The organism is Streptomyces marianii (assembly GCF_005795905.1).
Classification (GTDB): domain Bacteria; phylum Actinomycetota; class Actinomycetes; order Streptomycetales; family Streptomycetaceae; genus Streptomyces; species Streptomyces marianii.
Genome location: NZ_VAWE01000001.1, coordinates 5366590 through 6285945 on the forward strand (window position 1 = coordinate 5366590; position 919356 = coordinate 6285945).

The window sequence follows — 919356 nt, forward strand, 5'->3', positions numbered from 1 at the left end:
CCGGCGGGAGGCGCACGAACTCGCCGCGACCGGTACCCGTCCCTGGCACTCGGTGGGTATGGCCACGGCCGGTGGTGTGCTCCTGGCCGGAGCGGTGGTGCTCCTCATGCTCCGGCGCCGGTCCCGGTAGAAGAGCGCTTTCACTCGATGCCGGCTCCTCTCGCTCGTGATCACCATCTACGGCTGGAGTAGTAGCCCCGAGGCATTCCACGGCAAGGCAGGTGTGCAACTGCCGAATCTGGGGCTGCTTCGCGACGCGGACGCGCCTGGACTGCTCAGCCTCAGAAGCGGCTGGTGCGCGGCTGCGTGCGGGGCCGAATCACCCCGCATGTCGGCATCGGTCAGAGAAGAGTCCCTTGAAGCGGCCCCAGCCGGCGGTGGCGATTCCGACTGTGGAGCGGCACGCGCCGGTGCCGGTGTTGCGCAACAGCCGCCCCCTGCGCTTTCCGGGAGATCAGAGCAGGCTGTCCGTCGGGGCCGACAACTGGTACTGGGGGATCGACGGGGTCAGGGTCACGGCTTCCTGACTAGTGCCGCATCAGGCAACGTTCGCCCCGTCGCGGCGCCCGGCACGGCGACTCGCGGCGTTGCCGAATCAACGGAGTAGGCCCACTACGAGGTCGATCCGGCGCCTTGCGATTCACCGCACCGGACGCCGCTCCTTGACGGGCAAACCTTGCCTGACGCGGCACTAGGCTGGAGGGCGCCGGTACATCGTCGTGGCGGCGCCCCGTCAGCACACCGCACCTCGCACTACGCGTACGGCAGGAGTCCGCCTCATGGCAGAGCGCAAGCCGATCGAATCCTGGCTCACCGACATGGACGGTGTCCTCATCCACGAGGGAGTGCCGATTCCGGGCGCCGACTCCTTCATCAAGAAGCTCCGGGAGAGCGACAAACCGTTCCTCGTCCTCACCAACAACTCCATCTACACCCCTCGGGACCTGCACGCCAGGCTGGCGCGGATGGGTCTGGACGTCCCGATCGAGAACATCTGGACGTCAGCGCTGGCCACCGCCAAGTTCCTGGACGACCAGCGCCCCGGCGGTACGGCGTACGCCATCGGCGAGGCGGGGCTGACCACCGCCCTCCACGAGATCGGGTACGTCCTCACCGACCAGGATCCCGACTACGTGGTCCTCGGCGAGACCCGTACGTACAGCTTCGAGGCGCTGACGAAGGCGATCCGGCTGATCAACGGCGGAGCCCGCTTCATCAGCACCAACCCGGACGAGACCGGGCCCTCCGCCGAGGGCCCGCTGCCCGCGACCGGATCGGTCGCCGCACTGATCACCAAGGCCACCGGCAAGGACCCGTACTTCGTGGGCAAGCCGAATCCGCTGATGATGCGGGCCGGGCTGAACGCCATCGGGGCCCACTCCGAGTCCAGCGCGATGATCGGCGACCGGATGGACACCGATGTGCTGGCGGGGCTCGAGGCGGGTATGGAGACCTTCCTCGTACTGACCGGTCTGACGGCGCCCGCGGACATCGACCGCCACCCCTTCCGGCCCTCCACGGTGGTCGACTCCATCGCGGACCTCGTGGACCGGATCTGACCCGGTCAAAGGCCCGGACGGCCTCGTGGCACTGACCCGTCCGGGGCCCCTGGAGATGCGGAACTGGGCGGAACGCGTGAATCTCTTTACACCAGGAGGTTCACAATGCGTTCAGTTCCGATTGCTCTCCGTGTCGTAGGGGCGGCCGCCGGATTCCTGATTCTGGCGCCCGTCCCGGGTACCGCGCACGCGGAGGAAGGTGCCCGGCCCCCGGACACGGTCCACCCCGTCAGAGCGGAACCCGGGAGCGAGGTGCAGGACGGCCGGGAGAGCGGTGCCGTGGACCGGCTCCAGATCGTCACGCTCACGCCGCCCTCCCGCTTCCAGCCCGACGACAAGCAGGGCGAGGAGGAGAACGGCAAGCAGGACCGTGAGGGCCGGGACGGGAAGAAGGACGAGGGGTCCCGGGACGGGAAGAAGGACGACGGGAAGAAGGACGAGGGTTCCCGCGACGGGAAGAAGGACGACGGGAAGAAGGACGAGGGTTCCCGCGACGGGAAGAAGGACGACGGGAAGAAGGACGAGGGTTCCCGCGACGGCAGGAAGGACGACGGGTCCCGGGATCACGGGGACGGCTCCGACGACGGCTCCCACGAGGGAGACGGCCCGGAGGACCTGGTCGAGGACCCCGACCCGGCCGAGAGCCCCGTCGCCCCCGTCCGCGCCGGTGGCGGCGGCGCCGCCGAACGACTGGCCGCGCAGAGCGCCAAGTCCGCCGACACCCAGGGCCCCGGCACGCCGCACACGGTGATCGGGCTGCTCCTGGCCGGAGCGGCGGCCGTCGCCGTGGCCTTCCGCAGCGCCCGCCGCCGGCGCGTCGGCCCCCCGGACCGGGACTGACCTGCCGTGCCTTCCGGCGACGAGGCGCCTCCGGGCAGCGGCCGGCTGCTCACCGGCGTGGCCTGGGCGGTCCTGCTGATGGGCCTGTGGTTCTGGGGCCGTGAGGCCAGCGACGGTGCCGGTGGCTCCTCGGCCCCCACGACGGGGGACGTGGCGGCGGTGGGCCGTCCGCTCGGCGTGCCACTGCCGCCCGCCCGGGAGCCGCTGGCACCGGCCGGGCCCACCAGGGTGGACATTCCCTCGATAGGGGTCTCGGCCCCCGTCGTCGCCCGCGGCCTGGACACGACGGGCGCGGTCGAACCGCCGCCGTTCGCCACCCCGGACGCCGTCGGCTGGTTCGGCACCGGAACCCGGCCCGGTGCCGAGGGCGCGGCGCTGTTCGTCGGCCACGTCGACACCAGGACCGAGCCGGCGGTCTTCTACGGCCTCAGCGCGGCCCGCCCGGGCGAGTCGGTCAAGGTGACCCGGACCGACGGTTCGGTCGCCGTCTTCACCATCGAGGACGTCCAGGTCGTCAGCCGGGACCGGTTCGACGCCCGGAAGGTGTACGGGGCGCACCACCCGGGCCGGGCCGAGCTCCGGCTCATCACCTGCGGTGGCACCTACGACAAGAAGACCGCTTCGTACACGGCGAACGTCGTGGTGTCCGCGTACCTCACGGACGCGCGCGGCATCTGAGGCCCGCTGGAAGCGGCGTTCGGGGCCGCCGGGGCCGCGCCGCCGGTCGCGGTCCGGGACATCACGCACGAGAGCGCACCTGCCGCCCCCGGCCGTGTCCGGCGGGGAGGCACCGCGGCCTCGGTTGCCTCGTGGTCGGCGGACCGCGTGTGTCAGGATGGAGCCGGCCGGGCTCGTTCCGGCAGCGGGGCGCCTGGGGGGTGGTCCGGCATGTACCACAGTGCACCAAGGGGGAGCGGATGTACGGCAGTCGAGTCGGGCGCGCCCGATGGACGGCGGCCGCGATGGGGGCCGTTCTGCTGGTGGCGGGATGCTCCTCCTCGGACGGCGACGGCGACAAGCCCGCGGCGCAGCAGCCCAAGGCTACGGATCCGTACTGGGTGAACCCCGAAGGGAACGCGGCGAAGCAGGTGGCGTCGTACCTCGATGACGGCGACAGCTCGAACGCCGAGCTGATCAGGAAGATCGCGGCCCAGCCGGTGGGGGAGTGGATCGGCCCCGACGACCCGGAGGGCGAGGCGCGGGGGTACACGGAGGCCGCCGCGAAGGCGGATCGCGACGCCCTGCTGGTCCTCTACAACATCCCGCACCGGGACTGCGGTCAGTTCTCCAAGGGCGGTGCCTCGGACGGCGACGCCTACCGCGCCTGGGTCGACAAGGTCGCCGAGGGCATCGGCGACCGCCGGGCCACCGTCGTCCTCGAACCGGACGCCGTGCTGCACCTGGTGGACGGCTGCACCCCGCAGGAGTACCACCAGGAGCGGTACGACCTGCTGAAGGGGGCCATCGAACGGCTCGGGCGACTCCCGGCGACCAAGGTCTATCTGGACGCGGGCAACGCGGGCTGGGCGGACCCGGGCTCCCTCCCGGATCCGTTGCGCCGGGCCGGCATCGACCGGGCCGACGGCTTCGCGGTCAACGTCTCCAACTTCCAGACGACCGAGGCCAGCAAGGACTTCGGCCGCAAGCTCTCCGCCAAGGTCGGTGGGAAGCACTTCGTGGTCGACACCAGCCGCAACGGCAACGGGCCGTACACGCAGGGCGATCCGAAGGAGAACTGGTGCAACCCGCCGGGCCGCGCCCTGGGCGAGGAGCCCACGACGAAGACCGGTGATCCGCTCGTCGACGCCTATCTGTGGGTGAAGCGGCCGGGTGAGTCCGACGGTGACTGCAAGGGCGGTCCCAAGGCAGGCGACTGGTACCCGGAGTACGCGCTCGAACTGGCCCGCAACAGCGAGTAGCCCTACACACGACGGCGAAGGGGGCTCCCACCGCGGGAGCCCCCTTCGCCGTCGTGTCCGTTCGCCGTCCCGTCCTACGGGACCTCGACCCAGACGGCCTCCGACGGGGTGCCCTTGTCGTCCGTCACGAACAGCATGTACCAGCCGGACGGGACCAGGGAGCGGTTCTCGGGCACGGTGACCTCGAAACCGCCCGCCGTCTTCGTCATCTCCAGCGCGATGGACCGCTGGTCGACATCGGTCACATGCGTCACCGCGCTGGGCCGCATCAGCTTCGCCGACTTCAGCTTCGCCGCGTCCGGACTCTTGAAGGTCGCCGAGCCACCGCGCGCGATCTTCTTCGGGCCGGCGCCGATCTCCGGCCGGGAGTCCCGGAAGAGGTAGGGCGGGGTGTAGATCTCGATCCGCTGCTCGAAGACGCCGGGCTTGGTGTTGGCGTCGTCGCCGAAGAGCGAGTCGGAGCCGAAGATCATCACCCGGCCGTCGGGCAGCAGCACCGAACCCGAGTGGTAGTTGCGGCCGACCCGGGGGTCGGCGATCCGTGTGTACTCGCCCGTCTTCGGGTCGTAGGTGCGCGCCTGGAGGATGTTGGAGCCGCTGCGGCCCCGATAGTCCTCGGAGCCGCCGGTGACCAGGACGCTGTCGTCCGGCATCAGCGAGGCGCTCGGGTAGCGCGTGCCCTTGTCGAGGGAGGCGCCGTCCTTGAAGCGGGGCTGCGGGTCCTTCAGATCGACCAGCCGGGACTTCTCGCTGGACTTCTCGGACTCGCCGACCCCGCCGCCGCCGATGACCATGAACCGCTGGTCCTGGGCGGGCGGCAGCATCACGGTCGCCGAGGTCTCCATCAGGTCCGGGTCGCTCAGCCCGGGCACCTTGGTGAACTTGTTGGTGTCCAGGTCCCAGATCCCGGGGTCACGGCCGACGTCCGCGGGACCGTATCCGGCGTTGGAACCGGAGTAGAAGAGCTTCCCGTTGTCCATCAGGAAGATCGCCGGGTAGGTCGGGAAGCGCCGCTCGAAGCCGGTGTACTCCCACTTCTTCGTCTTCGGGTCGTAGATCTCGTCCTTGCCCGGGACGATCTGGCCGATCTCGTCCAGGCCGGACAGGGACAGGACCCTGCCGTCCTCGAGCGTGGTGAGCGTGGGATACCAGCGGGCCTCGTTCATCGGGTCGACGGTGATGTACTTCTCCGCGACCGGGTCGAACTCGTAGGCCTCCTTGATGCCCTGGAAGTCCTTCTTGTCGAGGGCGAGCTTCTGCGCGATGCCGTAGACGTTCCGGTTGTCCGAGCCCTTGAGCCCGTGCACCCGGTAGTTGTCCTCGGTGCCGGTCTCGTACGACCTCCCGGACTTCGAGGCCTCGACGTAGATCCGGCCGAGACCCGCCTCGGTGCGCAGGAACCGCCCGGTCTCCTTGTCGAAGACCTTCTTCGCCTTCTCGACGAGGACCGGGTCCTTGGAGACGAACGTCTTGCCGTTCTTCTTGCCGGTGAACTTGGTGCCCGCGGGCAGGGTGATCGGCTTGTCCGGATCCTCGTTGTGGACGATCATCAGGCCGCCGGCCTTGGTGACGTCACCCTGGAGCTTCTCGTACCGCTTGGTGCCGCCCGCGACCAGCAGCTTGCCGTCGGGCAGCTGGGTGTGCCCGGCGCAGAACATGTCCTTGGGCGTGGGTATGTGCTTGAAGTCGTTCGTCTTCGGATCCCACAGCACCGACTCGAACTTCTTGGCGTCGAAGTTCTTCTGGTTGTTGCCGGAGCCGGCGATCAGCAGCACCTTGCCGGTGTGGAGCAGGGCGGCGTGGATCGTGTTGATCTTGTACTTCTCCGGGACGTCGAGGAAGTCCCAGTGGCCGTTCGCCGCCTTGTACTCGGGCCGGTTGATCTTGTACTCGTGGTACTGCTCCGAGCCGTACCGGTACATCGCCGGTCCGTTGAACCCGGCGATCGCCGCCACGACCGCCGCGCCGATCAGGATCCGTCGGGCCCGGTTCTTCCGGTGGTTCGGCCGGACGGGAAGTGTGCTCATTTCTTACGTCCCCCAAGGGCGATCTGCATGGTCTGGTCCGCGGGGGCCCACTGCTGCTCATGGGCGGCAGGGGGCACGGCCTCGGAGGCCCCGCCGCCCGTCCCCGGCTTCGCACGGCGCCGCCCCCTCCGCTTCCTCTTCTCCTCGCGGATCGCGTACCGCCAGGCGAAGACGGGCGCCGCGGTGATCAGCAGGGCCAGGCCGGCCCAGGTGATCATCGCCGGGTGGTCGTGCCCGAACCAGAACGAGGAGACGAGCGAGCCGCCGAAGACCAGGATGAAGAAGAGGTGGATCCGGAACGTGCCGAAGAGCGTGTCCGGGCTGGAGGAGTCGCCCTTGGGCGTCACCACGAACTTGCTCTTGCGGCGCAGCGCGGCGTCCATCAGGGAGCGGGCATAGATCGGCGCGGAGAGCGCGGACATCACCATGCCGGCCAGGCCGCCGGAGCCCTCGGGCTCGTGGGGCGACACGTTGTGGCGGCGGTTCCAGATGTAGAGGCCGATCTGCAGGGCCGAGGCGTTGCCGTACAGCATCATCCAGATGGCCGGGTCGATCTGCACGCCCGAGGCGCCCATGCCCAGGAACAGCGCACAGCTGAGGGCCGCCAGGATCCAGTTGAGGGCGGACATCGGGTAGAAGATGATCATCATCGTGTAGTTGAAGAGCTTTCCGGCCGGCAGTGTGCCGAAGCCCTTCCAGTACTGCTTGAGGATCGTCTCGTACGTGCCGCGGGACCAGCGCAGCTGCTGGGTGAAGAAGTCGGTCCAGGCGGACGGGCCCTCACCGACGGCCAGGACGTCCGGGGTGTACACGGACCGCCACTTGTTGCCGGTGCCCGGATTCTTGGCCCGGTGCATCTCGAAGCCGGTGGCCATGTCCTCGGTGATCGAGTCGTACAGGCCGCCGATCTGCTTGATGGCGCTGATGCGCACGGCGTTGGAGGTGCCGACGAACATGGGGGCGCCGTAGCGGTTGCCGGCGCGCTGGATCAGGGCGTGGAAGAGGAACTGCTGGGACTCCGCGGCCTTGGTGACGAAGGTGTCGTAGTTGCCGTAGACCTGCGGGCCGATGACGAATCCGACGTCCGGGTCGCGGAAGTACCCGAGCATCCGCTCCAGGTAGTTCGGCAGCGGTACATGGTCGGTGTCGACGGACGCGAAGAAGTCGTAGTCCCCGCCGTGCGCCTCGAGCCAGGCGTTGTAGTTGCCGTGCTTGGTCTTGGCCCGGTGGGCGCCCTTCTCCTGGTTCCACTTGGCTACGCCCTTGCGGGAGAAGTGGTGGACGCCGAGCCGTTCGCAGACCTCCTTCACGGCCGGGTCGTCGCCCTCGTCGAGCAGCCAGACGTGCATCAGCCCGCGGTGGCGGATCTTCACGGCCGCCTCGAGCGTCTTGGTCACCATCTCCAGGGGCTCCTTGCCCGGCACGAAGGAGGTGAGGAAGGCGACGCGGGTGCCGGACTCCGGCACGACGGGTATCGGATCGCGGGCGACGAGTGTCGCGTGTGCGTTCGACAGGACGTTCATCGTGCGGAAGAGCTCGATCAGGCCGATCGAGACGAGCATGACGACGTCGAGCCACAGCAGCAGCTCGTTGTCCAGATTGGGGTCGCGCTCCGTCCAGTGCTGCGGCTGCATCAGCCAGGCGAACAGACCCAGCGAGACCAGCGGCGCGGCCCCGAGGAGCAGAGCGGCGCGGACGCGGTGCGGCTCCTGCGACAGCAGCGAGCGGTACTGCACCTTGTACGGTTTCGACGGGTTCGGCTGGGTCAGGGGACCGGCCAGCCGGCTGTAATGCTCGTAGTCGTACCTCGGCAGCGCCTTCCTGGGGCGCAACCGGTGGCCTCCCGTCCTGAGCTGCGGGGGAACCCGAAGCTGCGTGGTCCGGGAAGGGTCGTCGTCCTGCTGCCGGGCGCCGTTCGGCGTCGACGTCATCTTTCATCCCCCCGCACGCCTGCTGGCTGCGTGATCGATCGGTGGTGTCCGGACCGGGGCTCCCCTGGGCCAGCCGGCACCGGACGCATCACTGGCAGGCCACCGTATCCGTAGACATAAGACGATGGTCTTCCGGTTGCATGATAGGCGTGCCGAGTGTTTGTCCCATCGCTCCGGCTGAGATGTCCGATTACATTGGACGCCCGTCTCTCGGTCGCCTCCCCGTGTAGTCGTTGACGGCGGTTTGGCCAACCGGTGTCTCAGCGGGAAGAATCCCCCGCGTGGCCAACGCACTGCAGGAATTGGTGAAGATCCGGCTGGAGCAGCAGGGCTGGTCCTACGGCGACGTGGCCCGGCGCGGCGGCATTCCGCGTTCCACCGTGCACCACCTGGCCACCGCCGAACGCGTCACCCGTATGCCGCAGCAGGCCACGCTCGAGGGCCTGGCCAGAGGACTGGAACTGCCCCTGGACTCCGTCCGCAGGGCCGCGGCCGAAGCCTGCGGAATCCACCTGTACTTCGAGGAGACCCCCGGCACACCCGCCGACCCCGAGGTCGCCACCCTCATCGCCAGCGTCCAGCAGCTCTCCCCGGCCGACCGCCGGCACGTCACCGCACTCGTCGAATCCCTCCTGCGCAACACCGGCGCAGACACCGGCGCAGACACCGGCACACGCACAGGCACCCCCACGGGCCACGACACCGACCCCCACCCCGGCACGAACCCCCACCCCGACACCGACTGAACCGGGCCCCGGCGACAACCGTCCCCACCGCAGGGCGTCGACGGGCCGGGTGTCCGGATTCCGGTGCGCGCCGGCGAGGTGCGGGCGGACGTGTCCTTTCGACGGGGATCGTCGTCTTCGGTCCGGTAGCGCGTACGGCGCACCGGTTGATGCATTTGCTGGTGAAGTATCAGATAGCCCGGAAATGCGCGTGATTGGGGGTCTATTCTCACCCCGCGGGGTGGGTGAACCGCCCGAAGCCTCCGTGAGAGGGGTGGACGTGCTTGTCGTTCCGGGAGCGCTCGCGACCGCCGTCGTCCGCGACAGGACGGGAGAGCCGGTGGTGCTGCTGTCCGGTGAACTCCCCTCCGCCCTCACCCCGTCCGGTGTGGACGAGCTGCTCAACCTGGCCGCCGCCGTACTCGGGGCGGAGGAACTGGAACTCTTCCGGCGCTGCCTCGCGGCACTCCGCTGCGGCGAGAGACTCCGGGAAGTCCGTATCGAGGTGAGCGGAGCGGCACTGACCATCTACCGCGCCTGACCCGCGAACGGCAGCGGGCTCCCGGGAGCCGTCTCCGGGAGCCCACGCCGACCGCCCGTCGGATAGGGCGGCGCATCAGACCGAATCAGAACCGGCGACCGCAATCCCAGCCGTATCCGGCGTGGTTGCGGTACCGCCCGTAGGCGTCGTACCGGTGCGCCCTGTGTGCGGGGCGGCGCTCCCACAGGCGGCGGCAGTCGCGGTCCCACCGGTTCCGGTGGCGGTCACGGACGTGGTGCCTGACGTGCCGCTGACCGAGGTCGGTGCAGCGGTCCACGCCGCGGAACTGCTGTGCGGCGACGGGTGAATGGGCCGGCGCGGCGGTGGCCGTGCCCGTCAGGGGAATGGCGGCCGCGGTCGCGGTCAAGACCGCCGTCGCAAAGACACGTGCGAATGTTCTCACCGTTTTTCTCCTGGTTCGAGGGATTTCTGGTGGCCCTCCGGACCATACGCGGATCCTTATCCGGGTTCATTCGTGCATGCGCGTCGAGAGGTCTTTTCGGCGCATTGCCGGCTCTGTCCGGCAGCCGGGCAAACCAGGTCTGAGCTCTGCTTGGCGAGGATTCCGTGAAATATGGCGGCGATGCCCGAGAACACTCGCGAGGGTGACTCAACTACGGCGTTTCGCCTGCGGTTTGGGTGTGGGCGGTAAATGGCGGGGATTGCAATTCGGCTGCACCGGGTCCCGGGTTGAAGAATTCCTGCGCCCGATTCGGCCGGAATCGGGAGCTGCCGGAACGCTCCGCCGTCGCACGGAAATCCGCCCCGGGTTGCGTGCAGTCGCTGCCCGTTGTTCAGCTGCGGTAGATGGTCAGTGCCGCTCCGCTCACCTCGATACGGACTTCCCGGAGTCTCTCGCCGCAGCGGAGTGCCGCGAGGCAGCGCCGGAAGAGTTCCAGTTCCTCCGCCCCGAGTACGGCGGCGGCCAGGTTGAGCAGCTCGTCCACACCGGACGGGGTGAGGGCGGAGGGGAGTTCACCGGACAGCAGCACCACCGGCTCTCCCGTCCTGTCGCGGACGACGGCGGTCGCGGACGCCTTGGGGACGACAAGCACGTGCACCCCTCTCGCGGAGGTTTCGGGCGGTTCACCCGTCTTGAGGCACGAGAGGATAGCCATCAGGAGCCCTGCGGTTGTCGCCGGGATTCGGCCGGATTGAGCCGATCGGGTGAGGCTTCATGGGGGCGGTTGCCCGTTCCGCTCTCGCCCGTCACCTTTCCCACCAGCGGCTTTGGTGGGCATGGGCGGTCTTCGCCGTGGCGGGCGGGATGTTCCCGTCCCTTGTCGGCGGCTCCGCGGAGTCCTACTGTCCAATCTCGTCAGACAGATCGTCCGGCATGGATGGACGCGTTCGGGAACGGGCGCACTTCGCCCATGCCCTTCGCGTAAAGGACCCACCCATGCTTGGCATGCGAGAACTGGACGCCGAGGCAGCCGCAGAGCTGCTGCCCGGGCGTGAGGCCCTGGGCCGGCTGCGGTTCAACTTCGTCAGGACCACGAACGTGAGCGAGCGCATCGCCTACGTCAGTGCCCACAACGAGTCGCTCGCCGCCAACGTCTGCTCGCCGGACGCCGTCGCGGCCTCCGACGCCTCCCAGTCCATCAGCGTCCGCCAGTAGCGGCGCTTCCTTCCCGAAGGGGTTTCCACCATGAACGTCGAAGAGCTCGAGGCCGAGGCAGCCGCAGAGCTGCTGCCCGGGCGTGAGGCCCTGGGCCGGCTGCGGTTCAACTTCGTCAGGACCACGAACGTGAGCGAGCGCATCGCCTACGTCAGTGCCCACAACGAGTCGCTCGCGACCAACATCAACTCCCCGTACGCCGTCGCGGCCTCGTCCGCCGCCCAGTCCATCAGCGTCAGCCAGTAGCCGGCGCTCGCTTCCGAGAGGGGTTTCCACCATGAACAACGACCAGCTCAACGCCGAGGCAGCCGCCGAACTGCTGCCCGGGCGTGAGGCCCTGGGCCGGCTGCGGTTCAACTTCGTCAGGACCACGAACGTGAGCGAGCGCATCGCCTACGTCAGTGCCCACAACGAGTCGCTCGCCGCCAACGTCGACTCCCCGGACGCCGTCGCGGCCTCCGAGGCGACCCAGTCCATCTCGATCAGCCAGTAACGAGCCCGGTCGTGTGCGGGCCGCGTGCTTGGGGGCGCGGCCCGTACCGGGAGGAAGAGCAGGACGGTGACCGAAAGCCAGAAGGTCCACCCCGGTCCCGTGGGGGCGGCCGCCTGCAAAACGGGCGACGTGGCTCACCCGTACGAATACACGGAGACCCTGTTTCCCGTTCCGCGCCTGGGTGCGGGACTCCAGTTCCTCGGCGAGTACCAGGGATCCGGCTTCACGGAGCGCAAGTACCTGGTCCGCCGAGGGGACGGGCAGGTGGTCCAGCTCTCCCGATTGCTCTACCTGGTGGCCGAAGCCATCGACGGCGTACGCGACACCGAGACCGTCTCGCACCGGGTCAGTGGGCGCTACGGACGGGAGGTGAGCGCCGACAACATCGAGTACCTCATCGAGCAGAAACTCCAACCGCTCGGCATCACCGTCCCCTTCGGGCAGGAGGGCGACCAGGTCGCCGGCCCCACCACCGACCTCCTCCTGGTCCTCAAGGGTCATCGGGTGGTCTTCAGTGAGCGGCAGGTGGCCCGTATCGCCGCGGCGCTCGCCTGGCTGCACCGTCCACCGGTCGTGGTCCTGGTGCTGTCCGCGGCGCTCTGCGTGGACATCTGGCTGTTCGCCGTCCACGGAGCGATCGCGCCGGTGCTGCAGGTGCTGGAGCAGCCCGTCCTGATGCTCGCCGTCTTCGCACTGATCGTGGCATCGCTGGTCTTCCACGAGTTCGGCCACGCTTCGGCGTGCAGATACGGCGGTGCGCGCCCCGGGAGCATCGGCTGCGGCCTCTTCCTGATCTGGCCCTCGATGTACACCGAAGTCACCGACGTCTACCGCATCGGGCGGGCCGGCCGGATCCGGACCGACCTGGGCGGGATCTACTTCAACGTGGTCTTCGTGCTGGGGCTCGCCCTGGCGTACCTCCTCACGGGCCAGCCCCTCTTCCTCGCCGCGATCTACCTCGTCCACTTCGAGATCCTGGAGCAGCTGCTGCCGGTGGTCCGGCTGGACGGCTACTACATTCTCGGGGACCTCGCGGGAATCCCCGACCTCTTCGGGAAGATCAAGCCCATCCTGCGGTCCGTGCTGCCGGGACGTTCGCCGTCCCCGGAGGTGGCCGGGCTGAAGCGGCCGGCGAGGATCATGGTCACCGCATGGGTCGCGACCATGGTGCCGCTGATCGTCGCCGAGCTCGGCTACGTCCTGTGGAACCTCCCCCGCCTGCTCACCACGAGCCTGCGCTCACTGGCGGAACAGGTGGCGGGGACCTGGTCGGCCTTCGCCGACGGCCAGATCTCCGCCGGCCTCGTCGGGGTCGTCGGAAGCTTCATGCTCATCTGCCCCCTGGCCGGTGCGACCTACCTCGCCGTACGGCTGGTGGGGCGGCTCGTGAGGGGCATCGCCCGGGCCACGGAGGGCAACACCCGGCTGCGGGTGGCCGTCTGGGGCGGCGTACTGGTGGGATCGGGCGCGCTCTGCGCGGCGTGGCTGACCGGTATGACCCCGGAGCCGCTGCCGCGGCAGCCGCCCATCGCCCCCATCCTCCAGCCCGGTGTCCCGACGGTCCGCCCGACGGCTGCGGTCCCCGTCGCGGAGCGGCCCACCCCCGCCACCCCGGACCCGACCCTCCTCACCGGCCCACCGCCCGAGGCCCCCGCGCCCACGGCGAGTTCCGGTGCCCGCCCCGTCGGCCCGAGCGCCACCACGAGCGGCTCCCCGTCCGCGAGCCCCGTCGCGAACGTGCCGACACCAGTGCCGTCGAGCCCGACGCCGAGTCTGAGCCCTACCTCGGCGTCGCCTTCGGCCGACCCCAGCGCCTCGCCGACGCCGAGCACCACGCCGTCCGGATCCCCTTCACCCTCGGTGACCCCCTCGGCGTCGCAGAGCGCGACGGAGGAGCCGTAGGCCCGACCGCACCTTCGGCCTCTCCGGCCCCGATCGCCACTGCCGATTCCTCGAACATCCGCAAAGGAGCAACCGATGACGCACCGAAAACCACGCACCGGCCACGGTGGCCGCAGAGCCGCACGGTTCGGCATGCTCGTCGCCGCCTGTGCGGCCGGCTTTGCCACGGCGAGCCCGGCCGGGGCATCGTCCCTGTCGGCCGGCAACCGCTATGTCGGCATCGCGGTGGACGAAGCCCACGCGAACGCCGGACCCGGGCACCGCTTCGACTACGACGACGAGTTCGCGGTCCACGAGCTAGGAACGCGCCTCGGCGTCGGCGCGCGCAACAGGGCGGTCGCCCGTTCCGCGGGCTGCACGCTCGACAACCCGTGCCGCTCGGTCGCCCTGTCCTTCCAGGTCGTCACCGTCACCGGAACGATCACACGCCTCAACGCCGCGAACACCAGTCGTGCGGTCAACGACCACTGCGACGGCTGCCAGACGTTCGCGGGCGCGTACCAGTTCATCGTCTCCACCCCGTACTCGTTCACGTTGAGCCGCCCGGTCAGGAACGAACTCGCCCGGCTCGAAAGGCGACTGGGCGAACTGGAGCGCAGCCGCGAGCCGATCGCCACCGTCAGGAGCCGCGCCGACTCCCTGGCCGCCGAGGTCGTGAACCTGCTCAGGGGCGCGGTGGCGTCCGCACCCCGCGGCGAGGCCGTCAACCCGCTGCAGAGCTTCCGGCCCACCGTCACGATGCGGCGCCACATCGACTAGGGCGTGTTGCGCAAGTAGCTCCGTCCGCCCGCAGGGCGGGGCCTGCGGCGTCTGGTGCATGGAGTCTCCCCCGACCCTCCGGCCGAGGGGGTGGGGTCTCCTCCCTCGACCCTCCGGCCGAGGGGGTGGGGTCTCCCCCCTCGACCCTCCGGCCGAGGGGGTGGAGTCTCCCCCCGGGCCCTCCGGGCCGAGGGGAAGATCGCAAGGCGGCGGATCATCCTCGTACCGGACGTACTCGGATGACTCCGACGACGCAGCGGGCGTGCGTGCGTGCCAGGCGTCGCGGGCCAGGAGGGACTTGCGCAACACGCCCCAGCGCCGCGGCGGGCGGGGTCAGCCCGCCGCTCCACACCGAACCCACCCGCCTCCCGGCTCGGGGAACCCTCCCCGGGCCGGCAGGTGGACGTGTCTCCAGTCCTCCGGAGGACCACCATCCAATGAGTTACCCACCCGAGGTGCGTCGTCAGGCCCTCGACCTGCTGGCCATGGGCGAGCCCGTGAAGAAGGTCGCGGTCGACCTCGGCCTCAGTGAGCGGACGCTCTACCAGTGGCGGCGCAGATACCTGCCGCAACTGCGGCACCAGCGGTACTTCCCCGACGCAGGGACGGAACTCACGGCCGCGCGCAGGCGCATCACGGAACTGGAGACCGAGGTCGCCGTCCTCCGGCGTGCGACCGAACTGCTGCGGGACACGATGTCCCCAAAAGGCGATTCGAGGCAGTACGCGTGATGGCTCACGAGGGCTTGCCCGTGCGGATCGCCACGAGCGTTCTGGGGGTGACCGAGTCCGGGTACTTCACCTGGCGTTCCCGTCCTCCCTCCGCACGTTCCGTCCGCCACTCCTGGCTCACCGAAGTCATCTCCGCCATCCATGCCGCTTCGCACGGGACCTATGGATACCGGCGCATCCACGACGAACTGACCTCGCGCCACGGCATCGTGGTCAGTCACGGCACGGTGCAGCTCCTGATGCGCCGCGCCGGCCTCCAGGGTCTCTCCGCCGGCGAACGGCGCCGTACCCGGCCGACTCCGAAGGGGTTTCCGGCCTGAACGAGAGAGCGATCCGACCATGAGCATGGAATACCCGTCGTTCCCGACTCCGCCGCTGCCCATCTCCACGTATTTGCGCCCTCATCTGCGGGTGGGGGAGGACCTGCCGGCGACCCAGGCCCACCAGGTGATGCTGCACTGCGCCCTGGACGCGGCATGCGTCCCCGTGCGGCTGACCGACACCCGTGCCGTCGCCCGGATCGCCGAACTCGACTTCCACACGGTGAACGCGGTGATCGGCTGGCTGCGAACGCTGAGCGAGCGCTGAGCCCTGCGGTGGGGACGGTTGTCGCCGGGGCCCGGTTCAGTCGGTGTCGGGGTGGGGGTTCGTGCCGGGGTGGGGGTCGGTGTCGTGGCCCGTGGGGGTGCCTGTGCGTGTGCCGGTGTCTGTGCCGGTGTTGCGCAGGAGGGATTCGACGAGTGCGGTGACGTGCCGGCGGTCGGCCGGGGAGAGCTGCTGGACGCTGGCGATGAGGGTGGCGACCTCGGGGTCGGCGGGTGTGCCGGGGGTCTCCTCGAAGTACAGGTGGATTCCGCAGGCTTCGGCCGCGGCCCTGCGGACGGAGTCCAGGGGCAGTTCCAGTCCTCTGGCCAGGCCCTCGAGCGTGGCCTGCTGCGGCATACGGGTGACGCGTTCGGCGGTGGCCAGGTGGTGCACGGTGGAACGCGGAATGCCGCCGCGCCGGGCCACGTCGCCGTAGGACCAGCCCTGCTGCTCCAGCCGGATCTTCACCAATTCCTGCAGTGCGTTGGCCACGCGGGGGATTCTTCCTGCCGTGGGACGGAGTGACGCGTACGGGTGAGTCCGAGTTTATGCGGCAGGCGGTGCGTCCTTCCCTCGCCGCCCGCCGTCCGGGGGATCTCGCGGGGACGGCCGCCCGGCTCCCGGCGGGCTTCGCCCGCATATGAAAGGGCGCCCTCGGAGGCCGAGGACGCCCAGGTCAGCGAACTGATCGCTTGTGCGCCGCCAGGGACTCGAACCCCGGACCCGCTGATTAAGAGTCAGCTGCTCTAACCAACTGAGCTAGCGGCGCCTGCTGACCCGGAGAACTCTACCGGACCCCCGGGGTGCTCCTGACCATTTCCTTGCGCGTTCCGGCCTGTCGGATGGTCGTTTTTTCGCTTTGTTCCGTCAAAATGCCATTTGTCGTGATGGAAGAGCGTGGTGGATCTGGAGGGGTAAGGGATGACCGTTCCGGTGTTCGAGGAGTACGAGCCGGCCGGCGACTGCGTCTGCCCCGGCTGCGCCCGGCAGCGGCGGGAACGGGCCCGTGCCCTGCCGGTGCGTGCCGGCGGCCACCCGGCCGCGCACGGCGCCCGCCGTGCTCTCGTACTGGTCACCGCGGCGGGAGCGGTACTGAGCGGCGGGAGCGCGGGGGCCCTGGCCGCTCCCGGAGCGGGGCGCCCCCCGGTGTCCGAGCCGGAGGCGGCGGCACCTCGGACCGCGTGGTCCGGGGCGCCCGTCGTCGAGGCGGACGTGGTGGCTCCGCCACGGCGACCGGTCGGGGAACGGGCGGCCGGTGCGCACCCCGCAGGGCCCGGGCGCGCCGGACTGGGGCACGACCTGCCGGGACGCGACCGGGCCCCCGCCCCGGCCCGGGCGCGGACGGAGCGCGCCGGAACGGACCGCGCCCCGGTGGGCCCCGCCGCCACGGACCCCTCCCGTGGCGATCGTGTCCGGGCGGGGGGCCCCGCCGGGCCCGGGCGTGCCCCCCGCCCCGACCCGGAGACCCCGCAGGGTGGCCAGGAACCGCTGCACGGCGGCCCGACCGCCGGCCCCGCCGGGACGGCCGGTCTGCGCAAGATGGCTCGTGCCGACATCATGAGCCGGGCGAAGCGCTGGGTGAACGCCAAGGTCCCGTACTCCATGAGCAGGTACTGGGTGGACGGCTACCGGCAGGACTGCTCCGGCTACGTCTCCATGGCCTGGCACCTCCCGGGCAACGAATGGACGGGCAGCCTGGCCCAGTTCGGCACGCGCATCGAGCGCGAGGACCTGCAGCCCGGCGACATCCTGCTCTTCCACAACCTGAGCAATCCGTCCAAGGGCTCCCACGTCACGATCTTCGGCGGTTGGGCGGACAGCGCGCGCACGAAGTACATCGCGTACGAGCAGGCCAGGCCGAACACCCGCAGACAGACCACGCCACTGGCCTACTGGAGCAACTCCGACCAGTACGTGGCCTACCGCTACAGAGCGCTGAAGGGCGTGGGCACCGCGGGCGAGATGATCGGGGGGATCGAGTTCCCCGGTGTGGGGGTCTTCGCGCCCGGCGCGGGCAACGCGTACGTCACCCGGCTCGCGGGGCTGCTGGCGGAGCAGGGCTTCGCAGGCAACGGCACCGCCGGTCCGGGGGCGCGCTGGGGGGAGGCGCACCGGCGTGCCACCCAGGCGTTCCAGTACGCCCAGGGCTGGAGGGGTGCGGAGGCGGACGGGGTGCCGGGGCCGGACACCTGGCGCCTGCTGGTGAACGGCACGGGAAGGAAGGCGGCGCCCGGCGCGGACGCGCCGAACGGGCCCGGGCGGGAGGCGGGTTCGGTGACGGGGGCACCCGCGCCGGCAGCGGCTCCGACCTCGACCGGTCTGGAACAGGCGCCGTCGTCCGCCGCGCAGGCCCCCGCCGCGTCGGCGTCCACGGCGGCGGGATCCGCTTCCGCGGGGGCCCGGAAGGCGGCGCCCTCGCCCGCGGCGGCCCCGGTGACCGGGACTGTGTCCGGCGGCCGTGCCGCGGCCGCTCCGGTCCGGCGCGGTTCCGTCGTCCGATCCGCCCCTGCCGGAGCCCGCAGGCCACCGTCCGCCGCGGCCGCGCCCCGCCGGCCGGGCGTCGCGACGGCGACTCCGGCCGGATCCCGGAAGCCGGCGCCCGGAGCCGCCGCTTCCGCGCCGGGCTTCCCGGGTCACGGACACTTCCGCCCCGGCGGCTCCGGAAGGCATCTGGACACTCTCCGCCGGCAGTTGGCGAAGCGGGGCTTCGGCAGGCACTACTCCACCCGCCCCGGCCCTCGCTGGGGCGACGCGGACCGTCGCAGCGTCGAGGCCTTCCAGCGCGCGCAGGGCTGGCACGGGGCGGCGGCCGACGGCTACCCCGGCCCCGAGACCTGGCGGCGGCTTTTCTCATGATCCATAACTCCGATGTGCACCGACCCCGCGAGGAGGCGACCGCGGTGACCCCGACGACCCCCTACTCCGAGGACCCTCCGGGTCCGTCCCTCCAGCTCGGCCGACTGACCTCCGCGTCGGTCGCCGTCCACAGCGCCGGTCTCCCCGTCGCGGGCAGCACGGCCTACGGCGGGCCCGCGACCGAGACCACGTCCGGCCCGGAGGCGCCGACGGCGTTCGACGGCACACCCGCACCGCCCGGCACCCCGGACGTGCATGGTGCTTCGGATGGGTACAGGGCTCCCGTTGTGTCGGGTGCTCGGGATGTGCATGGTGCTTCGGATGGGTACAGGGCTCCCGTTGTGTCGGGTGCTCGGGACGTGCACGGCGCTCCGGACGTGCACAACGCCCCCGCCGTGTCCGGCACTCCGGACGTGCACGGCACCCCCGGGCGCGGCGGCGGGCCCGCGGAGGCCGGACTGCCCGCCCCCGCCCAGGAGCCCCCTTCGGGCGGCGGGTCCGCGGCGGGTTCCGCAACCGCCTTCCCGCCCGCGCCCGGCGGCACTGCGAACGACGCCACCGACGCCCGTTCCCACCCGGGCGCCCCGGCCGAGGCGGGCGGGACGAAGTCCGGCGGTGCGCGCGAGACCGCGCCCGCGACCGAACGCGGCGAGCGGCAGTTCAGCGGCGCCGGCGGTCGCCGGACGGTCGTCATCGGCACCGACACGACCGGCGCCATCCCCGTCCACCTGCTCTACCGGGACGCGGTCGCGTCCGCCGGAGCGACCACCCGGGGCGCGGCGGGGAGGACGGCCGCGGAGCTGCGGACGGAGCCGGCCACCGGTGCCGACGCCACCCGCCCGCTCAACGGGACGTCCGTCCACAAGGGGCCGGACGCCCGCGCACAGCTCAAGGACCGCAGGAGCGCCTTCGGCGTGAACGGGCCGGCCAAGGACGACGACGGCGACAGCGGCCCCGACACCATCGCCATGCCCCCGGTGGCGTCCGCCACCGGACGACGGTCCACACCGGGCGCCGGCCAGGCCGCCCGACGGCCCGCACCACCGCCGGACCCCCGGCTGGTCGAGCGGCCCGGCCCGGTGCTGCCCGGCTGGGCGGCTCTGCTCGCCGGGGCCGTCTCCCTCGTCGCCTGCGCGGCCGTGCTGCACTGGGCGGGAGCCTTCCCGCCCGAGGTGACGACGCTCTTCGGTTTGGGCGAACGGCCCTATGGCGGTCTCGGGTTCGTGCACTGGGGCGTGCTCGCCGTGTCCCTGACCGTCGCGCTGTTCTCGCTCGGCGGGCTCGCGCGGGGCCGGGTCGGCCACGCCTGGGTGCTGACGCTGTACGGGGAGTACCGCGGCAGTGTCCGCCGCAGCGGTCTCATGTGGGTGAGCCCGCTGCTGCTCCGCCGCCGGGTGGACGTACGGCTGCGGCACTGGCGCAGCGACCCCATGCCGTCGGTCGACGCCGAAGGCACCGCGCTCGAGGCCGTCGTCCTCGTCGTGTGGCGGGTCCGGGACACGGCCCGGGCCGTGCTCGGGGTCGCGAACCACGAGTCGTACCTGAGGGAGCAGGTGGAGGCGGCACTGGCACGGGTGCTGTCCCAGATCGCGGCCGACGCCTCGGCGCCGGCCGCCGCCGGCGGTCCCGCGTTCGAACTGCGTCCGACGCTCCGCAACGCCGAGGCCGTCGGCGACGCCCTGACGAAGACGCTCGCGGCGGAGTGCGCCCCCATCGGGATCGACGTCTTCTCGGCGCAGCCGACGCGTATCGAGTACGCGCCCGAGGTTGCCGCGGCGATGCGCCGTCGCCGGGTCGCCGCTCTGGAGGCCGAGCGTCGCGACACCGTGCTGAGCTCGGTGGTCGACGCGGTGGACGACACGGTGCAACGGCTCACGATGCGCGGGCTGGTGGAGTTCGACGACTACGAGCGCAAGGCCCTCGTCCGCGACCTCACCGTGGCGTTCTGCACGGCGAGGACGGGCGGTGCCGAGACCCCGTGATTGGTCTGGACATGTTCAAAATTCGCCAATAATCTGGGACTTGGTCTAGACCGGAATCCGCACGCACACCGCACAAGCGCAGCTGCACGGCACGGCTCACAGGACTCCCCCACGTTCTCCAGGAGCGACAGCATGCGAAAGCGAATAGGCGCGGCCGTCGTCGGACTCACGGTGGCGGGGGCGACCCTGCTCTCCACCGGGAGCGCCGGCAGCCACGGCTACACCGACTCTCCGATCAGCCGTCAGAAGCTCTGTGCCAACGGCACCGTGGGCAACTGCGGCGAGATCCGGTGGGAGCCCCAGAGCGTCGAGGGGCCCAAGGGCTTCCCCGGCGCGGGTCCGGCGGACGGGAGGATCTGCGCCGGCGGCAACAGCCGCTTCGCGCAGCTCGACGACCCGCGCGGCGGTACCTGGCCCACCACCCGTGTCTCGTCGGGGCAGAACTACACCTTCCGGTGGCAGTTCACCGCCATGCACGCCACGACCGACTTCACGTACTACATCACCAGGAACGGCTGGAACCCCGGCCAGCCGCTCACCAGGGCCGCGCTCGATCCGCAGCCCTTCCTGACCATCCCGTACAACGGCCAGCGCCCCCCGGGGACGCTCAGTCACTCGGGCACACTGCCGTCGAAGTCGGGCCGCCATCTGGTCCTGGCGGTGTGGACCATCGCCGACACCCCGAACGCGTTCTACGCCTGCTCGGACGTTCAGTTCTGACGTTATGTCAGTTACCGTGCGCGCCATGGGCGTCACGGGGAGCGGTACGACCGTCGCGGAGCTGGTACGGCGCCAGTGGGGCGACCACCGGGTGGGGCTGGTCCACGAGGACCTCGTGCTCAGCCACCACCAGGTCGCCTCCGGCGCCGCCGCGCGGGCCGCACTGCTCACGGAGCTGCTGCCCCGGGGAGCCGAGCCGCACCTCGGGGTCCTGCTCGACAACACGCACGAGTTTCCGCTGTGGATCGGTGCGGCGGCCCTCACCGGGGCCGCCGTCGCCGGCATCAACCCGACGCGCCGGGGTGCGGAACTGGCCCGCGACATCCTGCACACCGACTGCCGGGTGCTGGTCACCGAGCGCGCGCACCTTCCCCTGCTCGACGGTCTCGAACTGCCGGGCGTGCGGGTGCTGGTGACCGACGACGCCGCCTACGCCGCGCTCCTCGCCCCCTGCGAGGGTGCCGGACCCGCCGACGTCGCCCCCCTGCCGGGCCGCACCGTGCGGCCCGGCAGCCGGCTGCTGCTGTACTTCACCTCCGGCTCGACGGGCCCGCCCAAGGCCGCGATCTGCAGTCAGGGACGGCTCGCCGCCGCCGGGGCCGCCCTCGTCTCGCAGTTCGGGATGGGCCGGGACGACGTCCACTACGTCTGCATGCCGATGTTCCACGGCAACGCGGTGATCGCCGACTGGGCGCCCGCACTGGTGGCCGGCGCGACGGTGGCACTGCGGCGCCGCTTCTCCGCGTCGTGCTTCCTCTCCGACGTACGGTCCTACGGAGCCACGTACTTCACCTACGTGGGCCGGGCCGTGCAGTACCTGCTCGCCACCCCCGAGCGCGAGGACGACCGTGACCACTCGCTGCGGCTCGGCTTCGGCACCGAGGCGGGGGCGGTCGACGCGGAGCGCTTCGAGGCCCGGTTCGGCGTACGGCTCGTCGAGGGCTACGGCTCCTCCGAGGGCGGTGCGGCCGTCCAGCGCACCTCCGGCACTCCGCGCGGAGCGATCGGCAGGGCCGCCCCCGGGGACGACCTCGCCGTGGTCGACCCGTCCAGCGGCGAGGAGTGCGAGCCGGCCCGCTTCTCCCCCGCGGGCGAGCTGCTGAACGGCGACCGGGCGATAGGCGAACTGGTCAACCGCGGCCGCAGCCCCTTCGAGGGCTACTGGCGCAACGCCGAGGCGGAGGCGGAACGGCTGCGGGGAGGCTGGTACTGGAGCGGTGACCTCTTCTACCGCGACGCCGAGGGCTTCCTGTACTTCGCCGGCCGCGGCGACGACCGCCTGCGCGTCGACAGCGAGAACCTCGCCGCCGCGCTCATCGAGAGCATCCTCGCCCGCTGGGAACCCGCCGCGGGCGTCGCGGTCTACGCCGTACCCGATCCGGTCGCCGGCGACCAGGTGATGTGCGCCCTGGTCCTCCGCGACGGTGAGTCCTTCGATCCCGCGGCGTTCACCGGCTTCCTCGCCGCCCAGCCCGATCTGGGGACGAAGATGCCGCCCCGCTTCGTCCGTGTCGTCCCGCGCCTCCCGGTCACCGCCACCAACAAGATCCACCGTGTCGCCCTGCGCCGGGAGGGGTTCCTCCGGGGCCGGGACCCCGTCTGGTGGCGGGAGCCCGGCACGGACGTCTACCGCCCGTTGACGGCGGCCGACGCCGCCCGGCTGTGCCGCGCCTACGAACGGCAGGGCAGGACCTGGCTCTTGGGCCGGTGAGCCCGTTCGCCGTTCCGGCGGACGGGTTTCCCGGTGCGGTCGGCGGCGGGCCGGGCCCCGTGGCTCACGGCCGGCGGCCGGCCGCGCAGCGGTCCGGTGGTGGGTCCGGTCGCGCCGGGCGGGTGCCGGATGGCGGATGAGACGCCGGTCCGGGCCGACGGGATCCGGCCCTGGCCGACGAGCCCCGGTCCGGGTGCGGAGACCTCGGTCGGGCCGGTGGAATCCGGCCCCGGCCCCGGCCCCGCCCGCACCGGCCGCCGGGCGCTGTGGGATGCGTCGAGGCAGGCGAACGTGACGCATATCACCGCCGGAGCTTGCCGTCCTGCCCGCGAGGACGGGGGGACCGACCGCGTCCGCAGCCGGAAACGGTGGAGCGGATCCCGGGCGCGGGCCGTCCCACCGGACCGGCCCGCGGCGGTCGGGCGGCTGTGCCGCGACGGCTCCCTGCGGCTCCCGCGGCGGAGGGAGCCGGGGCGCCGGGAAAACGCGAGAGGCCCTCGCGACTGCGAGGGCCTCTCGTGAGGTTGTGCGCCGCCAGGGACTCGAACCCCGGACCCGCTGATTAAGAGTCAGCTGCTCTAACCAACTGAGCTAGCGGCGCGGGCTGCCGTCCTCGCCGCTCTCGGCGGCTGACGACAGAAGTAATACTACCCGCTCCGCAGGGGTGCTTCCGACCGCCGGGCACAGGCCGCCGGGTGGTCGGCGTCACGGCACGGGGCCTCGGTGGTCTCGCGGGCCCGGCCGGTCACAGGGCCAGTGACAGCACCACCGGAGCCGCCCGGCGGTTCAGGGTGTCGGCCGCGGCGCGCAGCCGGTGGGCGTGCTCGATCGGGAGCGAGAGCGCCAGGCAGCCGACGGAGGAGCCGGCCGTCAGCGGCACCGCCGCGCAGACCGTGCCCACCGCGTACTCCTGGAGGTCCAGCACGGGGACCGTGGGCGGCTGGGCGTCCAGCTTGGAGAAGAGGATCTTCTCGTTGGTGATCGTCCGGGAGGTGAGCCGGGCGATCTTGTGCCGTGCGAGATGGTCGCGGCGGCCGTTCTGGTCGAGCTGGGTCAGCAGGCACTTGCCGACGGCGCTGGCGTGCGCCGCCGAGCGGAAGTCGACCCACTCGTTGACCTTGGGGGTGCGGGGTCCGTCGGCGAACTGGGTGATCTTGACCTCGCCGTCGATGTACCGGCTGATGTAGACCGCCGCGCCGACCGAGTCGCGCAGTTCGGTCAGCGTCTCCTGGAGCTTGCGCTCCAGGGCCTCCCGTCGGGTGACGCCGGATCCCAGCAGGACCAGGGAGTCGCCGATCACATACGCCCCGTCCGTGACCTGCTCCACGTAGCCCTCGCGGCGGAGCATCAGCAGCAGGGACGTGAGATGGCCGGTCGGCAGTCCGGTCTCGCGCGCGATCTGGACATCGGTCACACCGCCGCTGTGCCTGGAGATCGTCTCCAGGACGCGCAGTGCGTACTGCACCGAGTGGAACGGCGCGGTCGGCTCGGGCTTCAGCGCCACGGTTTCCCCCTACCAGGTTGTGACCGCAAGCTTCCGTACCACGATAGCTGCCAAGAACCGTTTAGTGGGCGGCTGTTGGCGAGAAATGTAGGGCGCCCCAGGCTCATATCCTGGGGCGCACGACAATGGCATATGCCAGGGTCATGAATGGTGCATGGAGGGAGAGGTCAGAGCACCGCTCCGAGGAACTCACGAGTACGCTCGTGCTCGGGTTCCGAGAAGATTTTCTCCGGGGATCCGGACTCGATCACCTTCCCGGCGTCGAACATCAGGACATCGTCGGAGATGTCCCGGGCGAAGTTCATCTCGTGGGTCACGCAGAGCATCGTGATGTCGGTGCTGCGGGCGATGTCCCTGAGGACGTCGAGGACTCCCGCGACCAGCTCCGGGTCGAGCGCCGAGGTCACCTCGTCCAGCAGCAGCACCTGCGGCCGCATCGCGAGCGCCCGGGCGATGGCCACCCGCTGCTGCTGGCCGCCCGACAGCTGGGAGGGCCGCGCGTCGACGCGGTCGGCGAGGCCGACCAGGTCCAGCAGCTCGCGGGCGCGTTCCTCGGCCTCGTCCTTGGACAGCCCGAGCACCCGCACCGGGGCCTCGGTGATGTTCCGCAGCACGGTCATGTTGGGGAAGAGGTTGAACTGCTGGAAGACCATGCCGATCTTCTTGCGGACCTCTCTGCGTTCCTTCTCGCCGGCCGGGAACAGCCGGCCGCCGTTGACGTCGATCGTGCCCGAGTCGGGGCGTGCCAGCGTCATCAGCAGCCGAAGGATGGTGGTCTTCCCGGACCCGGAGGGCCCGATCAGCGTGACGTGCTTGCCCGGGCGGACCGAGAAGCACAGGTCGTCCAGGACGGTGTTGTCCCCGAAGCGCTTGGTGACGTTCGTGAAACGGATGAGCTCGTCGTTCTGCTTGGTGAGGTCGGTGTCAGCGGGCAAGGCGGCGCTCCAGGGTCCGTACGAGCAGGGATGCCGGGTAGGCGATGAGGATGAAGGCGATGCCGACGACCGTCAGCGGCTCCGTGTACTGGAAGGTCGCCGCGCTCTCCAGCCGGGACTGCTGGAGCATCTCCAGCACGCTGATCCCGGCGAGGAGCGGGGTGTCCTTGAGCATCGCGATGACGTAGTTGCCGAGGGCGGGCGCGATCCGGCGGACCGCCTGCGGCAGGATCACGGCGGACCAGGTCCGGTGGGCGGGCAGGCTCAGCGCCGTCGCCGCCTCCCACTGCCCGGCCGGAACGGCGTCGATACCGGCCCGGTAGACCTGCGCGGTGTACGTCGAGTAGTGCAGGCCGATCGCGATCGTGCCCGTGGTGAGCGCGGAGAACTGCACGCCCCACTCCGGCAGCACGAAGAACAGGAAGAACAGTTGCACCAGCAGCGGGGTGTTGCGGACGAACTCGGTGACGAGCCCCACCGGCCAGCGTACGAAGCGCGAGCCGGAGCGCAGTCCCAGCGCCCACACCAGGCCGAGCGTGAAGGACAGCAGCGAGCCCAGCACCAGGATCTGCAGCGTGACGAGCACGCCCTCCCAGAAGCGCGGCATGAAGTCCGCGACCGCGGACCAGTCCCAGGTCACTTGACCACCACCCCCAGGTTCGCCTTGGTCTTCCGTTCCAGGGCCTTCATCGAGCGGGTGATGAGGAACGCGAGCACGAAGTAGATCACCAGCGTGACCGTGTAGATCTGCGCGCTCTCCTGGGTCGCCAGCCGCACCAGGTAGGCCGCGAACGACACGTCGCCCACACCCAGCAGCGAGACCAGCGCCGTGCCCTTCAGAAGTTCGACCGCCAGGTTGCAGAAGGACGGGATCATCTCGGGCACGGCCTGCGGTAGCAGGATCAGCCGCATCCGCTGCCAGGGCGTGAAGCTGAGCGCGACGCCGGCCTCCCGCTGGGCCGGCGTGACGGCGTTCAGCGCGCCGCGCACGATCTCCGCACCGTACGCGCCGTAGGACAGGCCGAGGGCGAGCACGGCCGCCCACATGGGCACCAACTGCCACCCCAGCAGCGGCGGGAGGACGAAGAACAGCCAGAACATCAGGACCAGCGCCGAGGTCCCGCGGAACACCTCGGTGTAGAAGGCCGCGACGAAGCGGACCGCCTTCGAGCGATGAGTTCTGGCCATACCGACACCGAACGCGACGGCGGTGGCGAGCGCGGCGCTGTAGAGGGTGAGCTGGACGGTGATCCAGATCCCCGGAAGCACCCAGTTCTGCCAGAGTCCGGAGGTCATCGGCACAGCTCCTTCGCCGTGAGCTCGGTCATCTCGGCCTTGGTGAAGCCGAACCGGCTCAGGATGCGGAAGAGCTCGCCGCTCTTCTTCATCTTGTGGATCTCGGCGTTGAAGGCGTCCCGCAGCTCGGTGTCGGTCGGCCGGAAGGCGAAGCCACCGCCGTCGATCTTCTCCTTGCCGTCGACGATCGCCGCGAACGGCTTCGTCGCCTCGGCCTTGCTGCTCTTGCGGACCACTTCGCGGGTCGTGAGCGCGGTCCCGGCGAAGACGTCGACGCGCCCGGACTCGACGGCGTTCAGTCCGGCCACCTGGTCCTGGAGGATGACGATGTCCTTCTCGGGGTACCCGGCCGCCACGGCGTAGCCGATCTCGGCGTATCCGGTGCCCGTTGCGAACTTCGCCTTGGTCCGTACGACGTCCTCGTAACTGTGCAGGTTCTTCGGATTCCCCTTGCGCACGATGAAGGAGTCGAGCATCTGGTATTCGGGATCGGAGAAGATGACCTGCGCGCAGCGTTCCTTGTTGATGTACATTCCGGCTGAAACGACATCGAACTGCTGTGAGTTGAGGCCGGGGATGAGTGAGGCGAAGTCGGTCGCCACCGGCTGCACGTTCGCCACCCCGAGCCGCTTGAAGACCGCCTTCGCCAGTTCCGGGGCCTCCCCGGTGAACTCGCCCTGTTCGTCTATGTATCCGTACGGCACCTCGCCCGCGATGCCGAGCCGCACCGTGCCCTGGGATCTCAGTCTGGCCAGGCTGTTGCCGGAGGGGACCCGTGCGCAACCACTCGCACCGGCAACGCCGGCCGCACCGAGTGCGCCGGCGGTCCCCAGGAGCAGGCTGCGCCTGCGTATGGGATGTCTGGTGTCTGGAGCCATGGCGGCGCGGCTACCCTGCCTCGGGCGGGGTATGCGTCAGCAATGGCCGATCGATTCATCGAAGTCTCGCTCACCAAGCGCGGAGTGCACTGCACCGCGCGGCTCCTGGACGACCGGGCGCCGCTGACCTGCCGGGCCGTGTGGGACGCGCTGCCGCTCGGCGGCGACGTGTACCACGCGAAGTACGCGCGCAACGAGATCTACGCCCTGTTTCCCGCCTTCGCCGACCGGGAGCCACCGCTGGAGAACCCGACGGTGACCCCGATCCCGGGCGACCTCTGCTACTTCACCTTCAGCGGTACGGAGCTGGGGACCGCCGCGTACGGCTACGACCGGGACCTGTCCCGGCCGGTGACCGTCGACCTCGCGCTCTTCTACGAACGCAACAACCTGCTGCTCAACGGCGACACCGGCTGGGTGCCGGGCATCGTGTGGGGCCAGGTGGTCGAGGGACTCGACCGGATGACCGACGCCTGCCAGGACCTCTGGCGCGCCGGGGCACTCGGCGAGACTCTGTCGTTCCGCCGCGCCTGACCGGGCCGTGCCCCGGCCCGATCGGGATGCTGTTGGTCAATTCGGGCCGGGGCGCCCGCTTCCCGGTGCCGCGTCGGGCGTCGCGACGGGGCGAACGCCGTCCGACACGGCACCGAGGGCTTGCGGACCGAACGCCGCCTTGATGGTCCGCAAGCCCTCAGCCGGCGGCGGGCGGTGCCGGCAGCGCCGCCGCGCCCGACGCGTACAGGGCGTGCGCGGCGCGCAGGACCAGGGCGTCCGCGTGGCGGGGGCCGACCAGCTGGACCCCGACCGGCAGCCCGTCCTCGTCCACCCCGCACGGCACCGTCGCCGCCGGCTGCTGGGTGAGGTTGAACGGGTACGTGAACGGGGTCCACCCCGTCCAGCGCCGGTGCCCGGAACCCTTCGGCACCTCCACGCCCGCCTCGAAGGCGGTGACCGGCAGCGTCGGTGTGATCAGCAGGTCGTACGCGGTGTGGAACCGCCCGAGTCGGCGTCCGATCTCCATCCGGGCGTCCACGGCGGCGAGGTAGTCGAGCGCCGAGGCCCGCTCGCCCTCCGCGCAGATCTCCCGCAGCCCCGGGTCCAGCAGTTCCCGCTGCTCCCGGCCGAAGTGCTGCACCACGCGTGCCGCACCGGTGAACCACAGGGTGTGGAAGGCGTCCACCGGGTCGGTGATGTCCGGGTCCGCCTCCTCGATGTAGGCGCCCAGCCCGGCCAGCCGCTCCACCGCCCCGCGCACCGCCGAGGCGACGGCCGGGTGGACCGCCACCTGACCGCCGAAGGACGGGGAGTACGCGATCCGCAGCCCCTTCACGCCCCCGGCGAGACCCTCGCCCGTCCTCGCTGCGGGCGCCAGCTGCGACCAGTCCCGCCAGTCGGGGCCGCTGAGCGCGTCCAGCAGCAGTGCCGCGTCCGCCGCGTCCCGGGTCATCGGCCCGGCATGGGCCAGCGTGCCGAACGGGCTCGACGGATAGAGCGGGATCCGGCCGTACGTCGGCTTCAGCCCGAAGACCCCGCAGAACGACGCCGGGATGCGGACCGAGCCGCCGCCGTCCGTGCCGATCGACAGCGGGGCCGCGCCCAGGGCCACGGCCGCCGCGCTCCCGCCGCTGGATCCGCCGGCCGTGCGGGAGACGTCGTACGGATTGCGGGTGACCCCGGTCAGGGGGGAGTCCGTGACGCCCTTCCAGCCGAACTCCGGCGTCGTCGTCTTGCCGACGAACACCGCGCCCTGCTCGCGCAGACGTGCCACGGCGGGGGCGTCCTCGTCCCAGGCCGGGCCGTCCGGGCGCACCGTCCTGGAGCCCCGGAGCGTCGGCCCGCCCGCCTGCAACAGGACGTCCTTGACCGTGACCGGTACGCCGTCGAGGGGGCCCAGCGGCTCCTTCCTCCGGCGGCGCTCGGTGGCCGCCTCGGCCTGCGCCAGCGCCCGATCGCCGTCGATCCGGACGAACGCGTTCGTGAGGCGCTGCGCCGCCTCGGCCCGGTCGAGGACCGCGCGGACCGCCTCCAGCGGGGAGAAGTCGCCGCGCTCGTAGCCGGCGATGAGGTGACGTGCGGTCAGGGCACTCGGGTCGTTCGGCTCAGGAGTCATGGGAGGGGACGTACCCACGTTCCTTGTCGACCACGTTCGGCAGCGGTTTTCCGGCCGACCAGAGGTCGAACAGTTCGACGAACTGCTCACCCAGCCGATCGCGCCAGCCGACGGTGTCCCCGCTCATGTGCGGCGAGACGATCAGCCCCGGCACGTCCCACAGCCGGCTGTCGGGCGCCAGCGGCTCCTCCTCGAAGACATCCAGGGCGGCGCCCGCGATCCTCCGCCCGGTCAGCGCAGGGACCAGGTCGTCCTCCACCACCAGCGCGCCCCGTCCGACGTTGACGAAGTGTGCCGAGGGGCGCATCAGCGAGAACCGCCGGGCGTCGAACATGCCCCGGGTGGCCTCCGTCAGCGGGGCCGCGCACACGACCCAGTCGGCGCGTGCGAGAAGCCCGTCCAGCTCCTCGGAGCCGTGCACCCCGGGGCGGGCCGTGCGTCCGGTGACGGCGACCTCGAGACCCAGCGCCCGCAGGGTGCCCGCGATCGCCAGTCCGATCGGGCCGGCGCCGACCACGACCGCCCGGCCGCCCGCCACGGGCAGTGACTCGCGGTGCCGCCACCGCCGCTGCCGCTGGAGCTCCAGGGTCCCCGGCAGGTCCTTGGCCATCGTGAGCACCAGGGCGGCCACGTACTCGGCGATGGGCTGCTCGAAGATCCCGCGGGCGTTGGTCAGGACCGTGTCGGAGGCTGAGAGCTCGGGGCAGAGCAGCCGGTCGACACCGGCACTCGGGGTGTGCACCCAGCGGGGCCGCGGGCCGCTTCCGGGCCATGCCAGCCGCACCGCGTCCGAGGTGAAGTCCCACACCAGGAGGGCGTCGGCCCCGGGCAGCTCGGAGGCGAGGGAGCGGGCGTCCGCGTACCGGACGTCGGCGCGTCCGGTGAGCCCTCCGAGCCGCGGCGGGGGGTCTGCTTCCAGTACGAGAAGAACCGGTACGGACATCGTGCGGAAACCGTTTCTGAACGTCTGACATGTACGGATTGACCCACGCTCGCACTGGAACCTACCGTCGTCAACAAGGCGTAAATGAGGGGGCCTGTGATGGATGTGTCCCTCGAAGTCTCGTTTCTGGGCGGTCCCGACCCGCAGCGCGGGATCGGGGTGGTCGCCCCGTTCGACTTCGCACTCGACCGGGAGCTGTGGCGCTGGGTGCCCGACGGCGTCTCGCTGCGCCTGACCCGGACCCCGTTCGTGCCGGTCGAGGTCTCGCTCGACCTCGCGCGGCTCGTCAGTGAGCACGAGACCCTGCGCGAGGCGGTCCGGGCGCTGGCCGCCTCCGAGCCCGAGGTCGTCGCCTACGCCTGCACCAGCGGCAGCTTCGTCGGCGGTGTGGCGGGTGAGCGGGCGATGTGCGAGGCGATGGCCACGGCGGGGGAGATCGCCTCGGTGACCACCTCGGGCGCGCTGCTGGAAGCCCTGGAGGAACTGGGCGTCAGCCGGATCGCCGTCGTCACGCCGTACACGGAGTCGGTGACCCGGTCGCTGGAGGACTACCTGGCCGAAGGCGGGGTATCGGTCACGGGCCGCGCCTTCCTCGGACTGACCCGGCACATCTGGAGGGTGCCCTACCGGTCGGTGGTGGACATGGCGCGCCAGGCGGTGGTGGGTGCGGCGGACGCCCTTTTCATCAGCTGCACGAACCTGCCGACGTACGACGCGATACCCCAGTTGGAGGCGGAGCTGCGCATGCCGGTGCTCTCCGCGAACCAGGTCACGATGTGGGCGGCGCTGCGCAGGATCGGCGTGTACGCCGTCGGTCCCTACCAGGCCCTCCTGATGCGGACCGTCGGTCCGCACGAGGAGCCGCCGCCCCCGCCGGCCCCGCCCGCGCCGCCGATCGTGCCCCCCGTCGCCCAGCCGGAGGAACAGGAAGGATGGACATGACGACCGTCGGACTCCTCTACCCGGGGCACTCCGCCGAGGACGACTACCCCAGGATCGCGGTCCTGCTCGGAGGCGACATCAGGCTGCCCGTCTTCCACACCGACATCGGCGAGGACGCGCACCGGGAGGACGCGCTGATCGAGATGGGGGCCGCGGACCGGCTGGCGGCGGGGGTGGAGGAGCTGCGGCTGGCCGGAGCGGAGTCCCTGGTGTGGGCCTGCACGAGCGGCGGCTTCGTCCGGGGCCGGGACGGCGCCCAGGAGCAGATCCGCGAGCTGGCTCAGGCCGCCGGGCTGCCGGCGTCGAGCACGTCGTTCGCCTTCGTCCACGCCGCACAGGCGCTGGGCGTCGGTCGGGTGGCGGTCGCGGCCACCTACCCGGACGACGTGACCGGCCTCTTCGAGAAGTTCCTGGAGTCGGCGGGCATCGGGGTGGTCGCGGCCCGGTCGAGCGGGATCGTCACGGCCGCCGAGGTCGGCACCTGGGAGCGCGAGCGGGTGCTGGAGCTGGCCCGGGCCGGGGACGACCCGAGGGCGGAGGCGGTGCTCATGCCGGACACCGCGCTGCACACCGCCGCCCACCTCCGGGAGCTGGAGGAGACCCTCGGCAAGCCGGTCCTCACCGCGAACCAGGTGACCGTGTGGGAAGGTCTGCGGCTGGCCGAGCGGAGGGCGTGGGCGGACGGCCTGGGGACCCTGTTCGCCCGCCCGGACCGCCGGCCGGAAGAGGAATAGGGCCCGCCGTCGGGACCGACGGGGCGGAATAAACGGAGATCCCCTCCTGTTAGTGGCTCGGACATGCACGACAACGCAGGAGGCACCTCCGTGGACACACCGGACCCCGCGCGCACGGCCGACGAGATCCGGGGAACGGCGCAGGGCGACGCGCCCGTGCCGCTTTCGGTACTGGACCTGGTCACCGTGGGCAGCGGCAGCACCGCCGGCCAGGCGCTCCGCACCAGCGTGGACCTCGCCCGGCTCGCCGAACGGCGCGGGTACCACCGGCACTGGGTCGCCGAGCACCACTCGATGCCCGGTGTCGCCTCGTCCTCCCCGGCTGTGATCCTCGCCCACCTCGCCGCCCACACCGAGCGCATCCGCCTCGGCTCCGGCGGCGTCATGCTGCCCAACCACGCTCCTCTGGTGATCGCCGAACAGTTCGGCACGCTGGAGGCACTGGCGCCGGGCCGGGTCGACCTCGGCCTCGGCCGCGCGCCGGGCACCGACGGTGCCACCGCCGCCGCGCTGCGCCGCACCGGCCGGCCGGGGTCCCCCATGCCGGTGGCCGGAGGAGAGGGCGCCGACGACTTCCCGCAGCAGCTCGCCGAGCTGACGCGCTTCCTGGACGACGACTTCCCGGACGGCCACCCGTACGCCCGGATCCACGCCGTCCCCGGTCCGGTCCAGGCCGCTGCCCCCGGCGGGGTCCAGTCCGCCGCCCGGCCCCCCGTCTGGCTGCTCGGCTCCTCAGGCTTCAGCGCCCGGCTCGCCGGGGTGCTCGGGCTGCCGTTCGCCTTCGCCCACCACTTCTCGGCGCGGAACACCGTCCCGGCGCTCGACCTCTACCGTGACTCCTTCCGCCCGTCGAAGGTCCTGGACGCCCCCTACGCACTGATCGGCGTGGCCGCGCTCGCCTCGGACGACGCCCGGGAGGCGCGCCGCCAGGTGATGACCGGAGTGCTGTCGATGCTGCGGCTGCGCACGGGCCGGCCGGGGCTGATCCCGTCGCCCGAGGAGGCCGAGGCGTACGACTTCGGCCCGATGGAGCGGGAGTTCGTGGACGGCCGGCTGGCCGACATCGTCCACGGCACGCCCGACGAGGTGCGCGCCGGCCTGGACGCGCTCCAGAAGCGCACGGGCGCGGACGAGCTGATGATCACGGCCAGCGCCCACGGCGGCGAGGCCCGGCTGCGCTCCTACGAGCTGATCGCGGATGCGTACGGGCTGCCCGGGTAGACCCGGGGCGTCGGGTCCGGAGCGGCCCCTCCCGGACGGTCTGCCGCAGGGTTCCGAAGGAAGCCCCACATCGCTCGCCACCGAGGGCGGCGAGCGGTTCCTGCTCTCCGAAGACCACCCGTCGGCAAGGCCGTCAGCGGCGAGGAGGGGCCGGATCGGCCTGGTCCTCGATGTGGTCTTCGCTCGGCCGCCTTCCACGGGCGTCCGCGTCGACGGGGCAGACCCTGCCCGGTGATCAGACCGAGAGCGGACTGATCCCGATCATGCCCGCGATCCGGTCCGGCGCCACCGCGCGCGAGTACAACCAGCCCTGGCCGGTGTCGCAGCCGATGCGGCGCAGCCGTTCCGCCTGGCCCGCGGTCTCGACGCACTCGGCGGTGACCGTGAGACCGAGCCGGTGGGCGAGCTCGACCATCGCCTCGACGATCGTCTCGTCGGCGGGGTTCGGATGCGTGCCGTCGTCATAGCGGAAGCCGCGCACGAACGAACCGTCGAGCTTCAGTACCGACACCGGGAGACGGCTCAGATAGGCCAGGTTCGAGTAGCCCGTCCCGAAGTCGTCGATCGCGATCCGCACGCCCATGTCGCTCAGCGCCTGGAGTACCTGCAGCGGCCGCCCGGCCGAGCCCATCACCGCGGACTCGGTGAGCTCCAGCTGCAGCAGATGAGGAGCGAGGCCCGTCTCCTCGAGGACCCCGGCCACATCGGTGACCAGGTCGGAGTCCCACAGCTGCCGCACGGCGACGTTGACGCTGACGAAGAGCGGCGGCTCCGCCGGGTGCTCGAGCTCCCACCGGCGGGCCTGCCGGCACGCGGTACGCAGGATCCAGCGGCCGAGCTGGACGATCGACCCGTCCTCCTCGGCGATTCCGATGAACCGATTCGGCGCGAGCGTGCCGAACTGCGGATGCCTCCAGCGCACCAGGGCCTCCACGCCCCGGACCGCTCCGTCCGCCATGCACACCAGCGGTTGGTACTCCAGCGTGAACTCCCCGCGCTCCACCGCCGGTCTGAGCGACGAGGACAGGGCCTGACGGGTCATCCGGTGCGCGTTGCGCTCGGGGTCGAAGAACGTCCAGCGGGCCTTGCCGTCCGCCTTCGCCCAGTACAGCGTCGTGTCCGCGTCCTGCATCAGTTCGGTGGCGGTCGTGCCGTCGGCCGCGCGCTCCACCACCCCGATGGACGCGGACACCGACAGCCGCTGCCCCGACAGGTCGAACGGCTGCTGGAGCGCGGCCAGGACGGACCGGGCCAGATCGGCGAGCTGCTCCGTGCCGGTGGAGTCCTCGACCAGGATCGCGAACTCGTCGCCGCCGAGCCGGGCCACGAGGTGGGAGCCGCCTCGCGACCTGCCGTCCCGGTCCGCGCACTCGGTCAGCCGGGACGCCACCGCCGTGAGCAGCCGGTCGCCCACCCGGTGGCCGAGGGTGTCGTTGACCGCCTTGAAGCCGTCGAGGTCGAGGTAGCACAGCCCGATCCGGCCGGTGCCGCCGTGCTCGTACGACGAGGAGTCGAGGGCGGTGCTCAGCCGCTCGAAGAACAGGGCGCGGTTGGGCAGCCGGGTCACCGGGTCGTGCATCTGGAGATGGCGCAGCCGTGCCTGGAGTTCGCGGCGGTCGCTGATGTCCGCGACCGAGAGCAGTACACGCCCGCCGCCGGGGACGGGTGCGACCGTCACCTCGGCCCAGACGGGGTGGCCGTCCGCGTGTTTCAGGCGGCGGGTGCAGCGGAAGCATGAGCTCCGCCCGTTCAGCACCTCGCCATAGGCGAGCAGGGAGCGGCCGTCCGAGGCGAGGTCGACGAGATCGGCGGCGGGCCGCGAGCGGAGGGCGTCCGGTTCGGCGCCGAGGAGGGCGGCGAGCGCCTCGTTCGCGGATACGACGAGGCCCTCGCGGTCGACGAGGGCCATGGCGAGCCGGGAGGCGTTGAACGCGGCGCGGTAGTCGGCGAGTTGCGTCTCGGCCACCAGGCCGCGGACGGGCCCGGCGGACCCGGCGGGGGACGCCGGGATCTCACCCTCCGTGACGGGTGGATGGTCGCTCCCGGGTGCCGCGACGGTCGCGCTTCCCCGTCCTTCCGTGTGTCCGCTCACCGCTCGCTCCCGCAGTGCAGTCGTGTCGTTCAGGCCAGGCCAGGGCCGGAATCTCAGGAAAGTGTGCCGATCATAGAGGTCGGTCGGGTGGGCGTTCCAGCTTTCGGACGGTGATCAGGGGCACCCGAAGGTTCAGACCGATCGTTTCTGCGCGGGTGAGAGCCAGGCCGGGGCTCTCGTGATCGGTTGTGACTTTCTGTGTATCGCCGGGGTGTCGCGGTCTGCTCACCCGACCGGTGCAGCGGAACAGTGCGGATCATCATAAAAGCGCACAAGCTGGGTTGGATGTCCCGCATTCCGCAGCCGGAGGTCCACGTGGAGGGTCAGCAGACGCTCGAGGATCCACCCGAGAGAGTGGAACGGCCGACCCTGCGTGCCGGCGCCGCTGCGTTCACCTCCCTGGTGGCCCTCGCCGCGACCACGCTCGCGGCCGGTCCCGCCTCGGCCGCGGCCTCTCCGCACCCCTGCGCCCTGCCCCGGACCGCGGCACACCACTCGCTGGGACTGGACAGCTGGAACTCCGCCTACCCGCGGCCCGACCGTGCTCTCGACGCCGTCATGGTCTTCCTCTCCTTCCCCGACTCGACCCCCCTGACCGCACCGGACGACCTGGTCGCCGACCACTTCCCCGCGACCGGCGACTTCTTCCGCAACGCCTCGTACGGGAAGTTCGTGCTGCGGCCGCACCCCGTGCGCCAATGGATCCGGATGCCGAAGGCGTCGACCGAGTACCGCATGAAGCGCGACTGGGACGCCGGGCGGCGCGCCGCGTACCTGCGGGACGCGGTCTCCGTCGCGGATCCGCTCGTGGACTTCTCCCGCTACGACGTCATCTACCTGGTCGCGGACCCGGACGCCCCCGGGGTGGACTCCGACGCGACGAAGGTGGTCAATTTCGAGCAGGCCACGAAGGCTGACGGAATCGAGCTGAAGCGGGCCGTCACCGTGTTCGAACGACATCCGCCCGACCGCCATGTCCTGGCCCACGAGACCGGGCACGTCTTCGACCTGCCGGACCTCTACCACCGGCCCACGGACGGAAAGGGCGACTGGGACACCCATGTGGGGGACTGGGACGTGATGGGCAGCCAGTTCGGCCTCGCCCCGGAGTTCCTCGGCTGGCACAAGTGGAAGCTGGGATGGCTGGACCGGAACCAGGTCCGGTGCGTCACCGGTCCAGCCGACCGGGTCCTCACCCTGGAGCCCCTCGCGGCCGCTCCCGCGCCCGGACGCCCCGCGGGAACGCGGCTCGCGGTCGTCAGGACCGGGCGGAACAGCGCGCTGGCCATCGAGGCGCGCGGAGCGACGGGCAACGACCGGGACACCTGCAAGGAGGGCGTACTGCTCTACCGGGTGCGGAACGAGGAGGCCTCCGGTGCGGGCCCCGTCGAGGTCATCGACACCCATCCGAAGAGCGGGGCGTGCTGGGACCGCTCGGTCTACCCGCAGCTGGCGGACGCCCCGCTCGGCGTGGGGGAGACCTACACCGTCCCGGGTGAGCGGGTCCGGGTCGAGGTGGCGGACCGCACCCGCACGGGGGCGTGGACGGTCGAGATCACGACGGTGCGGTGAGCGGATGCCGTCGGGCCGGTCGAGCGGAGCACGGCAGATCCGACGAGGAAAGCCCCCCGCTTTCGCGAGGGGCTTTCCTCCGTCTGTGCGCCGCCAGGGACTCGAACCCCGGACCCGCTGATTAAGAGTCAGCTGCTCTAACCAACTGAGCTAGCGGCGCCTGCTGACGTCGTAGACCTTAGCACCCTGATCGGCGGGAGGAAAAATCGATATACGCACCGTCGCAGCGGAGCTGGTACGGGCCGCCCGCACACAGGCCCAGAGCAGCACTTCCGGCCCGGGGAGCCAAGGGTGCCGGGTGTCGGGGGCGACCAACCAGCGCGGCCCGGCCCCGCCGGCGGGCACCGGGGCGAGCGGCGGCACCGTGATCGCGTCACCCGTGCCGTGGCAGATCAGGGGCGGCACGGAGCCGCCCCACTCCTCCCACTCCAGCAGGCTCGGCAGCCGCTGGGCCGTGCCCGGCGCGACGAACAGCAGCATCCGGCCGCGGTGGTGCGCGACCGGCCCTGAGCCCGGGCCCTCCGACCACAGCCGGTCGAGCATCCGGCGCCCGAACATCGAGGGCACGTTCACCACGTCGAAGACGCCCCCGCCGCACGACACGACGAGCGGCGCGGAGGGCCGTGACTCCCAGAGCGCCAGCGCGGACCGCGGATGCGTACTCGCGGATGCGAGCCAGTCCGCGCCGGGCGTGGTGATCTGGGCCGTCTGATGGCGTCCGTCCTCCCGGAGGAAGGCGAAGATGCCCCGCCGCCGGTGCTCGTCGTGAAGGGCGGGACTGCACGGTGCGGCGCTGATGTCGTCTCGCGGCCGAGTACTCATGACGATTACGTGTACGCGGAGTTATCGGCCGGTTTCCGCGAGTTGCGGAAACCGGGGACAGGGTGCGGGGAGAGGAGTATCTTGCCCCCCGGCATCCTCCCTCGTCATATGCGACCGGCACCCGGAGGGCGGGAGCGGTCCACCGCCGGGGCGTCCACCGCCGGGGCGGCTGAGCCGTGCGCGCGGTGCCGGGCGTGCTGCCCGGGGAAGGTCGACGTTCCCGGGGCAGCCCTCAGCTTGAGACGAAGGGCTTGCAGATCAATAACGTGCTGATTTGACTTCTGTGCCTGCGTCATGCGCTACCGGTGGCTTACCTGTGGTGACGCGTCCCGGGCCGGGACCACGGCTGGCACTACCGTGGCGTGAACCCGCGTGTTGTTCGGAGCCGCGCCCGAACCCTCCGCACGTTTTGTCTCAAGCTCAGGGCCGGGGTGCCGACCGGGGGCCGGGCCCCCGCAGCAGATCGCGGCCGAAGTCGATCATGCGCTTGGCGTAGTCCTCGCTCCACTCCGCCCGACGCGCGATCTCCTCCGCCGTCAGCCGGTCGAAGCGGCGCGGGTCGGCGAGCTGCGCGGCGGCGACCGCCTGGTACTCCAGAGCACGGTCCGTCGCCGCCTGGAACGCCTGTGTGAGCTCCGTCGCACGTGAGAGCAGCTCCCGGGGATCCTCGATCGACTCCAGATCGAAGAAGTGCTCCGGGTCGGAGGCGACCTCCGCGGGCTCGAAGAGCAGCGGTGAAGGCCGTACCCGCCGCTCGCTCCGCCCCGACGACTCCGCCATGCGCGTCTCCTTCTCGTGTTTCCGGACCACCCCCATTGTCCCGCCCCGCACAAGAGGGCCCCGCTCCCGGGGCCCGACCCGGCGGCCCCGGGAGCGGGGAGCTGTGCCGGGCCCACTGCGTCCGGGTCGGCCGAGCCCACCCGTGCACGACCGAAGGTCCTGATGCGTCGGAAACCGGCGTGACCGGACCGGCCCGTGTGGCTCATGCACTCCACATCGACGGATGCCGAGTCAGTGGAAGGCGTCGCCGTCCACTTGCAGTGCAGGCATTCGGCCTCGAAGGTGACGTCTGTGTCGGGGTGCTCGGTAATCCTGTGCATCACGTATCGCATGGCCGCTCTGATGCTCACAGCCCACCCCTACGGCTCCGCGCGTTGGCCTCAGCGACTCTGCTGCTCAGTCCCTCGGTTGGCCCAATGGGCGGGGCCTTGAAGTCAGGACACTTCGAGCTCCCGCACTCGCATCGGGGCCAGTGCAAGGCCCAACTGGGGGCCAGGTCTGCGCCGTCGGGGCCAGGGGCGTACTTCTGCACCATGAGCACGCCGTCTATGCCGAATGCTCCGGAGGGACGAGAGGGGAACTGTCGGGCCTCACCGCTGCCCAGACGATCAGCCGCTTCGGTGTCCTGCGCCTTGCTCTCGCCCATCGCACCGCACCCTCCCGATCGATTCCCCGTTGATGTGCCGACGGTAGGAAGTGGCGAGGGCCGGGCTCCACAAGCTTGCATGAGTTTGCACGGCAATTGGCGTGTCCAGTAGCACTATTGACGCTGTCTCAGCAGTTCAACCAAGCTGATGCAAGCCCGAGCAAGCACCTGGACCAGGGAGCCGGCCATGGCCGTAGAGTTCATTGGAATCGACCCCGACACAGACCGGGACCACTGCCCCACCGTGTGGGCGGACGCGGAAGCTCAGGAGATCTTGTTGCAGGGGTGGAAGCCGAGCACCGAGACTCAGGCGGAGTGCGAGGCGAGCAGCCCCGCGAACGGTTCGGTACCCGACAGTGAAGCCATCGTGAGGATTCCGGCCCGGATGATCCCGATGATCAGGGAGGCGTGTGATGCCGTCGAGCGTGCCCAGCTTCGCTGAGCTGCTTGGCCAGTGCGAGCGGTCCGCCGTTCACCTGGAACTGCGTGACTCCTACGCCCCGACGGACCGGTTCGAGGCATGGAAGCGGGGCGAGCGGATCGATTGGGAGGACCGCGCATCCTGGTGGCACTCCTACGACCAGTTGATCACGGACACCGTGGCCCGGGGCGTGGCGATCCGCCGGGCCCGGGTGGTCTCCGAGCCTGTTTCGGACTACATCCGCTGGGAGCACTACGTCACCCGCGCCAACGTCACGGCGGGCGAGGAAGTGCGGTGGTTGCCACGGCGGCGGGCTACGAGCATCGCCCTGCCGGGCAATGACTTCTGGCTCTTCGATGGCACCCTGCTCCGGGTGCACCACTTCTCAGGTGACGGGGTGGTGGTGGAAGACGAGATCACGGCGGACCCGGAGGCCGTGAAGCTGTGCTCCGCCGCATTCGAAGCGGTCTGGGAGCGAGCGATCCCGCACCACCTGTACGAGATCTGACGAAAGCCAGCTCCATGCCCCCGCACCCCTCCTCCCGCGTTCAGAAGGCCCGTGAAGAACTGGCCGGCCGTCTGCGTGAGATCCGGAAGGACGCGGGGATCAGCGGGCGGGAGCTGGCCGTCAGGTGCGGCTGGTCAGAGTCGAAGTCATCACGCATCGAGAACGCCAAGACCCCTCCCTCCGACGCGGATATCAAAGCCTGGTGCCGAGCCTGCGCCGCTGGTGACCAGGCCCCCGACCTGATCGCTGCCAACAGACAGTCCGCAGATGCTCATGTGCAGTGGAGGCGACTCCAACGAAGCGGTCTCCGCCGATTGCAGGAGTCCACTGGGGATCTGTACCAACAAACAAAGATATTCAGGGTCTACGTCTCCGATGTGATCCCCGGATTCCTCCAGACACCCGGATACGCCGCCGCTCTGCTGTCCTCCATCGCGCACTTCCGGGGGACTCCGGATGACGTGAGCGATGCCGTGGCGGCCCGTATGAGGCGTAACGAGGTGCTCGGCAACGGTGCACGCCGGTTCTCGTTCGTGCTGGAGGAGTCGGTGTTGCGGTACCGGCTGTGCAGCGCGGAGACCATGGCGGCACAGCTTGGTCACCTGCTCGGGGTCATGGATCTCCAGAACGTTGCCGTAGGGCTTATCCCGTTCTCAGCTCAACGAGCCGTGTGGCCCATGCCCACCTTCACGATCTTCGACGACGCCAGGGTGCACGCGGACACCCTGGACGCTGCCGCCACCCTCACGCAGCCCAGCCAGGTGGAGCTGTACAGCCGAGCCTTTGAACGGCTGTCACAGGAAGCCGTGAGGGGAGCGGCTGCACGTGCTCTCATAGCGGGCGCGTTGGCGTCCCTGGACTGACTGCCTGCGCGTTATCGCAGCTCAGGGACGCCAGGACACACGGTGCTCCTCCAGGTGGGAGAGCACCGAGTGGTTCGCCTCCCAGCCGTCCGGGAACTTCACCGTGACGCCGAGCTGCACCGGCTCCGTGGACGGGTGCTCGTCCAGGAGCTCGGTCACACCCGCCCGGCACACCACGACGCAGGCGTGGCGGTGGCGGGAGGCCAGCACGCAGAGGCGGCCCGTCTCGAGGTGGAACGCCGTCGCGTCCGGGCGGCCCGAGAGGGGGTGGAGCACGACGGTGACGTCGAACTCCCGGCCCTGGAGCCGGTTGGCCGTGTCCACCGACACACCCGACACACCCAGCTCCGCGAGGGCCGCCCTGACGGCAGCGGCCTGGTCGCGGTGGGCCGTGCCGACGGCGACGCGGTCCGCGGTGAGCGGCACCGGGTCCGGGGAGCGCTCGGAGACCGACGCGCCTCCGCGGTCCAGCAGCCGCCGGACCACCAGGGCAACGGCCCGTACCGCCTCCGGGTCGGTGCGCGGGGTGTGCCGGGCGGGCAGCTCCAGCAGGCCCCAGCCGGACTCGGCCGCCTCGTCCAGCACCCGGTCCGGGCCCGAGCCGTTCGACGCGACCCCGAACGCCAGCCGGCGGTCGCCCGGTCCCGTACCGCTGCGGAAGGGCGTGTACGGGTAGAACGCGCCGGAGACCAGGGGCGCGGCCGATGCCGGCAGCCGCCAGGACACGGGCAGCCGGTGCTGCGGCAGCTCCGGGTTGTGGGCGAGCAGCGTGGACACCGCGCTCGCCGAGGGGTCGTAGGACAACCCGGCCCACTGCTCGGCCCCGACCACGGAGAACGGATCGAGCTGTCCCGGGTCCCCGACGAACAGCGCCCTCTCGAACAGCCCCGCCACGGCGAGCAGCGCGTCCGACCGCATCTGGTACGCCTCGTCCACGATCGCGTGCCGCCACGGTTCGACGTCCTTGACGTGCGCCCACTTCGCGGCGGTCGAGATCACCACGTCCAGCCCGGCGAGATCGCCCGCCTTCGCCGACTTCCGAACGTTCGGCAGCTCGTCCAGCGCCCTGTCGTAGGGGTCGGGGTCGTTGCTGTGCAGCCGGCCGACGGGCAGCTCCGGCTCCTTCTCGGCGAGCCGCACCACCAGATCGTCGACCTGGGCGTTGGTCTGCGCCACGACCATCAACGGGCGCCCGGCCGCGGCGAGTTCCCGTGCCGCCCGCACCACGAGCGTCGACTTCCCGGCGCCCGGAGGGGAGTCCACGACGACGCCCCGGGCGTCTCCGTGGAGGGTGTCCTCCAGGATGGCCGCGGTGGCGCGGGCCGCCTCCGCGCCCGGGTCGAACAGCGGGGTCACGCTCCCCGTCACAGCAGGTCCTCCGGGGTCACGGCGTCGGGCCTCTCTGCGGTGTCGGTATGCGGCGGGCCGCCGTGAGTCCACGGGGTGTCCTCCGGTTCGGGCAGCTTCGGCCCGCCGCGCTGGTCGTGCTCGAACAGCGTCCAGGCGACGGGCTCGCCCGCCTCGGGCACGGAACCCTCCGCCGGGTCCCTGGAGCGGCCCATCCGGTCCAGCAGCCGCAGGACGATCGCGCCGTCCTGTTCGTACCGCACGAACTCGGCGGACTGCGGCCTGCCGTCCAGCGAGCGGTACGCCTTCACACCGGCACCCAGATGCGGGCTGTCGTCCGTACGCACCGTCAGCAGCGGTCGGGGCGACGGGCGTTTCGACTCGGACCAGGCCATGACCACATCGGTGATCACGCCGACGAACGCCTCGCCCGCGAGCCGCCGCGCCGCCAGCACCAGCGGATCGTCCAGCGCCTCCTGGGCCTCCAGCTGCGCCTGGGCCGTCTCGCGCGCGGACAGCTTCTGTGCGGCGGTGACCGCGTCGTCCCGGCGCGGCTGAGGGGGCTCTCCGGCGCGCACCCGGTCGCGGTGACCCGTGAACGACCAGCGGTCGCGGGTCCACCGGTCGGCGACGCGTGTTCCCTCCGGCAGCTCCCGGAGCAGGCCGATGCCGGCCCACACCGCGTCCCACGTGGGGCGCAGCACTCCCTCGAGCAGGCCGCGGATCTCCCGCTCGGCGGAGGTGAGCCGGGCCAGTTGCTCGTCGGCCGCGGCGCCGTCCTCGGCGGCGGCGAGGGCCTGGCGGGCTCGGTCGTACCGCTCCATCGCGGGCGCGAGGAGCTTGTTGTCGAACGCCGGGTCCGTGGCGGGCCCGGCCGGCGGGCACACCAACTGGCCCTCCCGGTCGCGTGCCACCTCGGCCCGGAGCGCCGCCTCGGCGCCGGACCCCCCCTCTGGCGGGGCGATCCAGGCGAGCAGCGCACCGAGGTGCTGGTCCTCCAGGTGGGACTGCCCGGTCGCCCAGTGCCGGCCCAGCAGATCCGTCATCGCGAGCAGCAGCGACGAGCCGGGCACCCGGGCCCGCTCGCCGTAGTGCGTCAGCCATCGCCCGAGCAACGGCACGCGCGGGGGCGCCGGGTAGGGGGCGTCGGGGTCCTGCTCGGCGGTCCGCCGGAACCGCATCGACCGCCCGAGGAGGCGCACGAAGTCGACCCCGGGCCTGCTCGGCACGATGAGCTGCGGTGCGTCCGCGCAGAGCTCCACCTCGACCTTGACCCGTCTGCCGGTCTCCGGGTCCGTCTCGTTCCGCTCGGCGGGCTCCACGTCGTCGGCGTATCCGTCGAGGTACGGAAGCAGCGTCTCCGCCAGCTCGGCGAGGAAGGCGAACCGCAGCTCACGGTCCCTGGGCTGGGCGACGGCGAGCAGTCGCGGCGCGTCCCGGTCGGTCCCCACGAGCGCCCCGAGCGGGGCGCCGGCCTCACCGGCCGTGGTGAGGGGGACGAACACCATCGGGTGCGGCGAGAGGTGCCGGTGCCGCACGGTGGCGAGCGGCTGCGCCCGCCCGCTCTCGACGGCCTCCAGCCGGGCGAGCGTACTGATCAGCGACATCCCGGCCTCCCCGCGCCGGCGTCCGTCGAGGGGCTCGCGCCCGCACCGGCGGCGGCGCCCGCCGTGCGCGGCTTCCGCACGCGGTTCAGCGGGCCGCGGGCCGCGCCGTGCGCCGTCACGCCGTCCCCCGACCCGCGCCGGCCGTCTCCTCGCCGGTACCCGCGACCGGCGCCTGCGCGCCGGGCGCACCCGCGCCGAGGGCCTCCGCGCGGAGCCGCGCTGCGCGGCGCAGCGCGGCGACCGCCGGGTCCGCCGGGTCGCCGGATTCGCCGCGGGCCGCGGAGAGGACCTCGGGGACCGCGGTCAGCCCGCCCAGCTCGCCCCGTACGGCCCGGCCGAGCGGCTCGACCGCGCCGGCGGAACGGGCCCGCTCCCGGCAGTGGAGGGCGAGTTCGCAGGCGGACAGGCATTCCGGGGCGTAGGCGGCGGGGACCGACCCGACCGCCGAGGCCAGTTCGCCGGACGAGCAGGACTCCAGGTCGAAGCCGACCCCGTCCGGCAGCGCCGAGGCGATCTCCTCGACCCGGGTCAGCCGCGCCAGCTGCCGCCGGGTGACGGAGAGCTGCTTGCGTACGTCGACGGCGGACGCGGTCGGCAGGTTGGAGAAGTCCTTGGGGCAGACCAGCAGTACGGAGTGGTCCACGGACGCGTCCTTCGTCAGCGCGGCGACCCGCTCCAGCGCCAGTACGTACACCGCTGCCTGGCGGGCCGCCGCGCCGACCTTCGACGGGTCGGCGGAGCCGTCGACCATCGGGAAGGACTTGATCTCGACGACCGTCCACCGGCCGTCGGGATGCACGACGACCGCGTCCGGCTCGAGGAACGCCGGTGAGCCCGCGACCTCCAGTGCCAGCATCGGGTGGTCCAGCAGCGTCCACACCCCGGCTCCCGTGGCCTCCCGCAGGGCCAGTGCGGTGCGCGCCGCGCGGCCCTCCGGACCGGCCGCCGTCAGATCGGGGACGAGTGCCCCGTGCGGATCGGCCACCCCGAGCAGCCCGAGCAGTTCCGTGCCGCCGTCGGCCTTGACCCTGGCCTCGAACGCGTTTCCCCGCATGAAGGCGAACTGTGACTGGCCGAAGGCGGCGGGCGAGCCCAGTGCCCGGGCGAGCGCCGCCTTGTCCACTCCCGCGCCGTCCAGCAGCGCGCGCCGCTTGCAACCGGGGTTCGCGGCGAGGGCGGCCAGCGCCCGGGCGTCGAGCGGATGCGGCGCGGTGGACGGCCCGCGCAGCTCGGCCATGCGCTGCCGGAGTGCTGTCGCCGGCGCGTGTGGGGGAGGTCCGCTGTCGAGGGATGTGCTCACCCGCGGAAGTCTCGCATCCGCCACCGACAACGGGGGAGCGGTTCCCGGAGACGGCGCCCCGTACGCCGTCGCGTGACCCGTTTCGCCCGTCGGTCCGTGTTCCGTCCGGCAGGTCCGCGCGATCCGGTCCTTCCGTCGGTCCGTGTTCTGTCCGGCAGGTCCGCGCGATCCGGTCCTTCCGTCGGTCCGTGTTCCGTCCGGCAGGTCCGCGCGACCCGGTCCTTCCGTCGGTCCGTGTTCTGTCCGGCAGGTTCGCTCGCCCGGTTCGTACGTCCGTTCGTGCCCCGCCCCGTACGCCCTCGCGCCACCGGGTCCGCGGCGCTCACCGGCCGGGCGTCGCCGCGACGGCCGTCGCGGACCGTGACGAGTGGGCCGTCGTTCAACATACGGCGTACGGGAAGACCGCCAGCCGCCGTACGGGAAGCCCCTTCCGCCGTACGGGAAGGCCCCTCGCGCCGGTCCCGCCTCACCGCCGGGCGCCCGCCGGTCCCGCCGGGGATGATGGACCCATGGCACCGCGCATACTCCTGGCCCGGCACGGTCAGACCGAATGGTCCCTGCTCGGCCGGCACACCGGCCGGACGGACATCCCGCTCCTCGACGAGGGCCGCCGCACGGCGAAGCTCCTCGGGGAGCGGCTGCACAGGTCCCCCTGGGACGGCCTGCCGGACGTCGAGGTCCGCACGAGCCCGCTCTCCCGCGCCCGCGAGACCTGCGACCTCGCCGGATTCGGCGACCGCGCGCAGGACTGGGACGCGCTGATGGAGTGGGACTACGGCGCCTACGAGGGCAGGACGCGGGCCGAGATCCAGGAGACGGACCCCGACTGGTTCATCTGGCGGGACGGCGTTCCCGTCGGGGTGACCGGAGCGCCCTCGCGGGGGGAGACCCTCGCCGAGCTCTCCGACCGCGCCGACGGGGTCATCGAGTACGTGCGCTCGGCCGACCGCGACGTGCTGGCCTTCGCGCACGGCCACATCCTGCGGGTCCTGTGCGCCCGCTGGATCGGCGAGGACGTCTCCTTCGCCGCCCGCATCAAGCTGAGCCCGGCCAGTCTCTCGGTGCTCGGCTGGGCCTACGGAGCCCCGGCGGTCGACCGCTGGAACGACACGGGGCACCTCGGCACCTGAGCCCCGTTCAGACCCGGGCCGCGGCCTCGGCCGCCGCGTGGCGGTCCAGGAACGCGGCCACCCCGGCCGTGCTCCGGCGCGGCCCGAGCACCCGCGCCGTGTCGGCGAGCATCGCGCGGATGCGGCTGGACTCGACATCGCCCTCCAGGGCGTCGAGCACCTGCTCGCCGACCGCGGCGGCCTCGGCGGGTGCGTCGGCGCGGGCGAGGTCCGCGGCGAGCTGGGTCCGGTAGAGGGCGAGGTTGCGGGCGAAGTGCGGGTCCTGCAGTGCGGCCGCGCGGTGCGCGTGCCGGGCGGCGCGGGGCCACTCGCCGAGCGCCGACCAGCACTGGGCCTCCAGGGCCTGGAGTTCCGGTTCGCCGAAGAACGACATCCACTCCGGGTCCGTGTCCGAGGGCCCGCGGCCGAAGAGCGTATGGGCGCGGGACAGCGCGCGCTCGCAGCCCGCACGGTCGCCGAGACCGGCCCAGGCGCCCGCCTCGCGCAGGGTGAGCAGGGCCAGCAGCCGATCCGAACCGAGCCGTCCCGCCGCGCGCTGCCCGGCCTGCGCGGCCCGCACCGCCTCCCGGTGCCGGCCTGAGTCCCGGGCGAGGAAGGAGGTGTTGCAGAAGGCGTGCGCCTCCAGCGCCGCGTCGCCGGCGACACGTGCGGTCGCCAGCGCCTCCGCGTAGTGGGAGCGGGCGTCCTCCAGCCGGCCCGAGTCATGGGCCAGCCAGCCGACGGAGATGGCGAGTTCGCCCGCGCCCGCGGCCAGCCGGTCCGCTGTCGAGCCGCGGGTGGTGGCACCGGCGTCGAGCAGCGCGTAGGCGGCGCGCAGCGGCTGCGCGGCCCGCTTGTAGAGCCCGTCCGCGCCGTGACGGTCGTCGAGCAGCCGGATCTGCCGCACCGCGGCCTCGACGGCATTCACCTCGGACGTGCCGACGCGCTGCCGGGGCAGGTCGGAACGCAGGGCCTCGGTGCCGGGCAGGGGGCCGAACCCCAGGGACGCGGCCGCCACGGTGACGGTGCCGCCGGTCATGAACGCGCGACGCAGCACGTCGCTCTCCTCGTTGCTGTAGGTGCTGATGGTGCCGTTGGTGCTGTAGTACGGGTCCGGGCGCCGTGGCGTTCGCCCGCGGGCCGCTCGGCCCCGTACCGTCTCGCGGGCGGAGAACCCCAGATCCGCCGGCGTCAGGCCCGGGAACATATGGAGGAAGACCCGCTCGTAGGCGTAGTTGGGGCAGCGGATCTCGCCCGACTCGACCCGCCCGATGTAGCGGGCGTCACAGGCGACCTGTTCGCCGATCTCCCGCGCCGCACGCCGGACGAGCGCGGCGAACTCGCCGGGCGAGCGCTGTCCGCGCAACTGCCGGAACTTGAGGTTGGGAACTGCCCGTGACGATGCCATGGCCGAGCCCTCTCCTGTGCCACGTCCGGAGCCCTCCCGGTCCGTTCGGATGTGGGATGCCTGGCTCCGGCGGAGGAAGAACGTACCGGCTGTGAGGGGTCGACCACGCAGCGTTTGGCTACAAACGGGATATCTCACCCACGATCTGCCATGAACTGCCACCCTTTGCGGCGGCGTGCCGCCGTAGCCCTTGACGCCGACGGGCGTTGAACCATGCGGGGACGCGGTACGTGCCCCTGCTCGGCGAGGAGGGTTCCCTTGTTGGAGGTTGGCGTGGAGACCAGCGGCGGCTCACGGACGAGTGTCCAGCACCTGCCCACCCAGGAGTACAGCGTGGCAGCGGGCCAGGCCGCACCGGCTCCCGGTGGGGTCGTCGAGCCCTGCGACCTGGTGATGGTGCCGGCCCGGCAGGGCCTCGAGGCGGTGGACATCCTCCGCCGGGGTGGCGCCCCCGTCGTCGGGCCCGTGCTCCACGACGGCAGCTGCGACACCCTCGGCTTCCTGGTGCCGCCCGGTACGGCGGCCGGCTGGGACATGCCGGGCAGTGCGTGCACGGAGACCTCGGGCCGGGGTATCCGGATCCCCGGAGCCTCGGCGGGTTGCCCGGTGGGCCCGGCCTCCGAGTCCTCGATGGCGGGCTCGAACTGGCTGCTGCCGCCCGGCGGAACCGACCAGGCTCCGCTCACCGACCCGGTGATGCTGCGTGAGGCCCTGGGCGAGGCGGCCCGCATGATCGAAGCGGCGGACAGCATCTAAGGGCTTGCAGATCAATAACGTGCTGATTTGACTTCTGTGCCTGCGGCTTGTGCTACCGGTGGCTTACCTGCGGTGACGGCGTCCCGGGCCGGGACCACGGCTGGCACCACCGTGGCGTAAACCCGCGTGTTGTTCGGAGCCGCGCCCTTAGCTAGGGCCGCATCAGGCGACGTTCGCCCCGTCGCGGCGCCCGGCACGGCGACTCGCGGCGTTGCCGGATCAACCGAGTAGGCCCACTACGAGGTCGATCCGGCGCCTTGCGACTTACCGCACCGGACGCCGCTCCTTGACGGGCAAACCTTGCCTGACGCGGCACTAGCTTCGGCTGCGCGTCATCGACATCAGCAGCCCGTGGGTCTCGTCGTCGGCGGCGACAACAAGCCCACGACCTGCCTCACCTATCGGGGCACCGTCGATGCCGGTGACTGCGCAGCCAGCAGCCCGACACAAAGCGATGCCGGCCGCGAAGTGCACGCTCCTGGACAGGTCGCCGCCATCGGTGACATACGCGGCGCGCTTGCCGGCAGCGACCCAGGCCAGGGCCAGGGTCGTCGACACGACCCGAGGGCGGAAAACTTCGACGAATTCAGGGTGGGCCAGCAGATCCACGGCCCGGAATCCGGGCGCACTCGGGAACGGCGGATCCAGGTTGACGTCCACCAACCGGGTATCGGGCGAGGGCGTCAGCAGTTCGTCGTCGGCCCCGTCTCGCCGCACCCAGGCGCTCTCCCCGTCGGTGAAGAAAACCTCGCCGCTGAACGGGTCGGCCACCGCCGCCGCCCCATCGCGCAGCGCCACATTGACGGCCACCAGCATGTTGCCCACGGCGTAGTTCAGCGTGCCGCACAGAGGATCCACCAACCACTGGCGCTCAGCGTCGACGGCGCCCTGCTGCCCGCCTTCCTCGCCGAGCACCGCGTCATCGGGCCGTGTGGCACGGATAACGCCGAGGATCGTCTTCTCGGCCTCCACATCGGCGGCGGTGGCAAAGTCCCCGGCCCCCTTGTCGATGCGGTTGAGCCGCTGGCCGTACCTCTTGCGGACCACATCCGCGCCAGCCCGCGCTCCGGCTATCGCGATTGCAGCATCGTCGGAACTCGCGTATGAGTTGATCACGCCGTGCAGACTACCGAGGCGAAGCTATCGCCCCGGCGAACCTTCCCGGTCAGAGCACTAGCTGCTGCGTGGGGCGTGTGCGCGGTGGCGTCGCTTCGACGGACGCGTCGGCGCTGTCGCTGAACAGCGCGTGAAAACGCCAGAATTCTACGACTCGCACGACAAGTCTGGGTCGTGGGCATCATTCGGCCGCCGCACCCGGCGGATCAGGAGCGGGGCGGTGGTGCGGTGCGTCCCGGCCCTGTCGGTGAACGCGGTGTACTTCAGGCGGTCTCGCGGTTGGTGGCGATGAGTTCGCGGAAGAGGTGCAGTGCTGTTCGGGTCCGGTGGAAGCGTGTTCCCGTCATCCGTCATCCGTCATCCGTCATCCCGGCTGAGCGGGCTTTCTCGTGCGTCAGTCCCTTCCGCAGCCCGTCACTGATCAGTGCATCCGGGTCGAGGGCCGTGCCATGGGGATCTACGGCAGCTTCCGGAGTTGGGGACGTGATGACCGTCATCCCTGCTTTCGGAAAAGTCTCATTGACCGACAGTCGTAGATCATGGAAGAGTCGTGTCCGCGCTAGAGGCTAAAAATCTCCAGCGCGCAGGAGGAATTGGCCCGTCCGAATAGGGATGTGAGTCCGTACTCCTTGCTCGATTCACGTCGTCTGGGGGAAGCAGAACCATGCGCATCATCAAGAAGAGCACACTCACGAGCGTTGTCGGGCTGACGACCACAGCCGTCGCAGCGCTCGTCCTTGCTGTACCGGGAACGGCACAGGCAGCGCCCAGCGCTTACTGGAAGGTTGATTGCGACAAGTCGGCCGCCACCAACGACCCCGGCGCCCACGACCTTCTTGCCACCATTTGGCGGTCGAACGACGCCACCAAGGGCGCTCGTGCGTCCTTCAAGGCGAGCAGTGAGACGCTGAGCATAAGCAACTGGTCGAGGGCCATGATGGGCTACAAGCTCCAGTGGACAACGGCAAACGGCTCTCGCATCGAGAGGACGTGGGAGTTCGACCTCGGCTCCGGTGGCTCGAAGACCGTGGACTTCGAAATTCCGGAAGGGCGTACCGTTTACCTGTCGGTCGGGACGCCCGGCGGGAGTACAGCCCACTGTTCGGGTAAGGCGTAATGCCTTAGCGGTGCCGCTTCTCGGTCAGCTGACCGGGTCAGATGCCGATGTGAGGCTCTGAATCTTCGAACCGGCTGTGACGCGATGCGGTCATCGAATGCCTGTGGGGCAGGGAGGGAGATCCTTTCTGGCCCACAGGCGTTCTTTCGTGCCCGTCCATCCCACCCACCGCCTCTCGGCCGCATGACGCGCCGGGGACCGCGGGCGGCGTGTGCGGGGCAGCCGGGCGTGCCCCGGGCGTCGGGAGGCCGCGGCCGGTGCGCTCGAGGACGCTACCCGCGCCCGATCGGTGCACAGGACGGCGTTCGGCAGCCCTCTTGCCGCTGCCTCCGGCGTTCCCCCGGACCGCGCTCTCCGGTCCGGTGCGGGCACGGGTGCCCGTCGGTGGGGCCCCGTCCGTGACCGGCGTGCGCGAGCGGGCCGGCGCCCGCCGATAATGGCCGTGTGGCGAGAAACAGGCAGCGCGGTCGGTCAGAGGCGGCGGAAGGGGTCGTCGAGGCCGTGGACGGAGGGCTCGCCGAGCTGATACCCGACCGCGACCGGCCCCACGGGTGGACGCTGCTGATCGACGGAGCGCCCCAGTCCCACGTCGATCTGGACGATCCAGCCCTGCTGACCTTCGAGTACCAGCGCCGTCTCGGGCACGTCCTCGATCTCGCCGCGCCCGCCGGCCGGCCACTCCACGCCGTCCACCTCGGCGGCGGCGCCTTCACTCTCGCGCGGTACCTCGCGGCGACCCGTCCGCGCTCCACCCAGCAGGTCATCGAGGTGGACGAACGCCTCGTCCGTCTCGTCCGCGACCGGCTCCCGCTCGACCCCGGCGCCCGGATACGGGTCCGCTCCGTCGACGCCCGGGACGGACTCGGCAAGCTCCGCGACGGCTGGGCCGATCTCGTCATCGCCGACGTCTTCAGCGGTGCGCGCACCCCGGCGCACCTGACCAGCACCGAGTTCCTCGCGGAGGTGCGGCGGGTGCTGAAGCCAGGCGGGACCTACGCCGCCAATCTCGCGGACGGCCCGCCGCTCGCCCATCTGCGCGGGCAGATCGCCACCGCGGCGGCCGTCTTCCCCGAACTCGCCCTGGCCGCCGATCCCACCGTGCTGCGCGGCCGGCGCTTCGGGAACGCCGTGCTGGTCGGTTCGGACCAGCCGCTGCCCGTCGCCGAACTGACGCGCAGGGTGGCGAGCGACCCCCACGCCGGACGGGTCGAGCACGGCAAGGCGCTCACGGACTTCACCGGTGGCGCGGTCGCCGTGACCGACGCGGCGGCCAGACCGTCGCCGGCGCCGCCGTCCTCGGTCTTCCGCTGAGAGCCGGCCGCGTTCGCCGAGGTGCCTCCTGCTGCGCCGGATCCGGGGCTCGGGGGTGCAGGGCTACGGCGTTCCTCAGCGTTCCTCAGCGTTCTTCGATCTGGACGCGCGGCGCCGTGTCGTGCCAGGTGCAGAAGACGTCGATCTCCCGGCCGTTCAGCGAGAACGTCACACGGATGTAGGTCGGCTGCTTCCAGATCTGCATCGTCCAACTGCCCGACGGAGTTGCTGAGACCAACTCGGCCGAGCTGGGACCGATGTCGAACGCGACCCGTCCGCCCTCGACCGTGTAGCTCTTCACATCGCCCGAGGGCGGTGGCGACCAGGGGCTCTTGCTCCTGCTGGGCGGCGCCTCAGGTTTCTCGGCAGGCGGAGTCGCCGCCGCAGAACCGCCGCCTCTCCCCGGCTCGTCGCCGGACGACGGGGCCGGAGCCGGAGCGCCGGGGTCCCGGGTCGGGGACGAGTGGGTCGCGGAGGCCTGCGGAGTGCGGACGTCGGCCGTGATGGGCAGGGCTCGCGGCCGGTCGTACGCCGTGCCCGCCATCACCGTGTGCACACCCCACCACGAGAGCGTGACCGCCGCGCCCGTGGCGAGCGACCACGCCATGGCGTGTACGAGTCCTCTCCGCATCCGGGCCATACTGCACCACGCCCGCCGTCCCTGTCCCCGGGGGACTCCGTTACTCCGGATGGCGTACGGTGCCGCCCATGGCAAGTGTGCTCGTGGTCGAGGACGACCAGTTCGTGCGCTCCGCCCTCATCAGGCACTTGACCGAGGCCTCCCACACCGTCAGGAGCGTCGGGACGGCCCTGGAGGCGCTACGCGAAGTGGCCCATTTCCGCTTCGACGTGGTCATTCTCGACCTCGGTCTGCCTGATCTCGACGGAGCCGAGGCGCTGAAGATGCTGCGCGGAATCACCGACGTACCCGTGATCATCGCAACCGCGCGGGACGACGAGACGGAAATCGTGCGGCTTCTCAACGACGGCGCGGACGACTACCTCACCAAGCCGTTCTCGGTGGAACACCTGTCGGCGCGGATGTCGGCCGTGCTGCGCCGCTCGCGCGCCGCCGCGGACGAGTCCCCGCCCAGCAGGGTCATCCAGGTCGGCGGGCTGTGCATCGACCCGCTCCGCCGCCAGGCGGAACTGGACGGCAACCGACTCGATCTGACCCGGCGCGAGTTCGACCTGCTCGCCTTCCTCGCCGGGCGTCCGGGCGTCGTCGTGCCCCGCAGGGAACTCCTCGCCGAGGTGTGGCAGCAGTCCTACGGCGACGACCAGACCATCGACGTGCACCTCTCCTGGCTGCGGCGGAAACTGGGCGAGACCGCCGCGCGCCCCCGCTATCTGCACACCCTCCGCGGTGTCGGGGTGAAACTGGAGCCGCCGCGATGAGATGGGCGCTGGTCAGGGTCTCCCTGGCGGTCACCACCATGGTCGTGCTGGCCTTCGCCGTACCGCTCGGGCTCGTGATCCAGGAGATGGCCAGGGACCGGGCGTTCTCCAACGCCGAGCGGCAGGCCGCCGCGATCGGCCCGACGCTGTCCATCACCACCGACCGGCGCCAGCTGGAGCGTGCCGTCGCCTCCACGCAGGCGGGTGCGGCGGGGCGGATGGCCGTGCACGTGCCCGCCTCCGACGAGACCGGTGGCCAGGCGCAGGAGATCGGCACCCGGCGGGCCGCGGTCAGGGACCTCGCCACCACACAGCGGATCGGCCGCGCGTCCATCACGGAGGTCACGGACGGTTCCGCGCTGCTCCAGCCCACCGCGCTCAGCTCGGGGAAGATCGCGATCGTCGAGGTGTACGTACCGGAGGACGAGGTCGGCAGGGGTGTGACCACGGCCTGGCTGGTACTCGCCGGCGTCGGTGCGGCGCTGGTCGTCGGCTCCGTCGCCGTCGCCGACCGGCTGGGTGTACGGATGGTGCGGCCCGCCCAGCGGCTCGCCGGCGCCGCGCACGATCTCGGCGAAGGGCGGCTGGGGGCACGGGTCCCGGAAGAGGGGCCCACCGAACTGCGATCCGCCGCAGTCGCGTTCAACTCCATGGCCGACCAGGTCGTCCAGCTGCTCGCCAACGAACGCGAGCTGGCCGCCGATCTGTCGCACCGGTTGCGCACCCCGCTGACCGTGCTCCGGCTCAACGCGGCCTCTCTGGGCACGGGCCCGGCGGCCGACCAGACCAGGGCCGCGGTCGAGCAACTGGAACGCGAGGTCGACACGATCATCCGTACGGCGCGCGAGGCCAAGCCGCAGACCCAGGCGACCGGGCCGGGCGCGGGCTGCGACGTCTCCGAAGTCGTGCGGGAACGCATGGAGTTCTGGTCTGCCCTCGCCGAGGACGAGGGGCGCAAGGTGCGCCTCGCGGGCGTGGACCGGCCGGTGCGCATCCCGGTGGCCCGGCCCGAACTCGCCGCCGCCCTGGACGCGCTGCTCGGCAACGTCTTCCGTCACACGCCGGAGGGCACGGCCTTCTCGGTGGACGTGCACAACGGCGAGGACGCCGTGATCGTGCTCGTCTCGGACGCCGGCCCGGGCATAGCCGACCCGGAGGCGGCCCTGACCCGCGGCAACAGCGGAGCCAGGGACGGCTCCACGGGGCTCGGCCTGGACATCGTGCGGAGGGTCGCCGAGTCGACCGGCGGCGATGTGCGCATCGGGCACTCGGTGCTGGGCGGTACGGAGGTCCGCATCTGGATCGGGCTCGACGGGGCCCCGCAGCGTCCGCAGGGCCGGCTCGGCCACCGCACCAAGCGGCGCAGGAAGGGCGGGGCCGGGAGCCGCAGGGGCGCGGAGGTCTGACGCCGGAAGGGGCGGGAGCGCGGACCTTCCCATGTGCGGGACATGGGCGTGACGAGGGATCAACCGCCTCCGATGCCGTCCTTAAGCGCACCCTCAGCTTGACTCTGGTCCGAAAATAACGTCTGTTCGAGAACCGTGCCCGGCCGCCTTTCTGGGAGCGCAAAGAATCGGGCTGGTGAGTCACGGCGGCCAGGACCGGGGTGAAGGACTTCACGCTCGCCTTCGTCACCTCCGGAGGCGGCTGCACCCCGCTGTGGGGCGGCGTCACCGACCTCGCGAACGACAGGGTCGCGGCCCAGATCACCGCGCTGCGCGCCGAGGGCGGCGACGTCCGGGTCTCCTTCGGCGGCGCTGCCGGCCGTGAGCGGCCGCCGGTGGAGCCCCCTCCCGCACCACCGGTGGCCCGCGGCCACCACCCCTTGCAGCGCGCCCCGGCCGGTGCCCCTCCCACCCGGCCGGGGCGCGCCCCGGCCGCAGCGGGTCAGCAGTCGGGGAGCACCCCCGTCCGAGCCAGCTCGCCGTACCAGCGGGCGCTGGACTTCGGGATGCGGGCCTGGGTGTCGTAGTCGACGTACACCGCGCCGAAGCGCTTCCCGTAGCCGTACGCCCACTCGAAGTTGTCCAGCAGGGACCACAGGAAGTAGCCCCGGACGTCCGCGCCGTCCGCCAGCGCGCGGTGCACGGCGGAGAGATGGCCGTGGAGGTAGCGGATCCGCTCGGGGTCGTGGACGGTTCCTTCGTCGCCCGGCTTGTCGGGGTACGCGGCGCCGTTCTCGGTGACGACGAGCGGCAGCCCCGGGACTTCACGGGAGTAGCGCATCAGCAGGTCGTAGAGGCCCGTCGGGTCCACCGGCCAGCCCATGTCCGTGACGTCGCCCGGCGCCCGGTGGAAGGCGACCGAGTCGGCGCCCGGCCAGGGGGAGTGCGCGCCGCCGCCGTGGCCGTCGTTCCGTTCCGGCACACCGTCACTGTCAGTGGCACCGGATACAACGGACGGTGCGTAGTAGTTGATGCCCAGCGAGTCGAGGGGGTGCCGGATGACGGCCAGGTCGTCACCGTGGACGAAGGACCAGTCCGTGAGGTGCTCCGTGTCCACGAGAAGGTCCGCGGGGTATGTGCCGTGCAGCATCGGGTCGGTGAAGACGCGGTTGGCCAGCGCGTCGATCCTGCGCCGCGCGTCCAGATCGGCCTCCGAGTCGCTCCTGGCCCTGACCGCGCTGGGGTTGATGCTCACGGACACCTGGCCGCGGGCGGGCAGAGCGGTGCGCAGCGCCTGGGCGGCCAGCCCGTGGCCCACGTTCAGATGGTGCGCGGCACGGAGCGAGGCCACGGGATCCGTGCGGCCCGGCGCGTGCACCCCCGAGGCGTATCCCAGGAACGCGCTGCACCAGGGCTCGTTGAGCGTGGTCCAGCGCTCCACCCGGTCGCCCAGCGCGTCGGCGACGATACGGGCGTAGTCGGCGAAGCGGTGCGCCGTGTCCCGTTCGGGCCAGCCGCCGGCCGTCTCCAGCTCCTGCGGCAGGTCCCAGTGGTAGAGCGTCAACACGGGCGTGATCCCGTGGTCCAGCAGGTCGTCGGCGAGCGCCCGGTAGAAGTCGAGACCGCGCTGGACGGCCGGGCCGCGGCCCGTGGGCTGGACCCGCGGCCAGGAGACCGAGAAGCGGTAGGCGTTGACGCCGAGGCCGGACATGAGCCGGACGTCGTCCGCGCGGCGGTGGAAGTGGTCCACGGCCACATCGCCGGTGTCCCCGTTCTCCACCTTGCCGGGCGTGTGGCTGAAGGTGTCCCAGATCGACGGCGTACGGCCGCCCTCCCGCACGGCGCCCTCGATCTGGTAGGCGGCGGTGGCGGTGCCCCACAGGAAGCCGGGCGGAAAGCTGACGGACATGGAGGAGCTCCCGAAGTGTGAGGGGGGAAGGAAGTGGACGGTGTCAGCCCTTGACCGCGCCCTGCATGATGCCGCCGACGATCTGCCTGCCGAAGAGCACGAAGGCGAGCAGCAGCGGCAGCGTGCCCAGCAGCGCACCGGCCATGATCACCGACTGGTCGGGGATGTAGCCGCGGCCCAGTCCGGTGAGCGCCACCTGGACCGTGGGGCTGCCGTTCTGCGTCAGCGCGATGATCGGCCAGAAGAAGTCGTTCCACGCCATCACGAAGGTGAGCATGCCGAGGACCGCCATCGCCGGCCGGGCGGCCGGGAAGACCACGTGCCACACGACGCGCCAGCTGCTCGCCCCGTCCACCCGGGCCGCCTCGATCAGCTCCGTCGGCAGCGCCTCGCTCAGGTACTGCCGCATGAAGAACACGCCGAAGGCGCTGACCAGCGTGGGGAGGATGACGGACTGCAGCCGGTCGGTCCAGGACAGCTCCGCGATCAGCATGTACAGCGGGACGACGCCGAGCTGAGGCGGGACCATCATCGTGGCGATCACCAGCAGCATCAGGACGTTCTTGAAGCGGAAGCGGAGTTTGGCGAAGGCGAAGCCGGCGAGGGTCGAGAAGACCACGGTGCCCGCCGCGACGGACCCCGCGACGACCGTGGTGTTGAGCAGCGCCGTGCCCATGTTGGCGTCGGTCCAGGCGATTTCGAGGTTCTTGAGCAGGTTGCCGCCGAACCAGAAGGGCGGGGGCGTCTGCGCGAGCCGGGTGCTGTTGCGGGACGCCGCGACCGCCGTCCACACCAGGGGGAAGAGCGAGCCCAGGGTGAACACGAGCAGCACGGCATGGGTGATGCGCCCGCCGTGCAGGTGCCTGCCGGCGCGGGCCCGCGGGCGCCGGGTGGGGGTGGCGGGCCCGGTGGTGCCCGGTTCATGGGTGGTCGTCAGCACGTCATCCCCCTAGGTGCTCTTGCGGAGCCGGCGGACGAGCAGCCAGTTCACCGCGCCGATCAGCAGCAGGATCAGGAACATCGTCCAGGCGATCGCCGACGCCCGGCCGAGATGGAGGTTCACCCAGCCCTGCTCGTACAGATAGAGCCCGAGCGTCTGGAACTGGTGGTCGGCGCCGCCCGTCGCCCCGGCGCCGCCGTTGAACAGCAGCGGCTCGCCGAAGAGCTGGGTCGCGCCGATCGTCGACACGACGCAGGTGAACAGGATCGTCGGCCGCAGCGAGGGGACGGTCACGTGCACGAACTGCTGTCGGCGGGAGGCGCCGTCGAGCGCGGCGGACTCGTACAGGTCTTTCGGGATCGCCTGCATGGCCGCCAGGTAGATCAGCGCGTTGTAGCCGGTCCAGCGCCAGATCACGATCGTCGAGACCGCGATCTGCGAGGTCCACTCGCCGTTCTGCCAGTCGACCGGGTCGATCCCGGCCAGCCCCAGCGCCCAGTTGACCATCCCGTAGTCCCGGCCGAACATCAGGACGAAGACGAGCGTGGCCGCCGCGACGGACGTGGCGTACGGGGTGAGCGCCGCGACCCGGAAGAACATCGAGCCACGCAGCTTGTAGTTGAGCAGATGCGCGATGCCCAGGGCTATCAGCAACTGCGGCACCGTCGAGATGATCCCGATGGTGAAGGTGTTCTTGAGTGCGTTCCAGAAGAACTCGTCCTCGAGCAGCCGTGCGAAGTTCCGCGGGCCCACCCACTCCATGTCCGTCGGGGCCGTCAGCTCCACCCGGTGCAGCGAGGCCCAGCCGGTGTAGAGCAGGGGGAAGAGCCCGAAGGCCGCGAAGAACAGGAAGAAGGGGGCGACGAAGGCGTAAGGGCTCCACCGCACGTCCCGCCGGTACCGGCGGCTGCGTCGCTCCCGCTGCCGCCCGGCCGCGGCGGTCCCCGGTCGGTCGGCCGCCGCGCCGGGTCCGCGCCCTCCTCCCGGGAGGGCGCGGTGCCGGCGGAGTCACCGGCCGTGCCGGTCACGGGAGTCACCGGTCCGGTCACCGGTCCAGCGCGTTGTCGATGGCCTTCACGGCGGCGTCCCAGCCTTCCTTGGACGACCGGCCCTTCTGGTCGACCTGGAGCATGCCGACGTCGGCCAGGTTCTGGGCGATCACCAGGTCCTTCGGACCGATGATCGTGACCGGGATGCCCTCTGCGGCCCGGGAGAAGATCTCGCCGATCGGGGCGCCGCCGAAGTACTCGTGCTCGGCGCCGGCCACGGCGGGCAGCGAGTACGCGGCCTTGGCGCTCGGGAAGCTGCCGCGCTTCTCGAAGAGCTTCGCCTGCTGCTCGGGTGCGGTCAGCCAGGCCGCGAGCTTCGCCGCCTCGGTCTTGTTCCTGCCGGCCTCGGGCACGATCAGGAACGAGCCGCCCCAGTTGCCGGGCTTCGGCGCGGGTGCGACGTCCCACTTGTCCTTTCCGGCCGCACCGCCCTTGTCCTGGATGTAGCCCAGCATCCACGCCGGGCAGGAGACCGTGGCGAACGTGCCGTTGGCGTAGCCCTGGTCCCAGGCGGGTGTGAACTGCTGGAGCCTGCCGGTCAGTCCCTCGGTCGCGAAGGCGGCGGCGATGTCCCAGGCCTGCTTCACGGCCGGGTTGGTCTTGTAGACGACCTCGCCGTTCCCGTCGTAGAACCGTCTGGCGCTGCTGCCGGTGATCGCGGCCATGACACCGGAGGCGGAGTCCACGAAGGCGGTGCCCTTGGGCGCCTTGGCCTTGAACTGCTTGCCGGCGGCCAGGTACTTGTTCCAGTCGCCGGCCCAGAGCCTGCCGAGGGCCTCACGGTCCGTCGGGAGACCCGCCTTGGCGAAGAGGTCCTTGCGGTAGCAGATGCCCTGCGGGCCGATGTCCGTGCCGAGTCCGACGGTCTTCCCGTCCTTGGACGTCGCCTGTGCCCACTTCCACGGCAGGAAGGCGCCCTTGCTGACGCCTTCGGCCTTGCCGAGGTCGACGAGCTTGTCCGCCTGGGTGGCGGTGATCTCGGCGATGTTGTTGACCTCGACGGCCTGGATGTCGGCCAGCCCGCTGCCGCTGCCCAGATGGGTGAGCAGTTGCGGGTAGTAGTTCTCGTTCCGCTCGATCGAGGTCTGCTTGATCTCGATGTCCTTGTGGAGCCTCATGTACTCGTCGTAGAGCCCGGCCTCCTTGAGGCCGAAGGCCCCGAAGACCCCCACGGTGATCGTGGTCCTGCCCTTGCCGCCGCCCCCGCCGTTCGCGGAGCTGCCGCCGGGTCCCTCGCCGTCCTCGGCACAGCCGGCCAGCAGCCCGGCGCCGAGCGCCGCGACGACCGCCAGGATTACGGTCCTGCGCATTGCGTCCTCCTAGTGACCTGACGTGCCGACCCCCCGGCCAACTCTCACGGCGTGCCCATCGGTTGAAGCTGCGGCTCGGGCGGGGAACGTGCGGGTTCTGAATGGGGCGGGTAGTGTGGGAGCGCTCCCATGAGTGATGGCTTGAAGGGTCGCGGCTCCCCGCAGGGGTGTCAAGGCTCCCGGCGCGTAATGTTCCGGGTAGGGAGGACGGGAGGCGGATCATGGTGGATCGTCGGAATGCCGGTTTCCCCGTGAGGGGCGATGTGCGCGCCGCCTCCCGCGGAGGGGCCAGGGCTTCGGGCCGCAGCGGGGGCAGACCGACACTCGAGGAGGTCGCGGCACGGGCCGGCGTCGGCCGCGGCACCGTCTCGCGGGTCATCAACGGGTCGCCCCGGGTGAGCGAGGCGACCCGCGCCGCCGTCGAGGCGGCCGTCGCCGAACTCGGCTACGTTCCCAACCGCGCCGCCCGCTCACTCGCCGCCAACCGCAACGACGCCATCGCGCTCGTCGTCCCCGAGCCCGAGGCGCGGTTCTTCGCGGAGCCGTACTTCTCCGACATCGTGCGCGGTGTCGGCACGGCCCTCGCCGACACCGACATGCAACTGCTCCTCACCTTCGCGGGTTCGGAGCGCGAACGCCGGAGACTGGCCGACTACCTCGCGGCCGGCCGGGTGGACGGTGTACTGCTGGTGTCGGTGCACGCCGACGACCCGCTGCCCGACCTGCTGGAAGAACTGGGTATCCCGGCCGTCATCAGCGGCCGCCGCTCGGCCTCCGACCCCCTTGCCGCGGTCGGCTCCGACAACACCGGGGGCGCCCGCGCGGCCGTCGCCCATCTGCTGTCCCGCGGGCGCCGGACCATCGCGACGATCACGGGGCGGCTCGACGTCTACGGTGCCCAGTGCCGCCTCGACGGATACCGGGCCGCCCTCGCGGAGGCGGGCGCCGTGGCCGACGAGCGGCTGGTGGCGCCGGCCGACTTCACCGAGGAGGGCGGCCGGCTGGCCATGCGCGCCCTGCTCGACCGACGCCCTTCGCTGGACGCGGTCTTCGCCGCCTCCGACGTCATGGCCGCCGGCGCCCGCCAGGTGCTGCGCGAGGCGGGCCGGCGCATCCCCGACGACGTCGCCCTGGTCGGGTTCGACGACTCCGCGGTGGCACGCCACATGGACCCGGCCCTCACGAGCGTTCGCCAGCCGATCGAGGAGATGGGCCGCACCATGGCCGGCCTCCTCCTCGGCGAGATCGCCGACCGCAGCGGCCCGGACCGGCCGAGGGTCATCCTGCCGACGGAGCTGGTGGTCAGGGACTCGTCCTGAGGGCGGATCCGACGGCGCGGACTCCCCTCGGCCCGGGCCGAGGACCGCGCGTCACAAGCGGCGCATGACGAAGGGCCGATCCGCGCTCCTTGGGTGGTGCACGATGCGCTCGGCCGGTGGCCCGAAGATCTGGGATTCACCACACCGCCGGGATGGATCCGGCCGGAGCGCCACGAAGCGGCCGAGGTGAAGCGCCGAGCTTTCGTCTCGGCCACCGCCGCCGCGCTCGTCGCAGGACCCACGCAGCCGCATCACGTTGACCCTGCCCTGATCGACTACTTCCAGCAGCAGTTGGAGGGGCACTACCGGGCGGACATGTTCCTCGGCCCGCACGACTTGATCGGCACGGTCTCAGCCCAGTACCAGCTCATCGACAACTCGCTGGCTGAGGTTGAAGAGGACGCTGCGGTTCTGGGCGAGGTCGAGATCGCGACGTACCTGGAAGACGTCCCGACGTGGCGGCGGGTCGGTGATTCGATCACGGGCGCCTTCCGGATCCGGTACCACGGCGGCGTCGCGATGATCGTTCACGTCGCCGATGTGGAGCGGTTGATCAGCCATCACGCGGACATCGACCTGCGGTGGGATCACGTGCGCTTCACGATCACTACGCATGACGTCGGGCACAAGCTGACGCTCAAGGACTTCGACCTGGCCAAGCGGATCAACGCGATCGCTGCGGCCCACGAAGCCGAGCCGGTCTGAGGGATCTGTCGTACCGGGCCGATAGCCCTTCCCTATGCACCGCAAACGCGAACCGTCCGGTTCCGCGCGCTCCGCGGCAGCGATCGACGAGGAGGTCCGTGCCCTGTGGGCGCGGCCTGGGCCCGCCTGGAGGAGACGGCGCGGCGGTACGAGGTGCTGTCGCCGCTCTTCTCGGGGCGATCCGCGATCCTTGCCGTGGAGGGACCGTACGCCCGCTGGGCCACCTCGTTGTTTCCGCAATGCTCCCAAGAGTTCAGACACGATCAAGGCCCGGTCTGCTTCCGCAGACCGGGCCTTGATCGTTCAGGGTGAGTGACGGGACTCGAACCAGTTTTGTTACCCATTCTTGACCTGCGGCGATCCGTGAAAACGGGCGAAATCGGGACCGTTTGATACCAGTGAGCGCCACTGAATGCGGCTCAGTTCCCGTCGGAGTTCCCGCGGGAACACGACCTCGCGGAGATCGCCGAGCAACGCCCGTCAGTGAGTAGCAAACGCCTTGACCGCAATGTGTCGGCGACACAGCGGCGCCCCCGCCGAAGCGGGGGCGCCGCGGGCACCTCGCGGTCCGCCCGGGGGAGGTGGTTCCACGAGGGCCGTACATGAGGTGTGGGGAAGGTGCCTAGACCGGCGGCCGGCCAGGCGTCGGGGTAGGAGCAGGGGACGGCAGCGGCGGCCCCGGGTCGGGAGGGCTCTGCGGCGCGCCCGGACCTCGGTGTCTCTCGGCGTGAACTGGCTCGATCTGCCCGGCCGCGGTCCAGCGCACAGGCCCCTTCGGGCCCACGGCCCGCCCGGTCAGCCGGTACACCCCGAGCGGCGGAAACAGATCCACCCTCGCCGGGACGTTGGCATCGGCGCACGCCCCGCAGCGGGCGAGTCCGGTCGCCAGCCCCTTCGTCACGGCCGGGCGCAGCCAGCACCCCTGGCACACGGTCTCCCTCAGCAGGTCGGGCTCCAGTAACGCAATGCTCACGTGCTCGCCTCTCTGCTCGGTCAACGATGAGGCCAAGGGCCCCGGTCGGCCCGGGACGGGAATCCTGTCGGGCCGACCGGAGCCGCGGCAGCGGGCGCCCTGTCCAGCTCGCCATCGGACGCGCCGCTTCGCCGTACCCGGGGCACTGGCCGGGCACGGCGGGTTCATGGGCAGGACCACACCTCGACGTCCAGGACGTGGGCGCCCTGACGGCCGCGGGCGAAGCCGCGGTGCACGGCGCCGGTGGTCAGCCGCTTGCCGCAGGAGCAGCACGCGCGGCCGGCGTACTGCTCCGTGGTGAGCGCCTGCGCGGTCGGTACCGGTCGCTCCCGGCAGGGCATCCCAGCAGCGATACGCACGACACCGGCCGTGCTCACTGCGGCTCCGGCCCGCGGTTGGGCCAGGACTGCCCGGACGCCCAATCGCAGTGGTCGCTGTCGTGGCCAGGGCGCTCGGTGCACCGGTCCCAGGTGCCGGGCTTCCGGACCCAGCAGTAGCAAGGGATCACCGTGCGGTCCGGCGTGGTGTACGGCGCCGTCTTCACGACGCTTCCAGCCGCGTAGGGATCCGACGCTGGTCTCGGCAGGGCGCGCACGCGTACAGCGGTACTGGTGGCCCGGACTGGCGCTCGACGATATTGACCAGACGCGCCGTTCCGGAGGGCCCTTTGTGCCAGTGGCAGTAGTCGTGCGTACCCGCGTGTTCGCCCGCGGCCGGCTGGATTCCCGTATCCATGACCAGGACGGTAGGCCCGAGTGTTTCTCCAGATCCGGCGTGTTTCTCGGTGTTTCTCAGCGGGCGGCCGGTGTTGCTCCGTGTTGCTCAGCGAGGCTCGAGGGCGCCCCGCGCGCGGCTGATGAGGCGGTGCGCGCCGCGGCCCTCCACGGCGCCGGCGGCGAGGGCGTCCCACACCGTCCGGTACAGCGTGACGTCCTCGGGCGAGTCCAGCCACATCTCGGCGTGCCACGACTCGGCGATGACGAGCCGGTCGTCATGGATCCAGAAGTCGTCACCGGCAGCCACGCGCACCTCGGCGCCGAGTGGGATGACGCCGAGTTCCACGGTCGATAGGCCGTTGATGGACATCAGCCGGTCCAGTTGGTCCGCGAGGACGGCCGGCGGGCAGATGCGGGTGTGCAGCGCGGACTCGTGCAGCAGGACGTGGTATCGCTTCGACGGGTCGTAGAGACCCTCTTGGCGGCGGATCCGGGAGGCCACGCCCGCCTCGATGTCGCGAGTCGCGCCGTGCAGTTGCGCGTACCGGGACAGGACGCTGCGCGCGTACTCCGCGGTCTGGAACACCCCGGGCACCACCGAGCCCGTGAAGCCGCGGAACACTCTGGTCCTCCCGTGCTGAGCCCCAAGCGCGTCCTGCACTGCGCGATGGCCACCGGCCAGCTGCCGACGCCACGAACGGTACGTCGATTCCAGCCCGGCCAGGCGCCCTTTCAGCTCAGCCGCAACGTTGGGCTGACCAACAGCCTGCGCCCACGCCTCCAGATCTGCGTGGGTCGCGGTCTGTTTCCCGTTCTCCAGTTTCGAGATCTTCGATGGGGCCCAGTCGCACGCGGCGGCCATGGCCCGGACCGTGAGCCCGGCCCCGGTGCGCAGCTCGCGCAGCCTCACACCGAGGGAGCGCCGGCCCTGCTGGAAGTCGGTCGTCACACAGGCGACGGTACCTGTGCCTTGAACTCCTCGTACTTGGTCGCGTAGTGCCAGGCAGCGTCACGGGCCTGGCACGCCTTCACCACCTGCTCCGGGTCGGTCGTCAGCTCCATGCGCCGCTCGGCATCCTCCCAGTTGAAGCGGGCCAGGACCCGGGAGTCGAACAGCCAGAAGTCGAAGTCCGGCAGCTCCAGCTCGAGCGCGCGGGAGCGGCGCAGGTATCGGATGTCCTCGCCCGCGGCGAGGTTGTCCGGGGTGGTCGCGAGGAGGTACCGCTGGTTGTCCGTGGCGGGCTCGTCGACCAGGCGCACGCGCTCGATCCTCTTGCCCGCGGCCGTCTGCTCGTGGGCGTTGACGAACCAGGGCCCGCTCTCATCCGGCGGCGGGACGATTCCCTCGAGGAATCGCTGGTACTCCTTGGTCTCTTGGTCGGCCGCGTACGCCTCGCGGGTCTCCAGCCGCCAGGCTGTGTGCTCGAAGCCGGTGCGGAAGAAGTCGAGGATGCCGCGCGCGGGGACGAACTCCACCGCTACTCCTTCGGGGCGAAGTTGACGAGGAGAGCGCGGTCGATGACGACGAGGGACTCCCCGGGGAGGACGTTCGCCATCTGCGCGAGGACGTCCGGGTCGGTGACGGTGTAGCCCTGGACGAGGATCTCTCCGGTCTCGACGTCCTCGTATAGCGTCGGGCACTCGCCCGTCTTCGAGTTGGTGCCGAGCATGCGGATGGTGCGAGACATGGGGTTCCCCTCTCGTCGGCCGGCGCGCCGCCGGACTCGCACCGTAGACCGATGATCTAGAAACACGAAAGGGCCCCCTCCCGCGCACGTGGCGCGAGAGGGGCACGGCCGTTTCAGCGGGCAGCGAGCTGGTACAGGGTGGCGCCGAGCGCGCTGAGACTCACCAGAGCAGCAAGCGACGGTAGCGGCCAACGGGCCTTCTCCAGGCTGTCCAGGCGCGCCTCGTGGTCGGCGAGTTTCTGGTCCGTCTGGTCGCCGCGCTGTACGAGGAGGGCAAGCTGTCCGCGCTGCTCGGCAAACCCGACTTCCATCGTGCGGCGCAGTTCGGCCAGCTCCAATGCGATCTGCGTCGTCTCCGGCGGCGTCACCGGCTGCTACCGAGGCGGGGCACCTGCACAGTGCCGGCCGGAGGCGGTTCCTTGTACTGCGGCGGCCGGGCCCATCCGAGCAGCACACCCGCGATGCGACGGAGCCGCTCCCACCGCAGACGGGCGGTGGCCTGCTCGGCCAGTCGGAAGACGAGGTAGTAGGCGGCGGTGAGGGCTGCCGTCACGATGACGGCCACCTGGGCCGAGTCCACCGGTATGCCGAGGGCTCCCGTGAGCGTGAGTATCGCTCCGGCCAGGACCGGAACGACGGTCCGCAGCAGGGACGCCAGAAGGTTGAGGTTCATGGGATAAGTGGTCCTCTCTCAGATTGCCCAGTAGGGGCCAGAGACGACGCGGTGCAGCAACTGCACTGGGGCGCCGTCGGGGGTGACCGCGCGCACCTCGAACCGGAGGTGTCGGCCCTCGGGGACGTCGGCGACGCACAGGAACTGGTGGCCGCCGCCGCCCGGGTGGCTCACCGGGAGGTACGCGGAGGGGTTCTTCCCTGCGGTGTCGGTCAGGTAGAACCGGCCCTCCACGACGGTGCCCGGCGGGACGTCCTCCTCGAACAGCAGATGCACCAGCGTGGAGTGGCGCCGGGGCCCGGAGTGGACGACCGCGTCGATGAACGCCAGGCCGGTCCATTCGGCGCCGATCGCGACGTCCTTGCTGTTGGCCTCATTGAGCAGCTGCGGCATGTCGCCGTCCTCCTCGATCTCCTTGGCCGGCGCCGGTGCCGGCGCCTCGGGGGCGGGCTGGCTGGTGGCCCGGGCGACGATGCCGGGAAACACCAGGGTCTTGAACTGCCGGATACGCGCGGCGCCCGGGCACGCGGTTCCTCCCGTCGACCACTGCGGGAACATGCTGTGATAGCCGAACCCGGGGTCGTCGTGGCTGCGGCAGATCCGCAGCGGGACACCGTGGCGCTGGTGCATCCACACGCCCAGGGCGATCAGCTGCTCGATCTGCTCGTCCGTCCATGGGCCGGAGTGCTGCAGGTCCGACGCGGTCTCTACGCTCACCGCGCCGGTCCCGTCCGGGCGGCGGTTGGCGCCGGCGTTCGCATCAGCCCGGGTCTCGGTGCCGATGTACTGGCCGAGGTCGCCCTCGAAGCCGAGCCCGAAGTGACTCTCCAAGCTTGAGCTGTCGCGCCAGAACTCGTAGGTCCTGCGGGCCGTCCAGGGGGCGGCGAGGCTGTGCATGATGAGCTGCGTCGGCCGGATCGCGGGCTGGCTGTCCGACTCGGGTTGCAGCTCCATCTTGGTGGCGAATGGACACCAGGCCATGAGGCCTCCAGACATGGGGAAGGCCCCGGCCCTACGGCGCGGGGCACTCGGGGTGGGGGCAGGTCAGGCGACTTCGTTGATCGTCACGATCAGCTTCGTGTCGGACTGCAGGAAGGAGCCGTTGCCGGAGCCGCCGGCTGTGCACGCCCCCTGCAACTTCAAGGTGTGGGAGCCGGCGGACGCCAGGGTGCCGGTCCACTGCTGGGCGATCGTGGCCCGGTCGGCGGTGTCCATGGCGTACACGGCCAGGCCGCCGGCGTCGGGGGTGCCGTCGACCACGAGCCGGCCGACCATGAGGTTGGTGCCGGACGTGGTGGACACGACCGCGTCGAAGATCGCCTCCGCTTTGAACTTGGCGTTGGCGGCGGCTGTGTCGAACGTGACCGTCGCGCCCGGGATATCGGCGTACGTGGTCGTCGACACGGCCAGAGCGCCGCTCGCGGCGCCCTCGAAGAACCGGGGTTGGACGCGCTCCATCTGCCCCGCGGTCAGCGTCTGTCCGGCGAAGAACGGCATCGGGTCTCCTCTCGGTCAGAGCGCCAGGCGCAGAGGATTGGCGAGGGCCAGGGCCGTGCCGAGGGCGTGGGACTTGCTGATGCCGTTCACGGAGCGCTGGCTGATCGTCAGCGTCTGCGGGTTGAGCACGGCGAAGTTGTCGTAGGAGACGATCGGGTTGGTGTCGGTGTTCGTGGACGCCAGGATCGAGCGCATACCGAGCGTCCCGGCCGCTGCCAGGTCGGTATCGGTGGCGACTACCTGCCAGTAGTCCGGCTCTGTCCCGGAGGCCAGCCACGCGCGGGCCCGCAGTGTCGAGCCGAAGCCCTGGAACCGCAGCCGGAAGTACGTGCCGGCTACGTGCGTCAGCGCGGTGGTGAAGCTGCTTCCGACCGTGGCCTCTGCGGCGGCCACCCGCTTGCGGATGGTGAGGATCACGGCGGCCGCGGTCGTGAGCTCCAGCCTGGCCATGTACAGGTTGTCGGAGTCGACTGCGCGCGCCATCAGCCCGGCGAACTGGCTGCCGCCGGACGCGAGGTCGTTCGTCGTGAGGTCCACGACCATGTCGAAGTCCGGGCTCGTGGCGGGGACCGACGAGCGGCGGGACACGTTCGTCGACGTCATGGTGTGCGTTCCCGCCGATCCGGTGACGTCGAAGTTCGCGGCAGTGCCGCCGGCGTTCGTCCACGCCTGGCCGCTCGTCGCGCTGCCCCAGCCATCCGTCACCGAGCGCGTGAACGTGTCGGAGACGCTGGACGCGCACGCAGAGACCGTGACCACCTCCCCGCCCGCCCGCACGTCGAACGGGAAGTCGCTCGCGAAGTCGGCCGTAGTGATCCAGCGTGGGCAGTCGTTGGACAGCACCGACCATGAGGTGTCGTCGGAGTCGACGGCCACCGTCAGCTCCGAGCCGTCCGTGTCCAGCCGGCCGAGGGCGTCGTCCTCCAGGACGCCCACCGTCCACGGGCCAGCCGGGGCGCAGTTGAACCAGAGGTCCCACGTGTACTGGTCCAGGACCTCGGTGTAGCCCTGGACCAGCTGGTCGATGGTGTCCGGCGGCAGCCACGCCGGCGGGTTGTCGATGGTGAGCCGGTCACCGAGGTCCATCAACAGCGCGTCGGGGATGAGGTGCGGCGCAGCATGCAGCATCACGTGCACGGTCGGGTACCGGGCCTCGTCCCACGTGCCGAGCGCCATCCTCCAGCCCGCGATCTGCTGCGTCTGTGCGTCGAGGGCCAGGGACAGGGTCACAGACTCCTCGTACGGCCCGACGCCTCCGTCCTCCGGGGGCAAGACCGACATGGGGCCTTCCTCGAGGACCGCCCGTCCCTCGCTCCCACCGTCCCGCTTCACGGTGACGTCGTTCCGCAGCCTCTGGTCGTCCTCGACAGGCTCCAGTGGCGGCCCGACCTCTCCCGGCGCCTCGTAGTCCAGAGCCAGGGCCACCGCCTGATTCTCCAGACTGGACCGGTCCCGGTACACCAGGCCCAGGCGCTCGCGGTGCTCGTAGAGGATCCCGCCGTCGCTCGCCGGTACCTCCTCCAGAAGGTCCATGAGCGGTGCCGGGCGCTGCGGGCCCATGAGCTCGCTGGAGCGGGTGACGTCGCCGTCCACCCACACCAGGTCCAGGGCGCCGGGCTCTTCCCGCGCGAGGCGGTCCAGGCGGCCGAGCGCCGTCTCGCCGGCGAATCCATCGTCGGCGCCTTCGTAGATGGTGACGCCGGGCGAGGTGCCGCTGCCGGCGACGTCGAAGGCAGCCAGGTGCCCGATGGCCATGCCCTCGGTGGCGGCAGCCCAGTCCGCGGCCACGCCAACCGCCGCGCCGGGCACGCCGGTGTAGATGGTCGCCGCGGTCCACGTTCCGCCGCTGTTGGTGATGTCCCGCCAGTTCGCGCACAGGTTCGTCTGCCCGCCTCCGGCGTCGGAGACGAACAAGGCCAGCCGGTTCCACACGCCGACGAAGTCGGCGAGCGCGGTCGCGTTGTTGAACAGGAAGAACGCGAGGACGTCACCGGAGGTGTCGCGGGCCTCGATCCGGATGCCCGCGGTGCTGGCGTACACGATCGCGGTGCGCATCGTGGAGCCGGCCACGGTGACGCGCATGATCTCGGTCTGGGAGCCGGGCATGGTGTCCAGCTTGTACACGAACTCGACCTGCCATCCCGACGCCGTGCTGCGGGGGATCGTGCCCCGGATCCGGGCCGGGTTTCTCAGTGCCGGCAGGGCCGAGGAACCGGCCAGGGTGTCGTTGGCCTCGAAGTCCAGGCCGCTGAGGTTGAGCGGGGCGACACCAGGCAGCGTGCTGTAGGCCTGGGTGGCGTCCTTGCCCTCCTCCAAGGGCCAGTAGGCGAGCGGCCCGCCGGAGGGGATGCGGCGGCGCAGCGTCGACGCCAAGGGCTTCTTGCCCTGGCCCATGCGCCGTTGGATCCCGGCGGCCTCGATCGGCACGTACACGTCCTCGCCGGACACGTCCCAGCGGGCCGGCCACGACGACACCTCGGCGTGGGCCCGGTACTCGCGGTCGGTGATCTCCGCTGCGCCGGCCAGTGTCCACGTGCGGCCCGCGGGATCGGCGAACGAGGTGGTGCCTTCGGGCAGGCTGCGGAAGTCCGGGTTGGCGACGGCGCTGCCGTCGATCCCCGAGCGGATCTCGGCCCGGTGGACGCGGCCGCGGATCGGTGTCCGTACGGGGCTGGTAGTCGGGATGCCGGGAGCGATCTGCAGCGCGGTGGTGCTGCTGAAGATGGACGTCGTGCCGGCTGTCGTCACTGTCGACAGCGTCGTCCACGGGCCGTCGAGCGACTCGGCCCAGTACAGGGTGGACGTCCTGCCTCCCGACCCGTTGTTCACGTCCAGCGTCACTCGGAACGCTGCGCGGCGCAGGCCGCCGGGGATGGTGGCCATGTGGAACAACGCTGAGGCGTCTGTACCGGCCGTTGTCCAGTTGAAGATCAGAGACCCGTTGAAGACGCGGAGGACGTAGGACCTCTGCCCGTCGGTCGTCGACCACTTGCCGATCAGTGACTGGCTGCGGGCCACGTACCAGTCGGCCGTTGCCTCCACTCGGATGTCGATGTCGCCGGTGATGTCCAGCGCTGCGTTGTCCGGGGTGGCGATGAGGTCGGCCGCCTCGCCGGACAGTGACAGGTACGACTCGGGCCCGGGCACGCTGATCCTGATCGGGGTGTTGCGGCCGATCAGCCCGTAGTACGGGGACAGCGGGTTACGCGGGCTGTACTTGCCCAGCCTGTTGTTCAGCTGCAGGGACACCTTGGTCGGGTCCGTGCGCGTGCCCTCGTCCTTGCGGCCGCGCTCGATGGTGATCGGCGAGCGGGTGTAGACGTCATCGGTGATGTCTGTCCACACCACGCCGATCAGCAGCTCGGTGCGCACGTCCAGGACGTCGACTGGGAATGTCACGGCGGCCCCCTTCTCTACTGGCCGAAGGCCACCTGTACGTTGCCGCGGCCGTCGACTCGAACGATCTTCTGGATGGCGGTCTTCATCGCGCCGTCCGCGCCGGTGAAGTCGAACCGGACGAGCACGAGCCCGCCGGGCCCGCCGGTCCGGCTCAGTGGTGCGGCGGTGGGCGCCATCTGGTGGCCGGCTGCCATGGCGGCCGCCGCGGAAGGTGCTTGGACAAGGTCCGTCATGGTCTTGTCCAGGACGGCTCTGTTATCGACGGCGCCCTGGGCGATGCCGGGCGGGATCCAGTGGCCGACCTCGGCGGCCAGCACCTTGGAAGGTGACGCGATGCCGAGTGCCTTGGCGATCGGCCCCGGGATCATGCCTTTCGCGAATCCGATCAACGCGCTCCTCAGCCAGCCGCCCATGCTCTTGATCCCGTTCCAGAGGCCGCGGACGACGTCCGCGCCCTTGCTGTAGAGCAGGCTGCCGAGGTTGCCGACGGCAGACATGATCTTGCTTGGGAGGCTGCGCACGTAGCTGATCAGGCCGAGTGCCTTGCTCACCACGCCGGACTTGATGCGGTCCCAGTGCCGCAGGAAGAACGACACGATCGGCATGCCCGTGATGAACCGGAGGATCATGGAGCCGACTGCCTTGATCTTGGCCCAGACCCAGTCCCAGGCGGCGCCGGTCCACTTCTTGACCTTGTCCCAGTTCGCGATGATCAGGGCGACCAGGCCGACGATGAGGGCGATGACCCAGCCGACGGGGCCCATGGCGATCAGCCACTGTGCAGCCATCGTCACGGCCCACGCGATGGCGCGCGCGGCCATGATGGCGAACTGCGCCACGGCCGTGAGACTGGCCCGGACGACGGCCGCGACCCACGTGCCGATCGAGACCAGCGCGGAACCCACCCACGCCGCGGCGGTCGTGGCTGCGGACGCTACCGCGCCGGCGGCGATCCGTACGTACGCCATGAGCCCGATGGCCATCATCCGGCTCCAGTTGCCGATCACGGTCCACGCCGAGGCGGACATGACGGCATGCGCAGCCGACACGACCGTGGAGACAGCCGAGTAGGTGATCATCGCGGCCTTCACGGTGAGCACCAGCGCCGCCAGCCCCGCAAGGGTGTAGGCGAGCGGCTCCATCACGGCCTGGTTGCGCATGGCGAACTGGACGAACGTGCCGGCTGCCTCGCCCAGGTCACCGATCAGCTTCCGTTTGAAGGACTCGAGGGCTGCCTGGGGATTGTCGCCTACAGCCGCCGCCATCCGGTTGGCTGCCCCTGCCGCCTTGTCCATGCCGGCTGAAGCGGCTGCAGTCGCCGGATCGAGGGCGAACAGCGATTGCCCCATCACGTTGCCTGGGTCGCCGAACAAGGCGGCCGCGGCGTTGAGCTTGACCTGCTCCGAGGACGTCCCCCTCAAGGCATCCATGGTCATCTGCAGGGCTTGCTCTGCGGAGGCACCGCCCTTGTTGAGCAGCTTGGCCATGGTCTGGGAGTTGAGACCGATCGACTTGAACGCGTCGTCCACGGCTGTACCACCAGCAAGGGCGCGCTCACCGAACTGGCCGAGAGCGTCGGCAACCTGGTCGCTGTCCCGGGCACCGGCCTTCATGGCCTGGGAAATCAAGCCGACCGCGGTCTGCCCATCAAGGCCCACACGCTTGAACTGAATGCTGTACTCGTTGAAGGTCTCCAGCAGATCGCCAGCCTTATCCGCCGATCCCTGCAGCCCGACGGTGATGATGTCGAACGCCTCGTCTGCCGAGTCCGCCAGGCCAGTACGCATGAGCTGGCCAGCCGCGGCAGTCGCCATGTTCAGGTCCTGATCGAAGGTCTCGGCGATCGCCAGAGCCTTGGTCGTGATCCCCTCCAGGCCGCCCTCTGCCTGGCTGACGTCGCCGATGTTCTTGTAGACGCCGCGGATCGCCTCGTTGACCGTCTGGATTGAGTCGCCCCACGCGTTCTCGTACACGCTGGCTGCGACCTCGGACAGCTCAGCGGCCTCCGCCGGGCCGACGCCCAGCTGCGCGGCCAGCTTGTCCCCCGCGGCCTCCGCGTCGAGGTTGGCCATGATGCCGACCCCGAGCGCGGCGGCGAACCCGGCGCCGGCGGTCGCCGCGGCGGTGTTGAGTCGTTCCGCGAACTGGCCCACCTCTCCGGACGCCCGGTCTCGGGCCACGAGGTTGAACACGAGAGAGGTGTCCGACACCGTCGCTCAACTCCTCTTCATCTTGGCTTCGGCCTCGTCCATCTGCCGCTTGTAGTCGTCGAGCCAGTCCAGGTAGGCGTCGGTCTCCTGGACGGTGAAGGTGTCCCAGTCGCGGGCCAGGATCCCGAGCAGATGCGCAGCGTTGCCCAGCTGCGCTAGTCGGCGACTGGCAGCTGGGCTTTTCCCGCCTCCTCGTCGTCGTCGATGGCGTCGGCGATGTGCTTCTCGAAGGTGGCCAGCGCGGCCGCCAGCTGGTCGCCGTGGAGGTTCTCCTTGGCGTCGTCGCGCATCCGCTCCCACTCCTGCTTCGAGTACTCGAGCTTGAGCTCGTCCCACTCGAAGTCCACGTCCTCCCACCGCAGCTTCGGGTGCTGCCGGCGCAGGAAGACGAACAGCAGCGCGCGGCGGCACAGGCTGTTGCCCTTGAGGACGGCCTGCGTGAACTCGGCGTAGTCCTTGCCGGTGCGGCGCTCGATGTCCTCGCGCTCCACGGACAGCAGCCCACGGCGCGGGTTGTACTTCCAGCGAGACGGCTCCTGCCCCTCGGGCTGGTAGATCAGGTACATCGGTCTCCCTATCGGGCCCGGGCGGCGATCCGCCGGGCCATCGACTCCATGGCGTCGACCACGGCCGCCCTGGCGTTGGCCGCGATGCCGTCCATGGAGTTGTCGAACCAGTGGTTGCGGCCGTACTGGGTGACCCACGAGTCGGCCCGCCCGTACACCAGGTGCCGCCAACCGCGCGGGCGGTTGGTGCGCTTGGGGGCGTTCGGGAAGCGCCGGACGTTCTTGGTCTTGAAGGCCTTCACGCGGGCGCCGGTCCAGCGGCCGCCCAGCTTCACCTCGGGCCGGATCTTCCGGGCGATCGATGACCGGAGCGCGGGCGCGGTGCCAAGGCCGGCCGAGGACATGGCCATGATGGCGCTCTTGGCCTCCGCGGCCGCGGGCTTGAGCGCCTCGCGCATGTTCCGCGCGAGCTCCTTGCGGAGCTCCTTACCGTCCTCCTCCGCGCGGAGCGCCCGGGTGAGGGACATGAGTCCCTCGTGGGTCTCCACGCGGATCTCGAACGGCGGCTGCCCGGGCATCAGCTGGTCGCCCGGGACACGGCCCCCGACGTCGGGTAGCTGACGGACACGGAGGCCTCGTCGCCCACGGAGCCCTCGATCGGGTTCCAGCCCTTGATGAGCACGTTGCCCGAGTACGCCGGGTTGGAAGTGGTGGTGGTGCCCTGGTTGAGCTTCGCCGTGAAGGGGACGACCTGCCCGAGGAGCGGCCACATGATCGAGTCGATCTCGGTCGCGGCGACGTCCTGCAGGAACTCGATGCCGAGCTCGCCGGACTTGAGCCCACCGAGGACTTCCTTCCAGCCCTGCGAGGCGTAGGTGGTGACGTCCTTGTCCTCCACCTCCACCGTGAGCTCCACCTTGCGGGTCCGGTCGTTGAGGTTGTTGCTGTTCAGCTCGAGGTGAGCTGCGAGCAGCACCATCATGGCCATGAGTGATCACCTAATTCCCAGTGCGAGGGCGAACATGAACGAGGGCGTGGAGCCGGAGATGGTCCAGGACGCCCGGTACCAGGTGTCTGCGACGGGCGATCCGCCAGTGCGCAGGATCTGTCCGCCGGCCGCGGTCGCCGCGGTGAAGGACAGCTGAGTGGCAGGAGAGGAGAAGTTGCCGTCCACATCCGACTCCACCTCTACGGTGATCGTCGGCGAGCTCGTGCCGCTGACCGAGAGGACGTGCAGCGCCGCGTACAGGCTCTGCCCTGCCGCGACCGAGCCCAGTTCGACGCCGGCGCTGTCGCCCGACGACGTCCTGGCGGTGCCCGGGGCGTGCTCGAACACACCCCGCACCAGCGGCCACGAGCCCTTGGCCGACCCGGTCCACGGGGCGATCTCGCCGACCGCGTCGCCCAGCTTGTAGTCGGCGCGCAGCGCCCGGGTGAAGTACGTCAGGTCGCCGACGGCGGCTCCGTCCGGGCCGATGGTCCACGGGCCGACGGCTCCGAGCTCGGCCCACGAGACGTTGTCGACCTTGCCCGGGTCGCCGGCTTCCCACTGGCCCTCGCCAGCGATGTCGCTCGAGGCCAGGCCACCGAGGACTTCCTTCCAGCCCTGCGACCCGTAGTTGGTGGCGTCCTTGTCCTCCACCTCGGACGTGATCTCGACCTTGTTGGATCGGCCCGTCAGATCCGCGCCCGCGGTGAACAGCCGCACGTCGGTGAGGATGAACTTGCCCATCAGCTGCTCCCTGATCCGATGACCTTGATGACGAGCTCCGCACCGACGTACTGCGTGCCCTGGTGCTCGTACCAGCGGTAGCCCTGCACGCGGGTCACATGCAGGTCGTGCGCCAGGCCGCCCAGCGCGAGCTCGCCAGGAGCTCCGCGGGCGGCCTCGATGGCCTGCTTGAGGGAGGCCGGACCGGAGCCGGACAGCATGCCGTCGAGGAGCTCCTGGGCGGTCTTGTCGTCGGCCCGGCCGACCAGCACCCGGCAGGTGAACTCGAGGACGTCCAGCCCGCGGTTGTAGGCCTTGTCGAACTCCTGCTCGTACTCGCCCACGAAGAAGTGCGGCTCCGTCACGGCGTCCGGGGTGTACCCGGTGCACGTGAGCGCCGACTTGTGGGCGGCGGGGAGGACGACGTCACTGGCCGCCGTGGCGATCGCCTCGCGTACCTGTGAGATCTGCATGCCGCCTCCTCACGCGATGCCGGGCAGCACCAGGTGCTGCACGAGGCTGTGCACGTCCGGGTCGACTCTGGACACCCGGATCACGCCCCACTCGGCACTGCCGAGGACGCCCTCGGGGCTGTCCTTGCGCTTGAACAGGCGGTTGGCCTGCAGGAGCGTGGCCTCGGTGACGACGTCGGGCACCTCGGGCCACCCCCACTTGCCCGTGACGCGGACGCGCATCCCGCCGCCGCGCGGCCAGGCGCCGCTGACGAGCAGCAGCGAGGTGACCGGCTGCTGCTCGTCGAGTGCCTCGGTCGGCTCGGGCTCCACCCACTCGGTGACGTCGCTCCACGCGGAGCCCCGGCCGACCTCCACCACCAGGTCGTCGAGGCTCCCCAGGTCCTTGATGAGGAGGTGTGAGCCGTCCTCGTCCACCACGGTCCGCCGAAGGGGGCTGATGGTGCGCGGCTCGGCGGCCGCGTCCAGCCAGAAGCGCCGGCCGGTGAGCTTGTCGATACTCCGGGACGCTGACGTGAGGGCCTGCTCGAGGAGCTCGTCCCGAACTTCATCAGCGATCTTGAGGCGGGCCTTCAGGTCTGCCAGCGTGGCGTAGTTCTGCGGCTCGCTCATAGTGCCGCGACCTCCCGCACAGCCCGCGCCACGCCCTCCTCGAGGGGCACCCGCGGCTTGTAGATGGAGTGGAAGCGGTCCGGATCCCCCACTCGGTAGGCGACACCGGTCGGCGCGTCCGGCTGGGTGGCGAACTCGGGCTCGTAGCCCACCGCGTCGCACACCATCGTGGCGAGCTCGAGCATCGACGTGCCCCAGCCGGTGCACAGGTTGATCGGCTCGCGAACGTCGGCGTCGACGACGGCCAGGGCGCCGGCCACGACGTCGTCGATGTGGATCCAGTCGCGTACCTGCGTGCCCGGGCCCCAGATGGTGAACGGGTCCTCGCGGCGCTGCGCGCGGGCCACGAAGGCCCCGAAGGGCCAGTCGGTGCCCTGATCCTCGCCGTATCCGGAGAACGGCCGCACGACGTGCACAGGCAGGCCCGTGGCAGCGGCCGCGGCGGCCATCTTCTCGCCCGTCAGCTTGGTCCACCCGTACGCGGCGTCGGGTGCCCCGAGGTTCCGCTGGCCCCAGCAGATGTCGTCCTCGCGCAGCTCGCGCGCGGTGGCGAAGTCGCTCTGTAGGTCGAGCGGGTACGCGGCGCTGCTCGACAGGTACAGCACCCGCCGCTGCCCCGTTCGGACCGCCCAGTCGAGCATCGCGGCGTCCAGCTGCAGGTTGTAGGCGAGGTTCATGGGCTCGCCGTCGATCGCGGCCCGGTGCGGAGCCCGCGCGGCGCAGTGCACCACCAGGTCGAAGACGCGTTCCTCGTAGCGGAAGACGTCGAACGCATTGATCGGGATCCCGGGGAACGGTTGGGCCACGTCGGCCGCGCAGATCTCCCAGCCCCGGGTTCGGAGTTCGGCGGCCATGTGGCGGCCGACGAACCCGGCCGAGCCGGTAACGAGAGCGGTCTTCATCGCACCCCCCAGATTCCGAAGCAGTACGGCAGCCTGGCAGGGCGGAAGTCGGCCGTGGCGTAGACGTGCAGGCGCCATCCGGCGCCGGTGAGCATGGCCTCGACGTCGTCGCGGGACCAGGCCCAGTAGTGCTCGGGGTTCGCGTCCTGCCACGCGTCGACCGGCGTGGACAGGACGAGCATCCGGGAGCGGCTACGGATCCGGGCCAGGACCAGGTCCGGGTCGTCGACGTGCTCGAGCGTCTCGGAGCACACGAACAGGTCGACCTCGGGGAGCTCTTCGAGGGTCTTCTCGATCGGGCCGTGCAGCTCGTAGCCGGGTGCGAGGTCGCCGAAGTGCTTCCGGTCGGCCGGCACCTGGTTGAGGATCGCCCCGTTCCCGCACGACAGGTCCGCGGCGGCCCGCACCCCGACGTCGGCCATCCACCGGGCGACCTGCACGGTGACGTCGACACGGAGGTGGTGGTCCCGCCAGCGTCGGTGATCGTGGGGGGTGCGGTACAGCTGCGCCAGCTCGGCCTCGCTGTAGGCCGGCCGGAGCCGTACGCGGGTCACCGGCCGGCCTCGGCGGCCGCTTTCCGCACGGCGAGGACGTCACGAGCGCGGTGGGCGGCCATGTACTCGCTGTAGGCCTGGCGGTCGCCGGCGTACATCGTCGGCGCGTTGACCCGGCGGTAGCCCTCGTCCCACTCGGCCTTGCCGGCTACCGGGTGGACGTGCTCGACGACTACGTTCGGCAGGTAGCTGATGCACCCGGCATCGCGGCCGATCGCCAGCCAGTAGTTGTCCACGTACAGGTGCGTGAGCTCGGGCGGGGCCATGAACCCCAGGTGCCGCACCAGGGCGGTCGACATGGCGCACTGGGTGGGCAGCCGCTCGCCCTGGATCAGGTCGTTGCCGTACACGATGCCCGGCAGGCTCCGCAGGGCCTCGAGGTATGCCTTGTCCCAGCCCTTGGTGCGGGGCCGGTGGTCGTCGCCCATGAACCCCAGCGCGGCGGGCGGCTCGTGGCCGTACGCGGCGCTCTGAGCGCCGCGATTGAGCGCGGACACCATCGTGCCCGGCGCCTGCTGCTCGGCCAGGCGCACGTCCCCGTACGCGTCCTCGGCTGCCGCGCGGGCCAGCTGGTAGGCCTCGCGCTCCGGATCGTCGTCATCGATGACGAACAGCAGCTCGGTCTCCGCGGTGCACGTGTCCCGGAAGGCCTCGGCCATCTGCTGCACGGTGTGCGGCCGGCCGCGGGACGGGACGATCACGAGGAGGTCAGGCATCGGCCACCTCCTTCAGCGGACCGGGCTCGGCTCCGGCCGGTGGCTCAGGCGCGGGCGTGGGCACCGGGGCGTCCACCGGGACGGTGTAGTCCTCCGCGCCGATCCACACTTCCTTGTGGTGGGTGGTCTTCACCCCGGTGTGGACGAACAGGGGGATCTGCAGCGTCGACAGGCGCCAGCAGAACGACAGGTCCTCCGACACCCACCGGCCGTCGGGGTACTTCACCGGGTCGAACCAGGTGTCGCCGTGCTGGGCCCGCAGCTTCTCGGCCGCGGTGCGGTGGATGAGCAGGCAGGCCGCGCCCGTGCCGGCGACCTGCACCAGGGCGTTGTCGGGGAACTCCCACCGGGTCGTGAACCCGATCTGCCCGTGCGGGTCCCTGGCGGGCATGTAGAGCGTCGGAACGGGCTTGAGGCGGCGCCCGCCCATGCCGTCCGCGCCCATCTCCCGCGCGGCGAAGCACAGGCCGCCGACGACCGGCCGCTCCGCCGGGTCGGCGGCCGCGACCAGGCGGTCCACGGTGTCGGCGTCGAACCCCATGTCGGTGTCGATGAACCAGAACCATTCGTGCGGCGTCTCGTCCAGCCACCGCCGTACGGCAAGGTTCCGCGACTCGACGAGGGCGCCCGTGCTGCACGAGATCATGTACGGGCCCTGAGTGCCCACGATCCGCCCGTTGTTGACCGCGTCGTACGCGGCCAGCCGCATGACCGACTCGTGCCACGAGTGGGAGACGGTGTGCGGGTGCAGATAGGCCATCTGCACCATGCCGTCGCCGGTGGCCGATGCGCTGGACTCACTCACCAGACGACTCCTGCCCCGTGCCGTCGCCGCTCTGCTCCGCGGCCGCCGCGGCGTCGGACTCTGTCTTGCTGCCGCGGGGCTTGCTGCCGGACGGCTTCCGCCCGGACGACGGCTTGCTGGCCGCCCGGGGCGGCGTGACGCGCTGCTCGCCCGGCGCGCGGGTGGCGCGCTCGACGACCGGGGCGCCGCGGCCCGGCTTGGCCGGCATCTTGATGTCCGGTTCCGGCGACTCGGCCGTGAACAGGTCCGGCCGCTCCAGCGCCAGCGGGTGATCGTCCGCGATGGACTGGCCCGGGGACAGCACGGTCAGACCTCCGGACCAGCGCACGGCACCGGAGCAGTTGCTGTACTTCATGATCTTCTCCTCTCAGCCCAGGAGCGACCCGGGCCGCCACGCAGGCTGAGGTGCGTGGCGGCCCGGAGAAGGGGGATGTGCGTCAGGCAGACCGGTTGACGAGCAGCCGGAAGGCGTGGGGGTTGATGACGCCCGCGCCGACGCGCGCCCACGCGAACCATCCGCGCTGGCCGGTGGGCCTGTTGTTGGTGACGTCGAACAGCTGCGGGATGAACTCGACGGTCATGCCGGCGCGCTGGGCCACGAGGTAGCCCTTGAAGTCGCCGACCAGGAGCAGCGGCTGGGTGCCGGTGCCGGCGGGGTCGTCCTGCATGAAGTCGTTCATCGGGTACTCGCGCCCGAACAGCCGCGGGATCGCCTCCTGGGTGATGTCCACGGTGAAGTTCGGGTCCGTGGTGCCCAGCTGGCGGATGGTGTTCTGGACGTCCGTGGACGACAGCCACGCCGTGGTGCCGCGCCGCCGGTACTTCTGCGGCAGCTGGTTCCACAGCCCGTAGATGTCCACGGCGCCGACGACGCCGGCGGTCGTGAGCTCGATGTTGGCCGGGTTGGTCGTGGCGTCGAGGGACGAGACCAGACCGTTCGGCTCGTTGCTGCCGGAGGTGCCGGTGGTCAGCTTCTCCGCCAGCAGCTCGTCGTAGCCCTCGGCCAGCAGGTTGGACATCTGCTCGGCGAACCCGGGCCAGTCCTGCCCGATCTCGATCGAGAACGGGATGAAGCCGTCCGCGCGCCGGGTCACGACCTCGGGCTGCGCGATCGTCGGGGAGTTGTCCGTGGCCGCGGCGGCCTCGGCCTTGAACGACCACGACACACCAGCGCTGCTCAGGCCGCGCCACGTGTCGTTGGTGATTGTCTCCACGCGGGCCAGGCGGAGGATGTCGTTCTCGCTGCCCTGCGCCGTGAGGATGATCGTGGGGTCGATGAGCACCGGCACGGCGAAACCGCCCGACGCGTCGACACCGATGGACATCGCACGCTTGATGAGCCCGACCTGCTCGATCGCGCGGGCCTCCTCCGGCGAGAACACCGGCGCCTGGCTCGCGGCGATCTTCTGGAACGCGCTGCGGTAGTGCGGGTTCTCGGTCGCCAGCATCAGGCGGCCGATGAGCTCACCGTTGGTGTCGCCGGTCTGGGTCCGCAGCAGCCGCTGCACGTGCGCCTTCTGGTCCGACTCGAGGTGCCGGCCGCCCTGCGAGGAGTCCACGACGGCCATCGACCGGTCGTAGACGGCGCGCCCGCTGAGGGTGCGCGGGTCCTCGCTGAACGGGTCCTGCTGCGGGGAGAACTGCGTGGAGCTCCACCGCTCCCGAGACTGCCGCAGGCGCTCGGTCCGCTCGAACGCGCGGACCTCCTGCTCGCGGAACTTCAGCTCTCCCTCGAGGTCGTCCCATGACCGCTGGGCGGACTCGTCGAGGTCACCGCCCTCGGCCTCCTGATCGAGGACCAGCATGTCCTCGTGGATCTGCTTGACTCGCTCGCCAGCCGCCTTGAGGTCCTTCGACCGCTCGAACGTCGGCGTCTCGTCGTCCTTCTTCGGGGCCATCGCTGACTCACCCTTCCCTTACGCCAAGAACCGTCATGCGACGACGTCGTGCCGCCGCGGAGAGTCCGTTGACGTGGCGGGCCGGTGAGCCACCGGGTGCCGGGGTCAGCGGTTCGGGCTTGTCTGCAGGAGCCGCGGGCCCGCCGTCGAGCGGGGTGCGGAGGCCGTGCATAGCCCGGAATGCTGCGAACGAGCGTACAAGCTCGTTGTGCTGGTCGTCGTCTCGCTCGGACAGGGCATCCATCAGCCAGTCCACGCCGGACCGCAGTCCGGCGGTCGCGTCCGGGTTCGCCGGCCACGTGACGGGCCCGGCCTCGAACAGCTTCACCTCGGTGATGGTCCGCTCGGGGATGCCCTCCGGGTTGTCGTCAGACGCCTCGGGATCGTGGTTCCACTCGTCCCGGACGACCTCGAACATGAACGAGCTGCCGTAGGCGCCGGCGCGCAGACCCGGGATGAGGTCCCGGTTGTACGAGGTGTCCAGCAGCGGGACCTCCATGTACGGCGACGACTCCCGCTCCTCGAGGACGTTCGCCACACCGAGGACCTTCTGGTCGATCTGCATGTCCCGGCCGTGGTTGAACAGCACCTTCACCCCAGCCGGCCCCTGCGACTTGATCGTCCGCTTGAACGCGCCGCGCTTGGTGCGCTCGAGGAACCGGCCCTCCCACCACGAGTCGATCTCGTACCAGGTGTCGAACCGGGAGAACTCCACGGTCATGACCGGCATGACCTCGTCGTCGGTGTTCGCTTCGTCGGCGGGCTCGCCGTCGGCCCGGGCCAGCCGGGGCGCCATCACGGCGCCACGGATCAGTCGAAGTCCGCGGATCGCGGTCATGGTCACTCCTCCTGCTCGGGATCGTCCTCGGCCGGTTCCGTATCGCCCGCGGCCGGGCCGGGCGTGAACGGTGCGTCGCCCCACGCGACGGGGGGCCTGTCCTCCAGCGCCCGCACCTCGTTGATCGTTTCCCAGTTGCTTCCGAGGGCCGAGGCGTGCGCGAGGTACCGCTGCATGGTGTTCGTCTCCAGCAGCGCGTCCCGATTGAGCTTCACGTACTGGGGCCGCGGCAGGAACTGAGACAGGAACCTCTCGGTGCGGCGGACCCACTTGCCCACCGCGTACTTCAGCAGGCTGATGTCCCGGTCGACGATGTTCGAGTACGTCATCGATCCGGAGCCGTAGCCGAGGATCTCCGCGATGCCCGGGCCGAAGATCCGAGCGCACTCCGCCTGGCTGTACTTCTGGGTCTCCAGGAACTGGCTCTCCTCGGGTGCGATCTGCAGGGGCCTGTAGTCCCAGCCCTTGCCGAACACCACCGGCTCCCGGGTGCCGCGCAGCGCCGCCATGAACTTCTGCTTCACCTTGGCGGCCTGGTCCTCGTCGAGGTTCGACTCGGAGTTGACCAGCAGCGCGTTCGGGTGCGCGCCGTCCTGGAACCACTGGAGCCCGAACTTGGTCGACGTCAGGGACAGCCCGATGGTGGACGCCACCAGCTGGATCGGGGAGAGGCCCTTCACCACGCCAGCGACCGGGTTCACCCGGCGGTGGACGAACTGGCCGCTGGGGATCGTGGATCCGTTGACGAGCCAGTGCACCTCGCCGTCCTCCACCGATCCGGACACCTTGTCCGGATGAAAGAGCTCCACCTGCTGCAGGAAGCCGGCGGTTGCGCGCTGCAGCTCCTCGCCGTACACGTTGCCCCGCAGCAGCCACGACATGACGCACCGGTAGACCCAGTCCTCCCGGCCGTATCCGGATCCGTCCGGATCCTCCAACCACCACGGAGTCGCGAGCTCCTTTCGGTCCGGTCCCTTGCCGCGGAACACGTCCGCCGGCAGTTCGCTCACGATGGAGGCGATCAGGTCGGTGGCCGCGTACACGGCGACCGACTGCAGCGAGGACTCCGCCGCCGACAGGTCGACGTGCGCGTAGCCGCTGCTCCCCTTCAGCTGCGCCAGCACCTGGTCCAGCGGAAGCGCCGGGAAGTTCCGACGCTCGGGTGCCCGAGCCGCACGGCCCCGCCTGAACACGCTCACGGCATCCTCCGATCCAGCAGCAGTAGGAAGGCCCCCGCCGTGACGAAGCCGAGAGGCTGCCATGCCAGCCACAGCCCGTACGACACCAGCGCCGCGCCGCCGACGCCGGGCAGGACCCGGGCCGTCATGCCGGCGAGCACGGCCAGGCGCTCCGTGGCCTTGCCCGCCCACGTCCGCGCGGCCTTCACCAGACGTTGGCCACCGGGTCGTAGTCGACGTCCACGAGCGGCCCCTTGTTGAGCAGCGCCCACCGCGCCTCGATCACGGCGACGAAGGGGGCGACGTCGCGCAGTGAGGCGGTGCGGTCCAGCGTCCATGCGTCTCCCACTCGTCGTGACCTCGCGCCGTTCACCGCGGCGGTCAGCGGCACCTGGTCCAGGTGCACGGCTGTGCCCTGCGTCATGGCGTCGGCCATCTGCCCGCACGCCTCCACGAGGTCGTTCGTCCTCATCACAGCCAGGTGGCCGCGGTGCGGCTTGCTCTTGTCCTCGGGCACCGTGATGCCCGCGGCGACGATGTCGTCGATGAGCGACCCGGCCGGCGAACCGGACGAGGCGATCGCCACCACGAGCGGCTGCCACAGCTTGTGCAGCCGCGTCAGGGCGGGCACGACCCAGTCCGTACCGGGGCGCCGGTCCATGACCTCCACGTGCACGCGGCCATCCAGCCGCCGCACTGCCATGGCGATGGTCGCCTGGCTGCGGTCCTGCGATACGTCCACCGCGAACGCCATCGGGCCGACGGGCTTGGACAGCTGATCGGCCAGGCCGGGCCACTTGGCCTTGGGCACGTTCGGGTCCGCTGGCGGCGACTGCTTCCGCGTTCGGTTCAGATACGCCCGGTCGAACTCGGCCGGGTCCAGCGTCTCGAGCTCGGCGCGGATCGTCTCCTCTGTCACCGTGTAGCCGAGCGCGGGCAGAGTCGCCCACCATGTCGCCGGGTCGTCCCGCGGCATGTCCTCCGGGGCGAACCACTCGAAGTACGCGGTACGGCCGTGCACCCCGGTGCGCCACAGCTGCTCGATCAACTCCCGGCCAGCCGTGCGCTTCTTGTTCAGGAACACGGACTTGTCCGTGCCGCCGGCGGACGCCCACCACAGCTGCGCCAGGGGCCGGGTCAGCATGGCCGGGCTGAACGCCTGCTCGAGGCGGTCATCCTCGTGCGCGAACGCCTCGTCGATGACGCCCAGGTCCAACGGCGGGCCGTGGCCTGCCTTCTCTGTGTTCGAGGTGATGCCGATGCGCGAGCGGGTGGCCCGACTGATGATCGCCTCGTGGCCGTTCTGCTTGCGGGCCACGAACCGGCGCGCGATCCGGGACGCCTCGATCGTGGCCCAGAACTCGTCCTCCCACCGCTCCCGCGCCATGCTCCGGGTCTGCGCCGCGTAGACGATGCGCTGCCGCTTGTAGGCAGACGCGCGGTGAACCTTCACGGCGAGCAGGCCCTGGGTCTTGCCCTGCTGCCGGGGGACGCTGAGGCCCACGTTGCGGTAGGCGAACACACCGGTGGCCGGATCGATCTCCAGCGCGACGTCCCACACGTACCGCTGCCACGGCATCGGCGTGAAGCCGAGCGCCGTCATCACGCGGGCGACCTTGCCACCGAGCGTCGGGAACTCCGGCCGGCGCGGAGTGCCCCACATCGGCGGACACTCCAGCCCGTACAGCTCACGGCACTGCTCGACGAACTCAGTCGGGGGACGCCAAGTCGTCTCCGAGTTCGTCGTCATGCAGCGGCTCCTCCGGCGCCAGGGCCCGGAGCTCCTTGAGCACCTCGCGTAGCTCCTTGGCCAGTGAGTGGAGGGACGTGCCGGGGAGCGCGACCGGGGCGTCGATCTCGGTAGCCAGGCGTACGGCAACGGCGGCCAGAGTCGGCGCCATCCCGTCCAGGGCCTCGAGGTCCCCGAGCGCCTCGATGTCCTCCGTGACGCGCGCCCGCACGGAGCCCCGGCGCGAGGCCTCGTGGGCGTCGGCGAACGGATCGCGCTCGTCCTCGTCCAGCAGCACGGCGGGGGAGACCTCGAGCGCCGCGGCGAGCGCCACCAGGTCGTCGACGTCAACCCGCCGGGCAGCGGTCTCCACCTTGCCGAGCACCGAGGGACTCATCGGGCGGCCGGCGTCCGTCACACGCTGCGCGAGGGCGCGCTGGTCCCAGCCTCGGCGCTGACGGAGCGCGGTGACCTGGGAGGCCACCCGTCCGCCAGCCTCGCCAATCTCGACGGGGCGAGCCGCCATCATCGCCTCCTCTATACGGCGAGGGCCGGTCCGCGATCATCGCGGCCGCCTGGCCGGCCCGGGGAGAGAAAAAGGAAAGGTGGGCGCGGGGCTGGGAAGCCGATCTCCCCAAAGATCGGAGCCGTCCGGAGCCCGGCCCAGACCGAGATCACTCCCAGATTGGGAGGATCAATGCAGGTCAGACGCCTAGTGAGCGAGCCCATCCCTGGTCAACGCGGGCGAGGCGGCGGACCTCAGCCTCGACGGCGTGGCGCAGCTGGGGGCGCGGAGGGCAGCCTCCAGCCAGCCGGCCGGGGGCTGCTCGCCGGGCGGCGTCCAGCCCAGCGTGACCAGTGCGGCCGCGGTCCCTTCCGGGACGATGACCTGGGCTTGGCCGTCCATGGTGACCTCGTCGAGGCGCAGCTCGAGGACCAGGTGCGGGGTCATGTCGACGCTGGCGGACAGGCGCAGCCCGACGGTCGCGTGGCTGACGTCCTGGCCGTCTACCTCGACTGAGCCGTGGGGGCCGTTCAGGTGGAGGCGTGCTGTGCGCCCTGGGTTCGCGATTGATGCGCTGGCTGGTCCGGCCGGTGGGGTGGCGGGCTTGGCTTCTTGCATGCGCTCGCGCTGCTTGGGCGTGGGGTAGCTCATGGGTGCCTCCTCATCAGGGGCCGGCGTACCAGTCGCGTGAGGTGACCAGCCGGAGCACCTCGGAGAGTGGCCGGTTGCCCTTGTCGTTGTTGCACTTGCGCAGGCAGACCGGGCATCCGTCGACGCCGTGGATGGGGGCGAGGTTGTCGGGGTCCAGCTCTGCGCCGCCGCGGCTTACGGCGTGGATGTGGTCGACGGCCTGTGAGCCGGGGTGGCCGCACATGAGGCAGACGTCGGACTCGGCCAGGATGCGGGCGCGCAGCTTGCGGTAGGCGTACGAGGTGAGGTCTGCGCGGCCTGCCACCCGCACCTCCAAAGCTGTGACGTGACCGGGGAACGCCTGCTACATACGGGGTCATGAGGATGAGTGAGGCATACGCGACGACGGTCGCAGCTGTCGCGCCGGTGATCTGGTTGGTCGGGGCTGTGGAACTACACCAGGTCGTCCAGCGGTTCGCTGCTGCGGCCACTGAGGGCGAGGCTCATGATGCTGAGTACCGGCGGCGGCTGGAGGCGTTTGGCGACGACGCTACGTGGGCTGAACTGCGGGACTTGACCACGCGCTTCCGCCAGACACGGCCGAATCTTGCGGCTGTCAACACGCTGAATCGGATCGCCCATGTGATCTGGACTGTGACGGTGGGCTGTTTGATCGCCGCAGAGGTCTTCGCGCTCGGCTGGTTGGGTAGCCAGCCTGGGCCGCAACCTGCGAGGGCCTACTTCTGCTTCTGGGCTTTGGTCCTGGGGTTCGCAGCGGTGTCGTATCTCCCGTTGGCCATCTCCATCATCCCCACGTTTCGGATCGCGCGGCGCCATCTGGAGCACTCCGACACCATCCGGGACCGCCTGACACAGCACAGGACCAGCATCGACACCCGGATCGCCGCTCTCCAGGAACGCGTGGAGACTGCCCAAACCCCTGAGGACTTGCAGGAGATCCGACGGCAGATTCGCCGCCTGAGGGGCGAGGCCGACGAACCACCGAGCCCTACCTCCTGACGTTGATCTGCCGCCCGGCCCCGCACGGCCGGGCGGCATTCCCCTCCTCCACTCGCCCCGAGTGGTCAGTGGGCGCCGATGCCGACAAGGCGCAGGGCGCGCCTGCGGGTGGCGAGTTCGGCGCGGGCGACGTCGGCGAGGCGGAAGGCTTGGCGGCCGTCGTCGTCGAGTCCGGCGACCTGGAGGTGGCCGCGGTTCACCCAGGACCGGATCGTGCGTTCGGTGACCTCTGCGGCACCGGCGCTTAGGAGCCGGCGGGCTCGGGTGGCGTGGGCGGCGGCCTGTTTGGCGTTCAGCCAGGTGGTGTCCATGCGTACCTCCCTGGGCCTGGAATGCAGACAGCCCCCGCGTGATGGCGGGGGCTGGAGCGGCTGTGGGCACACGTGTGCCACTGGCAGGGAGTATGCGCTAACAGTCTGATCTTTGTCCAGTGCACGTGAGAGGGCCCGACCGTCACGGGGGTGAACGCGGTCGGGCCTGTCAGGGATATGCGGTCAGCCCTTCCAGCCGGCGTCGAGGCATGCCTTGGCGAAGGCGTCCGCGCCGAGCTGCCACGCGCCGGGGCCGCCGTCGGCACCGCGGGCGAGCGCAGTCGCGTTGTCCGCGATGCCGTTCGTCTGGGAGTCTTGCGCCCACTCGTTGACCTTGTTCGCCAGGTCGACTCGCGCTTGCTGGGTCTGTGCTGCCTTGTAGTCGGTGGCGAAGTCGGTGCAGGCGAGCTTGGCTGCGTTGTCGAGCTTCGTCGGGTCGGTCTGCTCGGGTTCGGTGCTGCACCCGGTGAGCACGGCCGCGGCGAGGAGTATCGCGGCGGGGATGGTGCGGGTATCCATGGTCCCCCCAAGGGATCGGGTGTGGGCCATGATGCGGGTTCGGTGCGCGGGTGTCAGGGGTATGGGTGAGGCCCACCGGATCGGGTGGGCCTGCGACTGCGGCGGACGGCGGCGGCAGCGCTAGTCGCCCAGACCTTCCACCATCTTGAGCTTGTCGAACCGCCCGGCCTCGTCCGTCCACCCCAGACCATCGATCGACTTGGCCATCAGCAGCACCGTGTAGTCGTCCTCTGAGAGCGGCGCGCACGCCTCCGGCCGGCCCTTCCCGCCCTCCGTGGTCTTCTTCTCCGCTGTGTCGTACGCGTCCTTGGCCACGCCCTCGTACCCGGACCGGACCATGTCGGCGAGTGCCGTATCGAACGCGTGTACCCGCTCCTTGGCTTCGCTGATGGTCGGCGTGTCCGCAGGATCGCCGCCGGTCCGCTCGGTGAGCGCGGTGGCGCAGTCCTTGGCTTTCTCGTCGGCGGACTTCGAGCAGCCGACTGCCCCGACAGCGAGCAGGCAGGCGGCGAGCAGGGTGGTGGCGTGGCGCATGGTCCCCCCAAGGCGCGTGCGTGTTGTGCGCCGGATCGTAGTGGCCGGGACCGGTATTTCGCCTGGGAACGACGAAGCCCACCGCGACGGGGTCGTGGTGGGCCTCGGGCCGGGCGGTCCCGGCGTGAACTCTCAGTGCGTCAGCTCGCCTCCCACTCGGTCCGGTAGTCCCGGTGGTTGCTGTAGAGCGCGGCCATTCTGCGAACGGCGATGCCGAGCCCGGCCGCGCGGCCGTACGCGAACTCGGGTTCCGACTCGCCTGTGTCCAGGTCGGCCACCTCGGCGTAGGCGTCCAGGACTGCCCGGTCGTTAGCGATGCGATCGAGCACGCGAGCCGGATCATGCCAGACGATGTGGTCGGCATAGCTTGCGTCGGTGTCCCCGGTGATCGCTTCGTCGCCGCCGTTCGCGACGCATGCACGATCAGAGTTGCGGGGCTCATCGCTCGCTGAGCCTGCATACCACCGGGGCGACTTGCCAGCGGCCATACGCGCGGTCCGCTCTTCCATGTCGAGTATGTCTCGGATGAACTGCACCAGATCGCTCATGCTCCTCATCATCCCGACTTCGGTGGGCGGGCGTCGGTCTTCTGCTGACTGGCCTGCTCACGGCGGGCCGCCTTGCTGGCCTCGTTCCGCTCGCGCAGTTCTCCGACGGACATGGTCTTCTTCAGTGCCATGATGGCGCTCCTGTCTCGTGATCGGGATGAGGGAACCGGGGCGGTCGGGATGCCTGGCAGCGATCGGCCGCCCCGGGGGTCTAGTTGCCGGCCTTGGTGACGCGCCAGCGGTGGTGGTTCACCGGGTCCTGCGTGATCGAGAACCCCTCTTCGGTGGACGCCTGGGCGTTGTTGTTGTTGCTCTGACCTGCGGCAACAACGCTCTCTGGGACGGGCTCAGGGTCGGGGGAGAGCGTGGGGAAGTCCGGGGCCCGTACGCCGGTCGACACGCGGCCCCCCATGCGCACCCCACCGGCGACCGGGATGCCGGCCCCGTCGCAGGCCTCCCGGAGCTGTCCGGAGGAGAGGCCGAAGTGGGCGGCGAGCGCCGTCAGATGGACGTGGGGAGCGGCCAGCTGGTGGAGCGCCGCGGCGAGCTCCTCGCGGGTGGGGAGCAGCTGCTCCTCCTCGGGCTCGGCGGACGGCTGCTCGCCGGGCTCCGGTGCGTCGTCGGCCGGGACTGGCGCGGTCTCCTCCGGGGCGCCCGCGCGGTACGCGGCGAGCGCCCAGGCGAGGGTGAGCGGGGTGCCGAGGATCGGCACGGCGCTGAGGACGTAGCCGAGGGCGGCAAGGCTGAGGGTGACCGCGATGTACGGGCCGAGCTGGTCGTCGTGCCGCTCCCCCGCGGCTCGCAGGCGGGTCCAGGTGCGCCACGCCAGGCGGCCGGTCCCTCGCGCCAGGCGTATGGCGATCACGAGGCCCATCCGGTGGCCATGTCGGCGATCGACGCGGTGAGCATTGCCCAGCCGCCGCCGGTGAGGCTGAAGGCGCTGGCCATGGTGATGCCGAGGTATCCGGCGGTGCGGGCCTTGAGGTTGACCATGTAGGCGATCACGACGAGGACGATCGAGACGGCCCCGAGGCCGATGTCTCCGAGGGCCTGCGTCTTCATCAGCGCGGTGAGGGCTTTGGACAGCAGGTCGTCGGGGACGCCCCAGATCTGGCCGGCGCTCATCCATACGACGCCGGCGACCAGGCAGACGGTGAGGGCGCGGTTGGCGTTGAGGGGGTGCTTGGAGTTCGGGCGGGTCCCGAGGATGAACACGGTGGCGAGGATGAGGCCGAGGCCGGCCGTGCCGATGCTGCCGAGGATCTGGCCGCCGGTGGAGGCTGCGAGGATCACGGGGAGGCTCCTACAGGGGCTGTGCCCACAGGGCGAGGGCGAGGGCGGTGGAGGCGAGGGGGATCCGGGCGGCCCATCCGGCGACGCGCACGACCGTGTGGCGGCCGGGGGCGCGCAGGCCGTGCGTGCGCCACTCGATGCCGCAGGCGAGCAGGCACAGGCCGATGCCGACCCACACGCCGCGCTGGGTGGAGTGGGCGCCGTAGTGGGCGATGCCGGCCGAGGCCCAGTCGACGATGCCGAGGAGCCAACCGGCCCACGCCGCGGCGGCGTTGTAGGCGAGGTGGCGCAGGCGGTCGCTGCGGATGCCGTCGGGCAGTGCGGCGCGAGCGAGGCCGACGGCGTGGTCCGCGGCTTTCAGGGTCTGCTCGCGGGCGCGGCCGATGGTGACGTTTACCCGGACGTCGGCCTCGGGCTCGGTGTCGTCGTCGTACAGCTCGGACCACCAGCCGCGGGGCTCGGACACCGTCAGGCCCCTTTCCGGATCTCGCGGAGGTAGCGGTCCACGGTGTCCTGGCGGGCATCCGGATCGGCGACCTTGCGGACGTAGGCCAGGACCGAGGGCGAGTCGGCCATGCCGGAGGACCACGCGGTCTCGACGGCCTGGCGGACGCTCGGACGGATGGACAGGACGTCATCCGGATCCGGATCCGCCGTGTCCGGATCCGGGGCCTGGTCCCGGCCGACGGCGAGTGCGGCCTGCTCGGCCGCCACCATGCCCTGGGCGCGGAGGAGGTCACGTCGGACGGCGACCATGGCGAGCTGGCCGCCGACCTCCGCCCGCTGGATGTCGACCCACTGCTGGGTGCGCTTGTCGAGCGGGGTGGCGTAGTGGGCCAGGACCACGGTCCACAGGCCCTTGGCGAGGCCGGAGACGAGGGCGCCCACCAGGCCGATCAGGAACTCCTTCCTGATGTAGCCGTGGACCGCGACGGCGGCCATGGCGCAGCCGAGGGCGGCGTGGCCGGCGCGGCGGGGCAGTTGGGCACGGGCGGGGTCGTAGCGGGCGAGCCATTCGAGGGCCATGCAGGACATCCACACGGCGTCGAAGACGATCGCGGCGCCGATGGCCGCCGGTAGGACGACCACGAGTCCGAGGAGGCCGCTGATCGCGGCGGTGGACCAGGCGACGGAAGCCACGCCGACGACCGCGGCGACCACGGTCACGCCGGTGCGGACGGTGCGGTCCCAGTCGCGCGGCGGGACGGGCACGTGGACGTTGTACGGATCGTCGACGAGGTGGGTGATGCCGCCGATGGTGTGCGGTACCTGGCGGGTTCGGGTCTCGGTGCGGAAGCGCACGATGCTCCTCCGGAGCAGGGAAGGGGAGGGCCGGGCCCGCGGGGCGGTGCGGGCCCGGTTGGCTGGTGGGTCAGGCGCGGTGCGAGTCCTGCGTCCGGGCGGCCTGGGCGGCTGCGTAGTCGTCGTCGGCGCGCTGGCGCAGCTGCTCGGCGGTGGCGGTCGCGTCCTCGGTGACGGGTGTCGGCTCGCTCATCGCAGGGCCTCCGCGGCCTTCCGGACGCGGAGCGCGAACTCCCCGCGGGTGATGGACAGCGAGGGGACGGCCGGCAGGGCCTTGTACGCGCGGGCCAGGCTGTCCTCGTGGACGGCGTCCGGTAGGCGGCTGAGGATCGTGTCCGCGCCGATGTCCAGGGCCTGCTCGCGGGCGGTCTGGGTCATGGGCTGGTCGGCGTCGAGCTCGAGCATGCGGGCCGTGACGAGCAGCGTCTGCGCGGCGTAGCTGGGCTGGTTCAGCAGCTTGTGGAGGGCTTCGTCGATCGGGGTGAGGTCGGTACGCTCGGCCATGGGCCTGCTCCCTTTGATCGCTTCAGAGTGGGTCCGCCCCCGGCCAATGGAGGTGCAACTCCGGCCGGGGGCTTACTTGTTGCTGAGAACGACCGTAGCGACTTCCTTGCCATATGGCAAGGAAGTCGGGGAGGATGGTGCCGTGGCCGACGACGAAGGAGGGCCGGACATGGTCAGCTTCCGAGAGCTGGCGCGGCGGCTGGTCGCCGACGGCGTGGTGGAACGGATCACCCACCAGCGGATCTCGCAGATCCGCCGCGACGATCCGGACGGCTTCCCGCCCTGCGTGCCGGTCGGACGCTCCCTGGCCGTGGACTACCGCAAAGCCCGCCCGTACTTCGCTACCCGGAAATCCCGCCAGGGCCAGCGAACGGACCTGAAGTCCTCAGAGGAGTAGCCTCACTCCACCGGCCCCCGCCCGCTCGGGTGGGGGCCGGTCGTGTCTAGATGCGTCCCGCTCCGTATGTGCCGATCATGAAGTTATGGCTGACACTGCATCCAACGACGAGGATGATCTCCCGGAGATCTACCGAGAGCTGCTCTCACAAGTACGTCTGGGCGAGATGACGTCAGGCACCCGAAGAGGTTCGGGAGATGCAGCGAAGGTCGAGTTGGAGCTGCGCGTCTCTCTGGAAAGGTTCAAGGCGTCCCGAGCAGAGGCAGAGGCGGCTCGCCAAGCGAGAAGGGCGGCGCAAACCGCAGCGTCAGGGCTTCACTTTGCGACGTGGGTCCTTGCGGCTGCCACAATCGTTCTGGCGCTCGTGACCATCTTCAAACCTTCATAACCTCTACCGGCGCTCTCCGGATGCGCCCACGGGCGCCCGGGCGGACGCTGGGCCCATGTCCGCACCGCCAGTGATCGTGTATCCGCCGTCGCCCACCGGCGGCCGCCGGGTCCGCGTCGGCGGCGAGATCCTCGGGCTGGCCCACAGCCTCGGGGACGTCGTCGAGTTCCTGCGCCGCGCAGGCCTCGAGGGCCTGGACGAGGACGACGTGGCCCGGTCCGAGCTGATCGAGTGGCGCGGGGGCGGCCCGGGCGTCTGGCCCGAGCCGGCCGGGTGACCTACGCGGCCGTGCCCGCGGACTCCGCCTGCTGCAGGGCGATCCGCACGGCGAGGGCGGTGAGGGGCGGCAGGACCGTGGCGGCGTGTTCGGCGTACTCGGCCGCCGTGAGCGCCGTGCCGCAGGCCTCGCAGCGCACCGTCGGGTCGCCGTGGATGCTGACGAGGGCGAAGCAGGCGCACTCAGGGCACGGGGCGTCGCGGTCGGTGCGGCCCGGGCGGCTGCCGGTCTTGGACCGGATCTGGGACAGCAGCTGCTCGAGCTGCTCGTGCATGGCGGCGACCCACGGCTGGGTGCAGACGTACGGGACGTACGCGGTCAGCCAGGCGCACCATGCCGCGATGCCGTTGCCGCGGTGTGAGGCCGGTCCGTCGCACGGGCGGATCTGGATCGTGCCGTGCCGGTCCCGGCTCACAGACGGGTGCTGCTGGGCGATGTAGCGGGCCCACCCGTACACCAGCGGGGCGATGGGGATGCCGTCGCTCTGGTCGCCGTGCGGGTCCTCGAGGGGGACGACTTGCCCGGGGCCGAGGAGGTCCAGGACGTCCAGGCGCACAGGCAGGGGCGAGTGTGCCCGGCCGGTGCCGCCGCGCTGGGCGGGTCCGCCGCCCGGGCGCAGCAGCTGCGCGAGGAGCGGCAGTTGCCGCGGCAGTTCGGTGAGCATGGCGCGCAGGCCGGCGGCGCAGGCGTCGCATGCGGTGAGGTCGGTGTCGTCGTCGAGGGCCCGGTGGCAGACCGAGCAGAGGGCTGTGATCATTCGGTGTCCGATGGCTCGGTGCGCTGGCAGCGGGTGCAGCGCTGGTCGTACGTGCAGGTGCAGACGTCGAGGGGGCAGCCGTCGCCGTGCTCGGTGCCGTGGCTGGCCCACCACTGCAGGCAGCAGGCGGCCTCGAGGTCGTCCCAGCCGATGGCGATGTTGTCCGCGGCGGCCCGGGCCTGAGCGTCCTTCGGGCGGGCCAGGCGCTCGAGCTGGACGGCGAGCGCGCGGCGCTCGGCTGCGAGCTCGCGCACGTACAGCGCGGCCTCACCGCAGAGGACGGCGCTGGCGGCCATTCCGATGGCCAGGGGCCACACGCCGGCGTAGGCGTAGACGCCGGCGAGGGTGGCCACCCCGAGCCCGGTGATGACCAGGCCCGCAGTGCGGGCGTAGTCCCGGCCGTTCATGGCGTGACTCGGATCTCGCTCATGGGCACGCCCGTCGCGATCTGGCGGTGCAGCTCCCGGAGCCGGGCCATGGCGTGGGAGTCGCGGCGGTTCAGGGCGCGCCGGGTGAAGCCAGGGAGCGACGACCAGCAGGCGAGGCAGAGGTACTTGCCGCGGCCCTTGGAACCGCGGCAGCACGGGCAGGGAGTCGCCATCGTCAGCCCGCCCGGTGGTCGTCGCGGTCGCGCCAGTCGGCGAGGACCGCCTTGGGGATCTGACCGCGGTCCGGGACGTCGTAGCCGTTCGCCCGGGCCCAGGCGCGGACCTCCTTCGGGTCGTAGTCCCTGCTGGCGGCCTTGCCCTTCCGCTTGGGGAGCAGCTCGGCCTTGCGGCCGCGGAGCTCGGCCAGGCGCTGCTCGAGCTTGGCCTCCTCCGAGTCCAGCGCGGCGAGCTCCGTGTCCGCCTTGTGGCGGCGGCGCAGCGCGGTGATGCTGTCGCGGGCCTGCTCAGCCAGGTCCTGGACGGCCTTGTCCGGGTGTGCGGCTGCCCAGGTGAGGAGCGGCCCGAGGCCCAGTGCCTCGGGCTCGAGGTTCTGCGGGGCCTGTGCGGTTGCCACAGAGTAGGAGGGGGCCATGGTTTTCTCCTGTCGCTTGGCTGCGGTGTGCGGGATCCAGGGGGCGTGGTGTCGGAGGACGTGCGGCTGCTCGGCGTCGAGGAGCGCGCGGAGCGCAGCGATGGTCACGGCCGGGCGCGGTAGAGGTGCCAGCCGAGGCACTTCATGCAGGGTTCGGGGACGTGGGCCTGGTTGGACTGGCGCTGGCGGTCGACGACCGCCATGCGCGCGGCGAGCTCGTCCACGAAGCGGGGCCGGCCGGTCGGGCAGCCGACACGACGGTGCGGAACGGAAGGGCGTGCACGGCGACGGCTCACGGGCTCTCCCCGGGCTCGTCGAGGGCGTGCTCGATGCGATCGGCCCAGTGGCGTGCGCTGCCGGAGCGCATCCGGGCGCAGATGTCGCGGATGCGCTCGTGAGCAGCCTCGGCAGCGGCCCTGCCGCGGGCACGCTGGCGGGCGCTGTGCCATGCGGCCCGGTACGTCTCCACCCGCTCGTACAGGGCGTCGAGTTCGTCGTCCGTGATGGTGTCGGCGGTGTGCCGGCGCGGCCGGTCGGCGGGGATGGCGAACGCGATGCAGCCGCAGCGCGTCTCCTCGTCGGCCCCGGCCTGGCATCCGTCGGCCTTGTGCCAGTTGTACGGGTGGGGGCAGGCGGCGCACGGCGTCGACAGAGTGAGTAGCGGTTTCCGGGGTTGGGCTTTGCGCTGTTCGCGTTCGGCGGCGGCCCGGCGGGCGGCGCCGATGGGTCCGAGGTCAGGCACGGGCTGCTCCCTTCGGTTCGGTGCCCAGGGCGAGCTGGCCGCCGGCCTCCAGCACCGCCCGGCGCGTAGCCGCGGCGGTCTGGCGGTGGTGGTCGCGGTCGTAGTGGAGGTGGCAGCCCTGGCACATGGCGCGCAAGTTGGCGTCGTCGCAGTTCTCGGGGGTGTGGTCCAGGTGGGCCACGGTGAGCACCACGCGGGAGCCGGTGCCGTACGCGGGCCGGCCGTTGCGGTTGGGGCATCGCCCGGCGTGGGTACCGCGGCCGCACTCGCCGTGGCATTCGCAGCGGCCGGCGGCGCGGACCGTACGGATACGGAGGCTGATCTCGGGCCAGTCCGCCGGGTAGCGGTTTCGGTTCTCGGGTCGGATGGGCATCACGCGGCGCTCGCTTCCGTGGCGGCGCGCTTCGCGGCGGCCCTCCGCTCACGGCTGACGGCGGTGAGGTGGCCCTGCTGGCGGGCCAGGGCGACGGCGTGCGCGCGGGTGCGGGCGTCGAGTCGCGCGTAGGCGCGCTGCAGGTAGCGGTTGACGGACTCGGGGCTGATGCCGAGGTCCCTGGCGATCTGTGGGTTCGACCGGCCGGCGGCGGCTCCCTCGAGGGCCTGCAGCTGTCGGCGCGGGAGGTGGACCGGGTCCCGGGGCTCGGGGTGCAGGCCGGCCATCCACCCGAGGTCGTAGGCAAGGTCGACCGCGTGGGACGCGGACCGTGCGCCCATCCGGAGCCGGAGGCGGTAGATGCGGTTCCGGACGGTCTTGACCGGCGTCCCGGTCTGCTGCGCGATCTCGTGGGTGCGGTAGCCGCGGGCGAGACCGGCGAGCAGCTGGAGGTCGTACGTGCGCAGCACCGGGGCGGCGGCTGAGTAGGCCGGGGCCCCGGGCTGGGTGGCGGTGGGAGGCATGGCGTCTCCGACGTCGTAGTGGGCGAGGGCGGTGATGTGCCAGCCGTCGCGGCGGATGCCCCGGACGGCGCGGCGGCCGATGGCGATGGCCTCGGCGGCGGTAATGCGGTCGGCGAGCTCCTCGACGGCCGCCGCGGCGATCGCAGCTGCGACGGCGTCGGGGACCAAGCCGAGGACATGAGGGGCGGTCACCGCGGCCACCCCTGCCAGTGCGGGGCGCGTACGCCGGTCCTCTGCCGGGGCACGCTGCTGCGCGGCGGCCGCGGCCGGGCGCAGGTGGCCACGTGGGGCTTGGCGAGCCACTCGGCGTGCTCGAGGGTGGGGCGCTCCGAGGACAGCCCGCGGGAGCGCAGGCGGCCGGTTCCGTCCCGGTACACGGCGGTGTTGCCGTCCTCGGCCGGATCGGCGTCGACCGCGAGGCGCTTGCCGGCGGCCGTGACCGTCCACCGGATCCGGGATCCGCAGGAGTCGCATGTCGTCACGTCGTGGTCACTGGGCACGGGGTCCTCCGGTGCCGGTGTCGGTCGTGGGTTCGGGCAGGAGCGCCCAGACGCGGTGCCGGCCGTACAGGCGGACCGCTTCGGCCCGGCCGTGTTCGGCCATGGCGCGGCGTACGTCGTCGTCCGAGGCCGTGGTGGCGGTCTGCGCGTGGTCCTCGGGCATGTGCGGCGGCGTGCGGACGGAGATCAGGAGTGGCTGTTGCCGGGCCTCCCCGCTGCTGCCGGTCTTGGCCGGTCCGCGGGCGGCGCGGCGGCCGCCGGACGGCGGAGGGACGAGGCGGGGCTGCTGCGGCGCAGCTGCTGCCTGCTGCTCCTCGCGCGCGCCCGCGGTGGGTGGCTGAGGTGAGAGGCCAGCCAGAGTGTGGTCGGGGTGGGGGTCCCTACCGGAGGTAGGGGGGTACTGGTAGGTCCCGCCGGGGACGGGTTCCGGATCGCGTCCCGGGACGGGTTCCGGTGCCGTCCGCGGACGGGTTCCGGAGTCGGTTGGTGCCCCGCCGGGGACGGGTTCCGGATCCCCCGCCGGGGACGGGTTCCGGACCGCGTCCCCGGACGGGTTCCGGGGATCGGCCTTGGCGGCGAGCTCGGCCGCCGCCTTCTCCTTGGCGAGGCGGCGGGCCTTGGCCTGCCGGGACTCGCCCCAGATGTGCATGTGGGCTGCCCAGTTGATCCGCTCTGTGGGGATGAGCAGCTGGTAGACGGTGCTCTGGTTCGGCCGGCGCTTCGCGGCCATCAGCTCCGTGGCCTTAAGCAGGCGCACGCAGCGGGTGACGGTCTCCTCCGTGCACCCGGCGATGGCCGACAGCGTGGCGGTGGACGGGAAGGCGTTGGAGCCGTCCGCGTCGGCGTACGTGGCGATGATGATGCCGACGTGGGCGGCCTTGGAGACCTCGGGGCGCCGCGCGCGCAAGGCCTCGTCCCGGACGCGGTTGATCCACGCGTTCCGGACGGACTGCACATGCTCGCTGCTGCTCACGGGCTCTCTTTCTCGCGCTGGTGCGGGCGGGGGCCGGGACGGGCGTCCCGGCCCCGGCGGACGGCTACTGGCCCTGGAGGCGCTTGAGGAGCGCCCGGGGGATGACCAGCTGGACGTTCGAGCGCTCCCACTTCACGGCGCCGTCCTGCTTGATCCACCCCCTGGACCGGAGGGTGTTGAGGGCGACGACGACCTGCGGCTGATGCAGTCCGGACGCGTTGGTGAGGCCGGCCAGTCGGGGCTGAGAGGCGGCGGGGATGTTGCCCGTGTCCCAGTCGGCGTAGGTGGCCAGAGCGAGGCCGACCAGGCGGGTGTGCGGGTGCAGCCCGGACTGGGTCATGGCGCGCTCATACAGAGGCCGGAACGGCTGGGTGAGTTCGTCGCGGCGGGCGGGCCGCAGCGGGTCGAACGCCGGCTTCGACGGCATGTTGTTCGGCGTCGGCCGGGCGGGGGCGGTGGTCATGACGGCATCTCCTGTCCATCAGGGGACGGTGTTTCGGGATCGAGCTGCTGGCGGTGGATCGGCCAGCCGGGCCCGGGCGGGCTCTCCGGCCGGCCCTTCTCCGCAGCGGGTGTGTGCAACTCGCAGCGCCAGCCGAGGACGTACGGGCGGGCGCGCATAAGGCCGTGAGGCAGACCGAGGGAGCTACACGGCGGCGGCCGGCGTCGATTGCGCATCGGGCGTCCTTCTCGGTGGTGGCCGGGCGAGCGGGACGGTTCGGGCCTCGGCCCGCCCGCCCGGCGGCTCATCAGGGGATGGCGCGGATCTCGGCGAGGGCCTGGCCGTACCCGGCGCAACCCTGGGCGCAGTACCAGCGGGCGGGCTCCCGGGAACCGGGCTCCTCCACGCGGACCATGTGCGCGGCCGGCTGCGGCAGTTCGGCGAGCTGCCCGCACCCGGGGGTCACGCAGTCGCGGCCGACCGGCCGGGTCTCGCGCGCCTCCGGCTCGCCGGTGAGGCCCTTGTTCCAGGCCACTTGGGCCTGGGTGGCCGTACGGCGCGCCTCGCGGTTGTACTCGCGGATCGCGACCCGGCACGGCTCGCAGTACGGCACTTTCCGGGCCCGGTGCTGCCGGTAGCCCCGCGGTGTGCCGTGCTCGATCTCCGGTGCGGCGACAGTGCTCACTCGTCCGCCTCCGGGTCGTAGGTGGCGGCGACCGTCAGCGCGGTGACTACGTACCCGGTGCCTCCTTCGGGGACGTCCCCGGTGCAGAGCTCCTCGGGTGCGTCGGGCGACTCGTCGTCCGGGATCCAGCCGAGCATCGGCGCGTCGCCGACGTCGCGGCGGACGAGCGTCTCGCAGTGCTCGCGGGCGGCTTCGCGGGTCGTGTAGTGCCCGAAGACGATCGAGTCGTGCGAGGCCCGGTACACCGTGAGATCGGTCGCCTTGGTCGCGTCGACGAGGGCCAGCGTGGCGTGAGCGGCGGCGAGCTGGGCGAGGACGAGGGCGCCCGCCGGGTCGGCGATGGGCAGGGCCTGCCGGGCGCGCTGCTCGGCCTCGCGGTAGTGGTCGGTCGGCATCAGGCGGCCGTCCTCTCGGGGTTCGGGTTGTACATGCGGATGCGGCGGGCGGGCTCGCGGAGCGTGAGGACGCCCTCGGCCTGGAGCAGCTCGAGGTCGCGGCGCGACGTGCTGTCGGAAGCGACGGCGTAGCCCGCGGCGAGACAGAGGCGGCGGGCCCGCAGCGTCGACCACACCCCGCCCTCGTCCCGGACCAGTTGCCGCAGGTACGCGCGGCGGGCGAACCGGCTGGGCATCACGCCGTTGGCGGGGCGGGCGCTGGCAAGCCCGGCGAGGTAGCCGGCCTGCGGGATGTGCGACGCCCGCGGGTGGCTGAGCTCGAGGTACCGAGCCTCGGTGTCCCGGCCGCGGGCGGTGTCATCGACGGCGCGGCGGAACCAGGTGAGGAAGACCTGGGCGTCGTAGCCCTGGAGGTGCGGGGCGTGTGCGAGCGCCCGCTGCACGGGCGTCACGGCTTCGCTCCGTACGGTCTGTCCGCGCGGCGCTCCTGCCACAGGGAACCGGCGGCAACGGCGTCCGAGTTGAGACCGAGGGCGTCGTCGAGGCGGCGCTGCAGCTGGGCGTTGCGGCGCTCGCTGGCGGCCAGCGCCATGCGGTAGCGGGCGCAGGCGCGCAGGGCCCGGGCCAGGCGCGGGGCCATGCCGGCCGAGCGACGGTCCGCGTTCCTGACCATGGCCGCCACGGTGCGGCTGGCTGAGATCGCGGCCAGGCGGTGCGCCTCGCCACGCTGGATGATCGCCCGGTACGTGCGGCGGCGGATGAGCATCATCGGGGCCTCCGGGTTTGGCGGGGGAGGAGCTGAGGGAGGAGCTGGCGGGCGCCGCGTGCCGCGGGGTGGCGGAGGCCGGCGCAGAGGCGGCAGCGCTTCGGGTCGTGGGTGGCCATCAGTTGCCACCGCCGATCAGCGGCATGTCGTGCGGGATGCAGTGCGCGCGGTGGAGGGGGGAGTCGTGCGGGTCCTCCCAGCTGCGGTCCGCGAGCCGCTGCCGTACGGCGTCGGCCATGGGCGTGAGGGCGTACGGGATCGGGGCGTGCTCGAGCTCGGCCACGCGGGCGCGCAGCCTCTGCAGTTCGTCCGCGGTCTCCGGTGACTGGAGCAGCTGCGCGGCCTCGAGGGCCGCGGCGATGCCGGCGGCGGTCTGCCGGGTCTTCATGGCGGCGAAGATGACGCCGGCCGCGGCGTTCACCCGGCGGGCGTTCACGAGGACACCGACCCGGTGAGGCACCAGGCGCGGACCTGTACGCCGTGGACGGTGCCTTCCGCCTTGACCTCGGATGCGCCGCTGGTGGTGATCCGCTCGGCCACGGCGAGGCCGAAGTGGGCGCCGAAGCGGCGCACGTCGTTGGGGGCGTCGTAGAAGAAGAGGTCGATGCCCGGCTCGTTGGTGGCCCATGAGCGGCAGCGGGTCGTGACGTCGGCGGGGATGACCGGGGAGCTGCTGATGATGTGTTCGGCCGCGGCCAGGGCGGCGATGTGCCCGTTGCGCTGCGCGGTCTGCTCGAAGGCCGGCTGCACGTGGCGGGTAAGGTCGATACTCACGGTTACCTCTTCTCTCGGTGATGAGGTGTGCCGAGGGGCTGTCCGGATGGCCGTCCGGGCGGCCCCGATTTCGTTCAGCCGATGCGGACCGCGGCACCGCGCGGCGGCAGCGGCTTCAGATGCGCCATGGGGTGAGTGCCGGGCGCCGGCACGGGGAGGGTGGCCAGCGGGCTACTCGTCGGCTCGTGGTGGTGCAGGGCGTCGATGCGGTCGAGGTCCTCGTCGGAGAACGTGACGACCCGGCCCTTCTTGGAGTGCGGCAGGCGGCGGATGTTGCGGCGGAGCCAGCGCTCCTCTACGCGGAGGCGTTCCGCAGCCTCGGGGTAGGTGTAGCGGCGGCTCATAGGGCCACCGCCGGCGCTCGGCCGGAGATGTGCTCCGCGGAGCGCCCTTCAGGAATCCACAGGACGAGCACGTCCACGCCGATCGCTGCGGCGATTGAGTGGGCCGAGCTGGCCAGAACGGCTTCCTGTTCTCCGGTGAGGAGATTGCCGATCGTGCCGTGTGGGATGCCGGCGAGTGCGGCGAGCTCTCGGACGCTGACGGATGCACCAGTGCCGGTGCGGCGCATCAGCGTTCGGAGGAGGTCGGCGCTGACCAGGCGGTACAGCGGGACAGGGTGAGTCATGTCCACCTCGTACAACGGTTCATTGCATTGCTTGGATGTCAGAAGCATTGCATAGCTTGGACGGATCGTCCAGCCTGCTGGATGGAGTGTGGGGATTCGGTCAAATCCGCCGCGCGCCCTAGCGCGCGCCGTTGCCCTGCATGGACACTCTGTCCAAGGTGCGGGATGGCAGACCTCGCACAACCAGGGGGGATGAACCCGGCGCCACCCTGGCCACATGGACACCCCACGGCCCATGCGACGACACGGAGTGGCAGGATGAGCCTCATGGCGGCTGAGAAGGGCACCCCCACGCCCATCGAGCGACACCAGCTCGGAGACCTCGTGCTCGCACGAAAGGAGGCGCTCCGGCTCAGCTACGAAAAGCTGGCCGAGCGCTGCATCGACCCGCAGACCGGGGAGAGGACCGTCAAGTCGAGCTGGCTACACCGCATCGCCACCCGGCTCCCCGTCCAGGCTCCCGGGGTCGACCAGCTGCGAGGGATGGCCGCCGGCATGCAAGTGCCGCTGCGTACTGTCCAGGACGCTGCAGCAAGCCAGTTCTTCGGACTGGATTCCGTGTACAGCCCAGACGAGAACGTGCGGACCATGGTCCACCGATACGAGGACCTGAGTCCCGAAGATCAGCGCAAGGTGCTCGCCCTGATCGAGGCATTCCGCAACAGCTGACGTTTCACCCCGTCTATAACTGACGCTTCGACACTTTCAGCGCTGACCTGTTGGAACTGTGGCGGTTGTGTGCATCATGGGTCCTCCGCCCGGGGGCGGATAAGGTTCCGGCTGCATGTCGTTTCGAACTGGCATGCGGATTGTGACGCGGGGCCTGGGGAGGAGCACCAGCATGCCCAAAGTGATCGAAGTCTGCTTCAGGTTCGCCCAGCCAGGCGAACTACCCGCCGGTCGCATCGCCGACATCCGACCCGGCCCCGACGGCGGAACCATCCACGTCATCATTGAGCCCGGCCACGCCACTCAGCGGCTCCTCGACGAGTTCACCGCCCAGCAGGCATCCATGATGGCCACGGGGCAGTGGTACCGGGCGCCAGACACCCCCGAGAACCGGATCCACCCCCGCCGGGTCCTCCACGCCGCTTGGCAGCTCACACCCGCAGAGGCGTTTCCCACCGGCAGCCTGCTCCTGTCCATGGAGAGGCCGCAGCGGCATGTATGGCTCGTCCACGAAGGACACGCAAGCCCCGTCCTCGCTGCCGACATGACATGGATGCTCACCAAGATGGTCCGCACCGAGATCTGGATCACCCGAGGAACGGGCGGCGACACCGGCCAAGACGCACCCGGCTGACCTACCCCACTGACCGAAGCCCTGCCCGCTGCTCCGGCACCCCGAGCGCGGCCTCGACGGCGTCCGCGATGTCGTCATCGAGGCTCAGCACCAGATGCCCGTAACGATCCACCGTGGTCTGGATGCTCTCGTGCCCGAGCCGAATCTGAATCGCCGGCAGCGGGATCCGCCCGGCGATCAACCACGACGCGTGCGTGTGCCGCAGATCGTGCAACCGCGGCTTCTTTGGGAGCCCCTTCGCCACCGCGGCCGCGACCGCCGGCTGCCACTTCCGGTGGTAGTAGTTCGAATGCCGCCAGTTCCGCCCCGTAGCCGTACGGAAAAGGAAGTCGTCAGGCTGGCGCCCCGCAGCGTGGCGCCGTGCCACCTCCACCTGTGCGGGGGACAGTCGGATGACCCGCCGAGCCTTCTTGGTCTTGGGCGGTCCCAGGAAGAACGACCCCCCCGGCGCGCCCTTCTTGGCCTTCTTCCACGCCCTCTGGACGCTCACGGTGGGCCTCTCGCCGTTCAGGTTCAGGTCGCTCACCCTGAGCGCCGACGCCTCGCCCCAGCGCATCCCTGTACCCACGAGCCAGTCCGCCAGGTCCCGCGCGTCGGGGTCCTTGATCTCAGCCGCGATGCGCTGGTACTCGTCGCGCTCCAGGAACGTCATCTCCTCCTCCACATGGTCGTCTGCGCGGGGGAGCTTGGTCCTCTTGCAACAGTTGGACGTCCGCAACTGCGGCTCAGCATCGATGGCGGCCTGGATGATGCAGTAGAGCAGCCCATGCCGGTTCGCGATGCTCTTGGGGTCTGCCGGCCGACGACGCCATCTCTCCGGGTCCTCGGGGTCCCGTTCGCCTGCCTCCTCGACGCGCACCCAGTCGGTCACGTCTTCCTGGGTGAGGTTGCCGATGGTCGCGGAGTGTTCGCGGCCCGCATGGTCGGTGTGCCGTAGGAGAGAGAGGTGGATGCGCACCTCCCGGTGGTAGTCCTCGCGGGTGCGCTCGTCGATGCCGGTAAGCCGGTCGACGTAGCGAGTCGCGTAGTCGGGGAACGGGACGTCGCCGGGGATCGCGGGCTCCTCGACGAAGCCCAGCCCACGGACCCAGCCGTGCGGCCACTGCCCGCCGTGTGCCTCTACGAGGGCTTTGAACTGCTCCGCCGCGGGGCGCTCGCGGAAGTTCTCGGTCTGCCACTGGCCATCCTGACGCCATTTCACCTGAAAGGTGATGGCGCCGCTCTTCTTGGGGCGTTCCGCAATGCTCGCCATGAGCAGACGATACGACCGGATCACGGGGTCTGTGTTCCCGCTGTGTTCCCGAAGTTTCGACCATGACGAAGGCCCGGCCTGTTTTCGCAGGCCGGGCCTTGATCGTTCAGGGTGAGTGACGGGACTCGAACCCGCGGCATCCTGGACCACAACCAGGTGCTCTACCAGCTGAGCTACACCCACCATGACCGGTCGTTCTCCCGACCGGCCGAGAAAAAGTGTACAGGGTCCTGGAGGGTGCTCGCGCCCGGGTTTACGTCGGCCTGGCGTGTACCCCGCGCGTGCTGCGGGACGGGCCGCGGGCCACGCTGCCGGAACAGGGTCCGGCGCGGGTGCCGCATGGGCGCCCCGTCCGCGGCGGCTGCGGTCTGTGCCCCGCATGGCACGGCCCCCGAGCGGGTCCGTGCCGCGCGGGGCGTGGGAGTGCGGACACCCGGTTGCCGGACCCCGGGCAGGCGAACGCGAGGCGTCCTGCACGGGTGCGTCGAGCCCCCGTGTGCAGGCACGCCGGGCGTGGACCGTGATGAGCGGGACCCGGTCCGGGCGAGGCGATCCCGCACGCCCTCCGGGTGCGGGGATTCCGTACCAGAGCGCCCTGGAGCATGTGATGCTCCGGCCCCGGAGTGCCCGGGCGGGACGACTCCGTCGCACGGGCACCCGGGTGCCGGGACCGGGAAGACGGGCGGGAGCGGTGGGCGAGGTGCCCCGTCACCGGACCCCGGACACGCCCGCGCCGGGCGGGCAGCGGTCGCTGCGCCGCCCGGCGCGCGTGCGGCCTACTGCGCCGCGGGCACCACGTGGCGCGCCGCGATCGCCTTCGCCGCGTCCGAGTCCGGGCCCGGCTGGGGGACGAAGATCGCCTCGCGGTAGTAGCGCAGCTCGGCGATCGACTCGCGGATGTCGGCGAGGGCCCGGTGGTTGCCGTTCTTCTCCGGACTGTTGAAGTACGCCCTCGGATACCAGCGCCGGGCCAGCTCCTTGACCGAGGAGACGTCGACGATCCGGTAGTGGAGGTACTCCTCCACCTTCGGCATGTCGCGGAGCAGGAAGCCGCGGTCGGTTCCGACCGAGTTCCCGCACAGCGGCGCCTTGCCCGGCTCCTTGACGTGCTCACGCACGTACGCGAGGACCTGCTCCTCGGCGTCGGCCAGGGTCGTGCCGGCCGCGAGTTCGTCGAGGAGGCCCGAGGCGGTGTGCATCTGCCGCACCACCTCGGGCATGGTCTCCAGCGCCGCGTCCGGCGGGCGGATCACGATGTCCACCCCTTCACCGAGCACGTTCAGTTCCGAGTCGGTGACCAGCGCGGCCACCTCGATGAGTGCGTCGTCGGCCAGCGAGAGCCCGGTCATCTCGCAGTCGATCCACACCATGCGATCGTTCATGCGTCCTACCTTATGGCGCACTCCGCTGGCCGGGGAGCGCCGGACGCCCGGGGGCGTAGGCATCCGAGCCGGGCCTGCCCGGTTCCGGGGGGCCGGGGGACGCACCCGTGGCGGCCGGATGCCTCCTCGTGTGCCCCGCGGACGCCTGGGCCGGTACGACCGGCTCTGACGCCCCGGAAGCCACCGGGTCGACCTGCGGACGCCTGGCCCGGTAGGCGGCCCGGTACGCGGCCGGGGAGGAGCCGAGCTGGCGGCGGAAGTGCCCGCGCAGCGCCACAGGGGAGCGGAAGCCGCACCGGCCCGCGACCTCGTCGACCGAGTAGTCGGAGGTCTCGAGCAGCCGCTGCGCCTGCAGCACCCGCTGGGTGATCAGCCACTGCAGGGGAGCGCTCCCGGTGAGCGAGCGGAACCTGCGGTCGAAGGTCCGCCTGCTCATGTACGCACGGGCCGCCAGGGTCTCCACGTCGAACTGCTCGTGGAGGTGCTCCAGCGCCCAGGCCACGACCTCGGCGAGCGGGTCGGAGCCGATCTCCTCCGGTAAAGACCTGTCGAGGTAGCGCTCCTGCCCGCCACTGCGCCGCGGCGGGACGACCAGCCTGCGGGCCAGTGCCCCGGCCGCCTCCGCGCCGTGGTCCGTCCGCACGATGTGCAGACAGAGGTCGATGCCGGCCGCGGTGCCGGCGGAGGTGAGGACGTCGCCGTCGTCGACGAACAGCTCCCGCGGGTCCACGTGGACCGACGGATAGCGTTTGGCGAGCGTCGGTGCGTACATCCAGTGCGTGGTCGCCGGGCGGCCGTCCAGCAGCCCCGCGGCGGCCAGTACGAACGCCCCGGTGCACAGCCCCACGATGCGGGCGCCCTCCTCGTGGGCGCGGCGCAGCGCCTCGAGGGCCTCGGGTGGCGGTGGTGAGGTGATCGACCGCCAGGCCGGCACGACGACCGTGCCCGCTCTGCCGATCGCCTCCAGCCCGTAGGGCGCGGTGAGTTCGAGTCCCCCTGTGGTCCGCAGGGGGCCCTCCTCACCGGCACATACGAGCAGCCGGTAGCGGGGAACTCCGGCATCCTGGCGGTCGATTCCGAACACCGAGAGCGGAATGGAACTCTCGAAGATGGGACCGCCGCTGAACAGCAGCACCGCGACGACTTCCCGGCGGCGGCGCCCGGACAGCTTCCTTACGGCCTCCGGCGCGGCGGAGTCCTGACTCATGACGCTAAGCCCCCCTCGGTGTTCGCGTCTCCCCGTTCTTGTCGGGCCTGTCGCTCCTGCACGTTTCCCCTCGGTTCTGCACGAGTCCCCAGCCTTCGATACTCATGATCGAATCTACTGCGTCCCGTGGTGCCGGCGTGACAAGTTCCGGAACCGGCACATTGTCGACAAGGTAACTTGGCGCGAAGCATTCGATCACGAAGCGTTGCATCCGGAGGCCGCGTAGGGAAGTGCGCGACGCATGCATGGCCCATCCCCGTAGGGTGCGAGCGGCGCGTGTGGTCCTTTCCTCCCTGGTCGCACGGGGGTTGACGGGCCATTTCTCCAAGGAACGCCCGAGCAGGCGAAGTTGGCCTAAAACATACGGGTGCGTGTGTGCGAATTCGTCAGTCCCGTGGAGTGGGCCGTGCCCGACGGCCGCCGCCGCGGCGTCCTCGTGCTCCCGCGATGCGCCGCGGAGCCCGTTCGGACCGGCGCATCAGCGCCCGGCAGGCGCCGGTCACGGCGGCCAGGCCGGCCGCGACCGCGACCGCGCCGCCGACGGATGTGTCGTATGCCACAAGGACGACCGGGACGACGACACAGCCGAAAGTTGCCCATCGAACCACTTCGCCCGCGGAGTCGCCCGCCGGAGTGCCTGCGGCGGCACTCATGGGCGTTCCGGGGCCCTCTCCGGTGGAGCGGTTGGCGGAGTCCGCGCGTCCGGCGGTTCGGCGGGACCTTGCGGAAGCCGCCGGGGCGTCCGGTGCCGGCACCGCCGCAGGGCGCGCGGCCGCCGTCCGCGGCGCCCTGCGGCGGCCCCGTGAGGGGGTCAGGCCGCGGGGCGGGGCGGAGGTGCGGGCGGCCGGTGAAGCGGGCACGGGAACTCCTCGGGGCGGAGGTGCGGCGGAGTCGGCGGATCCGTCCCGCCGGTGGGGCGACGGGAGACCAACGAGGAGCGGAGCCCTCCGGTCACTGCCGCGTCTCCCGTTCCCCCGGCGGTTCCCCGGGGCCTTCCGCTCCTCTCCCGACTGCCGGCTCCGGCTCTGGACGGGCGGGCTCGCGGGCGGTTCCGGTGGGCGTTCCGGGCGAAGCCTGTACGGTGCAGGCGCCATTGCCATACGGAGTGTGCTCGTGCATGCTCCCTGGGACGCGTGCTCCGTCGGCTCGCCGGGAGTAGGAACCCCGAGCTCTGGGCAGGCGAGGAGTGGCGCCGTACCCTTGAGGGTATGGGGTTGGGAAGTTGATTCCCGGACAGAGCTCCGCAGCCAACCGTCGCCCTCCCATGAGGATCTGAACGCCGAGACAACCGATGGCCGGTCACGAAATTCCCGAACCCGCGGACCGCAAGCAGGTCGCCGACCCCCTGTCGGATCTGCAGGCGGCGGAGCAGTCGCGCCCTTCCTGCGATCCCGCCTTCCGGCACGGCGTCGTGGTCGGTTTCGACGGATCCACCTCGAGTGAGCGGGCGCTGGCGTACGCGATCGGGATGGCCGGGCGCTCCGGTTCGGGCCTGATCATCGTGCATGTCGCCAACCGCCTTCCCACCACGGTGTGGGCGGGCTGTGAACCGCCGGTCTTCGTCGATGTCCCGGACCACCGCACCGAGGTACTGGGGCTCGAACTCGCCTGTGCCGACTACCTCTCCGAGGTTCCGTGGATCCTCGTGGAGCGCGGCGGCGACATCTGCCACGAACTCGAGGAGGTCGGCCGGGAGTATTCGGCCGACGCCATCGTGGTCGGCTCCACCCACGGCATCGTGGGGCGCATTTTCGGCTCGGTCGCGGGGCGGCTGGCCCGCCGCGCGCAGCGGCCCGTCATCGTCATCCCGTAGCTCCCAAGAGGCCCCAAGAGCCCCTTCCGTACCATTGTTCTCGCAGGTTGGCGCGGGTTTTGTAACTTTTTGACGACCGTCATGGCTACTCGGTCGTACGGGGTGGATTGTGCGCTTGTGAAGGGTAGATAAGGGTGGCTGGGAATCAGCACCAAGCGCGCACGAAGGGAGCCCGCCGTGGACAAGGACGTCTCCGCGGGAAGCGCCACGACAACCACTCTCGGCCACCTCGCACTGGGCCTGACGCTGCTGGCCTTCGGGATCGGCAACACCGGTGTGATCGACAATGTCGCGGCGTCCGACGCCGCACCCCTCGCGACCTGGGTGGGCGGGGTCGCACTGTTCGTCGTCGGGTTGCTCGAGTTCCGTGCGGGCAACGGCGGTACGGGTACGGCCTTCGCGGGCCTCGGCGCCCTCTGGTTCACCTGGGGGACCGGCACCGGCGCGGCGGTCTCGGCGGAGGCCGCCGGGCTGTTCATGCTCCTGTTCGCGCTTCTGGCGCTCACGCTCACCGCAGGAGCGTCCGGCAGCGGGATCCTCGGTCAGGGCGTGTACGGGCTGCTGTGCGTGTCGATGCTGCTCCTCGCGATCGCCTCGTTCGCGGGGAACGACGGGCTGGCGAAGGCCGGCGGCTGGGCCGCCGCGGTCGCGGGACTCGCGGCCTGGTACGGCGCCACCGCGGCGCTGGCGCACTGGCCCACCTTCTCCGGGCGTGCCGCAGGCCGGGGTGTGACGGCCACCGGCTGAGCGGCGGGCCGTCGGCGTGAGTCGTCTCGGCGCCGTCGGCGAAAGGGGCGACCCCCTTGCGGCACTGGTGGCGTGCGCAAGGGGGTCGCCGTCCGTAGGCGCCGGGCCGTACGGGACTACTCCACGGTGACCGACTTGGCCAGGTTGCGCGGCTTGTCGATGTCCCGGCCGAGGGCCAGGGCCGTGTGGTAGGCGAGGAGCTGGAGCGGGATGCCCATGAGGATCGGGTCCAGTTCGTCCTCGTTCTTGGGCACCAGGATCGTGTGGTCGGCCTTCTCCTGCTCCTGGTGGGCGACCGCGAGGATCCGGCCGCTGCGGGCCTTGATCTCCTCCAGCGCGGCGCGGTTCTTCTCCAGCAGTTCGTCGTCCGGGACGATCGCGACCGTCGGCAGCGCCGGCTCGATCAGCGCCAGCGGGCCGTGCTTCAGCTCGGAGGCCGGGTAGGCCTCGGCGTGGATGTAGGAGATCTCCTTGAGCTTCAGGGAGGCCTCGAGCGCCACCGGGTAGCCGCGGACCCGGCCGATGAACATCATCGACTTGGCGTCGGCGTACTCGGCGGCCAGCTTCTTGATCTCGTCCTCGGACTCGAGGACCTCGGAGATCTGGGAGGGCAGCCTGCGCAGGCCCTCGATGATCCGCTTGCCGTCGGCTACGGACAGGTCGCGGATGCGGCCCAGGTGCAGCGCGAGCAGCGCGAACGCGACCACCGTGTTGGTGAAGCACTTGGTGGAGACGACGCAGACCTCGGGGCCGGCGTGCACGTACACGCCGCCGTCCGTCTCGCGGGCGATCGCGGAGCCGACCACGTTCACGACGCCGAGGACGCGGGCGCCCTTGCGCTTGAGCTCCTGGACGGCGGCGAGCACGTCGTAGGTCTCACCGGACTGGGAGACGGCGATGTAGAGGGTGTCGGGGTCCACGACCGGGTTGCGGTAGCGGAACTCGGAGGCCGGCTCGGAGTCGGCGGGGATCCGGGCCAGGGACTCGATGAGCCCGGCGCCGATCAGGCCCGCGTGGTACGAGGTGCCGCAGCCGAGGATCTTGACCCGGCGGATGCCGCGGGCCTCGCGGGCGTCCAGGTTCAGACCGCCCAGGTGCACCGTGGAGAACCGGTCGTCGATGCGGCCGCGCAGCACGCGGTCCACGGCGTCGGGCTGCTCCGAGATCTCCTTGTGCATGTACGTGTCGTGGCCGCCCATGTCGTACGAGGCGGCCTCCCACTCGACGGTCTCGGGGGTGGCGGTGGTCGTCGTGCCGCTGGTGGTGTAGGTCCGGAAGTCGTCGGCCTTGAGGGTGGCCATCTCGCCGTCGTTCAGGGTGACGACCTGGCGGGTGTGGGCGATCAGCGCGGCGACGTCGGAGGCGACGAGCATCTCCTTCTCGCCGATGCCGAGGATGACGGGGGAGCCGTTGCGCGCGACCACGATGCGGTCGTTGAAGTCGGCGTGCATCACGGCGATGCCGTAGGTGCCCTCGATGACCTTGACCGCCTCGCGGACCTTCTCCTCCAGGGTCTCGGCCTGGGAGCGGGCGATCAGGTGGGTGATGACCTCGGTGTCGGTCTCGGAGGCGAAGACGACGCCGTCGGCCTCCAGCTTGGCGCGCAGCTCGTCGGCGTTGTCGACGATGCCGTTGTGGACGACGGCGACCTTGTTCTCGGGGTCCAGGTGCGGGTGCGAGTTGATGTCGCTCGGGGCGCCGTGGGTGGCCCAGCGGGTGTGGGCGATGCCGGTGGTGCCGGTGAAGCGCTTGGGGACCCGGGCCTCCAGGTCGCGGACGCGGCCCTTGGCCTTGACCATTTTCAGACCGGTGCTCTTGGGGCTGGTGATCACCATGCCCGCGGAGTCGTAACCCCGGTACTCCAGCCGCGCCAGGCCCTCCAGCAGCAGCGGCGCGACGTCGCGCTTCCCGATGTAACCGACGATTCCGCACATAGAGTCTCTGCCCCTCCGACGACGTTCCTGTGTGTGCCCGGCCGCGCCGCGCGGTGTGCGCGGTGCACGCGGCCTCCGCGGCGGCTCAGCCGTAGACGATGCGGCGCAGCTGCCTGAGCGAGAGGTCCGGGGGAGCCACCGCGCGGTGCGGCAGCTCGGCCGCGATCCGCTCGAAGATCTCCGTGTTCACGCCCCCGCCGGCCTGCAGCTCCCGGTGGCGGCGGCGCACGAACTCCTCGGTCGTCTCGTCGAAGAACGCCAGCACGTCCAGGACCACCCGGGCCGCCTCACCGCGCTGGAGCGCGGTGCTGCGCACCAGATGGTCGATGAGGTCGTCATGCGACGTGCGGCGATCGAGCACCCGTAGATATTGGGGTGTCGCCCGGCCTGAACGCAAGATTCCTGCCCGAATTCGGGCAGAAGCCTGCGTGATCATGGTTACAGTTGATATTTACGCCCGCTTTACGGCTTCGCTCTCCGGGTCGCTCACATGCGCTTGAGGACGGCCTGCTTGGCCGTGGAGAACTCCTCGTCGGTCAGTATCCCCGCCCGGTGCAGTTCGCCGAGCTCCCGCAGCCGCCGCAGCAGCACGTCGTGATCTTCGATCGCCGGGGCGGCGGCGGACGGCAGTTCCCCGGACGTCCGCGGCGGGGCGCTCGGGTGCGGGAGCCGGGCGGTCACGGCGGCGGCGACCAGGACGGCGGTGTACTCCTTGCGCGACATGCCCCACAGGTCGAGCGCGTACGGGTCGTGCTTGGCGGGCCGCTTGGCGGGTCGGCCGCTCAGCAGGAAGCGCAGATGGCCGCTCTCCAGGCCGATCGCCGGCAGCCAGCGCACGCCGCCCACCTCGGAGAGCGGGAACGTGCTCGCCCCGGACGACGCCTTGGACTCCTCCGCCTTCCAGTTCCAGGTGAGGCGGATCGTGTCCCCGTCGAAGGAGGCCGTGCCGTCGCCCCCGCCGCCCGAGACCGGCACCGCCGGGCCCGGCAGCAGGAAGCGGTCCACCGGTCCGTCCGGGACCTGGTCCAGCAGCAGGGCGTTGCGCAGTTCGTCCACGAAGTACTCGGCCACACCGCAGCGGTCGTTCTCCACCGGCAGCCGGTAGGGGTCGCCGCTCTCCGGCAGTCGTCCGTCGGCGGCCAGCAGCAGCGGATCGCTGCCGTCCCGCAGCTTCAGCCGCAGCCGTCCGCCGCGGCGTCCGGGCTCGAACGCGACACCGGCCAACGCCTCCAGCGGGACGGCGAGTTCACCGAGCGCCTGCCGCAGGGGATGCGTCTTGCCGGTGCCGGGGACGATCCGCACGGTCCGCCCGTCGAAGGCCCAGATGCCGTCCTTCTGGATGATTTCCGCCATTGCAGGATTGTCGCACCGCGGGTCGGGAGTCCGAAGACGGCGCGAAGGGAGCGGCCGACGGGCCCGCACGCGGGCGGGTGCCAAGAGGGCGGGCGCCCGGCGGAGGACCGTACTCCGCCGGGCGCCCGCCCGGTCCGCGGCCTGTGAGGGCTACCGGAACCGCGCGATCGGGTTCTCCAGGTCACCCACCAGCTGGAGGGCGCCCGACGGGTCGGCCAGGTCCACCATCTGCCTGTTGTCGCGCAGCTGGAGCCGGTTGAGGCAGGACAGCGCGAACTCCGGCGCGAACATGTCGTACTGGGCGAACTTCTCCCGCAGGTGCGGCATCGACTCCTGGTAGCCGGTGACGCACTCGGCGACCGTCCGCCAGAAGGCGTCCTCGTCCAGCACGCCCTCCGTGACCAGCGCGGCGCCGAGGAACCGGAAGAAGCAGTCGAAGACGTCCGTGAAGACCGACAGCAGCTTCATGTTCTCGGGGACCTCGGCGCGGACCCGCTCGACCGCGGGCGGAAGCACCGCGTCCGGGTCCATCACGCAGATCTCCTCGGCGATGTCCTTGAAGATCGCGCGCCGCACCGCGCCATCCTCGCCGAGCACCAGGATGACGTTCTCCCCGTGCGGCATGTAGACGAGGTCGTACGCGTAGAAGCAGTGCAGCACCGGCAGCAGGTAGGCGTCCAGGTAGCGGCGCAGCCACACCTCGGGCGCCAGCCCCGACCCGGTGATGAGCGCGCCGGCGAAGGACTTCCCGGAGCGGTCGGTGTGCAGCAGCGAGGCCATCGTCGCCAGCCGCTCACCGTCCTCCAGGGTGTCCACCGGGCTCTCGCGCCAGAGCGCGGCCAGCATCTTGCGGTAAGGGGAGAAACGATCCGTCGCAGCCTCGTACTCCAGGTGCCGGTACCCGACCGCGGCCCGCTCGCGGATGATCGAGAAGCGCGCCGTCGTCAGTACCTCGTCGCTCTCGATCAGTCCGGCGAGCCAGTCGTTGATGGCGGGCGTGGCCTCCATGTACGCGGCGGACAGCCCCCGCATGAAGCCCATGTTGATGACGGACATCGCCGTCTTCACGTAGTGCTTCGACGGGTCGCTGGTGTTGAAGAAGGTGCGGATCGACTGCTGGGCCAGGTACGCGTCGTCGCCCTCCCCGAGCGGCACCAGCCGCCGCCGGGCCACCTCGGCGGCGAAGGTGACGGAGAGTTTGTTCCACCACTGCCAGGGGTGGACGGGCATCAGCAGGTAGTCCGCCGGGTCCAGCCCGAGGCCGCGCAGCCGGGCGTCGAACCGGTCGAGCGTCCCCCGGCCCAGCTCGGCCCGCATCAGGTTCTCGTAGCCGAGGTCCGTGCAGGAGGTGAACGCGGCACGCGAGCGGTGCGCGGCCACCCACAGCAGCCGGACCGGGGCCGCGGCCTCCGGCGCGTACCGGTGGTACTCGTGGATGCCGAAGCCGAGCCGCCCGTTGTTGGCGACGAAGCAGGGGTGGCCCTCGGTCATCCCGGTCTCGATGTCCTGGAACCCGGCGCGGCTGAGCTCGGCGGCGGACACCTCGGGCTTGGTGAGCTTGTACGCCGCGCCGGACAGGGTGGAGGAGATCTCCTCCAGGTACACCGGCAGGATCTCGTCGGACAGGCCGAGCGCGCCGCGCAGCTCGGTGAAGAACTCCAGTGCGTCCAGCGGGAGTTCCGCGCCGTCGCGGTGGCGGGTCACGGAGTCCGCCTCGACCTGCCAGTGGTCGAGCGCCAGCCGCCCGGCGGCGAACCGGTACTCGGTCCTGCCGTCGTCGCTGAGCACCGCCCAGCGGCCGTCCCCGAGGTCCCTCGGCGCGAGCAGCCGCTCGTGGGAGAACTCGGCGAGACCCTTGCGGATCAGCAGCCGGTTGGCCTCCGACCACAGCTCGGGGGTGAGGTGGGCGACGCTGTCGATCGCCGTGCTCATCGCTCCGCCTCCACGTCGCCGACGGCCGCCTCGAACTGCTCACGCGTGCAGAAGCTCAGCAGCGCCGTCTTCTCGGGCTTCCGGATCTCGCGCTCGGGCACGAAGCCGACGGCCGCGTTGAGCGCGTGCACGGCCTTGTTGCCGACGTCCGGCTCGACGACGACCCGTCGCGTCGCCGGGTCGGCGAACAGCTCGCGCATCACGGCGGTGATCACGGCCCGGGTGAAGCCGTGGACCGGGGTGTCGGTCGGGGCGACCAGGAAGTGCATGCCGACGTCGCCCGGCTGGGGGTCGTAGAGACCGACCAGCTCCACGTGGCGCGGGTCGTAGCGCTCCATCAGGAAGGCCGGCTCGCCGTCGTGCAGCCCGATGAAGGCGTCGTGGTGCTCGTGCGCGGCGATCCTCGTGTACTCGCGCTCGACGTCCTGCAGCCTGGCGTCCTGCATCATCCAGAACGCGGCCTTCGGGTCGGTGACCCAGCGGTGCAGCAGCTCGGCGTCGCTCGGGGTCTCCCCACCTGAGGCAGGGGTTGGGGTCTCCCCACCTGAGGCAAGGGTTGAGGTCTCCCCACCGGAGGTAGGGGAAAGGTCGAGGGGACGGAAGGAGAACGTCCCCAGGGCGGGGGCGGTGGTGCTCATACGGCGAACTCCTGGAATGCGATGGTCTTCTCCACGGGGTAGTACTCGCCGCCGAGCATCTCGGCGATGATGTACGCGTTGCGGTACGCGCCCATGCCCAGGTCGGGCGAGGTGATGGAGTGGGTGTGCACCCCCGCGTTCTGCAGGAAGACGCCACGCCCCGTGGTGTCGATCGAGTAGTTGCGGGCGACGTCGAAGCGGCCCCGGCCGTCCCGGCGCAGCCGGTCGAGCACGGGCTCCAGGTAGTCCGGGGTGACGTACTTGTAGCCCGTGGCGAGGATCAGGCCCTCGGTCCGGATCTCGAAGTCCTTCTCCTGCTCCTCCTGGCGCAGCCCCAGTGTGTACGCGCCGTTCTCGTACGCGGCCGTGCACAGCGCGGTGTTGGTGAGCAGACGGGTGGGCACCGGGCCGCCGAGGTTCTTCCGGTAGAGCAGGTCGAAGATCTCGTTGATGAGGTCGCCGTCGATGCCCTTGAAGAGGTTCTTCTGCTGGGTCTCCAGCCGGTAGCGGGTGGTCTCCGGCAGCGCGTGGAAGTAGTCGACGTACTCGGGGGAGGTCATCTCCAGGGTCAGCTTGGTGTACTCCAGCGGGAAGAACCGCGGGGAGCGGGTGACCCAGTTGAGCCGGTAGCCGTGCACGTCGATCTCGGCGAGGAGGTCGTAGTAGATCTCCGCGGCGCTCTGACCGCTGCCGACGAGGGTGATCGACTCCTTCTTCCGCAGTTCCTCCTTGGCCTGGAGGTAGTGCGAGTTGTGGATGAAGTCGCCGCCGAGGCCCTGGCAGGAGTCCGGGACGTACGGCGGGGTGCCGGTGCCCAGGACGAGTCTGCGTGCGCGGAACGTCTCGCCGTCGGTGGTACGGACGGCGTAGACCTCGTCTTCCGCCTCGAACTCGACCCGGGCGACCGTGGTGCCGAAGCGGATGCTGCTCAGCTTGGCGGCGGCCCAGCGGCAGTAGTCGTTGTACTCGGTCCGCAGCGGGTAGAAGTTCTCGCGGATGTAGAACGAGTAGAGTCGGCCCTTCTCCTTCAGGTAGTTGAGGAAGGAGTACGGCGACGTCGGGTCGGCGAGCGTCACCAGGTCCGACATGAACGGGGTCTGCAGGTGGGCGCCGTCGAGGAACATGCCCGAGTGCCACTCGAAGTCCGGCTTTGACTCGAGGAAGAGGCCGTTCAGCTCGGCGACCGGCTCGGTCAGGCAGGCGAGGCCGAGGTTGAACGGACCGAGTCCGATACCGATGAAATCGTGGATGTCACGGCGCTCAGGAGGCGTGGACAAGGTTCTCTCCCAGGTACTGCTCGGCGTGGCCGGCGATGAGGTCGAGGACGGCGGCGATGTCGGCCACGGTCGTCTCGGGGTTCAGCAGGGTGAACTTCAGGTACTGGCGGCCGTCGACCTTGGTCCCGGCGACGACGGCCTCCCCGGAGGCGAACAGGGCCTTGCGGGCGTACAGGTTGGCGCGGTCTGTCTCCGCGGCGGAGGTGACCCGCTCCGGGACGTAGCGGAAGACCAGGGTGGAGAGCCGGGGCTCGACCACGACGTCGTAGCGGGGGTCGGCGGCGAGCAGCCGCCAGCCCGCGGACGCGAGGTCGCACACCTCGTCGAAGAGCTGCCCGACACCGTCCGCGCCCATGACGCGCAGGGTCATCCACAGCTTGAGGGCGTCGAAGCGGCGGGTGGTCTGGAGGGACTTGTCCACCTGGTTGGGGATCCTGCTCCGTAGCCCTTCGGGCACGGGAGGTGCCCCCACCTCCACGGTCGGCGCGGGGTTGAGGTAGTCCGCGTGGTAGGTGGCGTGCCGCAGTGTGGCGCCGTCCCGCACCAGCAGGGCGGAGGAACTCACGGGCTGGAAGAAGGACTTGTGGTAGTCGACGGTCACCGAGTCGGCGTGCTGGACGCCCTCCAGGAGCCCGCGGCGGGTCGGCGAGGCGAGCAGCCCGCAGCCGTAGGCGGCGTCGACGTGCATCCAGGTGCCGTACTCGTCGCACAGCGCGGCGATCTCGGGCAGCGGGTCGATGGAGCCGAAGTCGGTGGTGCCGGCGGTGGCGACGACCGCCATCGGGACCAGCCCGGCGCGCCGGCACTTCTCCAGTTCGGCGGCGAGGGCCACGGTCTGCATGCGCCGGTCGCGGTCGACGGGCACGGACACGACGGCGTCCCGGCCGAGGCCGAGGAGGGTCGCGGACTTCTGGACGCTGAAGTGGCTGCACGCGGAGGAGAAGACGCGCAGCTTCGACAGGTCGTCCCTGTCGGCGGGCTTGACCTCCTCGCGGGCGAGCAGCATCGCCTGGAGGTTGGACTGGGTGCCGCCGCTGGTGAAGACGCCGTCGGCGGCGGGGCCGAGGCCGATCCGGCGGGTGGTCCAGTCGATGAGCCTGCGCTCGATCAGCGTGCCGCCGGCGCTCTGGTCCCAGGTGTCCAGCGAGGAGTTGACGGCGGAGAGGACGGCCTCGCCCAGCACGGCGGGGATGACGACCGGGCAGTTCAGGTGGCCGAGGTAGCGCGGGTGATGGAAGTAGACCGCGTCCCGCAGGTACACCCGCTCCAGCTCGTCCAGCGCGGCGGAGGAGTCGCCGAGCGGCTGGTCGAGGTCGACGGCGGCGATGGTCGGGGCCAGCTCGTCCGGGGTCACCCCCGTGAACGGGCGCCTGGTCGTGGCGAGTTTGTTCGCCACCCGCTCGACTCCTTCGGTCACGGAGCTGCGGTAGAGCTCCGCCGTTGTGCCGTTGAGCAGGTGCGAGCGCATGGTGGGGGTCCTCCCGGTGCGGGGACGTGACAGGACCGCCCCCTGGGCCGGGAGCGGAGAGTGGGCGGCTGGAACTTAGGTTAGCCTAACCTGAATCCTCGTCTCCGTCCGCCCCTACTTCACGGAAACGGCGTCGAGTTGGCTCACATCCGGCTCAGGCCGTCCGGAAGGGCGCACGGCAGCGCGGCCCCGTCGCAGGTGTCGACGGGGCCGCGGGCAACGGCGTGGAGCCGGGCGGAAGGCCCGGGGCCTACGCGTCGTCGTCGGGCGCCTCGCGCAGGGCGTCCTCGCTGAGGCCCTTGCGCCAGTAGCCGACGAACGTGACCCGGCGGCGGTCGAGTCCGCGCTCGTTCACGAGATGACGGCGCAGCGCCTTGACGGAGCCCGACTCGCCGGCGATCCAGGCGTACGGGGCGGAGCCGGTGAACTCGGCGGCGCGCAGGGCCTCGACGGCCGGTGGCGCGCCCTCGTCCCGTACCAGCCAGGTGACGGCGGCGTCGGCCGCGGTCTCCGGCTCGATCCGGTCACCGGCGTGCGGGACCTCGATCCAGACCTGCGCGCGGATCCCGGCGGGCAGCCACTCCAGGATCGCCGAGACGGCGGGCAGGGCGGTCTCGTCCGCCCAGATCACCACCGAGTCGGCGTCCTCCGGCAGCCGGAAACGCACCGCGGTGTTGTCGGCGGTCGCGGGACCGAGAACCGTCACCCGGTCGCCGGCGGAGGCCGTCTGAGCCCAGCGGCAGGCCGGGCCGCCGTCCTCGTGGACGGCGAAGTCGATGTCCAGTTCGCCGTGTTCACCGGCGTCGGGGCGCTGCTCGCGGACCGTGTACGAGCGCAGTACGGCCCGCTCGTCGTCCGGCAGGGCGCGCCAGGCGCCGAGCCGCGCGTACATGTCCTCCTCGCCGGGGAGCGGGATGACGGGTTCCTCCTGTCCCGGGTGCGGCAGGAAGAGCGAGAGCGACTGGTCGCGGCCGCCGGAGGCGAAACCCCGGAGGGCCTCCCCTTCGAAGGTGACCCGGATCAGCGACGGGCCGAGCCGCCGCGTCCGCACGACCTGGAGAGGGAAGAAGCGGAACGGGGCGGCTGCGGCTGTCGGCATGGGTCAGGCGACCTTCTTCGCGTTCTCGATGGCCTTGGCCAGGTCCTCGAGGATCGGCGTGCACTTCTCGTACGAGTAGATGGGCTCGGTCACGCGCGGGATGACCTGGCCGGCCTTGACGGCGGGCAGCCGGGTCCAGGTCGGCTTGGACTTCAGGGCCTCGGGCTGGAGGGCCGAGGCGCGGTTGTCCATCATGATGATGTCGGCCTTGTACTTGTCCACGTTCTCCCAGCTGAGGCCCTCGAACCAGCCGCCGGCGTCGAGCTTGCCGGGCGTCACGAAGTTGACGCCGAGCTCCTTGAAGTAGAGCGTGTCGGTCGGCCGGCCCGGGGTGGAGACGTAGAACAGTTCGGCGCTCGCCGAGCCGATCAGCACCTTGATCTCGGGCTTGGCCTTCGCGGCGGCGCGCAGCCGGGCGGCTGCCTTCTCGAAGGCGGCCTTGGCGTCAGTGACCTTCTTGGTACTGACGTCGGCGCCCAGGGACTCGGCCAGCTCGACGTGGCGCTGCAGGACCTTCGGCATGGAGTGGTCCGAGGCCCACAGGGCGACGCTCGGGGCCAGCTTCAGGATCTTGTCCTTGGACTGGTCCGGCACGTACCAGAGGGCGTCCTTCTCCCACATGTCGGTGATGAGCACGTCCGGAGCCAGGGCCGCGTACTGCTCGATGTTGAACTCGCCCCAGACGTTGCCGAGGACCTTCACCTTGTCGATGTCGAGGTCGCCCGCCTGGACGTCCGGCGTCCTGGTGCCCTTGGCCCTGTCCTCGACGTAGGTGGGGCCGAAGACGCCCTTCACCTCGATGCCGAAGTCGTGGAGCGCGGCCGCCGTGCCGGTGAAGGCGACGATGTTCTTCGGCGTGGCCTTGGTCTTGGCGACCTGGCCGCGGTCGTCCTTGAACTGCCAGGGGCCGGACTGCTTCGCGTCCGAGGCCGACTCGCCCTTGTCTTCGGAACCGCAGGCGGAGAGGGCGGCGGTGAGGCCGAGAGCGCCGCCCGCGGCGAGCAGACCGCGACGGGTGAGGTGGGAAGCGCGGGCATGGGGCATGAAAGGGTTCGCTTTCGGTGCGTGCCGGTGGGGGCGGCCTCTGAGCAAGTCGAAGGTAGGTTAGCCTAACCTCAGATCTTGTCGAGAGGCCGCCCCCACGTGACGCTGATCACCGCGCCGCGAGCAGGGCCTTCGACGGCGGGCAGGGCGCCGCCGGAAGGCCCGTGGGTCCTACGACTGCAACCCCAACTCGCGGGCGACCAGCATCCGCTGCACCTCGCTGGTACCCTCGCCGATCTCCAGGATCTTGGAGTCGCGCCACATACGGGCCACCGGGTACTCGTTCATGAAGCCGTACCCGCCGTGGATCTGCGTGGCGTCACGGGCGTTGTCGACGGCGACCGTCGAGGAGTACAGCTTCGCCAGCGCCGCCTCCTTCTTGAACGGTTCGCCGAGGACGAGGCGCGACGCCGCGTCGCGCCAGCCGATCCGGGCCATGTGCGCCCGCATCTCCATGTCGGCGATCTTGAACTGGATGGCCTGGTTGTCGCCGATCGGACGGCCGAACGCGCGGCGCTCCCTGGCGTACTTGACGGACTCGTCGACACAGCCCTGCGCCAGACCCGTGGCGAGGGCGGCGATGGCGATCCGGCCCTCGTCGAGGATGCGCAGGAACTGGGCGTAGCCCCGGCCCTCCTCGCCCAGCAGGTTCGCGAAGGGCACCCGGACGTCGGAGAACGACAGCTCCCGGGTGTCCGACGCGTTCCACCCGACCTTCGAGTACGGGGCGGCGACGGTGAAGCCCGGGGTGCCCGACGGGACGATGATGGAGGAGATCAGCGGCTTGCCCGCGTCCGTGCGGCCGGTGACGGCGGTGACCGTGACCAGGCCCGTGATGTCGGTGCCGGAGTTGGTGATGAAGCACTTGGAGCCGTTGATCACCCACTCGCCGGTCGACTCGTCGCGAACGGCCGTGGTCTTCGTACCGCCCGCGTCCGAGCCGGCGTCCGGCTCGGTCAGCCCGAAGGCGCCGAGGATCTCACCGGAGCAGAGCCGGGGCAGCCACTCCCGCTTCTGCTCCTCGGTGCCGAACCGGAAGACCGGCATCGCGCCGAGCGAGACCCCGGCCTCCAGGGTGATGGCGACGGAGGAGTCGACGCGGGCCAGCTCCTCCAGGGCGATGCCGAGGGCGAGGTAGTCGCCGCCCATCCCGCCGTACTCCTCGGGGAAGGGCAGGCCGAACAGGCCCATCCGGCCCATCTCGCGGACGATCTCGTACGGGAACTCGTGCCGCTCGTAGAAGTCGCCGATCTTGGGGGCGACCACGTCGTGGGCGAACGCCTCGACGGTGCGGCGCAGTTCCTCGTGCTCGGGAGTGAGGCGGTGGTCGAGCGACATGGCTAGGACTCCTTGTGGGAAGCCGTGCCCGCGAGGGCGCGAACGGTGCGTGAAGGGCTGGGACGGCCCAGCCGCTCGGCCATCCACACGCTGGTGGCGGTGAGCCGGCCGAGGTCGACCCCGGTCTCGATGCCGAGGCCGTGGAGCATCCACACGAGGTCTTCGGTGGCGAGGTTCCCGGTGGCGCTCTTCGCGTACGGGCAGCCGCCGAGGCCGCCCGCGGAGGCGTCCACGGTGGTGACGCCGTGCTGGAGCGCCGCGAGGGTGTTGGCCAGTGCCTGGCCGTAGGTGTCGTGGAAGTGCACCCCGATGGCGCTGGTGGGCACACCCTCCTCGTTCAACCGGGCGAGCAGCGCCTGGACATGGCCCGGGGTGGCGACGCCGATGGTGTCGCCGAGGCTCAGCTCGTCGCAGCCCAGGTCCATCAGCCGCCGGGCCACGCGGACGACCTGGTGGACGGGCACCGCGCCCTCCCACGGGTCGCCGAAGCACATCGAGAGATAGCCGCGGACATGGACCTCGTCGTCCTTCGCCCGGGCCACCACGGGCTCGAACATGGCCAGCGACTCCTCGACCGTGCGGTTGAGGTTGCGCGCGGCGAAGGTCTCCGTCGCCGACGCGAACACGGCGATCCGCCGCGCGCCCAGCGCGAGGGCACGGTCGAGCCCGCGTTCGTTCGGTACGAGGACCGGCAGGGCCACGCCCCCGATGTCCGCGAGCCGCGGGAACAGGTCCTCGGCGTCCGCGAGTTGGGGCACCCACCTGGGGTGGACGAAGCTGGTCGCCTCAACCGTCGTCAGCCCGGCCCCGGCGAGACGGTGGACGAACTCCGCCTTCACCTCGGTCGGGACGACCTCCTTCTCGTTCTGCAGACCGTCGCGGGGCCCGACCTCGTGGATCCGCACACGTGGCGGCAGACCGGCGACAGGCACCTCCATCGGCAGTCCCTCGGTCATGCCGTGTCCTCCTCGCCCTCGTCGTCGTGCGGGGCGACGACGGCCAGGACCTGGTCCATGACGACGGTCGTCCCCGGGGTGACGTCCAGTTCGGTGACGGTCCCGGCGTGCGGCGCGGAGATGACGTGCTCCATCTTCATCGCCTCCACGACGAGCAGGCTCTGGCCGGCGTCCACCGCGTCCCCGACCGCCACCTTCACGACCGTGACGGTGCCGGGCATCGGCGCGGCGAGCGTGTCGGCGCCCTGCCGGGCCGCCCCGCTCAGGCTCGCGGCGACCGGGTCGTGGTCCTGGACGTACCAGGAGTCGCCGTCGCGACCGAGCCAGGTCCCGCCGGGGGCGGCGGCGTGGTGGAGGGTGTGGGCGAGGCCGTCGATCTCGACACCGATCGTCGCGCTGCCCGCGCCCGCGTCCTTCGCGCGCCGGACGCGCCGGACGGGCAGCCCGTCCAGCACGGCCTCGGAGCCGCGTAGCCGGACCTCCACCGGGTCGTGGCCCGGCACCCGGAAGTGGTGGACGGTCCAGGCGGGTTCACCGCCGAGACGCCAGCCGCCGGGGACGGAGAACGGGTCGGTCCAGCCGGACGCGTCCACCGGCGCGGGCGCCTCCCGCAGCAGCGCGGCGGCGGCGTACACCTCCGGGGGGACCGTGCCGTCGACGAGGGAGTCCGCCTCCCGCTCGACGAGGCCCGTGTCCAGGTCTCCCGCGACCACCTCGGGGTGGTCGAGCAGCCGGCGCAGGAAGCCCGCGTTCGTCGGCACGCCCAGGGTGACGTTGTCCGCCAGGGCCGCTCGCAGCCTGCGCAGCGCGGTCGCGCGGTCGGGGCCGTACGCGATGACCTTCGACAGCATCGGGTCGTAGAGGCTGGAGACCTCCGTGCCCTCGCTGAGGCCCGAGTCGGTGCGCACCCCGTCGCCCCGGGGCTCGCTCAGGGAGAGCACCGTGCCGCCCGACGGCAGGAAGCCGCGCGCGGGGTCCTCCGCGCAGATACGGGCCTCGACCGCGTGGCCGGTGAGCGCGATGTCCTTCTGGCCGAAGGGCAGTTCCTCGCCCGCTGCCACCCGCAGCTGCCACTCCACCAGGTCCAGGCCGGTGACCAGCTCGGTCACCGGGTGCTCGACCTGGAGCCGGGTGTTCATCTCCATGAAGTAGTACGAGGACGGGTCGCCGCCGGGGACGATGAACTCGACGGTGCCCGCGCCCCGGTAGCCGCAGGAGCGGGCCGCCTGGACCGCCGCCTCGCCCATCGCCGCGCGGATCTCCTCGTCCAGCAGGACGGAGGGCGCCTCCTCGATGATCTTCTGGTGGCGGCGCTGGAGGGAGCACTCGCGCTCTCCGAGGTGCACCACGTTGCCGTGGCCGTCCGCGAGGACCTGGATCTCGATGTGCCGGGGACGGTCGATCCACCGCTCCACCAGCAGGGTGTCGTCGCCGAACGACGCGCGCGCCTCCCGCCGGGCGGCCGCGATCTCCTCCAGCAGGGCGGACTCCACGCGGGTCAGCCGCATGCCCTTGCCGCCGCCGCCCGCGGAGGGCTTCAGCAGGACCGGCATGCCGATCTCCCGCGCCGCCTCGGCCAGTTGGTCGTCGGTGAGTCCCGAGCCGGAGGAGCCCGGCACAACCGGGACCCCGGCCGTCCGCACCGTCTCCTTGGCGCGGATCTTGTCGCCCATCAGGGAGATGGCGTCGGCGGGCGGCCCGATGAACACCAGGCCCGCCTCCTCGCAGGCGCGGGCGAATCCGGCGTTCTCCGCGAGGAAGCCGTAGCCCGGGTGGACCGCCTGGGCGCCGGCCCGGCGGGCCGCCTCCAGCAGGCGCTCGACGGAGAGATAGCTCTCGGCGGCGGGCGCCGGGCCGAGCCGGACGGCGGTGTCCGCCTCGCGGACGTGCCGGGCGTCGGCGTCGGCGTCGCTGAACACGGCGACCGAGCGGACACCGAGGGCCCGCAGCGTACGGATGACGCGGACCGCGATCTCGCCTCGGTTGGCAACCAGAACGGTGTCGAACATCCGCTGTCCTTCGAACGTCACAGTGGTCCTCACATCCGGAATACGCCGAAGCCGGGCGCCGAGGCGTCCCTCTCGGGCAGCGGGGCGTTGGCACAGGCGGTCAGGGCGAGCCCCAGCACCTGCCGGGTCTCCAGCGGGTCGATAACCCCGTCGTCCCACAGCCGGGCCGTGGCGTAGTACGCGTTGCCCTGCTGCTCGTACTGGGCGCGGATCGGGTCCTTGAACGCCTCCTCCGCATCGGCGGGCCACTCCTCGCCACGCGCCTCCAGCTGGTCCCGCTTGACGGTGGCCAGCACGGACGCGGCCTGCTCGCCCCCCATCACCGAGATCTTGGCGTTGGGCCACATCCACAGGAAGCGGGGCGAGTAGGCGCGGCCGCACATGGAGTAGTTGCCCGCGCCGTACGAGCCGCCGACGACGACGGTCAGCTTCGGCACCCGGGTGCAGGCCACGGCCGTGACCATCTTGGCGCCGTGCTTGGCGATGCCGCCCGCCTCGTAGTCCCTGCCGACCATGAAGCCGGAGATGTTCTGCAGGAACACCAGGGGGATGCCGCGCTGGTCGCACAGCTCGATGAAGTGGGCGCCCTTCTGGGCCGATTCGGCGAACAGGATGCCGTTGTTGGCCACGATGCCGACCGGGTGGCCGTGGATCCGGGCGAAGCCGGTGACCAGCGTGGTGCCGAACTCGGCCTTGAACTCGGCGAAGCGGGAGCCGTCCGTGACGCGGGCGATGATCTCCCGGACGTCGTACGGCGTGCGGGAGTCCACCGGCACCGCCCCGTACAGCCCGAACGGGTCCGCCTTGGGCTCCTCGACCGGCTCCACCGACCAGGGGAGCGGACCGCGCCCGGGGAGGGTGGACACGATGCTCCGCACGATCCTCAGGGCGTGCGCGTCGTTCTCCGCGAGGTGGTCCGTGACACCGGAGACCCGGGAGTGGACCTCGCCGCCGCCCAGCTCCTCGGCCGTGACGACCTCACCGGTCGCGGCCTTCACCAGCGGTGGGCCGCCGAGGAAGATCGTGCCCTGGTTCCGCACGATCACGGCCTCGTCGCTCATCGCGGGGACGTAGGCGCCGCCGGCCGTGCAGGAGCCGAGCACCGCGGCGATCTGCGGGACGCGCGCCGCGGAGAGCCTCGCCTGGTTGTAGAAGATCCGGCCGAAGTGCTCGCGGTCGGGGAAGACCTCGTCCTGCATCGGCAGGAACGCGCCGCCCGAGTCGACGAGGTAGACGCACGGCAGCCGGTTCTCCAGGGCCACCTCCTGGGCGCGCAGGTGCTTCTTCACCGTCATCGGGTAGTACGTGCCGCCCTTGACCGTGGCGTCGTTGGCGACGACGACGACCTCGCGGCCGCCGACCCGGCCGATGCCGGCGATCACCCCGGCCGCCGGGGCCTGCCCGTCGTACATGCCGTCGGCCGCGAGCGGTGCCAGCTCGAGGAAGGGCGAGCCCGGGTCCAGGAGCGTGTCCACCCGGTCGCGCGGCAGCAGCTTCCCGCGCGCGGTGTGGCGCGCCCGGGCCTTCTCGCCACCGCCGAGCCGGGCCGCCGCCAGCTTCGCGCGCAGGGTGTCGGCCAGGGCGTGGTGCGCCGCCTCGTTGGCCTGCCAGGCGTCCGAGGCGGGATCCTCCGCACTCGTCAGCACAGGTGCTTGCCGCATCGTGTCGTGCCCCCTGTCAGAGCATCGTTCGTGTTAATGGGCGTTAACCCACGCGTTCAGGTTAACGATCGCTAACAGTCTTGTCTAGAATCAGTGGCATGAGCACCAGGACCGACGCTCCGACCCGTCGCGAGCAGATCCTCAAGGAGGCCGCGCGCCTCTTCGCCGAGCGCGGCTTCCACGGCGTCGGCGTCGACGAGATAGGCGCCGCCGTCGGTATCAGCGGCCCCGGGCTGTACCGCCACTTCCCCGGCAAGGACGCGATGCTCGCCGAACTGCTGGTCGGCATCTCCGGCCGGCTCCTGGACGGCGGCAGGCGCCGGGTCGCCGAGGCGGACGGCATCCCCGAGCAGGTGCTCTCCTCGCTCATCGACGGGCACATCGACTTCGCCCTCGACGACCGCCCGCTGATCACCCTCCACGACCGGGAGCTGGACCGGCTGCGGGACAGCGACCGCAAGCTGGTGCGCCAGCTCCAGCGCCAGTACGTCGAACTGTGGGTGGACGTCGTCCGCAAACTGCACCCCGGGACCGGCGAGGGCCAGGTCCGGGCGGCCGTCCACGCCGTCTTCGGCCTGCTGAACTCCACCCCGCACCTGGGCTCGTACGGAAACGGGCTGCCGGGCCGCGCGGCCATGGAGGACCTGCTGCGCAGGCTCGCCCACGGGGCGCTCGCCTCGCTGCCGTAGGGGGTGGCCCCCGGCGGCCGGCGGTGCCCCGGGTGTCCGGCCACCGGGACGCCGGGCACGCTCCGCACACCTGGCGGCACAATGGGCGCATGCCGATACCGAACCGCGCCGCCCTCGTCGACCATCTCGTCCGCACGCGTATCGCCGGAGAGGTCGCCACCCCGCGCGACAACAACCTCTCCCACTACCGCAAGCTCGCCAACGGGGACCGCCACTACTGGCTGGGCCTCGAACTCGGCGACCGCTGGAGCGACGAGCAGGACGTCCTGGCCGTCATGGCCGAGCGCTGCGGCGTCAACGACGACCCGCAGTACCGGTACGGCCAGGACACCATCGACCCGGAGCTGACCGTCGACGCCCTGGACCGGATGGCGGCCCGGCTGAAGCAGGCCGCCGCCGGACGGGAGTCGGTCCTCTTCGCCACCGGGCACCCGGGCGGGCTGCTCGACGTCCACCGGCAGATCGCCGACGCGCTCAGATCCACGGGCTGCGAGATCGTCCGGATCCCCTCCGGGCTCACCGCGGACGAGGGCATGGTCTACCAGTTCGCCGACGTGGCCGTGCTGGAGCGCGGCGCGACCCTGTGGCACACGCATTCCCCCGCGCCGATGGCCGCGATCCTGGACGGGCTGGAGCGGGACGGACGGGCCCGGCCCGACCTGGTCGTCGCCGACCACGGCTGGGCGGGCTGCGCGGGACAGCGGGGCGTCGACGCGGTCGGCTTCGCCGACTGCAACGACCCGGCCCTGTTCATCGGCGAGGCGGAGGGCACGGTCCGGGTGACGGTCCCGCTGGACGACCATGTCACGGACCCGCGCTTCTACGACCCGATGACGGCGTATCTCCTGGACGCGGCCGGTCTCCTCTGAGTCCCGGCGGCTCCCCGGCCGACACCGGCCGCACCCGGTGCACGGCCGGTGTCGGGTCGAGGTACACCCGGCGGATCGCCGGGAAGCGCTGGCGCAGCTGCTCCTCGGCGTCCTCGCACGCCCACTCCACCTGCTCCGCCGACGCGACGTCCCGGAAGTTCACCTTGGCCGCGATCAGGGTCTCGGCCGGCCCCTGGACCAGGGTCGTCAGCTCCAGCACCTCCACGATGTGCGGGACCGTGAGCAGTTCCTCGTGCACCGCCCTGCGCATCCGGGGCGGCAGCGGCCGGCCGATGAGCAGTTGGGCGTTGCTGCGGACCAGCACCCAGGCCACGTACACCAGCAGCAGGCCGATGAGGATGGAGGCGATCCCGTCCGAGACCGAGGAGCCGGTGAGCTGGGCGCCGACCAGGCCGCCCGCCGCGAGCAGCAGCCCGCTCAGCGCCGCGGAGTCCTCCATGACCACGGCCTTGACCGCCGTGTCGGGGGTGTAGCGCAGATAGCGGCGCGCGGGCGTGCCGAAGCGGGCCGCCTCGCCGCGGATCTGCCGGACGCCGGTCCGCAGCGAGTAGCCCTCCAGCACGGCGGCGACGGCCAGAACGACGTACGAGGGCAGCGGATTGCCGAGCTTCTCGCTCTGCGTGAGGGTGTGGACGCCGTCGTAGACGGAGAAGACCGCGCCCCCGACGAAGGTGGCGACGGACGCCAGCATCGCCCAGACGTAGCGCTCGGGGCCGTAGCCCAGCGGGTGCTCCTCGTCGGCGGGTTTCGCGCTCCGCCGCAGGCCCGTCAGCAGCAGCAGCTCCGTCACGGTGTCGGCGACCGAATGGGCGGCCTCGGAGAGCATCGCGCTCGATCCGCTGATGACGCCCGCGACGGCCTTGGCCACGGCGATGCCGAGGTTGGCGAGCGCCGCGACGATCACGGTGAAGGTGCTCTCCGGCGCCTTGTCGGGTTCGATCCGCTCCGGCGCAGGCACGGGGGCGTCGGCGGGCCCGCCGGGCACACGCGGTGTCCCGGACGGGCCGCCGGTGCTCTCTTCGCTCGCCATGAGGGGAGCGTATGTCTGTTATGCCCCCCTCGCTCGGGCGCGGCGCCGCCCCCTCGGAGTGCCACCCGCGCGTCTCGGGCGCGGCCCGCCGGGTGCCGCCCGGTGGAGCCGGCCCGCGATCGCAGCAGCCGCCGCCCGGTGCCGGACTGACGACGAACCTCTTCGTTCGCGGGCCTGTCGCCGCGGTCGCCCGGCGGCCCGCGGCGGCAGACGGCCGGGCCGACGCGCTCCGCAGCCGCGGGTGCGCACCGCGGACGTCGCGGCGGGGACTGGACGGGGCCCGGACGCGACGGGCGTCGCCGGTCGCCTCGGACGCGGTCAGTCGTGCGGGACGCGGACGACGCCCTCCTGGATCACCGAGATCGCCAGCCGCCCGTCCTGGGTGTAGATGCGGGCCTGGCCGAGGCCGCGGCCACCGTGCGCGCTCGGCGACTCCTGGTCGTACAGGAGCCACTCGTCGGCGCGGAACGGGCGGTGGAACCACATCGCGTGGTCCAGCGAGGCCCCGACGACGTCCCCGACCGCCCAGCCGCCGCGCCCGTGGGCCAGCAGCACCGAGTCGAGCAGTGTCATGTCGGAGACGTACGTGGCGAGGCAGACGTGCAGCAGCGGGTCGTCCGCGAGCTTGCCGTTCGTGCGGAACCACACCTGTGAGTGCGGCTCTCGCCGCTCACCGATGCTCGCGTACGGGGGCCGGCCGACGTACCGGATGTCGACCGCGGCACGGGCATCGAGCATGCGCCGCACGATCTCCGGGTGAAGGGGGTTCCCCGCGTACTGGGGCAGCCGCTCGGCGGCGGTCGGCAGGGTCTCCGGGTCCGGCGCGTCGGGCATCACCGCCTGGTGGTCCAGCCCGTCCTCCCAAGCCTGGAAGGACGCCGAGAGGTGGAAGATCGGCTGGCCGTGCTGGACGGCGACGACCCGCCGGGTGGTGAAGGACCGGCCGTCGCGGATGCGGTCGACCGTGTAGACGATCGGCGCGCCAGGATCGCCCATGCGCAGGAAGTACGCGTGCAGGGAGTGCGCCGCACGGTCCTCCGGCGCGGTGCGGCCCGCGGCGACGAGCGCCTGGGCCGCGACCTGTCCGCCGAAGACGCGGGGCACGATCGTGGAACGCGAGTGGCCGCGGAAGATGTCCTGCTCGATCCGCTCCAGGTCGAGCAGATCGAGCAGGTCGTCAAGAGCCTCGCTCACAGGGTCAGAGGCCCATCGACTTGGCGATGATCGACTTCATGACCTCGCTGGTGCCGCCGTAGATCCGGTTGACGCGGTTGTCGGCGTAGAGGCGGGCGATCGGGTACTCGTTCATGTAGCCGTAGCCGCCGTGCAGCTGGAGGCACCGGTCGATGACGCGGTGGGCGACCTCGGTGCAGAAGAGCTTCGCGGAGGCGGCCTCGGCCGGGGTCAGCTCGCCCGCGTCCAGCGCCTCCAGGGCGCGGTCGGCGACGGCCTCGGCGGCGTCCACCTCGGCCTGGCAGGAGGCCAGTTCGAACTTCGTGTTCTGGAAGGACGCGACCGTCTTGCCGAAGACCGTGCGGTCCTGCGTGTACTCCTTGGCGAACCGGATCGCGGCCTTGGCCTGCGCGTAGGCGCCGAAGGCGATGCCCCAGCGCTCCGACGGCAGGTTCTGGCCGAGGTAGTAGAAGCCCTTGTTCTCCTCGCCCAGCAGGTCCTCGACCGGGACCTTGACGTCGACGAACGCCAGCTCGGCGGTGTCGGAGGTGCGCAGGCCCAGCTTGTCCAGCTTGCGGCCGATGGAGTAGCCCTCGGACTTGGTGTCCACCGCGAAGAGGGAGATGCCGAAGCGGCGGTCGTCCTCACGCGGGGCGGAGGTGCGGGCGCAGACGATCACGCGGTCGGCGTGGACACCGCCGGTGATGAACGTCTTGGCGCCGTTCAGGACGTAGTGGCTGCCGTCCTCCGACAGCTTGGCCGTGGTCTTCATGCCCGCGACGTCCGAGCCGGTGCCCGGCTCGGTCATCGCCAGCGCCCACATCTCCTCGCCGGTGACGAACTTCGTCAGGTAGCGCTTCTTCTGCTCGTCGGTGGCGAGCATCTTGATGTACGGCAGGGCCAGCAGCACGTGCACGCCGGAGCCACCGAAGTTGACGCCCGCACGCGCGGTCTCCTCGTAGAGGACGGCCTCGAACTTGTGGGTGTCCAGACCCGCGCCGCCGAACTCCTCGGGCACGTTGATGCCGAATATGCCGAGCTCACCGAGCTTGTAGTAGAAGTCGCGCGGCGCCTGGCCGGCGGCGAACCACTCGTCGTAGACGGGGACGACCTCGGCCTCGATGAAGGCACGGACGGTCTCCCGGAACGCTTCGTGGTCCTCGTTGAATACGGTCCGGCGCACGGACGCCTCCTCGGCACGGTGTCGGGTCACTGGCTGGGCACAGACGAGCACACAGAGCTGTCTAAGCGCTTGCTCAGAATAAGTTACCCGGCGGTTGTTGAAACTGTCCAGAGTGATGCGGGGCACGTGCGGGGCGGCGGCCGGACGGGGCGGCCGAGCGTGACGGCCGGTCGTGACGACGGGAACGTGACGACGGCCCCGTCACACGACGGGGCCGGTTGCGGAGCCCATTCGCTGCCCTGGTGGTCGGGGAGGTGGACGGGGCGTGCCCGGATCGAGCCGCTGTCCTTCGCGGCCACTACTCTGGCGGCGGAGAGGGGTCGGCATGCTGCTGAGATTCCGTACAGCGAACGTGCGGTCACTGCGCGACGAGCAAGAGCTGACGTTCGTCGTGCCCGAAGACGACGCGGGCACGTCCGCACGCCCGGTGAGACTCGCGGGCGACCAGTCACTCGCCGTGCTTCCACTGATCGGAATCTTCGGAGCCAACGCCTCCGGCAAGTCGAACGTGCTGGCCGCGATGACGGACATGCGTGCCGCCGTCATGAATTCGTACGCACGCTGGGCGGCCTTCGACGGGACCGCGCGCATTCCCTTCGCCCTGGACGGCAAGGACGGGCAGGAGTCGGCCAGCTTCTTCGAGGTGGACCTCGTCCTGGACGGCGTGCGCTGGACGTACGGCTTCGAGCTCGGGACGGAGCGGGTCGAAGCCGAGTGGCTGCACAGCTACCCCCGGGGCCATCGGCAGGTGTGGCTGGACCGCGACGCCGCCCGTGCCAAGGTCTACGACTGGCCGGGAAACCGTGTGAAGGACCGAGCCGGACTCGAGCGGCGCACCCGGCCCAACGCCCTGCTGCTGTCCACGGCCGGCACGGACAACCATCCGCAGTTGACCCCGCTCTTCCACTGGTTCCGCCGCAACCTCTGGCTGATCAACCCGGAGGACGAGCGCGAGCAGCGCGAGGCCTTCACAACGCGGGAGTTGACCGGCAGCCGCGCGCGCCGCATCAACGAACTGCTGCGGGTCGCGGACCTCGGAATCACCGGTGCGGAGATCGACCAGGAGGGCCGGGGACCTGCAACGGTCAAGCTCACCCACCGCTCCGCCGCGGGAGACGTGGCCTTCGACTGGACTCAGGAGTCCTTCGGCACCCGCTCCTGGTTCGCTCTGCTCGGTCCCCTGCTCCTCGCCCTCGACGAAGGCGCCGTCCTGCTCGTCGACGAACTGGACGCCAGCCTGCACCCGCGCTTCGCCGCGGAGGTCGTCCGGCTGTTCCACGACCCGCAGGCGAATCCGCGGGGGGCGCAGCTCGTCTTCACTTCGCACGACCCCTCCGTGCTCAGCACCCCGAGCGGCGGCCGGCTGCTGGAGCCCGGACAGGTATGGCTGACGGAGAAGGACAAGGAAGGCGCGACGGATCTGTATCCGCTGACAGCAGCGTCCCCGGGGGAGGACGAGGACCTGATGAAGTCCTACCTGGCGGGTGCCTTCGGCGCGGTGCCCTCTCTTCTGGAGGGTCAGATCGCGCGGCGGCTGCTGGCGGCGAACGAACGGGAACGCGAGTATCGGGAGCGAGCGAGAGCAATTGGCGAAGCTGCGAACGCTCAAAGTAGGGCTTGTGGACGATCTGTTGAGCGGAAGGGGCTGACCAGGAGCTGTTGAGTCGCTCAGGGCGTCAAAGCGCCAGCCTTGACAGCATCCACGAATGAGGCCCACCCGATTGCAGGGATCACCAGTGCGGGACCGTGTGGGGTCTTGGAGTCGCGGACTGGGACGCCCTGCGGGTAGTCGTCCAGCACCTCGACGCAGCTGCCGGCGTCGGACCCGCTGTGGGAGGACTTGCGCCAGCCGGTCAGCAGGGACGCGTCCGGGATGGTGCGCTTAGCCATGATGCTTGTGGTCCTTCGCTGCTGCTTTCATAAGGGCGAGCGACTCCTTCAACGGCAGTGCGTCGCTCAGGGCAAGATCGTAGGCACCTTGCAGCTGTTCGACCAGGGCTGGGGCGTCGTGCACCCTGCCAATGTGTAGGCCCTCCGTATAGGCGACCGGTGGCTGGTCTTCGAACCACATCAGCGTCAGCATGCTCTGCAGCAACGGGTGGTGTCCAAGCGACAGAGGCAGGACGTGTACGCGTACGCGCTTGCACTCTGCCAAGCGGATGAGGTGGGTGATCTGCTCCGCCATCACCTCAGCGCTGCCGATCGGACGCCGGAGCACTGCTTCGTCGATTAGCGCCCACACTACGGGCGTCACGGGGTTGGCCAGGATCCTCCCTCGCTCCAGACGTGTGACAACGGTCCTGTCACATTCCTCTTCACTCCTGGGAGGGAAGGCAGAACCGAGAACCGCACGTGCGTAGCGCTCCGTCTGGAGGACGCCCGGTACGAAGGAGAGGGCGAACTCTCGGATCGTTGTCGCCTGTTGTTCGAGATGGAGCGCCGCAGCGAAGCGATCGGCGACCGCCACGTCCTCCTGCGGCAGGAAGCTGCTCAGTACATCCCTCGTGTCCAGCGCCCGGTCCAGCCGCCTCGCGTCCTCCTTCGACGGGATGCGGCGTCCCGCCTCGATGTGGGCGATGTGCGATCGGGTCATGATCGCGGCGTCGGCCAACTCCTGTTGGGTGAGGCCGGCGATCTCGCGTTGGGCCTTCAGCCATTCCCCATAGGTGTTGCTCATCGTCAACTCCCTTGCGACAAACGCTCTGTCACATCGAACCCCCTGGTCAGGGTAGCCCGACCAGCCTCAGGCTGTGAGGGAATCGCTACAGAGTGAAGTTCGCCGGAGAGGCAAGACCCCCGCGACCGACGCGAACGGTCCGGGGGCGTGGCCCTCAACTAGCCAGGAGTTGACGACGCGTTGCACTGTATCGCCCGACTGCTTGATCCGCTCCTGCGGCTCCTGCGGCTCCTGCGGCCCCCGTCGCCCGCACGCCCCTGTACACCGCACGCAGACAGCCCGGGCCATGCCGCACCCCGCCCGCCCCGCCCCACCCGAGCCCCCGCCCCGTACTACCGAGGCGAGGACAGCCCTCTCGTCCGTCCCTACCTCCTCGCCCACGAGCGCCGCCAGGCCGAGGCCCGCCGCCAGCACCCCCGTCGCCGGGCCCTCTGGTTCGCGGTCCACGGCGTCGACATCGGCCCGCGAGCCATCCACGGACGGAAGGTCCCTGCCCCACCCGCGCTGTCCCGGGTTTGCGAACTCACGGGTCGCACTCAAGAAGGTAGGGCGGCGTGAGCCGTCACACCACGGAGGCACTTCGCCTGCTCCCCTGGACCGGCGCCGAGGGTAAGCCCTGCTACCTCATCGGCGACGGCGACGGCTATGTCTCACGCCTCGCCGACAACATCGAGAGCGTGCAGCTCGGCATGGCCGCCGATCTCCTCGATCACACCGACGACCTGCTGAGCGACCGCTCCGCCACCCCCGAACAGCTCCGCTATGTCATCGCCCGCCTCGCGGAGTCCCTGCGCGACGTGCACCGCATCGCGCGGAGCCGGTGTGCCCGGCACACCGTTCCCGGCCGCGCCGACCACCCCGAATAGCAGGTGGCCCAAGCGGCCGAAACTCTCGCCCGCCGTTCGCCCGTCACGCAGAATGGATCAGCTGAAGGGGCGCGGCGGGCGAGGGGCGTGGGGCATGGCGGCGATGCAGGTCGAGCGGGACGAGGTGGAGCGGCCGACCGTCGCGCAGCTCCGGGCGATGGGCTGGACGCACGTTCCGGGTAAGGACGTCGGCACCCTCGAAGCCGATGCCCCGTTCCTCGTGGACTCGCTCGGCAAGGCGCTGCGCCGCATCAACCTCCGTGCCGCCGACGGCGAGCCGTGGATGGACGAGACGGACGTCAGACGCTCCATCAGCGAGCTTGCGTCCGTGTCCCTCGGCGCCGGCATCGACAAGGCCAATTTCGCCGCGACCGACCTGCTCCTCGCCGGTCCCTCCGCCGAGCACGGCGGGCCCTCCGCCATCGTCCAGTATCGTCGACTTCGCCGCCGTGCGCTCCGCCGCCCTCGCCTTCGACGACGAATCGACCCGCCAGGGTTTCGACGACGTGTTGCACCACTTCCTCACCGTCCTGGAGCGGGTGCTGCCGCACGAGGACGGCCTGGACCATGTGGGCGACGCAGGTCGCTGGGGCCTGCTGCATCCGCACCCTCCACCGTGACGCGGCGGGCGGGTCCTTCACGATGCGCGCATACGGGCGCAAGGTGCGCGCGCTGATCGCCGAGCATCTGGAGGGCCCCGAGAGCGACCAGGTGATCGCACCGGTGTCATTGGCGTCGCCGCTGTTCGACGAGAGGCTATGCGCCATGCCCCCGCGTGAGGCGGCCGCCGAGATGGGGCATGCCCTCCGCTTCCACCTGGAGGAGCGGATCAAGCGGGAGGACCCGGAGAAGTACGTCCGGCTCTCGCAGCGGCTGGAGGAGATCCTGCGGGAGATGCCCGGGCGGTTCGAGGAGCAGATCGAGGCCTTCGGGCCGCTCATCGAGCAGGCCCGGCAGGAGGACGAGGAGGATCCCAGGCTTGCGGGACTCTCCCCGCTGGAGCAGCGTCTGTATCGGCTGCTGGACAGGGAGGCGGTGGAGAACCCGGACATCGACACGAGCGCGGCGGACCTGCGGTCGGTAGTCGGAACGGTGTGTGACACGGCGGCCCACACCATGGCCAAGGCCGCGTACCAGGGCCAGCACCAGGACCTGGCCCTCCTCGCCGACAAGATCAGGATGGACCTGGTCAAGGGCCGGCTGCGGCCGGTGTGCACGGAATGGACGGCACTGCGCGATCTCGCGGAACGGCTCGCCGCCTACGCCGCGCAGAACCGGGCGTCCTTTCTGGCCAGGCTGAGGGGAGAATAGGCGGCGTGACTGCCGCCACCGCCGATCCGGCCGAACCGATCGCTCTCGCCGAGGGGGATCGGCTCGCTGTCGACGGGTTGGAGCTCGACGTGCGCGTCAGCGCCCGGCGCAAGAGGTTCGCGCTCACGGTGGAGATGGACGCCGCGGTCACCCTGCACGCGCCCCGGGGACGCCCGGCGGCTGACGCCCTCGCGTTCGTCCGGGCTCACCGGGCATGGGTGGTGGCCAAGACGGCGCAGAGGGAGCGAACCCGACCGCTCAACCCGCCCAAGCGTCTCGTCGAGGGCGAGGCGTTCCGGTATCTGGGGCGGACGTATCGACTGGCCGTCGACGCCGAGCGCCCGGAGGACGCCGACGTCCGGCTCGTCGCCGGGCGCCTTCTCCTCAGTCGGGAGCAGGCCGGGAACCCGGTCCGGGGCCGGTCTGCGCTCGTCGCCTGGTACTGCCGCGCGGGCAGCGAGTGGGCCGGGGGCAGGCTCCAACCGTGGGCGGCGCGCATGGGAGTCGCGGAGCCGGCGCTGGACGTGTCGGATCTCGGCGGCCGCTGGGGCAGCTACCGACCGTCCGACGGCGGAGTCGGAGCCGGGCGGATGAGTCTGGGCTGGCCGCTGTTCCAACTGCCCATGCACCTCGTGGACTATGTCGTCGCGCACGAGCTCGCACATGTACGCGTCTCGGGGCACGGGGAGGCCTTCTGGCGGTTGCTGGGGCACGCCCTACCTGAGTACGAGGAGCGGCGGGTCGAGCTGGACGAACTGGGCCGGCGCATGTGGATGGGGGAGATCGTCTAGTCGGCCGCTCGAGCAGCTCCGTTCCGTTGACTCCAGTCGCCGCTGTGCGCTCAGCCCGCCGTGACCGACGGCTGCCCCGGCTGCGGGTCCTCGCCGTAGTACGCCGACAGGGCGGCGAGGCGGTGCTGCAGTAGTTCCGCCAGGTCCGCGGGGGTCGTGTGCGACTGCGCCAGTTTCACCGCGGCCCGGCCCTCCACGTCGGCCCACGCGTGCCGGGCGCGTTTGTTGGCCCGGCAGCGGCTGGCGCTCCGCAGGAATCCCGCTCCCGCGGCGAATCCAGCGGATGCGAGAGCCAGCAGCGCGGCGGGGATGCGGGCGTCTGCGGTGGCCAGCCCCGTCGCTCCGGCGACGCCGGCGAGCAGCGCCGCGGGGAAGCCCAGCGCGACATCGGCCCTGGCCCAGAACTCGGCCCTGCGGTGGGCCAGATTCTTCTGCCGTGTCGCCTCCTCCCGCAGCCCTTGGATCTCGGCGCGCAGGCGACTGCCGGTCCCGTCCGGGGCCGGGGTGATGGTTCCGTCGACGGAAGAAGCCATGCCGGCATTCCAACACAGCTTTTGCGCAAGGGACTTGGGGCGGAGCGACAGCCTTGGGGCGGCAGAATCGTGGCTTCACCACGGAACCGCGGGCCGCATTCCGCAACGCGACCCGCCCGGTCTCACGCGTACCGCAGCGCGAACCACAGCTCCATCCGTACGTCCGCGTCGTCCAGGTCCACGCCCAGCAGCGAGCCGCACCGCGCGATGCGCTGGCGGACGGTGTTGCGGTGGACGCCGAGGGCCACCGCCGTACGGTCCCAGCTGCCGTGGAGGGAGAGCCAGACCCGCAGCGTCTCGGTGAGTGCGGGGGAGCCGGCGACCGGCGCGAGCAGGGTGCGCGCGTGGACGGCCGCCTCGTCGGGCGCGACCAGCCCGCTGAGGCCCGCGTCGCGCTGGCGGGCGAGCGGGACGCGGTTGGCCTCCGCGCGGCGCAGGGCGCGGGCGGCCGCGGTGTCGGCGGTGCCCAGGTCCTCCGCCGGGGCCGGGGCGCTCACGCCCAGGGTCCATCCCGGCTGCGGCTCGATGCCCCGGTCGCCGGAGAGCAGGACCCGTACGGTCTCCCCGTCCGTGTCCACCAGTGTGCTGCCCAGGACCGCGCCGAGGGCCGAGGCGGCGATCCGGTCCGGCTGCCCCGGCCGATTCCCGTGCACGACCGTCCAGGGGCCGGGGCCGAGGTCCCGGGCGACCTCCGCGGGCGTGCCGCCGAGCAGCAGCCTCACCAGCGCGGTGGTCCGCCCGCTCGCGTCGGCTCCCCGGTGCGGCGCGGTGAGCAGGGATAGCAGGACGACGGCGACCCCGGCCACGGTGTGCCCGCCCGGTTCGCGCCCCTCGGCGGCGACTCCGAGGACCAGGCCCTCACCGCCGCCGAGCGCGTAGGCCGCGAGGTGCGCCTCCCCGACGGTGTCGGTCGCCGACGAGGGCGCCCGGCGCCCGGCGCCCGCCGGTGCGCCGGGCGCCCTCCGGGCGGCGGCCGCCCGGAGGGCCGGGGGAGCGTCCGCTTCCCCGGCGGGCTCCTGCTCCCCGGGCTCCGGGCTCACCACTCGCGCCAGCCGTCCCAGGGCCTCGCGTGCCTCCCGGGACGGTGCCCGTCCGGCCATGTGCAGGGCCGAGCCGTCCGGCGCCAGCAGCACGGCCCAGCCGCCGAGGCGGGAGGCCAGCTGCTGCAGCACCGCCGGCACCGGGTCGGGGCGGGCCGCCGCGCGGGCGAGACCCTGCTGGGCCTCGCTCACCCGGCGCACCTCCCGGAGCCGGGCCTGGGCCATCAGGCCCCAGACGGCACGGGCGATCGCGGTGAACGGGGTCTGCGGCGGCACCTCGAGCAGCGGCAGCCCGCGGCGCTCACACGCCGCGACCAGCGCGTCCGGGACGGTGTCGTACACCGGAGCCACCCCGAAGCCGATCGCCGCGCCGCCCGCCTCGACGACCCGCGCCGCGTACATCTCCGGGTCCTTCAGCAGGACCCCGGCCGTCAGCAGCAGCTCACCGCCCAGGAGGTAGGGGTACGGATCGGCCATCTCCGAGGTGTGCACCCACTGGATGCGGACGCTGTCCGCGCCCCCCGGCTCGGGGGCGCCCGCGACCAGCCGCAGCCCGAGCTCCTCCCGGGCCAGCAGTGCGGCCAGTGGTACGGGCGGGGTCGGCGGGGCCGAAGGGGCGCCCTGGGGAGCGGTGGGGTCCGGCATGGTGGACGTTCCATCCCTGATCGTCTTCGAGAATGGAGGAAACGTACACTTCATCGTTGCTTTTCGGCCACCTATCGTCGAGTCGTCCAGCGGCCGCGGGTACGGGCCGACCGCACCCGAGTCGGTCCCGGCCACCCCGTGACCCCCGTTACAGTCAAACGACTGCAAACCGACGGATAAGCAGAAAAACGCAGGAAGAAGAAGGATGGTCATGAGCAGCAACGAGACGCCGCGCGGCCCCATCGACTCGTCCCGCATCCCGCGGTACGCCGGACCCGCGACGTTCGCCCGGCTGCCCCGGCTCGACGAGGTCGGCAGCACCGATGTCGCCGTCGTCGGCGTGCCCTTCGACGCCGGGGTGTCCTACCGACCCGGCGCGCGCTTCGGCGGCAACGCCATCCGCGAGGCGTCGAGGCTCCTGCGGCCGTACAACCCGGCCCAGGACGCCTCGCCCTTCGCGCTCGCCCAGGTGGCGGACGCGGGCGACATCGCCGCCAACCCGTTCAACATCAACGAGGCCGTCGAGACCGTCGAGGCCGCCGCCGACGACATCCTCGGCACCGGCGCCCGCATGATGACCCTCGGCGGCGACCACACCATCGCGCTGCCGCTGCTGCGCTCGGTCGCCAGGAAGCACGGCCCCGTGGCGCTGCTGCACTTCGACGCCCACCTGGACACCTGGGACACCTACTTCGGAGCCGAGTACACCCACGGCACCCCGTTCCGCCGCGCCGTCGAAGAGGGCATCCTCGACACCGAGGCCCTCTCCCACGTCGGCATCCGCGGCCCGCTCTACGGCAAGCAGGACCTGACCGACGACGAGAAGATGGGCTTCGGCATCGTCACCTCCGCCGACGTCTACCGCCGCGGCGCCGACGAGGTCGCCGACCAGCTGCGCCAGCGCATCGGCGACCGCCCCCTCTACATCTCCATCGACATCGACTGCCTCGACCCGGCGCACGCCCCCGGCACCGGCACCCCCGAGGCAGGCGGCATGACCTCCCGCGAACTGCTGGAGATCCTGCGCGGGCTCGCCTCCTGCAACCTGGTCTCCGCCGACGTCGTCGAGGTCGCCCCGGCCTACGACCACGCCGAGATCACCTCGGTCGCCGCCTCCCACACCGCGTACGAGCTCACCACGATCATGGCCCGCCAGATCGCCGCGTCGAGGAACGGCAAGTGACCCACGACCACGACCTCGTGCTGCGCCCCACGGCGCGACAGGTCGCCGCCGCGCTCAGCCCGCCACCCGGCCGCAACGGAGGGGACCTCGTCGTCGAGTCCCTGGCCGGGCTGGGCGCCACCACGGTCTTCGGTCTGCCCGGCCAGCACGCCCTCGGCATGTTCGACGCGCTGCGCCGCTGCGACCTGGAGTACGTCGGACTGCGTGTGGAGAACAACGCGGGCTTCGCCGCCGACGCCCACGGCCGGATCACCGGGCAGGCCACCCCGCTGCTGCTCTCCACCGGGCCCGGCGCGCTCACCTCGCTGGCGGCCCTCCAGGAGGCCGCCGCGGCCAGCGCACCCGTCCTCGCGATCTCCAGCCAGGTGCCGAGCCCGGGCATCGGCGGCGGCCGGCACGGCTATCTGCACGAGTTGCGCGACCAGAAGGCGTCCTTCCGGGACGTCGTGAAGTCCGTGCACACCGTGCGTACCGCCTCGCAGATCCCCTCGGCGATCGCCGCCGCCTGGCAGTCCGCGCTGACCGCCCCGCACGGGCCGGTCTGGGTGGAGATCCCCCAGGACGTGCTGCTCGCCGGGACGACCCTGCCGGTCGTCACGTCCCTGGACGCCACCCCGCACGACCTCGTGCCCCGCCCGGAGCTCACCGCCGTCGCCGCGCACCTGCTCCGGAACGCCGAGCGCCCCGCGATCATCGCGGGCGGCGGTGTCGTGCGCTCCGACGCCTCCGGCAAGCTGCTCGCGCTCGCCGAGAAGCTGGACGCGCCCGTCGTGACCACCTTCGGCGGCAAGGGGGCCTTCCCCTGGGAGCACCCGCTGTCGATGCAGTCCTGGCTGGAGGACCGGCACACCACCGACCTCCTGGAGGACGCCGACGTCCTGCTCGTCGTCGGCTCAGGCCTCGGTGAACTCTCCTCGAACTACCACACGTTCGCGCCGCGCGGCCGGGTGGTCCAGATCGAGGCCGACCTCGGCAAACTGGAGTCCAACCACCCCGGGCTCGGGATCCACGCCGACGCCCGGATCGCGCTCACCGCGCTGCTGGAGACGGTGGGGGAACGCCGTGATCCGTCGGCCGCCGAGCGGGTCTCCGCGCTGCTGGCGAAGGTCCGGGAGCGGATCGCCGGCCAGGAGCTGACCCTGGAGCAGGAGGTGCTCGCCGCGGTCCGCGAGGCCCTGCCGGACGACTCCCCGAGCTTCTGGGACATGACGATCCTGGCCTACTGGGCCTGGTCCGCCTTCGACGCCCGCCTGCCGAACACCATGCACTCGGCGCAGGGGGCGGGCGGCCTCGGCTACGGCTTCCCCGCCGCCCTCGGCGCGGCAGCCGCGGACCGCACCAGGCCGGTGCTCGCGGTCTCCGGTGACGGCGGCGCGATGTACTCCATCGCGGAGCTGGCCGCGGCGAAGCAGTACGCGCTGCCGGTGACCTGGCTGATCGTCGACGACGGCGGCTACGGCATCCTGCGCGAGTACATGACGGACGCCTTCGGCGAGGCCACCGCGACCGAACTGTCCCGCCCGGACTTCGTGGCGCTCGCCGAGTCCTTCGGCGTACCGGCCGTGCGCACCACCACGCATTCGCTCCGCGAGGACCTCGCCAAGGCCCTGGCGCAGCCCGGCCCCTCGGTGGTCGTGCTGCCCGCGGTGCTCAGGATGTTCGCGCCGACGCATCTGTAGGAGGGCGCTCCGGGGCACCTCCTCGTGGCGGGCCCAGGGCGACGGGGCGACGGGGCAGCGCATCCGGTCGCATTCGCAGGACGGCGCGGCGGCGCACCCGGCCACCCCAGGGGTGACCGGGTGCGCCGCTTACGTGTCCTCCTGCGTCTCGGAGCCGGCGCGGAGCTGCTTCCGCCGGGCCGCGTCGTAGGCCGGGGCAACCCACCGTCGCCCTAGGACCAGGCCTAGGACCAGCGACCGTTCTTCAGCCGGGCCGTGTCGCGACGGGATGAAATCGGGCCCGGCCCGCGTTGGTGCCTTCCGGTAGATCAGGACGACGGGGAGGCAGCTGGTGACGGCGGCGGCAGAGCGATCGTGGGCACGGAGACTGGCCGGCTACGCATGGCGGTACCGGCGGAACGTCGTGCTCGCGCTGGGCTCGTCACTGGCCGGTATGGCGGTGATGGCCATCGTCCCGCTGATCACCAAGGTCGTGATCGACGACGTCATCGGGGGCCACTCGCGGTCACTGGCCGTCTGGACCGGACTGCTGATCGCCGCGGCGCTGGTCGTCTACGCGCTCACCTACGTCCGCCGCTACTACGGCGGCAGGCTCGCCCTCGACGTCCAGCACGACCTGCGCACCGACATGTTCCGGACGATCAGCCGGCTCGACGGACGCCGCCAGGACGAGCTGTCCACGGGCCAGGTCGTGGGCCGTGCCACGAGCGACCTCCAGCTCATCCAGGGCCTGCTCTTCATGCTCCCGATGACCATCGGGAACTTCGTACTCTTCTTCGTCTCCCTCGGCGTCATGGCCTGGCTGTCGCCGCCGCTCACCCTGGTCGCGCTGGCCGTCGCCCCCGCTCTCTGGTTCATCGCCAGACGCAGCCGGCGTAGGCTCCACCCGGCCACCTGGTACGCACAGCAGCAGGCCGCCGCGGTCGCCGGGGTCGTCGACGGAGCCGTCTCCGGGGTGCGGGTCGTCAAGGGCTTCGGCCAGGAGGACCAGGAGACCGGCAAGCTCAGGAACGTCGGCCGCAGGCTCTTCGCCGGCAGGCTGCGCACGGTCAGACTGAACGCCGTCTACACCCCGGCCCTGCAGGCCGTGCCCGCACTCGGGCAGGTGGCGATGCTGGCGGTCGGCGGATGGCTGGCCACGCGCGGGCAGATCACCCTCGGAACCTTCGTCGCTTTCTCCACCTACCTCGCGCAGCTCGTCGGACCCGTGCGGATGCTCGCCATGGTCCTGACCGTGGGCCAGCAGGCGCGGGCCGGAGTCGAGCGGGTCCTGGAGCTGATCGACACCGAACCGGCGATCAAGGACGGCACCAAGGAACTCCCGCCCGACGCCCCGGCGACCGTCGAGTTCGACGACGTCGGCTTCTCCTACGGGGAAGGGGAGGGCGCCCGGCCCGTCCTCGACGGCTTCTCCCTGGAGATCCGGTCCGGCGAGACCGTTGCCGTCGTCGGCTCCTCGGGCAGCGGCAAGTCCACGGTCTCGCTGCTGCTGCCGCGCTTCTACGACGTCACGCACGGCGCGGTCCTCGTCGGCGGCCATGACGTCCGCGAGCTCACCCTGGAGTCGCTGCGCTCCGCCGTCGGACTCGTACCGGAGGACAGCTTCCTCTTCTCCGACACCGTCCGGTCCAACATCGCCTTCGGAAAGCCGGACGCGACGGACGAGGAGATCGCCGAGGCCGCGCGGACGGCCCAGGCGGACCGTTTCATCAGCGAGCTGCCGCACGGCTACGACACCAGGGTCGGCGAGCAGGGTCTGACCCTCTCCGGTGGCCAGCGCCAGCGGATCGCCCTCGCCCGCGCGATCCTCGCCGACCCCCGGCTGCTGCTGCTCGACGACGCCACCTCCGCTGTGGACGCCCGGGTCGAGCACGAGATCCACGAGGCGCTGCGCGTGGTGATGGCCAGGCGCACCACCCTGCTGATCGCCCACCGCAGGTCCACCCTCGGCCTCGCCGACCGCATCGCCGTCCTCGACGGAGGCCGGCTCGCCGACATCGGCACCCACGAGGAGCTGCAGGAACGATCCGCGTTGTACCGGCGGCTGCTCACCGACCCCGACGAGCTGGGCGGGGTCTCCCCGGGCCACACCCCGCCCGTCGAGATCCCGGAGGACCGCACCCTCCGCGCCGAGATGGACGCCGAGTTCGACGCCGAGCGCGGCATCACGCCCCCGCTGTGGGTCCGCAAGGAAGAGGAGGAAGAGGACGAGGCGGCCGGCGCCACCCCCGAACTCCTCGCCCAGGTCGCGGCGCTGCCTCCGGCCGACGACACCCCGCAGGTCGACGAGGTCCGGGCGGTGACCCCCGAGGACAGCTACGACCTGCGCAGACTGCTGCGCGGCTTCGGACTGCCGCTGCTCTTCAGCCTGCTGCTGGTCGCCGTCGACGCGGGCATGGGCCTGCTGCTCCCGGTGCTGATCCGGCACGGCATCGACGACGGTGTCGAGCAGGCCGTGATGACCGCGGTCTGGGTCGCCTCGGCCCTGGCACTGCTGACGGTGCTCGTGCAGTGGGTCGGCCAGATCGGCGCCACACGGATGACGGGACGTACGGGCGAGCGCATCCTCTACGCCCTGCGGCTCAAGATCTTCGCCCAGCTCCAGCGGCTGGGCCTCGACTACTACGAGCGCGAGCTCACCGGCCGGATCATGACCCGCATGACCACGGACGTGGACGCGCTCTCGACGTTCCTGCAGACCGGTCTGGTCACCGCGTTCGTCTCCGTCGTCACGTTCTTCGGCATCATGGTCGCCCTGGTCGCGCTCGACCTCCAGCTGGCCCTCGTGGTCTTCGCGACGCTGCCCGTCCTGGTCGTCGGCACGTACTTCTTCCGCCGGCAGTCGGTGAAGGCGTACGAGCTGGCGCGGGAGCGGATCAGCGTCGTCAACGCCGACCTCCAGGAGTCGGTGAGCGGACTGCGCATCCTGCAGGCCTTCCGCCGCGAGCGGTCCGGCAACCGGCGGTTCGCCGAGCGCAGCGAGAGCTACCGCGAGGCTCGGGTGCGCGGCCAGTGGCTGATCTCCGTGTACTTCCCCTTCGTGCAGTTGCTGTCCTCCGTCGCCGTGGCGGCCGTGCTGATCGTGGGTGCGGGCCGGATCGAGGCGGGCACGCTCACCACGGGCGCTCTCGTCGCCTATCTGCTCTACATCGACCTGTTCTTCGCCCCGGTGCAGCAGCTGTCCCAGGTCTTCGACGGCTACCAGCAGGCCACCGTGTCGCTCGGCCGGATCCAGGAGCTGCTGCGGGAGCCGACGTCGACGAAGCAGCCCCGCGAGCCCCTGGACGTGCCGTCGCTGCGCGGTGACATCGCCTTCGAGGACGTCTCCTTCGCGTACGCCGGCGGCAGCGACGGCGATGGGGGCGACGCCGTCGCTGCCGCAGGCGATGGGGGCGGTGGCGGGGAGGCGGCGCTCAGCGGGGTCGACCTGCGGATCCCGGCCGGTCAGACGGTCGCCTTCGTCGGCGAGACGGGCGCGGGCAAGTCCACGCTGGTCAAGCTGGTTGCACGGTTCTACGACCCGACGAGCGGACGCGTCACCGTCGACGGCACCGATCTGCGGGACCTGGACCTCACCTCCTACCGGCACCGGCTCGGCGTCGTGCCCCAGGAGGCGTACCTCTTCTCCGGCACGGTCCGTGACGCCATCGCGTACGGGCGGCCGGGGGCGAGCGACGCGGAGGTGGAGGCCGCGGCCCGTGCCGTGGGCGCCCACGACATGATCGCCACCCTGGAGGGCGGCTACCTCCACGAGGTCGCCGAGCGCGGCCGCAATCTCTCCGCCGGCCAGCGCCAGCTCATCGCCCTGGCCAGGGCCGAGCTGGTCGATCCGGACGTGCTGTTGCTCGACGAGGCGACGGCGGCGCTCGACCTGGCGACCGAGGCGCAGGTGAACCGGGCCACCGACCGGCTCACCGGCCGCCGCACCACGCTGGTCGTCGCACACCGCCTCACCACCGCCGCCCGCGCGGACCGGGTGGTCGTCATGGCGCACGGCCGGGTGGTCGAGGACGGCACGCACGAGCGACTGCTCGCACGGGGAGGGCGGTACGCCGAGCTGTGGCGGACCTTCATCGGTGAGGAGGAGCCCGCGACGGCCCGGTCCTGAGCGGGCGCGGGGCCGGCGTCGACCGGTCTGGGTGGCTTTGGGCGGGGGCGCGCCCGGATCCGGCCCGTCCGAGCAAGGCGGTTCCCGCCCTTCCGGGCTTCTGACGGCAACCGTCTCGCCCGGATCCGGCCCGTCCGAGCAAGGCGGTTCCCGCCCTTCCGGGCTTCTGACGGCAACCGTCCGGACCCCGGCTGCGTCGTACGTCAGTACGGCTTGGTGCGGGAGGGGAGAAATCGTGTTCGGGAAGCTGCTGAGGCATGTACTCGCCGTGCTGACGGTCGTCGGTGCCCTCTCCCTGCCCGGACCGGGGGTCCAGCGGGCGGAAGCCGCGTCCGTATGCTCCGGCCGTCCGGTGAAGGCGGTCGGGTTCCGCACGGGAGAACTGCGCATCTTCAAGAAACGGAATCTGGTCTGCGCCCTCACCGTCGCCAAACGGCCCGGAGCCGTACGGGCGATGTCGGTGTCCCTCCAGCCGCGCGGCGGGCGCGCCGTCGTGGACAAGGGGCGGTTCACCCGGCAGGCGGGACCCGTGACGGTGCACGCCCTCAACCGTTGCGTCCGGGTGTCCGGCGCAGTCGCCGGAAAACGCGCCTCGACCGGCTGGATCCTGTGCTGAGGGTGCCGGTTGCGTACCTCCGGTCAACTCGCCCTGGCCATAGGAGCATTGCCCCGCTAGGTTCACCGCGACCGCTGTGAACCAAGGGGAGTGTGTGCATGCGGAAAACACTGAGATGGCTGCTGTCGCTCGTGGTGCTCATGGGTGGCGCGGGGACGACGGCGAGCGCGGCCACCGCCGCCGAACCCGCCATCGGCTCACCCACCGCGTCCCAGGACGTCGCGTCCCGGGACATCAAGGACCGGATCCTCGCGATCCCCGGGATGAGCCTGATCGAGGAGAAGCCGTACCCCGGCTACCGCTACCTCGTCCTCAACTACACCCAGCCGGTCGACCACCGGCGCCCGTCCAAGGGCACGTTCAAGCAGCGCATCACCGTGCTGCACAAGGACACGACCCGGCCGACCGTCTTCTACACCAGCGGCTACCACGTCGGTACGACCCCGCGCCGGCGTGAGCCCACGCAGATCGTCGACGGCAACCAGGTCGACCTGGAGTACCGGTTCTTCAGCCCGTCGCGGCCCGACCCGGCCGACTGGTCCAAGCTCGACATCTGGCAGGCCGCCAGCGACCAGCACCGCGTCTTCACCGCGCTGAAGAAGATCTACGGCAAGAAGTGGATCGCCACGGGCGGCTCGAAGGGCGGGATGACCGCCACGTACTACGAGCGCTTCTACCCGCGGGACATGGACGGTGTCGTCGCCTACGTCGCGCCGAACGACGTGAACAACAACGAGGACTCCGCCTACGACCGGTTCTTCGAGAAGGTCGGCACCGCCGAGTGCCGCGACAAGCTGAACGCGGTGCAGCGCGAGGCACTCGTCCGCCGTGACTCGCTGGAGGCGCTGTACACCGAGTACGCGGCCGACAACGGCCACACCTTCAAGACGATCGGTTCGCTCGACAAGGCCTTCGAAGCCGTCGTCCTCGACTACGCCTGGGCCTTCTGGCAGTACAGCCTGGTGAGCGACTGCGCGTCGGTCCCCGTCGCGGCAACCGCCTCGGACCAGGAGATCTGGGACAGCGTCGACGCCATCTCCGGCTTCTCCTTCTACACCGACCAGGGCCTGGAGCCGTACACCCCGTACTACTACCAGGCGGGCACCGAACTCGGCGCGCCGGCCATCGAGCTGCCCCACCTCAAGGGCCTGAGCCGCTACGGCTACCAGGCACCGCGCAACTTCGTACCGCGGGAGATCCCCATGCGCTTCAAGCCGTGGGTGATGGACGACGTGGACGGTTGGGTCCGTCACCACGCACGGCAGATGCTGTTCGTCTACGGCGAGAACGACCCGTGGGGTGCCGAGCCGTTCCGGCTCGGCAAGGGCGCGCGGGACAGCTATGTCTTCACCGCTCCCGGCGCCAACCACGGTGCCAACGTCGCCGGTCTGAAGGCGGACCAGCGGGCGAAGGCCACCGCGCGGATCCTGGAGTGGGCGGGCGTCGCCCCGGCCGCCGTCCAGGAGGACCCGGCCAAGGCCAAGAGGCTGACGAAGCCGGACACGAAGCTCGACAAGCAGGACATCGAGCGGGAGCCGATGCTGCGTCCGTGACCGGTGACGGATGCCGGTGATGCGGTCGGGGATCGCTGATCGGGGATCGCCGATCGGGGATTGCCGATCGGCGACCGTGACCGTGACCGGGAACGCTTGGCCGGTGGTCGGCGATCGCCTCCGGTGAACGGTGAACGGTGGGCCGTGTCCCGCCGCCGACGACTCGCGATGCGCGATGTCAGAGGCGGTGGGCACAGCCCACCGGTCTTCTGCCGGAGGGCAGTTCCACGAACAGATCAGTCGACGGCGGGCACTGGGAGCGTTCGTGCACGGCCGACGCCACCCTGAACTCGGGCCGGTACTCACCGGACCCGTCGCAGGCGGTCTCCTTCACCTGCCCCCGGCGCGAGGTGTGGAGGCAGTCGCCGACGATCGTGTGCGGTCCGCCCCCGCCCCCGGGATCGCCGGGATGCGGCGGCTCCAGATTGCGCATACAGGCGTACCCCCGCGGCGCCGAACCGTCGCCGTCCTCGTCGAACGCCGGCCGGTGCTCCGAGATGTGCAGCACGAAGTCCGTCGTGTCGGGGCAGATCGGCGTGTCCGTCCGCCGTCCGTCGTGGCGGGCGATCACGCGCGCCGCCGCCTTCTCGCTGGTGCAGGGCACCTCACGGACGTCCACGCGGCCCCGGCCGCTGCAGTTCCCCGTCCCGAGGAACAGCGGCCCGTGTGCGGCCGGCGCCGAGCTCTCGCGAGGCGCCTGAGAGGTCTCTCTCCCGGCGCCGCCCGGACCCGGCCGGCAGGAGACGAGCACCGCGCACACCAACCCCACCCAAAGACGCCGTACATGCATGGATCCCCCAGCTCGGTCGCTCCAGCGTGACGCGCCGGTGCGGGCGCACGCCAGGGGGCAGGGGGCTTTCCGCCGCGTGAGGGTGGTGCGCCGGTAGCGCGGCGTACGCCGCGCTACCGGGACTAATCGCAGTGCTCCCCCGTTTACGGGGGGGGGGTGAAGCGATTCTCAGTGCTGTTCTGACGCGCGGGCTAGAGCGGACGATTCTGCTGCTCGATGTACTGACGGACAGCCGACGGTGGAGCCCCGTCGACTGACCCGGCGAAGTAGGAGCCGGACCACAGGCGCTGTGCCCGCCAGTAGTGCCGGATCAGCTCTGGGTACTCCTGGCGGAGCCTGCGTGAGCTGACGCCCTTGAGGCTGTTGACCAGCTTGGAGACGGCGACCTTGGGCGGGAAGTTCACCAGTAGGTGCACGTGGTTGGTCTCGCCGTTGAAGTCGACCAGCTCGGTTTCGAAGTCCTCGCAGACGCTGCGCATGATCTCCTCCATGCGCTTCAAGTGGGCGTTGGTGGAGACGTTGTGCCGGTACTTCGTCACGAAGACCAAGTGCACGTGCATGACGAACGTGCAGTGTCTACCAGTGCGGATGTTCTGATACTCGGCCATAAACCGACTGTAGTACGATCGTTGGCATGCGGCTCAGGTACTCCTTCCGCGTGTACCCGAACGCTCCTCAGCGCACGGCGTTGGCGAAGGCGTTCGGGTGTGCCCGCGTGGTCTGGAACGACGGGCTGTGTCTGCGCCAGGACGCCTACAAGCAGGGCGCCGAGCGGCCGAAGGCGGCGGAGCTGTCGAAGCGGTTGGTCACCGAGGCGAAGAAGTCCGAGGAACGGGCCTGGCTGTCCGAGGTGTCGGCCGTGGTCCTCCAGCAGTCCCTGCGGGACCTGGAGACCGCCTACTCCAACTTCTTCGCGTCGAAGAACGGCACCCGCAAGGGTCCGAAGACGGGGCCGCCGAAGTTCAAGAAGAAGACCAGCCGCCAGGCGATCCGGTTCACCGCGAACGCTCGCTTCTCCGTGACCGCTGACGGCAAGCTTCGCCTGCCGAGGATCGGTGACGTGGAAGTCCGCTGGTCCCGAGACCTTCCCTCCGCTCCGTCGTCCGTGACGATCGTCAAGGACGCAGCCGGCAGGTACTTCGCCAGCTTCGTCGTGGAGGCCGAGGGCAAGCCGCTGCCGGAGCTGGACCTGGACGACACCGAGACCGGTATCGACCTGGGCCTGTCGACCTACGCGGTCCTGCGCGGCCGGAAGGTCAGCTCGTCGAAGTTCTTCCGCCGCCAGGCCGAGAAGCTCAAGCGGGCTCAGCGCAAGCTGTCCCGAGCCCGGAAAGGCTCGAACAACCGTCGCAAGGCCAAGCTCGCCGTAGCGAAGATCCATGCACGCATCGCCGACCAGCGACGCGACTTCATCGAGCAGGAAACCACCAAGATCACGCGCGAGAGCCAAGCCGTGTACCTGGAAGACCTGAACGTGAAGGGCATGGGGACGGCCAAGGGCAAGCGCGGCAAGTCCGTCCACGACCAGTCGCTCAGCATGTTCGCCCGCACCCTCGAAGCCAAATGCGCACGGTACGGACGCACCTTCGCCAAGGCCTCCCGCTGGTTCCCCAGCACGCAACTGTGCTCCGCCTGCGGGTCGATCGAGGGGCCGAAGGGACTGGAAGGACTCAAGGTCCGGAACTGGGTGTGCTCCTGCGGGGCAGCCCACAACCGGGACGAGAACGCAGAACTCAACCTCCGCCGTGAAGGACGGCGCATCGTGGCCGAGGGACGCCCGGACACGTAAAACGCCTGCGGAGCCCACGTAAGACCCGGCACGCCGGGCAGCGGGTGATGAAACAGGAACCACCCGCGACCGCCGTCCAACAACGGCGGCCCGGTGGGAATCTCCCCCGTTCACGGGGGAGAGCGTCAACCCCGATACCTCAGGCCGTGTCCGACCGGGTACAGCACCTGCGCCGGGTCGTCGGCCCGCTGCACCGGTACGGGAAGCCGGCCCTCGGGCTCGGCCCGGCCCGCGATCACCCTTGCCGCGGCCCGCAGTTCGACGTCGGTCCAGCTGTACGTCGCGAGCGAGGCCGCGAAGCCGGTGCCCGTCAGTTGTGCGATGTCGTACGGGTTCCGGATGGCGACGGTGACCACCGGGACACCCGTGGCCGCCAGCCGGGAGACGAGGGTCCGCTGCGGACTGGTCGCCGAGACGTTGTACGTGCCGACGACCACGACGTCCTTCCCGGCCGCCGCGGCCACCGCTTCCTCGATCCTGGCGGCCGTGGGGGTGATGCCAGTGGACAGCGCCGTCGCGGTGAAGCCCAGTTCGGTGAAGCCCTTCGCGAGGGTGGCGGTCGGGGGCCCGGTCGTCCCGGACGGGGAGGCCGGATCCGCGCCGACCACGAGGACATCGCGGTGTCCGCGGCGGGACAGCGGCAGCAGACCGGTCGGATTCGCGAGCAGGGTGGTGGTCTCCTGGGCGATCCGGTCGGCGGCGGTCAGATGGGATCGCTTGCCCACGGTGCGGTCCACGCCCTCGCGGGTGACGAACGGTTTGCGGAAGAGACCCAGTTCGTCCTTCAGCAGCAGAATGCGCAGGATCGATTCCTCGATGCGCTGCTCGCTCAGCTCGCCGCTCCGCACGGCCTCCAGGACGGCGTGCCAGGCGACGCTCAGGTTCGGCGGGTTGAGCAACTGGTCGCAGCCGGCCTTCAGGGCGAGCACCGGAACCCGGTCGTCGCCGTACTTCTGCCGTACGCCCGCCATGTCGAGCGCGTCTGTGACGACGACTCCGTCGTAGCCGAGTTCCTCGCGCAGTATCCCGGTGAGGATGGGGCGGGACAGTGTCGCCGGGTCCTCGCTAGGGTCGAGCGCCGGGACGACGATGTGCGCCGTCATGATCGAGCGGATGCCCGCGGCGATCGCCGCACGGAACGGCGGAGCGTCCAGCTCGCCCCACTCCTCGCGGGTGTGATGGATCGTCGGCAGCGAGTAGTGGCTGTCGGACACGGTGTCCCCGTGACCCGGGAAGTGCTTGGACGTCGCGGCGACGCCCGCACCCTGGTAGCCCCGCACCTGTGAGGCGACCAGGCCCGACACGGCCTGGGGGTCGGAGCCGAACGACCGCACACCGATGACCGGATTGGCCGGATTGACGTTGACGTCGGCAACCGGTGCGTAGTTCTGCCGGATGCCCATCGCCGCGAGTTCGGTGCCGGCGATCCGCGCGGCCTGCCGGGCGTCGGAACGGGAACCGCCGGCCCCCAGTGCCATCGCGCCCGGCAGGAGCGTCGCGGGCTTGCCGACCCGGGCGACGATGCCGTGTTCCTGGTCCGTGGAGATCAGCAGCGGAACGGGGGTGGGCTGGGCGAGTCCGGCCTGCTGGATGCCGTTGGACAACTCGGCGATCTGCTGCGGGTCACGGGTGTTGTGGGCCCAGACGAAGTAGATGATGCCGCCGACGTGGTAGCGCTCGACCAGCTCGGCGGCCGAACGGACCCCGATCTCCCTGAGGTTGGCGTCGGCGTCGGTCTGGTCGGGAGCGGTGGCGGAGTGCCCGTACACCCGCATCACGAAGAGCTGACCGATCTTCTCCTCAAGGCTCATCCTGGAGATGAGCCGCTGGAGACGGGTGCGAGTGGTGCCGCGGTCGGTGGAGCCCGCGTGCGCCGGGCTGGAGGCGAGGGCTGCGGCCGCGGCACCTGCGGCGGTGGCGGCGAGAACGGAACGTCTGGACGGGGTGGTCCGGTCGGGCACTGGTGCTCCTTCCCTGAAGGAAACTTCCAAGAGTCACGGCTATCCGGAAAGTAACTACCAGTCAAGGGAATCGGCCGGACGAGCGCGCCGTCGCCGCGGCGGCAGCCGCGATGCCACGGTTCCGGGAAGTGCGTGAAGGGGAGCGCAGGGGGGCGCGCGTGGATGAGCGCGCGCGTGGAGATGAGAGGGACCGCCACCGGAGCTGGGAGGGGGCGCACCGGTGGCGGCGTGCCGCAGGCCGCAGGCGGCCAGGGAGGGAGTCAGCGATCGCAGCCAGCAACGAGGGCCGACGACGCCGCTCTGCGGTGACTCGTCCGCGGCACGGCTCTTGGACGCCGGGTGCCCGTCACGGGTTCCCCGCGCACGGAGAATGCCGGCTCCGTCGAGGGGGCGGGACGGACACGGGCCGAGCGGCGAGGGCCGGATCGGTCACGACCCGGGTTGGGCCTGAGGCGCCGACCCGGGTTGGGCCTGAGGAACCGCGCCGGGGTCTGCCGTGGACGAGTACGGACTCAGCGCCACTCCTGCACGTCCACGACCGTGCCCGCCGCCAGATCCGGGTGCCCCCAGAAATCGCCGACCTGCGTGGCGACGACCAGCACCGGGCGCCCCTGGGCGTCCAGATGCGCTGTGAAGAACCCGAACACCCATGACGGCTCGGCGACCAGGTCCCGCGGAGGTGCCAACCGGACCAGCTCCGTCCCGTCCGCCTCGTATACGACCGCGTTGTCCGTGGGCGTGTACGGGGTGTCGTCCAGCGCCTCGACAACGATCACCCGGCCGTTCCATGCCAGTGCCGCCTGGGTCGGTCCCGCGAAGTCCTTCTGCACGACCCTGACGCCGTGCGTCCAGCGGACGACGCGGTCGCCGTGGCTCCAGCCCGTGACGACGGGGTCCTGGCCGTGCCGGGCACGGGCATCTGCGGCCTTGGGGCCCGTGGCCCGGGCGCTCGGGTCCTGAGGATGCCGGCTCATGGGCGGTCTCCATGGGCTCCACGCGGTTGCCGATGAACATCAGCCTACTGCGGACGGCTCGTCCGGCGGTCTCCACCGGTTTCGACGGCCACGGTGCCCGGCCCGTCGTCCGCCTCGGGTCCGGTACGGGCCAGGCCCGGCGCGCCGCCCGAAGCCCGCCTCACCTGTAGTCCGCCTCCCATCCGACATCGGTCAGCCGCGGTCTCGGTCCGTCACCCGGTCGAGGCTGCCGCGGCGGCCGCCTCCGGGCCGGGCATGCCGGGAGGGCCGAGGGTCGAGAAGGCGAATTTCACTTGGGCCGTGCTTCCTGGAGGCAACCGCCAGTCCTGGCCGACCAGGTCGGCCCCGTAGGAACGGTGCGGTTTCTCCGCGACGAGCGTGAATCCTGCGCGCTGGTAGATGCTCCGCGCGGCCGTCAGGACGTCGTTGGTCCAGAGCACCAGCTCCCGATACCCCACTTCCCGGGCGAAATCCACGACCGCGCCCAGCAGCCGCTCCCCGAGGCGGTGGCCGCGCGCCTCGGGCTCGACCAGCAGCAGCCTCAGCCGGGCGGTGGCCGGGGCCTCGTCCCGTACGCACATCACGGAACCGACCGGGCGGCCGTCCAACTCGGCTATCCACACCCGCTCGAGATGGGGATCGTGGTCCTGGGCGAGTCCTTGCGCGGCGGCGCCGTCGACGCCCGTGCCATCAGTTCCGCGCCGATCGTCGCGATGCCGCCCGGCGGCGGAGCCTCCCTGCCCATGGCGAGACGGCCCGCGCGCACCCCGGCCTCGTGCAGCGGCAGCCGTACCGTCGTCAGTGCCGGCACCGCGTCCACCGCGAACGGCAGGTCGTCGAATCCGGCCACCGAGACGTCCTCCGGGATGCGCAGGCCCAGGTCGCGCAACGCCGCGCAGGCGCCCAGCGCCACCGTGTCGTTGGCCGCGACGACCGCCGTCAGGCCGGGATCGCGGCGCAGTAGTTCCAGCGTGGCGTCGTAGCCGGAGCGCCGGTCGTACAGGCCGTGGATCGTCAGCCGCTCCTGGTCCTCCGGCGCGGATCCGGCCGCCCCCGCGCCCCCGCTCGCGGCGTCGGCCGCCCTCGCCGCTTCCAGCGCCGCGCGATGGCCTTCCAGCCGGTGCCGTGTGGTGGTGCGTTCGGTGGGGCCCGCGACGTACCCGATCCGCCGGTGCCCCAGGCTGACCAGGTGTTCCGTGAGCCGCCGCCCGCCACCCCGGTTGTCGAAGGCGAGCGTGGCGGTGACGGCGCCCCCGGAGACGGGCGGGCGGCCGCAGAGCACGACCGCGGTCCCCGCGTCCGAGAGCTTCCCCAGCTTGGCCGCCATGGCGGTGAGGTGGTCCGGGTCCTCCGGTGCCCCGCCCGTGAGGACGACTGCGGCCGCACGCTGCCGTTGCAGCAGCGTCAGGTAGGTCAGTTCACGTTCCGGGCAGCCGCCCGTGTTGCACACCACCGCCAGCTTCTCGCCGCCCGCCCGGCCCGAGGTGCCTTCACCGATCGCGGTCTGTGCGGCGCCGGCCAGGATCCCGAAGAACGGGTCGGCGATGTCGTTGACGAGGATCCCGACCAGGTCGGAGGTGGCCGCGGCGAGTGAACTGGCCGGCCCGTTGAGGACGTAGTCGAGCTCGTCCACCGCGCGCAGCACCCGTTCCCGGGTCGAGGTCGCGACCGGGTAGTTGCCGTTGAGGACCCGGGAGACGGTCGCCGGGGAGACCCGGGCGCGAGCCGCCACATCAGCCAGCGTGACTGTCATCGCTCTCCTCCGAGGGGGATCCGGCCGGGCCCTTGCCGGGCTGCTGTGCGCAGGCTAGCGCCATCATTTGCAGAAAGCGCTTGCCATGACCATTTCGCCGCCGTTTCGAACAATAGGGGAGACAAGGCGGCACCTTCGTGACACGCAGGACAGTGCGCATCGCCAACGGCGTCACGGGGCGGACGGGGTACCGGCAGCACCTCGTGCGCTCCCTCCTCGCGATATGCGAACAGGGCGCTCGATCTCGGCGACGGTGCGGTCCTGTGGCCCGAGCCCGTCCCGGTCGGCCGCCGTGCGCACTTCACCGGCCTGACCGGGTGTCTCCGCGGTGTCCTTCAGCTCGCCCGAGAGCGTGGACACCGAAGTGCCCACGACGGCCGCGGTGGTGTCGGTGCCGAGCGCGTCCGCGACCTCCCGGAGCCGGTGGTCCCCGAGCTCGGCCGGGACGTCCTGCTGAGATGAATCGTCACTCATGCCGGAAACGCCACGTCTCGAGCCGTATGCCGGCGCTCTGGGATTCCGGAAGAACAACTGCCCGCAGTCGTGCAACCCTTCCGGCGTGACGCGGGTCGTACTGGGCGTCAGGGCTCCTGGGGAGGGATTCCGGGGGGATTCGGAGGAGTCCTGAGGGTGGGGGAACGAGGGGCCCGGTCGCTCGGCCGGGCCCCGGAATGTCCCGGGCGGTTGCCTCCGCCCGTCCCGAGAGCGCCGGCCGCGGGTTCTCCACAGGCCGGGCACGTTGTCCGAGCCGGGCGGTAGCGTCGGCGCATGTCCAATCTGGCAGTGCTCGAAGGGGTCCTGGAGCGGATCACCTACGCCAACGAGGAGAACGGGTACACGGTCGCCCGGGTCGACACCGGGCGCGGCAGCTCCGACCTCCTCACGGTGGTCGGCTCGCTCCTCGGCGCGCAGCCGGGTGAATCGCTGCGGATGGAGGGCCGCTGGGGCTCCCACCCGCAGTACGGGAAGCAGTTCACCGTCGAGAACTACACCACCGTCCTGCCCGCCACCGTCCAGGGCATCCGGCGCTATCTCGGCTCCGGCCTCATCAAGGGCATCGGGCCTCGTATCGCCGAGCGCATCGTCGACCACTTCGGCGCCGGCACCCTCGACGTCATCGAGCAGGAGCCCGGCAGGCTCGTCGAGGTCCCCGGCCTCGGCCCCAAGCGCACGAAGATGATCGGTGCCGCCTGGGAGGAGCAGAAGGCCATCAAGGAAGTCATGGTCTTCCTCCAGGGAGTGGGCGTCTCCACGTCCATCGCCGTGCGGATCTACAAGAAGTACGGGGACGCGTCGATCTCCGTCGTCAAGAACCAGCCCTACCGGCTCGCGGCGGACGTCTGGGGCATCGGCTTCCTCACCGCCGACCGCATCGCCCAGGCGGTGGGCATACCCCACGACAGCCCCGACCGGGTCAAGGCGGGTCTGCAGTACGCCCTGTCCCAGTCCACGGACCAGGGGCACTGCTACCTCCCGGAGGAGAAGCTCATCGCCGATTCGGTGAAGCTCCTCCAGGTGGACACGGGACTGGTGATCGACTGCCTCGCCGAGCTGGCGGCCGAGGAGGAAGGGGTCGTCCGGGAGCAGGTCCCCTCGCCCGAGGGCGGGGACCCGGTGACCGCGGTCTACCTGGTGCCCTTCCACCGCGCCGAGCTGTCCCTCGCCGCCCAGCTGACCCGGCTGCTGCGCACGGACGAGGACCGTATGCCGGCCTTCCGGGACGTCGCCTGGGACAAGGCGCTGGCCTGGCTCGCCGGGCATACGGGCGCGGAGCTGGCGCCCGAGCAGGAGCAGGCGGTCCGGCTCGCCCTCACCCGGAAGGTGGCCGTCCTGACCGGCGGCCCCGGCTGCGGCAAGTCGTTCACGGTCCGCTCCATCGTCGAGCTCGCCCGGGCCAAGAAGGCCAAGGTGGTCCTCGCCGCGCCCACGGGAAGGGCGGCCAAGCGGCTCGCAGAGCTGACCGGCGCCGAGGCGTCCACCGTGCACCGGCTCCTGGAGCTGAAGCCGGGCGGAGACGCGGCCTACGACAGGGACCGGCCGCTGGACGCCGATCTCGTGGTGGTCGACGAGGCCTCCATGCTGGACCTGCTGCTGGCCAACAAGCTCGTGAAGGCCGTGGCGCCGGGCGCTCATCTGCTGCTGGTCGGCGATGTGGACCAGCTCCCGAGCGTCGGCGCCGGAGAGGTCCTCAGCGATCTGCTCGCGGACGGCAGTCCGGTCCCGTCCGTCCGGCTCACCCGCATTTTCCGGCAGGCGCAGCAGTCGGGCGTGGTCACCAACGCCCACCGGATCAACTCCGGAGCTCAGCCCCTGACCCAGGGGCTGAGCGACTTCTTCCTCTTCGTCGAGGACGACACCGAGGAGGCGGGCCGGCTCACCGTCGACGTCGCCGCCCGGCGGGTCCCCGCCCGCTTCGGGCTGGACCCGCGGCGCGATGTGCAGGTCTTGGCGCCGATGCACCGGGGTCCCGCCGGCGCGGGCACCCTGAACGGGCTCCTGCAGCAGGCGATCACCCCCGCCCGCCCCGATGTGCCCGAGAAGCGGTTCGGCGGCCGGGTCTTCCGCGTCGGCGACAAGGTCACTCAGATTCGCAACAATTACGAGAAGGGGAAGAACGGAGTCTTCAACGGCACGGTCGGCGTGGTGACCTCGCTCAATCCGGTCGATCAGCGGCTGACGGTGCTGACGGACGAGGACGAGGAGGTGCCGTACGACTTCGACGAGCTCGACGAGCTCGCCCACGCCTACGCCGTCACGATCCACCGCTCCCAGGGCAGCGAGTATCCGGCGGTGGTGGTTCCGGTCACCACGGGGGCCTGGATGATGCTCCAGCGAAACCTGCTCTACACGGCCGTCACGCGCGCGAGGAAGCTCGTCGTGCTCGTCGGCTCCCGCAAGGCCATAGGGCAGGCGGTCCGCACGGTCTCGGCAGGCAGGCGCTTTACCGCACTCGACCACAGGCTGACAGGTGGAGGGTTCGTGGGAAAGATCACCTAACACTTCCGGAACCGGGGCGAAGGGGGCAGGATGAGCGGGCTGGGCGGCACTCAGTGCCGCTGAACGGCCGAATGGTCGACCCCGAGTGCACTCTCCTCAGCCAAATGGGGGATGGTAGAGACAGTCAGGGCACCTCGAAGAAGAGGCACTACGTCGGTGAGGGATGACGTGAGCGACAACTCTGTAGTACTGCGGTACGCGGACGGTGAATACACCTACCCGGTGGTCGAGAGCACCGTCGGCGACAAGGGCTTCGACATCGGGAAGCTCCGGGCGCAGACCGGTCTGGTGACCCTGGACAGCGGTTACGGCAACACGGCCGCCTATAAGTCCGCGGTGACCTACCTCGACGGCGAGCAGGGCATCCTGCGCTACCGCGGCTACCCGATCGAGCAGCTGGCCGAGCGCTCCAGCTTCCTCGAGGTGGCCTACCTGCTGATCAACGGTGAGCTGCCGACCGTCGACCAGCTGGCGGCGTTCCGGGGCGAGATCACCCAGCACACGCTGCTGCACGAGGACGTCAAGCGGTTCTTCGACGGTTTCCCGCGCGACGCTCACCCGATGGCCATGCTCTCGTCAGTGGTCAGCGCGCTGTCGACCTTCTACCAGGACAGCCACAACCCGTTCGACGAGAAGCAGCGCCACCTCTCCACCATCCGACTGCTGGCCAAGCTCCCGACGATCGCCGCCTACGCGTACAAGAAGTCGATCGGCCACCCGTTCGTCTACCCGCGCAACGATCTCGGCTACGTCGAGAACTTCCTGCGGATGACCTTCTCGGTCCCGGCGCAGGAGTACGAGCCGGACCCGGTCGTCGTGGCCGCGCTCGACAAGCTGCTCATCCTGCACGCGGACCACGAGCAGAACTGCTCGACGTCCACCGTGCGCCTGGTGGGTTCCTCGCAGGCGAACATGTTCGCCTCCATCTCCGCCGGCATCTCCGCCCTGTGGGGCCCGCTGCACGGTGGTGCCAACCAGTCCGTGCTGGAGATGCTGGAGGGCATCGCGGCCGCCGGCGCCGACGTCGACACCTTCATCCGCAAGGTGAAGAACAAGGAGGACGGCGTCCGCCTGATGGGCTTCGGCCACCGGGTCTACAAGAACTTCGACCCCCGCGCCAAGATCATCAAGGCTGCCGCCCACGATGTGCTCTCCGCCCTGGGCAAGTCCGACGAGCTGTTGGACATCGCCCTGAAGCTGGAGGAGCACGCGCTGTCCGACGACTACTTCGTCGAGCGCAAGCTGTACCCGAACGTGGACTTCTACACCGGTCTGATCTACCGGGCCATGGGCTTCCCGACCGAGATGTTCACCGTGCTCTTCGCCCTCGGTCGCCTCCCGGGCTGGATCGCCCAGTGGCACGAGATGATCAAGGAGCCGGGTTCCCGTATCGGTCGCCCGCGCCAGATCTACACCGGCGAGGTCCTGCGCGACTTCGTCCCGGTCGAGGCTCGCTGAGGCCTGCTCGGCAGTTCCCGTCGCGCCCCGGTGCGGCGGAGTCCTGTACGCAGAGAAGCGCCCCGCTGCCGATCCCCCCACGGGTCGGCAAGCGGGGCGCTTCCCATATCCCCGGTGCGGATTCCCCCCACGGGATCCGGCCGGGCGTCTGCTGGTGTCCAGCAGAAGCTCTTCGCGACGCGGTCTGCCGGGGTACGTATCTACGGGAGGGCCGCTCAAAGCTCCCCGGTCGTACGTGCCCCGGCCAACGCTTGCCTGGGACGTCCCCCAAGACATCCCATGAGCGTCCCCCAAGACGCTCTGGCATCGCCCACTTAGACTCGCGAAGAGCCCGAATGGTTACCCACAAATATCTGTGATCTGGGTCTCTTTGTGAAGGTCCTGTGTACCACGTGAAGGATCGCAGATGCAGCCTCCCGCTGACCACGGAAACGGATGAGTAGGTCCTGGTAATTCCCGAGGCTGCGGGATTCGGCGGGCCCGGGACGGCGGACGCCGCGTCGACGAGTGCCCGGAACGGCCCGCGAGGGCGGGCCGGGCCTGGCGGGGCTCCCGCAGGGTCGAGGGGGCGGGTGCGTGGCCGATTGGGGGCCAGGGGCCGTTTCGACGGGGCCTGGGAGCGGCGAAGCCGCCCCGGGTGGAGCCGGGGCGGCTTCGGGCTGTGGTCGACGTTTCCCGGCGGAGCCGGTGCCGGTCGGGAGGGATGGTGGTGTGCGGCCGGGGCGTGCGGGGGAGGTCAGGCCTTGCCGGCGAGCTCGTAGCCCGCCTCGTCGACCGCCGCGCGTACGGCCGCCTCCTCGAGCGGAGCGGCCGAGACCACGGTGACCTGTCCGGTCGCGGCGACGGCCTTGACGGACGTGACGCCGGCGATCGTGGAGATCTCCTCGGACACGGCGCCCTCGCAGTGGCCGCACGTCATGCCCTTCACCAGGTAGACCGAGGTCGTGCCGCTCGGCTCGGCGCCCGCCGCACCGCCGTGGCGGGAACCGGTGGGCGAGCAGCAGGAGCCGGTGGCCTCGATGGTGCCGGTGGTCGTCTCGGCGGTCATGGCGTTCTCCTCTGTACGGGTGTGTTGCTTCGCGATCGCTTCGTCCGGCGAAGGCGTGGTGCGTCCGGGGTCCTGGGAGCGCTGGACTCTCCGACGCTCGCCCCCACTCTATACCCCTAGGGGGTATGAACGCGAGTGTCCTCCGGTTGTGGGGCGGCGCAACGGGCTCGGCGGCAGACGCCGACGGGGTGCGCTGGGCTCGGCTGGTGCGCTTGGTGATGCGTCGGGCCCCCGTCTTCGCCGTGGCCACCACCGCCGGGCTGGTGCTGCTCGGACTGCCCTTCCTGGGAGTGCGGTTCGGGCCGGCGGACGACCGCCAGCTTCCGTCCGGCGCGGAGTCGCACGTCGTGCAGCAGCACATCCGGGACGGATTCCCCGGAAGCCCGGGCGGTGGCCTCGACGTCTTCGTCGAGGGCGCTGCCACCCCCGCGGAGTACGCCGGGTACCGCGAGCGCGTCGAGGCCCTCCCGGGGGTACTGCGTGTCGACGGACCGCTGGTCTCCGGTGAGCATGCGGTGTTCACGGTGCTGCCCGAGGAAGAGGCCGTCGGTGAGGAGTCACAGCAGCTGGTCCGCGACCTCCGTGCGGAGCCTGCCCCGTTCGAGACGTCCGTGACCGGTGCGGCGGCGATGCTGGTCGACTCCAAGGACGCGATCGGTGAGCGGCTGCCGTGGGCCGCGGCGATCATCGTCGTCGTCACCCTCCTGCTCGTCTTCCTGCTCACCGGAAGCGTGCTGATCCCACTTCAGGCCGTGGTGCTCAACGGCCTCAGTTTCACAGCGATGTTCGGGGCCGTGGTCTGGGTCTTCCAGGAGGGGCATCTCTCCGGCCCGATCTCCTTCACCGCCACGGGCGCGATCGAGACGACGCTTCCCGTGCTCATGTTCTGCGTCGCCTTCGGTCTCTCCATGGACTACGGCGTGTTCCTGCTGTCGCGTATCAAGGAGGAGTACGACCGCACCGGCGACCATGAGCACGCCGTGGCCTTCGGGCTGCGCCGCACCGGCGGGCTGATCACCGCGGCGGCCGTGATCCTCGCGGTCGTGATGGTCGCGATCGGCACCTCGCGGGTGAGCAACACCAAGATGCTCGGCCTCGGTATCGCCCTCGCCGTGCTCATGGACGCCATGGTGGTGCGCAGCCTGCTGGTTCCCTCGGTGATGAAGCTGACGGGCAGGGCCACCTGGTGGGCTCCGGCTCCGTTGCGGGCGCTCCATGCGAGGTTCGGCCTCAGCGAGGGCGGGATATCCGGGCCCGCCCCGGCGGAATCCGTCGCGCAGGAGCGCGACGCCGAGGAACGGGGCGGGCTCTCCCCGGCTGGCGCGGGCGGAATCGCGGACGGGGGGGACGGCCGAAACGACGACCGTGACCGCGGCAACGTCCCCGTGGGCGGTTAGGTTCGGGCCGGGTCCGGTGGCCGTGCCTGCGGGGCGGGAGCGGGTGGCGCACGAGCCGACGGGACGGCGCTGGGCATGGTCCGCTCGGGGGCGCTGCGACCGGATCTGCTGGTGACCTCGGTGATCCCGCTCGACGCCGCCCCCGCTGCCCTGTAGGCCATGGACAGGACCCCGGGGGCGCGGGGTGGCGATCGTCGAGCTGGGGCGGGCCGCCTGGTCCCCTGCCGGCTCAGTCCTCGGGCCGGCCCCGGTGGACGGCCCACTCGCGGGCGAGGACCGACATGTTCGTGGCGTCGACCCAGCCGTCCTCGTGGCGCAGGACCTCGCGTTCGGTGCCCTCGGCGATGAAGCCCGCCTTCTCGTAGGCCCGGCGGGCCCGGGGATTGAAGTCGTAGACGCTCAGGGAGATCCGGTTCAGCCCGAGCCGCTCGAAGCCGTAGCCGGTGATGAGCCGGACGGCCTCCGTGCCCAGGCCGCGGTCACGGCCGCGAGGGCCGATCAGGATGCGGAAGTTGCAGCTGCGGTTCCGCTCGTCCCAGTTGTTCAGGACGGCCTCGCCGACGAGCTCACCCGAGGCACGGTCGACCACGCCGACGTCGAGACGGTCGGGCTGATCACCGCGGGTGGCGTACCAGGAGCGCAGCTGCTCGTCAGGGAAAGGCGGGGCACCGGCGGAGCCGGTGAGGAGAAGCACCTCCGTATCGCGCAGGATCGCCGCCATCGTGGGGGCGTCCTCCTCGGAGAAGGGGCGCAGGACCACCTTCGCTCCGGTGAGGATCGGCTTGACGGAGAAGTCCGCCAGTCGTTGCTCGGTCACCGGAGGATTGTCGGAAGGGAGCGGTGCGAGGGGCAAACCATTTGCCCGTAGGGCCCCGCACCCGGGGATGCGGGGCTGGGCGTTTCAGCTCCTGCGCCCCCTGTTGCCGGGGCGGTTGGCCACCCAGACGCGGATGGTGTCGGCGTACCAGTAGGGCTTGCCCGACTCCACGTGGTCCGGTGGGGGCAGGAGGCCGTGCTTGCGGTACGAACGGACCGTGTCCGGCTGCACCTTGATGTGTGCGGCGATGTCCCTGTAGGACCAGAGTCTTCTGTCCGTCATCTGTTGCACCTCCCTGTATGCGCCGCAACGGCGGCCGGGGGAGCCGTCAGGGGAGCTGCGGCGCGGGCGCTGGCGATCACTCAGCCTGTGCCCGTTGAACGACGCAGAGTGACGGCAGGGGAGGGTCTGTCGAGGTTCTGTGACGCAAGGCCCGCGTAACGGAGACATGTGTGACGAAAGGGCGACTGTTGTGACATGACGGAGGTGAAGAGTTGGAGGAGGCGGGGTTTCAGGCGCCGCAGGAGCGGAGGAAGCGTCGGGTGCGTTCGGCGATCGGGTACGGCTTCTCCGGCGGGCAGGGGTACATGTCCTGCTCGACGATGGCGAAGAGCTCGGCGTCGAGCCGCTGGGCCGCGGCCAGTACCGGCCCCAGCGCGGGCACTCCGGCCGGCGGTTCGCACATCACTCCCCGCGCCACCGCGGGGCCGAACGGCACCTCGTTCGCGACCACTTCGGCGAGGATCTCCGGGTCCACCTGCTTGAGGTGGAGGTAGCCGATCCGCTCGCCGTAGGTCTCGATGAGCTTGACGCTGTCGCCGCCGCAGTAGGCGTAGTGGCCGGTGTCCAGGCAGAGCGAGACCAGGTCGGAGTCGGTCGCGTCGAGGAAGCGGCTGACGTTCTCCTCGCTGTCGATGTGGGTGTCCGCGTGGGGATGGACCACGATCCTCAGGCCGAAGCGGTCTCCGACCTCCTGCCCCAGGCGCTCGGTCTGGGTGGTGAGGTAGCGCCATTGCTCGGGCGTGAGGGCCCGGTCCTCCAGTACCTCGCCGGTTCTGTCGTCGCGCCAGAAGGACGGGATGACGACCAGGTGGTCCGCGCCCATCGCGCGGGTGAGGGCGGCGATGCCGGCTACATGGGCCCAGGTCTTCTCCCAGACGGCCGGGCCGTGGTGCAGTCCGGTGAAGACGGTGCCGGCCGAGACCTTCAGTCCACGGGACGAGGTCTCCTCGATGAGGCGTGCGGGGTCAGTGGGGAGGTAGCCGTAGGGGCCGAGCTCGATCCATTCGTAGCCGGCCTGTGCCACTTCGTCGAGGAAGCGCTGCCAGGGGACTTGACGGGGATCGTCCGGGAACCACACGCCCCAGGAGTCAGGGGCCGACCCGATCCGGATGCGGTTGAACGAGGCTGCGGAGGAGGTCATGGCGGCCAGCTTTCCGGCCGCCGGAGAAAGGTGTCAAGCTTTCGTCCGAATGTAAGGACAAAATATTGACAGTGCTCAGGGACGGGGGCTAGACCAGGGGTCAGCCGGGCGTGGAACCGAAGGGACACGTATGCCTCAGCCGTACGACGTCATCACGATGGGCAGGATCGGAGTGGACCTCTATCCCCTCCGGGTGGGGGTCCCGCTGGCCCAGGTCGAAACCTTCGGGAAGTTCCTCGGGGGTTCCGCCGCGAACGTGGCGGTCGCGGCGGCCAGGCTCGGCCGACGCGCCGCTGTCGTCACCCGGACCGGCCAGGACGCCTTCGGGGACTACCTCCACCAGGCGCTCCGCGGGTTCCGGGTCGACGACCGCTGGGTGACCGCGGTACCGGGGCTGCCGACCCCCGTGACGTTCTGCGAGATCTTCCCGCCGGACGACTTCCCGCTCTACTTCTACCGGCAGCCCAAGGCGCCCGACCTCGAAGTGCGCGCCGAAGAGCTGGACATGGACGCGATCGGTGCGGCACGGGTCTTCTGGGTGACCGGCACCGGCCTGTGCGCCGAGCCCAGCAGGGAGGCCACGCTCGCCGCGCTCGAGCACCGGGCGAAGTCCGGGACGACCGTCTTCGACCTGGACTGGCGGCCCATGTTCTGGGACAGCGCCACCGGTACTTCCGCGGACGGGGCCCGGCCGTACTACGCGAAGGCGCTCGCCCGCGCCACCGTCGCCGTGGGCAATCTCGAAGAGTGCGAGATCGCCACCGGGGAGCGCGAACCGTTCGCCGCCGCCCGTGCGCTGCTCGGCGCCGGGGTCGAGTTGGCCGTGGTCAAGCAGGGCCCCGAGGGCGTTCTGGCCGTGCACAGCGACGGCACGGTCGCGGAAGGGCCGCCGGTGAAGGTCGACGTGGTCAACGGACTCGGCGCGGGCGACGCGTTCGGCGGGGCGATGGTCCATGGACTCCTCTCCGGCTGGGAGTTGGAGCGGGTGATGCGGTTCGCCAACGCCGCGGGCGCGATCGTCGCCGCCCGCCTCGCCTGTTCGTCGGCCATGCCCTACGCCGCGGAGGTGGACGCCCTTCTCGACGGCCACGCTCCGGGCCCCGAGGCGGACCCCGAACCCGAGGCGCCCGCCGGTCCCCGGCCCGGCACGGACGGCGGTCCCGGAACCGGGGCGGCGCCCGGAGCGGCGTCGTGACCCGCGTCGACCTCACCGACCTCGTCAGGATCAGGGTCCGCCACCCGGAGGCCGTGGCCGAGGCGGCGGCCCGCCGTCGGCGCCGCCCCCTCGTCGGCAGCAGCGGCCGACTGATGATCGTCGCAGCCGACCACCCCGCCCGCGGCGCGCTCGCCGTCGGCGACCAGCGGTACGCGATGGCCAACCGGCTGGGCCTCCTGGAGCGCCTGTGCACCGCGCTCGAACGCCCCGGCGTGGACGGCGTCCTCGCCACCGCCGACATTCTGGAGGACCTCCTCCTGCTGGGGGCACTCGACGACAAGGTCGTCATGGGATCGATGAACCGCGGCGGACTCGCCGGGGCCGCCTTCGAACTGGACGACAGGTTCACCGGATACCGCGCCGAGGACCTCGCGCGGCTCGGCTTCGACGCGGGCAAGCTGCTCCTCCGCATCGACTACGACGACCCCGGCTCCCTCGCCACCCTGCACTCCACCGCGCGCGCCATCGACGAGATGGCCGCCCGCCGGTTGCCGGTCTTCGTCGAGCCGTTCATCTGCCGCCGCGTCGACGGGGTGCTGAGCAACGATCTCTCCGCCGAGGCGGTCACTCGTTCCATAGCCATTGCCTCCGGCCTCGCCGGCACCTCGGCGTACACCTGGCTGAAGATCCCCGTCACGGAGAACCCCGACGACATGGCGCGGGTGATGGAGACCTCGACGCTCCCCGCAGTGCTGCTCGGAGGCGACGTGGGCGACAGCGCGGGCGGACAGGCGGCGGCGTACGAGAAGTGGCGCGGGGCGCTGCGACTTCCCACGGTCCAGGGACTGGTGGTGGGCCGTTCACTGCTCTATCCGGGCGACGGCGATGTACCGGCGGCTGTCGACACGGCCGTGGGCCTGCTCTAGGGGGTACGGAGGACTCATGGATCACAGGGACACCGGACCGGACCGGCATCTGCGGGCCGGGACCGCGGCCGCCGGACCGTACACGCTCGACATCGATCCCGGAAGGGCCGGCTGGGGGTACTCCGCACTGCGGGTCCTGGAGCTGGCCCCCGGCGCCTCCCACCTGCTGGAGGCCGGCGACAGCGAGTGGATCGTGCTGCCGCTGGCCGGCGGGTGCTCGGTGCACACCGAAGGTACGACCATGGAACTGCTGGGCAGGGAGAACGTGTTCGCCGGAGTCACCGACTTCGCGTACGTTCCGCGCGACGCTCGGGCACTGATCGCCTCCGGCGCGGGAGGCCGCTTCGCCCTGGCAGGAGCGAGATGCGAGCGACGACTCCCCGCCCGCCGCGGCCCCGTGTCGGAGGTTCCGGTCGAGGACCGGGGTTCGGGCACCTGCGCCCGCCGTGTGCACAACTTCGCCGCCGCCGGCACCTTCGACTGCGACCGTCTCATCGCCGTCGAGGTGTTGACCCCTGGCGGCAACTGGTCCTCGTACCCGCCGCACAAGCACGACGAGCACCGCCCCGGTGAGGAGGCGGAACTCGAGGAGATCTACTACTTCGAGATCGACGGCGAGCACGGCTTCGGCTACCAGCGGATCTCGCCGTCCCGCCCCGGGGGCACGGATCTCCTCGCCGAGGTCCGCAGCGGTGACGCCGTCCTCGTCCCGGACGGCTGGCACGGCCCCTCCATCGCCGCTCCGGGGCACGGCATGTACTACCTGAACGTCATGGCGGGACCGGGGCCCGAGCGAGAGTGGCGGATCTGCTTCCACCCCGACCACACGGAGGGCTACCGATGAGCGGACCGAGGCTGACCGTTGCGCAGGCGCTGGTGCGGTTCCTGGCCCGCCAGTACACCGAGCGCGACGGGCGCAGACAGCGGCTCGTCGGAGCCATGTGGGGCATCTTCGGACACGGCAACGTGGCCGGGATCGGCCAGGCCCTCCTCGAGTCCGGGGACTTGCCCTTCGTCCAGGGGCGCAACGAGCAGGCGATGGTGCACGCGGCCGTCGGTCACGCCCGCCAGTCCAACCGCCTGTCCACGCACGCCGTCACGACCTCCATCGGCCCGGGCGCCACCAACCTCGTGACCGGGGCCGCCCTCGCCACCGTCAACCGGCTGCCGGTTCTGCTCCTGCCCGGCGACACCTTCGCGACCCGCCCCGCAGACCCCGTCCTCCAGCAGCTGGAGGTCCCGTACGCGGGGGACGTGTCGGTGAACGACTGTCTCCGCCCGGTGTCGGCCTACTTCGACCGGATCACCCGTCCCGAGGCGCTGATCCCGGCAGCGCTCGCCGCGGCGCGGGTCCTCACCGATCCGGCCGCGACCGGGGCGGTCACGCTCGCGCTGCCGCAGGACGTGCAGGCGGAGGCGTACGACTGGCCGGAGGAGTTCTTCGCCGAACGCGTCTGGCACGTGCGCCGGCCGCAGCCGGATCCGGAGGAACTCGCTGCGGCGGTCCGCGCCGTACGGTCCGCGCGGCGGCCCCTGGTCGTCGCCGGCGGGGGAGTGCACCACAGCAGGGCGGAGGGCGCCCTGCGGGCCTTCGCCGAGGCCACCGGGATCCCCGTCGCCTCGACCCAGGCGGGGAAGGGCTCACTCCCGTACGACCACCCGGCGGACGTCGGCGGCATCGGCCACACCGGCACCGCCACCGCCGACGAACTCGCGGGGGCGGCCGACCTGGTCATCGGCGTCGGCACCCGCTACACCGACTTCACGACCGCCTCGGCGACCCTCTTCGGCAACCCCGGTGTCCGCTTCCTCAACCTCAACATCACCGGCTTCGACGCCCACAAGCTCGCCGCGCTCCCGCTCGTCGCGGACGCCAGGACCGGACTGGAGGCCCTGACCGAGGCTCTGCGCGGACACCATGTCGAACACGGCTACGAGAGGGAGTACGCGGACGGAAAAGAGCGCTGGGAGCGCCGGGTCGGCACCGCCTACGAGGCGCCCGACGAGGACGCGCGCCCCACCCAGCCCCAGGTCCTCGGCGCCCTCGACGGCCTGGTCACCGGCGACGACATCGTGATCAACGCCGCCGGCTCGCTCCCGGGCGACCTCCACAAACTGTGGCGGACGCGCTCCCGAGACCAGTACCACGTGGAGTACGGATACTCGTGCATGGGCTACGAGATCCCGGCGGCCATCGGGGTCGCGATGGCCGCTCCCGGGCGGCCCGTGTGGGCGCTCGTCGGAGACGGAACGTATCTGATGAATCCGACCGAGATCGTCACGGCGGTCCAGGAGAACGTCCCGATCAAGGTGGTCGTCCTGCAGAACCACGGATACGCGTCGATCGGCGGGCTCTCCGAGGCGGTCGGCTCCGAGCGGTTCGGCACCGCGTACCGCCACCGGGAGCCGGGGGCGTCGCAGGCCGGCGGACCGGGAGGCCCCGGGGGAGGCGCGTACACGGGAGAGCCCCTCCCGGTCGACCTCGCCGCCAACGCCGCATCCCTCGGGATGCGGGTCATCCGCGCCAGGACCGTGCGTGACCTGCGCGAAGCCCTTGCCGAGGCCCGCGCGGCGGACCGCCCCACATGTGTCTACGTCGAGACCGAAACGGCAGACACTGTGTCGGGCGCACCCCCGGCACAGGCGTGGTGGGATGTTCCTGTGGCCGAGACCGCGACCCGGCCGTCGGCGGTCAAGGCCCGGGGGGAGTACGACCGGCAAGTCGCAGCCCGGCGCCGCCATCTCTGAGGGACCCGAAGGAGCTTTCCGTCATGACGAAGACCGTCAACCACTGGATCGGTGGCAAGATCGTCGAGGGCGAGTCCGGCAACTGGGGACCGGTGACCGACCCGGCGACCGGCGCCGTGACCACGAGCGTCGCTCTCGCGTCGGTCGAGGAGGTCGACAGCGCCGTCGCCTCGGCGAAGGCCGCCTTCGAGACCTGGGGCACCTCCTCGCTCGCCCAGCGCACGTCGATCCTCTTCCGCTTCCGCGCGCTGCTCGACGCCAACCGCGACGCGATCGCCGAGCTGATCACCGCGGAGCACGGCAAGGTCCACTCGGACGCGCTCGGCGAGGTGGCCCGCGGCATGGAGATCGTGGACCTGGCCTGCGGGATCACCACGCAGCTCAAGGGCGAGCTGTCGACCCAGGTGTCCAACCGGGTGGACGTGGCGGCGATCCGCCAGCCCGTGGGGGTCGTGGCCGGCATCACGCCGTTCAACTTCCCCGCGATGGTGCCGATGTGGATGTTCCCGCTCGCCATCGCGTGCGGCAACACCTTCGTCCTCAAGCCGAGCGAGAAGGACCCGTCCCCGTCGCTGAAGATCGCCCAACTGCTCGCCGAGGCGGGTCTGCCGGAGGGCGTGTTCAACGTCCTCCAGGGTGACAAGGTCGCCGTCGACCGCCTCCTGGAGCACCCGGACGTCTCGGCGATCTCCTTCGTCGGCTCGACGCCGATCGCCCGCCACATCCACACCACCGCCTCGGCGAACGGCAAGCGCGTCCAGGCGCTTGGCGGTGCCAAGAACCACATGCTCGTCCTGCCGGACGCCGACCTTGACGCGGCCGCCGATGCCGCCGTCTCCGCCGCGTACGGCTCCGCGGGTGAGCGCTGCATGGCGATCTCCGCGGTCGTGGCCGTCGGCGCCGTCGGCGACGAGCTCGTCGACAAGATCCGCGAGCGGGCCGAGAAGATCAAGATCGGCCCGGGCGACGACCCGACGTCGGAGATGGGTCCGCTCATCACCAAGGCGCACCGCGACAAGGTCGCCTCGTACGTCCACGGCGCCGCGGGCCAGGGCGCCGACGTCGTCCTCGACGGCACGGGCTACACCGTCGACGGCTACGAGGACGGCCACTGGATCGGGCTCTCCCTCCTCGACAAGGTGTCCACCGACTCCGACGCGTACCGGGACGAGATCTTCGGCCCCGTCCTCTGCGTGCTGCGCGCCGACACCTACGAGGAGGGCCTCGCGCTCATCAACGCCTCGCCGTTCGGCAACGGAACGGCGATCTTCACCCGCGACGGCGGCGCCGCCCGGCGCTTCCAACTGGAGGTGCAGGCGGGCATGGTCGGCGTGAACGTGCCGATCCCGGTCCCGGTGGGCTACCACTCCTTCGGCGGCTGGAAGGACTCGCTCTTCGGCGACCTGCACGTCTACGGCAACGACGGCGTGCAGTTCTACACCCGCGGCAAGGTCGTCACGACCCGCTGGCCGGACCCCTCCGAGCCTCACGGCGGCGTCGACCTCGGCTTCCCGCGCAACCACTGACGGCCCGCGACGCCACCCGGCCCGTACGGAACCCTCACCCGTACGGGCCGCGTGCGGCGTCACGGGCCGTCCGCGTTCGGCGGGCCGGCGCGGGGTTCGCGTTCGCGGGGCCGGACTTCGTGCGCCCGGGTTCCGCGGGCCCCGGGGAGAACCATGCGCGTTGCCTCGGCCCTCGCAGGCACCGTTGAGCGCCATGACGCCACCCGCGTGATGCCGGACCCGGGCACTTCACGCCGAGACCACGATCACCGTCCACCGGGCGTACGTCCCCTGCGATCGGCATGCCCGTCGCAGGGGACGGCCGGTTCCCGGACCCGCCTGGAAACGGGACCCGAGGACGGGCGGTCGTCACGCCGCGTTCGCAGGAGTGCGCCCATGACGTTCGCGCGTGGGCCGTCCGAGGGCTGGGAGCGTGTACACCCGTCTGCGGGCCGGGCGGCCGGTGCGGGAGGTTGATCGGTACGGCACCCACCGGCATGATCGCTTCCCGAGTCTGCGGCAGTGCGGAATCGGAGGAGCCTCGCCGCGCCTCTCGCGCGGGCGGTCCCGCCGGGCGCGGCGGCTGTGCTGAGGAGGACGGAATGCCCGGCGTTCGCAGTGGTCACGCCACGACCAACGACGGAGTGCGGTTGCACTATCTCGAGGCCGGCAGCGGTCCGGACATGCTGCTCGTGCCCGGCTGGTCGCAGACCGCCGCCCAGTGGCGGCACCAGATCGCCGACTTCGCCCGCACACACCACGTCATCGCGGTCGACCATCGTGGTCACGGTGGTTCCGACCGGCCGGACCACGGCTACCGGATCGCCCGTCTGGCGACCGACATTCGTGAGCTCGTCGGGCTCCTGGACCTCACGGAGGTCGTCTGGGTGGCCCATTCGATGGGCTGCGCGGTGGCATGGTCCTACTGGGACCTGTTCGGCGGGGACCGGCTGGCGCGCCTGGTGCTCTTCGACGAACCCGCCGTCCTGATCCGTCAGCCGTACTGGCCGGACGGCCTCGCGGAACGTCTGGGCGCGCTGTACGGCCTCGGGCAGATCTCGGACGTCGTCGCGGGACTCCGCGACCCGCGCTCGGACGCCGAGGCACTCAGTGCCGACTTCCTCGACGCCATGTGGACGCCGGCCGCCGCCGAGGCGGACCGCCAGTGGGTCCTCGCCCAGAACCTTCTGCTGCCGCGGGAGTACGCCGGCAGGCTGCTGCTGGACAACGTCATGCAGGACTGGCGCGACGTCCTGCCCAGGATCACCGTTCCGACGCTGGTCATCGGCGGGAACGACAGTGTGATCCCGTCCACAGCGGCGCGGTCGGTGGCCTCGGCCATTCCCGGCGCAGCCCTGCGGATTCTCGGCGAGCGCGGCAGCCACTTCGCGTTCTGGGAGAACCCTGACGCGTTCAACCGGGAGGTCCGCTCCTTCCTCGACACACCCGTCGACGCCGGGCTCTGACCGGCAGGGCGTGCCAGGGTGCCGGTCGCTCGCAGCGGGTCGGCCGCACCGCGGGCGGCGCCATCCGGCCGGCTGTGGTGCCGCGCGTCATCGCCGCCGGTGCCACTGCCGGGTGGCGAAGTGCGGGGCACCCTCGCGGCAACTCGCCACGGCTTCACACTCGGGACCCGCGACCGTGCTCCGACGGCGTCGCACGGGCGGCGCCGATGCCCAGGGCGGTCGCGGCGACGGCGCTGCCGATCGCGATCCACCGGAGTACGCCGTCGATCGCCGAGGCGAGCCCGACACTGCTGGTGCGGACTTCGATCAGGGTCGCACCGGCGGCCACACACATGCCGGCGACCCCGACGACGATGGCGAGTTCCACACCGGAGGCCTGACCGGCCCGCTCGGAGGGGACGACGGCCTGGGTGCCGCTGCTGCCCAACGCCCACCCCATGCCGTATCCGAATCCGGTCAGGGCGAGACCGGGAATGTAGGACCGGAAGTCGCCGCCGAGCGACACGAGGAAGAGGCCGACCGCGCCGACGAGGGTGATGACGACCATCGTCCGCGGTACGTCGAAGCGCTCGCCGAGCCTCCCGGAGAGCGGCGCCGCCACGCCCGCGGCGACGGACGCGGCCAGAAAGATCGTTCCGGCCGCGAGCGGCGTGTGCCCGGCGGCCTGCTGCAGGTAGATCGTGACGCCGTACATGGCCAGGACGAAGGAGGTGTTCGCGACGGTCGCCATCAGCGTGATGACCACGAAGGGCTTGTTGTGGAAGAGATCGAGCGCGACCAGCGGCCAGCGCGCCACCCGCTCCCGCAGCACGAACCCGGCCAGGAGCAGCACCCCGGCGGCGGCGACACCCACGGTGACTCCGGCGGGCCAGGCGCGCAGACGGTCCACCGTGAGCGTCACGAGAGCGATGCCGAAGGTCACCATGGCCAGGCCCGGCAGGTCGATGGAGCGGGGCACCGTGGTGTCACGCGACTCGCGTACCCCGGCGGCGACCATGGCGATGGCCGCCGCACCCACGGGGACGTTGACGAAGAACACCACCCGCCAGCTCAGCAGCTCCGTCACCCCGCCGCCGAACACGGGACCGAGGGCCAGAGCCAGGGCCCCCACCCCGTAGGCGTTCCCGATGGCCCGCATCGTCCGGTCGGGAGGATAGGCGTCGGTGATCACGGCGATGGCGAGCGGGAACAGCACGCCCGCTCCGGCGCCCTGGGCGATCCGCATCACGATCACGGCTTCGGGGGTGGAGGCGAGACCGGCGCCGAGTGAGCACAGGGAGAAGACGACGAGGCCGACGATCAGGATCCGCTTGCGGCCGAGGATGTCCCCGAGTCTGCCGCCCGGGATCAGGGCGGCCGCGAGCGCCAGCATGTAGCCGCTGATCACCCACTGGAGGTCGGTGGTGGTCGTGCCCAGGTCCGATGCCATCTGGGGCAGGGCCAGGTTCAGCGCCAGGAAGTCGAGCTGCACGACGAAGATGCACAGCGAGGAGGCGATCAGCGTCAGCACGGGACGCGACGGCCGGGAGCCGGCTTCGTGTGTGTGCGGGGCGTTTTCGCCGGTACGGCGCTTCCCGTGCGGCTGATCGGAGTCCATGGCGCTCTCCCGTGCGGCTGTGTACACGGGCCGGCCGGGTACGGGCGAAGACGGCTGATCCGATGACCCGTGTCGTGGAGTGTTCACTATGCAGGACACGGCTGTTGTTCGAGTGCATTTGCTCGGCATTGCGACGAATGTCGCGCCCGTCGTGCATGTGCTGGTGTGCCGCTCCGGGCGTCCGGGTGCGGACCGGAAGCCGAGCAGCGGCGGGAAGGTCCCGGCCGGGGTGGCCGTGAGCGCCGCTCGCCGCGGATCGCACCGTCGTGCCTCCGGGCGACGTGCCGATGTGGCCGGTGGCCCTGCCGCGTCGCTCGCCGCGCCGGGACGCGCCTGGGAGGCGTCGGCCCGGTTCGCGGACCGGCGGACGGTGCACATCGACGGCATGACCCCGCCCGCGCACGGGAGACACGACCGGGTACGCCGGTGTGCGCAGCCGCACGACGGCTGATGCCCGAGGAGCCGTCCTGCCCCGCAGGGGAGGAGCTCCTCGGGCATCTCACGGCCGCTGCTCCGGAGCCGTCGCCGCAGCGGCGGGCGCCCTGGCCGGGACGCCGGACCGGGCCGTTCGTCCCGGCCGGGCCGCCGGGATCAGAACAGCGAGTGCAGCAGCTTGTTCGGGGATCCCGCGCGCGGGTTCGTGACCTTGCCGCTGGTTGCGTTGTTCACGAGGGCGTCGCGGACCTGTGCCGGGGAGGCCGTGGGGTTGTTCGCCAGGTAGAGCGCGGCGGCACCCGCGGTGTGCGGGGTGGCCATCGACGTACCGGAGATGGTGTTCGTGGCGCTGTCGCTGTCCTTCCACGCGGAGGTGATGTCCACGCCGGGGGCGAACAGGTCGAGGCACGAACCGTAGTTGGAGAACGACGCCCGCCGGTCCGTCCTGTCCGTGGCGCCGACCGTGATGGCCTCGGGGACGCGGGCGGGCGAGTAGTTGCACGCGTTCACGGGGATGCCGATCAGGATGCCGTTGCCCGCCGCGATCGAGTAGCTGACACCCGAGGCGATGGACCGCTTCACCGCGTCGTCCAGGGCGGCGCTGGCGCTGCCACCCAGGCTCATGTTGGCCACGGCCGGCTTGGACGCGTTCGCCGTCACCCAGTCGACGCCCGCGATGACGCCCTCGGTCGTACCGGAGCCGTCGCAGCCCAGGACGCGCACCGCGATCAGGTTGACGTCCTTGGCGACCCCGTACGTCCTGCCGCCCACGGTGCCGGCGACATGCGTGCCGTGGCCCTGGCAGTCCTGGCCGTTCCGGCCGTCGCCGACGGTGTCCGTGCCGACGCCCGCCCGGCCGCCGAACTCGGCGTGCGAGGTGCGGATGCCGGTGTCGATGATGTACGCGTTCACGTTCGACGCCGTCGCGTTGTACGTGTACGTCGTCGACAGCGGCAGACTGCGCTGGTCCACACGGTCCAGACCCCAGGTCGCGTTCGTCTGGGTCTCGTTGAGGCGGATGACGCTGTTCTGCTCCACGTAGGCCACCCGCGGGTCGGCGGCGAGCCGTTCGGCCTTGGCCTTGGACATGGAGGCGGAGAAGCCGTTCAGCACCGACCGGAAGACGTGCTTGGGGGTCACGTCCTCGGCTGCGGCGAGTTCGGAGACACGGGTGCCGTCGTCCTTCAGGACGACGATCCAGCTGTTCTGTACGGCGGTTGCAGTGGGGGCGAGACGGAGATCGCCGAGCGGCGCACTGTGCGCTGTGGGGGTGACGGCGAACTGGAGACCGGCCGCGACGACGACGGCGGCGGAGAGCGGCGCGCCCATACGTATGGAGCGGCGGGCAGTGAATCTCATCTCGTGCACCTGACTCCTCTTTGATCGGAACATGACAAGCATCCGCGGCGGCGGTGCGGATGCCGGCACAGCGTCTCGTGAGGTGGTGCGGCACACAAGGGGTTGTTACCGATGGGTTGGAGCAAAAGCCCTGGTGGCATGGGCAATTTGGCGGACATCGGCGACATCTTCACGGTGCGCACAGGCATGTGCGACCCCGTCACGCATCGGGATGAACCAGCCATGACCGGCATGCGGTGAAGCGCTGGACGGGGACCGTGAATCCACTCCGCTCGGGGCGTCCCGGGCACCCGGCCGGACGCCCGCACGGCTGGTTGCGCCCACTGGCGTGTCCCGTCGAGTGCCCCGGTCGTACGCGCGCCCGGCCCGTCCCGCTCACCCGGAGTCCCTGATTCCGTGTACCGCGGCTGGTGTACGGCGAGGGCGTCCGGTACTACCCGGGGAGGTCATGGAGTTCCGACCGGCGGCAGCGGAAACCGGGCCGGCCGTCCGCTTATGGTTTCGGGCATGAGGATCCGACTCCCCGGACGAGCCGTGCTGCCCCGGCGCCGAAGCCGGTGGCTCGCGGCCGTCGCCGCCTTCGCCGTGCTCGCGGGCGCGGGCACCTGGACCGCCGCGGCCTCGGACGACGAGCCCGCCGTACACCGCGAGGACCGGGTGCTGACCGTGCCGGGCGCGAGGATCGACGCCTCGTACTTCACGTCCGGGGACGGCCGCAGGCCCGCGGTGCTGATCGGGCACGGCTTCGGCAGCAGCAAGGACTCCGTACGGCAGCAGGCGGAGGCGCTGGCGAGGGACGGCTACGCCGTCATGACCTGGTCCGCGCGCGGCTTCGGCAGGTCCACCGGCACCATCGGGCTGAACGACCCCGAGCACGAGGTCAAGGACGTCTCACGACTGATCGACTGGCTCGCCGGGCGACCGGAGGTGGAGCTGGACGCCGAGGGCGACCCCCGCGTCGGGGTCACCGGGGCGTCCTACGGAGGCGCCGTCGCCCTGCTCGCGGCGGGCCATGACCGCAGGGTCGATGCCATCGCTCCGCAGATCACGTACTGGAACCTCGCCGACGCGCTCTTCCCGGACGGCGTCTTCAAGAAGCTCTGGGCGGGCATGTTCTTCACAGCCGGTTCGGCCGGCGGGTCGGGGCTCGTTCCCGACGCCGGCGAAGAGCCCGCGGACGCTCCCGCCGGGGCCGGAGCGGGCAACGGCAGGGCCCAGGACGGCGAAGCCGGCACGGGCGCGGGCACCGGAGCCCCGACGCGGCCCGGCGCCACGGGCCGCGACGACGACCGCGCCCCCGCCGGGCGGCCCGCGGCGCCCTGCGGACGCTTCGAGCCCGCCCTGTGCGCCATGTACGAGCGCGTCGCGACCAGCGGGAGGCCCGACGCCGAGGCCCGGGCTCTGTTGCAGGCCCGCAGCCCGTCCGCGGTGGCCGACCGGATCAAGGTTCCCGCGCTCATCGTCCAGGGACAGTCCGACTCGCTCTTCCCGCTCTCCCACGCCGACGCCATGGCCGAGGCGATCGCCGGCAACGGCGCGCCCGTCGCCGTCGACTGGATCGCCGGCGGACACGACGGCGGCGATCTGGAGACGGCACGGGTGCAGGGACGGATCTCCGCCTGGTTCGACCGGTACCTGAACGGAGACAAGGGCGCCGACCCCGGCCCCGCCTTCCGCGTCAGCCGGACCGGCGGCGTCGACTCCACCGATGGGCAGGCGACCCTGCGCGGAGCCACGGCCGATGCGTACCCCGGCCTCGGAGCGGGACGCCGCGAGTTCGTACTGGCCGGTGGGACGCAGGCCTTCCGGAACCCCGCCGGGGCCAACCCGCCGGGGATCTCCACCGTGCCCGGACTGGGCGGCGGGCTCTCGCGGTTCTCCTCGCTCGGCGTCGGGCTCTCGCTCGACTTCCCCGGGCAGCACGCCCGCTTCGACTCGGCGCCGCTCGACCGCCGCACCCGGGTCACCGGCTCGCCCACCGTCCGGGTGCAGGTCGCTTCGGACAGCGGGGAAGCGGTCCTCTTCGGCAAGGTCTACGACGTCGGCCCGGACGGCCGACAGCAGGTGCTCCCCGCTCAGCTCGTCGCCCCGGTCCGGATCGAGGACGCCAAGGCCGGCCGGACCGTCGAACTGACGCTGCCCGCAGTGGACCACGAGGTGGAGGCGGGCCACCGCCTCCGGCTCGTGCTCGCGGCCACCGACCTCGCCCACGCCTCACCCGCCGCCCCGGCGGTCTACGCCGTCACCCCCGCCGGACCCCTGAGCGTGCCCACCGCACCCGGAGTCACCACCCAGGCGGCCGGTACGCCCTGGTGGGTGTGGGGCCTCCCAGCGGCGGGCGCGTCGATCGCGGCCGTTCTGCTGCTCACCGCGCACCGCCGGACCGCGGCGCCCGCCCCGGACCCCGGACTCGCCGGCGTACCGCTGCGGATCACCGGACTCGCCAAGCGGTACGCCGGGTCGTCGGACCGGTACGCGGTGCGGGACCTCTCCTTCCGTGTCGAGAAGGGCCAGGTGCTCGGGCTCCTCGGCCCCAACGGCGCCGGCAAGACCACCACGCTCCGCATGCTGATGGGACTCATCACCCCCGACGACGGCGAGATCAGGGTCTTCGGACACGCCGTCAGGCCCGGAGCGCCCGTGCTCTCCCGGGTCGGCGCCTTCGTCGAGGGCGCGGGCTTCCTGCCGCATCTGTCCGGCCGGGAGAACCTGGAGCTGTACTGGCGGGCCACCGGCCGACCCGCCGAGGACTCCCACGTCGAGGAGGCCCTGGAGATCGCGGGCCTCGGCGACGCGCTCGCCCGCGCGGTCCGCACCTACTCGCAGGGCATGCGGCAGCGCCTCGCCATCGCGCAGGCCATGCTCGGACTGCCGGATCTCCTCATCCTGGACGAACCCACCAACGGACTGGACCCGCCGCAGATCCGCGAGATGCGGGACGTGATGATCCGGTATGCGGCCGGAGGCCGGACCGTCATCGTCTCCAGCCACCTCCTCTCGGAGGTCGAGCAGTCCTGCACGCATCTCGTCGTCATGGACCGCGGCCGTCTGGTGCAGGCGGGCCCCGTCGCCGACATCACCGGCGCGGGCGACACCCTGCTGGTGACGACGGCCGAGGAACCCTCGGCACCGCTCGTGGAGAAGATCGCCGCACTGCCCGGGGTCGGATCCGCCGTCCGCGCCGACGGAGGCGGGGGCGTGCTGGTCCGCCTCGACGGTGCGAGTGCCGCCACCCTGGTCGCCGAACTCGTCCGGCTCGACGTGCCGGTGACCGGAGTCGGACCGCACCGGCGACTGGAGGACGCGTTCCTCACCCTGATCGGAGGAGCATCCGCATGAGCACCACTCCCGTGCGCCCCGGCACCCGCGCGGCCGGCGTGCCGACCGCGCCCGGTTACCGGGCGCGGCGCACCCTGCCGCTGCGCGTCGAGGCGGTGCGCCAGCTGAAGCGGCGGCGGACGCTCGTGATGGGCGCGATCCTGACGGCGCTGCCGTTCGTGCTGATCGCGGCCTTCGCGATCGGCGGCTCACCCGACGAGCGCGACGGCGGCGGCGGCCGGATCAACCTGATGGACACGGCGACCGCTTCGGGTGCCAACTTCGCCGCCACCTGCCTGTTCGTGTCGGCAGGGTTCCTGCTGGTGGTGCCGGTCGCACTGTTCTGCGGCGACACCGTGGCGTCCGAGGCGAGCTGGTCGTCCCTGCGGTATCTGCTGGCGGCGCCCGTCCCCCGGTCCCGGCTGCTGTGGTCGAAACTGGCGGTCGCGCTGGGCTTCAGTGCGGCGGCGATGCTCCTGCTGCCGCTGGTCGGTCTGGCGGTGGGGACCGTGGCGTACGGCTGGGGGCCCTTGCGGCTGCCGACCGGCGGCTCGCTGGCGACGGCCGACACGCTGCCCAGGCTCGCGCTGGTCGTGGCGTACATCTTCGTCTCCCAACTGGTCACCGCCGGACTCGCGTTCTGGCTCTCCACCAAGACCGACGCACCGCTGGGAGCGGTCGGCGGCGCGGTCGGGCTGACGATCATCGGGAACGTCCTGGACGCCGTGACGGCGCTCGGTTCGTGGCGCGACTTCCTTCCGGCGCACTGGCAGTTCGCCTGGGCGGACGCCCTCCAGCCCCAGCTCGAATGGGGCGGGATGCTGAAGGGCACGGCGGTGTCCGTGACCTTCGCCGTGGTGCTGATCGCCCTGGCCTTCCGCGGGTTCGCCCGCAAGGACATCGTGTCCTGAGCGGCCCGGAGGCCCCGTTCCGTGCGGTGCCGGACGCGCCCCGGTGGCCCGCCCCGTATGCGCTCCCGCAACCGTCCCGCCACGGGCGGCCGTTGCCGCATCGTGACCCATCCGCAACGCGTTCGTCCGATCCGCCGGGCCGCCCCGGACGTCACATTCACAAGTGCCGACGATTTCAGGGGGCGGAGCATGACGGCCTGGACGAGGACGCGACCGACGGAATCTCCGACGTGGTCAGGGGCGCCTGCCCGTACCACGAGGGCGGCGCTGGCGGCGCTGCTCTGCGGGGCCGTGCTGCTGACCGGATGCGGTGCGGGGGCGCAGGCCGACCGCTCCTCGGCGGACGGCGGCCAGCGCCGCGCGGACGGCGCTCCGGCGCCGATGGCCCCCGACGGCGGCGGTCGTGCCGAGGGGGACCGGGACGACGGAGCGCAGGGCGAGGAGAAGCGCGACGCCGTCCCCGCGCCGGACCTCGTGTCCACCTTCGCCCTGGACGTGGACACGGCCTCCTACGGCTACGCCCGCCGCGCCCTTGCCGGCGGCCGGCTGCCGGAACCCGGCTCGGTGCGGCCCGAGGAGTTCGTCAACAGCTTCCGCCAGGACTATCCACGGCCCGAGGGCAACGGCTTCTCGGTGACAGTGGACGGCGCGCGGGTGGAGAGCGGGGACGGCGGGGACTGGTCGCTGATGCGGGTCGGACTGGCCACGCGCCCGTCGAGCAGGACCGCCGAGCGGCCCCCGGCCGCGCTGACGTTCGTCGTCGACATCTCCGGGTCGATGGCCGAGCCGGGCCGGCTCGACCTGGTCAAGGAATCCCTCGGCATCCTCACCGACCAGCTCCGCGACGACGACTCCATCGCCCTGGTGACCTTCAGCGACGAGGCGGAGACCCGGCTTCCGATGACCCGCCTCGACGGCAACCGCGACCGGGTCCACGAGGTCGTCGCCTCCCTGGAGCCGACCGACTCCACCAATGTGGAGGCGGGCGTCGGCACCGGTTACGACGTCGCCGTCGAGGGCCGCAGGCGCGGCGCCAACAACCGCGTCGTGCTCCTCTCCGACGCTCTCGCCAACACCGGCGAGACCGAGGCGGACGCCATCCTGGAGCGGATCGGGAGCGCTCGGAAGGAGTTCGGCATCACCCTCTTCGGCGTCGGGGTCGGCAGCGAGTACGGCGACCAGCTCATGGAACGGCTCACGAACCGCGGTGACGGACACACCACGTACGTCTCCACACCCGCCCAGGCCCGGAAGGTCTTCGTCGACCAGCTTCCCGCCCACCTGGAACTGCGCGCCCGTGACGCCAAGGCGCAGGTCGCCTTCGACCCGGCGGCGGTCCGGGAGTTCCGCCTCGTCGGATACGAGAACCGGCACGTCGAGAACGAGGACTTCCGCGACGACCGGGTGGACGGCGGCGAGGTCGGTCCCGGGCACGCGGTCACGGCGCTGTACGCGGTGCGGCTGAAGGACGGCGCCTCCGGCCGCGTGGCCACGGCGACCGTGCGCTGGCTCGACCCGCGCACCCGGACGCCGCACGAGGCGACGGGCACCGTCGAGGCGGCCGGCCTCGCCGGCGACCTGTGGTCGCGTGGAACCCCGGCGCGCCTCCAGGTCAGCGCCGCGGCCGCGTACTTCGCCCAGCGGCTGCGGGGTGCGGAGACCCCCGGCGCGCCCCGGCTGGGGGTCCTTGCGGAGCGCGCGGCCGGACTGGCGCGCCGTACGGAGGACGCCTCCGTGCGCCAGCTGGCCGAGTCGATCCGCAGCGCGGACGAGCTGCTCGGCTGAGGACCGGCCGGGGCGTGGCCGGGGCGCCATGACCGTCGTCACCCCCGGCCCGCCGGCCGTCGCCGCGCGAGTGCCCCGCCCCGGCAAGTGGGCTGCGGCACTGCGCCGTTCGGGCCATGATGAGCACCATGGCCGACCTGCTGCTCGCCCTGGCCGTCATCGCGACCGGTCTGTACGCGGGCTTCATGCTGATCTTCCAGACGGGCGTCATGCCCGCGCTCGCCAGGCTCTCCGACGACCGCTTCGTGCCCGCGATGCGGCGCATCAACGAAGAGGTGCCGCGGCCGGTGTTCCTGGCGGTCTTCCTGGCCGTCGTCGTGTTTCCGGCCGCCGCCCTCGCCGTGCCGGGCGAGGACGGCTCGGCCACCCGGATGTGGCTGGTGCTGACGGCGCTCGTGTGCGCCGCGCTGAACCACCTGGTGACCATCGCCGGGAACATCCCGCTGAACAACGCCCTGGCCTCCTCGGAATCGTCGCCGGACCCCGAGGTCCGCGCCGCCTTCGAGACCAGGTGGAACCGCTATCACAGGATCCGTACCGTCCTGATCCTCGGCGCGTTCGTCCTCCTCGTCGGCGCGGCGCTGAACTGACGCGAAACCGACGGCGGCACCCGGACCGGGACCGCTGTGCCCACAGCCCGGCCGCTCAGCGGCCGGGCAGTTCCTCCCCGCACCGGCTGCAGTACCGAGCGCCGGACTCCGCCGCCAGGCGTCCGCACTCCGGGCAGACCCGCTCCAGCAGACAGGCGGCCTCGCCGCCCTCGGACGGCGCCGCCGTCCTGATGGCGAGTCCGGGGCGCCTGCGGTGAACGCTCAGCTGCACCAGGCCGCCGGGCCCCGCGCGGAGCGCCCGCCGGCTGCCGCGCGGCAGCCAGACCACCGCGCCCGCGACCACGTCCTGCGGCCTGCCTTCCAGTTCGAGCACTCCGTCACCGGCGGCCACGAACAGCAGCACATCCAGGTCGGGTTCCACATGCCCGGCGATCCGGCCACCGGCGGGCAGCCGCACCAGGTTCGCGTCGAGCTGCCGTGACTCCTCCGCCAGACGCCATAACGCGCCGGCCCGGTCCGGTGGCAGATCGCCGGTCAGCTCCGTCAGCAGTGCGAGCACGCCTGGCCGGGGAGTGGGCGCCATGTGTCGTTCCTCCTGCGCTCGTGTCCCCATCGGATCCTTCCGAACCCCAAAGGCCCGCATGGTACCCCGTGTTGCGCGCCCGCCCGAGCCGGACAAGCCACGTGTGCCGACCGCCCGAGGGCCCGGCGGGAGGGTGTCCTGCCGGTCCTCGCTGCGCCGAGCGGGTGAGCCGCCCCGCCGTGGCCGTGCCGTGGTGACGCCGCCGCGAACCGGGATGCGCATACGGTCGTCCCGTGTTCCCTACCGTCCGCATTCGACACCGGGGACCCGGGCCGGCGCCCCACGGCGGAGCCCACCCGCCGCGACGGACGGGCTCCGCCGTGCACCGGCCCGTGAGGCTCCGGGCACCCCGACTCCCCGGCCCTCCCGGGCCACCCAACAACTTACGGAGGAAGTCATGTCCCGTCCCCTCCACTCCCGAGGAGTCCGGCGCATCACCCTGGACGCCGACGGCCTGCCGCTCTCCGCCCTGCTGGCAGTCCCCGCGGGCACACCGCGTGCCACGGTCGTCGCCCTGCACGGCGGGGGCATGAACGCCGGCTACTTCGACGGCCAGGCGACCCCGGACCTGTCCCTGCTCACCCTCGGAGCCCGCCTCGGCTACACCGTCCTCGCGCTGGACCGCCCCGGCTACGGAGCCTCCGCCGAACGGCTGCCCGAGGGCCAGACCCTCGCCGAGCAGGCCGCGACGCTGAGCGCCGCCCTGGGCGGCTTCACCTCCGTCCACCCGCACGGCGCGGGCCTGTTCCTGCTCGCGCACTCCTACGGCGGCAAGCTCGCGCTGACGGCGGCCGCGCGGGCCGTTCACGACCGGCTGCTCGGCCTGGACATCTCCGGCTGCGGTCACCGCTACGACGTCGCCCCGGAGGAACTGCCCGACGAGGGGGCTCACGGAAGCCGCAGGCTCAACTGGGGGCCGCTCGGCCTGTACCCGCCGGAGACCTTCACCACCGCGGCCTCGGTCGTGGCAGGGATGCCGGTCCGGGAGCGCACGGAGGCGGCGCGCTGGCCCGAGGAGTTCCCCACCGTCGCCGCCGGCGTACGCGTACCCGTCCGGTTGACGTTCGCCGAGTACGAGGCCTGGTGGCGCCATGACGAAGAGGCGGTGTCCGAGCTGACCGCGCAGCTCGCCGCGCCGCGGATCGTGGTGGACCGGCTGCCGCGCGCGGGGCACAACATCAGCCTCGGATGGGCGGCGCGCGCCTACCATCTGCGGGCTCTGGGCTTCCTGGAGGAGTGCCTGCAGTCCGCAGACGGCGGCCGGGACGAGTCCGGCACGCCACCCGAGCCGCACGCGGCGGCGGTCTGAACGGTGACGGGCCCGTTCCGGTCGCTGGCGGTACGCAACTTCCGGCTCTTCACCGCCGGCCAGGTCGTGTCCGTGGCCGGCACCTGGATGATGATCGTCGCCCAGGACTGGCTGGTTCTCGCCCTGACGGACGACTCCGCCGGCGCGCTCGGGGTGGTGACGGCCCTGCAGTTCACCCCGCTGCTCCTCCTCACCCTCTTCGGCGGTCGTCTGGCGGACCGCCACGACAAGCGGATGCTGCTGACGGTGGCCAACGCGCTCTCGGCGGTCCTCGCCCTGCTGCTCGCCGCGCTCGTGCTGGGCGGAGAGGTGCGCCTGTGGCACATCGGCCTGTTCGCGCTGGCGCTCGGCGTCGTCAACGCGGTCGAGGTGCCCGCCCGGGTGTCGTTCGTCAGCGAGATGGTCGGCGCGGAACTGCTTCCGAACGCCTCCGCTCTGAGCGCCGCCTACTTCAGCACCGCCCGTGTCGTCGGGCCGGCCCTGGCCGGGGTGATGATCGCCGCCCTGGGCTCGGGCTGGGTGATGCTGCTCAACGCGGCGAGCTACCTGGCGACGGTGGTGGCGCTGCGCATGATGCGCCCGCAGGAGCTGCACCGCCGTGCCCCGGAGACGCGGGCGAGGATCGTCGACGGGCTGCGTCATGTGCTGGCCCGGCCGGACCTGGTGCTGCCGCTGGCGCTGCTCGCGGTCGTCGGACTGTGCGGGCTGAACTTCCAGTTGACCCTCCCGCTGCTGGCGAAGACCGTCTTCGGCGCGGACGCGGATGCCTTCGGGCTGCTGACCACGGCGTTCGCTGCCGGTTCGCTCGCGGCGGCGCTCGCCACCACCGCGCGCCGAGCCCGTCCGTCGGGCCGGACGGTGGTCGTGTCGGCGCTCCTCTTCGGGGCGCTGGAGACGGTGGCCGGATGGTCGCCCGGCTTCGTGGCCGCCATGGTGCTGCTCGCGCTCACCGGTTTCGCCTCGATCTACTTCGTGCAGGCGGCGAACCACCGCATCCAGCTGGGCAGCGATCCGCGCTACCGCGGCCGGGTCATGGCGCTCTACGCCCTGATCCTCCAGGGGTCCACCCCGCTGGGCGCACTGGGTACCGGCTGGCTCGCCGAGCGCTTCGGCGCGCGCTCGGGGCTGGTCGTGGGCGGCCTTGTGTCCCTGGCTGCCGCGATCGCGGCACTGCTGGTGGAGCGTGCGACGGCGCGGGAGGCAGGGGCGGAGGCGGGCCGAACCGGAGCGGCGGGTGCGGCACCTCCGCCGCCGGAATCACCGGAGGAAGCCGAGTCGCCAGGTCCGAGGGAGCGGGACAGGACGCTCTGACCCTCCGCCGGGCGGAGCGGGTGCCCGGCCCGCCGGGCACCATCTGCCGAGCGCGGCGGCGGGGTCCCGCCCGGGCCATCCGTCCCGGGCGGACGGATCCGCGTCCCGGCTCCGTACGGGAGAGGCGTGCGGCGCCCGCCCGTACGCTTACGCTGCCTGAAGCGCACCGCCTCAGCCGCCGACCGGGGACCCACGTGAGCGACCAGCCGAACCAGCCCAGCGAACCCGTGCCGTCCACCTCCGCCGGCCGGCCCCGGCCACCCGTGGACCTCGGGCATCCCGGCTCGGGCGGAAGGCCGTTCCTGTACGTCGTCGTCTGCGCTGCGGGAGTCGCGGGAGGCGTCGGCAGGCTCGTCACGGCGGCGCAGCAGCGGAACTGGGACGTCGGGGTCGTCGCCACTCCCCAGAGCCTGGACTTCATCGACCGGAGCGCCGTCGAGACCCAGACCGGCCATCCGATCCGCTCTGCCTGGCGGCGGCCCGGCGACCCCCGCCCGCTGCCTCCCCCGGACGCGATAGCGGTGGCCCCGGCCACCTTCAACACCATCAACAAGTGGGCGGCCGGGATCTCCGACACCCTGGCACTGGGCGTCCTGTGCGAGGCGTACGGCTCGGGTGTCCCGATCGCCGTGCTGCCGTGCCTGAACGCGGCCCAGGCGGCCCATCCCGCCTACCGGGAGAGCCTGGAGCGGCTGCGGGGGATGGGCGTGCTGATCGGTTCCCACGAACCGTCCGTGCAGCCGGGGACCGGCGGTGCCGACGTGTTCCGCTGGGAGGAGGCGCTCGAACTGCTCACGCCGAAGCCCGTTTCCTGAACGCGGATCGTGCGCTCGGGCCGCGAGGTGGCCGCACCGGAACGACAACGCCCCCGGTAGCCACCCCGGGGTGGCCGCGCCCGGTGCTCCGGCGCTTACGCGTCCACTACCGCCCGCCCGCTAGGTTCGCTCTGACCAGCAAGAAGGCCCTCCCGATGGGAGGGCCTGCGGGCCGTACGCGCTGTGCGCCCCCGGCAGGACTCGAACCTGCGGCCAAGCGCTTAGAAGGCGCCTGCTCTATCCACTGAGCTACGGGGGCCCGGTGTGGCCTCGGTGGCCTGGAGCCCCTGGTGGGTCGGCCGTGACCTTGCCGGGACAAGGATAGGGCTCCGATCGCCCTGCCCCGGATGCTTCACCTGCGTGGCACGATGTGGAGGTTCGGTGAAGCGAACCGATAATCGCAGGCAGATGCGATTCTCGCAGCGCTTTTTTCACGTCACACCTCGGGTGTTGTGCACTCGTTATGCCTGCGCCCCACTCGTCCCGTCTGTCCCGTCGATCTGATCGGCGCGCAGGGGGGCTCATACGCTTCAAAAAACCTCCAAAATTGGGCATTCTTCGCATGTGGTGACCATGGAAGTACGGCCTCAGCTCATCGACGCACTCTCCGCCCTGCGCGACCGAGTCGCAGCCGTGCGTCTTCCACTCCCCATTCCAGGTGCTCCGCGGGCGCGGCAGACGAGAGCCGAGCTGCTCGCGCAGCTCGACGACTATCTGGTGCCCCGGCTGAAGGACCCCGACGCGCCGCTGCTCGCGGTCGTCGGCGGTTCGACGGGAGCCGGCAAGTCCACCCTGGTCAACTCCCTTGTCGGGCGGCGGGTGACAGAGGCGGGGGTGCTGCGGCCGACGACGCGCACGCCCGTGCTCGTCTGCCACCCGGACGATCGCCACTGGTTCGCCGACATGCGCGTACTGCCGAACTTCACCCGTGTATGGCTGCCGCAGCAGGACGAGACGGAGCAGTCGGCCGGACCCGTGCGCGGCAGGACGAAGAGCAAGGCCAAGCCCGAGGAGAGGGCGCTTCGGATCGAGACCGCGGCGTCGCTGCCCCCCGGGCTGGCCCTGCTCGACGCGCCCGACATCGACTCCCTCGTCGTCGAGAACCGGATCATGGCCTCCGAGCTGATCTGCGCCGCGGACGTATGGGTCATGGTCACCACGGCCTCCCGGTACGCGGACGCGGTCCCCTGGCATCTGCTCCGCACGGCCAAGGAGTACGACGCCATGCTCGTGACGGTGCTCGACCGGGTGCCGCACCAGGTGATCAACGAGGTGTCCCGGCAGTACGCGGCCCTGCTCACCAAGGCCGGGCTCGGGCACGTACCGCGCTTCACGATCCCGGAGCTGCCCGAGTCCGCGGGCGGCGGCCGGGGGCTGCTCCCGGACACCGCCGTCGCCGCGCTCCGCGACTGGCTGGCGCACCGGGCCCTGGATCCCGCCGCGCGCCAGCAGACGGTCGTCCGTACCGCCGCCGGGGTCATCGACTCGCTGAACGCCAGGATGCCGGCACTCGCGGGGGCCGTGGCCGCCCAGTACGCGGCCGCAGTGCGCCTCTCCGCCGCGGTCGAGGAGGCGTACGGCGTGGAGACCGAGCGGGTGCGCAAGCAGGTTCAGCGCGGATCCGTCCTCGCGGGTGACGCGCGCACCCGATGGCGGGGCTGGCCGCGCGACAGTTCGGCCGGCGAGCTCCTCGACGCGCTGGCGGAGAGCCTGACCGCCCTGCTGCAGTGCGCGGTCGCCGCCGCCGACGAGCGGCTCCAGGAGGCATGGAGGCGCGAACCGGCCGGGCCCGCGCTCGCCCGGCACTCCCGGGCCGACGGGGAGACGTCCGAGCGCGTCGGCATGGCCGTACGGCGCTGGCGGCGCGTCGTCGAGGAGCTCGCCGAGGAGGAGGTCCGCGCGATGGAACGCTCCGCCGCGCCCGACTCCGAGACGGTCGCCGCGCTGCTCGCCGCCGCGCTGCTCGGCGGCCGGCGGGCCAGGGCCGCCGGGGAACTGCTGGCGGAGCGGATGGGCGCCCAGGGCGCGCTCAGGCTGCGCGACAGGGGCGGGGAGCTGGTGACCACGTACATCGAACGCGTCATGAACGAGGAGCGCGACCGGCGCCTCGCGCCGCTCGACTCCCTCGAACTGTGCCCGGAGCCGCAGGCCGAGCTGATCGCCGCGCTGTCCGTACTGCAGAAGGAGAGGTGACCGCGGTGACGGCAGTCACTGGCGAGACCGAGGACCGCCGCTCGGCGGGCGGATCCGGGAGCGGATCCGGGAATGCGTCCGGGGCGCAGAACGAGCCAGGGGCCGGCGATGATGCCGCGGCCGGGAGCGCGGCCCCGGGGCGTCGCGGCCGCCTCGGCGAGGAAGCCCGTCCCGAGGACGAGCACGCGTCCTCCGGGGGCGGCGAGCGGGTGCAGGACGACGGGGCCGAGCGCTCCACGGACCCCGCGTCGCACACCGAGGGGAGGCAAGAGGACGGCCGGGAGGCCGGCGCTCCCGAGGACGGCGACGGCGACCGGTGGGACGACGGTCTGATCGCCCGCCGGGCCGTCGGCCCGTCCGATCTCGCGGGCGGCTCGCTGGTCGGCGGCGAAGGCCACGTCCCCATCGGCGGCCCGTACGCAGCCCCGCTGCGCGGCAGGCTGGACGCGCTCCGTGAACTCGTCGGCCTCTCCCGCACCCGCCTGGACGACAAGGCCCTGGCAGAGGCGGGCCGCGTGCTCGACGAGGCGGCGGCGCGGCAGCAGTTGTCGGCACGGCACACCGTCGTCGCCATCGCGGGCTCTACCGGCAGCGGGAAGTCGACCCTCTTCAACGCCCTGGCCGGGGTGCCGATTTCGGAGACCGGGCTGCGCCGGCCGACGACGTCCGCACCGATCTCGCTCAGCTGGTCCGAAGGGGCCGCCGGGCTTCTCGACCGGCTCGCCATCCCGCCCCGGCTGCGTCGCAGGCCGCTCGCGGGCGGCAGCGGCGACGAGGGGCTGCAGGGCCTCGTCCTGGTGGATCTTCCCGACCACGACTCGGCGATGACGGTGCACCGGGAGCAGGTGGACCGGGTCCTCAAGCTCGTCGACGCGGTCATCTGGGTCGTCGACCCGGAGAAGTACGCGGACGCAGCACTCCACGAGCGCTATCTGCGGCCGCTCGCGGGGCACGCCGAGATCACCTTCGTCGTCCTTAACCAGATCGACCGGCTGCCGGGCGATGCCGCCGACCAGGTGCTGGACGACCTGCGCAGGCTGCTCGACGAGGACGGGATGGCGGTCGGTGAGCACGGCGAGCCGGGCGCCACCGTCCTCGCGCTCTCGGCTCTCACCGGTGAGGGCGTCGGCGAGCTGCGGGAACTGCTCGGCCGACTCGTCCAGGAGAAGTCCGCCGCGGCCCGCCGCGTCTCCGCCGACATCGACGCGGCGGCCGGCCGGCTGCGGTCCATGTACGTCGCCGACGGGCGGCCGGGTCTCAGCGAGCGAGCCCGGGACGACTTCACGGCCCGGCTGGCGAACGCGGTCGGCGCCACCGCCGTCGGCGAGGAGGCCGAACGCCGGTGGCGCAGGAACGCCGGGAGGGCCTGCGGGACGCCGTGGCTGCGGCTGTGGCGCTGGTACGAACGCGTGCGCATGCCCGGTGGGGGGCTGCCCGAGCCCAAGCAGCCGGCGGAGGAGGAGCTCACGGCCCGTCAGCGCGTCGAGCAGGCGGTACGGACGGTGGCCGACGACGCTGCTCACGGACTGCCGGCCCCGTGGGCGCAGGCGGTGCGCGAGGCGGCGGTGCGCGGTGCGGAGGGACTTCCGGAGGAGCTCGACGACCTGGCCGCCGAACTGGGCACGCCCAGCGGCCGTCTGCCGCGTCCGGCGTGGTGGCCTGCGGCGGTGTTCGTTCAGGTGTGCATGACGCTGCTGCAGGTCTTCGGCGGGCTGTGGCTGGTGGGACAGATCATCGGGGTGCTGGAGCCGGGGCTGCTCCCTCCGGTGCTGGTGATGCTCGCCGGGATCATCGGCGGGCCCCTCGTGGAGTGGGCGTGTGCGGCGGCAGCGAAGGGGCCCGCGCGACGGTACGGACAGGACGCGGAACGGCGCATGCGGGAAGCGGCGGCGGCGTGCGGCAGGGCGAAGGTGCTGGATCCGATCGCCGCGGAACTGCTCCGCTACCGGGAGGTGCGGGAGCAGTACGGGGCGGTGTCGTTCAGACGCTGAGCGGGGCCTGGGCCGTCGTGTGCGGCGTGCCGCGCGGCGGCGGACGCCGCTTCCCGAGACGGGGCGGCGTACCGGTGGCAGTCCGCGCGTGGGCCGGCGCAAGCGGTTCCGGAGCGAACGGGAGAAGGCCGGGACGGCTGGGGAAAGGCCGTCGGACCGCCGTTCGGGAGCACCCCGTCACCCGGGAGGGCGGCGGGGTTTTCCACAGTCGTGTCCGTGTCCACAGGCGTCAGCGGGAATGCGCCCGGCGGCGCAGCATGGATCCGTCGGCGCAGCGGCGCGGACTCCGGAAGCGGACAACGAGGCAGGGGGATCGTCATGAGTGACGTGATGGTGACGCTGGTGGGGAATGTCGCGACGGCCGTGGAATACCGGGAGTCGGCGGCCGGGGGCAGGGCTCGCTTCCGGTTCGCCGTGCCCTCGCGGCGGTGGGACCGGCAGCGGGACGGCTGGACCGACGGGCCCACGGGCTTCTACACGGTGTGGGCCTGGCGTGCGCTGGGCGCCAATCTCGCGGCGTCGGTCGCGGTGGGCGAACCGCTCGTCGTGCACGGGCGTCTGAGGGTGCGCGAGGAGGAGTGGGAGGGCAAGCTCAGGACGTCGGTCGACGTCGACGCCGTGGCGGCCGGGCACGACCTGACGCGAGGGACGTCGGCATTCCGCCGTGTGACGAGAACGGAAAGACAGCCGACGGGCCGTCAATCGGCAGCGGCAGGCGCCATGGCCCCGCCGCCTGCCATGCCGTCAGGGGTACCGCTGCCAGCGACAGCTCCGACAGCTCCGACAGCTCCGACGGCTGCGACGGCTGCGACGGCACCGGCGAACTCGACTTTGCCCGGGCCCTCGGCGGTCCCGGCCGTGGTTGCTCAGCGCGCCTCGGCCGCCCTGCCGGCGTCTCCGACGGCACCGGGCGAGGCGGACCCGTTCTGCGCGGGCTCGCCCGGGTCGGCGGGCCGGGCTCGCGGCCGGTCCCGTGCCGCTTCGGCGACGGCGGCGGTGACCGGGGGCATGCGGAGCGCCGAGGCGGCCGGGAGCCTTCCTGCATCAGCTCGTTCCGGCCCGGCGCGTACTCCGGGATCCACGCCCGGAGCCCGCAGCGCGGCTGAGGTCGGTGTCCCCTGACCGCCCTGAGCTGGAGCTGTGGAGATTTGTCGATAGTCGAACGGGGACGCGCCACCGGCGATAACGATTCCGATTCGGAATGGTTATCTGACGGTATGACGGGGGAGCGGGTCGCACCACGTCCTTAGGATTCCTCAGAACTCACGGGGCACTTGAGTCTGCCGGCGAGGCAATCCCCCCACGCACCCCACGCGAAAGGGCCTCGCCCGAAGGGGAATTCTGTGTTTACTGCGCTCTCTGTACGCGGGCGGGGCGCCGCCCGGCTCGCCGTGACGGCCCTGGTGTCCGCTGTGTTCGCGGCGGGCGCCTTGGCCTCCGCCGGACCGGCCGTCGCCGAGGACATCCCCGAGCACCAGGGTGGTGTGTCCGCGACGCTGGACGGCCTGACCACCTTCGACCGAGCCGTCCTGCACGACGGCGGACAGCGACACGAACTGCCTGCCGGGCTGTTCGAGATGACCGTCGACGGTGGGGGCAGACTCAAGACCTACTGCATCGACGTACACAACCCGACCCAGGAACAGGCGAAGTACCTGGAGACCCCCTGGGACCAGACGTCGCTCGGAGCCAACAGCGGTGCCGGGAAAATCCGGTGGATCCTGCAGCACTCCTATCCGCAGGTCGACGACCTCACGGCACTGGCCGAACGGGCGGGCACGGGGCCGCTCACCGAGCGGACCGCGGCAGCCGGCACACAGGTGGCGATCTGGCGGTACTCGGACGGCGCCGAGGTCGAGGCGCTCGATCCTGCGGCGGAACAACTCGCCGACTGGCTCGAGAAGAAGGCCGAGAACGTCGAGGAGCCCCGTGCCTCGCTGAGCCTGGAGCCGAACGCGGTCTCGGGGAAGGCCGGCGGGCGGCTCGGGCCCATCACGGTCCGCACCGACGCCGACCGCGTGAGCGTGACACCGCCCGCGGACTCCGCGGCCAGCGGCGTCATCGTGACGGATGAAGCCGGCAAGCCCGTCACCACCGCGGTCGACGGCAGCAGGCTCTACTTCGACGTGCCGGCGGGTGCTACCGACGGCACGGCCGCTCTGAGCCTGCAGGCCACCACCAACGTGCCGGTGGGGCGGGCGTTCTCCGGGGTGACCAAGAGCCAGACGCAGATCCTGGCCGGCTCCAGCCGTTCCACCGTGTCCGCGACGGCCACCGGCACCTGGGCCACGAAGGGCCCGATACCCGCGCTCACCGCGAAGAAGAACTGCGCCGGGAGCGGTATCGACGTCACCGCCACCAACAAGGGCGACGAGAAGTTCACCTTCGAGCTGCTGGGGCTCAAGCACGCGATAGCACCCGGTGAGTCCCGCACGGTGACGGTTCCCGTCCCGGAGGACCGGGCCTACGACTTCACGATCACGGGGCCGGGCGGGTTCTCGAAGAACTTCAAGGGCGTGCTGGACTGCAGGACCACCGGCAGCGCAGGTCCCGTCACGGACGAGCCGGAGCCTCGGCCCAGCGCGGCCTCGGCCGGCGGCACGGCCGTCGACGAGAACCTGGCGGCGACCGGCGCCTCCGGCGCCACCCCGATCATCGCGGGCGTGGCCATCGGCTTCGTGGTCATCGGCGGCGCCGCGGTCCTCTTCGTACGCAGGAAGAAGGCGCCCTCCACGGAGGACTGAGCGACCGGCGTCACGCCCGACGGCCCGACGGCCCTGAGGCCCCGACGGCCCGAGTACCCCCGGCTTCGGGGCCGTGCCCTTCCGTGACGAGGGCAGGGCACTCCCCGCCGGTCGTCTGCGAGGACTCGGGGCCGTCGGGCACCCGGAGCGGTCCCGGCCCGGGTGGCTGCCCGGCTCCGGTGGGGGCCGCTCGCCGTATGCCCCGGACCAGTACGCTGCCCAGCGGGGGTGAGGGCACTGGAGTCGCTCGGATCCATGATCACTTTGCTGGTGTGGGGCGGAGTCGCCATCGCGCTTCTGGCCGGCGCGGCCGCAGCGGTTCTGACCGTCAGGTGGCGACGGCGGACGATCGCCGAACTGAGGAGCGAGCAGCTCGCCGCCGATGGGCGGCGATCCTCAGGGCGCTCCGACGCCACCAGCTGACACCGACAGCACCGGCTACCGGTGACCACTCCCGGCACGGATCCGACCCGAGCGCCGCACTCTCCGCGTACACGGGGGTGGCTGGTGGATGCGGTCTGGATCACCGTGCAGCCGCCGGGCGGATGAGCCACGTCGTCGAGACCGCACCGGCCGGGTACTCGCCCTTGCCGGGGACCGGCTGAGGCGGTGCCGGGGGCTCGTTGGCGGTCGATGGCGACGATCGGTGATGGACCGACCACGCGGATGCTCGGCGAAGAGGCAGGTCAGAGGCGCTTGGCCGGACGGGTTTCGTTCCCGGGGTGGCGGTCAGGCAAGATGGGGTGTATCTGCCCACTCACTGATTGCCGGACGGTTCCTCTTGGCTGAGTACATCTACACCATGCGCAAGACGCGCAAGGCGCACGGCGACAAGGTGATCCTTGACGACGTCACGCTGAGCTTCCTGCCCGGTGCGAAGATCGGTGTGGTCGGCCCGAACGGCGCCGGTAAGTCGACCGTGCTGAAGATCATGGCCGGTCTTGAGCAGCCCTCCAACGGTGACGCCTTCCTCTCGCCCGGTTACAGCGTCGGCATCCTGCTGCAGGAGCCCCCGCTCGACGAGAGCAAGACGGTCCTGGAGAACGTCCAGGACGGTGTCGCGGAGGTCAAGGGCAAGCTCGACCGGTTCAACGAGATCGCCGAGCTGATGGCCACCGACTACTCCGACGCGCTGATGGAGGAGATGGGCAAGCTCCAGGAGGACCTGGACCACGCCAACGCCTGGGACCTCGACGCGCAGCTGGAGCAGGCCATGGACGCGCTGGGCTGCCCGCCCGGCGACTGGCCGGTCACCAACCTCTCCGGCGGCGAGAAGCGCCGCGTCGCGCTCTGCAAGCTGCTGCTGGAGTCCCCCGACCTGCTGCTGCTCGACGAGCCCACCAACCACCTGGACGCCGAGTCCGTGCAGTGGCTGGAGCAGCACCTCGCCAAGTACGCCGGCACCGTCGTCGCCATCACCCACGACCGGTACTTCCTGGACAACGTGGCCCAGTGGATTCTCGAGCTGGACCGCGGTCGCGCCCACCCGTACGAGGGCAACTACTCCACCTACCTGGAGAACAAGTCCGCGCGTCTGAAGGTCGAGGGCCAGAAGGACGCCAAGCGCCAGAAGCGCCTCAAGGAAGAGCTGGAGTGGGTCCGCTCCAACGCCAAGGGCCGCCAGGCCAAGTCCAAGGCGCGACTCGCCCGCTACGAGGAGATGGCCGCCGAGGCGGAGAAGACCCGGAAGCTCGACTTCGAGGAGATCCAGATCCCGCCGGGCCCGCGCCTGGGCAACGTCGTCGTCGAGGTCGAGAACCTCAACAAGGCCTTCGGCGAGAAGGTCCTCATCGACGACCTGAGCTTCACCCTGCCGCGCAACGGCATCGTCGGTGTCATCGGCCCGAACGGCGCCGGCAAGACCACGCTGTTCAAGATGCTCCAGGGCCTGGAGAAGCCGGACTCCGGCCAGATCAAGGTCGGCGACACCGTCAAGATCAGTTACGTCGACCAGAGCCGCGAGAACATCGACCCCAAGAAGACGCTGTGGGCTGTCGTCTCCGACGAGCTGGACTACATCAACGTCGGCCAGGTCGAGATGCCCTCCCGCGCCTATGTCTCGGCGTTCGGCTTCAAGGGCCCGGACCAGCAGAAGCCCGCCGGTGTGCTCTCCGGCGGTGAGCGCAACCGCCTCAACCTGGCGCTCACCCTGAAGCAGGGCGGCAACCTGCTGCTCCTCGACGAGCCGACCAACGACCTCGACGTCGAGACGCTCTCCTCGCTGGAGAACGCCCTGCTCGACTTCCCGGGCTGCGCCGTGGTCGTCTCCCACGACCGCTGGTTCCTCGACCGGGTCGCCACGCACATCCTGGCGTACGAGGGCGACTCCAAGTGGTTCTGGTTCGAGGGCAACTTCGAGTCGTACGAGAAGAACAAGATCGAGCGGCTCGGCCCGGACGCGGCTCGCCCGCACCGCGCCACCTACAAGAAGCTCACCCGGGGCTGAGGCAGGCAGCAAGTGGCTCGGCACATCTACAGCTGTCCCCTGCGCTGGTCGGACATGGACGCCTTCGGGCATGTCAACAACGTGGTCTTCCTCCGCTACCTGGAGGAGGCCCGCATCGACTTCATGTTCCGGCTGGCGCCGGGGAACGGCTCCCCGTCGTTCTCCGGAGGGTCCGTCGTGGCCCGTCATGAGATCGACTACGTACGACCGCTCGTGCACCGCCACGAACCGGTGACCGTGGAGTCCTGGGTGACTAAGGTCGGCGCGGCGTCGCTCACGATCGCCTACGAGATCAAGGACCCGGACCAGGTGTACGTCCGGGCCTCGACCGTCGTCGTCCCGTACGACCTGGCGGCCGGGCGTCCGCGCCGTATCACCGCCGAGGAGAAGTCCTTCCTCCAGGAGTACCTGGACGAAGACGTGAAGGACGCGCTCGCGGCATGACCGCGCCCGTGCAGACCCTGCGGCTGGCCGATGCCCGGGAGGCGGCGGACCTCGCCGCCTTCCTCGGCCGGCTGATCCACTACGACCGGGCCGCCGCCGTGCGGCTGCAGGCCGGCGGGGGAGCGCTGGCCGTGTTCGGCCGGCCGCCGTCGTTCGAGGTCCTCGCGATCCGGACGGCGCGGCTGGCGGAGCCGGTCGAGCTGGACACGACCGTGTCCGCGGGTGAGCTGCTGGAGTCCGTCGAGGGCTCGGCCCTCGCCGTACCGGCCGCCGTCACGGGTCCGCCCTGGGCCGGGGTACTGCCTCCCCGCGGGGGCTGGCGAGAGCTTCCGGGGCTGCCCGAAGTCGACCGGATGCGGGGCGCGGTGGCCGCCGCGGTCGCCGAATTCCGTTCACGGGACGAGGCGTTGCCCGTGGAGCGGCGCACCCGCGCCGAGCGCGACAGGATCGGCCGCGAGATCTGGTCCCGGACCCTCGACGAGACGGGCCTGCCGCTGCGGGCCGTGCACGCCGCCCAGTCCCTGGGCTTCCTGCGCCCCACCCCGGACGGTGTTCCGGGCGCCGCGCTCCTGGCCTCCGGTGGCTGGCTCCGGCTGCGCACGCCGTTCGGCTCGGTCGCGGTACGCAGGGCGGGGCTCGGTGCGCTGAACGTCACCCCCGCCTGACCCCGGGTAACGTCCCGCCCGGTTCCGGGCCACGCCCCGCCTCCTGACCCCGGGCCACGCCCCGAACCGCCTCGGGCGACGGCTCGGCCCGGCCCTTGGCCCGGACCTTGCCCCGGCCCGCTCCCCGCGCACGCGTCCGTGGTTCTTCGTCCCGTCCGGCACGTGTCGGCCGTTCCGCCTCGGGTCCCGGTCGTCTGCCTGCTCCGGCAGTGATCCGTCGTCCCGTCCGGCACTCGTCGCGCATCCCGTCTCGGACCAGGCTCCGTGTCCCGCCCCACATCGGCAGGGTCGTGGCGGCCCGGTCGGTGTCGCGGATCCTCAAGGATGCGGCGATCGGCTCGGCGTTTCGGCGTTGGTCCGGCCGATCGACCACCCGGCCAGGCTCGGCTGCGTGCCCGCTCCGTCGTCCCGCGCCGGGACCCGGTTCGCTCCCGTGCGCACCGCTCAGTCACCGCGCGGCACCCACCGGTGGGTGAACCGGCTCGACAGCAGCCCGCCGGCCACGGTCGCCACCGTGCAGAGCACCACGGCCGTCACCAGCCCGCCGGCGAGCAGCGGGAGCGGGGAGTCGCCCGACGGGGCCAGGAACGCGAGGTTGACCGCCCCGAGCAGTCCGGCGAACGCCGTCGCCAGTGCCAGGGCACAGGCCGTGGGCACGCCCAAGCCCCACCAGGCGGTCCGCAGATGGAACCGTACGCCCGAGGTGTAGCCGGCCAGCGGGCGCAGTTGGTCCGCCCGGTCGAGATAGGCGTGCAGCAGCACCGCGGCACCGATGAGCGCGAGGAGCACGAAGCCGGGTGCGGCGATGAGGACGACCCAGCCGGCGATACGGGCGCGGGCGGTCGAGCCGATGACGTACTCGTCACCCGGCACCACCACCGACGGAGACGCGAGCTTCGCGAAGGCCGCCCGGCCGACGTGCTCCCGGCCGTCGGACCCGCGGGTCAGCACGACGTAGTCGCCCTCCCCAACCGTCAGCGGGGCTCGTGACGCCGTCGACCGCACGTTCAGCTCGCCGGGGCTCGTCCAGCGCAGCGCCTCGGTGCGGGCGGTGCGCTCGCGGAACACCCGCACGGCCGGGGCCGGCTCGGCACCGGGGCAGACGGACAGGGGAGCCAGGGCCGCCAGATCGCGGCAGTGCCCCGTGAGCACCGGCGGCGCGCCCTCCACGCCCGGTGCCAGTCGCAGCACACGGTCCCCGGCTCCGAGGGCCGCCAGGAACCCCGCCCGTGCCTTCTCGTCGTCGGTCCCCGCGGAGACGTGGAGCAGCCTTCCGTCCAGTCGCCGGGCGAGCGCCGTGGCGTGGCGGGCCTCGGACGTCAACTCCGTGATCAGGACCTGGACCTGGGTCAGCAGGCCCAGGAGCACGGCGAGCGAGGCGCAGGAACGGGCGATGACCGCGGGGTGGGCCGCTGCCCAGCGCCCTCCGACCAGCCGGGCGGCGTCTCCCCGTCCGCGTGCGGTCAGCCGTACGGCCACCCGGGCCGCGGCCCGTCCCAGCAGCGGCGGCAGCCCGGCCATGGCGAGGACCAGGCCGAGCATGAAGATCCGAACCCCCGGCTGGTGGCCGATCACCGCGCCCCACAGGGCCATGAGCGTGCCGATGCAGCAGACGCGTCCGGGCCAGGCGGACGGCCGGTCCCGCGCCGGCCGTGGCCGGTTGCCCCCGGCGGGACGGATGCGCAGGTGGAGTGCCGCGAACGACAGGCACAGGGTTGCCAGGACCGGCAGCAGGGCGAGTGGGAACCACAGGAGCAGAGGTACGAGATCGGCTGCCGCGATCGCGTGGCCGGTGACGGGCAGCCGTACGCCGGTCAGGGTCACGGCCAGCAGGGGTACGGCCGCCGCCGCGGTGCCCAGCGCCAGGGGACGCAGGCACTCGCCCACGGCGACTCGTGCGCGTGCGGACCGCCCGGCGCCGATGGCGTGCAGGACGGCGAGCCGCCGGTCGCGCTGCCGGGCGCCGAGGCGGGAGGCGGTGACGAGCAGGACCGCGACGGGCAGCCCGAGCAGGGGAGCGATCAGCAACCGGACGTCGGACTCCGCGCGGTCGAAGGTCTGGCTGGCGAAGTCGGACGCCTCCGGGAGCGGGGTGCCGTAGCCGACGATGCCGGCGATGCCTCCGGGGCCGGGGGAGAGCGCGGTCCCGGGCGGCGGCCGCCGGTACACGAGGTACTCGGAGGGCTCGGCGAGCCCGTCCGCGGCGATGGTCCCGGCCCGATTCCCGTAGCGGGTGGACGCCGCCGGCAGGGCCTCCAGCAGCGCGGGTGAGACGAACGCTTCGCCCGGTTCCGGCCAGCGCGGCAGGCCCGGCGGCAGCGGGGCGTCCGCGGTGAGGGGGGCGATCGTCACGACGGAGAAGCTCCTGTCGCCGACGACGTCGCGGCTGTCCGACCACCGTGCCGTGGGGCGGGCGCCGGGCTCGGCCGCGGCGCGTACCGGGTGGCGGGCCGATGTCCGCAGGTCGCGGCCGTCGTACGCGGCGTCGGTGACCTGCAGGCCCCAGACCAGCAAGGTGGCCCCCATCGCGGCAAGCACCAGGCAGAGCGCCTGGAGGACGTGGCGCGGGTCCCGGTGCACCGGGTACGGCCGGCGTCCCAGGGCGAGCAACTGGGCCGTGGCACCGCGCCGGTTGATCCGGGTCATGCCCCCGCCGTCGTCGTGTCGTGCGCGGTGCCGGGTGCGGAGTCGTGCAACGCGCCCTCGCGCAGGGTCAGCAGGCGGTCCGCGCGGTGGGCGACCACCGGATTGTGGGTCACCAGGACCAGTGCGCAGCCGTACCGGGCAGGCAGGCGGAACAGCATGTCGCAGACGTCGTCCGTGGTGCGTTCGTCCAGGGCGCCGGTCGGTTCGTCGGCGAGGACCAGCGGTGGTCGTGTGGACAGGGCCCGGGCCACCGCGACGCGCTGACGCTCGCCGCCGGACAGGACACTCGCGGGCGAGTCGGCGACCTCTCCGACGCCGAGCTCGGCGAGGAGGCTCTCGGCGGTGCCGTACGCGTCGCGCCGCCCCCGGCCGGCGATCAGCAGGGGAAGCGCCGCGTTCTCGACCGCGCTCAGCTCCGGTAGCAGTTCGCCGAACTGGTAGACGAAGCCGATGGTGCGCAGCCGCCATGCCGCGGCCTGCCCGGGCCGCAGCGCGGCGACGTCCGTACCGACCACCCTGATGGTCCCGGCCTGCGGGGTGTGCAGCCCTGCGAGGCACGACAGCAGCGTGGACTTGCCGCTGCCGCTCGGTCCCATGACGGACAGGGACGTCCCCGCCTCGGCGCTCAGGTCCGCCTGGCGCAGCAGCGTGCGCCGGCCGATCGCGCAGGTGAGGCCGCGGACCTCCAGAGTGGGGGCGGTCATGGCTACGGGTGCTGCTTCCAGGCGGAGCAGGCGTCGGGGAACACCGGGATGTTCTCGCACGCCTGGATCCGGTGGACGGGGTATGTGCCGGTCGTCGAGGTCCTGCAGTACCCGTCCTTCTCCTCGACCCGGGTGACCGTGTTCGGGACGGTGCGCTTGAAGTTCGCGTAGACGTTGAAGCCGTCGACCTCCCGGTCGCAGACTCCCGCGGCCTTGTGGTTGTACGTGATGAACCCGAAGTCGTCGCCCTGGTAGACGTAGAAGTTGTCGCCGTACGCCGCGCTCGTTCCCAGCAACGCCGTCGTCGTGCCGATCAGTACCGCGCCCACTCGCAAGGTTCCCCGACGCACGTCGAAGCCTCCACAGGAAGAGGGCACCCGCCGGATGCGGATGCCCGTTCGATGTGTTGCGACTGTGAACTTATGGGCTGTGTGAGGTGAGCGGGTACGGGACTGGGCCGAGACGGCCGGAAGTCGGCGAGCTGTGGCCTGAAGTGAGCAGGCGGTGACGCTTCGTGCGGGGTGCCCCGTGGGCCGGCGGCCCGAGCGTCAGCCCGCCGTGTTCACCATCGAGGCGGCGGCGTACGTGAGGTAGTTCCAGAGCTGCCGTTCGTGCTCCTCGGAGAGGCCGAGTTCGTCGACCGCGACCCGCATGTGCCTGAGCCAGGCGTCGTGCGCGGCCTTGTCGACGGTGAACGGGGCGTGGCGCATGCGCAGGCGGGGGTGGCCGCGGTTGTCGCTGTAGGTGCGCGGACCGCCCCAGTACTGCATCAGGAAGAGCGTGAGGCGCTCCTCGGCCGGGCCCAGATCCTCCTCGGGGTACATCGACCGCAGCAGGGGGTCCTCGGCGACGCCCTCGTAGAAACGCCGCACGAGGCGGCGGAAGGTCTCCTCGCCGCCGACCTGCTCGTAGAAGGTCTGCTCCTGAAGTGTGCCCCGCGGAATCTCGTTCACCGCTCCATGGTCTCAGACGGACCGGACGAGGACCCGGGCCCTAGGACCCCGGTCCGAAGAGCGCTCCGGCGGGTGCGTGCCGGGCGGACTGCTCCTCGCCCCGCTCGCCACGGGCTGGTCGTGCTGCGGTGTGTGACGAAGGCCACGCGGAGGGGCGCTTCCTGCACGCGCCCGCGTACTTCGTCCCGCTGCGCGGAGGCGGGCCGGTGCGGACCTCGGTCCCGCACGTCGGCGGGCTGCCGCGGCGGGTGGCGGAGAGCGAGCAGTTCCGCTTCCTGCTCACGCTGACCTTGGGCGTGATCCGCACGAAGCGCTCTCGCTCCGGCAGCGTGAAGGCCGGCCGGAGCGGGAGCGCTTCGGGGTCACCGTCAGCGGGGACAGCCAGTGGGCGTGGCTGGACGACCCCGAGGGGCCGTACGCCTGGACCCTCGGCGCGCCCGGGCCCGACCGGTGACCGACGTCAGCCCCGGCGGATGGTGATCGTCGTCCAGGCGCCCACGTGCACCCGGTCGCCGTCCCGCAGGGGGACGGGGACGTAGGGCTGTATGGGGTCCTCGGCGCCGTTCACCGTCGTGCCGTTCGTGGAGTTCTGGTCGACGACGGCCCAGGAGCCGTCGGGCTGCTGCACCAGCACGGCGTGCTGGTGCGAGACCCCCGGGTCCTCCGGCGGCACCGACAGGTCGATGTCGGGCGACTCGCCGGTGGAGTGCCGGCGGCGGCCGATGGTCACCTCGTCGCCCGAGAGGGCGAGTTGCTGCTCCGGGGAGTACGCGGGCAGGTTCAGCCCGGCGGCCTCGGGGCCGCTGCGCTGCATCATCGCCATGAAGTACTCGCGGTCGGGCGCGATGACCGCGGTCCACCCCGCGGGCTCGTACGGAACCTGCTGCTGCGGGGGTGCCGGGTGCTGCGCGGAGTGGTGCGGAGCGTGCTGCTGCGAGGGCGGGGAGATCATCCAGTCGTCACCGCCGCCCTGCGTCGGCTGCGGCGGGGCCGGAACGGCCTGCGGGAAGCCGGGAGGCGCGGGCGGACCGGCCGGGAACCCCTGCTGCTGCGGGGCCGGCCTGCTGAACTCGGGCGGACCCGGGGGCCGGTGCTGTCCGGGCGACTCGGAGACGTCCGAGAAGCCGGACTGGCCCGGCTGGGGGAACGGCGGCGGGGCCGGCGGTCCGGCCTGCGGAGGCCGGGGCGCCGGGGGCTCGCCGCCGATCGGTTCGGCGGGCCGGTTCATCTGCGAGGGCCGCGAGCCCTGGTAGTCGAACGGGTCCGGGTGCGGCGGCTGCTGGGCCTGGAAGCCGGGCGGCAGATTCAGACCGGGCGGCGGTCCGCCGGGTCCTCCCGGACCGCCGGGTGTCCCTCGGAGGGGCGGGGTCACGGGGGTGTACGACGTCGCCGTGTTCGTGAGGAAGTTCCAGCGGCACTCCTCGCAGAAGGGCGCCATCGGCTCGCGGGGCGTACGGCACTGCGGGCACAGCTCCGCCTGGGCCGTTGCGTTCGGGTCGCCGGGCCCCGGGTATCCGTAGCCCGGTGCGGGCGGCGGCGAAGAGGCCGGGGGCGGGGGAGGCGGCGGAACCGCGCCCGCCGGAGCCCCCGCCCCGGCCATGCGGTGGCCGCAGACCTCGCACCAGTCGTCGGAACCCGACTGGTGTCCGTTCGGGCAGGTCGGCATGTCGGCGCTTCCCCCTCTCCTCCGTCCGGCCGGCGAGCCGGACACTTTGTGCTCTTTGTCGTTTCTCGACTGCTGTCGGCTGGTCCGTCTTCGCCGCGTGTCTACTTCTTCACGCGAACTGTCTTCGTGGAGCGCGTTTCGAGTGTCATCTCGTCCGCTTCCGTGACCCTTGCCTTCAGCCGCACAGTACCCGTCGCCGCGTCGACGACGTCCACCACCTTCGCCAGCAGTTTCGCGGTGTCCTCGTTGCCGGAGGCGGCCGCCAGCATGACGGCGCGGCCGAGCTTCGCGGTGGCGTTGTCGAAATCTCCCGACTTGCGAGCATCCAGACCCTGCTGGATGACCTGTGCCAGTTCGGCCTGGCCGGTGTAGTGCGCGACCTGGGGATTGATGGAGGTCGAAGCCGCCATGTCGTCGGTCCACACCGCCCGCACGAGTCCCTGGGCGAGGGGCCGCGGGGTGCCGCCTGCCGGATCCGGAATGATCAGGGAGGCCCGTGCCGCCAGCATCTCCCGGCCCACGCCGGCGTCCGGCACCCGTACGCACACGTGGTAGTCACGGGACTCGCCGCCCCACGAACCCGTCGGATAGTCCCCGGCGCGCGGCCCCGCCTCCGTGCGCCGGCCAGTCAGTTCCTCGACCGTGGGTGCCACCTGCTTGACGAACGCGATCTCCGCGCCGACGGGCGTCCAGAGCCGCAGTGCCACGTCCGCGACCTCCTTGCCCATCGCGTCCTCCATCATCCGCGTGAAGTCGGCGGCGAGCCCCGAGGGGTCCGCGACGATGTCGGCCGTGCCGAGCAGCGCGGAGGCGATGCCGGTGACCTCCTTGACCTCCCAGTCCGTGCCCACGCCGCGTGCGTCGCAGGTGAACCGGCCCGCGCAGGCGTCCAGCGCGGCCCTCAGCTCCTCCGGTGCCTCGTGTTCGTTGCGCCCGTCGGTGAGCAGGATGCCGTGCCGGATGGACACGTCGGCGTCGCCGAGCAGCCGGTCGGCCAGTCGCAACCAGGTGCCGATCGAGGTGCCGCCGCCGGCGCTCAGCCTGCGCAGCGCCTCCTTGGCCTCGGCCCGTGTCGTCGCGTCGGCGGTCGCCAGCCGACCGCCGCCCGGGTACACCTCGGCGGCCACGTGCGTGCCCGCGACCACGGCGAAGGCCGTGCCGTCGCGCAGGGTGTCGATCGCCGCGGCCGTCGCGTCGCGCGCGTTGCGCATCTTCGTGGGCGGATAGTCCATGGAACCCGAACAGTCGACCATCACGACCACGGCGGCGTCCGTCCGCCGCCCGGGTATGGACGAAGGGGAAGCGGAAGCTCCGGCGACGGGAAAGCCACCGCTCGTGCCGCCGCCGGTGGAGGTGACCGTCACGATCGCGTTGACCTCGCGCCCGCCCTCGGGCAGGAACTCGTTCTGGTACACCTCGACGGAGAACCGCGGCACGTTCGACTTGGAGAAATTGGCCATCTGAACTGGCTCCTCGAGGCTCAGCTGGGCAGACAGACACGACGAAAGGGTGCCGAACGGACGCAGGGGCGAGGGGATATGGCCTCGTTCAGGCCGATCCTGCCCCCTGGCGCGGCACGGCGAACGGGAGCACGGCCACTGTTACGTTGTCGTGGCCCCCGCCGTCGAGCGCATGACCGACGAGGACCTGCGCCCCGTGGAGCGGACGGCCCGCCGCGTCGGGCGGCAGGACCTGCGCCATCTCCTCCGGCGCCTCCGCGTAGTTCCACAGCCCGTCCGTGCAGACCACCACCACACCGGGGCGGTCCGGCTTGAACGCGGCGGTGTGTGGTTCCAGTTCGTAGGCGTCCGCGCCGAGCCACCCGGTGATCGCGTGCGCGCGCTCGTCCGCGTACGCCTCGGCCTCGCTCATCAGACCCGCGGAGACCATCTGGGCCGCCCAGGAGTCGTCCTCGGTGAGCCGGGCGGGCGGGCCGCTGCGGTCGTCGGGGACCCAGTACGCCCGGCTGTCGCCGACCCAGCCGACCACGAGCAGTTCGCCGACGACGACGGCGCCCACCAGCGTGCAGGCGGGAGCGTTCTGATGGCGGTGCGGGTCGTGCTCCATGGCCGCGCCGGGTTCCGCCGCCAGGGAGTTGACCGCGGAGGCGGCGGCCAGGATCGCCTCGTGCATGGCCTGCTGCGGATGCGTGCCCCGGGGCAGCGAGGCCAGCAGGTGATCGTTGGCGGAACCCGCCGCGGCCGAGGACGCGTCGTCGGGCCGGGTGGCCGAGGACACGCCGTCGCAGACGATCGCGATCACGGCCGGGGAGCCGTCGGGCATGGCCGTGGACGACACCGCGAACGAGTCCTCGTTGCGGTGGTGCCGCAGCCCCCGGTCGCTGACCGCTGCCACCGAACCCAGCTCCTGCTCCATGTGGTCGCGCTCGCGAGGCTGGGCGTGCCCGCAGTTCTCGCAGTAGCCGTCGTGGTCCACATGACCGGCACGGCACGCGACACAGAGCTTCGCGCCGGGCGGGGGCGCGGCGGAGTGCCCGCCACAGTGCCCGGCGGCGCGGGGATCGGGCGCGGCCAGCTCGAAGTCCCCGGAGCCGGAGCCGGAGCCGGAGCCGTAGCTGTGTGGTGCGGGGCCGGGATCGGCGGCCGGGGACGCCCCGGAGGCGGCGGAGGCCGCTCCGCCCGGCGCGGCCGGCCCGAACCGCGCGGCCGTGCCGGCTCCCTGCACGGCCGGGCGTGCCGTGGCTGCGGCAGGTGCGATGTCCGAGCCGTCGAAGCGGACCGGCGTCGCGGGCAGTTCACGGCCGCCCGAGTCCGTGCCCGGCACCTCACCGGGCTGCTGCAGCGTCCCCGGACGGCCGGAGCCGTCGGCCCCGGGAGCCTCGGGCCAGTGCACGTGCGCACCCGCCGCGACCGCGGGGCCGTCCCGCGGCGGCTCGGGTACGGCCGACAGGTCGTACCCGCACGCTCCGCAGAACAGATCGCCGGATTCGAGTGGTTCCTCGCATCCAGGGCACTTCGACCAGGCCGCCTGCTGGGGCATCTGCGGCGTCATTCGCTCTCACCTCGCCTTGATGTGCCGGGCGCGCCTCGGTCCTTCCGCCGGAGGTCCGGGGACCTGTCCCCGCGACAGCACAGCATCACACCCACGTCCGGGGGCGGTAGCGGTTGGCCCGCTCCACCAGTTCGATGCGCTCCTCGCCGTTCGTCGCGAGCCGGGCGAGCACCCGGAACGAGCGTTCAAGGCCGAACCGCAGTCCGCGTTCGTCCAGTTCGCTGCCGAGCAGGACAGTTCTCGCCGGCCGGGCGCCGGCACTGCCGGAGAGTACCCAGTCCAGCGCCGTACCCAGAACCTCCGCCGACAGGCGCTCGCGGCGCAGGGCGTCCAGTCCGAGCCGTTCGAGTGCGGTGACCTGGTCGGCGGCGGCCGTGAGGTCGTCGATGAGCGGGTCCCGCACGGCGCGCCGCCGCAGCCGTGCCCGTACCGCGGCGACCCGGGCGGCCGTGTAGTGGATGGACGCCTCCGGGACGGAGTCCAGCGTGCGGACGGCCGCGGCGCGGTCGCCGGCCGCGAGCTGCACCCTGGCGAGGCCGAACGCGGAGCTCACATGGCTCGGATCGGTGGCCCACACCAGGCGGTAGTACTCCGCGGCGTTGTCCAGCTGGCCCAGCACCTCGGCGCAGACGGCGAGCGCCAGCTTGGGGGCGGCCTCGCCGGGGAACGCGTCGTAGACCGCGTCGAAGGACAGTGCGGCCGTCTCGTCGTCGCCGGTGACGAGCGAGGCGACGCCCCGGTACCAGACGACCCGCCAGTCGTCGGGGTGCCGCGCCTCGAGATCGGCCAGCGAGCTCGTCGCGGAGGTGAGCTCGCCCGTCTCCAGCCGTGCCCGGATCTCGCGCAGCCGCAGTTCCGGGGAGCTCGTGGGCGCGCCGTGCAGCGCGGCGATCAGTTCGGCCGGCGCGGAGGCCATCAGACCGGCGAGGAGTCCCGCGTTGGGGTCGTTGGGGTCGACGCGGGGGACCGGCAGCGCCAGTGCGGTCGCGCGGACGTCGAGGTCCGCGAGGTGCGGCCGCGGGGCGGCCGCCCGCTCCCCGGACCGTGCGGACGGTGCCGCCTGCGGGGGGACGCCGGCCGGGGCGGGCGCGTGAGGACGCGGGCCGACCGGGCCCGCGCGCCCGGGGAGGCCCGCCGCTGCCGCGCCCACGGCACCCGGTACGGCGGCGTACGGACGGGTCCCCGTCGCCTGGACGGGGAGCTGTCCGGGAGTCACCGCGCCGAAGGGCCCGGGCACCTGCGGGGCGTTGGCCGCGGATGGTGTGCCGCGGCGGCGGGGAGGCCGCCGGGCGCCCAGCGCCGAGACCTCGCCGTGGAGTTCGGCGAACAGCTCCGTGTCCGTGACGCGCAGCTCCGGGCCGAACAAGGTCGACAGCGACGGGCGCGGCCGGCCCGTCTGGAGCGCCACGACCTCTCTGAGCACGCCCGTCAGCTGGTCCGCCATCTCCTGTGCGGAGGCGAACCGGCGGGCCGGGTCGGGGTCGGTCGCGCGGACCAGGAGCCGGTAGAACGACTCGTACGTCCGGAACACCTCGATGTTGTCCGGGTCCGGGAGGGAGTCCACGAACACGTTCGTGTAGCCCTGGAAGTCGAACGTCAACACCGCGAGGGTGCGCGCCACCGTATAGAGGTCCGACGCGACGGACGGTCCGGACTCGGCGACCTCCGGCGCCTGGTAGCCGACCGTGCCGTAGATCGCCGACTCGTCGTCGTCCATCCGCCGCACTGCGCCCATGTCGATCAGCTTGAGCTGGTCCTCCGTCTGGATGGCGTTGTCGACCTTGAAGTCGCAGTACAGCAGGTTCCGGCTGTGCAGGTGCCCGAGCGCCTCCAGCGCCTCGATGCCGTAGGCGCACGCCTGCTCGACCGGCAGCGGGTCGCGCCTTCCGTCGGGTGCGCGCCTTTCGTTGGCGATCTCCTTGAGGGACTTGCCGCCGACGTACTCCATGACGATGTAGCCGTCCATGGAGCCGGTCCGCTGGTCAAGGTGCTCGACGAAGTTGTAGATGCGGACGATGTTGGAGTGCTCGATCTCCGCGAGGAACCGGCGTTCCGAGATCGCCGCCGCCATCGCGTCCTGGTCGCCCGTGTCCAGCAGGCCCTTGAGGACGACCCAGCGGTCGGACACCGCCCGGTCGGCGGCGAGGTAGATCCAGCCGAGGCCGCCGTGCGCCAGACAGCCCATCACCTCGTACTGCCCGTGCACGACGTCCCCCTCGCGCAGCTTCGGCACGAACGAGTAGGGGTGGCCGCACTTGGTGCAGAAGCCCTCCGTACGGCCCGCGCGGTCGCCGCGGGCGCGGCCCACCGGCGATCCGCAGTCGCTGCGGCTGCAGAATCGCTTCCGCTCGGGGACCTCGGGCTCCGCCATGACCGCGGAACGCGGGTCCGGGCGGGGTACGTCGGGGACCGAGACCAGCCCGGCTCCGAGCCGGTTGCGGCCCGAGGAGGAGGCCGAGGACCCAGAGCTGCGGACCGACACCGAGCGGCCCGAGCCGCGGCCCGACAGCGAACGGGACAGCCGGCCCGAGACCGACCGCCGTGACGTCGAGGAGCGCGACGACCGGGACGACCGGGAACCCGACGCCGAACTCCCGTGCTCCGAGGACCTGTACCCGCTCCGGCCGCTGCCGCCGCTCCGCCCGCCTCCCGTGATGCCGGTGGGGGGAGACGACAGCGCGCCGTTCCTCGCGACGACCGGGGCGAGTCCGCAGGTGTCGCAGTACAGCTCGCCGTCGCCGACGTCCTCGTACGCGCCCTCGCAGCCCGGGCGCTGGCATGTGCCCACCGCGGTGCCGGAGCCCCCGCCGCTCGGGTTCGGCGGTGTGCCGCCCCGCCCGGCCTCGGGGGCGAGTCCGCAGGTGTCGCAGTACAGCTCGCCGTCGCCGACGTCCTCGTACGCGCCCTCGCAGCCCGGGCGGCTGCACTTCGTCAGATCACTCACGGCTCCCCCTGCCTGCTCGCCGGCCCCGTCGCCGGTGCCGCGGACGGGGTCCGCCGGGCGCCGGTGACCTGTGCGCGGATGCGGATCACGATTCCCCCTGCCGGCCGACGCCGTCCACGGGGCCCGGCTGCCGGGGCACCAGGACCTCGGACGCGGCCTGCTGGTAGCGCAGGACCGCGTGCTCGGCGGCGCGCAGATCGCACGGAGCGCTCCACAGCATCCGGCGCGCCGCGTCGTACCGCTCGATCAGCAGCGGGTCCTCGGCCATGCCGTGCCGCGCGACCTTCGCCTTGTACGCGTCGAGCCGGCCGCGCAGCTCCGCACGGACCGCCAGCGGAGCCGTCACGGCGGTCAACGACTCGCGTGCCCGCATCAGTTCGTCCTCGGCCTCCCGCTCCAGGGACTCCAGCAGCGGGGACAGCCGGTGCCACTGGGCGTGCCTGCGGTACTCCGCGGCGGTGGCCAGTCGCTCCTGCAGCACGGTCGGCGGGCCGCTGACCGCGGGGACCTCGGACGCTGCGATCTTGGCCAGCACCTCCCCCCGTGCGGCACGCGCCTCAGTGAGCGTGCGGTCCGCGCGCGAGAGCACGTCCCGCAGCCGCAGCAGCCGGGTCTCCGAGTCCTGCCGCACCGCGAGGACCGCCTCGATCTCACGCCGGACGTCCTCCAGCGAACGCGCGGCGCGGTCGTAGCGTCCCGTCTCGGGCCGGCCGCCGCCCGGTGCCGAACTCGCCGTCGCCGGCGACCAGAACGCCAGCGGGTCCGACACGACCTGAGCCCGGAGCGCGGACAGTTCGTGGGTGATCGACTCCAGCTCGTCGCCCGACGGGTGCTCGCCCGGCCGCACGCCCACGGAGTGCGCCAGCGAACGAGTGCGCTGCAACTCCGCGGCGAGCAGGTCGATCCGCGCGGGCAGGGCCGACCAGACCGTGTCGGCGGCCACCACCACGTCCAGGGAGCGGGCGTACAGCGTGTTCATCCGGCTGACGAGGCCCTCCAGCGTGAAGCGCTCGGAGAGCTTGGCCGGGCCGGTCACCGAGGGCGCGGGATGGGCCGCGGAGCTCGCGACGGTGACGCTGGGGCCGCGCAACCGGTCCGTGAGCGCCACCAGGTCGTCCCGGCTCGGCCAGCGGCGCCGCGCCCGCAGTTCACGTGCCGAGCGCAGCGCCCCCGCGTACGCGTCGAAGTAGCCCCACAAGAGGGTGATCGCCTGCTCGGTGGAGGCCCAGCGGTCCTTGGTGACACCCGTCAGCTCCGCGCCCTCCAGGAGCCTGCGGCCCGCATGGTCCTGGAGGGCGAGGAGCGAGGTCTCGATCGCCTCGTGCTCCTCCCCGAGCCGCGCCAGCGCACGGTCCACCTCGTCCCGGTCCATTACCGGCCCGGGGGGTCCCGCGACGCCCATTGATCACCTCTCCGCTCGTGTACTCGAAACCCACCGCCGGACGTCCCGGCCGGCCCGACTTCTTCACCGCCGGGCGGCCCGTCCGCCGGCTGCCTTCCCAACGGTCTCAGTCGTCCCGGTACTTCGGCGCCGGGGGACCCGGTATCCCGGGCAGGTCCTTCTCCAGCCACTTGGCGTACGCCTGCATCCAGGGGCCCGCCCGGTACTGCTCCAAGACCCTGTTGACCCTGCGGACCAGGTCGTCCCTGCCCAGTCTGGCGGCCACGCCGTAGTACTCGGTGGTGAAGGGCCTGTCGCCTTTGAGTTCGACGGATGGATCCTGTGCGGCCTGGCCCGCGGCGAGGGCCGCGTCCGTCACCACCGCGTCCACCTCGCCGAGCTGGAGCCGGACCAGGCAGTCCAGTTGGTTGGGGACCGTGAGCCTGTCCCGGTCACCGGGGCCCTCGTCGTCCTCGTCCTGGAAGACCGCTCCGTGCGGGTCCTTCTCCAGCGCGTCGTACGCCGTCGAGCCCTCGGCCGAGCACACCCGCCGGCCCTTGAGGGACCCGTCGAAGCCGGTGATCGCCGACTGCCGGGGGGCGAGCACCTGCTGGCCGGTCTGGAAGTAGGCCGTGGAGAACGCGACCTGCTTGATCCGGGCGCAGTTGATCGTCATCGTCCGTACGACGAGGTCCACCGTGCCGTTGTTGAGCGCCGTGATCCGCTGGTTGGTCGGGACCGCCCTGAAGATGATCTTCTCGGGGTCGCCCAGGATGTCCCGTGCGATCGCCCGGGCCAGATCGATGTCGAAGCCCTCCAGCCGGCCGTCCGCCCGTCGGTAGCCCCAGCGGTAGCTGTTCTGGTCGACGCCGACGATCAGCCTGCCGCGCTGCTTGATCTCCCCGATCGCCGGGCCGTCCGCCGAGGACGGCCGCAGGGACGCCTCCGGGCTCGTGCAGTCGTCCGCCATCGCGGGCGGTACCGCCGCCGGATCGGCACCCGGGGTCACCCCGGCCGGCGGTCCTCCGTGTGAGAGCGGGACCAGGGTGAGGGCGGCGGACAGCGCACAGGCCGCCGCCATCCCGGCGACGCCGCCCCAGCCGCGCAGCCGGCCGGCGAGGCGTACCCGCCGGAGCGGAAGGCGCTGCCGGGCGTCCGCGGCGGTCCCGGCCCGCGGTGTCACGTCCGGTGCCCCGTCCGGCATCGAGTCGGCCATCCCTCCCCCTCTCACCGGTACTCCGAAAGCCTGCGGCCGATGCCCAGGACGGCGCCGGCCGCCGCGAGGACGGCCAGTACGGCCGCGCCGACCGGCAGTCCGGCCAGCGCCCCCCGGCCGCTCTCGGCGGACTCGGTGAACTCGGCCTGCTCGTGGGCCAGCGCCTTCTCCAGCGCGGCGTCCACGCGGTCGAAGCACTGGCCCGTGGAGCCCTCGCTGCCGATCACCTTGGCCAGCGCGCCGTCGTAGTCGCCCGCCCTGTCCGTCTCACCGGCGTCCTTGTGCCGGTTCTTCCACTCCGACGCCGCCGAGACCGCGTCGGCGACCGGCGTACGGCCCGCGCCGTCGTCGGCGAGCCGCCCGGCGCTGCCGAGAGAGGCGGTGAGTCTGCTCATGCCCGCGGTGTAGTCCGTCTCGTACTTGTCGCTCTTGCCGTCCGCGGTGAGCACCGCACCGCGGGCGACGAGGGTCAGGTTCTCGTTGGCCCGGGCCTTCAGGCTGCTGATCCGGGCGTCGTTGAGGACCTTCAGCGACTCCTGCCCCCTGGCACGGGCCTCGTCGAGCCCCGCCCTGGCTACGCCGTGCCCGACGCCGAGCCAGAGCAGCACCACCGTGGACGCGGCGGTGGCAGCGAGCAGCCCGTGGTTGAACACCCGGTTCGTACGCCGGTAATTGCGGCGCTGTGCCCAGAACAGCCCGCCGAGCGCCACCACCCCCAGCCCCAGCGACGGGAAGGGCCACGTCCGGGCGTCGCCGTGGTCGTCGTCGAGCCGGGCCGTCTCCTCCTCGTACAGCTTCTGTGCCGCCGGCAGCAGTTCGGTGGTCATCAGCTGGTTCGCGTAGCGCAGATACGCGCCGCCGAGGGGGAGGCCCTGGCGGTTGTTGGCCCGGGCCCGCTCGACGAGTCCCGTGTAGCGGGGGAGTTGTTCGTTGAGCGTGGCGATCCAGCGGCGCGAGTCCGTCGAACCGTCCGTGTTCCCGGCGGCCTTCACCAACAGCCGCGAGGCGCTGGCGATGTCCGCGCGATAGCGCTCCCGCATCGCCTCGGGTTCCTGCGCCCCGGCCAGGAAGCCGCTCGCGGCGGCCGTGTCCGCGTCGGCGAGCGAGCGGTAGATGCTCGCCGCGTCCGCGCTGAGCGGCTGGCTGCGGTTGACCACGGCGTCGGCCGACGAGGCGCGGTCGGCGATCTCGAGGGCCGTCACGGCGCCGAACGCCACGACCAGCGCGGCCAGTACGGCGCCGATGATCCGCAACCGGCCCGGCTCCGTCGTCGCGGCGGCGCGCAACCGCGCCGTCGTCTCCGCCCAGGCGCTGCGGCGCGCGGGCGGCCCCGGCGGCGGTGCCGACCGGTCGGCGGAGGGGCCCGACCCCGGGCCGGGCAGCGGTCCCGGTTGCGCCGGGACGTGTGGCACCGTTGGCGCGGGCGGGCCTGCCGCGCTCGGCATGTGTGTCACTTGACCTCCCCCTCGGTCACTGACGGGGTCCCACCTCCCGCGGACGGGGGACGGCTTCCGGCCAGAAGTATGGCCGCGGGGGCGGACATTCCACACCCAGGATTCACTGGATCTTGTGTCATCCCGCGTGCCGCGTCAATGCCGCCCCCCGTTCAGCTCCTCCCATGAATACGCCGACGGTGGCGGATCGGTTCCGCCCGGTGGACCGGTCGCGTCGGCGCGCGCGGCGTGTGAACCGCGTGCGCCCCTGCCTCCGCGGGCCGCCGGCGCAGCCCCCGCTCGTGGCCGGACGTCCACTCCCGGCAGCACGCCCGAGCTCACTCATGTGCGGTCATCCGACAGCGGCTCACACCCCCTCGTACCGTGACCGCAGCCGGGCCCGTGCCGTGGACGGTGCGCCGAGGTGGTCGAGTCCCAGCAGCGCCGCGCCGAGGACGGGCGGTGCGGTCACCACGGAGAGGACGGCCCTCGGGGCCCGGACGGCGAGCGACTCCGCGATCCCGCTGTCGAGCCGGGGGTGCCGCGCCGCCAGCACGCCGCCGCCGAGCACCACGGGGGCCTCCTCGTCCAGCAGCCCGAGCCGGCCGAGCGCCACCGTGGCCATCAGGGCGACCTCGTGGGCGAGCCGGTCGACGATCGCGCAGGCGACGGCGTCGCCTGCGGCCGCCGTCGAGAACAGGACCGGGGCGAGCTCGTGCCGCCGGCCGGCCGCGACCCGCCCGAGATGCAGTGCCTCGATGAGCGCGTACATCGACGGCAGTCCGAAGTGCCCGGGGAGGGTCCGGGCGAGCTCGGTCGGCTCGCCGCGCCCGTCCTCGGCCCGCGCGGCGAACCACAGGGCCTCCTCCGCGAGGCCCGCGCCCCCTCCCCAGTCCCCCGAGATCCGGCCGACGGCCGGGAAACGCGCGGTGCGTCCGTCCGGCACCGCGCCCACGCAGTTGATGCCGGCACCGCAGACGACGGCGACGCCCCTGGGCTCGTCGACCCCGGCCCGCAGGATCGCGAAGGTGTCGTTGCGGACCTCGCTCGTCCCGCCCCAGCCGCGGGCCCGTACCGCCGCCGTCAACTCGGCCTCCTCGACGCGGAGATCGGCGTTGGCCAGACAGGCGGAGACATGGGCGACGGACCGGAGCCCGGCGCCGGCGAGGGCCTGCCGCACCGTGCGGTCCAGTTCGTCCAGTGCCGCCGCGACCCCCACCCGCGGCGGCTGGAACCCGCCGCCGCGGGCCGTTGCCAGGACCGAACCTCGCGCGTCGACCACCGCCACGTCCGTCTTGCTGTTGCCGGCGTCGACGGCGAGGACGGTGGCCGCGGGACCGCTCGCCGCGGAGCCGCCCGTGGCCCGGTCGTGCGCGCCCGGGTCGTTCACGCCCACGGAAGGTGCTCCCGGTTGTGGGCGACCAGCCGGTCGGTGAGCGCCTCGGCGTACTCGTACTGGCCGATCAGGGGGTGGGCCAGCATCGCCTTGAAGACCCGGTCGCGGCCGCCGCACAGCGCCGCCTGAAGTGCGAGCTCCTCGTAGGCCGTGACGTTCGCGATCAGTCCGCCGTACAGCGGGTCGACGTCCGGTAGCGGTAGCGGCGCCGCACCCTTGGTGCCGACGGCGGCCTGCACCTCGACGACGGCGTCGTCGGGGAGGAACGGCAGGGTGCCGTTGTTGTACGTGTTGACCACCTGGTAGGGGCTGCCCGTTCCCCCGAGGAGAGACGCGACGAGGTCGACGGCGGCCTCCGAGTAGTAGGCCCCTCCCCGCTGGGCGAGCAGTGCGGGCTTCTCGTCCAACGAGGGGTCGCCGTACATCTCCAGCAGTCGCTGCTCCATCGCCGCGACCTCCGCGGCCCGGGAGGGCCTGGTCCGCATCTCCCCGACGACCGCGTCGTGCGCGTAGAAGTAGCGCAGGTAGTACGACGGGACCACGCCGAGGCGGTCCAGGATCTGCCGGGGGAGCCGCAGGTCCCGGGCGATGGTGTCGCCGTGCTCGGCGAGCAGCCGCGGCAGGATGTTCTCGCCCCCCGGACCGCCCAGCCGCACACCCGCTTCCCAGGTCAGGTGGTTGAGGCCCACATGGTCCAGGTGCACATCGCCCGGGGAGGCGGCCAGCAGCGCGGCGAACTTCCGCTGCAGGCCGATCGCCACGTTGCACAGCCCGACCGCCCGGTGGCCGGCCCGGAGGAGGGCGCGGGTCACGATCCCGACCGGGTTGGTGAAGTCGACGATCCATGCGCCGGGGGCGGCGCGCCGCACCCGTTCGGCGATGTCCAGCACCACCGGGACGGTGCGCAGCGCCTTGGCCAGGCCGCCGGCGCCGGTCGTCTCCTGCCCGACGCAGCCGCACTCCAGCGGCCAGGTCTCGTCCTCCTCCCGCGCGGCCTGGCCGCCGACGCGCAGCTGCAGCAGCACCGCGTCGGCGCCCGCCACACCCGCGTCCAGGTCCGCGGTGGTCGTGATGGTCCCCGGGTGGCCCTGCCGGGCGAAGATCCGCCGGGCGAGGCCGCCGACCAGCTCCAGCCGTCCGGCGGCCGGGTCGACCAGCACCAGCTCGCCGATCGGCAGGGTCTCCCTCAGCCGGGCGAATCCGTCGACCAGTTCGGGTGTGTAGGTGGACCCGCCGCCCACGACCGCGATCTTCGCGCGCCGGGGGTTCGGGGGGCGTCCCCCGCTGGATTGCCGCATGTGTGTCAGCCCTTCACTACGGTCGGTGTGACTCCCTCGACGAACGCCTTCCGTACGAGTCCGTACCAGGAGGAGCACAGCGATCAACGGCGCCGTGATCATCACGGTCGCGGCCCTCGTCAGGTTCCGGCCCGTCTGGTGCGCCCTCGGCGGACTCCGGCCCGGAGGAGGGCGTCCGGGCGGTGGGGTCCTCCGAGGCCCGGATCTGCGGGCCGAAGCGGTCGTTCCAGCAGGAGAAGAAGTGGAACGGCGCCACCGCGGCGATCGCCGGCCTCGCCATCGGCGGCACGATCCGCACCATTGTGCAGGCGAGGCGAGGCGAGGCGAGGCGAGGCGGTCGCGGCAGGGGCCACGGCCGCGGAGCGGCGTCGGTCGCGAGTTCCGGAGACGGCCCGGTGTCCGGGGCGCGGCGCCGGGCGTCACGGCCCGTCGGTCGCCCCGCCCGGAGTGGCCGACCCGAGGGACTCCATGGTCCAGCGCTGGTCGCTCCGGTCGTCCATGGTGCGGAGTGCCAGAGGGATCGGGCTCTCCACCCATTCCGGATCGGGGACGAGCGCGACCGTCGGGGCGGACTTCGGCCGGATCGTGCCCGCGGGTTCGACGAGGAAGGCCATCTTGTTCAGCTTCTCCGGGTTGTCCGAGGAGCACGGGCGGATGCCGACCCCCTCTCCGTCCCCGTCCGCCTTCAGGCAGAACGTGGGGTCGTCGCGGTTGTGAAGCCGTCCCTGCGCGTCCAGGGCCCACCGCTGAGTGAGGGCCTGGGTGCACGGGGCCGCCACCGCGCCGCCGCGCTTGGTGAGCACCCCGTCCTCGATGTCCATGCACAGCCCGCTGCCCTTGTGCACGATCCGTCCGTAGACGAGATCGCCGGGAGGAAGCGTGCTCCCCGCCCCCGGCTGTGTGGGGCCGGTCGCCGCGTTGCTCGGGGCCGCCGAAGCGGAGGGGCGGCCCTCTGCCCGGCCGCGGTCGGCGCCCGTCTCCTCCCCGGAGTGGCGCGCGGCGACGAGCAGGAGGGGAACCGAGACGGCGGCCACCGCGGCCACGGCACCGGCGATGCGCACCCCGCGCCTCGGCGGGCGCAGTGCGTGGGCGGCACCGCCTGCCGAGCCCCGGTGTTCCCCCGCGCCCCCGAACTCCGCCCCGCCGCTGGGTAGCGGTCCGGGTTCCGACGCGTGTCGCCCCTGGGCGACGGCGGACGCGTATGCCGCTCCGTCCCGGTCGAGCAGCCCGTCGGCCAGCGCCGTGCGGAGGTCGTCGGAGAGCAGGATCAGTTGCGTCAGCAGTCCCTCGCACGCGAGGCACGTGTCGAGGTGAAGGGCGAGGTCGCCGCAGTGCGGACGGTCGTTCGCGACCGCCGCGGCCTCGACGAGGCGCCGGAAGCCGCTGCAGCGGGTGTCCCCGGCACTCTCCGCATGCGCCTGGAGGAAGGCGTCGTGCAGGGACTCCCGGGCCTTGGCCCGGAGGGCCGGGACGACGTCCGGTGCCACCCCGACGTAGGTCGCGACCCTCTCGTCCGGCTCCTGGTCCACGAGCGAGTACCACAGGACGCCCCTGGCGGCCTCGGGCAGGGCGAAGAAGCCGTTGCGGAGCGCCTGCTTCTCCCCCGACTCCGCCGGTGTGCCGTCAGGTCGTCCGCCTTCGCCCTCGCCGTGTTCGTCCGCCCAGGTGAGGAAGGAGGGCCTGAGCAGGGCTCTTCTGCCGGTCCGGGCCCAGCTTCGGGCTGTGTGGTGCACGTGCGTCAGGATGAAGTGGCGCCAGGTGCCGAAGGGTTCGATGCCCGAGCGGGCGGCCTCGGCCGCCCGCTGCAGCGCCTCGTGCGCCAGCCGGTCGGCGGCCGTTCGTCCCCGGGTGCACAGCTCCGCGCAGGTGACGGCGTACGCGAGGTGACGCTGCTTCAGCTCGCTTTCGGGCCGGTGGCCGACCGTGCCGCGTGAGCGGATGTGCTCGGCGAGTTGAGTGTCCGTCGGCTCCGCGCGGCCACCGCCCCAGGACACCGTTGTCAAACCGACCTTCTGCACCCTCGGCATCGGGCCCCTCACTTGCTGCGCCGCTCCGCGTCCGGATGTGCTGGGGACGCCGCAGAGGGGCGGTCGTTACGGGGGAACGGTCTGGTCCCGCTCAACGTCTGGACCCCGTACTGCGGTTGGGAGGCCTTAATGATGAAGGACCGGGCTCGCCGGCGGAAGGTGTTCCCACTGGTAAGTTCCGTGCGCGGAGTGGAATGTGGCGTGATGTCCGTGGATCTCGCGGCAGTTGGAGGCTTGCTCGGCCTGCTGGTCCCACCCGTCCCGGGCGCGGCTCGTTCACGTCCTTCCGGGCCTTGACCGCAGGGGACGAAAGGGTGGATCCGCGAACCGCGGCTGCGCCCCGCGCCGCAGAGGGCCGATCGTGACGGTGCCCGCTCACCTTCGACTGGGTCTGACGCGCACCGCCGGTCGGGCGCCGGGCGCGGCACGGCGTGCTCGCAGGCGTCTGCGCACCCAGTCACCGGTTTCCCCGACGAATCCCAGGAGGGCGGCGGAGGCGACACACGCCGTCAGGGAGGCCGGCGGGTCGACGGCCTGGCCCACGAGCCACAGGCCGAGGGCGAACAGCAGCCACCATGCGACGACGGATCCGCCGCGCCGCCACCGGCGGGAGGGGCCGGTCATCGGGCGGTGGCCCGGACGCGCCGGGCGGTGGAGGCCCCCGTCGTGCACCCCGCGACGGCCGACGCGTGGCCGAGGGCCGCGGCAGCCGGGGCGACGGCGCGCGGGGCATGTGCCGGGCGGGGGATCGCGTCGACCGGCGCGACCGCGTACAGGGCCGGGAGATCCCTCCCCCGGGGGCGCGTCGGAGCCAGGCCGGCACGCAGGCGGCGGGGCGCCCGGCCCGTGAGCAGAGCCACGGCCGCGGGCACGGGTGCGAGGGGGAAGGCGGCCAGGCCCGTCCGCTGCCGGATCACAGGTCGTCGGTTCCTCTCCCGGAGAGGACGAAGCCGGCCGTCCTCGGTGGTGGGCACGATACTGCAAGGCCCCGCCGGTCCGGCGGGCCCGATGACCGGGGTGAGGAGCCCTTCTCCACGGAAGCGGTGCCCCACCGGGAGCGGGAGCGTGCCTCGCGGTGCCCGAGCGCCCGCCCTTGGCCGTGGCCCTACTTCGACAGGGGTGCCGGGGGCGAGATCGGGGACGCCGCCACCGACTGCGGCGATGTGGCGGAGGCGTATGCGGACGGGGCCGCCACGCCCGCCGTCGGGTCGCTCGCCTGCTCCCCGTCGGCCTGCTGCGGCAGTCCGCCGACGATCCGGACACCGGCCTCGTCGAACGCGCGCTTGATGCGCCAGCGCAGCTCGCGCTCCACGCTGAGCGCCTTGCCCGGCATCGTCTTCGCGGCGACGGAGACCGTCATCCGGTCGATCAGCACCTCGCTCAGGCCGAGGACCTCGACCGGGCCCCACAGCCGCTCGTTCCACGGCTCTTCCTTGGACATCGCCGTCGCCGCCTCCTCGATGAGCTCGCGCACCCGGCCCAGGTCCTCGGCCGGCCGCACGTTCACCTCAACGGAGGCGGTCGACCAGCCCTGGCTCAGATTGCCGATCCGCTTGACCTCGCCGTTGCGGACGTACCAGATCTCGCCGTTGTCGCCGCGCAGCTTCGTCACGCGCAGGCCGACCTCGATCACCTCGCCCGAGGCGACCCCTGCGTCGACCGTGTCGCCGACGCCGTACTGGTCCTCGAGGATCATGAAGACGCCGGAGAGGAAGTCGGTGACCAGGTTCCGCGCGCCGAAGCCCAAGGCCACGCCCGCGACACCGGCGGAGGCGAGCAGCGGGGCCAGATTGATGTTGAGAGCGCCGAGGATCATCAGACCCGCCGTGCCGAGGATCACGAACGAGGCGACCGACCGCAGCACCGAACCGATCGCCTCGGACCGCTGTCTGCGCCGCTCGGCGTTGACCAGCAGCCCGCCGAGGGCCGTGCCCTCCATGGCCTGGGCGCTGCGGTTCATCCGTTCGATGAACTTGGTGAGCGCACGGCGGACGGCGGTGCGCAGCATGATCGCGATCACGAGGATGAGCAGGATCCGCAGGCCCACGTTCAACCAGGTGGACCAGTTCTGCTCCACCCATCCGGCGGCTTCGGTGGCCCGGTCCGCGGCCTCGTCGAGACTGACGGGCGGTGCGGACGGATCGACGGCCAGGAACACTGAGGAACCTCCGTGTGTGCGATCGGCGGACCATCCACACTATCGGGGCATACGACGTGCCTCCGGCGTTCTCCGCAAGGGAGAGACGAGCCTCACCCGGGGAACCTCCCGGTGTGGCCGAGCGCACACAGAATCCCTCCGGCCCGTTACAGGTACGTAGTGGCGCTTCGACCAGGCATGAGGAGAGACTGAGTACAGATCGTCCCGGCGCGAGCCACGCGCCGCCGGCGTACAAGGAGGCATCCGTGCCGCATGTCCTGGTCCTCAACGCGTCGTACGAGCCGCTCGGCGTCGTACCGCTCCGCCGCGCGCTCGTCCTCGTCCTCGAGAACAAGGCCGTCTGCCTCGAGGAGTCCGGCGCCTTCATGCACAGCGCGACCCGGGTGATCCCCGCACCCAGCGTGGTCCGGCTCAAGCGTTTCGTCCGGGTCCCCTACCGGGGGCCCGTTCCTCTGACCCGCCGCGCGCTGTTCGCCCGCGACGGGGGCCGCTGCATGTACTGCGGTGGCGTCGCAACCAGCGTCGACCACGTCATTCCGCGCAGTCGCGGCGGTCAGCACGTCTGGGACAACGTGGTGGCGGCGTGCCGCCACTGCAACCACGTCAAGGCCGACCGGCACCTGCGCGAGCTGGGCTGGCGGCTGCGGCACCAGCCCGCCCCGCCGAGCGGCCTCGCCTGGCGCATCATCGGCACCGGGCATAGGGACCCGCGCTGGCTGCCATACCTGCAGCCGTACGGCGCGGACGACGCCATGGCCCGGATCGACGGCATATCCGCCTGAGGATCCGGGCCACTGTCGTGTGCGCGCTCCGGACCGCCCGGGCGCGCGCCCGGGCGGCCCTGACGTCGGCCCGGACGCGCGCCGATCAGGGCGTACCGCCGCCCTGCTCCGACACCGCGTACGCCTCCACCGACCACAGCGAGTAACCGAAGCGGGTCGCCCGCCCGTCGCCCTGGACCCGGACGAAACGGGTTCCCGGCGCGTCCATCCGGACCGACTCCCGGCCGCCCCTGCCGTCGCGTACGGTCGCGGCCGTGCGCCAGGTGCGCCCGTCGGCCGAGACCTGGATGCGGTACCTCGCCGCGTGGGCGTCCTGCCAGTGCAGCACGACCTGGCCCAGCCGGGCCGGCCGGGCCAGCTCCGCCTGCCACCAGGCGCCGTCCTCCGCGGGGGACGACCAGCGGGTGCCGGGGTCCCCGTCGGCCGCCGCGGCGGCAGGGAAGTCCGGCGTCTCGTCCCCCGAGGACGACGCCACCGCCGTGCGGAGCAGATCGGGGCCGCCGGTCGCCGGATAGGCCCGTACGGTCAGCGTGCTCTCCTCCCCGCCGAAGGCGAACGGCACCTGGTACTCGCCCGCGGGCGTCCCCGGGGGGACCGTCACCTCGACGGGCACGGCCGTCCGCCTGCCGCGCGGTGCCCGCACCTCCTTCGGTACGTCCACGGTGATGCCCTTCGGGGCCTTGGCGGTGAGCGCGCCGCGCACCTCGTCCGGCCGCTGGGGGGCGACGAACGCCTCGGTGCGCTGCGGTCCGCCGCCGATCGGCGCGTCCAGCTCGTCCCGGCCGAGGGCCAGCCGGGCCCGGGGCTCGTCGGCGAACCACGGCACGAGCGCGTGTACCGCGGGCGCCTGTGGTCCCCCGGTGATCCGGAGGGCGTCCGCGCGCAGCCCCCCGGGTCGGCTCTGGGTCCAGCCGGACGGGGCGAGCCCGCCGAGCGGCCGCCAGCCCTGGCCCGGCACGTGCGCCTCCAGCGTGCCCGCGACGCCGTCCGCGCCCGGTTCGGTCATCGCCGTCACGGCTTCCACGGGCCGGGCGCGGTCCAGCCGCACCGTGTACGCGTCGCCGGTGCGTGTCACCGGGCCGGACCGACGGTCCGCGCCCGTCCACACCGCCGACTCCTTCGCCACCCGGGTGAGGAAGGGATCGAGCACGCCCTTGCCGACGGTCACCCCGCCCGCGCCGATCTGCGAGCGCACGGGGGTGAGGGCCAGCGACGCCCGCCAGGCGGCCTCGCCGTCTCCGCGCGCCTGGGCCTGGAGCATGTCGACGGCGAGCTCTCCGGCGGTGCCGTAGCGTGCCAGCTGGTCCAGCCACGGCCCCACCTCGGAGTCCAGCGGGGCCAGCCGCTCCGGGGCCTCCCGCATCACGGTGAAGGCCGACCGGAGCCGGCGTGCCGCCTCGTCCCTGGCCTTGGCGTCGTTCGTGGTCCGCGAGCGCCAGAACTCGGCCAGCAGGGGCTGGAGATAGGCCGATTCGGTGGGGCTGAGGACGGACGAGGAGTGGTTCCCGGCGAGCGCGCCGAGCGCCTCCCTCGCCCGCGGGTCGCCGCCGGCGAGGTCGTCCATCGCCGCGCGCCAGGACTCCTGGGGCCGGTAACCCTTGGGGTTCCAGGCGTAGTCGGCGGCCGTGAACAGCGGGATCCGGGAAGCGGTCGCCTGCTCCATGGCGTTGGCGAGCACCGCGGCCGAACCGGACGCCACGGCCGGCTCGCGTCCCGTGTAGGGCCCGAGGAAGATGCGGCCCTGCGCGTAGTCGTTGACGGGGTAGTTGTCCATCGTGACCATCGGATGCCGGAAGACCTCGCGGGCCCCGGCCAGTTCCCGTCCGGTGATGGTGCGGGGCACGACCCCGACCCCCGTCCAGGCGACCTGGACGCCGGGGCCCAGCCGCGAGGCGAGCGCGGTGCGGTACTCGGTCGCGCCGTCCTGGTAGAACTCCGTCGGCATCACCGTCAGCGGTTCCGCGCCGGGGTGGCGGTCGGCGAGATGCCCGGCGATCTCCCCGGCGAGCCGTGCGTGCGCCCTGGCCGCGGCCTCCGGGCCGGAACCGAAGGCGTCGGGGTCCCGGTCGCAGTGCCACTCGCTGTAGCTGACGTCCTGGAACTGCAGCTGGAAGGCGCGTACCCCGAGCGCCCACATCGCGTCGATCTTGCGCTTGAGCGCTGTCACGTCGTCGTCGGAGGCCAGGCACATCGACTGGGCGGGGGCGACGGCCCAGGCGAGCGTCACATGGTTGCGCCGGGCCCGCTCGGCCAGCTCGCGGAACTCGGCGCGCTGGGCGGCGGGGTACGGGTCGCGCCAGCGGGTCTGCCGGAACGGGTCGTCGCCCGGTGCGTAGAGGTAGCGGTTCTGCTTGGTGCGGCCCATGAAGTCGAGTTGGTCCAGGCGCTGTTGATGGCTCCACGGGCGACCGTAGAAGCCCTCGGTCACTCCGCGTACGGCCGTGCCGGGCCAGTCCCGTACGGTCACACCGGGCACCGCGCGGTCCCCGACGAGTTGCCGCAGCGTCTGAGCCCCGTGGAAGAGCCCGTCCGTCCCCACTCCGTCCACGGCGACGGTGTGGCGTCCGTCCACCCGGCCGGTGCCGATCCGGTAGCCGCCCGCGGGCAGATCGGCGCGTTCCGGCACGCGCAGGGCGCGCAGCGCGTCGAGTGCTCCCGATCCGCCGAGACGGAGCACCGTCCCGCGGCCGGGCAGCTCCGTGTGGACGGTCCGCACCCCCGCGGCGCGCAGCGCCTCGCGCACGGTCTCGACGGCGTGGGGGTCGGCGTCCGGGGCCGCGAGGAGCGTCACGTCCTCACCCAGCGGCACGGCGGGACCCGTGGCCCTGAGCACCTGCGGCCGGGGCCAGACCGGGGGCACCGGTCCGGTGGCCTTCCGGTCGGGGGCGGCCGTGCTGGCGGAGCCCGGTACGTCCGGGGCGGCGGCCGCCCCGGGAGCCGTCCCGAGCAGTCCGCCGATCACGGCGACGGCGACGGCGGTCGCCGTCTGCTTCCTGCGCCCGAACCGCACGTCCGGTCTCCCCTCGACTCCCCGTGCCCCACGGTGCCCCACGAAACGGGTTCGAGCCCACCACCGCTGCGGTGAAGGTGTCAATGCGGCTGACGGTTGTGTCGTATTTGCCCATCGACGCGCGCGAGTCGCGACCGGACGGTTCAACTCCCACGCGTGAAGCAGAATGTGACACGGAACACGTTGACGAGAGGTGTACGTCTGCGGCCGCGCCCACTGGGTAGGGCTGCCCATGTCCTGTTGCCTCACCGTGAGGAGGCCCTCCGTGGCCGCACCCGCACAGCTTCTGCTCCCCGCCCTGTCCAAACCGGTGCCCGGCCCGCTCACCAGCGAGCCGCCGCTGACCTCCGTGCCGCCCCTGACCAGCGAGCCCCCGCTCGCAGACGCCGGTCCGCTCACGAGCGAGCCCCCGCTCTCGGCCGCCCTGCCGCTGACCAGTGAGCCTCCCCTCTTCGACGCCGCCCCCCTCACCAGCGAACCCACCGCCACCGGCGACGCCGGAGGCTCGGAGTCCCCAGGAGTCTGAATGGGCCTGGCCCGGCTCGCCGCGCTGCACGGTGTCGCCACCACGTACTCGCCCTCGGCAGGTGTCAGCGTCCCCGTCCCCGACTCCACGGTCGTCGCGGTGCTCGCCGCCCTCGGTGTGGACGCGGCCACGCCGGACGCGGTCCGCGTGGCCCTCGCGGCAGCCGAGTCCGCCGCCGGTGGGCGGCTGCTCCCGCCGACCGTGGTGGCGTGGCTCCCCGTCACCGGGCCGCCTCCCGTCGCAGTCCCGCCCGGCGCCCGTGTGCGCGTGGACCTGGAGGACGGTGGCCTGCTGGAATGGCGTGAAACCGTCCCCCGCGCGCCCGCGCCGGGCACCGCCGGATCACCGTCCGCCGAGCAGCCCCCTGCCGGAGGCGGCCCCTCCGCCGCGCACGGCTGGTCGGAACTGCCCACCGGGGTGCACCGGCTGACCGTGCGCACGACCGGCGGGCGCACCGGCAGCGCCGTACTCGTCGCCGCCCCCGAGGCCGTGGACCAGCCCGCCGAGCGGGTCCACGGCTTCCTGGTCCAGCTCTACTCGCTGCTGTCCGGCCGCTCCTGGGGCATGGGCGATCTCGGGGACCTCGCGGAGCTGGCGTCCTGGGCGGGCCGCGCCCTCGGATCCGGGTTCGTGCAGGTCAATCCGCTGCATGCGGCCGTGCCCGGCACGCCGACCGACCCGTCCCCGTACCGCCCCTCCTCGCGCCGGTTCCCGGACCCCGTGCATCTGCGGATCGAGGACATCCCCGAGTGCGCGTACGTCACCGGCCAGGACCGGTGCCGGCTGGACGCGCTCCTGGAGCAGGCCGCCGAACTGCGCGCCTCCGTCCTGGAGAAGGGCGCGCTGATCGACCGCGACGCCGTGTGGCGGCTCAAGCACCGGGCACTGGAGCTGGTCCTGCGGGTTCCCCTCGGACCCGGCCGCCGGGCCGCGTACTGCGCCTTCCTGGCCGAGCGCGGCCGGGCGCTGGACGACCACGCCACCTGGTGCGCCCTCGCCGAGGTCCACGGCTCCGACTGGCACGCCTGGCCGGAGGGCCTGCGCGACCCGCGCTCCCCGGAGACGGCCCGCGCCCGCGGGGACCTCATGGACCGCGTCGACTTCCACTGCCGGCTCGCCTGGCTGACCGACGAGCAGCTGGCCGCGGCCGCGGCCGCGGCCCGGGACGCCGGGATGGCCGTCGGGATCGTGCACGACCTCGCGGTCGGCGTGCACCCGGGCGGCGCGGACGCCTGGGCCCAGCAGGACGCCTTCGCCCCGGGCATGTCGGTGGGCGCCCCGCCCGACGCGTTCAACGCCCGGGGCCAGGACTGGGGTCTGCCTCCGTGGCGGCCCGACGTCCTCGCCGCCTCCGGCTACGCCCCCTACCGGGGGCTGCTGCGCGGGCTCCTGCGGCACGCCGGCGCGCTGCGGCTCGACCACGTCATGGGCCTGTTCCGGCTCTGGTGGGTCCCCGTCGGGGCCGAGCCCACCGAGGGCACGTACGTCCGCTACGACGCCGAGGCGATGCTCGCCGTCCTCGTCCTGGAGACCCACCGCGCCGGGGCGGTCGTCATAGGGGAGGACCTCGGCACGGTCGAGCCCGGGGTGCGCGAGGCCCTCTCGCGCCGGGGCGTGCTCGGCACGTCCGTCCTCTGGTTCGAACGCGACTGGACCGGCAGCGGCCGGCCGCTGCCGCCGGAGGACTGGCGCGAGGGCTGTGTGGCCACGGCCACCACCCACGACCTGCCGTCCACCGCGGCCCGCCTCTCGGGCGAGCACGTGGCGCTGCGCCACCGGCTGGGCCTGCTCACCCGGCCGCTGGACCAGGAACGCACGGCGGACTCCGCCGAGGTGGCCGAATGGCGCGCCTGCCTGATCCGGCTCGGTCTGCTGCCCGAGGGCTCCCACGACGAGGAGGGCGAGATCCGCGCCGTGTACCGGTTCCTGCTGCGCACCCCGGCCCGCATGGTCGGCGTCTGGCTGCCCGACGCCGTCGGGGACCGCCGGCCGCAGAACCTGCCCGGCACCTGGGACCAGTACCCGAACTGGCGGCTGCCCGTCGCGGACGCCGCCGGCCGCCCGATGACCCTGGACGACCTGGCCGCCTCGCCGAGGCTGCACGCCCTCATGGAGGTGTTCCGGCCGGGGGCCGTTCCCCGTACGGGCACCCCGGACGCGCGGCCGTCCTAGCCGTTCGCTACGTTTGCACCGTGGACAAGAAGAACGCCCTGCGCGCCGGTGCCGTCGCGGCCGGTACGACGCTGATGATGCTGCTCATGTCGTCCCCCGCGCTCGCGCTGACCCGCGACGACGGCGACGACCCGGGTGCCGGCCTGAGCGTGGCCGAGACGCTCGGCCTGTTCGTCGTGGCGCCGATCGCGCTGTTCGTACTGATCGCGGGCCTGGTGATGGTCCTCGACAAGTCCGACAGGCCCAAGAAGAAGCAGGCCTGACTCCCTTACGCGAGGCCCGGGGCACCGGGCCGGCGGGCGCCGCGCAGCCGGCGCCGCGCTGCGGATCTCCGAGGGCGCCGCACGGTACGCACACCGTGCGGCGCCCTCGCCGGTGCACCGGCGGGCCGCGCCGGGTGCGGCCGCGGGGCCGACGGTACGCAGCCGTCGGCCCTGCGGCGGCGCGCGCCCCGCGCCGGGGCGGGGTCACAGTCCGCCGGTGAACAGCAGCCGGTTCGGCGAACCCCGGGTGATGCTCCTCACGACGTTCTTCGTGGACTGGGAGACGAGCCAGTCCGCGACCTCCTGGGGGCCGGCCGTGGGGTGGGCCGCCTTGTAGAGCGCGGCGACGCCGGCCACGTGCGGGGCGGCCATCGACGTGCCGTTCATCGTCGTGGTGCCACCTCCCATCCGCGCGGACCTGATGTCGCTGCCCGGTGCGTAGATCCTGAGGCACCGCCCGTAGTTGCTGTAGTCGGTCTCGGCGTCCTCCGTGTCGGTCGCACCGACTGTCAGGGCGTTCGGCGCGCTGGCGGGCGAGACGCCGCACGCGTCCTCCGCGGAGTTGCCGGCCGCGACGACGGGCAGCACGCCGCTGTCGAAGACGGCCTTGGCGGCGGCGTTGGCGGAGGGGGACGTGGAGCCGCCGAGGGAGGCGTTCAGCACGGCGGGCTGCCGGGCGTTCTTCGCCACCCAGTCGAGGCCCGCGATGATCCTGGACCAGGCCCCCTCGCCCGCGCAGTCGAGCACGCGCACGCTGACCAGGCGGGCCTCGGGCGCCACCCCGTAGGTCGCCCCCGCCGCCGTCCCCGCGACATGCGTGCCGTGGCCCTCGCAGTCCTGGCCGCGGCGGCCGTCGCCGACGGCGTCGAACCCGAGGGCGGCACGGCCGCCGAACTCGATGTGGTCGTAGTCGATCCCGGTGTCGACGACGTAGACCGTGACGCCCTTGCCCGTGGAGGCCGCGGTGAACCGCCCGTCGAGCGGCAGGGCTCGCTGGTCCGCCCGGTCGAGCCCCCAGCTCGCGGCCTGCCGGCGGAGGGCCGCGGCACCGCGCGGGTCCGGGAGCCGGTCCAGGGACGGGACCCGCGGACTCTCGGGGAGCCGGCGCGCGGACACCCGCGCGTCCTCCTCCACGGCCGCGACGCCGGGCGCGAGCCGCATGGTCTCCAGCTGGTTCGCGTTCAGCGTCGCGGAGAACCCGCGCATGGCCCGGTTGTACGTGTACCTGCGCTTCACGCCCGCGTCGCGGGCGACCGCCACCGGGTCGGCGCCCTCGCGCAGAGCGACGATGTAGCTGCCCTTCACCGGCTCGGCCGACCGGTACAGCGGGGCGGGGGTCGGCCCTTCCGTGTCGGCCTGCGCGGTCACCCCGGGGGCGGTGGCGGACACGGCGAGCAGCAGAGCGGCGGCCGCGCGGCGCGCGAACAGTCGCATGGATACTCCCATCCGATCGACGGTGATCATGTCACCGTTTTTTCGACCCGGCCGCACCGCCGCTTGAGCCCTTGTCAGCCGATCGCCCGGACGCGGGCACGGATCTCCCCCGACTGCTGCCACTCACCCGGGGGCGGGGCGCCCACGCGGGTGACGGACCGTTCCGGGTGGGGTGCCGCGCGCGGACGGCGAGGCCGGGTGCGCGGTCCGGGTGCGCGACCGTCGGCATGCCGTGCGCCACATGACGCACCGCGGGACCCCCCGGGGCCGGGCCGGAAGGCGCGACGACGCCGCTCGTCGCCGCCGATCGTTCCTTCGGGGCGGATCCGCCCGGTCGCGCCCGAGGCCCGTCGGGGCGCGCCGGAAGGTCCGTCGAAGGGTCCGTCCACGGTTGTTCGCGTTTGGTGCGGTTACCGGAAAGTTCGGTTTCGCAATCAACTACAACTTTGCTTGTTCTTGGTGGGGTTGGCGTGGCCACTGGGACAATCTCACGTTCACAGGCGGTGGTTGCGGCTTGGTAAGCGCCCGAATTCTCGGGTGTGGCAGCGCAGTTCACCGACTCCCCATGCACGTGTGAAAGGCACCAGTATGACGATGAGTCACGCCCTGAGTCGGGGCGTCCGGGCAGTCGCCGTTGCGACGGCAACCTGTGGAGTCCTCGTGGCGGCCACCTCCACGGCGGCCGCGGACGACGGACCCACCCGCGCACTCCTCACGGCCGACTGCGAGTCGGGTCTGGGCAAGTGCAGCTTCAACGACCCGACGCTCGGCGAGGCGTACCTCGGAGAGTTCCGCCAGGTCTCCGACTCGCTCTTCAACTGCAGTACGTCCCCCGCCACCCAGTCGATGACGTGGACCGACTCGGTCGGCTCCACGGACTCGGTGGGCGTCTCGGTCACGGCCGGCGGGAACATCGCGGGCATAGTGGACCTGAGCGTGACGGCCAGCTACAGCCACACCTGGACCAGCACGCACACGGAGAGCAGCTCGCTGAACATGACGGTGCGGCCGGGAGAGGTCGGCTGGATCTCCCGGGCCCAGGTGATGCAACGGGTCTCCGGCACCTGGCAGACCCACTACGACAGCCCCAAGTGGGGCCACTACTACTGGTTCTGGGGCGACACCATCACCGGCCCGGCCAAGAACGGCACGGACGGCAAGAGCAACGCGGTCGTCGTCAAGAGCCGCAAGATGACCGCGGCGGAGAAGAACTCCTGCTCGGCGGGCTCGAAGGCGGGCCGGGCGTTCGTCAAGCAGCGCTGACGGGTCGGGCACGGCCTTGAGCCCGGGGCCGGCACTCCGGGTACCGGCCCCGCGCGATCACCGGCGTCTACGAGCCTGTCTCCGGGCGCGGTGCCGAAGGGAACGGCCCGCCGGAGGACCGGCGGGCCGTGGCGGAGAGCGGTGGCTCAGTCGGCCACCCCCTCCAGGAAGTACGCGCGCCTGCGCCAGGACGGCTGAGCCCCGGCCCGCCCCGAACGCGCCCCCGCCGGCATCGCCCGGCGGGGGCGCCGCCGTTCCGTCCCGGCCGCTCGGGGGAGAGCGGCCGGGGCCCGCTCATCCGCCCGCGAGTGCCTTCCGCAGGATGTCCGCGAACTCCACGGGCCGCCCGAGGAATCCGCCGTGATCACCCGGGAACTCGACCGGCGGGACGCCGAGGCGTTCGGCCAGGGCCGTCGAGGTCCGGTACGTGACCAGGCCGCCCGAGTCGGCGCCGATGCCCACGACCACCCGGACCGGACCGGACTCCAGCGCCGCGAGATCGGGCCTGTACAGGGCCGTGTGACGCAGCTCGTGGGCGAAAAATCGGATGCTGTTGGCCAGGTCCCGCTCCGAGGGCTCGCCCTGTGGAGGGCCGGGGGCCTCGTCCCCGCCGAGGTCGAAGCCCGCGTTGGCCATGAACTTCGCCCAGGCCGCGCCCACGCCGTCCCGGTGGAAGGTCTCGATGAGGTCGTCGGTCGCGACGCGCTGCTCGGCGGCGTCGGGAAGGAGCTCCAGCAGGGGCGGTTCGTGCGCCACGAGCGTCCGCACCCGGCCGGGGTGCCGGGTGGCCAGCGCGAGCCCCGTGACCGCACCGCCGCTGCTGCCGAAGACGTCCGCGGCCTCGGCGCCGAGCGCGTCCAGGATCGCGGCGACGTCGTCCGCCCGCAGCTCGGGGGTCGAGTCCTGCCCGGGGTCGTCGAGGCGGCTCCGGGAGATGCCGCGCGGGTCGTGGGTGACCACGGTGCGGTCCCCCGCGAGGACGTCGGCGAAGGGCGCGAACTCCCCGGCGTCCATGGGCGCCCCCATGACCATGACCAGCGGTCCCGAGCCGCGGATCTCGTAGTACAGGCGCCCGCCGGGGACGTCGAGGGTGTGGGTGGTGGTCATGGCCGGTCGTCCTCCCTGAAGCCGTGCATCCGCGGTCGCGGTGACACGGGTATGACTCCCGGGGCCGGGAGAACTCATCGCCGCGTTCGGGACGGATCCCGGCCCGGGGCAGGTCGCCCGCGGGCCGGGATCCGCCGACGGGGGCAGAGCGCCGCGCCCCCGGCGGATGAACGGACGGCGGGTCGGTTGGGCCGATACACGCGGGAGGGGCGCCCGGCCCGATGGGTCACCGTTCCCGTCCGCACCCCGCCCGGCCCGTACGGCTCGGGGGCGCACCGTCGGGGCCGTACTCACGGTCGCGGCCCCGCCGTCGGGTCGTTGCGCTGCTCAGGGCCCCACCGCACCGCTCCCGCCGGCAATCCGCTCAGGACGCCTCCTGCGCCATCGCGAGACTCTGCAGGTACCGCATCAGCGTCATCAGCACGTCCCTGCTCGACGACCGCTTCCGGGCGTCGCACGGCACGATCGGCACCGAGTCCGGAAGGTCGAGCGCCCCGCGCAGTTCCTCGATCGGGTAATCGGGCGCGTCCGGGAAGGTGTTGACGGCCACGACGAACGGTACGGCCCGCTCCTCCAGCCGGCCGATGACGTCGAAGCTGACCTCCAGCCGCCGGGTGTCGACCAGGACCACCGCGCCCAGCGCCCCCTCGAACAGCCCGCGCCACAGGAACCAGAAGCGCTCCTGCCCCGGCGTGCCGAACAGGTACAGCACCAGTTCCTCGTTGACGCTGATGCGCCCGAAGTCCATGGCCACGGTCGTGGAGGTCTTGCCCCCGATGCCCGAGGTGTCGTCGATGCCGACCCCTGCCTGGGTCATCGTCTCCTCGGTGGTCAGCGGCCGGATCTCGCTGACGGATCCGACCAGCGTCGTCTTGCCGACCCCGAAGCCGCCGACGATCACCACCTTGACGGCGGCCGCGGCCGTCTCGGGTAGCGCGTCCTCGCTCCGCGGCCCGGCCGTCGGTGCCGACTGCTCAGAGCTTCTGAAGTCCATCGATCACTGCCTCAATCAAAGCGCGGTCGGGGAGTATGGCGGGTGGGACGGGCGCGCGGGCGACCACCCGGTTGTCGGCGAGGAGGTCGCCGAGGAGGACGGTGACGACACTGACCGGCAGCCCCGTGTACGCGGAGACCTCCGCGACCGACAGGGGCGACTGGCACAGCTCGATGATCGCCGCGTGCTCCGGCTGCATGCCGGGCTTCGGCCGGGACCTGGCCACGATCAGTGTGACCAGGTCCAGTTCGACGAGGGCGGACGTGCTGCTGCGGCCACCCGTGATGACGTAGAGCCGCTCGGGACTGGCCTCCTCCCAGTCCCCGCCGCCCGGGTGGCTCACCTGGCCACACCGTCCTGGCGAGGCGGGCTGCTGAGGTGGTCGCCGATCCGCAGCACCAGGTCGCGCATCCGCTGGCCCATGAGCCCGGCGTCCACGCCCTCGTCGGCGAGTACGGCGAGGAACGCTCCGGCGCCCGCGGCCATGAGATAGAAGAAGCCGCCGTCCATCTCGATCACGACGAGCCTCATCCGGCCCTCGCTGCGCGGGAGTTCCGAGCCCACTGCGGCGGCGAGGGACTGGAGCCCGGCGCAGGCGGCGGCGAGCCGGTCCGCGGTGTCGGTGTCCGTGCCGTACTGGGCCATGCGCAGACCGTCGGCGGAGAGCACGACCACGTGCCTGGTCTGCGGCACGCCTTCCGCGAGGTCCTTGAGCATCCAGTCCATATTGGCCTGCTGCTGAGTCATGGCTGCGTGTTCCCCTTGCTAGCGTCGGTGGGCTCCCCGGACAGACCGCTCTGGAAGGCGGCCAGCCACATTCCGGGCTGCACCTGCGGAGTGGGCTCCTGCTCCGGAGCCGCGTTCGGCGTGGACGACGCCGGCGTGGTGGGTGCGGTGGGTGCGACGGAGGGTGTCTTGCGGCGCCGCTGAGGGAGGCCGTTCGGGGTCCGCTCGACCACCACCGGGTCGGGCTCGGAGGCCACCGGTCCGCTGGCAGGGCGCCGCGTGACGGGGACCTGGGGGACTGCGGCCACCGGGGGGACCGCGGCCGCCTGGGGCGCCGGCGCGGGCTGGACGGCCTCGGGCGGGAGCGTCGTCCGGGGCACGGACGAGGCTCCGATGCCGTGGGCGAGACCGGTCGCGGTCGCGGTCGTGGTGATCAGGTCCTGCGGTACGACGAGGACCGCGCGGACGCCGCCGTACGCGGACGGCCGCAGTGAGACCTGGAAGCCGTACGCCTGCGCCAGCCGCCCGACCACGGCGAGGCCGAGACGAGGTGTCTCGCCCAGGTCGTTGAGGTCGATGCCTTGCTGGGCCTGGCGCAGCATCCGCTCCGCCCGCTTGCGGGCCTCCTCGCTCATGCTGACGCCGCCGTCCTCGATCTCGACGGCGATGCCCGACTGGACGTCGACGGCCGTCAGATGGACCTTGGTCTGCGGCGGGGAGTAGCGGGTCGCGTTGTCGAGGAGTTCGGCCAGCGCGTGGATGAGCGGCTCGACGGCCGGGCCGGTGACGGCCACCTCGGAGACGGAGTGCAGCTCGACGCGCTGGTAGTCGATGATCCGCGACATGGCGCCGCGCAGCACGCTGTACAGGGGCACGGCCCGGCTCCACTGGCGGCCGGGCCTGGTGCCGCCGAGCACGGCGATGGAGTCGGCGAGGCGGCCGATCAGCGCGGTGCCGTGGTCGAGGCGGAGCAGGTCGCCGAAGATCTGCGGGGACTTGCCGTGCCGGTCCTCCATCTCCCGCAGTTCCTGGGCCTGCTGGTGGACGATGGCCTGCACCCGGCGCGCGATGTTCACGAAGGCGCGCTGTGCGGACTCGCGCAGGTCCTCCTCGGCGACGACGGCGTCGACGACGGTGCGGACGACGGCCTGGTGGGCCTCAGGGGCGTTGAGCGAGGCGAGCACGTCCTCCGGGAACTCGCCCCTGCGGAGCCGCTCCACGACCTCCGGCAGCAGGGTGCTGGCGAGGTGCGCCGTCTGGGAGGCCTGGTGGGCCAGTACGGAGTCGCGTTCGGCGACGGCGCGCCGCAGCGAGTCCACCACCCTGCCTCGGCGGGCGGCCTCGGCACCGATGGCGGCGACCGCGACCGCGGCGACGGCGCCGATGACCGCGACGGGGACACGAGCCGGAGTGGGGACCAGCAGCACCGTGATCACGGTGGCGACGGCAGTCAGAGCGGCGGGCAGCAGCCACCCGAAAGCGGCCGCGGATCGCGGGCTTCCACTTCCGGGCGACGATTCCTCACGGATCATCAGCACCCTTAAAAATCATTTGAACGGAAACGATCATATGGCGACGGTGAGGGAGCATAGTCGTTTCAGGGCAGGGCTGTTGACGCCGGGTCACACTTCGGACACACCCTTGATGAGGCTTGTCGGACATGTGCGAGGGCGCCCCGGACCCGATGGCTCCGGGGCGCCCTCAGCTGCGCCGTGCGGGGCTCGCGGCCCCGCAGGTCAGGACGCTGCCGCGTCCGCCGCGCGGGCCTTCAGCGCCCGCTCGACACCCGCGCGGGACTCGAGGACGAGTCGCCGCAGTGCCGCGTTCGGAGCGGCTGAATCCAGCCATGCATCCGTCGCGTCGAGCGTCTCCGCCGACACCTGGAGCGCCGGGTAGAGACCCACGGCGATCTGCTGGGCGACCTCATGGGAACGCGATTCCCACACGCCCTTGACCGCCGCGAAGTACTTCTCCGTGTACGGAGCGAGCAACTCGCGCTGGTCGGTCTGCACGAAGCCGCCGATGACCGCCTCCTGCACCGCGTTCGGCAGCGCCCCGGACTCGACGACCGACTCCCAGGCCTCGGCCTTGGCCTCCGGCGTCGGACGGGCCGCCCGGGCCGTCGCCGCGTGGCGCTCACCGGCGGCCGTGCGGTCCCGCGCCAGCTCGGCCGCGATCTCCTCCTCGTCGTAGACGCCGGTGGCCGCCAGCCGCTCCAGGAACGCCCAGCGCAGCTCCGTGTCCACGGCCAGCCCCTCGATCGAGTCCCGGCCCTCCAGCAGGGCCTGCAGCAGATCCAGCTGCTGCGGGGTGCGCGCGGTCGCCGCGAACGCCCGCGCCCAGGCCAGCTGGTGGTCACTGCCGGCCTCCGACGAGCGCAGGTGCGCCAGCGTCGCGTCCGTCCACTGCGTCAGCCCCGTCTCGCGCCACTCCGGCGCCGCGTACAGGTCCAGGGCGAGCTTCACCTGCCGGTGCAGCGACTGCACCACGCCGATGTCCGACTCCTTGCCGATGCCCGACAGCACCAGCGACAGGTAGTCGCGGGTCGGCAGCTCCCCGTCGCGGGTCATGTCCCACGCGGAGGCCCAGCACAGGGCCCTGGGCAGCGAGTCGGTGAAGTCGCCCAGGTGCTCGGTGACGGTCCTGAGCGACTCCTCGTCCAGACGGACCTTGGCGTACGTGAGGTCGTCGTCGTTGAGCAGCACGACCGCCGGGCGGTGCTTGCCCACGAGCTCCCGCACCGCGGTGAACTCGCCGTCGACGTCCAGCTCGACGCGGACCGTGCGCACGAGCCTGCCGGCCCCGTCCAGGTCGTAGAAGCCGATCGCGATGCGGTGCGGGCGCAGCACCGGCTCGCCCTTCGCACCCGGCGGCAGCGCCGGGGCCTCCTGCTTGACCGCGAACGAGGTGATCGTCCCGGCCGCGTCGGTGTCGATCACCGGCCGCAGGACGTTGATCCCGGCGGTCTCCAGCCAGGCCCTGGACCAGGTCTTGAGATCGCGGCCACTGGTCTCCTCCAGCGCCGACAGCAGATCCGTCAGCCGGGTGTTCCCGAAGGCGTGCCGCTTGAAGTACGCCTGCACGCCGCGGAAGAACTCGTCGGTGCCGACATAGGCGACGAGTTGCTTCAGCACCGAGGCGCCCTTGGCGTACGTGATGCCGTCGAAGTTGACGAGCACGTCGTCCAGGTCGTTGATCTCGGCCATGATCGGGTGCGTTGACGGCAGCTGGTCCTGCCGGTACGCCCAGGTCTTCATCGAGTTGGCGAACGTCGTCCACGCCTGCGGCCACTTCGAGCCGGGCGCGTACGCCTGGCAGGCGATCGACGTGTAGGTGGCGAACGACTCGTTCAGCCACAGGTCGTTCCACCACTCCATGGTGACCAGGTCGCCGAACCACATGTGCGCCAGCTCGTGCAGGATCGTCTCGGCGCGCGTCTCGTAAGCCGCGTCCGTCACCTTCGAGCGGAACACGTACTGGTCGCGGATGGTCACCGCGCCCGCGTTCTCCATCGCGCCCGCGTTGAACTCCGGCACGAAGAGCTGGTCGTACTTCGCGAACGGGTAGGCGTAGTCGAACTTCTCCTGGAACCAGTCGAAGCCCTGCCGGGTGACCTCGAAGACCGCGTCCGCGTCCAGGAACTCGGCGAGCGACGGACGGCAGTAGATGCCCAGCGGCACGCTCTGCCCGTCCTTCTCGTAGGAGCTGTGCACGGAGTGGTACGGACCGACGATCAGCGCGGTGATGTATGTGGAGATCCGCGGGGTCGGCTCGAAGTGCCAGACGTTGTCCTTGGGCTCCGGCGTCGGCGAGTTGGAGACCACCGTCCAGCCCTCGGGCGCCTTCACGGTGAACCGGAAGGTGGCCTTCAGATCGGGCTGCTCGAAGTTCGCGAACACCCGGCGGGCGTCCGGCACCTCGAACTGGGTGTACAGGTAGGTCTGCTGGTCCACCGGGTCGACGAACCGGTGCAGTCCCTCGCCCGTGTTGGTGTACTCGCAGTCCGCGACGACCGTCAGCTCGTTCGGGCCCTCGTGCAGATGCCGCAGCGCGATCCGCGAGTCCCTGAAGACCGCGGCCACGTCCTGCGGGTGGCCGTTCAGCACGACCTCGTGCACCGCGGGCGCCACCAGGTCGATGAAGGTCTCCGCGCCGTGCTCCGCGGAGTCGAAGCGCACGGTGGTCACGGACCGGTAGGTGCCGCCCTCCTGCGCCCCGGTGAGATCGAGGTCGATCTCGTACGAGTCAACGGTGAGCAGGCGCGCCCGCGCCTGTGCCTCTTCGCGGGTCAGGTTTGTGCCAGGCACCCGGTCATCTCCTCGCTTCTGCGTCCTCGGTATGTGACGTTTCGGCCCATCCTTCCACGGGCCTGTCGCGGCCCGCCCGTCCCCCGGGCGGACTCCCCCGCGGGGCCCGTTCCGGTGCCACTCCGCCCGGGCCACCGGGCCGTTCCCGCACGACGACGGGGCGGGGTCCCGTGCGCTCGGCACGCGACCCCGCCCCGTGGTGCGGCGGGCGGAGATCAGCCCTTGAGCTCGTCGGCCACCAGCTCGGCGATCTGGACCGCGTTCAGCGCGGCACCCTTGCGCAGGTTGTCGTTCGACACGAACAGGGCGAGACCGTTCTCCACGGTCTCGTCGACCCGGATGCGGCCCACGTACGAGGCGTCCTTGCCCGCGGCCTGCAGCGGGGTCGGGATGTCGGAGAGCTCGACGCCCTCCGCGCCCGCCAGCAGCTCGTAGGCCCGCTCCACGCTCAGCGGACGCTCGAAGCGCGCGTTGACCTGCAGCGAGTGCCCGGAGAAGACGGGGACGCGGACGCAGGTGCCGGAGACCTTGAGCTCCGGGATCTCCAGGATCTTGCGGGACTCGTGGCGGAGCTTCTGCTCCTCGTCGGTCTCGTGGGAGCCGTCGTCGACGATCGAACCCGCCAGCGGGAGCACGTTGAAGGCGATGGGGCGCTGGTAGACGCCCGGCTCCGGGTACACGACGGCGTCGCCGTCGTGCGTCAGCTCGGCGGCCCGCTCGGCGACGGCCTGCACCTGGCCGTCGAGCTCGGCGACACCGGCCAGGCCCGAGCCGGAGACGGCCTGGTAGGTGGCGGTGACGAGCGAGGTGAGCCCGGCCTCCCGGTGGAGCGGCTTCAGCACGGGCATCGCGGCCATGGTCGTGCAGTTCGGGTTGGCGATGATCCCCTTCGGGCGGTCCTTGACCGCGTGCGGGTTCACCTCGGAGACGACCAGCGGCACCTCGGGGTGCCGGCGCCAGGCGGAGGAGTTGTCGATCACGACGGCACCCTGGGAGGCGACCTTCTCGGCGAGCGCCCGGGAGGTCGCGCCGCCTGCCGAGAAGAGCACGATGTCCAGGCCGGAGTAGTCGGCGGTGGCGGCGTCCTCGACGGTGATCTCCCGGCCCTGCCACTCGATCGTGGAACCCGCGGACCTGGCGGACGCGAACAGCCTCAGCTCGTCGGCCGGGAACTTCCGCTCGGCGAGGATCCTGCGCATGACCGTGCCGACCTGCCCGGTGGCTCCGACGATTCCGACCTTCACGGGGACTCCTCCGTACGCTTGTGCAGCCTGCATGGCCTGGGTGTCTTCCATGATGCGTCTGTCCACGGCCGTTTTGTCCAATCCATTGTCCGAGGGGCGGGACGCATGGCCTTCCTCACACCCGAGGAGGCCCGCACGCACGGAGGGCGGGCGTCCCGCCGGACGCCCGCCCTCGTGACCAGGTCATTCCGTTACGGGACGACCTTCTCGATCACCACGCTGCCGGTGCCCGCGGCGGTGCCGCGCGCGTTCAGCAGCCGGACCTCGCCGAAGAACCGGCGGCCCTCCGGCGCGGGACCGCCCACCAGAACCTCGGCGGAGACCTGCGCGCTCGCGCCGTTGGCCAGCGAGACGCTCTTCGACTCGTCGACCTTCACGGTGCCGAGCGCCGAGGAGAAGTACACGTCCTTGTAGTCGTACGTGGTGCCGCCGGGCGCCACCGCGTAGCCGTCGACGAGAATCGTGTACGTACCGGCGGCCGGGTTCGCCAGGGACACCGACTCCTCGGAGTCGCCGTCCGCGGACTGGCCGACGAGCCTGCCGTCCTTGAGGACCGCGAGGTCCAGGTCGGCGCCCTTGTCGGAGGTGTTCCCGATGACGACGTCCAGCCGCTCGACGCCCTCGCCGATCGTGACCGTGGACACCTGGCGCTCGTCCTGCGCGATGGTCGGCGCCGCCGTCTTCGCGGAGCCGAGCGAGCCGCCCTGCAGCTTGCCCTCCAGCGCGGCCGCGTCGTTGGTGACCTTCCAGTCGACCGTCGCCGGCGTGCCGACCTCGGCCTCCGGGAGGGTCTTCACCGCCGGGTCGAAGGTGGCGCCGAGCAGCGTGACGTCCAGCTTGTACGGGTTGTCCAGCACCGGGGACGTACGGCGCGACTCGACCTCGATCTCCCAGACGCCCGGCTGCGGGTTCGGGTAGGAGCGCACGTCCGGGCGGCAGGTGTTGGCCGGGTTGTCGTAGTTCGGGTAGCAGACCGTGGATGACGTGCTCTCGAAGGCCACGCCGTACGGGTGGATCGAGATGAACCGGGTCTGGCTGCCCGCGGCGAGACCGCCGAGCGCGACCTCCAGCGTCCTGGCGCCCTGCGGCACCGTGACGAAGTAGGACTTGAAGCCGTTGCGCTGCACCGACCCCTTGGCGGAGTAGGAATAGCCCGGCTTCACCAGCTCGTTCGAGGCGACCACGGTGGTGAGGATCTGCTTGTCGACACCCTCGGTGCGCTCGTCGTCCGCCTCCAGGATGGCGCTGTGCACACCGGCGGAAGCGGCCCTGGCCTGCACCTTCACGGTGACCGGCTGGTTCAGCGGCAGATCCACCTCGTCGTCGCCGAGGATACGGAACGTGCCGTCGTTGTTACGGAAGTCCAGCTCGTGCTCGATCGGCCGGTTCGGGCCGCTGGTGCGCGTGATGGTGACGTCGTACGTCTTGCGCTGGCCGGGCTTCAGCCCGCCCTCGCGGTCGTAGATGCCGGCTCCGAAGCCCGCCTCCGGCTTCAGCAGGTGGTCGAGCGCGGTGTCGACCGGTGCCTTCACCGAGTAGGCGTGGGCGGTGGCGCCGTCCCGGATGGACTCCCAGGCCTCCTCGACGTCGATCAGCCCCGCGCCCTGCTCGTGCGCCTTCACTCCGGGGATGCGCTTGGCGGTGCTGGTCAGCGCGGTCCGCAGGGTGAGCGGGGAGAGCTTGATGTGGCGCTGCTTGGCGGCGGAGATGAGGAGCGCGCTCGCGCCCGCGGCCTGCGGCGAGGACATCGACGTGCCGTTCAGCATGCCGTAGCCCGCGGGCAGGCTGTAGCCGGCCTCGGCCACCGGGGCGCCCGCCTGCCAGGTCGGGATCGTGTTGATCGCCGAGCCGGGCGCGGAGATCGTCGGCGTGAAGCCGCCGTTCTCCGTCGGGCCTCGGGAGGAGAAGTTGAACATGCTGTACCGCTTCTTGACCTGCGAACCGTAGTTGGCGGCCCAGGTGCTGCGGGAGATCGCCGCGCCGACCGACACGACCTTGTTCGCCAGGCCGGGGTCGCCGATCGTGTTCACGCCGGGACCCGAGTTGCCGGCCGAGATGACCAGCTGGACCCCGTAGGTGTCGATCAGGCGGTTGTAGAGGAGGGCGCGCGCGTTGTCCGCGTCGTCGCCGCGGTCGCTGTCGTCGTAGTTCAGCGCGGGCAGACCGCCGATGGACATGTTGACGATGTCCACGCCGCGGTTGACGACGAGGTCGCGCATGCCCTCGAGCAGCGCGATGTTGGTGCAGCCGCCGCTCCAGGTGCAGGCGCGCGACGAGACCAGCTTGGCGCCGGGCGCCGCGCCGTTCATCCGGCCGCCGAAGAGGCCGTTGGCGGCGGCGATGCCGGCCACGTGGGTGCCGTGCGAGCCCTCGATGACGCCGATGTTGACGTAGTCGGAGAACTTCCCGGCCTCGAACTCGACGTCCTTGCGGATCTCCACCACGAACGGGATGCGCTCGGCGATCTCGGTGGCGGGGTCGTCGGTACCGAAGTACCCGACCTGGTGGCCGTTCTTGTACGGCTTCATCGCGACGTCGTTGGTGAAGTCGGCGTCGTCGTTCAGGTCGACGCGGACGGTGCCGGCGGCGGCGTCGTACAGCACGCCCCACTTGTCGGTGGTGTCACCGTCGCGGTTGAGGTCTCCGGCCATGTCGCCGCCGAGAGTGGCCCGCTCCTCGAAGACGCTGAACCGGTGCTCGCCGGCCGGTGCCTTCCAGCTGCGGTCGCCCACGGTGAACACGGGGCCGGTCACCCCGGTGTCCATCCGCCGCCAGGTGCCGTCGCCGTCCCTCGCCGGGTCGGTCGCGGTCACCCAGTCGACGATCTTGCGCTCGCCGGTGGTGGTCTTCTGCAGGGCCGGGTGGCCCAGGTCGATCCCGGAGTCGAGGATGCCGATGGTCACGCCGCGGCCGTCGGCCCTCCGGTGGTCCTCGACGAACTCCACCGCACCGGTCTCGTGGGACGGGTTGTACGGGTTCTTCGCCGGGGTCTTCCTGCCCGGCGCCGGGTACGTGGCCGACTTCGAGGCGGCGGAAGCGGTACCCCTGGCGCCCGCGTCCGGCCTCGGATCGTCCAGCTTGATCTCGCGCTGGAGGTCCATGCCCTGGACCGTGGAGAGTTCACCGGCCTTGCCGAGGGCGCTCTTCGCCCTGGCGGTGGGGAGCGTGGCCCGGACGTAGCCGAGCTTGTCGTCCGTCTGGCCGACGACGGCGCCGGGAACGGCGTCCAGCTGGTCGGCGACCTGCTCGGTCCGGCCGGGAACGGTGGCGACCATCACGGTGACGGTCTTCTGGCCCTTCACCTCGGCTTCGGCGAGGAGTTGGGCGTCCGCCCGGCCGAGCTTGTCGGCGGGCGTCTCGGCGGTCTTGACCGGGCCGCCCGCCGGGTCGTCCAGCGAGGTGGCGGCGAAGGCGGGGGCGGCGCCGGTGGCCACCAGCGCGGCCACGAGGCCTGCGGCGGCGGCGATCCGGGCCACGCGTCTTGGCCCGGATATGGAGCCCTGGGACTCGAGGGTTGTCATCAGCATCCCTGTTTTGTGAAAGAAGGGTCCGGAATTCGGTACCGGACGACCGCTCAGCCTTTCGCAAGTGACAGGGGTTTGTGGAGAGTTGGCAGAGGCGGGATGCGGTCATGGCGGAGATCCGCCACTGGCGGAACATGCGCCACAGGAGGCAAAGGGGTGGATAGCCCATCCATCCGACCTGTCAGGCCGTTCAACAATGGACAGTTTCCGGAATCGGCCCACGGATTCGGCACCGTTCACCGGATTCGATGCCGGACGCCGGACGTGTCCAGGGTCGCGGAGCGTCGGTGCCCCCTTCGGGCGGTCAGCTCTCGTGCGTCCGCGCGTAGCGCCGGGGCGCCTTCGCCGCCGTCCGGCGGGTGGTCGGTGCGAGGGGCGGGCGCACGGCCGGCTCGACGCCTAACCTCAGCGCATGGAGCAGCAGTTGAGGGTCGCGGCGTACGCCGTGTGCGTACAGGACGGGCGGATGCTTCTCGCGCGGTGGGTGGCACGCGACGGAGCCAGGCGCTGGACCCTGCCCGGCGGGGGCATGGACCACGGCGAGGATCCGGTTGCGACGGTCGTGCGCGAGGTGGCCGAGGAGACGGGCTGCACGGCCGAGGTGACGGCGCTGCTCGGGGTCGACTCCATGACCACGCGCAGGCCCGGCAGGTTCGGCCCCGGTGTGGACTTCCAGAGTCTGCGCATCGTCTACGAGGCCAGGATCACCGACGGTGAGCCGCGCCCCGAGCCCGACGGGTCCACCGACCTCGCCGCCTGGCACCCCCTGGGCTCTGTCGCGGCACTCGAGCGGGTAGCGCTGGTCGACATCGGACTGGAGCTGTGGCGGACGCGGCCCGCGCTAGGCCGTGTGGAAGGCGGGATCCACGGCACGGGCTGACGTCCGCTCGGCCCGCGCGCACCCCCAACTGCGCCCGGCCGCCCGGGGTCCTGTCCGCACGGCACGCGGACGGGAGATTCGCCTGACGGCACGTCCTGCCGCAGTTCGGCCCGGTGGCGGCCGGCACTGCTCCGGCACCGACAGCGAGCCCGTCGGGCCCGTGGCCGGGAAGGCGACCGGACGTCCCGACGGCCGGGAGGTCGCCCTCAGCGGGGGAGTACGACGACATACGGCGTCGGCTCCCGGTCCGAGGAGGCCATCAGGGCCGTACGGAGCACCATCGCCTGCTGCACGGGGAAGTCCCGCAGCCTCCTGGGCGCGATCCGTACGACGGTGATCCCGAGCCGCTCCAGATGCTCGCGCCTGCGGCCGGACGCGGACCACTCCGGGTCCGCGTCGGGCCCGTCCGGGGCGGCCGCGGGGCGCGGGGCGCGGGTGTCGAGTTCGACGGCGACGGCCTGCTCGGGCCAGTACGCGTCCACGCTGCCCAGCTGAGGGCCGCCCGGCAGACGCAGATCCACGTTCCACACCGGTTCGGGAAGCCCGTACAGCCGTACGAGGTCGTAGAGGCGGCCTTCTGCGACCGTACGCCCCTCGGCGAGGAGGCGGTCGACCGCGTCCACGACGTGGGGACGGGACAGCAGCCGCGCACGGGTCAACTCGGCCACCACGGCGCCCGGTTCGCAGTGGCCTGCCCGCACGGCCTCGGTCAGCAGCCGGCGCACCGCCCCGGGGTCGGTCAGCCGTGCGACGGCGTCGGCCAGCGCGCGCGCCACGGGGGCGACGGGCAGTCCCGTCACCACGTCCGGCCTCGGCATCGCGTGTGTCCGGATCAGCCGGGCGCAGCCGGCCGAGCGCAGCCGCCGGGTGCGCGGCACGAGCACGTCGATGCGCTCCAGAGCCGTCAGGGACGGCACGGAGGCGAACTGGTGCAGCGCGAGCGCCGCCAGCCCCGTCACCATGACCTCGCCCTCGTCGGGGCGGCCGGCGTACGTCACCGCGGCGTGCAGCCGCTCCTCGCTGGTGGGCGTCCCCGGGTGCAGCACGAACACACCGGGCAGGAGCTGCTGCCAGGGACCGCCGGGGGCGCATCGCTCGGCGACGCGCTCGGCGGTCACGCCCCGGGCGCGCAGCTGCGCGGCCGACAGCACGCGCCGCCGTACATCGGAGAGGTCGCTCAACGGGCGGGGGGACAGGGGCGTGTTGTGGTTCATGCCCCGCCAATTCCCGTGCGGCCGCAGGCTCCTAACCACCTGTTACACAGCCGTCGACAATTCTGGACATCCCCGTCCTAAAGTACGGACGTTCGAATGCCGATCAGTTCTGCCGATCAGTTCTGCCGATCGGTTCTGCCGATCGGTTCTGCCGATCGGGCGCCCCCACCGGGCTCCTGGGCCCGGCGGGGAGCCGGCGGCAGCGGAACGGCGTCGCCGTCAGCGGCCGGAGGCCGCCGCGTCGCAGGACTGGGCCCGCAACGCCCGGGCGAGGTCGTCCCGGGACTCGAGCACCAGCCGGCGCAGCGCCGGGGGCGCGTCCGGGTGGGAGCCGAGCCACGCGTCCGTCGTCCGGAGCGTGGCCTCGTCGTCCTGGAGAGCGGGGAAGAGACCCCGGACCACGTCCATGCCGATCTGGATCGACCGCTCCGCCCAGACCCGTTCGATCGCCGCGAAGTACTTCTCGGCGTACGGCGCGAGCAGTGCCCGCTGCGACGCCTGGGTGAAGCCCGAAATCGTCGCCTCCACCAGCGCGTTGGACAGCGCGTCCGACTCCACGACCTGCGCCCACGCCTGGTCCTTGACCGCGGCGGAGGGCCGCGCGGCCAGGCAGCGCACCTGGTGGCGCTTGCCGGACGCGGTGTCGTCGCGAGCCAGTTCCGCGGCGACCGCGGTCTCGTCGGCCACCCCGTGCGAGGCCAGCGGCTCCAGGAACGCCCAGCGCAGCTCCTGGTCCACGTCGAGTCCGTCGATCTCGGCGCTGCCCTCCAGCAGCCCCCGGAGCAGCTGGAGATCCGCGTCCGTGGCCGCCACGGACGCGAAGAACCGTGCCCAGGTCAGCTGGTGCTGGCTGCCCGGCTCCGCGAGCCGCAGTTCGCGCAGCGCCCCCTCCGACAGCCGCCGGCCGCCCTCCTCGCGCCACTCGGGCGCCGCGTAGTGGACGAGGGCGGTGCGGGCCCAGGCGTGCACCATCTGCAGCACGCCGATGTCCGATTCCCGCCCGGCGAAGTCCAGGACGATCCCGGTGAAGTCCCGTGCGGGCATCAGCGCGTCCCGCGTCAGGTTCCACAGGGCCGACCAGCACACCGCCCGCGCCAGCGGGTCCGTGACCGAACCGAGGTGGCCGCGCAGCGTCTCCAGGGAGCCCTCGTCGAACCGGACCTTGCAGTAGGTGAGGTCGTCGTCGTTGACGAGCACCAGCGCCGGACGTTCCCGGCCGGCCAGCTCCTCCACGACCGTCCGGGTACCGGTGACGTCCACCTCGGCCCGGGCGTAGCGGACCAGCTCGGCGCCCTCGTGCCGGTACAGGCCGACGGCCACCCGGTGCGGCCGCGCCGGCGACGGGGCGGCGGACCCGGTCTCGCCGTCCTGCACGACCGCCAGCTCGGTGATCCGGCCGCCCGCGTCACAGGTGATCCGGGGCGTCAGCGTGTTGACCCCCGACGTCTCCAGCCACGAGCGCGACCACGCCTTCATGTCCCGTCCGGAGGTCTCCTCCAGCACGGACAGCAGGTCGTCGAGACGGGTGTTGCCGTAGGCGTGGCGCTTGAAGTAGCGTCGCGCGCCCTCCAGGAACGCGTCGGGCCCCACGTACGCCACCAGCTGCTTCAGGACCGAGGCGCCCTTGGCGTAGGTGATCCCGTCGAAGTTGAGCTTGGCGTCCTCCAGGTCGTGGATGTCCGCGGTGACCGGGTGCGTGGACGGCAACTGGTCGGCCCGGTACGCCCACGCCTTGCGGTTGTTGGCGAACGTCACCCAGCCGTTGCGAAAGCGGGTGGCCTCGACCAGCGAGAACGCCCCCATGAAGTCGGCGAAGGACTCCTTCAGCCACAGGTCGTCCCACCACTGCATGGTGACCAGGTCGCCGAACCACATGTGCGCCATCTCGTGCAGGATGACGTTCGCCCGGCGCTCGAAGGACGCCTGCGTCACCTTGCCCCGGAAGACGAACTCCTCCCGGAAGGTCACACAGCCCGGGTTCTCCATCGCGCCGATGTTGTACTCGGGCACGAACGCCTGGTCGTACTTCCCGAAGGGGTACGGGTAGTCGAAGTGGTCGTGGAAGAAGTCCAGGCCCTGCTTGGTGACCAGGAAGATGTCGTCCGCGTCGAAGTGCTTGGCCAGACCCCTGCGGCACATGGCGCCGAGCGGGATCTCCAGCGTCCGCCCGTCGTCGAGGGTGCGGGTGTAGAGGTCGGACTCGTGGTGGTAGGGACCGGCGACTACGGCCGTGATGTAGGTGGAGATCGGCTTGGTCTCCGCGAACCGCCAGGTCCCGCCCTCCCGGGACTCGACCGCACCGTTGCTCCAGACCGTCCAGTCCTCGGGCGCGGCCACCTCGAATCGGAACGGGGCTTTCAGGTCCGGCTGTTCGAAGTCGGCGAAGACCCGCCGGGCGTCGGCGGGCTCGTACTGCGTGTACAGATAGACCTCGCCGTCCTCCGGGTCGACGAACCGGTGCAGGCCCTCGCCGGTCCGGCTGTACGCGCACTGCGCGTCCACCACCAGGACGTTCTCGGTCTGCAGGCCGCTCAGGGCGATCCTGGAGCCGTCGAAGACCTCGGCCGGGTCGAGCTCGCGGCCGTTCAGCGTCACCGCGTTCACCGAAGGGGCGACGAGATCGGCGAAGGAACTGTCGCCCTCGCCGGTGCGCCGGAACCTGATCGTGGTGACCGAGCGGAACGTCCGCGGCTGCGCCTCCTCGCTCCCCGCGGTCGCGGACCGCAGGTCGAGGAAGACCTCGTACCCGTCGACCGACAGCAGCTCGGCCCGGGTGCGGGCCTCGTCGCGGGACAGATTCTCTCCGGGCACGTCCACTCCTTCGTGTCTCGTTCGGACAGGGCCGATCCTCGCACGCGGTCGTGACCGGGGGCACAGGGGAATGCGGTCGGCGAGCGCCGGTGTTCAGTCCCCGGAGCGCGCGCCCATCACGAGTACGAGGAGTGACATGTCCGACGACAGGACCCCCGCCGACTTCTGGTTCGACCCGCTGTGCCCCTGGGCCTGGATGACCTCCCGCTGGATGCTCGAGGTGGAGAAGGTGCGGCCGGTGGAGGTCCGCTGGCACGTCATGAGCCTGGCGGTGCTCAACGAGGACCGGCTGGACGAGCTTCCCGAGGAGTACCGGGAGGCGATGAGGAACGCCTGGGGTCCCGTGCGCGTCGTGATCGCCGCTCAGCAGAAGTTCGGCGACGAGGTCGTCGGCCCCCTCTACACCGCCCTCGGCACCCGGATCCACAACGAGGGCCGCGGGATCACGTCCGAGGTGGTCCTGGAGGCACTGGAGGCCGTCGGCCTGCCGGCCGGGCTCGCGGACTGCGCCGGTTCGGACGCCTACGACGCCGAGCTGCGCGCCTCCCACGACGAGGGCATCTCCAAGGTCGGCCAGGACGTCGGCACGCCCGTGATCGCGGTGCCGGGCGCGGACGGGGGGCAGATCGCGTTCTTCGGCCCCGTCGTCACCCCGGCGCCCAAGGGCGAGGAGGCGGCCAGGCTGTGGGACGGCACGCTGATGGTGGCGTCGATCCCGGGTTTCTACGAGATCAAGCGCACCCGGACGAAGGGTCCCGACTTCTCCTGACGCACCCGCCCCTGGCCGGAAAGGGAAGGACCCCCGCGAGTCACACCCCCGGAGCACTGCCCGGGAGGTGCCCCATCCGCGGGGGTCCTTCTTCTTTCCGCCTGCCGGTGAGGGTTGAGAAGACGATCACGAGCAGGACGGCCTACGGCCGTGACGGGGCCGGGGTCACGGCGTGATCAGCGGGGTGCGGTCCCTGGCCTCGGCGTAGCGCTTCGCCACGTCCTGCCAGTTGACGACGCCCCACATGGCGTCGATGAAGTCCACCTTCTGGTTCTTGTACTGCAGGTAGAAGGCGTGCTCCCAGGCGTCGAAGACCAGGATCGGCACAGAGCCCTGGCCGACGTTGCCCTGGTGGTCGTAGACCTGCTCGACGATCAGCCGGCCGCTGACGGGCTCGTAGGCGAGCACGCCCCAGCCCGAGCCCTGGGTGGTCGCGGCGGCCTTCGACAGCTGGGTCCTGAACTTGGCGAAGGAGCCGAAGGAGTCGGTGATCGCATCCGCCAGCTCGCCGACACCGTCCGCGGCCAGCGGCTCGCCGCCGCCGCCCTCCTTGGGCGCGGTCATGTTGTGCCAGTAGATGCTGTGCAGGATGTGGCCGGAGAGGTGGAACGCGAGGTTCTTCTCCAGGCCGTTGATCGAGCCCCAGGCTTCCTTGTCGCGCGCCTCGGCCAGCTGCTCGAGGGTGTCGTTGGCGCCCTTGACATAGGCGGCGTGGTGCTTGTCGTGGTGCAGCTCGATGATCTGCGGGTTGATCACCGGCTCCAGGGCCGCGTAGTCGTACGGAAGTTCAGGAAGCGTGTACATGGCCATGTCCGAGCCCTCCGACTGCTTATTGCAACTAGTTCGCAATTGCAGGTTAGCAGCAGGAGGAGTCGCGACGTGATCAGTCCTTCGACCCGGTGCCGCGTCGGGCGTCGCGACGGGGCGAGGCCCGGCGGAATCGGCGCCAGGTCATGGCCACCGTGCGTACGGCGCGACCTCCCGCAGTCCGGCGGGCGTCATCGTCCGCGCGTACGTCACGGGCCGCCCGTGCGGTCCGCCGGTGTGCCGAGGGCCGTGCGCCCGAGGCCGCCCCCCGCTCCGCACGCGCGAGGACCCCCGGCCCTTCCGGGTCCGGGGGTCCTGTGCCGTGGACGGCTCCCGCTCAGTACTCGGCGGCCTCCGCCGCGGGCACCGTGTCCCGCTCGGCGGTCCCGGCGCCGCCGGGGCCGCCCGTCGCGCCGTTCTCGCGCCCGGCCCTGCGCCTGCGCTGCATCACCGCGCCGGAGGCGGCCAGCACCAGCGTCATCAGACCGGTCGCCATCAGCTGGTCACGGGTGCCGGGCTGGCGCAGCATCAGGATGAAGATGGCGAGCATGCCCGCGATGGCGACCCAGGTCAGCACCGGGAACAGCCACATCCGCACCGCGAGCTTCTCGGGGGCATCGCGCTCCGTGCGACGCCGCAGCACCAGCTGGGAGACCGCGATGAACAGCCAGACGACGAGGATGACGGCGCCGATCATCTTCAGCAGCCACGGGAAGACGTCGTCCGGACGCCAGTAGCTGAGCAGCACGCACAGGAAGCCGAAGACGGAGGAGACCAGCACCGCGATCCGCGGCACCCCGCCCGAGACCCGGCCGATCGCCTGCGGGCCCTGGCCTCGCGCGACCAGGGAGTACGCCATACGGGAGGCGCCGTAGATGTTGGCGTTCATCGCGGACAGCAGCGCCACCAGCACGACGATCTGCATCACGGGACCGGCGCCGGGGATGCCGAGGTGGTTCAGCGCGGTGACGTACGGGCCCTTGTCGGGGTTGGCGACGTCCGGGTCGTCCCACGGCACGAGCGTGACGATGACCGCCATGGAGCCGATGTAGAAGAGCGCGATCCGCCACATCGCGGTGCGCACGGCTCGGGCGACACCCTGGACCGGGTGCTCGGACTCGGCCGCCGCGATGGTCACCGTCTCCAGGCCGCCGTATGCGAAGACCGACGCGAGCAGTCCGATGACCAGCCCCTCCGCCCCGTGCGGCAGGAACCCTCCGCCGCCCGTGAGGTTGGCGGTGCCGGGCGCCTCCGTCCCCGGCAGCACGCCGAGGATGGCCAGGCCGCCGAGGATCAGGAAGAGCGTGATCGCGCCGACCTTGAGTGCGGCGAACCAGAACTCGAACTCGCCGAAGTTGCGTACCGCCGCCAGGTTGGTGCCGCAGAACACCAGCATGAACAGCGCGACCCAGGCCCATTCCGGGGTTCCGGGCAGCCAGCCGCTGACGATCTTCGCCGCGCCGATGCCCTCCAGGCCGACGGCGACGGACAGCAGCACCCAGAACGACCAGCCCGCGGTGAAGCCCGCCCAGGGGCCGAGCGCCCGCTCGGCATGCACGGAGAAGGAGCCGGAGGCCGGGTTCGCCGCGGACATCTCGCCGAGCATGCGCATCACGAGCATGACGAGCAGGCCGGACGCGGCGTAGGCGATGACGATGGACGGGCCGGCGGCGGCGATACCGGCACCGGAGCCGACGAAGAGGCCGGCGCCGATCACCCCGCCGAGGGCGATCATCGACAGATGGCGCTGCTTGAGGCCGTGGGCGAGCGACGAGCCGGCTTGCGGGCCGGCGGGTTCGGGCGCCGAGGTCCGAGACATGGGTGTGCCTGTTCATGAGCGGATGGGGGAGTGGCCCATAGTCTGGGGGAGTACCGATCACCGAGCATTGATGTCCGCTATACGGACAAGATGCTCACGCAATGTGAAGAACTGCACACGGCTCGCCCGTATGTCGCGCAACTCCCGTAGTCCCGCCACCAGCAGCACCAGCGCCGTCGCCGCGGCCGACCACGGCACCTGGGGCCGGGTGGCCTGGTCGCCGAGCATCAACACGAGCACGGCCGCGATCCCGGCGAGCGCCACCGAAGTTCCGCGTGGCGGCGAGGTCGGCAGCGGTTGAGGACCATCATGAGATCAGTACCCAGGCCGGGCGGTGCGTCGCGCATGTGCTCGGGGCTCTCGGCTTTGCTGGATTTTGGCAAGACCCTACAGTCTCTCCGCGCCTCGCCCGCTTCACCAAAACGGCGTCGATGCTCCACCACCTGAGTGATGAGCATCACGCGCTTCCAGCGCTTGCCGTCATCAATTTGTGTGAACTCCACCATGCGGCGTCGTGGGCCTTTGTCGTCGACTGACGGTGATCGGTCGTTCACCGCTGGGCTAACGTCGCCATGTCCACAACGACGTCAACGCCCACCACGGCGTCACCGCCCTCGTACCCGGAGTCCCGATGAGCACTGCTGCCGCTTCCGCCCCCCGCCCGGGGCTGGTCCTCGCCGATCTGCTGCCCGCATCGCGCGCCAAGTCCGCGGTGGACGTGGCCCTGGTCGTCGGCGGCGCCGCGCTCACCGGTGTCGCCGCGCAGATCTCCGTCACCGTGCCGGGCTCCCCGGTCCCGGTCACGGGCCAGACCTTCGCCGCCCTGCTGGTCGGTACCGCGCTCGGCGCTCGCCGCGGCTTCCTCTCGCTCGCCCTGTACGCCCTCGCCGGAATGGCGGGCATGCCCTGGTTCGCCGAGGCGTCCTCCGGCTGGGCCATGCCGTCGCTCGGCTACATCCTGGGCATGCTGGTCGCCGCCACCGTCGTCGGTGCCCTCGCCCGGCGCGGCGCGGACCGCTCCGTCCTGCGTACCGCGGGCGCGATGGTGCTCGGCTCCGCGATCATCTACGCGATCGGCGTGCCGTACCTGGCGCTCGCCACCGGCATGACGCTGCCCCAGGCCGTGGCGGCCGGCCTCACCCCGTTCCTGATCGGCGACGCGTTCAAGGCCGCGCTCGCGATGGGCGCGCTGCCCGCCGCCTGGAAGCTCCTCGGCCGCCGGGGCTGAGCGCCCCCGACGTCCGGCGCCGTCCCGCGTCCGAGGCCGACGGCGGGTCGGGCACCGGGTCGGTTCCGCACGGCGGACGGTGACCGCACAAGACGAGGGGTGCCCCGCACGAAAGCGCGGGACACCCCTCGTTCCGTCGGGTGCCGTTCCCGCCGCCGGGCCCGGAGCGGGAGCGACGGCGGTCGGTGTCAGCCCCTTGAGACCGTCGGAAGGCTGGGAGAGGCCGGGTCACCGGCGTTCGTGCCTGCCTTCGTGAGCGTCGGCCGGGGGTTGGGGGGCGATTCCCTGCGTGTGCGGTTCGCTCGGGTGGCGAGCCCGAGCGTTCGAGCGGATGCCCCGTCAGTCCGTCGTTCCGTCGTTCCGTCGGTAAGGAACACCTGGCTGCCGATCGTGGTGACGGGCACGTCGCATCATCGCTCTCCGCAGTCGAGCGGTTCATCCGACAGGGCCCGTCGCCGGACCCCGCTGACGGCTGCCCCGCCTCGCGCGTGCCACACTCGGACCATGCGCGTCTACCTCGGCTCCGACCATGCCGGCTTCGAACTCAAGAACCACCTTGTCGAGTGGCTCAGGGCCCACGGCCACGAGCCCGTCGACTGCGGCCCCCACGTCTACGACGCCCAGGACGACTACCCGCCGTTCTGCCTGCGCGCCGCCGAGCGGACCGTCGCCGACCCCGGCAGCCTCGGCATCGTGATCGGCGGCTCCGGCAACGGCGAGCAGATCGCCGCGAACAAGGTCAAGGGCGTCCGGGCCGCGCTGGCCTGGAGCGTGCAGACCGCCGCCCTTGGGCGTGAGCACAACAACGCCAACGTCATCGCGGTCGGTGCCCGGATGCACACGACCGACGAGGCCACCACCTTCGTCGAGGCCTTCCTCAAGACCCCGTACTCGGGCGAGGAGCGCCACACCCGCCGCATCGAGATGCTCGAGCGGTACGAGGCCACCGGCGAGCTCCCCCCGATCCCGGCCCACCACCCCCAGGAGCCGACCGCCTGATGCCCGAAGGGCACACCATCCACCGACTGGCCGCCGACTACCGGAAACGGTTCGGCGGCCGGTCCGTGCGGGTCACCAGTCCGCAGGGCAAGTTCGCCGACTCCGCGGCGCTGCTCGACGGCACGGCCCTCGAGCGCACCGAGGCCCACGGCAAGCACCTCTTCCTCGGCTTCGGCGGCTTTGACGGCGGTGAGTGGATCCACATCCACCTCGGCCTGTTCGGCAAGGTGGACTTCGGCGACGCGCCCGCGCCGCCGCCCACCGACACCGTGCGCCTGCGGCTCGCCAACACCGGGTCGTACGTCGATCTGCGGGGCCCCACGGCCTGCGCCCTGATCACGGACGGCGAGAAGGCCGCGATACACGCGCGGCTGGGCCCCGACCCGCTGCGGCCCGCCGACGGCCCCGAGCGCGCCTGGGCGAGGATCTCCCGTTCCCGCACGACGATCGCCGGCCTGCTCATGGACCAGAAGGTCGTCGCGGGCGTCGGTAACGTCTACCGAGCGGAAGTCCTCTTCCGGCACGGCATCGATCCGTACCGCGCGGGCAGGGATCTCACCGAGCGGGAATGGAACGCCCTCTGGGAGGACCTGGTCGGCCTGATGCGCGAGGGCGTACGGAACAACCGCATCGACACCGTCCGGCCCGAGCACACTCCGGAGGCGATGGGCCGGCCGCCGCGCGTCGACGACCACGGAGGCGAGGTCTACGTGTACCGCCGGGCACAGCTGCCCTGCCATGTCTGTGGCGGCGAGATCCGCACCGCCGGTCTCGCCGCCCGCAACCTCTTCTGGTGCCCCGGCTGCCAGCCCGCCTGAGGGCTGTCCCGTGCACGGGGTCCAGGGCGTGTTGGGCAAGTCCCTCCTGGCCCGCGACGCCTGGCACGCACGCACGCTCGCTGCGTCGTCGGAGTCATCCGAGTACGTCCAGTACGAGGATGACTCCGACGACGCAGCGAGTCTCCGCGCAGGCCGTCGCGACGGGGCGAACGTCGCCCGACCCGGGACTAGAAGCCGTGCGGCAGCCAGGGCGCCACGTCGGAGGCGAAGGCCGTCGACGCCTCCGCCAGCGCGCCACCGCGCAGTTCGCGTACCCGGCCGGCCCCCGCCAGGGACGAAAGCGTCACGCCGCCCAGGTAGGCGGCGCCCAGCTCCCGTACGTCCAGGGACAGATCGGCCGGGCCCGCCGCGCGCTCGCACGACGCGCCCTTGGCGTCCCCCGAGAGGCGCCAACGGCCCTCGTTCCAGGGGCAGAACGCGTCCTCGACCTCGAACACCACGTCCACCGGCGTCCGGTACGTCCGAGCCTCCAGTGCCGCCCCCACGTCGACCAGCCGGGCGTGCAGCGAGTCCCGCACCCGGACGCCGCAGCGCCGGACGTCCGAGACGAGATGCAGCAGCGGGTCGTCCACCGGCCGGTTGCGCGCCCGGATCCGCGACGTCAGGTCGATGCCGAAGAGGAAGCGCCACAGCGCCGCGTACGCAGCCGGGTCCAGCGCGTCGATGTCCCGCAGCAGGATCGAGCCGTTCGGCCCCGAGGCGTCCCAATCCGGCTTGTTGTGGAAGCGGACGTAGCCCACGACCTCGCCGTCCCGTTCGGCGAGGACGCACTGCATCGCCGAGGCGCCCTGGCGTAGGGCGGGCGGGTCGAGCAGCGGAAGCCGCTCCCAGCCGGGGGTGCGCGCGAGCATCCCGGGCCGTGAGCCGAGCGTGCTCCGGTACAGCGCCTCGCACGCCTCCGCCGACTCCGCGGCCGGGGCGAACCGCAGCCGCACGTCGTCCGTCCCGGGCGGCGCGGTGATCCGCGCACGCACGGTGTCGATCTCCAGATTCAGCTGGTGGGTCGCGATGCCGTATCCGAACCGGCCGTAGATCTCCGGCTCGGAGGCCGTCAGCAGCGCCAGCGGCTCACCCAGCGCGCGGACGTCGTCCAGCTGGCGACGCATCATCGACGTGAGCACCCCGCGCCGCCGGTGGGTGGCGGCCACACTCACCATCGTGACCCCGGCGGCGGGGACGAAGGCGCCGCCCGGGACCGACACCCGGAAGGAGAACGCCCCTGCCGTGCCGACCCATTCTCCGCCGTCCCGCACGCCGATCGAACGCTCGCACTCCGTGAGTTCGTTCCAGAGCTCGCGTTCCGACGGGGACTCCGGGACGCCGCCGAAGGCGAGCTCCAGCCTCCCGTACCACCGGTCCCACTCCTCGCGACGGAGTACCCGCAGTTCAGTCGTCATGCGCCATGCCTACCAGGGCACCGCGTCCCGTCGCGACCCGATTTCGAACGCAATGTCATGGGGTCCCCCTCCACGCCGGACGAGGGTGTGGATAGGGTCGCCGACGATGGCACGTGGCGCAGCGGACTCGTACACGGCCCGGATGCGCAAAGCCACGCACCGGGCCCGCACGACGCTGCGCAGGTCCGGGGTCGACTACTTCCGCGGCGACGGCTCCGACTGGATCGCGCTGGCCGGGCTCCTGCTGACGGTCCCGGCCATCGCCTGGGGCACCATCCTCATGCCGGTCTGGTGCACGCCGGCCGCCCTCGTCCTGCCGATCGTCGCGGGAGGACTGCTGCTGCGGCCCGCGAGCCTGCTCGGTCTGTACGCGGCCGCGGCCCTGGCGCTGATCGTCGAGTCACTCGTACTCGGCCCCTACACGGAAGGTCCGGCCCGGGTCACCCCGGGGACGGTGCTGGTGGTGGCCGCCTGCGGACTCTTCGGTCTGCTCATCGCCCAGTTCCGTGCCCGTGTCGGGGTGCCCTGGCGGCGGGGCGGCACGATGCTCTTCGACCTGCGCGAGAGGATCCGGGTACAGAGCGCACTGCCGCGACTGCCGCAGGGCTGGCACCGCGAGATGGCCCTCCGCCCGGCCGGCGGCCAGTCGTTCTCGGGAGACTTCGTCGTCGCCGCCCGCACCAACGGCGGCCGGACCCTCGAAGTCGTCCTCACCGACGTCTCCGGCAAGGGCATGGACGCCGCGTCGCGCGCCCTGCTGCTGTCCGGCGCCTTCGGCGGGCTCCTGGGCTCCCTCCCCCCGCACGGCTTCCTCACCGCCGCCAACGGCTATCTCCTGCGCCAGGACTGGGACGAGGGCTTCGCGACCTCCGTCCACCTCGTGCTCGACCTGGACTCCGGCGACTACGAACTGCTCTCCGCCGGCCATCTGCCGGCACTCCAGCTCCACGCGGGCTCCGGCCGCTGGGAGGAGCAGGCCGCGGAGGGCCCGCTGCTCGGAGTGTACGAGGGCGCCCAGTTCGACCCGGTCAAGGGCACTCTGCGCCCAGGCGACGTGCTGATGCTCTTCACGGACGGGCTCGTCGAGGCGAACGACCGGGACATCGCCGAGGGCATGGACCGGCTCACCGGCGAGGCCGACCGCTATGTGGCGACGGGTTTCGAGGGGGCCGCCTGGCACCTCATCGAGGCCGTGGCGAAGGACGTCAACGACGACCGGGCCCTGCTGCTGATCCGCCGGGAGCCGTGACGCCCGGTCGGCGGGGCGCCCGTAGAGTCGGGCGTATGGCCAAACTCACGCTCGACCAGGTCGAGGCGATCGCCCGGGACGCCCACGCGCACCAGACGGACAAGGCAGGACGGCCCTACGCCGAGCACATCCGGGCGGTGGCGGACGGAGTGAGGACGCGGGGCGGCACCGACGAGCAGATCGCCGCCGCCTGGCTGCACGACGCGATCGAGGACGACGCGCTGTCGCGGGAATGGCTGGCCGCAGCCGAACTCCCGCAACAGGTGAAGGACTTGGTGGACGCCATGACCAAGCGCCCGGGGGAGGACGCCGAGTCGTACGCCCGGCGCATCCTCGCCACACCGGGCGCCCGTCTCGTCAAGGAGGCAGACCTGGCCCACAACGCCGATCCGGACCGGCTCGCCCTGCTCGACGAACCGACCCGGGCCCGGCTCACCGCCAAGTACGCGACGATGAGGCGGCTGCTCGGCCTGACAGCCGGGTGACGTCCCGTCGGAACGCCCACGACAGTTCGGGCTCGGTCGCGAACCGCAGCGCACGTCGCACCGGCGGGGTGCAGAACAGCGTCACGGCCGCGGCCGTGACGAGCGTGACCGCGATCTCCCCGGCCGGCTCCGCCAGCCACGGGTACTGGGCCACCAGTCCCAGGTAGTCCAGGGACTTCACCAGGAAGCCGTGGAGCAGGTAGCCGCAGATGGTGCCCGCGCCCAGCACGGTGAACCACGTCCTGCGGCGCGGTACCCAGGCGAGGAAGGCGGCTGTCAGCAGCAGCGCGCAGCCGAACAGCCCGAAGGTCATCAGCGGACCCGCCCACCACGGCGCGTCCAGCTCCTCGGCGCTGGTCGAGCGGTAGAACCAGCCCATCCGTACGTCCGGCGCCACCCAGTAGGTGAACACCGCCGCGCCCGCGACCACCGGAAGCGCCAGCAGCCGCACCTCCCGGCGCCGCAGCATCTGGAAGTGCTCCGGCCGCATCGACAGACCCAGCACGAAGAACGGCAGGAACTGCAGGATGCGCTGGAGGTCGAGGTCCTGACCGATGCCCGGGGTGAGCGAGCCGAGCGACGCGATGACCAGGGCCACCGCCAGCGGATACTTGATGGAACGCCACAGCGGCGTCGACAGCCGCCACACGAACAGCGCGATCAGGAACCACGTGAGGTACAGCGGATCGGTCAGGCTGAAGGGGTAGTCGGGGTCGTCGTCGGCCCACCGCTTGAAGAGCGTGTAGGCGGCCTCGAAGACGAAGAACGGCACCACGACACCGCTGACCAGCCGCTTCAGCTGGTCGGGGCGGGCCTGGAAACTCCGCGAGAAGTAGCCGGAGATGATGATGAACGCCGGCATGTGGAAGGTGTAGACGAACATGTACGCCGCCCTGGTGGCGCGGCTGCCGTCCATCACCGGCTCCCACGCGTGCGCCACCGCCACCAGCACGATGGCGAGGTACTTGGCGTTGTCGAAGTAGGCGTCGCGTCTCTTGACCTGCGCCGCCGGTGCCTCCTGCGCCGCCGGTTCCGGTGGGGCGGGCGGTGTCGCTTCGGCCGTCGCTGTCCTCCCTGGGAGGGGCTCCGGCTCACGGGAGGCGTCGGGGACGCGGTCCCTCTGCAATCCATTCGGAGCGTGGAACATTCGAGGCACCCTAACCGGGTCCAATGGAATTCGTAAAACCCACCGGGAAGATCTCCTGTATTCGTCACCGACACGACCGTCAAACGTCCGATATGCCCCAATTAATCCCGCTTAAACGGGGCGAAATGTCGAAGCTCGAGTCATCGGCGAATTTCCTCACCGGTATTGTCCGAATTTCCTGTGACCCGCATGTGTGCATTTCGCACCGCCGGGTAGCAGTAAGCGGTGACGCGCCGCCGCCCACCCGTCGGCGCATCGTGATGTGATCCGATCCATGCGCCGATGATCCGTCAGGCGGTCACCGCGGCCCGGCTGTTGGTGGCACGATGGTGGGGCGGGGGGTGTGCGGGGCCGTATGCCTCCCGGTGGGCAAGGCGGACCGACCGAGGGTGTGATCAGTTGTGGCCATTTCACTGTCTGTGGTGCTGCTGTTGGCGATCATCCTCGTGGTGATGATCCGTGGCGGTTCGATCAAGGCCGGGCCCGCGATAGTCGCGGCGCTCTTCGGCTTCTTCCTCGCCTCGACCGGTATGGCGCCGGCGATCGACAACTTTCTGGACTCGCTGGCGGACTCGATCAACGCGATCAGATTCTGAGCGCATTTCGCTCGTCTTGTCTTCTTCCGGTCAAGGCTCATCGGTCCCGCCTGCCCGGCTTCTGCCGGGTCGACACGGATGCGGCGGGATCTCGTACCGAGCGGGGGCGGCTCACGCCGGTGCGTGTCCGTGGGCGGGCCGACGCTCGCTGCCGCCTCGTTCGAGGGCGAACCGGTGCCGCCCGGCACCGGAGCCGTGGTGGACTCGGGGCGCCCACCCGGGCGGTGCGGGTGGGCACGTTCGGGGCCCGTGCGAACGGGCACGCAACAGGCGTGCAAGGCCGTGCGCGGTTCGTGGAACGCGTCAGGGCCAGACCGAGGATTCCTCCTCCGGCCTGGCCCTGAGCCACCTGGAGCGGGCGACGGGAATCGAACCCGCGTAGCTAGTTTGGAAGACGCCGGATGCGGATGGTGGCTGACCTGGCAAGCCCCCGATCTGGGCTGGAGCGCGGTTGGCGCTGCTGTTCCCCTTGAATCCCCGTTACGTCCCGCTGGATCGGGCACGCAGCGGGCACGGCACACTGGGAGTGTCGGCATCCGCGGTTGTGGCTGGGGGGAACGTGAGCAAGGGATGGCCTGAGCGTTGGTGGACGACAGCTCTCGTAGCCTCGGCGCTAACCGGCATCGTTTCCTATGACGTCTGGTGGGTAGCGAGGATCCTTGCGGAGCCCGTCCTGGACTGGTGGGATCTCCTTGGGCCGTGCGTGGGAGGCGCCTGGTTCGCGCTCCTGGCGGTGTCGACTGCCCGTCGTGCGATTATCCTCCGCAGGAGCACGCGAGCGGTAGGTGCTGAGACGCAGGCCAGCCATTAGGTCGCACCAGGCTGGCGCGGTCCTCTCCCCTGAGGTCGGCGGGAGCGGCTTTGGGCTGGAGCTGCCATGGGGCGAGAGATCGGGGGCCCGTAAGCTTCCCGCGACTCGGGCAGTCTCTGGACCTGCCCGCAATAGCCCGATGTGGGCCCCCGATCTTCGAGGCTCGCCCCATGGTGGCTGCGTAAAGCCGCGGAGCCGACCGCCCTGGCCACGGTCCTGTTCTTACCTGTGGTTGTCGCACTGTCCCTAGCCCCGGCCTGGTCTTTCGCCCCTTTGTGGGCGCGGGCGGGCGACGACGCGCGGTCCCGGTGGCGGAGACATGGAGGGAGCCGGGCGGCGGCGTCCGGCCGGCGCCGCCGCGCTGTGCGCGGCACCTCTGATCTCTGAATCAGACTGCTTGCAGTTCCAGGAGGCCGGGATCATCGGCGAGCGAAGCGAGCACTTGATCGAGGTAGAGAAACCTGTAACTCGTCTGCGCCCAAAGGGCGTTCGCGGCGTCCACTGTCACTTTTACTGACAGTGCCCCCCTATGGGCTGGGTACCTTCGAGGTGTCGAAAGGAGTCCCATGATGGGGGCGGATCTGAGCACAGGACAGCGCGTAGCGAGGGCAAGGCGCCGAATCGGCTGGGACCAAGCTCAACTGGCCGCCGCCGTTGATCGCTCTGTGAGCTGGGTCTCCAAGGTCGAAACAGGACGACTGCCTCTCGACCGCATGAGCATTCTGGGGCAGCTCGCGGAAGTGCTGGGCGTGGAGGTCATAGAGCTGACGGGGCAGCCCTACCGTCACGAAACCTCCGAGCTGGACTCCGGACATGCCTCCATCCCCGGTCTCCGCCTCGCCCTCCAGCAAGCCACGATGCCCGGTGGCGCCGCTCTCATCGCCACGACCGAGCTTCCGACCCTCCCAGATCTCGTAAGTCGGGTGGCGGCAGCGGAGCAGCTGAGGCAGGACGCCAAGTTCACGGCGCTTGGCGATGTCCTCCCGCAGATCCTCCGGGACCTGATCGTTCTGTGCGACGCGGTCACGGGTGACGATGTGGGACAGGCGGAGGCTCTGATGCTTCGCGCCAGTCACATGGCCCGCGTCTCCTCGAACCTCCTTGGCCATCATGACCTCGGGTGGAGCGCTGTCCAGCGAGAGCTGGTAGCCGCCGAGCGCGCAGAGTCCCCGGTCCTTCAGGCTGCCGCCCGATGGGACCTTTGCGGCGTCTGGCTCCATGAGGGAGAGCTGAATGCGGCGCGGGACATGGCTCGTCGCGCTCTGGATGATCTCGAACCGCACATGGCTGCGGGGGATGAGCCTGTCCGCGCTCTCTGGGGTGCGATGCACCTTCGGGCGGCCGTTGCGTGGTCTCGTCTCTGGCACCGAGCTGAGGCCGAGTCGCACCTTGCCGAGGCGCGGCAGGTCGCGACCGGGCTGCCCGATGACGGGAACGTCTTCCAGACGCAGTTCAACGCGGTCAACACGGAGATTCACTCGGTGGAGGTCAGCTTGGAGTTGGGCCACCCTCGTGACGTTTCCTCGCGTGCCGAGCTGGTTGATGTCATGCGCATTGCCTCTGGCGAGCGGCAGTCTCACTTCTGGGTCTGCACTGCCGCCGGCCACATGATGAACCGCAAGGCGGCGCCTGCGGCTGAAGCGATCCTGCGGGCCGACTCGATCGCGCCGCAACATGTGCGAAACCGGCCGGTTGCCCGGAACCTCGTCGACGATCTGCGCTCCACGGACAGGCACGCGCGCACCGAGGAAATTCGGCGACTCGCCGCACACATGAAGCTGGGCTGATCACGACATTCTGAGAGGGGGAAGACTTACGTGAGGGTCGCGGACAGGGCACGGTTATTGGTCGAACTGCACGAGATCCGCAAGAAGCTCACTGAAGCCAGTCAGCGTGTTGACCGACTGGCTTCCTCTGTCAGGCGCGGTCGCGAACCTGATGTTCGAGGCGATCGAGCCGCGAGTTGATCAGTTCCAAGGCGGCCTTGATCTCCGTAAGCTCGTCCGCCATCTGTTGATCCCTTGGGGATGCCTCCTCGCCAGGCGGATCGTTGGCGACAAAGGTCCCGCGACCTTGCTGACTCACGATCAGGCCCTCGTCGCGGAGGATGTCGAGCGCATGCCGAACGGTCATGGCTGCAACGCCGTACTGCTCGGCCAACTTGGCGTTTCCGTCGAGCCGCTGCCCGGCCTTGACAACCCCGGTGGCAATCCTCCGCCGGAGGTCGTCGGCTACCTGCGCGTATGCGCTGCGTGGGTCGTCTGGGCTCACAGTCACAAACCCAGGTTACCTAAGTGATCTAAAGAAATCTTCCCCCGTCGGTCAAAGCCCTTGCGTTGCGCCACGATCCAACTAATCTAGGTAACACAAGAGAAGTTAGACAGGCTTTGATCTGACCCCGGGGGCGGCGCTCCTACCGCCAAGCAGATTCGCCGCCCCCTTCGTCCCCTTGAAGGGAGCTTCCATCATGCCCGCGACGCTCGTCGTTTCGCACCCGGCGCCCTTGTCCGCTCCGTTGTCCCGTACCGAGGTCGCCGAGGGTGTTCCCTCGCCTTGCATGTCCTGCGGCGCATCAGTGTCCGGCTGGGGCTGGATGAAGGTGGACGGCCTCGGCGTCCTGGTCCACGACACCGAGGATCGCGAACGCTGCCCGGTGGCCGTGCCGTTCGTCTGGGAGACCGGCAAGCCCGTGTCCGCCTCGGTTGAGGCGGTGGCCGCGTGACCGCATCCATCGTTCCGCTCACGGATACGCCTGTCGCCCCTGTGCAGCCTGCTCGGGTGCCGCTGCGGGCTCCGGACACTCCGCTGGGTCGTGCACGGCTGGCGCGTGGCTGGTCTCAGCACAAGGTCGTCCGGGCGCTGTTACTGCTGGCCGGGCACTGGGGCTGGGAGATCGCTGCGGAGTCCTCGCTGAAGGTGCAGATGTCGCGCTGGGAGAACGGCGCGGTGCATCCGGGCCCCTCGTATCAGGTGCTGCTCTGCGCGGTCCTGCGCGCCACCCCGGATGACTTGGGCTTCACCCGTGCTACCGGCACGGCCGCGCTTGCCGATCGGGTCGCCTCGCTGGAAACGCTGGTGGACAGCCTCGCCGCCCAACTCAAGGGGGTGGCCGCGTGAACGCCGCCGACACCGTCGTGACGGTCCTGGTCCCGGCCACCGACGTCCCGGCCTCCTCCGCGTCCGTGTGTGGTGAGTGCTTCGGCTGGGGTTTCGTCTGGGTCGAGGTCGCTGCGGGTGAGCCGATGCCGGGTGCGGATTGCACCTCGTGCCGGGGGACGGGGGTGTCCTGGTGACGATGCTTCCCGTCGCCCCGGCTGCTGTGGCCGGCACCGCGGCCGCCGTGGGGGTGGACCCGCTGACCCTGGTCGACCTGCTCCGCGTCGCCAACCAACCGGGCTTCGAGCGCTGGCGTGAACAGGTCCGGCGTACCGGTGGCTGCTCGGACCCGATCCACTTGCAGGGCTGGACGATCACCAAAGACCGCACGACGGCCGAGACCCTGTACGCGTACTCGACGCAGTCGGAGCCGGGCGGCCGGTTACGGGTGGCCTGCGGCAACCGCCGCGCTTCGCGCTGTCCCTCGTGTGCGTGGACGTATGCGGGGGACACCTACCACCTGATCCGGGCGGGGATCACCGGCGACGAACGCAAGGACGTCCCCACCACCGTGCGCGATCACCCACGGGTGTTCGCCACCCTCACCGCCCCCTCCTTCGGCCCGGTCCACAACCGCCCCACCGCCGGGCGCTGCCGCTGCGGCACCCTCCACGCCGACACCGACCCCGTCCTGGGCACGGCGCTGGACCCGGATCGGTACGACTACGCGGGTGCGGTGCTGTGGAACAACCACGCCGGGCAGTTGTGGCAGCGGTTCACGATCTACCTGCGCAGGGAGATCGCCGCCCGCGCCGGACTCTCCCAACGCGCCCTGGCCGACGCCTGCCGGGTGTCCTTCGGCAAGGTCGCCGAGTTCCAAAAGCGCGGCGCCGTGCACTTCCACGCCGTCGTGCGCCTCGACGGCCCGGACGGGCCGGGCACCGAACCGCCAAGCTGGGCCACCGTCCCCCTCCTGGACGACGCGATCCGCGCCGCCGCCGCCCGTGTCCGGGTCCTGGTCCCGCCCGCCGGCACCCACCCGGAACGCGAACTGCGCTGGGGCACCCAGGTCGACGTCCAGCCCATCGGCGCCCTCGGGCACGAGGAACTGACCGAACAGGCCGTGGCCGCCTACGTCGCCAAGTACGCCACCAAGGCCGCCGAAACGACCGGCACCGTGGACCGGCGCATCGGGGAGCTCCGCGAGCTGGACCGCCTCGACCTGCCCGACCACACACGCCGCCTCATCCAAGCCTGCTGGGACCTCAACCCCGACTACCCCGACCGGCTGCTGGCGCGCTGGTCCCACATGCTCGGCTTCCGCGGCCACTTCTCCACCAAGTCCCGCCGCTACTCCACCACCCTCGGCGCGCTCCGCCAGGTCCGCGCCGACTACCGCGCCCGCCAGGAACGCCAAACGCGCGGGCTCCCTGACATCGACCCCGACACCGAGGAGGGCTCCACCCTGACACTCGCCCACTGGACCTACGCCGGACACGGCCACAGCCCCGGCGAATCCTGGCTCGCCCAGACCATCGCCGACGAGATCAGGCAGAACCGCGAACTGGGCCGGGAGCTCCGCGCCGAGCTCGTGACCGCTGACGGGACGGGGGAGTGGTGACCATGGACCGACTGCTTACCGTGGACCAGGTCGCCGAACTCCTCGGCACCACCGTCCGGTTCCCGCGGCGGCTCATCGAGGAACGCCGGATCACCTTCGTGAAGGTCGGGCGCCATGTCCGCATCCCCGAGCAGGCCGTTGCGGCGTTCATCGAGGCCAACACCGTTGCTCCGACCGTCCGGCGGCTGAGGAGCGTGGCTTGATGGCGGGCAAGAAGCGGTCGTTCGGCCGTGTACGCAAGCTGCCATCCGGTCGGTACCAGGTCCGCTACCTCGGACTCGACGGTGTTGACCGCCCTGCACCGCACACTTTCCGTACGAAGCGTGAAGCGGATGACTGGCTTGCGGATAAGCAGTCGGAGCTGAGGGCGGGGGAGTGGACAGACCCGGACGCTGCCAAGGTGTCCTTCGGTGCGTACGCGGCGACCTGGATCACCGAGCGGGGTATCAGCGCTTCGACGGCGGACCTCTACCGGTCACTTCTGCGGAACCATCTCGGCCCGACCTTCGACCGGGTGGCCCTGGGCGACATCACTCCGGCGATGGTCCGGGCCTGGCGGGTTGCTCGTCTGGACGCGGGTGCCGGCGCTTCCTCGGTGGCCAAGTCGTACGCCCTGATGCGTGCCGTGCTGATGACGGCCGTGGAGGACCGGCTCATCCGGCGGAACCCTTGCCGGGTCAAGGGCGCGAGCGTGGTTCCCACTCCTGAGCGGCCTACGGCCACGGTTCAGGAGGTCTACGCACTCGCCGGGGCGATCCAGCCCCGCTACCGGGCTCTCGTCCTCCTGGCGGCCTTCACGGGGCTCCGTTGGGGCGAGCTGATCGGCCTGCGCCGCCGGGATCTCGACCTTGACGCGGGTACGGTCCGGGTCCGCCGGAACGTCGCCGAGCTGCACAGTGGCAAGCGGCTGATCAAGGAGCCCAAGAGCGCGGCGGGCCGGCGCACGGTGGCCATCCCGGAAGTGATCATGACCGACCTGGCGACGCATCTCGCGATCTATGCCGAGCCGGGTCCCGACGGTCGCGTGTTCATCGGCGCCAAGAAGGCGACTCCTCGCCGGAACCACTTCGGCAAGCTGTGGCGCACGGCATGTGACCAGGCCGGAATCAAGGGGCTGCACTTCCATGATCTCCGCCACACGGGGAACACCCTCGCTGCGGCGACCGGTGCGAGCACACGCGAGCTGATGACCAGGATGGGCCACAGTTCCGCCCGCGCCGCGCTGATCTACCAGCACGCCACAGCGGAGCGAGAGCGGCTGATCGGCCAGGCCGTGAGTGCCGTCGTCGAGCAGGCCCGTAAGCAAGATCCTCATCGGAACGGGCACGCGACGGGCACGTAGGGCCGAACGAGGGTCGCAGAACGCATCAGGGCCAGGCAGAGGAATCAGCCTCTGACCTGGCCCTGAGCCATGTGGAGCGGGCGACGGGAATCGAACCCGCGTAGCTAGTTTGGAAGACTAGGGCTCTACCATTGAGCTACGCCCGCAAGCAACGCGCCGCAGGTCGTGGTGGCCACGGCACGAAGAGCATCGTAGCGGGTTCCCGGCGTCCGCCGCACACCCGTTGCCCCGGCCGTGCCCCCGCCGCCCCGAGCGGCGACGTGTGCCCCGGCTGACCCGCGGGAAAGGAGGCGGGCCACTGCCTGGGGGCATGTACCCTACGTTCGCACCGACGGGGTGTGGCGCAGCTTGGTAGCGCGTCCGCTTTGGGAGCGGAAGGCCGTGGGTTCAAATCCCGCCACCCCGACCAACATCGCGATCGTGCCTTGGTCAAGATCGCATTGTGGGGCTGATCCCGCTTGCGGTTACTATGCAATCTGTGTGCCCGTGTGTCTGACCGAGCGTCCGAAGCGCCGGGCCCGATCCGCTGCGCCGCCGCCGGACGACACTCCGTGGTGGACCCAGCAGAACCCCAGAATTCAGCCACCAAGGAGACCGAACCGTGAAGAGCGCCGTGGAGACCCTGAACCCGACCCGGGTTCGGCTCACTGTCGAGGTGCCCTTCGAGGAGCTCAAGGACAGCCTCGACGCGGCGTACAAGAAGATCAACCAGCAGGTCACGGTCAAGGGCTTCCGCAAGGGCAAGGTCCCGGCGCGCGTCATCGACCAGCGGTTCGGCCGCGGTGCGGTGCTCGAGGAGGCCGTCAACGACGCGCTCCCGAAGTTCTACACCGAGGCCGTCAACGAGGCGGAGATCAACCCGCTCGGCCAGCCCGAGGTCGACATCACGGAGCTGAAGGACGGCGAGACGCTGAACTTCACCGCCGAGGTCGACGTCCGCCCGACCATCGAGATCCCGGACTTCTCCGGCATCGAGGTCGAGGTCGACGCCGTCGAGGTCTCCGACGAGGACGTCGAGAAGTCCGTCGACCAGCTGCGTACCCGCTTCGCCACCACCTCCCCGGTGGAGCGCGCCGCCACCGACGGCGACGTCGTGACGATCGACCTCGAGGCCAAGGTCGACGGTGAGGTCCTCGCGGACGGCGTCGCCGACGGCGTGCAGTACACGATCGGCTCCGGCGAGCTCCTCGACGGCATCGACGAGGCCGTGACCGGCCTGGAGGCCGGCGGCGAGGCCACTTTCACCTCGCAGCTGAAGGGCGGCTCCGCCGAGGGCAAGGACGCCGAGATCACCGTCAAGGTGACCCAGGTCGCCGCGCGCGAGCTCCCCGAGCTGGACGACGAGTTCGCCCAGATGGCCAGCGAGTTCGACACCCTCGAGGAGCTGAAGGCCGACAGCCGCAAGCGCCTGGAGAACACGAAGCAGTACGACCAGGCCACCCAGGCCCAGGAGCGCGTGCTCGAGAAGCTCCTGGAACTGGTCGAGGTCCCGGTCCCCGAGAAGCTCCTCGAGGACGAGATCCGCACCCGCAAGCACAACCTGGAGCACCACCAGCTCGGCCAGATGGGCCTCGACCTCGCCAAGTACCTGGAGATCCAGGGCAAGACCGAGGAGGAGTTCGACGCCGAGACCAAGGAGCAGGCGGTCAAGGGCATCAAGACCCAGTTCGTCCTCGACGAGCTGGTCTCCAGGGAGAAGCTCAACGTCAGCCAGGAGGAGCTCACCGAGCACCTCATGCGCCGCGCCGCCTCCTCCGGCATGTCCCCCGACCAGTTCGCCCAGGCCGTCGTCGAGGGCGGCCAGGTGCCGATGCTCGTGGGCGAGGTCGCCCGCGGCAAGGCCCTCGCGACGGTCGTCGAGGCCTCGACGGTCAAGGACACCGACGGTGAGGTCGTCGACATGAGCGACGACGAGGACGAGGTCGAGGAGGCCACCGAGGTCGCCGCCGCGGCCACCGGTGACGAGGAGAAGTCCGAGGCCTGAGCCTCCCGCCTCCGCCGGGACACGGGCGCGCCGAGCCGCGCAGCCCACGCCCTGGCGCCGATCCCCGTGACGGGCCCGGAGCCGCGCACACGCGCGCCCGGGCCCGTTCGCGTCCCCCGGCGGGTCCCGGCAGGGCCTGAGCAGTGCCAGAGTCTCCTGAGGAGCCGTGTGGCGACCGGGCGCGGACCGTGCCGGCGGCACATCCGCGGGGCGTGTTCATACCGGCGCGCGCCCCCTAGCTTGCGCTGCCAGCGAACAGTTCGGGAACCGGGATGGCGCCCGCCCACCAGCGCGTTAGGGTCCATGAATACGAGGGCAGGGGACTACCCGCCCGCGGGGAACGCCCCGCCCCCAGGTTCCAAGACGCTGAGACGGCCGCAGCCGTCAGAGACGAGCAGGTGGATTACGTGACGATTCTGATGCCTAACGCCGCCGGTGAGCCGTCCATCGGTGGAGGCCTCGGCGACCAGGTCTACAGCCGGCTGCTCGGCGAGCGCATCATCTTCCTGGGTCAGCAGGTGGACGACGACATCGCCAACAAGATCACGGCCCAGCTCCTTCTCCTGGCCGCCGACCCGGAGAAGGACATCTACCTCTACATCAACAGCCCCGGTGGCTCGGTGACGGCCGGCATGGCCATCTACGACACCATGCAGTACATCCCGAACGACGTCGTCACCATCGGCATGGGCATGGCCGCCTCCATGGGCCAGTTCCTGCTCACCGGCGGCGCCGCCGGCAAGCGCTTCGCCCTGCCGCACACCGACATCCTGATGCACCAGGGCTCGGCCGGCATCGGCGGCACGGCCTCGGACATCAAGATCCAGGCCGAGTACCTGCTGCGCACCAAGCAGCGCATGGCCGAGATCACCGCCCGCCACTCCGGCCAGACCGTCGAGACGATCATCCGCGACGGCGACCGCGACCGCTGGTTCACGGCCGAGGAGGCCAAGGACTACGGGCTCATCGACGAGATCATCTCCGCCGCTTCGGGCGTTCCGGGCGGCGGCGGCACCGGCGCCTGAGCCCGGCCGCCGGGGGTCCACGCCCCCGGCACCGGGCCCGCGCCCCGGCCGCCCCCCGAAGCCCCAGCCCACCGAACGCCACCAGGATGGTGAACACGACCATGAACCAGTTCCCCGCAGCCTCCGCGAGCGGCCTCTACACCGGCCCGCAGGTGGACAACCGCTATGTCGTCCCCCGCTTCGTCGAGCGCACCTCCCAGGGCGTGCGCGAGTACGACCCGTACGCGAAGCTCTTCGAGGAGCGCGTGATCTTCCTCGGGGTCCAGATCGACGACGCCTCAGCCAACGACGTCATGGCGCAGCTGCTGTGCCTGGAGTCGATGGACCCGGACCGCGACATCTCCATCTACATCAACAGCCCCGGTGGCTCCTTCACCGCTCTGACCGCCATCTACGACACGATGCAGTTCGTGAAGCCGGACATCCAGACGGTCTGCATGGGCCAGGCGGCGTCCGCCGCGGCCGTGCTGCTCGCCGCCGGTACCCCCGGCAAGCGGATGGCCCTGCCGCACGCCCGGGTGCTGATCCACCAGCCGTCGTCGCAGACGGGCCGCGAGCAGCTCTCGGACCTGGAGATCGCGGCCAACGAGATCCTGCGCATGCGCGAGCAGCTCGAGGAGATGCTGGCCAAGCACTCCTCCACGCCGATCGAGAAGGTCCGCGAGGACATCGAGCGCGACAAGATCCTCACGGCCGAGGACGCTCTCGCGTACGGCCTGGTCGACCAGATCGTGTCGACCCGCAAGAGCGCGGCCGCAGCGGCCGCCTGACGCCGAACCTGCCCTTGGCGCGGTGCACGTCAATGTGAACCGCGCCAAGGGGGGCCCGAACCGGGGGCCCGGCAAGGTACCGTCGGATATGAGGCACCAGGAGCCGCTGAACCAAGCGCTCCCAGGCGAAGGGGAAGCACCTCGTGGCACGCATCGGTGATGGCGGCGACCTGCTCAAGTGCTCGTTCTGCGGAAAGAGCCAGAAGCAGGTGAAGAAGCTCATCGCAGGCCCCGGGGTGTACATCTGCGACGAGTGCATCGACCTCTGCAACGAGATCATCGAGGAGGAGCTCGCCGAGACCTCCGAGGTGCGGTGGGAGGAACTCCCCAAGCCGCGCGAGATCTACGAGTTCCTCGAGGGTTACGTCGTCGGGCAGGAGCCCGCGAAGAAGGCCCTCTCGGTCGCGGTGTACAACCACTACAAGCGCGTCCAGGCCGGCGAGAACGGCCAGGGCCGGGACGACGCCATCGAACTCGCGAAGTCCAACATCCTGCTGCTGGGTCCCACGGGCTCGGGCAAGACGCTGCTCGCCCAGACCCTGGCGCGGATGCTCAACGTCCCGTTCGCCATCGCCGACGCCACGGCGCTGACGGAGGCCGGGTACGTGGGCGAGGACGTCGAGAACATCCTGCTGAAGCTGATCCAGGCGGCCGACTACGACGTCAAGAAGGCCGAGACCGGGATCATCTACATCGACGAGATCGACAAGGTCGCCCGTAAGAGCGAAAACCCGTCGATCACCCGGGACGTGTCGGGCGAGGGCGTCCAGCAGGCCCTGCTGAAGATCCTGGAGGGCACGACGGCCTCCGTACCGCCGCAGGGCGGACGGAAGCACCCGCACCAGGAGTTCATCCAGATCGACACGACGAACGTGCTGTTCATCGTGGGCGGTGCGTTCGCCGGCCTGGAGAAGATCATCGAGTCCCGCGCCGGTGCGAAGGGCATCGGCTTCGGTGCCACGATCCGCTCCAAGCGCGAGATCGACGCCAGCGACCAGTTCCAGGAGGTCATGCCCGAGGACCTGGTGAAGTTCGGGATGATCCCCGAGTTCATCGGCCGTCTCCCGGTCATCACCTCGGTCCACAACCTGGACCGCGAGGCCCTGCTGAAGATCCTGGTCGAGCCGCGCAACGCGCTGGTGAAGCAGTACCAGCGCCTCTTCGAACTCGACGGTGTGGAGCTGGACTTCGACCGCCCGGCTCTCGAGGCGATCGCCGACCAGGCCATCCTCCGCGGCACGGGCGCGCGCGGGCTTCGCGCCATCATGGAGGAGGTCCTGATGTCGGTGATGTACGAGGTGCCGTCCCGCAAGGACGTCGCCCGCGTCGTGATCACCGCGGACGTCGTCCACAACAACGTCAACCCGACGCTGGTGCCGCGGATCGTGAAGAACGACGGCCGCCACGAGAAGTCGGCCTAAGGGCTGTCCCGTAAGCCCCAGCGGGCGCACGACGACAGCTGTGGCACCTCGCTGCGTTGCCGGATCGCCCGAATACGCCCAGTATGAGGACGACCCTCCGCCTTGCGATGCACCGCATCTGACGCCGCACGCTGATCCACCGGTGATTAAGGGACAGCCCTTGGCCGGCACGCACACGCGAAGGGCGCCTGCCCGGTTCCTCCGAACCGGGCAGGCGCCCTTGTGCGTTGTGCCCCGTGGCGGGGATCAGACCTTGCTGCGGGAGCCGTTGTACAGCTTCGCGGTGAGGTCCGCGACCTCGTTCTGCGGCACGGCCTTGCCGCCGGCCCCCAGGATCTGCGACAGATCGACGACGTTCACGCCGGCGATCGTGCTGAAGTCCGCCCACGCGCACATGGGCACCTCGATCGTCTTGGCGCCGACGCCCGCCGACGACGTGTCGCCGGTGGGGATGAGCCTGGCGGTCTGGCACTTCATGATGGCGCCTTCGAACCCCGCCGGTTCCACATAGGAGGGTTCGCCGACGAACTCGACCTTCACGTCGTCGGATCCCTCCTCGTCACCCTCCTCCAGCTTCTTGAACCAGCCGTCGAGCGCCTTCTCCGGGTCGTCGATCTCGCCCCAGAGACCGGTCAGGCTCATCGCCTTGCCCTTCATCGGCTGGCCGGGGTCACCGGCCTTGTAGCTGGCGCCCGCCCGCTGGGCGTTCTTGATGCCGAGGAGCGTCTCGGCCTCGGCCTTCTCCTTCGCGGAGAACTTCTCCGGGCCGTCCTTGTCCTTCTTGAACTCGCCGACAGCCGCCGCCGGCGTCAGCTTGTAGCCCTTCGTGTCGGCCGCGACATCCGAACCGCCCCCGCCCGACGTGAACCACCACACACCGCCCGCGATCACCGCGAGTGCGACGACGACACCGCCGATGAGCAGGCCGCTCTTCTTGCCGCCCGGCTGGGACGGCGGCGGGGGCGGGTAGGCGCCGGGGCCCGCGCCGTAGGGGGGCTGTCCCCCGGGGCCTTGCGGCCCGGGAGGTGCCCCCAGGGGCGGCTGGCCGTACGGGCCGGGCTGCTGGGCCTGGGGGTAGCCGTAGCCGGGCTGCTGCGGGGGGACACCCTGGGGAGTCTGCTGGGGGTAGCCGTACCCGGGCTGCGGGGCTCCCCCCGGGCCCTGCGGCGGCTGGCCGTAAGGGCCCGGGGGGCCGTACGGGCCGGGCTGCTGGGGATGACCGCCGTACGGGCCCGGCTGGTTGTAGCTCATTTCTGGGTTCCCCTCCAGATGCTTATGCGTTCCGAACATCCTGGCGGAAACCCACCGGTCCCATGGCACCGGGACCCACACCGTTACCGAACATTCCCGTTTCAGAACGGGACCGTGACACCTCTAAACTGTGGCCCGTGACCGAGAACACTCAGCAGCAGCCAGCCAGCACCCCCGAACTGCCGACCCAGTACGCGCCGGCCGAGGTAGAGGGGAAGCTGTACGAGCGCTGGGTAGAGCGCGGTTACTTCGAGGCGGACGCGAAGAGCGACAAGCCCCCGTACACCGTCGTCATCCCGCCGCCGAACGTCACGGGCAGCCTCCACCTGGGCCACGCCTTCGAGCACACGCTGATCGACGCCCTCACCCGCCGCAAGCGTATGCAGGGCTTCGAGACCCTGTGGCAGCCGGGCATGGACCACGCCGGCATCGCCACGCAGAACGTCGTCGAGCGCGAGCTCGCCAAGGAGGGCAAGTCCCGGCACGACCTCGGCCGCGAGGCGTTCATCGAGCGCGTCTGGCAGTGGAAGGGCGAGTCCGGCGGGCAGATCTCCGGCCAGATGAGGCGCCTCGGCGACGGCGTCGCCTGGTCCCGTGAGCGCTTCACCATGGACGAGGGCCTGTCCCAGGCGGTCCAGACCATCTTCAAGCGGCTGTACGACGACGAGCTGATCTACCGCGCCGAGCGCATCATCAACTGGTGCCCGCGCTGTCTGACCGCCATCTCCGACATCGAGGTGGAGTACCAGGACGACGACGGCGAGCTGGTCTCGATCCGGTACGGCGAGGGCGACGAGGCGATCGTCGTCGCGACCACCCGCGCCGAGACGATGCTCGGTGACACCGCCGTCGCGGTCCACCCCGAGGACGAGCGCTACAAGCACCTCGTCGGCCGCGAGATCGAGCTGCCGCTCACCGGTCGCCGCATCCCCGTCGTCGCCGACGAGCACGTCGACCCGGAGTTCGGCACCGGCGCCGTCAAGGTGACGCCCGCCCACGACCCGAACGACTTCGAGATCGGCCGGCGCCACGGCCTGCCCAACCTCGCCGTCATGGACGAGCGCGCGGTCATCACCGCGCACGGACCCTTCCAGGGCCTGGACCGCCTGGAGGCCCGTTCCGCCATCGTCGCGGCACTGCGCGCCGAGGGCCGGATCGTCGCCGAGAAGCGCCCGTACGTCCACTCCGTCGGCCACTGCTCGCGCTGCAAGACCACCATCGAGCCGCGGCTGTCCATGCAGTGGTGGGTCAAGGTCGGCCCACTGGCGAAGGCCGCCGGGGACGCCGTCCGCGACGGCAGGGTCAGGATCCACCCGCAGGAGATGGAGAAGCGGTACTTCGACTGGGTCGACAACCTCCACGACTGGTGCATCTCGCGCCAGCTGTGGTGGGGCCACCGCATCCCGGTCTGGTACGGCCCGGACGGCGAGGTCGTCTGCGTCGGCCCCGACGAGGAGCCGCCGTCCGGCGAGGGCTGGTACCAGGAGACCGACGTCCTCGACACCTGGTTCTCCTCCGGCCTGTGGCCCTTCTCCACGCTGGGCTGGCCGGAACGGACCGAGAGCCTCGCGAAGTTCTACCCGAACTCCGTCCTGGTCACCGGCTACGACATCCTCTTCTTCTGGGTGGCCCGGATGATGATGTTCGGCCTCTACGCGATGGACGGCACCCCGCCGTTCCACACCATCGCCCTGCACGGCATGGTCCGCGACCAGTTCGGCAAGAAGATGTCGAAGTCCTTCGGCAACGCGGTGAACCCGCTGGACTGGATGGACAAGTACGGCTCCGACGCGCTGCGTTTCACGCTCGCGCGCGGCGCCAACCCCGGTGTCGACGTGCCGATCGGCGAGGACTGGGTCCAGGGCTCGCGCAACTTCGCCAACAAGATCTGGAACGCGACCCGCTTCGCGCTGATGAACGGCGCCACGGTCGAGGGCCCGATGCCGGCGTCCGAGGAGATGTCGGCGACGGACCGCTGGATCCTCTCGCGGCTGAACTCCGTGGTCGCCGAGGTCGACGCGTACTACGAGGACTACCAGTTCGCGAAGCTGTCGGACACCCTCTTCCACTTCGCCTGGGACGAGGTCTTCGACTGGTACGTCGAGCTCTCCAAGACCACGTTCATGGGCGGCGGCGAGCCCGCGAAGGTCTCCGCCCGCGTTCTGGGGGAGGTCCTCGACGTGACGCTGCGCCTGCTGCACCCGGTGGTTCCGTTCGTCACCGAGACGCTGTGGACGACGCTCACGGGCGGCGAGTCGGTCGTCGTCGCCGACTGGCCGGGGGCCGTGTCCGTTCCCGGGGCCGAGGCCCCGGGCGGCTTCCGCGACGCCGCCGCCGAGCGGGAGATCGAGCTCGTCCAGCGCGTCGTCACGGAGGTCCGCCGGTTCCGCTCCGACCAGGGTCTCCAGCCCGGTCAGAAGGTCCCGGCCAGGCTGGCGGTCGACGGCACCGCCCTCGCCCCGCACGAGGGCGCGATCCGGCAGCTGCTCCGGCTGCAGCCGGAGGGCGACTCCTTCCACGCCACGGCCACGCTCCCGGTCGCGGGCGCCGAAGTCGCGCTGGACCTGTCCGGCGCGATCGACGTGGACGCGGAACGCAAGCGCCTCGCCAAGGACCTCGCCGCCGCCGAGAAGGAGAAGGCCCAGGCCACCGCGAAGCTCGGCAACGAGGCATTCCTCGCCAAGGCGCCCGACAACGTCGTGGACAAGATCCGCGGCCGGCTGGCCAAGGCCGAGGAGGACATCGAGCGCATCGGAGCACAGCTGGCGAACCTGCCGCAGGGCTGAACCGCGGCACCGGCCGAAACGCACGAGGCCCCCGGAGTCCGCCCGGCTCCGGGGGCCTCGGCGTCGGGTGCGCACCGCAGCGGACCTTGGGCGATGGGGGCGTGTCGGGTATGCGCACTGTCTCCGGCTGCACCGCGCGGCCGGGGCGAGCAGGCAGGTCCGCGGACCTGCGCGGGACGCCCGGCCCGCGCGCGGGCGCTGCGCCGGCGGGGTCGTGGCGCGGGCGTCGGCCCGCGCACGGGCCGGGCCTCGGTCCCGGTGTCGGCGGCGCTCCGTAGACTGTCGGGCGTGAGTGACCAGCAGCCAGAGCCCTTCGACGAAACCGGCGACGAGTTCGACGCGATCGTCGACGCCGAGACCGACCGCGACCCCGATCTGGCGGTGATCGAGGCCGGCAGCCGTACGCTGCGCACCCAGGCCGGACCGCCGCAGGGCGACCAGGCGCCGAGGCGTCCCGCCGACCCGGAGGTGGACAAGGCGCTCCGCGAGGTCGAGCAGGAGCTCGCCGGCCGCTGGGGCGAGACGAAGCTGGAGCCGTCCGTCAGCCGGATCACCGCGCTGATGGACGTGCTGGGCGAGCCCCAGCGCGCGTATCCGTCGATCCACATCACGGGCACCAACGGCAAGACGTCCACGGCGCGCATGATCGAGGCGCTGCTCGGCGCCTTCGAGCTGCGCACCGGGCGGTACACCTCGCCCCACGTCCAGTCGGTCACCGAGCGGATCAGCCTGGACGGTGCCCCGATCGACCCCGAGCGCTTCATCGCCACGTACCGGGACATCAAGCCGTACGTGGACATGGTGGACGCCGCGCAGGAGTACCGTCTCTCCTTCTTCGAGGTCCTCACCGGCATGGCGTACGCCGCGTTCGCCGACGCGCCGGTGGACGTGGCGGTCGTCGAGGTCGGCATGGGCGGCAGCTGGGACGCGACGAACGTCATCGACGGTTCGGTCGCCGTGGTCACCCCGATAGACCTGGACCACACCGACCGGCTCGGTGCCACGCCGGCCGCGATCGCCGGCGAGAAGGCGGGGATCATCAAGCAGGGCGCGACGGTCATCCTGGCGCAGCAGCCCGTGGACGCCGCGCAGGTGATGCTGAAGCGGGCCGTCGAGGTGGATGCCACGGTGGCCCGTGAGGGCATGGAGTTCGGTGTCGCGTCGCGGGAGGTCGCGGTCGGCGGGCAGCTGCTGACGCTGCGCGGTCTCGGCGGCGAGTACGAGGAGATCTTCCTGCCGCTGCACGGCGCCCACCAGGCGCACAACGCGGCGGTGGCGCTGGCCGCGGTCGAGGCGTTCTTCGGCATCGGCGCGGAGCACGCGCGGACGCTGGACGCGGAGACGGTCCGGTCCGCGTTCGCCTCCGTGGTGTCGCCCGGCCGGCTCGAGGTCGTGCGCCGCAGCCCGACCGTCGTCCTGGACGCCGCGCACAACCCGGCGGGCGCGCGGGCCGCCGCCGAGGGCATCACGGAGTCGTTCGGCTTCTCGAGGCTGGTCGGCGTTGTCGGCGCGAGCGCCGACAAGGACGTCAAGGCGGTCCTGGAGGCGTTCGAGCCGATCTTCACCGAGATCGTCGTCACGCAGAACTCCAGCCACCGGGCGATGGACGCCGACGAGCTGGCGGCGATCGCCGTGGAGGTGTTCGGGGACGAGCGGGTGGTCGTGGAACCGCGGCTCGACGACGCGCTGGAAGCGGCGATCACGCTCGCCGAGGAGGAGGCGGAGTACTCGGGCGCGGGCGTCCTGGTGACCGGCTCCGTGATCACGGTCGGCGAGGCCCGGCTGCTGCTGGGAAGGGGCTGAGTCCATGCGTACGCTCTGCGCGTCCACACTGATCGGTGAGTTCTTCGTGATCGGCTTCGCCGGTCTGGTGGCGATGAAGGACCCGGATCTGTCCCTGGCCGCCGTGTGGACGGTGAGCGGCGTCGCGATGGTGCTGTCGCTGCTGCTGTGCGGCATGGTCACCCGCCCCGGCGGGGTGCAGCTCGGCTGGGCGCTGCAGATCGGCCTGATCGCGAGCGGCTTCGTGGTTCCGATGATGTTCGCCCTGGGGGCGGTCTTCGCGGGCCTGTGGTGGGCCTCGGTGCACTACGGCCGCAAGGTGGACGAGGCCAAGGCCCGCTGGGCGGAGCAGCAGGCCGGGGCGGGTGCGGCAGAGCCTGACGCTGTGTGACGGGCGCCCGAGGGGGCCCTGTAGCCTGAGGCACCAGCCAGACCGTTCATCCTCCGGACTCCTTCATCCAGGAAATCCCGGGACCCGCACTCGAAGGAGCCCCAGTGAGCCAGCGCACGCTCGTTCTGCTCAAGCCCGACGCCGTACGCCGCGGCCTGATCGGCGAGATCATCGGCCGTATCGAGCGCAAGGCGGGCTGGCAGATCACCGCGCTGGAGCTGCGCGAGCTGGACCAGGACACCCTGGAGCAGCACTACGGTGAGCACCAGGGCAAGCCGTTCTACGAGCCGCTGGTGGCCTTCATGTCCTCCGGTCCCGTCGTCGCCCTGGTCGTCGAGGGCGAGCGGGTCATCGAGGGCGTGCGCGCCCTGGCCGGTCCGACCGACCCGATCGCGGCCGCGCCCGGTTCCATCCGCGGCGACTACGGCACGATCGTCCGGGAGAACCTGATCCACGCCTCGGACTCGGAGGAGTCCGCCGCCCGGGAGCTGAAGATCTTCTTCCCGGGGCGCTGAGGGCCCACCGCACCCGCCGGTTCACCTCCGGGTTTTTCCTGACCGGCAGTCAGCCGTGCAGCGCCGGATCCTGGGGCGACCGAAGGAATTTCGGTCGCCCTTCGGCATACGTCGCGCGATATCGGGAACGCATCGCTCCGACTCGTCGTCACCCTTATTGAGGCGGGGCCCAGCGCGCGGAATCGGCGCAGGCGGCACTACGATGGAAGCCTCCACGCCACAGCACCCGTGCAGCACCCTCCTCGCCTACCTGAAAAGCCATCAAAGCTCGATTTGGGAAGGCCCGACGCATCCTCATGGGACACAAGGGGAACTCTATGTCGTTCATCGGCCGTGACATGGCTGTCGACCTCGGGACCGCCAACACGCTGGTGTACGTCAGGGGTCGGGGGATCGTCCTCAACGAGCCGTCCGTGGTCGCCATCAACACCAACACCGGCGGCATCCTCGCCGTGGGGGCCGAGGCCAAGAAGATGATCGGGCGTACGCCCGGCAACATCGTCGCGGTCCGCCCGCTGAAGGACGGCGTGATCGCCGACTTCGAGATCACCGAGCGGATGCTCCGCTACTTCATCCTCAAGATCCACAAGCGCCGGTGGGCGGCCCGCCCCCGCATCGTGGTGTGCGTGCCCTCCGGTATCACCGGTGTCGAGCGCCGCGCGGTCATCGAGGCCTCCACCCAGGCCGGTGCCCGGCAGGTGCACATCATCGAGGAGCCGATGGCGGCCGCGATCGGCGCGGGCCTCCCGGTCCACGAGGCCACCGGCAACATGGTGGTGGACATCGGCGGCGGCACCACCGAGGTCGCCGTGATCTCCCTCGGAGGAATCGTCACGGCACAGTCCATCCGGGTGGCCGGGGACGAGCTGGACAACGCGATCATCCAGCACGTCAAGAAGGAGTACAGCCTCCTCCTTGGTGAGCGGACCGCGGAGAGCATCAAGATCACCATCGGTTCGGCGTTCGACCTGGACAAGGACGAGCACACCGAGATCCGCGGCCGCGACCTGGTGTCCGGTCTGCCCAAGACCGTCGTCATCTCCGCCGCCGAGGTCCGCAAGGCCATCGAGGAGCCGGTCAACGCGATCGTCGACGCGGTGAAGACCACGCTCGACAAGTGCCCGCCGGAGCTGTCCGGCGACGTCATGGACCGCGGCATCGTCCTCACCGGCGGCGGCGCGCTGCTGCGCGGCCTCGACGAGCGGCTGCGCAGCGAGACGGGCATGCCCATCCACATCGCCGAGGATCCGCTGGACTCGGTGGCGCTCGGTTCGGGCAAGTGCGTCGAGGAGTTCGAGGCGCTCCAGCAGGTGCTGGACGCGCAGCCCCGCCGCTAGCGCGGGATCCACGATCGGCCGTTCGGGTCAGGCGGACCCGTTCGGCCGGTCGTTCGTACAACAACACACGTCACGACGAACACAACACACACCACAGAGCTCGGCATTCACATTCCGACGAGGAAGGCACGGCCGCCGCACGTGAGGGACACGAAAGAGAGCCGGCTGCTCCTGGTCCTGCTGATCGCCATCGCGTTCGCATTGATCACGGTGGACATCCGCGGCGGCGAGGAGTCACCGGTCGACGGCGCCCGGCAGGCCGCCGCCGCCGTCTTCGGACCGGTCGAGAACGGCGTGGCCTCCGCCGTCGATCCCGTGGGCAACGCCATAGGAGCGATCCGGGACTCAGGCGAGCGGCACGACCGCATCTCCGTCCTCGAGCGCGAGAACGCCGCCCTCAAGGTGAGACTCGGCAGCGACGACCGCAACCGCAGCAGGGTCCGCCAACTCGACAGCATGCTGAAGAAGGCGGCCGACGGGCAGTACGGCATCAAGGGCGCCGAGGTCATCGCCATAGGAGCCGCCCAGGGGTTCTCCTGGACCGTCACCATCGACGCCGGCTCCGCCGACGGTATCCAGCGCGACATGACCGTCCTCAACGGCGACGGCCTCGTCGGCCGGGTGACCACCGTCGGCCCGAACACCGCGACCGTGCTCCTCGCCAACGACCCGGACTTCACCGTCGGCACCAGGATGGAGCGGACCGACGAGCTGGGCTTCGCCACCGGCCAGGGCGACCGGCCGCTGTCCGTGCAGCTGCTCAACGGCAAGGCGAAGGTGCGCAAGGGCGACCGGCTGGTCACCTTCGGCTCGCAGGCCGACAAGCCCTTCGTGCCCGGCGTGCCGGTGGGCGAGGTCGTCCGCGTCGACCCCTCCGGCGGCGCCCTGACCCGCAACATCTTCGTGCGGCCGTACGCCGCCTTCACCAAGCTCGACATCGTCGGGGTGGTCGTCCAGGCACCCCGCGCCGACCCGCGCGACATGGTCCTGCCGCCCAAGCCCAAGCCGACGCCCACACCGACGGTCACCGTCACGGTCACCCCCTCCGCCGACGGCGACACGCAGGCGCGGAGCCAGGACTCGGAGGAGCGGGACCCGGGCGGGGAAACCCCGCAGACCGACAGCACCGAGGCCGTCACCGGCCGCGACGACGAGTAGCAGGAGGAGCTGAACACCATGCGCTTCAACCGGATGCTCCTCTCCGCGACGCTCGTCGTGGTCGCGCTCGTCGTCCAGGTCACCGTCCTCGCCCGGCTCCAGCTCCCCGGAGCCGTCCCCGATCTGCTGCTGCTCACCGTCGTCGCCCTCGCACTCGTCTACGGCCACACGGGCGGCGCCCTCATCGGCTTCGGCGCCGGACTCCTCGCCGACCTCGCCCCGCCCGCCGACCACGCCGCCGGGCGCTACGCCCTCGTCCTCTGCGTCATCGGCTACCTCGTCGGCCTCGCCCGGCCCGAGAACGGCCGGCTGACCTCCGCCACCGGCCCGATGGCCGTGGTCGTGGCGGCGGCCGTCGTGTCGACCCTGCTGTACGCCGGCGTCGGCGCGCTCGTCGGCGACACCGCCGCGCGCCACGTCGGCCTTGGCTCACTGCTGTTCACGGCGGCCCTGTACGACCTGCTCCTCGCGCCGTTCACCGTGCCGCTGATCATGGCGCTGGCCAGACGCGCCGAGAACGATCCGCTCGCCGAGTCCCCGGCCGGCACCGGTGACGTCTCCAGCGGCTGGGCCTCCTCCGGTACGGGACTGCGCATCGGCCGCCAGCGCGGCGGGCTGCGGATCAAGGCGGCCAGGACGCGGGCCTCCCGCGCCGGCCGCATCAGGGGAGTCAAGCGACTGTGACCGAGGGGGTATCGGCAGCGTGAGCAACATTCCCGAGACCGGACGGACCCCCCGCGTCCAGATCCGGCTCATCATCATCCAGGTACTCGTCTTCTCCCTGTTCGCCACGCTCGGCGGGCGCCTCTGGTACCTCCAGATCCGCAACGGAGACGAGTACACCGACGAGGCCAAGAGCAACCACGTCCAGCAGGTCGTCCAGCCCGCCGTACGCGGGTCGATCCTGGACGCCAGGGGCGTGCCCCTGGCCGACAACGAGACCCGGCTCGTCGTCTCCGCGTCCCGCACCGACCTGATGAAGATGAAGGACGACGGCAAGGGGGTGCTCACCCGGCTCGCGGACGTCCTCGGCATGAAGCCGAAGGACGTCATGGACAAGGTCCGGCTGTGCGACGCCGAGACCCCCCAGCCGTGCTGGAACGGCTCCCCGTACCAGCCCATCCCCGTCACCGACGAGGCCACCACCCAGCAGGCCCTCCAGATCCGCGAACGCGCCGAGGACTTCCCCGGCATCACCGCGGAGCCGATGGCCGTGCGCCGCTACGTCGCGCCCGGCAAGGCCAACACCGCTCAGGTCCTCGGCTACCTCTCGCCCGTCACCGACGAGGAGATCGAGAAGGCCAAGGACACCGACTCGCCGTTCCTGCGCTCCGACCAGGTCGGCCGCTCCGGACTCGAGCGCACGTACGACAAGGACCTGCGCGGCAAGGCCGGTGTCACCCGCTACGAGGTCGACAACCTCGGCCGGGTCATCGGCCTGGCCCAGGCCGACAAGGCCGAGCCCGGAGCCAACGTCGTCACCTCCATCGACGCCCGCGTCCAGGCGGTCGCCGAGTGGGAACTGCACAACGCGATGAAGGAAGCCCGCAAGGTCTTCGACGACAACACCGGCACCAACTACAAGGCCGACTCGGGCGCCGTCGTCGTCATGGAGGCCAAGACCGGCCGCGTGGTCGCCATGGCCTCGCAGCCCACCTACGACCCGAACGCCTGGGTCGGCGGCATCTCCGCCAAGGACTACGCACGGCTCACCGGCAAGAAGTCCAACTTCCCGCTGCTGAACCGGGCGATCCAGGGCCAGGCCGCCCCGGGCTCCATCTTCAAGGTCGTCCCCACCACGGCGGCGGTCAACGCCGGCTACGACTTCAACGGCCGCTACCCCTGCCCCAGCTCCTACTCCATCGGCAACCAGGTCTTCAAGAACTTCGAGTCCCAGGGCCACGGCAGCATCACCCTCGGCCAGGCCCTCGAGGTCTCCTGCGACACCGTCTACTACGCCCTCTCCCACCAGCAGTGGAAGAAGGACGGCGGCCTCAAGCCGAAGAAGAACCCGGCGGACTGGTTCTACAAGACGGCCCACCAGTTCGGCCTCGGCGCCGAGACCGGCATCGACCTCCCCAACGAGGTCACCGGCCGCGTCCCCGATCGCCGCTGGAAGCAGAAGTTCTGGGAGGCCAACAAGGACTACTGGTGCAAGGTGGGCAAGAAGGGCGGCGACTACATCCAGCAGCTCTCGTACGAGAACTGCCTGGAAGGCAATCTGATGCGCGCCGGTGACTCCGTGAACTACTCCATCGGCCAGGGCGACACCCTCGTCACCCCGATCCAGATGGCGACCATCTACGCGGCGATCTCCAACGGCGGCACCATGTGGAACCCGACCGTCGGCAAGGCGGTCGTCAGCGCCGACGGCAAGAGCGTCCGCGAGATCAAGCCCAAGTCCCACGGCAAGCTGCCCATGGACGCCAGGACGCGCAAGCTGATGAACGAGGCGCTCGCGGGGGTCGCCACCCGCGGCACCGCCGCCTGGCGGTTCGGCGGCTGGCCGCAGGACAAGATCCCGATGCACGCCAAGACCGGCACGGCCGAGGTCCACGGCAAGCAGACGACGTCCTGGTTCGCCACGTACACCAAGGACTACTCGATCGTCATGACCATCTCCCAGGGTGGTACCGGCTCCGGCGCCTCCGGCCCCGCCGTGCGCAACATCTACAACACGCTCTACGGGCTGGACATGGAGGGCAACCAGGACCTCAAGAAGGCCCTGCTGCCGCAGCCCCAGAAGGCGCTCCCGAAGATCCAGCCCGACGGCTCCATCGACGCGCCGAAGATCACGCCGTACGAGCCGGCCAAGCCCGAACCCGAAGAGGACGCCGCCCTCGCCGGCCCGCCCCCGGCCACCGGACGGAGGGACTGAGGAATGGCCGGACCCCATGGCTTCTCGGTCTCGCGCTACGCACCGGACCGCGGCGGCCTCGCCAAGCTCCTCGCCCGCGACTCGATGGTCCGCCGGCTCGACTGGCCGATGCTCGCCTCGGCACTCGCCCTGTCGCTGCTCGGCTCCCTGCTCGTCTGGTCCGCGACCCGCAACCGCACCGAACTCAACGACGGCGACCCGTACTACTTCTTCCTGCGCCACCTGCTCAACACCGGCATCGGGCTCGCCCTGATGGTCGGCACCGTCTGGCTCGGGCACCGCACCCTGCGCGGCGCCGTGCCCGTGCTGTACGGCATCTCCCTGGTGCTGGTCGCACTGGTGCTCACCCCGCTCGGTGCGACCATCAACGGCGCCCACGCCTGGATCGTGATCGGCGGGGGCTTCTCCCTCCAGCCCTCCGAGTTCGTGAAGGTCACGATCATCCTGGGGATGGCGATACTGCTGGCGACCCAGGTCGACGCAGGCGACCAGCTCCATCCCGACCACCGGACCGTCGCCAAGTCACTGGGCCTGGCGGTGCTCCCCATGATCATCGTGATGCTGATGCCGGACCTCGGTTCGGTCATGGTGATGGTGGTGATCGTCCTCGGCGTACTGCTCGCCTCCGGCGCCTCCAACCGCTGGATCTTCGGACTGATCGGCGCGGGCATCGGCGGCGCCGTACTGGTCACCGCGCTCGGCCTGCTCGACGAGTACCAGATCAACCGCTTCGCGGCGTTCGCCAACCCCGAACTCGACCCGGCCGGCGTCGGCTACAACACCAACCAGGCGCGCATCGCCATCGGCTCCGGCGGGCTGCTCGGCACCGGCCTGTTCAAGGGCTCCCAGACCACCGGCCAGTTCGTGCCCGAACAGCAGACCGACTTCGTCTTCACCGTCGCCGGCGAGGAGCTCGGCTTCGTCGGAGCGGGCCTCATCATCGTCCTGCTCGGCGTCGTCCTGTGGCGCGCCTGCCGCATCGCCCGTGACACCACCGAGCTGTACGGCACGATCGTCGCCGCCGGGATCATCGCCTGGTTCGCGTTCCAGTCCTTCGAGAACATCGGCATGACCCTCGGCATCATGCCCGTGGCCGGACTGCCGTTGCCGTTCGTCTCCTACGGCGGATCGTCGATGTTCGCGGTGTGGGTCGCCGTCGGACTCCTGCAGTCCATCAAGGTGCAACGCCCGATGTCCGCCTGAGTACCTCCGCCGCTCCCGGTCCACCACGGCGTCCGAGCCGGCGGCCGCAACCCACGACGCACGGCCGCCGAGACGACTAGATGAATACCGTGCGGATAGATTCAACTCATGGTGGAGACGAAGCGGGAAATCGAGCGGAAGTACGAAGCCACACCCGACACCAAGCTTCCGGACCTCACCGGCGCGGCCGGGGTCGCGGACGTCGTCGAGAAGGGCGTGACCGAGTTCGACGCCGTCTACTACGACACCCCCGGTCTGCGCCTGGCCGCCGACAGGATCACGCTGCGCCGCCGCGCCGGCGGCTCCGACGAGGGCTGGCACCTGAAGTTCCCCGTCGCCACGGGCATCCGCGAGGAGATCCACGCACCCCTCCGCGACTCGGTGCCGCGCACCCTCGCCGGACTCGTCCGCTCCCGCACCCGAGGCGCGCCCCTCGTCGCCGTCGTGCGTCTGCGGACCTCCCGCGACGTACGCCACCTCGTCGACGAACGGGGCCGGCTCCTCGCCGAGCTGTCCCTCGACATCGTCCACGCGGAACGCCTGACACCCGGCAACGGCACGGCGGGATGGACCGAGATCGAGGTCGAACTGGCCGACGACGCCGACCCCGCCCTCCTGGACCGTGTCGAGAAGCGCCTTCGCAAGGCCGGCATCAGGCCCGCATCCGCCCCGTCCAAGCTGGCCAGGGCCCTCGCCGACACCGAACCCGACCCGGCCGCGGCCACCGGCGCCGAACCCGCCCCGGCCGCCGCCCGGCAGGCGGCCTCCGCCGCGGAGGGCCACGGCGACACCACGGCGGCGCACGCCGAGGAACAGGCGTCGTCGCGCCACGCCGACGCCTTCGCCCCCGCGGGCGGCGAGCGCGCCCCCAAGGCACCCGAGGCCGCCAGGAGCGTCCGCCACCGGGGCGCACGGCTGGAGCCCGCGCACGCCGGCGAACACGTCCTCGCCTACCTGCGCGAACAGCGCGACGCCCTCGTCGCCCTCGACCCGGCCGTACGCCGCGACCTCCCCGACGCCGTGCACCAGATGCGGGTCGCCACCCGACGTATGCGCAGCGCCTTCAAGACCTTCCGGAAGATCATCGACCGGGCCGTCACCGACCCGGTCGGGGACGAGCTGAAATGGCTGGCTGGCGAACTGGGTGCCGCACGCGACCAGGAAGTCATGGCCGAGCGGCTGCGCGACCGCATCGACACGCTGCCCCGTCAGCTGCTTCTCGGGCCCGTGCGCAGCAGGCTCCGGATCTGGGCCACCTCCCACCGCGCCGACGCCCGCCGCCGCTCCGTCGCCGTGCTCGACACCGAGCGCTACCTCACCCTCCTCGACACCCTCGACGCGCTCCTGGACGCACCACCGCTGCTCCCCACCGCCACGGCGAAGCCCGCGGCCGCACTCCCCAAGGCGGTGCTCAAGGACTACGACCGGCTCGCCAGCCGTGTCGAGCGCGCCCTCGGTCTCCCCGCCGGCCACGACCGCGACCTCGCCATGCACGACGCCCGCAAGGCGGCCAAGCGCGCCCGCTACGCGGCCGAGGCCGTCACGCCCGCCCTGGGCAAGTCCGCCAAGAGGTTCGCCAAGCGCATGAAGTCCGTCCAGACCGTCCTCGGCGACCACCAGGACAGCGTCGTCGCCCGAGGGACCCTCCGCGACCTCGCCGTCCAGGCCCACGCGGCCGGCGAGTCCGCGTTCACCTGGGGACTGCTGTTCGGACGGGAGGAGGCCGCGGCCGCCGACCGGGAGCGTGAGCTGCCGGAAGTCTGGGAGGAGGCCGCCCGGCCCGAGCTCCGCGCGGCCCTCAAGGGCTGACCGCGCCCCGAACGGTCCGGGGCCGCCCTCCGGTCGGGTTACGCTTGAGAGTCGCCCTCCTGCCCGTCCACGAAGGTTCCTGATGTCTGCCGAGTCGGTCTTCCCACAGCTCGAAGCTCTGCTCCCGCATGTGCAGAAGCCCATCCAGTACGTCGGTGGTGAGCTGAACTCCACGGTCAAGCCGTGGGAGAGCTGCGATGTGCGCTGGGCGCTGATGTACCCGGACGCCTACGAGGTCGGACTGCCCAACCAGGGCGTCATGATCCTCTACGAGGTACTGAACGAGCGCGCCGGCGTCCTCGCCGAGCGCACCTACAGCGTCTGGCCGGACCTCGAGGAGCTGATGCGCGAGCACGGCGTCCCCCAGTTCACGGTCGACAGCCACCGCCCCGTCAAGGCGTTCGACGTCCTCGGCCTGAGCTTCTCCACCGAGCTCGGCTACACCAACATGCTCACGGCCCTCGACCTCTCCGGCATCCCGCTGGAGGCCAAGGACCGCACTGCCGACGACCCGATCGTCCTCGCCGGGGGCCACGCGGCCTTCAACCCCGAGCCGATCGCGGACTTCATCGACTGCGCGGTGATCGGCGACGGCGAGCAGGCCGTCCTGCAGATCACCGACATCATCCGGGACTGGAAGGCCGAGGGGCGCCCCGGCGGCCGCGAGGAACTGCTGTTCCGCCTGGCCAGGACCGGCGGCGTCTACGTCCCGGGCTTCTACGACGTCGAGTACCTCCCCGACGGCCGCATCGGCCGCGTCGTGCCCAACAAGTCCGGCGTGCCGTGGCGCGTGTCCAAGCACACCGTCATGGACCTGGACGAATGGCCCTACCCCAAGCAGCCGCTCGTCCCGCTCGCCGAGACCGTCCACGAGCGGATGTCCGTCGAGATCTTCCGCGGCTGCACCCGCGGATGCCGTTTCTGCCAGGCCGGCATGATCACGCGCCCCGTCCGGGAGCGGAGTATCACCGGCATCGGCGAGATGGTCGACAAGGGCCTCAAGGCGACCGGCTTCGAGGAGGTCGGCCTGCTGTCGCTGTCCTCCGCCGACCACAGTGAGATCGGCGACATCGCCAAGGGCCTCGCGGACCGGTACGAGGAGGACAAGATCGGTCTGTCCCTCCCCTCGACCCGCGTCGACGCGTTCAACGTCGACCTGGCCAACGAGCTGACCCGCAACGGCCGCCGCTCCGGTCTGACGTTCGCCCCCGAGGGCGGCTCCGAACGCATGCGCAAGGTCATCAACAAGATGGTGTCGGAGGAGGACCTGATCCGCACCGTCGCCACCGCCTACGGCAACGGCTGGCGCCAGGTGAAGCTGTACTTCATGTGCGGCCTGCCCACCGAGACGGACGAGGACGTGCTGCAGATCGGCGACATGGCGGTCAACGTCATCGCCAAGGGCCGCGAGGTCTCCGGCTCCAACGACATCCGCTGCACGGTGTCCATCGGCGGCTTCGTGCCCAAGCCGCACACGCCCTTCCAGTGGGCCCCTCAGCTCTCCGCAGAGGAGACCGACGCCCGCCTGGAGAAGCTCCGCGACAAGATCCGCGGCGACAAGAAGTACGGCCGCTCCATCGGCTTCCGCTACCACGACGGCAAGCCCGGCATCGTCGAGGGCCTCCTCTCCCGCGGCGACCGGCGCGTCGGCGCCGTGATCCGCGCCGTCTACGACGACGGCGGCCGCTTCGACGGCTGGCGCGAGCACTTCTCCTACGACCGCTGGATGGAGTGTGCGGGGAAGACGCTGCCGGAGTTCGGCGTGGACGTCGACTGGTACACGACCCGCGAGCGCACCTACGAGGAGGTCCTGCCCTGGGACCACCTGGACTCCGGTCTCGACAAGGACTGGCTCTGGGAGGACTGGCAGGACGCCCTGGACGAGACGGAGGTCGAGGACTGCCGCTGGACGCCGTGCTTCGACTGCGGGGTGTGTCCTCAGATGGACACGGCCATACAAATCGGCCCCACGGGCAAGAAGCTGCTCCCGCTTACGGTCAAGAAGTAGCCGTGACCAGCGGCGACGCCATCCAGCGGATGGCTGAGGCGCTTGCCGACGCACCCGAGGCGGACCGCGCCGAAGTCCTGCGAGGGCTCGGCGCGAAGGAGCGCGAGCAGGCTCCCCGCCCCACGCGGCGCACGCCGCTCCCCGCCCCTCGGCGGGACCCGGGCATCGTCTCGGCGGTCGAGTGGGTGTAGGCGTGGAGAGGCGTTCGGACGATCTGGTCCGGGCGCCTCTCGGCGTTCCCGGAGCCCCGGTTTATGCGACAACGCGCATAGTCGCGCTTCCGCATAGACGGAGCATCGGCCCCGCTCGTACGGTCGTGGCGACCGGCCCGCAGAGGGGCTCGCACGAGGGGGTTCAGCATGGCGCGCGAAGAACTCACACGGCTCACCGGCAACACCAACGGCGGTAACTGCGGGCAGGGAGACTGTCCCAACGTCTACCGCACCGCCTCCGGCTCGTTCGTCGTCCAAGGCGACGTGTCCACCGCCTTCACCCCGCCCGCCGGGGAAGGGCTCGTGGAGATCCCCGAGGAAGTCCTGAGGGAGGCCGTCCGTGCTCTTGGATGGTGAAGCCTGGGCGGACAGGTTCAAGACCTTCCAGACCGAAGCCTGGCGGCTTGAGACCCTGCCGCAGTACCTCGTACCGCAGGAGGCGGAAGAGTTCGCCGCCTTCAAGGAGGGGGCCCGCTTCCCCGGACCGTACGAGGACGCGTGGACGGCCATGGTCCGCACCCGCAACGTGGGCCGCGTCCACATCGTCACCCGGCCCCTCACGGACTACCTGCGGTTCGAGTTCGAGCGGTACTACCAGCACCAGGCCCCGGCGGGGGAGGACATCCGCATCCTCGACATCACCGACCGGCCGAACCCGCTCCCTGACGTCCAGGACTTCTGGATGTTCGACCGCTCGACGGTCGTCCTCATGAAGTACGAGGCCGACGGTACGCAGATCGAGCGGGAGCTGTACGAGGGCGACCCTGCCCCGTTCCTCGAATACCAGCGCATCGCCATCGCGGAATCGGTCCCGTTCCTGGAGTACGTGAGCGAGTGACGTTCGAGCCCGAGCAGCTTGGCCAGTCCTCCCAGGAACTCGCCGCGACACTGCGCAAGCTGCGAAAGCAGGCCGGTCTCTCGGGGGACCGGCTTGCCGCGCGCTGCAACATGTCGCAGTCGAAGGTGAGCCGGATCGAGAGCGGGAAGGTGCGCCCGTCCCTGGTGGACATAGAGCGCATCCTCAGGGCCTTGGACGCCCCGCCGGCCTTGGTCGCGGAGGTGTCCGCGCTGGCCCGCATCGCTGCTACGGAGTGGCAGGACGCACGGTCGATGCGGCGGAAGGGGCTGGACAAGAAGCAGCATGAGCTGGCCGGGCTCGAAGCGTCTTCGGCAGAGTTCCGGTTCTTCCTGCTCTCGATGCTCACGGCCCTGCTCTCCACTCCGGAGTACATCAGGGCCAGCCTCGCCCACATCCCCGGAGACCACGGCAAGGCCGTGGCGAGGAAGCTGGAGCGGCAGGAGGTCCTGTACGACCGCCGGAAGAAGTTCACCTTCATCGTCACCGAGCAGGCGGCCCGCTCCCCGGTCGTCTCCCCGGACGCCATGGCCGTGCAGCTCGACCGGCTGGCTTCACTGACCCACCTGCCGAACGTGCGTCTCGGCGTGCTCCCGATCGAGACGCGCCTACCTGGATGCCCGCTGAACACGTTCACCGTGTATGACGAGCGGCTGGCCACGGTCGAGACGACGGCCGGTGTGATGGTGTTCCGCGACCCGAGAGACGTCCGGATGTACCTCGATGAATTCGCCGGTTACGACGAGTGCGCCCTCTTCGGCGAAGCCGCGCGGGAACGGCTGGCCGAGTGGGCGACGGCGTTCCGATCCTGATCTTTAGTCCAGTGCGCGACTGAACCTCGAATCGCCCCCTGCCAGCGGGCAAGGATGCCGTGCCATCGGAGAACGCACGGGAGGCGTACCAGATGAGCAGCGACCAGACCACCATGTCGGGACCGGTACACCTGTCCCTTCCGTCTCCACCTCCGGACCCCGTCTCGGGCGCCATGCGCCGGGCCCAGTGCAGTGCCTTGTGTGCGCTCGGCTCGATGGCGAGCGCGGGTTTACCGTCCACCTTCGTCGTGACGTATCCGTACGTCGGCTTACCGACGAGCCACGAGTCCTGAGTGCGGGCGTAGTCCCACAGCGACGTGACGCGGGTCGACGTGTTCGCCGCCTCGATCTCGGCGATGCCCCCGATGAGCGTCACCATGATCCGGCCCACGGTCGTGCTGAGGTCGATAGCGTCGTTCTTCGCCACGAGGTTCTTCCCGTACCGCTCGCACCACTCGATCATCGTGGACAGATCCGTCATGCGACGGATGAAGCGGTCGAGCTTCCAGAAGACAGCACGTCGAGCCCGAGGCCGGTCCGGCCGTGCCGCTCAGGATCCCGGTGCGATCGTGGTACCCGAACGCCCTGGCCCCGGCGGCGGCGGGGTGTGGACGGCCGCAGTGCAGGACCGGGTGCGGGCTCCGGCGAGGCGGGCGGCCGTGGAGGCCGGGAGCGCCGCTCGCAGGGCCCTCGCCTCGGCCCGGAGACGGTACGCCGGGCACGCCGTGACGCCGGGCGGGTACCGGTGGGCGGGCCCCGTGAGGCCCGGGCCGTGGAACCCGCACCCGTCCGGGCGCGTAACCTGGGTGGTGCGCAACACACACCGACTGTCCCCGGCGTGGCGCCCGGGCCCGAGATCTCCCTGCACGAGCGGGGGCGAACCGGGCGGGCCGCCCTCCAGGGGGCCGAAGGCCACAAAGGGCGGCGCAGGAAGGCGTCCGCCCCGCACCGAGGAGAAGAACCACTGGGCAAGCGACAGCCCGAAGGCCCGCCGCCCGCACCCGCGGTGCAGCGCATCCGACTGCGCTACACCAAGCGCGGCCGCCTCCGGTTCACCAGCCACCGCGACTTCCAGCGCGCCTTCGAGCGTGCGCTGCGCCGCGCCGAGGTGCCGATGGCGTACTCGGCGGGCTTCACCCCGCACCCGAAGGTGTCGTACGCCAACGCCGCCCCGACGGGTACGGGGTCCGAGGCCGAGTACCTCGAGATCGCGCTGACCGATCATCGTGATCCGGCGAAGCTGCGCGAGCTCCTCGACGAGTCGCTGCCCGCCGGGCTCGACATCGTCGACGCCGTCGAGGCCCGTACGTCCGGGCTGGCCGACCGGCTGACGGCGTCGGTGTGGGAGCTGCGGCTCGACGGTGTCGCGGTGGAGGAGGCCGAGAAGGCGGTCGCCGCGTTCCTCGCGGCGGACGTCGTCGAGGTCCGCCGCAAGACGAAGAACGGGATTCGGACCTTCGACGCCCGTGGTGCGGTGGCCGACCTGCAGGCGAGTTGTCCACAGCCTGATAGGCCCGCGGACGGGCCCTGTGCGATACTGCGGCTGGTTGTTCGGCACGTGACACCTGCCGTGCGACCCGACGACGTCCTGTCCGGTCTCCGAGCTGTGGCCGACCTGGCGCCGCCGGTCCCCGCAGCGGTGACCAGGCTGGCGCAGGGGCTCTTCGACGAGGAGTCCGGCACGGTGACCGACCCGCTCGCGCCCGACCGCGAGGCAGTCACGGCCGCCCCAGCCGATCGCTCAGGGGTCGCCGGAGCCGCCGCGACGGCGCCCGCTGGTACCGGTTCCGCGTAGGGGCAGTCGTTGTAGCGCCGCCCTCGTACTCGGGAGCCATCTGGGTCGGGCAGCGCAGTGACCAGGAGACTTTCGCCAGGCCGTGCGTACATCGCGTACGGAACCGGCGAGCCAGACATACAGCTCCCGTGCGGCGCCCGCGCCCCGGACGGAGGCCCCGCGCTCATCACGCGGGACGTGCCACCGGACCGGATCGAGGCTCGGCGCCCGGGGGCGTGACGGGAGAACCGCCCGCATGCTCGAACCGAAGGACCCCGGTATGGCCGGGGACACCGAAGAGAACGACAGCTCCACCCCCAGCGACACGCTGCCCCCGCGCCGCCGCCGTCGTGCCGCGTCGCGGCCGGCGGGCCCGCCCGTGGGTTCCGCACAGGTGGAGACCGTCGCCGATGTGACCGCGTCCCTTTCGGACGCCATACCGTCCGCGCAGGACGGGGCCGCCGAGGCCGCCGTGGAGGCGCCCGCGCCGCGTACCCGCCGCCGGGCGACGCGCAAGGCCGCCGCGCCCGCCGGTCCGCCGGCCGCCGAGGCCGCCGCTTCCGTCGAGGAACCGGCCGACCGGGCCGAGGAGCCGTCCGCTGCCCCCGAGGCCGCACCGGCCGCCGAGGCCGCCGTGGAGGCGCCCGCGCCGCGTACCCGCCGCCGGGCGACGCGCAAGGCCGCCGCGCCCGCCGGTCCGCCGGCCCCCGCCGAGGTCGTCGCAGAGCCCGCCTCCGCCGAGGCGCCCGCGACCTCGCCTGCTCCGGCGCGCACGGCCGAGACCGTCGCCGCCGACGAAGACATCGAGGAAGGTGCCGTGAGCGAGACCGCTGCGGAAACCGGGCCCGCCGAGGCCGCCGCCGAGGCGCCCGCGCGCCGTACCCGCCGCCGGGCGACCGCCCCCGCGGGTGCGCCGCAGCAGGGCGAGTCCGCCGCTGAGACCAGTGAGGCCGCCGTTGCCGCCGTCGAGGCGCCGGCTGCCGAGGAGAGCGCGGAGGAGGCGCCGCGGGCTCGTACGCGTCGTCGTGCGACGCGCCGGGCGACCGCTCCGGCCGGTGGGCCGCAGCAGGGCGAGTCCGCCGCTGAGACCAGTGAGGCCGCCGTTGCCGCCGTCGAGGCGCCGGCTGCCGAGGAGAGCGCGGAGGAGGCGCCGCGGGCTCGTACGCGTCGTCGTGCGACGCGCCGGGCGACCGCTCCGGCCGGTGCGCCGGAGGCCGAGGCCGCCGCCGAGGACACGTCCGCGGCGGGCGAGGGCCTGCCCGAGGACGCCGTCGCGCGCATCACCGCCGACGAGTCCGGGTTGGAGGCCGCCGAGAAGGCCGCTTCCCGGGGCCGGGGACGCCGCCGTGCCACCGCCGCGCAGTCCGCCGCCGAGCCCACGAAGGACGAGCCCGCGAAGCCCGCGAAGGGCGAGCGCGAGGAGAGGACCGAGCCGCCCGCCCGCGGGCGCCGGTCCGGCAGGCCCGCCGTGCCGGTCTTCCAGGCCCCGGTCTTCACCGAGCCGGTGTTCCAGACCCCGGAGACGGCCGCCGCTGCTGCCGCCGCCGAGGCCGCCGCCTCCGACGAGGACGAGCAGGAGACCACCGAGGCTCCGGCCGCCGAGGCCGCCCCGCGCCGTCGCCGTCGCCGTCGCGCCGAGTCCCCGCTCGCGGTCGAGACCATGGAGACCGAGCCCGCTGACGAGGCCGAGGTCGAGGCCGAGGAGCCGGCAGCCGAGGACGCCGAGGACACCGAGGAGTCCGACGACTACGAGGGCCGTCCCTCCCGCCGTCGCCGCCGTGGCGGTCGCCGTCGTCGCCGTGGCGAGGCCGCCGAGGCCGGGACCGACGAGGAGCCGGAGGCCGAGGACGAGGAGGCCGGGGGCGACGAGGAGCCGGAGGCCGAGGGCGACGAGGAGGAGCAGGACGCCGCCACCCCGTCCGCCGCGGGCACCAGCAGCAGCCGCCGTCGTCGCCGTCGTCGTCGTCGCAGTGGTGAGGCCGCCGAGGCCGAGCCCGGCACCGACGAGCCGGAGCGCACGGTCGTGAAGATCCGTGAGCCGCGTCCCAAGGCGGAGCCGGCCGACGAGGTGCAGTCGATCAAGGGCTCCACCCGCCTGGAGGCGAAGAAGCAGCGCCGCCGTGAGGGCCGCGAGCAGGGCCGCCGCCGGGTGCCGATCATCACCGAGGCGGAGTTCCTGGCGCGCCGTGAGGCCGTCGAGCGCGTGATGGTCGTCCGCCAGCTCGGGGACCGTACCCAGATCGGCGTCCTCGAGGACAACGTGCTCGTCGAGCACTACGTCAACAAGGAGCAGTCGACGTCGTACGTCGGCAACGTCTACCTGGGCAAGGTGCAGAACGTCCTGCCGTCGATGGAGGCCGCCTTCGTCGACATCGGCAAGGGCCGCAACGCGGTCCTGTACGCGGGCGAGGTGAACTTCGAGGCGCTCGGCCTCGCCAACGGCCCGCGCCGTATCGAGACCGCGCTGAAGTCGGGCCAGTCGGTCCTGGTGCAGGTCACCAAGGACCCGATCGGCCACAAGGGGGCCCGGCTCACGAGCCAGGTCTCCCTCCCCGGCCGGTACCTGGTGTACGTGCCCGAAGGGTCGATGACGGGCATCAGCCGCAAGCTCCCCGACACCGAGCGGGCCCGGCTGAAGACCATCCTCAAGAAGATCGTTCCCGAGGACGCGGGCGTCATCGTGCGCACCGCCGCGGAGGGCGCCAGCGAGGACGAGCTGCGCCGTGACGTCGAGCGGCTGCAGGCCCAGTGGGAGGAGATCCGGAAGAAGGCGAAGAGCGGCAACGCCCCGACCCTTCTCTACGGTGAGCCGGACATGACCGTCCGGGTCGTCCGCGACATCTTCAACGAGGACTTCTCCCAGGTCGTGGTGAGCGGCGACGAGGCGTGGGAGACCATCCACGGCTATGTGTCGCACGTGGCGCCCGACCTGGCGGACCGTCTGCAGCGCTGGACCAGCGAGACCGACGTCTTCGCGGTGCACCGGATCGACGAGCAGCTGATGAAGGCCCTGGACCGGAAGGTCTGGCTGCCGTCCGGCGGCTCGCTGGTGATCGACAAGACCGAGGCGATGGTCGTGGTCGACGTCAACACCGGCAAGTTCACCGGCCAGGGCGGCAACCTCGAGGAGACCGTCACCAGGAACAACCTGGAGGCGGCCGAGGAGATCGTGCGCCAGCTGCGGCTGCGGGACCTCGGCGGCATCGTCGTCATCGACTTCATCGACATGGTGCTGGAGTCCAACCGCGACCTGGTGCTGCGGCGCCTGCTGGAGTGCCTGGGCCGGGACCGCACGAAGCACCAGGTGGCCGAGGTGACCTCGCTGGGCCTGGTGCAGATGACCCGCAAGCGGGTGGGCCAGGGGCTCCTGGAGTCGTTCTCCGAGACCTGCGTGCACTGCAACGGCCGCGGTGTGGTCGTGCACATGGAGCAGCCGTCGGCCGTCGGCGGCGGTGGCGGCGGCAAGCGGAAGAAGCGCGGCCGCGGTGGCGCCGAGCACGTCCACGAGCACGAGGTGGTCGTCGAGGCGCCGGGCGCCGAGGCCCCGCCGAGCGAGGTCGAGGAAGCCGAGACCGAGGCGGAGGTCGCGGCCGAGGCCGCGGCGCCGTCGGCCCTGCCCGAGCCCGCCTTCGCCCCGGACGAGGAGCTGTACGGCAGCGCCGCCGAGGCCGAGGCCGCCGCGTCCCGCCGCGGCCGTCGCCGGGCGTCCCGCAAGGCGACCGCCCCGGCAGGCGCGCCGAAGCAGGCCGAGCCGGTCGAGGCCGAGGTGAAGCGGGCCGAGCCGGTCCGGGTCGAGGAGACCGCCGAGGCGGCCCCCGTCCCGGCGGGCGAGCCCGAGGCCGCGCCCGCCGCGGTGGAGGAGCCCGCCCCCGCGGGCCGTACCCGCCGTAGGGCCACCCGCAAGGCGTCGGCTCCGGCCGGTTCCCCGAAGGGCAGCGAGGCCGCCGAGATCGTGACCGAGGCCGCAGAGGCCCCTGCCCCCGCAGAGGCGCCTGCCGTCCCGGCTGCGGAGGCGCCGGCCGAGGAGGTCCCCGTCGCCGCTCCGCCGCGTGCCCGTCGCCGGGTGACCCGCAAGGTCACCGCCCCGGCAGGCTCGCCGTCCGGTGCGGACGACTCCGCGGTCATGGTGGTCGCTGCTTCGGAGCCCGAGGCGGAGGCCGTCCCGGCACCCGCGGAGGTCCCGGCGAAGAAGGCGGCCCGCAAGACCGCCAAGAAAGCCACGGCGAAGAAGGCCGCCACGAAGAAGACGGCGGCGAAGAAGACCACCGCGGCGAAGAAGACGGCCGCCAAGAAGGCGACCAAGTCGGCCGCCAAGAAGACCGCCGCCGCGGAGCAGCAGAGCCTGCCGACCGTGACGGCGTCGGCTGAAGGCTGAACAATCCATGGCCGGTGGTTGAACATTCGTGTCCCGCCCCTGCGGACTCGGGGGCGGGACAAGCCATTTGTTTCGCAATTGATGCCTGGGCCTGTTAACGGCCCAGAAATTGCCTGGGAAATCCCTGATAATGTGACGGCGGTCGCTGCCGTGCCGAGGACCCACCCGGAGACTACGGTCGGTGACCGGCCCGGTTAAGGGACAGACCGGTCCCAGCATTCCTCGGTAGGGCGTCGGCCATCACGCCGGAGGGGTTCGCGCGGCCCGAAAACGCCCCGCAGACCCCGGACCTCTGCCACAAAGAGCTCTCGCGGTGTTCAAGGAGGACGTCCAATGCCGAGCAGCAACGCGCAGCCCATCCCCGCTGCCCGCCCGGTCATCGGTGAAGAAGAGATCGAAGCAGCCGTACGCGTACTGCGCAGCGGCCGGGTGGTCCAGGGCCCCGAGGTGGCCGCGTTCGAGGAGGGCTTCTCGGAGCTCGTGGCCGGCCGCCACTGCGTCGCCGTCAACTCCGGCACCTCCGCGCTGCACCTCCTTCTGATGGCTCTCGGCATCGGCCCGGGTGACGAGGTGATCGTCCCGTCGTTCTCGTTCGCCGCCTCGGCGAACTCGGTCCGCCTGGTCGGCGCCGACGTCGTCTTCGCCGACATCGACCCGGACACGTTCTGCCTCTCCCCGGCCGCCGTCGAGGCCGCGATCACTCCGCGGACCGCCGCGATCATGCCGGTGCACCTGTACGGCCACCCGGCCGCGATGGACCAGATCACGGCCATCGCCGACAAGCACAAGCTGGCAGTCGTCGAGGACGCCTGCCAGGCGCACGCGGCCGCGCTGAACGGCACCCCGGTCGGCGCCTTCGGCTCCGGCGGCACGTTCAGCTTCTACCCGACCAAGAACATGCACAGCCTCGAGGGCGGCATGATCTCCACGGGCGACGCCGAGGTCGCCCGCACCCTGCGCCTGCTGCGCAACCAGGGCATGGAGCAGCGCTACGCGAACGAGATCGTCGGCGCCAACATGCGCATGACCGACGTCTCCGCCGCCATCGGCCGCGTCCAGCTCGCCAAGCTGCCCGGCTGGACCGAGCAGCGCATCGCCAACGCCGCGTACCTCTCCGAGCACATCACCGCCTCGAACGTGGTGACCCCGGTCGTGGCCGAGGGCGCGCGCCACATCTACCACCAGTACACGGTCCGGGTCCGCGGTGACCGCGACGCCGCCATGGCGCAGCTCACCGAGGCCGGTGTCGGCAACGCCGTCTACTACCCGACGCCCATCCACCGGCTGAAGCCGTACTGGGAGCCGGACCAGAAGGCCGGCCGTGACTGGGATCTGCCCGAGACCGAGCGGGCGGCCGCAGAGGTCGTCTCGCTGCCCGTCCACCCCTCGCTCACCGAGGGCGACCTCGAGCGCATCGTCACCGCTGTGAACGCGCTGGGAGAGAACCTGTGACTGCCGCTGCACTGCGGGCCGGCCTGATCGGCCTGGGTTCCATGGGACGCCACCACGCCCGCGTACTGGCCGGGCTCGACGGCGTCGACCTCGTCGCCGTCGTCGACCCCATGGGGGACAAGAACGGCTGGGCCCAGGGCGCCCCCGTGCTGTCCACCGTCGACGAGCTGATCGCGCTCGGCATCGACTACGCCGTCGTGGCCTGCCCGACCGCGCTGCACGAGGAAGTCGGCCTGAAGCTGGCCGGGGCCGGCGTCGGCGCGCTGATCGAGAAGCCGGTCGCGGACACCGTCGAGGGTGCTCGCCGGCTGGTCGAGGCCTTCGAGTCGCGCGGCCTGGCCGCCGGTGTGGGCCACATCGAGCGCTGCAACCCGGCGCTGCGCAGCCTGCGATCCCGTCTGGAGGCCGGCGAGCTCGGTGACGTCTTCCAGGTCGTCACCCGCCGCCAGGGCCCCTTCCCGCACCGCATCGCGGACGTCGGCGTGGTCAAGGACCTCGCCACCCACGACATCGACCTGACGGCCTGGGTCACCGGCCAGCAGTACACGTCGATCGCGGCGCACACCGTCTCCAAGTCGGGCCGCCCGCACGAGGACATGGTCTCGGCCGTCGGCAAGCTCTCCGACGGCACGATGGTCAGCCACCTCGTCAACTGGCTGAGCCCGCTCAAGGAGCGCTTCACCTCGGTCACCGGCGACCGCGGCTGCTTCATCGCCGACACCCTCACCGCGGACCTGACGTTCTACTCGAACGCCGCCGTGGCCACCGAGTGGGAGGCCCTGCAGGCTTTCCGCGGTGTCTCCGAGGGCGACATGATCCGCTATGCGATTCCGAAGCGCGAGCCGCTCCTCGTCGAGCACGAGCTCTTCCGCGATGCGGTGCTCGGCAAGTCCCAGGACATCTGCACGCTGCGCCAGGGCCTGCGGACCGTCGAGGTCGCCGCCGCCGTCATCGACTCCGCCAAGAGCGGTGCCACCGTGCAGCTGGACCCGGAGGGCGTGGCCAGTTGACCACCCCTGATGTCACCGTCGTCGTGGCCGTCTACAACACGATGCCGTACCTCACCGAGTGCCTCGAGTCGCTGGTGAACCAGAGCATCGGACTGGACCGGCTGGAGGTCGTGGCCGTCGACGACGGCTCGACCGATGACAGCGGCCGGGAGCTCGACCGTTTCGCGGAGCGGTACCCCGGCACCGTGAAGGTGATCCACCAGGCCAACTCCGGCGGCCCGGCCGCACCCAGCAACCGTGCCCTGGAGGTGGCCACCGGCCGTTACGTGTACTTCATCGGCTCCGACGACTACCTCGGCAGGGACGCGCTCAAGCGCATGGTGGCCTGTGCCGACGAGCACGGTTCCGACGTCGTCGTCGGCAAGATGGTCGGCACGAACGGCCGTTACGTCCACCAGGCGCTGTACAAGAAGAGCGACCCGGACGTCAGCCTGTACGACTCGGCGCTGCCGTTCACGCTGGCCAACACCAAGCTGTTCCGGCGCGACCTGGTCGAGCGGCACAAGCTGCGCTTCCCCGAGGACCTGCCGGTCGGCAGCGACCAGCCGTTCACGATCGAGGCGTGCGTCCGGGCACGGAAGATCTCCGTCCTCGCCGACTACACGTACTACTACGCGGTCAAGCGCGGGGACGCCAGCAACATCACATACCGCGCCAACCACCTGGCGAGGCTGCGCTGCACCGCCGAGATCATGAAGTTCACGGCCGGACTCATCGAGGCGGGCCCCCGGCGTGACGCGGTGTTCAAGCGCCACTTCACCTGGGAGCTCGCCAAGCTCGTCCAGGACGACTTCCCGGCGCTCGACCGGGTGACACAGATCCAGGTCTGCGCCGGCATCGCCACCCTCGCCGACGACTACTTCACCGAGCCGCTCCGCGACTCGATGGACGTCAAGCGGCGGGTGCGGATCGCGCTGGCCCAGCGCGGGGCCGTCACCGAGCTGATCCGTGCCATCGAGGAGGAGTCCGCCGTGGGGGTGCCCCCACGTCCCCAGGGCGTCGGGGGAGCGCCTCCGCTGCTGCTGGAGGACGGCCGGGCGTATCTGCGCTACCCCGGGTTCCGCGACCCGGCCCTGGGCCTGCCCGACCGGCTGTACGAGGTCATCGCCGAGTCCGTGCCCAGGCAGCTCGCCGTCGGCACCGGGCTGGTCTCGGCGTGGTGGGAGCAGCAGGGCCAGGAGCTGGCCGTGGCCCTCTCGGTCCGCGTTCCCGTGACGGGCGAGACGGGCCACGCCGTCATCCGCCTCGCGAACAAGGCGATGCCGAAGAGCGCCGACAAGCCGGGTGCCCGCAGGCTGCCCGTCGGCACCGAACTCCCCGCCCCGGCGGGGGAGCTGAGCCGCACCACCACCGACGACGGCACGGGGACACTGCTCACCGCCCGCATCCCGATCAGGCCCGTCAGGGCCAAGCTCGGCGTCCGCGCCTATCTGGACGTGGCAGGCTCGACGTACGAGGTCCCGGTGAGGACCCTGGACCGGCCCCTGCCCCTGGCACGGCGCTGGCGCGAGAAGGTCCCGTACCGTGTCTCCGCGAACGCCAACGCCAAGGGACGGCTCGTCATCACCACGGCCCCGCTGTGGGAGTCCTCGTCGTCCGGCGAGCGCAGCCGGCTGCGTCACCTGATGTCCCGTGTGAAGAGGAAACTGACCCGATGAATATCTGTGTAGTCGCGCTCGGCAAGATCGGGCTTCCGCTCGCCGTGCAGTTCGCCGCCAAGGGCCACAAGGTCATCGGCGCCGACGTCAACGAGAAGGTCGTCGAGCTGGTCAACGCCGGCACCGAGCCCTTCCCCGGCGAGCACGACCTGGACGTCAAGCTGAAGCAGGCCGTCGACGCCGGGCTGCTGTCCGCCACCACCGACACCGCCGCGGCCGTCGCACAGTCCGAGGCCGTCGTGGTCGTCGTCCCGCTGTTCGTGGACGCCGAGGGCACCCCGGACTTCGGCTGGATGGACGCCGCCACCCAGGCCATCGCGAAGGGCCTCAAGCCCGGCACCCTCGTCTCGTACGAGACGACCCTGCCGGTCGGCACCACCCGCACCCGCTGGGCGCCGATGCTGGAGCAGGGCTCGGGCCTCACCGCGGGCAAGGACTTCCACCTGGTGTTCTCGCCGGAGCGCGTGCTCACCGGCCGGGTGTTCGCCGACCTGCGCCGCTACCCCAAGCTCGTCGGCGGTGTCGACGACGCTTCCACCGGGCGTGGTGTGGAGTTCTACGAGCAGGTCCTGGACTTCGACGAGCGCGACGACCTTCCGCAGCCGAACGGTGTGTGGGACCTGGGCACCGCCGAGGCCTCCGAGCTCGCGAAGCTCGCCGAGACCACCTACCGCGACGTCAACATCGGTCTGGCCAACCAGTTCGCCCGGTTCGCCGACAAGAACGGCATCGACGTCAAGAAGGTCATCGAGGCCTGCAACTCGCAGCCCTACAGCCACATCCACCAGCCGGGCATCGCCGTCGGCGGCCACTGCATCCCGATCTACCCGCGGATGTACCTGTGGAACGACCCGGAGGCGACCGTCGTGCGCTCGGCCCGCGAGGCCAACGCCGCCATGCCGGAGTACGCCGTCGACCTGCTGGCCGCCGCCTACGGCGATCTGACAGGCGTCAACGTGCTCGTGCTCGGCGCCGCCTACCGCGGTGGTGTCAAGGAGACCGCCTTCTCCGGCGTCTTCGGCACCGTGGAGGCCCTCAAGGCCCGTGGCGCGGTGCCGTTCGTCTCCGACCCGATGTACACCGCGGAGGAGCTGTCCGCGCACGGACTCACCCCCCACCAGGGCGAGAAGGTCACCGCCGCGGTCCTCCAGGCCGACCACGCCGAGTACCGCGAGCTGGCCGCCTCCGACCTGCCGGACGTCACCGTCCTGGTCGACGGCCGCCGCACCACCGATCCGGCCCGCTGGGAGGGCGTCCGCCGCGTCGTCATCGGCGGCTGACGGACGGCCCGCTCCGTACGCGACGACATCCGGCCCTGCCCCGCGGATTCCCGGGGCAGGGCCCGCCTGCAGGAAGGTTCCCATGACCTGGTTGATCACCGGTGGCGCCGGCTTCATCGGATCGCACGTGGTGAAGGCGATGACGGAGAGCGGCGAGCGCGTCGTCGTCCTCGACGACCTGAGCACGGGCCGCGCCGAGCGGCTGCCCTCCGGGGTGCCGCTGGAGATCGGCACCGTCCTCGACCGTGACGCCGTCGACCGCGTCCTGCGCGACCACGCCGTCACCGGCATCGTGCACATCGCGGGCAAGAAGCAGGTGGCCGAGTCGGTCGCGAAGCCGCTCCACTACTACCGGGAGAACGTGGAGGGCCTGCGGGTCCTCCTCGACGCGGCGGTCGCCGCCGGGGTGAGCCGCTTCCTGTTCTCGTCCTCCGCGGCCGTGTACGGCATGCCCGACGTCGACCTCGTCACCGAGGAGACGCCGTGCGCACCCATCAACCCCTACGGCGAGACGAAGCTCGCCGGTGAGTGGCTGGTCACGGCCGTCGGCAGGGTCCACCCCGTCGCCACCGCCTCGCTGCGCTACTTCAACGTCGCCGGCGCGGCCACGCCCGAGCTCGGCGACGACGGCGTCTTCAACCTCGTCCCGATGGTGTTCGAGCGGCTCACGTCCGGCGAGGCGCCGCGGATCTTCGGTGACGACTACCCGACGCCGGACGGCACCTGCATCCGCGACTACATCCACGTCGAGGACATCGCCTCCGCCCATGTCGCGGCGGCACGCCGGCTCGCCGCAGACCCGGACGCCCGGCTGATCCTCAACATCGGCCGCGGCGAGGGCGTCTCGGTCGCCGACATGATCGGGATCATCCAGGACGTCACCGGTCACGAGGGCGTCAAGCCCGAGGTCACGGACCGCCGGCCGGGCGACCCCGCCCGGGTCGTCGCCTCGGCCGGCCGCATCCGCGAGGAGCTGGGCTGGAGCGCGCGCCACGAGGTGCGGGAGATGGTCGAGTCGGCGTGGGCGGGCTGGCGGCTGCGCCACCCGTAGGCATCCGCCGCGCGGCGTCCGCCGTCCGCCACCCGTAGGTTTCCGCCGTCCGCCGCGCGGTGGACGGGATGCGGCACCGAAGGCACCCGGCCGGCACGCCGGCGAAAGCACGAGGACAAGAAGGCCAAGGGGAAGGCCCCCGGGGACGAGGCTTAGGTTCTAGTGGTCGTCGCAACACCCCAGCTCAAGGGGTGCGATGGACTTCGAGATCCGCAAGGTGCGGACCGCGCAGGGGCCTGTGAAGCTGCGCCGGGAGCGGGAGGCATACTCCCGGCTCGTGCAGCAGGGATACAGCAACACGGAAGCCTGCCGGATCGTCGGTGTTGACCGGCGAACCGGCAACAAGTGGCGTAACGGCCGCAGCGCCGACCGTCGGCAGAAGGCGGCACCACCGATTTCCGCGGTGGCGCCGCCTTCCGGCACGTCCAGGTACCTGCGCGAGGAGGAGCGGATCCACATCGCCGACCGGTTGCGGGAGAAGGCCACGGTGCGGGCGATCGCCGCGGAGCTGGGCCGCAGCCCGTCCACGGTCAGCCGGGAGATCCGCCGCAACCGAACGGACGGCGCACGCGGCCGGTGGCACTACCGCCCTCACGCAGCCCAGGCCCGCGCCGATGCACGCCGGCCCCGCCCCAAGAGCCGCAAGATCAGCGAGAACCCCGAGCTTCGGGCCGCTGTCCAGGCAATGCTGGACGAGAAGTGGAGCCCGGAGCAGATATGCCACGCTCTGCGGGCACAGTTCCCCGACCGGCCGGAGATGCACGTGGTCCACGAGACCGTCTACCAGGCCCTCTACGTCCAGGGCAGAGGCCAGCTGCGGCGCGAGCTCGCAGGCGCCCTGCGCTCCGGGCGGGCCCGCCGCAGGCCGCAGAGGCAGGCGAACTGCCGCCAGCCGCGTTTCACCACCCCGATGGTCATGATCAGCGAACGGCCCGCTGAGATCGAGGACCGGGCCGTGCCCGGTCACTGGGAGGGCGACCTGATCATCGGCAAGGACGGCAAGTCCGCGATCGGCACCCTGGTCGAACGCGCCACCCGCTACGTCATGCTCCTGCACCTGCCCGGCGACCACGGCGCCGAGAGCGTCCTGACCTCCCTGACATCCACCGTCCAGACCCTGCCCGCCCACCTGAAGCGGTCCCTGACCTGGGACCAGGGCAGTGAGATGGCCCGGCACGGCGAGTTCACCCTCGCCACCGACATCCCGGTCTACTTCTGCGACCCCGCCAGCCCCTGGCAGCGCGGCTCGAACGAGAACACCAACGGCCTGCTGCGGCAGTACTTCCCCAAGGGCACCGACCTGTCGGTCCACACCCCCGCGCACCTGGCCGCCGTCGCCGACCAGCTCAACCGCCGCCCACGCAAAACACTCGGCTGGGAAACCCCAGCCGAGCGCCTGCATAAACTGCTCACGGCCTGATCAACACAACCACGTGTTGCGACGACCGCTAGAAACCGCCAGGAGTCCCGGGGCCCTTCCCCTTATCGCTCTCTACCGCTCCTCGAGGAACAGCTTCTCGAAGTCCTTCCGCACCACGGGCCAGTCCCACACGGACAGCGCGTGCTCGGCCGCGAGCTTGCCCGCGTTCCGCCACGCCTCCTCGGTGGCCGTGGCCTCCAGGATCCGCTTCGCGGCCTCCTCGGGGGAGCCGACGACCCAGCCTTCGGGGTAGAGGGTCCTGGCGCTGTTCGGCTTGCCCGCGTAGAAGGGCCAGTCGCGGGCGACCGGGACGGCGGCGCTCGCCGCGCCCTCCATCAGGCCCACGTGGCAGCCCTCGCGGACCGAGGAACTGATGATGGTGCCGATCTCCTGGAGCTTCGACGGAACGTCGTCCGTCGGGCCCAGCCGGACCACGGCACCCGACTCCTCCAGGGGAGCCAGCTCCTTCTCGAACTCGCGGCGGTACTCGCGCGTCGCCCGGCTCGTCTTCGGGTCCATGTCGCCGCCGACCAGGATCAGCCGGTAGCGCTCGTCGTGGCGGCGCACCCGCTCCAGGACGTCCACGGCCCACTTCGGGTCCTTGGCAACCTGGCTTATCCCGATCAGGCCCAGGTTGAACCGGGCCTCGGCGGGCTTCGGCCGGGCGAAGCCGGACAGGTCCATCGCGTTGTCGACGATGTGGAAGCGGGGTGCGCGGTCGCCGCGCAGCTGCGGGACCAGCGACACGGCCAGGTCCCTCACGTGCGGGGCGACGAAGACGAGGTCGTCGATCCGCGAGAAGTCCGTCATGTGCGGCCAGCGCGTGAACGCCTCGTAGCTGTGCAGCCGGACCACGATCCGGGTGTCGCCCGGGTCGATGGTCGTGAGCATCCCCGCGGGGCCCACCGACCAGTCCAGGAAGACCGTGTCGGCCCAGTCGAGGTACGGGCGGAACAGCCGCTCCACCTCTTCCTGGTAGTCGCTGGTGCCGCCGGACAGCCGGTCCTCCAGCATCCGCCGGCCCGCCCAGGCGATCCGCTTCAGGTGCTTCGACGCGGCCAGGTCCAGGAACCGCAGCTCGACGCCGGGGTGGTCGCCGAAGTGGTCCAGGACGTGGCGCAGGAAGTTGTCGTTGGCACTGGTGGTGACCAGCAGCCGCAGCGGACGGTCCGCGGGCGCTTTCTTGTACGGCGTCCTCCGGCCCTGCGGGCGGCTCAGCGCCTGCATCGCCTTGGAGCGGTACAGCGGGGCGACGAATCCCTCCGCGTCCTTCGCCAGCGGCGAGGACAGCTGGTCGATGTGCAGCACCCGGTGGAAGGCCAGGAACAGCGCACGGTCCAGCGCCGTGGCCGCCTGCTCCGTGCGGCCGGCGGCGAACTCCCGGTCCGCGAAGGCGAGCTGGGCCGCCACCGCCTTGCCGAGATGACGCGGGCTGAGGCCCTTGGCGATCTCCTTCATCACGCCCTCGTCGAGGAGCTGCGCCTTGAGCCCGAGGTCCGGGATCTTCGACGCGGCATCGGCGAGCGCTATGGCGGCGCCGCTCGTACGGCCCGCCCACTGCATGCCCTCGGCGACGTAGCGGGAGGTCGCGGCGCGCACCCCGGTCGGTACACCGGGGGCGGTGACGGCGGTGCGCCACAGCCGGGCGCCGACGTTGGAGCGCATCACCGGACGAGCCGTCGCGGTGCGCATCACCGCGGCCGGCAGCCCGTCCACGGAGCGGCGGACGTCGCGGGCGACGGCGTCCAGTGGCGGGATGACCGAACGCCGCTGCACGCTGCCGCCCTGGGACGTCAGGCCCTCGACGGCCTTCAGGCCGGGCGCGATCCCGAACATGGCGGCGGCACTGCGGTTGTACTGGGCGAGCCGCCACACGGTGTACACGGCGCCCGGGTCGAGCGCGACCATGACGTCGGCCTTGCGGGCGCGCTCGCGCAGCCACGAGTCGCTCTTGGACTGCATCCACACCCGCATGCCCAGCGGGGACGTGCGCGCCTTGCGCCGCAGCGCCTGGCTGCGGTGCGCGACGCTCTGCGGCAGCTGGTGCAGCCCGGTCAGCTCCAGCGCGGCGACCTCCTCTGCGGAGGACTCCAGGTGGAACGTGGCCGCGAGGTGCACCCGCGCGCCCAGGGCGTTGAACTTGCGCACCGAGTCGGCGAGCACGCCGAACTGCGGCTTGGCAGCGGCGACGAACAGGACTTCGGTCACGGGGTGGGTCCTCCGGCGACGGTCGACTTCTCGGCGAGGGGTGCCACGTCCTCGGTGCCCGGCGCGGCGGCCGGGGTGTCGCCGGGCCCGACGCCCCGCGCGCCCGGTGCGGCGTACTTCGCCGTGAACTCCTCGACGAGGTTCTTCACGGCCACGGTCATCAGCGCCTCACGGGTGAACTGGTCCGCGTGGGCCATGGCCTCGGCGTGCACCTCGTCGCTGGTCTCCACCGCCATGTGGGCGGCCCGGACGAACGACTCGGTCAGGCCCTCCTCGTCGATGCCGACGGCGCCCGTCCACAGCGGGTGCCCGCTCAGCACGTTCGACGCGTCGTGCTCGACGACGTGTGCCGACACGATCGGCAGACCCGTGGCCATGTACTCGTACACCTTGCCGGAGGTGACGTAGCGGCCGCCGATCAGGATCAGCACCATCGCGTCCCAGCCGGAGTAGATCGACGCGACCTCGGCCTTGGCGGCGGGGCCGCCGAAGTGGACGCCGTCGGCCTCGGCCTGCTTGAGGATCTCCGTGTGCCGGTTGGCCTCCCGGCCGGCACCGTTGCCGATGTGGCCGCGCACCTCGAAGCGAGCGTTGGCCAGCAGCGGCTCCTTCTCCCGCGCCGCCTTCCAGGCGTTCAGCACCGTCTCCAGGTGCTGCGGGGTGAAGTTGACCGTGCCGAGGTAGCCGAAGACCAGCCCGGACTCGGGGTCCGGGGCATGGGCGCGGCCCGGGGAGCTGTCGGCGTCGTAGCCGTTGCGCACGACGTGGACGCGGTCGGCGAAGTCCGGGTAGCGCCTGCGGTAGTGGTCGGCGATGGGGTCGTTGACCACCCACAGGGAGAGGGCCTCGTCGAGGATCTTCCGCTCCCAGCGGCCCTCCTCGGAGTCGGGCCCGAAGGCCTCGACGCCCTCGATGACGTCGATGGACCAGCCGTCGCGGAAGTCCACCGCGTACGGGACCCGCTTCTCCTCCCACAGCTTCCAGGCCGCGGCGAGGTTCACGTACGGCACACAGCTGGCGAGCAGCAGATCGGCCGGGTGCTCCTCGTGGATGCGCAGGACCGCCTGCTCCAGGTCGGTGCGCCACTCCCCGAAGTTGGGCTCGGGGAACGGCTTCATCTGGCGGCGGCGCAGCTTGGCGACCCAGCCGTTGGGGTTGAGCGCGCGGGCCTCGTCGTAGAGGCGGATGTCCGTCTCGAGATCCTCGCGTGCCAGGGGCAGCTCGACGATCTTGACCTTGGGGTCGACCTGGTCCAGCAGGGTGAGGTCGACGCCGGAGTCCCGTTCCCAGGACTCCTGGGCGACGTTGACGACGGTCACGTCCCAGCCCACGTTGATGAACTGGTTCGCGGTCTCGCGCATGCGGTAGGCCGAGCTCTTGGCGGCCGGCGGGAACCCGATGGCGAGGTAGATCACATGAGGCCGCTTGCCTTCGGCGGGCAGCCCGGATCCGGGAGACGCTGACATAGTCGGTGACGCTAGCACGGTGACATGTACGGATTCGGGCCACCTGGTCGCCGCGTCGCCCGTCGCGGGCGCGCGGCGCGGGGCCGCTGCTCCGTCACGCGTGCCGGCTGCCCCCCTTCCACTGTTCCATGATCCTGACAACGTTCTGGGCGGCCCGGCCGTCGCCGTACGGGGTGCCGGGGTCGTCGGTCGGCACGGCGCGGGTCACCGTCGCGGCCCACTCCCCGGGGGAGAGGGCGTGCGGGTCGGGAACGAGGACGTTCCAACCGGTCTCGACGGTTTCCACCCACTCGGTCTCGGGGCGGACCGTGGTGCAGATGCGCTCCAGCAGGAACGCCTCCTTCTGCAGACCGCCGGAGTCCGTGACCACACCGGTGGAGGCGAGCACGGCGGCGACCAGACCCGCGTACGGCAGCGGCCGGCCGACGTGCACACTGCCCTGGGCCAGGTTGATGCCGTGCGCCTCGGCGCGCGCGACCAGACGCGGGTGGGCGAGCAGCGCCACGGGGACCGGCAGCTTCGCCATCGATTCCAGGATGGCGGAGAGGCGCTTGGGGTCGTCCGTGTTGTCCGGGCGGTGCAGCGTCGCCAGCAGGAACGGCTGGGACGGGTCGATGCCCTCGGGCAGCGCCGGAGCGGGGTGCTCACCGGCCCGCACGGCGTCCCGGATCCGCAGGCAGATGTCGACCATGACGTCGCCGGCGAGCCGGGCCCGGTCGGCGAGGCCCTCGCCCGCGAGGTGGCGCATGGCCTCCTCGGTCGGGGCGAGCAGCAGGTCGGCGCAGTGGTCGGTGAGGACGCGGTTGTGCTCCTCCGGCATCCGCCGGTTGAAGGAGCGCAGGCCCGCCTCGAGGTGAGCCACCGGGAGGTGCATCTTCACGGCCGAGAGCGCGCCGGCGATCGTGCTGTTGGTGTCGCCGTACACGAGGACCCAGTCCGGCTTCTCGCGCTCCAGGACCGGGTCCAGGGCGGAGAGCACGGAGCCCGTCTGCACACCGTGGCTGCCGGAGCCCACGCCGAGGTGCACGTCGGGGTCCGGGATGCCCAGGCCGTCGAAGAAGACGTCGGAGAGGTCGGCGTCGTAGTGCTGCCCGGTGTGCACGATGAAGTGCTCGTGCTCGGTCTCCGCGAACGCCGCCGCGATGGGGGCGAGCTTCACCAATTGAGGACGGGCGCCGACGATGCTGATGACTTTCACTGAGCACTCTTCTTCTTGGTCCGGGCGTGGGCAGGCGTGTCACGGTCTCACACTGCTCGTAATGGTAGGCAATCAGCGCACTGACCAGGCCCAGGGCCATGGGGCCGCACCGGGCGGAGGTCGTGTGCATGCAAAGGTCAGAACGCCCCCGGCGATCATCGGCGCGACCGCATAACGATTTCGTGAACCGTGTGCGTAATTCAGGTGAAAACCGGTCACCCGGGGACCGTCCGCTCGGTCGGGCGGTCCCCGGGTGACCGGGCGGAGCGGTGCTCAGCGTCCGTCGGTGGCGACGTCCCCGGCGTACACCCAGTAGTCCTTGAGGGCTCCGGCGGAGATCCGGCACATCGGCCGGCCGTTCACGACCGACCGCCGGTCGAAGGGCGCTCCGGACGGTTTGTCGAACGTCACGGTGCGGGTGGCGGCGACGCCGTGGTCCCGGCCGTAGCGGTGGCAGGTCACCATGCGGCCCGCGGGGAAGGACAGCGTCCGGCCGGGCCGGTACTCGGTGGGGAGGAACTCCCCGAGCAGGTAGCACCTGGGGTGGGACTCACCGGCCCACCAGCCGGCGTAGGGGCCCGAGTCGATCCGGTAGGCCACCCCGCGGTCCTTGATCCGGCGGCGGCGGTTCGCGGTGGCCCGGCCGGTGCGGGGCAGGCTGACGGTCCTGCGCGCGAGTTCGGTGTCCCCCTTCGACGCGACGAAGTCGCCGTCCGCGTCGGTGTCGTAGCGGTAGAGGGTGTGCGTGCCGGCGGCGAGGACGACGGGCGAGCCCTCCGGCAGGAAGCCCGAAGGGTGGTCGTCCGTGAGCAGATCGCTCATGTGGGCGAAGCGCGGACTGCCGGTCTGCCAGTGCAGCTGCCGGTACAGATTGATGTGGTGCTGGTGGTACGAGGGCGTCGGGATCCGGTGCGTCAGGCAGTAGTACGAGGCCCAGCGCCGGTTGCGCAGGGTGGGGAAGTAGTGGTCGACCGTGGTGCACGCCCCGTCGTACAGGCGGGCCGCCAGTGTGTTCCCCGTCATCCGGGCGTAGTCCCACAGCCCGAACATGGCGAAGATCATGCCGTTGTACGTGCGGTCCGACGTGCCGGGTGCGTCGACCGGGTACTCCTGGATCCACAGATAACCCGCGGCGTCCCTGTTCACCACCCACGGGTCGCCGTCGTCCCCGCGCAGCAGCGACGCGAACGCCCTGTCGGCGGCCGTCCGGTACAGCGCGCGCTCCTCCGGCGTGACCCCGTCGAGCAGGGACAGCTGCACGAAGAGGCTGATCGCCTCGCCCTGCGCCATCCCCGAGTACCAGGGGGCCCGGTAGGAGATGCCGCTGTGGGTGCCGTGCGTGAAGTCGAACGGGTACGGGAAGTACCACGCTCCCCTCGCCTCGACCCGGGTGTCGATCAGGCGTTTCGCCTGGGCCTTGGCACGCCTGAGGTACAGCGCCCGGCGTGCCGGGTCCTGGACGGTGCGGTACGCGGCGGCGCAGCCGAGACCGAACTGGATCTGGGTGACGGGCTGGTTGTACCCCGGGGCCGACCTGCGCGGGCGGTACATGATGACCCCGTCGCGGTCGAGATAGGTGTGCGCGGTGTCCGGCGTGACACCCGACCAGGGCGTCGGCCGGTCGCGCCAGGGCCGCAGCCGCTCCGGCAGATCCACCGCGGTGTAGCCGCTGCCGTGGAAGGTGAACGGGAGGGCGTCGGGGATCGGGGCGCGTACGGCCGCCGGAGCGGGCGCGCCGTCCGCACCGGGGACGCGGACCGAGGGCGTGGGGGGAGCCACCTTTCCTCCCGAGAGCTGGTCGGGCAGGGGTGGGAGCGGCGGGAGCGTCGCCTTGGGGAACGACTGGGCCGGGGCCGATGCGCCCTGGGCGGCCTGCGCCGCGTCCGCCCAGGTGCCGGCTCCGGTGAGGGCGGCGCCGAGCGCGGTGCCGCCGGTGAGCCGGATGAACCGCCTGCGGTCCAGTGTGGAACCTTCCGTTGCGGAACGGTCCCGTCGGGTGCTGCCGCTCTCGGCCATGCCTGAAGCCCCCAGGGGAAGATCGGCGATGGCTGCGGATCCTATGGGACATAACGGGCGGAAGTCGTGACAGACACGCGAAAGCCCGGAGGCCGACTCGATCGGATGGCCGAGCCGGGCTCCCGGCGGTCACGCGGTTGCCGAGCGCCGCGTCGCGCTGCCCCGACCCGCGGGGGGCGCAGGGGCGGAGAGGCCCCGGGCGGGTTGCGGTCAGCGCTCGGTGAGCACGCCGTCCTTCTCCTCGTACAGGGCGCCGGTCTGCGGGCACTCCCACACGTCCGGCTCGCCCTCGCGCTCGGTCAGCCGCACACCGACCCGGCCGACCCAGCCGATCCGCCGCGCCGGAACTCCGACGACCAGGGCGAAGTCCGGCACGTCCTTCGTCACCACGGCGCCGGCGGCGACCATCGACCAGCGGCCGATGCGGACGGGAGCGACACACACCGAACGCGCGCCGATCGAGGCACCGTCGGCGATCTCCACACCGACGGCCTCCCAGTCGCCGCCGCGCTTCTGCTTGCCCTCGGGGTCGACGGAACGCGGGTTGTGGTCGTTGGTGAGCACCACGGCGGGACCGATGAAGACGCCGTCACCGAGCTCGGCCGGCTCGTACACCAGCGCGTAGTTCTGCAGCTTGCAGTTGTCGCCCATGCGCACGCCGGTGCCGACGTACGCACCCCGGCCGATCACACAGCCCTCGCCGAGGCGGGCGCCCTCGCGGATCTGCGCGAGATCCCACACGCTGCTGCCGGCGCCGATCTCGGCGGTCTCGTCGACCTGGGCGCTGGGCTGGACCCTGTAGTTCACTTCTCTGCCTTCCGGTGGCTGGCCTCCGGCCGAGCATACGGGCCGCCCGCCCAAGGCGGGCGGCCGAGGCGGGCGGCCCGTCACGGCCGCTCACACCGCTCCGGACGGCGGGTGAAGGCGCCGTCCGGAGCGGTGTCAGGCACCGTCGGCGATCACCTGGTTCGCGGGCACCCAGTAGCCGGCGAGTTCGTCCAGCCGCCGCGGCGCTCCCTCGCCGCCGCCACGCTCTGCGCCCCGAAGACCAGCGCAAGCAGGGACAGCAGGACGGAGCGCAGCGGGCCGACGCCGGGGGACCACCAGGCCCAGGCCGCGGCCGGGGCGAACAGGGCCAGGGCGAGCAGACGCGGCAGCAGCCAACGCTTCGGACGGGGCGGCGGGCCGGCGCCCGGGGACCGGACCAGCAGGCGTTCCGTGTCGTTCGCGAGGGTGTCGCGCATCCCGGCGAGGAGACCGCGGCGCTTCAGCAGCCCGGTCCGGGGCACACCCGCGAGCGGGTCGGCGAGCCGGCCGAAGCCGGCCGGCAGCGTAGGGAGGCCGAGGGCGGAGACCAGGTCCGCCTCGCGGCGCGCCGGGGCCGTCGAGGAACGCAGCAGCCCGGTGAGCGGCCGGGGATCGGACAACCCGTACACCCGGGCGAGCACCCCGGCCGTGGCGGAGGCGGACGAATGGCTGCGCCGTTCCCATTCGGCGCCGAGCCGGGTCGCGGCCAGCGGTTCGCGGGCCGGTCCGTGTTCTCCCGCGGCCGCGGGAGAACACGGCGTCGCGCAGCGGCGCGGGCCGCGCGTCGAGGAGCACCGCCTCGTCGGGCGGCAGGTCGGCGCCGACGGCGGGGCCGTGCCGGAGCAGCCGGGGCATGGTGAGGAAGGAGCGCAGGAGCACGAGCGCACACCCAAGAACCACAACGGCCCGGGCGGCCAGGGGCTGCCCGGCCGGTGTGCCGGGGAGGGGGCGGCCCGGCAGGGGGCATGCGGGAGGCGGCGTTCCGGGGGAGCGCCGCGGCGGTGTGCCGGGACGGCACGGGAGAACACCGCGAAGCCGGCCGGTGCACGGCCCATGGCACAGCCCGTCACAGAGCCCGCCGTGCGGCGCGTGGCGGCGTGCGTGGCCGGTTTACCGTGGTTCCGTGGCCTTCCGGGGGCTGGTTTGACCCCCTGCGACCCTGCCCGTAACCTTGACCGTCGGCGTGTTTCCGTACGCCAGCTTCTGAGCACCTCCCTCCGGGTCCGCGATCCGGAGAGGCCGTCCATCCCTTGCGGACTGTCCGGGCCCCGGCCCGTGCGGGCGGCTGGCATCAGGGGTTTCCGTGACGAGCGAGAGAGAGATCCGCGTGTACGCCATCGTGCGCAGCGGTGGTCGCCAGCACAAGGTTGCTGTCGGCGACATCGTTGAGGTTGACAAGATTTCCACTGCCAAGGTCGGCGACACGGTCGAGCTCTCGACCCTGCTCGTTGTCGACGGCGACGCCGTGACCAGCGACCCGTGGGTGCTGGCCGGGATCAAGGTTCAGGCCGAGGTCGTGGACCACCACAAGGGCGCCAAGATCGACATCCTGCGCTACAAGAACAAGACCGGCTACCGCCGTCGTCAGGGCCACCGCCAGCAGTACACGGCGATCAAGGTCACGGCGATCCCCATGGCTGCGAAGTAAGGGACTGAGGAGAGATGGCACACAAGAAGGGCGCATCGTCCACCCGGAACGGTCGCGACTCCAACGCTCAGCGGCTCGGCGTGAAGCGCTTCGGCGGTCAGGTCGTCAACGCCGGTGAGATCCTGGTCCGTCAGCGCGGCACGCACTTCCACCCGGGCGCGGGCGTCGGCCGCGGCGGCGACGACACGCTGTTCGCGCTGCAGGCCGGTGCCGTCGAGTTCGGCACCTTCCGCGGCCGCAAGGTCGTGAACGTCGTTCCGGTCGCCTGACCGGAGTTCTTGCGAGGGCGGACCACTTCCCCGGGCGGGAAGCGGGTCCGCCTTTCGCTTGTTGACGGACAGACATACCCGCACGGATCGCCGTGCTCCGCACTTCGCCACTTTCGTACTGGAGGCACAGGACCATGACCACCTTCGTGGACCGCGTCGAGCTGCACATCGCCGCGGGTAACGGAGGCCACGGCTGCGCCTCCGTACACCGTGAGAAGTTCAAGCCCCTCGGCGGGCCGGACGGCGGCAACGGCGGGCGCGGCGGTGACGTCATCCTGACCGTCGACCAGTCCGTCACGACCCTGCTCGAGTACCACCACTCGCCGCACCGCAAGGCGACCAACGGCAAGCCCGGCGAAGGCGGCAACCGCTCCGGCAAGGACGGCCAGGACCTCGTCCTGAGCGTGCCCGACGGCACCGTCGTCCTGGACAAGCGGGGCAACGTGCTGGCCGACCTGATCGGGCACGGCACGACCTACGTGGCCGCCGAGGGCGGTCGCGGCGGTCTCGGCAACGCGGCGCTGGCCTCGGCCCGCCGCAAGGCGCCCGGCTTCGCTCTGCTCGGCGAGCCCGGCCGGTCCGGCGACATCGTCCTGGAGCTCAAGACGGTCGCGGACGTGGCGCTCGTCGGCTACCCGAGCGCCGGAAAGTCCTCGCTGATCTCGGTGCTGTCCGCAGCCAAGCCGAAGATCGCGGACTACCCCTTCACCACGCTCGTGCCGAACCTCGGCGTCGTCACCGCCGGCTCGACCGTCTACACCATCGCGGACGTGCCGGGCCTGATCCCCGGCGCCAGCCAGGGCCGCGGTCTGGGCCTGGAGTTCCTGCGCCATGTCGAGCGCTGCTCGGTGCTGGTGCACGTGCTGGACACGGCGACACTGGAGTCCGACCGCGACCCGGTCTCCGACCTCGACGTCATCGAGGAGGAGCTGCGGCACTACGGCGGTCTGGACGACCGTCCGCGGATCGTCGTGCTGAACAAGGTCGACATCCCCGACGGCAAGGATCTCGCGGAGATGATCCGGCCCGACCTCGAGGAGCGCGGCTACCGGGTTCTCGAGGTGTCCGCGGTCGCCCGCACCGGGCTGAAGGAGCTGTCCTTCGCCCTGGCCGACATCGTCGCGAAGGCGCGCGCGGCCAAGCCGAAGGAGGAGGCGACTCGCATCGTCATCCGCCCGAAGGCGGTCGACGACACCGGCTTCACCGTCACACAGGAGGAGGACGGCCTCTTCCGCGTGCGCGGCGACAAGCCCGAACGCTGGGTCCGCCAGACCGACTTCAACAACGACGAGGCCGTGGGTTACCTCGCGGACCGGCTGAGCCGCCTCGGCGTCGAGGAAGAGCTGATGAAGGCCGGCGCCCGTGCCGGTGACGGCGTGGCGATCGGCCCCGAGGACGACGCCGTCGTCTTCGACTGGGAGCCCACGATGATGGCGGGCGCGGAAATGCTCGGCCGCCGAGGCGAGGACCACCGCTTCGAGGCTCCGCGCCCCGCGGCGCAGCGCCGCAAGGACCGCCAGGCGGAGCGCGACGAGGCCACACGCGAGTACGACGACTTCGAGCCGTTCTGATCCGAGCCGTTCTCATTCGGGATCGTTCCGAGCCGATCCGATCCGGGCGCCGTTCCGTTCCGGAGGCGTTCCGATCGGGGCCGTTCTGATCCGACGGCGCGTGGCGCCGGCCGGGGCCGGGGGCAGCAGCCCCCGGCCCCGGCCCGTTTTCGGGCTTGGGCCGATCCGCCGCGGACTCTGCCACCGGGGCCCTCTCCGAGGGGCACGGGCGGATCCCGGCGCATCCGGAGAGCGCATCCGCATCCGGAGCCGGGCCCCGTATCCCACTCCCGGCGACCGTCCTTCCCCGGCCCGTGTTCCCGTCCTCGGCAGTTCCGTGGCGCCGTGACGACATGCCCGGTGGCGGTGGAGATGTCCCCTCCGTTCGGATCCGTGCGGTGGCGCAACCTCCTCACCGATATCACCGTCTTGTTCGCGGGGGTGGGGCAGCAAGGTGCCCCAGCACGGTCGAACGGAGCGTTGATGAAGGTCTCCTTCCTCATCCACACCATCTATGGCATCGGCGGCACCATCCGCACCACGCTCAATCTCGCGGAGGAGCTCGCCGGACGCCACGAGGTGGAGATCGTCTCCGTTTTCCGGCACCGGGACGAGCCGCTCTTCGCGATCGACCCCCGGATCACCGTCGTCCCGCTGGTGGACACCCGCCCCTCGTCCCCCGGCAACGAGACGAAGCATCCCCTCGCGCTGGCGCCCGCCGAGCACATTCCCGCACACGAGGCGCGGTTCAGGGAGTACAGCAGGCTCACCGACCAGCGTGTGCGCGAGCACTACGCCGCCTCCGACGCGGACGTGGTCATCGGCACCCGGCCCGGACTCGTCGCGTACGTCGTCCAGTTCGCGCCCGCAGGCGCGGTGCTCATCGGGCAGGAGCACATGACGCACCATCACCACAAGCCCGAGCTGCGTGCCGAGATGCGCCCGCACCTCGCCGCACTCGACGCGTTCGTGACCGTCTCCGAGGGCGACGCCGCCGTGTGGCGGGAGCGGATGCCGCTGCCCGGCACCCGGGTGCTGTCCATACCGAACAGCGTCCCCGAGCCCATGGTGCCCGTCTCCGACCTCGGTGGGACGACCGTCGTCGCGGCCGGCCGCCTCGCCGCGGAGAAGCAGTACGACGTCCTGATCGAGGCCTTCGCCGAGGTCGTGGCCGTGCGTCCGGAGTGGACCCTGCGCATCTGCGGCTGGGGCAAGCAGAAGGAGCGTCTCCGCAGGCGTATCGACGAGCTCGGCCTCTACAACAGCGTCCATCTGATGGGGCCTCGCTCGCCCATCGAGCCGGAGTGGGTGAAGGGAGCCATCGCCGTCTCCACGTCGCGCCACGAGTCCTTCGGCATGACGCTCGTGGAGGCGATGCGGTGCGGACTGCCCGTCGTCAGCACCGACTGCGACTACGGCCCGCGCGAGATCGTCGCGGACGGCGTCGACGGACTGCTCGTCCCCGTCGGCGACCGCAGGGCCGTCGCCGACGCCCTTCTCCGTCTCATCGACGACGAGCCGCTGCGCCGCCGCATGGGCTCAGCGGCCCGGTCCCACGCCCGCCGCTTCGACCCGGGCCCGGTCGCGAAGCAGTACGAGGAGCTGTTCGCGGACCTCGGCGCGGGCACCCGTGCGCACACCGGGGGGCCCGCACCCGCCGTACCGGGTGACGACCGGACGGCCGCCCGCCCGCTCGTGGACTGCGCAGCCGAGGAGAACGGCGATGTGACGGTGACTCTGCTCGGCGAGCGCGCCGGGCGGTCGGACCTCGTCTGCGTCCATCCCGACGCCGCCGTCCCCGACCGGGTCTTCCCCCTCAACGCGTCCGGCCGTGCTGTGATCCCCGCCGACGCCGGACTCACCGAGGGCGTCTGGACGTGCCACATCGACCCGCCGGCGGCCGGCACGGTGCGGGAGGACGCCTCGGGCCGCCCCCGGCTCGTCCCCCGGTCCGTCGACCAGCGCGGAGCGATGCGGGCCGCCGACCGGGTCCGGCCGGGAGAGCCCGTGCACACCCTGGTCCCCTACGTGCGGCACGGCGGACTCGCCCTGCGCTCCTGGGCGCGGCCGGCCCACGCCGAGTCCGGCGAGATCACCGTCGGCTCCCGCCGGATCACCGTGTCCGGCCGACTGCTCGGCCAGGTCCGGCCGGTCGGGGAGCCGGTGCTCCTGCTGCGCCGCCGCGGAGCGGACTCCTGCGAGCTGGAGTTCCCCGGTACCCGGGTCGGGGCCGACGGGTTCCGCTGTGCGATCCCGCTCGCCGCGCCGGTCGCCGTGCATGCCTCGGACCACGACGTCTGGGACCTCTGGCTGCTCCCCGCGCCCGGGGCCGCGCCGGTCCGGATCGGCCGGGTGCTCGACGACGTGGCGGAGAAGGGCAGCGTCTTCCCTTACCCCTCCGTCGAGGTGCTCAGGAAGCGGCCGCTCGCACGGGTGCGCGCGGCCGTGGACGGGCTGCTTTCCCGGGCTCGGGCACAGGTCACGGTGAAGATGTTCTTCAGCGCGGGAAACGAACTCGTGCTCAATGTCGTCGACAAAACGATGAAGTAATGCCGGGCCCTGGCCTTGGCCTGTGGTATCTGTCACCTCTTCTTCCGGTTCGCCCCCTCAAACCCCTCTGACCGCAGGGTGAACAGGGGGTTTCCGGGCGGTGTGGACACCTTGAGGACTGCCTTGCGGGACGGTCACGCAGAGTGCGACCATCACACCGTCCCCCAGTCATCGCAAGGTAGAGGTCCGTCTGTGTCCGTGCCGCACGAAGCCAAGCCCCGCACCACAGCAGTCGTGCTCGCCGGTGGTACCGGCCAGCGGGTGGGGCTCGCGATCCCCAAGCAGCTGCTGAAGATCGCCGGCAAGGCAGTCATCGAGCACACGCTGTCGATCTTCGAGCAGGCCGAGGCGATCGACGATGTGATCGTGCTGATGGCGCCGGGTTTCGTGCCCGACGTGGAGAGGATCATCGCGAAGGCGGGGCTGACCAAGGTCCGCCGGGTGATCGAGGGCGGCGCCACCCGGAACGAGACCACCGAGCGCGCGATCGAGGCCCTCAGCGAAGGCCTCGCGGAGGGCGAGGACGCCAATGTCCTCTTCCATGACGCGGTGCGTCCGCTTCTGTCACAGCGAGTGATCGCGGACTGTGTCAGCGCCCTCGCCCGCTACCAGGCCGTCGACGTCGCCATCCCCTCCGCCGACACCATCATCGTGACCCGCACCCACGGCGAGGACGGCGAGTTCATCACCGACGTGCCGGACCGCTCGCGGCTGCGCCGCGGCCAGACCCCGCAGGCGTTCAAGCTCTCCACGATCCGCCGGGCGTACGAGATCGCCGCGGGTGACCCGAACTTCCAGGCGACCGACGACTGCAGCGTCGTGCTCAGGTACCTCCCGGACGTGCCGATCTACGTCGTCGCGGGTGACGAGTACAACATGAAGGTGACGCAGCCGGTCGATGTCTTCATCGCCGACAAGCTGTTCCAGCTCGCCTCCACCGCCGCGCCGCGCCAGGCCGACGAGGCCGCGTACCGCGAGCTGCTGGCCGGCAGGACCCTGGTCGTCTTCGGCGGTTCGTACGGCATCGGCGCGGACATCGCCGCCCTCGCCGAGGAGTACGGCGCGAAGGTCTACGCACTGGGTCGCTCCACCACCGGCACCCACGTGGAGAACCCGGAGCACGTGGACGACGCCCTCTCCCAGGCGTACGCGGAGACCGGGCGCGTCGACTACGTCATCAACACCGCGGGAGTGCTGCGCATCGGCAAGCTCGCCGAGACCGACAACGCGACCATTCAGGAAGCGCTGAACGTCAATTACCTGGCACCCGTCCAGATTGCCCGTGCCTCTTACAAGTATTTGGCGGAATCCAAGGGGCAGCTGCTCCTCTACACCTCTTCCAGCTACACCCGGGGTCGCGCCGAATACAGCCTTTACTCGTCGACCAAGGCGGCTATGGTGAATCTCACCCAGGCTCTCTCCGACGAATGGGCGGCCGAGGGAATCCGGGTGAATTGCGTCAATCCCGAGCGCACGGCCACGCCCATGCGCACCAAGGCGTTCGGCCAGGAGCCGGCCGGCTCGCTGCTGTCCTCCGAGGCCGTTGCCCGGACCTCGCTGGATGTGCTGCTCTCCGAGTTGACCGGCCACGTCATCGACGTACGCCAGCAGGACCCGACCCGCGGGGCGAGCGAGGCCTCCGGGTTCGAGCAGGCTCTGGCGTCCGTGCTGGACCGCCAGGAGGATGTGTAATACTTCTCCATCAAAGATCTTATTCGGGCCTCTGAGATCGCTTCTGCGATGCAGAGGCCCGAGTTAGTGAGGCCCGCCCTCACAATTTCCTCCAATGTGAATCAACCGGCACCTTTGGAGCAGGTTCTACGTGATTTCGACCGCCATTCGCCTGGCACGTGTGGGCAGCCGGTCAGAGCTGGCCGCCGCGGTCCTCATGGGGCTGAGCTATCCATGCGTGATGATCGCCGCGCTGATCCCGGACATCTGGATGTTCGCGGCGGCCGCGGCCGTGACCTATGTCGCCGACTGGTATCTGCACCAGCGCGGCAGCTACCTGGTCAACCGCCTCAACAAGGTCCGGGCCGGTCTGCCGATCCGCTTCCTGCTCCGTGAGCTGCTGCTGATCCTGCTGCTCGCCCGCGCTGGACTCGCCGAGGGACCACTGTTCTACGCGGCGGTCGCCTGCTTCCTGCTCTTCTACGGACTCCAGGCGCCGCACGGCGCGCTCTCCACCCTGATCCGGCTGCGCCGGACCATGCCGGTCGTCACCCGCAACGTCGACCTCCACGCCGTGCGCATCCCGGACGCCCCGCCGCGCGCCCTGCTGCGCCGCTCCGGCGAGAAGATGCTGCACCTCGACATCCCCGCGATGGCGGGCGTCATCGTCGCGGCGGCCACCGGGTACGACGTCGTCGGCTATGCCGGTACCGCCGCCAGCGTCGCCCTCGGTCTCCTCTACACCGTGGCGCTCGTGCCCTATCTGCGCCGCAGGCGCCGGGTGCCCTCCGGGCCGGCCGTCCTCAAGGCCGTCCAGAAATGGCTCGGCGAGTACCAGCCCACCGTCGCGCTGTACTTCTCCGGCTCCGAGGATTCCGCCTACCAGGTCAACATGTGGCTCGAGACCATGGAGCAGCTCGACGGCCGGCCGATCGTCATCATGCGGGAGCGGGGTCTCGTCGCGAAGCTCAACGAGACCTCCGTTCCCGTGCTGTGCATCCCCGGCGGCCAGCACCTGATGGCGATGAAGTTCGACTCGGTCCGCGTCACGCTCTACCCGGCCAATGTCGGCAAGAACATCCACATGCTGCGCGTCCCGACCATGAAGCACGTCTTCATCGGCCACGGCGACAGCGACAAACTCGCCAGCGTCAACCCCTTCTCCAAGGTGTACGACGAGGTGTGGACCGCGGGCCGGGCCGGCCGCGACCGGTACGCGCTCGCCGACGTCGGCGTCCGCGACGACGACATCGTCGAGGTCGGCCGGCCGCAGCTGGCCCCCATCGAGCCGTGGACGGGCACGCCGAAGAACCCCGTCCCCACCGTCCTCTACGCCCCCACCTGGGAGGGCTGGGACAACAACCCCGGCAACACCTCCCTGCTGCTCGCCGGGGAGAACATCGTCCGGCGGCTGCTGGAGGCGGAGCGCCCGGTGCGCCTGATCTACAAGCCGCACCCCTTCACCGGCATCCGCAGCAAGAAGGCGCTGGCCGCCCACGAGCGGATCACGGCGATGGTGCGGAAGGCGGCCGCCGAGCGTGCCGCCGACCCCCGCTGGGCCGCCGAGACCGCCGCAGGACAGGCCGAACGGGCCGCCGCGCGCGCCGGGCTGATCCGGATCGAGGCCCGGCTCGCCGAGCTCACCAAGCCCGGCCGCTCGGGCGGCGACCAGGCCGAGGAGTCCCGCGTCTCCCTCGCCGACCCCGTGCGTCTCGCCGAGATCAAGAGCCTGCGGACCGAGTGGAACGCCGCCTACTGGCGGTCCTTCGGCTGGTGGGAGCACACGATCGTGACGGGTGCCCAGCCCACCCTCTACGACTGCTTCAACGAGTCCGACGCCATGGTCTCCGACATCTCCAGCGTCGTCTCGGACTTCATCGCCAGCGGCAAGCCGTACGCGGTGACGGACTCCGCGGAACTCGGCGCGGAGGAGTTCAGGCGCCAGAACACCGCGGTCCGCGCGGCGGTCGTCCTCTCCAACGGCGCCGAAGAGCTGGACGGTCTGCTGGCGGCCGTCGCCGACCCGGCGGCCGACAGCCTCGCCGGCGCGCGCGCCGAGCTGAGGAAGTACCTCCTCGGGCCCGACGAGCCCACGTCGATCGAGCAGTTCGACGCCGCCGTGCGCGCCCTCGCGGTCAAGGCCGAGGCCCGTAACGCCGGGGTGGAGCAGCGCATCGGCGAGCAGGCGATCGGTGAGCTCGACCGCGAGTCCGACGCGGGTGGGCAGAGCACCGAGGCCGAGGACAACGGCGCCGCCGAGACCCACAGCGCGGAGGCGACGGCCACCGCCGCCGGCTGACCCGGCGGCCGAGCACCTCCCACCGGCCCGTGAACGGCCCCGCGAGGGGCGTGTTCACGGGCCGGCCCGCGTCGCGGGACCCGATGGCGAACGGCCCGGCGCGCCCGGCCCCGCCCTGTCCGGGAGCCTGTCCAGCCGGCGAAACGGAGGCGCGCCGACAGCCGGGACTGACATAGATTCGCCACGTGACAGTGTCAAGGCAGTACGTGACGGAAGCACGCAGGGTTGTCGTCAAGGTGGGTTCGTCCTCACTCACCACGGCCTCCGGGGGACTCGACGCCGACCGGGTGGACGCCCTCGTGGACGTGCTGGCCAAGGTCCGCAGCGGCGGCGAGAAGGAGATAGTGCTCGTCTCCAGCGGCGCCATCGCCGCCGGACTCGCCCCCCTCGGGCTGGCCCGCCGCCCCAAGGGCCTGGCCCGGCAGCAGGCCGCCGCAAGCGTCGGCCAGGGACTGCTCGTAGCCCGCTACACCGCCTCCTTCGCCCGCTACGGCGTCCGCGTCGGGCAGGTGCTCCTCACCACCGACGACACCAGCCGCCGCGCCCACTACCGCAACGCCTACCGCACCCTCGACCAGTTGCTCGCCATGGGAGCCGTTCCGGTCGTCAACGAGAACGACACGGTCGCCACCGACGAGATCCGCTTCGGTGACAACGACCGGCTCGCGGCCCTCGTCGCGCACCTCGTCCGCGCCGATCTGCTGGTCCTGCTGTCCGACGTGGACGGTCTCTACGACGGTGACCCCGGCAAGCCCGGCACGTCCCGGATCGAGGAGGTCCGAGGCCCCGCCGATCTGGCGGGCGTGGAGATCGGCTCGGCGGGCAGGGCCGGCGTCGGCACCGGGGGCATGGTCACCAAGGTCGAGGCGGCACGGATCGCGGCCGCGGCCGGCGTCCCGGTCGTCCTCACCTCCGCGTCCCGCGCCGCCGACGCCCTCGCCGGGCGCGACACCGGCACCTACTTCCGCTGCACCGGGCGGCGTTCCGCCGACCGGTTGCTCTGGCTCGCCCACGCCTCCACCCCGCGGGGCGCGCTCACCCTCGACGACGGAGCGGTCCAGGCCGTCGTCGAGGGCAGGAAGTCACTGCTGCCCGCCGGAATCGCCGCCGTGGACGGCGAGTTCACCGCCGGGGACCCGGTGGAGCTGCGCGACGCCGACGGCAGGGCGGTGGCCCGCGGACTGGTCAACTTCGACTCCAAGGAACTCCCGCTCCTCCTCGGCCGCTCCACCCGCGACCTCGCCAGAGAACTCGGCCCCGCCTACGAGCGAGAGGTCGTACACAGGGACGATCTCGTTGTCCTGAACCCCTGACGTCACCCCTGAAACGGCTGAAAGTCCGGCCCTCCGGCAGGGACCTTCATCAAAACCGCCCCGCGCCCGGCCCCGGACTGGTCAACTTTGTCAGGGGGTAAGGCGGGGTTCGGGACCACGACGCATCAACAGGAGGCCGCCGGTGAGACGAGCGCGCCCAGGGGCGGCGCCCCGTGGGACACGGGCAACGACCCACGCCCGCAGGTCCGTGGGGGAGCAGCGGGCCCTGAGCAGTGTGGACGCGGGCGCCGACTTCGAGCGGCCCGCGGACCTCGGCTCACAGGACGGCCTCGCCCCCGCCGGCGGGTCCCTCCGAGGGGAGCGCGAGGCCGGCGAGGACACCGGGCCGCACGGCGAGGAGCGGGCCGTCTCCCGGCTGTGGCACATCACCCTCTGCGTCTCGGGCGCCGAGACGCCGCTGAAGGAGGTCAGGCGCGGACTGGAGCAGCTCGCCCACGACCACCCCTTCCTGCTCACCAGCCGGTACGCCAAGGACCACGCCGAGATCCGCTACTGGGAAGAGGCCCGGGACCTGCACGACGCCGCGGCGGTCGCCCTGCGCCTGTGGGGCGAGCACCGCTCGACGGCGAAACTCCCGCCGTGGGAGATCGTGGGCCTGGAGGTCATCGACCGCGAGACCTACCACCAGCGCATCGCCGAAGGGTACGGGCCGCCCCCGGCCACACCCGTCGGCGTTCACCCGTTCTGAAGACGGTGGCCTTTCGGGGCGGCGCAGGGGAGTCCGACGGCGGAGCCCCGGAACCGGAACCCGTGACCGGCCGGCCTCCGCCGCCGGGAGCGTGCCGTCCGGTACCGGTGCCCGGTGTCGCGCCAGGCCCCGTCCGGTACCGGTGCCCGGTGTCGCGCCAGGCCCCGTCCGGTACCGGTGCTCGGTGTCGTGCCAGGCCCCGTCCGGTACCAGCGCCCGGTCCGTCACGTCTCGCAGTGCGGGATACGTGAGGAGTGCCGGCAGAGCGCGCATTACCCTGCGGGCATGACCTCGCTTTCGCCGTACGACAACCTGACCCCGGTCATCCGGGCCGCCTACCGGGCCCGCTCCGCAGCCGCCGACATTGCGCCACTTCCGCGCGCGGTCAAGGACGACGCCCTGCTGGCGATCGCCGACGCCCTCGAGGTCCGGACGAGCGAGATCGTCGAGGCCAACGCCGAGGACATCGCCCGCGCCCGGGAAGCCGGCACGAGCGAGGCGATCATCGACAGGCTCACCCTCACCCCGGAGCGGGTCCGGGCCATCGCCGCCGACGTGCGGCACGTCGCCGCGCTGCCCGACCCGGTCGGCGAGATCGTCCGCGGCTCGACCCTCCCCAACGGGATCGACCTCCGCCAGGTCCGCGTCCCCCTCGGCGTGGTCGGCATCATCTACGAGGCCCGGCCGAACGTGACGGTGGACGCCGCCGCGCTCTGCCTGAAGTCCGGAAACGCCGTGCTGCTGCGCGGCTCCTCCTCCGCCTACTCCTCCAACTCGGCCCTCGTGAGGGTCCTGAGGGACGCCGTCGGAGGCTCCGGGCTGCCGGCGGACGCCGTGCAACTCGTCCCGGGTGAGAGCCGCGACTCCGTACGGGAACTGATGCGCGCCCGCGGTCTCGTCGACGTCCTCATCCCGCGGGGCGGGGCCTCCCTGATCCGGACCGTGGTCGAGGAGTCCACCGTGCCGGTCATCGAGACCGGCACCGGAAACTGCCACGTCTACGTCGACGCCGAGGCCGACCTCGACATGGCCGTCGAGATCCTGATCAACTCCAAGGCCCAGCGGCCCAGCGTCTGCAACGCCGCCGAGACCCTCCTCGTGCACCAGGACATCGCGGGGACGTTCCTGCCCCGGGCCCTGGACGCACTCGCGGAGGCCGGCGTCACGGTCCACGCCGACGAGCGCACCCTCGCCCTCGCCGAGGGCTCCAAGGCCACGGTCGTGCCCGCCACGGCCGAGGACTGGGAGACGGAGTACCTGTCCTACGACATCGCCGCGGCCGTGGTGGACTCCCTCGACAAGGCCGTCGAGCACATCCGCCTGTGGTCCTCCGGGCACACCGAGGCCATCGTCACCACCTCCCAGGCGGCGGCCCGCCGTTTCACCCGGCTGGTGGATTCGACGACGGTGGCCGTGAACGCGTCCACCCGCTTCACCGACGGCGGCCAGTTCGGTTTCGGCGCCGAGATCGGGATCTCCACGCAGAAGCTGCACGCCCGGGGCCCGATGGGGCTGCCCGAGCTGACCTCGACCAAGTACATCGTGACGGGGGACGGTCACACCCGGTGACGGAGGAGCGCGGTCAGTTGCCCGCACTCCCTGACGAAAACCCACGGCCAGGTCTACCCTGATGTCGTGCCGGACGACGTGGGGGGCAGGCCGTTCCCGGACGGCCGGGAGCCTGACGACGACCGCGGAGGCGCGGACCAGGACTTCGCCTCCGTGGTGTTCGACGAGGACTTCGTACGGGCGGCCGAGATCCATGAACCGAGCGCCGTGGAGCGGCTGCTCGCGGCCGCACAGGCACGTGCCGAGGCCGAGGCGGCCCGTGCCCGCTCCGGGGCCGTCCCCGCCGACGACGACCTCTACGACGACGGTTACGGCCCCGCGGGCGAACACGGCAGGGAGCACCCCTACGGGGACCTCGACCCCGACGGCCTCGACCGCTACGCGGACCCCTACGGACCGCACGGCGGCGCGCTGCGGCCCTACCGGGGCTCGGCCCGCTGGCACCGGCCTGTCGCCTGGGTCCTCGCCGTGGTGATGGGCGTCGGCATGGTCGCCCTGGCCTTCACGGCCGTGTACCGGGGAGCGGCCGCCAACCGCCAGGACCGCGTCCCGACACCCGCCACCACCGGTGTCGACGCGCCCGCCAAGGGCGCCGTCCCCGACCGGGTCACGGGCCCCTCCGCCTCGGCCCAGTACTCCGCGCCTCCCGTCTCTGCGGCCCCCCGCATGCCCTGACCCGGAGGTCCCGTCCCACCGGGTCGCGGCGCCCGGCGGGTCCCCTCGCGCCGCACCCCGGCCCGCGGCAGCGCGTTTACGCGGCTCCCCGCAGACCTACTCTGAAGATATGGCAGGGCGTGGAGACCCACCTGAGGGGACACCCGAGGGGCTCCCCGGCGGAAACGACGACGAGTACCGGTCCGTCGTCTTCGACGAATCGTTCGTTCGCGCTGCCCGCCTCCAGGAGTTCTCCGCGCAGGAACGGATGGGGGACCACGCCAAAGCCGTCCGCAGCCGCCCCGGACGGGGGCTGCGCAACGGGCCCAGGCACTTCCTGGTGCTGATGCTGCTGATCGCGATGGCCTTCGGCACCGCCGTCTACATGGGCGTGCGACACCCCTACCGGCCGCCCGGGACCCAGCCCGTCCAAGCGCTGCGGACCGTGGTCGTCCCGCTCGCCCCCGAGGGGACCGTGCCCGGGGGCGACCCGGCCGGACTGTACGCCCGCAGCCCCGCGGCCGACTTCCGTGTCGGAGCGGCCGGCATCACCCATCCGGCCGTACGGCACACCAAGAATTTCTCGGACGACCAGGTGACGACCGCGCTGACCATCGCCAAGGACTACCTGGTGGCGTCCTCCCTCGACCCCGCGGTGCTCACCGAGGGCGCCGTGCGGCCGGTTCGGGTACTGCTCGACCCGGACCAGCTGAACCAGTTCGACCGGTCGATGAACGCTCCCGAGGACGACGGGCGCCACGCGGCGACCGGCTGGCTCGTCCGCTTCGACCCGGACCGGATCGCCCTGGCCGCCCCGGAGGTACGGGTCCGGGGCACGCTGGCCTTCGCCGAAGCCGGTCCCGACACGCTGGAGGTGACCTCGGACCACACCTTCGCCTACGCGGTGCGGCCCGCGGGGAACGAGACCGGCGCGCCCACCGCCGCGGACGGGCGAGCCGTGGACACGGCCTCCCTCTTCACCGTCCGGCGCCAGCTGCACTTCCGCTTCGACCGCGACGACCTTCGCACTCACCGGGCTGAACTGCTGCTCAGCCATGTGCAGGCCGGCCCCATGTCCTGCTCGGCCGACGCCGCCGCCCTGATGGAGCCCCTGCTGGCGGGTCAGCGGGCGACCGGCAGGGGACCGGCAGGCACCGACCCGTACGACACGCGTCGCGCCGCCCCCGCGGTCTGCGGAACCCTCACGACCGGCACTCAGCCCTCGGGCTGACCCGTCGTCCCAGGACCGCCGTCCTTCGGCGAGTTCCCGTTGCCGCCGCCACGGTGCCCGCCGGCCGACGGGCCGGTGAACCTGTCGCGCAGACGGCCGCCCAGGTCGCCCGCGCCGCCGGCTATGTCGCCGACCAGCTTCATCAGCGGATCCTTGCTGCTGCGCACCGAGTCCGCGTAGTGCGACGCGGACTCGCGGAACGAGTCGGTGACGGAGGTGTCCTTGTCCTCCGTGCGCCGCGGGTAGTGGCCGTCCATGATCCGCTGGTAGTCGCGGCTCTCCGCCCACTTCTTCAGCTCGGCGGCGCGCACGGTGGTGAAAGGATGCGTTCTCGGCAGCATGTTGAGGATCTTCAGCACGGAGTCCCGAAGATCGCCCCCGGCCTCGTACTCCTCGGCCTGTTCCAAGAAGGCGTCCACGTTCATCTCGTGGAGGTGGTTGCCACCCGCGATCTTCATCAGACCGCGCATCGAAGCCTGCAGATCCTGGCCCACCAGCAGCCCTGCCCGGTCCGCGGACAGCTCCGACTTGCGGAACCACTCCCGCAGCGCGGTCACGATCGCCATGACCGCCACATTGCCCAGCGGGATCCAGGCCACCTTCACCGCGAGGTTGGTGAGGAACAGCAGGATCGTGCGGTAGACGGAGTGGCCGGAGAGGGCGTGCCCCACCTCGTGGCCCACGACCGCCCGCATCTCCTCCTCGTCCAGCAGCTCCACCAGGCCGGTGGTGACCATGATGATCGGCTCGTCCAGGCCGATGCACATGGCATTGGGCTTCGGGTCCTGGGTGACGTACATCTGCGGGACCTTCTCCAGGTCCAGGATGTAGCAGGCGTCGCGCAGCATCGTGTGGAGGTGCGCGAACTGGGCGTCGCTCACCCGCACCGAGTCGGAGAGGAAGAGCAGCCGCAGACTGCGCTCCGGCAGCAGCCCGCTCAGCGCCTTGAACACGGTGTCGAACCCGCTCAGCTTGCGCAGGGCGACCAGCGCCGAACGGTCCGCCGGGTGCTCGTACGCCCGCGAGGAGATCCCCGGGAAGCGTGTGCGGTGCCTGCCCGGTACGTTCTCGGAACTGCTGTCGGTCATGGTGCCCCCTGGTTCTTCACACGTCCTGCCGGCGTCGCGGGTCGTGACCCGTCCCCCTGACAGACCCCACACTAGGCGCTGGGGTTGCGATGCGGCGGGGGCTGTGGACAACTGCGCCGGGACCGGTTTCCACAGGGCGGCGCCCGCCCGGCGGACACCGCGCACGCCCGTGGGACCGGGACGGCGAAACCGACAACGACTGAGTCGGCGTGAGCGTGCCCGGAGCGCACGCATACGATGTGCCCGAAGTCTCCGACTCCGATCGATAGGGCCTGCAGAAGATGAGTCTCGCCAGCACCGCCGCCACCCTGGTCACTCTCGCCGAGGGAGCCGAGCACGGTGGCAGCCACCAAAGCCTCAGCCCCTACCTCACCGGTTTCGGCGCGCTGGGCGCGCTGCTCCTGCTGCTGTGGATCACCACCCGCTTCAATCGCGACCGCTGAGACGGAACCGAACGGCCGTGCCAGTAGGCTCTGCACGCATGGGACAGCAGGAAGCGCCTACGACCGGCCGCGGGAAACGCCGACTCGGCGTGATGGGCGGGACGTTCGACCCGATCCACCACGGACACCTGGTGGCCGCCAGCGAGGTGGCGGCCCTGTTCCACCTCGACGAGGTGGTGTTCGTACCGACCGGACAGCCGTGGCAGAAGAGCCACAAGGCGGTCTCGCCGGCGGAGGACCGGTATCTGATGACGGTCATCGCCACGGCTTCCAACCCGCAGTTCTCCGTCAGCCGCATCGACATCGACCGCGGCGGACCGACGTACACGATCGACACCCTGCGGGACCTGCGGGCGCTCAACACCGACTCGGACCTCTTCTTCATCACCGGGGCCGACGCGCTCTCCCAGATCCTCACCTGGCGGGACGCCGAGGAACTGTTCTCACTCGCGCACTTCATCGGCGTCACCCGGCCGGGACACGACCTGACCGACGACGGGCTCCCGAAGGGCGGCGTCTCCCTCGTGGAGGTGCCCGCGCTGGCGATCTCGTCCACCGACTGCCGGGAGAGGGTCGCGCAGGGCGATCCGGTCTGGTATCTGGTGCCGGACGGTGTGGTGCGCTACATCGACAAGCGCCAGTTGTACCGCGGCGAGTGAGCCACGGAGAGGGGCACCGGTGAACGACCAGCAGAACCCGTACGACCCGTACTACCCGCAGCAACCGCAGATCATCGGCTATGACGAGTACGGGCAGCCGGTCTACCAGCAGCCCCAGCACGACCCGCAGTCCCACGGTTACGACGCGTACGGCCCGCAGTCCCAGGACCGGCACCAGTCGCGGTACCAGCAGCCGGCGCCCCCGGAGCCCCAGGGGTACGGCTACGACCCCTACGCGCAGTCTCAGCAGCACCCCCGGTCGCCGCACCCCCAGTCGTACGACCCGTACGGCCGGCAGCAGCCCGTTCCGCACCCTCAGTCCCAGCAGCCGCAGGAGGGCTACGGCTACGACGGCCACGGGTACGACACGGGTCGGCAGGCCGCCGTCGACACCACCCGGCAGTGGAGCGTCCCGCCCCAGCAGCAGCCCACCGCCCCGCCCGGGCCCGACGAGCGGCACCGTCCGGACCCGCCCGGGCCGGACCGGGGCGCCCCCGCCGTACCCGGACAGCGCCGCCGCGCGGGCGGCGGCGACGGGGACTACCGCACCGAGCAGTTCTCCTTCGTCGAGGAGCCGGACGAGGACTCCGAGGACGTCATCGACTGGCTGAAGTTCACCGAGAGCCGTTCCGAGCGCCGTGAGGAGGCGAAGCGGCGAGGGCGCAACCGGACCGTGGCGCTGGCCGTCGTCCTGGCCCTCGTGCTCGCCGGCGGCGTCGGCTACCTCTGGTACGCGGGCAAGCTGCCCGGCACCTCCGACCCCGGGGGCGCGCAGACCACCGCGACCGGCCCGGAGAAACGGGACGTGATCGTCCTGCACCTCCACAACACCAGGAAGAAGGGCACCTCGACCGCCCTCCTCGTGGACAACGCCACCACCAGGCAGGGCACCACCGTCCTGCTCCCGAACTCGCTCTCCGTCGCCGACGACGAGGGGGTCGCCACCACCCTCGGCAAGTCCGTCGACGAGGACGGCACCACCGGCACGCGCGAGTCCATCGGCAACCTCCTCGGGACCCGTGTCAGCGGCACCTGGCGCCTCGACACCCCCTTCCTGGAGAACCTCGTCGAGCTGGTCGGCGGCATCGACATCACCACCGACACCGACGTGCCCGGCGCGAAGAAGGGTGAGGCGCCGCTGGTGAAGAAGGGCGAGAACCAGACGCTCAACGGCCGCATGGCCGTCGGCTACGCCACGTACCGCGCGCCCGGAGAGGCCGAGGCCAAGCAGCTCCAGAGGTTCGGCCAGGTCATGTACGGCGTGCTGCGGAAGATGCCGAGCGACGCCAAGGCCGCCACGGTGACCGTCGAGACGCTGGCCCAGATCCTGGACCCGTCACTGCCCGAGAAGGATCTCGGGGCGTCGCTCGCGAAGCTCGCCGAGCACGCCAAGGGCGGCGACTACAAGACCGCCGTGCTGCCCGTCCAGGACGACGGCAGGCTCGGCCAGGAGGCGAGCGACAGCGTGGTCAAGGACGTCCTCGGCGGCCGTGTGAGCGCACCGGAGCAGGGCGCGGCGGTCCGCGTGGGCGTCCGCAACGCCAGCGGCGACGGCGATGCGACCGAGAGCACCAGAATCGTCCTGGTGAACGGCGGTTACGCGTTCGTGGACGCCGGCGAGGCGGAGCCGGAGTCGTCGACTCAGGTCGTCTACGGTGACGCGGCGCAGAAGCAGAACGCCGTCGAGGTCGCGAAGACGCTGGGCCTGGACGAGAGCGCGGTCGAGAAGGGCAGGGCCGCCTCGAACGCCGACGTGCTGGTGGTCCTCGGCCGGGACTACGAACCCAGGTGATCCGCCGGCGTCGTGAGCCGCGGGACGGAGGGTGCCGCTGGCCCGGGTGATCCGGGCGCGCGCCTTCGGGCGGCCCCGCGGGGTGCGGGGCGCTGCCGCGGTGAACGGCCGCGTGGGTTGTCGGCGGTCCGTGAGACCCTGGAGGGGTCCCGACCGCCGACGAAAGCCTGCTTGTGACCGCTACGGACCGTTCCCTCGAGCTCATCAACGTCGCCGCACAGGCGGCCGCGGACAAGCTCGCGCACGACATCATCGCCTACGACGTCAGCGATGTGCTGTCGATCACGGACGCATTCCTCCTCGCCTCCGCCCCGAGTGACCGCCAGGTCAAGTCGATCGTGGACGAGATCGAGGAGAAGCTGCTCAAGGAGCTCGGCGCCAAGCCGGTGCGCCGTGAGGGCGACCGCGACGCGCGCTGGATCCTGCTCGACTACGTCGACGTCGTGGTCCACGTGCAGCACAGCGAGGAGAGGGTCTTCTACGCCCTCGAGCGGCTGTGGAAGGACTGCCCCGAGCTGCCGCTGCCCGAGGACGCACTGAAGACGCGTGGCAAGGCGGAGGAGCACGCCAGGCTCAGCGGGGACGGCAGTGGATCGGACGGTGAGCTCAGCTGAGCCGCAGCGACACCGGCAAGGGCCGCGGCCGCCGCATCGTCCTGTGGCGGCACGGCCAGACGGCCTGGAACCTCGAGCGCCGGTTCCAGGGTTCCACGGACATCGAGCTGACCGAGACCGGCGTCAACCAGGCACGCCGGTCCGCGCGGCTCCTGGCGTCACTGAAGCCGGACGCGATCATCAGTTCGGACCTGAGGCGGGCGGCGAGGACGGCGGACCAGCTCGCCTCGATCACCGGCCACGAGGTCACCCACGACTCCTCACTGCGCGAGACCTACGCGGGCGTCTGGCAGGGCCTGACCCATGAGGAGATCGTCGAGCGGCACGGCGAGGAGTACGCCGCCTGGAAGCGTGGCGAGCCCGTGCGCCGCGGCGGCGGCGAGCTGGAGACCGAGGTCGCCGACCGGGCCTCGCCGGTCGTGCTGCGCCATGCGGACAAGCTGCCCGACGGGGGCACGCTCGTCGTGGTCAGCCACGGCGGCACCATCCGCACGACGATCGGCCGGCTCCTGGGCCTGGAGGCCCACCACTGGGAGGGCCTGGGCGGCCTCTCCAACTGCTCCTGGTCGGTCCTCGGCGAGGGTGCCAGGGGCTGGCGCCTGCTGGAGCACAACGCGGGTACCCTCCCCGAGCCGGTCCTCGGCGACGACGACTGAGCCGGCCGTACGGCTGCGGTTCGTGGACCGCTCCGACGCGTCCGTCGGGGGAAGCCCTCGGCGGGCCCTCAGGGCAGCTTCCGTGGTGCTGAGGACCACCGTGCGGCCGCTCCCGGACCACCGTGCGGCCGCTCCCGGACCACCGTGCGGCCCGCCACGGACCCGCCCCGGGCCCGGCGGACGGCCCGGGACCGGCCGGATTTCACTTTCCGGCTGGTCACAGGCTAAGGTTCTTCTTGTTCGCAGCGCGGAGCGCGAAGAACGCGAGGGGCTATAGCTCAGTTGGTAGAGCGCTTGCATGGCATGCAAGAGGTCAGGAGTTCAATTCTCCTTAGCTCCACAAGCACCATCATCCGGATCCCGTCCCCCGTAGGGGGCGGGATTTCGTCTTTCCGTGGGCCGTTGCGCACCCTGGCCCCACGGTCGTGATGATCTCCGGAACGGTGACGCACCGGTTCGCCGACGCCGATGACCCCCTCGTCCCGCCATGGCAGAATCGGGACGGCTGAAGGGGGACGAAGGCCTGGACGGGAGGGAGAGGCGATGCCCGGAGGCGGCAACGAGGAGAACGACGACCAGCTCCTCGCTGCGAACGCCCGCGCAGGCCTCAGCTGCCCCTCATGTGGTTCGTCCCACGTTGCCCAAGTGCTCGGCGACAACGGAGGTATCTCGTACGTGTGCACCGCCTGCGGCCACAGCTGGAGCTGAATGATGGGTGCACACCGGAGGAAGTGCGACTGGTGCGGCAGCGGCACGCCGATCGTCCGGGACATGGACCCGGTCAACCCCGAGTACCAGTACTGGTGCGAGGAGTGCGCGCGGGCACTGATCATAAAAGGCGACCCCATCGAGACCTACCGTGAGCTGGAGGGGGAGCCGATCTACGGACGACTGCTCGACGAGCACTGCACGCTCAAGCGCTTCTACTCCTTCGCGACGGCCTGACGTCCCTGAGTGTCCGCCCGGTGCCGCCGAGTGCCGCCGACGCGGCGACGGCCGCGGGCGCGGAACGGGCCGAAATGCTTATGTCGCCTATTCCCAGGGCCGGTTCGGGCCGCCGGAGTCATGGCGCACCCGCGACGGCGCGTACGAGCGGAAGACCGTCCCGGTGCCGCGCGCGGCACCGGTTCGCGGTCTCGACGAACGAACAGGTCGTTCGGGGACACTTCGGCCGTGCGTCGCGCCCTTCGGGGCGCCGTGAGAAGGCGGAGGCGGGCGCCTGCGGCGCCGAGGCCGCGTGTGTCGAGCCTCCGGATGGTGGCGGGTGCCATCACGATCACGGTCGTGAAAGCGGACGTCATCGCCCGTACCGGTGCGGATCGGAAACGATTTGGTGAACCACCGGGGGGACCGTGTAATGTTCTCTGTGTCGCCGCGGGGGAGACCCGAGAAAGTAAAGCGGTTGACAGCAAGGGGCTATAGCTCAGTTGGTAGAGCGCTTGCATGGCATGCAAGAGGTCAGGAGTTCAATTCTCCTTAGCTCCACAGCAGCTTGTCAGAGCACACGGAAGAGGGCCATCCGATCGGATGGCCCTCTTCCGTGTGTCAACCCTGGCCGCTGCCAAGCGCCTTACGGTCACCGCCGGGCGGCAGGGCCGGTTTGCTGCCCCGCGGGGCCGGCGCCTGCTCGATGCGCAGCGCCAGCGCGGGACAGCGGCGCACGCCGCGTTGCGCGCGCCCCCGCAGATGCATCGGAACCGCTGCCTCCGCCACGGAGGGGTAGCCGTCGGCGCCCATACGGATCAGCTCTGGCACGATCTCCGCGCAGATGCCGTGGCCCTGGCACAGCGTCCAGTCCACCGCGAGCTTCTCGCCGCTCGGAATGGACTCCTGCGCTTCCTGGCCGCTGGGCCCGGGCAGCGGCAGCACACCGACGGTCTCCCGGCCGCAGCCGCCGTGCAGGACGTGCGCGGCCAGATCGTCCGTGAACGCCGACAGCGTCGAGGCGAAGAACCGGGCGGAACCGTCCGGGTGCTTGCACGCCCCCCGGCCCTTGACGGCCTGCGTGACCTCGCGCAGCGCCTCCAGGGCGGCCGGCCCGCCGCCGTTGATCACGTCCGACAGGCCGCCGGCCGCCGCGGGCAGACCGAGCTTGCACGGGCCGCACTGGCCCGCCGTCTCGGCCGCGAGCCAGTTGGCCACGCGCTGTGCCTCGCCGAGCGGGCACGTCTCCTGGCCGATCGGGAGGATCGCTCCGGCGCCGAGTGCCCCGCCCACGTTGGACAGCGACTCCCGGGAGATCACGGCCTCGTGCGTCGCGGCGGCGTCGATCCAGTTGCCGTGGTAGCCGCCGGTCAGCACGCCCTGGGGCACCGGCGGGGCGCCTGCGAGCTGCAGCACGTACCGCATCGGCACACCCGTCGGCACCTCGATCACCATGGGGCGCGCGACCGCTCCGGAGACCGTCAGCATCACCGTCCCCGGTTCGTTCTCCAGGCCCGTGTGGCCGTACCTGCGGGCCCCGATCCGGGCTGCCACGGCGAGCTGCGCGAACGTCTCCGCGTTGGACAGCAGCGTCGGCGCCCCGGCCACACCGGACTCGGCGGCGCGCTCCCGGCGGCCGGGAGGCAGCGCGGGGCCGCCGTTGATGGCCCGGATGATCGCCGAGGCCTCGCCTGAGACCATGCGCTCGGGGTTGCGCTGGACCCGAGCGCGCAGCTGCTGTCCGCGCCGGTCGGACAAGCCTCGCTCGGCCAGCGCCGCGCGTATGGAGACCTCCGTGGAGTTGCGGGTCACCGCGACGATCAGGGTGCGGGCGCCCAGTGCCTCGGCGGCGAGCAGTGCGCCGTCCAGGATCAGGTGGGGTGCACGGTTGACCATCACCGTGTCCTTGCGGCAGGCCGGTTCGTCCTCACTGGCGTTGATCACCACGACGGGCCGCACACCCCGTCGGATGGCGGCCTTGGCGACGGCCCGCAGCTTCTGGGCGAACGGGAAGCCCGCGCCGCCGCGACCGCGCAGGGATATGTTCTCGGCCAGCTGGGCCAGCCGCTCGCCGCTCATGGGTTCGAGCGGGCCGTGCACCTTCAGGTGCATGGACAGGTCGAGACGTTCGACCAGGTCGAATCCCTGGGTGAGCTGGGGCAGGCCGACAACGCGGACTTCGGGGACATCGGGGAGAGGGGCGTTCACGGTCGTTCTCCTGCAGGTGCGTTCCAAGGTTCCCCGGCCGTGGGCGGATACAGCGGGCCGGGCGGCGGCTGGGTCTCGTCGAACGGGCCCGGGAAGGGCTCGGCGGACGGGCTGCCGTCGTAGCCGCCGGGCGTACCGGCGGTGCCGTACGGGGAGACGGGTTCGTACCCGGCGCCCGACGGCGACGGGTACGACTCGCCGTACGGGGAGGTCGTGCCGGTGTCGTACGGGGCCGACACGGGCGGCGGGGGGAAGGCCTGGGCCGGCGGGGGCGGAGACGGCGTCGGCCAGCTCGCGGAGCGGGGGGAGGAGTCGTCGGGGACGACCGGCAGCTCTTCGGTCATGGGGACGCGCTCGGCGAACGGCACGTCGTCCGAGGAGCGCCCCCGCGGCGGAGTGGGGCCGCCGGCGCGCGGGGAGGGGTCACCCGCCCGGGACACGGCGCGGTAGGCGGCGGAGATCCCCGTTCCGGGACCGTCGCCGGACGGCGGCCCGCCCATGGCCTGGCCGGCGCCCGGGAAGGAGCCCGTGGCCGGCTCGGACGAGGGCGTCGGTGCCGTGTCGTAGAGCTGCTGGGTGGCCTCGTACAGCTGCGGCGAGGGGGCGGCGAGGCGGCGAGCCTCGCCGCGCGAGGCGCCGAGCGGCTGCCCCAGCGGGGACCCGAGCGGTGAACCCAGCGGCCGGCCCGGCGGGTCGCCGAGGTCGGCGGCGCCGCGCGGGAACTCGCGCTCGAAGCGCGCCTGGGGCTGCGACGGAATACCGGACGTACCGGGGAGGGGCGCCGACGCCATGTCCCGTACGTTCTGCTCGTTGGCTCGGGGGACATCGCCGGGCGCGCCGGTCAGGCTCGTGATCCGCTCGACGATCTGCCGCTTCACCGGCAGCGGTAGCAGCCGCAGTGACACGGCGGCGGCGACTCCGAGCAGCGCCAGGCTGTACATCGCGGTCACCCAGCCGGCGGCGGGGCGACCCGCGTAGAGGCCGTGCACGAGAGCGAAGCACCAGGCCGGGTACGCCAGCATGTGCAGCGCCCTCCAGCGGCCCGCGAAGCGGCCGTTGCCGGCGAGTGCGCTGCGCGCGGCGCCGGTCGAGCCGGCGACGACCATCAGCAGACCGGCGAGCGAGCCGAAGCCGATGAGCCCGGACGTGCCGGTGATGCCGAGGCTGAACGGCACGAGGGCGCCCAGCAGTTCGACGTGGTCGAGCGAGACCTTGACCGTGGCGTGCAGCAGCAGGAAGCCGAGTGAGGCGACGGCGGTGCTTCTGTGGATGGCCTGGGCGAGCAGGCGGTGGCGCGTGGAGAGGAACACGCGGTCGGTGGCGATGAGGCCCCAGGCGACCGATGCGGTCAGGGAGACCAGGGACAGTACGCCGGCGGCGAAGTCCAGCGCGGCCCGGAAGGCATCGTTGCCAACGATGGCGAGCAGCGGGATGAGCACGAGAGCAGCGGCGATCAGTCCGCCCTGTGCCTGCCGGCTCATGCCCGGTTCACCGGGGGACGAACGGATCTTGCGACGAGGGTTCATGGGGGCTCCGAATGGTGCGGGAAAGCGGTCCCGTCGTCGCACTCTAAGTGGCGTCATACCAGTGGGTACGAGTTTTCGAGGTTTAGTGGTCAGCCTGACCGACAACTGACTCTGGGGTTGCCCCGGATAGGGGTGATACGCCGAGTAACTTGGGCCTTCCGAAACGGTTCTTCACTCATGTGGGCGATGTTCTCCACTCACCCTGCGGGCCTCCGCATCCCTTCGGGAGCCGTTCGGCGGAGCGGACGACGCCTGGCAGAGCCGCACATTCGGGGCCTCCGGGTCCGGTTCCGGACAGGGCCGTGGAGCGGTGTTCCCGCCGGTCCCACGGCTCCGTCCCGTACCCGGCGGGCGGACACTCTGTGCGGCCGGAAGGTGGCCTGCTGTACCCTGGCGCCATGCGTGCCGTACGCCTTCTGCTTAGCGGGCCGCGCTGATCAGTCCCGACCGGTGATCTCCCGGTCGGAATCGGCGCGGCGTCCCCTCCTGTGCGAGGGGATTTTTCGTTTCAGGCAATCGCAGGCAGAGACGATCGATGGAGCTTTAAGGATCATGAGCGAGACGAATTCCTCCCCCGCGGCCTCCGGCACGTGTGGGACCCCCTCCGCGGAGGCGGTCGCACCCCACCGCTACACGGCGGCCATGGCCGCCGACATCGAGGCACGCTGGCAGGACTTCTGGGACGCCGACGGCACGTACGAGGCGCCCAACCCGAGCGGCGACCTGGCCGGGGACGCCGACCTCGCGGCCCGCCCGAAGAAGTTCATCATGGACATGTTCCCGTACCCGTCGGGTGCGGGCCTGCACGTCGGTCACCCCCTGGGCTACATCGCCACCGACGTCTACGCCCGGCACCAGCGGATGACCGGCCACAACGTGCTGCACACCCTGGGCTTCGACGCGTTCGGCCTGCCCGCCGAGCAGTACGCCGTCCAGACGGGCACGCACCCGCGCGTGTCCACCGAGGCCAACATCGAGAACATGAAGATCCAGCTGCGCCGGCTGGGCCTGGGGCACGACAAGCGCCGGTCGTTCGCGACGATCGAACCGGACTACTACAAGTGGACCCAGTGGATCTTCCTGCAGATCTTCAACTCCTGGTACGACGAGGACGCCGGCAGGGCTCGCCCGATCGACGACCTGGTCGCCCAGTTCGAGAGCGGCGAGCGCGTCACCCCGTCCGGGCGTCCCTGGAGCGAGCTGAGCGCCGCCGAACGCGCCGACGTCCTGGGCGGCCACCGCCTGGCGTACGCCTCGGACGCTCCGGTCAACTGGTGCCCCGGGCTGGGCACCGTCCTGGCCAACGAGGAGGTCACCTCCGAGGGCCGCTCCGAGCGCGGCAACTTCCCGGTCTTCAAGGCCAACCTGCGCCAGTGGAACATGCGCATCACCGCCTACGCGGACCGGCTGCTGGACGACCTGGACGCGCTGGACTGGCCGGAGGCCATCAAGCTGCAGCAGCGCAACTGGATCGGCCGCAGCGAGGGCGCACGCATCGGCTTCACCGTCGACGGGCACGACGACGCCCGCATCACGGTCTTCAGCACCCGCCCCGACACCCTGTTCGGCGCCACCTACATGGTGCTGGCGCCCGAGCACGAACTGATCGACTCGATCCTGCCCGCCGAATGGCCCGATGAGGCCAGGGGCAAGGACGCCTGGACAGGTGGTGCGGCCACCCCCGCCGAGGCCGTGGCCGAGTACCGCAAGCAGGCCCAGACCAAGAGCGACGTCGAGCGCCAGACCGAGCACAAGGACAAGACCGGTGTCTTCACCGGTGCCTACGCCGTGAACCCGGTCACCGGCACGCGCATCCCGGTCTTCGTGGCCGACTACGTGCTGATGGGCTACGGCACCGGCGCGATCATGGCCGTCCCCGGCCAGGACGAGCGCGACTGGGAGTTCGCCGAGGCGTTCGGCCTGCCCATCGTCCGTACCGTGCGGCCCCCGGAGGGCTGGGAGGGCGAGGCGTTCACCGGCCAGGGCCCGGCGATCAACTCCTCGAACGACGAGATCTCCCTGGACGGCCTGGAGGTGGCCGAGGCCAAGGCGAAGATCACCGACTGGCTGGTGGCCAAGGGCATCGGCGAGGCGACCGTCAACTTCCGCCTGCGTGACTGGCTGTTCAGCCGGCAGCGCTACTGGGGCGAGCCGTTCCCGATCGTCTACGACGAGGAGGGGGCGGCCCACGCGCTGCCCGAGTCGATGCTGCCGCTGGAGCTGCCGGAGGTCGACGACTACTCGCCGCGCACCTTCGACCCGGACGATGCCGACACCCAGCCCGAGACCCCGCTGTCGCGCAACGCGGAGTGGGTCGACGTCGAGCTGGACCTGGGCGACGGGATCAAGCGGTACCGTCGCGAGACCAACACCATGCCGAACTGGGCCGGTTCGTGCTGGTACGAGCTGCGCTACCTGGATCCGCACAATGCCGACAAGCTGGTCGACCCGGCGATCGAGCAGTACTGGATGGGCCCCCGCGAGGGGCAGCCGCACGGCGGTGTGGACCTGTACGTGGGCGGCGCCGAGCACGCCGTACTGCACCTGCTGTACGCCCGCTTCTGGTCCAAGGTGCTGTTCGACCTGGGGCACGTATCGTCCGCCGAGCCGTTCCACAAGCTGTACAACCAGGGCATGATCCAGGCGTACGTGTACCGGGACGCTCGCGGCTTCCCGGTGCCCGCCGCCGAGGTCGAGGAGCACGACGGCAGGTTCGTCCACGGCGGCGAGTCCGTCAGGCGCGAGCTGGGCAAGATGGGCAAGTCCCTGAAGAACGCGGTCACCCCGGACGAGATCGCCGCCGAGTACGGTGCCGACACCCTGCGCCTGTACGAGATGGCGATGGGCCCGCTGGACGTCTCCCGTCCCTGGGACACGCGTGCCGTCGTCGGCCAGTACCGGCTGCTGCAGCGCCTGTGGCGCAACGTCGTCGACGAGACGACCGGTGAGGTCACCGTCGTGGACGCGGAGCCGGACGAGGCGACCCTGCGCGCCCTGCACAAGGCCATCGAGGGCGTCGGCCAGGACATGGAGGCGATGCGCTTCAACACCGCCATCGCCAAGATCACCGAGCTGAACAACCACCTGACCAAGACCGGCGGCCCGGTCGCCCGCTCGGTGGCGGAGCGCCTGGTGCTGCTGATCGCGCCGCTGGCCCCCCACATCGGCGAGGAGCTGTGGCGCCGGCTGGGCCACTCCGGCTCGGTCGTCCACGAGGCCTTCCCGGTGGCCGACCCCGCGTACGTCGTGGACGAGACCGTGACGTGCGTCGTGCAGGTCAAGGGCAAGGTCAAGGCCCGCCTGGAGGTCTCCCCGTCGATCGCTGACGCGGAGCTGGAGGCGCTGGCCGTGGGCGACCCGGCGGTCGTGGCGGCCCTGGGGGGCGCGGGCATCCGCAAGGTGATCGTGCGGGCGCCGAAGCTGGTGAACATCGTCCCGGCCTAGCCGGGACCGCTCACGGGCCGGGCCCGGCAGTCCGCCGGGCCCGGCCCTGATCTTCCCCCTACGGGCAGGTTGGGGGTTCCGCTGGAACCCTCGGCCCGCCCGTTCCGTTTACCGTGGGAGGACACACCGCGTACGACTCGGAGGGGCGCCCATGGAAGCCGTCATCCTGATCCTGGCGCTGCTCTTCGTCGCCTTTGTGACGCTCGGGGTGTACGTGGGCGTCAAGGCGCTCGGTGCGGCCAAGCGGGGTGTGGACCGCACGATCGGCCAGGCACGGCGCACCGTCGAGGACACGGCGCTGCGGGCGAAGAGCTTCGGGCAGGTCGGCCTGGTCGGCGAGCTGGCTCAGCTGAGGCTCCGTCTGCGCACGTCGATGCGGGCCACGCAGGAAGCCCTGCACGCGGGGGTCGCCGAGGACGCGTCGCTGCGGGAGTCGATCGGCCTCTTCGAGCGGCTCAGCGTGCACGGGCGGGAGCTGGACGAGGAACTGCGACGGCTGGAGCGCGAGCCGGACCGCGGCAGGACCGCGGAGCGGCTACCGCAGCTGCGTGAGCGGGTCGAGCGGATCACCCACTCCGCCGAGTCGCTGCGCTGGGCGGCGCGGGACAGGGCGCGGTCGTTCGCCGAGGACGACCTGGAGTCGCTGACCACCCAGATCGACGTGGAGGCGGGAGCGCTGCGCGACTGGTCGCGCGCCGAGCCGATGTGGCCCGAGTCGGCCGAGGAGCCCTCGCGCCCGCCTTCGGCACAGGGGCCTCGGACCTCCTCGGCGCAGAATCCGCGGCCTTCGGCGGCCGCGACGGGCCCGGAGCAGACGTCGGGCGGATCGGAGCCGGGGACGGGCGCTCAGGAGCCACGGGCGATTCCGCCACGGGACCCGCGGCTCGCGATGAGGTACTCGTGGGACAAGTCCGCCCGTCCGGAGACCTCGAACTAGCTAGGTGTATCGCCCTGTGAGGTCGCCGTTCCGAGACCTCGAACCGGGACGCGGAGCCCGCCGGCCGGGCCACGCGGCCCGGTGGGCGCCGAGCGCTCCACGGGACCGCCGGGCTGCCCCGGACGGAGGCTGTTCGCCCGACGGAAGCGTGTGGTGGGGCGGGGTCGGGCTCCCGTGCGGCGGCCCCGGCGGGTAACCTCCCGCTCATGTCCCGCCATGTCGCGATCGTCACTGATTCCACGGCCTACCTGCCGCCGCGGACGATGGAGTTGCATGGCATCGCAGCGGTGCCACTGACCGTTGTGCTGGGGAACCAGGCCCTCGAGGAGGGCACCGAGATCTCGGCCCGTTCCCTCGCCCAGGCGCTCCAGAAGCGCCGTGCCGTGACCACGTCCCGGCCCAGCCCGGAGACCTTCGCGGCCGCCTACCGGGCCACGGCGGAAGCAGGGGCGACCGGCATCGTCTCGCTCCATCTGTCCTCGGAGTTCTCCGGCACCTACGACGCGGCGGTCCTGGCGGCCCGGGAGGCACCCGTCCCGGTGCGTGTGGTCGACACCGGCATGGTCGCGATGGCGTTGGGATTCTGCGCCCTCGCCGCGGCCGAGGCGGTGGACGCCGGCGGTTCCCTCGACGAGGCGGTGGCGGCGGCCGAGAAGCGGGCTGCGGGCACGTCCGCGTTCTTCTACGTCGACACCCTCGACTATCTGCGCCGGGGCGGCCGTATCGGTACGGCCCAGGCGTTGTTCGGGTCCGCGCTCGCGGTGAAGCCGCTGCTGCAGCTGGAGGGCGGCCGGATCGAGCTGAAGGAGAAGGTGCGCACGGCCTCCAAGGCGATCGCCCGGCTTGAGGAGATCGCCGCCGAGCGCGCCGGTACGGGACCGGTGGATATCGCGGTGCACCATCTCGCCGCGCCGGAGCGGGCGTCCGCGCTGGCGGAGCGGCTGCGGGAGCGGGTGCCGAACCTCGGGGAACTGCACGTCAGCGAGGTGGGCGCGGTGATCGGCGCGCACACCGGGCCCGGACTGCTGGCGGCGGTGGTCTCACACAGATGAGGACGCGGCGCCGCGGTGGGGCCCGTCCGTGTCGTGTGGTGGTGCGGGGCGCGGGTGCTGCCGCGGGCTGGTCGCCGTTCCGGTCGGACTGTCTCGTCACGCCGGAGAGTGACCGAGTTTTCCACAAAGGCCTGGTTGTCCACCGGAATTGAGGCTGCTCAGCAAGGTCGCAGGGAGATGCCTACCGTCGGATGGCATGAGTCACCGATCACGCTCTGCGACCAGCGGCCCGGGCCGCGGGCCTGCCTCGGACGTCCGTGTACGCCACCGGCGGCAGCGGCAGCGAGCCGGGAGCCACCCGGTGCCGGCCCCCGTCCCCTCGCCGGTGGACACGGCGCCGCCGTCGGCGGCGCGGTTACGCGCTCACGCCCTCTTCCGGACGTCCGGCGCACCCGGGACGGCGACCGGTCCGCCCGCGAGCTCCTGGGCGCCCTCGGCCGCGGGGACACCGGCGCCGGACCGAACGGCGGCCGGCCCCGAAGGCGTGCGAGACGCCGCTGCCACGCCCGAGCCGGGTCGCGGCCGGTCCGTACCGCCGCCCGGCTCGCGTGACCCCTCGGCAGCGGGCCGAGCCACCGCTGCCGGGCCGTCGCTGCCGGAGCGGACACGGCTGGCCCTGGCGGAGCGGATGCCGTCGTGGGTGCGGCTGCGCTGCGGGCTGGAGCCGAAGGCGCTGGCCGCTCTCGTGGTGGTCCTGGTCCTGGGGGTGGGCCTGGCCGTGCAGCACTTCTGGTCCGGGCGGCCGCAGCCGCAGCCGGTGCGCGCGCCCCAGCTGGTCGGGGAGGTCCCTCCCACGCCGGGGTCGACCCGGCCCGGGCCCTCGCCGGGCCCGCCGCCGGCACGCGAGCCCGCCGGGCGCATCGTCGTCGATGTGAGCGGCAAGGTCCGGCGGCCGGGCGTCCTCCGTCTCCCGGTGGGGTCCCGGGTCGCCGACGCGCTGCGGGCGGCGGGCGGGGTGAAGGCGGGTACCGACCTCACCGGCCTCAACCGGGCGCGGGTGCTCATGGACGGCGAACAGGTGGTCGTGGGTGTCCCGCAGCCTCCCGGCCCGCAGGGACCGCCGGTTGGTGCCGCCCCGGGCGCGGGACCACTGAGCCTCAACACCGCCACGGTGGAGCAGCTCGACACCCTGCCGGGTGTGGGCCCCGTACTCGCCCAGCACATCGTGGACTACCGCACCGAGCACGGAGGCTTCCGCTCGGTCGACGAACTCCGCGAGGTGACGGGGATCGGCGACCGCCGGTTCGCGGACCTCGAAGCGCTGGTGCGGCCGTGACCCGGGCGCCCGAAGATTCCCCCGAGTCCCGGCCGGATGCGGCCGAAGCCCGTGAGCACCCGGCCGATCTGCGTCTGGTGCTGCCCGCGCTGGCCGCCTGGGGCGCGGCGGCCCTCGCTCTGACGGCGCGGCCGCCCTGGCCGGGGGTGACGGTGCTGGTCTGTGTCGCCGTGGCGGGGGCGGTCCTGCTGTCCCTGGCCGTCCGGGCGGTACGCCGGCGTTCCTGGCAGGGGGCCGGCAACAGGGTCGCGGCCGCCGCCGTGCTGCTGTGCACCGCCGCCGGTACGGCCGCCGGCGCACTGCGCGGCGCGGACCTGTACCGGGGGCCGGTGCCCGAGGCGGCGCGGCAGTACGTCCCGGTCACCGCCGATCTGACCGTCACCACCGATCCGCGCACGACCCGGCCACGGGTGTGGGGCGATCGGGCGGCACAGACCGCTGTCCTGCTGGAGGGGCAGGTCGTCCGGGTCACCACACCGGAAGGGGAGTCCATCACCACCAGGGCGCCGGTCCTGGTGATCGTCCGGCCCGGCGAAGCGGCCCGCCCATGGCTGAGTCTGCTGCCGTCGACCAGGATCACCCTCACCGCCCGGGCCGAGCCACCGGCGGAGGGAGAGGGCCGGTTCGCGGCCGTACTGAGAGTGCGAGGCCCGGGGCCGCCCCGCATCACGGGGCCGCCGACCCCGGCGCAGCGCACGGCGGGGGACTTGCGTGCGGGGCTGCGGCGGGCGACCGAAGGGCTGCCACCGGACGCACGTGCACTGCTGCCCGGGCTCGTCGTCGGCGACACCTCCCGCATCGGCACCGAACTGCACGAGGCGTTCAAGGCGACCGATCTGACGCATCTGCTGGCCGTGTCCGGCAGCAATCTGGCGATCGTCCTGTTCCTGCTCATCGGCCCGCCGGGCCGCGCACTCAGAGCGGAACGAGGCGGTCTGGCACCCCGGTTGGGCATCTCACTGCGTGCGACAGCGCTGTCCGGCGGCGCGCTCACGATGGGTTTCGTCGTCGTGTGCCGACCGGAACCGAGCGTGCTGCGTGCCGCGGCCTGCGGGGCGATCACCCTGCTGGCCATCGGCACTGGCCGGCGCAGATCCCTGCTCCCAGCGCTGGCGGCGGCCGTGTTGCTATTGGTGCTCTGGGACCCCTGGTCGGCTCGCACCTATGGGTTCCTGCTCTCGGTGCTGGCCACGGGTTCCCTGCTCACCATGGCCCCGCGCTGGAGCGCGGCGCTGCGCCGGCGCGGGGTGCCGGGACGGATCGCGGAGGCCCTCGCCGCGGCCGCGGCGGCGCAGGCGGTGTGCGCGCCTGTCGTGGTCGTGTTCGCCGAGCGGGTCAGCCTGGTGGCGATTCCGTGCAATCTCCTCGCCGAGCCGGCTGCGGCGCCCGCCACGGTGCTGGGGTTCGCGGCGCTCTCCGCAGCACCCGTCTCGACAACCGCCGCGGAACTGCTTGCGCGCTGCGCCGGATGGCCGGCCGGGTGGATCGCCCGAGTCGCCCGCACCGGGGCCGGCCTGCCCGGGGCGCAGGCCGAGTGGCCCGGCGGCTGGTGGGGCGCGCTGCTGCTGGCCGCCGTCACCGCCGTGGGGGCGCTGCTGGTTCGCCGGCCGGTCTGGCGCCCCTGGCCGGCCGTGGGATGCGCCCTGCTGCTCGTACTCGCTGTTCTGCGGCCGCCCCCGCTGACCAGGATCGTCACCGGCTGGCCGCCGCCGCGCTGGTCGTTCGCCATGTGCGACGTCGGGCAGGGCGACGCTACGGTGCTGGCCGCGGGCGAGGGGTCGGCCGTCGTCGTGGACGCCGGGCCGGACCCGGCACTCACGGACCGGTGCCTGAAAGAACTGGGCGTCAGGAGCGTGCCGCTGCTGTTGCTGACCCACTTCCACGCCGACCATGTGGCGGGGCTGCCCGGCGCCCTACGGGGCAGAACCATCGGCGCGATCCAGACGACGTCCCTCGAGGAACCACGTGACCAGGCCGAGTTCGTGCGCCGGACCGCGACAGCCGCGGGAGTGCCGTTGATCCGGCCCGGGCGGGGGGAGCGACGGCGTGCGGGAGGGCTCACCTGGCAGGTGCTGTGGCCTGCCCCCGGCCCCGCACCGGGCCCCGGCGCGAAACCGCGGGAGCCGAACGACGCGAGTGTCACCCTGCTCGTGCGCACGGACGGCGGTGTGTCGCTGCTGCTCCTCGGGGATCTCGAACCCCCGGCGCAGCGAGGGCTGATACGGGCCCACCCGGCTCTCCCACGCGTCGACGTCCTCAAGGTCGCCCACCACGGCTCGGCGTACCAGCACCCCGCCCTACTCGCCGCGGCCCGGCCGAGGCTGGCGTTGATCTCCTGTGGCCGGGACAACCCGTACGGGCATCCGTCACCCCGGACCGTCTCCGCACTGCGGTCGCAGGGCTCGCTGGTGATGCGCACCGACATGGAGGGTTCGATCGCCGTCACGGGCTCCGGCCGGGAGCTGCGTGCCGTGGCCCGCGGCGCCCGGGCGCCGTGAGCTCCTCACCGCGAACTGGCAGGTGCGCGGCCCGGTGCGCCGATCCGGCGGCGGGCCCCGCCCGTGCGGTCGGTTCGTCCGGGCTGTTGGGCCCACCCGTCACGCCTGTTCGGGTCGGCTTCCGGGTGGTCGGTCCGGCCCCTGGTGGGGTCCGGCCTGCTGGTTCGGACTGGGGCGGGGCCGGGGGTTCCGGCCCTTGCCGGACCGATCTGGCTCGGCCCCGCGTCCTAGGACCCGTGGCGCATGGCGGGGCGTCCTGCCTTCGGCACAGACTGCATGCATGGACACCGCATCGCAGCCCTTGCCGACAGAGACCGTCGACGCCTATCTCCGCCGCATCGGTGCCGAGCGTCCCGACCGGGCGGACCGGGACGCCCTGCGCGAGCTGCAGCAGCGGCATCTGCGTTCCGTACCGTTCGAGAACCTCTCGATCCACCTGGGGGAGAACGTGGTTCTGGAGGACGAGCCGCTGCTGGACAAGATCGTCGGGGCGCGCAGGGGCGGGTTCTGCTACGAACTCAACGGCGCGCTCGCCGCGTTGCTGCGCAGCCTCGGCTTCGGCGTCACCCTGTTCCAGGCCCGGGTCTTCAAGGGGGACGGGCAGCTCGGCATCCCGTACGACCATCTCACCCTGCGTGTGGAGACCGTCGACGGCAGCGGCCCGTGGCTCGCCGACGTGGGCTTCGGCGATCACAGCCACTACCCGCTCCTGCTCGACGAACGGGGCGACCAGAGCGATCCGGCCGGCACCTTCCGTATCGCGGATGCGCCGGACGGTGACCTGGACGTGCTGCGGGACGGGGAGCCGCAGTTGCGGCTCGACCCGCGGCCGCGGGAGCTGGGGGACTTCGAGGCCGGTGCCTGGTATCACCGCACGTCGCCCGCCTCCCACTTCACCCAGAAGCTCGTCTGCTCCCGGCTCACGGACGAAGGCCGGATCACGCTGTCCGGACGCAGACTGGTCACGACGGCGCATGGTGGGCGCACGGAGCGCCAGCTCGGTGACGACGCCGAGATCCTGGCGGCCTACCGGGAGCACTTCGGGCTGGAGCTGGACCGGGTGCCGGAGGTCCGGAAGCACCGTGCGGGGGACACGGCACAATGTGGCGGTGAGTGATGTGAGGCATGTACTCGTCCTGCCCGACCGCGACGCCGCCGAAGAGGTCATCGAGGCGATCGGGGACCACTTCGGCGTGGACGGCGAACCCCAGTTGGTGCGGGACGCCCTGGCGGGGGAGGACGACGCCGAGGACGCACAGTGGCTGGTGGTCGTCGAGGACCCGGAAGGCCGTCTGAGCCCCGTCGAACTCGACGACTTCGTGGCCGACTGGGACGGCTGGCGGGAGGAGTCCTGAGCCGCCGCACGGGCGTCCCCGCGGCCGGAGATGGGCAGGCGTGCGTCTGAGCCGGCACCCGAGCCGCTGAACTCCACCGATCCCTTCGGGTCCCGGCGAACCCTGAGGCCCTTCCGTCCTTCCGGCCCCTCCCATCCCCGCGTTGCCTGCGTTCCCTGTGTTCCCTGCGTTTCCTCCGGCCCCCTCCGCCCCCTCCGCCACCTTCGGCTCTTTCCAGCCCCTCCGGCGGCCCCTCCCATCCCCGCGGTCCCTCCGCGGTCCCTCCGCGTCCCCGAGCCCGTCCCCGAGCCCGTCCCCGAGCACGGGCCTGCGCGTTCCGTCGCCCGACCGCTGGGCAGACGACGGTGTCGGTGGCTCATGGGATGCTGGACCGCGATGGCCACCAGGAAGAACACGAACGACGATCCCCTCGCCCCCGTCACGATCGCGGTGGGCCAGGAGGACCTGCTGCTGGACCGCGCCGTGCAGCAGGTGGTGGCGGCCGCCCGGGCCGCCGACGCCGACACGGACGTCCGCGATCTCGCCCCCGACCAGCTCCAGCCCGGCACGCTCGCCGAGCTGACGAGTCCCTCGCTCTTCGCCGAGCGCAAGGTCGTCGTCGTGCGAAACGCGCAGGATCTCTCCGCCGACACGGTCAAGGACGTCAAGGCCTATCTCGCCGTACCGGTCGAGGAGATCACGCTCGTCCTGCTCCATGCGGGCGGTGCCAAGGGGAAGGGCCTACTGGACGCGGCACGCAAGGCCGGCGCGCGTGAGGTGGCGTGCCCCAGGACGACCAAGCCGGCTGAGCGACTGACGTTCGTGCGCTCCGAGTTCCGCACACTGGGGCGGTCCGCGACCCCCGAGGCGTGCCAGGCCCTCGTCGACGCCATCGGCAGCGATCTCAGGGAGCTGGCGAGCGCGGTCTCGCAACTGGTCGCGGACGTCGACGGCACGATCGACGAGGCCGTCGTCGGCCGCTACTACACCGGGCGCGCGGAGGCCTCCAGCTTCACCGTGGCCGACCGCGCCGTCGAGGGCCGTGCGGCCGAGGCCCTGGAGGCGCTGCGCTGGTCGCTCTCGACCGGCGTCGCACCGGTCCTGATCACCAGCGCGCTGGCCCAAGGGGTGCGGGCGATCGGCAAACTCTCGTCGGCACGCGGCGGCCGGCCGGCCGATCTCGCGCGCGAGCTGGGCATGCCGCCCTGGAAGATCGACCGGGTCCGCCAGCAGATGCGCGGCTGGACGCCCGACGGTCTCGCCCTCGCCCTGCGCGCCGTCGCCGAGGCGGACGCGGGGGTCAAGGGCGGTGGTGACGACCCGGAGTACGCGCTGGAGAAGGCGGTGGTCGCGGTCGCCCGCGCGGCCCGCCTGCGCCGCTGATCCACCGAACGCCGCGCGGCCCCTGCTCGGCCCTGTCCCCCGCCTCGGTCACGTCCACCGCCCGTGCGGTTGCCGAAGACCTCGCGAACCTCGCTGCTCGGACCCTGCCGCGTGGACTCCGGCCCCGCCCGTTCCTACGGTGGCCACGCTGACGGCGCCGTAGGTCTCGTGCGGACCGAGGCGGACGCCGTCGCACAGCGGCAGCGAGAACAAGCGGCAGCGAGAACACGAGAGGCCTCCCTATTCGCACGACACGCGTTGTGGGAACGTACCGTGGCGGGTCTGGCAGGTCATGGCCATGCGTGGCTTCGCCGGCCTGACGCTGCGCGCCGTCGCCGCCGAACTCGGCGCGACGACCGGCCTGCTCACGCACTACTTCTCCACCAAGCAAGCCTTGGTGGAGCACGGCCTGGACCTGCTCGAACAGCGCGTCCTGCTCGGCCCCCGCCGTCACTCGGGCCAGGGGCCGGCAGCCCTCGGGGACGCGCTGCCGGACATCCTGCCGCTGAACCCGGAGGCCGTCGACGGCAACCGGATCCGGGTTTGTTCCCGGGACGCCGCGCTCTCCGCTCCCGGCCTGAGCGCCGACTACGCCCGCAAGTACGCCCAAGGCCCCACAGGTTGACCGAGCGGGTGGCCACGGCTCAGGAGCTCGCTGAACTGCCACCCGGCAGCCCCGCACGCATCGCGGCCGGTACCTGGCCCTTCGTCCTCGGCCTGTTGGTCCCGGCCCCGTTCGGTCCGGCGGGGTTTCCCCCACGGCGACAGGTCGAGCTCCTGGACGACTACCCGGCGTGCCTGAGTACCCGCGCCGACGCGGCAACGCTGGATCGACGGCAGCGGCAACATCGGCCGCAGGGACTCCGTCGACCCCGTCGACGGTCCGGCGCGATCCCGGCGGAGGCCTCTGAGCGACGATCGGTCGGCGAGCTGGCCGCCGCCTTCGCCCGAAGCCGAAAACCCCGCCCTCCCGAACTGGGGAAGAACGGGGAAGCGGGGTTCTCGGGTCCGGCCGGAGCCGGGAAGTCGGTGGATTCGCACCCGCGTGGCGAACGCAGGCCGCGTGCGAATCCGGGGTGCCGGTCCGGGGACGGATGAGAGAGGGCCCGTCTGGTCCGGTCCGGCGATCAAGTCGTCCGGCGGGTCACCCCGAGGGGGTCGCTGCCGGAGGTCCCGGGGTCACCCCCGGGGAGCGAGCTCAGCCCTGGAGGGAGGCAACCTTGGACGCCAGCGCCGACTTCTTGTTGGCGGCGGCGTTCTTGTGGATGACACCCTTCGAGACGGCCTTGTCGAGCTTCCGGTTCGCCTCGCGGGCCGCCACGGTGGCCTTCTCGACGTCGCCGGCGGCGACAGCCTCGCGGGCCTTGCGGATCGCGGTCTTGAGCGAGGACTTGACGGCCTTGTTGCGCAGGCGCGCCTTCTCGTTCGTCTTGTTCCGCTTGATCTGGGACTTGATGTTCGCCACGAAAGAGCCTTTTCAGGATTGATGATCTTTGAAGGCGTGTCCCGCACCCATGACCTTCGGGGGACGGCCCTTCCGAGGACACGACTCTTCGGAGCGCATGACCCTTCCGGGCATGGGAGGTGCCTCCGGAGAGGACACACGAGACACAGCTGGCCAGACTACCAGCGCCGCTCCGACCGGCCCAAACCGAGCGCAGCCCCGCAGCCATGGGACCATGGAGGCTGCGTATCGATCCGACATCGACCCGAGACGAGCGCTCGGCGCTCAAGAATCAGGACCCTGCGTGCCCGCGACCCCTACCAATGTGCCCGAGCCGAGCCGTACCGACCCGGCGCTGATCCGCAACTTCTGCATCATCGCGCACATCGACCATGGCAAGTCCACGCTTGCCGACCGGATGCTCCAGCTGACCGGCGTGGTCGAGCAGCGGCAGATGCGCGCCCAGTACCTCGACCGCATGGACATCGAGCGTGAGCGCGGTATCACGATCAAGTCCCAGGCCGTGCGTCTGCCCTGGGCGCCCACCACGGGTGAGGGGCAGGGCCGGACCCACATCCTCAACATGATCGACACCCCGGGCCACGTGGACTTCACCTACGAGGTGTCCCGGTCGCTCGCGGCTTGCGAGGGCACGGTCCTGCTGGTGGACGCGGCCCAGGGCATCGAGGCGCAGACCCTCGCCAACCTCTACCTGGCGATGGAGAACGACCTCACCATCGTCCCGGTGCTCAACAAGATCGACCTGCCGGCCGCGCAGCCCGAGAAGTTCTCCGAGGAGCTGGCCAACCTCATCGGCTGCGACCCCTCGGACGTCCTGAAGGTGTCGGCCAAGACGGGCCTGGGCGTGGAGGCGCTGCTGGACCGGGTGGTGAAGGACGTGCCGGCCCCGGTCGGAGTCAAGGACGCCCCCGCCCGTGCGATGATCTTCGACTCGGTCTACGACTCCTACCGCGGCGTCGTGACCTACGTACGTGTCGTCGACGGCCAGCTGAACAAGCGCGAGCGCATCCGGATGATGTCCACCGGCGCGACCCACGAGCTGCTGGAGATCGGCACCAACTCCCCGGAGATGCTGGCGGCCGACGGCATCGGCGTCGGTGAGGTCGGCTACCTGATCACGGGTGTGAAGGACGTCCGCCAGTCGAAGGTGGGTGACACGATCACCCAGCAGACCAAGGGCGCCACGGAGCCGCTCGGCGGCTACAAGGACCCGAAGCCGATGGTGTTCTCGGGCCTGTACCCCCTCGACGGCTCGGACTACCCCGAGCTGCGCGACGCGCTCGACAAGCTCCAGCTCAACGACGCCGCGCTGGTATACGAGCCGGAGACGAGCGCCGCCCTGGGCTTCGGCTTCCGCGTCGGCTTCCTCGGACTGCTCCACCTCGACGTGATCCGCGAGCGCCTGGAGCGCGAGTTCGGCCTCGACCTGATCGCGACCGCCCCGAACGTGGTCTACCGGGTGGTCATGGAGGACGGCACCGAGCACACCGTCACCAATCCCAGCGAGTTCCCCGAGGGCAAGATCGCCGAGGTGTACGAGCCGGTCGTGCGCGCGACGATCCTCGCGCCGAGCGAGTTCATCGGCTCCATCATGGAGCTCTGCCAGAACCGCCGCGGTGTGCTCCTCGGCATGGACTACCTCTCCGAGGACCGGGTCGAGATCCGTTACACCCTCCCCCTCGCCGAGATCGTCTTCGACTTCTTCGACCAGCTGAAGTCCAAGACCCGCGGCTACGCCTCGCTCGACTACGAGCCCACCGGCGAGCAGGGCAGCCAGCTGGTGAAGGTCGACATCCTGCTCCACGGCGACAAGGTCGACGCCTTCTCCGCGATCACCCACAAGGACCAGGCCTACGCGTACGGCGTGCGGCTCGTCGCCAAGCTCAAGGAGCTCATCCCGCGGCAGGCCTTCGAGGTGCCCGTCCAGGCGGCCATCGGCTCCCGGGTGATCGCCCGCGAGACGATCCGGGCCATCCGCAAGGACGTGCTCGCCAAGTGCTACGGCGGTGACATCTCCCGTAAGCGGAAGCTGCTGGAGAAGCAGAAGGAAGGCAAGAAGCGGATGAAGATGGTCGGCTCGGTCGAGGTGCCGCAGGAGGCGTTCATCGCCGTGCTGTCCAGTGACGACTCCGCCGGCGGCAAGGCGAAGAAGTAGTCCGCGGGTAACGCGAAAGCACCAGTCGCCCCTGTTCTCCTGCCGTGCCCCACAGGCCCGTGCGCTTCCGGCGCACGGGCCTGTTCGTTATCAAGCGGCAGCCCGCAGCCCCTTACGTGGCGCAGCGTGGCGCTCTACCCTGATCAGGCCCCGATGGTTACTCGCGAGTTAAACAACTGTGACCATTCGGGCAATCAGCCAGTCATGCAGCAATGCCGCAGCAGGCCCGGAGGATGTCGTGAGCGACACACAGAACCTGATCGAGAACCGACCGCCCTCCGTGGCGACGCTCTTCGTCCAGCGCGTGGCGGCCACTCCCGACGCGGAGGCCTACCGCTACCCCGTCCCCGCCGCCTCCGGGCGGGGGCCCGACGACTGGAAGTCGCTGAGCTGGCAGGAGGCCGCCGAGCGGGTCTACGCCATCGCGGCCGGACTGATCGAACTGGGTGTGCGCGCCGAGGAGCGGGTGGCTCTCGCCTCGTCCACCCGGGTCGAGTGGATCCTCGCGGACCTCGGCATCCTCTGCGCGGGCGCCGCGACGACGACGGTGTACCCGCAGACCAACGCGGAGGAGTCCGCGTACATCCTGGCCGACTCCGAGAGCAGGGTGCTGATCGCCGAGGACGCCGCGCAGGTGGCCAAGGCCCGTGAGCGGCGCGCCGAGCTGCCGCATCTGAAGCATGTGATCGTGATCGACGAGGCGGGCGCCCAGCCGGCCGAGGGCGACCCCGACGGCTGGGTCCTGTCGCTCTCGGCCCTCGAGGCGCGCGGCGCCGAACACCTCGCCAAGAACCCGGCCGCGGTCAAGGAGCGGGTGGAGGCGATCACCTCCGGCCAGCTCGCCACCCTCATCTACACCTCGGGTACCACGGGCCGCCCCAAAGGCGTCCGGTTGCCGCACGACAACTGGTCCTACATGGCCAAGGCGATCGCCTCGACGGATCTGGTGACCCAGGAGGACGTCCAGTACCTCTGGCTGCCGCTCGCCCACGTCTTCGGCAAGGTGCTGACCTCGGGCCAGATCGAGGTCGGGCACGTCACCGCCGTCGACGGCCGGGTCGACAAGATCATCGAGAACCTTCCGGTGGTGCAGCCGACGTACATGGCGGCAGTGCCCCGCATCTTCGAGAAGGTCTACAACGGCGTGGCCGCCAAGGCGCGGGCCGGCGGCGCGGCCAAGTACAAGATCTTCCAGTGGGCCGCCGGTGTCGCGCGCGCCTACGCCAAGGAGTCCCAGGACAACTACCGCCGCACCGGCAGTGCCTCGGCGTCCTTCGGCCTCACCGTGAAGCACAAGGTCGCCGACGTGCTCGTCTACTCCAAGCTCCGCGAGGCCTTCGGCGGCCGGCTGCGCGCCGCCGTCTCCGGCTCCGCCGCCCTCTCGCCCGAGATCGGCTTCTTCTTCGCCGGCGCCGGCATCCACATCCTGGAGGGCTACGGCCTCACCGAGTCCAGCGCCGCCTCCTTCGTGAACCCCGGCGAGGCGTACCGCACCGGCACCGTCGGCAAGCCGCTGCCCGGCTGCGAGGTGCGCATCGCGGACGACGGCGAGATCCTGCTGCGCGGTCCCGGCATCATGGAGGGCTACCACGGGCTCCCCGAGAAGACCGCCGAGGTCCTGGAGTCAGACGGCTGGTTCCACACCGGCGACATCGGTGAGCTCTCCCCCGACGGGTATCTCAGGATCACGGACCGCAAGAAGGACCTGATCAAGACGTCCGGCGGCAAGTACATCGCGCCGGCCGAGGTCGAGGGCCAGTTCAAGGCCGTGTGCCCGTTCGTCTCGAACATCCTGGTGCACGGTGCCGACCGCAACTACTGCACGGCGCTCATCGCGCTCGACGAGGCCGCCATCCTCGGCTGGGCCGAGGAGAACGGCCTCGGGGGCAAGTCGTACGCGGAGGTCGTCGCCGCACCGCAGACCGAGCGGCTCGTCGACGGCTACGTGCAGCGGCTCAACGGAACGCTCCAGCGCTGGCAGACCATCAAGAAGTTCCGCCTGCTGCCGCGCGACCTCGACATCGAGCACGGCGAACTGACGCCGAGCCTGAAGCTGAAGCGCCCGGTGGTCGAGCGCGAGTACAAGGACCTCATCGAGGGCATGTACGAGGGCGCCCTCGAGGCGTGACACCACCGCTCGGCGGTCCGTCGCCCGGCCCCGCGCCGCACGACGGGCCGCCGAGCCGTTCTCCGGCCTCCACGAGCGGCCCCACGCCCGCACACTGTCCGCCCACGCCCGCGGGTGACATCGGCGCGGCGCCCGTAGCGGCCGCCGGGCCGCGGCCCGGCCCCGGCCTGCTCCCGTTCACCGCCTGCTCGCGACCGCTTCCCGCCCCGCTACCCCGAACAGTCCTATTTCGGTGACTCCGTGCTTATGGGCCCGGCCGGTCTGTCACGCTGTCCGTGTCGTCCCTGCCCGGTGGGCGGTGCGGCGGGGAAACAGAGCGCACAGACCCGGCAACCAGCCAGACCGGACAGGAGTCGCCGCGTGGGGTCCGTTCCGATGCAGCAGGAGACCGCCCACCGTTCGGTGCAGCTGCTCCCGCGGCGTGGCGGCGTTCGCCCGGCGGCCCGCACCAGCCTGCCCGGGAACCCCCTCGCCGCGTCCGCCGCCCGCCGCTTCGTCCGGGCCGCGCTCGCCGACTGGACCCGGCTCGGGACGGTCACCACGCGCGGTACGGACCGGCTCGCCGACGACGCCGCACTGGTCGTCAGCGAACTCGCCACCAACGCCGTCATCCACGCGGGAACCGGCGTCGAGGTACTCGCCCGGCTCGACCCGGCGACCGAGGACGACCCGGCGGCCCTGGTGATCGAGGTCTCCGACCACCATCCGGCGCGGGTGGTGCGCGGCGACGGCCACGAGCAGGAGGGCACCGACCCGGGCGAAGCGGATCACGGGCGCGGGCTCCATCTCGTCGCCGCGCTCGCCGCTTCCTGGGGCATCACCTACCGGCCGGGCCTCAAGACCGTCTGGGCGCGCCTGCCGCTCGACGGCTTCGACGGCGCGGCCCCGGCCCGGGCCGGCGAGGCCCCCCGGCAGCGCGGGGTCCGGGCGGCCGAGATCCTCGCCCCCTCCCCGCGCGGAAGCGTCCGCGACGACCGCCAGTGGGTCGGCCGCGGCGCGCTCTCCTTCCTCGCAGAGGCCTCCGGCCTGCTCGCCGGGCAGCTCGACGAGGACATGGTCGCGGCCCTCGCCGGACAGCTGCTGGTGCCCAGGCTCGCCGACTGGTGCGCGGTCTGGCTGGACGGTGAGACAGGCCCGGCGCCCCGGCCGGCCCGGGTCTGGCACGCGGACGAGTCCGTCATCGAGGGCCTGCGGGAGGCACTGGCCGGGGATCCGCCCCGGTTACCGGACGAGCCGCGAGGGACCGCCGTACCGGTCCCGGTCGCCTGGCCGCCCGCCGACGCGGGCAGTGCGGTCGCGTTCCGGCTGACCGTCGGCGCACGGCCGCTCGGCACCCTGCTGCTCGGCCGCGAGGCACCACCGGGCGTCCCCGACGAGGCCCTCGCGCTGCTGGAGGACTTCGCCCGCCGCGTCGGCCTCGCGATCGGCGCGGCCCGCCAGTACACCCGGCAGGCCACGATCAGCCGGGTCCTGCAGCGCGGCCTCCTGCCCGCCCAGGTCGCCCGCATCCCCGGCGTCGACAGCTCCCTGGTCTACGAGCCGAGCGACGAGGGGCTGGCCGGGGGCGACTTCTACGACATCTTCCCGGCGGGCAGCGGCGGGCGCTGGTGCTTCATGCTCGGCGACGTCCAGGGCAGCGGGCCGGAGGCCGCCGTCGTGACCGGCCTCGCCCGGCCGTGGCTGCGGCTGCTCGCCCGTGAGGGCTACCAGGTCGCCGGCGTCCTCGACCGGCTGAACGGCCTACTCCTCGACGACGCGCTGGAGGCGGCCGAGGCGGCGGCGCTGACGGCGGCCGGGCCGGCCGCGGCCGGCCCGGCGGGCGCCGGCTCCGGGAGCGGCCACGAGGGCCCCCGGTCCCGGTTCCTGTCGCTGCTCTACGGCGAGCTGACACCGTTGCCGGAGGGCGGGGTCCGCTGCGCCCTCGCCTGCGCCGGCCACCCTCTTCCCCTGCTGCTGCGCCCCGACGGCACCGTCCGTCCCGCGGCCGCGTCGCAGCTCCTCCTCGGCGTGGTCGAGGACGTCGCGTACGAGAGCCAGACCTTCGAGCTCATGCCCGGCGACACTCTGCTGTGCGTCACCGACGGGGTCACGGAACGGCGGTCCGGACGGCGGATGTTCGACGACTCGGACGGGCTCGCCCAGGCGCTCGCCGGCTGCACCGGTCTCACCGCCGAGGAAGTGGCGGACCGGATACGCCGGGCGGTGCACACGTTCGCGGAGGCCCCGCCCGACGACGACCTCGCGCTGCTGGTGCTCCAGGCCCGCCGATCCCCGGGCCGCTGATTTCCGGGTTCCCGATCCTCGGGCCGCTGATTTCCGGGTTCCTGATCCCTGGGCCCCTGATCCCTGGGCCCCTGATCCTCGGGCCCCTGATCCTCGGGCCCCTGATCCTCGGGCCTCTGATCCCCGGGCCGCCGGTCTCCCGTGCTGCCGCCCCCGGGCCGCCGGGCTCCCGGCCGCGGGCCGGCCGGGCATCGTCGGCCGCGGCCGGGACACCGCGCGCGTACCGGACAATGGGACGCATGCCTTCCGCACTGCCTGATGGTGAGCCCATGCCCGTCGACGGGGCGCTGCCCCCGCACGCCCTGGAGGGCGCGGCCGGCCGGCCGCTCGGGTTCTATCTGCACGTCCCGTACTGCGCCACGCGCTGCGGCTACTGCGACTTCAACACGTACACGGCGAGCGAGCTGCGCGGCACCGGTGGTGTCCTGGCCTCGCGCGACAACTACGCGGACACGCTCGTCGAGGAGATCAGGCTCGCCCGCAAGGTCCTCGGCGACGACCCGAGGCAGGTCAGGACCGTGTTCGTGGGCGGCGGGACCCCCACGCTGCTGCCCGCCGCCGGCCTCGTCCGGATGCTGGGCGCCGTCCGCGAGGAGTTCGGCCTCGCCGACGACGCGGAGATCACCACGGAGGCCAACCCGGAGTCCGTCGACCCGGCCTACCTGGCGGAGCTGCGGGCCGGGGGCTTCAACCGGGTGTCCTTCGGCATGCAGAGCGCCCGGCGCCACGTGCTGAAGGTGCTCGACCGCACCCACACGCCCGGCCGGCCCGAGGCCTGTGTCGCGGAGGCCCGGGAGGCGGGCTTCGAGCACGTGAACCTCGACCTCATCTACGGCACGCCCGGTGAGAGCGACGACGACTGGCGCGCCTCGCTCGACGCCGCCATCGGCGCAGGCCCCGACCATGTGAGCGGGTACGCCCTGATCGTGGAGGAGGGCACCCAGCTGGCCCGCCGGATCCGGCGGGGGGAGGTGCCGATGACGGACGACGACGTCCACGCCGACCGCTATCTGATCGCCGACGAGGTCCTGGCCGGCGCCGGGTACGAGTGGTACGAGGTCTCCAACTGGGCCCGCTCGGAGGCCGGCCGCTGTCTGCACAACGAGTTGTACTGGCGCGGCGCCGACTGGTGGGGCGCGGGCCCGGGCGCCCACAGCCACGTCGGCGGGGTGCGGTGGTGGAACGTCAAGCACCCCGGCGCGTACGCGGCGGCGCTGGCGGAGGGGCGCTCGCCCGGCGCCGCGCGCGAGGTCCTGCCGGACGAGGACCGGCGGGTGGAGCGGGTGCTCCTCGAACTGCGGCTGCGCGAGGGCTGCCCGCTGGACCTGCTCCGGCCGCCGGGCCTGGCGGCCTCCCGCCGGGCCCTGGAGGACGGGCTGCTGGAGCCCGGGCCCTACGAGGCGGGCCGGGCGGTGCTCACGCTGCGCGGCCGGCTCCTGGCGGACGCGGTGGTCCGGGACCTGGTGGACTGACGGGCCCGGCGTACATCCCGGCCTTGGCCTGTTTCCCGGCTCCAGCCTGGGGTTGCGGCGTACATCCCGGCCTTGGCCTGTTTCCCGGCTCCAGCCTGGGGTTGCGGCGTACATCCCGGCCTTGGCCTGTTTCCCGGCTCCAGCCTGGGGTTGCGGCGTACATCCCGGCCTCGGCCTGTTTCCCGGCTCCAGCCCCGGCGTACAGTCCCCGCCCCGCCCCGCCCCGACCCCGTGCCGGGCCCGGGCGTACAGTCCCGGCCCCGGCCCCGGCGTACGCCCCGGCCTCGGCCCCCGGCGTACCTACCGGCTCCGTGCCGCGCCCCTCAGGCGGTGACGAAGTCGATCAATTCCTCGACCCGCCCCAGCAGCGCCGGTTCCAGGTCCTTGTAGCTGTTCACCCGGGACAGGACGTGCTGCCAGGCCGCTCCCGTGTTCGGCGGCCAGCCGAGCGCCCGGCAGACACCCGTCTTCCAGTCCTGCCCCCGCGGCACCGACGGCCAGGCGGGGATGCCCAGCGACGACGGTTTCACCGCCTCCCACACGTCGATGTACGGGTGGCCGACCACCAGGACGTGCGGGTCCGTCACCGACTCCGCGATGCGGGACTCCTTGGAACCCGGCACCAGATGGTCCACGAGCACGCCCAGCCTGGCGTCGGCGGCCGGGGCGAACTCGGCGACGACGGCGGGCAGGTCGTCGACGCCCTCCAGGTACTCGACGACCACGCCCTCGATGCGCAGGTCGTCGCCCCAGACCTTCTCCACCAGCTCCGCGTCGTGACGGCCCTCCACGTAGATGCGGCCGGCACGGGCGACCCGGGCGCGGGCGCCGGGCACCGCGACCGAACCGGAGGCCGTGCGGGTGGGCCGCGCGGGCGCGCCGGACGAGGGCCGCACGAGGGTGACCACCCTGCCCTCCAGCAGGAAGCCCCGCGGCTCCATCGGGAACACCCGGTGCTTGCCGAAGCGGTCCTCCAGCGTCACCGTCCCCGCCTCGCACCGGATCACCGCACCGCAGAAACCCGTGGAGACCTCCTCGACCACCAGGTCGGGATCGGCGGGGACCTCCGGCACGGGAGCGGACCGCTTCCACGGGGGCGTCAGATCGGGACTGTAGCTGCGCATCCGCCAGACGCTACGACACCCCGAACCGCTACGACACCCCGAACCGCCGGGCCAGCTCATCGCGTTGGGCGCGTACGAACGCGGCGTCCACCGCCGCCCCGTGCCCCGGGACGTACACCGCGTCCTCCCCGCCCAGCGCCAGCAGCCGGTCCAGCGCCGCCGGCCAGCGGGACGGAATGGCGTCCGGTCCGGCCTGCGGGTCGCCCGACTCCTCCACCAGGTCGCCGCAGAAGACGACCTCGCGGTCGCCGGGCACCAGCAGCACCAGGTCGTGACGGCTGTGGCCCGGTCCGACGTTCGCCAGCATCACCTGGCGGCCGCCGAGGTCGAGCGTCCACTCGCCGGAGACGACGTGCCGAGGGACGACCAGGGCGTCGGTGGCCCGTGCCGCGTCGTCCGGCGGCATCCCGTGGCGGATCGCGTCGTCGCGCAGCACGGCCCGGTCCCGGGCCAGGAGGCTGTCGACGCCGACCGCGCCGTACACCTCGGCCCCGGGGAACGCGGCCGTGCCGAGCACGTGGTCGAAGTGAGGGTGGCTGAGCGCGATATGCGTCACACGCCGGCCGCCGAGGAGGGACTCGGCCTGGGTCCGGATCTCCGCCCCCTCGCGGAGCGTCGAGCCCGTGTCGTACAGGAGCGCCGCACTCCCGCCGGCCACCAGGCCCACCGTCGCGTCCCAGCCGGGCAGGCGCCGCCGCCCGACGCCGCCGGCGAGCCGTTCCCAGCCGAAGTCTTCCCAACGGACGTCCATACGGCGACGCTATCCCGGAGCGACCAGCGGCGTCATGGCTCGTCGCGACGGGGTAGGGTGTCCGGCCGCCCTTGCTAGGGACGTACCTCCCGGCCGTACACTGGGCCCGGGAAAACTGGCACTCAGCGACGCCGAGTGCCAGGCCAGGGCCGAAGGACCGCCGAGGAACCACAGCTGGAGGTGTGCGCCATGCTCAGCGAACGCAGACTCGAGGTGCTGCGCGCCATCGTCCAGGACTACGTGGGCACCGAGGAGCCCGTGGGCTCCAAGGCCCTCACCGAGCGGCACAGGCTCGGGGTCTCGCCGGCGACCGTGCGCAACGACATGGCGGTGCTGGAGGAGGAGGGCTTCATCGCCCAGCCCCACACCAGCGCCGGCCGCATCCCCACGGACAAGGGCTACCGCCTGTTCGTGGACAGGCTCGCGGGCGTCAAGCCGCTGTCGTCCCCGGAGCGCCGGGCGATCCAGAACTTCCTCGAGGGCGCGGTCGACCTCGACGACGTCGTCGCCCGCACGGTGCGGCTGCTGGCGCAGCTGACCCGGCAGGTCGCCGTCGTCCAGTACCCGTCGCTCACCCGCTCCACGGTGCGGCACGTGGAGCTGCTGGCGCTCGCCCCGGCCCGGCTGATGCTGGTGCTGATCACGGACACGGGGCGGGTCGAGCAGCGGCACGTCGACTGCCCCGCGCCGTTCTCCGACACGTCGCTGGCCGACCTGCGGGCCCGGCTCAACAGCCGCGTCGTCGGACGGCGGTTCACCGATGTGCCGCAACTGGTGCAGGACCTTCCGGAGTCCTTCGACCTGGAGGACCGCGCCACGGTCTCCACCGTGCTCTCGACCCTCCTCGAGACACTGGTCGAGGACACAGAGGAACGGCTGATGATCGGCGGCACCGCCAATCTGACGCGCTTCGCGCACGACTTCCCCCTCACCATCCGGCCCGTGCTGGAGGCGCTGGAGGAGCAGGTCGTGCTGCTGAAGCTGCTCGGTGAGGCCAAGGACTCGGGCATGACCGTACGGATCGGGCACGAGAACCTCCATGAGGGACTCACTTCCACATCCGTCGTCGCGGTCGGCTACGGTTCGGGCGACGAGGCAGTCGCCAAACTCGGCGTGGTCGGACCGACCCGCATGGACTACCCCGGAACGATGGGAGCGGTACGCGCAGTGGCACGTTACGTCGGACAGATCCTGGCGGAGTCGTAAGTGGCCACGGACTACTACGCCGTACTGGGCGTACGCCGCGACGCATCGCAGGACGAGATCAAGAAGGCATTCCGGCGGCTCGCGCGGGAACTCCACCCGGACGTGAACCCGGACCCGAAGACGCAGGAGCGCTTCAAGGAGATCAACGCCGCCTACGAGGTGCTGTCGGACCCGCAGAAGAAGCAGGTCTACGACCTCGGCGGCGACCCGCTGTCCGGCGCCGCCGGCGGCGGCGCGGGCGGCTTCGGCGCCGGTGGCTTCGGCGCCGGTGGCTTCGGCAACTTCTCCGACATCATGGACGCGTTCTTCGGGACCGCCTCCCAGCGCGGACCGCGGTCGCGGACACGGCGCGGCCAGGACGCCATGATCCGGCTGGAGGTCGAACTCAACGAGGCGGCGTTCGGCACCACGAAGGACATCCAGGTCGACACCGCCGTCGTCTGCACGACCTGCTCGGGCGAGGGCGCCGCACCCGGTACGTCGGCGCAGACGTGCGACATGTGCCGTGGCCGTGGTGAGGTGTCGCAGGTCACCCGGTCCTTCCTGGGCCAGGTCATGACCTCGCGGCCGTGCCCCCAGTGCCAGGGCTTCGGGACCGTCGTGCCGACCCCGTGTCCGGAGTGCGCCGGTGACGGCCGGGTCCGGTCGCGCCGCACCCTGACGGTGAAGATCCCGGCCGGCGTCGACAACGGAACCCGCATCCAGCTCGCCGGAGAGGGCGAGGTCGGCCCCGGCGGCGGCCCCGCCGGCGATCTGTACGTCGAGATCCACGAACTGCCGCACCCGGTCTTCCAGCGCCGCGGTGACGATCTGCACTGCACGGTGACCATTCCCATGACCGCGGGCGCGCTCGGCACGAAGGTGCCGCTGGAGACGCTCGACGGCATGGAGGAGGTCGACATCCGCCCGGGCACCCAGTCCGGCCAGTCGATCCCGCTGCACGGCCGCGGTGTCACCCATCTGCGCGGCGGCGGACGCGGCGACCTGATCGTCCACGTCGAGGTGCAGACCCCCTCGAAGCTCGACCCGGAGCAGGAGCACCTGCTGCGGGAGCTGGCGAAGCTGCGCGGCGAGGAGCGGCCGACGGGCCAGTTCCAGCCGGGGCAGCAGGGGCTGTTCTCCCGCCTCAAGGACGCGTTCAACGGCAGGTGAGTCGGGCGCGTCCCGCGCACCGGCCCCCGGCGGGGCAGCGTCCCGCCCGGGGTTCCGGCTGGTGTCGGGACCGTCCGCACCCGGCCCGTCGGGCCGGGCCCCGCCCCGGGTGCGGAAGGTCCCGCGGTCCGCCGCGGGTGCTCGTGGGAGAACCCGCGGAAGGGGCGGAGGCCGGGATTCGGACGTGGCGGCCGGACGTGGCACCATGCGGGGCATGTCCTCCGCGCTGACCGATCTCTGCCGCTACCCGATCGTGCAGGCCCCCATGGCGGGTGGCGCCTCCTGTCCGGAACTCGCCGCCGCCGTGTCCGAGGCCGGAGGGCTCGGGTTCCTCGCCGCCGGGTACAAGACCGCGGACGGGATGTACCAGGAGATCAAACAGCTTCGCGGTCTCACCGCGCGGCCGTTCGGTGTGAACCTCTTCATGCCGCAGCCCGCCCACGCCGACGCGGCGGCCGTCGACGTCTACCGGCAACAGCTCGCCGGAGAGGCCGACTGGTACGAGACACCGCTCGGGGACCCCGACTCGGGCCGGGACGACGGCTACGAGGCCAAGCTGGCCATCCTGCGGGACGACCCCGTACCGCTGGTGTCGTTCACCTTCGGCTGTCCCACCCCCGCCGCCGTCGCCCGGCTGAAGCGGGCCGGCACGCTCACGGTCGTCACCGTCACCACGCCCGAGGAGGCGCTGGCGGCCCAGAACGCGGGTGCCGACGCCATCTGCGTCCAGGGCATCGAGGCCGGCGGCCACCAGGGCACGCACCGCGACGACCCCGCCAACGACTGCGGCGGCATCGGACTCCTCGCGCTCATCGGGCAGATCCGCGAAGCCGTACCGCTGCCGGTCATCGCTGCCGGGGGCATCATGCGCGGCAGCCAGATCGCCGCGGTCCTGGCCGCCGGGGCCGACGCCGCACAGCTCGGCACCGCCTTCCTCGTCTGCCCCGAGTCCGGCGCGAACGCGTTGCACAAGCAGGCCATGACCAGCCCGCTGTTCAACAGGACCGAGCTGACGAGGGCGTTCTCGGGACGCCCCGCCCGCGGCCTCGTGAACCGGTTCATGAGCGAGCACGGGCCGTACGCGCCCGCCGCGTACCCCGAGGTGCACCACCTCACCTCCGGCCTCCGCAAGGCCGCCGCCAAGGCCGGTGATCCGCAGGCCATGGCCCTGTGGGCCGGCCAGGGCCACCGCCTGGCCCGCGACCTCCCCGCCGGCCGGCTCGTCGGGATCCTCGCCGCCGAGACGGCCGCGGCGGGCTCCGCCCTCGCGCTCCGGAACCCCGCATGACCGCCCCCGTCTTCCTGGTCGAGGACGTCCGCACCGGCACCGTCACCCTGGACGGGCCCGAAGGCCGGCACGCCGTCTCCGTGCGCCGGCTGCGCGTGGGCGAGGAGGTGGTCCTGACCGACGGCCGGGGCACCGGCGGCTACGGCACCGTCGCCGCGGTCGAGGGCAAGGACCGCCTCGACGTCACCGTCACCGCGGTGCGCGAGGAGCCGGAGCCCGCGCCCCGGATCACGGTCGTGCAGGCCCTGCCCAAGGGCGACCGCGGTGAACTCGCCGTCGAGACGATGACCGAGACCGGTGTCGACGCGATCGTGCCGTGGGCGGCAGCCCGCTGCATCACCCAGTGGAAGGGCGAGCGCGGCGCCAAGTCGCTCGCCAAGTGGCGCTCCACGGCCCGTGAGGCGGGCAAGCAGTCGCGCCGGCTCCGCTTCCCCGAGGTCGCCGGGGCCGCCACGACCCAGCAGGTCGCACGGCTGCTCGGCGAAGCCGACCTCGCGGTCGTGCTGCACGAGGAGGGCGCGGAACCGCTCGCCACCGCGCAACTCCCTTCCGCCGGGGACATCGTGCTGGTGGTGGGGCCCGAAGGGGGAGTCTCCCCGGAGGAGTTGGCCACGTTCACCGAGGCGGGCGCCAGGCCCTTGCGGCTGGGCCCGAGTGTCCTGCGGACCTCCACCGCGGGCACGGCGGCGTCCGCCCTGCTGCTCGGCCGCACGGGCCGCTGGTCCTGAGTCGCAACGCCCACGACCGGGCTCCGGACCCACGGGCCCGGAGCCGGGTTCCCGTCACCACCGGCCCCGACCGGGTTACCGCCACGGGCGGTTCGCGGTCGAGGCGGGCGCCAGGCCCTTGCGGCTGGGCCCGAGTGTCCTGCGGACCTCCACCGCGGGCACGGCGGCGTCCGCCCTGCTGCTCGGCCGCACGGGCCGCTGGTCCTGAGTCGCAACGCCCACGACCGGGCTCCGGACCCACGGGCCCGGAGCCGGGTTCCCGTCACCACCGGCCCCGACCGGGTTACCGCCACGGGCGGTTCGCGGTCGAGGCGGGCGCCAGGCCCTTGCGGCTGGGCCCGAGTGTCCTGCGGACCTCCACCGCGGGCACGGCGGCGTCCGCCCTGCTGCTCGGCCGCACGGGCCGCTGGTCCTGAGTCGCAACGCCCACGACCGGGCTCCGGACCCACGGGCCCGGAGCCGGGTTCCCGTCACCACCGGCCCGGACCGGGTTACCGCCACGGGCGGTTCGCGGGGGCAGCCTCGTCCGCCCGGAAGACGATCCGCAGCCGGGTGCCGGTACCCTCGCGGCTGAGGGACAGCGTCGCGGCACGTGCCGACCCGGTGCGAATGCCGCAGCGACCAGAACCGGACGGTACCGTCGACGACCGGCCCCGTGGACCCTGCGGGTGTCACCCATACGGTCTACGGTACGGGGCCGTTGGCCGCAAAGGGACTACCGCGCCCCTCCCGCCCCTGGCACGCTGCCGCCCATGACGGCCCCTTTCCGTGTCCCCGTCCCCCTGCGCGTGCTCGCCACCGTGGTCTGCGCGATCGGGACCGCGTCCGGCCTCGTCGCGTGCGAACCCGGGACGTCCGGCGGCCTGAGCGCCATGGCGGTGTCGTACACCACCGACATCGCGGGAACCCGGGCCCTGGAGAACGAGGGCGTACGCGTCCGCTGGCTCAGCTGCGCGGCGCGGCTCGACAGCGCTGCGAGCGCCTCCCCTTCGGCCCGTGCGGCGGCCGGTGTCGACTGCGAGGGCGAGACCGACGACGGCGGGAAGATCACCATCGGCGGCACGGTCACCCAGGAGATCGGCGGCCGGTGCGTGCACGGCGACCTCACGGCGAAGTCCGACGGCCGCCGGGTCTTCCGCGCCTACGTCCTCGGCGACTGCAACGCCCCCGTGCCCACCCCCGCCAGGACACCGGCGCCGCCTCCCGCCAGGGGCGACGGCGGTGCACCGCGCCCCACGGTCACCGTGACCGTCACCGTCACCGAGACCCGCACCCCCTTCCCATAGGGCCCCTACCTCCTCGAACGTGCGGGGTTCGGCCGCACATCGCGCCGGTGTTGCTTCGCCCGTCAGGCCCGCACCCCTGCCGCTCGGGCCGTGCCCGGCGCGCCGGGCGACGGTGGCGGCCGGTCCGCAGGGCAGCACCCCGCCGGAGGGGCACCCCGGCACCGATACGATGCAGTTCCAACTGATCGTCGGAGTCGTGAAGGGGCCCGGACCATGGCGGGAGAACCGCAAGCCGACTGCCTGTTCTGCAAGATCGTGGCGGGGGAGGTGCCGGCCACCGTCGTCCGCGAGACGGAGACGACGGTCGCCTTCCGGGACATCAATCCGCAGGCGCCGACGCACGTGCTGGTGATCCCCAAGGTCCACTACCCGGATGCCGCCACGCTGGCCGAGGCCGAGCCGGGCATCGCCGCCGACATACTGCGCGAGGCCGCCGAGGTCGCCGCGATGGACAAGGTCGACACCTCCGGCTTCCGCATCGTCTTCAACACCGGCACCGGTGCCGGCCAGACCGTTTTCCACACCCACGCCCACGTCCTCGGCGGCCGCGGGCTCGAATGGCCGCCCGGGTAGAGCGCCACCGACAGGCACGGAGCGCACCTTGTCCGTACGCGAACTGGTCGTGCTCGGCACGGCCAGCCAGGTCCCCACCCGGCACCGCAACCACAACGGCTATCTGCTGCGCTGGGACGGCGAGGGCATCCTCTTCGACCCGGGCGAGGGCACCCAGCGGCAGATGCTGAGGGCCGGGGTCGCGGCTCACGACATCAACCGGATCTGCGTCACCCACTTCCACGGCGACCACTCCCTCGGCCTCGCGGGGGTGATCCAGCGCATCAACCTGGACCAGGTGCCGCACCCGGTCACGGCGCACTACCCGGCGAGCGGGCAGCGGTTCTTCGAACGGCTCCGCCACGCGACGGCCTACCGCGAGACGGTACCGCTCGCGGAGGCTCCGGTCGCCGACGGCGGAGTGCTGGCCGCCACGCCCTCGTACACGCTGGAGGCGCGCCGCCTCGACCATCCCGTCGAGTCCTTCGGCTACCGGCTGACCGAGCCCGACGGCCGCCGCATGCTGCCCGAGCGCCTCGCCGCGCACCGCATCAAGGGGCCCGACGTGGGCCGCATCCAGCGGGAGGGCGCCCTCGGCGGGGTCGCGCTGGAGGACGTCAGCGAGGTCCGCCGCGGACAGCGGTTCGCGTTCGTCATGGACACCCGGCTCTGCGACGGCGCCCACGAACTGGCCGAGGGCTGCGACATGCTGGTGATCGAGTCGACGTTCCTCGACGAGGACGTCGCGCTGGCCGGCGACCACGGTCATCTCACGGCGGGACAGGCGGCCCGCGTGGCGCGCGATGCGGGCGTACGGCACCTGGTGCTGACACACTTCTCGCAGCGCTACAGCGAACCCGACGAGTTCGAGCGGCAGGCCCGTGCCGCCGGCTTCGAGGGCGAACTGTCCGTGGCCCAGGACCTCGTACGGGTCCCGGTCCCCAAACGCGCGGCCTGATCCACCCCCGACGTCCGAGCGAGCACCGATGTCACTCATCCCCAAGGCCGAACTGCATCTGCACATCGAGGGCACCCTCGAACCCGAGCTCGCCTTCGCGCTGGCCGAACGCAACGGAGTCGACCTGCCGTACGCCGGCACCGACGCGCTGCGCAGGGCCTATCTCTTCAGCGACCTGCAGTCCTTCCTGGACCTGTACCACGGGCTGATGGCCGTCCTGCACACCGCGGACGACTTCACGGAACTCGCCGACGCGTATCTGGCGCGAGCGGCGGCACAGGGGGTGCGGCACGCCGAGGTCTCCTTCGACCCGCAGGCCCACACGGAACGCGGCATCCCCATCGGCACGGTCATCGAGGGCCTCGCGCACGCGCTGGACCGCGCCGAGGAGCGGTACGGCGTCTCGACCCGGCTGATCATGTGCTTCCTGCGCGACCGGTCGGCGGAGTCCGCGATGCAGACGCTCGACGCAGCGAAGCCCTATCTGCACCACATCACCGGTGTCGGTCTCGACTCGGCCGAAGTGGGGCACCCGCCGTCGAAGTTCCGCGAGGTGTACGCGGCGGCCGAGTCACTCGGCCTGCGGAAGGTCGCCCATGCCGGGGAGGAGGGACCGCCCGCGTACGTGCGCGAGGCGCTCGACGTGCTCGGCGTGGAACGCATCGACCACGGCCTGCGGTCCGTGGAGGACCCCGAGCTGGTCGAGCGGCTTGCCCGCGAGCAGGTCCCGCTCACGCTCTGCCCGCTGTCGAACGTCCGCCTGCGCGCCGTCGACACCCTGGAGGACCATCCGCTGCGGGCCATGATGGACGCCGGCCTGCTCGTCACCGTGAACTCCGACGACCCCTCCTACTTCGGCGGCTACGTCGGCGACACCTTCCACGCGGTGCGCGAGGCGCTCGGGCTGAGTCAGGAGCAGCTGCGGGAACTGGCCCGCAACTCCTTCCGCGCGGCCTTCCTGGACCACGACGAGGCACGCCGCGAACGCTGCCTCGCCGAGGTCGACGGCTACGACTTCGACCGGGAGTGACGCGGGGACGCCGGGCGCGTGAGCCCGTCCCGGCGTCGCGGCGGGCTCGCCCGTTCGCGGGGCCGGGCAGGTGCGACTGCGGTCGGGCGGCGGTGGACGGTCCGCCCGGGCGGTCGTCCCACCGGGCTCACTCCGGCGCCGGTCCGCCACGGCGGCCGGACCGAGTCGGCGCCGGGCTGCCGGGCCGGGTGCCGGTCCCGGCGCACCCGCGCGGCGCGCCGCGCCCGAGCGGTGCCCCTCGGCCGAAGCACGGGGCGCCGGGCGACGGCGCGCTCCCCCGAGGAGGCGTCGTCGCCCCGTCTCAGGAGGCCAGGACCTTCGCCGTTCCCGCGGGGGCGACCCCGGGCGCCGGGACCGGGATCTCCGCCAGCACCGCGGGTGCCGCCGAGGTGCGGCGCCGGACCGCGGCGGGCACCGGCAGCGGCACGGGCACCAGGCGCCGGCCCGAGGTGTGCAGGGCGACCGCGGTCATCGGTACCGCCGCGACCAGCAGGGCCGCGGAGAGGACGAGTCCCATGCCCGGGTAGCCGGCGTGTGCCGACAGCAGGCTGCCGGCCGTCGGGCCGCACGCCACGCCCAGCGACGACGCGGAGCCGACGAGGACGGCCCACCGCCCGCGGGTGTCGAGCGAGGCGGCGAGGCCGATCAGGTACGAGAGCACCACCGGGTAGACGGTGTTCCACAGGATCTCCCCCAGGGCGAAGGCCACCAGGTCGCGCGCGGACGAACTGACCACGACGCAGCAGGCGATGAGCGCCGTGCCCGCACCGATCGGAACCGCCCGCCCGAACCGTGCGCCCACGGTCCCGGCGACGACGACCCCCGTGAGCCCCGCGCCCAGCGCCACGGCGAAGACCGCGCCGACGGTGACCTCGCTCAGTCCGGCCTGGGTGGTGCCTATCCGGCCGCTCACGCCCCAGAGCGCGTTCTGCGCCATCGCCCAGCAGAACACGGCCGCCGCGAGGACCGCCCCGGAGCGGCGGTGGGGGAGCGGGTACCGGGAGGGGCGGGGGTCCGGCAAACCCTGGACGCCCGGCACGCTCACCCGGGCCCCGGGGCAGTCCAGCCGACGCGTCGCGGGCCATGCAGCGAGGGCCGCCAGTGCGAGAGCCGCGAACGGCAGGGCGTGGCCGCCGCCGAGCCGCGGGATCGTCAGGTACAGGGCGCCCGCGGTCGCCGACACCGAGAGCAGACCGAGCGCGGTCACCCGGTGGGGATCGTGCTGGGCGGCGATGCCCGCGGCGGCGACCGCGGTCGCCGTGCCGGAGCCCAGGCCGCCGACCGCGACGCCGGTGACGGCCACGGGCACCGCGGACGTCAGCGCGACCGCGCCGTAGCCGGTGAAGGCGAGGAGCAGTCCGGCGCGGGCGAGCCGGCGCGGCCCGAACCGCTCGACGCGCGCCGCGAGCGCGAAGCCGGCGGAGGAGGACGCCAACAGCAGGACGGAGCCCACGAGTCCGGCCTGGGTGGGGGCGAGGCCGAGTCCGGCGGAGAGCCGGCCGACGAGGGTGGGGAGGAGGTAGGAGGCGAGGTAGCCGACCGCGAAGACGGCGACGAGCGGCCACGCGGCGCGCAGGCGCGAGGACATGGGCGTTCCCGGGAACAATGGGGTGAAGGCATGGGGATCCACCGCGCCCCTGGGGCGAGGAGGAGGGAGGAGCGCCCGGTGTCTTCTGCACGGGAACGCGCGCCAATTTGTATCAAGCGCTCCCGGCGGCGGAGAAGCCGAGAAGATGTGATGCGGGACACATTTGGTTTGCACTGTCGCCAGTCGGGTAGCAGACCGCCTTTTCCGTGGTCGGGCCCGGCTCCGCGTCCGCCCCGGACCCGGTCCGCCGGCCCTGCGCCGGGGTCCGGATCAGGCACACTGGCCTGATTCGCACCGCTCTTTGCACCGCACCGCACGGCAATCCGGGAGCCACCGTGATCACGACCGACGGATCGCAGCAACACGGCACGCACGTCGATCCGTTGAGCGCCCTGCGCACCGGAGGGGACCCGGCGTGCGACGTGTTCCTCACCGGCACGGTCTTCCTCGACATCATCTTCACCGGCCTGGACACCGCGCCGGTGCGCGGCACCGAGACCTGGGCGCGCGGGATGGGCCAGAGCCCGGGCGGCGTCGCCAACATGGCCACGGCGCTGGCGCGGCTCGGTCTGCGCACCTCCCTCGCCGCGGCCTTCGGCGACGACTTCTACGGCGACTACTGCTGGGACGCCCTGGAGCAGGGAGAGGGCATCGATCTGTCCCCGTCGCGGACCGTGCCCGGCTGGCACTCCCCGGTGACGGTCTCCATGGCGTACGAGGGCGAGCGCACGATGGTCTCGCACGGCCACGAGGCACCGCTCTCGGAGAGCGCCCCCGCGGCGGCGCCCCGGGCGCGGGCCGCGGTGGCCTCCCTCGTGCCCGGCCGTGTCGAGCCCTGGATCGCGGAGGCGGCCGCCCACGGCGCCCGGATCTTCGCCGACGTCGGCTGGGACGAGACCGGCCGCTGGGACCTGCGCGCCCTGCACGACCTGGGACTGTGCGAGGCGTTCCTGCCCAACGCCGAGGAGGCGATGCGCTACACCCGCACCGACTGCCCGCGCGCGGCCGCCCGCGCACTGGCCGAGAAGGTGCCGCTCGCCGTCGTCACGCTCGGCGCGGACGGCGCGTACGCCGTGGACGGTGCCACGGGCGGGACGGCCGAGGTCCCGGCGATCGGCGTGGAGGCGCTGGACCCCACGGGTGCCGGTGACGTCTTCGTGGCGGGCTTCGTCACCGGCACCCTCGCCGGCTGGCCCCTCGCGGACCGGCTCGCCTTCGCCGGACTGACGGCCGCGCTGTCCGTCCAGGAGTTCGGCGGCTCGCTGTCCGCGCCCGGCTGGTCCGAGGTGGCGGCCTGGTGGCAGTACGTCCAGGGCTGCGAGGACCAGGACCCCGAGGCGCTGGAGCGCTACGCCTTCCTGGCCCGGCTCCTCCCCGCCCCCGACCGCCCCTGGCCGCTGCGCCGTGCGGTGCCCACGATCGGCTTCCGGCGTCCGGTCTGACACGCTGCCGCGCTCCCCGGTCCCGGAGCCCTCCCGGTCCCCTTCTGCGCGGCGGTCCTGCGTGTACCTCCTCCTGCGCGGCGGTTCCCGGTCCCGGAGCCCTCCCGAACGCCTCCCGGTCCCGTCCCGCGCGGCGGCCCTGCGCGTACCTCCTGCCGCCGGCCCGCGCCCGCCGGGTCCGGCCACTCCCGTCAGCCGTGCCGGGTGGCCGTGCCCCGCCCCACCCCTCCGGTCCCGCCCGGGGCCTCGCGGCGGGCCGGGAAGGGTTCTTCCGCGGTGAGGAAAACCGCTTCGGGACCGTCCGCGCGGGGTCGTAGGCTGGTAACCCAGAGGTTGTCGAGCAGCGAGAACCCTGCAACGGGAGGTACGCGCAGGCCAGAGTGCCGGCCCATGACTCAGACACCCACAGACCAGACCCTCGCGCCGGGGCAGGCACGAGCCCATTTCACCGTCCCCGCGAAGCACCCGATGGTGACCGTGCTCGGTTCTGGTGATTCCCTGCTGCGCGTGATCGAGCAGGCGTTCCCGACCGTGGACATCCATGTCCGCGGCAATGTGATCAGTGCCGTCGGCGAAGAACGGCACGTCGCACTGGTCCAGCGCCTCTTCGACGAGATGATGCTGGTGCTCCGCACCGGACAGCCGATGACGGAGGACGCCGTGGAACGCTCGATCGCCATGCTTCGCGAGGAAGGCGGAGGAGCGGCGGCCGAGACCCCTTCCGAGGTCCTCACCCAGAACATCCTGTCCAGCCGCGGCCGTACCATCCGCCCCAAGACGCTCAACCAGAAGCGCTACGTCGACGCCATCGACAAGCACACGGTCGTCTTCGGCATCGGCCCCGCCGGTACCGGCAAGACGTACCTGGCGATGGCCAAGGCCGTGCAGGCCCTGCAGTCCAAGCAGGTCAACCGGATCATCCTCACCCGGCCCGCGGTCGAGGCGGGCGAGCGCCTGGGCTTCCTGCCCGGCACGCTCTACGAGAAGATCGACCCGTATCTGCGGCCGCTGTACGACGCCCTGCACGACATGATCGACCCGGACTCGATCCCGCGCCTGATGGCCGCGGGCACGATCGAGGTGGCGCCGCTGGCGTACATGCGCGGCCGTACGCTCAACGACGCGTTCATCATCCTCGACGAGGCGCAGAACACGAATCCGGAGCAGATGAAGATGTTCCTGACGCGTCTCGGCTTCGACTCGAAGATCGTGATCACCGGCGACGTCACCCAGGTCGACCTGCCCGGCGGGACCAGGAGCGGTCTGCGCCAGGTCCGGGAGATCCTGGACGGCGTCCCGGACGTGCACTTCTCCATGCTGACATCGCAGGATGTCGTCCGGCACAAGCTCGTGGGCCGTATCGTCGACGCCTACGAGAAGTACGACAGCCGCAACGGCAGCAACGGGAAGTGAAACCGGTCAGCACCATGTCGATCGACGTCAACAACGAGTCCGGCACCGAGGTCGACGAGCAGGCGATCCTCGACGTCGCCCGCTACGCACTCGCGCGGATGCGCATCCACCCGCTCTCCGAGCTCTCGGTGATCGTTGTGGACACCGAGGCCATGGAGCAGCTGCACATCCAGTGGATGGACCTGCCCGGCCCCACGGATGTCATGTCCTTTCCCATGGACGAGCTGCGTCCGCCCGTCAAGGACGCCGAGGAGCCCCCGCAGGGGCTCCTCGGCGACATCGTGCTCTGCCCCGAGGTGGCGAAGAAGCAGGGCGAGGAAGCGCCGACCCGGCACTCCATGGACGAGGAGCTCCAACTGCTCACCGTCCACGGGGTGCTGCACCTGCTCGGGTACGACCACGAGGAGGCCGACGAGCGCGCGGAGATGTTCGGTCTGCAGGCGGCGATCGTCGACGGCTGGAGGGCGGAGAAGGGCCTGACCGGTCCTTCCCCGGCGCCGACCGTCTCATGAGCGCCCAACTCGTCATCGGCGCCGTCGCCCTCGTCGTCGTCGCCTGGCTCGCCGCCTGCGCCGAGGCCGGCATCGCCCGTGTCTCCGGCTTCCGCGCCGCCGAGGCGCTGCGCTCCGGGCGGCGCGGCGCCGACCGGCTGGTCCAGGTCGCGTCCGACCCGACGCGCTATCTCAACGTCGCCCTGCTCGTGCGGATCGCCTGCGAGATGGCGGCCGGGGCGCTCGTCACCTACGCGTGTCTTCAGGAGTTCACGGAGACCTGGCAGGCGCTGGCCGTCGCCATCGGTGTGATGGTCCTCGTCTCGTACGTCGCCGTCGGCGTCTCGCCGCGCACCATCGGCCGCCAGCACCCGCTCAACACGGCGACCGCCGCCGCGTACGTCCTGCTGCCGCTCGCCCGGATCATGGGCCCGATCCCGCAGCTGCTGATCCTCATCGGCAACGCGCTGACGCCGGGCAAGGGCTTCCGCAAGGGCCCGTTCGCCAGCGAGGCCGAGCTGCGGGCGATGGTCGACCTCGCCGAGCAGGAGTCGCTGATCGAGGCCGAGGAGCGCAGGATGGTGCACTCCGTCTTCGAACTCGGCGACACCCTGGTGCGGGAGGTGATGGTCCCGCGGACGGACCTCGTCGCCATCGAGCGCTACAAGACCATCCGCCAGGCGCTCACCCTCGCGCTGCGCTCCGGGTTCTCCCGTATCCCCGTCACCGGGGAGAACGAGGACGACATCGTCGGGATCGTGTACCTCAAGGACCTGGTCCGCAAGACGCACATCAACCGGGAGTCGGAGGCCGAGCTGGTCTCCACCGCGATGCGGCCGGCCGCCTTCGTGCCCGACACCAAGAACGCGGGCGATCTGCTGCGCGAGATGCAGCAGGAGCGCAACCACGTCGCCGTCGTCATCGACGAGTACGGAGGCACGGCCGGGATCGTCACCATCGAGGACATCCTGGAGGAGATCGTCGGCGAGATCACCGACGAGTACGACCGGGAGCTGCCGCCCGTGCAGGAGCTCGGCGACTCGCGCTACCGGGTCACCGCCCGGCTCGACATCGGCGACCTCGGTGAGCTGTTCGGACTCGACGCCTACGACGACGAGGACGTGGAGACCGTCGGCGGGCTGCTGGCCAAGTCCCTCGGCCGGGTCCCGATCGCAGGCGCCAGCGCCCAGGTCGAACTCCCGGACGGCCGCGCCCTGCGACTGACCGCCGAGTCCCCCGCCGGCCGGCGGAACAAGATCGTCACCGTGCTGGTGGAGCCGACGTGAGCGGCCCGCTGACGCCCCGCCGGCTGAAGGAGTTCTGCCTGGAGCAGAACGCCGCGGTGGAGGACTTCCCCTTCGGTCCCGAGGTCTCGGTCTTCAAGGTCGCCGGGAAGATGTTCGCCCTCTCCGACCTGGCGGCCACCCCGCTGAAGGTGTCGTTGAAGTGCGACCCGGACGACGCCGTCCGGCTGCGCGCCGAGTACCCGGCGATCGTCCCCGGCTACCACCTCAACAAGCGGCACTGGAACACGGTCACGGTGGCGGAGCTCCCGGCGGGTACGGTCCGGGAGCTCGTCGAGGACTCCTACGACCTCGTCGTCGCCGGCCTGCCGAAGGCGGAGCGGCTGCGCCTGGACCGGCCGTGAGCCCCAACGCCCGCGCCGGGTACGCCGCCCCGCCGCCCGACCGTCCGCAGCCGGTGCCTGCCGGGCGGGTCCGTGCCGCGAACTATGCTCGTCCCATGACTGACAGCTCCGGACTCGATCCCGAAGACCGCAAGATCATCACGCTGGCGCGCAGCGCCCGTGCGCGCAACGGGGTGCCCGAGGGCGCAGCGGTGCGGGACGAGACCGGACGGACGTACGTCGCGGGCACGGTGGCGCTCGAGTCGCTGCGGCTGAGCGCCCTGCGGACGGCCGTCGCCATGGCCGTGGCCAGCGGCGCCACCTCCCTGGAGGCCGCGGCGGTCGTCGCCGACACCGACACGGTCGCCGACGCCGACCGCGCCGCGGTACGGGACCTGGGCGGCCCGGGTACGCCGGTGCTGCTCGCCGGTCCCGACGGCGTGCTCCGAGCGACCCTGACGGCGGACTGAGGTGTCCCGCACCTGGGGCCTGGTCGTCCTGGCCGTCGGTCTCGTCGGCGTCGTCATCAGCGGTGTCGACTGGGCCGTGTCGGGCCGGGTGGCCTGGTCCGACGCGTTCCCGCTGTTCCTCGCCGCGGCGGCGGGCGCCGAACTGAGCACCGGGCCGCGCCGCCGTGCCCTGCGCACGGCCGCGGCGGTCGTCCTGCTGACCGTCGGCTTCGCCGTCGGCGTCCCCGCGGCGGCCGATCTGGTGTCGGGCGCCCCGGTCGACTGGCTGGACCTGACGCTCGGCGTCCTCACCGTGCTCTACGCCGCGGTCGGCACGGCCGCCCTGCTCGCCCGGCGCCGCGCGAACGGTTCGGCGCCGGCCTGACGGCGGGCGCGAGCGGTCCGCGGCGGACCGCCAGTGAACCGGCGGCCCGCCCGCGCTCCGTCCCGTTCGACCGCCTTCGGCCGCGCCCTCGTCGGCCCGGCCGGGTGCCGTACCGGCAGGATGCCGGGTGGGCCCGGCACCGACCCGAGCGGTGAAGGGGTTCCTACCTGCGAAAACGCCGATCTTGAGTCCGGTACGACATCGATCTTGACACGATCTGATGGGTCATCAGTCGGTGCATTTCGATTCCATTGACTTCTCTTTCCCCCGCCCCGTCAATGACGGCCACCGAGTCAAGGCCGAGTGAAGCCGATTGAAGGGGGAAGCGCATGGCGTCCCTGCCATCCACACCACGAAGACGCCGCTGGGCGGCGCTACTGGGGGTGAGCGCGCTCGTGGCCACCGGCGGCGGGTTCCTCGCGCCCTCCGCCGCGGCCCGGGTCGCGACGGCCCAGGCCGTCGACTTCCCGACCCACTGCGTACCGCCGCCGATATCCGGCATCCCGCCCATCGACGGCACGACCAGCGCCGAGATCACCGTCGACAACGCCGCACCCAAGGTGGGCGACACGGTCACCGTCACCTACACGGTCACCGAGCCCGCCGCCGGCAACCCCGTCGACCTGGCGCTGCCCGCCGACATCATGACCCCGACCGGCAAGGTGACCCTCGGGGGAGCGCAGCCCGGCAGCGTCACCGTCGCCGGCCCGAAGAAGAACCCGCCCGTCCCCGGCAAGGCACCGTTCCCGGCGTTCTCCATGACCGGCGCCTTCACGGTCACCGCGCCCGGCTCGATCACCCTCTCGCCGGGCGACTACAACATCCACACCAGCTACATCATGGAGCTGGACACCCCCTGCACGGTGACGAACCCGCCCGCGCCCGTCTCGCAGACGATCGTCGCCACCGAACAGCCCGGCGCCAACGAACGGTCCGTCCAACTCGGCACCGCCTCCGGCAAGCCGGGCGACCAGGTGACCGTCACCGGCGCGAAGTTCACCCCCCTCGCGGACGTCACCGTCGCGGGCCGCGCCGGCGCTGCCGAGACCGCGGACAAGATGACCGTGAAGGCGAGCGCGGCGGGTACCTTCACCGCCCGGCTCACGGTCGCCGACAAGGCCACCACCGGAGTCGTGGCCTACGAGGGCACCGCGTGGAGTGACGACAAGGGCGCGGGCCCCGCGGCGTACACCGTCGTCGACGACACCCCCGTACCCGCGAACAGCCAGAAGCTCACCACGGCCGTCGCGGCCGGCACCCTGTCCATGACCCAGGCCGGTGACACCGTCCAGCTGACCTCCGTCGACTTCGGCAAGGGCGGCGCCGCCACCGGCGACCTCCACGCGGTGACCGTCAAGGACTTCCGCGGCGGTCCCGCGGGCTGGTCCCTGACCGGCAAGGTCACCGACTTCACCGGTCCCGGCGGGAAGATCGACGCCGGCCGGCTGAGCTGGACCCCGGCCTGCGCCACCAAGGCCGGCAGCCCCAGCACCTGCGCGGCGGGCTCCGCGGGCGCCGTCGGCACCGCCGGCGCCACCCTGGCGTCCACCCCCGACGGGGCGCTCACCGGCGGTGAGTTCACCGCGGGCGCGAAGGTGACGCTGGACGTGCCGGCGTTCACCGCACCCGGCGCCTACTCCGGCGTGCTGACCCTCACCCTCACCTGACACCCACGGCGGGCCGGGCGCGCACCCGGTCGGCCCGCCCCGATCCGGGGGATCCGCGCCCGTGCGAAGACCGCCCGCACCCCTCCCGCCGCCGCTCGCGAGGCTCGCGACGCTCCTCGTCCCCTTCCTCGCGCTGGCGGCACTGCTGTGCGCCGTCCCGTCCGCGCACGCCGCCGACAACGGCGAGTGGTCCGTGGAGCCCACGGCCTCCGGCCCCGCCCGCCGACCGTACTTCTACCTCTCCGCCGACCCCGGCACGAGGCTCACCGACAGCGTCACCGTGACCAACAAGACCGCCGCCCCGCTGACGTTCCTGCTGTACGGGGCGGACGCCTACAACACCGAACGGGACGGCGGCTTCGCCGTGCGCACCCGCCAGGAGAGGCAGCGCGGCGTCGGTGCCTGGGCGAAGCCGGACCGGGCCCGGGTGACCGTGCCAGCCCGCTCCGCCGTCACCGTCCCGTACACCCTCACCGTCCCCGAGGACGCGGAGCCCGGCGACCACCCCGGCGCGCTGGTCGCCCTGGACGAACGCGTCGCCGCCGGGTCGGGGGGAGCGGTGGCCGTCGGCATCCAGCGGGCGGTCGGCGCCCGCGTCTACCTGCGGGTGAACGGACCGGCCATGCCCGCTCTCTCCGTCGAGGACGTCCGCTACGTGCCGGACAAACCCCTCGTGCCGGGCACCGGCGACAGCAGCGCCCTGGTCTCGTACACCCTGCACAACCGCGGCAACGTCACCCTCGCCCCGAAGGTCGCCCTCCGCGCCGAGGGCCTCTTCGGCCGCACCCTGCTGGCCCGGGACCTGGACGGCGTCCCCGGCGAACTGCTTCCCCGGCAGCGGATCCGGTTCACCACCAGCTGGGCCGGGGCCCCGCAGCTCGACTGGGGCGAGGTGACCCTCACGGCGAGCGCACACGGCGCCCGCGGATCCGGAGCGGCGTCCTTCCTCGCCGTCCCCTGGCTGGCCGCGGCCGTCCTGTTCGCGGCCGGTGCCGGGGCGCTGGTGTGGGTCCGGGCGCGACGCCGGTCGGTACGCGCAGGCTGAGCGCCCCCGGCCGCGTACCGCCGGCCCCGCGTCACGTCGACGCCGGCCCCGGCACGTCGACACGTTCGCCGTGCCGGGAGCCGTGCGCGCCCGCCCGGCGAGGCCGCACGCCCCGCGCGGCGCCGCGCCCCGCACGCGTGGGACGTTCGGACGGGCGTCGGCCGGGGCTGGGGCCTTCGGCGGGTTCCCGCACGCCCCGCGCGGCGCCGCCCTGCACGCGTGGGACGTTCGGACGGGCGTCGGCCGGGGCTGGGGCCTTCGGCGGGTTCCCGCACGCCCCGCGCGGCGCCGCCCTGCACGCGTGGGACGTTCGGACGGGCGTCGGCCGGGGCTGGGGCCTTCGGCGGGTTCCCGCACGCCCCGCGCGGCGCCGCCCTGCACGCGTGGGACGTTCGGACGGGCGTCGGCCGGGGCTGGGGCCTTCGGCGGGTTCCCGCACGCCCCGCGCGGCGCCGCCCTGCACGCGCGGGGCGTTCGGACGGGCGCCGGCCGGGCCGTCACGGGTCCGTCACACCGGGTCCCGGACGGGACGCGGCGCCGGGCGTCCGTGCCCCCCGGCGGCACGTGGTACGTGACCGCCCCGAGGATCGGGGAGAATGGCCCGCATGAGCGTTCACACCCCCCGGTCCGAGGCCCCGCACCGCGCCGGCTTCGCCTGCTTCGTCGGCCGCCCCAACGCGGGCAAGTCCACCCTCACGAACGCTCTGGTGGGCCAGAAGGTGGCCATCACCTCCAACCGGCCGCAGACCACCCGTCACACCGTCCGCGGCATCGTCCACCGCCCCGACCTGAACGCCCAGCTCGTGCTCGTGGACACCCCCGGCCTGCACAAGCCGCGCACCCTGCTCGGCGAGCGGCTCAACGACGTCGTACGCACCACCTGGGCCGAGGTCGACGTGATCGGCTTCTGCCTCCCGGCCGACCAGAAGCTCGGCCCCGGCGATCGCTTCATCGCCAAGGAACTGGCAGGGATCAAGAAGACGCCCAAGGTCGCGATCGTGACCAAGACCGACCTCGTCGACTCCAAGACCCTGGCCGAGCAGCTCCTCGCCGTCGACCGCCTCGGCAGCGAGCTCGGCATCGAATGGGCGGAGATCGTCCCGGTGTCGGCCGTCGGTGACAAGCAGGTCACCCTGCTCGGGGACCTCCTCGTCCCGCTGCTCCCGGAGAGCCCCCCGCTCTACCCGGAGGGCGACCTCACGGACGAGCCGGAGCAGGTCATGGTCGCCGAGCTGATCCGCGAGGCGGCGCTGGAAGGCGTACGCGACGAGTTGCCCCACTCGATCGCGGTCGTGGTCGAGGAGATGCTGCCGCGCGAGGGACGCCCGGCGGACCGGCCGCTCCTCGACATCCACGCCAACGTCTACATCGAGCGCCCCAGCCAGAAGGGCATCATCATCGGCCCCAAGGGCAGCCGCCTGAAGGAGGTCGGCACCAAGTCCCGCAAACACATCGAGGCGTTGCTCGGCACCCCCGTCTTCCTCGATCTGCACGTGAAGGTCGCGAAGGACTGGCAGCGGGACCCGAAGCAGCTGCGCAGGCTGGGCTTCTGACGGCTCCGGCCGGACCGGTCGGCTCCGACCCGCCTCGGGTCCCGGCGCCGGCCGCCGTCCCGCCTCATCGGTCCCGCGCGCCGGCCCCGGTCGCACCGTCCCGCGCGCCTGCCCCGGGAGCACGCCGGCCCCAGAAGCAGGCCGGCCCGGTACCGGCCCCCCGGGGCGCGGCGGGGGCCCTTCCCCGGCCGGCCCGGGGGCCTCAGGAACCTTCCTTCAGCACCCGGGTGATCAGCTTCCGCTGGGCCTCGGTCAGCCTGGGGTCGGCGCAGTACACCGTGGTCCCGTCCACCGTGAGCTGGTACTGGAAGCCGTCCGCCACCCCGACCGGCGGGGTGTCCCGGCCGTCGTCCATCGCCTGCTCGGCCATGGCGTGCCACTCCTGGGCGTCGGGCCGCCCGGCGGTGTCGACCTCGGAGACCCGCTCGATGCCGGCGAACCCGCCCGTGCGTCGTACGTGGATGCGCATGGTTCCTGTCTAGTACGGATCCCGTTCAGTTGGCAGGCACACCGACCCGGGACCACGCCTTCACCACGGCCTCGCGCTCCTCGCCCCGGCCGTAGCGCGCGGTGGCGGCCTCGACGGTCTCGCTCGCGAACTCGGCGAACGACGCGTCGACCCGCAGCCTCCCCGAGGTCATCGTGTCGTACCAGATCTGCCCCGCCCGCTCCCACGCCTTGCCGCCCAGCTGGGTCGCGAGCAGGTAGAAGGCGTGGTTGGGGATGCCCGAGTTGATGTGGACGCCGCCGTTGTCCCGGCCCGTGCGGACGTAGTCGGCCATCGTCGCCGGCTGGGGGTCCTTGCCGAGCACGTCGTCGTCGTACGCCGTGCCCGGCGCCTTCATCGACCGCAGCGCCACCCCGCTGACCTGCGGCGCGAGCAGCCCGGCACCGATGAGCCAGTCGGCCCGGTCCGCGCTCTGGTCGAGCGTGCACTGCTTCACCAGGGAGCCGAAGACGTCCGACACCGACTCGTTCAGCGCGCCGGGCTGGCCGAAGTAGGTGAAGTTCGCCGAGTACTGGGTGAAGCCGTGCGCCAGTTCGTGGGCGATGACGTCGACCGGACCGGTGAAGTCGAGGAAGATCTCGCCGTCACCGTCGCCGAACACCATCCGCTCGCCGTTCCAGAAGGCGTTGCCGTACTTCTCGTCGTAGTGGACGGTCGCGTCGAGAGGCAGGCCCGCACCGTCGATCGAGTCGTGCCCGTAGGCCGTCAGGAGCAGGTCGAACGTCGCGCCGAGGCCGGCGTAGGCGCGGTTGACGGTGGCGTCCTGGACGGGCTCGTCGCCCTCGGAGCGCACCCTCGTGCCGGGCAGCGCGGTCTCGTTCCCGGCGTCGTACAGGGTGCGCTGCGGGCCGGGGACGACCTCCTGGGGCGGGGCCGGGGCGCCGGTGAGGGTGGTCAGCCGGCGCCCCGTGCGGTGCGCGGCGTCCGCGACGAGAGTGCGGCGGGCCGCGGCGGCGACGGCCGGATCACCGGCACGCGCGAGCTTGTCGAGGAGGTGCGGCGGCACAATGCCGCAGAAGACAGGCGTGAAGGAGTCCATGTCTGGCAATGTGGCACTGCGCCATGCGGCTGTCACTGGATGCGACGACGATTAGTGAAATGGAGTGATCTGTCACATATGCCCGTTACCGATCGGTCATCCCGCATACTGAAACGGGACCGGTGCCCGCGTCGAAGCTCGGCTAGGCTCGTCCGCATCATGCGTTTCGGGCTGCTTCTTCTTAGCCGCCGCGGCGAGGGCCTGTAGTCGTAGGCCGACCCCCTCCCCGCGGAGTCTGGTGCTGCGTTGACAGTCGGCCTCCCCCACCGCCCCCCAGGGCGTGGGAGGACCCCAGCCCGCAGGACCCCGAGGAGCCCGACGCAATGTCACAGTCGCAGTGGAACGGCCGCCCCACGCCGATCACCAACACCACGCACACCCAGAAGCCCTCCGGCATGCCGATCCACAAGTACGGCCGGTACGAGGCCGTCGACATCCCGGACCGCACCTGGCCGGAGAAGCGGATCACCAAGGCCCCGCGCTGGTTGTCCACAGATCTGCGGGACGGCAACCAGGCGCTGATCGACCCGATGTCGCCGGCCCGCAAGCGCGAGATGTTCGACCTGCTGGTCCGCCTCGGCTACAAGGAGATCGAGGTCGGCTTCCCCTCGTCCGGCGAGACCGACTTCGCCTTCGTGCGCTCGATCATCGAAGAGGGCGCGATCCCGGACGACGTGACGATCTCCGTCCTGACGCAGGCCCGCGAGGACCTGATCGAGCGCACCGTCGAGTCGATCGTCGGCGCCAGGCGCGCCACCGTCCACCTGTACAACGCGACGGCGCCGACGTTCCGCCGCGTCGTCTTCCGCGGCTCCAAGAACGAGATCAAGCAGATCGCCGTCGACGGCACCCGGCTGGTGATGGAGTACGCCGAGAAGCTGCTGGGCGACGAGACCGTCTTCGGCTACCAGTACAGCCCGGAGATCTTCACCGACACCGAACTGGACTTCGCCCTGGAGGTCTGCGAGGCGGTCTGCGACGTCTGGCGGCCCGCTCCCGGCCGCGAGATCATTCTGAACCTGCCCGCCACCGTGGAGCGTTCGACGCCCTCCACCCACGCCGACCGCTTCGAGTGGATGTCCCGCCACCTGACCCGCCGCGAGCACGTCTGCCTGTCCGTGCACCCGCACAACGACCGCGGCACCGCCGTGGCCGCCGCCGAACTGGCGATCATGGCGGGCGCCGACCGCATCGAGGGCTGCCTGTTCGGCCAGGGCGAGCGCACCGGCAACGTCGACCTGGTGACCCTGGGCATGAACCTCTTCTCCCAGGGCGTCGACCCGCAGATCGACTTCTCGCAGATCGACGAGATCCGTCGCACCAGCGAGTACTGCAACCAGATGCAGATCCACCCGCGCCACCCCTACGCGGGCGACCTCGTCTACACCGCCTTCTCCGGCTCCCACCAGGACGCCATCAAGAAGGGCTTCGACGCCATGGAGGCCGACGCGGCCGCCCGCGGCGTGACGACCGACGACATCGAGTGGGCCGTCCCGTACCTGCCGATCGACCCGAAGGACGTGGGCCGCTCCTACGAGGCGGTCATCCGCGTCAACTCGCAGTCCGGCAAGGGCGGAATCGCCTACGTCCTGAAGAACGACCACAAGCTGGACCTGCCGCGCCGGATGCAGATCGAGTTCTCCCGCATCATTCAGGCCAAGACCGACGCCGAGGGCGGCGAGGTCACGCCGAAGGAGATCTGGTCCGTCTTCCAGGACGAGTACCTGCCCAACCCGGTCGATCCGTGGGGCCGCGTCCAGCTGCGTTCCGGCCAGTCCACCTCGGACACCGACGGCACCGACACCCTGACGGTGGAGGCGGTCGTGGACGGCGCCGACACCGTGCTGACCGGCAGCGGCAACGGCCCCATCTCCGCGTTCGTCGACGCCCTGAACGGGATCGGCGTCGACGCGCGCGTCCTGGACTACCAGGAGCACACGATGAGCGAGGGCGCGTCCGCGCAGGCCGCCTCCTACATCGAATGCGCCATCGACGGAAAGGTCCTGTGGGGCATCGGCATCGACGCCAACACCACCCGCGCCTCGCTGAAGGCGGTCGTGTCGGCCGTCAACCGCGCCTCCCGCTGACGCCCGCCGCCGCCCGCGGCCACGGACCCCGCCCCGGCACAGGGGCGGGGTTCGGCCATGTCCGGGCGATGTGACGCCCGGGTGCTGACGAGGCATCCGCCATGTGGCTAACATCACGTCAACGCGGCAATGCTGCCGAAGGGTCACGGAGGTGCGACGTGCTGCCAACCCGCGGACAGAGCGGCCGAAAACCGCACATCCACGGTCATCGCGGTCTTCGTGTCTTCGGGGTGCGCACGTCGTGGAGCACCGTCGGCGACGGCGAGTTCTTCTGCCCCGAATGCGGAGGCGACCGCAACTACCGCCGCCGCACCGGCCGCCGCCGCTTCACCGTCCTCGGCGTCCCCGTCCTCCCGCGCGGCCAGGCCGGACCGGTCGTGGAATGCGCCGCCTGCCACGGCCACTTCGGCACCGAGACACTGGACCACCCCACCACCGGCCGCTTCTCCGCGATGCTCCGCGACGCCGTGCACACGGTCGCGCTCGCCGTCCTCGCCGCCGGCGGCACCTCCTCCCGCACGGTCCGCCGGACCGCGGTCGCCACCGTCCGCGCCGCCGGCGTCAGCGACTGCACCGAGGACCAGCTGACGGCCATGGTGGAGGCGCTCGCCGCCGACACCGGACGCTTCATCACCGACGCCGGACCCTGCGGAGCCGCCCTCGCCATCGAACTCCACGAGGTGCTGGAACCGCTCACCCCGCATCTCGCCCCGGCCGGGCGCGAATCGATCCTGCTGCACGGCGCCGGGATCGCCCTCGCCGACGGGCCCTACATCCCCGCGGAACACGACGTGCTGACCACGGTCGGGAACGCGCTGCAACTGTGCGCCGACGACACGGCTCGCCTCCTCGCCGCGGCACGCACCCCGTCCCCGTAGGCGGAGCGGCAGGCGGGCGCCGCGCGGACGGCGTGATGCCGCTGCCGCGTGCCGCAGCCGGCCCGGGGCACGGCGCTCCCCGAGGCGGACCGGCCGCCGCCTCGGCCGGTCCGCGACGCCGCGCCCTGGCGTGAAGGCACGCGCCGCACGCCGGGTGCGGCGGCGTGCGCGTCACCCGCCGCGTCGGCGCCCCGCGTGCGCCTCACATGCTTCACGCGCACGACGTGCTTCACGCGCACGACGTGCTTCACGCGCACGACGTGCTTCACGCGCACGACGGGCGTGACGCGCACGACGGGCGTGACGCGCACGACGGGCGTGACGCGCACCGGGCGGCATCGACGCCCCGGCGGCCCCCGCGTCGAGGCTCCGCCGCACTCCCCGGGGAGTGACCGCGCCCGCCGGGGCCCACCCGGGCGGTGACACCCGGCTCGACCTCCAGCCGGACGTTCCCCCTCCCGCCGGGAGTCCGGATCCGTCCGGGCCGCCTCGCCGGAGGGGGCCGGGGACGGGGCCCCGTTCACCACAAAAACCCGCGGCACCGGCCGTCGCCCGGCCGCCGGGCCCCGGCCCGCGCCGGGCGCGGCCCGCGCTGTCCCGCAGGCTTCTCGCCTTCGTCGCACGCGGTCACAACAGCGCCGGGGCGCCGGGACCCCGGGCCTCAGCCCGTTCACGGCGAAGACGCACGTCAGCCGGATCACGGGGAGGACCGGCACCCTGGAGCGGGTCCAACTCGTCATCGTCGCCCACGAGTCGGGCCTGGTGGTGCCCGGCGGCCGACCAGCGCGCCGGCGCGGACCCGGAACCGATCGGGCCGTTCCGCCATCCTGAACAGTGATCGCCGTGGCGGGAGGACCACCGGCACAGCAGGCGGGACACCGCGGACCGAGGGCGGACGGAGACGCCCGGGGACAGTCAGGGGACTCGGCTCCGAAGGGCACGTCGGCGACGGGCGGCCGGGGCACCGGCAGGCCAAGGACGCCGCGGGCGCGGACGGGCCCGGCAGGCAAGAACTGCGGACGGCGCACGCTCCCGCAGCGACGGACGGCGCGGGCACACACTCGCAGCGACGGACGGCGCGGGCCTCGGAGCAGGCGGGAGGCGTCGGGCCCGCACGGACGCCGCCGACCGGCGAACGCGTCGTCGCCGCACACGTACCGCGAAGGCGCCGCCGGCCGTACCCGGGCCGGGGCGCCAAAGGAGAAGGGGAAGCAAGGCCTTGGAGTCGTCACGAGCACACCGGACCCGTCGCACACTGCTGGCCGCCGGCGCGGGCGCCGCACTGGCCGCGGGGCTGCCGTCGAGCGCGGCGGCGACCCCGCCGCGCCGCGGCGGCGAGCCGCACGCCGGCGCCGCCCCGGGCGGCACGCCCCGGCCGGACGGGATCTCCCGCAGCCTGAGCGAGCTCGAGCGGGAGCACACCGCCCGGCTCGGCGTCTTCGCCCGCAACATGAGGACGGGCCGGACCGTCTCGCACCGCGCAGGTGAACTGTTCCCCATGTGCTCGGTGTTCAAGACCCTCGCCGTCGCGGCCGTCCTCAGGGACCTCGACCGCAAGGGCGAGTTCCTCGCCGAGCGCATCCGCTACACCGAGAAGGACACCGAGGAGTCGGGCTACGCCGTCATCACCGGCCGGGACGAGAACCTCGCCCGCGGCATGACCGTGGCCGAGCTCTGCGACGCCGCCGTACGCTACAGCGACAACGCCGCGGCCAACCTCCTGCTGCGCGAACTCGGCGGCCCCACCGCCGTCACCCGCTTCTGCCGCTCCGTCGGCGACGGCGTCACCCGGCTCGACCGCTGGGAGCCCCATCTGAACTCGGCCGAGCCCTGGCGCGTGGAGGACACCACCGACCCGCGCCACATCGCACGGACCTACACCCGGCTCGTCCTCGGCGACGCACTCTCCCGTCCGGACCGGCGGCGGCTCACCGGCTGGCTGCTGAACAACACCACCAGCAAGGAACGCTTCCGCGCCGGACTTCCCGACGACTGGACCCTCGCGGACAAGACCGGCGGCGGCGAGTACGGCACCAACAACGACGTAGGCGTCGCCTGGACCCCCGACGGCACCCCCGTCGTCCTGGCGGTCCTGACGACCCGGCAGCAACCCGACGACGCCGCGGACAACCGGCTCGTCGCCCGGACCGCCGGACTGCTCGCCGACGCGCTCGGCTGAGCTCCCCGGCGGCGGCGTACCCTCGCAACCATTCCCGAAATCCCCTTCCCGATCGGGCGCATCGGAAGGGGAGCGGGCCAGAATGTGACGAACGCGTACGGCGTGGGCACGGACCAGGGCGCCGGGGACCGGGACGGGGGGACCGTGCTGCGCACTCATTCGACCGCCGTGCTGGTCACGGGATCGGCACTGCTGTCGGTGCCGCTCGCCCTCGCCCTGCACACCGCGGCCTGCGGCACCCTCCCCCCGGTCTTCGCCCCGCTCCTCTGGCCGCTCGCCGCCGCCGTGGCGGCGGGCGCCGCGTGCACCGCGGTCCGCCGCGCGCGCACCCGGCGAAGCCCCGCCGTACCGCCGCCCCCCGCCCCCGCCCCGCCGCCGGACCCGGCGGAACTGCCCGCCGCAGCCGACCACTTCACCGGGCGGGCCGTCGAGACGGACGCGGTGCTGCGCATGGTCCGCGCCGGCCACCACGTCATCGCCGTGACCGGCGCGCCCGGCACCGGCAAGTCCGCGCTCGCCGTCCGGCTCGCCCATGAACTGCGGCCGCTCTTCCCCGAAGGACGGGTGTACGCCGACCTCGGCGGCGGCCGCGGTGAACCGCCCGCCACCTCCGCGGTACTGGCCGGGTTCCTCGCCGCCCTGGGCGCCCCGGCCGAGGAGCGGTCGGGCACGGGCGCCGCCCTGGCCGCCCGCTTCCGCGGCCGGACCGCGGGCCGGCGGATCCTGCTGCTCCTCGACGACGCGGCGGACGCCGTTCAGGCCCGCGCGCTGCTGCCGGCCGGCGAGCACTGCCTGACCCTGATCACCAGCCGCGACGCGCTCCGGGACCTGCCCGAGGCCGCGTCCGTTCCGCTCGGCCCGCTCACCGAGCCCGACGCACTCGCCCTCCTCGCAGCCGTCGCCGGGCCCGGCCGCGCCACGGCCGAGCCCGACCACGCGCGGTCCGCCGTCCACTCCTGCGGACGGCTGCCGCTCGCCGTCCGTCTCGCGGCCGGCTTGCAGCGCTCCCGTCCCACCGGGCAGATACCGGTCCTCGCGGGCCGTCTCGCCGCCGAGCGCGACCGTCTCCACCATCTGCGCACGGAGGACCTCGCGGTCCGCGCGGCCTTCGAAGCCGCCTACGCCGGACTCGGCGCCGGCGACCGTGCGCTGCTGCGCGTCCTCGGCGTCTGCCCGGCGGCCCGGGTGACCGTACGGATCGCGGCCGCGGCGGCGGCCGACGACCCGGCAGGCGTCCGAAGCGGCCTCGACCGGCTCGCCGACGCCCAACTCGCCCGGCCCGCGGGCCCCGACGCCTACGAGCTGCACGACCTGGTCCGTCTGCTCGCCGCCGAACGCCTCGACCACGAGACGGCACCCGCCGACCGCCGGGCGGTCCTCGAGCGGATTCTCACCGCCTACACCGAGGACGCCTCCGCCCACGGCGGCGGGGCATGGGGTGCCCCGGAACAGCACGCCATCCCCCGTCTCGTCCGCACCGCCGTACGTGAGGGACTGCACCGCCACGCCCACGCCCTCGCCCTGGCCGCCGACCCCTGGCTCGAGGGGCGGCCCGGGCAGTCCCCGCGCGTCGCCATGTGGGCCGCCGTCCTCGACGCGGCCCGCCGCTCCGGCGAGCAGGGCTGGACGGCCCACGCCATGCGCGGCCTCGGCTCCGCGTACGCGCACCAGGGGCAGCTCGACCGGGCCGTGGACCATCTGGGCATGGCCGCCACCCTCCAGCGGCATGCCGGCTCCCGCGCAGAACAGACCACCACCCGACGGCTGCTGGGCGCCGTTCTGCGCGGTGCCGGCCGGTACGAGGAGGCCCTGCGGGAGCTGCACACCGCGCTGGAGGGCTGCCGGGCGGCGAACGACACCGCGGGCGAGGCGGAGGTGCTGCTCGGCCTCGGCCTCCTCCACATGGACCGGCGCCGCCCCGACGAGGCGATCGACTGCCTGGAGCGGGCGCTGCCCGTGCTCGCCCGGCGCACCGGCGACCCGGCCGGCCCCGCCGACGCCCGGCGCCATCTCGGCACGGCCTACGCGCAGGCCGGGGGTTTCGTGCCCGCCGAACGCCATCTGCGCTCCGCCCTCGCCCTCTACCGCCGCGACGGCCTCCCGGCGGCGGAGGGCTGGACCCTGTGCGAGCTGGGGCGTCTGGAGGAGCGGCGCGGCTCCTACGGCGAGGGCGTGGAACTGCACCGCGCCGCGCTGGCCGCCTTCGAACGCGCAGGCCTCGGCGCGGGGGTGGCGGCGGCCGCGGAGGCTGTGGGCGACAACCTGCTCGTACAGGGGGACCAGTTGGGGGCCGACGAGCAGTACCGCAGGGCCGCGGCCGTCCACCGACTGCTGGGTGACCACGTCCGCGAGGCCGAGGTCCGCCGCAAACTCGGCCGCTGAGCAGAGCGGTTGGTGCCCCGCGCGGACACCGCGCAGGAGCGACGGGGCGCAGGCCGGGCTGGGGAGGCCCGCCCGGCCTGCCCGTCGCACCGCGGGCATTGTCCAAGGGTCAACAACCCTTTTCCGCGCGGGTGTTGGGTGCAGTGGGATTGTGCGGGCGGCGCGTGTGCATGCCATGATTCCCCCGCTGTTACTCGCCGGTAAGCGCGGGTCGCGGCAACCACCCCCCTCACCGCTCCACCGCCGGAGGACACCCCCGTGCGCCATGCCACCAGGAGACTCCTGGTCCCCACGCTGACCGCCCTCGCGCTCGCCGCGAGCGGATGCTCGGCCGCCCCCGACGGCTCCGACCGGCCCGGGACCGGGCCCACCCCCGCCGCGACCGCCGCGGCGGCGGACGGAACCGAACAGCTCGACGTCGAAGCCGCCCCCCGCGGCGAGGCCGCCCCGACCGCCGTCGCCCGCCGCACCACCACGGGCACCACCGCCGCCGCCGAGAGCACGCTGAAGGTCGCCGCCTACGACAAGCGCACCCGGCGCGCCGTCATAGCCGCCCCGCCCGCCGAACCGAACCCGCCCGGCTCCGGCGGTCCGACGGCCCCCACCACCGGCCCCACCGCGGACACCCCCGTCAAGACCGGCGACGTCATCGCCAGCGCCCCGGCCCCCGGCGCCCCCGACGGCCTCCTCGCCGAGGTCACCGAGGTCCTCGGCACCACCGACCAGGGCACCGAGGTCCGCACCGCACCCACCACCCTCAGCACCCTCCTCGCCGACGACAAGGCCGACGGACAGGTCCCCGTCGACCCCTCCACCGTCGACGTCGAACCCCTCGTCGAGGGCGTCAAGGTCTCCTGGGCCCGCACCGGAGGCGCCACCTTCGGCCCCAGCGGCAGCAAGCTGCCCCTCGGCAGCCTGCGCCTCGACGTCGGCGCGGCCCTGGCCACCGCCGACGACGCCCCCGTCTCCGCCGCCGCCTCCCTCTCCGGCTTCGTGCAGCTCTCACCGCAGGTCGAGTTCTCCTACGACGGCAGCGCGAACGGCCAGGCCGGACGTCCCGCGCCAGGCTCCGCGTTCCTCGGTATGACCGGCGACTGGACCGCCCAGTGGGCCGTCAAGGGCCGCGCCTCCGCCAAGGCCACCCAGCGCATCCCGTTCGCCAAGCTCCACGCCGACCCGGTGATCCAGGTCGGCCCCGTCCCCGTCGTCGTCAACCTCGACCTCACCTGCTACCTCCAGGTCGAGGCCGACGGCCGCATCACCCTCGACGTACAGCAGGACGTACGCGGTGACTTCCGCGTCGGAGGCAGCTACGCCCCCGGCGACGGCTGGACCCCGGTCAGCGCCTCCGACGTCAAGGGCACCCCGGTCCGCACCACCGTCACCGCCGCAGGCCAGGCCAGGGCGACCCTCGGCGCCGAGGCGTCCGTCGGCCTGTACGGCATGGTCGGCCTCACCGCAGACTTCGCCCCCTACCTGCGCGCCGAGGCCCAGGCCCGCGCCGACGCCGCCACGGACGGCACCGCGTCGGTCACCGGCAGGTGGGCGCTCCACGGCGGTTTCGGCCTGAGCGGACACCTCCAGTTCCAGCTGGCGGTCTTCGGCACGCCGATCCTCCAGCACCGGATCCCGCTGGGCAGCCTCCACCGCGAATGGCCGCTCGCGAGCGGCAAGGGCGCCCTCGCGGCCTGACCCGCACCGGATCCACGGTCCCGGGCCGCCCGGCCCGGGACCGTACCGCCCTCCGCCCGACCTTTCCGTTACGGCGGTCCGCTTTTCGGGCCGCCGCCGAATCCGCTGAGGCAAACCGGCGTCCGCGGAGTTCGACCGGTCCGTGCCCCGGGCCGTCCTTCCGGGACCTGCGAACAGTCCGTTCGCCCCGGCCTTCACCGGCCCGCCGGAGCGCATTCCCGACGCCCCGGTCCCGCCCCTGAGCCGACCCGCCCGCTTCATGCCGCAGCCCCGACTCCGGGCCGGAGGAACCCCGTGCGACCTGCCGTTCTCCGGCCCTCCACCCATATCTGCGTCGGCCATGGATTAACTCCTTTGTGGTTCCGTGCAGTTACGGCGCGCGTTCGTCCGCCGATTCCGGATCCGTGTCCTCACACTCGGGATGGGAAAGAGGACACTCGGGATGGGGAAGAGGAAAGGTATCGGGATGCAGGAGGAAAGGAGCACCATGGCGGAAAAGGAACGTCCCCACGACACCGAAGCGGCAGCGGCGGAATTGCGGGGCGCTCCCGCCCGCGTCGGAGTGCCACAGCCGTCGCCCGGCGTCGGCCCCCCGCCCCGCGTCGGAGAAGAGCGCGGTGTCCTCGTCGGACCCGGGCGCCCCAGTGCCGGGACCGCGCTGCCGGCGGAGGAGACGGGCCGATGACGTCACCCCCGCCCGTGGGGGCGTACGCCGTCGACACGAGCACCGGCCGCGTCGGGCGGGTCCTCGACCTCATGGGACCGCACGTCCGCCTCGCACCGGTCGGCTGCGGACGCGAATGGGCCTGCGCCCCCGACGACCTGCGCATCGCCACCCCCGCGGAACGCCTCAGCGCCGCGACCGCCTACGCGAACGCCCGCAGCCGCGGCGAGGTGCCGTAGCCCGCGCGCCCGACGGTGCCCGGGCGCAACGGCGTTCCTCATCCCGCGGGCGAAAGCCCCCGCGGCCCCGCGCCTGCCCGTCCCGCCCCCACGCCCCCGCCGCTGACCCGTCGCGGCCCGCTCACCCTCCCCAGACGGCCGTACGGCACCGCCCTTCGCGGCTCCGGCGCCCCTCCCGCCGCGCCCGGACGCCCGCGGGCGGCGCGCATCTTACGGACAAGGATCCGTTTCCGGCCTGCTGTTGGCATATTCCGTCGTTACTCCTCCACGGCTCCTTCACGGTGGGTAGCCTCCTCGTCACATGCCGGCCGTGCGATCAGTCCGTTCGCGCCGGACCGGCATCCGACAGCACGCACTGATGAGGAGTGAGCGCAGCGATGGCCAATGTGGAGACCTCCCTGAAAGAGTCCATGACGTCGATAGAGGGGGCGCTGGGGGTGGCGCTCGTGGACTACACCAGCGGGATGGCTCTGGGAACCCTGGGTGGCGGCAAGGACCTCGACCTGGCGGTGGCGGCGGCCGGCAACACGGACGTGATCCGCGCCAAGGCCCGCACCATGGAGCACCTCGGGCTCACCGACGACATCGACGACATCCTGATCACGCTCGGCACCCAGTACCACCTGATCCGGCTGCTCAAGGGTCGCGGAGGCAACGGCCTCTTCCTCTACCTCGTCCTCGACAAGGGCAACGCCAACCTGGCCATGGCCCGCCACCAACTGCGGCGCATCGAGGTGGATCTCGAGCTGTAGAGCCGTGACGGTCCCCACGTCTCCGGCTGCCCACGAGTTGAAAATTTCTTCAATTCGCCAGATCCCGATGGGATCAACCCTCTGGGAGTCGGGCAGCCGGAGACGGGAGGATCGGCCCGTAGTCGTCGAGTCACCGGGAGCGATCACATGCAGGTACCGCTGTACCAGGCCAAGGCGGAGTTCTTCCGCATGCTCGGGCACCCCGTCCGCATCCGGGTGCTGGAGCTCCTGCAGAACGGTCCGGTACCGGTGCGCGACCTGCTCACCGCGATCGAGATCGAACCGTCCAACCTCTCCCAGCAGCTGGCCGTGCTGCGCCGCTCCGGCATCGTCGTGTCGATACGCGACGGCTCCACCGTCAGCTACGCCCTCGCCGGCGGCGACGTCGCGGAACTGCTCCGCGCCGCCCGCCGCATCCTCACCGAACTCCTCGTCGGACAGAACGAGCTCCTCGAGGAACTCCGCCAGGCCGACGTGTGAGACGGCCCCGGGGCGGACCCGGGACCGACCCGCGACACAACCCCCGGGACGGACCCGCCGAACCCGCCCCGGAGCCGCCCGGCCGGTGCGAGAGAATGGCCCCATGACCCTGTTCCGCGACGACGGCATCGTGCTGCGCACCCAGAAGCTGGGCGAAGCGGACCGCATCATCACGATCCTCACCCGCGGACACGGGCGGGTCCGGGCCGTCGCCCGCGGAGTACGCCGCACCAAATCGAAGTTCGGCGCCCGCCTCGAACCGTTCTCGCACGTCGACGTCCAGTTCTTCGCCCGCGGCGGCGACCTCGTCGGCCGCGGCCTTCCGCTGTGCACCCAGAGCGAGACGATCGCCCCGTACGGCAGCGGCATCGTCACCGACTACGCCCGCTACACCTCGGGCACCGCCATGCTGGAGACCGCGGAACGGTTCACCGACCACGAGGGCGAACCGTCCGTCCAGCAGTACCTGCTGCTCGTCGGAGGGCTCCGCACCCTCGCCCGCGGCGAGCACCCGCCGCACCTCGTCCTCGACGCGTTCCTGCTGCGCTCCCTCGCCGTCAACGGCTACGCGCCGTCGTTCTCCGACTGCGCGAAATGCGGCATGCCCGGGCCGAACAGGTTCTTCTCCGTCGCCGCCGGCGGGGTCATCTGCGCCGACTGCCGTGTCCCCGGCAGCGTCGTACCCTCTGCTGAGGCGATCGGCCTGCTCAGCGCGCTGCTGACCGGAGACTGGGACACGGCACGGGCGTGCGAGGAACGCCACGTCAGGGAGGGCAGCGGACTGGTGTCCGCCTATCTGCACTGGCACCTGGAGCGCGGCCTGCGCTCGCTGCGGTACGTAGAGAAGCACGTCGAGAAGAAGTGAGTGTGACCCCCATGGCACGACGCGGAATCCTGGGACGTTCCCGCCGCGAGTACAAGGTCCCCGAGCCGCACCCGTCCGGAGCGCAACCGCCGAGGATCCCCGGCGAACTCGTGCCGGACCACGTCGCCGTCGTCATGGACGGCAACGGGCGCTGGGCCAAGGAACGCGGACTGCCGCGCACCGAGGGGCACAAGGTCGGCGAGGGCGTCGTCCTCGACGTACTCAAGGGCTGCCTGGAGATGGGCGTCAAGAACCTCTCCCTCTACGCCTTCTCCACCGAGAACTGGAAGCGCTCCCCGGAGGAGGTGCGCTTCCTGATGAACTTCAACCGGGACGTGATCCGCCGGCGCCGCGACGAGATGGACGAACTCGGCATCCGCATCCGCTGGGTCGGCCGGATGCCCAAGATGTGGAAGTCCGTCGTCCAGGAACTCCAGGTCGCCCAGGAGCAGACCAAGGACAACGACGCCATGACGCTGTACTTCTGCGTCAACTACGGCGGACGCGCCGAGATCGCCGACGCCGCCAAGAAGATCGCCGAGGACGTCGCCGCCGGCCGGCTCGACCCCGCCAAGGTCAACGAGAAGACGTTCCAGAAGTACCTGTACTACCCGGACATGCCGGACGTCGACCTCTTCCTGCGCCCCAGCGGCGAGCAGCGCACCTCCAACTACCTCATCTGGCAGAGCAGTTACGCCGAGATGGTCTTCCAGGACGTGCTCTGGCCCGACTTCGACCGCCGCGACCTGTGGCGGGCCTGCCTGGAGTACGCCCAGCGCGACCGCCGCTTCGGCGGCGCCATCCCGAACGAGGAACTCGCCCGCATCGAGAAGGAACTCGACAAGTCGTAGCCCACGCACACCGCACGAGGGCTCACACACAGCCCACGAACGCGGCCCTACGGCTGCGCCCGTACGGCCCCACGGCAAGCAGAACGAGCAGGAAGCCGCACACGACGGCCCCACTGCGAAGGGCCCGCACCGGCCGGCAGCCGGTGCGGACCCCTTCAGTCACCCCGCCGCACCCCGCGGTCCCGGGACCGGGACCGCGGGGTGCGGGATCACTTCTTCGCGCACTCCGCGCACGTACCGAAGATCTCCACCGTGTGCGCCACGTTCACATAGCCGTGCTGCGCCGCGATCGTCTCCGCCCACTGCTCCACAGCGGGCCCCTCGACCTCGACCGCCTTGCCGCACACCCGGCACACCAGATGATGGTGGTGCTCACCCGACTCACAACGCCGGTACACCGACTCACCGTCGCTCGTGCGCAGCACATCGACCTCGCCGGCATCGGCGAGCGACTGCAGCGTCCGGTAGACCGTCGTCAGGCCGACCGAATCGCCGCGGTGCTTGAGCATGTCGTGCAGCTCCTGCGCACTGCGGAACTCGTCCACCTCGTCCAGCGCCGCCGCGACCGCGGCCCGCTGACGGGTCGACCGGCCGCGCACGGGGGGTCCAGCCGTCGCCACAGGTACCTCCTTACGTTCCGCCGCTCCTCGACGGCCATTCTGCCAGGCCCGCCACGGGCACCGGTCAGACCGCGGCGTCACCCGCCGGACGGCGGGTCGCCGGAACGTCCACGTCGCACTCCGCCCCCGCAGCCCCCGCCAACGCCTCGGCCACCCGCGACCGCCGCCGCGCCAGCGGCGTCGCCAACGCCGTGAACAGCACGAACACCGCGATCGCCAGCAGCACGATCGTCGCACCCGGCGGCACGTCCTGGTAGTACGTGGTGACCGTACCGGCCAGCGTCACCGCCACCCCGATCGCCACCGCCACCACGAACGTCACCGCGAACGAACGCGTGACCTGCTGCGCCGCCGCCACCGGCACCACCATCAGCGCGCTCACCAGCAGTAGCCCGACAACACGCATCGCGACCGTCACCGTCACCGCGGCCGTCACCGCCACCAGCAGGTTCAGCGCCCGCACGGGCAGCCCCGTGACCCGCGCGAACTCCTCGTCCTGGCTGATCGCGAACAACTGCCGCCGCAACCCCACCGTCACCAGCAGCACGAAGCCCGCCAGCAGACAGATCGCGACGACGTCCTCGTCCGAGACGGTGGACAGCGAACCGAAAAGGTACGACGTCAGATTGGCGCTCGACCCCGTCCCGCTGAGACTCATCAACATCACACCGCCCGCCATCCCGCCGTAGAACAGCATCGCCAGCGCGATGTCACCGCGGGTCCGCCCGTACGCCCGGATCAGCTCCATCGCCACCGAACCGGCCACCGCCACCAGCGTCGCCGTCCACACCGGATTCGTCGACAGCAGGAAACCGAGACCGACACCGGTCAGCGCGACATGGCCGATGCCGTCGCCCATCAGCGCCTGCCGGCGCTGCACCAGATGAATGCCCACGGCCGGTGCCGTGACGCCCACCAGCACGGCGGCCAGCAGCGCCCGCTGCATAAAGGGGTCCTGGAGGAATTCCATGATCAGCTCAGCAGTCCCGTGCGGAGCGGCTCGTCGGCCGCATGCGGATGAACGTGGTCGTGGCCGGGCAGCGCATGCTGGCCCACGGCACGCGGAGGCGGCCCGTCATGGACGACGCAGCCGTCCCGCAGCACCACCGCCCGGTCGATCAACGGCTCCAGCGGGCCCAGCTCATGCAGCACCAGCAGCACCGTCGTCCCCGCCGCCACCTGCTCCCGCAGCGTCCCGGCGAGGATCTCCTGACTGGCCAGGTCCACACCCGCCATCGGCTCGTCCATGATCAGCAGTTCCGGCTCCGCGGCCAGCGCACGGGCGATCAGCACCCGTTGGTGCTGCCCGCCCGACAGAGCGCTCACCGAGTCCCTCGCCCGGTCGGCGAGCCCGACGAGCCCGATCGCCCGCCGCACCGCCGCACGGTCGCCCTTCGACGGCCACCCCAACCTCGTCCGCGACAGCCGGCCGGACGCCACCACCTCCCGGACCGTCGCCGGCACTCCGCTCACCGCGGTCGTGCGCTGCGGTACGTAACCCACCCGCGACCACGCACGAAAACGGCGCAACTCCGTACCGAACAAGGACACCGAACCACCGGTGAGCGGCACCTGGCCGATCAGCGACCGCACGGCCGTCGACTTCCCCGAGCCGTTCGCGCCGAGCAGCGCCACGACCTCACCGCGCTCCACCGCAAGGTCGACGCCGCGCAGCACGGGACGCGAACCCAGCGTGGCACGGGCCCCGCGGACGGATATGACGGGCTCTGCGACGGGCTCCATGGGCTTCGCCTCCGATGCTGCTCCTGCCGAAACGGCCGGTGAAACGACTGTCACTTCGCGCCGAGCGCCTTCTGCAGCGCGGCGAGGTTGGACTCCATCACCGACAGGTAGTCGTCACCCTTGGACCTGTCCGTGATGCCCTCCAGCGGGTCCAGGACGTCCGTCCGCAGCCCCGTGTCCTTCGCGAGCGTCTTCGCCGTACGGTCACTGGCCAGCGTCTCGAAGAAGACCGTGGACACCTTCTCCTGCTTCGCGACCGACTGGAGCTCCTTGATCCGCGCCGGGCTCGGCTCGGACTCCGGGTCGATCCCGGCGATGCCGTGCTGATCCAGCCCGTACCGCTCGGCGAGGTAGCCGAAGGCGGAATGGGTGGTGATGAAGGTCTTGGTGGTGCTGTTCTTCAGGCCGTCGGCGAACTTGGCGTCCAGCGCCTTCAGCTTGCCGACCAGCGTCTCGGTGTTCTTCCGGTAGTCCGCGGCATGCGCCGGATCGGCCTTCGCCAGGGAGTCCCCGACGCCCTCGGCGACCTCGGCGTACTTCACCGGGTCCAGCCAGACGTGCGGATCGGCCCCGACCCCGCCCTCGTGCTCCCCGCCCTCGTGACCGTCGCCGTGGCCGACCTCGGTGCCGTGGTCCTCCAGCCCGGTCAGGGTCGCGGCGTCCACCGTGTGCTCGACGCCGGACTGCGCGATCGCCTCGTCGACGGCGGGCTGCACGCCCTTCAGATAGAGGACGTAGTCGGCCTGGCGGAGCTCCGACACCTGCCTGGGCTTCAGCTCCAGGTCATGCGGCTCCACGCCCGGCTTCGTCAGCGTCGTGACCTCCACATGGTCACCGCCGATCTCCTCGGCCAGGTACTGCACCGGGTAGAAGGACGCCACCACATCCAGCTTGCCGCCCGCCTTGGCGCCTCCGGCCGAGGACGCACCCGAGCAGGCCGAGAGCGAGACGAGGCCCAGCGCGGTCGCTCCCGCGAGGGCGGTGGTGGGTATGAGGCGGCGTACGTTCATGACAGTCATTTTCAACAAAGATGGAAACGATTGTCAATTGAATCATCGGTTTCGATCATCCGCCCCCCAACCCCACCTGCACCCGGTGGTGGCCCGACGGAGCCGCCACCGTCCCCTGGTACACCGCCGCCGGCCTCTCCACGGACGAAACCGGCACCGCAACCCTCCACCGCGAGAACGGAGCGTGCCATCACCTATCACCCGGACCGGTACAGGTCCGGCGACGCCATCCACGACCGGATCCGATGGCACGTCCCCCCACGCCTCCGCTTCCGCGAACGAGGAGGCGAACCGATTTGATACAGGGGGTACGAGCGCCGGTAATCTGAAGCATTCGCACTTCGTCGTCGTAATGAAGAGAGCACCGTGGCCGCCGACAAGATCGACACGATCGTCAACCTGAGCAAGCGCCGTGGGTTCGTCTACCCCAGCAGCGAGATCTACGGCGGCCAGCGCGCCGCCTGGGACTACGGACCGCTGGGTACCGAGCTCAAGGAGAACATCAAGCGCCAGTGGTGGCGCTACATGGTCACCTCGCGCGAGGACGTCGTCGGCATCGACTCGTCGGTGATCCTGGCGACCGAGGTCTGGGAAGCCTCCGGCCACGTCGCCACCTTCACCGACCCGCTCACCGAGTGCACCTCCTGCCACAAGCGCTTCCGCGCCGACCACCTCGAAGAGGCCTACGAGGAGAAGCACGGTCGCGCCCCCGCGGACGGCCTGACCGACATCAACTGCCCCCACTGCGGCACCAAGGGCCAGTTCACCGAGCCCAAGCAGTTCTCCGGCCTCCTCTCCACCCACCTCGGCCCCACCCAGGACTCCGGCTCCATCGCCTACCTGCGCCCCGAGACCGCCCAGGGCATCTTCACCAACTTCGCCCAGGTCCAGCAGACCTCCCGCCGCAAGCCGCCCTTCGGCATCGCCCAGGTCGGCAAGTCCTTCCGCAACGAGATCACCCCCGGCAACTTCATCTTCCGCACCCGCGAGTTCGAGCAGATGGAGATGGAGTTCTTCGTCAAGCCCGGCGAGGACGAGAAGTGGCACGAGTACTGGATGGAGCAGCGCTGGAACTGGTACACCGGCCTCGGTCTCCGTGAGGAGAACATGCGCTGGTACGAGCACCCCAAGGAGAAGCTCTCCCACTACTCCAAGCGCACCGCCGACATCGAGTACCGCTTCCAGTTCGGCGGCAGCGAATGGGGCGAGCTCGAAGGCGTCGCCAACCGCACCGACTACGACCTCGGCGCCCACTCCAAGGCCTCGGGCACCGACCTGTCGTACTTCGACCAGGAAGCCGGCGAGCGCTGGACCCCCTACGTCATCGAGCCCGCCGCCGGTGTCGGCCGCACCATGCTCGCCTTCCTCCTCGACGGCTACAACGAGGACGAAGCCCCCAACGCCAAGGGCGTCATGGAGAAGCGCACCGTCCTGCGCCTCGACCACCGCCTCGCCCCGGTGAAGGTCGCCGTCCTGCCGCTGTCCCGCAACCCCCAGCTCTCCCCGAAGGCCAAGGGCCTCGCCGCCGACCTCCGGCAGAACTGGAACATCGAGTTCGACGACGCCGGCGCCATCGGCCGCCGCTACCGCCGCCAGGACGAGATCGGCACCCCCTACTGCGTCACCGTCGACTTCGACACCCTCGACGACAACGCGGTCACCGTCCGCGAGCGCGACACCATGAAGCAGGAACGCGTCTCCCTCGACCAGATCCAGGGCTACCTCGCCACCCGCCTCCTCGGCTGCTGACGCTCACCCCACGACGGCAACAAGGCCCCCGGTTCCGGGTACGGAGCCGGGGGCCCTCATGCACACTGGGCCCACTCGTCGACCGCCGGCAGAGGAGGCACACCATGCCGTCCACCACCAGCAGCAAAGTCAGCAGATGGGACCAGCACGGACGCGAACACACCGTCCGCGTCCGGAAAGCAGGCCTACAGAAGGCACTCACCTGCGACACCTGCGGCTGGCGCAAAGGCGCCCAGTTCCTCCCCTGGCTCAAGGCCGAGGAACACCTCGCCGACGCCCACCAGGCCACCGTCGACCCGGGCAACCGCACCCGAAACGACTGACCACCAGCCGGACACCACAGCTCCGACAGCCCAGCACGCACCGTGCCCGACCCGCGCCGGCGAGGGGGCATCGAGCGGCGGAAACCGTCAGACCCGCAGACCACGCAACAACAACTCGCACACCGCACGGAACTCGTCGTCGATCGACGGCCTCCGCCACTCCGGCGCAAACACCGGATCATGGAAACGCGCCGTCGCGTCGAACACCGCCTGCGCCACCGACACCGGATCCGCGGCCTCGAACTCCCCGCCGCGCACCCCCTCTTCGACGATCCGCGTCACCTGGCTGACCAGCACCACCAGATGCTCGTCCACCACATCACTGGCCTCCGTGATCAGCACCGCGTACGTGGCGAACAACTCCGGATCGTCACCCGCCTTGTGACGCTTCGCCTCGAACAGACACGACAACCACGCCCGCAGCTTCTCCTCCGCCGAACCGGCAGGCCCCTCCGTGATCTCCGACAGCAACTCCTCGGTGCGGCCCAGCCAGCGAGCCGTCACCGCCTCACGCAGCGCCGCCTTGGTGCGGAAATGCCGGTACACACTGCCGTGACTCACCCCGAGGGCGCGCGCCACATCGACGACCGTCGCCTTGGACGGACCGAAACGACGCAGCACCTCCTCGGTCGCCTCGAGGATACGGTCGGCGGTCAGGGTCTCCGTGGTGGACATGGCACCGACGTTACCCTTCCCCACCGACACGGCCCGGACCAGCCGGACACCCGGCACGACGGGCACAGCAGGCACGGAGCGGACAGCTCGCGGACACGGCACGGCCGGCACGAACGGGGCCGGCCGACGGGAACCCCGCCACGCCGGTCCCGGTCATGACCGACCCGCCCCCGGCCACACACCGCGACACATCAGCGCTCGCTGTCGAGATGTGCCATCTGCACCGCCGGGTAGCGCTCACCCGCCGCGGCCCCCCGGGGAACGGCCCGCTCGATCGCCGCGAGCTCGTCCTCCCCGAACGTCACGCCCAGCGCACCCAGCGCCTCGGTCAGCCGGTCCCGGCGCCGCGCACCCACCAGCGGAACGACGTCCTCGCCACGCGACAGCACCCACGCGATCGCCAACTGGGCGACCGAAACGCCCTTCTGCTCCGCGATCTTGCGCAACTGCTCCACGAGATCCAGGTTGTGCCGCAGATTGTCGCCCTGAAAGCGCGGGCTCATGCCCCGGAAGTCATCGGCCGCCAGCTTCCGGTCCCCGCTGAAGTGCCCGGAGATCAGGCCGCGGGACAGCACGCCGTACGCCGTGACACCGATACCCAGCTCGCGCGCCGTGGGCAGAATCGCGTCCTCGACACCGCGGGAGATCAGCGAGTACTCGATCTGCAGATCGGCGATCGGGGCGACGGACGCCGCACGGCGCAGCGTGTCGGCGCCGACCTCGGACAGGCCGATGTGCCGGACGTGACCGGCCTCGACCAGCTCGGCGATCGCGCCGACCGTCTCCTCCACCGGCACGTCCGGGTCGACACGGGCGATGCGGTACACGTCGATGTGGTCGGTGCCCAGCCGCTGCAGCGAGTAGGCGGCGAAGTTCCTGACCGCGGCGGGGCGGCCGTCATAGCCGGACCAGCCGCCGTCCGGGTCGCGTAGCGCCCCGAACTTCACGCTGATCAGCGCCTTCTCGCGATCCGCCGCCGGAGCGGCACGCAGTGCCTCGCCGATCAGCGTCTCGTTGTGGCCCATGCCGTAGAAGTCGCCCGTGTCGATCAGCGTCACGCCGGCGTCGAGGGCGGCATGGATCGTCGCGATCGACTCCGAGCGATCGGCTTCGCCGTAGAGCGCCGACATACCCATGGCGCCCAGGCCGATCGCCGAGACACGGGGGCCTGTGGCGCCGAGTGGACGGGTGGGGAGGGGGTGGTGCACGAAGGGGGCGGGGGTGTCGGGGGAAGTGGGCCAGGTGGGCGAGGTGGGCGAGGTCATGGAAGGGGCTCCTCGGGGAGGGGGACGCTGACGCTGACAACTATGACGTGACGACTGACAGATTTCAATATCTGTCAGTCGTCATCGTCGATAGCTTGCGCGACGCGTGCCACCAGGCCGGAAAACCGGGTGTCCGCCCCGCCCCCGACCGGTACCGTCGCCGCATGTCCTCCTTCTTCCAGATCTACGAGTGAGAGTGCGGCGGTCACGTCCCGCCCCCACCAGCTGACATCCGGACTACTTCTCACCACGATGGGAGAACCCCGTGGCCAAGGGCCGCAACAACCTCCTCGGCGTGGGCGGACAGCGCCGAAAGCTGTCCCGCGCCGACCAGCAGGGCAACGGTCCGGCGAGCCAGGCAGACCGCCGGACGGCCGCCGACCAGAAGCAGGAACTCCTGCGCAAGATGCGTGAGCGCGCCCAGGGCACCGAGGACGCTCACGGTGAGGCGTCCCGGGAAGCGGGCGACACGCAGAGCTGACGCCGTCTCACGTCGAAGGGGCCCGGATCACCCTGGTGATCCGGGCCCCTTCGCCTTCGGATGCGGTCGCCCGATCCCGGGCCATGATGGAAGGGGCGTACCTACCGGAGGTGTGTGTCATGGCCGAGCAGGACCGCGGAGTGCCGCCGGAGCGGCTGGAGGACGGGCAGCTGCTGAAGGAGCTGGAGGCCATCCACCGGACCCGCCACGAGACCCTGCTGTACGGCTCCGACGACGCCCTGCAGACGCACACTTCCCGGATGGGTGCCTTGGAGGCGGAGTATGTCCGCCGCCACCCCCGGCGGGCCACGTCCCGTGCCCGGACCCGGGAGGGCGCACGGGCCCGTACGTGTGACGAGGCCTGAGCTCAGCTCTCCGTGACGTCGGCAGGCACCTCGAACACGCCGGTGTCGAGTTCGCAGCCGAACGGGTCGGGGATCTCCAGCTTCCCGCCGAACGGGGCCGTGCGCCGGGACAGGTACCCCTTGGCGGAGGGCTCCCAGAACACGGTGGCGGTCTGCTCCTGCATGTCCAGCAGGAGGTAGACGGGCACGCCTGCCCTGCCGTAGACGGGGACCTTGTCCTGCCAGTCCACGAGCCGGGTCGCCGAAGAGGTGAGCTCGCAGACGAAGGAGAGGGCCTCGCCGTCGACGTACCGCGAATCCGTCCGGAAGGCGGAGGTCGCGGCGGCGTAGATGTCCGGGCCGTACGCCCGTTCCTCGCCGGGGAAGGTGAACAGGAACGGGGCCGAGGACATGGTGTGGCCTGGCGGGCGTTCCGGCTTCAACTGGTCCAGGACGGACTCCATGACGGGCAGGTAGAAGCCCCGGGACCACGGTGACATGACGATGTTTCCCCCGACGATCTCTGCCCGGTAGCCGTCGGGCACCTCCATGCTCAGCAGCGTGTCGCACAGCGCTTCGAACTGCGGTGTGCCACGGGGGGCTTCTATGGTCGTCGGTCGCTCAAGCATCAGTGTCATGATGCGCCCTCCTTCGTGCCCGCGGCCAGGTTCCGTCGCGTGTGTTGCCTTGACCACTCACCGTAGCGGTGCGGTGTGACGGTGACCGGCGGTTTCCTTGGCCCGAGGGGGCGTACCGGCGCGTTCCTCGGCGGGTGGGTCCGGGGTCAGGCGCTGCTGCCGGCGGTCGTGCGGGTGTTCGCCGGTTCGAGCCGCTCCGCCGTGCGGCGGGCTGTCTCCCGGGCCCAGCGGCCGCTGGTGGCGAGGCCGACGGCGAGGACGGTCAGTGCACAGCCGGTGATGATCCACCACGCCGGGCGGGCGGCCTCGACGAAGCCGGTGACGTGGTCGGCGGCGCCGGTGCCCGCCGCCAGCACGGAGCCGATGACGGCGACGCCGAGGGTGGCGCCGGTCTGGCGGCTGGTGGAGGCGACGGCGGCGGCGACGCCCGCCTGGGAGCGGGGCATACCGGAGACGGCGGTGTTGGTGATGGGCGCGTTGACCATGCCGAAGCCGAGGCCGAAGAGGACGTATCCGGTGAAGAGCAGCGGTGTGGACGTCTCGGCTTCGAAGGCGGCGAAGAGGATTCCGCAGGCGGCCATGGAGGTGCCGGCGAGGGCGAGTGGCAGTCGTGGTCCGCGGCCGGCGACGAGGCGGCCGGCGAGCGGGGCGCAGAGGAAGGTGAGTGCGGCCATGGGGAGCATGGCGAGGCCGGCCTGGAGGGCGGACAGTCCGCGGACGTCCTGCAGATAGAGGGTGTTGAGGAAGAGGAAGCCGCTGAGTGCCGCGAAGGCGCTGATCGCGATGACGGTGGCGCCGCTGAACGGGGCCGAGTGGAAGAAGCGCAGGTCGATGAGGGGTTCGGTGCGGCGGGGCTCGTGGAGGACGAGGGCGGTGAGTGCGGCCGCGGCGAGGGCGGTGAAGGGGAGGACGGTGGCGGGGCCCGCGGTGGGCGCTTCGATGATCGCGTAGGTGAGGGAGCCGAGGAGGGCGATGACGAGGAGTTGTCCGGCGGGGTCGGCGCGGCGGGGCTTGGCGGCGCGGGACTCGGGGACGTAGCGCCAGGTGAGGAGGAGGGCGGTGAGGCCGACGGGGACGTTGATCCAGAAGATGGAGCGCCAGCCGATGGTTTCGACGAGGAGTCCGCCGACGACGGGTCCGGCGGCCATGGATATGCCGACGACGGCGCCCCACGCGCCGATGGCGCGTGCGCGTTGGCGCGGGTCGGTGAAGGTGTTGGTGATGATCGACATGGCGACGGGGTTGAGCATGGAGCCGCCGACGGCCTGGAGCATGCGGAACGCGACGAGTGATTCGAGGTTGGGGGCGAGGGAGCAGAGGACGGAGCCGAGGGTGAAGAGGACGAGTCCGGTCTTGAAGACCTTGCGGCGGCCGATCCGGTCGGCGGTGGATCCGGCGAGGATGAGCAGGGAGGCGAGGACGAGGGTGTAGGCGTCGACGGTCCACTGCATTCCGGCGATGCCGGCGTGGAACTCCTCGCGCATGGAGGGGAGGGCCACGTTGAGGACGGTGTTGTCGAGGCCGACGATCAGCAGGCTCATGCAGCAGATGGCCAGGACGAGGAGGCGTCGGCGTTGGCTCATCCGGGTCGGAGGGGTGCCGGTGGTCTCGGACGCGGACATGCATGCATAGTACGCCTAACTAATGAATTTGACAGTGCGCGACAATGGTCGAATGACCACGCTCGCTCAGCCCTCGACGCTGTCCATCGGCCCGCATGCCGTGCAGCCCCCCGTGGTGCTCGCGCCCATGGCCGGCATCACGAACGCACCGTTCCGCACCCTTTGCAGGGAGTTCAGCGGGGGCAAGGGGCTGTTCGTGAGCGAGATGATCACGACCCGGGCGCTGGTCGAGCGCAACGAGAAGACGATGCAGCTGATCCACTTCGACGCGTCGGAGACGCCGCGTTCGATCCAGTTGTACGGGGTGGACCCGGTCACGGTCGGCAAGGCGGTCCGCATGATCGTGGACGAGGGCCTGGCCGATCACATCGACCTGAACTTCGGCTGCCCGGTGCCCAAGGTGACCCGCAAGGGCGGCGGCTCGGCGCTGCCGTACAAGCGGAACCTGCTGAGGGCGATCCTGGGTGAGGCGGTCGGCAACGCCGGCGACCTGCCGGTGACGATGAAGATGCGCAAGGGCATCGACGACGACCACATCACGTATCTCGACGCGGGGCGGATCGCGGTCGAGGAGGGCGTCACGGCGATCGCCCTGCACGGGCGTACGGCGGCTCAGCACTACGGCGGTACTGCGGACTGGGACGCGATCGCGCGGCTGAAGGAGCATGTGCCGGAGATCCCGGTGCTGGGCAACGGCGACATCTGGTCGGCGGACGACGCGCTGCGGATGATGCGGGAGACGGGCTGCGACGGGGTGGTCGTGGGGCGCGGCTGTCTGGGCCGGCCGTGGCTGTTCGGGGACCTGGTCAGTGCCTTCGGGGGGTCGGGTGCCCCGGCGCGGCCGTCGTTGCGCGAGGTCGCGGACGTGATGGTGCGCCATGCGCGGCTGCTGGGGGAGTGGATCGGCGACGAGTCCCGTGGCGTGATCGACTTCCGTAAGCACGTGGCGTGGTACCTGAAGGGGTTCGCGGTCGGGTCGGAGATGCGCAAGCGGCTGGCGGTGACGTCGTCGCTGGAGGAGCTGCGCGCTCAGCTGAGCATGCTGGACCTGGACCAGCCGTGGCCGTCGGGTGCGGACGGTCCGAGGGGGCGTACGTCGGGGAACAACCGGGTCGTGCTGCCGGACGGCTGGCTGAGGGACCCGTACGACTGTGCCGGTGTGGGCGAGGATGCGGAGCTGGACACGTCCGGGGGCTGACCGGGCGGCGGGTCGGGAGGCCGGTCCGGATCCGGGTGCGAGCGGGTCCGGATGGTGGGATCCGGTCGTTGCCGGCGGCGTGATTCTCGCCACCCCTGATAAGGGTTGCGCTCAGATGAGCACTTTCGAGGTGGCTGTGACTTCGGAATGGGTGGCACTCAGTGCCACCCATCTTGTGTTCAATAGCTGAACTCAGATGCCTTGGATGGTGCTCACATGAGCGGCGATTCCCCGCTTTCAGTCAAGCGCTCTTCGAGGGATGAAGGTGCGAAGGCTCCGGCTTTACGCATCGGTAACCTGCGATCTGCTGGCGGACGGGTGGTTACGGCCGAATGACAAACAAGTGGACGTACCCAGGCGCCTTCGATCTGGGTATGTTCCTCGCCGTCAGGGCAGCCACCGAGTCCTCGAGGAGTCGAGACCCGTGTCGGAAAACAAAGATCAGAAGTTCGTCTACGACTTCACCGAGGGCAACAAGGACCTCAAGGACCTCCTCGGTGGCAAGGGTGCGAACCTCGCCGAGATGACCAACCTCGGGCTGCCCGTCCCCCCGGGCTTCACCATCACCACCGAGGCCTGCAAGGTCTACCTGGACAGTGGCGAGGAGCCCGCGGCACTGCGTGACGAGGTGAGTGCGCACCTCGACGCGCTGGAGCAGCGCATGGGCAAGAAGCTGGGCCAGGCCGACGACCCGCTGCTGGTGTCCGTACGATCCGGCGCCAAGTTCTCCATGCCCGGCATGATGGACACGGTCCTGAACATCGGTCTGTCCGACACCTCGGTGGAGGGCCTCGCCAAGCAGGCCGGCGACGACCGCTTCGCCTGGGACTCCTACCGCCGGCTCATCCAGATGTTCGGCAAGACCGTCCTCGGCGTCGACGGCGAGCTGTTCGAGGACGCCCTGGAGGGGGCCAAGGAGGCCAAGAAGGTCGCGGTCGACACCGACCTGGACGCCGCCGACCTGAAGAAGCTGGTCAAGCAGTTCAAGAAGATCGTCAAGTCCGAGACCGGCCGCGACTTCCCGCAGGATCCGCGCGAGCAGATGGACCTGGCCATCAAGGCCGTCTTCGACTCCTGGAACGGCGACCGGGCGAAGCTCTACCGCCGTCAGGAGCGCATCCCGCACGACCTGGGCACCGCGGTCAACGTCTGCTCCATGGTCTTCGGCAACCTCGGCCCGGACTCCGGCACCGGTGTCGCCTTCACCCGCGACCCCGCGTCCGGACACCAGGGCGTCTACGGCGACTACCTGCAGAACGCGCAGGGCGAGGACGTCGTCGCCGGTATCCGCAACACGGTGCCGCTCGCGGATCTGGAGTCGATCGACAAGAAGTCGTACGACCAGCTGATGCAGATCATGGAGACGCTCGAGACGCACTACCGGGACCTGTGCGACATCGAGTTCACCATCGAGCGCGGCCAGCTGTGGATGCTGCAGACCCGGGTCGGCAAGCGCACCGCGGGTGCCGCCTTCCGGATCGCCACCCAGCTCGTGGACCAGGGCCTCATCGACGAGGCCGAGGCTCTCCAGCGCGTCACCGGCGCGCAGCTCGCGCAGCTGATGTTCCCGCGCTTCGACGAGACCGCCCAGGTCGAGAAGCTCGGCCGTGGTATCGCCGCCTCCCCGGGCGCGGCGGTCGGCAAGGCCGTCTTCGACTCCTACACGGCCGTCAAGTGGTCCCGTTCCGGCGAGAAGGTCATCCTGATCCGTCGCGAGACCAACCCGGACGACCTCGACGGCATGATCGCGGCCGAGGGCATCCTGACCTCCCGCGGCGGCAAGACCTCCCACGCCGCCGTCGTCGCCCGCGGCATGGGCAAGACCTGTGTCTGTGGTGCCGAGGAGCTGGAGGTCGACACCAAGCGCCGCCGGATGACGGTGAACGGCACGGTCGTGGAGGAGGGCGACGTCGTCTCCATCGACGGTTCCACCGGCAAGGTGTACATCGGCGAGGTCCCGGTCGTGCCGTCCCCGGTGGTGGAGTACTTCGAGGGCCGGATGCACGCGGGCGCCGACGACGCCGACGAGCTCGTCCAGGCCGTGCACCGGATCATGGCCTACGCGGACCGGGTACGCCGGCTGCGGGTACGGGCCAACGCGGACAACGCCGAGGACGCGCTGCGTGCCCGCCGCTTCGGCGCCCAGGGCATCGGTCTGTGCCGCACCGAGCACATGTTCCTCGGCGAGCGCCGCGAGATGGTCGAGAAGCTGATCCTCGCCGACACCGACGACGAGCGCGAGGACGCGCTGAAGGCGCTGCTGCCGCTGCAGAAGAAGGACTTCGTCGAGCTCTTCGAGGCGATGGACGGGCTGCCGGTGACGGTGCGGCTGCTGGACCCGCCGCTGCACGAGTTCCTGCCGGACATCACCGAGCTGTCGGTGCGCGTGGCGCTCGCGGAGGCCCGCAAGGACGCCAACGAGAACGACCTGCGCCTGCTGCAGGCGGTGCACCGGCTGCACGAGCAGAACCCGATGCTGGGGCTGCGCGGGGTCCGTCTCGGTCTGGTCATCCCCGGTCTGTTCACCATGCAGGTGCGGGCCATCGCGGAGGCCGCGGCGGAGCGGAGGAACGCCAAGGGCGACCCGCGTGCCGAGATCATGATCCCGCTGGTGGGCACGGTCCAGGAGCTGGAGATCGTCCGCGAGGAGGCCGAGGAGGTCATCGCGGAGGTCGAGGCGAGGACCGGCGTGGAGCTGAAGCTGGCGCTGGGCACGATGATCGAGCTGCCGCGTGCCGCGCTGACCGCCGCTCAGATCGCTGAGGCGGCCGAGTTCTTCTCCTTCGGCACGAACGACCTCACCCAGACCGTGTGGGGCTTCAGCCGGGACGACGTGGAGGCGAGCTTCTTCACGGCCTACCTGGAGAAGGGCATCTTCGGCGTCAGCCCGTTCGAGACGATCGACAAGGACGGCGTCGGTTCGCTGGTGCGCAACGCGGCGGCGGCCGGCCGGGCCACCCGCCCGGACCTGAAGCTCGGCGTCTGCGGTGAGCACGGCGGTGACCCGGAGTCGGTGCACTTCTTCCACGAGGTGGGCCTGGACTACGTCTCCTGCTCGCCGTTCCGGATCCCCGTGGCCCGCCTGGAGGCCGGTCGCGCGGCGGCGCAGTCCTCCGGGAGCGACAGCCGCTGACGGGAGCGAGCGCCGTCGGCGGAAGCCGTCGGCGGTACTGATTCCCGCCCCCTGAACCCGGGGCCGTCGGTGGTCCCCGACCCTCACCGACCGGCCGGCGGTCCCGGTGCACCGAGGGACGAGCGGGACGGGCACCTTGTGCGGAGGTGCCCGTCCCGCTCGTTTCCTTTTGGCGATTCCCGTCGCCGGTGACTCCTGGCCCGGTGGGCCGTGCCGCCGCCGGGCCCTGTTGAATGACGGACCAGTAGCGTGTTTTAACGGAAGCTTGATTTTCGCCATTCGTTGAGCAAAGAACAGGCGGGGCGCGGTCGACGGATCCCCACCCGCCGGCCGCGCCCCATTACCGATGCCGGACACGGAGCCGCAACCTCCGCCGACCGCCGCCAGGCGCGGAAAGCCCCCCACGGTCTTTGCCTGCGCCCCTCGGTACCCGAAGGTTTCGTGCCCGACGTCGTACAGCTTTTCGGTTGACCACCCTGTTGCGCGATGCGTTTCAACTGTGGCTGAAACACCGTGGTAACGTCCTGTGATTGCATGCATACTCAGTGACGGGGGCGATTGCGGATGCAACAGTGGGGGTTCCGTGCTGCGAATCCACCTCACCGGTGAAGACCTCGCCAGGGTGCGGATGGCGGCCAGGCCGGACGTTTTGTGGGAAGCGATTCTGAGTTTCCACCGTTTACGGGACCGGCGCGGCGCCACCGTCTTCGGGGAATGGCGGACGGAAACCCGGGCCCGGCTGAACGGTGAAACACGGCTCCTCGCGGCCCTCGTTCCGCAGCGCGGCTATTTCCCGGACTTCCTGACCCCGCCAGAGGCGCTGGAGGGCCTGGAGGAGGGCCTGGAGGCGGTGCGCGCCACCCCGGTGCGCAGGCTCGCCGCCGAGCTGGCGCTGCTCGCCGCGGAGCGGCCGCACTCCGTGCTCACGGGCCGCCTCGCCGGGCTCGCCGAGGGCGCGGCCGGGCCGATGGACCGGCTCGTGGGGGCGCTGCGCAGCTACCACCGGTCGGCGATCGAGCCGTACTGGCCGCACATCCAGGCAGCGGTGGAGGCCGATCGTGCCGTGCGCGGCCGGGCCCTGCTCGACGGGGGAGCGGACGAGCTGCTGGCCTCCCTGCCGCCGATGCTGCGCTGGCGTGCGCCGGTGCTGGAGGCCGACTACCCGGTGGACCGCGAGGTGCGGCTGGAGGGGCGAGGGCTGCTGCTGCAGCCGTCGTACTTCTGCCGCGGCACGCCCGTCGTCCGCCGGGACCCGGAGCTGCCGCCGGTGCTGGTCTATCCCGTGACGCACACCGGGTCCCCGGTGACGTGGGAGCGGGACGGGCTGTCGCTGGGCCGGCTGGTGGGCCACACCCGCTCGGCGGTGCTGCAGTCCATCGGCAGCGGCTGCACGACCAGCGAGCTGGCCCGCAGGGCGGGGGTGTCGCTCGCCTCCGCCAGTCAGCACGCGTGCGTGCTGCGGGAGGCCGGGCTCGTGGTCACGCTGCGGAACGGGAACGCGGTGCTGCACACGATGACGCCGCTGGGCACGGCCCTGCTGAGGGGCCGCGCCCAGCGTGATCCGGAGCCGCCGGGGGTGCTTACGCCCGGAACGGTCCCGTCACCTCGTAGGTGATGCCGCCCGACGAGCTGCCGCTGGTGCCGCGCTGGCTGGAGAAGTACAGCCGCCGCCCGTCCGGGGAGAAGGCCGGTCCGGTGATCTCCGAGCCGGACTGGCCGCTGATCCGCAGGAACGGCGCGACGACGTCGTCGGGGGTGATGAGGCAGATCTCCATGTTGCCGCCGTCCTCCGCGACGAACAGATCGCCGGAGGACGAGCCGGTGACGTTGTCCACGCCGGTGAGCGGGGCCGAGCCGCCCGTCACCAGCGAGTCGTCGTAGGCGAGTTCATAGGTGCCGCTGGTGAGGTCGAGCTGCCAGAGGCGGTTGTCGCCCTTGGTGGTGAACCAGACGGTGTCGTTGGCGTAGTGGCAGCCCTCGCCGCCGTTGAACCTCTTCGCTCCGGACACCTGGCTGCGGGTCGCGGTGGGGGATCCGTCCGGATCGGGCACGTTCGCCCAGCTGAACGACCCGGCGGTCGCGGTACCGGCGACCAGCACCTGGAGCGTGCCGGAGGACAGGTCGCCCCAGGTCGTGGGGACGAAGCGGTAGAGGCAGCCGTTGGACTCGTCCTCGGTCAGGTACACCGCCTTGCGGACCGGGTCGGCGGCCGCGGCCTCGTGCTTGAACCGGCCCATGGCGTCACGGCGGACGGCGGCCTGCACACCCCACGGGTCGGTCTCGTAGACGTAGCCGAGGCTGACCTCCTCGCACGACAGCCAGGTGTTCCACGGGGTCTTCCCGCCGGCGCAGTTGGTGCGGGTGCCCGACAGGATGCGGTAGGCCCCGGTGACCGCGCCCGCCGAGGAGAACCGCACGGCGCTCGCCCCGCCGGAGGGGTTGATCTCCGAGTTGGACACGTAGATCCAGCCGGAGCCGTCGGTGAAACAGGCCCCGCCGTCGGGGGCGTTGTGCCAGGTGTAGGAGGTGGAGGCGACCTTCTGCCCGGACCGGGCGATCACCCTGCTGGTGAATCCTGCCGGCAGCCGGATGCCGTTGGCGTCGGCCGCGCCGAGCGCCCCGTACGGCCCGGCGCCGGGCTGGGCCGGGGCCGCGGAGGCGGCGCCCTGCCACAGCGTGCCGCCGAAGGCGGCCGCGGACGTGCCGATGACCGCTCCGCGCAGGAAGCTGCGTCGTTCCACTGTCACTCCAGGGGAAGTCGTGACTGCCCCGCCCGCCGGGCGGCGGGACAGGGTCGCGCGCCAACGGACCATAGAAGTGTGGAGTTGACACAGCGTCAACGAAGGGTGGCGTGGAGACGTCGCGGACGGGGCGGGGTGAACGGGCCGCCCCGCCGCGCCGCCCTCCGGGAGCCGCCGGGCGCGCCGGGCGTCGTCGGCGAACCGCGGGGCGACGAGATGTGCCGGGGCGTCGGCCGTCTCGCCGCCCGGCCTGCCGTCGGGGGTGGAGCCCTGCCCGACGGCGCGCGGACCGCGCTCCCGTACCCCATGGTGATCGACTGTGCGCGCGGGCCCGTCCGGCGATGCGGACGTAATGATTCCGAAAAAAGTTCCCGCTGCGGCGATGAGTCCGGCGCACACCCCGGGTCCACCCCATGACGGACGACGCCGCCCCACGGCGCGACGACGAGCACGAGAAAGGCACCCTCCATGACCCAGATGATCTTCGTGAACCTGCCGGTGAAGGACCTCGACGCGTCGAAGGCCTTCTGGGAGACGGTCGGCTACTCCTTCAACCCCCGGTTCACCGACGAGACCGCCGCCTGCCTGGTCATCAGCGACTCCATCTTCGCGATGCTGCTGACCGAGGCCCGGTTCAAGGACTTCACCAGGAAGGACGTCGCCGACGCCGCCACCAGCACCGAGGTGATCGTCGCGCTGAGTGCCGAGAGCCGCGAGAAGGTCGACGAGCTGACCGACGCGGCCCTCGCGGCCGGCGGCTCTCCGGCGAACGAGCCGCAGGACCACGGCTTCATGTACGGCCGCTCCTTCCAGGACCCGGACCACCACATCTGGGAGGTCGTCTGGATGGACGAGAAAGCCGTCGAGGGCGGCGAGTAGCCCGGCCGTGGGCAGCAGGCCCCCGGCGCCAGGTCCGCCGGATTCTCCGACCCGCGCGGGCTCCGCCCGCTCCCCGCGCTCGCGCCGGGAGCGGGCGGCATCGGCCCGTCACCAGCCCCGGCCGGCCGGGACGGGTCAGTAGTAGCCCTTCTCCCCGTCGAGCAGTTCCCGGAGGGTGTCCAGGTGACCGGCGTGCCGGGCGGTCTCCTCCACCATGTGGATCAGCATCCAGCGCAGGGAGGCGGCGGACGACTCGTAGTCGGGGTGCGGGTGCCGCCCGGCCTCGTCGAGCGAGTGGGCCGCGATGATCTCGTTCGAGACAGCGCACTGCCGCTCGTAGTCCTGAAGCAGCCGTGCCAGCGGGACGCCCTCGGCCCGCATGTCGGCGTCCTCCGGGGACTCGGCGAACTGCGGGCCGTCGGCGGGCCGGCCGAGGAAGAGGACCTCGAACCAGGTGTTCTCCGTCCAGCGCAGATGGGAGACGATGCCCGCCACCGTCATCAGGGGCGAGGCCGGCAGGACGGACCGGTGGGCGTCCGCTTCCGCGAGGCCCTCGCACTTGTAGTGGACGATCGCACGCTGCATGTCGAGCCAGCCGACCAGCTGGGTCCGTTCGTCCGCCACGAAGGGGGGACGTATCCGGGGAGGAGTCATGGATGCCGACGGTAGTCGAGGACGGCGGCGGGCCGCACGTCGATTGCGCTCCGGCGAGCGGAGGTCGCCGCCCGGCGACCGCGGGGCCGGGCCCGTCTCACGTGTGCGCTTCCCCCCGGACGGCGCGGGTCTCCCGTCCCCCGGGACGCGTGTTTCCCCGACCGGCACGGGCGCCCCGTGCGGCGGGGCTGGCGGCCCCCCGTCGTGCCGCCGGCCACCACCTCGTCAGGTCCAGCGCACCGCGAACGCACGCACCGAGACCTCGTCGTCGTCCAGGCATCGGCCCGTCGCCAGGTCGAACCGCTGCTTCAGCAGCGGGGAGGCGACGAACGCCCGCCCGTCCGCGGTGCCCACCAGGCCCCGCGACAGGACCTGGGCGCCGGTGAACGGGTCGCGGTTGTCGATCGCGTACGGCGTCCCCGCGCGGTCCAGGAAGACCGCGGCCTGGCGCCCGTCGGGGAGCAGGGCGGCCATGCCGCGGCCCGGGGTGAGCCGGGTGATCTCGCAGACGGGCAGCCAGCTGCCGGCCAGTTCGATCTGTAGCGTGATCGGGGGCGCGTCCTGGATCGTCATCGTGCGAGCGTCCCTTCCAGGGTGAGAACGGTGAGGTCCGGCTTGATCTGGTCCCGCTCGGGGACGAACCTCACGGACGGGTCCGGTGCGTCCGGCGCGTTCACGAAGGACACGAAGCGGCGCAGCCGGTCCGGGTCGTCGAGGGTCTCGGCCCACTCGTCGCGGTAGCCGGCCACGTGCCGGGCCATCATCGCCTCCAGTTCGCCGCACAGACCGAGGGAGTCGTGCACCACGACGTCCCGCAGGTGGTCGAGTCCGCCCTCCAGGCGTTCCAGCCAGACCGAGGTGCGCTCCAGGCGGTCCGCGGTGCGGATGTAGAACATCAGGAACCGGTCGATGAGCCGGACCAGTTCGGCGTCGGACAGGTCCTGGGCGAGCAGGTCCGCATGGCGCGGGGTGGCCCCGCCGTTGCCGCCGACGTACAGGTTCCAGCCGTTGGCGGTGGCGATCACACCGAAGTCCTTGGACTGCGCCTCCGCGCACTCGCGGGCGCAGCCCGAGACCGCCGACTTCAGCTTGTGCGGGGCGCGCAGGCCGCGGTACCGCAGCTCCAGGTCGATCGCCATCCGGACGCTGTCCTGGACCCCGTAGCGGCACCAGGTCTGCCCCACGCAGGACTTGACCGTGCGCAGCGACTTCCCGTAGGCGTGGCCCGACTCGAAGCCGGCGTCCACCAGGCGGGTCCAGATCGCGGGGAGCTGGTCCACGCGGGCACCGAACATGTCGATCCGCTGGCCACCGGTGATCTTGGTGTAGAGGCCGAAGTCCCGGGCGACCTCGCCGATCACGATCAGCTTCTCGGGGGTGATCTCCCCGCCGGGGACGCGGGGCACGATCGAGTAGGAGCCGTTGCGCTGCAGGTTGGCGAGGAAGTGGTCGTTGGTGTCCTGCAGTGCGCCCTGCTCGCCGTCGAGGATGTAGCCGTTTCCGAGGCTGGCGAGGATCGAGCCGACGGCCGGCTTGCAGATCTCGCAGCCGTCGCCGCCGCGGGCCTCCTCCCGCCCGTGGGAGTCGAGGAGTTCGGCGTACGAGGTGAGGCCGAGCGTGCGGACGATCTCGTACAGCTCGCTGCGGGTGTAGGAGAAGCAGTCGCACAGGCCCTGGTCGGCGGCCTGCGGCAGCAGCTGGCCGATGACCTTGACGCAGCTTCCGCAGCCCGTGCCCGCCTTGGTGCACTTCTTCACCTCGGGCAGGGTGGTGTGGGCGCAGACCTCGCCCTTGGTGACGTTGTGGCAGGAGCAGATCACGGCCTCGTCGGGCAGCGCGGACGGGCCGAGCGTGACGGGCGCCCCGGCACCGGCGGGCAGCACCAGCTGCTCCGGCGGCACGGGCGGTACCGAGCCGGTGAGGGGGCGGAGCATGCCGTAGGAGTCGGCGTCGCCGACGAGGACGCCGCCGAGCAGGGTGCCGTCCGCGCCGACGACCAGCTTCTTGTAGACCCCGGAGCGGGAGTCGGAGTAGACGACGTCCAGGCAGCCCTCGGCCGTGCCGTGCGCGTCGCCGAACGAGGCCACGTCCACGCCGAGGAGCTTCAGCTTGGTGGAGGTGTCGGCTCCGGTGAAGGTCCTGTCGGAGGTGCGGTCGGCGAGGACGTCCGCGACGGTCTTCGCCATGTCGTAGCCGGGCGCGACGAGCCCGTAGACCCGCCCGTCCGAGGCGAGGGCGCACTCGCCGATGGCGTAGACGTCCGGGTCGGAGGTGCGGCAGCGCTCGTCGACGACGATGCCGCCGCGGTCGCCGACGGCGAGGCCCGTGTCGCGGGCCAGCTGGTCGCGGGGGCGCACGCCGGCGGAGAAGACGACCAGGTCGGTGGCGAGCGTCGAGCCGTCGGAGAGCTTCATGCCGGTGACGGCGGGGCCGTCGGCGACGATCTCCTGGGTGCCGACGCCGGTGTGGACGGTCAGGCCCATGCCCTCGATGGTGCGCAACAGCGCGGCGCCGCCGCCGTCGTCGACCTGCACCGGCATCAGCCGGGGCGCGAACTCGACGACGTGGGTGTCCAGGCCCAGGCCCTTGAGTGCACCGGCCGCCTCCAGACCGAGGAGTCCGCCGCCGACGACGACGCCGGTGCGGGAGGTCTTGGCGTACTCCTCGACCGCGAGGAGGTCCTCGATGGTGCGGTAGACGAAGCAGCCCTCGGCGTCGCGGCCCGGGACGGGCGGCACGAACGGGTAGGAGCCGGTGGCCAGGACGAGCGTGTCGTAGGTGAACGTCCGCCCGTTGCGCGAGGTGACCGTGCGGGCGGCGCGGTCGATGTGCTCCGCCGGGTCGTCCAGGTGGAGCTCGATGCCGTGCCGTTCCATGAAGCCGTCCTCGACGAGGGAGAGGTCGTCGGGCGTCCGGCCGGAGAAGTACGAGGTGAGCCGGACCCGGTCGTAGGCGGGGCGCGGCTCCTCGCACAGCACGACGACCCGGGCGCGGCCGGTGACGCCGCGCTCCGCGAGGGCCTCCAGGAAGTGCTGGCCGACCATCCCGTGGCCGACGAGCACGATCGTGGGGGTGGTCATCTCAGAGTCCTCCATCGGTGGTGAGCAGGTGGAGCAGGGGTGCTTCCGGGAGCGGGTCGTCGCCCTCCCAGGCCCGGGCGAGCGCGCCGACGGACGCGAGGTCCCCGAGGAGCACGCCGCCGACGAGCCGGTCGCCGCGGACGACGACCTTCCGGTAGGCACCGCGGGTGGCGTCGGCGAGTCGCACGACGTCGTCCCCGGGCCGCGGCGCGGGTTCCCCGAACGCGGCGACGTCGAAGGCACCGGCGGAGCCGAGGGTGAGCCGGGTGAGGGACCGGGTGCCGGTGTAGCGCGGGGTGCCCGGCCCCTGGCCCCGTACGGCCGGGGCGGCCAGGACCGCCGCCAGCACGTCGGCCTGTTCCAGGGCGGGGGTCGCCAGCCCGTAGACGGTCCCCGCGTGTTCGGCGCAGTCGCCGATGGCGTGGATGTACGGGTCGGAGGTGGTCAGGGTGTCGTCGACGACGACACCCCGGCGGACCGTGAGGCCCGCGTCCGCGGCGAGCCCCGTGCGGGGGCGGACGCCGCAGGCGAGGACGACGTGGTCGGCGCCGAGGACGAAGCCGTCGGCGAGCTCGACCCCGGTGACGGACCCGCCGCGATGGCGCAGCCCCCGGGCGTGGCACTCGGTGTGGACCTCCACCCCGAGTTCCTCCAGGTGGCGGCGTACCAGGCCGCCGGCCTCCGGGTCGAGATGGCGGTCCATCAGGGTGGGGCCCTGGTGGGCGACGACCACGTCCGTGCCGCGTTCCGCGAGCGCCCGCGCGGCGGAGACGCCGAGCAGCCCGCCGCCGACGACGACCGCGCGGCCGCCGGGGCGGGCCGCGGCCGCGAGTGCCAGGCAGTCGTCGAGGGTGCGGAAGGGGCGGACGCCGTCCGGCAGCCCGCCGTCGAGCCCGCGCAGCGGCGGCAGCACCGGGTTCGACCCGGTCGCCAGCACCAGCCGGTCGTACACCGCCGACGAGCCGTCCGCGCAGTGCACGGTCCGCGTCTCGCGGTCGATCCGTACCGCCCGCACCCCGCGCCGCACCTCGGCCGTACCGTCCGGGACCGGCGGCAGCGCGATCACCTCGGGTCCGTACCGGCCGGCCAGGACGTCGGCCAGCAGCACCCTGTTGTAGGGGGCGTGCGGCTCCTCACCGAGCAGCGTGACGTCGCACGCCGGGGCGAGCTGCCGCGCCAGCCGCGCGCCTGCCATCCCGGCGCCGATCACCACGATCCTCGAATCCATGTACGCAGCCTGCGGTGCGGGTGTTACCCGTCCGCATCCCGGTTGTTTCCCGTGCGGAACGCTGCCCTCAGCGCGCACCCGGCCGCCGTGTGAGGGGCGGGGAGCCGGGGCTCGCTGCCCGGTCCGCGGGGGCGGGAGACCGCTCCCGCCACTCGAACCTCAGACGTAGCTCAAGACTCAGGGGATCGATGGACGGCACACGCATCTTCTCCGTAGGGTCGCGGCCATGCCCGACATACCGCTGACCACCCTCGTCTTCCTGTGTGTGGCCGCCGCGGCGGCCGGCTGGATCGACGCGGTGGTCGGCGGAGGGGGACTCCTGCTCCTGCCGGCACTGCTGCTCGGGATGCCGCAGGTGCCGGCCGCGCAGATCCTCGGCACCAACAAGGCGGTCGCCATCGTCGGCACGACCGGCGCTGCGGTCACCTACGTCCGCAAGGCGCCGGTGAGGTTGGGGACGGCTGTACGGATCGGGCTCGCCGCGCTGGCCGGCTCCATGGGTGGGGCGTTCTTCGCCGCGGGCATCAGCAGCGAGGTGCTCCGGCCCGTGATCATGGTGGTGCTGCTGGGCGTCGCGGCGTTCGTCATGCTGCGCCCGTCCTTCGGCACCCGTGTGGACCGGGGACCGGTCACCCGCGCCCGGATCGCCACCGCGGTCGTCCTCGTCGGCGGCGGGATCGGCTTCTACGACGGCCTGTTCGGGCCCGGTACCGGCACCTTCCTGGTGCTCGCACTGTCCGCGGTCCTCCATCTGGACCTGGTCGCGGCCTCCGCCACCGCCAAGATCGTCAACGTGTGCACCAACGCCGGCGCCCTCGCGATGTTCGCCTACCAGGGGACGGTGCTGTGGCGGCTGGCCGCGCTGATGGCGGTGTTCAACCTGGCGGGCGGCATGTTCGGCGCGCGGACGGCGCTCCGCAAGGGCGCGGAGTTCGTGCGCGGGGTGCTGCTCGTGGTCGTGTTCTCGCTGGTGGCGAAGCTGGCGTTCGACCAGTGGTCGGGGTAGGGCCGCGTCGGCGCCGGGGGACGCGCGGACGTGCGGCGGGCTTCGGGAGCGGGCCGTTCCGCGAGTGCCGGACGTGTGGCGGGCTGTGCGGACTGGGTCGTTCCGTGCACGCCGGCCGGGTGCGCGAAGGCCATCCGTGCCGGACGGGTCGGTGGACGTGTGGCGGGCTGTGCGGACTGGGTCGTTCCGCGCACGCCGATCAGGTGCGCGAAGGCCACCACGTTGCCTCCGTATCCGGTCTTCTCGTCGAAGGACCCGCCACAGGTGATCACCCGCAGTTCGGCCCTGCGCGCGGCCCCGTACACCTTCCGGTCGGGGAAGGCATCGTTCTCGTACACCTCGACCGCGTCGACCGTGAAGACCGCCGTGCGGCCGTCAGCGCGGAGGACCTCGACGCGGTTGCCCTTCTTCAGCGTGCCCAGCTTGTAGAAGACGGCCGGCCCTTCGGCGTCGTCGACGTGACCGGCGACGATCGCGGTGCCCCTGGCGCCCGGCGCGGTGCCGCCGCCGTACCAGCCGGCCACCTCGCCCTCGTCGGCGGGCGGCACCTCGAGGCTGCCGTCGGGGGCCAGTCCGAGGCGTGTCACGGGCGTGTCCACGGCGATCCGCGGGATGCGCAGCCGCACCGGCGGTGACGGCGGCAGCGGAGGGGCTGCGGCGTCCGTGTGCCGGCCGGTGGCGAAGGCCTCGGCGGCGGAGGGAGCGGGCGGGGTGACGGGCCGGGCGCCGTTCTGCACCAGCCACACACCGGCGCAGACGGCCACGGCCAGCAGCAGCCCCTTCGACTTCATGAGCTCCTCCGGGACTCCTCGGACGCCTGGTCCGGGAGGGGAAAACTCCCCGCCCCCGTCAGCCGGACGAAGCGTGACGGGGGCGGGGACGGCGGTACGAGGGACGGTGGAGGCCGAGCGCTAACGCTCTCCGTCAGCCCTGCGCGCCGCTCGCCCGACGGCGCAGGAACCAGGTCCCGCCGACGGCGGCCGCGGCCAGGACGGCCACCCCCGCCGTGATCTGGGTGGTGTCGGGGCCGACGCTGCCGCCGACTCCCGTCTTCACATGGCCGCTCGGTTCGTGCCCGTGGGCCCGCACCACGAGGTCCCCGGCGGCCTTCTTGCCGTTGTCGCACAGCACGGAGACCGTGTAGGTCCCCGGCTCGGTGTCCTCGGGCACCGTGAACCTGCCGGCCGCGGCGTCCTCGCGGGCGCCGGGTGCCAGGTCGAACTCGTCCGCACCGAGCGACTCGGCGTCGCCCGTGCCGTGACCGCGCTCGCCGCACGCGGTGGTGCTCACGGTCACGGCGGCACCCGCGGTGGTACTCGAGGGGGTCAGGGTGAGTGTCCCGGGGTCCGCCGCGTACGCGGCGGGGAGGGCCGTCGCACCGGCGCAGGCGGCCGTGAGCGCGGGGCCTACCAGCAGGCGGGCGGTGGTGCGCATGACGTCCTCCGGGGCGATGGCCGGTGCCGCCGGACCGGGGTGCCGGCGGCCGTTCCTACACCTCAAGAGGTAAGGCGCAGACCGCCCCCCACGCTTGCTGATGGGCGATCAGATTCGCTCGAACCGTGCGGCGTGTCGTCTTGGTTCGGGGGCGTCGCCGCAGGTCACAGGGGTGTGATTGCGCCATTGGCCGGGCGGTTCGAGGAGCCGCGCCGAACGAGTGACGCCCCGTGCGCGCGGGCCGCGCGGGCCGCCGTCAGATCTCGTCCCACGGGACCGTCCCGTACGCCTCGCGCAGTCGGCTCATCAGCGCCCCGTCCACGGCGAACTCCGCCGTGCCGATCCGGTGGACGGGTGCGAGGCCCTGCGAGTTCATCAGGACCGCCGCCGGATACCTGCCGAGGTCCGCGAGCCGCACCTCCCGCCGCTCGTGCGGAAGCAGCCGCTCCAGCAGCGTCATCGTGATCCCGCGCAGCGCGGGCGCGTCCGGCCGGACGAGCGAAGTGCCGTCCCAGAAGGCGACATTGGCGATGTGGCCCTCCGCGACCTCCCCGCCGGGGCCGGTCAGCAGCGCGTCGTCGAAGCCCGCGAGCGCGGCGGCCCGTCCGTAGTACGGCTGGCCGACCCCGCCCGCGTGCTTGATGTGCGGAACCGGCCGCAGGAACGGCACGGGCATCATGCTCCGGGGCGTCTCCGGCATGGACTGCGGCTCCCGCACGGTCACCACCACCGTCGGCGCGCCGCCTCCGGCCGCCGCCCCGTACACGTACACCCGTACCCCCGCGTCGGCCCGGCCCGACCCGTCGAGCGCGTGGCGTACCAGCGACCGCACCCGGTCCCCGTCGAGGTCCGTGCCGAACAGCTCACGCGTCCCGTGGTCCAGCCGCTCGAGGTGCAGTGCCAGGCCCCGGGTACGGCGATCGCGCACCTGCATCGCGGTGAAGTGCCCGTAGGCGCCCTGGAGTACCGGGATCACGGCGGGATCCAGCCCGGCCGCCGGCCGGCCGTCGATCTCGATGTGCACGTTCGGCGGACTCGTCATCCGCCCACCCTAGGGCGCCTAGGCCGGCCCGCGGCGGCGCCCGTCCCCGTCCGGGCCGGACGGGCTCCTCTGCGGGGCGGGTCCGTGACGGCCCTCCTCCGGGGTCCCGGTCCGGGCCGCGGACCGGGACGCGGACCGACGGGCCGGCCCGGCCGCCCGCCCGCTCAGTCCTCGATCAGCCGGCGGGGACCGGCGCCGTGCCCGGCCAGTTCGTCACCCGGGTTGGACAGCGCGCAGCGGTCCAGCGACAGGCAACCGCAGCCGATGCAGTCCGTGAGGTTGTCCCGCAGCCGCTGGAGCGTCCGGATCCGCACGTCCAGGTCCTCGCGCCAGCGCTCGGAGATCCGGGCCCAGTCCTCCCGGGTGGGCGTGCGGTCGTCCGGCAGCAGCCCCAGCACCTCGCGGATGGCGGCCAGCGGGATGCCGAGCCGCTGCGAGGTCCGGATGAAGGCGACTCTGCGCAGCGTGTCCCTGCTGTAGCGCCGCTGGTTGCCGGCGGTGCGGCGGCTGGTGATGAGCCCCTCGCGCTCGTAGAAGCGCAGTGCGGACGGGGCGACACCGCTGCGCTCCGCCAGCTCACCGACCGTGGCTCCCCTGGCGTCCGGGGCGAGATGCGACATGGTGCCAGCCTATCGCTCGACTTCGACAAAGGTTTAAGTATTCCGCTGACCGGTAGGGACCTCATCCCGCGTGCGGCCGCCGCCGACTCCGTGTCGCCGCCGCACCCCGTGTCCGTCGCGACGCGGGTATCCGGCCCCGCTCCCGGTTCCGGCCCCGCTCCCGGTTCCGGCCCCGCTCCCGGTTCCGGCCCCGACCCGGATCCGGCCCTGCTCCTGGTTCCGGCCCCGACCCGGATCCGGCCTCGCGTCCGCACGATTCCGTGTGCGCCGCGTCAGGGGCCGAAGGGCGACGGTGTCGTTCCGCGGGTCCCGCACCGTGCTGCCCGGGCGGCACGGGGCAGGCACGGCGAACGTGCCCGGCCGGGCCGGCACTGGATCACCGGGCGAGGTCGATGGTAGACGTACGGCCGTGACTCCGGCCCTTCCGCCGGGGCGCGCAGGCCGCGCGGACGTGCCCGTCCGCGCCGTACGAGGAGTGTTCGTGATCCGGGCCATGACCGTACTGACCACGACCGACAGCGCCGCCAAGGCCGAGGAGCTGGCGCGCGGCGCGGTGGAGGCGAGGCTGGCCGCCTGCGCGCAGATCTCGGCGCCCGTCACCTCGGTGTACCACTGGCGGAACGCCATCGAGACCAGCGAGGAGTGGCAGGTCCTGCTCAAGACCACCGAGGACCGCTACGAGGCGCTGGAGACGCATCTGCTGGCCCACCACGACTACGACACCCCCGAGATCATCGCGACACCGGTCGTGCGGGGCAGCGCGGGGTACCTCGCGTGGATCGCGGCGGAGACCGCGGAGCAGGCGTGACGGGCCGGCACCGGGAGCCCCGCCTGCCGTTCTTCGTCTACGGCACACTGCGTGCCGGCGAGCACAACCACGACCTCTTCCTGCGGGGGCGCACCGCGGCCGAGGAACCCGCCCGGCTGCGCGGCGCGCTCCTGTACGAGGGCCCGGGCTACCCGTACGCGATCGAGGGCGACGGCGTCGTCACCGGCGAACTCGTCACCGCGGCGCCGGACCGCTACCGCGAGCTCATAGCCGTGCTCGACCACCTGGAGGAGTACTTCGGCCCCGGCGACCCGCGCAACCTGTACGTGCGGGTCGAGCGCCATGTCCACACGGCGTCGGGCACCGTACCGGCCTGGGTGTACGTGGCGGCGGGCCGGGTGGCGCGCGAACTGCGGGCGGAGGGCACGCCGATCCCCGGCGGCGACTGGTCCGCGCGGGGGTGACACCACGGGCGTCCGTCGCGGCGCGGCAGGACCGGCCGGCACCGGGCGGGGTTCCGGGCTCCGGCGCCCGGCGTCAGCCGACTCGTCCGGGCGGGCCCCGTCAGCCCGCCGCCCGCTCCAGACGCACCGCGCAGACCTTGAACTCCGGCATGCGCGACGTCGGGTCGAGGGCGGGATTGGTCAGCGTGTTGGCGCGCCCCGCGCCCGGCCAGTGGAAGGGCATGAACACCGTGTCGGGGCGGATCGCCTCGCTCACCCGGGCCGGAGCGACGGCCCGCCCGCGGCGCGACACCACCGTCACGGGCTCGCCGTCCGAGACCCCCACCCGTGCCGCGAGCTGTGGATGCAGCTCGACGAACGGACCCGGGGCCGCCGCGTTCAGTTCGTCGACCCTGCGGGTCTGCGCCCCGGACTGGTACTGGGCCACGACCCGTCCGGTCGTCAGCACGACGGGGTACTCGGCATCGGTCGGCTCGGCGGCCTCCCGGTGCACCACGGGAACGAACCTCGCCCGCCCGTCGGGCGTCGCGAACCGGTCGAGGAACAGCCGCGGCGTCCCCGGATGCGGGTCCCCGGCGGGCCGATCCGGCTCCCCGGTGTGCCCTCGCGGCCTCTCCGCCGGTCCGTCCGGCCGTCCACCCGCCTCCACGGAGCGCCGCCCCGGTCCGTCCGGTCCGTTCGTTCCGTCGGCTGTTCCGACGGTGTCCTGGTTCGGTCCGTCCGGCCCGTCCGCCGGCCCGTCCGCCTCCGGGCAGGGCCAGAAGACGCCCTGCTCGTCCTCCAGCCTGCGGTAGCTGATGCCCGCGTAGTCCGCGGGGCCGCCGGAGGAGGCGCGCCGCAGCTCCCCGAAGACCTCCTCCGGGTCCGTGGGAAAGCCCTTCTCGTGACCCAGCAGCCCGGCGAGCCCGTGCATGACCTCCAGATCGCTGCGCACGCCCGGCGGCGGCGTCAGCGCCCGGCGCCGCAGCAGCACCCTGCCCTCCAGGTTCGTCGTCGTCCCCGTCTCCTCCGCCCACTGGGTCACCGGCAGGACCACGTCGGCCAGTTCCGCCGTCTCCGACAGCACGACATCCGCGACCGCGAGGAAGTCCAGCGAGCGGATCCGTTCCTCCACGTGAGCGGCTCGGGGCGCGGACACCACGGGGTTGGACCCCATCAGCAGCAGCGCCCGTACGTCCCGGCCGAGTGCGTCGAGCAGCTCGTACGCGCTCCGGCCGGGGCCCGGCAGCGAGTCGGGGTCGACACCCCACACCCCGGCCACGTGCGCACGCGCCGCCGGGTCGTCGAGCCTGCGGTAGCCGGGCAGCTGGTCCGCCTTCTGGCCGTGCTCCCGGCCGCCCTGGCCGTTTCCCTGGCCGGTGAGGCAGCCGTAACCGGCCAGCGGCCGGCCCGCGTTGCCGGTGGCGAGGGCGAGGTTGATCCAGGCGCCGACCGTGTCCGTGCCCTTGGACTGCTGCTCCGGCCCGCGGGCGGTGAGGACCATCGCGTTCGGCGCGTCGCAGAAGAGGGCCACCGCCGAGCGCAGTTGGGGCACGCCCACCCCGGTGATCCGCTCGACCAGTTCGGGCCAGTGCGCCATCGCCGCGGCCCTGGCGTCCTCCCACCCCGTCGTGCGCTCCCGGATGAACTCCTCGTCGGTGCGGCCCTGCGCCACGACCAGGTGCAGCAGGCCGAGCGCCAGGGCGAGGTCGGTGCCGGGGCGCGGCGCGAGGTGCAGATCGGCCTGCTCGGCGGTCCTCGTACGCCGCGGGTCGACGACGATCAGGCGGCCGCCGTTGTCCTTCAGCTCCGTGAGGTAGCGCAGCGCGGGCGGCATGGTCTCGGCGAGGTTCGAGCCGACGAGGACGACGCAGCCGGTGCGCGGGACGTCCTCCAGCGGGAACGGCAGCCCCCGGTCCAGCCCGAACGCCTTGTTGTGCGCCGCCGCCGCCGAGGACATGCAGAACCGGCCGTTGTAGTCGATCTGCGAGGTGCCGAGCACGACCCGAGCGAACTTGCCCAGCGCGTACGCCTTCTCGTTGGTCAGGCCCCCGCCGCCGAACACGCCGACCGCGTCCGCCCCGTGCCGTGCGCGGGTGCGCCGCAGCCCGTCGGCGGTGACGCGGAGGGCCTCCTCCCAGGTGGCCGGCTCGAGCCTGCCTGTGGCGGGGCGTCGGACCAGGGGCCCGGTCAGCCTGACCCGGGAGGAGAGCACCGCGGGTGCCGTGCGGCCCTTGCCGCACAGGGCGCCCCGGTTGACGGGGAAGTCGTCCCGCTCCACGACCTCGACCGTCTCCCCGGACCCGCGCAGGTTCATCCCGCACTGCAGGGAGCAGTAGGGGCAGTGGGTCGGGACGAGGGCGGGGGCGGGCGCCGGGGCCGGTGCGTGGGACATGCGTCCCAGCGTGCGTCGTCCGTGTTACGGCGGCGGGCCCGCCGCATTACGGCCTCGGTACGCGGCCCTCCCCGGGCCGGGCGAGCGGCGGTGAGCGGTTCAGGGCACGGCGCCCGCCGAGGCCAGGGCCTCGGTCACGCCCGTCTCCTCGGGCCCCAGGAAGTGCGGGTCCGGCCGGAGCGCGACGTCCAGCGCCGCCTTGCCGGCCGCGAACAGCTCCCGCGTGCCGCCGTAGTACCAGACCGAGTCGTGGGGCTCGGCGACGCCGACGCCGTGCGACTCTATCCCCGCGGCGTCGCACAGCGCGATCGCACGCTTGATGTGGAAGCCCTGGGTCACGAGCACGGCCCGGTCGACACCGAAGATCTTCTTGGCGCGGACGCAGGAGTCCCAGGTGTCGAAGCCCGCGTAGTCGCTCACGATCCGGCCGTCCGGCACACCGCGCCTCACGAGGTACGTGCGCATCGCGTCCGGCTCGTCGTACTCCGCCCGGCTGTTGTCGCCGGTGACGAGGACGACCTTCACCTTGCCCGAGCGGTACAGCTCGGCGGCGGTGTCCAGCCGGTGGGCGAGGTACGGGGTCGGCCGACCCTTCCACAGCCCGGCGCCGAACACCACCGCGACCTCGCGCGCGGGGGCGCCGGCGACCGTGCCGGTGCGGCTGTCGGCCACCGCGTGCAGCCAGGTCGCCGGGGCGAGTGCGAGCACCGACGCGAGCATCAGCGCCTGCACGGTCCGCCGCTGCCCGCGCCGGGTCCGGGGCACCAGCCTGCTCGGCAGCAGCCGCTTCGGCGCCGGTCCGCCCGGCGGGAACCCGCGCCGCGCGGGCCGGTCCGGCACGGACTCGTGCACCGCGGGCCCGTCCGGCGGAGATCCGGGCCGCACGGGTCCGCGCGGCCGCAGTCTGCGCGGCGGGAACGCTCCTGGCGGGAACTTCCGCATCGATGACCCCCTGGTTCGTCGGCTCACCTCCTCCGACGTTCGGCGGGGTGCAAAGGTTCGCCCGTCCGCTCGATGTGAGCGGGAGAACTCCCCGGCTCGTCGTTTGGAAGGGCTGCGACCGCCTGCAGACGCCGTAATCCGAGGCGGAACAGCGGTCTCCGCTCCGGGACATGACGCCGGTGCGCCGCGGATGCGGCATGATCGAGCCATGATCACTGTCTCCGCCCGGAACAATGCCGAGTGGTGCCACGCGATGTGCCGTGCGCACGGGATCCCCGGGGTGTTCGGTGACCGGGCCTGGACCAGCGAGCGGCGCACCCCGCCGTTCTACCCGGACGCCGTCACCCTCGCCCCGGACGCCACGCAGCGCGAGGTGCTGGGAGCGATCGACCTCACGGGGGCGGGCTGTTCGGTCAAGGACAGCTTCGGGCGGCTGGACCTCTCGGCCGACGGTTTCGGCGTGGCCTTCCAGGCGCGGTGGATCCACCGTCCCGCCGTGCTCGCCGCACCGGTCGCACCCGACGACGTCGTCTGGCGCCCCGTACGGACCGCCCCTGCCCTCGACCGCTGGGAGGCGGCGTGGTCCGGAGGCGACACGGCCCGGACCGGGATCTTCCGTCCGGGACTCCTGTCGGACCGTAGCGTCACCGTCCTCGCCGGCACCGCCGACGGCGGCAGCCGCACGGTCGCCGGAGCGGTGGTCAGCCGCAGCGAGTCCGTCGTCGGCCTCTCGAACGTCTTCGCCGCGGACGGCGACCCGGACCGCGCCTGGTCCGGCTGCCTCGCGACCGTTGCCCGCCTGTGGCCGGGCATGCCCGTCGTCGGCTACGAGCACGGGGAGGACCTGGAGGCGGCGGCCGGGCAGGGCTGTGTGCCCGGCCCCGAACTGCGCGTGTGGCTCGCGAGCTGACGTGTCTCCGGGGGCGTCTCGGTACCTGTGCTCTTCCGGACGTCGCCTTCGCGTCCGGTGGCGTCTTCTGTGGCTGACGTGTCTCCGGGGGCGTCTCGGTACTTGTGCTCTTCCGGACGTCGCCTTCGCGTCCGGTGGCGCCCTCCACCCCGGACACCGCTGACATCGCCCCCCGTGCCGCCGTGAGGCCGCGGCAAACATCCGTCACCACGGCGCAACGACGCGGCAACCTGCGCCGGGCAGTATCGGTTCATGACGGAGTCGGCACACCCTCGCGAGTCACTGGCCCCGAACCCGCTGCCCCTCGACAGCACCGCGCAGTTGCTCACCCGTATCACCGCGCAACTGGGGGCACAGCTCAGTCACGTCCAGCTCAACGGAGTTCGCAGGCCCATGAGTTCTCCCAGCCTCTCGTCCGCCGCCGCGGGCGACCCGTTCACCACCCGGGCGGCCACCGGGCCCGCCGGCGCCGCCCCCGTACTCGTGGCCGTCGCCCACGGCAGCCGGGACCCCCGTGCCCTGCGGACCGTGACCCGGCTGCTCGACCGGGTGCGGGAGCTGCGTCCCGGTGCCGACGTGCGGCTCGGGCACATCGAACTCGACGAACCGCTGCTGCCGGACACCCTCGCCGGTCTGGGCGGCCGAGAGGCGGTGCTCGTACCGCTTCTGCTCGGCCGGGGCTTCCACGTGAAACACGACATCCCCGCCGCCGTCGCCGCCGTGCCGGGGCTCCGGGCCCGGATCGCCCCGCCGCTCGGCCCGCACCCCCTGCTCGTGGAGGCGCTCCACGACCGGCTCGTGGAGGCCGGCTGGCGCGGTCCGGAGGACGGCGGCCGCGGCGCCGGAGTGGTCCTCGCCGCCGCCGGATCACGCGACCCCGCGTCGGCCGCCGACGCCCGCAGTACCGCGGCGATGCTCGCCGAGCGCCTCGGCGGTGTGCCCGTCCTCCCCGCCTACGCCTCCGCCGTCTCGCCCTCCGTTCCCGAGGCGCTGCGCGCCCTCGCCGCGCGCGGCCGGCACCGGGTGGCGCTGGCCTCGTACTTCACCGCGCCCGGCCGGTTCGCCACGGCCTCGCGGAGCGCCGCGCCATGGATGGCGGCCGCGCCGCTCGGCGCCCACCCCGCGCTCGCCCGCCTCGTGCTGCAGCGTTACGACGAGGCCGGGAACGCCCCGTACGCGCCGACCGGCCCGCGGCGGCTGGTCACCGTCTGAAGTCGGGCCCGGCCCGGGCCGCTGCCGTTACCGTCGTGGGCATGGAAGGCACCACGGGCAACCGCACCGATCACCGCGCGCATCCCCGCGACCCCTGCGAGTACGACGACGCGGCCACCGCGCGCTGGGCCCCCGAGCCCGACAAGCGCCCCGGCCGCACGGCCTTCCAGCGCGACCGCGCGCGGGTGCTGCACTCCGCGGCGCTGCGCCGGCTCGCGGGCAAGACCCAGGTGGTCACGCCCGGCTCGCGCAGCGCGGCCTGGGACCCCAGCCCCCGCACCCGGCTGACCCACTCCCTGGAGTGCGCCCAGGTCGGCCGGGAGCTGGGCGCTGCCCTCGGCTGCGACCCGGACCTGGTCGAGGCCGCCTGCCTCGCTCACGACCTGGGACATCCGCCCTTCGGGCACAACGGCGAGCAGGCCCTGAACGAGGTCGCCGAGGACTGTGGCGGCTTCGAGGGCAACGCCCAGTCGCTGCGGTTGCTCACCAGGATCGAGCCGAAACGGTTCGTCCGCTCCGGCGCGGTCGCCTCCGCCACTCCCGAGTCGGGCGGCGAGCTGATCAGCGTCGGGCTGAACCTCACCCGGGCCGCGCTCGACGCGGCCACCAAGTACCCCTGGTCCCGGGGCGGCCACCCCACCGACCCCGGCTCGCCGAAGTTCGGTGTGTACGAGGACGACCTGCCGGTCTTCGCCTGGGTACGGGAGGGCGCCCCGGTGTACCGCACATGTTTCGAGGCCCAGGTCATGGACTGGTCCGACGACGTGGCCTACTCCGTCCACGACTTCGAGGACGGCCTGCACGCCGGCCACATCGACCCGAACGTGCTGCTGTCCGAGACCGAGCGTGCGGGGATCTGGGCGGTCGCCATCGGCCGCTACGTCCCCCGGGAGACCGATCCGCAGGCCCTTGCGGACGCCCTCGACCGCCTCGTCGACCAGGAGTGGTGGCCGCACGGCTACGACGGCTCGGCCGTCGCCCAGGCCCGGCTCAAGGACGCCACCAGCCAGCTCATCGGCCGGTTCTGCCTGGCCGCCGAGGGCGCCACCCGGCAGGCGTACGGCACCGGCTGGCTCACCCGGTACGCGGCCGAGCTGGTCGTCCCCGAGGAGGCCCGCCTGGAGTGCGCGGTCCTCAAGGCGGTCGCCGACCGCTATGTGATGCAGCGCGCGGAGCAGGAGGCCCTGCGCGCGGACCAGCGCGTCGTCGTCGCCGAGCTGGCCGAGGCACTGGCCGTCAGGGCGCCCGAGGGCCTGGACCCGCAGTTCCGCGCGATGTTCGACGGCGCCCCCGACGACCGTGCCCGCAAGCGGGTGATCGTCGACCAGATCGCCTCCCTCACCGATGCCTCCGCCCGGGCCCTGCACCACCGGCTGCGCCCGCACGCCCGGTGACCCGCGGTGGGCGTCCGGCGCGATGATGCGAGCCGCATGCCCGCCCGCAGGCCGGGTGGTCTGTGGTGGGCGTCCGGTTGATTCCGTGGGCCGTGTGTCTGCCCGCACGCCCGGTGACCCGCGGTGGGCGTCCGGCGCGATGATGCGAGCCGCATGCCCGCCCGCAGGCCGGGTGGTCTGTGGTGGGCGTCCGGTTGATTCCGTGGGCCGTGTGTCTGCCCGCACGCCCGGTGACCCGCGGTGGGCGTCCGGCGCGATGATGCGAGCCGCATGCCCGCCCGCAGGCCGGGTGGTCCGCGGTGGCCGTCCGGCCGTGACCGCGGGGCCGTCCGGGCGGGGCGCCGGGCTGAGGCAGGCGGCGCGGTACCACCCGACGCCGTTCCGCCGCAGCCCGCCCGGTCGCACCGGTTGCGCCCGCACGGTCGGACCCGCGGCGGCCATCTGGCCCGTCCGGCCCGGTTCCGGCGGCCGCCCCGCACCGCCACGGTCCCGCGCACGGCGGTCACGGGGGCCGGATCCGGCCGTTCCGGTACGCCCACCGGAGCGCCCCCTCTTCCGCCATCACGCTCCGTGCGGGACGCTCGCAGGAGGGCGGCGTAGCGTGCTGTGTCATCCCGGAGGACACCTCCGGGACCCCGGCGGTGAACAGGGAGGCAACAAGTGGTCGATGCACATCGGACTTTCGTCATCGTGGGCGGGGGGCTCGCCGGGGCCAAAGCGGCGGAGACCCTCCGTGCCGAGGGCTTCACCGGCCGGGTGATCATCATCGGTGACGAACGCGACCACCCCTACGAGCGGCCGCCCCTCTCCAAGGGCTATCTGACCGGCAAGGAGGAGCGTGACGCCGTCTTCGTCCACGAGCCCGCCTGGTACGCCCAGCACGACGTCGAGCTGCATCTCGGCCAGTCCGTCACCGCCGTCGACCGGGAGGGCCGGTCCGTGCTCCTCGGCGACGGCACCACCGTCCACTACGACAAGCTGCTCCTCGCCACCGGCTCCGAGCCCCGCCGGCTCGAGGTGCCGGGCACGGACCTGGCCGGCGTCCACCATCTGCGCAGGCTGGCCCACGCCGACCGGCTGCGTCAGGTTCTGGCCACTCTCGGCCGCGACAACGGCCATCTGGTGATCGCCGGGGCGGGCTGGATCGGCCTGGAGGCCGCGGCCGCCGCCCGCGGGTACGGGGCCGAGGTCACCGTCGTCGAGCCCGAGCCCACGCCGCTGCACCAGGTCATCGGCCCGGAGCTGGGGCAGCTGTTCGCCGATCTGCACCGGGAGCGCGGCGTCCGCTTCCACTTCGGCAGCCGGCTCACCGAGATCGTCGGGCAGGACGGCATGGTGCTCGCCGCCCGTACCGAGGACGGCGACGAGCACCCCGCCCACAGCGTCCTCGCCGCGATCGGCGCCGCCCCGCGCACCGGCCTCGCCGAAGCCGCCGGACTGGCGCTCGTCGACCGCGAGCACGGCGGCGGCGTCGCCGTCGACGCGTCCCTGCGCACCTCCGACCCGGACATCTACGCCGCCGGTGACATCGCGGCCGTGCACCATCCGCTGCTCGGTGTCCGCCTGCGCGTGGAGCACTGGGCCAACGCGCTGAACGGCGGCCCCGCCGCCGCCCGCGCCATGCTCGGCCGCGAGGTCTCCTACGACCGGATCCCGTACTTCTTCTCCGACCAGTACGACCTCGGCATGGAGTACTCCGGCTGGGCCCCGCCCGGCTCGTACGACCAGGTCGTGCTGCGCGGCGACGCCGGGAAGCGCGAGTTCGTCGCCTTCTGGCTGAAGGACCGGAAGGTCCTCGCCGGGATGAACGTGAACGTGTGGGACGTCACCGAGGGCATCCAGGGCCTGATCCGCTCCGGCACCGCCGTGGACACGGACGCCCTCGCCGATCCGGGCACACCGCTCGGAGCAGTCACACCCGCCCCTTAGGATTTACGCGTGGCGGGAAGGATCAACGACGACGACGTGAAGGCGGTGCGGGACGCGGTCCCCATCGACTCCGTCGTGTCCGAGTACCTCCAGCTGCGCAACGCGGGCGGCGGCAACCTCAAGGGCCTGTGCCCCTTCCACGACGAGAAGTCCCCCTCCTTCCAGGTCAGTCCGAGCAAGGGCCTCTTCCACTGCTTCGGCTGCCAGGAGGGCGGGGACACCATCACCTTCGTGATGAAGGTCGACCATCTGTCGTTCTCCGAGGCGGTCGAGCGCCTCGCCGCCCAGGCCGGCATCACCCTGCGCTACGAGGAGGGCGGGTACAACCCGGCCCACCAGCGCGGCGAGCGCATCCGGCTGGTGGAGGCCCACCGGATCGCGGCCCAGTACTACGTGGAGCAGCTCGACGGCGCGGAGGCCGAGATCGGCCGGAAGTTCCTCGCGGAGCGCGGCTTCGACCAGGGGGCCGCGCAGCACTTCGGTGTGGGCTACAGCCCGGCCGGGTGGGACCACCTCACCCGCTTCCTGCGCGGCAAGGGCTTCTCCGACAAGGAGCTGCTGCTCTCAGGTCTCTCCCAGGAGGGCCGCCGCGGCCCCATCGACCGCTTCCGCGGCCGGCTGATGTGGCCGATCCGGGACATCTCCGGCGATTTCGTCGGCTTCGGCGCGCGTAGACTGCGCGACGACGACAACGGCCCGAAGTACCTGAACACCCCCGAGACCGCGATCTACCGCAAGTCCCAGGTGCTCTACGGCATCGACCTGGCGAAGAAGGAGATCGCCAAGTCCAGCCGCGCCGTGGTCGTCGAGGGGTACACGGACGTGATGGCCTGCCATCTCGCCGGCGTCACGACGGCGATCGCGACCTGCGGCACGGCCTTCGGCGGCGAACACATCAAGATCCTTCGCCGGCTGCTGATGGACAACGGCAGCGCCAAGGTGATCTTCACCTTCGACGGTGACGCGGCCGGCCAGAAGGCAGCGCTGCGAGCCTTCGAGGACGACCAGAAGTTCGCCGCCGAGACCTTCATCGCCGTCGCCCCGGACGGCATGGACCCGTGCGATCTGCGGCTCGCCAAGGGCGACGAGGCGGTGCGGGAACTCGCCGAGCCGCGCAACCAGCTGTTCGAGTTCGCGATCCGGCAGATCGTGAGGAACTACGACCTGGAGACCCCGGTCGGCCGTGCCGCCGCGCTCGACGAGGCGGCGCCCATCGTCGCGCGGATCAAGAACAGCGCCTCCCAGCACGAGGTGGCCGTCCAGCTCGCCGGCCTCCTCGGCATCCTCGACACCCAGTTCGTGGTCCGTCGGGTCTCCCAGCTCGCCCGGTGGGCGCGGGAGCGGGGGAGCGGCGGAGGCCAGGGGCCGGCCCCGGCGCGCCACACGCAGGCCTACGACACCGCGCCCCCCTCGCCACGGACCGGCGGGCCCGCGCTCAACCTGCGCAGCCCGGCCCACCGCACCGAGCGCGAACTGCTGAAGCTCGCGCTCCAGCACCCGGAGCTGGTCTCGCCGGCCTTCGACGCCTACGGGGCCGACGAGTTCACGGCCCCGCCGTACGCCGCCGTGCGCCATGCGATCGCCGACGCGGGTGGCGCCGAGTTCGGCGTCCCCGATCCGCCCGCCTATCTGGCCCGCGTCCGGGAGGCCGCGCCCGACGACTCCGTCCGCGCGATGGTCACCGAACTCGCGGTCGAGGCCGTCCACTCCAGGACCGTCGACGAGGGCTACGCGGGCGTCCAGCTCGTCCAGGTCCGGCTGCGCGCCGTCGACCGCCGTATCCGCGACGTCCAGGGCGCCCTCGCGCGCCTCGGTGCCCACGCCGACCCCGAACAGGCCGCCGCCGTGCAGAACGAGCTGTGGGTGCTCCAGCAGTACGGCCAGTCGCTCCGCAACCGCGGCGCGGACGCGCTGTAGCCGGACGCCGCAGGCGGACCGGGCCCCCGGGAGGACGGCGGCCCGTGCGGGTCCTTCCGCCTCCGCCGCCGGGACCCCACGCCGCCCCACCCCGTACCGTCCGCACGCCGGTAACCGCGCGGTCACGGACCGGACGCAAAAAGTCACCGCACGCCCCTCGTGGCGGTGATGTGTCGTACCCCACACTGGGGTGCGGTGCCTGAGTCCCCGGAGCGCGGCCGGCCCACGGCAGGTGGGCCACTCAACCCCGCGGATCCGCTCATCGTGTACGGGACGGACAGCGGCCCGGCCGCCGTCCCCGTCCCGCTGCCGCCTGCCCCCCGACCGGCAGCACCCAGCCTGGAGGTCGCTCCTGTGCAGACCCGGACCCTGACCGAAGCCGAACCGGTCGCGGCGGTCCCGCCGCAGAGCCGGGCAGCGCACCACCCCGAGAACGAGCCCCCGCCGGTGCCGGACGTCGTGGCGGCAGAGAACGGCCCGGGGACGGCGGAACTGGCCGAGCCTCCCGCGTCGCACGTCGCCAGGGGGACTGATGAGCTGCCCGAGCCTCCCGCGTCGCACGTCGCCACGGGGACGGCGGAACTGGCCGAGCCTCCCGCGTCGCCGCCCCGTGCGGACATCGGCGGGGCCGGCCCCTCGTCGGACCTGTTCCGGCAGTACCTGCGGGAGATCGGGCGCATCCCGCTGCTCACCGCCGCCGAGGAGGTGGATCTCGCCCGCCGGGTCGAGGCGGGCCTCTTCGCAGAGGAGAAGCTGGGCAACACCCCCGACCTGGACTCCCAGCTCGCCCTCGACCTGGACAGGCTCGTCGTCATGGGCCGGATGGCCAAGCGCCGGCTGATCGAGGCCAATCTGCGACTCGTGGTCTCCGTGGCCAAGCGGTACGTGGGCCGCGGGCTGACGATGCTCGACCTCGTCCAGGAGGGCAACCTCGGACTGATCCGCGCGGTGGAGAAGTTCGACTACGCGCGCGGCTACAAGTTCTCGACGTACGCGACCTGGTGGATCCGCCAAGCCATGTCCAGGGCCCTCGCCGACCAGGCACGGACCATCCGCGTGCCGGTCCACGTCGTGGAACTCATCAACCGCGTCGTGCGGGTCCAGCGCCGCATGCTCCAGGAACGCGGCTACGAGCCGACCTCCGAGGAGGTCGCCGCCCAGCTCGACCTCGCCCCCGAACGCGTCGGCGAGGTCCTGCGGCTCGCCCAGGAACCGGTGTCGCTGCACGCGCCGGTCGGCGAGGAGGACGACGTCTCCCTCGGCGACCTCATCGAGGACGGCGACGCCGCGTCACCCGTGGAGTCAGCCGCGTTCCTGCTGCTCCGGGAGCACCTCGAAGCCGTTCTCTCCACGCTCGGCGAGCGTGAGCGCAAGGTCGTCCAGCTGCGCTACGGGCTGGCCGACGGCCGGCCCCGCACCCTGGAGGAGATCGGCCGGATCTTCGGCGTCACCCGGGAACGCATCCGCCAGATCGAGTCCAAGACGCTCGGCAAGCTGCGCGACCACGCCTACGCCGACCAGTTGCGCGGCTATCTGGACTGAGCGTCGCCGTCGGAGGGCCCCTCGGAGGACCGCGCGTTGCGCGCCTCGACGCCCGCGCCGATGGCGACGCCCAGCCCCATGCCCAGCCCGATGCCCAGCCCCAGGTTGTCGAAAGCGAACCCGATCGGGACCCCGAAGGCCATGCCCAGCGAGATCCCGAGCGCCACCCCCGTGCCTGACTTCCTCTCCATCCGGTCTCCCCGTTCCCCGTCGTACGCGCCGCTCCCGTCGTTCCCCGTGGGGCTCCGCCGGTCGTCGCGGGTCAGTCGACCTCGGCGACCGCCTGTGCGAACTGCGCGGCGTACAGCCGAGCGTACGCGCCGTCCGCCGCCAACAGCTGGTCGTGCGTACCCTGCTCGACGATGGACCCGTTCTCCATCACCAGGATCACGTCCGCGTCCCTGACGGTGGAGAGCCGGTGCGCGATCACGAAGGACGTACGTCCGTCGGCGAGCCGGGACATCGCCTTCTGGATCAGCACCTCGGTGCGGGTGTCGACCGAGCTCGTGGCCTCGTCCAGCACCAGGATCACCGGTTCGGACAGGAACGCCCGGGCGATGGTGATCAGTTGCTTCTCCCCGGCGCTCACACCGGATCCCTCGTCGTCGATGACCGTGTCGTAGCCGTCGGGAAGGGTCCGGATGAAGCGGTCGGCGTGGGCCGCCCGCGCCGCCTCCTCGATCTCCTCCCGGGTGACCTCGCGCGCGCTGCCGTAGGCGATGTTCTCCGCGATCGTGCCGCCGAACAGCCAGGTGTCCTGCAGCACCATCCCGATCCCGGCCCTCAGGTCGTCCCGGGACATCGTGGCCGCGTCGACCCCGTCCAGGGTGATCCGGCCGCCCGTCACCTCGTAGAAGCGCATCAGCAGATTGACGAGCGTGGTCTTGCCCGCGCCCGTCGGGCCGACGATCGCGACCGTCTGACCGGGCTCCACCGCCAGCGACAGATCCTCGATGAGCGGTTTCCGCGGGTCGTAGCGGAAGGACACCCTCTCCAGCGCGACCGCGCCCCGCGTTTCCTCGGGACGCGCCCCGCGGATCGGGTCGGGGGTCTGCTCCTCGGCGTCCAGCAGTTCGAAGATCCGCTCGGCCGAGGCCACCCCGGACTGCACCAGGTTCGCCATCGACGCCACCTGCGTCAGCGGCATCGAGAACTGGCGCGAGTACTGGATGAACGCCTGGACGTCGCCGATCGACAGCGTGCCGGACGCGACCCGCAGTCCGCCGACGACCGCCACCAGTACGTAGTTGAGGTTGGAGACGAAGAACATCAGCGGCTGCATGATCCCGCTGTTGAACTGCGCCCGGAACCCGGCCTCGTACAGCGCCTCGTTCTGCTCGGCGAAGTCCTTCGCCGATTCCCCCTGGCGCCCGAAGACCTTCACCAGGGTGTGGCCCGTGTACATCTCCTCGATGTGCGCGTTGAGCCGGCCGGTGGACTGCCACTGCCGGACGAACTGCGGCTGCGAGCGCTTGCCGACCTTCGCGGCCACCACCACCGAGAGAGGCACGGTCACCAGCGCGACCAGGGCCAGCAGCGGTGAGATCCAGAACATCATCACCAGCACGCCGACGATCGTCAGCAGGGAGTTGATGAGCTGGCCCATCGACTGCTGCATCGTCTGCGAGATGTTGTCGATGTCGTTCGTCGCCCGGCTCAGCACCTCACCGCGCTTGGCCCTGTCGAAGTACGACAGCGGCAGCCGCGCCAGCTTCGCCTGCACGTCCTCGCGCATCCGGTACACGGTCCGGTTGATGACCCGGATCGACGCCCGCGTCGACACCAGCATCAGCAGGCCCGCGGCCGCGAACACCGCGAGTGCCACGAGCAGCACCCCGCCGACGGCGGTGAAGTCGATGCCCCGGCCGGGCGTGAAGTCCACCCCCGACAGCATGTCCGCCAGGCCGCCGTCACCGCGCTCGTGCAGCGCCTCGACGGCCTGGTCCCGGGACAGTCCGGCCGGCATCTCCCGGCCCACGACGCCCGCGAAGACGAGATCGGTCGCCTTGCCGAGGATCCACGGCCCGATCACCGACAGCCCCACGCTCAGCACACCGGCCGTGACCATCACCCACAGGGCCCGCCGCTCCGGCAGCAACTGCCTCAGCAGCCGCTGCCCGGAGCCCTTGAAGTCCATGGACCGCTCGCCGGACTGGCCCATCATCATGCGTCCGCCAGGACCGGCCATCAGGCAGCCTCCGCCTCGGTCAGCTGGGAGAGGACGATCTCCCGGTACGTCTCGTTCCCCGCCATCAGCTCGTGGTGGCGGCCCGTGCCGACGACCCGGCCCTCGTCGAGGACCACGATCCGGTCGGCGTCGCGGATGGTCGACACCCGCTGCGCGACGATCACCACCGTCGACTCGGCCGTCTCCAGCGCCAGCGCGCCGCGCAGCGCCGCGTCGGTCGCGTAGTCCAGCGCGGAGAAGGAGTCGTCGAACAGGTAGATCTCCGGCCGCTGCACCAGCGTCCGCGCGATCGCGAGGCGCTGCCGCTGACCGCCCGACACGTTCGTGCCGCCCTGGGCGACGGGGGCGTCGAGCCCGCCGTCGAGCCCGCGCACGAAGTCGGCGGCCTGCGCGACCTCCAGCGCCCGCCACAGCTCCTCGTCGGTCGCCTCGGGATTCCCGTAGCGGAGGTTCGTGGCCACCGTCCCGGAGAAGAGGTACGGCTTCTGCGGTACGAGCCCGACGGTCCGCGCCATCAGCTCCGGGTCCAGCTCCCGCACGTCCACCCCGTCGACGAGGACCGCGCCGTCGGTGACGTCGAACAGCCGTGGAACCAGCCCCAGCAGGGTCGACTTGCCGCTGCCCGTCGAGCCGATGACCGCGGTCGTCTCACCGGGCCGGGCCACCAGGTCCACCCCGCGCAGCACGGGTTCCTCCGCGCCCGGGTAGCGGAAGCCGGCGCCGCGGACCTCGAGATGGCCGTGGCGCGCCGTCTCACGCACGGGTGCGAGCGGCGGCACGACACTCGACCCGGTCGCCAGGACCTCCTCGATGCGCTCGGCGCAGACCTCGGCGCGGGGCACCATCATGAACATGAAGGTGGCCATCATCACGGCCATGACGATCTGCATCAGATAGGCGAGGAAGGCGGTGAGCGCGCCGATCTGCATTCCGCCGCTGTCGATGCGGTGGGCGCCGAACCAGACGACGGCGACACTCGACACGTTCACGACGGTCATCACGATCGGGAACATCAGCGCCATCAGGCGGCCGGTCGCCATCGACACGTCCATCAGCTCGGTGTTCGACCCGCGGAAACGGTCCTCCTCGTAGCCGTCCTTCACGAACGCCCTGATCACGCGATTGCCGGAGATCTGTTCCCGCAGCACGCGGTTCACGGTGTCGAGCCGTTCCTGCATGGTGCGGAACAGCGGTCGCATCCTCCTGACGATCAGCGACACGGAGATGCCGAGGACCGGGACGACCGCGAGCAGCACCGCCGACAGCGGAACGTCGAGGGACAGGGCCAGCACGATGCCCCCGACGCACATGATCGGCGCGGACACCATCAGCGTGAACGCCATCAGCACCAGCATCTGGACCTGCTGGACGTCGTTGGTCGTACGGGTGATCAGTGACGGGGCGCCGAAGTGCCCCACCTCGCGCGCCGAGAACGACTGGACCCGGTCGAACACGGCGGCCCGCACGTCCCGTCCGAGCGCGGACGCGGTCCGCGCGCCGTAGTACACGGCTCCGACGTTGCACACGACCTGGACGACGCTGACGGCGATCATCAGCGCGCCGAACGTCAGGATGTACCCGGTGTCACCCCGGACGACACCGTTGTCGATGATGTCCGCGTTCAGCGTGGGCAGATAGAGGGTGGCGCCGGTCTGGAGCAGTTGCAGCGCCACCAGCAGGGTGATCGCCTCTCGGTGGGGACGCAGGAACGTCCGGAGGAGTCGTATGAGCACGCGCGGCTGTCTCTCGGTTCGGCGGCATTCGTGGAGTCGCCTCCCATACTCCGGTACCGGACCACCGGCTGCCCAAGGGTTTTCGCCAAGGCCAGGTCAAGAAGGCGCCCGTGGGTCGAGGCCGGCGCGCCGGCACCCGGTCGCGCTCCGCCCGGTCGGACGCCCCGCTTGATCCCGGCCCGCCGCGTACCCGCCCGGTGGCGGCGAGCCGTCGCGCATGGCCCGCCCGGCTCGTGCGGCACCGCCGGTACGGCGCGCGGCACGTCCTGCCACGCGGGGCACGGCTTCAGCCCGGCCGCCGCGGGCCTGCGCCGAGCTCGTCGCCACCGGCAGATCGGGCCGACGGGGCCCGCGACCACCGGGCCGGCCGCGTACGGGCCGATCAACGTGCCGGGCGGCGTCGAACGGCAGCCGCCGGCCGAGGCGCTTCGGCACCGGGCCGGTCCGGGCCCCCGGCGGCCCGAGGACCGCGCCACCGGTCAGGGGTTGAACGCCCCCGGGTGGATCTGCTCGCGCGTCGCGGCGTACTGCTGGCGCACCGCCTGGCCGACGGAGAGTTCGTCACCCGCCTCGAAGACCTGAGCGGCCGCGCCCTGCCAGGACGGCGGGGTGTGCGGGGCGAGCGTCCCCTGCGCCGTCCCGAGCGCCCACGCCGCCTGCCGCGCCGCGCCCAGCGCCGCGTAGTCGGCGGGCTGCGGCACGACCACCTGCGCGGCGAAGATCGCGGGGGCGGCGGCCTGGACCGCCGGCAGCTCCGCGGCCTGCCCCAGCAGGAACACCCGGCGCACCACCACTCCGCGTCCGCGCAGCACGTCCAGCGCGTCGGCCAGCGAGCACAGCATGCCCTCGAACGCGGCACGCGCCAGATGCTCGGGCTTCATCGACTCGCGCCGCAGTCCCGTCAGAGTGCCCGCGGTGTGCGGCAGGTGCGGGGTGCGCTCGCCCTCCAGATAGGGGAGCAGCACCAGGCCGGAGGCGCCCGGGGTGGACTTCATGGCCAGCGCCGACAGCTCGGAGAGATCCTCGACGCCGAGCATCTCGGCGGTGCCGCGGAGCGCGCGTACGGCGTTGAGCGTGTGCACCACCGGGAGATGCATGCCGGTCGCATCGGCGAACGACGTGATCATCCCGGACGGGTCGGCGAGCGCCTCGTGGTGGATCGCCATCACGGAACCGGTGGCGCCGAGGGACACCACCGCGTCGCCGGTCGCGAGCCCCAGCCCGAACGCGGCGGCCATGGTCTCGCCGGTGCCGGCCGAGATCAGCAGTCCCTCCGGCGTCGTCCCGGCGGCGTCGGACGGGCCCAGCACCTCGGGCAGCGCCGCCTGATGTCCGAGCGCGAGCTCGACGAGATCGGGCCGGTACGAGCCGGTGCCCGCGGACCAGTACCCGGTCGCGGACGCCGCGCCGCGGTCCGTCGTCCTCCGCACCGGCCTGCCGAGCAGCTGCCACACCAGCCAGTCATGGGGCTGGAGCACCAGCGCGGTGCGCCGCGCCGCATCCGGTTCGGTCCGCGCCAGCCAGCGCAGTTTCGAGACGGGCAGTCCGGACTGGGGTACGCAGCCGACGGCCTCGGCCCACGCCTGCCGCCCGCCGAACGCCTCCACCAGATCGGCCGCCGCGGCCTGGGCCCGTTTGTCGTTCCCCACCATGGCGGGCCGTACGGGCGCACCGGACGAGTCCAGCGGTATCAGCCCGTGCTGCTGCGCGGATACGCCGATGGCCTGCACGCCCTCGAGTAGCCCCCCGGCCGCGGCCTCGCCCAGTGAGAGCAGCCACGCCTGCGGATCGACGTCGGTGGCCTTGGCCTCGACGGGATGCGGTGCGTATCCCTGGCGCAGTACGGCGCCCGTGTCCGCGTCGCAGACGACGATGCGAGTGAATGCGGACGAACTGTCCAACCCGGCGACTATCCCCATGCCCTCAGATTCTGCCGCACTCGCGCCACTCGCACGGCCGAGGGCCGCGCAACGGGGCGGGGGCGGCGCCTGCCGTGCCCCTCAGGGGCGGGCCGCCGGCCCTTCCCCACGGGCGAGCCCCGCGCCGGAAGGCACGGGGCTCGGGTGCGGCCGGTGCGGGAGGCGGGCTACGTATTGCTCGTGCCCCAGTCGTCCTCGCCGCCCTGACTCCGTTCCCGGAGTGACCGCACCCGCTCGGCAACGGCGTCGGGCATCCGGTCGCCGACCTTGTCGCTCACCGCGTGCAGCGCCTTGCCCGCCACCTCGCGGCTCGTCTGCGCGGCGGACTCCGCCGCGTTCCGCACGGCGGGGTTCCGCGCGAACTCCCGCGCCGACTTCTTCATCTGCTCGTAACGCTCCTGCCCGGCCCGCGCGCCGAGCACGTATCCCACACCGAGTCCGGCCATGAACGTGAGCCGGTAGCGCATGGCTGCCACCCTTCGCAGGCGTCGTCGCCGACGCCGATTCGATACGGACCGTGAGCTTGCGGTGCTCGCCTACCCGCGAGGCCCCGAGATCACCCTGCGATCACCCCGGGCGCCTGCCCGGAGCTCACCGCGTGGTCACCGGGGGGAACCGATTGGCGGAGCACCCCCCTGCTTGCGCTAATGTATGTGTCGCAGCGAGCGAGCGCCGCCCGGGAACGCCCGGGGTGGGTACGTTCGGTGCACACGCGACGATCCCCTGTAGCTCAATTGGCAGAGCAGCCGGCTGTTAACCGGCAGGTTACTGGTTCGAGTCCAGTCGGGGGAGCGCGATCCCCTGTAGCTCAATTGGCAGAGCATTCGGCTGTTAACCGGAGGGTTGCTGGTTCGAGTCCAGCCGGGGGAGCAGAGAGGGAAGAGGGCCCCGCGGGGGCCCTTTCTCATGTTGTCTTCCCGGCGTGGAACCGCCTGGGCGGCAGCGCTGTCCTCATGATCGTGGTCTTACCGACCATCCGAAGCAGGAGATCGTATGAGCGGCTATGCTGCGGCAGACGGCGCGCACACATGTGCGCGACGCGCCGTTGGGGGCGGTAGCTCAGCCGGTTAGAGCAGCGGACTCATAATCCGTCGGCCGTGGGTTCGAGTCCCACCCGCCCCACCACCTAGTGGTGACGCAGAAACGTTCTGACCAGCAACTTTGCTGGTCGGGGCGACTGCGGACAGGACCTTGGCGACCCTTGTCGATCATCGTTTCATGATCGTGAGGACAAATTGAGGACGCAGGTCACGCGGCGGGACGCAGTCCCTCGTCCGGCCCATCCTCGTCGGCCTCGGGAGCCTCGCCGGGGCCCTCCTCGGCCTCGCTCTCGGGCTCGTTCTGCTCCTCGTTCGGAGGGCTCTTCTTCTGCGGGGACCGAGGCACGACTGCGCTCGTCGACTCCGCCTCTGCGGTCAGAAGCTGAGGCAGGACGCTCGTGTAGGTGTCTGAGGTGATCTGCCGGGAGCTGTGTCCAAGCCGCTCCTGGACCACCTTGATGTCGGCCTTGCCGAGAAGCGCCAGCGTGGCCGACAGGTGCCGCGTGTCGTGCAGCCGGATAGGCGGAAGCCCGGACAGCTCCACGAGCCGGTTGAAGCGTCTGCTTATCCAGTCGGGGTGCAGAGGTTCGCCGTTCTCGTGTGTCCAGACTCGGTTGCTCTCGACCCAGGCGTCCTCGCCGGACCACTGCTCACGTTCCTTGCCCTGGGTGACCCGCCATTCCCCCCACTTCGCGCGCGTCTGGGAGTCGAGGGTGACGGTGCGGACGCTGTCCTGCTTCGGGGCCTCGTCGTACTGCCGGTACGCGATCTCCACGATCTGTGCGGAGATCCGGAACCAGGAACCGGAGAGGCTGACCTCCGTCCAGGGCAGAGCGCACATCTCGCCGCGCCGAGGACCACGGAAGACGAACCCGTGCCACATGCCGCAGAGCCGGTCGTCAGAGATGAAGTCGAGGAACTGGCCGGTCTGCTCCGGGGTCCAGACCATGACGGGGCTGGGCTTCTGGCCGGTTCGCTTCCACTCTTCGACCCGCTCGGGTGTCCAGACCAGGGCCTTGGGACGCCTGACCGCCGGCAGCTCGACCATGGCCGCCCAGTTGGTCGCGTACTCGCCGCGCTTGATGCCGCTGCCCAGGAACGAGCTGAGGGTGGCGTTGATGCGGTGCATCGTCGCGGCGCTGGTGATCTTCCGCTTGCCCTTGCGTCCCTCGCGGAGAGCGGCGTTGGCAGCCAGGTAGGCCCGGCGCGTGGCGCGGCGCTCCTCCTTCTTGCCCGCGGCGCGAACCCACGCCGTGTGGGCGGCGTCGCGTGCCTCCTCCAACTCCACCACCTTGGCGTGGTGAAGCAGCCGCTCGGAGTTCTCTCGCTCGATCGCGTCGTACATCGCCTCGACGTGGCGCAGCTTGAGGTCCCGCCGCTTGATGTGCCCGAGGTGCGGTTCGAGGTAGAGGGTGATGTGCTCCTCATACCCGTGCCGGGTGGTGCGGGCCAGGCCCCTCTTCCTCTTGAGCCAGCCATGCAGGTCCTCGCCCACGGTGGCGTCGCTGAGCACATCAGCGCCTCCGATGACGTCGCGGTAGACCTCCTCCGCCTTCGCCTTCGCATCGTTCTTCGTGGCGAATCCACCTCGCCGCACGCGCCGACGCTTGCCACCCTCCCCGGCTTCGAGCTCGAAGTAGAAGTACCAAGTACCATGCCCCTTCTGCGGGAGATTCGGGCAGTTTGCGTCAAGCATGCGCATTTTCGGCTTGCCGCTGGCGTTGAGTATGGGAGAGCCGTCCTCGTCGACGGCCGGTGCCTTGCACGCGCAGCGCCGGTAGTAGCTGGGATCGAACACGAACATCCCCTTCGTGGCTTTCGCTTGTGGATCTTCTGTGCGGGTCCTTGTCGAACCGCTGCTCTATCTTGCCCCAACACTCCAGTGTTGGCGTATCCTTATGGAGCGTTGGCGCGGGGGAGAACGCGACAACGGGAATGACCACGAAGAACGCTTCTGTAGCAACGGAATCTGGGGCCAGTGCCATGACCCTGGACGAACTGCTCGCGCTGCCGCCGACTGTGAACGTCACGACGGCTGCGCGGGCGCTGGGTATCGGTGTGCACAAGGCTTACAACTTGATCAAGGAGGGCTCGTTCCCCGTGCAGACGCTCACGATGGGCAGCACGGTGCGAGTCCCTACTGCCGCGCTGTGGCGAGTGCTCGAAGTGACGCCGCCCGCGCAGTGATCACGTAGCTTTGGTGTATCGATCCCCTAGGTCACGGCCCTGTTCACAAGCCTGTGGCCTAGGATCGGGCGGCTAGGAGGCACCAGAGAAGAACGGACGACCGCATGCCACGGCTCTACGGTTTCGACGACGCGTCGCGTCGTCGGCTACGTGATGACGAGGTGGGCCCGCTTCGCCAGATGGTCAGCCGGGCGGTCGAGGGCGGCCAGTCGAATGCGGACATCGCCGTCTGGGCGAACGGCGAGGGCTACCGGGGCACGCTCGGAGGAGAGTGGAAGGACGCCTCGGTCGGACGCCTCTTCCGGAACCCGGCCATTGCCGGGCTGCGCTATGACGAAGACGGTGAACTCGTCGACGCCGGCCATCCGGGCGCCATCACCCCGGAAGAGTTCAAGGCCCTCCAAGCGCGGGATCAGAGCCGGAAGACGGCTGACGCGGCCCCGCCCCACGACTACCTCCTGGTGGACGGCGCCAGTACGTGCGGCAAGTGCACCTGGGCTCTCCAAGGGGCACGCACGAACGCCGGGACGCCCGGGTACCGCTGCCGCCCAAAGGACAAGGACGGTCGGGGCGGTTGCGGCGAGGTCCGAATCGATGCCGAGCTTCTGGAGAACTACGTCGGCGAGTACGTTGTGGCCGAACTCCTCAAGCCCGGCATCCGCGACCAGATCCTCAAGGCTCAGGCTGCCGTCCGCGCCCAGGTCGAGAAGATGAAGGCAACCATCGAAGAGCTGGAGGGCCGCCGCGGTGAAGCGGCGACCCTCTACGGCCAGCGGCAGATTAGCAGTGAGGCGTTCGTGGCCGCCGATCGTGAGATCACGGCCAACCTGAAGGACACCCGATCGCGCCTGCGGTACGCCGAGCAGATGGCGGACTTCTCCCTCGGCAACGCCAAGGACCTGGTGCGGTGGTGGAACACGGCGCCGTCCGCGTCCAAGAGAGCCATCGTGAGGTTGTTCCTGGAAAACGTCGAGGTCTTCCCCGCGAGGGCCCGAGGAGTCCGCACCGTTGAGCCTGGCAGGGTTGTCCTGCACTGGCGCAAGCTGCCCGGCCTGTCAGACGCCCGCTGAAACGGACGCCTTACGGGACGAGATGCGCCTACCGACCATCGCCATGGTCAGGCCCGTGATGAGCGCGATGACGGCGAGACCGGCCAGGGCGGGCGAGGCGACCTCCTCGGCGCGCAGCGGCCAGGGGTGGCCGAGGTAGTGGCTCACCAGGTACGAGCCCTTGCTGGCCGCGTACGCGACACCCAGGATGGCTGCTGCGGCCGACATGCCCAGGCCGCGTGCCGACCAGATGTGTCCGCTCCGCCGCGCCGACAGAGCCATGCCGGAGCAGAGGAACGCGATCTCGCCGCACGTGATCGCCACGTAGGCCAGGTAGACCATGAGGTAGACCGTGACGCCCGGAACTGCCGCGTGCTCCGTCGTGAACTCAATGCTCTCGTTCGTGGTGGCGACGAACAGCGGCAGCATCGCGGTGAGGACGCAGGCAGCGAACGCGATCCGTGCGTACAGACTGGCCTTCAGCACCTCGTGGTTGTACGACCAGTCGACGAGCATGAGCTGAAGGCTGCCGCACCAGAGCACGGCGCAGAAGTGCGCTCCGAGCTTGGCAGCGTTGTTCATGCCGGTCATGGACTCGACGAGGTCTTCGACCGGGGGGATGGCGAAGACGACCCCGATCGTGCAGACGCCGAATGCCACGGTGCGGGCGAAGCGGGCGATGCGGTAGTCGTTCCGGCCGCGCTGGCGCCAGGCTTCCCTGGCAGAGAGCACTGTGCCCGCTATGCCAAAGAGCGCGGACAAGCCGAAGACGATGCCGTCCATTCACGTTCCTTCCAGATCAGAGACCGCCCGTTCTGCCGCTTCGGTGAAGCTGAGCCGCCGTCGCCGGCCTGGCCGCGGTGGTTCAGCGATAGGCGGCATGGGTTCGGGAACCTCGGGGACGGTGAGATCGCTACGTCCGTGACGTAGCCGAATCTCACGAGCGGCCTCAAGGAGTTCAGCGGCTCCAGCCTCCCCCAGGTCGTGGACTAGTCGAAGCGCCTCACGGGCGTCTTGTTGCTCCTCATAGACCGACAGGGAGGTCAAACCGTTGTAACCGGGCAGTAGGAAAGCTACCGGACAGTCGAATGCTCGTGCGAGGCCACGCAGTTGTGACGTCGAAGGGTTCGACTTGACGCCGTTCAGCAGGTCGTTCACGACCTGGTGGGTCATCGCAGGTCGCTCGCCGGGCCCCTCGGCCGTCGCGGCGGCCAGTGCGCGGGTGCTTGGGGTCTTGCCGTTCGCCTCGGTCTTGCGGCGCAGCAGCAGGGCGAGCTTGCTGGCGAGGGGGACATCCGGACCGGATGGCATGGTGCTGGACGCTCCTTCGGGGGTGCGGAGGCCCGGAAGGGGTGGCGGGCAGATCGGGTGGTGTGAGGAGTGAGACTCGTGGGACAGCTTAATGTCTATGTTGGTTGACAATAGACTGGGTCGCGAAGCAAGATCTGTTAGACCGTCAGTGCATCGCGTTACACAGCATGCGGGCCCCTACGCTCCTTCCGCTCTCCAGGTTGCGAGGTTGTGACCGGGGCCCCTGAATCGCTTGATGTGTGCCGTGAGATTTGTTGTGTGGGGATCTAAGTGGGCCGTCGCTCGTCGTGGAGGCGGAACGCTGCAACGCGGGGAGGAACGGGTGGGGATCGAGCTGGAGCGCGTGCTGGCCCGATTGGCAGAGTCTGGTGGCAGGGAGAACGTCGCCCTGGATGTGCGGGCGGCGCTCGACGCGCTGGGTGCCCTGTCGGTCGTCGACCCGGAGCGGGCCGGCTGTGACGCCGAGCGGCTGTGTGGCGCAGTCGCAGGCTGACCGGCGAATAGCGAGGGCGGGCTTCCCGGGGGAGGTCCGTGCTCACGCGTTTGACCTGCAAAAACTTCTCGAAAATTGTAGACCCCTCCCCGTAATGCATATAGAATAGAACTAGAAGGAAAAGGGGAGAAGCAGCCCCCACCGACCTCTTGGGAGTCCGAAATGCCGCACAAGTACGCCGCCCTGAAGATGCGCCAGGTCCGCCCCAACCCGAACCAGCCGCGCAAGACCTTCAATGAGGAGGCCCTGACCGAGCTGGCCGACTCGATCAAGAAGCACGGACTGATGCAGCCCATCGTCGTCCGCAAGGCCGACGAGGGCGGCTACGAACTGGTCGCCGGTGAGCGCCGTTACCGCGCCAACGAGATGGCGGGCAACATCACCATCGAGGCGAAGATCCTGCTCGCCGAGGGTGACGTCGAGATCAGCGACCTGGACTCCTTCAAGAAGGCCATGGCCGAGAACCTGAACCGCGAGGACATGCTCCCGCTGGAAGAGGCGCGCGGCTTCAAGAAGGTCCTGGACGAGGAGGAGGGTGCTGACCCTGCCAGCGTCGCGAAGACCTTCGCCAAGTCGGTCCAGTACGTCAACCAGCGCCTGGCCCTGCTCGCCCTCCGCCCCGAGATTCAGACGGCCGTCGACCTCGGGCACATCGGCACCCAGGCCGCCGTCCAGATCGCCGCCCTCTCGCGGGACAACCAGAAGGCCGTCTTCGAGGACTGGAAGAAGGGCGACAAGAGCGACAACCAGCTCGTCCACATCGCCTACGCCATGCGCAAGCAGGAGAAGGCGGCCCAGCAGGACTCCATGGTCGACGTCGAGGAGATGACCCCCGAGGAGAAGGCCCAGCGCACCCGCGCACAGGCCAAGACCAAGAGCGACCTCGACGAGATCGAGCGCATGTGCGATCTGCTGGACAGCGTCGGCAAGGCCGACCCGATGGAGCTGGCCCGCGTACTGGAGGGGCAGGTGGGCAAGCGACTGGAGCAGATGGACAGGGTCGCTGGCTTCGTGCAGAAGGCCCGCTTCAACCTCCGCCAGGCCAAGGCTCACGCCGACGCCAGCGAGATCATGGTCAACCCCGCGGCGGCTGCCCCCGACCTGGTCGCGGAGGCCGACGCCGCACTGGCCCGTCTGGAGCCCGCCGACGACAGCTCGGAGACGGAGGCGGCGCCTGCCGCCACCCCGCAGACCGAGGCCGCCGACGAGCCGGGGCACCAGCCCGCCCCGGACTCGGAGGAGAAGGACGCCGACGCCGACGCGCAGCCCGTCGCCATCGCGGCCTGACCATCCACCCGGGCGGCACCGGCCTCGGCGACGAGGCCGGTGCCCCCAGCCACCGCCTGACCATCCACCCGGGGCGGCCCCCAGCGGGCCGCCCCCCTCTCTTCCCTCGGGAGCCCCCAGTGATGAACGACATCCGCGCCATGCGCAACATCAACCGCAACCTGTTCGAGGGAGTGCCGGCCACGGCCAACGCCCTTGAGGAGTACGACTCCGACGCGGCCCGGCTCGTCCGCGAGGCCGCCCAGCACCTGGTCAAGGCCCGCCGCGACAACGACACGGAGGCCCTGAACGAAGCCAGCAACGCGACCTTCCTCGCTGCCGCTGAACTCCTCAACCAGGCAGGGCGCTCCGTCTACGTCCGGTTCCCCATCATGGTCGCGGCGCGCCTGGTCGAACTCGAAGCGGCGCTCCTCACCACCAACGCCCAGAGCGACGGCGGGGCGGAGGAGCGGACGGCGTGAAGCGGCCCGCACGCATCGACGGCCTCAAGACCTGGCCCGACAACGGCACGCTGCCGCCCGAAGTCTGCCGTCTCTGTGACGCCGACCTGGCCGACACCTGCAACCAGGTCGCCTCCGCGATCTGTGTCGTCTGCGGCTACTGGATCTGCGAGCTGTGCGACGGCGGCACGGACCCCGCCACGGGCGACGCCGTCTGCGCCGACGACAAGGGCCACCCGCTCGCCGTCAACTGCAACGAGTACGCCTGACCTTGGAGTTCACCATGAAGATAGATCCCGACGTTCTCGAAGTGCTCCGTGCGGCCTCGGTCGACGGCCCGGAGCTCCGGCTGAACGGCCAGCTCGACCGCAAGCTGTACGAGCGCGTCAACCTCGCCCTGCACGCAGTCGGCGGCCGGTGGCACCGCTACAGGAAGGCCCACGTCTTCACCGTCGATGCCGCCGACGCCGTAGCCGGACTGCTCGCTACCGGCGAGGTGCTCACCGACGCCGACCGAGGGTTCTACGCGACGCCCAAGCCCACGGTCGAACGCCTCCTGGACCTCGCCGAGCTCGAACCCGGATGCGAGGTGCTGGAGCCCTCTGCGGGGCGCGGCGCCATCGCCGAAGCCGTCGCCGCCCGCGGGGCCGTCGTGGACTGTGTCGAACTCGACGCCGCTCGGGCGGAGCACATCCGCGCCGGCGGGTACGCCCGGCAGGTCACCACCGCCGACTTCTTCACGGTCAAGGTGGAGCGCCGCTACCAACGGGTTATCATGAACCCCCCGTTCGCGGGGCGGCAGGACATCCGGCACGTGGAGCGGGCGTTGCGCTTCATCCAGCCCGGTGGCCTTCTCGTCGCGATCATGTACGGGAGCCTCACCTACCGGGACGACAGAAGGACGAAGGACTTCCTCGCTCGGATATGGGAGGCGCGGGGAACCCTCTGGGAGCTGCCCGCCGAGGCCTTTCCGGCGGTGGGCGTGGCGACGGTGATCGCTGTCATCCCGGTTCGCGACGTGGCGCCTCCAACGACCCTCAAGCAGATCACGCTCAGGCCCGAGGACTTCACCGCTCGGCCCCGGGCCGTGCAGCAGGACCTGTTCTTCACGGACGGACCGACCGAGCACGGCACGGCGCCCTTCGAGGGGTTCGGCTACGGGGCTCCGCCTGACGGGAGGGATCACGCCGGGGAAAGATAGATCCCAACACTCAAGAGTGATACGGTCTTTCTCGTTGGTGGGAACGGCCACAGCCGAGGAACCGGCCCACCAGCACGCCGTGGCATGCGGCATCCCCTTCGGTGCCTGGCGGGTGGCCAATCCCCCGCGCCCTACCCGCCAGGCACCGGCTCCGCGCCGAAGCGAAGCCGCCGGGACCGCGACGCCACGAACACGACCGGACCCGCCTCCGCCCACGCCGGGGGCGGGTCCCGTGCACTCCGGAGCGACATGAGCGCAGACGACTTCAAGGGCAACCCGGAAGACCGCGAGCTGTACCTGCGCCTGCTCATCGAACGGGACGGCCCACCGGAATTGGCCGCCGACGAGCGGGACCCGGGCCGAAGGATTCGCACAGCCCCCGACCGAGACGGCGCGCGGTGCGGCGCAGAACTCGAAGCGGCCATCTCATCCAGACGACGACCCAGGAGAACAGCGGCATGACCGACGACCAGACATCCAAGCAGACCGGGCGCGGCGAGCCCCCCGTACCGGGTGCGGAGTGGTGCAACGCCTGCGACGCCTGGTGCGTGCCGCCGGGCATCTGCCGCTGCAACAACCGATAGACGCGTGGGGCGGCGGCCGTCACCGTCGCCCCACGCTCACCCCGACTTCAAGGACCTGCTTATGACCACTGGCCTCTACAACTCCTTCGCCGCGCTCGCCAGCGCGCAGATCGAAGGCATCGACTACCAACGCTCCTGGCGCTCGTCCCCGATCTCCACGCTGCTCCACCTGGCCATTCACGGCGGCGGGATCGAGCAGGGCACGAGCGAACTCGCCAGCGCAGCCGCGGGCGACGTCCACGACTTCTACACCTTCGACGGGATCAAGCAGGCTAACAACGGCGACCTGCACATCACGTCGACCAGCTTCGATGACCCCCAGGCACTGGCGCTGGCTCAGGGCGCCACCCACGTCATCTCCTGGCACGGAGCCGCCGGCGCGACGCCAATGACGAACCTCGGCGGCCTCGACTACACCCTGCGCGACCGCATCGGTCAGTCCCTGGCGCAGGCGGGATTCGCCGTACAGGTCGCCAACGAGGAGATCAACGGCAACGACGCCACGAACATCTGCAACCGCGGCGTACGCGGCATGGGCGTGCAACTGGAGATCAGCACCGCCCAGCGCCAGGCGTTCTTCCTGAACGGAGACATGTCACGCGCCAACCGCGAGAACGTGACTGGAGTCTTCACCTCCTACGTCACGGCTGTGACCAGCGCCATCGCGAAGGCCCTCGTCGCCGCAGGCAAGGGGCAGCCCGTGGTCGTTCCCCAGCGGGATCGCGGGTCGGTCGACTCGGTAGCGTCGGGCGCATGACCACGTCGCGCCAGTACACCGGTGAGCGGATCGACGTCGAACCGCTCACCGCCAGCACCATCACCGACAACCAGCTCGACGCCATCCGCGCCGAACTCGCCCACTACCGGGCCGGAGGCGAGGGGGCTAACCCCGCAGCCGTCAGCGGCACTCCGCCGACGACGGCCCCGGCTCCCGAGGACGCCAGCCAGCCGGCCGAACCGAACGGAACCGCCCGCTGATCGTCTAGTGTTGGCGTGCGTAGGGCGCGGGGAACGGCCTACACAAGGGACGCCCGTGACCGCGCTCGCCAACATCCCCGAACAGCTCCTGCCGCTCGCCGTGCCCATCGGCGACCTGGCCCCGTACCACCGCAATCCCCGCACCGGCGACCTCCCGGCCATCGCCGAGTCGCTGACGGTCAACGGCCAGTACCGGCCCGTCGTGGTCAACAAGGGAACCCACACCGGACGCCCCAACGAGATCCTGGCGGGCAACCACACCGTGGCCGCCGCCCAGCAACTCGGCTGGGAACACATCGCGGCCACCTGGATCGACGTCGATGACGAAGCCGCAGCACGCATCGTCATCGTCGACAACCGGACCAACGACCTCGCGGGATACGACACCGCCCTGCTGGCCGAAGTCCTCTCCGAGATCCCCGACCTCGCCGGTACCGGATACGACCGCGAAAGCGTCGACCGGCTCCTTGACGACACCTCGCTCCCCGAGACGCTGGAGCTGACCTCCGACGGCGCGGGCACCGGAGCCGCCGCCACAGTGGACTACCTCCAGTGGGGCTACCTCCAGTGGGAGTCCAAGCGGGTTCGGATCACCTCCGAAGAGGTTGAAGCCCTCAACGCCATCTACACGAAGTTCGTCGACGACACCAACAGCGACCTCGGCTTCGGCTGGCACGTCCTCCAGGAAGCCCACCAGGAGGGCGACGCCGCATGAGCAAGGCACCCACGACGACGTTCTACGAGTCGTACCCGCTCGATCAACTGCGCCCCGCCGACTACAACCCGCGCCGCCTCAGCGAGACGGCCTTCGTCCGGCTCCAGGCATCGCTGCGCCGCCACGGAGTCGTCAAGCCGGTGATCCTCAACGCGGACGGCACGCTGGTCGCAGGCCACCAGAGGACGAAGGGTCTCAAGGCCATCGGCATGACCCACACCCCCGCGGTCATGCTCGGCACGAAGGTCCGCCTCCAGGACGAGATCCAGTTCAACCTGCTGCACAACCGTGTGGAGACCGAGGCGAGCATCGTCTACGCCGAGCCCGGCGAGATCGGCGCCTGGTCCTGGATTCCGTGGCAGTCCATCCGCGTCGCCGAGCGCAAGAACCTCTCCTTCGTCAACGCCATCGGCCACATGACCGCCGGCCACGGCCCCTGGGGCAGCGTCGTCATCGACGACCAGGGCCGCATCGTCCTCAACGCCGAGTACGCCGTCGTCGCCTCCTTCTCGCGCTTCGACCTCCTCGCCTGGACCGTGGCCTCGGCCGACGCCGCCCAGCTCCACGCCGATCTCACCGGCGAGTACGGCGTCTACGACTGGAGCGCGATCGAGGACAAGGCCCCGGTCTGGAACCAGCACATCGTCCAGCCCAAGCGGCTGCGACAGTTCTCCTCCAAGGCCAAGGCGGGGAAGCTCGCGTACGGCTCCGAGACATGGGACCAGCTCGTCACGCCCTGGCTCAAGCCCACTCAGCGCGTCGTGGACTTCGGCGCCGGATACGGCGACTACGCCAAGCACCTGCGGGCCAAGGGCTTCAACATCCACGACTACGAGCCCTACCGGTGCCGGGACGGCTCTTACGCCGTCGACATCCGGGCCGTCGTCGGCATGATCCGCGACATCGACAAGGACATCCGGGCCAACGGCCTGTACGACGTCGTTGTCCTGGACTCCGTCATCAACGCCACCACCTCGCTCGACTACCAGCATTGGGTGATGACCACCGTCAACGCCCTGTGCGCTGCTGACGGGGTGGTGTGCCTCGGCACGCGGAGCCTTGCACGCGAACTGCGCGACGAGCAGGCCAAGCGGGTCACCTCGCAGACCGCGACCACGAAGATGAGCTTCCTCGACGACGACAACGTGGAGATGAACTTCGTCAAGGGGAAGTGGCAGAAGCTCCGTTTCCACACGCCCGAGACGCTGGAGCCCATGCTCCGGCGCTACTTCAAGGACGTGAAAGTCACTGACCTCAGCGGGTCCAACCTGAAGGCGACATGCCGTCGTCCCATCCCGCTCCCAAAAGAGGAATACGAGAAGGCATTCGAAGAGGAATTCAGCATGCCTTACCCGAATGGCTTCCGTCATGACAGGCATCTGGAATTGGTGGGAAATTTGATAAAATTGGTAGTAGAGAGAAATGAATCTCTCGCCAATTAGGAAACGCAATTGGGGAGCGCATGTCGCAGCGAATGCAGATACAGATTGAATCGCGAAGTCGGTACCACATCATGTGGCTGGCTGGCGTGCGGCACGTCGCCCTCGACCAGCACTGCCTGCGAAGCTTCGGCCAGCCCGACCGCCCCCGAGTGGACGTCCGCCGGCGGCACCAGTCCCTCGAACTCACGCAGGGCAATCCGCCGCTGGCCTGGTACCTGTGCGCTCTGCCCAACCCATGGAACTGGAGTCAGAACGCCCACCTGGCCTTCGAGGGTGCGCCGGGAGAACAGTGGGACGGCCCCGCCCTCGTGCCAGGGCTGTACGTACACCTCGACAACGCCCGCCCGATCACCGGATGGGGCGAGCACAGCATTCCCGCCGACGAACCACGCCGGAACTCCGTCCGCTACCGCACCTGCCGCAACTATCAATTCGCCTGGTGGCTCCGCACCCAGCGGAACGCGCCGGACGCACCGCCCGAGTTCATCCCGCCGAAGAGGCCAGGCGAGGGTGAACAGATGTCGCTGATGTGATTCCCCCCGGAGCGGGGCCGGACGATCACTGTCCGGCCCCCTCCGTCTTGTCCGCAACTCCCCTCTATCAAATGAGGAGTTCGGCGAGAACGTCACCGAGGCGGTGCAGAGGGCGGCTCTCGGCAAGGAAATGGGATCATGGACCTGGGCGCGGGGGCGCACCCGAGCTGTGGAGGACCCCCGCCGTGGGACGCCCCGACAAAGCCGCGCGTGCGGCCATCGCGCGCCGCCGCTCGGACGCCATCGACCTACGACTCGCCGGCGTGGACTGGCTCACGATCGCTCGCAAGCTCGCCGCAGATCCGACCGCTAACTCCGACGGCATCGCCTACCCCCAGGGCTACGGCATCGAGCGGTACCGCAAGAACCAGGACCCGCCCACCGACGAGGCCCTGATCCACGCTGCCTGCCGCGATGTCCGCACCGCCCTCGCCGACCGCCGTGCCGAGTTGAACGACGACGTCGACGAGCTGCGCGCGCTGGAGGCCGACCGTCTCGACCGGCTGTTCTTCGTGGCGTACAAGAAGGCGGTCCGCGACCAGGACCTCGGGGCCATCGACCGAACCCTGCGGATCATGGAGCGGCGCGCCCGGCTGCTCGGCCTCGACATGCCCGTCCGAACGGAGCTGTCCGGCCCCGACGGCGGGCCGGTGCAGATCGAGAACGTCACCGCCGACGAACTCGACGCCCTGATCGCCCTCACCGACCCGGACGCCGAATGAGGCCCCGCGACAACGAGAGCGTCATCGCCCACTACAAGACGCTCCCCCCAGCCCAGCGCCGCGCCATCGCTCGGTCCGCCTCACCGACGCTGCGGGCCGAGCTGGCGTGCGCGGAGCGGCAGTTGGCCATGGACCGCTCGCCGGGAGCCCTCGCCGCCGTCCTCACCGGCGGGCGGGAGATGCAGGCGCCGCACCTGGACCTGATCGACCGTGCCTTCATCGACATGGCCGAGGGCCGGTGCGACCGCGTCATGCTCACCATGCCCCCGCGGCATGGCAAGAGCCGACGCGCCTCGCGCTGGGCACCGCTCTGGTACCTCCGGCGCAACCCCGGCCACCGCATGATGATCGCTAGCTACTCCGCCGACCTGGCCGACGACCACGGCCGCTGGATCAGGGACGCCATCTACACCTGGGGCGACGACCTCGGCATCCAGCTTGCGCCCGGCAGCAAGGCCGCCAACCGCTTCGACATCGTCGGCGGCGAAGGCGGGCTCCTCGCTGCGGGCATCGGAGGTGGACTCACCGGACGCGGCGCCCACATCGCCATCGTGGACGACCCGGTCAAGGACATGGCCGACGCGGACTCTCCGACCATGCGCAAGCGCGCCTGGGACTGGTGGACCTCCGTCATACAGACCCGACTCGAACCGACCGGCGCCATCTGCCTGATCCAGACCCGCTGGCATGAAGATGACCTCGCCGGACGCATCCTCGCCACCGAGCGCGACGCGTGGCGCGTCATCGACCTACCAGCTCTCGCCGACGGCCCCGACGACCCGCTCGGCCGGGAACCCGGCGAGCCGTTGTGGCCTCAGCGGTTCGACGCAGCCCACCACGCCCGAACCCGCAAGCGTGTCGGCGAACGGGTATGGGGCGCCCTCTACATGCAGAAGCCGCGCCCGCCGGAGGGAGGCGTCTGGAAGCGCGAGTGGATCGACACCGCCAGGATCAACGCCGTCCAGTTCTCCGGCATCGACATGGCGCGCATCGTCGTGGCCGTCGACCCCGCCGGCGGAGAGTCCACCGTCGGCGACGAGACCGGCGTCATCGGCGTGGGCCGGGACTTCGACCGGCAGCTCTACGTCCTCGCCGACCGGTCAGGCTCCATGGGCGCCAACGACTGGGGCCTTGCCGCCTGCCGACTCGCCCTCGAACTCAAGGCCGACGCCATCGTGGTGGAGAAGAACTACGGCGGAGACATGGCAAGGCAGATCGTCACGCAGGCATGGGAGCAGCTACGCCGTGAAGGCGTCACCAAGGGCCTGCTCATGCCGATGATCCTGGAGGTCACCGCCAAGGTAGGCAAGCGCCTCCGCGCCGCGCCCGTGGCCCAGCTCTACGAGCAGCAGCTCGTTCACCACGTCGGCGAGTACACCGAGCTGGAGGACCAGATGGTCACCTGGGTCGAAGGAATGGACAGCCCGGACCGTATGGACGCCGCCGTGCACGGGTTGACCGAACTCGCCGACCCGGACCAACTCGACACGCTGCCAACGGACATTGACGATGACCGCTTCGACGGCCGCCGCTGACCTCCAGCTCCGCCAGCACCGGAAACGGCCCCAAGAGGAAACGGCCCAGCCCGCTCGGGAGCCTCGGACCGCTGCTAGCCTCACGATCATGGGGAGCAGGGGGAGTTGGACCACAGCCCTGCGCACCGCCGCGCTCGCGGTCGCGTGCCTCACGGGCTGTTCGTCCGGAGCGGAGAAGCCCACGGCCGAGGACCAGCGCGCAGCACACCTCGACCGTGTACGCGAGACGTACCGGCTCGGGCGCAGCGAAGGACTGGCCCTGCAACGGCAGAAGATCGCCAGCGGCGCACCACCCGCCTACTCCAGTCCGAGCGAAGAGGAGTGCAAGGACCGGTGGGACCAGCTCGGCGAGCGCCAGCAGAGAGCGGGCGACCGCGGCGGCTTCCTGTCCGCCTGTTCCTCATTCCCGGCGCCGGGACTCCCGGGGTACGACGAGGCAGTGGCCGAAGCCAGCCGGAGCACGCTGAGACCGTAACGCGGCTGGACTGCGACCTAATCGCTGATCATCAGATGCGCGGGGAAGTAGCAGCCTCCTGTGTCGTTTGCGTGCCTCTTCTTGCGCATGAGCAGCTCGTCAAGCCGCACCCGGTCATCGAGGACGTAGAACAGGTCGGTGCCGTCGATCGTGAGGAAGGCGGTCCCCTCGTTGAAGGCGGACCGGGCACCCGAGCTGAAGCCGTTGACGCTGATGAACAGACCTAGAGCGTTCTTCCCCTTCCGGCGTACCTTCTCGCTGAAGAGCATCAACGGCCCGGCCTCGACAGCGCCCTTCAGCCATTTCGCTTCCAGGATGTAGTCGTCGGTGTCGAAGGTGATTGACCCGTCGATCTGCTGGAATTCGAGGTCAAACCCGAGGCGGGGCTGCATGTCGAAGAGCTCGAACAGTGAGAACAGGAACGACTCGAAGGCGCGACCAGCACCCTGCCGGTCGGTGTCCGACTGCAATCGCAGGAACTCCTCCTTCAGCTCGCTAAGGCGCTGCGAGAAGCCACGGCGATGCTTCTCCCGCTCCGCTTGTTGGGCTTGTTGCTCCTCGACTGCTGCCCGTTCTTCAAGAAGGCCCCGGAAGCGTTCGGTCCAGGTCTTGAGATCGGCCACGGCATCTCTGGCTTGAGTCAGCAGCTTCTCGGCCTCGGGCTGTCGCTTGAGGGTGGGGAACGATTCCATCTGCGAGATCTCAAGCATGAGAGAGAGCGTGAGGTCCTGGTATCGGTCCTCCCCGACCCGGAGCCGTTCCACGAACTGCCCTGCGAAGACGACCTTGTAGTTCGTGAAGTCCAGTCCGCTGACCAGCTCGGGGTGCTCCGACGCGCGGATTTGGAGGAACCGGGCAAGATCTGGCTTGTACCAGTAGATCCGGGCCAATGCCTCGGTCAGGGCGTCGTACGCCGCCGGCTCGATCTTCCGCGCTCGCCTAGACGTCAAGATGCCCCCGCCCTGGACAACGGAGGCCAGCGCCGCTGCCACCCTCCCGGGATGATGATGCTACCCAGCCGGAGTGACAGATTTGCCAGGTTGAGGGCAGCTCACTCCGTCTACGCCGTAACCTGATCTTGCGGCGCGGGGCCGACTGCCTGGAGGGGCACCGTGGGCCTGCGCGAGCTGATCACCGACGTCTGGAGCTGGCTGGACTACAAGCCAGTCATGGCCGACCCGCGCCGACCAGGCCGGAACGCCTGGGCGGAGCTGACCTCGTCCTGGGTTCCTGATGAGGACCTGCGCCGTCTGGCTGCCTACCGTCTGCTCGCGGCGTACGACTCCAACCAGGCCGGCCAGGTCGCCGCGATCACCGGGGACGACGAAGCAGGGGCCGAGCGGCGTGAACTCGGTGACGCCTCGAAGCTCGTCGACACCGCACTCGGCTACCTCCTCGGCTCCGAGCAGACCATCACGGTCGCGGGCGCGGAGCACGCCGACGACGAGCCGACGAGCGAGGCCGCCATGGCGCTGGCCGTTCAGGACAAGCTGCGGGCCTGGGCGGAGAAGGAGCTGCTGCCGCTGCGCATCCAGCAGGCGGAGCGGACCGCGATCCTGCTGGGCGACGCGGTCTACAGCCTCGCCTGGGAACCGGCCAAGGGCCGCGTTCTGCTGCGCACCTGGGACCCGGGCCTGTACTTCCCGGAGTGGCCCGAGGACGGGGAGCAGGACGGCGCCGAGTTCCCCATGCGGGTGCACCTGGCTTGGGAGCTGCCCGAGGACAAGCGGCGCGGCCTGAAGGCCAGGCTCCGCCGCATCACCTACGAACTCGGGCCGATCGCTCCCGCCAGCCGACGCGGCACTGCGAAGAACGGCAACGCGGTACGCGAGTACATCTACGCCGACGACGGCGCACCGGTCCTGAGCACAGGCGACTCCCTCAACAGCGAGAGCAGCGCGATCACGCGGACCTACCCCTGGGCGCCAGGACGGCCGACCCCGTGGACGTGCTACCTCACCGACGCCGAATGGGAGCTGGACGACCTCAAGTACGCCGACTTCCTCTACGACCTGCCCATGGACAAGGCCACCTACCGAGTCCGGTCAGACGGCGAAGTCCTCGACCGCCTCGACCTGATGGTGGACTTCATCCCCCTCGTCCAGGTCACCAACTCCATCCCGGCCAGCGGCGAGCACTGGGGCAAGCCCACCGTCTCCACCGTCCTCCAGGCCCTGGACGAGCTGTCTGCCACCGACACCGACAGCTCCGGTGCCTCAGCCACCACCGGTTCACCGATCATCGGCCTTGCCGGTGCCAGGCTGCCCATCGACCGTGCCACCGGGCAGCCCCTCCCCGTCAAAGTCCGGGCCGGGACGGTATGGCAGCTCAACGACAGCGGACGCATGGACGTCCTCGACACCTCGGCCCAGCTCGCCGAGCTGCGAGCCCGCGTGGACCACATCCTCGACCGCATCGCAGCGAACAGCCGCCTCACGGCCGCCGGCCTGGGCACCCTCGACCCCACCGCCCTGCCATCGGGCTACGCTCTGCAACTCGCCCTGGGCCCGCTGGACTCCCTGGTGGCCGCCATGCGCCTGGCCCGCACCCACAAGTACGCCATCCTGCTGCGCCTGGTGCAGCGGCTCCACCAGGCGGGGCACGCCGAAGGATGGCCCGCGGGGGAGTCCCTGCCAGCCCGCCTGACATGGGGTCCGCACACCCCCACCGACCGGGCCGCGGTCCTAGACGAGGTGGTCAAGGGCGTCGGCGCTGGCGTGCTGTCCGTGGAGACCGGCGTCCGCATGCTGATGGACGTCGGTTACCCCATCGACGACGCTCAGGAGGAGATCGAGCGAATCCAGAAGCGGGCGTTCGACGCTGCGGCTCGTCTCGCCGACGCCACGGGCGACAACGCTGCGGTACGGGAGTATCTGGGCCTGCCTGAAGCGCACCCGGATCAGCTGACGGTCCCGTTGATCGGCTCCTTGCCAGATCTCGCACGTGAGGACGGCGGCGCGTAGCGGTTGACAGCCGTCACCGGCGGTGGGCCTCAAGGTCATCCGTGAGCTGTACGAGCTGGCGCATGCACTTCGCTCGTTTCGGTCGCCGCCACCACGCAGCGAAGAAGAGGCCCTGCGCGGCGCCTGAGAGGTCTAGGAGCGCCGCGAGCTTCGCGCTTTCGGATCTCTCAGAAATCCAGACCAATCGTGAGACCAGCGCGAATCGGAGCGCCACATCCTTCAGGAACCATATGTACGACAAGGGCGCGATGCTGTCTGCCAGATCCTTGGTCGCCGTGTCGATCTTCTGACGCCAGCGTTCGCCTTCCCCGATCAGGGCCTCGCGAACCGTTGGCGAGGCCTCGTCGGGGATTACCAGGTTGGTCAAGCGTGCGCTGCACGTCAGGATGGTGAGGACGGCTTGGCCGTATCGCTCGCGGTCCTGATGCCCCGCCTGGATCTTTCTGTTCCGTGCCTCCAGCCTCGGCAGGATGGTCAGACTGGTGACCAGGGTCGTGGTGAGAGCTGTCACCACAGCGACGAGCAGGGCGATCAACCAGTTCGGCATGCAGGGCAGTGTGCAAGAGTCTGGCCGTCGGCGGGCGGCTTTGGAGAATCCGTCACCTTGAGCCAGTCGGAGCGTTCAGGTGCTGTGGCACGCTCCCAAGAAGTAGTCGGTGGATAGCCGCTATGTGAGCACCGTGCACGCCAAAGCGCGGATCGGGTGCACTGCCGTTGGTGGCTAGACTGATCTTCGGCGTGGGGGCGCTGGAGACCTGTGGATGGTTCACGCATGACGCGCCGCTCGCTCCCCAACCCGCTCGCACCGGTAGGGCGCCGCCGTGACGGGCGGCCGATCTATCCGATCCTCGGTGCTTCACCGGAGGACGATTCCAACAAGCCTGATGGCGACGGCGGTGGCACCGTTGCCCAGGAGGACCTGTCGCGGCTGCTGGCCCGCGAGAAGACGCAGGGCGGACGTGCCGCCGTCAAGAAGCTGCTCGGCGATCTCGGCTTCGACAACTCCGAGGCGCTGACCGAATTCGTCACCAGCAAGCGCGACGCCGATCAGGCCGCGCTGACGGAGATCGAACGCAGGGAGCAGGCCGCCGAGGAGAAGCTGAAGGCCGCCGAGGCACGCGAGGCGCAGGCCGCAACCAGGGAGCGCGCCTCCATCCGACGCGCCGCCCTCGCCGGACTCGGCGCAACCGGAGACGACCTCAGCGATGCGATCCTCCTCATCGACCGGGCGCTCGACGACCAGCCCGACGCCGACGAGGAAGTTGTCGCCGCCGCTGCCGAGCAGTTGAAGGAACGGCGGCCCGAGCTGTTCGGCCAGACCAGCGCAGCCATACCGCCCGCCCCCGGCGGTTCCCCCGCCGGCGGTCCGCCCTCGCGCGGAGGTGTGCCGCCCAAGCCCGGTGCTGCCGGACTGGAGATGGCCCGACGCCGAGGGTTCGTCACCGGCTGACCAGGCCCAGCGACGTCATGGCGCACACCATGACCCCACCGGCGGGATAGCCGGACATGGGGACCACGCCCCTCACACCTTCCGTGGACGGCGCCGCCACCAGGCGAGCGCGCGAACCGATTCGCTTCACGTCCACGGGAGGACGGCTGTGACACTCCAGCCCATCACCACGTCGACGTCGTACACCGCCGACCGGGCCTGGCTCGCGTCGCTGCACGGCACCGACTCCACCGAGACCATCACGCTCGATCTGTCGAAGCTGACCGCGGGCACGCATACCGCCGCGTCGACCGAGACCGCCCAGCCCTACAGCCGGGTCCTGTCCGGCGTACCCGTCGGCGAGATCACCGCGAGCGGCCTGTACGGGGCCTTCGATCCGGCAGCGACCGACGGCCGCCAGAACCTCGCCGGTCATGTCTTCGCCGAGGCGTTGTTCGCGCCGACCGCCACGAAGGTGCCCGCCGCTCTGCTGTGGCACGGCGTCGTCGTCACCGCGAAGGTCCCCGGCGGCATCGACCCCACCAAGGTCACCCCGTCGGTGACCGGTCCGCAGATCCGGTACGTGTGAGAGGCGGCCGACGATGACCATTCAGGACCTGATCAAGAACGTCGCCGCCCGCGACCTCACGACCTTCGCTCGCGCGATCCCCTCGCCTGCGGACCACCTGTTCACCAAGGACGGCGGGATCATCCCGACCTTCGAGCAGGACGAGGTGAAGTGGCGGGTCAAGGACAACGGCCGGTACGTCAGCGTCGCGAAGTACCGCGCCTTCGACGCCAGCGTGCCGTTCGCATCCCGCGAGGCGTGGCAGACCACCCGTGAGGGCATGCTGCCGCCACTGGGACAGAAGCTCCTCGTGGGTGAGCAGGAGCAGATCCTGCTGGAGGCTTCCCGTGGCGCGGACGAGGACCGGCTGATCGAGCTGCTGTACGACGACACCGAGCGGCACGTCGAGGCGATCCGCTCCCGGGTCGAGCTGGCCTGGGGCGACGTCCTGGTCGACGGCAAGTTCTCGCTCGTCGCAGAGAACGGTCTGACCACGGAGGTCGACTGGGGCGTGCCGGCGGGCAATCTGCCCACCGTGCCGAAGCTGTGGTCGGACCCCACCTCCGACCCGATCAAGGACGAGTTGGGCTGGATTCAGTACCTCGATGACCGGGGCGCTCCCTTCCCGGAGCTGGTGGTCACCAGCCGCAAGGCGTTCTCGTTCCTGGCGGCCAACAACGCCTACAGGGCGGCCTACTACGGCTCCGTGAACCCCTCGAACACCCCGACCGCCACGCTCACCCCGCAGCAGATCAACGTCGTCCGCGACAACTACGGCCTGCCCCCGATCACCTTCTACAAGGGACAGGTCCGCGTCGACGGCGTCCAGACCAAGGTGATCCCCGAGGACCGGTGGATCATGCTGCCGCCGGACCGCTCGAAGTGGGGACAGACCATCTTCGGCGTAACCGCCGAGGGCCTGGCCCTGTCCCGCGGCTCGAACCCGGAGATCACCAAGGAGGATCGTCCGGGCATCATCATCACCCGTGGTGCCCAGGACGACCCGGTGCAGATCTGGACCAAGGGCGCTGCAGTCGGCATGCCCGTGCTGCACACGCCGGACGCTCACATCGTGGCGAAGGTGATCTGATGGGCCGCCGCCTTGCAGCCGCCGTGCACGTCCAGCACCCGGCGTCACGCGAGTGGATCGTCCTGGAGCCGGGCGACGAGCCGGACGACGACCTGGCCGCCGAGATCACCAATCCGGACGCGTGGGAGGACGACGAGCCATCGTCTGATCCGATGGAGTCCGAGTCAAACGAGCCGAAGGACGACCCGCAGCCCTTCGGCCTCGCAGGGCCGCCGCCCCAGCCGGAGGCCGAGCCAGAGGCAGAGTCCGCGCAACCAGCGCCGCGGCGGCGCAGGAAGACCGCCGACACCGACGAGTAGGCACACGAGACACCTCAGCCCGTCCCCGCCCCCGCCCGGGTGGGGGCGGGCGACGGCCATCCAGGAGCACAGATGGATCCGATCCTCCTCGCCTGGCTGCGGGCGCAGCTTGGCACCGCCACGGACGAACAGGACCTCGCCACCCGCTTCGCGCGCCTCGGCCGCGCCCGCGCTGTCGCCGCCGAAGTTCTCGCGGAGCGCCGCGCCAAGCTGCTCGCCGAGCCGCTGCGCATGACGGTCGACGGCGTGGTCACCATCGACCAGAGCAACAACCTCGCCGGACTGGAACGCCAGATAGCGGGTCTTGCCGAACTCGTCGCACCTGATGACCCGGCGGCTGGGGAGGCGAGCGCCGACTTGGTCACTGCGCAGCTCCTGCCGTCTCGGCGTACGAGGTAGAGCGACCATGCCGTACGAGTGGCCGCCTCTGCTGCCCGGAGACCCCGACGAGATCGCGCGCAGGGTCGCTGCCGTACTCGACGAAGCGTGGCAGCGTCTCGAAGCAAAGCAGCGGGATGTGATCGCCCGGTTCGCGGACAACCCGCGCACGCCCTACACCGTGGCGACGCTGGAGGAGTTCAAGCGGGCGATCAGGGACTTCCGGCGCCGCGTGGACCAGGAGGCACGGCAGTTCGTACGGCGGCAGCTTCCTCACCTCTACGAGCAGGGTGGGCGCACGGCCGCCGAGGCCCTGGGCTCCACCTTCACCTGGACGACCTTTCACCGGGACGCGCTCCAGTCGCTCGCGGCAGACTCGTACGCGGACTTCCTGCGCCGCTCCGAGGAGGCTGAACGGATGGCGGGCCAGTTCTACCGTGCCGCGCGGGAGACAGCCCGCAGAGAAGCGCCCCTGCTGGCAGCGGGCAATATGACCGCGAAGCAGGCGGCGAAGAACCTCGCCGACCGGCTTGCCGCCAGAAACGGGTTGACGCACGTCGTCTACCGCAACGGAGCCCGCGTTCCGGTGCGGGTCTGGGCGGAGGCAGCGACCCTGGCCAAGTCCGCCGTCGCCTACAACGCGGGGACGCTCAACCGCACCCGCCAGGCCGGCGTCAGCGTGGTCGAGGTCTTCGACGGGTTCGACTGTGGCTGGACGTCCCACCAGGACCCGGACAAGGCTAACCGGACCTTTCGCACTGTGGAGGACGCGGCGGAGTGGCCGATCTCCCATCCTCGATGCCGTAGGGCCTTCGGACCGCGCCCTGACGTTGGCGGCGCGCACTAACCAGGAGGTCACGTCGAGGTCCGGTAGTCATGTCTGCGACCGCCACAGCCCCTACAGGATGTTCCACAGCATGGACGTGTCCTCCTGACGGAGTCCATCGATACGGCGCTCTACTTCGCTACGCGTGTGGGGTGCGCTGGCGATCTTCCGGGCATTCGTGCAGATCATCCGCAATTCACGTAGGTCCCGGATCACGGCGAAGCCCGGCCAGGTGGTGATGTCGAAGCCGTAGGAATCAACGAATGGCCGGTACTGCTCCGCTCCGTGCTGGAACCGACGGCAGTGAATCTCAATGGTCGCGAGATCCCATTCACGGTGTCCAAGGGTCACGGTGTCCCAGTCGCACAGAACCACCGTGGGGGAGGCGTGAAGTGCGTTGCGATGCTGTGGGTCTCCCTGGATCACCGTTTCGGGAAAGAGGAAGTCGATTCCGTCAAGCTCCTTGGTCAGCCGTTCAAGTCGCTCGCTGAGGAACGTCCGCGTAGCGGCCGGCAGCACATAAGCCGCCGCAATGGATTGGCCGATGGCGGCGACCGTGTCGTGCTCGGGGAGATGCATGGGCGGAGACGGCAGGTTGTGCAGCGCATGGAGAGGCTCGGCGAGCTGTTGAGCAGTCACCGGAACTTCGGGCTGCGGAAGGTAGGTCCAGAAGGTCGTGGAGTGTCCGTCGATGACGGTTGGCTGTGGCACGTCGTGGAGGGGCGAGGTGGGGAAGCCGAGGTCCATGAGCCACTGCACGAACCGAACGGTTCGCTCCACGTCCTCATAGCGGGAGCCCCGGCGGGCGATCTTGACCACCACGGGGTTGTGACGGAGGCGCACAACGGCATTGGTGTGGCCGCGGAGTACCTCAGCTCCTTCGCTGTCCAGGCCGACGGTCCTGCATGCCTGTTGGAGAACGTGACGCATTTCCGTCTCGCTGTAGCCGCCGTAGGTGGGCGCTGGTGCTGTCATAGGCCAAGGCTGTCCGATGAGCGGTCGGACTGTCACATCGATCCGCGAGGGAGTTCCAAGAGTTCACGCAGTTCCATGGCCGCGCGAGTGCGGCCATTGACTCCAGGAAGCTCTTCGATGACGCGGCGGGCTCTCACACCGAGGATCGAAGTCCTGTGTTCCTCGGGGACCTGTAAGTAGGTTTGAGCTGCCAGCTGGCAGGCTTCCGTGGCGCTTCGTTCATGGGCGAGACAGATCGCGGCTTCCAACCGGAGGAGAGCGGGGTCGATGCCGGTACGTGCGGGATAAAGAGCGAGGGCCTCTTCCTGGACCTTGCGCGCCCGCGAGCCCTGGCCGAGAGCTGTGTACGCGCCGCTCATGTACAGCAGGAAGCGGCGCCACGGGAAGCCAAAGGCGTCGTCGTCCGGGCTGGGCGGCATGCGGTCGTAGATGGTGCGCGCTTCGCGGATGCGAGCTTCCGCGTCGGCGGCATTCCCCTGCTGCGCCAGGGCCCGGGCCTCGGCGGCAGCGGCGAAGGCCGCTGTCGCCGAGGGGCGGTGCTTCGTCATGAGGCGGGCTTCGCGTGACAGCGAGACAGCGGCGTTCAGGGGCCCGTAGTAGTAAGGCAGCATCGCAGCCTGGGCCCTCACCCTGGCTCGTAGCTCCTGATTGCCGCTCTCTTCTGCTGCATGCCGGGCGGTTTCGTACCAGCCCCGGGAACGGCGGTCGTCACCCAGCTTCATCAGCGAGTCGGCGATGAGTGTGGCGAGCACGGCTGTCATCTCGGTCAGCCGGATCTGAACTGAGGTCGTCTGCCGCTCTGTGGAGTGGCCTTCCACTTCAGCAAGTTCGAGAAGGAGCTGGGCGAGCATCATGGCCGGGGGCGTGTGCAGGTACTCCTGCCTCATCAGTAGAAGCCGCTCTTCCAGGAGATCGAGTTGTCCGCCGGCGAGACTTCCTTGGGCCAGTGTCCGATCGGTCGAGTGGCGGGCGGCATCGAGGTGGTCACGGAGCTGGGGCGGTACCAGTCGGTCCTCGCCGGGCTCGCTGATGGCTGTCGACTCGTTCACAGGTAGTACCCCAGACCCGTTGATGGGCGTGCCCGGGGAGCCCAGGCCCAGGTCAAATGGAGTGCATGTGTAGTACTGGCACAGCAGGTCAACGGTGGCCAAACGCGGTGACCTTCCCCCCGTTTCCCAGGAGCCGAGCTGGTCGCCCTCCACCTGCGGTCCGTCAGTGGTCCGCCGCCGTGCGAGCTCTCGCAGTTCGGCACCCGCCTGCGCGAGAGTCTTCCCACGGGCCAGGCGTTGCGCCCGTAGCTTCGACACGCCGCAGTGCTCATGGATGCGCAGTGCGATCAACTGCGGTGCACTGCCGACCGCTTCCTCGCTCAATCTAATCCGGCGGGCGCAGGTGGGCTTGTGTGGCTGCGTCGGAGTGGTCACTGCGAGACCTCCCAGGTCGCTTGGAACTGGCCGCTCGACAGAAAGCTACTGATCCGCACCTGGATTATCCGGCGCTAGCGCCGGAAAGATCCGTTGATCGTCCAACTCTCAGTAAAAGAGAGCCGTTTCCGGCGCATGCTCCGGTTGAGGAACGCCGTCCCGAGCGGTGAACCTGTCCTCCCGCCCGCTCCTGGCGGCAGCCGACCTCGACCGTGCGAACCGTGGAGGAACCCATGCTTGAGGGACATCGCGATGGCCCACCCCGGATCATCCTGCCGCGCTCCTCTCCGGTCCCGCGGCCCTCGCTGGCCGTGCCGCCGGTCGGGCCGGCAGGCCGCCCGACGCCCTTGCCTGTCCGAACTCCGGGACAGGCCCGCGACGCCTTGGACGCACGACACGCCGCGCGTATGGAGGGTCGGGCACCTGACCTGTTCTACGTGCCGAACGCTCCCCAGACCTGGCGGCACCTCCGTCGTGCGCTCACGCGTGAGGAGCCCAAGACGTGACGGTCATCGGTTTAGGGCTCGTGGTCGCCTTCGGCCTCCTGGTGCACTTCGGCCCGATGCGGGGCCAGTGACCATGAACCTCACACGGAGCGAGAAGCATCTACCGCGCCTGCGGTTCGCCATCCGGCATCCGTTCAGGACCCTCCGCAGAAACCACGGCAAGGTTGTTGAACGCACCGGATTCGGCCTTGGGCAGCTTGCCGGGATCGGAACCTTCGTCATTGTGGTCCTCGGCTGGCTCACCTTCCAGTACCTCTCGTACTACCCCTGAGACCGGTCGTCCCCGTGCCGCTGGACTCCCTCGTGGCACGGAGACGGCCATCCAGTCGGCTTCCTCCGTATCCCGCCGAGACCCCGTGTTCGCCGACACGTGCACGGGTTGGTCTCGGATGATCCCGCGACGGAGGAAGTGGCCCGCTCCTCAGGTGATTGCGCCGCGCCCGTCGGCGTAGGGAGTTGGGCCCCGGCCGCCCTCTGCAAGAGAGCGGCGGCCGACCACCCGTCCGCCGGTCGCCAGCCCAGCGATGAAAGGCAGCATGCCGTGCATGCCACGACCGACCACACCTCAGCAGCAGCATGCCGCAAGCCGGACACAGTCCCGTGGATGGCCGCTTGGACCGGCGAGACGGTTATCCACACGCCAGTGGTCATCCGACCGGGGCGTGAAGGTGGGATCGCCTACCCTGACGAGCTTCCCGTCGACCGTGGAGAGAGCAACGCACTGCTGCACCGCGGCCGTCGCCCAGTGGCCGCTGGCAACCGCGGCAGACCCCTGTTCGGTGACGTGCACACCAACCGGCAGCGTCGTGCGATGCGCAAGCTCCTCTGCCACGTCTGTGGCCGCGACGCACACCGCAACGACCTGGGTGTGCTCTGGCTGCTGGACAACACTGCGGCGAACTGCCCGCCGAACTGGCCGGAGGAAGAGCTCACCGTGCACCCGCCGCTGTGCCTGGAGTGCGCGAGCAAGGCCGTGCAACAGTGCCCGGAGCTTGAGAAGAAGGGTTTCACCGCCGTCCGGGTCCACGATCCGCAGCCGTTCGGCTACCGCGGGCGGCTCTACACCCGAGACCTGACCCGGTACGGGTCTCCGATCCCGATCGTGGTGAAGGGGACGGAGAATCTGGCCTTTGAGGATCCGCTCCTCCCGTGGTTGCTCGCTGCCCAAACCATCCTCTGCCTCGTCGGCTGCACCGTCGTCGACCTGGGCGCGGAGCTCTCGGTCGGTGGCGCCCGATGACCGATGCAGCACGGTGCCGGCACGAGCCCGCTTGCCCGTCGGCCGATGCGGCGGACATGGAGGCTGCGCGTGCAGTGATGCACCATTTCGAGCAGGGCTGGTCGCTGCTCTGCATCGGTGTCCTCGCCTTCGACACCGGCGATTTGCTGCCGGACGGCCGGATCATCGCGCACCACCGTCCGCTCCTGACCGTGATGGGGGCTGCGGGATGACCCTTCGATGTCTCGGAGGCAGACTCGGATCACCGGGTGTCCGCCTCACGCCCGACGTCAATGTCCTCTCGGACGTCCTCAACCAGCAGCTCGAAGCTGCCGTGTCCTGACAGACGGCCGCCCTGGTGAGCCGGTTGATTCGAGCCCGGTTCACTGTGCGGTGCAAGGACCCCGACCCGGGGATAGGCGGCCCTGCACGGTCCACTTGTGGGGCGTGGCCCCTCGGGCCGGTGGCTGGGATCCACCTCTGCGGCGTAGTTGTCTCAATACGCTCCGCACGTGAGTGCCCGGCAGTACCACCATCCGCAATTTATCTTCAGCAGAACGGAGTTGGAATGAGTCCCCAGTTGACGCACACCACGCAGGTGAAGCCCCAGGGCTCGGGTACGACGTCGGACGGCTTCGACCTGGACGTCACCCTGGTCGAGGTCTCCGACACCGCCGGTCTGATCAGCCTGACGGACGACGGCTGCGGCGAGACCTGCGGCGCCTGCACCACCAACGTGGCCTGACCTGAGGCGCACGTCATCCCAGCCGGTGCCTTCGCGACTCACCGCGCGAAGGCACCGGCCGCCCGCCTGGACCACGGAGGTCGTGATGGCTTCGAGCACCGCGTTCCGCGCCGGGAAGACCGCTCTCCTCCGTGCGGTCGCTCGTCCGGGACTTCCCCTATCCCCGTGCCCCGACCTTGACGACCCGTCCCCGCGCGGCGCGGCTGCCCGGCTCGCGTGGCTGCGCGAGGTGTGGTGCGAGGAGGACGTCGCCGAGGCTCTGGAGCACGCCAGCCCTGCTCTCGCTTCGCAGGTGCGCGTCCTGTGTTCATCCGGCGCCCCGGCCGCGCGTGATGTGCGGCGTGCCGTTGCCTCAGTGGCGCGCTACCTGCTGCGCGCCGAACACCGAGCGACACCCTTCGGTCTGTTCGCCGGCGTGGCACCGGCCGCCATCGGTCCCAGGGCCCGCACCATGTGGGGCTCGGACCACATGGTTGTCGGTCGAGCGAGTGCGGAGTGGCTTACTGCCGTGGTCGAGCGGCTGGAGTCGTGCCCTGAGCTGCTGGAACGTCTCCTGGTGGTCGTCAACAACACCACTGCCGAACGTGGCGGCCGGCTCATCGTGCCGTACAAGGCCGACCTGCAGGGTGACCGTCGGCGTGCGGTTGAGGCATCCGTGGCCCTGACCGGGCCGGTGCGGACGGCCCTGGACGCAGCCCGGGAGCCGATCCCCGTGGGTGTCCTCGCTGACAAGCTCGCTGCGGAGTTCCCCGCAGCGGGGCCCGGGAGGACTCAACGGCTCATACAAGAGCTGGTGCAGCACGAGGTACTGATCACGAACCTGCACGCACCGAGCACGGAGACCGACGCCCTGCAACACGTGCTGAGCCAGCTCGACGCGGTGAGCGCCGACAGTGTGGCGCCGGTCGCTGATACGGTCCGCGAACTGCACGCCGTGCAGATCGACCTCAGCGGTTGCGGTTCCCGCAGCGGTCGGGCCCGCGCCGCCGCACGGATGCAGGCCCAGGTCCCGGGCTTGAAGCGGCACCCCCTCGCTCTGGATCTTCGTCTGGATGCCCAGGTCGAGTTGCCGGACACGGTTGCACAAGAGGTCGAGCGGGCCGCCAGCGTCTTGACCCGGGTCAGCGCCCACCCGTACGGGACTGCGGCGTGGAAGGCGTACCAGCGGCGGTTCTACGAGCGGTACGGCATCGGCACGATGGTGCCGCTCAACGAAGTCGTCGCCGACAGCGGCACCGGCTTTCCCGACGGGTACCCGGGCACCCAGGCTGCCGAGCGCCGCTCCCGACTCTCCGTACGGGACGACACCTTGTTGCGGCTGGCTCAGGACGCCGCTCTCGACGGATGCGACGAGGTGGTGCTCACCGACGATCTGATCGCCGCGATGGACCTGGGGCCGGAGCGCCCGAGGGTGCCGCCGCACCTGGAGGTCGGTGTCCGGGTGTACGCAGCCAGCGTCGAGGAGCTGTACCGCGGGCGCTTCCGCCTGGAGGTCGCGAGTGTGTCCCGTGGCGTTGGGGTCACCACCGGCCGTTTCCTCGGCGTCCTGGCTCCCGAGGACCGCGAGCGGCTGTCAGCGGAATTGGCCGACCCGCCGACCGCAGACGCCGGCACCATCGCCGCCCAGTTGTCGTTTCCGCCTCTGCTCTCCACGAGCGCCCACGTCACGCGTGCTCCGCAGGTCCTGCCCACGGTGATCAGCGTCCAGGAGCACCGCGCCGCAAGCAGCGACGTACTCACGCCCGACGACCTGGCGGTGGCATGCGACGGGCGCCGCATGTATCTGGCGGCACCCGAGCTGGGTCACCGCGTCGAGGCAGTGGGGATGCACGCGCTGAACCTCACGACGCACACCCCGCCGCTGGTCCGGTTCCTCACCGAGCTGTCTCGCGCCCAGTGCGCGCAGGTCACCCTGTTCGACTGGGGCGCCGCGAGCGCGATGCCGTTCCTGCCCAGGCTCCGCTACGGACGCACGGTGCTCGCCCCCGCACGGTGGCGGCTGGAAGCAGCCGACTTGCCCGGCCGCGACCGCCTCCAGGCCAAGTGGGACACCGCGCTTGAAGAGTGGAGGACCCGGCGACGGATGCCGGAGCGGGTCTTCCTAGCCGAGGAGGACCGGCGCTTACGCCTCGACCTTGGCCAAGCCGGACACCGCGTCCTGCTACGCCAGCATCTGAACCGCGTTCGTCTGGCCGTTTTCGTGGAAGCTCCAGAAGCCGACGCATACGGCTGGTCCGACGGCCGCGCGCATGAGGTCGTCATGCCGCTCAAGGCGACGCAACCGCCGGCGTGGCCGGTCCTGTCGCCCCCTGCACCGGCGCGAGCCTTGTCCCGGGAGCAGATCCAAACCCCGGGAGTTGCTTCCCTGCTGCTGGCCACCTTGTACGGCGACCTGCGCCGCCAGGACGCCCTACTCGCCCAGCATCTCCCGCTCCTGCTGGACCGGCTCGGAGGCCCGCCGTGGTGGTTCATCCGCTTCCGCGACCCGGAGCAGCACCTGCGGGTGCGCATCGCCCTACCTGATCCCGATGCCTTCGCCGAGACGACCCGCACCATCGGTACTTGGGCCGATGAACTGCGGACCGCCGGACTGCTGTCGGACATGCGCCTGCCCACCTCCTACCGTGAAATGGGCCGTTGGGGCTCCGGCGCTGCCTGGAACGCGGCCGAGGAGGTGTTCCGCGCCGACTCGCGCGCCGTGGTCGCGCAGCTCTCCCTGCCCCGACGCCCGCAGCAGCGTGCGCTGGTGGCCGCGCACACGATCGCCATCGCCACGGCGTTCCTCGGCAGCACTGAGGAGGGGATGCGCTGGCTGATCGAGAACATTCCGCCCACCGCGCCCGCAAGGGTGCCGCGCCCGCAGTTCACGGAGACCGTACGGTTGGCCGATCCGTCCGGCGACTGGGCGGCGCTGCGCGACGTGCCCGGCGGGCACGCCATCGCGGAGGCGTGGGCCGACCGAGACGCGGCGCTCGCCGCCTACCGGCCTCATCTCCTCGGCCCGGACACCCAGGGCATCCGCCTGGACGACGTCCTCTCTTCGCTCCTGCACGTCCACTTCGTACGGCACGTCGCGGTCGACTTCGCCGAGGAAGAGGTCTGCCTCCATCTCACACGCGCCACCGCCATGGCCTGGATGTCCCGGAGGGCGCGATGACCCAGCCCCTCGCGCTCAAGATGGTGGACGCCGTCGGCGACCTCCTGGCCGACCCCGCCACCGCACGGATGGGACCGAGCGATGCGTCTCTGCACCGACAGCACCTCGCGTACGGGCCGACCGGCATCGCACTGCTGCACATCGAGCGGGCCGCCGCCGGCCTGGGACCGTGGCAGCGCGCCCATGACTGGCTTGCCGCAGCCGCACAGCAGGCGGTCACCAGCGGCCCCGACAGCCACCCCTTCTACGGTGCACCCGCCCTCGCGCACGCCATGGCCTGTATGGCCGATCACCTGCGCGGGGCCTACCAGCGGGCCCGGGACTCCCTGAACGAGCAGATGAGCGCCGACGTCCGCCGCCGGTTGGGGGCCGCGCACCGCCGCATCGACACCGGGCACCTTCCGGAACTCGCCGAGTTCGACACCATCCGAGGGCTGGCAGGCTACGGTGCCTACTTCTTGCGCCGCGACCCCAACGATGACGACCTACGCGCCATCCTCAGCTACTGCGTACGCCTCGCCGAGCCGGTCACCTGCGGCGGCGAGGCCCTGCCCGGATGGTGGACGCCGAGCGGGCCCTCTGGCCGAATGGACGACCGCTATCCGGGAGGTCACGCCAACAACGGCATGGCACACGGCATCGGCGGCGTGCTCGCGCTGCTGGCCCTCCCCGCCCGACGCGGTATCACCGTCGGCGGCCACCGCGAAGCCGTCCGCACAATCCTGGCCTGGCTGGACCGTTGGCAGGAGAAGACCGACCGAGGTGAGGCGTGGCCCTACTGGGTTACGCGAGATGAGCTATGCACCGGCCGCCCCGATCCATCCCCACCGCGGCGACCGTCGTGGTGCTACGGAACCGCCGGTCTGGCCCGAGCCCGGCAACTTGCCGCCCTCGCCCTCGGCGACACCGAGCGCCAGCTCGAAGCGGAGAACGCGCTCGTGTCTGCTCTCACGGATCGCGCGCAGCTCAAGGCGACCACGGACAACGGACTGTGCCACGGCTTCGCCGGCCTCGCCCACGTCGCCGCCCGGACCGCCGAGGATGCGCACGTCTCCACTGCCGGACAGCTCCGCGCGGCGATACCGCCGCTCCTGACCGCGGTCTGCCCGCCGGGCACCGTCCCGGAGGACACAGCGGAGGCGGTCATTCGGGACAAGGAAGCAGGGCCCGGGTTCCTGAACGGCGCCGCCGGTATGGCGCTGGCGCTCCTGGCCCCTGCCACCACGACCCCGCCCCAATCCGCCTGGGATGCCTGCCTCCTCATCGCCTGATCCACCGACCGAAGGACCCGCCATGCCCCCGGACCGTTGGCACCAGCACAACGTCACCTTCGCCGACCGCGCGACCGGCAAGCGAGCCATAGCAGACCGCCTCGGCCCCGCCCTACTCGCGGCCGAGGAAGACGGGCAGCTCACCGCCTGGTGGTTCATGAACAAGCAGCCATGGCCGCTGCGGTACCGCTCTGCTGAGCCGTCCCCGCTGATCGAGTCCTTGCTGAGCGATCTTGTCGACGACGAAACGGTCCGGTCGTGGGTTCCTGGCATCTACGAGCCGGAGACCACCGCCTTCGGCGGGACGGAAGGCATGGACGCCGCCCACGAGCTGTTCCACCAAGACAGTCGTCACCTGCTCACCTACCAGCCTGGACCCGGCCGACTGGGCAGACGGGAGACCGCCGTTCTCCTCATCAGTGCCCTGATGCGGGCCGCCAGTCTGGACTGGTTCGAGCAGGGCGACGTGTGGGTGAAGGCTGCTGCACTCAGGCCGTCGCCACAGGCACTGGCCCCCGCTCGGTCCGCCGCCCTGGACACGGCGATGAAGAGGTTGATGACCGTCGACACTCGGAGCCTGTGCCGTCCGACCGGTCCGCTGGACGGGCACGACGCGTGGGTAGCCGCCTTCGAACGGGCTGGAGAGACGCTCGCCCACCTTGCCACCGGGGGCAGGCTCACACGCGGCCTGCGAGCCGTCATCGCCCACCACCTGATCTTTCACGCAAACCGCGCAGGTCTCCGCTCCGACGACCAAAGCGCCCTGTTCAACATCGCACGAGAGGCAGTCATGGGAACGAGTGACAACACCGCGTCGTCCACCGAGGGGACGCCCGAAACCACTAGCGTCGGGGCGGTGAACACCGACACGATCGCCACCTCCGAGGGCGACGCGGCACGGCTCCGCAACGCCCTGGTCGACAAGATCCGCGAATCCGGGTACGCCCGCACCGCCGTGGTCGAGACCGCGCTGCGCACCGTGCCCAGGCACCTGTTCGTGCCCGACGCATCGCTCGATGACGCGTATGCCAACACACCGGTCAACGTCAAGTACGACACCGATGGCACGTCGATCTCCTGCGCCTCTCAGCCCGGAGTCGTCGCGCTCATGCTGGACCAGTTGGACGCCCAGCCCGGCGAACGCATCCTCGAACTCGGCGCCGGCACCGGCTACAACGCCGCGCTGCTCGCTCACCTCGTCGGCGAGACCGGCCATGTCACCACCATCGACGTGGACGACGACCTCGTGGAAGGGGCCCGTGCGCACCTGGCCGCTGCCGGATTCACCAACGTCGAGGCGTTGACCCGCGACGGAGCGGTCGGTCACGCCGACGGTGCTCCTTACGATCGGATCATCGCCACCGTCGGTGCGCACGGCGTTCCCCACGCCTGGATGCAGCAACTCGCTTCCGGTGGACGGCTCGTGGTTCCCCAACGCCTCAAGGGCAGCGTGTCCCGCTCCATCGCCTACGAGCAGCGCGACGGTCGCTGGACCAGCATCAGCAGCAAGATGAACACCTTCATGCCGCTACGAAGGGGAATCGCCGACGACGACCGCCGCGTCATTCCCCTCAGCACGGACGGCACCGTGCGGCTTCAGGCCCCCGCCGGGGAGCCCATCGATGCCGAGGCCCTGGCTGGAGTGCTGGACCTGCCGTGCACCGAGGAGTGGACCGGCATGACGGTTCGCGCCATGGAGTCGCCGGAATGGATGGAGCTGTTCGTCTCCTGCTCCCTGCCCAGCGGCATGATCCGGATGCTGTTCCCGAAGGACGCGAGGGGCACGCTGCTCACAGAGGACCCCTATCCGTCCTCAACTGCCGCCGTCGACAAGGGCGCTGTCACCTACCTCGCCCGCCGAGTGTCGGAGGAGAAGACCCCCGAGGGCGGCAAGCTGTGGGAGTTCGGTGTCATCGGCCACGGCCCTGGCAGTGACGAACTTGCCGCGCGGGTCGCGGACGCCATTCGCACCTGGGATCGCGAGTACCGCGGTCGTGAAGCCACGTTCGAGATCCAGCCTCTCGACGCTCCGGCCATCGAGCAGGCGCCCGGCCTATTCGCTCTCGACACTCCGCTGAACCGCATCGTCGTCGACTGGCGGTGACACCAGCTCGGCTGTGAAGGAGGTGGTGCCCGTCGCACGGCCGACGGGCACCACCGGCTCGCCCTCGCTCCATCCCGGCACCGTCGCTCCAGGGGGACACATGGACCCGCACGGCCCGATAGCAAGGCGCTTTCCGCTCGTCGCCCGATTCAGGCCCGCCTGCCTGCCGCTGCCCGCCCGCGTGCGGGCCCTGGCCGAACTCGCCGTGAAGGCGACGAACCAAGGCGATCAGGGCGTTGCCTCCGCCGTCTTCAACCAGGCCGCGCTTGTCGCCTCCGATGTCGACCTGCCTGGCCTCGCCCGATCCATGTGCCACCGGCACGCCGAGGCGTACCTCCAGGCGGGCCCGCTGCCCGCCATGAGCGCCATCCGGGGATTGGAGCCCCTGGTCAACCTCGCGCGCTTGCAGATCCGCGCCGGCCGCAACGACGATGGCCGCCAACGACTCCTCGACCTGTACGAAGCCGTCGGCACGGGCCGGGCCGCTGTCTTCGAGGGCATCACCGTGCCAGCGAACCTCACCCGCACCGACGAGGACCGGCGGGAGGTCCACGCCTGGCTGTGGCGTGTGGTGCTCGCAGACGGCACGCGCAGCCTCACCGCTGAGGGCCGTTGGCGCGAAGCCTTGGCCCACATCGAGCAGCATCGCGGCGTGGGCACACGGATGCTCGACGGCCGCCAAGTCGCCGTAGTCGCAGCCCTCACCGAGGGACATACCGAATGCGCCGTAGAACTGCTCACGGAGACGGCGCCCGGCGATCCGTGGGAACAGGCCGTCACCGCGTGCCTGACCGCGCTATGCCGCCGCGACACCGGCCGCGACCTCGGCGACGACGCCGACGAACTGGTGAGCACCTACCTGAACCACGAGGCCCAACCAGGCCGATCCGTCTTCGACATTCGCCTCGGCCTCACGGTCTTGGACGCGGTCGGCGCCCAGCATCCCGCAGCCCACCAACTCGTGGGGAGCCTGCTCCTACGGACAGCGGAAATGCTTGACGGATACGCGGCCCGCGATGTTCTGGCGCACGCGCTGTTCACTTCCCTCGTGCCAGACAACCAGGCTCAGGACTGCCGGGACCTGCTCCGGTCCTGTGGACTGGGAGCCGGTGTTCTTCCAGACGACCTGGCTGACGACCTCTCAGCCGCGCTCGACTCCAGCGAAGCAGTGATCACTCGCTCCCTGAGTGTCGCCACGCCAGGGTGAGCCGAGAGCGGGGAACCGGGCCCTTGGTTGCTGGCGGCTAATCTCGAACGCATGAGCGTGCCTACTGAAGGGCTGACTCTGGGGGCCGTCAGCGCGATCGTCGAGAAGAAGATCCTTACCAACAAGATCCGTATCTACCGGCCTGGCGAGCCGGTGTTCAACCCGGACACGGGGCAGTACGAACCTGGCCCGCCTGTCACCGTCTACGAGGGACCAGGCGCCATCTTTCCAACGAGCGGGCCGTCCGTCGTCCTGCACCTCGCGGGTCAGGCGTACGTGGATGACACACCGTCTCGGTACCGCCTCCTGACGCCGCTGTCGGCGCCAGTCGCCTCGCGTGAGGACATCGTTGCCGTCGTGGAGGCCGAAGACGAGTCAGCTATCGGCCGGACGTGGCGAGTGATCGACATCGGGGAGACTTCAACGCTGAGCATCGTCCGTACCACCTGGGTGGACCAGAACACCCAGACGCGGAGCGTGAAGTGACGACAGCGATCGATCCGGAGGAAGTGCGGAAGGAACTGGAGGCCAAGCTCCTGCTCGACACCGTACGAGTCACCCGGCCCACCGGCACGCCGGCGCTCGACCCCGCGACAGGCCTCCTCGGCGAAGTGCCTGCCGACCTGGTCTACGAAGGGCCTGGCGCCATGCTGTCCGGACACGGGCAGGTGACCGCCGAGGGGATCATCGGCAAGCAGTGGCTCGACGACACCGTTTCCTGGTACCGGCTGCTGACTCCGCTCGGGGCGCCGGTGCCTGCCCGGTACGACCGGGTAGAGGTGACGGTCGCGCACTCGGGTTGCGCGGCAACCGGCGGTCGTGTCTGGCAGGTGCTTGACCCGGCCGAGGCGTCGACCGTGGAGCTGGTCCGGGTGACGCGGCTGGACGAGATCACGCCGCCGTCCTGAGGGCGAATCGGAGTGTCCGCGAATCGTCCTACGCTCGATGCATGGAGATCACGAACACTCCGCCCGCAGACCTTCAGCAGGTCAGGGTCACGGCGGACGGCAGCAAGGCTTCGATACGGATAGACGGAACCGACTACTCGCGCGTCGTCTCCGGCTACACCATCCACCAACAAGCGGGCAAGACAGCGGACTTGGTCCTCCAGTTCGCGCAGGGCATGACGAGCCCTGACTTCGACGGTCACGCCAGGGTCGCCGTCGGTGTCCCGTACGAGCCGGGACCGGCAGCCGCACACTTTCTCTCAGTCATCGACCCAGGACTGCTGGAGAAGGCGGCCCTGGCAAGGCCGGACATGGACGGCGGCCCGCACGGCTTCACCAAGGCCGTACTGGCGCAACTCCAGCAGTGGGCGCGGGGGGAGTTCGACGAAGCCCAGGAGACGAGCTGATGGCATCCCCACGGAACCCGCACCCGAACGCGCATCCGTCAGCAGGGGCGTACAGCAACGCGCCCCAGATCGCCGCACTGCTGAACGCCCGTGCGGCAGCGGCCCTCCCCGCGGTGGCCAGCGTCGTGCAGCACTACGCCATGCTGCTGGAGACCGCCATCAAGGCCAACGCGAGCGGTCGACCGGGGCCGAACGCCCCGACGGGTGACTACCGCCGCTCGTGGACCCACGAGGTCAGCACCAGCGGCCTGCACGTGGAGGCGATCGTCGGCACCAACAAGCCGCAGAGCAGGCGCCTGGAGTACGGCTTCGTCGGGGCCGACAGCCTCGGGCGGATCTACAACCAGCCCCCTTACCCGCACGTGGGGCCAGCGGTCGAACAGGTCCGTCCGGCCTTCCTGGCAGCGGTCGGAGCGGTGGTGGGCGACTGATGGCGGTATCCGGGCGAGTGCTCAGCCTCGCAGTCCAAGCGATGCTCGCCAGCGCCACGGGCCGGTCCTGCGGCTACGGGACGGCGCCCACTTCGAGCAGCCTCCCCACAGGAGCGGCCACCCCGTACAGCGTGCTCTACCCAGTCGGTTCGACCAGCGACGGCCCACCCTTCGGAGACGCCAGCGCGGATGCGCGAATCGTCTACCAAATCACGTCGGTTGCCACCACGGCCGAGCAGGCGGAGTGGATGGCCGACAAGGTCCGTGCAGGCATGCTGGCCCGAACCGTGCTCGGCTACACCTACCCGATCACAGCCGTAGGCTACGTGGTCATGTCCCGTGAGCTGGACAAAGAAGAAGGCGTGACTGTCGCCAGCGGCGTATACAGTTACGTTCAGCGGTTCGCGATCGAGGTCACCGCCCTCGGCTAACCGCAGCACCTCACCGCGGAGGCCCATCGCGGACGCCCGACCACTCGGTACGGGCCGACTCCCAGCTTGATCTGTTGGGGACGGGCCTGTCGTATTCCGGGGCCGTCAGCGTCCCCGGAGAGTGAGAGTCGCGTGGCAACCACGCAGCAGCGTTTCATGCGCCGAGGCACCACCCTCTTCTACTTCCTGCAGAAGATCGCGTCCGACGACAACATTCCCACCCGCGCCGAACTCGGGCCCACCAACGCCACCAACCTGTCGGACACCATCTCCGACGTCGAAGGCTGGTCGCTGGAGAACACCCCGATCGACACTCCGGACATGGGGTCGACGTTCGCCACCACGATCCCGGGCGAGGACAAGGCGGACAACAGCTCGCTGACGTTCTACGAGGACAAGGTCAGCGACGAGATCGAGACCCTGCTGTCCAAGGGCGTCATCGGGTTCATCGCCATCCTGCGCAAGGGCGACGTGCCGCAGTCCAAGTCGCTGGACGTGTTCCCCATCCGTGTCGGCAGCCGCAGCCCCTCCTACAGCACCGCGTCGGAACCGGCGAAGTTCAAGGTCACCTTCGGCATCACCGACGAGCCCACCCTCGACGCCGCCGTGCCGGCGAAGACCGTCTGAGCCGGGGCTGCCGCATGACCACCACAGCGATATCCGAACCCCCGGCCGCCGCCGTCGCCCGCGATGCCCACTGGTCCGCGAAGATGGCGCGGCTCAAGGCCCGCAAGCTCCCCGAGCGCAGCCTTCGGCTGTGCGACGACGATGAGGCAAAGAAGAACGCTACCGACGCCGCCCTGGAACTGGCCAAGGCGCGCACAGCCGCCCGCGGGCAGTCCATCGAGCAGGGCGTCTCGGAAGCCGACCGCGAGCAATGGACGGCCGGCCATCCCGAAGTCGTCGCCGCGCAACTGCGGCTCGACGCTGCCGAACGTCTCCTGGACGATGCGACGGTCGTCCTGACCTTCCGAGCCCTTCCACGTCCAGCGTGGGAACAGCTCCTTCGCGATCACCCGCCGACAGAGGCCCAGGCCGACCAGGGCATGGAGTACAACGTCGAGACCTATCCGGCCGCTCTCATCGCCGCATGCCACATCGAGCGAGACGAAGCCGGGGACGAGGTCCCCGGGATGAGCGAGCAGGAGGCACAGGAACTCCTCGACGCCTGGCCTGACTCCGAGGCCAAGGCCCTGTTCACCTGTGCGCTGCTGGTCAACCAGACGCTGAGGGCGGACCTGGGAAAAGGCTGACCTCCGACCCGGGCTTCCGCGCAGAGATGGAGGTCTGCGCCTCGTACGGCATCCCGCACTCGCAGTTCACCGGGGCGGGAGACGGGCGGTGGTCGGCGCTCGATCGTGCGAAGGCCATCGCCTACCTCGGCTTCTCGCGCACGGTGTGCGAGTCGTGCGGGACCAGGCCGGGGGAGTGGGACGAGGAGGCGGGTGGCGACCGCTTCGCGTACGTCACGGAGACACACCGGTGTGTCGGCTGCGAGCTGGTCGCCATGGAGCAGGAACAGGTCCCGGAGGGTCCGGAGGGGCGTGGGGTGAAGGTCGGGCTGCGGCCCAGAAAGAAGGCTTAGCCAGTGGCTGGGGCCTACACCCTCTACGTTCAGGTTCAGGCTGGTGTCACCGGCCTGGTGGGAGGTCTGCGTACAGCGGCGGGCCAGGTCACCGCGTTCGGCGGGCAGGTACGCCGACTCGACGGCGACCTCAACGCGCTCGCTGCCCGATCGGAGCGGACCCGCCGATCGATGGCCGCCGGATTCACCGTGATGGGCGTCGCCCTCGGCGGCGCGTTCGTCATGGGCGTGCGGGGCGCCATTGAGCTTGAGAAGCACATGGCGAACGTCATGACGATCTCGAAGGAGATCGACAGCACCAACATCAGCCATTTCACGGACCAGATCGTCGAGCTGAGCACCCAGCTCCCGCAGTCCGCCTCCCAGCTTGCCGAGGGCCTGTATCAGGTCGTCTCGACTGGCTTCGACGGCGCCGAAGCGATGACGATCCTCCGGGTGGCCGCCCGTGGCGCCGCCGCCGGCCTCACGACGACCGAGACGTCCGCCCGCGCCCTGCTCGGTGTCCTCAAGGCGTACGGGATGGACGTCTCGGAAGCCAGCGACGTCATGGACGTCATGTTCCAGACCGTCAACTACGGCGTCGTTTCGTTCGACGAGCTGGCACAGCAGCTCGGCGACGTCGTTCCAATGGCCGCCGCGGCGGGCGTGAAGTTCGACGACATCAGCTCGGCGCTCGCAGCGGTCACCCTCTCGGGCATCCCGGCCGCCGAGGCCGTCACGGCACTCAACATGCTGCTGACGCGCATGATGAAGCCCACCCACGAGCTGTCCAACATGATCAAGGGCTTCGGATACGAGTCGGCCGCCGCCGCCCTTCAGCAGGATGGCCTGTACGTCGTCATGCAGAAGGTCCGCGACGCCACCGGCGGAAGCGCGGACCAGCTGGTTCCCCTCCTGCGCGATATCCGGGCGGTCCGCGCCGCCCTGTCCCTCTCGGCCGCCGACGGAGAGAACTACGCCGCGACCTACAAGGGCATCAGTCAAGAGGTCGAGCGCGCCGGGGCGACGCAGAAGGCGTACGCGATCCAGATGGACACCACTGCGGGCCAGTGGAGCATGTTCCAGAACCAGGCCCAGGCCCTGGGCATCGACATGGCGCGTGTGCTGCTGCCCGCGCTGCAAGGGGTCGGGGAGGCCCTGAACGTCCTGGCCGGGTCGATCAACGATCTGCCCGGCCCGGTGAAGTCGGTCATGGGTGTCGTGCTGGCCCTCTCTGCCGCGGCTCTACTCGCCAAGGCGGCCTTCCTGCGATTCGGCGCACAGCTCACGGTGTTCCGCACCGAACTCGCGGCGGCCCGCGCCGGAGGCTCTGCCCTCCCCGCGGTCCTCAGCGGAGCAGGCATCGCCGTGGCCGGCCTGACGGCGCTGATGGCCATCGGCATCGGTGTGTACGCCGCGTATTCCGCCAGCAAGCAGAAGGCGAAGGCCGCGACCGAGGAACTGGTCAACGCTCTGCGCAAGGAGAGGGAGGAGGGTGAGCAAGGAGCCGGACTGCGCATCCTCACCGAGCAGCTCACGAACAGCGACGACGTCAAGAAGCTCAAGGACGCCGGGATCGACGTCGCGAGGGCCATCGACGCGATCACCTCCGGTGGCGCGAAGCTCAAGAAGCTCAAGGACGAGCTGGACACGCAGAAGGCGATCACCTGGGACATCGGCTCTTACGCGCCCGACCCGGAGTGGGACGCCGCCAAGAAGGTCTTGGACAAGCAGCACAAGATCTGGAGCAACGCGGTCAAGCAGGAGAGCGAGCTTGCCGCGAACATGGCCATCGTCAACAACAAGATCAAGAACAACCGGCGCGAAATGCTCGGGGCTTGGGATCTCACACAGTCACTGCCGACGGACAAGAACGGTTCGCCGCAGTTCACCGAGCAGATGGAGGCGATGAGCAAGTCCCTCGCCTCGATCGTTGACCCGGCGAAGGCGTGGAAGGCCGCGCAGGACAAGGTGGCTGAGGCCAACCGCAAGGCGGGCCGGTCGGCCGACGCGTCGAAGGCGTCCCTGTCGGACTACGTCACGGAGCTGCGCAAGCAGCTCAAGGCGCAGCGCGAGTTCCAGAAGAACCTGGGAGAGCTGGCTGCTGCCGGACGCCTCGACCTGGCCGATCACTTCTCCGATCTCGGGCCCGACGCCGCCCCGATCCTCGACGAGCTGGTCAAACAGCTTCAGAGAGGCAAGGGGAAGGTCGCCGACGAACTGGAATCGATCATTCAGGAGTCGTCCGCCCGCTCGACTCCCGCTTTCCGCGCTGGCCTGGAGCAGTTGCCCGCCATCTCGGCGAGGTACGGCAAGAAGGTGGCCGAAGCCTGGGCTGACGCGGCGGCCACCAACGACCCCAGCAAGCTCGCCCGCGTCATGCGGGACATGACCGTGGCAGACATGGAGACAGCGGCGAAGAAGCTGCCCAAGTCCGCCGTCGCTCAACTCGAACAAGGCATGAATCTCCTGGCCGACATTTCGGCAAAGTACGGGAAGGAGGCATCCACTTCACTGGCGCAGTCCTTCCTCAAGGGCGACATCGGGGAGATCCGCTCACAGCTCAGCGCCCTGTACGGCGCAGACCTGCCGATCAAGGCGCCCGATCTGACAGGTGTCGTAGGGGCGTTCAAGGCGGCGGGGGTCCAGTCGAACTCCGAGTGGTCCGGCATGCTCAGCCTCATCGTTGCGGTGGCTCAGCAGAAGGGCACGGCAGCAGCTTCGGCCCTGACCACCGCGCTCCTGTCGGGTGACATGGCCGCGGTGCAGACCCAGCTCGACGGTATCGGCGCGTCCGTGGGGCGCATCCCCGGTACCAAGACGATCACCGTCTCCGTCAACAAGCCCGCCTCGGTGACCATCCCGTTCTTCGCCAAGATCCAGCCCAGCTCGTGGGACAAGGACGGCAACGGCGTCCCCGACGGGATCCAGGCGCCGAAGCGGCAGGCGAACGGCAGCCTGATCGACTTCTACGCCGACGGCGGCGTGCGCTCCCGCCGCGAGGAACACACGGCTCAGATCGCCCCGGCCGGTGCGTGGCGGGTTTGGGCCGAGCCTGAAACACAGGGAGAGGCGTACATCCCGCTGGCCGGAGCCAAACGGGCCAGGTCCAAGCAGATCTTGGACGAGGTCGCCCGCCGCTTCGGCGGAGAGGTCAGCTACCACGCCGACGGAGGCATCTCGGGCTTCACCTACCAGCCGCAGACGCTGTACTCCCTGTCCGGAGTCGCCAGCGATTCGCAGGACAAGAAGGGGAACTTCAGCCTCGCCCTGTTCGCCAAGAAGCTGCACTCCTCTGTAGCGACAGCCAAGCAGTGGCGACGTGACCTCGACACGGTTACGCGCCGTGCCGGCCAGGACGTGGCCGACGCGCTGGCGGAGATGGGTGAGGAGGGAGTCTCGCTCACCCGAAAGATGGCAACCGGCAGCTCACGCTACGTGCGGTCGATGGCGAAGGACCTGCGGGAACTGGCCGAAGCATCCAAGGCAAGCCTTGGCGAGTACACCGGACAGCTCCGCCAGGCGGTGAAGGACCAGACCGGCTTCGAGCAGAACTTGGCGAAGCTCGCCGCCAGCGGCTTCGGCGACCTCGCCAAGCGCCTGGCCGAACAGGGGGACCAGGACGCCGCCGACCTCGCCGCCCAGGCCGTGAAGGACAAGAAGAAGGCGAAGGCGGCGAACGACGCAGCACGCAGCGCCGACAAGACCATACCCAGCGATGACCTGCCGGACCTGGTCGCGATCATCAGCGCGGTCAAGACCAAGACGACCGGCCTGCACGCGGTGGCCGACATCACCGGGCTCGATGAGGACCACATCATCAAGATCGCCAACCTGGGCCTCTCCCGCCTCAAGAGCGCGCTCGGATCGAAGGGCGCCAAGTTCTTCTCCGACCTGAGCCGTGCGAACAGAGGCTTGTCGTACGCGAACGGCGGCATCCTCACGCCCGGTCTCTACGCCACATCCGGTGGCCTGATCAAGTTCGCCGAGCCGAGCACGGGGGGCGAGGCATTCATCCCGCTCGGCGCCGCCAAGCGCAGCAGTGCCTTGTCCGTCCTGCACGACGTTGCCACGCGCTTCGGGATGCGCCTGGCAAGCGGAGCCGCCGCACCTGCGATGCGGCTCGTCGACGCCCGGCCGCCGACCGCCATCAAGGTCACCGTCGTCCAACAGCAGCCGAAAGCCCTGGTGGAGAACATGCCCATCACCGTCCACGGTCGCGACAGCTCGCCGCAGGAGCTATCCGGGGAGATCATGCGCCGCCTGCGGAACGCCCAGCGCGGGGGGCGGATCTGATGCTCTCCCTCAGCGAATGGCAGATCGACTTCGGCGGAGTCCTGATCGGCCACAAGACGGCCGTGTCCATCTCCGACGTCGAAGGACTCGGAGCTGCCGAACTGCGCACGCAGGACGTGTTGAACCCCGCCGACGACGGCGCGTTCCCTGGAGTGGACCTCTACGCGCCGCGCACGGTGCGGATCGAAGCGGGAATCCGGACCGCGGGCGACCCAGCCGCCGCCCTCGACAAGCTTGCCGAGATAGAGGCTGTCGCCGCGAACGCGGCGATCCGCCGAACCGCCGGCGCGCTCGCGCAACTACGGCTGCGCTGGCCCGGACGCGGCACCAGGGTCCTCTTCGGCCGCATCCGGCGCGCCGAAGCGGTCTCCACATCGCAGGCCATTCACGGCTGGATTCCCCTGGACCTGGAGTTCACCGCGCTCGATCCGCGCCTGCACGACGACGAGATCTCCAGCGTGATCCTGCCCTTGGACATCTCCAACAGCACCGAAGGCTTTACGGCGCCGATCGTTGCTCCCATCACCACCGGCATCGCCACCCCGGAGACCAGGCCGGGATGGGTGATCAACGAGGGCAACACCGGCGCGTGGCCCTCCATCCGGATCACCGGCCCCGTGTCCAACCCGCGCATCCTCCACGCCGACTCAGGGCGTGTCCTGAACCTCGGCATCTCCCTTGGCGTCGGCGAGCGCATCGACATCGAGACCCGCCCCGGTACCCGCTGGGTTCTGCGCAACGGCAGGGGCAACGCCGCCTCGGCGCTGTCCGGCGCATCCCGCCTGGACCTCTTCCAGATCCCGCCGGGCCGCAGCGAGATCCGCTGGTCGGCAGCCGACTACACCAACACCACCCGCCTGACCGTCTCGTGGCGGTCGGCGTGGACCGCACTGTAAGAAGGAGGACACTGCTGTGACGCTCGTACAGCCGCCCATGCTCACTCACGGTGGCACCCATCCCGCCCGCGCGTTCCGGATGATGGTCAGAGACCTCGCCCGCGGCTCCCAGGGTGTGACCGAGGCCAACGACCTCAAGGTCCGGCAGCTCTCCACACCTGGCTCCGGTGTGCGAGTCGGGGACGGATCGTCCGTGATTCGTGGTGCCTCGTGGGGCCAGGGCTCCTACACGCAGTACAACATCGGCGACGCCATCGTTCCCGTCGCACCGACGGGAGCCACTGGCCGATCCGATCTGCTGGTGCAACGAATTGAGGACCCCGAGTACGAGGGAAGCCGCGACCCGGCCAAGGACGACATCGGCTACTTCCAGGTGATCCCCAATGCGTCGGCGACAGCCACCGCAGTACCCGCAGGCATGACGGCCATCCCGCTGGCCCGACTCGACATCCCGCCGAACACCGCGACCATCACGGACGCGATGATCAGGGACTTGCGGATCATCGCCAATCCAAGGCGCTCCCGCAGCCTCTTCACTTCGTCGCCAAGCGCCTCCTCGACGCTGGGCTACTCGGACAACAAGTGGCACGCATGGCCGACTGCTGCCCGATGGAACATCGCGGTGCCAGACTGGGCCACCCAGGCCAAGCTGATCACCATGGTCTCCAGCCTTGCCCTGAGGCGTGCCAACGTGTTCGCCTTGATGCGGAATGTCATCGGCGGAGTGGCTGGCCAGCACATCGCCATCGATGACGACCAGGGCAACGGCACACGCCGCAACACCATCGTCATAGCCGACACCCTCCTGATTCCCGCCGCGATGCGCGGGACTACGGTGCCTGTCTACCTTGACACGTACATGTACAAGAGCGAGACCGGCGACCTGGTCGTCGACGGCGCCACCAGCTTCGTTCTCGATGTCGAGTTCAGCGAGGGCGTCATCTGACGATGTCGTACCGCTACCTGACGACGCACGCCTTGACCGGCGCCACTCTCGCGCAGGATCTACCGCTCACCGGAGTCGAGTTCGGGCCCGAGCTGTGCGGGCCGGGCAGCTTCACCGGTGTCATCGAACCGCGACTGTCGCACCTCACCCCGGAGCAGGTCGATCCCGGCACCACGCTGATCTTCGCCGAGCGGGACCGCACCTTGCTGTGGGGCGGCATCATCTGGCGGGCTGAGCCCGAAGGACAGAAGCTCCGCGTAGAGGCCAGCGGATTCGGCTCGTACCTTACGAAGCGAACCGACCTCCACGGCAACCTCGACGGGCGCGGACCATGGGTGAACGCCGACCCCTGCCGCGTGATCCGCGACGCCTGGGCGTACGGCCAGGCCCAGCCCGATGGCAATCTCCGCGTCACGGTCGACGGAACTACGTCCAACGCCAAGATCGGGACGCCCGCCGAGCCCTACTCCACTCCCTGGTGGGAGGCGCCGAGTCTCAGCAAGGTCGTGGACGACATGGTGGCCGTGGCCGGCGGGCCCGAGTGGACCGAGTCCGTTGCCTGGTCGGGTGATACGCCAACCCAGCGCATCCGGATCGGGTGGCCCCGTCTCGGCACTCGTCGGCAGGACATCAGCTTCACCTCGGGCATCAACGTCACATCCACCGTGCCCGTGGAGTACGACGCCGACAGCTACGCCCAGGTCGTCATCGGCCTGGGTGCTGGCGAAGGCCGCTCCCGGCGCCGCGTCGTGGACGCCGCCCGCAACGGCCGCCTTCGCCTGGAGCAGATCCTCGAGGTTCCTACCGAGAAGGCCAATGACCGGCTCGCCGCCCGCACCCGCACCGAGCGCGTGAACCGGTCGGTCATCGGCGAGGTCACCGAGGTGGTGCTCCGCGACCATCCGGCGGCCCGCATCGGAGCCTTTCAGATCGGCGACGACGTCCGCGTGCGCCTGAACGACGAGTGGACCCAGTACGACGGCTGGTCGCGGATCACCGGCTGGACGCTCAAGCCGCCTGCCGACGACCAGCCGGAGCAGGTCACCGTGCAACTGGCGCGGGCAGACCGCTACACCTACGGAGCCTGAGCATGACCAACCAGATCGCCAGCCTCGCCGCCCGACTGGCAGCCGTTGAGCGACGACTCGACAGCACCAGCCGTACGGCCCGGCTCGCGTATTCCTCCATCGAGGACGGAGCGATCAACGTCTTCGACGACGACGGATCCCTGCGCGCGGTCATAGGCCAGCAGCCCGACGGCACCACCGGGGTCAACGTCGTCAACGGCCCTCCTCCTCCGACCCCGAGCCAGCCCACCGTCACCACTGTCACGGGTGCCGTGGCCGCCACCTGGGAGGGAACCTTCGCCGACTCGATCGCCGCGCCGCTGGACTTCGCCCGAGTGGAGGTCCACGCGGCTGGCCTCGACGACTTCACTCCCGGCACGGCCACGCTGCGCGGCACATTCGAATCCCCGCGCGGCGGCACGCTGACCATCCCCGCCGAGCAGCCGCTGTACGTGCGCCTGCTGACGCGCAGCTCCTCGGGCGCCGCGTCGGCACCGTCAGCCCAGAGCGGCCCGGTCGCCCCGGGACCGATCGTCGCCCAGGAAGTCCTGGACGGCATCGTTGACGAGACCGCACTCGCTGAGGGCGCCGTGTCCCGTGCCAAGCTGCAAATCGGTGCGGTCGGCCACAACCAGCTCGCCATCGGAACGGGCAACCTGATGCCTGACCCGTCGTTCGAGGGCGCCTTCACCGAACAGCTCGTCGCCGCGAATAGCCAGTGGGCTCTGGTCGGCGGCAACGGCTCACCGAAAGCCCTGCGAGTCAGCGGCGCTGGCCCCGCGGCTGCTTCCCCCAGTCTCCTCATCACCGAGCTACCCGTCTCTCCCGGGAACCGCTTCTTCCTCGCCGTCGACTACCGGGTCTCCGCCGATTGGGTAGGGAACTCGGTCCGGTTCTACCTGCGCTGGCACGACGCCGCAGGCGCCGTACTCGGCTATGGCACTGCCATTGCGACGCCGACCCCCGGCGCCGACTGGGCCCGCGTGAGTCAGCAGGTGCAGGCGCCCGCCGGGACCGTGACCGCCACCGTGTGGCTGCAAGACTTCCAGGCCAGCGCCGGCACGGCCGACTTCGACAACGCCGAGATCCGAACAGTCGTCGGCGCGGGCATGGTCCTGGCCGAGTCCATCGGCACGCTGGAGCTGGCCGCGCAGTCCGTTACCGGTGAGAAGGTCGTCGCCAAGAGCCTCACTGCCCGCGAGGTCAAGGCGCTGTCCCTGACCGGCGACGAGATCGCCACCAACACCCTGACCGCGCGCAATATCGCCGCAGGTTCGCTCTCCGCGTCGCGGCTGGCGATCGGCACCAACGGCAACCTCGTGGGGGACCCCTCATACGAGACCGGTGTCATCGCCGCCGGGCTGGCCGCAAGCCAGGATCCGGCGATCTTCGCCGTCGAGGACGGGGGCAACAACTCCGCCAAGCGGCTGCGCATCACCCCGGCCCCCGGCGCGTATCGGTGGGTGCAGCACGCCACCTCCCCGGTGCTGCCCGGAGACCGCTACTGGATCGCCGCAGACTACAAGACCACCGCAGATTTCACCGGCGCCAGCGTGAAGCTCTTCCTCGGCTTCTACGACGAGGCCGGAACGCGCCTCGGCTCGGACGGCATCATCGTGTCCGCGCCCGTCACCGACGGCACCTGGCAGCGTATCTCTCAGGTCATCACCGTCCCCGCCAACACCACCCAGGGCAACATACGGATCGGAGTCGACGGCACAGGCTCCGGAACCACCACCGGCAGCGCCTACTTCGACAACCTCGAATGCCGAGCCGTGCTTTCCACGCCGGGGAGCGGCGCCCGCGCCGAGGTGTCCCCGGAGGGGTTGCGCCTCTACGACGAGTCCGGGGGCGAGGCCATCTCGCTGACCACAGGCACACCGAACTACCTGACGCTGACGAACAACGGCACCGCCGTGGCGACCATCGACCAGGACGGCAACACCGGTGTCGGTGACCTGTCCGTCGCGGGCAAACTCTCCGTCGGCGGCGATCCCATCGAGACCTACTTGCAGAGCTTTGCGCGCGGCCTGGTCGCAGTCGACTACCAGGTATCCACCGTCACCGGGGGAAGCACCGAATACGGCTACGTCGAGCTGTCTTTCGACGCCGACGCCAGCCGGATGTACCGCGTGGTCCTGGACTGCTATGCCGGCCCGTCCGCGGCCGGGGGAGAGCTGGTGGTTGCTCTCCGGGACGGCGGAGCCAAGACCCCCTCGATCTCGTCGACTCAGATTCAGTCCGTGATCTGCCCCATGCCCACCGCTGGCTACAGGCGGATTCACCTGGAAACTATCCGGTCCGGTACGAGCTTCGGCGCTGGCCTTCACCGCCTGCTGACCACCTTCCGATGCCAGAACGGCCCAAGTGGACAAACAGTGCGCCTTTTCGGAGGATCCACATTTCCAGGCGTTATGTACGTCGAGGACGTGGGTCCTGCCGTTCCGGAGACTGGCGTCTACAACACGGGGGGCGGTACGACGATGCCACCGAAGAAGACCTACGTCACGACGTATAACGCCTCGTGGTCCGGGAGCTACTCCAGTCGCGGCGCCTACAATTCCTACTACGGCAACCAGTGTATGCAGGGCTACTACAGCTCCAACAATGGAATGCAGGCCAGCCTGATCGGATTCCCTTCGTCCCTGGGAGCCGACCTGTCCGGCGCAGTAATCCAGAAGGCTGAAATCTACATCTACTTCGACCACTGGTATTACAACGACGGCGGGAAGGCCGTCATCAAGGCGCACAAGTTCACCGCGCGCCCTGCTACCTTCAGCTCTGATGCCGAGTCCCAGGCCATCAGTTGGGGCAAGAACGTCGGAAAATGGGTCGACATCACGGCGGTATTCGACAGCACAAGCTGGCGTGGAGTCGCGTTGGACCCGAACAACTCCGACAAGACCTACTACGGGCGCGCACACGGCGTCGGACAGACCTACCCTCCCAAGTTGCGTGTGACGTACACGAAGTAGCTGCCCGTCAGCACCCCGGCGTGATCCCGGGCGGCGGAGCTGGCCCTGTTCCACATGGCCGTATGATCAAGGCGTGGCGCGGGGCCACCGATCGCCGAGGGAGCACGCGGTGAGCATCCCGCCGCCGGGCGCGGAACCCACACTGTGGGAACTGCACCGCGCTGTCATCCAGTTGCGCGAGGACCAACGCGACGACCTCGCCCAGCTCCGCGACGATCTGCGCAGTGACATCGCTGCTCTGGCGAACCGTCTGAACCAGGTGGTCACCGTGGACGTATACCGCGCCGACCAGCGCAATCTCGCTCTGCGCATCGACTCCCTCGAACGCGATCTGGAAGCCGTGAAGCACGAGCGGGACCAGGACCGCGAACAGGCAAGCACCAACCGGCGCCTGATCATCTCCGCGTTCATCGCGCCGGTGCTTTTGACGGTGCTGCAACTCGTACTCGCCGCACGCGGCAGTCCGTAGCGAGCCAGACGCAATTTCACGATCGCTCATGGCGCGGGGGAGAAGCAGGACGCGCCTCATGCCCGATCTCTGGTTGCCCGGTGTCGAGCGGCACCCGCTCAGCGACACGGCACCAACTGATACCCAGTACGCCCCGCGCGTGATCTGGCACATCACCTGGGACAAGAACGGCACGGCCTCCAAGCCTGTCGACCTTGTCCCGTTCGAGCAGCTCGTGCGGTACTTCACCGGTGGCGGAAGGGGAGCCGCTCCCCATCTGTTGTGGGACCCCTTCACCGGGCGAACCGCCCAGTTCTACCCGGCCAACAGCAGGTCGAAGTCGGTCGTCGACGTCGCAGGCGGGACCCGGACCAACCGCACGGGCCGGGTCTGCCTCCAGGTCGAGACGCTGTTCTTCCCCTACTGCCGGCTGAACGGCAAGTCCTACGCGACCGTACGTGACACCCCGGCCAAGGGCCTGAACAAGATCCTGTCCTGGGCGCGCAGCTGGGGGGTGCCCGACACCTGGCCGATGGGCGCGCCGAGTTGGCGTGCGAACCGGAGCGAGCGCATATGGGAGACGAAGGGCGGGCACTACGGCCACGGCCAGGTGCCGGAAAACCAGCACACCGACCCGGGCCCGATGCCGAAGTGGCCCGCCTCCGGCACCGCACCCAAGCCGGGGCCACCGCCGTTCCCGGGGCGCAGCGCCTTCGGGCCCGGCAAGTCGAACGCCTCGATCCTCCTCCTGGGCCAGCAGCTCGTACGGCGCGGCTTTGGCAAGCACTACCGCGTGGGTCCGTCCCGCGACTGGGGCGAGGCGGACCGTCTGAACGTCCGGGACTTCCAGCTCGCTCAGAGATGGAGCGGTTCCGACGCCGACGGCTTGCCCGGCCCACAGACCTGGGCTCGCCTCTTCGGCTGACCCTCCACCCCCCATCAAGGAGCACCTCATGAACCTTTATGCATCTCTCCTGCGCACCGGCGTGCCTGCCGCGGTCGGCTGGCTCAACGCGGTAGCCTTGCGGTACGGCCTTGACCTGGACGCAACGGCCGTCGCTGGCGTCCTGACCCCCATCTCGATCTTCGTCTACTACGGTGTCTTCCGCTTGGCCGAGGAGTACCTGTCGCCCCGCTTTGGCTGGTTGCTCGGCTTCGCCCGCCCGCCGAAGTACGAGGGCTCGGAGCTTCCGCTGTCGAGGATCTGACCAGATCGGCGTGGCGCCGAGCGCCGCTCGAGTACGCAAGGAAGAAGGCCCCCGTCTCGCTTGACGGGGGCCTTCGACCTCTTGGAAGCACCCACACTACCCGGGTTTCCCGGGCATACGGACTCCGCTCCCCCACTGGTTACAATCTATATGCAGACGTGGTTCGAGCGGGAGGCGATGGAGTGGCAGGGGATCAGAGGCCAGAGGCGAGGAAGCCGTACCTGGCCGGCGGGGCCGAGTTTGCGGCGCTGTACGACGTGAAACGGCTCCAGGTGAGTCAGTGGATCAGCCGTGACCACACGCTCGACTACCGGTACGCCAAGATCATCAGCGGCTCGCCCTACTGGCTTCTCCAGTTCGTGAAGGGCTTCGGGCAGACCACCCCGCGTACGAAGTACGTCAACGAAGTCGAGCTTGCGCGGCTGGTCAAGGAGCAGGACCCAGGGTACTGGGTCGGCGAGGTCGACCAGCTTCCGCCTCTGGTCGGACAAGCCGAGCTGGTGGCGCTGTTCCAGTTGCCCTCCGGGGCTCTGCTGAGGAAGGCGGTCGGCACGGGCCGCTTCCGTCCTGCCGACTACACCCTGTCCGGCTCGCCGATCTGGCTCCTGGAGCCGGTCGTGGAGGACGTGCCCGCGCTCCAGGCCGGGGCCCGGGGTGTGGACTGGGCGATCGACGAACGGGTCCTGGCCGCGCTGCGCGACGGCACGTATGACGGTCCCGGCGCCAGGATCGTGCCGCGAGGCAAGGCGGCCAGCAAGAACCCCAACTAGCCTGCAAGGAAGGCCACTTGTTCTTGATCTAACCCCTGTTTGCATATAGAATAGAAGCGTACCCGATGGGGGTGCGCTTCATTCAGTGGAGGGGTCGAGTGTCCAGTCCGAGAGGGCCGCCAGGTGTGGGTCGATGGTGTTGTCGATCGACATTCCTCCTGCCCAGAGATAGATTCCAACACTCCAGGGTGTTCGTACTATCTCTGAGGGGGAGAGCCTTGCTGATCGAACAGCCGCCGTTGTTCGGCACCATCCAGCCCGTTCGCCACCCCGCCGACGTCGGCAACCTGACCATCCAGCAGCGGTTCGAGGCGTTCCACGCGCTCAACCCCTGGGTCCTCAGGGCGCTGGCCCGGATGACCGCCGACTGCGCGGAGAAGGGGTTCGGCCGCATCGGCATCGGGATGCTTTTCGAGCTCCTGCGCTACCAGTACGGCGCGGCCACCCGAGGCGACGAGTTCGCGCTGAACAACGACTACCGCTCCCGGTACGTCCGGCTCCTGCTGGCCGAACACCCGGAGTGGTCCCCGCTATTCGAAGTCCGAGCCCTGCGCACGGACTGACCACGACCTCTTGGAGCCAGATCGTGAACGCACCAGCGGGCGCCGCCAAGCCGCCCGCCATCAAGCTCAAGACCCGCAAGCCGACCGGCATCGTGCCGTGGCCGCTGATCCTCATCGAGGGGGAGGAGGGCGCCGGCAAGACCTACTCGGCCGCCCAGTTCTCTGCCTCTGAGCGCATCGGCCAGATGTACTGGATCGACCTCGATGAGGGGTCGGCCGACGAGTACGCGGCGATCGAGGGCGCGAACTACCTGATCATCGAGCACGACGGCACCTACCGGGACATCCTTGAGCAGGTCGAGGCCGTGCACGCCGAAGCCCGGCGTGCCGCAGCGGCCGGGGAGCCGCCGGTCGTCCTGACCATCGACTCGGGCTCGGCCCTGTGGCGGATGCTGACCAACTGGACGTACGAGCGGGGCCGCAGGACGCGGAAGAACCGCAAGCTGCTCCAGGAGGACCCCGACGCCGCCTACGACATCGGCCGGAACCTGTGGAACGACGCGCTGGAGCGGTGGAACAGGATCATCTACCTGCTGCGCACCCTCCCTGGCATTGCCATCGTCCTCGCCCGCGGCAAGCAGGTCAGCGCCACGGACGACAACGGCCAGCCGATCCAGAACCAGACGGAGTGGAAGGTCTCAGCTCAGAAGGACCTGGGCTTCGACTCGACCTGCTGGGTGCGGATGAAGCGCGACGCCGACCCCCAGATCATCAAGGTCCGGTCCCTGCGCATGCGCGTGGAGCAGAGGAAGCCCCTGACGCTGCGGGACTTCAGCATCGAGGACCTGGTCTTCAACGGGCTCGGCTGCTCCATCGAATCGCAGCCGCGCGTGATGCCCGCGCTCGCCGGTGACCTGGTGCAGCCGTGGCTGACCCGCATCGCCGAGCTGAAGGACAAGGAAGCCCTCGGCGCGCTGTGGCGCTCGGTCCCCGACCCGGCCAACCGCCTCAGCCGGGACGAGATCGCCACCGTCCGGGCCGCCGCTGAGCAGAGGGCGGCCGAGCTGGACAACCCGCGCTCGGAGATGGGCGAGGGCCCACTGACCGACGCCGACAAGCTCCGCGCCGCCGCCAAGCGGAAGGCCGCCGAGCAGGACGAGGACGCCGAGCAGTGACCGGCCCGCACGCACCTCTTGGAGAACCCCCATGTCCGTAGCCACCATCGTTGACGGCGTCGCCCCTTCCATCTGGGACGCCGCCCACTACGTCGACGCTCGCCGCCCCCGCTCCCGACAGACCCAGCTCGGGGCATCCGACACCGTGTGCGGCCGACGCGCCGCCTACATCCTGCACGGCGTCACCCCGACCGACCACGCCGACAAGCGCGCGGCGATCCTCGGCACGTTCATCCACTACGGCCTGCTGGAGTCGGCGCGCACGGAGTACGGATGGCTGGTTGAGCGCAGCGTCCAGGATGACCTGATCCGGGGGCACGTCGACGTCGTCCAGCTTGACGCGGCGACCGCCGCCCGCCTGCCCGCCCGGCACAGACCGGCGATACCCGCTGATGTGCTCACCGTGGAGGACGTGAAGACGAAGTCCACGTACATGTGGGACCGCGTCCTTCGGTACGGGGCTACGGAGGCCGAGCTGCGCCAGGTCCACCTGTACGCGGGCGCACTGTACGAGGTCGGGTTCGAAGACGTACCGGGCCAACGGTACCTGTCTCGACTGGGACCGCTGGACATCGGCCGCATCCGCTTCCGGTTCATCAACCGCGACAGCGGCGCCGAGCACATCCAGGAGATCGACTTCGACCCTCAGCGGGCCGCCGAGGCCCAGTGGTGGGTGGAGCGCGTGCGCGAGACCAGCGACCCCGAAGAGATGCCGCGTGACTTCAACGGACCGGGTCTCGACGCCATCTGCGACTACTGCCCCTTCCGCTCCCTGTGCTGGCCGGGGACAGCCCCGGGTGTCCCGGAGCAGACGGCCCTCATCCACAACGACGCCGACCGCGAACAGGCGCTCATCGACTACGTGAAGGGACACGAACTCGCCAGCGAAGGCAACCGGATCAAGACGTTCGCGCGCAAGAAGCTGGACCAGTCCCCGGCCGGGACGTACGGGCCCAACAAGCTCTCCTGGCGTGGCGGGAACGACGAGGAGAAGGACGACGTGGAGGCGATGGTCGACCTCCACGAGGTCGCCGGCATCCCCGTACCGATGAAGCCGGACGCGGACCGCATGGTGAAGAACCTCAAGGCGGCCGGGCTGCCCGTCCCGCGGCGGAAGACCGGCAAGAAGACGGCTCCGGTCATCAACGTCGCGCCGGCCTGACCCGGAACCCCGAACTCCTCAGCCCCGCCCGTGAGCCACGGGCGGGGCGCCCGTCCTGCCGCCACACCTGTACTGCCCAAGGGGAACCGTGTCCATCCAACTGATGATCGCCGCGGCGTATTTGCCGCCTGATGTGCTCAGCCAGAGCCAGAAGCTCGCCCTCATGAAGATCGCGGACAGCGCCGACGACGAGACGCGTCTCGCGCGGCCGGGCCTGACCCGCCTTGCCGCCTGGGTCGGCGTGACCGACAAACGTGCCATCACCATCGTCACAGAGCTGATAGCCAAGGGCCTCGTCGAACGGGTCGAGACCGGCAAGGCGGGTCGATCCGCCGTCTACCGGGTCTTCCCGCTGGGCGTACCTCCCACGCCGACCACGCCGGAGCTCAAGGAGGCTGCGGAGGCCCGCAAGGCCGCCCCGAAGAACCCCCGCAAGGCCCGCTCGGGGGTGGTGCGCTCGGCTCCGGCCAAGCCCGCGATGACCTACCAGGACGTCGAAGCCCGCGAGGCCGAACGGCAACAGCGGGCTGAGAAGCCGCAGGTGGAGGCAGGGTTCCACCAGGGGAACCCAGAGGGAGAGGCAGGGTTCCACGGGGGGAACCCGGAGGGGACAGAGGGCCGGGTTCCACCGGTGGAACCCGATGAGTTTCACGGGGGGAACCCACTGGGTTCCAGCGGTGAAACCCCTTCCTTTCCTGGTTCTTCCTCTGTCCTTCCTTTCCCCCCTACCCCCACGGCTGACGCCGTAGGGGAGCCTGCGCCCGCTCCGACAGAGACCCCGACGCCGGATCGCGAGGTGCCGCAGAAGGGCTGTGCGCGGCACCAGGGCCGTCCTGCTGCCTCCTGCCGTGGGTGCGGCACCAACCCGCGCGCGGGGCGTGAGAGGGAGCGGGAGGAGGCGAAGGCGGCGGAGCATCAGGAGCACGGGCGCTTCTGGGACGAGTGGCACGAGGAGGCGGCCAGCCGCCGCCAGCAGGTCGAGGAGCGGCCGGAGTCGGTGGAGTCTGCCCGCCGGGCCGTGCGTGAGGCACTGCGCGAATCCAAGGCGCGCAGGCAGCAAAAAACTTAGGCCCCAAAGGAATTTTTCGCCAGGAATCTGGACATCCCTGGTATTGCATATAGAATAGAACCAGAAGAGGGGGAAAGGCCCCCTCGGACCCGGAAGGACGACATGAGCTACCTGCCCACCCTTCGCCGCGCGCACAAGGGTGCGATTGTGCTCGACGGCAGCGCCGCCGCCCACGAGCAGATCCGCACCCTTGCCGACCTCTACCGCGAAGACCCCGAGGGCGTCGGCGACATGCTCATCCAGATCGCCGACCTCAAGGACCAGGCCGAGCGTGAACGCGACCTCGACGGCCTCGGTCACGCCGAGCATGTGCGGGACGACATCGTGACCGAACTCCTCAACGAGATCGGCGGCGCGGAGATCTACCTCGACCCCCGCGACAGCCACCACGCCCTCATGCAGGCGCGCAGCCTCGCCCACCAGGCCCGGCGCATCGCCGACGCGGCTCAGCAGCGTGCCGACGAGCTGGCGGTCCTGACCGCCGTCGCCCGAGGTGCGCGCGAGGAGCGCAGGAGGCCCCCTGTCTGCTAGGGCAGGCGTTTCAATCGGTTCCGAAATAGATCCCAACTCTGTACTGTTGGGCGGCACAAGACCTCTTGGAGAGAAACCCGTGAGCAACCACCTCGCGCAGATGGCCCCGATGCCCGTGCACGGCAACACCGACGACCCGCTGTGGCGCAAGCTGTGGAACGCCTACGAGCCGGTCATCACCGCGCTGCGGCGCATCCCGCTCGTCGCCGACGTCGAGATCTGCGGCGGCATGTTCGGCATCACCGCGCAGCTCACCGACGGATCGCACCTGTGGATCTCCTCGGTCGAGGAACTGCCCCTGGACCCCACGGAGGTCGAGGGCTGGCATGTCAGGCGGGCCCACGAGGACAACCCGACCGTCGACGAGCTGGTCTACAACTCCACCGAGGACGGCGAGCACTCGCAGAACGCCAACAACGTCGTCCCCCTCGTCCAGGCCATCGCCGCCTTCGTCGCCCAGCGGGGCCTCGCACCCAAGCTGATCGACCTCATGTCCGTCCAGCTCGACGGCGTGACGAAGGACCACAGGCGCATCGGCAAGCTCGTCCAGGGACCCTTCGATGACCGCAACGCGGCGGTCAAGGAGTACGGCTACGCCACCCATGAGCTGATGGAGCGCGGCTGGCGGTGCATCCACGAACAGGGCGGCACGGACTGGCCCCTGACCATCTGGGAGTTGAAGGGCGAGATCGTCACCGTCTACCTCGCCCACGTCGGCCTGGTGAGCGCCTGATGCCCGGCGCGGAAGCGGACCGGCCCAGCGCGGTCGAAGAGACCACCAAGCGCCCGTGCACCTGCGTGATCGCCCACGTGCAGAACGACGAGGAGCGAGCCCGCGTGCAAGCCGCGCTGGACAACGCGCTGAGGACGAACGACGCCCAGGCCGTTCTGGTCGCCTGCATGCAGCTCATGCAGCCCTGCCCGGCCCGCGACGAGCCGGTGGCGCGATGACCGTCTCGCTCGCGCTGCTCGCGCTCGCTCTCGGCGTCGCCGCCGGCCTGGCCGTGCTCGTCGTCGAGGAACTGCGCTGGGAAGCCCGCAACCGGGTCCCGAGGTGCACCACCTGCGGCGAGCAGCACCCCCGACACGCCGCCCACCGCTGAACGCTGTCCGGCCCGCTCACCCGGGCCGGACAGCCGCAGACCTCTTGGAGAAACACCCCCGTGGGATACGACATCTACATCCAGACCGCTGACGGCACGCTGGCCGAAGGCGACGAGAACTACTTCCGCTTCGCCTGGACGGCGATGCCGCGAACGCTCGATGCGATGGCCAACTTCGGGATGCTCACCGAGCTTCCCGTTCCCTCCGTCCCGACCCTGTCCGCGTACGGACTGGCCATCGAGGACTTCCAGCCCGGCACCCAGCCGGACCAGGCGACGGCCAACCGTATCGCCGAGTTCCGCGCCGCGTACCAGGCCGCCCTGGACGCCGCCGAGCCGAAGCCGACCGGCATCCCGTCCTACAAGCTCCAGGTCAACGGCGGTTTCCTCGTCACCGTCGCCGAGATCAGCGCCGCCCTGACCACCTACGAGGCTCACCCCCACGTGGACATCGCCGAGATGCCCATGGGCGACCCGACGTGGCGCGCGTGGATGGCATTTCTGCGCCGCGCCCGGACGCACGGCGGCCTGCGCACCTACTGATCCCGGCCGCTGCCCGGCCCCGCGCTGCGGGGCCGGGCTCCGTAGACCTCTTGGAGAACGAACCACCACCATGGCCAAAGTCATCGACCTGCTGTGCGGCGCAGGAGGCAGCAGCACCGGGCTTGTCGAAGCCGGGTACGAACTGATCCTCGGGATCAACCACTGGCAACTCGCGATCGACACGCACGCCGCCAACCACCGCAACGCGGACCACGCCTGCATCGACATCTCCGGATTCCCGATGCGCTATCTGCCCAACGCCGACGTCCTGTGGGCGTCGGTCATCTGCACGGAGATCAGTCCCGCGGGCGGGCGGCGGCGCGAGACCCACCAGATGGATCTGCTTGACCTCATCGAGGAGGGCGACGACTGGGAGGCCCTGACCAAGGACGCCTTCGAGCGGACCCGGGTCACAGGCTGGTGCGTCGTCCGGGCAGCCGAGGCCAAGCGGTTCAAGGCCATCGTCGTGGAGAACGTCGTCGAGTTCGGTCTCGACTGGATCTTGTTCCCGAAGTGGCTCGAAGCGATGGAACTGCTCGGCTACCAGTACCAGATCGTGTGCGTCAGCAGTGCCCACATTGGCGACGACGTCAACCTGCGCGCACCGCAGTGGCGCGACCGGATGTACGTGGTCTTCACCCTCAAGACCATGCGGAAGCCGGACCTGGAGCCCAGGCCCCTCGCGCCGTGCGTGGACTGCGGCGAGGACGTGCACGCTGTTCAGTCGTGGAACGTGGCGGGCGTACGGATCGGGAAGTACCGGCGCGACTACATCTACCGCTGCCCCAACAGCCGTTGCCGCCACGCCATGGTCGAGCCGTATGTCCGACCGGCCAGCGACATCATCAACTGGGACGACCTCGGCACACGCATCGGCGACCGCAAGAAGCCCCTCGTGGACACCACGATGGACCGCATCCGCGCGGGCCTCCTCAAGTTCCCCTACCGGCCCAGCTCGATCACTCTGACGCACGGCAAGGAGGGCGGCGACCGCGCGTACGCGGTTGAGGACCGGCCCCTGCCGACACGCACGGCCAAGCAGGGTGACGCCCTCCTGGTGCCGACCGGCGGCTCGTGGAACACCGACGCCGTTCCCGTCGACGTGCCGCTTCGTACTCGCACCACCCGCGAGAGCGAAGCACTCCTGACGGTGGACCCGTTCATCGTCGAGTTCCGCAACCACGCCACCGCCAGCCCCGCGGCCAATCCGCTGAGCGGAGTCACTGCGCAGGGCAACCATCACGGCCTGGTCACCCACGCCGGCCGTGTGCCGGAGCGGGCGAGGAACACCCTCGTCGTGCCGTACCGCAAGGCCGCAGTGAAGACGGCCGCCGAACCCGTCCACACCCTCTCCACCCGCGACTCGGCCGCCCTGGTCCGCTCCGCGCCGGACATCAACGACTGCTACTTCCGGATGCTCAAGCCCCGCGAACAGCTCGAAGGACAGCGGTTCCCGGCGAAGTACGTCGTCTACGGCAACCAGGCCGAACAGACCATGCAGGCAGGCAACGCGGTCTCCGTCAACGTCGCGCGGTGGATAGGCCAGCGATTGGAGCCCGTCCTGTGACCGGATCTCGCAGTGCCCTCCCCGGCACACACGTCACCGACCACGCCCCCTGCTGGGGCGATCCCGACTTCGCCGTGGCCGACAACCGGTGGAAGACCGGTAAGGACCTGGTCGCCATCTGCGAACCCGTCCTCTACGTCTGCGGCGGCTGCCCCTACCGAGCTGCCTGCATCCGGCAGGTCCTGCCCGCCAAGAACGACTTCGACGGCGTCTGCGGCGGCCGGATCTGGCTCAACGGCGTGATCGTTCACGCCCTGCCGGACGCCGACCCCTCGGAGCTGCCGCCGGCGGTCATCCGCAAGTCGTGCGGCACCGCCGCCGGGTCCCGCGCCCACCGCCGCGCCGTCGAGCAGCAGTGCCCCGACTGCCAGCCCTTCTACCAGCCCGGCCCCAACCCACTCGACGCCGAGGACGAGCCGGACGCGCAGCAGCTCGAACTCCCAGACGTCGCCTGATCCACCGAAGGAGTAGGACAGATGAACAACCGATCGATGCGTGAACTCCTCGGCCCCGTCGCGGCCGTGGCGCTCATCGCACAGCTCAACCCAGACCTGCCCGCGCCCGGCATCGAGTTCGCCGCCATCTTCTACGACGGCGTGGAGTACGGCATGGGCGTCCGGCTGCACATGCACCGGCCCCAAGAGGGCGTCTACGAGCGATGGGCGCACCTGATCGGCAGCAACGACCCGGACTCACATACCAATCCGGCCACGACGGCCCAGGGCAACCTGTGCCGCCGCACCTACGGCAGCTACGCGGACATCCCCGTCGAGGCCGTCGCCTACGTGCCGCAGGCCGCGCCCCGAGCCGCCAACCACTGGGCGTTGGCACTCGGCGAGCCCGCCGCCTGATCTCGGCCGCTTCCCACCCCAACCCACAGAAGGACAGCCATGAACAAGAAGCTCCTCATCGAGGACGTCGCCGCCAAGATCGGCTCCCGGACCGTCGCCGCAGAGGCGGTGGAGGCCGTCTTCGACTCGATCGTCCGCGCGGTGGCCGAGGGGAAGCGGGTCAGCGTGACCGGCTTCGGCTCGATCGAACCCGTGGAGCGTCCGGCGCGACTCGCGCACAACCCGCAGACCGGAGAGCGGGTGAAGGTGGAGGCCACCCGGGCGGTCCGCTTCCGCCCCGGAGCGTCCTTCAAGGCCCTGGTCGACGGCACCAAGCCGCTCCCGGAAGAGGGCAGCGCCATCAAGAAGGCCCCGAAGACGCCTCGCACCTGACCTGCACGCCGTTGCCGCCCCGGGAGGACCCGGGGCGGCCCGAACCCGGAGCGAACAGTGACCGCTCACGTCGTGCAGTTCAGCGGCGGCATCGGCAGCTTCGCAGCCGCCGTCCGCGTCGCCGAGAAGCACGGAACCGACGACCTCACCCTCCTCATCGCCGACACGGGCATTGAGGATCACGACCTGTGGAGATTCGCTGACGACACCAGCCGTCTGCTGGGGGTGCCGCTGACCAAGGTGGCGGACGGGCGCACGCCCTGGCAGGTGTTCCGAGACAAGAAGTTCCTGGGGAACGACCGACTCGCGCCATGCACCCGGGCGTTGAAGCAAATCCCGTGCCGCGCGTGGATGGAGGCGCACAGGGACCCCGCCCACACGCTCGTGTACGTCGGAATCGAACCTACGGTGCGCGACAGGGCCCGCATACCCGCCATCGCCCGCGCCTGGAAGCCGTGGCGCACCCGCTTCCCCCTGTGCTCGAAGTGGGAACCGCCGCGCACCAAGAGCGAACTGCTCCAGGAGGCGCGCGCACTGGGCGTCGCTCCGCCGCGCCTGTACGAGCTGGGCTTCTCCCACAACAACTGCGGAGGGACATGCGTCCGGGCGGGGATGCGTCAGTGGAGGCACCTCCTCGAGGTCATGCCCGACCGGTACGCCTACGCCGAGGCGCAGGAAGAGGACCTGCGCCGGCTGCTGGGGCCCGTCACGATCCTCCGGCAGCGACGCAAGGGCGTCGCCCGCTCCCTGCCCCTGGCCGAGCTCCGGCGAGCGCACCAGGTGGCGCCCATGCTGCCCGACGAACGAGAAGCGACCACTGTCGACCGCGACGAGCTGATGAACGAAGAGGTGTGCTGATGCACGAGGAGATAGCCGAGCGGGTCTGGGAAGCGGTCGGACGCTGGGTGGAGGGGCGGCGCGAAGAGTCCGTGCAGATCCTCGCCACGCTGTCGGAGACGCAGACGCCTTCGATGATGTACGGGGTGGCCCTGGGCATCGCCACCGTCGCCAAGGCCGCGCTGACGAAGATGCACGGAAGCCATGGCCACGCCTGCTTCTGGGGGATCAGGACTGCTGACGGGTCGCGGCCGGAGGACACCGTCCCCCCGCATCATCTGTTCGCCGCACGCTTCATCGCCGCCTACCTCAACGACGACACGGACACCACGCTGGCTCTCTATGACGCCGCCTACAGGTCCGATGACCCGGACCTGTGGCCCGCGTGCATGCACACGCTCCTCGCCGCAACCGGGGAAGCCGTGATCGCGGCCACGCCGGGGGCTGATCGGTGACCGGCGCCGCCACATACTCAGCGGACGGGCTGCGCGATGACGTCGCCGACCCGGCGACCTGGAGCGTCCGGGTATGCGCCCACCGCTGCTCGACGTGCATCTTCCGGTCGGGCAACCTCATGAACCTGGAGCCGGGCCGGGTCGCGGGCATGGTCAAGAAGGCCGTGGCCAACGAAGGGCACATCGTCTGCCACAAGACGCTCGGCACGGACACGCCCGCCATCTGCGAGGGGTTCGCCAACCACCCCAGAGGGCGGGTGGCCTCCCTGGCACTTCGACTCGCCCGAGCCGGGGTGCTGAGGATCGTCCCCGTGAAGCCGGACCGGGAGAGCGGGTCGTGACCGGACTGCTCTGCGCGCTCGTCCTCCTCGGCTGGCTGGCCGGGGCCGTCATCCTGACTGCCTCCGTCACCGGGCTGCTGGCCGACGAACCGCTGCTGCGCCTGGCCGCGCAACTCATGCCCGTCGCTGTGGCGCTGTACCTCGCTGTCGTCATCGTCTTCTGGCCTGCGGCCGTCGCCGCCAGGGCCGTCGACGCGCTGGTGAACCGGGACCGCCCATGACCCACATACGAACCGGCCGCATCTTCGCGGCCTGCCACCCGCAGGACACCGGTCGCATCCGCATCGTGGAGTACGAAGAGGGGGACCCGCGCGCCCTGGTCGCCGACGCGGCCACCGGGCTTCGCCAGCGCCTCATCCTCGTGTCGAGCCTGCACCCCACGGCGGTCACCGGGACGGGAAGCAGACGCAAGAGCGGATACGCGCCCGAGGACGTGACCGCGGTGACCAAGCCGCCGGCGCGCGGAGAGGTTGCTGCTGAGACGACGGACTGGTTCGACGGGATGCCGGGGCGACGGTTCCGCGTGGCACTGCCCCCGCGGCTGCTGCTCCTCAACTCCAACCAGCGGCTCCACCATCACCGTCGCGCCGACATCACCAGAGTTCTGCGGCGCGCCGCCTGGGCGGCTTCGCGGGCAGTGCCGCATCTGGAGAGGGCTCACATCGTCGGCGTGCTGCACCCCGAGGACCGACAGCGACGCGACCCGGCCAACTGGTATCCCAGCTTCAAGGCGTGCGTGGACGGACTCGTGGACCAAGGAGTCCTGGACGACGACGACCACACGCGTGTCATCGGCCCGGACATGAGGATCGGGCACGTGGTCACCGGGTCCCGCCTCGTCCTTCACATCAGAGAGCTGGCCCCGCCGGAAACGCCCGCTGAGCTGCGGAAATAGTTCAACCCCTGACAACAAAATTCCCCCGAAATCTTGCAAACCCCCCTAATGCATATAGAATAGAACCAGAACGAAGGGGGGAGCCCCACCCGAACTCCGCCCGGCGGCCGGTGACATGCAAACCCGGCCGCCGGGCGGACCTACACCAAGGAGGACACGCGTGACACCGGTCGACCCCTGTCGGATCGCGGATCGTCAGGTCTGCCTGGCCACCCGCAATCTCTCACGCGCCGTACTGCGGCGCCTGACGGTCACCGCAGCCGGGATCGAGCCGCGCATCAAGACGATCGTCGCCACCCAGTCCGGCGGACCCGGAAGCTACGCCCTGTGGCGCCTGCACGGCGACGACGGGCGACTCCTCCTCCAGTTCGACCTGCTCAAGGAACCGGGGGCCGTGTGGGCCAGCCTCACCGGCGACGTGTCCTTCCTTGCCCGCCTGGCCGACCTTCGCACCCACCCGCCCGGCTACTTCTACGTCCACCCGCTGCCGGACCCCCGCGACATTGCCATCCCTCTGCCTTCCAACCCCCGGGGTCTCGCCCCGCGCACGATTGGACCGCTCAACGCGACGGCCCTCGTCGTGGACTTCCCCGAGAGCTAACCCCCTTCCCCTGTCCTCAGCATGGGCGCACCGCTCCCCGAATGCACATAGAAAAGAAGCATTCGGCGATGCGCCCCGAACTGGAGATCCCATGCCTGCCCGCCCCGAGCCGCCGGTCATCAATACGCCGGAACACCACTTCGGCGCGATGTTCCTGGTCATCGCCACCCGCCAGCCCGACGACGCGACGCTTCGCGCCGCCGCGAACCTCATCGACAGCGCCGCAACCGCGTCCTGGGCACTGCGGCCGGACAGCCTCGTGACGCTCGCCCAAGACCAGTACCGCCAGCTCCTGGACTACACCGCCGCGCCCCAGGTCCTCGACCTGGCTCTGTACCTCGGCGGCGACAGGAAGCAGATCCGCACCCTCATGGATCACATCGGCCGAGAGATCGCCGAACTCCTCGTCCACTACCCGGCACCTCAGCCACGGGACTGACCACCCGCCGACGCGATCACGAAGGAGAGACGCCGTGACCAGCTCGCCACAGCAGACGTGGTGGGTCATCTACCGCGAACCCAACCCCGCCGAAGTCGAGGTCGTAGCGGTCGAACCCCCGCCCGATGACGAAGCCGCCCACGACAGGCGGTGCGCCGAGCTGCAAGAAGCCCAACAGCACGCCTACGTCGTCACCGCGCCCGACGCGGACGCCGCTGGCGACATCGCCCTGCGCGTCTGGGCGGAAGAACTCGTCGCCAGCCCCGCGCGGTTGGCCGCCGCCAACGCCTACCTCGCCGCCAACGCCCGCACCGAATAGACCCCTTGGAGATCAGCATGCACACCATCGCGTCGGAGATCCTGTGCGCCGCCCTCGTGGCCCGTCTGGGCGTGCACCCCGTGGCCGCCGAGAGCGCCCTGCTCGCCACCCTTGAGTACTTCCACGCCCAGTCCCACGAGCCCGCCGTCGCTCGCGCCGGCTTCACGCCCGCCGAGTACATGCAGACCGCCATGCGGACGCCCCGCTTCAAGGCCACCCTCACCGCCAGCGCGCTCCTGGCCGACGGCCGGGAAGCCGACGCCCGCCTGAGCTGGGAGGCGTACGTGCAGCGGGAGATCGCCGTCGCAGAGCGAGCCCACCAGGCCGTTCCGCCGACCGCCCTCCTCGGCGACACCGACGCCATGCACCGCGTCGGACGACGTCTCGGTCTCAGCGACGAGCAGACCGACCAGTTCATCCCGGGCATCGTGCTCACGCTCGCCGCCGGATACCCGTACCGCGCGCCCGACCAGCAGCACCTGAGCCTCACCGACATCCTCGCCCAGGTCGCCACCGAAGAACTGACCGAACTGCTCAGGCACACCGCCCTGTCGGCGGCGGGGCGCTCTGAGGAAGCCGCCGCCGCCCTGCGCCGCATGCAGCGCGGAGCACGCTGACCCCCCTGTGCGGCGGCCCGTGCAACGGGCGGGCCGCCGCACAGCCACGCCCCGACCATCACCGTCCTGGAGGACCGCATGAGCCAGCTCGACCTGTTCGCCGACGCCGACGTTCCCGACGAACCCCCGTCCCCGCCCATCCCCGCGGCGACCCGCAGGTACCTCACCGACCTCCCGCCGGCGCCCGCCCCCGTCACCACCTCGCCCGAGGCCCGCCCCAAGCTGGCCACGGTCAAGCCCAGGCTGGGCCACTACCGCCCCTCGTTGAGCAACCCGCACCAGACCGCCTTCGACATAGCCGAAGCCGTCAGCTACGCCTGGCACCACGCGCAAGGCGGGGCGAGCATCGAGATTCCCATGGGCGTGGTGGCCACGCTCGCCCTGTGGCCCCTGCGCGGCCCGGACGCCTACCTCGCCGCCGACTGGTGGCTCAGCCTCGACGACGACCAGCTCCTCACAGCCTTCCGCGAGTGCTGGGCGCGCTGGTGGATCATGCGCCCGGACCTGATCGACCGAGCCACGCCACTGCACAAGTGGATCGAGGACGAGAAGCCCGGCCCGACACGCGCCCGCGCCGTCAGGGCAGTGGTGGAGGCCGCGCTCACCCGAGGGCTGCTCCACCTGACCAGCAGCGACGACGCGTACTCCCGTTCAACCACGGATGTGATGGGCGCCCTGCTGGCCATCATGCGGTCGAAGGGAGCCCACGACGCTCTCGCGGAGGTCCACACGCCTCCCGAGGTCGCCGAACTGATGGCGCGGATGCTGCTCGATGACATGCCGCTCAAGCCGGGGATGAAGTTCGACGAGCCAGCGGGTGGAACCGGTGGGATGTACCGCGCGGCCGTCCAGGTCATGCGGGACAAGAACATCGACCCCCACGAGTTCGGATGGTGCCTGACCGACATCGACGAACTCGCGGCGGCCGGTGCGGCCGTCAACGCCATCATCTGGGACCTCGGTCCGCACGTCCTGATCGCCTGCGGTGACACCCTGCACGACGGCGACGTGACGGCGAAAGCGGCCCAGCAGGCTCGCGAGGCCATCGAGCGGCGTGACGATCTGCATGCGCAGGCCGCCATCCTCGCGGCGATCCAGAAGGTCGAGGCGCTGGTGCGCGGAGTGGCTGCCTGACCAGGGCAGACGCCGCCGAAATCTCTTGTAGGAGATCTTGACCTTGCCCTGAATGCATATAGAATAGAACCAGCGAAGGGAAGGGGTTCCGATGACCTACAAGCGAGGCGACCGCATCGCGCTCGTCCACACCACCGATCCGCACACCGACCTCACCGAAGGAGACGAGGGAACCGTTCGCCGGTACGACGCCAACCTCGCCCAGCTCTCCGTCGACTGGGACAGCGGCTCCACGCTCTCGATGCTCCTGGACGACGGCGACGAGGTGCGCCCCGCGTAACCCCGTCGGGCCCGTCCCGCACCGGGACGGGCCCGACACCCCATCAGCAGACCTCTTGGAGACACGCCCCATGCTCATCACCGACGCCGCAGTCCGAGAAACGGCGGCCACCGTTGCCCAGAGACTCGGAGGAGACTGGACTCTCGACCCCGAAGCGCCCGCCGACGGCGCGGCCCACCTGATCTACAGCGACGGACGAGCCATCAGCTTCCGCCCCATCTTCGGCGGAGCAACCGTCCAGCTCTGGATCACCGGCAACGCCGCGCCCACCCTCCCCGCCGGCGCCAGCCCGGCTGAACGCGCCGCCCACGAGGCCCACGTCGCCGTGCGCCTTCCCGAAGGCCACCGCTACAACAAGGCGACCACGCTCGTCACAGACGAAGAGGAGGAACCGGCGGTCATCATCCTGCGCACTCTCGAAGACCTCCTCCCGGCCTTCGAGCACAAGCCTCGCTACGTCGGCCACAAGCCGTGGATAGACCTCTTCGACAACGCCCTCGCGGCCGTCACCGCCGAGCGCGCCCCCTCCCCAGCCGCCACCACCACCGGGGAAGACCCGGACCCCGAACCGGAGGTCGAGAGGGAGTCGGAGGCCGCCTCCGAGCCTGAGCCGGAGGTCGAGCCGGAGCCCGAGGCGGAGCAGGAGCCGGAAGTCGACCCCGAGCCGGAGCCCGAGGCGACGCCAGAGGTCGCGCCCGAGCCGGACCCTGAGCCGGAGCCCGACCCCCACCCGGAGGCCGAGCCCAAGCCGGAGCCCGAGCCGGACGGTGACTCCGAACCCGCCCCAGCGGAAACGGCCAGCAGTCCGGCCGACGAGCAGCCGGAAGCCGCCGCGGCTCGGCGTCCGCGCAAGCGCACGTCCAGGCGGCGCCCCAAGACCAGCACCAACTGACCCGTACAACTCGACAAGGGGCGCGGCAACGCCGCGCCCCCCCGGAGTGCCATGAGTAACGACACCGGAGCCATAGCCCGTCAGCGCCACTACACCAGTCTCCGGAACGCCGACAGGGAAGTCCTCCGTGGCACCTGGTCCATCGGATACGGCGACCCCGGCTTCACCACGCAGTTCGGCACACCGCCGGAACCCAGCGAACATCACTCGGCAACATCCATACGCAAGATCATCACGGACGCCCTATGGCTGCACCGCGGCGCCTGCCTCGCCTGCCCCTGGGAGGGGCCAGACCGGCGACGCCGAGACGCGGCGATTGAAGACGCCCACGACCACACCCATCCCGAATGGCGCAGTCTCCCGATCATGGACCGGGCGAGCGGCAGAGGGGCGAGGATGTGGTGGCAGCACGTCAGGGCGAGGTACCCGCAGGGTTGGTTCGACGCCGGCGGGCCGCTTCGGCTCTACGCTGAACCGCCCTTCGACCGGCATGAGGCCGGGGCCGCCCCCGGTGGCGGATTCATCCTCCATACGACACGCCGTAAGTCGAAGCCGTCCAGCGCCATCCAGCTCGCCCTGGAATAGGTCGGATCAGCCGGGTAGAGTGACGGCACGACGTCTGGCCTGCATAAACGGCCACAGAGGCTCTTCCCCGGTTCCGGGGCGGGGCCTCTTCGCGTTGGAAGGGTAATCCGCTGCGGAGAAGTTCGGCCACCGGCTCTGAGCTGTTGCGATCCTTCCCGGAGCACTTCACTGCGTCCCCTTGGGGACTCGTTGGGGACACGTTGGGGACACAAGGACAGGAACAGACTGACAAAGGTTCCAGCGCGCCAGCACGCGTCACGCCGTCTGAGCTGGGAGAACGCCCAAAGTCAGCGTAGAAACGCAAGGGCCGCCAAGATCCTCAAAGGACTCATAATCCGTCGGCCGTGGGTTCGAGTCCCACCCGCCCCACCGCAAGGTTCTCCCAGAGAACCGTTTCTACCTGCGGAAACGCGAGAACGGGGGCCACCGCTCCAGGGTGGCGACCCCCGTTCATCCGTTCAGACCAAGATCCAGTGGACGCACAGTGGACGCGGGGACGATTCAGTGGACAGAAGCGCCTTCACGCCACCTTCCGGCGCCTGTTCGGAGCCTGGCGACCGGGGCGGGACGCCGCTGGCGGCAGGCCGGTCGGTAGGGCCCACCCTTCGACGGTCGGGGACTCGGAGCGGGCGACCATGAAGCGCGTGAGCGAGAAGTCGGCTCGCTGCTCCTCGGGGTAGCGGTCGTTGAAGTTCTCCACACGCACCAGCTCCAGGTCGCTCGCGGAGCAGTGACCACGCCCCCACTTCACCGCTGCATTGGCGGCGTCGTCCTGACCCCGGCCGGTCAGGGTGATCACGCCGAGGAGGTCGGAGTCCGGCCGGGTCTGAGCTCCGACGGCCCAGGTGTCACCTGACTGCCTGGCGCCGTGCGCGAAGAAGACGGCGATGTCGTTCTGCCAGGCTGTCTCCGGGATCGTCAGCGGCGTGCGCACCTGGAAGGGGACGACGGACATGACCGACTCGGCCTCGGCCCGCATCATCTCGGGCAGCACGCTGGTGTACGTGTCGGAGGTGATCTGGCGCGAGGAGTGCCCCCAGCTTCTCCTGGACGACCTTGATGTCGTGCCCGGCAAGCAGGGACAGGGTGGTGGCGAGGTGCCGCAGGTCGTGAAGGCGGACCGGCGGCAGGCCCGACAGCTCGATGAGGCGGGTGAAGCGTCGGGATATCCAGTCGGGGTGCAGCGCCTCGCCATTCTCGTGCGTCCAGACCCGGCCGCTCTCGACGTAGGCGTCTCCCCACTGCTGGCGCTGCTTCTCCTGCTTCGCGCGGAAGGCGGCGAGGTTGTCCCCGGACTCCAAGCTCAGGGACAGGGTGCGAACGCTGTCGGTCTTCGGAGCTTCTCCGTACAGCTCGTACGCCACCTCGACGATCTGCTGGGAGATTCGGAGCCACAGGGCATCGAGACTGACTTCAGTCCAGGGCAGCGCGGCCATCTCGCCGCGGCGGGGGCCGAGGAAGATGAAGCTGTGCCACAGCTCGTAGAGCCAGTCGTCCTTGACGAAGTCGAGGAACTGACCGGTCAGCTCCGGTGTCCAGACCATGACCGGGCCGGGCTTCTCGCCGATGCGCTTCCAGTGCTCGATGCGCTCGGAAGTCCAGACGAGCGGCTTGGGCCGGGTGACCGCCGGCAGCTCCACGAGCTGGGCCCAGTTCCTCGGGAAGAGCTGTTCGCGCTTGACGCCCCAGGACAGAGCCGAGCTGAGGGTGTCGTTGATGCGGTGCATGGTGGCTGCGGAGGTGATCTTCCGCAGGCCCTTCTTCCCCTGCTTCCCGGCCTCGGTCGCCTTGTACACCCGCCGGGTGCGGCCGTCGACCACCCGCTGCTCGGACACCAGCAGCCCCTCCGCCTCCAGCCGGTGCAGCGTCGGATACAGGGTGCCGGGGCTGATCCGGTAGCCGTGGGAGGCCAGTTCCTCGGTCATCCACGCACCGTGGATCTCCTCCGCGGCCGCGTGATGCAGGATGTGCAGCCGCACCGCACCCCGCTGGAACTCCCGCACCCTGGCCACCTCCGGAAGTGACGAAACCGATATCGGCATCCGATCCTGCGCCGCCACTGACTTCGCCCGACTCCTCCCGCTTCCCTCGCCACGACGAACAGAACGTCGCCGAGACCGTGTACGCGACCATGCTCGGCTGCGGGTTGCCCAGTTAGGACGACCACGAGTATCCGGGGTCTCTCTTCGGTGGCACTGCTTCTAGATATGGCCGGCTGCAGTCGGCAGCCACGCGGCCATCACGGCCGCGTGGCGGCGAAGTACGGCATGGAGCCGAGGTTGGTGATCTCGATGTTCTTGCCCGTGCGCGGCGCGTGGATGGCCTTGCCGTCGCCTATGGACAGGCCGTTGTGCCGGCTGTTGTCGTACCAGTAGATGATGTCGCCGGGCTGGAGGTCGTCGAGGGCAGGCGCCTTGCAGGCGCAGCGCCGGTAGTAGTTGGGGTTGAACAGGTACGCATCCCCTTCGAACGCCCTTGCCAGCCTGATCAGTTGGGAGCTCTTCGGGTCCGACTGCACCCCGTTCAGGAGATCGTTGACGACTTGGTGGGTCATGCCTCTGGTGTTGCCGCCGTTGCGGCGGCTAGCGCGCGCGTGCTGGGGGTCTTCCCTTCGGTCCCGCGTTTCCTGTTGAGCGGTACGGCGAGCTTGCTGGAGAGAGGAGTGTCCGGGCCGAGCGGCATGTGACGGCTACTCCTCGGTGGTGTGGCGGGCCGTGCAGCAGGTAGGTCATGGGTGACCTTTCGGGAGGGTGGAGCAGCGGACAATCGGTGGGGGAAAGGCATGTCCCTCGCCGCGTGGCACGCGCACCGCTCGAGCGGGGGCGTGTGACGACTATCGCGAGGCGCGGCAATCAGTCCCGCACAGGCCGAATGTACGAGGTACGGGTACGGGATACAGAGGTACGGCGGGCGTAAGGTCAGCCCGGGCTGTGTGCGCCGCCTCGCGGACATGGGCGCGGCAGTACCGGATCAGGCATGCCGGGAAAGAAATCCCGTCCCGGGTACGGCATGATTCCTCCGCAACCACCGCGTTCCCGGGGAGAACATGCGCCACCGCCACACCGTCACTGCCATAGCGATCACCGCGCTCGCACTTACCGCCTGCTCCAGCAACGACGAGCCCGACCGCCTCACCGCCGAAGAAGTCGCGGCCGAACTTGCCGACGCAACCGGCGTCGTCGACCTCGGCGACCAGACCGACAACACCAAGTTGTGCTCCAACGAGGCTGCCGGCAAAGAGCCGCACAAGAACGACTGCGTCCAGCTCATTACCACCTACACCGTCTCGATCTACGAGTACGAGACGCCGGCGGTCGCCGCGAACTGGGTCAAGGAAATGAAGAAGGTCGGCAGCGACTGGCGGCAGGTCGACCGGTTCGCGCTCGCCTGGACGGCGCAGGAGCAGAAGAACACGTCCGACCAGCGGCGCACCGAGCTGGTCGCCGCGCTGGAGAAGCTGACAGCGAGCGAGGACTGACCGACTGCCGCTGTCTGGCCCGGCCGCAACGCCACCACGACGGCCGGGCTTCGTACTCGTGGCCGTATGTGAGATGGGGTGAGCCCCCGGCGCCGAGTGGTGCCGGGGGCTCGGTGTCGTCAGCGGGCGGCCGGGATCAGCCGAACGCCTTGACAGTGCTCCAGTCGGTGGACAGGACCGTCTTGACCGGGGCGTTGGTGTCGGTGGTGGACGGGTTGTACAGCTTCATGTTGCCGGTGGCGCCTTCGCGGGCCCACATGTCCGGGACGCCGTCCTTGTTGACGTCCGGGATACCGATCACGGCCGTGATGTTGGTCGCGGTCCAGTTCGTGCCGAACCGGACGTCGCCGTTGACCGAGTTGGCCGCCAGCTTGATCGACTCGAGGTCGACGCTGCCGGCGACCGCGCCGGGCTTGCCGTGGCGGACGTACATGTTGCCGTTGGACACGTTCCGCCACAGCAGGTCGGGCGTGTTGTCCTTGTTCATGTCCGCGATGTTGACGATGTCGCGAGCGGTGGTGGCCCAGGCGGTGCCCTCCATGAGCGTGGCGGACTGGAAGCTGCCGCCGGTGTAGCCGGAGAGGATCCAGAACGCGGTGCCCGCGCGCAGGGCGATGTCCGGGTGCTTGTCACCCGTGATGTCGCCGATCGCCTTCATCTGCGTCCACGTGGACGGCGCCGGGGCGTTGGACGGCAGCCGGATCTTCATGCGCTGGTCGACGTTGAAGGTGCCGTAGCCGTCGCCCGGGTAGAGCCAGAACTGCTTGTCCGGGGTGACGGCGAACAGGTCGGTTGACCCGTCGCCCGGGTAGATGTCGTCGTAGTGCGCGATCAGCGACGGCGTGCCCGCGGTGTTGATCCAGTGGTTCGCCGGGTCGACCTTCTTGCCGGCGGTGACGTACGAGCCGGACAGGCAGTTGTAGAGCTCACCGCCGGTGCCGGGGACGGTCGGGTCGGCGGGGGCGCCGACGCAGTTCCGCAGCCTGCCGTCCGCGTAGAGGACGAGCAGGTCGGGGATGTTGTCGCCACCCGTGTCCATCGGTCCGTCGGCGGCGTCACGCGGGGGCAGGTAGAACTTGTAGTCGCCGCGAATGCTCTGGTTGCCGTTGACGTCGTAGGCGTAGACGGTGATCGTCACCGGTCCCGCGTGCGGCGGGGTGACGTTCGTGAGGGTGACCTTGCCGTTGACCGGGGTCGGCGCGTCGACGTAGCCGTTGCCCTCGAAGGCGTAACGGAACTTGGAGGCGCCGGCGGCGGTGAAGGTGAAGTCACCGGGCTTGCCGAAGTTCACCGCCGCCCACGTCTTGCCGTCGTCGGTGGCCTCGGTGAACACCGTGCTGGTGATGTCCGGCTGCGGCGGGGCGATCGGGTCGACGGTGATCTGGCACGGCTCGCTGCCGTTCGGGAAGAAGGACGAGGTGGAGCCCGCGTCCGGGTACGTCGAGTCCTCGGACCGTACGTCCCACTTGAACAGCGTGTTCGCCGTGAGGCCCGTCAGCAGCGGATCGGTGGCCTCGATGACCATCTGGCCGTAGCCCGTGGAGGTCGGGGTGGCGACGTACTCCTTCTTGGTGGCGCTGCCGTCCTTCCAGAAGCGGAAGCGCAGCTTCGGCGGAGCGCCGTCCGGGTCGGAGCCCTTGGCCTTCAGCGTGATGGTCGTACGGCCGATCAGCGTGCTGGCGGTCGGGCCCGGCACGCACGCACCGCCCGGCGAGGACGTGCCGGAGGTCGGCTGGTTCGGCGGGCGGTTGAACTCGCCTTCGATCCGGGCACCGGTCGCGGCGAACTTGCGCCAGGTCTGGGTGTCGGTCTCGGACGTGGCCCGCATGCCGAGGGTGATGTTCGACCAGCCCTTGTCGGCGGCCTCCTGGGCCGCCGAGGTCACGGTGAACGACTCCCACGCGTCCGGGCAGGACGAGGACCAGCCGTGCGCGAAGGACTTCTTGTGCAGCACCCTCGACCAGCTCGGCTGCGCGTTCCACGTCGTACCCGAGGAGATGCCGCCCGTCAGCCAGAACTCCATCTGACGGGCGGTGCAGGACCAGGAGTGGTTGTTCACGATCTTGAACGTGGCCCAGTCGAACTTGGCGCCCTCGTAGCTGGTGGAGAACCTCATCCGCCAGAAGGAGCGGGCCAGACCGCCGGTGTCGCTCTCGTAGCCCACGCGGGCGTCGGAGGTGCCGGAGGAGAAGTTCGTACCGTTCCAGAAGCTGGAGTTCGGGTACTTCTTGTACGCCACGGTCCAGGCGAGCCAGTCGCTGTTGAGCGGCGGGTCGATGAAGAGCGGGAACTTCGTGTCCTTGTCGGTGAGCAGGCCCGTGGCCGCGACGTCCAGGTTCAGCGTCGCGGAGCCGGTGCCGTCACCCTCGAGGACGATGGGGAGCTGGGCGGACTTCGCGCCCGGCTCGATGCCCGTCAGGCCCGACAGCTTCAGCACGTCGGCCGTGGTGGCCACGGAGGTGCGCTGCGGCGTGCCCGGGGGCAGCTCGGGGTCGCGGCCGGCCGAGTCCCAGGCGAACGGGGTCGGGATGCTGCCGGCCTCCTTGCCGTCCTTGCCGAGGACCTGGATCCGGTTGGCCTTCGTGTCCTGCCGGAACACGGCCGTCTTCGAGCGCAGCCCGTACGAGACGGTCGCGAGGTCCTTGTTCTGCGCGGCCTGCTCGTCCTTGACGATGAGGAGCTGGCCGAAGCCGCCCTCGGCGCGCACGACCAGCAGCAGGTCGACACCCGGGAACACCTCGGGGTAGAGGGCGCGCGGGCCGTCGAGCACCGGCTCGGGCAGGGTGCCCGGCCAGGTGTACGCGACGGTGTGGCCGTTCAGGTCGACCTCGGCGAGGACGGTCTCGCCGGCCAGCGGGGCGCGGACGTACGAACGGTCGGCGCGGTCCGCGGACCGGGTACCGCCGGCGAAACGCACCGGCACGACCGCGTTCACCGGACGGATGCTCAGCGAACCGGCACCCTTCGTCCGGCGCAGCGTGGTGTCGATCGGCGCCCACTTGCCCTGGGCGTTCTTCGCACGCTGCGGCTGGGCGTCGATCTGGGTGCGCATCTTGCCGTTCGGCAGTGCCCAGATGAGCTGGTTCGCGGTGGTCGCCGTGTCGACGAGCACCTTCTTACCGGTACGCCGGGCTTCCGCTGCTGCGGCGGCCTCGTCGCGCGGGCCGACCTTCGCCGGTCTCGCGTCGGTCGTCCCGCCCCCTTGCGCGGTTGGCGGGGCATCGGGCTGCCACCAGGGCAGCAGGGCTGTGGTGAGTGCGGCCAGGACGAGGCCGAGAGTGAGACTCAGCCTGGTGCGTGTGCGCACGAATGGGCTGAGGAAACGAGGCGGCGCGGGCACGGCGGTCTACTCCCGTGTGGACCAGGCGGACAGGACAGCACAGGCAGCCCCCGACGGCAGGCCGCGGGACACAAGGCGCGCACACGATCACACGATCAACATGATCCGTCTACATGTAAGAGTGTTGTAAACATGTTATGTGGAGTTGGCGAGCGCCTGATGTTCGGTCACCAGCGTTGTATCTGCGGCTTTTGATCACCTGTTATGGCATGGATGAAGGGAATCCCGCCGCTTAACCTGAGAGATCATCTGATCCGCTGATCTGTGCGGTTATATCGCGTGAGGCAACTCACGAGAGCGGCGGTCCGCGCCCCTGCCCCGATCTTGAAGCATGTGGCGCTCATGACAGAGAGTGCGCACGCACGCGCCTGATGCAGACGCGTGCTCTTTGGTGTTTCCGCACCTCCGTTGTCTTGTTCGTCTGGGTGGGAGTCGACGCGCATGCGTGCTTCAGGTCCACTGTCATGGCTGGGGCGGGGACGCCTGGCCATGACAGAGTCACAACGACGGCGCCGTCGGCGAAGCCGCACGGCGACCGTCCTTTTGTTGTCATCGATATTGACGGTGACGAGTCTGGGCTCGCAGGCCCTGGCGGTGCCCGGCGACGGGATGTCCCGTGAGGAGACGACCTCTGAGGTCGACCTCCCCGACATTCCGCCGAGCACCACGCTCGCCGACAACGCGCAGGCTCCGAAGACGCTGAGCACGGCGCCGGAGAACCCGATCACGGCCTACGCACCGGTCGCCACGGACCCCTGGGCGGCGGATGCCGGCCAGGCGGACCCGTCGACGGCCACGCCGGGCACCACGGTCCAGGTCAAGAACACGACCACCCAGGCGCTCCTGCCGGTCGGTGTCGGTGTGCCAGTGGGTCAGGACCCGGCGACCATCGCCGGTGACTGGCAGGTCGCCGTCAAGGCGACGACCACGTCCGAGGACACCGGCGTGCCCGGCATGATCATGGAGATCGTGCCGCCGGTGACGGCGGACCCGACGGCGCGGGTGGTCGTCGACGTCGACACGACCGCCTTCGAGGACCGCTACGGTCAGCTTGCCGCCGAGCGCTTCGGTCTCGTCCTGCTGCCCAGCTGCGTCATCGACTCCCCGGAGACCGGCGACTGTGCGCCGGACACGGGCATCCAGACCATGTCGGTCGGGGACGAGCCGGACGTCGAGGTCGAGCGGCTGCGCAGCACCGTCAAGGAGGTGCCGGCGGCCAAGACCAAGCTGAAGGCGACGTCCGGCAAGACCAAGAACGCCGCGACCCGCCAGATCCTCTCCGGCACGGTTCCGGTCGCGAACCTGCTGCCGGACGAGGACGCCCCGTCGACGGCCTCGGGCGCCTCCGCGCGCAAGGCCGCCTTCTCGTCGAACGTGGGCGCCTCGGGCCGCCAGGTCGTCGGCGCGATGGACACCGGCTCCTCGGCGTCCGGTGACTTCACCGCCTCGCCGCTGCTGTCCTCCGGCTCCTGGGCGGCGGGTTCGTCGAACGGTGCCTTCACCTACTCGTACCAGGTGCAGGTCCCGGAGACCGCCGGCGGTCTGATGCCGAAGGTCGCCCTGTCGTACAACTCGCAGACGGTCGACGGCCGCACCTCGGCGTCGAACAACCAGGCCTCCTGGATCGGCGACGGCTGGGACTACAACGCGGGCTCGATCACCCGGTCGTACAACAACTGCCGTCAGGACTCCAAGCGGGCCGGGGCGAACAACACCGACCACAAGACCGCCGACCTGTGCTGGGGCTCGGAGAACGCCACCCTCTCACTGGGCGGCATGACCACCGAGCTGGTCTGGGACAAGGACAAGGGCCCGCTCGGCACCGACGGGAAGCCCGTCGGTCAGTGGTTCACCGCCAACGGTGACGGCTCGAAGATCGAGCGGCTCAAGGACACGTCCAAGGACCCGCGTTCGGGCGTACTGAAGGACGCGGACGGCGAGTACTGGGTCGTCACGACCAGGGACGGCACCCGCTACCACTTCGGTCTGAACAAGCTCCCGGGCTGGTCGGACAACGGCACCGCCGCCGACGACCCGTACACCGACTCCGTCCTCTCGGTGCCGGTGTACGGCAACCACTCGGGGGAGCCCTGCTACGCGGGCGCGGGGACCACCAACTGGAAGAGCTCCTCCTGCCTCCAGGCCTGGCGGTGGAACCTCGACTACGTCGAGGACATCCACGGCAACGCCATGTCCCTCTTCTGGGAGCGCGAGGAGAACTACTACGCGAAGAACTTCTACTTCAAGGGCCCGGTCAAGTACCACCGCGGCGGCTACCTGTCGCACATCTACTACGGCCAGCGCAAGGAATCGATCTTCTCCGCGACGGCCCCGGCCCGCGTCGGCTTCACCGTCGCCGAGCGCTGCTACCCCGAGGCCGGTCTGACCTGCTCGGAAGCGGAGTTCACGGACAAGGACCCGGGCAAGTACCGCATCTGGTACGACACCCCGGCCGACCTGAACTGCAAGGCCGTCACCTCGACGTACACCCGCAAGTGCTGGAACGCCGGCCCGACGTTCTGGACCCGCAAGCGCCTGGACAAGATCACCACCTCGGCGCAGCGTCGTACCGACACCACCGCGCGCCAGGTCGTCGACGAGTACCAGCTCAAGCAGAGCTTCCCGGTCCTGAAGACCGGCGCCAACACCGCGCTCTGGCTGGAGTCGATCCAGCGCACCGGCTACGCCCGCAAGGGTTCCACCGACGCCTCGGTGAAGCTGAACGCGGTGCGGTTCGAGTCGAACTCCGACGACATGCCCAACCGCGTTTACCGCGGCAGCGCCGCGACGGATCCGCGACCCGGCTTCTCGCGTCTGCGCATCGCGCGTGTCGTCAACGAGTACGGCGGCGAGACGATCGTCACCTACAAGCCCCGCGAGACCGCGTGCCAGGACAGCACGAACCTGCCGGGCAAGACCGAGACCGCCGCGCTGAAGTCCAACACCCGTCTCTGCTACCCGGTGTTCTGGCACCCGGACGCCGAGATCGAGGACATCGACTGGTTCAACAAGTACGTCGTCGACACGATCGAGGAGCTGCCGAACGTCGACGGCTCGTACTCGACGCTGACCGGGTACGACTACAAGAACGCCGGCTGGAAGCTGGCCGAGGCCGAGTTCACGAAGAAGTCCACCCGGACCTACTCGCAGTTCGCCGGCTTCGAGCAGACCACGGTCACCACGGGCGAGCGCAAGGCCACGGCCGACAGTGGTGAGGGCACCAGCCCCGCCGAGGAGATCCCCGGCGTCGACGGCCCGAAGACCAAGGCCGTCACCCGCTTCTACCGCGGCATGGGCGACACCGTCCCCATGAAGGACGTCCACGGCAACACGATCACGTACAACGGCCAGCCCGTGTACGACCGTGACGCCTTCGCCGGCCGCATCGCCGAGGAGCTCTCCTACTCCAACGCGACGGACGCGGACACCAACTGGCTGACCCGCAGCATCACCATCCCCGAGGCGACCGAGCTCGCCAGCCGCGACCTCGGCGACGGGCTCAAGCCGCTGAAGGCGTGGCGGGTCACGGAGCCTGAGGAGATCGCGTACACGAAGTCCTCGGGTGCGGGTGACGACACGCGCACGCTGCGGACGGTCGAGACCAACACGACCTACGAGTCGACGTACGGTCTGCCGACCCTGGTGGAGAGCCTCGGTGACACCGGTAAGACCGGTGACGAGTCCTGCACCAAGCTCGGGTACCTGCACCGCACGGACAAGAACCTGACCGGTCTGTCGAAGCAGGTCCTGGTCTCGCCGACGACGTGCGCGAACGCCAACTGGACGAACCTGTCCACCCTCAGCGGGGCTCAGCGTACGGCCTACGACGGTCAGGCGTTCGACGCGAACCAGACGTCGCTCATCGCCACCACCCGTGGCCTGGCCACCGAGTCGTGGTCGCTGAACGGCACCGGCACCGACTTCCAGACCAACGGCACCACCGGCTTCGACTCGATCGGCCGGGTGATCCGGACGACCGACCCGGAGCAGCTGACCATGCTGACGCCGAAGTCCTCCACGATCAGCTACGAGCCCATCGGGCCGGCCACGGGCCAGGTCTTCAAGGTCACCACGACCAACGAGCTCGGCCACAGCCAGATCCAGGAGCTGGAGCCGGGACGCGCCACCACGGTCAAGACCACGGACCCCAACGGGAACGTCAGCGAGGCGCTGTTCGACCCGCTGGGCCGTCTCGCCGAGGCCTGGGCCGCGGGCCGCACCCCGGCCGCGGGCGCCGTGCCGGACTTCAAGGCCGAGTACACGATCCCGCAGGAGGAGCCCGACCCGAACGACCCCAACGGCGGCAAGGTCCGCAAGCCTCCGTACGTCACCACGTACGCGCGTGGTTACGAGGACCGGGTCGAGAAGTCCGTCACGATCTACGACGGTCTGGGCCGGGAGCGCCAGTCCCAAGAGCAGGCGGACGGCGGCGGCCGTCTGATCACCGACACGCTGTACAACCGCGCCGGTGAGATCTACCAGACCAACAACGCCTACCTGAACCAGGACGCCCCGAGCGGCGACCTGTTCACCCCGCAGGCGGACACCACCGTCCCGAACATCACCCGTTTCAAGTACGACGGTCTCGGCCGCGTGCTCGAGGAGATGCCGGTCCTCAAGGTCAAGCTCACGGGCACGACCGAGGCCATCTCGCAGGAGGTCCCGGAGAAGGCCGTCCGCTACGAGTACGGCCCGGACTGGTCGAAGGTCATCCAGCCGCAGGGCGACTCGGCCTACCGCGTCTGGACCGACGCGACCGGCCGCACCGTCCGCACGGACACCTTCAACCCGGCGGCCCCCGGCGGCTTCACGTCGACGCGCTACGAGTACGACACGCAGGGCCAGCCCGTGAAGGCGACCGCCTCGGCGGACCCGACGCACCCGTGGACCTGGACGTACGACCAGCGCGGCCGCCTGGAGACCACCACCGACCCGGACAGGGGCACGACCCGGATCGAGTACGACTCCCTCGACCGTCCGCTGACCACGACCAACGCCCGTGGCGTCAAGGTCTGGAACGGCTACGACGAGTTGTCGCGGCCGATCCAGACGCGTGAGAACAGCGCCACCGGCAAGGTCCTGACCGACCTCACCTACGACATCGCTCCGGGCGGCAAGGGCATGCCCGCCACCGCCACCCGCTACACGGACGCGCTGGCGTACACGCAGAAGGTCAACGGCTACACGAAGGACTACCAGCCGACCTCGACCACCCTGTCCCTGCCGCAGTCCATCGTCGACACGTGGGGCTTCGCCAAGGACTACACGTACGACTACGTGTACTCCGACAACGGCATGCTGAACGAGACCACCCTTCCCGCGGTGGGCAAGTTCGCCAGTGAGAAGCTGATAGTCCGCTACAACAAGGACGGCAAGCCGCTCTCGATCTCCGGCAAGGACTGGTACGGCTCCGAGACCGTCTACTCGCCTTACGGCCAGGTGCTCCGTTCCACCCTCGGCGCGATGCCGTACCGGGTGTGGACGCAGAACACGTACGACGAGAGCAGCGGTGAGCTCCAGGAGCAGTCGGTCCACCGCGAGAAGGGCGGCCCCAACGACACGACCGCCGACAGGACCCTCGTCGGGGGCAACCTGGTCTCGAACCGGGCCTACACCTACGACCCGGCCGGCAACGTCACCACGATCCAGGAGAAGTCCGTCGGGATCGAGGAGCGTCAGTGCTTCAGCTACGACCCGATGGGTCAGCTGAAGTCCGCCTGGACCAACAAGGAACCGGCGACGCAGGGCTGCACCACGCCGAAGAACACCGACGGCACGCTCAACGCCGTCTCCGGCACCGACGGCTCCGGCTACTGGCAGGAGTACGAGTACGACCTGCTCGGCAACCGCACCAAGCTCACCGAGAAGGACCTCTCCGGCGACACCGCCAAGGACGCCGTCAGCACCTACGCCTACGGCAAGGCCGACGGCAGCCAGCCGCACACGCTGACCAAGGTGTCGAAGACCTACACGACCCCCGCGGGTCAGCAGGTCAAGGCCGAGGCCACGCGTCTGTACGAGCTGACCGGTGAGACCAGGTCGATCACCTCGGTCGAGAACGGTGACAAGCAGGAACTGACCTGGACCTACGACGGTCAGGTGGACCGGATCACCGGCCAGGGCACCGGTGGCAAGACCCCGTACGTGGGTCTCGGCCAGAAGTGCCTCGACCTGAAGTCCGGGGTCGCGTCCGCCGGCCAGGCGATCCAGCTGTACGCCTGCAACGGCACGGTGGCGCAGAGCTGGCAGTTCGAGCCGGTTCCCGGCTCGACGCAGACCCCGCAGACGGACCCGAACCTGGGCACCCTGAAGGTCTACGGCAACTGGTGCCTCCAGCCGGCCGCCAACACGGCGGGCTCCACGCTCCAGCTGCAGAAGTGCAACGGGACCAGCGCCCAGCACCTGAAGCGCAACGCTTCCGGCCAGCTGATCCACCCCGCCTCCGGAAACCTGTGCCTCGCGGTGCAGGGCGCGGCGAACGCGAACTCGACGCCGATCGTGCTCGCCACCTGCGACGCCGCTTCCACGGCCCAGCAGTGGCTGCCGCAGAACGACACCCGTCACATCTACGGCCCCGAGGGCAGCCGCCTGCTGACCATCCAGGGCAAGCAGGCGACGCTGAACCTGGGCGAGGCGCAGGTCACCGTCCAGCAGGGCGGCGTCCTGGTCCGCAGCGAGCGCACCTACTCGGCGCCCGACGGCGCGATCCTGCGTTACGCCAACGGCACGGGCTCCGAGACGCTCACCGCGCTCGCCACGGATCACCAGGGCAGCGTGTACGCGGAGGTCGCCCTCTACACCGGCATGCCGGTGCGGGTGCGCAAGCAGGACCCCTTCGGCAACCAGCGTGGTGCCGACAAGGCAGGGCAGAACATCCAGACCGGCAAGGGGTTCCTGGGCCAGACGCGGAACGACTCCTCCGGCTTCCAGCCGCTGGGTGCCCGTCTCTACGACCCGGTGGTCGGACGCTTCCTGTCCGTCGACCCTGAGCTCGACCTGAACGACCCCCTGCAGGCCAACGGGTACGCGTACGCGCAGAACAACCCGGTCACGTACTCCGACCCGAGCGGTCTCGCGATCACCCTGACCGCCTCCGAGCGGTCCGCGGCCCTCAAGGGCGCGGGACTGTCCCCGGCGATGATCGCCCAGGCGCAGGCCACCATGGGCAAGTCGCTTACGTCGGTGATCATCGGGGCGGCCTGGGGCATCCTGAGCGACTTCATCGGCCTCAGCGATGCCATGGCCTGCTTCGGCGGTGACATGTGGTCCTGCGGCAGCATGATCATCGGGGCCATCCCGTGGACCAAGCTGGGCAAGATCCCGTCCGTTCTGAAGGCCGTCGACCGCACGATCGACGCGATCCAGGCGTTCAAGAAGGCGAAGAAGCTCGCCGAGCAGGTCCTCGCGAAGGCCAAGGCCGCCGAGGCGGCAGCCTTGAAGGCCAAGAAGGCCGCCATCGAGAAGGCCAAGAAGGAGGCCGCGCAACGGGCCAAGAAGAAGGCCGCCGAAGCAGCCAAGAGAAAGGCCGACGCGGCAGCCGCGGCGAAGCGCAAGACGGGTAACCACACCCAGAAGCAGGCACAGGCCAAGGCGGCGCCCAAGCCCTCCTCCATGCCGCAGCGCAAGCCCGTCGCCAGCGGTGGCAAGAGCTCCGGCGGCGGAGGCGGCGGCAAGTCCGGCGGCTCCTCCCGCAGCAACGGTGGCTCCAGCGGCGGCGGCGGCTCCGGCAAGGCCGACAATGATGGTGGCGACTCCGACGGGGAAACCTTCTACCGGACGATGAGCGAGGAGCACTACCAGATCCTGGAGGACGGTGGCGGTCTGTCGGCGACCGGGGAGACGTTCACCTCCCCGACGCAGGGGTTCTCGGACAGCTACACCGGTGTCACCGTCAAGTTCACGGTGAAGCCGGGCACCACGGCGGCCCTCGCGGCGATCGGGGTGCGGGACGCTTCCAATCTGGTTCGGATGAAGTACCCGAACATGCCCTGGATCAAGAACGTGGAGAATTGGCGCGAGAACCACGCCTTCTTCAAGAAGGAGGGCAAGCGCCACATCAACATCGGCCTGGGCGGTGGTAAGGCGCTCAAGCTCTTCAACGAGAACATCACGGCATGGGAGGTGGTCAGGCGATGACCCCTGAGGAGCAGGAACTGGTCATGGGCCTGGCGGTCGGATTGGGTGACGGTCCGACGCGCACGCTCGACGAGGTGCTCGCCCACTTCGGCGAGTCCGACGGTGGGGCCCTGGCGCTCCGGCTGCTCCGGGACGCCATGGAGCGCCAGGACGCCGACGACGTCGAGATGGCGTTGATCGTCCATGGCGCCGCCGACGCCTCGGTCGAGGAGTTCCTGGAACCGTTGATCGAGCTGTTCCCCGCCGAATGGCACAGGGAGCACGAGGACATCGTGTCCATGCTGGGCGAGCTCCACTCGCCCAAGACGGTGCCGACGCTGGTCTTGGCGACTCGCTGGGTTCCCGAGCACCTGGACTTCGACGAGAACCGGGCGCTCGCGGTGAAGGCGATCTGGGCTCTCGGCGCCATTCCCAGCGCGGAGGCCCGGGAGGCCCTCGAGGGCTTGCGCGACGACGAGAACGAGGTCATCCGCGAGAACGCGGTGAAGCAGCTCGAACGCCGCGGCGAGCTCTGACCGCGGAGTTCGTAGCACCTCATCCGGGACGCCCGGCCGAGTTTCCTCGGCCGGGCGTTCCGCCGTTTCCGGAGGCTGTCGAGCGGCGGGCGTCACCCGCGCGCCTCACCGCCCCCGCCCCTCCGCCTCCAGCCGCAACCCCTCCTCCATCACCGCCCGCGCGATCGGCCGCGTCGCCGCCCCCGCTGATGTCCGTGCGGTTCGCGTCCGCGTCCTCCACGACCACCGCGACCGCGACCGCCGGCTGGGCCGAGTCCGGGGCCTGGGCCCAGGCGATGAACCAGGCGTCGGGGTGCCCGTGTTGCCCAGGCCGTGCTGGGCGGTGCCCGTCTTGCCGCCGACGCGGGAGCCGGGGATGGCCGCGTTGGTGCCGGTGCTGTCTTCGACCGCCGGGCCGCGGCCGCCGAGGCGTAGCCGGTCACCGGTGCGTACAACGGCCCCTTCGTGTACGTGCGTTCCCAGCGCAGCTACTGTCCGCTGTCCCGGGAGCCGGTGACCGGACGGCCGTCCACCACGATCTCGCCGCGCGGCTGGCCCCAGCGCGTGATGGCGATCCGGCGGTTGGCCGGACTGTCGTCCAGCTCGTCCGCCTCCAGGACCATCACCCGCGCCGCGTCGACGAGCAGCGCGATGAGCAGGACGAGGCAGAGCGCGGCGGCCCGCCGGATGTACCGGATCATGTCGGGCCTCTCATCTCGCGTCCTCCACGATCGGGGCGATGACCCCGGTGTCGGCCATGTCCGGGCGCGGGGCGCGGGCGAGGAGAGCGTGCTGGGTGCCGGCCCGTGGCCGCGGATCCTCTTCATGGGGCCCTCGTCGCCGCTGCGACCGTTGCCGCCGGGGTCTGGGCCCGGGAGACGGGCCCGCCCCTGGCAGCCCATGATGTTCTTGATCTTCGGCGTGACGCAGCTCGGCGTGGCACTCGGTTCCCGGGCCCGCCCGGGAAGCCTGGCCAACCCGTTCCTACTCGTTGCCGTCGGCGCCGCGCTGAGCCTCCAAGTGGCCGGTGTCTATCTGCCTGCCCTGCGGGCCCTTCTGGGTACGGAGCCGCTTCCGCTCACCGATCCGGCGATCGCCGCCGCGGCTTCCATCTGGATGAAGCGTCCGTGCCAGGTGTGGCACCAGACCGCGCCGGTACGGGTGTTGACCAAAAGCATGCCGACGGTGTCGTCGCCCCGCAGGGCGTGCAGGGTGTAGTGGCCGGGGAACGATTCGGGGTCAGCCGCGTGCAGGTCGGGACGGTGCTCCCGCAGCCACCGGTCGGCGATCCGCACCGCTTGGCGGGGCTCGACCGTCGTGGCTCCGGTCTGGTTGCGGGCGGGCATCTTGACGATCTTGAGACTCGTGGATGGTCACAAGAGACCGCCGTCGTTCCTGCCTCCGCCGTCCGCCCTCCGCGGTTCGAGGAAGGAGAGCTCCTCGGCTACCTCTCCGCCGAGTACGTGGGGCGCGTGGAGGCTGTACGCGCCGTGCTCGACGTGTATCCGCTGCCGGCGGTGTCCTCGTCGAGCCTGTCGACGAGGATCATCGCGACGTCGTCCGTCAAGCGGCCTCCGGTATGGCGGATCAACGCCTGGTGCAGTTCCTCCAGGAACTCCCGCGGGGTGGTGCTCGCCCGTATCCCCTCCATGGTCTCCGGCAGGGGGAAGAAGTCGTTGCTGCGATTGCGGGCTTCGATCACACCGTCGGTGTACAGGAGCAGACGGTCGCCGCGTACGAACGGAAAGCTCTCGGCCTTGGCGGTAAGCCCGTCCACGAGGTCTTCCAGACCCAGCGGAGGCAGTGGCGTGTCGGGCATCAGGGCCTGAACGCTGCCCCGGTGCAGCACCAGCGGAGGCGGATGGCCACGGTTGACCACGAGCACTACCTGTTCGTCCGGCACCTGGGCCATGAGGACGGTGATGAATCCCTCCGTCAGGACTTCCTGGGAGTACGCACCGGGCACGGCCGCCTCCCGTCGCATCGAGGCCTCGCAGCAGTGCATGACCTCCGTCAGCTCGTCCTCGTAGTGCACGGACACCCGGAACGCGCCCAGGGTCACCGCGACCGCGCGCATGGCAGTCAGCCCCTTGCCCCTCACGTCCCCCACGATCAGCCGGACGCCATACGGGGTCTGCACGGCCTCGTACAGATCACCGCCAACCAGCGCGCCTGTCCCCGCGGCGAGGCTCAGGCTGGCGGCCCGCACCGGGCCCAGTCGCTCGGGGACGGGCCGCAGGACGACCTCCTGGGCCGCCACAGCGATCCGGCGGACCTGGTCGAGCTCGCACTGTCTGCGGGTACGCATGGCGTTGCTCAGGATGACACTGGCCACGGACACCACGAACAGCCCCAGGAAGTTCCCGATGATCAGCTGGGTCAGTGTCCCCCACGAGTGGTTGTAGGTCGCGGAGGCCGCGTTCACACCCGCAGCAAGGACTGCCGTGGACAGCGTGCCCATCGGCCCCATCGTCAGCGCGGCCAGCGCCGGCGTCGTGGTGAGCACGGGGCCGGTGGCCAGATAGTGCGCGGGCGAGAACTCGATGCCCAGCACGGCCAGCACGATCGCGAAGGGCACACACTGCCCCAGCCTGAACGGAACTCCGCCGTGACCGCCCGCTCCTGGTCGAGTGGACGCTCCAGGCCGCAGAGAGGGGCGGAGGCGGGAGCCCATAGGTACAGCCTGCCTCGCCGGAAGGGAGCATTCCACCCCTCGGCCCTTGCCGGGCTCCCGGCTCAGCGGACCGGGAGAACGGTGAACGTGTCCGCGCATGCAGTGGCCCCGACCGAGGGGCAGGAGAGCGGTCGGCGGCGCGCTTGCTCCGGTTTCAGGCTTGGCGGCACTGTTCCGAAGTCTCCGGGGTGATCCCAGGAGCCTGTTGACCCCTGTGCGCGCCAGACGGCCCTCGCCGACGGCAAGGGCGAACTGCACGGGCTTCGCCCCTGCCGCTGTTCCCGGGAACGGATCGGATACGAACAGCCCGGCCCCCATGTCGCCGCCGGACCGAGCCGAGGCATGCCAAACACGACGGCTCGTGGGCACTCACCAGGGCCGCGGACAAGTCGAAGGCGTACCGATATCGTCACTCCACGTGACCTGCTTCCGTGGCGGAACGCGGCCGTGCGAGGCCGCCAGTCTCCCGAGGGGGCAGGCCCGGAGGGGCGGGAGTTTGACGACAGGGCTCGCCAGCCCTATCGGGTGGCGGCGAGGTGGGCGTCCACGGAGACGACGCCGTCGACACCCTGGCAGAGACCCACGACCACTGGGACGAGACGCGGTTCCGGAACGTGGCCTCGCAGGGTGACGACCCCGTCGTGGACCTCGACCGCGACGGTGCCTTCGTCCAGGCCGAGGATGCGTCCCAGGACGTCCTGCTCGACCTCGCTGCGGATCTCGACGTCAGAGCGGATGAAGGCGTCGAGCAGGTCGCTGCGGCTGACGATGCCGGTGAGGAGCCCGTCGTCGCCGACCACTGGCAGTTGCTTGACGTGCCGCCTGCGGAGTTCCCGCGCGGCCCGGGGGATCGTCCAGTCGGCGCGGGCGGTGAAGACGGGGCTGCTCATGAGCGCGCCCGCGGTCCGGGCCCGGGCCTTGCCCCAGGCGCGCTCGTCGTTCCCGTGCCGCCCCTGCGGATCGGGCATGCCGGTCTCGTGCCGCAGCACGTCGGACGCGGACACGACGCCGATGGGGGCGCCGTCGTCGTCAACGACCGGGGCCGCGACGATGTCGTTCGCGTCCAGCAGGGTGGCGACCTCATGGATCGGTGTGTCGGGGCGGAGGGTGACGACCTCCTCGGTCATCACGTCGTCGACCGTGCGGCGGTGCAGCATGGCATCGGCCTCCTCCGCTTTGCGACGGGGGCAGCCGCCGTCGGACCGCCCGGGCGGACGATGCGGCGCGTCAGCCTCCGCGGCCCTGCCATGCTCGTCCACGCCGTCTTCCCTCCCCATGACAGCACCGCGCCGCTCAGGCGGCCAGTGGTGTTCGGCCTGGCGGGGAGGGCCGGCGGTCCCACGGCCGGTACCGGCCGTGGGACCGCCGTGCACGAGCCGGTCGAGGACCGGCATATCGCTGACGAGCACCGCGCGGACCGTCCGCCTTCACTCCGTCGGGGTCGGCCAGGTCACCGGTCGGCCGAGCAGTTGCTCGACAGGAGCGCCGCGCATGCCTTCGGAGGCGGTGTTGACGCGCAGGACGCGCAGGTCCGAGTCCACCACCACAAGACCCACCGGTGACTGGGTGAACAGAGCGTCCAGGATCGCCGGCCCCCCTCGTCAGCTTCTGTGCCGCGACGACGGGCTGCCCAGACGCCCCAGGCCACCGATCCGTCCGGGCGCAGCACCGGCCCCACGCACAGGCCCATGACTACCGCCCCGCCGGACACCCGAGGAGCGCCGCGCCGCCCGCACCTCACGGACTCTCCCGGCGTGAGGTGGTCCTTCGACCAAGATCGCGGCAGGCGGGAACAGCCTCAGTTCCCGTCCTGACCCCGAGCCCCGGACACGGGTCTGCCGTCCCGAAGATGTCGGGCTGCCGAGTTCGCCGCGGCTCGGGAGACCGGTTCGATGTGGGCGAAGGCGCTGCGGGCGTTCCAGGTGGGGAAAGCCCGCACGAGCCACGAGGGGCCGTGGAGTTGGATGTGGCGGTCGCGGGTGGCTTCGGCCCAGGTTTGCCGGCCGGCGTGCCATTTGACGAAGGCTTCGGCTTCCGCCGTGATGTAGAGGTCCTCGTCGATGCCGGGGTACGTCTTGCAGATCTCGGTGTCTCCGCGCTCGATCAGCAGCCAGTACCGCTCGGGGCGCCGGCGGCCGGTGAAGTCGAACCGGATGACGATGCGCCGATCCGGGAGCCGGTCTCGGTGGAGCATGTTGCACATCGACCACAGTGCCACGAAGGGGTCGAGGTGCTCGGGGGCGATCTCGAGCCAGGTCGCACCCCACTCGCCGAGCGACACGCAGACCTTGAACAGGTCGTGACCAGCGGGCGTGAGCTCGTAGTGGCTTCCCCGTCCGTCGGGCTTGGGTGCCGACCTGACGATACCGAGCCGTTCGAGCTGCTTGAGCCGCTGCGAGAGCAGGGTGCGGGAGAGCCCGGGGGCGCCCTCCAGGATCTCACTGAAGCTTCCGCAGCCCAGGTGCAGGTTGCGGATGATCAGCGGCGTCCAGCGTTCGGCGAAGATCTCGGCGCCGCGGGCGATGGGGCAGTACTGGCCATACGTCCGCACGACACCAGTGTCCCATCCCGCCCTCCGGCCCTGAGGTCCAGATTCCTGACTTCACGACGGTGGCCCCCGGTGGTGCGATGGACATCGAGACACGAGGAGGTGACGAACACGACCACCGAGCGCGTCGGCCGCACCCGAGCGAGGAGGCGATCGCCATGGAGATCGACGGGTTCCGGGGTCAGCTGATCACCGCTGGCCACACCGAATACGACACCGCCCGAGCGGTATGGAACGGCGCCGTCGACCGGCGCCCCCGGCTGATCGCGCGATGCAGCGGGACCGCCGACGTGGCCGCGGCCGTGCGCTTCGCCCGAGACCACGACCTGGAGATCGCCGTACGGGGCGGGGGCCACAACGTGGCCGGCACCGCGGTGTGCGACGAGGGCGTCGTCATCGACCTCTCGTCGATGCGGGCTGTGTGGGTCGACCCCGCCGGCCGCACGGCGCGGGTCCAGGGTGGTGCTCTATGGGGCGACGTCGACCACGAGTCGCAGGTCCACGGTCTGGCCACCACCGGCGGCATCGTGAGCCACACCGGCGTCGCCGGGCTGACCCTCGGCGGCGGCATCGGCTTCCTCATGCGCACGTACGGGCTCACCGTCGACAACCTGCTGGCCGCCGAGGTGGTCACCGCCGACGGCAGTGTTCTGCGAGCGTCCGCCGACGACCACCCCGATCTGTTCTGGGCGCTGCGCGGCGGTGGCGGCAACTTCGGCGTCGTCACCTCGTTCCGGTTCGCGCTGCACCCCGTCGGCCCGGCCGTCATGGCCGGACCGGTCTTCTGGGCGGCCGACGACACCACCGACGTGCTGCGCTTCTACCGGGACTTCGCCGCCGAAGCACCCGACGAGCTCGGCACCGTCGTCAGGCTCGGCACCGTCCCTCCACTGCCGGTCGTCCCCGAGGACCTGCACTGGCGGCCCGCCCTCGCCGTCGTCTGCTGCTATGCCGGTGCCGTCCAGGACGGCGAGCGTGCCGTGCGGGCCCTCCGGCGGTTCAGGACGCCACTCCTGGACCTGGTCGCACCGAAGCCCTACGTCGCCCACCAGTGCAGCACCGACGACACCGTCCCCCACGGGTGGCACTACTACTGGAAGTCCACGGACCTCACCGGCCTCTGCGACGACGCCATCGCCGTCATCGCCGATCACGCCTACCGCGCCGGCTCACCCCGTTCGTACGCGGTGATGTTCCACATGGGTGGCACCGTCGCCCGGGTCCCCCACGACAGCACCGCCTACGCCGGTCGCGACGTGGCCCACAACATCAACATCGACGCCGTGTGGCGTCCTGACGAGTCCGGCGAGCAGGCCGCAGCCGAGACCGCGTGGGCCCGGCGGTTCCTGCACGCCCTCCGCCCGCACCGTGTCGGCAGCGTCTATGTCAACTTCCTCGATTCCGACGACGGCACCGACCGCGTTCGAGAGGCGTACGGCGATCGCACCTACCGGCGCCTGGCCGAGGTCAAGGCCAAGTACGACCCCGACAACGCCTTCCACCACAACAAGAACGTCCACCCCGGTTGAGAGCTCGCAAACGATCACGGGCGGGCCCCTTCTCGTGGCTCTCCGGCAGATGAGGCCCGGGCCCGCGACGTCGCGCGGTCCCTTTCCGGCGCCCGCGCGGATGCCCCCACGACGCGGACGCCGCCCGCTCCTATCCTGGTGAGAGGTGTCCGGCTCGCCCTGGGCGAGAACATCCTCGGCGGACCGACGTTCTATCCGCTCGACGGTGACGTGCTGCGTGCCTACCGCGAACTGATCGCCGACTCCCCGGAGGAGTTCAACCCCGTGCTGGTCATCGGCCTCGGCCCGCCGCTGCCCTTCCTGCCGGAACGCTGGCACGGCCGACCGCTGTGCGGGGTGATCACATGCTTCAGCGGCCCCGGGGACGAGGACGACCGGGTCCTGGCCCGGCTCCGTCGGCTCGGCCCCGTCCTCGGACAGCACGTCGGGCGCATGCCGTACCCGGTGATCAACACACTGTTCGACGAACTGCTGCCCGCGGGCCTGTTCCACTACTGGAAGGGCTGTTTCGCCACGGATCTGCCCGATGGGGCGATCGACACCTACGTCGAGTACGGTGCGGACACGCCCAGCCTCGAGAGCGCGACGGTCGTGTTCCCCATCGACGGCGCCTGCCACCGGGTGGGCCCCGAGGAGACCGCGTTCGCCTACCGCGACGCCCACTTCTCCACCGCCCTGAGCTCCACACTGCCGACGCGCACGGCGCTGGAGGCAGAGATCGGCTGGGTGCGTGCCTTCGCCGCGGCGCTCGAGCCCCACTCGCTGGGCGGCGGCTATGTGAACTTCATGGACGCCGACGACCAACACCGGGTTCGGGCCAACCACCGGCAGAACCACGACCGTCTGGTGGCGCTCAAGCGCCGCGTCGATCCCGGCAACCTGTTCCGGCTGAACCACAACATCGCACCCTGAGCGGCCGACCGGAGTGCGGCATCAGTCCCCGATGGAATACAGGTAGCCCGAGCGGCGGACCGTCTGGTGGGCCCCCTCGACGAGACGCCTCACCACAAGGGTCTTCTCCTCCTCTCGCAGTCCTTCGAGTTCGACGACAGGGCGCTCCGGCCGGGGCGTGTCGAACAACGTCGGGCCGTACGGCGGGACCCCCGCCGCAGGCTGCTCTCCGGCGCTCGCGCGCACAACGCGGGGAACGGGTCCTCCGCATCGTCACCTAACTCCTCGACGACAGCCTGCGCGCGGTTCAGCCTCCGCATTCCGAGACCCATGCCGGTCCTCCTCCTTCGTTTCAGGGTGCCGGAGGAATCGGGTGCATCGCACCGGGTCCCCGTGCACGCTCACCACGGCGGTGAGGCAGTGGGTTTCCCCGTGGCCGGGCGGGCCGCCGCCGGGCCGGCCAGGCGGTGACCGAAGGCCGGTCGGCCCTCGTCGCTGCCCCCGGTAGCCTCTGGGAGCCGTGCCGCCCGGGCCTGAGGCTGTTCACCAGCATCGGTGACGAGGAGGCACAGCCATGATCGAGTCGCAGCCGCCGCAGGTGCACGCGCTGCTCACCGACGGGTCGACCGTGCGGATACGGCGGGCAGGTCCGGACGACCGGGACGAGATCCTGCGCCTGTACGAGGCGATGTCGCCCGAGAACCTGCGGCTGCGCTTCTTCTCGACGAGCCGGCGTTCGGCCGGGGCGGCCGCCGACCGCGTGTCCGAGCAGGACCGGCCCGGCTATCGGGCGCTGGTTGCCGAAAGCGCCGACCGGATCGTGGGGCTCGCCGAGTACGAGGCGGTCCGGGGCACTGCGACTGCCGAGATCGCGCTGGCGGTCGCCGACGGACACCACCACCAGGGGCTGGGGACTCTGCTGCTGGAACACCTCGTCGACGCCGCGCGTGGGGCGGGCATCACCACGTTCACCGCCGACGTGCTCTCCGACAACAGCGCGGCGCTCAAGGTCTTCACCGACCTGGGGCTTCGTGCCAGCCGGCGGTGCGAGGGGCCCGAGTACCACTGCACCGTCGAACTCATCCGGAACGAGGAGTACTTGGCGGCCTGCGACGAGCGTGGCCGCACCGCCGACGCCGCGAGCCTGCGGCCGCTGCTGCGGCCCCGTTCCGTCGCCGTGGTCGGCGCGGGTACGAAGCCCGGTTCCGTGGGACGGGCGGTCCTGAGGAACCTCCGCCGAGCCGGTTTCGCCGGACCGCTGCACGCGGTCAACCCACACGCCCAGGCCGTCGAGCGGACACCCTCCTACCCGTCGGTGACGGCCCTGCCCCAGCCGCCCGAGCTCGCCGTGGTCGCGGTTCCCGCGGGTGCCGTGCCCGAGGTGGCCGAGGAGTGCGGGAAGACCGGGGTGCGGGCACTGGTGGTGCTGACCTCCGGTCTGGACGCCGGGCAGGCCGCGGCGCTGCTGGCCACCGTACGCCGGTACGGGATGCGTCTGGTCGGCCCGAACTGCCTGGGCATCTCGAACACGGAGGAACGCGTGCGCCTGGACGCCGCCTTCGCCGCGCACCGCCCGCTCCCGGGCACCGCCGGAGTGGCCGTCCAGTCCGGCGGCGTCGGCATCGCTCTGCTCGGCGGACTCTCCAGGCTCGGCATCGGGGTGTCCAGTTTCGTGTCTCTGGGCGACAAGTACGACGTCAGCGGCAACGACCTGCTCCAGTGGTGGGAGGGCGACGGCACGACCGACCTGGCCCTGCTGCACCTGGAGTCGTTCGGCAATCCGCGCGCCTTCTCCCGTACCGCCCGCCGTGTCGCCCGGCGGATGCCCGTCCTCACCGTGGATGCGGGCCGCTCCGACGCCGGGCGCCGGGCCGCCGCCTCCCACACCGCCGCGGCCGCCACGCCGACGATGACCCGCCAGGCGCTGTTCACCCAGGCCGGAGTCACTGCCACGCGCAGCATCGGTGAACTGCTCGACACCGCAGCCCTGCTGCACTCCCAGCCCCTGCCGGCCGGGACCAGGGTGGCAGTGGTGTCCAACGCGGGCGGCGCCGGCGTACTGGCCGCCGACGCCTGCACCGAGGCGGGGCTGAGCGTGCCCGAGCTGCCCGCCGAACTGGTCACCGACGTACTGGAGCTTCTGCCCGACGGTGCCAGCGCCGCCAACCCGATCGACACGACCGCCGCCGTCGGGGAGGCGCCACTGCGCGCCTGTGTGGCACGGCTCGCGGCCCATGGAGGTGTCGACGCCGTCCTGGTGGTGCTGGCCCCCACCGCGATCTCCGCGGCGACCGGAGACGATCCCGTCCTGGCGCTCACCCACGCCGCCCCGGCCGGCCGATCGAGTACGGTCGCCGCGGTCCTCCTCGACCAGGCCGAGTCCGTCCGCCTGCTGCACACCAGGGGCGGCGGCGCCCTGCCCGCATACGCCGACCCGCAGGCCGCCGCCCGCGCCCTGGCCCACGCGGCGGCCCGAACCCGCTGGCTCGCCCGGTCTCCGGGCAGGGTCACCGAACTCCCCGACGTGCACACCCCCGAAGCCGAGGCCCTTGTCGCCAGGTGCCTGGAGACCGGCCCCGGAGGCGGTTGGCAGGATCCCCGTACCACCGCGGACCTGCTGGACCACTACGGCATCCCGCAACTGCCCTGGGCGTGGGCCGAGGACGAGGAAGCCGCCGTCATCGCAGCCCAACGGCTCGCCGGTCCCGACGGACGCGTGGTGATGAAGGCGTATTGGCCGGGACTGCTGCACAAGACCGAACACGGCGCAGTCCACCTGGACTTGCAGAACACCTCGCAGGTCAGGGCTGCCCACCGCGATCTCGTCACCCGCTTCGGCGAGTTGATGACCGGCGTGGTCGTCCAGCCCCTCGCCGACCGTGGCGTCGAGCTGGTCGCCGGAGCCGTCCAGGACGAGGTCTTCGGCCCACTGGTGCTGTTCGGCCTCGGCGGAACGGCGACCGAGCTCCTCGCCGACCACGCCGCCCGCCTCGCCCCACTGAGCGACCAGGACGTACGGGAAATGATCACCTCGCCGCGTTGCGCGCCGCTGCTCTTCGGCTACCGAGGCTGCGGCCCCGTCGACATCAAGGGGCTGGAGCAGCTCCTGCTGAGGCTGTCCCGCATGGCCTGCGATCTGCCGCAGCTGGCGGAGATCGATCTGAATCCCGTCGTCGCCCGGCCTGGCGGCGTCACCGCCCTCGACGTCCGCGTCCGACTGCTGCCACGGCGGGCCCGCGACCCGTACCTGCGCCGGCTGCGCTGAGTGCTCGGTCCGTCAGGCGGGGCAGAGTGTGGAAGGGCGGCGGTGGAAGGCGCCGGCGAGAAGCCCGTCGTGTTGACCTGACGAGCCGGATCGAGGGAGCGGTCGGGGTGGTCGACATGCTGACCCACAGCCTCGACGACTCGCATCCGCAAGCCCGCCGAGCAGTCCCCGCACGGTGTCGCCGGAGGCCGGCTGCGCAAGCCGTAGGGAAGCGGGGGCGGTCCCGCGGGCCCGTACGAGCACGATCGGCCGGGCAGACGGGCCGAGTCGCCGGGCCCGCGGAACCGGCCCAGGACGGAGGGTTTCCCCACGCTTCGCGTGGGGGCGCGCTCCGTCCATGGCTGCTCATGGCGCCGACGTCTGCGTGCTCGCTGCACGCGGGCCGGACAGGACGGCGTCCTCGGCGGGTGCACGCCGCGGGCTGTTGCCGTCGGCCACGGGCGGCCCGGGCGCAGCCGTGGTACCGCTCCGGGGAGCGCCCCGGCACGCGGGCAGGCACTCGCGGGCCAGGGCGCCGATGCGCCGTTACCGCCGTGCTTCCGGCACTCGCGGGCCCCTCGGGCCCTCTGCGGGGACCTGTGGCCCCTCCTGCTCCGTGCCGGCGCCCGCCACTGTGGCGGCATCACGTCGTTCTCGGACTCGGAGGTCCCCAGATGCCCCGCACCGTAACCGTCGGACTCGACGGCTCGCGAGAGAGCATGGCGGCCGTGGGCTGGGCCGCGCGGGAGGCGCTCGCGCGCGGTCTGCCGCTGCGCATCGTCCATGTCTGGGACTTGGCGCCGGACGTGCACACGCCGCTCACCGGTCCGGACACACGGCGCCACTGGGCCGAGCGCACACCGCGCAAGGCCGCCGAGTGGGTGGGCAGGCGCCATCCGGGGCTCGAGGTGGAGACGGTGCAGAAGTGCGGGGAGCCTGCCAAGGCCCTCTGCGAGGCCGCCGAAGAGGCCGATCCGCTGGTCCTCGGATCCCGGGGGCTCGGCGCTGTCACCGGCTTCGTCGTCGGGTCGGTGTCCTTGGCCGTCGTCGCCCGTACTCCTCGCCCCGTCGTGCTGGTGCGGAGCCGGGATCAGCAGGCGCCGGGCACCGAGCCCCCGGCGGACAGCGGTGACGTCGTGCTCGGAGTGGACATCTCCCATCCGTGTGACGAGCTGTTGGAGTTCGCCTTCGCCCATGCCCATCGGCACGGGGCCGGGTTGCGCGTGGTGCACAGCTGGAACTTCCCCTTGGCCTGGGGTCCGGATGCGGCAGCGGCAGCCGCTCTGATCGAGGGCGAGGTGGAGGCGGCGAAGGCGGACGCCCTGGCCGCGGTGCTCCTCCCGTGGCGGCACAAGTTCCCCGAGGTGCAGGTCACCGAGGAGTGCCGCCTGGGCCGTCCCGCCTCCGACCTGCTGGCCGCAGCGCGCGATGCCCGCCTCGTCGTGGTCGGACGCCGCAACCGCACGTCCTCGATCGGTGCGCACACCGGGCCCGTGACGCATTCCGTCCTGCACCACTGCGCCGCTCCGGTCGCCGTGGTCCCGCACGACTGACGGCATGGCGGACCGGCGCCGCTGCCCGCCTCCCCGGGCAGCGGCGCCGCGCGTGACGTCGCGTCACCGGCGGACACGGACGGCAGGCCGATGCGGGGCGGCATCACACGGCGCCCTCAGGCCCCCGGCCACCGGGCCCACGGACTGAGGCGCCGGACCGCCGTCGGGCGGCGCAGGGCCGAAGGTCCCGTCCGGCCCGGCGAACGGGCCAGGGACGACGGGTCCCGTACGGCCTCTGCGTGGGGACCGTCGCCGTCCCGTTCCGCACCGCCCGGGTGACACGGTCGGGGCATGGCCGAGCCACGCGTCCCGCGGACGCGGCGAGACCTCACCCGTCGCCCTGAGCGCAGTCCCGACCTCCACCGTGCCGAGGAGCACCATGTCCTTCCATGTCGATTCCGAGACCGGTCGGCTCAAGCAGGTGATCCTGCACCGGCCCGACCTGGAGCTGAAGCGTCTGACCCCGACGAACAAGGACACGCTGCTCTTCGACGACGTTCTCTGGGTCAAGCGGGCCCGGATGGAGCACGACGCCTTCGCCGACACCCTGCGGGAGCGCGGTGTCCGCGTGCATCTCCTCTCCGACCTGCTCACCGAGACGCTGGCCCGGCCCGCCGCCCGCGCCCTCGTCGAGGACCGTGTCTTCGACGAGCGGGAGTTCGGGCCGCTCGCGACCGACCGTATGCGCGCGTTCTTCGACTCCCTGGAACCCGCCGAACTGGCCGTGTGCCTCATCGGCGGCGTCACGCAAGGGGAGTTGCTCGGGCGCATGGGCGCCGTGCCGAGCGTACGGCTGCACGCCATGGGCCCCGACGATTTCGTACTGGCCCCCTTGCCCAACCACCTGTTCACGCGCGACACCTCGTGCTGGGTGTACGACGGCGTGAGTGTCAACCCGATGAAGAAGCGGGCGCGACGCCGCGAGACCGTTCACTTCGAAGCGATCTACCGGCACCACCCCCTCTTCGAGAAAGGGGAGTTCCAGCGGTGGACGGACGGGGAGGCGGCCTACCCGTCCACCGTCGAGGGCGGCGACGTCCTGGTCATCGGCAACGGGGCGGTGCTCATCGGAATGAGCGAGCGCACCACCCCGCAGGCCGTGGAGAGCCTGGCCCTGCGCATGTTCGCCGCGGGCTCCGCGCGGCGTGTGGTGGCGCTGGACCTGCCCAAGAGCCGCAGCTTCATGCACCTGGACACGGTGATGACCATGCTCAGTGGCGACACCTTCACCCGTTACGCGGGGCTGGGCATGCTGCCGTCCTCGACGATCGAGCCCGGCCCCGGCGGCCAGGGCCTGAAGATCACCGATCATGTGCCCGAGGAGATGGACCGAGCCATCGCCGACGCCCTCGGCCTCGACTCCGTCCAGGTGCTCACGCCCAGCCAGGACGTCCGCTCCGCGGAACGGGAGCAGTGGGACGACGGCTGCAACGTACTGGCCGTGGAGCCCGGTGTCGTCGTGGCGTACGAGCGCAACGTGACGACCAACACCCATCTCCGCAAGAGCGGTATCGAGGTGATCACCATCCGGGGCAGCGAACTCGGCCGGGGGCGTGGCGGCCCGCGCTGCATGAGCTGTCCGATCGAGCGCGAACGGGTCTGACGCACAGTCGACCGACCTCCGTACGACCCCCTTACCCGTCGAGAACCAAGGAGCCGAGCCGGCATGCCCGTCGATCTGCGTCACCGTCCTTTCCTCAAGGAACTCGATCTCACCCCGACCGAGTTCCGCCACCTCCTCGAACTGTCCGCGCAGCTGAAGGGCGCCCGGAACGCGGGCACCGAGGAACCCCGCCTGCGCGGCAAGAACATCGCGGTCGTCTTCGAGAAGACCTCCACCCGCACGCGCTGCGCCTTCGAGGTGGCCGCGCACCAGGAGGGCGCCCATGTGACCTATCTGGAGCCCTCCAGCTCGCAGCTCGGCCACAAGGAGTCCGTCAAGGACACCGCCCGGGTCCTGGGGCGCTACTACGACGGCATCGAGTACCGCGGCAGCGATCAGCGCCTGGTGGAGGAACTGGCCCGGTACGCCGGCGTCCCGGTGTGGAACGGGCTGACGGACCAGTGGCACCCCACACAGTCGCTCGCGGACGTGCTGACCATGTGGGAGCACACCGACAAACCCCTTTCCCAGGTGTCGTTCGCCTACCTCGGTGACGCCAGGAACAATGTCGCCAACTCCCTCCTGATCACCGCCGCGATGCTGGGCATGGACGTGCGCATGGTCGGCCCCCGGGCCCTGCACGGTGCCCCCGAGCTGGTGGCCCGGGCACGCAGGGTGGCAGCATCCACGGGCGCGCGGATCACCGTGACCGAGGAGGTCGCCGAGGGGGTGGCGGGCGTCGACTTCGTCTACACCGACGTATGGCTGTCCATGGGGGAGCCCCCGGAGATGTGGGACGAGCGGATCGCCCTGCTCAAGCCGTACCAGGTGACCATGGACGTGCTCACGGCGAGTGGGAACCCGCGGGTGAAGTTCATGCACTGCCTGCCGGCCTTCCACGACAGCGACACCACCGTCGGCGCGAGGATCGCCGCGCGGACCGGGATGACCGCGATGGAAGTCACCGACGAGGTCTTCGAGTCCTCCCACTCCATCGTCTTCGACCAGGCGGAGAACCGGCTCCACACCATCAAGGCCGTCCTGGTCGCCACCCTCGCCGACTGAGGCTCCACCTCCGCACCCCTTGAAAGGCATCCCATGCGCGTCGTCGTCGCACTGGGCGGCAACGCCCTGCTCCGCCGGGAGGACCGGCCGGACGCCGCCGTACAACTGGCCAACATCCAGGCGGCGGTGGCAGCCCTGGCGCCACTCGCACACCGTCACGAGCTGGTGATCACCCATGGCAACGGCCCGCAGGTCGGTGTCCTCGCCCTGCAGAGCGCAGCCGACGCTTCCCTGACCCGTCCGTACCCTTTCGACGTCCTGGGGGCGGAGACCCAGGGCATGATCGGCTACTGGCTGCTGCAGTCCCTGCAGAACGCGCTGCCGGGCCGCCAGGTCTGTGCCCTGCTCAACCAGACCCTCGTCTCCGCCGCCGACCCCGCGTTCGCCGACCCCGAAAAGTTCGTCGGTCCCGGCTACGGACGGGCCGAGGCCGAGCGGCTGGCGGCCGAACGCGGCTGGACGGTCAAGCAGGACGGCACGCGATGGCGGCGCGTCGTGCCCTCGCCCCGCCCGCAACGCGTCGTCGAAACGCGCCTGATCCGCCTGCTTCTGAACTCCGGTGCCGTGGCCGTCTGCGCAGGAGGTGGCGGCGTACCCGTCATCCGGGACGAGCGGGGACGACTCACCGGCGTCGAGGCCGTGGTCGACAAGGACCTCACCGCAGCACTGCTGGCCGAGGCCCTCGACGCCGACGCGCTGCTGCTGCTCACCGACGTACCCCACGTCGAGACCGGCCACGGCACCTCCCAAGCGCAACCCATCGGCCGTACGACTCCGGCCCGGCTGCGCACGCACCGCTTCCCCGCCGGGTCGATGGGCCCCAAAGTCGACGCCGCCTGCCGCTTCGTGGAACTGACCGGCGGCATGGCCGCCATCGGCGCCCTCGACGACGCGCAGGCCATCCTCGACGGCGCCATCGGCACTGTCGTCACACCCAGCGGCCGTCACGGTGACGGCGCCTCCTACGCTCCCCAGGAACCGAGATGACCACCAGCAGCGCCAGCAGCGTCTCCCCCGGGCCGGAGCCCGCGGAACAGGACGGCGACCCGCACGGTGCCCCGGCCGTCAAGCGCCGCTTCGCCTTCCCCTCGGCCTTCACCGTCCTGACGGCGGTGACGGTCGGGGTATGGGCCCTGACCTTCGTCATCCCCGCCGGCCGCTACGACACCGAGGACGGCAGCCCGATCCCCGGCACCTACCACCCCGTGGAGCTGACGACCGGGTTCTGGGACCGGCTCAAGGACCTCTTCCTCGCACCCGTCAACGGCCTTTACGGAGTCACCGACCCCGAGAGCGCACTCACCGCGCCCGGCGGCAGCGGCGACTTCGCCGGAGCGGCCGGGGTGTTCCTCTTCATCCTGGCGGTCGGCGCCTTCATCACCGTCACCATGCGCACGGGCGCTCTCACCCGCGGCGTCGCTCGTCTCGCGCACCGTCTGCGGGGCCACAGGACGCTGCTCCTCGTGGTGCTCCTGACGGTCTTCTCCCTCGGCGGCACCACCTACGGCATGGCCGAGGAAACCCTCGGCTTCTACGGACTGATGATCCCGCTCATGCTCACCCTGGGATACGACCGCATGGTCGCCGCGACGGTCATCATGGTCGGCGCCGGCGTGGGCACGCTCGCGTCCACCGTCAACCCCTTCGCCACCGGGGTCGCCTCCGACAGCGCGGGCATCGGTACCGGCGACGGGATCGTCCTGCGGCTGGTGATGTGGGTCTGCCTGACGGCACTGGCGGCGGCCTACGTGGTGCGCTACGCGCGGCGGGTCCTCGCGGACCCCGCCCGGTCACTCGTTCCCGTCACGGAGGAGGACCGTCTGCTCGGGAGCGACGCTCAGGAGGCCGAGCAGCTCACCGGCCGTCAGCGCACCGTGCTCTGGACCTTCGCGGGCACCTTCCTCTTCATGATCCTCGCCGTGGTCCCCTGGGCCGACCTGCCCTTCACCTTCCTGCCCACGCTGGGCTGGTACTTCCCCGAGCTCGCCGCCCTGTTCATCGTCGCGGCGATCGCCGTCGGCCTGATCGGCGGCCTGGGGGAGAAGGGCACCGCGACCGCGATCACCAGCGGGGCCGGGGACTTCATCGGGGCGGCGATGATCGTCATGCTGGCTCGCGGGGTCACCGTCGTCATGAACAACGCCGCCGTGACCGACACCGTCCTCGACGGCCTGCACAGCGCGGTGTCCGGTGCGTCCTCCGGCGTCTTCGGGATCCTGATGTTCCTCGTCAACATCCCGCTCGCCTTCTTCGTGCCCTCCTCGTCGGGGCACGCGGCCCTGGCCATGCCGATCCTCGCGCCGCTGGCGGACTTCGCGGGTGTCAGCCGGGCGCTCGTGGTGACCGCCTACCAGTCGGCCTCGGGCTGGGTGAACCTGGTCACCCCGACCTCGGCCGTTGTCATGGGCGGCCTGTCGCTGGCCGGGGTCCGCTACGACCGGTACCTGAGGTTCATGGCTCCGCTCATGGGAGCGCTGTTGGTGGTCATCGCCGGATTCCTCGCGATCGGGGCGACCCTGGACTGACGCGTGAGCGAGAGACGTCCGTGTCCGTGGCCGGCGACGGGACCCCCGGTTGCCGGCCGCTGGCGCGTACGCCGGCACGGGCCTCGCGTCCGGCTGCCGCCGGAGGACAGGCGGCGCCCGCCGAGTCGGAGGGACGGGCGCGGGCCCTCGGGTGCCTGCCCCGATCCCGCAGCCGGCGCTCCCTCACCCCCTCCGGGCCCCGGTACGCGTGCCGGTTGCCGACTCCCTCCACGGACGGCCCATCGCCGCTCCGCCCTCAGGGCGGCATCGGTGCCGTGCGGCGGCGGACGGGCACCCCGTCCGCATCGGCGGCGCAGAGCGTCGGCGTGCCGAAGGTACGCGGCAGGGGTCGAGTGTGGAACGCAGGAGGGCCCGGAAGCGCCGTGACGGCGCTTCCGGGCCGGGACCTCGCCCTCGCGCGGACCGACGGGAGGCGGGTGCCGCCGTGGGCGGCACAGTCGGAGAACGCGGTCGGGAAGGCCGGTTGTGCGGGACGACGGCCGCGGGGGCGGTCGCGCTGCGCGGCACCGCTCGTGTGGCGGTGCCGACGCGTGTGCCGGGCGGCGTACGCGGCATGTGCCGCGGCAGTTCTACCGGGCGGGAGTGATCAACCCGTAGTGGCCGTCGCACCTGTGGTACAGCACGCGTCCCCGGCCGGTGGCGGAGTCGGCGAAGAAGAGGAACGGAAGTCCGGTGAGACGCATCCGCCGGACGGCCTCGTCGAGGCTGCACTCGGGCACCGGAGCCGAACTCACACCCAGAAGGGGTCCGGCCTCGTGCGCCGGGCTGACCGTACCCGCCGAGGCCAGGCGATGCCGGCCGGAACGGCCGTCGCGGTAGACGACGCTGTCATGTCCCGACGTCATGTCGGTGAACAACCAGAAGTCGTAGCCCATGGACTCCATGTCGATGACGGCGTCCTCGGGTGTCTGCCGGCCCAGACTGAACGACTTGTGCCGCACGACGCGACGCTCCTCGGCCGGCTGCTGCTGCCGGTCGGGGCGGCGCCCCTGACCGCGGTGCTCCCGCGACGCCTCCTCGGCGGCCGGACCCCCGCGGTGCTCCGAGCCGATGTGCCGCCGGGTACGGGCCAGTCGTGCGGCCAGCCGGTCCTGCAGCAGGTCGACCGCCTCGAACATGGTGTCCGCGGCAACGTGAGCGCGCACCGGGCACCCGTTCACGTCCACCACCGCCTGAGCTGTGGCCGGACGGCTCGCCGACGGGTTGGCGGCCTGGGTGAGCTGTGCCCGAACGGCCAGGACCGGCGAGCTCACATGCGCGATCGCCGCGAGCATCTTCTCCCGGGCGTACTCGGACGCGCCCTCGGGTACCGGCCCACGGCTGTTCACCAGGACGTCGGCGGTCGGACTGGACTTGAGACGGTTCATGGAAGGCTCCTTCTCGGTCGCCCCCAGCCTTTCTCCTGCCCGCCGTTCGAGGTCAGTGCCGTTCGGGTCGTCCCCCGGGCCGACCTGTACCCGGCTGCCCGGCATTCGCGGGCTGTTCGGCCACTCGGGAGGGCCCTTCGGTCCACAACGCGTGGTTCCCGCACGCTTCTTGGCGGCAGCCCCACCGCTCTCCGCGGGTGGTCCGCGACTCTGCTGCCCAATTCCGGGGCAACTCCGACACGCGGACCACGACCTGCGACAACGCGGTGACCGTTGCGGCCTTCCCGGCATGACTCTGCTGCTCAGCCGAATTGAGCAGCAGAGTCGTCCGCACCCACAGAGACCGTGCTCAGGGCGATTTCCCCGTCCCACCGCCCTGGCGTTCCGCGCCTGTGGCGGCAGCGAGTGCGATGGCCCCGACGGCCATCATGATCAGTCCGACGAGCGGCCGGTCGGCGCTGCGCCAGTGCCAGTCCACGGCGAAGGTGAGGATGGCGCCGAAACCGATCGAAGTGATGGCGCCGATGGCAAGCAACCCCGCCATGACACACCCCCTTGGTCTGTCGTCCACTGGACTCGGTACCCAGTTGCCGCCCTCACTGTTCCGAAGGCTCCGGGGGCGCTCCCAGGGGCCTGTTGACCCCTGAGTGCGCCATACGGCCCCGCCTGGCGGCGAGGGGCGCGGCCGTGCGCGGGCGGGTACGGCGGTGGCGGCGCGCGCCGCAGCGAGTCGTGGGCGCGCGAACGGCCCCGGGTCGGCCCGCAGCGGGGGCACTGGAACGCCTGATCGGAGCCGGAGGTCATCGGGCCCGGGATCGGGACCTTTGGGACCTCCGCCGCCGACCTGCTCGGCACAAGGCTGTAGGTGACCACCCGATGAACGGGCGGTCTCCCGGCCGGCCCCTGACGGCGGCTCGACCCGGGCCCGTGCACAGCGACCTGGGAGCCCTCCCTGACTCGCCCACCAGTGTGCACCGGCAACCCCCGCATGCCGATGCTCGATGACAGGGAGGAATCGCGCGCGGCATTCTACGCCGACCCATCCCCCACGCCTCCCGTCTAGGCGCCGTTTTCACCCGCATGGGCCTATAGGCTGTCTGCGTTCAGCGGGTGAAAGCGGAGGGGAAGCGTGTGAGCCTCGAGGAGTCGTTGTCACGTATGCCCCAGATGCGGCTCGACGAGCTGCTCGACGAGCTGCAGGCGCGCATCAACGCGGCCCGCGGCACGCGCGACCGGGTGCACAGTCTCCTGGAGGTCGTGGTCTCGGTGGGCCGCGAGCTCGATCTCTCCCAGGTGCTGCGGCGCATCGCGGAAGCCGCCGCTCAGCTGGTCGACGCGCAGTACGCGGCTCTGGGCGTGATCGGCCCGGACGGCCGGACGCTGTCGCAGTTCCTCACCGCCGGGCTGACGGAGGAGGAGACCGCCCGGATCGGTCCGCTGCCGGCCGGACACGGGCTGCTCGGTGAGCTGATCCGCAACCCCGAGTCCCTCCGCCTCTCCGATCTCGGCGCCCACCCGGCGTCGTACGGCTTCCCCGCACATCACCCGCCGATGCGTACGTTCCTCGGTGTGCCGATCCGGGTGCGCGACGAGGTGTTCGGCAACCTCTACCTGACCGACAAGCGCGGCGGCCGGGACTTCGACGCGGAGGACGAGGCGGTGATCTCCACGCTCTCCGTGGCCGCCGGTGTGGCCATCGACAACGCCCGGCTGTACGAGGCGTCGCAGCGCCAGCAGCGGTGGCTGCAGGCGAATGCGGAGATCACCAAGAGCCTGCTCTCGGGCAAACCCCGGCTCGAGGTCCTGGAACTGATCGCCCGTCGTGCACGGGAGATCACCGACGCCCGCGTCGCCGACGTGTCCGTGCCCGTCGCCGGTACCGACGACCTGCTCGTCGAGCTGGCCATCGGCGGCGACCACGACACGCGCCGGGGCTTGGTGGTGCCGGCCGAAGGCACCCTGTCGGGCGCCGCCTACCAGGCGGGTACGCCGGTGACCACGGCGGGACTGGCCGATGACGCCCGCTGCACCGCAGGATCCCGGCACTTCGAGGGACTGGGGCCGGCCGTGGCCGTACCCCTGGGCACGGCGGCCAAGGACACCCGAGGAGTCCTGCTCCTGGCGCGCGCCGTCGGCGATCCGGCCTTCACCGAGTGGGAGCTGCAGCCCCTGCTGGCCTTCGCCGGACAGGCCGCGCTGGCGCTGGAGCTGGCCGAGCGCCGACGTGACGCCGAGCACCTCGCGCTGCTGGAGGACCGTGACCGTATTGCCCGTGACCTGCACGACCTGGCCATCCAACGGCTGTTCGCCACCGGTATGACACTGCAGAGTGCCGCGCGTCTCGTCGAGCACGCCGGCGCTGCGGAGCGTGTGCAGCGCGCGGTCGGGGACCTGGACGAAACCATCAAGATCATCCGGTCCACGATCTTCGGCCTGCGGGCGCGCGAGGACGAGACCGAGCCGAGTCTGCGCGCGCGCGTCGCCCGCGCCGTCGGCGAAGCCGGAGCGGCGCTGGGATTCCCGCCACGCCTGAGTATGGAGGGCCTGCTGGACACGGACGTCCCCCCTGCGGTGGCCGACCACGTCATGGCGGCTCTCGGCGAAGCACTGAGCAACGCCGCCCGGCACGCGCAAGCGGCGCGCGTGGAGGTTTCCCTGCAGGCCACGGCGGACGAGGTCGTCCTCACCGTGACCGACGACGGGAAGGGGATACCGGCCGACGGCAGGCGCAGCGGACTGCGCAACCTCGCCGAACGCGCCAGCAGCATGGGCGGCACCCTGGACATCCGAACCCCGGCCGAGGGCGGCAGCCGGCTCGTATGGCGGGCCCCGTTCGCCGCCGGCAACGCGGGATGAAGGGACAGGCACCCCGCGGCGTCGGCGCACGGCTCAGGCCGTGAGCCTCGAACCCGTGACCAGGTCGGGCCGGATGCGCAGCGCCGCGTTCATCACGGGATGCACCACCCACGGGCGGAGCCTTGCCGCGTAGCGGGCGAGTTCCTCGTCGTCCGTGACCCGGTGGGCGTAGCCGGTGACGACGACGCTCCAGCCGAGATGGGTGTCGGGGTCGATGACGTCGGCCTCGTAGGCCACGACCACGCCGGCCTCGTCGGTGGGCGCCACGATCGAGGCGAGCGTGCCGCCTTCGTGCAGCTGGACGATGATGTCCTCGCCGTCCATGAGGTGGTTGACCGGGCGGACAGCCGGCAGGGCCCGTTCGGTGAAGACGATGCGCCCGAGCGACACGGTGCCGAGCAGGCCCAGAGCCTCGACGCGGTCGAGTCGCGTCATGCGCCGGGGTGCCACCGTGAGGCGGCTCCCCCCTGTTCGCTGCGTGGCTTCGTCGTCCATCATGCCCACCCTCTGCTCCTGCTCCGTGCTCGGAGCAGCTCGCTGCCGTGACAGTCAGCGTCCCCCGGAGGGTGCCGCGGTGACAGGGCCGAACGGACCTTTCCGGCGGTCCCGGTCAGCCGGACGACCACTGCCGGTACGCCCCGGGGCGGGCGGTGGTCAGGCAAAGGAACAGGGGACGGTGTCGTCCACGCCGAGCACGCGGAACACCGTCGCACAAGGGTGCGGCACAGCGCACAGGTGAAGTCGCACGCCCGTCGCCGCACATTGTCGATGCACCCGTACGAACAGGTCGGCTCCGGAGCTGTCGCAGAACGTGACGGCCGACAGGTCCAGGCGCAGTTCGCGGACCATGCCGACGACCAAGTGAGCCAGATCCAGCTCGACTTGTCCGGCGGTGGCTATGTCGAGCTCGCCGGAGAGGGCGGCGATCGTGGTGCCGTCGTTCACTGCCGTCGTGGTCAGGGTGGTCGAAGCCATGAGTTCGGGGTCTCTCCGCCAGGGCGCCGTCAGGGGGCGCCGGTCTCGCCGGCTCGGCCGACGCCCGGAAGTCCACCAGATGACCGGCCGTGGCCGGCAGGCCCTCAGGCCCCCGACACAGGGCCACTGGTCCCTTCCTGTCCGCGACGGCGGTGTCAGGGGGCGGCCCTCCGGCGGTGTCCCCCGGCACGACGGGCGGCGGCGCCGAAGCCGGAGACGCTTCCGACGTACGGCCCACCGAACGGGGTGACGGAGCGACAGGGACGCGCAGCGCAGGGGAGCTTCTTCGGGCAGGGGGAATCAGGGCCGTTCGACCCTGGCCGTTCGGCCCGTACGAGGACACCATGCAGAGGGTCCGCCCCGGCGGACGAACCCAGCCGATACGGAGTGAGTGATGACGGACAGCAGTGGCGGACCCATCGAGAAGGACGCGGTCAAGGTGTTCCTCCTGGACGACCACGAGGTGGTGCGCCGCGGAGTGCACGACCTGCTGGACGCCGAGCCCGGCCTGACCGTGGTCGGCGAAGCGGCCACCGCCGAACAGGCGCTGGTGCGGGTGCCGGCGCTGCGCCCGCAGGTCGCCGTACTGGACGTGCGCCTCCCGGACGGCGACGGAGTGAGCGTGTGCCGCGAACTGCGCTCCCGGATGCCCGACCTGGCCTGCTTGATGCTCACCTCGTTCGACGACGAGGAGGCACTGCTGGACGCCATCATGGCCGGGGCGTCCGGCTACGTCCTCAAGCAGATCACCGGCACCGACCTCGTCCACGCCGTGCGGACGGTGGCCTCCGGCCAGTCCATGCTGGATCCCGGCGCCACGGCCCGCGTGATGGCACGTCTGCGGGGCGAGACCGGACAGGACGAACAGCCTCAGGGGCTCCCCGCGCTGACCGACCGCGAGCGGGAGATCCTGGCGCTCGTGGGCGAGGGACTGACCAACCGGGAGATAGGCAAGCAGCTCTACCTGGCGGAGAAGACCGTGAAGAACAACATCTCCCGGTTGCTGGCAAAGCTGGGTGTGGAGCGGCGGGTCCAGGCCGCCGTCATCGCCACGCAGGCACTTGCGGCTCACGGAGGCCAGGCGGGCGCGGCCTCCCCGGCGCGTGAGCCCCGCTCACGGCACTGAGTCCCGCGTCCGGAACCGGGGTACCGAACCGCCCCCGCACAGGGACGGTTCGGGGCTCCGGTTCCTCTCGGAGCCGGGGTACCGGCGTCCCGTGCGGGGCCGGAGCCGACGGGGACCAGGCCCGGGTCCCGTATCGCAGGAGCTGGTCCCGGGAGACCCCGGCCCGGCGCGGACCGATCGGTACTCAGGCGTGCGTCAGGCGTGCGGCACCAGTGCGACGGGGCAGCGGGCATGATGCAGAGCGGCATGGGCCACCGACCCGATGCGGGTACCGACGGGGGAGCGGCGTTCCCGGCGGCCGAGCACGAGCAGCTGCGCCCGGGCGGCGGCCGACAGCAACACCTGCCCCGCGCTTCCGATCTCCACGTGCGCGATCACCGGCACGGTGGGGAACTTCTCCCGCCACGGAGCGAGCGCCTGCTCCAGCGTCTTCCTCTCGAACGGTTCCAGCCCTCCCGCCTCATCGGCGAGGCGCATCGAACCCGGGCTGTAGGCAAAGATGGGCGGCAGGCTCCAGGCCCTCACCGCTCGCACGGCCGCTCCTCGTGCCGCAGCAGCCTCGAAGGCGAACTCCAGTACGGCGTCACTGTCCTCGGCCCCACCCTGCTGGCCCACGACGACCTCCCCGCCTTCCGGCTCATGCTGCCCGTCGCGGGCCCGGACCGACACCACAGGGCGCGTCGCGCTCGCGAGCACCTGCTGACCGTACGAGCCGAGCAGGAACCCGGCGATCGCCCCGTGCCCGCGCGATCCGATGACCAGCATGCCGGCCCGCTCAGCCTCAAAGAGCAGGGCGGAAACTGCCGTATCGGGCACCACTTCGGCTGTGACCGAGAGGTCCGGATACCGGTCGGACACGTGTGTCTCGGCCTCCAGCAGAACGGCGTTGGCGGCGTCGGCCTGCACTTTCCTGTCCTGGACGACGGGGACGTCCAAGGGCTGCCAGAGCCAGGCGTGCACGATGCGCAGGGGCACGCCGCGGAGCGAGGCCTCGCGGGCTGCCCAGTCAGCGGCGGCCAGGCCCTCCCGGGATCCGTCCACTCCTACAGTGACAGGGCGAGTCATGCGATGGCCTCCGTAAGCATCATGGGGCACGGCCTCTTCGGCCGTCCCCGGGTGCCTCGATCCTCACGGGTCCGGGGACCGTCCGACGAGGGCCGGTCGGCCCGACATGCGGACCCGTTCGGCCGGGCGAGTCGCCGTCCGCGTACGGTCAGGCCCCCGTTCCGGGGGAACGACCTCCGCCCCGGTGCCCGGCGAGAACCCGGCCGTCCCGGCCACCGCGGCCGGCCCGGCAGCAGCCGTACCGGCGGACGGCCCGCCCCTACGCCCGGCTTGAGGTCCGCGGTGAGCACGTGGCCGCGACCAGCGCGCCGATGGGTGGAAGCCGAGGGTGCGACAGCCACGTCGGTGCGAGTGGACGGATCTGCGACCTGCCCGGCCCGCGCCGTGCCGGGCGGTGGCCGGGCGTGATCCTTCGTGCCGCACCGGGACGCTCCGGCGAACCGGGCGACAAGAGTCCCCGGCGGCGGCATCCGTCCGTGCCGAGGTGCACGGGAAGCGAACATCCCGGACAGTGGAGAGAGGGAAAAGAGGGAAATTGAGGGTTCCATGAGCGGTCGGCGCGGGTGTGGACCATCAGGGGACACCACGTAACCGCCCCACCCTCGGCCACTGGACGTCGTTCCCGCCCGGGGCCGTCCCGCTGGACGGCCGAGCCCGATCGTCGCCCGCAGCCGCGACAGCCCACCCGCAGACACATCCGGGAGAACAGAAGGCCCACCCATGGGAACCGCGCCCGTCATGCAGTTGCCCGTCATCAACGAATGCACGGCCGAGAACTGCGCCTACAACACCGACCACACCTGCCACGCCGTGGCCATCACCATCGGGGACATCCACGACCCCGTCTGCGACACGTACGTGAGCGCGGACGCGAAGGGCGGGGAACCGTCCGCCACCGGACGAGTCGGCGCCTGCAAGATGGCCGACTGCCGGCACAACATCGGTCTCGAATGCCACGCACCCGCCATCACCGTCGGCTACCAGCACGACGAGATCGACTGCCTCACCTACGCGCCGGCCTGACCCCTGTGTCCGGTCGGCCGCACGGCCCGGACACACCTCACCGGTCCGGTCGGGTCGTGGGTCGTCCGACTCACGACCCGCGACCGTACCCCGCTGTGCGCCGCCAGGGTGCCGATCGCCGCCGAAGCACCCGCGGAATCGCCGAAGCGGACCCTCGCCGGCGGTAGGCGCACGCGGAGGAGCCGAACGACCACGTGCGGCGGCCGGCGGAGGTGAACGCCGGGTGCGTCGTGATCCGGACGCGCTCCGCGGCTCCCGCAGCAGCGGAAGCCGACGACCTGCAACGCGGGAGAGGCCATGACCGATCGTCCGATCGTGGCCGGAGTCGACGGCTCCGGCCGCAGCCTGCGCGCCTGCGTGTGGGCGGCCCACGAAGCGGCGCTGCGCCGCTGCCCCTTGCTCATCGTCCACGTCGTGCCCCGTGAGCACGAGTACGCGACCACCCCGGAAGGCCGCGCCTAGGAGGAACGCCACCGAGACCAGGGCGTCCTGGCCGAGGCCGAGGCGATCGCCCGGGGCGCCCATCCCGGCCTCGAGGTGCGCGCCACCCGGCCCTCGGGCGCCCCGGCGGCGGTGCTGCTGGCCGAGTCCGAGCGTGCTCACACGGTCGTGCTGGGAGCGAAGGGCCTGGGAGGCTTCGGGAGCCTGTTGCTGGGCTCGGTCGCCTTGCAGGTCGTCGGCCACGCGGCGTGCCCTGTGGTCGTCGTCAACCACGTCACCACCGGACACCGCCGCATCGTCGTCGGCGCCGACGGGTCCGAGCACTCCCTGGCCGCCCTGACGTACGCGTTCGATCAGGCATCCCTGCGCGATGCCGAACTGCACGCCGTGCACGCCTGGGTTCACCCGGGACCTCATGCACTGGTCAGCGCCGCCCAGGACGCGGCGGCCAAGGAGCACCGGCAAGCCCTGGACGAGTGGCTGGCCCCCCTGCGGGAGGAACATCCCGACGTGGAGGTGGTGGAGCACGTGCCCGACGAGGACCCGGTCCTCGCACTGGCCCGCGCCTCGGACAGGGCCGACCTCCTGGTCGTCGGCTCCCGTGGGCGCGGTGGCTTCCGCGGACTGGCCCTCGGCTCGGTCAGTCACCACATGCTCCAGTTCTCCCAGTGCCCCCTGGCGGTCGTTCGCCCGTGAATCCGGCGCGGCGCCGCCTGACCGCGAGGAGCGACGTAGCCCGCCGGGGGCACCAGCGCTCCGGCCCGCTCTCCCTCCGCGGACCGGTCCCGCCAGCCGGTCATCTCCCGGTGAGCGCGGCACCGGCGGCGACGTTCCGGCTCACGCTCGCCGGGAGCGGCGCCAGTTTGGGCAGGGCTTCGGTCACCGGCACCTCCGTGGTGCCGGGGGTGGGGCTGCCCGTGGGCGAGGCGCCCGTGCTGCCGCTGGGGCTCGGTGAGGTGGGGGCCGTCGGCGAGGGCGACGGGGCCGGGCCGCCGGTGGAGGGGCGGGCGCTCGGCCCGGCGGTCACCGGCGGAGAAGCCGTGTCGGGGGCGGGTTCCGGGGTGGGGACGGCCGGGGGCTCCGGGGTGGCGGGTGTGGTCCGAGGACGACTGGGCGCAGCGCCGTTGCTTTCCCGGGCGGCTCCCCTGGCGGGGTGGGTGGCCGGGCGTTCCGGAGCGGCCGAGGCCGTCGGCCCTGCGGTGCCTGGTTCCCGGGAACCGTCGGGGGACGGCAGTTCCGGGCTCGGCGCGGCCCGCGGAAGGTCTGTGGAGCCGTTGGCCAGCAGCGAGGACGTGCCCAGGCCGCCCAGTACCGCGAAGGCGGCAGCGGCGAGAGTCCGGCCGCCGTACGTCCTCCACCGCCGCGGCCGGGGACGGTGGGCGTCGGCCACATGTGTCTCGGCCCTACGGTCAGAGGCGGTGGCCAGGGGTGTCGTCGCCGTAAGGCCCGGCGGTGTGGCCGTATCTGCCGTGGCCGGGGGAGCCGCATGCGCCGGGGCCGGGGCAGCGGCGGGTGGCCCGCCGGGAGCCGTCTCCTCGCCGGGGCAGGTCTCCGCCATCGGCGTGGCGGACGGCGGAACCCCGTCCGCGTCGGCCATCGCGGGGTCGTACGCACCGCATTCGGGGCACGTCACGGCGCCGTTGAGGGTGCGGTGGCAGGGCACGCAGTAGTCCATGGCCGCGACCGCTCAGTACGCGGGCCGCGGGCGGGAACCGCGGGCCGTCGGACGCGCCGGGCGGCGGACCGGGGACACCGGGCGCAGCCGGGTGCGGTGCGGAAGGAACCTTGGCATGTGCGGACCTCGCTCACTCACCGGTCTGGACGAATCACCGGTTACCGGGGTCAACGAGGGCCCGCGAGCGGGCGTTCAACCGTCGGCGGAAACGTGGCACGGGTAACTTCGCGTCCGGTGGCGGTCGTTGGTGTCCCGGCCCGGACGGGGGCACGGGCCGGACGGGGGCACGGGCCACCGCTCCGGGGCGGGGCGCGGGACCTTCCCGGGCGGGTGGTGCGTCGCCCGGACGGCCCCAAGTGCCGCACGGGCGGTTCACCCACCGAGCGCCGTTGCCTCCGGCGGGTGAGGCTGCCCCGTGGAGGTGCCCTCATGGAGCGGACGACGGTGGACGTGTGTGTGGTCGGCGCCGGATTCGCGGGTCTGGCGGCCGCGCGGAACCTGGCGCAAGCGGGCCGGGAGGTGATCGTGCTCGAGGCCCGGGACCGCGTGGGCGGTCGGGTGTGGAACCGGGAGCTGCCCGACGGCACCGTCGTCTCCGCGGGCGGGACCTGGCTCGGGGACGGCCAGGCGAGGATGTTCCGGCTCGCCCGGGAGTACGGGCTCCGGGCGTATCCGCAGTACGACGGCGGTGACCACGTCCTGCGCCTCGACGGCGTCGACCACCGCTACCGGGGGAGCATCCCCAAGGCCGGTCCGGTGACGCTCGCATCCCTGGGGCTGGCCTTCGCGCGGCTGAACGCGATGGCACGGCGGATCCCCGCCGACGCGCCCTGGCTGGCCCCGAACGCGCGGACGCTCGACGCCCGCACACTCGGGCAGTGGCTCGCCGATCCGCTCAACGTGCCCTCCGGGACGGCGCACACCGTGCTGAAGGCGACGATGAGCCTGCTGTTCTGCACCGACCCCGCCGAGGTCTCCCTGCTGGGCGCGCTGGTCCTGGCCCGGGGCGGCGGCGGGTTCGAGTACTACACCGACAGCGGCAGGACCGAGACGCATCTCCTCGACGGCGGGACGCCGGAGCTGGCCCGGCGGATGGCCGAAGGGCTGGGCGACGCCGTACGCCTGGACACTCCGGTCCGGCGGATCGTCCAGAACGGGAACGACGCCGAGGTGGGCACCGACGCGCTGACGGTACGGGCGCGCCGGGTCATCGTCGCCGTACCGCCGGTGCTCGCCGGGCGCATCCTGTTCGAGCCGGCACTGCCGCCCGCCGCGGTCCATCTGCGGCAGCGGATGACGCCCGGGTCGATCATCCGCGTCCACACCTCGTACCCCGAGGCGTTCTGGCGCGGTCAGCGCCTGTCCGGGCAGACGCTCGCCCCCCTGTCGGCCGTCCCCGTGACCATCGACCAGACCCCACCGGGGGGCAGGCCGGGCGTGCTGAGCAGCTACGCCTTCGGACCCGGGGCCGTACGGCTCGGCCGGCTGGACCCCAAGGAGCGCCGGGACGTGTGGCTGCACGCGCTGGCGGAGCGGTTCGGCCCGGAGGCCCTGCATCCCCTGGGGTACCTGGAGACCGACTGGTCCGCGGAGGCATGGTCCGCGGGCGGGATGATCGGCCACTTCCCACCCGGGGCACTGACCGGCTACGGCCGTGCGCTGCGCGAGCCGGTCGGCCGGATCCACTGGGCGGGCACGGAGACCGCGACGCAGATGCACGGGCTGATGGAGGGCGCGGTGCGCTCCGGAGAGCGTGCCGCCCGGGAGGTCCTGGCACTGAACTGACTCTCCTCGCGGTCCCCGGGCCGGGCCCGGCGGTGCCGCGCCGCGGGTCCGGCCTCGTCCTGCCCCGCCTCTCCGGGACCTCCCGGCCGGACGGGTGGGGGAAGATGGGGGGTACGACCCCGGTGAGCGCCGACCTACCTGGAATCGAGGGAATCAGGGAGGCCTCATGCCGCGCACCGACGACGCGCGTCCGGTCGGTGCCGAGGAACAGGTACCCGTCCCGCACGAGGACGTGTGGGCGCTCAAGCGCGTCATCGATCAGGAGATCGCCGGCCTGCGCGCCGACGTGGGCGGCTCCACCCCCGCCCGGGCCACTCGGCCGTCCCCGGGCTCCGTGCCCGCCGAGGACGCCGCCGTGCCGCGGGACGGGGGGCCCACCGGGCGGACCCGCGGGCAGGACCGGGATGCCGGCGCGGGGGCCGCGGACGGCGGCGATCCCTGGGCGTACCTCACCGCGGCGCTCCCGGCCGTCCCGCTGGCCACCGCCCTCCTCGCGCCGGTGTGGGACGACGGCAGGGGAGAGGAGGGGGCGGCCCTGGTCGACTTCGTCATCGCGGCGGGCAACCGCGTCCGGTCCGCCGAATGGCTCGAACCCCTGGGCCAGCTGGTGGGGCAGCGGCTGCTGACCGTACGGCCCGGGGCGGCGTCCGCCGGACTGGTCGAGGCCCTCGCCCGCGTCCTCAGGACCGGGCGGCCGCTGCACGGGTGGGCCCTGGACTACACGGAGCGGCGGGAGGGGCGCCTCAGGAGGGTCCAGCTGCTCTGCGACGCGGCCGCGAGCGGGGACCGGATCCTGGCGACCTGGCGCCCCGCCCTCACCGAGGCCGACCTCCTCACCAGCGACGCCGAGAAGCTGGTCTCCATGGGGTGGGGCAACTGGGACCTGCTGTCCGGAGCGACCACCTGGTCGGACGGGCTGCACCGCATCTTCCGCACGGCTCCCGGCCGGACGTGGTCGCTGACGGAGCTGTGCGACGCGCTGCTCCCCGACGACGTCCCGCGGTTCGCGCAGTGCGTCAGGACCCTGCTCGCCGGGACCGACACGCCCTGGACCCGTATCCGGTTCGTCGTCGGGGACGAGGTCCGCACCCTGGACGTGCTCGGCCGGCCGCTCGCCGGCACCGACGGCCGGCCGTGGGCGATCCATCTCGTGGCGAGGGACCTGACGCCCCAGATGCGCAGCCTCCGGCGCCTGGCGGAGACCCGCAGGGAGACGGAGGTGCTGCGCCAGCAGGCCGCCGCCGAACGCAAGGTGGCGTCCCGGCTGCGCGAGGCGCTGCTGCCGACCCACTCCGCCCGGCTCGCCGAGGCCGGCATCGCCGTCGCCGCGGCCTATCTCCCGTCCGAGCGCGAGGCCGCGGTCGGCGGCGACTGGTACAAGTGCCGGCTGCTGGCCGACGGCCGGGTGCTCCTGGCCATCGGGGACGCCAGCGGCCACGGCCTGGAGGCCGTCGCCCGGATGGCCCAGCAGCGTCACGCACTGGCCGGGCTGGCCCAGACCGGGGCGGATCCGGGGGCCATGGCGACGTGGCTGAACCAGATGATGTGCGGCGATCCCAGCGCCCTCACCGCCACCGCCGTGGTCGGGTTCATCGAGCACCGCACTCTGCACTGGGCGTGCGCGGGCCATCCGCCGCCCGTACTGCGCCGGGGCGGTGGGGCCGCGCTCCTTCCGGGCGACCACGCCGGACCCCTGCTCGGGCTGATCCCCGGGTACGTGTACGAGATCGCCACCGTGCCGCTGGAGCCGGACGACCTCCTGCTCCTCTACACCGACGGCCTGATCGAGCGGCGCGGCGAGGACATCGAGGACTCGCTCGACGGACTCGTCCGCAGCCTCGCGCGCGAAGGGCCGCTGTCACCGGAGGAGACCGTCGACGCCCTGATCTCCGCCCACACCGCTCCCGGTCTGGAGGACGACGCGTGCCTGCTGGCGCTGCGGATCGACTGACCGCGGGACCCGGAGGCCGGCCGGACGCCTCAGTGGTGCCTGGTGTGCCTGCGCACCTGGTCGGCCGCCTTCTCCGCCATCTCCTGCGCCTTGCCGCGCAGCATGTCGCTCCGGCCCGAGCGCTGCATGGACTTGTCGCCCATGGTCTTCCCGAGGGTCTCCTTCAGCTTTCCCTTGATCTGCCGCGCCTTGGCGTTGTGCTTGCTCATCAGGATCGGTGTCCTCTCGGGTCCGTGGTGCGTCCACGCACCGGTTAACCCTGCGCCTGTTCACCCTGCGCCTACCCGGGTTGGCCCGCAACCTGCACGCCCACGCGCCCAGGCACCCAGGCACCCAGGCGCCCGCGCCGGCCCCCGATCATGAGCGTCGCCCCCAGCCGCTCCTCCTGACCGGAGCCGTCTCCTGGCTCCTCTCGGACGACGCCTCCTTCACGACGGGGACGGTCCTGCGGGTCTCCGGCGGCCGCTGAGCGCTCCCCGGTGACGCCCCCCCCGTGGGACGTCCCCGGGGCGCCCGCGCCCCACCGCCCGCGCCCCACCGCCGGGGCCGTCGGCACTCGGGCAGCCGCCCCGGCCCCGTCGGGGCTCGGACGGTGGTGAACCCGTGGTGGTTCATGCGGCCCCGCCCCGCTTCCTGCCCGCCGTGTAAGGGGCTCACTCGGGTGCGTCAATATACTTCCGTCATGCCGCTCATAGCCGCCCGCCGCCGTACGACCGTGCACCGGTGACCGCCACCGGCACGCCCGCCCGGCGGCCCCGCATCCTCGCCGACCTCACACCGCTGCGCCTCTCCGCCCACTACCGTCGGTTGTGGTTCGGCAACACGGTCTCCTGGATCGGCCAGGGCATGACCACACTGGCGATCTCGCTCCAGGTGTACGACATCACGCACTCGACGTTCTCCGTCGGGCTCGTCGGCCTCTTCTCCCTCGTCCCGTTGATCGTCTTCGGCCTGTACGGCGGCGCCGTCGCCGACACCGTGGACCGGCGGGTGCTGGGGCTGTGGAGTGCGGCCGGTTCCGCCGGGCTGTCGGCCGCGCTCGCCGCGGCCGCGTTCGCGGCTTTCCACCACGTGTGGTTCCTGTACGGCGTCGTCGCGCTCCAGGCCGTGTGCGCCGCGCTCAACGCGCCGGCCCGCAGCGCGATGATCCCGAGGCTGCTGCCGGCCGAGCAACTGCCCGCCGCCAACGCCCTCTCCTCCATGACGATGACATCCGGCATGCTGATCGGTCCGATGCTGGGCGGACTGATCGTCGGCTACGGCGGCTACCAGGCCGCGTACGTCGTCGACTTCGTCGCCTTCGGAGCCGCGCTGTACGCGATGTGGCGGTTGCCGTCGATGCTGCCCGACCGCGACGGCGCGAAGCGCGGCCGCGCGTCCGTGCTCGACGGGCTGCGTTTTCTCGCCACCCGGCCGAACATCCGCATGACGTTCTTCTCCGACTTCTGCGCGATGGTCCTCGCCCATCCGCGCGCGCTCTTCCCGGCCGTGGCCGGGCTCTGGTACGGCGGGGACGCTCGTACGACGGGACTGCTCGTCGCGGCGCCCGCCGTCGGCGCCCTGCTCGGCGGGGTGTTCTCCGGCTGGCAGGGGCGCATCCGGCGGCACGGTGTGGCGATCCTGCTCGCCGTGGCCGCCTGGGGTACCGCGATCGCCGTGTTCGGCCTGACCAGGAACCTCTGGCTCGGGTTGCTGTTCCTCGCGCTCGCCGGATGCGCCGACACGGTGTCCATGGTCTTCCGCAACACCATGCTGCAGGCGGCCGCGCCGGACGAGATGCGCGGTCGCCTGCAGGGGGTCTTCGTCGTCGTCGTGGCGGGCGGCCCCCGCCTCGGCGACTTCCTCGCCGGCTCGGTCGCCGACGTCACCTCGCCCACCGTCGCCGTCACCGGCGGCGGGCTCGCGTGCGTCCTCGCCGTCGCCCTCCTGGCGCTGCGCGGCCGCGGCTTCCTGCGCTACGACGCCCGCCGGCCGACGCCGTGAGCCCCGGCACCGGTCACGGCGGCGCCGCCCGGAGTTCCGTGCCGCAGGGAGTTCCGTGAACTCCACGGGGCCCCGGGTCCCATGAGTCCGTGACGCTCCGGGGCTCGTGCCGCCCGCGCCCCCGGGGCCGTGCCGAGGGCCGTCCCCGGCACGGACCTCCGGTCCCGCCCCGTCCGTCCCCGTCCCCGGTCCTGCCGTCCGTCCCCCGTCCGGGGCCGGGACCCGATCCCCGTCCCCGGACGGGGAGTCCCGGAGGCGGGTTCCCCGCCCGCCCGCCGGGACCGCGCGGGTCAGAACGAGCGGAGCCGGAGGAGGGGCTCCTTGATGCCGTCACCGTCCTCCGACGGCCAGGTCCAGTCCGTGCCGCCCGCCGTCACCAGGGCCGACTTGACCGCGGCGGGGGAGGCGCCGGGGTGGGTGGCCCGGTAGAGGGCCGCGCCGCCCGCGACGTGCGGGGCTGCCATGGAGGTGCCGGACAGGGTGGAGTACCCGCCGTACCTGAAGGTGGAGCGGATGCACACACCGGGGGCGATCAGGTCCACGTCCCGCCCGTAGTTGGAGAAGTCGGCGAAGGTGTCGTCCCGGTCCGTGCGGCACGTGGGGCGGCCGAGGCCGCCCGGCTTGCCGTCGAAGTCGGCCAGCGCGCTGACCGTGATCACCTCGTCGTAGGCGGCCGGGACGAAGCCGGCCGCGTCGATGTGGTCGTTGCCGGCGGCGACGGCGTAGGTGACGCCCTTCGCCACCGAGTTGCAGATCGCCTGGTGCATGGCGTCGTTGTTGGTCTTGCCGCAGTTGCCGTCGTCCTTGCCCGAGCCGCCCAGGCTCATGTTGACGACGTCGATCTCGTCGGCGTGCTCGGTGACGTAGTCGATGCCGCAGACGACGTTCGAGGTGCTTCCGGAACCCAACGGGCTGAGCACCTGGACCGGCCAGAGCCGTACGCCCGGTGCCGCGCCGACCACTCCCGTGCCGTTGTCGAGGGCGCCGATCGTGCCGGCCACATGCGTGCCGTGACCGTGCATGTCCATGGGCGGAAGGATCGGCAGCCAGCAGTTCTTGCCCCCGGCCTCGTACACGTTGAGATCCGGGTGGTCCGCGTCGATACCGGTGTCGATGACCGCCACGTCGGCGTCGACCCGGGTGTCCTTGCCGTCGATCGCGGCGGTCGCGCTGAGGTCGGCCTCCACCCGGTCCACACCGGTCGGCACCGACTGGGCGGCGATCCGCACCGGACGGTCGGGCTCCACGGACCGGACCCCCGGCTCGTCCGCGAGCGCGGCCGCCGTTGCCGCGGTCATCGACGCCGCGTAGCCCTGCAGGGCGTGCCGGTAGACGTGCACCACCACGGCGCCCATGGACGACGCCCGCCCGACGGCCGCGTTCACGGCGGCGTCGGCGCTTTCGGCCGCGGGGGTGTGCTCGAGCGTCACGATGTACCGGCCGGTGGTCTGACCGGCGGTCTGGCCGGACTGGGCGGTCGGGCCGGCGACCGCGGTGGCCGACGGGGCGGCCGCGAGTGCGAGGACGAGCAGCGCAGCGCCGAAGATCTTGGGCATCCCAGACCTTTCTTGAGGAAGTCGTCGGAGGCCGACCGGGCTTCACCGGCCTTCTTCCGGAACGTCAACGTGTTCGGCGCTTACAGCTAGCAGCTTCGGGGGAGCACGACGGTCCGACATCCGGGCGGTCACCGGATTGCTGACTGCTCGTCATCCATATAGCTGTGTCATATTCCCTGCGGATTCGCGGATCCCGTCCTCCGCCGGCCCTGCCGGGCACCCGCGGCCGCGGCCGTCCGGCGACCCGTACGGTCCCGCACGTCACCAACGGCCCCGAGGCGATCGAGCAGCGCAGCGGCACCCTCGTCCCGCCGGGAGATCCGCGGCGAGAGGGGGGTTCTGGGCGGTGGGCCGCTTCCGCTGGGATCAGCAGGGCGGTGGGTCCCCGGCGGGACGCTTCGCGCGGCGGCGGGTGTCGACCGACCACATGTGGGTGCAGCCGGGGCACTGGAGATGGACCACCGGGCCCTTGTTGGAGATCAGATAGCGCCAGTGCTCCGCGCAGTTGCGCCGGGCGGCGCAGGGGGCGCAGTCCCGCGCGTCGTCGCAGGCGGGGCAGGGCAGCCAGGCGCGGCGGGCGATGTCGGCCTGCGGATCAATGGGAAGGCGCACGGCCCGGGCCCCCTTCCGGCAGGACGCCGGCGGCGACGAGCATGTCGTACGTCCGCTGCTGTTCGGCGTCGAGACCGGAGTAGAGCAGCGCGTACGCCGCCTCCTCGCCCTCCAGCGCGGCCACGGGATCCCAGTCCGGTCCCAGTGCGGCCACCACCTCGGCCCGGCGCCGGGCCTCCTCGAAGGTCAGGTCGATCTCGAACGGCGTGAGGTCGGGTGAACGGTCCTGGTCCATGGGCGACACTTCCGGTGGTGCTGTGGTGCGGTGGCCCTTCCGGGCGGACTGCCACGTCTACCAGAGGGCCGCCGCGCGAGGGAAGGGTTGCCTAAGTTGCTGTGACGCACCTCATGGCAGCGGGTACCACGGGTCACGCAGAGCACACGGGCCGGACGTGCTCGCCCGGACCACCCGGACCGCCCGCACGGCGGGGTCGGAGGGACCGACGGGACGCGGGCCGCACGTGCTCGCCCGGACCACTCGGACCGCCCGCACGGCGGTGGCCGGACGGTCGCCGGTGAGCGCCCGCACGGCGGGGTCGGAGGGACCGACGGGACGCGGGCCGGACGTGCTCGCCCGGACCACTCGGACCGCCCGCACGGCGGTGGCCGGACGGTCGCCGGTGAGCGCCCGCACGGCGGGGTCGGAGGGACCGACGGGACGCGGGCCGGACGTGCTCGCCCGGACCACTCGGACCGCCCGCACGGCGGTGGCCGGACGGTCGCCGGTGAGCGCCCGCACGGCGGGGTCGGAGGGACCGACGGGACACGGGCCGGACGTGACACGGACCGCTGGGAGTCGCCCGGTCCGCCCGGTCCGCCCGGTCCGCCCGGGCGCCCGCACGGCCGTCCGACTCGCCCGGTTCACTCGGCCCGGGCCACGATCCCCCGTACCAGCCCCAGCTCCACGAGATCCCGCGGCCGCAGCCGGAGCTGGTCCGCGGTCGCCGGCGTCGCGGACGGGTCGCGCTTGAGGATCGCCGCGGCGAGTTCGGGCGCGATGACCGAGAAGTAGCTGTCGGGGGTGACCCAGGTGTTCGCCGGGGCAGCAAGCGCCAGCGCCCCGCCGGAACCGCCCTCGCCGATCACCAGGGTCGTCACCGGGACACGCACCGACGCCACCGCCGCGAAGACGTCGGCGATGGCCGCGCCCGCGCCGGTCCGCTCGGCCTCGGCGTCGTTCGCGGCACCGGGTGTGTCCACGAGGGTGAGCACCGGGATCCCCAGCCGGTCGGCGAGCCGGATCAGCCGGGCGGCCGTGCGGTAGCCGGCGGGCCGGGTCGCCGTCCCGGCCTGGGCCGCGTACGCCACGACCCGTCCTTCCCGCAGCCCGAAGCCGCAGATCATCCCCGGGTCCGTACCGCCGCACCGGTCGCCGTGGAGGTCCACCCGCTCGTCGAACCAGGCGTCGAGGTACGCCCCCGCGCGGGGCCGGTGCGGAGCCCGCGCCCGCCGCACGGCCTCCCATCCGGTGGCCGCCGCGCCGTACGCGCCGTCCAGCGCGAGGGGCGGCGGGACGGGCACGCCGCCCGGTACCGGCCCCGTGGCGCCGCCCGTGAGCAGCCGCAACCACAGCGACAGTGCCGGACGCAGCCGGTCCGGGGAGACGATCGCGTCGATGTGCCCGGCGGCCAGCTGGCCCTCGGCCGTGTACGCCGAGGGGTCCGCGTCCGGAGGCCTGACCCGGGACCCGGCGAACCCGACCTGCGCTCCCGGGAGCGCGAGGACCACGTCCGCGCCCGCCCCGAGCGTGGCCCAGCCGCCACCGGTGGCGGGGTCGCGCAGCACCGCGAGCTGCGGCAGTCCCGCCGCGCGGGTCAGCGCCGACGCCCGCGCGACCCGCTGGAGCTGGCTCAGGGCGACCATGCCCTCCTGCATCCTGCTGCCGCCCGTCGCGACCAGCGACACCAGCGGCAGCCGCTCGGCGCGCGCGTGCGCGTACGCCGTCTCCAGCAGCTCCCCGGTCCGCCGGCCCAGCGACCCGCCGAGGAACCGGAACTCGAACGACACCAGCACGGCGCGCCGGCCCCCGATGTCCGCCGTGCCCCAGACGACGGACTCCCGCTCACCGGTGCGCGCCGCGGCCCGCGCCCGCGCCCGCGCGTATCCGTCCCACCCGAGCGGTCCGTCGCCGAGGGGGCCGTCCGCGGACGGGCCGTCCGCGCTCGCCGGGTGCTCCGCGAAGACGTCGGCGACCAGGGCCGCCGCCTCGCGCGCCGTGAGACCGTCAGCCATGGGCGAGGGCCCGCTTCATGATCTTGCCCATGTCGTTGCGGGGGAGCGTGTCGAGGAAGCGGACCGTGCGCGGCCGCTTGTGCGGGGCGAGCTGGGACGCGACATGGTCCGCCAACTCGTCCTCGGACGGCGGGTCGGCCGGATCGGCCGGCACCACCCACGCCACGACCCGCTCGCCCAGGTCGGCGTCCGGTTCGCCGGTAACGGCGGCCTCCCGCACCCGCGGGTGCTCCAGCAGCGCGTTCTCGATCTCACCGGCGCCGATCTTGTAGCCGCCGCTCTTGATCAGGTCCGTCGCCTTGCGGCCCACGATCCGCACCTGCCCGTCCGGGGCCCGGACCGCCATGTCGCCCGTGCGGAACCAGTCGCCGTCGAACGCCGCGGCCGTCGCGTCCGGCCGGTTCAGATAGCCGGTGAACAGGTTCGGCCCCCTCACCTGGATCTCGCCGACCGTCTCCCCGTCCAGGTCCGTGATCTCCGAGCCGTCCTCCTCCACCAGCCGCAGTTCCACACCCGGCAGCGGACGGCCGACCGACCCGGGGCACGGCTCGCCGTCCACCCGGACGCTCGTGTTCATCAGCGTCTCGGTCATCCCGTACCGCTCGACGACCCGCCGGCCCGTCGCCGCGAACAGCCGCTCGTGGTCGTGGACGGGCAGTGCCGCCGAACCCGACACCAGCAGGCGCGCGCCCGCGAGGGACTTCGCCAGCTCCGGGTCGCCGTCGACCGACTCCGCCAGCCGGTGGTACATCGTCGGCACCCCGAAGAGCATCGTCCCGCCCGCGGCGAGCTCCCGCCCCACGCCCCCGGCCGAGAACCTCCCGAGGTGCCGCACCGAACCGCCCCGCCGCAGCGGCCCGAGGACGCCGAGGATCAGCCCGTGCACGTGGAACAGCGGCAGCGCCTGGACGAGGACGTCGTCACCGGTCCACGCCCACGCGTCCGCCAGCGCGTCCAGCGTGGCCGCGATCGCCCGGCGCGGCAGCACCGCGCCCTTCGGCGGGCCGGTGGTCCCGGAGGTGTAGACGATCAGCGCCGGGGCCTCCGGGGCCGGCTCGGTGGGCAGTGCACGGCAGCCGCCTGCCGGCTCGTCCCCGGACCCCGCCACCCGGAGGTCGATCCGCTCCGACCCGGCCAGTACGGGAGGCACCGCGTCGCCCGGGCGTGCGAGCACCAGCCGCGGCGCGCTGTCCCCGACGATGTGGGCCAGCTCCCGCTCTCCCGTACGCGGGTTGAGCGGTACGGCGGGCACCCCCGCGAGCAGCGCGGCCACCACGCCGACGGCCGTCTCGATCGTGGGCGTGGCCCAGACCGCGACCCGGCCCGCTCCGGAGATCCGCTCCGCAGTCCTCCCCGCGGCGGAGACCAGCCCGCCGTACGTCAGCGACCGGTCGCCGAAGCGCAGCGCGGGCCGGTGCCGTACGCCGTCGGACGTGCCGTCCGCGGCGGCCGCCAGGGCCGGGAAGAGAGCACTCACGGGTCGTCCTCCTCAAGTCGCTTCCGCACCGTCTCGCGGGGCAGGCCGTGGGTGCCCGCGGCCCCACCATTCTCCCCGCGATCACCTACTCGTGCGTAACAAACGCTCGGACCGACGGGCGATGTGCCGACGGCGGGTCGGAGGGGCGTCTGCCCCCACGGCCCTCGTGCCGCTCGCGGTGGAGCCCCGTCCCTGGCCGCACCGCGCGGAGCGGCGGCCTCCGGTGCGTCGGCGTCGGGGGCGTGGTCCGGCGCGGTGCCCTCTGCGGTGGTGCCGCCGCTGGCGGCGCCGGGCGCGGTGCCTGCGGGCGGGTGTGCCCGCTCGGGGACGGCGCGCCCACCGGCTCGGCGTCGTCCGGGGCCGGGTCGTCCGTGACGGTGAGGCGCAGGGTGCGCGGCGGCCGTCGGGGAGGGCCGCGGTGGCGTCGACATCGACCGCGGTGAGCCCCGGCCGCCGATGCGCCGCCGCGAGTGCGGTGCGCGTGCCGCGAGGAGCGGTCGCGCTCCTCGTCCACGAGCACGTCCACCGGCCCGGCGAAGAGCACCGCCGGGCGGACGCCGGGGAGGCCGCCGCGCCGCCGGTCTCCCGCAGCGGGCCCGGGCGCGGACTCAGGCGGTGAGCGGGGAGAGGACCATCGAGCTGATGTTGCCCTCCAGCATCTCCCCGAGTCCCAGCACCGCGCAGACATCGGGCCGTTCGGCGATGAGCACCGGCATCCCGGTCGCGTCGCGCAGCATCTGGTCGAGCCCGGGCAGCAGCGCGTTGCCGCCGACCATCATGATGCCGCGGTCGGCGAGATCGGCGACGAGGTCGGGCGGGCACTCGCGCAGGATCTTTCCGATACCGTCCAGCACGGCGGTCAGCGGCGTGTGGATCGCGTCCCGTACCGCCGCGGTGTCGACCCTTACCGAACGCGCCATGCCGGTGGCCACGTCCCGGCCGTGGATCTCGGTGGTCGAGGGGCCCTGGAGAGTGAGGCCGTTCTCGCTGAGAGCGATCTGGAGGGGGCGCACGGACTGACTCGGCAGCATCAGTTCGTGCTGGTGGCGCAGGTGCTGGATGACGGCGTGGTCCACGGCCTCGCCGCCGACCGGGATACGGGCCGCGGTGACGATCGAACCGAGGGACAGCACGGCCACCTGCGTGGTGGCCGCGCCGCACATCATGATCATCGTGGCGGTCGGCTGCTCCACCGGCAGACCGCAGCCGACGGCCGCGGCGATCAGCGTGTCGACCAGCTCGACCCGCCGGGCGCCGAGTCCGACCAGCGTCTCCACGGCGGCGCGCTGGGCGAGCGGATCGGCCTCGTGCGGTGTGCACGCGGCGGCGCGCAGCCGCGGCTTGCGGCGCAGCTGCCTGCGCAGCTTCTCGCCGAGGAGATGGCGCAGCATGCGCTGGGCCATGTCGATGTCGACGACGGTGCCGCCGGAGACGGGGCGCATCACCCGGATGTAGTCGGGGGTACGGCCGGTCATCTGCTCGGCGAACTCGCCGACGGCGATGAGGGCGCCGTTGCGGATGTTGACGGCGGCGACGCTGGGCTGGTCGACGACCAGTCCGGCACCCTTCACATAGACCCGGGTCCGCGCGGCACCCAGGTCCACGGCGACGTGGCAGCGGCGCAACTGCTCAAGACTGACGGACATGGCAGGTCCTCCCGAGACGGTTCCCTCCTCGCATCCTGCGATCACCCGGGGCCGGACGCGCGCTGGGCTGAGCCGGTCGGGGGTGGACTCCGCCGGGAGCACCGGGAGCACCGGGAGCACCGGGAGCACCGGGAGCACCGGGGGCACCGGGAGCGGGCGTGCGCCCGGTGGGTGACGTCGGATCAGGAGCCGTAAGCGACGCGCTGCAGCAGGCCCCAGGTGAACTCCGCCACGCACGACCGGCCGTCGGGCACGGCGAACGCGAGCCGCCAGCGGGTGGGGGCGGTGCCCTCCATCGGCCGTACCGGGGCGAAGGCCGTGGCGACCTCGTCGACCGTGCAGCACCAGGGGCGCAGGTCGTCCGCCGTACGCAGCTCGGGCCCGGCGGCCCCCGGCGCCCGTACCAGCCATTCGTTCCAGACCGCCCCGCCGGGCCCGGCCAGCACCTCGAACCGCAGGTCCGGCCACAGGGGCACCCGCCACCGCAGCGCGTCGCAGTCCAGGTCGCCGATCCTGCGGCTCGCCGTGGCCTCGGGCTCGCCGAGCACGGAGCGGTAACGCGAGAGGGCGCCGCGGGAACGCGGGGAGCGGACGATCGCCTGCCAGCGGCGGTTCGCCTCCCGCATCTCGGCGACCGACGCGCCCAGCTCACGGCGTGCGTCCTCGACCAGTTCGGGCTGATGGTCGGCCATCCGGCGGAGCAGGACGAGCTGGAACGCGCGGGGCCCGAAGGTGTTCATGCCCTCATCGTGCCCGTATGGGCCGGTCCGCGATGCCGCTCCGGCCAGCCGACGTGCCGTGGAACTGCGGATTCCACACAGGATCCTCACAGTCGCGCCTACCTCAGGTGTTACATCGCTGCATACGCTCCCGGAGCCATGGATTACTGCCACCAGTGCCGCCGACACCTCAACGGGGCCTTGGCATGCGCGGGGTGCGGTACTCCCGCCGAGGAGCTGCGCCACTTCCACCCCGCCTCCGTCGCGACGGAGAGCGAGGTCGTCGTCGAACTGGCCGGCCCCCACGGCGACGAGGGTCGGCCGCCCGCCGGGCGCCGCCGTGCCGGCGGCCAGGGCCGCCGTACCCGCAAGGCCGCCGGCACCCGCAGGGCGCGCCGCAAGCGCGGGCGGAAGGTGCTCATAGGGGCACTGGGCCTGGCACTCGCCGCGGGCGCGCTGAGCCTGGCGGAACTGGCCCGGGAGTCCTCGGGCGGCGGTGACGACACGGCCGTCGAGGTGCGTGAACAGGAGTCCCTGGAGGTTGACGACATACCCGAGCCGACCGGCAGCGCGGAGCCGCCGCCGGGGCCGAGCGCGGTGAGCGAGCCGCCCACGACGTCGTCCGCCACGGCCCGACCGACGGGGTCGGTCGGGCGTGGCAGCACCAGACCGACGGTGGAGGCGTCCGCGCCGCAGGAGGAGCCGAGCGAGTCGGACCCGGTCGCGCCCGACCCGAGTGACGACGACGGCACGCCGTCCCCGAGCGGCGATCCGTCGCAGCAGCCCTCGAAGTCGGCTCCGCCCCCGCCGCCCCCGCCCGCCGCCGAGCCGGCCCCCTCCCCGACGCCGACGAAGGACTGCTGGCTCATCTTCTGGTGCTCGTGACCCGCGGAGCGTGCTGCGGCACCTGACCCGGCCCCTTCCCCTCCCGGATCCGCCGCGCCCCCGCCAGTGCCGCGTCAGGCGAGGTTTGCCCGTCAAGGAGCGGCGTCCGGTGCATGGGGTCTCCCATCGCGCGCCTACGCGCCGGCCCCGGCGTCGCCCAGCATTCGCTTCAGCAGGTCCCGCAGCGTCCCGCGTTCCTCCGCCGACAGCTCCGCGAGCGGCTCGCGCGCGAAGTGCAGGGCGTCGCGGAGCTCGCGCGCCGTCCGGCGGCCCTCCTCCGTGGCCGCGGCTATCTTCACCCGGCGGTCGGCCGGGTCCGGCCGGCGTTCCACCAGGCCGCGCGCCTCCAGCCGGTCGATGATCCCCGTGACGTTCGACGGCTCGCACTTCAGCTTCCGGGCGATCCGGCGCATGGCGGTCGGCTCCATGGACAGCAGCCCGAGCACCCTGGCCTGTGCCCCGGTGAGCTGGTAGCGGGCGGCGGCCTCCTCGTACTCGTCGTGGTAGCGCGCCACGACGGTGCCGATGAGGTCGACGACCTCGAGGGTCAGCGGGTCTGTGCGCGTGGTGGCCATGCCGACAGCATACCCAGATACTTGACAACATGAAATATTCAGTCGCATGGTTGTTTCAGGACATGAAGCATTTCTAGGAGGCCCGCACCATGCCCGCACTTCCCACGACCAGCCGCGAATGGCACCTCGTCTCCCGCCCCCAGGGCTGGCCCGAGCCGGAGAACTTCGCCCTGCGTGAGGCCCCGGTGAGCGAACCGGGCGAGGGGCGCATCCTCGTCCGCAACCTGCACTTCTCCGTCGACCCGTACATGCGCGGCCGCATGAACGACGTGAAGTCGTACGTACCGCCGTTCCAGCTCGACCAGCCCATGGAGGGCGGCGCCGTGGGCGAGGTCGTCGCGTCGAACGCGGAGGGCTTCGCGGTCGGCGACCACGTCCTGCACGGTCTCGGCTGGCGCGAGTACGCGGACGTGGAGGCCGGGCAGGCCGCCAAGGTCGACGCCTCCGTCGCCCCGCTCTCCGCCTACCTCGGTGTGCTCGGCATGCCGGGGCTCACCGCCTACGCCGGCCTGTTCGAGGTCGCGTCCTTCAAGGAGGGCGACGCGGTCTTCGTCTCCGGCGCCGCCGGTGCGGTCGGCAGCCAGGTCGGCCAGATGGCGAAGCTGAGGGGCGCCTCGCGCGTCATCGGCTCGGCCGGTTCCGACGACAAGGTCAAGCTCCTGGTCGAGGAGTACGGCTTCGACGCCGCCTTCAACTACAAGAAGGGCCCCGTCGCCGAGCAGCTGAAGGAGGCCGCCCCCGACGGCATCGACGTCTACTTCGACAACGTCGGCGGCGAGCACCTGGAGGCCGCGATCTCCTCGTTCAACGTGCACGGCCGCGCCACCCTCTGCGGAATGATCGCCCAGTACAACGCGACCGAGCCCACCCCCGCACCACGCAACCTCGTCATGGTCATCGGCAAGCGCCTGCGTCTGCAGGGGATGCTCGTCAACGACCACCGCGCGCTCCAGGGCCAGTTCGTCCAGGACGTCGCCGGCTGGCTGAGCTCGGGCGAGCTGAAGTACGACGAGACGGTCGTCGAGGGCATCGAGAACGGCTTCGACGCGTTCCTCGGCCTGCTGCGCGGCGAGAACACCGGGAAGATGATCGTCTCGCTGACCCGCTAGGCTCGGCTCAGCCGTCGCGGTCGTGGGCGCGAGCCGCGGCGAACGACAGAAGGAAACCAGACCCATGCCGATCCAGCAGTCCGACGTCCTCTACACCGCCGTCGCCACGGCGGAGAACGGCCGTGACGGCCGCGTCGCCACCGACGACGGCAAGCTCGACGTCGTCGTCAACCCGCCCAAGGAGATGGGCGGCTCCGGCGCCGGTACGAACCCGGAGCAGCTCTTCGCCGCCGGCTACAGCGCCTGCTTCCAGGGCGCGCTCGGCGTCGTCGCCCGCCAGGAGAACGCCGACGTCTCCGGCTCGACGGTCACCGCCGAGGTCGGCATCGGCAAGAACGACGAGGGCTTCGGCATCATCGTGAGGATCTCCGCGGTCATCCCGAACGTGGACGCCGCCACCGCCCGTGAGCTGGTCGAGAAGGCCCACCAGGTGTGCCCGTACTCCAAGGCCACCCGCGGCGGCATCACGGTCGAGCTCGCGGTCTGAGCCGCACGCGGCCGACGCACGGGACGAGGGCCGCACCCCCCAGGGGTGCGGCCCCCGTCGCATCCCGGCCGGTGACACCGGACACCGGACGTGCCCCTGCCACGGGTGGGCGCAATCGCCGCCATCCGTCCCGTCCACGGGGCCTCGGCCTTCGTCCACGGGCCCGTGGACGGTGGTTCCGCACTCCGTATTAGGGTGTGGCGCATGCGTGATCTGGGTGCGGGTTTCGGCTACTTGGTGAAGGGGCAACGGTGGGTCGGCCGCCACGGCCGGTGGTTCGGCATCGGGCTGCTGCCCGGGCTGATCACTCTCGTGCTGTACACCGGAGCCCTCGTCGGGCTCGCCTACGGCGCCGACGACCTCGTGAGCTGGGCCACCCCGTTCGCGGCGGGCTGGTCGTCGCCGTGGCAGGGGCTGTTCCGCGGCTTCCTCACGGCACTGCTGTGGGTCTTCGGTCTCTTCCTCGCCGTGATCACGTTCACCGCCGTGACGCTGCTGGTGGGCCAGCCGTTCTACGAGTCGCTCTCCGAGGCCGTCGACCGCGCCGAGGGCGGTGAGGTCCCGCGGTCCGGGCTGCCGCTCTGGCGCGAGCTGTGGATCTCCGCGCGGGACAGCCTGCGGATCGTGATCCGTGTCGCCCTCTACGGCGTGCTGCTCTTCGCGCTCGGCTTCGTCCCCGTCGTCGGCCAGACCGTGGTCCCCGTGCTCGGCTTCTGCGTCACCGGCTTCTTCCTCGCCGAGGAGCTCACCGCCGTGGCCCTCCAGCGGCGGCGTGTCGAGCTCAGGGAGCGTCTCGCGCTGCTGCGCGGCCGGCGCATGCTCACTCTCGGCTTCGGCGTTCCGCTGGCGCTGGCCTTCCTCGTCCCGTTCGCCGCGGTGCTGCTGATGCCGGGCGCGGTCGCGGGCGCCACCCTGCTGGTGCGCGATCTGGCGCAGGACCGGGAAGAGGAAGAGGAGGAGCCCGGGCACCGGGCGCCCGACCAGCCCCCGTACGCGGCTCCGGACCCCCATGCGCACCCCGGGGCCGGGCAGGGCCCGTACACCAGCCGCCACCAGGTCCCGCCCGCCGCCCCGTACGGCACCGGCAAGGACGAGGCCCGTTCCTAGTGCCGCATCAGGCGACGTTCGCCCCGTCGCGGCGCCCGGCACGGCGACTCGCGGCGTTGCCGGATCAACCGAGTAGGCCCACCACGAGGTCGATCCGGCGCCTTGCGATCTACCGCACCGGACGCCGCTCCTTGACGGGCAAACCTTGCCTGACGCGGCACTGGAAGACCGCTGAGGATCTTGCTCTGGTCACCCGGCTCACCCCGGATTGCCGGTAAATGTCAATCGCTGCAAACCAGGGCAGACCGGGCACAGTTTCAAGATCTCCAGGACGCTTCCAGCGTCTGATGCGGCACCAGCTCGAGTCGGCCGGCCGCCGGCCGGTCCGGGAGCCGGCCCGCGGATCCCGAGCGCGCGCCGGACGCGGCCGTACCGAGGGAGCCGTGTCATCGAGTCCGCGCCCGACGTGCCGGATCGCTGGGCGACGGGCCGCCGGCCCCCGCCGGACGTGCCAGCGCCGAGGGCGTTCCCACATCGGCGACGGCCAGCCCCGGAGCATCGCCTCCCGCAGTGGCGAGCCGTACCCCGTCCGGGCCCCAGACCGCACTGCCACCGGCGCACACACCGGCCTCCGTGCTCGGTCCCACCAGATTGCCGAGCACCACGTGCAGCCCGTTGTCGCGCGCCCGTGCCGGGTACACCGTCGCGAAGGAGTCGTTGCCCTCGTCGAGCGCCGAACTGGCCAGGTACACGCGGCAGCCGTCCGCCCTCGCCCGCCCGGCGACCTCGGGGAAGCGGTTGTCATAGCAGACGGCCAGGGCGAAGCGGATCCCGTCCAGGGTGAACCGGCCGTCCGCCGGTCCGGCCGCGAACAGGTCGTTCTCGGCGCCGTGCAGATGCCGCTTGTCGTAACGGGCGAGCAGCTCGCCTTCCGGGCCGAACACGAGTGAGGCGACGGCCGGCCGGCCGCCGTCCGCGGGCGCCGCGCAGTTGACCACCGCGGCGGTGGCGGTGGCACGGCAGGCCCTCCGGACCGGCGCCAGCCGCGCGTCGCCGGGCGCGGTCCACAGCCGGGGACCGGCGGCGAGCAGGCCCAGTTCGTACCCGGTGACCGCCAGCTCCCCGAAGACGACCAGCCGTGCCCCGCGTGCGGCGGCCGCACGGACCAGCCCGGCCATGGTGCGGACGTTGGCCGGGACGTCACCCGGTACCGGGACGAACTGGGCCGCTGCGACGATCATGTGCCCCATCATCGCCGATGCGGCTCAGCGCCGCGCCGCCACCGCCACGATGGCCCGGACCTGGGCGATGATGTCCAGCCGGTTCCGTACGAACCCGGGGTCGGTCACGGCGCCCGTCGCAGGGTCCGTGTTGCCGGCCCCGAACTCGAGCACCGGCGTGTGCACATGACCGCCGGGCAGCGTGTCGTGCAGGCCCAGACGGTCGCGCAGCAGCGTGGCCCGGTAGGCGATCTCGTTGGACAGGTAGTTCCCGCCGCCTCCCGCGCGAGCCGTGGAACCGGAGGTGGGTCCGTCGGGGCGGACCACCGGGTCGGTGCTGCCCGTGGGTATCTCGGTGACGGACGTGTTGTCGTACACCGGGAAACGGCCGGTCTCCGCGGCGACGACGGCCGCGTACGGCAGGGTCGTCGAGGTCCACTGCGGCTGCGCGACGGACCCGGCCACCGGTACGGTCCCGGTGCGTGAGACGTTCTCGTTGTCCGGGAAGCCGCCTCGCCAGGCACCGTTGGTCCGCTCGATGTCGAAGCGCCCGGCCCGCCCCTGGCTCACGGTCGTGAACAGATCCGCCTCGGGCAGCCGTTGGCGCAGGGTCCGCTCGACGGTGCCGGCCGCGAAGTCCGTCCAGCGCACCGGGAAGACCGCGGTCTCGATCCGGGCCAGACCGCCGTCGGCGGTATGCAGCCAGGTGCCGTCGAGGGCGAGCGCCGCCGCCCCGCTCGGGTTGCTGATCCTGATGTCGCGGTCCAGCGTGAACGGGTCGAAGCCGGTGAGCACGACGCGCTTGAAGCCCTTGCCGCCGACGGCCTTCCCCGCGCCCGGGAAGTCCATGGAGTCCTGGCCCCGGGAGCTCCGTTCCAGTTCGCCGAGCAGCCGGTCGCGCGCCTCGGAGGACAGGGCGAAGCCCGGCTCCCAGACGCGCAGTTCACGGATCATCCCGAGCCGTGCCCAGTACAGCGGACGGTCGTCGTCGCGGCTGAGGTCCCCGTGTGCGGGGCCCCTGACCTGCGCCCGGTCGACGGCCCGCCGCCACAGCGCCGACCCCCGCCGGTCGACGACCCGGCGGGCCTCGGCGTACGAGTCCGCCGACCGCAGCGCCCTGGCGAACCCGCCCGCCACGGAGTCGAATCCGCTGCGCCGAAGGATCTCCTGGGGCGCGGCCCGGTCCAGCCGCTGCTCCTCCACCGTCGCCGCGACCGAGACCGTCTCCGCCCGCGCCGCCGGTCCGTCCGCGCTCGCCGGCGCCGTACCGGCCATCGTGCCCACCGCCGCCGTCACGGCCAGCAACCCGAGTGTCCGCCGCACACCGCATCCCTCCGCCGAAACCGTTCTGTCCGAAGTCGCCAGTATGGGAAAGGAGTTGGTGGCGTGGCCAGGGGGGAGGCCGGTGCGGCCCGCAGGGTCGGCGGTCCGGCCGGGGCAGGACGCCCACGGAGCATCCAAACGCGACACACATCACGTGGATCCCGATCGGTTCGGCGCGCCTGCACGAATCGTGACGGGGAATCAGCATCCTGGAGGTTCCTCCCCGGTTCCCACGCGGTCCGGTGCACCTGCCGCCCGCAGGGGCGCACCGCGAACCGCGACTCCCCGGGGCCACTATCACCCCGGGGCGGTCCCTGACAGCCGCCCCGGGGTCTGCGCCGCAGCGGGGGCGCTCGTGATCAGTTCGACTCGGCCGGGGGCCGCGGAGCGGTGATGTTCCGGTACGCGATCTCCGCCAGCCGGCTCTGGCCGTTCCGGCTCGGGTGGAACCAGTCCCAGGGGCTCAGCTGCTCGCCGGTGAACCGGTAGTCGAAGACCGCGTCGCCGTCGTACCGGCAGCGCAGGTCCTTCGCGCACACCTCCCGCAGCGCCCGGTTGTAGGCGACGACACGAGCGTGCACGAGGGCCCGGCGCTCCTGGGCGGCCCGGCCCAGGTCGTCCGCGTTCCCGAGCATCGAGGCGCAGATGCCCAGCTTCCAGATCTGCCTGCCGAGCGCGTTGCCGCGCCCGGTCGACCACAGCCGCTTCAGGTCCGGCACGCTCGACACGTACACGTGCGCCTTGGGCGCGGTGCGCCGCAGCGAGCGCATCGCGGCCGTGAACGACTCGGTGAACTCCGCGACCGGCGTCATCTGCGCCGGCGTGTCACGGCACGCGTCGTTGGCCCCCACCATCACCGTCACCAACTCCGGCCTGCGGACGGCCGCCTCCGTCATCTGCGCGGGCAGATCGGCCATCCGCGCCCCGGACCGCGCGTGGTTCCAGGCGCGCCGTGTCGCGGCCGTCGTCCCCAGCAGGCGCTGCGCGAGGCTGCGCACGGTGGAGTCGGTGCCGGTCGCCCAGGACACCTCGGGACAGTCGGCGAACAGCGAGCAGGCGTCGAAGCCGCGGGTGATGGAGTCGCCGACCGCGGCCAGCGAGCCGGGGGCGCGGTCCCAGACCCGCGTCGGGGAGGGCTTCGGGCGCTCCACCGGCTCGCGCTGCGTTCCGGGAGGTGCGTCACACCCGACCGGCCCGGCCGTGATCACCACGGTCGCCGCGACGGCACAGGCGACGACGGTACGCCATCGACGCGGCCGCCGGCTCCGCCGGATTTCACGCATCTGCCCTCCCCCGAGGCGTCCTGGCGGGTGAATGCTTGGTGCGTACGGGGCCCGGGAGGGGCGGTACGACACACCTGGGCCCCCGCCGCACGGTAGCTTTGCCCACGTCGAACCAGAGGCACTTGGCTCGCCGGCTCCAGTAAATTACATCACGTCATATGCTGTCCGCTTTTTGGCCTTTGCGTGGATTCGTACTTGATGTTGTTTACTGAGGCCGCTGGGAAGGTGATCCTCGTCCCACACTGGAGGTCCCGGTGACGACACGCGGCGTTCTCTATGTCCACTCCGCACCACGCGCCCTGTGCCCGCACGTCGAATGGGCGGTCGCGGGCGTGCTCGGCGTACGGGTCCAGCTCGACTGGATCCGCCAGCCCGCGTCTCCCGGCACCTGGAGAGCCGAGTTCTCCTGGCAGGGCGAGAGCGGCACGGCTTCCAAGCTGGCGTCAGCGCTACGCGGCTGGCAGCTGCTCCGCTTCGAGGTGACCTCGGAGCCCAGCGCCACCGCGGAGGGCGAGCGCTACAGCGCCACTCCCGACCTCGGAATCTTCCACGCCGTCACCGGCCTCCACGGTGACATCCTCATCCCCGAGGACCGCCTCCGTGCGGCCCTCGCGCGCTCCGCCCAGGGCGAGACGGAGCTCGAGGCGGAGATCTCCAGGCTGCTCGGCAAGCCCTGGGACGACGAGCTCGAGCCGTTCCGGTACGCGGGCGAGGGTGCCCCGGTCCGCTGGCTCCACCAGGTGGTCTGACCCGCCGACCCGTCCGACCCGCCGCCACCGGCCGGTCCGACCACCGGATCCGGGTGTGAGTAGTTGGCGTACGGCGAGCGAACCCGGGTGTGGCGGGGGTCCGGCGGCCCGTGATTGATCTTGCTCGCGCAAAGGACCGTATGTGAGAGGAGCTTTCAGCTGCGGCGACCGCCCGCGGGTCTCGGTGGCCCATGGGCTCAGGTGAGCTGCTTGTAGTAGAAGCTGCCGTCTTGGAGGGAGCCTGCCGGGTCGGCTGCGTAGTCGGGGACGATGCCGTATCGGGTCCAGCCGGTGTTCTGGTAGAGGCGGTCCGCAGCACTGCCGGTTTGGGTGTCCAGTAGCAGGAGGCTGGCACCGGCTTGGGCTGCGGCCTGCTCGGCCTGTGCGAGGAGGGCACGGGCAAGACCCTGTCCACGGGAATCGCGGTGGACCATGAGCTTGACGATCTCGGCACGATGCCGGCCGTTGGGCTTGCGGTTCAAGGCCAGGCCGACGGTGCCTGCGATGCCGCAAGGGCTCCGGACGACCCAGACGATGAGGCTGCCTTCGTCTACCGCCGGCTGCTGGGTGTGCCACCAGGCGGCTGCCGTGTCCTGGTCGAAAGGGCTGAGGAAGCCGAGGGAGGCGCCGTCGGTGACGGCGTCGGCGAGTACGGCAGCCAGGTCCTTGACGCTGGTCCGGAAGTCATCGGGGAACAGACGGGTGATGGTGTGCACGGGCGGGTTCCTTTGGTGCGCCGGGGGCGGCGATGGTCAGGGGTGTGGGAAGTGGCGCTGGTTCGTTTGGGGTCTGAGGTGGTGGGTGGCCAGGCGGAGTGTCAGACCGAGGCTGGTGATGCACGCACAGGCCACGACGGCGTGCCCGTAGGCCAGGCGGAGTTCGGCCAGGGCTCTCGGGCGGTCGTTCAGGTCCAGGCCGGATATGGCTGCTACGGACACGGCGGCGGCCAGCCGCTGGCCCATCTGGAGGATTCCTCCTGCCACTCCGGCTGTTCGGGGCGGCGCATGGCGCAGGACCTCTGCTTGGAGCGGGGCGGTGAGTAGACCGACTGCGGCACCGAGTGCGAGTTGGGCGCCGCCGAGAAGGAAGGGCAGGACGCGTGGAGAGGCGTGCTGGGCGGCGGCACCGGCGCCCAGGAGGCAACACACGGATAGGGTGATGCCCGCGGTGACGAGGCGGGGGCCGAATCGGTCCGCCGCTCGGCCGGCCAGACCTGAGGTGACGACCATGGCCAGCGACATGGGCAGCAGCACCGCTGCAGCAGACATCGCGGACAAGCCCAGGCCGTCCTGCACAAACATCGTCAAGGCGAGGGACGCCGCCATCTGCGCTCCGAACTGCGTCGCCGCGACAGCGGCCCCCACCAGGTACAGGGCGCGATGCAGCAAAGCGGGAGCGATGAGCGGCACACCGCCGATGCGGATGGTGCGGCGATGGTGGAGCACGGTCAGCACGGCCAGCACGCCCGTAGTGGCGGCGCAGTAGGCCAGGCCGGCTCCGCGCAGTGATGTGACCAGGGGCAGGAGAACGGCGAGCGTGGTGGCAGCGAACAGCAGTGCCCCTCGGACATCGACCTCGGCCCGTGCGTTGCGTGCTGTGCCAGAAGGAAGACAACGTGCTGCCAGCGCCGCAGTGGCGGCGCCGAAGGGCGCGCCCAGGACGAGGACCAGGCGCCATCCCGGATCCGGGCGGCGGCCGCGATCAGTGCTCCGCCGAGAGCCGGCCCCAGCGCGGCGGCAGTGCTCGCCGCCGCCGCGTACACGCCCAGCGCACGAGCCCGGGCGGTGCCCGTGAAGCTGTCCTGGATGATGCCGATCATCTGGCCGTTGATCAGGCCCGCCCCGGCCCCCTGCACGAGGCGACAGGCGACGAGCAGCCAGGCGTCAGAGCTGACGGCAGCCAGGATGCCACCGACGACGAACACGGCCATGCCGGCGACGAAGTACGGCTTGCGGCCGTGGGCATCGCCCAGCCGACCGCCAGGCACCAGCGCCAGTGCGAACATCAGTGAGTAGCCCGCAGCGATCCACTGCATCTGGTGCACGTCAGCCGCCAGCGACAGTCTCAGGGACGGCAGGGCGACGTTGAGCGCGGAGTTATCCAGCAGGGTCGTGAAGCCCGCCGTCGCACAAGCCACCAGGACTGCCCGATCACGCTGACCGGCCGTGCCCTGCGCCCGCCCTGTGATCACGGCAGGACGATCATCAGCGCGTAGCGGACCGGATCAGGTCCCAGGCAGCGGAACCGCGATCGGTCCCACAGCCGAAAACGCAGGCAGTCTCCCGCCCCGACCTCGTACTCGACACCACCAGCGGTAACCTCCAACGCGCCCTCCAGCACCCAGATGTGCTGCTCCAGCCCCCGCAATGGCGGCTCCTCGTAGGAGACATCCGAGCCCGGCCGCAGCACCCCCTCGACGATCTCACCGCGCAGCCCCGGATGAGGCGGTGACACCGACCTCCGCGTGAAGCCCGAAGCCTCATCCCGCCACACCAACTGCCGGCCGGAGTGCACCAACTGTGGGGGCTCGGACTCCACCTCGGCCAGCAACTGCGACATCGTCCGCCCGAACGCCGTGCACAACCTGCCCAGCAACGCCGCCGTCGGACTGATCTCCGCCCGCTCCAGCCGCGAGAGCGTCGAACGGCTCACGCCCGCGCGCCCTGCCAAGTCATCCAGCGACCAGCCACGCTCTGCCCGCAGCCCTGCAAGCCGGGCCGCCAAGCGGGTCTCCACGTCCTCGGGACTGGGATTCTGGGACGATCGCCCCTCCGGGATTTTCATAATTGAGAGAATATCCCGCATGTGAGAGGAGTTCAGCTGCCGGAGACCGCTTCGCGGCGGCCCCGACGGCCGGATGGTTCGGCCGCCGTCCGGCATCCGCCCGAGCGGGCCCCGCCTCCCAGCCGGGTGCAGTTCTCGAAGACCGACTGCGGCCCTGCCAGGTCAAGGACTCCTGCACCCGCGGACCACGCCGCAAGCTGACCCTCCAGGACCGGGACATCCATGAGGTCCTGCACCAGCGCCGGGCCGAGCAGGACACCGACGAGTGGAAGGAACGCTACAAGCTCCGCGCCGGTGTCGAAGGCGCCATCTCCCAGGCCGTGAACCGCTGCGGCCTGCGCAGATCCCGCTACCGCGGGCTTGCCGAAACCAGCCTCCAGCACCAGCGGTGGCGTCCCGCCGGGTGGTGTAGCCGATCAAGGTGCCGGAATCCGCAGGCCAAGGACGACGGCTCCGTCGGTCCAGGGCTTCAACTCGTCTCAGCAGGGCGCCTCGTGGGCTGCCGCCTCTGCGGAGATCATCAGCGGCCTCGTAACCGAACGCGCAACGCTTGATCCCCTACACCACGACGCGGGACGCGACCGCACCAGCTCACCGGAGCAGCGATCAACCTCGCCCGCATCGACGCCCACCTCACCGGCACCCCACGAGCCCGCACCCGAACCAGCCACTTCGCAGCACTTCGCCCCGCCGATCTGACGACCAGCGGGGCGAAGCAGACGGCCCCGAATTGACCAACAGCATCCACGAAGGGAAACGGGGCCCGGTGCTCGTCGTCGTGCGACGGGCGTGCGTCAGACGGTGCGGAAGGCCAGCACCACGTTGTGGCCGCCGAAGCCGAACGAGTTGTTGATCGCGGCGATCGTGCCCTCGGGCAGCGCACGCGGCTCACCGCGGACGATGTCCGCCTCGATCTCGTCGTCCATGTCGTCGACGTTCACGGTCGGCGGGGCCTGCCGGTGGTGCAGAGCCAGGACCGTCGCGACGGTCTCGACACCGCCGGCGCCACCCAGCAGATGGCCCGTCATCGACTTCGTCGCGGAGATCGCGACATGGTCGAGGTCGTCGCCCAGCACCTTGCGCAGCGCCTTGATCTCGGCGATGTCGCCCTGGGGCGTGGACGTGGCGTGGGCGTTGAGGTGGACCACCTCGGACGGCTTCAGGCCCGTGTTGTCCAGCAGGTTCTGCACCGCGGCGGCGACGCCGCGGCCGGTCGGCTCGGGCTGCGCGATGTGGTGGCTGTCCGCGGACAGGCCCTGGCCCAGCGCCTCGCAGTAGACGCGCGCGCCGCGCGCGGCCGCGTGCTCCGCGGACTCCAGGACGACGACACCCGCGCCCTCGCCCAGCACGAAGCCGTCACGGGCCTTGTCGTACGGCCGCGAGGCCCGACCGGGCTCGTCGTTGTTCTTGGACATCGCCATCATGTTGGCGAACGCCGCGATCGGCAGCGGGTGGATCGCGGCCTCGGTGCCGCCCGCGACCACGACGTCGGCGCGGCCGCTGCGGATCATCTCGATGGCGTAGCCGATAGCCTCGGCGCCCGACGCGCAGGCGGAGACCGGAGTGTGCACGCCGGCCTGGGCGTTCACCTCCAGACCGACGTTGGCGGAGGGGCCGTTGGGCATCAGCATCGGCACGGTGTGCGGGGAGACCCGGCGTACGCCCTTCTCCTTCAGCACGTCGTACTGGTCGAGCAGAGTGGTGACACCGCCGATACCGGAGGCGATGACCGCGCCGAGGCGCTCGGGGAGGACGGTCCCGTCCTCGCCGGCCGGCGCGGTGAAGCCCGCGTCGGCCCACGCCTCACGGGCGGCGATCAGCGCGAACTGGGCCGAGCGGTCCAGCTTGCGCGCCTGCGGCCGGGGCAGGACCTCGCCCGGGTCGACCGCCGCCGGGGCGGCGATACGGACGGGCAGTTCCTCGAAGCGCTCGCCTTCGAGGGGCCTGACGCCGGAACGTCCCGCGATCAGACCTTCCCAGGTCGATGCGGAGTCGCCACCCAGCGGTGTGGTTGCGCCGATACCGGTGACGACCACGGTGCGATTGGTCGAGCTCACAGGAATTCTTTCTCCACGGTCTATGAGGGTTCGTGAATCAGCGGCGCCACCGCTGGGTGGCGTACCTGATCGGCCTGGATCAGGCCTGGTGCTTCAGGATGTACTCGGCTGCGTCGCCGACGGTCTTGAGGTTCTTGACGTCCTCGTCCGGGATCTTGACGTCGAAGCGCTCCTCGGCGGCGACGACGACCTCGACCATGGACAGCGAGTCGACGTCCAGGTCGTCGGTGAAGGACTTGTCCAGCTGGACGTCCTCCGTCGGGATACCGGCGATCTCGTTGACGATCTCGGCGAGACCTTCGACGATCTCTTCCTGAGTGGCGGCCATGTGGCGCTCCTTCGGTGTGTGGCAGAGGGTTGAACTGGCTTGCCCGGAGGACCGGAAATCCGGAAGATCCGGACGCTTGCCTAGGGGAGGGTAACGACCGTCGCGGCGTAGACGAGACCCGCCCCGAAGCCGATGACGAGCGCGGTGTCGCCGCTCTTCGCCTGCCCGGTCGCCAGAAGCCGCTCCATAGCGAGCGGAATCGAGGCGGCCGAGGTGTTGCCGGTGGTCTCCACGTCACGGGCGACCGTGACGTGCTCCGGCAGTTTCAGAGTCTTCACCATCGAGTCGATGATCCGCATGTTGGCCTGGTGCGGGATGAAGACGTCCAGGTCGTCCGCGGTGATCCCGGCCGCGTCCAGCGCCTGCTGGGCGACCTTCGCCATCTCGAACACGGCCCAGCGGAACACCGCCTGGCCCTCCTGGGTGATGGCGGGGAACCGCTCGACGGCGCCGTCGCGGTAGTCCGTCCACGGCACGGTCTGCTTGATGGTCTCCGACTTGTCGCCCTCGGAACCCCACACGGTGGGGCCGATCCGGGGCTCCTTCGAGGGACCGACGACGACGGCGCCCGCCCCGTCACCGAAGAGGAACGCCGTGGCGCGGTCCTCCAGGTCGGTCAGGTCGCTGAGCCGCTCGACGCCGATGACCAGCACGTACTCCGCGGAGCCCTCGACGACCATGCCCTTGGCGAGGGTCAGGCCGTAGCCGAAGCCCGCGCAGCCCGCGGAGATGTCGAACGCGGCGGGCCTGACCGCGCCGATCTTGTCCGCGATCTCGGTGGCGACGGCCGGGGTCTGCTTGAAGTGCGAAACGGTCGAGACGATCACGCCGCCGATCTGCTCCGGGGCGAGCCCGGCGTCCGCGATGGCCTTGCCGGCCGCCTCGACCGACATCGCCGTCACGGTCTCCTCGTCGTTCGCCCAGTGACGGGTGGAGATGCCCGAGCGGGAGCGGATCCACTCGTCGGAGGAGTCGATCGTCTCGAGGATCACCTCGTTGGGCACGACCCGGGTCGGACGGTAGCCGCCGACACCCATGATGCGTGCGTACGGGGCGCCCTTGCTGGGCTTGATCTTCGACATGCTGTCTCGGCTCCTTGTCAGGCGCCCGCCGCGTCCGCGGCGGGTGAACCGGTCTCGGCGAGCAGCGTGCGGGCCGCGTCGAGGTCGTCGGGGGTCTTCAGCGCGAGCGTCGTGACGCCCGGCAGCGTGCGCTTGGCGAGACCGGTGAGAGTACCGCCCGGGCACACCTCGACGAGGGCGGTCACGCCGAGCTCCTTGAAGGTCTCCATGCACAGGTCCCAGCGGACCGGGTTGGCGACCTGGCCGACCAGCCGGGCCACGACCTCGTCGCCGCCGGCGACGGTGCGACCGTCCTTGTTGGACACGTACGGCACCTTCGGGTCGGCCGGTGCCAGGGCCTTCGCGGCCTCCTCCAGCTTCGCGACCGCGGGGGCCATGTGGTGCGTGTGGAACGCCCCGGCGACCTTGAGCGCGACGACCTTCCGGACGCCCTCGGGCTTGTCCGCCTCCAGTGCGGCGAGCTGCTCCCTGGTGCCGGCGGCGACGATCTGCCCGGCGCCGTTGACGTTCGCGGCGGTCAGCCCCAGCTTCTCCAGGTGTGCGACGCTCACTTCGGGGTCGCCTCCGAGCAGGGCCGACATCCCGGTCTCCGTGACGGCGGCGGCCTCGGCCATCGCCAGACCGCGGGTCCGTACGAGGCGGAGCGCGGCGGTGTCGTCGAGGACGCCCGCGAAGGCGGCGGCCGTGATCTCGCCGACGCTGTGACCTGCGACTGCGCCCGGCGCGACGTCACCGAGCGCGGAGGCCGACAGCAGACCGGCCGCGACGAGCAGCGGCTGCGCCACGGCCGTGTCGCGGATCTCGTCCGCGTCGGCCTTCGTGCCGTAGTGGGCGAGGTCGAGCCCGATGGCGTCGGACCAGGCCGCGATGCGGTCGGAGGCGCCGGGGAGTTCGAGCCAGGGAGTCAGAAAGCCGGGCGTCTGAGCGCCTTGGCCGGGAGCGACGAGTACGAGCACCCTCACACTCTCTCTTGTTGATGGTCCCGGCCGCCCGTGGGGACAGGGACCAAGAACCGTCAGGGGAATTGTTGGTGTCCGACAAAATCCTAGAGTTGCTGATCTCCGTCTACCAGACGGCCGAGGATGAGCGCGATCCGCAGAGTGAACGCGGAGCGGACATCGGAGGGTGACCAGCCGGTGACGTCAGTCACACGTCGGAGCCGGTAGCGGACGGTGTTGGGGTGCACGAACAGCATCCGCGCCGCGCCCTCCAGACTGCTTGCCTGCTCCAGATACACACTCAGGGTCTCCAGGAGGGCCGAGCCGGCCTCCTCGAGCGGTCTGTAGATCTCCTCCACCAGTTGTTCTCGCGCGGCCGGATCACCCGCGATCGCGCGTTCCGGAAGGAGATCATCCGCCAGTACGGGGCGCGGCGCGTCCTGCCACGCGGAGCACGCCTTCAGTCCGGCCGCCGCGGCCTGGGCCGATCTCGTCGCCGCCAGCAGGTCGGGGACGACGGGGCCCGCGACCACCGGGCCGGCCGCGTACGGACCGATCAGCGCCTTCGCGACGTGCAGCGGGTTGTCGCTGCCGCCCGCGATCACGACCAGCCGGTCGCCGAGCACCCCGGTCAGCACCTGGAGCTTGGCGTGCCGGGCGGCGCGCCGGATCGCCTCCACCGTCAGTTCGCTGTCCCCGTCGGGCGCGGTGCCGAGCACGACGCACACGTGTTCCGGGGCGTTCCAGCCGAGCGCCGCGGCGCGGCTGACGGCGCCCTCGTCCGCCTCACCCGAGAGCACGGCGTTCACCACCAGCGACTCCAGCCGGGCGTCCCAGGCGCCGCGGGCCTCGGCGGCCTGCGCGTACACCTGGGCGGTCGCGAAGGCGATCTCCCGCGCGTAGACCAGCAGAGCCTCGCGCAGCACGGCCTCGTCACCCGGGGCGGCGACCTCCTCGATCGCGGACTCCATCACCTCGATGGTCGTCCGCACCATCTCCACGGTCTGGCGCAGGGTGATCGCCCGGGTCAGCTCGCGCGGGGCCGTGCCGAAGACGTCCGTCGAGATCGCCTGCGGGGTTTCGGGGCGCCGGAACCACTCGGTGAACGCGGCGATACCGGCCTGGGCGACCAGGCCGATCCACGACCGGTTCTCCGGGGGCATCGCCCGGTACCACGGCAGCGTCTCGTCCATGCGGGCGATCGCGTTCGCCGCGAGGCGTCCGGACGACTGCTCCAGGCGTTTCAGGGTCGCGGAGTGCGGATGGGCGGCGTTCGGGGGCAGAGCCGGTTCGGGATGGGGCACGGGGACAAGAGTGCCTTATCCGGACGCCGCGGCGGAGACGCGGGGTCCGGCACCGGGCCCGGTGCCCCGCCGGGCAGTACGCGGGAACCCGGTTCGGCGGGGCGGGCGGGGCCGGGCACGGGCCCCGGTGCGGGGCCGCCGCCGGGCGGACGCACCGGTGGTGGCGCGGGCCGCCGGTGGGGCGGAACCCGAGCGCGGCTGCCGGTGCCCGGGGCCACCCCGGCCGGTCTCTGCGTCTACGGTGGAGGCGTGATGTCCATACGGCGCGCCGGTGAGCGCTACCGCGGCGGGGACGCGTCCGCCGGCATCGAGTCCCTGCACTCCTTCTCGTTCGGCCGCTTCTACGACCCGGACAACCTCCGCTTCGGCGCGGTCATCGCCTGCAACGAGGAGCGTCTCGCCCCCGGCGCCGGGTTCGACGAGCACCCGCACAGCCACACGGAGATCGTGACGTGGGTGGTGGACGGCGAGCTGACCCACCGGGACTCCGCGGGCCACGCCACCGTCGTACGGCACGGCGACGTCCAACGGCTCGGCTCCGCCGGCGGGGTCCGGCACGTCGAACGCAACGACGCCGACGTACCGCTCACGTTCGTGCAGATGTGGCTCGCCCCGAAGGAGCCGGGCGGCGAGCCGTCGTACGAGATCGTCCGCGGCATCGCCGACTCGACGCCCTACGCACTCCCGGAGGCCGGGGCGATGCTGCACGTGCGCCGTCTCTCCGGCGGCGAGCGGACCGCCGTCCCGGACGCCCCCTTCGTGTACGTCCACGTCGTCCGAGGGGTCGTGCGGATCGACGGCGAGGCCCTCGGCCCGGGGGACGCCGCGAGGATCACCGACGCCGACGGCCTCGAACTCACCGCGGCCGCGCCCGCGGAGGTGCTGCTGTGGGAGCTGTCCGGCTGACCGGGCCGGCCGGCTGACCCGGGCGCGGCACCCGGCGCCCGGCCCGCGGTGGAGGCGACGCCCCGTGCCGGACAGCCGTCCCGTCCTCGGCTTTCCGGCTCCTCGGCGCGGAGGCGGTTCCCGTGCGGAGGGATCCGGGACGAACGATGCCGCGGGACGTCAGGCCGCACCCGTTCCGGACCTGTTCCGGACCTGTTCCGGATTGGCTCCGGGCCCGTTCCGGGTTCGTTCCGGATTCGCTCCGGGCCCGTCGGCGATACGCCTACCGGCCGAGATCGGCGAGCACCGCGTCGGTGAAGGGCGGCCATGACTCGACCGCCCAGGGCCCGAAGGCGCGGTCGGTCAGCGCCACGCACGCGGCGCCGGCGTCCGGGTCGATCCACAGGAACGTGCCGGACTGGCCGAAGTGGCCGAAGGTGCGGGGCGAGGACGACGCGCCGGTCCAGTGCGGGGACTTGCCGTCGCGGATCTCGAAGCCGAGCCCCCAGTCGTTCGGCTTCTGGTGGCCGTAGCCGGGCAGGACGCCCGCCAGGCCGGGATGCACCACCGACATCGCTTCCAGGACGGTCCTGGGGTCGAGCAGCCGCGGGGCCTGCACCTCGGCCGCGAAACGCACGAGGTCGTCGACCGTCGAGACGCCGTCCTTCGCGGGCGAGCCGTCGAGCGTCGTCGACGCCATGCCCAGCGGCTCCAGCACCGCCTGGCGCAGATACTCGGCGAACGGGATGTCCGTGGCCTTCGCGATGTGGTCGCCGAGCACCTCGAAACCGGCGTTGGAGTACAGCCGGCGGGTCCCGGGAGGTGCGGTGACGCGGTGCTCGTCGAACGCGAGGCCGCTGGTGTGCGCGAGCAGGTGCCGCACGGTGGAGCCGTCGGGTCCGGCCGGCTCGTCCAGCTCCACCGCGCCCTCCTCGTACGCGACGAGTGCGGCGTACGCCGCGAGCGGCTTGGTGACCGAGGCCAGCGGGAAGCGGTGTCCGGTGGGGCCGTGGGCACCGGCGACGCTGCCGTCCGCGCGCACGACGGCGGCGGCCGCGGTGGGGACGGGCCAGTTCTCGATCAGTTCCAGGCTCTGCATGGCTACGAGCCTAGAGGGTGAGCCGCATGGCGGAATCCGGGGTCCGTGCGAAGCCGAGGGAGGCGTACAGGGGCTCGCCCTCAGGTCGACCCTGCGGACTCCGCGCTCCCGGAACCAGCCGAGGGCGGTCCTCCGCCTCGCGGTGCACCGGCGGCGGCGCCTCGGCCCTCCCGGGGGACCCGCCCGGTCACGGCACCGGCCGCCGCCGGGCGCCGAACCGCCGGGATTTCGCTTGCTTCGAGTGCACTCGAACCTTCTGGCGTGGAGGTCATGACGGTGCTGGAGACCACATCCGCGACGACCGGCATCTGCGCATCGGAGCCCCCCGCCCACCCTCGTCCCGACGGGCAGGACCACCACACCATCAGCGAGGTCGCCGACTGGACCGGCCTGAGCGCGCACACGCTGCGCTGGTACGAGCGGATCGGCCTGATGCCGCACATCGACCGCTCGCACACCGGACAGCGGCGCTTCAGGAACCGCGACCTCGACTGGCTGACCTTCGTCGGCAAGCTCCGGCGGACCTGGATGCCGGTCGCGGACATGGTCCGCTACGCCGAGCTGGCGCGCGAGGGAGAGCACACCTACGAGCAGCGGCAGGAGCTGCTGGAGTCGACGCGGCGCGACGTCCGCGCCCGGATCGCCGAACTCCAGGACACGGAGGAGAACGCCGCGGCCACGCGGAGAACGCTCACACAGGACGAACTGGCGCTGCTGGAGCCGATCGCGCAGCGGGTGGTGGGGGACAGGTACCCGCACATGTCCTGGACGTCGGACTCCCGCGAGTAGCGCGCCCGCCCGGGCCGGGTCCGGCCCGGGCGACTGTGCCGGGCCCCGGCTCGACCGCCTACGTCAGGCCCAGGGCGAACGCCGTGAAGCCAAGCGCGAGGACCCCGACCGTTGCGCGGCTGGCCGCGCCCACATCGCGCCACGGAGGCTCGAAGACCCGTGCGTACCGGCCGATCACGCCCAGCAGCACGGCGAAAACCGGCAGCAAGGCCGTGCGCGCGGCCACCCAGCCCAGCGTGTCGGGCGCCGTCGTCAGCCCGGGGACCGCCCCCGCGTACGACATCGGTACCGCGGCGGCCAGCATCGCGCTCTGGTGCCAGCAGAGGATCGTCATCGCCGAGAGGTTGACGACCACGATCGGCGCCCACAGCGCGGGCCGCGCCAGCAGCCGGCCGAGGCGTTCGCGGAGGAGGATCGCCGCACCGCTCTGCGCCGAGGCGAGGGCGAGGACGAGCAGGGACGGCGGATGGGAGTTGGTGCGGGCCTCACCGGGGACGCCGACCATCGACGCCGGGTAGTGGAAGACGGCGAGCAGCACGGCGAACAGGACCGCCCCTCCCGCCGCCAGCAGCGCCGCACCGCGCCGGCCGATGCGCCCCTCCCCCCAGGAGACGCCGAGTTGGTAGGCGAAGAGCCAGCCGGGGAGGACGTTCAGCACGCTCAGCCAGGACGGCATGGCGTCGGCGTACGGCCCGTACCGCAGCAGGTCGACGGTGGCGACGGACAGCAGCAGAGGTGCGGCGGCCCAGCCGCCGAGGCGCCGGGCGGCCCGTGCGCAGAGCGGCGTGAGGGCGGTGACGACGACGTACACGCCCACGAACCACAGCGGCTGCACGACGAGCGTCGCCCCGGTCCGCAGGGTGTCCTCCGGCACGCCCGCCGCTGTCAGCACCGCGATCAGCGCCGCCCACACGGCGGCCACGCCCAGCACGGGGCGTCCGAGCCGAGCCACTCGGCCCTTCAGCCACGCGGCGGTACCGCCCGGACGGCGGCGGTAGGAGAGGGCCGACGCGTAGCCGCCCACCAGGAAGAAGATCCCCAGCATCTGCAGCACCCAGCTGACGGGCGCGAACGCGCCGAAGGCCGACAGCGGGCTCGCGTTGTGGAGCGCGCCGTCCGCGTCGAGGGTGAAGCCCCCGAGCATCCAGTGCCCGGTCGGCACCGCCAGCAGGGCGAGGGCGCGCAGTCCGTCGATCGCGCGGTCGCGGTGGTGGGGAGTCGACGCCTCGATCCTCGCGACGAGAGGGGCGAGCGCCTTCATCGGGCTTCTCCCCGGGCGATCGAGGCGAACGCGCGCAGCGACGAGGTGCCGGGCGCGAAGTAGCCGGCGTGGCCGGGGGTGTCGTCGGCCGGCACCCGTCGGGCGCCGAACTCCGGTGCGGTGGGGTCGGTTCCGTGGCCGAGGCCGGCGAACTCGACGTTCGGCACCTTGGAGATCCAGTCGGACGGGGCCTTGGCGGCCCAGACACGCGCGCCGGTGTGCAGGTCGGCGACGCTGTCCGCGCGCATCCCGGGCGAGCCGAGCACGACGACGTCCGTGGCGCCGGCCCGTTCCGCGGCGAGGCCGCAGACGACGGATCCGTAGCTGTGGCAGAACAGGGCGGGGCGGACCGCGCCGGCCGCGGCGATGCCGCGGGTGAACCCCGCCAGCCGCTCGGCCCCGGCCTCGGCCAGGTCTCCGGTGGCGGCGTCGAGGCCCACCCCGACGGGAGTGGTGTAACCGGCCCAGGCGATCACGGCGACGCTCCCCGCGCGGTCGTTCCCGGCGCGGTCGTCCGTGCCGCCGCTCCCCGTGCCGCCGCTCCCCGTGCCGCCGCGCGGGGGGACGTTCACGGCGGCGCCCCCGGCGCGGTCGTTCGCCGCCTCGTACAGCGACCGGGCCATCTCGCGCGTACGGTCGAAGGTCCCGGCGTCGATGTCCGAGCCCGGGACGACGACGGCGACACGGCGGGTGCCGGCGAGGTCCCCGAAGACCTCGGCGAGCTGGCCGCGGCCGCGCGGGTCGTACGCGAGGATCTGCCGGCCGTCCGTACCGGCCCCCAGCGCACGGGCGTTGGCCCGGAACCGCAGGGGGACCGGCGCACCGTCCAGATTGCCGACCACCGACGGGTGCCGTGCGACCAGTCCTTGCCGCTGAGCTTCCGTCAGTCCCGCGAAGAACCGCGCGACTTCACCCGGCGTCGCGCTGCCGGGGTCGGGCAGGGCACGGCCCAGTGAGCGGTCCGCCCGCCAATCCTCCGTACCCGGCGGCGGCCCCGTGACCGCCGTCTGAGTGGTGCCCGACGCCCATCCCGCCGTTCCGGCGACGACGGCAGCCGCGACCGCCGCTGCGACCAGAGTCCTCCTGAACCGTCGCATGTTCCCCTCTTCCTCGTCCGTCCTGCCGACGGCGAGCAAGGTAGGGACGGGGAGGGCGGGGGAGCGTCACACCGGGGAGCCAACTCCGGTGTCATACCGGGGTACTTCGGGGTGATACCGGGGTAGGGGGACGGGGCGGCCGCGCGCCGGTGACGGCTCCGGCCGGACCGCAGCGAGGGGCGACGCCGGCCCGCGGCCCTGCGCGGCTACCGGTCGCCCGGCGTCACCAGACCCGACTCGTAGGCGAAGACCACCGCTTGGGCGCGGTCGCGCAGCCCGAGCTTCGACAGCACCCGGCCGACGTGGGTCTTGACCGTCTGCTCGGCGAGGACGAGCCGGCCGGCGATCTCCTGGTTGGACAGCCCGCGGGCGATCAGCTCCAGGACCTCCGTCTCGCGCGGGGTGAGCCCGCCCAGCCGCAGCGAGGCGCCGTCCTTGCGGGGAGCGGGGCGCTGGGCCGCGAAGTCGGCGATGAGCCGCCGGGTCACGGACGGCGCCAGCAGCGCCTCCCCCGCCGCCACCACCCGGACCGCGGAGATCAGATCGGCCGGCGGCGCGTCCTTCAGCAGGAAGCCGGACGCGCCCGCGCGCAGCGCCTCGTAGACGTAGTCGTCCACGTCGAAGGTGGTCAGCATCAGCACCTTCGGCACCCGCACCACGCCCGGCGGCGGGGCCAGGATCTCGCGGGCCGCCGCGAGCCCGTCCAGCTCCGGCATCCGTACGTCCATCAGGACCACGTCGGGGAGCACGGCACGGGCGACCTCGACGCCCCGGCGGCCGTCCGGGGCCTCGCCGACGACGTCGATGTCCGACTGCGCGGCCAGCAGCGCGGCGAATCCCGCGCGCACCATGGCCTGGTCGTCGACGATGATCACGCGGATGGTCAACTGGGTTCCTTGGTCACGCGGTTGGTCAACGGGGTTCCTTCTCGGTCGTGCCGCCGGTGCCGGTCGTCCCGGGCGGGCTCGCGGGCGCCAGGGGCATGCGGGCGGCGACCCGGAAGCCGCCGTCCGGCAGCGGTCCGGTGTCCAGGGTGCCGCCGGTCAACCGTACGCGTTCGCGCATCCCGACCAGCCCGTGTCCGGTCCCGGAGGTCTCCAGCGGTGAAAGGGGTTCCGCGCCGGGGCCGTTGACGACGAGCACCGTGAGATGGGCGCCGTCCGCGCCGACCGACACCCGCGTCGCCGCACCGGGCGCGTGCCGTACCACGTTCGCCAGCGCCTCCTGCACGATGCGGTACGCGGACAGGTCCAGGGTCTGCGGTACGTCGCCCAGGTCCGCCGGGAGCGACAGTTCGGCCGGCACCCCGGCCCGAACCGTAGCCTCCACCAGCTGCTGCAGCCGGCCGAGGCCCGGCTGCGGGGCCCGCTCACCCTCGGAGCCCTCGCTGCGCAGCACCGCGAGCAGTCGCCTCATCTCGGTCAGGGACTCCCGTGCCCCGGCCGCGATGGTGGCGAACTCCTCCTGGGCGGCACCGGGAAGTCCGTCGATCCGGTACGGCGCCGAGTCGGCCTGCACGGTGATCACCGACATGTGGTGGGCGACCACTGGGTTAACGCAGCAAACACCGTGTCCACCTTCTTCGGTGTCTCGCTCAAGGGCCGGACCTGGATGCCGACTCGTGCTGGGTGGTGGTCAATGCTGTCTCGGTTGTGCGGCGTCAACGACTCGGTCCAGAGTTCATCCCTGGGGATGGCGGGCGCGTGACTTTCGCAGCCGCCTTCACCAACGCCCGACTGCGTGTTCATCGCCAGCGAAGAGGGTCGTAGGGTCATGGCCGTTTCTGGCAAGGTGCGGCCATGACTACGACACCGGATGGACGCCCGATCCCGCCTGCGCATGCTGACGAACGGGCCATGCTGGAAGCGTGGCTCGACTTTCACCGTGCGACTCTTGCCCTCAAGTGCTCGGGCCTCAAAGATGATCAATTACGGCTGTCCTCAGCGGCACCGTCGTCGATGACCCTGCTGGGTCTCGTCCAGCATCTGGCCGAGGTGGAACGCAACTGGTTCCAGCGTGTGTTCGCGGGCCAGGACCTGCCGCCGGTATTCGGGGAGAGCAACGGCGACGGCTTTGCCCTTCATCCGGACCGAGGGCTGGAAGAGGCGATGGCTGCCTGGCAGGCGGAGATCGCTCGGGGTCGCGAGTTGATTGCTGCCGCGTCCCTGGACGACTCCGGTCGTCTGTCTGAGCAGGAGGCTGGCCACGTAGGTGATCAGGGAGTTTCCCTGCGCTGGATCATGATTCACATGATCGAGGAATACGCACGTCACAATGGCCATGCCGATCTGATCCGAGAGCGTATCGACGGAGTCGCCGGGGCGTGAGACGCGATGGCAGGGGGACGATCGGGCGAGCGGCCGTTCCCCCGGCCCGATAGCTGCGGAACCACGCCTTGGTGTCACATCAACGGCGGGGCATGGGGACGACGCCTTTGGCGTCGTCCCCATGCCCTTGGTCTGGGACCGGAGCGGGGAACGTACGGCTGAACGTACTCAACTCGCCTCGGAGGCGCTGGAGCTCGTCATCCTTGGCTGCCAAGACGGAGAGCAGTAGCCGGTGACGCTCCTTGAGGAGGGTGAGCTCGGTATGTGTGCGGGCGAGTCTGCTGGTGAGGCGCTGGTTGAGGTCCCGCAGCCGTGCGATGCGTGCCTCGCGGGGATCGGGCTGGTGCCCGGCGTTCTGGGCGGTGGTTCGACGTTGCTCGAACTCGTCCTTCAGATGGCCCCAGGTCCGGTAGAGGGATGCGCGGGAGATGCCCGCCTCGCGGGCGAGCGTCTTGACGTCGCATGCCCCGCCTGCAGGGATCTGCCCTGCCAGGAGGCGGTCGATGGCCGCGCGGATCCGCCGCTCGACCTGGTCGCGCTGGTCCTGGCTGAGTGCCATGTCATTCGGCCTTTCCGGCTGCCGCGTCGATCTCTTCGAGAACCCGCACGGACCGCTCGTGCTCGGCCCGCAGCCGGGCCTTCTCCGCGGGCGGGATGCGAGGACTGGCCAGCAGGACGACGCCGTTGTCAGCTGTGGTCTGCCAGACGGAACGGTGAACGAGGTGGTGGGTGGCCTGCGGGCAGCGGGAGCTGTCACACAGCCCGGTCAGCGGAGCTGCGGCGGACCTTGTGCCGGCGAGCTTGAGACACAGCGCCTTCGCCGGGTCCTCGAACCAGCAGTAGTTCGCCGCGGAGAGGTGCAGGACCGACGCCTTCTTCTTCAGCAGCAGCTCGATCTGCCGGTCGGTGACCACCTTCGCCGGGCCCGGCTCGTGGTCGGCCAGTTCCTTCTCTACGGCGCGGAAGGAAGCCAGCAGCGCGTCGGCTCCCGGACCGGCGGGCATCTGGCCCTGTTCGAACTGCTGGTATGCCTCGACGGTCCGCTTGAGCTTCTCCTTCGCCTCCTCCTTCTTCCACTCGTGGTGGAAGACGGCCTGGGCGCCGCCCGGCCGGCCTGATGGTGCAGTCGGGTATTGGAAGTCTCCGAATACCTGCCTACATGAGGCGACCATAGACACGGTTTGGGTAGTTTGCCTGTTTCCCCTGATGTAGCTTCCGGCAGCTCCTAGAGTCCTCTCTACGGGTGTGATGAACTCAGGGGGCATGGCGTGGCGCGTGTGGTGGCGGTGCATGGGATCGGCCAGCAACTGCGGGGCGAAACCACGCTGATGGCGAAGTGGTGGCCGGCCGTTGCAGATGGGGTGCGCCGTGCCGGGGCAGGTGGGGTGGTGTCCCGGTCGGACGTGGCGATGGCGTTCTTCGGCGATGTGTTCCGGCCGCCGGGAGGGCTGCTTGCCGTTGGGGATCCCGTCTGGACGGCGGCTGATGTGGAGGAGGGGTTCGAGCGAGAATTGTTGGCCTGGTGGTGGCGGGCTGCGGCGGAGAGTGATCCGGTGGTGGTGCCGCCGGAGGTGGAGGACACACTGGCGGCTACGCCGCGGTCGGTACAGGCCGCGCTGCGGGCTCTGTCAGGGTCGCGGTTCTTCGCCGGGATCGCGTTGCGGGCGATGGTGAGCGATCTGAAGCAGGTTCGCCGCTATCTCACCGACCCGCAAGTACGCGACGTTGTCCGAGGGCGGGTGCTCGATGCGCTGAGTGAGGACACTCGGGTGGTGGTGGCGCACTCGCTGGGTTCGGTGGTGGCGTATGAGGCGCTGTGTTCCCGGCCCGGGCACGGGGTGCGGGCGCTGGTTACCCTCGGCTCGCCGCTGGGAGTCCCTCACCTGATCTTTGATCGGCTGCTGCCGAATCCGGTGCGATTGGACGGCAGCCTGCGGGGGGTGTGGCCGGGTGATGAGCATCTGGAGTGGACCAACATCGCCGATGAGGGGGACGTTGTGGCGCTTGTGAAGGATCTGCGGCCGCGCTTCGGCGACGGTGTGCGGTCGGTACGGGTGGACAACGGTGCACATGCCCATGATGCGTCCGCCTACCTGACCGACACGTTGTGCGGACGGGCGATCGCTCAAGGGCTGGCATGACTGCGCGGTCCGGCGGCAGCGGTGCTGGTGAGAGTGGGCCGCGCCGGTTTCTGATCGCCGCCGCCATGGCGAAGTACCCCAAGTGTCCCGACTGGGACCGGCCGGGGTTGGTGGCGGCACGAGACAAGGTCATTGAGGTGTTCACCGGCCGGCTGGGCTATCGGCATGTCACCGGGCTCGGGCTGGATCCCACACGGATCCAGCTGACCGACCAATTGCGGGCGTTTTGCAGGACAGATGATCGGCGCGAGGACGACCTACTAGCTGTCTATCTCTCCGGCCACGGCGAAATTCTGGACGATGGCGGTGACCATGTGCTGCTCACCGCCGACACCGACCCGGACGATGTCTCTTACACCGCGCTGCCGACGGTGGACCTGGCCCGAGCGATGCTGCGCGACACCAAGGTACGGCGCCTGCTGCTGGTGCTGGATACCTGCTACTCCGGGCAGGGAGGCAACGAACTGGCGGCCGCCGCGCTGGAACGCATCAGCCGTCAGTGGGGCCGGACCGCAGCTGGCTCCGGTCTTGTCGTAGTCTCCTCTGCCCAGCCCCACCAGCAGGCTAAAACCGGCCTGTTCCCTCGCCTGCTCACCGACGCCGTCGATGGCTGGGCCACCGCCGGGCACGGCCCTGCCACGCTGGCGGTATCGACGGTGGTGCAGCAGATCAACGACCACCCCGACCGGCCCACCTGGCAGCACGTTAGTCTCTCCCAGATCGGGCTGACCGGGGAGCCACCGGCCTTTTTCACCAACCCCCGCCACAGCACCCGGCTGACCGACATCGACCGGGCCATCCAGCAGGCCGATACGTTCGACGAGCATGCCCGGCGCCGCGAGACAGAACTGAACACCCGGCTGCTGGTGAGCGCCATGGCCTATCACGCGGATGCCAGGCAGGGCTGGTGGTTCTGCGGTCGCCACGCCGCACTTGCCGAGCTCAACGACTGGCTGCGCGATCCCGCCTCAGACCGTGGGGCAGCCTGCCGAGTGGTCACTGCCGGCCCTGGCTCGGGCAAAACCGCCGTGCTCGGCCTGATCGCCGCTCTGACGCATCCCGAACGCTGGCGCACCGTCCCTCTCGACGCCCTCGGCCTGCCCCCCCGTCTGGTACCCGAGCCGGACGCTGTCGACGTCGCCGTCTACGCCCAGAACCTGTCCGACATCGACGTCCTGCACGGCATGGCCGCCGCCGCGAACGTCCATGCCGACACCATCGGCGAACTCCTCGACCACCTGGACACCGCCGACCGCGGCCGACCGCTGACCGTGCTGATCGACGCACTCGACGAGGCCGTCACCCCGAACACCCTGTGCTCCCGCATCCTGCGGCCGCTGATCGAACACTCCCGCGGCCGAATTCGTCTGCTGCTGGGCACCCGTCCCTACCTCCTTGACCGCCTCGGCATCGACCCTCATCACCCCGACCCTGCCCACCGTCGGCAGGTCATCAACCTCGACGACGACCGCTTCGCCGACCCGCAGGCCCTGACCAGATTCACTATCCGCAACCTGCGCGAGGCCCACCCTGCCTCTCCCTACCGGCACATCCCCCAAGAAGCAGACACGGTGGCACAGGAAGTCACCAAAGCGGCCGGGACCTCGTTCCTCGTCGCCCGGATCACCGCCGGCACCCTTGCCGCCGACCCCTCTATCCCTAACCCGCGGGACCGTGACTGGCGAGAGAGCCTGCCCCGCCACGCAGGCCAGGCTATGCACGACGACCTCACCTATCGCTTGGGCACCCACGCAGACAAGGCCGCTCACCTCCTACGGCCCTTGGCCTTCACCGAAGGCCAAGGCCTGCCCTGGGAAGACATCTGGGCCCCCCTGGCCTCCGCCATCTCAGGCCACACCTACACCGACGATGATCTTCTGTGGTTGCGCCGCGAAGCTGGGTCCTACGTTGTGGAAGCCACTGAAGGCGGCCGCTCCGCCTACCGCCTCTACCACCAGGCCCTGGCCGAACACCTCCGCAACCACATCGACGAGACCAGCGTTCACGCGGCCTTCACCGAAATCCTCACCACCCGTGTGCCCTACCGCGGCGACGCCACCCGCGACTGGTCCCGTGCCCACCCCTACACCCTCACCCACCTCGCCACCCACGCCACCAAAGCCGGGCAGTTGGACAACCTCCTCACCCACAGCGAATACCTCGTCCATGCCGCCCCCCGCAGCCTCGCCCCCCACCTGCATCACACACGCACCGACACCGCCCGGCTGACCGCTGCCGTGTACCGCACATCTTTCGGCCTGCACGCCGAAACCACACCGGACCTGCGCCGCCAACTTCTCGCCCTCGACGCCGCGCGGGCTGGCGCCTCCATAATGCAGCGGCAACTCATCCGCCAAATTCCGCAAGGCAACTGGAGCCCGAGGTGGGCCACCGGCAGTAGTTTCTCTCCAGGACTACGCGACACCTTGACCGGCCACTCCCGGGCAGTGGCTGCGGTCTCGTGTGTGGAGATAGGGGAAAGCCCCGTCGCGGTCACCGGTAGTGACGACGGGACTGTGCGGGTGTGGGACCTGCGGTCAGGCCGTGCTCTCGGCCAACCCCTCACCGGACACACCGGCACGGTACGTGCAGTGTCGTGTGCGGTGCTGGAGGGAAACCCCGTCGCAGTCACCGGCAGTGGAGATGGGACTGTGCGGGTGTGGGACCTGCGGTCAGGCCGTGCTCTCGGCCAACCCCTCACCGGACACACCGGCCGGGTGCTAGCGGTGGCATGCACCCTGCTCGACGGCAACCCCGTCGCCGTCACCACCAGCGACGACCGCACGGTGCGAGTATGGGACCTGGCCACCAACACACCCATTGGCGAGGCCATGACCGGCCACGCACGCGGAGTACTGGCGGTGTCGTGTGCGGTGCTGGAGGGAAACCCCGTCGCAGTCACCGGCAGTGGAGATGGGACTGTGCGGGTGTGGGACCTGCGGTCAGGCCGTGCTCTCGGCCAACCCCTCACCGGACACACCGGCCGGGTGCTGGCGGTGGCATGCACCCTGCTCGACGGCAACCCCGTCGCCGTCACCACCAGTGGCAGCATCGACCGTTCCGTGCGCGTATGGGATCTGCGTTCGCGCCGTGCCATCGGCCAAGCTCTCACCGGACACAAGGACAGAGTTTCCGCAGTGTCGTGTGCGGTGCTGGAGGGAAACCCCGTCGCAGTCACCGGCAGTGACGACGGGACTGTGCGGGTGTGGGACCTGCGGTCAGGCCTCGCTCTCGGCCAACCCCTAACCGGACACACCGGCACGGTCGGTGCGGTGTCGTGTGCGGTGCTGGAGGGAAACCCCGTCGCAGTCACCGGCAGCGGTCACAATAGCGATGACAGTTCGGTGCGAGTGTGGAACCTATCCCCTGACAAACCGACGGGATGGCCCACGACCGGTCACAGCGGCAAAGTGCTGGCGGTGGCATGCACTAAGCTCGACGATCTTCCCATCGCCGTCACCGGCAGCGACAACGGAACGGTGCGGATGTGGAACCTGACCACCGGCGCCCCGATCGGCCGACGCCTCACCGGCCACACCGGAAGAGTGACCACGGTGTCATGCGCGATGCTGGACGGCAGCCCCATCGCGGTCACCAGCAGCGGCTTCGGCAATGGCACAGTGCGCGTGTGGGATCTGGCGACAATGGCCCCCCTCGGGGGACCCCTCATCGGTCACAGCGGGCTCGTAATGACGGTGGCCTGCACGGTCATCGACGGTACACCCGTCGCCGTCACCGGCAGCGGCGATGGTTCCGTGCGTGTGTGGGATCTGGCGACAATGACCCCCCTCGGCAATCCGATGACCGGCCATAAGGGCAGAGTCACTGCGGTGGCCTGCACGGTCATCGACGGTACACCCGTCGCCGTCACCGGCAGCGGCGATGGTTCCGTGCGTGTGTGGGATCTGGCGACAATGACCCCCCTCGGCAATCCGATGACCGGCCATAAGGGCAGAGTCACTGCGGTGGCCTGCACGGTCATCGACGGTACACCCGTCGCCGTCACCGGCAGCGACGGCTTCTTGGACAACACGGTACGGGTATGGAACCTAAACACCGGGCACCTAGTAGGCCAACCCTTCACCGATCACACCAAAAGGGTGACTGCGGTGGCATGTACCGTCATCGACGGTACGGCCATCGCCTTCACTGCAAGCGACGATTGGACAGTGCGGGTGCGTAACCTGGTCTCCGGAAAGTCAACTGTGCTGCTGGCCTCGGATTGCCCTCGCGCTGTCGCCGTGAATTCCGAAGGAGACCTTGTTCTTGGTTTCGGTCGGGACGTAGCCGTATTCAGCAAGCCTTCCGCATCCGCGCTGTGCTGATTTTTGAATTCGTTGGGATCGGCCTCCCGAATCGTCGAAACAGCCAGGAGGGGCTTCGCGCAGTGGATTGGCCGTGGTCCTGGGCGAGTTGTGGTAGGCAGGGCTGATGATCAGCCGACTCCCTCTCGACCAGCAACTTGAGTCCCTTCGTGCGGTCCTGTCTCGTAACGACGTGTTGACGGGGGTGCTGGCGCGGGCCGTGACGCTGGAGCTGCCCGAGTGGTATGTGACGGCCGGTTGCCTGTTCCAAACGGTGTGGAACGTTGTCACGGGCAGGCCACCGACCAACGGCATCAAGGACTACGACCTCTTCTACTTCGACAGCGACGATCTGTCCTGGGAGGCCGAAGACACGGTGATCAAGGCCGGACGGGAAGTCTTCGCTGGCCTGCCCGCGGAGGTAGAGATCCGCAACGAAGCGCGAGTTCACCTCTGGTATCAGGACAAGTTCGGCGTCTCGTGCCCTCCGTATGAATCCGCTGAGGCGGCGATCGACAGCTTCGCCGCGACGACGTGCTGCCTTGGAGTCCGAGTGGAGGCGGACGGCCAGTGGCGCGTATATGCGCCGCATGGCCTGTCGGACATGTTCAACCTCGTTGTCCGGCCGAACCCGGTGCTCGCTCCACGAGCGGTTTATGAGACCAAGGCAGCGCGGTGGCGTGAGCAATGGCCCGAGCTGACTGTTCTGGACTGGCCCTCCATGAGCGTCATGTCGACCTCGTCCGTCGACTGACGTCGGCGGCGTAGGCGGCCCAGTCCCCAGCGGATGCCTGTTGCCACTGGACGGCGACCTTGATGTGGACCCCGAGCATCCGGGCGAGGATCGCGGCGGGGACTTCGGTGGCGAGGCTGAACAGCGCGGTGGAGCGGTCCTGCTTGGGCCGGATCCCGATCTTGTGGAGGCGCTGGCCGATCCGATCGTCGCCGAGGGGGCGTCGCGGCTGACCTCCGGGGAAGAGCCAAGGAGCGTCCTCCGGGGTGCCGATCTTGGCCTTGCCGCGGCGAGTTGTGACGAGGTCGCGGACGAGGGTGGCCAGCGGCGCGGGGAGGGCGACCGGCGAGGTGCCGAACGTGATGGAGACGGTGTCGCCGTCGAAATGGACGTCATCGACGGTGAGTTGGCTGATGGTGGCGATCTTCTGTGCGTAGAGGATGAGCAGCAGTCCCGCGACGCGGTCCGGGGTCGGCAGTGTGTCGTCGTTGAGGAGGCGTCGGGCGTCGGCCCAGCGTTTCTCGCTGTCGATGGTGCTGAGCGGTCCGGTCCATCGGACGGTGCCGTAGGTCAGGTCGCGGGCATGCCGGTGTTGTACCGACCAGCGGACGAAGTGGCCGGTCTCGTCGGGGTAGCTGACCGTGGGGTCGGCCATCCAGCGTTCCAGGTCTGTCTGGGTGCAGGTCCGCAGGGTGAGCCCTTGGCCGCCGAGCCAGTCGAGGAAGTTGTTCGCCGCGGTGACGTGGCAGCGCACGTTCAGATCCTGGAGCCGGGTGGTGTGGTCACCGCCGAGGCGGCGCCGGAGCCGGCGCATGTGGTGCCAGACCGCGTAGCCGTGCAGGATCCGGCGCTCTGCGTGGTCGGTGCGGGCCTGGACCGCAGCGGTGATCCATTTCTCCAGGGCGACCAGCCGTTCGTCGCGGGGCGGCAGGGCGCCGGTCGCGACCAGGACACTGCGCAGGTGGGCCAGCACCTTGCCCGGGGGCAGTTCGTCGAGGACCTCGTGGGTAACGGGCCGCTCGTCGCGGCCTATGTGTTCCAGGAAGCCACGGGCCTTGGAGCGAGAGACCCAGGCGAAGGCGACGTCGGGGCGCTCGGCGCTGGTCAACGCGTCGTGGAACGGGGCGAGTTCGGAGCGGATGGCCCCGTCCGGGCCGCCGAGGAGGTCGCGTACCTGCTGGTCCAGGACGCATCGCTGGCAGGGGCGGGTGCTGAGCTGCCAGGTGGTGGTGCAGACCGGGCAGCGGCCCCAGAAGTCCGGGTCGGGGTTGGTGCACTTCGCGCACAACGGCTCCTCCCAGGTTCCGCTGCGGGCCTGGGCGACGGTGCCGCAGCCGCTGCAGGCCACCCATCGCTGCTGGCAGCGGTCGCACCAGGGCTGTCCGGTGGCCCGGGACATGTCGCAGAGCGCCGCCCGCCCGCAGATGCCGCACTCCGCGGTGATCCTCGGCCGGCAGTTCTGGCAGCGCGGGCCGTCAGGCAGCCGGTTCGCGACCGGCTTGCGTCGGCCGCAACCGACGCACTCCTCCAGGTTCTCGGGCTGCCTGATCATGCAATTCGGACACAGCGGTCGGCTCTCGGTGTCGCGTGTGGCGGGTTCACGCACGGCGCCGCAGCCGAAACAGGGGACGGCCGCGTGGTGGGCGAAGCAGGCCCGGCAGATCCTCTGGCCGTCCAGCAGCTTGGACAGCGCCTTCACTCCGTGGCAGCGCGGGCAGGCCGGTCGGACGACCTTGGTCGCCCCAGCCTTGACGAGTTCGTCTACGAACCGCAGGGCGGCCGGGGTAGGCGCTTCGTAACCGGCGCCGGTCAGCAGCTCGGGACGGGTGACGACGGCCCAGGCCAGGCGGCGCTGGCCGGCGGGCCGGACGGTGGCCCGCCTGAGCGCGGCCAGGACCATGTCGTCGTTGAGGGCGGGATCGAGGCCCGTGACGAGTTCGGTGAGTTCCTGGAGCGGATTGCCGTCGATGTCCGGGCAGTTCGCGCAGCGGGGCTCGCCGTGACGGTCCCGGCTGACCACGCGTCGCTCTTCATCGCATCCCGCGCAGACGGCGGGCTTGTCGAAGCAGCGCGAACAGCCCCAGCGCCCACCTTTGCTGCTGCCGACGTAGCCGCATGCGCGGCCGCACTCGCCACAGCGGGGCAGCGCGACGTCCTGGGCGCCGGCCTCGTTCAGGGCCATCAGCAGTTTCGCGACGCAGTAGGGCGCCGGTGGCCGCCCGGTCCGCAACAGTGACGGGTCGTCGTGCAGTGCCTGGGCGAGGCTGCGGCGGCCGGCTCGTGCGCGTACGACCGTGAGGACGATGTCGCGGACGCGCTCGGCGGGCAGGTGCCTCTCGACGTTCCCGATCAGCCGCACGACCAGGCCGACCGGATCCGCGATGACCTCCTCGGCGAGACCTGTCACCGGTCGACTCCGCTGATGCGGGCCCGCCGGGGCCTCAGGTCGCCGACTCCTTCGGAGACCGGAGCCCCGCCTGCGGCGGCCTTCTTCGGCTTCTTCGCGGAGCCGGCCACGGCGATGGGCTCGATGAGGTCGTCCATGGTGCAGTCGAGGATGTCGAGCAGGGCCATGAGGATCTTCAGGCTGAGGCGTTCGGGCCGCTCGACGACGAGCCGGTAGACCTGGCTCGACGACAGGCTGATTCCCCGTTCGGCGAGCGGCGGGATGAGGTCGGTGGTGGAGAACATCCCGCGGTCCGCCATGACCTTGCGCAGGTGCCAGTGGTAGTCGAGCTTGGCGGCCATCATCGGGTCCTTCCTCGTCAGACGCCGGCGAACGCCGGGGCCAGGGCCTTGCTCAAGGCAGTGTTCATGAAGTCGTCGCTGACGTGCGTGTAGATGGCCGTGGAGCTGTCGCACTCGTGACCTACTTGCTGCTGGATAAATCGCCTATCCACTCCGTCTTCGGTCAAATGTGTGACATATGAGTGACGGATTGAGTGCGGAACTAGATCTTTTGGGAGCTTTAGGGCGTCACGGTATGCCTCGAACCGGTCGTTGATGGAGCCGGGCTGGAGGCGTCCGCCGCGTTCGGTGATCCAGAGAGCCGGGTGGTCGGGGAAGCCGAAGCGCGGCCGGACGTTCTCGACGTAGTCCGCGACCGCCTCGACGGCCCAATCCATCACCGACAGCACGTTCCGACGTCGTGGCGGCTGGCCCCTCTTCGCTTTGCCGTAACGGACGTTGAGCGTGCCGTACCGGCCGAACTGGCGAGCCTTCGGGTTCCGTCCGAAGTCGACCACGTCCAGCTTGGACGTCTCGGTCCGGCGAAGCCCCCAGCCGTAGATGACCTTGAAGAGGGTGGCGTCACGGTAGGCGGCGAGGGCTCCCTTGCGTTTGGACTTCACGGCGCGTGCGACCTGGTCGTCGGCGTAGTCGAGGAACCGCTGCAGTTCTTCGCGGGTGAACGGCCTCGCTTCCGGATCTCCCTCGTAATCCTGCAGGTGAGGGAGGGTGTTCCACTCGTGAGCAATGGCCACCGGGTAGGCGCCGAAGGCTTCTTCGCATGCCGGGCCCCAGCCGTAGCGGGCGTCGATGAGGAGCTCGGTGAACAGCCGAACCGTGCCCTGGTAGCCACGGATCGTGGACGGCGCCAGGTGCTTCTCGCTCGTCAGCGAGGCCGACCACTCGTCCATGTGGGCCGGCGTCCACTGCCACGGGTACTCGTTCGCGAAATCGAGGAACCGGCGGATCAGCCGTTCCCTCGGGTCGACCGTCTCGTCCTTCAGCCCCCGTGACTTCTGCTGAGCCCGCCAGCCCCGCAGCATCGCGTCGAACATCGCGTCCTCCGGACGCAGCTGGACCACACCGGAGACAAGCTCCATGCGAGCCGACCCAGCGAGGGCCACCTTCTGCTGATGCACCACTCCAGACCATCCCTTCTGGAGGGCAGATCATGCATCAGACGGGACGATGTTGGCAACATACCTAGTCAGGACGTCAGGTCGTAGCAGCGTCGGAGTCCGTCAGGCTCTCACCGTGAACAGGCGACCTGCGATTCCTCGCCCGTCTGATGCAATTCCCGAGGGTCGGCGTATCCCTCGCTGGTGGCCACCTGCAAGTGCTTGAAGTGAACCTTGGTGGCCAGCAGTCCCCCCGGGCGGGCGGCCATCTCGACAGACAGCGTCCGCCGCAGGCGGCGGGGGTGCACCGGTTCGCCGGGGATCGGCTCCAGGCCCATGCGTCGCCCGGCGGGCGAGGCGACCCACTGCCGCAGCCAGGTCATAGCCCCGTTGGACTCGAAGCCGTTGAACGCGCCGAACAACGGCTGTCCAGGCCCAGCGTCCGTGATCTGCTCGGCCAGAGCGATAACACGTACGACTTCCTCGATGACGACCCACTCGTCGACCTCGCCGCCCCATAGGCGCCCTTTGACGACCTTGCTGACCAGGCGGTGCCGGGCCAGGCCGCTGTCGTCGGCGTCGTCCGTGCGGCGGCAGCCGACCGTCAGCTCCATCAGTTCGCTGGACCGCATCCCCGTCAACGCGGCGGTGGCGACCGTGCAGGCGTGCCCCGCGATCCGGATCAAGGCGTCAGAGGACCTGTTCGACAAGGGCAACGACCAAGGGATCAACTCGCCGGTGTCCGCGCGAGGGGCGTCGGCAGGGTCGCGACACCACAGGTACTCGGTGCCGACCTCGGCGACCGCCTCCTCCAGCAGCGGCCGGGCCTGGGCGAAGAGAGACTTGTGAATGTCACGGTGTCCCGTCGGCCGCAGCAGGTGCTGGAAGTTGGCTGTCAGCAACGGATCCTTCGGGTCCCACCCCAGGCGGAGGCGCTTGGTCACCTGGAAGTCCTCGATCCGCGGCAGCGGCTGCCCCGTCCGCAGATGTTCCTCGACGAGCGCGGCAAGCCGGTCGCCGTCCCGCAGATGTCTCGACCACTCGACGTTGCGCCAGGACTCGCGCTCGGCCCGCAGCTGGCTCCGCAAGTCCACGATGTGCGGTCCGAGCACGTCGACCAGGTGCAAACACGCCGTCAGCAGCGGCCGCAGGACTTCGTCGCCCAAGGGCTCGGTCTTGATCACCACCTGCGGCCGGGACGGTGCCCCGGTCACGACTCGGGGCGATCGTGCGCCCCAGGGCCGGAAACCGGGCCGGTGCCGGTCGGCCGACAGCAGCTCGCCGTAGTCGGTGATGTCCTGCATGGCGGAGACCACCGTCCGCAGCGAGCCGCCGGCCTTGTTCCGCAGGACGGCGCCGGTCTCCTTGTCCCGGACGACGCCGTACTCGCGCAGGAACGCCTCGCAGTGGTCCTGGGTGACCGCGGCGAGCGTGGGGATCCTGCGCGCGTGCAGCCAGTTCAGCCAGAACGTGAGGTGGTAGACGCGGGCGTAGATGGTGCGGGGGTGGCGCGGGAGCCGGCGGGCCCTGGGCAAGGCGAGGACGCGCTCGTCCTGGGTGGCGATCCAGGCCAGGGCGAGTTCCTTGGCGACCACGCGCCAGGGCCGGTGGGTGATCCGGTCGAACAGCACGTTCTTCTCCGTCACCTTCATCTGCACCGGTGCGTCGGCCCAGCCGACGAACGACCACACGTCGTCCTCAAAGCGCGGCCGCGGGCAGTCGCGCAGCCAGTTCAGGCGGGCGGTGGCGGCGATGTCGACGCCGGCGAACACCGAACCGAGCGCAGGCTCGGCGGAAACAGGAAGCAGGCTCACGACGTGGTCTCCTCGGCTCGCAGCGGCAGCTCGGCGTCCTCGTCACCGACGTCGCGCTGTGCGGCGGCGAGGGCGGCCTTCTCGAACCGCGGCAGGATGTCCGCCGACAGGCGGCGGGCGTAGGGGGCGAAGACGGCGGCGAACTGCTCGCGCGGCATCTGGCGGAACTGCCGCGCGAAGAACGCCTTCAGCTGCAGCAGATTCGGTAGGTGACGCGGGGCGAACAGCGCCAGCGGGCAGAGCAGGCAGACCCAGGGCCGGGCCGGACACGGCTGCCCCTTCGGTCCGTGCAGGCCGGCGAAGTGGTCGGCGCAGGCCCCGCTGAACACGTCCCGCTCACCGGACAGCAACTCGGCCAAGGCGCCTTCGGCCAGCCCGAGGCGGCGTGCTTCCTCCGGCAGCCCGGCGGCGCTGGCCGCCTCGTCGACGACCATCGGGGCACTCGCGCGCCGCAGCAGGTCGCCCTGCGCGTCCCGGGCGATCTCCTCGACCACCGCCTTCTGCGCCGGGGTCGCGGCCGACAGGTAGTGATCACCTTCGACTTGCGGCGAGTGGTTCGGATCGACCGTCGCCCGCAGGGACCACTGCCGCTGACCCCGCTGCGCGATGAACGTCGTCCGCAGCCGCCGGCGGTCGATGCGCAACAGATGGCCGTCATCCCCGCGCAGGTCATGGGCCTTGACCCACCCGCGCATCATGTACTCCTCAAAGGCCGCGCGGGCCAGTCGGCCCTGCCGCGTCACCAGCCACACGTGCTCGGCCAGCTCGGCCGGGGCATACCTGCGCAGCAGGGCGCTGTGCTGCAGCCACTGCTCCAGCAGCCGCGACGCCCGCGGCGACAACACCAAGCTCTCGTCCGCCGTGCGGCCCTTGGTGTAGGACAGCAGCGTCGCCTGCCGCCCAGTCCAGCGGATCCCGGACACCTCCAGGCCACTCAGCCCGTCCGGGACGACGCCGGTCCAGGCCGCCAGCAGCAGCATGTAGGGAATCGCGTCCTTGTGGGACGGGAACAGCGCCGCCCTGGCCCGCTCGATGCCCCGGTGCCGCCCGGTGAACGTCCTCGGCGTCAAGCCCAGGTGAGCGGCGACCTCCGTCCGCGTCACCGGGCCCATCCGCAGCATCAGCCAGGCCCCGTTCACCTCGCTCCAGCCGCCGACTGCCGGATCCTGCCCGCCCGCGTCGAGCTCGACCATCGCCCGCTGTGCCTCCCCCAGGCGGCGTACCTCCTGCTTGCAGAGGTCGATCAGCCGGTTCCATTCGGCCGGCGCGTAGGGCGGAAGCGGTCCGTTGACGGTGGGGCGCGTGTAGTTCTTGCCGAACACCATCTGCCGCACCGGTTCGGGCAGCACCTGGTGCCGGGTGTCGAAGGCGCGCAGGATCGTGCGGGTGCGGTATTCGATCAGGTAGTGCGAGCGCAGCCAGAACGCCCCGAGCACGGTTCTGGTCAGCTCGGCCGCAGAACCGGTGAAGCCGTCCTCGGCCAGCTCGCGGACCATCCGCCGCAGGGTGTAGGCGAAACTCTTCACCGTGGTCAGCTTGGCGAGCGGTCCGTGGGGATGGATCGAGGCGGCAAGGCCCTCGGCCAGATCGGCCGCCAGCGCCAGGTTGGGCAGGTCACCGATGACGATGACCGTTGACGTCCCGCCGGGCAGGGACAGCTTCAGCGCGAGCGGATCGCGCAGGACTTCGGCCGGCATCAAAGCTCCTCGGCGAACTCGGTGTCGGCCTCGGCGAGCGCGGCCGCATCGACGACAGCGCGGGTCCGTTCCCAGGCCGCGCGGTAGATCCGGTGGACATCCAGGCGCTTGAGGTAGACCTCCGTGGTGACCACGCTGGAGTGTCCGAGCAGGTCCCGCAGGATCAGCAGCGGATCGGCTTTCAGCAGGTAGAGCGCGAGCCCGGATGCATCTCCGGTCGCCGCCGCGAGCTGGGCGGCCTGCCGGTAGTGGCCCTCCACCAGCTTCTCCAGGGTGGCCATGGCAAAGGTGTGCCGGCACCGGTGCGGCGCGACGTCGGGGAACCGCGGCTCGAAGCGCTCACGGATCCGGCGGGCCGTGCGGCGAAACAGCGTGCCCCAGTCCACAAACGGCCGTCCGTCGTAGCTCAGCGCCAGCAGCAGCGACCCGCCCTGCGGTCCGACCAGCCGCAGCCGTTCCTCCGGCCGAAGCGCCGCCCAGCGTGTGCGCCGACCGTTGACCCGGCCGCCGTAGAAGTCCGCCTCCTCCACCACCAGCGGCCTCCTCGGCCGCCACGACCCTTGCGACATCTCCCTGTCCAGGTCGATGTATGAGTGCACCGCCGCCAGCGAGGCGTAGTCGATCCACGTCGTGCGGAACTTCCGCCCCTTGGCCGCCAACTCCGGGACCACCCACGGGATCGGCACCTCGGTCGGCTCAGCGGGCAGCGGCGGAACCTCATGAACCAGCAGGTGGCTGAACTCCCGGCTCCGCATCCCGGTGCCCAGCACCAGCCCGCCCATCACCGCGTTCCGGCCCGGGAACCGGCCGCGGAACGTCGCGTCCTCCAGCCCATCCGGGCCCAGCCCGGCCAAGCCGTAGCGGAACAGATCGGCGAAGTCAGACTCCAGATACTGCACCTTCACGTGCGGCTTCGGCCGCCGCAGCCGGGCCCGGTTGTGCCGGGTCTCCACCAGCCGGCCCTGCACCATCCGCTTGCCCGTGGCCACCGTGAACGGCACCGCCGCGGCCAGGCCCTCGCTCTCGGCCCAGTCGTAGAACCGGCTCAACGCCGTGACCTGCAACTCCCACGACGAGAACTCCAACCGCTCGTCCAACGGCCCCGACAACCGGCGGTCCGCGTACGTAGCGAGCGCGGCCACCAGCTCCTGCCGCGTACCGAACACCGTGACACGGTGCCGGCGCAGATGCGTAAGCCAGTCCCGGGCCGCCAACGCGTACGCCCGCCACGAATTCGGCGACGGCGCCCCGCTCGACGGCAGCGTACGAAGCCAGGCGTTCACCGCCCGCGTCGCCCGCGGACCGCCCTCGTCCTCGAACAGGAAGTCGTCGTCGAACAGCACCGGCATCCGCTCAGGGATCAACGGCTCGCCATCGAGTCCCCAGGACTGCCAGCCCTCGGCAGAGAAGAAGTGCACCAACACGCGGCGGGACGGTACGTCCGCGACACGACCTTCATCAACTGCTAACCCCACGTCCGATCAACGGGAGTTGAGGAATGTGAGACACGCCAAGAAAGCAGCGACAAACGTCGTGCAGCTCGCGGGCGATGCGGGCCCGTTCCTCCAGCACGGTGCGCCGGGCTCGCTCCGCCTCGCTGATGGTCTCCTGCTCGGCGAGCCTGCGCTGCACCTCGCCGCGGGTCCGCAGGGTGTCGGCGACCAGCAGGACGATGCCGCCCAGCACGAACAGCAGTACGTGGACGCCGTCGCCGAGCCGCTGCGAGACCAGCTCGAAGAGGAAGCCCGCCGCGCCCGTCACCAGCCAGACGGCCACGAGGGTGCGCCGCCGTTCGCGCAGCCCCAGGCACAGCATCAGCAGCAGGTAGCCGACGACGGTCATCGGCGGCCACGGCCAGCTCCTGCCCTCCGTGCCGTCCGCGCCCAGCAGGGCCATCGCACCGAGCACATCGGCGGCGAAGATGATCCACCAGGCCTGCAGCGGCCGGGTCACGGCCAGCAGCAGTGGTGCGGTCTGAGCCGTGGCCAGGGCTCCGGCGACGGCTCCGCCCAGCCGGTAGTCCTGGGCCAGGACGTTGATCGTGACGGGCAGCAGGGAGCTCACGGCCGCCGCCCCCAGCACGTAGGGCAGCCACCACCGGATGCGCGAGGACGTCCCGGGCGGCGGGGGACCGGACGACGGGGCGGGCGTGGTCAGCGCGGTGCCGAACGTACGCAGCGACTCCCGCGCGGCGGAGCGGACGTGCCGTGCGGGAGCCGAGCGGGCGGCGTCGCGCAGCAGGGTCCTCGCCCGGGACGCCCCGGCCGGATCCGGCTGGGGACCGCCGTTCTCGGCGGCGGGGGGCGTGGTGGTCATGGCCGCTTCAGCGTAGGCATTCCGGAAAGGCCGCCGCGTCATACCTGAGGGCCGGGCGGGATGTCATACCCCGGTATGACATCCCGCGGCGCGCCTGCCGGTTGCCCGGCGCGGCTCGGTGCGGCTCGGCTCGGCCTGGTGCGGCTCGGCTCGGCTCGGTACGGTGCGCTGATCCGTCATTCCGCGGTGCCGACGGCCCGGCGCGGTGCGGCTCGGCCTGGTGCGGCTCGGCCCGGCCCGGCCCGGCTCGGTACGGCTCGGTACGGTGCGCTGGTCCGTCATCCCGCGGTGTCGACGGCCCGGCGCGGTGCGGTGGCCCTACAGCTCCGCCAGGAGCTCGGCCTTCTTTGAGCGGAACTCCTCGTCCGTCACCAGCCCCGCGCTGTGCAGTTCCCCGAGGTGCCGTATCCGCTCCGCGACGCCCGCCGGGTCGCGCGGGGGCGCGGTTGCGGCCGGCAGTGCGGGCGCGGCCTCGCGGACCGCCTCCAGGACCGCCGCCGCGAACGGCAGCGACTCGTGCACCGGTCCGTAGCCCAGGCCGAAGACGACCGCTGCCGGGTCCTGGTCGGCCCGCGCGGGCCGGGCCCCGGCCCCGCCCGGACCGGCGCCCGGGGTGCCGCCGCGGAGCAGCAGGCGCAGATAGCCGTCGAAGACCTCGGGGGAGCGCCACTCGATCCCGGCCAGTTCCGACACGGAGTAGGTCTGGTCGCCGGCCTTCCACTTCGCGGAGGAGGCACCCGTCCAGGACCAGCGGAAGGAGACCTTGTCCCCGTCGAACACGGCCTTGCCGTCGTACGCCTTGAACTGGAGCGGTGTGCCGACGGACGAGACCAGGTACCGGGCGGGGGGCCCGGTGTCCGGGCCGGGCAGGACGGCGCGCAGTTCGTCGGCGTAGTACTCGGCCAGTGTCCCGCGCTCCGCGGGCAGCACCAGCCGGTACGGGTCCGCGCTCGCCTTCAGTTGGCCCGCCGCCGCGTCCATCAGCGGATCGGCGCCCGGTCTCGGCACCGCGTGCAGCACAACGGTGCCGCGTTTGCCCGGGGAGAGGGTCACCGACTCGAGCGCTTCGAGGGGGACGTGCCGTTCGGCCAGCACCTGGAACAGCTTTGGCGTACCGCGGTTCCCCCGGGTGAAGCGGATGAGCACGGAGTCGGGTTCGAACTCCCAGGTGGCTTGAATTCCGGCCAGCACATCACCCATGCGCATCATCGTATGCGGCGTGCGCCCCCGCGTCGCCCCCGTGAACAAGACGGTCATATGGGCCGCACCACAGGGCTCTACGCGCGTCAGATCACGTCCGTGCCGTAAATTCCACTGCGGCACGCGGAGTTGCCGTCGGCGCAGCTGACCGTTCGGTACGAACCGACGCCTATCTCGGCGAAGTTGCTGAGGCTCTCCGTACCCGGCTCGAAATAGCCGGTGTGGCCGACCGCTCCCGCCGAGGACAGCACCCGTGCCCCGAAGTCGGGGGTCATCGGGTCGGCGCCGTGGCCGAGCCCGCCGACCTTCAGGTACGGCACGTCCTCGATCCAGTCGTCGCCGTCCCGCATCGCCCACACGCGCGCGTCCGTGCCCAACTGGGCCGCGGTCTCGGCCCGCATGCCGGGGCTGCCGGCGACCGCCATGTCGCGGACCCGCCCGGGCAGTTCACGCGCGGCGACCCCGCACACCACCGAGCCGTAGCTGTGGCAGAACAGCGACACCTCGGCCCGGCCGGGCAGCGCCTCCGTGAGGGCGACCAGGCGGTTCGCTCCGTTCGCGGCGAGCCGGCCGGTGGATGCGTCCAGCCCGACGCCCGCGGGTGAGGTGTAGTCGGCCCAGGCGATGACGGCCGTGCGCACGGAGGGCGCGGCGACGCGCTCGGCCCGGTAGAGCGCCTGCGCCATACCCACCGGGGCGGAGTACTTGCGCTTGCTCCGCTCGAAGGTCAGTACGTTGGTGTCGACGCCGGGGACGACCACGGAGACCCGCTGCGCCCGGTCGAGATCGCCGAAGACCTCGGCGACCCTGCCCTTCCCGGTCGGGTCGAAGGCGAGGATCCGGCGGCCGGGGCGCAGCAGCGACTCGTACCGGTGCATGCGCCGGCCCGCCTCCTGGCGCCCGTCGGCGGAGAGCCGGCTGTCACGCATCCGCCACTTCTCCACCCGGCGCGCCTCGGCCAGCGCGATCCGGTTGGCGCGGTAGCGCAGCGTCACCGGGGCGCCGTCGAGATTGCCCACGACGAGCGGGTGGCGCTCCGCCAGCGAGGCCGCCTGCCCGGCGCCGAGGGAGGAGAAGAAACCGGCCAGGGCGCGGGGGGACGACTCCGGGTCCGGCAGCGCGCGATGCCCGGTACGGTCCTGTTGCCATGCGGTGAGCGCGGTCGTCCGAGCGTCGACGGGGCCGCGTTGGTGCCGTACAGCGGTCCAGCCGGTGGTCGCCAGCAGCACGAACACGACGGCGAGAGCGAGGAGGGCGCGCCAGACGTTCGGTGTGGGGGAGGAGTCGAAAGCAGTCACTGAGCGAACAGCCTAGGGGGAGCCCGGGGGCGCTCACGGTGACCGTGAGAGAGATCACGCGTCTGGGGGCGGATGACCGGCGTACGACTACTCCGTGTGTGCGCCGGGCTCACTTTCCGGTGCGTCGGCGGCGTCGGATCCTGTCCGGCCGGTCCCGCCGGCGGCGTCCGGCGGCCTGGTACGGCCACTCCCGTCGGCGGCGTCTTCGCGGTCGTGGCCGCCGCGGTGGCGCTCTTCACCAGACGGGGTGAGAACGCGGGTGCGGGGGCGGGTGCGGGTGCGGCCCACGTCTGACCGCTGACCGCTGACCGCTGACCGCTGACCGCTGACCGCGCACCGCGGGCCGTCGACTCCCCCGTGTACGACAGCCCCGCCGGACGTTCTCGGGTTCCCATTCAACGCCGCAGCACCCGACGTCCGGGTAGGCGATCGAGAACAGCGGCGGCACTGCCGGGGGCGCCCGGACCGGCGGGGCTGTCGCCTATCAGGATGAACCCGTCCGGCGGGCCTTCCGGGCCGCCCGCGCCACCGGTCAGGGTGCGGACAGGCGACCCGCGACGGGGACCCGGACGAACGGCCCTGAGGGCACGGACGGGTCACGGACTCCGCACGGGCACCGGCCGACACACCGACACGGGGGTTGATCCTCATGCGCACGACCGTCCTCACCACCGCGGCCCTGGCCGCCCTGTGCCTGCTCGCACCGGCGTCCGCGGCCTCCCCGGTCCCGTCCGCCACTGCGGCGTCCGCGACTCCGGCGGCTCGGCCCGGCCCCGCCGTGTCACCGCCGCGGCTCGGCCGTTGTGCGCCTGGTGAGCTCTGCCTCTGGGCGAAACCGGGCTTCGCGGGGGCGCGCCAGGTCCACGAGCTGTCCGGTGTCGAAATCGAGTCCTGCGTTCCGCTCCCGGCGGGCGCCGACGCCCAGTCCCTCGCCAACCGCACGGGTCGCCCCGTCACCGCCTACCAGTCCGCGGAGTGCGCGGAGACCGGTGAGTTCGACACATACCCGGGCGGCGGGACCTGGGTGCCGCAGACCCCGTACCGGGTCCGGGCGTTCAAGGTGTGGGAGAACTAGGGCGTGTTGCGAAGGTCCCGTCTGGGCGGGGGCGGACGACGCTACTTTCGCAACACGCCCTCCCGCGTCAAGCGAGGTTCGCCCGTCAAGGAGCGGCGTCCGGTGCACGGGGTCTCCCCGGGTCCTCCGGTCGAGGGGGTGGGGTCTCCCCGGGTCCTCCGGTCGAGGGGGTGGGGTCTCCCCCGGCCCTCGGGGCCGAGGGGAAGGATCGCAAGGCGCCGGATCGACCTCGCAGTGGGCCTACTCGGTTGATTCGGCGACGCCGCGAGTCGCCGTGCCGGGCGTCGCGACGGGGCGAACGTCGCCTGATGCGGCACCAGCAGAACCGGCGGCACTCGGCGGCGGTACGGCGGGCCCCTCGGGTACGGCCACCGGGTCCGCCGACAGCCGGGCCACCTCCGCCCGCAGCTCCCTGACCTCCTGGGTCAGGGCCTCCAGGAGGGCCGTCTGGCGGCGCTCCTCGGCGTCGTCGCGCTCGAAGCGGGAGATGAACCAGGCCGCGATGTTGGCGGTCACGACACCGAGCAGGGCGATCCCCGACAGCATGAGCCCGACCGCGAGCGCCCGCCCCAGACCCGTCGTCGGCGCGAGGTCGCCGTAGCCGACGGTCGTCATCGTGGTGAACGACCACCACACGGCGTCACCCAGCGTCCGGATGTTCCCCCCGGGCGCGTCCCGCTCGACGGCCAGGACGGCGAGCGAGCCGAACATCATCAGCCCGGTCACCGCGCCGGCCACGTACGTGGTGAGCGTGATCTGCGGGGCCATCCGGGCCCGCCGCCCGACCAGGAGGAGCGTGGAGACCATGCGCAGCAGCCGCAGCGGCTGCACCAGCGGCAGGAGCACCGCGAGCAGGTCCAGTGGATGCCTCCGCACGAAGAGCCACTTGTAGGGAGCCAGCCACAGCCGCACCAGGTAGTCCGCGGCGAAGGCGCTCCACACGGTCCACTCGACGACCTGGCAGCCCCGGTGGACCCACGCGGGGGCGTCCGGCAGCACGATCGGCACCGCGTACGCGAGCCCGAACACCACGGCGAGAACCAGCAGCGGGCCCTGGGTGCGGGCCTCCCAGCGCACCTGCGCCGTTCGTTCCTTCATGCCCGGAAGCGTAGGCGGGTGCGGTGGGAGCCCTCCCCCCGCACCCGCCACGGCCGAGCGTGCGGGCCGCCTAAGGGCTGTCCCGTCATCCCCGGTGGATCAGCGCGCGGCGTCAGATGCGGTGCATCGCAAGGCGGGGGGTCGTCCTCATACTGGGCGTATTCGGGCGATCCGGCAACGCAGCGAGGTGCCGCAGCTGTCGTCGTGCGCCCGCTGGGGATTACGGAGACCCCATGCACCAGACGCCGCAGGCCCCGCCCTGCGGGCGGACGGAGCTACTTTCGCAGCACGCCCTAGGCGTCGCCGCCCGCGGCACCGGGGTCGGCCGCCGACACGTCCAGCAGCTGGTAGCGGTCCACGGCCTGCTTCAGCACCGAGCGGTCGACCTTGCCCTCCTGGGCGAGCTCGGTGAGGACCGCCAGCACGATCGACTGGGCGTCGATGTGGAAGTACCGGCGGGCCGCGCCCCGGGTGTCGGCGAAGCCGAAGCCGTCCGCACCCAGCGAGGTGTAGCGGCCGGGCACCCAGCGTGCGATCTGGTCCGGAACGGAACGCATCCAGTCGGACACGGCCACGAACGGTCCCTCGGCGCTGCCGAGCTTCTGCGTCACATACGGGACGCGCTGCTCCTCCTCGGGGTGGAGCAGGTTGTACTCATCGGTTGCCACGGCCTCGCGCCGCAGCTCGTTCCACGAGGTCGCCGACCAGACCCCGGCCCTGACGTTCCAGTCCTCGGCGAGGATCCGCTGGGCCTCCAGGGCCCACGGGACGGCGACACCGGACGCCATGATCTGTGCCGGGATCTGCCCCGCCTCGCCCTCCCTGAAGCGGTGGAGGCCCTTGAGGATGCCCTCCACGTCGACGTTCTCGGGCTCCGCCGGGTGCTGGATGGGCTCGTTGTAGACGGTCAGGTAGTAGAAGACGTCCTCGCCGTGCGGGTGCTCGGCGTCTCCGCCGTACATCCGGCGCAGGCCGTCCTGGACGATGTGCGCGATCTCGAAGCCGAACGCCGGGTCGTAGGCGACACAGGCCGGGTTCGTGGAGGCCAGCAGCTGGGAGTGGCCGTCCGCGTGCTGCAGCCCCTCACCGGTCAGGGTCGTGCGCCCGGCGGTCGCACCGAGAACGAATCCACGCGAGAGCTGGTCGGCCATCTGCCAGAACTGATCGCCGGTCCGCTGGAAGCCGAACATCGAGTAGAAGACGTAGACCGGGATCAGCGGCTCGCCGTGGGTGGCGTAGGCGGAGCCGGCCGCGATCAGCGAGGCGGTGCAGCCCGCCTCCGAGATGCCGTCGTGCAGCATCTGCCCGGTCGGCGACTCCTTGTAGGCGAGGAGCAGCTCACGGTCCACGGCCTCGTACTGCTGGCCGAGCGGGTTGTAGATCTTCGCGCTCGGGAAGAACGAGTCCATGCCGAACGTGCGGTACTCGTCCGGCGCGATCAGCACGAACCGCTTGCCGATCTCCTTGTCCCGCATGAGGTCCTTCAGCAGCCGTACGAACGCCATGGTGGTGGCGATCGACTGCTGGCCGGAACCCTTCTTCACGGCCGCATACGTCCTGTCGTCCGGCAGGGCCAGCGGCTGGGACCGCACGACGCGGGTCGGGACGTACCCGCCCAGGCCCTTGCGGCGGTCGTGCATGTACTGGATCTCCTCCGAGTCGCGGCCCGGGTGGTAGTACGGCGGCAGGCCGGACTCCAGCTCGCCGTCGCTGATCGGGAGGTGCAGCCGGTCGCGGAAGCCCTTGAGGTCGTCGACCGTCAGCTTCTTCATCTGGTGGGTCGCGTTGCGGCCCTCGAAGTTCGGGCCCAGCGTCCAGCCCTTGACCGTCTGGGCCAGGATCACCGTCGGCTGGCCCTTGTGGGCGCGGGCCGCGGAGTAGGCGGCGAAGATCTTCCGGTGGTCGTGGCCGCCGCGGCCCAGATGGAGGATCTGGCCGTCGGTCATGTTCTCGACCATCGCGCGCAGCCGATGGTCCTCGCCGAAGAAGTGCCGGCGGATGTAGTCGCCGGTCTCCGTGGCGTACGTCTGGAACTGACCGTCCGGCGTCGTGTTCAGCTTGTTGACCAGGATGCCGTCGCGGTCCCGCGCGAGCAGCGGGTCCCAGGTGCGGTCCCAGATCAGCTTGATCACGTTCCAGCCGGCGCCGCGGAAGATCGACTCCAGCTCCTGGATGATCTTGCCGTTGCCGCGCACCGGGCCGTCGAGCCGCTGCAGGTTGCAGTTGACCACGAACGTCAGGTTGTCCAGGCCCTCACGGGCGGCGATCGACAGCTGGCCGAGCGACTCCGGCTCGTCCATCTCGCCGTCGCCGAGGAACGCCCACACGTGCGAGCGCGAGGTGTCGGCGATCCCGCGCGCCTCCATGTAGCGGTTCATCCGCGCCTGGTAGATCGCGCCGATCGGGCCGAGGCCCATCGAGACGGTCGGGAACTCCCAGAAGTCCGGCATCAGCCGCGGGTGCGGGTACGACGACAGCCCGTTCGGGAACTTCGACTTCTCCTGGCGGAACGCGTCGAGCTGGGTCTCGTTCAGCCGGTCCAGCAGGAACGCGCGGGCGTAGACGCCGGGCGAGGCGTGGCCCTGGAAGAAGATCTGGTCGCCGCCGTCGCCCTCGTCCTTGCCGCGGAAGAAGTGGTTGAAGCCCACGTCGTAGAGGGACGCGGAGGAGGCGAAGGTGGCGATGTGGCCGCCGACGCCGATCCCGGGGCGCTGGGCGCGGGAGACCATCACCGCGGCGTTCCAGCGGGTGGCGTTCAGGATCTTCCGCTCGATCTCCTCGTTTCCGGGGAAGAACGGCTCGTCCTTGGTCGCGATGGTGTTCACGTAGTCCGTGCTGCGCATCTCGGGCACGGCCACGCGCTTCTCGCGGGCCCGCTCGATCAGTCGCAGCATGAGGTAGCGGGCCCGCTCACGGCCGCGCTCGTCGACGGCGGCGTCGAGCGAGTCGAGCCACTCCTGGGTCTCCTCCGGATCGAAGTCCGGGACCTGGCTCGGAAGGCCGCCAATGATGATCGGGTTGCGATCTGATCCGGAAGCCACGCTGTTCCTTCGCTGGTCGGTTGGTATGTGGTGACGCGTTCCCCATCGTGTACCCCCGGGGAGCAAAACGTCATCTCTACCGAACGGTAACCAACCCGCCCCGATTGGCGAACCGTGGGCGCGGAAGCGTACAAAGGGTGCGAAGGGGTGAGTCCGACTCACCGGGGCTGACGGAAGCCCGTCCCGGAGTTGGGGCGACACGGCCGTAAACGTCACCGTTTCGGCGGTCTCGGCGGCCGGGTACTTGCGCGATCCGTCCCGCCCGTGTGGACTACGGCCCAATGCCACGCGTACGCGCGCGGCTGAAGCATTTTCCGAAACAAGATCAGGAGGCAAGCCGTGAGCGCGACCGCGGACCACGCGGAGGAGCGGACCAACCCGGCGGCGAGGCTGGGGTTCGAGCCCGGACAGGTGGTCCAGGAGATCGGCTACGACGACGACGTCGAGCACGAGCTCCGCGAGGGCATCGAATCCGCAATCGGCCAGGAAATCGTCGACGAGGACTACGACGACGTCGCTGACGTCGTCCTGCTGTGGTTCCGCGACGAGGACGGCGACCTTACGGACGCGCTCGTGGACGCCATCGGCCTCGTCGACGAGGGCGGACTCGTCTGGCTCATGACGCCGAAGACCGGCCGTGACGGCTACGTCGAGCCCAGTGACATCAACGAGGCCTCGCAGACCGCCGGCCTCTCGCAGACCAAGAGCATCAACGCGGGCAAGGACTGGACCGGCAGCAGGCTGGCCACGCCCAAGGCCAAGCGCTGATCCACAGCCGACCCAGGGTCTCCGCCGGCCGACCGCCGGCGGGGACTCTGTGCGTAGGCTGGGGCATCCAGCGGACCGGAGCCGCGGCGGCCCACGGCCGAGGCGGTGCTCCGGCGCCGAAGCGGCCAACGAAGGGATGCACCAGTCATGGCGATCGAGGTCGGCACCAAGGCCCCGGACTTCGAACTGAAGGACAACCACGGGCGGATCGTGACCCTCTCCGAGTTCCGCGGTGAGAAGAACGTGGTGCTGCTCTTCTACCCCTTCGCCTTCACCGGGGTGTGCACGGGCGAGCTCTGCGCGCTCCGCGACGAGCTGCCGAAGTTCGTCAACGACGACACCCAGTTGCTCGCCGTCTCCAACGACTCCATCCACACCCTGCGCGTCTTCGCCGAGCAGGAGGGCCTCGAGTACCCGCTGCTGTCGGACTTCTGGCCGCACGGCGCGACCTCGCGCGCGTACGGCGTCTTCGACGAGGACAAGGGCTGCGCGGTGCGCGGTACGTTCGTCATCGACAAGGAGGGCGTGGTGCGCTGGACCGTCGTCAACGGCCTGCCCGACGCCCGCGACCTGAACGACTACGTCAAGGCACTGGACACGCTCTGACGGCCGTCGACACCCGGTGATCCTTCGGGCCGACCACCTGTCTCGCCCGGGAACCGGTCACTAGGATCCAGTCGTTGATCCGAATGCCAACGCACGACGGGGGCGCTGCCCCTGAAACCACATGGGAGGACTCGTGGGAGTCAGCCTCAGCAAGGGCGGCAACGTCTCGCTGACCAAGGCCGCCCCCAACCTGACCGCGGTCACCGTCGGTCTGGGCTGGGACGTCCGCACCACCACCGGCACCGACTTCGACCTCGACGCCAGCGCCCTGCTGACGAACGCCGAGGGCAAGGTCGGGGCCGACGGCAACTTCGTGTTCTTCAACAACCTGAAGAGCCCCGACGGCTCGGTGGAGCACACCGGTGACAACCTCACCGGTGAGGGCGAGGGCGACGACGAGCAGATCAAGGTCAATCTGGCCGGGGTCCCCGCCGACGTCCAGAAGATCGTTTTCCCGGTGTCGATCTACGACGCCGAGACCCGTCAGCAGTCCTTCGGCCAGGTCCGCAACGCCTTCATCCGCGTGGTGAACCAGGCCAACGGCGAGGAGCTCGCCCGGTACGACCTGAGCGAGGACGCCTCGACCGAGACCGCCATGGTCTTCGGTGAGCTGTACCGCAACGGCGCGGAGTGGAAGTTCCGTGCCATCGGCCAGGGCTACGCCTCGGGTCTGCGCGGCATCGCGCAGGACTTCGGCGTCAACGTCTGAGCCGAGATCAACCGAAGTGTCCGGCGCCGCACACACCGTGCGGCGCCGGACGCGCCTGTAGTTCCGTACGTTCAGGGGAGGACACCGACATGGGCGTCACGCTCGCCAAGGGAGGCAATGTCTCCCTCTCCAAGGCCGCACCGAACCTCACCCAGGTCCTCGTGGGGCTCGGCTGGGACGCACGCTCCACCACCGGAGCGCCCTTCGACCTCGACGCCAGCGCACTGCTCTGCCAGTCTGGCCGGGTGCTGGGGGACGAGTTCTTCGTCTTCTACAACAATCTGACGAGCCCGGAGGGTTCCGTCACACACACCGGGGACAACCTCACGGGCGAGGGCGACGGGGACGACGAGTCCCTGATCGTCGACCTGACGAAGGTGCCCGCGCACTGCGACAAGATCATCTTTCCGGTCTCGATCCATGAGGCGGACAACCGCGGCCAGACGTTCGGCCAGGTCAGCAATGCCTTCATTCGCGTGGTGAACCAGGCCGACGGCCAGGAGCTCGCCCGGTACGACCTGAGTGAGGACGCCTCCACCGAAACGGCGATGATCTTCGGCGAGCTCTACCGGTACGGGGGGGAGTGGAAGTTCCGGGCGGTGGGACAGGGGTACGCGTCGGGGCTCCGGGGCATCGCTCTAGACTTCGGGGTCAACGTTTCCTAAAGCACTGCTCCGGCTTGGTCAAAAACGGGGGTAGGCGGTCCTGGAGCCCTCATGGGATCCGGGAGGCCGCCCCCGGGGCGATGCAGCGCGAAGCCGCGTGCGGCGCGGGGGGAATCCCGCCGTCGGCGGGGGAGCTCCGTACACAACGATTGGGTAGCCAGTGGTACTGAAAACCTTCGGCTGGTCGTTCGCAGTCACTGCGCTCGGCCTGGTCGCTGCGGTGTTCTACGGGGGCTGGACGGCCTTCGGGCTCGTCGCGATCCTGTCCATCCTGGAGGTCTCGCTCTCCTTCGACAACGCGGTGGTCAACGCCGGCGTGCTGAAGAAGATGAGCGAGTTCTGGCAGAAGATCTTCCTTACCATCGGCATCCTGATCGCCGTCTTCGGCATGCGGCTGGTGTTCCCCGTCGTGATCGTCTCGATCACGGCGAAGCTCGGTCCCATCGAGGCGATCGACCTCGCCCTGAACAACCACGCCCGCTACGAGGAACTGGTCACCGACGCCCACCCCGCCATCGCGGCGTTCGGCGGCATGTTCCTGCTCATGATCTTCCTCGACTTCATCTTCGAGGACCGGGAGATCAAGTGGCTCGCCTGGCTGGAGCGGCCCCTGGCCAAGCTGGGCAAGATCGACATGCTGGCGGCCTGTGTCGCACTGATCATCCTGCTGATCACCGCCACCACCTTCGCCGTCCACGCCCACCAGTACGGCGGGGTGCACGTCGACAAGTCGTCCACGGTGCTGCTCGCCGGCGTCGCCGGCCTCATCACGTACATGGTCGTGGGCGGTCTCTCCGGCTTCTTCGAGGACAAGCTCGAAGAGGAGGAGGAGCGCGAGCACGAGGCAGAGGAGGAGGCCAAGCGGGCCGGCAAGCCGGTCTCGGCCGCCAAGCTCGTCGGCAAGGCCGCGTTCTTCATGTTCATGTACCTCGAGGTGCTGGACGCGTCCTTCTCCTTCGACGGCGTCATCGGCGCCTTCGCGGTCAGCAACGACCCGGTCGTCATCGCGCTCGGCCTCGGCATCGGCGCCATGTACGTCCGGTCCCTCACGGTCTACCTGGTCCGCCAGGGCACCCTCGACGACTACGTCTACCTCGAGCACGGCGCCCACTACGCGATCGGCGCGCTGGCCGCGATCCTGCTGATCACCATCCAGTACGAGGTCCCCGAGGTCGTCACCGGCCTCATCGGTGTGGCCCTGATCGCCTGGTCCTTCTGGTCCTCCGTGCGGCGCAACCAGCGCCTGAGGGACCACGAGGAGAAGGAAGAAGAGGTACTCGCGGCAGAGGAAGTGTGACACCGCGGGGTTTGAGGAACGCTCTCAGCGGGGCGGCCGGGAGGCACAGGGTCTCCGGGCCGCCCCGCGCGGCTGCCGGGCCCCCGTGGCACGGGGGCCGGGCGGTGTATCCGGACCGGCTCCGGGAGGGGGCCGGCGCAGTCAGGGGTGGGACATGGCGTTCTGGGACGGTTTGTGGCGCGGCAGAGCAGCGCAGTTCGACTCGGGCAGCGCCTCGACCAACTCCATCCAGCTGACCAGGCGGCGCCCGCAGGTCTCGCTCTCCAAGCAGAGCGCCGCCACCGGCAACCTCCGCGTCAACCTCTCCTGGCGGATGCGGACCTCCGACATCGAGGGCCGGTCGCGGCAGAGCGGCCGACTGCTGCGCAATCCGTCGATGCTCTTCCGTCCCGAAGTGGTCCAGGCGCACACCCAGGGCGTCGTCAACGTCGACCTCGACCTCGGCTGCCTGTACGAGATGACGGACGGCGGCAAGGGCGTGGTGCAGCCGCTCGGCGGCCTCTTCGGCAGCCTGAACGAGCCGCCGTACGTCCGCCTCAGCGGTGACGACCGGTTCGGCGCACCCTCCGGGGAGACGCTGTTCGTCAACCTGGACCACCGGGAGTCGATCAGGCGCCTGCTGTTCTTCGTCTACATCTACGACAGCACGCCCGCGTTCGACCGCACGCACGCCAAGGTGACGCTCTATCCCAGCAACGGACCGCGGGTGGAGATCGAACTGGACGAGCGCGCCCCGCAGGCCCGCTCGTGCGCCGTGTTCATGGTCGAGAACGTCAAGGGCGAGCTGGTCGTGCGCCGCGAGGTGAAGTTCGTGTACGGCTTCCAGGCCGAGCTGGACCGGCTGTACGGCTGGGGCCTGCAGTGGGGTCGCGGATACAAGACCAAGACCTGACGCTCCCCTGCCCGCCCCACAGGCGCGGTCCCGTCCGAGTGCGGGCCGCCGACGGGCGAACGGCGCTGGGCGGGGCAGGGCGAGCGGCGCTGGGCGGGCGCAGGACGAGCGGCCCGGGGCGGGCGCACGCCGCTGACGGACGAACGTCCCGCGGCGGGCACGGATCAGTGCCGGAGAGACGTTCCCGCCGGGCCGGCTACTCCCGGATGAACTGCGGCCCCATCGGAGGCAGCCGGAAGTCCGGATCCGCCGCGGGCCCCGCCGCGGCGGCGGGCTGCGGATAGCCGTACGCGGGCTGTGCGGCGGGCGACGCCGGTTGGGGATAGCCGTACGCGGGCTGTGTCGCGGGGGAGGCCGGTTGGGGATAGCCGTACGCCGGCTGTGTCGCGGGGGAGGCCGGCTGCGGGTAACCGTACGACGGCTCGGCCTGCGGCTGCGCCTCCGCCCGGGACGGGGCCTGGTTCTGCGCCGCCGACTCGGGAGCGGAAGCGGCGGCGGACGGCTCGCTGTCGTCCACCGAGATACCGAAGGCCGTGGCCAGGCCGATCAGCCCGGTCGGATAGCCCTGCCCCACCGCGCGGAACTTCCACCCGTCGCCGCGCCGGTAGAGCTCGCCGCAGATGACCGCGGTCTCCTCGCCCGTCTCCGCCCGGACGTCGAACACGGCCAGCGGCTCGCCGCCCGGCACCGCCGCGTCGTACAGCATGATCCGCAGGTCCTGCACCCCGGAGAACGTGCCCCCGTCGGACGACGCCGCGAGCACCACCTGGTCCACGGAGGCGTCGAGCGAGCCGACGTCCGCCTGGACCGTGTCGGTGAGCCCCTCGGCGGTGCGCTTCTTGGGCAGCAGCCGCACGAACCCGGAAGGGTGCCGGGGCTGGTTGTAGAAGACGAAGTCCTCGTCGGCGCGCACACGGCCGTCGGCGCCCAGCAGCAGGGCGGAGGCGTCCACGTCGGGGACGCCGGCACCGGGGGTCCAGCGCAGCACCGCCCGGACCGAGGTCGCGCCGAGCGGAACGTTGGAACCCTTCAGCATCGCGTGCGTCATGCCCGTCATCCTGCCCTCCCGCGCCCCGTGCGGACAACGCGGGGCCGACTCCCGTGCACCGTACGCGTTCGCACGGCCGGGTCGGGCCCGCCGCTCACCGGCTCAGGCCCGCTCAGGCCCTGGGGCGGGTACCACCTGCTGCACCCGTGGCACCGCACGACCGCACGACCGTACGCGTTCGCACGGCCGGGTGGGGCCCCCGCTCACCGGCTCAGGCCCCGCTCACCGGCTCAGGCCCGCTCAGGCCCCGCTCGCCGGCTCGGGCCCGCTCAGGGCCCTGGGGTACCACCTGCTGCACCCGTGGCACCCACGGACGACGAGGGAACGGCCGGGGCATGCCCCGCGGCGGCGGAGGGCAGTCTGAGTCGGGGACCGAAGTGCACGAGTCACCTCGAGTTCATACGGCCGGGGAACTCGCGACACCTGTCCCTACGTACTATTACCGGCCACCCAAACCACAGGGCCGCACAGGCAGTACGGGGGAATCAGATGCGTCATTTCGGGCATATCACGGCCACTGCCCGGAAGGAACTGTTCCATCAGGAGCCGGCGGAATTCGACGCCGGCTCCCCCGCGCGCATGCTCTCCATGGCGCTCGGCGCCACGCTCTACAGTCCCGCGACCCGGCCGCGACTCGCGGACGACGTGCTCAAGCAGGCCGCGCGCGGAGTGGTCTCCATGGTCCTCTGCCTGGAGGATTCCATCGACGACGCCGACGTCCCCGCCGCCGAGGAGAACCTCGTCCGCCAGTTCGCCGACCTCGACGCGCGCGGGGTCGAGCCCCCACTGCTGTTCGTCCGGGTACGCGAGCCCGGCCAGATCGAGAACCTCGCCCGCCGTCTCGGCGGGGCGAGCCGACTCCTGACCGGATTTGTACTTCCCAAATTCACCGAGGAGCGAGGCGGCCCCTTCCTGGAGGCGGCCACCGCCGCCGAATTCGTGATCGGCCGCGCGCTCTATGTGATGCCGGTGCTCGAATCGCCCGAGCTCCTCCACCTGGAGACCCGGTACGAGACCCTGACCGGCATCGCCCGCTCCGTCCGGCACCACCGGGACCGGATCCTCGCCCTCCGTCTCGGCGTCACCGACTTCTGCTCCGCCTACGGGCTGCGCCGCTCGCCCGACATGACGGCCTACGACGTCAAGATCGTCGCCGACGTCATCGCGGACGTCGTCAACGTCCTGGGCCGCTCCGACGGCACCGGCTTCACCATCACCGGACCGGTCTGGGAGTACTTCCGCCTCCAGGAGCGCATGTTCAAGCCGCAGCTGCGCCGCAGCCCCTTCATGGAGCTGCGGGCCGAGAAGCTGCGCACGGCACTGATCGAGCACGACCTCGACGGACTGCTCCGCGAGATCGAGCTGGACCGCGCCAACGGGCTCCTCGGCAAGACCTGCATCCACCCCTCCCATGTGCTGCCCGTCCACGCTCTGTCGGTGGTCAGCCACGAAGAGTTCAGCGACGCGCAGGACATCCTCCGCCCCGAACGGGGAGGGGGCGGAGTGATGCGTTCGGCCTACACGAACAAGATGAACGAGGTGAAGCCGCACCGCGCCTGGGCGGAGCGCACGCTCCAGCGCGCCGAGGCCTTCGGCGTCGCCCGGGAGGACGTCGGCTTCGTGGAGCTGCTGACCGCGGGTCTGGCAGGCTGATGAAGGAGGAAGACGAAGCAGTGGAGTGGTCGGGAAGCTGGGTCTCCCAGCGACTGGGCGTGGAGCTCGTCGGCGACGACGGGCTGAAGGAGCTGCTCGGCCTCGCGCTGCGGCGCAACCCCAAGCGCGCGCATCTGCTGGTGTCGCACGTGCTCGGCAAGCACGTGCCGCAGAAGCCGTCCGTCGTGTACGGCCACGGGTACGAGCTAGGAGTCCGCGTCCGCGAACTGCTGGGCCGCGAGGAGGCCGCGCGGGCCGTCGTCCTCGGGTACGCGGAGACGGCGACGGGCCTCGGCCACTCGGTCGCCGACGGCCTGGCCCTCGCCCCGTACCTCCACTCCACCCGCCGTCCCGTCGACGGCGTCGGCCCGGCCGGCGGCTTCGAGGAGTCCCACTCCCACGCCACCTCGCACCTGCTGTTGCCCGAGGACCCGAAGCTGCTGGCCGGCGACGGGCCGCTGGTCCTCGTGGACGACGAGTTCTCCACCGGCAACACCGTCCTGAACACCATCCGCGACCTCCACGCCCGCCACCCGCGCGGCCGGTACGTGATCGTCGCCCTCGTCGACATGCGCTCGGCCCGGGACCTGGGCCGGCTGGACGCCTTCGCGAAGGAGATCGACGCCCGCATCGACCTGGTGGCGCACGCCGGCGGCACGGTCCGCCTGCCCGACGGCGTCCTCGAGAAGGGCCAGGCCCTGGTCGCGGCCCACGAGACCGCGACCACGGCTCCCGCACCCGGCGGCAGCGGCGGTGCGCCCGGCGGGCCCGGCGGCAGTACGGACGCCGCGGCACCCGCCGTGGCGACGTACCGCTCCCCTGCGGCACCGGAGGCACCGGAAGGCACCGACCGAACCGACGGTGTGGACGGCACGCGGGGCGCGGACCGCGTGGACGGCGCCGACGGCCGGGGCGGCCCGGACCGCGCGGACGGTGCCGAGCGCGCGACCGGCCCCACCGCGCACAGGCGGCCCGGGCCGCCCGGGCCGTACGCCCCGCACGTCGTACGCGTCGACCTGGACTGGCCCTCGGGAGTCCCCGACGGCGGCCGGCACGGCTTCACACCCGCGCACCGCGTCGAGCTGGAGGCCGCCCTGCCCGCCATGGCACAACGCGTCGCCGAAGCCCTGGGCGACGGCCGCCCGCCGGAGACCGTCGGAGCCCCGAAACGCACGGCCGGGGCCGTCGCACCGCCGCGGACGGACGGCGCCCCGCGGGTCCTCGTCCTCGGCTTCGAGGAGCTGATGTACGCGCCGCTGCGGCTCGCGCTCGAACTGGAGCGGACCGGCGCCGCACGCGAGGTGCGCTACTCGACGACCACGCGGTCCCCCGTGCTCGCCGTCGACGACCCCGGCTACGCCATACGGAACCGGCTGGTATTCCCCGCCCACGACGAACCGGCCGACGGCCCGGGCGAGCGATACGCCTACAACGTCGCCGGCGGAGGCTTCGACGCGGTCGTCGCCGTCGTGGACTCGGCCGCCGACACGGCCGCCCTGCACGCCCCGGACGGACTGCTCGCACAACTCGCCGCGCACATACCGCACGTCGTGCTCACCGTCGTCCCCAGCTACGTACCCGCTCCCGAGAGGGACCCCATGCCGCCCGAGCCGCTCCGCGGACCCGAGTTCTCCTCCTACGCGCCCGACGAGGTCGGCTGGCTGCTCCAGGACCTCTCGGACGTCGAACTCGAGGCGCCCACCGAGGAGCGCGAGGAGGCGATACAGAGCGGTGGCGCGCACTACGCCGAGTCGCTGCCCGTCGAGTACCAGCCCAGCGACGCGTACCAGGCGCTGTTCCACGCCGCCCTGGAGACCTCCGCCGCCCGGATCGCCCGCGCCGTCGGCGCCGTCACCGACACCGTCCTCGCCGAGCACCCGCAGCGCCAGCGGCCCGGCACGCACCCCCGCGAGAGCCGCCCCGTCCTGGTCTCGCTGGCCCGCGCCGGCACACCCGTCGGAGTGCTGATGCGCCGCTGGGCCCGGCACCGCCACGGCCTCGACCTGCCCCACTACGCCGTCTCGATCGTCCGCGGCCGCGGCATCGACGCCAACGCGCTGCGCTGGCTCGCCGCCCACCACCACCCGGCCGACGTGGTGTTCGTCGACGGCTGGACCGGCAAGGGCGCCATCACACGCGAACTGGCCGCCGCACTCGGCGAGTTCGACGGCTTCGTCCCCGAGATCGCGGTGCTCGCCGACCCCGGCGGCTGCGTCCGCACCTACGGCACCCGCGAGGACTTCCTCATCCCCTCCGCCTGCCTCAACTCCACGGTGTCCGGGCTGGTCTCGCGCACAGTCCTGCGCACCGACCTGGTCGGGCCGCACGACTTCCACGGTGCGAAGTACTACCGCGAACTGGCCGCCGCCGATGTGTCCGGCCACTTCCTCGACACCGTCGAGGCGCGATTCGACGAGGTGGCCGATGCCGTCGACACCGACGTGAAGGAACTGCTCTCCGTAGACCGCACCCCGACCTGGGCCGGCTGGGCGGCGGTGGAGCGGATCAGCGAGGAGTACGGCATCCACGACGTCAACCTCGTCAAGCCCGGCGTCGGCGAGACCACCCGCGTCCTGCTCCGCCGCGTCCCCTGGAAGATCCTCGCCAAGCGCGGCGCGGGCGCCGACCTGGACCACGTACGCCTGCTCGCCGAACAGCGCGGCGTCCCCGTCGAGGAGACCGACGACCTGCCCTACAGCTGCGTCGGCCTCGTCCACCCCCGGTTCACACGCGGCGCCACCGGCGCCGACGGAAAGGCGGTGGCGGCGCAGTGACCTCCCTGATCACCAGTGACCTCGACCGCACGCTCATCTACTCGGCGGCCGCCCTGCAGCTGACCGTCCCCGACGCCAGGGCGCCCCGGCTGCTGTGCGTCGAGGTGTACGAGAGCAAGCCGCTGTCGTACATGACGGAGGCCGCCGCCGCGCTGCTCACCGAACTCGCGCACAACGCCGTCTTCGTACCGACGACGACCCGCACCCGCGAGCAGTACGCCAGGATCCGGCTCCCCGGCCCCGACCCCCGGTACGCGATCTGCGCCAACGGCGGCCATCTGCTGGTCGACGGCGAGTCCGACCGCGACTGGCAGCGCGTGGTCGCCGGCAGGCTCGCCGACGAGTGCGCCCCGCTCACAGAGATCCGCTCCCATCTGCTCGCGGCCGCGGACCCGGCCTGGCTGCTGAAGGAGCGGGTCGCCGAGGACCTCTTCGCCTACCTGGTCGTGGAGCGTTCGCTGCTCCCGGACGGCTGGACCCGGGAACTCTCCGCCTGGGCGGAGACGAAGGGCTGGACGGTCTCCCTGCAGGGCCGCAAGATCTACGCCGTGCCGAAGCCGCTCACCAAGAGCGCGGCCGTCCGCGAACTGGCGCGGCGCACCGGAGCCGAGCGCGTCCTCGCGGCCGGCGACTCCCTCCTCGACGCAGATCTGCTGCTGGCAGCGGACCACGCCTGGCGCCCGGGCCACGGTGAACTCGCGGACACCGACTGGGCGCCGCGGCACGTCACGGCGCTCGCCGAGCGAGGGGTCGAGGCGGGCGAGGTGATCCTGCGCCGGTTCACCGCGACGGTCACGGACGCGGCGGGGTACGCGGCCCGAGCCGCCACGGGGGACGTGGTGGGGGACGTGGTCGGGAGGGCGCGCACGGTTCCGGGCGCGAAGGCCGAGGGCGCTGGGGCTGCGGAGGGCGGGAGGGACGACGGAGGCGCGGGGGCGGCCGGAGGCGCGTCCGCGGAGGCCGCGGTGACGGCACGGACGACGGTACCTGCACCCGGCGGGGCGGAGTCACCGGCCGCGCTGTAGGCGGGAGCGGGGAGACGGGCGGTCTGGGGACCGGGGGCCGGGGCCGCCCGCCGGGATCGACGCCCGGGGTCGGACGGACGCCCGTGGTCGGACGGTCGGACGGGGTCGGACGGGGTCGGACGGTCGTGCGGTGTCGGGTGGTCGTGCGGGCGGGCTCGGACGGGCGCTCGACCGGGGCTCAGCGCCCGACCCGGGCTCCACGTCTGCACCGGTCACGCGCGTCGGGTCCCCTTCCCCGGCCGCGGCAGCCGTACGGACACGAACAGCACCACCGAACCCAGCGCGCCCACCAGCACCACCTTCGCGTAGACATCGACGAATCCCGTCACCTGGGTCCAGCCGTCGCCGAGCGCGTACCCCGCGAGGACGAAAGCGAGTTCCACAGGGCGCTGCCCAGCGCCGTCAGCGCCAGGAACACGGGCAGCGGCATGCGCTCGATGCCCGCAGGCACCGAGATCAGACTGCGGAAGACCGGGAGCATCCGGCCGAAGAGCACGGCCTTCGTGCCGTGCCGGGCGAACCACACCTCGCTGCGTTCGCGTCCGACACCTTCACCAGGGGCAGACGGGCCGCGATCGCCACCGTACGGTCCCGGCCGAGCAACGCCCCGACACCGTAGAGCGCGAGCGCGCCCACGACGGAACCGAGCGTCGTCCACAGCAGCGCGCCGAACAGGTCCATCCGGCCCGTCGCCGCGGCGAAGCCCGCCAACGGCAGGATCACCTCGCTGGGCATTGGCGGGAAGAGGTTCTCCAAGGCCACGGCGATGCCCGCACCGGGCACGCCGAGAGTGTCCATGAGGCTGTTGATCCAGCCCGGTGCTCCGCTGTCGGCCATCGGGTCCGCGGCGGCGCGCACGGGTACGTCATCAGCCGCAGCAGCCACCGCCGCAGCAACCACCGCCACCGCCACCGCCACCGGCGGGTGCGGGGGCCGGCCCCGTGCTCGTCCCGCCCACGGCGACCGCCGACAGCAGTTTCACGGTGTCGGCGTGCCCCGCGGGGCAGGACGCGGGAGCGGAGGACTCGGCCATGGGCCGACTCAGCTCGAAGGTGTCGTCGCAAGTGCGGCAGCGGTACTCGTATCGGGGCATGGGGACAGGTTAGCCCGGTCGTCAGCCCTGGCGACCGGCCTCCGGGAGCTCGCGCGCCCGCATCCGCTCGACACGCGCCTGCTCCTCCGTCGCCGCTTCGTCGGGGTGGCGGGCCTTCCAGTACGGGTTGTCGTGGGGGAGCGTGCTGCCTACCCGGCCGTACATTCCGAACCACATCAGCATGATCCCCACGACGAAGCTGAAGAGGACGTTCTGGATGCGGAAGTTGAGGAAGTTCGCACCGGTGTCCAGCAGGCCGAGGTTCACGAAGCCGCTGAGGATGAAGAGGATGCCCAGCACCATGTTCAGCGTGGAGGCGAAGTTCCCGCCGATGACCATGCCGACGAACAGCAGCAGCCCGACGCAGATGGACAGCACGCTCAGCGCGCCGTTGGTGTTGAGACCGGCGACGGTGTCGTTTCCCGTGTCGAAGAAGCCCAGGTTGTGCGTCAGCCCGAGGATCCCGAAGGCCAGCAGGATCAGGCCCATGAGCCCGGCGCCGTAGCGGTAGACCTGGTTGAGCCTGTGGTCCACGGGCAGATGTTCGTCCAGGGCGACGTGCAGGCCGCTGGGGTTCTGCGTGGCCTGCGGCGAGTGCGTGGATGCCATTGCGGCCTCCTTTGGCCGTGCGTACCTCTCATACAGGATCCGCCCGCTCCGGCACACGGACAAACGGGCGGCACGGGTGAGTGGGGCGCGGCGCTCCGGCCGTATGGACCGCCGTCCTCGGAACAGTGCGTCCACCGAAGGCGGCGGTCGGCCGAGCCCGGGTGCAGCCCGTGGACGGACGCCCCGACGGCGAGGCCCTTCCGGCGGCCACAACCGCGTGGTCGCGGCCGCTGAACGGCGGCGGGCGGACGCCCCCGAGCAAAGACGGCGGGCGACGGATGCCGGGACCGCGGGTGACGGGGCGGGGCGGACGGACAGCGGCGAGCGGACCACTGCCGGCCGGGTCAGGCCGCCGGTCCGCGCTCGCCGCGGATCTGGTCCACGACGCGGGCCACGCTCTGCCGTACTGCTTCCAGTTCGGCCAGGAAGTGCCAGTAGTCGGGGTGGCGCCCCTCGAGACCGGCGATCGCGCGATCGAGCCGGGCCACGGAGTCGTCCAGCGGGTGAGCGTGTCGCGGATCGGGTGTGTTGCGTCCGGCCATGGCGAGGCGCTGGGCGTCGCGGATGGCGAACCGGGTGCGCTGGATCTCCTGCTCCGGGTCCTTGGCGACGGCGTCGAGTCGCCGCAGCCGGTCACCGGCGGCCGAGACGGCCTCGTCGGTGCTGTTCAGCAGGGCCCGGACCGTGCCGAGCAGGGCCGTGGCATCGGGCCAGCGCTGCTCGTCGCGCGCCTTGGCCGCCTCCTTGAGCTTCTCCTCGGCCCGGCGTACGTTCTCGTTCGCCTCCGCGGGCACGGGTTGCAGGTCCTGCCAGCAGGCGGCGCTGAAGCGGCGGCGCAACTCGCTGAGGACGGGCTCGACACCCTCGGCGCGCGTGGTCAGGGCCTGAGCGCGGGTGCGGAGTGAGACCAGGCGCTTGTCGATCTCGGCCGCACGCTCCGGAAGCTGCTCGGCCTCGGCCCGAATCGCCTCGGCCTCCCTGACGACCCGGTCCGCGCGCTGCAGCGTCTCGGGCACGCCGTGGCGGCCGGCGCCCTCGTTGAGCCTGGTCAGCTCAGGGGCGAGGGCGGCGAGCCGGGCGGCGAGGTCGTCCGCGCGCATGCCCGAGGCGCGTACCGTGTCGAGGGCGTTGCTCGCGGCGAGCAGCGCCTGCCGGGCCCGCTCCACAGCGGGGGCGAGCCGGGCCAGCTGGGTCTCCGCCTTCTCGAGCAGCGGCCCGAGGCCGTGAGCGAACCGGTCCAGCTCACTCTTGACCCGGACCAGCTCGTCCTTGGCCCTGGTCAGCTCCGTGTGCGCGCGCACCGCCACCGACGGGTCCAGATCGTCCCGGTCGAGGTCGTGGGCGTCGACCGCGGTGATGTACGCGTGGCTGACCTCGTCGATCCGCCGCCCGAGCGCGGCGAACTCCTCGACCGCGTGCCGGGCACCGGGAGAGCTGTCCACAGCCGTGATCGTCTCGATGGAGATCCGCACGTCTCGTTGGGTGGTGTCCAGTTCGTAGAAAGCCGCGGCGGCAGCGTCCTTCGCGGCCTGGGCGTCCGCCCGCTGGCTCTCGCCACGGCCTCCGAACCAACGCCGTGTCCCGCCTCCCGCGAATGCGAAGGGCAGCGAGGCGACCACCAACGGCAAGGGCAACAACACCAGGGCGGCCGCATCCCGCACGACACCCGCTCTTGCCTTCGCTCCTGCGTGCGGCCGTGCGTGTGTCGCCGTCACATCCCTCTCCCGTGCCGTGTCCGCCGTGCCGGTCCATTCTCCCACTGGGTAAGGACGAACACACGGGCCTGTCAGTTCACGCTTCACGTGACGATCCCGCAGGCACCTGAGCGGCGGCGGAACGACGCGGCCGGGAAGCCGCGCCCGGTGTGACGCCGTGCCCGCGAAGCCCCGCGCACCCGTGTGTCTGGCACGCTGGTGGAGCCCGGAGCACCTCCTCGCCGCGTACCGCGTGGAGTACGTGCCGACGTGGCCGCGTGCCGTGCGGGGCGCCGACGGCGGCACGACCCGCACGAACGAACCGCGGCGACTCCCGTCCACGCCCGCCCGAGAGCCGCCCTGACGGCAGGCAGCAGGCCCACCCCGCGGCTGCCTCCCGACCGGGCCTCGGGCCCCCGCCCACCACCGAGGATCCCCTTGTGATCTGGTTTGCGGCACCCACCCCGGGTCCATGTAGGCTGTTGCCTCATTCTCGGGTGCGTAGCTCAGGGGTAGAGCGCTGCTCTTACAAAGCAGATGTCGGCGGTTCGAAACCGTCCGCGCCCACCAGCCAGAACGCCCCCGCAGCGAGCCGCCGCGGGGGCGTTGACGGTAGGAATTGACGGCAGTCCCTCAGTCTGACCGGCGGCGACGTCGCAAGAGCCGGTCCATGTGACCCATCGCCTCGCGCCGGTTGTCGTCCGATACATGGGTGTAGATGTTCATGGTGACGGCGATCTGCGAGTGCCCCAGGATCTCCATCACCACGCGCGCCGGCACCCCGGCGGCGAACAGCAGGGTGGCGCAGCCGTGCCGGGCGTCGTGCAGCCGGATGCGGGGGAGCCCCGCGTCGTCCGATACGCGCTCGAACGACCGGCTGAGATTCCTCGGCTCCACCGGCCGTCCCGTGCGAGTCGTGAACACGTAGTCGCCACCGTGCCAGCTCTCACCGGCGGCGGCTCGCTGTCCGGCCTGTCGCAGCCGCTGCCAGCGCAGGGGAGCCACGCACATCAGCGGGATGGGGATCGCTCGTGTCCTGCGGTTCTTCGTCGTGTCCTCGTACAGCTCCTTCTGCACGCGCTGGAGCTGGTTCCGCACCGTGAGTGTGCGGTGCTCCAGGTCGATGTCCGACCAGCGCAACCCCAGAATCTCGCCGCGGCGCAACCCGAGCGTCACGGCAAGAACGAAGGCTGTGTACAGCGGATCCTTCCTCGCGGCCTCCAGGAAGGTGGTCGTCTGCTCCAGGCTCCACGGTTTGAGTTCCCTCGGCTGCACTCGGGGTGCGGGGACGAGCTTGACCACGTTCCTGCTGATCAGTTCCTCTCGGCACGCGGCCGTCAGCGCGCTGCGGAGCACTCGATGGGACTCCTTGGCCGTCGCCGCAGATGCCTGAACGGTGACGGCCGCGAGCATGCGGCGCACGTCCGCGGCTCCGAGGTTCTCCAGCCGCTTGGAGCCGATCTGGGGGATCAGGTAACGCCGGACGTGCGTCTCGTACTTGGCGTACGTCGTCTTCTTGCGGTCGCCCCTGACGAACTCCTCCAGCCAGTAGGGCAACCACTCGGAGAGCTTGGCCGAGCGCGTCGGGGTGGGGACGCCCTGTCGGTCCCTGAGCACCAGCTCCTGGCGCTTGGCGTCGCATTCCTCCCAGGTCGCGCCGTAGACGGTCTTGCGCTTGCGGGTTCCGTCCGGCTGCGGGACGTAGACCCGTGCTTCGTACCGCCCGTCCTTGCGCTGCCAGATACTGCCGGCGCCGTTCGGGTTTCGCTTGCGCGCCATCAGGCGGCCTCCTCAAGACGGTTCTTCATGTACGTGGCCACCGCGTCTGCGGGGACGCGGCGCAGTCGCCCTTCGGTGAAGCTGGGCAGCCGCTTGGACCGGATCAGGTCGTAGACCTTGAAACGGCTCATCCGGAGCGCGCTCATGACCTCGGGCACGGTCAGGGCCTGGTGACTTGTGGGCAGGGGGGAGTTCATGGGGTGACTCCTCAGGGGTGGCCTGCGAACGGAGTTGGGACTGCTCGGGAGCCCGCGCCTGTCCGAGGTGCGGATTTCTGCGTCACCGCGTCATCCGCGTCACGCCACGCGTCTGGCCTGCGAACTCTCGTGACGCAGCGAGCCGTGGCGTGCGTCATGGGTGACGCAGGGCTTGCGTCACTCATGACGCAGATGACGCAGGATGACGCAGCGGCTGCCATCTGCGTCACTGCTGCTGTGGCTGGTCACAAGCCGTTTGCGGCTCACTGGTGACGCAGGTGACGCAGGGTCTCTCCTCTTAGGACAAGAGAATGGGGCGTCTGCTGTTGTGCGGGTGCGGCTCAGAGATGAAAGGCGGAGCCGCTGCGCGGCGCGACCTTCGGGCGGCGGCGAGCCGCCGAACCGCAAGAGGAGCACGTCTCCGCGGGCGCCCGGTGCTCTTCTTGCTTGTCCGCTCCGCGCACGGTGCGGCAGGTCAGTGCAGCGCGTCCTGCTGGTGTGCGGCCGGGCGGGTCATTTCGATGTAGCGGGCGGCGCCGGTGCGGCCCCAGTCGACGACCACGCCCCGGGCGGCGAGGGTGGGCTGAAGGCGCTTGAGCCGGTCGGAGAGGACTTTGCCCGTGGTCGGCCATCCTTTCGGCAGCGGACGGCACTCCTCGCCGCTGTAGAGGCCGGTGAGCGCGTACAGCCACTCCGAGGACGTCATCCGCGACTCCTCGCCCGGTGTCATGCCGGCCGCGTGCTTGAGCACGGTCTGGGCGAGGAGGTCGCCCTCGATGACGTCGTCGTTGAGGTCGTCCAGGCTGGCCCGGTAGGCGGCCAGCGAGCCGAAGCCGGTCGCGGTGTCGAGCTGCGCGCACAGGTGCGCGAAGTCGGCCATCCGCAGGTCGGTCGGGATGTCCGCCTCGGCGGCCCGCACCTTCACCGCAAGGTCCAGCAGCGAGCCGAGGATGACGGGCAGAACCTGCTCGTATTCCGCCCACAGCTCCGCCTCGGTCCGCCGTACCCGCGGCCGCTCCAGCCTCAGGGGCAGCAGCCGTTCGGCGAGGTCGGGCCGGATCACGCCCACGTCGATACCCGTCAGCAACAGCGGGCGCCGGTAGCGGGCCCGGACGACGTCCCCATCGGTGAACAAGGCACGCTTGACGCTCTCGGCGCCGGTCACGATGCAGCACATCGCATCCGACAGGTCTGGCGTCATGTGGGAGAGGTTGTCCAGGGCGGTGACCCACCCGGCCGCCACGGCCGCGATCAGGTTCTCCTCGTCCTTCGGCGCCCGCCGAAGGTCGCTGCTCATCCCCTCGACGATCCGCATGAGCATCCGCCCGGCCGTCGACTTCCCCGCGCCCTGTGGGCCGGTGAGGAACGGGGCCGGGACGGGGACGGACGGTCCGAGACTGCCGATGAGCCAGGCGAGGGCCAGGCATTCGGTCTCCGCCGTGGCGAAGTTGGTCAACCGCAACAGGAGGTCGATGCCCTTCCCGTCGGTGTCCTTCACCGGCAGCGGCAGTTCCCCGGTGAGCTGGGTGCGCCGCCAGCACACCTCACGCGGATCCGGGACAGCGATCGCCCACCCGGTGGGGTGGATGCGCACCGACTGCCCGTCTGCGCGGCCGAGGTCGAGCCACGTGGCGCCGTCGAACCCGGGCGCGACCCGGATGTGCACGGGCTGGGTCTCCTCGGTCAGCGCCAACGCCTCAATGAGGTCCAGGGCTTCTTTGAGGGCGGTGCCGTTGAACACTCCGATGCCGTCGCGGAACAGGTCGACCATGAGTTCCTGGCGGTGGCTGCCCGTCGTGCCCTGGGACCGGATCGGCCGCGCGACGGGGTGGCCGTTCCGCTGCGCGTAGACGGTGCCGTCGGCGGTGCGGAAGTACCGGAAGTTTGCCTGCGCATAGTTGGTGATGATCTCGCGCGCGGGGCTCTTGTCGTCGTCGGACATGGCTCACACCCCCAATGCGGAGCGGGCGTTGGCCCACGCGTCAGTGCAGTGCCGCAAGCTCTCGCCCTTGGCCTGCGCGGCCGTGAACAGCCGCCCGACGTGGGATTCGGTCAGGCAGCCGCACCGGCCGTGCACGGACAGCACCGCGAGGAACGTCCGGTACACGGTGGCGTGCACCTGGGCCCGGGCCTCGGTGATGCGCTGCTCCGCCATGGCGATACCGCGCTCCAGGAAGACGGGCGTGCGGTGCCGGCATTCCCCACCACCGACCGGCACGGGCACGGTGCCGACGTCCGCCGGCTGAACCGCGCGGGCACTCCGAGCGGCCAGGGCGCGGACGGATTCCGGCAGATCGGCCATCGCTCCGGTGCCGGGCCCTAGATAGCGGGCGTAGGACATGGACGACTTGATGTCGACCCCGGGCTGCACCGCGTTGCGTGACGCGATGGCGCCTCGGTAGATCCAGTGCTGACCGCGCGTCGTCGGCACGGTCCGCGTTGCGGGCAGTGCGGTACGGGCCCATGCGATGGCGTCCGCGTGGTCCAGGTCGACCACGGTCAGCCCGGCGCCGCCGGGGTGGTAGCCGACGCACACCGCCCCCCGCCACGCAGCCACCCACAGGGGCGAGACGATGACGGCCGGGTCGGTGGTGGCGGCGGCCCATGCGTGGCAGACGCCGGGACAGCGGCAGGGGCCCGGCGTCTTCATGCTCGGCCGGCCGCCGCACGCGTTGCCCGCGCAGGAGCTGCAGTTGCCGAACGGCACCTTCCCCCGGCGCAGAGGCAACACGGGCACGCCCGAGGCCGCGAGGCTCAGCGCGGTGTGGAGGGGGTACAGCGTCTCGCTCATGCCGCCACCCCCAGCGTGGCCGTGGCGCAGCGAGTGGACCGGGGAGCGATGGGCGCGGTGGTCGCGGTTGTGAGGCATGCTGGATGTCTCCAGTTCTCTCGGTGATTGCTGGTGATGAGGGCGGCCCCGACTTCATTGGCGTGAGATGGGGGCTGCCCTCCCTTGTCGTGACACACCACGCGGGGACCCGGCGCCGTGATCGCGGGGCCGGTTGTCGGTGGGCGTCGGTAGGTTGATCAGCGGACGCCTCTCGTCGCGGTGGCGGGAGGAACGGTGAGGCGGAGAGGGCACGGGGAGTCGGATGACGGCGTGGTTGATGTATCTCGGGGACGACCCGAAGCGGGTCGGCGGCGGCTACGACGACAGCAGCTCGACCCACTACAGCTGGGACAGCCGGGTCCCGAACTCGGCCCACGTCCAGGTCGGTGACGTGATCGCGCTCTGGAACGGCGACACTCTGCTGGGTACGTCCGTCATCGAGCACATCAAGACCGGCACCGGGACGAAGGACCTCAGCTCGTGCCCTGAGTGCGGGAAGGCGGACATCGCCGAACGCAAGACGATGACGCCCAAGTACCGCTGCTGGACGAGTGCGTGCAAGGCCGAGTTCGACAAGCCTGCGGTCGAGACCGTGCCCGTGACCACCTACCAGGCCCGCTACGAGTCGGGCTGGATCGATCTGCACGGACACGTGTCCGGAACCGAACTCCGCGCCCTGTGCGAGGAGAAGAAGTCACAGAACGCGCTGCGCCGGCTGAGGTGGGACGACTTCCGCGCCCGTGTCGAGACCGGGAAGAACGCCACCCCGCTCGACGTCGTCGACACCACCCGCGAGGTCATCGCCGGCGGCCACACCAAGCGCACCGTCAGGGCACGCAAGGGACAGCCCGCCTTCCGCGCGGCCCTGCTGGAATCCTTCGGCCAGATGTGCGCGTTCACCGGCCCCATGCCGGCCTACGTCCTCGATGCAGCCCACCTCTACAGCTACGCCGCCAACGGCAAGCACCACACCTCCGGCGGGCTCCTGCTGCGCAAGGACGTCCACCGGCTGTTCGACCTGGGCCAGATCGCCATCGAACCGACCACGCTCACCTTGGACGTCGCGCCGAAGACCCTCGCCTGGGACGAATACGCCAAGCTCCAGGGCAAGCCGCTGACTGTGCCCATCACCGCGACGCACAAGAAGTGGATCGCCGCCCACTGGGAACAGCACCGCGAGCCGATTACGGCCGTCATCCCTCCTCAGGCCGGGGCCGGCCAGAAGCTCGCCGCGGCACCCTAGCCACGTCCCACCCGCCGGTGGATCTCTACAGGGCGGGGATGGCACTGATGACGGCGGTGATGAGGTTGTTGATGGGTTCGGCGGCCCCGGTGGAGGCGAGGAAGAAGCCGAACCCGGCGGCGGTGAACGCGCTGCCTGCCCCGAGGCTGTGGGAGCGGAGCAGGAAGAACAGCACGAGCCCGAAGAGCAGGACGAGCGAGACGGTTACGGCCATGCCGTGAACCTCCGTTCCGTGGTGGCGGGTCGAGTGCCGGCGCGGTGGATGGTGCGTCCGGTATTGAGCAGGCGGCGGCCGACGCGGAGGCGGTAGCGGGCTCCGCGGCAGCGGCGGCAGACCTTGACGGTCCGCCGGCGGACGGTGCGAATGCCGGTCCCGGAGCACTTGCGGCAGGGCCCGAACGGGCTGAGCGCGCACAACGCTGCGTAACCAGCAAGCGTGAGCAGGACGGCGAGGCTAGCGAGAGCCATAGGGGTGTCACCTCCCCTCTCAGGGCGGATTCGGGGGTTTGCGCTGGTGGGCGCTAGACGCTAGTTCGCTGATCAGCGGCGGTGTGGGTCGCTAGTGAGGCCGCTAGACCTAGCAAGCTGGGGTGCTAGGTCTAGCGGTGCTGCTCGGGTCAGGCGGCGGCCCGGTCGGCGTTACGACGAGTGATTGCGGCGGTGACGTCGGCGCGCTTGATGCCGCGCCGGTTCGCGCCCTCTCCGTCGTCGGTCTGGCCCCACACCTGGCCCGGCTTGATGCCCCAGGGCTTGAGCGCGGCGGTGACGTTCTCGCCCTGCCACCCGCCGTAGGTGTCCGGCTGCGTAGCGGCGAGCCGGGTGGCGATGCGCTCGCACCACACGGCCTTCTCCTCGCTCGCGATGACGTTGAGGACGTCGGCGAGGATGTCGGAACCGGTGCCGGTCTTCTCGGGGCCTTGGCCGATGGCGTGGCCGGTGACGTTCCCGTACTCCTCGCGTGCGACGCGGGCCCGGGCGACGATGCGCTCCGCGGCGACCGCGTCCACGAACGCGGACGCGACGATGCGCGGGTCGTCACCTTCACCGGCCATCCAGCAGATGCCCCGATCCGAGCGGGAGAACATGGTGGCCCGGTACCCGGACTTGTACATCGACGTGCCCAACACCATGTCGTTGGCGGGCTGCCCCATCACCTTCAGGCAGAACCGGAGCACGGCGTTCGCGCTGATGCCGGTCGGCAGGGACTTCGCGTCGGGGCGCTGGGTGCCGAACATGGCCACGATCCCGAGCGCGGGACCGCGCTTGACCAGGTCCGTGCAGATGGCCTCGATCTCCTTGCCGTGCTCCTCGTGCTCGAACGCGACTTGGCACTCGTCGAACCCGACCACGATCGGGTGCAGACCAAGGCCCTTGTCACCCGCCAGCTCCGGCGTCACCTTCGACTCCGGGCACCGGGAGCGGGGCAGCGACTTGATGACCTTCGCCCGCCGCCGCAGCTCCTCCTTCAACTCCCGCAGCGCCTCGAGGACGTATGCGATGTCGTCGTCCTCCTCGCCGGCGCGGTAGCGATGGCAGACGGGTTCGAGGGCGCCGAAGTCGCCGGTGCCCTTGAAGTCGAACGCGTGCACCTCGGAGCGCGGGTCGAGTGCGGCGATCAGCAGGAGCAGCCGCATGAGGAACGTCTTGCCCATGCGCGGGATGGACCCGACGACCACGGAGGCGAACATGAGCGTGACGGCGACGTCGCGCATGCGCTGGTCGTTGCCGAACACCACCGGCCGGAACAGGTCCACCGTCCCAGACTTGGCCAGCGGCCATGCCGGCTTCGACGTCTCGTTCATCGGCTTGTCGCCCACCCACAGCACCAGGCGCCCTTCGTGCTGCTCAGGGTCCGGGGAGGGCCAGACGCAGCCGGTCTTGCGGCGCAGCCCGGAGGCGAGGGGCTTGCGGGCCTCCATGATGTCCTCGGGTGTGACGCCGTAGGGGAGATCGAGGTCGGCGCGGTAGCCGGGCCCGTCCCGCACGATCTCGGAGACGAACCGCAGGCCGTTCATGTCACCGCCCTTCTTGATCGCGGCCGTGACCTTCGCGTTCCCGATCGAATCGAGCCCGCGCAGGACGATGGAGCCGGTGAGCTTCTGCACCTCGGTCTTCAACACCGCCGGCCCCACAACCGGGGCGTCCGGCTGCTGTCCGCCGAGTCCGAGGAGGAGAACGCCGCCCGCGGCGAACGCGTACAGGAACGCTGGCGCCATGACGTAGAGGTAGAGGGCGAATCCAACCCCGAACACCGCGGCAACCAGGGTCACGAGTCCGCGCAGGCGGACGCGGCCGGCGCGGAGCCGGGCGAGGCACATGTACTCGTCGATGTCCTCGGTCTGCACCGCGTACGCCCGCAGGGGTGCGGCCTCGCGGTCCCACACCCACCGGTTCGTCGTGGCGACGAAGCGGCAGGCTCCGCGGGGGGACATGAGGGCGAGTCGTCCGGCATACACGGGCAGCCGCACCCCGTGATACAGCGTCGCGTACCCGGCGTTCGCCGCGCTGTGGCGGGCGGTGGCGGCGAAGTCGCGCCGGTTCGTCAGCCACGTCGCGAGGACCGGCTTGCGCTTCTCGATCCGCACCTTTGGGTCCGGCAGGGCGGGGTTGTCGACCGGCACCGGCACGGCCGGCGCATCGTCGTCTCGGTCTATCGGGGGCACGGGCTGCAGGTGCGGGCCCGCGGATGTGTCGGTCATGCTGGGTGTCTCCTGCTGCTCGAAGGGGTGGTCAGGGGCCCGGGGCGGCCTGGATGCTTGGCGGCTGTCGGCCGCCCCGGGGCACAGCTACTTGCGGCGGTTCTTCTTGGCGTCGCGCTGTTCTTCGCGGGTGCGGGCCTGCTCGATGACACGCTCGACCTTGCGTTCCAAGTCGCGCTGGTGGACGCGGCCGCCGGTGAGGCGGTCGTCGGCGAGGCCGCGCTTGGCCATCCGGGCGACGTACCAGGCGACCTTCGCCTTCTCGCCGGTGGTGAGCTTGGGTTCACGCGCCACGGTCTGTCTCCTGTCCGGGGCCGGGCTGTCCGGCTCCCCACGGCCCCCGCACCGTGCGGGAACCGCAGGCAGCCGTCAGCGCCGGCGGACCCTGCGCATGCTCTTCGCGGCCGCCCTGCCCTCGGTGCCGGCGACCGACTTGACGACGGTGACGACGCCCCACGCGCAGACCGCGGCGAGGAGGGCGAGGAGGGCGAGGTTGGCGGCCAGGGCGGTGAGCACGCCGACCAGCAGCGGGCCGAAGTAGACGCCGGCCGCGACCGCGCCGGCGCCGACCCCGGAGCCGAGCGCGATGCGCTGCACCGTCCGGTCCGGCGGCGCCTGGTGCACGTGCTGGTGAACGACCTGAGGCCCGGAGTAGGCGGCGGGCAGGTGGGCGGGGTCGACGTAGACGTGGGTGCCGTCGGGGAGCTGCACCACACGGGCGAGTTCAGGCAGCGATTCCATCGCTGGTCCCTTCGGGATAGGCGCAGGGCACGCAGGTGCCCAGCGCGGCGGGGAGGACGTATCCGGCGTCGCGCCCGCAGCCGGGACACTGACGCCGTGTGGCGTTGGCCTTGGCCAGCGCTCGCCATCGGCCGGGGGTCATCGGGCGCACGGGCATGGCGCGGTCGACGCGGTAGAGGTAGGCGACCAGCGGCCCCCGGCGCCGGCGCGGCCGCAGGCACTGGGCCGCTACCGGCTGCCCTCCGGGGCGAAGTCCCGCGGCCCGGAGTTGTCGGCGGGTGGCGTAGCCCTCCGGCGCGCACCGCCACGGGTAGGTGGGGATGCCGAACCGCTCGCCCGTGGGGTCGAAGCAGTCGGCACGCGTCAGCCGCATCAGGCGCCCTCAGACACCGGCAGCGGCTCGGCGGGCGTGGTGCGCTCGGCGCGTAGCGTCTCGCGCAACCCCCGGGCCTTCGCCGGCGACGTGCGTACGGCCTTGCGGATGCCCTCGGCCGTGAGCTCCTCGACCGCCCAACCGGCGGTCGCCTCGCGGGCCTCGATCAGCAGCTCCTCGGCCGTGCGGACCGGTCGTGCCGATCGGGCCGACTGCGGGAGTCGACCGGTCGTCCGACGAACCCGCGGCTGCTCGGCCGCCACCGCACCGACCGGCACCGGCTCTCTCTCCTCGACCACCGCCGGAACCGGCTCGACCGGTCGGGCAGGCCGTTCCTCGACCCGTGCGGCGAGCAGCTCAGCCTGTTCGCCCAGGTCAGCCGTCGACCGATCTATGCTGATTTCTGCCGATTCGGCAGGTTTCGGGGTGGGGTCCGGTCGGTGGTGCAGGACCTTGGCGACGAGGTCGGAGCCGAAGTAGATCGAGCCGACCGGCAGCGATGTGGCGAGCAGGACAAGGGCCCAGTTCGCCGGGTCCCAGTCGGCCAGTCGACTCCAGTCGACCGATCGACCGTGCAACTCCGGCACCAGCCCGTGGACGTAGTTCAGGACCAGCGAGGCGAGCGTGTAGGTGGCCAGCACCCGCAACGCGAACCGTCGCGCGTCCCCAGTCAGCACCAGGGTGGCGACCAGCGCGAGAGCCATGAGGCCATCGACGACGAACGGGTACAGCGTTGCCGCGGTAGCGTCCGCGCCCGTCGCCGTGGCGACGTCCCGTAGCGCGTTCCACGACACTCGGAACGCCATCGCGACGACGGCGACCAGGGCGAGCACGAGCAACCCTTTGCCGAAGCGGTTCATGACGCACCGCCCGTCAGCTCCCGCACGTCGATGGCAGCGATCAGCACCACGGGCGAGGTGTCATCGCCGTGTGTGGCGGTGTCCTCGATCCACGACCACTCGGAGCCGGGGACCGGCTCGTAGCCAAGGGTCGCGAGGACGGTCCGACGCTCGGCGATCGTGGGCACGGGGGCCGGCCGCTCCCAACGGAAGTCCGGCCACTCGGTGGCGCCCATCAGCGCGACATACAGGCGCCACGGCCCGCCGCTACTGGACATCTGGGCGGTCGGCATCATGCCACCGCCGGTCCGCCGGGCACGCCGGCCGTACGGTTGGCCAGATCACGCCGCGCCGCCAGCACCCGGCTACGGGCACGGCGGACGCGCCGCTCGTCCAGCTCACTGGCCGGCCGATCGAGCAGACCGATCTGCGCATCCAAAAGCTCGACCTCCGCCGCGATCAACGGCATCTCTCGCTCGATCGCGTCCAGCTCCGCGCCGGTCGGCTCACGGTCGTCAGAGACGGCGGTAACGGCCACCTGACGTGCAACGATGTACTTCATGGGTCGTGTCTCCCTAGCAGTAGGTACGGCCCCAAAAAGCGGTCCCCGGAGTTGCCTCTCCGGGGACCGCGCGCCGTTCATCGGGTGTAGGTGGGGCAGGCAGGTATGCCTACTTCTGAGTGACCGTGATGCTTCCGGTCGGCTCGTATCCCCTGCTGCGCAAACTGCGCTCGACCGCCTCCTTGGCGGCCTGCGGCGAGGATGCGCTCAACGTGCCGCTTGCGCTCGTGATCTCCCCAGGGGTCAGGGTGTCGGCGAGTTCTTCGGCGGTGAAGCTGTACTTCGGCACGAGGTTCTCCCCTCGGTTTTGGGTCCGGCCAGTTCCGGCTCCCCTCAGCGCTGCTCGTGCGAGACGAGCAGCGGAGGCAACCGGCCGCGGCATGCGCCGCGCAGGTGACCTGACTCCGCGAGTCACCGGCTATCCCGGTGCGCTTGCACGGCGGATCAGGGAGACGCGAAGGGCATCACCACTTGTGCCGGTCCAGCACGAGCAGCGCCCAGGTACTTAACTGCCGCATCAGAACTCCTCTTCTCGCAGGTCATTCGGGTGGCGCACTGCAAGGGGGACCTCGTCCCCACTCTCCGGCCGTTGCTCGCGGTCGCCGGGCCACCTCGCCAGTCGGGCCGAAGCCCATTGCGTCCTACCTGGCCTTTAGCGGGATTGCAGCGTCCCCGCCCTTTGCTGATGAGCAGCCCAAAGAAGGCCCCTCAGGTGTGCTGGGAACCGCTGTCGAGCTCGAAGCGCGATGCAGTACCTCTATTACAGGTACTTCATCGAGTCTCGTCAAGCTTGACGGCGGACTCTCCGCTCCTCGCGCCGGAACTTCTTGGCGCACCATCAGAATCGGTGCAGGTGAGGGGCGTTGTTCACCCCGCGCATGGACACCTGGGGGTCATCTCGCTACCGTCAGGACGTCCCTAGATGTCCCACCGGGGGTTGAGGTGTCCAACGAGCGCTTACGGTCCGCCCTCTTGGCCCAGGGCATGACCGTGCAGGATCTGGCCGAAGCGATCGAGGTCAACCCGAAGACGGTTGAGCGGTGGATCACGCAGGGGAAAGTCCCGTACAGGAGACATCAGTACGCGACCGCATCAGTGCTCAAAGTCGAGGTGACGACCCTGTGGGAGGACTCCCGCATGGTGGATAGCGCGACCGACTTGAGCAAAGCGGAGATCGTGACGGTCTACCCGCATCGGCACATGGTGCCCACCGGCCTGTGGCGGGAGATCTACGGCCGGGCGACGTCGCATATCGACGTGCTCGTCTACTCCGGACTGTGGCTCTCGGAGGATCCGCTCTTTCACGACCTGCTCAAGACCAAGACGCAGGGGAACGCTCAGGTGCGCATCCTGCTCGGGGACCCCGACTGCGCGGCGGTGAAGCAGCGTGGCATAGACGAGGGCCACCAGATCATGGACGGCAAGATCCGCAACGCGCTGATGAACTACCGCCCGCTGTTCCAGAGCCACCCGGACATCGGCTTCCGTCTCCACGACGCGACGCTCTACAACTCGCTGTTCCGTGCCGATGACGAGATGCTCGTGAACACCCACGTCTACGGCATCGGCGCGTATATGGCACCCGTCCTGCACCTACGGCGCCTACCAGGCGGCGGCCTCTTCGACACGTACGCGAATAGCATCGAGCAGACCTGGGGAGGCGCGCGCCAGGTGACGGAACACGACCTCACGGGAGCCTGAGCATGGGACGCATCGACTACCTTCACGACCCCGAAGCCCCGCCGGCCAACTCGGTGGTTCCGTCCGTCGTGGCGTTCTTGCAGAACGACGCAGGCGAGGTGCTGGTCATCCAACGGTCCGACAACGGCCGCTGGGCGCTCCCCGGTGGCGGCCACGACGTCGGAGAATCCATCAGCGACACGGTCGTGCGAGAGGTCTGGGAAGAGACCGGAATCAAGGCCGAAGTCGTCGACATGTCGGGGATCTACACCGACCCGGGTCACGTGATGCTGTACGACGACGGCGAGGCGCGCCAGCAGTTCAGCATCTGCTTCCGCGCCCGACCCATCGGCGGGGACGTGCGTACGAGCAACGAGACGACACAGGTCCGCTGGGTGGCCCCGGCAGACCTGGCAGAACTCGACATCCACCCCACGATGCGGCTCCGTATCGAGCACGCCATGGACCGGACCCGTACGGCTCCCTACATCGGCTGACGCTTCAGCGTGGCGACCCGTTCGAGCACACGGGCAGTGCAGGCCAGGATCTCCGGCTCAGCGCGCCGGATGAACGTGCCGATCAGGCTGTCCGACCCGTACCGCCCCGCGATCTCGTTCACGCGGTCGACGGGATTCGTCGGGGTCCCATCCGGCGTCGTATTCATATCGCAGAAGCAGAGCGCGTCGGAGAGCTCCGCATCCTCCCGTGGGAACTCGGATTCCAGTTCCTCGCGCAGGCCCCGGGCCTCAGCCTCCATCCAGGCACAGGAGTGATGAGCCACGAGACGGGTCACGCGAGCATCAGCGTTGGCGACGTCCCGCAGGTGCCGGGCTCCGTCGAGCGGATGGAATCCGGTCTTGGCAAGGTCGGGGGAGTAGCCGATGTCATGGAGCACCGCCGCGGCCTCCAGCAGCTCGGCATCGTCGCCCAAGATCGGCGCGATGACCCGAGCACGCTCGGCGACCCCGAGCGAGTGCGCCCACCGCCGCGGTAGCGGCTCGGCGAGCAACGACTCCGCGAGCGGATAGGCCCAGTCGGTCAGTCCCGCGCTGCTCACGCTACGAACGCTCCTCTCGGCCCGGCAGGGCCAGTACAGTTCGCTGCTTTCCCTGCTGGCTCGCCGACAGCAGGCCGGCTGCTTCGAGCTTGTCGAGCGCTTTGGCCACCGTTGGGCGTGAGACACTGAACCGTGTAGCCAGGGTGCTTGTGCTGGGGAACCTGTCTCCCACGTTCAGGTTGTCCGAACGAATCACCTCAGCGACCAGCTCGGCCAGCGGACGGCGGTCCCGGTCCTGCCCCGGACGAACGACGCGCCACCGCCCTCCCGGCACTCGCTCGGCACGCCCCTCCCTCTCAAGCACGCCAAAGACGCGCAGCGCGACGCCGCGTGAGACGCCATGCTCGCGCATGAGCTCCACAGCTGACGGCAGCTCGGCCATCTCTGGCTTGGCGTCGATCTCCGCCTTCACTACATCGGCGATCTTGAGGAAGGTTCCGCGAGGGCTGGCCTCCTGCGACACGCGCTCTCCCTTCTCGTGCTCGTCGTCACGCACAAGCGTGCCATGGCATCCTCCCGTGCCTGGTCAGGCGTGCCTGGTTCGAGAGCTATGGCGGCGCAACTTTCCCTGCCGCCTCAAGGCCCGCGCACGGCGCGGGCACGCGCGCGGAGGCGGCGCGCTGCGTGCATGCAGGCGGGGAGGGAAAGCACGCTGTCGCTGGGGCGGTCGGCGCACGCCATCCTTGGTTAACGTACAGCGGCGCTTACGCCCCTTTGCCAGACAGCACAGGTCAGGATGGATGCCCCCTACCGCTGCCAACATGCAGTTCCCTACAGTCACACAGCACGTCCACGACAGAGCCACTGTCAGTGGTGGGCACTAGTCTTAGCTGTATCAAGTCCGCGGACCAGTGCAGCTGCCTGTGCGAGTACAAGGACTCTGCCACACTGGGTAGTAGATGTGGACGGCCGAGACTGAAGGACACGGCGGAAGGGGTGATGATGGCAGCAACCAGCACGCGCGAAGAGCGTTTCAAGCACACCCTTAATACGCTAGTCACGCGTGAAGGCGTTACACCGGAAACCCTGCTTGACCTGCTGGGGTCCAAGGAATCATATACTGCGTTGACTTCTGGTTCCCGCCTTCCTTCCGCATACGAAGCAACTTTGTTGAGCGCCTTTTTCAGAGTGGCTCCCGGCTTGCTACTCCAAGGCGACGAACCATCAATGGGAGTAAGCCTACGGCTTGGAACCGTTGAGGGAATTCACGACGTTAGCGATGTCGTTTCTCACGCTACTCAATTGCTGGCTACGGATCGTCTGACACGCGACTGGGGTTGCGCTCAGCCCATCATAGACGTGGCAAGCTTCGCCCCATCGAAGGTTTGGCATGACCGTTACGCCGGCGAGAGAACTGCCGCGCGCCTGAGGGCCTACCTAGACTTCAGCGAGACTGAGCCAGTAGAGGACCTAACGGGTCTAGTTGAGAGCCTCGGCGTCCCGGTCGAGTACAGGAAACTACCAGACCAGGTCCATGGGATCTCAATCCCCGAAAAATGGGGAGACCAAGTTTCCTGGGTCGTAGTAATCAACTCAAATGACGTTTGGTCGAGACAACGTTTCACGTTGGCTCACGAACTTTGTCACGTCCTGCAGAATGATCCCGGCCAAGTGATCGTCGATCGCGCAAAAATGCAAGACCTGCGCCCCGAAAGGATTGCAAACTCCTTTGCGCGGCACTTCCTGCTGCCAGAAGAAGCGCTTTTGGGGAAACTGGAGCAGTGCGGAGCAATTTCGACCAAGGCCCAAGCGGCTGCACTAATTGCGGACATTGTTCTGACTTACGGGGTGAGCCGCGACGCCGCGATGATTGCGCTTAGTGAAGCCGCAGAAGACGTCTTCGAAACATCGCTCATGAGGTTTTGTCAGACAGCTAAAGTCGGCGACCTGATGCGCCTTTCGGGAAATTCCACCGTGTGGGATGAGTTGAATTCAACCCGAGGGCAGAACTTCCCCTCGGAGCGGCTATCCCAACAGGTCCTCGATGCTTACGCTGAGCAACTCGTAAGTCTGCAAGCTGTTGCAGACGTCATCGCTGATGGTTCTGTCGAGGACGCTCGCTTGCAGCTGAGCGAGGCCGGGTGGGATATGAAACAGCGAGTGATCGGTTAACCTGGTCAACCGCAGAGTCGGCATGTATCGCCGTGCTTCAAGCAGCGGAAAGCACTTGCGGCAGTCGGCTGACGATACGCAGGGACGGTAGCGAACGTCCGTGTCACCTCGTTGAAGCTGTTGAACAGATCTGCAGCGTCCACCGGATCAGCTTCGCACCCGAGCTCGGCCAGGAGCTGCCCGAGATCCTTGCAGGGGATGCCGTAGCTCTCCGCGACTGTGATCGCGCCACCGTCATTCGTAAGGAGCACGGTCTTGCCCCCGAGCTCTACGATTCGCGCGGCACAGACAATGCTGTGTGTCTCCCCGGCATGCTTGTGCGCAGAGGCCACAGCATCCGTGGTCCTGCCGGCACGTTCAGCTGCGGCAGCATCGATTCCTCGCAACTTCCTTAGCACCTGGTCGAGTTTGTCGAACGTGTCGAACGTGTCCGACCCAGTCGGAAGGGGGCATTCCGCGATCCGTCCATCATTGAGGTATCGGACGACGGTATCGGCACCGCTGCACAGCAATCGCGTCTGGGGCGTACGCTGCGCTTCGGATGTCCCCGAGAGCCGCCTGATCTCCGCGGCAACTGCCTGAGTTACCACGAGAGATGCCCCGTAGAGATCCAAGATCTTGTCGAGCAGGACTGGCCTGCGCGCGAGCGCGCAGAGCAGCCCGGTGTCTGCCCATGCCCGGTACACATCCACATGGTGCCGCGGCAGAGCAGGGGAAGTTGAGGTGCGGATACGTGCTTGCGTCCTCGGCTGGAGGCTTGGCCGCCGAAGGGCCATCCCCTTCGGAGAGGGGCGCTCCAGATCGTCCAACTCCCCCTCCGGCGACTTCTGATGTGCGCCGACGAGGTGTCAGAGCATCGTTCCTAGGGTAGCCGCCGCACCGAGTGGATGCACATGCCTCCGGCTTACCAGAAGCTCTGAACGGCTGAAGGAGTCACGGGAGGCGAAACTGGTCATCATCGGCCTCGTCCGCGTTCGCATCGGGACACCAACCGCGGACGGGACACCGCCGGCAGTGCTCGCCGGGAGCGCTATTCCAGGTCGTATCCCGGTGCCACTTCTTGGCGCGCAGGCGCACTTCAGCCTTTGCCATGCGCAGTAGTCGAGCATCGCCAAGGTCCCAGGAGAAGACACGACTATCCTCTGAAGTCAGAACTTCCAGCTCAAGCCGCGCTTTGTCGCTCTTGTAGGGACCCCGGTACCCACTACCGATCAGATTAAGAAGCCAAGGTACCGCGAAGAACCTGTCAAAAGCTTCTTGTGTATTCCCTGGAAGACTCAAGGTAGTCGTCTTGGTTTCTCTGATCACGAAGGTGTCATCAGAATCCACATACAGCAAGTCAGGCTTGCTGACAACTACAACATCCGCTTGGGCGTCATATCCGTATACCGATACCTCGCTCCCGATTACCCGGGCCCCTTCTCTAAGTGGGCATATAACGGCATGCTGCGTAACATATTCACGAGAGTCCAGGTAATCGCCTTCATCGAGATCAGGAGGAAAATTACTGTCAATGGCATCGAGATCACTTGGATCGCACCCGTAGCTGCTCATATGAGCTTTAGCTAGCCACTCATGGATGACTCTGCCCCGCCTTGAGGAAGGTGGTGCATTCGATTCCGGCGGCAAGTTATTCGAAATCAAGTAGCATTGGGCAGGGCATTTTTCGTAGACCTCCAAGTCGCGCGCGCTGACTGACCGGGTAGCCAGACCTTTACGGGACTGTCCGAGAAACCCGTCTAGCTTCTCCAAAGAGGTGCAGCACCCTGCAATTTTGCATCCTCCGCAGCTATTTCCAGGAGTTGGCTTATTCGACGTGGCGATCTTTCTCGCTATAGGAAATACTTTGGCTGCATACAGCGACTCTGCCATTGAAGGGCTGCCGTCGAATAGGGTCTCCATGGACCCGTCAATCAGGCCGACTTCTACAACGCGAATCCGCTCCAAATTCCCTCGAGGTCGAAACAGCCCCGCGATGTGCGCCGCCGTGATCGCCCAGGTCTCGGTATCCTTTGCCGCTGGGCGAGCTTGGCCGAAACGGAGCTTACGAACTTCTCGGACACCAGATTCGCTGTCGTATACGGGCGCCCAGACCGTCAGCTGATTTGACGGGAAGCTGGTGTCTGGGACCACCATTGGGTCACACACTCGGAGTCTGAGAGTCCCCAGTTCAGATTCTGATGTTTCATGGCAGTTGAGATAATTCTCAATAGCTCGGACTATGTAGTTTCTGTCTCCGGCGTGCAACTGATACTGGGATAGCTCGATCTGCACCGCCCTATTAAGCGATTCCCAGTCGGAGGATCTCAGAACATCGTGCAGCCTCAGGCTTACGTCGCGGACAATGCCGAGGACAAATGTCTGTGCGTCGTCCCGTCTGCGCACCCAGTCTGTTGGTTTGAGCTTGGGACGCACCTTCAGCGCTCCATGCAAGCCACATCCATGAGGCAGCCTTTGCACATCCGACGCACTCACGCGAAGTAGGTCCGACTGCCCGCTGTACCTCGGCCCCACACCCGGCGCTGCCATCCCGCCCCCTAGCTGCGCAACGTCACGATGAATGTCACAGAGTACGCAAGTATGGCAGGAAGGGAGCCCTGTCAGCCTCCGGGCCAGGGTGCGGGAGTTGGGCAGAAGCCCCCTCACCTCCCCGGGTCGACTCAGCCTGCTGCTTTCTCCTTGCAGACCTTGTGGCTGGGTCTCCCGTGGTCATCTACCAGGCTCGCTGGTTTGCCGCAGTACTGGCATGGCTGAGGCTGCGGAAGCCAGTGCGACTTGGCGCTCCAGTCCAGCAGGGCAGGGGCTGCACCCACCGGCTTCTGGGGTTGGTATGTCCGTTGCGTAGGGATAGTTACCGCGGAAGCGTCGAGCCGCTGCCCCCGGTCAAACACCTCGCGCTGCGGCGATCGATGGTCGCTCTTCTGCCCATACCGGCAGATGCGCTCCATCTCCTGCTCGCTGATGGAGGACGGGACGGCCCGCCGCTTGTTCCCCTGCATCAGGTCGTCCTCGGTAGGCAGCCCGCCGACACTTGCCGCGTAGAGGTCCCGGTCAGCCGGCCTGGTCCAAAATCGGTTCATCCAGCGGCTCTGCGGAACGATGACTGGTACCCAGTCCCCGGCAGCTGAACCGCGGACCAAGTCGTCCAGAGTCGGGTTATAGACCTCCCAAATGCCGTGGAAGTTGCTGCACTTGCCGGTCCTCTTCACCGGGCAGGGGCCTGGAACGCGGGAGCAGTGCAGCATCTCGAGAATGCGCACGCCACCAGCTACGCGGATCTCGTGTCCGGCTCTGATCTCCTGCCACGGACGGGGAACGATCAAGGACCATGGTGCGCCGCGCAGTACCTCGGACAGCTTCTTTGCCGACGTCGTCCAAGAGGGGACGAGACCGTCCCGACGGGCGAGCGCTGCGCGTTGTCTCACCGCGGGTTCGGAGATGTTCGATACCTGGATCTCCCATCCGACGGCGACATCCCCGATAACGGTGACATCGGTGCGTCGGGCACCGTCGTTGGCGCGGTCTTCGGTGACGACGCGGAACCCTTCCCGATCGCCCGTCGTGGCGATGCGCTCCTTCAGGGCCTTGTGCTCATCGCTCTCTGACTTGGCGGGATGCTTTCCGACGGACGAGTTGAAGTGCACGGCCTCTCGCTGCCCGCGCCGGATACGTAGGAACATCCACTCGGGGCAGTGAGGGCGCTCTTCGCGGCATTCCAGGCATTGCAGCCCACGCTGCCCTACCGGCCGCCTGTCTCTGCAGAGCACCTCCCACAGATCGGGCATCTCGGGGTGCCCGAGGTCCTCAAGCGTGAGGTCAATCTCGATTCCCAGTTCTACGTGCCAGACGCCGTTCGCCACAGATGTCCCCCACCCGATAGCAATGCGAGGAAGGTGCTGTTCTCAAGGTAGGGCCCACCACTGACACAGGGCAGAGCTCGGCCCGGCCGCCGTGTGGTCGTCTTCACCGCTTGCTGCCGCCCTCACGTCAGCCAATGTCGTCGATGTGCGCCGTCCGCGTACACCCAGCAGATCCAGCAGGCTTCCTCCCTGACTCCACGCAGGTCTCTTGAAAGGGGGACTTTGGCTGGCCAGCAGCGCGGTACTGCACGCCGCAACCGGGCCCGCCCGGTAGCGTCGAGCTGGCACACGTTGTCGCTGCTCAGAGCAAGCTGCGCTCGGAAGGCGCAGTGATGCCCGTACTCAGGTTGTTGCTGGAGGTGACGGCAGTACCTGACGGCAACGCAGACGCACGAGGACACCCGTCAGTACTCGTTCGCGCATTGGTCGTGCCGCGGGGGTGAGACCGGCCGCAGATGCGTGAGTCGGCCGGTCGAACTTACAAAGCAGATGTCGGCGGTTCGAAACCGTCCGCGCCCACCAGTGCAGAGGCACAACAAAGGCCCAGGTCATCCGGCGGATTCCGGAAGCCTGGGCCTTGTCCGTTCCCCAGCCGCGGAGGCGGTACGGGGGGCGCCGTGCCAGTCACGTGCCAGATGGCTCGTCGGACTCTGCCGGCCGCACCTTCCTGATCTGCTCGTCGACGTGCGCGGCGATGACGTGGTCACGGCCGTTCACCAAGTGCTGATAGATCAGCGCGGCCCGCACCGAGGAGTGCCCCATCCGCTGCATCAGCTCGCGCGTCGTGGCACCACCGGTCGCGGCGAGAGTGTTCCCGGTGTGGCGCAGATCGTGGAAGTGCACGTCCCCCAGCCCGGTCGTCTTCAGGGCCCGCAGCCACAGGCGGCGGAAGTTGTTCCGGCGGAGCTGGCCGCCCCGCTCCCCGGTGAACACCGACCCGGTACGGCCGGGCTCGGCGTACGCGGCGAGATGCGCGGTCAGCTCCGCGGTCAGCGAGGCCGGGAAGGCCACGGTGCGCACGCCGGCCGCGCTCTTGGGCGTCTTCACCACGATGCCATCCGTCCGCGTCTCCGCCAGTGCACGCCGCACGGCGACGGTTCGCCGCTCGAGGTCGACGTCGTGGCGCTGGAGTGCGGCCAGCTCACCGAAGCGCAGGCCGGTGAACGCCGCCAGGAGGATGAGCACCCGAAAGCGCGGCGGCACGGAATCGGCGAGCCGGAAGACCTCGGAGACCTCGAGGAAGGGTCGTTCCGCTGTCTTGGCCGCCCCCGCGCCCTTGATGCGGCACGGGTTGCGCTGGATCAGCTCGTCGTCGACGGCGGTGTTCATGATGGCCCGGAGGACCTGATACGCCTTGACGACCGTCGGCTCACCCACACCGGATTCCAGCAGCCCGGCACGCCAGCGCCGGATCTGCGGTGTGGTGATCTCGCTCAGCACCACGTTCGCGAACGTCGGCAGGATGTGGAGCCGCAGCGCACTGCCGTTGCGCTCACGGGTGGTCGCGGCGTAGTCGCGCTCCTTGAACCAGGCGTCGGCGTAGACCCCGAAGAGAACCTTGTCGTCCGGGTTCTTCCATCGTCCGTCGATGATCTCCGCTTCCTTGCGGACGAGCCACCGGTCGGCATCGGTCTGAGACGGGAACGTCTCGGGCGCCGAACGCGTCAGCCCGTCCGGCCCCTGGTAGCGCGCCTGGAAGCGTCCCGACGGCAGCTTGCGCACCGCACCGAAGCGGCGCCGCTTGCCCTTGCTGTTCGCCATCAGGCCACCGCCCCGAACCGGCGGCGGACGGTGACCGGCTGGACGGTGTTGGCAGCCACGTACTCGTCCAAAGCCCGCTCGGGGATACGGACATGCCGCCCCACCCTGACGAACACGATGCGGCGCTCGGCAATGAGCCGCCGTGGGAAGCGGACCGTGGTCCCGAGACGCTCGGCCACCTCGTCCACCGTGAGTAGCTGGTCGGTCATGCGCAATCCCCTTCCTACGGGTCGTGTGTGAGTGAGGCGGCGAGCCATTCCTCGCTGCGGGTGAGTCCGGTGCCGGCGAAGGCCCAGTGGGCGAGGACGAGGGTGGTGTCGTCGTCGGTGGGGTCGGCCGTCGGGTTCTGGTCGCCGCGGGCGATGGCGGCTTGGAGGCGTCGCCATTCGGCGCGGGCGGTGCGGAGGGCGCCGAGGGTGGTGGAGTAGCGGCGGGTTTTGGTGGAGAAGTGGCCGCGGAAGCCGAGCATGTGGGCCCAGGCGCGGAGGCGGAGGTCTTCGAGGTCTTTGCGGGCGCCGAGGGTCCAGGCGGTGCGGATGAGCCGTTGGGCGTGTTCGGGGATGGACTTGCGGGCGAGTTCGGCGAGGAACTTGAGGGGGCGGTCGAGGGTGCCGGTCGCTGTTTCGGCGCCCTTGGTGGCGTACTTGGCGATGTAGGCGGCAACGGCGCGTTCGGTCAGTTCGGTGCCTGCTCCAAGGTCGGCGGTGCGGATGGGCCGGATGTCGAGTTGGGTGCCGAAGGCGAAGGTGTGGGCACGCCGGTCGATGACGGGGCCGGGAACGTGGGCGGCGGTGGTGGCGGCGCGGATGGCGTCGGTGAGAAGTTCGGCGCTTGCCCAGGCCGGGGGCGGGGTGTCGCCGCCCTCGGGGCCGTCGAGGCGGATCACGGCGTGGAAGTGAATGGCGCCGCGGCGCTGGTACTCGGCGACCTTGGCGAACGACACACGGGCGTGCTCCTTGAAGGCCCGTTGCGAGAGGCCGGCGCGCTTGGCGACTTCACGGCGCAGGTAGATGGAGAACCGGGCCCAGATCTTGGAGGCGTGCGCGTTCCAGAGGACGGCGGCTTCGTAGTCGTAGGTGTCGGGGTCGAGCGGGGTGCCCAGTTCGGGTGCGTCGGCCGGGTGCTGGGTGCCGCAGCGGCAGCGGCCGCGGGTGGGGCGGTTGTGGACGGGGCCGAAGCTGGGGGCGGTGAAGGTGGCGAACACCCGGGGGTGGGTGGCCACTTCCTCGGGGGTGCCTTTGCCGCCGCGCAGGCCCGCGGTGATGAGCTGGTAGGTGTCGCGGCGGTAGGTCTCGGCGCAGGCGGCGCAGCGGGTGGTGCGGCGGTTGTTGCAGCGTACGAGGAGGTGTCCGGCGGGCAGGTCGCTGGCGGTGAGGTGGTGCAGGATCTCGCCGGTCGTGGTGTGGACGTCGGTGCGGTGGCCGTCGAGGCGGATCGGGGTGGTGCAGCCGCCGAGGCCGCGGAGCTGGCGCATGAGGCCGGGCATGGTGCCGAGCGAGGCGAGGAAGGCGAGGTCACGCAGCGGGGGTGGTGCGGTCGTGGTCACGGTGGTGGGGCCTCCTTCCAGAGGACGGGGGAAGAGGCCGGGGCACCAGTCGGCAGAACGGCGGCTGGTGCCCCGGGGGGTTAGCGGTGGGGGCAGGTGTTGCGGTGGTCGATCCACTCGGCGACCAGATCGCGGACGTTGTCGTCACCGGTGGTCTGGCGGGCGGTTCCGCAGCAGCAGGCGTAGGACCCGGTCGCGGGGAAGTCCCGGGCAGGCTTGGCGATGTGCACGCCAGGCAGGCCGGAGTCAGGCGCGAGGTCGTCCATGGCGGTCACCGGGTGAACGCGGCGTCGGCGGCGTCCTTGAGGAGCTGGCGCAGGGGCGGGACGGTGCCGGTGCCCTGGCAGGTGCGGCAGTGGGCGGTGATGGTGCGGCGCCGGCCGTTGCGGTCGCGGCCGCCGAGGGTGACCGCGGCGGAGGCGAAGCCGTCGCAGGCGGGGCAGATGCGGGCCGGGGTGTGGCGGTGCTGGGGCATGATGGGTGGTCCTTCCGGTTGATGTCGGGTAGGGGCTGGAGCCGTCCGGGCGGCGGAGACTTGGCGGTTTCAGGGCCGCCCGGAGGGCCGGTCAGCGCTTGTGCTGGTTGTTGAGCAGGGAGCGCAGGACGACGGCGCAGACGGCGACGGAGGCCGCGGTGATGGCGACCGCGAGGAGCATGGAGACCAGGACGGCGCCGACGACCAGGACCACGGCGGTGCCGGCTCCGACGACGGCGAGCGCTGTGCCGGGGGTGAGCTGGACCGTGGGCCGGGCCGGTGCCGCCGGGGCGACGGGTACCGGGGCCGGTGCAGGGGTGTCCTGGATGATCGCGGTCGGCTCGACGGCGGGCGGGGTGACGATGCCGGTGGGTGTCGGCATGGTGGGGATCTTCGGTCGGAACATGCGTGCTTCTCCTTCCTGACGGTGGGCTACTTGCTGATGGCGGTGTCGATGACGGGGGCCAGGAGGCTGTCGGCGAGGAGGAAGCCGCCGAGGAGGAGCACGGCGACGAGCCACCAGGGCGGGCGGATGAGCTTGATGCCGAGGGCGCCGACGACGATCAGGGCGAGCCAGAGCGGAACGTCCACGAGTGGGGTCCTCCGGTTCAGTCGGTGATGCGGCAGCGGTGGGTACGGGCGGCGAGCTGAGCGGCGGACTGGGTGGAGTAGTCCGCGGACCAGCCGCAGTTGTCGCGGGAGCAGACCGCGGCGTATTTGGTGCGGCCGTGGCGGTCGCGGTGGGTGCCGATCTGCACGGGGCCGATCCGCATGACGGAGTGGAAGAAGTCACGGGCGGGCATGTCAGTCGCTCTCCGTTCGGGTGGTGGTGGGGTCGGGGTAGGCGGCGCGGATCCCGGCGGCGGTGGCGGGGTCGGTGGTGCGCTGGGCGGCTTCCTCGGCGAGCAGGTGGGCGAGGTAGGGCCGGTTGGCGGCGCTCATCTCGCGGGCGCCGTCGAGGTAGTCGGCGGCGGTCAGGTCGGCTGGGTCACGGGTCACGGTGGTGCTCCCTTCGAGGTCAGGTGAGGTGGGCGGCGAGCTGGTCGGCCATCGGGCCGGGCAGGCCGAGGCGGTCGCGCAGGGTCGCGGCGTCGATCGGGGTGCCGGTCGAGGCGCGGTGGGAGTCGGCGAGCTTGCGGGCGTGGTCGACGAGGGCGGGCGGCACGTCCGCGGGCGGTGCGGCGGGCAGCGCCGGAACGGGCTCGGCGGGCTCGACCGCATCCGGCACCGGCATTGCGGCAGGGTTCTGCGGGGCGTGCTCCGGTTGGGCCGGCACAGTCACCGGCTCGACCACGGGCAGCGGCTCGGGCTTGACGCCGTCGGTGGCGGCAGTGGTCGGGGTGGTGGGGGTGTGGACGAGGAGGGTGCCGCCGAGGAAGGCCAGGGCGGGCCATCCGGCGACGAGGATGCGGAGCCAGTCCGGTACGTCGTTGAGGTCGAGGAGGCCCGCGGTGGCGACGTTGGCGCCGAGCGAGGCCGCCAGGGCGACGGCGAACCAGGACCAGGCCGCGCGGGCCGGTTCGCCCTGGTCGCGCAGGAGGCGCAGGCGGCGCCAGGCCGCGACGAGGAGCAGGTCGACGGAGACGGGGTAGGCCCACGCCTTCCATCCGTCCTGGCCCGCGGCGGCGGCGAGGTCGTGCAGGTGGGCGAAGGACAGTGCCCCGGCGATGACGGCTTGGACGAGAACGGCGTCCAGGCGGACCTTGCGGAACATGGGTCTTCACCTCCTTGAAGGGGGTCGGGCCGGGGCCGGACGGCGTACGGCGGGGTGGTCGTCGGGCCCCGGCGGGCTGCCGGTTGGCATGGCGGGGGTAGGGACCTGGCGCGTGACGGTCGCGCCGACCGTGAAGCAGAGGGGAACGGTCAGGCGGTGACGGGAGCCGAGCCCGGGGCGGGGATCTCGGCCGGTGCCGGGGCGGAAAGGGCCGGGCGGAAGCGCTCCAGGCCGTCGAGGGCCGGGGCGCGGTGGGCGTGGGCGGCGCAGGTGTTCACGGCCTGGCGGAGCGTCGTGAACGGGGTGCGGATGCGGACCCAGCCGCCCGAGGAGTCACCGGCAACGGCCAGACCGGGCCGCTCGACCGGGATCTGTGTGGTCGCCAGGACCGCGTCGGGGGAGATGTCGCCGAACGCCATCTTGGCGGAGGCTTCATCGTTGACCCGGTGCGAGACGCGACCGGTGAGCTGGGCCCGGAGCATCGTGATGCCGTCGCCGAGTTCGGCGCCGAAGCGCTGGCCGCAGATCTCGACGTAGATGCCGGCGGCGCGGCCGAGCTGCACCAGGCGCACGAGCGCGGTGACGATCCGCTCGCGGCGCTTCTTCTCCGCTGTGGTGGAGAACAGGGCCAGCTCCGCGACCTCGTCGACGAAGAGGACGACCGGCACCGGCCGCACTTCCTCGGGCAGGCCCCAGATGTCGGCCGTGATCTCCGCATCCGGCGTGTCCGAGCTGATCCGCTGCTCGCGCCGGATCACCTGGTAGATGTCCGCCATCCGCCCCACCAGGGCTTCCAGCAGTTCGGCAGCGTCGTCCGGGTTGTCGGCGAGGGCGGAGAAGCGGCGGGCCAGCGGGGCGAGTTCCACACCCTCCTTGCAGTCGATACCCACCAGCGCGACATGGCGGGGGGCGAGTTCCTTGACCAGGTTGCGCTGGTAGACCGACTTCCCCGACAGGGTCGCGCCCAGGTTCAGCGCGTGCGGCACCTCCCGGTAGTCCCGGAAGTGGACTTCTCCGTCCTCCCGCAAGGCGACCGGCACCCGCAGCCCGGTCGTCTCGACGCTCACCGGCATCTGAACGCGCCGCAGCACGTCGTAGCCGGTCATCCGCAGCTCGACCACCCCGGACTTGATCTCACGCGAGGCGACGCCGTGCATGGAGAAGGAGTGCCGCAGCCGGTCCGTCGAAGCGGCGAAGTCGAAGGCGTCCTGCCCCGGCTGGAGCTTCAGCCGCAGCACCAGCCCGGTACGCGTCGGACGCATCCGCAGGATCCGCGGGGCCCGGGGATCGGGGGCCGGCCGCCGGGCGAGCCGGGCGAGAGTGAGCCGCAGCCGGGACGGCGGGACGGTCAGCCCACACGCGTCCATGACCGACGCGTAGCGGACCACCACCCGGACCATGGCGAGCGTGACACCGATGCTCAGCCAGTACCAGGCCGGGCGCAGCCGCCGCAGCACCAGAGCCGCAGCGACCGCCACCAGGGCTAAGACGACGAAAGTCGTGTTCGACACGGCCACTCAGCCCTTCGAGGACGGAGCGACCAGAGCGACCGCGCGGAACGCGATACCGTGCCGCCCGTCCCGCTCCCAGTCCCGGGCCTTGAGGCCGACGACCTTGACCGGCATCCCGAGCGTGATCCCCTCCGGAACTCCGGTCTCCGGGACCGAGACGTTGAGGAGGTTCGCCTCACCCTCGTCGGCGACGGTCAGGCCGACCGTCATCATCTTCGCCCCGGACTCCCGGTCGACCGCGATCTCACCGGTCTGCTTGTTGATGACCTTCAACTGCGGTTCGACCGCAACGAACACGACAGCGGTCGATGTGTCGATCTTGAACGATGGCATGATGGAAGCTCCCTTGTAGGGGCGGAAGCGGCGGCTTGCTTGGCGGTAGGGCGCCGCTTCCTGCGAGTGCTGATGGCAGCCGTCGACAGCGCCAACGGCCCAGTGCGCCCCATCTGGTGCGCACCAGTAGCGTGCATCTGGTGCGCACCAGATGTCAATGCTGTCTCCGTCTGGTTCGTCTCAACTGGCCATCTGTTGACGCTTCTAGGGAACCGCGCGCATCAACGAGGCGGTAGCCAACAGGACTTAACTCGGACCGGTTAACCCCTGCGGACCTGGGCCTATGTGAGGCATGCTGCTGTGAAGGCTGACGGCAACGTGCGCGGGGGCGGTGCAAGTGTCCAACCGGCTACGAGAGTTACGAACGGCGCGAGGCTGGTCGCAAGAGCGACTGATACGGGAGATCGAGCGGTACGCCGGGCGGCACATGCTGAGCATCGCGGCGACGGCAAGCCTGCGTGTGTACGTGTCCGAGTGGGAGAACGACAGGCGGTCGCTGGGCGATCGGTACGCGGACATCCTTCGCCCGCTGCTGGGCGTCACGGACGACGAGCTGTTCGGCCGGCAGGCATCGCCGTCGGGTGTGCCCGAGGTAGGCGGCTACGATGAACTGATCAGCCGCATCGACTCAGCGCGCAGCGTCAGTCTGACCATGGTGAAAACGTTCATGGACCAGACCGAGCTACTGAGAACCGTCGACCGGCAGATGGGCGCATCGAGCCTTGTCGATCAGATGACCGGCCACCTGACCACTCTGGAAGACGCGCTCACCTTCGCGGTGCTGCCGGACACGCGCCGTCCGGTGGCTCGCGCACTCGCTGGGGCCGCGACCCTGGCAGCGTGGCAGGCCCTCGATGCGGGCGCGGTCGAACGAGCATGGCGGAACTACGAGCTGGGCAAGCGTGCCGCCCAAGAGGCCGAAGAGCCTATGTACCTGGCTCACGCCACTGCCGAGCAGGCATACGTGCTCAACGACGCCGGGCGTTCGGACATGGCGGTGCAACTCGTGCGTGAGGCCCATCGCCTGGCAGGTTCCAAGGCGTCCCCGCGGCTTCGTGCCTGGCTGTTCGCAGCCGAGGCCGAACTGAGCGCGAAGGCAGGGTTGGCCGACGAGTGCCGGCGGGCCCTCGACCAGGCCGCAGCATGCCTCCCGGACGGCGACGAGGCCCGCGACCCGGACATGCTGAGCATCTTCCTGAACAGCGGACACCTTGCCCGCTGGCGAGGGAACGCACTCGCGCTCATCGGTGAGGATGACGCGCTCGACAGCCTGTACGCCGCGCTTGAGAACGCGGACCCCACGTTCGTACGAGCGACGTCCGGGCTCCGGTGCGATCTCGCTCAAGCACACCTGAGCCGCGGCGAGCTCGACCAGGCGCAGGAGCATCTGCGGCAAGCGCGCCTGCTGGCGAATCGCACCAGCTCCGTGCGGCATCGACGACGCATAGAACAGCTCACGCAGAGGCTTTGACCGCGTCGCCGCCCCGCGAGGCCAGTACGTGGAGAAGCGCAACGAGGGTGCCCGACCCCATCAGCTCACCGCGGGCCATCAGGCCCGGGATATCGGAGAGCGGCACCCAGGCAACGTGGCCGGCCTCCTCGAGGTCCGTGGGGTCGCCGACGTGCTCGGCGCCGTGCCCGACGAAGATCTCGTGAGGTGAATCGACCATGCCCACCATGGGCTGGTAGGTGACCACGTGCTCCAGGGACTCCGGGCGCCAGCCGGTCTCTTCCTCGACCTCACGCAGAGCGGTCGTCCTGGGATCTTCGCCCTCGTCCACGATGCCGCCAGGGAGCTCCCAGCCGAAGCGGTTCGGAACGAAGCGGTAGCGCCACAGCATGAGCACACGGTCCCGGTCATCGAGGATCGCCGCGATCGAGACGTGATGCAGGCGCACGACGTGATGCTCGAAGCGCTCGACACCAGGCGGCTCGACGTCGACCAGCCCGAGCTTCACCCAACGGTTGTCGTAGATCGTCCGCTCACCATGGATCTGCCACGGCTCCAACTCCGCGGGGGGCTCAGTGGTCACATCACGGGAGGGAATCCGGTACGAGCTGCGCCCGTGGACTTCCAACACCCGTTCGGCGACGAGCTTCGCGAGGACTCGCCGGAGCTGGGTCCGGCCGATGTCCAAGTCGTCGACCAAGGTGCGCTCAGAGGGCAGCTTGGAGCCAGGCGGCAGCTCCCCAGACGCGACCCACTCACGGATCGTCCGGTACACCCGCGCAGACTTCGTTTCCATCCCCTCGGCACACTCCCCGACTCATCGACTGGCGGGGACCAGGGTATCCGTCGGTTCTGACCTCCAACAGGGACGATCACGAGGCGACCCCAGGCGCCGAGCCGGTGTGTCGGGTCTCGGGTGTGGCTTGACGAATCGGCGTCCAGTGCAGTCGACGCCTGTCCTGGTCTCCTGAGTCAAAGACTCTCTGGTAGCAGACGGCGACTTTGTCGAAGTCGTTGACTCTGTTGCTGAATCCTTCAGCCGGCGAGTTGGTGGCTGAGGCGCTGCAGTCGGCTGGTGCGGGGCTTGCGTAGTGGGTTGGTGGTCCACCAGGCGTCGAGGCGGACGATGTTGAGGGCGGTGGCGGAGAAGGCGTGTTGGAGGGTGACTTTCGGTAGCCCGCGGTAGCGGGCCTGGCGGATGCCGGTGACGTCGAGGGCCTGGTTGACGGTGCTCTCGATGCCGGCGCGGAGGGCGTACTTGGCCCTCCAGGACTCGGTGTCCTGTTCGGTTCTGGCTGTGGTGGTGCGTTCGTGGAGTTCACGGGGACGCAGGGTGAGCATGCGGGTACCGCGGACCGAGCTGGTGCAGTTGGTCCGGGAGGGACAGGGACGGCAGTCGGCTCGGGCGAATTCGATCACGATGGCGTCTCGTCGGTGCTGGGTGACCGGGTACCAGCCGGCGCTGGTGGCCCCCTGGGGACAGTGGACCTGGCGGGCCTTCCAGGCGACGCGGAAGGCGCTCTTGGCGAAGCCCTCGGCGGCCTTGGCCTGCGGGGAGTGGTCGGCCAGGAGCGGGGTGACCATGCCGATGCCCCGGCCCGCCGCTTCCACGACCAGGTCGACGGAGGGGTATCCGGAGTCGAGGTAGTGCTCGCCCGGTGCGACCTGCCGCTCGGCCAGGTTCTGCTGGATGGGCGCGGTGGCCTTGACGTCCGGAACGGTCGCCTCGGTGGTGTGGACATCCGTGATCAGCCGTAATGGAAGCCTCACGGCTTCGGCTTCGGCTTCGGCTTCGGGGAGGGTGTCGCAGGTCTCGGTGAGGTGGACCTTGTATCCGAGCCAGAACAGGTCGTCGCCCTTGGCCGACCAGCGGGCGTCGGGGTCGTACGGGGAGGCCAGGCGGATATGGCCGGGCGGGACCCCGCTGTCGTCGGCGTCCCGCTTCTTGATCACCTCCCGTCCCCGGCCATCGGTACGGATGATGTAGGTCTGCACCATGACCTGCCGCAGGAGGGCCACCGCCTCGATCTCGCGGACCCACACCGGCGCGGTGTCGGACCAGGCGGCCCGGCACAGGACCAGCGCGTCCTGGCCGAAGACCTGGGCAAGCCGGTCCCGCTTGGTCTTCGAGCCCGGCATCGTCCAGCCATCCACGCGCGGCCCGTAGCGTTCGGCGAACTCGGCGACGTCGATCACGCCGGCCAGCCAGGACGGCGCCGCCACCGCCAGCGCCTCCAGAGCGGCCCGCACACTCTCCCCGGCCAGCTCGGTCCGGTTCAGGTCACGGACCGCGCTGATCACATGGGTGGAGTCCGTGCGCTGCTTGCCACCGGCCTTGATCAGCCCGGCCTCGCGGCAGTGCTCGACGAGCCTGTCGAAGAGTGTCCGCTCCAGGCCGTGCCCGACCAGCCGGGCACGGAACTTCGACAGCGCGGAGAAGTCGAAGCCTGCATCGGAGAGCTCCGCGCCCAGCGCGTACTTCCACGACAGGCGATCCCGCGACGCGTCCGCCGCCTGCCGGTCGGTCAGGTTCTCCGTGAACTGCAGCACCGTCACCAGCGCGAGCAGGGCCGGAGACTGGGCGGGAGCCCCACGATCGGGAAACGCATCGGTGAACAACGCGTCGTCGAAAACCTCGGCAAGGTGGTCACGCACGCGCATGGGCAGGCTCCCACCAGGGAAGGCCGCACGGGCCGTTCTGGCCGTCTGTTCAGGAATGGACGGCAATCCCCCCGGCCGCATGGACACCGCGCCAACCCCCTGCGGCCGGAGCAGACAGAACGACCGCACCAACGATCATGCCGACCTGCCCGTGCCTCTGCAGGCAATTCAGCAACAGAGTCGTCGTTGGCCGCGCTGCCGTCACCGACGTAGGACCCCCGGGTGCGCAGAGCTCTCCCGGCCGGTGGAGTATTCCGCCCGGGAGGGGATGCGCAATGAGTACAGCAACGGCAACGGGGAGAGGGCTACGACCAGTGCCGGGGGTGCGCGGTCGGTTTGGTGCGGTGCTGCTGAGCTCCATGTCAGTGCTGTTCGTCGAGGCTGTGATCGGCATGATCGTGAGCTTCTTTCTGAGGTTGGCTCAAGAAGCCCCGAGCGGCTACTCCGCGTTGGGGCTAGTGCTCCTGCCGTTCTTCGCGGCGGCCGGAGCAGTGGTCGGCCTCGCGGTGTCGGTGGGCGTCGTGATGCCTGTCCTCGCACTGGCGGGGTGGCTCGGACGCAGGTTCTCGGGACGCGAGGTCTGGTGGTGGGTTCCGCCGGTGACGGCCGCTGTCGTGGCCGCGCCGCTCGCCGCCCGGTACGCGGCCGCGGGAGCGAGACCGGACCTCTTGCCGATCGTATGGGGGTGGCTCGTGGGCACGGCGGTGCTGATTGTGCCGGTGCTGGTAGCCCGCAGGCTCCTCCTGCCGGACCGTCGGTATGTCCCGGGCGGTGCGATGTTCGGGTGGGTCGCGCTGTACGGGACGCTCGCCGTCGTCGCGACCGCGCTGCTCGGCGGCATCGCCGTGTACACCGGCCTTATTGAGGAGTACCGGCCGCCGCGGCTGAGCGAGGAACGCATCGCCGGCACGTGGACCGACGGGCAGGGCGGCACGCTCACTTTCGCGTCAGACGGCACGGCCACGGCGACCGGTGTCAACACGTACTACTTCGATGACGACTTCAACGACGTGGTGCGCGACTGCACGGGTGTCGGCACCTGGGAGTACGACGCTGGCGACAGCCTGTGGACCCAGAAGGCCACGGTGTCGTTCGACGGCTGCAGCATGGACGATTGGAACGTGGGCGGAACGCCGGAGCACCCGACGCTGTACGTGTACATCGGCGACCCGGACTCCTGGGACCTATACACGCTGACCCGGAACACCGGGACCGCGCGCACGCCCGCAGAAGGAACGCCGACTTCCACGCCAGGTCCGGCCAGCAGTGCGCCAGGTCCACGAGCGAGGTGACTCGATGGCAGAGCCACCGAGCCTGTGTGAGTAGAAATCTTCTCTACGGGTTCAAGGGCTCGCTCCGCTCGCCGCGCGCCCGGCTTGACGCCGGGCGACGCTCCTGTCTCCACCCCGCTCCGCCCGGCCGCCGGACGCGCGCGGCGCGAGCAGACATAGAGAAGACGGCTGGCATGGGGCTGGGGCGGTCGGCTCCACGGCTTTAGGCAGCCACCATGGGGCGAGCCTCGAAGATCGGGGGCCCACATCGGGCTATTGCGGGCAGGTCCAGAGACTGCCCGAGTCGCGGGAAGCTTACGGGCCCCCGATCTCTCGCCCCATGGCAGCTCCCGCCCAAAGCCGCTCCGCCGACCTCAGTGGGTCACTTGCGGATGATGCGACGCAGCTCCCGGATGACCTTGACGATGTCCTCGCGGCGGCAGCGCAGCAGCGCCACCAGGCCCAGGAGGACGAAAGTACCCCAGATCGCCAGGAAGATCATGCACCAGGGATTTTCGGACATAAGGAACAGACCTCTCTTGAGAGGCCTGTCGTCCGAGTTCACCAGGTGAGCCCGCGCGGCTCTTCGCACCGGAGCGACTAGGCACGCCTATTGCATGATCAATTCTTAGGCGAAGTAAGCGGAGCTCCAGCGTACGGCAAGGAGCCCGCTTCAGGAGCCGAACGCCGTTCCGTGCCCCATCCGTGCCCGAACGTGCGGGAAGCCAGGGGGAATCAGGGCGACAAGCGGGCACCGCAGAGCACAGCGGCCCCCAACCGAGTTACCTGGTCAGGGGCCGTTCACGTGCGGTGGGTGTGGGATTTGAACCCACGGTGACATCGCTGCCACGACGGTTTTCAAGATCGTTTACACTGTCTCCCCTATAGGCATCAGGCGACACTATGATGCTGCAATCGTTGCACTCTTTTCGCATGGTTCAACAGAACCATGCGCGGATAGTCCTGATGGAGGCAGCGACGGATATGGTGTGGTTAAATGTTTAGCTATGCCGCTTGCTTCGGATCCGTGGTACGCGAATGGCACGCTCTGGGCCGCCCTGAGCGTTTTCGTGACGGCCTTAGGTGTGGGAATTGGCGCATGGGCCACGAAGACAGCAGGGCGGTCGAAGCGGGCTGTCTGCTACTGGGCTAGCTCCCGTGTTCGAATGAAGCCTCATGATGGCGGAACTCCGCTCGCGACGGCTCTAACGGTCCAGCATGGAGGGGGTGAGCTGAGCGATCCCTATATAGTGTCTATTGCATTTTCAAATCGCGGTCGTCGTGACGTAACCAGCGACATGTTCCACAGTGGCAGTCTGCCTCGAATTAGGTTCAAGTCGCCAATCCTGGAGGTTTTCAATGTCCGATGCGCCTCGAGTAATTCGATCCCACCAACCGTGACCGCCAGTGGGCAAGATGTCGTCTTTAGCGATTTCTACCTTAAGGCGGGCGCAGAAGTCGACGTGAGCGTTCTCGTCGATGAGGAAAACCCTGTCGAGGAGGATGAACGTGGGCGGCTCGTAAAACCTGAAGTACTGGCGAATTTCACCGATGGACTCTTCGTTCCCGCCACGGATCGGAATGATCTCTCAATCCCGCGTCGCCAAGCATACTTCTTCCTGGCTTCGTTCTACATTCTGATGCTGATTGCTGCAGCATTGACTGCTTTTTTGCTCGGAAGTCTCTAGATCTGCGAGGTAGTTGTATTGCTCCGGTCCTGGTGATCTGAGCGTGGAGAGTGGCGCGGCCGAAGCCGTGGGAAGCAAACGACGGTCTCTGGGCAGTGATCGAGCTGCTGCTGCCCAAGGTTGAGCGTCGGCCCCGGCATCCGGGACGAAGGCGGCACCGGGCACGCGCACCACTGAGCTGTTGCCACCATCCGTGAACAGTTCAGCCTCGACACGCTCCATGCGGCCATCCAACCTGACATCACCAGTTGACATCAACGACAGCGGATGACCACGGCGTTGAGAGACCGAGCACGGTCACGCCCCCGGCGGTCAGGTCCCCCAAAGGCCCGTCCGATCGAACTTACAAGGCAGCTGTCACGCGCGATGTCTAGGCACACCCCGGACTGGTTGGCACAGGTGCAACGGGACGGACTGCGGTGAAGTCGTGGATCTCATAGCGGGTGGCGGAAAGCAACAACAGCCATTCATTGCAGCCTTGCCACGGATAGAGGTCGCCAGCACCTCCGCGCACCACGTGCGGTCCCTCCCCGGTGCGGGGACGTGCGTCCACCGGCGCGTCCGCGAAATGAGGGATCCACACGTCAGCGCAGATCTCGTTCGCCGACCCCATCGCCACCAACCCGAAGGCGTTCTCAGCTGCGGCAGTGCGCTCCTCGTCGGCGAAGTCGTCGAGCACCTGGCCCTCGTCCGGCCTCTCATCACCGCGGAAGGTCAGGGTGGTCGTGCCTGCCCGAGCCGCGTACTCCCACTCCGCCTCGCTGGGCAGTCGGAAGGGCAACGTCGCAAGCAGGTCGTCCAAGTCGTCCTGGAACCGGGCCGTGCTCGAAGCCGAGTCAGCGAAGCTGTCCTCATAGTCGGGTAGCCAGTGCCGTACCTGCGCGACCGTAAGCGGATGCCGAGCGATCATGAATGGCTCGACCCGCACTTCACGCACCGGCCGGGCTTGGACGGCACCAGCGAAGAACGGTTCGAGGTCGTCATCGGCGCCGTCGGCTCGCTCGATGGCACGGACCGCGTCCAGTTCCGCGTCGGACAAGCCCATCCGGAACGTCCCACCGGGAACGGCACGGAAGGCCACACCGGAGGGGGTGTGCCGCCAAGCCGGTCGGCCGGCCACGATCTCTTGAGCCCACATGGTGCCGGACGCTAGCAGTCGAGCATCACAGGTGAAGGAGGGGGCTCTAGATTCCATCGCGCAGCAGCTACAGATCACGAGGTGCCGTGCCACAACCGTGCCACATCAGACGGTCAGCCGCGGTCAACGACGGCTCGCTGCAGTCCACATACCTTGCTGAGCTGGGGACCGGCAAACCTGACTTGACCTGCGCACCCTCGACGACCCTGGCCACCAGGCTTACAAAGCAGATGTCGGCGGTTCGAAACCGTCCGCGCCCACCAGCACGAAGGCCCCCGCAGCGAGCCGCCGCGGGGGCATTGACGGCAGGATTTGACGGCAGTCCCTCAGTTTGACCGGCGGCGACGTCGCAAGAGCCGGTCCATGTGTCCCATCGCCTCGCGCCGGTTGTCGTCCGACACATGGGTGTAGATGTTCATGGTGACGGCGATCTGCGAGTGCCCCAGGATCTCCATCACCACGCGCGCCGGCACCCCGGCGGCGAACAGCAGGGTGGCGCAGCCGTGCCGGGCGTCGTGCAGCCGGATGCGGGGGAGCCCCGAGAGCCACATCCAGGCCGTCCTCGCACTCGCCCGCCGACGCGTCAACGTTCTGTGGGCCCTCATCCGCGACCGACGGTGCTACCAAGCCGAGCCTCCGGTAACGGCCTGCTGAACGCTCGTCCTGTCCCGCCAGGGGCCACGGCGCACTGTCCCCGCACAACTGCAGGGTGGGAAGATCGAAAGACCTACACCTGAGTGGGGGACGTAGATGGACATGCTGATCAGGCCTGCACGGGCCACGGAAGCCGCCGTGCTCACCGACCTGGCACTGCGCTCCAAGGCGCATTGGGGATATGACGCCGACTTCCTGAAAGCCTGTCGCGACGAGCTGACAGTTGCCGAGCACGAGGTTGCACGCCGACGAGCCACGGTGGCTGACAGAGATGGCCGCATCCTGGGCTTCACGACCCTTGAGGGAGAGCCGCCCACAGGCGTTTTGGGCATGATGTTTGTCGAGCCGCAGGCCATTGGGGAAGGGATCGGTCGCCAGTTGTTCAAACACACCATCGCAGCTGGACGAGACCTGGGATTCACCCGACTCACGATCGACGCGGACCCGAATGCCGAGCCCTTCTACCGCGCCATGGGTGCAGTCCGCATAGGAAGCGTGCCCTCTGGCTCCATCGCCAGCAGAGTACTGCCGCAGATGGTCGTCACCATCAAGCGCTGAAACCTGCTGATTCGGGGCACCACCCGCACGGGCATCGGCGTTCGGCCGAGAACCGCCTGGCCGGCTCGGCCCGCCGGCGGCCCGACGCCCCCGCACGGTCATCGGCCCGCCTCGTCGACGATCCGGCCGCGCTGGGCGGTCGGCGCGGAGGACGAGGTCTGAGGGCCGCGGGTACGGCGGTCTCGACGCGCTGATCCGGCGCTGCGGTCCGCTCGCGCACGGAAGCCGGGCCGGGACCGCCGACCCGCCGTGTACTCTCCGCCGGGCGCAGGCGGCCGGGGCGGCAGCCGGGGGTGCGGGCCCGGCTCGATCCGGTGCTGTTCCCGCCCCGTTCCGCCCCGTTCCGGCCCGCCCTGTTCCCGCCCCGTTCCGGCCCGCCCCTGTTCTGCCCCGGTCCTGGCCCGGTCCTGGCCCGGTCCTGGCCCGGTCCTGTTCTGCCCCGGTCCTGGCCCGGTCCTGGCCCGGTCCTGGCCCGGTCCGTTCCGTTCCGTTCCGGCCCGGTCCTGGCCCGGCCCCAGCGCCGGTCTCCGTTAGCCGCCCCGCCCCGCCCCGCCCCGTTCGGCTCGGCGCCCGCCCCGCCCGGCCGCGCGGGGCGCCGGGGACGCCGCGACACTGGAGGCATGACAGGCCAGACCCCTGCCGACCGCACACGGGCGGCGCCGACGGCCGCCGCCCGGCGGGGTGACTACACCGGTGCCGTGTACGGTTCCCTCCTCGCCGCCTCGGTGGTGGTCGGCGCCGGGACGCTCGGGACGTTCCCGCGACTGGAACTCGTCCTGCTTCTGCTCTGCACGGGCGTGGTCTTCTGGGCCGCGCACGTCTTCGCCCGGCTCTTCGGGGAGCGCATCGCCTACGTGTCGCCGAACGGGCACGAGATCCGGCGGGTCTGCCGTGCCGAGCGGCCGATCATCGAGGCGGCGGTTCCGCCGGCCGTCGCGGTCGCCGTCAGCCCGCTGCTGGGCCTCGACCTGGAGGGGGCGGTGTGGCTGGCGCTCGCCGTCGCGGTGGCGGGTCAGGTCGGCTGGGCGGCCGCGGCGGCGTTCAGGGCGGGTGCGTCGGGGCGCATCGTTCTCGTGGCCGGGGCGGTCAATCTGGTACTAGGCCTGCTCATCGTGGCGTTCAAGGTCGTCCTGGAGCACTGATCCGGGATCCCGAAGGGACTTCTCCCATGCCCGTGCGCATGTCCTGGCAAGTGTCACCGGTGGCGTCGGCGGGTGAGGAAGTGCCCGACGTGGAGGGCGCCGTGGCCGCGCTCGACCGTTCCGTCCTACGCATTCGGGAGCGCCTCCTGACCGGTCCCGAAGGCAGGGACCTGGGCGAATCGGCACGCCTGATGCGTGCCCGCATGCTCGACGACGGGCGTGCGGCCGTGGGGCGCGGCGAGCGGTGGTCGGCGACGGTCGGAGAGATCGAGGTGACCTTGTCGCCGCTGGACGAGAGCGCCTGACCGAGTAGCTGGACGAGAGCGCCCGACCGTGTTGGGGAGCGGTCGCTGCGCCACGACCTGCCGGGCAGCCGGTTCTCGACGGCAGAGTCCGGCGCCGGACCGCGGCGACGGTACTCGGCCGTAGGCCCGTCGTGCCCTCGTGTCCGTCGTCGCCCCCCCTCCCGCACGCTCCGGCTGTTACCGCAAATCCTGCGGTTGCGCCACTTTTGCAGGTATATGAGCATGAAGAGGTGCTTTCTCTGGAGGTGTGCTATGTCCGCACGCGGCCCGGCCCTGACCGAACGAGGGGCAGTACTCGAGGAACGGGGTCCCGGTCCGGTCCGGGTCAGGCTGTCGATCAACGGCACCGAGCACACACTGGACATCGAGCCCCGCGTCAGCCTGCTGGACGCACTCCGGGAACGGCTGGATCTGACGGGTGCCAAGAAGGGGTGTGACCAGGGCGCTTGCGGGGCGTGCACGGTGTGGGCCGACGGGCGGAGGGTGCTGGCCTGCCTCACCCTCGCCGTGACCTGCGAAGGCCGGGAGGTGACGACCGTCGAGGGCCTGGCCGAAGAGGGCGAACTGCACGAGATGCAGCGGGCCTTCATCGCCGAGGACGCTTTCCAGTGCGGCTTCTGCACCCCCGGGCAGATCATGTCGGCCGTGGCGCTGATCGGGGAGGGGCACGCCGGGGACGACGCCGAGATCAAGGAGTGGATGAGCGGCAACATCTGCCGCTGCGCCGCCTACCCCAACATCCGGGCTGCGGTACGCGCCGTCCGCGACCGTACGTAGTCCGTGACCGGGCCCCGGGACACGGCACAGTCCGCGGCCGAACGCGGTCCGGGGCCCGACGCAGTCCGCGACCGAATGTAGGGAGCCCGCCGTGCGGCCCATCGCCTACCTCCGCGCGACCCACACGGCGGCCGCCGTCGCCGCCGTGAGCACCGATCCCACCAGCGACTTCCTCGCCGGCGGGACCACCGAGGTCGATCTGCTCCGCCAGAACGTGCTCAACCCCCGGCGGCTCGTCGACATCAACGACCTTCCGCTGACCGGTGTGGAGAGCACGCCGGACGGCGGTCTGCGCATCGGCGCGCTGGCCCGGATGAGCGACGTCGCTGCCGCTCCCGTCGTCCGTGAGCGCTTCCCGCTGATCGCCCGGGCCCTGGAACTGGGCGCGTCGGCGCAACTGCGCAACATGGCGTCGATGGGTGGAAATCTGCTGCAGCGCGTGCGTTGTTCGTACTTCCGCGACGCGGAGTCGGCGTGCAACAAGCGCGAGCCCGGCTCCGGTTGCCCGGCCGTCGAGGGGTTCAGCCGGGGCCACGCGGTGCTCGGCACGAGCGAACACTGCATCGCCACGCACCCGTCCGACGTGGCCGTGGCGCTGACGGCGCTCGACTCGCGCGTGCGCACCCTGGGGCCGAACGGCGAACGGACCTACTCCATGGACGACTTCTTCCTCCTGCCAGGCGACTCCCCGCACCGCGAGCATCCCTTGGAGCACGGGGAGCTGATCACCGGGATCGAGGTCCCCGGCACGCCTCCTGCCCGGCACTCCCTCTACCTGAAGGTCCGGGACCGCGAGTCGTACGAGTTCGCGCTCGTCTCGGTCGCGGCCGCGCTCTCGGTGGTGGACGGCACGATCGCGGACGTCCGGATGGCCCTGGGCGGGGTCGCCACCAAGCCGTGGCGGGCCAGGCGGGCCGAGGACTTCCTGATCGGCGCGGCCACCGTGCGGGACAACTTCGTCATGGCCGCACGGGTGGAGATGGCCGACGCCCGGCCGACCCCCATGAACGCCTTCAAGGTGGAGCTCGCGCAGCGCGCGATCGTCCGCGCCCTCGACACGCTCAGCGACGGAACCGGCAGCGGTCTCGGCACCGACGCCGGAACCGGCGCGGGGAGCGGGAGCTCGTCATGACCACGACCACCCCCTCCGCCATCGGACAGCCCCTCGACCGGGTCGACGGCCGCGCCAAGGTCACCGGTCACGCCCGCTACTCCGCCGAGATCCCCGTCCCGGACACGGCGTACGCGTACGTGGTCGGTTCCCGCGTCGCCGCCGGCCGGGTCACCGACATCGACGCGAGCGCCGCGCGGGCCGAGGAGGGCGTCCTCACCGTCCTCACCCACCGGAACCTCCCGAGGATCGCGGAACAGCCGCCGCTCGTCCCCTCCCTGGCGGGCACGGCGGCCCCCGGGCAGACGTTCTTCCCCATGCAGGACGACACCGTCCACTACGCGGGCCAGCAGATCGCGATCGTCGTCGCCGACACCTGGGAACGCGCCCAGCACGCGGCACGCCTCGTCCGCGTCTCGTACGAGGAGACCGCTCCCGTCACCACCCTCGACCAGGGCCGGGACCGCGCGTACGTGCCCCGGCGGATCTTCGGTGGCCGGACACCCGGCCGGCTGGAGCGCGGGGACGTCGAAACCGGGCTCGTGGACGCGGACGTACGGGTCGAGGGCACGTTCACGTACGCGGCGAACAACCACAACCCCATCGAGCCCGCGTGCACGACCGCCCAGTGGGAGGGCGACGAACTGCTGCTGTACGACACCACCCAGGGCGTCAACGCCACCCAGATGACCGTCTCCCGGCTGCTCGGAATCCCGATGTCGAGGATCCGGGTGATGAGCCACCACGTCGGCGGCAGCTTCGGCTGCAAGGCGGTGATCCACGCCCATTCGGCGCTCGCGGCGATGGCCGCCCGCGAGGTCGGCAGGCCGGTCAAGCTCGTGCTCACCCGCGAGCAGATGTTCACCTCCGTCGGGCACCGCGAGGAGCAGGAGCAGCACCTGACGCTGGGAGCGAAGCGCGACGGCCGGCTGACCGCGATCAGGCACCACAAGCTGTCCCCGACCTCCCACTTCGACGACTGGGCCGAACCGTCGATCGGCCTCTCCTCGGAGATCTACGCGTGCCCCGACTACGAAGGGGTCTACCGGCTGTTCCGGGCCAACACCATGACCCCCACGTTCATGCGGGCACCGGGCAGGGCGAGCGGGATGTTCGCACTCGAGTGCTCGATGGACGAACTCGCCCACGAACTCGGCATGGACCCCATCGAGCTGCGGCTGCGCAACCACACCGACGTGGACGCCATGTCGGGACGCCCGTGGTCCAGCAGCGGCCTGCGGGAGTGCTACGAGCGCGGCGCCCGGCGCTTCGGCTGGTCGGGCCGGGACCCCCGGCCGGGCGCGCGCCGGGACGGCGACTGGCTGATCGGTACCGGCATGGCGACCGCCTGCTATCCCGTGGCTCCGCCCGCCAATCCCCAGCGCGCCCGTGCCCGTCTGTACGCCGACGGCACCGCGGTCGTCCAGGCCGCCACCCCGGACTTCGGTACCGGAGTCGCGACGGTCATGACCCAGGTCGCCGCCGACGGCCTCGGCATGGCCGTGGACCGCTGCCGCTTCGAGAACGGCGACACGGACCTCCCCAACATCGCCGCCGCGGTCGGCTCCGCGGGCGCCGGCATGATCAGCGCCGCGGTGCACGCGGCGGCCACCGCCTTGCGCGAGCAGCTGATCAAACGGGCCGTCGGCGACCCCGGTTCACCACTGCACGGGGCGGACCCGGTCGACGTGGTCGTCCGGGACGGCGTCATGACCGCCGGCACCGCCTCCGACGCCTACGCCGATCTGCTGCGGCGCAACTTCCAGCCGGACGCCGAGGCCTCCGGCCAGTGGAGTCCGCCGGCGGGGGAGGTCCCCTACCGGATGATGACCTTCGGCGCCCAGTTCGCCGAGGTCGCGGTGGACGCGGAACTGGGCCTGGTCCGGGTGAGGCGCATGACCGGCGTCTTCGCACCCGGCCGCGTGCTCAACGCCAAGACCGCCCGCAGCCAACTGATGGGCGGCATGCTGTGGGGCCTGGGCCAGGCGCTGCTGGAAGCCAACTACATGGATCCGGGCACCGGGCGCTGGGCCAACTCGAGCCTCGGGGAGTACCTGGTCGCGGTCAACGCGGACGCGCCGGACGTCGACGTCGAGCTCATCGAGGTCGAGGACGTCATCGTCAACCCCCTGGGTGTGAAGGGAGTCGGGGAGATCGGCCAGGTCGGCGCGGCGGCCGCGATCGCCAACGCCGTTCACCACGCCACCGGCCGCCGGGTGCGCAAGCTGCCGATCACCATCGAGGACCTGCTCTGAGTGCCCCTTCTCGGGGTCCCTGGGTGGAGGGGCTGCCGGTGCGCGCGGATCCCTTTGGGAGTGCCCGCCGCCGCGCGCTCACCGCATCGGGTGCTGCGGTACGCGCGGGAAGAACGTGAACCTGAGCCGGTGCTCGGGCGTCGGTGCCCAGCGCCTCGTGCAGTACGTGCAGTACCAGCGCCACCGGTCCTCGAAGCCTGGCGCGGTCCGGCTGGTGTCCTTCCACAGCGGTGGACGCGAGGGGCACTGCGGGCACGACGGAGGTTTCGGCACCATGCGGACTCTCCTTCAGGTCCGGTCCAGCGTGGTGCCTCGGCGTCCGGTCGGGGGCGCGGACCGGCTGCCGCCACCCGGACGGGGGACCGGGCCGGAGCGGCCGGGACGCACCCGGGGCAGCCGGGGGTGAGGGCGGTCGGCGCGAGGTGAGCGCGGAGGGCGCGGCCCGGAAGCGCGTGCCCCCGACTCCGGTACGGGTGCGGCTCCACCGCCGGCGCGTCATCCGTCCGGCGAAGAGCGCGTGGAAGCCGGGAAGCGGCGAACGTACCGGCGCTGCCAGGGCGTTTCGACGGCGTGGCGGTCGTAGTGCCGCCGCACGAAGGCCACCGCCTCGGCGGCCGGTACGCCGTCGAGGACGGCGAGGCACGCCAGCGCCGTGCCCGTACGGCCCCGTCCGCCCCCGCAGGCGACCTCGACCCGCTCCGTCGCAGCCCGCACCCAGACCTCGCTCAGCGCGGTGTGGGCACGGTCCCGGTCGCTGGGCAGCCGGAAGTCCGGCCAGCGCAGCCACTCGGCCTCCCAGGGGACCTCGGGGGGCCGCCTGCCCAGCAGATACACGGCGTACGTGGGTGCGGCCCCGTCCGGCGGCGGATGCCGCAGCCCGCGCCCGCGTACGAGCCGCCCGGAGGGCAGACGGAGGACACCGGGGGCGGTCACGGGCCAGGGTTCGGTCATGGGTCCAGCAGACCACGTCGTCGGCCGGTTGCGCGACGGACCGACGACCGGGCCCGCCGCGGTCCGGGCAGCGGGGGCGTCGCCGTCGCCCGGGTGGCGGGGCACAGCGGCGAACGTGGGGACGCGGTCCCCTCCGGGAACGGGGCGTCAATCCTCGGCGACGCCGGAACGGTGATCTCGTGAACTGCGGTCGTCTTCACGGGCCGTTGAGAGGTGTGAGAGAGGACACGTCGCACACGGGTGCCGGGCGCCCCCACCAGCCACAACCGTGCTGCGCGGGCCCGTGGTGTGCGTCACCGCCGCCGTTCGACGGGTCACGGCTGTCGGTCCCGCCGCGTAACCTTGTGCCCATGTCCCCAACCCTTCGCGAGCTTGGTTCCGTGCGGTCCGCTGCCGTGGTGAATGCGGAGATTCGTGCGTTGTGGGCGAAGTCGGGGAGCCGGCTGTCCGAGGCGGACGAGGCGAGGTACCAGCACCTGCTCGTGGAGTGGGCCGCGGCCGTGGACGCCGAGCGGTCCGAGGACGCCGCGGTCGACGAGGAGGCCGACGCGCCGGGCACCGCTCCTCCGGCCCCGCGCACGGGCGTGCCTCTCCGGCTGATCCGCGCCGCCTGATGGGAGCTGCCGGGTCGGTGAGACTCGGCGCCGTAGCCGCCAGCAGGTGAGCGCTTCGGCCGCCGGAAGCGTCCGACTTCCGAGGTCAGACCGTGCCCCTGCTGGTCGGCCGGGAGGCCAGACCGTTGACGGGCTGGCGTGCCCGCCGGGCAGTGGGGCGTGAGCACCGGATCCACTGGGCCCGCGTGCCGCGCCTTCCGCAGGCTGCAACGAGCGAAGTACCTGACCGGGAGGACGAGTTGTCGCTGATCGGCGATGACTGGGCTGAAGACCACCACGATGTCGAGGTCCAGGACGAGACGGGCCGGCGGGACGACCCGAGGAGGGCCGGGTGACGGGACGGCCCAGGAGAGGCCGTCTGTCGGTGGTGTGGCCCACACTGGACTCATGTGCCGCAGCATCAAGACCCTTCGACCGCCGGTCCTCCCCGAGGAAGCCACCGAGGAGGACATCAGGGCCGCGGCCCTGCAGTTCGTGCGGAAGGTGTCCGGGTTCCGGGCGCCCGCCGCGCACAACCGGGAGGTGTTCGAACGCGCCGTGGACGAGGTGACGGAGGCGACGCGCCAGCTCCTCGACGGGCTGGAGGTGCGCGGCGGCCGAGGTGTGGCCGGAAAGGCTACGCAGGCTCCGGCGCCGGACGCCGCATGACGTAGGCCGCGACGAAGCCCGCGGCGAAGAGGGCGAGGACGGACACCGTCAGGCCCACCCAGGTCGCGCCCGGCCACTGCCCGCCGAACCAGCCGAGGCCGACGCTGTAGCCCGCCCATGCCACGCCGGCCAGGGCCGACCAGGGCAGGAACTCCCGCACCCTGCGGTGTGCCGCGCCCGCGCCCAGGGAGACGACGGAGCGGCCCGCCGGGGCGAACCGGGCGATGACGACGAGCAGTCCGCCACCCCGGCTCAGCGCCGTGCCGAGACGTTCCTGCGCCGTGACCAGCCGCCGGGAGCGGGCGATCGCCCGGTCCAGCCGCTCCCCGCCGCGCCGGGCCAGCCGGTATGCGACCAGGTCGCCGAGCACGGACGCGGTCGCCGCGCACAGCAGCAGCGCCAGCAGCGAGGGCACCTCGCCGGGCACCCTGCCGGCCGCCGACGCGACCGTCGTCGTTCCGGCCGCCGCGGCCGTCGCGGCGGTGATCACCAGCACACCGCTCGGCAGTACGGGCAGGAACACGTCGAGAAGTACGGAGAGTGCCACGACCGCGTAGATCCATGGGCTGCCGGTCAGCAGCTCCACCGCCTCGAACACCACGACTCCCCACAGGATGACAACGCCGCGACGTCGCAGGGGAGCGGCAGGAGCGGCATGACAGCCACTGAGCGTACGCCTGTGCAGATCGCAGAGATCGCCAGGGGCGGGTGAAGTCGGACACGGCCGTACGAGTGCAGTCCGCCACGCCGTCACCCCGCTCCGGGCGCGGCTCGGCACACCGCCGGTCCCGCCCGCGGTACGAGGGCCTGGTGCGTACGCGGTCACGGCGCGTACGCGGAAGGCGAGCACCCGGACACGAGGAGTGGCACATGGCGGCAGCGGCAGGCGCACTGGCGGGGGCGGCGGCCCTGGTGACGCTGGCGGTGGGGGCGGTGGGCGCGGCCTGCGGCGCCGGTGACGGGCCCGGCGGGGGCGATCGGTCCGGCTCGGCCGCCGGGGCCGGGGGAACGGTCCTGTCCGGCGGCCCCCGGTCGGGCGGAGCCGGACCGTACGATGTGGCCCGCCTGTCCGGTGCGGTCGACGAGCCCGTCGCGGGCGAAGGGGTGGCGCTGCGGGCGTACGGGCGGTTCGCTCCGCCCGGTTCGTTCGTTCCGTCGACGGCCCTCACCTATGACCGGACGCTCGTGCCGGCGGGGGCCTGGATCGTGGTGGAGCAGTCGACCGAGCGCTCGGGGACCGTGGTGCGGGCGCGTGTGGGCGGGCTGAGGGCGGATCACGCCTTCGGCGCCCATGTGCACACCGCGCCCTGCGACGCGGACCCGGCCGGGGCCGGGCCGCACTACCAGCACAAGACCGCACCGGGCGCCTATCCCGCGAACGAGCTGTGGCTGGACTTCGCCACCGACGCTGCCGGGGAGGGCAACGCCGAGACACGGCACGACTGGGGGCTGCGGCGGGGCGGGGCACAGTCGGTGGTCCTGCACGCCGAGCAGGGCGGAGCGGGCGCCCGAGTGGCGTGCTTCACGGTCCCGTTCGGGGGTTACGGCACACCGTGAGCCCGTCGGGGCCTGTGTGATCCCGGCGACCGAGCCCGAGCCCGACCCCGGCCCTGAGCCGAACCGCCGGGCCCGAACCGCCGGGCCCGAGCCGCCGGGCCCGAGCCGCCGGGCCCGAGCCGAGCCGCCGGGCCGGGCCCTGAGTCCGAGCCGCCGGGCCTGAGCCTGAGTCCGAGCCGCCGGGCCGATCCCGGCGCCTGGGACCGATCCCGGCCCCGAGCCCGACTGCCGCGTCTGACGTCGGCCCCGGCCCCGGCCCCGGCCCCTGACGCCGGCTCCGGCCCCCTGACCCCCTTGGCCCGATCCCGGCCTCGCGCGGCCCCGATCCCGGCCTCGCGCGGCCCCGATCCCGGCCTCGCAGGGCCGTGCGGCGGGGCCGGGGCCGCGCACTCGGGACCAGGTCCGGCCCCGCCGCCGACGGGCACGCCTCAGGCCGTGACCGGCGCCGAACCCTCCTGCCCGGTCTCCTCGTTCGTGCCACGCGACGAGAACAGGCCGTCCAGCGCCAGGGCCCCGGGCCCGGTGAAGACCAGTAGCAGGAACGCCCAGCTGTAGAGCGCTGCGCCCTCACCGCTGTTCTGGATCGGGAACAGGCCGTCGGGCTGGTGCACCGTGAAGTACGCGTACGCCATCGCGCCCGACGCTATGAACGCCGCGGCGCGGGTGCCCAGGCCGACCAGGACCAGGACGCCGCCGGCGAGTTCGATCACGGCTGCGTACCAGCCGGGCCAGGTGCCCGCCGCCACCGTGCCGCCCGCGTTCTCCGCGCCCAGCACGCCGAAGAGCGAGCGCGCTCCGTGGCAGGTGAACAGCAGGCCGACGACGATGCGGAACACGCCGAGCGCGTACGGCCGGGCCTGGTCCAGCCGTGCGGTCAGCTGACGAGTGGCCATGTGGGGGGTCTCCTTCGGTCTGGGGACATGAACCGATGGAACGTAAGTTAGGCAGGCCTAATCAATACTTGCAAGTTCAATATTCTGTCGGCGATCGCCCTTCATGAGGAGTTCACGCCGTGCGCTCGCGCGCAGCGCGGCCCGTGCCACCGCGTCCGTGTCGGAGAGCGTGACCGAGTCCACGCCGGGCCGCGCCCCCGCGGCCGTCACCCAGTGCACTCCCTCGGTGGGAACGCCGACCGCGAACCGTCCAGGATGCGACCGTCCCTGACGGTCGATCAGGTGGTAGGGGCGCCCGGTCACGTCCAGGCCGCCCGTTTCGTAGCCGTCGATCGTGTGCGGCCTGCACTGGCCGGTCCGCAGCATCCGGGACAGCAACTCGTCCCGGCTGCGGCGCAGATCGGGTTCCGGCAGCCGCGCCTCGATCAGTGCCGTCGCGGTCACCGCGGAACCCGGCACGTCGGGCGACTCGGCCACGAAGGCCCCGCCCTCCGCCCGCACGGTCGTCCTCGGGCCGACCACCACCAGCACCCCGGCCGCGATCAGCGCCGCCATCTCCTCGATCCGCCGGCGTGGTGGGCCGATCGAGAGGAAGGCGTTCAACGGGGTGTACCAGCGGTCCAGGTGGTCCCGCCGCGACCTCCCGGACAGCCCGCGGTGGTCCACGATCTGCCGCACCTCGTTGCGGACGTCCCGCAGCACGTCGAGGGCCGCCTTGACCGGGCCGTCCACGTTGCCGAGCGCGGCGTGGTCCGCGTCCCGCCGCAGATGGCCGAGCAGCCAGTCGCGGAAGGCGTCCGGACCGTCGAAGGTCTTTCCCGCGTACGGCCGGGAGATCCGCTCCCAGGACCAGCGTGCGGACTCCGGACAGCCGTGGGCGTCCAGGACCGCCGCCTCCTCCGCGCTGCCGTGCGCGGCGGCCAGGAACGCGGCCCGGAAGCCGGTGTCCGGGGCGGCGGACGGTCCGAGCAGCGTCTCGTAGTAGACCGTCTCCACCTCCTTGGCGATCCTCGGCCATATCTCGCCGAGGAAGTCCGGCGGATCGCCCGCGTCCGCCCGCCTGCGGAAGAGCGTGATCACATCCGGGGTGAGCACCAGCGGGTGGTGCCGACCGGACGCGCCCTTCGCGTTGTCCCCGCGCGCCTGGTGGGGGACGCCGCGCCGTGAGCCCGCGTACAGCCTCGGCTCCCGGCCGGAGGGCCGGTAGACCAGACGCTCCCCGCCGTCCGCGGTCCTCTCCCGTGTGTACGAGCCGCCGCGGCCGGTCGTCAGCAGCGCCATGTGGTCGAAGAAGTTGAGCCCGAGGCCGCGCAGCAGCACCGCCTCGCCGGGGGCGATCCCGGTGAGGTCCAGATCGGCCGGGTTGGCGGGGGCGAAGTGGCGCAGCCCGTGCCGCTGCGCGTACGTGCCGAGCCGGGTAGGCACCGCCCCCGGCGCCACCGGAAGATGGCCCTGCGCCAGCACCACCGCGCTCAGGCCGGACAGTGTCGTCCCGTCGTCCAGGACGAGTCGCTGTGAGCCGTCCTCGGCGTCGTCGAGGCGCAGCGCACGCGCCCGGTGCGTCTCCACCCGGACCGTGTCCGGGGCGTTGGCGACGGCGGTGCGGAACGCCCAGGCCAGATAGCGTCCGTAGCAGGCGCGCGTCGGGTAGTCGTCGGGCCGGAGTGCCGGGTCGCCGCCGGCCGCCGCCCAGGCGTACAGGCTCGGGCCCGGCCGGACCGGCCCCTCGCAGGCCACGCTCTCGTCGGTGAACAGCGTCACCTGCGAGGCGACCGTGTTCATCAGCAGGCCGGCGGGCTGGTCCGTGCGCCACACCTGCCCCGGTCCTGCCGGGGCGGGGTCGATCACATGCACGGTCAGCGGGATGTCCGGTGCCAGCTCGGGGGCGGAGGCGCAGAGTCTTTCGAGGACCGAGGTGCCGCGCGGGCCTGCGCCGACGAGGGCCACGGCGGGGGGAGCTGGCGGGAACACGGACAAAGCACTGACTCCCGGGGCGATGTGGGGGGGGCGTGTGGCGGCGGGGGAGGCGGATCGTCCGCCTCATCATGCCGTTGCCGTGTGAGGAGTCCGAGGGGCGGGGGTAAAGGATCGTCTCCCGCCGTGTGAAGTGTCACGGACCATTCGTCAGGTTCCGCTCGTCCACGGTCAGGAGTCGCGTACCCGGGCGATCCGTGCGGACCTGGTCCAGCCGGAGCTCGGCCGAACGCCCGTTCAGGGTGAGGGTCATCAGTTGGTTGCCGAACCAGGGGCCGCCGGTCTTCTCCCAGTGGACGACCGGCCGTCCGGTCCGGCCGTGCCGGGCCACGGCGTGCCCCAACCGCCGCCCCGCCCGGCTCCACCCGAAGCGGAAGCCGACGCGCATCGAGGCGTGGATCGCGTTGTGGACGGGTGAGCAGGTCAGCTGGAGCACCCGGGCGGCCGGTTCCGGTTCCGGCCAGTGGGGCTCCGCGACGTAGGCGTGGTGGACGTCCCCGGAGAGCACGCACACCGTCGACGGTGCCAGCGGTCCGCTGCCCACCTCCCTGATCAGCGCGGTCAGCTCCTCGAACGAGGACGGGAACGCGGCCCAGTGCTCCAGGTCCGCCCGTCTGCGCAGGATCTCCCCGACACGCGCCCAGCGCTCGCCCCGCTCGCCGCGGCAGAGCGCCGCGTTCCAGCTCTCGACGTCGTGGATGGCCGGGGGCAGCAGCCAGGGCAGCGAGGTCCCGAGGAGCAGATGGTCGTACGAGCCCGGCGCCTGAAGCACCTGCTCGCGCAGCCAGCCCGTCTCCTCGTCGTCCAGCATCGCCCGGTGCCGTTCGTCGAGGACGCGGGCGGCACGGGTGTCGATCATCAGCAGCCGTGTCCTGCCGAAGTCGCGCCGGTAGCTCCAGCGGACCGAGGCGGGGTCGGCGTCGGCCCGGGCCGCGAACGACCGCAGGGCGTCGGTGCCGTCCGGGGTGGCCCGCACGGCCGCGTAGAGCGGGTCGTCGGCGAGTTCGGCCGGGGAGAGGTTGCCCAGGTGCTGGTGGACCCAGTACGACATCAGACCGCTGAGGATGCGCTCCCGCCACCACGGCGTCGCCCGCATCTCCGCCAGCCAGGCGGCGCTGGTGTTCCAGTCGTCGATGACGTCGTGGTCGTCGAAGACCATGCAGCTGGGGACGGTGGAGAGCAGCCAGCGGACCTCGGGGTCCAGCCAGGACTCCTCGTACAGCCGGGTGTACTCCTCGTAGTCCGCGACCTCGGTGCCGGGGGGCTCGCTCAGATCGCGGCGGGACGCGAGCCACCGCTGGGTCTCGCGGGAGGTGGCGTCCGCGTACACCTGGTCGCCCAGCAGCACGAGCACGTCGGGGCGCTCGCCCTCCGGCTCGGCCGCCATCCGGGCGGCGAGGGTGTCCAGCGCGTCCGGTCCGATCGGATCGTGCTTGCGGGCGGGCGGCGCGGCCCAGCGGCAGGAACCGAAGGCGACCCGTACGCCCTCGGCCGGGATCGCGGGCGTGCGGATCACGCTCGGCGGGAACGGCGAGTCGGCCGGCGGCCAGACCCGGCGGCCGTCGAGCAGCACCTCGTACGCGGTGGAGGAGGCGGGGGCGAGGCCGGAGACCGGGATCAGCGCGTAGTGGTGGCCCTCGATCTGGAACGTGCGGGCGGAGCCGCCCGCGGCCTTCGGCGATCCCGGCCGGGTGCCGTCCGGCGGGCCGTCGCCACGGGGGCCCTCACCGCCGGGGCCGCCTCCGTGGGAGTCCCCGCCGGCCGGCCCGGTGTCCTGACCGGGGGGCGCGCCGGGGCAGCGCACCTCGGCCGTGCACGGCCGGTCCGCCTCGATCCAGACGGTCGCGTGCTCACCGGTCTCCCAGTCCACGTACCGCAGTAGTGGTCCCAGGCGCAGCCCCGCTGCCATGTGCCCTCCTCCGTCGCCCCCGTACGGTACGGAACGACGGGGGAGGGTAGCGCGGTTCCATGCCGCAGGACCCGGTTGGTTCGGAGCGTGTCCGGGGCGGTCCGGTCGCGGTGCCCGGCGCCGCGGGTGCCCACTGCCCCTCGGGTCGGGGCGGCCCCGCGGCCGGCCGGAGGGGAACCGGTCCCCGCCGGGCGGCCGCGGCGGTGGGTCAGCAGCCGTTGAGGACGGACTGCAGGGCGGACTTCTCGGCGGAGTCGACGGAGAGGTTCCAGTAGTACTTCGTGTACACCCACATGCGGGCGTACATGCAGCGGTAGGAGCTGCGCGGCGGCAGCCACTCGGCGGGGTCCTTGTCGCCCTTGGCCTGGTTCACGTTGTCGGTGACGGCTATCAGCTGCGGGCGGGTCAGGTCGTTGGCGAACGCCTGGCGGGAGGAGGTGGACCACGAAGCGGCCCCGGAGCGCCAGGCCTCCGCGAGCGGTACGACGTGGTCGATGTCGACGTCGGAGGCGGCGTACCAGGTGGCGCCGTCGTAGGGGGAGTACCAGCTGCCGCTGACGGCCGCGCAGCCGGAGTCCTGGACGACGCCGGAGCCGTCGCGCTCGAGGACGACCTCGCGCGTGTTGCAGGAGCCCGACTGGGTGATCCAGTGCGGGAACTTGTCGCGGCTGTAGCCGGTGGAGGAACCTTCCGCCTTGACCGTGAGCCAGCCCAGGTAGGTACGGGCGGTGGAGGCGCTGACCGGCGTGGGCGGGGCGGCCTGGGCGGCCGGTGCGGTGAGCAGCGCGGTGGTGGACGCGAGGGCGACGGACGCGGCGAAAACGGCGGTACGGGTCACTCGACGCGCGTAGACACCTGACATGCGGACTCCCGTAAGGGTGGGGGGCGTTGATCGGAGCGGACCCTGTGCGGCAGGACCCGCGCCATCGTTGCGGCGCCGGATTGCCTGGGGATGGGCGCCAGGTAACAGAGTGGCGACATGGACACGTCACTTCAAGAGGTCTGACGCCCCGGCAGTTCACTTCGCCCGGCTTAGGGTTGATGCGTGCTGCTACGGGTCAACGTGACATTCGGGATCGTCCTCGCCGTGCTCCTGGCCGCCGCCGCCGGTGTGACGGCCGTCGCGCACCTCGGTCCGGGCCGCGCCCGCGAGATGGCGGTGGCGGGTCTGCGGGCGGCCGTCCAACTGGGCGCGGTCTCGCTCGTCATCGGCTGGGCGGTCCGCTCCGTCCCGCTGCTGCTCGCCTTCCTGGTGGTGATGTACGCCGTGGCCGTGCGCACCGCGGGGCGCCGGCTCACCCCGAACGGCACCTGGTGGCTCACCGCGTTGCCGATCGGTGCGGGCGTCGTGCCGGTGGTCGCCGCACTGCTGCTCACCGGCCTCGTCCCCGTGAAGGGCATCGCGCTCGTCCCGGTGGCCGGCATCCTCATCGGCGGCGCGTTGACCGCGACGGTCCTCGCCGGGCGGCGCGCGCTCGACGAGCTCACCATCCGGCGTGGTGAGGTCGAGGCCGGGATGGCGATCGGGCTGCCCGATCGCGAGGCCCGCCTGGAGGTGGCCCGGGATGCGGCCGCGGACGCGCTGCTGCCGGGGCTCGACCAGGCCAGGACGGTGGGGTTGGTCACGCTCCCGGGCGCGTTCGTCGGAATGCTGCTGGGCGGGGCGTCACCGCTCCAGGCGGGCGCGGTCCAGCTGTTCGTGCTGGTCGCTCTGCTGGCCGTGCAGGCGGTCGCGGTCGCGGTGGTGCTGGAGCTGGTGTCGCGGGGGCGGCTGCACCGGGAGCCCGCCGTCGCGTCGGCGCCGGGCGGGGACCTGGGGTCCTGACGGCGGGCCGGCCGGGGCGGGCCCGGGGTGCCTGGCGGCGGGTCGGCCGGGGCGGGCCCGGGGTGCCTGACGGGGCCGAGGTCCCCGACGGTCGCCCGACAGCGTCCCGTACCCTGTACGGAGCAGAAGGGGAGTAGCTCTTCGCCGGAACGTCGACATACTGCCGGGCTCGCCCGGCCGGCGCCCGGAGGCGGCCGCGCGGCGGTCCGCCAGCGAGACCTTCGGCCAGCAGTGACCATGACCATCCATGGCCGCTGCCGCGCCGAAGCGACCCCTGGAACCCTTGCTCAGGTCTCTCGGTGCGGCAGGGCCCGACCGATCGAGGAACCTCTTCCCGTGCTCAGTATCACGATCATGGCGATCACCTTCGGCGTCGTCTTCCTCGCCGAGCTCCCCGACAAGACGGCCCTGGCCGGACTGGTGCTCGGCACCCGCTACCGCGCCTCCTACGTCTTCGCCGGGGTCGCCGCCGCCTTCGCCGTGCACGTCGCGCTGGCGATCGCGGCGGGCAGTGCGCTGACCCTGCTGCCGCAGCGGCTGGTGCAGGCGGTCGTGGGCGTGCTCTTCCTCGCGGGCGCGGCGATGCTGCTGCTGAAGAGCTCCGATGACGACGACGAGAGCGTCAAGGCCCCGTCCGACCAGTCCTTCTGGAAGGTCTCCGGGGCGGGGTTCATGCTGATCCTGGTCGCGGAGTTCGGTGATCTGACGCAGATCGTGACCGCGAACCTCGCGGCCCGCTACGACAGTCCGCTCTCCGTCGGCCTCGGCGCGGTGCTGGCCCTGTGGGCGGTGGCCGGGCTGGGCATCGTGGGTGGCCGGACGCTCCTCGGGTACGTGCCGCTGAAGCTGGTCACGAAGATCGCGGCCGGGCTGATGCTGGTGCTCGCCGGCCTGAGCCTGTACGAGGCGATCGCGGGCTGAACCGGCCCGGGGACGCGCGTTCGGCGGGGCTGCCGGGGGGTCGTCCGCGGCGGGTCGCGGTGTGCTTCCGGCGGGCTTCGGTGCGGGGCGGGGCTCGCGCGGGCCTTCGGCGGGATCGCGGTGTGCGTTCGCCGCGGACCGCCCGTCCGGCGGGCGGCCGGAGCCGTTGCGGTCGTGGTTCGGGGCGGGGCTGGGCGGGGCACGGGTGTCGGCGTGGTTCGCGGTTCGGGGCGCGGTCGTGGTTCGAGGTGTGCGGGGCGGGTGCCTGCTCGCCTCCCGCGGCCCTCGTCCCGCGCCTTCCACCGCAGGTGCATCCGGCTACCGGCATCCGCGGCAGTCCCCGCGGGAGGTGTTCCGGGACCTCGATTGGCGCGAAAGCCTTTCGATTTGTATCGTGAAGGAACAAAGTGGCCTCCGCCCGCACTCCCTGACCGGTGGGTGGAGGCCGCTCTGCACCCGGGCCCGTGGCCTCCCGTCGACGGAGCCCGCCATCCACACCGGATTCCAAGGACGGCCCCGTTGTCCCGCTCAGAGACGCCCGCAGAGACCCCCGTCCCGGCATCCCGCCCCGAGGCCATCGGCGCCTTCAGGGCGCTGCTGCTCGACATGGACGGCACGCTCGTCGACTCGGACGCCGCCGTGGAGCGCGTCTGGCGCTCCTGGGCGATCGGTCACGGCCTCGACCCGGACGAGACGCTCAAGGTCGTCCACGGACGCCAGGGATACGCGACCATGGCCGCGCTGCTCCCGGAGCGGCCGATGGAGGAGAACCTCGCCGAGAACCGGCAGTTGCTCGCGCGGGAGACGGCCGACCTGGACGGCGTCGTGCCGATCGGCGGAGCGTCCGCCTTCATGGACTCCGTCGCCGCCCTGCCGCACGCGCTGGTCACGTCGGCCGACGAGGCGCTCGCCGCGGCCCGGATGAACGCGGCGGGGCTGCGCATGCCGGAGACACGGGTCACCGCCGAATGCGTCGGGGCGAGCAAGCCGGACCCGGAGGGTTTCCTCAAGGGCGCGGCAGAGCTCGGCTTCGCGCCGGCGGACTGCGTGGTCCTCGAGGACTCCGAGGCCGGCATCACGGCCGCGCGTGCCGCGGGGATGCGGGTCCTCGGCATCGGCCCCCGTGCCGCGGCCTTCGCCCCGGACGCCCACGCGCCCGACCTCACCGACGTCCGCGTCCTGGCCGACGCCTCGGGCGCGCTGACGTTCGCGCCCGCGCGCTCGGACTGAGCCGGCGGCAGGCTCTCGACGCCACGCGCCCGCGAGGGTGCCCGGCGCGCCCGCCACGCCGACCGCAGGCATGCGCCGCGCGTGACCGAGCCGCGCATGCGGACGTGTCCCCCGCGACCGCGCCCCGTTCACGCCGACGGGTTCCCCCGTTCGCTGTCAAGTCCTCTGCGACCGCGCCCCGTTCACGTGGACGCGTGCCCCCCCCGTTCGCGCCGTTCGCGCCCCGAGTCCCCGAGTCCCCTCAAGGAGCGGGGCGTTCAGCCGCGGCCGTCGCTGTCCCAGCCGCCGTTGCCGTCGTCGTACGGGTAGCGCGTCTCCGCCTCCAGGGCGCGGCGGGTCGCCGGGCCGTAGACGCCCTCGGGGTCGTCCCGGATGCCGTTGGCGTCCTGGTACGCCGCCACGGCGTCCTCGACGCGGCCGTCGTAACGCCCGTGGGACCGTCTGCCGTACAGGCCGACCTGCCTGAGCCGTTCCTGCAACTCGACCACCTCGGGGCCGTCGTCGCCGCGCCGCAGGGTGACTCCCGGGGCGGGGGAGGAGAGCGCGGTCCCGCTCGTCGGGGTCGCCGACGGGGGCGTCGGGCCCCCGGTGAGCGGGGCCGGGGAAGACGTGCCGGCGCCGGCAGGCCGAGAGGTGGAGGCCGGGGCCGACTCCGGGGACGACGCGGATTCCGAGGGCGAAGTGCTCCGGGTCGCCGACTCCGAGGCGGACACCGAAGCGTCGGGCGCGTCGGGCGCGGCCGAGACGAACGGGGCCGTCGTCTCGCTGTCGGGCAGGGCCCGGTCGTCCCCGCCGCCGTCCTTCGTGAGCAGTCCGCTCGCATAGGCCGCGGTCCCCAGCACGGCCACCACGGCGGCGACGGCCACGGCCACGCGCCGCCCGTCCCGCCCGCGTCCCCGCCGCCGTCGTCCGGCCGTGCCTTCCGGGTCCACCCCGGTCATGTCGTAGGCGGGGCCGTGCTCGTGACGGTGGTCGTACGGGCCCTCCTGCCCGGCCGCCCCGTACGGCGCGTCCGGCGCCCCGTCCTGCCCGGCGGCTCCGTGGGTCGCGGGCGCGAGCACCTGCGTCAGCTCGGGCGGCGGTCCGGACGCGGTCGCGGCCGGGGCGTCCGCCGGGTCCGGAAGCGCTACGTAGGGCCGGACCCGCAGCGGATCGAACCCCTCCGGTGCCGTGCCCCGCCCGCAGCCGCAGCCCCGGACCCCGCCGGGTCTGCCGTCGGCGTCGTCCTGCCTGCCGCATTCAGGACAGACGTGTCCCGTCATCGTGGGTTCCCTCCCCTTGCGCTGCCAGCGATTATGCAGCCCCTGTCCAGTGCCCGGACGGTGAGCCTCCGCTCGGCAGGCCATAACCGGGCGAAACGCCCAGGATGGGAGGAGCAGACGTGCGTGCTGCGGACCGGAGGGCGACTCCATGGCGCAGGAAGTGAGCACGCCGGCCGCCGGCCCCGGACCGATACCCCGGCCCGGCGAGGGAGCGAACCGCCGCAGCGTTCTCGTGGCGATCGGCGCACTGCTGCTGGGCCTGCTGCTCGCCGCGCTCGACCAGACCATCGTGGCCACCGCACTGCCGACGATCGTCAGCGCCCTCGGCGGCCTGGAGCACCTGTCCTGGGTGGTCACCGCGTACATCCTCGCCTCGACGGCGGCGACCCCGCTCTGGGGCAAACTCGGCGACCAGTACGGCCGCAAGAAGCTCTTCCAGACGGCCATCGTCATCTTCCTGATCGGCTCGGCGCTGTGCGGCATCGCGCAGGACATGCCGCAGCTCATCGCCTACCGTGCCGTCCAGGGCCTCGGCGGCGGCGGCCTCATCGTGCTGTCGATGGCGATCGTCGGCGACATCGTCTCGCCGCGCGAACGCGGCCGCTACCAGGGGCTGTTCGGCGCCGTCTTCGGGGCGAGCAGCGTACTCGGGCCGTTGCTCGGCGGCCTGTTCACCCAGCACCTCAGCTGGCGCTGGGTGTTCTACATCAACCTGCCCATCGGCGTGGTCGCGCTGTTCGTGATCGCCGCGGTCCTGCGCATCCCGGCCAGCCGGACCCGGCACACCATCGACTACCTGGGCACGGTCCTCATCGCGGCCGTCGCGACCTGCCTGGTCCTCGTCGCCTCGCTCGGCGGCACCACCTGGGCCTGGGACTCGCCGCAGATCATCGCCCTGGCCGTACTCGGGGTCCTGCTCCTCGTCGCCTTCGTCCGCGCCGAGCGCCGCGCCGCCGAGCCCGTGCTGCCGCCGAAGCTGTTCCGGAACCGTACGTTCACCCTCGTCTGCGCCATCAGTTTCATCGTCGGGTTCGCGATGTTCGGCGCGCTGACGTACCTGCCGACGTTCCTGCAAATCGTCCAGGGCATCACCCCCACCATGTCCGGCGTCCACATGCTGCCGATGGTGGTCGGACTGCTGATCACCTCCACCGTGTCCGGCCAGATCGTCAGCCGGACGGGCCGGTGGAAGGTCTTCCCCGTAGTCGGCACCGCCGTGACCGCCGTCGGCCTCCTCCTGCTCCACCAGCTGGAGCCGAACACCCCGACCTGGGAGGTCGGCGGCTACTTCTTCGTCTTCGGCTCCGGCCTCGGCCTGGTCATGCAGGTGCTGGTGCTGGCGGTGCAGAACGCGGTCGGGTACAAGGACCTCGGCGTCGCCACGTCCGGCGCCACCTTCTTCCGTTCCATCGGCGCCTCGTTCGGCGTCGCGCTCTTCGGCACCGTCTTCACCAGCCGGCTGCGCGAGCTCCTCGCCGAGACGCTCGCCGGCCGCCCGCTGCCGCCGGAGACCAGCCCCGAACGCATCGCCGCCGATTCGCACGCCATCACCCTGCTGCCGTCCGGACTGCGCCCGGCGGTCATCCAGGCGTTCTCGACCTCCATCGCGGACGTCTTCCTGTACGCGGCGCCGGTCGTCGCCGTCGGCTTCATCCTCGCCCTCCTCCTGCGGGAGGACAAGCTGCGCGGCTCCGTCACCGCTCCCGAGGTCAGCGAGACCATCCCGCCCAACCCCGTCCAGCGCTCGTCGTACGACGAATGCGCCCGCGCGCTGTCCGTCCTCGGTTCGCGCGAGGGCCGCAAGGCCGTCTACGTCAAGATCACCGCCAGGTCCGGGCTGGATCTCAGTCCGGCCGCGAGCTGGTTGCTGCTGCGTGTCAAACGCCACGGGCTGGTGGAACCCGCCCGGCTCGCCGAGGCCACCAACGTACCGGTCAAGGCTGTCACCGACGCGTCACGGGAGGTCGAGGAGCGCGGGCTGGCCCGCCGGGAGGGCTTGTCGCTGATGCTCACCGACAAGGGCGTGGACGCCACGGCAAAGCTGTCCGCGGCACGGGAGGAGTCGCTGTCGGAGCTGCTGGGCGACTGGTGGGGACCGGACCGGCCCACCGACCTCGTCCAGCTGGTGAGGGAACTCACCGCGGAGCTGTGCGGCTCCGACGGCGAGCGCCCCTCCGGCGGCGTACCGCACCGGGACCACCAGGCGTGGAACTTCCCGACGCACTGAGCGGCCCCGGGACGGCCCCGGGAAGACCGGGACACGGCCCCGGCCGCACGACGGCGCGCGGCCCAGGACGACGGAGGGAACGGTCCGCGCGGCCTGCTCCGCGCGGCTTGATCTGTGCCGCTGCGCCGCGCTGCCTGTTCCGCGCCGGCCTGGTCTGTGCCGTTGCCTGTTCCGCGCGGCTTGGTCTGTGCCGCTGCGCCGCGCTGCCTGTTCCGCGCCGGCCTGGTCTGTGCCGCTGCGCCGCGCCGCCCGTTCTTGCCGCCTGTTCCGCGCCTGCGGACCGGATCAGGCTGCCGCATCCCCTTCCCGGGGTACGGGTTCCCCGGGCGCCAGCTCCTTGCCGTACCAGATCTCCATGTACGGCCCCTCGCAGTACGCGGGGATCTCCCGGTAGCCGTGTCGTGCGTAGAGGGCGCGGGCCCCGACCAGGTCCAGCCGGGTGTTGAGCACCATCCGCCGCGCCCCGAGCCGCCGGGCCGCCTCCTCCAGGGCCGTGAGCAGGGCCGCGCCGCCTCCCGTGCCGCGGAACGCCGGGCGCACGAACACCCGGGTCAGCTCGGCCCGTTCGGCGTCCAGCAGCAGCACCCCGCCGCAGGCTGCCCCCTCGCCGCCGTGACGTCCGACGACGAACCCGCCGGTGGGAGCGACGAGCCGGGCCACGCCGTCGTCCGCGAGGCCCTCGTCGATCTCCGCGTCCGTGGCGGGCCGCCCCCAGTAACTGCTCGCCACGTCGGCGTAGTAGTCGCGCCGCAGGGCCGTGGCGTCGGGGCTGTCGAAGTGCTCGGGAAGCACGGTCCATCGCGTCATACCGACGTCTGTACCCGACGGGTCGGCCGCATCGCGAACGGTTTTCGGGCTCCCGGCGACCGGTGCCGCGCGGCCCGAACCGCCCGGCGCCCGCCGTCCGGTACCGCCTTCCGGCGCCGGCGCCGGCGGCCGACGGGCACCGGTCGGCGCTCGGCCTGCTGTCACCCGGCTTGTTTCCCGGCACGCGGCGCCGAGAGGCGTGTGCGCCCGGCCGGGTCCAGGAGCGCGGTCCGACGCACCTGCCTGGCGGAGGGCGCGAAACCGAGTGGCACCATGATCGACGATATCGGGCCCCGCTTCCGTATCTGTACCCATGGCCGACACACGTCCTCCGACCGGCAGGCACGACACCGGTCCGCGCCCGGAGCGGGCCGGTAGGTGTCCCCGGTCGCCGCACCTGGCGGGCCGGTGCGTGCCCCCGGTCGCCGCGAGCGGCGGGCCGGTACGTGTCCGCCGTCCGCGCCCGGAATCAGCCGGTACGTGTCCCCGGTCCCCTCCGCGCCGTTGACCGTCTGCGCCGCACGGCCGCGGAACACACAGGACAAGCGACCCGGCCCGCGCGGCACACCCTCACGGCACCGCACAGCACCAGTCCCGCCGACGAGAAGGATCCCGATCGATGCCCTCCATCTCCTCCAGCGCCACCGTCTCCCTCGACGACCTCGAAGCGGACATCCGGCACCGCAACCCCGGCGAGCCCGAGTTCCACCAGGCCGTCCACGAAGTGCTGGAGACACTGGGCCCCGTGCTCGACAGAAGGCCCGAACTCCGCGAGGCCAGGATGATCGAGCGCATGGCGGAGCCCGAACGGCAGCTCATCTTCCGGGTGCCCTGGCAGGACGACCGCGGCGAGATCCACGTCAACCGCGGCTTCCGGGTGGAGTTCAACAGCGCCCTCGGCCCCTACAAGGGGGGCCTGCGCTTCCACCCGTCCGTCAACCTGGGGATCGTGAAGTTCCTCGCCTTCGAGCAGATCTTCAAGAACGCGCTGACCGGCCTGGGCATCGGCGCAGGCAAGGGCGGCAGCGACTTCGACCCGCGCGGCCGCTCCGACGCCGAAGTGATGCGCTTCTGCCAGTCGTTCATGACCGAACTGCACCGGCACCTCGGTGAGCGCACCGACGTGCCGGCCGGCGACATCGGTGTCGGCGGCCGGGAGATCGGCTACCTCTTCGGCCAGTACCGGCGCATCACCAACCGCTGGGAGGCGGGCGTGCTGACCGGCAAGGGCATCGCCTGGGGCGGTTCCCACGTCCGCCCCGAGGCCACCGGCTACGGCAACGTGCTCTTCACCGCCGAGATGCTGAAGGTGCGCGGGGAGCAGCTCGCCGGCCAGCAGGTCAGCGTCTCCGGTTCCGGAAACGTGGCCCTCTACACCGTGGAGAAGGCACAGGAGCTGGGGGCGCACGTCCGCACCGTCTCCGACTCGGCCGGGTACGTCGTCGACGAGAAGGGCATCGACCTGCCCCTCCTCAAGCAGATCAAGGAGGCCGAGCGCGGCCGGGTGAGCGACTACGCGATCCGCCGCGGAGCGTCCGCGCGGTACGTGTCCGGCGGCAGTGTCTGGGAGGTGCCCACCGATGTGGCACTCCCGTCCGCCACGCAGAACGAACTGACCGCCGACGACGCGGCGGCCCTCGTGCGCAATGGCGTCAAGGCCGTGTCCGAGGGGGCGAACATGCCCACCACCCCCGCGGCGGTGCGCGTCCTCCGCGACGCCGGAGTCGCCTTCGGCCCGGGGAAGGCGGCGAACGCGGGCGGCGTGGCCACCAGCGCGCTCGAGATGCGGCAGAACGCGGCCCGGGACAGCTGGGCCGCGCCCCGCGTGGAGGAGGAACTGGCCCAGGTCATGCGCGCCATCCACGACACCGCGTACGAGACGGCGGCCCGCTACGGCAGGCCCGGCGACTACGTGGCGGGGGCGAACATCGCCGGCTTCGAGCAGGTCGCGGACGCCATGCTCGCCCAGGGCCTCATCTGAGGCAACCCGGCCGGCCGTGCCGGGCGTCCCGACGTACCCGGCCGGCCGTGCAGGGCGTCCCGACGTACCCGGCCGGCCGTGCCGGGCGTCCGTTCACCATTGGGCGGGTCCGACAGGCCGTGCTGGGTGTGCCCGTTCCGCGTTCGACGGGTCGGGCCGGCCGTGCTGGGTGTGCCCGTTCCGCGTTCGACGGGTCGGGCCGGCCGTGCCGGGTGTGCCCGTTCCCCCTCCGACGACGCCGCCACCCGCGCCCGCGCAGGGCCTTGACGGGCATGGCCGGTCGGGCTCCTGGCACACCCCGCCCGGAAGCAGCCGCCTCCTGGCACACTGCACCCGGAAGCGGAAGAAGCGGGTGACGGGGGGCGGTTGCAATGGACGACACGGCGAGGACGGAACGAGCTGGTGCGACACCCGGGCCACCGGTTCGGCCGGGTGCCTACCCCGGACACGCGAGAGCCGTCCAGGCCGTCGGGGAGCGCTGGTTGCGACAGTTCGACGGGCGGGGCGACTTCGTCTGCTCGCCCGCCGGGCTGTGGCTCGCGCTCGGTGCCGTGGCGGCGGGCGCGCGCGGCGGCACCGCCGAGGAGCTGCGGGCGCTGCTCGGCGCGGCCGGGGACGACGCGGCCACGGCCGTCACCTCCGCGGCCGGGGAGCTCGCCGGCACGGATGCGCTGGCCGTCGCCACCCGGGTCTGGAGCAGGGTCCCGGTGTACCGGGCCTACCGCGAGGCGCTCCCCGGCATCGGATTCGCACATCTCGGCGACGGCCGGGACGACATCGACGCCTGGGTGAAGCAGGCGACCGGCGGGCAGATCGACAGGCTGCCGGTCCCCATACCGCCCGACACGCTCCTGGCCCTGGTCAACGCCCTCGCGCTGAAGGCCCGTTGGCAGACCCCCTTCCAAGGCCACGCGACCCGGCACGCGCCGTTCACGGACGCCTCGGGGACGGTCCACCGGGTGCCGACGATGCACCGGCGGCTGGCCCCCGCCGACGCGTGGACCACGGGCCCGGCCCGGATCGCGCAACTGCGTTGCGAAGGCGCCGCGGGCGCGGTGGTCAGGCTCGTCCTCGGCGCGCCGGGCGCCGGCCCCGCGGAGGTGCTGCCCGCGGCCTGGGCGCCGCGCGAGGCGTGCGCACCCGTCGAGGCGGAGGCCGTCGCCCTCGCGGTGCCCCGCCTCGCCCTGCGGACGACGACGGACGTCACGTCCCGACTGCCGGCGCTGGGCGTCCGGCAGGCGACCTCGTCGCTCGCCGACTTCTCCGGACTGTCGCCCGAACGACTGGCGATCTCGATGGTCGTCCAGGAGGCCGTTCTCAAGATCGCGGAACTCGGCGTGGAGGCGGCGGCCGTGACGGCGGTCCTCTCCCGCGCGGGCGGCGCGCCGCGTCCCGACCGGACCCTCCGGCTCGCCTACGACCGGCCCTTCGGCATCGTCGTGCTCGACGCCTCGGGGCGGCTCCCCCTCTTCACCGCCTGGCAGTCGACCGCCCCGGCGGGCGACCCGGCACCGGGGGAGTGAGGACCGCCGTGGCTTCCCGCCCGCCGCCGCTCCCACCGGGGGCGCCCGGTCCGGGACGCTGACGCCCCGCGCGGGCCGACGGCATCGGAGCCCCGCCGGAACGACGTTCCGACGGGGCTCCTTGTCGCGGAACCGGCTCAGGGAGAGGTCAGCGCAGGCTCCACACGACGTCGACGGACTCGGACGGATCGTCGGGCCCGACGACTCCTGTGCCGCCGAGAAGGGCGGAGACCTTCTGGCACTGCACGTAGCCCGCACCGCCCCGGGACCGGAGACCGAGGACGAGCCGGTCCGATCTCGGCCGGGCAGGCACACCGGACATCTCGAAGATACGTTCGCTCTCCTCTTCGTCGAGCGTGTGGAGCTCCAGGGTTTCGTATCGGGTCACCAGTTGCATGGCCTCCACGCCTTCGAAGAGGAGGTCCAGACGCAGCGGGTGCGCGGAGTCCGGCGCCGCACGGAGCAGTAGCTGTGAATGGCCGACGCCGTACCGCCAGACCCTGAAGCTCCGCTCGGAGGTGAAGAGGACGGACGCGTCGTCACCGGCGCTGCCCGGACGGACGGCCACCACTCGTCTCCCACTCGCACTCGGGTGTTCAACCCTGCTTCGGCGCGGCCTGCTGGACCACCTCGAAGGACCAAAGGGTCGAGCCCGTAGCGGCCGGCTTCGGGCGTTCGCCCCCGCCGCCCTCGCCGCGGTGGGCGGCCTGCATGGGGCCGGACATCCAGTTCTGGAAGTCCTCCTCACTGCGCCAGCGGGTGTAGACGAGGTAGTCGTCGGTGCCCTCCAGCGGGCGGAGCAGCTCGAACCACTCGAAGCCGTCCGAGGACTCCACGGCCCCCGCACGAGCGGAGAACCGCTGCTCCAGGGCCTCGCGTTGTTCGGCGGGGACGGTCAGCACATTGATCTTCACGACACTCATGAGGTGCAGGATAGGGCGGACACGGGCCGCCCGGCGTCCCGACCCGGCGGGGCGGCGGACGGCGCACCGGGCGCTCGCCGCCCCGCCCGGGCTCAGCCAGTGACGCGGGCGAGCAGGAGGCCGTCGTACCCGCGTGCGCCCACCGTCTGGACGGCGGTCGCCGTGAGCCGCGGGTGTTCGGAGACGACCTCGAACATCCGGCGGGTGCCCACGATCGCGGGGTCCTCGCTCGTCGCGTCGAGGACCGAGCCGCCGCGTACGACGTTGTCGACGACGATGATGCTGCCCGGGCGTGACAGCTTCACCGCCCACTCCACGTAGTGGGGGTTGTTGGCCTTGTCGGCGTCGATGAAGAAGAAGTCGTACGGGGCGCTGCCCTCGGCCTCCAGCGCGGCGAGGCTGTCGAGCGCGGATCCGACCCGCACCTCGACCTTCTTGTCGAGCCCCGCGCGGGCGAGGTTGGCGCGGGCCACGTCCGCGTGCTTCGCGCTGTACTCGAGCGAGACGAGTTGTCCGTCGGCGGGCAGTGCCCGGCCGAGCCAGATGGTGCTGTAACCCCCGAGCGTGCCGATCTCGAGGATCCTCGTCGCGCCCTGGGTGAGGGCCAGCAGGTGCAGCAGCTTGCCCTGGATGGGCGCGACGGCGATCTGCGGCAGGCCGGCCGCGTCGCTCGCGGCCACGGCGGACGCCAGGGCGTCGTCCTCCGGAACCAGCAGGTCGGTCAAGTAGGCGTCCACGGCGTTCCATTGCTGTTCAGACATACGGGAAACGTATCCCAAGTCCGAACTCCCGGGCGGGACACGCATCCCTGACCGGCTCTGTCCGATCTCAGTGAAGTTGGCGACGGTTCTCCGCGCTGACCTGCGGCTCGCCAACTTCATCGAGACGGGGCGTGCGTACGCCCTTCGATCTGAAGGGGCATCTGACCAGCGCGACAGTGGAGGCCTTCATCGTCTCCGAGGTCAGAAGCCCCTTCGTTTTGAAGGCTCGCGGGATGTTCGCCAAGTTGAATCAGGCTCTCGCCACCTTCTCTGAGATCGGACAGGCTCCCACCGCCCACGGCGAGGTTCCCCGCCGGATGCCACGGTTCCACGGACGTCCTCATCGGCGCCAAACTGAAAGCCCTGGAGTAGGCGTACGACGGCCTCGAGCTTCTGAAGCGGGGCTGCGAAATCGCCGACAAGGCCGGCATGCGGACGGTGTCGGCCATGTCCGAGGACGTGCCCTGCTTGAGGCACAACGTCCCCAGGCTCCCAGGGACAAGTCGAGGATCCCTGATTCCACTGACTGCGACGCGTGTGCGAAACGTATCCGTGTGCCGGGGAGTCAGCTCGGGGGTGGCGAGATCGTCACCATCAAGCCGGCGGGCCGGCACGGCCTCGGCCGCCACCGAGGGCCGGACACCTTCTTGATCGAGCACACCGTGGTCGTCTACCAGGGCCGGGTCCATGACGGCTCTACGGGGCGAGGCGGTGAGACCATCGCCGAGTACAAGGCCAAGTGGGATTGGCCCGACGCCATCAACTTCGGATCCTAGGAGCCGCGTGGCCGACAAGCAGCTCATCGAACAGCTCCAGGCCAGGCCGGGGATGTACGGTCTGAACGGTACCTACCACCCCACCGCCATGCTCCTTCTCGGGTTCGACCTGGCTCGGGACGGCGGCCTGCTGCGAGGTTTCAGGGAGTGGTTGATCGTGCGCAGGGGGGAACCCTCCAGCGCCGTGTGGTACGCGCTCGTGTTCCAGGAGTCGTTGCCCGGTGTCAGTCTCCGGAACTGGGGACGTCTGGAACCGGAGCAGGACCAGCGGGCTGTGGATCACCTCTTCTCCCTCGTCCTGGAATTCCTGGACGTACGCGACAACAGTGAATCGCTGGCCCGTATGTACACGGAGTACCACTCTCTGCAAGCCGGGCGGTAACGCGGACCTGGCGTGGTCACGTCGGCCGGCAGGGCGTCGCCGCGATTCCGGCGGCGCCCTCGATCGTATCGACGGTTCCGCAACCAAGGTCGGACGCCGGGCGTCCGACGGCTGACCTGAATTCACCGAGTAGGACTGGAGATCGCAGATTGAGTCACCCCTTCGAACCGGAAGGCGAGACGCTCTGGGACGCCGGCTACCACAGCGGCCGACTGTACGTCTCCCTCGCCCGTGGTGCCGCCGAGTTCCTAGGCTGCCGTCGGGGCTGACCCCGAACGTCCAAGGTGGCTGCGACGTGGAACCGCAACCGTTCCGAGTCTTCGTTGAGGGCCTGTACAACCAGTACATCTCGACCCGGAACGGGTTCTGCACGGGCTGGCCCACGGTCTGCTGGTCACTTCGCTCATCCTGCTGGAACGCGCGGGCGGAACCATCCCACTGACCCTGGGTGTTCAGCGGAATTGGGTGATCTGACGGTCTGGTAGCAGAAAGGTGCCGCTGGCCTGCAAGGATGCGAGTGTTGAGGTCGTATCCGCTGCGAGAGTCAGGGCACCAGTCTGGTGAGCGAGCCTACAGGGTGGGACCGGCGGTTGTCCGTGGTCGCCGACGGCAAGGGGCTGATCGGGCATGCCGGGGCGGTGCTGCTGCGGAAGCTTGCCGACCGTACGGGGCTCACGGCCGCGCTGGCGGGCGTGCTGCCCGCCGGGACGGGGCGCGGGTGGCGAGATCGCGGGGCCGTGGTCGTGCAGCTCGCGGTGGCGATCGTGCTGGGGGCTGTGAACCTGTCCGGCGCCGAGCAGTTACAGGCCCACCATCAGGGCCTGTTCGGACCGGCGGTGTCGGACTCGACGACGCGCCGGACACTCGCCGCGATGGACGCCGAGGTCCTGGCGAAGATCGCGTAGGCGAGGGCGAGAGTGCGTCGGCACGTGTGGAGCCTGCTGCACCTGCGGCCGGGCGGGTTTCCGTGGCTGACCGTCGCCGGCAAGCACCTGCACCGCTGGATCGTGATCGACATGGACGCCACGATCATCACGGCCGCGTCGAAGAAGGAGGGCGCCTCGGCGACCTGGAAGAAGACCTTCGGCTTTCATCCACTGGCCGCGTGGTGTGCGCATACAGGCGAGTGCCTGGCCATGTGGCTACGGCCCGGCGGTGCCGGCTCGAACACGGTGGCCGACCACCTGAGGGTGCTCGCCGCCGCGCTGGCCCAGATCCCCGGCGCCTCCGCCGCCAAGATCTTGGTGCGCGTCGACGGCGCCGGGGCCACCCACGGTCTGCACGAGCACCTGCGGGATCTGAACACGATGCGGCGCACGGTCCGCTTCACCACCGGCTGGACGATCACCGACGAGGACGAGAAGGCCATCGCCCGCCTGCCCGAGACCGCGTGGGAGACCTCGATCAAGCAGGACGGCGAGCTTCAGGAGGGCTGCTTCGTCGCCGAGTTGACCGGCCTGAACCGCCGGGACGGCCGGATCAAAGGGATGCGGCTGATCGTCCGCCGGGTCAAGCCGTCCGGACGGCAGATGCACGACCTGACCACGTTCGAGAAGAAGACCGGCTGGAAGTACTCAATCGTCGCGACGAACATCTCCAAGATGACCCGCGTCCGCGGCTCGCACCAGATCCAGTTGCTGGACGCCCTGCACCGCCACCACGCGGTCGTGGTAGACCACGTGCGCACGAACAAGACGATGGGCCTGCACAACCTGCCCTCCAAGTCCTGGCAGGTCAACGAGGCATGGATGCTGACCGCGAACCTCGTCGCCGACCTGGACGCCTGGCTGCGGCTGCTGACCCTCCACGACACGGGCGAACTGGCCACCGCCGAACCTGACACCATGCGCTTCCGGCTCTACCACCTGCCCGCCCGGCTCGCGAAGCATGCCCGACGCCGGTGGCTACGGATCGAGACCACCTGGCCCTGGGCCGACGCCTTCACGACCAGCTGGCGCCGACTCGGCGCCCTCCCCGCCGCCCCCTGAACGGCGCAGCCTGCCCCGACGGCGACCAGGAAGGAGCCGACCAGCAAACCCCGGGAGACGTGGAACCCCGGCGCACCCCGCAGCGACACGCGAAGATCCCGCCCGACACCCGCCGGGACAAACGGGATGAACCGATCACCTCAGTCGGCAGGGATCACCACAGACGGATCGAGGCTGATGCCGGGAGAGCCTTAACTTCGAAGACCCATCAAAGATATTCCACGAGAACTCCGGTGGCCCTGAGGGGGAACGCGCGGGGATGTAACCCAATCGGCCGGGATCGTCGTGCGCTGGGAAAGGGAAGGCTTTGGCAGTGACGAAACGCCAACAATGGAGGAAACAGCATGCCCGCCTACCCTAGGTCCCTTGTCGCCGTTGTCTCGTTGGTGGGGGCGGCGGCAATGCTCGTACCGACTGCGGCAGATGCAACCGGTCCGGTGGGTCGACCACGTGACATGGTCTACGTGGCCAATCGGGACTCCGGCAACGTCTCGGTCATCGATGCCAGGACCAACTCGCTCAAGAAGACCATCCCTACGGGTGCGGATGCGATCGGCGTTGCCGTGGACCGTGGGCGCCACCGCGTGTACGTCACCAACGCGGGAGCGAATGACGTCTCCGTGATCAGCACGAAGAAGAACAAGGTCATCGACACGATTCCGGTGGGAAACAGGCCGGTCAACGTCGCGGTGGACGAGCGATTTGACCGCGCCTACGTCTCGAACAGACAGTCCAACACCATTTCGGTCATCGACACGCAGATCAACGAGGTCGTCAACACTATCCCTGTCGGCGCTTCCCCGGGCCAGGTGGAGGTGGACTTCCGCACCCACCGCGTCTACGTCTCCAGCACCGATGCCCAGGAGGTCACTGTCATCAGTGGTTTCACCGAGGAGGTCCTCACCACGATCCCCGTGCAACGCCCATTCGGGTTGGGGGTCAATCCGCTGAAGCACCGTCTCTATGTGGCCACCACAGGGGCCAATCGTGTCTCCGTGATCGACACGAAGACGAACCAAATCATTGACACGATCGGCGTCGGCGCTGGCCCGGCGAATGTGGCGGTGGACATCCGCAAGAACCGCGTCTACGTTCCCAACAACCTGTCCAACGATGTCTCCGTCATCAACGGGAACAGCAACACCGTCACTGCCACCATCCCCGTGGGAACCAATCCCACGGGAGTTGCGGTCGACGACACCAGACGCCGTGTCTATGTCACCAACACAGGATCGAACAATGTCTCCGTGATCGACACGAAGAGCAAAGAAGTGGTCGCGACAATCCCGGTCGGTACCGCGCCGATCGGAGTCGGCACCACCGGCTGAGCTGGCGTCGCAGTCGCTTTCGCGATCGAAGATGCTCCGGTTACTCACCGTGGACCCTGTCGCGCCGGGCAAGCGCCGGGTCGTGCGCCCGCTGGGGACTACGGGACAGCCCTTAGGACGCCGGTGACGGTGTCCGGGAGGGTGGTGGGCTGCTCTTCTCGGACTGCGGCGCGGTCGGCAGGTCGAACACGTTGCGCGGTGTCACCACCTCGGTGACGGCGCGCCCGAGCATCGTGCTCAGCGCCTGGCCGCGGTAGTCGGTGTCGGAGTTGACCAGGATCACCAGGGTGGCCCGCTGGGACGGCAGTTGCAGGGCCAGTGTCTCGTAGCCCGGGAGCTCCCCGTTGTGACCGATCCAGCCCCCCACCCGCATGATGCCCAGTCCGTACTGGACTTGCGGGATGGTCGTCGGGCCGAACCGCAGACGCTCCTTCTGCGTGGCGGGGTTGAGCAGCCGCCCGTCGGCCAGGGCGGGCAACCAGGTGTGCAGATCGTCGAGGTCGGAGATCACGGCACCTGCCGCCCAGGCCCAGGACGGGTTCCAGTTGGTGGCGTCGACCGTGCCGCCGGACGGGGTGGCCGTGGCGGCACCGGACTTCGTGTAGGCGGTGTAGCCGTGGGCGTAGGGCTCCGGGATCGCCTCGTCCGTCGGGAACGAGGTCCCGTCGAGCCTCAGTGGCGCGAAGACGCGCTGCCGGAGGTAGTCCTCCAGCGGCTGTCCGGTGACCTTCTCGATCACCAGCCCGAGCAGCACCGTGTTGGTGTTGCTGTACTCCCACCGGGTGCCGGGCGGGAAGTTCGCCAGGTGCGCGAACGCGTAATCGAGCAACTGCTGCGGGGTGAACGTCTGCTGGGGGTCGGCCTCGAAGGACCTCTCCCACTTGTCGTCCTCGGTGTAGTTGAACAGGCCGCTGCGCATGTCGGCGAGCTGGCGCAGGGTGATCCGGTCGCCCGCCGGTACGCCGTCGACGTACTTGCCGACGGGATCGTCGAGCCCGACCCTGCCCTGGTCGACGAGTTGCAGCAGGCCCGTGACCGTGAACGTCTTGGTGACGCTGCCGATCCGCATGTGCAGACCGGTCTTCATCGGTGTGCCGGACGACTTGTCGGCCACGCCGAACGACTTCTCGTACGTACCGCGGCCGGGAATCCAGACGCCGACGATCACACCCGGAATCCCGGCCTTCGCCATGGTGTCGGTGACGGCCTTGTCGAGGGCCTCCGTCACGGCGGGATCGAACTCCTGACGCGGGGTCTGCGCGTGTGCGCCGGTCAGGCCCGTGGCGACCAGCAGCAGGGCGGCGAGAACCGCCGACACGACTCTGAGACGGATCATCCGCGGCCACCTCTGGTTTCTCGGCGAACGAGGTGAAACGGTCCCTTCGGTGAAACGGTCGATACAGGGATCATCCATCATAAGATCGCCGCAACCGGAGGGCGACTCGGGCGGACGCGGCCCGGCCGGCCGGGCCGCGTGGGGCCGGTGGGCCGGGTGGGAGACGGGGGCGGGCGCAGGGGGATGGCCCCCGCCTCCCACGGCCGGGGTGTGTGCGTCGCCGGGTGGGTGACCGCCGGCTTGCGCGCGTCACGGCTGTGTGTATCGCCGCGTCAGTGCGTCGGTCCGTGCGTCGTCGGGTGCGTGCACCGGTCGGTGGCCCTCGGGCCTCAGCCGCCGACGCCGACGCGGAGTTCCTTGATCCCGTTCAGCCAGGCGGCGCGCAGTCGGCGCGGGTCGCCTGCCAGGCGGAGGTCGGGGAGGACGTCGGCGACGGCGTTGAAGATGAGCTCGATCTCCTGAACGGCGAGGGACTTGCCGAGGCAGAAGTGCGGGCCGCCGCCGCCGAAGCCGAGGTGCGGGTTGGGGTCGCGGGTGATGTCGAAGGTTCCGGGGTCCTCGAAGACCTCGGGGTCGTTGTTGGCGGACGAGTAGAAGAGACCCACCCGGTCGCCCTTGCTGATCTTCTGGCCGCCGAGTTCGGTGTCCTGGGTCGCGGTCCGCTGGAAGGAGACCACGGGCGTGGCCCAGCGGACGATCTCCTCGGCCGCGGTCGCCGGGCGCTCCCGCTTGTAGAGCTCCCACTGCTCGGGGTGGGTGAGGAAGGCGTGCATACCGTGGCTGATCGCGTTGCGGGTGGTCTCGTTGCCCGCCACCGCCAGCAGCAGCACGAAGAAGCCGAACTCGTCGGAGGAGAGGTTGCCTTCGCCCTCGGCGGCGACGAGTTGGGTGACGATGTCCTCCGCCGGGCACTCCTTGCGCGCGGCCGCCAGGTTCATGGAGTAGCCGATCAGCTCCATGGCGGCCTCGGCGCCGATCTCCTCCGTGATCGCGTACTCCGGGTCGTCGTACGCCACCATCTTGTTCGACCAGTCGAAGATCCGGGCGCGGTCCTCCTGGGGGATGCCGATGAGTTCGGCGATGGCCTGCAGCGGGAGTTCGACGGCGATCCGGGTGACGAAGTCGAAGCCGCCGTCCGCGCTGCCCCCCGCGGCCTCCCTCGCCTCCTCGACGATTCGCCGGGCGCGGTCGCGCAGCGCCGACTCCAGTCCGCGTACGGCGCGCGGGGTGAAGCCGCGCTGGACTATCTGCCGGACCCGGGTGTGCTCGGGCGGGTCCATGTTGAGCATGATCAGGCGCTGCGCCTCGATCTGGTCGCGGCTGATGTGCTCGTTGAAGCGGATGACCGCGGTGTTCTCGCTGGAGGAGTACAACTCGGGGTGGGTGGACACGTATTTGACGTCCGCGTGGCGGGTGACCGCCCAGTAGCCCTCGTCGTCGAAGCCGGTGATGCCGCGTGGCTGCGGGCACCACCAGACGGGAGCCGTCCGGCGCAACCGGGCGAACTCGGGGAGGGGGACGCGACTCTGCAGCAGATCGGGGTCGGTGGCGTCGAACCCTTCGGGGAGATGGGGGCAGGGCATCGGCAACTCCAGGTCTCGCGGCTGGACAGCTGTGCGGCGGCTGCAAGGTTCTGACGACCCATCAGAATTGCCCGCAACGTAGTAACGGGTTCTACAACTGGCAAGACTCGCGTCGGGAACTGTTGCGTGCAGGAGCCTTGCGTACCTGGGGTAACCCTCATAAGACTGCTAGAGAACTAGAACGCGTACTAGTTCTTCTTGCGGTTCTTGCGTGCGGGGTACCGGGACACCCCGCGCCGGTGCTGAGGAGAGGACGAGCTCATGGCCGCGGAACCCGTCATCGTCGAAGCCGTACGCACACCCATTGGCAAGCGCGGTGGCGCGCTCGCCAATCTGCATCCCGCCTACCTGCTGGGCGAGACCTACCGTGAACTGCTCGGCCGCACCGGCATCCACGCCGACTGCGTCGAGCAGATCGTCGGCGGCACCGTCACCCACGCCGGCGAGCAGTCCATGAATCCGGCGCGCAACGCCTGGCTCACCATGGGGCTGCCCTACGAGACCGCCGCGACGACCGTCGACTGCCAGTGCGGCTCCTCGCAGCAGGCCGCGCACATGACCGCCAACATGATCGCCGCCGGGGTGATCGACGTCGGCATCAGCTGCGGCGTCGAGGCCATGTCGCGCGTACCGCTGGGCAGCGGCTCCAAGCACGGACCGGGAAAGCCCTGGCCGGACGAGTGGAACGTCGACCTGCCCAACCAGTTCGAGGCCGCCGAGCGCATCGCGCGCCGTCGCGGACTCACCCGCGAGAACGTCGACTCCCTCGGCCTGATCTCCCAGGAGCGGGCCGCGGTCGCCTGGGCCGAGGAGCGCTTCAAGCGCGAGACCTTCGCTGTCCAGGTGCCCACGACCGAGGAGGAGCAGCACGCCGGACAGGGCATGTGGCGGCTCGTCGACCGGGACGAGGGCCTGCGGGACACCTCCATGGAGGCGCTGGGCGGGCTGAAGCCCGTGATGCCGACCGCGGTCCACACCGCCGGGAACTCCTCGCAGATCTCCGACGGTGCGGCGGCGATCATGTGGGCGTCCAAGCGCATGGCACGGGCCCTGAAGCTGAAGCCGCGCGCCCGGATCGTCGCGCAGGCCCTCGTCGGGGCGGACCCGCACTTCCATCTCGACGGGCCGATCGACGCCACACGGGCGGTGCTGGGGAAGGCGGGCATGTCGCTCGGGGACATCGACCTCGTGGAGATCAACGAGGCGTTCGCCTCCGTCGTGCTGAGCTGGGCGCAGGTCTTCGACCAGGATCTGGAGAAGGTCAACGTCAACGGCGGGGCCATCGCGCTGGGGCACCCCGTGGGCGCGACGGGCGCGCGGCTGATCACGACGGCGCTGCACGAACTCGAGCGGACGGACAAGGAGTTCGCCCTGGTGACGATGTGCGCGGGCGGGGCACTGGCGACGGGCACGATCCTGCAGCGGCTGTGAGACACCGCAGGGGCGCAACTCGTCGAGTCGGGGCGGTCGTTGCCTGAGCGGGCGTGTCGGCGGCATCATGCACACGCCCGATGCGTGGATCGGTCTCAGCGACGCGGATCGGGCCTGGTGGGACCAGCGGGTCGTCAGCGTCCGTGGACTCGACGGACGCTGGAGCTGATCTCCACCGAGAGGACTTCGCCGGCCGCCCGTTCACCCCGGGCTCGGCGGGCGAGCCGGCTAGGGCGTGTTCTGAGTTGAGATCACGGGAGGGCTGGCAGGCTGCGTAACCAGAGGATGGATCCGCGCAAGTGGAGCCCGGCGGCATAGCTCTCGGGCGTCTTGTCGTAGCGAGTGGCCAGCCCCCGCCATTCCTTGAACTTGTTGATGGCGCGCTCGACGGTGTTGCGATCTTTGTAGAGCGCGGCGTCGTGGCTGACCGGGCGTCCGCCGGAGCGTCCCTTCTTCTTGCGGTTGGCGGTCTGGTCGGCCTTCTCCGGGATCACCGCCTTAATGTTGCGTCTGCGCAGGTGGGCGCGGTTGGCGCGGGAGGAGTACGCCTTGTCGCCAGCGACCGCGTCCGGCCGGGTCCTGGGGCGGCCGACCGGGACACGCACCTTGATCTTCTTGAGGACCGGGATGAAGCGCGGACTGTCCGCGGCCTGGCCGGGGGTGAGGATGATGGACAGCGGGCGGCACCGCCGCTCGACGGCGAGGTGGACCTTGCTGGTCAGCCCGCCCCGGGAGCGGCCCAGTTCGGCGGCCCGCAGCCGGGCCCTGCGGCGTCGGCGCACGGCGCGGCGCTGTTCCCGCCCGGAGTCCTCCATGTCCGCGGGTTGCTCGCCTACGGGGTTGTTTTGTCCCTTTGCTGCAGCCCCTTTTCCTCCGCCACGGCCTTCTCCAGGTCCTCGAGGAGTTCCGGGGCGACGACCATGCCCGCCGCGTGGTGATGCGCGCGGGCAACAGTCGAGTCCACGCTGACCAGGCTGAGATCTACATCGTCGCGGGCCGCCGCCTCGGCGATCATCGCGTCCATGAGGGCCTGAAAGACCCCCTCACGCACCCACATCCGGAACCTGTCGTAGATCGTCGACCAGGAGCCGTAGCTCTCCGGCACATCTCGCCAGGGGCAGCCGGTGCGGAACCGCCACATCACCGCGTTGAAGTAGCTGCGCAGGTCAGGGATCGGTCCGAACGCACCCAGCGGCAGGTGCGGCTCGACCAACCCCCACTCGGCATCGGTCAGATCGCCACGAGTCACGCGACCGGTCTATCGCAACCGGCACCCTCCTGGAGCGGGAATGACCGAGCTCGTGATCTCAACCCAGAACACGCCCTAGTACTACAGGGCTAGATCCAATGCCGCTGTTTTAAGCCGTGGTCTTGGGTTTTCGCTTGGTCGGGGCGATCTTGGAGGCGGGGGTGATGGTGACTGTTTCGGTCGGTGGGGCGGCGGGCTGGGGCCAGGTGCGGTGGTGGGCACGTTTGAGGCCCCAGTTGGACATCTTGCGCTTGACGACGCGGGGGAACGCGCGGAGTCTGCGGGCCGGTAAGAGGCGTCGGAGGATCTCGGCGAGGGTGCGGTCCCAGGCGGCGGCGAGGCGGTCAGGGGGAAAAAGCCGCCTGGGCGGGGACCTGGCGGCGCACGACGCGTAGGGAGCGGGTGAAGGACAGCCGGTCGGGGTCGGTCCCGGCCTGGGCTGCGGCCTCGTGCATGACCTGGCGCACGGCGTGGTGGACGAGGAGGAAGCCGTAGACCTCCTGCTCGACGCCGTCGGGGTATCTGGATCGCAGGACCACGTCGGGGCCGCGCTGGTGGACCTTGATCTCGTCCAGCACCCCTTCCACTTCCCACCGCTCGTGATACAAGGCCGCCAGCTCGGCCGCCGGTGCCTGGTCCGGATCGAGGATCGTGGTGATCAACCGGACCGGACCGGCCTCCTCGTGGCCGGCGACGGTGTACTCCACCACCCGCACCCGCTGCCCGTGGACGCGGCGCCTGTCCCCGGCCGCGTAGATCTCCGACAGGTACGAGCCGTCCGGGTACTGCTCGCGCACCACCAGCACCACGTTGGATGCCACCCGCCACAGCAGGTCCGCGCCCGTGGCTGCGGCGGTCTTCCACCGGTCGTAGCCGGGGAAGCCCCGGTCGGCGAGCAGCAGCATTCCCGGCTTCAGGTGCGGCAGCAGTGTGTCGGCGAGCACCGTCTCGGCCACTGTGCACGCCCCGGTGGCCGCGGCGAAGACCGCGTGCGTGCCGCACTCGGCCAGCACCACCAGCCGCACCTGCGGAAACGCACCCTTCTTCTCACCCCGCCCGGATCCCGGCCGTCCGAAGAACATATCGTTGGCAGGGGTGTCCGCCACATCCAGGGTCGTGCCGTCCACCGCCACCAGCCGCCGGCCCCGGTACCAGGCACCGACCGTGTCCGGCGTCGCCACCGGACGGCACACCCGGCCGAACAGGGCCCGCAGCGGCTCCGGCCCCAGCCGGGCACGCGCCCGGGAGATCGCCCCGGTCGAGGGCACCTCCCACCTGCCCCGCCACCGGCCCGCCCAGGCCAGACCCTCCGTCAGCAGCCGCGCGACCTCCTCATACGCCTGCCCCGAGAACAGACACATCGCCAGCACGAAGTAGACCGTCACCCGCGCCGGCAGCAACCGGATCCGCTGCTCAACCCGACCCGTCTCGACGACGACCTCATCGACCAACTCCGCCGGGAACGCCCGCGTCAACACACCCAACGCAATCCGGTCCGACAACCGCTCCTCAACCGGCGGCTTCACCTGCCCAGCCCGTGGCACAACAGCACCCCTCCCCAACCACAAGCTACAAGCAACTCACCCCAAAGTCAGCGGCATTGGGGCTAGATCTTGATCATCTGAAGCTGTAGCCGCCTTCTGAAATGGTGCCGTCGCGCCTCCGCTTGATGCGCGCGCCGCCAGATCGACCAGCGAAGTCCCTGGTCAATGGCGATGCGAGTCAGGCCGATCAGGTTGAACAGGCGCCGGACCTCGGCGACGGTCAGGGCCGCGAGCCGCCGCGTTCGCGGCCCGCGCCCGCCGCCCAGGTTCGAAGAGCCCCCTTTTGCGGGGTTCGGGCCATCGCGGCCAGGAACGCCAACGCCAGCATGGACAGGGTGATATGGCGATACCAGGCGTCGTATTTGCGTACCTGGTAGTTGTCCAGCCCGGCCTGCTGCTTGGCCGCCTCGAAACACTCCTCGACCGGCCAGCGCAGTCCTATGACCGCCACCAGTTCCGACAGTGATTCCCCGCGCGGGTTGTAGCAGTGGAAGTAGGCGAGCTCCCCATCCGCGATGGAGCGGCGTACTACGTACTGGCGCCCGTCCCGCCCGGCGATTACCGCCCAGTCGTAGGTGCGGAACCCTTTGGCTCCGATCCCGCAGGCACGCCGGGAGAAGTCCCCCGGCCGCAGGTGTGATGCCAGGTTGTCCAACCGGGTCGGAGTGTCGGGGTTGGTGGAGATGCCCGCGGTGTTCACGTCGGTAGATTTCGGAACGGCCATGCAGTAGGCAATGTCCTCTGCTTCCAGATACCTGCGCAGAATCCTGTTCTGGCCGAACTCCTCGTCCGCAACGAACCACGAAAACGGCACCCCGGCCGCCACGGCGCGCTCGATCATGGCCTGGACCTGCTGCGGACGGGTGCGGAAGACCACCTCGTCCGGGATCCCCGCCTCCCGGCGGCGTTCGAAGTCGACGGCCCAGGAATCCTTGGGCAGGTAGAGCTCCCGGTCGATCAGTACACGGTCGCCACGACGGTTGGCGTAGGCCAGGAACGACCCGATCTGGCAATTGTCGACACGTCCGAGGGTGCCGGAATACTGCCGCTGGACCCCGGCGGATTTGGTGCCCTTCTTCGCGAAGCCGGTGGGGTCGGCGATCAGCACGCCCCGGGGATCCGCGAAGCGTTCCATGGCGTAGTCGCAGACCAGGTCCCGCATCAGAGCCGCGCTCCACGGGGTGAGGTTCAAGAACCGCTGGAGTGCTTTGGGCTCCTTCTCGCCGGCGAACTCAGCCATGGTCCAGCCGTTCTTGCGCTGCAACGGGGAGAGGAGCCCACGTAAGTACTGAAGGGCGTGCCCTTGGGATTCCGGGCGGTAGAACAGGGGGGTTATCCGCTCACCCAGCGCGGCGAACTCGCGGTCCCAGACGGCTAAATCGGCAGGGCTCACTGCGTCCGACGAAGAATCTTGATCATGGGGCTGTGTCGTGGCCACAGGCAGAGCCTCCCATCACCCCATGATCAAGATCTAGCCCTGTAGTACTAGGGCGTGTTGCGAAAGTAGCTCCGCCCGCCCGTTCCACCCCGGGCTCGGCGGGCACGCCCTAACGCGCCACGCGGTGGCGGAGGTGGACGACTCGCGAGCCGAACGTGCGGGTCTCGACGAGCTCGAGATCCACCCGGCGCTCGTGCCGGGGAAAGAACGGAATGCCACCGCCGACCAGCACCGGGTAGATCATGGTCCGGTACTCGTCGATCAGGCCCAGCGCCGCCGCCTCGGCGGCGAGAGTCGCGCCGCCGATCGCGATGTCGCCCTCCCCCGGCGCTGCCCGCAACCGCTCGACCTCCTCCGCCAGGCCGCCGGAAGCCAGGCGGGCATTGCCCTGCACCGCCGACAGCGTGGTGGAGAACACCACCTTGGGGAGCGGCTTCCAGAGCGCGGCCCACTCGAGCATGGAGTCGTCGAGCGATGGATCCTGGTCGGCGGTCTCCCAGTACAGCATCGTCTCGTACAGCCGTCGTCCCAACAGGTGGACGCCGACCCGTCGAATCTCGTCGATCCAGAAGCGGAACACCTCCTCGTCGGGCGCCGTCCAGTCGAAGTCGCCGTCCGGCCCGACGATGTAGCCGTCAAGCGAGACGCTCATCGAATAGGTCACGCTGCGCATCGGAAGCCCTCCTCGGTGACGGGTTCGACAGTACGGCCGCCGGGCGCCGCAGGACACGGCGAAGGCCCCGGGCCGACGCGTGGTGCGTCGGCCCGGGGCCCGGGTCCGCTGTGCGCGGCAGTCCGTCGTCCGCCGTCCGGCCGGCTCAGTACCAGTGGTTGGCCTGCCAGAAGTTCCAGGCGCCGCACGGGCTGCCGTAGCGCTCGTTCATGTAGTCCAGACCCCACTCGATCTGGGTCTTCGGGTTGGTCTTCCAGTCGGCGCCGGCGGAGGCCATCTTGCCGCCCGGCAGGGCCTGGACCAGGCCGTAGGCGCCGGAGGAGGCGTTGGTGGCGGTGTGGTTCCAGTTGGACTCGTGCGAGACGATCTTGTCGAAGCACTGGAACTGCGCGGTGGGCATCATCTGCTTCGCGATCTCCTGCGGCGTCGCGGCCGCGGCCGTCGACGTCGTCCCCATGACCGCGCCGGCCGCACCCAGAAGCACGGCGGTACCGGCGGCGAGGGACTTGCTGCGGGCGGAGATGCGGGTGATCAGCGAGCGGGACAAGGGCTTACCTAACGTTCGGGGACTCCGGGTCGCGAGGGGCGGGCCGAGCCGGGCTCGTGTGCCGGGCTTCCAGGCCCTGCTGCGTCTTGCGACGGGAACAGTTGTAGCCAGCCCCTGGGGGCCCCTGCCGTGACCGGGCTCACGCCGTAGATACGACGTAGAGGGGGTATTGACGGCCTAAAGTCCCAAACCGGACATATGCGGTTTAGGGCAGGTGGGGGGCGGCAGGTCGGGAACCCGCCTCCTCGGACGACGTCTACGAACGCCGATAGTTCTGGGACCAAAGTCCTGTGGGCCGCCTCACCCCTCCGGAGAGGTCCTGGCCGTCTCGAATGTGACCTGGGCCTCGAACGCCGCCCGTCGGGTCGCCCGGCGGAGCGCCTTGAGCAGCGTCGGGCCCACCGCGAGGGTCAGGACGACGGTGAGGGCCGCCCGCCCCAGGTCCCAGCCGAGGGAGGTGGCGAGGACATACGCTCCGAACCGCACCAGGTTCTCGGCCACGGGAGCGCCCTCCTGGAACGAGATGCCGGAGGCGAGGCCCGGTACGAGCGTCCAGCCGTAGAGGTTCATGACCGTGCCGTACGCGAACGCCGCGGCGAAACCGTACCCCGCGAGCATCAGCAGCTCCGCACGGCCCCTGAGGCGGTGCGCACCCGGCAGCAGACCCGCGCCCATCGTGAACCAGCCCATGGAGAGCATCTGGAACGGCATCCACGGCCCGACCCCGCCCGTGAGCAGGGCGGACGCGAACATCGTCACCGACCCGAGGACGAACCCGAACCCGGGCCCGAGCACCCGGCCGCTGAGCACCATCAGGAAGAACATCGGCTCCAGTCCCGCCGTGCCCGCGCCGAGCGGCCGGAGCGCCGCGCCCACCGCGGCGAGTACACCGAGCATGGCGACGGCCTTCGCGTCCATCCCGCCGTCGGCGATGGTCGCGACCACCACACCGACGAGGAGGGGGAGCAGGGCGGCGAACAGCCAGGGCGCGTCCTGTGCGTGGCCGGTGACGGTGGCGTCCGCGTCGGCGAGCAGCGGCCAGCCGAAGGCCGCGACACCGATCGCGCTGATGAGGACGAGGGCGGTGACGGCACGGGGGCCGAGGCGCACGGGGCGGGCGGTGCGCGCGGGGACGGGGTGGGCCGCGGTCCGGTGCAGGGCGCTCCGTTCAGATCGGTCGCTCCGGTTGTCCCGGTCAGGTCGGTTGCTCCGGTCAGGTCGGACGCTCCGGTTGTCCCGGTTGTCCCGGTCAGGTCGGTCGTCCCGGTCGTCCCGGTCGTGTCCGTCGCGCAGGTCGCGCCGCTCAGGTCGACCCTGCCGGTCGGGCCGCCCGGGGGTGTCGGCGGTGCTCACAGGGCGGCCTCCACCTGGGCGACGGTGAGCCACGGCTCCGGGGCGAGGATCTTGGCGACCTGAGGGGCGAAGGCGGGGGAGGAGACGACCACGTCGGCCGTCGGTCCGTCCGCGACGACCTCGCCGCCCGCGAGGATCACCACACGGTCCGCGATCTCCGCGGCGAGTTCCACGTCATGCGTGGCCAGCACGATGCCGTGGCCCTCGGCCACCAGGCCGCGCAGCACGGTGACCAGTCGCGACTTCGCCGCGTAGTCGAGGCCGCGGGTCGGCTCGTCGAGCAGCAGGAGCGGGGGACGGGCGGTCAGCACGATCGCGAGGGCGAGCGCCAGCCGCTGTCCTTCGGACAGATCCCGGGGATGGCTGGCGTCCGCCACCCCCGGGAGCAGCGCGGAGACCAGCTCCCGGCAGGTCCCGGGCGCGGCCCCGGCGTCCCCGTCCGCGGCGGCGCACTCGGCCCCGACCGTGTCCGCGTACAGCAGATCCCGCGGCTCCTGGGGGACGAGCGCGACCCGCCGCACCAGCTCGGCGGGCCGGGTGCGGTGAGGGGTGCTCCCGCCGACCCGGATCGTGCCCGACGCGGGCTCGACCATGCCGACGAGGCTGCCCAGCAGCGTCGACTTCCCGGCGCCGTTGCGGCCCATGAGGGCGACGGTCTCTCCGGGCGCGACCACGAGATCGACCCGCCGCAGCGCCTCGATCCGACCGCGCCGCACCCCGAGCCGCGCGGCCTCCACGAGCACCGCCGGGTCGTACTCCCCGGCCGGCTCGACCTTTCGGGCCCGCCCTCGCCCGAACCACGGGACCAGGGCGGCCGGCCCTCGTCCTCTGGCGGTCCGCCGCCCGCCCACCGCGGGGCCGGAGACATCGGCACGCGCCGGGCCCGGCGCGGCTCCGCCGGTCGTGTCCGTGCCGTCCGCCGTGCGGGCGGAGGACGAGACGGGTGCCGCGGGCCCGGGCTCCCCGGCCGCCTCCCCGCGCGCCGAAGGGCGTGTGCCCCGCGCGGCTGCCGGCGTCACCCCCGCCAGCCGGGCGCGCAGTTCGCCCGCGTGGCGGCGGGCGTCACGGACGGAGAGGGGGAGCGGGGCCCAGCCCGCGAGGCGGCCGAGAGCGACGACCGGGGGGCGGACCGGGGAGAAGGACATGACGTCGGCGGGGGCGCCCGACACCAGGGGCTCGCCGGGCGCGGGCATCAGCACGACCCGGTCCGCGTACTGCACCACCCGCTCCAGACGGTGCTCGGCCATCAGGACCGTCGTCCCCAGGTCGTGGACGAGCCGCTGGAGCACCGCCAACACCTCCTCCGCCGCCGCGGGGTCGAGCGCGGACGTCGGTTCGTCGAGGACCAGCACCTTCGGGTGCGGGGTCAGCACGGACCCGATCGCGACCCGCTGCCGCTGCCCGCCCGAGAGCGTCGCGAGGGGACGGTCGCGGAGTTCCGCCAGCCCCAGCAGGTCCAGCGTCTCCTCGACCCGCCGGCGCATCACGGCGGGCGCCAGCCCCAGCGACTCCATGCCGTACGCCAGTTCGTCCTCGACCGTGTCGGTGACGAAGTGCGCGAGCGGATCCTGGCCCACCGTGCCGACGACGTCGGCGAGTTCGCGCGGCTTGTGGGTGCGGGTGTCGCGCCCGTCGACCGTCACCCGGCCCCGCAGCGTGCCGCCCGTGAAGTGCGGCACCAGCCCGGAGACCGCCCCCAGCAGTGTCGACTTGCCGACTCCCGAGGGCCCGACCAGCAGGACGAGTTCGCCCTCCGGGACGGTGAGGTCCACCCCGGAGACCGCCGGCGCCGCCGCGGCGTCGCCATACGTCACCGAGACGTTCTCGAAGCGGATCATGACGTGGACTCCTTCGGCGGCACGGGCGCCACGAACGCGGGCAGCAGGCCCACCAGCACCGCCGCGGCGGGCCACAGCGGCAGGGCGGGCACGGTCAGGGGTACGACACCGGGATGCAGTGCACCGGGCTGGTAGGCGCCCGCGCGGATCATCAGCGCCGCCACGACGACACCGGACCCGGCCACCAGCCACGCCCTCGGACCCCAGCGGTCCGGGCGGTACCGGGTGCGCATCTGGCGCCGTCCACCGAGCCACAGCCCGCCCAGCGCCGCCGCGAACCCGCCGAGGAGCACGGGGAGGCCGTAGCCCGCGCCCTCCGCGGCGAGCAGCCCGTACGAACCGGCGCACACGCCGAGCAGTCCGCCGAGCGTGAGTGCGGTGGTGGTGTGTCGCACGGCCGGGGGAACCTGCGCGGTACGGCCGTAGCCGCGCGCGTCCATGGACGCGGCGACCGCGACCGAACGCTCCAGCGCGCCCTCCAGGACCGGCAGCCCGATCTGCAGGACGGCCTTCACCCCGCCCGTCGGACGGCCCCGCAGCCGCCGTGCGGTGCGGAGCCGGAGCACGTCGGCGACCATGTTCGGCGCGAACGTCATGGCGACGACGACCGCGACCCCCGCCTCGTACAGCGCGCCCGGCAGCGACTTCAGCAGCCGGGCCGGGTTCGCCAGCGCGTTCGCCGCGCCGAGACAGATCAGCAGGGTCGCCAGCTTCGCCCCGTCGTACAGCGCGAACACCATCTGCTCCGCCGTCACCCGGCCGCCGACCCTGACGCCCTGCGCCCAGTCCGGCAGGGGCACCTCGGGCAGCGTGAGCAGGACACGGGTGCCCGGGATGGGCGAACCGAGGACAACGGAGAACACCAGCCGGATCGCGATCACGGCGAGGCCGAGCTTGACGAAGGCGCCGTACGAACGGGCCCAGGGGGCGTCCGTGCGCCGGGCCGCCACGACGTACCCGGCGACGCCCACCAGCAGGCCGAGGAGGAGGGGGTTGGTCGTCCGCGAAGCGGCCGTGGCTAGGCCGAGCGCCCAGACCCACCAGGCTCCGGCGTGCAGCGCGTTGCTCCGGCCGGCGGCGGGCGCCCGCAGGGCACCGCGCAGCGGCCGGCGCTCCTGCGGGGACCGGCCGGACGGCCGACTGCCGCAGGGCGCGGCGCCGCGCTCGTGGCTCCCGTCGTCCGGGCCGTTTCCGTGGCCGTGGCCGGAGCGTGTGTCCGTGCCGGGGCCGCTGACGGTGCCGTCGTCCGGGCCGTTGCCGGAACCTTCGCCGGAGCCCGTGTCCGCGCCCGGGTCGTTCCCGGGGCCGTCGACCGGACCGCTTCCGGAGCCCCTGTCCGCGCCCGGCTCCCGGTCGCCGGGGCGGGCGTGGACACCGCCCAGCAGCCGGACGGGACGCCGCCGTCCGTGCGGCTTCGCGGGGTCGTCCGCCTGCGCGGGCACGGGCGTCCGGGTCATCCGCGGCGGCGGGACTGCCAGAACGCCGCCCCGCCCAGCGCGAGCACGGCCGCGATGCCCGCGAAGAGCCCCAGAGTGGGGCCCCCGCCGGCCGCCTCGCCGCCGACCGCCCCGGAGGGCTTCCCGGCCGGCGGGGCGGAGGCGCCGGACTCCGCGGGTGCCGGATCCCCGGCCGAGACCTGCTCGCCGCAGCCCGTCCTCGGGTAACCGGAGATCGCGCACAGCAGCGCGTCCGAGTTGTAGCGGAGCGGCTTGGCCACCGCCGCCAGGGCCTCCGCGCTGGTGGCGTCCGAGGGGACCGCGGCGCAGCCGGACGCCGACGGGGACGGGGGCTTCTCACCGGACGGCGCGTCCGCCTCGGTACCGAAGTCGATCACGACCCCGACCCGCTTGGTGCCGGGCTTCGCCGGCGTGTCCGCGCACAACTGCGAGAAGGAGGGGGCGGTACGCGGCTTCGCCGAGTCCTGCGAGTCCGCGCTGACGGAGAAGCGGTATCCGTCCACCGAGCCGTCGGCCGGCCGCGCCGTGGCCGGTCCCTGCGTGGCGTAGACCCAGGCGGTACCGCCGGACTGCCAGAACGACCAGTACCGGTAGCCCGCCGCCTGCGCCTGCGCCTGCCCCGCCACGCCCGGCACCGCGAGCACGGCGCCGAGCGCGAGGAGGAGCGCGGTCAGTCGCCTGCGCATCACTGCTGCTTGCTCTTCCGGCGGCCGCTGATCAGGATGCCTATGCCGGCACCGGCCGCCAGGCCGGCGCCGACGATCCACCAGATCCCGGCACTGTCACCGCCCTTGTGCTCCTCGCCCGCGTCGCTCTTCGTCCGCGGAGCCGGCGGCTCGGTGGTGGAGGCCGGCGCGGGACCGGTCGCGTTGAGCTGCCGTACGAGGTCGGCGCCGCCGAAGTCCCGCGGGTCGTCGCCGTGGGCGTGCGCGGCGAGGATCAGCTGCGCGTACGCCGCCGGGCCGCCTTCCTTCGCCCACGCGGCGGAGTTCTTCCCCAGCCACTGGACCGCCCTGTCCGCCTTGTCGCCGTGCCCGGCGGCCGAGAGCGCGAGGACCGCGTCCGCGGTGTTGCCGAAGTCCGGGAGCGGGGCCGGGTCGGCGGCGCCCGGCATCGGCGGCGAGTCCAGATGGCCGGACTTCGCCAGTGCCGCGGCCAGGTACGCGGCGCCGTTGCGGGCCGACTGCTCCGGGGTGGCCTTCGCCGGGGAGGCGCAGGCGGCGCGGCCGCCGTCCGGCTCCGGGCCGGAGACGACCAGGCCGCGGCCCAGCCCGGCGAGTACGGCGGCCGCGGTGGCGTCGCCGTTGGCGAGGAGCTTTCCGGCCTTGTCCGGCTGGTAGGCGAACGCACCGCCGCCGGCCTTGTCCGCACACGGCACGGCGAACGTGACCAGCGCGTCGAACGGGCTCTTGCCGCTCTTCGACTTCACCTCGCCGGGCCGCGCCTTGGCCGCGGCGAAGGCGCCGATCACGACGGACGTGGAGTTCGCGTCGGACGGCATGCCGGGGTTGTAGCTCCAGCCGCCGTCCTCGTTCTGCACGGACTTCAGCCACTCGAGGCCCTTGTTCACGGCGTCCCCGTGGCCGCCGAGGGCACGCAGGGCCTGTACCGCCGCCGCGGTGGCGTTGGTGTCCAGCATCGTCTTCGCGTCGCACGGCCTGGACGCGTCCGCACGGTAGGAGGCGAAGCCGCCGTTCTCGCACTGCTGCCCGGTGAGCCACCCGACGGCCTGCTCTGCGGGCACGGTCTTGGCGACGTCCTGGGCGAGCAGGGCCAGCGACTGCCGCCACACCCCGTCGTAGGTCGGGTCCTTCGTGCCGTAGAGCCCGGCCGGGAGCGCGGCCGAGGGGGAGGGGGTGGGGGCGGCCGTCGCTGCCGGAGCAGCGGCCACGCAGAACACGGCGGAAGCGGCGGCGAGCGCTGCTGCGCTGCGGCGAACGGACATGGCGGGCTGGGCCTCTCCTGCGGGGAGCCGGGCACAGGCACGCTGGGGTACCAGGCTCCGGCCCCGTATTCCTCGACGGTGCCTGCCAGCGGGCCGGTCCCGATGGCACGAGCCGGTCACGGCCGGTACGGGGCATTCCGACTCGCCGCCTGCGACGGCGGCTCACGGCTGCGGGTCAGTGCCGGATTCGCACCGGCTTCCCCCCGTACGGGTGTGATGACGACTCGCACACTCTACCGGCCCGTAATCCCCGCCCCTCGGGACGGTCGGCCGGGTAGGGCAGGAGGCCCTCGGCGGCCCCGCCCACCGGGCCTCGCGCTGATCTCGGCGGGGCCGGGTGGCTTGTGCGAGGGTCCGGCTCGGGTGTCGGCGGGGCCGGGTGGTCGAGGGTCCGGCTCGGGCGGGGCCGGGGGTGGCCGGCGTGACGGGTCCGGCTCGGGTGTCGGCGCGGCCCGGCGGTCGAGGGTCCGGCTCGGGCGGGCCTCGACCCGAGCCGTGCTCACGCAGCCCTCGCACTCCGGCTCAGCCGACCGCGGTGTACGCCACCGGGGCGCTGCCCGGCACCGCCTCCACCCGGCCCAGTTTCACCAGGCGGCGCAGATGGGCCTCGGCCTCCGAGACGGCGATGGTGCGGGAGCCGTAGGGGATCTCGTCCCACGGCCGGTTCCACTCCATGCGCTCCGCCAGCTGCCAGGGGGTCAGCGGTGCGGCGAGGAGGGACAGCAGCCCGGTCAGCCGCTCCTCGTGGTGGGCGAGGAGCTCCCGGACCCGTGCCGGGGCGTCGGTGAAGGCGTGCTGGTGCGCCGGGAGCACCTCGGCGGCGCCGAGGCGGCCGACGCGTTCCAGCGAGTCCAGGTAGTCGCCGAGGGGGTCGGTGACCGCGGAGTCGTCGGGGTCCTCGTACAGGCCGATGTGCGGGCTGATGCCGGGGAGCAGATGGTCGCCGGAGAAGAGGCGGCCGCGGCCGGGGAGGTTCGCCGGATGCTCCTCCTCCAGGTGCAGGCACACATGGCCGGGCGTGTGACCGGGAGTCCAGATCGCCCGCAGCCTCCGCCCGGCGAGGTCCAGCAGCTCGCCGGGTGCGATCTCGCGGTCGGGCAGGGCCACCCGCAGCCCGGGGAGGGCTCGCATCCGGCCGCGCTCGCGGGCCGCGAGCAGCGGGGCGAGGTGCTCCTCCGGCGCGCCGACGGCGGTGAGCTTCCCGGCCAGGTAGTCGAGCCAGGCCCCGGGCCGGGCCTCCCGGGTGCGGCGGACGACGGCGATGTCGGCCGCGTGCATCGCGATCCACGCGCCGGACGCCTCGCGCACCCTGCCGGACAGCCCGTGGTGGTCCGGGTGGTGGTGGGTGACGAGCACGCCGTGGACGTCGGCCACCGCGAGGCCCAGTTCGGCGAGGCCGTCCGAGAGCGCCGTCCAGGACGCGGGGTCGTCCCATCCGGTGTCGACGAGGACGGGCCCGCGGCCGGTGTCCAGGACGTGGACCAGCGTGTGGCCCAGGGGGTTGTCCGGGATGGGGACCTTGAGGGACCAGACACCGCCGCCGTGCTCCGTCACCCGCGTCATCGGCTCCCCATCCTCCCGGCCGGGCCCAAGAACGAGAACCCGTTCCAATGGTCGCCCAAGTCGACTTCATTGCAAAGGGCTCGGCGGTGGTGCGGGGCCGGGAGCGCCGGTCCGCGCCCGCGCCTCTGCTTCCCGGGAGCGCCGGTTCACGCCCGCGTCGCTGCTTCCCTGGAGCGCCGGTCCGCACACGCGCCCCTGCTTCCCTGGAGCGGGTTCCGGCCGTGGACTCCTCCGGCGGGAACTGGTATCTGTTCAGGCGGTTGGCCAATCTGAAATGCCGTCAGAAAAATGGAGCGCTCGGAGAGCCGGGGCCGCGGGAGGCAGTCGTCATGTCCGAACTGGTGGAGCACGGGAAACTCTTCATCGGCGGGGAGTTGGTCGATCCCCTCGGCGCGGACACCATCGAGGTGGTCTCGCCGCACACCGAGCAGGTCATCGGACGCGTCCCGCACGCCTCGCGGGCCGACGTGGACCGGGCGGTCGCGGCCGCCCGTGCCGCCTTCGACCGCGGGCCCTGGCCGAGGACGCCGCTCGAGGAGCGCATCGAGGTCGTCGGCAGGATCAAGGACGCGATCGCCGCACGGCACGAGGAGATCGCCCGCTCCATCAGCTCCCAGAACGGATCGCCGTACTCCTGGAGCGTCCTGGCCCAGGCGCTCGGCGCCATGATGGTCTGGGACGCGGCCATCACCGTCGCCCGCGGCTTCACCTACGAGGAGCGGCGCGGCGGAGTCCTCGGCCCCCTCCTCGTCCTGCGTGAACCGGTCGGCGTGGTCGCCGCCGTGGTCCCCTGGAACGTCCCGCAGTTCGTCGCCGCGGCCAAGCTCGCGCCCGCCCTGCTATCCGGCTGCGGTGTGGTCCTGAAGCCCTCGCCCGAGACCCCGCTGGACGCCTACATCCTGGCCGACATCGTCCGCGAGGCCGGCCTGCCCGAGGGCGTGCTGTCGATCCTCCCCGCCGACCGCGAGGTCAGCGAGTACCTCGTCGGGCATCCCGGCGTCGACAAGGTCTCCTTCACCGGCTCGGTCCCTGCCGGCCGGCGCGTGATGGAGGTCGCCGCCCGCAACCTCACCCGCGTCACCCTCGAACTCGGCGGCAAGTCCGCCGCGGTGATCCTGCCGGACGCGGACCTGGAGACGGCCGTCCAGGGAATCGTCCCGGCGGCCTGGATGAACAACGGCCAGGCGTGTGTGGCCCAGACGCGCATCCTCGTCCCGCGCCCCCGCTACGACGAGTTCGCCGACGCCTTCGCCGCGGCGGCCGGGGCCCTGGTGACCGGCGACCCGCTGGACCCGGCGACCCAGGTCGGTCCGCTCGTCGCCAGCCGCCAGCAGCAGAGGTCGCTCGGCTACATCGCGCTCGGCCAGGAGGAGGGCGCCAAGGTCCTCGCCGGTGGCGGCCGCCCGGCCGGCCTCGACCGCGGCTGGTACGTCGAGCCGACCCTCTTCGGCGGCGTCGACAACGCCATGCGGATCGCCCGCGAGGAGATCTTCGGACCCGTCGTCTGCCTGCTGCCGTACGGCGACGAGGGCGAGGCCGCCGCGATCGCGAACGACTCCGAGTACGGGCTCAGCGGCAGCGTCTGGACGGCCGACGTCGAGCACGGCATCGACTTCGCGCGGCGGGTCAGGACCGGGACGTACAACGTCAACACGTTCAGCCTCGACATGCTTGGCCCGTTCGGCGGATACAAGAACTCCGGGCTGGGTCGGGAGTTCGGTCCCGAGGGGTACGGCGAGTACTTTGAGCACAAAATGGTTCATTTGCCGTCGGGATACGGGAGCGAGAGCTGATGGGTGACCGCTGGCAGGTCGAGGTCGACCGTGGTGTGTGCATCGGTTCGGGGATGTGTGTCAGCAACGCGCCGGACGGCTTCAAGCTGGACGCCGCCCGCCAGTCGCACCCCACCGAACCGGAGACCGACGCGAACGAGGACATCCTCGCCGCGGCGGAGGGCTGCCCGGTCGAGGCCATCTCGATCCGGCTGCCGGGCAGCGGTGAGGCGGTGTTCCCGCCCGAGGAGTAGCCTCCTGCGGTCCGGTACCGGGAGCAGGGCGGGGAACATGGAGAGAGCAGAGGCCAGGCGGCTGATCGAACGTGCCCGGCAGGCCTTCGACGCCGGGGAGTGGCGGCAGTGCGCGGAGACCTACGAGCAGGTGCTCGCCCACTTCCCGGACGAGGAGGCCGGCGGCGTGTGGTGGTACGACGCGGCCCTCGCGTACAAGTTCCTGCGCGACTGGCCCAAGGCCTACGCGCTGGGGCGGGAGGCCGCGGCCCGGGCGCCGCGCGGAGAAGGCGATCCGGCGTTCTGGAACCTGGGTATCGCGGCGACGGTCCTGCGCGAGTGGGAGGTGGCCCGCGACGCCTGGGAGGGCTTCGGCGTCCCGGTGCCGGAGGGGGAGGGGCCGATCGACGTCGACGGTGCCTTCGGCATGGCCTGCGTGCGGCTGGAGACGGACGGCGGGCAGGAGGTCGTGTGGGCCCGGCGGCTCTGCCCCACCCGGGCGCAGGTGCTCAGCGTGCCCTTCACCGGCGGCCGGCGGTTCGGCGAGGTCGTCGTGCACGACGGGGAGCCGAAGGGGGAGCGCGTGGTCGACGGGCAGCGGATCGCCGTCTTCGACGAACTGGTCCTCTTCGAGCCCTCGCCCCTGCCCACGCTGGTGGTGACCGTGAACGCCGCCGAGGCGGCGGATGTGCACGCCCTGGTCGGGCTGTTCGCGGAGGAGGGCTTCGGCGCGGAGCCGAAGAGCGGTTTCGTCCTGCACTGCGGATGTTGCAGCGAGGGGACCGTCGAGTACGAGGGCGACAGCGTCCACGCCGGGGCGCAGGAAGTCGCGCTCGCGGCGCCGCTGGAGGAGGCCGGCCGCATCCTCGGCGCATGGTCGGGGCAGGTCGCGATCGGGCGGAGCTGGAGCGGGCTCCGGGCGGTCTGCTGAGCCGGCTTCCGGCCGGTCCGCCGCTCGGCGCCTCGTCCGACCGGCCGCTCCTGGCCTCGGCCGTTTCGGGTGTCGGGGTGTCTGCCGGTCTGCCGGGTCGGGTCCCGGGCGGTCCGCCGTGCCTCGCTTCTGCCGGGCGGTCGGCCTGTGCCGCTGCGGTTCTGTCGAGGGGGGTTCCGGCCGTTTCGGGTGTCGGGGTGTCTGCCGGTCCGCCGGGTCGGGTCCCGGGCGGTCCACCGCCCCTCGCCTCGGCCGGTCCGCCGGGTCGGGTCCTGGGCGGTCCACCGCCCCTCGCCTCGACCGGTCCGCCGCTCCTCGCCTCAGCCGGTCCGCCGGCCCGGCTGCCTTCCCGGGGCCGTGAGGTCGATCAGGCGGCAGACCGTCTCGATGTCGATCTTCACCTGGGCGATCGAGGCGCGACCGGACAGCCAGGTGATCAGGGCCGAGTGCCAGGTGTGCTCGATGACCCGGACGGCGGAGAGCTGTTCGGGCGTCGGGTCTTCCAGGCCCATCGCGTCCAGGATGATCGCCGTGGTCTGGCGCGAGACCGTGTCCACCTCGGGACTGACGCTGCGGTCGGCGAAGGTCAGCGCACGCACCATCGCGTCCGCGAGGTGCGGTTCGCGCTGCAGCGCGCGGAACGCCCGCATCAGGGTCTCGGCCACCCGCTGCGCCGCGCTGTCCGCGACCGGCGGGCGCTTGCGCAGGGTGGTGTGCAGATGCTGGAGCTGGTCCTGCATCGTGGCCACGAGCAGGTGCACCTTGGAAGGGAAGTAGCGGTACAGCGTGCCGAGCGCGACACCGGCCGCCTCGGCGACCTCACGCATCTGCACGGCGTCGAAGCCGCCCCGGCTGGCCAGCTGCGCGCTGGCGTGCAGGATGCGGCGGCGCCTGGCCTCCTGGCGCTCCGTCAGGGGCGGGGTCGCCGGAACGGCCGGCCTGGTCTCCGCGCTCATCTCTTCCGTCCCCGTCCCCGGTCCAGGGGCCCTTCCCGGCCCGCTGTCCGGATCCGTGCTGCGTTTCCGTTCCGGGAGCTGCCGGAGGGCCAGCATGGCAGGGCTCCGCGCCGTGGCGCGAATCACCTGATCCAGGCCTTACAGCAGCGCTACCTGCCGGTAGATTCGATGCTCCTTGAGCGATCAAGAACGATCAAGTGTGGAACTTGTTCTAGATTAGCGCGAGCGGTTACGCTCCGGCGAAAGTGGAGTGAGAAGGGGGCCGTAGGTGACCGCTGAGGCCATAGCGGCCGGGCCCCGTCGGGGTGCGTCCGGTGCCGATGACCGACCGCTGCGCATCGCGCTCCTCACCTACAAGGGCAACCCGTTCTGCGGGGGCCAGGGCGTCTACGTACGCCATCTGTCCCGGGAGCTCGCCCGCCTCGGCCACAGCGTCGAGGTGATCGGCGCCCAGCCCTTCCCCGTGCTCGACGAGGGTGTGCCGCTCACGGAGCTGCCCAGTCTCGACCTGTACCGGCAGCCCGACCCCTTCCGCACCCCGGGGCGCGGCGAGTACCGCGACTGGATCGACGGGGTCGAGGTCGCCACGATGTGGACGGGCGGCTTCCCGGAGCCGCTGACGTTCTCGCTGCGCGCACGACGCCATCTGCTCGCGCGCCGGGGCGAGTTCGACGTCGTCCACGACAACCAGACCCTCGGGTACGGACTGCTCGGCGACCTCGGCGCACCGCTCGTCACCACCATCCACCACCCGATCACGGTCGACCGGCAGCTCGAACTCGACGCCGCGCAGAACTGGCGCCGCCGGGCGTCGGTGCGCCGCTGGTACGGCTTCACCCGGATGCAGAAGCGGGTCGCGCGCCGGCTGCCTTCCGTCCTCACCGTCTCCGGCTCGTCCGAGCAGGAGATCGTGGAGCACCTGGGCGTCCGTCCCGAGCGGCTGCGGGTCGTGCACGTCGGCGCCGACACCGGCCTCTTCTCGCCGGACCCGTCGGTCGCCGAGGTGCCCGGCAGGATCGTGACGACATCGAGCGCCGACGTGCCGCTCAAGGGCCTGGTGTTCCTGGTGGAGGCGCTCGCCAAGCTCCGTACGGAGCAGCCCGACGCGCATCTCGTCGTCGTCGGTAAGCGCGCCGAGGACGGACCCGTGGCCCGGATGATCGGGCGGTACGGCCTCGAGGACGCCGTGCGGTTCGTGAAGGGCATCTCCGACCAGGAGCTGGTGGACCTCGTACGCAGCGCCCAGGTGGCCTGCGTCCCGTCGCTGTACGAGGGGTTCTCGCTGCCGGCCGCCGAGGCGATGGCCACCGGCACCCCGCTGGTCGCCACGACCGGCGGCGCCATCCCGGAGGTCACCGGTGCCGACGGCGAAACCTGCCTCGCCGTGCCGCCCGGCGACGCCCACGCCCTCGCCGGCGCGCTCGGCCGGCTCCTCGGGGACGCGGGACTGCGCCGCCGCATCGGCACGGCCGGGCGGAACCGCGTCCTGTCCCGGTTCACCTGGACCCGTGCGGCCCAGGGCACGGCGGAGCTCTACCGCGAGGCCATCGCGGCACGCCCGGCCGCGGCCGGTGCCCGATGAACACCCGGCGTTCCGCACCGCGGGCGAGGACCCGCTCCGCGGGTGCGGACGGCGGGTCCGCACCATCTGCAAGGCGCGCCCCCAGCGAGGGCGCCGTGACCCACCCGGAAGGGCAGACCTCGTGCTGACCGTCGACTTCACCCGCTTTCCGCTCGCCCCGGGCGACCGTGTGCTCGATCTCGGCTGCGGTGCCGGGCGGCACGCGTTCGAGTGCTACCGGCGCGGAGCCCGGGTCGTGGCCCTCGACCAGAACGCCGAGGAGATCCGCGAGGTCGCCAGATGGTTCGCGGCGATGAAGGAGGCCGGCGAGGCGCCCGAGGGCGCGAGCGCCACCGCGATGGAGGGCGACGCGCTCAACCTGCCCTTCCCCGACGAGTCGTTCGACGTCGTCATCATCTCCGAGGTGATGGAGCACATCCCTGACGACAAGGGCGTCCTCGCCGAGATGGTCCGGGTGCTCAAGCCCGGCGGCCGGATCGCCGTGACCGTGCCCCGCTACGGCCCCGAGAAGATCTGCTGGGCGCTGTCCGACGAGTACCACGAGGTGGAGGGCGGTCACATCCGCATCTACCGGGCCGACGAACTCCTCGGCAGGATCCGCGAGGCGGGCCTCAAACCGTACGGCACCCACCACGCCCACGCGCTGCACTCGCCGTACTGGTGGCTGAAGTGCGCGTTCGGCGTCGACAACGACAAGGCGCTGCCGGTGCGCGCGTACCACAAGCTCCTCGTCTGGGACATCATGAAGAAGCCCCTGCTCACCAGGGTCGCCGAGCAGGCGCTGAACCCGCTCGTCGGCAAGAGCTTCGTGGTGTACGCGACCAAGCCGCACCTGCCCGGGGTCGACGCGTGACCGTGCCCTGGCGCCGCCAAGGGCGTACCGAGCACCTCGTCCTGCCCGGGGTCCTCACAGCCGAGCAGGCCGCCGAGACCGTCGCCGGCATCCTCGCCGTCCAGCGCGAGGACGGGGCGATCCCCTGGTTCCGGGGACACCATCTGGACCCGTGGGACCACACCGAGGCCGCCATGGCGCTGGACGCGGCGGGCGAGCACTCCGCGGCGACCCGCGCCTACGAGTGGCTGGCACGCCATCAGAACGAGGACGGCTCCTGGTACGCCGCGTACCACGACGGCGAGGCCGACCGGCCCACCGACCGGGGGCGCGAGACCAACTTCTGCGCCTACCTGGCCGTCGGGGTCTGGCACCACTACCTGGCGACCGGCGACGACGTGTTCCTGGACCGGATGTGGCCCTCCGTCCACGCGGCGATCGAGTTCGTGCTCCGCCTCCAGCAGCCCGGCGGCCAGATCGGCTGGAAGCGGGAGGCACCGGAGGACGGAGGGGCGGCGGTCGACGACGCGCTGCTGACCGGGAGTTCGTCCGTCTTCCACGCGCTGCGCTGCGCCCTCGCCATCGCCGAGGAGCGCGAGGAACCGCAGCCGGACTGGGAGCTGGCGACCGGAGCCCTGGGGCACGCCATCCGCCGTCACCCGGAGCGCTTCCTCGACAAGTCCCACTACTCGATGGACTGGTACTACCCCGTCCTCGGCGGCGCCGTCACCGGCGACCAGGCGAAGGCCAGGATCGACGCGGGCTGGGACGCTTTCGTGGTCCCCGGGCTCGGCGTGCGGTGCGTACTGCCCAACCCGTGGGTGACGGGCGGGGAGAGCTGCGAACTGGCCCTGGCGCTCTGGGCGGTGGGGGAGTCCGACCGGGCGCTGGAGATCCTGCAGTCCGTCCAGCACCTGCGCGCCGAGGGCGGGATGTACTGGACGGGCTACGTCTTCGAGGGCGACCGCGCCGTGTGGCCGGAGGAGCTCACCACCTGGACGGCGGGTTCGCTGCTGCTCGCGGTGGCCGCCCTGGGGGGCGACGAGGCGACCACCGCGGTGTTCGGCGGGGAGCGGCTGCCGCGCGGCCTCGAACCGGAGTGCTGCCGGTAGGTCCGTCGTCGGCCGTGGGTCCGCCTCCGGCCGCGCGGGACGGAGTGCTGTCGGTAGGTCCGTCGTCGGCCCTGGGTCCGCGGCCCGGCACGCGCGGGGAGAGGGTCAGCGGTGGCGGCGCAGCCGCCCCGCCACGGCGTGTCCGACGAAGAGGTACACGAGCGCGGCGAGACCGTAGCCCGCCACGACCCGTGCCCACGCCTCGTCGAACGTGAACAGGTCGTGCGACCAGCCGGCGAGCCAGCCGGCCACGTCCCGGATCAGGATGACCAGGTCGTTGGCGCGGTTCGCGTCCAGCAGGTACATCAGGATCCACAGGCCGATGATGACGGCCATCACATCGGCGACCACCATGATGATCGTCGCCGCCTGGTTGCTACCACTTCTGCGGGGAGACATGGCAACCGGATTGCCGTTCTCCGTTGAACCAAACCCGGGAGGGATTCGCCCGAGTGGCGGGGCGAACGTCGCCTGACGCCGCACCAGGAGTGGCGGCGGCCCCGAGAGAGCCGCAGGATCGGGCCGGGGTTTCGCGAGGGCCGCATGGTCGGCCGGGCCCTGCGGGAGTCGCTCGGTTCGGGTTGGGGCCCCGCCCTGCGTACGCGCCGCCCGTCGGGACCGTCCGGCGCCGCCTGATACGCGTCGTCCGGCCCGCCCGTTCGCGGAGTCGTCGGCTCGTCCGGTCCACGCCCGGTACGAGGCGGCCCCTCCCGGAGCGGTCACGTCGAGGTGGTTCCAGACGCTCCCCGGTGCTGTCGCCTCGCGAGCACATGTGCCGGAGGCGGCGCGCCCCGCCGTCCCGGCGGACGGCGCCGCTCTGCGGGCGGCGGTGCTCAGCCGTTCAGCTCCGCCAGGACCCTCAGGGTGCGGGGATCCGGTGCCGTCACCAGCAGGTCCGTAACCGGGCCCTTGCGCCATGACTCCAGCCGCTCGGCGACGCGTTCCCGCGGCCCGACGAGCGAGATCTCGTCGGCGAAGGCGTCGGGTACGGCGAGCACCGCCTCCTCGCGGCGGCCCTCGGCGAACAGCCGCTGGATGTGCCGGGCTTCGGCCTCGTAGCCCATGCGCGCCATCAGATCGGCGTGGAAGTTGCGGGCGGCGTGGCCCATGCCGCCGATGTAGAAGCCCAGCATCGCCTTGACCGGGAGCAGCCCTTCGGCGACGTCGTCGCAGACGTGGGCACGGGCCATCGGCGCGATCATGAAGTCCTCGGGCAGTTCGGTGAGCGACGCCTCGTAGACGTCCGTCCGCAGCGGCGACCAGTACAGCGGCAGCCAGCCGTCCGCGATCCGGGTCGTCTGCGCGATGTTCTTCGGGCCCTCGGCCCCCAGCAGCACCGGCAGCCCGGCCCGCAGCGGGTGGGTGATCGGCTTGAGCGCCTTGCCGAGGCCGGTGCCGTCCTCCCCGCTGTACGGGAGGGCGTGGAAGCGGCCGTCGAGTTCCACGGGGCCCTCGCGGCGCAGGACCTGGCGGACGACGTCCACGTACTCCCGGGTCGCCGTCAGTGGGCTCCTCGGGAACGGCCGTCCGTACCAGCCCTCGACGACCTGCGGTCCCGACAGCCCGAGTCCCAGGAGCATCCGCCCGCCTGAGAGGTGGTCGAGCGTGAGCGCGTGCATGGCCGTGGCCGTGGGCGTGCGGGCCGCCATCTGCGCCACCGCCGTGCCGAGCCGGATCCGCGTGGTCCGCGCGGCGATCCAGGTGAGCGGGGTGAACGCGTCGGAGCCCCATGCCTCGGCCGTCCACACGGAGTCGTAGCCGAGCCGCTCCGCCTCCACGGCGAGGTCGGTCTGCGCGGGGTCCGGGCCGCGCCCCCAGTAGCCGAGTGCGAGTCCGAGCCGCATGACCTCAGCCCCTCTCCGGCGGTTCTGACGTATCGTCAGTTCGCTGTTGGTGGACGACTGTACGGCAGCGGCCCCCCGCCCGGAAGGGCGAGGGGCCGCGCTGTGCGCCGGGTGAACGGCGGGTCAGCCGCGCTGGATGCCGGTGGTGTCCTGCAGGACGCCGCGCCGGCCGTCCTGCGTCTGCGCCACCAGGGCCGGGCCGCGCTGGTCGACCGCGAGGTACCAGGTGCCGGGCGCCAGTTCGGCGATCGGCGTCGGGGAGCCGTCCTCCGCGTACAGCGGCCGGGCCACCGGCACCGCGAACCAGAACGGCGAGAACTCCGGGGCCGGGGCGCCCTGCGGCTGCCCCTGCGCGGGGCCGCCGGGCTGCTGGCCCCCGTACGGTTGCTGCTGCCCCGGCTGGCCCCCGTAGGGCTGCTGCTGGGCGCCGGGGTAGCCGTAACCGCCTTGCGGCTGGGCGCCGTAGGGCTGCGGGGTCTGCGGCCTGGGCGCGCCGACCAGGGGGGCCTTGAGGGCGGGGACGAGCGGAGTGGCGATCGCGCCCGCGGCCAGCAGCAGGGTGCCGAGCAGGCCGAGGATCGCACCCGCGCCCGCGTCGCCGTTGATGTCGAGGAGCGTCCAGAACATCGTCCAGAGGGCGAAGACGCTCAGGGCGACGCCGAACTGCGCGACGTCCAGGCCCACGACCTTGCGCCCCGGCATGGCGCGGCCGACGACGATCAGCCCCGCGGCGATGATCCCGCCGAGGTAGATCGACATCACCGTGCCCAGCGAGTCCCAGGCGTTCGGCAGGTCCGCCGAGGAGCAGTCGACGCCGCTCGGGCAGTCGACGCTGACGAAGTCGAGGAACGAGGCGATGAACAGCACCACCGCTGCTCCGATCACCACGCCATCGCCTCGAGTGAGGGAGCGGATGTTCACGTGTAGTCCTTAGTCGGTTGCGTCTCGTCGTGGCGGTCGTCGGTGCCGCCGGTCGGCGGTGCACGCGCGGAGGCTCGGGGGTGGCCCCATCGTACGGGTGCCGGTGAGAACCGGTGTGAGACCCCCGTCCCCGGCGGAGACGAATCTATCGTCTGTCCCGTCAGCCCCGGGCGGTAGGTGCTGATGCCCCGGTCTACCGCCCTGGTCTACCCCAGCAGATAGGTGCTGATGCCTTCGGCGATCCCCTGCGCCGCCTTCTGGCGCCACTGCGAACTCCTCAGCAGGGCCGCGTCCTTCGCGTCACGCATGTTCCCGCACTCGACGAACACTTTGGGAACGGTCGACAGATTCAGTCCGCCGAGATCCCCGCGCTCGTCCAACCCCGTGGCGCCGCCGACGTAGTTGGCGGGCGCGCTGCCGGTGGCCCGCACGAACTTCCCGGCGATGCGCTCCGCCAGTTCGCGGGACGGGCCGACGATCCCGGTGGTGTCGGCGGCACCGCGCTTCACCGGGGCGGGGTGGATCACATGGAAGCCGCGGTTGCCGCTGCCCGAGCCGTCGGCGTGGATCGAGACCACCGCGTCGGCTCCGGCCTCGTTGCCGATACGGGCCCGCTCGTCCACGCAGGGGCCGAACGACCGGTCGCCGTCCTGGGTGAATCGCACCGTTGCGCCCTGCCTCTCCAGCAGGGTGCGAAGACGGTGTGAAACATCGAGGGTGAATGCGGCCTCCGTGTAACCGTCGTTGGTGGACGTGCCCGTGGTGTCGCACTCCTTGCGGTTCGTCCCGATGTCCACGGGTCGGTTGATCTCGCGGGCGTGCCGGAAGTTCCCGGGGTTGTGGCCGGGGTCGATCACGACGACCCTGCCCGCGAGCGGACCCCTGCCCGGAGTGGAGGGCTTGGCGTCCCCGGAGGGCGTCTCCGGGGTGTCCGGGGTGTCCGGGGCATCTGGGGCGTCCGGGCCCCGGGGTGCCGAGGTGCCGCCGCCCGCGGGGGCGGCACCGGACGGCGGCGCGGCGGACGGCGCGGCGCCGGTCTTCTCCGGGCCGCCGGGGGCGGGCGCGGTGCCGGGGCCGCCCGAACCGCCGCAGCCGGCGAGCGTCACCGCCGTCAGCGCGGCGACGGCGAGGACGGCTGCGCCGCGGGCTCCGGCCCGGGACGCGAGGAGGCGGGGCCGGGGCGGGGGCGGCTGGTTCAGGTCGTACGGCACGTCGCGATGCTAGGGGATGACGGGGGCGGTACCTCAGATTCCGGCGCCAGTGCGCCGCAGCACCCGCAGCGAGCCGGTGGCCGACACCTCGGTGAACGCGCCGGAGGCGAGCGCCCTCAGATAGATCCGGTAGGGCGCCTGGCCGGTCCACTCGTCGACCGGGTCGGGGAAGACGTCGTGGATGACGAGCAGGCCGCCCCCGGCCACGTGCGGGGCCCAGCCCTCGTAGTCGTTCGCGGCGTGCTCGTCGGTGTGCCCGCCGTCGACGAAGACCAGGCCCACCTCGCGGCCCCAGACCTTCGCCACCTGCGGCGACCGTCCCACGACGGCGATCACGTGGTCCTCCAGCCCTGCCGCGTGCACGGTGCGGCGGAAGGCGGGGAGGGTGTCCATGCGCCCGACCTCGGGGTCCACGAGCTCCGGGTCGTGGTAGTCCCAGCCCGGCTGCTGCTCCTCGCTGCCGCGGTGGTGGTCGACGGTGACGGCCACGGTTCCGGCCTCGCGCGCGGCGTCCGCCAGCAGGATCGTGGACCGGCCGCAGTACGTCCCGACCTCCAGCAGCGGCAGCCCGAGCGCCCCGGCCTCCACGGCCGCCGCGTACAGGGCGAGGCCCTCGTCGACGGGCATGAAGCCCTTGGCGGCCTCGAACGCGGCGAGGATCTCCGGCTTGGGGGCGGCGGGGGCCATGGGATTCCTCCGGCGGCGTGGTGGGCCTGACGTGCGCGGGGCTGACGTGTGTGGGCTGACATGGGGCGGAGCGAACGGGCCGGACGGCACGGGCCACCCGGACGTCACATCGTAGGGTCCTTGGCGGGCCGCCGTCCGGGCGGGGGCGGCGGTGCCGTTGCGGCCGTTCCAGAGGGAGCGGCCGGTGGGGGAGGCCGGCGTGTGGGCGGAGCGCGGGGCGTCCGGCTGCCTGGAGGGACATGCGGTGAGGGGCATGCGGTGAGCGACATGCCCATCCAGGCGCGGGCTCCTTCCGCGGGTGCCTGCCGTCGCCCGCGGGCTTCAGCGCCACCTCGCAGATGCGCGTCGGGAAGTGGGCCGCGACCCCGCACGGCCTCGTCCCGGGCCTGCTCGTCGCCGACTCGTCGCCGAGCTCGGCGCGATGCGCATCCCCGCCGGGCACCGGCTGACCATGCACTACATCGCCGAACGGGAGTCGCCGACGACGGCACGACGTGGACCGGCGTCGTCTTCCCGCTGCTCGCGGCGGCGTTCCCGGTGCGCCTCCCGCGTACGGGAGGGGTGACGGCGCTTCGCGTCGCGGACGGCGCCCCGACCGGGTGAACGGGCCCCACGGGCGGCGACAGGGCGCCGACGGGTGCTCCCGCCGGATTGGGGACACGATGGACACACGCACGAGAGCTGCCCGGCGACCGCCCGGGACGACGACTGCTGCGGAGGCGCCATGGACACCTGGGCGACGTGGACGACTCAGGGGATCATCGCCGGCACCGGCGGGGTCATGACCACGGAAGGTGGTCCGATCACGGGGGACGTGACCGTGCACACCACGTGGATCGACGGCCTGGCGCAGGTGACCGTGCAGCACACCGGGGCGACCGACTGGTACGCCGTGCAGGGCAGCCCCGTGCCCGCCGACGACGAGGACGTGGGCCGGGCCGTGCATCAGGCGGCCGTGGAGGCGGTCAAGGAGGGCGGCGGCCGGGCGTTCTCGTTCCCCGTCTGAGGCGCCGGCCGCTCGGCGCCGGTGGTGCGCGTCGCGTCGGTGGCGCCGGTGGTGCGCGTCGCGTCGGTGGGGCCGGGGGTGCCCGCCGAACGACGGCGTTCGGGCCGTCCGCGGATCGTGCTCGGAGGTGCGGGGGTGTCCGAGGGGTACGCACGGAGGTGGGTGTCGTCCTGCGCGTCCCGCACAGTGTCGCCGTCGTCGCCGACCGGAAGTGGCACTGTCCTGTCCGACTGAACCTTGCGAGAACTGGTCCTGATGACCTGCGGTTCGCAACCTCAGCTGCGGCAGGTGAGAGCCAGAAGGTCTCACCATAGGTTGCATTATCGGCAGTCTGTTGGGCGCCGAAACGATGCTTGGTTCCTCTTGGACGGGGGTGTCAGATCAGGCTGAGCTGTTCTCCCGGAGTCGGTGGCAGGAGAGTTGCTCCGCGGGACACCTCTAATTTGCGAGTCTCGTTGTCAGCGCCAATACGACGATCCCGCAGTGATGAGTGGCGGTCCGTCAGCAGGATTCGAAGCTGGGGACAGCCGGACCGATGTTGCCGTCTTCGTCCATGAACTCGAGCCGTTCCATAAACGCCACGATGAACTCGGTGAACGAGCCGTCGAAGGTCGCGCATCCCTCTTCGTGGGCCATGGTGACGATCGTCCAGCGGTCTGGATCCGGGTTGCAGGGCAGGAAGAAGTGCTCGTCGCCGCCATAGTCGTAGCCCCAGGAGATCAAGCCGCCCGGCTCGGGGTGGAACGGGTGCGGGAAGTCGTCCGGGCGGCGTTCGCGCGAGTTGGCGAAGCTCTCGTGGATGCGGCGCATGCGCTCCAGCAGCGGGCTGGAGCCGTTGGGGTGGAAGACCACAAGTTCTTCGGCAATCACGCCGGTGCCGTAGATGTCCAAGAATGCCTTGAAGTCGCTCGGCAAGGGTGACCCCACATAGCTCTCGACCTCGGTCCAATCGGCGGGTGACCACCGACGTGGCAACGGCATGCCGAGCAGCTGCTTCAACGCTTCGAGTCCTGCCATGTGCCTCACCTGCTCGATCACCCTGATTGAACGGGGCAAACCTAACGTGATCAACCTGTCCAGTGGAGGGCGGGGTGGCTCCCCGGCCCGCCAGATAGGGAGAGTCGGCCGGCCTGCTCGTCGCGGCGGTCAGCAAGCCGTCGGAGATCTGCTCACGAGTGATCTGTCCCTTGGCCGCGGCGTCGTCCCTGACCATCCCCTCGTAGCGTGGAGCCCTTGATTGCAGGGGAAGTTGGGGTTCATGGGGTCCAAGAAGAAGCCGCCGTACGACGCTGAGTTCCGTGAGGGCGCGGTGCGCATCGTGGTCGAGACCGGGAGGCCGGCCGGCGAGGTCGCCGAGGAGCGCGGCATCAACCCGGGCACGCTGCACAGCTGGGTGTCGCGGTGGCGGCGCAACGGGACGACGTCCTCGGACCGGCCCGTACAACCGACAGCCGCCAGTGGCGGTGGCGGTCGGGTGCGGGAGGCCGAGCGGGCCGAGCTGGAGCGGCTGTGCCGGGAGATCGGGGAGAAGAGCAAGCGGATCCGGGAGCTGGAGATGGAGCGTGATGTCTTCAAGCGATGTATGGCCCTCTGGGTGAAGTGATCGAGAACGCTCCGGAGGCGGTGGTCGCCTTCATCGGTAGCCAGAGGGTCGGGCATGGCGTCCCGCACCGGGTGTCCTGCCGGGTGGTCGGGGTGAGCGAGGCTTGGTTCTACAAGTGGCGCCGGCGCCCCGACGAGCCGACGAAACGCGTGGTCAGGAGGGCGAGGCTGGAGGAGCGGATCATCCACTTCTTCACGGAGTCCGGCGGCACCTACGGCTCGCCGAGGATCACTTTGGATCTGTGGGCGGAGGGCTGGCAGGTGTCGGTGAACACGGTCGCGGAGATCATGGCCGGGCTCGGTCTGCAGGGCCGCAAGCCGCCCAGGCGGCGGTCGCTGACCCGGCAGGGCAAGCGGAAGGCTGCCCCTGACCTGGTGAATCGCCGTTTCGACGCGGTGGCCCCGGACGTTCTCTGGTACGGCGATATGACGGAGATCGAGACCGGCGAGGGCAAGATCTATCTAGCCACGGTCATCGACGCGTTCTCGCGCCGTTGCCTCGGCTACGCCATGGGCGAGCACCATGACGCGGCCTTGGTCGGGGCGTCGTTGAAGATGGCCACCGCGACGCGCGGTGGCCGAAGGGACGGGACGATCTTCCACAGCGACAGGGGAAGTGAGTACACGTCAGAGGCGTACAACACCCTGTGTGACCGTCCGGGCGTGGTGCAGTCCATGGGCAGGGCCCCGGCGTTCTCCGCGAATGTCCCGGTTTGCTCCGACGGGATGTTGCAGATCGATCAGCCTCGTTGCCTGATCGGAACGGGGTCCGGACCGATGACGCACGGATCTCGAAACGGACATCTCGGGAGAACGCCGGGGCCCTGAGTCCATGGGGCGGGTGGGGTCGGCGCTGGACAACGCCGCCGCGGAGTCGTTCAACTCGCTGATCAAGGTCGAGTACATCCACCGGCACCGGTTCGCCACCCGCACCGAGGCCCGCCTGAAGATCGCCACCTGGATCACCGGGTTCTACAACCCGCGACGCAGGCACAGCGCGGCCGGCGGCCTGCCGCCGGAGGAGTTCGAACGGAGCATCACCGAAGCACGCAAGAAGAGCGACCAGAGGTGCCAGGCCGCATAGGAGAGGTCTCTACGAAACCAGGGGATTGACAAACGCCTTCCGCAACCGAGATGCAATTGGCTCCACCACATGGCGCGTATGCCGATAGCCCGCCAGCCACCTGACATTCCGCACCAGGATCTCGTCCGGCGTCCCCACCAGGCGGAAGTCCCACCCCACGTGATCGCAGGCCGCCCGCGTCGCCTCGAACTTCTCCCAGTCCCGAGGCCGGCGCCGTTCCGCCGGGCGGCAGTCGAGCACCACTGCGGAACCATCGTCCCGCCGTGCGAAGTAGTCCGGCACGTGCGAGAGACCCTTGCCGTTCCCCGACGTCCAGAACAGCCAGAACGGCTGCGACGACACCTCCACCACGGAGACTCTGCTGCTCAATTCGGCTGAGCAGCAGAGTCATGCCGGGAAGGCCGCAACGGTCACCGCGTTGTCGCAGGTCATGGTCCGCGTGTCGGAGTTGCCCCGGAATTGGGCAGCAGAGTCCACGGACGGGTCAAAGTCCATCAGCATCACGTGATCACGTTTCAGCCAGGACTCGTACCCGATGTGCCCGCCCGCCGTCGACGACCACCACAGCCCTGGCAGATGCCGCTGCCTTTTGTACGACTTGAACGCGCGTACCGGCGTGAACGCCCTCGAACCGCACTGACCACACATCGGCCAGCGGCCGGCGTAGCTCCGATCCATCTTGCTCGACGTACCCGACCTCGAATCCATTGGCGGGCGGCCCCTGTACGCCGCCGGCCAGCACCGCGTAGCCCAGCTTCCACGGATGGCCTAATACTCCAGCCGTAGATCGTGATCTCGGTGGTGAGTGGCGCCTCTCCGCCTACCCGAGTTCACCGAGACGGAGGGCGTCCCTTATCTCGCTGAGCTTCGCGGTTGTCGCCGGGGTCCGTTCCTTCGCCTGTTCGCCGAGACGGAGGGCGTCCTCAATCTCGCTGAGCTTCGCGGAGGACAGGACGCCCGCCCGCTCGATCAGGTCGTCCTGGGACACGGTGGTCAGCCACGTGCAGGGGGTAAAGCCCGGGCGCGGGAACGCGAACCGCAGCACGCCTTCAAAGGGCAGTTCTTCCATGGCACCTACTTGCACTTCGACGCCCAGACCGCTGATGTCGACGCCCGCAGGAGTGACGACCTGCATCGCCCGGATCCTGGACGCGTCGTCTGCCGCCAGCAGTACGACCAGCCGCCGCTCGTCGAACTCCACCCACCAGACTTCGCCACGTTGCACATGTCCTCCTGACTCAGGACGGCAGGCGGAACTGCGCGACCCTGACGCGTTGTGGAGACGGGTGCGGCCACCGTTGATCATCGTGAGTTGTGTGGACTGACGAAGAGACGGTGGCCGCAGGTCACAGCATAGAACCCACCCGTTGGCGGGACGCGTTCGAGGGCCTGATGGGCCGGATCGCGGGGCGCTTCGCCCGGGTCGAACCCCGGCGCAGGGCGGCGCGGTTGGTGCTCGGTCTATTGGCCGACCTGCCGCGCAAGAACTGCTGGACCATCGCCGAGTGGGCTGGCGAGACCACTCCGGACGGCATGCAGCACCTGTTGGGCAGGGCCAAGTGGGATGCCGATCAGGTCCGCGACGACGTGTGCGGCTACGTGGTGGAGCACCTGCACGACGACCGGGCGGTGCTGGTCGTCGACGAGACCGGCGATGTGAAGAAGGGCACTGGCACGGTCGGCGTCCAGCGCCAATACACCGGCACTGCCGGCCGGATCGAGAACTCCCAAGTCGCCGTCTACCTGGTTTACGCAGGCAAGCGCGGCCACGCCGCAGTGGACCGGGAACTCTACGTTCCGCGCTCCTGGACCTCCGACCCCGACCGCTGCCGCGCCGCGGGCCTTGCCGAGGAAACCACCTTCGCCACCAAGCCGGAGCTGGCCACTCGTATGGTCGCCCGGTTCCTGGACGCCGGCCACCAGGCCGCATGGGTTGCCGGCGACGAGGTCTACGGCGGCGACCCGAAGCTGCGAACCGCACTGGAGGAACGCGGCACCGGCTACGTCCTCGCGGTGGCCTGCTCGCACGAAGTCACCACCGGTGCGGGGAAGTTCCGTGCGGACATCTTGGCCAAGAAGGTGCCCAAGCGGGCCTGGCAGAAGCTCTCCGCAGGGGCCGGGGCCAAGGGCCACCGCGTCTACAACTGGGCAGTCATCGACCTCCCCGACCCCCGCCCCGGGAGTCGTCAGCTACTGATCCGCCGTAACCGCAGCACCGGCGAACTCGCCTACTACCGCTGCTACTCGCCCGCGTCCGTGCCGCTGACCGTGCTGGTCAGAGTCGCCGGATCAAGATGGCGGGTGGAGGAGTTTTTCCAGTCGGGCAAGGGCCTGGCCGCACTCGACGAGCACCAGGTCCGCCGCTATACCTCCTGGTCCCGCTGGGTCACCCTCGCCATGCTCGCGCACGCTTTCCTCGCCGTCGTACGCGCAGACGAGCACACCCGCCCCGCACCCGATGCCCTCATTCCGCTCACCTGCAACGAGATCCAGCGCCTGTTCATCACCCTCATCGTCCGACCCGTCCACGACACAGCCCACCGGCTCGGTTGGTCGAACTGGCGACGCCGCCACCAGGCCCGATCCCAAGCCAGCCACTACCGACGACAAGCCACTCAGGAATGAAGATCACGAACTACGGCTGGAGTACTAACGCCAGGTCCGCTCGCAAGGTAACGCGAGACCTCGCAAGATCTTTCGCAACCTATGCCCGGACTTCGTAAGGTTTAGTGAGACAAGACAGGCACTGTCGTGTGCCTCTGAAGGTTGCATACCCCGAGACCCTGACCAGCGAGGTGGAGAGTCTCGCTGCGCAGCGAGCTGCGGAGTCGTGCAGATCTACCTTGCATTTTTTGGAAGCGAGTGAGGCTGAGTGCGAGAGCTGTGGGGCGCTTGACGCTCCGGGCCGGAGTTCCGCTGTCAGCGGGTGCGTCTATCTTTCGGGCGGGATCGTCCAAAGCTGGCAGTGAGAGGTGAGGCATGGTGCGGGTGACGGATGCTCGGCTGAGGGCAGGTGCGGAGGTTGCTGAGTACCTGGAGGAGGTCCTTACTGCGGGTGCGCGGCTGGGTGTGCTGTCCGACCATCCACTGACCTTCGTTGAAGTGGTCGAGGTCTCGGAGGTGACATCGATCCGGATACCCAGTGGCCGTCTCATCGTGGACTCGCCGTGGACGGACGAGGAGCCCCGCGAGCTCAAGGAGCGGATCTCACCTGGTGTTTATCGCGTGGATGCCGCTTGGGTGGAGGCTCCCCACGAATTCATGGGCGAGTACGTTTCCGGCCGGGAGTGTGCAGCGATTCGCTTGTGTGTCAGGGATGCCCCCGTCGTCGGTTGGGAGATGGGTCTCGCGGTGGGCGACGACATCGAGCGGCTTCAGAAGGGGCAGGAGGTTGGGTTCGAAACCGATACCGCCATGGGCTGCTTCTCCGACGCTGTTGCATGGTCGGCGTTGACCGCGCCGTTCCGCAGCTTTCGGGAGGCGTGCGAGAGCCGCGAGCCAGGCACGTTCGTGTCCCGTGACACCGCGGGCCTGTGCGATGGGTACTTCGAACGGTCCCCTGACGAGTCTCATGGCGCTGACCTGCTCACCTTCGTGGCCAACGAAGGGCGAACTGTCGTCTGGCTCGGCCGCACGGACAGCGGCAGCGTCGCCTCGATCGTCGTGGTCCCGCACCTAGACATGTTGGCCTGAGCTGCCCGTGCAGGATGAAGCCTCACGCGCGGGAGGGTTTCGAGGTCACGGATACCGGTTGAGATGAGGGAGGTAGTGAGGGTGGGGGTTCCTCGTGGAGATCCGCACGTGAGACCACGCGCGTCGGTAAACAGACGCGAGATGGCGGTGCCGTTCCAGGGAGTCGCCGGCTCGCTTGGTGGGGTCGAATTCTCGTGCCTGGCGTTCCTGGGCGCGGCGTGTAGCGACGTGTAGATGAGGCCGGTAGAGGTGAGGAGTCCGGGTTGGCTTTCTGTCTGGAAAGAGGCGGATCGGAGCCACCGGAGGGCGTCGGGAATTGACGTCAGCCCAATGAAGTCTTCTCGGCAACGTGACGGTTGCGGTGTGTGATGGTGCCGGGCGGCGGGATGGTGACTCGGCGTCAGACATGAGTGAAGCCCCTGGTAGGAACGGGTCTGCGAAGATCACGTTCCGTACAACCAGAGGCTCCACGTGCCCTCCAGTATCACCTACACCGCCGTGCTCGATGTCCGCAGGGCGACCGCCGAGCATCTCGCGAAGCTACTGCGCGGGCACCGCGAGCAGCTCGGGACCCGCAAGGGCACTCGAGCGCTGGGCGTCTTCAAACAGGCGGTACTCGTGCTGCGCTGGTTCGTCGACGGTACCCGGCTGGTCCAGCTCGCCCGGGACAACGGCATCTCGGTACCGACCGCCTACCGCTACCTGCACGAAGGACTGACCGTGCTCGCCGATCATGCGCCCGATCTGTCCACCGCGCTGGAGCGGGCGGTGGCGGCCGGGTACACCCATCTCAACCTAGACGGCACGGTCATCCGCACCGACCGGGTGGCCGCCGCCGGCCCCAACGGCGCGGACCTGTGGTGGTCGGGCAAGCACAAGCATCACGGAGGAAACGTGCAGGTCATCGCCGCCCCGGACGGCTGGCCGATCTGGGTCTCCCCGGTCCGCCCGGGCCGCGAGCACGACACCACCTGCGCACGGGCCCACGGCCTCGTCGACGCCCTGAACCGGCTCGCCGCCACCCTGGGCATCCCGACCCTGACCGACCTCGGCTACGAGAACGCCGGGCCCGGCTTCCGCCACCCGGTCAAGAAGCCCAAGGGCGGTGAACTCGCCGAGCCCGACCAGGCGTTCAACGCCGTGGTCCGAGGCGTCCACGCTGTCGCCGAACGCGCCAACGCCCTGCTGAAGGTCACTTTCAAGGCCCTGCGCAGGGTCAGCCTCGACCCCGCGGCCATCACCCGCATCGCCCGAGCCGCCCTCGTCCTGCTCCAGCTCGAACACGGCCGCACTGCCTGAACGAAGATCACAAACCGTCACGAGACGTTACCGAGAAGAGTTCAATGACTGATCGGGTCGTTCACTCGATCTCGGGTGTAGGGCGGGCAGGACAGGATTCGTCCCGGCCGGAGGCGCCGGAGAGGATCACGCCGCGGCGGGCGGAGATCTGGTTGCGGTTGAGCTGGATCAGTAACCGGGAGGTGGCGGTGACCTTGCGGATGACCGGGGTGTTCACCATCGGCAGATCGGCGTGATACTCGCGGCGCCGTTCGTCCTCACGCATCCCTTCCCGCGGACCCAGCGCTGCCCGTTCACCGGCTGTCAGCAGCCGGGGCGGGACTGGCTCGTGGCCGACGAAGTGACGCCATCCCTCCTTGGTAGTCAGCGGGTTGTCCGGCGGAACCTGTGAGGCCGGGGCCGCCTCCGGGGCGGACGGGGAGGACGTGCTCATAGCCACCTCTCGGCTTCTGCGTGAGCGTCGAAGATCCCGAACTCCACCGCCGCCGCGGGCGGCTGGACCTCGGGCTCCGGCTCCGCGCGGCGTTCGGTCTCGGGCGCCGCTGCGGGCGCGGGGACGGCGCGGGCGGTGCGGGTTCGTGCGGCCACTTTGGCCGACCGGGTGTCAGGGCCGTGCTCGGCGCGGGTGAGCAAACTGTCCAGGACGCGGGCGACGGCCGTTTCGTTGGTGTCGTCCAGTCCGGCCTCGGCTGCTAGGCGGCGCGCGTGTTGCCAGGTGAAGTCCGCGAACGGCGCGTTCACGAGGGGCCACTGCGTCCAGGGCGCGGTGATCCAACCGCCCGGTGTGCGGACGAACACCTGGGACAGGTCGTAGGGGTCGTAGTGCACTTCCCACAGACCGCGCTTGGCGGTGATCCCGGAGTGCTCGCGTCGATGCGGCGCCAGGGCGGGGCAGTCGTAGGTGCGGTAGCTGATCTGGATGCCGTAGTCGTTGATCGCCCGCCAGGCCACCGGCAGCAGTTCGAGGTAGTCCTCGCCGCGGAGCACGAGCGGCAGATAGCCGCAGGCCGCCACCAGCGAGGCGTACTTGTCGTTCGGCGACATCGCCCTCTTCGGGCGGAACGGGTCGCGCAGAGTGCTGTGCGGCCGCACCTGCCACCCGGCCAGCAGCCACTCATCCAGCAGGTCCTGAAGCTCCGGGACCGTCCAGACGGCCCGGTCCTCGACTCGTTCGCCGCGGCGGGAGACATCCCGCCCGGTGTAGCCGGCCAGGTGTTGGGTGAACAGCGTGTTGATCGAGGAGAACGTGGCTTCCACGATCGCCTTGTCGGTCGGCGTGCGGGGACGCGCTCGCTGGACTGAGATGCCGAGCCTCTCGCAGGCGCGCAGGAACGTGTCGGAGATGAACACCTTGCCGCCGTCGATGACGACTGTGTCCGGCACGATCACCGGTTTCGCCGCGGCCTGCTCCATCCGCGCGTCCGCGTCCAGCAGCCGCATGTGAGGCATTCGAGACGCCGCCATGCGTAACGACTCGGACCAGCCAGGCCGCATCGGTTCGGGCACCAGCATCCGGGCCAGCAGCAGCGAGGCGTCCACCGCCTTGGTGCCCACCGGCCGCAGCACTGCGGCGCAAACCGTGCGGGTGGCGACGTCGACCGCGATCGTCAGATCCGCGCGGGCCGTCACCCCGGAGTCGAGCACCACCATCACATCCAGCGGGGTGGAGTCGATCTGTACTTGTTCCCCGGGCCGGTCCGCGAACGTCGGCGTGAACGGCCCTTGCGGCCGGTTCGCCGCCTGGCGCCGCGTGACCGCCGAACCGAAGGTGTGCCGCCCGGCTGAGAGCGCGTCGATCAGCTTGTAGAAGGTGTTCTTGCTCGGCAGCGGCACCACCCCCTCACCATGGGTCATTTCCACTGCTTTGATCACCCTGCGGATCAGGCGCGAGCGGGTCCCCGTCGACGTGTGCGTCTCCGCGTCGAGGACCTCACGGATCGCCGCCACCAAGCGGGCATCCGCCCGCCCGGTCGGTTCCGATGTCCGCACCAGACGCTGATCGACCAGCCCCCAGAGCCCCTGCCGGGCATAACGGGCCCGCTTCTCGTTCACCGTTCGCAGGCCCACTCCCAGCTCGTCAGCCTTCGCCTGGGCCCGCTCGACCAGCGGATGTTCCGCCGGGTCGTATTCAGGCCGTGGAGAAGCGCCCGGCTTGGCGCTGGAGGGCAGCCCCCTGTTGACCTCCAGGACATGGCTCTCCCACTCCTTCGCCGCCGTCAGCACCGGCTTCGGTAACGTCGCCAGCAGCCCGGACGGCTCCAGCGCGGGCAGGGGCTCCGTGCCCGTGACGGCGAAGTCCGGCGCCGCCATCAGGTGCGAGGCCAGCACCACCGACTCCGTCCCGGACTGAGACCGCAGCCGCACCGACGTCCCGGCGAGCGCCACCACCAGGTGGTCCCCGTCGTCGTAGGTGATCCAGTCACCGGGGCGAAGCACCGCCCCGCGCTCAGCAGCCACCGGCCACCCCCACGGACACCGCAGCTTCAGTGTGCAGCGGAACGGACACGTCCACGGCCAGCTCGTGAGTCCACAGCAGGTGGAACAGCACCGGTAGCACCGCGATCTCATCCCCCACCGAGGCGGCCCCGCTCATCAACGGCCGCGGCTCGGCGAACGCGACCAGCAACTCCGAGGCGACTGACTCCAGCCGGTGCCGCGGGTGCCGGTAGCCGGCCAGCCAACGCACATTGCGTACCACGATTGCGTCCGGCGCCCCCACCAGGGAGAACTCCCACCCCACCTGAGCACAAGCTGTCTGCGTGGCCTCGAACTTCGCCATGTCCCTCGGCTTGCGGCGGTCCGCCGGACGGCAGTCGACCACGACCGCCGTGCCGTCCTCCCGGCGGGCGAAGTAGTCCGGCGCGTGCGAGACGCCCTTGCCTGCATCCGACCGCCAGAACAGCCAGAACGGCTGCGACGAGATCCCCACCACAGACGGGTCGAAGTCCAGCAGCATCACGTGATCGCGCTCCAGCCAGGACTCGTAGCCGATATGGCCGCCGACCGTCGCCGACCACCACAGACCTGGCAGATGCCGCTGCCCCTGGTACGACTGGAACGCGCGTACCGGAGCGACGTCCTCGAACCTCACTGCCCAGGCATTCGCCAGCGGCAGGCGGAACTCGGACCCGTCTCGGTCGGCGTACGCGACCTCGAACCCCTCCACCGGTGGCCGGGTGATCCCTCCCGGCAGCACCTCTAACGCATGTACCACGACCGGTTAACGCGTCCCCCGATGCAAGGTCACTCTGACCACTGCGAGATTGGATGCAGAGTCAAGCTGACCTTTGCAGGGTTCAGAGCTACAGGACAGGCACGCCTTTCCGGCCGTACGCCGATTCCACCACGCATCTGACCTTCCGTCAGATTGAAACGTGTTCTACTCTCCGGCTCCATGGGGAGCGGAAGCATCGCGATCACTCACGACACAGCGCGCCCTCACGGACTCCGTGCGCCGCTGGGTCACGACTGACCGCCCCGAGACCGAAGGAGTCCTTCCGGTGAAGAGCTACATCGTCGGCGTCGGTATGACGAAGTTCGAGAAGCCCGAGTCGAGGGACTGGCGATACCCGGACATGGCGAAGGAGGCCGGTACCGCGGCCCTCGCCGACGCCGGCATCCCGTACGGGCTCGTCCAGCAGGTCCCGGTCGGCTACTGCTTCCAGCCGTCCACGGCCGGGCAGCGTGCGGTGTACGAACTCGGCCTCAGCGGAGTCCCCGTCTACAACGTCAACAACAACTGCGCCACCGGCTCCACGGCGCTCATGATGGCGCGGCAGTTCGTCGAGGGCGGGCTCAGCGACTGCGTACTGGCGCTGGGCTTCGAGCAGATGAAGAAGGGAGCGCTCGGCGGCGGAGCGGACGGTGGGGACTTCGCCGCCTCGCCCGTGGCCCGCCACTACGGGATCATGGCCGCCGCCCACGGCTTCGAGCGGACCCCGCCCACCGCCCAGATCTTCGGCAACGCGGCCCGCGAGCACATGGAACGCCACGGCACCACCGAGCGGCAGCTCGCCGCCGTCGCCGCCAAGAACCACCGGCACTCCGCCGCCAACCCGTACGCCCAGTTCCGCACGGTGTACGAGGTGGACGAGATCCTCGCCGACAAGCCGGTCCACCCCCCGCTCACCCGCCTCCAGTGCTCGCCCACCTCCGACGGGGCCGCCGCGGCCGTCGTCGTGTCCGAACGGTTCCTCGTCGAACACGGCCTCCACGACAAGGCCGTCGAGATCGCCGGGCAGGCGATGGCCACCGACACCGCCGACTCCTTCTCCTCGGGCTCCTGCGTCGACGTCGTGGGCACGCCCGTGTCCCGGGCCGCGGCCCGGGGGGCTTTCCAGGCGTCCGGACTCGGCATCGAGGACATCGACGTCATCGAGCTGCACGACTGCTTCTCGATCAACGAGCTGCTCACGTACGAGGCGCTCGGCATGTGCCCATGCGGCGAGTCCGGCAAGCTCGTCGAGTCCGGGGCGACGACGTACGGCGGACGGTGGGTGGTCAACCCCTCGGGCGGCCTCATCTCCAAGGGCCACCCCCTGGGCGCCACCGGCCTCGCCCAGGCCGCGGAACTGACCTGGCAGCTGCGCGCCGAGGCCGGCCCGCGCCAGGTCTCCGGAGCGCGCACGGGGCTCGCCCACAATATCGGCCTGGGCGGCGCGGCGGTGGTGACGGTGCTGCGGAAGGGGTGAGGGGCGGGGGCAGGTGCCGGGCACTGGTCGCGGGGGAGCGCCGGCAGCGGTCGCTGCCGGCGCTCCCCCGCGGGCGGCCGCTGTCAGTTCCAGGTGCTGAACGGCGTGGTGGAGGCGTAGAGTCGGCTGGTGGCGGCTGCGGTCCAGCCCGCCTTGCCGGGGTTGAACATAGCGTCGGGCCGGGTGGTCCAGGTCCACATCTTGACGCCGCTGTGGGGCTGGTGGTTCAGCAGGGCGAGGCCGTCGCGGCCATCGCCGCCGCACCGGGCTCACCGCCGCACCGGGCTCACCGTCGCACCGGGCTCACCGTCGCACCGGGCTCACCGTCGGGCGGCGCCTGCACCGTCGGCGACGGTGCAGGCTGGTTCGGCGACGGCTTGGGTGCGGTACTCCGCGAGGCTCAGGCCAGAAGCTCCGCCACACAGAAGGTCACCACCGGGCCGGTCGAGGCTCCGGACACCCTCAAAGCCTCCCGAACGCGAGCAAGGCCGAGCCGAAGACTCCCGTCCGGGGCGGCGGCGGTCTGCGCAAGCGCTGGAAGGACCCGAAGGGGGACCTCGACGAGTGGGACTCCCGGCACGGCGCGGTGGAGAAGTACAACAAGCGGGGGAAGCAGCAGAGTTCGTTGGGCAGACCGGCGAACAGACCAGCCCGCCGACCCGTCTCGTAAGGTGACGCCGTGAGTTGTCTGATCACTTCGTACCGGATCGATTCCGACTTCCCCGATGGCGAGACGGACGTCTCGGACCTGGACGTGCGTGTCCTGGCCGACCTGATAGGGGTCCCGACCGACCGGCTCGTCGACGTGTACCGCCTGGAAGAGCGCCACACGGCTGTCCTCGGCCCGCTCACGGGCATCGAGTTCGATCTCGGAACCCGCGAGTACTTCCTGGAGGCGGTGGCCGACTGAGTCACCGCTCTCCGCCACGGCCCGCCGGTCCTCCGGGGGCCGCCCTCGTGAGCGATCCGATCTCGACGAACCGGTCCGGGGAGTGGCCGTGCGCTGTGCCGGGTCACGCCCCGGGCGCAGCACGCACTCCGGTACGGCACGCCGGGGCAGCAGCGGACTCACGGACGCGCCGGCTGGGCCAGCAGCCGCTCCACAACTGGAACCAGCCCGTTCCCGTGCAGGCCCCCGCTCCCGGCAAGGGGCGCCGACCTGGCCCGCCTCTCCTGAGAGCCCCGCCTCGGCCCGCCGGGGCGGCGCGGCCCGGTGGGGGCCGAGTCCAGGACCGGAGTCCCGGTCTCGTACGTCGCAATGCAGGATGTACGGATGAACAGGTGCCTGGGAGCATGACGCTCATGACCCACACCCACCGTGCCCCGTCCGGCACCTCAGGCCCCGCCGTAGCGGTCGCGGGGAGCACCGACCGTACCGAGCAGCGGATGTGGGCTGTGGTGCCGGCGGCCTGCGCCGGGCAGTTCCTCGTCGTGCTGGATGTGTCCGTCGTCAACACTGCGCTGCCGTCGATGCGAAGCGACCTGGGGCTGAGCAGCGCGGGGCTGCAGTGGGTCGTCAACGCGTACTCGATCGTCCTCGCCGGGTTCATGCTGCTCGGCGGACGCGCCGGGGACCTCTACGGCCGCAAGCGGATGTTCCTGGTGGGGCTGGGGGTGTTCACCGTCGCGTCGCTGGCGGGCGGGCTCGCGCAGGAGGGCTGGCACCTGCTCGCCGCGCGCGCCGGGCAGGGTCTGGGCGCGGCCGTCCTCGCCCCCTCGACACTGACGCTGCTCACCTCGGCCGTGCCGGAGGGCCCCGCACGGGCCCGTGCCATCGCCACCTGGACCGCCGTCGGCGCGGGCGGCGGGGCGGCGGGCGGACTCGTCGGCGGGGTCCTCACCGAGACCCTCTCCTGGCGCTGGACCCTGCTGATCAACGTTCCCGTGGGCGCGGCCGTCGTCGTCCTCGGCGCATGGTGGCTCACCGAGTCCCGCGCGGGGGAGCGTCGCCGGCTGGACCTGCCGGGCGCCGTTCTCGTCACCGCGGGACTCGCGACGCTCGCCTACGGCGTCGTGCAGACCGAGCAGGACGGCTGGACCGCTCCCACGACCCTGCTGCCGTTGCTCGCCGGACCGGCGCTGCTCGCCGCCTTCGTCGCGGTCGAGGCCCGCGCGAGGACGCCCCTGATGCCGCTGAACCTGTTCCGGCTGCGGGCGGTGTCGGCGGCGAACGCCGCGATGTTCAGCTGTGGCGCGGCGATGTTCTGCATGTGGTACTTCATGACGCTCTACGCCCAGAACGTACTGCACTACAGCCCGCTGGCCGCCGGACTCGCCCTCATGCCCAGTTCGCTCGCGGTCGTCCTCGGCTCCAAGCTCGCCCCGCGGCTGATGCGCGTCGCCGGTGCGCGCCGTGTCGCCGTGCTGGGGGTGCTGGTGTCCGCGGCCGGCTTCGGATGGCAGTCCACGATGGATGCGCACGGCTCGTACCTGACGGCGATCATGCTTCCGGGCATGGTGATGATGGCCGGCGGGGGTCTGGCGGGCACACCGCTCGCCTCCCTGGCCACCTCGGGCGCCGCGTCCGGCGACGCGGGTCTCGTCTCCGGCCTGGTCAACACCTCACGGGTGATGGGCGGGGCGTTCGGCCTCGCCGTCCTCGCGACGGTGGCGGCGGCCCGTACGGGCGGCTCGATGACCCCCGAGGCGCTGACGGCCGGGTACGCGCTGGCCTTCCGGACCGGGACCGGCATCCTGCTGGGCGGAGTGCTGATGATGCTGCTGTGGCTGCCGAAGGACCGTGAGCGTCAGGCCTGAACACGGGGCGGTGCGGGGACGCGGGCCGGCGCGGGGGCGCATGCGCGCTCGGGAGTACGGGGGCAGAGGGGCGCACGCGGGAGCGGGCTGCGACGGCGGGACGTGTCCCTCCCACACACAAGCCGCACCGGTGCGAGGACGGGCGCCCACACGGCTCCCCTGCCGGTTCGTGCCGGTTCGGGCTTCGCGCGGTCGCCCCCTCAGGGGCAGCCGCGCACATCCCTCTCCCGCGGGGGTTGCGGACCCGGCTCCGCGCCCGCTGCCGCCGCGAGGGCCGGATCGACGACCGTCTCCCCGCGCAGCACCCGGCGGATCGCGTCCGCCAGTTCCTCCACCGGTCCGTCCTTGACGAGGAATCCCGCCGCCCCCGCCGCCATCGCCCGCCGTAGTGCGCCGGGGCGCGCGAACGTCGTCAGTATCAGCACCCGGCAGCCCGGAACCTCGTCCCGGAGGAGCGCCGCCGCGTCCAGCCCGCCGAGGCCGGGCAGTTCGACGTCCAGCAGCGCCACGTCGGGCCGGGTGACGAGCGCCGAGTCGACGACGGCGTCGCCCGCGGCCACCTGCGCGACGACCTCGATGTCCGCTTCCATTCCGAGCAGCAGCGCGAGGCCGCCGCTCATCCCCTGGTCCTCCGCGAGCAGAACTCTGACGGACTTGCCGGACCGTCGATCGTGGGGCATTTCGTCCATCGCATCATGATATGGCCGAAGTGCCCGTCGGGCGCCGGGTGTGGGTACCCGGGTTCAGGTGGATGTGGGGGCGGGCCCCGTTCGGACCGAACCCCGGAGGTCCCCGCGGGTGCCCCGGAGTGGCGGCCCGGGGTCTCCTGGCGAACGCCCGAAGGCTCCTGCGAGCGGCCGGACACACCGATCTGACGTAGCGTCAGCAGCCTTCACAAGTGATGGGGCGTGCGTTATACATAGGGGCCAACCGGCCTAGAACGCGTTCTAGGGCGTGTTGCGAAAGTAGCTCCGTCCGCCCGTAGGGCGGGGCCTGCGGCGTCTGGTGCATGGGGTCTCCTCCGGCCCTCCGGTCGAGGGGGTGGGGTCTGGTCCGGCCCTCCGGTCGAGGGGGTGGGGTCTGGTCCGGCCCTCCGGTCGAGGGGGTGGGGTCTCCCCAGGCCCTCCGGGCCGAGGGGAAGATCGCAAGGTGGAGGATCATCCTCGTACCGGACGTACTTGGACGACTCCGACAACGCGGCGAAGCTGCGTGCCAGGCGTCGCGGGCCAGGAGGGACTTTCGCAACACGCCCTGGAGCGGCCTCGTGGAGCGGCCGGCCCCGTACGGCCTCGGTGTGGCCGACGGTGCGGACGGTCGCACCGAGGTCTTCCCCTCCTCCGGGAGCCAAGGAACCAAGGAGCAGCATCCCCATGCCCATCGATGCCGCCAAGGCGATCGCCGCGGAGCCCCGCAGCGCCGAGATCAGCTGGGACCACAAGGACATCCAGCTCTACCACCTCGGGCTAGGCGCCGGCGTACCCGCCACCGATCCCGACGAACTGCGCTACACCCTCGAGTCCCGGCTGCACGTGCTGCCCAGCTTCGCCACCGTCGCGGGAGCGGGTATGAGCGTGGTCGGCGGGCTCTCCGCCCCCGGCATCGACATCGACCTCACCGCCGTGCTGCACGGCGGCCAGTCGGTCGCGCTCCACCGCCCGATCCCGGTCAAGGGCCGGGCCACCAGCACCTCCCGCGTCGCCGCCGTCTACGACAAGGGGAAGGCCGCGGTCCTGGTGCTGCGCACCGAGGCGGCCGACGCGGACGGGCCCCTGTGGACGAGCGACGCGCAGATCTTCGTCCGGGGAGAGGGCGGCTTCGGCGGCGAGCGCGGCCCGTCCGTCGGCACCGGGCAACCGGACCGCGAACCGGACCGGACCGTCGAACGGGCCGTCGGCGAGGGCCAGGCGCTGCTCTACCGGCTCTCCGGCGACTGGAACCCGCTCCACGCCGACCCGGAGTTCGCGAAGCTCGCGGGCTTCGACCGGCCCATCCTGCACGGTCTGTGCACATACGGAATGACGCTCAAGGCGATCGTCGACACGCTCCTCGGCGGGGACGTCACCCGGGTCCGCTCGTACGGCACCCGTTTCGCCGGAGTGGTGTTCCCCGGGGAGAACCTGCGCATCCGCATGTGGGCGGGGGACGGGCGCGTACAGGCGACGGTGACGGCCGTGGAGCGGGACGACGCATCCGTGCTCGCGGACACCGTCGTCGACCACACCTGACAGTGAACCGGCCTTCCATCCGCCGGTCCCGGCCCTCCTTGCCCCGGCGCTCCTTGCCCCGGCGCTCCTTGCCCCGGCGCTCCTTGCCCCGGCGCTCCTTGCCCCGGCCCCGTGAACAGCGAAGCCCGAACCCGAAGCCCGACTTCCGAAGGGGGCGCACATGCGCGCTGCCGTACTGCACGAGATCGGCCAGGACAAGCTCGACGTCCTCGACGACGTCGAGACGGTGGGCTTCGGCCCCGGCAAGGTGAGGATCCGGGTCAGAGCGACCGGGCTGTGCCATTCGGACGTCTCCGCGATGAACGGGGTGCTGCCGCAACCGGCGCCGTTCATCCCGGGCCACGAGGGCGCCGGGGAGGTGCTCGACGTCGGCGACGGCGTGACCGCCGTCAAGCAGGGCGACCGGGTGCTGATGTGCTGGCTGCCCGCCTGCGGAAGCTGCCCGGCCTGCCGGCGAGGCCAGACCCAGCTCTGCCTCGCCGGGTTCATGAACGCGGGCACGCCCAACTTCAGGCGTCCCGGCGGCGATGTCTTCGGCTTCGCCGGTACCGGTACCTTCGTGGAGGAGGTCGTCGTCGACGCCGGTTGCGCGGTGCCGATTCCCGACGACGTCCCGTACGAGATCGCGGCGCTCATCGGCTGCGGCGTCACCACGGGGCTCGGCGCGGCCATCAACACCGCCAGGGTGGAGGCCGGCTCGTCGGTCGCCGTCATCGGCTGCGGAGGCGTCGGCATCTCCACCATCCAGGGCGCCCGGGTGCAGGGCGCCGCGCAGATCGTCGCCGTCGACCCGGTGGCCTCACGGCGCGAGGCGGCGCTGGCCTTCGGCGCCACCGAGGCCGTCGCGCCGGACGAGCTCGGCGACGCCAGGCAGCGGATCACCGGCGGCGAGGGCTTCGACTACGTCTTCGAGGTCGTCGGCAGGTCCGCCACCGCGAGGACGGCGTACGAGACGACCCGGCGAGGCGGGACCCTGTGCATCGTCGGGGCCGGAGCCATGGACGACTTCCTCCAGCTCAACATGTTCGAGCTGTTCTTCGACGAGAAGCGGATCCTGCCCTCGATGTACGGGGGCGGCGATGTGCTCCGCTCCTACGAACGGGCCATCGCGCTCTGGCGAGCCGGCCGGATCGACCTGGAATCGCTCATCACCCACCGGGTCCAGCTCGCGGAGATCAACGAGGCCCTGACCCAGATGCGTACGGGCGAGGCGCTGCGCACCTGTATCGAGATCTGAGGGGGCGACCGCTATGTCACTCCCACTCCAGGGCCTGTCCGCGATCGTCACGGGCGCCGGCCGCGGCCTCGGCCGGGCCGAGGCGCTCGAACTCGCACGGCTGGGCGCGGCGGTCGTCGTCAACGACTACGGGCAGCCGGGCCGCGACGGCTCGGGCGAGGCGTCCACGGCGCCCGCCGAGCGGGTCGCTGAGGAGATACGGGCGGCGGGCGGCCGGGCGGTCGCCCACACCGGCGACGTCTCGGACTTCGAGGCGGCCGGGGCCCTCGTCGCTCTTGCCACCGGCATGTACGGCAAGCTCGACATCCTCGTGAACAACGCGGGCATCCTGCGGGACCGGATGGTCTTCTCGATGAGCGAGGACGAGTGGGACTCGGTGATCCGGGTCCACCTCAAGGGCCACTTCAACACCACCCACTTCGCCTCGGCCCACTGGCGCGAACGGTCCAAGGCGTCGGGCGGCCCGGTCTACGGCCGGGTCGTCAACACCTCCTCGGAGGCGTTCCTCGCGGGCTCGGCGGGCCAGCCCAACTACGCGGCCGCCAAGGGCGGCATCGTCGGCCTGACCACCTCGACGGCGTCGGCCCTGCGGAAGTACGGCGTCACGGTGAACGCGATCTGCCCCCGGGCCCGTACGCGCATGACCGAGGACGTCTTCGCGGGATTCGGCGAACCGGCCCCCGGCGAACTCGATCCGCTCGCCCCGGAACACGTCGCCCCGCTCGTCGGCTACCTCGCCGCCCCTGCCGCGTCCCGCATCACAGGACAGCTCCTCGTCGTCCACGGGGGCATGGTCGCGATCCTCGACCGCCCGAGGGTCGCGGCACAGTTCGACTCGGCCAAGGAGGCCTTCTCGTACGAGGAGTTGGCGGGCGCCCTCGGCCCGTACTACGCGAACCGGGCGCCGGACGAGACCTTCGCGGCGACGGAGGTGCTGTCGCTGAAGCGGGCGTAGTCCCCCTGGCTTCCGACCACCGGCACGGCCGGCGTACCGGGACGCCGGCCGTGCCGGCCGATGCCACTCGGTGCGCCGGTGCTGCCCGGCACCGCCCGGTTCCGCGCGCCGCCACCGGCTCCCGAGCCGAGGGCCGGGGACGGGGCCGAGTCATCGTCGTCGTGGAGACGGCCGGGCGTGTGAGCGGGGGCGCTCGCGGCGCTGCTCGCGGTCCTGGTGCTGACCGCCGGGGCACGGGGGTGCCTGGCCCGCGTCCGCACGCCCCGGGTGGACCGGGTGGACCGGGCGGTGCGGGCGGTGCGGGCGGTGCGGGCGGTGCGGGTCACCGAGGAGCCCACGGCCTCCGCACGCGGCCCCGGTGGCGGTCGGCGGTGTGAGCGAGGGTCCCCACGGGAGGCGGCCGGGATCGAGCCGTCGTGGAGACGTCCGGTGACGCGCGTGCAACCACGGAGGCGGCCGTTGACGTGGGTGAGGGCCGCCACGGGCTTCCGCGGCGGCCCTCACCCACCCATGCGCCTCGCGGCGCTGCTATGCCGCCTCGCCCTTCCTCGGACGGCGGTGGCGGCCGTGCGCCGGAGACGTCGTGTCCTCCGAAGCAGCGGCACCGCCCCGGTGCTTGCCGGAGCCGACGGCCTCGGCCTGGTTCGCGTCCGCTCCCTGCGGACGCGCCTGGGTCGTGTCGGTTCGGGCCTCAGACATGTGGGAAGTTCACCCCGTTGTTCCATCGCCGATGTGGTGTCACCGGGGTAGCCGTCACCGTCGGCATCCGCACGGCGCGGCTGCGTATCCCCGGCCGCAGAGTCTAACCACGTGCCGCGCGCCCTGTGAGAGGCGCCTGCTGCAGCGGCACGGGTCTGCACGGGGCCGGGCTTCCCGTACCCTCGTACGGTTCCCCACCTGCGCGTTCCGGTTGTGCCGGTTCCGTGGCGGGTGCGGGCGGAAGGGGGTCCTGGGGAGGCTCCAGCCGCGCCACCCCGCATGTCACCGCCTCCGTCGTGCAGGGCAGTTGCAGCACCCCCTCCCGGCTCCACAGCCCGGAACCGGCCAACCATCCTTCCGGTGGCGGGAGTTGGTGCAGGCGCCGTCCGGCCGGCCGCCAGACCCCCACCCATGTGCCCGCCGCCGCGTCGATCCTCAGCGCCACCGAGCAGCTCTCCGGTATCAGGACCCGGCCCGGCTGGATCGCGAACGGCGTCACCGCCGCGTCCGGCAGCCGCAGGCACTCCGGGAACCGAGCCGGCCGCAGGCTCCCGAGCACACCCCACCCCAGCCGGTCGTGGCCCGCCGCGTCCGAGCGGATCATCAGCAGACCGCTCTCCGTGTCGGCGAGCAGCAACCGGTCGTTGCTGTCCTCCGTGATCTGCAGCAGCGGCGTCACCTCGCCACCCCGCTCCAGGTCGACGACCACCGCCTTGGTGATCCCGTCCCGCTCGCGGTCCACTGCCAGTATCCGGCCCGTGCGGTCCAGCCACACCCCGCCCGAGCAGCGGCCGGGCACCTCCGCGACCCGCTCGGGCCCGAACGCCCCGCCCGCCACCAGCCACACGGCCGTCGAGCTCTCGCCCGGCGCAAGCGCATAGGCGCGGGTACCGTCCGGCGATGGCGGAAGCAGCCGAAGCTCCGCCGACTCCACGGAGCCCAGTGGAAGTTCACCCGTGCCCGGCCCCGCCGGGTAGAGCAGGGAGAACGAGCGGAGCCCCGCCACCCGCCGGTGGACCAGCACCCGACCGTCGGCGAGCGGGGCCACCTCCGTGTCGGCCTCCTCGGGCTGGCCGAGCGGCAGCGGCACCGCGTACGGCTCCGGACCGTCGAGCGTCCAGCGCTCGGCGAACAGGGCGTCTCCGCGCCCCGCGAGGCGCGCCGCGTAACTGCCGCCCGCGCCGACCGTGAGCGCCGCCCGCGGTGCGGGCCTCACGGCCTCGTGCTCCGCGGCTTCCTCGATGGCACACGCTGTCATCGGATGGTCACCTCCGGCCACTGAAGCTAGTTTTCGCACTTCCAGCCGAACACCGCGAGCCGGTTCACTTCACACATAAGGATGGCCGAATCCGGATTTTCCTGAGGGAGGGGCGGCTGTTGTGCTCCAGGTTGCGAGGACCGAGGCGAGGCGCCTGAGCCGGACCGCCGCGGACCGCTCGTGCGCCCGCCGCCCCGGGAGGCCCTCTCCCACGTCGGAAGCCACCCGGTCGTGTGCGTCGGGGGCCACCAGGTCGTGCGGGTCCCCGAGCACCCGGCGCCGGACGGCGGGACACGGCGGGCAGGTAGCCTTGCCTCCGTGCCCCGTCTGTCTGAAGTCATCGCCGAGCTCGACGCCCTCTGGCCTCCCGAGCGGGCAGAGGAATGGGACGCCGTCGGCACGGTCTGCGGTGAGCCCGACGCCGAGATCACCCGCGTCCTCTTCGCCGTCGATCCCGTTCTGGAGATCGCCGAGGAGGCCGTCGCACTCGGCGCCGACCTGGTCGTCACCCATCACCCGCTCTATCTGCGCGGCACCACGACCGTCGCGGCCTCCCACTTCAAGGGACGGGTCGTCCACACCCTCATCAAGCAGGACATCGCCCTGCACGTCGCGCACACCAACGCCGACACCGCCGACCCCGGCGTCTCCGACGCCCTCGCCGGCGCTCTCGACCTCCGCGTCACCGGTCCCCTCGTGCCCGAGAACGGCCTGGGCCGGATCTGCGAACTCGACCGCCCCGAGACGCTGCGCGAGTTCGCGGCCCGCGCCGCCGCGCGGCTCCCCGCCACCGCCCAGGGCATCCGCGTCGCGGGAGACCCGAACGCGACCGTCCGCCGCGTCGCCGTCAGCGGCGGCTCCGGCGACAGCCTCTTCGAGGCCGCCCGGGCCGCCGGCGTCGACGCGTTCCTCACTGCCGACCTGCGGCACCACCCCGTGTCCGAGGCCGTTCAGCAGGCGCCGGTCGGACTGGTCGACGCCGCCCACTGGGCCACCGAGTGGCCCTGGTGCGAACAGGCCGCCGCCCAGCTCGACGAGATCTCCGACCGCCACGGCTGGAACCTGCGGGTCCATGTCTCCAAGACGGTCACCGACCCCTGGTCCTCCCACCACACCTCTGGAGCCCCCAACTGAACGCCGCGCCCGCCGACCAGATCCGACTCCTCGACGTCCAGGCCCTGGACGTGCGTTTGTCGCAGATCGCGCACAAGCGCAGGTCCCTGCCAGAGCACGTCGAACTGGAGTCCCTGAACAAGGACCTCTCGCAGCTGCGCGACCTGCTCGTCGCCGCGCAGACGGAGGAGAGCGACTGCGCCCGCGAGCAGACCAAGGCCGAGCAGGACGTCGACCAGGTCCGCCAGCGCTCCGTGCGGGACCAGCAGCGTCTCGACTCCGGCGCGATCACCTCTCCCAAGGACCTCGAGAACCTCCAGAAGGAGATCGCCTCGCTCGCCAAGCGCCAGGGCGACCTGGAGGACGTCGTCCTCGAGGTCATGGAGCGCCGTGAGTCCGCGCAGGAGCGCGTCGCCGAACTGACCGAGCGCGTCTCCTCCGTCCAGGCGAAGGTCGACGACGCCACGGCCCGCCGGGACGCCGCGTTCGAGCAACTCGACGGCGAGTCCGCGTCGGTCGGCAAGGAGCGCGAGGTCGTCGCCGGCTCGGTGCCCGCCGACCTGATGAAGCTCTACGAGAAGCTCCGCGAGCAGCAGGGCGGGGTGGGCGCGGCCCGGCTGTACCAGCGCCGCTGCGAGGGCTGCCACATCGAGCTCAACATCACCGAGCTGAACGAGGTCCGCGCCGCCGCCCCCGACGCGGTCCTGCGCTGCGAGAACTGCCGCCGCATCCTGGTCCGCACGTCGGAGTCCGGTCTCTGATGCGCGAGCTGGTCGTCGAGGCCGACGGGGGTTCCCGGGGCAACCCGGGACCGGCGGGGTACGGGGCCGTCGTCCGCGACGCGGCGAGCGGGGAACCGCTGGTGGAGCGGGCCGAGTACATCGGTGTCGCCACGAACAACGTCGCCGAGTACCGGGGCCTCATCGCCGGTCTGAAGGCGGCGAGGGAACTCGATCCCGACGCCCGGGTGCACGCCCGCATGGACTCCAAGCTCGTCGTGGAGCAGATGTCGGGCCGCTGGAAGATCAAGCACCCGGACATGAAGCCGCTCGCGGCCGAGGCCGCGGGGATCCTTCCGTCGGGACGGGTCACGTACGAGTGGATCCCGCGCGAGCGCAACAAGCACGCGGACCGGCTGGCCAATGAGGCCATGGACGCGGGGCGCCGTGGCGAGCAGTGGGAGCCGTCGGCGTCCTCGGCGGCGCTGTCGTCCTCCGACGAGGATGTGCGGGCGGCCCGGGTCGTCGGCGACGCGGCGGCGGGCGCGGCGAAGGCACGGGCGGCACTCGCCTCCCGTACGGGGAACGCGGGCGTGTCCGATACGGGCGGGTCCGGTGCCCCGGCGCGCGCGGTGGCCGCGCAGGCGACGCTGCCCGAGAGCACCGAAGTGGAGGGTGCCGGCTGGAGCCCGGACCTCGGGCCGCCGGCGACGTTCGTCCTGCTGCGGCACGGAGAGACCGCGCTGACCCCGGAGAAGCGGTTCTCCGGCAGCGGCGACCACGAGCTGTCCGCGGTCGGCCGTCGCCAGGCCCAGGCCGTGGCGGCGGCGCTGGCCGAGCGCGGCACGATCCAGGCGATCGTCTCCTCGCCGCTCAAGCGCTGCCGGCAGACCGCGGAAGCCGTCGCGACCCGCCTCGGGCTCGACGTGCGGATCGACGACGGGCTGCGCGAGACGGACTTCGGTGCGTGGGAGGGCCTGACCTTCGCCGAGGTCCGGGAGCGGTACGGCGACGACCTCGACGCCTGGCTCGCGTCCCCGAAGGCGGAGCCCACGGGCGGCGGCGAGAGCTTCGCGACGGTGTCGCGGCGGGTCGCGGCGACGCGGGACCGGCTGGTGCGGGAGTACCGGGGGCGTACGGTCCTCGTGGTCACCCACGTGACGCCGATCAAGACCCTGGTGCGCCTGGCCGTCGGCGCGCCCCCGGAGTCCCTGTTCCGCATGGAGCTCTCGGCGGCGTCGGTGTCGGCGGTGGCGTACTACGCGGACGGCAACGCCTCGCTGCGACTGCTGAACGACACGGGCCACCTGCGCTGACCCTGCCCGGCCGCGCTGATCGTGCGCTGCACGGGCGTGGACCCCGGGCCTTCCCACCGGGACGGGCCCGGGGCCGGGAACGTGCCGGGGGTGCGGGGGCGTGATCGGGGCACGGGCGTGATTCATGGCGCGGGCCCGCCACGCTCACGGTCGCGTCAGGGCGCGGTGGATCCCGCGCTCACGCACACGAGCCCCGGAGCGGCCCCGACCGCCGCGCCCGCCGCTCGGGCAGGGCACGACGCCCCAGCCCGTCCGGCGATGGCGGACGGCCAACGCCGCCCACAGGGCCTGGAACCGCCGCGAAGGCCCGCGCTGCGTGAAATGCCGCACGCCCCGCACGGCCGGCGCGACCGTACGCGAGGGTCCGGCGCCGACGGCGTCGTCCGGCACGGGGCACACCCTGCACGGCCGGCGTGACCATAGGCGAGGCAGGTCCGGCGCCGACGGCGTCGTCCGGCACGGCGACGGGGACGACAGGGCCGGGCCGAGCACGGAGAGCATGCCGGCACCCGCCCCTCGGCGGACTCTCTGCGTAACGCACGCTGCACCGTGTGCAGTGCAATGGGGTCGGTGCATGCGCAGGGCCGCCGGCGACGCACGCCGACCGGCGCGACGGACCCGGCGGGCGCGTCACGGGCGGAAGGTCAGTGGATCTCCGTCACCACCACGTCGAGCGCCCACGCCTTCCCCGGCCGGTCCGGCGCCTCGGCCTCGACCGTGTATCCGAGGTCACGCAGCGCCCCCACCAGATCGGCCGGGTCCTTCGGTGCGGCGCCGGCCTCCAGCAGACCGCGCACGATACGGCCCTTGGTCGCCTTGTTGAAGTGGGAGACCACGGAGCGCTTCTCGACGCCGTCGACGATCTGCGAGTGCAGCACCCGCACGGTGGCCGTACGGCCCGCGATCTCGCCCTTCGGCCGCCACGCCGCCGCGTACGCCGACGAGCGGAGGTCCAGGACCAGCCCGTCCCCGGCGGCCTCGGGCAGCGCGGTCGCCATCGGCGCCCGCCAGTGCGCGCCCAGCGCCCCGAGACCGGGCAGCTTCACGCCCATCGAGCAGCGGTACGAGGGGATCCGGTCGTCGACGCGGACCGCACCCCACAGCCCGGAGAACACCAGCAGCGACTTCCGGGCCCGCCGGCGCGCGGCGGCGTCGAGTGTGGCCAGTCCGAGCGCGTCGTACAGCACGCCCGTGTAGATCTCGCCGGCCGGGCGCGCCCCGGCCGTGCGCAGCCCGGCGTTCTTCGCGACCTCGTCCCGCAGCCCCTCGCTCAGCCCGAGTACATCGCGGGCCTTCTCCTCGTCCGCCAGGCACAGTTCCACGAGTTCGTCGAGCACCTGTGTGCGCGCCGTGGTCAGGGCGGGCAGCGACAGGGCCTCCGGCTTGAGCGGCGCCCCCCGTCCCGAAGCGGCTTTGCCCTCGGACGGCGGCAACAGCACGAGCACGGCGTTTCTCCTCTGCGACGTACGGACACGGGGGTGCGGCCCCTCGCCAGGGTAGTCGGCCGCGACGGCACACCGCGCCGGCCGTCGGCAGCCCGCCGCCGACCGGAGCGAAACAGCGGACTCCGCCGCCACGCCCGCCGTCGCGGAGCCCCTTCCTTCACCTTCCTTCACCTTCCTTCACCGGTGGTCGTGCGCGGAGCGCCTGCGTTCACCGGCGGTCGTCGTGGAGCGCCGTCGTCCGGCGGCCGCCCGGGCGCGGGCGGGGACCGTGCCCGGGGCCCGTCCCAGCCCGGCCGGGCCCGGGCACGGGGCCGAACTGCGGGCCGGGCCGCGGGGGTGCGTCCGGGGGTACGCCCATGCCCCGGTCGCACCCCCGCCGCCCCCGCCATACGCTCGGCACATGCCACGCCGTCGTATGCACGTGACCTGCGCGGCCGACGCCCCGCTGCTGGCCTGCCTGCGCGCGCTGCGGGTACGGCTCGGCGTACCCGCGGGGTTCCCCGTCGAGGTGCTCGTCGAGGCGGAGGGGACGGCGCGGGACCCGCGGCTGCCGGAACGGGACGCGACGGATGTCCCTTTCTTCACCGTCGACCCGCCGGCGTCCGCCGACCTGGACCAGGCGATGCATCTGGAACGGCGGCCGGGCGGCGGCTACCGGGTGCGGTACGCCATCGCCGACATGGCCGCGTTCGTGCCGCCCGGCGGCGCGCTCGACGCCGAGGCGCACCGGCGGACGCAGACGCTGTACTTCCCCGACGAGAAGGTCCCGTTGCACCCCCCGGTGCTCTCCGAGGGCGCGGCCAGTCTGCTGCCCGGCGGGACCGCGCCCGCCCTGCTGTGGACCCTCGACCTGGACGCGGACGGCCGGACCGTCGCCACCGACGTACGGCGGGCCCTGGTCCGCAGCCGGGCCAAACTGGACTACGCGGAGGTGCAGCGGCAGATCGACACGGGCGCGGCGGAGGAGCCGGTGGCCCTGCTCAAGGAGATCGGGCTGCTGCGCGAGCAGCTGGAAGTGGAGCGGGGCGGCATCTCGCTCAACCTGCCCGAGCAGGAGATCGTCACCCAGGACCACTCGTACGCACTGGAGTTCCGCGCCCCGTACCCCGTGGAGCGCTGGAACGCCCAGATCTCGCTGCTGACCGGCATGGCCGCGGCCGGGCTGATGGTCACCGCCGGGACCGGCATCCTGCGGACCCTGCCGACGGCGCCGGACGGAGCCGTCGCCCGGCTGCGCAGGACCGCGCGGGCGCTGCGCGTCCCCTGGCCGCACCATGTCCCGTACGCGCAGGTCGTACGGTCGCTCGACCCGTCGAACCGCCGGCACGCCGCGTTCCTCCAGGAGTGCACGACGCTGCTGCGCGGCGCCGGCTACAGCGCGTTCAGCGGCGGACGGCTGCCCGACCCCTCGGTGCACGCGGCCGTCGCGGACGTGTACACGCACTGCACCGCCCCGCTGCGCAGGCTCGTCGACCGGTACACCGGCGAGTTGTGCCTGGCCGCGTCCGAGGGCCGGGAGCCCCCGGAGTGGGTACGGGAGTCCCTGGACGTCGTCCCGCGGGAGATGGCGGAGGGGACGCGGCGCGCGAACACCGTCGAGCGCCAGAGCGTCGACACCGTCGAGGCGGCCCTGCTGACGGGCCGGATCGGCGATGTCTTCGACGGGTTCGTGGTGGATGTGCGGGAGCGTGAACCGGATCTCGGTACCGTCCAGTTGGACGATCCGGCGGTCGTCGCCCCGGTCGACGGCGACGGGGCGGAGCTCCCGCTGGGCGAGGCGCTGCGGGTGCGGCTCACGCTGGCCGACCCGGGGGCGGCGCAAGTGCGGTTCGCGCCCGCGTGACCGCCCGCAGCAGGTCGCGGGCGTCGTCGGCGTGGCAGCGCACGGTGTGCACCTGGCGCGTCCTGCCCAGCAGCCCCACCGACTCGACGGGGTCCGACAGCGTGAGGGTGAGCGACGTCTGCGCACCGACGGGCAGGTTGAGCACGCCTTCCTCCTTCTTGTCGTGCGTGAACACCAGCTCGTAGGAGGCGGAGGCGATCCGCTCCAGCGGGATCCGCACATCCACGTGGGCGGCCTGGCGCAGCCGCAGTGTGTCCCCGGACAGCGTGTGCGGCCGGGTCACGGACGCCGCGTGCAGACCGACGACGAAGAGGACGGTGTAGACGTCGAGGACGAGCACCACGGCGTGCAGCACCGGCCAGGGGCTGAGCAGGTACGCCATCCCGACGGCCTCGACGACGCAGACGAAACCGAAGCCGAAGAGGAGCGCGGCCTGGTCCCGGGCGTGCCCGAAGACCCGGTCGCCCGGCCCGACGCCGCTGCGCCGCCGGGCCGCCCAGAGCAGCAGGCTCCACATGAGCCGCAGCTCGTGCCCGGCCAGCCGGAGCACGGGCTCCGGCACCAGCTCCCGTACGGCCTCGCGCGGTGTCAGCCCCTCCCCACGCCACAGCCGGAGGAAGACGGCCGCCTCGGCCAGCAGCAGGAACAGGACGGCCGCCTCGGCGGCGGCCAGTACCGGCGCGGGCGGCCGGAGCCCCGCCATCAGGCAGACCAGGAGCACCAGTTCACCGGGCAGGACGAGATAGGCGACGCCTCTGAGCAGCCGCTTCACGCGCGTCACCGGGCCCGCTCCGCGACCAGGCGCAGCGCGCGGCGCACGGCCTCGGCCTGGGCCGGGGGGAACTCGGCGAAGAAGGCGTCCATGAACGTGCTCCCGCCCTCTCCCGCCGGTGTGCCTTTCTCCCCGAGCCCGTCCGCGACCTCGTCGGGCATGCAGTCGGCCAGCGCCCGGGCCGCTTCCTCGACCCGAGGATCGCCGGTGTCGGCGTCTGCGAGCGCGTCGAGCAGCCCGTACACCTCGTACGCGCGCTCCACCGCGCCCGGAGCCTCGGTCATCCGCCGCATCGCGCCGAGCAGCCGGTCGCGCTCCCCGGCCGGGACGACCGTGTCCAGCAGGGCGAGCACCTCGCGGTCCTTCGCCGCCGTCGCGGACTCGGGCCGCCCGGCGGTCTCCGCGGCGAGACTGCCGAACAGCGCCGCCAGCTCCGGCGACACCGGACCCTCGGCGGGCAGCCGCCCGGAGCGCGCCTGCTCCAGCACCGCACCCAACCGTTCGCGCCGTTCGGAGAGCAGTCCCTGCTGCCGGGCGAGATCGTCGTCCAGCTCCTCCAGGACCTCCACGAGCTCCCGTCCCGCGTCGTCGGCGAGCACGTCCCTGACCTCGTCGAGGCCGAGCCCGAGCTCCGTCAGCCGCCGGATGCGGGCGAGCAGCACGGCGTCGCGCACCGAGTAGTCCCGGTAGCCGTTGGCCCGGCGGGTGGGCTCGGGCAGCAGGCCCTGATGGTGGTAGTGCCGCACGGCACGCGGGGTGACCCCGACGAGTGCGGCGATCTCTCCGATCCGCATGGCCTCAGTAGAAACCCTGACGCTGCGGCAAGGTCAAGCGGGGACGAGCAGGTCGGCGGGACCGGCAGGCAGGCCGGCGGGGCGGCGGGCCGGCGGGGTCCGGGAGAGCGGGCTCGGCGGTGGCGCCTGTCCCGGCGGGCGGCGGGGACGGGTGGCCCCGGGACCCGGACGTGCCGGGTAGCATGGTCGTCACGGCAGACGAGCCGGGCGGACGGCCGCGTGAGGACCCTCAGGGCCTCCCGAGGAACGTCCGGGCTCCACAGGGCAAGGTGGTGGGTAACGCCCACCCGGGGTGACCCGCGGGACAGTGCCACAGAGAACAGACCGCCGGGGACCTAGGTCCCCGGTAAGGGTGAAACGGTGGTGTAAGAGACCACCAGCGCCTGAGGTGACTCAGGCGGCTCGGTAAACCCCACCCGGAGCAAGGTCAAGAGGGGCCGCCGCCCGAAAGGGACGGTGGCCCTGCGCGGACGACCGAGGGCTGCCCGCCCGAGTCCGCGGGTAGACCGCACGAGGCCGGTGGCAACACCGGTCCTAGATGGATGGCCGTCTCCCCGGCGACCGCGAGGTCACCGGGCGACAGAACCCGGCGTACAGCCCGACTCGTCTGCCGCTACCTGGGGCTTTGCCTCGGAAAGGGCCTCTGACCTGCGTCGGAGGTCCTTTCCGGTCTTTCAAGGGCTTGCCACGTTAGGCCGCGAAAAGTCCCTCGGAAGTCTCTCGGACAGAGCTGAAAGTCCCTGAAAAGTCCCAGGAGCGGAGGGGCTGTCGACGCCTCTGAGCTGGTTCGGATCGATGGGGGCGCGACGCTGCTGCACAACCCCCGAGTTTTGGAACTGCCGCGACGTGGGGGGCGTCGTGGTGGTTCGTCCCTCCGCGTTTTGCGTGTCGGTGTGCAACCGATGGTGATCGTTTACGCCTGGGGTGCGGTCTTCTGCTTGAGGCGTTCGTAGGGAGTCTGGCCGCCGAGGCCGCCGTGTGGGCGATGGTAGTTGTAGTAGTCCTCCCACTCGCGCAGCTTGTCGTTGAAGACCTCGGCGTCGTCGATGATGACGCCCTCCAGGAGCCGGTAGAACTCCTCGCCGTCGATCCGGTGCGAGCGTTCGACCTTCCCGTTCAGCCGCGGTGTGCGGGGCTTGATGTAGGCGTGGCCGATGCCTTTGTCGAGCACGTGGAAGTGGAAGGCGGACTGGAACTCAGCTCCATTGTCCGTCTGGATCACCTCCACCTGGAACGGCAGCCTCTGCAGGACGTAGTCGACGAACTGGATGGCGGTGGCCTGGTTGAGCGTCGGGTAGATCTTCAGGACTCGCAGTCGGGTGCAGTCGTCGATCGCCGTGAACTGGTAGTACTTGTTGCGGCCGCCTCGCCGGCCTTGAGGCATGGAGGCGAGAGGTTCGATGAACTACACGTCGATCTGCACCCGGTGGCCGGGCAGTTGCTTCTCGTACCGCTTCCATCGGCGGTCGTGGCGCTTGTACCGCTGAGAGGCCGGCAGGCGGCCCATGTCCAGGCGCTTGAGGATCCGCCACACACCCGACTTGCTGATCGTGACGTCGTGGTACCGCTTGAGGTACATCGCGATCTTCTCGGGCCCGAAGTGGTAGTTCTGCCGGAGGTAGATGATCTTCCCGACCACCTCCACATGCGTGGCGTTCGGGCTGTGCTTGGGGGCCTTGGACCGAGTGCGCAGCCCCTCGATGCCCTCGGCCTGGTAGCGGCGGTACCAGATGTAGTACGCCTGCCGGCTGATGCCGAAGTACCGGCAACTCATGGCGACGTTGCCGGTGACCTCTTCAACATGACGTATGACGGCCAGGCGCCGCTTGGCCTCACGATCGAGCGGGGGTGTCTTCGACATGTGGATCTCCGTAGTGATCAGAGACCCAGGTGTCAACGATGATCGGCAGTTTTAGACCGAGATTGCGGGTGCGTCGTTGGCGGCGGACGAGTTCACGACGGCCCCGGCGGCCTGGCGGGCTGATCACCGAGGCGAAGAGGCCGACGACTTCCCTCAGCAGCCACCGCCCGGGGGGCTGGACCACGGCCAGACCCAGCAGCCCGTATCCGAACGCCAGAGCCCCGACAAACAGCAGGGCAACCACACAGGCGTATGCCGACGGGTGGCCAGGCCGGGTAAGCGATGACACCATCCGCTCAGGGCCGACGGATGAGCCCAGCCAGCGGGTCAATACCGGACTCCCGGCGCGGAGGACCGCGCGCCAAGCGCCTGCGCGAGGCCGGACTGCTCCCGGGCTGGCTCCCATGGTGTTGCCGCGGTCGGCCGGGACATGGCGGCCTCGAGCCGCTGTCGGATCCGTTCCACATCGAGCTCCCCGCCCGTCGGCGTTAGCCGGTCCAGCTGGTGAAGTACCGCGGTCAGGAGCCTGATCTCCTTCGCGGTTACGTCGCGGCGGTGCGCCGGCACCGGCTCCTGGCGTAGGTAGGCGATCTGACCGTCCAGAAACTGCCGGGCACGCTCGGTGGTGCCGAATGCCTCGGCAATGCGGCGCTGTGTCAGTGCCGATGCGGCGCCCGCGAGTTGTGTGGGCAGCTCTTCAAGCGCCGGCGCGGGATTGGCGAGCCGGCCCAGGGCATCGTGCACAAGCTGCAGCTGTCCCTCCCGAGCCGTCAGGTACACCGTCTCGGCGTGGAGCAGGTCCGGATCGGCCAGATGGTGGGCGCCTTCGGCGAGCGCCCTGTGGAGCCTGGCAGCCAGCGTGTGCCAGGCACCCTGGGCCGTGTGGGACTGCTCGCGCCACGCGGTCGCCGGACCGCTCACCTGCAGGGACCGTGCCGGGCCGGGAAAGGACTCCAGGAGGCGCTGCGCGGCCTGTTGTCGCCCCCCGTAGGCGGCCGCAGTGTAGGCGCGCACGGTCTGGCGGGCCTGTTCGAGGTGGGCGGCGCGCTGGGCGTCCAGTACGGGGTGTCTGTCGCGGTCATGGCCAACGCAGTGGTCGATCTGGTGGTCGGTGGTGTCGGGCTCGAGGACGGCTCTCAGCTGCTGGGCCTGGGCGTCTCGTAGCGCGATCTGATCGAGCAGCCAGTCGGCGGCCTCGTGCAGGACGGGGACATCTGCAGTGAGCGGTTCCACCAACCGCCAGTCCTCGACAAACTCCTCGCGGGAGCGGAAGGTGCGCTCGAGGCGGTCGATGACGTTGGCCAGCTCCACGGCGGTGTTGGTGATCAGCTCCCGGATGGCGTCGTCCGGCGCCCCCGCTCTGGCAAGTGCGGGGGCCAGGACCTGGGGCGGCGGATAGCCGGTGAACGCGCGCATGTGGCAGGTCCACGCGACTGCCGCAGCGATCCAGCCGGGCTCGAGGCCTTGCGGGGCTTCGTTGTAACGCCGGTGGAACCAATCGCTCAACAAAGCGCTCAGCTCGCTCCGGTCGGTCGCGGCGTCGTTCATCAAGGCTGCGGCCAACTCCCCGGGCGCGTACTCACGCATGCTCATGCCACGGATTATGGCGAGCTGTTGCTGTCCGTCCTCAAAGTGAACCCAGCAGCGCAGTGCCTCCTTCGGATCTCGGGCGATCTCCTCCAGAGACAGCCTCCTGGGATCGAAGTCCTCCCGCGCGAGGTCGGCCAGCCCCACCGCAGGGGCGGTGGAATCCGCACGCCAGCCGGTGGTCGGCGCGACCCACGCCAGCGCGTAGGCATCCGCTGGAAGGTCGGGCAGCCATGCGGATAGCTGATCGTTACGGCCGACATGCTGCTCGCTCATCGCTGCCTCTCTTCGGCGGTCGGGTCCGCGGCGTTCCGGTGATGGTGGGGTGTGCGGATCTGGCCGGGGCACCGATGGAGAGGGACGGACCAGTTCGTTTGGTGATCTAGGGGATCGTCGAGCCGTCCGTGCGCCAGGTCCGCAGGACGCGGATCTACTAAGCGATTACGACGAAGTCGGATGCTGATCCTTTCGCCGAGCGAGCCCGCGACCACCGCCGACGGCGACGGAACGGCAGCGCACTTCACCGAGTCCGCTTAGTTCCCCTTCTCGCCACCGCAGCCACCGCCAGCAGCGGTGGCTGCGAGAGCCCTCCTACCGGCCTATTCCCACCGGAACACGAACGCAGAGCCGGTTCCGGCGATGAGAGTTACCGTCAAGAGCACCAGGTAGTTGGTCATCGTGGGGGACCCTCCGCTCCACGAGATAACCATGGCCTCGTGCGCCGCGCCGAAGGGAGTGTACGAGGCGATTGTGGCGAGCCACTCCGGGTAGTCGTTCCGGTTGGAGAAGCCGCCGCCCGTTGCCATAAGGGCGAGAAAGCTCACCAACCCGATCGCGCCAGCCGTCCGTGGAGAGGCCGCGAGTGCTGCTATCAGCAGGCCGAGGGAGAACATGGCACATATGGACAGGAGGAATGCCGTGATCACCCCTCCAGGGTTCCTGGGAGACGAGATGCCGAAGACAAGGAAACCCGTGGCGAGAGCCAGAGCCGCACCCAGTACCGTGACCATGAGCAGGATCAGAGCCTGGGCCACGAGGATCATCAGCGGCTGGGCCGGCGTGACCGACACTCGCCGCAGAATGCCCATTCTCCGGTAATGCGCTATCCCGGACGGTACGTGCATCAAGCCGATGATGGTGACAACCATGACCGCGGATAGCGGAACGATGTAGGCATCGAAGGCGCTGAGTCCCTGGAACTCGGCAACGGGATTCCGTGCGCCGTCCCCCATGCCGTTCATCACCAGTATGATCAGGGGAAGCGCCAGCGGGAGGTAGAATCGGGAGCTTTCCCGGAGGACCAGCCTGAACTCCATGGCGGTGAACTGAGAAAGCCCAAAGAGCGGGTTCATCCGGCTACCTCGAAGTTCTTTCCGGTGAGTCGCAGGTAGGCGTCCTCAAGGGTGGCGTCGTCTCGGCCCAGGGCCTGCACGGCCATGGCTCGCAGATTAGCAGGCGTGTCGCACACGACGGTCCGGCCGGAATCAATGAGGGCGAGGCGATCGCAGAGTTGGTCCGCTTCCTCCATGCTGTGTGTTACCAGGAGAACGGTAACGCCTGAGGAGCGAACCGATTCGACCAGCTCCCAGACGAGGCGGCGAGCCTCCGGGTCGAGGCCAGTGGTCAGTTCGTCGAAGATGACGATGTGGGGCTGACCGACGAGAGCCAGAGCGATCGACAACCGCTGCTTCTGCCCTCCGGACAAGTTCTCGAAGTACGTCTGTCTCTTATCCGTGAGACCTACGTCGGCAAGGAGCTTTTCACGGTCGGCGGGGTCGCGGTAGAAGGACGAGAAGATGCGGATTGCCTCCTCCACCCGCAGCTTCTCCGGGAGTTTGCAGTCCTGCAGCTGTACACCGAGGATCTCCCGCACCTTCGACCGCTGTGACTGTGGGTCGAAATCTCCGACGCGAATGTGGCCGGCATCCTGTTTCCGGAGTCCGGCTATGCACTCAACGACCGTTGTCTTTCCCGCGCCATTCGGTCCGAGGATCCCAAAGATCTCGCCCTTCCTCACCTCCAGGCTCACATGGTCCACAGTCAACGTGTCGCCATATCGCTTACGCAGTCCTTCCACTCTAACTGCCGGCATGCATACTCTCCTTCGTCTGAACTCCAGTGCACGTTGGTGCTGTTGAGGCATACCCCGAAACATCGTAGGTGTCCGGAGCGGGTGAGGCCAGGCTTTCAATCGCTGGTTCCATGGACTGGGGTGAAATCAAGACCGTGGGGTTTGGCCCCGTAGCGTCGGGGGTGCCAGTCTCTGCAGACTGAACTCTTCTCGGTAACGTCTCGTGACGGTTTGTGATCTTCGTTCAGGCAGTGCGGCCGTGTTCGAGCTGGAGCAGGACGAGGGCGGCTCGGGCGATGCGGGTGATGGCCGCGGGGTCGAGGCTGACCCTGCGCAGGGCCTTGAAAGTGACCTTCAGCAGGGCGTTGGCGCGTTCGGCGACAGCGTGGACGCCTCGGACCACGGCGTTGAACGCCTGGTCGGGCTCGGCGAGTTCACCGCCCTTGGGCTTCTTGACCGGGTGGCGGAAGCCGGGCCCGGCGTTCTCGTAGCCGAGGTCGGTCAGGGTCGGGATGCCCAGGGTGGCGGCGAGCCGGTTCAGGGCGTCGACGAGGCCGTGGGCCCGTGCGCAGGTGGTGTCGTGCTCGCGGCCCGGGCGGACCGGGGAGACCCAGATCGGCCAGCCGTCCGGGGCGGCGATGACCTGCACGTTTCCTCCGTGATGCTTGTGCTTGCCCGACCACCACAGGTCCGCGCCGTTGGGGCCGGCGGCGGCCACCCGGTCGGTGCGGATGACCGTGCCGTCTAGGTTGAGATGGGTGTACCCGGCCGCCACCGCCCGCTCCAGCGCGGTGGACAGATCGGGCGCATGATCGGCGAGCACGGTCAGTCCTTCGTGCAGGTAGCGGTAGGCGGTCGGTACCGAGATGCCGTTGTCCCGGGCGAGCTGGACCAGCCGGGTACCGTCGACGAACCAGCGCAGCACGAGTACCGCCTGTTTGAAGACGCCCAGCGCTCGAGTGCCCTTGCGGGTCCCGAGCTGCTCGCGGTGCCCGCGCAGTAGCTTCGCGAGATGCTCGGCGGTCGCCCTGCGGACATCGAGCACGGCGGTGTAGGTGATACTGGAGGGCACGTGGAGCCTCTGGTTGTACGGAACGTGATCTTCGCAGACCCGTTCCTACCAGGGGCTTCACTCATGTCTGACGCCGAGTCACCATCCCGCCGCCCGGCACCATCACACACCGCAACCGTCACGTTGCCGAGAAGACTTCACTGATGGAGCTCCTGGCCGAGCGCGGTTCCCCACCGGGAACCCCGCTCGATGTGTCAGGGGCAGGCCGCGCGTCCGACGGGCCCGTACGCGACCAGCCGGCCAGGCCATGTCGGGATTCACCGTGCTGACCGCATGCGCACGCGCGTTGACCAACGGCGAAGGCGACGACCACCGTTGGCTGGTGGGAGATGGACACCTCTACCGTCCCGACCTTGAGCTCGTTGGCGCGAGTGCGGGCGAAACGATGCAGCAGGACATAGGGTTTTCCGCTGGGCGACAAACGCAATACTTCGATGTCGCGCCATTTCATCCTGCCCAGGAACCCAACGCCGAGAACCTTTGCGATGGCCTCCTTGGCGCTGAACCTCCCCGCCAGGTATTCACTGGTCCGACCGGGGCTATAAGCACTGATGGGTTCGAGTTCCCGTTCCGTGAAGAGTGCGCGGATCCATCGATCCTTTGCGGCGATGCGCTCGAACCGAGCCTTTTCGAGTATGTCCACGCCGATTCTCATGTTTCCCTCTTTCGCTCAAGCGCCTCTCGCTCGGCCTCGTCGCGCTCGATCGCGCCGGCCAGGAGGGTGAATGACTCCCATGCGAAGACATCCCGGGCGGTAATATTCCAGCCATGCCGGTTGGTCGCCAGGGAGCACATCTGTGTGGCCGCCAGTGAATCGCCGTATTCGAAGAAATTGCCCTGCGGGTCGCACTCGATCCCGAGTACGTCGTAAGCAATGTCCAACAGCCTGGACAGTATTTCCTCGTCTACGAGTACGCGTTCGGTCGGCATTGATTTCCGTCTCCTCTGTGGTTCTGGACATACGCCGGGCGAGGTCTATAATTCATGGGCGAAAGAATCGCTCGACTTTTTCGGAGTGGGAGCGCGGAAGCATTTCGACGACATCGACTGTTAGGGGGATCTTGTACGGGGAGATCTTGCCGCGGCAATGCTCCCGTACCCCCTCGATGCCAGGAGGATTCTTGAGGTCGGACGGGACGATCACCGCGTGGATGACGTCGCCCAGCAGCGGGTCCGGGCGCTTGACGACCACGACCTCGGAAATGTCGGGATGGGTCAGCAACACGCTTTCGACCTCGCGCGTGCTGACGTTTGCTCCGCCTACGAGGATGACGTCGTTAAGTCGGCCTGTGAGATACAGGTAGCCGTCGCTGTCCGTGTATCCGAGGTCGCCGACACTGAGGAAGTCGTCGCTGCCGCTGCGCAGTCTCTGAGGATCGTCGCTCGCGAACACTTCGGTCCACTCGCTCCTCATGAACACCTCGCCGACTTCGCCCGGCGGCAGCGGGCGGCCCTCATCGTCGGCTATCAGGACCTGGTTGGACAGGAAGGGCCTGCCCACGGTGCCCGGGTGTGCCAGCCATTCGTCGCCGTCGCAGATCGTCGTGCCCACCGCTTGGGTAGAGCTGTACGTCTCATGCACCTGTTTTCCCCCGAGCCGCGCGATCCATCGCCGCTTCACCCCCTCCGGGCATGGTGCGGAGGTGTGCAGCATCCCGGTGAGCGACGAGCAGAGAGCGTCCCAAAGGCTCTGGTTGGCGTCTATCAGCGCCATTTGGTGAGGCGTCAGCTGGCACCACGTCGGGGCGAAGCGTTCGATCGCGGACTTCAGGGAGACCGGATCGAGCCTGCGGGGCATCACCACGTGGGAACCGCCTCCGATGCCGGCCAGGCACATCATGAGCGGTGCCGCGTGGGTGAGCGGTCCGATGGAGAGCTGCACGGCTCCGGGGGACCAGCCGGCGTTCTCCATGAGCCGACGGGCACCGGTGAGCGCCGTACTCGGTCGGGGACTGACGGGGAACAAGGTGGGCAGCCCTGTGGTGCCGCCGGTCGGCAGGTACCAGGTGACGCTCGGCTCCAGACCCCGAAGTGAGAACGCCGGCCGTGACCCGTCCGGCTCCAGCGCGGCGACGAGCCTGTACTCACTCCACGGGAACGCCTCTGCGACAACCTCGCCAAGGCCCTTGGACAGGGCCTGCTTCTCCGCGTCCGTCGCGTGCGGAGGAATGATTATTGGCGTGCAGCCGAGCATCCACGACGCCAGGACGGCCCGGACGAGCCCTTCGCCGTTGGGTAGCGCTATGAGGGTGTGTCGCCCTCGTTCCAGACCGGCGGCCAGCGCGTAGGCGGCCGTCGCCGTGACTCTCTCGTACAGCTCCGCGGCCGTGTAGCCGACCCAATCCCCGGCCGCGTTCTCCACACTTAGCGCGGGGCGGTCAGGTGTCGTACGGGCCAGCGACATCAGACGGCGTGACTCCGTGGTCTGCAAGCGAATCAAGGTTGGTCCACCAACTCACAACTCGTTGTGGGCATCTCGGTCGGCCCGGTTCCGGAAGCCGGGTCGGCGCGTCACGCGTCCTAGCACCTCTGGGTGGTTGAAGTGCAGTCACAATAATTCTTGCAGGGCTCACGGCCAGTGCGATGGCGATTTCTCGCCATTGCGCTTCCCAACCCCGCAGGGCCACTTGATAATCCTGATGCGATCTCCTTGAACGGGAGCCGAACCTAGGATGGTGGGTGCCTCCGAGCACTCCTATTTGACGAAGTAGGCCGAAATCACGGTAAGTGTAGACGGGGAAAGAGGTCTTCGAGATGACCAGCGAAACAGAAGAGCATGGCGAGAGCCTGGATTCCACGGTGCGGACTCTGATCAGGAAGCTGGTGGGTGAGCTTTCTCCCCTGCAGGTATTTCCGGATGCCCGGCCCGATCAGGTACTCAGGGACGAATTGGGATACGACTCGGTACGTCAAGTCGAGCTCACGTTCCTCCTGGAGGAGCTCTTTGGGTTCGACTCGCTGGTTATCGAGGAGGCGCCCTTCATGGAGACCGTGAGTGACCTGGAGGATTTTACCTTGGACGTGATCTCTCAGGGGCGTGCCAAGGTTCCGTCGCAGAGTGATATCGACCGTTTGAGAGAGCTCATTCCGGCCCAGCCGGAATGAATCCTGACATGACCAGCGGGTAGGAGGTCTTGTCTCCCGCCAGGTGAGTATCGCGATATCACGACGGAATATCAGGACGGGCCCGGAAAGGATGCCAGGTGTGACGGTCACCTATGATTCGAGGGAGACAGGCAGCGCCGAGGCGCGGTTTGTGTGGGACTACGGAACCACGGACGAACGTCTCCGGGCACTGTACGAGAGGGGCAAGGCGGCCCAGTGGAATGCCGCTACGGACATCGACTGGGACGCTGGTGTCGGTCTGCCGAGCCGAACCGGCTCCATCGACACCCAGTCGCCTTTGGGGTGGAGCGAGTCCTGCCCGGTACCGAACGAGCAGTGGGACGCCTTTCAGTGGGAGTTCCACTCCTGGATGACCAGTCAATTCATGCACGGTGAGCAAGGAGCTCTCCTGGCGACGAGCCGTCTCGTGACGATGGCCCCCGACATGGACACCAAGATGTTCGCGGCCAGTCAGGTTACCGATGAAGCGCGCCATGTCGAAGCGTATGCACGCTATGTCGATCTGCTCGGGAACAGCTACGCCATCAACCCATCCCTCAAGCGGATGCTGGACACGGTGGTGGCCGAGAGCCGTTGGGACATCGTCTTCCTCGGCATGCAGATCATCGTCGAAGGGCTGGCCCTGGCCGCCTTCAGGCTCGAGCACACCAGGTCGTTCGACCCTGTCATCGCTCAGCTCACTCAGCTCGTGGCCAAGGACGAGGCGCGGCATGTGGCGTTCGGCCTTCTGACACTGCAGGAGATCTACGGTGAGCTCACCTCTCGTGAGCGCGCCGACCGGGAGGAGTTCGTCAAAGAAGCGGCGCTGCTGATGTCCCGCAGGTTCCGCCTGGAGGAAATCTGGGCCCGTCTGGACGTGGACGTGGAAGCGGGCACCAACTACGCGCTGCAGGACCAGAAGATGATCGACTTCCGGCGACTGATGTTCACGAAGATCGTGACCTCGCTGGCGAAAGTGGGCCTTCTGACCACAGGCGTGCGCACGCACCTGGAACAGCTCGAACTCCTCCGTACGCTTCCGTCGAGAGTAAGGGGCTCGTGAAGATGCTGGCTTCGACACCGCACATGATGTCCTGGCTGGAGGCTCCTCCGCGGGAGCACAGCCTGCGCTTCTCGGATGGGCACGGGACGTGGACCTCGCACCCCTACACTGCCATGGCGGAACAGGTGCGCCGCAACGCCCACCGGCTTCACCGCGAGGGCATCGGGTCCGGGGACGTGGTGCTTCTACCCGGACAGAACACGATCGGGTTCGTCACCTCCCTCTACGGAATCCTCCACGCCGGGGCGACACCCGCGATCGTTGCACCGGTCGGCCCCGACGCGATGGTGAGCCGCCTGAAGACCGTGATCAACTCCGTACGTCCCGCTGCCTTTCTGGCCACGGCGGACTACGCGCCGTTCCTGGAGGGCCTCGCCCGTCCGCTCGGATGCCGTGTGCTGGCTGAGGCGGAGGACGGTCCGATGGACGACGGCGCACCCGATCTGCCCGAGGTCGCGCTGGTCCAGTTCAGTTCGGGCTCGACCGGCGACCCCCGCGGAGTGCAGATTCCGTGGTCGGCACTGAACACCCACCTCTTCGGTATCCACGAGTGGCTGTCCATCGACAAGGACTCGCGGGTGGTGTCGTGGCTGCCGTTCTACCACGACATGGGGCTCGTGGGCTGTCTGCTGATGCCGCTGGCCAAGGGGGTATCGGCGTCGTACATGTCGCCGCACGAGTTTATTGGCAACCCGTTGCGGTGGCTCCGCGAGGTCTCGGAGTTCGGTGCAACGGCGTGCGCCGTCGCCGCGTTCTCCTTGAGTCACATCCTGCGGCGCGTGCGCCCGGAACAGCTGGAGGAGCTCGACTTCAGCCGCATGCGGAGCGTGATCATCGGTGCCGAGCGTATCGACCCGGATGTCCTGAGCGCGTTCCACCGGCTTCTCGCCCCTTCCGGCCTGGCCCATAGCGCCCTCCTTCCCGCCTACGGCATGGCCGAGGCGACCCTCGCCGTGACGGGCGTCCGGCCGGACCCCCGCGTGGTCCACACACAGCTTGTGGACACGAGTGCTCTGGAAATCGGCAAGCCCGTGCTGATCTCCGCCGTCGACACTCCCTCGGCCACCCGGCTCGTCTCCTGCGGCAGGACACTGACCGGAGTCGGGGTGAACATCCTGGACGCCGATGGCGGCCCTCTCCCGGAGGGCATGTTCGGTGAGATCGCCGTGCGCGGGTACTCGCTCGCGACGGGGTACCGACAGGGTGAGCTCACCGCCCTCGATGACCAGCACCGCACCGGGGACATGGGATTCATGGTCGACGATGAGCTGTACGTGGTGGGGCGTGCCGGTGACAGCGTCAAGGTGAACGGACGCTGGCTGTTCGCGGAGGACGTCCAGGGCCTGGCCGTCGCAGCATCGCCCAAGCCGCAGCGGACTGTGGCCCTCCTCGGCAGTCTGTCGGGGGCCAATGCGGCCGTCGTCGTCTTGGAGGACTGCACTGCCGCGGAGGCGTCCGGAGTGGGGCGCTCCGTGGCGGCGCGACTGCCGGGGCTGCGGGTGATGGTCCTGCTCGTGCCCCACGGCACGTTGCGGCGCACGACGAGCGGCAAACCCAGGCGGAGGGCCATGTGGCAGGAGCTCGTGATGTCCGGCGACATGGCTTCCCAGGTGGCCTGGGACTCGCTCGACGAGGCCCCGCGGCCGGCGGACCGCTCGGCGGCAGGTCTCTGAACCAGCTGAAGCAGCTCATATCCTACGGAGGAGCGGATTCCCTTGAAGCGTACGGACATCGTCGAACAGATACGAGTCGCCCTCGGCTCGGCGCTCGGCCGTGAGATAGCCGAACTGCCCGAGAACACATCCCTCTTCGAGGACCTGGCCGTGGATTCGTCCAGTGTGCTGGACCTGCTGCTGACTCTGGAGGATTCGGTCGGGCTGGAGATCGACCCGGAAGAGCTGGAGGCGGAGATCTTCGAAACGGTCGGCACTCTGTCGGACTACGTCGAGTCCAATCTTGCCAAGACGGCCCGGGTCTGACGCCGTGCCCGGCACCGCGCAAGGATCGTTCCGCAATGTGCACCACGAGCCGGCCACGGCTTTCCGAAGCGGCGCGGACCCATGCCCGGGCCTCCTCGTATGCCCCGCCTCGGAGAGACTCGCATGACCGTCGCCGCACCATCAGACACGGAGCACGGAGCAACTGGGCGCGGTGTGGTCGGGCTTTCTCGTGTCTCCGTACGTCTTCCGAAGGGCAGCGAACGGGTGGACCGCATCCTGGAGCGTGCCGGTTCCAGCCTGCTGGAGCGACGGATGTTCGCGAAGTTCCACGGCCTGCGGGACAGCCCCACCCTGGCCCCCGGCGAGCCGATGGAGGAACTCCTCGTCGGGGCCGCCCGCGATGCCCTCGGAGAGCGAGGTGCCGACGTCATTCTGTACGGACACACGCAGAGCGTGCAGGATTTCGCGTGCGGCCCCGGGTTCGCACAGCGGCTGCGCAGCAGTCTCGACCTGCCTGACGTGCGGTTCTACGGGGTATCCCAGATCAACTGCGTCTCCGTGCTGCGCGCCCTGGAAATGGCCCGCCGCTACCACTCCCGGCCCGCCGCGCAGCCGGGGGAACGGGTACTCGTACTCGGCGGGGACCACGGCAGCGTCGCCGACGCGGCAAGGATAGTGCCGCGCGTGACGGTCGCCGGCGATGCCGCCGTGGCCGTCGTCGTGCACAGCTCGGACGAGAACGACTTCCCTCGGTACCGCTATCTGTCGGGTGGCGCGCTGCGGGACGGCCGCTTCCATCGGAGCCTCCGGATGACGACGAAGGAGCTGACTCTCTTCTCCCAGAGCTGCGTGGGCCACCTGGCCACGGCCCTGAGGGAAGCCACGGACGGGGCGGGAATCGGCTTCTCGGACATCGACTGGATCATGCCGGACCTGTCCAGCGCCCTTTTCTGGCGCAACTTCTGCCGGGAGACCGGTGTCCAGCAGGAACGTATCTGTCTGGACCTGTTGCCGGAGCGCGGCCATAACAACGGAGTCGACGCGCTCTCTGCCCTCCAGCACGCTGACATGACCGGCCGACTCCGCCCCGGCGACCGTATCGCGCTCGTCGCGCTCGGGCCGGGCGCCTACTTCCAGGTCGTGATTGTCGAAGTCACACCGGAGTCGTCGTGAGACCTCAGCTGGGAGTCCGCCTCCGAGGAAAGCAGGGGCTAGTGACCAAGCTGTACATAGATTGCTTCGCGATCACAGTTCGCTCACGTCCTCGGCTGAAGCAAACGGCCGAGTTGCACCGCACGCACCAGCGACGACAAGTTGCGCACCTTGTCGCCGCCCGGCGGGGCATACCGGAGGAGCGGATCAAGGTACGACAGCCTGTGGTCGACGACCCCGCGGACGCAGGCGACTTCCTCATCACCCAACGGGCTCTGGCCGCACTCGGCCCCCCACCGGAGAAGCCGCACACGCTCTATCTGGTGCGCTCCGGCCCCCTGCTCGATCCGATGGTGGCCCCCCTGACAGCCACGGTGCACACCATGGGCTGGCCCGGCGACGAGGTGGGCATCAGCCACCTTGAGGAGCAAGGCGGCACGCTCGTGTTCGACCTGCTCGCGTGGGCCGTCCCCGAGGACGCTGAGGCGACGGTCATCGTCGTCGACGACCCGGCCTATGTGGACGACACGACCGAGAACCCGGCATTCGCCGCCGTCAGTCTGAGGCTCGCCCCCACGGGCGCCCTTGGTGTCCGTGCCTGCGGCGAGGGGATGCCCCTTGGTGTCGACACCGAGCCGTACGCGCACAAGTTCTCAGGTAAGGGGCCTTGCGACGCATGGCTGGAACTCTACGCCGCCCTGGCCTCCGGCGCGATCAAGCGGGGCGAGACCGCTCTGCTCCACACAGCGGGCCGGGAACGCCACGGGTGGGTTCTCGTCGAGGTGGTCCAGCCGGACCAGTTGCGAATGACCAGTGTCCGACTTTAGGAGTGACGTGATGGTGACTGGCCAATCTCCCCAGCGACTGCTCTATGAAGGCTTCCTGCGGAGCCTCGAACACGACCAAGAGGCGGAAGCGCTGCGCATCGGCGCACAGCGCATCACGTACCGGCGCCTGCACGACCGCGCGCTGGCCCTCGCTGGCAGCCTGGTGTCGGCCGCCCCGCGGCCCCTGCGCCGTGTGGGGGTGCTCGCGGCCCGCAGTGAGGACGCGTACGCGGGACTGCTGGCCGCGCTGTACACCGGTGCGGCCGTAGTTCCGCTCAACCCGAGTTTCCCGGCGGAACGCCTCAGGTACATGGTGACCGCCGCGTCGCTCGACGGCCTTGTGGTCGATGAGCGGAGTCAGCGGTCCCTGGCCGCACTGGCCGATGTGCTGGACGGCGTCAGCGTGGTGGCCGAACCCATGGGCCCCGCCCTGGAGGAACCGATCCTCTCATCGCCGACCGATGTCGCGTACATCCTCTTCACGTCCGGATCCAGTGGACGGCCCAAGGGCGTGCCGGTGCTGCATTCCAGTGTGGTCGCGTACCTGCGCCATGTCCAGGATCGGTACGCCTTCACGCCCGACGACGTGTTCTCCCAGACATACGACCTGACCTTCGACCTCGCAATGTTCGACCTCTTCGTCGGATGGGGCAGTGGTGGCACCGTCGTCAGCGTGCCGCCGCACGCCTACGTGTCCCTCCCCGAGTTCATCGCCAGGCACGGCATCACCGTCTGGTTCTCCACCCCCCGAATGATTTCCCTGGCCCGCCAGGCACGGGGCATGGTGCCCAACTCCTTCCCGAGTCTGCGGTGGAGCCTGTTCTGCGGCGAACCCCTGCTGGTGCGAGACGCGGCCCAATGGCAGGACGCCGCGCCGCGGTCACACGTGGAGAACCTGTACGGCCCGACCGAGCTGACCATCTCGTGCACCGCGCACCGCTTCGACCCGGAGACCTCGCCGGGGCGGGCGGTGAACGGCATCGTCCCCATCGGAACCATCCACCCGAACCTCCGGTATCTGCTGCTTGGAGCGGACGACAGCGACGACGGCACCGGCGAGCTGTGCGTGACCGGGGACCAGACGTTCCGCGGCTACCTCGACCCGTCCGACGACGCCGACCGCTTCGTGGATCACGACGGGAAACGCTGGTACCGGACGGGCGACCTGGTCCAGCACACCGAGGGCGGAGAACTGGCATACATCGGCCGGCGCGACCACCAGGTCAGCATCGGCGGCGTACGAGTGGAGCTGGCCGAGATCGAGTCGGGGCTGCGGCGCCTCCCCGGAGTACGGGAGGCCGTCGCGGTGGCCGCCGACGGTCGGTTGGTGGCGTTCTGCGTAGGGGAGGAGCACCCGAGCTCCATCATCCTGGCGGAACTCGGATCCTTCCTTCCCCGCTACATGATTCCGCGCCACTTCGAGTACCTCGATGAGCTGCCGCTCAACGCCAACCGCAAGACCGACCGTCTCGCACTCTCCGCTCGCGCGCACACGCTGCTGCAGGCGGAGACCTGATCGCGAGAAGGTCTCTTGGTACGGATGAAGCCTCTGGTGGAAACGGTTCGCGAAGATCGCGTCCGCTGCATCAGAGGCTTCATGCCAGGGCCTCTGGAGATCCGCCCGATCCACGCCCTGTCCCGCGCTCCCTGGACCGTGGTCCCTGTCGCGCTGCAGAGGGTCGGCTCGCGTATCGAGACCGCCGCCCATGGAAAAGGGACACGACGGGGGAGCCAGCCGTCGTGTCCCTTCGGTTCCGGCCGGACGCCGGCGCCCTGTCAGGGGCTGACACCCGCGACGTACGGGCGCGGTGCCGCGGTGATGGCCGAACGGCTCGTTAAGGACGCGCGTCCTGTCCGCCCCGCTCCTTGATGACGGCCTCTATGGCGGCGGCGGTCACGCGCAGGGTGCGCCACTGGAAGACCTCCGCCACGGAGAGCTCCACGCGGAACAGCTCCGACATGCGGAGGACCAAGCGGACAGCGACGATGGAGCTGCCGCCCAACTCCTGGAAGTCGTCGTCCAGCCCGATCTGCTCCACACCTACGGCCTGTTGCCACAGCGAAGCCAGTGCCTTTTCGACGTTGCTCTTCGGGGGAACGTAGGGCGTCTCCACCTGCCGCTTGACAAGGGAGCCCACGGAGAGCGTGGGCGTGCTGCCGGCCACCGTCGACGCGACCCGGTCCGCCTGCTTCTCGCGCCTGCGCAACCCGCCGGGGCTCACGATCACCTGCGGGCCCGAGCGGGTCGCCAGGATCGAGCGCAGGATCCCGGCTCCTTCGAGGGAGGTGATGGCGCCTTCGGCGTAGACGTCCAGTACGTGCTTCGAGCGCAGGGCCATGCCTGTCTCCGACCACTGTGGCCAGTTGATCGAGACCACATGGCGACCAGTGCCCCACTGGGCCTGGGCATAGGCGTCGAGGAACGCGTTCGCGCCGGAGTAGTCGGACTGACCGTAGTCGCCCGTGACGGCCGCGATGGACGAGTACAGCACGAAGAGAGCGGGCCGGAACACTCGGTCAAGGACGTAGGTGCCGTGGATCTTCGGCGTGACGACCCGTCCGACGGCCTCGGCCGAGCGTAGCTCGATGAGACCGCCCCCCGCGACACCCGCGAGATGGAAGACGCCGGACACGCGGCCGAACGTGCGCATCACCTCCGCACGGATCGCGCGCATCCGTTCCTCGTCCGCGACGTCGCCGGCGCGCACCATCACTTGGCCGCCGGCCTCCTCCAACGCGAGGACCGCACGGATCCGCTGGACCAGCGTCTCGTCCCGCGAGTCCTCGACGAGCGAGGCCCACTCCGAGCGGGGCGGCAGCCCTGACCGCCCCACCAGCACCAGTCGCGCCCGTACGAGTCCCGCCAGCTGCGCGGCGAGCTCCAGGCCGAGACCACCGAGGCCACCCGTGATGACGTAGACGCCCTGCTCCTCCAGGACGGACGGAACGCCCTCCGCTCCGTCCAACTCGATCCGGGAGTGGGAGGCCACCCACCTTTTGCGACCGCGGTACGCCACCTCCCGCTCGTCCGCCCCCGACATGAGCTCCTGGAACAACTGGCCGGAGACGACGTCCGCGGAACCCGTCCCGATGTCGATCCCTCGGATGGTGACGGAGTCCATCTCACGAGGCGCGGTCTTGATCAGCCCGCGCACGGCGGCCTTCACCGGATGCAGGTCGCCCTCGCCGAAGACGTCCTGCATGCCGCACGTCACGACGGAGACCTCCAAACCGTTTGCGGAGGCCCGGCCGGTGAGTTCCTGAAGTGCCGCGAGCAGGCTGTACAGGCCCTGGTCGAGGAGGGTGCGGATCGTGGCCTGCCGCGTGCGCGAGGGCCAGCCGCTGAGGAGCCAGGCGTGCACGACGTGGAGCCGGGAGTGCCCGGCCTCCAGGATGCGTGTGATCAGCCGTGCGTAGTCGGCGGTCTCCCGCGGCCGGATGGTGAAGCGTCCGTCTACCGTCTCCGCGAACTCCCTGCCAGGGCTTACGACGATGACGTCCCGGGACGCGTCCCGCGCCAGCCGGAGCAGCCCCTTGGTCACGGAGTCGCCTGGTGGGGCGAACACGATCCACGCACCCCCCTTGTCCTCCGCCCTCCCCCCGTCGGCGGCGGGCGCGGACGGAAGACTCGTCTCGGTCCATGTGGGGACGTAGAACGGACCGCTGTCCTCGGGGGCGGACTCGTCTCCCGCGCTGTCCTCGGGCACGGCGGGATCCACCCAGAACCGATCACGGTCGTAGGGGTACGTCGGGGCGTGGACCCGGCAGCGTTCCTCGCGGGACCAGTAGCGGTCCCACTGCACGGAGACACCGTGCGACCACAGCGTGCCGACGCCCTCCAGCAGCACCTGCACATCGTCACGCTCGTCCTGGCCACCTCTGATCATCGGGGCGACCACAACCGGTGCCGGCGCGCTTTTCGCCATGTCGCTGATCAGATGCGTCAGAGCGTGTCCGGGGCCCACCTCCGCGAAGGCATATCCACCGTCCGTGAGCAGCACCCGTGCGGCGTCAGAGAAACGGACGCACGTGCGGACGTGGCGCGCCCAGAACGCCGGGTCCGTGGCCTGGTGCGCGGTGATCCAGTCGCCCGTCACGGTCGACACGAAGGGAATCGCGGGTGGCTGTAGCCGTACACGGTCGACCCGCTTCTGGAACTCCTCCAGCACGGGCTCCATCATCCGGGAATGGAAGGCGTGCGAGGTGCGCAGCTGCGTGGTGCCCACACCGCGCCGGGACAAGGACTCCCGCAGACGCTCGATGGCGTCGGTGGGGCCGGAGACCACGCAGATGTCCGGGGCGTTGACGGCTGCGACGTCCACGTCGGTGGTCAGCAAGGGCATGAGCTCGGCCTCTGAGAGGAAGACCGCCATCATGGAGCCGACCGGCAACGACTCCACCAGCGCCCCGCGGTCGGCGACGAGTCGCAGCGCGTCGTCGAACTCCATTACCCCCGCCAGAGTCGCCGCAACGTACTCCCCGACGCTGTGACCCACCATCGCGCTGGGTTCGAGGCCCCAGGACCGCAGGAGGGAGGCGAGCGCGTACTCGACCGAGAAGAGAGTCGGCTGAGTGACCGACGTATGGTCGATCCGGCTGTGACCGTCTGTGCTGGCGTCACCGGCGAACAGGATGCCCTTGAGGTCCAGCCCGTGCGACGCGCGGAGTACCTCCGCGCACCGGTCGATCGCGGCGGCGAACTCGGGCTCGTGGGCGTAGAGCCCGCGTGCCATGCCCGCGTACTGGGAACCCTGCCCAGGCATCAGGTAGGCGAGCTTCGGCGTGAGGCTACGGGGAACCGCGTGCACGGAGGCACTCAGGCGCCCGTCGCTCAACTGCCGTACGGCGTCTCCCTTCACACCGACCACCAGGGCGTGCCGCAGCGGATGGCCGGCGCGCCCTTCGGTGAGGGTGTACGAGATATCGGCCAGGGAGTCCTTGGTCTCGCTCAGGTACGTGCCGAACTGGTTCCCCATGGACGCGACGGCGGCTGTTGTACGGGCCGAGAAGGTGAGCAGGTGGTACGGGCGTTGGGACAGCTGGGGGGCGACCACGGGCGGCTGCTCCAGGATCACGTGCGCGTTGGTGCCGCCCACCCCGAAGGAACTAACCCCCGCCCTACGGGGCGTTCGGGACTCCCGCCACGTCGTCGTCTCGTCCACCACGTAGAAGGGGCCGCCGTCGAAGTCAATACGGGGGTTCGGCTCGCTGAAGTTCAGACTGGCGGGTATGACCCCTTCCCGCACACTGTGCACGGCCTTGATTAGACCGCAGATCCCGGCGGCCGCACCGAGGTGCCCCACGTTCCCCTTGACCGAGCCCAGACCGCAGTCACGGCTGCCCCGGCGACCGGCACCGTAGACCCGGTTGAGTGCCGCAACCTCGATGGGATCACCCACCAGAGTGCCCGTGCCGTGCCCCTCGACGTAACCGACCGACTTCGGATCGATGGCCGCGTGGCGCAGGGCCGCCGTCACGACCTCTACCTGGCCGGTCTCGCTCGGCGCCGCGTAAGCGGACTTACTGGCACCGTCGTTGTTGATCGCCGAACCGAGTATGACGGCATGAATGGCGTCACGATCGGCGACGGCCTGGCTCAGCCGCTTCAGGACCACGACGCCGGCGCCGGCCCCGAACACGGTCCCCGACGCCTTGGCGTCGAAGGGCCGGATGACTCCGTCGTCGGCCAGGAAACCCGAGCCCTCGCTGTACTGGTACCCGAGGGCCATCGGGATGGGGATCTCGACGCCGCCGGCGATGGCCATGTCGCACTCGTCGTTCAGCAGCGCAGAGCACGCCATGTGCACCGTGACAAGAGAAGTCGAGCAGGCGGTCACACTGTTGATGGAAGGGCCGCGCAGCCCCAGCCGGAAGGAGACGTTCGTCGCCATGAAGTCGGCGTGATTGGCCATGCGGGCACGTGCCTCACCCATCGCCGCCAGGAAGCGGGGGTTGGCACGGACGTTGTAGCCGAGGTACTCGTTGTTCCGGGCGCCGGAGTACATGCCGATGCGGCCCCCGAAGGTGCCCGGGTCGTATCCCGCGTCCTGAAGGGCGGTGTGGCAGACCTCCAGCAGGACACGGAACTGAGGGTCCATGGCCTCGGCTTCGCGCGGGGTGATGCCGAACAGGGCGGGTTCGAAGAGGTCGAAGGCGTCGAGCAACGCGGCGACCTTGACGTAGTCGGGATCCGTCAAGTACTGCCTCGCTACCCCCGCGCGGCGGAGCTGTTCGTCGCTCAGTTCGGTCAACGACGCAATGCCGGACTGTAGATTGCTCCAGAACTCGGCCAGATCACGAGCACCGGGAAACCTGCCTGCCATCCCTACGATGGCGATCGAGTCTTCTCTTCCGCCTGTCACAGCGCCTCACTTCTCAGGTCACTCGCACACACACTGGTCCTACTTGCCGGCCCCACGGTTGTCCCCCATGCGCGTCTTCGCGGATCCGCTCACGAGGCCCGCGAACGCGGGGCAGCCTGCGGCGTCGGCCGGAAGCTCTGAGAGGTCCACTCCCTCGAACACCTCGTTATGCCCCGGGCCCACCTCTTCGGCGACAGCCCGCAGGCGGGTGAGATCGAAGCCGTACATACGTGCCGCGTTCCCGGACAGGATCTTCTCCGCCTCGGCGACCGGAAGGCCTTTGAGCGCTGCCTGAATGGCGGCCTTGGAGTACGGATACGAGGCTTCCAGGTGCGGGTAGTCGCTCCCCCACAAAATCTTGTCGATGCCGATCTGATCCCGGATTCCGACCTCGGAGGGATGCATGAAGGTGGCACCTGCGTGGCACTGACGGTGCCAGTACTCGCTCGGCCGCAGGGAAAGGTCGTCAATCGCGCTGTCGGCGTCGTACGCCATGTCAGTGCCGCCGCCCTTGCCGCGCATGGAATCGAAGATGCGATCCATCTTCCGCAGCTCCCTGGGAATCCAGCCGATGCCGGACTCGGTGAGGATGACCTTCAGCCCCGGGTGCCGCTCCAACACGCCTCCCAGCACCAGATGACGGAACCTGCTGATGTCCCACCACCGCAGGTCCAGGAGGAAGAACATGTCGTCGAGCTGCGTCGATCCGGTTCGTGGGCCCGCGCCGCCGCCATGGCAATTGACCGGGACCTCAAGCTCCGTGCAGACTTCCCACAGCTTGTCGTAGGAGGAGTGACGGTAGAGCGGGGGGACACCCGATCCGGGCGGTGCGCCCGGCAGCAGGACGCCGCCCGTCAGTCCGGCCTCGCGGGCCCATTTCACCTCCGCCACGGCCGCGTCGACGTCGTGCAGCATGACCTGGAACACACCGGCTCGGCGCCCGGGGGCGTCCTGACAGAACTCCAGAAGCCACCTGTTGTGTGCTTTGAGGCCGGCCCAGCGGTACTCCAGGTCACGCGCACTCGCCACCGCTCCTTGGCTGCTTGCCAGCGAGGACGAGGCGAAGAACGGGGGAACCGTATTCGGGTAGATGACCTCCGCCACGATCCCGTCCGACTCCAACTCGCTCAGGCGTCGCGACGAGTCCCAGTTCCGGGAGGCGTTCCGACCCTTCATGTCCTCGTAAGGGATCACGAAGTTCTTCGCCCAGTCGTCGAAATCCTCGACGTAGGCGGGATCCAGATAGTCCCGGTACTGCTTGAGGTCTGCCCCCGCGTGACAGTCCGCGGAGATCACGATGTGACGGTTATCGTTCGTCATGCGCGTCTCTTTCTAGCCCCTCGATGAACGGGGGCGGCGAAGCCCCATGTGCTTACGCCGCCCCCTGCTTGTGGAACCAACTGATCAGATTCGCGCGTAGCTGAAGCTGTACGCGGTGCTCTCAGTCTCCTCAAGCTCCTCCGCCTCGTCGACGGAGACGAGCTCCTCGTCGAGGTTCCAGGACTGAGACTGAACGTTGACGTCCCGCATTTCACACCTCCTTTCCTCGGTGGCAAACTTGACGAGCCGAGCGGATGCACGACTCGGGATCAGGGGAGAAAGTGGTGATCGCCTTCAGGGATGATGAAGTCCATGTGGGCCCCAGTGATGCCTTCACCGAAGCCGATGTGCATGACGCCCGCGCCCTCGTTCAGCTGCGAGTTGTAGCGCCAGTCCACGTTCGGCAGCAGCGCCAGGTTGGTCCCGATACCCAGCTCAAGGGCCTGGAGGCCGTGATCCGGATTGGTTACGTCGAGCAGCTCCTCGGTGAAGTCCCTGCCTCCCGCACGTACCCTGGTGAGCACGTTGTCCTTCAACGACAAGGTGATCGAGCCGAGGTCCGACATCTCCGCGCGGAGTCGGTTGGCCCGCCGGATTCGTGCGTCGCCCACCTCGGTACAGCGTGGATCCCGCGCCGCCAGAACGCCGGAGGCGTGGACGGTCCCCTCCATGCTGAAGACGTCGTCACCGGTGGACGGCTGCTTGGTGATGGATAGCTCGCAGCAGCTGCCGATGCTCACCCAGTCGCCGGCACCGATCTCTGCACGAGGCCAGGCATCCACCGTGAGTGAGGGCCCGAGCGAACACACCAGACGCGTGGCACCGGTGTCTTCGCCGGAGGGGGCGGGAGGGCCGAAGACGACCTTCTTTGCTCCGCTGCGCAGCCCGTCAATCCAGTACGTCGCCGTCTCGGCTGCCTTGAGGTAATCCGTCAGCAAGGTCATTTTCAGGGTGTAGCTGGCCGCTTCGGGGGTGCCGTCAAAGCTGGCTATGGGTACGACGAGAACCTTGTGGTGCTTGAAAAGGATCCTGATCTTCTTGCTGATGAGGTGGTGACTGAGGAGAAGGACGACATTTGAGCCGGCTGGCAGCGTGGGGACGTCGTCGATCGGCACGTACCTCAGTCCGTAGCCGACTGCCTCCGAGCCGAGTGAAGCATCATCAGTGACGGCAACTATGTCACCCTCTGGAAAAATCTGCCGAAGGCAACCGGTCGGATTCACGATGTCTTGCATACTGGTCTCCTTCATCGGACAGAACTCACTTGCCCGGTTCGCTGTACGGCAGTATCGGGTTCTGCTTGATGAACTCGTCGAGGACGAGCCGCGCCGCAGCCTTTTCAGCAGGCGGAATGATGGATGACGGTTCCCTCAGCGCATAGTACTCATCTCTGAGTATGGAACCGATGAGGGCGTCGTAGTACTGCCCATCAAGAAAGAAGTAATCCCTGAGGATACCTTCGATCTTCATGATTCCGGAGCAGAAATTCTCGACGGCACCCCTGTTGAAGACACCGCAGTTGAACTCAACCCGATGGGCATTTCGTGAATCGAACAGCATCCCCACGAGAAGAATCACAGATTCCAGGCCGAATCCGGCTCCCCACATTTCGGGGTCACCGATCATGGATCCCACTACGTAGTTGCCCGGAGTGTCGGTCTGTTTCCAGCTGACGACTCCAATCGCCTGATCGTCATCCGTGCAGACAAGCAAAAACTCGTCGTCGATGCGATTGAGGAAAGTCTCCACGTCGGTCGGGCTCATGTATGCCTGGATTCCGGAAGCGTATACCCAGGTCTTCGAGGAGGTCCACTTCGAAATAATCTCGTAGTCGTCCCGAGTTACGGGAGCCAGCGTTACAGAGTACTTATTCTTCATTAAGTTCCAACCGTATTGTGGCGACACCCGGGAGCTTCAAGACGGGAATAAGCTAGCTGGCTATTACCGGGAGTGAAAGGCAAGTGGCAAGTTCTCGCCATCGCGCAGTCCGTGCCACGAAGGCGTCCCGCGCTGGTTACAGTCCCATGGTTCGAGTCTCGCGTGCGTGCAGTGGTTCCGACAGGGGAAGTGACGAGTTTTCGCCAGTTCGGCCGGCATCTTGCTTTCCCCTCGGTAAGGCTGCTTGGGTGGTCAGCGTTCGTCGAACGAAAGGAGGTGCCAAGATGGGTAACGATGAATTCGAGACGGTGGATATCCGTGCTCTCGATGACGTCGAGCTGGACGACGTTGTCGGTGGTTCTGACACGGTCGTGCCGTTCGGCAAGACTCCGAACTGATTAGTTGGGCGGCATGAGGGCCGATCCATGGCCCTCATGCCGCCCAATATTTTCCCGCTAGCCACTCGCATCCGACTGTCACGGGGGCGAATATGAACGTCGTTGATCAAGACGGGTTCCCGCTGACTGCCGGTCAGTTGCAGCACTATCACATGATGAAGGGGAACCCGGAACTGCGTACGGCGATCTGGTCGTCGTACCGAATATCAGGTGCCCTGGTCATCGACAGGTTCATCGACAGCGTCGATGTCCTGGTGGCCAGGCATGAGGCACTGCGCACCGAGATCGTTCAGGAACCTGGCGGGAAGGTGCGGCAACGGGTCGTGGGCCCGCCGGACCGAGCCCGCCTGCTCACGTGCGAGAGGGTTCTCAGCAGATCAGAGGACCAGTTCAATCGCTACATCCGGCATTTGGTGGCGAGTGAGCAGACGAAGGGGTGGGATGCGGGAGCGCTTCCCTTCAGGTTCAGACTCTTTCAGTACGCTCCCACCGTCCATGCGTTCGTCGCCGGCTTCTCCCACATAGCGGTCGACGGTGTCGGCAACGAGATTCTCATGCGCGATCTTATGAGCATCTATCGAGAAGCCATGAGAGGACACGTCCCCTCCGGTCCGCCGCGCCAGAGGTTCGTGGAGTCTGCGGTGCGCCAGGCTGCCGCCCTTGAACGGCGGACGCGTAGAGCCAAGGCGTACGATCTTTCCGGGGTACCCCCGGTCACTCAGTTTCAGACCGGTTCCCTGGGGCCGCGAGTGGACACCGGCACGCTGAGCCGGAATTCCAGGTTCTCGCTCGCCGACGAAGAGCTTGCCGCGTTGCGGCAGCTGGCCGATCAACACGGGTGCACAGAGTTCCACTGGATCCTGGCCGCCTTCGCCATGACGATCTTCCAGTTCACCCAGCAGGATAGACTGAAGATCTCCATTCCCGTGAACCTGCGCAGCGCGGCGGATCGCGACGTCGTCGGAATGTACGTCGTTGCCGTCCCCGTGGTGATCAACAGGCCCGCGGACCTGGATCACGTGCGGCGGTACCCCAGAGAAGTGGGAACCGCCATGCTCCGTGCCACCGCGATGTACCAGATGGACAGTCCGGAGCTCCTCGATGAGTCGCTGGCGGCTCAGAGCGAGGGATGGGGGGCCCGGTGCCTGCACGATCTCACCATCAACTACCGCAAAATGTTGCGAGTGAGCCGTCGTTCGTTCGCTCAGATGGACTGGAGCGAGTATCAGGCTCAGATCGACTACTCCTTCCCAGGCGTGGGGCTGCGGATCCTGAGTTTCGGGGATGCATTGGACGTCCACGCGGTCCTGAACTCCAGGGTGTTCTCGGACGACACTGCGAGCGGGCTCGTTGAAGCCCTCAGGGAGAACCTCACCTCCCCGGACTGCTGGACCAAGAGACGTACCCAGGCCGTACCAGGAGAGGTAGTGGCGCTAAAGGACGCCAGCGGGTCCACCGTTGTCTCGGCGAACGTCGGGAAGGTGGAAGAGGCACTGCTCCGGCACCCGCTTGTCAGGACGGCTTCCGTATTCCGCGAAACCGGAAGATCCGGTGAGACGTACCTGTGCGCCGACGTCGGCGTTCGCGAGGGGATGACCGAGGATTCCCTTCGTGAGTACCTCCTGGAGCTCGGTGCCCACTCGTCCGAGGTGCTCGCTCCCAGCAGGATCTCGGCTTCTCCGGCAACATCCTGAAATCTGAAGCAGCTCTCCACAGAGCTATCTCAGGGGAAGAAAGACATTGACATACGAACGGCACGACGCCTCGGCGAATCCGAACCAAGGGCGAGATCCCCGATTCCGGGAGCACGCGCGCGAGAGCGGATCGACTGACCGGGAATGGGGTACGACAGTGGAGAGGGCCGGCTTCCGCCGGCCCTCCTGGCGCGGCATGCGTGTTGTGCCGAGTATCCGCAGGCGGCGTGCCGTGCCGGTCCAACTCCAGTCGCAGGTGAGCGACTGCGGGCCTGCGAGTCTCTTCATGACGCTGCGCTACCACGGTATCAATGTCAGTCTGGAACAACTGCGTCTCGACACTGGTTGTGGCCGCGATGGTGTATCGGCCCGAACTCTCCTGACCACGGCCCGGAGCTACGGGCTACCGGGTCGTGGAGTCCGGTCATCCCTAGCGGGCCTGGGAGGTCTCCCGGCCGGGAGTATCCTATTCTGGAAGTTCAACCACTTCGTTGTCCTTGAACGTGCCTTGCGCAGCCACGTCTACGTCGTCGATCCCGCCTATGGGCGCCGACGACTGCGCATGGAGGATGCCAGCCGACTCTTTACCGGCGTAGCGCTTGAGTTCGACTCGCCAATCCCCTCCGAGGCCGGCAAGGGCACTGACTACCGGCCTCGGAGCCCCTGGCGGTATCTCGCCTTTTTCTTCCCGCGGTCGAGGAAGTGGATCTACCTGACCATGATGTCGCTGGCCATCCTGCTCTTCGGCCTGGTGGCACCGCTGGTCACGGCTTATGTCGTTGAGAATCGCGGGCTCGGGGGGAGCCTGGGACCCGTCCAGGCCATCGGGGCCGTGGCCGTGTCTGCGGTCTCCTTCTTCCTGCTTCAACTCTTCCGGGGAATCGTGATCCTTGAACTGCAGACGGCCGCGGAGAAACGGGTGACGCTCGGGATCTTCAACAGACTGCTCTCCCTTCCGTACGCCTTCTTCTCGAGGCGTGCCCCGGTAGATCTGGCCCTGCGAGTGAGAACGAGCAGTGCCGTGCGGCATGTGCTGACCAACAGCATGGTTTCCGCGGCCTTCGACGGCGTGCTGGTTCTTTCCTATCTGGCCATGCTGATGGTGGCGGATCTCGGCACCGCCCTGTGGGTCCTGGGTCTCGTCGTGCTACAAACGGGAGTTCTGGCCATGGCATGGCGGCATCAGGTCTATCTCTCCGCCGACGCGTTGGAGTGTCAGGCCGAGGCTGACAGTGAGTTGAATGAGGTGCTGGAGGGCATCGAAACGGTCAAGAGCGGTGGCCTTGACCAAGTGATGGGGCAGCGGTGGGCAAACTCTCTGGTGGAAGAGCTGAACGCCCGGACGAGGGGGCGCCGGCACTTCACCCTCATATCGTCCTTCGTTCTCGCGGCCCAGTTCACGGCACCTCTGTGTGTGCTGGCCATCGGCGCCGCCAAGGTGGCGAACGGCGATCTCACGCTGGGGGCGATGACGGCATTCACGTCCCTTTCCATCGGGGTCTTCATGCCGCTGACGAATCTGGTGCTGTCAGGGCTTCAAGTCGCCGGCGTCAAGGCTCCCTTGACCCGCCTGGGCGACATCTTCGACGCAGAGCCCGATCAGCTCGGCTCGGCGGGCTCCGCTTCCTTCTCGGATCAGGCCGATCTGAGACTCGAAGGAGTGGGCTTCGTCTACCCGGGTGCGACAGATGCGGCCGTGTCGGACGTAGATCTCGTCGTGACGGCTCGTAGTTTCGTGGCCGTCCTCGGGGCTTCCGGATGCGGCAAATCGACGTTGGCCATGATTCTGTCCGGATTGTACGTGCCGAATGACGGCCGAATTCTCATCGGCGCGGATTCCTTTGCCGATATCGATCGGGCCTCCCTCAGGCGGTCCATATCTTTCGTCAACCAGGATGCACGGGTCTTCGCCGGGTCGATACGTCAGAACATTACGATGGGGGCGCCTGATGCCACAGAAGCCGATTTGGAGTGGGCGGCGAGTGTGGCGCACATTCATGACGACATCATGAAAATGCCGATGGCTTACGAGACGCTGTTGGGCTCGGGAGGGGCGGGGTTGTCCGGCGGTCAGAGGCAGCGTGTCTCCCTGGCACGTGCGCTGATCCGCCGCCCCAGGGTCCTCATCCTCGACGAGGCGACAAGTGCGCTGGACCGGTTGACTGAGGAGCGGGTCATCGCGAGCATCCGCGAGCTGGGCTGCACCCTGATCGTGATCACTCACCGCTTGGCGGCGGCGGTGGATGCGGACGAGATCGTCGTCCTCGACGGTGGGCGCATCGTGCAGCGCGGCCGTCATAATGAGCTCCGCTTCGCCCAGGGACAGTACCGTGACCTCGCCGCCTCTTCCGAGGTGCTGGACCGTCTGTGACCGGTAGTTCGCCAGGGACCCGAGCAGCGTAGCGGTCGGCGGGCGGCGGCGAACCGAGAGTCGCCCCCGCGTCCGCCGACTGCTCGGCTCGCGACCCCGCTCAGACTGCGGTAGCGGCCGGGTGCGTCCGCAGATTGCGCCGTACCTCATCGAGACGAGGAAGCATGGAGAGGACATCGGAGTCTGCGACCCCAAAATCCACCAAGGAGGCGATCTCGTCCACCCCGGCAGCCCGGAGATCACGCGCGAACGCCGTGCACCGTTCGACGGACCCGAACAGTGCGGCGCGGTGAAAGTAACGTTCGAAGGCCAGCTTGGCCAGACGCCGCGGGTGGCTCCTGTTGAGGTCGCTCCACTGCGCCTTCCACAGGTCGATGGAAGAGAGGAGATAGTCTGTGAAGGGCTGCCGCACCAATTCCTTGACGGCGGCGTCGTCTTCCCCGACGAATGTGTGCAGCATGAGCGTGACCGTGCCGGTGGCAGGATCATGGCCGCTCCGCTCGCGGGAGGCCCGGTAGTTCTTGATGCTCGCGGCCAGTTCGTCCGTGCTCTGGAAAAGGAGGGCGGTGAGGACGCTGAGTCCCCGGGCGCCTGCCTCCTTAAACGACTCCGGGTTCGAGGAGCAGGTGAACCAGAGGCGGGGTTCGGGCTGGACGGGCCGGGGGTACGTAGATATGTCCACCTCCTTCCCGTGTCCGTTGCGCCGCCGTACCTTCTTTCCTGCCCATAGATCTCTTATCTCGCCTATCGCCTCAAAAGTGTACTCTCTTCGTACGTCATAACGCTCGGGAGCCAGTGTGAAGTCATTGGGATTCCATCCGACAGCCAGTGCCATGTCGACCCGTCCGTGGGAAATATTGTCCACGAAGGACCAGTCTTCGACCACTGACAATGGGTCATGCAACGGCATGACGACGCTGCCGGCCCTCAGCCGTACCTTGCGTGTCCTCGCGGCGAGTGCCGCGGCGGCGAGCGCGGGATTCGGATAGGCACCACCAAACGGGTGGAAGTGTCGCTCAGGCAGCCAGACCGCCGTGAAATCATGTTGGTCGGCGAATTTTGCGGTCTCGAACAGGAGCTCATATTCCCGCGAGGCGTCTACCGTCTCTCGATTGACGAAATAGAGTAGGCTGAAATCCACAGTCAATCTTCCTTCGTCTGAGGGCGAAATTCTGGCGTACCTGCGGCCGTGACGTCAGTGTATGTCGTGCGCCCTAGTTGGTCCGTCTAGGCTGAGGGACGGTCACTTCTCTGTGATGACAACTTGGTTGGCAGCGGCGCACCAGTTCCGCTCCGCCCTGAAACCTGGTGGTCACATCCAGGTGCTCGAGCAGTTCCGCGACGCGACGGCTGTACGTACGCGGCGAGATGCCGAGCTTGCGGCTGGCCGTTTCATCCGTCTGCCCGGACAGGAGGGCTTCGACGATGGGGGTCAGATATCGGGGCAGGTCTGTCAGGCCACAGTGTGGCAGGCGCCGTTGGGATCGCTGCAGCGTGTCCGGGGCGGATCCCAGGCTTACCGATGCCACTGTGGCGGAGTGCTGTTCCACCAGGTGGGGGGCTCCCGGATAGCCGGTCGCGCCTGTATGCAGAAAGGAGATCCCGGCGAGATCTGGTGTGGTGTCACGACGGCCGGCTGGTCGACATGTCGTTCTTCTCGGACGATCTTCCATGAACGCTTCCCCCTCGTGAAATGCGAAGGAACAATGTCGTATCGCGATCGAGCAGGCATCCGAGGCCGGGAGTTGCCCCGTCACAGCCGGTTGTGGTTCTTCTGCCTCTGAGTAGTCCCGTAACCGCTCGTCCCAGGTGGGGTGTTCTGGCTGTGACCGGCCTGGTCCCGGTGCTGGGCCGCCCCGGACGGCCAGGTCACGGCGACGGGGTGACGACCCCGTTCGCGAGGGGGCCGTGAAATCCGCAGATGGAGGCAAGGTCCCCACGGTCGCCACAGACGACGCATACGGTGTTGTGATCTCGATCAGGTCGCGTGTACACATCCCCCCGGCTGGTCGGACCCGCTGCGCCTCACCGGTCGCACATCACGCACAGCCCCGCGCAGTGCGCTTGGTCGCCATTTCCGGGCATTGCAGGTGAGCGCGACAAGATCCCCGCGAGGCTTGGCGTGCCCCTCGATCTTCCTGCACACACAAGGCGGTGTCAACAATTGTGAACTAGTGGTCGGGGGTACCCGGCCCGAAGCCGCCCGTGACTCGCGACGTGAGGGGCCGCTAACCTTCACACCACACCTTCCGCTCTCACCTTTGGAGACCGGCCGCATGGATGCCGTTGACGCGTTGCCTGAGGATGACCTTGAGGCGGTGGTCTCGGCTATCGGCGACCTGCTCCCGCAGGTCGGCATGGCGCACGACGACCTCGACATCGACGCGGTCACCTACGCGACGGGCATCGCACAGGACAAGGTGAAGGCCGTACTCCGCGGCGACAAACTCGATCCGAAGGAACTCGACGCCTCGCTGCCGGATCGCCTGGCCTTCCTGCGTGAGACGCGCCGCCGGGACGACGGCGAGCGGTACACGTACGATCAGCTTGCCGAGCGGGCCCACGTCAGTAAAGCGCTCATCAGCGCTCTCTTCAGCGGGACGCGGAATCCGGGTGTTCCTGTGGCTGGGGCGCTGGAGGACTTCTTCAGGGTTGAGCCGAGATTCCTGACGCTCAGCGGCCGGCGTGTCCTGGCCAGGGCGCTCAAGCCGATCGAGCAGAGCCTGATCACCTTGAGTCTGCTCCGTGGCGCCGGCGTGAGCCGGTGGGCGATGCGGAGCAGCATCGCCACGCAGGACGACAAGCTCGGCCGGGCACTGCAGGACGCGATCGCTGAGGCCCTCTCGGCACCCAAGGCGCAGTCGGATCCCCGAGGAGCAGGAGCTCATCGACCTAACGAGTCAGGTACGCGCCCTTGAGCAGGGGTCGGACTGGGAACGGAGCGGAAGCCACCGCGTCAGTCCCCGACCCTACTGAGAAACAGGCCCGGCGATCGCTGATGGATCTGGGGAGTCACGCTTACCTTCTCTGCCGGCGAGCGGCCTCGTGGCGCTCGAAGGCCCTGCCGAGGGCGAACTCTCCTTTGACGCCGTAGAGGTCGCGGAGATACTTGATCTCATCTCGGACGGTGCGCTCGCCGAGATCGAGCTGTCGAGCAATTGCCGCGTGGGTCATGTTGGCTTCCAGCCCCTTCATGATCTCGCGCTGACGCTGCGTGATCGCGGTCTCAGGGAGCTTGCGGTCATGCCCGCTCAGCCACGGCTCGGCCTCGCGCCACTGCATGCGATAGACCTCGAGCAGGAACGCGGTCATCTCGGAATGGGTGACGAGGACTGCGGCGTGGCGGCTCGGCTCGCCACTCGGCGCACGGTCCAGATAGTTGGACAGCAGCACGAACGTGCCGTCGATGATGACCATGCGAAGGAACGGTCGTGACAGCGTACGGACCTCGCCTCCGGCCTCGGTGACTGCAGCGGCCCATGCTGCCTGATGCGGCCTGTTGCGCGCGCTCTCCATGTAGATCGTGCGTAGGGCAATGCCTCTCTCGAGGTTCGCGACATCAAGAGGGATGCGTGCTTCCATTACCGGGACCTTGCGCTCCAGCGGCTGAGCGGTCCAGATGTACTTGGACGCCCCTGCAGTTGCTCTCTCCAGAGCCTGGGCGATCCCCTCCTTCTCTGTGAAGACTCGAACGCCGGCGTCACCGGTGTCCACTGGCTTGGGGAGCTTCTCAAGGAGCTGAGGGAGGCTCTGGATGTCGTCAACGGCGGACCTGATCCTGGCCAGCCCCAGAGTGAGCTGGTTCCGCCAGACGGTTCTCGCGTCGTAGAGGAACCACTTCCCTTCCTCGTATGGGTTCTTCACCACCAGTCCGAGGGCCAGAAGCTCCGCAAGCTCCTCCTCGTGCTCCGACTCATCGATCATGGCGGCCGGGTTGTGCTCCATGACGGCGCACAGCGCAAGGGCCTTCGCTGACAGCCCCCGCCGGATGGACTTCCCACGGTCTTTGTCCACTCTGCCCCTCTTCATGTCCTGCCGCTTCCGGCGCTGCCGCATCCGGCAGCACTCCTTGCTTGATCCCGACTATAAGATCGCCCAGCCTTCAGGTGGAGACTCACCTCCGCAGTAACGCGACTAGCACGCATCCACCCTGGATCCGAACATGCCGAAGCTGCTCACAAAGGAGAGGCGCATGGGGCGCGTAGGAAGAAACCTGGCATCCGCGGGATTTGGTGCAATACTGGCCGCCTTCCTCCTGGTGGCATCAGCGAGCACCGCGTCGGCAGTGGACCCGGACTGGGACATCAAGCCGCCATCTGCGGCGACCTCCGAGCAGGCTCTAGGACCCCAGGCCCCTAACGACCCCGAGTGGGACTAGCTCAGCGACGGCAGGCAGAATCAATATCGACTAACGGGGATACAGGCTCATGCTTGCGCAGATTCATGCGGACAGATCGGACTCATGGCGCGCAGTGCCAGCGCGAATCACTGGCGATCCTGACGACCACACACTGGTAGCCATCACTACAGGGTGAGATAGGTCATCGCTGAGTCATGGATAAGACCTCAAGCAGCAAGTCCCAGGACAGGGTTGCCACTTCCTGGCACGAGCCCCACCGGACAGGGACCGACTGTCGGCATCACAGATCGACTTCGCTCTGGGCTTCGGTCAGAGAGCAGGCAGCCGTTTCCTTCGCAACGTGGTCCATCACGCGACTTATCCGTCGCGATCTGGGGCTCTCGGGCGTGCGGAGCCTGCAGGGACTCGTTGACATGGTGGTCCAACGGCGCGGCAAGCCCATCACCCTGTCCGAGGTGCCGCTTCCGCCGGAGGTTTCCGGTTTCTGTGCCCGGGGCAAGGAGCGGGACTTCATTGTCGTCGACGCGAACGCGAGCGAGCTCACCCGCCTGCACGCAATCCTGCACGAGCTGTTCCATTTGTGGGAGGAGCATCCGTCGGATGACGCTGTGCACCGGCCGATGACCGAGGAAACCGTTCGACAGTTGCTGCCTGGCCTCAAGGCGGGCCCCGTCCTGCAGGTCCTGACGCGCTCCCACTACGGCCGGCCTGAAGAGCAGCGAGCAGAGGCGTTCGCAACCGTGATGCTCCAACGGCACCTTTGGCTGCGCGACCAGAGCGACGGCTTCGTCACCTCCGTTCTCGCACACAGGAGGACGGGTGTCTGAGGGCGCCTCTAACGTCGTCTATCTGGTCATGTCGGTTGCGAGCCTCGGCATTGCCATCTGGAAGCTCGCAGCTTGCCTGCGCGACCCCACGCCGACCCTCTTCCTGACTACCACGAACTTTCTGGTGGCGGCAGCCGTTTATGCGATGGCAACCCCATCGATCTACCTGGCCATCGGGGAGGCGCTCGGCCGACCCAGCTTTGCGACCTTGCCCGTCTACGTGGGCATCGTGACCTGCTTTGCCCACCTCCACCTCATCACGTTGTTGTGGAGTCCGAGGGAAGAGCGGACAGCCGGCGGGGCGAGGCGCAGAGTAACGTCATGGACGGTGGCGTACGTAGTGGCCGCGGCCCTAATGGTCGTGACGTTCTCCACCGCCGAACTGACCAAACCGGCGGATCCGCTGAAGTTCAACACGGACTACGCACACGATCCGGCCATCCTGCTCTTCCTGACAATCTTCCTCTCCACGCTCTCCTGCACAACCCTGAGCACCTGGCGTGAGTGCCGAGGGCTGAAGCTCAGAGACACGCGCATGCAGCACGCCTTGCGCAGTTTCGGGATCGCGATGCTGTTCGTGTTCGGCTATGTCGTGTGCTCGGCGCCGGCCATTGCGCTGGCGGCGACCGGCAGCCACGCGCTGGACGGAATCGGACTTCTCGGATCTACCTTCGGGGTCGTGGGCGCCCTGATCGCATACTACGGGTTGACCGGAGCCGCGATCAGCGCCTGGCTGCGCGAGCGTCGCGACATCAGGGCCTTGCAGCCCTTGTGGAACCTCGTCGTCGAGGGCGTCGATCCGGACCTCGCCTTCAGTGCAAGCAGCGCCCGCAGCCACCGCCTGGCGACAAACGTGACCTTCAACCTCCACCGGCGGGTGATCGAAATCCTCGACGGGATACGTGCGCTACGACCGTGGGTGACTTCGGAGGCGGCGGAGGCGGTGTACGCCCTGCATCAGCGAGGGCTCGCACAACAGCAGGCGAACGAAGCAGGCCTAACGGACCGGGAACTGCAGGCTGTCGCAACCGCCGCTGCACTGCTTGATGCATCCGAGCGACACCATGCCGCCCGACGGAGTTATCCGTTCCTCGACCACGTCGGCCGGCCGCAGGAGCCTAGCGGGCCGTCGGCGCCCCTCCCAGGCGAAGACACTCCGGCCGCCGATGAGCGCGATCGCCTGCTGCTCGTGGCGGGGGTGCTCAACGACCCCCTGATCGCCGCAGCCCTGCGCGAGGTACGTGCCGGCCGCTCGGAGGCCGCGGCCGGACGGCCCTGACCAGGTGTCCTCGCTCCGAGAGCAGATGCCCAAAAGTGGACCAAGCCTGCCCGAACCTCGTCCAGAGTCAGCGGGCAAGATAGTGTCCCCGTGGTGCCATCAGGTTATGAGACGAGGTCCGCGGTGCACATCGCGCGCCGGACACAATGCATCGGCGCAGGTGGGGGTTTGTGTGCAACGAGCGGTCGTCCTTGGTGGGAGTGTTGCGGGCTTGCTGGCCGCACGTGTCCTGAGCGATCACACTGATGAAGTGGTCATCCTCGAGCCCGACAACCTCCAACAGGGAGGCATTGCAGGCGGCGCACCACACCGCCAGCAGCTTCATGCGCTCCTGGCGATGGGGCGCACACAGCTGGATCGCTGGTTTCCCGGCTTCACGAGGGAACTCGTTGCCGACGGCGCTCGCCTGGGCACCGGGCAGGCAGTTCAGTTCTACGTGGACGGAATCCTCAGACCCTCGGTTACCGGAGTGGAGATGATCGGCGCGACACGGCCCTTCCTTGAGAACCATGTTCGACGGCGTACCTTGTTGCTGCCGAACGTCCACCTCAGGGTGGGCCGGGCCCGTGACCTCATATTCAGTGGCAGCCGCGTGTGCGGGGTCCGCTTCTCCCCCGCAGACGATTCTCCAGGGACCGGGAATGAGGACGAGTTGGACGCCGACTTCGTCGTTGACGCGATGGGCCGCTCCAGCCGACTTGGCACATGGCTGCAGCGGGCCGACTGGGACCCGGCCCCCCTGAGTCGACTGAGAATCGACCTCGGCTACGCCACCGCCACCTTCCACCGCGGCGACGAACTGCCCGACACCGTCATCGCCCACTCGGCTCCCGGTCCGTTCAGTGACTACCAGCCCACCCTCTGCGAACCGGGAGCGCTCACTGCGGTCGAGGACAACCGATGGGCCGTGGTACTGGCCGGCTACAGCCACCACCGCCCCGGGCGGGACGCCGACGGCTTCCGAGCCCGCATGCGTCGGTGTGTCGCGCCCTTGCGCGAAGTGGCGAACAACTGTCCGATGGTCGGAGATGTCCGACCCTTCCACTTCCGGGAGAGCCAGCGGCGGAACTTCACCCGACTCGACCGATTCCCAGGCGGCCTCGCAGCCGTCGGCGACTCCGTCGCATCAGTGAACCCGATCTACGGGCAGGGCCTCACCCTCGCCACCCTCCAGGCCTCCGCGCTGTCCGCCCATCTTCGAGCAGGAGCGTCCCCCCACGCCGCCGCCTGGGGCTACTTCCGCCGGTCCGACGCCATCGTCAACGCGGCCTGGCAGCTGGCGACTACCGCCGACCTCGCCCAGCCCCACGTAACAGGCCCCTATCCACGCGGCTACCGTCTCACCCGTTGGGTTGGCGACAAGCTCACAGCCGCATCCGTCATCGACCCGCTCGTCAACACCGCGTTCATGAACGTGGTGCACATGCGCGCCCACCCGCGCACGCTCACCAGGCCCGCCCTGCTTCTTCGGGCAGCCCACGTACTGACAGGCCTGCGACGAAATCCGCCAGCCAGCGCCACGTAGCCCACCGTGGAGAGGAACCGCCAGCGACATGCCCACCTGGATTCGAACTCTCTATCAATCAGGTATCACCAACCCCCAGCTGCGCAGCGACTACACTGAGCAGCGTCGGCTGGTCGCCCGCTACGCGAGAGCTGAGTACGTCGCCGTCCGTTTGCTTTTGCCCGCGCAACTCGTCCCCGATGTCATCGCCGCCACGGCGTTCATGCACCACAGCGACAACCTCATTGACCACGGCCCCATTGAGGAACGCCTCACCGCGCTCGCTGACTGGGACGGATACGTACGGAAAGCCCTGGCGAGCGGTACAGCGGATCAGCCCGTCTTGCGCACTCTGCTCCACACCTTCACACGGCACCCCCAACTGCGTGCGCACATCGAAGGCTTCCTCGCCGGCGCACCGGCGGAAGTGGCCTGGGAAGGATTCGCAACCGAGGCCGACTTCCAGGACTACATCAACGCATACTCGCATCCCGCCTTCATGCTCATCGCATGCCTGCTATCCCGCCCGTCCGAAGCAGATACCTACTCCGATCGCTGCCGAACCTTCGTCGAAGCGAGCCAGCGTCTGGACTTCCTAGCGGATATCGCCGAGGACCTCGGCAACGGACGACTCGGGATCCCCCAATGCGCCCTCGACCAGCACGGCATCTCGCGGAGCGACCTGCACAAGGGCGACAATGCCGACGTGGTCGGCAAACTCGTGAAGCAGCAGGCTGCTCTGGTCCGTCGCGGGCTGAAGAGATCGTGGGAACTTGTCGACCTCGTCGAACCACAAGGCAAGCAGCTCATCCGTGCCCTCGTCACCCTGCAAGAGCTTCGGCTGCGCGACGTCGAGAAGAAGGGGTCAGCCCTGCTGTCCGCGCCGTCTGGGATCCCCGCCGGCGCGGCGCTTCGGGTTCTGGCACGGGAGTATCGCGCTGCCCGCAGTCGGCGAACGGGCGGGTCCGGATAGCCGACTTGGAGCACCGTCCTGGCGAGACCGATCTCAGAGGTTAATGCGGGCGACCTTGCGGCCCACCTTGAGGTACAGCTCGGAACCGTCGAGTGTCCCGACCTCGCTCACGACTGCGCCGAGCGACTGCTGTACGGAAGCCTCCGTGAGCTGCGTGGTCTGCTGGTCTCCGTCTGATTCGCGGATCAGACGGAGACCGTTCTGCTGGGCCACGCGGCGCACGGCGGAGATGCTGGGAGCGAAGTCCAGCGTGCGGCTGATCAGCGCCCCGAGCGTCTCCTCGGCGTGGTCCTTCAAGGAGACGACGGGGAGATTCTGGGTGTCCCCGAACGAGCGCTTGGAGAAGCGGGCAGTGAATTCCGCGCGGGCGGCTGCAGCAGCGTCCAAGCCGTGGAGGGCGGCCACCACTTCGCCGGCGAGGATGCGCTTGATCGCCATCGGGTGCGCGGTTCCCTCCTCCAGGCGCTTGGTGATCACGCGGATCTCGTCGTCCGTCCACTCGGTGAGCAGCTGAAGATACGGCTCGGTCAGGTGATCCGGGATGGACATCAGCCGACCGTAGACCTCGTCCGGTGACGCCGACAGGCCCACGTAGTTGCCCTTGCTCTTACTCATCTTGGTGCCCGTGCCGTCGGTGCCCTCGATGAGCGGGGTGGTGATGACGACCTCGGGGTTCTGGTCCGAGATCTCCATGACCTTGCGGCACATCTGGAGGTTCAGCAGCTGGTCCACGCCGCCGAGTTCGACGTCGGCGTCGATGGCCACTGAGTCCCAGGCCATGACGACGGAGTAGACGAACTCGGCGACGGACAGACCGTGGCCCTCGGCGAGCCGGGTGCGGAAGTCCTCGCGCTGGAGCGACATGGAGACCGGCACCCGGGCGAGGACCCCGACGAGTTCCGGCAGGGTGATCTTGTTCAGCCACTCGCCGTTGAAGCGGAGATCGGCACGCTCGAAGTCGATGAACGGGGTGACCTGCTGCTGGTAGCCGCTCAGGTTGCGGGCGATGTCCTCGTCGGTGAGGGGCGGTCGCTCGGAGGAGCGTCCCGACGGGTCGCCGATCTTGGCTGTGACGTCGCCGATGATGAAGACGACGTGGTGGCCCATCCGTTGGAACCGGCTGGCGATGATGATCGGCACCGCGTGGCCAAGGTGGACATCGGGCGAGGTGGGGTCGATGCCGTACTTGACGACGAACGGGCGTCCCGCAGCCTGCGCTGCTTCGATCTTCTCGGCGAGCACCCCTGCCGAGGGGATCAGGTGATTCGCGCGCCCCTCGACCAGGGCCGCCTGCTCCTTAGGGGAGAGGTCGGAGAGGTCCAGAGACCGCCGTGCTGTTGTCTCGCCGAGCAGCTGCGCGACCGTATAGTCCGCGCCCAGGTCCGCTCCATCGAGGATGTGCATGACACGGGTGACGGACTCACTCAAACGGCTCATGGCGCCTATACGCTCCTGCGTCGGACAACTGGCCTGGCCAGTATGGGATTGGAAGCCGCGACTTTATCATCGCCGCCCTCGGCGCATCGTCGGATTGATCATGAGTGAGCCTGCTGTCGCCGGCCCGTCGTCAGCTGCACCAGCGGCCGTCCCGTGATCGTGCTGGAGAGGGACCGGAGCCATGGTGTTATCGGGTCATGTGCGCGGAGCGTGCCCATGAGCATTCCTGGAATCAGGAGCATCGCGGGCAGACGGTTTCCCCTCTGCATGGCGGATTCCACTTCGTGGCTGAAAGCGAGCGTGCGGAAATGCCAGGAGATTCTCTTGAGCTGTTGGGTGGTCGCCCACGCGGGAGGATTCCCGTGCATTGCACGGAGACGGCCCGAGAGCGCGATGCACACGTCAGCCCGATAGTCCTGTGAGACACCGGGTGTGCTTCGGTCGGTCATGCTGCGGGGGTGGACCCTGTAAAAGGTCAACGGGTCCTGGAGGGCAGTGCCTCTGCCGGCCTCACGCAACGCGTGGAAGAAGATCTCGTTGCTCGCCGGAAGGAGGCTGAGTGCGGCCTCCCGGTGGACGACCAGTGTGCTTGTGTTTCCGCCCGGGTGCGGTTCGTGCAGCATCGGATTCCCGTCGGAGTCGACCACGTGCTCCCAGTGCTCGATGAACAGCGTCCCACCCGTCATCGCCTCGGAGCATGTACGCAGCTTCGACGGGTGGAACCAGTCGTCGGCGTCGAGCGGGGCCACCCAGTCTCCGGTGCTGACGAGAAAGGCGTCGGTCAGGGTCTGTCCGAAACCCTGCTGGTTTCTCCGAATGACCTTGACCTTGCCGTTGCCCTTGTGCCGCAGGCACACCTCTTCGGTTTCGTCGCTGGAACCGTCGTCGATGACGATTACTTCGTGAAGGACGAAGTTTCCGGGTTCCTGTTCCAGGCAGCTGGTGATGGCCTGGTCGAGATAGCGGCCGTAGTTGTGGCACAGGATCACGCACGAAATACGTGGCGGTCCGTTCACCGGTCACCTCCGTACACGTGGGCGTACTGCTCCAGGATCACCTGGTGTTCCTGAGACCTGTAGTCGAGGAACTCACGGTCCAGACGGCGGGGACTGGAATCGATCCGTGCCGCCGCCCTCTCCAGCGCGGCCAGGAATTTCTCCCCGAAGAGGTTGGGATGTCCCTGCGATCAGTCGAACCATTCGGGTTCCTCGACGAGCCCTTTGTGCTTTTCGTACTGCTCAGGTAGATGCCCCGTGAGTGAGCAGACTGGAAGCATGTTCAGGTCGAAGGCCAGCTCAAGCTGGCCGGAGTGGCTGCCCCAGAGGTAGGGGAGCAGCAGCGCGTCCGAAGCCAGCCCGGCTCTGATCACTTCCTCGTCGGTCGGGTACGGGCGCATGGTCAGGCGGATGCGGGGGTCGAGCCGGGCCGTCTCCAAGAGCAGAGGAGCGCGGCCGCCGTCAGCGAAGTCGGCAGGACTGAAGGCGCGCAGAAGGACGTGGAGGGTGCTGTGGGGGTCTGTGATGCCCAGGCTCCAGTTGGCCATGGTGGACAGCTGGTCCCGGCTGGCCCGAGAGGCGCCGAACATGAGGTACCGGCCGGCCTGGCTGCTGGACTCGCGCTCCAGGTCGGCCAGCGTCTCCGGGGCCGCGACGCATCCGTGGGGAATGACCGCCGCATCGGGGCGCTCGCCGAGGATCTCGGCCAGCTGGGTGACAGAGCCTTCAGTGAGACAGACCCATCTGACCTCGGCCGAGTGGAGCATCTGCAGCCGCGCGGTGAAGTCGTCGGCCTTTCCGACCATGGGCCGAGTGTCGTGGGCAGTAAAGACCACGTTGACTCCGTAGCTCAGGCACGCATCGAGCAGGCGCTCCAGCGCGGCAAGGTCCTCGAAGTCGATGTGGTGCAGGTGCAGGACGTCGAGCCATGTGAGAGGGCCGTGGTCGAGGAGCCAGGCGGCGTTGACCGCCGCCGGCACCGTGTCGCCGCTGGGGATTTCGGTCCCGTTCAGGATGTGGAAGTCGCGGCCCTGCAGTTTCCACGCGTACGGGGTTCGAGCCGGGAGATGAACGACACGCAGGCCCTCGGGCCGGGGAAGTGCTGTCACCGCCGTGCCCCCTCCGCCTCTCCCAGGCCGACGAGGAGCAGTTGGGTGGACAAGCCGTTGGAGGAGTCGTCGCTCCGGGTGAGCCCGGCGTAGTGGATCTCGAATCCGGATGCCTGCAGCAGTGCCTGGAACTCGTCGCTCGCCCATTCCCGGACGTGGCTGGGGTTGCGGGGCGGGCCGGGAGCGTCGTAACCGCTGCGGCACTCGCGGGCCGGCGTGGACAGTACAGCAGCGGCGCTGCCTTCCAGGAGAAGGCCGCGGATGAGGGACAGGGCCGGCATCGGATTCACCAGGTGCTCGATCACGTCAGAGCACACGACGATGGACCGGCGCACGAGGGCGGGCGCGATGGGCAGCCGCTCGGCCGATTCGAGATCGATCTCGATCCACTCGCCGAAGGGGTGGTTGTCGCGGCATCACACGAGGTTGTCCCCGAAGTCCACGCCGATGTATGACCAGGCCGGATACTCGTCGGCCAGCGATGCCAGTTTGCCCGCCCGTCCGCAGCCGATGTCGATCACGACGTCGCGGCCGAGTTCCTTGGCCCGCGCCGCGGTGTACGGGTAGACGTCGGGCTGCCAGGTGACGGTGTCGTCCGTCTTGTCGAGGAAGTACTCCACCTTGTCCCGGCTGCGGTAGCCGCTCCTGATGAAGTAGGACTCGGCGCCGCCGATCGGCTGGCGGGAGGTCGCGGTATTCGTCTGCACGATAAACTCCTTGCTTACTTCGGCCAGTGGGCGAACAGCGAGAGCATCAGCTCGACCAACTGCTCACGAACGGCGCGCCATTCGGGACCTCCGGCGCGGCGCGCGGCCGAGGCCCGGTCGTACTCCCGACCGTCGACCTCGGGCAGACACGCGTACATCTGGAGCAGCGCCGAGCCGTCGTCGGTGGGCGCGTTGTCGGTGTCCGCCCTGAGCAGGGCCCGGATGTCCTCGGCGCACATGGAGGCGTTTTCCGGCAATCCACTGTGGTGGGTGCCGGCGGCGATCCTCTGCGCCGCGCCGTTCTTCCTGGTCGGCATACTGGACCGCAAGGCCAGTAGCTCCACTGAGGGTACGTTGTGACGCATCCGCGCAAGTCACTCGACAGCATCATCCACGCGCCAGTGCGCTTTTCCATCGTGGCCGCGCTTGCCGCGGTCGACGAGGCCGACTTCAGGACCCTCCGCGAGACCATCGAGATCACGGACTCGGCCCTGTCCAAGCAGATCTCCTTGCTGGAGCAAGCCGAGTACGTGAGGGTCCGCAAGGCCTTCGTCGGCAAGCGCTCCCGTACCTGGCTGTCCCTCACCGGCAAGGGCCGTACAGCCCTCAGCCGCCACCTGACCGCCCTCCGTGAGATCGCCGCCTGGGACCCGCCAGGTGCTTCCGAGACCTGAGCGGCCTCGCAAAGCGCCCCCGCAGCGTCTACCAACCCTTCGGCAGCGGGGCCGCGCTACTGCACCGGCAAACACTTCACCCTCACCGAACTGCATCTGATCACCTCGATGCTCGCGCACACCTTCGGAGCCGTACTGCTCGAAGGACAGCCACCAGCGGGCTTCGCTCTTCTGATCACCCTGCAGCCAAAGGGCGGCATGCACCTGCGGTCCAGCGCCGCTGACAGACAGGGGGTCGGGCCGGGCCCGCAGGCGCGCGCTCCCCGACCGGGAGCAGTCGAGGCGCCTCCCCGGTCGGTCCCCACCGTATTGGCGAATGAGGAGGTAGACACCCCCATGCCCACCGCACAGCGCAGGCCTGCCCGCGACCAGCGGCGCAGCCGCCCCAAGAAGATCCCCACCATCCGGACCAGGGACGGGATCGGGGGCACCCTGGCATTCCGGCGCGACCAACTCTCCTTTCTTCAGAGCGGCATCGAGCGCCACGGCGACATCTTCCGGTTCCGCCCGTTCGGCATCCCCATCGTGATGGTCAACCACCCGGAGTACATCCGGCACATCCTGATCGACAAGGGCGAGCAGTACGACAAGGACGCCGTGATCTTCCGGGTGGTCCGCCCGGTGCTGCGCAACGGACTGATCGCCAACCCCGACATGGTGCGCTGGCGCCGCCAGCGGCGGATGATGGCACCGCACTTCACCCCACGCACGGTCAGCAACTTCGCCCGCAACATGACGGACGAGGCCGTGCTGATGCTGGAGCGCTGGGAGGCCCGCCCCGAGACCGACCCCACCCTGGACATCACCGACGAGATCGGTCAGCTCGCCCTGCGGATCGTCAACCGGTCGCTGTTCAGCGCCGAGGTCGGTGAGGTGGCCCAAGAGTTCGAAAGGGCCTTCCAAGTAGCCAATACCGTCCTCGGGGCCTTCTTCCGCTTCCCGTTCCCGCCGCTGAGCGTGCTCACCCCCAGCCACCAGCGGCTGCGCCGGGCGATCAACGTCATGGACGAGTTCGTCTCCGGCTTCATCAATGAGCGGCTGGCCCATGGCGTCGCACCAGGCGACGAAACCGACCTGCTCACTCTCCTCCTCCACGCCGTGGACGAGGAGGACGGCACGGGGATGGACCTCGAGCAACTCCACCACGAAGTGCTCAACATCTGCATCGGGGCTTACGAGACCACTACCAACACGCTCTCCTGGATCTTTTACCTGCTGGCTCGACACCCGGAGGTGGAGACCAGACTGCACAACGAGGTGGACGCGGTGCTCGGCGACCGTGCAGTGCCGACCTTCGAGGACCTGCCCAAGCTGACGTACACCCGCATGATCGTCGATGAGGCACTGCGCATCTACTCCCCGGCATACCAGTTCATGAGGCGCGCGCGGGAGGAGGACGTGATCGACGGCTACCGCGTGCCGGCCGACACCAACATCCTGATCAACAGCTACTTCCTGCACCGGCACCCGGACTTCTGGGAGGACCCCGAGCGCTTCGATCCGGAGCGTTTCAGGCCGGACCGGGTCGTCGACCGCCCCAAGCACGCCTACATCCCGTTCGGCAGCGGCCACCGGATCTGTATCGGCAAACACTTCGCACTGACCGAAATCGCCCTGGTGCTGGCGACCGTAGCTCGCAGCCGCCGGCTGGTGATGCCAGAGGGGGCGCCCGGTGACGACCGAGACGAGGGCGGCGGCAAGCGGGGCTATGCGCTGCTTACGGATACGGACGTGCTTGTCGGTGAGCTTTCCGCGGCGGACGCCGAGCTGGATGATCGTGATGGGGATGATGCCGCAGAAGAACGCGGCGAACAGTCCCCAGCCGATGCCGGCGAAGGTGCTCGTGCTGTGCCATCCGTTGAGGAGCAGCAGCGCGATGACGAGGTTGCCCGGTGCCAGCACGTCCGTGATCAGCTTGGCGGCCTTCACCCTGGGGTTGGCTTCGGTATAGGAGGGCGTTTCGGGCGGGGTGAAGGTGCTCATGGCTGGGTCTCCAGCGGACGGTCGCAGGCGTCCGCGAATTCGCGGGTCAGGTCGGAGTAGTAGGCGTCGGACAGTTGGGTGAGCGCGGTGATCTCGCTGTGCAGATCCCGGCCGCCTCCAGCTGGTTGGTGTTCCTTGTTGGTAGGGGTGTCGCCACGCAGCTTGGACCGGCGGGCGGCGGCAATCCAGCAGGCCTCAGCGGTGACGAGTGCCTGGGAGCCGAAGAGTCCGCGCGTCTCGACGTGCTGCCTGGCTCGCTCGCGAAGGCCGGCGGGCGCGTAGTCGCTGAGCGCGAGTGCGGCATCGCGGATCTCGATGGTGCGGCGGTACAGGCGACCGTGAATGTTGCGGGGATCTAGGCGTTCGGTGGCCAGGCCGCGCGGGGGATCGAGGCGCACCGAGGCGACGGTCTCAGTGAGGTCGTGCCACAGGGGATAAAGACGCAGCAGCACTCGCCGCTCGGCCCTACAGGCGCGTGCCTTGCCTAAGTACATGACGGTCCGTCGTCACAAGTGACGGTCAGCGTGTCTCTCTTTCCGGCGACTGAATGGATCGATGATCAAGCGTGCGTCTCGAAGAGGTGCGGCGCCTGTTCTCTGGCCGACCGTACTGTGCGGTGCTGCTCGGCCCGCCTGTCAGCCGGCTGCCTGCTGGTGCCGGTGCCGGTGCCGGTGCCGGGGAAAACGGCTGGCAGCCGGGCCGAATACGCAGGTCACAGGAGACTGGACGGTTTCAGTGACTGTTGAAGTACTAGGGTGGACCGTCATGAGGTCACGGTTCCCTATGGGTGAGGTCATCGTCCGGCGCGAGATCCTGGACGGCCGCCCATGGCTGGCGTACCCGGTGCGGGTAGCGAGTGACGACGAGCGGGCGCTCGCCGTTTACCTGGCCCAGGGCACGCCGCTCACGTTCGGCCGCGGCGACTTCCGCTGGGGACTGCACCCCTGGATCGAGTTCGAGCACGTGTGGCAGTCCAGTGGCGTCCTCCAGCTGCAGCGCCCGGGGGACGGCTACTCCGTGTGGGGCCGCTGGGCGGACGGATCGCTGTCGGAGTGGTACGTCAACTTCCAAGCGCCCCTGGTCCGTACCGAGCGTGGATTCGACACGCTGGACCACGAGTTGGACCTGATCATCCCCGGCGACGGCTCCCCGTACCGGTGGAAGGACGTCGAACACTTCGAGGAGCGGGTGCGCACCGGCGGCTTCGACGCCGGAGAGGCGGACGCCGTGCGTGCGGCGGCCGCCTCCGTCGTGGACCTCATCAAGCGTGGCGCGCGCTGGTGGGAGCAGTGGCGTGACTGGCGGGCGCCGGCCGACTGGGGCCCGCCCGGCGCCGTGGCCCTCCGGGACGACACCCCGCTGGGCACCCGCTGAGGGCGCCCCGGCAGGGTTCGGGCGTGTCCGTCAGAACGACTCGGCATACAGGGTGAACAGGTAGTCGCGGTTCACCTGGCCCGCCGGGTCGTTGTCGAGATTCCCCGTCACGCCGTCGACCAGCCGGTCCAGGTCGTCCTTGGCCACTCCGCAGTCCCGCAGCCTGGCCGTCAGGCCCGCCGAGGCCAGAAGCCCGCCCACCGCGTCGTGGACGGTGTCGCCGCCGAGCAGTTCGGCGATTGCGGCGAACTCGTCCGGTGCCAGGGGCGCGGTGTGCCGCAGCCAGCCCGGGTACAGCACCGCCAGGCCCCGGCCGTGCGAGAGGTCCACCTCGGGCAGTGAGCCCATGGCCTGCTGCAGCCGGTGGGGCAGGCAGGTGCTGACGTTGGCGACGTTCACGCCCCCAAGCAGGGACGCCCGGCACAGCGCCTCGCGCGCCTCGGGAGAGTCCTCGCCCCGCAGCACCGCCGGAAGATGCGCGGCGATCAGCTTGATGGCCTGGTGCGCCCGGGCCCGGCTCGCCCCGTCCGCGCGGGCCGCGACGCAGCCCTCGACGGCGTGGGCGAACGAGTCGAAGACCGTCTCCGCCATGATCGGGCGCGGCACCGACGCGATGAGGTCGGGGTCGACGATCGCCGTGCGCGGGAAGACGGCGTCACCGCGGATGCCGGAGCGGAAGTGGCCCACCGTGTCGGTGATGATCGCCCCCTTGGTGACTTCCGAGCCGCTGCCCGCCGTCGTGGGCACGGCCAGCAGCGGCAGCCTGGGCGCCTGCGGGCCGAGCGTCGCACCGATGAATTCCCGCACGCTGCCGTCGGCCGGCGCGGTGACGCTCACCCCCTTGGCCGCGTCTAGGGCGCTGCCGCCGCCGAGGCCGACGACGAGGTCGCAGCCCTCCGCGCGGGCCAGCGCGGTCGCCTCGTCCACCTCGTCGGACCTTGGGTTGGCCGACAGCCGGTCGAAGACCGTGGCGCGCACCCCGGCGGACTCCAGGGACGTCGCGACGCGGCCCAGATAGCCGTGGGCGCGTGCCGCGGTCCGCCCGGTGACCACGAGCGCGTGCGTGCCGAGCTCCCTCGCGTGCGTCCCGGCCCGGTCCAGCTCACCGCGGCCGAACCATACGTGGGTAGGAACATCGAGTTCCACCTTCATGTGCTCACTCCATCCATGACGTCGTCCGGGGCGGGGGCGGGGCCGTCGTCCCTCGCGCCGCGTGCGTTGTCGCGCAGCGCGTCCAGTACCGCGCAGGTGCCGGTGGCGAGCAGTTGCAGCGCCGAGCCTCCGCCGGTCGACACCGGGCCCGGCCAGGGGAGTTCGGCCACTGTGTCGCCGCCGAGCAGCAGCGCCGCCCCGGACGTGCGCGATAGCGCGGACAGGACGGCGTCCGCGGACCTGGTCTGCCCGTCGAGGTAGCGGGAGGGGGTCCCGGCCAGCACGGCGGAGCCAGCGCCGGCCAGCGACTCGGCCGCCCACGGCTCCAGGTCGAAGTCCACGACGGCGTGCCCGGCCGACACCCCGTCGACCACGGCGACGGGCCGGGCCTCGCCCACGATCCGCCCTTCGTCCACCGGCGCCACCCACACCGTCCGGGGCACGTGCAGCCGTGCCTTCGCCGGTGCGTCCAGCACCCCGCGTACGGCCTCCAGGCAGGCGTCGGGCTTGCTGCCCAAGTCGGAGGCGCCGAGGTCGTGGCCCCGGGCGCGTAGCACCGTGTTGAGCACCACGCCGCCGGGCACCACCAGGTCGCAGGTGTGCATCGCGTGGACCAGGCCCACCAGGGTCTTCTCGGGTTTGCGCCCGCCGAGCACGGCCGCGCGGAACGCTCCCTGCGGCGGTCTCGCCCAGGGCGCGAGGAACCGGATCTCCTGCTCCAGACTCCGTGCTGCACAGCCCGGCAGCAGGCGCAGCACACCGGTGTTGGAGGCATGGGCGCGGTGGGCCTTGGAGAAGCCGCCCACAGCGACCGCGTTGCCCAGCAGCGCGAATCGTCGGGCCAGTTCGGGGTCGTTCCGCTCTTCCCCCGCGTGGTGGCGGGTGTTGCCGAACACGGCGATCTCACCGGGCGCCAGCGCCTCGGCGGCCCGCACCGCCGCGTCCGAGGCGTTCTCGGGGACGTAGCGCACCTGTCGGTCCAACCGTCGCGAGAGGTGGCCGGCGACGTGACCCAGCGCGGTCGCGGTGCCGTCGCGGTGGCTGCCCTGGTGGGAGAGCACCGCCACCCGCGCGCCCGCGTCGGAGAGCCGCCGCAGGTCGGCCAGTTCGCTGTCGATCCGGCCGGTGCTGGTGAGGGCCGCGTCCACGTTGAACCCGGCCGAGAGGATCCAGCGTTCGCCGGGGGTGACCTGCCGTGCGCTCAGCAGGGGTACACCGCCGAGCGGGTCGGTCCAACCGCTGTCAGAGGCCATAGGTGCGCAGCCCGGTCGTCTCGTCGTGTCCGAGCATCACGTTCATGTTCTGTACGGCCGAACCCGCCGCGCCCTTGACCAGGTTGTCGCTGACCGAGACGACCTTGGCGATTCCGCGCCGTGCGTCGTAGTCCACTCCGATGTGGCAGAAGTTGGAGCCGACCACCCCGGCGACGCCCGGGTACCTGCGGTAGTCCTTGTCGGTGAGGCCGCCGAGCTGGGGTTCGGCGTTGACCCGGACGAAGTACTCGCCCTCGGCTCCGGTGCCGTAGCGCTCGGTGTAGCGGGTGAGGAGCACTTCGCGCGAGATCTCCTCGCGCAGTTCCTCCCGGACGCGGACGCTCGCCTGGATGTGGATGCCGCGGGCGAAGGGGCCGTGCGCGGTGCTGAGGTCGACGGTGACCGGCCCGCCGGCCGGGCCGGACAGCCGGTCCTCCAGCTCGGGCGCGTGCCGGTGGCCCTGGAGGCTGTAGGGCAGCATCGACCCGAAGACCTCGGCGTGCAGGATCTCGGTGCGCGGCTTGACGCCGGCGCCGGTCGTCCCGTTGACCGCCGCGATGTGCAGCGGCGCGCTGGGGTCGGCGAAACCGGCGGACAGCAGCGGTTCGAGACCGAGCAGCGCCGTGATGACGTAGCAGCCCGGGTTGGCCACCAGACGGGCGTCGGGCAGCAGGTCCCGGTGGAACTCGGTGACACCGTACACCGCTTCCGGCAGCAGCTCGGGGGCGGTGTGCTCGGTGCCGTAGGCCGCTCGGTACGCCTGGGGGTCAGTGAACCGGAAGTCGGCGCTGAGGTCGATCACGCGGGCCCCGGCCTTGAGCAGTTCGGGTGCCCGGCGCATGGCCTCGCCGGAGGGCGTGCACAGGAAGACGACGTCCAGTTCGCTGGCGGCCGCGGTGACCTCGTCTGCGTCGTGGAACCGCAGCCCGGAGCCGAGGAGGTTCGGGTGTGTCCGGTCGAAGGACTCCTGGTGGCGGGAGGCCGGCAGGATCTCGGTGACCCCCGGGTGCCCCAGCAGCAGGCGGCACACTTCGCCGCCCGTGTAGCCGGTTCCTCCGATGACCGCTGCCCGTATCCCGTTGCTCATTGGCTCCATCCGTTCGTGAGATCGTCCTGGCTGGTGGTCACATGCAGCATGATCTTGCCGGTGGGGACGTCGGCCCGGTCCATCAGGTCCAGCGCCGCCTCAGCGTCGGCGAGCGCGAAGTGGTGGGTGACCATGGGCAGTACGTCGGGGGTCCCGGCCGCGAGCCCTTCGATCACCTCGGTGAAGTCGCGTGGTGTGGACAGCGCCGATCCGTGCACGGTCACCTCACGTCCGACGATGGTGTTGAGGTCGACCGGGTGCCGGTCCTCGAAGTAGCTGACGATCACGATGTCGCCGCCGGGCCGTACCGCGCGCAGCGCCTGGTCGGTCACCCCGGGATATCCGGCGGCGATCACCACCACGTCCGCCGGGCCGCCCAGGGCCTTCAGCGCCTCGGGCACCGGGTCGCCCTCGCGGGCGTCGACATAGGCGTCGGCGCCGAGCCCGCGTGCGAGTCCGCCCTTCTCGGGGCCGATGTCCACGCAGGCCACCGCGGCGTGGCCGAGCTGCCGGGCGGCGACCAGGCAGCTGAGGCCGATCGTGCCGGAGCCGAGGACGAGGATGCCGCGGCCCGCGCCCGCGCCGACGAGCCGGACCGCGTGCAGGCCGATGGAGAGCGGTTCGACGAGGGCGCCGGCCACGGGGTGCAGTCCGGGGGGCAGCCGGTGGGCCATGTTGGGCCGCAGGACGACGAGTTCGGCGAACGAGCCGGTCCAGTCAAGGTGGCTGAGATTCAGCTTCCGGGTGCACAGGTGGGGTGCGCCGTTCAGGCACTCGGCGCAGGCGTCGCAGTGCGAGAAGGCCGCCGAGCACACCCGGTCCCCCGCGGCGAAGCCGGTCACCTCGTCGCCGACGGCCACCACGGTCCCGGAGAACTCGTGGCCGAGGACGGCGGGCGCAGTCTTGTAGGGGTGGGTGCCGCGGTAGGCGGCGAGGTCGGAGCCACAGATCCCGGTGGCGTCGACCCGGACGAGCAGCTCTCCGGGGCCGTGCTCGGGGGCGGCGGTGTCCTGGTGGACGATGGTGCGACGGTCGGTGAGGACTGCCGCCTTCATGGTCTTGGCTCCGGTGATCCCGGTGGCGGCGGAGTTCGGTTTCATGCTCAGCACACCCTGTTCGTCGCCCGGCCGTCGGCCAGGACGGCGCGCAGGTCCGCGGCGAGCAGGCGGCCGACCCGTTCCTGGGCGTCGGTGGTGGTGGCGCCGAGGTGCGGGGTGAGCACCACGTTGTCCAGAGCGGCCAGCGCCGGGGTGCCGGACTCCTGCCCATGCACGTCGAGGGCGGCGCCGGCGATCACGCCGTCCTTCAAGGCCCGCAGCAGGGCGTCCTCGTCGACGACACCGCCGCGGGAGACGTTGATGAGGTAGGAGCCGGTGTGCATGCGGGCCAGTTCCGCGGCGCCGATGAGGTTCCTCGTCCGGTCGGTGAGCGGAACCGCGAGGCACACCATGTCGGCCGCGCCGAGGAGGTCGGGCAAGGGGACCCGCTCGATCCCGCGGCCGCGCAGCTCCTCGTCGCGGGCCGGCGTGACGCGGTCCACGGCGGCGAGGACGCGCATGTCGAACGCCGCGCCGAGCCGGGCGATCCGGGAGCCGATCGGGCCGAGGCCGACCACGCCGAGCACCCGGTCCGCAAGGCCCGGCCCGGCGAGCCGGGGCTTGTTCCACTGCCCGCCGCGGACCTGCCGATCGGCGAGGGCGATGTTGCGGGTCACGGCGAGCATGAGGCCGATGGCCAGATCGGCGACGGCGGGTGCGGAGACGCCGGGGAAGTTGAACACCTGCACTCCCGCCTCGCGGCAGGCGTCCAGGTCGATGTTGTCGGTCCCCGAGCCGGCCCTCGCCACCGCTTTCAGACGGCGTCCGGAGCGGATGACGTCGCCGGTGACGACCACACCGCTGCGTACGACGAGCGCGTCGGCGTCGGCGGCCAGTTCCAGGAGTTCGTCATGGCCGGGGTGCAACCGCACCACGACCTTGTGGTCCTGTTCCAGGTCCGCAAGGGCACTGGGGGAAACGGGATCCAGGACGACGACGCGGGCTCGATAGGTCATGTCAAGAATCCTGCATCGCCGCGACACCTTTTGGCAAGGATTGCCAAAGACTATTGACTCGCACCGATTCGATCATGCTAGCTTCACCCTCGGATCCACAGGGTCACAGCAGGAACAGCAAGTCAATTCGCTGACTAATGATTGTCCGGTCGCGTAGTCGTCCCCGTTTCGGTTGGGGCCGAGACGTCCGGGAAACGCCGCCTGAGGAAGGCAGTAGATGCTCAAGCGCAGCTATCCCTCGTTCCGCTCCGCACTCGCCGCGCACGACGTGGTGCGCCTCGCGGGCGCCCACCACGCGCTCAGCGGTGTCCTGGCCCAGGAGGCCGGATTCCAGGCGGTGTGGTCGTCAAGCCTGGAGGTGTCGGCCTCCCGATGCCTGCCCGACGCCAGCATCCTGAGCATGACCGAGTACCTGGAGGCGGCCGCCAACATCCAGAAGGCCCTCGACATCCCCGTCGTCGCCGATGTCGACACCGGATACGGCGGCAACTACAACGTGGCCCACATGGTCCACGAGTTCGAGGGCGCCGGCATCACGGCCGTGTGCATGGAGGACAAGCTGTTCCCGAAGATGAACAGCTTCGCCACCGGCGACCAGACACTGCTCGACACCGCGGCCTTCGCCAGCAAGATACAGACCGCCAAGGCCGTACAGTCCAGCGAGGACTTCTTCCTCATCGCCCGCACCGAGGCCCTGATCTCCGGCGCGGGTGTCGAGGAGGCGGTGAACCGCTGCAACGCCTACGCCGACGCCGGCGCCGACGCCGTGCTCATCCACTCCAAGGCGCGCACCAAGGACGAGGTGGTCTCCTTCCTGGACCGGTGGGACAACCGTGTCCCGGTGGTCATCGTCCCCACCACCTACCCGGACTGGCACATCGACGAGGTGCGCGCGGCCGGCGTCTCCGTCGTCATCTATGCCAACCACGGCATGCGCGCCGCGCTCTCCGCCATGCGCGACACCTACCGCGCCATCTACGAGGCGGGCAGCACCAGCTCGCTGGAGTCGGAGATCGCCTCGGTGTGGGACATCTTCGACCTCCAGCGGATGGCCGACTGGCAAAAGCTCGACGCGTGAGCGCGGCTCGTTTGGACGGCACGCGGCGGACGGACGGAGGCGAGCGGGGGGCATGACAGTCATCACGGGGGCCGACGAGCTCCTCGACAGCGAGATCTACATCGATCTGCGGCGGCTCCTGGACTGCCGCCTGTACCTGAAGTGCGAGGGCTTCAACTTCGCGGGATCGGTGAAGGTCCGGCCCGCGGCCTGGATGGTGAACACGGCTCAGCGCGAGGGGGTCATCGGCCCCGACTCCATCCTGATCGAGTCCTCCTCCGGCAACCTCGGCGTCGCACTCGCCGTCATCGCGGCGGCCAAGGGGCTCAGGTTCGTCTGCGTCACCGACCCCAAGTGCAACCCGTCCGCGACGGACCTGATGAAGGCCCTCGGCGCAGAGGTCGTCGTGGTCGACGAACCGGACGCCACCGGAAGCTATCTCGCCGCGCGCAAGGCCCATGTGCGCGAGCGCTGCGCGCAGGACCCGCGGTACGTCTGGCTCAACCAGTACGAGAACCCGGCGAACTGGGTCGCGCACTACGAGAACACGGCGGCACTGATCGCCAAGCAGTTCCCGGACCTCGACACGCTGTTCATCGGCACGGGCACCGGCGGAACCCTCATGGGCTGCGCCCGCTACTTCCGCGAGCACCGCCCGGGCGTGCGCATCGTGGCCGTCGACAGCGTCGGCTCAGTGAACTTCTCGGGCGCGCCCGGACCCCGGCACATCCCGGGACTGGGCGCGAGCACGCCCATGCCGCTGATCGACCCGTCCCTCGTGGACGAGGTCGTCCGGGGCGACGAGCGGGACGCCATCCGCATGTGCCGGCGGCTCGCCGCCCGCGGCGTCCTCCTCGGCGGCTCATCCGGGACCGTGGTCAGCGCGGCCACCGAGTGGCTGGCACGGCACGGCTCCGCGGACCGGACCGCGGTGGCCATCGCCCCCGACCTCGGCGAACGGTACATCGACACGATCTACAACGACGCCTGGGTGGCGCGCCACTACCACCGGGGTGCGCAGGACCTCTTGGAGAACCAGTGAACAACCCGTCCGAGACACCCAACTTCTCCGTGGTCACGGGTGCGACCGTGCACCGCGTGCTGGACGGCCGGCAGCGGGAGGTCTGCGAGCTCGTCGAGCGGACCTACCTCCTGCACGGCGAGGCGGGCACCGTGAACCCGCCCTCCTACTTCCTGCGGTTCCCCGACCGGCCCACCGCCCGCATCATCGCCCTGCCCGCCTCCGTGCGCGGCGAGCGACCGGTCGACGGCCTCAAGTGGATCTCCAGCTTCCCCACCAACCTGGACCGCGGCATCCCACGCGCGTCCGCCGTGCTGATCCTCAACGACCCGGTGACCGGGTACCCGTACGCGTGCCTGGAGAGCTCCATCATCAGCGCCGTACGCACCGCCGCCTCGGCCGCCGTCGCGGCCCGCGCACTCACCCGTGACCGGCCCGCGCCGCGCCGCGTCGGCTTCGTCGGCACCGGCCTGATCGCCCGCTACCTGCACGACTACCTGTCCGTGCTGGGCTGGGAGCCGCAGGAGTTCGGGGTGTACGACCTGTCGCGGGAGTACGCCGAGGGATTCGCCGGGCATCTGCGCGAGACCACGGACGGCGCCGCCGTCCGCGTCCACGAGAGCGCGGAGAGCCTGGTCCGCTCGTCAGACGTCGTGGTCTTCGCCACCACGGCCGCCGCGCCCCACGTCGAAGACCCGTCCTGGTTCGACCACCACCCGCTCGTGCTGCACGTCTCGCTGCGCGACCTGAGCACCGACGTCATCCTCGACAGCGTCAACGTGGTCGACGACATCGAGCACGTCCTCAAGGCGGACACCTCCGTCCACCTCGCCGAACAGCGCACCGGGGGAAGGGACTTCATCGACGGCACGCTGTACGACGTGCTCGCCGGAAAGGCCGATGCACCGGCCGGCCGCACCGTCGTCTTCTCCCCGTTCGGCCTCGGCGTACTGGACCTGGCCGTCGGCGACTTCGTGTACGGCCGGGCGCGGGAGACGGGCGCCCTCACCATGGTCGACGGCTTCTTCCACGACCTCGAACGCCACCGCGGCCCGGAATCCCGGGGCGGTGCGCGATGACCGCCAGCCACGACTGGGCCGAGCTCCCCCTCGTCCCCGGCACGGTGGAGCGGGCCACCGCTCTGGCCCTGACCAGCGCCAAGGAGGTGGACACGGCCACCGGCGTCCTTGAGTACGTCGCCCGGCACGCCGAGCGCGACCCGGACCGCCCGGCGCTGACCGAAGGCGGGCGGACCCTCAGCTACCGCGACCTGCTGCTCCGGGTCGCCGCCATCCGCGCCGTCCTGCTCGGCGAGGGCGTGGGTGCCGGGGACGTCGTCGCCTGCGTCGGACCGCGCAGTGCCGAGACACCGGTCGTTTTCCTGGCTCTCGAGAGCGTCGGGGCCTCCTATCTGCCGATCGACCTCGACTGGCCGCAGGAGCGGGTCCGCGACGTGCTGGAGCGCAGCCGCGCCGCGCTCCTCCTGGACTACGCCTCCCTCACCGGAGCGCCGGCCGGCCCCGCCCACGCCGCGGCCGAGACCGCCCGGGTGAAGGCCGTGCCGCTGCCGGCCGGCCCAGTGGCGGACGACGCACCGCCGCCCCGGACCGCCTCGGACCGCTCGGACGAGTCGCGCTACACGATCTTCACCTCGGGCACCACCGGACGGCCGAAGGGCGCCACCGTCGAGCACCGGGGCATGCTCAACCACCTGTGGGCCAAGGTCGTGGACCTGTCCCTGGGCCCCGACGACGTGGTGGCCTTCACCGCACCGCTGGTCTTCGACATCTCCATCTGGCAGATGCTCTGCCCGCTGCTCGTCGGCGGACACATCGTGGTCGTGGACGACCCCGTCATGCGCTACCCCCGGCTGCTCGTCAAGGCTCTCGACGCCCATCGCGTCACGGTCGTCGAGCTGGTCCCCACGGTCGTGGGTTGGCTGGTCGACGAGTCCCTCCGGCGCGCCCCGGCGCCCCTGCAGGCCCTGCGGTGGCTGATGTCCACCGGCGAGGAGCTGCACCCCCCGGTGGCCGAGCGCGCGATGAGGGCCCTGCCCCAGGTCACCCTGGTCAACGCCTACGGGCCCACCGAGTGCTCCGACGACGTCACCCACCACGTGGTGACCCACGCGGACCTGGAGCGCACCCGGCTCCCCGTGGGCTCGCCCGTCATCAACACGGCGCTCTACCTGCTGGTGGAGGAGAACGGGAGCTGGCGGTCGGCGGATCCGGGCGAGTCCGGCGAGCTGTTCGTCGGCGGCACGGGTGTCGGCCTGGGCTACCTCAACGACCCCGAGACCACCGCACGCGCCTTCTTCCGCGACCCGTTCGATCCCGCCTCGGCAACCGGACGGCTGTACCGCACCGGCGACCTGGCGCGGTTCGACGAGGGCATCGTCCACTACCTCGGCCGCGGCGACCGCCAGGTCAAGGTGGCGGGCGTACGGATGGAACTCGACGAGATCGAGGCGGTGCTCGGCCGTCACCCGGCCGTCACACAGTGCGCCGTCACGGTCAGCGGTGACGGCGAACGCAGCCAGCTGGTCGCGCACTACAGCCTGCGCGTGCCCGTACCACCCGAAGAACTGCAGCGCGCCGTACGCGCCGCCGTCCCGCCGGCCATGGCACCCCGGCGCTGGCGGGAGTGGGAGGCACTGCCGCTCACTGCCAACGGAAAGGTCGACCACCGGTCCCTGCGGGCGGCCGTTAGCGAGGAGGAGAAGCGATGACCACCGCACAGGAGAAGACCGCGCGCGCGGACGTGCCGGCGCCCGAAGGCCCCGGCACCCCCGCCCTCCCCGCCCACGCCCAGCTGCTGCTCGCCCTCGCCCGGCCGCGGCTGGAGGCGGTCCACGAGCGACTGGCCCGCTCGCTCGCCGACCAGGACGACCTCGACTGGGGTGCGTTCCTCGACGCCGCGGCCCGCCACAAGCTGCTCCCGCTGGTCGGCCGCCATGTCTTCGCCCACCGCCTCGACCGCGATCGCGAAGGGCTCAAGGGCTTTCCGTACAGCTGGGTGTTCACCACCTCCTACCTTGGCAACCGCGTCCGCAACCAGGCGCTGGCCGACGACTTCGGCCGAGTGTTCCGGGAGCTCGGCGACGCCGGTGTGCGGCACGCCGTGCGCAAGGGCTTCTCGCTCGCCGAGGGCGAGTACAGCGACCCGGCACTGCGCCGGATCAACGACGTGGACCTGCTGGTCGACCGGGACGACGTGCCGCAGGCCCACGAGGTCCTGGAGCGGCTCGGCTATGTACAGGGCAAGCTCGCCGAGGACGGCGAGCACATCGTGCCGTTCAGCCGCAAGACCCAGATCTTCTGGCGGGTCAACCTCAGCAACCAACTGCCGTACCGCAAGGCCGGGAACCGCCCGGACGTCCCCGAGTTCAACGTGGACCTGTGCCACGACATCTTCCAGAAGAAGTCGGGCGTCAGCGCACCAGCGCGCGAGCTGCTCGACCGCTCCGTGTCCACGGTCCTGTGCGGCGCCCCGACCTGGGTCCCCGAACCCGCCGACCGGTTGCTGGACCTCTGCTCCCATCTGTACAAGGAAGCGACCAGCCTGCAGTTCATCGAGGACAGCGTCGATCTGCAGATCAGCAAGTTCCTGGACGTGGCTCTCGTCGCCGCGAGCTACGACGAGAGCGTGTGGCATGCGTTCCTGTCCCGGGTCGGAGAGTACGAGGCCGGTCCCATCGCGTACTACGCCCTGCACTTCACGGCCGAGCTATACCCGGACGCGGTGCCGCCGGAGGTGCTCGCGGCGTTGCGGCCCGAGGACACCGCGTACCTGGACCAGTACGGAACCCTCGACGGCCAGACCGCCCGGTGGGCGCTGCCCTTCCTGGAGCGGCTCTTCGACACCGGCCGCGGGGACGACAGCGAGCCTTCCAACGTCCCCCATGACTGATCCGGGCGGCCCGCCGGCAGGCGCCGCCGGTCCCCCACCGAACACTTCGCCCTCCCACCGACATCGGGAACACTCATGAACACACCCTGGGACAGCCGTTTCGAGGCGCTGGTGATGCGGCACGTCGACCTCGGCCGCGACGGCGGACTGCGGCCGGACGACGACCTGCTGGGCCATGGACTCGACTCCATCGCCATCGTCGAACTCGTCGTCTCCCTGGAGGAGACCTACGACATCGAGATCCCCGACGAGCGGCTCACCCAGAAGTCGTTCACCACCGCGGGCACCCTGTGGTCGATCGTCTCCGGCCTGGTGCGGCCGAAGCCGAGCCGGGAGAGCGCCGCGTGATCGTCTCCCTCGTGGGCTCGGACGGAGCCGGCAAGTCGACCGTCTCGCGGCTGGCCACCGAGCGGCTGGCGGCGGCCGGGACGCCGATCGAGCGGGTGGACCGCTGGGACATCGTCGACAGCCCGGCGTACCCGGCGAGCCGGTTCATGAAGCCCGACGTGCCCGACACCCGGCTCTGTGTCGCCGAGATGCCGAACCCGACACGCTTCCTGTTCCTGATGTGGTCCATCTCCCACGCCCTGCTGGCCCGCACCCCCGCCGCGGTACGCCCCGGCACGGTGACCCTGCTCGACGGCTACTGGATGAAGCACGCCGCCGCCGAGATCGTCTACGGGCTGGACCGCACCTGGGCGGAGGGCGTCGTCTCCGCGCTCCCCGTCTCCGGGCGGGTCCTGTACCTGCGGCTCGACCCGAAGCGGGCCTGGGAACGCAAGGTCGGACGGGACGTCGTGCCCTACGAGTGCGGGATGGACCCCGAGTGCTCCCAGGAGAACTTCCTGACGCACCAACACCGGATCCTGGCCGTGCTCGACGACTGGGCCGCACGCTTCGGCTGGCTCACCCTCGACGCCGAGGAACCCCTCGACGACGTCGTCGGCCGGGTCGTCACCACCGTGTCCGGGGCGCTCGCGGAGGAGCGGTGAGCACGCCCGCGGCGGCCCGGCCGTCCGTGCCGGCCGGGGAGCCGCGCACCCTCGTCGTCAAGGTCGGCGGCAGCCTCGTCTCCGACAAGCGCACCGACGACCACCTGGACGCCGCGGCAGTGCGCGCCTACGCGGCGCTCGTCGCCGACCTCGTACGGACCTTCCCGGGCCGCACGGTGTTCGTGGCCGGCGGTGGCGCCCTGGGCCACGGCGCGGTCCGCGGCCTCGACGCCGCGGACGGCTTCGCCGCCCTCGGCTTGACCCGGGCCACGTTCGCCGTCAAGTGGGCCTGGACAGCCGCCTTTCGGGAGGCGGGCATCCGTGCCCTGCCGCTCCAGGTGACGGCCATGTGCGCGGACCAGCCGTCCGGGGCCGTCGCCGACCTCACCGTGGTGCGCAGGCTGCTGGCCGAGGGCGTGCTGCCGGTGCTCTCCGGCGACTGTATCCTGACCGCCGACGGCGGCCTGCGGATCCACGGCAGCGACCACGTGCCCGGCATGCTCGTCGACGGGTCGCTCGCCCCCGTACGGATCGTCACGCTCACCGATGTGCCGGGCATCCTGACCGGGACCGGGCCGGGCGGTCCCGTCCTGCCCTGGGTCGACCCCGACGACCCGTCGTCCGCGCACGCCCTGGTGTGGGAGACCGCGCCCTGGGACACCAGCGACGCGATGCGCGGCAAGGTCGACGCCCTGGCGGCGCACGCCCGGCGCGGGGCCGAGTGCGTGATCACCCGCGGCGACCGCGCCTCGGCCTCGCTGCACCACCTATTCGCGCCGATGGACCAGTGGCCGGCGGACGTACCACACACGCTGATCTCCCGTACCCGCCCCGCCGCCCTCTCACGCACCTCCTCCGCCCCGTCCCCGACCGGGGGCGCGGGCGCGACCGGCGCCGACGGCACCGCGCCGTCCCCGCCCCCGTCCGATCCCCGCTTCACGTCAGCACGCTCCTGAGGAGATTCCGGCATGTCCGCCACCACTGCCACGCCCGCCACCGGCCGCCTGGTACTGCTCAACCCTGGCCCGGTCAACGTCCACGAGGACGTGCGCGCCGCCATGGCCTCGCCCGACCAGTGCCACCGCGAGCCGGAGGCCGCCGCACTCATGACCCGGGTCCGCGAGAAGGCCACCCGCGTCAGCGGCGGCGACGACACCGACACCTCGGTGCTGCTGGCCGGCTCGGGCACCGCCGCGCTGGAGGCCGCATTCTCCTCCATCGTCCCCGCGGACGGCCGCATCCTGATCCTCGACAACGGCAACTACGGCGAGCGGCTCTGGCGCATCGTCGACGTGCACGGCATCCCGCACCGCCGCATGGAGTTCGGCTGGTGCAACCCGATCGACGTGGACGCCGTAGACCGCGCCCTCTCCGAGGACCCGGGCATCACGCACGTCGGCCTCGTCCACCACGAGACCAGCACCGGCATGCTCAACCCGCTCCGGGAGATCGGCGCCGTCGTCGCCAAGCACGGCCGGCAGTTCGCCGTGGACGCCATCAGCAGCCTCGGCTCCGAGCGGCTGGACCTGCGGGCCGACCACATCGACTGGTGCGTGGGCACCGCCAACAAGTGCCTCGAGGGGCTTCCCGGCGTCAGCTTCGTCACCGCACCGCGCCAGCGCCTGGAGGAGCTCGAGGACGTACCGGCCCGCACCTTCTACCTGGACCTGTACGGCCACTTCATCTCCCAGGACCGCAAGAACGCGCCGCTGTTCACCCCGGCTCTCCAGGTCATGACCGCGCTGGAGCAGGCCATCGACCGGTCCCTCGCCGAGGGTGTCGAGGGCCGCGCCGCCCGCTATACCGCGCTCGCCGAGCAGATCCGGACGGGCCTGGCCGAGCGCGGCGTTCGCTTCCTGCTGCCGGCCGAGCAGCGCGCCAACTCCGTGACGAACGTGTACGTGCCCGAGGGTATGACGTACGACGAGCTGCACGACGGCCTCAAGGCGGAGGGATACGTCGTCTACTCCACGCAGGAGCAGCTGGAGGGCGTCTTCCGCGTGGCCAACATGGGCCAGCTGGACGGCGACGACATAGCAGGGTTCCTCGCCGCTTTCGACCGCGTGGTCGCCAAGTACGCCGACCGGGGCGTGTGACCGGGCCGCAACGGCATGCTCCCACCCCTTTTGACCAAGGAGACCCACCGTATGCGTTCCAACCGACTCGCCATCGTCGGCGCGGGCCCCAGCTGCACCTACGTGCTGGACCGGCTCGCCGCGACGGCGCAGGCGGCTACGACTCCCCTGTCGCTCGACATCCACATCTTCGACCGCGCGGGGCAGTTCGGCGCCGGGCAGGTGCACAGCTCCGAGCAGCCGGTCACCAGCTTCCTCAACCGCATCGTCGGCCAGGTGGCCTTCGCGGCGGACGAGAGCGTCGTCGGTGCGGGACCACTGCTGCCGAAGGAGGACCGGCCCACACTGCTCGACTGGTGCCGCGCCAGGTTCGAGGAAACCGGGGACCCCGTCTTCGACCTGGCCGCCGAGGACTGGCCGAAGCGTTACGTCCACGGCCTGGCGCTCGCCGACCAATTCCGACGGTATGTCAGGATGCTGCGGCAAGTGCCTGGCGTGGAGGTCCATTTGCATCACAGGGAGGTGACCGACCTTCAGGAGCGGTCGGACGGCTCGCTGGCCGTCATCGCTGGAGACGGCGAACATGTGCTGGACGCCGACCACGTCCTGATGCTGACCGGGCACTCCTCCAACGACCCGGCCCGCTACCCGCGTCAGGCCGCGTGGGCCCGGTTCACCGAGCGGCACCAGGCGGCCTTCGTACCGTCCGCCTACCCGCTGGAGGACGCTTTCGAGCCCGGCCAGGCCAGCCCCGGCAGCACCGTCGGGTGCGTCGGAATGGGCCTGACCGGCATCGACGTCATCCTGCACCTGACCGAGGGCCGGGGCGGTGTCTTCGAGGAGCGGCCCGACGGCACGCTGTCCTACCGAGCTTCCGGCCAGGAGCCCGACTCCATCGTCATGTTCAGCCGCGCCGGGCTGTTCACCTTCGCCCGGCCCTACAACGCCAAGGAACGCGATCCCGAGCGGCTGGAGCACCGGGGCGTCTTCCTGGTCGAGGACGCGGTGCACCGGCTGCGCCGGTCGGCGGGCCGGCCCGTCACCATCGGCGGCGCCGAACAGCGCCAGCTCGACTTCCGCGACCACGTCTTCCCCGTGATCGTGCTGGAGATGGCCTGCCTCTACTACAGCACTCTGCTCGGCGCCGATTTCGGCCGCTGTCTGGAGGCGGCCGCCCGGCCCGAGTACGAGGCGTTCCTCGCCGACGGCGGCCGCGGCGCCCCGTCCGACGACTCCGTGCGCCGCCTCCTGGCACCGGTGGAGGCCTGCGTCGACGAGGCGGCGCAGACCCTCGACGCGGTCCTGGCGGGCACGCTGGCCCTGGCCGCGGCCAAGGAGCGGGAGTGGGACGCCGAAGCGGCGCTGCGCCGGTTCCTGGACGTGGTGTTCGGGCCCGAGCAGGCGGCCGGCCTCGTCGCGCGGATCGACGACCCAGCCCTGTTCGCGGCCGGCATCGCGGCCGCGGAGTCGCCCTGGCGCCACCCGAAGAGCGTCGGCGCCCAGTGGTTCTCCTGGGAGCGCTCGGTCCGGCCGATCGACCGCGGCTCGTTCTCCACGCCTGGCGAGTACCGTGCGGCGATGCTCGACTTCCTCGACCTCGACCACCGCTGGGCCGCCCAGGACAACCTGTCCAATCCGGCCAAGGCGGCGGCCGACGGCGTCTGGCGCGACCTGCGGGGCGTGCTGGCGGCGGCGGTCGACTTCGGCGGACTGCACGCGGCGTCGCACCGCGACTTCCTGGACGTCTTCATGCGCCACCACAACCGGCTGTGCAACGGCGCCGCGCTGGAGGTCATGGAGAAGATCCGCGCCCTGATCCAGCACGGTCTGGTCGACGTCTCGGCCGGTCCCGAGGCCGAGGTGGAGCTGGACGCGAGCAGCGGACGCTTCGTGGTGCGCGGCGGTGTCACCGGCGCCGAACTGCCGGTCGACATCCTCGTCGACTCGCGTGTGCACCCCTTCGACGCCGAGAACGACGTCCTGCCGATCTACCCGAACCTGCTGCGGCGCGGGCTCGTCCGCAAGTGGCGCAACCCGGGCGTCGGCGAGCCGGATTTCGCTCCCGGTGGCCTGGATCTCACGGAGGACTTCCACCCGGTGCGCGCCGACGGCGAGGTGGACCGGCGGCTCACCCTGCTCGGCCCGCCCAGCGAGGGCGTGATGTTCTTCCAGTTGGGCGCGTTGCGCCCGAACCAGAACCATCACGTCATGCAGGACATCCTGTGCTGGATGCGGGAGTTCTGGGGACAGGACGGCACCGCCGCCGACACGGTCGGCGAGCGCATCACCACAGGGGTCTGAGAGATGGCGAACACACACGGCGAAAGCGCCGAACGGCTCGGCGAGATCGCGGCGATCCACGCCCGCCTGCGCGAGGACGCGGCGGCGCTGGACGACGCGGCGGCACGCGAGGCGACCGAGCTGCCGGGCTGGAGCAGGGGACACGTCCTCACCCACCTCGGCGACCTGGCCCGCGCCTTCGCCCGCCAGGCGCGCTACGCCGTCGAGGGCCGCACCGTAGAGGTGTACGACGGCGGTCGGCCCGGCCGTGACGCGGCCATCGAGCGGGGCGCGGGGCGTTCCGCGGCGGAGCTGCGGGAGGGGCTGGAGGACGGGCTCACACAACTGGAGGAGGCGTGGGCCAAGCTGGGCCCCGACGACTGGAGCCTGCGCTGTGCCTACCGCGATGCGGATCTGCTGGCCACCCAGCTGTGCTGGTGGCGCGAGGCGCACATCCACTACGCCGACCTGGGCACCGGCTACCGGCCCGAGGAATGGGGCGACGGCCTCGGCGCGCACCTCGTCGGATACCTGCTGCCCCGGCTGCCCGATGCCCGCACCACGGTGCTGCTGTCCGGCGACACGACGCGCCGCTGGAAGCACGGTTCGGGCGCCCCGACCACGGTCCACGGCACCCAGAACACCCTGGCCGCCTGGCTCGCTGGGCGGTCCGCCGCCCAGCTGCCCAAGGCCTACGGGTCCACCGATTCCCTGCCGGACCTGGGCCCCTGGCCCTGATCACGGCGTCGGACACCGCACCGCGCGGGCCCGGAACACCACGCACGACAGAAGGAGACCACAGGCATGGCGGCACAGACACAGACTCTCAGCGGTGACACCACCTTGGTGCTGCCCGAGTTCGACACCCCGCCGCAGGACCCCTACCCGCTGATGCGTGCCTGGCTGGACTCCGCGGTGGCCCGCGAGGTCCGCGAGCCGTACGCGGCGGTGCTGGCCACCGCCGACCGGTCGGGCCGGGCGTCGAGCCGGGTGCTGCTGGTCAAGGAGATCGACGACCGGGGGCTGCGGTTCACCAGTTTCAGGGGCAGCCGCAAGGGCCAGGACCTGGCCGAGACGCCCTGGGGGTCGCTCACCTTCTACTGGCGGGAGACGCTCCAGCAGCTCACCGTACAGGGCCCGGTGGAGGTCCTCACCGGCGCGGAGTCCGACGAGCTGTTCGCCCGGCGGCCGCTCGCCGCGCAGGCCACCACAGCGGTCTCCCGGCAGAGCCGCCCCCTCAAGGACGAGGCCGAGCTCAAGGCCGGTGCGAAGGCGCTGGTCGCCGCGGGCGGCCCGGTCGCCCGCCCCGACGAGTGGACCGGCTACCGGCTCGTGCCGCAGGCCATCGAGTTCTGGTATGGCAGCCCCGACCGACTGCACCGGCGACTGCGCTACGACCGCGGCGCGGACAGCGCCGACTGGACGCACCAGCGGCTCCAGCCCTGAGGTCCTCGATCCTCATCCGATCAGCAACAAGCTTGGAGAGACCCCATGTACGCTACCGAGCCGCTCCAGGCGGTGGCAGGCGACCTGGTCAGCACGATGCGCCGACATCGCCCGCCGGATTGCGCGGGCACCTCGGGCGCCGTCCAGGCCTGGCACCGCACCAGCGGACGCTTCGCGGAGGGCCGGGTCAGCGACATCAGCGTCCAGCGGGGCGAGGGCACGTCCGCCAGGTACGTGCTCCGCGACGGCTTCCGGCACCGCTCGGTGTCGGGCCTCGATCCGTACGCCGCCGTCCTCGACGGGGACGGAGGCCGTGCCCCGGCCGGCGCGGGACCGGGGCGGACCGCCAGGGGCGGCACCGGGCCGGAGTGGATGGAGATCTCCTCCGTCCTGTCCGTGCTTCGCGATCTGGAGAAGTCGGCCCGGGACCTCGACCCCGCGGTGGCCCAGGTCGTCATCGACTTCGAGCTGAGCGAACAGGACATGGTCCTCGCCCAGGACGACCGGATACGCGAGGAACACCGGCTGCTCAGCTACCTCACCGTGCGGGTCATCGCCCGCAGAGGCGGCCGGATGTCCACTGGCTTCTACACCCCCGGCATCAGCGGCACCCTGGACGGCATCGACGCCGCGGCCGCCGGCATCGAGGTCGCCCGGCGCGCGGTGACCGGCCTCGACGCCCGGCCCGCCCCGATGGGCCACCTCCCGGTCGTGGTGGCCGGGGGGCGCGGCATGGTCCTGCTCCACGAGGCGTGCTGCCACCCGCTGGAGGGCGACGAGGTGCTGCGCGGTTCCGTCTACGCCGGGCGGCTCGGCGAGACCATCGCCTCCCCGCTGGTCACCATCACGGACGACCCCACCGTCCCCGGGGCGGTCGGCTCCTTCGGCCACGACGACGAGGGCACGGCCGGGACACCGACGACGCTCATCGAGAACGGCGTCCTCAAGGGCTATCTGACGGACCAGGAGTCAGCCGCGCGGCTCGGCCTCCCGTCCAGCGGCAACGGCCGGTGCACCACCGTGCTGCACCCGCCGCAGCCCCGGATGACGAACACCTGCCTCGCGGTCGGCACGGCCGGCGTTGATGACATCGTCTCCGGCACCGAGTTCGGGATCTTCGCCCAGCATGTCGGCGGTGGCGAGGTCATCGAGTCCACGGGCGAGTTCACCTTCCGTGTGACCAACGGCTTCCTGATCGAGAACGGCAGGATCACCGACCCCATCGAGGAAACCACCATCACAGGAACAGGAACCCAGGTGCTCAGGGACATCGACGCGATAGCCGACGACCCCGTCGTCGGGGCGGCCAAGTGCGGCAAGTTCGGCCAGTGGGTTCCGGTGGGTGTCGTCGGGCCTACGCTGCGCGTGCGGTCGCTCCTGGTCGGCGGTACCGGACGATGAGTGAGGCGTCCGACTTCCTGAACGCGACCGCCGCCGACCGGGGCGCCGACTCCGAGGTGTGGGAGAACGCCCACGAGACTGACGAGCTGGTCTGCCGGGAGGGCCTGGTGGAACGCCGGGTCTCCACCGCCGCCACGGCCACCGCCCTGACCGTCTGGAAGGACGGGAGCGAGGGGTACGCCGTGCACATCCCCGGCGGAGCCGACGCCTCGCTCGTCGACACCGCCCTCGCGGTCGGCCGGACCCTGGGCTCCGCGGCTCCCGCGCCCGCCCGCCGCACCGGGCAGGCCGCGGGGCCCCGGACGCTCGCGGACCCGCAGCTCGACGAGACGGTGGCCCGGCGCCTCGCCGGACTCACCACGGGTGCCGCCGATGTGGACGTCGAGCTGCGCGCCAGGGCCGACCGGTCCCGGGTCCTGCTGCACCGGGCCGGCTGCGAGCCGCTGCGGCACACCACGGGCACCTTCCAGTTGCAGGCCCGGATCACCGCCAAGGGCCGCCGCGTCGGGTTCATCGCGCACCAGATGTTCGGGCGGTCGGTGGACGCCGTCCTCGAGGACGCCGAAGCCACCGAGCTCGCCCAGCTGACGGCCCTCGCACGGGTACTGGCCCGCGAACCCGTGCCGCGCCTCTCCTACGACGACGTCCTCCTCGACGGGCGTGTGATGGCGAAGCTGTTCATGCTCGCCGTGCCCGCCTTCCAGCTGGACTCCGTCCTGGAGGGCCGCTCGCCGCTGGCCGGCCGCACCGGCGAGCGGATCGGCAGCGCGGGCCTGTCCCTCGTGGACGACCCGATGGCGGCGGGCAGCCCCCTGCCCACGCCCTGGGACGACGAGGGCACCGCGTGTGGGCCCACCACGCTGCTGGAGGACGGCGAGCTGCGCGGCTTCCTCAGCTCGCGCCGCACCGCCGCCGAGGCGGGGACGGTGAGCACCGGTTCGGGCCGCCGCGGGCCCTCCGGCGAGATGCCCACCGTGCAGCCGGGGTTCCTGGCTCTGCGCCCCGCCGCCGCGCTGGGGGACGCCCCGCTCGACGGCCGGACCCTGCTGAAGGTGGTGCAGGCCAACGGCGCCCACACATCGAACGTCATCACCGGCGACTTCTCCATCGGCGCCAACGCGGTCCTCATCACCCCCGACGGCGTCCAGCACAACGCCGGCAACATCACCCTCGCCGGTAACGTGTTCGAACTGCTCGCCCGGATAGACGGCCACGACGGGCGGCTGCGGCTCAACCGCGGTCACACCTCCTTCGTCGCGAGCCCCGGCGTCTGGGCGTCCGGGCTCACGATCGGGCGGTAGCCGCACCATGTCACTGATCAAGCAACGGGACTTCCGCTTCTTCTGGGCCGCCCAGACGGCCAGTACGCTCGGCGCCAACATGAGTCGGGTCTCGCTGCCCCTGCTGGCCGCGACGACGCTGGCCGCCACCCCCTTCCAGATGGGGCTGCTCCAAGCGGCGCAGACCATCGCCTTCCTGCTCATCGGCCTGCCGGCGGGCACGCTGGTCGACCGGGCTCGCCGGCGGCCGATCCTCATCGCCTGCGACGGGCTGCGCGCGCTCTTCCTGGTGTTCCTGGTCATCGGGTTCGCCCTGGACCGCGTGGACTTCACCGGGCTGATGGCGGCGACCCTGGCGATCGGCTTCGCCACCGCCTTCTACGAGATCGCCTACCAGTCGTACATCCCGGCCGTGGTGGGACGGGCCCACCTCGTCGAGGGCAACGCCAAGCTGGAGAGCACCAACGCCGTGGCCCGACTCGCCGGCCCCACCCTCGGCGGCTCGCTCGTGCAGCTGCTGGGCGCCACGCTCACCGTGGCCTCCCAGACCGTCGGCCATGTGGTGTCGGCCCTGCTGGTGACCCGGATACGTACCGTCGAGGAGCGACCGCCCCGCGGGGAACGGCCCCGGATGGCGGCCGAGATCAGCAGCGGCCTGCGGTTCGTGCTGCGCCAGCCGGTGTTCCGGGCCATCACCGGCTCCGCCGCGACGTACAACTTCTTCTACGCGGTCATGCTGCCGCTGATGATGCTCCTGCTGGTCGAGGAGCTGGGGCTGTCAGGCACCACCGTCGGTGTGCTGATGGCGGTCAGCGGACTCGGCGGCATCCTCGGTGCGGCGGCGGCCGGCCGCCTCGCCCTGCGGTTCGGGCAGGTGCGCGTCATGTGGCTGGCGTACCTGGTGACGGTACCGACCACCCTGCTCATCCCGCTGGCCCACAGCGGCTGGGGAATCGCTCTGTTCGCCGTCCCCTGGTTCACCGTCAGCTTCGGCATCGTCGTCTACAACGTCGGCCAGGTCAGCATCCGGCAGGCCCTGTGCCCGCCGGAGATGCTGGGCCGGATGAACGCCAGCGTGCGGTTCATCGTCTGGGGCATCCTCTCGCTCGGCTCGCTGACCGGTGGTGCCCTCGGCAAGTGGATCGGCCTGCGCGGCGGCCTGTTCGTCGCGGGCGCCGGGATGACCGCCGGGGTCCTGTGGCTGCTCCTGTCCCGCCTGGTCCGGATGCGCGATCTGCCCGCCGAGCCCCGGGCGGTGCCGGCCCCCTCCCCCTGACGAGCCCCGAAACCGACCGGCCCCCGAAGAAACTGATCAAGGAGAACCCCCATGTCCGACCGGAAGACTCCCCGTTACGTGGTCTTCGTCGAGTCCCCCCTGACCGGCGCGGGCCAGGACTGCGCCCGATTCCTGCTGGAGCAGGGCGTGACCCCGGTCGTGGTGGCGGCCCGGCCCCCGGCCATGGCGCCCTCGCTGATCCGCGACTACGCCGAGCTGGGCGTGGAGGTCCGCGCCTGCGACACCCACGACGCCGACGCCGTCGCCGACGCCTGCCGGGAGATCGCCGCGGACGGCGAACTCGTCGGAGTCGCCTCGGTGTACGAGTACTACTGCGACATGGGCGCCCAGGTGGCCGCCCTGCTGGGAGTGCCCGGCCCCGACCCGGCGGCCGTGGCCGCCTGCCGTTCCAAGGCGTCCATGCGCGCCGCGATGGCCTCGACGCCCGGTCTCAACCCGCGCTTCGAGGTGTGCTCGTCGGCGGAGGAGGCCGCGTCCGCCGCGGCCTCGATCGGGTTCCCGGTCGTGGTGAAGCCGCTGGACCTCACCGGCAGCCTGTGGGTGCGACGGTGCGGGACGGCCGAGGAGGTCGACGCGATCACCCGGGAGATCATGGGGATCGGCGAGTACCTCGGCCAGGAGGTGGCCCCCCGGGTGGTCGTCGAGGAGTACGTCCCCGGCGCCGAGTACTCCGCGGAGGTCATGCACGGCAAGGTGCTCGGCCTCACCGAGAAGATCTGCAGCGCGCCCCCGCTGTTCCTGGAGATGGGTCACATCTTCCCGGCGGCGGTCACCGGCGACCGGGAGCGCCTGCTCGTCGAGAAGGCCGAGCAGGCCGTCAAGGCGATCGGGCTGACCTGGGGCCCCGCCCATGTCGAGCTCAAGCTGACCGCCGGCGACAAGGACGCCCGGGTCATCGAGGTCAACGGGCGGATCGCCGGTGACCGGATTCCCGAAGCGGTGCGGATCGCCAGCGGCGTCGACATGTGCCGCCTCCACATGACCGCGCTGCTGGGCGACACCCCCGACCTGAACGTCGTCTGCGACCGCACCGCGGTCGTCCACTTCCTGATGTCGGCGCCGCTCGGCCGCCTCGACGCCATCGACGGCGTTGCCGAGGCGCAGGCCCTGGAGGGCGTGCACGAGGTGCACATGCGTCCCGGCGTGCAGCCGGGCATGGTCTACCGGGCCAACGGGTCGAACCGGGACCGCGCCGCCTGGATCATCGCCGAGGGAGCCGACCGCGACGAGGCGCTCGGCCGCGCCGTGGCGGCGGGCGAGAAGCTGACCTTCACCTGGTCGCCGGTGGACGAGTCCGAGGTCAGGGGCTAGCCGTCGTGCCAACCACCCCCGAGCACCGCCCGGTGCGCTTCGCAGCGGGCGAGGCGCACCGGGCACCGCTCACCTGGAGCCAGCGGTACTACCTGGCCGAGACGGACGCCGCCCGGCCGCTGGGGCGCGGGCTCGCCATCAGGAGGCTCTACGAGCTGCGGCCCGGTGTGAGCGAACAGGACGTCGTGGCGGCCCTGCGCGACCTGCTGCATCGCTTCGAGGGCCTGCGCAGCACGGTCGTCCGCGAAACGGTCGGTGCGGATGCCGGAGCCGGTCAGCACGTCCACCCGGAGGGCGTCTTGCGCCTCGCCGTCCACGCCGTGGACGGCGAGGCCCAGGCCGCGGAGGCCGCGGCCGCCGTGCTGGACGCCCTGGCCGCGAAGCCGTTCGAGGTCGCCGAAGAGTGGCCAGTGCGCGCGGCGCTGATCGGCCCCGCGGGCTCACCCCGTTTCCTGGCGCTGGTGTTCAGCCACGTCGCGGTGGACGCGTTCGCTCTGCTGCCGGTCACCGACCACCTCGTCGCCGCCGTCGCCGTACGCCGTCCCGAGTGGCCGCCCGCCCGGAGCCGGGACGCGGGTCGCAGCCCTCGGGAACAGGCCGCCGCCGAGGCGGCCGAGCCGTCCCGCCGCACGGCGGAGCGCGCCCTGCGGCGAGCGGCCGAAGCCTTCCGCGCCATGCCGGCCGCGCCCCCTGCCCAGGGCCCCCCGGACGATGCCGGGTCCGCCGACCGGTGCCGGTTCCTGTCGCGCACCTCGCCCGCGCTGGACCTGGCGGCCGGTGCCGTGTCGCTGCGCACGGGGGAGGGCGTCGCCACCGTGCTCGCCGCTGCCATGGTCGCGGTCGACGCCCACCTCGCGGACAGCCCGACGGGGTACCTCCAGCTGCTCGCCGCAAACCGGTCGCGCCCCGAGACCGTCAACGCCGTGGTGCCCTGTTCACAACCCGTGCCGTGCTGTGTGCCCGTGGCGGGCTCGTCCTTTCCCGAGTTGGTCCGTGCCACCGCCTCGGCCACTCTGGGCGCGCTGCGCTTCGGTTCGTATCCGCCGGACCGGCTGGCCGGGCTGCACCGTGCCGTCGAACGGGAGCGGGGGGTCCGCCTGGACATCACGCCCACGTTCAACTACCGGCCCCGGGCGAGCGCCCTGCCCCGTCGCGTCGTCACCGCGGCGGAGCTGGAGGAGTCCGCCGCGGCCGGTGCCACCCGCTGGGTTCCCAGCGATCTGGTCTGGCGGTCCAGCCGCTATCTGAGCGCCGACGTCAGCGAGTCCGGTATCCGGCTGGTGCTCCAGGTGGACACCCGGGTGCACACCCCCCGCTGGGCCGAGCACTGGATGGCGGCGCTGGAGCGGCTGCTGTGCGCGGCTGCGACCCGGGAGGTGACCGCAGAGGAGCTGCGGCGCGTGGTGAAAGAGTCACAACCGACACGTCAGGAGTCGAGATGTCGCTGAGTGGTACGCAACGTTCCGTGGTCATGGTCGGCGCGGGCGTCATGGCGGAGGGCTATCTCCGCGCGGCCCAGCGCATGGGCCTGAGGGTGGGTCTGGTGGAGACCGCCGCCCGGCACGCCGCACTGGCCCCCCGGTTCCCGTGCGTCGTCGACTTCGAGCCGGTGGGTGGCGTCGCGGCCCGGGACGAGTCGTGGCTGCCCCCGGCGATGACGCTGGCCGGCCGGCTGGCTCCGGACGCGGTGCTGGGGTTCGCCGAGCCGCACGTGCTCGCCACGGCGATCCTGCAGCACCGGCTCGGCGTGCCCGGGCCGGGCCTCGACGCCGCCACGGTCTCCCGCAACAAGGCGCTGCAGCGCGGTGAGTTCGCCCGCGCGGGCCTGCCGCAACCCGGCCACCGGCACACGGTACGGCTGTCGGACGCCTCCGAGTGGGCCCTGGAGAGGCTGCCCGTGGTCGTCAAGCCCGTGTCGCTGCAGGGCAGCACGGGCGTCGAGCGGATCGACACCCCCGAGCACTGGCAGGACGCCGTACGCCGCCGCGACGACGAGGGCCCTCTGCTGGTCGAGAGCTACGTCGAGGGGCCGGAGTACAGCATCGAGGCGCTGGTCCGGGACGGGCAGGTGCTGTTCACCAACCTGACCCGCAAGGAGACCACCGGGGCCCCGTTCTTCGTGGAGCTGTTCCACGAGGCCGGCCACGGCGCCCGGAACCCGGTGCTGCGGAAGGCGGCGGACGAGCTGTGCCGCGGTGTGGTGGCCGCCCTGCGCCTCGGCACCGGGATCGCGCATCTGGAGTTCAGGGCCCGCACCGACGACGACCTCGTGATCATGGAGGTCGCGGTACGCACCCCAGGCGACCACATCCTGGAGATCGTCTCCCTGGCGCACGACTTCGACGTGTACGAGGCCTGCCTGCGGATGGCCCTGGGCGAGCAACCGCGACTGCCGCCCGTCGACCGGGGCCCCGCGCGCTCCGCGGGCAGCCTGTTCCTCGGCGCCGACCGGGCCGGGATCCTCACCGCGCTCGACCTGTCGGACTGGGCGGCCCAGGAGGACGTGGTCCACCATGCCGCCCGGCTGGCGCCCGGCACGGCCGTACGCCCCGCCGAGGACTCCGGGGACCGGCTGGCGTACGCCGTGCTCGCCTGCCCGGGGGCGGCGGAACTCGCCGCCCGGGCGGAGCGGTTGCGGGCGACCGCCCACGTGGAGATCACCGACGCCGCCCCCGCCTGAGCCGCGCCCGCGCTCAGCCCTCGTACACGCCCTGAACCCCAGCACGCACAGGACAAGGAAGACGTATGTCAGCAGAACGAGTCTTGATCATCGGCGGCCGGCTCGAGAACGTGCGCAAGGCCGTGGAGCAGGGCCTCTCAGTCGTGTACCTCCAGCAGCCGGGGCAGTTCACCCCCGAGCACGCGAAGCTGGTCGACGCGGCCTTCCTCGTCGACTTCGCGGACTGGTCCGTGGTCGAGCCCATCGTCGCGGCCGCCCACAAGGTCTACGGTTTCACCCGGGTGGCCACTACCGGCGAGGCGGGCGTGGAGGTCGCCGGGCGGATCAACGACCTGCTGGGTCTGGGCGGCGTCTCCCACGAGGTCGCCCGGCGGCTCCGGGACAAGCTGAGCATGCGCGAGCATCTCGCCCGCGTCGGGGCCGCCACGGTGCCGGCGGCCGAGGTGACCGACCGGGCAGCGCTGGAGGCGTTCGGCGCCGCGCACGGCTACCCGTTCATCGTGAAGCCGGTCGACGGCATCGCGAGCCTGGGCATCCAGTTGGTACGGGGGCCGCAGGAGGTTGGCGCGGCCTGGGACCGTATCGGTGAACTGCGCGCCTCGGAGCACCAGTTCGCCCAGTACTTCCCGTTGGACCGCTTCATCGCCGAGAGCTATGTCGAGGGGCCCGAGTTCAGCGTCGAGGCCTTCACCTTCGAGGGCCGGCATGTGGTCGTCGCCGTCACGGAGAAGCTGACCGACGGCAACTTCGTGGAGGCGGGCCATGTGATCCCGGCCCGGATCGACGCGGATACCGAGCGCGCCGTCGAGGCGGCCGTCGTGGAGTTCCTGGACGCCGTGGGCGTGGTGCACGGCCCCACCCACACCGAGCTGCGGCTCTCCCCAGACGGACCCCGAGTGATCGAGTCCCACAACCGGCCGGGCGGCGACCGGATCAGAGATCTGGTGGAAGCGGCGTACGGCTTCGACATGGAGGCGTACACGGTCGCCTGGCCGTGCCCCGGACTGCCGGCCCCGGCCGGGCGTCCCCCGCTGGTGCAGGCCGCCGCGACCCGCTTCCTGACCGCCGAGCCCGGGGTGGTGTCACGGGTCGAGGGCGTCGACGAGGCCCGCGCCCTGGAGGGGGTCGTGGAGCTGGATCTCCAGGTCTCCGCCGGGGACGAGGTGGCCGCGCTCAGGTCCAGCTGGGACCGGATCGGCCAGGTGATCGCGGTCGGCGCCGACGCCGACGCGGCCCTGGCGACCTGTGATGAGGTGTGTGCGTCGACGGTCGTCGTCACCGGGGAGGGCCCAGCGGAGGCCGTGCCCGGGACGGGCCGGTGAGCTACTCCGAGATCACGTCCCTGGAGGAACTGCGCGAGGTGGTCGGACCGGCCTCGCGCAGGGTGTTCGACAAGGCCTCGGCGACGCTGCGGGACGTGGACCGCCAGTGCAACACCGTTGCGTTTGGTCTTTGAGTTGTAAGTCAAGCCCTGCTGAACAGCGCGACGGGACCACCTGATAGATCAACGATCGGCGAAGAGAGTCGATCAAGGTCAGGGGTCCCGTTGCAGGAGAAGTCTGTCATCACGTCCACGATCGAGACAGCCCGGGGTGTGTTCGCGCCGGGTCATCTGGGGGAGTTGACCCAGGTCGTGGACTTCGCGCTGGTGGACGCGGTGCTGGAGGAGACCGGCCGGCGCGAGAAGCGCCTGCGGCTGCTGCCTTCTCGGGTGGTGGTGTACTTCGTGCTCGCTCTCGCGCTGTTCGAACACCGCTCGTACCGCACGGTGTGGTCCCAACTGACTGCCGCCCTGACCCCGCTGGCCCTGGTGCGTCCTGCGGTCTCCTCGCTGACGCGGGCCAGGCGCAGGGTGGGGGCCGCACCTCTGCGGCGTCTGTTCGAGACGCTTGCCGGGCCCGTCGCCCGCCCCGGGCAGGAGGGGTCCTTCTACCGGGGCCTGCGCACGGTGGCCGTCGACGGGACCCTGCTGCACACCCCCGACGACGAGACGCTCACCTGGCACTACCCCAAACGGGCCGGGGAGGGTCTGGAGTTCGGCTATCCGCTCCTGCGGCTGCTGACCCTGGTCGAGTGCGGCACCCGCGCGCTCATAGCCGCCGCCTTCGGACCGGAGTCCCAGGGCGAACTCCCCTACGCCAAGCGGCTTCTGACCTCCCTGGACCAGACAATGCTCCTACTCGCCGACACGGCCTTCGACGGCAACGAGTTCCTTGATGCCGTCCATCAGAGCGGGGCCCGGTTCCTGGTGCGCTCCGGGGCCCGCCGCGTCCCCACCCCCGCCGAGCACCTGGGCGACGGCTCCTACATCGCCCGCATCGGCTACGGCGTCCTGCCGGTGCTGCTGCCGGTGCGCATAATCGAGGCGGCCCTCACCGTCACCCTGGCCGATGGCACCGTCCGCACCGAGCAGTGGCGGCTGATCACCAACCTGCTGGACCCCGTCCGTTATCCGTCCGCCGAGCTCGTTGAGCTCTATCACCGCAGGTGGCAGGCGGAAACCACGTATTTTTCGATCAAGGCCACGATGCTCGACGGCCGTGTCCTGCGCTCCCGCAGCACCGACGGCCTCGACCAGGAGGTCTACGCCCTGCTCACCGCCTACCAGGCTCTGATCCGCGCCGGCGACGACGCCCTGACCAGGCGGCCGGAAGTACCCAGGGAACGGATCAGTTTCACCGTCCTGCTGGCCGCCGCAACCGACACCGTCACCGCCGGCCATGGAATCTTCCCCGGCACCCCCATCGACCTGGTCGGCACGATCGGCCACGCCGCCCTGAGCGACCTCCTGCCCGCCCACCGACGGCAACGAGTGAAGGCCCGCACCCGCAAGAACCCCACCAGCAAGTACGGACCGAACGCCGGACAGCACCCCCAGAAGGCCCAGAACTACACCGTCCACACCACCGTCGCGTTCTTCGCCCACGGCCTCAACAGCCGCTCACAGCGCTAACGCAACGGTGTTGACCGCCAGTGGCTGGAGCGATCACCCTTCTGCCTGGTCGCGACGGCGGCGGCGGACGGCACGTGCGACGTCTCCCCCAGGGGCGACCCGCCGGGCTTCGCCCATGTTGTGGACGACTCGACCCTGGCGATCCCGGACCGGCCGGGCAACCGGCGGGCCGACAGCTGGCGCAACGTACTCGGCAACCCACGGGTGGGCCTGGCGTTCGTCGTGCCCGGCCGGCCCGACACGCTGCGGATCAACGGCCGCGCGAGGCTGCTGCGGGACGCGCCGTTCTTCGACCGTATGACGGTCCGCGGCAGCAGGCCCCGGCTCGCCCTGCTCGTGGAGGTGGAGGAGGTCTACTTCCACTGCGGCAAGTCCTTCCTGCGCGCCCGGTTCTGGGACCCCTCCACCTGGGCGCCGGACGCCGTGCCCTCGCGTGCCCGGATCGCCCACACCACAGAGTGGACCGGCACGCCGCTGGACCAGCTGGAACGCCGCTACGGCCCCGAGTACGAGCGGCTTCTCTATCCACAACCGCCCGACTCCACATGACGAAGCGCACTACTCGCCAAGGCTGTCAATTCCTTGCCTATACATCCGCTCGCCATCTAGTGTTCGAACAGAACCGCGCGACCGGGGTCCGCCGCTTCTTTCGGCCAGACGCCGCAGTCGACAGCGCGGGGCTGAGCCATTGATAGCAAGGAGCCAGATCGTGAAGATCGACAAGCTTGTCAAGATCGCCACCGGGGGGCTGGCCGTCCTCGTCCTGTCCGTCACCTTTATGCTCGGAGCCCAGGCCACGTCCGGGCACCCCGTCGACGCGAGCGCGCGCACGCAGTCCGATGCACCGCTGGCTGGCAACATCGACTGGCCGTAGCACCACCGGTCCGGTGGCCGTTCGACCGGCCACCGGACCGATTGCCAGCATTGGGTCAAAATTTGCCAAGCCGCCCCACGGCGTGGAAGTATCGGAAGCCAGTGTCCAAGCCCGACTCACGGTCGGCTTGGAGTTGTCCGGTCGGGGACAAGGCGCCACGTGTTCCACGCAGAGGTGGAAGTTGCTCGAACAGCCAGCATTTGGTCGACGCCTGCGCCAGTTGAGGCAGGAGCGCGGCAAATCCCAGGTCGAACTGACAGGACCCGGGATGTCCGCCACCTATCTGTCACGCCTGGAGTCGGGCAGCCGTCGACCGACGGAGCGATCGGTCGCCTACCTGGCCGAGCGCCTCGGCGTTCCGGTCGAGAGCTTCGAGAAGCAACCCGGGGAGAGCCTGACCGACGCGGTCGCCTCCGTCGCCGCACTCTCGGCGCGGGAGATCGACGAGGAGGCGGCGGGTATCCTCGTCGAGGCCCTGGACACCACCGATGACGCCGACCCCGTCATGCGCTGGCACGCGCTCGCCCAACTCGCCAGGTGCCACGAGGCCCTCGGTGACTTTCCCGGTCAGCGAAGCGTCCTGACGCGCCTGAGCGAGCTCAGCGACGACATGGGTCGGCCCGCCCTCCAGGTCCAGGCCAAGCTGCGGTTGGCGCGCTGCGCCCGCAATCTCGGCGACGCGGAGGCGGCCCGCGCGGCCGTGCGCCAGATGCTGGCCATCAGCCAGGAGCACAGCGTCCGTATCTCCACCTCCGACCTGGTGCGCAGCAAACTCGTCCTGGTGTCGGCGGAGGTGGAGCTGGGCGACCTGGCAGAGGCGGCCCGGCTCATCGACGCGGTTCGCGAGTCGCTGAAGGGCACCGACGAGGCGCTGGTGGCCGAGGTGCTCTGGACCGCGGCCACCGTCAGCACCAGGCAGGGCAACCACACCCGCGCCTTCTCCTTCCTGCTGGAGGCTCTAGGGGGCCTCAGCAGCCGAGACAACCTCATACTCTGGATCAGGCTGCGGCTGGCCGCGGCGTCCCTGTGCATGCAGGCCATGCCCACCCGGCTCGCCGAAGCGGAGTCCTTCCTCGACAGCGTCGAACCGCTGCTGAAGGCCACCGGTCCGCTGCGGCACTGGCACGAACTCCTCTTCCTCAAGGCCAAGCTCGCCTACCACCAGGGCGACGCCGACCGCGCCACGGAACTCGTGGCCCAGGCCGAGGAGGGCGTCCAGTCGTTCACCTACCGCGACCAGGTGCGGCTGGAGGTCCTGCGCGGTGTGCTCGACCTGAAGGCCGGCAACCACGAGGCGAGCGGTCGGCTCAGGGAACTTGTTGCCCAGGTGGAGACGGCCAACATGCCCGACCTCGCGGCCGAGATCTGGCGAACGGTGGCCGAAGTCTCGCTCTAACCTCATGTATTCAGCCGGAAAGGCGATCTGACGCACCGAAAGTACAAGGGTTCCTCTCACCTGCGATGATCTGGACTGTCTAGACCAAGAGCATCGATGGGAGAGGCATCCTCGGAGTGAAAGCTACCAGTTGGGACAGGCGGCTCGAGGGCGGGCCGACGACAGGAACCCTGGTCGGGCACGCGGGGATCGTGCTGCTGCGCCATATGAACCGCTCCGGGTCTGATGGAGGCTCGATTCCCTGAGAGGATCGAGTCATGGCACGTCCGTCCCCATACCCGCCCGAGCTTCGTGAGCGTGCGGTGCGCATGGTCGCGGAGATCCGCCCGAACTATCCGACCGAGTGGGCCGCGATGAAGGCGGTCGCAGCCAAGCTGGGGATCGGTGCGGCGGAGACGGTGCGGACCTGGGCCTGCAAGGCCGAAGCCGACGGCGGCCGGCGGCCCGGCGTCACGTCCGAGGAGGCCGCGGAGATCAAGCGGCTGCGGGCCGAGAACGCCGAGCTGCGGCGGGCGAACGAGTCTTGAAGGCGGCGTCGGCTTTCTTCGCGGCCGAGCTCGACCGGCCGTCGAAGCGCTCGTAGCGTTCATCGACGCACACCGCCAGGTGTTCGGAGTCGAGCCGATCTGCCGAGTCCTGACCAGCCACGGACTGAAGATCGCAACGAGCACCTACTACGCCGCCAAGAACCGCACCCCCAGCGCCCGGTCGGTCCGCGATGCGGAGCTGAAGACGCAGATCAGCCGCGTCCACACGGACAACTTCAGTGTCTACGGCGGGCGAAAAGTCTGGCGGCAACTGCACCGCGAGGGCATACCCGTGGCCCGCTGCACCGTCGCCCGGCTGATGCGCGACCTCGGCCTTCAGGGCGCCCGACGCGGGAAGAAGATCCGCACCACCATCCGGGACGACGGCCAGGACAGGGCTGGTGACCTGCTCCGGCGCGACTTCACCGCGTCACGTCCGAACGAGCGGTGGGTGGCCGACTTCACCTACGTTGCCACCTGGTCCGGGATCGTCTACGTCGCGTTCGTCGTGGATGTCTTCGCCCGCACGATCGTGGGCTGGTCCGCCGCCACCAGCAAGCGGGCCAGGCTCGTCCTCGACGCCCTCGACATGGCCTTGTGGCGACGCCACCGCGCCGGAACTCCCGCTGGACCGGGGCTGGTTCACCATTCCGACGCGGGCAGTCAAGGCGGATTCAATCGGTCGTCGCAACACCTCATGATCAGCGAGGTGTGGGATGGTTCGTCGTCAGCAGGGAGCCGATCGGGCGATACGGCCAAAGTTGAGGTCTCCGGGGCATCCGAAATTTCAGCGTCATATCGAAGCAGCGTTCTGGGATGAAATCGCCAAAGGTCTGCTCGCGGAGGAAGCGGCCGGGGTTATCCGCGTGGCGCCGGCGGTGGCCACGCGCTGGTTTCGGCAGCATGGCGGCATGCGACCGTTCGATCCGAAGCCGAATTCGGGCAGGTACCTGTCGTTCTCTGAGCGGGAGGAGATCGCGCTCCTCAACGCCCAAGGCATGGGCGTTCGTGAAATCGCTCGGCAAGTCGGCCGTGATCCGGGGACGATTTCCCGCGAGTTGCGGCGCAACGCGGCCACGAGGGGCGGGAAGCTCGATTACCGGGCCTCGGTCGCGCAATGGAAATCGGACATGGCCGCCCGCCGGCCGAAGACATCGAAGCTGGTCGCCAATCCGCGGTTGCACGCATACGTCCAGAAGCGGCTGTCCGGAGAGATCAGCACGCCTGACGGCAGGGCAATCGCAGGACCTGCGACAGCCACGTGGACGGGGCGGAACAAGCCGCACCGCAAGGACCGCGCGTGGGTGCAGGCGTGGAGTCCGGAGCAGATCGCGAACCGGATCAAGTTTGATTTCCCGCATGATGAGTCCATGCGCATCAGCCACGAGGCGATCTACCAGGCGCTCTACATTCAGGGCCGCGGGGCGCTGAAGCGAGAGCTGATCTTGTGCCTACGCACGGGCCGCGCACTGCGTGCCCCGCGCGCTCGTTCGCGCCGCAAGACCTGGGCGCACGTGACACCCGAAGCGCTGATCAGTGAACGACCTGCCGAAGTCGAGGACCGTGCCGTTCCTGGCCACTGGGAAGGCGACCTGATCATCGGGCTGGAGCGGTCCGCGATCGGCACTGTCGTCGAGCGGTCAACTCGATTCACGATGCTGGTTCACCTGCCGCGCGAGGAAGGCTACCGGCACAAGCAATCGGTCAAGAATGGTCCTGCGCTGGCCGGTTATGGGGCGATCACGATGAAGACCGCCCTCGCCAATACGATGTCGACGCTGCCCGAACAGCTCGCACGGTCTCTGACCTGGGACCGCGGCAAGGAGATGTCGGCCCATGCGCAATTCAGAGTCGAGACGGGCATTCCCGTGTTCTTCGCCGATCCGCATAGTCCGTGGCAGCGTGGCACGAACGAGAACACCAACGGGCTCTTGCGCCAGTACTTCCCGAAAGGCACCGATCTCTCGAGATGGTCCGCCGAGGAAATCGAGGCCGTCGCTCACACTCTCAACAGCAGACCCCGCAAGACGCTCGGTTGGAAGACACCCGCCGAGGCGTTCAACGAGCAGCTACAGTTGCTTCAACAAGCTGGTGTTGCAACGACCGGTTGAATCCGGTCAATACACGTCCTTCGCGTTCACCGCGCACCTCCTCGACGCCGGCATCGACGCCTCAATCGGCACCGTCGGCGACGCCCGGGCCAACGCGCTCATGGAATCCCAGATCGGCCTCTACAAGACGGAGCTGATCAAGCACCGCAAGCCCTGGCACGGCCTCGCCGACGTCGAACTCGCCACCGCGGAGAAGCAGCAGCGGTGGTGGTGGTGTTGGTGTTGGTGTTGGTGCGATGTGACATGCGGCCGAGCGTCTTACGGGCGGCTCAGTCGCCGAGGGTGATCGGTCCGTCCGGCAGCCATCCGTCCCAGTAGCCGTCGATCAGGTCGATGAGCGGCGGCGGGTCGAGCGGCGTTTGGCTGGCGCGGATCTGTGCGACCGTCCACCAGCGAGCGTCGGGATGGAGCAGAACTCGGACGTCGGCCGGCCAGGCCAGGGCGGGCGCGACCAAGACCACGAACCGCTCCGGGCCGTCCGCGCCGGTGGCCCGGATGCGGCCGATGACGGGAGCGATACGCAACGGCGGCAGGCCGAGGTTTCGGCGCAGGTGGCGGACGGCTGCGCGACGGCAGGTGTCGCCGGGTCGCATCCGGACCATGGGGACGCTCCAGCAGGCCCGGCCGTTGATGACGGCGGGGTGCAGCAGGAACCGGCGCCTGGGCGGGTCGATGAGGACCGGGCGCAGAGCCGCGGTGCGGGGTGGTGGCGGGTGGGTCACGGCACCACCCTGCCTGCCTGTTATTGGAATGGCATCTCGGGAGAGCTGGGCGGGGTGTGTGCGTCAGCCGGATGTCCGTGGGGAGTCGCCGATTGTGGGTCCGCCGCTCGTTTTCCGGCGGTGCTCACCATCGGGCCACGCAGGGGCGATCGGTGCTCACCTGGCGCTCTGCTCCAGTTGTTGGATGCGCTCGCGTAGTCGCACCTCGGCAGGGCTGTGTGCCGCCTGGTGGATCTCGGCTGCCCGAATCAGCCAGTCCCGAACCCGGTCCCGCTCCGGGCCTCCGGTCCGTTCGGCGATGTCTGCAAGGAGTTCCAAGGTTTGTGCCTCGTGATAGCTCGCGCCCTGCTCGCGAAGGGCGCATGCCGCATCCCGCAGTGCGTGCAGGGCAAGGACAGGATCGCCGAGGTGGTCGTGGACGACTCCGATGGCCGTCAGCGTCCGCGCGGCCGCCCTCTCGTCGTCCAGGGCTGTGAGCTCGGCGTGCGCCATGCGCAGGGTGGACAGTGCCTGGGCGTGGGCTCCGAGCGTGCTCTGGCAGCGCCCCAGGTGGTATCGCGCCAGGGCGGCACCCCGCGCATGTCCGGCGTCTTCGTAGAGGCTGACGCAGCGCTCGTATGCGGCCGCGGCGGTCTGCGGGGCGGTGCGTTCGGCGTACCGGCCGACGACCTCCTGCACCCCGGCTTTCAGCACGGGGTGACCGGCTGCTTCGGCGCAGGCTGCGGCCTTGTGGAGCTCTTCGCGGGCCTGCTCGTGCTCGCCCAGGTCCAACAGGGGATAGGCCAGCAGGCTGCGCAGTCGGGCCTCGGCTGCCGGGGCACCGGCCGCGGAGGCGGCCTCGGCCCCCAGGGCGGCCGCCTTCCGCCAGTCCTGCGGGTACGCGCGGTGCCAGAACAAGGACATGCAGGCTTCGGCCAACTGCCATGCGGGAGAGTGCAGTTCGAACCTGAGTGCGGCTTCCAGGACCGCCAGGATGTTGGCACGCTCCGTGTCCATCCACTCCAGTGCGGCGACACCGTCCGCGAACGGGTTGCGCCAGTACTGCATCAGCGCGGACGAATCGGCGACCCGCATTCGGCCCGGGTGCAGAGCCTGGTCGGCGAGCGCCGTGAGGGATAGGTAGTGGGTGACCACGCGCTCGGTCAGAGCTGCTTCCTCGCTCTCCGCCTCTTCCTCGACCGCGCGCTCCCAGGCGTGGAGACGTACGAGGTCGTGCATCTGGTGCCGGTCGTCGTCCGCCCGGTCGACGAGTCCTGATGTCATCAGTTCGTCGAGGAGGCTCACGGTCTGTGTCGTGGCAAGATCTGCGGCGACCGCGGCTGTCTGCATGCCGAACGTTCGGGTGGGTAGCCAGCCCATGAGGCGGTAGAGCCGGGCCGCGTCGGGGGGGGGGGGGGGAGCTGCTGGTAGACGAGGTCGAGAGCGGCGCCGACCGCACGGTCGGCCAAGGGCGCTGCCGGATACCTCGGCGGTATTCCCTGCAACCACTCGGCCGTGGACTCCAGCTCCGACAGCAGCGAGTTCACGGTCTGCTTCGGGCCGTTGCGAAGCAGGGCCGCCACCATCTGGAGCGCGAGAGGCACGCCGCCGCAGAGTTCCACCAGGCGCACGGCGGCAGGGCGGTCGGCCTCGATGAGTTGCTGTCCGCAACGATCGGCAAGGAGGGCCAGTCCGTCCTCGGCGCTCAGGGGCTGCAGGTGAAGGAACCGGGCTCCGTCGCCGACCAGTTCGCCGAGTCTGCTGCGGCTGGTGGCGACTACGACGCTGCCCGATCCCCGAGAGATCAGGGGTCTGATCTGGGCCGGGCAGGCGACGTTGTCGAGTACGAGAAGGAGCCGGCGGTCTGCCGAGACGGCCCGGAACAGCTCTGCCCGTGCGGCGAGCGAGTCCGGCAGGAATTCTCCGCCCACCCCCAGAGCCCGCAGACAGGTGGCCACGGCCTCCGACACGTCTGCGCCGACTTGATCACGCAGGGCTGGGAAGTGCACGAAGAGCTGACCGTCGGGGAATCGGTCACGTGCCTGACGGGCCCACGCCAGCACCGTCGTGGTCTTGCCGATCCCGGGCATACCGTGAACGAGCCAGATATTCCCGGCCGTTGGATCGTCGGCGGCAAGCCACTCGTCTAATACCCGCAGCGGCATGCTGCGGTTGACAAACAAGCGACCTGGGACGGGTACCTCGTGAGGCGCGGCCCGCGATACTCTGCCGCTCGGCGGTGCCAGAACCTCAAAAGAAACTCCGCCAGGGCGCCGGCTGCTCTGTCCGGCTGGATCACGGGCGGCGCTCACGGCCCATGGGAGAGCCCACAGCCGACTTATCAGTTCCCTCAACTCGGGCGCGGCACCGAGGTCGTTCTGAAGAGTCCTCCTGATCCGTACCTCCCACGCGTGGCCGATCTCCACCGCAGCGTCCTCGTCCCCCCGCGCGCGGGCATCCTGCACCGCCTCGCTCGCCGCCTGGAGCTCCGCTGCGATGTCGGCTTCCCTCGCCGCGGTACCTCCGTGCCGGGAGAGGAACGCGGCCAGTGCGGCCTTCACCGCGTCCCAGGAATCCGATCCCATCAATGCCACCACGGCGGACGATCCGGCCGCCGCAAGTGCCGCCAACTCGACTTCCATACAGCCCCCTTCGCACCCGACCCGGTGGCAGCGGCCAGCCACATCCACGCGGTCAGCGCGCCCGGCTCGCTCTTCGGCCAGCGAGGAAGCCCGGCGCACCCACACCAGGGTGGCACGTGCACGAACACTCGCGGTGCCGTTGGGATGGCGCGCTGTGTGTTCCGCGCAGCGGATGCGGGGCAGGATCATCGGCGTACGGCTTCCGGCGTACATGCCGCGGAAGCCGGACGCGAGTCGGCGAGCCGTTGGCAGCGTGGTGCTGCCGGGCGGAGAGCGGGAGGCGGATGGAGGACACGGTGTGGCCCGAGTGGATCGGCCTGGGTGACCGGGTCCGGTTCGACGGTCGGTCGTGCACGGTCACCGAGGTGTACGGACGCCGTCTCACACTGACGGATGCCTTCGGCGACGTGGCGCCGGTGGACGTGGCCGCACTGCTGGTGGCCCCGGGGTTCACCATGCTCGATCAGCAACGCCCCTCTGGTGAAGACACATCACTTGTCACTGTGCGGACCGAGACGCGCGCTCGGTGGTGGCAGTCGCACATCGTCGAGGTGCTGACCGGCCTGCCGCCGAACACTCCGCCGGGCACGCCACCCCGGCCCGGCTACGACCCTGCGCTGCACACGCTGGGGGAGCGTGAGGCGGCCAAGGCCCAGGAGCTCACCGGTCAGGGTGTGCCTGGTGCCTCGGCCCGATCGGTACGCCGCAAGCGGCAGCGGTACGAGGCCATGGGGCTGGCGGGCCTGGTCGACGGTCGCACTGATCGGCGCGAGGAGATCGGGGCCCGGTGGGACCCGCGCCTCCTCAGCGCCGTGCGCCAGGCGGCACGCCCGGGAGCCGACGGCAGACGTCGTTCGGTCGAGGAGGTACGGCGCCGTGTGACGAGGATCTTCGAGCACCGAACCGGGCGCCAAAGCGTGGACCTGCCCTCGCGATCTACGTTTCACCGCCTGTACGCCGAGATGGAATCCGCCGGGCTGCTGGAATCCGCCGCGCGATGGCCGGGGCGCCAGGTCGTCCTAGGGCGTGTTCTGAGTTGAGATCACGGGAGGGCTGGCAGGCTGCGTAACCAGAGGATGGATCCGCGCAAGTGGAGCCCGGCGGCATAGCTCTCGGGCGTCTTGTCGTAGCGAGTGGCCAGCCCCCGCCATTCCTTGAACTTGTTGATGGCGCGCTCGACGGTGTTGCGATCTTTGTAGAGCGCGGCGTCGTGGCTGACCGGGCGTCCGCCGGAGCGTCCCTTCTTCTTGCGGTTGGCGGCCTGGTCGGCCTTCTCCGGGATCACCGCCTTAATGTTGCGTCTGCGCAGGTGGGCGCGGTTGGCGCGGGAGGAGTACGCCTTGTCGCCAGCGACCGCGTCCGGCCGGGTCCTGGGGCGGCCGACCGGGACACGCACCTTGATCTTCTTGAGGACCGGGATGAAGCGCGGACTGTCCGCGGCCTGGCCGGGGGTGAGGATGATGGACAGCGGGCGGCACCGCCGCTCGACGGCGAGGTGGACCTTGCTGGTCAGCCCGCCCCGGGAGCGGCCCAGTTCGGCGGCCCGCAGCCGGGCCCTGCGGCGTCGGCGCACGGCGCGGCGCTGTTCCCGCCCGGAGTCCTCCATGTCCGCGGGTTGCTCGCCTACGGGGTTGTTTTGTCCCTTTGCTGCAGCCCCTTTTCCTCCGCCACGGCCTTCTCCAGGTCCTCGAGGAGTTCCGGGGCGACGACCATGCCCGCCGCGTGGTGATGCGCGCGGGCAACAGTCGAGTCCACGCTGACCAGGCTGAGATCTACATCGTCGCGGGCCGCCGCCTCGGCGATCATCGCGTCCATGAGGGCCTGAAAGACCCCCTCACGCACCCACATCCGGAACCTGTCGTAGATCGTCGACCAGGAGCCGTAGCTCTCCGGCACATCTCGCCAGGGGCAGCCGGTGCGGAACCGCCACATCACCGCGTTGAAGTAGCTGCGCAGGTCAGGGATCGGTCCGAACGCACCCAGCGGCAGGTGCGGCTCGACCAACCCCCACTCGGCATCGGTCAGATCGCCACGAGTCACGCGACCGGTCTATCGCAACCGGCACCCTCCTGGAGCGGGAATGACCGAGCTCGTGATCTCAACCCAGAACACGCCCTAGACGCGTTGTCGCTGCCTCCGCTTGCGGGAACGGACACTGAAAATCGGGACAGGCGGCTGCTGTTCGCCGTCGACCTCGACACACAGGTGCTCCTGGCCGCGGTGGTACACGACGCATCCCGCCCGGTGGACGGTTCGGCGCTACTCGCCCGGATATGGCTGCCCGCAGACCTGCGGGCCGACTGGCCGTCCGGGCGGACCGCCCCCGTCTCACAGCCCGTCGAACAACTCCCACCACTGATACGGCCGCAAGTTCTGCTCATCGAGCAGTCCGTCGCCCTGTCCGCGCGGGGGCTGACGGACACCTGTCGCCGTCACGGCATCAAGCTGCAGCGCACGGCCACCGTAGGCCCTCAGGCGAAGGCCATGGTGGAGCGTATGGGAGCGCGGCTGAGCTCACGGTTTTCCGACTTCGCCGAGGCGACGGCCAGGGACGCAAACCAGGCTGCAGGGCGGCCGACGGACAGGCTGCAGGAACTCCTTGATCTCTGGTCCCGGACCGTATGGCCGCATCAGGAAGAACCCACTGTGCAAAGGGACTTCCGGATTCAGGGTGGTCTGCCGGCCGGTCTGCGCAGATACGCGGGCCTGGTCACACGGGCCGGATGGGTGCCCACCCCGCCGCCGCCGAGTGTCTTCGTGGAGCTGTTGTCCTCCGCCCGGCGCAAGGTGGGCCCTGCGGGTGTGTATCTGCGCGGTCGCCGCTACAGCGGCCCCGGTCTCGACGAGCTCCACGGGCCGTTGCCTGCGTCCGCTGCCTTTCAGGAGCGCCAGGTCCGCTACGACCCCTTCGACGCCCGCCGGGTGTGGGTGTCCGCCGGCGACCAGCGCTGGATCGCCCTCACCACCGCTCCGGGTACGCAGCCTTCACCATTGCCGCCGACGACGGAGCTCACGGTCAACGCCCTCGTCTCCCTGCACCACAGCCCAGCCCGGCCCGCCCCGGCCGACATGGTCATCTCGCCTTCTGCCACCGTGCCTCCACCAGCCCCGGCAACGCCAGTTCCGGTCGACGCACCCGCCCAGGTCAGGGTGGCCTACCATGCCCGACTGCCGCTGCACACGCCCGATGTACTGAGAAGCCATCCGCTTTCCGAACGTGATCGTTTGGTTCGGGCTGGGTGGGCATGAACTCCGGCTGGCGGCGGGAGAGATGGGCGTGGTTCGTCTGCTCGTCTCGCTTGTGGAGGTGGCTGGTGCCGTCGGTGCTCGGTCTGCTGGAGGCTCGGGAGAAGAAGGTGCGGGAAGAGGTGGCACGGCTGCGGGAGGAGGCTGAGCGGGTGGAGGCTGCCCTTGGCGAGGCGGAACGGGCACTTCAGCGTCTGGCGGATGCCCGCGTGACGGTGGCCGAGGTGCTGGCCGAGCCGCCCGTCGTGGTCGCGGAGCCGGTGGTGAGGCGGTGGTGCCCAGACGGACCGAGGGCATGACGGCGGCGGTCCTGCCTGCGGACTACCAGCGGATCATGTCCGTGCTGGAGTCGGATGCGGCCCGGGAGGGTGTGCGGTGCCAGCATCTGGCCGCGGCCCTGGGCCTTCAGGCGGTCCCGGCGAAGGTCGAGGGGCTGCGGTCGAAGGCGAAACGCCTGGTGGAGCGGGGGTGGGCGCTCCAGGTGCGGCCGGGGGTGTTCACCTCGCTCGCGGCGTCGGCCGGCTGAAGGCGCCTGGCCGGCGCCCGGCCAGGCGGCTGCCCATGAGCATGGTCATGGACCACAGCACTATGGCCTCGTGCATGGCGGGCAGTGTCTCGTAGTCACGCACCAGGCGGCGCGAGCGCATCAGCCAGCTCAGGGTGCGCTCCACGACCCACCTGCGCGGCAGCACCACGAACCCGCTGGTGTCGTCGGTGCGTTTGACGATCTCAAGGGTGAGCTGGAGTTTCTCGGCTTCCCAGCCGACGAGCCGACCCGCATAACCGCCGTCCGCCCAGACGAGGCGGATGGAGAAGTACATGGTGCGCAGCCGCTCGAGCAGCGGGACGGCGGCGTCGCGGTCCTGCACGCTTGCCGCGGTCACCGCAACGGCCAGGACCAGGCCGAGGCAGTCCACGACCAGGTGCCGCTTGCGGCCGCCCACCTTCTTCCCGCCGTCCCACCCGGACGTCGAGCGCGGGATGTTCGTCGCCGCCCGCAGTGACTGCGAGTCCACGATGGCGGCCGTCGGGTCCGACGAACGGCCTTCCTTCTGGCGGACCTTGTCGCGCAGCCGGTCGTGGAGCTCGGTGAGCAGGCCCGTCACCTGCCAGCGTCGGGCGAACGCGTGCACTCGTCGGTACGGCGGGAAGTCACAGGGCAGGTTGACCCACTTGACGCCGTTGTCGACGACATAGCGGACCGCATCAAGCATGACGCGGTGGCAATAGCCCTCCGGTCTGCCGCCCCGCCCCTGAAGCCACGCGGGGACCGGCAGCAGCGGCCGGATGACCTGCCATTCCGCCTCCGTCAGGTCGGAGCCGTAACACGGGACGCGGTCCGGTCCGTCCGCCGCGTTGCCGAACCTGTGCGCGAGACAGTCACACGCCGGAGACGGCTCGTTGGACTCCACAGACGCAAGCGCGACAGACTGCAGCAACAGGGCCTCCCGGTGCTCGTTGGCTTCGACAACCCCGAGCTACCGCGAGGCCCTGCCTTCATGCACCGACCCCACCGCGATCACCCGATCAAGACCCTTGTTCGACCGACAAACCCACTGATCGGAAAGCGGATGGCTTCTTAGGCCAGCGCGAGTCGCTGTTAGGCGTTAGGCGGTAGCTCGTCCCAGGCGAATCGTGGGCTGTTTTGGAGGCGTGCCCTCGAAATGCCCGCCTGCGGCACGGATTGCCGCGGCCGTGTGATGCACGTCACGGGCTGTGTCCACATGTTGGACGCTCTAGTGTCGGGTTGGCGTGTCTGCGTGACGGTGTCCGTGTGCCTGATGCCCTGGCATACTCGGGTCCTCGTTGGTGCTGTGCCGGGGTTGCTACGAGGTAGGCATGGAGCGGGACGGGAAGCCCAAGCCGCCAAGGTAGCCACCAAGGTAGCCACGGAAACGCCCTCCCTGCATGTTTTGTGCAGGTCGTAGCGCTGCGGTGATTCTCCCCGGCGTACAGCCCGACTCGTCTGCCCCCACCTGCGGCTTTGCCTCGGAAAGGGCATCTGACCTGCATCGGAGGTCCTTTCCGATCTTTCAGGAGCTTGCCGCGTTAGGCGGCGGAAAGTCCCTCGGAAGTCCCTCGGACAGCACTGAAAGTCCCTGAAAAGTCCCTGGCGCGGAGGCGCGGGCGAAGCCTCTGAGCTGGTTCGGATCGATGGGGCATGACGCTGTTGCTCGACCCCTGCCAGGCCGTCACCGCCACACCCCCACTAAATTCGAAGACCCGCTATCCGGCTACAGTAGGTGAGCCCGTTGAGTGGCCTAGCGAATCCGTGCAGAGAGGGGCAGCGGGGAATGAGTGTGGAGAGCTGGTCCCGCGTAATGAATCTCCTCCGGGAGCATGCTCCGGCCGATCACGCGGATCTGCCCGGACCGGCTACGGAGCAGATGCTCCGGGCCGCCGAGGCACGTATGGGCATCGCTCTGCCCGGGGATCTTCGGGCCTGGCTGCTGCAGAACAACCTGGATCTCCCCGAAGAGGAGGTCGAGGATCCGGGCTACGTCGGGTTCGCCGGATTCGCCGGTTTCCCGGACGAGGGGAGCTTCTTCCTCGGCATCCGCGCGATCGAGTGGCTGCACGGGAACCATCCCATGCCCTGGCGCGCGGAGTGGATCCCGATCGTGTCCGATCAGGACAGCTGGACGGGCCTCTTCCTCGATGCCCGGGACGGACGTATCGGCAAGTGGTTCGTGGGCGAGAACATCGCCACCGGCACGTACGCATCCCTGGCGGACTACTTCGACTCGGTGGCCGGAGTGCTCCAGCGGATCGCCGACGGGACCCACCCCTACGGCTCCTTCACGGAAGGACGCCTCGTCTGGTCGTGAAGAAGGGGGGGTCCCCCCGGCGCATGGCCGAGGGGACCTGGACCTTTCCTTACGGGCCTTGCGGTCCTTACGGAGCGGGTGCGGTGAATCCGTCGAGGTCGAGCCAGTAGTTGTCGTCCTCCAACAACCGCTGCTCACCGATGAAGGTGCCGAACGGCTGCATGGACTGGGTGTTCTGCCATTTCGACATCGAGGACCGGCCGCAGGGCTCCTTCCACGTCGGGGCCGGGGTGTTCGGGCGCAGGTGCAGCGTCATGGTGTCGTCGGGGTTGCGCCGCAGATAGGTCTGCACGCACTCCGCGCCGCTGTACTGGACAGGGTTGGGACCCTTGAGGTTTCCGGCGCTCTGGAGCGAGTTGGCGAAGCTGAACTCGTCACAGCTCGGACCGTCGGTGGTGGGCTTGCCCGCGTCCAGAGTCCACATGTCGGTGAACAGACCGGTCCCGCTGTAGGTCTTCCACTTCCTGGCGCAGATGATCTGGCGGTTGCGGTACTGCTGCGTCTGGGTGTCGTTGGGGGCGAGCTTGTTGGCCAGATACGTGAGCGGCTTGCCGCTGCTGCGCTGACCCCACTTGATGTTGGTCTTGCGCCACATCATGTCGATGTGCGCGGCGGCTCCCGGGAACTTCTTGGAGTTCATGACGTACGTCGGGATGTACCCCGAGAACACACAGCCGGTGCCGGAGCCTTCGCTGTCGCAGCGGACGTCCAGCTTGGCATTCTCGAATTCGGCCGGATTGGCGACCGTGGTGCTGCCGACCTTTCCGCCGAGGGTCAGGTACGGGGTGATCGTGTTCTTGGTGCTGCCGCTGGGCGTCCACTTGAACCGCGTGGTGACGGTCCGCAGAAGCGTGTCGCCCTTGGCGAAGGTCTTCGACCCGTTCCAGTCGACGCTGGTGACGGTGCAGTAGCCGCGGCACTTGGCCGCGTAGTCGAGCGTCGCGGAGGTCGCCGAACCGTCCATCATCTTCAGCCGGATCGTGGTGACCTGCGAGAACTCGGCACTCTTCGGGTCGAGGTAGTACGTGGCGTAGATATCGAAAGCCGCGTTGCCGATCGGAACGGTGTTCGAGTACTCCGTCATCCCGTAGTCGCTGTGGATACAGGCGGTGGTGCGCTTGCGGGTGAGGTTGTGGATGACCATCGAGCATGACGCGGTGCTCGTGGCGGCCAGTGCCATCGGGGCCGCCGTGGCGGTGTCCGCCGAGGATCCGGCGGCCGCGGAGAAGGTGCTGGCGGTGATGTCCTCGCCCGGCTCGACCGGCGCCGGGTCCGGAGCGGTCGGGTCGGCCGTCATATTGCCGGTCAGCTTCTGGCCGTTGTACGTGCCCGGGACGAACGCCAGCGCGTCGAAGGCGATGTCCTTCGAACCGTCGCCGCCGTTGAAGTTGTCGAGCCGCACCTCGGGGATCTGGTCACCGAACTCGTAGGCGCCCAGGTCCACCCACTTGTTGGCCTGGTTCGCCGTCTGCGAGATCGCCGCCTCCTCTTCCCCCTCGGGTGTCTGGATCCGGTAGACGGCGTTGGTGGTCTGCGCCCCGTGGTCGGGGATGTGCGCGAAGATCTTCGCCTGGCGGGTCGTGTTGGTCAGCGGAGCGTTCAGCTTCCAGGTGCCGGTGACCTTCATACGGTTCGCGTTGGCCGGGTCGGACTCCGGCGAGCGGGTGTGCGTGAACCAGAAGTGGTTGCCGTAGCCCGCGCCGATCTGGTGCGTGTCGATCTTCCCCGGATACGTGGTGACAGTGGTCGGGTTGTCCGTACCGTCGTGGGTGAGATCCATCTGGGTGTCCCACGGCACGTAGCTGAGGCTGAACGTGCCACTCGACTTCACCGCTCCGCAGCCGCGGCTGGTGTCGACTCCCGCGGGGATGGTGCCGTCGGGCAGGTCGTCGACCACCAAGGTGTGGGCGGGCAGGGACCCGATGGAGCAGTTCGGCGGGTAGGAGCCGGCATCCGGCTGCTCGCCGTAGGACGTCGTGAAGCGGTGCACACCGTTGCCGCACTTGGCCCCCGTGTTGCAGTTCTTCCACTGCGCTTCGGTGACTGACTGGTTCCACCAGCAGTGCAGCCAGTGCGGGTTGGTGTCGCTGTTGCCCGCGTCCAGGGTGCAGGCGCCCATGCCCTGGTCGTTGGAGTCGTTGTCACCGATCTTGGACGGGTTGCAGTTGTTCGACGCGTTGCAGAACAGGTCGACCGGAGGCTTGGCGCTCGCGCGGTCCGCGTTGGTGGTCCACCATGCGGGGCGATAGCCCGCCTGGAAGTCACCCGGAGCGAACATCGCTGAGATCGGGCGTGCCGCCCAGCCGATCACCTTCTCCTGGTACGGCCAGTCCTGCGGGTGCGCGGCGTGGCTGTAGTCGTCCTTGGAGGAGTCGGTGGCGTGCTGCAGGAACGGCACCCTGTTGGCCTTCCACAGCGGGTTGGCCGGGTTGTTCGTCCAGCCCACGCCCCAGTGCCCCGCGGAGTCGGCGGTGTCGTAGAAGCCGGAGTTGTACGCCCACAGGGCGAAGAACCAGTTCTCGATCCACTTGGGGTGGCCGCCGTTGATCTTCATGCCGGCGTTGTACGTCAGGTTCCACTTCTCCGACAGGATCCGCACGCCAGCCGCGACGTTCGCGGTGTAGTCCAGCGCGACCGCTTCCTGGGCGACCGTGGACAGGGCGGTCTCGCCCGGCTTGGTCTTGCCCGCCAGGCGCATGCCGTCGGTGGCCTGGGTGATGCCGTAACCGCAGTCGGCATCGGCCCAGTTGATCCGCCAGGGGTCGAGCTGCTCGCCGGAGGCGGCGTAGTCGACGCCGTAGTAGTTGCCGATCAGGGAGTTGGCGGTGACACCGGGCACGGCGAAACGGGTGGCCTGCCACATGTTGGATTCCTGCGCGGTGATGCCCAGCATCACCTGTGCGGGAATGTGCCACTTGTCGGTGACGTCGGGGTCCTCGTTGTCGAGCTTGCCGTTGGGGTCACCCGCGAGGACGGTCGGCGGGAACAGGCCCTGGGGCTGGTAGCCGCCGGCGATGCCGGTGTTCTTCCAGTTGCTGTCGCGGTAGAAGTTCAACTCACCGACGACGGCCTGGTCCACGGCCCATTCGACCTGGCGCGGAGTGGGCTGGAACGCCTGCTTCTTCACGTCGTTGCGGGCCACCGCGCAGTAGCGTTCCCCGGTGCCCTCGCTCGGGTTGTCGGCCTGTGCGGTCAGGGCCTGGGTGCGCACGGTCTGCGTGGACAGGCCGTCCGTGCTCTTCTTGCCCATGTCCGGGCCGGAGTCGACCGGGCCGCCGGTGGGTAGAGCGGGGGACAGGGCGTGCCCCTGTGCCTCGTCGCCCACGCGGTGCGCGCCGGGGCGCAGGTCGAGGGTTACGGACTTGCCCGAGTCCAGCATGCGCAGGGCCGTACGGGCGGGGCGCGGCTTGGCGGCGTCCTCCGGGTTGACCAGGGTGGTCTTCCCATCGGACCAGGTGGTGGTCAGGGCCGCCTGGGCGTGACTGGAGATCGCCGCGCCCTTGGGGAGCTTGCCGGGGTTGTGCACCCGCTTGGGCAGGGCCTTGGACGTGGCGTCACCGGTGACGAACACCTCGCCGCGTGCCGAGCGGGTCAGGTCCCAGGCGTGCAGCCCGCCGGAGGCGACGGTGACGGGCTTGGTCTTCTTGCCCTGCTTCACCTTCGTACGGTCCAGGTGCTTGGCCCAGGCGGCCGGCTTGTCGGACGCCTTCTTGTCCAACTCGCGGTCGATGAAGGTGATACCGCCGTCGGCGTCGGCGGTGATCTGGAACGGCACCGTGGTGGTGGACGCCAGGGTCTTCTCGGCCGTGCCGTTGATCCGTACCAGCTTGTTGCCGTGGGCGGCGACGATGCCCGCGTCGGTGGGGATCGCCGAGGTGATCTGGCCGGCGAGCGTGACCGGCTTCGACTTCTTGCCGGTGGCCGCGTCGACGGTGATCAGGCGGGTCTGCTGCTTGTCGTCACCATCATGGGTGAGCTGGGTGAACACCGCCTGATCGCCCTGGCCTCAGCCGGGCGAGAAGTAGGCGAGCGACGACTGGAACGGCAGCTTGGTGACCTCGCCCGAGGTCAGGTCGACCACCGCGGTGAAGGCACCGCGCACCATCAGCTCGGGCTTGTTGGTGAACATCCGCGGCGCGTACGAGACGGCCGCGTACTTGCCGGACTCGGTGACGCAGTGGTTGCCGATCCAGGTGTCCGAGGCGAAACCGTCCTCGAACAGACTGGCCACTGTGCGGAGTTGGTAGCCGTCCTTCTCCTTGCCCGCAAGGAGGTGGAAGCCGGTGCCGTCACCGGTCGCGGTGACCGCGGTGTCCGCGGACTTCTCGTAGCCCTTGCCGAGCAGGCCGGCGCGGTCCTTCGCGGGGATCGCGGAGGGCTTCAGGGAGAGCTTCTTCTGCTGCTGGGTGGTGTCGCTCCACCCCTGCGCCGCGCCCTTGGGCGGCCTTGGTGCCTCGGCCTGCGCGGGCAGGCTCAGCGGTATCGCCAGCGCGGTGGTCACCGCAAGGGTGACCGGCACGCGCAGACGGATACGTATCTGTCTCAACTGTGTTCCTTCTCTGGTTACTTGGTGGCCTTCGCGGCCTCAAGGACCTCGCCCATGCGCTTCTTGATGGCGGCAAGCTGGTCCTTGTTCTCCTCGATCAGCCGCTTCTGGACGGCCGACTCCTCCTTGAACCAGACCTCGATCAGACGGGTCTGCTCCTTGCAGTCGATGTCGTCCAGCGCGAGCTCGATCGCGTTCTTGGTGGTGCCGTCGCCGTCGGCGTAGCCCTGCTCCATCGCCCGGTACGGATCGGCGGCCTTGCGGCCCTTGTCCTTCATGCAGGCCGACCAGCTCTTGAGAGCCTTCTCGACCGGCTTCAGCGGCCGGGACTCGGAGAGGCTTGTCGAGGCGAGCCCGGAGACAAAGCCCGCATCCTCCTCGTTCACCTTGAGCCGCCGCTTCGACCAGCCGGCGCAGCCGCCCTCGTGCAGCTTCTTTCCGTTGTGCTCGGCGCGCGCGGGCTCCGGGACCCTGCCGAAATGGCCGTCGCTGACCTTGGCGCCCTTGGGCGGGGCGAACTCGGGCTTCTTCCGCCCGGTCAGGACCTCCACCTCGATGCCTGAAAGCCCCTCCTCGACGGATTCGAGGCTCCGGGTCAGCTCCTTCGGCAGCCCGTACCCGTACTTCTGTGCCTGTGCGCGGTCACTGAGGCCATAACGCCGCTCGATCGAGACGGCGTTGCTGTGGGGCGGCGGGTTCGCGCCGGGACGCGGCAGATCGACGGTCAGCCCGTACTCGGACATGCACCGCATCTGCAGGGTGCGCAGCGCGGTGTCGACGGCGACCTGATCCGCGTAGGAAGGCAGGTAAGCCTCGAGCGGCAGCTCCAGGCCCTTGACCAGTCCGGAAGTAGGCACCTCAGCAGGCCAGTTGGTTCGGTCGATGGGGGCCTTGTCCTTCGCCGAGTCGGAGGCCGATCCGGACGAGGAGCAGGCACCGAGCGAGATTGCCGCGAGCATGACAGTGGTGGCGACGGTCGTTCGCCTGAGGACGTGCATGAGTTTTCCTTCTCTACGTGACGTGAGGTGGTCCGCGTGCGTGGCGCATGCCAGCCGCGCTCCTTACGCTCAGCGGCGCAGCGCCTCTACCGGCGTGATGCGGGAAGCTCTCCAAGCCGGATACAGGCCGGCCAGCAGACCAGTCGCCAGGCCGATGGCGGGCGCGGTTGTCACCGTCATGGAATGGATGACGGGCGTCCAGTCCCGGGCGATCGCTACTCCGACAACAGTCAGCGTGCCAAGGGAGGTACCAACGAGGCCACCCAGGGCCCCCAAGGTCGCGGATTCCGTGAGGAACTGAGTGGTGATGTGCCGACCGCGTGCTCCCAGCGCACGCCGCAGCCCGATCTCACTCGTGCGTTCCAGCACTGCCACGAGTGTGGTGTTGGCGATACCGACGGCTCCAATGAAGAGGCAGATCGCCGCAAGGAGGAGAAAGAGCTGGTCGAGGTCCCCCGTGACCTTGCCCCGCAGGGTCCTCGGATCCGGCGGGGGGATGGCCTTGAAGTACTGGGGATGAGCGGGGTCGAGCGCCATCGGGGATTCCTGGGCCACCTGGGTCGCTGCTCCCAGACGGGTCGACACCAGCATCTTGGCACCATCTTTGGGGGTACCCCATATGTGCTGTGCCGTTGAGCGCGGGACGACAACAGACAGGAGAAGATCTGCCTTGCGTTCCACATCACCGATCACACCGATCACGGTGAACGCCTCGTCGCCGATGAAGACCGCCGGCTGAGTCTCGACGGTTGAGATACCGAGCTGGGCAGCGACCCCTGACCCAACAACGGCCACACGCTGGCGGGTTCTGTCGTGCCAGACATCGAAATTCCTGCCCTGGACAATCGAGGGACCGGCGGCATCGAGGACACCTGAGGAGGCGGCAACGACTTGGATGTCCTCCCCACCGCGTGAGACTCCGACGGGTGCCGAACGCACGGAGTTGCCGTCCTGCAACTGAACGGGCCAGTACACCCCTGCATGTTCCACGCCGTTGAGGCGCTCTACCTGCTGCTCCCCATCAGCTGGGAATGCGAGATCCACAAACTCGTTGTGGTCTTTTGCAACGTCCTCGATGGTCACTTCCGTCGCGCTCAGGGCGCTGAAACGCTCGTCGATCTGCGACGAGGCTGTTGATGTCAATCCCAGGACGGCCACGAAGGTGCCCACTCCCAGAACCGTCCCCACGGACGTGAGCAATGAGCGTGCGGGACGCTGCAGCATGCCGGCACTCGACTCCGCCAGCACGTCTCGTACGGGGAATCGCGTGACGGGTATGGACCGAGCGTTGTGGCGACCTTGGCGCAGTCGCACCATTGGCATGAGTCTGCGCCTCACCTCCTTACCTCTTCCGTGAGTCGTCCGTCGCGGATAGTGATCGTTCGTTCGCCTTGCTGGGCCACTAGCAGATCGTGCGTAATGACAAGAATGGTCATGCCAGCCCCGTGCAAGACGTGCAGCAACTCCAGAATCGAGGCGGCAGTTGAGGTATCGAGATTGCCGGTTGGTTCGTCGCACAGAAGTAGAGATGGGCGCCCAACCATCGCGCGGGCGATGGCCACCCGCTGACGCTCACCGCCCGACAGAGTGGATGGCACGGCATCGACACGGTGCTCCAGGCCAACGCGAACGAGTGCTTCCCTGGCCTTCCTCATCCGTTCCTTGTGGCTGATGCTTCGGTAGACGAGAGCCAAAGCCACGTTCTCCAATGCTGTGCGGTGCGGCAGGAGATGGAAGGACTGGAAGACGAATCCGATACGGTGGCCCCTCAGGGCGGTTCGGTCCGTGTCCCCCAGTCCAGCCGTGTCGTGGCCGTCGAGGAGATAGGTGCCGTGCGTGGGGATGTCGAGCAGGCCAATGATATTGAGCAGCGTGGATTTACCCGCGCCTGAGGGGCCAACCACCGTGACGAACTCTCCCCGCTGGACCACTAGGGCGTGTTCTGGGTTGAGATCACGAGCTCGGTCATTCCCGCTCCAGGAGGGTGCCGGTTGCGATAGACCGGTCGCGTGACTCGTGGCGATCTGACCGATGCCGAGTGGGGGTTGGTCGAGCCGCACCTGCCGCTGGGTGCGTTCGGACCGATCCCTGACCTGCGCAGCTACTTCAACGCGGTGATGTGGCGGTTCCGCACCGGCTGCCCCTGGCGAGATGTGCCGGAGAGCTACGGCTCCTGGTCGACGATCTACGACAGGTTCCGGATGTGGGTGCGTGAGGGGGTCTTTCAGGCCCTCATGGACGCGATGATCGCCGAGGCGGCGGCCCGCGACGATGTAGATCTCAGCCTGGTCAGCGTGGACTCGACTGTTGCCCGCGCGCATCACCACGCGGCGGGCATGGTCGTCGCCCCGGAACTCCTCGAGGACCTGGAGAAGGCCGTGGCGGAGGAAAAGGGGCTGCAGCAAAGGGACAAAACAACCCCGTAGGCGAGCAACCCGCGGACATGGAGGACTCCGGGCGGGAACAGCGCCGCGCCGTGCGCCGACGCCGCAGGGCCCGGCTGCGGGCCGCCGAACTGGGCCGCTCCCGGGGCGGGCTGACCAGCAAGGTCCACCTCGCCGTCGAGCGGCGGTGCCGCCCGCTGTCCATCATCCTCACCCCCGGCCAGGCCGCGGACAGTCCGCGCTTCATCCCGGTCCTCAAGAAGATCAAGGTGCGTGTCCCGGTCGGCCGCCCCAGGACCCGGCCGGACGCGGTCGCTGGCGACAAGGCGTACTCCTCCCGCGCCAACCGCGCCCACCTGCGCAGACGCAACATTAAGGCGGTGATCCCGGAGAAGGCCGACCAGGCCGCCAACCGCAAGAAGAAGGGACGCTCCGGCGGACGCCCGGTCAGCCACGACGCCGCGCTCTACAAAGATCGCAACACCGTCGAGCGCGCCATCAACAAGTTCAAGGAATGGCGGGGGCTGGCCACTCGCTACGACAAGACGCCCGAGAGCTATGCCGCCGGGCTCCACTTGCGCGGATCCATCCTCTGGTTACGCAGCCTGCCAGCCCTCCCGTGATCTCAACTCAGAACACGCCCTAGTACTACAGGGCTAGATCTTGATCATCTGAAGCTGTAGCCGCCTTCTGAAATGGTGCCGTCGCGCCTCCGCTTGATGCGCGCGCCGCCAGATCGACCAGCGAAGTCCCTGGTCAATGGCGATGCGAGTCAGGCCGATCAGGTTGAACAGGCGCCGGACCTCGGCGACGGTCAGGGCCGCGAGCCGCCGCGTTCGCGGCCCGCGCCCGCCGCCCAGGTTCGAAGAGCCCCCTTTTGCGGGGTTCGGGCCATCGCGGCCAGGAACGCCAACGCCAGCATGGACAGGGTGATATGGCGATACCAGGCGTCGTATTTGCGTACCTGGTAGTTGTCCAGCCCGGCCTGCTGCTTGGCCGCCTCGAAACACTCCTCGACCGGCCAGCGCAGTCCTATGACCGCCACCAGTTCCGACAGTGATTCCCCGCGCGGGTTGTAGCAGTGGAAGTAGGCGAGCTCCCCATCCGCGATGGAGCGGCGTACTACGTACTGGCGCCCGTCCCGCCCGGCGATTACCGCCCAGTCGTAGGTGCGGAACCCTTTGGCTCCGATCCCGCAGGCACGCCGGGAGAAGTCCCCCGGCCGCAGGTGTGATGCCAGGTTGTCCAACCGGGTCGGAGTGTCGGGGTTGGTGGAGATGCCCGCGGTGTTCACGTCGGTAGATTTCGGAACGGCCATGCAGTAGGCAATGTCCTCTGCTTCCAGATACCTGCGCAGAATCCTGTTCTGGCCGAACTCCTCGTCCGCAACGAACCACGAAAACGGCACCCCGGCCGCCACGGCGCGCTCGATCATGGCCTGGACCTGCTGCGGACGGGTGCGGAAGACCACCTCGTCCGGGATCCCCGCCTCCCGGCGGCGTTCGAAGTCGACGGCCCAGGAATCCTTGGGCAGGTAGAGCTCCCGGTCGATCAGTACACGGTCGCCACGACGGTTGGCGTAGGCCAGGAACGACCCGATCTGGCAATTGTCGACACGTCCGAGGGTGCCGGAATACTGCCGCTGGACCCCGGCGGATTTGGTGCCCTTCTTCGCGAAGCCGGTGGGGTCGGCGATCAGCACGCCCCGGGGATCCGCGAAGCGTTCCATGGCGTAGTCGCAGACCAGGTCCCGCATCAGAGCCGCGCTCCACGGGGTGAGGTTCAAGAACCGCTGGAGTGCTTTGGGCTCCTTCTCGCCGGCGAACTCAGCCATGGTCCAGCCGTTCTTGCGCTGCAACGGGGAGAGGAGCCCACGTAAGTACTGAAGGGCGTGCCCTTGGGATTCCGGGCGGTAGAACAGGGGGGTTATCCGCTCACCCAGCGCGGCGAACTCGCGGTCCCAGACGGCTAAATCGGCAGGGCTCACTGCGTCCGACGAAGAATCTTGATCATGGGGCTGTGTCGTGGCCACAGGCAGAGCCTCCCATCACCCCATGATCAAGATCTAGCCCTGTAGTACTAACCGGCCACGGCCCAGCGCCCGCTCGGCGCCGGGGCCGGCGCCCTGCTCATCGACCTGCTGCGGGAGCCCGGCACGCACCGGCACGGCAGTCGACACCAACGGCGCAGCCTGCGCCGCCGGGCATGACGCCGCCCTCGCTTCCGGGGTGCACGAGCGCCTGACGGTGATCGAGCGGCCCATCGAGTCACTGGCCGACGACCCGGGGCCGGTCGCCGGCGCGGAAGCCTCGCCAAGGCGGGCTTCTCAGGGACCAGGACCGTGCCGATCGGTCTGCCCGGGGCGGCCGTGCCCGGTGTCACACCGCCCCGCTCCGCCCGGGATCGGGGGAGTGGTGGCGGGACGCGGCGTGGCCCGCGCCGCGGCCGGTCGCGTGGGCCGTGATCAGTCCGTCGCGGACCCGGACTGCGATCTCGGTGAGGTCGAGGTCGTCGGCCGAGGAGTGGTCGAGGGCTGCCGGGACCGTGCCGGCGTGGTCGAACACGACGCGTGCCCGGGGCAGCCGGTCGGGCGTGAACACCCGGCGCAGACAGCCGACGAGATCCACGATCCGGAGCCGGGCCAGTCGGCCGATCTCGGCGGGGTCGCTCGTGACGACGACGATCGTCACCTCGTCGACCGGCCGCGCCGAGCGCATCACGTCCTCGGCCGCGGACAGGCGCCCCACACCCAGCACGACGACCACCCCGTCGTCGCCGAGGTCGACCGACCGGCCGGTGATCTCGTCGCGCAGATTGCCCGGCGGCGCCCACGGGGCCTCGGTCGAGCGCGCCGGAGTGACGTAGGGCAGATGCGGCGGCTCGGGGTCGTCGCCGAGGGCGATATCGGCGAGATGCTCGGCGGCGCGCGCCAGATCGAAGGGGTCGCCGACGCCGGGGGCGTTCTCCGCGAGGCCGGCCGCACCGTGGAGTAGGGTCAGGGCCAGCCCGGCGGGCCGCACGAACCCGGCGCGCACGGCGGAACGCGGCTCAACCGCCAGCGCGAGCAACAGCGCCTCGAACCGGACGAGTTCCGCGAGCGCGGCCCGCGCCGACTCGGTGCCCAGCACTCCGGACAGCGAGCGCAACTGCAGATGGCCGCTTCCCGGGGTGTCACCGAGGAAGGGCAGACGTTCCAGCCAGACCCGGGCGAACGAGCCGAGCGCCTGTCCGACGGAGTCGGGGGATTCCGCCGGGGGTTCGGCGGCGTCCCTGGCCCGTTCGGCGGCGTCGACCAGCACCGCGAAGTAGAGCGCGCGCTTGCCGGTGAAGTTGGAGTAGACCGCCCCCCTGGTCAGTTCGGCCCGCTCGGCGATCCGGTCGATCTTGGCCTCGACATAGCCGAACTCGGCGAACTCCTGCCGGGCCGCGACCAGCACCGACGCACGGGTCCGCTCCTGCTGCTGTGCGCGGGTCAGTCTCGCCATCGTGCCCCCTTCGGCTCCTGGTGTGTCATGATACAAGGAGCATCCAGATGATGCTGGTATCTGAAATGCGTGAACATCGGAGTTGGTCTTGGGTGAACGGGTTCGAGGTCGACGGACTGATCAAGGCATTCGGCCGGACGGCGGCCGCCGATGGAGTGAGCCTCTCCGCTCCTCGCGGGCATGTGCTCGGACTGCTGGGGCCCAACGGCGCCGGCAAGACGACCGCCGTCCGTGTGCTGGCGACTCTGCTGCGCCCCGACGCGGGAGAGGTGCGCGTGGCCGGAACCGGCGCCCGGCGGGATCCGGCCCAGGTCCGCCGGCGCATCGCGCTGTCGGGGCAGCATCGTCAAGAGCGCCGAGGCCGTGCCGGCGTTCACCTTCAGCGCCTTCCTGCCGCTCCAACCGGGCAGCAGCCTGCCTCCCCGACCGGCACCCTCCCCGGATGGCTGGGGGCCTGGGCGGACATCAACCCCGTCACCCATGTCATGGACGCCTGCCGTGCCCTGCTGAACGGGACGCCGGACGACGGAAGCATCGGCCGCACACTGCTGTGGTCGACCATCCTGTTCGTCGTCTTCCGCCCCCTCGCGGTCCGCGCCTACGGCCGCCAGGAATGACGACGCCGACCCTCGTCGAGGCCGGTCGCGGAACAAGAGGGTCGAGGCCGGTCGCGGACAAGCGGCGCACGCCGCGAGCCGGCGACGACCGACGAACTTCCCGCACAACGCATCACACCCCGGGAGGACCACCCATGACCTGGCCCGAAGCTCGCGTGACGGACACCGGCCTGCTGGTACTGCACACCCTGCGCTGCGCCGGCACCATCAGCCTCGCCCGGCTCCACGCGATCACGGGGCTCGACGAATCCGATGCCGAGTCCGAGCTCATCGATCTCGGGGCCGACGGTCTGGTCACACGCCTGTCCGGCGACATACCGGGGTGGAGCCTCACGGACGCCCTGGCGGTCCGCGCAGGAACGGTCGCTTCCCTCCCGGACGTGTGCCGGACTCGCGTGCTCAGCCCAGTGCCCGGTCCAGGTTGAACGCCGCGCTGATCAGTGCGAGATGGGTGAACGCCTGCGGGAAGTTGCCGTTCTGCTCGCCCGTGCGGCCGATCTCCTCCGCGTACAGGCCGAGGTGGTTGGCGTACGTGAGCATCTTCTCGAACGCCAGCCGGGCCTCGTCCGGCCGGCCGGCGCGGACCAGGGCCTCGACGTACCAGAAGGAGCAGATCGAGAACGTGCCCTCCTCGCCGCGCACCCCGTCCGGGCTGGCCTGCGGGTCGTAGCGGTAGACCAGGGAGTCCGAGACGAGTTCCTCACCGAGCGCGTCCAGGGTCGTGAGCCACTTCGGGTCGGTCGGGGAGATGAACTTCGCCAGCGGCATCATCAGCAAGGCCGCGTCGAGGACGCTGTCGCCCTCGTGCTGCACGAAGGCGTTGCGCTCGGCCGACCAGCCGCGCTGCATGATCCGCCGGTAGATCGCGTCGCGGACGCCGCCCCAGCGCGCCATGTCCGCGGGCAGCCCCCGGCGGCGGGCGATGCGCATGGCACGCTCGATCGCGACCCAGCACATCAGCCGGGAGTACAGGAAGCACTTGCGTCCGCCGCGCGTCTCCCAGATGCCCTCGTCGGGCTGGTCCCAGTTCTCGCAGACCCACTCGACGATGCCGCAGACGTGGTCCCACTGCTGGCTGGAGATCGGCTCGCCCCATTTGTCGTAGAGGTAGATCGAGTCGATGAGCGCGCCGTAGATGTCGAGCTGGAGCTGGTCAACCGCGTCGTTGCCGACGCGGACCGGGGAGGAGGCCAGATACCCCTCGAGATGGCGCAGTTCGCGCTCCGTCAGCTCACGGCGGCCGTCGATCCCGTACATGATCTGCAGGGGGCCTCCCTCGCCGCACGAGACGCAGACGTGCTCGGTCAGGAACCGCATGAACGCCTGCGCCTCGTCGGTGAAGCCCAGCCGGAGCAGGGCGTAGACGCAGAAGGCCGCGTCGCGTACCCAGACGTAGCGGTAGTCCCAGTTGCGCTCGCCGCCGATCTGCTCGGGCAGGCTCGTCGTGGGCGCGGCCACGATGGCGCCGGTGGGCGCGTAGGTGAGCAGTTTGAGCGTCAGGGCGGAGCGGTGCACCATCTCGCGCCAGCGCCCGCGGTAGCGCGACGTGGAGAGCCAGCGCCGCCAGTAGCGCACCGTCGCCTCGAACGCCTCCTCGGCCGTGGCGGTGGGGCACGCCTGCGGCACGATGTCGCTGCCGAGCCGGTCGAGCGCGAAGACGGCCGTCTCCCCCTCGTGCAGTTTGAACAGCGACCACACGTCCCGGCCGTCGGTCTCGACCGGCACGCTTGAGGTGAGCGAGAGACTCAGCGCGGGCGACTCGAAGACCGGATAGTCGCCCTCCACGCGGACGGTGTGGGCATGGCAGCCGTAGTCGAAGCGCGGAGCGACCACGGCCCGGAACGGCAGGGAGCCGCGGACGCAGACCACTCGGCGGATCAGCCGGTGCCGGTCGGCCTCGCGCGAGTCGTCGGCGATCGGCATGAAGTCCTGGATCTCGCCGACTCCGTCCTCCGCGAAGAAGCGTGTGATGAGCACGTTCGTGTCGGGGAAGTAGAACTGCTTCGTCCGGGCCGGTACGTCCGGTGCCAGCTCGAAGCGGCCGCCCTTCTCGGCGTCGAGGATCGACGCGAAGACACTGGGTGCGTCGAAGCGGCCGCAGCAGTACCAGTCGATCGTGCCGTTGGTGCCGACGAGGGCGGCACTGCGCAGGTCGCCGATCAGTCCGTGTTCGGAGATCGGCAGGTACCGGGGGGCGCCGGGGCCCCCGGGAGCGCCCGCTTCGCGGGCCGCCTCGTACGCCAGAGACTCAGCGGTCACAGGTCGGTCCTCCCTCTGCCTCGCGGCAAATGCGCCCGTACCCCGCAATTCATGTTAGGTCGACTTGTCGACTTGTGGAGGCGGGTTGTGGAGGCAGGCGCCGGAAGGGCTTCTGAGTGCCGGGGAGCCGGGGAGCCGGGGTGCCGGGGTGCCGGGGTGCCTGGGAGTCGGGGAGTCGGCGAGCCGGGCGGGCCCGGGTGTGCCGAGAGGGTCCGGGGGCGGAGTCCGGGGGGACGCCGCCCCCGGGCGGTGTCACCGTCGGTGGAGTGGCGGTGACACCGTGCTTCGAGGTGGTCGGCGGGGCGGGGGTGTGGGTCAGAAGACGAACGGGCCGGGGTTCTGCGGCGAGGTGGCGTTGCAGGTCGCCGCGATGCCGAAGACGACGACCTTGAGGGACGTCGCCTCGAGGCTGTCTCCCGTGGCGACCGTGCCGTTCAGTGGCCCGGTGGAGACCGTGCCGCCGGCCGGGATCGCCGGGTTGGCGCTGCCGGTGAACGTCGTCGTGCCGGAGCCGTTCCTGGTCAGCGTGAGGGTCGAGCTGACGGAGTTGGCGGAGAGGGGGAAGGGCGACTTGATTGCGGAGGTGGACAGGGTGATGGTGGCCGCGGAGCCGTCCTGGGTGGCCGTGAGCGAGGCCTCGCCGGATCCGAACGAGCCGCAGTCGAACGACAGGGTCGCCGTCGTGGGATCGACCGCGAGCGCCGCCGGGGCCAGGGCGAGGGCGCCGACGGCCGTCGCAGTGAGCAAGGCCATGCCGGTACCGAGTGCGCGGTGCTTCATCGGGGTCCCGCCTTCGTGTGTGGGGGTCACGGGATGGCGTCGCCGACCGCCGCTGCCTGCGTGGGCACCGGCCCCGGCGCAAGGGGGGTGCTGATGGGCAGTCAGGGACGGTTGTCATTGGGGCAGGAACTCCCGGAGAAGGCAAGGGTGCCGACCGACATTGGTGGCATGTGTCGGTCAATTCAGGCCGTCCGGGCGGCCGCGGGGAAACGACGCGTGGCTCGGCGAGGGTGGCGAGGTCGCCGGGTTCGGCCCAGTCGCAGGCTTCCTCGTCCCATTCGCCGAGGGCCAGGGTGCCGCCCGGGGCGAGAGCCGCGGCCAGGACGGCGAGGGTGGCGGTGCGGGCGGGGCCGCGGGGCGGCAGGGCGTAGGAGCTGACGGCGAAGTCGTAGGCGGTCTCGGGCTGCCAGGTGGCGCTGTCGGCGATGGCGAGTTCGACCCGGTCGTCCAGGCCGCGGGCGCAGGCGCCGGCGCGGGTGGAGGCGATGGCGCGGGGTGCCAGGTCCACTCCGGTGACGCGCCAGCCGCGTTCGGCGAGCCCGAGGGCGTTGCCGCGGGAACCGCAGCCCAGGTCCAGGGCCCTGCCCGGAGGGAGGTCGTCGGCCGGGGCGAGGAGCGTGGGGTCGGGATCGGAGGTGCCACTGCCGTCGCCGGTGTAGAGGTCGTCCCACGCGAAGTCCGGGTACGCGGCCGCCCCGGGCCCGTGGGCATGGCCGCTGTCGTGCGAGTCGCAAGCGCGGCCGGTGTTGTGGGTCACAGTTCCTCCAGCGGGAATGGGATCAAGCGAATGACCGTTGGTCAGTAATATGACTGCCGGTCATTCGTTCTCGTCAAGTCCCATTGGAGGCACTCCATGGACCGCACCGCCCAGTACGACACCGTGATCGTCGGCGGAGGACCCGCCGGCCTGACGGCCGCGCTGACCCTGACCCGCTACTCGACCTCGCCCCTCCACCGTCTGGCCCGACGTCACCTACCTCGACGCCGACGCCAACGCCCGCAAGGCCTTCCAGGGCCCCGACGCCACCAGCCTGGCCACCCGGCACAAGCGCTACCCCGAGCAGCCCCGCATCGCGTTCGTACCCGGCGACTACACCCACACCCTCGCGGAACTGCCCGCGGCCGAGTGGGATCTGGTGATCGCCCTGTACGCGGGCCCCGTCTCCGAGCACGCCACCCGCTGCCTGCGCCCAGGGGGCTGGCTCCTGGCCAACAACACCCACGCCGACGCCGGCCTCTCCCACCTCGACCCCCGCTACCGGCTCGCCGCCGTCCTCCACCACCGCTCCGGCCGCTACCGCCTCACAACCGAGGGCCTCGACCGCTATCTGCAGCCCAAACGCCCGCCCCACCCCACCCGCGAACAACTCCACGCCGCGGGCAGAGGAACCGCCTACATCCACCCGGTCGCCGCCTACCTCTTCCGCATCCACCCCCACACGCGAGAACGTGGACCCGACCCGGAAGCCCACCAGAACCCGGCAGGCCGGCACCCCTGACCGGGCCCGTACGCGCCCGGCGACCGGGCGGGGAGAGTGACGGCCCCGCACCGGGCGCCTGGCACGTTCACCTAACCCATTCGTCGCCGTCCTCCCGGTCAGCGTCGCGGCCGTCCCCGTCGAGCAGGTCGTTCACCTCGTTCTCGGTGAGCTCGCGTGTCCGGTCCATGACCCTGATGATGCCGACCCGCCCGACGCCGGCTCAGGCGGCTTGGCCGAGGCCGGCGGCGGTCAGGTCCCGTTCGCGGAGCTGGGTGGAGTCGACGTCCAGCTTCGGGTCGCAGGCGTCGGGCTGGATGCCGAGCTCGTGTGTGGAGTACTCGCCGAACGGTCACCCGCCGGCGAAGCGCCGGATCAGTCGTGTCCTCATGGCGTTCACCGCCCGGGCGGCAGGGAGGCACTCGCTGAGCGGCCTGTTCCGTGCGGGGCCGATTACCTCCCTAATGGAAACGCGAAAATCTATGCTGGCTGGAGTAGAAATTCGGGTGTGATGTGGGTATGGTTCTTCTCGTAGTCGAGAGAGACCGTAGGGCCTGGCAGAGACGACCTGCCGGGCAGCAGTACCGCAGTACAGGTAGTTGAAGTCCGCACGACGGTCCGGTGGTGGAGTCCGAAACCACAGCAGTAGCAGGACGGCGACGGGACTGACCGCCGGACCGGGTGGCCCGCAGTGATCAGGGGCTGCCGAGCAGTATCGACGTGCCCGATCAGTATGTGCAGTGCGAAGTACCAGCAGTGTGGTGACAGAGGTTCCCCGGTAAAGGCGTCAGCTGCAACGCGCGTACCGGGAAGCGGCAGTGGGTTCTCGGTCAGGGGCACGTGCCCGGCTGCCGACGAGCGGCGCTGTGACAGGCCGTTGAGCAGTACCAGTAGAAGTCAAGTGATTGATCAATCCCAGAAGAAGAACGGAGGAACCAAGCGCCATCAGGATCGCCCGGGCGGCAAGCCTGAGCCCGGGTACCGCAGGACATCGTTAGCGAGGTGGTCTCCGGTCAAGCAACCGCGATCCCCGCACACCCGACAGCATCTCGGTCGGGTCTGCGGAAACAGAAGGTCGGCGCAGTGTCAGGGCCGGCAGATGGTGTAGTTCCTTCGGGGCCCTGGTGCCGTACGGCACCAGGGCCCCTCCAGCGTGTTCCACAGAGAGGTGCAATGACCGCAGACGACTCGTTCGGCCGTCTCGATGACGACGACTACCCTGCCTACACCATGGGCCGGGCCGCCGAAATGCTCGGCACCACCCAGGGCTTCCTCCGTGCCCTCGGCGAAGCCCGCCTCATCACCCCGCTCCGCTCCGCCGGCGGCCACCGCCGCTACTCCCGCTACCAACTGCGCATCGCCGCCCGCGCCCGCGAGCTCGTAGACCAGGGCACCACCATCGAGGCCGCCTGCCGCATCATCATCCTCGAAGACCAGCTCGAGGAAGCCCAGCGCCTCAACGCCGCATACCGCCGCGCCGCCGAGTCGGCGAGCCCGCCCCCCGAAGCCTGAGGCAGCTGAGACCGGCAACGCCCCCGGGACGTCGGGACAGTTTCCCACTTGCGCAGCACCGGCATACTCGTGCCGCTCCGCTGTAGGGGTCGCAGTAGTTCTCGCCGAAAACAACGCTAAGCCCGCAAGGCTCCCCCTGAGCTGGGGTGACCTCGGGGACGGCGGGGCGGTGGCCCGTTGCTGGGCGCAGGGTGGCTCGTTGGGCTGACCGGGTGCCGACCCTGTTCGTGCCGTCCGTCCCGTGCCGTGCCGCCTTCCGTCCCGTCCGTCTCGTCCGCCCCGGCCGTGCCGTCCCGGGCCGGCTCTGAGTGGCCCGGCGTTCCGGCTCGGGCTGGCGCGCTGGCCCTTGCCCGGGCGGCGCGGCCGTGCGGTTCGCGCGGCGGCCGGACGGCGCCGGAGCCCCGTCAGCCGCGGCCGATGTACGGCATCGTCGTGGACATCACCGTCGCGAACTGCACGTTCGCCTCCAGGGGCAGCTCCGCCATGTGGAGCACCGTCCTGGCCACGTCGTCCACGTCCATGACCGGTTCGGGGGCGGTGCGGCCGTCGGCCTGGAGGACGCCGGTCTCCATACGGGCCGTCATCTCCGTGGCCGCGTTGCCGATGTCGATCTGGCCGCAGGCGATGCGGTAGGGACGGCCGTCCAGGGACAGGGACTTGGTGAGCCCGGTGACGGCGTGCTTCGTCGCCGTGTACGCCACCGAGTGCGGACGCGGCGCGTGTGCGGAGATGGAGCCGTTGTTGATGATGCGGCCGCCCTGCGGGTCCTGGCCCTTCATCACCCGGAACGCGGCCTGGGCGCACAGGAACGACCCCGTCAGATTGACGTCCACGACATGGCGCCACGCCTCGTGGGGGAGGTCCTCGAGGTGCACCCCGCCGGGGCCGAACGTGCCCGCGTTGTTGAACAGCAGGTCCACTCGCCTGAACCGCTCCCGCGCCGCCGTGAAGAGTGCCGTGACGGCCTCCGGGGACGTGATGTCCGTCGGGACGCAGAGCACGTCCGCACCGCCGGCCAGTGAGGCCGTCTCCTCCAGCGCGTCCGCCCGCCGACCTGCCAGCGCCAGCGACCAGCCCGCGCCGGCGAACGCCAGGGCGACGCTGCGCCCGATGCCCGAGCCGGCGCCCGTGACCACCGCACTTCTCCGTTCTGCGTTCATGGCGCCGCAGCGTACGGCAGAGATGCCTCCGCGGTTCTCATCCGTCCGACACGCGGATGTTGTGTACCGGACAACCCGCGGACGCCGGGCCCGGCTCAAATGCGGAGTGACAACGTCCGCAAGGGGAGGGCCAGATGACATCCGCACACCGGCACTCGGACGAACTCCGCGCCGTTGCCCGGCACATGGGCCGCCGCCGCTTTCTGACCGCCACCGGAGCCGCAGCCGCGCTCGCCTTCGCCGTGAACCTGCCCGCGGCCGGCACCGCGGCCGCCGCCGAACTGGACGCCGCGAATCTCGCCGAGAACCCGTTCACGCTCGGCGTGGCGTCCGGAGACCCGCTGCCCGGTTCCGTACTGCTGTGGACGCGGCTCGCGCCCCGCCCGTACGAGCCCGGCGGGGGACTGCCCTCCGCCCGGATCCGGGTCGGCTGGGAGATCGCCCACGACGCCCGGTTCACCCGCGTCGCCGGACGCGGACAGGCCACGGCCCACCCCGAGTTCGACCACGCCGTCCACGTGGACGTCACCGGACTCGACCCCGATCGCGTCTACCACTACCGCTTCCGCGCGGGCCGCTGGATCAGTCCCGTCGGACGCACCCGCACCGCACCCCGTGCCGGTTCCCGGATCTCCGAGCTGAGGCTCGCGGCCGTCTCCTGCCAGGCGTACCACGACGGGTACTTCACCGCGTACCGGCACCTCGCCGACGAGGACCTGGACGCGGTCTTCCACCTCGGCGACTACCTCTACGAGTACGCCGTCAACGCCGTCGGCGGCGCCCGCAACCACACCGACCGGCTCCTGCCCGCCCATTTCAACCGCGAGACCGTCACCCTGGAGGACTACCGGCTGCGCTACGCGCTCTACCGCAGTGATCCGGACCTCGCCGCCGCGCACGCCGCCCATCCCTTCGTCGTCACCTGGGACGACCACGAGACCGAGAACAACTACGCGGGCGAGACGCCCGAGAACGACGTCCCGCCGGAGGAGTTCCTGCTGCGCCGCGCCGCCGCGTACCGCTCCTACTGGGAGAACCAGCCGCTGCGCAGGCCGCAGCGGCCGGCCGGCCCGGACATGCGGCTCTACCGCCGGCTGCGGTTCGGCCGCCTCGCCCAGTTCGACGTGCTCGACACCCGCCAGTACCGCTCCGACCAGGCGTACGGCGACGGCTGGCAGACCCCGGGGCCCGAGTCCGAGGATCCGGCGCGCACGATGACGGGCGAGGAGCAGGAGCGCTGGCTGCTCGACGGCTGGCGGGCCTCGGACGCCGTCTGGAACGTGGTGCCGCAACAGGTTGCTTTCGCCCAGCGGCGCAACCTCCCCACGCCCGACTTCAAGCTCTCGATGGACTCCTGGGACGGCTACCCGGCCTCCCGGCAGCGGGTCCTCGACGGCGCCGAGGCCGCCGGCATCGACAACCTCGTCGTCCTCACCGGCGATGTCCACGTCGGTTACGCGTTCGACCTGAAGAAGGACTTCGACGACCCGTCCTCGCGAACGGTCGGCACGGAGTTCGTCGCCACGTCCGTCAGCAGCGGCAAGGACGGCGCCGAGAAGCCCGCCAACTGGGACAACCTCACCCGGGCCAATCCGCACATGAGGTTCTACAACGGCCGCCGCGGCTATGTGACGGTCACACTGACCACCGAGCACGCCCGTGCGGACTTCCGTACGGTCTCCGCGGTGACGACCCCGGGCGCGCCGGTCACCACGGCCGCGTCCTTCGTCACCCAGGCCGGCGACCCCGGCCTCGAGCCCGTGTGACCCGGGCGCCCCGCGGCCACCTCGGGAGGACCGGGTCCGCGCGCCTGAGGGGACGCGGGCCCGTGTTCCGGCCCGCCGGAGGGGACCGCCTTTCCCGGGGTCTCCGACGCCCGGCCCGGCCAGGACCGTGCGGCCTTCACCGGCGCGCCGCCGCGCACCGGTTCCGTCAGCCGCCGGACGAACGGGTCGCAGTACGTCCACACGGCCGCCATCGGAAACCGGCCGTGCCGCCCTGCCGTGCCGTCCCGCCGTGTCGCCGGTCCGCCGCCCTGCCGTGCCGCCCCGTCGGTTCGCCGTGTCGCCCCGTCGGTTCGCCGGTCTGCCGGTTCGCCGGTTCGCCGGTCCGTCGGTCCGTCGGTCCGTCGGTTCGCCGTGTCGGTGTGACCGGCTACTCGGGCGCGGGCACGATCCGCGTGGAAAGAAAGGCTTCTCGCGCAAAGGCGGCCCTGTCCGCCTCCAGCCACAGCCCTGCCGCTGCCCAGTGCCCCGGGCGGGGTGTCGCGACGTACACCACGTCCGCGTGGCCGTCCGCGGGCGGCCACGCCCAGCCGCCGAGGCCGCCGGGACGCCGAACCGCCCGGCGAAGGCCCGCGCCGCCCGGCGGAAGGCCACCCCGTGAACGCCGTCGCGATCCCGGCGGGCGCACACCCCGCCGCACCGCGTCACCGGCGCCCACCTCTCGGCCCCGGCACCCGACCGGTCCGCTGGCCCGCCGGTCCCCCGTGGCCGTTCCCGGCGGTGCGCGCACAGGCATCGACCACTCCGGAGGAGCTGAGAGCATATGGGGCGACGACCAGAACAGGAGCTGTTGATGCCGGAGAGCGGGCCGACCACCCCAGAGCACATATCCCCCGCCGCGTCCGGCCCGTTGCCGGTAGCGACCTCTTCTCCGGCACCGGTTCCCGCTCAGACGGCCGCCCCCACCCCGTCCCGGGCCGCGGTACCCGCCGCCGTCGCGGCCGCGCGCCGGGCCGGTCTGCTCGTCACCCTGGTCCTCGGTGGGCTCACCGCGCTTCCGCCGCTCTCCATGGACATGTATCTCCCGGCGCTCCCGCAGGTCACCGGCGATCTCCGCGCGCCCGCCGCCACCATCCAGCTCACCCTCACCGCCTGCCTCGCCGGGATGGCCCTCGGCCAACTCGTCGTCGGCCCGATGAGCGACAGATGGGGCCGCCGCCGTCCGCTGCTCGCGGGCATGGCGGTGTACGTGGCGGCCACCGCTGCCTGTGCCCTCGCGACCGGCGCCGAGATGCTGATCGCCTTCCGGCTGCTCCAGGGACTGGCGGGGGCGGCCGGGATCGTCATCGCGAGGGCCGTCGTGCGCGACCTCTACGACGGCGTGGAGATGGCCCGCTTCTTCTCGACGCTGATGCTGGTCTCCGGGGCCGCCCCGATCGTGGCACCGCTCGTCGGCGCCCAGGTACTCCGCGTCACCGACTGGCGGGGCGTCTTCCACGTCCTCACCGGGATCGGAGTGCTGCTCACCCTCGTCGTGGCGAAGTGGCTGCACGAGACGCTGCCCCCGGAGCGCCGCCACAGCGGCGGCGTGGGCCATGCCCTGCGCACCATGCGCGCGCTGGTCGCCGACCGGGTCTTCACCGGCTACACGCTGGCGGGTGGTCTCGCCTTCGCCGCGCTGTTCGCCTACATCTCGGCCTCTCCGTTCGTGGTCCAGAACCTTTACGGCGCCTCGCCCCAGACGTTCGGGCTGCTCTTCGCCGTCAACTCGATCGGCCTGGTCGCGGTGGGCCAGATCAACGGCAAGCTGCTGGTGGGCCGGGTCAGTCCGGACAAGGCCCTGGGCTTCGGGCTCGCCGTGATCGCGCTGTCGGCCCTCGCGCTGCTGCTGGTCACCGCCGGCGTCTTCGGCGGGACCGGACTCCTTCCCGTGGCCGCCGGGCTCTTCGTCCTGATGTCGGCGATGGGCGTCACTCTGCCGAACACCAACGCCCAGGCCCTGATGCGCGCGCCGCACGCGGCCGGATCGGCGTCGGCGCTGCTCGGCGCGTCCTCCTTCCTCGTCGGGGCGATCGCCTCCCCGCTCGTCGGGATCGCGGGCGAGGCGACGGCGGTGCCGATGGCCGTCGTCCAACTGGTGTGCGCGTTGGGTGCGGTGGGCTGCTTCCTGGGTCTGTGCCGGCCGTGGCGGGCGCGGGGGCCCCAGGGCGCGGCGGTACGGTCGGCGGCCGACGAGGCGGATGGGGCGGACGGGGAAGGCAAGGCGGACGGGGAACGTGGGGCGGACGAGGTCGGTAGGTCCGCGTAGCGACGGGCTCGTTGGGAACGGGCTCGCGAGAACGGGCTCGTTGGGAACGGCCTGCGGGATGCGCGGGAGCGGATGGGCGGGCGCCGGCTCAAGGACATGGGTTCTCACGCAGGGGCGTAGCCACGGGGACTCGGGCACGGGCCAGCCGGCACAGGCCCGCAGACAGAGGGAGCCTGGGGCAGGGGCAGGGGCAGCCGCGCCTGCCTCGGCGCCCCTCCGGGGGTCAGGGGGCTGTGACGGGGCGGTCCGCGCGTACGTAGCCGATCAGGTGCAGCCGGTCGCGGTTGTCCGTCCAGCGGAAGACGCCGACGCCCGATGCCTCCGCCGCGGGCAGCCGGACGCTGGGGGACAGCGGCTCGGGCGCGCCGCTCGCGAGGTCCACGACGTGCGGCGCCCCGACGCCCGCCAGCGCCTCGGCGGGGCCTCGGGCGTCGGTCGCCCCGTAGGCGATTCCCGCGTCTGTGACCGTCGTCAGCGTCAGCGGACGCGTGCCGTCCGGCTCCTCGAAGCAGCGGCCGGTGCGCTTCTCCAGGTCGAAGGCGAGGTTCCCGGCGGCGAGGTAGCGCAGCCGGGGGGAGATCACGGCCTGCGGGTACGTCCCCGGCTCGATCGCCGGCTTGTGGCACTCGGCCGTGACCAGCGGCTTGCCCGACGCGGCGTCGTGCACCGCCCAGAGGTCGCGGGTGGTGGCCGCCTCGGTGCCCTTGGCCTTCTGCCAGCGCACGAGCAGCCGCCCGGAGGCCAGGGACACCGGTACCCCGTTCACCCGGTCCGCGCCGCGCGGCGCGACGTTCCGGCTGAACCAGCCGTCGCGTACCCAGAACTCCCGGGCCCCGCGCACCAGCAGGCCCTTCACCGTCACCCCCTGGACCGCGGTGAGCTGCCGGCAGGTGGTGCAGCCTTTCGGCGGGCGCAGGTCCTCGGGCGCGACCACGGACACCTCGCCGCTGTCGGGATCGACGACCGCGCTGCGCGCGCCGCCGTCGCCGATGAGGATGCCGGGCCCGGTCCCGGAGACCGTGGGCGCGCCGGTCCAGGGCACCTCCACCCGGCGCCGCGAGCCGTCCACCGCGTCGTAGACGTCGAGGGAGACGAAGGGGCCCGAGGGCGTGAGGGAGCCGCGGCCCGTCTTTCCGTACGACCAGACGACGAAGAACTGCCGGTCGGCCTTGGCCACGGACAGCAGCCGAGGGAAGTTCGCCGCGCCGGCGAGCGGGGAGAAGGGCTCGCCGGACCAGCCGGGGCGCCCCGTGCCGGTGTACAGCGTGCGCAGCCGGAACCGGGTGTCCTGCACCCGTTCCAGATAGGCGATGAGCCCGGACCGGGTGGCGAGTGCGTGGTCGGGCGAGGCGTCGGGGATCTCCCAGCCCCTGGCGGTGTCGTACGCGGCGGGGACGGTGAGCTCGGTGACCGGGCCGGAGGCGCGCTTCTGCGGCCTCTTCGGCCCGCCGCCGCGGTGCTCGTCCTTCCCGCCTCCGCCGCCGCAGGTGGCGAGCAGAAGGATCATGGCCAGTACGGCGACGCCGGTCACCAGGGCCGTGCGCACGATCCTCTGTCTCATGGTCCCCCCGATGAGCGTTGCCAGGTACAACGGCCGTCAGATTAGCAACTGGGCGTGTACGCAGAGTAGTTCGGCCGTGTGCTTGTTCCGGGACGGTTCCCACCGGCCCCGGGGAGCGGCGCCGTGCCGGGGGTGACGACGGAGGGCCCACCGGCACTCAACGCCCCGCACGGCGCCTCGCGGTCGTTGCCGGAGTCGCCCGGGGCGTGCCCGGGCACGAGGGTGGTTCTCCGCCTCGCGGGGCACCGGGCCGGACACCGTGGGCCTCGCGGGGCTCCGCGCGGGACGCCGTGTTTCTCTGCCTCGCGGGGCACCGGGCCGGACGCCGTGGGCCTCGCGGGGCTCCGCGCCGGACGCCGTGGGCCTCGCGGGGCTCCGCGCCGGACGCCGTGGGCCTCGCGGGGCGACCCTTCCGGCCGCGGCACTAGAATTCGCCGGTGAACACAACCCTCCCCGACGCCCTCGCCGGTCTCCTCGACGGACTGCCGCAGGGTCGTGCCGCCCAGGCGGTGGAGCGCCTGATCGCCAGCTACCGGGGGGACACTCCGACCGACGCGCCGGTGCTGCGCGACCGCGCTGACGTGGCCGCCTACGCCGCGTACCGGATGCCCGCGACGTTCGAGGCGGTACGGTCCGCGCTCGACGCGTTCCGGGCGGCGGCGCCCGGGTGGACGCCCGCGACCCACACCGACATCGGCGGCGGTACGGGCGCGGCGAGCTGGGCGGTCGCCGACGCCTGGCCGGAGGGGGAGCACCGGACCACGGTCCTGGACTGGGCGGAACCCGCGCTGGAGCTCGGCCGCGAGCTGGCGGCGTCGGCGGACTCGCCGGCGCTGCGGGGCGCGCGGTGGCGGCGGGCGCGGATCGGCGAGTCGATGGGGCTGGAGCCGGCGGACCTGGTCACGGTCTCGTACGTGCTGAAGGAGCTCGACGAGCGGACCCGGGCGGCGGTCGTGCGCCAGGCCGCGGCGGCGGGGCGGACCGTCCTCGTCGTGGAACCCGGCACACCGGACGGCTACGAGCGGATCATCGCGGCGCGTGACCTGCTGGTGGACGCCGGGCTGCGGGTGGCGGCGCCGTGCCCGCACAGCGGGGAGTGCCCCATCGTGCCGGGGACGGACTGGTGCCATTTCGCGGCGCGGGTGAGCCGCTCGTCGCTCCACCGGCGGGTGAAGGGCGGCTCGTTGTCCTACGAGGACGAGAAGTTCGCCTACGTCGCCGTGACCCGTGACCCGGCGACCCCGGCACCCTCCCGGGTGACGCGGAAACCGCAGATCCGCAAGGGCCAGGTCCTGCTGGACCTGTGCTCCGCCGACGGCACCCTCCACCGCGAAACGGTCGCCAAACGCCACGGCTCCCTCTACCGTGCGGCGCGCGACACGTCCTGGGGCGCCGCCTGGCCGCCGCCGGACGCCGAGGACGCCTGAGCCGGCCGGTTCGGGCCCGCCTGCGGGCGGTGGGCGGCAGACACGCGGGTCGGTGGGGGCGGCGGACCGCCCCCGCCTTCGGCACTCAGACGCGTAGCTCCTGAGTGCAGCACTTCACGCTGCCGCCTCCCTTCAGCAGTTCGCCCGTGTCCATCCCGATCGGTTCGAAGCCCCGCGCCCGCAGAAGGTCGAAGAGGCCCAGGGCCGCCTGCGGCAGCAGGACGTGGCGGCCGTCACTGACCGCGTTGAGGCCGAAGGCCGCCGCGTCCGCCTCGCGGGCGACGAGGGCGTCGGGGAAGAGGCGGGCGAGAACCGCGCGGCTGCCCGGGGAGAAGGCGCCGGGGTAGTACATGATCTCGTCCGTCTCGTCGTCGAGGACCGACAGCGCGGTGTCCAGGTGGTAGTAGCGCGGGTCCACCAGATCGAGCCCGATCACCGGCCGTCCGAAGAACTCCTGCGCCTCGTCGTGCGACAGCGGGCTCGACCGGAAGCCCCGGCCCGCCAGCACATAGGTCGAGGTCACCGCGAAGTCGCCCTCGCCCTCGTTGATGTGGGCCGGCTCGTGGATCTCGGTGAAGCCGTGGGCTCGGAACCACTCGATATGGGCGTCCGCCTCCGCGGCCCGCTCGGGGAAGGCGAAGCGCGCGCCGAGCACCCGGCCTTCGACCACGGTGGCGCCGTTGGCGGCGAAGACCATGTCCGGCAGGTCCGCGCGGGGTTCCAGCAGTTCGACGGTGTGGCCGAGGGCGCGGTAGCGGTCGCGCAGGACCTCCCACTGGGTCATCGCCAGCGACAGGTCGACGGGCTTCCCGGGGTCCATCCAGGGGTTGATGGAGTACGTCACCTCGAAGTGCGTGGGTGGGCACATGAGGTAGCGGCGGGATCTGGCGTCACGAGGCAATGCGGGCTCCTCACGGACGACTGGGTGCACGGTTGTGCGTGAGGCCATGGTGCGGCCTCCGGCGCCTTCGCGCAGTGATCCGATCGGGTGGTTCATCGGACGTACGCCTGGTATGAATCAAGACGATACGTCTCGTCGCGGAAATTGCTAGATTGGGCCCATGCCACAGAGCAGGAAGCCCGACTCCTCACGCCGCAGCGAGCGCTCCCGCCGCGCCATCTACGACGCCGCCCTCGCGCTCGTCGGCGAAGTCGGCTACACCCGGACGACGATCGAGGGTATCGCCGCCCGCGCGGGCGTCGGCAAGCAGACCATCTACCGCTGGTGGCCCTCCAAGGCCGCCGTCCTCCTGGAAGCCTTCCTCGACGTCGCCGAGCAGGCCGCCCGGGGCGAGCACGAACTCCCCGACACCGGGGACCTGGAGCAGGACCTGAAGCTCGTGCTGCGCGCCACCGTCGACGAACTCAACTCGCCCGTCTACGACGCCCCCGCACGCGCCCTCGCCGCCGAGAGCGTCGTGGACCCCGCCCTCGCCGCCCGGTTCGTGGAGAAGGTCCTCGAACCGCAACTGGAGCTGTACGTGCACAGACTGCGCGGGGCCCAGGACGTCGGGCAGGCGAGCCCCGGCGTCGACCCCCGCATCGCCCTGGAGCTGCTCGTGGGACCGCTGGCCCACCGCTGGCTGCTGCGTACCCTGCCCCTCACGCACGAGTACGCCGACAGGGTCGTCGAGTACGCCCTCCACGGCCTCGCCCCCCGCCCCTGACCGGCCCCGCCACCCGTCCCTGACCGGCCCCGCCACCCGTCCCGACCGGCGATTCGGCCACTCGATCGGGGGGTGCGGCCACCCGGCGCGTCCGATGGTGGGACGATGGCGGCAGTGCCGACGCGCGGCCGTGCCCGCGCGTGCCGGGGCGAGCAGGGAGATGTGAGGGGATAGATGGGCGACGGCAACGGCCGCTACCGCGGCACGGAGAACAGGCTTTCCTGGGACAACCGGCTGCCGCAGTGGCTGCGCCGCCGCTCCCGGGAGGACGCCGCCGGCGCCGCGTCCGACCGCGCCCGGGACCGTCTCGACCAGCTTCTGGCGGCGGCAGCCGCGGGACTCCCGCTCGCGCCCGCCGCGCACCCCTCGGGATACAGCTGCTCCTGTGAGCGCATCGGTTGTCCGACGCCGGCCCGGCACCCCGTCTCGTTCGCCTGGCAGACCCAGTCCACGCACGACCCCGCCTCCGTCGAGCGCTGGGCGGAGGACCAGCCCGAGGCGAACTTCATCACCGCCACCGGCATGGTCCACGACGTCCTCGACGTACCGCTGGAGGCCGGACGGGCCGCGCTGGAGCGGCTGCTCGCGGACGGCACCGACGTCGGCCCGGTCACCGAGTCCGGAGAAGGGCGGATGCTGTTCTTCACCGCGACCCGCGGTACGCCCGAGGACGAGGACGAGTGGTGGCCCTGCGAACTCGACTGCCATCCCGGGACGATGGACGAGCATCCGGGCCTGCGCTGGCACAGCCGCGGCAGTTACGTCCTCGTACCGCCCTCGCGGCTCCCCGGTGATCTCGGTGTCGCCTGGGTGCGCGGCCCCGAGCACCCGCTGCCGGACCCGCTGACCCTGCTGGAGGCACTGGCGGACGCCTGCACCAGGTACGCCGAGAAGACCGGCCGGCACGACCCGGACCACCACACGGTGACCTGGCCGTCGAGCCGTTGAGCCGCTGGCCGTCGCGTTGAGCCGCTGGCCGTCGCGTTGAGCCGCTGGCCGTCGCGTTGAGCCGCTGGCCGTCGCGTTGCGCCGCTGGCCGTCGCGTTGCGCCGCTGGCTGTCGTGTTGCGTCTCCGCGCGTCGTTGAGCGTTGCGTCTCTGCGCGTCGTTGAGCCGTTGAGCTGCTGGCCGTCGCGTTGCGCCTCCCCGCGCCGCTGAGTCGTTCAGGCGCTCGGCCTTCGCGCGCCCGTGCCCCCGAGTCACCCGCCCCTTACGCCCGCCCATGGTGCCCGTGGCACCCGTGCCCCCTGATGCCCCTGAACGCCGCCACGCCCCGGAGAGGCCCGCGCGGTCTACGAGCCGCGCGCCGCCGTCACGCCCTGCAGCCGGCTGATGATCCGCATCGGCGGGCCGGCCGCACCCTTCGGGGCCACCGTCACCGCCTGGCTCGAGACCCACTCCTTGGTGAGCGTGCTCTTCACCTCACCGCTCATGAGCGCCTTCACGTCCGGGCTCACCTTGGGCCGGTAACCCTGCGCGGCGGTCTGCCGGTCGAAGTAGCGCAGCGCGAAGAACACCAGTGCCCCGCCGTCCTCCGTGGCCAGCCCGAGGGGCGCGAAGTCCCCGGTGTCCAGCGCCTGGTCGACGTACTGCGTGCTGAGCCCCGCCCGCCGGCCGTTCTGCTCGCGCACCTGCCGCCATCCGCTCGTGTGCGCGCCGTCGGCGAAGTGCCGCGGCTTGCCGGTCCGCAGGTACGAGGCGTACTCCTCGCTCAGATCGCGCGGGGCGACGGCCGTCGCGTCGGAGTCGGGGGCTACCGGCTCCGCCCAGCCCTCCTGGTCCGTGCGGAACTTCGGCACATCGCCCGGCGAGAGGATCGCCAGATACGCGGCCTCCCACAGCTGCTTGTTGCTGTTCTTGACGAACACGATCAGCCAGCGGCTGTCCTGGTCGCCCGAGTCGGTGTCCCGGTTGCTGTCGGCGTCCGCCACGAAGAAGCGCGGCCAGCCCGCCTTCTTGGGGATGTGGTAGGTCGTGTCGCTGAGCTCCAGCGGGCGGTGACGTGGGTTGCCGCCGGGCGTGGTGATGCTGCGGGCCTTCAGGCCCGCCTGGTTGATGGCGCCCAGCGCGCCCGTGACCCGGCCCGCGTCGAGGGCCGGGTCGTAGGCCTTGTCGGCCGCGTTGTAGGCGTCGGTGAAGTCCTGGAGGGCCTGCTCGGCCTCAGCGTTCGTCGCCGACGGTACGACCTCCAGCTCGCCGTGCACCGTCACGCACCCGCTCGCCGTCAGCGACAGCACCGTCACCGTCGCGAGCCCCGTCGCCGCCCGACCCAGCCTGCTCATCGGTTGCCTTCTGTTCCTCGCCGCCCCGCACTGACCGTCCGAACCCTACCGGGGCGAGGAACAGCGTGAGTGCCGGGACCAGATACAGCGCCCACACCGTGACCTGGAGGACGGTCGGGTTCGGCTGGAAGTTGAACACGCCCTTCAGCAGGGTGCCGTACCAGCTGTCCGGCGGGACGGTGGCGCTGATGTCGAACGCCTTGTCGGCGAGGCCGCCCAGGAAACGGGCCTCCTGCAGATCGTGCACCCCGTACGCCAGCACACCGGCGGCCACGACCACCAGCATCCCGCCGGTCCAGGTGAAGAACCTCGCCAGGTTGATCCGCAGGGCACCCCGGTAGAACAGCCAGCTGAGCAGCACGGCCGTCGCGATCCCGAGCAGGACCCCGGCGAGCGGCGCGGACGAGCCGGCGGTGTCCGCGGCCGCCCGGACGGACGCCCAGACGAACAGGGCCGTCTCCAGGCCCTCCCGGCCCACCGCCAGGAACGCCGTGGCGACCAGCGCACCGGTGCCCATCCGCAGTGCGGCGTCCAGCCTGCCGTGCAGTTCGGCCCTCAGATGCCGTGCGGTCCGCCGCATCCAGAAGACCATCCAGGTGACCAGGCAGACCGCGACGATCGACAGGGTGCCGCCCAGCAGTTCCTGGGCCTCGAACGTCAGCTCCTGGGAACCGAACTCGAGGGCCGCGCCGAAGGCGAGGGACACCCCGCAGGCGACGCCGACGCCGGCCCACACCGGCTTCAGCGCGTCCCTGCGGTCCGTCTTGACCAGATAGGCGACGAGGATGCAGACGACCAGCCCGGCCTCCAGACCCTCGCGCAGCCCGATCAGATAGTTGCCGAACACGGGAGGTCCCTTCCGCTCACGAGAACAGCGCCCGGCCCCACCAGTCGTCCTTGTCCCGGACTCCCGGCGGGATCGCGTACAGCGCCGAACCCACGTGCTGGATGTACTCGTTGAGGTCGTCGGAGGCCAGACTCCGCTGTACCGGGACGAAGCCGTGGGCGACGTCCCGCTGGTAGGCGAGGAAGAACAGGCCCGCGTCGAGCCGGCCGAGCCCGTCCGTGCCGTCGGTGAAGGAGAAGCCGCGGCGCAGCATCCTCGCCCCGCCGTTGGAGTCGGGGTGCGCGAGGCGTACGTGCGCCGTGGGCAGCATCGCGGGCAGGAACGGCTCGTCCCGTTCCCTCGCCCTGCCGACCGGGGCGCCCTCGCCCTTGTCGCGGCCGAAGATGTCCTCCTGCTCCTTCAGCGACGTCCGGTCCCAGGTCTCGATGTTCATCCGGATCCGGCGTGCCACGAGGTAGGAGCCGCCGACGAGCCAGGCCGGGCCGTCCTTCCGCGAGACCCAGACGTGCTTGCCGAGGGCGGCGGTGTCGGTGCCGGCGATGTTGCGGGTGCCGTCCTTGAAGCCCATCAGATTGCGCGGCGTCTGCGCCTCGGGCGTCGTCGAGGACGTCTTGCCGAAGCCGAGCTGCGACCAGCGGACGGCGACCTTGCCGAAGCCGATCCGGGCGAGCTGGCGGATGGCGTGCACCGCCACCTGCGGGTCGTCGGCGCAGGCCTGGACGCACAGGTCGCCCCCGCTGCGCGCGGGATCGAGGTTGTCCCCGGCGAACTTCGGCAGCTCGACGAGGGCCGCGGGGCGGCGGTCCCCCAGCCCGAAGCGGGCGTCGAAGAGCGACGGGCCGAAGCCGACGGTGAGGGTGAGCCGGGAAGGCTTCAGTCCGAGCGCCTCGCCGGTGTCGTCCGGCGGGGCCTCGGCGAGACCGCCGTACGCGCCCTCGCCGACCGTGTCGCCGGCGGTCATTTGCTCGGCGGCCCGGGTCCAGTCCTGCAGCAACCGGACCAGTTCGGCCCGGTCCCGGGTCTTCACGTCGAAGGACGCGAAGTGCAGCCGGTCCTGCACCGCGGTGGCGATGCCGGCCTGGTGCGCGCCGTGGAAAGGCACCGCGGCGCCGCTCGCGGCCGCCGGCGCGGTCCGGTCCTCGCCGGCCGTCGCGGCGGCCACGGCGCCCCCGGCCACGGCGGCGCCGAGCGCGAGCCCGGCACCTCCCCAGCCGAGCAGCGCACGCCGCGAGGGCGCGGCCGTCGCCCGGGCGACGCCCGTGCCGGTGTGGGTGGGCTTGTCGGTCGGCTCCGGTGTGCCGGTGTGGGTGGGCTTGTCGGTCGGCTCCGGTGTGCTGGTGTGGGTGGGCTTGTCGGTCGGCTCCGGTGTGCTGGTGTGGGTGGGCTTGTCGGTCGGCTCCGGCGTGCCGGTGTGCGTGGGCTCGTCCGTCCGCTCCCGCGCGCCGGTGTGCGTGGGCTCGGCGGTCCGTTCGTTCCTGCCGGTCCCCGTGCCGGTGTCCCCGCGCTCGTCCGTGCCGGGCTGCGCCGTCCCGGCCGGGGGTGTGGTCTCCTCGGACATGTCTGCCGTCCCCCTACTCGACCACGGCCGCGGCCAGCTTCGACAGCGGCTCGGCCAGCGCGTTGACCCCGTCGGACAGCTCCTTGCGCTGGGCCCCGGAGACCTTGTCGTACGAGGTGAAGACGTAGGTGCTCTTGTCCGCACGGTACTTGTCGAGCAGCGTGTTCAGCGCGGCGAACTGCTTGTCGAGCTCGGCGACGAGCTCCGCGTCGTTCTTCGACGCGACCGGCTTCAGCAGCTCGTACGACTTCTGCGCGCCCTCGACGTTGGCCTTGAAGTCGACCAGGTCGGTGTGGGAGTAGCGCTCCTCCTCGCCGGTGACCTTGCCCGTGGCCACCTCGTCCAGGAGTTCCTTGGCGCCGTTGGCCATCGACGTCGGGGTGATCTCGGCGGTACCGACCTTCTTCACCCAGACCGCGAGGTCCTTGTCGAGGGTGTCGGCGAGCGCCTTCTCCTCGGCGCCCAGCTTCCCGTCCTGCCACAGCGCCTTCTCCAGGCGGTGCCAGCCGGTCCACTTCTCGCCCGGCTCCAGGTCGGCCACACCGTCCTCGCGGAGGTCGACCTTCGGGTCGATGTCGCCGAACGACTCGGCGACCGGCTCCGTGCGCTCCCAGCCGATCCGGGAGTCCGCGTACGCCTTCTTCGCCGCCTCGATGTCGCCGGCGCGGACGGCGTCGGTGAACACCTTCGCCTTCGGGAGCGTCTCGTCGGCCTGCTGCTGCGCGTACGTGCGGTACGCGGCGACCGCCGCGTCCATCTCCGGGGAGCGCTTCGCCGCGGTGCCGCCGGTCGCCTTGACCGGGCGGCGGATGCCCTCGCCCCGCATCCCCGGCTTGCAGGCGATCTCGTAGTCGCCGGCCTTCACCTCCGCGGTCAGACTCGCCTTGGTGCCGGGGCCGATGTTCTCGCGCTCGGTGACGATGCGGTCGTCGGGGAAGAGGATGTAGACCTCGGTGACCTTGGAGCCCTTGTTCTCGATGTCCAGCCGGACGTGACCGGCCGGGAACTCCTTCGCGGACACCTCGCAGGAGTCGTCCTTCGCGGTCACGGCGATGGCACCGCTGCCGTCCTCTGCATCGCTCTTCTCGGCGCAGCCCGTGACGGCGGTGAGCGCGGAAAGCGCGGCCGCGGCGGTGACGACGGACAGGCGGGCGGGTTGCATACGGGCTCCACGGGGACGGGTTCGGGGACGGGGTGCGGACGGGCGGTCAGCCGGTGAGGCTGACCTAACTTAACCGAGCCTTACCTGAGCGGCAGCGGTCCGTCCAGTGATTCGGATCTCATCCCCGCACATCGGGAACGGGGAGGTCACGGCACCGCCACGACCGCCCCACGAGTGGGTCAAGTGCGGGTCAAGGTTCCCGTTTCGCCGCGATGAGCGGGGTGCCGGTGCGCGGGTGCGGCAGCACCTCCACCGGCCGCCGGCGGACGTCGCCGAGCAGTTCGCCGCGGAACACCCTCGCCGGGCCGCCCTCGACGGCGATCCGCCGCCGCGCCACCGCCCGGGGCTGACGCCCTCCCGGCACCGGCAGGGTCGCGTCCGCCACCGAGCCGGTAGGCGCGACCTGCCGGTCCGTGTCGTACGGGGATGCTTCAATGCCCGGGTGACACACGAACGACCCCGCGGCCTCGACGTCCTGCGCGTCTTCTGCTCCGGCGACGGCCGCCACGGCAACGCCCTCGGAGTCGTGCGCGACGGGCGGCCGTACCCCGACGAGACGTCCCGCCGGGCGCTCGCCGCCGAACTGGGCTTCAGTGAGACCGTGTTCGTCGACGACCCCGAGCGCGGCGTCGTCGACATCCACACCCCGGGGGCACGTCTGCCGTTCGCCGGCCATCCTCTCGTCGGGGTGGCGTGGCTGCTGGACCTGGAGACGGTGAACCCCCCGGCGGGGGAGGTGTGGGTGCGCTCCGACGGCGAGTTCACCTGGATCGCCGCCCCCGCCGAGTGGGCCCCGCCGCGCACCTTGCGCCGGTACGGCTCGGCGGCCGAGGTCGAGGCACTGGAGGTGCCGCCGCCGGGCGAATGGACGTACGCATGGGCGTGGGAGGACGAGGCCGCGGGCCGGATCCGGGCCCGCGCCTTCCCCGGCAGGGGCGACGGCATCGACGAGGACGAGGCCACCGGCGCGGCGGCGCTGCTGCTGACCGAACGGCTCGGCCGCGCACTGAACATCACCCAGGGGCGCGGCTCCCAGCTCCTGACGGCCCCCGCACCCGGCGGACTGATCGAACTCGGCGGCCGCGTACGGCTCGCGGGCCCCTGACGCGTCGCGGCGGAGGCGCCGACCCGGGAAGGCCGGCGCCCGGGGCGCGCGATGCCGTGCCCGAGGTCGCACCGCTCCGTCGCCCGCGGTCACGGCGGTCACGCGCTGGCCTGCGGTCGCGGGACGCCTTCGCGACGCCTGCGGCCACGCGGCGTCCGGGTGCGTGGGAAGAGAACGGTCGGGGACGCTCCCGCGACGCCTGCGGTCATGCGGCGTCCGCAGGCGCGGGAAGAGCACGGGCACGGGAAACGCGCTGTCCCGCCGCCGCGTCACGCCGCGCTGAGCGGGAACTCCCGGCCCAGCTCGCGGAACACCGCGCCGTTGAAGTCGAAGGCGCGCCTGCACTCGTCGATGATGCGCTGCTTCTCGAGGTCGTCCGCGTTCACCGCGTCCAGCAGTTCCCGGTAACCCCGCTTGAACGCGGCCGGGTTGGAGATCTGCTCGAAGACGTAGAAGCGGACCCCGTCACCCTTGCGGTCGAAGCCCCAGGTGCGCTCGGCCTTGTCGCGGATGACCTGGCCGCCGGAGAGGTCCCCGAGGTACCGGGTGTAGTGGTGGGCCACATAGCCCGCCGGCCACGTCCGGGCGCACTCCTCGACCCGGGCCGCGTACGCGGCCGTGGCGGGCAGCGGGCGCAGACCGGCACGCCAGTCCGGCCCGCGCAGATGCGCCAGGTCCCGCTGCAGCTCGGCCGCGCGGAACAGCTCCGGCCGGATGAACGGCCCCGCGACCGGGTCGGCATCGAGGGCCCCGGCCGAGTCCTCCAGCGCCCGGTACACGAACCACAGTTGTTCCGTGTAGCGGGCGTACGCCTCGACCGCCAGCCGGCCGTCGAGCAGATCGCTCATGAAGGTCGACGTCTCCGCCTCGGTGTGCTGTTCGTGCGACGCGACACGGATCTGGGTCGAGAAGGGCGTGTCCGGCGTGTCCAAGGCGGGCCTCCGGGGACCGATGGGGACGGGAACCAGTGGGATCCTCTTACTTAGGCTTACCTAAGTCAACTGGTTCCCGACGACCTGTCGGTAAAAACGCTACCCAGGATTCGCGTCAGGGCAACGTCAGGATGTCGGCTCCGGTCTCCGTCACCACCAGCGTGTGCTCGAACTGCGCGGTCCGCTTGCGGTCCTTCGTCACCACGGTCCAGCCGTCGTCCCACATGTCGTACTCGTGCGTCCCGAGCGTCAGCATCGGCTCGATGGTGAACGTCATGCCGGGCTGCATCACGGTCGTCGCGTGCGGGCTGTCGTAGTGCGGGATGATCAGGCCGGAGTGGAACGAGGAGTTGATGCCGTGGCCGGTGAAGTCGCGTACGACGCCGTAGCCGAACCGCTTCGCGTACGACTCGATGACCCGCCCGATGACGTTGATCTGGCGGCCGGGCCGGACCGCCTTGATCGCGCGGTTGAGTGACTCCCGCGTCCGCTCGACCAGCAGCGCGGACTGCTCGTCCACGTCGCCGCAGAGATAGGTGGCGTTGTTGTCGCCGTGCACACCGCCGATGTACGCGGTGACGTCCAGGTTCACGATGTCGCCGTCCCGCAGCACCGTGGAGTCGGGGATGCCGTGGCAGATGACCTCGTTGAGCGAGGAGCACAGCGACTTGGGGAAGCCCCGGTAGCCGAGCGTCGACGGGTACGCCCCGTGGTCGCACATGAACTCGTGCGCGACCCGGTCGAGTTCGTCCGTGGTCACCCCGGGGGCGATGAGCTTCGCGGCCTCCTCCATCGCCTGGGCGGCGATTCGGCCCGCGACGCGCATCCTCTCGATCGTCTCGGTGTCCTGGATCTCCGGCCCGGTGTACGGCTTGGGCGCGGGCCTCCCGACGTACTCGGGGCGCCGGATGTTTCCGGGTACGGAACGGGTGGGAGAGAGCTTCCCTGGTACGAGCAGCGACTGGCCAGACATGCAGCGAGTCTAACCGGGGGTTCCCGGCGCTCCGGGCGCCGGGAACGGCGTCGTTCTCGGGCGAAGGGGAAGACGTCGGGGCAGCATGGGTCAGAGGAAGGAGCCGACGATGGCCCTGTTCAAGAAGCGCACGGTGGGCAAGCCGGGCGAGTGGTACTACTGCCTGGAGCACAAGAAGGTCGAGGAGGGGCCCGAGTGCCCGGCGAAGGACCGCTTCGGTCCGTACGCCACGCGCGAGGAGGCCACGCACGCGATGGAGCTGGCGCGGGAGCGGAATCTGGAGTGGGAGAACGACCCGCGGTGGCACGACGCGCCGCGTGGGGGCGACACCGCCGACTGAGCGCGGGGCGGACCTGGAGGGCGGACCGGCGCCCGGCCGTGCGCCGCAGGAGCCGTACCCGTCCGACCGGCTCCGGCGCCGGCTGCGGCTGCGGCTGCGGCTGCGGGACCGTCTGCCGTCTGCCGCACTTGGGCGGTGGGGAGTGCCGGACCGTCTGCCGTCTGCCGTCCCCGGGCGGTGGCTGCCGGGTGTCCCTGCCGCACTCGGGTTGCGGTTGCCGGACCTTGTGGTGTCTGCCGCACTTGGGCGGTGGGGAGTGCCGGACCGTCTGCCGTCTGCCGTCCCCGGGCGGTGGCTGCCGGGTGTCCCTGCCGCACTCGGGTTGCGGTTGCCGGACCTTGTGGTGTCTGCCGCACTTGGGCGGTGGGGAGTGCCGGACCGTCTGCCGTCTGCCGTCCCCGGGCGGTGGCTGCCGGGTGTCCCTGCCGCACTCGGGTTGCGGTTGCCGGACCTTGTGGCGTCTGCCGCACTCGGGCGGTGGGGAGTGCCGCATCGTCCGCCGCACCGGCCGCAGCTGGCGGATGGGGCCTGCCGCACTCGCGCCGTGCGGGCCGGGGCGCCTGCCGCAGGGCGCCGTCCCACCGGACCGCTGCCGGGACAGTCCTTGGGCGGCTCCGCACCGCGACGCGGCTCTCCCTCCCGTCAGGCAGCCGTTCCCGCCGCCGTCCCCTCCTTCTGGGCACGGCGGCGCAGGGCGTCCTCGTCCGTCGCCGCGTCATACGTGACGAGCTTCGGCAGCGCCGCCGTCAGCAGGCCCACCGAGGCCACGCAGAGCAGCCCGCCGCTCCAGAACGCCGCCCGGGTGCCGGTCCACCCCGCCACCGCACCCGCGCGCACCTGGCCCAGCTGCGGCCCCACGCTGTAGGAGAGCACCTCGATGCCCGCGAGGCGGCCGCGCAATGACTCCGGGATCGTCTGGTTCCAGATGGTGGAGCGGCCCAGTCCGCTGAGCATGTCGCCGGCGCCCGCGAAGGCGAGGCAGAGCAGCACCAGCCAGATGTTCGCGAACCAGCCGGCCGCGGCGATCGCGAGCCCCCATCCGGCGGCGCCGAACACCACGAACAGGCCGTGCCGGCGCACCCGGGAGGTCCAGCCGCTGGTCAGGCTGAGCAGCAGTGAGCCGACCGACCCCGCCGCGTACATCAGCCCCAGCGACCATTCCGCGTCGAGCTCGTCGGCGAGGAACGGGAAGATCGTGTTGGGGAAGGCGAAGAACATCGCGGCCAGGTCCACCGCGTAGGTGCCCAGCAGTACCGGCCGGCTCCACGCGTACCGGGCGCCCTCCGCGATGCCCCGCAGGGACGGCCTCTCCGCGTCGTGCGCGGGCGGGGCGGGGGAGAGCCGGCTGCACAGCGCCACGGAGACCAGGAACCCGGCGGCCGTCGTGGTGTACGCCGTCGCGTGTCCCGCGTACGCCACGACCAGCCCGGCCAGCGCCGGCCCGGCGATGGCGCCGAGCTGCCAGCGCAGCGCGTTGAGCGCGGCCGCGGCGGTCTGCTGGTCGTGCGGCACGATCCGGGCCATCAGGGAGTCCAGTGCGGGGCGCTGCAGACCGGCGAGAGCGGAGACACCCGCCGCGACGACATAGAGCGGCCACAGTGCGGGCGTCGGCAGCAACGCGTTGACCAGCAGGATCGTGGCCATCACGGCCATGCCGCCCTCGGTGAGGACCAGTACCCCGCGCCGGTCCACCGCATCGGCGAGCGCGCCCCCGTACAGCCCGAACACCACCAGCGGCACGAGTTCCACGGCGCCCATGATCCCGACCGCGAGCGGCGAGCCCGTCAGGTCCTTGATCTGCAGCGGCAGCGCCACCATCGCCATGAAGCTGCTGAGGAACGTGATGAGCCCCTGCACCCACAGCAGACGGAAGTCCCGTGAGGAGCGCCAGGGGGAGAGGTCGGGGAGAAGCGTGCCGCCGAGTCGTGAAGCCACGACCGGCCATGTTCGGCGGGGCGGCGCGGGCGCGGCAACCGAATTTCACCACCGAGCCGGCGGGGGCGCCGTGAGGTGGTCGGCCAGCCGGGCGAGGCGGTCGCGCAAGGGCCTGCGGCCGCGCGGGCCCGGCGACGGCAGGACGTTCTCGCCGGCCGCCGCGCTCATGAGGTGCTGCACCGTGTCCAGGTCGACCTCCGCCGTTCCCGGGACCGTCAGCGCCTCGTGCGCCAGCCCGGCGACCTCCGGGTCGCCGGCGTCCAGCGAGAGCACCGTCGCCCCGGAGCGCCGGGCGTCGTGGACACGCTCCAGCAGCCCTTCGTCCGGCCGTTGCGGCGCCACCACCAGCAGTGTCTCCCCGCGCCCGGCCGCCGCCACCCGGCCCAGGCCGACGGCGAGGTGCGCCGGGTCCCCCGGCCGCACCCGGTGGCGTACGAGGGTGGGCGCCAGCTCGGGCTGCCCCGACCAGGCCGCCTCGTCCACGAGATGCGCGGCGAGGTGCCACGGCTCGTACTCGGCCGTTCCCACCAGCAGCAGTCCGCCGCCCTGGGGGACGACCGAGGAGCGCAGGGTGCCCGCGAACCTGCGGGCCGCCGCGGGCCACTCGGTCCCGGCGAGGACTTCCCTCAAGAGCGCGACGCGTACGGCATCCATGGGCGGGCATCCTGCCCCACCGGCGTGCCCGCCGCCCCCGGTTCCGCTGCGGTCCATCCGTACGGGACGGGCCGCCCTGCTACCTGCGAGTAAGGTCGGATCATGACTTCACAAGACAACGCCAGCGCACCGAAGCCCGCCGCCAGGGACCCGTGGGACCTCCCCGACGTCTCGGGTCTCGTCGTCGGCGTCCTCGGCGGCACGGGGGACCAGGGCCGCGGCCTCGCCTACCGGCTCGCCCGCGCGGGGCAGAAGGTGATCATCGGTTCCCGGGTAGCCGAGCGTGCCGGGACCGCGGCCCGGGAGCTGGGCCTCGGCATCGAGGGCGCGGAGAACGCCGAGTGCGCCCGGCGGAGCGATGTGGTGATCGTGGCCGTGCCGTGGGACGGGCACGCCAAGACCCTGGAGGCGCTGCGCTCCGAGCTCGCCGGGAAGCTGGTCGTCGACTGCGTGAACCCGCTCGGCTTCGACAAGAAGGGCGCTTACGCGCTCAAGCCGGCCGAGGGCAGCGCCGCCGAGCAGGCCGCGGCCCTGCTGCCGGAGTCCCGGGTGACCGCCGCGTTCCACCACCTCTCCGCGGTGCTGCTCCAGGACGAGTCGATCGAGGAGATCGACACGGACGTGATGGTGCTGGGCGAGGACCGCGCCGACACGGACCTGGTGCAGGCCCTCGCGGGCCGTATCCCCGGTATGCGCGGGGTCTTCTCCGGCCGGCTGCGCAACGCCCACCAGGTCGAGTCGCTGGTCGCCAACCTGATCTCCGTGAACCGGCGCTACAAGGCGCACGCGGGTCTGCGCGTGACCGACGTCTGAGAAGCGGTACCGGCCCGGACGTGGTGCCGCGTCGCCGGCGCCGTGGGGGCATGGGGGACACTGGTCCGGAACACCCGTGACCGGACAGGAGCCGACCCCCATGCCCCGCCTCGCCCTCTTCGCCCTCATCATCTGCGTTCTCGCCGTCGCCGCGGCGGTCGTCTCGTTCGTCGAGGGCAGCTGGCTGGGGATCGTGTGGGTGCTACTGGCCGGTGTGTCGTCGAACATGGCGATCTACTACATCCGCCGCGGCAAGGAGCGGACGACGCCGACCTCCTGACCCGCACGCGGCCGGCGTACGGCATCCCGCGGCGGACCGTGTGCCTGCCTGCCGCCGCGGGCGACGGCGAGCCGCTGCCGGCCGGTCGCGACGGGGCAGACCGTGCGCCCGCCGCACTGGGACGTGCTGCCGAGAGTCCCTCCTGGCCCGCGACGCCTGGCACGCACTCCCCCGTGGCCTTCGGGCACGGCAGGTGCCTCCACGCCTCGTTGTCGGAGTCATCCGGGTACGTCCAGTACGAGGACGATCCTCGCGCCTTGCGATCGCACGTACCAGACGCCGCGCGCCGGTCCCCCGGGGATTGCGGGACTAGTACTACAGGGCTAGATCTTGATCATGGGGTGATGGGAGGCTCTGCCTGTGGCCACGACACAGCCCCATGATCAAGATTCTTCGTCGGACGCAGTGAGCCCTGCCGATTTAGCCGTCTGGGACCGCGAGTTCGCCGCGCTGGGTGAGCGGATAACCCCCCTGTTCTACCGCCCGGAATCCCAAGGGCACGCCCTTCAGTACTTACGTGGGCTCCTCTCCCCGTTGCAGCGCAAGAACGGCTGGACCATGGCTGAGTTCGCCGGCGAGAAGGAGCCCAAAGCACTCCAGCGGTTCTTGAACCTCACCCCGTGGAGCGCGGCTCTGATGCGGGACCTGGTCTGCGACTACGCCATGGAACGCTTCGCGGATCCCCGGGGCGTGCTGATCGCCGACCCCACCGGCTTCGCGAAGAAGGGCACCAAATCCGCCGGGGTCCAGCGGCAGTATTCCGGCACCCTCGGACGTGTCGACAATTGCCAGATCGGGTCGTTCCTGGCCTACGCCAACCGTCGTGGCGACCGTGTACTGATCGACCGGGAGCTCTACCTGCCCAAGGATTCCTGGGCCGTCGACTTCGAACGCCGCCGGGAGGCGGGGATCCCGGACGAGGTGGTCTTCCGCACCCGTCCGCAGCAGGTCCAGGCCATGATCGAGCGCGCCGTGGCGGCCGGGGTGCCGTTTTCGTGGTTCGTTGCGGACGAGGAGTTCGGCCAGAACAGGATTCTGCGCAGGTATCTGGAAGCAGAGGACATTGCCTACTGCATGGCCGTTCCGAAATCTACCGACGTGAACACCGCGGGCATCTCCACCAACCCCGACACTCCGACCCGGTTGGACAACCTGGCATCACACCTGCGGCCGGGGGACTTCTCCCGGCGTGCCTGCGGGATCGGAGCCAAAGGGTTCCGCACCTACGACTGGGCGGTAATCGCCGGGCGGGACGGGCGCCAGTACGTAGTACGCCGCTCCATCGCGGATGGGGAGCTCGCCTACTTCCACTGCTACAACCCGCGCGGGGAATCACTGTCGGAACTGGTGGCGGTCATAGGACTGCGCTGGCCGGTCGAGGAGTGTTTCGAGGCGGCCAAGCAGCAGGCCGGGCTGGACAACTACCAGGTACGCAAATACGACGCCTGGTATCGCCATATCACCCTGTCCATGCTGGCGTTGGCGTTCCTGGCCGCGATGGCCCGAACCCCGCAAAAGGGGGCTCTTCGAACCTGGGCGGCGGGCGCGGGCCGCGAACGCGGCGGCTCGCGGCCCTGACCGTCGCCGAGGTCCGGCGCCTGTTCAACCTGATCGGCCTGACTCGCATCGCCATTGACCAGGGACTTCGCTGGTCGATCTGGCGGCGCGCGCATCAAGCGGAGGCGCGACGGCACCATTTCAGAAGGCGGCTACAGCTTCAGATGATCAAGATCTAGCCCTGTAGTACTAGGGCGTGTTCTGGGTTGAGATCACGAGCTCGGTCATTCCCGCTCCAGGAGGGTGCCGGTTGCGATAGACCGGTCGCGTGACTCGTGGCGATCTGACCGATGCCGAGTGGGGGTTGGTCGAGCCGCACCTGCCGCTGGGTGCGTTCGGACCGATCCCTGACCTGCGCAGCTACTTCAACGCGGTGATGTGGCGGTTCCGCACCGGCTGCCCCTGGCGAGATGTGCCGGAGAGCTACGGCTCCTGGTCGACGATCTACGACAGGTTCCGGATGTGGGTGCGTGAGGGGGTCTTTCAGGCCCTCATGGACGCGATGATCGCCGAGGCGGCGGCCCGCGACGATGTAGATCTCAGCCTGGTCAGCGTGGACTCGACTGTTGCCCGCGCGCATCACCACGCGGCGGGCATGGTCGTCGCCCCGGAACTCCTCGAGGACCTGGAGAAGGCCGTGGCGGAGGAAAAGGGGCTGCAGCAAAGGGACAAAACAACCCCGTAGGCGAGCAACCCGCGGACATGGAGGACTCCGGGCGGGAACAGCGCCGCGCCGTGCGCCGACGCCGCAGGGCCCGGCTGCGGGCCGCCGAACTGGGCCGCTCCCGGGGCGGGCTGACCAGCAAGGTCCACCTCGCCGTCGAGCGGCGGTGCCGCCCGCTGTCCATCATCCTCACCCCCGGCCAGGCCGCGGACAGTCCGCGCTTCATCCCGGTCCTCAAGAAGATCAAGGTGCGTGTCCCGGTCGGCCGCCCCAGGACCCGGCCGGACGCGGTCGCTGGCGACAAGGCGTACTCCTCCCGCGCCAACCGCGCCCACCTGCGCAGACGCAACATTAAGGCGGTGATCCCGGAGAAGGCCGACCAGACCGCCAACCGCAAGAAGAAGGGACGCTCCGGCGGACGCCCGGTCAGCCACGACGCCGCGCTCTACAAAGATCGCAACACCGTCGAGCGCGCCATCAACAAGTTCAAGGAATGGCGGGGGCTGGCCACTCGCTACGACAAGACGCCCGAGAGCTATGCCGCCGGGCTCCACTTGCGCGGATCCATCCTCTGGTTACGCAGCCTGCCAGCCCTCCCGTGATCTCAACTCAGAACACGCCCTAGCGGTCGAGCAGCGCCGTGCACTCCGGGTACTGCTCGGTCCAGAAGCGGTACAGGTCCTGGCCGCAGGCGACCTCCGTCCGTGACACCCCGAGCCCGTCCATCAGGGCGAAGATCGCGTCGAAGAACGCGTGGTTCACCTCGGGGATGAAGAGGACGGCGAACACCGCCAGCAGCCCGAACGGCGCGAAGGGCTCCACCTGACGGCGGAAGCCGTACGACAGCCAGGGCTCGATCACCCCGTACCCGTCCAGGCCCGGAACGGGCAGGAAGTTCAGGATCGCCGCAGTGACCTGCAGCAGCGCCAGGAAAGCCAGGGCGAATCGGAAGCCGAGGGGTACGCCCTCGAGGGCGCCGAGCCAGAACGGCGCCGTGCAGACGACCGCGAACAGGACGTTCGTCAGCGGGCCCGCCGCGGAGATCAGGCTGTGCTTCCAGCGCCCCTTGATCCGGTGCCGCTCGATGAAGACCGCACCGCCGGGCAGGCCGATACCGCCCATGATCACGAAGAGGACGGGCAGTACGATGCTCAGCACCGCGTGCGTGTACTTCAGCGGGTTGAGCGTCAGATAACCCTTGGCACCGACCGTGAGGTCCCCGCCGTGCAGGGCGGTGCGGGCGTGCGCGTACTCGTGCAGACAGAGCGACACGATCCACGCGGCCGTCACGAACAGGAACACCGCGACGCCCGGGCTGTCCGCGAAGTCCGTCCAGACCGCCCAGCCCGTCACCGCCATGATCGCGGCGATGCCGAGGAAGACGGGCGAGACCGCCCGGTCGCTGGAGCGGGTGGTGGCCGAGGTCATCGAGGGCGCTCCCGGGGCGTGATCGGCGGCTACGTGCATGGCTGGTTCTCGGTCGGCCGTGATCGGCGGATCCGCAGGCCGAATGCCGACCGTACAGGCGGCATGGCCAGAACGTCCCGGGCGGGGCGGGAGTTCCGCCGCGCTGCCGGAACCCGGCGGGGAGCGGCGCGGACGTCGCGGAGAACGGGCGGGCGGGCTTCGGCGACGGTGGCGCCGTACCTGTCCGCGGTCCAACTGCTCACCGCGGCCGAGGCACGGGCGGGACCCGGTCCGGAGCAGGTGCGGGGATGCCGCACGGCTGCCCGGCGTGTACGAGCAGGCGAAGCGGCCGGGCGTGTCGCGGTCAGCACCCTGGAGCGGGAGAGCCATGACCGTACGGACGGGAGAGCCATGACCGTACGGACGGGAGAGCCACGACCGTGCGGAGCGGACCGTCCGCGCCCTGCTCGGCGCCGCGGAGTTCACGGCCCGGCGCGCCGGGGGCGGCGTCCTCATCCGGGAGAGAGGGCGCCGCCCGCGCACGACCGGAGCCGGGAGTTTCAGGACTTCGTCCGGAACTTCCTGATCGCCACCGGGGCCATCACCGCGGTGATCACCGCCGACCAGATCAGCGTCACCCACACGTCATGGGCCACCGGGCCGCCGTTCATCAGCCCGCGGGCCGCGTCGGCCAGCGACGACAGCGGGTTGTGGTCGGTGAAGGCCCGCAGCCAGCCGGGCATGGAGTCGGTCGGGGCGAAGATCGAGGAACCGAACTGCAGCGGCATCAGCACCAGGAACCCCATTCCCTGGATGGTCTGGGCGTTCTTCATCGTCACGCCCATGGTGAGGAAGATCCACATGATCGAGGAGCCGAAGACCAGCGACAGTCCGACTGCCGCCAGGAGACCCGGTACGTCGTTCACGGACAGACCGAGCAGGAAGCCGACCGTCAACAGGATCGCCGTGGCGACCAGCATCCGGCCGATCTCGACGACGATCTTGGCGATCAGCACGGAGGAGCGGGCGATCGGCAGGGACCGGAAGCGGTCCATCACACCGCTTCGGAAGTCCTGGCTGAAGCCGGTGCCGACGCCCATCGCGATGTTCATGCCCATCATCGCCATCAGCCCGGGGACGACGTAGTCGACGTAGGCGTCGTGGTTGCCCTTGCCGGCGATCGCGCCGCCGAAGACGAACACGAACAGCAGGGTGAGCACGATCGGCATCAGCACCGCGTCCATCATGGACTCCGGGTCCTGCCGGATCCACAGCAGATTGCGGCGGACCAGCGCACCGATGTGCCGGAGACTGCCGCGCGGACCGATCCGCCCGTCGTCGGCGGCGGCTGCGGGAACGGTTGCCGTGGCGGCGCTCATGCCGCGACCTCCTGGGGGAGCGCGTCGGTGACGGAGGCGGTCCGCCGGCCGGTGATGGCCAGGAAGACCTCGTCCAGGCTGGGCAGTTCGGTCCCGATGTCGGAGAGGGCGAAACCCCGGGAGCCCAGCAGGCCCACGACGGCGGTCAGTTGCTCGTCGCTGAGGATCGGGATGTGGAGCACGCCCTCGTCCGGGACGGCCTGGACGCCGGCGACACCGTCGAGGCCCGCCTCGCGCACCGCCGACGCCATCGCGGCCAGCTGCGCCGCGTCGGCCGGCCGGATCCGCAGGGTGCGTCCGCCGACCTTCGCCTTCAGCTCGGCGACCCCGCCCTCGGCGATGACCCGGCCCCGGTCGACGACCGTCAGCGCGTGCGCCAGCTGCTCGGCCTCCTCCATGTACTGGGTGGTGAGCAGGACGGTGACGCCCTCGGCGACCATCCGCTGCACCTCGTCCCACACCTCGTTGCGGGTCCGCGGATCCAGCCCCGTCGTGGGCTCGTCCAGGAACAGCACGGCGGGCCGGCCGATCATCGAGGCGGCCAGGTCGAGCCGCCGGCGCATTCCGCCGGAGTAGGTGGCGGCCGGGCGCTTCGCGGCGTCCGTGAGCGAGAACCGTTCCAGCAGTTCGTCCGACCGGCGCCGGGCGTCCTTGCGGGACAGATCGAGCAGCCGCCCGATCAGGTACAGGTTCTCCCGGCCGGACAGCTTCTCGTCCACGGAGGCGTACTGGCCGGTCAGGCCGATCGCGCGGCGGAGCTGCCGGGGCCGGCGCACCACGTCGTGGCCGGCGACCGTGGCGCGTCCGGCGTCCGGGGTGATCAGAGTCGAGAGGCAGCGGACCAGCGTGGTCTTGCCGGCGCCGTTGGGCCCGAGGACACCGAGGACGGTGCCCTCCCGGACATCGAGGTCCACCCCGTCCAGCGCCTTCGTCCCGCCGTAGTGTTTGACGAGGCCCCGTACCTCGACGGCGTTCTTGTCGGTTCGCGTCATGACGCCATCGTCCCGACCGCCGCCGACATATCGCCGACAGGCCGCCGACACGCGGCCCGGTGCCAGGACCGGCGGCCCTCGTCGTGGCGAGAGCAGCACCGAGCCATCGCCGGGAAGCGGCACATGTCAGGCGGGGCGGGGCTCTTCGCACGGCCGGAGGCGAGGGCCGGCTACCGCGCCGGGCGCGTGTTCTCCCGGGCGACACCTGCTCATGGTGGCGACGGCTGCCGGGCTCGCTTCGCTGCGCAGGGCCGACGCGCTTCTGTTCGCCATCGTGAGGTACGCCGGCGCCGGCTTCCCGACCCGGATCGCCCGGGCGTGGTCCGGGCGGCGTGGGCGCCGTGGCGACGCCGTGGCGAGAGAGACGGGGGACGCCCGTGGCCATCCCTGACCCGCCGGCGGCACCCCTGGCGTCCGCCGGGGGCTCGTGGCGGAGCTCTTCGGCGTGTCGTCGCTCTCGGCAGCCGCCCTGGGCCGGCCCCGGCCGCATCGGGAAAGGAGGCAGCCCGCCGACGGGGGAAGATCGGCGGGCTGCCGTGGTGCCGCAGTGGATCGAGAGGTACGGGTGGTGACGGTACGGGCGCCGGCGCCCGGCCGCGGCGGTCAGTGGAAGGTGTGCTCCTCGGCAGGGAACGCACCGCCGGCGACGTCCTCGGCGAACGCCTTCGCCGCGTCGCCCAGCGTCTGCCGCAGATTCGCGTACTGCCTGGTGAAGCGCGGCACCTTGCCGCCCGTCAGCCCGGCCATGTCCGTCCAGACGAGGACCTGAGCGTCCGTGTCCGGGCCGGCGCCGATACCGATGGTCGGGATGTGCAGCGAACGGGTGACCTCGGCCGCGAGCTCCGCGGGTACGAGTTCGAGGACGACGGCGAACGCGCCCGCGTCCTGGGCCGCCTTGGCGTCGCTCAGCAGCCGGTGGGCCGCCTCGTCCCCGCGGCCCTGCACGCGGTACCCCATCGTGTTGACCGACTGCGGGGTCAGACCCAGGTGGGACATGACCGGGATGCCCGCCTGCACCAGCATCTCGGTCTGCGGCAGGGAGCGCTCCCCGCCCTCCAGCTTGACGGCGCCGACCCCGGCCTCCTTGACCAGCCGGGTAGCCGAGCGCAGCGCCTGGACGGGACCCTCCTGGTACGAGCCGAAGGGGAGGTCGCCGACGATCAGGGCGCGCCTGGTGCCCCGTACGACGGCCGCGGACAGCAGCGTCATCTCGTCCATCGTGACGGGCACGGTGGAGTCGTAGCCGAGGTGACAGTTGCCCATCGAGTCGCCGACCAGCATCACCGGGATGCCGGCCTCGTCGAAGACGGACGCCGTCATGGCGTCGTAGGCGGTGAGCATGGGCCACTTCTCGCCGCGCTCCTTGGCGGCGGCGATGTCGTGGACGGAGATGCGGCGAGTGCCCTTGCCGCCGTACAGCGCCTTGCCGCTGCTGTCGGCGGGCCGCGTCTGGGCAGCCTGAAGCGTCATGGTGAACGGCTCCTTCGTCATCTCGAGGCGCCCTGACGGCGTCCCCGGACCGCGTCCATGGTGGCATCCCCGCGCCCGCCGCGTGAAGTGCCCCCGTTCACACTGCCGCGAAGTTGGCCGGTCCCGACACCAACGGCCCAGCATTTCTATACGAGACGGTGCCGTATAGAAATACGCTGCGATCATGTCCACACCGCCGGGCGCACCCCCCGCCCCACCCCGGGTTCCGGAAGCCGTTCACCGACGCCGCTGGCTCATTCTCGCCGTTCTGATGTTCACCGTGCTCATCATGGTGCTGGACCACTCGGTCCTCAACGTGGCGGTCAAGACCATCGCCTCCCCGGCGCCCGTGGGTATCGGCGCCACACAGGGGGAGCTGGAATGGGCCATCAACTCCTACACCCTCGTCTTCGCCGCCCTGCTGTTCACGGCCGGTCTGATCGGCGACCGCGCGGGCCGCAGGAGGACCCTGCTGTTCGGCATGGCCGTGTTCGGCATCGGCTCGGCGCTGGCCGCGTTCTCCGGCTCGTCCGGCGAGCTCATCGCCTACCGCGCGGTGATGGGCCTCGGCGCCGCGTTCGTGATGCCGGCGACCCTCGCCGTCCTCATGAACGTCTTCGAACGGGACGAGCAGCCCAAGGCCATCGGCATCTGGGCGGGCGGCGTGGGCATCGCCATCGCCCTCGGTCCGCTCACGGGCGGGCTGCTGCTGGAACACTTCTGGTGGGGTTCGATCTTCCTGGTGAACGTGCCGGTGGTGGTCGTCGGCTTCGTCGCGATGGCCCTGCTCGTCCCCGACTCCCGGGACCCCGAACCCGGCCGGATCGACCCCGTCGGCGTGCTGCTGTCCATCGTCGGGCTCGTCCTGCTCGTCTACGGGATCATCCACGGCGGTGAACTCGCCTCGCTCTCCGACCGGTCCGTGCTGCTGCCCCTGGTCGGCGGGCTCACCGTGCTGGCGGTGTTCGTGGTGTACGAGCACCGCATCGACCACCCGGCACTGGACTTCTCGTACTTCAGGAATCCCGCGTTCTCCGCCGCGATCACCGCGACCGCTCTCGCCTTCCTCTCGATGATGGGCGTCGCGTTCTTCTCGGTGTTCTACCTCCAGAGCGTGCTCGGCCACAGCCCGCTGCAGGCCGGTCTGCTGGTGCTGCCGCTCGCGGTGGCCCAGTCGCTGTCCGCACCGCGCGCCCGGCTGGCCGTCGCCCGGTTCGGGGCCAAGGCGACCTGCACGGCCGGAATGATGATGATCTCGACCGGGCTCGCCTGCTTCGCCTTCTTCGACACCTCGACCCCGCTGTGGGCGCTGGAGCTCGCCTTCTTCGTGCAGGGCGCCGGCATGGGGCACGTCATGTCGCCCGTCACGGTCACGGTCATGCAGGCGCTGCCGAGGGAGAAGGCGGGCGTGGCCTCCGCGATCAACAACACCTTCCGGCAGGTCGGCGGGGCGCTGGGCGTGGCCGTTCTCGGCTCCCTGCTGTCGGCCGCGTACCGGGGCGGGATCGAGAGCACCCTGGAGCGCGCCCCCGGCGTCCCGGACGAGGCGAAGCACGCGGCGGGCGAGTCGCTGGAGGCGACACTGGCCGTCGCCGAACGGCTCGGCCCCGCCGGACAGCTCCTGATCGCGCCCGCGCACCAGGCGTTCCTCGTCGCCATGCACCTGGCGGCGCTGTGCGCGGCGACGGTGACGCTCATCGGCGCGGTCGTCGTGGCCATGTATCTCCCCGGCCGGCGGAAGCCCGCGGACGCACCGGCCCTGCCGGACGAGCGCCCGGCGGCGGGGGTGGCCCGGGTATGACCGGGGTCCGCGAGAATCGAGGCACACGCCGAGGGGCGGACCGGGAGACGCGACGAGGCGCACCTCACGCAAGGGCGCCACGGGGAGGGCGGGGCGGAGTGGAGGCGGCTGTGGCGAGCGGGACCGGAGCGACACGGGGCACGGGTACGGCAACGGGCGGGCGCCCGGGTGCCGCGAGCGCCGCCGGGGCAGGCGCGAGCGCTCCTCGGCGCGGCCGGCCCCGCAGCGAGGCGGCGGAGCGCTCGATCCGCGAGGCGGTGGTGACCCTGCTGGAGGAGGGACTGCCGCTGGGCGACATCTCCATCGAGCGCATCGCCCGTACGGCCGGGGTCGGCAAGGCCACCATCTACCGGCGCTGGGCCGACAAGGAGGAGTTGTTCGTCGACGTCCTGCGGGACATCGAGCCGCCGGATCCCGCGATGCCCGGCACCTCCGCCCGTGACGACCTCGTCGTCATGCTGGAGTCGGTCCGCCTCCGCGGCCTCGCCCAGCGCTCGTCCGCACTGCTGCACAACGTGCGCGCCCAGATGAAGAGCCACCCCAGGCTGTGGGACGCGTATGTCGCGACCGTCATCGACCCGCGCCGGGCGACCGTGCTGGAGATCCTGCGCCGCGGCGTCGCCCGCGGCGAGATCCGCGACGACCTGGACATCGACCTGCTCAACGACCTCCTGGTCGGCCCGATGCTCGTGCGTGCCGTGATGCGTCCCGAGGCCCCGCTGCCCGGCGACCTCGCGGAGCGCATGGTCACGGCGGTGCTGGAGGGCCTCGGGCCGTCGTCGTCCTGACCGTCCGGCAGGAGGCCGGCGCGACCGTGCGGCGGTGGCCGTACCGATCGTCCGAACCTCGGCGCGACCGTGCGGCGTTGTAGTACCGATCGTCCGCCTCGCCGCCTCGCCGCCTCGCCGCCCGGCCGTCCCGGCCGTCCCGCCGTCCCGGCCGTCCCGGCCGTCCCGCCGTCCCGGCCGTTCCGCCTTCGCCGGGCCCGTCCGGCCTCCCCGCCGCACGGCCAATATGCGCGTTCTGTCACAGCCGCGCCGTCGCGGACCTTGATCGGAACCCGTCGCGGCGCCCGGCCGTCCTCGAACCCGTACGGCAGAAACACACCCGGTATCGCCTAGGGTCGTGGCGGGCGAGGTGTGCAGGGCAAGGCAGTGAGGACTATGCACATGCGGCAGGCATACATGACGGAATCGGGACACGGCAGCGCGGAGGACCCCCGCCCCGGTTCCCGGATCCGGGCCCTGCTCGACCGTTTGCGGAGAGATCCGGGGATCTGGCGGCGCGGTGTCGTCCTCGCGGTCGTCGCGGCGGCCACCGGCCTGCTGATGGTCCTCCACGCGCAGATCCCCAACAGGATCGGCAACGTGGGCAGTCTCACCGAGACGTTCCTGCCCTGGCTGGGGCTCCTGGTGCCGGTGCTGCTGGTCCTCGCGCTCCTGCGGCGATCGGCGACGGCGCTGGTCGCGCTGCTCGTCCCGGCGATCGTGTGGCTGAACCTCTTCGGCGGACTGCTCACGGACAAGTCGGGCGGCGGGGAGGTCCTCACCGTCGCCACCCACAACGTGAACGCCGAGAACACCGACCCGGAGGGCACCGCCCGCGAGGTCGCCGCCTCGGGCGCCGACGTCGTCGCCCTGGAGGAACTGACGGGCGACGCGGTCCCGGCGTACGAGAAGGCGCTGGCGTCCCAGTACCGCTACCACTCCGTCCAGGGCACGGTCGGGCTGTGGAGCAAGTACCCGATGAGCGACACCCGGCCCGTCGACATCCAGCTGGGCTGGGTCCGCGCCATGCGCTCCACCGTGGCCACCCCGTCCGGCGACCTTTCGGTGTACGTCGCACACCTGCCGTCGGTGCGGGTCAAGATGAACGCCGGGTTCACCGCCAGCCAGCGGGACACCAGTGCCGACGCGCTCGGCGAGGCGATCGCCCGCGACCCGGTGGGCAGGGTCGTGCTCCTGGGAGACCTCAACGGCACGATGAACGACCGCGCCCTGAACGCGGTCACCTCGCAGATGCGCTCCACACAGGGCGCCGCCGGCGACGGTTTCGGTTTCAGCTGGCCGGCGTCGTTCCCGATGGCCCGGATCGACCAGATCATGGTGAAGGGCGTCGAGCCGGTCTCGTCCTGGACGCTGCCTCGCACGGCCAGCGACCATCTGCCCATAGCGGCCGGTATCCGTCTCTGACCCGGTTCGCCCCGTCTCCCCGGGTCCCGTCTCCCCGGGTCCCGTCTCCCCGGGTCCCGTCTCCCCGGGTCCCGTCTCCCCGGGTCCCGTCTCCCCGGGTCCCGTCTCCCCGGGTCCCGTCTCCCCGGGTCCCGTCTCCCCGGGTCCCGCCTTCCCGGGTCCCGCCTTCCCGGGTCCCGCCTTCCCGGTCCCGGGTCCCGCCTTCCCGGGTCCCGCCTTCCCGGGTCCCGCCTTCCCGGGTCCCGCCTTCCCGGGTCCCGCGTCCCCGGGTCCCGTCTTCCCGCGGTTCCGTCTTCCCGCGGTTCCGTCTTCCCGGGTCCCGCCTTCCCGGGCTCCACCTTTCCGGGTCCCGCCTTTCCGGGTCCCGCGGTGACCGCCCGGGCTGCTCGACCGCACGGCGAAGGGGGCTTCCCACGACGACGTGGGAAGCCCCCTTCGCCACGGACGGGCCGCGCGTCAGCGCGCCGTCATCTCGCGCCAGCGATTCGTGATCGGCAGCCGGCGGTCCTTGCCGAAGCCCTTCGCGGAGATCTTCGTGCCCGGCGGGTACTGCCGCCGCTTGTACTCGGCGGTGTCGACGAGCCGCAGCACCCTCGCCACCAGCTCCTCGTCGTAGCCCGCCGCCACGATCGCGTCCTTGCCCCGGTCGCGGTCGACGTACAGCTCCAGGATCCCGTCGAGCACGTCGTAGTCGGGAAGCGAGTCGGTGTCGACCTGCCCCGGCCGCAGTTCGGCGCTCGGCGGCTTGACGATCGAGTTCTCGGGGATGGGCGCGGTCCTGCCGCGCTCCTCGGCCGCCCGGTTGCGCCACTTCGCCAGCCTGAAGACGGAGGACTTGTACACGTCCTTGATCGGCCCGTACGCGCCGACCGAGTCGCCGTACAGCGTTGAGTAGCCCACCGCCAGCTCGGACTTGTTGCCCGGCGCGAGCACGATGTGGCCCTCCTGGTTGGAGACGGCCATCAGCGTCGTCCCGCGCAGCCGTGACTGGAGGTTCTCCTCCGCCAGACCGGTCAGCGAGAGCGAGCCCATGAAGGCGTCGAACATCGGCTCGATCGACACGGTGCGGAAGTTCAGCCCCGTGCGCCGGGCGAGCTCGGCCGCGTCGTCCCGGGAGTGGTCAGAGGAGTACTTGGACGGCATGGAGAGGCCGTAGACGTTCTCCGCCCCCAACGCGTCGCAGGCGATCGCGGCGACCAGTGCCGAATCGATACCTCCGGAGAGGCCGACGACGACCGAGCGGAAGCCGTTCTTGGCGACGTACGCGCGCAGCCCGACGACCAGGGCCGAGTACACCTCCTCCTCGTCGTCGAGCCGCTGAGCGTACCCGCCCGTCAGCTCCGGCTCCCACGACGGGAGCGGGTCCTCGGAGAGGACGATCCGGTCGACGGTCAGCCCGTCGTCCACCAGGCCCGTCGGGGCGTCGGCGTCCGCGGCCGGGAGGTCGAGGTCCAGGATCACGCTGCCCTCGGCGAACTGCGGTGCGCGCGCGATCACCTCCCCGTCCCGGTCGACGACGATCGAGTCGCCGTCGAAGACGAGCTCGTCCTGGCCGCCGATCATCGCGAGGTACGCGGTGGTGCAGCCGGCCTCCTGGGCGCGCTTGCGGACCAGTTCCAGCCGGGTGTCGTCCTTGTTCCGCTCGTACGGCGAGGCGTTGATCGAGACCAGCAGCCCGGCCCCGGCGGACCGGGCGGCGGGGACCCGGCCGCCGTCCTGCCAGAGGTCCTCGCAGATGGCGAGCGCGACATCGACACCGTGGACGCGGACGACGGGCATGGTGTCGCCCGGCACGAAGTACCGGAACTCGTCGAAGACGCCGTAGTTGGGCAGGTGGTGCTTGGCGAAGGTCAGCGCCACCCGGCCGCCGTGCAGCACGGCCGCGGCGTTCCGCGGGGCGCCGGCGGGCTGGCCGTACCGCGGCTGGGCCTTCTCCGAGCGGTCGAGATAGCCGACGATCACGGGGATCTCCCCGAAGCCCTCGTCGGCGAGACGCACGGCGAGCGCGCGCAGGGCGGCCCGTGACGCCTCGACGAAGGACGACCGGAGGGCCAGGTCCTCTACGGGATAGCCGGTCAGCGCCATCTCGGGGAACGCGATGAGATGCGCCCCCTGCGCGGCGGCGTGCCGGGTCCAGTGCACGATCGACTCGGCGTTGCCGGCGAGGTCGCCGACGGTCGAGTCGATCTGATTCAGGGCGAGGCGAAGTTGAGGCACGCACCCAGTGTAATCGTCTTTCTGACGCGATGTCCCGGCTGTGTGGCGCGCGCCACCCCGGGGGCACCGGGGGCGCCGGTCCCGGGGGAGGGGTGCCTTCTCCCCCGGGCGGGGATCAGTCCTCGTACGCCAGCGTCGTCATCATCCCGGACTCCGAGTGGTAGATGTTGTGGCAGTGGAACATCCACAGCCCCGGATTGTCGGCGTCGAAGTCCGCCACCAGTTTGCGGTGCGGCAGCAGGATCGCCGTGTCCTTGCGGGCGCCCAGCGCGTCGATGCCGGCCAGGGCGAAGGTGTGGCCGTGCAGGTGCATGGGGTGCCACATGTCCGTGGCGTTGATGACCACCAGCCGCACCCGCTCGCCGTACTCGACCCTGTGGAGCACCTCCGGGTCGTACGGCTGCCGGTCGAAGGCCCAGTCGTACCGCTTCATGCCGCCGGTCAGCGTGAACCGGATGAGACGGTCCGGGCGGCGCCGGTCCAGTCTCACCGACTCCTCCGGCCGCAGGCGCGCGGACGACTGCAGCACCCTGCGGTCCAGCTCCGACGGGCGGGTGGACGGCTTGGGCGTGGCCCCGCGGCCCGTCCGGAGCACGGCCATCGCCGAGCCCCGCTTGCCCTCCGCCAGCGCGGTGAAAGGGAACACCCCGTCCTTCGCGGTGACCATCACGTCGTACCGCTCGGCCATGCCCAGCAGCAGCGCGTCGGTCTTGTACGGGTGGACGGGGAAGCCGTCCGAGTGGACGACGGTCATCTCGTGGCCGCCGAGCGCCACCCGGAACGCCGTCTCGCCGCCCGCGTTGATGATCCGCAGCCGGATCCGGTCGCCCGGCTTCGCCTTGAACTCGGTCGGGTCGTCCGCCGTGCGCCCGTTGATCAGGTAGTACGGGTACGCGACATCGCCCGCGTGGCCGCCGAGCAGCTTGCTCACGGCGCCGCTCATCAGCCGGCGCGGGCCCCTGCCGCCACCCGGCCCGGGGGCGTCGCGTCCGGCGTCCGGGTCCTCGGCCCTGGCCGGCCCGTACCCGGCGTCGACCCCGCCGGTCGGCCGGGACCGCGGACGCCCGTCGCGGTCCTCGTCGGCTCCGTCCTCGCGGTCCCGCCCGCGCCGGTCGTCCCCGTCGCCGTGGTGGCCGCCGTCGTGCGCGTTGCCGTGGCCCATGGCGGGCTTGCCCTTGCGGAGCTGCGACAGCACGTCGTCCGGTGTGGACCCGTCCACGCCGTCGATCCAGTCGTCCAGGACGATGACCCACTCGTGGTCGTAGGAGAGCGGCTCCTTCGGGTCCTCCACGATCAGCGGTGCGTACATGCCGCTGTCGATCTGCACGCCGTAGTGGGGGTGGAACCAGTACGTGCCGGCGTGCGGCACGGTGAAGCGGTACGCGAAGGTCCCGCCCGGCTTGACCGCAGGCTGCGTCACGCCCGGCACGCCGTCCATCCTGTTCTCGAGGGCGATGCCGTGCCAGTGCACGGTGGTGGGCACCGGCAGGTGGTTGGCCAGGGTGAGCTCGAGCGTGTCCCCGGCGTTGATCCGCACCTCCTTGCCCGGCAGCCGGTCGTTGTACGTCCACGTCTTGAACGTGCGTCCGCGGCCGATGTCGACCGTGCTGGGCGTGGCCGTGAACGTACGTGTGCGGAGCGGGCTCACGCTGCGGACCGCCGCCGGACCGCTGGCCTTCTTTCCGTCGGCTGGTGGGGACCCCTCGGCCGGGGCACCCGCCGCGCCACGGCCGCCGTCGTCCGACCCGCCGCCGGAGCAGGCGGCGAGCAACCCCGATCCGGCGGCGGCGATCCCGGCACCGAGTACGGCGCGACGGGTGCGAGAGGTCTGACGAGTGTGCTCCTGCCTGGACATGGCCCTCCGGTCGGTCGAACATGCGCGCACCTCCCCCGCAGGGGGACGGGCCCCGGGCGGGGCTGAACGCGGCACGACCTAGCATGGGGCACGATGCCCGAAACATCCGGTACATCCAGAACTGTCGCGCTGCTCATCGCACTCGGCTCCCTGCTCTACACCGCATGGGTGCTCGAACTGCTCCTGGCCACCGGCCTCGACCCGGTCCGGGCGTACGTCAGCGAACTCTCGGCGGCGGACCAGCCCTTCGGCGGCCTGTTCCGCGCCACGGACCTCGCCGCCGGGCTGCTCGTCCTCGCCGGGGCGGCCGTCGCCCTGCCGACGCGTCCGAGACGGCCGTGGTCCGTCGCGGGCTGGACCGCCGTCGCCGTGTTCGGCCTGGCGACCGCCCTCGACTCGCGGTTGCCGCTCAGCTGCGCGCCCACCGACGACCCGGAGTGCGCCGCCCTGGAGACGGCGGGCCTCGTCCCGGCCACGCACACCGCGCACGCCGTCAGTTCCGGTCTCGCCATGACGGGCGCGCTCACCGGCATGGTCGCGCTCACGATCGCGGCCCGCCGCTACCACCGGTGGCCCGCGCTGGGCCGGTTCGGGCCGGGTCTCGTCGCCGTCGAACTCGCCGCCACCGCCTGGACGCTGACCGCCGTCGCCGCCTTCGAGGCGGGCCGCGGCATCTGGTGGCTCGGCGCCGGGCAGCGACTCCAGGTGCTGGTCGTGGCAGGGTGGCTGGCGGTACTCGCGCTGTCCGTGGCGCGGGACGGCAGGAGCCGGCCGGGTGCGGGGCGGCCGGGAGCGAGGGGGACGGCGTGACGTTCGTACGGATCGGAGGAGTGCCCCACCACGTGGTGGCCGAGGGCAGCGGACCCGTCTGCGTCCTCAGTGCGGGCCTCGCCATGAGCTGGTTCGACTGGGACCCCGTCGTGCCCCTGCTTGCCCCGTACCGCACGGTCGTCCGCTTCGACCGGCCGGGGCACGGCCTGAGCGGCGCCGCCGTGGTGCCTCCGTCCGCCGCCGGGGAGGCCCACCGCATCGCCGGGATCCTCGACGCCCTCGGGCTCGGCGGACCGCCCGCCACCGTCGTCGGACACTCCATCGCCGGCTTTCACGTGGAGGCCTTCGCCCGGCTCCACCCCTCCCGTACGGCCGGGCTCGTCCTGGTCGACGCCAGCATCGAGGAGAACGCCGGAGTGCCCCGCGCGCCCGCCGTCCGTACGGCCGTGGCACACGGCCTGGGCACGGCGCTGACGGCGGTCGGAGCACCCGCCGCGGTCGGTCCGGCCCTCCGCCGGACCGTGGTCCGGCTGTTCCGCGAAGGCGGCGGTGACCCGGCCCCCGCCACGCTCGTACGCCGCTGCTACGGCACCTCGCGCGTGCTCCAGGGCGCGTTGCTGGAGAACACCCACTACCGCGCGGTCGCTGCCGAACTGCTCGCCCTGCGCACCCGGTTCCCGCTTCCGGACGGCGTGCCCGTGACCGTGCTGGCCGCGTCGGACGGCCGCGGCCGTCGCTCGACGGGGCGCTGGCTGGCACGGCAGCGCGCACTCGCCGCCGAACTCGGCGACGCGCACTTCGAGGCCGTCGAGCCCTCCGGGCACATGGTCATGCTGGACCGCCCGGACGCGGTGGCCCGGGCGGTCCTGAAGCAGGGGTGAGGGGCGACGCCAGGCCGCCGGGCACCGCCGGGTCACCGGCCCGTCGGCGAGCCGGCGCGACGAACTCGCCGGGGGCTGCCGCCGGCGTACCGCCGCATCGGGCGCCGCGAACCGGGGGCGGCCGTTACCGGGGTGGTGGCGGTGTGGCCCGCGGGTTTGCCGTGTGTCCGTGCTCCGGCGTACCGACGTATCGGGCGCCGCGGGTCTGCCGTGTGTCCGTGCTCCGGGGTGGCGGTGTGGCCTGCGGGTTTGCCGTGTGTCCGTGCTCCGGCGTACCGACGCATCGGGCGCCGCGGGTCTGCCGTGTGTCCGTGCTCCGGGGTGGCGGTGTGGCCCGCGGGTCCGCCGCGTACCCGTGCAACTGCGTGGCGCCCCTGCGGCGTACGCCGACCGACGCCGGATCAGGCCCGTGCGTACACCTGCTCGACCCACTGGGCGAGCTGGTCCTCCGACAGGTGCTGCGCCAGGTCCGCCTCGCTGATCATGCCGACGAGGCGCTTGTTCTCGATCACGGGGAGCCGGCGGATCTGGTGCTCCTGCATCTCGTGGAGTACGTCGCCGACGTCCGCGCCCGAGTCGATCCAGCGCGGGGTGCCGCGGGCCATGTCGCCCGCCGTGATCTTCGACGGGTCGTGGCCCATGGCCACGCAGCCGACCACGATGTCGCGGTCGGTCAGAATGCCGCACAGCCGCTCGTCGGCGTCGGCGATGGGCAGCGCGCCCACGTTCAGCTCGCGCATCAACTGCGCGGCACGGTCGAGAGTTTCGTGCGCCGGGATCCACTGGGCCCCGGGATGCATGATGTCCTTGGCGGTCGTCATGGGGTTCGTACCTCCTGGGCGCGGCCCACGCCCCTTGTCCACCCGATGTTCACGCCCGTCGTCCCACGCGGGTGGAGAGCAGTCGTCTGCCGACGGCCCTGCCGACGTCGCGCACCACGGGCCGGGCCTCCCCGGCCGGGACTGTGGGGACTTCTTCGACGTGCACGCCGGCACCCGGGGCGGCGGGCGGCCGGGCAGCTGGTCCCGGCGGACGCCGAGGAAGCCGTCTTCGACCTTACCGCCGACGCCGTGGCGGCGCCCGACGGGACGACCGACCCCGCGGCCCCCCGGCGCCGGGGGGCCGCGGAGGGGTGCGCTTCGGGAGTGCGCGCCCGCGTGGGCGGGTGTCCGCCCGGCCCACGCGGGCGCACCGGTCTCAGGAGCGGGGCGCCGCGCCCCGCTTCTCCAGGAGATCCGCCATCAGGTCCATCTCGGACTGCTGGGCGTCGACCATCCCCTGGGCCAGGGCCTTCTCCTGAGGCACGGTGCACAGGTCCGCGCAGCCCTCCGCCATCGCGACACCGCCCTTGTGATGGTCGGTCATCAGCTGTAGGAAGAGGACCTCGGCCTGCTTGCCGCTCGCCTTGGCCAGCTGGTCCAGCTCGGCCTGCGTGGCCATCCCCGGCATCACCGCCCCGGCGCCGGTCCGCTGCCCGCCGTGGCCGCTTCCGTGCGTGTCGTTCCCGGAAGTGCCGCCGTGTCCGCCGTCCCCGTGCCCGTCCTCACCGTGGGCCTGCTCCATCCAGGCCATCGGCCCGGTCCCGGACTCCACCTTCGGCAGCTTCCACAGATCCAGCCAGCCCAGCAGCATGCCGCGCTGGTTCGCCTGGGTGTTGGCGATGTCGTAGGCGAGCCGCCGTACCTCCTCGTCCTGCGTACGGTCCCGGACGATGAAGGACATCTCCACCGCCTGCTGGTGGTGGACGGCCATGTCGCGGGCGAAACCCGCGTCGGCCGAGCCCGCCGCGGGGGCGGCCGAGGCCCCCGCGGCGTCCCCGTGCCCGCCGGGGTGCCCGTCGCCGCCCGCGGACGCGACCGTGGCCGCGCCCGCGAAAAGCAGCGCCAGTACCACCGCGGCGATCGAGACCCAGTGCGTACGCGTCAGCGTGAGGGTCACGCGCTCAGTCCGCCCGTGCACGCGGCGCCCGGCTCGGGCGTCTGCGGACCCTGCACGTACTTGGTGAAGAACTGGTCCACGCGCGGGTCGTCCGCGCCCTCGACCGTCACCTGCTTGCCCCAGGCGCTGAGCATGATGGCCCCGGCCTGGTCCTTCACCGGGCTCATCATCGAGTACGAGGTCCTGCCGACCTTGTCCTTGAGCTTCTGCACCTCCGCGGCCGGGGCCTTGTCGCTGTACGTGACCCACACGGCGCCGTGCTCCAGCGAGTGGACGGCGTTCACCTCGGGGATCGGCTTGTCGTAGACGTTGCGGTCGCAGTTCATCCACGCCTGGTGGTGGTCACCGCCGACCGGCGGCTTCATCGGGTACTTCACGGCCGTGGTGACGTGGTTGCGCCCGAGCTTCTTGGCGTCCCAGGACTTCTCGTCCTTGATCGGCGCCTTGGCGGCGGCCTCGGCCTGCTCCTTCTTCTCGGACTCCTTGTTCAGCACGTACGCGCCGAAGCCGACGAGCCCCGCCACCAGGACCGCGCTGAGCGAGATCGTGATGACGCGGTTGCGGCGCTCACGGGCCTGTTCGGCGCGGCGCATCTCCTCTATGCGGGCCCGGCGGTCGTTCGTCGTGTTGTTCGTCCTGCTCGACACTCTGCTTCGTCCTTCTGCGTCGGGGGTGTGGGGTGTGCGCGTGATCGCACGGCCGCGGGCCGTGCCTGCGCGGACCGGCGGTGGAACGGTCCTGCTAGGTCCGCAGCACCTGAAGGACGTGGAGATCCGGGGCGCGGGGGAGCGCACCGGTGCGCGGTGGGCCGCCCGCGCCGCGGTCGGGCACGGCGCCGGGCGGAAGCACGGCCGGTGCCGGCGGCGCGTCCTGGGGCGGGGCGGTGAGGACGCCGGGCGCCAGGTGCGGGTAGAGCCCGCAGTCTCCGCGGTCGTACGGACAGGTGTACGCGGCGGCGGAGCCGGCCCGGGTGTCGCCCGGCACGGCACGGGTGGTCCCGCCGACCGTACCGGCGGCCCGGGGCTCGCCGGTCTCCCGGTGGGTGCCGTGCCCGCGTGCCGCCCCGGCGCTGCCCGTGTCGGCCTGTCCGAGGCAGAGGAAGAGCGCGGCGAGGAGCGTCGCCACGGCACTCCCCAGCGCCATGGGACGCGCGGTGTGCGCGGTGCGGGCGTTCCGCATGCCCCCCATGGGCGCAGATGGTAACGGCGGGTACGTGCTCCACGTCATACGGGGTGCGTAATCTGGGCGAAACCCCGGGTCGTGATACTGAAGCTCCTCCTCTACGCCCTGGCGGTGGTGCACAGGCCGTCTGAACTGCAAGGATGTGGCTATGGACAAGCAGCAGGAATTCGTGCTCCGCACGCTCGAGGAGCGCGACATCCGGTTCGTACGCCTCTGGTTCACCGATGTGCTCGGCTTCCTGAAGTCGGTCGCGGTGGCCCCCGCCGAGCTCGAGCAGGCCTTTGACGAGGGCATCGGCTTCGACGGCTCCGCGATCGAGGGCTTCGCCCGCGTGTACGAGTCGGACATGATCGCCAAGCCGGATCCGGGCACCTTCCAGATCCTGCCGTGGCGCGCGGAGGCCCCCGGTACGGCGCGTATGTTCTGCGACATCCTCATGCCCGACGGCTCGCCGTCCTTCGCCGACCCCCGCTTCGTCCTGAAGCGGATCCTGGCGAAGACCTCGGACCTGGGCTTCACGTTCTACACGCACCCCGAGATCGAGTTCTTCCTGCTGAAGGACCGGCCGCTGGACGGCTCACGCCCCACCCCCGCGGACAACTCCGGATACTTCGACCACACCCCGCAGAACGTCGGCATGGACTTCCGCCGCCAGGCCATCACCATGCTGGAGTCCATGGGCATCTCGGTGGAGTTCAGTCACCACGAGGGTGCGCCGGGCCAGCAGGAGATCGACCTCCGGTACGCGGACGCGCTGTCCACCGCGGACAACATCATGACGTTCCGCCTGGTCATGAAGCAGGTCGCGCTGGAGCAGGGGGTCCAGGCGACCTTCATGCCGAAGCCGTTCTCCGAGCACCCCGGCTCCGGCATGCACACGCACCTGTCCCTCTTCGAGGGCGACCGCAACGCGTTCTACGAGTCGGGTGCCGAGTACCAGCTCTCCAAGGTGGGACGTTCCTTCATCGCCGGCCTGCTCAGGCACGCCGCGGAGATCTCGGCCGTCACCAACCAGTGGGTCAACTCCTACAAGCGCATCTGGGGCGGTTCGGCCCGCACCGCCGGTTCCGGCGGCGAGGCCCCCTCGTACATCTGCTGGGGCCACAACAACCGCTCCGCCCTGATCCGCGTCCCGATGTACAAGCCGGGCAAGACCGGCTCCTCGCGCATCGAGGTCCGCTCACTCGACGCCGGCGCCAACCCCTATCTCGCCTACGCGGTCCTGCTCGCCGCAGGCCTCAAGGGCATCGAGGAGGGCTACGAGCTCCCGGCCGGCGCCGACGACGACGTCTGGGCGCTCTCGGACTCCGAGCGCCGCGCCATGGGCATCGAGCCGCTCCCGCAGAACCTCGGCGAGGCGATCATGCTGATGGAGCGCAGCGAACTGGTCGCGGAGACGCTCGGCGAGCACGTGTTCGACTTCTTCCTCCGCAACAAGAAGCAGGAGTGGGAGGAGTACCGCTCGGAGGTCACGGCCTTCGAGCTGCGCAAGAACCTGCCGGTGCTGTAGGCGCAGGTCGGCGGCCGTATGGCTGCTGAACGAGACTCCGGGCCGACGGTCGGTGACCGTCGGCCCCGCGTCGTACCGCCGCCTTGGGCCGTCGGTGAGGCTCGCACGAGCCGCCTCGTCGCCGGGTCAGCTCGTGACCCCTCCGGTGACGACCAGTGCGAAGTCCGCGTCGGTCGCGGTGGTCTCGACGTGTCCGTCCGTGTTGACCTGGCCGGCGATGACCTCGATCGTCCAGGTGCCGGCGGCGGGGGTTTGGACGAACACGTTCTCGACGGTGTCGATCGTGTTCGCCGAGCCGCCCGGCGTTGACCAGTTGTCCGCCGCGAGTCCGTTGTTCCCCCAGTACACGGTGCCGTCCGGGGCGGTGAGCTTCAGGGTCAGATCGTTGACGCGCGCCTGGGCCGCCGACGGTGAGCCCATCGGATCGGTGTAGGCCATCGTCGCCTTCAGCGGCCGGCTGCCGTCGGTGGTCAGTGTGTACGTCGCGGTCTGGCCCACTGCGAGCACGTCCGTCTCGTCGACCAGGATCGGCAGCCGCCAGCCGTTGTCCTGTGCCTCCTGGTACAGACTGCCGACGCCGGCCGTACCCCAGCCCTGCTTCATGCGGGCCAGGTCGTGGGACGCACCCGTGAAGGGGTACTGGTCGGCCGAGTTGATCAGCAGCGCCTTCGCGGTGGCGGCGTGCGGCCGGGACGCGAAGACGTCGCGGTCCAGACCGGGACCGCCGTCGAAGACCCCGTCCGCCCACATCTGGAAGACGAGGCCCGCGTAGCCGCAGGTGATCGGGGTGGAGGCGCTGGTGCCGCTGAACGTGCCCGTGTACGCGGCGTCGCCGCCGCCCGCGGTGGTGTGGACCGCGTCGTAGTAGTTCGACAGGTCGGGTTTGATCCGCCCGTCCGCGGCCGGGCCGATGCTCGCGCCGCCGTTCCACGCGTCGTCGGTGCGGGAGGCGGTGTCGTAGTGGAAGGCGCCGCCGACGGACACCACGTTCTTCGCCCACGCCTGTGGCCGGGCGGAGCGGTTGCCGGTGTTGCCCTGGGACTGGCAGATCAGAATGTCGTGGTCGAAGACGATGTCGTCCATCGCCGCCGACGTGGAGTTGTAGCCGAACGTCAGCGCGCTGCCCCAGCTGTTGGACTGGAACACCGCCCGGTACGGGCCTGCCGGGTCGACGAGCTGCGCGGTGTGGGCCCACCGGTCGGACACCAGGCTGTGGGCGGCGAAGATCGGCTGCGCCTGGGGGAGCAGGCCGCGGGCGGTGGCGTTGACACCCGAGGCGAAGACCTGCCCGTACGTCGAGGTGCCGTGGTTCGTGCTGGTGGTGTTGGCGGTGTGCAGGATCGGCGGGAACGCCGCGAACTCCTGGTGCGTGGTGCGCAGTCCGGTGTCCATCACCTCACCGCGCACGCCTTGGCCGAGATACCCGGACGCCGCCTCGACCGCGTCGGCGCCGCCCGCCGCGCGGGCGTTGTCCATGTCCGTTTCGGGCGCCGTCCAGACGTCGAGCGCGAGCACCGCGTCCAGGTGCGCCACGGCAAGTGCCTGCGCCGGCTTGAGGGTTGCCTCGATCAACTGCAGGCCCGCCGACGCGCCGTCGACCCTCCCGCCGATCGCGGTGATCCGCTGGGCCACCGCCCGCTGGTCGGCGGCGTCCGGTTCCACGAGCGTGACGACATAGCGACGGGTGCCCGGCCGCACGGCGCCGCCTTCCAGTTTGTCGCCGGCGTCGTACGGTCCGACCCACCGCACGTACGGCAGCGCGGCGACCCGCCCTCGGGCCGCCTTGTCCATGCGCACCACGTACGTCGCGTCGGGAAGGTAGGCGCCGATCCGGGCACCGAGGGCCGCCAGTTCGGCGCGATGGCCGTCGAGCGGTGTGGTCGTGAACTGGACCAGGTACGTGCGGCCGTTCTTCGTCCGCAGGTTTCCCCGCGGCCGGCTGCGCTCCCCCTCCGGCGTGGTCGGATCGAAGGTGCGTGTGCGCAGCCGGACGTGCGTGGGCTGTCGGTCCAGGCTGTCGTGTGCGGGGGCGAGCCGGGTGGGTCCGGCGCGGCCGGGGTCCGCCGGGACGGACAGGGCGGGGCTGGCGGATGCGGCGAGGGCCAGGGCGAGGACGGTGTAGGCCGCTGTGCGTGCGGGGTTACGCATGGGGGCTCCTGGTCGGGAATCCACCGCGTGGGTGCGGGCGGGCGAAACCGATCGAGGAACGCTAACCGGTCACATGCGGTCAGAAACCCACTGAAGGGGTGATGGCGGCTCAAAGGATCCCGCAGTTGGCCCTATAGTCGCGGCGTGCGAATGCTGTGGACCCTCGTGGGAGTCGGGTCGGCGGTCGTGGCGGCGGTGGTGCCCGGTGCAGCGGCGCCGGTGACGAGCCAGGACGCGGGGCGCGTCGCCCGCCAGCCCGGCACCCTGTCGATCACCGTGCCGGCCGCGGTGAACTTCGGCTCGGCCTTTCCCGGTTCCTCGATCAGCCGGCAACTCGGTGAAGTCCGGGTGACGGACAGGCGTGGTGGGCAGAACACCGTCTGGACCGCGACGGTGTCCGCGACCGACTTCACCACGCCGGGCGGCGGTGCCGCCCGGCAGATCTCCAGGAGCCAGTTCTCCTACTGGTCGGGTCAGGCCACCGCGACCACCGGCAACGGCACCCGCGTACCGGGCCAGGCCACGAGCGGGCAGGCGCAGAGCCTGAGCGTCCCGCGTACGGCGTTCCGAAAGACGTCGGGCAACGGGGACAACACCACCCGCTGGCGCCCGACGCTGATCGTCGCGGTGCCGGCGACCGCCGTGAACGGCACCTATACCGGGACGATCACTCATTCAGTGGCATGATCCACGGCGAATACCATGTCTTCTCCGCATACCAAACTATGGTGGCCCTGTGCGCAGAAGACTCCTGATCCCGTGCGTCGCCGCCGCCCTGGCGGGCGTGTCCTCCCTGCCCGCGTCCGCCCAGCCCTCGGGTGACACGACCGTGACGTTCACCGTGTCGACGTCGGACCTCACGATCGAGGTTCCCGCCTCACGCAACCTCGGGTCCGGGTTCCCGGGGCAGACCATCAGCGGGCAGCTCGGCACCGTGACGGTGGACGACGGGCGGGCCGCGGCGAGCGCCACCTGGACGGCGTCGGTGGTCTCGACGCAGTTCGACACCGGAATCGACGACCCCGCCGAGATCATCCTGCCCAACCTGGTGCAGTACTGGTCCGGCCCCGCGACCGCCACCACCGGCACCGGCACCTTCGTGCCCGGCCAGCCCACGCGGAGCGACCGGGTCACCCTGGACCAGCCCCGCACCGCGTTCTCCAAGACCGCGGGCAGCGGGAACAACACCGCGAGCTGGAACCCCACCCTGGAGATCACCATTCCGCCGGACGCCGTCGGCGGGCTCTACAGCGGGACGGTGACCCATTCGGTGGCATGACCCCGTAGGCGGACTGCTCCTCGCGGTGTCACTGCTCGTCGCATCGGTCGCGCCCGCGACCGCGGAAACTCCACGACGGTCCTCCGACGACGTGAGCGTCGGCATCCGGCTCGTCGACGCGCCCGTCAGCCGCCGCGACGACGAGCGAGCCCACCGGTACGTCATCGACCACGTCGGACCGGGCGAGAGGATCCGCAGGCGGATCGCCGTCACCAACCTGTCGGACCGTCGGCACCGCGTGCTGCTCTACCCTGCGGCCGCCACCGTCCACCGAAGGGACGGCTTCGTCTTCGCCCCCGGCCGTACCGGCAACGAGCTCACCGACTGGGTGTCGCTCGAGCCCGGCGAACTCGTGCTCGCGCCCGAGGAGACGGCGAAGGTGTGGACCGAGATCACCGTGGCGGACGACGCGACCCGCGGCGAGCACTACGGCGTCGTCTGGGCGGAGATCAGTCCCGAACACGAACCCGCGGAGCAGGTACGCAACGTGGTCCGGGCGGGGGTGCGCATGTACCTGTCCGTCGGGCCGGACGGGGAACCGCGATCGGACTTCCGCGTCGACGGCCTCACCGGTGCCCGCACCGCGGCCGGCGTCCCCGTGGTCACGGCCCGGGTGAAGAACACCGGTGGGCGGGCCCTCGACCTCACGGGCAAGCTCACCCTGTCGGACGGGCCGGGCGGGCTGTCCGCAGGCCCGTTCAACGTCAGGGCGGGCACCGTCGGCCCGGGCCACTCGACGACGGCGAAGGCCACACTCGACCGGCGGCTGCCGGACGGTGTGTGGACCGCACGACTGACCCTCGTGAGCGGCCGTGTCGAACGGGTGAGCACCGGCCGTATCACCATCGGCACGAAGCCGGCCACCCAGCGCGGCGGGAACACCGCGATGTCCGTGCTCACGGTCGGCAGCCTCGTCTCGGTCGCCGCGACGGCGCTGCTCGCCGCCTACGCGTACCACCGCCGCAACCGCTTCCGCTGACCCGGCGGCACGAGGAACGGCCGACGGACCGTGCGTCGGCCGTTCGCCGTCGACGACCGTCGTCGACAGCCGAAGGTCAGACGGTGCGCCGCTGCGACAGCGGGGCCGGGGCCTCCTGGACGATCCAGCCGTTGCCGTCCGGGTCCTGGAAGAACATGAAGGAGTTCCAGGGTTCGCCCTTGCCCGGTGCCCAGCCCGACGGGGCGACGTGCTGCACCGCGCTGACCTCGACGCCTCGGGCGAGCAGTTCGTCGTGAGCCGACGCGATGTCGGGGACGCAGAGTTGGAGGCCCTGGATCACTCCGGGAGGCATCGTCGTCTGGCCCGGTGCCGGCGGCATGCCCTCGCCGATGACGATCGAGCAGGTGGAGCCCGGCGGGGTCAGCTGGAGGATGCGGACGCCGTCCGAGATGCGCGTGTCGTGGTCGACGGTGAAGCCGCACCTGTCGGCGTAGAAGGCCTTCGCCCGCTCCACGTCGGAGACGGGGACGACGACCACTTCCAGGGTCCATTCCATGGGCACCGCCCGGGTGGCTCGTGTGCGGACCGCGCGGGGGTGGTTCCCCCAGAACAGTGTGCGCCGGGACGGACGGCGCCCGCGACGCGGCGGTGCGGCTGTGCGCCGGGCCGGCCGGCCCCGGCCCGGTGGCGTCCGGACCGCGGGCCGCCGGCGCGGCGGAGGACGACCTGCGGATTGGCCGCCGGATTGCGTGCGTCGCGCTCCTCGCCGCCCGAAGCGCAGCGCGCCGTCCAGCCGGACCGCGAGCAGCGGCGTGACGTGCGGGCGGCCTGCGGGGCGCACGGTCGACAGCCGGAAGATCTCGAACTCCGCCGGCCGCCCACCGCCTCCGGCCAGGAGGCCGAGGTGGCGCCGGGGGAGCTGTAGCGCGGGTCCAGATCGGTGCTCGGTTCCATGACCGGCCCCCGGGGCGACTCCTGTCCCGTTGCTTCTGCCGGCATGCGCGGGTCCTTCCGTCTCCGGTCCGTGGCCATCGTCCCTTCGACGTGGTGACCGCGCGCGCCTGCGGAACTCATCGCCGGAGCGGCGGACGCCCCTGCGAGAGGGTGCCGCTCCCTTGGAAGCCCTCCCTTGGAGGCCCTTCCCTTGGGGGTCCCCTGCGGGGCCTTCCTGCGGAGGCCCCTATGGGAGCTTCTGCGAAGGGGGCCTCTGCGGGAGTTTCCCTCGCGGCCCCTATGGGAGCACGGCCGTCCGCGGACCGCCGGACGGCGTCCAGTGCAGCGTGCCGTCCAGGCCCATCGCGGCGATGCCGTCGGGGAGCCCGGCGGGCGCCCCGGAGAGGAGGAAGCCGCCTACGGTCCAGCCGGCCCCGGCCCCGGGTTCGGGTTCGGGTTCGGCCGCGGGTTCGGTCACCGTTGCCGGGCGGGGAAGAGTCTCCGTGCGCGTCGTCGCCAGTACGCCGGTGCGGGACCGGACGCCCAGCAGATCACCGCCCGAGCCGACCGGGCCGAAACCCGCCACACCGGTCGAGGCCACGAACGAGACGACGGGGACCAACGTCCCTACCGCGCCCGCTGCCGTACCCGGTGCCGTGCCTGTTCCCGTGCCCGTTGCCGTGCCCGTCGCCGTGCCTGTTCCCGTGCCCGGTCCAGTTCCCGGTCCAGTTCCCGTTCCCGTTCCCGTGCCCCCGCCCGTGCCCGCTGCCGTGCCCGTTCCCGCGCCCGCTGCCGTACCCGTCGCCGCGCCCGTGTCCGGGACGCCCGTCGCCTTCCCCGCGGTGCCCGCACGCCGGGTGTCGGCCGCGCCCGTGGCGACCGCTCCACCCCTGTCACCGGTGCCGGGCACACGGGGGTCTCCGCCGAAGTGGGCGGCTCGGAGCTCGCCCGTGACCGGGACGCGGTACCAGAGCCGGATGCCGACGCCCCGGGTGTCGGCCGTCGCGTTCAGCGCCAGCGTCGTCGCCGGAAGGCCGGTCCGCATCGGGCCGGTCAGCGGCCCGCCGGGCCCGGACTGAGTCCAGGCCAGCACCGACGACGGAGTGGGGACGAGGACGGTGTGCCGGCCGGACGCGTCCGTGACGGCCACCGGATCGCCTCGCAGACCCGTGCCCCCCAGCGGCGTCCAGGGCTCCCAGCCGCCTCCCGGCAGCCCGGTCCGGCCGGTCAGCCGGTGGGCGGAGTCCCGGACGAACACCCTGAGCCCGCCCGTCGGGTCCACGACCGCCGCCGGAGCGCTGATGGCCGACGTACCGCTCTCGTCGTCGCGTTCCGGCGTGCCGAGCGAGGTCCACGGCCCGAAGTCGCCGCCCCGGGCGCGCTGCACGCTGAGCACCACGTCCCGGCGGTAGCCGGCGGCGCGTGTGCCGAGGGTCGTACGGGTGCCGAGCACGGCGATCCGGCCGTCGGGCAGGCGCACCGAGGTCACCCCGGCGTCGATGCCGCCGCCGCCGGTCAGCCGGGGGCCGGTCCAGCCCGCCGCGGGTCCCGCGCGGTGCCAGACGGCGAGCCTCCCGTCGAGCACGGAGAACGCCCACGCGGTCCCGTCCGGACCGGGCTGCGCCCAGGTCGTCGACTCGCCGCGCGTGTGGCGGACCGTCTGCGCCCAGCCGTGGCCGGCGGGCCGTGCCGCCACCTTGAGGTCTCCGCAGCCGGCCGGGGCGCCGCAGTGGTCGGCGCCGTCCGTCCACGCGTACGTCTTGAGGGTGCGCAGCTTCGCCGCGGCGTCCGCGGGGCCGAGGGTGCGGGGCAGCCGACCGGTGGCATAGCCGAGGTAGGTCTGGACGCCGAAGGCGGGGTGACCGGG

The 919356-nt window shown here is 71.0% G+C and carries 830 protein-coding genes, 13 tRNA genes, 1 other RNA gene, 35 pseudogenes and 1 riboswitch (2 of these 880 cut by a window edge); of the genes and pseudogenes, 462 read left to right on the forward strand and 417 right to left on the reverse strand.

The window, feature by feature from the left end; genetic code table 11:
- From FEF34_RS24225 to FEF34_RS24245, 5 genes and pseudogenes are all read left to right on the forward strand, one after another.
- Positions 1–130 carry the final stretch of a hypothetical protein gene (locus FEF34_RS24225; RefSeq protein ID WP_234042544.1) on the forward strand. Its footprint begins 725 nt before the window's first position, so only the last 130 of its 855 coding nucleotides appear in the window; the start codon falls outside the window, past its left edge; it ends in the stop codon at positions 128–130.
- Positions 131–779: 649 nt separating this feature from the next.
- Positions 780–1559: an HAD-IIA family hydrolase gene (locus FEF34_RS24230; protein ID WP_138055019.1), complete on the forward strand. Its 780-nt coding sequence runs from the start codon at positions 780–782 to the stop codon at positions 1557–1559.
- 105 nt (positions 1560–1664) lie between these two features.
- A complete protein-coding gene (locus FEF34_RS24235; protein ID WP_138055020.1) occupies positions 1665–2399 on the forward strand; it encodes a hypothetical protein in 735 nt (244 codons plus the stop codon).
- A 6-nt stretch (positions 2400–2405) separates the two neighbouring features.
- Positions 2406–3074 (forward strand): annotated as a pseudogene (locus FEF34_RS24240) (class F sortase); the annotation flags it as partial.
- A gap of 242 nt (positions 3075–3316) precedes the next feature.
- Positions 3317–4318, forward strand: coding sequence for a glycoside hydrolase family 6 protein (locus FEF34_RS24245; RefSeq protein ID WP_199800696.1), 1002 nt, complete (start codon positions 3317–3319; stop codon positions 4316–4318).
- Between the two features lie 74 nt (positions 4319–4392).
- Here FEF34_RS24245 and glxA read toward each other — a convergent pair whose 3' ends face one another.
- Positions 4393–6345, reverse strand: a complete 1953-nt coding sequence (glxA, locus tag FEF34_RS24250) for a radical copper oxidase GlxA (RefSeq protein ID WP_138055022.1) — start codon at positions 6343–6345, stop codon at positions 4393–4395.
- A complete protein-coding gene (locus FEF34_RS24255) occupies positions 6342–8276 on the reverse strand; it encodes a glycosyltransferase family 2 protein (protein ID WP_138055023.1) in 1935 nt (644 codons plus the stop codon). Before FEF34_RS24255 ends, glxA begins: the two co-directional genes overlap by 4 nt.
- 281 nt (positions 8277–8557) lie before the next feature.
- Here FEF34_RS24255 and FEF34_RS24260 point away from each other — a divergent pair, with 281 nt between their 5' ends.
- Positions 8558–9022 (forward strand): helix-turn-helix domain-containing protein, encoded by a 465-nt coding sequence (locus FEF34_RS24260; protein WP_138055024.1) that lies wholly within the window; start codon positions 8558–8560, stop codon positions 9020–9022.
- Between the two features lie 259 nt (positions 9023–9281).
- A complete protein-coding gene (locus tag FEF34_RS24265; RefSeq protein WP_138055025.1) occupies positions 9282–9542 on the forward strand; it encodes a hypothetical protein in 261 nt (86 codons plus the stop codon).
- An 85-nt stretch (positions 9543–9627) separates the two neighbouring features.
- On the opposite strand, the gene FEF34_RS24270 is transcribed toward FEF34_RS24265, so the two are convergent.
- Both FEF34_RS24270 and FEF34_RS24275 read right to left on the reverse strand, forming a co-directional pair.
- Entirely contained in the window at positions 9628–9945 is a 318-nt protein-coding gene (locus FEF34_RS24270; RefSeq protein WP_138055026.1) for a hypothetical protein, read from the reverse strand.
- Between the two features lie 391 nt (positions 9946–10336).
- The gene (locus tag FEF34_RS24275; RefSeq protein ID WP_138055027.1) at positions 10337–10597 is read right to left on the reverse strand and encodes a hypothetical protein; all 261 of its coding nucleotides are present in this window, start codon (positions 10595–10597) and stop codon (positions 10337–10339) included.
- Positions 10598–10950: 353 nt separating this feature from the next.
- On the opposite strand from FEF34_RS24275, the gene FEF34_RS24280 reads away from it, so the two are divergent.
- From FEF34_RS24280 to FEF34_RS24315, 8 genes are all read left to right on the forward strand, one after another.
- Positions 10951–11160 carry a hypothetical protein gene (locus FEF34_RS24280; protein ID WP_138057696.1) on the forward strand — a complete coding sequence of 70 codons (210 nt, stop codon included), beginning with the start codon at positions 10951–10953 and terminating at the stop codon, positions 11158–11160.
- 30 nt (positions 11161–11190) lie between these two features.
- Positions 11191–11406, forward strand: coding sequence for a hypothetical protein (locus tag FEF34_RS24285; RefSeq protein ID WP_138055028.1), 216 nt, complete (start codon positions 11191–11193; stop codon positions 11404–11406).
- Between the two features lie 31 nt (positions 11407–11437).
- A complete protein-coding gene (locus FEF34_RS24290) occupies positions 11438–11653 on the forward strand; it encodes a hypothetical protein (protein WP_138055029.1) in 216 nt (71 codons plus the stop codon).
- 66 nt (positions 11654–11719) lie between these two features.
- Positions 11720–13555 (forward strand): M50 family metallopeptidase, encoded by a 1836-nt coding sequence (locus FEF34_RS24295; RefSeq protein WP_138055030.1) that lies wholly within the window; start codon positions 11720–11722, stop codon positions 13553–13555.
- A 75-nt stretch (positions 13556–13630) separates the two neighbouring features.
- Positions 13631–14314, forward strand: coding sequence for a hypothetical protein (locus tag FEF34_RS24300; protein ID WP_138055031.1), 684 nt, complete (start codon positions 13631–13633; stop codon positions 14312–14314).
- 437 nt (positions 14315–14751) lie between these two features.
- Positions 14752–15045 carry a transposase gene (locus FEF34_RS24305; RefSeq protein ID WP_234042545.1) on the forward strand — a complete coding sequence of 98 codons (294 nt, stop codon included), beginning with the start codon at positions 14752–14754 and terminating at the stop codon, positions 15043–15045.
- The gene (locus FEF34_RS24310) at positions 15045–15365 is read left to right on the forward strand and encodes an IS3 family transposase (RefSeq protein ID WP_138055032.1); all 321 of its coding nucleotides are present in this window, start codon (positions 15045–15047) and stop codon (positions 15363–15365) included. Before FEF34_RS24305 ends, FEF34_RS24310 begins: the two co-directional genes overlap by 1 nt.
- Positions 15366–15384: 19 nt before the next feature.
- Complete coding sequence (locus FEF34_RS24315) at positions 15385–15633, forward strand: hypothetical protein (protein WP_138055033.1); 249 nt, start codon at positions 15385–15387, stop codon at positions 15631–15633.
- Between the two features lie 36 nt (positions 15634–15669).
- Here FEF34_RS24315 and FEF34_RS24320 read toward each other — a convergent pair whose 3' ends face one another.
- Together FEF34_RS24320 and FEF34_RS24325 are read right to left on the reverse strand one after the other, a co-directional pair.
- On the reverse strand, positions 15670–16122 hold the full coding sequence (locus FEF34_RS24320) for a helix-turn-helix domain-containing protein (RefSeq protein WP_138055034.1): 453 nt from the start codon (positions 16120–16122) through the stop codon (positions 15670–15672).
- A gap of 203 nt (positions 16123–16325) precedes the next feature.
- Positions 16326–16399: transfer RNA gene (locus FEF34_RS24325), tRNA-Lys, on the reverse strand.
- Between the two features lie 152 nt (positions 16400–16551).
- Between FEF34_RS24325 and FEF34_RS43960 the strand changes: the two genes are divergently transcribed.
- From FEF34_RS43960 to FEF34_RS24345, 4 genes are all read left to right on the forward strand, one after another.
- Positions 16552–18486, forward strand: coding sequence for a peptidoglycan-binding protein (locus FEF34_RS43960; protein ID WP_138055035.1), 1935 nt, complete (start codon positions 16552–16554; stop codon positions 18484–18486).
- Positions 18483–20468: an SPFH domain-containing protein gene (locus FEF34_RS24335; RefSeq protein WP_138055036.1), complete on the forward strand. Its 1986-nt coding sequence runs from the start codon at positions 18483–18485 to the stop codon at positions 20466–20468. The genes FEF34_RS43960 and FEF34_RS24335 overlap by 4 nt, the downstream gene beginning before the upstream one ends.
- A 132-nt stretch (positions 20469–20600) precedes the next feature.
- The gene (locus tag FEF34_RS24340; RefSeq protein WP_138055037.1) at positions 20601–21188 is read left to right on the forward strand and encodes a lytic polysaccharide monooxygenase auxiliary activity family 9 protein; all 588 of its coding nucleotides are present in this window, start codon (positions 20601–20603) and stop codon (positions 21186–21188) included.
- A 25-nt stretch (positions 21189–21213) separates the two neighbouring features.
- Complete coding sequence (locus tag FEF34_RS24345) at positions 21214–22899, forward strand: AMP-binding protein (protein WP_138055038.1); 1686 nt, start codon at positions 21214–21216, stop codon at positions 22897–22899.
- A 527-nt stretch (positions 22900–23426) separates the two neighbouring features.
- Here the strand turns inward: FEF34_RS24345 and FEF34_RS24350 are convergent.
- The 6 genes from FEF34_RS24350 to ehuB form a co-directional block, all read right to left on the reverse strand.
- Positions 23427–23500 (reverse strand) — tRNA-Lys (locus tag FEF34_RS24350).
- Positions 23501–23644: 144 nt separating this feature from the next.
- Positions 23645–24403 carry an IclR family transcriptional regulator gene (locus tag FEF34_RS24355; protein WP_138055039.1) on the reverse strand — a complete coding sequence of 253 codons (759 nt, stop codon included), beginning with the start codon at positions 24401–24403 and terminating at the stop codon, positions 23645–23647.
- Between the two features lie 167 nt (positions 24404–24570).
- Positions 24571–25338, reverse strand: coding sequence for an ectoine/hydroxyectoine ABC transporter ATP-binding protein EhuA (ehuA, locus tag FEF34_RS24360; protein ID WP_138055040.1), 768 nt, complete (start codon positions 25336–25338; stop codon positions 24571–24573).
- Positions 25328–25978 (reverse strand): ectoine/hydroxyectoine ABC transporter permease subunit EhuD, encoded by a 651-nt coding sequence (ehuD, locus tag FEF34_RS24365; RefSeq protein ID WP_138055041.1) that lies wholly within the window; start codon positions 25976–25978, stop codon positions 25328–25330. Before ehuD ends, ehuA begins: the two co-directional genes overlap by 11 nt.
- Positions 25975–26634 (reverse strand): ectoine/hydroxyectoine ABC transporter permease subunit EhuC, encoded by a 660-nt coding sequence (ehuC, locus tag FEF34_RS24370; RefSeq protein ID WP_138055042.1) that lies wholly within the window; start codon positions 26632–26634, stop codon positions 25975–25977. Before ehuC ends, ehuD begins: the two co-directional genes overlap by 4 nt.
- Positions 26631–27512, reverse strand: a complete 882-nt coding sequence (gene ehuB / locus FEF34_RS24375) for an ectoine/hydroxyectoine ABC transporter substrate-binding protein EhuB (protein WP_138055043.1) — start codon at positions 27510–27512, stop codon at positions 26631–26633. The genes ehuC and ehuB overlap by 4 nt, the downstream gene beginning before the upstream one ends.
- A gap of 42 nt (positions 27513–27554) precedes the next feature.
- On the opposite strand from ehuB, the gene FEF34_RS24380 reads away from it, so the two are divergent.
- Positions 27555–28046, forward strand: a complete 492-nt coding sequence (locus FEF34_RS24380; protein WP_138055044.1) for a DUF3830 family protein — start codon at positions 27555–27557, stop codon at positions 28044–28046.
- A gap of 157 nt (positions 28047–28203) precedes the next feature.
- Here the strand turns inward: FEF34_RS24380 and FEF34_RS24385 are convergent, their stop codons facing one another.
- Positions 28204–29622 carry an amidase gene (locus FEF34_RS24385; protein WP_138055045.1) on the reverse strand — a complete coding sequence of 473 codons (1419 nt, stop codon included), beginning with the start codon at positions 29620–29622 and terminating at the stop codon, positions 28204–28206.
- Positions 29612–30565, reverse strand: coding sequence for a D-2-hydroxyacid dehydrogenase (locus FEF34_RS24390; protein WP_138055046.1), 954 nt, complete (start codon positions 30563–30565; stop codon positions 29612–29614). Before FEF34_RS24390 ends, FEF34_RS24385 begins: the two co-directional genes overlap by 11 nt.
- Positions 30566–30664: 99 nt before the next feature.
- Here FEF34_RS24390 and FEF34_RS24395 point away from each other — a divergent pair, with 99 nt between their 5' ends.
- The 3 genes from FEF34_RS24395 to FEF34_RS24405 all read left to right on the forward strand — a co-directional run bounded on the left by FEF34_RS24395 (position 30665) and on the right by FEF34_RS24405 (position 33462).
- Entirely contained in the window at positions 30665–31507 is an 843-nt protein-coding gene (locus FEF34_RS24395) for a maleate cis-trans isomerase family protein (RefSeq protein WP_138055047.1), read from the forward strand.
- Positions 31504–32241, forward strand: coding sequence for a maleate cis-trans isomerase family protein (locus tag FEF34_RS24400; protein WP_171053072.1), 738 nt, complete (start codon positions 31504–31506; stop codon positions 32239–32241). Before FEF34_RS24395 ends, FEF34_RS24400 begins: the two co-directional genes overlap by 4 nt.
- Positions 32242–32304: 63 nt before the next feature.
- On the forward strand, positions 32305–33462 hold the full coding sequence (locus tag FEF34_RS24405; RefSeq protein ID WP_171053073.1) for an LLM class flavin-dependent oxidoreductase: 1158 nt from the start codon (positions 32305–32307) through the stop codon (positions 33460–33462).
- A 235-nt stretch (positions 33463–33697) separates the two neighbouring features.
- Here the strand turns inward: FEF34_RS24405 and FEF34_RS24410 are convergent, their stop codons facing one another.
- Complete coding sequence (locus FEF34_RS24410; protein ID WP_138055050.1) at positions 33698–35554, reverse strand: putative bifunctional diguanylate cyclase/phosphodiesterase; 1857 nt, start codon at positions 35552–35554, stop codon at positions 33698–33700.
- 285 nt (positions 35555–35839) lie between these two features.
- Between FEF34_RS24410 and FEF34_RS24415 the strand changes: the two genes are divergently transcribed.
- Positions 35840–37126: a M6 family metalloprotease domain-containing protein gene (locus tag FEF34_RS24415; RefSeq protein WP_407698303.1), complete on the forward strand. Its 1287-nt coding sequence runs from the start codon at positions 35840–35842 to the stop codon at positions 37124–37126.
- Positions 37127–37212: 86 nt separating this feature from the next.
- On the opposite strand, the gene FEF34_RS24420 is transcribed toward FEF34_RS24415, so the two are convergent.
- The 4 genes and pseudogenes from FEF34_RS24420 to FEF34_RS44505 all read right to left on the reverse strand — a co-directional run.
- Positions 37213–37286 (reverse strand) — tRNA-Lys (locus FEF34_RS24420).
- A complete protein-coding gene (locus tag FEF34_RS24425; protein ID WP_138055051.1) occupies positions 37277–37948 on the reverse strand; it encodes a bifunctional DNA primase/polymerase in 672 nt (223 codons plus the stop codon). Before FEF34_RS24425 ends, FEF34_RS24420 begins: the two co-directional genes overlap by 10 nt.
- A 420-nt stretch (positions 37949–38368) precedes the next feature.
- Positions 38369–38728, reverse strand: coding sequence for a hypothetical protein (locus FEF34_RS24430; protein ID WP_138055052.1), 360 nt, complete (start codon positions 38726–38728; stop codon positions 38369–38371).
- 167 nt (positions 38729–38895) lie between these two features.
- Positions 38896–39060 (reverse strand): annotated as a pseudogene (locus tag FEF34_RS44505) (DUF7848 domain-containing protein); the annotation flags it as partial.
- Between the two features lie 501 nt (positions 39061–39561).
- Between FEF34_RS44505 and FEF34_RS24440 the strand changes: the two are divergent.
- Genes FEF34_RS24440 through FEF34_RS24450 form a run of 3 tightly spaced genes read left to right on the forward strand, consistent with a single transcriptional unit; the run spans position 39562 to position 41166 of the window.
- A complete protein-coding gene (locus tag FEF34_RS24440; RefSeq protein ID WP_030347680.1) occupies positions 39562–39816 on the forward strand; it encodes a hypothetical protein in 255 nt (84 codons plus the stop codon).
- Entirely contained in the window at positions 39788–40303 is a 516-nt protein-coding gene (locus FEF34_RS24445; RefSeq protein ID WP_138055053.1) for a DUF6879 family protein, read from the forward strand. The genes FEF34_RS24440 and FEF34_RS24445 overlap by 29 nt, the downstream gene beginning before the upstream one ends.
- A 14-nt stretch (positions 40304–40317) precedes the next feature.
- Positions 40318–41166 carry a helix-turn-helix domain-containing protein gene (locus FEF34_RS24450; protein WP_138055054.1) on the forward strand — a complete coding sequence of 283 codons (849 nt, stop codon included), beginning with the start codon at positions 40318–40320 and terminating at the stop codon, positions 41164–41166.
- Between the two features lie 21 nt (positions 41167–41187).
- On the opposite strand, the gene FEF34_RS24455 is transcribed toward FEF34_RS24450, so the two are convergent.
- From FEF34_RS24455 to FEF34_RS24465, 3 genes are all read right to left on the reverse strand, one after another.
- Entirely contained in the window at positions 41188–42522 is a 1335-nt protein-coding gene (locus FEF34_RS24455) for an AAA family ATPase (protein ID WP_138057699.1), read from the reverse strand.
- A gap of 8 nt (positions 42523–42530) precedes the next feature.
- Entirely contained in the window at positions 42531–44120 is a 1590-nt protein-coding gene (locus tag FEF34_RS24460) for a hypothetical protein (protein ID WP_138055055.1), read from the reverse strand.
- A 115-nt stretch (positions 44121–44235) separates the two neighbouring features.
- Positions 44236–45420: a hypothetical protein gene (locus tag FEF34_RS24465; RefSeq protein ID WP_138055056.1), complete on the reverse strand. Its 1185-nt coding sequence runs from the start codon at positions 45418–45420 to the stop codon at positions 44236–44238.
- A 509-nt stretch (positions 45421–45929) separates the two neighbouring features.
- Between FEF34_RS24465 and FEF34_RS24470 the strand changes: the two genes are divergently transcribed.
- Positions 45930–46550 carry a histidine phosphatase family protein gene (locus FEF34_RS24470; protein ID WP_138055057.1) on the forward strand — a complete coding sequence of 207 codons (621 nt, stop codon included), beginning with the start codon at positions 45930–45932 and terminating at the stop codon, positions 46548–46550.
- Between the two features lie 7 nt (positions 46551–46557).
- Here the strand turns inward: FEF34_RS24470 and FEF34_RS24475 are convergent, their stop codons facing one another.
- A complete protein-coding gene (locus FEF34_RS24475; protein ID WP_138055058.1) occupies positions 46558–47937 on the reverse strand; it encodes a tetratricopeptide repeat protein in 1380 nt (459 codons plus the stop codon).
- 273 nt (positions 47938–48210) lie between these two features.
- Between FEF34_RS24475 and FEF34_RS24480 the strand changes: the two genes are divergently transcribed.
- The gene (locus FEF34_RS24480) at positions 48211–48693 is read left to right on the forward strand and encodes a hypothetical protein (RefSeq protein ID WP_138057700.1); all 483 of its coding nucleotides are present in this window, start codon (positions 48211–48213) and stop codon (positions 48691–48693) included.
- A gap of 315 nt (positions 48694–49008) precedes the next feature.
- Here FEF34_RS24480 and FEF34_RS24485 read toward each other — a convergent pair whose 3' ends face one another.
- Entirely contained in the window at positions 49009–49809 is an 801-nt protein-coding gene (locus tag FEF34_RS24485) for an inositol monophosphatase family protein (RefSeq protein ID WP_138055059.1), read from the reverse strand.
- Positions 49810–50473: 664 nt separating this feature from the next.
- Between FEF34_RS24485 and FEF34_RS24490 the strand changes: the two genes are divergently transcribed.
- Both FEF34_RS24490 and FEF34_RS24495 read left to right on the forward strand, forming a co-directional pair.
- Positions 50474–50926 carry a hypothetical protein gene (locus tag FEF34_RS24490; protein ID WP_138055060.1) on the forward strand — a complete coding sequence of 151 codons (453 nt, stop codon included), beginning with the start codon at positions 50474–50476 and terminating at the stop codon, positions 50924–50926.
- A 444-nt stretch (positions 50927–51370) separates the two neighbouring features.
- The gene (locus FEF34_RS24495; RefSeq protein WP_138055061.1) at positions 51371–52237 is read left to right on the forward strand and encodes a spermidine synthase; all 867 of its coding nucleotides are present in this window, start codon (positions 51371–51373) and stop codon (positions 52235–52237) included.
- 85 nt (positions 52238–52322) lie between these two features.
- Here the strand turns inward: FEF34_RS24495 and FEF34_RS24500 are convergent, their stop codons facing one another.
- Positions 52323–52877, reverse strand: a complete 555-nt coding sequence (locus FEF34_RS24500) for a hypothetical protein (protein WP_138055062.1) — start codon at positions 52875–52877, stop codon at positions 52323–52325.
- A gap of 68 nt (positions 52878–52945) precedes the next feature.
- Here FEF34_RS24500 and FEF34_RS24505 point away from each other — a divergent pair, with 68 nt between their 5' ends.
- From FEF34_RS24505 to FEF34_RS24515, 3 genes and pseudogenes are all read left to right on the forward strand, one after another.
- Complete coding sequence (locus FEF34_RS24505; protein WP_138055063.1) at positions 52946–53635, forward strand: response regulator transcription factor; 690 nt, start codon at positions 52946–52948, stop codon at positions 53633–53635.
- Complete coding sequence (locus tag FEF34_RS24510; RefSeq protein WP_138055064.1) at positions 53632–55041, forward strand: sensor histidine kinase; 1410 nt, start codon at positions 53632–53634, stop codon at positions 55039–55041. The genes FEF34_RS24505 and FEF34_RS24510 overlap by 4 nt, the downstream gene beginning before the upstream one ends.
- Before the next feature lie 182 nt (positions 55042–55223).
- Positions 55224–55406 (forward strand): annotated as a pseudogene (locus FEF34_RS24515) (cellulose binding domain-containing protein); the annotation flags it as partial.
- A 116-nt stretch (positions 55407–55522) separates the two neighbouring features.
- Here FEF34_RS24515 and FEF34_RS24520 read toward each other — a convergent pair.
- From FEF34_RS24520 to FEF34_RS24535, 4 genes are all read right to left on the reverse strand, one after another.
- Positions 55523–56929 (reverse strand): GH1 family beta-glucosidase, encoded by a 1407-nt coding sequence (locus tag FEF34_RS24520; protein ID WP_138055065.1) that lies wholly within the window; start codon positions 56927–56929, stop codon positions 55523–55525.
- Positions 56930–56972: 43 nt separating this feature from the next.
- Positions 56973–57869, reverse strand: a complete 897-nt coding sequence (locus FEF34_RS24525) for a carbohydrate ABC transporter permease (RefSeq protein WP_138055066.1) — start codon at positions 57867–57869, stop codon at positions 56973–56975.
- Between the two features lie 9 nt (positions 57870–57878).
- The gene (locus FEF34_RS24530; protein ID WP_407698304.1) at positions 57879–58757 is read right to left on the reverse strand and encodes a carbohydrate ABC transporter permease; all 879 of its coding nucleotides are present in this window, start codon (positions 58755–58757) and stop codon (positions 57879–57881) included.
- 157 nt (positions 58758–58914) lie between these two features.
- Positions 58915–60228 carry an ABC transporter substrate-binding protein gene (locus FEF34_RS24535; RefSeq protein WP_138055067.1) on the reverse strand — a complete coding sequence of 438 codons (1314 nt, stop codon included), beginning with the start codon at positions 60226–60228 and terminating at the stop codon, positions 58915–58917.
- A gap of 221 nt (positions 60229–60449) precedes the next feature.
- Between FEF34_RS24535 and FEF34_RS24540 the strand changes: the two genes are divergently transcribed.
- Together FEF34_RS24540 and FEF34_RS24545 are read left to right on the forward strand one after the other, a co-directional pair.
- Positions 60450–61547, forward strand: a complete 1098-nt coding sequence (locus tag FEF34_RS24540) for a LacI family DNA-binding transcriptional regulator (protein ID WP_234042547.1) — start codon at positions 60450–60452, stop codon at positions 61545–61547.
- 411 nt (positions 61548–61958) lie between these two features.
- Positions 61959–62252: a 4a-hydroxytetrahydrobiopterin dehydratase gene (locus FEF34_RS24545; protein WP_234043164.1), complete on the forward strand. Its 294-nt coding sequence runs from the start codon at positions 61959–61961 to the stop codon at positions 62250–62252.
- Positions 62253–63389: 1137 nt separating this feature from the next.
- Here FEF34_RS24545 and FEF34_RS24555 read toward each other — a convergent pair.
- The 29 genes from FEF34_RS24555 to FEF34_RS24700 all read right to left on the reverse strand — a co-directional run bounded on the left by FEF34_RS24555 (position 63390) and on the right by FEF34_RS24700 (position 86790).
- Positions 63390–63584, reverse strand: a complete 195-nt coding sequence (locus tag FEF34_RS24555; RefSeq protein ID WP_138055069.1) for a hypothetical protein — start codon at positions 63582–63584, stop codon at positions 63390–63392.
- Between the two features lie 463 nt (positions 63585–64047).
- On the reverse strand, positions 64048–64890 hold the full coding sequence (locus tag FEF34_RS24565) for a helix-turn-helix domain-containing protein (protein WP_138055071.1): 843 nt from the start codon (positions 64888–64890) through the stop codon (positions 64048–64050).
- Positions 64887–65417, reverse strand: coding sequence for a DUF6879 family protein (locus FEF34_RS24570; protein WP_138055072.1), 531 nt, complete (start codon positions 65415–65417; stop codon positions 64887–64889). Before FEF34_RS24570 ends, FEF34_RS24565 begins: the two co-directional genes overlap by 4 nt.
- 2 nt (positions 65418–65419) lie before the next feature.
- A complete protein-coding gene (locus FEF34_RS24575; protein WP_138055073.1) occupies positions 65420–65629 on the reverse strand; it encodes a hypothetical protein in 210 nt (69 codons plus the stop codon).
- A 113-nt stretch (positions 65630–65742) separates the two neighbouring features.
- A complete protein-coding gene (locus FEF34_RS24580; protein ID WP_138052912.1) occupies positions 65743–65997 on the reverse strand; it encodes a hypothetical protein in 255 nt (84 codons plus the stop codon).
- Positions 65994–66302, reverse strand: coding sequence for a hypothetical protein (locus tag FEF34_RS24585; protein WP_138055074.1), 309 nt, complete (start codon positions 66300–66302; stop codon positions 65994–65996). Before FEF34_RS24585 ends, FEF34_RS24580 begins: the two co-directional genes overlap by 4 nt.
- An 18-nt stretch (positions 66303–66320) precedes the next feature.
- Positions 66321–67283 (reverse strand): peptidoglycan recognition protein family protein, encoded by a 963-nt coding sequence (locus FEF34_RS24590; protein WP_138055075.1) that lies wholly within the window; start codon positions 67281–67283, stop codon positions 66321–66323.
- Positions 67284–67346: 63 nt separating this feature from the next.
- Positions 67347–67799 (reverse strand): hypothetical protein, encoded by a 453-nt coding sequence (locus tag FEF34_RS24595; RefSeq protein WP_138055076.1) that lies wholly within the window; start codon positions 67797–67799, stop codon positions 67347–67349.
- Positions 67800–67814: 15 nt separating this feature from the next.
- Complete coding sequence (locus FEF34_RS24600; protein ID WP_138055077.1) at positions 67815–71198, reverse strand: hypothetical protein; 3384 nt, start codon at positions 71196–71198, stop codon at positions 67815–67817.
- Between the two features lie 14 nt (positions 71199–71212).
- A complete protein-coding gene (locus FEF34_RS24605; protein WP_138055078.1) occupies positions 71213–73390 on the reverse strand; it encodes a phage tail tape measure protein in 2178 nt (725 codons plus the stop codon).
- A 173-nt stretch (positions 73391–73563) separates the two neighbouring features.
- The gene (locus tag FEF34_RS24610) at positions 73564–73974 is read right to left on the reverse strand and encodes a hypothetical protein (protein ID WP_138055079.1); all 411 of its coding nucleotides are present in this window, start codon (positions 73972–73974) and stop codon (positions 73564–73566) included.
- An 8-nt stretch (positions 73975–73982) separates the two neighbouring features.
- A complete protein-coding gene (locus FEF34_RS24615; RefSeq protein WP_234042548.1) occupies positions 73983–74492 on the reverse strand; it encodes a hypothetical protein in 510 nt (169 codons plus the stop codon).
- Complete coding sequence (locus tag FEF34_RS24620; protein WP_138055080.1) at positions 74492–74902, reverse strand: phage tail protein; 411 nt, start codon at positions 74900–74902, stop codon at positions 74492–74494. Before FEF34_RS24620 ends, FEF34_RS24615 begins: the two co-directional genes overlap by 1 nt.
- Positions 74903–74908: 6 nt before the next feature.
- Positions 74909–75646, reverse strand: a complete 738-nt coding sequence (locus tag FEF34_RS24625) for a hypothetical protein (protein WP_138055081.1) — start codon at positions 75644–75646, stop codon at positions 74909–74911.
- On the reverse strand, positions 75646–76098 hold the full coding sequence (locus FEF34_RS24630) for a hypothetical protein (RefSeq protein WP_138055082.1): 453 nt from the start codon (positions 76096–76098) through the stop codon (positions 75646–75648). Before FEF34_RS24630 ends, FEF34_RS24625 begins: the two co-directional genes overlap by 1 nt.
- A gap of 9 nt (positions 76099–76107) precedes the next feature.
- Complete coding sequence (locus tag FEF34_RS24635; protein WP_138055083.1) at positions 76108–76710, reverse strand: head-tail connector protein; 603 nt, start codon at positions 76708–76710, stop codon at positions 76108–76110.
- On the reverse strand, positions 76707–77612 hold the full coding sequence (locus FEF34_RS24640) for an NAD-dependent epimerase/dehydratase family protein (protein ID WP_171053074.1): 906 nt from the start codon (positions 77610–77612) through the stop codon (positions 76707–76709). The genes FEF34_RS24635 and FEF34_RS24640 overlap by 4 nt, the downstream gene beginning before the upstream one ends.
- Complete coding sequence (locus FEF34_RS24645) at positions 77609–78166, reverse strand: methyltransferase domain-containing protein (RefSeq protein ID WP_138055085.1); 558 nt, start codon at positions 78164–78166, stop codon at positions 77609–77611. Before FEF34_RS24645 ends, FEF34_RS24640 begins: the two co-directional genes overlap by 4 nt.
- Positions 78163–78882, reverse strand: a complete 720-nt coding sequence (locus FEF34_RS24650; RefSeq protein WP_138055086.1) for a glycosyltransferase family 2 protein — start codon at positions 78880–78882, stop codon at positions 78163–78165. Before FEF34_RS24650 ends, FEF34_RS24645 begins: the two co-directional genes overlap by 4 nt.
- Positions 78875–79687 carry a hypothetical protein gene (locus FEF34_RS24655; RefSeq protein ID WP_138055087.1) on the reverse strand — a complete coding sequence of 271 codons (813 nt, stop codon included), beginning with the start codon at positions 79685–79687 and terminating at the stop codon, positions 78875–78877. The genes FEF34_RS24650 and FEF34_RS24655 overlap by 8 nt, the downstream gene beginning before the upstream one ends.
- Positions 79680–80042 carry a hypothetical protein gene (locus tag FEF34_RS24660; RefSeq protein WP_138055088.1) on the reverse strand — a complete coding sequence of 121 codons (363 nt, stop codon included), beginning with the start codon at positions 80040–80042 and terminating at the stop codon, positions 79680–79682. Before FEF34_RS24660 ends, FEF34_RS24655 begins: the two co-directional genes overlap by 8 nt.
- 82 nt (positions 80043–80124) lie before the next feature.
- Positions 80125–81585: a phage major capsid protein gene (locus FEF34_RS24665; RefSeq protein ID WP_138055089.1), complete on the reverse strand. Its 1461-nt coding sequence runs from the start codon at positions 81583–81585 to the stop codon at positions 80125–80127.
- Between the two features lie 7 nt (positions 81586–81592).
- Positions 81593–82423 carry an HK97 family phage prohead protease gene (locus FEF34_RS24670; RefSeq protein WP_138055090.1) on the reverse strand — a complete coding sequence of 277 codons (831 nt, stop codon included), beginning with the start codon at positions 82421–82423 and terminating at the stop codon, positions 81593–81595.
- 2 nt (positions 82424–82425) lie between these two features.
- Positions 82426–83622: a phage portal protein gene (locus FEF34_RS24675; RefSeq protein WP_171053075.1), complete on the reverse strand. Its 1197-nt coding sequence runs from the start codon at positions 83620–83622 to the stop codon at positions 82426–82428.
- Entirely contained in the window at positions 83619–83810 is a 192-nt protein-coding gene (locus FEF34_RS24680) for a hypothetical protein (protein WP_138055092.1), read from the reverse strand. Before FEF34_RS24680 ends, FEF34_RS24675 begins: the two co-directional genes overlap by 4 nt.
- On the reverse strand, positions 83807–85351 hold the full coding sequence (locus tag FEF34_RS24685; RefSeq protein ID WP_138055093.1) for a terminase: 1545 nt from the start codon (positions 85349–85351) through the stop codon (positions 83807–83809). Before FEF34_RS24685 ends, FEF34_RS24680 begins: the two co-directional genes overlap by 4 nt.
- Complete coding sequence (locus FEF34_RS42090; RefSeq protein ID WP_234042549.1) at positions 85311–85859, reverse strand: helix-turn-helix domain-containing protein; 549 nt, start codon at positions 85857–85859, stop codon at positions 85311–85313. The genes FEF34_RS24685 and FEF34_RS42090 overlap by 41 nt, the downstream gene beginning before the upstream one ends.
- Before the next feature lie 183 nt (positions 85860–86042).
- Positions 86043–86486, reverse strand: coding sequence for a hypothetical protein (locus tag FEF34_RS24695; RefSeq protein WP_138055094.1), 444 nt, complete (start codon positions 86484–86486; stop codon positions 86043–86045).
- 13 nt (positions 86487–86499) lie between these two features.
- Positions 86500–86790 carry an HNH endonuclease gene (locus FEF34_RS24700; protein ID WP_234042550.1) on the reverse strand — a complete coding sequence of 97 codons (291 nt, stop codon included), beginning with the start codon at positions 86788–86790 and terminating at the stop codon, positions 86500–86502.
- Between the two features lie 53 nt (positions 86791–86843).
- Between FEF34_RS24700 and FEF34_RS24705 the strand changes: the two genes are divergently transcribed.
- A complete protein-coding gene (locus FEF34_RS24705) occupies positions 86844–87485 on the forward strand; it encodes a hypothetical protein (RefSeq protein WP_138055095.1) in 642 nt (213 codons plus the stop codon).
- A 65-nt stretch (positions 87486–87550) separates the two neighbouring features.
- Here the strand turns inward: FEF34_RS24705 and FEF34_RS24710 are convergent, their stop codons facing one another.
- From FEF34_RS24710 to FEF34_RS24750, 11 genes are all read right to left on the reverse strand, one after another.
- Positions 87551–87796: a MerR family transcriptional regulator gene (locus FEF34_RS24710; RefSeq protein ID WP_171053076.1), complete on the reverse strand. Its 246-nt coding sequence runs from the start codon at positions 87794–87796 to the stop codon at positions 87551–87553.
- Between the two features lie 183 nt (positions 87797–87979).
- Complete coding sequence (locus FEF34_RS24715) at positions 87980–88315, reverse strand: hypothetical protein (protein ID WP_138055096.1); 336 nt, start codon at positions 88313–88315, stop codon at positions 87980–87982.
- A 120-nt stretch (positions 88316–88435) separates the two neighbouring features.
- On the reverse strand, positions 88436–88849 hold the full coding sequence (locus tag FEF34_RS24720; protein WP_138055097.1) for a hypothetical protein: 414 nt from the start codon (positions 88847–88849) through the stop codon (positions 88436–88438).
- Between the two features lie 140 nt (positions 88850–88989).
- Positions 88990–89397: a DUF6221 family protein gene (locus FEF34_RS24725; RefSeq protein ID WP_138055098.1), complete on the reverse strand. Its 408-nt coding sequence runs from the start codon at positions 89395–89397 to the stop codon at positions 88990–88992.
- Between the two features lie 8 nt (positions 89398–89405).
- Positions 89406–89528 carry a hypothetical protein gene (locus FEF34_RS43730; RefSeq protein ID WP_267905254.1) on the reverse strand — a complete coding sequence of 41 codons (123 nt, stop codon included), beginning with the start codon at positions 89526–89528 and terminating at the stop codon, positions 89406–89408.
- An 80-nt stretch (positions 89529–89608) separates the two neighbouring features.
- A complete protein-coding gene (locus FEF34_RS24730; protein WP_138055099.1) occupies positions 89609–90262 on the reverse strand; it encodes a hypothetical protein in 654 nt (217 codons plus the stop codon).
- Positions 90259–90690, reverse strand: a complete 432-nt coding sequence (locus tag FEF34_RS24735) for a hypothetical protein (protein WP_138055100.1) — start codon at positions 90688–90690, stop codon at positions 90259–90261. The genes FEF34_RS24730 and FEF34_RS24735 overlap by 4 nt, the downstream gene beginning before the upstream one ends.
- Positions 90691–90700: 10 nt before the next feature.
- The gene (locus FEF34_RS24740; protein WP_138055101.1) at positions 90701–91156 is read right to left on the reverse strand and encodes a hypothetical protein; all 456 of its coding nucleotides are present in this window, start codon (positions 91154–91156) and stop codon (positions 90701–90703) included.
- A gap of 2 nt (positions 91157–91158) precedes the next feature.
- Positions 91159–91992, reverse strand: coding sequence for a protein transporter Sec31 (locus FEF34_RS24745; RefSeq protein WP_138055102.1), 834 nt, complete (start codon positions 91990–91992; stop codon positions 91159–91161).
- A gap of 70 nt (positions 91993–92062) precedes the next feature.
- Positions 92063–92185: a hypothetical protein gene (locus FEF34_RS43735; protein WP_267905255.1), complete on the reverse strand. Its 123-nt coding sequence runs from the start codon at positions 92183–92185 to the stop codon at positions 92063–92065.
- Positions 92182–92496 (reverse strand): hypothetical protein, encoded by a 315-nt coding sequence (locus FEF34_RS24750; RefSeq protein WP_138055103.1) that lies wholly within the window; start codon positions 92494–92496, stop codon positions 92182–92184. Before FEF34_RS24750 ends, FEF34_RS43735 begins: the two co-directional genes overlap by 4 nt.
- Before the next feature lie 169 nt (positions 92497–92665).
- Between FEF34_RS24750 and FEF34_RS24755 the strand changes: the two genes are divergently transcribed.
- Entirely contained in the window at positions 92666–92893 is a 228-nt protein-coding gene (locus FEF34_RS24755; protein ID WP_138055104.1) for a hypothetical protein, read from the forward strand.
- A gap of 443 nt (positions 92894–93336) precedes the next feature.
- Complete coding sequence (locus tag FEF34_RS24760; RefSeq protein WP_138055105.1) at positions 93337–93558, forward strand: hypothetical protein; 222 nt, start codon at positions 93337–93339, stop codon at positions 93556–93558.
- A gap of 1 nt (position 93559) precedes the next feature.
- On the opposite strand, the gene FEF34_RS24765 is transcribed toward FEF34_RS24760, so the two are convergent.
- The 19 genes from FEF34_RS24765 to FEF34_RS24860 form a co-directional block, all read right to left on the reverse strand.
- Complete coding sequence (locus FEF34_RS24765; protein WP_138055106.1) at positions 93560–94315, reverse strand: hypothetical protein; 756 nt, start codon at positions 94313–94315, stop codon at positions 93560–93562.
- The gene (locus FEF34_RS24770) at positions 94312–94722 is read right to left on the reverse strand and encodes a hypothetical protein (protein ID WP_138055107.1); all 411 of its coding nucleotides are present in this window, start codon (positions 94720–94722) and stop codon (positions 94312–94314) included. The genes FEF34_RS24765 and FEF34_RS24770 overlap by 4 nt, the downstream gene beginning before the upstream one ends.
- Entirely contained in the window at positions 94719–94916 is a 198-nt protein-coding gene (locus tag FEF34_RS24775) for a hypothetical protein (protein ID WP_138055108.1), read from the reverse strand. The genes FEF34_RS24770 and FEF34_RS24775 overlap by 4 nt, the downstream gene beginning before the upstream one ends.
- 2 nt (positions 94917–94918) lie before the next feature.
- On the reverse strand, positions 94919–95443 hold the full coding sequence (locus FEF34_RS24780; protein ID WP_138055109.1) for an Lsr2 family DNA-binding protein: 525 nt from the start codon (positions 95441–95443) through the stop codon (positions 94919–94921).
- Complete coding sequence (locus FEF34_RS24785) at positions 95440–95631, reverse strand: hypothetical protein (RefSeq protein WP_138055110.1); 192 nt, start codon at positions 95629–95631, stop codon at positions 95440–95442. The genes FEF34_RS24780 and FEF34_RS24785 overlap by 4 nt, the downstream gene beginning before the upstream one ends.
- Positions 95628–96077 (reverse strand): hypothetical protein, encoded by a 450-nt coding sequence (locus FEF34_RS24790; RefSeq protein WP_138055111.1) that lies wholly within the window; start codon positions 96075–96077, stop codon positions 95628–95630. Before FEF34_RS24790 ends, FEF34_RS24785 begins: the two co-directional genes overlap by 4 nt.
- On the reverse strand, positions 96070–96450 hold the full coding sequence (locus FEF34_RS24795) for a hypothetical protein (RefSeq protein ID WP_138055112.1): 381 nt from the start codon (positions 96448–96450) through the stop codon (positions 96070–96072). The genes FEF34_RS24790 and FEF34_RS24795 overlap by 8 nt, the downstream gene beginning before the upstream one ends.
- Positions 96450–97166: a helix-turn-helix transcriptional regulator gene (locus FEF34_RS24800; protein ID WP_138055113.1), complete on the reverse strand. Its 717-nt coding sequence runs from the start codon at positions 97164–97166 to the stop codon at positions 96450–96452. The genes FEF34_RS24795 and FEF34_RS24800 overlap by 1 nt, the downstream gene beginning before the upstream one ends.
- Positions 97163–97474, reverse strand: a complete 312-nt coding sequence (locus FEF34_RS24805) for a hypothetical protein (protein ID WP_138055114.1) — start codon at positions 97472–97474, stop codon at positions 97163–97165. Before FEF34_RS24805 ends, FEF34_RS24800 begins: the two co-directional genes overlap by 4 nt.
- Positions 97464–98447, reverse strand: a complete 984-nt coding sequence (locus FEF34_RS24810; RefSeq protein ID WP_138055115.1) for a helix-turn-helix domain-containing protein — start codon at positions 98445–98447, stop codon at positions 97464–97466. The genes FEF34_RS24805 and FEF34_RS24810 overlap by 11 nt, the downstream gene beginning before the upstream one ends.
- 64 nt (positions 98448–98511) lie before the next feature.
- On the reverse strand, positions 98512–98910 hold the full coding sequence (locus FEF34_RS24815) for a hypothetical protein (protein WP_138055116.1): 399 nt from the start codon (positions 98908–98910) through the stop codon (positions 98512–98514).
- Between the two features lie 286 nt (positions 98911–99196).
- Positions 99197–99574: a hypothetical protein gene (locus FEF34_RS24825; RefSeq protein ID WP_171052743.1), complete on the reverse strand. Its 378-nt coding sequence runs from the start codon at positions 99572–99574 to the stop codon at positions 99197–99199.
- Complete coding sequence (locus tag FEF34_RS24830; RefSeq protein ID WP_138055118.1) at positions 99571–99969, reverse strand: hypothetical protein; 399 nt, start codon at positions 99967–99969, stop codon at positions 99571–99573. Before FEF34_RS24830 ends, FEF34_RS24825 begins: the two co-directional genes overlap by 4 nt.
- Positions 99969–100421: a hypothetical protein gene (locus FEF34_RS24835; RefSeq protein ID WP_138055119.1), complete on the reverse strand. Its 453-nt coding sequence runs from the start codon at positions 100419–100421 to the stop codon at positions 99969–99971. Before FEF34_RS24835 ends, FEF34_RS24830 begins: the two co-directional genes overlap by 1 nt.
- Positions 100418–100738 (reverse strand): hypothetical protein, encoded by a 321-nt coding sequence (locus FEF34_RS24840; RefSeq protein ID WP_234042551.1) that lies wholly within the window; start codon positions 100736–100738, stop codon positions 100418–100420. Before FEF34_RS24840 ends, FEF34_RS24835 begins: the two co-directional genes overlap by 4 nt.
- 115 nt (positions 100739–100853) lie before the next feature.
- A complete protein-coding gene (locus FEF34_RS24845; RefSeq protein WP_138055120.1) occupies positions 100854–101171 on the reverse strand; it encodes a hypothetical protein in 318 nt (105 codons plus the stop codon).
- Positions 101168–101509: a hypothetical protein gene (locus tag FEF34_RS24850; protein WP_138055121.1), complete on the reverse strand. Its 342-nt coding sequence runs from the start codon at positions 101507–101509 to the stop codon at positions 101168–101170. Before FEF34_RS24850 ends, FEF34_RS24845 begins: the two co-directional genes overlap by 4 nt.
- A 74-nt stretch (positions 101510–101583) precedes the next feature.
- Complete coding sequence (locus tag FEF34_RS24855; RefSeq protein ID WP_138055122.1) at positions 101584–101853, reverse strand: helix-turn-helix domain-containing protein; 270 nt, start codon at positions 101851–101853, stop codon at positions 101584–101586.
- On the reverse strand, positions 101850–102137 hold the full coding sequence (locus FEF34_RS24860) for an XRE family transcriptional regulator (RefSeq protein ID WP_138055123.1): 288 nt from the start codon (positions 102135–102137) through the stop codon (positions 101850–101852). The genes FEF34_RS24855 and FEF34_RS24860 overlap by 4 nt, the downstream gene beginning before the upstream one ends.
- A 267-nt stretch (positions 102138–102404) precedes the next feature.
- On the opposite strand from FEF34_RS24860, the gene FEF34_RS24865 reads away from it, so the two are divergent.
- Together FEF34_RS24865 and FEF34_RS24870 are read left to right on the forward strand one after the other, a co-directional pair.
- Positions 102405–102806, forward strand: coding sequence for a hypothetical protein (locus FEF34_RS24865; RefSeq protein WP_138055124.1), 402 nt, complete (start codon positions 102405–102407; stop codon positions 102804–102806).
- 172 nt (positions 102807–102978) lie between these two features.
- Entirely contained in the window at positions 102979–103440 is a 462-nt protein-coding gene (locus FEF34_RS24870; RefSeq protein WP_138055125.1) for a hypothetical protein, read from the forward strand.
- Between the two features lies 1 nt (position 103441).
- On the opposite strand, the gene FEF34_RS24875 is transcribed toward FEF34_RS24870, so the two are convergent.
- The 4 genes from FEF34_RS24875 to FEF34_RS24890 form a co-directional block, all read right to left on the reverse strand.
- Positions 103442–104692 carry a tyrosine-type recombinase/integrase gene (locus tag FEF34_RS24875; RefSeq protein ID WP_138055126.1) on the reverse strand — a complete coding sequence of 417 codons (1251 nt, stop codon included), beginning with the start codon at positions 104690–104692 and terminating at the stop codon, positions 103442–103444.
- A 110-nt stretch (positions 104693–104802) separates the two neighbouring features.
- Positions 104803–104875, reverse strand: a tRNA-His gene (locus FEF34_RS24880).
- 593 nt (positions 104876–105468) lie between these two features.
- Positions 105469–106074 (reverse strand): oligoribonuclease, encoded by a 606-nt coding sequence (gene orn / locus FEF34_RS24885; RefSeq protein ID WP_138055127.1) that lies wholly within the window; start codon positions 106072–106074, stop codon positions 105469–105471.
- Positions 106075–106084: 10 nt separating this feature from the next.
- Positions 106085–107281, reverse strand: a complete 1197-nt coding sequence (locus tag FEF34_RS24890) for a helix-turn-helix domain-containing protein (protein ID WP_138055128.1) — start codon at positions 107279–107281, stop codon at positions 106085–106087.
- Positions 107282–108572: 1291 nt separating this feature from the next.
- On the opposite strand from FEF34_RS24890, the gene FEF34_RS24900 reads away from it, so the two are divergent.
- Positions 108573–109094: a universal stress protein gene (locus FEF34_RS24900; protein ID WP_138055130.1), complete on the forward strand. Its 522-nt coding sequence runs from the start codon at positions 108573–108575 to the stop codon at positions 109092–109094.
- A gap of 177 nt (positions 109095–109271) precedes the next feature.
- Positions 109272–109841, forward strand: a complete 570-nt coding sequence (locus FEF34_RS24905; RefSeq protein ID WP_138055131.1) for a GPR1/FUN34/YaaH family transporter — start codon at positions 109272–109274, stop codon at positions 109839–109841.
- Positions 109842–109957: 116 nt separating this feature from the next.
- Here the strand turns inward: FEF34_RS24905 and glmS are convergent, their stop codons facing one another.
- The 13 genes from glmS to FEF34_RS24970 form a co-directional block, all read right to left on the reverse strand.
- Positions 109958–111775, reverse strand: a complete 1818-nt coding sequence (gene glmS / locus FEF34_RS24910; RefSeq protein ID WP_138055132.1) for a glutamine--fructose-6-phosphate transaminase (isomerizing) — start codon at positions 111773–111775, stop codon at positions 109958–109960.
- Between the two features lie 85 nt (positions 111776–111860).
- Positions 111861–112136 carry a hypothetical protein gene (locus tag FEF34_RS24915; RefSeq protein WP_138055133.1) on the reverse strand — a complete coding sequence of 92 codons (276 nt, stop codon included), beginning with the start codon at positions 112134–112136 and terminating at the stop codon, positions 111861–111863.
- A 125-nt stretch (positions 112137–112261) separates the two neighbouring features.
- Entirely contained in the window at positions 112262–113128 is an 867-nt protein-coding gene (locus FEF34_RS24920; protein ID WP_138055134.1) for a DUF4429 domain-containing protein, read from the reverse strand.
- Positions 113129–113278: 150 nt separating this feature from the next.
- Positions 113279–115060, reverse strand: a complete 1782-nt coding sequence (locus tag FEF34_RS24925) for an IucA/IucC family protein (protein ID WP_138055135.1) — start codon at positions 115058–115060, stop codon at positions 113279–113281.
- Positions 115057–115698, reverse strand: coding sequence for a GNAT family N-acetyltransferase (locus FEF34_RS24930; RefSeq protein WP_138055136.1), 642 nt, complete (start codon positions 115696–115698; stop codon positions 115057–115059). Before FEF34_RS24930 ends, FEF34_RS24925 begins: the two co-directional genes overlap by 4 nt.
- Complete coding sequence (locus FEF34_RS24935; RefSeq protein WP_138055137.1) at positions 115695–116975, reverse strand: lysine N(6)-hydroxylase/L-ornithine N(5)-oxygenase family protein; 1281 nt, start codon at positions 116973–116975, stop codon at positions 115695–115697. Before FEF34_RS24935 ends, FEF34_RS24930 begins: the two co-directional genes overlap by 4 nt.
- Positions 116959–118443 carry a pyridoxal phosphate-dependent decarboxylase family protein gene (locus FEF34_RS24940; protein ID WP_138055138.1) on the reverse strand — a complete coding sequence of 495 codons (1485 nt, stop codon included), beginning with the start codon at positions 118441–118443 and terminating at the stop codon, positions 116959–116961. Before FEF34_RS24940 ends, FEF34_RS24935 begins: the two co-directional genes overlap by 17 nt.
- A 250-nt stretch (positions 118444–118693) precedes the next feature.
- Entirely contained in the window at positions 118694–119542 is an 849-nt protein-coding gene (locus FEF34_RS24945) for a siderophore-interacting protein (RefSeq protein ID WP_138055139.1), read from the reverse strand.
- 3 nt (positions 119543–119545) lie between these two features.
- Positions 119546–120586 carry an ABC transporter substrate-binding protein gene (locus FEF34_RS24950; protein ID WP_138055140.1) on the reverse strand — a complete coding sequence of 347 codons (1041 nt, stop codon included), beginning with the start codon at positions 120584–120586 and terminating at the stop codon, positions 119546–119548.
- A gap of 171 nt (positions 120587–120757) precedes the next feature.
- On the reverse strand, positions 120758–121924 hold the full coding sequence (locus FEF34_RS24955; protein ID WP_138055141.1) for an acyl-CoA dehydrogenase family protein: 1167 nt from the start codon (positions 121922–121924) through the stop codon (positions 120758–120760).
- A 2-nt stretch (positions 121925–121926) separates the two neighbouring features.
- A complete protein-coding gene (locus tag FEF34_RS24960; RefSeq protein ID WP_138055142.1) occupies positions 121927–122880 on the reverse strand; it encodes a hydroxymethylglutaryl-CoA lyase in 954 nt (317 codons plus the stop codon).
- Positions 122877–124889, reverse strand: a complete 2013-nt coding sequence (locus FEF34_RS24965) for an acetyl/propionyl/methylcrotonyl-CoA carboxylase subunit alpha (protein ID WP_138055143.1) — start codon at positions 124887–124889, stop codon at positions 122877–122879. The genes FEF34_RS24960 and FEF34_RS24965 overlap by 4 nt, the downstream gene beginning before the upstream one ends.
- A gap of 29 nt (positions 124890–124918) precedes the next feature.
- Positions 124919–126550: a carboxyl transferase domain-containing protein gene (locus FEF34_RS24970; protein ID WP_138055144.1), complete on the reverse strand. Its 1632-nt coding sequence runs from the start codon at positions 126548–126550 to the stop codon at positions 124919–124921.
- Positions 126551–126648: 98 nt separating this feature from the next.
- On the opposite strand from FEF34_RS24970, the gene FEF34_RS24975 reads away from it, so the two are divergent.
- Positions 126649–127239 carry an SACE_7040 family transcriptional regulator gene (locus tag FEF34_RS24975; RefSeq protein ID WP_138055145.1) on the forward strand — a complete coding sequence of 197 codons (591 nt, stop codon included), beginning with the start codon at positions 126649–126651 and terminating at the stop codon, positions 127237–127239.
- Positions 127240–127328: 89 nt separating this feature from the next.
- A complete protein-coding gene (locus FEF34_RS24980; protein WP_138055146.1) occupies positions 127329–128108 on the forward strand; it encodes a phosphatase in 780 nt (259 codons plus the stop codon).
- Here the strand turns inward: FEF34_RS24980 and FEF34_RS24985 are convergent.
- From FEF34_RS24985 to FEF34_RS24995, 3 genes are all read right to left on the reverse strand, one after another.
- The gene (locus FEF34_RS24985; RefSeq protein WP_138055147.1) at positions 128044–129159 is read right to left on the reverse strand and encodes a cation diffusion facilitator family transporter; all 1116 of its coding nucleotides are present in this window, start codon (positions 129157–129159) and stop codon (positions 128044–128046) included. The genes FEF34_RS24980 and FEF34_RS24985 overlap by 65 nt on opposite strands.
- Positions 129160–129477: 318 nt before the next feature.
- Positions 129478–130353 (reverse strand): acyl-CoA thioesterase, encoded by an 876-nt coding sequence (locus tag FEF34_RS24990; RefSeq protein ID WP_138055148.1) that lies wholly within the window; start codon positions 130351–130353, stop codon positions 129478–129480.
- A gap of 4 nt (positions 130354–130357) precedes the next feature.
- The gene (locus tag FEF34_RS24995; RefSeq protein ID WP_138055149.1) at positions 130358–131515 is read right to left on the reverse strand and encodes an acyl-CoA dehydrogenase family protein; all 1158 of its coding nucleotides are present in this window, start codon (positions 131513–131515) and stop codon (positions 130358–130360) included.
- 325 nt (positions 131516–131840) lie between these two features.
- On the opposite strand from FEF34_RS24995, the gene FEF34_RS25000 reads away from it, so the two are divergent.
- Positions 131841–133178 (forward strand): AAA family ATPase, encoded by a 1338-nt coding sequence (locus FEF34_RS25000; RefSeq protein ID WP_138055150.1) that lies wholly within the window; start codon positions 131841–131843, stop codon positions 133176–133178.
- Positions 133179–133183: 5 nt separating this feature from the next.
- On the opposite strand, the gene FEF34_RS25005 is transcribed toward FEF34_RS25000, so the two are convergent.
- Complete coding sequence (locus FEF34_RS25005) at positions 133184–133405, reverse strand: DUF397 domain-containing protein (protein WP_138055151.1); 222 nt, start codon at positions 133403–133405, stop codon at positions 133184–133186.
- Entirely contained in the window at positions 133398–134192 is a 795-nt protein-coding gene (locus tag FEF34_RS25010) for a helix-turn-helix domain-containing protein (protein WP_138055152.1), read from the reverse strand. The genes FEF34_RS25005 and FEF34_RS25010 overlap by 8 nt, the downstream gene beginning before the upstream one ends.
- A 554-nt stretch (positions 134193–134746) precedes the next feature.
- On the opposite strand from FEF34_RS25010, the gene FEF34_RS25020 reads away from it, so the two are divergent.
- The 4 genes from FEF34_RS25020 to FEF34_RS25030 all read left to right on the forward strand — a co-directional run bounded on the left by FEF34_RS25020 (position 134747) and on the right by FEF34_RS25030 (position 137160).
- Positions 134747–135058 carry a hypothetical protein gene (locus FEF34_RS25020; RefSeq protein ID WP_138055153.1) on the forward strand — a complete coding sequence of 104 codons (312 nt, stop codon included), beginning with the start codon at positions 134747–134749 and terminating at the stop codon, positions 135056–135058.
- A gap of 449 nt (positions 135059–135507) precedes the next feature.
- Positions 135508–135678, forward strand: coding sequence for a hypothetical protein (locus FEF34_RS41435; protein ID WP_171053077.1), 171 nt, complete (start codon positions 135508–135510; stop codon positions 135676–135678).
- Between the two features lie 22 nt (positions 135679–135700).
- Positions 135701–136369, forward strand: coding sequence for a hypothetical protein (locus FEF34_RS25025; RefSeq protein ID WP_138055154.1), 669 nt, complete (start codon positions 135701–135703; stop codon positions 136367–136369).
- A gap of 5 nt (positions 136370–136374) precedes the next feature.
- On the forward strand, positions 136375–137160 hold the full coding sequence (locus FEF34_RS25030; protein ID WP_234042552.1) for a M48 family metallopeptidase: 786 nt from the start codon (positions 136375–136377) through the stop codon (positions 137158–137160).
- 50 nt (positions 137161–137210) lie between these two features.
- Here FEF34_RS25030 and FEF34_RS25035 read toward each other — a convergent pair whose 3' ends face one another.
- Together FEF34_RS25035 and FEF34_RS25040 are read right to left on the reverse strand one after the other, a co-directional pair.
- On the reverse strand, positions 137211–137693 hold the full coding sequence (locus FEF34_RS25035) for a hypothetical protein (RefSeq protein ID WP_138055156.1): 483 nt from the start codon (positions 137691–137693) through the stop codon (positions 137211–137213).
- Between the two features lie 122 nt (positions 137694–137815).
- Positions 137816–139378 carry a PucR family transcriptional regulator gene (locus FEF34_RS25040; protein ID WP_138055157.1) on the reverse strand — a complete coding sequence of 521 codons (1563 nt, stop codon included), beginning with the start codon at positions 139376–139378 and terminating at the stop codon, positions 137816–137818.
- A gap of 211 nt (positions 139379–139589) precedes the next feature.
- Between FEF34_RS25040 and speB the strand changes: the two genes are divergently transcribed.
- From speB to FEF34_RS25065, 5 genes are all read left to right on the forward strand, one after another.
- Positions 139590–140561, forward strand: coding sequence for an agmatinase (gene speB, locus FEF34_RS25045; RefSeq protein WP_138055158.1), 972 nt, complete (start codon positions 139590–139592; stop codon positions 140559–140561).
- On the forward strand, positions 140558–142240 hold the full coding sequence (locus FEF34_RS25050; RefSeq protein ID WP_138055159.1) for a thiamine pyrophosphate-binding protein: 1683 nt from the start codon (positions 140558–140560) through the stop codon (positions 142238–142240). The genes speB and FEF34_RS25050 overlap by 4 nt, the downstream gene beginning before the upstream one ends.
- A gap of 331 nt (positions 142241–142571) precedes the next feature.
- On the forward strand, positions 142572–146348 hold the full coding sequence (locus FEF34_RS25055) for an ABC transporter ATP-binding protein (RefSeq protein WP_234042553.1): 3777 nt from the start codon (positions 142572–142574) through the stop codon (positions 146346–146348).
- Between the two features lie 235 nt (positions 146349–146583).
- Entirely contained in the window at positions 146584–146964 is a 381-nt protein-coding gene (locus tag FEF34_RS25060; RefSeq protein WP_138055161.1) for a hypothetical protein, read from the forward strand.
- A 98-nt stretch (positions 146965–147062) separates the two neighbouring features.
- A complete protein-coding gene (locus FEF34_RS25065) occupies positions 147063–148517 on the forward strand; it encodes a S28 family serine protease (RefSeq protein ID WP_138055162.1) in 1455 nt (484 codons plus the stop codon).
- A 178-nt stretch (positions 148518–148695) separates the two neighbouring features.
- Here the strand turns inward: FEF34_RS25065 and FEF34_RS25070 are convergent, their stop codons facing one another.
- Both FEF34_RS25070 and tnpA read right to left on the reverse strand, forming a co-directional pair.
- Positions 148696–149307 carry a hypothetical protein gene (locus FEF34_RS25070; RefSeq protein ID WP_138055163.1) on the reverse strand — a complete coding sequence of 204 codons (612 nt, stop codon included), beginning with the start codon at positions 149305–149307 and terminating at the stop codon, positions 148696–148698.
- Positions 149308–149498: 191 nt separating this feature from the next.
- Positions 149499–149915, reverse strand: coding sequence for an IS200/IS605 family transposase (gene tnpA, locus FEF34_RS25075; protein ID WP_138055164.1), 417 nt, complete (start codon positions 149913–149915; stop codon positions 149499–149501).
- A gap of 26 nt (positions 149916–149941) precedes the next feature.
- Here tnpA and FEF34_RS25080 point away from each other — a divergent pair, with 26 nt between their 5' ends.
- Positions 149942–151096, forward strand: coding sequence for an RNA-guided endonuclease InsQ/TnpB family protein (locus FEF34_RS25080; protein WP_138055165.1), 1155 nt, complete (start codon positions 149942–149944; stop codon positions 151094–151096).
- A 125-nt stretch (positions 151097–151221) separates the two neighbouring features.
- Here the strand turns inward: FEF34_RS25080 and FEF34_RS25085 are convergent, their stop codons facing one another.
- The 4 genes and pseudogenes from FEF34_RS25085 to FEF34_RS25100 form a co-directional block, all read right to left on the reverse strand.
- Positions 151222–153057 (reverse strand): glycoside hydrolase family 3 protein, encoded by a 1836-nt coding sequence (locus FEF34_RS25085; protein WP_138055166.1) that lies wholly within the window; start codon positions 153055–153057, stop codon positions 151222–151224.
- A 512-nt stretch (positions 153058–153569) separates the two neighbouring features.
- Positions 153570–154031, reverse strand: coding sequence for a hypothetical protein (locus FEF34_RS25090; protein WP_138055167.1), 462 nt, complete (start codon positions 154029–154031; stop codon positions 153570–153572).
- Between the two features lie 212 nt (positions 154032–154243).
- Positions 154244–154684 (reverse strand): annotated as a pseudogene (locus tag FEF34_RS25095) (GNAT family N-acetyltransferase); the annotation flags it as partial.
- Positions 154645–155784: a LacI family DNA-binding transcriptional regulator gene (locus tag FEF34_RS25100; RefSeq protein ID WP_138055168.1), complete on the reverse strand. Its 1140-nt coding sequence runs from the start codon at positions 155782–155784 to the stop codon at positions 154645–154647. The pseudogene FEF34_RS25095 and the gene FEF34_RS25100, both read right to left, overlap by 40 nt.
- A gap of 137 nt (positions 155785–155921) precedes the next feature.
- Between FEF34_RS25100 and FEF34_RS25105 the strand changes: the two are divergent.
- From FEF34_RS25105 to FEF34_RS25115, 3 genes and pseudogenes are all read left to right on the forward strand, one after another.
- Positions 155922–156084, forward strand: a pseudogene (locus FEF34_RS25105) (Gfo/Idh/MocA family protein); the annotation flags it as partial.
- 468 nt (positions 156085–156552) lie between these two features.
- A complete protein-coding gene (gene recD2, locus FEF34_RS25110) occupies positions 156553–158781 on the forward strand; it encodes an SF1B family DNA helicase RecD2 (protein ID WP_138055169.1) in 2229 nt (742 codons plus the stop codon).
- Positions 158782–158949: 168 nt separating this feature from the next.
- Entirely contained in the window at positions 158950–160239 is a 1290-nt protein-coding gene (locus FEF34_RS25115; RefSeq protein ID WP_138055170.1) for a citrate synthase, read from the forward strand.
- Between the two features lie 736 nt (positions 160240–160975).
- Here the strand turns inward: FEF34_RS25115 and FEF34_RS25120 are convergent.
- Entirely contained in the window at positions 160976–161287 is a 312-nt protein-coding gene (locus FEF34_RS25120; RefSeq protein ID WP_138055171.1) for a heavy-metal-associated domain-containing protein, read from the reverse strand.
- A 185-nt stretch (positions 161288–161472) separates the two neighbouring features.
- Between FEF34_RS25120 and FEF34_RS25125 the strand changes: the two are divergent.
- Positions 161473–162684, forward strand: a pseudogene (locus FEF34_RS25125) (MMPL family transporter); the annotation flags it as partial.
- A 229-nt stretch (positions 162685–162913) separates the two neighbouring features.
- Here the strand turns inward: FEF34_RS25125 and FEF34_RS25130 are convergent.
- The 3 genes from FEF34_RS25130 to FEF34_RS25140 all read right to left on the reverse strand — a co-directional run bounded on the left by FEF34_RS25130 (position 162914) and on the right by FEF34_RS25140 (position 164924).
- A complete protein-coding gene (locus tag FEF34_RS25130) occupies positions 162914–163501 on the reverse strand; it encodes a GNAT family N-acetyltransferase (RefSeq protein ID WP_234042554.1) in 588 nt (195 codons plus the stop codon).
- Between the two features lie 84 nt (positions 163502–163585).
- Positions 163586–163783, reverse strand: a complete 198-nt coding sequence (locus FEF34_RS25135) for a helix-turn-helix transcriptional regulator (RefSeq protein WP_138055172.1) — start codon at positions 163781–163783, stop codon at positions 163586–163588.
- Between the two features lie 229 nt (positions 163784–164012).
- Entirely contained in the window at positions 164013–164924 is a 912-nt protein-coding gene (locus tag FEF34_RS25140) for a sugar phosphate isomerase/epimerase family protein (protein ID WP_138055173.1), read from the reverse strand.
- A 130-nt stretch (positions 164925–165054) separates the two neighbouring features.
- On the opposite strand from FEF34_RS25140, the gene iolC reads away from it, so the two are divergent.
- The 6 genes from iolC (at position 165055) to FEF34_RS25170 (ending at position 172725) form a co-directional block, all read left to right on the forward strand.
- Positions 165055–166119: a 5-dehydro-2-deoxygluconokinase gene (iolC, locus tag FEF34_RS25145; RefSeq protein WP_138055174.1), complete on the forward strand. Its 1065-nt coding sequence runs from the start codon at positions 165055–165057 to the stop codon at positions 166117–166119.
- Entirely contained in the window at positions 166116–167006 is an 891-nt protein-coding gene (locus FEF34_RS25150; RefSeq protein ID WP_138055175.1) for a Cgl0159 family (beta/alpha)8-fold protein, read from the forward strand. The genes iolC and FEF34_RS25150 overlap by 4 nt, the downstream gene beginning before the upstream one ends.
- Positions 167007–167022: 16 nt before the next feature.
- A complete protein-coding gene (gene iolB / locus FEF34_RS25155) occupies positions 167023–167850 on the forward strand; it encodes a 5-deoxy-glucuronate isomerase (RefSeq protein ID WP_138055176.1) in 828 nt (275 codons plus the stop codon).
- Complete coding sequence (gene iolD, locus FEF34_RS25160) at positions 167847–169754, forward strand: 3D-(3,5/4)-trihydroxycyclohexane-1,2-dione acylhydrolase (decyclizing) (RefSeq protein WP_138055177.1); 1908 nt, start codon at positions 167847–167849, stop codon at positions 169752–169754. Before iolB ends, iolD begins: the two co-directional genes overlap by 4 nt.
- Before the next feature lie 23 nt (positions 169755–169777).
- Positions 169778–171280, forward strand: coding sequence for a CoA-acylating methylmalonate-semialdehyde dehydrogenase (locus tag FEF34_RS25165; RefSeq protein WP_138055178.1), 1503 nt, complete (start codon positions 169778–169780; stop codon positions 171278–171280).
- 581 nt (positions 171281–171861) lie between these two features.
- On the forward strand, positions 171862–172725 hold the full coding sequence (locus FEF34_RS25170) for an alpha/beta fold hydrolase (RefSeq protein WP_171053078.1): 864 nt from the start codon (positions 171862–171864) through the stop codon (positions 172723–172725).
- A 154-nt stretch (positions 172726–172879) separates the two neighbouring features.
- Here the strand turns inward: FEF34_RS25170 and FEF34_RS25175 are convergent, their stop codons facing one another.
- Complete coding sequence (locus FEF34_RS25175) at positions 172880–174322, reverse strand: MFS transporter (RefSeq protein ID WP_138055180.1); 1443 nt, start codon at positions 174320–174322, stop codon at positions 172880–172882.
- A 591-nt stretch (positions 174323–174913) separates the two neighbouring features.
- Positions 174914–176116 carry a S8 family peptidase gene (locus tag FEF34_RS25180; protein WP_407698305.1) on the reverse strand — a complete coding sequence of 401 codons (1203 nt, stop codon included), beginning with the start codon at positions 176114–176116 and terminating at the stop codon, positions 174914–174916.
- 507 nt (positions 176117–176623) lie between these two features.
- Here FEF34_RS25180 and FEF34_RS25185 point away from each other — a divergent pair.
- The 4 genes from FEF34_RS25185 (at position 176624) to FEF34_RS25200 (ending at position 182720) form a co-directional block, all read left to right on the forward strand.
- On the forward strand, positions 176624–179455 hold the full coding sequence (locus FEF34_RS25185) for an alpha/beta fold hydrolase (protein ID WP_138055181.1): 2832 nt from the start codon (positions 176624–176626) through the stop codon (positions 179453–179455).
- Entirely contained in the window at positions 179452–180345 is an 894-nt protein-coding gene (locus FEF34_RS25190) for an ABC transporter permease (RefSeq protein ID WP_138055182.1), read from the forward strand. Before FEF34_RS25185 ends, FEF34_RS25190 begins: the two co-directional genes overlap by 4 nt.
- A gap of 189 nt (positions 180346–180534) precedes the next feature.
- The gene (locus FEF34_RS25195) at positions 180535–182130 is read left to right on the forward strand and encodes a vWA domain-containing protein (protein WP_138055183.1); all 1596 of its coding nucleotides are present in this window, start codon (positions 180535–180537) and stop codon (positions 182128–182130) included.
- A gap of 128 nt (positions 182131–182258) precedes the next feature.
- The gene (locus tag FEF34_RS25200) at positions 182259–182720 is read left to right on the forward strand and encodes an anthrone oxygenase family protein (RefSeq protein WP_138055184.1); all 462 of its coding nucleotides are present in this window, start codon (positions 182259–182261) and stop codon (positions 182718–182720) included.
- 55 nt (positions 182721–182775) lie between these two features.
- On the opposite strand, the gene FEF34_RS25205 is transcribed toward FEF34_RS25200, so the two are convergent.
- Positions 182776–183264, reverse strand: a complete 489-nt coding sequence (locus FEF34_RS25205) for a hypothetical protein (RefSeq protein ID WP_138055185.1) — start codon at positions 183262–183264, stop codon at positions 182776–182778.
- A gap of 397 nt (positions 183265–183661) precedes the next feature.
- Between FEF34_RS25205 and FEF34_RS25210 the strand changes: the two genes are divergently transcribed.
- The 3 genes from FEF34_RS25210 (at position 183662) to FEF34_RS25220 (ending at position 186699) form a co-directional block, all read left to right on the forward strand.
- Complete coding sequence (locus tag FEF34_RS25210) at positions 183662–184573, forward strand: alpha/beta hydrolase (RefSeq protein WP_138055186.1); 912 nt, start codon at positions 183662–183664, stop codon at positions 184571–184573.
- A 3-nt stretch (positions 184574–184576) separates the two neighbouring features.
- A complete protein-coding gene (locus FEF34_RS25215; RefSeq protein ID WP_138055187.1) occupies positions 184577–185884 on the forward strand; it encodes an MFS transporter in 1308 nt (435 codons plus the stop codon).
- Between the two features lie 263 nt (positions 185885–186147).
- A complete protein-coding gene (locus FEF34_RS25220; protein WP_138057710.1) occupies positions 186148–186699 on the forward strand; it encodes a flavoprotein in 552 nt (183 codons plus the stop codon).
- Between the two features lie 186 nt (positions 186700–186885).
- Here FEF34_RS25220 and FEF34_RS25225 read toward each other — a convergent pair.
- A tRNA-Arg gene (locus tag FEF34_RS25225) sits at positions 186886–186958 on the reverse strand.
- Between the two features lie 314 nt (positions 186959–187272).
- On the opposite strand from FEF34_RS25225, the gene FEF34_RS25230 reads away from it, so the two are divergent.
- The 8 genes from FEF34_RS25230 to FEF34_RS25260 all read left to right on the forward strand — a co-directional run bounded on the left by FEF34_RS25230 (position 187273) and on the right by FEF34_RS25260 (position 197182).
- Positions 187273–188892: a dynamin family protein gene (locus FEF34_RS25230; protein ID WP_138057711.1), complete on the forward strand. Its 1620-nt coding sequence runs from the start codon at positions 187273–187275 to the stop codon at positions 188890–188892.
- Positions 188889–190883: a YfjP family GTPase gene (locus FEF34_RS25235; protein ID WP_138055188.1), complete on the forward strand. Its 1995-nt coding sequence runs from the start codon at positions 188889–188891 to the stop codon at positions 190881–190883. The genes FEF34_RS25230 and FEF34_RS25235 overlap by 4 nt, the downstream gene beginning before the upstream one ends.
- A gap of 330 nt (positions 190884–191213) precedes the next feature.
- A complete protein-coding gene (locus FEF34_RS44315) occupies positions 191214–192005 on the forward strand; it encodes a single-stranded DNA-binding protein (RefSeq protein ID WP_407698356.1) in 792 nt (263 codons plus the stop codon).
- 221 nt (positions 192006–192226) lie between these two features.
- Positions 192227–193627, forward strand: coding sequence for a TQXA domain-containing protein (locus tag FEF34_RS25245; protein ID WP_171053080.1), 1401 nt, complete (start codon positions 192227–192229; stop codon positions 193625–193627).
- A gap of 255 nt (positions 193628–193882) precedes the next feature.
- On the forward strand, positions 193883–194050 hold the full coding sequence (locus tag FEF34_RS41440) for a hypothetical protein (protein ID WP_171053081.1): 168 nt from the start codon (positions 193883–193885) through the stop codon (positions 194048–194050).
- A 358-nt stretch (positions 194051–194408) separates the two neighbouring features.
- On the forward strand, positions 194409–196073 hold the full coding sequence (gene ettA, locus FEF34_RS25250) for an energy-dependent translational throttle protein EttA (protein WP_138055190.1): 1665 nt from the start codon (positions 194409–194411) through the stop codon (positions 196071–196073).
- Between the two features lie 12 nt (positions 196074–196085).
- Positions 196086–196517: an acyl-CoA thioesterase gene (locus FEF34_RS25255; protein ID WP_138055191.1), complete on the forward strand. Its 432-nt coding sequence runs from the start codon at positions 196086–196088 to the stop codon at positions 196515–196517.
- Complete coding sequence (locus tag FEF34_RS25260) at positions 196514–197182, forward strand: hypothetical protein (protein ID WP_138055192.1); 669 nt, start codon at positions 196514–196516, stop codon at positions 197180–197182. Before FEF34_RS25255 ends, FEF34_RS25260 begins: the two co-directional genes overlap by 4 nt.
- Before the next feature lie 444 nt (positions 197183–197626).
- On the opposite strand, the gene FEF34_RS25265 is transcribed toward FEF34_RS25260, so the two are convergent.
- The 17 genes and pseudogenes from FEF34_RS25265 to FEF34_RS25355 all read right to left on the reverse strand — a co-directional run bounded on the left by FEF34_RS25265 (position 197627) and on the right by FEF34_RS25355 (position 220016).
- Positions 197627–199828: a hypothetical protein gene (locus FEF34_RS25265; protein WP_138055193.1), complete on the reverse strand. Its 2202-nt coding sequence runs from the start codon at positions 199826–199828 to the stop codon at positions 197627–197629.
- On the reverse strand, positions 199825–200532 hold the full coding sequence (locus FEF34_RS25270) for an ABC transporter ATP-binding protein (RefSeq protein WP_138055194.1): 708 nt from the start codon (positions 200530–200532) through the stop codon (positions 199825–199827). The genes FEF34_RS25265 and FEF34_RS25270 overlap by 4 nt, the downstream gene beginning before the upstream one ends.
- A 2-nt stretch (positions 200533–200534) precedes the next feature.
- Positions 200535–200861 (reverse strand): hypothetical protein, encoded by a 327-nt coding sequence (locus FEF34_RS25275; protein ID WP_138055195.1) that lies wholly within the window; start codon positions 200859–200861, stop codon positions 200535–200537.
- A 219-nt stretch (positions 200862–201080) separates the two neighbouring features.
- Positions 201081–201485: a globin gene (locus tag FEF34_RS25280; RefSeq protein WP_138055196.1), complete on the reverse strand. Its 405-nt coding sequence runs from the start codon at positions 201483–201485 to the stop codon at positions 201081–201083.
- A gap of 460 nt (positions 201486–201945) precedes the next feature.
- Positions 201946–203151: an FHA domain-containing protein gene (locus tag FEF34_RS25290; protein WP_138055197.1), complete on the reverse strand. Its 1206-nt coding sequence runs from the start codon at positions 203149–203151 to the stop codon at positions 201946–201948.
- A gap of 101 nt (positions 203152–203252) precedes the next feature.
- The gene (locus tag FEF34_RS25295) at positions 203253–204611 is read right to left on the reverse strand and encodes a vWA domain-containing protein (RefSeq protein ID WP_138055198.1); all 1359 of its coding nucleotides are present in this window, start codon (positions 204609–204611) and stop codon (positions 203253–203255) included.
- An 88-nt stretch (positions 204612–204699) separates the two neighbouring features.
- Positions 204700–206163, reverse strand: coding sequence for a protein phosphatase 2C domain-containing protein (locus FEF34_RS25300; RefSeq protein ID WP_138055199.1), 1464 nt, complete (start codon positions 206161–206163; stop codon positions 204700–204702).
- A gap of 85 nt (positions 206164–206248) precedes the next feature.
- Positions 206249–209107 carry a serine/threonine-protein kinase gene (locus FEF34_RS25305; protein ID WP_407698306.1) on the reverse strand — a complete coding sequence of 953 codons (2859 nt, stop codon included), beginning with the start codon at positions 209105–209107 and terminating at the stop codon, positions 206249–206251.
- 85 nt (positions 209108–209192) lie between these two features.
- Entirely contained in the window at positions 209193–210479 is a 1287-nt protein-coding gene (locus FEF34_RS25310; RefSeq protein ID WP_138055200.1) for a coiled-coil domain-containing protein, read from the reverse strand.
- A 136-nt stretch (positions 210480–210615) separates the two neighbouring features.
- Entirely contained in the window at positions 210616–211704 is a 1089-nt protein-coding gene (locus FEF34_RS25315) for a glutamate ABC transporter substrate-binding protein (protein ID WP_171053082.1), read from the reverse strand.
- Positions 211705–211715: 11 nt separating this feature from the next.
- Positions 211716–213149, reverse strand: a complete 1434-nt coding sequence (locus tag FEF34_RS25320) for a hypothetical protein (RefSeq protein WP_407698357.1) — start codon at positions 213147–213149, stop codon at positions 211716–211718.
- 355 nt (positions 213150–213504) lie between these two features.
- Complete coding sequence (locus FEF34_RS25325) at positions 213505–214533, reverse strand: N-acetylglucosamine kinase (RefSeq protein ID WP_138055201.1); 1029 nt, start codon at positions 214531–214533, stop codon at positions 213505–213507.
- On the reverse strand, positions 214524–215831 hold the full coding sequence (locus tag FEF34_RS25330; protein ID WP_138055202.1) for a 6-phospho-beta-glucosidase: 1308 nt from the start codon (positions 215829–215831) through the stop codon (positions 214524–214526). The genes FEF34_RS25325 and FEF34_RS25330 overlap by 10 nt, the downstream gene beginning before the upstream one ends.
- 5 nt (positions 215832–215836) lie before the next feature.
- Positions 215837–216135: pseudogene (locus FEF34_RS43160) on the reverse strand (carbohydrate ABC transporter permease); the annotation flags it as partial.
- A gap of 115 nt (positions 216136–216250) precedes the next feature.
- Positions 216251–217858 (reverse strand): ricin-type beta-trefoil lectin domain protein, encoded by a 1608-nt coding sequence (locus FEF34_RS25340; RefSeq protein WP_138055203.1) that lies wholly within the window; start codon positions 217856–217858, stop codon positions 216251–216253.
- 375 nt (positions 217859–218233) lie between these two features.
- Positions 218234–218482, reverse strand: a complete 249-nt coding sequence (locus FEF34_RS25345; protein ID WP_138055204.1) for a hypothetical protein — start codon at positions 218480–218482, stop codon at positions 218234–218236.
- 481 nt (positions 218483–218963) lie between these two features.
- Positions 218964–220016 carry a mechanosensitive ion channel family protein gene (locus tag FEF34_RS25355; RefSeq protein WP_138055206.1) on the reverse strand — a complete coding sequence of 351 codons (1053 nt, stop codon included), beginning with the start codon at positions 220014–220016 and terminating at the stop codon, positions 218964–218966.
- A gap of 245 nt (positions 220017–220261) precedes the next feature.
- Here FEF34_RS25355 and FEF34_RS25360 point away from each other — a divergent pair, with 245 nt between their 5' ends.
- On the forward strand, positions 220262–220798 hold the full coding sequence (locus tag FEF34_RS25360; protein ID WP_138055207.1) for an HNH endonuclease: 537 nt from the start codon (positions 220262–220264) through the stop codon (positions 220796–220798).
- 85 nt (positions 220799–220883) lie between these two features.
- Here the strand turns inward: FEF34_RS25360 and FEF34_RS25365 are convergent, their stop codons facing one another.
- Positions 220884–223808 carry a beta-N-acetylglucosaminidase domain-containing protein gene (locus FEF34_RS25365; RefSeq protein ID WP_138055208.1) on the reverse strand — a complete coding sequence of 975 codons (2925 nt, stop codon included), beginning with the start codon at positions 223806–223808 and terminating at the stop codon, positions 220884–220886.
- Positions 223809–224040: 232 nt separating this feature from the next.
- Here FEF34_RS25365 and FEF34_RS25370 point away from each other — a divergent pair, with 232 nt between their 5' ends.
- From FEF34_RS25370 to FEF34_RS25380, 3 genes are read left to right on the forward strand one after another with little or no spacing between them, the layout of a single operon-like run.
- On the forward strand, positions 224041–224334 hold the full coding sequence (locus tag FEF34_RS25370; protein ID WP_407698307.1) for a hypothetical protein: 294 nt from the start codon (positions 224041–224043) through the stop codon (positions 224332–224334).
- The gene (gene malQ, locus FEF34_RS25375) at positions 224335–226506 is read left to right on the forward strand and encodes a 4-alpha-glucanotransferase (RefSeq protein ID WP_138055210.1); all 2172 of its coding nucleotides are present in this window, start codon (positions 224335–224337) and stop codon (positions 226504–226506) included. It begins immediately after the preceding gene.
- 20 nt (positions 226507–226526) lie between these two features.
- Positions 226527–226769 (forward strand): hypothetical protein, encoded by a 243-nt coding sequence (locus FEF34_RS25380; protein ID WP_138055211.1) that lies wholly within the window; start codon positions 226527–226529, stop codon positions 226767–226769.
- Between the two features lie 204 nt (positions 226770–226973).
- On the opposite strand, the gene FEF34_RS25385 is transcribed toward FEF34_RS25380, so the two are convergent.
- Positions 226974–228203 carry a S8 family peptidase gene (locus FEF34_RS25385; protein WP_171053084.1) on the reverse strand — a complete coding sequence of 410 codons (1230 nt, stop codon included), beginning with the start codon at positions 228201–228203 and terminating at the stop codon, positions 226974–226976.
- Positions 228204–228863: 660 nt separating this feature from the next.
- On the opposite strand from FEF34_RS25385, the gene FEF34_RS25395 reads away from it, so the two are divergent.
- Positions 228864–229466, forward strand: coding sequence for a hypothetical protein (locus FEF34_RS25395; protein WP_234042555.1), 603 nt, complete (start codon positions 228864–228866; stop codon positions 229464–229466).
- Positions 229467–229760: 294 nt separating this feature from the next.
- On the opposite strand, the gene FEF34_RS25400 is transcribed toward FEF34_RS25395, so the two are convergent.
- From FEF34_RS25400 to FEF34_RS25435, 8 genes are all read right to left on the reverse strand, one after another.
- Complete coding sequence (locus FEF34_RS25400; RefSeq protein WP_138055214.1) at positions 229761–230573, reverse strand: alpha/beta fold hydrolase; 813 nt, start codon at positions 230571–230573, stop codon at positions 229761–229763.
- Between the two features lie 364 nt (positions 230574–230937).
- Positions 230938–231567, reverse strand: coding sequence for a GTP-binding protein (locus FEF34_RS25405; protein WP_138055215.1), 630 nt, complete (start codon positions 231565–231567; stop codon positions 230938–230940).
- On the reverse strand, positions 231548–231910 hold the full coding sequence (locus FEF34_RS25410) for a DUF742 domain-containing protein (RefSeq protein ID WP_138055216.1): 363 nt from the start codon (positions 231908–231910) through the stop codon (positions 231548–231550). The genes FEF34_RS25405 and FEF34_RS25410 overlap by 20 nt, the downstream gene beginning before the upstream one ends.
- Entirely contained in the window at positions 231907–232314 is a 408-nt protein-coding gene (locus FEF34_RS25415) for a roadblock/LC7 domain-containing protein (RefSeq protein ID WP_138055217.1), read from the reverse strand. Before FEF34_RS25415 ends, FEF34_RS25410 begins: the two co-directional genes overlap by 4 nt.
- The gene (locus tag FEF34_RS25420) at positions 232311–233825 is read right to left on the reverse strand and encodes an ATP-binding protein (RefSeq protein ID WP_171053085.1); all 1515 of its coding nucleotides are present in this window, start codon (positions 233823–233825) and stop codon (positions 232311–232313) included. Before FEF34_RS25420 ends, FEF34_RS25415 begins: the two co-directional genes overlap by 4 nt.
- Positions 233826–234029: 204 nt before the next feature.
- Positions 234030–236600: an aminopeptidase N gene (pepN, locus tag FEF34_RS25425; RefSeq protein ID WP_138055219.1), complete on the reverse strand. Its 2571-nt coding sequence runs from the start codon at positions 236598–236600 to the stop codon at positions 234030–234032.
- Positions 236601–236815: 215 nt separating this feature from the next.
- Positions 236816–237844, reverse strand: a complete 1029-nt coding sequence (locus tag FEF34_RS25430) for an aspartate-semialdehyde dehydrogenase (RefSeq protein ID WP_138055220.1) — start codon at positions 237842–237844, stop codon at positions 236816–236818.
- Between the two features lie 191 nt (positions 237845–238035).
- A complete protein-coding gene (locus FEF34_RS25435; RefSeq protein WP_171053330.1) occupies positions 238036–241365 on the reverse strand; it encodes a S8 family serine peptidase in 3330 nt (1109 codons plus the stop codon).
- A gap of 415 nt (positions 241366–241780) precedes the next feature.
- On the opposite strand from FEF34_RS25435, the gene FEF34_RS25440 reads away from it, so the two are divergent.
- Complete coding sequence (locus FEF34_RS25440) at positions 241781–242248, forward strand: NUDIX hydrolase (RefSeq protein WP_138055221.1); 468 nt, start codon at positions 241781–241783, stop codon at positions 242246–242248.
- 206 nt (positions 242249–242454) lie between these two features.
- Here the strand turns inward: FEF34_RS25440 and FEF34_RS25445 are convergent, their stop codons facing one another.
- The gene (locus FEF34_RS25445) at positions 242455–243462 is read right to left on the reverse strand and encodes a hypothetical protein (protein WP_138055222.1); all 1008 of its coding nucleotides are present in this window, start codon (positions 243460–243462) and stop codon (positions 242455–242457) included.
- Between the two features lie 219 nt (positions 243463–243681).
- On the reverse strand, positions 243682–246273 hold the full coding sequence (pepN, locus tag FEF34_RS25450; protein WP_171053086.1) for an aminopeptidase N: 2592 nt from the start codon (positions 246271–246273) through the stop codon (positions 243682–243684).
- Between the two features lie 136 nt (positions 246274–246409).
- Between pepN (FEF34_RS25450) and FEF34_RS25455 the strand changes: the two genes are divergently transcribed.
- Positions 246410–247042, forward strand: a complete 633-nt coding sequence (locus FEF34_RS25455; RefSeq protein ID WP_138055224.1) for a DsbA family oxidoreductase — start codon at positions 246410–246412, stop codon at positions 247040–247042.
- A gap of 165 nt (positions 247043–247207) precedes the next feature.
- Here the strand turns inward: FEF34_RS25455 and FEF34_RS25460 are convergent, their stop codons facing one another.
- Positions 247208–247852: a superoxide dismutase gene (locus FEF34_RS25460; protein WP_138055225.1), complete on the reverse strand. Its 645-nt coding sequence runs from the start codon at positions 247850–247852 to the stop codon at positions 247208–247210.
- A gap of 334 nt (positions 247853–248186) precedes the next feature.
- Positions 248187–249668, reverse strand: coding sequence for an amino acid permease (locus tag FEF34_RS25465; RefSeq protein WP_234042556.1), 1482 nt, complete (start codon positions 249666–249668; stop codon positions 248187–248189).
- A gap of 103 nt (positions 249669–249771) precedes the next feature.
- On the opposite strand from FEF34_RS25465, the gene FEF34_RS43965 reads away from it, so the two are divergent.
- The 4 genes from FEF34_RS43965 to FEF34_RS25485 all read left to right on the forward strand — a co-directional run bounded on the left by FEF34_RS43965 (position 249772) and on the right by FEF34_RS25485 (position 252713).
- Positions 249772–249969, forward strand: coding sequence for a hypothetical protein (locus tag FEF34_RS43965; protein ID WP_171053087.1), 198 nt, complete (start codon positions 249772–249774; stop codon positions 249967–249969).
- A 330-nt stretch (positions 249970–250299) separates the two neighbouring features.
- On the forward strand, positions 250300–250896 hold the full coding sequence (locus FEF34_RS25475) for a biotin transporter BioY (RefSeq protein WP_138055226.1): 597 nt from the start codon (positions 250300–250302) through the stop codon (positions 250894–250896).
- Between the two features lie 504 nt (positions 250897–251400).
- Positions 251401–251895: a ribose-5-phosphate isomerase gene (locus tag FEF34_RS25480; RefSeq protein WP_138055227.1), complete on the forward strand. Its 495-nt coding sequence runs from the start codon at positions 251401–251403 to the stop codon at positions 251893–251895.
- A complete protein-coding gene (locus FEF34_RS25485; protein WP_138055228.1) occupies positions 251895–252713 on the forward strand; it encodes an Fpg/Nei family DNA glycosylase in 819 nt (272 codons plus the stop codon). The genes FEF34_RS25480 and FEF34_RS25485 overlap by 1 nt, the downstream gene beginning before the upstream one ends.
- A 188-nt stretch (positions 252714–252901) precedes the next feature.
- On the opposite strand, the gene FEF34_RS25490 is transcribed toward FEF34_RS25485, so the two are convergent.
- The gene (locus FEF34_RS25490) at positions 252902–254131 is read right to left on the reverse strand and encodes a GNAT family N-acetyltransferase (protein WP_138055229.1); all 1230 of its coding nucleotides are present in this window, start codon (positions 254129–254131) and stop codon (positions 252902–252904) included.
- Positions 254132–254237: 106 nt separating this feature from the next.
- Between FEF34_RS25490 and FEF34_RS25495 the strand changes: the two genes are divergently transcribed.
- Both FEF34_RS25495 and FEF34_RS25500 read left to right on the forward strand, forming a co-directional pair.
- A complete protein-coding gene (locus FEF34_RS25495) occupies positions 254238–255380 on the forward strand; it encodes a PP2C family protein-serine/threonine phosphatase (protein WP_138055230.1) in 1143 nt (380 codons plus the stop codon).
- A gap of 35 nt (positions 255381–255415) precedes the next feature.
- On the forward strand, positions 255416–255865 hold the full coding sequence (locus FEF34_RS25500) for an HD domain-containing protein (RefSeq protein ID WP_138055231.1): 450 nt from the start codon (positions 255416–255418) through the stop codon (positions 255863–255865).
- Here FEF34_RS25500 and FEF34_RS25505 read toward each other — a convergent pair.
- Entirely contained in the window at positions 255813–257012 is a 1200-nt protein-coding gene (locus FEF34_RS25505; protein WP_138055232.1) for an acyltransferase family protein, read from the reverse strand. The genes FEF34_RS25500 and FEF34_RS25505 overlap by 53 nt on opposite strands.
- Before the next feature lie 401 nt (positions 257013–257413).
- Here FEF34_RS25505 and FEF34_RS25510 point away from each other — a divergent pair, with 401 nt between their 5' ends.
- Positions 257414–257608, forward strand: a complete 195-nt coding sequence (locus tag FEF34_RS25510) for a hypothetical protein (protein WP_138055233.1) — start codon at positions 257414–257416, stop codon at positions 257606–257608.
- A 1380-nt stretch (positions 257609–258988) separates the two neighbouring features.
- Positions 258989–260206, forward strand: a complete 1218-nt coding sequence (locus tag FEF34_RS25515) for a helix-turn-helix domain-containing protein (protein ID WP_267905293.1) — start codon at positions 258989–258991, stop codon at positions 260204–260206.
- A 130-nt stretch (positions 260207–260336) separates the two neighbouring features.
- Here FEF34_RS25515 and FEF34_RS25520 read toward each other — a convergent pair whose 3' ends face one another.
- Entirely contained in the window at positions 260337–260696 is a 360-nt protein-coding gene (locus tag FEF34_RS25520) for a GntR family transcriptional regulator (protein ID WP_138055234.1), read from the reverse strand.
- A gap of 190 nt (positions 260697–260886) precedes the next feature.
- On the opposite strand from FEF34_RS25520, the gene FEF34_RS25525 reads away from it, so the two are divergent.
- Genes FEF34_RS25525 through FEF34_RS25550 form a run of 6 tightly spaced genes read left to right on the forward strand, consistent with a single transcriptional unit; the run spans position 260887 to position 264478 of the window.
- Positions 260887–261141 (forward strand): hypothetical protein, encoded by a 255-nt coding sequence (locus tag FEF34_RS25525; RefSeq protein WP_134404599.1) that lies wholly within the window; start codon positions 260887–260889, stop codon positions 261139–261141.
- Positions 261138–261536, forward strand: a complete 399-nt coding sequence (locus FEF34_RS25530; protein WP_138055235.1) for a helix-turn-helix domain-containing protein — start codon at positions 261138–261140, stop codon at positions 261534–261536. The genes FEF34_RS25525 and FEF34_RS25530 overlap by 4 nt, the downstream gene beginning before the upstream one ends.
- A complete protein-coding gene (locus tag FEF34_RS25535; RefSeq protein ID WP_138055236.1) occupies positions 261533–261712 on the forward strand; it encodes a hypothetical protein in 180 nt (59 codons plus the stop codon). Before FEF34_RS25530 ends, FEF34_RS25535 begins: the two co-directional genes overlap by 4 nt.
- A 26-nt stretch (positions 261713–261738) precedes the next feature.
- The gene (gene repSA, locus FEF34_RS25540; protein ID WP_407698358.1) at positions 261739–263136 is read left to right on the forward strand and encodes a replication initiator protein RepSA; all 1398 of its coding nucleotides are present in this window, start codon (positions 261739–261741) and stop codon (positions 263134–263136) included.
- A gap of 2 nt (positions 263137–263138) precedes the next feature.
- On the forward strand, positions 263139–263339 hold the full coding sequence (locus tag FEF34_RS25545; RefSeq protein WP_134407025.1) for a helix-turn-helix domain-containing protein: 201 nt from the start codon (positions 263139–263141) through the stop codon (positions 263337–263339).
- Positions 263339–264478, forward strand: a complete 1140-nt coding sequence (locus tag FEF34_RS25550) for a tyrosine-type recombinase/integrase (protein ID WP_138055237.1) — start codon at positions 263339–263341, stop codon at positions 264476–264478. Before FEF34_RS25545 ends, FEF34_RS25550 begins: the two co-directional genes overlap by 1 nt.
- 72 nt (positions 264479–264550) lie before the next feature.
- Here the strand turns inward: FEF34_RS25550 and FEF34_RS25555 are convergent.
- Positions 264551–264624, reverse strand: a tRNA-Gly gene (locus tag FEF34_RS25555).
- Positions 264625–264810: 186 nt separating this feature from the next.
- Here FEF34_RS25555 and FEF34_RS25560 point away from each other — a divergent pair.
- The 5 genes from FEF34_RS25560 to clpX all read left to right on the forward strand — a co-directional run bounded on the left by FEF34_RS25560 (position 264811) and on the right by clpX (position 269678).
- Positions 264811–264887 (forward strand) — tRNA-Pro (locus FEF34_RS25560).
- 192 nt (positions 264888–265079) lie between these two features.
- The gene (gene tig / locus FEF34_RS25565; protein WP_138055238.1) at positions 265080–266462 is read left to right on the forward strand and encodes a trigger factor; all 1383 of its coding nucleotides are present in this window, start codon (positions 265080–265082) and stop codon (positions 266460–266462) included.
- Positions 266463–266881: 419 nt separating this feature from the next.
- Positions 266882–267487, forward strand: a complete 606-nt coding sequence (locus tag FEF34_RS25570) for an ATP-dependent Clp protease proteolytic subunit (RefSeq protein ID WP_138057720.1) — start codon at positions 266882–266884, stop codon at positions 267485–267487.
- A gap of 86 nt (positions 267488–267573) precedes the next feature.
- Positions 267574–268257 carry an ATP-dependent Clp protease proteolytic subunit gene (locus FEF34_RS25575; RefSeq protein WP_017944895.1) on the forward strand — a complete coding sequence of 228 codons (684 nt, stop codon included), beginning with the start codon at positions 267574–267576 and terminating at the stop codon, positions 268255–268257.
- Positions 268258–268400: 143 nt separating this feature from the next.
- A complete protein-coding gene (clpX, locus tag FEF34_RS25580) occupies positions 268401–269678 on the forward strand; it encodes an ATP-dependent Clp protease ATP-binding subunit ClpX (RefSeq protein ID WP_017944896.1) in 1278 nt (425 codons plus the stop codon).
- A gap of 246 nt (positions 269679–269924) precedes the next feature.
- Here the strand turns inward: clpX and FEF34_RS25585 are convergent, their stop codons facing one another.
- Positions 269925–270929 carry a flagellar basal body-associated FliL family protein gene (locus tag FEF34_RS25585; protein WP_138055239.1) on the reverse strand — a complete coding sequence of 335 codons (1005 nt, stop codon included), beginning with the start codon at positions 270927–270929 and terminating at the stop codon, positions 269925–269927.
- 137 nt (positions 270930–271066) lie between these two features.
- Between FEF34_RS25585 and FEF34_RS25590 the strand changes: the two genes are divergently transcribed.
- From FEF34_RS25590 to FEF34_RS25660, 15 genes are all read left to right on the forward strand, one after another.
- Positions 271067–273715: a valine--tRNA ligase gene (locus tag FEF34_RS25590; RefSeq protein ID WP_138055240.1), complete on the forward strand. Its 2649-nt coding sequence runs from the start codon at positions 271067–271069 to the stop codon at positions 273713–273715.
- Between the two features lie 288 nt (positions 273716–274003).
- Complete coding sequence (gene folC / locus FEF34_RS25595) at positions 274004–275518, forward strand: bifunctional tetrahydrofolate synthase/dihydrofolate synthase (RefSeq protein WP_138055241.1); 1515 nt, start codon at positions 274004–274006, stop codon at positions 275516–275518.
- Between the two features lie 4 nt (positions 275519–275522).
- Positions 275523–275888, forward strand: a complete 366-nt coding sequence (locus tag FEF34_RS25600; RefSeq protein WP_138055242.1) for a DUF4233 domain-containing protein — start codon at positions 275523–275525, stop codon at positions 275886–275888.
- 104 nt (positions 275889–275992) lie between these two features.
- A complete protein-coding gene (ndk, locus tag FEF34_RS25605) occupies positions 275993–276403 on the forward strand; it encodes a nucleoside-diphosphate kinase (RefSeq protein WP_138055243.1) in 411 nt (136 codons plus the stop codon).
- Positions 276404–276720: 317 nt separating this feature from the next.
- Positions 276721–277740 carry a rod shape-determining protein gene (locus FEF34_RS25610; RefSeq protein ID WP_017944902.1) on the forward strand — a complete coding sequence of 340 codons (1020 nt, stop codon included), beginning with the start codon at positions 276721–276723 and terminating at the stop codon, positions 277738–277740.
- 141 nt (positions 277741–277881) lie between these two features.
- The gene (gene mreC / locus FEF34_RS25615; protein WP_138055244.1) at positions 277882–278898 is read left to right on the forward strand and encodes a rod shape-determining protein MreC; all 1017 of its coding nucleotides are present in this window, start codon (positions 277882–277884) and stop codon (positions 278896–278898) included.
- An 18-nt stretch (positions 278899–278916) separates the two neighbouring features.
- On the forward strand, positions 278917–279582 hold the full coding sequence (gene mreD, locus FEF34_RS25620; RefSeq protein ID WP_138055245.1) for a rod shape-determining protein MreD: 666 nt from the start codon (positions 278917–278919) through the stop codon (positions 279580–279582).
- Between the two features lie 19 nt (positions 279583–279601).
- Positions 279602–281776 carry a penicillin-binding protein 2 gene (gene mrdA / locus FEF34_RS25625; RefSeq protein ID WP_138055246.1) on the forward strand — a complete coding sequence of 725 codons (2175 nt, stop codon included), beginning with the start codon at positions 279602–279604 and terminating at the stop codon, positions 281774–281776.
- Positions 281777–281779: 3 nt separating this feature from the next.
- Positions 281780–282979 carry a rod shape-determining protein RodA gene (rodA, locus tag FEF34_RS25630; RefSeq protein WP_138055247.1) on the forward strand — a complete coding sequence of 400 codons (1200 nt, stop codon included), beginning with the start codon at positions 281780–281782 and terminating at the stop codon, positions 282977–282979.
- A 108-nt stretch (positions 282980–283087) separates the two neighbouring features.
- Complete coding sequence (locus FEF34_RS25635) at positions 283088–284788, forward strand: CYTH and CHAD domain-containing protein (RefSeq protein ID WP_138055248.1); 1701 nt, start codon at positions 283088–283090, stop codon at positions 284786–284788.
- A gap of 82 nt (positions 284789–284870) precedes the next feature.
- Positions 284871–286796 (forward strand): TIGR03960 family B12-binding radical SAM protein, encoded by a 1926-nt coding sequence (locus tag FEF34_RS25640; RefSeq protein ID WP_138055249.1) that lies wholly within the window; start codon positions 284871–284873, stop codon positions 286794–286796.
- Positions 286797–286798: 2 nt separating this feature from the next.
- Positions 286799–286987 (forward strand): hypothetical protein, encoded by a 189-nt coding sequence (locus FEF34_RS25645; protein ID WP_138055250.1) that lies wholly within the window; start codon positions 286799–286801, stop codon positions 286985–286987.
- A gap of 168 nt (positions 286988–287155) precedes the next feature.
- A complete protein-coding gene (locus tag FEF34_RS25650) occupies positions 287156–287365 on the forward strand; it encodes a hypothetical protein (protein WP_062705460.1) in 210 nt (69 codons plus the stop codon).
- Entirely contained in the window at positions 287349–287846 is a 498-nt protein-coding gene (locus FEF34_RS25655; protein WP_138055251.1) for a DUF6879 family protein, read from the forward strand. The genes FEF34_RS25650 and FEF34_RS25655 overlap by 17 nt, the downstream gene beginning before the upstream one ends.
- Entirely contained in the window at positions 287843–288676 is an 834-nt protein-coding gene (locus tag FEF34_RS25660; RefSeq protein WP_138055252.1) for a helix-turn-helix domain-containing protein, read from the forward strand. The genes FEF34_RS25655 and FEF34_RS25660 overlap by 4 nt, the downstream gene beginning before the upstream one ends.
- A 169-nt stretch (positions 288677–288845) precedes the next feature.
- Here the strand turns inward: FEF34_RS25660 and FEF34_RS25665 are convergent.
- A pseudogene (locus FEF34_RS25665) lies at positions 288846–289190 on the reverse strand (recombinase family protein); the annotation flags it as partial.
- A gap of 492 nt (positions 289191–289682) precedes the next feature.
- Between FEF34_RS25665 and FEF34_RS25670 the strand changes: the two are divergent.
- The 8 genes from FEF34_RS25670 to FEF34_RS25705 all read left to right on the forward strand — a co-directional run bounded on the left by FEF34_RS25670 (position 289683) and on the right by FEF34_RS25705 (position 302696).
- Positions 289683–290471, forward strand: coding sequence for a TIGR03936 family radical SAM-associated protein (locus FEF34_RS25670; protein WP_138057721.1), 789 nt, complete (start codon positions 289683–289685; stop codon positions 290469–290471).
- A gap of 235 nt (positions 290472–290706) precedes the next feature.
- Positions 290707–294825 (forward strand): Rne/Rng family ribonuclease, encoded by a 4119-nt coding sequence (locus FEF34_RS25675; protein WP_138055253.1) that lies wholly within the window; start codon positions 290707–290709, stop codon positions 294823–294825.
- A gap of 333 nt (positions 294826–295158) precedes the next feature.
- On the forward strand, positions 295159–296277 hold the full coding sequence (locus FEF34_RS25680) for a DegT/DnrJ/EryC1/StrS family aminotransferase (RefSeq protein ID WP_138055254.1): 1119 nt from the start codon (positions 295159–295161) through the stop codon (positions 296275–296277).
- Positions 296274–297287 (forward strand): Gfo/Idh/MocA family protein, encoded by a 1014-nt coding sequence (locus tag FEF34_RS25685; protein WP_138055255.1) that lies wholly within the window; start codon positions 296274–296276, stop codon positions 297285–297287. The genes FEF34_RS25680 and FEF34_RS25685 overlap by 4 nt, the downstream gene beginning before the upstream one ends.
- Positions 297284–298945 carry a glycosyltransferase family 2 protein gene (locus FEF34_RS25690; RefSeq protein WP_138055256.1) on the forward strand — a complete coding sequence of 554 codons (1662 nt, stop codon included), beginning with the start codon at positions 297284–297286 and terminating at the stop codon, positions 298943–298945. The genes FEF34_RS25685 and FEF34_RS25690 overlap by 4 nt, the downstream gene beginning before the upstream one ends.
- Positions 298942–300225, forward strand: a complete 1284-nt coding sequence (locus tag FEF34_RS25695; RefSeq protein ID WP_138055257.1) for a nucleotide sugar dehydrogenase — start codon at positions 298942–298944, stop codon at positions 300223–300225. Before FEF34_RS25690 ends, FEF34_RS25695 begins: the two co-directional genes overlap by 4 nt.
- An 82-nt stretch (positions 300226–300307) precedes the next feature.
- Positions 300308–301276 (forward strand): UDP-glucose 4-epimerase GalE, encoded by a 969-nt coding sequence (galE, locus tag FEF34_RS25700; protein ID WP_138055258.1) that lies wholly within the window; start codon positions 300308–300310, stop codon positions 301274–301276.
- Positions 301277–301472: 196 nt separating this feature from the next.
- Complete coding sequence (locus FEF34_RS25705; protein ID WP_138051393.1) at positions 301473–302696, forward strand: IS30 family transposase; 1224 nt, start codon at positions 301473–301475, stop codon at positions 302694–302696.
- A gap of 72 nt (positions 302697–302768) precedes the next feature.
- On the opposite strand, the gene FEF34_RS25710 is transcribed toward FEF34_RS25705, so the two are convergent.
- The 6 genes from FEF34_RS25710 to FEF34_RS25735 form a co-directional block, all read right to left on the reverse strand.
- Complete coding sequence (locus FEF34_RS25710; RefSeq protein ID WP_138055259.1) at positions 302769–304904, reverse strand: glycosyltransferase family protein; 2136 nt, start codon at positions 304902–304904, stop codon at positions 302769–302771.
- On the reverse strand, positions 304901–306319 hold the full coding sequence (locus FEF34_RS25715) for a glycosyltransferase (protein ID WP_138057722.1): 1419 nt from the start codon (positions 306317–306319) through the stop codon (positions 304901–304903). Before FEF34_RS25715 ends, FEF34_RS25710 begins: the two co-directional genes overlap by 4 nt.
- A gap of 145 nt (positions 306320–306464) precedes the next feature.
- Complete coding sequence (gene wecB / locus FEF34_RS25720; RefSeq protein ID WP_138055260.1) at positions 306465–307568, reverse strand: non-hydrolyzing UDP-N-acetylglucosamine 2-epimerase; 1104 nt, start codon at positions 307566–307568, stop codon at positions 306465–306467.
- Positions 307569–307841: 273 nt separating this feature from the next.
- Entirely contained in the window at positions 307842–309584 is a 1743-nt protein-coding gene (locus FEF34_RS25725; protein WP_138055261.1) for a D-glucuronyl C5-epimerase family protein, read from the reverse strand.
- Between the two features lie 210 nt (positions 309585–309794).
- The gene (locus FEF34_RS25730; RefSeq protein WP_138055262.1) at positions 309795–310391 is read right to left on the reverse strand and encodes an acyltransferase; all 597 of its coding nucleotides are present in this window, start codon (positions 310389–310391) and stop codon (positions 309795–309797) included.
- Between the two features lie 152 nt (positions 310392–310543).
- Positions 310544–311011 (reverse strand): hypothetical protein, encoded by a 468-nt coding sequence (locus FEF34_RS25735; RefSeq protein ID WP_138055263.1) that lies wholly within the window; start codon positions 311009–311011, stop codon positions 310544–310546.
- 707 nt (positions 311012–311718) lie between these two features.
- On the opposite strand from FEF34_RS25735, the gene rplU reads away from it, so the two are divergent.
- The 11 genes from rplU to FEF34_RS25790 all read left to right on the forward strand — a co-directional run bounded on the left by rplU (position 311719) and on the right by FEF34_RS25790 (position 325854).
- Positions 311719–312039 carry a 50S ribosomal protein L21 gene (gene rplU, locus FEF34_RS25740; protein WP_138057723.1) on the forward strand — a complete coding sequence of 107 codons (321 nt, stop codon included), beginning with the start codon at positions 311719–311721 and terminating at the stop codon, positions 312037–312039.
- A 14-nt stretch (positions 312040–312053) separates the two neighbouring features.
- Entirely contained in the window at positions 312054–312308 is a 255-nt protein-coding gene (gene rpmA / locus FEF34_RS25745) for a 50S ribosomal protein L27 (protein WP_093653962.1), read from the forward strand.
- Positions 312309–312442: 134 nt separating this feature from the next.
- Entirely contained in the window at positions 312443–313879 is a 1437-nt protein-coding gene (gene obgE / locus FEF34_RS25750; RefSeq protein ID WP_138055264.1) for a GTPase ObgE, read from the forward strand.
- 462 nt (positions 313880–314341) lie between these two features.
- Complete coding sequence (locus FEF34_RS25755) at positions 314342–316408, forward strand: glycosyltransferase family 4 protein (RefSeq protein WP_138055265.1); 2067 nt, start codon at positions 314342–314344, stop codon at positions 316406–316408.
- A gap of 192 nt (positions 316409–316600) precedes the next feature.
- The gene (locus FEF34_RS25760) at positions 316601–318100 is read left to right on the forward strand and encodes a bifunctional cytidylyltransferase/SDR family oxidoreductase (protein ID WP_138055266.1); all 1500 of its coding nucleotides are present in this window, start codon (positions 316601–316603) and stop codon (positions 318098–318100) included.
- Between the two features lie 130 nt (positions 318101–318230).
- On the forward strand, positions 318231–320378 hold the full coding sequence (locus FEF34_RS25765) for a hypothetical protein (RefSeq protein ID WP_234042558.1): 2148 nt from the start codon (positions 318231–318233) through the stop codon (positions 320376–320378).
- Between the two features lie 206 nt (positions 320379–320584).
- A complete protein-coding gene (gene proB, locus FEF34_RS25770) occupies positions 320585–321691 on the forward strand; it encodes a glutamate 5-kinase (protein WP_138057724.1) in 1107 nt (368 codons plus the stop codon).
- 142 nt (positions 321692–321833) lie between these two features.
- Positions 321834–322400 (forward strand): hypothetical protein, encoded by a 567-nt coding sequence (locus FEF34_RS25775; RefSeq protein WP_171053088.1) that lies wholly within the window; start codon positions 321834–321836, stop codon positions 322398–322400.
- Between the two features lie 285 nt (positions 322401–322685).
- Complete coding sequence (locus FEF34_RS25780) at positions 322686–323969, forward strand: glutamate-5-semialdehyde dehydrogenase (RefSeq protein ID WP_138055268.1); 1284 nt, start codon at positions 322686–322688, stop codon at positions 323967–323969.
- Positions 323970–324035: 66 nt separating this feature from the next.
- Positions 324036–324644 (forward strand): SCO2584 family spore wall biosynthesis protein, encoded by a 609-nt coding sequence (locus FEF34_RS25785; protein WP_138055269.1) that lies wholly within the window; start codon positions 324036–324038, stop codon positions 324642–324644.
- Between the two features lie 109 nt (positions 324645–324753).
- Positions 324754–325854, forward strand: coding sequence for an SCO2583 family membrane protein (locus FEF34_RS25790; protein WP_138055270.1), 1101 nt, complete (start codon positions 324754–324756; stop codon positions 325852–325854).
- On the opposite strand, the gene FEF34_RS25795 is transcribed toward FEF34_RS25790, so the two are convergent.
- Positions 325839–326942 carry a M48 family metallopeptidase gene (locus tag FEF34_RS25795; protein ID WP_138055271.1) on the reverse strand — a complete coding sequence of 368 codons (1104 nt, stop codon included), beginning with the start codon at positions 326940–326942 and terminating at the stop codon, positions 325839–325841. The genes FEF34_RS25790 and FEF34_RS25795 overlap by 16 nt on opposite strands.
- A 281-nt stretch (positions 326943–327223) precedes the next feature.
- On the opposite strand from FEF34_RS25795, the gene FEF34_RS41450 reads away from it, so the two are divergent.
- From FEF34_RS41450 to FEF34_RS25830, 9 genes are all read left to right on the forward strand, one after another.
- Complete coding sequence (locus tag FEF34_RS41450; protein WP_171053089.1) at positions 327224–327385, forward strand: hypothetical protein; 162 nt, start codon at positions 327224–327226, stop codon at positions 327383–327385.
- Between the two features lie 38 nt (positions 327386–327423).
- Positions 327424–328044 carry a nicotinate-nucleotide adenylyltransferase gene (gene nadD / locus FEF34_RS25800; RefSeq protein ID WP_138055272.1) on the forward strand — a complete coding sequence of 207 codons (621 nt, stop codon included), beginning with the start codon at positions 327424–327426 and terminating at the stop codon, positions 328042–328044.
- Positions 328045–328063: 19 nt separating this feature from the next.
- A complete protein-coding gene (locus tag FEF34_RS25805; RefSeq protein ID WP_138055273.1) occupies positions 328064–329836 on the forward strand; it encodes an LCP family protein in 1773 nt (590 codons plus the stop codon).
- Between the two features lie 173 nt (positions 329837–330009).
- A complete protein-coding gene (rsfS, locus tag FEF34_RS25810) occupies positions 330010–330450 on the forward strand; it encodes a ribosome silencing factor (RefSeq protein ID WP_138055274.1) in 441 nt (146 codons plus the stop codon).
- A complete protein-coding gene (locus FEF34_RS25815) occupies positions 330447–331106 on the forward strand; it encodes a histidine phosphatase family protein (protein ID WP_138055275.1) in 660 nt (219 codons plus the stop codon). Before rsfS ends, FEF34_RS25815 begins: the two co-directional genes overlap by 4 nt.
- A 267-nt stretch (positions 331107–331373) precedes the next feature.
- Positions 331374–331446 (forward strand) — tRNA-Ala (locus tag FEF34_RS25820).
- Between the two features lie 203 nt (positions 331447–331649).
- Complete coding sequence (locus FEF34_RS41455) at positions 331650–331814, forward strand: hypothetical protein (protein WP_171053090.1); 165 nt, start codon at positions 331650–331652, stop codon at positions 331812–331814.
- A 3-nt stretch (positions 331815–331817) separates the two neighbouring features.
- Complete coding sequence (locus tag FEF34_RS25825; protein WP_026277450.1) at positions 331818–332051, forward strand: hypothetical protein; 234 nt, start codon at positions 331818–331820, stop codon at positions 332049–332051.
- A 467-nt stretch (positions 332052–332518) separates the two neighbouring features.
- Positions 332519–332591 (forward strand) — tRNA-Ala (locus tag FEF34_RS25830).
- Positions 332592–332651: 60 nt separating this feature from the next.
- Here the strand turns inward: FEF34_RS25830 and FEF34_RS25835 are convergent.
- Together FEF34_RS25835 and FEF34_RS25840 are read right to left on the reverse strand one after the other, a co-directional pair.
- Positions 332652–334238 (reverse strand): NADH-quinone oxidoreductase subunit NuoF family protein, encoded by a 1587-nt coding sequence (locus FEF34_RS25835; RefSeq protein ID WP_138055276.1) that lies wholly within the window; start codon positions 334236–334238, stop codon positions 332652–332654.
- A complete protein-coding gene (locus FEF34_RS25840; protein ID WP_138057726.1) occupies positions 334235–335719 on the reverse strand; it encodes a ferric reductase-like transmembrane domain-containing protein in 1485 nt (494 codons plus the stop codon). The genes FEF34_RS25835 and FEF34_RS25840 overlap by 4 nt, the downstream gene beginning before the upstream one ends.
- 597 nt (positions 335720–336316) lie before the next feature.
- Here FEF34_RS25840 and leuS point away from each other — a divergent pair.
- The 9 genes from leuS to FEF34_RS43170 all read left to right on the forward strand — a co-directional run bounded on the left by leuS (position 336317) and on the right by FEF34_RS43170 (position 348313).
- A complete protein-coding gene (leuS, locus tag FEF34_RS25845; protein ID WP_138055277.1) occupies positions 336317–339208 on the forward strand; it encodes a leucine--tRNA ligase in 2892 nt (963 codons plus the stop codon).
- 151 nt (positions 339209–339359) lie between these two features.
- Positions 339360–340145, forward strand: coding sequence for a hypothetical protein (locus FEF34_RS25850; RefSeq protein ID WP_138055278.1), 786 nt, complete (start codon positions 339360–339362; stop codon positions 340143–340145).
- A gap of 206 nt (positions 340146–340351) precedes the next feature.
- Positions 340352–341197, forward strand: coding sequence for a DegV family protein (locus tag FEF34_RS25855; RefSeq protein ID WP_138055279.1), 846 nt, complete (start codon positions 340352–340354; stop codon positions 341195–341197).
- 196 nt (positions 341198–341393) lie between these two features.
- Entirely contained in the window at positions 341394–342473 is a 1080-nt protein-coding gene (locus tag FEF34_RS42095; RefSeq protein ID WP_199800697.1) for a ComEA family DNA-binding protein, read from the forward strand.
- Entirely contained in the window at positions 342470–344971 is a 2502-nt protein-coding gene (locus tag FEF34_RS25865) for a ComEC/Rec2 family competence protein (RefSeq protein ID WP_138055280.1), read from the forward strand. The genes FEF34_RS42095 and FEF34_RS25865 overlap by 4 nt, the downstream gene beginning before the upstream one ends.
- A gap of 280 nt (positions 344972–345251) precedes the next feature.
- Positions 345252–346088 carry an arylamine N-acetyltransferase family protein gene (locus FEF34_RS25870; protein WP_138055281.1) on the forward strand — a complete coding sequence of 279 codons (837 nt, stop codon included), beginning with the start codon at positions 345252–345254 and terminating at the stop codon, positions 346086–346088.
- Positions 346081–346326 carry a hypothetical protein gene (locus tag FEF34_RS25875; protein ID WP_138055282.1) on the forward strand — a complete coding sequence of 82 codons (246 nt, stop codon included), beginning with the start codon at positions 346081–346083 and terminating at the stop codon, positions 346324–346326. The genes FEF34_RS25870 and FEF34_RS25875 overlap by 8 nt, the downstream gene beginning before the upstream one ends.
- Positions 346327–346701: 375 nt before the next feature.
- Positions 346702–347688 carry a DNA polymerase III subunit delta gene (gene holA / locus FEF34_RS25880; protein ID WP_138055283.1) on the forward strand — a complete coding sequence of 329 codons (987 nt, stop codon included), beginning with the start codon at positions 346702–346704 and terminating at the stop codon, positions 347686–347688.
- 298 nt (positions 347689–347986) lie between these two features.
- Complete coding sequence (locus FEF34_RS43170; RefSeq protein ID WP_234042559.1) at positions 347987–348313, forward strand: TetR/AcrR family transcriptional regulator; 327 nt, start codon at positions 347987–347989, stop codon at positions 348311–348313.
- A gap of 573 nt (positions 348314–348886) precedes the next feature.
- Here the strand turns inward: FEF34_RS43170 and rpsT are convergent.
- Positions 348887–349153, reverse strand: a complete 267-nt coding sequence (rpsT, locus tag FEF34_RS25890; protein WP_138055284.1) for a 30S ribosomal protein S20 — start codon at positions 349151–349153, stop codon at positions 348887–348889.
- Between the two features lie 283 nt (positions 349154–349436).
- Between rpsT and lepA the strand changes: the two genes are divergently transcribed.
- From lepA to hemW, 4 genes are all read left to right on the forward strand, one after another.
- Positions 349437–351308, forward strand: coding sequence for a translation elongation factor 4 (gene lepA, locus FEF34_RS25895; protein ID WP_138055285.1), 1872 nt, complete (start codon positions 349437–349439; stop codon positions 351306–351308).
- A gap of 238 nt (positions 351309–351546) precedes the next feature.
- Positions 351547–353436 carry an AMP-dependent synthetase/ligase gene (locus FEF34_RS25900; RefSeq protein WP_171053091.1) on the forward strand — a complete coding sequence of 630 codons (1890 nt, stop codon included), beginning with the start codon at positions 351547–351549 and terminating at the stop codon, positions 353434–353436.
- Between the two features lie 375 nt (positions 353437–353811).
- Positions 353812–355719 carry a SpoIIE family protein phosphatase gene (locus FEF34_RS25905; protein ID WP_138057728.1) on the forward strand — a complete coding sequence of 636 codons (1908 nt, stop codon included), beginning with the start codon at positions 353812–353814 and terminating at the stop codon, positions 355717–355719.
- Positions 355720–355958: 239 nt separating this feature from the next.
- Positions 355959–357191 (forward strand): radical SAM family heme chaperone HemW, encoded by a 1233-nt coding sequence (gene hemW, locus FEF34_RS25910; RefSeq protein WP_138055287.1) that lies wholly within the window; start codon positions 355959–355961, stop codon positions 357189–357191.
- Positions 357192–357514: 323 nt separating this feature from the next.
- On the opposite strand, the gene FEF34_RS25915 is transcribed toward hemW, so the two are convergent.
- Together FEF34_RS25915 and FEF34_RS25920 are read right to left on the reverse strand one after the other, a co-directional pair.
- A complete protein-coding gene (locus FEF34_RS25915; protein WP_138055288.1) occupies positions 357515–358315 on the reverse strand; it encodes a DUF3097 domain-containing protein in 801 nt (266 codons plus the stop codon).
- Positions 358316–358343: 28 nt separating this feature from the next.
- Entirely contained in the window at positions 358344–359066 is a 723-nt protein-coding gene (locus FEF34_RS25920) for an MBL fold metallo-hydrolase (RefSeq protein ID WP_138055289.1), read from the reverse strand.
- A gap of 189 nt (positions 359067–359255) precedes the next feature.
- Here FEF34_RS25920 and hrcA point away from each other — a divergent pair, with 189 nt between their 5' ends.
- From hrcA to FEF34_RS25970, 10 genes and pseudogenes are all read left to right on the forward strand, one after another.
- Positions 359256–360272 carry a heat-inducible transcriptional repressor HrcA gene (hrcA, locus tag FEF34_RS25925; protein WP_138055290.1) on the forward strand — a complete coding sequence of 339 codons (1017 nt, stop codon included), beginning with the start codon at positions 359256–359258 and terminating at the stop codon, positions 360270–360272.
- Positions 360273–361424 (forward strand): molecular chaperone DnaJ, encoded by a 1152-nt coding sequence (dnaJ, locus tag FEF34_RS25930; protein ID WP_138055291.1) that lies wholly within the window; start codon positions 360273–360275, stop codon positions 361422–361424.
- Between the two features lie 214 nt (positions 361425–361638).
- Positions 361639–362712, forward strand: coding sequence for a nitronate monooxygenase (locus tag FEF34_RS25935; protein WP_138055292.1), 1074 nt, complete (start codon positions 361639–361641; stop codon positions 362710–362712).
- Positions 362709–363440 (forward strand): 16S rRNA (uracil(1498)-N(3))-methyltransferase, encoded by a 732-nt coding sequence (locus FEF34_RS25940; protein ID WP_138055293.1) that lies wholly within the window; start codon positions 362709–362711, stop codon positions 363438–363440. The genes FEF34_RS25935 and FEF34_RS25940 overlap by 4 nt, the downstream gene beginning before the upstream one ends.
- Positions 363441–363540: 100 nt before the next feature.
- A pseudogene (locus tag FEF34_RS42100) lies at positions 363541–363648 on the forward strand (16S rRNA (uracil(1498)-N(3))-methyltransferase); the annotation flags it as partial.
- Between the two features lie 100 nt (positions 363649–363748).
- Positions 363749–363856: pseudogene (locus FEF34_RS43175) on the forward strand (16S rRNA (uracil(1498)-N(3))-methyltransferase); the annotation flags it as partial.
- 336 nt (positions 363857–364192) lie between these two features.
- Positions 364193–364726, forward strand: a complete 534-nt coding sequence (locus FEF34_RS25955) for a hypothetical protein (RefSeq protein ID WP_234042560.1) — start codon at positions 364193–364195, stop codon at positions 364724–364726.
- Positions 364727–364939: 213 nt separating this feature from the next.
- A complete protein-coding gene (locus FEF34_RS25960; protein ID WP_138055294.1) occupies positions 364940–365299 on the forward strand; it encodes a histidine triad nucleotide-binding protein in 360 nt (119 codons plus the stop codon).
- 28 nt (positions 365300–365327) lie between these two features.
- Positions 365328–366236 carry a ribonuclease Z gene (locus FEF34_RS25965; RefSeq protein ID WP_138055295.1) on the forward strand — a complete coding sequence of 303 codons (909 nt, stop codon included), beginning with the start codon at positions 365328–365330 and terminating at the stop codon, positions 366234–366236.
- A gap of 28 nt (positions 366237–366264) precedes the next feature.
- Positions 366265–367266, forward strand: coding sequence for an adenosine deaminase (locus FEF34_RS25970; protein WP_138055296.1), 1002 nt, complete (start codon positions 366265–366267; stop codon positions 367264–367266).
- 301 nt (positions 367267–367567) lie between these two features.
- Here the strand turns inward: FEF34_RS25970 and FEF34_RS25975 are convergent, their stop codons facing one another.
- Positions 367568–368854, reverse strand: coding sequence for an MFS transporter (locus FEF34_RS25975; protein ID WP_138055297.1), 1287 nt, complete (start codon positions 368852–368854; stop codon positions 367568–367570).
- A gap of 335 nt (positions 368855–369189) precedes the next feature.
- On the opposite strand from FEF34_RS25975, the gene FEF34_RS25980 reads away from it, so the two are divergent.
- The 10 genes from FEF34_RS25980 (at position 369190) to era (ending at position 378926) form a co-directional block, all read left to right on the forward strand.
- Positions 369190–370296 (forward strand): carbohydrate kinase family protein, encoded by a 1107-nt coding sequence (locus FEF34_RS25980; protein WP_138055298.1) that lies wholly within the window; start codon positions 369190–369192, stop codon positions 370294–370296.
- 390 nt (positions 370297–370686) lie between these two features.
- Positions 370687–371709: a PhoH family protein gene (locus FEF34_RS25985; protein ID WP_138055299.1), complete on the forward strand. Its 1023-nt coding sequence runs from the start codon at positions 370687–370689 to the stop codon at positions 371707–371709.
- A 14-nt stretch (positions 371710–371723) separates the two neighbouring features.
- The gene (ybeY, locus tag FEF34_RS25990; protein WP_138057730.1) at positions 371724–372221 is read left to right on the forward strand and encodes an rRNA maturation RNase YbeY; all 498 of its coding nucleotides are present in this window, start codon (positions 371724–371726) and stop codon (positions 372219–372221) included.
- Complete coding sequence (locus FEF34_RS25995) at positions 372218–373486, forward strand: hemolysin family protein (RefSeq protein WP_138055300.1); 1269 nt, start codon at positions 372218–372220, stop codon at positions 373484–373486. Before ybeY ends, FEF34_RS25995 begins: the two co-directional genes overlap by 4 nt.
- A gap of 8 nt (positions 373487–373494) precedes the next feature.
- Positions 373495–373848 (forward strand): MmcQ/YjbR family DNA-binding protein, encoded by a 354-nt coding sequence (locus FEF34_RS26000; RefSeq protein ID WP_138057731.1) that lies wholly within the window; start codon positions 373495–373497, stop codon positions 373846–373848.
- Positions 373849–373943: 95 nt separating this feature from the next.
- A complete protein-coding gene (locus FEF34_RS26005; RefSeq protein WP_138055301.1) occupies positions 373944–374297 on the forward strand; it encodes a cytidine/deoxycytidylate deaminase family protein in 354 nt (117 codons plus the stop codon).
- Between the two features lies 1 nt (position 374298).
- Positions 374299–374661 carry a hypothetical protein gene (locus FEF34_RS26010; protein WP_138055302.1) on the forward strand — a complete coding sequence of 121 codons (363 nt, stop codon included), beginning with the start codon at positions 374299–374301 and terminating at the stop codon, positions 374659–374661.
- A 329-nt stretch (positions 374662–374990) separates the two neighbouring features.
- A complete protein-coding gene (locus FEF34_RS26015; RefSeq protein ID WP_171053092.1) occupies positions 374991–376328 on the forward strand; it encodes a WxL domain-containing protein in 1338 nt (445 codons plus the stop codon).
- Positions 376329–376389: 61 nt separating this feature from the next.
- Complete coding sequence (locus FEF34_RS26020) at positions 376390–377373, forward strand: COG1470 family protein (RefSeq protein ID WP_138055303.1); 984 nt, start codon at positions 376390–376392, stop codon at positions 377371–377373.
- A 605-nt stretch (positions 377374–377978) separates the two neighbouring features.
- A complete protein-coding gene (gene era, locus FEF34_RS26025) occupies positions 377979–378926 on the forward strand; it encodes a GTPase Era (RefSeq protein ID WP_138055304.1) in 948 nt (315 codons plus the stop codon).
- A gap of 202 nt (positions 378927–379128) precedes the next feature.
- Here era and FEF34_RS26030 read toward each other — a convergent pair whose 3' ends face one another.
- A complete protein-coding gene (locus FEF34_RS26030) occupies positions 379129–379395 on the reverse strand; it encodes a protealysin inhibitor emfourin (RefSeq protein WP_138055305.1) in 267 nt (88 codons plus the stop codon).
- Between the two features lie 25 nt (positions 379396–379420).
- On the reverse strand, positions 379421–380473 hold the full coding sequence (locus FEF34_RS26035) for a M4 family metallopeptidase (RefSeq protein WP_138055306.1): 1053 nt from the start codon (positions 380471–380473) through the stop codon (positions 379421–379423).
- A 323-nt stretch (positions 380474–380796) separates the two neighbouring features.
- On the opposite strand from FEF34_RS26035, the gene leuA reads away from it, so the two are divergent.
- The 10 genes from leuA to FEF34_RS26095 all read left to right on the forward strand — a co-directional run bounded on the left by leuA (position 380797) and on the right by FEF34_RS26095 (position 393542).
- On the forward strand, positions 380797–382560 hold the full coding sequence (gene leuA / locus FEF34_RS26040; RefSeq protein ID WP_138055307.1) for a 2-isopropylmalate synthase: 1764 nt from the start codon (positions 380797–380799) through the stop codon (positions 382558–382560).
- 158 nt (positions 382561–382718) lie between these two features.
- The gene (locus FEF34_RS26045) at positions 382719–383438 is read left to right on the forward strand and encodes a TerB family tellurite resistance protein (RefSeq protein ID WP_138055308.1); all 720 of its coding nucleotides are present in this window, start codon (positions 382719–382721) and stop codon (positions 383436–383438) included.
- A 1219-nt stretch (positions 383439–384657) separates the two neighbouring features.
- Complete coding sequence (gene bla, locus FEF34_RS26060) at positions 384658–385617, forward strand: class A beta-lactamase (protein WP_138055310.1); 960 nt, start codon at positions 384658–384660, stop codon at positions 385615–385617.
- Positions 385618–385701: 84 nt separating this feature from the next.
- Entirely contained in the window at positions 385702–387999 is a 2298-nt protein-coding gene (locus FEF34_RS26065) for a tetratricopeptide repeat protein (protein ID WP_234042561.1), read from the forward strand.
- Between the two features lie 258 nt (positions 388000–388257).
- Complete coding sequence (locus tag FEF34_RS26070; RefSeq protein WP_138055311.1) at positions 388258–389691, forward strand: hypothetical protein; 1434 nt, start codon at positions 388258–388260, stop codon at positions 389689–389691.
- A 681-nt stretch (positions 389692–390372) separates the two neighbouring features.
- On the forward strand, positions 390373–390594 hold the full coding sequence (locus FEF34_RS26075; protein ID WP_138055312.1) for an H/ACA ribonucleoprotein complex subunit GAR1/NAF1: 222 nt from the start codon (positions 390373–390375) through the stop codon (positions 390592–390594).
- 377 nt (positions 390595–390971) lie between these two features.
- Positions 390972–391346, forward strand: a complete 375-nt coding sequence (locus FEF34_RS26080) for a hypothetical protein (protein WP_138055313.1) — start codon at positions 390972–390974, stop codon at positions 391344–391346.
- A 147-nt stretch (positions 391347–391493) separates the two neighbouring features.
- A complete protein-coding gene (locus FEF34_RS26085) occupies positions 391494–391826 on the forward strand; it encodes an ArsR/SmtB family transcription factor (protein ID WP_093656858.1) in 333 nt (110 codons plus the stop codon).
- 103 nt (positions 391827–391929) lie between these two features.
- Positions 391930–392691: a DNA repair protein RecO gene (recO, locus tag FEF34_RS26090; protein WP_138055314.1), complete on the forward strand. Its 762-nt coding sequence runs from the start codon at positions 391930–391932 to the stop codon at positions 392689–392691.
- Positions 392692–392702: 11 nt separating this feature from the next.
- Entirely contained in the window at positions 392703–393542 is an 840-nt protein-coding gene (locus FEF34_RS26095; protein WP_138055315.1) for an isoprenyl transferase, read from the forward strand.
- A gap of 209 nt (positions 393543–393751) precedes the next feature.
- On the opposite strand, the gene FEF34_RS26100 is transcribed toward FEF34_RS26095, so the two are convergent.
- From FEF34_RS26100 to FEF34_RS26115, 4 genes are all read right to left on the reverse strand, one after another.
- On the reverse strand, positions 393752–394162 hold the full coding sequence (locus FEF34_RS26100; RefSeq protein ID WP_138055316.1) for a Fur family transcriptional regulator: 411 nt from the start codon (positions 394160–394162) through the stop codon (positions 393752–393754).
- 64 nt (positions 394163–394226) lie between these two features.
- The gene (locus tag FEF34_RS26105; RefSeq protein WP_171053332.1) at positions 394227–395138 is read right to left on the reverse strand and encodes a metal ABC transporter permease; all 912 of its coding nucleotides are present in this window, start codon (positions 395136–395138) and stop codon (positions 394227–394229) included.
- Positions 395135–395905 carry a metal ABC transporter ATP-binding protein gene (locus FEF34_RS26110; RefSeq protein WP_138055318.1) on the reverse strand — a complete coding sequence of 257 codons (771 nt, stop codon included), beginning with the start codon at positions 395903–395905 and terminating at the stop codon, positions 395135–395137. The genes FEF34_RS26105 and FEF34_RS26110 overlap by 4 nt, the downstream gene beginning before the upstream one ends.
- 50 nt (positions 395906–395955) lie before the next feature.
- Positions 395956–396915: a metal ABC transporter substrate-binding protein gene (locus FEF34_RS26115; protein WP_138055319.1), complete on the reverse strand. Its 960-nt coding sequence runs from the start codon at positions 396913–396915 to the stop codon at positions 395956–395958.
- A 366-nt stretch (positions 396916–397281) separates the two neighbouring features.
- Here FEF34_RS26115 and FEF34_RS26120 point away from each other — a divergent pair, with 366 nt between their 5' ends.
- Positions 397282–398664 carry a glycine--tRNA ligase gene (locus FEF34_RS26120; protein ID WP_138055320.1) on the forward strand — a complete coding sequence of 461 codons (1383 nt, stop codon included), beginning with the start codon at positions 397282–397284 and terminating at the stop codon, positions 398662–398664.
- A gap of 104 nt (positions 398665–398768) precedes the next feature.
- Positions 398769–398987 carry a hypothetical protein gene (locus tag FEF34_RS26125; protein WP_138055321.1) on the forward strand — a complete coding sequence of 73 codons (219 nt, stop codon included), beginning with the start codon at positions 398769–398771 and terminating at the stop codon, positions 398985–398987.
- A gap of 87 nt (positions 398988–399074) precedes the next feature.
- Here FEF34_RS26125 and FEF34_RS26130 read toward each other — a convergent pair whose 3' ends face one another.
- Together FEF34_RS26130 and FEF34_RS26135 are read right to left on the reverse strand one after the other, a co-directional pair.
- Positions 399075–399662: a TetR family transcriptional regulator gene (locus FEF34_RS26130; RefSeq protein ID WP_138055322.1), complete on the reverse strand. Its 588-nt coding sequence runs from the start codon at positions 399660–399662 to the stop codon at positions 399075–399077.
- Positions 399663–399853: 191 nt separating this feature from the next.
- Complete coding sequence (locus FEF34_RS26135) at positions 399854–400798, reverse strand: aldo/keto reductase (protein ID WP_138057734.1); 945 nt, start codon at positions 400796–400798, stop codon at positions 399854–399856.
- Positions 400799–401192: 394 nt separating this feature from the next.
- Here FEF34_RS26135 and FEF34_RS26140 point away from each other — a divergent pair, with 394 nt between their 5' ends.
- Both FEF34_RS26140 and FEF34_RS26145 read left to right on the forward strand, forming a co-directional pair.
- Positions 401193–401408, forward strand: a complete 216-nt coding sequence (locus tag FEF34_RS26140; protein ID WP_138055323.1) for a DUF6243 family protein — start codon at positions 401193–401195, stop codon at positions 401406–401408.
- 119 nt (positions 401409–401527) lie between these two features.
- Entirely contained in the window at positions 401528–401773 is a 246-nt protein-coding gene (locus FEF34_RS26145; protein ID WP_138055324.1) for a DUF6158 family protein, read from the forward strand.
- 2 nt (positions 401774–401775) lie between these two features.
- On the opposite strand, the gene FEF34_RS26150 is transcribed toward FEF34_RS26145, so the two are convergent.
- Both FEF34_RS26150 and FEF34_RS26155 read right to left on the reverse strand, forming a co-directional pair.
- Positions 401776–402390: a Uma2 family endonuclease gene (locus FEF34_RS26150; RefSeq protein WP_138055325.1), complete on the reverse strand. Its 615-nt coding sequence runs from the start codon at positions 402388–402390 to the stop codon at positions 401776–401778.
- Positions 402391–402536: 146 nt separating this feature from the next.
- Positions 402537–404012 (reverse strand): MFS transporter, encoded by a 1476-nt coding sequence (locus FEF34_RS26155; protein WP_234042562.1) that lies wholly within the window; start codon positions 404010–404012, stop codon positions 402537–402539.
- Between the two features lie 52 nt (positions 404013–404064).
- Between FEF34_RS26155 and dusB the strand changes: the two genes are divergently transcribed.
- The 3 genes from dusB (at position 404065) to FEF34_RS26170 (ending at position 409958) form a co-directional block, all read left to right on the forward strand.
- Entirely contained in the window at positions 404065–405210 is a 1146-nt protein-coding gene (gene dusB / locus FEF34_RS26160) for a tRNA dihydrouridine synthase DusB (protein WP_138055326.1), read from the forward strand.
- Between the two features lie 424 nt (positions 405211–405634).
- Positions 405635–408343: a pyruvate, phosphate dikinase gene (ppdK, locus tag FEF34_RS26165; RefSeq protein ID WP_138055327.1), complete on the forward strand. Its 2709-nt coding sequence runs from the start codon at positions 405635–405637 to the stop codon at positions 408341–408343.
- Positions 408344–408926: 583 nt separating this feature from the next.
- A complete protein-coding gene (locus tag FEF34_RS26170; protein WP_171053093.1) occupies positions 408927–409958 on the forward strand; it encodes an ArsR/SmtB family transcription factor in 1032 nt (343 codons plus the stop codon).
- On the opposite strand, the gene FEF34_RS26175 is transcribed toward FEF34_RS26170, so the two are convergent.
- Positions 409924–411084 carry a PhoX family protein gene (locus FEF34_RS26175; protein ID WP_138055328.1) on the reverse strand — a complete coding sequence of 387 codons (1161 nt, stop codon included), beginning with the start codon at positions 411082–411084 and terminating at the stop codon, positions 409924–409926. The genes FEF34_RS26170 and FEF34_RS26175 overlap by 35 nt on opposite strands.
- A 468-nt stretch (positions 411085–411552) precedes the next feature.
- Between FEF34_RS26175 and FEF34_RS26180 the strand changes: the two genes are divergently transcribed.
- Complete coding sequence (locus tag FEF34_RS26180; protein ID WP_138055329.1) at positions 411553–411963, forward strand: VOC family protein; 411 nt, start codon at positions 411553–411555, stop codon at positions 411961–411963.
- A gap of 135 nt (positions 411964–412098) precedes the next feature.
- Here the strand turns inward: FEF34_RS26180 and FEF34_RS26185 are convergent, their stop codons facing one another.
- From FEF34_RS26185 to FEF34_RS26200, 4 genes are all read right to left on the reverse strand, one after another.
- Positions 412099–412617, reverse strand: coding sequence for a DinB family protein (locus tag FEF34_RS26185; protein ID WP_138055330.1), 519 nt, complete (start codon positions 412615–412617; stop codon positions 412099–412101).
- A gap of 225 nt (positions 412618–412842) precedes the next feature.
- A complete protein-coding gene (nirD, locus tag FEF34_RS26190; protein WP_138055331.1) occupies positions 412843–413190 on the reverse strand; it encodes a nitrite reductase small subunit NirD in 348 nt (115 codons plus the stop codon).
- Positions 413187–415697, reverse strand: coding sequence for a nitrite reductase large subunit NirB (gene nirB, locus FEF34_RS26195; protein WP_138055332.1), 2511 nt, complete (start codon positions 415695–415697; stop codon positions 413187–413189). Before nirB ends, nirD begins: the two co-directional genes overlap by 4 nt.
- Before the next feature lies 1 nt (position 415698).
- Positions 415699–416925, reverse strand: a complete 1227-nt coding sequence (locus FEF34_RS26200; RefSeq protein WP_138055333.1) for an NAD(P)/FAD-dependent oxidoreductase — start codon at positions 416923–416925, stop codon at positions 415699–415701.
- Positions 416926–417151: 226 nt separating this feature from the next.
- Here FEF34_RS26200 and FEF34_RS26205 point away from each other — a divergent pair, with 226 nt between their 5' ends.
- Entirely contained in the window at positions 417152–417931 is a 780-nt protein-coding gene (locus tag FEF34_RS26205; protein ID WP_138055334.1) for a sulfite exporter TauE/SafE family protein, read from the forward strand.
- Between the two features lie 188 nt (positions 417932–418119).
- On the opposite strand, the pseudogene FEF34_RS26210 reads toward FEF34_RS26205, so the two are convergent.
- The 4 genes and pseudogenes from FEF34_RS26210 to soxR form a co-directional block, all read right to left on the reverse strand.
- Positions 418120–418722, reverse strand: a pseudogene (locus FEF34_RS26210) (class F sortase); the annotation flags it as partial.
- Positions 418723–418855: 133 nt separating this feature from the next.
- The gene (locus FEF34_RS26215) at positions 418856–419365 is read right to left on the reverse strand and encodes a hypothetical protein (protein WP_138055335.1); all 510 of its coding nucleotides are present in this window, start codon (positions 419363–419365) and stop codon (positions 418856–418858) included.
- 256 nt (positions 419366–419621) lie between these two features.
- Entirely contained in the window at positions 419622–420407 is a 786-nt protein-coding gene (locus FEF34_RS26220) for an aminotransferase class IV (RefSeq protein WP_138055336.1), read from the reverse strand.
- A gap of 164 nt (positions 420408–420571) precedes the next feature.
- Entirely contained in the window at positions 420572–421027 is a 456-nt protein-coding gene (soxR, locus tag FEF34_RS26225) for a redox-sensitive transcriptional activator SoxR (protein ID WP_138055337.1), read from the reverse strand.
- 493 nt (positions 421028–421520) lie between these two features.
- On the opposite strand from soxR, the gene cutA reads away from it, so the two are divergent.
- Together cutA and FEF34_RS26235 are read left to right on the forward strand one after the other, a co-directional pair.
- Complete coding sequence (cutA, locus tag FEF34_RS26230) at positions 421521–421835, forward strand: divalent-cation tolerance protein CutA (protein ID WP_138055338.1); 315 nt, start codon at positions 421521–421523, stop codon at positions 421833–421835.
- Entirely contained in the window at positions 421832–422260 is a 429-nt protein-coding gene (locus tag FEF34_RS26235) for a gamma-glutamylcyclotransferase family protein (RefSeq protein WP_138055339.1), read from the forward strand. The genes cutA and FEF34_RS26235 overlap by 4 nt, the downstream gene beginning before the upstream one ends.
- Before the next feature lie 100 nt (positions 422261–422360).
- Here FEF34_RS26235 and FEF34_RS26240 read toward each other — a convergent pair whose 3' ends face one another.
- Together FEF34_RS26240 and FEF34_RS26245 are read right to left on the reverse strand one after the other, a co-directional pair.
- Complete coding sequence (locus tag FEF34_RS26240) at positions 422361–424634, reverse strand: molybdopterin oxidoreductase family protein (RefSeq protein ID WP_138055340.1); 2274 nt, start codon at positions 424632–424634, stop codon at positions 422361–422363.
- A 99-nt stretch (positions 424635–424733) separates the two neighbouring features.
- The gene (locus tag FEF34_RS26245; protein ID WP_407698359.1) at positions 424734–425417 is read right to left on the reverse strand and encodes a SanA/YdcF family protein; all 684 of its coding nucleotides are present in this window, start codon (positions 425415–425417) and stop codon (positions 424734–424736) included.
- Between the two features lie 367 nt (positions 425418–425784).
- Here FEF34_RS26245 and FEF34_RS26250 point away from each other — a divergent pair, with 367 nt between their 5' ends.
- The 6 genes from FEF34_RS26250 (at position 425785) to FEF34_RS26275 (ending at position 434480) form a co-directional block, all read left to right on the forward strand.
- Entirely contained in the window at positions 425785–426486 is a 702-nt protein-coding gene (locus FEF34_RS26250) for a hypothetical protein (RefSeq protein ID WP_138055342.1), read from the forward strand.
- Between the two features lie 252 nt (positions 426487–426738).
- Complete coding sequence (locus tag FEF34_RS26255) at positions 426739–427698, forward strand: sirohydrochlorin chelatase (RefSeq protein WP_138055343.1); 960 nt, start codon at positions 426739–426741, stop codon at positions 427696–427698.
- Positions 427699–427739: 41 nt separating this feature from the next.
- Complete coding sequence (locus FEF34_RS26260) at positions 427740–429092, forward strand: deoxyguanosinetriphosphate triphosphohydrolase (RefSeq protein WP_138055344.1); 1353 nt, start codon at positions 427740–427742, stop codon at positions 429090–429092.
- A 660-nt stretch (positions 429093–429752) separates the two neighbouring features.
- Positions 429753–431021 carry an NAD(P)/FAD-dependent oxidoreductase gene (locus FEF34_RS26265; protein ID WP_138055345.1) on the forward strand — a complete coding sequence of 423 codons (1269 nt, stop codon included), beginning with the start codon at positions 429753–429755 and terminating at the stop codon, positions 431019–431021.
- Between the two features lie 9 nt (positions 431022–431030).
- On the forward strand, positions 431031–432938 hold the full coding sequence (gene dnaG, locus FEF34_RS26270) for a DNA primase (protein ID WP_138055346.1): 1908 nt from the start codon (positions 431031–431033) through the stop codon (positions 432936–432938).
- A 195-nt stretch (positions 432939–433133) separates the two neighbouring features.
- Positions 433134–434480 (forward strand): RNA polymerase sigma factor, encoded by a 1347-nt coding sequence (locus FEF34_RS26275; protein ID WP_138055347.1) that lies wholly within the window; start codon positions 433134–433136, stop codon positions 434478–434480.
- Here the strand turns inward: FEF34_RS26275 and FEF34_RS26280 are convergent.
- From FEF34_RS26280 to FEF34_RS26300, 6 genes and pseudogenes are all read right to left on the reverse strand, one after another.
- Positions 434468–434671 carry a hypothetical protein gene (locus FEF34_RS26280; RefSeq protein ID WP_138055348.1) on the reverse strand — a complete coding sequence of 68 codons (204 nt, stop codon included), beginning with the start codon at positions 434669–434671 and terminating at the stop codon, positions 434468–434470. The two genes, FEF34_RS26275 and FEF34_RS26280, sit on opposite strands and share 13 nt — an antisense overlap.
- Positions 434672–434742: 71 nt before the next feature.
- Positions 434743–436668, reverse strand: coding sequence for an ABC transporter ATP-binding protein (locus FEF34_RS26285; RefSeq protein WP_138055349.1), 1926 nt, complete (start codon positions 436666–436668; stop codon positions 434743–434745).
- Positions 436668–438401, reverse strand: a complete 1734-nt coding sequence (locus tag FEF34_RS26290) for an ABC transporter ATP-binding protein (protein ID WP_138055350.1) — start codon at positions 438399–438401, stop codon at positions 436668–436670. The genes FEF34_RS26285 and FEF34_RS26290 overlap by 1 nt, the downstream gene beginning before the upstream one ends.
- Positions 438402–438643: 242 nt before the next feature.
- Positions 438644–438790: pseudogene (locus tag FEF34_RS43185) on the reverse strand (PucR family transcriptional regulator); the annotation flags it as partial.
- Positions 438791–438880: 90 nt separating this feature from the next.
- Positions 438881–440320: an FGGY family carbohydrate kinase gene (locus tag FEF34_RS26295; RefSeq protein WP_138055351.1), complete on the reverse strand. Its 1440-nt coding sequence runs from the start codon at positions 440318–440320 to the stop codon at positions 438881–438883.
- Between the two features lie 167 nt (positions 440321–440487).
- A complete protein-coding gene (locus FEF34_RS26300) occupies positions 440488–440787 on the reverse strand; it encodes a YtxH domain-containing protein (RefSeq protein ID WP_138055352.1) in 300 nt (99 codons plus the stop codon).
- Between the two features lie 252 nt (positions 440788–441039).
- Here FEF34_RS26300 and FEF34_RS26305 point away from each other — a divergent pair.
- The 3 genes from FEF34_RS26305 (at position 441040) to FEF34_RS26315 (ending at position 441445) form a co-directional block, all read left to right on the forward strand.
- Positions 441040–441112, forward strand: a tRNA-Asn gene (locus tag FEF34_RS26305).
- 5 nt (positions 441113–441117) lie between these two features.
- Positions 441118–441190 (forward strand) — tRNA-Asn (locus FEF34_RS26310).
- A 178-nt stretch (positions 441191–441368) separates the two neighbouring features.
- Positions 441369–441445, forward strand: a tRNA-Ile gene (locus tag FEF34_RS26315).
- 123 nt (positions 441446–441568) lie between these two features.
- On the opposite strand, the gene FEF34_RS26320 is transcribed toward FEF34_RS26315, so the two are convergent.
- Positions 441569–443158 (reverse strand): tyrosine-type recombinase/integrase, encoded by a 1590-nt coding sequence (locus FEF34_RS26320; RefSeq protein WP_138055353.1) that lies wholly within the window; start codon positions 443156–443158, stop codon positions 441569–441571.
- Positions 443159–443295: 137 nt separating this feature from the next.
- Here FEF34_RS26320 and FEF34_RS26325 point away from each other — a divergent pair, with 137 nt between their 5' ends.
- Both FEF34_RS26325 and FEF34_RS26330 read left to right on the forward strand, forming a co-directional pair.
- Positions 443296–443547 (forward strand): DNA-binding protein, encoded by a 252-nt coding sequence (locus tag FEF34_RS26325; RefSeq protein ID WP_234042564.1) that lies wholly within the window; start codon positions 443296–443298, stop codon positions 443545–443547.
- Positions 443548–443651: 104 nt separating this feature from the next.
- Positions 443652–444617, forward strand: coding sequence for a recombinase family protein (locus tag FEF34_RS26330; RefSeq protein WP_138055354.1), 966 nt, complete (start codon positions 443652–443654; stop codon positions 444615–444617).
- Here FEF34_RS26330 and FEF34_RS26335 read toward each other — a convergent pair.
- The gene (locus tag FEF34_RS26335) at positions 444603–445379 is read right to left on the reverse strand and encodes a hypothetical protein (protein WP_138055355.1); all 777 of its coding nucleotides are present in this window, start codon (positions 445377–445379) and stop codon (positions 444603–444605) included. The two genes, FEF34_RS26330 and FEF34_RS26335, sit on opposite strands and share 15 nt — an antisense overlap.
- Entirely contained in the window at positions 445380–445907 is a 528-nt protein-coding gene (locus tag FEF34_RS26340) for a hypothetical protein (protein ID WP_138055356.1), read from the reverse strand.
- 322 nt (positions 445908–446229) lie between these two features.
- On the opposite strand from FEF34_RS26340, the gene FEF34_RS41460 reads away from it, so the two are divergent.
- The 15 genes from FEF34_RS41460 to FEF34_RS26400 all read left to right on the forward strand — a co-directional run bounded on the left by FEF34_RS41460 (position 446230) and on the right by FEF34_RS26400 (position 456312).
- The gene (locus FEF34_RS41460; protein ID WP_171053094.1) at positions 446230–446400 is read left to right on the forward strand and encodes a hypothetical protein; all 171 of its coding nucleotides are present in this window, start codon (positions 446230–446232) and stop codon (positions 446398–446400) included.
- 162 nt (positions 446401–446562) lie between these two features.
- Complete coding sequence (locus tag FEF34_RS26345; RefSeq protein ID WP_138055357.1) at positions 446563–447687, forward strand: ParB/RepB/Spo0J family partition protein; 1125 nt, start codon at positions 446563–446565, stop codon at positions 447685–447687.
- A gap of 122 nt (positions 447688–447809) precedes the next feature.
- Positions 447810–448148 (forward strand): hypothetical protein, encoded by a 339-nt coding sequence (locus tag FEF34_RS26350; protein WP_138055358.1) that lies wholly within the window; start codon positions 447810–447812, stop codon positions 448146–448148.
- Positions 448145–448396, forward strand: a complete 252-nt coding sequence (locus tag FEF34_RS26355; RefSeq protein ID WP_138055359.1) for a hypothetical protein — start codon at positions 448145–448147, stop codon at positions 448394–448396. The genes FEF34_RS26350 and FEF34_RS26355 overlap by 4 nt, the downstream gene beginning before the upstream one ends.
- A gap of 14 nt (positions 448397–448410) precedes the next feature.
- Complete coding sequence (locus tag FEF34_RS26360) at positions 448411–449328, forward strand: methyltransferase (RefSeq protein ID WP_138055360.1); 918 nt, start codon at positions 448411–448413, stop codon at positions 449326–449328.
- A gap of 249 nt (positions 449329–449577) precedes the next feature.
- Positions 449578–449790, forward strand: coding sequence for a hypothetical protein (locus FEF34_RS26365; protein ID WP_138055361.1), 213 nt, complete (start codon positions 449578–449580; stop codon positions 449788–449790).
- Positions 449787–449912, forward strand: a complete 126-nt coding sequence (locus FEF34_RS43745; RefSeq protein WP_267905264.1) for a hypothetical protein — start codon at positions 449787–449789, stop codon at positions 449910–449912. Before FEF34_RS26365 ends, FEF34_RS43745 begins: the two co-directional genes overlap by 4 nt.
- Before the next feature lie 61 nt (positions 449913–449973).
- A complete protein-coding gene (locus FEF34_RS26370) occupies positions 449974–450669 on the forward strand; it encodes a poly-gamma-glutamate hydrolase family protein (protein WP_138055362.1) in 696 nt (231 codons plus the stop codon).
- A complete protein-coding gene (locus FEF34_RS41465; RefSeq protein ID WP_171053095.1) occupies positions 450666–450890 on the forward strand; it encodes a hypothetical protein in 225 nt (74 codons plus the stop codon). Before FEF34_RS26370 ends, FEF34_RS41465 begins: the two co-directional genes overlap by 4 nt.
- Positions 450891–450945: 55 nt before the next feature.
- On the forward strand, positions 450946–451605 hold the full coding sequence (locus tag FEF34_RS26375; protein ID WP_171053096.1) for a ParB/RepB/Spo0J family partition protein: 660 nt from the start codon (positions 450946–450948) through the stop codon (positions 451603–451605).
- Positions 451602–453047: a methyltransferase domain-containing protein gene (locus tag FEF34_RS26380; protein ID WP_138055364.1), complete on the forward strand. Its 1446-nt coding sequence runs from the start codon at positions 451602–451604 to the stop codon at positions 453045–453047. The genes FEF34_RS26375 and FEF34_RS26380 overlap by 4 nt, the downstream gene beginning before the upstream one ends.
- Positions 453048–453133: 86 nt before the next feature.
- Positions 453134–453580, forward strand: coding sequence for a hypothetical protein (locus tag FEF34_RS26385; RefSeq protein WP_138055365.1), 447 nt, complete (start codon positions 453134–453136; stop codon positions 453578–453580).
- A gap of 185 nt (positions 453581–453765) precedes the next feature.
- The gene (locus FEF34_RS26390; RefSeq protein ID WP_138055366.1) at positions 453766–454302 is read left to right on the forward strand and encodes a hypothetical protein; all 537 of its coding nucleotides are present in this window, start codon (positions 453766–453768) and stop codon (positions 454300–454302) included.
- Positions 454299–455837: a terminase large subunit domain-containing protein gene (locus FEF34_RS26395; RefSeq protein ID WP_138055367.1), complete on the forward strand. Its 1539-nt coding sequence runs from the start codon at positions 454299–454301 to the stop codon at positions 455835–455837. The genes FEF34_RS26390 and FEF34_RS26395 overlap by 4 nt, the downstream gene beginning before the upstream one ends.
- An 88-nt stretch (positions 455838–455925) precedes the next feature.
- Positions 455926–456312 (forward strand): hypothetical protein, encoded by a 387-nt coding sequence (locus FEF34_RS26400; protein WP_138055368.1) that lies wholly within the window; start codon positions 455926–455928, stop codon positions 456310–456312.
- Between the two features lie 17 nt (positions 456313–456329).
- Here the strand turns inward: FEF34_RS26400 and FEF34_RS26405 are convergent, their stop codons facing one another.
- A complete protein-coding gene (locus FEF34_RS26405; RefSeq protein WP_138055369.1) occupies positions 456330–457262 on the reverse strand; it encodes a hypothetical protein in 933 nt (310 codons plus the stop codon).
- A 162-nt stretch (positions 457263–457424) separates the two neighbouring features.
- Here FEF34_RS26405 and FEF34_RS26410 point away from each other — a divergent pair, with 162 nt between their 5' ends.
- Positions 457425–459275 carry a hypothetical protein gene (locus FEF34_RS26410; protein WP_138055370.1) on the forward strand — a complete coding sequence of 617 codons (1851 nt, stop codon included), beginning with the start codon at positions 457425–457427 and terminating at the stop codon, positions 459273–459275.
- A gap of 13 nt (positions 459276–459288) precedes the next feature.
- On the opposite strand, the gene FEF34_RS26415 is transcribed toward FEF34_RS26410, so the two are convergent.
- The gene (locus FEF34_RS26415) at positions 459289–459822 is read right to left on the reverse strand and encodes a hypothetical protein (RefSeq protein ID WP_138055371.1); all 534 of its coding nucleotides are present in this window, start codon (positions 459820–459822) and stop codon (positions 459289–459291) included.
- A gap of 225 nt (positions 459823–460047) precedes the next feature.
- Between FEF34_RS26415 and FEF34_RS26420 the strand changes: the two genes are divergently transcribed.
- The 6 genes from FEF34_RS26420 (at position 460048) to FEF34_RS26445 (ending at position 463886) form a co-directional block, all read left to right on the forward strand.
- Positions 460048–460725 (forward strand): hypothetical protein, encoded by a 678-nt coding sequence (locus FEF34_RS26420; RefSeq protein WP_138055372.1) that lies wholly within the window; start codon positions 460048–460050, stop codon positions 460723–460725.
- A gap of 148 nt (positions 460726–460873) precedes the next feature.
- Complete coding sequence (locus FEF34_RS26425; RefSeq protein WP_138055373.1) at positions 460874–461293, forward strand: head decoration protein; 420 nt, start codon at positions 460874–460876, stop codon at positions 461291–461293.
- A gap of 13 nt (positions 461294–461306) precedes the next feature.
- Positions 461307–462362: a major capsid protein gene (locus FEF34_RS26430; RefSeq protein WP_138055374.1), complete on the forward strand. Its 1056-nt coding sequence runs from the start codon at positions 461307–461309 to the stop codon at positions 462360–462362.
- The gene (locus tag FEF34_RS26435) at positions 462362–462661 is read left to right on the forward strand and encodes a hypothetical protein (protein WP_138055375.1); all 300 of its coding nucleotides are present in this window, start codon (positions 462362–462364) and stop codon (positions 462659–462661) included. Before FEF34_RS26430 ends, FEF34_RS26435 begins: the two co-directional genes overlap by 1 nt.
- Positions 462662–462733: 72 nt before the next feature.
- Positions 462734–463060 carry a hypothetical protein gene (locus tag FEF34_RS26440; RefSeq protein WP_138055376.1) on the forward strand — a complete coding sequence of 109 codons (327 nt, stop codon included), beginning with the start codon at positions 462734–462736 and terminating at the stop codon, positions 463058–463060.
- A gap of 7 nt (positions 463061–463067) precedes the next feature.
- Positions 463068–463886 carry a hypothetical protein gene (locus FEF34_RS26445; RefSeq protein WP_138055377.1) on the forward strand — a complete coding sequence of 273 codons (819 nt, stop codon included), beginning with the start codon at positions 463068–463070 and terminating at the stop codon, positions 463884–463886.
- A gap of 51 nt (positions 463887–463937) precedes the next feature.
- Here FEF34_RS26445 and FEF34_RS26450 read toward each other — a convergent pair whose 3' ends face one another.
- A complete protein-coding gene (locus tag FEF34_RS26450; protein WP_138055378.1) occupies positions 463938–464840 on the reverse strand; it encodes a phosphotransferase family protein in 903 nt (300 codons plus the stop codon).
- A 32-nt stretch (positions 464841–464872) separates the two neighbouring features.
- A complete protein-coding gene (locus FEF34_RS26455) occupies positions 464873–465889 on the reverse strand; it encodes an XRE family transcriptional regulator (protein WP_234042565.1) in 1017 nt (338 codons plus the stop codon).
- Between the two features lie 954 nt (positions 465890–466843).
- Here FEF34_RS26455 and FEF34_RS26460 point away from each other — a divergent pair.
- From FEF34_RS26460 to FEF34_RS26705, 51 genes and pseudogenes are all read left to right on the forward strand, one after another.
- Positions 466844–467041, forward strand: a complete 198-nt coding sequence (locus FEF34_RS26460; RefSeq protein ID WP_138055379.1) for a hypothetical protein — start codon at positions 466844–466846, stop codon at positions 467039–467041.
- Positions 467042–467374: 333 nt separating this feature from the next.
- Positions 467375–468010: a hypothetical protein gene (locus FEF34_RS26465; protein ID WP_138055380.1), complete on the forward strand. Its 636-nt coding sequence runs from the start codon at positions 467375–467377 to the stop codon at positions 468008–468010.
- Positions 468007–468222: a DUF5999 family protein gene (locus FEF34_RS26470; RefSeq protein WP_138055381.1), complete on the forward strand. Its 216-nt coding sequence runs from the start codon at positions 468007–468009 to the stop codon at positions 468220–468222. Before FEF34_RS26465 ends, FEF34_RS26470 begins: the two co-directional genes overlap by 4 nt.
- Before the next feature lie 335 nt (positions 468223–468557).
- Complete coding sequence (locus tag FEF34_RS26475; protein ID WP_138055382.1) at positions 468558–468734, forward strand: FxLD family lanthipeptide; 177 nt, start codon at positions 468558–468560, stop codon at positions 468732–468734.
- Positions 468735–468819: 85 nt separating this feature from the next.
- The gene (locus FEF34_RS26480) at positions 468820–471891 is read left to right on the forward strand and encodes a lantibiotic dehydratase (RefSeq protein ID WP_138055383.1); all 3072 of its coding nucleotides are present in this window, start codon (positions 468820–468822) and stop codon (positions 471889–471891) included.
- The gene (locus FEF34_RS26485; protein ID WP_138055384.1) at positions 471888–473162 is read left to right on the forward strand and encodes a lanthionine synthetase C family protein; all 1275 of its coding nucleotides are present in this window, start codon (positions 471888–471890) and stop codon (positions 473160–473162) included. Before FEF34_RS26480 ends, FEF34_RS26485 begins: the two co-directional genes overlap by 4 nt.
- A 22-nt stretch (positions 473163–473184) precedes the next feature.
- Positions 473185–475266, forward strand: a complete 2082-nt coding sequence (gene fxlM, locus FEF34_RS26490) for a methyltransferase, FxLD system (protein ID WP_138055385.1) — start codon at positions 473185–473187, stop codon at positions 475264–475266.
- Between the two features lie 100 nt (positions 475267–475366).
- On the forward strand, positions 475367–476473 hold the full coding sequence (locus FEF34_RS26495) for a hypothetical protein (RefSeq protein ID WP_171053333.1): 1107 nt from the start codon (positions 475367–475369) through the stop codon (positions 476471–476473).
- Positions 476474–476524: 51 nt separating this feature from the next.
- Positions 476525–476959, forward strand: a complete 435-nt coding sequence (locus FEF34_RS26500) for a DUF6093 family protein (protein WP_138055386.1) — start codon at positions 476525–476527, stop codon at positions 476957–476959.
- Positions 476956–477381, forward strand: a complete 426-nt coding sequence (locus FEF34_RS26505; protein ID WP_138055387.1) for a DUF6093 family protein — start codon at positions 476956–476958, stop codon at positions 477379–477381. The genes FEF34_RS26500 and FEF34_RS26505 overlap by 4 nt, the downstream gene beginning before the upstream one ends.
- A 41-nt stretch (positions 477382–477422) precedes the next feature.
- Entirely contained in the window at positions 477423–477827 is a 405-nt protein-coding gene (locus tag FEF34_RS26510; RefSeq protein WP_138055388.1) for a hypothetical protein, read from the forward strand.
- Entirely contained in the window at positions 477827–478258 is a 432-nt protein-coding gene (locus FEF34_RS26515) for an HK97 gp10 family phage protein (protein ID WP_138055389.1), read from the forward strand. Before FEF34_RS26510 ends, FEF34_RS26515 begins: the two co-directional genes overlap by 1 nt.
- A 131-nt stretch (positions 478259–478389) precedes the next feature.
- Positions 478390–478689: a hypothetical protein gene (locus tag FEF34_RS26520; RefSeq protein ID WP_138055390.1), complete on the forward strand. Its 300-nt coding sequence runs from the start codon at positions 478390–478392 to the stop codon at positions 478687–478689.
- A 132-nt stretch (positions 478690–478821) separates the two neighbouring features.
- Complete coding sequence (locus FEF34_RS26525) at positions 478822–479316, forward strand: phage tail tube protein (protein ID WP_138055391.1); 495 nt, start codon at positions 478822–478824, stop codon at positions 479314–479316.
- A gap of 14 nt (positions 479317–479330) precedes the next feature.
- Positions 479331–479942 carry a hypothetical protein gene (locus FEF34_RS26530; protein WP_138055392.1) on the forward strand — a complete coding sequence of 204 codons (612 nt, stop codon included), beginning with the start codon at positions 479331–479333 and terminating at the stop codon, positions 479940–479942.
- A 26-nt stretch (positions 479943–479968) separates the two neighbouring features.
- Positions 479969–480274: a hypothetical protein gene (locus FEF34_RS26535; RefSeq protein WP_234042567.1), complete on the forward strand. Its 306-nt coding sequence runs from the start codon at positions 479969–479971 to the stop codon at positions 480272–480274.
- A 3-nt stretch (positions 480275–480277) separates the two neighbouring features.
- Positions 480278–484549 carry a phage tail tape measure protein gene (locus tag FEF34_RS26540; protein ID WP_138055394.1) on the forward strand — a complete coding sequence of 1424 codons (4272 nt, stop codon included), beginning with the start codon at positions 480278–480280 and terminating at the stop codon, positions 484547–484549.
- Positions 484549–485445 carry a phage distal tail protein gene (locus FEF34_RS26545; protein ID WP_138055395.1) on the forward strand — a complete coding sequence of 299 codons (897 nt, stop codon included), beginning with the start codon at positions 484549–484551 and terminating at the stop codon, positions 485443–485445. The genes FEF34_RS26540 and FEF34_RS26545 overlap by 1 nt, the downstream gene beginning before the upstream one ends.
- A 16-nt stretch (positions 485446–485461) precedes the next feature.
- Positions 485462–486391, forward strand: a complete 930-nt coding sequence (locus FEF34_RS26550) for a hypothetical protein (protein WP_138055396.1) — start codon at positions 485462–485464, stop codon at positions 486389–486391.
- Positions 486392–486393: 2 nt separating this feature from the next.
- Positions 486394–487479 (forward strand): hypothetical protein, encoded by a 1086-nt coding sequence (locus tag FEF34_RS26555; RefSeq protein WP_138055397.1) that lies wholly within the window; start codon positions 486394–486396, stop codon positions 487477–487479.
- A gap of 2 nt (positions 487480–487481) precedes the next feature.
- Positions 487482–490433 carry a hypothetical protein gene (locus FEF34_RS26560; protein ID WP_138055398.1) on the forward strand — a complete coding sequence of 984 codons (2952 nt, stop codon included), beginning with the start codon at positions 487482–487484 and terminating at the stop codon, positions 490431–490433.
- Positions 490434–490542: 109 nt separating this feature from the next.
- Positions 490543–490902 (forward strand): hypothetical protein, encoded by a 360-nt coding sequence (locus FEF34_RS26565; RefSeq protein ID WP_138055399.1) that lies wholly within the window; start codon positions 490543–490545, stop codon positions 490900–490902.
- A gap of 58 nt (positions 490903–490960) precedes the next feature.
- On the forward strand, positions 490961–491806 hold the full coding sequence (locus FEF34_RS26570; protein ID WP_138055400.1) for a peptidoglycan-binding protein: 846 nt from the start codon (positions 490961–490963) through the stop codon (positions 491804–491806).
- Positions 491807–491834: 28 nt separating this feature from the next.
- The gene (locus FEF34_RS26575) at positions 491835–492089 is read left to right on the forward strand and encodes a hypothetical protein (protein ID WP_138055401.1); all 255 of its coding nucleotides are present in this window, start codon (positions 491835–491837) and stop codon (positions 492087–492089) included.
- A gap of 182 nt (positions 492090–492271) precedes the next feature.
- The gene (locus tag FEF34_RS26580; RefSeq protein ID WP_138055402.1) at positions 492272–492859 is read left to right on the forward strand and encodes a hypothetical protein; all 588 of its coding nucleotides are present in this window, start codon (positions 492272–492274) and stop codon (positions 492857–492859) included.
- 218 nt (positions 492860–493077) lie between these two features.
- Entirely contained in the window at positions 493078–493422 is a 345-nt protein-coding gene (locus FEF34_RS41470) for a hypothetical protein (RefSeq protein WP_164932256.1), read from the forward strand.
- A gap of 23 nt (positions 493423–493445) precedes the next feature.
- Entirely contained in the window at positions 493446–494537 is a 1092-nt protein-coding gene (locus FEF34_RS26585; RefSeq protein WP_171053097.1) for an AAA family ATPase, read from the forward strand.
- Positions 494538–494568: 31 nt separating this feature from the next.
- Positions 494569–495699, forward strand: a complete 1131-nt coding sequence (locus tag FEF34_RS26590; RefSeq protein ID WP_138055404.1) for a PD-(D/E)XK nuclease family protein — start codon at positions 494569–494571, stop codon at positions 495697–495699.
- Positions 495700–495802: 103 nt separating this feature from the next.
- Positions 495803–496768 carry a helix-turn-helix domain-containing protein gene (locus FEF34_RS26595; protein ID WP_138055405.1) on the forward strand — a complete coding sequence of 322 codons (966 nt, stop codon included), beginning with the start codon at positions 495803–495805 and terminating at the stop codon, positions 496766–496768.
- A gap of 102 nt (positions 496769–496870) precedes the next feature.
- Positions 496871–497299: a hypothetical protein gene (locus FEF34_RS26600; protein WP_138055406.1), complete on the forward strand. Its 429-nt coding sequence runs from the start codon at positions 496871–496873 to the stop codon at positions 497297–497299.
- A 79-nt stretch (positions 497300–497378) separates the two neighbouring features.
- Positions 497379–498032, forward strand: coding sequence for a hypothetical protein (locus FEF34_RS26605; RefSeq protein WP_138055407.1), 654 nt, complete (start codon positions 497379–497381; stop codon positions 498030–498032).
- Complete coding sequence (locus FEF34_RS26610) at positions 498032–498250, forward strand: hypothetical protein (RefSeq protein WP_128803091.1); 219 nt, start codon at positions 498032–498034, stop codon at positions 498248–498250. Before FEF34_RS26605 ends, FEF34_RS26610 begins: the two co-directional genes overlap by 1 nt.
- A complete protein-coding gene (locus tag FEF34_RS41475; RefSeq protein ID WP_164932258.1) occupies positions 498247–498402 on the forward strand; it encodes a hypothetical protein in 156 nt (51 codons plus the stop codon). Before FEF34_RS26610 ends, FEF34_RS41475 begins: the two co-directional genes overlap by 4 nt.
- A 60-nt stretch (positions 498403–498462) precedes the next feature.
- Positions 498463–498945 carry a hypothetical protein gene (locus tag FEF34_RS26615; RefSeq protein WP_138055408.1) on the forward strand — a complete coding sequence of 161 codons (483 nt, stop codon included), beginning with the start codon at positions 498463–498465 and terminating at the stop codon, positions 498943–498945.
- A 70-nt stretch (positions 498946–499015) separates the two neighbouring features.
- The gene (locus tag FEF34_RS26620; protein WP_138055409.1) at positions 499016–500512 is read left to right on the forward strand and encodes a DNA cytosine methyltransferase; all 1497 of its coding nucleotides are present in this window, start codon (positions 499016–499018) and stop codon (positions 500510–500512) included.
- Positions 500509–500967, forward strand: coding sequence for a hypothetical protein (locus FEF34_RS26625; RefSeq protein ID WP_128803094.1), 459 nt, complete (start codon positions 500509–500511; stop codon positions 500965–500967). Before FEF34_RS26620 ends, FEF34_RS26625 begins: the two co-directional genes overlap by 4 nt.
- 21 nt (positions 500968–500988) lie before the next feature.
- Entirely contained in the window at positions 500989–501363 is a 375-nt protein-coding gene (locus FEF34_RS26630) for a hypothetical protein (RefSeq protein ID WP_138055410.1), read from the forward strand.
- Positions 501364–501402: 39 nt separating this feature from the next.
- Positions 501403–501720, forward strand: a pseudogene (locus tag FEF34_RS26635) (HU family DNA-binding protein); the annotation flags it as partial.
- Between the two features lie 72 nt (positions 501721–501792).
- Positions 501793–502593 (forward strand): hypothetical protein, encoded by an 801-nt coding sequence (locus FEF34_RS26640; protein ID WP_199800698.1) that lies wholly within the window; start codon positions 501793–501795, stop codon positions 502591–502593.
- Positions 502593–503027 (forward strand): hypothetical protein, encoded by a 435-nt coding sequence (locus FEF34_RS26645; RefSeq protein WP_138055412.1) that lies wholly within the window; start codon positions 502593–502595, stop codon positions 503025–503027. Before FEF34_RS26640 ends, FEF34_RS26645 begins: the two co-directional genes overlap by 1 nt.
- Positions 503024–503368, forward strand: a complete 345-nt coding sequence (locus FEF34_RS26650) for a hypothetical protein (RefSeq protein WP_138055413.1) — start codon at positions 503024–503026, stop codon at positions 503366–503368. Before FEF34_RS26645 ends, FEF34_RS26650 begins: the two co-directional genes overlap by 4 nt.
- The gene (locus FEF34_RS26655; RefSeq protein WP_138055414.1) at positions 503365–503589 is read left to right on the forward strand and encodes a hypothetical protein; all 225 of its coding nucleotides are present in this window, start codon (positions 503365–503367) and stop codon (positions 503587–503589) included. The genes FEF34_RS26650 and FEF34_RS26655 overlap by 4 nt, the downstream gene beginning before the upstream one ends.
- Positions 503586–504263 (forward strand): hypothetical protein, encoded by a 678-nt coding sequence (locus FEF34_RS26660; protein WP_138055415.1) that lies wholly within the window; start codon positions 503586–503588, stop codon positions 504261–504263. Before FEF34_RS26655 ends, FEF34_RS26660 begins: the two co-directional genes overlap by 4 nt.
- A gap of 160 nt (positions 504264–504423) precedes the next feature.
- Entirely contained in the window at positions 504424–504864 is a 441-nt protein-coding gene (locus FEF34_RS26665) for a hypothetical protein (RefSeq protein WP_128803098.1), read from the forward strand.
- Between the two features lie 91 nt (positions 504865–504955).
- Positions 504956–505303: a hypothetical protein gene (locus tag FEF34_RS26670; protein ID WP_138055416.1), complete on the forward strand. Its 348-nt coding sequence runs from the start codon at positions 504956–504958 to the stop codon at positions 505301–505303.
- A gap of 34 nt (positions 505304–505337) precedes the next feature.
- Positions 505338–505622 (forward strand): hypothetical protein, encoded by a 285-nt coding sequence (locus FEF34_RS26675; RefSeq protein WP_138055417.1) that lies wholly within the window; start codon positions 505338–505340, stop codon positions 505620–505622.
- Positions 505623–505639: 17 nt separating this feature from the next.
- On the forward strand, positions 505640–506239 hold the full coding sequence (locus tag FEF34_RS26680; protein ID WP_138055418.1) for a hypothetical protein: 600 nt from the start codon (positions 505640–505642) through the stop codon (positions 506237–506239).
- 78 nt (positions 506240–506317) lie between these two features.
- Complete coding sequence (locus FEF34_RS26685) at positions 506318–507373, forward strand: N-6 DNA methylase (protein ID WP_138055419.1); 1056 nt, start codon at positions 506318–506320, stop codon at positions 507371–507373.
- A gap of 91 nt (positions 507374–507464) precedes the next feature.
- Positions 507465–507653: a DUF4314 domain-containing protein gene (locus FEF34_RS26690; protein WP_128803103.1), complete on the forward strand. Its 189-nt coding sequence runs from the start codon at positions 507465–507467 to the stop codon at positions 507651–507653.
- 70 nt (positions 507654–507723) lie between these two features.
- Positions 507724–508545: a hypothetical protein gene (locus tag FEF34_RS41480; RefSeq protein WP_171053098.1), complete on the forward strand. Its 822-nt coding sequence runs from the start codon at positions 507724–507726 to the stop codon at positions 508543–508545.
- 51 nt (positions 508546–508596) lie between these two features.
- Positions 508597–509130, forward strand: coding sequence for a DUF6349 family protein (locus FEF34_RS26705; RefSeq protein ID WP_138055421.1), 534 nt, complete (start codon positions 508597–508599; stop codon positions 509128–509130).
- A gap of 520 nt (positions 509131–509650) precedes the next feature.
- Here the strand turns inward: FEF34_RS26705 and FEF34_RS43190 are convergent.
- The 3 genes from FEF34_RS43190 to FEF34_RS43200 form a co-directional block, all read right to left on the reverse strand.
- A complete protein-coding gene (locus FEF34_RS43190; protein ID WP_171053099.1) occupies positions 509651–509929 on the reverse strand; it encodes a hypothetical protein in 279 nt (92 codons plus the stop codon).
- Positions 509930–509978: 49 nt separating this feature from the next.
- Entirely contained in the window at positions 509979–511133 is a 1155-nt protein-coding gene (locus tag FEF34_RS43195; protein ID WP_171053100.1) for a helix-turn-helix transcriptional regulator, read from the reverse strand.
- A 236-nt stretch (positions 511134–511369) separates the two neighbouring features.
- The gene (locus FEF34_RS43200) at positions 511370–511684 is read right to left on the reverse strand and encodes an NlpC/P60 family protein (protein ID WP_234042568.1); all 315 of its coding nucleotides are present in this window, start codon (positions 511682–511684) and stop codon (positions 511370–511372) included.
- A 492-nt stretch (positions 511685–512176) separates the two neighbouring features.
- On the opposite strand from FEF34_RS43200, the gene FEF34_RS26720 reads away from it, so the two are divergent.
- Positions 512177–512608: a hypothetical protein gene (locus tag FEF34_RS26720; protein ID WP_138055423.1), complete on the forward strand. Its 432-nt coding sequence runs from the start codon at positions 512177–512179 to the stop codon at positions 512606–512608.
- 136 nt (positions 512609–512744) lie between these two features.
- Here the strand turns inward: FEF34_RS26720 and FEF34_RS26725 are convergent, their stop codons facing one another.
- On the reverse strand, positions 512745–515660 hold the full coding sequence (locus FEF34_RS26725; protein WP_234043183.1) for a DNRLRE domain-containing protein: 2916 nt from the start codon (positions 515658–515660) through the stop codon (positions 512745–512747).
- Positions 515661–516557: 897 nt separating this feature from the next.
- Here FEF34_RS26725 and FEF34_RS26730 point away from each other — a divergent pair.
- Both FEF34_RS26730 and FEF34_RS26735 read left to right on the forward strand, forming a co-directional pair.
- Positions 516558–524084: a ricin-type beta-trefoil lectin domain protein gene (locus tag FEF34_RS26730; protein WP_234043194.1), complete on the forward strand. Its 7527-nt coding sequence runs from the start codon at positions 516558–516560 to the stop codon at positions 524082–524084.
- A complete protein-coding gene (locus FEF34_RS26735; protein ID WP_171053101.1) occupies positions 524081–524599 on the forward strand; it encodes a HEAT repeat domain-containing protein in 519 nt (172 codons plus the stop codon). Before FEF34_RS26730 ends, FEF34_RS26735 begins: the two co-directional genes overlap by 4 nt.
- A gap of 105 nt (positions 524600–524704) precedes the next feature.
- Here the strand turns inward: FEF34_RS26735 and FEF34_RS44320 are convergent.
- A pseudogene (locus FEF34_RS44320) lies at positions 524705–524986 on the reverse strand (penicillin-binding transpeptidase domain-containing protein); the annotation flags it as partial.
- Positions 524987–525003: 17 nt separating this feature from the next.
- Positions 525004–525279 (reverse strand): annotated as a pseudogene (locus FEF34_RS43205) (penicillin-binding protein 2); the annotation flags it as partial.
- 202 nt (positions 525280–525481) lie between these two features.
- Between FEF34_RS43205 and FEF34_RS26745 the strand changes: the two are divergent.
- The gene (locus tag FEF34_RS26745; RefSeq protein WP_234043206.1) at positions 525482–525796 is read left to right on the forward strand and encodes a cation transporting ATPase C-terminal domain-containing protein; all 315 of its coding nucleotides are present in this window, start codon (positions 525482–525484) and stop codon (positions 525794–525796) included.
- A gap of 226 nt (positions 525797–526022) precedes the next feature.
- On the opposite strand, the gene FEF34_RS26750 is transcribed toward FEF34_RS26745, so the two are convergent.
- From FEF34_RS26750 to FEF34_RS26765, 4 genes are all read right to left on the reverse strand, one after another.
- Complete coding sequence (locus FEF34_RS26750; protein WP_234042569.1) at positions 526023–527156, reverse strand: PP2C family protein-serine/threonine phosphatase; 1134 nt, start codon at positions 527154–527156, stop codon at positions 526023–526025.
- A gap of 614 nt (positions 527157–527770) precedes the next feature.
- On the reverse strand, positions 527771–528409 hold the full coding sequence (locus FEF34_RS26755; RefSeq protein WP_138055426.1) for a CBS domain-containing protein: 639 nt from the start codon (positions 528407–528409) through the stop codon (positions 527771–527773).
- A 270-nt stretch (positions 528410–528679) separates the two neighbouring features.
- Positions 528680–528838 (reverse strand): PAS domain-containing protein, encoded by a 159-nt coding sequence (locus FEF34_RS26760; protein ID WP_138055427.1) that lies wholly within the window; start codon positions 528836–528838, stop codon positions 528680–528682.
- 212 nt (positions 528839–529050) lie between these two features.
- The gene (locus tag FEF34_RS26765) at positions 529051–529803 is read right to left on the reverse strand and encodes a winged helix-turn-helix transcriptional regulator (RefSeq protein ID WP_138055428.1); all 753 of its coding nucleotides are present in this window, start codon (positions 529801–529803) and stop codon (positions 529051–529053) included.
- Between the two features lie 77 nt (positions 529804–529880).
- Here FEF34_RS26765 and FEF34_RS26770 point away from each other — a divergent pair, with 77 nt between their 5' ends.
- On the forward strand, positions 529881–531329 hold the full coding sequence (locus FEF34_RS26770) for an FAD-binding oxidoreductase (protein WP_234042571.1): 1449 nt from the start codon (positions 529881–529883) through the stop codon (positions 531327–531329).
- 138 nt (positions 531330–531467) lie between these two features.
- On the forward strand, positions 531468–532241 hold the full coding sequence (locus FEF34_RS26775) for a BBE domain-containing protein (protein ID WP_325063648.1): 774 nt from the start codon (positions 531468–531470) through the stop codon (positions 532239–532241).
- Positions 532242–532262: 21 nt separating this feature from the next.
- On the opposite strand, the gene FEF34_RS41490 is transcribed toward FEF34_RS26775, so the two are convergent.
- Entirely contained in the window at positions 532263–532409 is a 147-nt protein-coding gene (locus tag FEF34_RS41490) for a hypothetical protein (protein ID WP_171053102.1), read from the reverse strand.
- 385 nt (positions 532410–532794) lie between these two features.
- Here FEF34_RS41490 and FEF34_RS26780 point away from each other — a divergent pair, with 385 nt between their 5' ends.
- The 6 genes from FEF34_RS26780 to FEF34_RS26805 all read left to right on the forward strand — a co-directional run bounded on the left by FEF34_RS26780 (position 532795) and on the right by FEF34_RS26805 (position 542210).
- Complete coding sequence (locus FEF34_RS26780) at positions 532795–535485, forward strand: bifunctional acetate--CoA ligase family protein/GNAT family N-acetyltransferase (protein ID WP_138055429.1); 2691 nt, start codon at positions 532795–532797, stop codon at positions 535483–535485.
- A 653-nt stretch (positions 535486–536138) separates the two neighbouring features.
- Complete coding sequence (locus FEF34_RS26785) at positions 536139–537017, forward strand: universal stress protein (protein WP_138055430.1); 879 nt, start codon at positions 536139–536141, stop codon at positions 537015–537017.
- Positions 537018–537396: 379 nt separating this feature from the next.
- Positions 537397–538620 carry an arginine deiminase gene (locus FEF34_RS26790; RefSeq protein WP_138055431.1) on the forward strand — a complete coding sequence of 408 codons (1224 nt, stop codon included), beginning with the start codon at positions 537397–537399 and terminating at the stop codon, positions 538618–538620.
- Between the two features lie 63 nt (positions 538621–538683).
- A complete protein-coding gene (gene argF, locus FEF34_RS26795; protein ID WP_138055432.1) occupies positions 538684–539685 on the forward strand; it encodes an ornithine carbamoyltransferase in 1002 nt (333 codons plus the stop codon).
- A 33-nt stretch (positions 539686–539718) separates the two neighbouring features.
- Complete coding sequence (locus FEF34_RS26800; RefSeq protein ID WP_138055433.1) at positions 539719–540672, forward strand: carbamate kinase; 954 nt, start codon at positions 539719–539721, stop codon at positions 540670–540672.
- Entirely contained in the window at positions 540669–542210 is a 1542-nt protein-coding gene (locus FEF34_RS26805; protein ID WP_138055434.1) for a YfcC family protein, read from the forward strand. Before FEF34_RS26800 ends, FEF34_RS26805 begins: the two co-directional genes overlap by 4 nt.
- 590 nt (positions 542211–542800) lie before the next feature.
- On the opposite strand, the gene FEF34_RS26810 is transcribed toward FEF34_RS26805, so the two are convergent.
- Both FEF34_RS26810 and FEF34_RS26815 read right to left on the reverse strand, forming a co-directional pair.
- Entirely contained in the window at positions 542801–543598 is a 798-nt protein-coding gene (locus FEF34_RS26810; protein WP_171053103.1) for a ribosome hibernation promotion factor, read from the reverse strand.
- A gap of 349 nt (positions 543599–543947) precedes the next feature.
- Complete coding sequence (locus FEF34_RS26815) at positions 543948–544142, reverse strand: hypothetical protein (protein ID WP_138055436.1); 195 nt, start codon at positions 544140–544142, stop codon at positions 543948–543950.
- A 614-nt stretch (positions 544143–544756) separates the two neighbouring features.
- Between FEF34_RS26815 and FEF34_RS26820 the strand changes: the two genes are divergently transcribed.
- Entirely contained in the window at positions 544757–546454 is a 1698-nt protein-coding gene (locus FEF34_RS26820) for a sensor histidine kinase (protein WP_407698308.1), read from the forward strand.
- Between the two features lie 33 nt (positions 546455–546487).
- On the opposite strand, the gene FEF34_RS26825 is transcribed toward FEF34_RS26820, so the two are convergent.
- On the reverse strand, positions 546488–546949 hold the full coding sequence (locus tag FEF34_RS26825) for a pyridoxamine 5'-phosphate oxidase family protein (RefSeq protein ID WP_138057741.1): 462 nt from the start codon (positions 546947–546949) through the stop codon (positions 546488–546490).
- A 159-nt stretch (positions 546950–547108) separates the two neighbouring features.
- Complete coding sequence (locus tag FEF34_RS26830) at positions 547109–547429, reverse strand: STAS domain-containing protein (RefSeq protein ID WP_138055438.1); 321 nt, start codon at positions 547427–547429, stop codon at positions 547109–547111.
- Positions 547430–547823: 394 nt separating this feature from the next.
- Here FEF34_RS26830 and FEF34_RS26835 point away from each other — a divergent pair, with 394 nt between their 5' ends.
- Positions 547824–548555 carry a response regulator gene (locus tag FEF34_RS26835; RefSeq protein WP_138055439.1) on the forward strand — a complete coding sequence of 244 codons (732 nt, stop codon included), beginning with the start codon at positions 547824–547826 and terminating at the stop codon, positions 548553–548555.
- A gap of 195 nt (positions 548556–548750) precedes the next feature.
- Here the strand turns inward: FEF34_RS26835 and FEF34_RS26840 are convergent, their stop codons facing one another.
- Complete coding sequence (locus tag FEF34_RS26840; protein ID WP_138055440.1) at positions 548751–549620, reverse strand: universal stress protein; 870 nt, start codon at positions 549618–549620, stop codon at positions 548751–548753.
- Positions 549621–550340: 720 nt separating this feature from the next.
- On the opposite strand from FEF34_RS26840, the gene FEF34_RS26845 reads away from it, so the two are divergent.
- The 3 genes and pseudogenes from FEF34_RS26845 (at position 550341) to FEF34_RS26855 (ending at position 551780) form a co-directional block, all read left to right on the forward strand.
- Positions 550341–550643, forward strand: coding sequence for a DUF1540 domain-containing protein (locus FEF34_RS26845; RefSeq protein ID WP_234042572.1), 303 nt, complete (start codon positions 550341–550343; stop codon positions 550641–550643).
- A 297-nt stretch (positions 550644–550940) separates the two neighbouring features.
- Positions 550941–551339 (forward strand): annotated as a pseudogene (locus tag FEF34_RS43210) (universal stress protein); the annotation flags it as partial.
- Positions 551340–551780: a universal stress protein gene (locus FEF34_RS26855; RefSeq protein WP_234043222.1), complete on the forward strand. Its 441-nt coding sequence runs from the start codon at positions 551340–551342 to the stop codon at positions 551778–551780.
- Between the two features lie 100 nt (positions 551781–551880).
- Here the strand turns inward: FEF34_RS26855 and FEF34_RS26860 are convergent, their stop codons facing one another.
- Entirely contained in the window at positions 551881–552759 is an 879-nt protein-coding gene (locus FEF34_RS26860; RefSeq protein ID WP_138055443.1) for an SCO2400 family protein, read from the reverse strand.
- A gap of 429 nt (positions 552760–553188) precedes the next feature.
- Here FEF34_RS26860 and FEF34_RS26865 point away from each other — a divergent pair, with 429 nt between their 5' ends.
- Together FEF34_RS26865 and FEF34_RS26870 are read left to right on the forward strand one after the other, a co-directional pair.
- On the forward strand, positions 553189–554544 hold the full coding sequence (locus FEF34_RS26865) for a flavin monoamine oxidase family protein (protein WP_138055444.1): 1356 nt from the start codon (positions 553189–553191) through the stop codon (positions 554542–554544).
- Positions 554545–554710: 166 nt separating this feature from the next.
- Positions 554711–556495 (forward strand): PP2C family protein-serine/threonine phosphatase, encoded by a 1785-nt coding sequence (locus tag FEF34_RS26870; protein ID WP_138055445.1) that lies wholly within the window; start codon positions 554711–554713, stop codon positions 556493–556495.
- A gap of 29 nt (positions 556496–556524) precedes the next feature.
- On the opposite strand, the gene FEF34_RS26875 is transcribed toward FEF34_RS26870, so the two are convergent.
- Complete coding sequence (locus FEF34_RS26875; RefSeq protein ID WP_138055446.1) at positions 556525–556704, reverse strand: CsbD family protein; 180 nt, start codon at positions 556702–556704, stop codon at positions 556525–556527.
- A 176-nt stretch (positions 556705–556880) separates the two neighbouring features.
- On the opposite strand from FEF34_RS26875, the pseudogene FEF34_RS43215 reads away from it, so the two are divergent.
- Together FEF34_RS43215 and FEF34_RS26885 are read left to right on the forward strand one after the other, a co-directional pair.
- A pseudogene (locus FEF34_RS43215) lies at positions 556881–556964 on the forward strand (oxidoreductase); the annotation flags it as partial.
- Between the two features lie 254 nt (positions 556965–557218).
- Positions 557219–558478, forward strand: a complete 1260-nt coding sequence (locus FEF34_RS26885; protein ID WP_138055447.1) for an MFS transporter — start codon at positions 557219–557221, stop codon at positions 558476–558478.
- 290 nt (positions 558479–558768) lie between these two features.
- Here the strand turns inward: FEF34_RS26885 and FEF34_RS26890 are convergent, their stop codons facing one another.
- From FEF34_RS26890 to FEF34_RS26920, 7 genes are all read right to left on the reverse strand, one after another.
- Entirely contained in the window at positions 558769–560034 is a 1266-nt protein-coding gene (locus tag FEF34_RS26890; protein WP_138055448.1) for a S8 family serine peptidase, read from the reverse strand.
- 366 nt (positions 560035–560400) lie between these two features.
- Positions 560401–560646 carry a hypothetical protein gene (locus FEF34_RS26895; protein ID WP_138055449.1) on the reverse strand — a complete coding sequence of 82 codons (246 nt, stop codon included), beginning with the start codon at positions 560644–560646 and terminating at the stop codon, positions 560401–560403.
- Complete coding sequence (locus FEF34_RS26900; RefSeq protein WP_138055450.1) at positions 560630–560881, reverse strand: DUF6400 family protein; 252 nt, start codon at positions 560879–560881, stop codon at positions 560630–560632. Before FEF34_RS26900 ends, FEF34_RS26895 begins: the two co-directional genes overlap by 17 nt.
- 626 nt (positions 560882–561507) lie before the next feature.
- Positions 561508–562878, reverse strand: a complete 1371-nt coding sequence (locus FEF34_RS26905; RefSeq protein ID WP_138055451.1) for a carboxyl transferase domain-containing protein — start codon at positions 562876–562878, stop codon at positions 561508–561510.
- Positions 562871–564355, reverse strand: a complete 1485-nt coding sequence (locus FEF34_RS26910) for an acyl-CoA synthetase (protein WP_138055452.1) — start codon at positions 564353–564355, stop codon at positions 562871–562873. The genes FEF34_RS26905 and FEF34_RS26910 overlap by 8 nt, the downstream gene beginning before the upstream one ends.
- 608 nt (positions 564356–564963) lie before the next feature.
- Entirely contained in the window at positions 564964–566001 is a 1038-nt protein-coding gene (locus tag FEF34_RS26915; protein WP_138055453.1) for a rod shape-determining protein, read from the reverse strand.
- Positions 566002–566183: 182 nt separating this feature from the next.
- Complete coding sequence (locus FEF34_RS26920; RefSeq protein WP_138055454.1) at positions 566184–566741, reverse strand: hypothetical protein; 558 nt, start codon at positions 566739–566741, stop codon at positions 566184–566186.
- 138 nt (positions 566742–566879) lie between these two features.
- Here FEF34_RS26920 and FEF34_RS26925 point away from each other — a divergent pair, with 138 nt between their 5' ends.
- Positions 566880–567605 (forward strand): SCO2400 family protein, encoded by a 726-nt coding sequence (locus FEF34_RS26925; RefSeq protein WP_234042573.1) that lies wholly within the window; start codon positions 566880–566882, stop codon positions 567603–567605.
- A gap of 134 nt (positions 567606–567739) precedes the next feature.
- Here the strand turns inward: FEF34_RS26925 and FEF34_RS26930 are convergent, their stop codons facing one another.
- Positions 567740–568180: a MarR family winged helix-turn-helix transcriptional regulator gene (locus tag FEF34_RS26930; RefSeq protein ID WP_138055455.1), complete on the reverse strand. Its 441-nt coding sequence runs from the start codon at positions 568178–568180 to the stop codon at positions 567740–567742.
- Positions 568181–568269: 89 nt separating this feature from the next.
- Here FEF34_RS26930 and FEF34_RS26935 point away from each other — a divergent pair, with 89 nt between their 5' ends.
- The 3 genes from FEF34_RS26935 to FEF34_RS26945 all read left to right on the forward strand — a co-directional run bounded on the left by FEF34_RS26935 (position 568270) and on the right by FEF34_RS26945 (position 570883).
- Positions 568270–569289 carry an NADP-dependent oxidoreductase gene (locus tag FEF34_RS26935; RefSeq protein ID WP_138055456.1) on the forward strand — a complete coding sequence of 340 codons (1020 nt, stop codon included), beginning with the start codon at positions 568270–568272 and terminating at the stop codon, positions 569287–569289.
- Between the two features lie 64 nt (positions 569290–569353).
- The gene (locus FEF34_RS26940; RefSeq protein ID WP_138055457.1) at positions 569354–569776 is read left to right on the forward strand and encodes an organic hydroperoxide resistance protein; all 423 of its coding nucleotides are present in this window, start codon (positions 569354–569356) and stop codon (positions 569774–569776) included.
- Positions 569777–569980: 204 nt separating this feature from the next.
- The gene (locus FEF34_RS26945; protein ID WP_138055458.1) at positions 569981–570883 is read left to right on the forward strand and encodes an EI24 domain-containing protein; all 903 of its coding nucleotides are present in this window, start codon (positions 569981–569983) and stop codon (positions 570881–570883) included.
- A gap of 386 nt (positions 570884–571269) precedes the next feature.
- On the opposite strand, the gene FEF34_RS26950 is transcribed toward FEF34_RS26945, so the two are convergent.
- From FEF34_RS26950 to FEF34_RS26960, 3 genes are all read right to left on the reverse strand, one after another.
- A complete protein-coding gene (locus tag FEF34_RS26950; RefSeq protein WP_138055459.1) occupies positions 571270–572064 on the reverse strand; it encodes a carbon-nitrogen hydrolase family protein in 795 nt (264 codons plus the stop codon).
- Positions 572065–572088: 24 nt separating this feature from the next.
- The gene (locus FEF34_RS26955) at positions 572089–573318 is read right to left on the reverse strand and encodes a C15 family peptidase (protein ID WP_138057744.1); all 1230 of its coding nucleotides are present in this window, start codon (positions 573316–573318) and stop codon (positions 572089–572091) included.
- 407 nt (positions 573319–573725) lie between these two features.
- Positions 573726–574649: an SGNH/GDSL hydrolase family protein gene (locus FEF34_RS26960; protein WP_138055460.1), complete on the reverse strand. Its 924-nt coding sequence runs from the start codon at positions 574647–574649 to the stop codon at positions 573726–573728.
- Between the two features lie 254 nt (positions 574650–574903).
- On the opposite strand from FEF34_RS26960, the gene FEF34_RS26965 reads away from it, so the two are divergent.
- On the forward strand, positions 574904–575398 hold the full coding sequence (locus FEF34_RS26965; protein WP_138055461.1) for a DUF3145 domain-containing protein: 495 nt from the start codon (positions 574904–574906) through the stop codon (positions 575396–575398).
- Positions 575399–575595: 197 nt separating this feature from the next.
- On the opposite strand, the gene FEF34_RS26970 is transcribed toward FEF34_RS26965, so the two are convergent.
- From FEF34_RS26970 to FEF34_RS26985, 4 genes and pseudogenes are all read right to left on the reverse strand, one after another.
- Positions 575596–576114, reverse strand: a complete 519-nt coding sequence (locus FEF34_RS26970) for a GNAT family N-acetyltransferase (RefSeq protein WP_138055462.1) — start codon at positions 576112–576114, stop codon at positions 575596–575598.
- A gap of 36 nt (positions 576115–576150) precedes the next feature.
- Positions 576151–577068: an MFS transporter gene (locus FEF34_RS43750; protein ID WP_138055463.1), complete on the reverse strand. Its 918-nt coding sequence runs from the start codon at positions 577066–577068 to the stop codon at positions 576151–576153.
- Between the two features lie 35 nt (positions 577069–577103).
- Positions 577104–577589, reverse strand: a pseudogene (locus FEF34_RS43755) (MFS transporter); the annotation flags it as partial.
- A complete protein-coding gene (locus tag FEF34_RS26985) occupies positions 577586–578182 on the reverse strand; it encodes a helix-turn-helix domain-containing protein (RefSeq protein ID WP_138055465.1) in 597 nt (198 codons plus the stop codon). The gene FEF34_RS26985 and the pseudogene FEF34_RS43755, both read right to left, overlap by 4 nt.
- A 149-nt stretch (positions 578183–578331) precedes the next feature.
- Here FEF34_RS26985 and FEF34_RS43225 point away from each other — a divergent pair.
- Positions 578332–578568 (forward strand): annotated as a pseudogene (locus FEF34_RS43225) (transposase); the annotation flags it as partial.
- Between the two features lie 408 nt (positions 578569–578976).
- Here the strand turns inward: FEF34_RS43225 and FEF34_RS26995 are convergent.
- The 5 genes from FEF34_RS26995 to FEF34_RS27015 form a co-directional block, all read right to left on the reverse strand.
- The gene (locus tag FEF34_RS26995; protein WP_138055467.1) at positions 578977–580239 is read right to left on the reverse strand and encodes a beta-ketoacyl-[acyl-carrier-protein] synthase family protein; all 1263 of its coding nucleotides are present in this window, start codon (positions 580237–580239) and stop codon (positions 578977–578979) included.
- A 79-nt stretch (positions 580240–580318) separates the two neighbouring features.
- On the reverse strand, positions 580319–580567 hold the full coding sequence (locus tag FEF34_RS27000) for an acyl carrier protein (RefSeq protein ID WP_138055468.1): 249 nt from the start codon (positions 580565–580567) through the stop codon (positions 580319–580321).
- Between the two features lie 80 nt (positions 580568–580647).
- The gene (locus FEF34_RS27005) at positions 580648–581649 is read right to left on the reverse strand and encodes a ketoacyl-ACP synthase III (protein ID WP_138055469.1); all 1002 of its coding nucleotides are present in this window, start codon (positions 581647–581649) and stop codon (positions 580648–580650) included.
- A 17-nt stretch (positions 581650–581666) separates the two neighbouring features.
- Positions 581667–582605 carry an ACP S-malonyltransferase gene (locus tag FEF34_RS27010; RefSeq protein ID WP_138055470.1) on the reverse strand — a complete coding sequence of 313 codons (939 nt, stop codon included), beginning with the start codon at positions 582603–582605 and terminating at the stop codon, positions 581667–581669.
- Positions 582606–582694: 89 nt separating this feature from the next.
- Positions 582695–583891 carry a PucR family transcriptional regulator gene (locus FEF34_RS27015; protein WP_138055471.1) on the reverse strand — a complete coding sequence of 399 codons (1197 nt, stop codon included), beginning with the start codon at positions 583889–583891 and terminating at the stop codon, positions 582695–582697.
- A 252-nt stretch (positions 583892–584143) separates the two neighbouring features.
- On the opposite strand from FEF34_RS27015, the gene FEF34_RS27025 reads away from it, so the two are divergent.
- Positions 584144–584797, forward strand: a complete 654-nt coding sequence (locus FEF34_RS27025; RefSeq protein WP_138055473.1) for a pirin family protein — start codon at positions 584144–584146, stop codon at positions 584795–584797.
- Between the two features lie 262 nt (positions 584798–585059).
- Here the strand turns inward: FEF34_RS27025 and FEF34_RS27030 are convergent, their stop codons facing one another.
- The gene (locus FEF34_RS27030) at positions 585060–585875 is read right to left on the reverse strand and encodes a serine hydrolase domain-containing protein (protein ID WP_138055474.1); all 816 of its coding nucleotides are present in this window, start codon (positions 585873–585875) and stop codon (positions 585060–585062) included.
- Positions 585876–586145: 270 nt separating this feature from the next.
- Here FEF34_RS27030 and FEF34_RS27040 point away from each other — a divergent pair, with 270 nt between their 5' ends.
- Positions 586146–586664, forward strand: coding sequence for a MerR family transcriptional regulator (locus FEF34_RS27040; RefSeq protein ID WP_138055475.1), 519 nt, complete (start codon positions 586146–586148; stop codon positions 586662–586664).
- 58 nt (positions 586665–586722) lie between these two features.
- Here FEF34_RS27040 and FEF34_RS27045 read toward each other — a convergent pair whose 3' ends face one another.
- The 4 genes and pseudogenes from FEF34_RS27045 to FEF34_RS27060 form a co-directional block, all read right to left on the reverse strand.
- A complete protein-coding gene (locus FEF34_RS27045; protein WP_138055476.1) occupies positions 586723–587925 on the reverse strand; it encodes an acyltransferase family protein in 1203 nt (400 codons plus the stop codon).
- A complete protein-coding gene (locus FEF34_RS27050) occupies positions 587922–589022 on the reverse strand; it encodes an alpha/beta hydrolase (RefSeq protein ID WP_138055477.1) in 1101 nt (366 codons plus the stop codon). Before FEF34_RS27050 ends, FEF34_RS27045 begins: the two co-directional genes overlap by 4 nt.
- A 206-nt stretch (positions 589023–589228) precedes the next feature.
- Positions 589229–589909 carry a response regulator gene (locus FEF34_RS27055; RefSeq protein WP_138055478.1) on the reverse strand — a complete coding sequence of 227 codons (681 nt, stop codon included), beginning with the start codon at positions 589907–589909 and terminating at the stop codon, positions 589229–589231.
- Between the two features lie 25 nt (positions 589910–589934).
- A pseudogene (locus tag FEF34_RS27060) lies at positions 589935–590579 on the reverse strand (sensor histidine kinase); the annotation flags it as partial.
- Between the two features lie 242 nt (positions 590580–590821).
- Here FEF34_RS27060 and FEF34_RS27065 point away from each other — a divergent pair.
- Positions 590822–591349 (forward strand): DinB family protein, encoded by a 528-nt coding sequence (locus FEF34_RS27065; RefSeq protein ID WP_138055479.1) that lies wholly within the window; start codon positions 590822–590824, stop codon positions 591347–591349.
- 79 nt (positions 591350–591428) lie between these two features.
- Here FEF34_RS27065 and FEF34_RS27070 read toward each other — a convergent pair whose 3' ends face one another.
- A complete protein-coding gene (locus FEF34_RS27070; protein WP_138055480.1) occupies positions 591429–591908 on the reverse strand; it encodes a hypothetical protein in 480 nt (159 codons plus the stop codon).
- A 1-nt stretch (position 591909) separates the two neighbouring features.
- Positions 591910–592527, reverse strand: coding sequence for a hypothetical protein (locus FEF34_RS27075; RefSeq protein ID WP_234042574.1), 618 nt, complete (start codon positions 592525–592527; stop codon positions 591910–591912).
- Positions 592528–592617: 90 nt separating this feature from the next.
- Between FEF34_RS27075 and FEF34_RS27080 the strand changes: the two genes are divergently transcribed.
- From FEF34_RS27080 to FEF34_RS27090, 3 genes are all read left to right on the forward strand, one after another.
- Complete coding sequence (locus FEF34_RS27080) at positions 592618–593490, forward strand: hypothetical protein (RefSeq protein WP_171053106.1); 873 nt, start codon at positions 592618–592620, stop codon at positions 593488–593490.
- Positions 593491–593555: 65 nt separating this feature from the next.
- A complete protein-coding gene (locus tag FEF34_RS27085; RefSeq protein WP_138055481.1) occupies positions 593556–597815 on the forward strand; it encodes a caspase family protein in 4260 nt (1419 codons plus the stop codon).
- A gap of 106 nt (positions 597816–597921) precedes the next feature.
- Positions 597922–598548: a nucleotidyltransferase family protein gene (locus FEF34_RS27090; protein WP_138055482.1), complete on the forward strand. Its 627-nt coding sequence runs from the start codon at positions 597922–597924 to the stop codon at positions 598546–598548.
- Here FEF34_RS27090 and FEF34_RS27095 read toward each other — a convergent pair.
- From FEF34_RS27095 to FEF34_RS27135, 9 genes are all read right to left on the reverse strand, one after another.
- On the reverse strand, positions 598523–600934 hold the full coding sequence (locus tag FEF34_RS27095) for a site-specific integrase (protein WP_138055483.1): 2412 nt from the start codon (positions 600932–600934) through the stop codon (positions 598523–598525). The genes FEF34_RS27090 and FEF34_RS27095 overlap by 26 nt on opposite strands.
- On the reverse strand, positions 600931–601275 hold the full coding sequence (locus FEF34_RS27100; RefSeq protein WP_171053336.1) for a helix-turn-helix domain-containing protein: 345 nt from the start codon (positions 601273–601275) through the stop codon (positions 600931–600933). The genes FEF34_RS27095 and FEF34_RS27100 overlap by 4 nt, the downstream gene beginning before the upstream one ends.
- A gap of 17 nt (positions 601276–601292) precedes the next feature.
- Positions 601293–602396 carry a tyrosine-type recombinase/integrase gene (locus tag FEF34_RS27105; RefSeq protein ID WP_138055485.1) on the reverse strand — a complete coding sequence of 368 codons (1104 nt, stop codon included), beginning with the start codon at positions 602394–602396 and terminating at the stop codon, positions 601293–601295.
- A gap of 107 nt (positions 602397–602503) precedes the next feature.
- Positions 602504–604186, reverse strand: coding sequence for a hypothetical protein (locus FEF34_RS27110; protein WP_234042575.1), 1683 nt, complete (start codon positions 604184–604186; stop codon positions 602504–602506).
- Positions 604183–605883, reverse strand: coding sequence for a hypothetical protein (locus FEF34_RS27115; protein ID WP_138055486.1), 1701 nt, complete (start codon positions 605881–605883; stop codon positions 604183–604185). The genes FEF34_RS27110 and FEF34_RS27115 overlap by 4 nt, the downstream gene beginning before the upstream one ends.
- Entirely contained in the window at positions 605883–607307 is a 1425-nt protein-coding gene (locus tag FEF34_RS27120; RefSeq protein ID WP_138055487.1) for a site-specific integrase, read from the reverse strand. The genes FEF34_RS27115 and FEF34_RS27120 overlap by 1 nt, the downstream gene beginning before the upstream one ends.
- Positions 607308–607341: 34 nt before the next feature.
- A complete protein-coding gene (locus FEF34_RS27125) occupies positions 607342–608199 on the reverse strand; it encodes a sensor histidine kinase (protein WP_407698309.1) in 858 nt (285 codons plus the stop codon).
- Positions 608200–608517: 318 nt separating this feature from the next.
- Positions 608518–609399 carry a DUF4429 domain-containing protein gene (locus FEF34_RS27130; protein ID WP_138055488.1) on the reverse strand — a complete coding sequence of 294 codons (882 nt, stop codon included), beginning with the start codon at positions 609397–609399 and terminating at the stop codon, positions 608518–608520.
- An 86-nt stretch (positions 609400–609485) separates the two neighbouring features.
- Positions 609486–610697 carry an alpha/beta hydrolase gene (locus FEF34_RS27135; RefSeq protein ID WP_138055489.1) on the reverse strand — a complete coding sequence of 404 codons (1212 nt, stop codon included), beginning with the start codon at positions 610695–610697 and terminating at the stop codon, positions 609486–609488.
- Between the two features lie 649 nt (positions 610698–611346).
- On the opposite strand from FEF34_RS27135, the gene FEF34_RS27145 reads away from it, so the two are divergent.
- Positions 611347–611772 (forward strand): peptidase inhibitor family I36 protein, encoded by a 426-nt coding sequence (locus FEF34_RS27145; protein WP_138055491.1) that lies wholly within the window; start codon positions 611347–611349, stop codon positions 611770–611772.
- 240 nt (positions 611773–612012) lie between these two features.
- Here the strand turns inward: FEF34_RS27145 and FEF34_RS27150 are convergent, their stop codons facing one another.
- A complete protein-coding gene (locus tag FEF34_RS27150) occupies positions 612013–612870 on the reverse strand; it encodes a potassium channel family protein (protein ID WP_234042576.1) in 858 nt (285 codons plus the stop codon).
- A gap of 293 nt (positions 612871–613163) precedes the next feature.
- On the reverse strand, positions 613164–615911 hold the full coding sequence (gene aceE / locus FEF34_RS27155; RefSeq protein WP_138055492.1) for a pyruvate dehydrogenase (acetyl-transferring), homodimeric type: 2748 nt from the start codon (positions 615909–615911) through the stop codon (positions 613164–613166).
- 339 nt (positions 615912–616250) lie between these two features.
- On the opposite strand from aceE, the gene FEF34_RS27160 reads away from it, so the two are divergent.
- From FEF34_RS27160 to FEF34_RS27185, 6 genes are all read left to right on the forward strand, one after another.
- A complete protein-coding gene (locus FEF34_RS27160) occupies positions 616251–616679 on the forward strand; it encodes a DUF3052 domain-containing protein (protein ID WP_138055493.1) in 429 nt (142 codons plus the stop codon).
- Between the two features lie 147 nt (positions 616680–616826).
- Positions 616827–617285 carry a peroxiredoxin gene (locus FEF34_RS27165; protein WP_138055494.1) on the forward strand — a complete coding sequence of 153 codons (459 nt, stop codon included), beginning with the start codon at positions 616827–616829 and terminating at the stop codon, positions 617283–617285.
- 133 nt (positions 617286–617418) lie between these two features.
- Entirely contained in the window at positions 617419–617994 is a 576-nt protein-coding gene (locus FEF34_RS27170) for a TerD family protein (protein ID WP_138055495.1), read from the forward strand.
- A gap of 89 nt (positions 617995–618083) precedes the next feature.
- Complete coding sequence (locus FEF34_RS27175) at positions 618084–618659, forward strand: TerD family protein (protein WP_138055496.1); 576 nt, start codon at positions 618084–618086, stop codon at positions 618657–618659.
- A 160-nt stretch (positions 618660–618819) separates the two neighbouring features.
- Positions 618820–619956 carry a DUF475 domain-containing protein gene (locus FEF34_RS27180; RefSeq protein WP_138055497.1) on the forward strand — a complete coding sequence of 379 codons (1137 nt, stop codon included), beginning with the start codon at positions 618820–618822 and terminating at the stop codon, positions 619954–619956.
- 154 nt (positions 619957–620110) lie between these two features.
- Positions 620111–620848, forward strand: a complete 738-nt coding sequence (locus FEF34_RS27185; RefSeq protein ID WP_138055498.1) for a TerD family protein — start codon at positions 620111–620113, stop codon at positions 620846–620848.
- Between the two features lie 196 nt (positions 620849–621044).
- On the opposite strand, the gene FEF34_RS27190 is transcribed toward FEF34_RS27185, so the two are convergent.
- A complete protein-coding gene (locus FEF34_RS27190; RefSeq protein ID WP_138055499.1) occupies positions 621045–621896 on the reverse strand; it encodes a TerD family protein in 852 nt (283 codons plus the stop codon).
- A gap of 489 nt (positions 621897–622385) precedes the next feature.
- On the opposite strand from FEF34_RS27190, the gene FEF34_RS27195 reads away from it, so the two are divergent.
- The 3 genes and pseudogenes from FEF34_RS27195 to FEF34_RS27205 form a co-directional block, all read left to right on the forward strand.
- Complete coding sequence (locus FEF34_RS27195; protein WP_138055500.1) at positions 622386–623549, forward strand: HpcH/HpaI aldolase/citrate lyase family protein; 1164 nt, start codon at positions 622386–622388, stop codon at positions 623547–623549.
- Positions 623549–626323: a phosphoribosyltransferase domain-containing protein gene (locus FEF34_RS27200; RefSeq protein WP_138055501.1), complete on the forward strand. Its 2775-nt coding sequence runs from the start codon at positions 623549–623551 to the stop codon at positions 626321–626323. Before FEF34_RS27195 ends, FEF34_RS27200 begins: the two co-directional genes overlap by 1 nt.
- Positions 626320–627111: pseudogene (locus FEF34_RS27205) on the forward strand (HAD family hydrolase); the annotation flags it as partial. The gene FEF34_RS27200 and the pseudogene FEF34_RS27205, both read left to right, overlap by 4 nt.
- Before the next feature lie 455 nt (positions 627112–627566).
- On the opposite strand, the pseudogene FEF34_RS27210 reads toward FEF34_RS27205, so the two are convergent.
- From FEF34_RS27210 to FEF34_RS27225, 4 genes and pseudogenes are all read right to left on the reverse strand, one after another.
- Positions 627567–628185: pseudogene (locus tag FEF34_RS27210) on the reverse strand (DedA family protein); the annotation flags it as partial.
- Positions 628186–628216: 31 nt separating this feature from the next.
- Positions 628217–628441 (reverse strand): FmdB family zinc ribbon protein, encoded by a 225-nt coding sequence (locus FEF34_RS27215; RefSeq protein ID WP_138055502.1) that lies wholly within the window; start codon positions 628439–628441, stop codon positions 628217–628219.
- A 21-nt stretch (positions 628442–628462) separates the two neighbouring features.
- Positions 628463–629050: a DUF4383 domain-containing protein gene (locus FEF34_RS27220; RefSeq protein ID WP_138055503.1), complete on the reverse strand. Its 588-nt coding sequence runs from the start codon at positions 629048–629050 to the stop codon at positions 628463–628465.
- A 344-nt stretch (positions 629051–629394) separates the two neighbouring features.
- A complete protein-coding gene (locus tag FEF34_RS27225) occupies positions 629395–630765 on the reverse strand; it encodes a hypothetical protein (RefSeq protein WP_138055504.1) in 1371 nt (456 codons plus the stop codon).
- Positions 630766–631239: 474 nt separating this feature from the next.
- On the opposite strand from FEF34_RS27225, the gene FEF34_RS27230 reads away from it, so the two are divergent.
- Positions 631240–631314, forward strand: a tRNA-Val gene (locus FEF34_RS27230).
- Between the two features lie 63 nt (positions 631315–631377).
- Here the strand turns inward: FEF34_RS27230 and FEF34_RS27235 are convergent.
- From FEF34_RS27235 to FEF34_RS27250, 4 genes are all read right to left on the reverse strand, one after another.
- Positions 631378–632523 (reverse strand): tyrosine-type recombinase/integrase, encoded by a 1146-nt coding sequence (locus FEF34_RS27235; protein ID WP_138055505.1) that lies wholly within the window; start codon positions 632521–632523, stop codon positions 631378–631380.
- Positions 632523–632720, reverse strand: a complete 198-nt coding sequence (locus tag FEF34_RS27240; protein WP_033271141.1) for a helix-turn-helix domain-containing protein — start codon at positions 632718–632720, stop codon at positions 632523–632525. Before FEF34_RS27240 ends, FEF34_RS27235 begins: the two co-directional genes overlap by 1 nt.
- Positions 632721–633195: 475 nt before the next feature.
- Positions 633196–634662, reverse strand: a complete 1467-nt coding sequence (locus FEF34_RS27245; protein WP_138055506.1) for an ATP-binding protein — start codon at positions 634660–634662, stop codon at positions 633196–633198.
- A 3-nt stretch (positions 634663–634665) separates the two neighbouring features.
- On the reverse strand, positions 634666–635511 hold the full coding sequence (locus tag FEF34_RS27250; RefSeq protein WP_138057746.1) for a bifunctional DNA primase/polymerase: 846 nt from the start codon (positions 635509–635511) through the stop codon (positions 634666–634668).
- 301 nt (positions 635512–635812) lie between these two features.
- Between FEF34_RS27250 and FEF34_RS27255 the strand changes: the two genes are divergently transcribed.
- Positions 635813–636793 (forward strand): HNH endonuclease, encoded by a 981-nt coding sequence (locus FEF34_RS27255; protein ID WP_138055507.1) that lies wholly within the window; start codon positions 635813–635815, stop codon positions 636791–636793.
- 25 nt (positions 636794–636818) lie between these two features.
- On the opposite strand, the gene FEF34_RS27260 is transcribed toward FEF34_RS27255, so the two are convergent.
- The 9 genes from FEF34_RS27260 to FEF34_RS27305 all read right to left on the reverse strand — a co-directional run bounded on the left by FEF34_RS27260 (position 636819) and on the right by FEF34_RS27305 (position 642296).
- Positions 636819–637007: a hypothetical protein gene (locus tag FEF34_RS27260; protein WP_017945971.1), complete on the reverse strand. Its 189-nt coding sequence runs from the start codon at positions 637005–637007 to the stop codon at positions 636819–636821.
- Positions 637008–637410: 403 nt separating this feature from the next.
- Positions 637411–639492, reverse strand: coding sequence for a cell division protein FtsK (locus FEF34_RS27270; RefSeq protein WP_138055509.1), 2082 nt, complete (start codon positions 639490–639492; stop codon positions 637411–637413).
- 87 nt (positions 639493–639579) lie between these two features.
- A complete protein-coding gene (locus tag FEF34_RS27275) occupies positions 639580–639786 on the reverse strand; it encodes a DUF6257 family protein (protein ID WP_138055510.1) in 207 nt (68 codons plus the stop codon).
- Between the two features lie 75 nt (positions 639787–639861).
- Entirely contained in the window at positions 639862–640233 is a 372-nt protein-coding gene (locus FEF34_RS27280) for a DUF6251 family protein (protein ID WP_138055511.1), read from the reverse strand.
- Positions 640217–640609 carry an RRQRL motif-containing zinc-binding protein gene (locus FEF34_RS27285; protein ID WP_138055512.1) on the reverse strand — a complete coding sequence of 131 codons (393 nt, stop codon included), beginning with the start codon at positions 640607–640609 and terminating at the stop codon, positions 640217–640219. Before FEF34_RS27285 ends, FEF34_RS27280 begins: the two co-directional genes overlap by 17 nt.
- Positions 640606–641466: a DUF2637 domain-containing protein gene (locus FEF34_RS27290; protein ID WP_138055513.1), complete on the reverse strand. Its 861-nt coding sequence runs from the start codon at positions 641464–641466 to the stop codon at positions 640606–640608. The genes FEF34_RS27285 and FEF34_RS27290 overlap by 4 nt, the downstream gene beginning before the upstream one ends.
- Positions 641463–641723: a DUF6303 family protein gene (locus tag FEF34_RS27295; protein WP_234042578.1), complete on the reverse strand. Its 261-nt coding sequence runs from the start codon at positions 641721–641723 to the stop codon at positions 641463–641465. The genes FEF34_RS27290 and FEF34_RS27295 overlap by 4 nt, the downstream gene beginning before the upstream one ends.
- A 14-nt stretch (positions 641724–641737) precedes the next feature.
- The gene (locus tag FEF34_RS27300) at positions 641738–642007 is read right to left on the reverse strand and encodes a DUF6284 family protein (RefSeq protein ID WP_138055515.1); all 270 of its coding nucleotides are present in this window, start codon (positions 642005–642007) and stop codon (positions 641738–641740) included.
- A gap of 109 nt (positions 642008–642116) precedes the next feature.
- Positions 642117–642296, reverse strand: coding sequence for a hypothetical protein (locus tag FEF34_RS27305; RefSeq protein WP_138055516.1), 180 nt, complete (start codon positions 642294–642296; stop codon positions 642117–642119).
- A gap of 695 nt (positions 642297–642991) precedes the next feature.
- Here FEF34_RS27305 and FEF34_RS27310 point away from each other — a divergent pair.
- On the forward strand, positions 642992–643708 hold the full coding sequence (locus FEF34_RS27310) for a MerR family transcriptional regulator (protein WP_108908743.1): 717 nt from the start codon (positions 642992–642994) through the stop codon (positions 643706–643708).
- A gap of 2 nt (positions 643709–643710) precedes the next feature.
- Positions 643711–644184: an NUDIX domain-containing protein gene (locus FEF34_RS27315; RefSeq protein ID WP_138055517.1), complete on the forward strand. Its 474-nt coding sequence runs from the start codon at positions 643711–643713 to the stop codon at positions 644182–644184.
- Here FEF34_RS27315 and FEF34_RS27320 read toward each other — a convergent pair.
- Positions 644172–644744: an HD domain-containing protein gene (locus FEF34_RS27320; RefSeq protein ID WP_138055518.1), complete on the reverse strand. Its 573-nt coding sequence runs from the start codon at positions 644742–644744 to the stop codon at positions 644172–644174. The genes FEF34_RS27315 and FEF34_RS27320 overlap by 13 nt on opposite strands.
- 1 nt (position 644745) lies before the next feature.
- A complete protein-coding gene (locus FEF34_RS27325) occupies positions 644746–645207 on the reverse strand; it encodes a GntR family transcriptional regulator (RefSeq protein ID WP_138057747.1) in 462 nt (153 codons plus the stop codon).
- A 476-nt stretch (positions 645208–645683) separates the two neighbouring features.
- On the opposite strand from FEF34_RS27325, the gene FEF34_RS27330 reads away from it, so the two are divergent.
- Complete coding sequence (locus tag FEF34_RS27330) at positions 645684–646856, forward strand: ImmA/IrrE family metallo-endopeptidase (RefSeq protein WP_171053108.1); 1173 nt, start codon at positions 645684–645686, stop codon at positions 646854–646856.
- A 5-nt stretch (positions 646857–646861) separates the two neighbouring features.
- Here FEF34_RS27330 and FEF34_RS27335 read toward each other — a convergent pair whose 3' ends face one another.
- The 15 genes from FEF34_RS27335 to FEF34_RS27405 all read right to left on the reverse strand — a co-directional run bounded on the left by FEF34_RS27335 (position 646862) and on the right by FEF34_RS27405 (position 658056).
- Positions 646862–647542, reverse strand: a complete 681-nt coding sequence (locus FEF34_RS27335; RefSeq protein WP_138055520.1) for a hypothetical protein — start codon at positions 647540–647542, stop codon at positions 646862–646864.
- Between the two features lie 247 nt (positions 647543–647789).
- On the reverse strand, positions 647790–649271 hold the full coding sequence (locus tag FEF34_RS27340) for a PD-(D/E)XK nuclease family protein (protein ID WP_171053109.1): 1482 nt from the start codon (positions 649269–649271) through the stop codon (positions 647790–647792).
- Between the two features lie 245 nt (positions 649272–649516).
- Positions 649517–650716, reverse strand: a complete 1200-nt coding sequence (locus tag FEF34_RS43235) for a competence protein CoiA family protein (protein ID WP_234042579.1) — start codon at positions 650714–650716, stop codon at positions 649517–649519.
- A gap of 624 nt (positions 650717–651340) precedes the next feature.
- A complete protein-coding gene (locus tag FEF34_RS27350) occupies positions 651341–652477 on the reverse strand; it encodes a tyrosine-type recombinase/integrase (protein ID WP_138055522.1) in 1137 nt (378 codons plus the stop codon).
- The gene (locus FEF34_RS27355) at positions 652477–652686 is read right to left on the reverse strand and encodes a helix-turn-helix domain-containing protein (RefSeq protein ID WP_138055523.1); all 210 of its coding nucleotides are present in this window, start codon (positions 652684–652686) and stop codon (positions 652477–652479) included. The genes FEF34_RS27350 and FEF34_RS27355 overlap by 1 nt, the downstream gene beginning before the upstream one ends.
- Positions 652687–652700: 14 nt before the next feature.
- A complete protein-coding gene (locus FEF34_RS27360) occupies positions 652701–653963 on the reverse strand; it encodes a replication initiator (RefSeq protein ID WP_138057749.1) in 1263 nt (420 codons plus the stop codon).
- Positions 653964–654103: 140 nt separating this feature from the next.
- Positions 654104–654289 carry a hypothetical protein gene (locus FEF34_RS27365; RefSeq protein WP_018892239.1) on the reverse strand — a complete coding sequence of 62 codons (186 nt, stop codon included), beginning with the start codon at positions 654287–654289 and terminating at the stop codon, positions 654104–654106.
- A gap of 5 nt (positions 654290–654294) precedes the next feature.
- Positions 654295–654498 (reverse strand): hypothetical protein, encoded by a 204-nt coding sequence (locus tag FEF34_RS27370; RefSeq protein ID WP_138055524.1) that lies wholly within the window; start codon positions 654496–654498, stop codon positions 654295–654297.
- Positions 654499–654589: 91 nt separating this feature from the next.
- Positions 654590–654904 carry a SpdD-like protein gene (locus FEF34_RS27375; protein ID WP_138055525.1) on the reverse strand — a complete coding sequence of 105 codons (315 nt, stop codon included), beginning with the start codon at positions 654902–654904 and terminating at the stop codon, positions 654590–654592.
- Between the two features lie 26 nt (positions 654905–654930).
- Positions 654931–655089 (reverse strand): hypothetical protein, encoded by a 159-nt coding sequence (locus tag FEF34_RS27380; protein ID WP_017947661.1) that lies wholly within the window; start codon positions 655087–655089, stop codon positions 654931–654933.
- 17 nt (positions 655090–655106) lie between these two features.
- A complete protein-coding gene (locus FEF34_RS27385; RefSeq protein WP_018892242.1) occupies positions 655107–655301 on the reverse strand; it encodes a mobile element transfer protein in 195 nt (64 codons plus the stop codon).
- 1 nt (position 655302) lies between these two features.
- On the reverse strand, positions 655303–655497 hold the full coding sequence (locus FEF34_RS27390) for a hypothetical protein (RefSeq protein ID WP_138055526.1): 195 nt from the start codon (positions 655495–655497) through the stop codon (positions 655303–655305).
- A 19-nt stretch (positions 655498–655516) separates the two neighbouring features.
- Positions 655517–656212 carry a DUF2637 domain-containing protein gene (locus tag FEF34_RS27395; protein WP_138055527.1) on the reverse strand — a complete coding sequence of 232 codons (696 nt, stop codon included), beginning with the start codon at positions 656210–656212 and terminating at the stop codon, positions 655517–655519.
- A gap of 149 nt (positions 656213–656361) precedes the next feature.
- Entirely contained in the window at positions 656362–657723 is a 1362-nt protein-coding gene (locus tag FEF34_RS27400; protein WP_138055528.1) for an FtsK/SpoIIIE domain-containing protein, read from the reverse strand.
- Between the two features lie 6 nt (positions 657724–657729).
- Positions 657730–658056: an SCO3933 family regulatory protein gene (locus tag FEF34_RS27405; RefSeq protein ID WP_138055529.1), complete on the reverse strand. Its 327-nt coding sequence runs from the start codon at positions 658054–658056 to the stop codon at positions 657730–657732.
- Positions 658057–658483: 427 nt separating this feature from the next.
- Here FEF34_RS27405 and FEF34_RS27410 point away from each other — a divergent pair, with 427 nt between their 5' ends.
- Positions 658484–659527 carry a tetratricopeptide repeat protein gene (locus tag FEF34_RS27410; protein WP_171053110.1) on the forward strand — a complete coding sequence of 348 codons (1044 nt, stop codon included), beginning with the start codon at positions 658484–658486 and terminating at the stop codon, positions 659525–659527.
- Here FEF34_RS27410 and FEF34_RS27415 read toward each other — a convergent pair.
- Positions 659511–660302: an NUDIX domain-containing protein gene (locus tag FEF34_RS27415; protein WP_138055531.1), complete on the reverse strand. Its 792-nt coding sequence runs from the start codon at positions 660300–660302 to the stop codon at positions 659511–659513. The two genes, FEF34_RS27410 and FEF34_RS27415, sit on opposite strands and share 17 nt — an antisense overlap.
- Before the next feature lie 239 nt (positions 660303–660541).
- Positions 660542–662248 (reverse strand): IS1182 family transposase, encoded by a 1707-nt coding sequence (locus tag FEF34_RS27420; RefSeq protein ID WP_138057469.1) that lies wholly within the window; start codon positions 662246–662248, stop codon positions 660542–660544.
- A gap of 278 nt (positions 662249–662526) precedes the next feature.
- Between FEF34_RS27420 and FEF34_RS27425 the strand changes: the two genes are divergently transcribed.
- Positions 662527–663459 (forward strand): hypothetical protein, encoded by a 933-nt coding sequence (locus FEF34_RS27425; RefSeq protein WP_138055532.1) that lies wholly within the window; start codon positions 662527–662529, stop codon positions 663457–663459.
- A gap of 361 nt (positions 663460–663820) precedes the next feature.
- On the opposite strand, the gene FEF34_RS41500 is transcribed toward FEF34_RS27425, so the two are convergent.
- Positions 663821–663961 carry a hypothetical protein gene (locus FEF34_RS41500; RefSeq protein WP_171052917.1) on the reverse strand — a complete coding sequence of 47 codons (141 nt, stop codon included), beginning with the start codon at positions 663959–663961 and terminating at the stop codon, positions 663821–663823.
- 874 nt (positions 663962–664835) lie between these two features.
- Between FEF34_RS41500 and FEF34_RS27430 the strand changes: the two genes are divergently transcribed.
- Both FEF34_RS27430 and FEF34_RS42115 read left to right on the forward strand, forming a co-directional pair.
- Positions 664836–665126 carry a hypothetical protein gene (locus tag FEF34_RS27430; protein WP_138053126.1) on the forward strand — a complete coding sequence of 97 codons (291 nt, stop codon included), beginning with the start codon at positions 664836–664838 and terminating at the stop codon, positions 665124–665126.
- Positions 665127–665176: 50 nt separating this feature from the next.
- Positions 665177–665281: pseudogene (locus tag FEF34_RS42115) on the forward strand (IS5/IS1182 family transposase); the annotation flags it as partial.
- Positions 665282–665306: 25 nt separating this feature from the next.
- Here FEF34_RS42115 and FEF34_RS44325 read toward each other — a convergent pair.
- The 3 genes and pseudogenes from FEF34_RS44325 to FEF34_RS27445 form a co-directional block, all read right to left on the reverse strand.
- Positions 665307–665381: pseudogene (locus tag FEF34_RS44325) on the reverse strand (hypothetical protein); the annotation flags it as partial.
- A gap of 115 nt (positions 665382–665496) precedes the next feature.
- Complete coding sequence (locus FEF34_RS27440) at positions 665497–666171, reverse strand: formylglycine-generating enzyme family protein (protein WP_199800661.1); 675 nt, start codon at positions 666169–666171, stop codon at positions 665497–665499.
- Between the two features lie 419 nt (positions 666172–666590).
- Positions 666591–666860, reverse strand: a pseudogene (locus FEF34_RS27445) (tyrosine-type recombinase/integrase); the annotation flags it as partial.
- Positions 666861–667020: 160 nt separating this feature from the next.
- Between FEF34_RS27445 and FEF34_RS27450 the strand changes: the two are divergent.
- From FEF34_RS27450 to FEF34_RS27475, 6 genes are all read left to right on the forward strand, one after another.
- Positions 667021–667476, forward strand: coding sequence for a GNAT family N-acetyltransferase (locus FEF34_RS27450; protein WP_138057750.1), 456 nt, complete (start codon positions 667021–667023; stop codon positions 667474–667476).
- A 620-nt stretch (positions 667477–668096) separates the two neighbouring features.
- Entirely contained in the window at positions 668097–668618 is a 522-nt protein-coding gene (locus tag FEF34_RS27455) for a hypothetical protein (RefSeq protein ID WP_138055533.1), read from the forward strand.
- 38 nt (positions 668619–668656) lie between these two features.
- Complete coding sequence (locus tag FEF34_RS27460) at positions 668657–668923, forward strand: hypothetical protein (RefSeq protein ID WP_138055534.1); 267 nt, start codon at positions 668657–668659, stop codon at positions 668921–668923.
- Positions 668924–669175: 252 nt separating this feature from the next.
- Positions 669176–669700 (forward strand): (2Fe-2S)-binding protein, encoded by a 525-nt coding sequence (locus FEF34_RS27465; RefSeq protein WP_138055535.1) that lies wholly within the window; start codon positions 669176–669178, stop codon positions 669698–669700.
- A gap of 91 nt (positions 669701–669791) precedes the next feature.
- Entirely contained in the window at positions 669792–670832 is a 1041-nt protein-coding gene (locus FEF34_RS27470; RefSeq protein WP_138055536.1) for an FAD binding domain-containing protein, read from the forward strand.
- Positions 670829–673066: a xanthine dehydrogenase family protein molybdopterin-binding subunit gene (locus tag FEF34_RS27475; RefSeq protein ID WP_138055537.1), complete on the forward strand. Its 2238-nt coding sequence runs from the start codon at positions 670829–670831 to the stop codon at positions 673064–673066. The genes FEF34_RS27470 and FEF34_RS27475 overlap by 4 nt, the downstream gene beginning before the upstream one ends.
- A gap of 78 nt (positions 673067–673144) precedes the next feature.
- Here the strand turns inward: FEF34_RS27475 and FEF34_RS27480 are convergent, their stop codons facing one another.
- Together FEF34_RS27480 and FEF34_RS27485 are read right to left on the reverse strand one after the other, a co-directional pair.
- Entirely contained in the window at positions 673145–673342 is a 198-nt protein-coding gene (locus tag FEF34_RS27480) for a hypothetical protein (protein WP_234042580.1), read from the reverse strand.
- A 219-nt stretch (positions 673343–673561) separates the two neighbouring features.
- Positions 673562–674017, reverse strand: a complete 456-nt coding sequence (locus tag FEF34_RS27485) for a protein-tyrosine phosphatase family protein (RefSeq protein ID WP_138055538.1) — start codon at positions 674015–674017, stop codon at positions 673562–673564.
- A gap of 350 nt (positions 674018–674367) precedes the next feature.
- Between FEF34_RS27485 and FEF34_RS27490 the strand changes: the two genes are divergently transcribed.
- The 3 genes from FEF34_RS27490 (at position 674368) to FEF34_RS27500 (ending at position 675279) form a co-directional block, all read left to right on the forward strand.
- Entirely contained in the window at positions 674368–674631 is a 264-nt protein-coding gene (locus tag FEF34_RS27490) for a hypothetical protein (RefSeq protein WP_234043300.1), read from the forward strand.
- 92 nt (positions 674632–674723) lie between these two features.
- Positions 674724–674966: a hypothetical protein gene (locus FEF34_RS41505; RefSeq protein WP_171052744.1), complete on the forward strand. Its 243-nt coding sequence runs from the start codon at positions 674724–674726 to the stop codon at positions 674964–674966.
- Between the two features lie 52 nt (positions 674967–675018).
- Positions 675019–675279 (forward strand): DUF2277 domain-containing protein, encoded by a 261-nt coding sequence (locus FEF34_RS27500; protein ID WP_138055539.1) that lies wholly within the window; start codon positions 675019–675021, stop codon positions 675277–675279.
- Here FEF34_RS27500 and FEF34_RS27505 read toward each other — a convergent pair.
- Positions 675248–675877, reverse strand: coding sequence for a DedA family protein (locus FEF34_RS27505; RefSeq protein ID WP_138055540.1), 630 nt, complete (start codon positions 675875–675877; stop codon positions 675248–675250). The two genes, FEF34_RS27500 and FEF34_RS27505, sit on opposite strands and share 32 nt — an antisense overlap.
- Positions 675878–676149: 272 nt before the next feature.
- On the opposite strand from FEF34_RS27505, the gene FEF34_RS27510 reads away from it, so the two are divergent.
- On the forward strand, positions 676150–676836 hold the full coding sequence (locus FEF34_RS27510; protein ID WP_234042581.1) for a superoxide dismutase family protein: 687 nt from the start codon (positions 676150–676152) through the stop codon (positions 676834–676836).
- Positions 676837–677264: 428 nt separating this feature from the next.
- Here FEF34_RS27510 and FEF34_RS27515 read toward each other — a convergent pair whose 3' ends face one another.
- From FEF34_RS27515 to FEF34_RS27530, 4 genes are all read right to left on the reverse strand, one after another.
- Complete coding sequence (locus tag FEF34_RS27515) at positions 677265–677729, reverse strand: DoxX family protein (protein ID WP_138055541.1); 465 nt, start codon at positions 677727–677729, stop codon at positions 677265–677267.
- Positions 677730–677786: 57 nt separating this feature from the next.
- Entirely contained in the window at positions 677787–679700 is a 1914-nt protein-coding gene (locus FEF34_RS27520) for an FAD/NAD(P)-binding protein (protein WP_234043228.1), read from the reverse strand.
- A 139-nt stretch (positions 679701–679839) separates the two neighbouring features.
- A complete protein-coding gene (locus FEF34_RS27525; RefSeq protein ID WP_138055542.1) occupies positions 679840–681612 on the reverse strand; it encodes an alkaline phosphatase D family protein in 1773 nt (590 codons plus the stop codon).
- A gap of 208 nt (positions 681613–681820) precedes the next feature.
- Positions 681821–682474: an HNH endonuclease family protein gene (locus FEF34_RS27530; RefSeq protein WP_138055543.1), complete on the reverse strand. Its 654-nt coding sequence runs from the start codon at positions 682472–682474 to the stop codon at positions 681821–681823.
- A 183-nt stretch (positions 682475–682657) separates the two neighbouring features.
- Here FEF34_RS27530 and FEF34_RS27535 point away from each other — a divergent pair, with 183 nt between their 5' ends.
- The 3 genes from FEF34_RS27535 (at position 682658) to FEF34_RS27545 (ending at position 685588) form a co-directional block, all read left to right on the forward strand.
- Entirely contained in the window at positions 682658–683437 is a 780-nt protein-coding gene (locus tag FEF34_RS27535) for an ABC transporter permease (protein WP_138055544.1), read from the forward strand.
- A 336-nt stretch (positions 683438–683773) separates the two neighbouring features.
- Complete coding sequence (locus tag FEF34_RS27540) at positions 683774–684358, forward strand: TMEM165/GDT1 family protein (RefSeq protein WP_138055545.1); 585 nt, start codon at positions 683774–683776, stop codon at positions 684356–684358.
- Positions 684359–684964: 606 nt separating this feature from the next.
- Positions 684965–685588 carry an HAD-IA family hydrolase gene (locus FEF34_RS27545; RefSeq protein ID WP_234043237.1) on the forward strand — a complete coding sequence of 208 codons (624 nt, stop codon included), beginning with the start codon at positions 684965–684967 and terminating at the stop codon, positions 685586–685588.
- A 257-nt stretch (positions 685589–685845) separates the two neighbouring features.
- Here FEF34_RS27545 and FEF34_RS27550 read toward each other — a convergent pair whose 3' ends face one another.
- Complete coding sequence (locus FEF34_RS27550; RefSeq protein WP_138055547.1) at positions 685846–686850, reverse strand: peptidoglycan-binding domain-containing protein; 1005 nt, start codon at positions 686848–686850, stop codon at positions 685846–685848.
- 148 nt (positions 686851–686998) lie between these two features.
- On the opposite strand from FEF34_RS27550, the gene FEF34_RS27555 reads away from it, so the two are divergent.
- Complete coding sequence (locus FEF34_RS27555) at positions 686999–689077, forward strand: MDR family MFS transporter (RefSeq protein WP_138055548.1); 2079 nt, start codon at positions 686999–687001, stop codon at positions 689075–689077.
- Positions 689078–689362: 285 nt separating this feature from the next.
- Here FEF34_RS27555 and FEF34_RS27560 read toward each other — a convergent pair whose 3' ends face one another.
- Entirely contained in the window at positions 689363–689884 is a 522-nt protein-coding gene (locus FEF34_RS27560; protein ID WP_171053112.1) for a GNAT family N-acetyltransferase, read from the reverse strand.
- Between the two features lie 619 nt (positions 689885–690503).
- On the opposite strand from FEF34_RS27560, the gene gdhA reads away from it, so the two are divergent.
- Positions 690504–691865: an NADP-specific glutamate dehydrogenase gene (gene gdhA, locus FEF34_RS27565; RefSeq protein WP_138055549.1), complete on the forward strand. Its 1362-nt coding sequence runs from the start codon at positions 690504–690506 to the stop codon at positions 691863–691865.
- A 371-nt stretch (positions 691866–692236) separates the two neighbouring features.
- Positions 692237–693388: a serpin family protein gene (locus FEF34_RS27570; RefSeq protein ID WP_138055550.1), complete on the forward strand. Its 1152-nt coding sequence runs from the start codon at positions 692237–692239 to the stop codon at positions 693386–693388.
- Between the two features lie 148 nt (positions 693389–693536).
- Here the strand turns inward: FEF34_RS27570 and FEF34_RS27575 are convergent, their stop codons facing one another.
- From FEF34_RS27575 to FEF34_RS27585, 3 genes are all read right to left on the reverse strand, one after another.
- Entirely contained in the window at positions 693537–693956 is a 420-nt protein-coding gene (locus tag FEF34_RS27575) for a hypothetical protein (RefSeq protein WP_138055551.1), read from the reverse strand.
- 28 nt (positions 693957–693984) lie between these two features.
- Complete coding sequence (locus FEF34_RS27580; RefSeq protein ID WP_138055552.1) at positions 693985–694311, reverse strand: antibiotic biosynthesis monooxygenase family protein; 327 nt, start codon at positions 694309–694311, stop codon at positions 693985–693987.
- 92 nt (positions 694312–694403) lie between these two features.
- Entirely contained in the window at positions 694404–695072 is a 669-nt protein-coding gene (locus tag FEF34_RS27585; protein WP_138055553.1) for an O-methyltransferase, read from the reverse strand.
- A 554-nt stretch (positions 695073–695626) separates the two neighbouring features.
- Between FEF34_RS27585 and FEF34_RS27590 the strand changes: the two genes are divergently transcribed.
- The 5 genes from FEF34_RS27590 to FEF34_RS27605 all read left to right on the forward strand — a co-directional run bounded on the left by FEF34_RS27590 (position 695627) and on the right by FEF34_RS27605 (position 699546).
- Positions 695627–695848 carry a hypothetical protein gene (locus FEF34_RS27590; RefSeq protein ID WP_138055554.1) on the forward strand — a complete coding sequence of 74 codons (222 nt, stop codon included), beginning with the start codon at positions 695627–695629 and terminating at the stop codon, positions 695846–695848.
- A 7-nt stretch (positions 695849–695855) separates the two neighbouring features.
- Positions 695856–696230, forward strand: a complete 375-nt coding sequence (locus FEF34_RS27595; protein WP_138055555.1) for a hypothetical protein — start codon at positions 695856–695858, stop codon at positions 696228–696230.
- 560 nt (positions 696231–696790) lie between these two features.
- A complete protein-coding gene (locus FEF34_RS43240; RefSeq protein ID WP_234042582.1) occupies positions 696791–697135 on the forward strand; it encodes a transposase in 345 nt (114 codons plus the stop codon).
- Between the two features lie 12 nt (positions 697136–697147).
- Complete coding sequence (locus FEF34_RS27600; protein ID WP_234042583.1) at positions 697148–698218, forward strand: IS1380 family transposase; 1071 nt, start codon at positions 697148–697150, stop codon at positions 698216–698218.
- A 344-nt stretch (positions 698219–698562) separates the two neighbouring features.
- Positions 698563–699546, forward strand: a complete 984-nt coding sequence (locus FEF34_RS27605) for a YncE family protein (RefSeq protein ID WP_138055556.1) — start codon at positions 698563–698565, stop codon at positions 699544–699546.
- Positions 699547–699658: 112 nt separating this feature from the next.
- Here the strand turns inward: FEF34_RS27605 and FEF34_RS27610 are convergent, their stop codons facing one another.
- A complete protein-coding gene (locus tag FEF34_RS27610) occupies positions 699659–700882 on the reverse strand; it encodes a serine hydrolase domain-containing protein (protein WP_138055557.1) in 1224 nt (407 codons plus the stop codon).
- Positions 700883–701211: 329 nt separating this feature from the next.
- Positions 701212–702465, reverse strand: a complete 1254-nt coding sequence (locus FEF34_RS27615; protein WP_138055558.1) for a cytochrome P450 — start codon at positions 702463–702465, stop codon at positions 701212–701214.
- A 261-nt stretch (positions 702466–702726) separates the two neighbouring features.
- Here FEF34_RS27615 and FEF34_RS27620 point away from each other — a divergent pair, with 261 nt between their 5' ends.
- Positions 702727–703896 (forward strand): steroid 3-ketoacyl-CoA thiolase, encoded by a 1170-nt coding sequence (locus tag FEF34_RS27620; protein ID WP_138055559.1) that lies wholly within the window; start codon positions 702727–702729, stop codon positions 703894–703896.
- A 251-nt stretch (positions 703897–704147) separates the two neighbouring features.
- Here FEF34_RS27620 and FEF34_RS27625 read toward each other — a convergent pair.
- The 11 genes and pseudogenes from FEF34_RS27625 to FEF34_RS27680 form a co-directional block, all read right to left on the reverse strand.
- Positions 704148–705145, reverse strand: a pseudogene (locus FEF34_RS27625) (IS5 family transposase).
- Between the two features lie 344 nt (positions 705146–705489).
- Positions 705490–706689: an IS4 family transposase gene (locus tag FEF34_RS27635; protein ID WP_138055560.1), complete on the reverse strand. Its 1200-nt coding sequence runs from the start codon at positions 706687–706689 to the stop codon at positions 705490–705492.
- A gap of 220 nt (positions 706690–706909) precedes the next feature.
- On the reverse strand, positions 706910–708082 hold the full coding sequence (locus FEF34_RS27640; protein WP_138057454.1) for an IS701 family transposase: 1173 nt from the start codon (positions 708080–708082) through the stop codon (positions 706910–706912).
- A 154-nt stretch (positions 708083–708236) separates the two neighbouring features.
- Positions 708237–708800, reverse strand: coding sequence for a dihydrofolate reductase family protein (locus tag FEF34_RS27645; RefSeq protein WP_138055561.1), 564 nt, complete (start codon positions 708798–708800; stop codon positions 708237–708239).
- Between the two features lie 145 nt (positions 708801–708945).
- A complete protein-coding gene (locus FEF34_RS27650; RefSeq protein WP_138055562.1) occupies positions 708946–709347 on the reverse strand; it encodes an aggregation-promoting factor C-terminal-like domain-containing protein in 402 nt (133 codons plus the stop codon).
- Between the two features lie 300 nt (positions 709348–709647).
- Positions 709648–710505, reverse strand: coding sequence for an ECF transporter S component (locus FEF34_RS27655; RefSeq protein WP_138057757.1), 858 nt, complete (start codon positions 710503–710505; stop codon positions 709648–709650).
- Positions 710506–710696: 191 nt separating this feature from the next.
- Positions 710697–712538: an ABC transporter ATP-binding protein gene (locus FEF34_RS27660; protein WP_138055563.1), complete on the reverse strand. Its 1842-nt coding sequence runs from the start codon at positions 712536–712538 to the stop codon at positions 710697–710699.
- On the reverse strand, positions 712535–713641 hold the full coding sequence (locus FEF34_RS27665; protein WP_138057758.1) for an energy-coupling factor transporter transmembrane protein EcfT: 1107 nt from the start codon (positions 713639–713641) through the stop codon (positions 712535–712537). Before FEF34_RS27665 ends, FEF34_RS27660 begins: the two co-directional genes overlap by 4 nt.
- 350 nt (positions 713642–713991) lie before the next feature.
- Positions 713992–714681, reverse strand: a complete 690-nt coding sequence (locus FEF34_RS27670) for an SCO2322 family protein (protein WP_138055564.1) — start codon at positions 714679–714681, stop codon at positions 713992–713994.
- Positions 714681–715940, reverse strand: coding sequence for a prenyltransferase/squalene oxidase repeat-containing protein (locus FEF34_RS27675; protein WP_138055565.1), 1260 nt, complete (start codon positions 715938–715940; stop codon positions 714681–714683). Before FEF34_RS27675 ends, FEF34_RS27670 begins: the two co-directional genes overlap by 1 nt.
- A gap of 113 nt (positions 715941–716053) precedes the next feature.
- A riboswitch (cobalamin riboswitch) is annotated at positions 716054–716190 on the reverse strand.
- 272 nt (positions 716191–716462) lie between these two features.
- Positions 716463–717503, reverse strand: coding sequence for an MBL fold metallo-hydrolase (locus FEF34_RS27680; protein WP_138055566.1), 1041 nt, complete (start codon positions 717501–717503; stop codon positions 716463–716465).
- A gap of 329 nt (positions 717504–717832) precedes the next feature.
- On the opposite strand from FEF34_RS27680, the gene FEF34_RS27685 reads away from it, so the two are divergent.
- From FEF34_RS27685 to FEF34_RS27695, 3 genes are read left to right on the forward strand one after another with little or no spacing between them, the layout of a single operon-like run.
- Entirely contained in the window at positions 717833–719296 is a 1464-nt protein-coding gene (locus FEF34_RS27685; RefSeq protein ID WP_138055567.1) for an aldehyde dehydrogenase, read from the forward strand.
- Entirely contained in the window at positions 719296–719529 is a 234-nt protein-coding gene (locus tag FEF34_RS27690) for a ferredoxin (protein WP_138055568.1), read from the forward strand. Before FEF34_RS27685 ends, FEF34_RS27690 begins: the two co-directional genes overlap by 1 nt.
- Before the next feature lie 37 nt (positions 719530–719566).
- Positions 719567–720439, forward strand: coding sequence for a tetratricopeptide repeat protein (locus tag FEF34_RS27695; protein WP_138055569.1), 873 nt, complete (start codon positions 719567–719569; stop codon positions 720437–720439).
- Between the two features lie 320 nt (positions 720440–720759).
- Here FEF34_RS27695 and FEF34_RS27700 read toward each other — a convergent pair whose 3' ends face one another.
- Positions 720760–721395, reverse strand: coding sequence for a TetR family transcriptional regulator (locus tag FEF34_RS27700; RefSeq protein ID WP_138055570.1), 636 nt, complete (start codon positions 721393–721395; stop codon positions 720760–720762).
- Positions 721396–721663: 268 nt separating this feature from the next.
- On the opposite strand from FEF34_RS27700, the gene FEF34_RS27705 reads away from it, so the two are divergent.
- The 3 genes from FEF34_RS27705 (at position 721664) to FEF34_RS27715 (ending at position 724921) form a co-directional block, all read left to right on the forward strand.
- Positions 721664–722977: a glycosyltransferase family 4 protein gene (locus tag FEF34_RS27705; protein ID WP_138055571.1), complete on the forward strand. Its 1314-nt coding sequence runs from the start codon at positions 721664–721666 to the stop codon at positions 722975–722977.
- A gap of 121 nt (positions 722978–723098) precedes the next feature.
- On the forward strand, positions 723099–723830 hold the full coding sequence (locus FEF34_RS27710; protein ID WP_138055572.1) for a class I SAM-dependent methyltransferase: 732 nt from the start codon (positions 723099–723101) through the stop codon (positions 723828–723830).
- The gene (locus FEF34_RS27715) at positions 723827–724921 is read left to right on the forward strand and encodes a prenyltransferase/squalene oxidase repeat-containing protein (RefSeq protein ID WP_138055573.1); all 1095 of its coding nucleotides are present in this window, start codon (positions 723827–723829) and stop codon (positions 724919–724921) included. Before FEF34_RS27710 ends, FEF34_RS27715 begins: the two co-directional genes overlap by 4 nt.
- A 105-nt stretch (positions 724922–725026) precedes the next feature.
- Here FEF34_RS27715 and FEF34_RS27720 read toward each other — a convergent pair whose 3' ends face one another.
- The 5 genes from FEF34_RS27720 to FEF34_RS27740 all read right to left on the reverse strand — a co-directional run bounded on the left by FEF34_RS27720 (position 725027) and on the right by FEF34_RS27740 (position 729584).
- A complete protein-coding gene (locus tag FEF34_RS27720; RefSeq protein WP_138055574.1) occupies positions 725027–725320 on the reverse strand; it encodes a hypothetical protein in 294 nt (97 codons plus the stop codon).
- A gap of 434 nt (positions 725321–725754) precedes the next feature.
- Entirely contained in the window at positions 725755–726765 is a 1011-nt protein-coding gene (locus tag FEF34_RS27725; protein WP_138055575.1) for an LLM class F420-dependent oxidoreductase, read from the reverse strand.
- Positions 726766–726888: 123 nt separating this feature from the next.
- Entirely contained in the window at positions 726889–727686 is a 798-nt protein-coding gene (locus FEF34_RS27730; protein ID WP_171053113.1) for a DUF5336 domain-containing protein, read from the reverse strand.
- Between the two features lie 206 nt (positions 727687–727892).
- Complete coding sequence (locus FEF34_RS27735; protein WP_138055576.1) at positions 727893–728897, reverse strand: N-acetylmuramoyl-L-alanine amidase; 1005 nt, start codon at positions 728895–728897, stop codon at positions 727893–727895.
- A gap of 33 nt (positions 728898–728930) precedes the next feature.
- Positions 728931–729584, reverse strand: coding sequence for a class I SAM-dependent methyltransferase (locus FEF34_RS27740; protein ID WP_138055577.1), 654 nt, complete (start codon positions 729582–729584; stop codon positions 728931–728933).
- 724 nt (positions 729585–730308) lie between these two features.
- Between FEF34_RS27740 and FEF34_RS27750 the strand changes: the two genes are divergently transcribed.
- On the forward strand, positions 730309–730590 hold the full coding sequence (locus FEF34_RS27750; protein ID WP_138055579.1) for a hypothetical protein: 282 nt from the start codon (positions 730309–730311) through the stop codon (positions 730588–730590).
- Positions 730591–731091: 501 nt separating this feature from the next.
- Here FEF34_RS27750 and FEF34_RS27755 read toward each other — a convergent pair.
- The gene (locus FEF34_RS27755) at positions 731092–731607 is read right to left on the reverse strand and encodes an SMI1/KNR4 family protein (protein ID WP_138055580.1); all 516 of its coding nucleotides are present in this window, start codon (positions 731605–731607) and stop codon (positions 731092–731094) included.
- A gap of 241 nt (positions 731608–731848) precedes the next feature.
- Between FEF34_RS27755 and FEF34_RS27760 the strand changes: the two genes are divergently transcribed.
- From FEF34_RS27760 to FEF34_RS27770, 3 genes are read left to right on the forward strand one after another with little or no spacing between them, the layout of a single operon-like run.
- Positions 731849–732193, forward strand: a complete 345-nt coding sequence (locus tag FEF34_RS27760; protein WP_138055581.1) for a transposase — start codon at positions 731849–731851, stop codon at positions 732191–732193.
- Entirely contained in the window at positions 732190–733020 is an 831-nt protein-coding gene (locus FEF34_RS27765) for an IS3 family transposase (RefSeq protein WP_171053114.1), read from the forward strand. The genes FEF34_RS27760 and FEF34_RS27765 overlap by 4 nt, the downstream gene beginning before the upstream one ends.
- A gap of 4 nt (positions 733021–733024) precedes the next feature.
- Positions 733025–733276, forward strand: a complete 252-nt coding sequence (locus tag FEF34_RS27770; RefSeq protein WP_138055583.1) for an integrase core domain-containing protein — start codon at positions 733025–733027, stop codon at positions 733274–733276.
- A gap of 9 nt (positions 733277–733285) precedes the next feature.
- On the opposite strand, the gene FEF34_RS27775 is transcribed toward FEF34_RS27770, so the two are convergent.
- Together FEF34_RS27775 and FEF34_RS27785 are read right to left on the reverse strand one after the other, a co-directional pair.
- Positions 733286–733624 (reverse strand): TnsA-like heteromeric transposase endonuclease subunit, encoded by a 339-nt coding sequence (locus FEF34_RS27775; protein WP_234042584.1) that lies wholly within the window; start codon positions 733622–733624, stop codon positions 733286–733288.
- 472 nt (positions 733625–734096) lie between these two features.
- Positions 734097–734501, reverse strand: coding sequence for a type II toxin-antitoxin system PemK/MazF family toxin (locus tag FEF34_RS27785; protein WP_138055584.1), 405 nt, complete (start codon positions 734499–734501; stop codon positions 734097–734099).
- A gap of 167 nt (positions 734502–734668) precedes the next feature.
- Between FEF34_RS27785 and FEF34_RS27790 the strand changes: the two genes are divergently transcribed.
- The 3 genes from FEF34_RS27790 to FEF34_RS27800 all read left to right on the forward strand — a co-directional run bounded on the left by FEF34_RS27790 (position 734669) and on the right by FEF34_RS27800 (position 738268).
- Entirely contained in the window at positions 734669–735901 is a 1233-nt protein-coding gene (locus FEF34_RS27790; RefSeq protein ID WP_138057760.1) for an IS701 family transposase, read from the forward strand.
- A 354-nt stretch (positions 735902–736255) separates the two neighbouring features.
- Positions 736256–736969 carry a DUF4241 domain-containing protein gene (locus FEF34_RS27795; RefSeq protein ID WP_138055585.1) on the forward strand — a complete coding sequence of 238 codons (714 nt, stop codon included), beginning with the start codon at positions 736256–736258 and terminating at the stop codon, positions 736967–736969.
- 471 nt (positions 736970–737440) lie between these two features.
- Positions 737441–738268: an HARBI1 family protein gene (locus tag FEF34_RS27800; RefSeq protein ID WP_138055586.1), complete on the forward strand. Its 828-nt coding sequence runs from the start codon at positions 737441–737443 to the stop codon at positions 738266–738268.
- Between the two features lie 61 nt (positions 738269–738329).
- On the opposite strand, the gene FEF34_RS43245 is transcribed toward FEF34_RS27800, so the two are convergent.
- The 3 genes from FEF34_RS43245 to FEF34_RS27815 are packed head-to-tail and all read right to left on the reverse strand — an operon-like array spanning position 738330 to position 741434.
- Positions 738330–738701, reverse strand: a complete 372-nt coding sequence (locus tag FEF34_RS43245; protein ID WP_234042585.1) for a hypothetical protein — start codon at positions 738699–738701, stop codon at positions 738330–738332.
- Positions 738698–740725: a Mu transposase C-terminal domain-containing protein gene (locus FEF34_RS27810; protein WP_171052745.1), complete on the reverse strand. Its 2028-nt coding sequence runs from the start codon at positions 740723–740725 to the stop codon at positions 738698–738700. The genes FEF34_RS43245 and FEF34_RS27810 overlap by 4 nt, the downstream gene beginning before the upstream one ends.
- On the reverse strand, positions 740715–741434 hold the full coding sequence (locus tag FEF34_RS27815; protein ID WP_138057761.1) for a TnsA-like heteromeric transposase endonuclease subunit: 720 nt from the start codon (positions 741432–741434) through the stop codon (positions 740715–740717). Before FEF34_RS27815 ends, FEF34_RS27810 begins: the two co-directional genes overlap by 11 nt.
- A 334-nt stretch (positions 741435–741768) precedes the next feature.
- Between FEF34_RS27815 and FEF34_RS27820 the strand changes: the two genes are divergently transcribed.
- From FEF34_RS27820 to FEF34_RS27835, 4 genes are all read left to right on the forward strand, one after another.
- Positions 741769–742959: a lipid-transfer protein gene (locus FEF34_RS27820; protein ID WP_138055588.1), complete on the forward strand. Its 1191-nt coding sequence runs from the start codon at positions 741769–741771 to the stop codon at positions 742957–742959.
- A gap of 523 nt (positions 742960–743482) precedes the next feature.
- Positions 743483–743629, forward strand: a complete 147-nt coding sequence (locus FEF34_RS44330; protein ID WP_234043247.1) for a colicin E3/pyocin S6 family cytotoxin — start codon at positions 743483–743485, stop codon at positions 743627–743629.
- 9 nt (positions 743630–743638) lie between these two features.
- Positions 743639–743869: a DUF7683 domain-containing protein gene (locus FEF34_RS27830; RefSeq protein WP_138055589.1), complete on the forward strand. Its 231-nt coding sequence runs from the start codon at positions 743639–743641 to the stop codon at positions 743867–743869.
- Between the two features lie 392 nt (positions 743870–744261).
- On the forward strand, positions 744262–745716 hold the full coding sequence (locus FEF34_RS27835; protein ID WP_407698360.1) for an MFS transporter: 1455 nt from the start codon (positions 744262–744264) through the stop codon (positions 745714–745716).
- A gap of 218 nt (positions 745717–745934) precedes the next feature.
- Here FEF34_RS27835 and FEF34_RS27840 read toward each other — a convergent pair.
- Positions 745935–746396, reverse strand: a pseudogene (locus FEF34_RS27840) (response regulator); the annotation flags it as partial.
- Positions 746397–747086: 690 nt separating this feature from the next.
- Here FEF34_RS27840 and FEF34_RS27845 point away from each other — a divergent pair.
- The 3 genes from FEF34_RS27845 (at position 747087) to FEF34_RS27860 (ending at position 750133) form a co-directional block, all read left to right on the forward strand.
- Positions 747087–747941, forward strand: coding sequence for a MaoC/PaaZ C-terminal domain-containing protein (locus FEF34_RS27845; RefSeq protein WP_138055591.1), 855 nt, complete (start codon positions 747087–747089; stop codon positions 747939–747941).
- A 160-nt stretch (positions 747942–748101) separates the two neighbouring features.
- A complete protein-coding gene (locus FEF34_RS27855; RefSeq protein ID WP_138055592.1) occupies positions 748102–749178 on the forward strand; it encodes a Zn-dependent alcohol dehydrogenase in 1077 nt (358 codons plus the stop codon).
- 13 nt (positions 749179–749191) lie between these two features.
- Positions 749192–750133 carry a 3-oxoacyl-ACP reductase gene (locus FEF34_RS27860; protein ID WP_138055593.1) on the forward strand — a complete coding sequence of 314 codons (942 nt, stop codon included), beginning with the start codon at positions 749192–749194 and terminating at the stop codon, positions 750131–750133.
- Positions 750134–750661: 528 nt separating this feature from the next.
- Here the strand turns inward: FEF34_RS27860 and FEF34_RS41510 are convergent.
- The gene (locus FEF34_RS41510) at positions 750662–750832 is read right to left on the reverse strand and encodes a hypothetical protein (RefSeq protein ID WP_171053115.1); all 171 of its coding nucleotides are present in this window, start codon (positions 750830–750832) and stop codon (positions 750662–750664) included.
- Between the two features lie 103 nt (positions 750833–750935).
- Positions 750936–752090, reverse strand: a complete 1155-nt coding sequence (locus tag FEF34_RS27865) for a hypothetical protein (RefSeq protein ID WP_171053116.1) — start codon at positions 752088–752090, stop codon at positions 750936–750938.
- Positions 752091–752408: 318 nt separating this feature from the next.
- Here FEF34_RS27865 and FEF34_RS27870 point away from each other — a divergent pair, with 318 nt between their 5' ends.
- Genes FEF34_RS27870 through FEF34_RS27880 form a run of 3 tightly spaced genes read left to right on the forward strand, consistent with a single transcriptional unit; the run spans position 752409 to position 755238 of the window.
- Positions 752409–753224 (forward strand): Nif3-like dinuclear metal center hexameric protein, encoded by an 816-nt coding sequence (locus FEF34_RS27870; protein WP_138055595.1) that lies wholly within the window; start codon positions 752409–752411, stop codon positions 753222–753224.
- Positions 753221–753964, forward strand: coding sequence for a zinc ribbon domain-containing protein (locus tag FEF34_RS27875; protein WP_199800754.1), 744 nt, complete (start codon positions 753221–753223; stop codon positions 753962–753964). Before FEF34_RS27870 ends, FEF34_RS27875 begins: the two co-directional genes overlap by 4 nt.
- Positions 753964–755238: a bifunctional RNase H/acid phosphatase gene (locus tag FEF34_RS27880; RefSeq protein WP_138055596.1), complete on the forward strand. Its 1275-nt coding sequence runs from the start codon at positions 753964–753966 to the stop codon at positions 755236–755238. The genes FEF34_RS27875 and FEF34_RS27880 overlap by 1 nt, the downstream gene beginning before the upstream one ends.
- A gap of 644 nt (positions 755239–755882) precedes the next feature.
- Here FEF34_RS27880 and yaaA read toward each other — a convergent pair.
- Complete coding sequence (gene yaaA / locus FEF34_RS27885; protein ID WP_138055597.1) at positions 755883–756683, reverse strand: peroxide stress protein YaaA; 801 nt, start codon at positions 756681–756683, stop codon at positions 755883–755885.
- 400 nt (positions 756684–757083) lie between these two features.
- Between yaaA and FEF34_RS27890 the strand changes: the two genes are divergently transcribed.
- Positions 757084–758526, forward strand: coding sequence for an RNB domain-containing ribonuclease (locus FEF34_RS27890; protein WP_138055598.1), 1443 nt, complete (start codon positions 757084–757086; stop codon positions 758524–758526).
- On the opposite strand, the gene FEF34_RS27895 is transcribed toward FEF34_RS27890, so the two are convergent.
- Together FEF34_RS27895 and FEF34_RS27900 are read right to left on the reverse strand one after the other, a co-directional pair.
- On the reverse strand, positions 758477–759307 hold the full coding sequence (locus tag FEF34_RS27895; RefSeq protein WP_138055599.1) for a hypothetical protein: 831 nt from the start codon (positions 759305–759307) through the stop codon (positions 758477–758479). The two genes, FEF34_RS27890 and FEF34_RS27895, sit on opposite strands and share 50 nt — an antisense overlap.
- On the reverse strand, positions 759304–760092 hold the full coding sequence (locus FEF34_RS27900; RefSeq protein ID WP_138055600.1) for a MerR family transcriptional regulator: 789 nt from the start codon (positions 760090–760092) through the stop codon (positions 759304–759306). Before FEF34_RS27900 ends, FEF34_RS27895 begins: the two co-directional genes overlap by 4 nt.
- 199 nt (positions 760093–760291) lie before the next feature.
- Between FEF34_RS27900 and rnpB the strand changes: the two genes are divergently transcribed.
- An RNA gene (rnpB, locus tag FEF34_RS27905) (RNase P RNA component class A) lies at positions 760292–760702 on the forward strand.
- Between the two features lie 303 nt (positions 760703–761005).
- Here the strand turns inward: rnpB and FEF34_RS27910 are convergent.
- The 8 genes and pseudogenes from FEF34_RS27910 to FEF34_RS27945 all read right to left on the reverse strand — a co-directional run bounded on the left by FEF34_RS27910 (position 761006) and on the right by FEF34_RS27945 (position 769114).
- Positions 761006–761953, reverse strand: a pseudogene (locus tag FEF34_RS27910) (IS481 family transposase).
- A 327-nt stretch (positions 761954–762280) separates the two neighbouring features.
- Positions 762281–763816 (reverse strand): hypothetical protein, encoded by a 1536-nt coding sequence (locus FEF34_RS27915; protein WP_138055601.1) that lies wholly within the window; start codon positions 763814–763816, stop codon positions 762281–762283.
- A 323-nt stretch (positions 763817–764139) separates the two neighbouring features.
- Positions 764140–764892, reverse strand: coding sequence for an ABC transporter permease (locus FEF34_RS27920; protein WP_138055602.1), 753 nt, complete (start codon positions 764890–764892; stop codon positions 764140–764142).
- Entirely contained in the window at positions 764889–765569 is a 681-nt protein-coding gene (locus tag FEF34_RS27925; protein WP_234042586.1) for an ABC transporter ATP-binding protein, read from the reverse strand. Before FEF34_RS27925 ends, FEF34_RS27920 begins: the two co-directional genes overlap by 4 nt.
- 286 nt (positions 765570–765855) lie before the next feature.
- A complete protein-coding gene (locus FEF34_RS27930) occupies positions 765856–766683 on the reverse strand; it encodes an HARBI1 family protein (protein WP_138055586.1) in 828 nt (275 codons plus the stop codon).
- A 118-nt stretch (positions 766684–766801) separates the two neighbouring features.
- Positions 766802–767326: a holo-ACP synthase gene (locus FEF34_RS27935; RefSeq protein WP_171053117.1), complete on the reverse strand. Its 525-nt coding sequence runs from the start codon at positions 767324–767326 to the stop codon at positions 766802–766804.
- Between the two features lie 8 nt (positions 767327–767334).
- Positions 767335–767613, reverse strand: coding sequence for an acyl carrier protein (locus FEF34_RS27940; protein ID WP_138055605.1), 279 nt, complete (start codon positions 767611–767613; stop codon positions 767335–767337).
- A 52-nt stretch (positions 767614–767665) separates the two neighbouring features.
- Positions 767666–769114 carry a class I adenylate-forming enzyme family protein gene (locus tag FEF34_RS27945; RefSeq protein WP_138055606.1) on the reverse strand — a complete coding sequence of 483 codons (1449 nt, stop codon included), beginning with the start codon at positions 769112–769114 and terminating at the stop codon, positions 767666–767668.
- 323 nt (positions 769115–769437) lie between these two features.
- Between FEF34_RS27945 and FEF34_RS27950 the strand changes: the two genes are divergently transcribed.
- The 7 genes from FEF34_RS27950 to FEF34_RS27980 all read left to right on the forward strand — a co-directional run bounded on the left by FEF34_RS27950 (position 769438) and on the right by FEF34_RS27980 (position 776286).
- Positions 769438–769788: an acyl carrier protein gene (locus tag FEF34_RS27950; protein WP_138055608.1), complete on the forward strand. Its 351-nt coding sequence runs from the start codon at positions 769438–769440 to the stop codon at positions 769786–769788.
- 100 nt (positions 769789–769888) lie between these two features.
- Positions 769889–770851 (forward strand): ferritin-like domain-containing protein, encoded by a 963-nt coding sequence (locus FEF34_RS27955; RefSeq protein ID WP_234042587.1) that lies wholly within the window; start codon positions 769889–769891, stop codon positions 770849–770851.
- 2 nt (positions 770852–770853) lie between these two features.
- Positions 770854–772524: an AMP-binding protein gene (locus FEF34_RS27960; protein WP_138055610.1), complete on the forward strand. Its 1671-nt coding sequence runs from the start codon at positions 770854–770856 to the stop codon at positions 772522–772524.
- Positions 772525–772566: 42 nt separating this feature from the next.
- The gene (locus FEF34_RS27965; RefSeq protein WP_138055611.1) at positions 772567–772830 is read left to right on the forward strand and encodes an acyl carrier protein; all 264 of its coding nucleotides are present in this window, start codon (positions 772567–772569) and stop codon (positions 772828–772830) included.
- A 123-nt stretch (positions 772831–772953) separates the two neighbouring features.
- Entirely contained in the window at positions 772954–773964 is a 1011-nt protein-coding gene (locus tag FEF34_RS27970) for a 3-oxoacyl-[acyl-carrier-protein] synthase III C-terminal domain-containing protein (RefSeq protein WP_138055612.1), read from the forward strand.
- 203 nt (positions 773965–774167) lie between these two features.
- Positions 774168–774770 carry a hypothetical protein gene (locus tag FEF34_RS27975; protein ID WP_138055614.1) on the forward strand — a complete coding sequence of 201 codons (603 nt, stop codon included), beginning with the start codon at positions 774168–774170 and terminating at the stop codon, positions 774768–774770.
- Positions 774771–774780: 10 nt separating this feature from the next.
- On the forward strand, positions 774781–776286 hold the full coding sequence (locus FEF34_RS27980) for an amino acid adenylation domain-containing protein (RefSeq protein WP_138055616.1): 1506 nt from the start codon (positions 774781–774783) through the stop codon (positions 776284–776286).
- 319 nt (positions 776287–776605) lie between these two features.
- Here the strand turns inward: FEF34_RS27980 and FEF34_RS27985 are convergent, their stop codons facing one another.
- The 5 genes from FEF34_RS27985 to FEF34_RS28000 all read right to left on the reverse strand — a co-directional run bounded on the left by FEF34_RS27985 (position 776606) and on the right by FEF34_RS28000 (position 784330).
- Entirely contained in the window at positions 776606–781132 is a 4527-nt protein-coding gene (locus tag FEF34_RS27985; RefSeq protein WP_267905270.1) for a type I polyketide synthase, read from the reverse strand.
- A gap of 39 nt (positions 781133–781171) precedes the next feature.
- Positions 781172–782452, reverse strand: a complete 1281-nt coding sequence (locus FEF34_RS27990; protein WP_138055620.1) for an amidohydrolase family protein — start codon at positions 782450–782452, stop codon at positions 781172–781174.
- Between the two features lie 84 nt (positions 782453–782536).
- Positions 782537–782662, reverse strand: a complete 126-nt coding sequence (locus FEF34_RS43765; RefSeq protein ID WP_267905271.1) for a hypothetical protein — start codon at positions 782660–782662, stop codon at positions 782537–782539.
- 59 nt (positions 782663–782721) lie between these two features.
- On the reverse strand, positions 782722–783687 hold the full coding sequence (locus FEF34_RS27995; protein ID WP_138055622.1) for a hypothetical protein: 966 nt from the start codon (positions 783685–783687) through the stop codon (positions 782722–782724).
- Between the two features lie 25 nt (positions 783688–783712).
- Positions 783713–784330 carry a GNAT family N-acetyltransferase gene (locus FEF34_RS28000; protein ID WP_138055624.1) on the reverse strand — a complete coding sequence of 206 codons (618 nt, stop codon included), beginning with the start codon at positions 784328–784330 and terminating at the stop codon, positions 783713–783715.
- A 490-nt stretch (positions 784331–784820) separates the two neighbouring features.
- On the opposite strand from FEF34_RS28000, the gene FEF34_RS28005 reads away from it, so the two are divergent.
- Both FEF34_RS28005 and FEF34_RS28010 read left to right on the forward strand, forming a co-directional pair.
- Positions 784821–786422: a condensation domain-containing protein gene (locus FEF34_RS28005; RefSeq protein WP_138055626.1), complete on the forward strand. Its 1602-nt coding sequence runs from the start codon at positions 784821–784823 to the stop codon at positions 786420–786422.
- A gap of 196 nt (positions 786423–786618) precedes the next feature.
- Positions 786619–788793: a peptidase domain-containing ABC transporter gene (locus FEF34_RS28010; RefSeq protein WP_138055628.1), complete on the forward strand. Its 2175-nt coding sequence runs from the start codon at positions 786619–786621 to the stop codon at positions 788791–788793.
- 100 nt (positions 788794–788893) lie between these two features.
- Here the strand turns inward: FEF34_RS28010 and FEF34_RS28015 are convergent, their stop codons facing one another.
- On the reverse strand, positions 788894–789934 hold the full coding sequence (locus FEF34_RS28015; protein WP_199800755.1) for a MupA/Atu3671 family FMN-dependent luciferase-like monooxygenase: 1041 nt from the start codon (positions 789932–789934) through the stop codon (positions 788894–788896).
- Between the two features lie 1135 nt (positions 789935–791069).
- On the opposite strand from FEF34_RS28015, the gene FEF34_RS28025 reads away from it, so the two are divergent.
- Positions 791070–791711, forward strand: coding sequence for a helix-turn-helix domain-containing protein (locus FEF34_RS28025; RefSeq protein WP_138055631.1), 642 nt, complete (start codon positions 791070–791072; stop codon positions 791709–791711).
- Between the two features lie 100 nt (positions 791712–791811).
- Here FEF34_RS28025 and FEF34_RS28030 read toward each other — a convergent pair whose 3' ends face one another.
- A complete protein-coding gene (locus FEF34_RS28030; RefSeq protein ID WP_138055633.1) occupies positions 791812–792849 on the reverse strand; it encodes a helix-turn-helix domain-containing protein in 1038 nt (345 codons plus the stop codon).
- A gap of 690 nt (positions 792850–793539) precedes the next feature.
- Here FEF34_RS28030 and FEF34_RS28035 point away from each other — a divergent pair.
- The 4 genes from FEF34_RS28035 (at position 793540) to FEF34_RS28050 (ending at position 797736) form a co-directional block, all read left to right on the forward strand.
- Positions 793540–793980: a hypothetical protein gene (locus FEF34_RS28035; protein WP_138055635.1), complete on the forward strand. Its 441-nt coding sequence runs from the start codon at positions 793540–793542 to the stop codon at positions 793978–793980.
- On the forward strand, positions 793973–795259 hold the full coding sequence (locus tag FEF34_RS28040; RefSeq protein WP_138055637.1) for an MAB_1171c family putative transporter: 1287 nt from the start codon (positions 793973–793975) through the stop codon (positions 795257–795259). Before FEF34_RS28035 ends, FEF34_RS28040 begins: the two co-directional genes overlap by 8 nt.
- A 652-nt stretch (positions 795260–795911) precedes the next feature.
- A complete protein-coding gene (locus FEF34_RS43255; protein ID WP_234042589.1) occupies positions 795912–796784 on the forward strand; it encodes an NAD(P)/FAD-dependent oxidoreductase in 873 nt (290 codons plus the stop codon).
- Positions 796785–796812: 28 nt separating this feature from the next.
- A complete protein-coding gene (locus tag FEF34_RS28050) occupies positions 796813–797736 on the forward strand; it encodes a phytoene/squalene synthase family protein (protein WP_138055640.1) in 924 nt (307 codons plus the stop codon).
- A 33-nt stretch (positions 797737–797769) separates the two neighbouring features.
- Here FEF34_RS28050 and tyrS read toward each other — a convergent pair whose 3' ends face one another.
- From tyrS to FEF34_RS28075, 6 genes are all read right to left on the reverse strand, one after another.
- Positions 797770–799173 (reverse strand): tyrosine--tRNA ligase, encoded by a 1404-nt coding sequence (tyrS, locus tag FEF34_RS28055; RefSeq protein ID WP_138055641.1) that lies wholly within the window; start codon positions 799171–799173, stop codon positions 797770–797772.
- 98 nt (positions 799174–799271) lie between these two features.
- Positions 799272–800189 (reverse strand): glycosyltransferase family 2 protein, encoded by a 918-nt coding sequence (locus FEF34_RS28060; protein ID WP_138055642.1) that lies wholly within the window; start codon positions 800187–800189, stop codon positions 799272–799274.
- A gap of 170 nt (positions 800190–800359) precedes the next feature.
- On the reverse strand, positions 800360–801277 hold the full coding sequence (locus tag FEF34_RS28065) for a hypothetical protein (RefSeq protein WP_199800699.1): 918 nt from the start codon (positions 801275–801277) through the stop codon (positions 800360–800362).
- Entirely contained in the window at positions 801274–801582 is a 309-nt protein-coding gene (locus FEF34_RS42120; protein WP_199800700.1) for a hypothetical protein, read from the reverse strand. The genes FEF34_RS28065 and FEF34_RS42120 overlap by 4 nt, the downstream gene beginning before the upstream one ends.
- Before the next feature lie 111 nt (positions 801583–801693).
- Positions 801694–801984 (reverse strand): hypothetical protein, encoded by a 291-nt coding sequence (locus FEF34_RS42125; RefSeq protein WP_199800701.1) that lies wholly within the window; start codon positions 801982–801984, stop codon positions 801694–801696.
- A gap of 14 nt (positions 801985–801998) precedes the next feature.
- On the reverse strand, positions 801999–802313 hold the full coding sequence (locus FEF34_RS28075; RefSeq protein WP_138055643.1) for a hypothetical protein: 315 nt from the start codon (positions 802311–802313) through the stop codon (positions 801999–802001).
- Between the two features lie 72 nt (positions 802314–802385).
- Between FEF34_RS28075 and FEF34_RS28080 the strand changes: the two genes are divergently transcribed.
- Together FEF34_RS28080 and FEF34_RS28085 are read left to right on the forward strand one after the other, a co-directional pair.
- On the forward strand, positions 802386–802658 hold the full coding sequence (locus tag FEF34_RS28080) for a winged helix-turn-helix domain-containing protein (protein ID WP_325063650.1): 273 nt from the start codon (positions 802386–802388) through the stop codon (positions 802656–802658).
- 336 nt (positions 802659–802994) lie between these two features.
- Positions 802995–804701, forward strand: coding sequence for a cytochrome P450 (locus FEF34_RS28085; RefSeq protein WP_171053120.1), 1707 nt, complete (start codon positions 802995–802997; stop codon positions 804699–804701).
- Here the strand turns inward: FEF34_RS28085 and FEF34_RS28090 are convergent.
- Positions 804638–805135 carry an MAB_1171c family putative transporter gene (locus tag FEF34_RS28090; protein ID WP_138055646.1) on the reverse strand — a complete coding sequence of 166 codons (498 nt, stop codon included), beginning with the start codon at positions 805133–805135 and terminating at the stop codon, positions 804638–804640. The genes FEF34_RS28085 and FEF34_RS28090 overlap by 64 nt on opposite strands.
- Before the next feature lie 289 nt (positions 805136–805424).
- Here FEF34_RS28090 and FEF34_RS28095 point away from each other — a divergent pair, with 289 nt between their 5' ends.
- Positions 805425–806015 (forward strand): DUF402 domain-containing protein, encoded by a 591-nt coding sequence (locus FEF34_RS28095; RefSeq protein WP_138055647.1) that lies wholly within the window; start codon positions 805425–805427, stop codon positions 806013–806015.
- 30 nt (positions 806016–806045) lie between these two features.
- Here the strand turns inward: FEF34_RS28095 and FEF34_RS28100 are convergent, their stop codons facing one another.
- Genes FEF34_RS28100 through FEF34_RS28120 form a run of 5 tightly spaced genes read right to left on the reverse strand, consistent with a single transcriptional unit; the run spans position 806046 to position 811560 of the window.
- Positions 806046–807167 (reverse strand): iron-containing alcohol dehydrogenase, encoded by a 1122-nt coding sequence (locus FEF34_RS28100; RefSeq protein ID WP_138055648.1) that lies wholly within the window; start codon positions 807165–807167, stop codon positions 806046–806048.
- On the reverse strand, positions 807164–808420 hold the full coding sequence (gene pgk, locus FEF34_RS28105; protein WP_138055649.1) for a phosphoglycerate kinase: 1257 nt from the start codon (positions 808418–808420) through the stop codon (positions 807164–807166). Before pgk ends, FEF34_RS28100 begins: the two co-directional genes overlap by 4 nt.
- Positions 808410–809507 carry an N-acetyl-gamma-glutamyl-phosphate reductase gene (argC, locus tag FEF34_RS28110; protein WP_138055650.1) on the reverse strand — a complete coding sequence of 366 codons (1098 nt, stop codon included), beginning with the start codon at positions 809505–809507 and terminating at the stop codon, positions 808410–808412. Before argC ends, pgk begins: the two co-directional genes overlap by 11 nt.
- Entirely contained in the window at positions 809504–810607 is a 1104-nt protein-coding gene (locus FEF34_RS28115; protein ID WP_234042590.1) for a zinc-dependent alcohol dehydrogenase, read from the reverse strand. Before FEF34_RS28115 ends, argC begins: the two co-directional genes overlap by 4 nt.
- Before the next feature lie 2 nt (positions 810608–810609).
- The gene (locus FEF34_RS28120) at positions 810610–811560 is read right to left on the reverse strand and encodes a hydroxyacid dehydrogenase (RefSeq protein ID WP_138055651.1); all 951 of its coding nucleotides are present in this window, start codon (positions 811558–811560) and stop codon (positions 810610–810612) included.
- Positions 811561–811777: 217 nt separating this feature from the next.
- On the opposite strand from FEF34_RS28120, the gene FEF34_RS28125 reads away from it, so the two are divergent.
- From FEF34_RS28125 to FEF34_RS43265, 28 genes and pseudogenes are all read left to right on the forward strand, one after another.
- Positions 811778–812638, forward strand: a complete 861-nt coding sequence (locus FEF34_RS28125) for an isocitrate lyase/phosphoenolpyruvate mutase family protein (protein ID WP_138055652.1) — start codon at positions 811778–811780, stop codon at positions 812636–812638.
- A 52-nt stretch (positions 812639–812690) separates the two neighbouring features.
- Positions 812691–813659 carry a 2,3-diaminopropionate biosynthesis protein SbnA gene (gene sbnA / locus FEF34_RS28130; RefSeq protein WP_138055653.1) on the forward strand — a complete coding sequence of 323 codons (969 nt, stop codon included), beginning with the start codon at positions 812691–812693 and terminating at the stop codon, positions 813657–813659.
- On the forward strand, positions 813656–814717 hold the full coding sequence (gene sbnB / locus FEF34_RS28135) for a 2,3-diaminopropionate biosynthesis protein SbnB (protein ID WP_138055654.1): 1062 nt from the start codon (positions 813656–813658) through the stop codon (positions 814715–814717). The genes sbnA and sbnB overlap by 4 nt, the downstream gene beginning before the upstream one ends.
- The gene (locus tag FEF34_RS28140) at positions 814714–816366 is read left to right on the forward strand and encodes an amino acid adenylation domain-containing protein (RefSeq protein ID WP_138055655.1); all 1653 of its coding nucleotides are present in this window, start codon (positions 814714–814716) and stop codon (positions 816364–816366) included. The genes sbnB and FEF34_RS28140 overlap by 4 nt, the downstream gene beginning before the upstream one ends.
- Entirely contained in the window at positions 816363–817547 is a 1185-nt protein-coding gene (locus FEF34_RS28145; RefSeq protein WP_138055656.1) for a nucleotidyltransferase family protein, read from the forward strand. The genes FEF34_RS28140 and FEF34_RS28145 overlap by 4 nt, the downstream gene beginning before the upstream one ends.
- Positions 817548–817622: 75 nt before the next feature.
- Positions 817623–817895 carry a phosphopantetheine-binding protein gene (locus FEF34_RS28150; protein WP_138055657.1) on the forward strand — a complete coding sequence of 91 codons (273 nt, stop codon included), beginning with the start codon at positions 817623–817625 and terminating at the stop codon, positions 817893–817895.
- Positions 817892–818539: a nucleoside/nucleotide kinase family protein gene (locus FEF34_RS28155; protein ID WP_138055658.1), complete on the forward strand. Its 648-nt coding sequence runs from the start codon at positions 817892–817894 to the stop codon at positions 818537–818539. The genes FEF34_RS28150 and FEF34_RS28155 overlap by 4 nt, the downstream gene beginning before the upstream one ends.
- Positions 818536–819495 (forward strand): amino acid kinase family protein, encoded by a 960-nt coding sequence (locus tag FEF34_RS28160; protein ID WP_171053121.1) that lies wholly within the window; start codon positions 818536–818538, stop codon positions 819493–819495. Before FEF34_RS28155 ends, FEF34_RS28160 begins: the two co-directional genes overlap by 4 nt.
- Positions 819496–819507: 12 nt before the next feature.
- Positions 819508–820635 carry a pyridoxal-phosphate-dependent aminotransferase family protein gene (locus FEF34_RS28165; RefSeq protein WP_138055660.1) on the forward strand — a complete coding sequence of 376 codons (1128 nt, stop codon included), beginning with the start codon at positions 819508–819510 and terminating at the stop codon, positions 820633–820635.
- Between the two features lie 51 nt (positions 820636–820686).
- Positions 820687–822915 carry an FAD/NAD(P)-binding protein gene (locus FEF34_RS28170; protein WP_138055661.1) on the forward strand — a complete coding sequence of 743 codons (2229 nt, stop codon included), beginning with the start codon at positions 820687–820689 and terminating at the stop codon, positions 822913–822915.
- A gap of 3 nt (positions 822916–822918) precedes the next feature.
- Positions 822919–823632 carry a maleylpyruvate isomerase family mycothiol-dependent enzyme gene (locus tag FEF34_RS28175; RefSeq protein ID WP_138055662.1) on the forward strand — a complete coding sequence of 238 codons (714 nt, stop codon included), beginning with the start codon at positions 822919–822921 and terminating at the stop codon, positions 823630–823632.
- Between the two features lie 66 nt (positions 823633–823698).
- Complete coding sequence (phzG, locus tag FEF34_RS28180; RefSeq protein ID WP_138055663.1) at positions 823699–824340, forward strand: phenazine biosynthesis FMN-dependent oxidase PhzG; 642 nt, start codon at positions 823699–823701, stop codon at positions 824338–824340.
- A gap of 45 nt (positions 824341–824385) precedes the next feature.
- Positions 824386–825741 (forward strand): TldD/PmbA family protein, encoded by a 1356-nt coding sequence (locus FEF34_RS28185; protein ID WP_138055664.1) that lies wholly within the window; start codon positions 824386–824388, stop codon positions 825739–825741.
- A complete protein-coding gene (locus FEF34_RS28190) occupies positions 825738–827042 on the forward strand; it encodes a metallopeptidase TldD-related protein (protein WP_138055665.1) in 1305 nt (434 codons plus the stop codon). The genes FEF34_RS28185 and FEF34_RS28190 overlap by 4 nt, the downstream gene beginning before the upstream one ends.
- Before the next feature lie 7 nt (positions 827043–827049).
- Positions 827050–828297 carry an MFS transporter gene (locus FEF34_RS28195; RefSeq protein ID WP_138055666.1) on the forward strand — a complete coding sequence of 416 codons (1248 nt, stop codon included), beginning with the start codon at positions 827050–827052 and terminating at the stop codon, positions 828295–828297.
- Between the two features lie 51 nt (positions 828298–828348).
- Positions 828349–829629 (forward strand): ATP-grasp domain-containing protein, encoded by a 1281-nt coding sequence (locus tag FEF34_RS28200; protein WP_138055667.1) that lies wholly within the window; start codon positions 828349–828351, stop codon positions 829627–829629.
- A 5-nt stretch (positions 829630–829634) separates the two neighbouring features.
- Positions 829635–831077, forward strand: coding sequence for a condensation domain-containing protein (locus FEF34_RS28205; protein ID WP_138055668.1), 1443 nt, complete (start codon positions 829635–829637; stop codon positions 831075–831077).
- Positions 831068–832309 carry an ATP-grasp domain-containing protein gene (locus FEF34_RS28210; RefSeq protein ID WP_138055669.1) on the forward strand — a complete coding sequence of 414 codons (1242 nt, stop codon included), beginning with the start codon at positions 831068–831070 and terminating at the stop codon, positions 832307–832309. The genes FEF34_RS28205 and FEF34_RS28210 overlap by 10 nt, the downstream gene beginning before the upstream one ends.
- A 65-nt stretch (positions 832310–832374) precedes the next feature.
- Positions 832375–833631: an ATP-grasp domain-containing protein gene (locus FEF34_RS28215; protein WP_138055670.1), complete on the forward strand. Its 1257-nt coding sequence runs from the start codon at positions 832375–832377 to the stop codon at positions 833629–833631.
- Positions 833628–833765: a hypothetical protein gene (locus tag FEF34_RS41515; protein ID WP_171053122.1), complete on the forward strand. Its 138-nt coding sequence runs from the start codon at positions 833628–833630 to the stop codon at positions 833763–833765. Before FEF34_RS28215 ends, FEF34_RS41515 begins: the two co-directional genes overlap by 4 nt.
- A gap of 90 nt (positions 833766–833855) precedes the next feature.
- A complete protein-coding gene (locus FEF34_RS28220; protein ID WP_138052000.1) occupies positions 833856–835262 on the forward strand; it encodes an IS4 family transposase in 1407 nt (468 codons plus the stop codon).
- 24 nt (positions 835263–835286) lie between these two features.
- Complete coding sequence (locus tag FEF34_RS28225) at positions 835287–835811, forward strand: MSMEG_1061 family FMN-dependent PPOX-type flavoprotein (RefSeq protein WP_138055672.1); 525 nt, start codon at positions 835287–835289, stop codon at positions 835809–835811.
- A 160-nt stretch (positions 835812–835971) separates the two neighbouring features.
- Positions 835972–836136: a hypothetical protein gene (locus tag FEF34_RS41520; RefSeq protein ID WP_171053123.1), complete on the forward strand. Its 165-nt coding sequence runs from the start codon at positions 835972–835974 to the stop codon at positions 836134–836136.
- Positions 836102–837532 (forward strand): helix-turn-helix domain-containing protein, encoded by a 1431-nt coding sequence (locus tag FEF34_RS28230; protein ID WP_138055673.1) that lies wholly within the window; start codon positions 836102–836104, stop codon positions 837530–837532. The genes FEF34_RS41520 and FEF34_RS28230 overlap by 35 nt, the downstream gene beginning before the upstream one ends.
- 257 nt (positions 837533–837789) lie before the next feature.
- A complete protein-coding gene (locus FEF34_RS43260) occupies positions 837790–838059 on the forward strand; it encodes a hypothetical protein (RefSeq protein WP_234042591.1) in 270 nt (89 codons plus the stop codon).
- A gap of 43 nt (positions 838060–838102) precedes the next feature.
- Positions 838103–838879, forward strand: a pseudogene (locus FEF34_RS28235) (IS3 family transposase); the annotation flags it as partial.
- A complete protein-coding gene (locus FEF34_RS28240) occupies positions 838776–840170 on the forward strand; it encodes an IS30 family transposase (protein ID WP_138051365.1) in 1395 nt (464 codons plus the stop codon). The pseudogene FEF34_RS28235 and the gene FEF34_RS28240, both read left to right, overlap by 104 nt.
- Before the next feature lie 7 nt (positions 840171–840177).
- Positions 840178–840360: pseudogene (locus tag FEF34_RS43265) on the forward strand (IS3 family transposase); the annotation flags it as partial.
- A 79-nt stretch (positions 840361–840439) separates the two neighbouring features.
- On the opposite strand, the gene FEF34_RS28250 reads toward FEF34_RS43265, so the two are convergent.
- The 3 genes from FEF34_RS28250 to FEF34_RS41525 form a co-directional block, all read right to left on the reverse strand.
- On the reverse strand, positions 840440–840892 hold the full coding sequence (locus tag FEF34_RS28250) for an NUDIX hydrolase (protein WP_138055676.1): 453 nt from the start codon (positions 840890–840892) through the stop codon (positions 840440–840442).
- Between the two features lie 156 nt (positions 840893–841048).
- Positions 841049–842176: a hypothetical protein gene (locus FEF34_RS28255; RefSeq protein ID WP_138055677.1), complete on the reverse strand. Its 1128-nt coding sequence runs from the start codon at positions 842174–842176 to the stop codon at positions 841049–841051.
- Positions 842173–843054, reverse strand: a complete 882-nt coding sequence (locus FEF34_RS41525; protein WP_171053125.1) for an NB-ARC domain-containing protein — start codon at positions 843052–843054, stop codon at positions 842173–842175. Before FEF34_RS41525 ends, FEF34_RS28255 begins: the two co-directional genes overlap by 4 nt.
- 743 nt (positions 843055–843797) lie before the next feature.
- Between FEF34_RS41525 and FEF34_RS28265 the strand changes: the two genes are divergently transcribed.
- The gene (locus FEF34_RS28265) at positions 843798–844553 is read left to right on the forward strand and encodes a hypothetical protein (RefSeq protein WP_138055679.1); all 756 of its coding nucleotides are present in this window, start codon (positions 843798–843800) and stop codon (positions 844551–844553) included.
- 2 nt (positions 844554–844555) lie between these two features.
- Here FEF34_RS28265 and FEF34_RS28270 read toward each other — a convergent pair.
- Positions 844556–845553: pseudogene (locus tag FEF34_RS28270) on the reverse strand (IS5 family transposase).
- A gap of 84 nt (positions 845554–845637) precedes the next feature.
- On the opposite strand from FEF34_RS28270, the gene FEF34_RS28275 reads away from it, so the two are divergent.
- The 3 genes from FEF34_RS28275 (at position 845638) to FEF34_RS43975 (ending at position 847285) form a co-directional block, all read left to right on the forward strand.
- Positions 845638–846762 (forward strand): Mu transposase C-terminal domain-containing protein, encoded by a 1125-nt coding sequence (locus FEF34_RS28275; protein WP_138055680.1) that lies wholly within the window; start codon positions 845638–845640, stop codon positions 846760–846762.
- Between the two features lie 65 nt (positions 846763–846827).
- Positions 846828–847058 carry a hypothetical protein gene (locus FEF34_RS43970; protein WP_138055681.1) on the forward strand — a complete coding sequence of 77 codons (231 nt, stop codon included), beginning with the start codon at positions 846828–846830 and terminating at the stop codon, positions 847056–847058.
- Complete coding sequence (locus FEF34_RS43975; RefSeq protein WP_138055682.1) at positions 847055–847285, forward strand: hypothetical protein; 231 nt, start codon at positions 847055–847057, stop codon at positions 847283–847285. The genes FEF34_RS43970 and FEF34_RS43975 overlap by 4 nt, the downstream gene beginning before the upstream one ends.
- On the opposite strand, the gene FEF34_RS28290 is transcribed toward FEF34_RS43975, so the two are convergent.
- Complete coding sequence (locus tag FEF34_RS28290; RefSeq protein WP_234043027.1) at positions 847257–848171, reverse strand: IS5 family transposase; 915 nt, start codon at positions 848169–848171, stop codon at positions 847257–847259. The two genes, FEF34_RS43975 and FEF34_RS28290, sit on opposite strands and share 29 nt — an antisense overlap.
- A 909-nt stretch (positions 848172–849080) precedes the next feature.
- Between FEF34_RS28290 and FEF34_RS28295 the strand changes: the two genes are divergently transcribed.
- Positions 849081–849587: an SMI1/KNR4 family protein gene (locus tag FEF34_RS28295; RefSeq protein WP_267905272.1), complete on the forward strand. Its 507-nt coding sequence runs from the start codon at positions 849081–849083 to the stop codon at positions 849585–849587.
- Between the two features lie 67 nt (positions 849588–849654).
- Here the strand turns inward: FEF34_RS28295 and FEF34_RS28300 are convergent, their stop codons facing one another.
- From FEF34_RS28300 to FEF34_RS28315, 5 genes are all read right to left on the reverse strand, one after another.
- Positions 849655–853575 carry a hypothetical protein gene (locus tag FEF34_RS28300; protein ID WP_234042594.1) on the reverse strand — a complete coding sequence of 1307 codons (3921 nt, stop codon included), beginning with the start codon at positions 853573–853575 and terminating at the stop codon, positions 849655–849657.
- Positions 853576–853593: 18 nt separating this feature from the next.
- The gene (locus tag FEF34_RS43270; protein ID WP_234042595.1) at positions 853594–854133 is read right to left on the reverse strand and encodes a hypothetical protein; all 540 of its coding nucleotides are present in this window, start codon (positions 854131–854133) and stop codon (positions 853594–853596) included.
- A gap of 17 nt (positions 854134–854150) precedes the next feature.
- Positions 854151–855131, reverse strand: a complete 981-nt coding sequence (locus FEF34_RS28305) for a hypothetical protein (RefSeq protein WP_234042596.1) — start codon at positions 855129–855131, stop codon at positions 854151–854153.
- A 69-nt stretch (positions 855132–855200) separates the two neighbouring features.
- The gene (locus FEF34_RS28310) at positions 855201–856448 is read right to left on the reverse strand and encodes an ABC transporter permease (protein ID WP_138055684.1); all 1248 of its coding nucleotides are present in this window, start codon (positions 856446–856448) and stop codon (positions 855201–855203) included.
- 17 nt (positions 856449–856465) lie between these two features.
- Positions 856466–857191 carry an ABC transporter ATP-binding protein gene (locus tag FEF34_RS28315; protein WP_407698310.1) on the reverse strand — a complete coding sequence of 242 codons (726 nt, stop codon included), beginning with the start codon at positions 857189–857191 and terminating at the stop codon, positions 856466–856468.
- On the opposite strand from FEF34_RS28315, the pseudogene FEF34_RS28320 reads away from it, so the two are divergent.
- Positions 857141–858138 (forward strand): annotated as a pseudogene (locus FEF34_RS28320) (IS5 family transposase). The gene FEF34_RS28315 and the pseudogene FEF34_RS28320 overlap by 51 nt on opposite strands.
- A gap of 191 nt (positions 858139–858329) precedes the next feature.
- Here the strand turns inward: FEF34_RS28320 and FEF34_RS28325 are convergent.
- Entirely contained in the window at positions 858330–859502 is a 1173-nt protein-coding gene (locus FEF34_RS28325; RefSeq protein WP_138057454.1) for an IS701 family transposase, read from the reverse strand.
- A gap of 391 nt (positions 859503–859893) precedes the next feature.
- Positions 859894–861000, reverse strand: a complete 1107-nt coding sequence (locus FEF34_RS28330; RefSeq protein ID WP_138055685.1) for a TetR/AcrR family transcriptional regulator — start codon at positions 860998–861000, stop codon at positions 859894–859896.
- 92 nt (positions 861001–861092) lie between these two features.
- Here FEF34_RS28330 and FEF34_RS43980 point away from each other — a divergent pair, with 92 nt between their 5' ends.
- Complete coding sequence (locus FEF34_RS43980; RefSeq protein ID WP_325063651.1) at positions 861093–861617, forward strand: ATP-binding cassette domain-containing protein; 525 nt, start codon at positions 861093–861095, stop codon at positions 861615–861617.
- 134 nt (positions 861618–861751) lie between these two features.
- The gene (locus FEF34_RS28340) at positions 861752–862042 is read left to right on the forward strand and encodes a hypothetical protein (RefSeq protein WP_234042597.1); all 291 of its coding nucleotides are present in this window, start codon (positions 861752–861754) and stop codon (positions 862040–862042) included.
- Here FEF34_RS28340 and FEF34_RS28345 read toward each other — a convergent pair.
- The 3 genes and pseudogenes from FEF34_RS28345 to FEF34_RS43280 form a co-directional block, all read right to left on the reverse strand.
- Positions 862017–863876 (reverse strand): glycoside hydrolase family 15 protein, encoded by a 1860-nt coding sequence (locus tag FEF34_RS28345; RefSeq protein WP_138055686.1) that lies wholly within the window; start codon positions 863874–863876, stop codon positions 862017–862019. The two genes, FEF34_RS28340 and FEF34_RS28345, sit on opposite strands and share 26 nt — an antisense overlap.
- Before the next feature lie 315 nt (positions 863877–864191).
- Positions 864192–864656 carry a hypothetical protein gene (locus FEF34_RS28355; RefSeq protein WP_138055688.1) on the reverse strand — a complete coding sequence of 155 codons (465 nt, stop codon included), beginning with the start codon at positions 864654–864656 and terminating at the stop codon, positions 864192–864194.
- A 286-nt stretch (positions 864657–864942) separates the two neighbouring features.
- Positions 864943–865413: pseudogene (locus tag FEF34_RS43280) on the reverse strand (SAM-dependent methyltransferase); the annotation flags it as partial.
- A gap of 379 nt (positions 865414–865792) precedes the next feature.
- On the opposite strand from FEF34_RS43280, the gene FEF34_RS28365 reads away from it, so the two are divergent.
- Together FEF34_RS28365 and FEF34_RS28370 are read left to right on the forward strand one after the other, a co-directional pair.
- Complete coding sequence (locus tag FEF34_RS28365; RefSeq protein ID WP_138055689.1) at positions 865793–866155, forward strand: hypothetical protein; 363 nt, start codon at positions 865793–865795, stop codon at positions 866153–866155.
- Positions 866156–867307: 1152 nt separating this feature from the next.
- Positions 867308–867646, forward strand: coding sequence for a helix-turn-helix domain-containing protein (locus FEF34_RS28370; protein WP_138055690.1), 339 nt, complete (start codon positions 867308–867310; stop codon positions 867644–867646).
- Positions 867647–868050: 404 nt separating this feature from the next.
- Here the strand turns inward: FEF34_RS28370 and FEF34_RS28375 are convergent, their stop codons facing one another.
- Positions 868051–868806, reverse strand: coding sequence for an SDR family oxidoreductase (locus FEF34_RS28375; RefSeq protein WP_171053126.1), 756 nt, complete (start codon positions 868804–868806; stop codon positions 868051–868053).
- Between the two features lie 134 nt (positions 868807–868940).
- Between FEF34_RS28375 and FEF34_RS28380 the strand changes: the two genes are divergently transcribed.
- Positions 868941–870572, forward strand: a complete 1632-nt coding sequence (locus tag FEF34_RS28380) for an alkaline phosphatase D family protein (RefSeq protein WP_138055691.1) — start codon at positions 868941–868943, stop codon at positions 870570–870572.
- Between the two features lie 811 nt (positions 870573–871383).
- Positions 871384–872838, forward strand: a complete 1455-nt coding sequence (locus FEF34_RS28385) for a multidrug effflux MFS transporter (protein ID WP_234043251.1) — start codon at positions 871384–871386, stop codon at positions 872836–872838.
- A gap of 223 nt (positions 872839–873061) precedes the next feature.
- Here FEF34_RS28385 and FEF34_RS28390 read toward each other — a convergent pair whose 3' ends face one another.
- Positions 873062–874399 carry a hypothetical protein gene (locus tag FEF34_RS28390; RefSeq protein WP_138055692.1) on the reverse strand — a complete coding sequence of 446 codons (1338 nt, stop codon included), beginning with the start codon at positions 874397–874399 and terminating at the stop codon, positions 873062–873064.
- A 437-nt stretch (positions 874400–874836) separates the two neighbouring features.
- Here FEF34_RS28390 and FEF34_RS28395 point away from each other — a divergent pair, with 437 nt between their 5' ends.
- Entirely contained in the window at positions 874837–875826 is a 990-nt protein-coding gene (locus FEF34_RS28395; RefSeq protein WP_138055693.1) for a small ribosomal subunit Rsm22 family protein, read from the forward strand.
- Between the two features lie 85 nt (positions 875827–875911).
- Here the strand turns inward: FEF34_RS28395 and ddaH are convergent, their stop codons facing one another.
- Positions 875912–876775 (reverse strand): dimethylargininase, encoded by an 864-nt coding sequence (gene ddaH, locus FEF34_RS28400; RefSeq protein WP_407698311.1) that lies wholly within the window; start codon positions 876773–876775, stop codon positions 875912–875914.
- 112 nt (positions 876776–876887) lie between these two features.
- Between ddaH and FEF34_RS28405 the strand changes: the two genes are divergently transcribed.
- Both FEF34_RS28405 and FEF34_RS28410 read left to right on the forward strand, forming a co-directional pair.
- Entirely contained in the window at positions 876888–877493 is a 606-nt protein-coding gene (locus FEF34_RS28405; RefSeq protein WP_138055694.1) for a TetR/AcrR family transcriptional regulator, read from the forward strand.
- 174 nt (positions 877494–877667) lie between these two features.
- Entirely contained in the window at positions 877668–878441 is a 774-nt protein-coding gene (locus FEF34_RS28410; RefSeq protein WP_138055695.1) for a bifunctional DNA primase/polymerase, read from the forward strand.
- 343 nt (positions 878442–878784) lie between these two features.
- On the opposite strand, the gene FEF34_RS28415 is transcribed toward FEF34_RS28410, so the two are convergent.
- The 5 genes and pseudogenes from FEF34_RS28415 to FEF34_RS28435 all read right to left on the reverse strand — a co-directional run.
- Positions 878785–879765, reverse strand: coding sequence for a hypothetical protein (locus FEF34_RS28415; protein WP_234043252.1), 981 nt, complete (start codon positions 879763–879765; stop codon positions 878785–878787).
- Positions 879653–880621, reverse strand: coding sequence for an iron uptake transporter permease EfeU (gene efeU / locus FEF34_RS28420; protein WP_138055697.1), 969 nt, complete (start codon positions 880619–880621; stop codon positions 879653–879655). Before efeU ends, FEF34_RS28415 begins: the two co-directional genes overlap by 113 nt.
- A gap of 16 nt (positions 880622–880637) precedes the next feature.
- On the reverse strand, positions 880638–882179 hold the full coding sequence (gene efeB / locus FEF34_RS28425) for an iron uptake transporter deferrochelatase/peroxidase subunit (protein ID WP_234042598.1): 1542 nt from the start codon (positions 882177–882179) through the stop codon (positions 880638–880640).
- 13 nt (positions 882180–882192) lie between these two features.
- Complete coding sequence (efeO, locus tag FEF34_RS28430; RefSeq protein ID WP_138055698.1) at positions 882193–883341, reverse strand: iron uptake system protein EfeO; 1149 nt, start codon at positions 883339–883341, stop codon at positions 882193–882195.
- 190 nt (positions 883342–883531) lie between these two features.
- Positions 883532–883666, reverse strand: a pseudogene (locus tag FEF34_RS28435) (hemin ABC transporter ATP-binding protein); the annotation flags it as partial.
- 117 nt (positions 883667–883783) lie between these two features.
- Between FEF34_RS28435 and FEF34_RS28440 the strand changes: the two are divergent.
- The gene (locus FEF34_RS28440) at positions 883784–884446 is read left to right on the forward strand and encodes a PhzF family phenazine biosynthesis protein (RefSeq protein ID WP_138055699.1); all 663 of its coding nucleotides are present in this window, start codon (positions 883784–883786) and stop codon (positions 884444–884446) included.
- A gap of 269 nt (positions 884447–884715) precedes the next feature.
- Here the strand turns inward: FEF34_RS28440 and FEF34_RS28445 are convergent, their stop codons facing one another.
- Together FEF34_RS28445 and map are read right to left on the reverse strand one after the other, a co-directional pair.
- A complete protein-coding gene (locus FEF34_RS28445; RefSeq protein ID WP_138055700.1) occupies positions 884716–885378 on the reverse strand; it encodes a biliverdin-producing heme oxygenase in 663 nt (220 codons plus the stop codon).
- Positions 885379–885493: 115 nt separating this feature from the next.
- Positions 885494–886351, reverse strand: coding sequence for a type I methionyl aminopeptidase (gene map, locus FEF34_RS28450; protein ID WP_138055701.1), 858 nt, complete (start codon positions 886349–886351; stop codon positions 885494–885496).
- Positions 886352–886460: 109 nt separating this feature from the next.
- Between map and FEF34_RS28455 the strand changes: the two genes are divergently transcribed.
- Entirely contained in the window at positions 886461–886691 is a 231-nt protein-coding gene (locus tag FEF34_RS28455; protein ID WP_171053127.1) for a hypothetical protein, read from the forward strand.
- Positions 886692–887333: 642 nt separating this feature from the next.
- On the opposite strand, the gene FEF34_RS28460 is transcribed toward FEF34_RS28455, so the two are convergent.
- A complete protein-coding gene (locus FEF34_RS28460; protein ID WP_138055703.1) occupies positions 887334–888626 on the reverse strand; it encodes an MFS transporter in 1293 nt (430 codons plus the stop codon).
- A 45-nt stretch (positions 888627–888671) separates the two neighbouring features.
- Positions 888672–889280, reverse strand: coding sequence for a hypothetical protein (locus FEF34_RS28465; protein ID WP_138055704.1), 609 nt, complete (start codon positions 889278–889280; stop codon positions 888672–888674).
- A 102-nt stretch (positions 889281–889382) separates the two neighbouring features.
- On the opposite strand from FEF34_RS28465, the gene npdG reads away from it, so the two are divergent.
- From npdG to FEF34_RS28485, 4 genes and pseudogenes are all read left to right on the forward strand, one after another.
- Positions 889383–890093: an NADPH-dependent F420 reductase gene (gene npdG, locus FEF34_RS28470; protein WP_138055705.1), complete on the forward strand. Its 711-nt coding sequence runs from the start codon at positions 889383–889385 to the stop codon at positions 890091–890093.
- A 100-nt stretch (positions 890094–890193) separates the two neighbouring features.
- On the forward strand, positions 890194–890373 hold the full coding sequence (locus FEF34_RS28475) for a hypothetical protein (RefSeq protein ID WP_138055706.1): 180 nt from the start codon (positions 890194–890196) through the stop codon (positions 890371–890373).
- 405 nt (positions 890374–890778) lie between these two features.
- Positions 890779–891951: an IS701 family transposase gene (locus tag FEF34_RS28480; protein ID WP_138057454.1), complete on the forward strand. Its 1173-nt coding sequence runs from the start codon at positions 890779–890781 to the stop codon at positions 891949–891951.
- A 247-nt stretch (positions 891952–892198) separates the two neighbouring features.
- Positions 892199–893196, forward strand: a pseudogene (locus FEF34_RS28485) (IS5 family transposase).
- Positions 893197–893215: 19 nt separating this feature from the next.
- Here the strand turns inward: FEF34_RS28485 and FEF34_RS28490 are convergent.
- The 4 genes from FEF34_RS28490 to panB form a co-directional block, all read right to left on the reverse strand.
- The gene (locus tag FEF34_RS28490; protein WP_138055707.1) at positions 893216–894022 is read right to left on the reverse strand and encodes a site-2 protease family protein; all 807 of its coding nucleotides are present in this window, start codon (positions 894020–894022) and stop codon (positions 893216–893218) included.
- Between the two features lie 539 nt (positions 894023–894561).
- Positions 894562–895380 carry an ABC transporter permease gene (locus FEF34_RS28495; RefSeq protein WP_138055708.1) on the reverse strand — a complete coding sequence of 273 codons (819 nt, stop codon included), beginning with the start codon at positions 895378–895380 and terminating at the stop codon, positions 894562–894564.
- Entirely contained in the window at positions 895377–896372 is a 996-nt protein-coding gene (locus FEF34_RS28500) for an ATP-binding cassette domain-containing protein (RefSeq protein WP_138055709.1), read from the reverse strand. The genes FEF34_RS28495 and FEF34_RS28500 overlap by 4 nt, the downstream gene beginning before the upstream one ends.
- Before the next feature lie 603 nt (positions 896373–896975).
- Positions 896976–897842, reverse strand: a complete 867-nt coding sequence (gene panB, locus FEF34_RS28505; protein WP_138055710.1) for a 3-methyl-2-oxobutanoate hydroxymethyltransferase — start codon at positions 897840–897842, stop codon at positions 896976–896978.
- A gap of 184 nt (positions 897843–898026) precedes the next feature.
- On the opposite strand from panB, the gene FEF34_RS28510 reads away from it, so the two are divergent.
- The 3 genes from FEF34_RS28510 to FEF34_RS28520 all read left to right on the forward strand — a co-directional run bounded on the left by FEF34_RS28510 (position 898027) and on the right by FEF34_RS28520 (position 901835).
- A complete protein-coding gene (locus FEF34_RS28510; RefSeq protein WP_171053128.1) occupies positions 898027–899643 on the forward strand; it encodes an MFS transporter in 1617 nt (538 codons plus the stop codon).
- A 110-nt stretch (positions 899644–899753) separates the two neighbouring features.
- Positions 899754–900431 (forward strand): TetR/AcrR family transcriptional regulator, encoded by a 678-nt coding sequence (locus tag FEF34_RS28515; protein ID WP_234042599.1) that lies wholly within the window; start codon positions 899754–899756, stop codon positions 900429–900431.
- A gap of 381 nt (positions 900432–900812) precedes the next feature.
- Positions 900813–901835, forward strand: coding sequence for an endonuclease/exonuclease/phosphatase family protein (locus tag FEF34_RS28520; RefSeq protein WP_138055711.1), 1023 nt, complete (start codon positions 900813–900815; stop codon positions 901833–901835).
- Between the two features lie 456 nt (positions 901836–902291).
- On the opposite strand, the gene FEF34_RS28525 is transcribed toward FEF34_RS28520, so the two are convergent.
- Together FEF34_RS28525 and FEF34_RS28530 are read right to left on the reverse strand one after the other, a co-directional pair.
- A complete protein-coding gene (locus FEF34_RS28525; RefSeq protein ID WP_171053129.1) occupies positions 902292–904052 on the reverse strand; it encodes an NAD+ synthase in 1761 nt (586 codons plus the stop codon).
- Positions 904053–904167: 115 nt separating this feature from the next.
- The gene (locus FEF34_RS28530; protein WP_138055712.1) at positions 904168–905907 is read right to left on the reverse strand and encodes a multicopper oxidase family protein; all 1740 of its coding nucleotides are present in this window, start codon (positions 905905–905907) and stop codon (positions 904168–904170) included.
- 93 nt (positions 905908–906000) lie between these two features.
- Here FEF34_RS28530 and FEF34_RS28535 point away from each other — a divergent pair, with 93 nt between their 5' ends.
- Entirely contained in the window at positions 906001–906717 is a 717-nt protein-coding gene (locus FEF34_RS28535) for a DUF998 domain-containing protein (protein WP_138055713.1), read from the forward strand.
- Positions 906714–907559: an alpha/beta fold hydrolase gene (locus tag FEF34_RS28540; protein WP_138055714.1), complete on the forward strand. Its 846-nt coding sequence runs from the start codon at positions 906714–906716 to the stop codon at positions 907557–907559. The genes FEF34_RS28535 and FEF34_RS28540 overlap by 4 nt, the downstream gene beginning before the upstream one ends.
- Positions 907560–907960: 401 nt before the next feature.
- Here FEF34_RS28540 and FEF34_RS28545 read toward each other — a convergent pair whose 3' ends face one another.
- From FEF34_RS28545 to FEF34_RS28560, 4 genes are all read right to left on the reverse strand, one after another.
- Positions 907961–908380: a CBS domain-containing protein gene (locus FEF34_RS28545; RefSeq protein WP_138055715.1), complete on the reverse strand. Its 420-nt coding sequence runs from the start codon at positions 908378–908380 to the stop codon at positions 907961–907963.
- A gap of 376 nt (positions 908381–908756) precedes the next feature.
- Positions 908757–909497 (reverse strand): DUF305 domain-containing protein, encoded by a 741-nt coding sequence (locus FEF34_RS28550; protein ID WP_138055716.1) that lies wholly within the window; start codon positions 909495–909497, stop codon positions 908757–908759.
- Positions 909494–910144, reverse strand: coding sequence for a DUF3105 domain-containing protein (locus tag FEF34_RS28555; protein ID WP_138055717.1), 651 nt, complete (start codon positions 910142–910144; stop codon positions 909494–909496). The genes FEF34_RS28550 and FEF34_RS28555 overlap by 4 nt, the downstream gene beginning before the upstream one ends.
- A gap of 94 nt (positions 910145–910238) precedes the next feature.
- Positions 910239–910685, reverse strand: a complete 447-nt coding sequence (locus FEF34_RS28560) for a hypothetical protein (RefSeq protein ID WP_138055718.1) — start codon at positions 910683–910685, stop codon at positions 910239–910241.
- A 142-nt stretch (positions 910686–910827) separates the two neighbouring features.
- On the opposite strand from FEF34_RS28560, the gene FEF34_RS28565 reads away from it, so the two are divergent.
- The gene (locus FEF34_RS28565; RefSeq protein WP_138055719.1) at positions 910828–912189 is read left to right on the forward strand and encodes a glutamine synthetase family protein; all 1362 of its coding nucleotides are present in this window, start codon (positions 910828–910830) and stop codon (positions 912187–912189) included.
- A gap of 126 nt (positions 912190–912315) precedes the next feature.
- Here the strand turns inward: FEF34_RS28565 and FEF34_RS28570 are convergent, their stop codons facing one another.
- Positions 912316–914337 carry a S8 family serine peptidase gene (locus FEF34_RS28570; RefSeq protein WP_138055720.1) on the reverse strand — a complete coding sequence of 674 codons (2022 nt, stop codon included), beginning with the start codon at positions 914335–914337 and terminating at the stop codon, positions 912316–912318.
- Positions 914338–914481: 144 nt separating this feature from the next.
- On the opposite strand from FEF34_RS28570, the gene FEF34_RS28575 reads away from it, so the two are divergent.
- The 3 genes from FEF34_RS28575 (at position 914482) to FEF34_RS28585 (ending at position 916595) form a co-directional block, all read left to right on the forward strand.
- Positions 914482–915024, forward strand: coding sequence for a hypothetical protein (locus FEF34_RS28575; RefSeq protein ID WP_199800702.1), 543 nt, complete (start codon positions 914482–914484; stop codon positions 915022–915024).
- A 49-nt stretch (positions 915025–915073) separates the two neighbouring features.
- Positions 915074–915616: a hypothetical protein gene (locus FEF34_RS28580; RefSeq protein ID WP_199800703.1), complete on the forward strand. Its 543-nt coding sequence runs from the start codon at positions 915074–915076 to the stop codon at positions 915614–915616.
- Between the two features lie 91 nt (positions 915617–915707).
- A complete protein-coding gene (locus FEF34_RS28585; protein WP_138055721.1) occupies positions 915708–916595 on the forward strand; it encodes a hypothetical protein in 888 nt (295 codons plus the stop codon).
- A 76-nt stretch (positions 916596–916671) separates the two neighbouring features.
- Here the strand turns inward: FEF34_RS28585 and FEF34_RS28590 are convergent, their stop codons facing one another.
- A complete protein-coding gene (locus tag FEF34_RS28590) occupies positions 916672–917112 on the reverse strand; it encodes a VOC family protein (protein WP_138055722.1) in 441 nt (146 codons plus the stop codon).
- A gap of 675 nt (positions 917113–917787) precedes the next feature.
- Positions 917788–919356 carry the 3' portion of a PIG-L family deacetylase gene (locus FEF34_RS28595; protein WP_138055723.1) on the reverse strand. It continues 816 nt past the right edge of the window, so the window shows 1569 of its 2385 coding nt (coding positions 817–2385); its start codon lies off the right edge, out of view — the gene reads right to left on this strand; its stop codon occupies positions 917788–917790.

Coding starts and splice junctions, on each gene's coding strand:
- FEF34_RS24230 (WP_138055019.1), top strand. CDS start 780: ATGGCAGAGCGCAAGCCGATCGAATCCTGGCTCACCGACATGGACGGT.
- FEF34_RS24235 (WP_138055020.1), top strand. CDS start 1,665: ATGCGTTCAGTTCCGATTGCTCTCCGTGTCGTAGGGGCGGCCGCCGGA.
- FEF34_RS24245 (WP_199800696.1), top strand. CDS start 3,317: ATGTACGGCAGTCGAGTCGGGCGCGCCCGATGGACGGCGGCCGCGATG.
- glxA (WP_138055022.1), bottom strand. CDS start 6,345: ATGAGCACACTTCCCGTCCGGCCGAACCACCGGAAGAACCGGGCCCGA.
- FEF34_RS24255 (WP_138055023.1), bottom strand. CDS start 8,276: ATGACGTCGACGCCGAACGGCGCCCGGCAGCAGGACGACGACCCTTCC.
- FEF34_RS24280 (WP_138057696.1), top strand. CDS start 10,951: ATGCGAGAACTGGACGCCGAGGCAGCCGCAGAGCTGCTGCCCGGGCGT.
- FEF34_RS24285 (WP_138055028.1), top strand. CDS start 11,191: ATGAACGTCGAAGAGCTCGAGGCCGAGGCAGCCGCAGAGCTGCTGCCC.
- FEF34_RS24290 (WP_138055029.1), top strand. CDS start 11,438: ATGAACAACGACCAGCTCAACGCCGAGGCAGCCGCCGAACTGCTGCCC.
- FEF34_RS24300 (WP_138055031.1), top strand. CDS start 13,631: ATGACGCACCGAAAACCACGCACCGGCCACGGTGGCCGCAGAGCCGCA.
- FEF34_RS24305 (WP_234042545.1), top strand. CDS start 14,752: ATGAGTTACCCACCCGAGGTGCGTCGTCAGGCCCTCGACCTGCTGGCC.
- FEF34_RS24310 (WP_138055032.1), top strand. CDS start 15,045: ATGGCTCACGAGGGCTTGCCCGTGCGGATCGCCACGAGCGTTCTGGGG.
- FEF34_RS24315 (WP_138055033.1), top strand. CDS start 15,385: ATGAGCATGGAATACCCGTCGTTCCCGACTCCGCCGCTGCCCATCTCC.
- FEF34_RS43960 (WP_138055035.1), top strand. CDS start 16,552: ATGACCGTTCCGGTGTTCGAGGAGTACGAGCCGGCCGGCGACTGCGTC.
- FEF34_RS24335 (WP_138055036.1), top strand. CDS start 18,483: ATGATCCATAACTCCGATGTGCACCGACCCCGCGAGGAGGCGACCGCG.
- FEF34_RS24340 (WP_138055037.1), top strand. CDS start 20,601: ATGCGAAAGCGAATAGGCGCGGCCGTCGTCGGACTCACGGTGGCGGGG.
- FEF34_RS24345 (WP_138055038.1), top strand. CDS start 21,214: ATGGGCGTCACGGGGAGCGGTACGACCGTCGCGGAGCTGGTACGGCGC.
- ehuC (WP_138055042.1), bottom strand. CDS start 26,634: ATGACCTCCGGACTCTGGCAGAACTGGGTGCTTCCGGGGATCTGGATC.
- ehuB (WP_138055043.1), bottom strand. CDS start 27,512: ATGGCTCCAGACACCAGACATCCCATACGCAGGCGCAGCCTGCTCCTG.
- FEF34_RS24380 (WP_138055044.1), top strand. CDS start 27,555: ATGGCCGATCGATTCATCGAAGTCTCGCTCACCAAGCGCGGAGTGCAC.
- FEF34_RS24385 (WP_138055045.1), bottom strand. CDS start 29,622: ATGACTCCTGAGCCGAACGACCCGAGTGCCCTGACCGCACGTCACCTC.
- FEF34_RS24390 (WP_138055046.1), bottom strand. CDS start 30,565: ATGTCCGTACCGGTTCTTCTCGTACTGGAAGCAGACCCCCCGCCGCGG.
- FEF34_RS24395 (WP_138055047.1), top strand. CDS start 30,665: ATGGATGTGTCCCTCGAAGTCTCGTTTCTGGGCGGTCCCGACCCGCAG.
- FEF34_RS24400 (WP_171053072.1), top strand. CDS start 31,504: ATGACGACCGTCGGACTCCTCTACCCGGGGCACTCCGCCGAGGACGAC.
- FEF34_RS24405 (WP_171053073.1), top strand. CDS start 32,305: ATGCACGACAACGCAGGAGGCACCTCCGTGGACACACCGGACCCCGCG.
- FEF34_RS24415 (WP_407698303.1), top strand. CDS start 35,840: ATGTCCCGCATTCCGCAGCCGGAGGTCCACGTGGAGGGTCAGCAGACG.
- FEF34_RS24425 (WP_138055051.1), bottom strand. CDS start 37,948: ATGAGTACTCGGCCGCGAGACGACATCAGCGCCGCACCGTGCAGTCCC.
- FEF34_RS24430 (WP_138055052.1), bottom strand. CDS start 38,728: ATGGCGGAGTCGTCGGGGCGGAGCGAGCGGCGGGTACGGCCTTCACCG.
- FEF34_RS24440 (WP_030347680.1), top strand. CDS start 39,562: ATGGCCGTAGAGTTCATTGGAATCGACCCCGACACAGACCGGGACCAC.
- FEF34_RS24445 (WP_138055053.1), top strand. CDS start 39,788: ATGCCGTCGAGCGTGCCCAGCTTCGCTGAGCTGCTTGGCCAGTGCGAG.
- FEF34_RS24450 (WP_138055054.1), top strand. CDS start 40,318: ATGCCCCCGCACCCCTCCTCCCGCGTTCAGAAGGCCCGTGAAGAACTG.
- FEF34_RS24460 (WP_138055055.1), bottom strand. CDS start 44,120: ATGTCGCTGATCAGTACGCTCGCCCGGCTGGAGGCCGTCGAGAGCGGG.
- FEF34_RS24470 (WP_138055057.1), top strand. CDS start 45,930: ATGGCACCGCGCATACTCCTGGCCCGGCACGGTCAGACCGAATGGTCC.
- FEF34_RS24475 (WP_138055058.1), bottom strand. CDS start 47,937: ATGGCATCGTCACGGGCAGTTCCCAACCTCAAGTTCCGGCAGTTGCGC.
- FEF34_RS24490 (WP_138055060.1), top strand. CDS start 50,474: ATGCGCATCATCAAGAAGAGCACACTCACGAGCGTTGTCGGGCTGACG.
- FEF34_RS24500 (WP_138055062.1), bottom strand. CDS start 52,877: ATGGCCCGGATGCGGAGAGGACTCGTACACGCCATGGCGTGGTCGCTC.
- FEF34_RS24505 (WP_138055063.1), top strand. CDS start 52,946: ATGGCAAGTGTGCTCGTGGTCGAGGACGACCAGTTCGTGCGCTCCGCC.
- FEF34_RS24510 (WP_138055064.1), top strand. CDS start 53,632: ATGAGATGGGCGCTGGTCAGGGTCTCCCTGGCGGTCACCACCATGGTC.
- FEF34_RS24520 (WP_138055065.1), bottom strand. CDS start 56,929: ATGTCCGTCAGCTTTCCGCCCGGCTTCCTGTGGGGCACCGCCACCGCC.
- FEF34_RS24535 (WP_138055067.1), bottom strand. CDS start 60,228: ATGCGCAGGACCGTAATCCTGGCGGTCGTCGCGGCGCTCGGCGCCGGG.
- FEF34_RS24540 (WP_234042547.1), top strand. CDS start 60,450: ATGGTGGATCGTCGGAATGCCGGTTTCCCCGTGAGGGGCGATGTGCGC.
- FEF34_RS24575 (WP_138055073.1), bottom strand. CDS start 65,629: ATGTCTCGCACCATCCGCATGCTCGGCACCAACTCGAAGACGGGCGAG.
- FEF34_RS24585 (WP_138055074.1), bottom strand. CDS start 66,302: ATGAACCTCAACCTTCTGGCGTCCCTGCTGCGGACCGTCGTTCCGGTC.
- FEF34_RS24590 (WP_138055075.1), bottom strand. CDS start 67,283: ATGGCCTGGTGTCCATTCGCCACCAAGATGGAGCTGCAACCCGAGTCG.
- FEF34_RS24595 (WP_138055076.1), bottom strand. CDS start 67,799: ATGCCGTTCTTCGCCGGACAGACGCTGACCGCGGGGCAGATGGAGCGC.
- FEF34_RS24610 (WP_138055079.1), bottom strand. CDS start 73,974: ATGTACCTGATCTACCAGCCCGAGGGGCAGGAGCCGTCTCGCTGGAAG.
- FEF34_RS24615 (WP_234042548.1), bottom strand. CDS start 74,492: ATGCCCGGGCAGCCGCCGTTCGAGATCCGCGTGGAGACCCACGAGGGA.
- FEF34_RS24620 (WP_138055080.1), bottom strand. CDS start 74,902: ATGGCCATGATGGTGCTGCTCGCAGCTCACCTCGAGCTGAACAGCAAC.
- FEF34_RS24625 (WP_138055081.1), bottom strand. CDS start 75,646: ATGGGCAAGTTCATCCTCACCGACGTGCGGCTGTTCACCGCGGGCGCG.
- FEF34_RS24630 (WP_138055082.1), bottom strand. CDS start 76,098: ATGCAGATCTCACAGGTACGCGAGGCGATCGCCACGGCGGCCAGTGAC.
- FEF34_RS24635 (WP_138055083.1), bottom strand. CDS start 76,710: ATGAGCGAGCCGCAGAACTACGCCACGCTGGCAGACCTGAAGGCCCGC.
- FEF34_RS24640 (WP_171053074.1), bottom strand. CDS start 77,612: ATGAAGACCGCTCTCGTTACCGGCTCGGCCGGGTTCGTCGGCCGCCAC.
- FEF34_RS24650 (WP_138055086.1), bottom strand. CDS start 78,882: ATGCCTGACCTCCTCGTGATCGTCCCGTCCCGCGGCCGGCCGCACACC.
- FEF34_RS24660 (WP_138055088.1), bottom strand. CDS start 80,042: ATGAAGTACAGCAACTGCTCCGGTGCCGTGCGCTGGTCCGGAGGTCTG.
- FEF34_RS24665 (WP_138055089.1), bottom strand. CDS start 81,585: ATGGCCCCGAAGAAGGACGACGAGACGCCGACGTTCGAGCGGTCGAAG.
- FEF34_RS24670 (WP_138055090.1), bottom strand. CDS start 82,423: ATGACCGCGATCCGCGGACTTCGACTGATCCGTGGCGCCGTGATGGCG.
- FEF34_RS24685 (WP_138055093.1), bottom strand. CDS start 85,351: ATGACGACGAACTCGGAGACGACTTGGCGTCCCCCGACTGAGTTCGTC.
- FEF34_RS42090 (WP_234042549.1), bottom strand. CDS start 85,859: ATGATGGCGGCTCGCCCCGTCGAGATTGGCGAGGCTGGCGGACGGGTG.
- FEF34_RS24695 (WP_138055094.1), bottom strand. CDS start 86,486: ATGAGCTACCCCACGCCCAAGCAGCGCGAGCGCATGCAAGAAGCCAAG.
- FEF34_RS24705 (WP_138055095.1), top strand. CDS start 86,844: ATGAGGATGAGTGAGGCATACGCGACGACGGTCGCAGCTGTCGCGCCG.
- FEF34_RS24710 (WP_171053076.1), bottom strand. CDS start 87,796: ATGGACACCACCTGGCTGAACGCCAAACAGGCCGCCGCCCACGCCACC.
- FEF34_RS24715 (WP_138055096.1), bottom strand. CDS start 88,315: ATGGATACCCGCACCATCCCCGCCGCGATACTCCTCGCCGCGGCCGTG.
- FEF34_RS24720 (WP_138055097.1), bottom strand. CDS start 88,849: ATGCGCCACGCCACCACCCTGCTCGCCGCCTGCCTGCTCGCTGTCGGG.
- FEF34_RS24725 (WP_138055098.1), bottom strand. CDS start 89,397: ATGAGCGATCTGGTGCAGTTCATCCGAGACATACTCGACATGGAAGAG.
- FEF34_RS43730 (WP_267905254.1), bottom strand. CDS start 89,528: ATGGCACTGAAGAAGACCATGTCCGTCGGAGAACTGCGCGAGCGGAAC.
- FEF34_RS43735 (WP_267905255.1), bottom strand. CDS start 92,185: ATGAGCGAGCCGACACCCGTCACCGAGGACGCGACCGCCACCGCCGAG.
- FEF34_RS24750 (WP_138055103.1), bottom strand. CDS start 92,496: ATGGCCGAGCGTACCGACCTCACCCCGATCGACGAAGCCCTCCACAAG.
- FEF34_RS24755 (WP_138055104.1), top strand. CDS start 92,666: ATGGTCAGCTTCCGAGAGCTGGCGCGGCGGCTGGTCGCCGACGGCGTG.
- FEF34_RS24760 (WP_138055105.1), top strand. CDS start 93,337: ATGTCCGCACCGCCAGTGATCGTGTATCCGCCGTCGCCCACCGGCGGC.
- FEF34_RS24765 (WP_138055106.1), bottom strand. CDS start 94,315: ATGATCACAGCCCTCTGCTCGGTCTGCCACCGGGCCCTCGACGACGAC.
- FEF34_RS24770 (WP_138055107.1), bottom strand. CDS start 94,722: ATGAACGGCCGGGACTACGCCCGCACTGCGGGCCTGGTCATCACCGGG.
- FEF34_RS24775 (WP_138055108.1), bottom strand. CDS start 94,916: ATGGCGACTCCCTGCCCGTGCTGCCGCGGTTCCAAGGGCCGCGGCAAG.
- FEF34_RS24795 (WP_138055112.1), bottom strand. CDS start 96,450: ATGCCCATCCGACCCGAGAACCGAAACCGCTACCCGGCGGACTGGCCC.
- FEF34_RS24815 (WP_138055116.1), bottom strand. CDS start 98,910: ATGACCACCGCCCCCGCCCGGCCGACGCCGAACAACATGCCGTCGAAG.
- FEF34_RS24830 (WP_138055118.1), bottom strand. CDS start 99,969: ATGCCGACCGACCACTACCGCGAGGCCGAGCAGCGCGCCCGGCAGGCC.
- FEF34_RS24840 (WP_234042551.1), bottom strand. CDS start 100,738: ATGATGCTCATCCGCCGCCGCACGTACCGGGCGATCATCCAGCGTGGC.
- FEF34_RS24855 (WP_138055122.1), bottom strand. CDS start 101,853: ATGAGCCGCCGCTACACCTACCCCGAGGCTGCGGAACGCCTCCGCGTA.
- FEF34_RS24860 (WP_138055123.1), bottom strand. CDS start 102,137: ATGACTCACCCTGTCCCGCTGTACCGCCTGGTCAGCGCCGACCTCCTC.
- FEF34_RS24865 (WP_138055124.1), top strand. CDS start 102,405: ATGGCGGCTGAGAAGGGCACCCCCACGCCCATCGAGCGACACCAGCTC.
- FEF34_RS24870 (WP_138055125.1), top strand. CDS start 102,979: ATGCCCAAAGTGATCGAAGTCTGCTTCAGGTTCGCCCAGCCAGGCGAA.
- FEF34_RS24875 (WP_138055126.1), bottom strand. CDS start 104,692: ATGGCGAGCATTGCGGAACGCCCCAAGAAGAGCGGCGCCATCACCTTT.
- orn (WP_138055127.1), bottom strand. CDS start 106,074: ATGAACGATCGCATGGTGTGGATCGACTGCGAGATGACCGGGCTCTCG.
- FEF34_RS24890 (WP_138055128.1), bottom strand. CDS start 107,281: ATGAGTCAGGACTCCGCCGCGCCGGAGGCCGTAAGGAAGCTGTCCGGG.
- FEF34_RS24900 (WP_138055130.1), top strand. CDS start 108,573: ATGGCCGGTCACGAAATTCCCGAACCCGCGGACCGCAAGCAGGTCGCC.
- glmS (WP_138055132.1), bottom strand. CDS start 111,775: ATGTGCGGAATCGTCGGTTACATCGGGAAGCGCGACGTCGCGCCGCTG.
- FEF34_RS24920 (WP_138055134.1), bottom strand. CDS start 113,128: ATGGCGGAAATCATCCAGAAGGACGGCATCTGGGCCTTCGACGGGCGG.
- FEF34_RS24925 (WP_138055135.1), bottom strand. CDS start 115,060: ATGAGCACGGCGATCGACAGCGTCGCCCACCTCACCCCCGAGCTGTGG.
- FEF34_RS24930 (WP_138055136.1), bottom strand. CDS start 115,698: ATGAGCACCACCGCCCCCGCCCTGGGGACGTTCTCCTTCCGTCCCCTC.
- FEF34_RS24940 (WP_138055138.1), bottom strand. CDS start 118,443: ATGCGCTCGCACCTGCTCAACGGCACAACGGCGGAGCTCTACCGCAGC.
- FEF34_RS24945 (WP_138055139.1), bottom strand. CDS start 119,542: ATGCCGACAGCCGCAGCCGCCCCGTTCCGCTTCTTCCCTCTCCAGGTC.
- FEF34_RS24950 (WP_138055140.1), bottom strand. CDS start 120,586: ATGCCCCATGCCCGCGCTTCCCACCTCACCCGTCGCGGTCTGCTCGCC.
- FEF34_RS24955 (WP_138055141.1), bottom strand. CDS start 121,924: ATGTCGCTCGACCACCGCCTCACTCCCGAGCACGAGGAACTGCGCCGC.
- FEF34_RS24960 (WP_138055142.1), bottom strand. CDS start 122,880: ATGACCGAGGGACTGCCGATGGAGGTGCCTGTCGCCGGTCTGCCGCCA.
- FEF34_RS24965 (WP_138055143.1), bottom strand. CDS start 124,889: ATGTTCGACACCGTTCTGGTTGCCAACCGAGGCGAGATCGCGGTCCGC.
- FEF34_RS24970 (WP_138055144.1), bottom strand. CDS start 126,550: ATGCGGCAAGCACCTGTGCTGACGAGTGCGGAGGATCCCGCCTCGGAC.
- FEF34_RS24975 (WP_138055145.1), top strand. CDS start 126,649: ATGAGCACCAGGACCGACGCTCCGACCCGTCGCGAGCAGATCCTCAAG.
- FEF34_RS24980 (WP_138055146.1), top strand. CDS start 127,329: ATGCCGATACCGAACCGCGCCGCCCTCGTCGACCATCTCGTCCGCACG.
- FEF34_RS24985 (WP_138055147.1), bottom strand. CDS start 129,159: ATGGCGAGCGAAGAGAGCACCGGCGGCCCGTCCGGGACACCGCGTGTG.
- FEF34_RS25000 (WP_138055150.1), top strand. CDS start 131,841: ATGCTGCTGAGATTCCGTACAGCGAACGTGCGGTCACTGCGCGACGAG.
- FEF34_RS25005 (WP_138055151.1), bottom strand. CDS start 133,405: ATGGCTAAGCGCACCATCCCGGACGCGTCCCTGCTGACCGGCTGGCGC.
- FEF34_RS25010 (WP_138055152.1), bottom strand. CDS start 134,192: ATGAGCAACACCTATGGGGAATGGCTGAAGGCCCAACGCGAGATCGCC.
- FEF34_RS25025 (WP_138055154.1), top strand. CDS start 135,701: ATGCGCGCATACGGGCGCAAGGTGCGCGCGCTGATCGCCGAGCATCTG.
- FEF34_RS25035 (WP_138055156.1), bottom strand. CDS start 137,693: ATGGCTTCTTCCGTCGACGGAACCATCACCCCGGCCCCGGACGGGACC.
- FEF34_RS25040 (WP_138055157.1), bottom strand. CDS start 139,378: ATGCCGGACCCCACCGCTCCCCAGGGCGCCCCTTCGGCCCCGCCGACC.
- speB (WP_138055158.1), top strand. CDS start 139,590: ATGAGCAGCAACGAGACGCCGCGCGGCCCCATCGACTCGTCCCGCATC.
- FEF34_RS25065 (WP_138055162.1), top strand. CDS start 147,063: ATGCGGAAAACACTGAGATGGCTGCTGTCGCTCGTGGTGCTCATGGGT.
- FEF34_RS25070 (WP_138055163.1), bottom strand. CDS start 149,307: ATGCATGTACGGCGTCTTTGGGTGGGGTTGGTGTGCGCGGTGCTCGTC.
- tnpA (WP_138055164.1), bottom strand. CDS start 149,915: ATGGCCGAGTATCAGAACATCCGCACTGGTAGACACTGCACGTTCGTC.
- FEF34_RS25080 (WP_138055165.1), top strand. CDS start 149,942: ATGCGGCTCAGGTACTCCTTCCGCGTGTACCCGAACGCTCCTCAGCGC.
- FEF34_RS25090 (WP_138055167.1), bottom strand. CDS start 154,031: ATGAGCCGGCATCCTCAGGACCCGAGCGCCCGGGCCACGGGCCCCAAG.
- FEF34_RS25100 (WP_138055168.1), bottom strand. CDS start 155,784: ATGACAGTCACGCTGGCTGATGTGGCGGCTCGCGCCCGGGTCTCCCCG.
- recD2 (WP_138055169.1), top strand. CDS start 156,553: ATGTCCAATCTGGCAGTGCTCGAAGGGGTCCTGGAGCGGATCACCTAC.
- FEF34_RS25120 (WP_138055171.1), bottom strand. CDS start 161,287: ATGACCGCCGAGACGACCACCGGCACCATCGAGGCCACCGGCTCCTGC.
- FEF34_RS25135 (WP_138055172.1), bottom strand. CDS start 163,783: ATGACGGACAGAAGACTCTGGTCCTACAGGGACATCGCCGCACACATC.
- FEF34_RS25140 (WP_138055173.1), bottom strand. CDS start 164,924: ATGACCTCCTCCGCAGCCTCGTTCAACCGCATCCGGATCGGGTCGGCC.
- iolC (WP_138055174.1), top strand. CDS start 165,055: ATGCCTCAGCCGTACGACGTCATCACGATGGGCAGGATCGGAGTGGAC.
- iolB (WP_138055176.1), top strand. CDS start 167,023: ATGGATCACAGGGACACCGGACCGGACCGGCATCTGCGGGCCGGGACC.
- iolD (WP_138055177.1), top strand. CDS start 167,847: ATGAGCGGACCGAGGCTGACCGTTGCGCAGGCGCTGGTGCGGTTCCTG.
- FEF34_RS25165 (WP_138055178.1), top strand. CDS start 169,778: ATGACGAAGACCGTCAACCACTGGATCGGTGGCAAGATCGTCGAGGGC.
- FEF34_RS25170 (WP_171053078.1), top strand. CDS start 171,862: ATGCCCGGCGTTCGCAGTGGTCACGCCACGACCAACGACGGAGTGCGG.
- FEF34_RS25175 (WP_138055180.1), bottom strand. CDS start 174,322: ATGGACTCCGATCAGCCGCACGGGAAGCGCCGTACCGGCGAAAACGCC.
- FEF34_RS25180 (WP_407698305.1), bottom strand. CDS start 176,116: ATGAGATTCACTGCCCGCCGCTCCATACGTATGGGCGCGCCGCTCTCC.
- FEF34_RS25185 (WP_138055181.1), top strand. CDS start 176,624: ATGAGGATCCGACTCCCCGGACGAGCCGTGCTGCCCCGGCGCCGAAGC.
- FEF34_RS25190 (WP_138055182.1), top strand. CDS start 179,452: ATGAGCACCACTCCCGTGCGCCCCGGCACCCGCGCGGCCGGCGTGCCG.
- FEF34_RS25195 (WP_138055183.1), top strand. CDS start 180,535: ATGACGGCCTGGACGAGGACGCGACCGACGGAATCTCCGACGTGGTCA.
- FEF34_RS25200 (WP_138055184.1), top strand. CDS start 182,259: ATGGCCGACCTGCTGCTCGCCCTGGCCGTCATCGCGACCGGTCTGTAC.
- FEF34_RS25205 (WP_138055185.1), bottom strand. CDS start 183,264: ATGGCGCCCACTCCCCGGCCAGGCGTGCTCGCACTGCTGACGGAGCTG.
- FEF34_RS25210 (WP_138055186.1), top strand. CDS start 183,662: ATGTCCCGTCCCCTCCACTCCCGAGGAGTCCGGCGCATCACCCTGGAC.
- FEF34_RS25230 (WP_138057711.1), top strand. CDS start 187,273: ATGGAAGTACGGCCTCAGCTCATCGACGCACTCTCCGCCCTGCGCGAC.
- FEF34_RS44315 (WP_407698356.1), top strand. CDS start 191,214: ATGGTGACGCTGGTGGGGAATGTCGCGACGGCCGTGGAATACCGGGAG.
- FEF34_RS41440 (WP_171053081.1), top strand. CDS start 193,883: ATGATCACTTTGCTGGTGTGGGGCGGAGTCGCCATCGCGCTTCTGGCC.
- FEF34_RS25260 (WP_138055192.1), top strand. CDS start 196,514: ATGACCGCGCCCGTGCAGACCCTGCGGCTGGCCGATGCCCGGGAGGCG.
- FEF34_RS25265 (WP_138055193.1), bottom strand. CDS start 199,828: ATGACCCGGATCAACCGGCGCGGTGCCACGGCCCAGTTGCTCGCCCTG.
- FEF34_RS25270 (WP_138055194.1), bottom strand. CDS start 200,532: ATGACCGCCCCCACTCTGGAGGTCCGCGGCCTCACCTGCGCGATCGGC.
- FEF34_RS25290 (WP_138055197.1), bottom strand. CDS start 203,151: ATGCCGACCTGCCCGAACGGACACCAGTCGGGTTCCGACGACTGGTGC.
- FEF34_RS25295 (WP_138055198.1), bottom strand. CDS start 204,611: ATGGCCAATTTCTCCAAGTCGAACGTGCCGCGGTTCTCCGTCGAGGTG.
- FEF34_RS25300 (WP_138055199.1), bottom strand. CDS start 206,163: ATGACGCCGCAGATGCCCCAGCAGGCGGCCTGGTCGAAGTGCCCTGGA.
- FEF34_RS25310 (WP_138055200.1), bottom strand. CDS start 210,479: ATGGACCGGGACGAGGTGGACCGTGCGCTGGCGCGGCTCGGGGAGGAG.
- FEF34_RS25315 (WP_171053082.1), bottom strand. CDS start 211,704: ATGGCCGACTCGATGCCGGACGGGGCACCGGACGTGACACCGCGGGCC.
- FEF34_RS25320 (WP_407698357.1), bottom strand. CDS start 213,149: ATGCCGAGCGCGGCAGGCCCGCCCGCGCCAACGGTGCCACACGTCCCG.
- FEF34_RS25330 (WP_138055202.1), bottom strand. CDS start 215,831: ATGCGGCAATCCAGCGGGGGACGCCCCCCGAACCCCCGGCGCGCGAAG.
- FEF34_RS25340 (WP_138055203.1), bottom strand. CDS start 217,858: ATGCCGAGGGTGCAGAAGGTCGGTTTGACAACGGTGTCCTGGGGCGGT.
- FEF34_RS25345 (WP_138055204.1), bottom strand. CDS start 218,482: ATGACCGGCCCCTCCCGCCGGTGGCGGCGCGGCGGATCCGTCGTCGCA.
- FEF34_RS25370 (WP_407698307.1), top strand. CDS start 224,041: ATGTCCTGTTGCCTCACCGTGAGGAGGCCCTCCGTGGCCGCACCCGCA.
- malQ (WP_138055210.1), top strand. CDS start 224,335: ATGGGCCTGGCCCGGCTCGCCGCGCTGCACGGTGTCGCCACCACGTAC.
- FEF34_RS25385 (WP_171053084.1), bottom strand. CDS start 228,203: ATGCGACTGTTCGCGCGCCGCGCGGCCGCCGCTCTGCTGCTCGCCGTG.
- FEF34_RS25400 (WP_138055214.1), bottom strand. CDS start 230,573: ATGACCACCACCCACACCCTCGACGTCCCCGGCGGGCGCCTGTACTAC.
- FEF34_RS25405 (WP_138055215.1), bottom strand. CDS start 231,567: ATGGACTTCAGAAGCTCTGAGCAGTCGGCACCGACGGCCGGGCCGCGG.
- FEF34_RS25415 (WP_138055217.1), bottom strand. CDS start 232,314: ATGACTCAGCAGCAGGCCAATATGGACTGGATGCTCAAGGACCTCGCG.
- FEF34_RS25420 (WP_171053085.1), bottom strand. CDS start 233,825: ATGATCCGTGAGGAATCGTCGCCCGGAAGTGGAAGCCCGCGATCCGCG.
- FEF34_RS25435 (WP_171053330.1), bottom strand. CDS start 241,365: ATGACAACCCTCGAGTCCCAGGGCTCCATATCCGGGCCAAGACGCGTG.
- FEF34_RS25440 (WP_138055221.1), top strand. CDS start 241,781: ATGGAGCAGCAGTTGAGGGTCGCGGCGTACGCCGTGTGCGTACAGGAC.
- FEF34_RS25445 (WP_138055222.1), bottom strand. CDS start 243,462: ATGAACCACAACACGCCCCTGTCCCCCCGCCCGTTGAGCGACCTCTCC.
- FEF34_RS25455 (WP_138055224.1), top strand. CDS start 246,410: ATGTCCGACGACAGGACCCCCGCCGACTTCTGGTTCGACCCGCTGTGC.
- FEF34_RS25460 (WP_138055225.1), bottom strand. CDS start 247,852: ATGGCCATGTACACGCTTCCTGAACTTCCGTACGACTACGCGGCCCTG.
- FEF34_RS25465 (WP_234042556.1), bottom strand. CDS start 249,668: ATGTCTCGGACCTCGGCGCCCGAACCCGCCGGCCCGCAAGCCGGCTCG.
- FEF34_RS25475 (WP_138055226.1), top strand. CDS start 250,300: ATGAGCACTGCTGCCGCTTCCGCCCCCCGCCCGGGGCTGGTCCTCGCC.
- FEF34_RS25480 (WP_138055227.1), top strand. CDS start 251,401: ATGCGCGTCTACCTCGGCTCCGACCATGCCGGCTTCGAACTCAAGAAC.
- FEF34_RS25485 (WP_138055228.1), top strand. CDS start 251,895: ATGCCCGAAGGGCACACCATCCACCGACTGGCCGCCGACTACCGGAAA.
- FEF34_RS25490 (WP_138055229.1), bottom strand. CDS start 254,131: ATGACGACTGAACTGCGGGTACTCCGTCGCGAGGAGTGGGACCGGTGG.
- FEF34_RS25495 (WP_138055230.1), top strand. CDS start 254,238: ATGGCACGTGGCGCAGCGGACTCGTACACGGCCCGGATGCGCAAAGCC.
- FEF34_RS25500 (WP_138055231.1), top strand. CDS start 255,416: ATGGCCAAACTCACGCTCGACCAGGTCGAGGCGATCGCCCGGGACGCC.
- FEF34_RS25505 (WP_138055232.1), bottom strand. CDS start 257,012: ATGTTCCACGCTCCGAATGGATTGCAGAGGGACCGCGTCCCCGACGCC.
- FEF34_RS25515 (WP_267905293.1), top strand. CDS start 258,989: ATGGGGGCGGATCTGAGCACAGGACAGCGCGTAGCGAGGGCAAGGCGC.
- FEF34_RS25525 (WP_134404599.1), top strand. CDS start 260,887: ATGCCCGCGACGCTCGTCGTTTCGCACCCGGCGCCCTTGTCCGCTCCG.
- FEF34_RS25545 (WP_134407025.1), top strand. CDS start 263,139: ATGGACCGACTGCTTACCGTGGACCAGGTCGCCGAACTCCTCGGCACC.
- FEF34_RS25550 (WP_138055237.1), top strand. CDS start 263,339: ATGGCGGGCAAGAAGCGGTCGTTCGGCCGTGTACGCAAGCTGCCATCC.
- FEF34_RS25570 (WP_138057720.1), top strand. CDS start 266,882: ATGCCTAACGCCGCCGGTGAGCCGTCCATCGGTGGAGGCCTCGGCGAC.
- FEF34_RS25575 (WP_017944895.1), top strand. CDS start 267,574: ATGGTGAACACGACCATGAACCAGTTCCCCGCAGCCTCCGCGAGCGGC.
- FEF34_RS25585 (WP_138055239.1), bottom strand. CDS start 270,929: ATGAGCTACAACCAGCCGGGCCCGTACGGCGGTCATCCCCAGCAGCCC.
- FEF34_RS25600 (WP_138055242.1), top strand. CDS start 275,523: ATGCGTACGCTCTGCGCGTCCACACTGATCGGTGAGTTCTTCGTGATC.
- FEF34_RS25610 (WP_017944902.1), top strand. CDS start 276,721: ATGTCGTTCATCGGCCGTGACATGGCTGTCGACCTCGGGACCGCCAAC.
- mreD (WP_138055245.1), top strand. CDS start 278,917: ATGCGCTTCAACCGGATGCTCCTCTCCGCGACGCTCGTCGTGGTCGCG.
- rodA (WP_138055247.1), top strand. CDS start 281,780: ATGGCCGGACCCCATGGCTTCTCGGTCTCGCGCTACGCACCGGACCGC.
- FEF34_RS25635 (WP_138055248.1), top strand. CDS start 283,088: ATGGTGGAGACGAAGCGGGAAATCGAGCGGAAGTACGAAGCCACACCC.
- FEF34_RS25640 (WP_138055249.1), top strand. CDS start 284,871: ATGTCTGCCGAGTCGGTCTTCCCACAGCTCGAAGCTCTGCTCCCGCAT.
- FEF34_RS25650 (WP_062705460.1), top strand. CDS start 287,156: ATGGCGCGCGAAGAACTCACACGGCTCACCGGCAACACCAACGGCGGT.
- FEF34_RS25675 (WP_138055253.1), top strand. CDS start 290,707: ATGCTCGAACCGAAGGACCCCGGTATGGCCGGGGACACCGAAGAGAAC.
- FEF34_RS25680 (WP_138055254.1), top strand. CDS start 295,159: ATGCCGAGCAGCAACGCGCAGCCCATCCCCGCTGCCCGCCCGGTCATC.
- FEF34_RS25695 (WP_138055257.1), top strand. CDS start 298,942: ATGAATATCTGTGTAGTCGCGCTCGGCAAGATCGGGCTTCCGCTCGCC.
- galE (WP_138055258.1), top strand. CDS start 300,308: ATGACCTGGTTGATCACCGGTGGCGCCGGCTTCATCGGATCGCACGTG.
- FEF34_RS25705 (WP_138051393.1), top strand. CDS start 301,473: ATGGACTTCGAGATCCGCAAGGTGCGGACCGCGCAGGGGCCTGTGAAG.
- FEF34_RS25725 (WP_138055261.1), bottom strand. CDS start 309,584: ATGGCCGAGAGCGGCAGCACCCGACGGGACCGTTCCGCAACGGAAGGT.
- rpmA (WP_093653962.1), top strand. CDS start 312,054: ATGGCACACAAGAAGGGCGCATCGTCCACCCGGAACGGTCGCGACTCC.
- obgE (WP_138055264.1), top strand. CDS start 312,443: ATGACCACCTTCGTGGACCGCGTCGAGCTGCACATCGCCGCGGGTAAC.
- FEF34_RS25755 (WP_138055265.1), top strand. CDS start 314,342: ATGAAGGTCTCCTTCCTCATCCACACCATCTATGGCATCGGCGGCACC.
- FEF34_RS25780 (WP_138055268.1), top strand. CDS start 322,686: ATGACCTCGCTTTCGCCGTACGACAACCTGACCCCGGTCATCCGGGCC.
- FEF34_RS25790 (WP_138055270.1), top strand. CDS start 324,754: ATGGCAGGGCGTGGAGACCCACCTGAGGGGACACCCGAGGGGCTCCCC.
- FEF34_RS25795 (WP_138055271.1), bottom strand. CDS start 326,942: ATGACCGACAGCAGTTCCGAGAACGTACCGGGCAGGCACCGCACACGC.
- FEF34_RS41450 (WP_171053089.1), top strand. CDS start 327,224: ATGAGTCTCGCCAGCACCGCCGCCACCCTGGTCACTCTCGCCGAGGGA.
- nadD (WP_138055272.1), top strand. CDS start 327,424: ATGGGACAGCAGGAAGCGCCTACGACCGGCCGCGGGAAACGCCGACTC.
- FEF34_RS41455 (WP_171053090.1), top strand. CDS start 331,650: ATGCCCGGAGGCGGCAACGAGGAGAACGACGACCAGCTCCTCGCTGCG.
- FEF34_RS25825 (WP_026277450.1), top strand. CDS start 331,818: ATGGGTGCACACCGGAGGAAGTGCGACTGGTGCGGCAGCGGCACGCCG.
- FEF34_RS25840 (WP_138057726.1), bottom strand. CDS start 335,719: ATGAGCCGGCAGGCACAGGGCGGACTGATCGCCGCTGCTCTCGTGCTC.
- leuS (WP_138055277.1), top strand. CDS start 336,317: ATGAGCGAGACGAATTCCTCCCCCGCGGCCTCCGGCACGTGTGGGACC.
- FEF34_RS25850 (WP_138055278.1), top strand. CDS start 339,360: ATGGAAGCCGTCATCCTGATCCTGGCGCTGCTCTTCGTCGCCTTTGTG.
- FEF34_RS25855 (WP_138055279.1), top strand. CDS start 340,352: ATGTCCCGCCATGTCGCGATCGTCACTGATTCCACGGCCTACCTGCCG.
- FEF34_RS42095 (WP_199800697.1), top strand. CDS start 341,394: ATGAGTCACCGATCACGCTCTGCGACCAGCGGCCCGGGCCGCGGGCCT.
- FEF34_RS25870 (WP_138055281.1), top strand. CDS start 345,252: ATGGACACCGCATCGCAGCCCTTGCCGACAGAGACCGTCGACGCCTAT.
- holA (WP_138055283.1), top strand. CDS start 346,702: ATGGCCACCAGGAAGAACACGAACGACGATCCCCTCGCCCCCGTCACG.
- FEF34_RS43170 (WP_234042559.1), top strand. CDS start 347,987: ATGCGTGGCTTCGCCGGCCTGACGCTGCGCGCCGTCGCCGCCGAACTC.
- FEF34_RS25905 (WP_138057728.1), top strand. CDS start 353,812: ATGCAGCAGGAGACCGCCCACCGTTCGGTGCAGCTGCTCCCGCGGCGT.
- hemW (WP_138055287.1), top strand. CDS start 355,959: ATGCCTTCCGCACTGCCTGATGGTGAGCCCATGCCCGTCGACGGGGCG.
- FEF34_RS25915 (WP_138055288.1), bottom strand. CDS start 358,315: ATGCGCAGCTACAGTCCCGATCTGACGCCCCCGTGGAAGCGGTCCGCT.
- FEF34_RS25920 (WP_138055289.1), bottom strand. CDS start 359,066: ATGGACGTCCGTTGGGAAGACTTCGGCTGGGAACGGCTCGCCGGCGGC.
- hrcA (WP_138055290.1), top strand. CDS start 359,256: ATGCTCAGCGAACGCAGACTCGAGGTGCTGCGCGCCATCGTCCAGGAC.
- FEF34_RS25935 (WP_138055292.1), top strand. CDS start 361,639: ATGTCCTCCGCGCTGACCGATCTCTGCCGCTACCCGATCGTGCAGGCC.
- FEF34_RS25940 (WP_138055293.1), top strand. CDS start 362,709: ATGACCGCCCCCGTCTTCCTGGTCGAGGACGTCCGCACCGGCACCGTC.
- FEF34_RS25955 (WP_234042560.1), top strand. CDS start 364,193: ATGACGGCCCCTTTCCGTGTCCCCGTCCCCCTGCGCGTGCTCGCCACC.
- FEF34_RS25960 (WP_138055294.1), top strand. CDS start 364,940: ATGGCGGGAGAACCGCAAGCCGACTGCCTGTTCTGCAAGATCGTGGCG.
- FEF34_RS25970 (WP_138055296.1), top strand. CDS start 366,265: ATGTCACTCATCCCCAAGGCCGAACTGCATCTGCACATCGAGGGCACC.
- FEF34_RS25975 (WP_138055297.1), bottom strand. CDS start 368,854: ATGTCCTCGCGCCTGCGCGCCGCGTGGCCGCTCGTCGCCGTCTTCGCG.
- FEF34_RS25985 (WP_138055299.1), top strand. CDS start 370,687: ATGACTCAGACACCCACAGACCAGACCCTCGCGCCGGGGCAGGCACGA.
- ybeY (WP_138057730.1), top strand. CDS start 371,724: ATGTCGATCGACGTCAACAACGAGTCCGGCACCGAGGTCGACGAGCAG.
- FEF34_RS25995 (WP_138055300.1), top strand. CDS start 372,218: ATGAGCGCCCAACTCGTCATCGGCGCCGTCGCCCTCGTCGTCGTCGCC.
- FEF34_RS26005 (WP_138055301.1), top strand. CDS start 373,944: ATGACTGACAGCTCCGGACTCGATCCCGAAGACCGCAAGATCATCACG.
- FEF34_RS26015 (WP_171053092.1), top strand. CDS start 374,991: ATGGCGTCCCTGCCATCCACACCACGAAGACGCCGCTGGGCGGCGCTA.
- era (WP_138055304.1), top strand. CDS start 377,979: ATGAGCGTTCACACCCCCCGGTCCGAGGCCCCGCACCGCGCCGGCTTC.
- FEF34_RS26030 (WP_138055305.1), bottom strand. CDS start 379,395: ATGCGCATCCACGTACGACGCACGGGCGGGTTCGCCGGCATCGAGCGG.
- FEF34_RS26035 (WP_138055306.1), bottom strand. CDS start 380,473: ATGGACTCCTTCACGCCTGTCTTCTGCGGCATTGTGCCGCCGCACCTC.
- leuA (WP_138055307.1), top strand. CDS start 380,797: ATGTCACAGTCGCAGTGGAACGGCCGCCCCACGCCGATCACCAACACC.
- FEF34_RS26075 (WP_138055312.1), top strand. CDS start 390,373: ATGACGTCACCCCCGCCCGTGGGGGCGTACGCCGTCGACACGAGCACC.
- FEF34_RS26080 (WP_138055313.1), top strand. CDS start 390,972: ATGGCCAATGTGGAGACCTCCCTGAAAGAGTCCATGACGTCGATAGAG.
- FEF34_RS26085 (WP_093656858.1), top strand. CDS start 391,494: ATGCAGGTACCGCTGTACCAGGCCAAGGCGGAGTTCTTCCGCATGCTC.
- recO (WP_138055314.1), top strand. CDS start 391,930: ATGACCCTGTTCCGCGACGACGGCATCGTGCTGCGCACCCAGAAGCTG.
- FEF34_RS26095 (WP_138055315.1), top strand. CDS start 392,703: ATGGCACGACGCGGAATCCTGGGACGTTCCCGCCGCGAGTACAAGGTC.
- FEF34_RS26110 (WP_138055318.1), bottom strand. CDS start 395,905: ATGGAGCCCGTCGCAGAGCCCGTCATATCCGTCCGCGGGGCCCGTGCC.
- FEF34_RS26115 (WP_138055319.1), bottom strand. CDS start 396,915: ATGAACGTACGCCGCCTCATACCCACCACCGCCCTCGCGGGAGCGACC.
- FEF34_RS26125 (WP_138055321.1), top strand. CDS start 398,769: ATGCCGTCCACCACCAGCAGCAAAGTCAGCAGATGGGACCAGCACGGA.
- FEF34_RS26130 (WP_138055322.1), bottom strand. CDS start 399,662: ATGTCCACCACGGAGACCCTGACCGCCGACCGTATCCTCGAGGCGACC.
- FEF34_RS26135 (WP_138057734.1), bottom strand. CDS start 400,798: ATGGGTATGTCGGCGCTCTACGGCGAAGCCGATCGCTCGGAGTCGATC.
- FEF34_RS26145 (WP_138055324.1), top strand. CDS start 401,528: ATGGCCGAGCAGGACCGCGGAGTGCCGCCGGAGCGGCTGGAGGACGGG.
- FEF34_RS26150 (WP_138055325.1), bottom strand. CDS start 402,390: ATGACACTGATGCTTGAGCGACCGACGACCATAGAAGCCCCCCGTGGC.
- FEF34_RS26155 (WP_234042562.1), bottom strand. CDS start 404,012: ATGTCCGCGTCCGAGACCACCGGCACCCCTCCGACCCGGATGAGCCAA.
- dusB (WP_138055326.1), top strand. CDS start 404,065: ATGACCACGCTCGCTCAGCCCTCGACGCTGTCCATCGGCCCGCATGCC.
- FEF34_RS26180 (WP_138055329.1), top strand. CDS start 411,553: ATGACCCAGATGATCTTCGTGAACCTGCCGGTGAAGGACCTCGACGCG.
- FEF34_RS26185 (WP_138055330.1), bottom strand. CDS start 412,617: ATGACTCCTCCCCGGATACGTCCCCCCTTCGTGGCGGACGAACGGACC.
- nirD (WP_138055331.1), bottom strand. CDS start 413,190: ATGACGATCCAGGACGCGCCCCCGATCACGCTACAGATCGAACTGGCC.
- nirB (WP_138055332.1), bottom strand. CDS start 415,697: ATGACCACCCCCACGATCGTGCTCGTCGGCCACGGGATGGTCGGCCAG.
- FEF34_RS26200 (WP_138055333.1), bottom strand. CDS start 416,925: ATGGATTCGAGGATCGTGGTGATCGGCGCCGGGATGGCAGGCGCGCGG.
- FEF34_RS26205 (WP_138055334.1), top strand. CDS start 417,152: ATGCCCGACATACCGCTGACCACCCTCGTCTTCCTGTGTGTGGCCGCC.
- FEF34_RS26215 (WP_138055335.1), bottom strand. CDS start 419,365: ATGCGCACCACCGCCCGCCTGCTGGTAGGCCCCGCGCTCACGGCCGCC.
- FEF34_RS26220 (WP_138055336.1), bottom strand. CDS start 420,407: ATGACGAGTCCGCCGAACGTGCACATCGAGATCGACGGCCGGCCGGCG.
- soxR (WP_138055337.1), bottom strand. CDS start 421,027: ATGTCGCATCTCGCCCCGGACGCCAGGGGAGCCACGGTCGGTGAGCTG.
- cutA (WP_138055338.1), top strand. CDS start 421,521: ATGACCGTACTGACCACGACCGACAGCGCCGCCAAGGCCGAGGAGCTG.
- FEF34_RS26240 (WP_138055340.1), bottom strand. CDS start 424,634: ATGTCCCACGCACCGGCCCCGGCGCCCGCCCCCGCCCTCGTCCCGACC.
- FEF34_RS26250 (WP_138055342.1), top strand. CDS start 425,785: ATGATCACTGTCTCCGCCCGGAACAATGCCGAGTGGTGCCACGCGATG.
- FEF34_RS26255 (WP_138055343.1), top strand. CDS start 426,739: ATGACGGAGTCGGCACACCCTCGCGAGTCACTGGCCCCGAACCCGCTG.
- FEF34_RS26260 (WP_138055344.1), top strand. CDS start 427,740: ATGGAAGGCACCACGGGCAACCGCACCGATCACCGCGCGCATCCCCGC.
- FEF34_RS26280 (WP_138055348.1), bottom strand. CDS start 434,671: ATGGAGAGGAAGTCAGGCACGGGGGTGGCGCTCGGGATCTCGCTGGGC.
- FEF34_RS26285 (WP_138055349.1), bottom strand. CDS start 436,668: ATGGCCGGTCCTGGCGGACGCATGATGATGGGCCAGTCCGGCGAGCGG.
- FEF34_RS26295 (WP_138055351.1), bottom strand. CDS start 440,320: ATGGGGATAGTCGCCGGGTTGGACAGTTCGTCCGCATTCACTCGCATC.
- FEF34_RS26300 (WP_138055352.1), bottom strand. CDS start 440,787: ATGCGCTACCGGCTCACGTTCATGGCCGGACTCGGTGTGGGATACGTG.
- FEF34_RS26325 (WP_234042564.1), top strand. CDS start 443,296: ATGACCACGAAGAACGCTTCTGTAGCAACGGAATCTGGGGCCAGTGCC.
- FEF34_RS26330 (WP_138055354.1), top strand. CDS start 443,652: ATGCCACGGCTCTACGGTTTCGACGACGCGTCGCGTCGTCGGCTACGT.
- FEF34_RS26335 (WP_138055355.1), bottom strand. CDS start 445,379: ATGGACGGCATCGTCTTCGGCTTGTCCGCGCTCTTTGGCATAGCGGGC.
- FEF34_RS26340 (WP_138055356.1), bottom strand. CDS start 445,907: ATGCCATCCGGTCCGGATGTCCCCCTCGCCAGCAAGCTCGCCCTGCTG.
- FEF34_RS26345 (WP_138055357.1), top strand. CDS start 446,563: ATGCCGCACAAGTACGCCGCCCTGAAGATGCGCCAGGTCCGCCCCAAC.
- FEF34_RS26350 (WP_138055358.1), top strand. CDS start 447,810: ATGAACGACATCCGCGCCATGCGCAACATCAACCGCAACCTGTTCGAG.
- FEF34_RS26360 (WP_138055360.1), top strand. CDS start 448,411: ATGAAGATAGATCCCGACGTTCTCGAAGTGCTCCGTGCGGCCTCGGTC.
- FEF34_RS26365 (WP_138055361.1), top strand. CDS start 449,578: ATGAGCGCAGACGACTTCAAGGGCAACCCGGAAGACCGCGAGCTGTAC.
- FEF34_RS43745 (WP_267905264.1), top strand. CDS start 449,787: ATGACCGACGACCAGACATCCAAGCAGACCGGGCGCGGCGAGCCCCCC.
- FEF34_RS26370 (WP_138055362.1), top strand. CDS start 449,974: ATGACCACTGGCCTCTACAACTCCTTCGCCGCGCTCGCCAGCGCGCAG.
- FEF34_RS41465 (WP_171053095.1), top strand. CDS start 450,666: ATGACCACGTCGCGCCAGTACACCGGTGAGCGGATCGACGTCGAACCG.
- FEF34_RS26380 (WP_138055364.1), top strand. CDS start 451,602: ATGAGCAAGGCACCCACGACGACGTTCTACGAGTCGTACCCGCTCGAT.
- FEF34_RS26395 (WP_138055367.1), top strand. CDS start 454,299: ATGAGGCCCCGCGACAACGAGAGCGTCATCGCCCACTACAAGACGCTC.
- FEF34_RS26400 (WP_138055368.1), top strand. CDS start 455,926: ATGGGGAGCAGGGGGAGTTGGACCACAGCCCTGCGCACCGCCGCGCTC.
- FEF34_RS26415 (WP_138055371.1), bottom strand. CDS start 459,822: ATGCCGAACTGGTTGATCGCCCTGCTCGTCGCTGTGGTGACAGCTCTC.
- FEF34_RS26420 (WP_138055372.1), top strand. CDS start 460,048: ATGACGCGCCGCTCGCTCCCCAACCCGCTCGCACCGGTAGGGCGCCGC.
- FEF34_RS26430 (WP_138055374.1), top strand. CDS start 461,307: ATGACCATTCAGGACCTGATCAAGAACGTCGCCGCCCGCGACCTCACG.
- FEF34_RS26435 (WP_138055375.1), top strand. CDS start 462,362: ATGGGCCGCCGCCTTGCAGCCGCCGTGCACGTCCAGCACCCGGCGTCA.
- FEF34_RS26440 (WP_138055376.1), top strand. CDS start 462,734: ATGGATCCGATCCTCCTCGCCTGGCTGCGGGCGCAGCTTGGCACCGCC.
- FEF34_RS26445 (WP_138055377.1), top strand. CDS start 463,068: ATGCCGTACGAGTGGCCGCCTCTGCTGCCCGGAGACCCCGACGAGATC.
- FEF34_RS26450 (WP_138055378.1), bottom strand. CDS start 464,840: ATGACAGCACCAGCGCCCACCTACGGCGGCTACAGCGAGACGGAAATG.
- FEF34_RS26460 (WP_138055379.1), top strand. CDS start 466,844: ATGAACCTCACACGGAGCGAGAAGCATCTACCGCGCCTGCGGTTCGCC.
- FEF34_RS26465 (WP_138055380.1), top strand. CDS start 467,375: ATGGCCGCTTGGACCGGCGAGACGGTTATCCACACGCCAGTGGTCATC.
- FEF34_RS26470 (WP_138055381.1), top strand. CDS start 468,007: ATGACCGATGCAGCACGGTGCCGGCACGAGCCCGCTTGCCCGTCGGCC.
- FEF34_RS26475 (WP_138055382.1), top strand. CDS start 468,558: ATGAGTCCCCAGTTGACGCACACCACGCAGGTGAAGCCCCAGGGCTCG.
- FEF34_RS26480 (WP_138055383.1), top strand. CDS start 468,820: ATGGCTTCGAGCACCGCGTTCCGCGCCGGGAAGACCGCTCTCCTCCGT.
- FEF34_RS26485 (WP_138055384.1), top strand. CDS start 471,888: ATGACCCAGCCCCTCGCGCTCAAGATGGTGGACGCCGTCGGCGACCTC.
- fxlM (WP_138055385.1), top strand. CDS start 473,185: ATGCCCCCGGACCGTTGGCACCAGCACAACGTCACCTTCGCCGACCGC.
- FEF34_RS26495 (WP_171053333.1), top strand. CDS start 475,367: ATGGACCCGCACGGCCCGATAGCAAGGCGCTTTCCGCTCGTCGCCCGA.
- FEF34_RS26500 (WP_138055386.1), top strand. CDS start 476,525: ATGAGCGTGCCTACTGAAGGGCTGACTCTGGGGGCCGTCAGCGCGATC.
- FEF34_RS26510 (WP_138055388.1), top strand. CDS start 477,423: ATGGAGATCACGAACACTCCGCCCGCAGACCTTCAGCAGGTCAGGGTC.
- FEF34_RS26515 (WP_138055389.1), top strand. CDS start 477,827: ATGGCATCCCCACGGAACCCGCACCCGAACGCGCATCCGTCAGCAGGG.
- FEF34_RS26530 (WP_138055392.1), top strand. CDS start 479,331: ATGACCACCACAGCGATATCCGAACCCCCGGCCGCCGCCGTCGCCCGC.
- FEF34_RS26535 (WP_234042567.1), top strand. CDS start 479,969: ATGGAGGTCTGCGCCTCGTACGGCATCCCGCACTCGCAGTTCACCGGG.
- FEF34_RS26545 (WP_138055395.1), top strand. CDS start 484,549: ATGCTCTCCCTCAGCGAATGGCAGATCGACTTCGGCGGAGTCCTGATC.
- FEF34_RS26555 (WP_138055397.1), top strand. CDS start 486,394: ATGTCGTACCGCTACCTGACGACGCACGCCTTGACCGGCGCCACTCTC.
- FEF34_RS26560 (WP_138055398.1), top strand. CDS start 487,482: ATGACCAACCAGATCGCCAGCCTCGCCGCCCGACTGGCAGCCGTTGAG.
- FEF34_RS26570 (WP_138055400.1), top strand. CDS start 490,961: ATGCCCGATCTCTGGTTGCCCGGTGTCGAGCGGCACCCGCTCAGCGAC.
- FEF34_RS26575 (WP_138055401.1), top strand. CDS start 491,835: ATGAACCTTTATGCATCTCTCCTGCGCACCGGCGTGCCTGCCGCGGTC.
- FEF34_RS26590 (WP_138055404.1), top strand. CDS start 494,569: ATGTCCGTAGCCACCATCGTTGACGGCGTCGCCCCTTCCATCTGGGAC.
- FEF34_RS26595 (WP_138055405.1), top strand. CDS start 495,803: ATGATCGCCGCGGCGTATTTGCCGCCTGATGTGCTCAGCCAGAGCCAG.
- FEF34_RS26600 (WP_138055406.1), top strand. CDS start 496,871: ATGAGCTACCTGCCCACCCTTCGCCGCGCGCACAAGGGTGCGATTGTG.
- FEF34_RS26610 (WP_128803091.1), top strand. CDS start 498,032: ATGCCCGGCGCGGAAGCGGACCGGCCCAGCGCGGTCGAAGAGACCACC.
- FEF34_RS41475 (WP_164932258.1), top strand. CDS start 498,247: ATGACCGTCTCGCTCGCGCTGCTCGCGCTCGCTCTCGGCGTCGCCGCC.
- FEF34_RS26620 (WP_138055409.1), top strand. CDS start 499,016: ATGGCCAAAGTCATCGACCTGCTGTGCGGCGCAGGAGGCAGCAGCACC.
- FEF34_RS26630 (WP_138055410.1), top strand. CDS start 500,989: ATGAACAACCGATCGATGCGTGAACTCCTCGGCCCCGTCGCGGCCGTG.
- FEF34_RS26645 (WP_138055412.1), top strand. CDS start 502,593: ATGCACGAGGAGATAGCCGAGCGGGTCTGGGAAGCGGTCGGACGCTGG.
- FEF34_RS26660 (WP_138055415.1), top strand. CDS start 503,586: ATGACCCACATACGAACCGGCCGCATCTTCGCGGCCTGCCACCCGCAG.
- FEF34_RS26670 (WP_138055416.1), top strand. CDS start 504,956: ATGCCTGCCCGCCCCGAGCCGCCGGTCATCAATACGCCGGAACACCAC.
- FEF34_RS26680 (WP_138055418.1), top strand. CDS start 505,640: ATGCACACCATCGCGTCGGAGATCCTGTGCGCCGCCCTCGTGGCCCGT.
- FEF34_RS26685 (WP_138055419.1), top strand. CDS start 506,318: ATGAGCCAGCTCGACCTGTTCGCCGACGCCGACGTTCCCGACGAACCC.
- FEF34_RS26690 (WP_128803103.1), top strand. CDS start 507,465: ATGACCTACAAGCGAGGCGACCGCATCGCGCTCGTCCACACCACCGAT.
- FEF34_RS41480 (WP_171053098.1), top strand. CDS start 507,724: ATGCTCATCACCGACGCCGCAGTCCGAGAAACGGCGGCCACCGTTGCC.
- FEF34_RS26705 (WP_138055421.1), top strand. CDS start 508,597: ATGAGTAACGACACCGGAGCCATAGCCCGTCAGCGCCACTACACCAGT.
- FEF34_RS43200 (WP_234042568.1), bottom strand. CDS start 511,684: ATGACCCACCAAGTCGTCAACGATCTCCTGAACGGGGTGCAGTCGGAC.
- FEF34_RS26720 (WP_138055423.1), top strand. CDS start 512,177: ATGCGCCACCGCCACACCGTCACTGCCATAGCGATCACCGCGCTCGCA.
- FEF34_RS26725 (WP_234043183.1), bottom strand. CDS start 515,660: ATGCGCACCCAGATCGACGCCCAGCCGCAGCGTGCGAAGAACGCCCAG.
- FEF34_RS26730 (WP_234043194.1), top strand. CDS start 516,558: ATGTCCCGTGAGGAGACGACCTCTGAGGTCGACCTCCCCGACATTCCG.
- FEF34_RS26735 (WP_171053101.1), top strand. CDS start 524,081: ATGACCCCTGAGGAGCAGGAACTGGTCATGGGCCTGGCGGTCGGATTG.
- FEF34_RS26745 (WP_234043206.1), top strand. CDS start 525,482: ATGTTCTTGATCTTCGGCGTGACGCAGCTCGGCGTGGCACTCGGTTCC.
- FEF34_RS26755 (WP_138055426.1), bottom strand. CDS start 528,409: ATGCTGCACCGCCGCACGGTCGACGACGTGATGACCGAGGAGGTCGTC.
- FEF34_RS26770 (WP_234042571.1), top strand. CDS start 529,881: ATGGACATCGAGACACGAGGAGGTGACGAACACGACCACCGAGCGCGT.
- FEF34_RS26780 (WP_138055429.1), top strand. CDS start 532,795: ATGATCGAGTCGCAGCCGCCGCAGGTGCACGCGCTGCTCACCGACGGG.
- FEF34_RS26785 (WP_138055430.1), top strand. CDS start 536,139: ATGCCCCGCACCGTAACCGTCGGACTCGACGGCTCGCGAGAGAGCATG.
- FEF34_RS26790 (WP_138055431.1), top strand. CDS start 537,397: ATGTCCTTCCATGTCGATTCCGAGACCGGTCGGCTCAAGCAGGTGATC.
- argF (WP_138055432.1), top strand. CDS start 538,684: ATGCCCGTCGATCTGCGTCACCGTCCTTTCCTCAAGGAACTCGATCTC.
- FEF34_RS26800 (WP_138055433.1), top strand. CDS start 539,719: ATGCGCGTCGTCGTCGCACTGGGCGGCAACGCCCTGCTCCGCCGGGAG.
- FEF34_RS26805 (WP_138055434.1), top strand. CDS start 540,669: ATGACCACCAGCAGCGCCAGCAGCGTCTCCCCCGGGCCGGAGCCCGCG.
- FEF34_RS26810 (WP_171053103.1), bottom strand. CDS start 543,598: ATGAACCGTCTCAAGTCCAGTCCGACCGCCGACGTCCTGGTGAACAGC.
- FEF34_RS26815 (WP_138055436.1), bottom strand. CDS start 544,142: ATGGCGGGGTTGCTTGCCATCGGCGCCATCACTTCGATCGGTTTCGGC.
- FEF34_RS26820 (WP_407698308.1), top strand. CDS start 544,757: ATGCCCCAGATGCGGCTCGACGAGCTGCTCGACGAGCTGCAGGCGCGC.
- FEF34_RS26825 (WP_138057741.1), bottom strand. CDS start 546,949: ATGGACGACGAAGCCACGCAGCGAACAGGGGGGAGCCGCCTCACGGTG.
- FEF34_RS26830 (WP_138055438.1), bottom strand. CDS start 547,429: ATGGCTTCGACCACCCTGACCACGACGGCAGTGAACGACGGCACCACG.
- FEF34_RS26835 (WP_138055439.1), top strand. CDS start 547,824: ATGACGGACAGCAGTGGCGGACCCATCGAGAAGGACGCGGTCAAGGTG.
- FEF34_RS26840 (WP_138055440.1), bottom strand. CDS start 549,620: ATGACTCGCCCTGTCACTGTAGGAGTGGACGGATCCCGGGAGGGCCTG.
- FEF34_RS26845 (WP_234042572.1), top strand. CDS start 550,341: ATGGGAACCGCGCCCGTCATGCAGTTGCCCGTCATCAACGAATGCACG.
- FEF34_RS26860 (WP_138055443.1), bottom strand. CDS start 552,759: ATGGACTACTGCGTGCCCTGCCACCGCACCCTCAACGGCGCCGTGACG.
- FEF34_RS26865 (WP_138055444.1), top strand. CDS start 553,189: ATGGAGCGGACGACGGTGGACGTGTGTGTGGTCGGCGCCGGATTCGCG.
- FEF34_RS26870 (WP_138055445.1), top strand. CDS start 554,711: ATGCCGCGCACCGACGACGCGCGTCCGGTCGGTGCCGAGGAACAGGTA.
- FEF34_RS26875 (WP_138055446.1), bottom strand. CDS start 556,704: ATGAGCAAGCACAACGCCAAGGCGCGGCAGATCAAGGGAAAGCTGAAG.
- FEF34_RS26890 (WP_138055448.1), bottom strand. CDS start 560,034: ATGCCCAAGATCTTCGGCGCTGCGCTGCTCGTCCTCGCACTCGCGGCC.
- FEF34_RS26900 (WP_138055450.1), bottom strand. CDS start 560,881: ATGGACCAGGACCGTTCACCCGACCTCACGCCGTTCGAGATCGACCTG.
- FEF34_RS26905 (WP_138055451.1), bottom strand. CDS start 562,878: ATGGCTGACGGTCTCACGGCGCGCGAGGCGGCGGCCCTGGTCGCCGAC.
- FEF34_RS26915 (WP_138055453.1), bottom strand. CDS start 566,001: ATGTCCGTCAGTCTTGAGCAGTTGCGCCGCTGCCACGTCGCCGTGGAC.
- FEF34_RS26920 (WP_138055454.1), bottom strand. CDS start 566,741: ATGAACACCTTCGGGCCCCGCGCGTTCCAGCTCGTCCTGCTCCGCCGG.
- FEF34_RS26925 (WP_234042573.1), top strand. CDS start 566,880: ATGGATTACTGCCACCAGTGCCGCCGACACCTCAACGGGGCCTTGGCA.
- FEF34_RS26930 (WP_138055455.1), bottom strand. CDS start 568,180: ATGGCCACCACGCGCACAGACCCGCTGACCCTCGAGGTCGTCGACCTC.
- FEF34_RS26935 (WP_138055456.1), top strand. CDS start 568,270: ATGCCCGCACTTCCCACGACCAGCCGCGAATGGCACCTCGTCTCCCGC.
- FEF34_RS26940 (WP_138055457.1), top strand. CDS start 569,354: ATGCCGATCCAGCAGTCCGACGTCCTCTACACCGCCGTCGCCACGGCG.
- FEF34_RS26945 (WP_138055458.1), top strand. CDS start 569,981: ATGCGTGATCTGGGTGCGGGTTTCGGCTACTTGGTGAAGGGGCAACGG.
- FEF34_RS26950 (WP_138055459.1), bottom strand. CDS start 572,064: ATGATCGTCGCAGCGGCCCAGTTCGTCCCGGTACCGGGTGACGTCCCG.
- FEF34_RS26955 (WP_138057744.1), bottom strand. CDS start 573,318: ATGGCCGGTACGGCGCCGGCGAGCGCGGACGGACCGGCGGCGCGGGCG.
- FEF34_RS26960 (WP_138055460.1), bottom strand. CDS start 574,649: ATGCGTGAAATCCGGCGGAGCCGGCGGCCGCGTCGATGGCGTACCGTC.
- FEF34_RS26985 (WP_138055465.1), bottom strand. CDS start 578,182: ATGAAAATCCCGGAGGGGCGATCGTCCCAGAATCCCAGTCCCGAGGAC.
- FEF34_RS27000 (WP_138055468.1), bottom strand. CDS start 580,567: ATGGCCGCCACTCAGGAAGAGATCGTCGAAGGTCTCGCCGAGATCGTC.
- FEF34_RS27005 (WP_138055469.1), bottom strand. CDS start 581,649: ATGTCGAAGATCAAGCCCAGCAAGGGCGCCCCGTACGCACGCATCATG.
- FEF34_RS27025 (WP_138055473.1), top strand. CDS start 584,144: ATGTCCATACGGCGCGCCGGTGAGCGCTACCGCGGCGGGGACGCGTCC.
- FEF34_RS27030 (WP_138055474.1), bottom strand. CDS start 585,875: ATGCAGAGCCTGGAACTGATCGAGAACTGGCCCGTCCCCACCGCGGCC.
- FEF34_RS27040 (WP_138055475.1), top strand. CDS start 586,146: ATGACGGTGCTGGAGACCACATCCGCGACGACCGGCATCTGCGCATCG.
- FEF34_RS27045 (WP_138055476.1), bottom strand. CDS start 587,925: ATGAAGGCGCTCGCCCCTCTCGTCGCGAGGATCGAGGCGTCGACTCCC.
- FEF34_RS27050 (WP_138055477.1), bottom strand. CDS start 589,022: ATGCGACGGTTCAGGAGGACTCTGGTCGCAGCGGCGGTCGCGGCTGCC.
- FEF34_RS27065 (WP_138055479.1), top strand. CDS start 590,822: ATGACTACGACACCGGATGGACGCCCGATCCCGCCTGCGCATGCTGAC.
- FEF34_RS27070 (WP_138055480.1), bottom strand. CDS start 591,908: ATGGCACTCAGCCAGGACCAGCGCGACCAGGTCGAGCGGCGGATCCGC.
- FEF34_RS27085 (WP_138055481.1), top strand. CDS start 593,556: ATGGCGAAGTACCCCAAGTGTCCCGACTGGGACCGGCCGGGGTTGGTG.
- FEF34_RS27090 (WP_138055482.1), top strand. CDS start 597,922: ATGATCAGCCGACTCCCTCTCGACCAGCAACTTGAGTCCCTTCGTGCG.
- FEF34_RS27100 (WP_171053336.1), bottom strand. CDS start 601,275: ATGGCCGCCAAGCTCGACTACCACTGGCACCTGCGCAAGGTCATGGCG.
- FEF34_RS27115 (WP_138055486.1), bottom strand. CDS start 605,883: ATGCCGGCCGAAGTCCTGCGCGATCCGCTCGCGCTGAAGCTGTCCCTG.
- FEF34_RS27125 (WP_407698309.1), bottom strand. CDS start 608,199: ATGACCACCACGCCCCCCGCCGCCGAGAACGGCGGTCCCCAGCCGGAT.
- FEF34_RS27130 (WP_138055488.1), bottom strand. CDS start 609,399: ATGGGTGATGTGCTGGCCGGAATTCAAGCCACCTGGGAGTTCGAACCC.
- FEF34_RS27145 (WP_138055491.1), top strand. CDS start 611,347: ATGCGCACGACCGTCCTCACCACCGCGGCCCTGGCCGCCCTGTGCCTG.
- FEF34_RS27150 (WP_234042576.1), bottom strand. CDS start 612,870: ATGAAGGAACGAACGGCGCAGGTGCGCTGGGAGGCCCGCACCCAGGGC.
- FEF34_RS27165 (WP_138055494.1), top strand. CDS start 616,827: ATGGCGATCGAGGTCGGCACCAAGGCCCCGGACTTCGAACTGAAGGAC.
- FEF34_RS27175 (WP_138055496.1), top strand. CDS start 618,084: ATGGGCGTCACGCTCGCCAAGGGAGGCAATGTCTCCCTCTCCAAGGCC.
- FEF34_RS27185 (WP_138055498.1), top strand. CDS start 620,111: ATGGCGTTCTGGGACGGTTTGTGGCGCGGCAGAGCAGCGCAGTTCGAC.
- FEF34_RS27190 (WP_138055499.1), bottom strand. CDS start 621,896: ATGACGCACGCGATGCTGAAGGGTTCCAACGTTCCGCTCGGCGCGACC.
- FEF34_RS27195 (WP_138055500.1), top strand. CDS start 622,386: ATGCGTCATTTCGGGCATATCACGGCCACTGCCCGGAAGGAACTGTTC.
- FEF34_RS27200 (WP_138055501.1), top strand. CDS start 623,549: ATGAAGGAGGAAGACGAAGCAGTGGAGTGGTCGGGAAGCTGGGTCTCC.
- FEF34_RS27215 (WP_138055502.1), bottom strand. CDS start 628,441: ATGCCCCGATACGAGTACCGCTGCCGCACTTGCGACGACACCTTCGAG.
- FEF34_RS27220 (WP_138055503.1), bottom strand. CDS start 629,050: ATGGCATCCACGCACTCGCCGCAGGCCACGCAGAACCCCAGCGGCCTG.
- FEF34_RS27235 (WP_138055505.1), bottom strand. CDS start 632,523: ATGGCGCGCAAGCGAAACCCGAACGGCGCCGGCAGTATCTGGCAGCGC.
- FEF34_RS27240 (WP_033271141.1), bottom strand. CDS start 632,720: ATGAACTCCCCCCTGCCCACAAGTCACCAGGCCCTGACCGTGCCCGAG.
- FEF34_RS27245 (WP_138055506.1), bottom strand. CDS start 634,662: ATGTCCGACGACGACAAGAGCCCCGCGCGCGAGATCATCACCAACTAT.
- FEF34_RS27250 (WP_138057746.1), bottom strand. CDS start 635,511: ATGAGCGAGACGCTGTACCCCCTCCACACCGCGCTGAGCCTCGCGGCC.
- FEF34_RS27255 (WP_138055507.1), top strand. CDS start 635,813: ATGACGGCGTGGTTGATGTATCTCGGGGACGACCCGAAGCGGGTCGGC.
- FEF34_RS27260 (WP_017945971.1), bottom strand. CDS start 637,007: ATGGCCGTAACCGTCTCGCTCGTCCTGCTCTTCGGGCTCGTGCTGTTC.
- FEF34_RS27270 (WP_138055509.1), bottom strand. CDS start 639,492: ATGACCGACACATCCGCGGGCCCGCACCTGCAGCCCGTGCCCCCGATA.
- FEF34_RS27280 (WP_138055511.1), bottom strand. CDS start 640,233: ATGGAATCGCTGCCTGAACTCGCCCGTGTGGTGCAGCTCCCCGACGGC.
- FEF34_RS27290 (WP_138055513.1), bottom strand. CDS start 641,466: ATGAACCGCTTCGGCAAAGGGTTGCTCGTGCTCGCCCTGGTCGCCGTC.
- FEF34_RS27295 (WP_234042578.1), bottom strand. CDS start 641,723: ATGTCCAGTAGCGGCGGGCCGTGGCGCCTGTATGTCGCGCTGATGGGC.
- FEF34_RS27300 (WP_138055515.1), bottom strand. CDS start 642,007: ATGAAGTACATCGTTGCACGTCAGGTGGCCGTTACCGCCGTCTCTGAC.
- FEF34_RS27310 (WP_108908743.1), top strand. CDS start 642,992: ATGACCGTGCAGGATCTGGCCGAAGCGATCGAGGTCAACCCGAAGACG.
- FEF34_RS27315 (WP_138055517.1), top strand. CDS start 643,711: ATGGGACGCATCGACTACCTTCACGACCCCGAAGCCCCGCCGGCCAAC.
- FEF34_RS27330 (WP_171053108.1), top strand. CDS start 645,684: ATGATGGCAGCAACCAGCACGCGCGAAGAGCGTTTCAAGCACACCCTT.
- FEF34_RS27350 (WP_138055522.1), bottom strand. CDS start 652,477: ATGGCGAACAGCAAGGGCAAGCGGCGCCGCTTCGGTGCGGTGCGCAAG.
- FEF34_RS27355 (WP_138055523.1), bottom strand. CDS start 652,686: ATGACCGACCAGCTACTCACGGTGGACGAGGTGGCCGAGCGTCTCGGG.
- FEF34_RS27360 (WP_138057749.1), bottom strand. CDS start 653,963: ATGCCCGGCCTCATGCGCCAGCTCCGCGGCCTCGGCGGCTGCACCACC.
- FEF34_RS27365 (WP_018892239.1), bottom strand. CDS start 654,289: ATGGACGACCTCGCGCCTGACTCCGGCCTGCCTGGCGTGCACATCGCC.
- FEF34_RS27370 (WP_138055524.1), bottom strand. CDS start 654,498: ATGCCCCAGCACCGCCACACCCCGGCCCGCATCTGCCCCGCCTGCGAC.
- FEF34_RS27375 (WP_138055525.1), bottom strand. CDS start 654,904: ATGTTCCGACCGAAGATCCCCACCATGCCGACACCCACCGGCATCGTC.
- FEF34_RS27385 (WP_018892242.1), bottom strand. CDS start 655,301: ATGCCCGCCCGTGACTTCTTCCACTCCGTCATGCGGATCGGCCCCGTG.
- FEF34_RS27395 (WP_138055527.1), bottom strand. CDS start 656,212: ATGTTCCGCAAGGTCCGCCTGGACGCCGTTCTCGTCCAAGCCGTCATC.
- FEF34_RS27405 (WP_138055529.1), bottom strand. CDS start 658,056: ATGCCATCGTTCAAGATCGACACATCGACCGCTGTCGTGTTCGTTGCG.
- FEF34_RS27410 (WP_171053110.1), top strand. CDS start 658,484: ATGCTGAGCATCGCGGCGACGGCAAGCCTGCGTGTGTACGTGTCCGAG.
- FEF34_RS27415 (WP_138055531.1), bottom strand. CDS start 660,302: ATGGAAACGAAGTCTGCGCGGGTGTACCGGACGATCCGTGAGTGGGTC.
- FEF34_RS27420 (WP_138057469.1), bottom strand. CDS start 662,248: ATGCGGCCGGGGGGATTGCCGTCCATTCCTGAACAGACGGCCAGAACG.
- FEF34_RS27425 (WP_138055532.1), top strand. CDS start 662,527: ATGTCAGTGCTGTTCGTCGAGGCTGTGATCGGCATGATCGTGAGCTTC.
- FEF34_RS41500 (WP_171052917.1), bottom strand. CDS start 663,961: ATGTCCGAAAATCCCTGGTGCATGATCTTCCTGGCGATCTGGGGTACT.
- FEF34_RS27440 (WP_199800661.1), bottom strand. CDS start 666,171: ATGGGCTTGTCCGACGCGGAACTGGACGCGGTCCGTGCCATCGAGCGA.
- FEF34_RS27450 (WP_138057750.1), top strand. CDS start 667,021: ATGCTGATCAGGCCTGCACGGGCCACGGAAGCCGCCGTGCTCACCGAC.
- FEF34_RS27455 (WP_138055533.1), top strand. CDS start 668,097: ATGACAGGCCAGACCCCTGCCGACCGCACACGGGCGGCGCCGACGGCC.
- FEF34_RS27460 (WP_138055534.1), top strand. CDS start 668,657: ATGTCCTGGCAAGTGTCACCGGTGGCGTCGGCGGGTGAGGAAGTGCCC.
- FEF34_RS27465 (WP_138055535.1), top strand. CDS start 669,176: ATGTCCGCACGCGGCCCGGCCCTGACCGAACGAGGGGCAGTACTCGAG.
- FEF34_RS27475 (WP_138055537.1), top strand. CDS start 670,829: ATGACCACGACCACCCCCTCCGCCATCGGACAGCCCCTCGACCGGGTC.
- FEF34_RS27480 (WP_234042580.1), bottom strand. CDS start 673,342: ATGGTGCCGAAACCTCCGTCGTGCCCGCAGTGCCCCTCGCGTCCACCG.
- FEF34_RS27485 (WP_138055538.1), bottom strand. CDS start 674,017: ATGACCGAACCCTGGCCCGTGACCGCCCCCGGTGTCCTCCGTCTGCCC.
- FEF34_RS27490 (WP_234043300.1), top strand. CDS start 674,368: ATGTCCCCAACCCTTCGCGAGCTTGGTTCCGTGCGGTCCGCTGCCGTG.
- FEF34_RS27500 (WP_138055539.1), top strand. CDS start 675,019: ATGTGCCGCAGCATCAAGACCCTTCGACCGCCGGTCCTCCCCGAGGAA.
- FEF34_RS27510 (WP_234042581.1), top strand. CDS start 676,150: ATGGCGGCAGCGGCAGGCGCACTGGCGGGGGCGGCGGCCCTGGTGACG.
- FEF34_RS27515 (WP_138055541.1), bottom strand. CDS start 677,729: ATGGCCACTCGTCAGCTGACCGCACGGCTGGACCAGGCCCGGCCGTAC.
- FEF34_RS27525 (WP_138055542.1), bottom strand. CDS start 681,612: ATGGCAGCGGGGCTGCGCCTGGGACCACTACTGCGGTACGTGGACTGG.
- FEF34_RS27530 (WP_138055543.1), bottom strand. CDS start 682,474: ATGTCAGGTGTCTACGCGCGTCGAGTGACCCGTACCGCCGTTTTCGCC.
- FEF34_RS27545 (WP_234043237.1), top strand. CDS start 684,965: ATGGACGGCACGCTCGTCGACTCGGACGCCGCCGTGGAGCGCGTCTGG.
- FEF34_RS27550 (WP_138055547.1), bottom strand. CDS start 686,850: ATGACGGGACACGTCTGTCCTGAATGCGGCAGGCAGGACGACGCCGAC.
- FEF34_RS27555 (WP_138055548.1), top strand. CDS start 686,999: ATGGCGCAGGAAGTGAGCACGCCGGCCGCCGGCCCCGGACCGATACCC.
- FEF34_RS27560 (WP_171053112.1), bottom strand. CDS start 689,884: ATGACGCGATGGACCGTGCTTCCCGAGCACTTCGACAGCCCCGACGCC.
- gdhA (WP_138055549.1), top strand. CDS start 690,504: ATGCCCTCCATCTCCTCCAGCGCCACCGTCTCCCTCGACGACCTCGAA.
- FEF34_RS27570 (WP_138055550.1), top strand. CDS start 692,237: ATGGACGACACGGCGAGGACGGAACGAGCTGGTGCGACACCCGGGCCA.
- FEF34_RS27580 (WP_138055552.1), bottom strand. CDS start 694,311: ATGAGTGTCGTGAAGATCAATGTGCTGACCGTCCCCGCCGAACAACGC.
- FEF34_RS27585 (WP_138055553.1), bottom strand. CDS start 695,072: ATGTCTGAACAGCAATGGAACGCCGTGGACGCCTACTTGACCGACCTG.
- FEF34_RS27605 (WP_138055556.1), top strand. CDS start 698,563: ATGCCCGCCTACCCTAGGTCCCTTGTCGCCGTTGTCTCGTTGGTGGGG.
- FEF34_RS27610 (WP_138055557.1), bottom strand. CDS start 700,882: ATGATCCGTCTCAGAGTCGTGTCGGCGGTTCTCGCCGCCCTGCTGCTG.
- FEF34_RS27615 (WP_138055558.1), bottom strand. CDS start 702,465: ATGCCCTGCCCCCATCTCCCCGAAGGGTTCGACGCCACCGACCCCGAT.
- FEF34_RS27620 (WP_138055559.1), top strand. CDS start 702,727: ATGGCCGCGGAACCCGTCATCGTCGAAGCCGTACGCACACCCATTGGC.
- FEF34_RS27645 (WP_138055561.1), bottom strand. CDS start 708,800: ATGCGCAGCGTGACCTATTCGATGAGCGTCTCGCTTGACGGCTACATC.
- FEF34_RS27660 (WP_138055563.1), bottom strand. CDS start 712,538: ATGATCCGCTTCGAGAACGTCTCGGTGACGTATGGCGACGCCGCGGCG.
- FEF34_RS27670 (WP_138055564.1), bottom strand. CDS start 714,681: ATGCGCAGGCGACTGACCGCGCTCCTCCTCGCGCTCGGCGCCGTGCTC.
- FEF34_RS27675 (WP_138055565.1), bottom strand. CDS start 715,940: ATGTCCGTTCGCCGCAGCGCAGCAGCGCTCGCCGCCGCTTCCGCCGTG.
- FEF34_RS27680 (WP_138055566.1), bottom strand. CDS start 717,503: ATGACGCGGGTGACGGAGCACGGCGGCGGTGTCTGGTCCCTCAAGGTC.
- FEF34_RS27685 (WP_138055567.1), top strand. CDS start 717,833: ATGTCCGAACTGGTGGAGCACGGGAAACTCTTCATCGGCGGGGAGTTG.
- FEF34_RS27690 (WP_138055568.1), top strand. CDS start 719,296: ATGGGTGACCGCTGGCAGGTCGAGGTCGACCGTGGTGTGTGCATCGGT.
- FEF34_RS27695 (WP_138055569.1), top strand. CDS start 719,567: ATGGAGAGAGCAGAGGCCAGGCGGCTGATCGAACGTGCCCGGCAGGCC.
- FEF34_RS27700 (WP_138055570.1), bottom strand. CDS start 721,395: ATGAGCGCGGAGACCAGGCCGGCCGTTCCGGCGACCCCGCCCCTGACG.
- FEF34_RS27720 (WP_138055574.1), bottom strand. CDS start 725,320: ATGTCTCCCCGCAGAAGTGGTAGCAACCAGGCGGCGACGATCATCATG.
- FEF34_RS27725 (WP_138055575.1), bottom strand. CDS start 726,765: ATGCGGCTCGGACTCGCACTCGGCTACTGGGGGCGCGGCCCGGACCCC.
- FEF34_RS27740 (WP_138055577.1), bottom strand. CDS start 729,584: ATGGCCCCCGCCGCCCCCAAGCCGGAGATCCTCGCCGCGTTCGAGGCC.
- FEF34_RS27750 (WP_138055579.1), top strand. CDS start 730,309: ATGGACACCTGGGCGACGTGGACGACTCAGGGGATCATCGCCGGCACC.
- FEF34_RS27755 (WP_138055580.1), bottom strand. CDS start 731,607: ATGGCAGGACTCGAAGCGTTGAAGCAGCTGCTCGGCATGCCGTTGCCA.
- FEF34_RS27760 (WP_138055581.1), top strand. CDS start 731,849: ATGGGGTCCAAGAAGAAGCCGCCGTACGACGCTGAGTTCCGTGAGGGC.
- FEF34_RS27770 (WP_138055583.1), top strand. CDS start 733,025: ATGGGGCGGGTGGGGTCGGCGCTGGACAACGCCGCCGCGGAGTCGTTC.
- FEF34_RS27790 (WP_138057760.1), top strand. CDS start 734,669: ATGGGCCGGATCGCGGGGCGCTTCGCCCGGGTCGAACCCCGGCGCAGG.
- FEF34_RS27795 (WP_138055585.1), top strand. CDS start 736,256: ATGGTGCGGGTGACGGATGCTCGGCTGAGGGCAGGTGCGGAGGTTGCT.
- FEF34_RS43245 (WP_234042585.1), bottom strand. CDS start 738,701: ATGAGCACGTCCTCCCCGTCCGCCCCGGAGGCGGCCCCGGCCTCACAG.
- FEF34_RS27835 (WP_407698360.1), top strand. CDS start 744,262: ATGACCCACACCCACCGTGCCCCGTCCGGCACCTCAGGCCCCGCCGTA.
- FEF34_RS27845 (WP_138055591.1), top strand. CDS start 747,087: ATGCCCATCGATGCCGCCAAGGCGATCGCCGCGGAGCCCCGCAGCGCC.
- FEF34_RS27855 (WP_138055592.1), top strand. CDS start 748,102: ATGCGCGCTGCCGTACTGCACGAGATCGGCCAGGACAAGCTCGACGTC.
- FEF34_RS27860 (WP_138055593.1), top strand. CDS start 749,192: ATGTCACTCCCACTCCAGGGCCTGTCCGCGATCGTCACGGGCGCCGGC.
- FEF34_RS41510 (WP_171053115.1), bottom strand. CDS start 750,832: ATGTCTGAGGCCCGAACCGACACGACCCAGGCGCGTCCGCAGGGAGCG.
- FEF34_RS27865 (WP_171053116.1), bottom strand. CDS start 752,090: ATGACAGCGTGTGCCATCGAGGAAGCCGCGGAGCACGAGGCCGTGAGG.
- FEF34_RS27880 (WP_138055596.1), top strand. CDS start 753,964: ATGCGCGAGCTGGTCGTCGAGGCCGACGGGGGTTCCCGGGGCAACCCG.
- FEF34_RS27890 (WP_138055598.1), top strand. CDS start 757,084: ATGCCACGCCGTCGTATGCACGTGACCTGCGCGGCCGACGCCCCGCTG.
- FEF34_RS27900 (WP_138055600.1), bottom strand. CDS start 760,092: ATGCGGATCGGAGAGATCGCCGCACTCGTCGGGGTCACCCCGCGTGCC.
- FEF34_RS27915 (WP_138055601.1), bottom strand. CDS start 763,816: ATGAGCGAGCAGCATGTCGGCCGTAACGATCAGCTATCCGCATGGCTG.
- FEF34_RS27920 (WP_138055602.1), bottom strand. CDS start 764,892: ATGAACCCGCTCTTTGGGCTTTCTCAGTTCACCGCCATGGAGTTCAGG.
- FEF34_RS27940 (WP_138055605.1), bottom strand. CDS start 767,613: ATGCCGACCGAACGCGTACTCGTAGACGAGGAAATACTGTCCAGGCTG.
- FEF34_RS27950 (WP_138055608.1), top strand. CDS start 769,438: ATGACCAGCGAAACAGAAGAGCATGGCGAGAGCCTGGATTCCACGGTG.
- FEF34_RS27960 (WP_138055610.1), top strand. CDS start 770,854: ATGCTGGCTTCGACACCGCACATGATGTCCTGGCTGGAGGCTCCTCCG.
- FEF34_RS27970 (WP_138055612.1), top strand. CDS start 772,954: ATGACCGTCGCCGCACCATCAGACACGGAGCACGGAGCAACTGGGCGC.
- FEF34_RS27980 (WP_138055616.1), top strand. CDS start 774,781: ATGGTGACTGGCCAATCTCCCCAGCGACTGCTCTATGAAGGCTTCCTG.
- FEF34_RS27990 (WP_138055620.1), bottom strand. CDS start 782,452: ATGACGAACGATAACCGTCACATCGTGATCTCCGCGGACTGTCACGCG.
- FEF34_RS43765 (WP_267905271.1), bottom strand. CDS start 782,662: ATGCGGGACGTCAACGTTCAGTCTCAGTCCTGGAACCTCGACGAGGAG.
- FEF34_RS27995 (WP_138055622.1), bottom strand. CDS start 783,687: ATGCAAGACATCGTGAATCCGACCGGTTGCCTTCGGCAGATTTTTCCA.
- FEF34_RS28000 (WP_138055624.1), bottom strand. CDS start 784,330: ATGAAGAATAAGTACTCTGTAACGCTGGCTCCCGTAACTCGGGACGAC.
- FEF34_RS28005 (WP_138055626.1), top strand. CDS start 784,821: ATGAACGTCGTTGATCAAGACGGGTTCCCGCTGACTGCCGGTCAGTTG.
- FEF34_RS28010 (WP_138055628.1), top strand. CDS start 786,619: ATGCGTGTTGTGCCGAGTATCCGCAGGCGGCGTGCCGTGCCGGTCCAA.
- FEF34_RS28025 (WP_138055631.1), top strand. CDS start 791,070: ATGGATGCCGTTGACGCGTTGCCTGAGGATGACCTTGAGGCGGTGGTC.
- FEF34_RS28030 (WP_138055633.1), bottom strand. CDS start 792,849: ATGCGGCAGCGCCGGAAGCGGCAGGACATGAAGAGGGGCAGAGTGGAC.
- FEF34_RS28050 (WP_138055640.1), top strand. CDS start 796,813: ATGCCCACCTGGATTCGAACTCTCTATCAATCAGGTATCACCAACCCC.
- tyrS (WP_138055641.1), bottom strand. CDS start 799,173: ATGAGCCGTTTGAGTGAGTCCGTCACCCGTGTCATGCACATCCTCGAT.
- FEF34_RS28085 (WP_171053120.1), top strand. CDS start 802,995: ATGCCCACCGCACAGCGCAGGCCTGCCCGCGACCAGCGGCGCAGCCGC.
- FEF34_RS28090 (WP_138055646.1), bottom strand. CDS start 805,135: ATGTACTTAGGCAAGGCACGCGCCTGTAGGGCCGAGCGGCGAGTGCTG.
- FEF34_RS28095 (WP_138055647.1), top strand. CDS start 805,425: ATGGGTGAGGTCATCGTCCGGCGCGAGATCCTGGACGGCCGCCCATGG.
- FEF34_RS28100 (WP_138055648.1), bottom strand. CDS start 807,167: ATGAAGGTGGAACTCGATGTTCCTACCCACGTATGGTTCGGCCGCGGT.
- pgk (WP_138055649.1), bottom strand. CDS start 808,420: ATGGCCTCTGACAGCGGTTGGACCGACCCGCTCGGCGGTGTACCCCTG.
- argC (WP_138055650.1), bottom strand. CDS start 809,507: ATGAGCAACGGGATACGGGCAGCGGTCATCGGAGGAACCGGCTACACG.
- FEF34_RS28115 (WP_234042590.1), bottom strand. CDS start 810,607: ATGAAACCGAACTCCGCCGCCACCGGGATCACCGGAGCCAAGACCATG.
- FEF34_RS28120 (WP_138055651.1), bottom strand. CDS start 811,560: ATGACCTATCGAGCCCGCGTCGTCGTCCTGGATCCCGTTTCCCCCAGT.
- FEF34_RS28125 (WP_138055652.1), top strand. CDS start 811,778: ATGCTCAAGCGCAGCTATCCCTCGTTCCGCTCCGCACTCGCCGCGCAC.
- sbnA (WP_138055653.1), top strand. CDS start 812,691: ATGACAGTCATCACGGGGGCCGACGAGCTCCTCGACAGCGAGATCTAC.
- FEF34_RS28140 (WP_138055655.1), top strand. CDS start 814,714: ATGACCGCCAGCCACGACTGGGCCGAGCTCCCCCTCGTCCCCGGCACG.
- FEF34_RS28145 (WP_138055656.1), top strand. CDS start 816,363: ATGACCACCGCACAGGAGAAGACCGCGCGCGCGGACGTGCCGGCGCCC.
- FEF34_RS28150 (WP_138055657.1), top strand. CDS start 817,623: ATGAACACACCCTGGGACAGCCGTTTCGAGGCGCTGGTGATGCGGCAC.
- FEF34_RS28165 (WP_138055660.1), top strand. CDS start 819,508: ATGTCCGCCACCACTGCCACGCCCGCCACCGGCCGCCTGGTACTGCTC.
- FEF34_RS28170 (WP_138055661.1), top strand. CDS start 820,687: ATGCGTTCCAACCGACTCGCCATCGTCGGCGCGGGCCCCAGCTGCACC.
- FEF34_RS28175 (WP_138055662.1), top strand. CDS start 822,919: ATGGCGAACACACACGGCGAAAGCGCCGAACGGCTCGGCGAGATCGCG.
- phzG (WP_138055663.1), top strand. CDS start 823,699: ATGGCGGCACAGACACAGACTCTCAGCGGTGACACCACCTTGGTGCTG.
- FEF34_RS28185 (WP_138055664.1), top strand. CDS start 824,386: ATGTACGCTACCGAGCCGCTCCAGGCGGTGGCAGGCGACCTGGTCAGC.
- FEF34_RS28190 (WP_138055665.1), top strand. CDS start 825,738: ATGAGTGAGGCGTCCGACTTCCTGAACGCGACCGCCGCCGACCGGGGC.
- FEF34_RS28195 (WP_138055666.1), top strand. CDS start 827,050: ATGTCACTGATCAAGCAACGGGACTTCCGCTTCTTCTGGGCCGCCCAG.
- FEF34_RS28200 (WP_138055667.1), top strand. CDS start 828,349: ATGTCCGACCGGAAGACTCCCCGTTACGTGGTCTTCGTCGAGTCCCCC.
- FEF34_RS28210 (WP_138055669.1), top strand. CDS start 831,068: ATGTCGCTGAGTGGTACGCAACGTTCCGTGGTCATGGTCGGCGCGGGC.
- FEF34_RS28215 (WP_138055670.1), top strand. CDS start 832,375: ATGTCAGCAGAACGAGTCTTGATCATCGGCGGCCGGCTCGAGAACGTG.
- FEF34_RS28230 (WP_138055673.1), top strand. CDS start 836,102: ATGCACCGCTGGCTGGCAACATCGACTGGCCGTAGCACCACCGGTCCG.
- FEF34_RS43260 (WP_234042591.1), top strand. CDS start 837,790: ATGGCACGTCCGTCCCCATACCCGCCCGAGCTTCGTGAGCGTGCGGTG.
- FEF34_RS28240 (WP_138051365.1), top strand. CDS start 838,776: ATGGTTCGTCGTCAGCAGGGAGCCGATCGGGCGATACGGCCAAAGTTG.
- FEF34_RS28265 (WP_138055679.1), top strand. CDS start 843,798: ATGGAGGACACGGTGTGGCCCGAGTGGATCGGCCTGGGTGACCGGGTC.
- FEF34_RS43975 (WP_138055682.1), top strand. CDS start 847,055: ATGACGGCGGCGGTCCTGCCTGCGGACTACCAGCGGATCATGTCCGTG.
- FEF34_RS28295 (WP_267905272.1), top strand. CDS start 849,081: ATGAATCTCCTCCGGGAGCATGCTCCGGCCGATCACGCGGATCTGCCC.
- FEF34_RS28305 (WP_234042596.1), bottom strand. CDS start 855,131: ATGCACGTCCTCAGGCGAACGACCGTCGCCACCACTGTCATGCTCGCG.
- FEF34_RS28310 (WP_138055684.1), bottom strand. CDS start 856,448: ATGGTGCGACTGCGCCAAGGTCGCCACAACGCTCGGTCCATACCCGTC.
- FEF34_RS28330 (WP_138055685.1), bottom strand. CDS start 861,000: ATGGCGAGACTGACCCGCGCACAGCAGCAGGAGCGGACCCGTGCGTCG.
- FEF34_RS28340 (WP_234042597.1), top strand. CDS start 861,752: ATGACCTGGCCCGAAGCTCGCGTGACGGACACCGGCCTGCTGGTACTG.
- FEF34_RS28355 (WP_138055688.1), bottom strand. CDS start 864,656: ATGAAGCACCGCGCACTCGGTACCGGCATGGCCTTGCTCACTGCGACG.
- FEF34_RS28370 (WP_138055690.1), top strand. CDS start 867,308: ATGACCGCAGACGACTCGTTCGGCCGTCTCGATGACGACGACTACCCT.
- FEF34_RS28375 (WP_171053126.1), bottom strand. CDS start 868,806: ATGAACGCAGAACGGAGAAGTGCGGTGGTCACGGGCGCCGGCTCGGGC.
- FEF34_RS28380 (WP_138055691.1), top strand. CDS start 868,941: ATGACATCCGCACACCGGCACTCGGACGAACTCCGCGCCGTTGCCCGG.
- FEF34_RS28385 (WP_234043251.1), top strand. CDS start 871,384: ATGCCGGAGAGCGGGCCGACCACCCCAGAGCACATATCCCCCGCCGCG.
- FEF34_RS28390 (WP_138055692.1), bottom strand. CDS start 874,399: ATGAGACAGAGGATCGTGCGCACGGCCCTGGTGACCGGCGTCGCCGTA.
- ddaH (WP_407698311.1), bottom strand. CDS start 876,775: ATGGCCTCACGCACAACCGTGCACCCAGTCGTCCGTGAGGAGCCCGCA.
- FEF34_RS28405 (WP_138055694.1), top strand. CDS start 876,888: ATGCCACAGAGCAGGAAGCCCGACTCCTCACGCCGCAGCGAGCGCTCC.
- FEF34_RS28410 (WP_138055695.1), top strand. CDS start 877,668: ATGGGCGACGGCAACGGCCGCTACCGCGGCACGGAGAACAGGCTTTCC.
- efeB (WP_234042598.1), bottom strand. CDS start 882,179: ATGTCCGAGGAGACCACACCCCCGGCCGGGACGGCGCAGCCCGGCACG.
- efeO (WP_138055698.1), bottom strand. CDS start 883,341: ATGCAACCCGCCCGCCTGTCCGTCGTCACCGCCGCGGCCGCGCTTTCC.
- map (WP_138055701.1), bottom strand. CDS start 886,351: ATGTCTGGCCAGTCGCTGCTCGTACCAGGGAAGCTCTCTCCCACCCGT.
- FEF34_RS28455 (WP_171053127.1), top strand. CDS start 886,461: ATGGCCCTGTTCAAGAAGCGCACGGTGGGCAAGCCGGGCGAGTGGTAC.
- FEF34_RS28465 (WP_138055704.1), bottom strand. CDS start 889,280: ATGGATGCCGTACGCGTCGCGCTCTTGAGGGAAGTCCTCGCCGGGACC.
- npdG (WP_138055705.1), top strand. CDS start 889,383: ATGACTTCACAAGACAACGCCAGCGCACCGAAGCCCGCCGCCAGGGAC.
- FEF34_RS28475 (WP_138055706.1), top strand. CDS start 890,194: ATGCCCCGCCTCGCCCTCTTCGCCCTCATCATCTGCGTTCTCGCCGTC.
- FEF34_RS28490 (WP_138055707.1), bottom strand. CDS start 894,022: ATGACCTCGGCCACCACCCGCTCCAGCGACCGGGCGGTCTCGCCCGTC.
- FEF34_RS28495 (WP_138055708.1), bottom strand. CDS start 895,380: ATGAGCGCCGCCACGGCAACCGTTCCCGCAGCCGCCGCCGACGACGGG.
- FEF34_RS28500 (WP_138055709.1), bottom strand. CDS start 896,372: ATGACGCGAACCGACAAGAACGCCGTCGAGGTACGGGGCCTCGTCAAA.
- panB (WP_138055710.1), bottom strand. CDS start 897,842: ATGACGCTTCAGGCTGCCCAGACGCGGCCCGCCGACAGCAGCGGCAAG.
- FEF34_RS28510 (WP_171053128.1), top strand. CDS start 898,027: ATGTCCACACCGCCGGGCGCACCCCCCGCCCCACCCCGGGTTCCGGAA.
- FEF34_RS28520 (WP_138055711.1), top strand. CDS start 900,813: ATGCGGCAGGCATACATGACGGAATCGGGACACGGCAGCGCGGAGGAC.
- FEF34_RS28530 (WP_138055712.1), bottom strand. CDS start 905,907: ATGTCCAGGCAGGAGCACACTCGTCAGACCTCTCGCACCCGTCGCGCC.
- FEF34_RS28535 (WP_138055713.1), top strand. CDS start 906,001: ATGCCCGAAACATCCGGTACATCCAGAACTGTCGCGCTGCTCATCGCA.
- FEF34_RS28545 (WP_138055715.1), bottom strand. CDS start 908,380: ATGACGACCGCCAAGGACATCATGCATCCCGGGGCCCAGTGGATCCCG.
- FEF34_RS28560 (WP_138055718.1), bottom strand. CDS start 910,685: ATGGGGGGCATGCGGAACGCCCGCACCGCGCACACCGCGCGTCCCATG.
- FEF34_RS28565 (WP_138055719.1), top strand. CDS start 910,828: ATGGACAAGCAGCAGGAATTCGTGCTCCGCACGCTCGAGGAGCGCGAC.
- FEF34_RS28570 (WP_138055720.1), bottom strand. CDS start 914,337: ATGCGTAACCCCGCACGCACAGCGGCCTACACCGTCCTCGCCCTGGCC.
- FEF34_RS28590 (WP_138055722.1), bottom strand. CDS start 917,112: ATGGAATGGACCCTGGAAGTGGTCGTCGTCCCCGTCTCCGACGTGGAG.